The 922,746-nt window shown below is 36.3% G+C and carries 901 protein-coding genes, 7 tRNA genes, 1 other RNA gene and 3 pseudogenes (2 of these 912 running past the window's edge); 566 read left to right on the top strand and 346 right to left on the bottom strand.

The annotated features are described in order from the left end of the window. Window positions 1-252 carry the 3' portion of a pseudouridine synthase gene (locus ACMAYL_RS15205; protein WP_103217670.1) on the top strand. The gene continues 780 nt to the left of window position 1, outside the view, so the window shows 252 of its 1,032 coding nt (coding positions 781-1,032); its start codon lies beyond the left edge, outside the window; it ends in the stop codon at window positions 250-252. Between the two features lie 47 nt (window positions 253-299). On the opposite strand, the gene ACMAYL_RS15200 is transcribed toward ACMAYL_RS15205, so the two are convergent. Further along, window positions 300-2,303 (bottom strand): hypothetical protein, encoded by a 2,004-nt coding sequence (locus tag ACMAYL_RS15200; RefSeq protein WP_146037831.1) that lies wholly within the window; start codon window positions 2,301-2,303, stop codon window positions 300-302. A gap of 379 nt (window positions 2,304-2,682) precedes the next feature. Between ACMAYL_RS15200 and ACMAYL_RS15195 the strand changes: the two genes are divergently transcribed. The 10 genes from ACMAYL_RS15195 to ACMAYL_RS15150 all read left to right on the top strand — a co-directional run bounded on the left by ACMAYL_RS15195 (window position 2,683) and on the right by ACMAYL_RS15150 (window position 15,808). Continuing rightward, the gene (locus tag ACMAYL_RS15195) at window positions 2,683-3,096 is read left to right on the top strand and encodes a response regulator (protein ID WP_103217672.1); all 414 of its coding nucleotides are present in this window, start codon (window positions 2,683-2,685) and stop codon (window positions 3,094-3,096) included. Between the two features lie 12 nt (window positions 3,097-3,108). Next, window positions 3,109-3,945: a chemotaxis protein CheX gene (locus ACMAYL_RS15190; protein ID WP_103217673.1), complete on the top strand. Its 837-nt coding sequence runs from the start codon at window positions 3,109-3,111 to the stop codon at window positions 3,943-3,945. 148 nt (window positions 3,946-4,093) lie between these two features. Further along, window positions 4,094-6,127 (top strand): chemotaxis protein CheA, encoded by a 2,034-nt coding sequence (locus tag ACMAYL_RS15185; RefSeq protein WP_412471309.1) that lies wholly within the window; start codon window positions 4,094-4,096, stop codon window positions 6,125-6,127. A 27-nt stretch (window positions 6,128-6,154) separates the two neighbouring features. Continuing rightward, window positions 6,155-6,622: a chemotaxis protein CheW gene (locus ACMAYL_RS15180; RefSeq protein WP_103217675.1), complete on the top strand. Its 468-nt coding sequence runs from the start codon at window positions 6,155-6,157 to the stop codon at window positions 6,620-6,622. 33 nt (window positions 6,623-6,655) lie between these two features. Next, the gene (locus ACMAYL_RS15175; RefSeq protein ID WP_412471308.1) at window positions 6,656-8,761 is read left to right on the top strand and encodes a methyl-accepting chemotaxis protein; all 2,106 of its coding nucleotides are present in this window, start codon (window positions 6,656-6,658) and stop codon (window positions 8,759-8,761) included. Window positions 8,762-8,790: 29 nt separating this feature from the next. Beyond that, window positions 8,791-10,674, top strand: coding sequence for a chemotaxis-specific protein-glutamate methyltransferase CheB (gene cheB, locus ACMAYL_RS15170; protein ID WP_103217677.1), 1,884 nt, complete (start codon window positions 8,791-8,793; stop codon window positions 10,672-10,674). A 30-nt stretch (window positions 10,675-10,704) separates the two neighbouring features. Next, window positions 10,705-12,363, top strand: a complete 1,659-nt coding sequence (locus tag ACMAYL_RS15165; protein WP_412471307.1) for a methyl-accepting chemotaxis protein — start codon at window positions 10,705-10,707, stop codon at window positions 12,361-12,363. 122 nt (window positions 12,364-12,485) lie between these two features. Then, on the top strand, window positions 12,486-13,151 hold the full coding sequence (locus tag ACMAYL_RS15160) for a succinate dehydrogenase cytochrome b subunit (protein ID WP_103217679.1): 666 nt from the start codon (window positions 12,486-12,488) through the stop codon (window positions 13,149-13,151). After that, window positions 13,151-15,058: a fumarate reductase/succinate dehydrogenase flavoprotein subunit gene (locus tag ACMAYL_RS15155; protein WP_412470384.1), complete on the top strand. Its 1,908-nt coding sequence runs from the start codon at window positions 13,151-13,153 to the stop codon at window positions 15,056-15,058. Before ACMAYL_RS15160 ends, ACMAYL_RS15155 begins: the two co-directional genes overlap by 1 nt. Before the next feature lie 6 nt (window positions 15,059-15,064). Next, complete coding sequence (locus tag ACMAYL_RS15150; protein ID WP_412471306.1) at window positions 15,065-15,808, top strand: succinate dehydrogenase/fumarate reductase iron-sulfur subunit; 744 nt, start codon at window positions 15,065-15,067, stop codon at window positions 15,806-15,808. Here the strand turns inward: ACMAYL_RS15150 and ACMAYL_RS15145 are convergent. After that, on the bottom strand, window positions 15,800-17,212 hold the full coding sequence (locus tag ACMAYL_RS15145; protein ID WP_103217682.1) for an anion permease: 1,413 nt from the start codon (window positions 17,210-17,212) through the stop codon (window positions 15,800-15,802). The two genes, ACMAYL_RS15150 and ACMAYL_RS15145, sit on opposite strands and share 9 nt — an antisense overlap. 85 nt (window positions 17,213-17,297) lie before the next feature. On the opposite strand from ACMAYL_RS15145, the gene ACMAYL_RS15140 reads away from it, so the two are divergent. The 3 genes from ACMAYL_RS15140 (at window position 17,298) to ACMAYL_RS15130 (ending at window position 18,889) form a co-directional block, all read left to right on the top strand. Further along, window positions 17,298-17,633, top strand: a complete 336-nt coding sequence (locus ACMAYL_RS15140; protein WP_103217683.1) for a DOPA 4,5-dioxygenase family protein — start codon at window positions 17,298-17,300, stop codon at window positions 17,631-17,633. A 137-nt stretch (window positions 17,634-17,770) separates the two neighbouring features. Continuing rightward, window positions 17,771-18,289, top strand: coding sequence for a hemerythrin domain-containing protein (locus tag ACMAYL_RS15135; protein ID WP_412471305.1), 519 nt, complete (start codon window positions 17,771-17,773; stop codon window positions 18,287-18,289). Window positions 18,290-18,403: 114 nt separating this feature from the next. Continuing rightward, window positions 18,404-18,889 (top strand): hemerythrin domain-containing protein, encoded by a 486-nt coding sequence (locus ACMAYL_RS15130; RefSeq protein WP_103217685.1) that lies wholly within the window; start codon window positions 18,404-18,406, stop codon window positions 18,887-18,889. Here the strand turns inward: ACMAYL_RS15130 and ACMAYL_RS15125 are convergent. Next, window positions 18,886-19,764 (bottom strand): LysR family transcriptional regulator, encoded by an 879-nt coding sequence (locus ACMAYL_RS15125; RefSeq protein ID WP_412463443.1) that lies wholly within the window; start codon window positions 19,762-19,764, stop codon window positions 18,886-18,888. The two genes, ACMAYL_RS15130 and ACMAYL_RS15125, sit on opposite strands and share 4 nt — an antisense overlap. Window positions 19,765-19,862: 98 nt before the next feature. Between ACMAYL_RS15125 and ACMAYL_RS15120 the strand changes: the two genes are divergently transcribed. The 7 genes from ACMAYL_RS15120 to ACMAYL_RS15090 all read left to right on the top strand — a co-directional run bounded on the left by ACMAYL_RS15120 (window position 19,863) and on the right by ACMAYL_RS15090 (window position 27,420). Continuing rightward, the gene (locus tag ACMAYL_RS15120; protein WP_103217687.1) at window positions 19,863-20,984 is read left to right on the top strand and encodes an S-(hydroxymethyl)glutathione dehydrogenase/class III alcohol dehydrogenase; all 1,122 of its coding nucleotides are present in this window, start codon (window positions 19,863-19,865) and stop codon (window positions 20,982-20,984) included. A 3-nt stretch (window positions 20,985-20,987) separates the two neighbouring features. Next, entirely contained in the window at window positions 20,988-21,809 is an 822-nt protein-coding gene (gene fghA / locus ACMAYL_RS15115) for an S-formylglutathione hydrolase (RefSeq protein ID WP_412471304.1), read from the top strand. An 86-nt stretch (window positions 21,810-21,895) separates the two neighbouring features. Beyond that, window positions 21,896-23,236, top strand: coding sequence for an MBL fold metallo-hydrolase (locus tag ACMAYL_RS15110; RefSeq protein ID WP_412471303.1), 1,341 nt, complete (start codon window positions 21,896-21,898; stop codon window positions 23,234-23,236). After that, window positions 23,236-23,796, top strand: a complete 561-nt coding sequence (locus ACMAYL_RS15105; RefSeq protein ID WP_412471302.1) for an AAA family ATPase — start codon at window positions 23,236-23,238, stop codon at window positions 23,794-23,796. The genes ACMAYL_RS15110 and ACMAYL_RS15105 overlap by 1 nt, the downstream gene beginning before the upstream one ends. Beyond that, the gene (locus ACMAYL_RS15100; protein ID WP_412471301.1) at window positions 23,796-24,644 is read left to right on the top strand and encodes a restriction endonuclease; all 849 of its coding nucleotides are present in this window, start codon (window positions 23,796-23,798) and stop codon (window positions 24,642-24,644) included. Before ACMAYL_RS15105 ends, ACMAYL_RS15100 begins: the two co-directional genes overlap by 1 nt. A gap of 149 nt (window positions 24,645-24,793) precedes the next feature. Beyond that, on the top strand, window positions 24,794-26,899 hold the full coding sequence (locus ACMAYL_RS15095; RefSeq protein WP_103217692.1) for a hypothetical protein: 2,106 nt from the start codon (window positions 24,794-24,796) through the stop codon (window positions 26,897-26,899). Window positions 26,900-27,018: 119 nt separating this feature from the next. Then, complete coding sequence (locus ACMAYL_RS15090; RefSeq protein WP_412471300.1) at window positions 27,019-27,420, top strand: hypothetical protein; 402 nt, start codon at window positions 27,019-27,021, stop codon at window positions 27,418-27,420. Window positions 27,421-27,623: 203 nt separating this feature from the next. On the opposite strand, the gene ACMAYL_RS15085 is transcribed toward ACMAYL_RS15090, so the two are convergent. Then, a tRNA-Leu gene (locus ACMAYL_RS15085) sits at window positions 27,624-27,709 on the bottom strand. A 131-nt stretch (window positions 27,710-27,840) separates the two neighbouring features. Here ACMAYL_RS15085 and ACMAYL_RS15080 point away from each other — a divergent pair. Both ACMAYL_RS15080 and ACMAYL_RS15075 read left to right on the top strand, forming a co-directional pair. Beyond that, entirely contained in the window at window positions 27,841-29,052 is a 1,212-nt protein-coding gene (locus ACMAYL_RS15080) for a hypothetical protein (protein ID WP_412471299.1), read from the top strand. 93 nt (window positions 29,053-29,145) lie between these two features. Next, window positions 29,146-31,050 (top strand): alkyl sulfatase dimerization domain-containing protein, encoded by a 1,905-nt coding sequence (locus ACMAYL_RS15075; RefSeq protein WP_412471298.1) that lies wholly within the window; start codon window positions 29,146-29,148, stop codon window positions 31,048-31,050. Between the two features lie 11 nt (window positions 31,051-31,061). Here ACMAYL_RS15075 and ACMAYL_RS15070 read toward each other — a convergent pair whose 3' ends face one another. Both ACMAYL_RS15070 and ACMAYL_RS15065 read right to left on the bottom strand, forming a co-directional pair. Further along, window positions 31,062-32,006: an NAD-dependent epimerase/dehydratase family protein gene (locus ACMAYL_RS15070; RefSeq protein ID WP_158246850.1), complete on the bottom strand. Its 945-nt coding sequence runs from the start codon at window positions 32,004-32,006 to the stop codon at window positions 31,062-31,064. After that, on the bottom strand, window positions 31,999-32,919 hold the full coding sequence (locus tag ACMAYL_RS15065; RefSeq protein ID WP_412471297.1) for a lysophospholipid acyltransferase family protein: 921 nt from the start codon (window positions 32,917-32,919) through the stop codon (window positions 31,999-32,001). Before ACMAYL_RS15065 ends, ACMAYL_RS15070 begins: the two co-directional genes overlap by 8 nt. 60 nt (window positions 32,920-32,979) lie before the next feature. On the opposite strand from ACMAYL_RS15065, the gene ACMAYL_RS15060 reads away from it, so the two are divergent. Then, window positions 32,980-33,279, top strand: a complete 300-nt coding sequence (locus ACMAYL_RS15060) for a hypothetical protein (RefSeq protein WP_103217725.1) — start codon at window positions 32,980-32,982, stop codon at window positions 33,277-33,279. Window position 33,280: 1 nt separating this feature from the next. On the opposite strand, the gene yihA is transcribed toward ACMAYL_RS15060, so the two are convergent. Continuing rightward, window positions 33,281-33,958: a ribosome biogenesis GTP-binding protein YihA/YsxC gene (yihA, locus tag ACMAYL_RS15055; protein WP_412471296.1), complete on the bottom strand. Its 678-nt coding sequence runs from the start codon at window positions 33,956-33,958 to the stop codon at window positions 33,281-33,283. Between the two features lie 53 nt (window positions 33,959-34,011). Between yihA and ACMAYL_RS15050 the strand changes: the two genes are divergently transcribed. Further along, window positions 34,012-35,253 (top strand): sigma-54-dependent transcriptional regulator, encoded by a 1,242-nt coding sequence (locus ACMAYL_RS15050; RefSeq protein WP_103217727.1) that lies wholly within the window; start codon window positions 34,012-34,014, stop codon window positions 35,251-35,253. On the opposite strand, the gene ACMAYL_RS15045 is transcribed toward ACMAYL_RS15050, so the two are convergent. Continuing rightward, window positions 35,242-36,111 (bottom strand): flagellar basal body-associated FliL family protein, encoded by an 870-nt coding sequence (locus ACMAYL_RS15045; RefSeq protein WP_103217728.1) that lies wholly within the window; start codon window positions 36,109-36,111, stop codon window positions 35,242-35,244. The genes ACMAYL_RS15050 and ACMAYL_RS15045 overlap by 12 nt on opposite strands. A gap of 201 nt (window positions 36,112-36,312) precedes the next feature. On the opposite strand from ACMAYL_RS15045, the gene ACMAYL_RS15040 reads away from it, so the two are divergent. The 4 genes from ACMAYL_RS15040 (at window position 36,313) to ACMAYL_RS15025 (ending at window position 40,713) form a co-directional block, all read left to right on the top strand. Beyond that, window positions 36,313-36,969: a hypothetical protein gene (locus ACMAYL_RS15040; RefSeq protein WP_103217729.1), complete on the top strand. Its 657-nt coding sequence runs from the start codon at window positions 36,313-36,315 to the stop codon at window positions 36,967-36,969. Between the two features lie 105 nt (window positions 36,970-37,074). Continuing rightward, window positions 37,075-37,956: a YicC/YloC family endoribonuclease gene (locus tag ACMAYL_RS15035; protein WP_103217730.1), complete on the top strand. Its 882-nt coding sequence runs from the start codon at window positions 37,075-37,077 to the stop codon at window positions 37,954-37,956. Window positions 37,957-37,960: 4 nt separating this feature from the next. Then, on the top strand, window positions 37,961-38,527 hold the full coding sequence (gmk, locus tag ACMAYL_RS15030; RefSeq protein ID WP_103217731.1) for a guanylate kinase: 567 nt from the start codon (window positions 37,961-37,963) through the stop codon (window positions 38,525-38,527). After that, window positions 38,527-40,713: a RelA/SpoT family protein gene (locus ACMAYL_RS15025; protein WP_103217732.1), complete on the top strand. Its 2,187-nt coding sequence runs from the start codon at window positions 38,527-38,529 to the stop codon at window positions 40,711-40,713. The genes gmk and ACMAYL_RS15025 overlap by 1 nt, the downstream gene beginning before the upstream one ends. 41 nt (window positions 40,714-40,754) lie before the next feature. Here the strand turns inward: ACMAYL_RS15025 and ACMAYL_RS15020 are convergent, their stop codons facing one another. The 5 genes from ACMAYL_RS15020 to ACMAYL_RS15000 all read right to left on the bottom strand — a co-directional run bounded on the left by ACMAYL_RS15020 (window position 40,755) and on the right by ACMAYL_RS15000 (window position 47,090). Continuing rightward, window positions 40,755-42,209 carry a leucyl aminopeptidase family protein gene (locus ACMAYL_RS15020; protein WP_392993491.1) on the bottom strand — a complete coding sequence of 485 codons (1,455 nt, stop codon included), beginning with the start codon at window positions 42,207-42,209 and terminating at the stop codon, window positions 40,755-40,757. Window positions 42,210-42,228: 19 nt separating this feature from the next. Further along, window positions 42,229-42,867 (bottom strand): YdcF family protein, encoded by a 639-nt coding sequence (locus ACMAYL_RS15015; RefSeq protein WP_103217734.1) that lies wholly within the window; start codon window positions 42,865-42,867, stop codon window positions 42,229-42,231. A 13-nt stretch (window positions 42,868-42,880) separates the two neighbouring features. Further along, the gene (locus tag ACMAYL_RS15010) at window positions 42,881-43,267 is read right to left on the bottom strand and encodes a Rid family detoxifying hydrolase (RefSeq protein WP_103217735.1); all 387 of its coding nucleotides are present in this window, start codon (window positions 43,265-43,267) and stop codon (window positions 42,881-42,883) included. Window positions 43,268-43,279: 12 nt separating this feature from the next. Next, window positions 43,280-45,619 carry an NADP-dependent malic enzyme gene (locus ACMAYL_RS15005; RefSeq protein WP_103217736.1) on the bottom strand — a complete coding sequence of 780 codons (2,340 nt, stop codon included), beginning with the start codon at window positions 45,617-45,619 and terminating at the stop codon, window positions 43,280-43,282. Window positions 45,620-45,680: 61 nt separating this feature from the next. Further along, window positions 45,681-47,090 (bottom strand): sodium:solute symporter family protein, encoded by a 1,410-nt coding sequence (locus tag ACMAYL_RS15000; protein WP_103217737.1) that lies wholly within the window; start codon window positions 47,088-47,090, stop codon window positions 45,681-45,683. 66 nt (window positions 47,091-47,156) lie between these two features. Between ACMAYL_RS15000 and ACMAYL_RS14995 the strand changes: the two genes are divergently transcribed. Both ACMAYL_RS14995 and ACMAYL_RS14990 read left to right on the top strand, forming a co-directional pair. Further along, window positions 47,157-48,086, top strand: coding sequence for a LysR substrate-binding domain-containing protein (locus ACMAYL_RS14995; RefSeq protein ID WP_103217738.1), 930 nt, complete (start codon window positions 47,157-47,159; stop codon window positions 48,084-48,086). A 191-nt stretch (window positions 48,087-48,277) separates the two neighbouring features. Next, a complete protein-coding gene (locus tag ACMAYL_RS14990) occupies window positions 48,278-49,423 on the top strand; it encodes a trypsin-like serine peptidase (protein ID WP_412471295.1) in 1,146 nt (381 codons plus the stop codon). Between the two features lie 29 nt (window positions 49,424-49,452). Here ACMAYL_RS14990 and ACMAYL_RS14985 read toward each other — a convergent pair whose 3' ends face one another. The 3 genes from ACMAYL_RS14985 to ACMAYL_RS14975 all read right to left on the bottom strand — a co-directional run bounded on the left by ACMAYL_RS14985 (window position 49,453) and on the right by ACMAYL_RS14975 (window position 53,049). Continuing rightward, window positions 49,453-50,427: a YheT family hydrolase gene (locus tag ACMAYL_RS14985; RefSeq protein ID WP_103217740.1), complete on the bottom strand. Its 975-nt coding sequence runs from the start codon at window positions 50,425-50,427 to the stop codon at window positions 49,453-49,455. 107 nt (window positions 50,428-50,534) lie between these two features. Then, window positions 50,535-52,241: an ABC transporter ATP-binding protein gene (locus ACMAYL_RS14980; protein ID WP_103217741.1), complete on the bottom strand. Its 1,707-nt coding sequence runs from the start codon at window positions 52,239-52,241 to the stop codon at window positions 50,535-50,537. Window positions 52,242-52,395: 154 nt separating this feature from the next. Continuing rightward, window positions 52,396-53,049, bottom strand: a complete 654-nt coding sequence (locus ACMAYL_RS14975; protein ID WP_103217742.1) for a lysophospholipid acyltransferase family protein — start codon at window positions 53,047-53,049, stop codon at window positions 52,396-52,398. A gap of 267 nt (window positions 53,050-53,316) precedes the next feature. On the opposite strand from ACMAYL_RS14975, the gene ACMAYL_RS14970 reads away from it, so the two are divergent. From ACMAYL_RS14970 to ACMAYL_RS14950, 5 genes are all read left to right on the top strand, one after another. Next, window positions 53,317-53,925: a TetR/AcrR family transcriptional regulator gene (locus ACMAYL_RS14970; protein WP_103217743.1), complete on the top strand. Its 609-nt coding sequence runs from the start codon at window positions 53,317-53,319 to the stop codon at window positions 53,923-53,925. A 75-nt stretch (window positions 53,926-54,000) separates the two neighbouring features. Further along, the gene (locus tag ACMAYL_RS14965; RefSeq protein ID WP_412470372.1) at window positions 54,001-54,285 is read left to right on the top strand and encodes a hypothetical protein; all 285 of its coding nucleotides are present in this window, start codon (window positions 54,001-54,003) and stop codon (window positions 54,283-54,285) included. A 133-nt stretch (window positions 54,286-54,418) separates the two neighbouring features. Further along, window positions 54,419-56,470: a DUF4105 domain-containing protein gene (locus ACMAYL_RS14960; RefSeq protein WP_412471294.1), complete on the top strand. Its 2,052-nt coding sequence runs from the start codon at window positions 54,419-54,421 to the stop codon at window positions 56,468-56,470. 45 nt (window positions 56,471-56,515) lie between these two features. Then, window positions 56,516-57,469 (top strand): hypothetical protein, encoded by a 954-nt coding sequence (locus ACMAYL_RS14955; protein ID WP_392993478.1) that lies wholly within the window; start codon window positions 56,516-56,518, stop codon window positions 57,467-57,469. A 24-nt stretch (window positions 57,470-57,493) separates the two neighbouring features. Then, complete coding sequence (locus ACMAYL_RS14950; RefSeq protein WP_103217747.1) at window positions 57,494-58,606, top strand: hypothetical protein; 1,113 nt, start codon at window positions 57,494-57,496, stop codon at window positions 58,604-58,606. A 29-nt stretch (window positions 58,607-58,635) separates the two neighbouring features. Here the strand turns inward: ACMAYL_RS14950 and ACMAYL_RS14945 are convergent, their stop codons facing one another. After that, window positions 58,636-59,514: a hypothetical protein gene (locus ACMAYL_RS14945; protein ID WP_103217748.1), complete on the bottom strand. Its 879-nt coding sequence runs from the start codon at window positions 59,512-59,514 to the stop codon at window positions 58,636-58,638. Between the two features lie 99 nt (window positions 59,515-59,613). Here ACMAYL_RS14945 and ACMAYL_RS14940 point away from each other — a divergent pair, with 99 nt between their 5' ends. Further along, on the top strand, window positions 59,614-60,480 hold the full coding sequence (locus tag ACMAYL_RS14940) for a radical SAM/SPASM domain-containing protein (RefSeq protein ID WP_103217749.1): 867 nt from the start codon (window positions 59,614-59,616) through the stop codon (window positions 60,478-60,480). On the opposite strand, the gene ACMAYL_RS14935 is transcribed toward ACMAYL_RS14940, so the two are convergent. Next, window positions 60,481-60,903, bottom strand: coding sequence for a MarR family winged helix-turn-helix transcriptional regulator (locus tag ACMAYL_RS14935; protein ID WP_146037834.1), 423 nt, complete (start codon window positions 60,901-60,903; stop codon window positions 60,481-60,483). A 77-nt stretch (window positions 60,904-60,980) separates the two neighbouring features. Further along, on the bottom strand, window positions 60,981-61,205 hold the full coding sequence (locus tag ACMAYL_RS14930) for a hypothetical protein (protein WP_103217751.1): 225 nt from the start codon (window positions 61,203-61,205) through the stop codon (window positions 60,981-60,983). 164 nt (window positions 61,206-61,369) lie between these two features. Here ACMAYL_RS14930 and ACMAYL_RS14925 point away from each other — a divergent pair, with 164 nt between their 5' ends. Then, window positions 61,370-61,915, top strand: a complete 546-nt coding sequence (locus ACMAYL_RS14925) for a GNAT family N-acetyltransferase (RefSeq protein ID WP_412471293.1) — start codon at window positions 61,370-61,372, stop codon at window positions 61,913-61,915. On the opposite strand, the gene ACMAYL_RS14920 is transcribed toward ACMAYL_RS14925, so the two are convergent. Beyond that, window positions 61,901-62,740: a lipid A-modifier LpxR family protein gene (locus ACMAYL_RS14920; RefSeq protein WP_412471292.1), complete on the bottom strand. Its 840-nt coding sequence runs from the start codon at window positions 62,738-62,740 to the stop codon at window positions 61,901-61,903. The two genes, ACMAYL_RS14925 and ACMAYL_RS14920, sit on opposite strands and share 15 nt — an antisense overlap. Before the next feature lie 172 nt (window positions 62,741-62,912). On the opposite strand from ACMAYL_RS14920, the gene ACMAYL_RS14915 reads away from it, so the two are divergent. Continuing rightward, complete coding sequence (locus ACMAYL_RS14915) at window positions 62,913-63,734, top strand: SDR family NAD(P)-dependent oxidoreductase (RefSeq protein ID WP_412471291.1); 822 nt, start codon at window positions 62,913-62,915, stop codon at window positions 63,732-63,734. 12 nt (window positions 63,735-63,746) lie between these two features. Here ACMAYL_RS14915 and ACMAYL_RS14910 read toward each other — a convergent pair whose 3' ends face one another. The 4 genes from ACMAYL_RS14910 to ACMAYL_RS14895 all read right to left on the bottom strand — a co-directional run bounded on the left by ACMAYL_RS14910 (window position 63,747) and on the right by ACMAYL_RS14895 (window position 66,723). After that, complete coding sequence (locus tag ACMAYL_RS14910; RefSeq protein ID WP_412471290.1) at window positions 63,747-65,183, bottom strand: hypothetical protein; 1,437 nt, start codon at window positions 65,181-65,183, stop codon at window positions 63,747-63,749. A 206-nt stretch (window positions 65,184-65,389) separates the two neighbouring features. Further along, on the bottom strand, window positions 65,390-66,289 hold the full coding sequence (locus ACMAYL_RS14905) for a hypothetical protein (protein WP_412471289.1): 900 nt from the start codon (window positions 66,287-66,289) through the stop codon (window positions 65,390-65,392). Between the two features lie 237 nt (window positions 66,290-66,526). After that, window positions 66,527-66,604: transfer RNA gene (locus ACMAYL_RS14900), tRNA-Glu, on the bottom strand. A gap of 42 nt (window positions 66,605-66,646) precedes the next feature. Further along, window positions 66,647-66,723 (bottom strand) — tRNA-Lys (locus tag ACMAYL_RS14895). A 201-nt stretch (window positions 66,724-66,924) separates the two neighbouring features. Between ACMAYL_RS14895 and mtaB the strand changes: the two genes are divergently transcribed. Further along, window positions 66,925-68,247: a tRNA (N(6)-L-threonylcarbamoyladenosine(37)-C(2))-methylthiotransferase MtaB gene (gene mtaB, locus ACMAYL_RS14890; protein ID WP_103217757.1), complete on the top strand. Its 1,323-nt coding sequence runs from the start codon at window positions 66,925-66,927 to the stop codon at window positions 68,245-68,247. 464 nt (window positions 68,248-68,711) lie between these two features. Here mtaB and ACMAYL_RS14885 read toward each other — a convergent pair whose 3' ends face one another. Continuing rightward, complete coding sequence (locus ACMAYL_RS14885; RefSeq protein WP_103217758.1) at window positions 68,712-69,980, bottom strand: adenylosuccinate synthase; 1,269 nt, start codon at window positions 69,978-69,980, stop codon at window positions 68,712-68,714. A 2-nt stretch (window positions 69,981-69,982) separates the two neighbouring features. Next, a complete protein-coding gene (locus ACMAYL_RS14880; RefSeq protein ID WP_103217759.1) occupies window positions 69,983-70,930 on the bottom strand; it encodes a hydroxyacid dehydrogenase in 948 nt (315 codons plus the stop codon). Between the two features lie 176 nt (window positions 70,931-71,106). On the opposite strand from ACMAYL_RS14880, the gene ACMAYL_RS14875 reads away from it, so the two are divergent. The 3 genes from ACMAYL_RS14875 to ACMAYL_RS14865 all read left to right on the top strand — a co-directional run bounded on the left by ACMAYL_RS14875 (window position 71,107) and on the right by ACMAYL_RS14865 (window position 73,485). Beyond that, a complete protein-coding gene (locus tag ACMAYL_RS14875; RefSeq protein WP_412463430.1) occupies window positions 71,107-71,757 on the top strand; it encodes a transglycosylase SLT domain-containing protein in 651 nt (216 codons plus the stop codon). A 24-nt stretch (window positions 71,758-71,781) separates the two neighbouring features. Then, a complete protein-coding gene (locus ACMAYL_RS14870) occupies window positions 71,782-72,279 on the top strand; it encodes a macro domain-containing protein (protein WP_103217761.1) in 498 nt (165 codons plus the stop codon). Window positions 72,280-72,384: 105 nt separating this feature from the next. After that, a complete protein-coding gene (locus tag ACMAYL_RS14865) occupies window positions 72,385-73,485 on the top strand; it encodes a hypothetical protein (protein ID WP_392993450.1) in 1,101 nt (366 codons plus the stop codon). Here ACMAYL_RS14865 and feoB read toward each other — a convergent pair. The 3 genes from feoB to ACMAYL_RS14850 all read right to left on the bottom strand — a co-directional run bounded on the left by feoB (window position 73,482) and on the right by ACMAYL_RS14850 (window position 76,327). Continuing rightward, window positions 73,482-75,455: a ferrous iron transport protein B gene (gene feoB / locus ACMAYL_RS14860; RefSeq protein WP_412463429.1), complete on the bottom strand. Its 1,974-nt coding sequence runs from the start codon at window positions 75,453-75,455 to the stop codon at window positions 73,482-73,484. The genes ACMAYL_RS14865 and feoB overlap by 4 nt on opposite strands. Beyond that, entirely contained in the window at window positions 75,455-75,685 is a 231-nt protein-coding gene (locus ACMAYL_RS14855; RefSeq protein ID WP_392993444.1) for a FeoA family protein, read from the bottom strand. The genes feoB and ACMAYL_RS14855 overlap by 1 nt, the downstream gene beginning before the upstream one ends. 96 nt (window positions 75,686-75,781) lie before the next feature. Next, a complete protein-coding gene (locus tag ACMAYL_RS14850) occupies window positions 75,782-76,327 on the bottom strand; it encodes a deoxycytidylate deaminase (RefSeq protein WP_103217765.1) in 546 nt (181 codons plus the stop codon). On the opposite strand from ACMAYL_RS14850, the gene murJ reads away from it, so the two are divergent. Then, the gene (gene murJ / locus ACMAYL_RS14845) at window positions 76,326-77,987 is read left to right on the top strand and encodes a murein biosynthesis integral membrane protein MurJ (protein WP_392993441.1); all 1,662 of its coding nucleotides are present in this window, start codon (window positions 76,326-76,328) and stop codon (window positions 77,985-77,987) included. The genes ACMAYL_RS14850 and murJ overlap by 2 nt on opposite strands. A gap of 80 nt (window positions 77,988-78,067) precedes the next feature. Continuing rightward, window positions 78,068-78,508 (top strand): DUF507 family protein, encoded by a 441-nt coding sequence (locus ACMAYL_RS14840; protein WP_103217767.1) that lies wholly within the window; start codon window positions 78,068-78,070, stop codon window positions 78,506-78,508. Window positions 78,509-78,699: 191 nt separating this feature from the next. Here ACMAYL_RS14840 and ACMAYL_RS14835 read toward each other — a convergent pair whose 3' ends face one another. Continuing rightward, window positions 78,700-79,245 carry a hypothetical protein gene (locus tag ACMAYL_RS14835; protein WP_412463428.1) on the bottom strand — a complete coding sequence of 182 codons (546 nt, stop codon included), beginning with the start codon at window positions 79,243-79,245 and terminating at the stop codon, window positions 78,700-78,702. Window positions 79,246-79,398: 153 nt separating this feature from the next. Here ACMAYL_RS14835 and ACMAYL_RS14830 point away from each other — a divergent pair, with 153 nt between their 5' ends. Further along, window positions 79,399-81,198: a hypothetical protein gene (locus ACMAYL_RS14830; protein ID WP_412471288.1), complete on the top strand. Its 1,800-nt coding sequence runs from the start codon at window positions 79,399-79,401 to the stop codon at window positions 81,196-81,198. A gap of 283 nt (window positions 81,199-81,481) precedes the next feature. Here the strand turns inward: ACMAYL_RS14830 and ACMAYL_RS14825 are convergent, their stop codons facing one another. Beyond that, window positions 81,482-81,901, bottom strand: a complete 420-nt coding sequence (locus ACMAYL_RS14825) for a hypothetical protein (protein WP_103217770.1) — start codon at window positions 81,899-81,901, stop codon at window positions 81,482-81,484. An 89-nt stretch (window positions 81,902-81,990) separates the two neighbouring features. Between ACMAYL_RS14825 and uvrC the strand changes: the two genes are divergently transcribed. After that, window positions 81,991-83,871, top strand: a complete 1,881-nt coding sequence (gene uvrC / locus ACMAYL_RS14820; protein ID WP_412470352.1) for an excinuclease ABC subunit UvrC — start codon at window positions 81,991-81,993, stop codon at window positions 83,869-83,871. Window positions 83,872-83,875: 4 nt separating this feature from the next. Here the strand turns inward: uvrC and ACMAYL_RS14815 are convergent, their stop codons facing one another. Further along, window positions 83,876-84,088, bottom strand: coding sequence for a hypothetical protein (locus ACMAYL_RS14815; protein WP_021267851.1), 213 nt, complete (start codon window positions 84,086-84,088; stop codon window positions 83,876-83,878). A gap of 163 nt (window positions 84,089-84,251) precedes the next feature. Here ACMAYL_RS14815 and ACMAYL_RS14810 point away from each other — a divergent pair, with 163 nt between their 5' ends. Both ACMAYL_RS14810 and ACMAYL_RS14805 read left to right on the top strand, forming a co-directional pair. Continuing rightward, entirely contained in the window at window positions 84,252-85,115 is an 864-nt protein-coding gene (locus ACMAYL_RS14810) for a hypothetical protein (RefSeq protein WP_412471287.1), read from the top strand. A 78-nt stretch (window positions 85,116-85,193) separates the two neighbouring features. Next, entirely contained in the window at window positions 85,194-86,345 is a 1,152-nt protein-coding gene (locus ACMAYL_RS14805; protein WP_158246853.1) for a SpoIID/LytB domain-containing protein, read from the top strand. Between the two features lie 11 nt (window positions 86,346-86,356). On the opposite strand, the gene ACMAYL_RS14800 is transcribed toward ACMAYL_RS14805, so the two are convergent. Then, window positions 86,357-87,061, bottom strand: coding sequence for a hypothetical protein (locus tag ACMAYL_RS14800; RefSeq protein ID WP_412471286.1), 705 nt, complete (start codon window positions 87,059-87,061; stop codon window positions 86,357-86,359). 119 nt (window positions 87,062-87,180) lie between these two features. On the opposite strand from ACMAYL_RS14800, the gene ACMAYL_RS14795 reads away from it, so the two are divergent. The 17 genes from ACMAYL_RS14795 (at window position 87,181) to ACMAYL_RS14715 (ending at window position 104,206) form a co-directional block, all read left to right on the top strand. Further along, on the top strand, window positions 87,181-88,152 hold the full coding sequence (locus ACMAYL_RS14795; RefSeq protein WP_103217775.1) for a hypothetical protein: 972 nt from the start codon (window positions 87,181-87,183) through the stop codon (window positions 88,150-88,152). A 76-nt stretch (window positions 88,153-88,228) separates the two neighbouring features. After that, window positions 88,229-89,020, top strand: a complete 792-nt coding sequence (locus tag ACMAYL_RS14790) for a DsbA family protein (protein WP_103217776.1) — start codon at window positions 88,229-88,231, stop codon at window positions 89,018-89,020. 91 nt (window positions 89,021-89,111) lie between these two features. Beyond that, window positions 89,112-89,549 carry a hypothetical protein gene (locus ACMAYL_RS14785; RefSeq protein ID WP_392993434.1) on the top strand — a complete coding sequence of 146 codons (438 nt, stop codon included), beginning with the start codon at window positions 89,112-89,114 and terminating at the stop codon, window positions 89,547-89,549. A 119-nt stretch (window positions 89,550-89,668) separates the two neighbouring features. Continuing rightward, complete coding sequence (locus ACMAYL_RS14780) at window positions 89,669-89,947, top strand: HU family DNA-binding protein (RefSeq protein WP_021268333.1); 279 nt, start codon at window positions 89,669-89,671, stop codon at window positions 89,945-89,947. A gap of 291 nt (window positions 89,948-90,238) precedes the next feature. Then, the gene (gene fliL / locus ACMAYL_RS14775; RefSeq protein WP_103217778.1) at window positions 90,239-90,772 is read left to right on the top strand and encodes a flagellar basal body-associated protein FliL; all 534 of its coding nucleotides are present in this window, start codon (window positions 90,239-90,241) and stop codon (window positions 90,770-90,772) included. A gap of 67 nt (window positions 90,773-90,839) precedes the next feature. Continuing rightward, a complete protein-coding gene (fliM, locus tag ACMAYL_RS14770) occupies window positions 90,840-91,862 on the top strand; it encodes a flagellar motor switch protein FliM (protein ID WP_392993431.1) in 1,023 nt (340 codons plus the stop codon). A gap of 15 nt (window positions 91,863-91,877) precedes the next feature. After that, complete coding sequence (gene fliN, locus ACMAYL_RS14765; protein WP_021268549.1) at window positions 91,878-92,258, top strand: flagellar motor switch protein FliN; 381 nt, start codon at window positions 91,878-91,880, stop codon at window positions 92,256-92,258. Between the two features lie 22 nt (window positions 92,259-92,280). After that, on the top strand, window positions 92,281-93,450 hold the full coding sequence (locus tag ACMAYL_RS14760; protein ID WP_103217780.1) for a flagellar biosynthetic protein FliO: 1,170 nt from the start codon (window positions 92,281-92,283) through the stop codon (window positions 93,448-93,450). 31 nt (window positions 93,451-93,481) lie between these two features. Next, window positions 93,482-94,231: a flagellar type III secretion system pore protein FliP gene (gene fliP, locus ACMAYL_RS14755; protein ID WP_103217781.1), complete on the top strand. Its 750-nt coding sequence runs from the start codon at window positions 93,482-93,484 to the stop codon at window positions 94,229-94,231. A gap of 8 nt (window positions 94,232-94,239) precedes the next feature. Beyond that, window positions 94,240-94,509: a flagellar biosynthesis protein FliQ gene (gene fliQ, locus ACMAYL_RS14750; protein WP_021267947.1), complete on the top strand. Its 270-nt coding sequence runs from the start codon at window positions 94,240-94,242 to the stop codon at window positions 94,507-94,509. 10 nt (window positions 94,510-94,519) lie between these two features. Beyond that, window positions 94,520-95,296 (top strand): flagellar biosynthetic protein FliR, encoded by a 777-nt coding sequence (locus tag ACMAYL_RS14745; protein WP_103217782.1) that lies wholly within the window; start codon window positions 94,520-94,522, stop codon window positions 95,294-95,296. A gap of 11 nt (window positions 95,297-95,307) precedes the next feature. Further along, on the top strand, window positions 95,308-96,384 hold the full coding sequence (gene flhB, locus ACMAYL_RS14740) for a flagellar biosynthesis protein FlhB (RefSeq protein ID WP_103217783.1): 1,077 nt from the start codon (window positions 95,308-95,310) through the stop codon (window positions 96,382-96,384). A gap of 20 nt (window positions 96,385-96,404) precedes the next feature. Further along, entirely contained in the window at window positions 96,405-98,480 is a 2,076-nt protein-coding gene (gene flhA, locus ACMAYL_RS14735) for a flagellar biosynthesis protein FlhA (protein WP_103217784.1), read from the top strand. Between the two features lies 1 nt (window position 98,481). After that, window positions 98,482-99,948 carry a hypothetical protein gene (locus ACMAYL_RS14730; RefSeq protein WP_103217785.1) on the top strand — a complete coding sequence of 489 codons (1,467 nt, stop codon included), beginning with the start codon at window positions 98,482-98,484 and terminating at the stop codon, window positions 99,946-99,948. Between the two features lie 48 nt (window positions 99,949-99,996). Beyond that, window positions 99,997-100,893, top strand: a complete 897-nt coding sequence (locus ACMAYL_RS14725) for a MinD/ParA family protein (RefSeq protein ID WP_103217786.1) — start codon at window positions 99,997-99,999, stop codon at window positions 100,891-100,893. A 16-nt stretch (window positions 100,894-100,909) separates the two neighbouring features. Further along, on the top strand, window positions 100,910-101,695 hold the full coding sequence (locus ACMAYL_RS14720) for a FliA/WhiG family RNA polymerase sigma factor (protein ID WP_103217787.1): 786 nt from the start codon (window positions 100,910-100,912) through the stop codon (window positions 101,693-101,695). 210 nt (window positions 101,696-101,905) lie between these two features. Beyond that, a complete protein-coding gene (locus ACMAYL_RS14715; RefSeq protein WP_103217788.1) occupies window positions 101,906-104,206 on the top strand; it encodes a hypothetical protein in 2,301 nt (766 codons plus the stop codon). 30 nt (window positions 104,207-104,236) lie between these two features. Here the strand turns inward: ACMAYL_RS14715 and coaE are convergent, their stop codons facing one another. Both coaE and mazG read right to left on the bottom strand, forming a co-directional pair. Next, a complete protein-coding gene (gene coaE / locus ACMAYL_RS14710) occupies window positions 104,237-104,890 on the bottom strand; it encodes a dephospho-CoA kinase (RefSeq protein ID WP_103217789.1) in 654 nt (217 codons plus the stop codon). Window positions 104,891-104,892: 2 nt separating this feature from the next. Next, a complete protein-coding gene (gene mazG, locus ACMAYL_RS14705) occupies window positions 104,893-105,699 on the bottom strand; it encodes a nucleoside triphosphate pyrophosphohydrolase (protein WP_158246854.1) in 807 nt (268 codons plus the stop codon). 72 nt (window positions 105,700-105,771) lie between these two features. Between mazG and ybeY the strand changes: the two genes are divergently transcribed. The 16 genes from ybeY (at window position 105,772) to ACMAYL_RS14625 (ending at window position 122,972) form a co-directional block, all read left to right on the top strand. After that, window positions 105,772-106,320: an rRNA maturation RNase YbeY gene (gene ybeY / locus ACMAYL_RS14700; protein ID WP_392993419.1), complete on the top strand. Its 549-nt coding sequence runs from the start codon at window positions 105,772-105,774 to the stop codon at window positions 106,318-106,320. Window positions 106,321-106,347: 27 nt separating this feature from the next. Next, a protein-coding gene (prfB, locus tag ACMAYL_RS14695) for a peptide chain release factor 2 (RefSeq protein WP_392993663.1) occupies window positions 106,348-107,461 on the top strand; the annotation gives its coding sequence in 2 pieces (ribosomal slippage) (window positions 106,348-106,419 and window positions 106,421-107,461; 1,113 coding nt in all). A 1-nt stretch (window position 107,462) separates the two neighbouring features. After that, the gene (locus ACMAYL_RS14690; protein ID WP_412471285.1) at window positions 107,463-108,656 is read left to right on the top strand and encodes an FtsX-like permease family protein; all 1,194 of its coding nucleotides are present in this window, start codon (window positions 107,463-107,465) and stop codon (window positions 108,654-108,656) included. Beyond that, on the top strand, window positions 108,657-109,313 hold the full coding sequence (locus tag ACMAYL_RS14685) for an ABC transporter ATP-binding protein (RefSeq protein ID WP_103217793.1): 657 nt from the start codon (window positions 108,657-108,659) through the stop codon (window positions 109,311-109,313). A 126-nt stretch (window positions 109,314-109,439) separates the two neighbouring features. Continuing rightward, window positions 109,440-111,731, top strand: coding sequence for an outer membrane protein assembly factor BamA (gene bamA, locus ACMAYL_RS14680; protein WP_103217794.1), 2,292 nt, complete (start codon window positions 109,440-109,442; stop codon window positions 111,729-111,731). Between the two features lie 16 nt (window positions 111,732-111,747). Continuing rightward, window positions 111,748-112,248 carry an OmpH family outer membrane protein gene (locus ACMAYL_RS14675; protein WP_103217795.1) on the top strand — a complete coding sequence of 167 codons (501 nt, stop codon included), beginning with the start codon at window positions 111,748-111,750 and terminating at the stop codon, window positions 112,246-112,248. Between the two features lie 73 nt (window positions 112,249-112,321). Then, window positions 112,322-113,338 carry a UDP-3-O-(3-hydroxymyristoyl)glucosamine N-acyltransferase gene (gene lpxD / locus ACMAYL_RS14670; RefSeq protein ID WP_412470347.1) on the top strand — a complete coding sequence of 339 codons (1,017 nt, stop codon included), beginning with the start codon at window positions 112,322-112,324 and terminating at the stop codon, window positions 113,336-113,338. 13 nt (window positions 113,339-113,351) lie between these two features. Then, complete coding sequence (locus ACMAYL_RS14665) at window positions 113,352-113,831, top strand: 3-hydroxyacyl-ACP dehydratase FabZ family protein (RefSeq protein ID WP_392993413.1); 480 nt, start codon at window positions 113,352-113,354, stop codon at window positions 113,829-113,831. 12 nt (window positions 113,832-113,843) lie between these two features. After that, complete coding sequence (lpxA, locus tag ACMAYL_RS14660; protein WP_103217798.1) at window positions 113,844-114,641, top strand: acyl-ACP--UDP-N-acetylglucosamine O-acyltransferase; 798 nt, start codon at window positions 113,844-113,846, stop codon at window positions 114,639-114,641. A 12-nt stretch (window positions 114,642-114,653) separates the two neighbouring features. Next, window positions 114,654-115,601, top strand: a complete 948-nt coding sequence (locus tag ACMAYL_RS14655; RefSeq protein ID WP_412463419.1) for a Gfo/Idh/MocA family protein — start codon at window positions 114,654-114,656, stop codon at window positions 115,599-115,601. Next, window positions 115,598-116,728 carry a lipid-A-disaccharide synthase gene (gene lpxB, locus ACMAYL_RS14650; protein WP_103217800.1) on the top strand — a complete coding sequence of 377 codons (1,131 nt, stop codon included), beginning with the start codon at window positions 115,598-115,600 and terminating at the stop codon, window positions 116,726-116,728. The genes ACMAYL_RS14655 and lpxB overlap by 4 nt, the downstream gene beginning before the upstream one ends. Window positions 116,729-116,737: 9 nt before the next feature. Beyond that, window positions 116,738-117,811 (top strand): tetraacyldisaccharide 4'-kinase, encoded by a 1,074-nt coding sequence (gene lpxK, locus ACMAYL_RS14645; protein ID WP_103217801.1) that lies wholly within the window; start codon window positions 116,738-116,740, stop codon window positions 117,809-117,811. A gap of 1 nt (window position 117,812) precedes the next feature. After that, window positions 117,813-118,892: a DUF3108 domain-containing protein gene (locus ACMAYL_RS14640; RefSeq protein ID WP_392993404.1), complete on the top strand. Its 1,080-nt coding sequence runs from the start codon at window positions 117,813-117,815 to the stop codon at window positions 118,890-118,892. Between the two features lie 5 nt (window positions 118,893-118,897). Next, window positions 118,898-120,043 (top strand): hypothetical protein, encoded by a 1,146-nt coding sequence (locus ACMAYL_RS14635; RefSeq protein ID WP_103217803.1) that lies wholly within the window; start codon window positions 118,898-118,900, stop codon window positions 120,041-120,043. 168 nt (window positions 120,044-120,211) lie between these two features. Next, window positions 120,212-121,945 (top strand): 30S ribosomal protein S1, encoded by a 1,734-nt coding sequence (locus tag ACMAYL_RS14630; RefSeq protein WP_103217804.1) that lies wholly within the window; start codon window positions 120,212-120,214, stop codon window positions 121,943-121,945. A gap of 181 nt (window positions 121,946-122,126) precedes the next feature. After that, complete coding sequence (locus ACMAYL_RS14625) at window positions 122,127-122,972, top strand: prepilin-type N-terminal cleavage/methylation domain-containing protein (protein WP_412471284.1); 846 nt, start codon at window positions 122,127-122,129, stop codon at window positions 122,970-122,972. A gap of 7 nt (window positions 122,973-122,979) precedes the next feature. Here ACMAYL_RS14625 and ACMAYL_RS14620 read toward each other — a convergent pair whose 3' ends face one another. Next, window positions 122,980-123,210 (bottom strand): hypothetical protein, encoded by a 231-nt coding sequence (locus tag ACMAYL_RS14620; RefSeq protein ID WP_103217806.1) that lies wholly within the window; start codon window positions 123,208-123,210, stop codon window positions 122,980-122,982. Window positions 123,211-123,321: 111 nt separating this feature from the next. On the opposite strand from ACMAYL_RS14620, the gene ACMAYL_RS14615 reads away from it, so the two are divergent. Together ACMAYL_RS14615 and ACMAYL_RS14610 are read left to right on the top strand one after the other, a co-directional pair. Further along, the gene (locus tag ACMAYL_RS14615; RefSeq protein WP_103217807.1) at window positions 123,322-123,669 is read left to right on the top strand and encodes a hypothetical protein; all 348 of its coding nucleotides are present in this window, start codon (window positions 123,322-123,324) and stop codon (window positions 123,667-123,669) included. Window positions 123,670-123,768: 99 nt separating this feature from the next. Next, window positions 123,769-124,041 (top strand): peptidylprolyl isomerase, encoded by a 273-nt coding sequence (locus ACMAYL_RS14610; RefSeq protein WP_103217808.1) that lies wholly within the window; start codon window positions 123,769-123,771, stop codon window positions 124,039-124,041. Window positions 124,042-124,046: 5 nt separating this feature from the next. Here ACMAYL_RS14610 and ACMAYL_RS14605 read toward each other — a convergent pair whose 3' ends face one another. Genes ACMAYL_RS14605 through coaBC form a run of 4 tightly spaced genes read right to left on the bottom strand, consistent with a single transcriptional unit; the run spans window position 124,047 to window position 127,856 of the window. After that, on the bottom strand, window positions 124,047-124,400 hold the full coding sequence (locus tag ACMAYL_RS14605) for a hypothetical protein (RefSeq protein ID WP_412470344.1): 354 nt from the start codon (window positions 124,398-124,400) through the stop codon (window positions 124,047-124,049). Between the two features lie 42 nt (window positions 124,401-124,442). After that, the gene (hflX, locus tag ACMAYL_RS14600) at window positions 124,443-125,771 is read right to left on the bottom strand and encodes a GTPase HflX (protein ID WP_103217810.1); all 1,329 of its coding nucleotides are present in this window, start codon (window positions 125,769-125,771) and stop codon (window positions 124,443-124,445) included. Then, entirely contained in the window at window positions 125,764-126,633 is an 870-nt protein-coding gene (gene panC, locus ACMAYL_RS14595) for a pantoate--beta-alanine ligase (protein WP_103217811.1), read from the bottom strand. Before panC ends, hflX begins: the two co-directional genes overlap by 8 nt. Next, window positions 126,630-127,856 carry a bifunctional phosphopantothenoylcysteine decarboxylase/phosphopantothenate--cysteine ligase CoaBC gene (coaBC, locus tag ACMAYL_RS14590; protein ID WP_412471283.1) on the bottom strand — a complete coding sequence of 409 codons (1,227 nt, stop codon included), beginning with the start codon at window positions 127,854-127,856 and terminating at the stop codon, window positions 126,630-126,632. Before coaBC ends, panC begins: the two co-directional genes overlap by 4 nt. Before the next feature lie 128 nt (window positions 127,857-127,984). On the opposite strand from coaBC, the gene ACMAYL_RS14585 reads away from it, so the two are divergent. Beyond that, window positions 127,985-128,209, top strand: a complete 225-nt coding sequence (locus ACMAYL_RS14585) for a hypothetical protein (RefSeq protein ID WP_103217813.1) — start codon at window positions 127,985-127,987, stop codon at window positions 128,207-128,209. On the opposite strand, the gene ACMAYL_RS14580 is transcribed toward ACMAYL_RS14585, so the two are convergent. Genes ACMAYL_RS14580 through ACMAYL_RS14570 form a run of 3 tightly spaced genes read right to left on the bottom strand, consistent with a single transcriptional unit; the run spans window position 128,206 to window position 130,571 of the window. Then, window positions 128,206-128,844, bottom strand: a complete 639-nt coding sequence (locus ACMAYL_RS14580) for a type III pantothenate kinase (RefSeq protein ID WP_412471282.1) — start codon at window positions 128,842-128,844, stop codon at window positions 128,206-128,208. The genes ACMAYL_RS14585 and ACMAYL_RS14580 overlap by 4 nt on opposite strands. After that, window positions 128,825-129,631: a 3-methyl-2-oxobutanoate hydroxymethyltransferase gene (gene panB / locus ACMAYL_RS14575; RefSeq protein WP_103217993.1), complete on the bottom strand. Its 807-nt coding sequence runs from the start codon at window positions 129,629-129,631 to the stop codon at window positions 128,825-128,827. Before panB ends, ACMAYL_RS14580 begins: the two co-directional genes overlap by 20 nt. After that, window positions 129,603-130,571, bottom strand: coding sequence for a hypothetical protein (locus tag ACMAYL_RS14570; RefSeq protein WP_412463413.1), 969 nt, complete (start codon window positions 130,569-130,571; stop codon window positions 129,603-129,605). Before ACMAYL_RS14570 ends, panB begins: the two co-directional genes overlap by 29 nt. A 39-nt stretch (window positions 130,572-130,610) precedes the next feature. Here ACMAYL_RS14570 and ACMAYL_RS14565 point away from each other — a divergent pair, with 39 nt between their 5' ends. The 5 genes from ACMAYL_RS14565 (at window position 130,611) to ACMAYL_RS14545 (ending at window position 134,422) form a co-directional block, all read left to right on the top strand. After that, the gene (locus ACMAYL_RS14565; protein WP_412470341.1) at window positions 130,611-131,411 is read left to right on the top strand and encodes an aminotransferase class IV; all 801 of its coding nucleotides are present in this window, start codon (window positions 130,611-130,613) and stop codon (window positions 131,409-131,411) included. A 5-nt stretch (window positions 131,412-131,416) separates the two neighbouring features. After that, window positions 131,417-131,620, top strand: coding sequence for a DNA gyrase inhibitor YacG (locus tag ACMAYL_RS14560; protein ID WP_199177538.1), 204 nt, complete (start codon window positions 131,417-131,419; stop codon window positions 131,618-131,620). Next, window positions 131,604-132,446, top strand: coding sequence for an inositol monophosphatase family protein (locus tag ACMAYL_RS14555; protein WP_103217818.1), 843 nt, complete (start codon window positions 131,604-131,606; stop codon window positions 132,444-132,446). The genes ACMAYL_RS14560 and ACMAYL_RS14555 overlap by 17 nt, the downstream gene beginning before the upstream one ends. Window positions 132,447-132,561: 115 nt before the next feature. Next, window positions 132,562-133,611: a hypothetical protein gene (locus ACMAYL_RS14550; RefSeq protein ID WP_412470340.1), complete on the top strand. Its 1,050-nt coding sequence runs from the start codon at window positions 132,562-132,564 to the stop codon at window positions 133,609-133,611. 46 nt (window positions 133,612-133,657) lie between these two features. After that, the gene (locus tag ACMAYL_RS14545) at window positions 133,658-134,422 is read left to right on the top strand and encodes a HEAT repeat domain-containing protein (RefSeq protein WP_103217820.1); all 765 of its coding nucleotides are present in this window, start codon (window positions 133,658-133,660) and stop codon (window positions 134,420-134,422) included. On the opposite strand, the gene ACMAYL_RS14540 is transcribed toward ACMAYL_RS14545, so the two are convergent. The 6 genes from ACMAYL_RS14540 to fabF all read right to left on the bottom strand — a co-directional run bounded on the left by ACMAYL_RS14540 (window position 134,419) and on the right by fabF (window position 140,057). Further along, a complete protein-coding gene (locus ACMAYL_RS14540) occupies window positions 134,419-134,823 on the bottom strand; it encodes a hypothetical protein (RefSeq protein WP_103217821.1) in 405 nt (134 codons plus the stop codon). The genes ACMAYL_RS14545 and ACMAYL_RS14540 overlap by 4 nt on opposite strands. Window position 134,824: 1 nt before the next feature. Beyond that, on the bottom strand, window positions 134,825-135,304 hold the full coding sequence (gene nusB, locus ACMAYL_RS14535) for a transcription antitermination factor NusB (protein WP_158246856.1): 480 nt from the start codon (window positions 135,302-135,304) through the stop codon (window positions 134,825-134,827). Further along, on the bottom strand, window positions 135,279-135,815 hold the full coding sequence (gene nrdR, locus ACMAYL_RS14530) for a transcriptional regulator NrdR (RefSeq protein ID WP_021268241.1): 537 nt from the start codon (window positions 135,813-135,815) through the stop codon (window positions 135,279-135,281). The genes nusB and nrdR overlap by 26 nt, the downstream gene beginning before the upstream one ends. Window positions 135,816-135,858: 43 nt before the next feature. Next, window positions 135,859-137,442, bottom strand: a complete 1,584-nt coding sequence (locus tag ACMAYL_RS14525) for a YiiX/YebB-like N1pC/P60 family cysteine hydrolase (protein ID WP_103217823.1) — start codon at window positions 137,440-137,442, stop codon at window positions 135,859-135,861. A gap of 101 nt (window positions 137,443-137,543) precedes the next feature. Next, on the bottom strand, window positions 137,544-138,794 hold the full coding sequence (glyA, locus tag ACMAYL_RS14520) for a serine hydroxymethyltransferase (protein ID WP_103217824.1): 1,251 nt from the start codon (window positions 138,792-138,794) through the stop codon (window positions 137,544-137,546). A 3-nt stretch (window positions 138,795-138,797) separates the two neighbouring features. Continuing rightward, window positions 138,798-140,057, bottom strand: coding sequence for a beta-ketoacyl-ACP synthase II (gene fabF / locus ACMAYL_RS14515; RefSeq protein ID WP_103217825.1), 1,260 nt, complete (start codon window positions 140,055-140,057; stop codon window positions 138,798-138,800). A 224-nt stretch (window positions 140,058-140,281) separates the two neighbouring features. Here fabF and ACMAYL_RS14510 point away from each other — a divergent pair, with 224 nt between their 5' ends. Beyond that, window positions 140,282-141,871: a protein-glutamine glutaminase family protein gene (locus ACMAYL_RS14510; protein WP_393057236.1), complete on the top strand. Its 1,590-nt coding sequence runs from the start codon at window positions 140,282-140,284 to the stop codon at window positions 141,869-141,871. Between the two features lie 11 nt (window positions 141,872-141,882). Further along, window positions 141,883-142,140: a hypothetical protein gene (locus ACMAYL_RS14505; RefSeq protein ID WP_412463410.1), complete on the top strand. Its 258-nt coding sequence runs from the start codon at window positions 141,883-141,885 to the stop codon at window positions 142,138-142,140. 51 nt (window positions 142,141-142,191) lie between these two features. Here the strand turns inward: ACMAYL_RS14505 and acpP are convergent, their stop codons facing one another. The 7 genes from acpP to ACMAYL_RS14470 form a co-directional block, all read right to left on the bottom strand. Continuing rightward, window positions 142,192-142,416, bottom strand: a complete 225-nt coding sequence (gene acpP, locus ACMAYL_RS14500) for an acyl carrier protein (protein WP_021268262.1) — start codon at window positions 142,414-142,416, stop codon at window positions 142,192-142,194. Window positions 142,417-142,501: 85 nt separating this feature from the next. Further along, window positions 142,502-143,266 (bottom strand): 3-oxoacyl-ACP reductase FabG, encoded by a 765-nt coding sequence (fabG, locus tag ACMAYL_RS14495; RefSeq protein WP_233189709.1) that lies wholly within the window; start codon window positions 143,264-143,266, stop codon window positions 142,502-142,504. A gap of 8 nt (window positions 143,267-143,274) precedes the next feature. Continuing rightward, the gene (gene fabD, locus ACMAYL_RS14490; RefSeq protein ID WP_103217828.1) at window positions 143,275-144,228 is read right to left on the bottom strand and encodes an ACP S-malonyltransferase; all 954 of its coding nucleotides are present in this window, start codon (window positions 144,226-144,228) and stop codon (window positions 143,275-143,277) included. A gap of 15 nt (window positions 144,229-144,243) precedes the next feature. Then, window positions 144,244-145,242, bottom strand: a complete 999-nt coding sequence (locus ACMAYL_RS14485; RefSeq protein ID WP_103217829.1) for a beta-ketoacyl-ACP synthase III — start codon at window positions 145,240-145,242, stop codon at window positions 144,244-144,246. A gap of 143 nt (window positions 145,243-145,385) precedes the next feature. Further along, window positions 145,386-146,696, bottom strand: a complete 1,311-nt coding sequence (locus ACMAYL_RS14480) for a cytochrome-c peroxidase (protein WP_392993364.1) — start codon at window positions 146,694-146,696, stop codon at window positions 145,386-145,388. 147 nt (window positions 146,697-146,843) lie between these two features. Then, window positions 146,844-147,050 carry a 50S ribosomal protein L32 gene (gene rpmF / locus ACMAYL_RS14475; RefSeq protein WP_103217831.1) on the bottom strand — a complete coding sequence of 69 codons (207 nt, stop codon included), beginning with the start codon at window positions 147,048-147,050 and terminating at the stop codon, window positions 146,844-146,846. Window positions 147,051-147,155: 105 nt separating this feature from the next. Further along, on the bottom strand, window positions 147,156-147,728 hold the full coding sequence (locus ACMAYL_RS14470) for a YceD family protein (protein ID WP_392993361.1): 573 nt from the start codon (window positions 147,726-147,728) through the stop codon (window positions 147,156-147,158). A gap of 97 nt (window positions 147,729-147,825) precedes the next feature. On the opposite strand from ACMAYL_RS14470, the gene ACMAYL_RS14465 reads away from it, so the two are divergent. The 10 genes from ACMAYL_RS14465 (at window position 147,826) to ACMAYL_RS14420 (ending at window position 157,258) form a co-directional block, all read left to right on the top strand. Beyond that, entirely contained in the window at window positions 147,826-148,332 is a 507-nt protein-coding gene (locus ACMAYL_RS14465; protein WP_103217833.1) for a shikimate kinase, read from the top strand. 59 nt (window positions 148,333-148,391) lie between these two features. After that, the gene (locus ACMAYL_RS14460) at window positions 148,392-149,744 is read left to right on the top strand and encodes a hypothetical protein (protein WP_103217834.1); all 1,353 of its coding nucleotides are present in this window, start codon (window positions 148,392-148,394) and stop codon (window positions 149,742-149,744) included. Next, window positions 149,741-150,868, top strand: coding sequence for an alanine racemase (gene alr / locus ACMAYL_RS14455; protein ID WP_412471281.1), 1,128 nt, complete (start codon window positions 149,741-149,743; stop codon window positions 150,866-150,868). Before ACMAYL_RS14460 ends, alr begins: the two co-directional genes overlap by 4 nt. A gap of 37 nt (window positions 150,869-150,905) precedes the next feature. Continuing rightward, window positions 150,906-151,706: an MlaE family ABC transporter permease gene (locus ACMAYL_RS14450; protein ID WP_103217836.1), complete on the top strand. Its 801-nt coding sequence runs from the start codon at window positions 150,906-150,908 to the stop codon at window positions 151,704-151,706. A 1-nt stretch (window position 151,707) separates the two neighbouring features. Next, entirely contained in the window at window positions 151,708-152,460 is a 753-nt protein-coding gene (locus tag ACMAYL_RS14445; RefSeq protein WP_103217837.1) for an ABC transporter ATP-binding protein, read from the top strand. Window positions 152,461-152,487: 27 nt separating this feature from the next. Further along, entirely contained in the window at window positions 152,488-153,858 is a 1,371-nt protein-coding gene (locus ACMAYL_RS14440) for an MlaD family protein (protein WP_103217838.1), read from the top strand. A 14-nt stretch (window positions 153,859-153,872) separates the two neighbouring features. Then, window positions 153,873-154,976, top strand: coding sequence for a hypothetical protein (locus ACMAYL_RS14435; RefSeq protein ID WP_103217839.1), 1,104 nt, complete (start codon window positions 153,873-153,875; stop codon window positions 154,974-154,976). A 266-nt stretch (window positions 154,977-155,242) separates the two neighbouring features. Continuing rightward, window positions 155,243-156,067, top strand: a complete 825-nt coding sequence (locus ACMAYL_RS14430) for a hypothetical protein (RefSeq protein ID WP_412471280.1) — start codon at window positions 155,243-155,245, stop codon at window positions 156,065-156,067. Continuing rightward, window positions 156,064-156,651, top strand: coding sequence for an L-threonylcarbamoyladenylate synthase (locus ACMAYL_RS14425; protein ID WP_103217841.1), 588 nt, complete (start codon window positions 156,064-156,066; stop codon window positions 156,649-156,651). Before ACMAYL_RS14430 ends, ACMAYL_RS14425 begins: the two co-directional genes overlap by 4 nt. Then, window positions 156,635-157,258, top strand: a complete 624-nt coding sequence (locus ACMAYL_RS14420; protein ID WP_412471279.1) for a methyltransferase — start codon at window positions 156,635-156,637, stop codon at window positions 157,256-157,258. The genes ACMAYL_RS14425 and ACMAYL_RS14420 overlap by 17 nt, the downstream gene beginning before the upstream one ends. Here ACMAYL_RS14420 and ACMAYL_RS14415 read toward each other — a convergent pair. Next, entirely contained in the window at window positions 157,241-157,771 is a 531-nt protein-coding gene (locus ACMAYL_RS14415) for a DUF721 domain-containing protein (RefSeq protein ID WP_158246857.1), read from the bottom strand. The genes ACMAYL_RS14420 and ACMAYL_RS14415 overlap by 18 nt on opposite strands. 77 nt (window positions 157,772-157,848) lie before the next feature. Between ACMAYL_RS14415 and ACMAYL_RS14410 the strand changes: the two genes are divergently transcribed. Next, on the top strand, window positions 157,849-158,508 hold the full coding sequence (locus ACMAYL_RS14410; protein ID WP_103217844.1) for a hypothetical protein: 660 nt from the start codon (window positions 157,849-157,851) through the stop codon (window positions 158,506-158,508). Then, the gene (locus ACMAYL_RS14405) at window positions 158,456-159,424 is read left to right on the top strand and encodes a hypothetical protein (protein WP_146037839.1); all 969 of its coding nucleotides are present in this window, start codon (window positions 158,456-158,458) and stop codon (window positions 159,422-159,424) included. The genes ACMAYL_RS14410 and ACMAYL_RS14405 overlap by 53 nt, the downstream gene beginning before the upstream one ends. A gap of 78 nt (window positions 159,425-159,502) precedes the next feature. On the opposite strand, the gene rpsT is transcribed toward ACMAYL_RS14405, so the two are convergent. After that, window positions 159,503-159,763 (bottom strand): 30S ribosomal protein S20, encoded by a 261-nt coding sequence (gene rpsT / locus ACMAYL_RS14400; RefSeq protein WP_103217846.1) that lies wholly within the window; start codon window positions 159,761-159,763, stop codon window positions 159,503-159,505. 227 nt (window positions 159,764-159,990) lie between these two features. Here rpsT and ACMAYL_RS14395 point away from each other — a divergent pair, with 227 nt between their 5' ends. The 4 genes from ACMAYL_RS14395 to ACMAYL_RS14380 all read left to right on the top strand — a co-directional run bounded on the left by ACMAYL_RS14395 (window position 159,991) and on the right by ACMAYL_RS14380 (window position 163,890). Next, window positions 159,991-160,836: a 3-hydroxybutyryl-CoA dehydrogenase gene (locus ACMAYL_RS14395; protein ID WP_103217847.1), complete on the top strand. Its 846-nt coding sequence runs from the start codon at window positions 159,991-159,993 to the stop codon at window positions 160,834-160,836. Then, window positions 160,826-161,617 (top strand): enoyl-CoA hydratase/isomerase family protein, encoded by a 792-nt coding sequence (locus ACMAYL_RS14390; RefSeq protein WP_233189710.1) that lies wholly within the window; start codon window positions 160,826-160,828, stop codon window positions 161,615-161,617. The genes ACMAYL_RS14395 and ACMAYL_RS14390 overlap by 11 nt, the downstream gene beginning before the upstream one ends. 3 nt (window positions 161,618-161,620) lie before the next feature. Continuing rightward, entirely contained in the window at window positions 161,621-162,760 is a 1,140-nt protein-coding gene (locus tag ACMAYL_RS14385; protein WP_103217849.1) for an acyl-CoA dehydrogenase, read from the top strand. A gap of 74 nt (window positions 162,761-162,834) precedes the next feature. Then, window positions 162,835-163,890, top strand: a complete 1,056-nt coding sequence (locus ACMAYL_RS14380; protein ID WP_412463407.1) for a hypothetical protein — start codon at window positions 162,835-162,837, stop codon at window positions 163,888-163,890. Window positions 163,891-164,315: 425 nt separating this feature from the next. On the opposite strand, the gene ACMAYL_RS14375 is transcribed toward ACMAYL_RS14380, so the two are convergent. The 3 genes from ACMAYL_RS14375 to ACMAYL_RS14365 all read right to left on the bottom strand — a co-directional run bounded on the left by ACMAYL_RS14375 (window position 164,316) and on the right by ACMAYL_RS14365 (window position 167,989). Next, window positions 164,316-166,154, bottom strand: a complete 1,839-nt coding sequence (locus ACMAYL_RS14375; protein ID WP_103217851.1) for a hypothetical protein — start codon at window positions 166,152-166,154, stop codon at window positions 164,316-164,318. Window positions 166,155-166,270: 116 nt separating this feature from the next. Beyond that, window positions 166,271-166,501 (bottom strand): ferredoxin, encoded by a 231-nt coding sequence (locus ACMAYL_RS14370; RefSeq protein ID WP_021268351.1) that lies wholly within the window; start codon window positions 166,499-166,501, stop codon window positions 166,271-166,273. 24 nt (window positions 166,502-166,525) lie between these two features. Continuing rightward, window positions 166,526-167,989 (bottom strand): SurA N-terminal domain-containing protein, encoded by a 1,464-nt coding sequence (locus ACMAYL_RS14365; RefSeq protein ID WP_103217852.1) that lies wholly within the window; start codon window positions 167,987-167,989, stop codon window positions 166,526-166,528. A 129-nt stretch (window positions 167,990-168,118) separates the two neighbouring features. On the opposite strand from ACMAYL_RS14365, the gene mreC reads away from it, so the two are divergent. The 6 genes from mreC to ACMAYL_RS14335 all read left to right on the top strand — a co-directional run bounded on the left by mreC (window position 168,119) and on the right by ACMAYL_RS14335 (window position 173,579). Then, on the top strand, window positions 168,119-169,009 hold the full coding sequence (gene mreC / locus ACMAYL_RS14360) for a rod shape-determining protein MreC (protein WP_103217853.1): 891 nt from the start codon (window positions 168,119-168,121) through the stop codon (window positions 169,007-169,009). After that, complete coding sequence (locus ACMAYL_RS14355) at window positions 169,006-169,536, top strand: hypothetical protein (RefSeq protein ID WP_103217854.1); 531 nt, start codon at window positions 169,006-169,008, stop codon at window positions 169,534-169,536. Before mreC ends, ACMAYL_RS14355 begins: the two co-directional genes overlap by 4 nt. Continuing rightward, window positions 169,536-171,551 (top strand): penicillin-binding protein 2, encoded by a 2,016-nt coding sequence (gene mrdA / locus ACMAYL_RS14350; RefSeq protein WP_103217855.1) that lies wholly within the window; start codon window positions 169,536-169,538, stop codon window positions 171,549-171,551. Before ACMAYL_RS14355 ends, mrdA begins: the two co-directional genes overlap by 1 nt. Before the next feature lie 15 nt (window positions 171,552-171,566). Then, on the top strand, window positions 171,567-172,679 hold the full coding sequence (gene rodA, locus ACMAYL_RS14345; protein WP_103217856.1) for a rod shape-determining protein RodA: 1,113 nt from the start codon (window positions 171,567-171,569) through the stop codon (window positions 172,677-172,679). Window positions 172,680-172,743: 64 nt separating this feature from the next. After that, window positions 172,744-173,016: a hypothetical protein gene (locus ACMAYL_RS14340; RefSeq protein ID WP_103217857.1), complete on the top strand. Its 273-nt coding sequence runs from the start codon at window positions 172,744-172,746 to the stop codon at window positions 173,014-173,016. A 77-nt stretch (window positions 173,017-173,093) separates the two neighbouring features. Then, window positions 173,094-173,579 (top strand): MarR family winged helix-turn-helix transcriptional regulator, encoded by a 486-nt coding sequence (locus tag ACMAYL_RS14335; protein WP_103217858.1) that lies wholly within the window; start codon window positions 173,094-173,096, stop codon window positions 173,577-173,579. Between the two features lie 5 nt (window positions 173,580-173,584). Here the strand turns inward: ACMAYL_RS14335 and ACMAYL_RS14330 are convergent, their stop codons facing one another. From ACMAYL_RS14330 to ACMAYL_RS14300, 7 genes are all read right to left on the bottom strand, one after another. Next, a complete protein-coding gene (locus tag ACMAYL_RS14330; protein ID WP_103217859.1) occupies window positions 173,585-174,091 on the bottom strand; it encodes a rhodanese-like domain-containing protein in 507 nt (168 codons plus the stop codon). Between the two features lie 67 nt (window positions 174,092-174,158). Further along, on the bottom strand, window positions 174,159-175,064 hold the full coding sequence (locus ACMAYL_RS14325) for a hypothetical protein (RefSeq protein ID WP_392993328.1): 906 nt from the start codon (window positions 175,062-175,064) through the stop codon (window positions 174,159-174,161). Further along, window positions 175,057-175,731 carry a hypothetical protein gene (locus ACMAYL_RS14320; RefSeq protein WP_103217861.1) on the bottom strand — a complete coding sequence of 225 codons (675 nt, stop codon included), beginning with the start codon at window positions 175,729-175,731 and terminating at the stop codon, window positions 175,057-175,059. Before ACMAYL_RS14320 ends, ACMAYL_RS14325 begins: the two co-directional genes overlap by 8 nt. 50 nt (window positions 175,732-175,781) lie before the next feature. After that, entirely contained in the window at window positions 175,782-177,095 is a 1,314-nt protein-coding gene (locus tag ACMAYL_RS14315) for an HD domain-containing protein (RefSeq protein WP_103217862.1), read from the bottom strand. A 17-nt stretch (window positions 177,096-177,112) separates the two neighbouring features. Next, window positions 177,113-177,355, bottom strand: coding sequence for a glutaredoxin family protein (locus ACMAYL_RS14310; protein ID WP_103217863.1), 243 nt, complete (start codon window positions 177,353-177,355; stop codon window positions 177,113-177,115). 69 nt (window positions 177,356-177,424) lie between these two features. Further along, window positions 177,425-178,348 (bottom strand): histone protein, encoded by a 924-nt coding sequence (locus ACMAYL_RS14305; protein ID WP_412471278.1) that lies wholly within the window; start codon window positions 178,346-178,348, stop codon window positions 177,425-177,427. Between the two features lie 133 nt (window positions 178,349-178,481). After that, window positions 178,482-181,247: a Tad domain-containing protein gene (locus ACMAYL_RS14300; RefSeq protein WP_103217865.1), complete on the bottom strand. Its 2,766-nt coding sequence runs from the start codon at window positions 181,245-181,247 to the stop codon at window positions 178,482-178,484. 389 nt (window positions 181,248-181,636) lie between these two features. On the opposite strand from ACMAYL_RS14300, the gene ACMAYL_RS14295 reads away from it, so the two are divergent. The 3 genes from ACMAYL_RS14295 (at window position 181,637) to ACMAYL_RS14285 (ending at window position 183,577) form a co-directional block, all read left to right on the top strand. Beyond that, window positions 181,637-182,059: a hypothetical protein gene (locus tag ACMAYL_RS14295; protein WP_103217866.1), complete on the top strand. Its 423-nt coding sequence runs from the start codon at window positions 181,637-181,639 to the stop codon at window positions 182,057-182,059. Between the two features lie 212 nt (window positions 182,060-182,271). Continuing rightward, window positions 182,272-182,745, top strand: a complete 474-nt coding sequence (locus ACMAYL_RS14290; RefSeq protein ID WP_103217867.1) for a single-stranded DNA-binding protein — start codon at window positions 182,272-182,274, stop codon at window positions 182,743-182,745. 130 nt (window positions 182,746-182,875) lie between these two features. Then, complete coding sequence (locus tag ACMAYL_RS14285) at window positions 182,876-183,577, top strand: ankyrin repeat domain-containing protein (protein WP_103217868.1); 702 nt, start codon at window positions 182,876-182,878, stop codon at window positions 183,575-183,577. A 57-nt stretch (window positions 183,578-183,634) separates the two neighbouring features. Here the strand turns inward: ACMAYL_RS14285 and secG are convergent, their stop codons facing one another. After that, window positions 183,635-183,976: a preprotein translocase subunit SecG gene (secG, locus tag ACMAYL_RS14280; RefSeq protein ID WP_103217869.1), complete on the bottom strand. Its 342-nt coding sequence runs from the start codon at window positions 183,974-183,976 to the stop codon at window positions 183,635-183,637. 118 nt (window positions 183,977-184,094) lie between these two features. Continuing rightward, entirely contained in the window at window positions 184,095-185,531 is a 1,437-nt protein-coding gene (locus ACMAYL_RS14275; RefSeq protein WP_412463404.1) for a phospholipase D-like domain-containing protein, read from the bottom strand. Window positions 185,532-185,691: 160 nt separating this feature from the next. On the opposite strand from ACMAYL_RS14275, the gene ACMAYL_RS14270 reads away from it, so the two are divergent. Both ACMAYL_RS14270 and ACMAYL_RS14265 read left to right on the top strand, forming a co-directional pair. After that, window positions 185,692-186,591 carry an endonuclease/exonuclease/phosphatase family protein gene (locus ACMAYL_RS14270; protein ID WP_103217871.1) on the top strand — a complete coding sequence of 300 codons (900 nt, stop codon included), beginning with the start codon at window positions 185,692-185,694 and terminating at the stop codon, window positions 186,589-186,591. 86 nt (window positions 186,592-186,677) lie between these two features. Then, a complete protein-coding gene (locus ACMAYL_RS14265; protein WP_103217872.1) occupies window positions 186,678-187,763 on the top strand; it encodes a hypothetical protein in 1,086 nt (361 codons plus the stop codon). Here ACMAYL_RS14265 and tpiA read toward each other — a convergent pair whose 3' ends face one another. The 3 genes from tpiA to gap are packed head-to-tail and all read right to left on the bottom strand — an operon-like array spanning window position 187,764 to window position 190,752. After that, entirely contained in the window at window positions 187,764-188,489 is a 726-nt protein-coding gene (gene tpiA, locus ACMAYL_RS14260) for a triose-phosphate isomerase (protein WP_412463403.1), read from the bottom strand. A gap of 25 nt (window positions 188,490-188,514) precedes the next feature. Continuing rightward, window positions 188,515-189,711, bottom strand: coding sequence for a phosphoglycerate kinase (locus ACMAYL_RS14255; protein ID WP_392993311.1), 1,197 nt, complete (start codon window positions 189,709-189,711; stop codon window positions 188,515-188,517). Window positions 189,712-189,732: 21 nt separating this feature from the next. After that, the gene (gap, locus tag ACMAYL_RS14250; protein ID WP_103217875.1) at window positions 189,733-190,752 is read right to left on the bottom strand and encodes a type I glyceraldehyde-3-phosphate dehydrogenase; all 1,020 of its coding nucleotides are present in this window, start codon (window positions 190,750-190,752) and stop codon (window positions 189,733-189,735) included. A 150-nt stretch (window positions 190,753-190,902) separates the two neighbouring features. Here gap and ACMAYL_RS14245 point away from each other — a divergent pair, with 150 nt between their 5' ends. The 4 genes from ACMAYL_RS14245 (at window position 190,903) to cysK (ending at window position 194,627) form a co-directional block, all read left to right on the top strand. Then, the gene (locus ACMAYL_RS14245; RefSeq protein WP_146037841.1) at window positions 190,903-191,796 is read left to right on the top strand and encodes a hypothetical protein; all 894 of its coding nucleotides are present in this window, start codon (window positions 190,903-190,905) and stop codon (window positions 191,794-191,796) included. A gap of 41 nt (window positions 191,797-191,837) precedes the next feature. Next, a complete protein-coding gene (locus ACMAYL_RS14240; RefSeq protein WP_412463401.1) occupies window positions 191,838-192,764 on the top strand; it encodes a S1 family peptidase in 927 nt (308 codons plus the stop codon). 98 nt (window positions 192,765-192,862) lie between these two features. Further along, window positions 192,863-193,714, top strand: a complete 852-nt coding sequence (epsC, locus tag ACMAYL_RS14235) for a serine O-acetyltransferase EpsC (RefSeq protein WP_103217878.1) — start codon at window positions 192,863-192,865, stop codon at window positions 193,712-193,714. Next, window positions 193,704-194,627: a cysteine synthase A gene (gene cysK, locus ACMAYL_RS14230; protein ID WP_412463400.1), complete on the top strand. Its 924-nt coding sequence runs from the start codon at window positions 193,704-193,706 to the stop codon at window positions 194,625-194,627. Before epsC ends, cysK begins: the two co-directional genes overlap by 11 nt. Here the strand turns inward: cysK and ACMAYL_RS14225 are convergent. Genes ACMAYL_RS14225 through ACMAYL_RS14200 form a run of 6 tightly spaced genes read right to left on the bottom strand, consistent with a single transcriptional unit; the run spans window position 194,619 to window position 199,773 of the window. After that, window positions 194,619-195,428, bottom strand: a complete 810-nt coding sequence (locus ACMAYL_RS14225; RefSeq protein WP_103217880.1) for a TatD family hydrolase — start codon at window positions 195,426-195,428, stop codon at window positions 194,619-194,621. The genes cysK and ACMAYL_RS14225 overlap by 9 nt on opposite strands. After that, window positions 195,428-196,579, bottom strand: coding sequence for a thioredoxin domain-containing protein (locus ACMAYL_RS14220; RefSeq protein WP_392993300.1), 1,152 nt, complete (start codon window positions 196,577-196,579; stop codon window positions 195,428-195,430). The genes ACMAYL_RS14225 and ACMAYL_RS14220 overlap by 1 nt, the downstream gene beginning before the upstream one ends. Window positions 196,580-196,582: 3 nt before the next feature. After that, window positions 196,583-197,167: a polyphenol oxidase family protein gene (locus ACMAYL_RS14215; protein ID WP_392993297.1), complete on the bottom strand. Its 585-nt coding sequence runs from the start codon at window positions 197,165-197,167 to the stop codon at window positions 196,583-196,585. A gap of 2 nt (window positions 197,168-197,169) precedes the next feature. Beyond that, window positions 197,170-198,141 carry an RluA family pseudouridine synthase gene (locus tag ACMAYL_RS14210; protein ID WP_103217883.1) on the bottom strand — a complete coding sequence of 324 codons (972 nt, stop codon included), beginning with the start codon at window positions 198,139-198,141 and terminating at the stop codon, window positions 197,170-197,172. Window positions 198,142-198,147: 6 nt separating this feature from the next. Then, a complete protein-coding gene (locus ACMAYL_RS14205; RefSeq protein ID WP_103217884.1) occupies window positions 198,148-198,789 on the bottom strand; it encodes a helix-turn-helix domain-containing protein in 642 nt (213 codons plus the stop codon). Between the two features lie 18 nt (window positions 198,790-198,807). Beyond that, on the bottom strand, window positions 198,808-199,773 hold the full coding sequence (locus ACMAYL_RS14200; protein ID WP_158246858.1) for a P-loop NTPase: 966 nt from the start codon (window positions 199,771-199,773) through the stop codon (window positions 198,808-198,810). 104 nt (window positions 199,774-199,877) lie between these two features. On the opposite strand from ACMAYL_RS14200, the gene ACMAYL_RS14195 reads away from it, so the two are divergent. Next, window positions 199,878-200,519 carry a diacylglycerol/polyprenol kinase family protein gene (locus ACMAYL_RS14195; RefSeq protein ID WP_103217886.1) on the top strand — a complete coding sequence of 214 codons (642 nt, stop codon included), beginning with the start codon at window positions 199,878-199,880 and terminating at the stop codon, window positions 200,517-200,519. On the opposite strand, the gene ACMAYL_RS14190 is transcribed toward ACMAYL_RS14195, so the two are convergent. Next, on the bottom strand, window positions 200,516-201,202 hold the full coding sequence (locus ACMAYL_RS14190) for an LON peptidase substrate-binding domain-containing protein (protein WP_103217887.1): 687 nt from the start codon (window positions 201,200-201,202) through the stop codon (window positions 200,516-200,518). The two genes, ACMAYL_RS14195 and ACMAYL_RS14190, sit on opposite strands and share 4 nt — an antisense overlap. Before the next feature lie 99 nt (window positions 201,203-201,301). Between ACMAYL_RS14190 and ACMAYL_RS14185 the strand changes: the two genes are divergently transcribed. Continuing rightward, window positions 201,302-202,201 carry a type I phosphomannose isomerase catalytic subunit gene (locus ACMAYL_RS14185; protein ID WP_103217888.1) on the top strand — a complete coding sequence of 300 codons (900 nt, stop codon included), beginning with the start codon at window positions 201,302-201,304 and terminating at the stop codon, window positions 202,199-202,201. Here the strand turns inward: ACMAYL_RS14185 and ACMAYL_RS14180 are convergent. Continuing rightward, complete coding sequence (locus ACMAYL_RS14180) at window positions 202,198-202,530, bottom strand: hypothetical protein (protein ID WP_103217889.1); 333 nt, start codon at window positions 202,528-202,530, stop codon at window positions 202,198-202,200. The two genes, ACMAYL_RS14185 and ACMAYL_RS14180, sit on opposite strands and share 4 nt — an antisense overlap. A gap of 117 nt (window positions 202,531-202,647) precedes the next feature. Next, the gene (locus ACMAYL_RS14175; RefSeq protein WP_103217890.1) at window positions 202,648-202,899 is read right to left on the bottom strand and encodes a DUF5522 domain-containing protein; all 252 of its coding nucleotides are present in this window, start codon (window positions 202,897-202,899) and stop codon (window positions 202,648-202,650) included. A 225-nt stretch (window positions 202,900-203,124) separates the two neighbouring features. Here ACMAYL_RS14175 and ACMAYL_RS14170 point away from each other — a divergent pair, with 225 nt between their 5' ends. Next, window positions 203,125-204,786: a long-chain-fatty-acid--CoA ligase gene (locus ACMAYL_RS14170; RefSeq protein WP_103217891.1), complete on the top strand. Its 1,662-nt coding sequence runs from the start codon at window positions 203,125-203,127 to the stop codon at window positions 204,784-204,786. A gap of 39 nt (window positions 204,787-204,825) precedes the next feature. On the opposite strand, the gene ACMAYL_RS14165 is transcribed toward ACMAYL_RS14170, so the two are convergent. After that, window positions 204,826-205,371, bottom strand: coding sequence for a hypothetical protein (locus ACMAYL_RS14165; protein ID WP_412471277.1), 546 nt, complete (start codon window positions 205,369-205,371; stop codon window positions 204,826-204,828). A gap of 10 nt (window positions 205,372-205,381) precedes the next feature. Here ACMAYL_RS14165 and ACMAYL_RS14160 point away from each other — a divergent pair, with 10 nt between their 5' ends. Together ACMAYL_RS14160 and ACMAYL_RS14155 are read left to right on the top strand one after the other, a co-directional pair. Then, window positions 205,382-206,488 carry a BamA/TamA family outer membrane protein gene (locus ACMAYL_RS14160; RefSeq protein ID WP_412471276.1) on the top strand — a complete coding sequence of 369 codons (1,107 nt, stop codon included), beginning with the start codon at window positions 205,382-205,384 and terminating at the stop codon, window positions 206,486-206,488. 119 nt (window positions 206,489-206,607) lie between these two features. Then, window positions 206,608-211,215 carry a hypothetical protein gene (locus ACMAYL_RS14155; RefSeq protein WP_412463397.1) on the top strand — a complete coding sequence of 1,536 codons (4,608 nt, stop codon included), beginning with the start codon at window positions 206,608-206,610 and terminating at the stop codon, window positions 211,213-211,215. Here the strand turns inward: ACMAYL_RS14155 and ACMAYL_RS14150 are convergent, their stop codons facing one another. Further along, a complete protein-coding gene (locus ACMAYL_RS14150; protein ID WP_103217895.1) occupies window positions 211,216-212,163 on the bottom strand; it encodes a hypothetical protein in 948 nt (315 codons plus the stop codon). Between the two features lie 189 nt (window positions 212,164-212,352). On the opposite strand from ACMAYL_RS14150, the gene ACMAYL_RS14145 reads away from it, so the two are divergent. From ACMAYL_RS14145 to ACMAYL_RS14125, 5 genes are all read left to right on the top strand, one after another. Beyond that, window positions 212,353-213,927, top strand: a complete 1,575-nt coding sequence (locus ACMAYL_RS14145; RefSeq protein ID WP_412463396.1) for a hypothetical protein — start codon at window positions 212,353-212,355, stop codon at window positions 213,925-213,927. A 212-nt stretch (window positions 213,928-214,139) separates the two neighbouring features. Then, a complete protein-coding gene (locus tag ACMAYL_RS14140) occupies window positions 214,140-215,318 on the top strand; it encodes a trypsin-like serine peptidase (protein ID WP_158246860.1) in 1,179 nt (392 codons plus the stop codon). 130 nt (window positions 215,319-215,448) lie between these two features. Beyond that, on the top strand, window positions 215,449-215,973 hold the full coding sequence (locus ACMAYL_RS14135) for a hypothetical protein (protein WP_412463394.1): 525 nt from the start codon (window positions 215,449-215,451) through the stop codon (window positions 215,971-215,973). Between the two features lie 704 nt (window positions 215,974-216,677). After that, on the top strand, window positions 216,678-216,842 hold the full coding sequence (locus ACMAYL_RS14130; RefSeq protein ID WP_412470324.1) for a hypothetical protein: 165 nt from the start codon (window positions 216,678-216,680) through the stop codon (window positions 216,840-216,842). A 34-nt stretch (window positions 216,843-216,876) separates the two neighbouring features. Next, window positions 216,877-218,070: a hypothetical protein gene (locus ACMAYL_RS14125; protein WP_412470323.1), complete on the top strand. Its 1,194-nt coding sequence runs from the start codon at window positions 216,877-216,879 to the stop codon at window positions 218,068-218,070. Window positions 218,071-218,153: 83 nt separating this feature from the next. Here the strand turns inward: ACMAYL_RS14125 and metG are convergent, their stop codons facing one another. Further along, entirely contained in the window at window positions 218,154-219,638 is a 1,485-nt protein-coding gene (gene metG / locus ACMAYL_RS14120; protein WP_103217899.1) for a methionine--tRNA ligase, read from the bottom strand. A gap of 2 nt (window positions 219,639-219,640) precedes the next feature. After that, window positions 219,641-222,049, bottom strand: a complete 2,409-nt coding sequence (leuS, locus tag ACMAYL_RS14115) for a leucine--tRNA ligase (RefSeq protein WP_103217900.1) — start codon at window positions 222,047-222,049, stop codon at window positions 219,641-219,643. A 179-nt stretch (window positions 222,050-222,228) separates the two neighbouring features. Between leuS and ACMAYL_RS14110 the strand changes: the two genes are divergently transcribed. Genes ACMAYL_RS14110 through ACMAYL_RS14100 form a run of 3 tightly spaced genes read left to right on the top strand, consistent with a single transcriptional unit; the run spans window position 222,229 to window position 223,701 of the window. Next, window positions 222,229-222,729 carry a c-type cytochrome gene (locus ACMAYL_RS14110; protein ID WP_412471275.1) on the top strand — a complete coding sequence of 167 codons (501 nt, stop codon included), beginning with the start codon at window positions 222,229-222,231 and terminating at the stop codon, window positions 222,727-222,729. Window positions 222,730-222,783: 54 nt separating this feature from the next. Next, window positions 222,784-223,176, top strand: a complete 393-nt coding sequence (locus ACMAYL_RS14105) for a cell envelope biogenesis protein OmpA (protein ID WP_103217902.1) — start codon at window positions 222,784-222,786, stop codon at window positions 223,174-223,176. Beyond that, window positions 223,177-223,701, top strand: coding sequence for a gamma carbonic anhydrase family protein (locus ACMAYL_RS14100; RefSeq protein WP_103217903.1), 525 nt, complete (start codon window positions 223,177-223,179; stop codon window positions 223,699-223,701). On the opposite strand, the gene ACMAYL_RS14095 is transcribed toward ACMAYL_RS14100, so the two are convergent. The 5 genes from ACMAYL_RS14095 to ACMAYL_RS14075 are packed head-to-tail and all read right to left on the bottom strand — an operon-like array spanning window position 223,691 to window position 228,550. Then, window positions 223,691-224,107, bottom strand: a complete 417-nt coding sequence (locus tag ACMAYL_RS14095) for a response regulator (protein WP_103217904.1) — start codon at window positions 224,105-224,107, stop codon at window positions 223,691-223,693. The two genes, ACMAYL_RS14100 and ACMAYL_RS14095, sit on opposite strands and share 11 nt — an antisense overlap. After that, window positions 224,107-225,582, bottom strand: coding sequence for an ATP-binding protein (locus ACMAYL_RS14090; RefSeq protein ID WP_103217905.1), 1,476 nt, complete (start codon window positions 225,580-225,582; stop codon window positions 224,107-224,109). Before ACMAYL_RS14090 ends, ACMAYL_RS14095 begins: the two co-directional genes overlap by 1 nt. Before the next feature lie 15 nt (window positions 225,583-225,597). Then, on the bottom strand, window positions 225,598-226,059 hold the full coding sequence (locus tag ACMAYL_RS14085; protein ID WP_103217906.1) for a hypothetical protein: 462 nt from the start codon (window positions 226,057-226,059) through the stop codon (window positions 225,598-225,600). Window positions 226,060-226,062: 3 nt separating this feature from the next. Continuing rightward, entirely contained in the window at window positions 226,063-226,818 is a 756-nt protein-coding gene (locus ACMAYL_RS14080) for a hypothetical protein (protein WP_103217907.1), read from the bottom strand. A 7-nt stretch (window positions 226,819-226,825) separates the two neighbouring features. Beyond that, entirely contained in the window at window positions 226,826-228,550 is a 1,725-nt protein-coding gene (locus tag ACMAYL_RS14075; protein WP_103217908.1) for a SpoIIE family protein phosphatase, read from the bottom strand. A 60-nt stretch (window positions 228,551-228,610) separates the two neighbouring features. Between ACMAYL_RS14075 and ACMAYL_RS14070 the strand changes: the two genes are divergently transcribed. Both ACMAYL_RS14070 and ACMAYL_RS14065 read left to right on the top strand, forming a co-directional pair. Continuing rightward, window positions 228,611-231,514 carry a hypothetical protein gene (locus ACMAYL_RS14070; RefSeq protein WP_412471274.1) on the top strand — a complete coding sequence of 968 codons (2,904 nt, stop codon included), beginning with the start codon at window positions 228,611-228,613 and terminating at the stop codon, window positions 231,512-231,514. Window positions 231,515-231,681: 167 nt separating this feature from the next. Further along, complete coding sequence (locus ACMAYL_RS14065; RefSeq protein WP_392993260.1) at window positions 231,682-234,003, top strand: RCC1 domain-containing protein; 2,322 nt, start codon at window positions 231,682-231,684, stop codon at window positions 234,001-234,003. On the opposite strand, the gene ACMAYL_RS14060 is transcribed toward ACMAYL_RS14065, so the two are convergent. From ACMAYL_RS14060 to ACMAYL_RS14045, 4 genes are read right to left on the bottom strand one after another with little or no spacing between them, the layout of a single operon-like run. Next, window positions 233,971-235,056, bottom strand: a complete 1,086-nt coding sequence (locus ACMAYL_RS14060; RefSeq protein WP_103217911.1) for a hypothetical protein — start codon at window positions 235,054-235,056, stop codon at window positions 233,971-233,973. The two genes, ACMAYL_RS14065 and ACMAYL_RS14060, sit on opposite strands and share 33 nt — an antisense overlap. 50 nt (window positions 235,057-235,106) lie before the next feature. Continuing rightward, the gene (locus ACMAYL_RS14055; protein WP_392993254.1) at window positions 235,107-235,544 is read right to left on the bottom strand and encodes a DUF1499 domain-containing protein; all 438 of its coding nucleotides are present in this window, start codon (window positions 235,542-235,544) and stop codon (window positions 235,107-235,109) included. After that, the gene (locus ACMAYL_RS14050; protein ID WP_103217913.1) at window positions 235,544-235,861 is read right to left on the bottom strand and encodes a DUF2288 family protein; all 318 of its coding nucleotides are present in this window, start codon (window positions 235,859-235,861) and stop codon (window positions 235,544-235,546) included. Before ACMAYL_RS14050 ends, ACMAYL_RS14055 begins: the two co-directional genes overlap by 1 nt. A gap of 12 nt (window positions 235,862-235,873) precedes the next feature. Next, complete coding sequence (locus ACMAYL_RS14045; protein ID WP_103217914.1) at window positions 235,874-236,140, bottom strand: hypothetical protein; 267 nt, start codon at window positions 236,138-236,140, stop codon at window positions 235,874-235,876. Window positions 236,141-236,194: 54 nt separating this feature from the next. Here ACMAYL_RS14045 and ACMAYL_RS14040 point away from each other — a divergent pair, with 54 nt between their 5' ends. The 5 genes from ACMAYL_RS14040 to ACMAYL_RS14020 all read left to right on the top strand — a co-directional run bounded on the left by ACMAYL_RS14040 (window position 236,195) and on the right by ACMAYL_RS14020 (window position 239,300). Then, window positions 236,195-236,743, top strand: coding sequence for an RNA polymerase sigma factor (locus ACMAYL_RS14040; protein WP_103217915.1), 549 nt, complete (start codon window positions 236,195-236,197; stop codon window positions 236,741-236,743). Continuing rightward, a complete protein-coding gene (locus tag ACMAYL_RS14035) occupies window positions 236,733-237,350 on the top strand; it encodes an NrsF family protein (protein WP_392993248.1) in 618 nt (205 codons plus the stop codon). The genes ACMAYL_RS14040 and ACMAYL_RS14035 overlap by 11 nt, the downstream gene beginning before the upstream one ends. Before the next feature lie 85 nt (window positions 237,351-237,435). Then, window positions 237,436-237,729, top strand: a complete 294-nt coding sequence (locus ACMAYL_RS14030; protein ID WP_392993245.1) for a hypothetical protein — start codon at window positions 237,436-237,438, stop codon at window positions 237,727-237,729. A gap of 3 nt (window positions 237,730-237,732) precedes the next feature. Continuing rightward, the gene (locus tag ACMAYL_RS14025; protein WP_103217918.1) at window positions 237,733-238,551 is read left to right on the top strand and encodes a DUF692 domain-containing protein; all 819 of its coding nucleotides are present in this window, start codon (window positions 237,733-237,735) and stop codon (window positions 238,549-238,551) included. Beyond that, complete coding sequence (locus ACMAYL_RS14020) at window positions 238,548-239,300, top strand: DNA-binding domain-containing protein (RefSeq protein ID WP_412463390.1); 753 nt, start codon at window positions 238,548-238,550, stop codon at window positions 239,298-239,300. The genes ACMAYL_RS14025 and ACMAYL_RS14020 overlap by 4 nt, the downstream gene beginning before the upstream one ends. Here the strand turns inward: ACMAYL_RS14020 and ACMAYL_RS14015 are convergent. After that, window positions 239,250-239,939 (bottom strand): RluA family pseudouridine synthase, encoded by a 690-nt coding sequence (locus ACMAYL_RS14015; RefSeq protein WP_392993238.1) that lies wholly within the window; start codon window positions 239,937-239,939, stop codon window positions 239,250-239,252. The two genes, ACMAYL_RS14020 and ACMAYL_RS14015, sit on opposite strands and share 51 nt — an antisense overlap. A gap of 167 nt (window positions 239,940-240,106) precedes the next feature. On the opposite strand from ACMAYL_RS14015, the gene ACMAYL_RS14010 reads away from it, so the two are divergent. Then, window positions 240,107-241,447, top strand: a complete 1,341-nt coding sequence (locus ACMAYL_RS14010; protein WP_412471273.1) for a hypothetical protein — start codon at window positions 240,107-240,109, stop codon at window positions 241,445-241,447. 35 nt (window positions 241,448-241,482) lie between these two features. Here ACMAYL_RS14010 and ACMAYL_RS14005 read toward each other — a convergent pair whose 3' ends face one another. Continuing rightward, window positions 241,483-242,307 carry a mechanosensitive ion channel family protein gene (locus ACMAYL_RS14005; RefSeq protein ID WP_103217922.1) on the bottom strand — a complete coding sequence of 275 codons (825 nt, stop codon included), beginning with the start codon at window positions 242,305-242,307 and terminating at the stop codon, window positions 241,483-241,485. Between the two features lie 8 nt (window positions 242,308-242,315). After that, window positions 242,316-243,014 carry a YdiY family protein gene (locus tag ACMAYL_RS14000; RefSeq protein ID WP_412471272.1) on the bottom strand — a complete coding sequence of 233 codons (699 nt, stop codon included), beginning with the start codon at window positions 243,012-243,014 and terminating at the stop codon, window positions 242,316-242,318. 310 nt (window positions 243,015-243,324) lie between these two features. On the opposite strand from ACMAYL_RS14000, the gene ACMAYL_RS13995 reads away from it, so the two are divergent. After that, window positions 243,325-243,798, top strand: coding sequence for a chemotaxis protein CheX (locus ACMAYL_RS13995; RefSeq protein WP_412463387.1), 474 nt, complete (start codon window positions 243,325-243,327; stop codon window positions 243,796-243,798). 3 nt (window positions 243,799-243,801) lie between these two features. Continuing rightward, a complete protein-coding gene (locus tag ACMAYL_RS13990; RefSeq protein WP_103217925.1) occupies window positions 243,802-244,803 on the top strand; it encodes an HAD family hydrolase in 1,002 nt (333 codons plus the stop codon). On the opposite strand, the gene ACMAYL_RS13985 is transcribed toward ACMAYL_RS13990, so the two are convergent. Continuing rightward, window positions 244,757-245,410: an O-methyltransferase gene (locus ACMAYL_RS13985; protein ID WP_103217926.1), complete on the bottom strand. Its 654-nt coding sequence runs from the start codon at window positions 245,408-245,410 to the stop codon at window positions 244,757-244,759. The two genes, ACMAYL_RS13990 and ACMAYL_RS13985, sit on opposite strands and share 47 nt — an antisense overlap. Beyond that, window positions 245,398-245,886 (bottom strand): hypothetical protein, encoded by a 489-nt coding sequence (locus ACMAYL_RS13980; RefSeq protein ID WP_412471271.1) that lies wholly within the window; start codon window positions 245,884-245,886, stop codon window positions 245,398-245,400. The genes ACMAYL_RS13985 and ACMAYL_RS13980 overlap by 13 nt, the downstream gene beginning before the upstream one ends. 177 nt (window positions 245,887-246,063) lie before the next feature. Here ACMAYL_RS13980 and ACMAYL_RS13975 point away from each other — a divergent pair, with 177 nt between their 5' ends. From ACMAYL_RS13975 to ACMAYL_RS13965, 3 genes are all read left to right on the top strand, one after another. After that, window positions 246,064-247,578: a potassium/proton antiporter gene (locus ACMAYL_RS13975; RefSeq protein WP_103217928.1), complete on the top strand. Its 1,515-nt coding sequence runs from the start codon at window positions 246,064-246,066 to the stop codon at window positions 247,576-247,578. Window positions 247,579-247,609: 31 nt separating this feature from the next. Further along, a complete protein-coding gene (locus ACMAYL_RS13970; RefSeq protein WP_412470311.1) occupies window positions 247,610-249,025 on the top strand; it encodes an MATE family efflux transporter in 1,416 nt (471 codons plus the stop codon). A gap of 88 nt (window positions 249,026-249,113) precedes the next feature. Further along, window positions 249,114-250,148: a murein L,D-transpeptidase catalytic domain-containing protein gene (locus ACMAYL_RS13965; protein WP_412471270.1), complete on the top strand. Its 1,035-nt coding sequence runs from the start codon at window positions 249,114-249,116 to the stop codon at window positions 250,146-250,148. On the opposite strand, the gene ACMAYL_RS13960 is transcribed toward ACMAYL_RS13965, so the two are convergent. From ACMAYL_RS13960 to ACMAYL_RS13950, 3 genes are all read right to left on the bottom strand, one after another. Next, complete coding sequence (locus ACMAYL_RS13960) at window positions 250,145-251,014, bottom strand: mechanosensitive ion channel family protein (RefSeq protein ID WP_158246862.1); 870 nt, start codon at window positions 251,012-251,014, stop codon at window positions 250,145-250,147. The genes ACMAYL_RS13965 and ACMAYL_RS13960 overlap by 4 nt on opposite strands. A gap of 63 nt (window positions 251,015-251,077) precedes the next feature. Then, window positions 251,078-251,971 (bottom strand): patatin-like phospholipase family protein, encoded by an 894-nt coding sequence (locus ACMAYL_RS13955; RefSeq protein WP_103217932.1) that lies wholly within the window; start codon window positions 251,969-251,971, stop codon window positions 251,078-251,080. After that, window positions 251,946-252,674 (bottom strand): hypothetical protein, encoded by a 729-nt coding sequence (locus ACMAYL_RS13950; RefSeq protein WP_412471269.1) that lies wholly within the window; start codon window positions 252,672-252,674, stop codon window positions 251,946-251,948. Before ACMAYL_RS13950 ends, ACMAYL_RS13955 begins: the two co-directional genes overlap by 26 nt. A 122-nt stretch (window positions 252,675-252,796) precedes the next feature. Between ACMAYL_RS13950 and ACMAYL_RS13945 the strand changes: the two genes are divergently transcribed. Both ACMAYL_RS13945 and ACMAYL_RS13940 read left to right on the top strand, forming a co-directional pair. Continuing rightward, window positions 252,797-253,249 (top strand): PPC domain-containing DNA-binding protein, encoded by a 453-nt coding sequence (locus ACMAYL_RS13945; RefSeq protein ID WP_103217934.1) that lies wholly within the window; start codon window positions 252,797-252,799, stop codon window positions 253,247-253,249. A 3-nt stretch (window positions 253,250-253,252) separates the two neighbouring features. Further along, window positions 253,253-253,777, top strand: a complete 525-nt coding sequence (locus tag ACMAYL_RS13940; RefSeq protein ID WP_103217935.1) for a PepSY domain-containing protein — start codon at window positions 253,253-253,255, stop codon at window positions 253,775-253,777. A gap of 3 nt (window positions 253,778-253,780) precedes the next feature. Here the strand turns inward: ACMAYL_RS13940 and ACMAYL_RS13935 are convergent, their stop codons facing one another. From ACMAYL_RS13935 to ACMAYL_RS13925, 3 genes are all read right to left on the bottom strand, one after another. Beyond that, window positions 253,781-254,335 (bottom strand): hypothetical protein, encoded by a 555-nt coding sequence (locus ACMAYL_RS13935; RefSeq protein WP_412471268.1) that lies wholly within the window; start codon window positions 254,333-254,335, stop codon window positions 253,781-253,783. Between the two features lie 42 nt (window positions 254,336-254,377). Next, a complete protein-coding gene (locus ACMAYL_RS13930; protein ID WP_103217937.1) occupies window positions 254,378-254,575 on the bottom strand; it encodes a DUF2892 domain-containing protein in 198 nt (65 codons plus the stop codon). Window positions 254,576-254,655: 80 nt separating this feature from the next. Next, window positions 254,656-255,258, bottom strand: coding sequence for a 2OG-Fe(II) oxygenase (locus ACMAYL_RS13925; protein WP_103217938.1), 603 nt, complete (start codon window positions 255,256-255,258; stop codon window positions 254,656-254,658). Window positions 255,259-255,397: 139 nt separating this feature from the next. On the opposite strand from ACMAYL_RS13925, the gene ACMAYL_RS13920 reads away from it, so the two are divergent. Further along, entirely contained in the window at window positions 255,398-255,811 is a 414-nt protein-coding gene (locus ACMAYL_RS13920; protein WP_103217939.1) for a VOC family protein, read from the top strand. A gap of 83 nt (window positions 255,812-255,894) precedes the next feature. Next, window positions 255,895-256,266: a hypothetical protein gene (locus tag ACMAYL_RS13915; protein ID WP_392993215.1), complete on the top strand. Its 372-nt coding sequence runs from the start codon at window positions 255,895-255,897 to the stop codon at window positions 256,264-256,266. A 12-nt stretch (window positions 256,267-256,278) separates the two neighbouring features. Here ACMAYL_RS13915 and ACMAYL_RS13910 read toward each other — a convergent pair whose 3' ends face one another. Next, a complete protein-coding gene (locus tag ACMAYL_RS13910; RefSeq protein ID WP_103217941.1) occupies window positions 256,279-257,589 on the bottom strand; it encodes a sensor histidine kinase in 1,311 nt (436 codons plus the stop codon). Window positions 257,590-257,773: 184 nt separating this feature from the next. Here ACMAYL_RS13910 and ACMAYL_RS13905 point away from each other — a divergent pair, with 184 nt between their 5' ends. The 6 genes from ACMAYL_RS13905 (at window position 257,774) to ACMAYL_RS13880 (ending at window position 262,889) form a co-directional block, all read left to right on the top strand. Then, complete coding sequence (locus ACMAYL_RS13905; RefSeq protein ID WP_158246863.1) at window positions 257,774-258,379, top strand: phospholipid scramblase-related protein; 606 nt, start codon at window positions 257,774-257,776, stop codon at window positions 258,377-258,379. A gap of 273 nt (window positions 258,380-258,652) precedes the next feature. Beyond that, window positions 258,653-259,426 carry a nitroreductase family protein gene (locus tag ACMAYL_RS13900; RefSeq protein WP_412471267.1) on the top strand — a complete coding sequence of 258 codons (774 nt, stop codon included), beginning with the start codon at window positions 258,653-258,655 and terminating at the stop codon, window positions 259,424-259,426. 57 nt (window positions 259,427-259,483) lie between these two features. Continuing rightward, window positions 259,484-260,251, top strand: coding sequence for an efflux RND transporter periplasmic adaptor subunit (locus tag ACMAYL_RS13895; RefSeq protein ID WP_103217944.1), 768 nt, complete (start codon window positions 259,484-259,486; stop codon window positions 260,249-260,251). 2 nt (window positions 260,252-260,253) lie between these two features. Further along, window positions 260,254-261,495, top strand: coding sequence for an ABC transporter permease (locus ACMAYL_RS13890; RefSeq protein WP_103217945.1), 1,242 nt, complete (start codon window positions 260,254-260,256; stop codon window positions 261,493-261,495). Beyond that, window positions 261,495-262,166, top strand: a complete 672-nt coding sequence (locus ACMAYL_RS13885) for an ABC transporter ATP-binding protein (protein WP_199177540.1) — start codon at window positions 261,495-261,497, stop codon at window positions 262,164-262,166. The genes ACMAYL_RS13890 and ACMAYL_RS13885 overlap by 1 nt, the downstream gene beginning before the upstream one ends. A 69-nt stretch (window positions 262,167-262,235) precedes the next feature. Continuing rightward, window positions 262,236-262,889, top strand: a complete 654-nt coding sequence (locus tag ACMAYL_RS13880) for a hypothetical protein (RefSeq protein ID WP_412463380.1) — start codon at window positions 262,236-262,238, stop codon at window positions 262,887-262,889. A 36-nt stretch (window positions 262,890-262,925) separates the two neighbouring features. On the opposite strand, the gene ACMAYL_RS13875 is transcribed toward ACMAYL_RS13880, so the two are convergent. Beyond that, complete coding sequence (locus tag ACMAYL_RS13875; protein ID WP_412471266.1) at window positions 262,926-264,869, bottom strand: methionine--tRNA ligase; 1,944 nt, start codon at window positions 264,867-264,869, stop codon at window positions 262,926-262,928. A 33-nt stretch (window positions 264,870-264,902) separates the two neighbouring features. After that, window positions 264,903-265,385, bottom strand: a complete 483-nt coding sequence (locus ACMAYL_RS13870; RefSeq protein ID WP_103217948.1) for a methylated-DNA--[protein]-cysteine S-methyltransferase — start codon at window positions 265,383-265,385, stop codon at window positions 264,903-264,905. A 124-nt stretch (window positions 265,386-265,509) separates the two neighbouring features. On the opposite strand from ACMAYL_RS13870, the gene ACMAYL_RS13865 reads away from it, so the two are divergent. The 4 genes from ACMAYL_RS13865 to ACMAYL_RS13850 all read left to right on the top strand — a co-directional run bounded on the left by ACMAYL_RS13865 (window position 265,510) and on the right by ACMAYL_RS13850 (window position 269,370). Further along, window positions 265,510-266,031 (top strand): peroxiredoxin, encoded by a 522-nt coding sequence (locus ACMAYL_RS13865; protein ID WP_103217949.1) that lies wholly within the window; start codon window positions 265,510-265,512, stop codon window positions 266,029-266,031. Window positions 266,032-266,037: 6 nt separating this feature from the next. Next, on the top strand, window positions 266,038-266,625 hold the full coding sequence (locus ACMAYL_RS13860; RefSeq protein ID WP_412470307.1) for a hypothetical protein: 588 nt from the start codon (window positions 266,038-266,040) through the stop codon (window positions 266,623-266,625). Between the two features lie 221 nt (window positions 266,626-266,846). Then, window positions 266,847-268,973 (top strand): catalase/peroxidase HPI, encoded by a 2,127-nt coding sequence (gene katG, locus ACMAYL_RS13855; protein ID WP_368667184.1) that lies wholly within the window; start codon window positions 266,847-266,849, stop codon window positions 268,971-268,973. A 127-nt stretch (window positions 268,974-269,100) separates the two neighbouring features. Next, entirely contained in the window at window positions 269,101-269,370 is a 270-nt protein-coding gene (locus ACMAYL_RS13850; RefSeq protein WP_103217952.1) for a cupin domain-containing protein, read from the top strand. On the opposite strand, the gene ACMAYL_RS13845 is transcribed toward ACMAYL_RS13850, so the two are convergent. The 3 genes from ACMAYL_RS13845 to ACMAYL_RS13835 form a co-directional block, all read right to left on the bottom strand. Further along, window positions 269,367-271,310 carry a hypothetical protein gene (locus ACMAYL_RS13845; RefSeq protein WP_412471265.1) on the bottom strand — a complete coding sequence of 648 codons (1,944 nt, stop codon included), beginning with the start codon at window positions 271,308-271,310 and terminating at the stop codon, window positions 269,367-269,369. The two genes, ACMAYL_RS13850 and ACMAYL_RS13845, sit on opposite strands and share 4 nt — an antisense overlap. A 181-nt stretch (window positions 271,311-271,491) precedes the next feature. Beyond that, window positions 271,492-271,863, bottom strand: coding sequence for a hypothetical protein (locus tag ACMAYL_RS13840; RefSeq protein WP_412471264.1), 372 nt, complete (start codon window positions 271,861-271,863; stop codon window positions 271,492-271,494). A 15-nt stretch (window positions 271,864-271,878) separates the two neighbouring features. After that, the gene (locus ACMAYL_RS13835; protein WP_103217955.1) at window positions 271,879-272,082 is read right to left on the bottom strand and encodes a hypothetical protein; all 204 of its coding nucleotides are present in this window, start codon (window positions 272,080-272,082) and stop codon (window positions 271,879-271,881) included. Between the two features lie 199 nt (window positions 272,083-272,281). Between ACMAYL_RS13835 and acnA the strand changes: the two genes are divergently transcribed. From acnA to ACMAYL_RS13810, 5 genes are all read left to right on the top strand, one after another. After that, complete coding sequence (acnA, locus tag ACMAYL_RS13830; protein WP_412471263.1) at window positions 272,282-274,909, top strand: aconitate hydratase AcnA; 2,628 nt, start codon at window positions 272,282-272,284, stop codon at window positions 274,907-274,909. Between the two features lie 150 nt (window positions 274,910-275,059). Beyond that, window positions 275,060-275,884: a methyltransferase family protein gene (locus tag ACMAYL_RS13825; RefSeq protein ID WP_412471262.1), complete on the top strand. Its 825-nt coding sequence runs from the start codon at window positions 275,060-275,062 to the stop codon at window positions 275,882-275,884. A 101-nt stretch (window positions 275,885-275,985) separates the two neighbouring features. Continuing rightward, window positions 275,986-276,579, top strand: a complete 594-nt coding sequence (locus ACMAYL_RS13820) for an energy transducer TonB (RefSeq protein WP_412471261.1) — start codon at window positions 275,986-275,988, stop codon at window positions 276,577-276,579. Window positions 276,580-276,658: 79 nt separating this feature from the next. Beyond that, window positions 276,659-278,680: a TonB-dependent receptor domain-containing protein gene (locus tag ACMAYL_RS13815; protein WP_412471260.1), complete on the top strand. Its 2,022-nt coding sequence runs from the start codon at window positions 276,659-276,661 to the stop codon at window positions 278,678-278,680. Window positions 278,681-278,695: 15 nt separating this feature from the next. Further along, a complete protein-coding gene (locus ACMAYL_RS13810; RefSeq protein ID WP_103217960.1) occupies window positions 278,696-279,178 on the top strand; it encodes a hypothetical protein in 483 nt (160 codons plus the stop codon). 6 nt (window positions 279,179-279,184) lie between these two features. Here the strand turns inward: ACMAYL_RS13810 and fumC are convergent, their stop codons facing one another. Together fumC and ACMAYL_RS13800 are read right to left on the bottom strand one after the other, a co-directional pair. After that, window positions 279,185-280,573, bottom strand: coding sequence for a class II fumarate hydratase (fumC, locus tag ACMAYL_RS13805; RefSeq protein WP_412471324.1), 1,389 nt, complete (start codon window positions 280,571-280,573; stop codon window positions 279,185-279,187). Between the two features lie 81 nt (window positions 280,574-280,654). Further along, window positions 280,655-281,455, bottom strand: a complete 801-nt coding sequence (locus tag ACMAYL_RS13800; RefSeq protein WP_412471259.1) for a TIGR02147 family protein — start codon at window positions 281,453-281,455, stop codon at window positions 280,655-280,657. Window positions 281,456-281,566: 111 nt separating this feature from the next. Here ACMAYL_RS13800 and ACMAYL_RS13795 point away from each other — a divergent pair, with 111 nt between their 5' ends. Further along, window positions 281,567-281,845 carry a hypothetical protein gene (locus tag ACMAYL_RS13795; RefSeq protein WP_412471258.1) on the top strand — a complete coding sequence of 93 codons (279 nt, stop codon included), beginning with the start codon at window positions 281,567-281,569 and terminating at the stop codon, window positions 281,843-281,845. A gap of 6 nt (window positions 281,846-281,851) precedes the next feature. Next, the gene (locus tag ACMAYL_RS13790; RefSeq protein ID WP_412471257.1) at window positions 281,852-282,904 is read left to right on the top strand and encodes a hypothetical protein; all 1,053 of its coding nucleotides are present in this window, start codon (window positions 281,852-281,854) and stop codon (window positions 282,902-282,904) included. Here ACMAYL_RS13790 and ACMAYL_RS13785 read toward each other — a convergent pair. The 5 genes from ACMAYL_RS13785 to ACMAYL_RS13765 form a co-directional block, all read right to left on the bottom strand. Further along, the gene (locus tag ACMAYL_RS13785; RefSeq protein ID WP_412470301.1) at window positions 282,901-283,851 is read right to left on the bottom strand and encodes a hypothetical protein; all 951 of its coding nucleotides are present in this window, start codon (window positions 283,849-283,851) and stop codon (window positions 282,901-282,903) included. The two genes, ACMAYL_RS13790 and ACMAYL_RS13785, sit on opposite strands and share 4 nt — an antisense overlap. 9 nt (window positions 283,852-283,860) lie before the next feature. After that, complete coding sequence (locus ACMAYL_RS13780) at window positions 283,861-284,739, bottom strand: DUF4423 domain-containing protein (protein WP_412470300.1); 879 nt, start codon at window positions 284,737-284,739, stop codon at window positions 283,861-283,863. A gap of 40 nt (window positions 284,740-284,779) precedes the next feature. Then, window positions 284,780-285,286, bottom strand: coding sequence for a hypothetical protein (locus tag ACMAYL_RS13775; protein WP_392993165.1), 507 nt, complete (start codon window positions 285,284-285,286; stop codon window positions 284,780-284,782). Window positions 285,287-285,559: 273 nt separating this feature from the next. Beyond that, a complete protein-coding gene (locus ACMAYL_RS13770) occupies window positions 285,560-286,531 on the bottom strand; it encodes a cytochrome c peroxidase (RefSeq protein WP_412470299.1) in 972 nt (323 codons plus the stop codon). Between the two features lie 71 nt (window positions 286,532-286,602). Then, complete coding sequence (locus tag ACMAYL_RS13765) at window positions 286,603-287,136, bottom strand: hypothetical protein (RefSeq protein ID WP_412470298.1); 534 nt, start codon at window positions 287,134-287,136, stop codon at window positions 286,603-286,605. Window positions 287,137-287,236: 100 nt separating this feature from the next. On the opposite strand from ACMAYL_RS13765, the gene ACMAYL_RS13760 reads away from it, so the two are divergent. From ACMAYL_RS13760 to ACMAYL_RS13750, 3 genes are all read left to right on the top strand, one after another. Then, a complete protein-coding gene (locus ACMAYL_RS13760) occupies window positions 287,237-287,623 on the top strand; it encodes a rhodanese-like domain-containing protein (RefSeq protein WP_103217968.1) in 387 nt (128 codons plus the stop codon). Window positions 287,624-287,756: 133 nt separating this feature from the next. Continuing rightward, entirely contained in the window at window positions 287,757-288,500 is a 744-nt protein-coding gene (locus ACMAYL_RS13755; RefSeq protein ID WP_412471256.1) for a helix-turn-helix domain-containing protein, read from the top strand. Window positions 288,501-288,587: 87 nt separating this feature from the next. Continuing rightward, the gene (locus ACMAYL_RS13750; RefSeq protein WP_392993156.1) at window positions 288,588-289,112 is read left to right on the top strand and encodes a hypothetical protein; all 525 of its coding nucleotides are present in this window, start codon (window positions 288,588-288,590) and stop codon (window positions 289,110-289,112) included. 32 nt (window positions 289,113-289,144) lie between these two features. On the opposite strand, the gene ACMAYL_RS13745 is transcribed toward ACMAYL_RS13750, so the two are convergent. Next, complete coding sequence (locus ACMAYL_RS13745; RefSeq protein WP_392993154.1) at window positions 289,145-291,538, bottom strand: methyl-accepting chemotaxis protein; 2,394 nt, start codon at window positions 291,536-291,538, stop codon at window positions 289,145-289,147. 255 nt (window positions 291,539-291,793) lie between these two features. Between ACMAYL_RS13745 and ACMAYL_RS13740 the strand changes: the two genes are divergently transcribed. The 6 genes from ACMAYL_RS13740 (at window position 291,794) to ACMAYL_RS13715 (ending at window position 297,017) form a co-directional block, all read left to right on the top strand. Beyond that, window positions 291,794-292,381, top strand: coding sequence for a Crp/Fnr family transcriptional regulator (locus tag ACMAYL_RS13740; protein ID WP_412471255.1), 588 nt, complete (start codon window positions 291,794-291,796; stop codon window positions 292,379-292,381). Window positions 292,382-292,435: 54 nt separating this feature from the next. Continuing rightward, window positions 292,436-292,906 (top strand): DMT family transporter, encoded by a 471-nt coding sequence (locus ACMAYL_RS13735; protein ID WP_158246866.1) that lies wholly within the window; start codon window positions 292,436-292,438, stop codon window positions 292,904-292,906. After that, window positions 292,890-293,639, top strand: coding sequence for an arylamine N-acetyltransferase family protein (locus ACMAYL_RS13730; protein WP_412471254.1), 750 nt, complete (start codon window positions 292,890-292,892; stop codon window positions 293,637-293,639). The genes ACMAYL_RS13735 and ACMAYL_RS13730 overlap by 17 nt, the downstream gene beginning before the upstream one ends. Before the next feature lie 92 nt (window positions 293,640-293,731). After that, window positions 293,732-295,111: an ATP-dependent RNA helicase DbpA gene (dbpA, locus tag ACMAYL_RS13725; protein ID WP_392993144.1), complete on the top strand. Its 1,380-nt coding sequence runs from the start codon at window positions 293,732-293,734 to the stop codon at window positions 295,109-295,111. Between the two features lie 14 nt (window positions 295,112-295,125). Then, a complete protein-coding gene (locus tag ACMAYL_RS13720) occupies window positions 295,126-295,578 on the top strand; it encodes a YaiI/YqxD family protein (protein ID WP_103217996.1) in 453 nt (150 codons plus the stop codon). 149 nt (window positions 295,579-295,727) lie between these two features. After that, window positions 295,728-297,017, top strand: coding sequence for a DEAD/DEAH box helicase (locus ACMAYL_RS13715; RefSeq protein WP_103217976.1), 1,290 nt, complete (start codon window positions 295,728-295,730; stop codon window positions 297,015-297,017). Between the two features lie 5 nt (window positions 297,018-297,022). Here ACMAYL_RS13715 and ACMAYL_RS13710 read toward each other — a convergent pair whose 3' ends face one another. Beyond that, window positions 297,023-297,652 (bottom strand): hypothetical protein, encoded by a 630-nt coding sequence (locus ACMAYL_RS13710; RefSeq protein WP_392993139.1) that lies wholly within the window; start codon window positions 297,650-297,652, stop codon window positions 297,023-297,025. A gap of 146 nt (window positions 297,653-297,798) precedes the next feature. Here ACMAYL_RS13710 and ACMAYL_RS13705 point away from each other — a divergent pair, with 146 nt between their 5' ends. Continuing rightward, the gene (locus ACMAYL_RS13705) at window positions 297,799-298,245 is read left to right on the top strand and encodes a YiiD C-terminal domain-containing protein (protein ID WP_392993137.1); all 447 of its coding nucleotides are present in this window, start codon (window positions 297,799-297,801) and stop codon (window positions 298,243-298,245) included. Here ACMAYL_RS13705 and ACMAYL_RS13700 read toward each other — a convergent pair. Further along, the gene (locus ACMAYL_RS13700; protein ID WP_412471253.1) at window positions 298,235-299,455 is read right to left on the bottom strand and encodes an NAD(P)/FAD-dependent oxidoreductase; all 1,221 of its coding nucleotides are present in this window, start codon (window positions 299,453-299,455) and stop codon (window positions 298,235-298,237) included. The genes ACMAYL_RS13705 and ACMAYL_RS13700 overlap by 11 nt on opposite strands. A gap of 88 nt (window positions 299,456-299,543) precedes the next feature. Here ACMAYL_RS13700 and ACMAYL_RS13695 point away from each other — a divergent pair, with 88 nt between their 5' ends. From ACMAYL_RS13695 to ACMAYL_RS13675, 5 genes are all read left to right on the top strand, one after another. Next, on the top strand, window positions 299,544-300,452 hold the full coding sequence (locus ACMAYL_RS13695; protein ID WP_392993132.1) for a LysR family transcriptional regulator: 909 nt from the start codon (window positions 299,544-299,546) through the stop codon (window positions 300,450-300,452). Further along, the gene (locus ACMAYL_RS13690) at window positions 300,419-300,877 is read left to right on the top strand and encodes a MepB family protein (protein ID WP_412470414.1); all 459 of its coding nucleotides are present in this window, start codon (window positions 300,419-300,421) and stop codon (window positions 300,875-300,877) included. Before ACMAYL_RS13695 ends, ACMAYL_RS13690 begins: the two co-directional genes overlap by 34 nt. A 16-nt stretch (window positions 300,878-300,893) precedes the next feature. Continuing rightward, on the top strand, window positions 300,894-301,739 hold the full coding sequence (locus tag ACMAYL_RS13685) for an EamA family transporter (RefSeq protein WP_392993131.1): 846 nt from the start codon (window positions 300,894-300,896) through the stop codon (window positions 301,737-301,739). A 62-nt stretch (window positions 301,740-301,801) separates the two neighbouring features. Beyond that, window positions 301,802-303,064 (top strand): NCS2 family permease, encoded by a 1,263-nt coding sequence (locus tag ACMAYL_RS13680; RefSeq protein WP_392993129.1) that lies wholly within the window; start codon window positions 301,802-301,804, stop codon window positions 303,062-303,064. Between the two features lie 56 nt (window positions 303,065-303,120). Further along, entirely contained in the window at window positions 303,121-303,552 is a 432-nt protein-coding gene (locus ACMAYL_RS13675) for a thioredoxin family protein (RefSeq protein ID WP_392858803.1), read from the top strand. A gap of 5 nt (window positions 303,553-303,557) precedes the next feature. Here ACMAYL_RS13675 and ACMAYL_RS13670 read toward each other — a convergent pair whose 3' ends face one another. Continuing rightward, window positions 303,558-304,139, bottom strand: a complete 582-nt coding sequence (locus ACMAYL_RS13670) for a TetR family transcriptional regulator (protein WP_392993128.1) — start codon at window positions 304,137-304,139, stop codon at window positions 303,558-303,560. An 84-nt stretch (window positions 304,140-304,223) separates the two neighbouring features. Here ACMAYL_RS13670 and ACMAYL_RS13665 point away from each other — a divergent pair, with 84 nt between their 5' ends. The 3 genes from ACMAYL_RS13665 to ACMAYL_RS13655 all read left to right on the top strand — a co-directional run bounded on the left by ACMAYL_RS13665 (window position 304,224) and on the right by ACMAYL_RS13655 (window position 306,352). Beyond that, on the top strand, window positions 304,224-304,616 hold the full coding sequence (locus tag ACMAYL_RS13665; RefSeq protein ID WP_412471252.1) for a hypothetical protein: 393 nt from the start codon (window positions 304,224-304,226) through the stop codon (window positions 304,614-304,616). Next, complete coding sequence (locus ACMAYL_RS13660; RefSeq protein ID WP_392993125.1) at window positions 304,613-305,212, top strand: nitroreductase family protein; 600 nt, start codon at window positions 304,613-304,615, stop codon at window positions 305,210-305,212. The genes ACMAYL_RS13665 and ACMAYL_RS13660 overlap by 4 nt, the downstream gene beginning before the upstream one ends. Before the next feature lie 321 nt (window positions 305,213-305,533). Beyond that, window positions 305,534-306,352, top strand: coding sequence for a C1 family peptidase (locus ACMAYL_RS13655; RefSeq protein WP_412470291.1), 819 nt, complete (start codon window positions 305,534-305,536; stop codon window positions 306,350-306,352). A 2-nt stretch (window positions 306,353-306,354) separates the two neighbouring features. Here the strand turns inward: ACMAYL_RS13655 and ACMAYL_RS13650 are convergent, their stop codons facing one another. Further along, the gene (locus ACMAYL_RS13650) at window positions 306,355-307,332 is read right to left on the bottom strand and encodes a 2-hydroxyacid dehydrogenase (protein WP_412471251.1); all 978 of its coding nucleotides are present in this window, start codon (window positions 307,330-307,332) and stop codon (window positions 306,355-306,357) included. 91 nt (window positions 307,333-307,423) lie between these two features. Between ACMAYL_RS13650 and ACMAYL_RS13645 the strand changes: the two genes are divergently transcribed. Further along, entirely contained in the window at window positions 307,424-307,912 is a 489-nt protein-coding gene (locus tag ACMAYL_RS13645; RefSeq protein WP_412471250.1) for a hypothetical protein, read from the top strand. Between the two features lie 80 nt (window positions 307,913-307,992). Further along, window positions 307,993-308,086: pseudogene (locus ACMAYL_RS13640) on the top strand (DUF188 domain-containing protein); the annotation flags it as partial. A 297-nt stretch (window positions 308,087-308,383) separates the two neighbouring features. Here ACMAYL_RS13640 and ACMAYL_RS13635 read toward each other — a convergent pair. Beyond that, window positions 308,384-309,439: a M4 family metallopeptidase gene (locus ACMAYL_RS13635; protein ID WP_412471249.1), complete on the bottom strand. Its 1,056-nt coding sequence runs from the start codon at window positions 309,437-309,439 to the stop codon at window positions 308,384-308,386. A 407-nt stretch (window positions 309,440-309,846) separates the two neighbouring features. Between ACMAYL_RS13635 and ACMAYL_RS13630 the strand changes: the two genes are divergently transcribed. Then, on the top strand, window positions 309,847-310,893 hold the full coding sequence (locus ACMAYL_RS13630) for a S41 family peptidase (protein WP_412471248.1): 1,047 nt from the start codon (window positions 309,847-309,849) through the stop codon (window positions 310,891-310,893). 202 nt (window positions 310,894-311,095) lie between these two features. After that, window positions 311,096-312,019: a hypothetical protein gene (locus ACMAYL_RS13625; protein WP_412470286.1), complete on the top strand. Its 924-nt coding sequence runs from the start codon at window positions 311,096-311,098 to the stop codon at window positions 312,017-312,019. Between the two features lie 549 nt (window positions 312,020-312,568). Here the strand turns inward: ACMAYL_RS13625 and ACMAYL_RS13620 are convergent. Next, window positions 312,569-312,645, bottom strand: a tRNA-Asp gene (locus tag ACMAYL_RS13620). Window positions 312,646-312,826: 181 nt separating this feature from the next. Between ACMAYL_RS13620 and ACMAYL_RS13615 the strand changes: the two genes are divergently transcribed. Continuing rightward, window positions 312,827-313,912 carry an SO_0444 family Cu/Zn efflux transporter gene (locus ACMAYL_RS13615; RefSeq protein WP_103219178.1) on the top strand — a complete coding sequence of 362 codons (1,086 nt, stop codon included), beginning with the start codon at window positions 312,827-312,829 and terminating at the stop codon, window positions 313,910-313,912. Window positions 313,913-313,942: 30 nt separating this feature from the next. On the opposite strand, the gene ACMAYL_RS13610 is transcribed toward ACMAYL_RS13615, so the two are convergent. Both ACMAYL_RS13610 and ACMAYL_RS13605 read right to left on the bottom strand, forming a co-directional pair. Next, entirely contained in the window at window positions 313,943-316,084 is a 2,142-nt protein-coding gene (locus tag ACMAYL_RS13610; RefSeq protein WP_412471247.1) for a phospholipase D-like domain-containing protein, read from the bottom strand. Window positions 316,085-316,095: 11 nt separating this feature from the next. Next, a complete protein-coding gene (locus ACMAYL_RS13605) occupies window positions 316,096-317,376 on the bottom strand; it encodes a hypothetical protein (RefSeq protein ID WP_103219180.1) in 1,281 nt (426 codons plus the stop codon). A 243-nt stretch (window positions 317,377-317,619) separates the two neighbouring features. Here ACMAYL_RS13605 and ACMAYL_RS13600 point away from each other — a divergent pair, with 243 nt between their 5' ends. Next, window positions 317,620-318,072 carry a hypothetical protein gene (locus ACMAYL_RS13600; protein WP_103219181.1) on the top strand — a complete coding sequence of 151 codons (453 nt, stop codon included), beginning with the start codon at window positions 317,620-317,622 and terminating at the stop codon, window positions 318,070-318,072. Window positions 318,073-318,128: 56 nt separating this feature from the next. Here ACMAYL_RS13600 and def read toward each other — a convergent pair whose 3' ends face one another. Further along, entirely contained in the window at window positions 318,129-318,641 is a 513-nt protein-coding gene (def, locus tag ACMAYL_RS13595; protein WP_412471246.1) for a peptide deformylase, read from the bottom strand. A gap of 52 nt (window positions 318,642-318,693) precedes the next feature. On the opposite strand from def, the gene ACMAYL_RS13590 reads away from it, so the two are divergent. From ACMAYL_RS13590 to ACMAYL_RS13570, 5 genes are all read left to right on the top strand, one after another. Then, window positions 318,694-319,170 carry a low molecular weight protein-tyrosine-phosphatase gene (locus tag ACMAYL_RS13590; protein WP_103219183.1) on the top strand — a complete coding sequence of 159 codons (477 nt, stop codon included), beginning with the start codon at window positions 318,694-318,696 and terminating at the stop codon, window positions 319,168-319,170. Next, window positions 319,151-319,642 carry a transcription elongation factor GreB gene (greB, locus tag ACMAYL_RS13585; protein WP_103219184.1) on the top strand — a complete coding sequence of 164 codons (492 nt, stop codon included), beginning with the start codon at window positions 319,151-319,153 and terminating at the stop codon, window positions 319,640-319,642. Before ACMAYL_RS13590 ends, greB begins: the two co-directional genes overlap by 20 nt. A 1-nt stretch (window position 319,643) precedes the next feature. After that, entirely contained in the window at window positions 319,644-320,018 is a 375-nt protein-coding gene (locus ACMAYL_RS13580; RefSeq protein ID WP_103219185.1) for a DUF6165 family protein, read from the top strand. Window positions 320,019-320,036: 18 nt separating this feature from the next. Beyond that, complete coding sequence (locus ACMAYL_RS13575; protein WP_412471245.1) at window positions 320,037-320,828, top strand: class I SAM-dependent methyltransferase; 792 nt, start codon at window positions 320,037-320,039, stop codon at window positions 320,826-320,828. 116 nt (window positions 320,829-320,944) lie between these two features. Then, window positions 320,945-324,127 carry an efflux RND transporter permease subunit gene (locus ACMAYL_RS13570; protein WP_412470283.1) on the top strand — a complete coding sequence of 1,061 codons (3,183 nt, stop codon included), beginning with the start codon at window positions 320,945-320,947 and terminating at the stop codon, window positions 324,125-324,127. Here the strand turns inward: ACMAYL_RS13570 and ACMAYL_RS13565 are convergent. Then, window positions 324,124-324,642: a hypothetical protein gene (locus tag ACMAYL_RS13565; protein WP_146037919.1), complete on the bottom strand. Its 519-nt coding sequence runs from the start codon at window positions 324,640-324,642 to the stop codon at window positions 324,124-324,126. The two genes, ACMAYL_RS13570 and ACMAYL_RS13565, sit on opposite strands and share 4 nt — an antisense overlap. A gap of 65 nt (window positions 324,643-324,707) precedes the next feature. On the opposite strand from ACMAYL_RS13565, the gene ACMAYL_RS13560 reads away from it, so the two are divergent. Then, window positions 324,708-325,673, top strand: coding sequence for a KpsF/GutQ family sugar-phosphate isomerase (locus ACMAYL_RS13560; protein ID WP_392993097.1), 966 nt, complete (start codon window positions 324,708-324,710; stop codon window positions 325,671-325,673). Between the two features lie 2 nt (window positions 325,674-325,675). Here the strand turns inward: ACMAYL_RS13560 and lnt are convergent, their stop codons facing one another. Beyond that, window positions 325,676-327,127, bottom strand: a complete 1,452-nt coding sequence (gene lnt, locus ACMAYL_RS13555; protein WP_103219190.1) for an apolipoprotein N-acyltransferase — start codon at window positions 327,125-327,127, stop codon at window positions 325,676-325,678. Window positions 327,128-327,190: 63 nt separating this feature from the next. On the opposite strand from lnt, the gene ACMAYL_RS13550 reads away from it, so the two are divergent. Then, a complete protein-coding gene (locus ACMAYL_RS13550; protein WP_146037921.1) occupies window positions 327,191-327,853 on the top strand; it encodes a hypothetical protein in 663 nt (220 codons plus the stop codon). Between the two features lie 7 nt (window positions 327,854-327,860). On the opposite strand, the gene ACMAYL_RS13545 is transcribed toward ACMAYL_RS13550, so the two are convergent. Further along, on the bottom strand, window positions 327,861-329,000 hold the full coding sequence (locus tag ACMAYL_RS13545; RefSeq protein ID WP_103219192.1) for a S8 family serine peptidase: 1,140 nt from the start codon (window positions 328,998-329,000) through the stop codon (window positions 327,861-327,863). 290 nt (window positions 329,001-329,290) lie between these two features. Here ACMAYL_RS13545 and ACMAYL_RS13540 point away from each other — a divergent pair, with 290 nt between their 5' ends. After that, window positions 329,291-329,509 (top strand): hypothetical protein, encoded by a 219-nt coding sequence (locus ACMAYL_RS13540; protein WP_392993094.1) that lies wholly within the window; start codon window positions 329,291-329,293, stop codon window positions 329,507-329,509. A 52-nt stretch (window positions 329,510-329,561) separates the two neighbouring features. On the opposite strand, the gene ACMAYL_RS13535 is transcribed toward ACMAYL_RS13540, so the two are convergent. The 7 genes from ACMAYL_RS13535 to ruvX form a co-directional block, all read right to left on the bottom strand. Continuing rightward, a complete protein-coding gene (locus tag ACMAYL_RS13535) occupies window positions 329,562-329,933 on the bottom strand; it encodes a TraR/DksA family transcriptional regulator (protein WP_103219194.1) in 372 nt (123 codons plus the stop codon). A gap of 340 nt (window positions 329,934-330,273) precedes the next feature. Beyond that, window positions 330,274-333,846, bottom strand: coding sequence for a hypothetical protein (locus tag ACMAYL_RS13530; protein WP_412470282.1), 3,573 nt, complete (start codon window positions 333,844-333,846; stop codon window positions 330,274-330,276). Window positions 333,847-333,988: 142 nt separating this feature from the next. Next, window positions 333,989-335,506, bottom strand: a complete 1,518-nt coding sequence (locus ACMAYL_RS13525) for a hypothetical protein (protein WP_412471244.1) — start codon at window positions 335,504-335,506, stop codon at window positions 333,989-333,991. Window positions 335,507-335,633: 127 nt separating this feature from the next. Next, window positions 335,634-336,443 (bottom strand): DUF808 family protein, encoded by an 810-nt coding sequence (locus tag ACMAYL_RS13520; RefSeq protein ID WP_146037924.1) that lies wholly within the window; start codon window positions 336,441-336,443, stop codon window positions 335,634-335,636. Next, a complete protein-coding gene (locus ACMAYL_RS13515) occupies window positions 336,436-337,533 on the bottom strand; it encodes a FliG C-terminal domain-containing protein (RefSeq protein ID WP_103219198.1) in 1,098 nt (365 codons plus the stop codon). The genes ACMAYL_RS13520 and ACMAYL_RS13515 overlap by 8 nt, the downstream gene beginning before the upstream one ends. A gap of 21 nt (window positions 337,534-337,554) precedes the next feature. Continuing rightward, window positions 337,555-338,589, bottom strand: coding sequence for an endolytic transglycosylase MltG (gene mltG / locus ACMAYL_RS13510; protein WP_158246950.1), 1,035 nt, complete (start codon window positions 338,587-338,589; stop codon window positions 337,555-337,557). A 41-nt stretch (window positions 338,590-338,630) separates the two neighbouring features. Continuing rightward, on the bottom strand, window positions 338,631-339,089 hold the full coding sequence (ruvX, locus tag ACMAYL_RS13505; protein WP_103219200.1) for a Holliday junction resolvase RuvX: 459 nt from the start codon (window positions 339,087-339,089) through the stop codon (window positions 338,631-338,633). 213 nt (window positions 339,090-339,302) lie between these two features. Between ruvX and rho the strand changes: the two genes are divergently transcribed. The 7 genes from rho (at window position 339,303) to ACMAYL_RS13470 (ending at window position 346,257) form a co-directional block, all read left to right on the top strand. Then, window positions 339,303-340,550 carry a transcription termination factor Rho gene (gene rho / locus ACMAYL_RS13500; protein WP_103219201.1) on the top strand — a complete coding sequence of 416 codons (1,248 nt, stop codon included), beginning with the start codon at window positions 339,303-339,305 and terminating at the stop codon, window positions 340,548-340,550. 29 nt (window positions 340,551-340,579) lie between these two features. Continuing rightward, window positions 340,580-341,644: a peptide chain release factor 1 gene (prfA, locus tag ACMAYL_RS13495; RefSeq protein ID WP_103219247.1), complete on the top strand. Its 1,065-nt coding sequence runs from the start codon at window positions 340,580-340,582 to the stop codon at window positions 341,642-341,644. A gap of 3 nt (window positions 341,645-341,647) precedes the next feature. Continuing rightward, on the top strand, window positions 341,648-342,532 hold the full coding sequence (locus ACMAYL_RS13490; protein ID WP_103219202.1) for a N5-glutamine methyltransferase family protein: 885 nt from the start codon (window positions 341,648-341,650) through the stop codon (window positions 342,530-342,532). Beyond that, window positions 342,525-343,775, top strand: a complete 1,251-nt coding sequence (gene murA, locus ACMAYL_RS13485; RefSeq protein ID WP_412471243.1) for a UDP-N-acetylglucosamine 1-carboxyvinyltransferase — start codon at window positions 342,525-342,527, stop codon at window positions 343,773-343,775. The genes ACMAYL_RS13490 and murA overlap by 8 nt, the downstream gene beginning before the upstream one ends. A gap of 11 nt (window positions 343,776-343,786) precedes the next feature. Continuing rightward, window positions 343,787-344,122: an HIT domain-containing protein gene (locus ACMAYL_RS13480; RefSeq protein WP_392993083.1), complete on the top strand. Its 336-nt coding sequence runs from the start codon at window positions 343,787-343,789 to the stop codon at window positions 344,120-344,122. 111 nt (window positions 344,123-344,233) lie between these two features. After that, window positions 344,234-345,226 carry a hypothetical protein gene (locus ACMAYL_RS13475; RefSeq protein WP_412471242.1) on the top strand — a complete coding sequence of 331 codons (993 nt, stop codon included), beginning with the start codon at window positions 344,234-344,236 and terminating at the stop codon, window positions 345,224-345,226. An 8-nt stretch (window positions 345,227-345,234) separates the two neighbouring features. Next, on the top strand, window positions 345,235-346,257 hold the full coding sequence (locus tag ACMAYL_RS13470) for a hypothetical protein (protein WP_412471241.1): 1,023 nt from the start codon (window positions 345,235-345,237) through the stop codon (window positions 346,255-346,257). 40 nt (window positions 346,258-346,297) lie between these two features. Here ACMAYL_RS13470 and ileS read toward each other — a convergent pair whose 3' ends face one another. Beyond that, on the bottom strand, window positions 346,298-349,429 hold the full coding sequence (gene ileS / locus ACMAYL_RS13465; protein ID WP_103219248.1) for an isoleucine--tRNA ligase: 3,132 nt from the start codon (window positions 349,427-349,429) through the stop codon (window positions 346,298-346,300). 175 nt (window positions 349,430-349,604) lie between these two features. Between ileS and ACMAYL_RS13460 the strand changes: the two genes are divergently transcribed. Genes ACMAYL_RS13460 through ACMAYL_RS13445 form a run of 4 tightly spaced genes read left to right on the top strand, consistent with a single transcriptional unit; the run spans window position 349,605 to window position 352,411 of the window. Beyond that, the gene (locus ACMAYL_RS13460) at window positions 349,605-351,041 is read left to right on the top strand and encodes a hypothetical protein (RefSeq protein WP_103219207.1); all 1,437 of its coding nucleotides are present in this window, start codon (window positions 349,605-349,607) and stop codon (window positions 351,039-351,041) included. Beyond that, window positions 351,019-351,573: a Maf family protein gene (locus ACMAYL_RS13455; RefSeq protein ID WP_412463348.1), complete on the top strand. Its 555-nt coding sequence runs from the start codon at window positions 351,019-351,021 to the stop codon at window positions 351,571-351,573. The genes ACMAYL_RS13460 and ACMAYL_RS13455 overlap by 23 nt, the downstream gene beginning before the upstream one ends. Continuing rightward, entirely contained in the window at window positions 351,552-351,920 is a 369-nt protein-coding gene (locus tag ACMAYL_RS13450; protein WP_103219209.1) for a DUF167 domain-containing protein, read from the top strand. The genes ACMAYL_RS13455 and ACMAYL_RS13450 overlap by 22 nt, the downstream gene beginning before the upstream one ends. Further along, window positions 351,917-352,411 carry a hypothetical protein gene (locus ACMAYL_RS13445; protein WP_103219210.1) on the top strand — a complete coding sequence of 165 codons (495 nt, stop codon included), beginning with the start codon at window positions 351,917-351,919 and terminating at the stop codon, window positions 352,409-352,411. The genes ACMAYL_RS13450 and ACMAYL_RS13445 overlap by 4 nt, the downstream gene beginning before the upstream one ends. 26 nt (window positions 352,412-352,437) lie before the next feature. On the opposite strand, the gene ACMAYL_RS13440 is transcribed toward ACMAYL_RS13445, so the two are convergent. After that, window positions 352,438-352,629, bottom strand: a complete 192-nt coding sequence (locus tag ACMAYL_RS13440; RefSeq protein WP_103219211.1) for a hypothetical protein — start codon at window positions 352,627-352,629, stop codon at window positions 352,438-352,440. 423 nt (window positions 352,630-353,052) lie between these two features. Here ACMAYL_RS13440 and ACMAYL_RS13435 point away from each other — a divergent pair, with 423 nt between their 5' ends. Genes ACMAYL_RS13435 through ACMAYL_RS13415 form a run of 5 tightly spaced genes read left to right on the top strand, consistent with a single transcriptional unit; the run spans window position 353,053 to window position 358,160 of the window. Next, the gene (locus tag ACMAYL_RS13435) at window positions 353,053-353,949 is read left to right on the top strand and encodes a TRAP transporter TatT component family protein (protein WP_412470278.1); all 897 of its coding nucleotides are present in this window, start codon (window positions 353,053-353,055) and stop codon (window positions 353,947-353,949) included. A gap of 11 nt (window positions 353,950-353,960) precedes the next feature. Further along, window positions 353,961-354,941, top strand: a complete 981-nt coding sequence (gene dctP, locus ACMAYL_RS13430) for a TRAP transporter substrate-binding protein DctP (RefSeq protein ID WP_103219213.1) — start codon at window positions 353,961-353,963, stop codon at window positions 354,939-354,941. Between the two features lie 9 nt (window positions 354,942-354,950). Beyond that, on the top strand, window positions 354,951-355,445 hold the full coding sequence (locus tag ACMAYL_RS13425) for a TRAP transporter small permease (RefSeq protein ID WP_103219214.1): 495 nt from the start codon (window positions 354,951-354,953) through the stop codon (window positions 355,443-355,445). Next, window positions 355,426-356,691 (top strand): TRAP transporter large permease, encoded by a 1,266-nt coding sequence (locus tag ACMAYL_RS13420; protein ID WP_103219215.1) that lies wholly within the window; start codon window positions 355,426-355,428, stop codon window positions 356,689-356,691. Before ACMAYL_RS13425 ends, ACMAYL_RS13420 begins: the two co-directional genes overlap by 20 nt. Window positions 356,692-356,696: 5 nt before the next feature. After that, on the top strand, window positions 356,697-358,160 hold the full coding sequence (locus ACMAYL_RS13415) for a hypothetical protein (protein WP_412471240.1): 1,464 nt from the start codon (window positions 356,697-356,699) through the stop codon (window positions 358,158-358,160). Between the two features lie 40 nt (window positions 358,161-358,200). Here ACMAYL_RS13415 and ACMAYL_RS13410 read toward each other — a convergent pair whose 3' ends face one another. Together ACMAYL_RS13410 and ACMAYL_RS13405 are read right to left on the bottom strand one after the other, a co-directional pair. Next, window positions 358,201-358,833 (bottom strand): hypothetical protein, encoded by a 633-nt coding sequence (locus tag ACMAYL_RS13410; RefSeq protein WP_103219217.1) that lies wholly within the window; start codon window positions 358,831-358,833, stop codon window positions 358,201-358,203. 171 nt (window positions 358,834-359,004) lie between these two features. Beyond that, entirely contained in the window at window positions 359,005-359,658 is a 654-nt protein-coding gene (locus ACMAYL_RS13405; protein ID WP_412471239.1) for a hypothetical protein, read from the bottom strand. A gap of 436 nt (window positions 359,659-360,094) precedes the next feature. On the opposite strand from ACMAYL_RS13405, the gene ACMAYL_RS13400 reads away from it, so the two are divergent. Continuing rightward, window positions 360,095-360,577 carry a hypothetical protein gene (locus ACMAYL_RS13400; protein WP_103219219.1) on the top strand — a complete coding sequence of 161 codons (483 nt, stop codon included), beginning with the start codon at window positions 360,095-360,097 and terminating at the stop codon, window positions 360,575-360,577. A gap of 7 nt (window positions 360,578-360,584) precedes the next feature. On the opposite strand, the gene ACMAYL_RS13395 is transcribed toward ACMAYL_RS13400, so the two are convergent. Beyond that, window positions 360,585-361,562 carry a DHH family phosphoesterase gene (locus ACMAYL_RS13395; RefSeq protein WP_103219220.1) on the bottom strand — a complete coding sequence of 326 codons (978 nt, stop codon included), beginning with the start codon at window positions 361,560-361,562 and terminating at the stop codon, window positions 360,585-360,587. 110 nt (window positions 361,563-361,672) lie between these two features. On the opposite strand from ACMAYL_RS13395, the gene ACMAYL_RS13390 reads away from it, so the two are divergent. From ACMAYL_RS13390 to ACMAYL_RS13345, 10 genes are all read left to right on the top strand, one after another. Then, window positions 361,673-362,581 (top strand): ABC transporter ATP-binding protein, encoded by a 909-nt coding sequence (locus ACMAYL_RS13390; RefSeq protein WP_412470275.1) that lies wholly within the window; start codon window positions 361,673-361,675, stop codon window positions 362,579-362,581. After that, window positions 362,574-363,326, top strand: coding sequence for an ABC transporter permease (locus ACMAYL_RS13385; RefSeq protein WP_103219222.1), 753 nt, complete (start codon window positions 362,574-362,576; stop codon window positions 363,324-363,326). Before ACMAYL_RS13390 ends, ACMAYL_RS13385 begins: the two co-directional genes overlap by 8 nt. Next, entirely contained in the window at window positions 363,323-364,834 is a 1,512-nt protein-coding gene (locus ACMAYL_RS13380) for a Gldg family protein (RefSeq protein WP_412463345.1), read from the top strand. The genes ACMAYL_RS13385 and ACMAYL_RS13380 overlap by 4 nt, the downstream gene beginning before the upstream one ends. Then, window positions 364,834-365,382, top strand: coding sequence for a hypothetical protein (locus ACMAYL_RS13375; RefSeq protein WP_412471238.1), 549 nt, complete (start codon window positions 364,834-364,836; stop codon window positions 365,380-365,382). Before ACMAYL_RS13380 ends, ACMAYL_RS13375 begins: the two co-directional genes overlap by 1 nt. Before the next feature lie 98 nt (window positions 365,383-365,480). Beyond that, entirely contained in the window at window positions 365,481-366,101 is a 621-nt protein-coding gene (locus ACMAYL_RS13370) for a hypothetical protein (protein ID WP_393099598.1), read from the top strand. Between the two features lie 132 nt (window positions 366,102-366,233). Continuing rightward, window positions 366,234-366,896, top strand: coding sequence for a thymidine kinase (locus tag ACMAYL_RS13365; protein ID WP_103219226.1), 663 nt, complete (start codon window positions 366,234-366,236; stop codon window positions 366,894-366,896). After that, complete coding sequence (locus tag ACMAYL_RS13360; RefSeq protein WP_103219227.1) at window positions 366,880-367,695, top strand: uracil phosphoribosyltransferase; 816 nt, start codon at window positions 366,880-366,882, stop codon at window positions 367,693-367,695. Before ACMAYL_RS13365 ends, ACMAYL_RS13360 begins: the two co-directional genes overlap by 17 nt. Window positions 367,696-367,712: 17 nt before the next feature. Beyond that, the gene (hpt, locus tag ACMAYL_RS13355) at window positions 367,713-368,225 is read left to right on the top strand and encodes a hypoxanthine phosphoribosyltransferase (RefSeq protein WP_412471237.1); all 513 of its coding nucleotides are present in this window, start codon (window positions 367,713-367,715) and stop codon (window positions 368,223-368,225) included. Further along, complete coding sequence (locus ACMAYL_RS13350; RefSeq protein ID WP_158246952.1) at window positions 368,218-369,240, top strand: hypothetical protein; 1,023 nt, start codon at window positions 368,218-368,220, stop codon at window positions 369,238-369,240. Before hpt ends, ACMAYL_RS13350 begins: the two co-directional genes overlap by 8 nt. Beyond that, a complete protein-coding gene (locus ACMAYL_RS13345; RefSeq protein WP_103219230.1) occupies window positions 369,237-370,211 on the top strand; it encodes a hypothetical protein in 975 nt (324 codons plus the stop codon). The genes ACMAYL_RS13350 and ACMAYL_RS13345 overlap by 4 nt, the downstream gene beginning before the upstream one ends. Here ACMAYL_RS13345 and ACMAYL_RS13340 read toward each other — a convergent pair. Beyond that, a complete protein-coding gene (locus ACMAYL_RS13340) occupies window positions 370,180-370,689 on the bottom strand; it encodes a hypothetical protein (RefSeq protein ID WP_392993051.1) in 510 nt (169 codons plus the stop codon). The genes ACMAYL_RS13345 and ACMAYL_RS13340 overlap by 32 nt on opposite strands. 23 nt (window positions 370,690-370,712) lie before the next feature. Here ACMAYL_RS13340 and ACMAYL_RS13335 point away from each other — a divergent pair, with 23 nt between their 5' ends. The 5 genes from ACMAYL_RS13335 to smpB are packed head-to-tail and all read left to right on the top strand — an operon-like array spanning window position 370,713 to window position 375,427. After that, window positions 370,713-371,651, top strand: coding sequence for a calcium/sodium antiporter (locus ACMAYL_RS13335; RefSeq protein WP_103219232.1), 939 nt, complete (start codon window positions 370,713-370,715; stop codon window positions 371,649-371,651). Between the two features lie 51 nt (window positions 371,652-371,702). After that, complete coding sequence (locus tag ACMAYL_RS13330) at window positions 371,703-373,037, top strand: HD domain-containing phosphohydrolase (protein ID WP_392993047.1); 1,335 nt, start codon at window positions 371,703-371,705, stop codon at window positions 373,035-373,037. A 45-nt stretch (window positions 373,038-373,082) separates the two neighbouring features. Beyond that, a complete protein-coding gene (tsaD, locus tag ACMAYL_RS13325; RefSeq protein ID WP_158246953.1) occupies window positions 373,083-374,165 on the top strand; it encodes a tRNA (adenosine(37)-N6)-threonylcarbamoyltransferase complex transferase subunit TsaD in 1,083 nt (360 codons plus the stop codon). A 2-nt stretch (window positions 374,166-374,167) separates the two neighbouring features. Next, window positions 374,168-374,974: a 16S rRNA (adenine(1518)-N(6)/adenine(1519)-N(6))-dimethyltransferase RsmA gene (gene rsmA / locus ACMAYL_RS13320; protein ID WP_412470272.1), complete on the top strand. Its 807-nt coding sequence runs from the start codon at window positions 374,168-374,170 to the stop codon at window positions 374,972-374,974. Window positions 374,975-374,977: 3 nt separating this feature from the next. Beyond that, window positions 374,978-375,427: an SsrA-binding protein SmpB gene (gene smpB, locus ACMAYL_RS13315; protein WP_103219236.1), complete on the top strand. Its 450-nt coding sequence runs from the start codon at window positions 374,978-374,980 to the stop codon at window positions 375,425-375,427. 24 nt (window positions 375,428-375,451) lie between these two features. Here smpB and ACMAYL_RS13310 read toward each other — a convergent pair whose 3' ends face one another. Genes ACMAYL_RS13310 through pal form a run of 4 tightly spaced genes read right to left on the bottom strand, consistent with a single transcriptional unit; the run spans window position 375,452 to window position 378,688 of the window. Continuing rightward, window positions 375,452-377,056, bottom strand: coding sequence for a multiheme c-type cytochrome (locus ACMAYL_RS13310; protein WP_412463340.1), 1,605 nt, complete (start codon window positions 377,054-377,056; stop codon window positions 375,452-375,454). A gap of 8 nt (window positions 377,057-377,064) precedes the next feature. Further along, window positions 377,065-377,850, bottom strand: coding sequence for a tetratricopeptide repeat protein (locus ACMAYL_RS13305; RefSeq protein WP_103219238.1), 786 nt, complete (start codon window positions 377,848-377,850; stop codon window positions 377,065-377,067). A 24-nt stretch (window positions 377,851-377,874) separates the two neighbouring features. Then, a complete protein-coding gene (locus ACMAYL_RS13300; RefSeq protein ID WP_103219239.1) occupies window positions 377,875-378,186 on the bottom strand; it encodes a DUF4398 domain-containing protein in 312 nt (103 codons plus the stop codon). 10 nt (window positions 378,187-378,196) lie between these two features. Next, complete coding sequence (gene pal / locus ACMAYL_RS13295; RefSeq protein ID WP_103219240.1) at window positions 378,197-378,688, bottom strand: peptidoglycan-associated lipoprotein Pal; 492 nt, start codon at window positions 378,686-378,688, stop codon at window positions 378,197-378,199. Between the two features lie 520 nt (window positions 378,689-379,208). Here pal and ACMAYL_RS13290 point away from each other — a divergent pair. Next, entirely contained in the window at window positions 379,209-382,883 is a 3,675-nt protein-coding gene (locus tag ACMAYL_RS13290; RefSeq protein WP_412471236.1) for a hypothetical protein, read from the top strand. A 198-nt stretch (window positions 382,884-383,081) separates the two neighbouring features. Continuing rightward, window positions 383,082-386,855 carry a hypothetical protein gene (locus ACMAYL_RS13285; protein ID WP_412471235.1) on the top strand — a complete coding sequence of 1,258 codons (3,774 nt, stop codon included), beginning with the start codon at window positions 383,082-383,084 and terminating at the stop codon, window positions 386,853-386,855. A 53-nt stretch (window positions 386,856-386,908) separates the two neighbouring features. Here ACMAYL_RS13285 and ACMAYL_RS13280 read toward each other — a convergent pair whose 3' ends face one another. Further along, a complete protein-coding gene (locus tag ACMAYL_RS13280; RefSeq protein ID WP_412471234.1) occupies window positions 386,909-388,084 on the bottom strand; it encodes a hypothetical protein in 1,176 nt (391 codons plus the stop codon). Then, window positions 388,084-388,860 carry a hypothetical protein gene (locus ACMAYL_RS13275; protein ID WP_412471233.1) on the bottom strand — a complete coding sequence of 259 codons (777 nt, stop codon included), beginning with the start codon at window positions 388,858-388,860 and terminating at the stop codon, window positions 388,084-388,086. Before ACMAYL_RS13275 ends, ACMAYL_RS13280 begins: the two co-directional genes overlap by 1 nt. A gap of 113 nt (window positions 388,861-388,973) precedes the next feature. Here ACMAYL_RS13275 and ACMAYL_RS13270 point away from each other — a divergent pair, with 113 nt between their 5' ends. From ACMAYL_RS13270 to ACMAYL_RS13250, 5 genes are all read left to right on the top strand, one after another. Continuing rightward, window positions 388,974-389,789: a hypothetical protein gene (locus tag ACMAYL_RS13270; protein WP_412471232.1), complete on the top strand. Its 816-nt coding sequence runs from the start codon at window positions 388,974-388,976 to the stop codon at window positions 389,787-389,789. Window positions 389,790-389,799: 10 nt separating this feature from the next. Then, window positions 389,800-390,381 carry a pyroglutamyl-peptidase I gene (locus ACMAYL_RS13265; protein WP_412471231.1) on the top strand — a complete coding sequence of 194 codons (582 nt, stop codon included), beginning with the start codon at window positions 389,800-389,802 and terminating at the stop codon, window positions 390,379-390,381. A 121-nt stretch (window positions 390,382-390,502) separates the two neighbouring features. Then, window positions 390,503-390,870: a transfer-messenger RNA gene (ssrA, locus tag ACMAYL_RS13260) on the top strand. A 914-nt stretch (window positions 390,871-391,784) separates the two neighbouring features. Beyond that, a complete protein-coding gene (locus ACMAYL_RS13255) occupies window positions 391,785-393,518 on the top strand; it encodes an ATP-dependent nuclease (protein ID WP_412471230.1) in 1,734 nt (577 codons plus the stop codon). Beyond that, the gene (locus tag ACMAYL_RS13250) at window positions 393,515-395,152 is read left to right on the top strand and encodes a UvrD-helicase domain-containing protein (protein ID WP_412471229.1); all 1,638 of its coding nucleotides are present in this window, start codon (window positions 393,515-393,517) and stop codon (window positions 395,150-395,152) included. Before ACMAYL_RS13255 ends, ACMAYL_RS13250 begins: the two co-directional genes overlap by 4 nt. Window positions 395,153-395,714: 562 nt before the next feature. Here ACMAYL_RS13250 and ACMAYL_RS13245 read toward each other — a convergent pair. Further along, window positions 395,715-396,746: a hypothetical protein gene (locus tag ACMAYL_RS13245; RefSeq protein WP_412471228.1), complete on the bottom strand. Its 1,032-nt coding sequence runs from the start codon at window positions 396,744-396,746 to the stop codon at window positions 395,715-395,717. Between the two features lie 142 nt (window positions 396,747-396,888). Between ACMAYL_RS13245 and ACMAYL_RS13240 the strand changes: the two genes are divergently transcribed. From ACMAYL_RS13240 to ACMAYL_RS13230, 3 genes are all read left to right on the top strand, one after another. Next, window positions 396,889-398,145, top strand: coding sequence for a DNA cytosine methyltransferase (locus ACMAYL_RS13240; RefSeq protein ID WP_412471227.1), 1,257 nt, complete (start codon window positions 396,889-396,891; stop codon window positions 398,143-398,145). A gap of 80 nt (window positions 398,146-398,225) precedes the next feature. Next, window positions 398,226-399,008 carry an LlaMI family restriction endonuclease gene (locus ACMAYL_RS13235; RefSeq protein ID WP_412471226.1) on the top strand — a complete coding sequence of 261 codons (783 nt, stop codon included), beginning with the start codon at window positions 398,226-398,228 and terminating at the stop codon, window positions 399,006-399,008. Between the two features lie 31 nt (window positions 399,009-399,039). Beyond that, a complete protein-coding gene (locus ACMAYL_RS13230; RefSeq protein WP_412471225.1) occupies window positions 399,040-399,552 on the top strand; it encodes a hypothetical protein in 513 nt (170 codons plus the stop codon). A 255-nt stretch (window positions 399,553-399,807) separates the two neighbouring features. Here the strand turns inward: ACMAYL_RS13230 and ACMAYL_RS13225 are convergent, their stop codons facing one another. Beyond that, entirely contained in the window at window positions 399,808-400,107 is a 300-nt protein-coding gene (locus ACMAYL_RS13225; RefSeq protein WP_412471224.1) for a hypothetical protein, read from the bottom strand. A gap of 313 nt (window positions 400,108-400,420) precedes the next feature. On the opposite strand from ACMAYL_RS13225, the gene ACMAYL_RS13220 reads away from it, so the two are divergent. The 4 genes from ACMAYL_RS13220 to ACMAYL_RS13205 all read left to right on the top strand — a co-directional run bounded on the left by ACMAYL_RS13220 (window position 400,421) and on the right by ACMAYL_RS13205 (window position 403,142). After that, the gene (locus tag ACMAYL_RS13220; RefSeq protein ID WP_412471223.1) at window positions 400,421-401,395 is read left to right on the top strand and encodes a hypothetical protein; all 975 of its coding nucleotides are present in this window, start codon (window positions 400,421-400,423) and stop codon (window positions 401,393-401,395) included. A gap of 55 nt (window positions 401,396-401,450) precedes the next feature. Continuing rightward, window positions 401,451-401,837, top strand: a complete 387-nt coding sequence (locus ACMAYL_RS13215; protein ID WP_412471222.1) for a hypothetical protein — start codon at window positions 401,451-401,453, stop codon at window positions 401,835-401,837. 135 nt (window positions 401,838-401,972) lie between these two features. Next, window positions 401,973-402,149, top strand: coding sequence for a hypothetical protein (locus ACMAYL_RS13210; protein WP_412471221.1), 177 nt, complete (start codon window positions 401,973-401,975; stop codon window positions 402,147-402,149). A 174-nt stretch (window positions 402,150-402,323) separates the two neighbouring features. Continuing rightward, window positions 402,324-403,142 carry a hypothetical protein gene (locus tag ACMAYL_RS13205; protein ID WP_412471220.1) on the top strand — a complete coding sequence of 273 codons (819 nt, stop codon included), beginning with the start codon at window positions 402,324-402,326 and terminating at the stop codon, window positions 403,140-403,142. Window positions 403,143-403,242: 100 nt separating this feature from the next. Here ACMAYL_RS13205 and ACMAYL_RS13200 read toward each other — a convergent pair whose 3' ends face one another. Continuing rightward, window positions 403,243-404,001, bottom strand: coding sequence for a DCC1-like thiol-disulfide oxidoreductase family protein (locus tag ACMAYL_RS13200; RefSeq protein WP_412471219.1), 759 nt, complete (start codon window positions 403,999-404,001; stop codon window positions 403,243-403,245). A gap of 96 nt (window positions 404,002-404,097) precedes the next feature. Here ACMAYL_RS13200 and ACMAYL_RS13195 point away from each other — a divergent pair, with 96 nt between their 5' ends. From ACMAYL_RS13195 to ACMAYL_RS13160, 8 genes are all read left to right on the top strand, one after another. Further along, complete coding sequence (locus tag ACMAYL_RS13195; RefSeq protein WP_412471218.1) at window positions 404,098-404,298, top strand: hypothetical protein; 201 nt, start codon at window positions 404,098-404,100, stop codon at window positions 404,296-404,298. Window positions 404,299-404,330: 32 nt separating this feature from the next. Beyond that, window positions 404,331-404,804, top strand: coding sequence for a thermonuclease family protein (locus ACMAYL_RS13190; RefSeq protein WP_412471217.1), 474 nt, complete (start codon window positions 404,331-404,333; stop codon window positions 404,802-404,804). 134 nt (window positions 404,805-404,938) lie between these two features. Next, window positions 404,939-405,520: a hypothetical protein gene (locus ACMAYL_RS13185; RefSeq protein WP_412471216.1), complete on the top strand. Its 582-nt coding sequence runs from the start codon at window positions 404,939-404,941 to the stop codon at window positions 405,518-405,520. A gap of 116 nt (window positions 405,521-405,636) precedes the next feature. Next, entirely contained in the window at window positions 405,637-407,607 is a 1,971-nt protein-coding gene (locus tag ACMAYL_RS13180; RefSeq protein WP_412471215.1) for a hypothetical protein, read from the top strand. A gap of 145 nt (window positions 407,608-407,752) precedes the next feature. Continuing rightward, a complete protein-coding gene (locus tag ACMAYL_RS13175) occupies window positions 407,753-408,346 on the top strand; it encodes a hypothetical protein (RefSeq protein WP_412471214.1) in 594 nt (197 codons plus the stop codon). An 18-nt stretch (window positions 408,347-408,364) separates the two neighbouring features. Continuing rightward, the gene (locus ACMAYL_RS13170; RefSeq protein ID WP_412471213.1) at window positions 408,365-409,786 is read left to right on the top strand and encodes a phospholipase D-like domain-containing protein; all 1,422 of its coding nucleotides are present in this window, start codon (window positions 408,365-408,367) and stop codon (window positions 409,784-409,786) included. Between the two features lie 226 nt (window positions 409,787-410,012). Further along, window positions 410,013-410,960: a hypothetical protein gene (locus ACMAYL_RS13165; protein ID WP_412471212.1), complete on the top strand. Its 948-nt coding sequence runs from the start codon at window positions 410,013-410,015 to the stop codon at window positions 410,958-410,960. Beyond that, on the top strand, window positions 410,960-411,367 hold the full coding sequence (locus tag ACMAYL_RS13160; protein ID WP_412471211.1) for a hypothetical protein: 408 nt from the start codon (window positions 410,960-410,962) through the stop codon (window positions 411,365-411,367). Before ACMAYL_RS13165 ends, ACMAYL_RS13160 begins: the two co-directional genes overlap by 1 nt. Window positions 411,368-411,440: 73 nt before the next feature. Here the strand turns inward: ACMAYL_RS13160 and ACMAYL_RS13155 are convergent, their stop codons facing one another. Continuing rightward, window positions 411,441-411,818, bottom strand: coding sequence for a hypothetical protein (locus tag ACMAYL_RS13155; RefSeq protein ID WP_392992983.1), 378 nt, complete (start codon window positions 411,816-411,818; stop codon window positions 411,441-411,443). Between the two features lie 212 nt (window positions 411,819-412,030). Here ACMAYL_RS13155 and ACMAYL_RS13150 point away from each other — a divergent pair, with 212 nt between their 5' ends. Further along, complete coding sequence (locus ACMAYL_RS13150; protein ID WP_392992980.1) at window positions 412,031-412,222, top strand: YwbE family protein; 192 nt, start codon at window positions 412,031-412,033, stop codon at window positions 412,220-412,222. 9 nt (window positions 412,223-412,231) lie between these two features. Here ACMAYL_RS13150 and ACMAYL_RS13145 read toward each other — a convergent pair whose 3' ends face one another. After that, window positions 412,232-412,864 carry a metallophosphoesterase gene (locus ACMAYL_RS13145; RefSeq protein WP_412471210.1) on the bottom strand — a complete coding sequence of 211 codons (633 nt, stop codon included), beginning with the start codon at window positions 412,862-412,864 and terminating at the stop codon, window positions 412,232-412,234. A gap of 129 nt (window positions 412,865-412,993) precedes the next feature. On the opposite strand from ACMAYL_RS13145, the gene ACMAYL_RS13140 reads away from it, so the two are divergent. The 4 genes from ACMAYL_RS13140 (at window position 412,994) to ACMAYL_RS13125 (ending at window position 416,123) form a co-directional block, all read left to right on the top strand. Further along, on the top strand, window positions 412,994-413,314 hold the full coding sequence (locus tag ACMAYL_RS13140; RefSeq protein ID WP_103218351.1) for a hypothetical protein: 321 nt from the start codon (window positions 412,994-412,996) through the stop codon (window positions 413,312-413,314). A 3-nt stretch (window positions 413,315-413,317) separates the two neighbouring features. Then, complete coding sequence (locus ACMAYL_RS13135) at window positions 413,318-413,854, top strand: metalloregulator ArsR/SmtB family transcription factor (RefSeq protein ID WP_103218350.1); 537 nt, start codon at window positions 413,318-413,320, stop codon at window positions 413,852-413,854. Between the two features lie 164 nt (window positions 413,855-414,018). Then, the gene (locus tag ACMAYL_RS13130) at window positions 414,019-415,638 is read left to right on the top strand and encodes a C1 family peptidase (protein WP_412471209.1); all 1,620 of its coding nucleotides are present in this window, start codon (window positions 414,019-414,021) and stop codon (window positions 415,636-415,638) included. A gap of 158 nt (window positions 415,639-415,796) precedes the next feature. Then, window positions 415,797-416,123 (top strand): hypothetical protein, encoded by a 327-nt coding sequence (locus ACMAYL_RS13125; RefSeq protein ID WP_412463308.1) that lies wholly within the window; start codon window positions 415,797-415,799, stop codon window positions 416,121-416,123. Here ACMAYL_RS13125 and ACMAYL_RS13120 read toward each other — a convergent pair whose 3' ends face one another. Further along, window positions 416,124-416,927 (bottom strand): TIGR02147 family protein, encoded by an 804-nt coding sequence (locus ACMAYL_RS13120; RefSeq protein WP_412471208.1) that lies wholly within the window; start codon window positions 416,925-416,927, stop codon window positions 416,124-416,126. Window positions 416,928-417,090: 163 nt separating this feature from the next. Here ACMAYL_RS13120 and ACMAYL_RS13115 point away from each other — a divergent pair, with 163 nt between their 5' ends. Together ACMAYL_RS13115 and ACMAYL_RS13110 are read left to right on the top strand one after the other, a co-directional pair. Next, window positions 417,091-418,398 carry a hypothetical protein gene (locus ACMAYL_RS13115; RefSeq protein WP_412471207.1) on the top strand — a complete coding sequence of 436 codons (1,308 nt, stop codon included), beginning with the start codon at window positions 417,091-417,093 and terminating at the stop codon, window positions 418,396-418,398. Window positions 418,399-418,491: 93 nt separating this feature from the next. Next, entirely contained in the window at window positions 418,492-418,887 is a 396-nt protein-coding gene (locus ACMAYL_RS13110; RefSeq protein ID WP_158246897.1) for a DUF3347 domain-containing protein, read from the top strand. Between the two features lie 20 nt (window positions 418,888-418,907). On the opposite strand, the gene ACMAYL_RS13105 is transcribed toward ACMAYL_RS13110, so the two are convergent. Together ACMAYL_RS13105 and ACMAYL_RS13100 are read right to left on the bottom strand one after the other, a co-directional pair. Then, a complete protein-coding gene (locus tag ACMAYL_RS13105; RefSeq protein ID WP_412463305.1) occupies window positions 418,908-419,342 on the bottom strand; it encodes a hypothetical protein in 435 nt (144 codons plus the stop codon). Window positions 419,343-419,474: 132 nt separating this feature from the next. Beyond that, window positions 419,475-421,310, bottom strand: coding sequence for a hypothetical protein (locus ACMAYL_RS13100; protein WP_412471206.1), 1,836 nt, complete (start codon window positions 421,308-421,310; stop codon window positions 419,475-419,477). A 76-nt stretch (window positions 421,311-421,386) separates the two neighbouring features. Between ACMAYL_RS13100 and ACMAYL_RS13095 the strand changes: the two genes are divergently transcribed. From ACMAYL_RS13095 to ACMAYL_RS13070, 6 genes are all read left to right on the top strand, one after another. Beyond that, a complete protein-coding gene (locus tag ACMAYL_RS13095) occupies window positions 421,387-421,878 on the top strand; it encodes a hypothetical protein (RefSeq protein WP_412471205.1) in 492 nt (163 codons plus the stop codon). Between the two features lie 31 nt (window positions 421,879-421,909). After that, window positions 421,910-422,755 (top strand): NIF family HAD-type phosphatase, encoded by an 846-nt coding sequence (locus ACMAYL_RS13090; protein WP_412471204.1) that lies wholly within the window; start codon window positions 421,910-421,912, stop codon window positions 422,753-422,755. Between the two features lie 178 nt (window positions 422,756-422,933). Beyond that, a complete protein-coding gene (locus ACMAYL_RS13085) occupies window positions 422,934-423,815 on the top strand; it encodes a M14 family metallocarboxypeptidase (RefSeq protein ID WP_412471203.1) in 882 nt (293 codons plus the stop codon). 138 nt (window positions 423,816-423,953) lie between these two features. Further along, window positions 423,954-424,346 carry a MarR family winged helix-turn-helix transcriptional regulator gene (locus tag ACMAYL_RS13080; RefSeq protein ID WP_412470246.1) on the top strand — a complete coding sequence of 131 codons (393 nt, stop codon included), beginning with the start codon at window positions 423,954-423,956 and terminating at the stop codon, window positions 424,344-424,346. Further along, entirely contained in the window at window positions 424,343-425,572 is a 1,230-nt protein-coding gene (locus ACMAYL_RS13075) for a TolC family protein (protein WP_103218338.1), read from the top strand. Before ACMAYL_RS13080 ends, ACMAYL_RS13075 begins: the two co-directional genes overlap by 4 nt. A gap of 11 nt (window positions 425,573-425,583) precedes the next feature. Then, window positions 425,584-428,646 carry an efflux RND transporter permease subunit gene (locus ACMAYL_RS13070; RefSeq protein ID WP_392992959.1) on the top strand — a complete coding sequence of 1,021 codons (3,063 nt, stop codon included), beginning with the start codon at window positions 425,584-425,586 and terminating at the stop codon, window positions 428,644-428,646. Between the two features lie 47 nt (window positions 428,647-428,693). On the opposite strand, the gene ACMAYL_RS13065 is transcribed toward ACMAYL_RS13070, so the two are convergent. After that, the gene (locus ACMAYL_RS13065) at window positions 428,694-430,064 is read right to left on the bottom strand and encodes an HD domain-containing protein (RefSeq protein ID WP_412471202.1); all 1,371 of its coding nucleotides are present in this window, start codon (window positions 430,062-430,064) and stop codon (window positions 428,694-428,696) included. Window positions 430,065-430,120: 56 nt separating this feature from the next. Between ACMAYL_RS13065 and ACMAYL_RS13060 the strand changes: the two genes are divergently transcribed. The 3 genes from ACMAYL_RS13060 to ACMAYL_RS13050 all read left to right on the top strand — a co-directional run bounded on the left by ACMAYL_RS13060 (window position 430,121) and on the right by ACMAYL_RS13050 (window position 435,954). After that, entirely contained in the window at window positions 430,121-431,479 is a 1,359-nt protein-coding gene (locus ACMAYL_RS13060; protein ID WP_392992954.1) for a hypothetical protein, read from the top strand. Window positions 431,480-431,754: 275 nt separating this feature from the next. Next, window positions 431,755-433,362 (top strand): hypothetical protein, encoded by a 1,608-nt coding sequence (locus ACMAYL_RS13055; RefSeq protein WP_412470243.1) that lies wholly within the window; start codon window positions 431,755-431,757, stop codon window positions 433,360-433,362. Between the two features lie 87 nt (window positions 433,363-433,449). Then, entirely contained in the window at window positions 433,450-435,954 is a 2,505-nt protein-coding gene (locus ACMAYL_RS13050) for a cation-translocating P-type ATPase (RefSeq protein ID WP_412471201.1), read from the top strand. Here ACMAYL_RS13050 and ACMAYL_RS13045 read toward each other — a convergent pair. Then, window positions 435,925-436,428 carry a YgjP-like metallopeptidase domain-containing protein gene (locus tag ACMAYL_RS13045; RefSeq protein WP_392992947.1) on the bottom strand — a complete coding sequence of 168 codons (504 nt, stop codon included), beginning with the start codon at window positions 436,426-436,428 and terminating at the stop codon, window positions 435,925-435,927. The genes ACMAYL_RS13050 and ACMAYL_RS13045 overlap by 30 nt on opposite strands. 15 nt (window positions 436,429-436,443) lie before the next feature. Beyond that, window positions 436,444-436,956, bottom strand: a complete 513-nt coding sequence (gene thpR, locus ACMAYL_RS13040; RefSeq protein WP_412471200.1) for an RNA 2',3'-cyclic phosphodiesterase — start codon at window positions 436,954-436,956, stop codon at window positions 436,444-436,446. A gap of 286 nt (window positions 436,957-437,242) precedes the next feature. Here thpR and ACMAYL_RS13035 point away from each other — a divergent pair, with 286 nt between their 5' ends. The 10 genes from ACMAYL_RS13035 (at window position 437,243) to mnhG (ending at window position 446,347) form a co-directional block, all read left to right on the top strand. After that, window positions 437,243-440,050: a G8 domain-containing protein gene (locus tag ACMAYL_RS13035; RefSeq protein WP_412471199.1), complete on the top strand. Its 2,808-nt coding sequence runs from the start codon at window positions 437,243-437,245 to the stop codon at window positions 440,048-440,050. 2 nt (window positions 440,051-440,052) lie between these two features. Next, window positions 440,053-440,631, top strand: coding sequence for a hypothetical protein (locus tag ACMAYL_RS13030; protein ID WP_412471198.1), 579 nt, complete (start codon window positions 440,053-440,055; stop codon window positions 440,629-440,631). Window positions 440,632-440,780: 149 nt separating this feature from the next. Continuing rightward, entirely contained in the window at window positions 440,781-440,999 is a 219-nt protein-coding gene (locus ACMAYL_RS13025; protein WP_392992936.1) for a hypothetical protein, read from the top strand. Between the two features lie 118 nt (window positions 441,000-441,117). Next, window positions 441,118-443,235 carry a hydrogen gas-evolving membrane-bound hydrogenase subunit E gene (gene mbhE / locus ACMAYL_RS13020; protein WP_412471197.1) on the top strand — a complete coding sequence of 706 codons (2,118 nt, stop codon included), beginning with the start codon at window positions 441,118-441,120 and terminating at the stop codon, window positions 443,233-443,235. Then, the gene (locus ACMAYL_RS13015) at window positions 443,228-443,653 is read left to right on the top strand and encodes an MnhB domain-containing protein (protein WP_412471196.1); all 426 of its coding nucleotides are present in this window, start codon (window positions 443,228-443,230) and stop codon (window positions 443,651-443,653) included. The genes mbhE and ACMAYL_RS13015 overlap by 8 nt, the downstream gene beginning before the upstream one ends. Then, window positions 443,654-443,965: an NADH-quinone oxidoreductase subunit K gene (locus ACMAYL_RS13010; protein ID WP_412470236.1), complete on the top strand. Its 312-nt coding sequence runs from the start codon at window positions 443,654-443,656 to the stop codon at window positions 443,963-443,965. An 86-nt stretch (window positions 443,966-444,051) separates the two neighbouring features. Continuing rightward, a complete protein-coding gene (locus ACMAYL_RS13005) occupies window positions 444,052-445,440 on the top strand; it encodes a complex I subunit 5 family protein (protein ID WP_412471195.1) in 1,389 nt (462 codons plus the stop codon). Between the two features lie 12 nt (window positions 445,441-445,452). Then, window positions 445,453-445,800, top strand: a complete 348-nt coding sequence (locus tag ACMAYL_RS13000; RefSeq protein WP_412471194.1) for a Na+/H+ antiporter subunit E — start codon at window positions 445,453-445,455, stop codon at window positions 445,798-445,800. Further along, complete coding sequence (locus ACMAYL_RS12995; RefSeq protein ID WP_412471193.1) at window positions 445,797-446,063, top strand: monovalent cation/H+ antiporter complex subunit F; 267 nt, start codon at window positions 445,797-445,799, stop codon at window positions 446,061-446,063. Before ACMAYL_RS13000 ends, ACMAYL_RS12995 begins: the two co-directional genes overlap by 4 nt. Next, window positions 446,063-446,347, top strand: coding sequence for a monovalent cation/H(+) antiporter subunit G (gene mnhG, locus ACMAYL_RS12990; RefSeq protein WP_103218324.1), 285 nt, complete (start codon window positions 446,063-446,065; stop codon window positions 446,345-446,347). Before ACMAYL_RS12995 ends, mnhG begins: the two co-directional genes overlap by 1 nt. Window positions 446,348-446,351: 4 nt before the next feature. Here the strand turns inward: mnhG and ACMAYL_RS12985 are convergent, their stop codons facing one another. Continuing rightward, window positions 446,352-447,365: a S8 family serine peptidase gene (locus ACMAYL_RS12985; protein WP_412471192.1), complete on the bottom strand. Its 1,014-nt coding sequence runs from the start codon at window positions 447,363-447,365 to the stop codon at window positions 446,352-446,354. A 194-nt stretch (window positions 447,366-447,559) separates the two neighbouring features. Here ACMAYL_RS12985 and ACMAYL_RS12980 point away from each other — a divergent pair, with 194 nt between their 5' ends. After that, window positions 447,560-448,237: a hypothetical protein gene (locus ACMAYL_RS12980; RefSeq protein ID WP_412471191.1), complete on the top strand. Its 678-nt coding sequence runs from the start codon at window positions 447,560-447,562 to the stop codon at window positions 448,235-448,237. 80 nt (window positions 448,238-448,317) lie between these two features. Here ACMAYL_RS12980 and ACMAYL_RS12975 read toward each other — a convergent pair whose 3' ends face one another. Continuing rightward, window positions 448,318-448,773, bottom strand: a complete 456-nt coding sequence (locus ACMAYL_RS12975; protein WP_103218321.1) for a hypothetical protein — start codon at window positions 448,771-448,773, stop codon at window positions 448,318-448,320. 416 nt (window positions 448,774-449,189) lie between these two features. Here ACMAYL_RS12975 and ACMAYL_RS12970 point away from each other — a divergent pair, with 416 nt between their 5' ends. The 5 genes from ACMAYL_RS12970 to ACMAYL_RS12950 all read left to right on the top strand — a co-directional run bounded on the left by ACMAYL_RS12970 (window position 449,190) and on the right by ACMAYL_RS12950 (window position 451,513). Next, entirely contained in the window at window positions 449,190-449,462 is a 273-nt protein-coding gene (locus ACMAYL_RS12970) for an RNA recognition motif domain-containing protein (protein WP_103218320.1), read from the top strand. 59 nt (window positions 449,463-449,521) lie between these two features. Next, window positions 449,522-449,734, top strand: coding sequence for a hypothetical protein (locus tag ACMAYL_RS12965; RefSeq protein WP_103218319.1), 213 nt, complete (start codon window positions 449,522-449,524; stop codon window positions 449,732-449,734). Window positions 449,735-450,144: 410 nt separating this feature from the next. Further along, window positions 450,145-450,414 (top strand): PepSY domain-containing protein, encoded by a 270-nt coding sequence (locus ACMAYL_RS12960; RefSeq protein WP_103218318.1) that lies wholly within the window; start codon window positions 450,145-450,147, stop codon window positions 450,412-450,414. After that, a complete protein-coding gene (locus ACMAYL_RS12955; protein WP_103218317.1) occupies window positions 450,414-450,836 on the top strand; it encodes a cytochrome b/b6 domain-containing protein in 423 nt (140 codons plus the stop codon). Before ACMAYL_RS12960 ends, ACMAYL_RS12955 begins: the two co-directional genes overlap by 1 nt. 176 nt (window positions 450,837-451,012) lie before the next feature. Then, window positions 451,013-451,513 carry a hypothetical protein gene (locus tag ACMAYL_RS12950; protein WP_412463289.1) on the top strand — a complete coding sequence of 167 codons (501 nt, stop codon included), beginning with the start codon at window positions 451,013-451,015 and terminating at the stop codon, window positions 451,511-451,513. A gap of 111 nt (window positions 451,514-451,624) precedes the next feature. Here ACMAYL_RS12950 and ACMAYL_RS12945 read toward each other — a convergent pair whose 3' ends face one another. After that, window positions 451,625-452,092 (bottom strand): DUF2938 domain-containing protein, encoded by a 468-nt coding sequence (locus ACMAYL_RS12945; protein ID WP_392992903.1) that lies wholly within the window; start codon window positions 452,090-452,092, stop codon window positions 451,625-451,627. A 74-nt stretch (window positions 452,093-452,166) separates the two neighbouring features. Here ACMAYL_RS12945 and ACMAYL_RS12940 point away from each other — a divergent pair, with 74 nt between their 5' ends. After that, window positions 452,167-452,544 (top strand): MerR family DNA-binding protein, encoded by a 378-nt coding sequence (locus ACMAYL_RS12940; protein WP_392992900.1) that lies wholly within the window; start codon window positions 452,167-452,169, stop codon window positions 452,542-452,544. 26 nt (window positions 452,545-452,570) lie between these two features. Here the strand turns inward: ACMAYL_RS12940 and ACMAYL_RS12935 are convergent, their stop codons facing one another. Further along, window positions 452,571-454,304 carry a cystathionine beta-synthase gene (locus tag ACMAYL_RS12935; RefSeq protein WP_412471190.1) on the bottom strand — a complete coding sequence of 578 codons (1,734 nt, stop codon included), beginning with the start codon at window positions 454,302-454,304 and terminating at the stop codon, window positions 452,571-452,573. Window positions 454,305-454,436: 132 nt separating this feature from the next. On the opposite strand from ACMAYL_RS12935, the gene ACMAYL_RS12930 reads away from it, so the two are divergent. Continuing rightward, window positions 454,437-455,600 carry a lanthionine synthetase C family protein gene (locus tag ACMAYL_RS12930; RefSeq protein WP_412471189.1) on the top strand — a complete coding sequence of 388 codons (1,164 nt, stop codon included), beginning with the start codon at window positions 454,437-454,439 and terminating at the stop codon, window positions 455,598-455,600. Between the two features lie 14 nt (window positions 455,601-455,614). Continuing rightward, on the top strand, window positions 455,615-456,235 hold the full coding sequence (locus ACMAYL_RS12925; protein WP_412471188.1) for an HD domain-containing protein: 621 nt from the start codon (window positions 455,615-455,617) through the stop codon (window positions 456,233-456,235). Between the two features lie 13 nt (window positions 456,236-456,248). Here ACMAYL_RS12925 and ACMAYL_RS12920 read toward each other — a convergent pair whose 3' ends face one another. Beyond that, a complete protein-coding gene (locus ACMAYL_RS12920; protein WP_412463285.1) occupies window positions 456,249-456,800 on the bottom strand; it encodes a TetR/AcrR family transcriptional regulator in 552 nt (183 codons plus the stop codon). Between the two features lie 84 nt (window positions 456,801-456,884). On the opposite strand from ACMAYL_RS12920, the gene ACMAYL_RS12915 reads away from it, so the two are divergent. The 6 genes from ACMAYL_RS12915 (at window position 456,885) to ACMAYL_RS12890 (ending at window position 465,967) form a co-directional block, all read left to right on the top strand. Continuing rightward, window positions 456,885-457,451: an NAD(P)H-dependent oxidoreductase gene (locus tag ACMAYL_RS12915; protein ID WP_412471187.1), complete on the top strand. Its 567-nt coding sequence runs from the start codon at window positions 456,885-456,887 to the stop codon at window positions 457,449-457,451. A 92-nt stretch (window positions 457,452-457,543) separates the two neighbouring features. Next, window positions 457,544-458,542, top strand: a complete 999-nt coding sequence (locus ACMAYL_RS12910) for a hypothetical protein (protein ID WP_412463283.1) — start codon at window positions 457,544-457,546, stop codon at window positions 458,540-458,542. Window positions 458,543-458,560: 18 nt separating this feature from the next. Beyond that, window positions 458,561-459,217 carry a hypothetical protein gene (locus tag ACMAYL_RS12905; protein ID WP_103218307.1) on the top strand — a complete coding sequence of 219 codons (657 nt, stop codon included), beginning with the start codon at window positions 458,561-458,563 and terminating at the stop codon, window positions 459,215-459,217. Window positions 459,218-459,291: 74 nt separating this feature from the next. Further along, a complete protein-coding gene (locus ACMAYL_RS12900; RefSeq protein ID WP_412471186.1) occupies window positions 459,292-460,134 on the top strand; it encodes a hypothetical protein in 843 nt (280 codons plus the stop codon). Beyond that, window positions 460,131-461,843 (top strand): ankyrin repeat domain-containing protein, encoded by a 1,713-nt coding sequence (locus tag ACMAYL_RS12895; RefSeq protein WP_412471185.1) that lies wholly within the window; start codon window positions 460,131-460,133, stop codon window positions 461,841-461,843. Before ACMAYL_RS12900 ends, ACMAYL_RS12895 begins: the two co-directional genes overlap by 4 nt. Continuing rightward, window positions 461,840-465,967 carry a hypothetical protein gene (locus ACMAYL_RS12890; RefSeq protein WP_412471184.1) on the top strand — a complete coding sequence of 1,376 codons (4,128 nt, stop codon included), beginning with the start codon at window positions 461,840-461,842 and terminating at the stop codon, window positions 465,965-465,967. The genes ACMAYL_RS12895 and ACMAYL_RS12890 overlap by 4 nt, the downstream gene beginning before the upstream one ends. 320 nt (window positions 465,968-466,287) lie before the next feature. Here the strand turns inward: ACMAYL_RS12890 and ACMAYL_RS12885 are convergent, their stop codons facing one another. After that, the gene (locus tag ACMAYL_RS12885) at window positions 466,288-467,187 is read right to left on the bottom strand and encodes a helix-turn-helix domain-containing protein (protein WP_412463280.1); all 900 of its coding nucleotides are present in this window, start codon (window positions 467,185-467,187) and stop codon (window positions 466,288-466,290) included. Window positions 467,188-467,254: 67 nt separating this feature from the next. Here ACMAYL_RS12885 and ACMAYL_RS12880 point away from each other — a divergent pair, with 67 nt between their 5' ends. Next, window positions 467,255-467,956, top strand: coding sequence for a hypothetical protein (locus ACMAYL_RS12880; protein WP_103218301.1), 702 nt, complete (start codon window positions 467,255-467,257; stop codon window positions 467,954-467,956). Window positions 467,957-468,122: 166 nt separating this feature from the next. Here the strand turns inward: ACMAYL_RS12880 and ACMAYL_RS12875 are convergent, their stop codons facing one another. Then, window positions 468,123-469,355 (bottom strand): hypothetical protein, encoded by a 1,233-nt coding sequence (locus ACMAYL_RS12875; RefSeq protein ID WP_412471183.1) that lies wholly within the window; start codon window positions 469,353-469,355, stop codon window positions 468,123-468,125. Window positions 469,356-469,648: 293 nt separating this feature from the next. Here ACMAYL_RS12875 and ACMAYL_RS12870 point away from each other — a divergent pair, with 293 nt between their 5' ends. Continuing rightward, window positions 469,649-470,626: an SAM-dependent methyltransferase gene (locus ACMAYL_RS12870; RefSeq protein ID WP_412471182.1), complete on the top strand. Its 978-nt coding sequence runs from the start codon at window positions 469,649-469,651 to the stop codon at window positions 470,624-470,626. A 10-nt stretch (window positions 470,627-470,636) separates the two neighbouring features. Here ACMAYL_RS12870 and ACMAYL_RS12865 read toward each other — a convergent pair whose 3' ends face one another. Then, entirely contained in the window at window positions 470,637-471,602 is a 966-nt protein-coding gene (locus ACMAYL_RS12865; RefSeq protein WP_412471181.1) for a YeiH family protein, read from the bottom strand. A 45-nt stretch (window positions 471,603-471,647) separates the two neighbouring features. On the opposite strand from ACMAYL_RS12865, the gene ACMAYL_RS12860 reads away from it, so the two are divergent. The 5 genes from ACMAYL_RS12860 (at window position 471,648) to ACMAYL_RS12840 (ending at window position 475,847) form a co-directional block, all read left to right on the top strand. Further along, window positions 471,648-472,151 (top strand): GrpB family protein, encoded by a 504-nt coding sequence (locus ACMAYL_RS12860; RefSeq protein ID WP_392992862.1) that lies wholly within the window; start codon window positions 471,648-471,650, stop codon window positions 472,149-472,151. A 64-nt stretch (window positions 472,152-472,215) separates the two neighbouring features. Next, complete coding sequence (locus ACMAYL_RS12855) at window positions 472,216-473,544, top strand: M23 family metallopeptidase (protein WP_392992859.1); 1,329 nt, start codon at window positions 472,216-472,218, stop codon at window positions 473,542-473,544. Window positions 473,545-473,581: 37 nt separating this feature from the next. Continuing rightward, window positions 473,582-474,250, top strand: coding sequence for a hypothetical protein (locus tag ACMAYL_RS12850; protein ID WP_103218295.1), 669 nt, complete (start codon window positions 473,582-473,584; stop codon window positions 474,248-474,250). 31 nt (window positions 474,251-474,281) lie between these two features. Next, a complete protein-coding gene (locus tag ACMAYL_RS12845) occupies window positions 474,282-474,821 on the top strand; it encodes a hypothetical protein (protein ID WP_412470221.1) in 540 nt (179 codons plus the stop codon). Window positions 474,822-475,016: 195 nt separating this feature from the next. Then, a complete protein-coding gene (locus ACMAYL_RS12840; RefSeq protein WP_412471180.1) occupies window positions 475,017-475,847 on the top strand; it encodes a hypothetical protein in 831 nt (276 codons plus the stop codon). Between the two features lie 22 nt (window positions 475,848-475,869). Here the strand turns inward: ACMAYL_RS12840 and rluF are convergent, their stop codons facing one another. Continuing rightward, a complete protein-coding gene (gene rluF, locus ACMAYL_RS12835) occupies window positions 475,870-476,757 on the bottom strand; it encodes a 23S rRNA pseudouridine(2604) synthase RluF (RefSeq protein ID WP_412471179.1) in 888 nt (295 codons plus the stop codon). A 119-nt stretch (window positions 476,758-476,876) separates the two neighbouring features. On the opposite strand from rluF, the gene ACMAYL_RS12830 reads away from it, so the two are divergent. After that, window positions 476,877-478,043 carry a hypothetical protein gene (locus ACMAYL_RS12830; protein WP_103218291.1) on the top strand — a complete coding sequence of 389 codons (1,167 nt, stop codon included), beginning with the start codon at window positions 476,877-476,879 and terminating at the stop codon, window positions 478,041-478,043. On the opposite strand, the gene ACMAYL_RS12825 is transcribed toward ACMAYL_RS12830, so the two are convergent. Next, complete coding sequence (locus ACMAYL_RS12825; protein ID WP_412471178.1) at window positions 478,040-479,668, bottom strand: AMP-binding protein; 1,629 nt, start codon at window positions 479,666-479,668, stop codon at window positions 478,040-478,042. The genes ACMAYL_RS12830 and ACMAYL_RS12825 overlap by 4 nt on opposite strands. Before the next feature lie 211 nt (window positions 479,669-479,879). On the opposite strand from ACMAYL_RS12825, the gene ACMAYL_RS12820 reads away from it, so the two are divergent. After that, on the top strand, window positions 479,880-480,212 hold the full coding sequence (locus ACMAYL_RS12820) for a hypothetical protein (RefSeq protein WP_412471177.1): 333 nt from the start codon (window positions 479,880-479,882) through the stop codon (window positions 480,210-480,212). Window positions 480,213-480,234: 22 nt separating this feature from the next. After that, window positions 480,235-480,594 carry a nucleotide pyrophosphohydrolase gene (locus tag ACMAYL_RS12815; protein ID WP_199177551.1) on the top strand — a complete coding sequence of 120 codons (360 nt, stop codon included), beginning with the start codon at window positions 480,235-480,237 and terminating at the stop codon, window positions 480,592-480,594. An 8-nt stretch (window positions 480,595-480,602) separates the two neighbouring features. On the opposite strand, the gene ACMAYL_RS12810 is transcribed toward ACMAYL_RS12815, so the two are convergent. Next, window positions 480,603-481,043, bottom strand: a complete 441-nt coding sequence (locus ACMAYL_RS12810; protein WP_412471176.1) for a hypothetical protein — start codon at window positions 481,041-481,043, stop codon at window positions 480,603-480,605. Then, window positions 481,040-481,828: a hypothetical protein gene (locus tag ACMAYL_RS12805; protein ID WP_103218287.1), complete on the bottom strand. Its 789-nt coding sequence runs from the start codon at window positions 481,826-481,828 to the stop codon at window positions 481,040-481,042. The genes ACMAYL_RS12810 and ACMAYL_RS12805 overlap by 4 nt, the downstream gene beginning before the upstream one ends. Window positions 481,829-482,052: 224 nt before the next feature. Here ACMAYL_RS12805 and ACMAYL_RS12800 point away from each other — a divergent pair, with 224 nt between their 5' ends. Continuing rightward, window positions 482,053-482,544 carry a hypothetical protein gene (locus ACMAYL_RS12800; protein WP_103218286.1) on the top strand — a complete coding sequence of 164 codons (492 nt, stop codon included), beginning with the start codon at window positions 482,053-482,055 and terminating at the stop codon, window positions 482,542-482,544. 46 nt (window positions 482,545-482,590) lie between these two features. Here the strand turns inward: ACMAYL_RS12800 and rlmF are convergent, their stop codons facing one another. Further along, the gene (gene rlmF, locus ACMAYL_RS12795; RefSeq protein ID WP_412463272.1) at window positions 482,591-483,505 is read right to left on the bottom strand and encodes a 23S rRNA (adenine(1618)-N(6))-methyltransferase RlmF; all 915 of its coding nucleotides are present in this window, start codon (window positions 483,503-483,505) and stop codon (window positions 482,591-482,593) included. A 163-nt stretch (window positions 483,506-483,668) separates the two neighbouring features. Between rlmF and ACMAYL_RS12790 the strand changes: the two genes are divergently transcribed. The 3 genes from ACMAYL_RS12790 (at window position 483,669) to ACMAYL_RS12780 (ending at window position 485,528) form a co-directional block, all read left to right on the top strand. Continuing rightward, window positions 483,669-484,097 carry a host attachment protein gene (locus ACMAYL_RS12790; protein ID WP_103218284.1) on the top strand — a complete coding sequence of 143 codons (429 nt, stop codon included), beginning with the start codon at window positions 483,669-483,671 and terminating at the stop codon, window positions 484,095-484,097. A gap of 208 nt (window positions 484,098-484,305) precedes the next feature. Next, window positions 484,306-484,479, top strand: coding sequence for a hypothetical protein (locus ACMAYL_RS12785; protein ID WP_158246892.1), 174 nt, complete (start codon window positions 484,306-484,308; stop codon window positions 484,477-484,479). 98 nt (window positions 484,480-484,577) lie between these two features. Continuing rightward, window positions 484,578-485,528, top strand: coding sequence for a carbon-nitrogen hydrolase family protein (locus tag ACMAYL_RS12780; protein WP_103218283.1), 951 nt, complete (start codon window positions 484,578-484,580; stop codon window positions 485,526-485,528). A gap of 30 nt (window positions 485,529-485,558) precedes the next feature. Here ACMAYL_RS12780 and ACMAYL_RS12775 read toward each other — a convergent pair whose 3' ends face one another. Next, window positions 485,559-487,031 carry a carbon starvation protein A gene (locus ACMAYL_RS12775; RefSeq protein ID WP_103218282.1) on the bottom strand — a complete coding sequence of 491 codons (1,473 nt, stop codon included), beginning with the start codon at window positions 487,029-487,031 and terminating at the stop codon, window positions 485,559-485,561. Window positions 487,032-487,152: 121 nt separating this feature from the next. On the opposite strand from ACMAYL_RS12775, the gene ACMAYL_RS12770 reads away from it, so the two are divergent. After that, window positions 487,153-487,758, top strand: a complete 606-nt coding sequence (locus ACMAYL_RS12770) for a trimeric intracellular cation channel family protein (protein WP_103218281.1) — start codon at window positions 487,153-487,155, stop codon at window positions 487,756-487,758. Between the two features lies 1 nt (window position 487,759). Here ACMAYL_RS12770 and ACMAYL_RS12765 read toward each other — a convergent pair whose 3' ends face one another. Further along, window positions 487,760-488,602 carry an MBL fold metallo-hydrolase gene (locus ACMAYL_RS12765; protein ID WP_103218280.1) on the bottom strand — a complete coding sequence of 281 codons (843 nt, stop codon included), beginning with the start codon at window positions 488,600-488,602 and terminating at the stop codon, window positions 487,760-487,762. Window positions 488,603-488,680: 78 nt separating this feature from the next. Here ACMAYL_RS12765 and ACMAYL_RS12760 point away from each other — a divergent pair, with 78 nt between their 5' ends. Continuing rightward, the gene (locus ACMAYL_RS12760; protein WP_103218279.1) at window positions 488,681-489,022 is read left to right on the top strand and encodes a MerR family transcriptional regulator; all 342 of its coding nucleotides are present in this window, start codon (window positions 488,681-488,683) and stop codon (window positions 489,020-489,022) included. On the opposite strand, the gene ACMAYL_RS12755 is transcribed toward ACMAYL_RS12760, so the two are convergent. Then, window positions 489,006-489,482, bottom strand: coding sequence for an RrF2 family transcriptional regulator (locus ACMAYL_RS12755; RefSeq protein ID WP_199177549.1), 477 nt, complete (start codon window positions 489,480-489,482; stop codon window positions 489,006-489,008). The genes ACMAYL_RS12760 and ACMAYL_RS12755 overlap by 17 nt on opposite strands. Before the next feature lie 38 nt (window positions 489,483-489,520). Between ACMAYL_RS12755 and ACMAYL_RS12750 the strand changes: the two genes are divergently transcribed. Both ACMAYL_RS12750 and ACMAYL_RS12745 read left to right on the top strand, forming a co-directional pair. Beyond that, complete coding sequence (locus tag ACMAYL_RS12750; protein WP_103218277.1) at window positions 489,521-489,886, top strand: group I truncated hemoglobin; 366 nt, start codon at window positions 489,521-489,523, stop codon at window positions 489,884-489,886. Window positions 489,887-489,898: 12 nt separating this feature from the next. After that, window positions 489,899-491,059 (top strand): NnrS family protein, encoded by a 1,161-nt coding sequence (locus tag ACMAYL_RS12745; RefSeq protein WP_412471323.1) that lies wholly within the window; start codon window positions 489,899-489,901, stop codon window positions 491,057-491,059. Here the strand turns inward: ACMAYL_RS12745 and ACMAYL_RS12740 are convergent. Further along, on the bottom strand, window positions 491,056-491,763 hold the full coding sequence (locus ACMAYL_RS12740) for a TrkA C-terminal domain-containing protein (protein WP_412470214.1): 708 nt from the start codon (window positions 491,761-491,763) through the stop codon (window positions 491,056-491,058). The two genes, ACMAYL_RS12745 and ACMAYL_RS12740, sit on opposite strands and share 4 nt — an antisense overlap. A 159-nt stretch (window positions 491,764-491,922) precedes the next feature. Here ACMAYL_RS12740 and ACMAYL_RS12735 point away from each other — a divergent pair, with 159 nt between their 5' ends. Together ACMAYL_RS12735 and ACMAYL_RS12730 are read left to right on the top strand one after the other, a co-directional pair. Next, window positions 491,923-492,381, top strand: a complete 459-nt coding sequence (locus ACMAYL_RS12735) for a hypothetical protein (protein WP_392992820.1) — start codon at window positions 491,923-491,925, stop codon at window positions 492,379-492,381. Between the two features lie 14 nt (window positions 492,382-492,395). After that, window positions 492,396-493,226, top strand: a complete 831-nt coding sequence (locus ACMAYL_RS12730; RefSeq protein WP_103218273.1) for a hypothetical protein — start codon at window positions 492,396-492,398, stop codon at window positions 493,224-493,226. Here ACMAYL_RS12730 and ACMAYL_RS12725 read toward each other — a convergent pair. Further along, window positions 493,219-493,659: a methylglyoxal synthase gene (locus tag ACMAYL_RS12725; protein WP_103218272.1), complete on the bottom strand. Its 441-nt coding sequence runs from the start codon at window positions 493,657-493,659 to the stop codon at window positions 493,219-493,221. The two genes, ACMAYL_RS12730 and ACMAYL_RS12725, sit on opposite strands and share 8 nt — an antisense overlap. Before the next feature lie 118 nt (window positions 493,660-493,777). On the opposite strand from ACMAYL_RS12725, the gene ACMAYL_RS12720 reads away from it, so the two are divergent. Continuing rightward, window positions 493,778-494,071 (top strand): DUF6172 family protein, encoded by a 294-nt coding sequence (locus tag ACMAYL_RS12720; RefSeq protein ID WP_103218271.1) that lies wholly within the window; start codon window positions 493,778-493,780, stop codon window positions 494,069-494,071. A gap of 66 nt (window positions 494,072-494,137) precedes the next feature. Here the strand turns inward: ACMAYL_RS12720 and ACMAYL_RS12715 are convergent, their stop codons facing one another. The 3 genes from ACMAYL_RS12715 to ACMAYL_RS12705 all read right to left on the bottom strand — a co-directional run bounded on the left by ACMAYL_RS12715 (window position 494,138) and on the right by ACMAYL_RS12705 (window position 496,015). Then, a complete protein-coding gene (locus ACMAYL_RS12715) occupies window positions 494,138-494,491 on the bottom strand; it encodes a hypothetical protein (protein WP_412463269.1) in 354 nt (117 codons plus the stop codon). Between the two features lie 136 nt (window positions 494,492-494,627). Next, window positions 494,628-495,266 carry a flavin reductase family protein gene (locus tag ACMAYL_RS12710; protein ID WP_412463268.1) on the bottom strand — a complete coding sequence of 213 codons (639 nt, stop codon included), beginning with the start codon at window positions 495,264-495,266 and terminating at the stop codon, window positions 494,628-494,630. Then, window positions 495,260-496,015: an SDR family NAD(P)-dependent oxidoreductase gene (locus tag ACMAYL_RS12705; RefSeq protein ID WP_412471175.1), complete on the bottom strand. Its 756-nt coding sequence runs from the start codon at window positions 496,013-496,015 to the stop codon at window positions 495,260-495,262. Before ACMAYL_RS12705 ends, ACMAYL_RS12710 begins: the two co-directional genes overlap by 7 nt. A gap of 37 nt (window positions 496,016-496,052) precedes the next feature. On the opposite strand from ACMAYL_RS12705, the gene ACMAYL_RS12700 reads away from it, so the two are divergent. After that, on the top strand, window positions 496,053-497,318 hold the full coding sequence (locus ACMAYL_RS12700; RefSeq protein WP_158246890.1) for an ABC1 kinase family protein: 1,266 nt from the start codon (window positions 496,053-496,055) through the stop codon (window positions 497,316-497,318). A 313-nt stretch (window positions 497,319-497,631) separates the two neighbouring features. Next, complete coding sequence (locus ACMAYL_RS12695) at window positions 497,632-505,197, top strand: BspA family leucine-rich repeat surface protein (protein WP_412471174.1); 7,566 nt, start codon at window positions 497,632-497,634, stop codon at window positions 505,195-505,197. A 4-nt stretch (window positions 505,198-505,201) separates the two neighbouring features. On the opposite strand, the gene ACMAYL_RS12690 is transcribed toward ACMAYL_RS12695, so the two are convergent. Beyond that, a complete protein-coding gene (locus ACMAYL_RS12690; RefSeq protein WP_103218265.1) occupies window positions 505,202-506,074 on the bottom strand; it encodes an ArgP/LysG family DNA-binding transcriptional regulator in 873 nt (290 codons plus the stop codon). A gap of 95 nt (window positions 506,075-506,169) precedes the next feature. On the opposite strand from ACMAYL_RS12690, the gene ACMAYL_RS12685 reads away from it, so the two are divergent. Together ACMAYL_RS12685 and sugE are read left to right on the top strand one after the other, a co-directional pair. Next, entirely contained in the window at window positions 506,170-506,805 is a 636-nt protein-coding gene (locus ACMAYL_RS12685; protein ID WP_103218264.1) for a LysE/ArgO family amino acid transporter, read from the top strand. Between the two features lie 8 nt (window positions 506,806-506,813). After that, window positions 506,814-507,143 carry a quaternary ammonium compound efflux SMR transporter SugE gene (gene sugE, locus ACMAYL_RS12680; protein ID WP_103218263.1) on the top strand — a complete coding sequence of 110 codons (330 nt, stop codon included), beginning with the start codon at window positions 506,814-506,816 and terminating at the stop codon, window positions 507,141-507,143. On the opposite strand, the gene ACMAYL_RS12675 is transcribed toward sugE, so the two are convergent. Beyond that, complete coding sequence (locus ACMAYL_RS12675) at window positions 507,133-508,119, bottom strand: LLM class flavin-dependent oxidoreductase (RefSeq protein WP_392992802.1); 987 nt, start codon at window positions 508,117-508,119, stop codon at window positions 507,133-507,135. The genes sugE and ACMAYL_RS12675 overlap by 11 nt on opposite strands. Continuing rightward, a complete protein-coding gene (locus ACMAYL_RS12670) occupies window positions 508,119-509,180 on the bottom strand; it encodes an alkene reductase (protein WP_412463265.1) in 1,062 nt (353 codons plus the stop codon). Before ACMAYL_RS12670 ends, ACMAYL_RS12675 begins: the two co-directional genes overlap by 1 nt. A gap of 85 nt (window positions 509,181-509,265) precedes the next feature. Between ACMAYL_RS12670 and ACMAYL_RS12665 the strand changes: the two genes are divergently transcribed. The 11 genes from ACMAYL_RS12665 (at window position 509,266) to ACMAYL_RS12615 (ending at window position 516,528) form a co-directional block, all read left to right on the top strand. After that, window positions 509,266-509,568 carry an ArsR/SmtB family transcription factor gene (locus tag ACMAYL_RS12665; protein WP_103218260.1) on the top strand — a complete coding sequence of 101 codons (303 nt, stop codon included), beginning with the start codon at window positions 509,266-509,268 and terminating at the stop codon, window positions 509,566-509,568. 151 nt (window positions 509,569-509,719) lie between these two features. Further along, entirely contained in the window at window positions 509,720-510,472 is a 753-nt protein-coding gene (locus tag ACMAYL_RS12660) for a class I SAM-dependent methyltransferase (protein WP_103218259.1), read from the top strand. A gap of 2 nt (window positions 510,473-510,474) precedes the next feature. Then, complete coding sequence (locus tag ACMAYL_RS12655; RefSeq protein ID WP_103218258.1) at window positions 510,475-510,672, top strand: cold-shock protein; 198 nt, start codon at window positions 510,475-510,477, stop codon at window positions 510,670-510,672. A gap of 166 nt (window positions 510,673-510,838) precedes the next feature. Continuing rightward, the gene (locus ACMAYL_RS12650; RefSeq protein ID WP_412470209.1) at window positions 510,839-511,666 is read left to right on the top strand and encodes an endonuclease; all 828 of its coding nucleotides are present in this window, start codon (window positions 510,839-510,841) and stop codon (window positions 511,664-511,666) included. Then, window positions 511,667-511,867 carry a hypothetical protein gene (locus ACMAYL_RS12645; protein ID WP_103218256.1) on the top strand — a complete coding sequence of 67 codons (201 nt, stop codon included), beginning with the start codon at window positions 511,667-511,669 and terminating at the stop codon, window positions 511,865-511,867. A gap of 125 nt (window positions 511,868-511,992) precedes the next feature. Beyond that, window positions 511,993-512,580, top strand: coding sequence for a TetR/AcrR family transcriptional regulator (locus ACMAYL_RS12640; RefSeq protein WP_103218255.1), 588 nt, complete (start codon window positions 511,993-511,995; stop codon window positions 512,578-512,580). A 20-nt stretch (window positions 512,581-512,600) separates the two neighbouring features. Next, the gene (locus ACMAYL_RS12635) at window positions 512,601-513,122 is read left to right on the top strand and encodes a GNAT family N-acetyltransferase (RefSeq protein WP_146037862.1); all 522 of its coding nucleotides are present in this window, start codon (window positions 512,601-512,603) and stop codon (window positions 513,120-513,122) included. A gap of 17 nt (window positions 513,123-513,139) precedes the next feature. Continuing rightward, window positions 513,140-514,792, top strand: a complete 1,653-nt coding sequence (locus ACMAYL_RS12630; protein ID WP_412471173.1) for an AMP-binding protein — start codon at window positions 513,140-513,142, stop codon at window positions 514,790-514,792. Next, window positions 514,761-515,099 carry a hypothetical protein gene (locus tag ACMAYL_RS12625; RefSeq protein WP_412470207.1) on the top strand — a complete coding sequence of 113 codons (339 nt, stop codon included), beginning with the start codon at window positions 514,761-514,763 and terminating at the stop codon, window positions 515,097-515,099. The genes ACMAYL_RS12630 and ACMAYL_RS12625 overlap by 32 nt, the downstream gene beginning before the upstream one ends. 56 nt (window positions 515,100-515,155) lie before the next feature. Then, a complete protein-coding gene (locus ACMAYL_RS12620) occupies window positions 515,156-515,881 on the top strand; it encodes a pirin family protein (RefSeq protein WP_103218251.1) in 726 nt (241 codons plus the stop codon). Window positions 515,882-515,934: 53 nt separating this feature from the next. Beyond that, the gene (locus ACMAYL_RS12615) at window positions 515,935-516,528 is read left to right on the top strand and encodes a hypothetical protein (RefSeq protein ID WP_103218250.1); all 594 of its coding nucleotides are present in this window, start codon (window positions 515,935-515,937) and stop codon (window positions 516,526-516,528) included. A gap of 19 nt (window positions 516,529-516,547) precedes the next feature. Here the strand turns inward: ACMAYL_RS12615 and ACMAYL_RS12610 are convergent, their stop codons facing one another. After that, complete coding sequence (locus ACMAYL_RS12610) at window positions 516,548-518,251, bottom strand: transglutaminase-like domain-containing protein (protein WP_158246887.1); 1,704 nt, start codon at window positions 518,249-518,251, stop codon at window positions 516,548-516,550. A gap of 261 nt (window positions 518,252-518,512) precedes the next feature. Between ACMAYL_RS12610 and ACMAYL_RS12605 the strand changes: the two genes are divergently transcribed. The 3 genes from ACMAYL_RS12605 to ACMAYL_RS12595 all read left to right on the top strand — a co-directional run bounded on the left by ACMAYL_RS12605 (window position 518,513) and on the right by ACMAYL_RS12595 (window position 521,182). Then, window positions 518,513-519,160, top strand: coding sequence for a hypothetical protein (locus ACMAYL_RS12605; protein WP_103218248.1), 648 nt, complete (start codon window positions 518,513-518,515; stop codon window positions 519,158-519,160). A gap of 88 nt (window positions 519,161-519,248) precedes the next feature. Continuing rightward, window positions 519,249-520,826, top strand: a complete 1,578-nt coding sequence (locus tag ACMAYL_RS12600) for a Na/Pi cotransporter family protein (RefSeq protein ID WP_412463263.1) — start codon at window positions 519,249-519,251, stop codon at window positions 520,824-520,826. Continuing rightward, window positions 520,823-521,182 (top strand): hypothetical protein, encoded by a 360-nt coding sequence (locus ACMAYL_RS12595; RefSeq protein WP_103218246.1) that lies wholly within the window; start codon window positions 520,823-520,825, stop codon window positions 521,180-521,182. Before ACMAYL_RS12600 ends, ACMAYL_RS12595 begins: the two co-directional genes overlap by 4 nt. Here the strand turns inward: ACMAYL_RS12595 and ACMAYL_RS12590 are convergent. Continuing rightward, complete coding sequence (locus ACMAYL_RS12590; RefSeq protein WP_158246886.1) at window positions 521,179-522,054, bottom strand: LysR family transcriptional regulator; 876 nt, start codon at window positions 522,052-522,054, stop codon at window positions 521,179-521,181. The two genes, ACMAYL_RS12595 and ACMAYL_RS12590, sit on opposite strands and share 4 nt — an antisense overlap. A 105-nt stretch (window positions 522,055-522,159) precedes the next feature. Between ACMAYL_RS12590 and ACMAYL_RS12585 the strand changes: the two genes are divergently transcribed. The 3 genes from ACMAYL_RS12585 to ACMAYL_RS12575 are packed head-to-tail and all read left to right on the top strand — an operon-like array spanning window position 522,160 to window position 524,361. Then, window positions 522,160-522,687, top strand: coding sequence for a YceI family protein (locus ACMAYL_RS12585; protein WP_103218244.1), 528 nt, complete (start codon window positions 522,160-522,162; stop codon window positions 522,685-522,687). Window positions 522,688-522,701: 14 nt separating this feature from the next. Further along, complete coding sequence (gene ygiD, locus ACMAYL_RS12580; protein WP_103218243.1) at window positions 522,702-523,481, top strand: 4,5-DOPA dioxygenase extradiol; 780 nt, start codon at window positions 522,702-522,704, stop codon at window positions 523,479-523,481. 13 nt (window positions 523,482-523,494) lie between these two features. Then, window positions 523,495-524,361 carry an SDR family oxidoreductase gene (locus ACMAYL_RS12575; protein ID WP_412471172.1) on the top strand — a complete coding sequence of 289 codons (867 nt, stop codon included), beginning with the start codon at window positions 523,495-523,497 and terminating at the stop codon, window positions 524,359-524,361. Here the strand turns inward: ACMAYL_RS12575 and ACMAYL_RS12570 are convergent. Beyond that, window positions 524,358-525,566 (bottom strand): PAS domain-containing protein, encoded by a 1,209-nt coding sequence (locus tag ACMAYL_RS12570; protein ID WP_412471171.1) that lies wholly within the window; start codon window positions 525,564-525,566, stop codon window positions 524,358-524,360. The two genes, ACMAYL_RS12575 and ACMAYL_RS12570, sit on opposite strands and share 4 nt — an antisense overlap. A 207-nt stretch (window positions 525,567-525,773) precedes the next feature. Here ACMAYL_RS12570 and ACMAYL_RS12565 point away from each other — a divergent pair, with 207 nt between their 5' ends. From ACMAYL_RS12565 to ACMAYL_RS12535, 7 genes are all read left to right on the top strand, one after another. Beyond that, window positions 525,774-526,964: a hypothetical protein gene (locus ACMAYL_RS12565; RefSeq protein WP_412471170.1), complete on the top strand. Its 1,191-nt coding sequence runs from the start codon at window positions 525,774-525,776 to the stop codon at window positions 526,962-526,964. Then, window positions 526,945-528,141: a hypothetical protein gene (locus tag ACMAYL_RS12560; RefSeq protein WP_412471169.1), complete on the top strand. Its 1,197-nt coding sequence runs from the start codon at window positions 526,945-526,947 to the stop codon at window positions 528,139-528,141. The genes ACMAYL_RS12565 and ACMAYL_RS12560 overlap by 20 nt, the downstream gene beginning before the upstream one ends. An 80-nt stretch (window positions 528,142-528,221) precedes the next feature. Further along, on the top strand, window positions 528,222-528,734 hold the full coding sequence (locus ACMAYL_RS12555) for a hypothetical protein (protein WP_103218238.1): 513 nt from the start codon (window positions 528,222-528,224) through the stop codon (window positions 528,732-528,734). A gap of 131 nt (window positions 528,735-528,865) precedes the next feature. Beyond that, a complete protein-coding gene (locus tag ACMAYL_RS12550; RefSeq protein ID WP_412471168.1) occupies window positions 528,866-529,333 on the top strand; it encodes a hypothetical protein in 468 nt (155 codons plus the stop codon). 46 nt (window positions 529,334-529,379) lie between these two features. Then, window positions 529,380-530,444, top strand: a complete 1,065-nt coding sequence (locus ACMAYL_RS12545; RefSeq protein WP_412463256.1) for an AI-2E family transporter — start codon at window positions 529,380-529,382, stop codon at window positions 530,442-530,444. Window positions 530,445-530,464: 20 nt separating this feature from the next. Continuing rightward, the gene (locus ACMAYL_RS12540; RefSeq protein ID WP_103218235.1) at window positions 530,465-532,120 is read left to right on the top strand and encodes a Na/Pi cotransporter family protein; all 1,656 of its coding nucleotides are present in this window, start codon (window positions 530,465-530,467) and stop codon (window positions 532,118-532,120) included. 12 nt (window positions 532,121-532,132) lie between these two features. Continuing rightward, window positions 532,133-532,567 (top strand): OsmC family protein, encoded by a 435-nt coding sequence (locus ACMAYL_RS12535; RefSeq protein ID WP_412471167.1) that lies wholly within the window; start codon window positions 532,133-532,135, stop codon window positions 532,565-532,567. A gap of 1 nt (window position 532,568) precedes the next feature. On the opposite strand, the gene ACMAYL_RS12530 is transcribed toward ACMAYL_RS12535, so the two are convergent. Beyond that, window positions 532,569-533,750 carry an FAD-dependent oxidoreductase gene (locus ACMAYL_RS12530; RefSeq protein WP_412471166.1) on the bottom strand — a complete coding sequence of 394 codons (1,182 nt, stop codon included), beginning with the start codon at window positions 533,748-533,750 and terminating at the stop codon, window positions 532,569-532,571. Window positions 533,751-533,762: 12 nt separating this feature from the next. Beyond that, the gene (locus ACMAYL_RS12525) at window positions 533,763-534,275 is read right to left on the bottom strand and encodes a DUF3365 domain-containing protein (protein WP_412471165.1); all 513 of its coding nucleotides are present in this window, start codon (window positions 534,273-534,275) and stop codon (window positions 533,763-533,765) included. Window positions 534,276-534,382: 107 nt separating this feature from the next. Here ACMAYL_RS12525 and yghU point away from each other — a divergent pair, with 107 nt between their 5' ends. Further along, window positions 534,383-535,240 (top strand): glutathione-dependent disulfide-bond oxidoreductase, encoded by an 858-nt coding sequence (gene yghU / locus ACMAYL_RS12520; protein ID WP_412470198.1) that lies wholly within the window; start codon window positions 534,383-534,385, stop codon window positions 535,238-535,240. Here the strand turns inward: yghU and ACMAYL_RS12515 are convergent. Continuing rightward, window positions 535,237-536,295, bottom strand: coding sequence for a hypothetical protein (locus ACMAYL_RS12515; protein ID WP_412471164.1), 1,059 nt, complete (start codon window positions 536,293-536,295; stop codon window positions 535,237-535,239). The two genes, yghU and ACMAYL_RS12515, sit on opposite strands and share 4 nt — an antisense overlap. Window positions 536,296-536,502: 207 nt before the next feature. Between ACMAYL_RS12515 and ACMAYL_RS12510 the strand changes: the two genes are divergently transcribed. Next, window positions 536,503-539,712, top strand: coding sequence for a hypothetical protein (locus ACMAYL_RS12510; protein ID WP_412471163.1), 3,210 nt, complete (start codon window positions 536,503-536,505; stop codon window positions 539,710-539,712). Window positions 539,713-539,728: 16 nt separating this feature from the next. Here the strand turns inward: ACMAYL_RS12510 and ACMAYL_RS12505 are convergent, their stop codons facing one another. Continuing rightward, complete coding sequence (locus ACMAYL_RS12505) at window positions 539,729-540,508, bottom strand: hypothetical protein (protein ID WP_412471162.1); 780 nt, start codon at window positions 540,506-540,508, stop codon at window positions 539,729-539,731. A 192-nt stretch (window positions 540,509-540,700) separates the two neighbouring features. Between ACMAYL_RS12505 and egtB the strand changes: the two genes are divergently transcribed. Together egtB and egtD are read left to right on the top strand one after the other, a co-directional pair. After that, entirely contained in the window at window positions 540,701-541,867 is a 1,167-nt protein-coding gene (egtB, locus tag ACMAYL_RS12500; protein ID WP_412470195.1) for an ergothioneine biosynthesis protein EgtB, read from the top strand. Further along, complete coding sequence (egtD, locus tag ACMAYL_RS12495; protein ID WP_412471161.1) at window positions 541,867-542,859, top strand: L-histidine N(alpha)-methyltransferase; 993 nt, start codon at window positions 541,867-541,869, stop codon at window positions 542,857-542,859. Before egtB ends, egtD begins: the two co-directional genes overlap by 1 nt. Before the next feature lie 7 nt (window positions 542,860-542,866). Here the strand turns inward: egtD and ACMAYL_RS12490 are convergent, their stop codons facing one another. Further along, window positions 542,867-543,211, bottom strand: coding sequence for a zinc ribbon domain-containing protein YjdM (locus ACMAYL_RS12490; RefSeq protein WP_103218225.1), 345 nt, complete (start codon window positions 543,209-543,211; stop codon window positions 542,867-542,869). A gap of 178 nt (window positions 543,212-543,389) precedes the next feature. Here ACMAYL_RS12490 and rimK point away from each other — a divergent pair, with 178 nt between their 5' ends. The 6 genes from rimK to ACMAYL_RS12460 all read left to right on the top strand — a co-directional run bounded on the left by rimK (window position 543,390) and on the right by ACMAYL_RS12460 (window position 549,891). After that, a complete protein-coding gene (rimK, locus tag ACMAYL_RS12485; protein WP_103218224.1) occupies window positions 543,390-544,283 on the top strand; it encodes a 30S ribosomal protein S6--L-glutamate ligase in 894 nt (297 codons plus the stop codon). Beyond that, window positions 544,284-545,309, top strand: a complete 1,026-nt coding sequence (locus tag ACMAYL_RS12480; RefSeq protein WP_392992743.1) for a succinylglutamate desuccinylase/aspartoacylase family protein — start codon at window positions 544,284-544,286, stop codon at window positions 545,307-545,309. 229 nt (window positions 545,310-545,538) lie between these two features. Continuing rightward, the gene (locus ACMAYL_RS12475) at window positions 545,539-547,047 is read left to right on the top strand and encodes a methyl-accepting chemotaxis protein (RefSeq protein WP_103218222.1); all 1,509 of its coding nucleotides are present in this window, start codon (window positions 545,539-545,541) and stop codon (window positions 547,045-547,047) included. 49 nt (window positions 547,048-547,096) lie between these two features. Then, window positions 547,097-547,876, top strand: coding sequence for a CheR family methyltransferase (locus tag ACMAYL_RS12470; RefSeq protein ID WP_412471160.1), 780 nt, complete (start codon window positions 547,097-547,099; stop codon window positions 547,874-547,876). A 3-nt stretch (window positions 547,877-547,879) separates the two neighbouring features. Further along, window positions 547,880-548,377, top strand: coding sequence for a chemotaxis protein CheD (locus ACMAYL_RS12465; protein ID WP_412470193.1), 498 nt, complete (start codon window positions 547,880-547,882; stop codon window positions 548,375-548,377). Next, window positions 548,374-549,891 carry a chemotaxis protein CheW gene (locus ACMAYL_RS12460; protein WP_103218219.1) on the top strand — a complete coding sequence of 506 codons (1,518 nt, stop codon included), beginning with the start codon at window positions 548,374-548,376 and terminating at the stop codon, window positions 549,889-549,891. Before ACMAYL_RS12465 ends, ACMAYL_RS12460 begins: the two co-directional genes overlap by 4 nt. On the opposite strand, the gene ACMAYL_RS12455 is transcribed toward ACMAYL_RS12460, so the two are convergent. The 3 genes from ACMAYL_RS12455 to ACMAYL_RS12445 form a co-directional block, all read right to left on the bottom strand. Beyond that, the gene (locus ACMAYL_RS12455; protein ID WP_158246885.1) at window positions 549,888-550,514 is read right to left on the bottom strand and encodes a TetR/AcrR family transcriptional regulator; all 627 of its coding nucleotides are present in this window, start codon (window positions 550,512-550,514) and stop codon (window positions 549,888-549,890) included. The genes ACMAYL_RS12460 and ACMAYL_RS12455 overlap by 4 nt on opposite strands. A gap of 78 nt (window positions 550,515-550,592) precedes the next feature. After that, complete coding sequence (locus ACMAYL_RS12450) at window positions 550,593-551,282, bottom strand: cupin domain-containing protein (RefSeq protein ID WP_103218217.1); 690 nt, start codon at window positions 551,280-551,282, stop codon at window positions 550,593-550,595. Then, a complete protein-coding gene (locus ACMAYL_RS12445; RefSeq protein ID WP_158246884.1) occupies window positions 551,279-551,809 on the bottom strand; it encodes a sigma-70 family RNA polymerase sigma factor in 531 nt (176 codons plus the stop codon). The genes ACMAYL_RS12450 and ACMAYL_RS12445 overlap by 4 nt, the downstream gene beginning before the upstream one ends. 354 nt (window positions 551,810-552,163) lie before the next feature. Here ACMAYL_RS12445 and ACMAYL_RS12440 point away from each other — a divergent pair, with 354 nt between their 5' ends. The 7 genes from ACMAYL_RS12440 to ACMAYL_RS12410 are packed head-to-tail and all read left to right on the top strand — an operon-like array spanning window position 552,164 to window position 558,860. Further along, on the top strand, window positions 552,164-553,378 hold the full coding sequence (locus ACMAYL_RS12440) for a DUF1295 domain-containing protein (RefSeq protein WP_412471159.1): 1,215 nt from the start codon (window positions 552,164-552,166) through the stop codon (window positions 553,376-553,378). Beyond that, window positions 553,378-554,616 (top strand): NAD(P)/FAD-dependent oxidoreductase, encoded by a 1,239-nt coding sequence (locus tag ACMAYL_RS12435; protein WP_412463244.1) that lies wholly within the window; start codon window positions 553,378-553,380, stop codon window positions 554,614-554,616. The genes ACMAYL_RS12440 and ACMAYL_RS12435 overlap by 1 nt, the downstream gene beginning before the upstream one ends. Further along, window positions 554,613-555,398: a DUF1365 domain-containing protein gene (locus ACMAYL_RS12430; RefSeq protein ID WP_103218213.1), complete on the top strand. Its 786-nt coding sequence runs from the start codon at window positions 554,613-554,615 to the stop codon at window positions 555,396-555,398. Before ACMAYL_RS12435 ends, ACMAYL_RS12430 begins: the two co-directional genes overlap by 4 nt. A 2-nt stretch (window positions 555,399-555,400) precedes the next feature. Then, the gene (locus ACMAYL_RS12425) at window positions 555,401-556,657 is read left to right on the top strand and encodes an SAM-dependent methyltransferase (protein ID WP_103218212.1); all 1,257 of its coding nucleotides are present in this window, start codon (window positions 555,401-555,403) and stop codon (window positions 556,655-556,657) included. A gap of 9 nt (window positions 556,658-556,666) precedes the next feature. Further along, window positions 556,667-557,686: an SAM-dependent methyltransferase gene (locus ACMAYL_RS12420; RefSeq protein ID WP_103218211.1), complete on the top strand. Its 1,020-nt coding sequence runs from the start codon at window positions 556,667-556,669 to the stop codon at window positions 557,684-557,686. A 21-nt stretch (window positions 557,687-557,707) separates the two neighbouring features. Beyond that, window positions 557,708-558,400: a fatty acid desaturase gene (locus tag ACMAYL_RS12415; protein WP_103218210.1), complete on the top strand. Its 693-nt coding sequence runs from the start codon at window positions 557,708-557,710 to the stop codon at window positions 558,398-558,400. After that, a complete protein-coding gene (locus ACMAYL_RS12410; RefSeq protein ID WP_392992712.1) occupies window positions 558,393-558,860 on the top strand; it encodes a chalcone isomerase family protein in 468 nt (155 codons plus the stop codon). Before ACMAYL_RS12415 ends, ACMAYL_RS12410 begins: the two co-directional genes overlap by 8 nt. On the opposite strand, the gene ACMAYL_RS12405 is transcribed toward ACMAYL_RS12410, so the two are convergent. Continuing rightward, a complete protein-coding gene (locus ACMAYL_RS12405; protein ID WP_412471158.1) occupies window positions 558,861-561,845 on the bottom strand; it encodes a hypothetical protein in 2,985 nt (994 codons plus the stop codon). It abuts the gene before it with no gap. Window positions 561,846-561,963: 118 nt separating this feature from the next. On the opposite strand from ACMAYL_RS12405, the gene ACMAYL_RS12400 reads away from it, so the two are divergent. The 4 genes from ACMAYL_RS12400 to ACMAYL_RS12385 all read left to right on the top strand — a co-directional run bounded on the left by ACMAYL_RS12400 (window position 561,964) and on the right by ACMAYL_RS12385 (window position 567,145). Continuing rightward, window positions 561,964-562,557, top strand: coding sequence for a class I SAM-dependent DNA methyltransferase (locus tag ACMAYL_RS12400; protein ID WP_412471157.1), 594 nt, complete (start codon window positions 561,964-561,966; stop codon window positions 562,555-562,557). A gap of 5 nt (window positions 562,558-562,562) precedes the next feature. Further along, entirely contained in the window at window positions 562,563-563,399 is an 837-nt protein-coding gene (gene mtnP / locus ACMAYL_RS12395) for an S-methyl-5'-thioadenosine phosphorylase (protein ID WP_103218206.1), read from the top strand. Between the two features lie 91 nt (window positions 563,400-563,490). Beyond that, complete coding sequence (locus ACMAYL_RS12390; protein WP_412471156.1) at window positions 563,491-565,782, top strand: PEP/pyruvate-binding domain-containing protein; 2,292 nt, start codon at window positions 563,491-563,493, stop codon at window positions 565,780-565,782. Next, entirely contained in the window at window positions 565,736-567,145 is a 1,410-nt protein-coding gene (locus ACMAYL_RS12385) for a PQQ-binding-like beta-propeller repeat protein (protein ID WP_412471155.1), read from the top strand. Before ACMAYL_RS12390 ends, ACMAYL_RS12385 begins: the two co-directional genes overlap by 47 nt. 23 nt (window positions 567,146-567,168) lie before the next feature. Here the strand turns inward: ACMAYL_RS12385 and ACMAYL_RS12380 are convergent, their stop codons facing one another. Continuing rightward, window positions 567,169-567,672: a hypothetical protein gene (locus ACMAYL_RS12380; RefSeq protein WP_412463238.1), complete on the bottom strand. Its 504-nt coding sequence runs from the start codon at window positions 567,670-567,672 to the stop codon at window positions 567,169-567,171. A gap of 127 nt (window positions 567,673-567,799) precedes the next feature. Continuing rightward, a complete protein-coding gene (locus ACMAYL_RS12375; RefSeq protein ID WP_412463237.1) occupies window positions 567,800-568,579 on the bottom strand; it encodes a TIGR02147 family protein in 780 nt (259 codons plus the stop codon). 173 nt (window positions 568,580-568,752) lie between these two features. On the opposite strand from ACMAYL_RS12375, the gene ACMAYL_RS12370 reads away from it, so the two are divergent. Then, complete coding sequence (locus ACMAYL_RS12370; protein ID WP_412471154.1) at window positions 568,753-569,751, top strand: hypothetical protein; 999 nt, start codon at window positions 568,753-568,755, stop codon at window positions 569,749-569,751. Here the strand turns inward: ACMAYL_RS12370 and ACMAYL_RS12365 are convergent. After that, window positions 569,748-570,734: a hypothetical protein gene (locus ACMAYL_RS12365; RefSeq protein ID WP_412471153.1), complete on the bottom strand. Its 987-nt coding sequence runs from the start codon at window positions 570,732-570,734 to the stop codon at window positions 569,748-569,750. The genes ACMAYL_RS12370 and ACMAYL_RS12365 overlap by 4 nt on opposite strands. Window positions 570,735-570,818: 84 nt before the next feature. Between ACMAYL_RS12365 and ACMAYL_RS12360 the strand changes: the two genes are divergently transcribed. The 4 genes from ACMAYL_RS12360 (at window position 570,819) to ahpF (ending at window position 574,433) form a co-directional block, all read left to right on the top strand. After that, entirely contained in the window at window positions 570,819-571,388 is a 570-nt protein-coding gene (locus tag ACMAYL_RS12360) for a manganese efflux pump MntP family protein (protein WP_412470184.1), read from the top strand. Window positions 571,389-571,445: 57 nt separating this feature from the next. Continuing rightward, window positions 571,446-572,072: a carbonic anhydrase gene (locus tag ACMAYL_RS12355; protein WP_103218202.1), complete on the top strand. Its 627-nt coding sequence runs from the start codon at window positions 571,446-571,448 to the stop codon at window positions 572,070-572,072. 170 nt (window positions 572,073-572,242) lie between these two features. Continuing rightward, entirely contained in the window at window positions 572,243-572,809 is a 567-nt protein-coding gene (gene ahpC, locus ACMAYL_RS12350) for an alkyl hydroperoxide reductase subunit C (RefSeq protein ID WP_103218201.1), read from the top strand. A gap of 73 nt (window positions 572,810-572,882) precedes the next feature. Beyond that, entirely contained in the window at window positions 572,883-574,433 is a 1,551-nt protein-coding gene (gene ahpF / locus ACMAYL_RS12345; RefSeq protein WP_412471152.1) for an alkyl hydroperoxide reductase subunit F, read from the top strand. Window positions 574,434-574,533: 100 nt separating this feature from the next. Here ahpF and ACMAYL_RS12340 read toward each other — a convergent pair whose 3' ends face one another. Then, the gene (locus ACMAYL_RS12340; protein ID WP_103218199.1) at window positions 574,534-575,061 is read right to left on the bottom strand and encodes a hypothetical protein; all 528 of its coding nucleotides are present in this window, start codon (window positions 575,059-575,061) and stop codon (window positions 574,534-574,536) included. A 236-nt stretch (window positions 575,062-575,297) separates the two neighbouring features. On the opposite strand from ACMAYL_RS12340, the gene ACMAYL_RS12335 reads away from it, so the two are divergent. Further along, window positions 575,298-576,260, top strand: coding sequence for an alpha/beta hydrolase fold domain-containing protein (locus ACMAYL_RS12335; protein WP_412471151.1), 963 nt, complete (start codon window positions 575,298-575,300; stop codon window positions 576,258-576,260). 11 nt (window positions 576,261-576,271) lie between these two features. Here the strand turns inward: ACMAYL_RS12335 and ACMAYL_RS12330 are convergent, their stop codons facing one another. After that, on the bottom strand, window positions 576,272-576,457 hold the full coding sequence (locus ACMAYL_RS12330) for a hypothetical protein (protein WP_021268045.1): 186 nt from the start codon (window positions 576,455-576,457) through the stop codon (window positions 576,272-576,274). Window positions 576,458-576,647: 190 nt separating this feature from the next. Here ACMAYL_RS12330 and ACMAYL_RS12325 point away from each other — a divergent pair, with 190 nt between their 5' ends. Further along, window positions 576,648-577,424 carry a ZIP family metal transporter gene (locus ACMAYL_RS12325; protein ID WP_412463230.1) on the top strand — a complete coding sequence of 259 codons (777 nt, stop codon included), beginning with the start codon at window positions 576,648-576,650 and terminating at the stop codon, window positions 577,422-577,424. On the opposite strand, the gene hemN is transcribed toward ACMAYL_RS12325, so the two are convergent. Then, the gene (gene hemN, locus ACMAYL_RS12320) at window positions 577,419-578,753 is read right to left on the bottom strand and encodes an oxygen-independent coproporphyrinogen III oxidase (protein ID WP_412470180.1); all 1,335 of its coding nucleotides are present in this window, start codon (window positions 578,751-578,753) and stop codon (window positions 577,419-577,421) included. The two genes, ACMAYL_RS12325 and hemN, sit on opposite strands and share 6 nt — an antisense overlap. Before the next feature lie 220 nt (window positions 578,754-578,973). On the opposite strand from hemN, the gene ACMAYL_RS12315 reads away from it, so the two are divergent. Continuing rightward, on the top strand, window positions 578,974-579,399 hold the full coding sequence (locus ACMAYL_RS12315; protein ID WP_103218195.1) for an OsmC family protein: 426 nt from the start codon (window positions 578,974-578,976) through the stop codon (window positions 579,397-579,399). A 138-nt stretch (window positions 579,400-579,537) separates the two neighbouring features. Continuing rightward, complete coding sequence (locus ACMAYL_RS12310; RefSeq protein ID WP_103218194.1) at window positions 579,538-580,584, top strand: hypothetical protein; 1,047 nt, start codon at window positions 579,538-579,540, stop codon at window positions 580,582-580,584. Between the two features lie 71 nt (window positions 580,585-580,655). Here the strand turns inward: ACMAYL_RS12310 and ACMAYL_RS12305 are convergent, their stop codons facing one another. Next, entirely contained in the window at window positions 580,656-581,669 is a 1,014-nt protein-coding gene (locus tag ACMAYL_RS12305) for a hypothetical protein (RefSeq protein WP_412471150.1), read from the bottom strand. A gap of 324 nt (window positions 581,670-581,993) precedes the next feature. Here ACMAYL_RS12305 and ACMAYL_RS12300 point away from each other — a divergent pair, with 324 nt between their 5' ends. From ACMAYL_RS12300 to ACMAYL_RS12285, 4 genes are all read left to right on the top strand, one after another. Further along, on the top strand, window positions 581,994-583,190 hold the full coding sequence (locus ACMAYL_RS12300) for a sensor histidine kinase (RefSeq protein WP_412471149.1): 1,197 nt from the start codon (window positions 581,994-581,996) through the stop codon (window positions 583,188-583,190). A 38-nt stretch (window positions 583,191-583,228) separates the two neighbouring features. Further along, window positions 583,229-583,696, top strand: coding sequence for a DUF4442 domain-containing protein (locus tag ACMAYL_RS12295; protein ID WP_412471148.1), 468 nt, complete (start codon window positions 583,229-583,231; stop codon window positions 583,694-583,696). Window positions 583,697-583,711: 15 nt separating this feature from the next. Continuing rightward, window positions 583,712-585,061, top strand: coding sequence for an NAD(P)H-binding protein (locus tag ACMAYL_RS12290; RefSeq protein ID WP_412471147.1), 1,350 nt, complete (start codon window positions 583,712-583,714; stop codon window positions 585,059-585,061). Window positions 585,062-585,139: 78 nt separating this feature from the next. Next, entirely contained in the window at window positions 585,140-585,634 is a 495-nt protein-coding gene (locus ACMAYL_RS12285) for an Hsp20/alpha crystallin family protein (RefSeq protein WP_412470176.1), read from the top strand. Window positions 585,635-585,648: 14 nt separating this feature from the next. Here the strand turns inward: ACMAYL_RS12285 and ACMAYL_RS12280 are convergent, their stop codons facing one another. Next, window positions 585,649-586,287 (bottom strand): hypothetical protein, encoded by a 639-nt coding sequence (locus ACMAYL_RS12280; RefSeq protein ID WP_412470175.1) that lies wholly within the window; start codon window positions 586,285-586,287, stop codon window positions 585,649-585,651. Window positions 586,288-586,320: 33 nt separating this feature from the next. Then, complete coding sequence (locus ACMAYL_RS12275; RefSeq protein ID WP_412471146.1) at window positions 586,321-586,836, bottom strand: LuxR C-terminal-related transcriptional regulator; 516 nt, start codon at window positions 586,834-586,836, stop codon at window positions 586,321-586,323. A 130-nt stretch (window positions 586,837-586,966) separates the two neighbouring features. On the opposite strand from ACMAYL_RS12275, the gene ACMAYL_RS12270 reads away from it, so the two are divergent. The 6 genes from ACMAYL_RS12270 to ACMAYL_RS12245 all read left to right on the top strand — a co-directional run bounded on the left by ACMAYL_RS12270 (window position 586,967) and on the right by ACMAYL_RS12245 (window position 595,713). Next, entirely contained in the window at window positions 586,967-588,025 is a 1,059-nt protein-coding gene (locus tag ACMAYL_RS12270; protein WP_412471145.1) for a type III polyketide synthase, read from the top strand. Between the two features lie 56 nt (window positions 588,026-588,081). Next, window positions 588,082-590,043 carry a hypothetical protein gene (locus tag ACMAYL_RS12265; RefSeq protein WP_412470173.1) on the top strand — a complete coding sequence of 654 codons (1,962 nt, stop codon included), beginning with the start codon at window positions 588,082-588,084 and terminating at the stop codon, window positions 590,041-590,043. After that, window positions 590,040-591,203 (top strand): NAD(P)/FAD-dependent oxidoreductase, encoded by a 1,164-nt coding sequence (locus ACMAYL_RS12260; protein ID WP_412471144.1) that lies wholly within the window; start codon window positions 590,040-590,042, stop codon window positions 591,201-591,203. The genes ACMAYL_RS12265 and ACMAYL_RS12260 overlap by 4 nt, the downstream gene beginning before the upstream one ends. A 7-nt stretch (window positions 591,204-591,210) precedes the next feature. Continuing rightward, on the top strand, window positions 591,211-591,780 hold the full coding sequence (locus tag ACMAYL_RS12255) for a YceI family protein (RefSeq protein ID WP_412471143.1): 570 nt from the start codon (window positions 591,211-591,213) through the stop codon (window positions 591,778-591,780). A gap of 129 nt (window positions 591,781-591,909) precedes the next feature. After that, a complete protein-coding gene (locus ACMAYL_RS12250; RefSeq protein WP_412471142.1) occupies window positions 591,910-593,754 on the top strand; it encodes an ATP-binding protein in 1,845 nt (614 codons plus the stop codon). Between the two features lie 42 nt (window positions 593,755-593,796). Continuing rightward, window positions 593,797-595,713 (top strand): ABC transporter substrate binding protein, encoded by a 1,917-nt coding sequence (locus tag ACMAYL_RS12245; protein WP_412471141.1) that lies wholly within the window; start codon window positions 593,797-593,799, stop codon window positions 595,711-595,713. A 23-nt stretch (window positions 595,714-595,736) separates the two neighbouring features. Here ACMAYL_RS12245 and ACMAYL_RS12240 read toward each other — a convergent pair whose 3' ends face one another. From ACMAYL_RS12240 to ACMAYL_RS12230, 3 genes are read right to left on the bottom strand one after another with little or no spacing between them, the layout of a single operon-like run. Continuing rightward, entirely contained in the window at window positions 595,737-596,252 is a 516-nt protein-coding gene (locus ACMAYL_RS12240) for a hypothetical protein (RefSeq protein WP_412470168.1), read from the bottom strand. Next, entirely contained in the window at window positions 596,252-597,616 is a 1,365-nt protein-coding gene (locus ACMAYL_RS12235) for a di-heme oxidoredictase family protein (protein ID WP_412471140.1), read from the bottom strand. The genes ACMAYL_RS12240 and ACMAYL_RS12235 overlap by 1 nt, the downstream gene beginning before the upstream one ends. Further along, window positions 597,610-598,698: an imelysin family protein gene (locus ACMAYL_RS12230; protein ID WP_412471139.1), complete on the bottom strand. Its 1,089-nt coding sequence runs from the start codon at window positions 598,696-598,698 to the stop codon at window positions 597,610-597,612. The genes ACMAYL_RS12235 and ACMAYL_RS12230 overlap by 7 nt, the downstream gene beginning before the upstream one ends. Window positions 598,699-598,834: 136 nt before the next feature. Here ACMAYL_RS12230 and ACMAYL_RS12225 point away from each other — a divergent pair, with 136 nt between their 5' ends. From ACMAYL_RS12225 to ACMAYL_RS12205, 5 genes are all read left to right on the top strand, one after another. After that, complete coding sequence (locus ACMAYL_RS12225) at window positions 598,835-599,989, top strand: hypothetical protein (RefSeq protein ID WP_103218177.1); 1,155 nt, start codon at window positions 598,835-598,837, stop codon at window positions 599,987-599,989. Between the two features lie 72 nt (window positions 599,990-600,061). After that, complete coding sequence (locus tag ACMAYL_RS12220; RefSeq protein WP_103218176.1) at window positions 600,062-601,027, top strand: deoxyhypusine synthase family protein; 966 nt, start codon at window positions 600,062-600,064, stop codon at window positions 601,025-601,027. 160 nt (window positions 601,028-601,187) lie between these two features. Continuing rightward, window positions 601,188-601,409 (top strand): hypothetical protein, encoded by a 222-nt coding sequence (locus ACMAYL_RS12215; protein WP_412471138.1) that lies wholly within the window; start codon window positions 601,188-601,190, stop codon window positions 601,407-601,409. Beyond that, window positions 601,406-601,780 (top strand): hypothetical protein, encoded by a 375-nt coding sequence (locus ACMAYL_RS12210; RefSeq protein ID WP_412471137.1) that lies wholly within the window; start codon window positions 601,406-601,408, stop codon window positions 601,778-601,780. Before ACMAYL_RS12215 ends, ACMAYL_RS12210 begins: the two co-directional genes overlap by 4 nt. 18 nt (window positions 601,781-601,798) lie before the next feature. Then, window positions 601,799-602,305 carry an SRPBCC family protein gene (locus ACMAYL_RS12205; RefSeq protein ID WP_103218173.1) on the top strand — a complete coding sequence of 169 codons (507 nt, stop codon included), beginning with the start codon at window positions 601,799-601,801 and terminating at the stop codon, window positions 602,303-602,305. On the opposite strand, the gene ACMAYL_RS12200 is transcribed toward ACMAYL_RS12205, so the two are convergent. After that, on the bottom strand, window positions 602,297-603,034 hold the full coding sequence (locus ACMAYL_RS12200; RefSeq protein ID WP_103218172.1) for a sulfite exporter TauE/SafE family protein: 738 nt from the start codon (window positions 603,032-603,034) through the stop codon (window positions 602,297-602,299). The genes ACMAYL_RS12205 and ACMAYL_RS12200 overlap by 9 nt on opposite strands. Before the next feature lie 106 nt (window positions 603,035-603,140). On the opposite strand from ACMAYL_RS12200, the gene ACMAYL_RS12195 reads away from it, so the two are divergent. Continuing rightward, complete coding sequence (locus ACMAYL_RS12195; RefSeq protein ID WP_103218171.1) at window positions 603,141-604,007, top strand: MBL fold metallo-hydrolase; 867 nt, start codon at window positions 603,141-603,143, stop codon at window positions 604,005-604,007. Window positions 604,008-604,023: 16 nt separating this feature from the next. Here the strand turns inward: ACMAYL_RS12195 and ACMAYL_RS12190 are convergent, their stop codons facing one another. After that, window positions 604,024-605,082, bottom strand: coding sequence for a CNNM domain-containing protein (locus tag ACMAYL_RS12190; protein ID WP_103218170.1), 1,059 nt, complete (start codon window positions 605,080-605,082; stop codon window positions 604,024-604,026). 183 nt (window positions 605,083-605,265) lie between these two features. On the opposite strand from ACMAYL_RS12190, the gene ACMAYL_RS12185 reads away from it, so the two are divergent. Then, window positions 605,266-605,715 (top strand): CBS domain-containing protein, encoded by a 450-nt coding sequence (locus ACMAYL_RS12185; protein ID WP_103218169.1) that lies wholly within the window; start codon window positions 605,266-605,268, stop codon window positions 605,713-605,715. Window positions 605,716-605,746: 31 nt separating this feature from the next. On the opposite strand, the gene ACMAYL_RS12180 is transcribed toward ACMAYL_RS12185, so the two are convergent. After that, window positions 605,747-606,106 (bottom strand): hypothetical protein, encoded by a 360-nt coding sequence (locus ACMAYL_RS12180; RefSeq protein WP_103218168.1) that lies wholly within the window; start codon window positions 606,104-606,106, stop codon window positions 605,747-605,749. Between the two features lie 33 nt (window positions 606,107-606,139). Next, the gene (locus ACMAYL_RS12175) at window positions 606,140-606,526 is read right to left on the bottom strand and encodes a hypothetical protein (protein ID WP_392992642.1); all 387 of its coding nucleotides are present in this window, start codon (window positions 606,524-606,526) and stop codon (window positions 606,140-606,142) included. A gap of 99 nt (window positions 606,527-606,625) precedes the next feature. Here ACMAYL_RS12175 and ACMAYL_RS12170 point away from each other — a divergent pair, with 99 nt between their 5' ends. Next, window positions 606,626-607,420: a hypothetical protein gene (locus ACMAYL_RS12170; RefSeq protein WP_103218166.1), complete on the top strand. Its 795-nt coding sequence runs from the start codon at window positions 606,626-606,628 to the stop codon at window positions 607,418-607,420. Here ACMAYL_RS12170 and ACMAYL_RS12165 read toward each other — a convergent pair. From ACMAYL_RS12165 to ACMAYL_RS12145, 5 genes and pseudogenes are all read right to left on the bottom strand, one after another. Continuing rightward, complete coding sequence (locus ACMAYL_RS12165; protein WP_412471136.1) at window positions 607,417-614,670, bottom strand: tandem-95 repeat protein; 7,254 nt, start codon at window positions 614,668-614,670, stop codon at window positions 607,417-607,419. The genes ACMAYL_RS12170 and ACMAYL_RS12165 overlap by 4 nt on opposite strands. Before the next feature lie 355 nt (window positions 614,671-615,025). Then, window positions 615,026-616,078: a hypothetical protein gene (locus tag ACMAYL_RS12160; RefSeq protein WP_412471135.1), complete on the bottom strand. Its 1,053-nt coding sequence runs from the start codon at window positions 616,076-616,078 to the stop codon at window positions 615,026-615,028. Between the two features lie 67 nt (window positions 616,079-616,145). Next, window positions 616,146-617,438, bottom strand: a complete 1,293-nt coding sequence (locus ACMAYL_RS12155; RefSeq protein WP_103218164.1) for a Na+/H+ antiporter NhaC family protein — start codon at window positions 617,436-617,438, stop codon at window positions 616,146-616,148. Window positions 617,439-617,505: 67 nt separating this feature from the next. Continuing rightward, window positions 617,506-617,805 carry a CBS domain-containing protein gene (locus ACMAYL_RS12150; RefSeq protein WP_370446913.1) on the bottom strand — a complete coding sequence of 100 codons (300 nt, stop codon included), beginning with the start codon at window positions 617,803-617,805 and terminating at the stop codon, window positions 617,506-617,508. Between the two features lie 39 nt (window positions 617,806-617,844). Beyond that, window positions 617,845-617,928, bottom strand: a pseudogene (locus tag ACMAYL_RS12145) (phosphoribulokinase); the annotation flags it as partial. 208 nt (window positions 617,929-618,136) lie between these two features. Between ACMAYL_RS12145 and ACMAYL_RS12140 the strand changes: the two are divergent. The 12 genes from ACMAYL_RS12140 to ACMAYL_RS12085 all read left to right on the top strand — a co-directional run bounded on the left by ACMAYL_RS12140 (window position 618,137) and on the right by ACMAYL_RS12085 (window position 643,721). After that, the gene (locus ACMAYL_RS12140) at window positions 618,137-620,119 is read left to right on the top strand and encodes a BCCT family transporter (RefSeq protein WP_392993651.1); all 1,983 of its coding nucleotides are present in this window, start codon (window positions 618,137-618,139) and stop codon (window positions 620,117-620,119) included. A gap of 142 nt (window positions 620,120-620,261) precedes the next feature. Then, window positions 620,262-621,746, top strand: coding sequence for a hypothetical protein (locus ACMAYL_RS12135; protein WP_412463209.1), 1,485 nt, complete (start codon window positions 620,262-620,264; stop codon window positions 621,744-621,746). Window positions 621,747-621,885: 139 nt separating this feature from the next. Continuing rightward, entirely contained in the window at window positions 621,886-627,810 is a 5,925-nt protein-coding gene (locus ACMAYL_RS12130; RefSeq protein ID WP_412471134.1) for a tail fiber domain-containing protein, read from the top strand. A 149-nt stretch (window positions 627,811-627,959) separates the two neighbouring features. Beyond that, window positions 627,960-634,115 carry a tail fiber domain-containing protein gene (locus ACMAYL_RS12125; protein WP_412471133.1) on the top strand — a complete coding sequence of 2,052 codons (6,156 nt, stop codon included), beginning with the start codon at window positions 627,960-627,962 and terminating at the stop codon, window positions 634,113-634,115. A 145-nt stretch (window positions 634,116-634,260) separates the two neighbouring features. Continuing rightward, the gene (locus ACMAYL_RS12120) at window positions 634,261-634,677 is read left to right on the top strand and encodes a hypothetical protein (protein WP_103218157.1); all 417 of its coding nucleotides are present in this window, start codon (window positions 634,261-634,263) and stop codon (window positions 634,675-634,677) included. Between the two features lie 170 nt (window positions 634,678-634,847). Next, on the top strand, window positions 634,848-635,072 hold the full coding sequence (locus tag ACMAYL_RS12115) for a heavy-metal-associated domain-containing protein (RefSeq protein WP_103218156.1): 225 nt from the start codon (window positions 634,848-634,850) through the stop codon (window positions 635,070-635,072). A gap of 8 nt (window positions 635,073-635,080) precedes the next feature. Further along, entirely contained in the window at window positions 635,081-637,279 is a 2,199-nt protein-coding gene (locus ACMAYL_RS12110; RefSeq protein WP_103218155.1) for a heavy metal translocating P-type ATPase, read from the top strand. After that, window positions 637,276-637,557 carry a metal-sensitive transcriptional regulator gene (locus ACMAYL_RS12105; protein WP_103218154.1) on the top strand — a complete coding sequence of 94 codons (282 nt, stop codon included), beginning with the start codon at window positions 637,276-637,278 and terminating at the stop codon, window positions 637,555-637,557. Before ACMAYL_RS12110 ends, ACMAYL_RS12105 begins: the two co-directional genes overlap by 4 nt. Window positions 637,558-637,565: 8 nt before the next feature. Continuing rightward, the gene (locus tag ACMAYL_RS12100) at window positions 637,566-638,771 is read left to right on the top strand and encodes a TolC family protein (RefSeq protein ID WP_103218153.1); all 1,206 of its coding nucleotides are present in this window, start codon (window positions 637,566-637,568) and stop codon (window positions 638,769-638,771) included. Further along, complete coding sequence (locus ACMAYL_RS12095) at window positions 638,764-640,143, top strand: efflux RND transporter periplasmic adaptor subunit (RefSeq protein WP_412471132.1); 1,380 nt, start codon at window positions 638,764-638,766, stop codon at window positions 640,141-640,143. The genes ACMAYL_RS12100 and ACMAYL_RS12095 overlap by 8 nt, the downstream gene beginning before the upstream one ends. After that, a complete protein-coding gene (locus ACMAYL_RS12090; RefSeq protein ID WP_103218151.1) occupies window positions 640,136-643,252 on the top strand; it encodes an efflux RND transporter permease subunit in 3,117 nt (1,038 codons plus the stop codon). Before ACMAYL_RS12095 ends, ACMAYL_RS12090 begins: the two co-directional genes overlap by 8 nt. After that, window positions 643,245-643,721: a hypothetical protein gene (locus ACMAYL_RS12085; RefSeq protein ID WP_392992611.1), complete on the top strand. Its 477-nt coding sequence runs from the start codon at window positions 643,245-643,247 to the stop codon at window positions 643,719-643,721. Before ACMAYL_RS12090 ends, ACMAYL_RS12085 begins: the two co-directional genes overlap by 8 nt. Here the strand turns inward: ACMAYL_RS12085 and ACMAYL_RS12080 are convergent, their stop codons facing one another. Further along, entirely contained in the window at window positions 643,722-644,234 is a 513-nt protein-coding gene (locus tag ACMAYL_RS12080; RefSeq protein ID WP_103218149.1) for a DUF2391 family protein, read from the bottom strand. A 77-nt stretch (window positions 644,235-644,311) separates the two neighbouring features. Further along, window positions 644,312-645,229, bottom strand: a complete 918-nt coding sequence (locus tag ACMAYL_RS12075) for a hypothetical protein (protein ID WP_392992608.1) — start codon at window positions 645,227-645,229, stop codon at window positions 644,312-644,314. 238 nt (window positions 645,230-645,467) lie between these two features. Between ACMAYL_RS12075 and ACMAYL_RS12070 the strand changes: the two genes are divergently transcribed. The 9 genes from ACMAYL_RS12070 (at window position 645,468) to ACMAYL_RS12030 (ending at window position 655,648) form a co-directional block, all read left to right on the top strand. After that, window positions 645,468-645,920: an ankyrin repeat domain-containing protein gene (locus ACMAYL_RS12070; protein ID WP_412471131.1), complete on the top strand. Its 453-nt coding sequence runs from the start codon at window positions 645,468-645,470 to the stop codon at window positions 645,918-645,920. A gap of 93 nt (window positions 645,921-646,013) precedes the next feature. Continuing rightward, the gene (locus tag ACMAYL_RS12065) at window positions 646,014-646,244 is read left to right on the top strand and encodes a hypothetical protein (protein ID WP_103218146.1); all 231 of its coding nucleotides are present in this window, start codon (window positions 646,014-646,016) and stop codon (window positions 646,242-646,244) included. Between the two features lie 175 nt (window positions 646,245-646,419). After that, the gene (locus ACMAYL_RS12060; RefSeq protein WP_103218145.1) at window positions 646,420-646,938 is read left to right on the top strand and encodes a hypothetical protein; all 519 of its coding nucleotides are present in this window, start codon (window positions 646,420-646,422) and stop codon (window positions 646,936-646,938) included. 71 nt (window positions 646,939-647,009) lie between these two features. Beyond that, a complete protein-coding gene (locus ACMAYL_RS12055) occupies window positions 647,010-648,293 on the top strand; it encodes a PepSY-associated TM helix domain-containing protein (protein WP_103218144.1) in 1,284 nt (427 codons plus the stop codon). After that, on the top strand, window positions 648,290-649,483 hold the full coding sequence (locus ACMAYL_RS12050; RefSeq protein ID WP_412471130.1) for a hypothetical protein: 1,194 nt from the start codon (window positions 648,290-648,292) through the stop codon (window positions 649,481-649,483). The genes ACMAYL_RS12055 and ACMAYL_RS12050 overlap by 4 nt, the downstream gene beginning before the upstream one ends. Then, a complete protein-coding gene (locus ACMAYL_RS12045; RefSeq protein WP_412471129.1) occupies window positions 649,476-651,674 on the top strand; it encodes a GNAT family N-acetyltransferase in 2,199 nt (732 codons plus the stop codon). Before ACMAYL_RS12050 ends, ACMAYL_RS12045 begins: the two co-directional genes overlap by 8 nt. Beyond that, a complete protein-coding gene (locus tag ACMAYL_RS12040) occupies window positions 651,671-653,395 on the top strand; it encodes an IucA/IucC family protein (RefSeq protein ID WP_412471128.1) in 1,725 nt (574 codons plus the stop codon). The genes ACMAYL_RS12045 and ACMAYL_RS12040 overlap by 4 nt, the downstream gene beginning before the upstream one ends. 20 nt (window positions 653,396-653,415) lie before the next feature. After that, the gene (locus ACMAYL_RS12035) at window positions 653,416-654,687 is read left to right on the top strand and encodes a lysine N(6)-hydroxylase/L-ornithine N(5)-oxygenase family protein (protein ID WP_412463201.1); all 1,272 of its coding nucleotides are present in this window, start codon (window positions 653,416-653,418) and stop codon (window positions 654,685-654,687) included. A 10-nt stretch (window positions 654,688-654,697) separates the two neighbouring features. Next, window positions 654,698-655,648: a hypothetical protein gene (locus tag ACMAYL_RS12030; RefSeq protein WP_392992595.1), complete on the top strand. Its 951-nt coding sequence runs from the start codon at window positions 654,698-654,700 to the stop codon at window positions 655,646-655,648. A gap of 32 nt (window positions 655,649-655,680) precedes the next feature. Here ACMAYL_RS12030 and ACMAYL_RS12025 read toward each other — a convergent pair whose 3' ends face one another. Then, window positions 655,681-656,706 (bottom strand): succinylglutamate desuccinylase/aspartoacylase family protein, encoded by a 1,026-nt coding sequence (locus ACMAYL_RS12025; protein ID WP_103218138.1) that lies wholly within the window; start codon window positions 656,704-656,706, stop codon window positions 655,681-655,683. A gap of 13 nt (window positions 656,707-656,719) precedes the next feature. Next, window positions 656,720-658,156: a hypothetical protein gene (locus tag ACMAYL_RS12020; protein ID WP_412463200.1), complete on the bottom strand. Its 1,437-nt coding sequence runs from the start codon at window positions 658,154-658,156 to the stop codon at window positions 656,720-656,722. A gap of 245 nt (window positions 658,157-658,401) precedes the next feature. Between ACMAYL_RS12020 and proB the strand changes: the two genes are divergently transcribed. The 13 genes from proB (at window position 658,402) to ACMAYL_RS11955 (ending at window position 670,530) form a co-directional block, all read left to right on the top strand. Continuing rightward, entirely contained in the window at window positions 658,402-659,547 is a 1,146-nt protein-coding gene (gene proB, locus ACMAYL_RS12015) for a glutamate 5-kinase (protein ID WP_103218136.1), read from the top strand. Next, window positions 659,531-660,769, top strand: coding sequence for a glutamate-5-semialdehyde dehydrogenase (locus ACMAYL_RS12010; RefSeq protein ID WP_103218135.1), 1,239 nt, complete (start codon window positions 659,531-659,533; stop codon window positions 660,767-660,769). The genes proB and ACMAYL_RS12010 overlap by 17 nt, the downstream gene beginning before the upstream one ends. Before the next feature lie 24 nt (window positions 660,770-660,793). After that, window positions 660,794-661,597, top strand: coding sequence for a pyrroline-5-carboxylate reductase family protein (locus tag ACMAYL_RS12005; RefSeq protein WP_412470154.1), 804 nt, complete (start codon window positions 660,794-660,796; stop codon window positions 661,595-661,597). Between the two features lie 62 nt (window positions 661,598-661,659). After that, complete coding sequence (locus tag ACMAYL_RS12000) at window positions 661,660-661,854, top strand: hypothetical protein (protein WP_103218133.1); 195 nt, start codon at window positions 661,660-661,662, stop codon at window positions 661,852-661,854. Window positions 661,855-661,965: 111 nt separating this feature from the next. Further along, on the top strand, window positions 661,966-663,441 hold the full coding sequence (locus tag ACMAYL_RS11995; RefSeq protein WP_412471127.1) for a sodium/proline symporter: 1,476 nt from the start codon (window positions 661,966-661,968) through the stop codon (window positions 663,439-663,441). An 85-nt stretch (window positions 663,442-663,526) separates the two neighbouring features. Then, window positions 663,527-664,297 (top strand): mechanosensitive ion channel family protein, encoded by a 771-nt coding sequence (locus ACMAYL_RS11990; RefSeq protein WP_158246879.1) that lies wholly within the window; start codon window positions 663,527-663,529, stop codon window positions 664,295-664,297. 185 nt (window positions 664,298-664,482) lie between these two features. Then, a complete protein-coding gene (locus ACMAYL_RS11985) occupies window positions 664,483-665,460 on the top strand; it encodes a LysR family transcriptional regulator (protein WP_392992586.1) in 978 nt (325 codons plus the stop codon). A 61-nt stretch (window positions 665,461-665,521) separates the two neighbouring features. Next, a complete protein-coding gene (locus ACMAYL_RS11980) occupies window positions 665,522-666,946 on the top strand; it encodes a LysM peptidoglycan-binding domain-containing protein (RefSeq protein WP_103218129.1) in 1,425 nt (474 codons plus the stop codon). Between the two features lie 62 nt (window positions 666,947-667,008). Next, complete coding sequence (locus tag ACMAYL_RS11975) at window positions 667,009-667,299, top strand: hypothetical protein (protein ID WP_103218128.1); 291 nt, start codon at window positions 667,009-667,011, stop codon at window positions 667,297-667,299. A 61-nt stretch (window positions 667,300-667,360) separates the two neighbouring features. Next, a complete protein-coding gene (locus ACMAYL_RS11970) occupies window positions 667,361-668,416 on the top strand; it encodes a hypothetical protein (RefSeq protein ID WP_103218127.1) in 1,056 nt (351 codons plus the stop codon). A 9-nt stretch (window positions 668,417-668,425) separates the two neighbouring features. Then, entirely contained in the window at window positions 668,426-669,310 is an 885-nt protein-coding gene (locus ACMAYL_RS11965; RefSeq protein ID WP_103218126.1) for a metal ABC transporter substrate-binding protein, read from the top strand. Continuing rightward, window positions 669,310-670,116: a metal ABC transporter permease gene (locus ACMAYL_RS11960; protein WP_103218125.1), complete on the top strand. Its 807-nt coding sequence runs from the start codon at window positions 669,310-669,312 to the stop codon at window positions 670,114-670,116. Before ACMAYL_RS11965 ends, ACMAYL_RS11960 begins: the two co-directional genes overlap by 1 nt. 207 nt (window positions 670,117-670,323) lie before the next feature. Then, window positions 670,324-670,530, top strand: coding sequence for a cold-shock protein (locus tag ACMAYL_RS11955; RefSeq protein WP_103218124.1), 207 nt, complete (start codon window positions 670,324-670,326; stop codon window positions 670,528-670,530). Window positions 670,531-670,547: 17 nt separating this feature from the next. On the opposite strand, the gene ACMAYL_RS11950 is transcribed toward ACMAYL_RS11955, so the two are convergent. Then, complete coding sequence (locus tag ACMAYL_RS11950; protein WP_103218123.1) at window positions 670,548-670,952, bottom strand: hypothetical protein; 405 nt, start codon at window positions 670,950-670,952, stop codon at window positions 670,548-670,550. Between the two features lie 108 nt (window positions 670,953-671,060). Here ACMAYL_RS11950 and ACMAYL_RS11945 point away from each other — a divergent pair, with 108 nt between their 5' ends. Beyond that, window positions 671,061-671,228: a hypothetical protein gene (locus ACMAYL_RS11945; RefSeq protein ID WP_158246878.1), complete on the top strand. Its 168-nt coding sequence runs from the start codon at window positions 671,061-671,063 to the stop codon at window positions 671,226-671,228. A gap of 8 nt (window positions 671,229-671,236) precedes the next feature. Continuing rightward, window positions 671,237-672,688 carry a disulfide bond formation protein B gene (locus tag ACMAYL_RS11940; protein ID WP_412470153.1) on the top strand — a complete coding sequence of 484 codons (1,452 nt, stop codon included), beginning with the start codon at window positions 671,237-671,239 and terminating at the stop codon, window positions 672,686-672,688. Between the two features lie 3 nt (window positions 672,689-672,691). On the opposite strand, the gene ACMAYL_RS11935 is transcribed toward ACMAYL_RS11940, so the two are convergent. After that, window positions 672,692-673,255: a redoxin domain-containing protein gene (locus ACMAYL_RS11935; protein WP_158246877.1), complete on the bottom strand. Its 564-nt coding sequence runs from the start codon at window positions 673,253-673,255 to the stop codon at window positions 672,692-672,694. Window positions 673,256-673,316: 61 nt separating this feature from the next. Between ACMAYL_RS11935 and rlmN the strand changes: the two genes are divergently transcribed. From rlmN to ACMAYL_RS11895, 8 genes are all read left to right on the top strand, one after another. Beyond that, on the top strand, window positions 673,317-674,351 hold the full coding sequence (gene rlmN, locus ACMAYL_RS11930) for a 23S rRNA (adenine(2503)-C(2))-methyltransferase RlmN (protein ID WP_412470151.1): 1,035 nt from the start codon (window positions 673,317-673,319) through the stop codon (window positions 674,349-674,351). A 96-nt stretch (window positions 674,352-674,447) separates the two neighbouring features. Beyond that, on the top strand, window positions 674,448-675,380 hold the full coding sequence (locus tag ACMAYL_RS11925) for a glutathione S-transferase family protein (protein ID WP_392992572.1): 933 nt from the start codon (window positions 674,448-674,450) through the stop codon (window positions 675,378-675,380). A gap of 10 nt (window positions 675,381-675,390) precedes the next feature. Then, window positions 675,391-676,257, top strand: coding sequence for a pirin family protein (locus ACMAYL_RS11920; protein ID WP_103218118.1), 867 nt, complete (start codon window positions 675,391-675,393; stop codon window positions 676,255-676,257). Then, window positions 676,257-677,459, top strand: a complete 1,203-nt coding sequence (locus ACMAYL_RS11915; RefSeq protein ID WP_412471126.1) for a multidrug effflux MFS transporter — start codon at window positions 676,257-676,259, stop codon at window positions 677,457-677,459. The genes ACMAYL_RS11920 and ACMAYL_RS11915 overlap by 1 nt, the downstream gene beginning before the upstream one ends. Before the next feature lie 36 nt (window positions 677,460-677,495). Continuing rightward, window positions 677,496-678,269: a phosphatase PAP2 family protein gene (locus ACMAYL_RS11910; protein ID WP_412471125.1), complete on the top strand. Its 774-nt coding sequence runs from the start codon at window positions 677,496-677,498 to the stop codon at window positions 678,267-678,269. Continuing rightward, the gene (locus tag ACMAYL_RS11905) at window positions 678,266-679,192 is read left to right on the top strand and encodes a hypothetical protein (protein WP_103218116.1); all 927 of its coding nucleotides are present in this window, start codon (window positions 678,266-678,268) and stop codon (window positions 679,190-679,192) included. Before ACMAYL_RS11910 ends, ACMAYL_RS11905 begins: the two co-directional genes overlap by 4 nt. Further along, complete coding sequence (locus tag ACMAYL_RS11900; protein WP_103218115.1) at window positions 679,193-679,414, top strand: hypothetical protein; 222 nt, start codon at window positions 679,193-679,195, stop codon at window positions 679,412-679,414. Continuing rightward, on the top strand, window positions 679,402-680,190 hold the full coding sequence (locus tag ACMAYL_RS11895) for a hypothetical protein (protein WP_412471124.1): 789 nt from the start codon (window positions 679,402-679,404) through the stop codon (window positions 680,188-680,190). The genes ACMAYL_RS11900 and ACMAYL_RS11895 overlap by 13 nt, the downstream gene beginning before the upstream one ends. Here the strand turns inward: ACMAYL_RS11895 and ACMAYL_RS11890 are convergent. The 8 genes from ACMAYL_RS11890 to ACMAYL_RS11855 all read right to left on the bottom strand — a co-directional run bounded on the left by ACMAYL_RS11890 (window position 680,168) and on the right by ACMAYL_RS11855 (window position 687,224). Further along, entirely contained in the window at window positions 680,168-680,977 is an 810-nt protein-coding gene (locus ACMAYL_RS11890; protein ID WP_412470149.1) for a hypothetical protein, read from the bottom strand. The genes ACMAYL_RS11895 and ACMAYL_RS11890 overlap by 23 nt on opposite strands. 53 nt (window positions 680,978-681,030) lie before the next feature. Beyond that, window positions 681,031-682,554 carry a hypothetical protein gene (locus ACMAYL_RS11885; RefSeq protein WP_412471123.1) on the bottom strand — a complete coding sequence of 508 codons (1,524 nt, stop codon included), beginning with the start codon at window positions 682,552-682,554 and terminating at the stop codon, window positions 681,031-681,033. A 143-nt stretch (window positions 682,555-682,697) separates the two neighbouring features. After that, on the bottom strand, window positions 682,698-683,285 hold the full coding sequence (locus ACMAYL_RS11880; RefSeq protein ID WP_103218111.1) for a hypothetical protein: 588 nt from the start codon (window positions 683,283-683,285) through the stop codon (window positions 682,698-682,700). A gap of 11 nt (window positions 683,286-683,296) precedes the next feature. Beyond that, window positions 683,297-683,881: a hypothetical protein gene (locus ACMAYL_RS11875; RefSeq protein WP_103218110.1), complete on the bottom strand. Its 585-nt coding sequence runs from the start codon at window positions 683,879-683,881 to the stop codon at window positions 683,297-683,299. Between the two features lie 15 nt (window positions 683,882-683,896). Beyond that, complete coding sequence (locus tag ACMAYL_RS11870; protein ID WP_412470147.1) at window positions 683,897-685,384, bottom strand: DUF4105 domain-containing protein; 1,488 nt, start codon at window positions 685,382-685,384, stop codon at window positions 683,897-683,899. 96 nt (window positions 685,385-685,480) lie between these two features. Continuing rightward, window positions 685,481-685,915 (bottom strand): DUF5522 domain-containing protein, encoded by a 435-nt coding sequence (locus ACMAYL_RS11865; protein ID WP_412470146.1) that lies wholly within the window; start codon window positions 685,913-685,915, stop codon window positions 685,481-685,483. Further along, a complete protein-coding gene (locus ACMAYL_RS11860) occupies window positions 685,915-686,646 on the bottom strand; it encodes a YebC/PmpR family DNA-binding transcriptional regulator (RefSeq protein ID WP_103218107.1) in 732 nt (243 codons plus the stop codon). Before ACMAYL_RS11860 ends, ACMAYL_RS11865 begins: the two co-directional genes overlap by 1 nt. 65 nt (window positions 686,647-686,711) lie before the next feature. Continuing rightward, on the bottom strand, window positions 686,712-687,224 hold the full coding sequence (locus ACMAYL_RS11855) for a TlpA family protein disulfide reductase (RefSeq protein WP_103218106.1): 513 nt from the start codon (window positions 687,222-687,224) through the stop codon (window positions 686,712-686,714). Window positions 687,225-687,361: 137 nt separating this feature from the next. On the opposite strand from ACMAYL_RS11855, the gene ACMAYL_RS11850 reads away from it, so the two are divergent. Both ACMAYL_RS11850 and ACMAYL_RS11845 read left to right on the top strand, forming a co-directional pair. Beyond that, on the top strand, window positions 687,362-687,583 hold the full coding sequence (locus ACMAYL_RS11850; RefSeq protein WP_103218105.1) for a SlyX family protein: 222 nt from the start codon (window positions 687,362-687,364) through the stop codon (window positions 687,581-687,583). Window positions 687,584-687,589: 6 nt separating this feature from the next. Next, window positions 687,590-689,077, top strand: coding sequence for a protein adenylyltransferase SelO (locus tag ACMAYL_RS11845; RefSeq protein WP_412470145.1), 1,488 nt, complete (start codon window positions 687,590-687,592; stop codon window positions 689,075-689,077). Between the two features lie 10 nt (window positions 689,078-689,087). Here ACMAYL_RS11845 and ACMAYL_RS11840 read toward each other — a convergent pair whose 3' ends face one another. After that, a complete protein-coding gene (locus ACMAYL_RS11840) occupies window positions 689,088-689,528 on the bottom strand; it encodes a DUF4430 domain-containing protein (protein ID WP_392992556.1) in 441 nt (146 codons plus the stop codon). An 80-nt stretch (window positions 689,529-689,608) separates the two neighbouring features. Between ACMAYL_RS11840 and ACMAYL_RS11835 the strand changes: the two genes are divergently transcribed. From ACMAYL_RS11835 to ACMAYL_RS11805, 7 genes are all read left to right on the top strand, one after another. Further along, window positions 689,609-690,640, top strand: coding sequence for a serine/threonine protein kinase (locus ACMAYL_RS11835; RefSeq protein ID WP_158246876.1), 1,032 nt, complete (start codon window positions 689,609-689,611; stop codon window positions 690,638-690,640). 74 nt (window positions 690,641-690,714) lie between these two features. Beyond that, a complete protein-coding gene (acs, locus tag ACMAYL_RS11830; RefSeq protein ID WP_392992552.1) occupies window positions 690,715-692,610 on the top strand; it encodes an acetate--CoA ligase in 1,896 nt (631 codons plus the stop codon). Between the two features lie 68 nt (window positions 692,611-692,678). Further along, window positions 692,679-693,713: a fatty acid desaturase family protein gene (locus tag ACMAYL_RS11825; protein WP_412470143.1), complete on the top strand. Its 1,035-nt coding sequence runs from the start codon at window positions 692,679-692,681 to the stop codon at window positions 693,711-693,713. Between the two features lie 25 nt (window positions 693,714-693,738). Then, window positions 693,739-694,290 (top strand): hypothetical protein, encoded by a 552-nt coding sequence (locus ACMAYL_RS11820; protein WP_392992550.1) that lies wholly within the window; start codon window positions 693,739-693,741, stop codon window positions 694,288-694,290. After that, window positions 694,280-694,603, top strand: a complete 324-nt coding sequence (locus ACMAYL_RS11815; RefSeq protein ID WP_146037858.1) for a hypothetical protein — start codon at window positions 694,280-694,282, stop codon at window positions 694,601-694,603. The genes ACMAYL_RS11820 and ACMAYL_RS11815 overlap by 11 nt, the downstream gene beginning before the upstream one ends. A gap of 56 nt (window positions 694,604-694,659) precedes the next feature. Then, window positions 694,660-694,839 (top strand): hypothetical protein, encoded by a 180-nt coding sequence (locus tag ACMAYL_RS11810; RefSeq protein WP_103218097.1) that lies wholly within the window; start codon window positions 694,660-694,662, stop codon window positions 694,837-694,839. Between the two features lie 124 nt (window positions 694,840-694,963). Beyond that, window positions 694,964-695,368, top strand: coding sequence for a hypothetical protein (locus ACMAYL_RS11805; RefSeq protein WP_412470142.1), 405 nt, complete (start codon window positions 694,964-694,966; stop codon window positions 695,366-695,368). A 30-nt stretch (window positions 695,369-695,398) separates the two neighbouring features. Here ACMAYL_RS11805 and ACMAYL_RS11800 read toward each other — a convergent pair whose 3' ends face one another. The 3 genes from ACMAYL_RS11800 to ACMAYL_RS11790 all read right to left on the bottom strand — a co-directional run bounded on the left by ACMAYL_RS11800 (window position 695,399) and on the right by ACMAYL_RS11790 (window position 698,102). Further along, the gene (locus ACMAYL_RS11800; protein WP_158246875.1) at window positions 695,399-696,520 is read right to left on the bottom strand and encodes a lipocalin family protein; all 1,122 of its coding nucleotides are present in this window, start codon (window positions 696,518-696,520) and stop codon (window positions 695,399-695,401) included. Between the two features lie 125 nt (window positions 696,521-696,645). Then, window positions 696,646-697,251: an FKBP-type peptidyl-prolyl cis-trans isomerase gene (locus ACMAYL_RS11795; protein ID WP_412463190.1), complete on the bottom strand. Its 606-nt coding sequence runs from the start codon at window positions 697,249-697,251 to the stop codon at window positions 696,646-696,648. An 83-nt stretch (window positions 697,252-697,334) separates the two neighbouring features. Further along, complete coding sequence (locus ACMAYL_RS11790; RefSeq protein WP_412463189.1) at window positions 697,335-698,102, bottom strand: hypothetical protein; 768 nt, start codon at window positions 698,100-698,102, stop codon at window positions 697,335-697,337. Between the two features lie 70 nt (window positions 698,103-698,172). Here ACMAYL_RS11790 and ACMAYL_RS11785 point away from each other — a divergent pair, with 70 nt between their 5' ends. The 10 genes from ACMAYL_RS11785 (at window position 698,173) to ACMAYL_RS11740 (ending at window position 708,344) form a co-directional block, all read left to right on the top strand. Beyond that, the gene (locus ACMAYL_RS11785) at window positions 698,173-698,709 is read left to right on the top strand and encodes a DUF924 family protein (RefSeq protein ID WP_412470141.1); all 537 of its coding nucleotides are present in this window, start codon (window positions 698,173-698,175) and stop codon (window positions 698,707-698,709) included. 14 nt (window positions 698,710-698,723) lie between these two features. Further along, window positions 698,724-699,053, top strand: coding sequence for a hypothetical protein (locus tag ACMAYL_RS11780; protein WP_103218091.1), 330 nt, complete (start codon window positions 698,724-698,726; stop codon window positions 699,051-699,053). A 33-nt stretch (window positions 699,054-699,086) separates the two neighbouring features. Next, window positions 699,087-699,419 (top strand): hypothetical protein, encoded by a 333-nt coding sequence (locus ACMAYL_RS11775; protein WP_146037857.1) that lies wholly within the window; start codon window positions 699,087-699,089, stop codon window positions 699,417-699,419. A 49-nt stretch (window positions 699,420-699,468) separates the two neighbouring features. Then, entirely contained in the window at window positions 699,469-700,692 is a 1,224-nt protein-coding gene (locus tag ACMAYL_RS11770) for a TolC family protein (RefSeq protein ID WP_412471122.1), read from the top strand. Then, window positions 700,689-701,213 carry a hypothetical protein gene (locus ACMAYL_RS11765; RefSeq protein WP_412471121.1) on the top strand — a complete coding sequence of 175 codons (525 nt, stop codon included), beginning with the start codon at window positions 700,689-700,691 and terminating at the stop codon, window positions 701,211-701,213. The genes ACMAYL_RS11770 and ACMAYL_RS11765 overlap by 4 nt, the downstream gene beginning before the upstream one ends. A 17-nt stretch (window positions 701,214-701,230) precedes the next feature. Further along, on the top strand, window positions 701,231-704,350 hold the full coding sequence (locus tag ACMAYL_RS11760; RefSeq protein ID WP_412471120.1) for an efflux RND transporter permease subunit: 3,120 nt from the start codon (window positions 701,231-701,233) through the stop codon (window positions 704,348-704,350). A 173-nt stretch (window positions 704,351-704,523) separates the two neighbouring features. Next, a complete protein-coding gene (locus ACMAYL_RS11755; protein WP_412471119.1) occupies window positions 704,524-705,306 on the top strand; it encodes a hypothetical protein in 783 nt (260 codons plus the stop codon). A gap of 120 nt (window positions 705,307-705,426) precedes the next feature. Continuing rightward, window positions 705,427-706,539 (top strand): hypothetical protein, encoded by a 1,113-nt coding sequence (locus tag ACMAYL_RS11750; protein WP_392992536.1) that lies wholly within the window; start codon window positions 705,427-705,429, stop codon window positions 706,537-706,539. A 33-nt stretch (window positions 706,540-706,572) separates the two neighbouring features. Continuing rightward, complete coding sequence (locus ACMAYL_RS11745; protein ID WP_412463184.1) at window positions 706,573-707,088, top strand: hypothetical protein; 516 nt, start codon at window positions 706,573-706,575, stop codon at window positions 707,086-707,088. Window positions 707,089-707,513: 425 nt separating this feature from the next. Beyond that, window positions 707,514-708,344, top strand: a complete 831-nt coding sequence (locus ACMAYL_RS11740; protein WP_412463183.1) for a hypothetical protein — start codon at window positions 707,514-707,516, stop codon at window positions 708,342-708,344. A 106-nt stretch (window positions 708,345-708,450) separates the two neighbouring features. On the opposite strand, the gene ACMAYL_RS11735 is transcribed toward ACMAYL_RS11740, so the two are convergent. Beyond that, window positions 708,451-708,660, bottom strand: a complete 210-nt coding sequence (locus ACMAYL_RS11735; RefSeq protein ID WP_412463469.1) for an HRDC domain-containing protein — start codon at window positions 708,658-708,660, stop codon at window positions 708,451-708,453. 161 nt (window positions 708,661-708,821) lie between these two features. Here ACMAYL_RS11735 and ACMAYL_RS11730 point away from each other — a divergent pair, with 161 nt between their 5' ends. The 4 genes from ACMAYL_RS11730 to ACMAYL_RS11715 all read left to right on the top strand — a co-directional run bounded on the left by ACMAYL_RS11730 (window position 708,822) and on the right by ACMAYL_RS11715 (window position 712,516). Continuing rightward, on the top strand, window positions 708,822-709,541 hold the full coding sequence (locus ACMAYL_RS11730; protein WP_412463182.1) for a transposase: 720 nt from the start codon (window positions 708,822-708,824) through the stop codon (window positions 709,539-709,541). A 146-nt stretch (window positions 709,542-709,687) separates the two neighbouring features. Continuing rightward, window positions 709,688-710,014 carry a hypothetical protein gene (locus ACMAYL_RS11725; protein WP_412463181.1) on the top strand — a complete coding sequence of 109 codons (327 nt, stop codon included), beginning with the start codon at window positions 709,688-709,690 and terminating at the stop codon, window positions 710,012-710,014. A 2-nt stretch (window positions 710,015-710,016) separates the two neighbouring features. Continuing rightward, window positions 710,017-710,814: a hypothetical protein gene (locus ACMAYL_RS11720; protein ID WP_412463180.1), complete on the top strand. Its 798-nt coding sequence runs from the start codon at window positions 710,017-710,019 to the stop codon at window positions 710,812-710,814. Next, complete coding sequence (locus ACMAYL_RS11715; RefSeq protein ID WP_412463179.1) at window positions 710,774-712,516, top strand: hypothetical protein; 1,743 nt, start codon at window positions 710,774-710,776, stop codon at window positions 712,514-712,516. Before ACMAYL_RS11720 ends, ACMAYL_RS11715 begins: the two co-directional genes overlap by 41 nt. A gap of 19 nt (window positions 712,517-712,535) precedes the next feature. Here ACMAYL_RS11715 and recQ read toward each other — a convergent pair whose 3' ends face one another. After that, window positions 712,536-714,419 carry a DNA helicase RecQ gene (gene recQ, locus ACMAYL_RS11710; RefSeq protein ID WP_412471118.1) on the bottom strand — a complete coding sequence of 628 codons (1,884 nt, stop codon included), beginning with the start codon at window positions 714,417-714,419 and terminating at the stop codon, window positions 712,536-712,538. Window positions 714,420-714,549: 130 nt separating this feature from the next. Between recQ and ACMAYL_RS11705 the strand changes: the two genes are divergently transcribed. Genes ACMAYL_RS11705 through ACMAYL_RS11695 form a run of 3 tightly spaced genes read left to right on the top strand, consistent with a single transcriptional unit; the run spans window position 714,550 to window position 718,296 of the window. Then, window positions 714,550-715,140 (top strand): arylesterase, encoded by a 591-nt coding sequence (locus ACMAYL_RS11705; protein WP_412471117.1) that lies wholly within the window; start codon window positions 714,550-714,552, stop codon window positions 715,138-715,140. Continuing rightward, on the top strand, window positions 715,140-715,817 hold the full coding sequence (locus tag ACMAYL_RS11700) for an ABC transporter ATP-binding protein (protein ID WP_103218076.1): 678 nt from the start codon (window positions 715,140-715,142) through the stop codon (window positions 715,815-715,817). Before ACMAYL_RS11705 ends, ACMAYL_RS11700 begins: the two co-directional genes overlap by 1 nt. Then, entirely contained in the window at window positions 715,807-718,296 is a 2,490-nt protein-coding gene (locus ACMAYL_RS11695) for an ABC transporter permease (protein WP_412471116.1), read from the top strand. Before ACMAYL_RS11700 ends, ACMAYL_RS11695 begins: the two co-directional genes overlap by 11 nt. Before the next feature lie 40 nt (window positions 718,297-718,336). On the opposite strand, the gene ACMAYL_RS11690 is transcribed toward ACMAYL_RS11695, so the two are convergent. After that, window positions 718,337-718,984: a hypothetical protein gene (locus ACMAYL_RS11690; protein ID WP_412471115.1), complete on the bottom strand. Its 648-nt coding sequence runs from the start codon at window positions 718,982-718,984 to the stop codon at window positions 718,337-718,339. A 216-nt stretch (window positions 718,985-719,200) separates the two neighbouring features. Beyond that, window positions 719,201-720,796 carry an ABC-F family ATP-binding cassette domain-containing protein gene (locus ACMAYL_RS11685; RefSeq protein WP_103218072.1) on the bottom strand — a complete coding sequence of 532 codons (1,596 nt, stop codon included), beginning with the start codon at window positions 720,794-720,796 and terminating at the stop codon, window positions 719,201-719,203. 179 nt (window positions 720,797-720,975) lie between these two features. On the opposite strand from ACMAYL_RS11685, the gene ACMAYL_RS11680 reads away from it, so the two are divergent. From ACMAYL_RS11680 to ACMAYL_RS11660, 5 genes are all read left to right on the top strand, one after another. Further along, window positions 720,976-721,920, top strand: a complete 945-nt coding sequence (locus ACMAYL_RS11680) for an alpha/beta hydrolase family esterase (protein WP_412463175.1) — start codon at window positions 720,976-720,978, stop codon at window positions 721,918-721,920. 96 nt (window positions 721,921-722,016) lie between these two features. Next, window positions 722,017-722,478 (top strand): BLUF domain-containing protein, encoded by a 462-nt coding sequence (locus ACMAYL_RS11675; RefSeq protein ID WP_158246872.1) that lies wholly within the window; start codon window positions 722,017-722,019, stop codon window positions 722,476-722,478. Between the two features lie 37 nt (window positions 722,479-722,515). Then, window positions 722,516-723,748, top strand: a complete 1,233-nt coding sequence (locus ACMAYL_RS11670; protein WP_412471114.1) for a TIGR03862 family flavoprotein — start codon at window positions 722,516-722,518, stop codon at window positions 723,746-723,748. Then, entirely contained in the window at window positions 723,741-724,154 is a 414-nt protein-coding gene (locus tag ACMAYL_RS11665; protein ID WP_412471113.1) for an HIT domain-containing protein, read from the top strand. The genes ACMAYL_RS11670 and ACMAYL_RS11665 overlap by 8 nt, the downstream gene beginning before the upstream one ends. Before the next feature lie 103 nt (window positions 724,155-724,257). Beyond that, a complete protein-coding gene (locus tag ACMAYL_RS11660) occupies window positions 724,258-724,455 on the top strand; it encodes a cold-shock protein (protein ID WP_021267754.1) in 198 nt (65 codons plus the stop codon). Between the two features lie 64 nt (window positions 724,456-724,519). Here ACMAYL_RS11660 and ACMAYL_RS11655 read toward each other — a convergent pair whose 3' ends face one another. From ACMAYL_RS11655 to ACMAYL_RS11640, 4 genes are all read right to left on the bottom strand, one after another. Next, on the bottom strand, window positions 724,520-725,356 hold the full coding sequence (locus ACMAYL_RS11655) for a S1 RNA-binding domain-containing protein (protein ID WP_103218067.1): 837 nt from the start codon (window positions 725,354-725,356) through the stop codon (window positions 724,520-724,522). Continuing rightward, window positions 725,304-725,657 carry a DUF1456 family protein gene (locus tag ACMAYL_RS11650; RefSeq protein WP_103218066.1) on the bottom strand — a complete coding sequence of 118 codons (354 nt, stop codon included), beginning with the start codon at window positions 725,655-725,657 and terminating at the stop codon, window positions 725,304-725,306. Before ACMAYL_RS11650 ends, ACMAYL_RS11655 begins: the two co-directional genes overlap by 53 nt. Next, window positions 725,657-726,040, bottom strand: a complete 384-nt coding sequence (locus ACMAYL_RS11645; RefSeq protein WP_103218065.1) for an RNA recognition motif domain-containing protein — start codon at window positions 726,038-726,040, stop codon at window positions 725,657-725,659. Before ACMAYL_RS11645 ends, ACMAYL_RS11650 begins: the two co-directional genes overlap by 1 nt. Before the next feature lie 99 nt (window positions 726,041-726,139). Continuing rightward, window positions 726,140-727,006, bottom strand: a complete 867-nt coding sequence (locus tag ACMAYL_RS11640; protein WP_103218064.1) for a LysR family transcriptional regulator — start codon at window positions 727,004-727,006, stop codon at window positions 726,140-726,142. Window positions 727,007-727,110: 104 nt separating this feature from the next. On the opposite strand from ACMAYL_RS11640, the gene ACMAYL_RS11635 reads away from it, so the two are divergent. Further along, complete coding sequence (locus ACMAYL_RS11635) at window positions 727,111-727,650, top strand: YceI family protein (protein WP_103218063.1); 540 nt, start codon at window positions 727,111-727,113, stop codon at window positions 727,648-727,650. A 55-nt stretch (window positions 727,651-727,705) separates the two neighbouring features. Here the strand turns inward: ACMAYL_RS11635 and ACMAYL_RS11630 are convergent, their stop codons facing one another. Beyond that, entirely contained in the window at window positions 727,706-728,977 is a 1,272-nt protein-coding gene (locus ACMAYL_RS11630; protein WP_103218062.1) for a dicarboxylate/amino acid:cation symporter, read from the bottom strand. Between the two features lie 78 nt (window positions 728,978-729,055). On the opposite strand from ACMAYL_RS11630, the gene ACMAYL_RS11625 reads away from it, so the two are divergent. Beyond that, entirely contained in the window at window positions 729,056-729,637 is a 582-nt protein-coding gene (locus ACMAYL_RS11625; RefSeq protein WP_412471322.1) for a DNA-3-methyladenine glycosylase I, read from the top strand. Window positions 729,638-729,639: 2 nt separating this feature from the next. Here the strand turns inward: ACMAYL_RS11625 and ACMAYL_RS11620 are convergent, their stop codons facing one another. From ACMAYL_RS11620 to ACMAYL_RS11605, 4 genes are all read right to left on the bottom strand, one after another. After that, window positions 729,640-731,442 (bottom strand): hypothetical protein, encoded by a 1,803-nt coding sequence (locus tag ACMAYL_RS11620; RefSeq protein ID WP_412471112.1) that lies wholly within the window; start codon window positions 731,440-731,442, stop codon window positions 729,640-729,642. A gap of 8 nt (window positions 731,443-731,450) precedes the next feature. After that, window positions 731,451-733,193 (bottom strand): phosphatase PAP2 family protein, encoded by a 1,743-nt coding sequence (locus tag ACMAYL_RS11615; protein WP_412471111.1) that lies wholly within the window; start codon window positions 733,191-733,193, stop codon window positions 731,451-731,453. Between the two features lie 11 nt (window positions 733,194-733,204). Next, on the bottom strand, window positions 733,205-735,493 hold the full coding sequence (locus ACMAYL_RS11610) for an outer membrane protein assembly factor (RefSeq protein ID WP_412471110.1): 2,289 nt from the start codon (window positions 735,491-735,493) through the stop codon (window positions 733,205-733,207). A gap of 143 nt (window positions 735,494-735,636) precedes the next feature. Next, entirely contained in the window at window positions 735,637-738,759 is a 3,123-nt protein-coding gene (locus tag ACMAYL_RS11605; RefSeq protein ID WP_103218058.1) for an efflux RND transporter permease subunit, read from the bottom strand. Between the two features lie 145 nt (window positions 738,760-738,904). On the opposite strand from ACMAYL_RS11605, the gene msrA reads away from it, so the two are divergent. The 4 genes from msrA (at window position 738,905) to ACMAYL_RS11585 (ending at window position 742,992) form a co-directional block, all read left to right on the top strand. Further along, window positions 738,905-739,972 (top strand): peptide-methionine (S)-S-oxide reductase MsrA, encoded by a 1,068-nt coding sequence (gene msrA, locus ACMAYL_RS11600; RefSeq protein WP_412471109.1) that lies wholly within the window; start codon window positions 738,905-738,907, stop codon window positions 739,970-739,972. Between the two features lie 74 nt (window positions 739,973-740,046). Then, window positions 740,047-741,549 (top strand): hypothetical protein, encoded by a 1,503-nt coding sequence (locus ACMAYL_RS11595; protein WP_412471108.1) that lies wholly within the window; start codon window positions 740,047-740,049, stop codon window positions 741,547-741,549. Between the two features lie 2 nt (window positions 741,550-741,551). Further along, on the top strand, window positions 741,552-741,899 hold the full coding sequence (locus tag ACMAYL_RS11590) for a hypothetical protein (protein ID WP_412463168.1): 348 nt from the start codon (window positions 741,552-741,554) through the stop codon (window positions 741,897-741,899). Continuing rightward, complete coding sequence (locus ACMAYL_RS11585; protein ID WP_103218054.1) at window positions 741,892-742,992, top strand: hypothetical protein; 1,101 nt, start codon at window positions 741,892-741,894, stop codon at window positions 742,990-742,992. The genes ACMAYL_RS11590 and ACMAYL_RS11585 overlap by 8 nt, the downstream gene beginning before the upstream one ends. Here ACMAYL_RS11585 and ACMAYL_RS11580 read toward each other — a convergent pair. Beyond that, window positions 742,989-744,110 (bottom strand): hypothetical protein, encoded by a 1,122-nt coding sequence (locus ACMAYL_RS11580; RefSeq protein ID WP_412463167.1) that lies wholly within the window; start codon window positions 744,108-744,110, stop codon window positions 742,989-742,991. The two genes, ACMAYL_RS11585 and ACMAYL_RS11580, sit on opposite strands and share 4 nt — an antisense overlap. Window positions 744,111-744,204: 94 nt before the next feature. Further along, window positions 744,205-745,119 (bottom strand): DUF6607 family protein, encoded by a 915-nt coding sequence (locus ACMAYL_RS11575; protein ID WP_412471107.1) that lies wholly within the window; start codon window positions 745,117-745,119, stop codon window positions 744,205-744,207. Window positions 745,120-745,314: 195 nt separating this feature from the next. Here ACMAYL_RS11575 and ACMAYL_RS11570 point away from each other — a divergent pair, with 195 nt between their 5' ends. After that, window positions 745,315-747,540, top strand: a complete 2,226-nt coding sequence (locus ACMAYL_RS11570; protein ID WP_412470120.1) for an NADP-dependent isocitrate dehydrogenase — start codon at window positions 745,315-745,317, stop codon at window positions 747,538-747,540. Between the two features lie 47 nt (window positions 747,541-747,587). Here ACMAYL_RS11570 and ACMAYL_RS11565 read toward each other — a convergent pair whose 3' ends face one another. Both ACMAYL_RS11565 and ACMAYL_RS11560 read right to left on the bottom strand, forming a co-directional pair. After that, entirely contained in the window at window positions 747,588-748,355 is a 768-nt protein-coding gene (locus tag ACMAYL_RS11565) for an STAS/SEC14 domain-containing protein (RefSeq protein ID WP_103218050.1), read from the bottom strand. A gap of 84 nt (window positions 748,356-748,439) precedes the next feature. Further along, window positions 748,440-749,639 (bottom strand): lytic murein transglycosylase, encoded by a 1,200-nt coding sequence (locus ACMAYL_RS11560; RefSeq protein ID WP_412463165.1) that lies wholly within the window; start codon window positions 749,637-749,639, stop codon window positions 748,440-748,442. Window positions 749,640-749,864: 225 nt separating this feature from the next. On the opposite strand from ACMAYL_RS11560, the gene ACMAYL_RS11555 reads away from it, so the two are divergent. Next, window positions 749,865-750,407, top strand: coding sequence for a hypothetical protein (locus ACMAYL_RS11555; RefSeq protein ID WP_412471106.1), 543 nt, complete (start codon window positions 749,865-749,867; stop codon window positions 750,405-750,407). Window positions 750,408-750,857: 450 nt separating this feature from the next. Here ACMAYL_RS11555 and ACMAYL_RS11550 read toward each other — a convergent pair. The 4 genes from ACMAYL_RS11550 to ACMAYL_RS11535 form a co-directional block, all read right to left on the bottom strand. After that, window positions 750,858-750,934 (bottom strand) — tRNA-Arg (locus ACMAYL_RS11550). Window positions 750,935-750,974: 40 nt separating this feature from the next. Further along, window positions 750,975-751,358, bottom strand: a complete 384-nt coding sequence (locus ACMAYL_RS11545) for a DUF2237 family protein (protein ID WP_233189715.1) — start codon at window positions 751,356-751,358, stop codon at window positions 750,975-750,977. A 17-nt stretch (window positions 751,359-751,375) separates the two neighbouring features. Continuing rightward, entirely contained in the window at window positions 751,376-751,735 is a 360-nt protein-coding gene (locus tag ACMAYL_RS11540) for a hypothetical protein (RefSeq protein WP_412471105.1), read from the bottom strand. Continuing rightward, window positions 751,732-752,313 carry an RNA polymerase sigma factor gene (locus ACMAYL_RS11535; RefSeq protein ID WP_158246871.1) on the bottom strand — a complete coding sequence of 194 codons (582 nt, stop codon included), beginning with the start codon at window positions 752,311-752,313 and terminating at the stop codon, window positions 751,732-751,734. Before ACMAYL_RS11535 ends, ACMAYL_RS11540 begins: the two co-directional genes overlap by 4 nt. 143 nt (window positions 752,314-752,456) lie before the next feature. Here ACMAYL_RS11535 and ACMAYL_RS11530 point away from each other — a divergent pair, with 143 nt between their 5' ends. Further along, window positions 752,457-752,987, top strand: coding sequence for a hypothetical protein (locus ACMAYL_RS11530; protein ID WP_103218045.1), 531 nt, complete (start codon window positions 752,457-752,459; stop codon window positions 752,985-752,987). A gap of 29 nt (window positions 752,988-753,016) precedes the next feature. Here ACMAYL_RS11530 and ACMAYL_RS11525 read toward each other — a convergent pair whose 3' ends face one another. The 4 genes from ACMAYL_RS11525 to ACMAYL_RS11510 all read right to left on the bottom strand — a co-directional run bounded on the left by ACMAYL_RS11525 (window position 753,017) and on the right by ACMAYL_RS11510 (window position 757,858). Continuing rightward, on the bottom strand, window positions 753,017-753,754 hold the full coding sequence (locus ACMAYL_RS11525; protein WP_103218044.1) for a lipoyl protein ligase domain-containing protein: 738 nt from the start codon (window positions 753,752-753,754) through the stop codon (window positions 753,017-753,019). After that, window positions 753,744-754,727: a lipoyl synthase gene (gene lipA, locus ACMAYL_RS11520; RefSeq protein ID WP_103218043.1), complete on the bottom strand. Its 984-nt coding sequence runs from the start codon at window positions 754,725-754,727 to the stop codon at window positions 753,744-753,746. The genes ACMAYL_RS11525 and lipA overlap by 11 nt, the downstream gene beginning before the upstream one ends. An 83-nt stretch (window positions 754,728-754,810) precedes the next feature. Beyond that, complete coding sequence (locus ACMAYL_RS11515; RefSeq protein WP_412471104.1) at window positions 754,811-757,114, bottom strand: efflux RND transporter permease subunit; 2,304 nt, start codon at window positions 757,112-757,114, stop codon at window positions 754,811-754,813. A gap of 186 nt (window positions 757,115-757,300) precedes the next feature. Beyond that, the gene (locus tag ACMAYL_RS11510; RefSeq protein ID WP_158246870.1) at window positions 757,301-757,858 is read right to left on the bottom strand and encodes a pentapeptide repeat-containing protein; all 558 of its coding nucleotides are present in this window, start codon (window positions 757,856-757,858) and stop codon (window positions 757,301-757,303) included. A gap of 100 nt (window positions 757,859-757,958) precedes the next feature. Between ACMAYL_RS11510 and ACMAYL_RS11505 the strand changes: the two genes are divergently transcribed. From ACMAYL_RS11505 to ACMAYL_RS11490, 4 genes are read left to right on the top strand one after another with little or no spacing between them, the layout of a single operon-like run. Further along, entirely contained in the window at window positions 757,959-758,852 is an 894-nt protein-coding gene (locus ACMAYL_RS11505; protein ID WP_412470116.1) for a LysR family transcriptional regulator, read from the top strand. A 42-nt stretch (window positions 758,853-758,894) separates the two neighbouring features. Next, window positions 758,895-760,787 carry a hypothetical protein gene (locus ACMAYL_RS11500; protein ID WP_392992493.1) on the top strand — a complete coding sequence of 631 codons (1,893 nt, stop codon included), beginning with the start codon at window positions 758,895-758,897 and terminating at the stop codon, window positions 760,785-760,787. A 3-nt stretch (window positions 760,788-760,790) separates the two neighbouring features. After that, on the top strand, window positions 760,791-761,393 hold the full coding sequence (pdxH, locus tag ACMAYL_RS11495; RefSeq protein WP_103218038.1) for a pyridoxamine 5'-phosphate oxidase: 603 nt from the start codon (window positions 760,791-760,793) through the stop codon (window positions 761,391-761,393). A 17-nt stretch (window positions 761,394-761,410) separates the two neighbouring features. After that, the gene (locus ACMAYL_RS11490) at window positions 761,411-761,911 is read left to right on the top strand and encodes a hypothetical protein (protein WP_146037854.1); all 501 of its coding nucleotides are present in this window, start codon (window positions 761,411-761,413) and stop codon (window positions 761,909-761,911) included. On the opposite strand, the gene ACMAYL_RS11485 is transcribed toward ACMAYL_RS11490, so the two are convergent. Beyond that, window positions 761,901-762,293 (bottom strand): hypothetical protein, encoded by a 393-nt coding sequence (locus tag ACMAYL_RS11485; protein ID WP_103218036.1) that lies wholly within the window; start codon window positions 762,291-762,293, stop codon window positions 761,901-761,903. The two genes, ACMAYL_RS11490 and ACMAYL_RS11485, sit on opposite strands and share 11 nt — an antisense overlap. Window positions 762,294-762,397: 104 nt before the next feature. On the opposite strand from ACMAYL_RS11485, the gene ACMAYL_RS11480 reads away from it, so the two are divergent. Beyond that, window positions 762,398-762,652: a hypothetical protein gene (locus tag ACMAYL_RS11480; RefSeq protein WP_103218035.1), complete on the top strand. Its 255-nt coding sequence runs from the start codon at window positions 762,398-762,400 to the stop codon at window positions 762,650-762,652. A gap of 24 nt (window positions 762,653-762,676) precedes the next feature. On the opposite strand, the gene ACMAYL_RS11475 is transcribed toward ACMAYL_RS11480, so the two are convergent. After that, window positions 762,677-763,252 (bottom strand): superoxide dismutase, encoded by a 576-nt coding sequence (locus ACMAYL_RS11475; protein WP_103218034.1) that lies wholly within the window; start codon window positions 763,250-763,252, stop codon window positions 762,677-762,679. 168 nt (window positions 763,253-763,420) lie between these two features. On the opposite strand from ACMAYL_RS11475, the gene ACMAYL_RS11470 reads away from it, so the two are divergent. From ACMAYL_RS11470 to ACMAYL_RS11445, 6 genes are all read left to right on the top strand, one after another. Beyond that, the gene (locus tag ACMAYL_RS11470) at window positions 763,421-764,377 is read left to right on the top strand and encodes a hypothetical protein (protein ID WP_146037853.1); all 957 of its coding nucleotides are present in this window, start codon (window positions 763,421-763,423) and stop codon (window positions 764,375-764,377) included. A 162-nt stretch (window positions 764,378-764,539) separates the two neighbouring features. Beyond that, window positions 764,540-765,022, top strand: a complete 483-nt coding sequence (locus tag ACMAYL_RS11465; protein WP_103218032.1) for an NADH-quinone oxidoreductase subunit B — start codon at window positions 764,540-764,542, stop codon at window positions 765,020-765,022. Beyond that, window positions 765,015-765,650: an NADH-quinone oxidoreductase subunit C gene (locus ACMAYL_RS11460; RefSeq protein WP_103218031.1), complete on the top strand. Its 636-nt coding sequence runs from the start codon at window positions 765,015-765,017 to the stop codon at window positions 765,648-765,650. Before ACMAYL_RS11465 ends, ACMAYL_RS11460 begins: the two co-directional genes overlap by 8 nt. Window positions 765,651-765,671: 21 nt before the next feature. After that, a complete protein-coding gene (locus ACMAYL_RS11455) occupies window positions 765,672-766,817 on the top strand; it encodes an NADH-quinone oxidoreductase subunit D (protein WP_103218030.1) in 1,146 nt (381 codons plus the stop codon). After that, window positions 766,814-767,332, top strand: coding sequence for a 4Fe-4S binding protein (locus tag ACMAYL_RS11450; RefSeq protein WP_103218029.1), 519 nt, complete (start codon window positions 766,814-766,816; stop codon window positions 767,330-767,332). The genes ACMAYL_RS11455 and ACMAYL_RS11450 overlap by 4 nt, the downstream gene beginning before the upstream one ends. A gap of 268 nt (window positions 767,333-767,600) precedes the next feature. Next, a complete protein-coding gene (locus ACMAYL_RS11445; protein ID WP_103218028.1) occupies window positions 767,601-768,122 on the top strand; it encodes a hypothetical protein in 522 nt (173 codons plus the stop codon). 12 nt (window positions 768,123-768,134) lie between these two features. Here ACMAYL_RS11445 and ACMAYL_RS11440 read toward each other — a convergent pair whose 3' ends face one another. The 4 genes from ACMAYL_RS11440 to ACMAYL_RS11425 form a co-directional block, all read right to left on the bottom strand. Further along, entirely contained in the window at window positions 768,135-768,854 is a 720-nt protein-coding gene (locus tag ACMAYL_RS11440; RefSeq protein WP_103218027.1) for a 1-acylglycerol-3-phosphate O-acyltransferase, read from the bottom strand. Between the two features lie 77 nt (window positions 768,855-768,931). Beyond that, window positions 768,932-769,378 (bottom strand): DMT family transporter, encoded by a 447-nt coding sequence (locus tag ACMAYL_RS11435; RefSeq protein WP_103218026.1) that lies wholly within the window; start codon window positions 769,376-769,378, stop codon window positions 768,932-768,934. Window positions 769,379-769,390: 12 nt separating this feature from the next. Next, window positions 769,391-770,608 carry a class I SAM-dependent rRNA methyltransferase gene (locus ACMAYL_RS11430; protein ID WP_412470115.1) on the bottom strand — a complete coding sequence of 406 codons (1,218 nt, stop codon included), beginning with the start codon at window positions 770,606-770,608 and terminating at the stop codon, window positions 769,391-769,393. Between the two features lie 2 nt (window positions 770,609-770,610). Continuing rightward, complete coding sequence (locus ACMAYL_RS11425; protein ID WP_103218024.1) at window positions 770,611-770,901, bottom strand: hypothetical protein; 291 nt, start codon at window positions 770,899-770,901, stop codon at window positions 770,611-770,613. Window positions 770,902-770,953: 52 nt separating this feature from the next. Here ACMAYL_RS11425 and ACMAYL_RS11420 point away from each other — a divergent pair, with 52 nt between their 5' ends. The 3 genes from ACMAYL_RS11420 to ACMAYL_RS11410 all read left to right on the top strand — a co-directional run bounded on the left by ACMAYL_RS11420 (window position 770,954) and on the right by ACMAYL_RS11410 (window position 774,639). Then, complete coding sequence (locus ACMAYL_RS11420) at window positions 770,954-771,814, top strand: hypothetical protein (RefSeq protein ID WP_146037852.1); 861 nt, start codon at window positions 770,954-770,956, stop codon at window positions 771,812-771,814. Window positions 771,815-771,896: 82 nt separating this feature from the next. Then, entirely contained in the window at window positions 771,897-773,582 is a 1,686-nt protein-coding gene (gene ettA / locus ACMAYL_RS11415; protein WP_103218022.1) for an energy-dependent translational throttle protein EttA, read from the top strand. A gap of 16 nt (window positions 773,583-773,598) precedes the next feature. Next, a complete protein-coding gene (locus ACMAYL_RS11410) occupies window positions 773,599-774,639 on the top strand; it encodes an aspartate kinase (RefSeq protein WP_412470113.1) in 1,041 nt (346 codons plus the stop codon). Here ACMAYL_RS11410 and ACMAYL_RS11405 read toward each other — a convergent pair. From ACMAYL_RS11405 to ACMAYL_RS11380, 6 genes are all read right to left on the bottom strand, one after another. Beyond that, window positions 774,569-775,735, bottom strand: a complete 1,167-nt coding sequence (locus tag ACMAYL_RS11405; protein ID WP_412463159.1) for an ATPase, T2SS/T4P/T4SS family — start codon at window positions 775,733-775,735, stop codon at window positions 774,569-774,571. The two genes, ACMAYL_RS11410 and ACMAYL_RS11405, sit on opposite strands and share 71 nt — an antisense overlap. A gap of 8 nt (window positions 775,736-775,743) precedes the next feature. Beyond that, window positions 775,744-777,006: a hypothetical protein gene (locus tag ACMAYL_RS11400; RefSeq protein WP_412471103.1), complete on the bottom strand. Its 1,263-nt coding sequence runs from the start codon at window positions 777,004-777,006 to the stop codon at window positions 775,744-775,746. 247 nt (window positions 777,007-777,253) lie between these two features. Further along, window positions 777,254-777,544, bottom strand: coding sequence for a hypothetical protein (locus ACMAYL_RS11395; protein WP_103218018.1), 291 nt, complete (start codon window positions 777,542-777,544; stop codon window positions 777,254-777,256). Next, complete coding sequence (locus tag ACMAYL_RS11390; RefSeq protein ID WP_103218017.1) at window positions 777,528-778,028, bottom strand: hypothetical protein; 501 nt, start codon at window positions 778,026-778,028, stop codon at window positions 777,528-777,530. The genes ACMAYL_RS11395 and ACMAYL_RS11390 overlap by 17 nt, the downstream gene beginning before the upstream one ends. A gap of 36 nt (window positions 778,029-778,064) precedes the next feature. Continuing rightward, a complete protein-coding gene (locus ACMAYL_RS11385; RefSeq protein WP_393099611.1) occupies window positions 778,065-778,649 on the bottom strand; it encodes a hypothetical protein in 585 nt (194 codons plus the stop codon). Window positions 778,650-778,998: 349 nt separating this feature from the next. Next, window positions 778,999-779,169, bottom strand: coding sequence for a Flp family type IVb pilin (locus ACMAYL_RS11380; RefSeq protein WP_021268293.1), 171 nt, complete (start codon window positions 779,167-779,169; stop codon window positions 778,999-779,001). A 178-nt stretch (window positions 779,170-779,347) separates the two neighbouring features. Here ACMAYL_RS11380 and ACMAYL_RS11375 point away from each other — a divergent pair, with 178 nt between their 5' ends. From ACMAYL_RS11375 to ACMAYL_RS11365, 3 genes are all read left to right on the top strand, one after another. After that, a complete protein-coding gene (locus tag ACMAYL_RS11375) occupies window positions 779,348-780,061 on the top strand; it encodes an SPOR domain-containing protein (protein WP_412463158.1) in 714 nt (237 codons plus the stop codon). Window positions 780,062-780,128: 67 nt separating this feature from the next. Beyond that, the gene (locus tag ACMAYL_RS11370) at window positions 780,129-781,193 is read left to right on the top strand and encodes a mannose-1-phosphate guanylyltransferase (RefSeq protein ID WP_103218013.1); all 1,065 of its coding nucleotides are present in this window, start codon (window positions 780,129-780,131) and stop codon (window positions 781,191-781,193) included. Between the two features lie 8 nt (window positions 781,194-781,201). Then, complete coding sequence (locus ACMAYL_RS11365) at window positions 781,202-781,405, top strand: hypothetical protein (RefSeq protein WP_103218012.1); 204 nt, start codon at window positions 781,202-781,204, stop codon at window positions 781,403-781,405. Between the two features lie 35 nt (window positions 781,406-781,440). Here ACMAYL_RS11365 and queC read toward each other — a convergent pair whose 3' ends face one another. After that, window positions 781,441-782,136 (bottom strand): 7-cyano-7-deazaguanine synthase QueC, encoded by a 696-nt coding sequence (gene queC / locus ACMAYL_RS11360; RefSeq protein WP_103218011.1) that lies wholly within the window; start codon window positions 782,134-782,136, stop codon window positions 781,441-781,443. Between the two features lie 23 nt (window positions 782,137-782,159). Beyond that, window positions 782,160-783,926, bottom strand: coding sequence for a phospho-sugar mutase (locus ACMAYL_RS11355; RefSeq protein WP_412471102.1), 1,767 nt, complete (start codon window positions 783,924-783,926; stop codon window positions 782,160-782,162). A 124-nt stretch (window positions 783,927-784,050) separates the two neighbouring features. On the opposite strand from ACMAYL_RS11355, the gene ACMAYL_RS11350 reads away from it, so the two are divergent. Further along, window positions 784,051-784,299 (top strand): ferredoxin, encoded by a 249-nt coding sequence (locus tag ACMAYL_RS11350; protein ID WP_103218009.1) that lies wholly within the window; start codon window positions 784,051-784,053, stop codon window positions 784,297-784,299. Window positions 784,300-784,308: 9 nt separating this feature from the next. On the opposite strand, the gene ACMAYL_RS11345 is transcribed toward ACMAYL_RS11350, so the two are convergent. Next, complete coding sequence (locus ACMAYL_RS11345; RefSeq protein WP_412471101.1) at window positions 784,309-785,769, bottom strand: hypothetical protein; 1,461 nt, start codon at window positions 785,767-785,769, stop codon at window positions 784,309-784,311. Between the two features lie 135 nt (window positions 785,770-785,904). On the opposite strand from ACMAYL_RS11345, the gene ACMAYL_RS11340 reads away from it, so the two are divergent. Next, window positions 785,905-787,224: a putative Na+/H+ antiporter gene (locus tag ACMAYL_RS11340; RefSeq protein WP_103218007.1), complete on the top strand. Its 1,320-nt coding sequence runs from the start codon at window positions 785,905-785,907 to the stop codon at window positions 787,222-787,224. A 31-nt stretch (window positions 787,225-787,255) separates the two neighbouring features. Here the strand turns inward: ACMAYL_RS11340 and ACMAYL_RS11335 are convergent, their stop codons facing one another. Continuing rightward, the gene (locus tag ACMAYL_RS11335) at window positions 787,256-788,308 is read right to left on the bottom strand and encodes a branched-chain amino acid aminotransferase (protein ID WP_103218006.1); all 1,053 of its coding nucleotides are present in this window, start codon (window positions 788,306-788,308) and stop codon (window positions 787,256-787,258) included. Between the two features lie 15 nt (window positions 788,309-788,323). Further along, a complete protein-coding gene (locus tag ACMAYL_RS11330; protein ID WP_103218005.1) occupies window positions 788,324-788,611 on the bottom strand; it encodes a hypothetical protein in 288 nt (95 codons plus the stop codon). Between the two features lie 126 nt (window positions 788,612-788,737). On the opposite strand from ACMAYL_RS11330, the gene ACMAYL_RS11325 reads away from it, so the two are divergent. Beyond that, window positions 788,738-788,814, top strand: a tRNA-Val gene (locus ACMAYL_RS11325). A gap of 147 nt (window positions 788,815-788,961) precedes the next feature. Here ACMAYL_RS11325 and ACMAYL_RS11320 read toward each other — a convergent pair. Beyond that, window positions 788,962-789,840 (bottom strand): sensor histidine kinase, encoded by an 879-nt coding sequence (locus ACMAYL_RS11320; RefSeq protein WP_412471100.1) that lies wholly within the window; start codon window positions 789,838-789,840, stop codon window positions 788,962-788,964. Between the two features lie 168 nt (window positions 789,841-790,008). Here ACMAYL_RS11320 and ACMAYL_RS11315 point away from each other — a divergent pair, with 168 nt between their 5' ends. The 7 genes and pseudogenes from ACMAYL_RS11315 (at window position 790,009) to queG (ending at window position 799,401) form a co-directional block, all read left to right on the top strand. Beyond that, on the top strand, window positions 790,009-791,700 hold the full coding sequence (locus tag ACMAYL_RS11315; protein WP_412463154.1) for an ABC transporter transmembrane domain-containing protein: 1,692 nt from the start codon (window positions 790,009-790,011) through the stop codon (window positions 791,698-791,700). Continuing rightward, window positions 791,672-792,457, top strand: a pseudogene (locus tag ACMAYL_RS11310) (ABC transporter transmembrane domain-containing protein); the annotation flags it as partial. The gene ACMAYL_RS11315 and the pseudogene ACMAYL_RS11310, both read left to right, overlap by 29 nt. Before the next feature lie 228 nt (window positions 792,458-792,685). Further along, window positions 792,686-793,432, top strand: coding sequence for an ATP-binding cassette domain-containing protein (locus ACMAYL_RS11305; RefSeq protein WP_370446912.1), 747 nt, complete (start codon window positions 792,686-792,688; stop codon window positions 793,430-793,432). A gap of 79 nt (window positions 793,433-793,511) precedes the next feature. Continuing rightward, window positions 793,512-794,558 carry a DsbA family protein gene (locus ACMAYL_RS11300; RefSeq protein WP_412471099.1) on the top strand — a complete coding sequence of 349 codons (1,047 nt, stop codon included), beginning with the start codon at window positions 793,512-793,514 and terminating at the stop codon, window positions 794,556-794,558. Window positions 794,559-794,700: 142 nt separating this feature from the next. Beyond that, complete coding sequence (locus tag ACMAYL_RS11295) at window positions 794,701-796,671, top strand: hypothetical protein (RefSeq protein WP_412471098.1); 1,971 nt, start codon at window positions 794,701-794,703, stop codon at window positions 796,669-796,671. A 43-nt stretch (window positions 796,672-796,714) separates the two neighbouring features. After that, window positions 796,715-798,406 carry a pyruvate kinase gene (gene pyk / locus ACMAYL_RS11290; RefSeq protein WP_103217999.1) on the top strand — a complete coding sequence of 564 codons (1,692 nt, stop codon included), beginning with the start codon at window positions 796,715-796,717 and terminating at the stop codon, window positions 798,404-798,406. Continuing rightward, a complete protein-coding gene (queG, locus tag ACMAYL_RS11285; protein WP_412471097.1) occupies window positions 798,403-799,401 on the top strand; it encodes a tRNA epoxyqueuosine(34) reductase QueG in 999 nt (332 codons plus the stop codon). The genes pyk and queG overlap by 4 nt, the downstream gene beginning before the upstream one ends. Here queG and ACMAYL_RS11280 read toward each other — a convergent pair. Continuing rightward, the gene (locus ACMAYL_RS11280) at window positions 799,393-800,175 is read right to left on the bottom strand and encodes an alpha/beta hydrolase (protein WP_412471096.1); all 783 of its coding nucleotides are present in this window, start codon (window positions 800,173-800,175) and stop codon (window positions 799,393-799,395) included. The genes queG and ACMAYL_RS11280 overlap by 9 nt on opposite strands. 108 nt (window positions 800,176-800,283) lie before the next feature. Here ACMAYL_RS11280 and ACMAYL_RS11275 point away from each other — a divergent pair. The 3 genes from ACMAYL_RS11275 to ACMAYL_RS11265 all read left to right on the top strand — a co-directional run bounded on the left by ACMAYL_RS11275 (window position 800,284) and on the right by ACMAYL_RS11265 (window position 801,408). Continuing rightward, window positions 800,284-800,359: transfer RNA gene (locus tag ACMAYL_RS11275), tRNA-Phe, on the top strand. A 70-nt stretch (window positions 800,360-800,429) separates the two neighbouring features. Next, on the top strand, window positions 800,430-801,014 hold the full coding sequence (locus tag ACMAYL_RS11270; protein ID WP_412471095.1) for a GrpB family protein: 585 nt from the start codon (window positions 800,430-800,432) through the stop codon (window positions 801,012-801,014). Continuing rightward, window positions 800,992-801,408 carry a hypothetical protein gene (locus tag ACMAYL_RS11265; RefSeq protein ID WP_392992458.1) on the top strand — a complete coding sequence of 139 codons (417 nt, stop codon included), beginning with the start codon at window positions 800,992-800,994 and terminating at the stop codon, window positions 801,406-801,408. Before ACMAYL_RS11270 ends, ACMAYL_RS11265 begins: the two co-directional genes overlap by 23 nt. Before the next feature lie 172 nt (window positions 801,409-801,580). On the opposite strand, the gene ACMAYL_RS11260 is transcribed toward ACMAYL_RS11265, so the two are convergent. Further along, window positions 801,581-802,987: a serine hydrolase domain-containing protein gene (locus ACMAYL_RS11260; protein WP_412470104.1), complete on the bottom strand. Its 1,407-nt coding sequence runs from the start codon at window positions 802,985-802,987 to the stop codon at window positions 801,581-801,583. A gap of 18 nt (window positions 802,988-803,005) precedes the next feature. Next, window positions 803,006-804,364 (bottom strand): amidohydrolase family protein, encoded by a 1,359-nt coding sequence (locus tag ACMAYL_RS11255; RefSeq protein WP_412470103.1) that lies wholly within the window; start codon window positions 804,362-804,364, stop codon window positions 803,006-803,008. A gap of 181 nt (window positions 804,365-804,545) precedes the next feature. Here ACMAYL_RS11255 and ACMAYL_RS11250 point away from each other — a divergent pair, with 181 nt between their 5' ends. Next, complete coding sequence (locus ACMAYL_RS11250; protein ID WP_412470102.1) at window positions 804,546-805,736, top strand: carbohydrate porin; 1,191 nt, start codon at window positions 804,546-804,548, stop codon at window positions 805,734-805,736. A 33-nt stretch (window positions 805,737-805,769) separates the two neighbouring features. Next, the gene (locus tag ACMAYL_RS11245; protein WP_412470101.1) at window positions 805,770-806,624 is read left to right on the top strand and encodes a hypothetical protein; all 855 of its coding nucleotides are present in this window, start codon (window positions 805,770-805,772) and stop codon (window positions 806,622-806,624) included. A gap of 62 nt (window positions 806,625-806,686) precedes the next feature. On the opposite strand, the gene ACMAYL_RS11240 is transcribed toward ACMAYL_RS11245, so the two are convergent. Continuing rightward, window positions 806,687-808,666 (bottom strand): DEAD/DEAH box helicase, encoded by a 1,980-nt coding sequence (locus ACMAYL_RS11240; RefSeq protein ID WP_412470100.1) that lies wholly within the window; start codon window positions 808,664-808,666, stop codon window positions 806,687-806,689. Between the two features lie 121 nt (window positions 808,667-808,787). On the opposite strand from ACMAYL_RS11240, the gene ACMAYL_RS11235 reads away from it, so the two are divergent. Genes ACMAYL_RS11235 through ACMAYL_RS11215 form a run of 5 tightly spaced genes read left to right on the top strand, consistent with a single transcriptional unit; the run spans window position 808,788 to window position 812,122 of the window. Further along, window positions 808,788-809,507 (top strand): hypothetical protein, encoded by a 720-nt coding sequence (locus tag ACMAYL_RS11235; protein ID WP_412470099.1) that lies wholly within the window; start codon window positions 808,788-808,790, stop codon window positions 809,505-809,507. A 33-nt stretch (window positions 809,508-809,540) separates the two neighbouring features. Beyond that, window positions 809,541-809,978, top strand: coding sequence for a GNAT family N-acetyltransferase (locus ACMAYL_RS11230; RefSeq protein ID WP_412463142.1), 438 nt, complete (start codon window positions 809,541-809,543; stop codon window positions 809,976-809,978). A gap of 11 nt (window positions 809,979-809,989) precedes the next feature. Next, window positions 809,990-811,015 carry a lipoate--protein ligase gene (locus ACMAYL_RS11225; protein WP_412463141.1) on the top strand — a complete coding sequence of 342 codons (1,026 nt, stop codon included), beginning with the start codon at window positions 809,990-809,992 and terminating at the stop codon, window positions 811,013-811,015. A 21-nt stretch (window positions 811,016-811,036) separates the two neighbouring features. Then, window positions 811,037-811,876: an alpha/beta hydrolase gene (locus ACMAYL_RS11220; RefSeq protein ID WP_412463140.1), complete on the top strand. Its 840-nt coding sequence runs from the start codon at window positions 811,037-811,039 to the stop codon at window positions 811,874-811,876. A 3-nt stretch (window positions 811,877-811,879) separates the two neighbouring features. Next, a complete protein-coding gene (locus tag ACMAYL_RS11215; RefSeq protein ID WP_412470098.1) occupies window positions 811,880-812,122 on the top strand; it encodes a hypothetical protein in 243 nt (80 codons plus the stop codon). Window positions 812,123-812,160: 38 nt separating this feature from the next. On the opposite strand, the gene ACMAYL_RS11210 is transcribed toward ACMAYL_RS11215, so the two are convergent. After that, on the bottom strand, window positions 812,161-812,643 hold the full coding sequence (locus ACMAYL_RS11210; RefSeq protein WP_412471094.1) for a hypothetical protein: 483 nt from the start codon (window positions 812,641-812,643) through the stop codon (window positions 812,161-812,163). Between the two features lie 175 nt (window positions 812,644-812,818). Here ACMAYL_RS11210 and ACMAYL_RS11205 point away from each other — a divergent pair, with 175 nt between their 5' ends. Next, window positions 812,819-813,265, top strand: a complete 447-nt coding sequence (locus ACMAYL_RS11205; RefSeq protein ID WP_103219102.1) for a GNAT family N-acetyltransferase — start codon at window positions 812,819-812,821, stop codon at window positions 813,263-813,265. An 86-nt stretch (window positions 813,266-813,351) separates the two neighbouring features. Beyond that, complete coding sequence (locus ACMAYL_RS11200) at window positions 813,352-814,032, top strand: peroxiredoxin-like family protein (RefSeq protein ID WP_103219103.1); 681 nt, start codon at window positions 813,352-813,354, stop codon at window positions 814,030-814,032. 9 nt (window positions 814,033-814,041) lie between these two features. On the opposite strand, the gene ACMAYL_RS11195 is transcribed toward ACMAYL_RS11200, so the two are convergent. Next, window positions 814,042-814,821 (bottom strand): hypothetical protein, encoded by a 780-nt coding sequence (locus ACMAYL_RS11195; protein WP_392992440.1) that lies wholly within the window; start codon window positions 814,819-814,821, stop codon window positions 814,042-814,044. Window positions 814,822-814,950: 129 nt separating this feature from the next. On the opposite strand from ACMAYL_RS11195, the gene ACMAYL_RS11190 reads away from it, so the two are divergent. Together ACMAYL_RS11190 and ACMAYL_RS11185 are read left to right on the top strand one after the other, a co-directional pair. Further along, window positions 814,951-815,322, top strand: coding sequence for a tRNA-binding protein (locus tag ACMAYL_RS11190; protein ID WP_103219105.1), 372 nt, complete (start codon window positions 814,951-814,953; stop codon window positions 815,320-815,322). A gap of 17 nt (window positions 815,323-815,339) precedes the next feature. Beyond that, window positions 815,340-815,747 (top strand): GFA family protein, encoded by a 408-nt coding sequence (locus ACMAYL_RS11185; protein WP_103219106.1) that lies wholly within the window; start codon window positions 815,340-815,342, stop codon window positions 815,745-815,747. 17 nt (window positions 815,748-815,764) lie between these two features. On the opposite strand, the gene katG (ACMAYL_RS11180) is transcribed toward ACMAYL_RS11185, so the two are convergent. Then, entirely contained in the window at window positions 815,765-817,891 is a 2,127-nt protein-coding gene (gene katG, locus ACMAYL_RS11180) for a catalase/peroxidase HPI (RefSeq protein WP_412470095.1), read from the bottom strand. Between the two features lie 191 nt (window positions 817,892-818,082). On the opposite strand from katG (ACMAYL_RS11180), the gene ACMAYL_RS11175 reads away from it, so the two are divergent. From ACMAYL_RS11175 to ACMAYL_RS11165, 3 genes are read left to right on the top strand one after another with little or no spacing between them, the layout of a single operon-like run. After that, window positions 818,083-818,421 (top strand): hypothetical protein, encoded by a 339-nt coding sequence (locus tag ACMAYL_RS11175; RefSeq protein WP_412471093.1) that lies wholly within the window; start codon window positions 818,083-818,085, stop codon window positions 818,419-818,421. 13 nt (window positions 818,422-818,434) lie between these two features. Beyond that, entirely contained in the window at window positions 818,435-819,055 is a 621-nt protein-coding gene (locus tag ACMAYL_RS11170; protein WP_412471092.1) for a DUF6151 family protein, read from the top strand. Further along, the gene (locus ACMAYL_RS11165) at window positions 819,055-819,777 is read left to right on the top strand and encodes a phosphatase PAP2 family protein (protein WP_103219110.1); all 723 of its coding nucleotides are present in this window, start codon (window positions 819,055-819,057) and stop codon (window positions 819,775-819,777) included. The genes ACMAYL_RS11170 and ACMAYL_RS11165 overlap by 1 nt, the downstream gene beginning before the upstream one ends. 55 nt (window positions 819,778-819,832) lie before the next feature. Here the strand turns inward: ACMAYL_RS11165 and ACMAYL_RS11160 are convergent, their stop codons facing one another. Beyond that, complete coding sequence (locus ACMAYL_RS11160) at window positions 819,833-820,579, bottom strand: endonuclease I family protein (protein ID WP_103219111.1); 747 nt, start codon at window positions 820,577-820,579, stop codon at window positions 819,833-819,835. A 245-nt stretch (window positions 820,580-820,824) separates the two neighbouring features. Between ACMAYL_RS11160 and ACMAYL_RS11155 the strand changes: the two genes are divergently transcribed. From ACMAYL_RS11155 to ACMAYL_RS11145, 3 genes are all read left to right on the top strand, one after another. Beyond that, window positions 820,825-821,148 carry a hypothetical protein gene (locus ACMAYL_RS11155; protein ID WP_412463134.1) on the top strand — a complete coding sequence of 108 codons (324 nt, stop codon included), beginning with the start codon at window positions 820,825-820,827 and terminating at the stop codon, window positions 821,146-821,148. A gap of 79 nt (window positions 821,149-821,227) precedes the next feature. Next, the gene (locus ACMAYL_RS11150; RefSeq protein ID WP_412471091.1) at window positions 821,228-823,204 is read left to right on the top strand and encodes an ATP-binding protein; all 1,977 of its coding nucleotides are present in this window, start codon (window positions 821,228-821,230) and stop codon (window positions 823,202-823,204) included. Between the two features lie 159 nt (window positions 823,205-823,363). Next, window positions 823,364-823,597 (top strand): hypothetical protein, encoded by a 234-nt coding sequence (locus tag ACMAYL_RS11145; RefSeq protein ID WP_103219114.1) that lies wholly within the window; start codon window positions 823,364-823,366, stop codon window positions 823,595-823,597. A 31-nt stretch (window positions 823,598-823,628) separates the two neighbouring features. On the opposite strand, the gene ACMAYL_RS11140 is transcribed toward ACMAYL_RS11145, so the two are convergent. Both ACMAYL_RS11140 and ACMAYL_RS11135 read right to left on the bottom strand, forming a co-directional pair. Beyond that, window positions 823,629-823,922: a hypothetical protein gene (locus tag ACMAYL_RS11140; protein WP_392992422.1), complete on the bottom strand. Its 294-nt coding sequence runs from the start codon at window positions 823,920-823,922 to the stop codon at window positions 823,629-823,631. Between the two features lie 102 nt (window positions 823,923-824,024). Next, a complete protein-coding gene (locus ACMAYL_RS11135) occupies window positions 824,025-824,369 on the bottom strand; it encodes a hypothetical protein (RefSeq protein ID WP_412463132.1) in 345 nt (114 codons plus the stop codon). A gap of 149 nt (window positions 824,370-824,518) precedes the next feature. On the opposite strand from ACMAYL_RS11135, the gene ACMAYL_RS11130 reads away from it, so the two are divergent. The 3 genes from ACMAYL_RS11130 (at window position 824,519) to ACMAYL_RS11120 (ending at window position 827,228) form a co-directional block, all read left to right on the top strand. After that, complete coding sequence (locus ACMAYL_RS11130; RefSeq protein WP_103219117.1) at window positions 824,519-824,977, top strand: VOC family protein; 459 nt, start codon at window positions 824,519-824,521, stop codon at window positions 824,975-824,977. 47 nt (window positions 824,978-825,024) lie between these two features. After that, the gene (locus ACMAYL_RS11125) at window positions 825,025-826,239 is read left to right on the top strand and encodes a chloride channel protein (protein WP_412463131.1); all 1,215 of its coding nucleotides are present in this window, start codon (window positions 825,025-825,027) and stop codon (window positions 826,237-826,239) included. A 119-nt stretch (window positions 826,240-826,358) separates the two neighbouring features. After that, the gene (locus tag ACMAYL_RS11120) at window positions 826,359-827,228 is read left to right on the top strand and encodes a hypothetical protein (protein ID WP_103219119.1); all 870 of its coding nucleotides are present in this window, start codon (window positions 826,359-826,361) and stop codon (window positions 827,226-827,228) included. A 58-nt stretch (window positions 827,229-827,286) separates the two neighbouring features. Here the strand turns inward: ACMAYL_RS11120 and ACMAYL_RS11115 are convergent, their stop codons facing one another. The 5 genes from ACMAYL_RS11115 to ACMAYL_RS11095 all read right to left on the bottom strand — a co-directional run bounded on the left by ACMAYL_RS11115 (window position 827,287) and on the right by ACMAYL_RS11095 (window position 831,122). After that, the gene (locus tag ACMAYL_RS11115; RefSeq protein WP_392992418.1) at window positions 827,287-828,588 is read right to left on the bottom strand and encodes an ectonucleotide pyrophosphatase/phosphodiesterase; all 1,302 of its coding nucleotides are present in this window, start codon (window positions 828,586-828,588) and stop codon (window positions 827,287-827,289) included. A 70-nt stretch (window positions 828,589-828,658) separates the two neighbouring features. Beyond that, complete coding sequence (locus ACMAYL_RS11110) at window positions 828,659-828,841, bottom strand: hypothetical protein (protein ID WP_146037917.1); 183 nt, start codon at window positions 828,839-828,841, stop codon at window positions 828,659-828,661. A gap of 96 nt (window positions 828,842-828,937) precedes the next feature. Continuing rightward, window positions 828,938-829,927, bottom strand: coding sequence for a YceI family protein (locus ACMAYL_RS11105; protein WP_412463130.1), 990 nt, complete (start codon window positions 829,925-829,927; stop codon window positions 828,938-828,940). Then, window positions 829,908-830,564, bottom strand: a complete 657-nt coding sequence (locus ACMAYL_RS11100) for an inorganic pyrophosphatase (RefSeq protein ID WP_392992415.1) — start codon at window positions 830,562-830,564, stop codon at window positions 829,908-829,910. Before ACMAYL_RS11100 ends, ACMAYL_RS11105 begins: the two co-directional genes overlap by 20 nt. Before the next feature lie 93 nt (window positions 830,565-830,657). Continuing rightward, window positions 830,658-831,122: a hypothetical protein gene (locus ACMAYL_RS11095; protein WP_392992413.1), complete on the bottom strand. Its 465-nt coding sequence runs from the start codon at window positions 831,120-831,122 to the stop codon at window positions 830,658-830,660. A 114-nt stretch (window positions 831,123-831,236) separates the two neighbouring features. Here ACMAYL_RS11095 and ACMAYL_RS11090 point away from each other — a divergent pair, with 114 nt between their 5' ends. Both ACMAYL_RS11090 and dtd read left to right on the top strand, forming a co-directional pair. Further along, on the top strand, window positions 831,237-833,168 hold the full coding sequence (locus tag ACMAYL_RS11090) for a hypothetical protein (RefSeq protein ID WP_392992412.1): 1,932 nt from the start codon (window positions 831,237-831,239) through the stop codon (window positions 833,166-833,168). Next, entirely contained in the window at window positions 833,168-833,602 is a 435-nt protein-coding gene (gene dtd / locus ACMAYL_RS11085) for a D-aminoacyl-tRNA deacylase (RefSeq protein ID WP_412471090.1), read from the top strand. The genes ACMAYL_RS11090 and dtd overlap by 1 nt, the downstream gene beginning before the upstream one ends. Here dtd and ACMAYL_RS11080 read toward each other — a convergent pair whose 3' ends face one another. Then, window positions 833,603-833,824 carry a hypothetical protein gene (locus ACMAYL_RS11080; RefSeq protein ID WP_103219125.1) on the bottom strand — a complete coding sequence of 74 codons (222 nt, stop codon included), beginning with the start codon at window positions 833,822-833,824 and terminating at the stop codon, window positions 833,603-833,605. It abuts the gene before it with no gap. 223 nt (window positions 833,825-834,047) lie between these two features. Here ACMAYL_RS11080 and ACMAYL_RS11075 point away from each other — a divergent pair, with 223 nt between their 5' ends. Beyond that, entirely contained in the window at window positions 834,048-834,617 is a 570-nt protein-coding gene (locus ACMAYL_RS11075; RefSeq protein ID WP_103219126.1) for a hypothetical protein, read from the top strand. A gap of 49 nt (window positions 834,618-834,666) precedes the next feature. Here ACMAYL_RS11075 and ACMAYL_RS11070 read toward each other — a convergent pair whose 3' ends face one another. Both ACMAYL_RS11070 and ACMAYL_RS11065 read right to left on the bottom strand, forming a co-directional pair. Beyond that, the gene (locus ACMAYL_RS11070; protein ID WP_103219127.1) at window positions 834,667-835,083 is read right to left on the bottom strand and encodes an NINE protein; all 417 of its coding nucleotides are present in this window, start codon (window positions 835,081-835,083) and stop codon (window positions 834,667-834,669) included. Further along, on the bottom strand, window positions 835,083-835,427 hold the full coding sequence (locus ACMAYL_RS11065) for a hypothetical protein (protein WP_103219128.1): 345 nt from the start codon (window positions 835,425-835,427) through the stop codon (window positions 835,083-835,085). Before ACMAYL_RS11065 ends, ACMAYL_RS11070 begins: the two co-directional genes overlap by 1 nt. Before the next feature lie 69 nt (window positions 835,428-835,496). On the opposite strand from ACMAYL_RS11065, the gene ACMAYL_RS11060 reads away from it, so the two are divergent. Further along, window positions 835,497-835,799: a hypothetical protein gene (locus tag ACMAYL_RS11060; protein ID WP_103219129.1), complete on the top strand. Its 303-nt coding sequence runs from the start codon at window positions 835,497-835,499 to the stop codon at window positions 835,797-835,799. A 3-nt stretch (window positions 835,800-835,802) separates the two neighbouring features. Then, a complete protein-coding gene (locus ACMAYL_RS11055; protein ID WP_412471089.1) occupies window positions 835,803-836,357 on the top strand; it encodes an adenylyltransferase/cytidyltransferase family protein in 555 nt (184 codons plus the stop codon). Window positions 836,358-836,500: 143 nt separating this feature from the next. Here the strand turns inward: ACMAYL_RS11055 and rpsD are convergent, their stop codons facing one another. From rpsD to ACMAYL_RS11040, 3 genes are all read right to left on the bottom strand, one after another. Beyond that, a complete protein-coding gene (rpsD, locus tag ACMAYL_RS11050; protein ID WP_103219131.1) occupies window positions 836,501-837,133 on the bottom strand; it encodes a 30S ribosomal protein S4 in 633 nt (210 codons plus the stop codon). A 183-nt stretch (window positions 837,134-837,316) separates the two neighbouring features. Then, on the bottom strand, window positions 837,317-838,177 hold the full coding sequence (locus ACMAYL_RS11045) for an aminotransferase class IV (protein ID WP_412471088.1): 861 nt from the start codon (window positions 838,175-838,177) through the stop codon (window positions 837,317-837,319). After that, window positions 838,174-838,683 (bottom strand): rhodanese-like domain-containing protein, encoded by a 510-nt coding sequence (locus ACMAYL_RS11040; RefSeq protein WP_103219133.1) that lies wholly within the window; start codon window positions 838,681-838,683, stop codon window positions 838,174-838,176. Before ACMAYL_RS11040 ends, ACMAYL_RS11045 begins: the two co-directional genes overlap by 4 nt. Window positions 838,684-838,787: 104 nt before the next feature. On the opposite strand from ACMAYL_RS11040, the gene ACMAYL_RS11035 reads away from it, so the two are divergent. Both ACMAYL_RS11035 and ACMAYL_RS11030 read left to right on the top strand, forming a co-directional pair. Beyond that, a complete protein-coding gene (locus ACMAYL_RS11035; protein ID WP_412463127.1) occupies window positions 838,788-840,101 on the top strand; it encodes a CFI-box-CTERM domain-containing protein in 1,314 nt (437 codons plus the stop codon). After that, the gene (locus tag ACMAYL_RS11030; protein WP_392992403.1) at window positions 840,073-840,438 is read left to right on the top strand and encodes a response regulator; all 366 of its coding nucleotides are present in this window, start codon (window positions 840,073-840,075) and stop codon (window positions 840,436-840,438) included. Before ACMAYL_RS11035 ends, ACMAYL_RS11030 begins: the two co-directional genes overlap by 29 nt. A gap of 35 nt (window positions 840,439-840,473) precedes the next feature. Here the strand turns inward: ACMAYL_RS11030 and ACMAYL_RS11025 are convergent, their stop codons facing one another. From ACMAYL_RS11025 to ACMAYL_RS11000, 6 genes are all read right to left on the bottom strand, one after another. Next, a complete protein-coding gene (locus ACMAYL_RS11025; protein ID WP_412470089.1) occupies window positions 840,474-841,487 on the bottom strand; it encodes a diiron oxygenase in 1,014 nt (337 codons plus the stop codon). A gap of 11 nt (window positions 841,488-841,498) precedes the next feature. Then, the gene (locus ACMAYL_RS11020) at window positions 841,499-841,756 is read right to left on the bottom strand and encodes an acyl carrier protein (RefSeq protein WP_103219138.1); all 258 of its coding nucleotides are present in this window, start codon (window positions 841,754-841,756) and stop codon (window positions 841,499-841,501) included. Between the two features lie 4 nt (window positions 841,757-841,760). After that, on the bottom strand, window positions 841,761-843,377 hold the full coding sequence (locus ACMAYL_RS11015; RefSeq protein ID WP_103219139.1) for an AMP-binding protein: 1,617 nt from the start codon (window positions 843,375-843,377) through the stop codon (window positions 841,761-841,763). Beyond that, window positions 843,370-845,715, bottom strand: a complete 2,346-nt coding sequence (locus ACMAYL_RS11010; RefSeq protein WP_412470088.1) for a phosphotransferase — start codon at window positions 845,713-845,715, stop codon at window positions 843,370-843,372. Before ACMAYL_RS11010 ends, ACMAYL_RS11015 begins: the two co-directional genes overlap by 8 nt. A gap of 104 nt (window positions 845,716-845,819) precedes the next feature. Then, window positions 845,820-846,734 carry a hypothetical protein gene (locus ACMAYL_RS11005; protein WP_412471087.1) on the bottom strand — a complete coding sequence of 305 codons (915 nt, stop codon included), beginning with the start codon at window positions 846,732-846,734 and terminating at the stop codon, window positions 845,820-845,822. Then, on the bottom strand, window positions 846,724-847,659 hold the full coding sequence (locus tag ACMAYL_RS11000; protein WP_412471086.1) for a hypothetical protein: 936 nt from the start codon (window positions 847,657-847,659) through the stop codon (window positions 846,724-846,726). Before ACMAYL_RS11000 ends, ACMAYL_RS11005 begins: the two co-directional genes overlap by 11 nt. A gap of 63 nt (window positions 847,660-847,722) precedes the next feature. Here ACMAYL_RS11000 and ACMAYL_RS10995 point away from each other — a divergent pair, with 63 nt between their 5' ends. Further along, window positions 847,723-848,760 carry a DUF3419 family protein gene (locus ACMAYL_RS10995; protein WP_412471085.1) on the top strand — a complete coding sequence of 346 codons (1,038 nt, stop codon included), beginning with the start codon at window positions 847,723-847,725 and terminating at the stop codon, window positions 848,758-848,760. A 27-nt stretch (window positions 848,761-848,787) separates the two neighbouring features. On the opposite strand, the gene ACMAYL_RS10990 is transcribed toward ACMAYL_RS10995, so the two are convergent. After that, complete coding sequence (locus tag ACMAYL_RS10990; RefSeq protein ID WP_412470084.1) at window positions 848,788-851,463, bottom strand: PEP/pyruvate-binding domain-containing protein; 2,676 nt, start codon at window positions 851,461-851,463, stop codon at window positions 848,788-848,790. A gap of 48 nt (window positions 851,464-851,511) precedes the next feature. Between ACMAYL_RS10990 and ACMAYL_RS10985 the strand changes: the two genes are divergently transcribed. Beyond that, window positions 851,512-853,080 (top strand): AMP-binding protein, encoded by a 1,569-nt coding sequence (locus tag ACMAYL_RS10985; protein ID WP_412471084.1) that lies wholly within the window; start codon window positions 851,512-851,514, stop codon window positions 853,078-853,080. Window positions 853,081-853,111: 31 nt separating this feature from the next. On the opposite strand, the gene ACMAYL_RS10980 is transcribed toward ACMAYL_RS10985, so the two are convergent. Both ACMAYL_RS10980 and ACMAYL_RS10975 read right to left on the bottom strand, forming a co-directional pair. Continuing rightward, a complete protein-coding gene (locus tag ACMAYL_RS10980) occupies window positions 853,112-853,933 on the bottom strand; it encodes a phosphatase domain-containing protein (RefSeq protein WP_412471083.1) in 822 nt (273 codons plus the stop codon). Between the two features lie 58 nt (window positions 853,934-853,991). Continuing rightward, entirely contained in the window at window positions 853,992-854,477 is a 486-nt protein-coding gene (locus ACMAYL_RS10975) for a hypothetical protein (RefSeq protein WP_412470082.1), read from the bottom strand. Window positions 854,478-854,624: 147 nt separating this feature from the next. Between ACMAYL_RS10975 and ACMAYL_RS10970 the strand changes: the two genes are divergently transcribed. From ACMAYL_RS10970 to ACMAYL_RS10955, 4 genes are all read left to right on the top strand, one after another. Further along, on the top strand, window positions 854,625-855,716 hold the full coding sequence (locus ACMAYL_RS10970) for a cysteine desulfurase family protein (RefSeq protein ID WP_412470081.1): 1,092 nt from the start codon (window positions 854,625-854,627) through the stop codon (window positions 855,714-855,716). Window positions 855,717-855,727: 11 nt separating this feature from the next. After that, window positions 855,728-856,915: a tRNA uracil 4-sulfurtransferase ThiI gene (thiI, locus tag ACMAYL_RS10965; RefSeq protein WP_412463120.1), complete on the top strand. Its 1,188-nt coding sequence runs from the start codon at window positions 855,728-855,730 to the stop codon at window positions 856,913-856,915. 125 nt (window positions 856,916-857,040) lie between these two features. After that, window positions 857,041-859,242 (top strand): carboxy terminal-processing peptidase, encoded by a 2,202-nt coding sequence (locus ACMAYL_RS10960; protein WP_103219150.1) that lies wholly within the window; start codon window positions 857,041-857,043, stop codon window positions 859,240-859,242. Between the two features lie 12 nt (window positions 859,243-859,254). Continuing rightward, a complete protein-coding gene (locus tag ACMAYL_RS10955; protein ID WP_103219151.1) occupies window positions 859,255-859,500 on the top strand; it encodes a hypothetical protein in 246 nt (81 codons plus the stop codon). A 262-nt stretch (window positions 859,501-859,762) separates the two neighbouring features. Here ACMAYL_RS10955 and ACMAYL_RS10950 read toward each other — a convergent pair whose 3' ends face one another. The 3 genes from ACMAYL_RS10950 to ACMAYL_RS10940 all read right to left on the bottom strand — a co-directional run bounded on the left by ACMAYL_RS10950 (window position 859,763) and on the right by ACMAYL_RS10940 (window position 863,568). Then, window positions 859,763-860,860, bottom strand: a complete 1,098-nt coding sequence (locus ACMAYL_RS10950; RefSeq protein WP_103219152.1) for a type IV pilus twitching motility protein PilT — start codon at window positions 860,858-860,860, stop codon at window positions 859,763-859,765. A 100-nt stretch (window positions 860,861-860,960) separates the two neighbouring features. Then, on the bottom strand, window positions 860,961-862,604 hold the full coding sequence (locus ACMAYL_RS10945) for a hypothetical protein (RefSeq protein ID WP_392992384.1): 1,644 nt from the start codon (window positions 862,602-862,604) through the stop codon (window positions 860,961-860,963). 22 nt (window positions 862,605-862,626) lie between these two features. Beyond that, window positions 862,627-863,568, bottom strand: a complete 942-nt coding sequence (locus ACMAYL_RS10940) for a hypothetical protein (protein WP_412471082.1) — start codon at window positions 863,566-863,568, stop codon at window positions 862,627-862,629. A 44-nt stretch (window positions 863,569-863,612) separates the two neighbouring features. Between ACMAYL_RS10940 and ACMAYL_RS10935 the strand changes: the two genes are divergently transcribed. The 3 genes from ACMAYL_RS10935 (at window position 863,613) to ACMAYL_RS10925 (ending at window position 867,344) form a co-directional block, all read left to right on the top strand. Then, entirely contained in the window at window positions 863,613-864,611 is a 999-nt protein-coding gene (locus ACMAYL_RS10935; protein ID WP_412470080.1) for an enolase C-terminal domain-like protein, read from the top strand. 100 nt (window positions 864,612-864,711) lie between these two features. Continuing rightward, window positions 864,712-866,181, top strand: coding sequence for a LysM peptidoglycan-binding domain-containing protein (locus tag ACMAYL_RS10930; protein WP_103219156.1), 1,470 nt, complete (start codon window positions 864,712-864,714; stop codon window positions 866,179-866,181). A 32-nt stretch (window positions 866,182-866,213) separates the two neighbouring features. Next, window positions 866,214-867,344, top strand: a complete 1,131-nt coding sequence (locus ACMAYL_RS10925) for a glycosyltransferase family 4 protein (protein ID WP_103219157.1) — start codon at window positions 866,214-866,216, stop codon at window positions 867,342-867,344. Here ACMAYL_RS10925 and ACMAYL_RS10920 read toward each other — a convergent pair whose 3' ends face one another. Next, on the bottom strand, window positions 867,345-867,743 hold the full coding sequence (locus tag ACMAYL_RS10920) for an ExbD/TolR family protein (RefSeq protein WP_103219158.1): 399 nt from the start codon (window positions 867,741-867,743) through the stop codon (window positions 867,345-867,347). Further along, window positions 867,740-868,258, bottom strand: a complete 519-nt coding sequence (locus ACMAYL_RS10915) for a MotA/TolQ/ExbB proton channel family protein (RefSeq protein WP_103219159.1) — start codon at window positions 868,256-868,258, stop codon at window positions 867,740-867,742. The genes ACMAYL_RS10920 and ACMAYL_RS10915 overlap by 4 nt, the downstream gene beginning before the upstream one ends. 206 nt (window positions 868,259-868,464) lie before the next feature. Between ACMAYL_RS10915 and ACMAYL_RS10910 the strand changes: the two genes are divergently transcribed. Further along, entirely contained in the window at window positions 868,465-868,743 is a 279-nt protein-coding gene (locus ACMAYL_RS10910) for an HPF/RaiA family ribosome-associated protein (protein WP_103219160.1), read from the top strand. A 171-nt stretch (window positions 868,744-868,914) separates the two neighbouring features. After that, a complete protein-coding gene (locus ACMAYL_RS10905) occupies window positions 868,915-869,733 on the top strand; it encodes a flagellin (protein WP_392992378.1) in 819 nt (272 codons plus the stop codon). On the opposite strand, the gene ACMAYL_RS10900 is transcribed toward ACMAYL_RS10905, so the two are convergent. Continuing rightward, complete coding sequence (locus ACMAYL_RS10900; RefSeq protein WP_103219162.1) at window positions 869,730-871,910, bottom strand: cytochrome c biogenesis protein CcdA; 2,181 nt, start codon at window positions 871,908-871,910, stop codon at window positions 869,730-869,732. The two genes, ACMAYL_RS10905 and ACMAYL_RS10900, sit on opposite strands and share 4 nt — an antisense overlap. A gap of 243 nt (window positions 871,911-872,153) precedes the next feature. On the opposite strand from ACMAYL_RS10900, the gene ACMAYL_RS10895 reads away from it, so the two are divergent. The 4 genes from ACMAYL_RS10895 to guaA all read left to right on the top strand — a co-directional run bounded on the left by ACMAYL_RS10895 (window position 872,154) and on the right by guaA (window position 877,268). Next, a complete protein-coding gene (locus tag ACMAYL_RS10895) occupies window positions 872,154-872,873 on the top strand; it encodes a tetratricopeptide repeat protein (protein WP_103219163.1) in 720 nt (239 codons plus the stop codon). Continuing rightward, complete coding sequence (locus ACMAYL_RS10890) at window positions 872,839-874,125, top strand: hypothetical protein (RefSeq protein ID WP_103219164.1); 1,287 nt, start codon at window positions 872,839-872,841, stop codon at window positions 874,123-874,125. Before ACMAYL_RS10895 ends, ACMAYL_RS10890 begins: the two co-directional genes overlap by 35 nt. 91 nt (window positions 874,126-874,216) lie before the next feature. Continuing rightward, the gene (gene guaB, locus ACMAYL_RS10885; protein WP_103219165.1) at window positions 874,217-875,695 is read left to right on the top strand and encodes an IMP dehydrogenase; all 1,479 of its coding nucleotides are present in this window, start codon (window positions 874,217-874,219) and stop codon (window positions 875,693-875,695) included. A 19-nt stretch (window positions 875,696-875,714) separates the two neighbouring features. Further along, entirely contained in the window at window positions 875,715-877,268 is a 1,554-nt protein-coding gene (gene guaA, locus ACMAYL_RS10880) for a glutamine-hydrolyzing GMP synthase (RefSeq protein ID WP_103219166.1), read from the top strand. Window positions 877,269-877,803: 535 nt separating this feature from the next. On the opposite strand, the gene ACMAYL_RS10875 is transcribed toward guaA, so the two are convergent. The 8 genes from ACMAYL_RS10875 to ACMAYL_RS10840 form a co-directional block, all read right to left on the bottom strand. Beyond that, window positions 877,804-878,151, bottom strand: coding sequence for a hypothetical protein (locus tag ACMAYL_RS10875; protein WP_103219168.1), 348 nt, complete (start codon window positions 878,149-878,151; stop codon window positions 877,804-877,806). A 296-nt stretch (window positions 878,152-878,447) separates the two neighbouring features. Beyond that, window positions 878,448-879,359, bottom strand: coding sequence for a hypothetical protein (locus ACMAYL_RS10870; protein WP_103219169.1), 912 nt, complete (start codon window positions 879,357-879,359; stop codon window positions 878,448-878,450). A gap of 121 nt (window positions 879,360-879,480) precedes the next feature. Beyond that, complete coding sequence (locus tag ACMAYL_RS10865) at window positions 879,481-880,557, bottom strand: hypothetical protein (protein WP_412470078.1); 1,077 nt, start codon at window positions 880,555-880,557, stop codon at window positions 879,481-879,483. Then, window positions 880,554-881,417 (bottom strand): TIGR02147 family protein, encoded by an 864-nt coding sequence (locus ACMAYL_RS10860; protein ID WP_412470077.1) that lies wholly within the window; start codon window positions 881,415-881,417, stop codon window positions 880,554-880,556. The genes ACMAYL_RS10865 and ACMAYL_RS10860 overlap by 4 nt, the downstream gene beginning before the upstream one ends. Next, window positions 881,418-881,924: a hypothetical protein gene (locus ACMAYL_RS10855; RefSeq protein WP_103219172.1), complete on the bottom strand. Its 507-nt coding sequence runs from the start codon at window positions 881,922-881,924 to the stop codon at window positions 881,418-881,420. Window positions 881,925-881,941: 17 nt separating this feature from the next. Then, window positions 881,942-882,571, bottom strand: a complete 630-nt coding sequence (locus tag ACMAYL_RS10850; RefSeq protein ID WP_103219173.1) for a hypothetical protein — start codon at window positions 882,569-882,571, stop codon at window positions 881,942-881,944. Window positions 882,572-882,595: 24 nt separating this feature from the next. After that, entirely contained in the window at window positions 882,596-883,222 is a 627-nt protein-coding gene (locus ACMAYL_RS10845; RefSeq protein ID WP_412470076.1) for a hypothetical protein, read from the bottom strand. Between the two features lie 133 nt (window positions 883,223-883,355). Next, window positions 883,356-883,829, bottom strand: coding sequence for a CBS domain-containing protein (locus ACMAYL_RS10840; protein ID WP_103219175.1), 474 nt, complete (start codon window positions 883,827-883,829; stop codon window positions 883,356-883,358). Between the two features lie 97 nt (window positions 883,830-883,926). Between ACMAYL_RS10840 and ACMAYL_RS10835 the strand changes: the two genes are divergently transcribed. The 6 genes from ACMAYL_RS10835 to ACMAYL_RS10810 all read left to right on the top strand — a co-directional run bounded on the left by ACMAYL_RS10835 (window position 883,927) and on the right by ACMAYL_RS10810 (window position 892,376). Next, window positions 883,927-884,364: a YqaA family protein gene (locus ACMAYL_RS10835; RefSeq protein ID WP_412463112.1), complete on the top strand. Its 438-nt coding sequence runs from the start codon at window positions 883,927-883,929 to the stop codon at window positions 884,362-884,364. Window positions 884,365-884,442: 78 nt separating this feature from the next. Then, window positions 884,443-888,063, top strand: a complete 3,621-nt coding sequence (gene dnaE / locus ACMAYL_RS10830) for a DNA polymerase III subunit alpha (RefSeq protein ID WP_103219177.1) — start codon at window positions 884,443-884,445, stop codon at window positions 888,061-888,063. Between the two features lie 36 nt (window positions 888,064-888,099). Beyond that, window positions 888,100-889,497: a hypothetical protein gene (locus ACMAYL_RS10825; protein ID WP_392992363.1), complete on the top strand. Its 1,398-nt coding sequence runs from the start codon at window positions 888,100-888,102 to the stop codon at window positions 889,495-889,497. Further along, on the top strand, window positions 889,494-890,417 hold the full coding sequence (locus ACMAYL_RS10820) for a hypothetical protein (protein ID WP_412470073.1): 924 nt from the start codon (window positions 889,494-889,496) through the stop codon (window positions 890,415-890,417). Before ACMAYL_RS10825 ends, ACMAYL_RS10820 begins: the two co-directional genes overlap by 4 nt. Then, complete coding sequence (locus tag ACMAYL_RS10815; protein WP_412463111.1) at window positions 890,417-891,457, top strand: quinone-dependent dihydroorotate dehydrogenase; 1,041 nt, start codon at window positions 890,417-890,419, stop codon at window positions 891,455-891,457. The genes ACMAYL_RS10820 and ACMAYL_RS10815 overlap by 1 nt, the downstream gene beginning before the upstream one ends. Before the next feature lie 97 nt (window positions 891,458-891,554). After that, window positions 891,555-892,376 (top strand): hypothetical protein, encoded by an 822-nt coding sequence (locus tag ACMAYL_RS10810; RefSeq protein ID WP_103219090.1) that lies wholly within the window; start codon window positions 891,555-891,557, stop codon window positions 892,374-892,376. On the opposite strand, the gene sfsA is transcribed toward ACMAYL_RS10810, so the two are convergent. Next, a complete protein-coding gene (sfsA, locus tag ACMAYL_RS10805) occupies window positions 892,371-893,123 on the bottom strand; it encodes a DNA/RNA nuclease SfsA (protein ID WP_412463110.1) in 753 nt (250 codons plus the stop codon). The two genes, ACMAYL_RS10810 and sfsA, sit on opposite strands and share 6 nt — an antisense overlap. A gap of 81 nt (window positions 893,124-893,204) precedes the next feature. On the opposite strand from sfsA, the gene ACMAYL_RS10800 reads away from it, so the two are divergent. Continuing rightward, window positions 893,205-894,557 carry a hypothetical protein gene (locus ACMAYL_RS10800; protein WP_103219088.1) on the top strand — a complete coding sequence of 451 codons (1,353 nt, stop codon included), beginning with the start codon at window positions 893,205-893,207 and terminating at the stop codon, window positions 894,555-894,557. Here the strand turns inward: ACMAYL_RS10800 and ACMAYL_RS10795 are convergent. From ACMAYL_RS10795 to ACMAYL_RS10780, 4 genes are all read right to left on the bottom strand, one after another. Continuing rightward, window positions 894,554-894,832: a hypothetical protein gene (locus ACMAYL_RS10795; protein WP_103219087.1), complete on the bottom strand. Its 279-nt coding sequence runs from the start codon at window positions 894,830-894,832 to the stop codon at window positions 894,554-894,556. The genes ACMAYL_RS10800 and ACMAYL_RS10795 overlap by 4 nt on opposite strands. 62 nt (window positions 894,833-894,894) lie before the next feature. Next, on the bottom strand, window positions 894,895-896,757 hold the full coding sequence (locus tag ACMAYL_RS10790) for a DUF4105 domain-containing protein (protein WP_103219086.1): 1,863 nt from the start codon (window positions 896,755-896,757) through the stop codon (window positions 894,895-894,897). A 62-nt stretch (window positions 896,758-896,819) separates the two neighbouring features. Next, window positions 896,820-897,251, bottom strand: a complete 432-nt coding sequence (locus ACMAYL_RS10785) for a DUF3015 family protein (protein WP_103219085.1) — start codon at window positions 897,249-897,251, stop codon at window positions 896,820-896,822. Between the two features lie 130 nt (window positions 897,252-897,381). Further along, entirely contained in the window at window positions 897,382-898,746 is a 1,365-nt protein-coding gene (locus ACMAYL_RS10780; protein ID WP_103219084.1) for a hypothetical protein, read from the bottom strand. 178 nt (window positions 898,747-898,924) lie between these two features. Between ACMAYL_RS10780 and pyrE the strand changes: the two genes are divergently transcribed. The 3 genes from pyrE (at window position 898,925) to ACMAYL_RS10765 (ending at window position 902,061) form a co-directional block, all read left to right on the top strand. Next, window positions 898,925-899,557, top strand: a complete 633-nt coding sequence (pyrE, locus tag ACMAYL_RS10775) for an orotate phosphoribosyltransferase (RefSeq protein WP_103219083.1) — start codon at window positions 898,925-898,927, stop codon at window positions 899,555-899,557. 130 nt (window positions 899,558-899,687) lie between these two features. Next, window positions 899,688-900,959, top strand: coding sequence for a citrate synthase (locus ACMAYL_RS10770; protein ID WP_103219082.1), 1,272 nt, complete (start codon window positions 899,688-899,690; stop codon window positions 900,957-900,959). A gap of 70 nt (window positions 900,960-901,029) precedes the next feature. Further along, complete coding sequence (locus tag ACMAYL_RS10765) at window positions 901,030-902,061, top strand: small ribosomal subunit Rsm22 family protein (protein WP_103219081.1); 1,032 nt, start codon at window positions 901,030-901,032, stop codon at window positions 902,059-902,061. A 25-nt stretch (window positions 902,062-902,086) separates the two neighbouring features. Here the strand turns inward: ACMAYL_RS10765 and ACMAYL_RS10760 are convergent, their stop codons facing one another. The 4 genes from ACMAYL_RS10760 to ACMAYL_RS10745 form a co-directional block, all read right to left on the bottom strand. Further along, complete coding sequence (locus tag ACMAYL_RS10760; RefSeq protein ID WP_103219080.1) at window positions 902,087-902,596, bottom strand: hypothetical protein; 510 nt, start codon at window positions 902,594-902,596, stop codon at window positions 902,087-902,089. Window positions 902,597-902,785: 189 nt separating this feature from the next. After that, the gene (locus ACMAYL_RS10755; protein WP_103219079.1) at window positions 902,786-903,202 is read right to left on the bottom strand and encodes a hypothetical protein; all 417 of its coding nucleotides are present in this window, start codon (window positions 903,200-903,202) and stop codon (window positions 902,786-902,788) included. Between the two features lie 71 nt (window positions 903,203-903,273). Further along, window positions 903,274-903,540 carry a type B 50S ribosomal protein L31 gene (locus ACMAYL_RS10750; protein ID WP_021268340.1) on the bottom strand — a complete coding sequence of 89 codons (267 nt, stop codon included), beginning with the start codon at window positions 903,538-903,540 and terminating at the stop codon, window positions 903,274-903,276. A gap of 134 nt (window positions 903,541-903,674) precedes the next feature. Further along, a complete protein-coding gene (locus ACMAYL_RS10745) occupies window positions 903,675-903,971 on the bottom strand; it encodes a hypothetical protein (protein ID WP_103219078.1) in 297 nt (98 codons plus the stop codon). 126 nt (window positions 903,972-904,097) lie between these two features. On the opposite strand from ACMAYL_RS10745, the gene rpmG reads away from it, so the two are divergent. Beyond that, a complete protein-coding gene (rpmG, locus tag ACMAYL_RS10740; RefSeq protein WP_021268365.1) occupies window positions 904,098-904,274 on the top strand; it encodes a 50S ribosomal protein L33 in 177 nt (58 codons plus the stop codon). A gap of 59 nt (window positions 904,275-904,333) precedes the next feature. On the opposite strand, the gene ACMAYL_RS10735 is transcribed toward rpmG, so the two are convergent. From ACMAYL_RS10735 to ACMAYL_RS10695, 9 genes are all read right to left on the bottom strand, one after another. Then, entirely contained in the window at window positions 904,334-904,837 is a 504-nt protein-coding gene (locus ACMAYL_RS10735; protein WP_412471081.1) for a hypothetical protein, read from the bottom strand. Window positions 904,838-904,947: 110 nt separating this feature from the next. Then, window positions 904,948-905,889: an ABC transporter ATP-binding protein gene (locus ACMAYL_RS10730; RefSeq protein WP_392992352.1), complete on the bottom strand. Its 942-nt coding sequence runs from the start codon at window positions 905,887-905,889 to the stop codon at window positions 904,948-904,950. Between the two features lie 15 nt (window positions 905,890-905,904). Continuing rightward, a complete protein-coding gene (locus ACMAYL_RS10725) occupies window positions 905,905-906,867 on the bottom strand; it encodes an ABC transporter ATP-binding protein (protein WP_103219075.1) in 963 nt (320 codons plus the stop codon). An 11-nt stretch (window positions 906,868-906,878) separates the two neighbouring features. Next, window positions 906,879-907,766 carry an ABC transporter permease gene (locus tag ACMAYL_RS10720; protein WP_103219074.1) on the bottom strand — a complete coding sequence of 296 codons (888 nt, stop codon included), beginning with the start codon at window positions 907,764-907,766 and terminating at the stop codon, window positions 906,879-906,881. Continuing rightward, window positions 907,766-908,791 carry an ABC transporter permease gene (locus tag ACMAYL_RS10715; RefSeq protein ID WP_412471080.1) on the bottom strand — a complete coding sequence of 342 codons (1,026 nt, stop codon included), beginning with the start codon at window positions 908,789-908,791 and terminating at the stop codon, window positions 907,766-907,768. The genes ACMAYL_RS10720 and ACMAYL_RS10715 overlap by 1 nt, the downstream gene beginning before the upstream one ends. 3 nt (window positions 908,792-908,794) lie before the next feature. Beyond that, the gene (locus tag ACMAYL_RS10710; protein ID WP_412471079.1) at window positions 908,795-910,396 is read right to left on the bottom strand and encodes an ABC transporter substrate-binding protein; all 1,602 of its coding nucleotides are present in this window, start codon (window positions 910,394-910,396) and stop codon (window positions 908,795-908,797) included. A gap of 245 nt (window positions 910,397-910,641) precedes the next feature. Beyond that, window positions 910,642-911,883, bottom strand: a complete 1,242-nt coding sequence (locus tag ACMAYL_RS10705; RefSeq protein ID WP_103219071.1) for a hypothetical protein — start codon at window positions 911,881-911,883, stop codon at window positions 910,642-910,644. Window positions 911,884-912,082: 199 nt separating this feature from the next. Beyond that, window positions 912,083-913,192 (bottom strand): alanine dehydrogenase, encoded by a 1,110-nt coding sequence (gene ald, locus ACMAYL_RS10700; protein ID WP_103219070.1) that lies wholly within the window; start codon window positions 913,190-913,192, stop codon window positions 912,083-912,085. A gap of 85 nt (window positions 913,193-913,277) precedes the next feature. Next, window positions 913,278-914,066 (bottom strand): MBL fold metallo-hydrolase, encoded by a 789-nt coding sequence (locus ACMAYL_RS10695; RefSeq protein WP_412471078.1) that lies wholly within the window; start codon window positions 914,064-914,066, stop codon window positions 913,278-913,280. Window positions 914,067-914,132: 66 nt separating this feature from the next. Between ACMAYL_RS10695 and ACMAYL_RS10690 the strand changes: the two genes are divergently transcribed. After that, window positions 914,133-915,524 (top strand): M16 family metallopeptidase, encoded by a 1,392-nt coding sequence (locus ACMAYL_RS10690; RefSeq protein WP_103219068.1) that lies wholly within the window; start codon window positions 914,133-914,135, stop codon window positions 915,522-915,524. A 19-nt stretch (window positions 915,525-915,543) separates the two neighbouring features. Beyond that, entirely contained in the window at window positions 915,544-916,923 is a 1,380-nt protein-coding gene (locus tag ACMAYL_RS10685; protein ID WP_412463105.1) for a M16 family metallopeptidase, read from the top strand. On the opposite strand, the gene ACMAYL_RS10680 is transcribed toward ACMAYL_RS10685, so the two are convergent. After that, window positions 916,924-917,865 (bottom strand): hypothetical protein, encoded by a 942-nt coding sequence (locus tag ACMAYL_RS10680; protein ID WP_392992340.1) that lies wholly within the window; start codon window positions 917,863-917,865, stop codon window positions 916,924-916,926. It abuts the gene before it with no gap. A 134-nt stretch (window positions 917,866-917,999) separates the two neighbouring features. On the opposite strand from ACMAYL_RS10680, the gene ACMAYL_RS10675 reads away from it, so the two are divergent. Further along, a complete protein-coding gene (locus ACMAYL_RS10675; protein WP_103219065.1) occupies window positions 918,000-918,602 on the top strand; it encodes a hypothetical protein in 603 nt (200 codons plus the stop codon). Window positions 918,603-918,617: 15 nt separating this feature from the next. Here the strand turns inward: ACMAYL_RS10675 and ACMAYL_RS10670 are convergent, their stop codons facing one another. Genes ACMAYL_RS10670 through ACMAYL_RS10660 form a run of 3 tightly spaced genes read right to left on the bottom strand, consistent with a single transcriptional unit; the run spans window position 918,618 to window position 920,776 of the window. After that, the gene (locus ACMAYL_RS10670; protein ID WP_103219064.1) at window positions 918,618-918,956 is read right to left on the bottom strand and encodes a bactofilin family protein; all 339 of its coding nucleotides are present in this window, start codon (window positions 918,954-918,956) and stop codon (window positions 918,618-918,620) included. Between the two features lie 9 nt (window positions 918,957-918,965). Further along, window positions 918,966-919,703 carry a hypothetical protein gene (locus ACMAYL_RS10665; protein ID WP_103219063.1) on the bottom strand — a complete coding sequence of 246 codons (738 nt, stop codon included), beginning with the start codon at window positions 919,701-919,703 and terminating at the stop codon, window positions 918,966-918,968. An 11-nt stretch (window positions 919,704-919,714) separates the two neighbouring features. Beyond that, window positions 919,715-920,776, bottom strand: a complete 1,062-nt coding sequence (locus ACMAYL_RS10660) for a L,D-transpeptidase family protein (RefSeq protein WP_103219062.1) — start codon at window positions 920,774-920,776, stop codon at window positions 919,715-919,717. A 226-nt stretch (window positions 920,777-921,002) separates the two neighbouring features. Between ACMAYL_RS10660 and ACMAYL_RS10655 the strand changes: the two genes are divergently transcribed. Together ACMAYL_RS10655 and ACMAYL_RS10650 are read left to right on the top strand one after the other, a co-directional pair. After that, a complete protein-coding gene (locus ACMAYL_RS10655; protein ID WP_103219061.1) occupies window positions 921,003-922,661 on the top strand; it encodes a hypothetical protein in 1,659 nt (552 codons plus the stop codon). Between the two features lie 8 nt (window positions 922,662-922,669). Further along, window positions 922,670-922,746 carry the beginning of a GGDEF domain-containing protein gene (locus ACMAYL_RS10650; protein ID WP_103219060.1) on the top strand. The gene runs 886 nt beyond the window's last position, so 77 of the gene's 963 nt are visible here — the first part of the coding sequence; it begins with the start codon at window positions 922,670-922,672; the stop codon falls past the right edge of the window.

Below are 922,746 nucleotides of genomic sequence, written 5' to 3'. Positions count from 1 at the left end.
AACTTAAAGAAGAAAGGTCATCAAGGTTGTACAGCGGCCGATGATAAAGCTTTTGTTAAGTTTAGAAGAGAGACTTACTTTAAATCAATTAAAGAGATTGCTGAAACTAAGAAAGCAAAAGAAAAAGAGATTAGAAGACAAGCTTGGGAAGAAAAAGAAGCAGCTTTCAAGAAGAGACAAGATAAGAAGAAAGCTCGTGTCGCTAAGAAAGAAAATGAACAGAAACATGTTCACGTAGAATTTGTTAAATAGAAAAAGCCGCTTTAAGCGGCTTTTTTTTTATCTTTTTAGTCGGTAAATTAGTCTAACTCTTGGATATCTTCGATTCGATCAATTCGATCATCAATTCTTAAGTCCTCATCTGTTCCTCTAATATAGCGGTTCAGGTACTCAAGTTGATTATAGATTTCTTGGTAATTATTAGTTCCGATTCTTAGGTCGACTAGAGTCTCAGAATCATCAGCAATATAAACATCAAGATAAAGATATTTTTCAATATTATCAACAGGTAGAAGCTCTACTAGAAGTTGCATAATATATTGCTCGTTATTTATATTTCTAAGTTTTGAAGTGAATTTATCGACCTTTTCATTGTAAGGCATATCACTATGGATGATATCGTAGAAGAACTTAGCAAGTTTCTTTGTTTTTCTTTGGTATTCATCTTCCGGTACTTCATATGGACGCATTCTAGAGTCTTTGTCATGGCCTGATGTGCGAATAACTCTTTTGCCTCTTAAGTGTTCAGCTAAGCGGTAGTGAAAATCTTCAAAGGAGATCTTGTTAAGATAAGAGAAGGCATCCTTCTTTAAAATCATTGTAAGTTTCGAATTAAAATTTACGTAACGCTTCTCTTTAGGGATTCGTGCGATGACGTCATCTCTTACTATCTCAGGAAGTATTCCACTAAGAATTCTTAAGTATCTTTTTTGCTCTAATCTTCTAAACTCGTTATCAACTCGATTAAAGTTCATTCCTACGTTTAAGAATTTATGATCACTATGAGATGAAGTTAGTCCAAAATATGAAAGGATTTCTTTCTCTTTTGTATCAAAAATTTCAATAGAGATTTTTGATTCTTTCGTCTTTGTGTAGTTAGGGTAGTAGAAGGCGACAGTTGAGCCATCAAGTTTTTCGAAATTAAAACGGTTATTAACGTAGTGGCTCTTTGCTCCAAGCTTTAGAATATCTAAGTTAAGCTGAATCCCTGAGGATTTAGATTTGTATCTATTGTGTCCTTTAAAAACACGCTCTACTCTTGGAGAGTTCTGACCATTATCAATCTTAGCAATTCGATCAACATCCTCTAGGTTAACAACGTAGTACTTATCTAAAAGATCAGAATTAAGTGATTCAGCAAGAAGCTTGGCTTCTTTAAATTTAAAGACATTGTTGAATAATTTATCATAAACCTTTCTAACTTCTTCATCTTTAAGGTTAAAAACATAGTCCGCAAGAATAATATTACCCTTAGTGCGAGAAGCATCTAGTTTAAACCAATCAAGCTTATACTTGTAATCGACATCTTGACCCAAAATTTCAAAGCTAATAAGTTCTATCCCAAAACGGCTTCTAAAGCTTATTCCAGAAGTTTTCTTCTTTTGAGCAATGATTTTTACACGAACTTTCTTATCATCAAGCTTGTATACCTGAATTAAGAAGTCTCCTGCCATCGTATAAAACCCAGTAAGACCTGTGTTCATAAGTGGGATTGCATTGTTGTAACTAAAGCCTGTCGTAATGGCCATTGAAGCAGGGATTGAAATAAAGTCACCTGGATTTAATTCATCAACATATTTAGAGCGAATTGGGATCTTAGCGACATTAAATGGAAGGGCCTTCATTGCATCTGTTTTCTTTGCAAATTGTCTTGAAATGATTACTTCATTATTTCGATCGGCCTTTAAGAAAAATGGCGTTTGAAGCTCTGGGAAGAAGGCATTCTTTGTATCGTGCTGAATTCTAAAATTAAATTGATCACGGCGAGTATAGTTTCCTTGAATATAGGATTTTTCTACTTCGTATTCGTACTTTCCTCTTAGAGAAAGGCCATCTGCGATATTGATTTTAAAAATATCAACATCAAAGCTGACTTTTAAACTGTTAAAAGCATCGATTAGCTTTCTATTGATATTTTCTTTCGACAGGTGATCTCTTAGAAAGTACTTGAACTTCAAATAAGTACTTGGAGTACTATCTTGAGTTGTGGTTTCTACCACATTCTTGTCGTTAATAGGCGCCTGCTCGGCCGCAAAGCTGAGTGACGTAATCAGGATAATTATCAGTGTTTTGAACCTATTCATGTCTATGATTAATATCATAATAAATAGTTGGAAAATCGTTGAATGTAATAGTTATAAGTGTGAACAAAGTCTAAGCATATTTTATCGACTGATAGCTCACTATAAGGAGAAAGTTAATTCAGTTAACTTTTAAGTGACTAAATTGGCAAACACAGGAAATTATAGGCATTTTCTACAATAAATTCCCTTTGGGGAAATAATAAACTTTGACACAAATTGGCATAAATTTAAATTAGTAAAAGCCGATAACTAACTAGATATATTAAGTTTAAATAAGAGATCAAAACTTTTTTTATTTGCTGGGAAAAATAAGGTCGCTATTTGCGCTATTTACCTGGTGATATATTAGTTGAAGATTATTGAGTAGGAGAATGAGTATATGGAAGATCTTAAGAAGTTTTCTTTTTTAATTGTAGATGACATGAGCACAATGAGAAAGATCGTAAAAAAGCTATTACGTGATTTAGGGGCCGATCGTTTTGTTGAGGCAGTTGATGGAAAAGATGCTCTTAAAAAAATTGTAGAGAATAAAGGTGGACCAAATGAGATATCTTTTATCATCTCTGACTGGAGTATGCCGAATGCTACTGGACTGGATCTGCTAAAAACAATTAGAGGCAGTGAGAACTTCAAAGAGATGCCATTCGTAATGGTTACTGCAGAGCAAGACGTTGCACAAATTCAAGAGGCAATTGCTAGTGATGTAGATGGTTATGTTATTAAACCATTCGATCAAGCATCATTTAAAAAGAGGTTGGCCCTGGCCATGAAGAAAAGGTTTCCACAAGGTTAATAGGAGGCTTTCATGGGTATGGTAGAGAGAATTACTAAATCTCACTTCTCTGTTTTGGCCTTCTCAGGTGATATCGATCTAGATTGCGTAAAGTCTTTATCGATGATCTTTGATGCGATTCTAGAGGACGAGAAGGATAAGCTAATTATTCTAGATTTTAAGAGTGTCGAATTTGTATCACCAAAAATTTATAATGAAATATTTAGGCTTTTTAAATCTGCAGAAGATAAATCAATTCTGATTTATACAATTAATGCGCGATCAAAATTAATTAGAGAACTTAAAAGTGATTATGCAGATGAACGTTTTAATTTCACAGATTCGATATCGAAAAGACTACAAGAGCTAAATCTTAAAAAGAAGAGAATTGAGCTTGATGTAAACTTTGTTAACCCATTTATTCAAGCAGCAATTGATACATTTGGGGTTCAGGCAAATTTAAAAGTATTACCGGGAAAAGTATCAAAAGCTAAAGATTTTGAAAGTTATGAGATTGGTTTAATTGGATCAATTGATGTTCAAAATGAGCAGTTTAATGGCAGGCTTTTAATTTGTTTTCCAGATATTGTTTTTATCAATATTTATAACCAAATATTCGGAGAAGATTACACTGAGCTTAATGAAGATGTGAAAGATGCAATTGCAGAATTTACAAATATTACATTAGGGCAGGCAAAGGCTACTTTAAATCAAAATAGAGGGATTGTTATTGACCGTGCAATTCCATCAGTTTTACTAAGAGAGAACTTTTCAGAAATTGAGCTAGGCAAATATGAGTCGTTAATGATTCCACTAGCAACGAAACTGGGCTCTTTTTATATCTACATCCTATTGGGGGCAAACGAATAATTAGGTAGTTGGAAAAAACTGAACATGATCTTTGTCATGTAATTAAGATTGTTTATAGAAATTTATAGTAAGCCACTAAAAACACTAATTAAATAAAAATTTTGTCCGAATAATGAAGAGATATTAACACAAAAGACAAGATGTGATTATGGATGAGTTTGAATTAGAATTAAAGATGGATTTCCTTGAAGAGGCTGTTCAGCTTCTTGAAGATTGTGAAGAGTCTTTCCTAGAGCTAGAATCGGGTGTCGATAATACAGATGAGCATATCGATAAAATCTTTCGCCTTGCTCACAACCTTAAGGGTACATCAAGGGCCGTTGAGTTTAGTGATGTAGCTGAGTTTACGCATGAGATGGAAGAGCTGATCTTAAAAGTTAAGAAAGGCGAAGTCGATATTTGTGCTGATGTTATTGATGTATTCTTAAAATGTTCAGATCATTTAAATAATATGATCTCAACTCTAAGAGATGATATTGAAGCAAAGTTTAATTCTGATGAGATCATCCAACTTATTAAAGATGTTTCAAGTGCTGATGTTGAGCATAATGACCTGAGAATTTCAAATATTCCTGATGAAGCTGAATTTGAAGCGAGCGCGCAAGAAGAAGATGAAGATACTTATCATCAAGAAGTAGAAGAGGACTTTGAAGACGAAGAACTACAAGGAATTCTTGATAACGAGGAACCTGTAAGCTTTGATGAAGAAGTTGTTGCGGATGCACGTCCGAGTCAATCAGATATGAGTGACCTCGATCGTCTATTATATGGTGAATCTTTTGATACAACAGAAGAAGTAAAGCCTGTTGAAGCACCTGTTTCAAGTACACCAAATGATCTAGATACTTTAATGAGCGAAACAGCTCCTAAAGATCCTGTCGTTGATAATGTTGTAAGTCTAGATTCTGCAGCGAAGAAGGAAGAGAAGAAACCATCTTCGGCTCCTGTTGCAAAAACACAAGCGGCAGCTCCTAAAAAAGCAGCTAAGCCGGAAGAGACAATTCGTATTGGTATCAGCCGTGTAGAAAAGCTTAATAACTATGTCGGTGAGCTTGTAATTCTACAAACTGTTTTAAGTGAATGTAACGATCTTGTTGCTGATGAGCACGTAAGAAAGAGTGTTAGTCACTTATCAAAAATTACAAAAGAAATTCAAGATATTTCAATGAAAATGAGAATGGTACCACTTAAAACAACATTCTCTAAATTACAACGTATTGTAAGAGATACATCAAAGGCATTAGGTAAGAAGGTTAATCTTACTATTGTTGGTGAAGAGACGGAAGTTGATAAGAATATTCTAGAGCAACTTTCAGATCCATTAGTTCACATCGTTAGAAATGCAGTCGACCACGGGCTTGAAAAGAGCGTTGAAGATAGAAAATCCGTTGGTAAGTCTGATGCTGGTGAAATTCAAATCAAAGCTTATCATGAAGGTAATAGTCTTGTGATTGAAGTTGTTGATGATGGAAAAGGGATTGACCCAGAGATTATTAAAAGTAAAGCAATTGAGAAAGGCGTTATTAAAAATGCGGATAAGCTAAGTGATCAAGATGCGATTAACTTAATTTTTGCACCAGGTTTTTCAACTAAAGAAGCTGTAAGTGAAATTTCTGGACGTGGTGTAGGGATGGATGTTGTTAAAAAGAATATCCAAGATATCTCGGGGGCCGTTGAAGTTAAGTCTGAGGTCGGATCTGGTTCTGCCTTTAGAATTAAGCTTCCATTAACAATGGCTATTATTGAAGGGATGGTTACACGAGTTAGTGAAGAAAACTATGTTGTTCCATTGAACTTAATTCATGAGACTGTCTCTGTTACAGAAGAAAACTATAAGAAAGTTAATAATGTTGGAGGATGTATTGTGCTTAGAGGACAAGTACTACCAGCATTTAGACTTAGTACACTTCTGAAACATAATGTGAAAGAGCCTTCAGTAAATGAGATTGCACTAGTTGTAAGAACTGAAGATATGGATTTTGCAATTGTTGTTGATGATGTTTTAAGACGTCAGCAAGTCGTTATTAAGAGTCTTGGAAATGATATCAAGAATACACAAGGTTTTATGGGAAGCTCTATTCTTGGTAATGGGCGTCCTGCTTTAATCTTAGACTTGAAAGAACTTGTTGTGAATAAAGTAAGTAAAACAAAAGGTCAGAGACCAGTAAGTAACGCAGCTTAATATTATAACTTGAAGTGTGGGGAAAATATGGAAAATGAAACAACTGATGTAACAAAAAGGTACTTAGAATTTAAACTTGGGGATGAACACTATGCAATCCCACTTCTACAAGTAAGAGAACTTATCTCTGTTCCTGAAACAACAAATGTACCATTTAGTCCTAGTTACTATGTCGGAATTATGAACTTACGTGGACAAGTAATTTCAATTATTGATCTACGCACGAGGCTAGGTGTTAAGCCTGCTGAATCTAATGAAGAGGCCGTGATTATTGTTGAGTTTGGTCAGCTATGCTTAGGTATTGTTGTTGATAATATTTGCAAGGTTCTATCTGTAGATGAAGAGCAGATTCAAGAAGTTGCTTCTGTAGAAACAAAGAAACGTGACCGCTTAAACAAGGTATATCGTCATAACGAATCTTTAATTCAATTAGTTGATCTTGAATCAATTTTGAATATCGATGAAATTAATGGCCTAGCTAAGAAAGCTGCATAATTGGGGATGGTGTAGATACACCGGGAGAAAGTAATGAAACAAACAAAACTGTCAATGAACAAAAAAACGATTCTGAGTTTTCTTGGTATCTTTGCAATGTTTGGAATTGGATTAGCTATCTCAATTTATTCTTACTATGGACTCGTTGAAAGCTTAAAGAATACTGTTCAAAATGACTTGAAAATGAAAGATTCGATGAGAACTTTTGCAGCAAATCTTGGAGAACAAATTTCACACGAGAAAGAGTTTATAATTTCACAAGATCCAGCTGGAGTTAAGCGTTTTCTTGAGCTAGCTAAAATAAACGAAGAAACTTTTACCAATATGAAAAAAATAGATGTTGATTATTCTAATGAAATCATTTGGGATGAGCTTTATAACGAGTTTAAAGAACACTCTAAGAATTTTGGTAATACTCGCAGTACTTTAAAGATTGAAGGTGACTCAAAGAGTGGTCTTAGAGGTGAGCTTAGAAGTTACGCTCATGATATTGAAAAAAAGATTAAGAAATACGATTTAAATCCAAGTTTCATGATTTCTCTACTTAATCTTCGTCGCCACGAGAAAGATTTCCTTTTAAGAAGAACAAAGAGTTATGTAGATAAAGCGAAATCAGAAGGTGAGAAAATTAAGAAGGAGCTAATTGCTCGAAAGTATAAACAATATGTTTATAGTGATGTGAGTAAGTCTGTTAATGACTACATTCGTACATTTGATAAATTATATTCAAATCAACTACTTTTAGAGAAATATAGTGCTACCGCAGTAAAAGGGACAAAGAATATTTTCGAAATTATCCAAAAAAATATTGAGTTAATTGATAGAAAAACTAAAGAAAGAATTGAAGAAAGTACTGTATTAGAGGATAAAATTAGCTTTTTTATTCCAATTCTTTTTGCTGTGATTGCAGCCTTTGCATATGGATTTCAGTATAACTTCTCAAAATCAATTAAGAAAATTATTGTACTTAGTGAGAGACTACGTGACTCGTCACAAGTTACTGAAAAGTCTTCAACTAATATGAGTATGGCATCAGCAAAAGTTTCTTCTTCAGTAACTCAACAAGCAAGTGCTATTCAAGAGACCGTTGCTACTCTTAATGAGATTACGGCCATGGTTAACAAAAGTGTTGAGAATGCAAAAGTTTCAAGCCAAAAGGCTGATGAATCACAACGTGTTGCTCTAGAAGGTAAGAAGGCCGTTAATGATATGGTTGAAGCTATTGGACAAATTAACGGTAATAACGAAGATATTATGAAAGAGATGAATCGTAATAATGAAGAGATTGTAAAGATCGTCGATGTTATTAATGAGATCTCTGAAAAAACAAAAGTAATCAACGATATCGTATTCCAGACAAAGCTATTATCTTTTAACGCTTCTGTAGAGGCAGCTCGAGCAGGCGAGCATGGGAAAGGTTTTGCTGTTGTCGCTGAAGAAGTTGGAAATCTTGCTCAGATGAGTGGTAACGCTGCTCTTGAAATTGAAGAACTACTTGGTGGCTCAATTAAGAAAGTACAATCAATTGTTGATGAAACACAAGTGAACGTTAAAAGACTTATTTCAGAAGCTCAAACAAGTATTACTAAAGGTGTTGATGTTTCTGAAAATTGTGGAAAAATTCTAGATAGTGTTGTTGATAATGTTGATGCCGTTACAAAAATGATGACGGAGATTTCAACAGCATCTCAAGAGCAAGCTGAGGGGATCAATAATATCTCAGATGCGATGAATGAACTTGATGAAGTAACTCATACTAACTCAAGTATTGCACAGGAAACTTCTGGTTTTGCAGAAAGCTTGTCTGAACAAACTTCAATTCTAAATGGAATTGTTGAAGAGTTAGAAAGTGAAGTATTAGGAAAAATTCAAAATTTATCGGCAGATAGAGATAGACTTGTAGACTCAATTTCAAGCGCGCCAGTAGAAACTTATTCTGCACCAGAGCACAAAGTGGTTGAAGATTTTCCTGTCTTCGACTCGACTCCAGCACCACAAGTTGTTAAGGATAAGCCAGCAAAGTTCGTTGCAAAGAGTGCACCAGTCGTCGAGGATATGGGGTTTGATGACCCTGTTTTAGAAGTAGACTCTGATGAGTATCCAAGCGAAGACGACGCAAGATTTGATAAAGCAGTATAAGATCAATAAGGAAATTGGGAAGAGATTGAATGAGTAATCTTGCTAGAAGTTATATTGAAATAGCGCAAATGATGTCACAAGAGACAGGGACTCACTTTACATCACAAAATGATGCAATGGTGAAATCTCGCATTGACAAAAGAATTGTAGAGCTTCGTTTAAATAATGCTGAAGAATATCTCTCTCTTATTAAGACTCCTGGTAGTCAAGAGAAGAGTGAGCTAGTTTCACTACTAACGACACACTACACATTCTTTATGCGTGAAAAGAATCAATTCGAATTCATTGTAAAATCTCTTCCTAAGATAGTTGAGCGCATCAAAAATAGTGGCCGAAATAGCCTTAAAATCTGGTGTGCAGCCTGTAGCAAAGGTGATGAAGTATATAGCCTTGCAATGATTTTAAAAAAGCATTTAAGAGAAATAGATCCAAGTTTTAAATTTGAAATTTTGGCCACAGACATTTGCGAAAAATCAGTGAAGCATGCACAAAAAGGTGTTTATTACTGGAAAGAGCTACAAAAAGTTCCTAAAGAGTACTTGGAAGGAAATTGGTATCGCGGTAGTGGTGATATTGCTCCCTTTGTAAAAGTAAGTGATGAGCTTAAAAAATTTTGCAAATTTAAGGTTCATAATTTAATAGATGAAAATAGTGCGGAGTATCGCGATAAGTATGACATTATTCTATGTCGAAATGTCTTTATTTATTTCAATGAAAACCAAATCGATAAAGTTATAAAGAAATTTTCTAATTGTGTGACAAATAAGGGATATCTTTTTATTGGTATCTCTGAAACACTTAGGAAGCACGAGGGATTCCAAAGTCTTGGGCAGTCAATTTATTTCAAAACAAATCATGAAACAAAAAGAAGTGTTCGAGTTAGGCAAGAGCAAGTTAAAAAAATTCTAATTGTAGATGATTCTAGTACGGTTAGGAAGCTAATTAGAAAGTGTCTAACAGGTGTTCCTGGCTACGAAGTTGTTGGTGAAGCAGTTGATGGTGCAGATGGTTTAGAGAAAATTAAAGAGCTTAAACCAAATGTTATTACTCTTGATATCAATATGCCAAAAATGAGTGGTCATGATGTTTTAAAGAACCTTCCAAAAGATCAGTCGCTTCAGGCAATTATGATTAGTTCTGTAAGTAAGAGTGATGGGGATATCGTTATGCGCTGTCTAGAAGATGGTGCCTTTGATTATCTTAAAAAGCCTTCATTTGATGATATCTTTAAGTTTAAAAAGGCTCTTTTAGAAAAAATTGATCTTGCTTATAGCAGTATTGTTAAATCTAAAAGTCAAAAGTTAACTAGCTGGGTAGGAACTAATAATTTTGATTTCTCAGGTAGTCAGTTGATCACAATTGGTGCTTCAACTGGGGGAACTGAGGCGATCAAGCAGTTGCTTATGCGTTTCCCTAAGGAATTTCCACCTGTCTTAATTGTACAGCATATTCCACCAGTCTTTTCTACGGCATTTGCAAATCGTTTAAATGAGCTTTGTCCATTTGACGTTGTTGAGGCTACTGATGGTGAAGAAGTTAAAAATAACACCGTCTACATCGCTCCTGGTGGAATTCATATGGGAGTTGTTGGTAAAAGTAAATTAATGATCAAGTTAGATAGTGAAACACCGATATATTCTGGACACCGTCCGAGCGTTGATTATTTGTTCGAAAACTTAGCTAAGCTAAAAGGACATAAAGTTACAGCTGCTCTTTTAACCGGAATGGGAGCTGACGGTGCGAAAGGTTTACTAAAATTGAAAGAGTGCGATACTTTTACAATTACACAAGACGAGGAAACTTCAGTTGTATATGGAATGCCTAAGAAAGCATTTGATTTAGGTGCTTCTTGTATTTCCTTACCACTGGATAAAATTACTGAGCAAATTCTGACAAGGGTTGCGAAGAATTAAAATAGAATTTTGGGGAGAGATTGAGGGGTTATGAAAGGACAATGGACAATTAAGAAACAACTTATTGCACTATCAGCTACTATGCTTGCCATACAGCTAGTTATTGCATTTGTGGGATATCAATCATTAACATCAGTGAAGTCACATCTTTATACAGTATTTTCTAAGAGACTTCCTAGTATTAACAGTCTAGTGCAAGCCGACCGTGACTTTCAGCAGATGTTGGTTGCGGAAAGAACGCTACTTCTAGAGGGACTAACTGAAAAACAGAAGAAAGCATTAGCAGATGACTACTTTACTAATAAGCAGCAAGTTGTTGATCGCTTCAAAAAGTATACTGTTCTAGGTGATTCACCTAAGGAAATTGAAATTTCGAAAAAATTTAACGAGGGACTAGAAGCATTTGAAAGAACTGCAGCAGAAAAGTTTCCTCTTAATAAAGATGGTGAGTTTAAGAGATTTAATAAGTCACAATTGATTTCTAATTCTCTTGGGCCAGTTAACTCTAAATTTGAGAATGCAAGAGATAGTTTAGATCAATTACAAGAGCTTATTTTAGGAATGGGAGATGCTGAATTTAAGGACGCAGATGAGACTTATTCTAATTCGATCTTCTTAATGTCTATTATCTCAGTTATTAGCTTATTCGGCTCTGTTGGTATTTGTATTTTTATGGCAAGAAGAATCGATGGACGTATCAATAATATCGTTGAGTCAATTTCTCATGAGGGACAAAATTTAGAGAAAGTATCTAATACTTTTAAAAATAAGTCAGTTGCACTTAGCTCTATTTCTGAGCAACTTTCAGCAGCAGCAACAGAGACGTCGAGCTCTTTACATGAGATTTCTCAAATGATTAAGAGCAATACTGATGGATCTAATAATGTAGCTTCTCTGATTCAAAAAAGTCAGGAGCTTGTTACTGATGGTGTAAAGTCTCTAGGAGATTTAGGACGTGGTGTTAAGGATGTTGATAGTAGTACGACTGCACTAGCAAATACTGTTGAAAAGAGTAATAGCGAATTAAATGAAATTATCTCTGTATTTGAAGAAATTAACGCTAAAACACAAGTGATTAACGATATTGTCTTTCAAACAAAGCTACTTTCTTTCAATGCGTCTGTTGAAGCAGCAAGAGCAGGAGAGAACGGTAAAGGTTTTTCTGTTGTAGCAGAAGAAGTAGGGAATCTTGCTAAAATGAGTGGTGACTCTGCTGATGAAATTTCTAAACTACTTGTTAATAGCTTAAAAAGAGTAACTGAGATTGTTGATGATTCAAGTAAGCATGTAAATGAATCATTAAATATGAGTCGAGACAAAATTAACAAAAGTGTTGAGATTAGTAATCAATGTCAGGAAGTATTTACTCAAGTACTAAGAAATTTTGATGAGGTTTCAGCTAACTCTAATGAAGTGGCAAATGCTTCAAAAGAGCAGTTAATTGGGGTCGAAGAAGTTAGTAGAGCAATGCAGGAAATTTCAAGTTCTGCAAGTTTAACAAATCAGTCGGCACATGATCTTAAGGCTGCATCGACAGAATTAAGCCAAGCTGTTATCCACATTGGTGAAGATATTACTGATTTAAGAGGATTAATTGTTGCTCAAATCAGGTCAGCAGCAAGAGCAGTTAATAATGTTGTAAACTTTCATAAAAAATCAGAAAATTCTGAGACAAAGAAAGCTGCATAATAACTGTCATTCATATCAAATAAAATAAAGGGCACTTTCACAGTGCCCTTTTTTTTTACTATATTTTATCTAGGTTTTATGAACTCCCTAATTTATAATTCTTTTAAAGAAGGGATGTTTATATGTTGTTTTTTAGAAAGTATATCTTAGCATTTACTGGTTTATTCTTGTGCTTATTTCTTATTGTTCATCTCGGTGGAAACTTAATTTTACTATTGCCTAAATTTCACGCTCAATCTCTTTATAATTTGTATTCACATACACTGGCAGAAAATCTTCTTATCAAAGTCGTCTCAATTTTTCTCTATTTGGCTATTTTGATTCATACATATATGGCGGTACGAGTAACGATAAAAAATTCACGCTCACAAGGAGTCGATTACGCCTTTAAAGATAATAGTGAAGTGACGACTTGGACTTCCCAAAATATGGGGCTTCTTGGATTCATCATATTAATATTTATTGTTGTTCACATGGGAAATTTTTGGGCTCGAGTGAAGTTAGGCTTTGGACAGAGCATTCCGATAGATTCTAGTGGCCATAAAGATATCTATTTAATTACAACTCAATTATTTAAGAATCCATTCTATGTTATTTTTTATTCTCTACTTATGATTCCTCTTGGCGCCCATATAAATCATGGCCTATCGAGTGCGTTCAAAACACTAGGATTCTATCGATTAAAGCACATACAAGTTCTAGATAAGTGTAGTCGATTTTTTTCATTAATTATCACTTTCGGCTTCGCAATTATTCCTATTGTTATTTTTATTAGGGAGAAACTGTAATGTTAGATGCAAAAATTCCTAATGGAGAATTAAAATCAAAATGGTCTACTTATCAAGCAGAAAGTAAGTTACTTAATCCTGCAAATCGAAAGAAAGTTTCAATTATTGTTGTTGGATCTGGTCTTGCAGGTGCTGGTGCGGCAGCTACGCTTGGTGAGCTTGGCTACAATGTAGATTGCTTTTGTTATCAAGATTCTGCACGTCGTGCTCACTCTGTTGCTGCCCAAGGTGGAGTTAATGCAGCTAAAAATTATCAGCATGATGGTGATAGTGTTTGGCGAATGTTTTATGATACTTTAAAAGGTGGTGATTTTCGCTCACGTGAAGCAAATGTATATCGTCTTGCAGAGCTTTCGGCTCCTCTTATTGATCATTTTACACAGCAAGGTGTTCCATTTGCTAGAGAATACGGTGGTGTACTAACTAATCGAAGCTTTGGAGGTGTACAAGTTCAACGCACTTTCTATGCAAGAGGACAGACTGGTCAGCAACTACTTCTTGCTGCTTATTCTCAACTTTCAAAAATGGTAAAGCAAGGTAATGTTAAGATGCATCCTCGTACTGAAATGCTTGATCTCGTTATTATCGATGGAAAAGCAAAGGGTGTTATCACACGTAATTTAGAAACTGGTGAACTAAAGAAATTCATGGCAAATGCTGTCGTATTAGCAACTGGTGGTTATTCTCGCGTTTTCAGATTATCTACTTTGGCAATTGGTTGTAATGGTTCTGCCATTTGGGCGGCCCATAAGAAAGGTGCTTTTTTTGCAGCACCTAGCTTTACACAGATTCACCCAACTGCACTTCCTCAATCGAGCGAATTACAGTCAAAACTTACTCTTATGTCTGAGTCATTGAGAAATGATGGGAGAATTTGGGTTCCTAAGAAAGCTGGAGATAGTCGAAAGGCCAATGAGATCCCTGAGGAGGATAGAGACTATTATCTTGAGAGAAAATATCCTAGTTTTGGAAACTTGGCCCCTCGTGATATTTCTTCTCGTTCAGCAAAAGAGCAAATCGATTCAGGTCATGGTGTCGGTGTACTTAAGAATGCTGTCTATTTAGATTTTAAACATGCAATTGAAAGGTTGGGAATTGAGGTGATAAAAGACCGCTATGGGAACCTTTTTCAAATGTATGAAAAGATAACAGGAATTAATGCTTATCAAGAACCAATGATGATTTCACCTGCTGCCCACTTCTCAATGGGAGGGCTTTGGGTTGATTATGAATTGATGACAACGGTACCGGGCCTTTATGCAATAGGTGAATGTAATTATTCAGATCATGGTGCTAATCGCTTAGGTGCAAATTCTCTTTTACAGGCAAGTATTGATGGTTATTTCATTTTACCAAATACAATTAATAACTATCTTGCCGATGAAATGAAATATGACCAACCAGATATATCTCATGACGAATTTTCTAAATGTCTTGAAGAAGTTGAAGCACGTATAAAGATGCTTCTTAAAATCGATGGTTTGAAAACAGTTGATCATTACCATCGAGAACTCGGTAAAATTATGTGGCAAGAGTGTGCTATGAGTCGCAATAAGGCCGGTCTTGAAAAAGCAATTTCTGAAATAAAAGAATTAAAATCTGAATTTTGGAAAAATGTTAAAGTTACTGGTTCTAATAATGAGTTAAATCCCGAATTAGAAAAGGCGCTTCGTTTAGCTGACTTTATTGAGCTAGGTGAACTTATGTGTCTTGATGCTCTTCAAAGAGAAGAGTCGTGTGGTGCTCACTTTCGAGAAGAGTACCAGAGTACTGAAGGTGAAGCAGTTCGTAATGATGATGAGTACAGTTATGTGTCTGCTTGGGAGTACTCTAGCGGTGAGTATCAATTACATCGCGAAGAACTCAATTTTGAATATATTAAACCAACAATCAGATCATACAAGTAGGTAGCAATGAGAGTAACTTTTAAGATTTGGCGACAAGATAATTCAACAGTTGATGGTCAATTTGTCGAATACGAACTTGAAAATATTAGTAGAGATATGTCCTTTCTCGAAGCACTTGATATGCTTAATGAAAGTCTCGTTTTAAAAGGCGAGAAGGTCATTGCTTATGATTATGATTGTCGAGAAGGCATATGTGGCCAATGTGGTGTTTTTATCAATGGAAGAGCTCATGGGCCACATGCTAATACAACAACATGTCAGCTTCATATGAGAAGCTTTAGTGATAATCAAGTAATAACTGTCGAGCCTTGGCGTGCGAAATCATTCCCAATAATTAAAGATCTTGTTGTTGACAGAAGTGCTCTAGATCGAATTGTTGAGAGTGGAGGGTATATAACAGCTAAGACAGGAACAGCTCCTGAGGCTAACTCAATACTTATTGGAAAAGAGGTTGCTGATTTATCAATGGATTCTGCTGCATGTATCGGGTGTGGTGCATGTATTGCAACTTGTAAAAATGCTTCGGCAGCTTTATTTACGTCTGCAAAATTGACCCACTTAAATCTTTTACCGCAAGGAAAAGTTGAAGAAGGAAGAAGAACTTTGTCCATGACAAAACAGATGGAGTTAGAGGATTTTGGTCATTGCTCATTTACTGGGGCATGTGAGATAGAATGTCCTGAAGGGATTTCTATTTCTAATATTGCCAGAATGAATTTCAGTTTATTAAAAGCAAAGCTTTTAAAATAATCCCAGAAACTTCCACCATGCTCCTCCTATAATCAACCATATCAGAATGTTTACAATTGATATGAGAAATCCCATTTTCCACCAGTCTGATAAATCAACATAACCTGAACCAAAGAATACTGGGGCCGGCCCTGAGCCATAGTGAGTTAATGAACCAAAGAGGTTTGAAAAAAAGCCAAGAGTGATGGCCATGAGATATGGTGGGACTCCAACCTGTACGCCCACTCCTATGAATACTGCTGCCATTGCTGTTACATGTGCTGTAGCAGATGCAAAGAAGTAATGAGAGTAAAAATAGATGCCTGCTAGAATTGGAAATGCAATTGTCCATGCAAGAGTTGAGACTTCGTTTGCAACATACTTACTAAACCATGGGACAAAGCCAAACTTATTTAAAAAATCTGCCATCATAACTAGAACGCCAAACCATATAAGTGTGTCCCATGCTCCTTTTTCTGACTTAATATCATCCCACGTTAAAACACCTGTAATAAGAAGAATAGATAGTCCTCCAAAAGCAGTTGTTGTAGCGTTTATATTTAAGGTACTTCCAAAAATCCAAAAGACGATAAGAAAGATGAAAGTTGCAATCATTGTCCACTCTTGTACTTTCATCTTACCCATTTCTTCAAGTTTCATTTTGGCAATTTCTTGTGCACCAGGTGTTTCTTTAATTGAAGGAGGGTAAACTTTATAGATGACATAAGGGACAGCGATTAAAGATATTATGCCGGGTAAAATAGCAGCCAACGCCCATCCTCCCCATGTGATTTTAACGCCATTATCTGCAGCAAATTGTTGTATTAATGGATTGGCCGCCATTGAAGTAATAAACATTGCTGAAGTAACCATACATACTTGAAAGCAGCTCAAGGTAAGAAAGTGACCAATCTTTCTATTTGTTGGATCGTTAGGTTTTGAGTCATAGCTGAGGCTTAAAGACTTCATAATAGGAAAAATAATACCTCCACCGCGTGCGGTGTTTGAGGGAGTTGCTGGAGCGAGAATGAGATCACTTATTGCAAGTCCATAAGCAAGTCCAAGTGTTCTTCTTCCAAGTAAGAAGACAAAGTAATAAGCGATACGTGCGCCAAGTCCTGTTTTTACGAACCCATTTGCAATGAAGAAGGCGATAACAATTAGCCATATTGTACTATTAGAAAATCCAGATAAGGCTTCAGCTTTAATTTTCAATGTTTGAGTAAAAAGACTTATAGCAAGTCCTACCATACACATTGAGCCCATTGGCATTGCCTTAATAATAATACCTAAGATGGTGCTTAAAAAGATAGCAAAGAGATACCACGCTTTAGGCTCTAATCCATCTGGGATTTGTTGATGCCAAATAAATACTCCTAACGCAAGAACACAGATAAGTCTGATTAATCGAACTTCAGATTTCATATTATTTATCCCTTTTAAATAAATTGATTTTAATATTGTTGAAGGAGAAGTTGCAATTTAAGAAAAAATTTAAGAAGATGCGTACATGGAAATTACATCATATCATGCACACTTATATTACGATGAATCAACTTACGAGAAGGCCCTAGAGGTTATCGAGCAGGTTAAGAAATTAAGTTATGTTGAAGTAGGAAGAGCACATCAAAAAGAAGTAGGGCCTCACCCTCGCTGGAGTTGTCAGTTCTTATTTTCTCCAGAAAAGTTAAATGACATGATTCCTTGGTTACTTGAAAATAGAAGTGGGCTTACCGTTTTTACTCATGCAAATACTGGAGATGATTATCTAGATCATACTCAAAATACACTATGGATGGGTGAGATCTTAGATCTGAAACTATCTATGTTTAAACCAATAAAATAAGATTGTTTTTGAAATTCAATTTATCGAAATTTCGATTAATTTTATCGTTAGTGTCAAAGATTAATAGAACACACACAAGTATTTCCCCTAAATAGGATATAATTGTTTAGCATTTAAACCATCGCAAGGGGGAGAGAATGACCGATGTACTGTTGGGAGAGGTCGATGGCCTCGTGGAAGAACATCAAAAAGTGAGTAGGGCCTTTAAGGAATTAATTGTCCTGTCTCAAGAAGTCGATAGAGTTTGTAAAAACCATATCGATGTGCCAAAGGATATCACCAACTTTCTGATTAAATTCTGGGTAACTCTCGAGGCCCTTACTCAAAAAGAGGAAAAATATATCTTTCCTTCATTAATAAAAGACATTGATAGACGAGCTTATGAAAAGGCGAATGAAGCATTGAGAACTCACTCTAAATTAAAGAGTGAACTGAAAGTTCTGGTGGATTATGTTTTACAATACAAAGTTAATGAGAATTCATGTGAGCTTTGGAAAGAGCTTGTTAATCGTACTACCGAAGTTGTTACAACACTTGAGGAGCATTTAAATTACGAAGGTGAGATATTTGCACAGATGATAAATTCTTACCAAATTTATGATGGGCATAGTGTTGATATAGTTTCTCCATCAGATTTAAAGCTTAAAATTAGCTAAATAGTAGAAGTTGATTTAGGTCATAAAACAACAAAGCTGATGTAGATCATATTGCGCCATGCGTAGGTTGCTATACTTATTTGAAGTATAGATATTACTGCAGGGGTAAAATAAGTGAGTAAAGTTTCAAATTTTAAAGATCAGGTGGCCAAGCTTGTTTCTTTTCATCAACAAATTCGTACAGAGTTTAAAAGTCTAATTATTTTATCTCAGGCTGTAGGAGAATCATCAAAAGGTAAGCATGGGGCCCCAAGCGGTATCTCTGAATTTCTTTTGAGATTTTGGATTACACTTGAAGCGGATATGCAAAATGAAGAGCGATATATTTTTCCTTTAATACTTAGGGAAAATTGTAGCGATGCATATGAGTATATTAAAGAAATGACTAATGAGCATTTGGAACAAGAAGAAGAACTTAGAGGTCTAATTCAAATGGTGCAAAATTATGAACTACAAGAAGAGAGTTGCCCAGAATGGGAGAATCTTTATCTAAAAGTAAGACAGGCCGTTGATAATCTATGCCGACATATGAACTATGAAAATGAAGTTATGTATTCATTTGTTTCGCAATATGAAAATAGAAATGGAGCTGCAGTTTAAAAAAGTACAACACCAAATTCTTGAAGGATCAATTTCACTGTCGGTGAAATTGATTTCTTTGATGGCATAACGGCCCAAATCGGAATCGACTGATCCGTGTACTCACTAAGCAAAGGCAATAACGTCTTATTTCTAATATGATCTAAAACATAAACACCAGGTAGTTTACAAATACCAAGACCTTGAAGAGCTGCGTTCATTTGTGCTCGTCCATTGGAGCTCTTAAAATTTCCTCTTACTTTAATACTTTCTTTTTGATCTTCATTATAGAATTGCCAGGTATCATTATTTCCAATGAGACAATTGTGAGAGCTAAGGTCTTTTGGTTTTTTGGGATGTCCAAACTTATTTAGATAATTTGGTGATGCGCAGACAAATTCTTTACGATCAGCAATTTGAATAGCAAAACCTTTCTTTGGCTTTTTAGCTGTTACACGAATAGCAAGATCAAACTCATGAGAAGTTATATCAATTAGCTCAGTAGAGAACTCAAGTTCTGCTTCGATTCCCGGATGTTTCATCATGATATTTGAAATCATTGGAGCAATGATATCTTCTCCATATGCTCCGGCCAAAGAGATTCTTATTTTATCTTTAGTGGATTCATAGCTCTCTTTAGATTGTTTAGTAAATCTTTCTATTTCTTGGATATGAATTGCACATATTTCAAAGTAGTTTTTACCGAAGTCTGTGAAGTCAATGAAGCGCGTATTTCTTTTTAGTAGTGGTTGCCCAAGTTTGTCTTCTAGCTCCTTCACTGCTTTACTTAAATGTGAACGAGAGACATTAAGGGCATCTGCTGCTTTCGTAAATGATCGAAATTGTGCAACTTTTATAAAACTATAAATGTGACTTAAATCCTTTATTGTTTCCATGTGTAAACAATGTGTCGAATGATGTCACAATTGTCAACAATTTGGTTTCAATATATAATGATGCATCAAGATAAAAGAATATTTTTCTGGAGGTATATATGAAAGTAAAAGCTGCTGTTGCTTGGGGCCCAAATGAGCCACTTAAAATTGAAGAAGTTGATTTAGAAGGACCAAAGAAGGGAGAGGTTCTTGTAAAAATGCATGCTACAGGTGTTTGTCATACTGATGCATTCACTCTTTCTGGAGCAGATCCAGAAGGTCTATTTCCTGTAATTCTTGGTCACGAAGGTGGTGGAGTTGTTGTTGAAGTAGGTGAAGGTGTAACTAGTGTTGAAGTTGGTGATCACGTTATTCCTCTGTACACTGCTGAGTGTGGTGTTTGTAAAATGTGTAAATCAGGAAAAACAAATCTTTGTTCTTCTGTTCGTGAGACACAAGGTAGAGGTCTTATGCCAGATGGAACAAGCCGTTTTTCTAAAGATGGAAAAATGATTCATCACTATATGGGAACTTCTACTTTTGCTGAATACACAGTTGTTGCTGAAGTATCTCTTGCAAAAGTTAGTAAAGAAGCTCCTCTAGATAAAATCTGCCTTCTTGGTTGTGGTGTAACAACTGGAATCGGTGCAGTTTTCAATACTGCTAAAGTTGAAGAAGGTGCAACAATTGCAGTATTCGGACTTGGTGGAATTGGTCTATCGGTACTACAAGGTGCAAAGATGGCAAAAGCTGGAAGAATTATTGCTATTGATATTAATGATGATAAGAAAGAAATGGCAATGAAGTTTGGTGCAACTGACTTTGTTAACCCTAAAAATTATGACAAGCCAATTCAAGACGTTATTGTTGAACTTACTGACGGTGGTGTTGATTACTCGTTTGAGTGTGTTGGTAACGTTAATTTAATGAGAGCAGCTCTAGAGTGTTGTCACAAAGGTTGGGGGGAATCAATTATTATTGGTGTCGCAGGTGCAGGTCAAGAAATCAGTACTCGTCCATTCCAACTAGTAACTGGACGTGTTTGGCGTGGTAGTGCTTTTGGTGGTGTAAAGGGGAGAACAGAACTTCCAGGTTATGTTGATCGTTATATGTCAGGCGAAATTAATCTTGATGATCTTGTAACTTTCAAATTACCATTAGAAAAAATCAATGAAGCTTTCGATCTAATGCACGAAGGTAAGGCAATTAGAACTGTTATTGATTTTAATGCTGAAGGTTAATTCATGAGCTTTGAAAAATTAAAAAGTCATAAATCATTTGAAGGGGAGACAGCATTCTGTCTCCACTCATCAAAAGTTACAAAGACAGATATGAAGTTTTCATACTTCAAGCCTAATACTGATAAAATTGAAAATATAATCATTTGGTTATCTGGCCTTACATGTACGGAAGAGAATTTCATAACAAAAGCAGGTGCTCAATTTCACCTTGCTAAGACAAATACAATGATCGTTTGTCCTGATACTTCTCCAAGAGGACTTGAGCTTCCTGGTGAGCATGATAGTTATGATTTTGGTTCAGGTGCTGGATTTTACTTAAATGCGACTACAGATGGTTATAAAGACCATTATAAGATGTATGATTATATCGTTAAAGAGTTTGTTCCATTACTAAAGGATGCCTTTGGAAATGCAAAGCTTTCGATTACTGGTCACTCAATGGGTGGGCACGGAGCACTTGTTATCGGCTTAAATAATCCAGAATTATTTCATGCTATCTCTGCGTTCTCTCCAATCGTAAATCCAACGCAAGTACCTTGGGGGCAAAAAGCCTTTACTGGGTATTTAGGTAATGATGAGAATTTATGGAAGCAGTACGATGCTTGTGAGTTGATCAAGAGTGGCAGGACTCATGCAAAGAAAATATTGATTGAGCAAGGACTTGCTGATGAATTCTTTGAAGAACAATTAAAGACAAAGAATTTTGAAGATATTTGTGCAGAGTTTAATCAAGAGCTAACGGTAAATTATCGCCAAGGATATGATCATAGCTACTATTTCATCGCCTCATTTATCGAGGATCATCTCAAACACTTAATTTCTTAATTTATAATTAAAGACAAGGGCCTCACGGGCCCTTTTTTATTTACTTTAGTTATGAATTTGATGGAATTGTCGATATAATTATTGCCATGGAAAAAATGAAACTCACATTTTATGGCGCTACATCAACGGTAACTGGATCAAAAACTTTTCTACATATAAATGGTAAGAATATTCTTGTCGATAGTGGAATGTTTCAGGGAGGAAAAGATTTAAGTGATTTAAATCAAAAACTTCCAGATTTTGATATTTCAAAAATTGATGCAATCTTTCTTACTCACGCTCACTATGACCACTCTGGCTACTTACCTGTATTAGTTAAGAATGGCTTTAAGGGTAAAATATATTGTACTGAAGTAACAAAGAAGATTGTCGAAATAATCTTAAGAGATTCTGCAAATATTCAAGAGTACGATTTTAAAGAAAGGAAAATTAAAGAAGTTCTCTATGGCCTTGATGATGTAGATGAAACAATGACATATTTTAAAGTTGTAGAACAAGGTCAATGGTACGGAGACGACTTTCGTTATATTTTTGAAGAAGCAGGTCATATTTTAGGTGCTTCTAGTATTATCTTTGATAATGGAGAGTCCAAAATCTGTTTTTCAGGAGACGTTGGCCGTAAGGATGATCTTATTCACATGGCACCTCATAAAGAAACAGAATCAGACTATCTTGTGATTGAATCAACTTATGGAGATCGCCTTCATAAGAAAGAAGATACTCAATTAGTACTTAAAAAACATATTAAGAGAATAATATCTACTCAAGGTGTACTTCTTATTCCTGCTTTTGCGGTTGCACGAACTCAAGTTATTATCTACTCACTATTTGAACTTTTCGAGAAGTATCCGGATATAGATATTCCAATTTATCTGGATACTCCAATGGGAGTTCGTGTAACAAGGCTATATATGCAAATGGCCGAAAAGTTAAAAGTTGATTCTGAGCGATTTATCGCTGCAATGAAAAAAGTACGATTTGTTGAATATAGTAGTGATACAAAGAAACTAGCTCGCGCTAAGAAGCCATTTATTCTAATAAGTTCCTCAGGAATGATAAGTGGTGGGAAGATTCTTAAGTATATGGATATGTACGCAAAACATGAGAATAATACAGTTCTAATAACTGGCTTTCAAGGTGAGGGGACGATCGGTCGAAAGTTAGTTGATAATGAAAAAGAAATCTATCTTCTTGGGCATACGATGAATGTCAGGGCCCATGTCGAAAAATTAGAGTCAATGTCGGCCCATGCTGATCGTGATGAATTGATTGATTATATTAAAAAATCAGGTTCAAACTTAAAAAAGGTTTTCGTTAATCACGGAGAAGAGCCAGTCGTCATTAACTTTGTAAAGACGATAAAAGAGAGCTTGGGTGTAGAGGCGATCAATGTTGAAGATGGCATTGATTATATTTTGGGGGAATAATGAAAATTGTTGTTACTGGTGGACCAGGTGGTGGAAAAACTACTGCACTTGATCTTTTCAAAAGAGAACTTGTGGAAGATATCGTGATTGTTCCTGAAGCTGCTACTTCTGTTTTTCAAAGTGGTGTTGCTAGAGATAAGAGACCTGAAGTTGTAAAAGATATTCAAAAAATGATTTATGATTATCAAGTGAACTTAGAGTCGATTTATGAAAAACAGAACCCTGGTAAAATACTTCTGTGTGACCGTGGAACATTAGATGGAATGGCGTATTGGCCGGATGAGTGTGGTTCTTTTTTTGATAAAATTAATTCCACTTATGACCATGAGTTGAATCGTTATGATGCAGTCATATTTTTTGAAACGGGAGCAAGCTCTGGGGGAGATATTACGAGTAATAATATCTACCGAAGTGAGACAAATAGACAGGCAATTGAATTAGATCGTAAGTTAAAAGAGATATGGTCAGTTCATCCTAATTTCTACTTTGTTGATAGTAAAAAATCATTTATGGATAAAATTATCAGTGGTGTAGAAATCTTAAAAACAGTAGTTAAATAATGAAAAGCAGCAAGAAGAGTAAGAAAACAAAAAAGCTTAAATATATTATTCAAAAAGTTAATAAGACTTTTGAAGAATTTGATAAGAAAAAATTTAAGAGAAGTTTAGAAGCTGCTGGAGTTTCTGAAAAAGCAAGCCAAGAGATTGTTAAAGAAATTGCTGAAGAACTTGATCCATTTTCAACTTCAACTGCAATTCATCAAAAGACCTACCGTGCCCTGAAGAGAAGATCTAAACTCGATGCTGCAAATTATAATATTAAGAGGGCCATCTATAAATTAGGCCCAACTGGATATCCATTTGAAATTCTTTGTGCTGAAATGTTAAGGGCCAAGGGGTATAAAACTCAAGTTTCAGTAGTTAAGAAAGGAAAATTTGTTAAGCATGAAGTTGATGTCGTTGCTTCAAGGGCCGATGGAGACATATACTGTGAGTGTAAGTTTCATAACCGAAAGTATTATAAAAATGATGTGAAAATACCTCTTTATGTTTATGCTCGTTATCTCGATATTAAAGAAGCTAATCCACACTTAAATTTTCAATATGCTTTAATTTCAAATACACAGTTTTCAGAAGATGCAATCAAGTACGCCAAGGGTGTCAACTTAATGTTATTTTCGATGAATTATCCAAAAAAGAATACATTCTGTGATTTGATTCAACGCTATCGAATCTATCCAATTACAGTTTTATCGACTCTAAGAGCGAGAGAGAAAAAGAAGCTTCTTGATAAAGGTATTGTGGTTATCAAGCATGTTAATAGAGCTTGCTTAAAAGCACTTGATCTTAGCGATAGTGAAGTTCGAAAAGTTTTAAATGAAATAAAAGTCTTGATGAGCAAGAGCTAACTACCTTATTTATGTTAGTTAACGGATGGGTTTGGACGTGATTTCAGTGTGTTACCTTAAGTAATTATTACAGCAAAACCCATATTTTCTAATTATCGTTCATAAAAATGGCATAATCTTGCTATGCGTAATTTTGGAGGAAGATAATTATGAAAAGAGTAATGTCTACAGTTCTGTCGTCTCTTTTATTGGCCACTTCGGTAACTGCCACAGCTGGTGATTTTGAGAATTATGTTAAAACCCTAAAGTATAGCAAGCTTGATTCAAAGCTTGGTGGCAATATTAAAGAGGTTGTTACTCGCAATAAGCTTCCGCTTACACGTCCTGAATTTTGTCCATTAAATAATACGCGCTCTTATGAAGAAGCATTAAGTAGTTTAAAGGCCATTGTAACAGTTTTCAAAGATGACTGCTTTGATGGTAATGAATCATTAATCGAACAAGTCCTTAACAGTTCAAATGAACTTGAAGAGGAATTAAATAAGTTAAAAGAAGAGCAGGGAAAAGAAACAGTTGATGTTATTCCTTCTGCAGATGAAGTAGATATTAATGGTATTCCTTTAATGCAGGTTATGAATGGAGTAAACACGCTCTTTTCAAATAATAAGTGTTCAAGTCTTGATAGAACTCCATTTCTTCAGCGCTCGGCAGATGTTATCCAAACATTTTCGCAATTTGGTTTATACTCACCATCTGGTGTAACAGTTGCCTACGGTGGATTAGCTGTTGCTTCAATTTTACGATTTATTAACAATATTTTTAATGACCGTTTTCAATTTGAAAATGAAGAAGATATCAATACTTTTGTAAAGCTTAACTGTGCATACTACGACGTAAGAAACCAAGTAAAGGCCCTTGAGGTTTTCGATATTGATACGGACAGACATTATACTGATAAAGAGATATCTAAAGCATTAGTTGCGCAGGTAAAGAAAGAGTTAGAATCTCTTACGAAGGCAAAAGAAAGTGTCGAAGCTGAGTTTGAGAAAATTAAAGAAGCTGAAGTTGCAAAAGTTGATGCTGATGTTGAAAAACTAATAGTCGGTCTTTATGAGAAAATGAAAACACCTCTTTCTGATAAGCCTGGTAAATCTGCAACATACCAACAAGCTGAGATCCTAGGAGAATTAGCTTACTCAAAACCGTTGCTAGAAGAGTACTTAAATGAATATATTGCAGAATCACAAGGAGCGGATCGTTTCTTAAATATGCTTTTCAAACAAAAACTAAGCAAACTTGATAATGCAATGGAGCTTATGGAGATGAGTGTTAAGGATTTTAATCAGCTATTCCTTGCAGATATGGCCAGCTCATTCAATAGAGTTCTAAATAATATTCAAGCTAAGAGAAAGAAGGCCCGTGACAACTTTGATGACACATATTTAATCTCACTAGGTGAAGAGAGTATCTCTGTAAAAGAATATAAAGAGCTTCTTAAAAGTGATGATCTAAAAAAGAGAGAGAAGGCGATTGCCGATGCTTATGGTGCTATTTCTGAAGTTGATAATCGCCTAGCTGCCATTATTGCAAAGAAAGAGTATTCTTCTGTAGATTCAAAAGATGGTGATTTAAGAGAAATTATTAAGTCTCTTGATATCGTTCGTAACCATGTTTATGGAAAGTATGGACGCGAGTTCTTAGATAAAATGAGAAGCCTTTCTGAAGAGCAAAATAAAAACTTTAATCAAAAGTATAAAGATCTTGAAAAGAATTATGAGATCACTAAGTCTGGTAATTCAGCAAAACTTGGCGAAGATGCTCAACTTAACGCATGTGTTGATGTTCAAACGACAAGAGAGATTTGGGTATATGCTCAAAAACTTTCAGAGCTAGGTTATGATTTCATCGCAACTAATAATGATATCTTTGGTGATGCAGACAATGCTGATAGAAAGAGAATTAAATCTCATAATGATTCAGCGATCCTTGCTCGTCGTATTATCACAGCAAGAAATTATCTAAAGAAGATCGCAATGCAAAGAGAGCTTGGACGTGAAGATGTTGAAGTTGAAGGTCAGAAGTATTCTCTTGCAGAAGCCGAAGGTGTTGTTCGTAATATTGAATTTTATGGAAAAAAGCTTTCGCTAGAAGAAGCACAAGATTACCTTGATAATAAATTTGGTCAAAAAGGTTTACGAGGCGATCGTCTTGGACAGATTATGATGGAAATCATCAATAATCGAGATAAAACGGTTGGACTTCAAAAATTCTATAAAGTTAATAAGTGCTCAAATCTTTCAACAATTTCTAGATAATTAAAAGCCAGCTTAAAGCTGGCTTTTTTAATGTGTATTTTATTTATGTTCTCTTGTTTAAGTGTTCACGCATGCTATAAGTCACAAGTATTTTTAAAACTTAAATCAGGATATAATTGATGAAATCAATGATCATAGCTCTAATTTCACTAGTATCACTAAATGTTATGGCAAAGACTGTAACAAAGAATCTAACTAATGAAGAAACTCAAGTTGCAGTTAAACTTGCTAATCAATATAATGTTGAGCTTCAAGTAAGTGGACCTTGTACTAAAGTTGAATTTAATATTATCGATAGTATTAAAGGATACAATCCGGCCGTATGGAGCCTAAATGCAGGTCATATGACTTACCTTTTAGAAGATAGTGAAGCGACTAGCTTAGTGTATCTTTTTGATCGTGTCGAAGTTCCTTCGGTAATGATCAACTCATTTACGCAAGTTTCAAAAGCGACAATTACTGGTTCATCTTGTGGGTTTAATCCATACAAGTGGACTATTTCATTTGATGATTTAGACTAGAAGCCTGTTTTTAAGTTGGCGAGACTTGGCCAACTTCGGCTTATAAACAGGATGTTTTGTATGCAACCATGAGCAGGAGCGATTGGTTGCCCTGCCTTCGTTGGCATACGTCGCATCCTGCTCCTAAACTCGAATCAAATTCAAATTCTATACCCAAGCAACAATAATAAAAAAGCCCAGGATAAACCTGGGCTTTTTTATTATGGTGGCCCGGGCGAGACTTGAACTCGCACAGTATTGCTACCGGCGGATTTTGAATCCGCTGTGTCTACCATTCCACCACCGGGCCATTGAGAATAGATTAAGTCTATTCATTTCATAGAAATCAGTCAATTGTTAATAATTATCAATAAATATGACGCGCAGTTTATTCTTTTTTGTATTCAAACTTATAAACTATTTCTATTAATGAGGACATATATGGAAGTGCAGTCTTTGACCTATCTCTTTATTGTTACAGTTATTCTCTTTCTACTTTTTACGAAGAAAGTAATGACTAATTCTACTTGGACAGCAACCATGACTCCTTTGGCTTCCATTATTGGCAGTGGCTTTCTTATTTCAGCACCACTTTTAAATGAGTTAAGCGGTGTCTATGCTCCTGTCTTAATGGCCGTTCTCTGCCTTGCCTCGTTTGGAATAGGGGAAGTCATTCGCTGGAATATTAATGATGTCGAGCCAGTACTATTAACGAGTGATCTTAATAATCATATTCACGATAAAGTTAGATTTAATGAAAGAATAAGTGAGTGGGTACTGGCGTTTGCTTATATTTTATCTATTACTTACTACCTCTATTTATTTTCATCATTCTTTCTAAGGATGACTGGTGATCATAGCGCTGTTGTTGAAAAAGGTGTTGTTACTGTTGTTATCATGGCCATCGCATTCTTTGGACACCAGCATGGGTTATCATCACTAGAAAAACTGGAGAGTGTTTCTGTTAATGTAAAGCTTTCTATTATTGTGACATTTTTGATGGGACTCGTTGCTTATCAATTCGGTAGTCATCCGATTGAGTCAAAAGATATTGGTAACTTTAACTATCATTCTCTAGCTGTAAGTCTAGGACTTCTCATTATGGTGCAAGGATTTGAAACAAGTCGATACCTTTCTGAGAAGTATAATCGAGAATTGAGAGTAAAAAGCATGAGGTACGCTCAATTGCTTAGTAGTGCAATATATATGCTACTTATTGCCTTATTTATTCCTGTTTTTAAGTCACACCCTTTAAGCGGAGTGATTTCAGAAACATCTGTCATTGATATTGGTCAATTTGTATTTGTACTAGCTCCTACATTCTTATTTGCAGCTGCAATGGCAAGTCAGTTAAGTGCTGCCATTGCGGATATGGGAGGAGGTGGAGGTCTTTTTGCAGAGATCTCAAGTGGAAAGATTAAATCGAAAAATGCATACCTTTTCATAGCCTGTATCGGAACAATTCTTGTCTGGCTATTCGATATTTTCAAAATCATTTCTTTTGCTTCAAAGGCCTTTGCTCTTTATTACCTATTCCAATGTATAAGTAGCTGTTTAATTAACTACCGATTGAATAAGAAAAAATTTACTTTCTCAATATTGATGGCCGTCCTTTGCCTTGTTATTGTTATTCTTGGTCAACCATTCGAGTAAACTTCATTTTACTTTTGTTAACTGAACTTAGGTACTTCTTTCTTTGTTATATGTCGAAAGACTCTTTGAAGAAACTCTACAAAGGAAGAATATATGAAAGTTGGATTTCTCGTTTTAATTTTATGTGTTATCTCATTTTTTGTAGGAAGAGGCACATCTTTTATGGGAAGCGCTCTTAGCACTAATACACTACTCCATGATAATCCAATGATGAAGTCGAAGGATAAGAAGTTATCAAAGCTTGATAATGGTGCCCTTGTGTCTAAGGAAACTTTCGATTATTGGAAATTACCGCAGGAAAGTTCAAAGCGTGGTTCATATGATAAATTAACTACTTTAAACTTAGGACGCGGTCTCTATACAATTGGAAGCGATAGTATTGTAAACTCACATTTTATCATTGGTAACGATGGCGTAATCGTCTACGATACAGGCGATAACGAACACGATGCAAGCATCTTTTATAAAGAGTTAAGAAAAGTTACTAAGTATCCTGTTAGAGCAATCATATACTCACATGAACATTATAGTCTTGGTGCAAGGTACTTTGTTGAAGAAGAAAAACGTAGAGGTAATAGAAATATTAAGATAATTGGTCATCCAAATACAAATAAAGTTATGGCGATGACTGGAGGAGTTGAAGCTCTACACTCTGAAGTTAGTGGTGTTTTAATGGCCAGAACAGTTGAGCAATTTAATCTATACCTTCCAGATAAAGGTGATGATGCTCGTTTTAAAAATACTGTAATACCTAATAATGATGGGTTTGTTCCTGTAAATACTCCTGTTCGTAATGGACAACGTCTAACAATTGCTGGTGTTGATATGACTTTCTATACTAAAGATATCGGTACAGATACCTCGAATCAAGTTCTCGTCCATATTCCATCTAAAAAGGCGGTACTGAATAATATTATGTGGGGCTGGTTTCCGAATATTTATAGTCTAAGAGGAGGTAAGTATCGTAACCCAGAAGATTGGAAAAGGTCAGTTGAGTTTATAAAAAAACTTAAACCAGAAATCCTTATGAGTACTCATTCTACTAGTCTAAGGGGACGAGAAAAAATAGCACAACGACTTCAAAGTTATCAAGATGGCCTCTCGTTTGTGTTAGATCAAACCTTAAAAGGTATCTCTCTTGGAATGGGTCCTGATGAACTAAGGTACTTTGTGAAGATTCCTGATTATTTAAAAAGTGAACCTACATTGATTGAAAATTATGGAACAGTTTCATCAATGCCTCCTCGTATTTATACAGCTATTTTTGGACATTTTGATCGTGATGCAACAAATCTTTATAAACTTCATCCTGATGATGAAGCGAAGCGAATTGTTCTTGCGATGGGTGGGGAGACACGAGTTAAGTCGCTAGCTGATTATGCATATCGAGACGGAGATTATCAGTGGTCATGTCAGTTAGCTAATTATCTTGTTCGAATTAATAATAGTAATGATAATAATCAAATCAAAGCAAATTGTTTAAAACAAATTGGCTATCGAAGCCTTGCTACAACTGCTCGTAGTTGGGCCTTGAGTCAAGCAAGAAAAGCAGAAGGTAAGGTTGCCATTATTAAAAATGCACCAGCAACATTTGTACAAGTAAGAAATAATGCAAGTGCGTTTGTTAATAATTATCGCATTAGAATTAATCCCGGACGATCTCAAGGGACTGATAAGTTCATTGCAGTGAATCTCGGTTATGATGAAAAGTATGGCCTACATATAAGAAATGCCGTTGTTGATTTTGTTACAGATAGGAAGATGATTGAGAAGATGAAGGATATTGAAGTGCACATGAACAAAGATACGTTTACTAAGATATATAACAACTTGGGAACAGTTGATGATTTTATCGTTAGTGCAGATATTGGAATTGAAAAAGGAACGAGAGAAGAAGTTATCGAAGCCTTTTCAAATTTCGATATTATCTATGATTGGGAAAATGATCCGGCCCTGAATGTGCTAAAAGAACGTACGCTGGCCAGTGAAGAAGAATGATTATTAAAAAACTAACCCTTTCGTATTAACGAGAGGGTTTTTCTACAATTATATTGGTAAATATCTTCCGGAATATATTGATGTATTTTCGTGTTATCAATAATACAAGAGTACATGACGAAATCGATGAAATAACTTGGAAATGGCCAAATCTTTCTAATCGCCTTTGAGAGAACTTCTAATGTGAAAACAGGAAATGGAATATCTCTAGTACCTGTAATCTTCTTTGCCTCTTGGAGTGATATCGTTTCACTTGGAGCAACATTGTAGACACCTGTAGGTATTTTATCTAATGCTTGAAACAAAATATTTGCCATATCGTATTCATGGATAAATTGCATCATAGGATTAAAATCAATTGGCACAGGAGTCATATTAGAAGTTAGGTACCTTGAAATCGTATTATCAATTTGAGGTCCTATAATATTACAAGGACGTAGAACAACTGTTTCGATATTTTCTCTATTTTTCCACATCCAGTTAGTACATAGAGCGTCTATCTCTGTCACATCACGTAGCTCAGGGTGCTTAATACTAACTTTTAGTGGATAGTCTTCATTTATAAATACAGGATTGTCTGGTTGTGCCCCGTAAACGTGATAGGTAGAAAGCATGATAAACTTTTTAATCAAATACTTTTCCGCGAGCTCCAATACTTTACTGGTATTAACAAGACTGAAACTTAGGCGTTCCTCGGCACTTCCTCCGGGAGGAGTAATCCTTCCTATTTGATAGATTGATTCAAATCTATTTTCACGAAAGAGCTTTTCAAAATTTCGTCGTGTATATCGCATACGATGAAATGTATAATTATCGAAATCAACTTCGTTTTTCATCTTTCGAGAATCAATTCCAATGATTCTTGCATCAGGCATACGCTTTGCTAGAATTCCACATAGAATATTTGCTAGCCCTCCTGAAGCACCAATGATTAAGATAGAGCGTTTATTATTCATCGCCGTTATCCTCATTCATTTTTTTAGAAAATACCCAAGGTCTACGTGTCTTCCTACCTTCAGTAAGCATTGATTGAATGACTCTTTCTATTTCTCGAATATGTGGATTAATTAAGCTATCCTCACTATCTGCATCAATATCTTCTGGTAATTCTATTGGTTTACCTACATGAATATCAATAGGTGATGGGAGTGGGAAGTAATTTGCACTTATAGGCAGTGCTGGAAGCTTCAAGATTTTAGCAACTGCGCTTGCTTGGTAAACATAAGGAAATATCTCTTCGGCTCCAACAACTGCAACGGGGAGTATTTTTACACCACTCTTTAGTGCCATTCTAAAAAATCCCGGCGTGAACTCTTGAACTTTATAATAGTTAGTTGTGCTCTTAGAGACGCCTCTTACACCTTCTGGAAAGATAAGAAGAGATTCACCTCTTTTCAGAAGATTGAGGCAATTATCACGATCACCTAAAACGGCACCACATTCAGAAGACCATTTGTTAATAAACGGAAGAGCTGTAAAAAAGCGTTCAACCATTGGCCTTAAAACTCTAGGTGGTTCATTTTCAAAAGCGAAGGCACAGCCAATCATGAGGCCATCAATGGCGATTTGACCTGAGTGATTGGATATAACCATGTACTGTTCATTTTTGATATTCTCTTTACCAAATAAACGCACCTTAAAGTAGTGGCGATAAATTGTATAAAGAATTTCAAAACTCTTCTTGGCTTTTGGAACACTTAGGCCCCAAGGGTCTTCTGTCTCCCCATAAATCTTTAAAAGACTTTGATAAGTACTTTCGAGAGTGCTCTTTTCTTCACTAGTTAGTAAGTCCTTATAACTTGAAAATTTACTTTCAAGAACCTGTTCAAAAGAGTTGAATTTTTTTGCTAAAAAATCTAATGAAATCATACTTATCTTTTTGTAAAATAGGGGACGATCTATTATTTATTCTATCTGAAAGAGTGAATTATGCAAAAAGAGGAATGGAAAACCAAGCTTAAGAAAATAGTTGATGAGTGCTCTCAAGAACTATCCAAGGCAACTGTTATTGGTAAGAAGATGCTTACTGCGTCTCATACAAATACTCTGTTAAATGAGAAGTATCAGGAGTTGGGACAACTAGCTGCAAAGCATCTTAGTTCGGGAATACTTGAGTGGGAAAACCCTAAAGTTGATGAACTCTTAAAAGAAATTAAAGATTATGAAAATCAACTTCATTTGATGGAAAAAGACGTATCAAATATTAAATCAAAATGTTCTAAAGAGTAGCTTAGTTTCTTTGGTTATTCTCTAGCTCATTTTGTAATAAAAGGTAATTGATAATGGCATTTTCTAATTGCGGAACCCCTTGTCCTTTTAGGGCCGAAATAAAGTGAATTTGAGTTACCCACTTATGTTCTTTAAAGATAGCAGGCTTTAGCTTGTTAAGTGCCGCTCTTTCTTTTTGAGTCTTAAGCTTATCAAGTTTATTAAATAGAAGAAATGCTTCATGACCAAATGGGCTTAGGTAATCTCTAAAGACTAAGTCAGCTTTTTGATTTGGGTGACGAGCATCTTGAAGATTAAGCATAAGGTTTTGTTCACCACAGTTCTTAAAAAATTCATCCATTAGATTTGCCCAATGAGCATGAATTTCTTTTGAAACCTTAGCATGTCCGTAACCAGGAAGGTCAAATAGATAGAAAGGTGGAAGATTATCGACAACTTTACCTTCTTTCTCTAATTGAAATGAGAAGATATTTACTTGGCGTGTACGTCCTGGTGTCTTTGAAGTAACAGCAGTACTTTTTCCAAATAAAGAGTTAATTGTTGAAGATTTACCCGCATTTGAGCGGCCAATGAAACTTACACCAATCGGTTTTTCTGCATTTAACCATTCAATTAGTTGGTTCACATCTGTCATTCCGTATTTGAATTGAGTTGTACCTTTGGCGATTTTATATTCCATTTTTCTTCACTTCCGTTTATCTACGATTTTGCTTAAATTCTAAGGAGTTATATATGCTAGAAGTACCAAAGTTAGATAAACTTGTAAAAGACACATTTTGTGTTCATGGAAATTCTATAGAAATTACACCTTTATTTGGCTCAAAACGTCGAATTTTATTGAATCGAACATCCTATCATATTGAATTAACAGGAAAGGAGTTTATTGTTGATTCTCTAGAAATCTCACTACCTATTATTTCGATAGAGGATGAAGCTGGCTTTAAGCTATCAATTGTGAAAACAAATGTAGGTGATACCTTTTGTTTGTCAGGAATTAATGGAGCAACCTTTAGAATTAACGGCTCATTTTCATCTCACGCTTATCTGAGAAAGGGCGATGAAATCATCCTTGGGCGAAATCGAATTCGCTGCTTAAGAGAGGAGCGCAAAGAGAAGCTCAGTTTTGATTATCAAATCCATCCAAAGCTTAATGTCTTAATTGAAGGAGAGACTGGAACTGGAAAGAGCTATTTAGCAAAAAAGATACATGAGCAAAGTGGCGTGCTTGGTAATTTTGTTCATCTTAACTTAAGTTCTTACTCTCATAATATTTTGGAGTCAGAATTATTTGGTCATAAGAAAGGATCTTTTACAGGTGCCTTAAGTGATAAGGATGGTGCTCTAAAAATGGCCAATGGTGGAACATTATTCTTAGATGAAATCGATTCTATTTCAAAAGAAGTTCAAGCAAAGCTTTTGCTCTTTCTCGATGATGGACTTTTCTATCCAGTTGGATCAAATCAAGCGCAATATATAAAAACTAGAGTTATCGTGGCCTCAGGTCGCTCCCTCTTAAAGCTAGTAGAGGAAGGGAAAATGCGCTCTGATTTTTATTTTCGTATATCATCTGAAGAAGTGATAAAATTAGATTCTTTGCGTGAGAATGATCAACGTTTAAATGAGTTACTTTGTTCTTATGAAAATCGATATGGCATTACCATTCACCCTAAACTTAAGAAGTTTTATCATTGTTACTCATGGCCTGGAAATATTAGGCAATTAAATGCACATTTAAAAAAGAAGCACCTAAAGGGGAAGTCAAATCTTCTAACTTATTGTGAAATGGATGATAATCTTATGGATCACAATCAGATAATAGATCGTTCTATTGAAAATAATGAATTCTATTCATATCGAGATATGAAGCATCGTTACTTTTTAAAAGTTTTTAATCATTGTGACCAAAATGTTGCAACTACTGCAAGTTTACTTGGAGTTTCAAATCAAACAGTGAGAACGGTCTTATCCATTTAAAATTGAGTCGATATAGACCTTTTCAACGTGACCGTCGATTTTTAGATCTTCAATTAGTTTATTAACTTCATAACGAACTTTTTCTTTGATAATTTTCTTCCCTTCTGGCTCAAGAGGAAAGTTAGGCACAACAGCTTGAAGTGATTCATTGAGGCGGTCGCGTATTAAAATCTCATTTTCTGGTTTATAGAAATACTGGGCCGTGTATCGATTATTTGTTTCTAATAGCACATCGATAAGAAGAGACTTCATGCCATTTCTATTTTTTATGTAAATTGGAATATCAACATTTCTTAAAAAGATCGTTCTTTTATTGGCCAGACGATAACGAGATCGACCCCATTTAGCTTTTTCTAGATCTTCTTCACTAGCAATTTTTCTTTCTTGTTTTGGAGAAGTCTTATCTGAAATCTCCTGGATATTTTGATAAACAGAAATACCAGTTAGTGAAAAAACAGTTAGGGTACATGTTATTCCCACGGCCTTGGCCGGAGAGACTGCTGCAAGTTTTAGGGCAACATTCTTTGACCAAAAACTTTTCGCTGCGTTGTAGGCCATGAGAGGAATATCACCAGACATTTTAAAATTCTTAAAAGCAGCTCCAACACTTGCTAAACTTTGCTTTTTGGCCAGCATGAATGTGACTAATGCAGCTAGCTTAATTCTAAACCATTTCTTTGCCGGCCCAGTAAGGAACTCTGGCAAGGCAATGATCTTCTGGATGAGTCCAGCGATTGTCTTTAGAAAGTTGTGATAAGAATTCTTAATCTTATTTGGAGTAATTCCAGTAAAGAAGTTGGCAAGATTTGTTAGCAAACCATTTAAATATTTTTCAATTTTTAGCCATTTATTCATCATTACAGAATATCCCCAAATCTATCTCTATAGCACTTATCGGCAAGTCCCTAAAATACCTGAGTGGCAACAGTTAATTCTTGAGTAAATTAATATGCTAGGAAGTTTTTTCTGGATGTGGGGGAAGCTGAATGGATTCTTAAGAAATCTCAATAATTACGCCGTAGAGAAGAGGTGATGGGGAGAATATTTTAAGGAGAAGACATGCTTAGAGCATTAACATTATTTTCACTTTTGACCATTGTTTCATGCGGACCGATCTCAATGGATCGACAATTTCTTGATGTTATGGGAGAGGAAGATGAAGGATTCTCACTATTTAGCCCAGGTAAGGCGTTTGATACTGTTGGGGGAGACCCTAGCTATGTGCAGTACTCTAAAGATGAAATGATGAAAAGAACACCATCAAGTGAAGAAGATTACCCTTCATGGTCTCAAGAAAAACGATTGAAAATGGAGCTACAGGGTAAGCTCGATAGTATGCGTCCAGAGGATCGTGAAGCATTCCGTCGAAAAGAGAGGATGTTTGATAATGACTCTCAAAAACTATACTACCTAACATTAACAAGAGCAGAGCAGCAAGAATATGGAAGAACCCTCGTTCGATATGAGAAGCAGAGGAAATTTGAGGCCAGAAAGCCTGCATCAATTTTTCGCTATTCTCCAAGAGCTCAGGCTCACCGCGAAATTGCAATGGGGATGGACAAGAAGAATGTAATTGATCGCTGGGGAAACCCACATCGTGTTGACACAGCAGGTAACCCACAGCTTGAAAATGAGCGTTGGACCTTCTTTGAAAACGGTGAGCGTAAATTTGTCTACTTTAGCCAAGGAAAGGTTGAAGGCTGGTCTCTCGAGTAGGGAAAGCAATCTTCAGGGGAGTATAATAAATATTTAATATTATTACTTCTAGCGGTTGATATCGCTGTATATTTGAGTTAAAAAAGTCATTCATTGGGAGAGGAAATGGCCAAAAATATATATTCAATGACTGGCTTTGGTAAGGCCGAAGCGGGAAGTGAAAGCCTTCAAGTTACAGTTGAAATCAAGACAGTAAATCATCGCTTTAAAGATATTCGATTTAAGATGTCATCACTTTTTAATAGTGTTGAACTTGAAATGAGAAATCTCATTGCGCAAAATTTTAAACGTGGAAGCTTTGATATAAACGTAAGCTATAAAAGGCTTGAAGCGAAATCTCGTTTTGATGATATTGATACTGAAAAAGTGAACGCATTTATAACTTCGATGAAACATCTAGCAGACAAGAATGATGTTCAACTCGATATAAAACCAACTGATTTTTTACGTAATGAATTTATGAAAGAAGTCGATGAGTCTTCTATTGATGAGATGAATGTTTTTGCCATCGATGCCCTTAAGGGAGCGATTGAGAACTTGAAAGAATCACGTAAGATTGAAGGTCAAAAAATGGTCGATGTTATTAAAAAACATCAGCAATCTTATGAAGAGTTTTTTAAAGTAGTTAATGATAAGTCAGATGATTTTCAAGCGGCCGTAAAGGAAAGACTTGAGAAGAGATTTGAAGAATATAAAACGGCGATGCCTGTTGATGAACCTCGCTTTATGCAAGAAGTAATCTTCTACTTAGAGAAAATGGATATTCACGAAGAAATTAATCGTATTAATGCCCACCTATCTAAGTTAAATGACCTGCTAACAAAAGGCGGGGAAGTTGGACGCCAAATTGATTTTCTTATTCAAGAGCTTAACCGCGAAACTAATACAACGGGATCGAAGTCAACACTACAAGAGATCTCTGAAGCCGTTGTTCAAATGAAGGTTCAGCTAGAAAAGATTCGAGAGCAAGGTTTAAACCTCGAGTAGTATTATGAGTGAAGGTAAAATTATAGTTATTGTTGCACCATCTGGATCAGGAAAATCAACTCTGATTAAGAGGATTAAAAATGAATTCCATGATCTCTTGGAGTCGGTTTCTTTTACGACAAGAAAGGCCCGTGAAGGTGAGGAGCATGGTAAGCACTATAACTTTATATCAGAAGAAGAGTTTCTTGCTATGAAGAAGCAAGATGCATTTTTAGAATGGGCAAAAGTTCATGGTAATTACTATGGAACTTCTAAAGACTTTGTCGAAAACGAAATTGCTCAAGGGCATAATCTTCTTTTTGATCTAGATGTTCAAGGAACTGACTCATTCAAAGAATATTTTGGTGATCGTGCACGTGTGATATTTATTGCTCCACCAAGTGTTGAAGCATTGGAGCAGAGACTTCGTGGCCGTGGCACGGAGACAGATGAAAGTTTAAATATTCGTCTTGATAATGCAAAACGCGAATTACTTAGAAAGAATGATTACGATTATCTTGTGGTTAATGATGACCTTGAGACTGCATATATTGAATTAAAAGATATTTTTGAAGGAATCTTAAGAAAGTAATGTACCAGCAACTCGATTTCGCCCATGAGCGCGAATTAAATATTGATGAACTTTGTCGACGTGTCGAAACTTATTATCCAGACGCGAATTTCACTCTTTTAAGAAAAGCTTATCTCTTTGCAGAAAAGTCCCATGAGGGACAGATGCGAAGTTCTGGAGAGAAGTATATCATTCACCCGCTGAATGTTGCTGCTACTCTTGTTAAGCTTCATATGGATCTTGATACGATTATCGCAGGCCTTCTTCATGATGTTGTTGAAGACTGTAGTGTTACTCCTGAAGAGATTGAAAAAGAATTTACGACTGAGATCGCGCAAATTGTTGTAGGTCTAACTAAGATCTCTAAAATGAAATTTAAGTCAAAGGAACAATCGCAAGCGGAGAACTTCCGTAAGATGGTTGTTGCCATGGCACAAGACCTGCGAGTCATTATTGTTAAGCTTGCAGATCGTATGCACAATATGAAAACGCTTCAGTATGTTCGTGAAGAAAAACAAAAGCGAATTGCCGAAGAAACTCTTGATATCTACGTACCACTAGCTTCTAGGCTCGGTATCAACTCGGTAAAGATTGAACTAGAAGACATCTGTCTTCGCTACCTTCACCCTGATGTTTATTATCGTTTGGCCGAAAAAGTTGCGATGAAGAAGAGTGATCGCGAAACTTATATTGGTGACACAATTGGTGTCGTAACAGAGAAGCTTTTTGAATACTCAGTAAAAGCCGATATTACAGGACGCTCAAAACACTTCTATTCAATTTATAAAAAGATGGTTTCACGCGGTGTGGATTTTGAACAAATTCACGATATCTTAGCATTTAGAATCATCGTTAATAATATTACTGAATGTTATAAGGCCCTTGGGGTTATTCACTCGGCATTTACACCGATCCCAGGACGCTTCAAAGATTATATTGCAATTCCAAAGGTTAACAACTACCAGTCTCTTCACACGACGGTCGTTGGACCTAAGGCAGAGAGAATTGAAATTCAAATTCGTACTCAAGAGATGCATGAAGTTGCGGAACGAGGGATTGCTGCTCACTGGAAGTATAAAGAAGGGATGTCATCAGGTAAGACTAAACTTGATTGGGTACAAGAACTTCTTGAATATAATAAGGACACAGATAATAGTTCTGAATTCATGTCTCATGTTAAGAATGATCTTGATGTAGGCGGTGTCTTTGTTTTCACACCAAATGGTGATGTATTTGAACTTCAAGATAATTCGACTCCACTAGATTTTGCATACCGTGTCCACACTGATATTGGACACCGTTGTGTGGGAGCGAAAGTTAATGGAAGAATGGTACCATTAAAGTACGTTCTTCGTTCAGGTGATACAATTGAGATTCTTACATCAAAGACTCAAACTCCTAATAAAGATTGGTTAAATATTGTTAAGTCTTCTAAGGCAAAGGCAAAGATTAAGTCTTGGCTGCTTAAGGCCGAAAGAGAGCGCAATATTGAAGTTGGTAAGGAAACTCTTGATAAGGCATTCAAGGTTCTTGGTACGACTCTAAAAGCAGTTTTAAAGCGTAATGATCTTGATTATGCGAAAGAAAATCTGACTAACGTTAAAACTTATAGTGAAATCTACAATAACGTCGGCGCTGGGAAATTACATGTTGATAAAGTTATCGAATGTATTCCAGGTCTAAAAGATGAAAAAGTTGATGATGCAAAGAAGAAAGAAATCTCTTCACTTACTTCAACTATTTCTCGTACTGCTAAAAAGCGTGCTCACAAAGATAATGCCGTTATCGTTGATGGAATGGACGACCTCATGGTTCGTATGGCCCGTTGTTGTAACCCTATTCCAGGGGACCCAATTATTGGTTATATCACTCGAGGACGTGGAATTACGATTCACCGTTCAGACTGTACACGTTACGATGTAGGTGATGTCGGGAGACAAATTGCCGTTGAATGGAATGAGAACTTCACGTTTAAGCATCCAGTAAATATTCATGTTCTAACACATGATAGGCCAGGTATTCTTTCAATGATTTCTAAGGAAATTGGAAACCTTGGCGTAAATATTCGCTCGGCCATGGCCAAGTCAACTCAAGATCGAAAAGGTAGTCTTATTTTTGAAGTAGAGGTTAAGGATTATTCTGAACTACTTAAAACAATTTCGGGACTTGAAGCACTAGACTCCGTGATCTCTGTTACAAGAGGTTAAGCATAAAAAAAGGCAGGTCTTACGACCTGCTTTTTTATTTCTTATTTAAAGTATCCAATTAGAGTCTCGACTCCTTGGCCAGAGCCACCTTCTTGAACAAGTGAAGGTCTAAATCCACTCGTCCATCCAAAGATATCAAAGTGTGCCCACTTAGTGTCACCAATAAATTTTTCTAGGAAAAGAGCTGCTCCAATAGATCCACCTTGAACAGTCGACATATTGTTCATGTCTGCAAAGTGCGACTTAAAACCTTTATAGTAAGGTCTATAAAGAGGCATACGCCAAGAAAGGTCTCCATTGTTTTGAGAAGCCTTTAGTAGTTTATCAGCTAGTTCATCATCGTTTGCAAACATACTCGTTACATGATCACCCATTGATACTTTTGCGGCCCCAGTTAAAGTTGCAAAATCAATTAGTACTTCTGGCTTTTCCTTTTGAGTAATCGCAATATCCATTGCATCGGCAAGAGCAAGTCTTCCTTCCGCATCAGTATTACCAATTTCGACCTTTAGGCCATTTCGAGAAGTATAGATATCTCCTGGACGAGTAGCATTTTCATTAATCGAGTTCTCTGCAAGTGCAAGATAAAGGTCTACTTTTTTCTTCACACCTGAGTTCTCTAGCCACGTAGCAAATCCCATAACCGTTGCAGAACCACCCATGTCTTTTTTCATTTTACCCATACCTGCGCCACCTTTTAGATTTAGGCCACCGCAGTCAAATGTGATTCCTTTTCCAACGATTGCTGTAGGCTTGCCTTTTGCTCCCGCTGGACGGTATTGCATATGAACAATTCTTGGTGGAGTCGCAGAAGCTTGTCCAACGCTTAAGATTAGTCCGCATTTTTCTTTCTCTAATTTCTTCTCATCATAAATCGTAACTTTCATCGTTTTTGATTTTGCAAAGTGCTTCTTAACCGCGTCTGCGTAAGTTACTGGGTTTAACATATTTGCAGGAAGATTAACTAAGTGCCTTGCTGTATTAATCGATTGCGCCATTGAAAGGGCCGTATCTACTGTAGACTTCGCTACTTTCTTTGCGTCATCAAAGAATGAAATAGCACCAAGGTTTAGTTCTTCTTTAAAACGGTAAAGCGCAAGTTCAAGTCCAACGATTGCACCAGTAATCATATCTTTATCAAGTCCGTAGAAATTGATTTCAACTTTCTTAGAGCGCTCTTTAGTAATCTGACCAACAAGAGAGCCTAGTGCTTCTCTTGCAATAGAGTAGTTACTATCTGTAATAAGGTTATAGTGTTGCTCACCCTCTTTAGCTTCTTCGATAACTTTGAAGATAATAGGTCCTTCACTACCAAGGATACTAACTTCTTTTTCTTCGCCAATTCTTCCGATAATCCACTCCGGGATATGCTCAGAATGCGTAATATTGCTTTCTTCTAGTGCACTTGCAGTTAGTAAGTAAACTCTCGTTACAGTTGAACGAAGTGATTTTGGGCCACTTTTCTTAGTTGCCATGATTGATGGAACGATATTCATTATTCCTCCTATTTAAATTTTAATCCTCACTGGCCAGGGCCAAGTAAGTAAGTGTTCTGAAGTATTTAAATACTTCTTTGTAGATAATTTTGAGACTTCTAAGTGAATCAAGTGGTGACTTGACTCCCCAGAAATAGAACTTGTATTGATCACTATCGCGACGACGATATTCGATAATCGATTTGATTCTTAGAATATGGTAATCATGTGAAACAATCAGAACAGTATCAATATTACTCTTCTTGCGAAGAGCTTGTAGAGTTTCTAAAACATTCTCATAAGTATTCTTTGCATTGTAATCGATATCAAGAAAATCGTGATTAATCTCATCTGTAATTTGATGACTTTGAATTAAAGTACTAACACTATTTTTTGTGTGCACTCCTGAAATTAGAATATTTTCTTGATTGTATTCTTTTGCTAAGCGAATCGCTTCTTGAATACGACCTCTATCCCCAGTAAAGACAACGATGATATCTGGTCTTTTCTTATAGAAAGTTTCTTTTGTTTTAAGGTTTTCGTTTTGAGAGTAGAGGATGAGGATGTAAGAGAGAAGTGAGTAACCTAAGATAAAAATAATAAACTTGGAGAAAAGCTCGAGGGCCTTTCTCCAAGATCTAGTTTGTTTTGTCTCAAATACATACTTCTTATCAAACATAAAAAAGTGTTAATTATCCTTTAGCTGCAATAACTTCAATTTCAACAACAGCTCCCTTTGGAAGTGCTGGAACTTGAACGCAGCTTCTTGCTGGATATGGAGCTGTAAAATAAGCTTCATATGCAGCATTGACCTCACCAAAGTTAGCAAGGTCAGTAACGAAAATTGAAGTTTTAATAATGTGCTCACGAGTTAAGTTTTGTGACTCAAGTAGCCCATCAATATTCTTCATGATCTGATTTAGTTGAGGAACAAATCCTTCTTTTAGTTCACTAGTCGCTGGATCAATTCCGATTTGACCAGAAAAGAAGTATGTCCCGTTATATTCAACACCTTGTGAGTAAGTTCCTACTGCACTTGGCGCTTTATCAGTTGAAATAATATTCTTTTGAAATGTCATCTTTAACTCCTCTTAAATATCGTTTCTGTTAACTTTTTCTTCTAGAGCTCTTAATGCCGTTAGACGACAAGAATCTACGATCTCTTTAATAGAAGCAGTTCTTTGAATGATATTAACTGTCTTATTCATTGGTACAAGGATTGGTCCAATAGCAGATGCTTCTGTTAATTGAGCAAGAAGCTTGTACGAAATGTTTGCAGAGTTTAGTTCAGGGAAGATTAAAATATCTGCAGACTTATCAAGTTCACTGAAGTTGAAAAGATTTTTCATAATACCGTGGTTAACTGCAACGTCTGCTTGCATTTCACCTTCGATCTTTAGTTCTGGATATTTTTCTTTTGCCATTTTTGTAGCAAGTTTCATTTTCTTAGCATCCGGAAGCTTTGAGTCTCCAAAGTTAGAGTAGCTTAAGAAAGCAATTCTTGGATCTCTCTTCATTAGTGACTTGTAAAGCTCAGCAGTTGAGTTTGCAATCTCTACTAAATCTTCTGCAGTTGGGTCCGGTTGAACTGTTGTATCTGCTAGGAAAAGAACACGGTCTTTAAATACTAGGATGAAAACACCTGCCGCTTTTGTTCCTGGCTTTGATCCAATAACTTTTAGAATTGGAGAAAGACAGTCGCTATAGTTTAGAGATGGACCAGCGATAAATGTATCGGCAAGACCTTTTTTAACCATCATTGAACCGTAGAAGTTTTCTTGAATCATTAAGTCTTCAGCAGCATTAAGTGAAACACCTTCTCTTTGCTTAGCTTCACAGTATTCTTTGTAGAATTCTTTAAAGTTATCAGCTTTTCTTGGACGGATGATTTCAACTTTTCCATCTAAGAACTCTTCAAGACCAAGAGACTTAATTTTTGCTTTGATATCATCTGGGTGACCAAGAAGAATTGGCTCAATAGCATTTCCATCAAGAAGTGTTTTTACTACGTTAAGGATACGAGTATTAATACCTTCAGCAAATACCATTCTAACTTTTTCACCAGTGCGCTTAATATGAGCTGCTAGACGATCACGAACAGTTTTCATGAAAGCACCACTTGCCGAAAGACGGCTAGCTAGGTGTTCAGAGTACTCGTGAAGATCAGCAATCTCTCTTCTTGCAACACCTGTATCCATTGCAGCTTTAGCAACAGCTGGAGCAACTCTCGTAAGTACACGAGTATCAAATGGCTTAGGGATAATATAATTTTTTCCGTATTTGAAATCTTCACCTTGGTAAGCAAGTTTAACTTCATCAGGAACATCTTCTTTTGCAAGTTCTGCAAGAGCGTAAACTGCTGCAAGCTTCATTTCTTCATTAATCTTACGAGCACGTACATCTAGTGCTCCTCTAAAGATTGAAGGGAAACCAAGAACGTTATTAACTTGGTTAGGGAAGTCAGAGCGTCCTGTTGCCATAATTGCATCATCGCGAACTTCTTCAACTTCACTTGGAAGAATTTCTGGATCAGGGTTTGCCATTGCAAAGATGATTGGACTTTTTGCCATTGTTTTAACCATTTCTTTCGTTAAAACACCTTTTGCTGAACAACCAATGAAGACATCGGCATCAACCATTGCATCCCCTAGAGTTCTTGCATCAGTTTCATTTGCAAATTCTTCCTTGTATTCGTTCATTCCACTTTCACGGCCTTTATAAATTACACCGCGAGAGTCTGTCATAAGTAGGTTTTCTGGCTTAACACCAAGGTGAAAGAAAAGCTTTGCACATGCCATTGATGCAGCACCAGCTCCAGAGAATACTACTTTTACTTTATCAATTTTTTTCTTAGATAATTCTAGCGCGTTGATAAAACCAGCTGCTGCGATAATTGCAGTACCATGTTGATCATCGTGAAATACTGGAATATCCATTTTTTCGATTAGTTGTTTTTCAATTTCAAAACACTCTGGTGCTTTGATATCTTCAAGGTTAACACCACCAAAAGTAGGCTCAAGTGCCTTAACAACATTTACCATTCCTTCAACAGTTGATTCTTCAACTTCAATATCGAAAACATCGATATCAGCGAAACGCTTGAAAAGAATACCTTTACCTTCCATTACTGGCTTACCAGCAGCGGCACCGATATTTCCTAGACCAAGAACTGCTGTTCCGTTTGATACAACAGCAACTAGGTTTCCTTTTGCTGTGTACTTGTAAACATCATCAGGGTTCTTAGCAATTTCAAGACATGGATGAGCAACACCTGGAGAGTATGCTTTTGTTAAATCAGATGCTGTTAAACATGGTTTTGTTGCAACAACTTCGATTTTTCCAGGGCGACCCATTGAGTGGTAATTAAGTGCTTTTTCAATTTTTTGAGCGTCAGCGTTTGACTTATCCGTGACTTTTTTATTGTCAGTCATATGTAATCCTTTGAACTTAAAATCCTACGATATTAAGCACAAAGGATACACTTTTTGGCCCTTATCCGACTAGCTTTTTATCCCTAATTAGGTGATAAATGAGCAGAGTTAGACTAGTTGCAATAATACCAATATAAAGCTCATCAATATTAGAATAAAAGCCTGGCTTTGGTATATGACGCCACGTGCCCGTTGTTACGACACCTATCAAGCAAGCCGTTACAAACTGGTTATCACTAATTTGCTTAGGAAATAGGTAGCCATATATGACCGGCAGCAGTAGACATGATGCAGAAAAAGATCCCAAGGTCTTCCAAACAGATTTTATATTACCTTGAAAGTATTCAGACATAATCACTGTTAAAACGGCAACAAAAATAACACCAAAGTGGTGAACCCAAACACGCCCCTTGTACTTCTTTGGAGCGAGGTCATAAGCTAGGTTTGTTCCAGCAATGAATAGATATGAATCAAGTGTTGATAATATTGTTGCAAGAATTCCTGCTAGCATAAATCCTTTTAATCCATCTGGAAGAATTTGAATTGCATAAGTTAGGTAAGCATGTGAGCTCTGTGCATCCGGAATGGCGGCTTTTGCATACATCGCTCCAAACGTCGTACAAATATCAAAACAGAACCAAATGACAGTAGAGATCAAGATTCCTTTTTTTGAAACTTCACCACTAGTGGCCGAAAAACATCGCTGATAAAAGTTTGGATCAACTAAAGTTGATAGAGCAATAAAACCCCAGACAAAAGTTGTCGCAAGTGAGTTCTTTCCAGTTAGTGACCAATAAGATTCAGGAAGATTTGCTTTTAGGTAAGGGAGTCCCCCAAATTCAAAAAATGAAAAACCAAGTACAAAAGCTACTGCAAGGCACATGACAAAGAACTGAATTAAGTCAGAGAAGACAACTGATCTCAATCCTCCCCACATCGAGTAGAGAACAACAAAACCAACCCCTAGGGAAGTGTTTAGTAATAGAGTTCCACCAAAGATTAGTTGAAGAAAAATCCCTAAACTTATTCCATAAGCAATTGGGAGTACATTAAAGAAATTAAAGATTGCTGTGAGCTTTGCAGAGCGTGGCCCAAACATCTTTCCAACTAAATCTGGTAAAGTAACAGCACGGTAAGGCTCAATTTTCTTGATTAGAAAAAATGCAAAAATAATATAGGCTACATACCAGAAAACACCCTGAGTGATGAAATTGTAGATACCTTGATTAAAGGCGATTTCAGTAACACCAAAAATTCCTCCATACCAAGTTGCAACAAGTGTTGCGACAAAAAGTGGCAAAGTAAGTCTTCTTCCCATAATTAGTAAATCAAGAAAGGTCTCTTTTTCGGTGGATTTTTTCATGCGATATTGGCCGTAAATCACACTCGCTAATGTTAAACCTAAAATGGCAAAAAATATAAATAAGTCTAAAGATGATAGACTTTGAAATAAATCAATACTGCTCTTCATATAGTCTCCGATTATGAAGTATGATATAGTATAGAAATTATAAATCAACCTTCAGGAACTCTTGTTATGACAATAACTCAACTGGAATATGTATTAGCAGTCGATAAACACCGTCACTTCAGAAAAGCATCTGAAGAGTGTCATGTTTCTCAACCAACATTGAGTATGCAAATTCAAAAGTTAGAAGATAGCTTGGGCTTTGTTATTTTTGATCGCTCTAAGAATCCTATTGTTCCAACGATTGAAGGTGAAACTTTTATTGCACAAGCAAGAGTTGTTAATAAAGAATTTAAAAAATTAAAAGATATTGCAAGTGATCCAATCGTAGGTATAGAAGGTGAATTCAAGCTTGGAGTTATTCCAACTCTCGCACCGTACCTCGTACCACTTTTCTTAAGTCGCTTTGTTAAAGAATTTCCAAAAGTCGACCTTATTATTGAAGAGAGAACAACTGAAGAGATCATCGAAAAACTTGATCGCGATGAATTGGATGCAGGACTTCTTGTCACTCCACTTCACAATAATCAGCTAATTGAAAGAGTGTTATTCTATGAACCACTCTATGGATTTATAGCAAAAGATCACGAGTTATTTCATAAGAGCCAGCTCGAATTCTCAGATCTCGACAAAGATGGCCTATGGCTTTTACAAGAAGGGCACTGTCTTCGTGGCCAGGTCCTAAATCTTTGTCAGAAAGTAAAAGGCTTTCAACACTTTGAAAGTGGTTCTCTTGAAACAATTAAGAACCTTGTGGCCAAAGATAGCGGTTATACAATCATTCCACACCTGGATATGTTAGATCTAACTGGGACTCGTAAGAAAATGATCCGCTCATTCACTCCACCTGTTCCAACTCGCGAAGTTTCAATAGTTTATGGCCGTATTTTCTACAAAGAGAAGGTTATTGATGCACTTGAAGGACTAATCCTAAAAGTTATTCCTAAAGAGCTAAAAAGCTATAAGAATGCAGATGTTTCAATAATTCCTATTGATTAGGTGACATTTTAGCACCGCTATTCTTTGTCATTTTTAATTCATTTCTTACATTTGCTTAACTTTAAGCATTATTGACCTATAAAAAAGACACCTAGGTTCTTAAATCATGTTTATTTTCTTATAAATTACTCAATCAACAAGTTCACAAAAGGACTTGAAGAATTCCATAAGGAAGATTGGAGGAGAGGGTAATGTCAGTAAGAAGTTCCATGTTTTTATTAGTAGTTGTTTCCACATTCTTAACAGTTTCATGTGGCCAAGGTGTTCCTGCTTCATCAAACGCAGATGTTTCGACAGGTTCAATCATCGTTGGTGATGTTAACTGGCAAGAAGTAATTGCTTTTGATGAATCATCAGAAGTTAGAAAGAATTCAAAAGCGGTAGCTGACATTCAATTTTCAAATACTGGCCGTTGTACTGGTTTCTTAATCTCAGACAATATTTTAATGACAAACCATCACTGCATCACTAGTGCTGCTGATGTTGTAGGAATGAAAGTTTTTATGAAACACGAAAAAGGTGTTTCAAAGTCTAACCAAGGTGAAATCAAATGTAGTGAATTTATCGGTAATGATGAGGAACTAGATTTTGCACTTGTTAAGTGTGAGGGAAATCCTGGACAGACATATGGTAAGGTTGAATTAGATACAACTGAGCCAGTAGAAGGTGATAGTGTTTATGTTATCCACCAAAATTGTGATTACTACACAGACTATGATTGTGACTGGACGAAGAAGGTTTCTGAAGGGAAAGTTGTTGGCCTAAGAGGAGATGTTCTATACGATGCGGATACATTGGGAGGATCTTCAGGTTCACCAGTATTTAACGCAGACTCTGACAAGGTATATGCAATCCACCACGCTGGTTACGGCGGATGGGGAGGACGCGGAGTTTACAATGGTGCAGTATCAATGAGTCGAATTGTTCCTTTCATCTTAGAAAACTTCCCAAGTGTTTTAGCACAAGATCAAGATGATAGTGATTCTTCAGATACACCAAGCTCTGATAATAATACTGCTGAAACGGCAACAGAGTTAGGATCAAGTTTCTCTCAAAATGTTGAAATCGATAGCGAAGAAGATGTTGATTTTTACAAAGCAGAAATGAAGGCCGGTGAAGTATTAGACTTTAAAATCTTTTTCTCTCATAGTGAAGGTGATCTAGACTTTGAAGTTTTAAAGAAAATGGGATCAAGTTATAAAGTTGTATCTCGTAAAGAATCTTCAAGTGACAATGAAGCAGTAAGGCTAAAAGTTAACTCTTCAAATACTTACTATATCAAAGTTTACGGTTATAAAGGGGCCAAGGCTCAATACAAAGTAGAATTTAAAAAATAAATAATAAGGCCTCCAATCGGAGGCCTTTCTTATAGCTTCATTTTCAAAAAATCTAAAATACGATGTTCATACCAATAATATTTTTCAGAGGGAGATTTTATAAACCCTACGTGACCACCATTTTTTGGTACTTCGAGGTATAAATTACTTTTCCTTTGGGCCAATTCATATGGATAACTTTCTTCCGATAAGAATGGGTCATCATAGGCGTTAAGAATATAAAATGGGACACGAATTTTTTCCAAGTGACTAATTGGTGAAGCTTCTTCTCTATAGTGATTACCGTCACGATAGCCATAGATAGGCGCCGTAACATACTCATCAAAATCATCAATATGTTTAATACTTTTCACCTTATCTAGATCAACAGGAAGTTCCATAACCTTGGCCTTCTCGATCACTTTCTTTCTCATGGAATAAACAAAAACATGACGATAGATATGACGTGAAATTTCAGTTTTTAATTTCACTGAGCAACCATTTAAGTCCATTGGTGAAGAAAGAATAAAGCCGCGATAAATCTTATGATTAACAACCTCGGGGTGTCTTCCTAGATAATTTGCAGTAATTGCACCACCTAGACTAATTCCCATTAAAGAGACATGCTCATATTCGTCAGAAACATTATCGACGAGAAATTTTAAGTCGTGATAGTCTTGAGCATTGTAAAACTTTTTAGTTCGATTTAGTGCTCCACCGCACGAGCGCATATCCCAGGAAATGACATCATAACCTTGAGAATTGAATTTTTTCATCATGTCCACAATATAGCGGTCTCGACCATTTCCTTCTAAACCGTGGGAGATGATGATGAGATGTTTGTTTTCAAGTGGAGAATTTGTTGTTGATCTATAGTAGCGTAGAAAGTCTCCATCTGGAGTTGTCAGTGTTCGCTTCTCAAATTTATGTCTAGGGGTTCTTCTTATAAAGAATGGGATGATCGTTTGTAAATGACCATTTTGTAGAGACTGATGACAAGTGTATCTTGATTCGATGACAGGCATTACGCTTCCTCCATCTCAATATTATAACGCAAAAAGTGGAAATAAAAAAAGGAGGTCAATGACCTCCTTTCTTATGAATTTATCTAAAAATTAGTTTAGAAAATTAATTAAAGTAGTTCTTTAGGAACACCTTTCGGAATAGCGCTTAGAAGCTTCTTTGTGTACTCATCTTGTGGGTTACGATAAACCTCGTGTGCTGGTCCGTACTCAACAATCTTACCTTTGTTCATAACACCGATTTCATCCGAGATGTACTTAACTACAGATAAGTCGTGTGAAATGAAGATATAAGTTAGACCTAGTTCATCTTGAAGATCTTGAAGTAGGTTAAGTACTTGCGCTTGAACCGATACATCTAGTGCAGATACTGACTCGTCACAGATGATAAACTCTGGCTTAAGAGATAGGGCACGTGCAATACAGATACGTTGACGTTGACCACCAGAGAACTCATGTGGGTAACGATTAAGGTGATCACCTCTAAGTCCTACTTTTTCAAGAAGATCAGCTGCTACAGCATATCTTTCTTTCTTTGATCCACCAATTCCGTGAATTACCATTGGTTCTGTTACGATATCACCAATAGTCATACGTGGGTTTAGAGAAGAGTATGGATCTTGGAAAATGATTTGCATTCTCTCACGCATCTCTCTCATTTCTTTTTTATTTAAATTAGTAACGTTGATTCCGTCATAAATAACTTCACCAGCAGTTGGCTCAAGTAGTCTTAGGATTGTACGACCAAGAGTTGTCTTACCACATCCAGATTCACCAACTAGACCAAGAGTACGACCTTTTCTAACTTGAATCGTTACATCGTCAACGGCCTTAAACCAGTCAACAGTACGACCAAAAATACCACCTTTAATAGGGAAGTGCTTGTTGAAGTTTTTAACTTCTAGAAGAACTGGATTATCTGTTTCGTTAATTGCTCTTGGTTTTTTCATTTCAAGGCTTGAAACATCAATATCTTCTTTTGCATTTAAGAAGTCATCTACAGTTAAAAGTCTAACTGGGTTTTCATCTAGACTTGGACGACAAGCTAGAAGTCCTTTTGTATATGGGTGTTGTGGATTTTCAAAAAGTGCTTTTGTTGTATTTTGCTCAACTAGGTCACCTCTAAACATAACCGCAACTTCATCAGCGATATCAGCAATTACTGCTAAATCGTGCGTGATGAATAGCATACTCATGTTGTGTCTTCTTTGAAGATCAAACATTAGTTCAAGAACTTGCTTTTGGATTGTAACGTCAAGAGCAGTTGTCGGCTCGTCACAAATTAGAAGTTCAGGCTCACATGCCATTGCCATCGCAATCATTACACGCTGCTTTTGACCACCTGACATTTGGTGTGGATATTTATCTACTGATTCTTTAGGAGAAGGAATACCTACTTCTTCATATAATTCGATTGTTCTCTTACGAGCTTCCTCTTTAGTCATTCCTTGGTGAAGCATAAGAACTTCATCAATTTGATTACCTGTTGTGAATACAGGGTTTAGAGAAGTCATTGGCTCTTGGAAGATCATTGCAATCTTATTACCACGAAGTTGTCTCATTCTTTCATTAGAAGCCTTAGTTAAGTCTTCACCATTAAAAAGAATTTCACCTTCACTGATTCTTCCAGGAGGGTTAGGAATAAGTCCCATAATTGCTAAAGATGTTACTGACTTACCTGAACCAGATTCACCAACAAGCCCAACAGTTTTTCCTCTTGGAATACTTAGGTTTAAGCTTTTTACGGCCTTAACTCTTTCATCTTCTGTTTGAAATTCAACTGTAAGGTTTTTAATTTCCAGCATATTCTCTGCCATAGCATCTCACTTTTTAAACAATATTGATCAATTCTTGATTATAATAAAATCTTTTTGAAATCTTAATAGTAACTTAAATTTGTACCACTAACGACACATTATTTCACGACTTAATTCATCAAAAAATCTCGACAATTTACATGATTTCAGTAGCTTAGTATTCTACATACTTACGAATTTGCTCTGTAAGGCCTTGTTGCGTTGTGACAATCTGCTCGCTATAAGCTTTTAAATCATCATTATTTAGACTTTCTACTTGAAAAGGCTGACCGTAAGCGACGTAGATACGTCCAAAAGGTTTAGGAATTTTTGTTTTATCCCAGCTCTTACTGATGCAAAAGCGGCGAGTGGAAATAGATTGAATGCAAAGTACAGGTGTTTCACATTCATGACTTACAACGAGGATGCCTTTTTTTGGGACATAGCTTGGCCCGCGCGGTCCATCGACTGTAATAGCAGAATTAAGTCTGCTCTCATTTATTTGTTCGATCATTGATTGTAGTGCTTTTGCTCCTCCACGTGATGAACTTCCACGAGTTGGACTAAATCCTAATTTTGCAATTGTGTCTGCAGCTAGGCTTCCATCTTTTGATTGAGATGCCATTGTAATTAGTCCCGTATCAAGTTCTGTTAAAACTGAAGTCGGGTAATGCTCATGCCATACGGCCAGGGCGTAATTTCCATGATTTCCCATTTGTTTTGCCAGATCTAAGTTCTCAGGATTTAAAACAACAATTTTTGATGTGAACTTAACAAATCTTAGGTACCAAGAAACTAATGTAGGAACTAATTTTAATAATATAGACATTTAATCATTATCTCAAAATTAAGATTCTTCGTAAATTAAGCAATTTAAAAAAAATCGGTGTTTATAAATTAGTCAATAATCTCTCAAAAAGTACATATAATGGGCAATGATGAAGATCAGCTGACTAAATTTTTACCTACGAATTACCATCTTTTAACTTAATTAAGATGAGCGTCATCCATGAATCGACTATGATCAAATTAGAAAGAGTTCTCGACCAATTAGCTCGGGAGCTACTTGTTCTACGCTGACCATGAAGGAGGTGTTATGGCAGGTTTACGAGAAATCAAGAAACAAAGAACGAGAGAAATGATTCTAAAAAACTCAATGGAATTATTTACTCAAAAAGGGGTCGATGAAGTAGGAATGCGAGAATTGGCCCAAGTGTGTGGATTGGGGATTGGAACTTACTATAATTACTTTAAGTCGAAAGAGGATGTCATCTTCAGTCTATTTAGAGAAAATTTGAATTCTGCAATTACGAACAAGCCTTTCCGCGTTGAAGAGAATGAATCAAACGCTGATAATCTTGCAAATAATTACAAGGCGATTTTTCAAGAATTAATGATTCACAAAAATATCGCTGATGAATTTTTATCTCTTGCGTACAATACAAAGAATATGGCCGATAATGACTCAGTCGCCGCTAGGTTGACCCCACAGATTGTTGATCTTTATTGGGGATGGGTACAACCGTTGTTTAGAAGTGCTGGAATTATTATTCGCACAGAAGAGGAAGAAGGCTTTAGAAGAATGCTTTGGCATCACTTCTTATCTAGCTTTCACGCCTACACATCTTCATTTGGAGCTGAAGAGAGTATTGATTACATTCGCTTCACTTCTCGCCATCTATTAGGTGGCCTAAATTCAAATTAATAGTAAGGGAGCTACGGCTCCCTTTTTTACTTTAATTAAGTCTCCTCGTCCTAGAAGCTCTCCGAAAAGTAGGATATGCCCTTTAAAAAAATATTCTCAATCATATTCTTTATCATTCTCTTACTGTCATGCCTTGATGAGGGAGTGGATTCTCCGCTAAGAGCTCCGGCAAGTATCTATCAGTATAAGGTTATCTCCTATACTTCTAGTGCAATTGAGTGTCGTGGCCATACCGATGAGAGGGATATTGAAGGAACACTCTTAGAGACAGTTCCTCTCGGTCCACAAGGTCAGGCACCTACAAATATTTGTGGAGAAGAGTTAGGCTCTTTAAATAGTGATAAGATACGCCTTTACTAGATTTCTATGAACCAATTCTAAATTGGCACCCCTATTGCAACATAATATTTCAAATAAAAGAAATTGAACGGAGTTTCAGCCTTCTACTGACTTTATTGCTGAACAAACTTTGTACAACTGTTTAAGGAATATTATGCGAGACCTAATCTTTAAGAGTTTACTGACTACTTTATTAACAGGGGTGACTTTTGCTTATAGTGGGCAAATCCTAAAGCTTAATAAAGACAGCGTTCCAAAAGAATTTACAAAAACTCTTGAAGTATTTATCGCACAAGTTGATGAAAAGATTCCTACATCAGTAAGAGAAGCTATTGGTGAGAAAATTGAAATTACTTTCTCTGATTTTAAAGAGAATAAAAATATTAGAAATTTTCCAAAGGATCGTTGTAACGAATCAGTTCCAGTAAAATACGGAAGTGTAAGCTACTTTGATCGCGATGAAATCAATATCTCTTCACTCTTTATAAAAGAGATTATTAACGGTGACGAGAGTATTGAGCAGTTTAACTGTGGTCATAAGAATTATGTAAGAAAAGCACAAGCTACAATCTTGCATGAATTGGCCCACCTTTATGACCTTAAAAAAGTTAGAACAAAAGAACATAAGAGAAAAGCAAAAATTTGTCGTGATGAAAAAGAAGATCGTAATCATGTAAGTGATGAGTGTCGAGCAATTCTATCCCAAGATACGAATAGAAACTCTATTAGTGGCCTATTTTCATTTTACAAACTTGCAAACTGGAAAAAAGGATTCTTTTCTAAGAAAACGAAAAACTTATCGTCTAAAAGATCTGTCGACGCTTATGAATTTGAAAATTTAAAAGAGCATAACGCTGTAAATTTTGAATTTTTCCTAATGGATAAAGAGTACAAGTGTAGAAGACCGTCTTATTACAAGTTCTATAGTGAGCTATTAAATCATATTCCGTTTCCTAATTACGATTGCAAGATCTTTTCTGAAATCGTTTTAGATGACTTAAAAGTTACTAGAGATATCGATCCAAGTCGTGTTTACCGAATCGATTATTTACTTGCTTCAAAAGGTGACTCAATGATCTCAGGATTTGGTCACTCAATGTATCGTATTGTTCTTTGTGCACCTTTTAGAAAGAAGGTTGATGAGAAGTGTTTAAAAGACAAGCTTTATCATGTTGTTCTTTCTTACCGTGCCAATGTTACAGATATCAAAAGTGACATGTTAAAAGGTGTTCTTGGTGGATACGACTCAGTTCTATTCATGCTTTCTTTCCCTGAGGTTATTAATGAGTATAACGGCGGAGAGTTAAGGGATCTTATTAGCCAACCAATCTATTTATCTGAAGAACAAAAAACAGACTTCATCAATAAAGTGTTAGAGGTTTATTGGGAATATGAAGGTGACTATAAGTTTATCACTAATAACTGTGCTTCAGAGTCTAATGAGCTTTTTCAATCAGCTCTACCAAATAATGAATTTGCCTATGAGAGAGTAATCCTTCCTTATTCTCTGCTAGATAAATTTACTGAAAGTGAATTCTCTAAGGAAGAGGATTTAGAAGATACACAAAAAGCCCAAAAGCAAGGAATGTTCTTCCCAAGTGATATTGAACTTTTAAAAGAAGTAAAAACATCTTTATTTGGAGTTGAAGAATCAGACTACACTGTTAGAAGACGTCGTGTAGGTGGTGGCCGTGATCATAAATACAAAGAAGTAAAAAGAGAAAAATTTATTAAAGATATTTTAGAAGAATTTGATGTTGATCGTCTGTTTTCTAAATTTGAAGAATTAAATGAACTTAGCGAAACAGTTGATGTGGAAAGAAAACTTAATGATCTTTCAATCCTAACAGGTGCAATCTTTAAAATTAAACAATCTTCAATTGATGAAGAGGTTGGGAACTTCCTGGATAAGAATATGGAAGAAGAAACACCGCTTGGTCTAAGAATTAAAGAGTGGAATGAAATGAGAAAGTCTAGCCGTGTAAAGGCCAATGACTCAAGCTACGGAATTCCATTAGTCTTAAGAGACTCTGACTTTGATAGACATAATGTGAAAAGCGCAGAGCTAGAGAAGATCGAAAATCAGCTACTAGAAGACGTAAAAAGTAACTATGAAAAAGAAGTTCAAGATTTAGCAAGATTACTAGATCTAATTAGAAATATTCGTGATCAAGCAAGAATTATTTCAATGAAAGCATATAAATAACAAACAAAAAACAAAAAACAAAAAACAAAAAAAGAGGAGAAAATTATGAAAAAACTTACTACAGCGACACTTATGACACTTATGGCACTTCAAGCAAATGCTATTGAGGTAAGAGATGCATCTCTTGGAGCATCTTCAAAGGTTTCTGAAGCTATTTATGATGCAGGAAAAAGCGCTACAGATAAAACGGTTGAAGTGGCTGACTTTACTGGTGAGCACCTAAAGGCATTTATTTCTAAGAACTTAGAGTCATCTTATAAAGCTTCTGAAAAACTAGCTAAAGAAATTGTAAAGCTATCTGAAGTATCTAAGCCAGCTTTTCGTTTTACAGCTGATGGCCTAGCAATGGTATTTGAAATCTCTGGTAAAGGGACAAAGCAAACTTTAAAAGTGTCTAAGAAAATCTATATCTTCCTTGAGCCAACTCTTGAAGCAACAGGTGAATTTTTAACTGAACTTCTAGAGCTTGCATTTGAAGGAACATCAGAAGCATCAGAGCTAATTACTGACATTAATGAATTCCTTTCAAGAGTTCTTGAGAAGCCAATTGATATAACTAAGATGACTCTTGAAGAGATCTTTGAGCTAATCGGAAAAGCAAGTGAAAAGTCTACTCAAGCATCAGAGTTCCTTTTAGGTGCAGAAAACTTTGAAAAAGGTATTGAGTACTCTGGAAAAGGAATTTCTTTAACTTCAAATGGTATTGGAGCTGCGTTCTATCTTGTATCACAGGCAACTACTGGAATTTCTCAACTATTTGACTTCAATAGAAAAGAAAGAGAGCAAATTGAGCAAATGGTAGAAAGAGGTGACGTTGAAGGTCTTGCTGGGCTACGTGATCTAATTAGACACAATATCAATGAAGAAATTGTAAACGGTGAGGATCTTAATAAGCTTCTTGATGATAATGCGATCGATACTTATATCAAGCTTAGACTAACAGTTCCTAATCTTGAGAATAAGCTAGAGGAAATCTACGGACGTCAAATTGTAAAATAATAACTTTTTTAAAAAGGATTAATAATGAAAAGAACAACTTCAGCTATTTTACTTACTCTATTATCACTTAATACAGTAGGTGCCGATATTAGAGATGCTGCATTTGATGCCTCTTCAAAGGTTTCAGAAGCAATCTATGATGCGGGCAAGAGTTCAACGAGACAAACGGTAAAAGTCGCAGACTTTACTCGAGAGAAGCTGGAAGCTCTAATTTCAAAAGGGCTCCAATCTTCGTACCGTGCTTCAGAAAAAGTAGCTGAAGAAATTATTAATCTTTCAGAATTTTCTAAGCCAGCGTTCCGTCTTACTGCGGACGGAATTGCTATGGTTTTTGAAGTATCTGGTAAAGCGACTAAGTCTTCAATTGAGGTAACAAGAAAGATCTATGTTTATTTAGAGCCAAGTTCTGATAAAACTGAAGAATTCTTAACTAAGATCATTGATCTTGCATTTGAGGGAACATCAGAAGCATCTGAATTGTTAACTGATATTAATGAGTTCTTATCAAGAGTTCTGGAAAAACCTCTTGATATTTCAACGATGGCAACTGAAGAAATTGCAGATCTTCTTTCAAAGGCCACAAGAATGACTCATCTTGAAAAATTAATTGAGTTAGCTCTAGATGGAACAACTAAAGGTAGTGAGTTATTGACAGATATTAATGATTTTCTATCAAGAGTTCTAGAGAAGCCTATCGATATTTCTGTTATGACTTTAGAAGAAGTATTTAAGCTAATTGAGAAGGCAAGTGTTGAGTCGTCAAAGTTAACTGAACTTCTGATTGGCGCTGATAATCTTGAGAAAGGTACTGAGTACACAGGAAAGGGAATCACTTTAACATCAGAGGGTGTTGGAGCTGCATTCTATCTTGTTTCTCAAGCAACAACTGGAATCTCTCATCTTTTTGACTTTAATAGAAAAGAGAGAGCTCAAGTTGAAGCGATGATGGAGAGAGGTGATATTGAAGGGATTGAGGGATTACGAGATCTAATTCGCTACAATATCAATCAACAGCTAGAAAATGGAGAGGACTTAAACCGTCTTCTAAATGATAACTTAATAGATACTTATATTAAGATGAAATTAACAGTACCAGAGCTAGATCAAAAGCTAGAGTCATTATACGGATTAAAATAAGAAAAAAGCCTAGGATTTCCTAGGCTTTTTTATAGTTTAAATTCTCTGTGAAAGTATTTGAAAGTTAGTCCGTCGTATTGATTGAAACAACCATAGACCTTACCATCTACAATAGCAGGAGTCGATGCTAGATCATCTCCAGCAAAGTCATAAAGCCTTCTTTTTGGCCACAGTGACTTTATCTTATTAAGTTCACTTATTTCATAAAAGTAGAGGTTTTGAATATTTTTTGAAATTAAAAAACCATTATGAATAACTGCTTTAGGCATATGAAGAGCTTCTCTGTTTTGACGAATTGAAAGAACATTATCTTGATTCATATTTTCGTCTAGAATAACAAGACCCTCAAAAGCTCTCTTCTTTGTCGAAAAGTTATAAGTCACATTATCAAGCATAACAAAGATTCGTTTGCCGTCATTATCAATACCAGTGGCAGTCGAAACTTGGCTCGAATCGTGGGGTAGGTCGAAGTTGTGAGCTGATTCTACATTATATGAAGATAGGTCGATCTTCATTAGTCCAAGAGAGCCATGAGCGATAAAAAGTTTATCATTCATTATTGTCATATCTTGTGCTGATTGATGTTTTTGTATAATTGGTAAGTGGGTTGAAGGGAAGCTTGTTACAAATTCGTAATTATTGAGATTATGTACAAATACATAATCTGGTGTCAGGATATAAAGCTTACCTTTATATTCCTTTACTGAACGTATTTCATACTTTGAAAAAATCAATCTAATTTGTTCTTCTTCAAATTTATAGAGAAATGGCCCTTTGAAAATGTAATAATTTGATCCTGATTTATAGTGGCCAGTATCACCTTTTTTAGATGCACAGAATGAATCAAGATTTCCCTCCGATGCAAATGCAATCAAAGATATAATTACGACTAGTAGTACTTGTTTCATCTTTCCCCCTAAATTTATTTAATATAATAATTATCGAGTTGTATTTCTTGTTCGTCAAAAAAACCTGACAAATCTTGATGAAGCGTGTTAGAAAGTCTCATGCTAGATAGAATCTTCATTGAAATTTCAAATATTTGCAACTTGCAGTGCACGTTCTGTCCTGTTGTAGAAAGAGATAAGAAGGTCATGACGCCAGAAGATTTTGAAAAAGTCTTAATCCAGGCAAAGCCTCTTGCAAAGCAAGTGTGTCTGCATCTAATGGGAGAGCCACTGGCACATCCTAACTTCGTGAAGATTATGGAGATATGTGAGCGTAATGAGGTCCCAGTTCAAATTACAACTAATGGGGTGGTCATTGCATCTCGAAAAGAAATTCTTCTTAAAAGCAAAGTTTTAAGACAGATTAATTTTTCGATTCAAAGTTATAAAGACAATTTCCCAAATCGCGACTTCAATACTTACCTAAGACCAATTTTAGATTTTTCAAAAGAGTTAAATGAAACTTCACCTGAAACATATGTAAATTATCGTCTTTGGAACCTAGGCCGTAATGAACAAATTATGAAAGAAAATGAAGAGGTGTTTCAGACTCTAGAGAGATTCTACGATATTGAAATTAATCGTCGTACTCAAGTTGAGTCGATTAAGAGTAAAAGAATTTGGAATAAGGTTTATCTTCACTTTGACTCACATTTTGATTGGCCTGATTGGAATCTTCCAAACCAAGGAACACAAGGGCGCTGTCATGCCCTAAAAACACATATTGGAATTCATGCAGATGGAACTGTTGTTCCTTGCTGTCTGGATAAAGAAAGTCAAATTCCATTAGGAAATGCAATTGATCAAGACTTAAAAGCAATCCTTAGTTCTCCACGAGCAGTCGCAATGAGGCAGGGGTTTGATAATAATAAGCGTGTTGAAGAGTTCTGTCAGCACTGTACATATATCAATCGATTTCAAAAATAATTAATTAATAATACTTTTCAATTTTTGTAAGTTAGAAACCATCGCTTTACGGTTTTTAATTGGAAAGTTCTTTAGTTTAAGAGAGATCTTTTCTTGAACTTCACTCCACACATCACTGTAAAGTTGTTGGCCCTTAGGGCTTAAGCTTAGAATCGTTTGTCTGGCATCTTCACTAGACTTACTTTTTATTACGAGTTCTTCATCCACTAAAATATTAATAGTTTTAGTCATTGCAGGCTGGCTTATTCCGTGGTGATCAGCTAGTTCTCCAACTGTACTTAGTCCTCGGCCAATATTGGAGAGCGCCCTAAATTGAGGATAGGAAATATGTGGGGATGCCGCTTCTCTGAGTTCACTTCTAATAGAGCGAATAATAAATGGCATGACATCTAAAAGTATTCTTGAAAATTCTAAGTCTTTCACGTCTTTAGTATAAACCAAGGATGTACCGATCGTAAATTAATGCAGCAGCTGGAGAGCTGCTGCGGAAGGTTTTTTAATTATTGCTCAACTTCCAGATCAGAATCGTCTGAAAGCTCAGTATCTAAAGTAGTATCTGTAGTAGCTGAAGCATCTACACAATCACCAGTTGCTGCACAATCTGTTGCTGGCGCTGATTCTTCAATAACTGCTGCTTCATCAGAAGCAACTGAATCTGACCAATCTTCATTTGCGTAAGAAACAAAAGCTGATGATAGTAGAACTAGAAGTAGTAATTTTTTCATAATTAATCCTCATATGGTTTTAGTTATATAACTTGGTTATATATATTTGTTATATATTATTCCTTTCCAAAATTCCGTACAATAAAAAAATACAGTTTTTGTGTAAAACTTTTGTCGTTATAATAAAATCTGTCAGTTAAGATCAGATATAGGGGGGAAGTAATATGTGGAAACCACCAAAAATTGAAACAAAAAGGCTTGTGCTTAGAGAAATTAGGTTAAGCGATAAGGATTCTATTTTTGAATATGGAAAGAAGCCTCATATTTCGAAGTATACCCTATGGGAACCTCATGAGTCAGTTGAAGATAGTGTCGACTTTATTGAAAAGTACGCATTTTCAAACTATGAGCAGGGGATACCAGAACCATTTGCTATTACTTTAAAAGAGAATGACAAGCTTATCGGTTGCGTCGGTTGCTTTTGGGTCTCGACAAAGAATAAATGTATGGAATTGGCCTATGTTTTAAACGATGACTTTTGGGGGAAGGGGATTATCGTTGAAGCCGCCCAGGAAGTGATAAATTATTGTTTTGAGAACTTTGATATTGAACGCATTCAGTGTCGTTGTAAGGCCGAAAATCTTCAAAGTGAAAGAGTCATACAAAAGCTTGGGCTTAAGTATGAAGGACTACTTAGAAATGAAATTTATCATCGTGGTAAGCATTGGGATATGAAGTATTATTCAATTTTGCGATCAGAAATAGAATGATGTTTCTAGAGTTGCAAAAGTGTGATTAGTGGCACCTTTAAACTGAGGGCCATGCCAGTTCGCTTTCAATGTCACTCTCATACTTCTAAAAAATAGATTAAAACCAGCATCTGCTTTGTAGTAAATATCTTCCATGTCTTCATCTGAAATAACGTAGACTGATTCAACCTTTTTTGAACCTTGTAGAACAGCATCGAAAAAGTTTGCGACATAAGAGCCGTTAGCAAATAATTCAAAGAAACCAAGCCTCATTCCAAATTTAAGACCAATTTCGACATCTCGCTTAAGCCCACCGTAATGCCCTTGCAGCCAAGGAGATAATTCAAATATTGGACCTCGATTGATCTTAATAATTTTAAATTCTCCATTAAAAAAGTATTGATTACTTATTTGATTCTGCCAGCCATTAACTTGCGAAGAAGGTGTCATTTTATGAAATATATTTTGTAAAATACCTGCTTTAGCAGATGGGCCTTGTTGTCCTGTCCATAGATCCGCACGAAGATAGTAATCGCTATTAACGTGAGAGATTCCAAGAATTCCGTAGAGTAGGCCAGTATAAGGATGGTCTCCTTCTACTACAGTGGTACTTAAAGTTGCTTCTGGTGTATAGATTTTATGAGCAACTCCAAAGCGCAACTTTGTTAATGAACCTTGAGAGTAGAGCCTACGCTGATACATCAGTTCAAGACCATTAGAGTAATACCTATCAGTTTCAAATGGAGCATCATTATCAATCTTAATTGAAAATTCATTAAGGGGTCTACTTTGCGCGAAAGCTGATAAGGTCAATGTGAATATGGAGACTATGAAGAACAACTTCATTAAACGATTGTATCATTTTAGAAGAAATGAATATTGAGATGGCCATCTTTGCTTGTTTAATAGAGTTAAGTTCTGTTATTTCAGATATTTATGTTCTTTAGAGCTTAAGATTTTCTTGTATTGTTTACAATAAATAAGATTGTCCACTTTTAAGGTGTTATAAGCTCTCAATATGAAGAGAATCAATATAAAAGACAAAGTAATTGCTATTACTGGCTCAACTGGTGGGCTAGGTGCGGCCCTAAGTGTGGAGTTAGCTAAGCGTGGTGCAAAGCTAGTGTTGATGGACATTGATAGCGAAATACTTAAAAAGCAAGCCTATGAGCTTGGAGGTCTAGGCATTAGTATTGATGTAACAAGTTTCGAATCTCTTGAGCAGGCTATGGCCAAAGCCTATGATCATTTTGGAAGGATAGATATCGTCGTAGCAAATGCTGGTATCACAAAAATGGCCCCAATGATCTCTTCAAGCGAAAAAGACTTTTCACAGGTGATTGATATTAATCTAAATGGTCCATGGCGCACATTCAAAGCAGCTCTTCCATATATTACACAAAGCAAGGGGTATATGGCCGCAATCTGTTCGATGGCCTCTTTCGTTCATTGTCCTTTACAAGCATCTTATGCTGCAAGCAAGGCAGGACTTCATGCTGTTTGCAATAGTGTTCGCATGGAAGTTCGACATCTTGGTGTCGATATTGGAAGCTTTCATCCGACATTCTTTCCATCGCCATTAATGGATGGTGTGACAAGTGACCCTGTCGGAAATAAGCTTTGGGGTGGCAATAAAGAAGGTCCTTGGAAGATGATCTCCCTTGAAGAGGTCGTCTCTGAAATTATCTCTGGAATTGAACAAAGGGCCGAGCAAGTCGTAATTCCAAAACGTAAAACTCTTGTTGCTAAGGCCAGTGGTTTCTTTAGACGCTATATCGAACGTCGTGGCTTTAAAGGGAATGAGATTGAAGAAGCAATTTCTCTTTCTCAAAATAAATAATTCTATAAACTCTTAGTGAGAATTCGGGGCCATCTGATATTCATCGCCATTATTTAATAAGTGGACTACTTCAGTAAAGTCGTGTGCAGACGCAATTACTTCTTCCGTGTCATTGGCAAGTTCATGGTCATAAAGGTAGTGATCAATACTATCTTGAAGCTTTTGATATAACGGTAATAACTTCGTTTCAATCTCAACAGCAAATCTTGATGATGTTTCATGTTTAACAAGTTCCTTTATACTTTTGTATATTGATTCTTGTTTATGAAAGAAGCCAAGAACTACTTTTGAAAAATAGATTACAAATGACATGAATAAGATACAGTTAACAATATCATTAACGACTAGTGAAAGTAGGCATGCAGATATTGTAAGGCTGTAGATATATTTAATTCTTGTATTTGCTGCAAGAACGATTGTGAATAGGTAACTACTTAGTAGTAGTGGAAGCGCCGTAGCCGAACTTGAGTTTAGATAATACTTCAGTGTAAATAGTAGTTGAGCATTAAAGAGATAAATATAGCTTATCTTTTGAATCGAGAAGTGATTTTTCGTCTTATAAAGGTGAAAGGCAAAAATCAAAAAGTTAATAACAATGGCCAAGCCAGAATAAGAAATATTTGCAACTGGATTAAAAAGATCTACAGCAAAGAATGCGTAAAAGGCAGTCATTGATAGAATGACGATAATCGATGATCTTTTAAAGTTGTTAAAAATTGGAATATTAAAAATATCTACTTGATGATCGAGTAAGTGATCAACATCATCGAACTCCTTCATTAAGAAGTCTTCAATACGATTACTATTTTTTCTCAAACTATTCTTAATCTTATCTTTATCGTCTAAGCCTGAAGAAATCATCGCAAGCATATTATTGATTGGATTGAGTAAGTTGTGAGTGAAGTAACTCTTTAGATTTAATATATTCTTATGAAGTTCTTTTTTATGCCAAATCTGATTCGCATTATTCTTAAAAGTAATCGATTGAATAGAGCTTACTGTCGTAATGAAAAGATGCAAGAATGTGACGAGAACAAGGCTTTGATCTTTAAGGAAGTAATTATTCGAGGCCATGATAATAAAGTGTAGAAGACAGTACTTAATATTTGTATGTTGTAAGTGAAACGCTAAAACAATAATTCCTGCAATATAACAAAGTGAACTTGTGGCAGAATAATCTGCAAGGCGAGGGTAAATTGACCAAATGAGACTTTCCACTACAACTGAGAAAAATATCACAAATGAAATATTTTTTTTAAAGAGTTTCTTATAGAAAACGATCGCCATAATTGAATCAAAGACAATCATATAATTCATCGTCGTTAGAAGATGCGGTTCAATATTATAGAAATAAAAGATTACGTATAAGACAATCATCAGAAGAACTGCAAGAAAGTGCATCTCGAAGAATTCTCGATATTTTTGATCTAAATGGTAGTAATCATTCACCAAAACTTTGTCCTGTGCAATCATAATTAACTAATTAGTTTTTATAACCTCTTAAAAGTATATTCATTATACAATACTTTATATTTGAAAAAAGTACATATTTAGTCCAGTATTGGTTAACGAGATTTTAGCTATTTATAGAATTAATGTGATTTTATTGTCTTAAGTAGGCAAAAAAAAAGCCGCTTATTGAAGCGGCCATCATTTTATTTCATAACTTTTAGGAACTCGATCATAAACTCCTTATAGACGGAGTTACTGGCCTTTAGTGCCGCTTGATACGCTTTCTTAGCGTCAACTTTTTGAAGCATGTGTAAGTGGGCCTCTAGTTCTTCTTTTGATAAGCTTTCGTATGACATATCGAGGGCCAGTTTTATATTTCTTCCCTGTGCATCCAAAATTGCATCAGTTTGCTTTTGAGCGTTAGCAACGACTTCGTTTATATTCATTGTAGGATTTCTTTCTTGTTCAGTATGTACCATCATTGCCTGAATTAAACTCTTAGACGAAGCTGTTGATTGCTCTAGAAGTGCAGCTTCTTCAATAATACTGTTCACAATCTCTCTTTTATCCTCAGGAAGTGAGTATTCCTTACCATTTGTTATAAGATCTACAATCTTGTCCTGTGTTTGCTGAGCATTTTCTTGTAATTTTTTAGAGGTCTCACTATCTTGAATCTCAGCAATTGCCTCAAGTTCATCTAGGTCTAAGTTTTCATATGACTTTTCAAGCTTCTCTTGAAATGGAAAGTTTCTTACTAGCTCAAGAAGCTTCTCTTTTTTCTGTGGAGATTTCTCATTAAATTTTTTATTTTTAAAAGCATTTTCAAATGTTTCATTTAACTTTGCTTTAGATAGATCTTTTAAAATTTTTTTGATGACTATTTTCTTTTCACTCAAAAGCTCTGGACTATCATCTATCTTCTTCGCGGACCCACTCTCTGCTAGAGGACTACTGGCCAAGTTCGTCGACTTTTGCTGTTTTTCTTTTTCGACTTTTTGAGTAGGAGTTTTTACTGCTACATCGTCTTGTGTTTTATGAGAACTTGCGACAAAAAAATAAATCGCTATAACTAGTGCCGGTAAAATCCAAATAAGTTTCTTCATATATCCCCAATAATTAAAATCAGAACTCATATCATTTGTTCTATTATGCTAATAGGTTTGCTAATTATTTTGCGAGACTATTTTTATTTAGTCGTATTGTAAACGAAGTGTGTAAAAACTAAGATAAATCCGACCTTATAGTGTAGTAGATGGTTAAGTGAAATGGTTGAAAGTGTTTGAGAAAAGAAAGGCGTAGAAAATAAAAAAGCCAGACTAGGTCTGGCTTCTTTATAAAACTGGTACTCCCAAGGGGATTCGAACCCCTGTTACCGCCGTGAAAAGGCGGTGTCCTAGACCGGGCTAGACGATGGGAGCGCTAACTTAATTCCCGGATTTGGAAACCAAAAAACATTAAAATGGTGATCTCTCTGCGACTCGAACGCAGGACCCTCTCCTTAAAAGGGAGATGCTCTAACCAACTGAGCTAAGAGACCATCTGTGTTTTGGTGAGATTGAATATAAGTAATCTTGGTTCAGAAGTCAACAGGGAATTTAAAAAAAATAAAAAAAAAGTGTAATTTTTTTAAGAAGTTAATTTTATTTACCCTTAGTATTTTTTATCGCCCACCTTGTCATCAAAGGCCTTATGAGCTAATTTAGCCCACTATTACTAGTGTTTTAAGAGGTAGGCTTCAGTGACAACAGAAGTAGATTCAACAAATAATGAATTAGAAAATTTTGATGGAAAAAAAGTAGCGTTTCATACTTTGGGCTGTCGTTTAAATTTTTCTGAGACAGGAACAATTTCTCAAGGCTTTGTTGAGCGTGGGTATAAGGTTGTTGAGTTTGGTGAGCAAGCTGATGTTACTTTTATTAACACATGTACTGTAACAGATAGTGCAGATTCAACTTGTCGAAACTTAATTCGTAAGGCACACCGTTCTTCTCCAGATGGAAAGATTGTTGTGGCAGGCTGTTACGCTCAAATGGATGCGCCAAGAATTGCAAAGATGACTGGTGTTGATCTCGTTTTAGGAACAAGTGAAAAATATAAAGTCTTTGATTACTTAAACGAAGATGAAACAGATACAATCCACATCGATAAGTCTAAAGACTTCTTTGGTGCTGCAACTTCTAAAGAAGAAGGACACACTAGAGCTTTCTTAAAGATACAAGACGGATGTAATTACGTTTGTTCATTCTGTATTATTCCTTTTGCTCGAGGACGTTCAAAAGCGGTTTCAATTGCACAAGCAATGGAAGAGGCGAGAGCTGTTGTTGCTCAAGGTTTTAAAGAGATCGTTCTTACTGGTGTAAATATTGGTGAGTACGAAACTACTTCAGGTGAAAAACTTTTAGATCTATTAAAAGAGTTAAATGCTCTGGAGGGTTTAGAGAGAATTCGACTTGGTAGTGTTGAGCCGAATACGATTACAGATGAGCTTCTTGATTATATGCACGCTAATCCAAAGTTTCTTGATCACTTCCACGTACCTATGCAAAGTGGGAATGATGAAATTCTTTCGGGAATGAAGCGTAAGTATACTGTTGAAGATTATAAGACGATCATTAATAAAATTATCACGCGTTTTCCAAACGCTGGAATTGGAGCAGATGTAATCTGTGGTTTCCCTGGAGAAACTGATGAGCAATTCCAAGATACTTTTAACCTTTTAAAAGAGTTACCAATCACTCACTTCCATGTGTTTCCATATTCTAAAAGAAAGAATACAGTTGCTGCACGTATGGAAGACCATATTCAGCACCCAGTAAAAAAGAGTCGTGTAAAGACTCTTATGATGCTTGGAGATGCTAAGCTAAATATGTTCTCTGAAGACTATATCGGAGAGACATCTCAAGTTCTTTTTGAAAAGAAAGACAAACAAGGCCTATGGGAAGGTTACACTTCAAACTTTATTCGCGTTAAGGTTGCACATGATGGTGATTTAAAGAATCAAATCCATCAAGTTCGCTTAATTGAGTTTAAAGAGAATAAGGTTTTTGCTGAGTTATGCTAGATGCTGCGGCGCTCACGATCTTTTTGACAATTAATTAACAATTAAAAACGTTTTCCTAACACAACTTGAACACTCAGGTGGATGAATTTTTATATTCTAGTTTTGTCAGTAGGAAACAAGGTTGGCAAGCCTTAGAATTTTTTGTTCTGCTTTTAAAAAACTCCACTTGCCGATTTTAATTTCTCAAGTCCCTCTCTGAATCTGAAGAAGTGTCTTACTGGCGAAAATCTTTGTGCTACTGCGTACATCTCTCTCTCCCGCTGTAGCACAAGGGCTTTATAAATTATAAATCCATCGCGCTTATTAGAAGATGCGATTGAGCATATACCACACACAATCTATGAGTAGCTTTGAATTAGGCACTCGCCTCAATGATGGTTTTCTGCGACGGCCATCTCAAAAAAAACCGACACAAGATGGATATAGGCCCCGAGGTAACTCAGGGCCGAAGTTCTAATTTAAATTTAGAAGTATTCTTTTAGAAATTTGATTTCAGATCTTTCTGGACCAAAAGCAATGATCCCTACAGGGATTTGAATCGCTTCTTCGATAAGAGCAATATAGTCTTTAACTTCTTGTGATAGCTCACCTTTGAAGTCATCGTTAAAGCCGGGTACTTCTTTTAGGATTGGCTTAACCTTTGCAAGATCAATTCCCGGATAAGCACAATCGATCGTACGACCTTCGTACTCATATCCTGTACAAACTTTTAGAGGTCCCATCTCACTTAGAACATCTAATTTTGTTAAAGCGATAGAAGTTAGGTTAGAGCATTTAACAGAGTATTTTAGAAGAGGGAGGTCAAGCCATCCACATCTTCTCTTACGACCTGTTGTCGCTCCAAACTCGCCACCTTTAGTTTGAATATCATCTCCCATTTGATCAAATAATTCAGTAGGGAATGGGCCTTCTCCAACTCTTGTTGTGTAGGCTTTTGTAATTCCTAGTACTTCTTCGACTGTTCCACCAGGAAGTCCTGCTCCTGAGTAAATACCTGCATAAGCAGTAGAAGAAGATGTTACGAATGGGTATGAACCAAAGTCGATATCAAGTAGAACACCTTGTGCACCTTCAAAAAGAATTTTCTTTCCAGCGCGTTTTGCCTCATCAAGGAAGCTGAAAGTGTCACAAACAAATGGTTCAATTTCTTTTGCAAGAGTCATTAGTCTTTCAACTTCTTCCTCTACACTTGGAAATTCACATTCATATAATTTAGTGAATAATGTTTCTTTTTCTAAAAGGTTTGCTTTCAATTTCTCTGTAAGGACTTCTTTGTTAAAAAGATCTTTTACTTTGATACCCTTGCGTGAAATTTTATCTTCGTATGCAGGACCAATTCCTTTTCCTGTCGTTCCAATTTTGACAGGGCCCTTTGCTTCACGTTGACCGTCAAGAAGGCGGTTGTAGTAAGTGATAACAGAAGTGTTAGAAGATATCTTTAGTTTTTCAGGAGAAACAGTTAGACCAGAATTTTTTACATTTTCTATTTCTTTAGAAAATGCTTCTGGATCAAGTACAACACCGTGACCAATAACTGATACACAGTGATCGTGTAAAATACCTGAAGGGATTAGGTGAAGAACAACTTTTTTTGTTCCAACGATGATCGTATGACCTGCGTTGTTTCCTCCTTGGTAGCGAACAACAACATCGCATTTTAGTCCAAGTAGGTCAGTGATTTTTCCTTTACCTTCGTCTCCCCATTGAGAACCAATAATCGCAAGTGATTTCATAATTAAGCTTTAACCTCGTGTAGTAAATTATCGTTTAAAAAGAATTCTTTCAGTTGATTTACGGCCATCTCTCCAACTCTTAATTGAGCTTCATCAGTTGAAGCTCCTAGGTGTGGAGTTAGAACAAGATTAGGAATCTTACGAAGAGGTGAGTCTTCTTCAAGTGGCTCAGTTGCGAAAACATCAAAGCCTGCTGCTTTAAATTTCTTTTCCATAAGAGCAACAGCTAAGTCTTGCTCATTAACAATTCCACCACGAGATGCATTTACTAGAATTGCATGTGGTTTCATTTTATTAAATAGATCCTTGTTTACCATTCCTCTTGTTGCATCCATTAAAGGAGTGTGAAGTGTAATAATGTCACAAGTCTCAAAAATTTCTTCGACAGTATTTGCTTTAGTAACATAATCAAGATCACTCGATTCACAGAATGGATCAAAGAACTTAACTTGTGGCTCAAATCCTTGAAGACGTTTTGCAACGATCTTTCCAATTTGACCAAAACCAACGATACCAACTTTCTTATTTGCTAGTTCATTACCTGTGTACTTAGACTTGTCCCATCCGCCGTTTTTCATTGTTGCGTCTGCGGCAGCTGTATGTCTTAGAACTGTCATCATAAGTGCGATAGCATGTTCAGCTGCTGAGTTATTATTAGCGCCTGGAGTGTTTGAAACTTTAACTCCACGCTCACCACATTTAACTTTATCGATATTATCTGTTCCCGCACCTGCACGGATTACATATTTAAGATTTGGAGCAAGTTCAAGATATTCTTCTCCAATCGTAGTTGATGATCTAATAACAAGAGCACTTGCTTTTGGTAGTAGTTCTTTGATCTCGTCTTGAGATAATTTTGGTTTTGGGTGAACTTCTAATTCGCTGATAGCTTGTAGAGATGCAAAAACTTCTGCATCCATTCCATCACAAACGACGATAAATGGTTTCACTCAGGCCTCCATGGATTTTTTAAGTTTTTCTTGTATTGCGATTATAGAACGCAACTTGCTACATGTAACCCTTAATATTAGAAACTTTTTGTAAGTTGCTATTTAGTTTTTCGTTAACCATAATTATCATGATGCAAAAATTTAAAAAATTATTAGTATTACTTATATTCACGCAATTGTTTGTATCAGCATCTCTTGCTTCCTATATTCCTGAGGGCTACTTCGTTGGTCATGAGGATATGATTAGGAATTATCAGATAACTCAGGAATATTCTAAGGGTGATTTTGAGGCGTATATCATGGCCCAAAATCCTAGTGCTTCTGAGCAAGAAGCCACTCTCATTACAGATCGAGTCATTGAGGTCGCAGAGCTATTTGGGGTTGATGCAAAGCTATTTCTGGCATTGATCCGTATGGAGTCTAATTTTGTACGAGATGCTATTTCTCCAACAGGAGCAGTAGGGTTAACACAGTTTACATCCATTGGAGCGCAAGAAGTTTCCGATCAACTTGGTCAAAGAGGCCCTGATTACGCAAATCTACAAAATACACTTTATTTAAATAATACTCTTTCTGACGAAATTCCTGAATGGACACACTTGTGGCTTCGAGAGAGAACATGGGCAGAGCAGAAGCTCCTATTTTTACATGATCTTGATCTATCCCTAGTTTATGGCGCTATCCTTTTAAAGGTTTATTTGGCCAAGAATTACCAAGATGATCTCATGACAAATTATTATGAGGCGTTGGTTGATTACAATGGTGAGCCTGGAGAGAGAAAATTTTGGTATGCCCGCACAATCTTAAAGTTTTACGATGAAATCTAAACTTATTCGTGCTAAAAATTCTTTATGAAAAATATTCAAGTAATTAAAGCCGATATTACAACTTTAGATGTTGATGCCATTGTTAACGCAGCCAATAGTGAATTAAAAGCTGGTGGTGGAGTTGATGGTGCAATCCATGCAGCCTGTGGTCAGGAATTAGCTGATGAACTTAAGGAAGTGGGGGGTTGCCCTGTCGGAGAAGCAAGACTGACTAAGGCATATAATATCCCAGCTGAATTTATCATTCACGCCGTTGGCCCAAAATGGGAAGGTGGAGGAAATGGTGAATCTGATTTACTTGAGAAGTGCTATATCTACGCACTTTCACTTGCTCTAGAAAACGAATGTAAGTCTGTTGCCTTTCCATGTATCTCAACGGGAATCTTTGGCTATCCAAAAATTGAAGCTGCCATTACTGCAACTTCGGCCGTAAAAAGTTTTGATGCTATTGAAGAATTTGATGATGTAATCTTCTGCTGCTTCGACGATGAAAGCTACGAGATCTATAAAACAATTCTGTAGCCTCTACAAAAGAGTGATCTCTTAACAATACTTGAGTTTATTTACTCTTCTTCATTTTAGAATTTCTGTGAACGACTGATATGATACTTATCAAGAGGCACAATCATGAAGAAACGAAAAGTGTTCACTTATTTATTCCCACTATTGGCCATTGTTATTCTTGTGGCCTGTCTAGGTCGAGGCCACAATCTTAGAAAAATAAGAAGTGAGATGATTTCAGATCAATCTTTAAATGTAGGTACAAGGGCGCCGGCCAGTACATTTGTTGAAGGTGAGGAGGAAGTTGTTATTGGAAACTTCTTTGATATCACTCAAAAAAATTCTCTCGATGATACAGTCGGATTTATTCAAGAAGGGAATTGGTTTCAGGACACCCTAAAAGGATATCAGGGAAGTATAAGTCGCTACACCAATGATCCTGGCGCTAGGGCCATCTATGTCACAGATCTTTTGGGCGATTCGACCTATTGTATTTGGTACTACAGAGTGCCATCAATGAATGCTACAGATAATGCAATTATAGATATCTTTGATGGTGTTGAAGAAATTGGATTGGCCAACTTTAGTCTAAGACTTCAAAGTAGTGAAAAGGGACTTTATCCATTGGGTGAGTTCTCGTTTACTTCAGGACAGGAGAGTCGTGTGATTCTTTCAAAAGGTGCTGAGGATCCACTACTTCTAAGGGCCGATGAAGTAGTTTTCAAAAAGCTTGGTGATTATGAAGACTGTCAGGGAATAATTTATAAAGACCTCGATGAGAGTGCAACGATAATGGCCAAGGCTGTTGATCAGAAAACTTTTAAAGGAACAGATGGCTACCGTGAATACGGCGATTGGGTAAATAGTAAGCTTAAAGGTGCTGATGGAAATATTGTTCGAATGAGTGAAGATGAATATGCTTATTCAACTTATAACTTCATGCCTAGTAGAACAAATTATTGCTTACAAGTTTATCGACCTACGATTGTAGGGGCCCTATCAAATGTTAAAGTGAGTATCTTTCAAGAAGATGTGGAAATCTTTTCGACTTTTGTTAGTTATAATATGCAAAGTAGCAAGAGTGGTTGGGTAAACCTAGGAAAGCACGAGGTTGAGGCAGATAAAGTTGTTACGGTAATTTTTGAAAGAGACCCTCTCGACATCGGCTTATTACTAAGTGATGCCGTGAGGTTTATTCAATTATCTAAAGATCAAAGTTGTGATTAAACAAGTAAGTGGTAAGTAATAAAAGCACCACCATAAGCAAGAACTGTCATATACCCAAACATTAGGAAGACATGTCCCCAACCATCTGTTTCTCTTCGAACAATCCCAAGTGTTGAGATACATTGCATTGCAAAGGCAAAGAAGATTAGAAGAGACCAGGCCACGGCCGTATTAAATACTGGCTTATTTGTTTCTGGGTCAATCTCAGCTCTTAGTCTTTCTCTTAGAGTTGTTGATTCTTCATCGACATCACCTAGAGCATAAATTGTTCCAAGTGTTGATACGAATAGCTCACGTGCACCCATGGCAACAGTGATTCCAACTCCCATCTTCCAGTTGTATCCAAGTGGCTTAATAACTGGTTCAATTAATTTTCCAAATTGGCCAATAGTTGAGTACTCTAGAGAAATTGCAGCGGACTCTGCCTCTGACTTTCCAATAAGCAGCTCTTCAGCTGGTTTTGGGAAAGTCGAAAGAAACCAAATTACCATTGAAAGACCTAAGATGATTGTTCCGGCCTTCTTTAAAAATACTCTTCCTTTGAAGATCATCGCCTTAAAAGCGGGCTTAAGAGTAGGCATCTGATAAAGAGGTAATTCAATAATAAATGAAGTCGTACTTCCCTTATAAAGAGTTAGCCTAAAGATTTTTGCAATAATAAGTGCAACAATACTTCCTAGGAAATAAAGGAAGAAAAATGCTAGGGCTTGAGAATTGAAAATTCCAAATACAGTTTTTTCAGGAACAAAAGTTCCAATAAGAAGAATATAAACTGGCAGTCTTGCCGAGCATGTAATGAGTGGAATCGTCATTAATGTTGCAAGTCTCTCTTTTTTATCTGAAATCGTTCTTGTTGCCATAATCGCTGGAACAGAACAAGCAAACCCCGAAAGATATGGTAGGAACGCTTTTCCATTTAAGCCAAAATATGACATGGCCTTATCTGTAATGATTGAAGCACGTGAAATATATCCACTTTGCTCAAGAAGGCTTAAAAGGAAGAAGAGAATCATAATTTGTGGAAGGAAGATTACAACTCCACCAACACCTGCAATGATTCCGTCAACAATAAAACTATTTAGCATACCTTGCGGAAGCATAGCTGCAACGTATTCTCCGAATGCACCAACACCACCATCAATGAGATCCATTGCCGGACCTGCCCAAGTATAAATTGAATGGAAGATTAAGTAGAAAATTGCCAAGAAGATAACACCACCTAAGAAAGGGTGAAGAACAAAGTGGTCAATTTTATTTGAAAGTTGAATCAGGCTCTTATTTTTTCCAATCGCATATGATGCTTTTAGGTCTCTTGCTTTTCTTTGATACTTTTCAATTTGAGAAAGAGCAGAAACTTCATTTTGAAGCTCAACAAATTGATCTTCTTCAAAGCTCACATTAAATGGATTGTATTCCGTTGATTCATTTGAAAGTTTTATTTTATTAGTTGGAAGGAGAATTTCACTTGAAGAGTTTTCTCTTAAGAAGTTTTCAAGTGTTGCTCCACTGTCTCTCATTGTAGAGAACTTAATATAAGGAACACCAATGTGTTCGCCAATTTTATCAAAATCGTAATTCTTTGTTACATCAAGATCATACTTATTGAAGATGATTTTAATCTTGCCTCCAAAGAGTTCTTTAACAGCAAGTGCAAGAGATAGAGAAGAGTCCAGGCGAGCACAATCAACAACACAAACAATATCGTGAAATTCTGTAACTTGATTATTTCTTCCGATTAAAGTGGAAACTGTTACTGCTTCATCAATTGAAGATGGAACAAGTGAATAAATCCCAGGAAGGTCAACTACTGCTAACTTTTCTTCATGACGAGCATTAGAAATAAGACCCGCTGTGGCCGTATCAACAGTAATTCCATTGTAGTTTGCAACCTTACGATTCGCTCCAGAAAGGATATTGAAAATCGCCGACTTCCCTGAGTTTGCAGGGCCAATAAGTAAAATTTTTCTCATTAATTTAATTCCTCAACATTGATGAGACTAGCTTCGCTTAAACGAAGGGCAACTGTTTCACCATCTGTTAATCTAAGAGTAAGAGGAGAGCCTAAGAATGAAGGAGCGACAACTTGAATTGCATCACCTGGAAGAATCCCAAGTCCTGTCATAATTGTCTTATGTTTAAGTCCTTTATCAAATGATAGGATCTTAACATTTACGCCTTTTTTAACCTTCGATAAAACCATATTTAACTCCATTCGTCTCAATGGGCTTACTATAGTTTTATTAGTCAAACTTGTCTAGGAACACTTTACTGATATGAACCATGTTTACACAGTGAGTTAGTCGCGATAGAAGGCGTCGGTAAAGTGTGCAATGAGTGAATCGAGAACGTGTTCACCAAGAGTAAGCTGTCGATACTTCACTCCAGTGAGGTCGAAGATGCGACGAGAGATACGATTTGACTCAGTACCTGAATGTTTATCTTGTAAGTATACGATTTCTTTAATCTTTGAAGAAGCAAGAAGCTTGGCACACTCATGACAAGGAAATAGTGTCACGTAACATCTAGCGCCATATAATTTGTGATTTGAGTGAAGAATTGCATTGGCCTCGGCGTGAACAACGTATCCATACTTTTGTTGCTCGAGAGGGAGAGTTCTCTCTTTTCCCCAAGGAAGTTTTGTTTCATCAATTCCCGCAACAAAGCCGTTGTAACCAAAAGTTATTTGATGGTTATTATCATCAACAAAAACACATCCTACTTTTGTGGCCGGATCCTTACTCTTGAAACTTGCCATAATAGCCTGAAGCATAAAGTATTCGTCCCAATTTACGGCACTCTTTGTATTGATGTGATTAATCGACTTTTCCAACTCTGTTTTCATGGCAGCAAGATTAGTTAATTATCCTTCACTTGGCAACTACTGGAAGCTTGTTAAGTCAGATAGGGTGGTGCAAAATATTGGAATGACAAGAGAACACAGGAAGAATTTTTTACTATCCTCTATTAAGATGGCCGTTGCAACTTTATCAAGTCGTGTATTGGGTTTTGCTAGAGAAATTTTAATGGCCAAACTTTTTGGTGCTTCGGGGCTTACTGATGCCTATCAAATTGCTTTTCGTATTCCGAATATGTTGCGTGACTTATTTGCAGAAGGTTCTTTCTCATCTGCCTTTGTCCCAATATTTACTTCGGCCAAAAAAGATGGCGATGAACACGCTCGCAAGCTTCTATGGTCAATGGCCATTGTCTTACTAGCTATCACTTCGATTGTTTGTTTACTGATTTTTATCTTTGCTCCACAAATCATTCAAGTATTAACAAATGAGCTTTTTACTTCTGATGTAAATCGATTTGAATTATCTGTATTGTTAACAAGAATGATGTCACCTTTCTTAGCATTCGTTTCTGTGGCCGCACTTTTTATGGGAGTTCTTAACACTTATAAAATGTTCTTTGCTCCTGCGATGGCACCAGCTGTTTTTAATATCATTATGATCATTGCGATGGTGACATTACCAAAGTACTTAGAAGCAAAGAATCTTCATCCGATTATTTCTTTAGGAATAGGGGTTCTTGTTGGTGGATTTTTTCAGATGCTTATTCAAGTACCGATGCTATTTTCAAAAGGACTTGTAAAGGTTGATGGTATTGATCTTTTTTCAAGTGATGTAAAAGAAATTTTAAAACGAATGAGTATTGGAACAATAGGTGTTGCTGCAACTCAGATCAATCTTTTGGTTTCAACTTTCTTAGCTACAGGTACAGTTGTTGGAGCTGTTTCTTGGCTACAATATGCTTTTCGATTATTTCAATTCCCTGTAGGAATTTTAGGTGTTTCGATTGGAAATTCCAATCTCGTTTACTTCTCTGAACTTTGGAGGGGAGGCAAGGAAGAAGAAGCAAAGGCAGCACTTCAAACAAGTTATATAACAAGTCTTTTTGTTCTTATGCCAGCAATGGCCTTAATGTTTGCACTTGCCCAGGATTGCGTTGCAATTTCTTTTCAGCGTGGAGCCTTCGGTCTTGATGATACTAAGATGGTAACAGAAGCACTTTATGCTTATTTATTTGGACTTCCATTTTATGGACTCTATAAGGTGTTTTCTCCGAGTTTTTACACATTAGATAAACCAAAGATTCCTGTAATTATCTCTTCGATTGCTGTCGGAATTAATATTGTCTTCTGTTTTTCGCTTGTTGGTACATACGGTTTTAAAATTCTTGCTATGGGGACATCTGTATCGATGATTTTTATCATCCTTGTTCAGTCGATTCTATTATTTAAATTACTAGATCTAAGGCTTAATTTCTTCTTCCCGCTAAGATTTTTTAAAATTGGTTTAAGCTCACTATTGGCCTTTTATGCTACACAATATGTACGTGGCCACTTCCCAAATAATATTTTTTCGACTCTTGATAATCTCGCGGCCTTCGTTACTGCAGCGTGTGCAGGTGCTATTGCTTATGTTATTGTGCTAAGTGTCTTAGGGGATTATGTTTTAATTCAGCGCTTCTTAAATAAGATAATCCGCCGAAATTAGAATGGAAGTAATCATAAATTCTCTTGCTTGATGAGAGGCAAGTCGTTAAACTTAAAGAGATTACACATTTGGAGCAGTAAATGAGAACTAGTTTTGAAACACTCGAAAATTTAGCGAGTCATACAATTAATACACTTAAGGAAAAGGGTGTTATTGAATTCGATATTGCAAATCGTGAGAAGCTTATTGAATCAATGGCCACTGAATTTGGTGTATGTCTAGCAACTGATGAAGATATTCGCGATCAGGCTATCGAAGAAGTTGAAGAGAAGATGGGTGTAGATAATATGCCTGAAGACGTAACAGAGTCTGAAATGTTCAACCATGCTCGTAAAGAAATTATTAAGTCATTTAGTGGTGAAAATATTGGTGGTCTTTACTTAGTAGAGTCACTACATAATATTGCAAATCGTATGACTGCATTTTTAATTGATTGTGAATTCATTGATGATGTTTTTGGAACTGATGAAGAAATTCACAACTTCCTAGTACAGAATATTAGAACATTTAAGACTAGATAATAAAAAAGCTCCTTAAGGAGCTTTTTTTATTTCTTTTTAATATTGTGTAGTGACTGTTCGAAAAACATCCGCGGCATTTAAGCGGAGCTTAAATTGGACGCGGTGTTAGCTCCCTATCACTTTAGCTAAAATAATATATTCAACAGGCCTGCGTTTATGCAGGCTTTGTTGCCTCAGGAGCAATGGGAAAGTTATAGCCTTTTAATATTGTGTAGTGATTGTTCGAAAAACGGACCTTCAAGCAAACCATTTAGAACCGAACTCTCACTTTCTAAAATGACAATACCATCATCAGTTTTTAGTAGAGCAGCATCGTAGTAGACACGAAGCTCATGTCCCTTTGTGGCCGTTCCTTCAACTCTTAGAGTTTCTATTCCTTGCTCATATAATTTCTCGAAAGATTTAGGCTCGTGGATAATTGTTGTATCTTTATCAAAGACGAGTTCATTATTAATAGCGAGCTCTTCAAATGCCGATTGTAAATCTGAATAGTTTTTATTAGTGAAGCTAAAGCGCGATTGCCACTCGTAGCGAGTATCAGTTCTTTCAAATATTTTTAATTCAGATTCATCTGTCGTTAGAGTCCACCAAGGGGGAATTGGAATTTCAAGCCCGTGAAAAGGGAAGCTGATAGCATTCTTTAAGGCGACTTTTTTTTCACCTTTAATAACAAATGCTGCATAAGTAGCAAAAATTAAAATGCAAATGAGGATGATCCACCAAAAAATATTACTCATAATCCGCAATTTATCCCTAATTTTTGGCTTCGTAAACGTAATATTAATCAGTTAAATCAATACTTTATAGAAAAAGTCGATAGTTTACTCAAGTTTCATTCATAAAGTGTCGTTAAGTAGTTGAGGATTGTTAAAGTTTTTATGGAGAAAACTATGAAGTTAAGACTTATTGGCACGAAAAGCATCTTATTGGCGATGATGATGCTAAATACATATGCTGAGATCGACATCAGTGATTGTATCTATTTAAGAGACAATGGCTATGAAGATGATGCTCAGGCATGTGTGACAAGAGCATCTCGTGGAAGCTCTGGAAGTAATGACTTCTGTGTCGATTGTTTACCTAAACTTCCTGAAAGAAATGAGTGGGCCGAAGTTGCAAAAGTTGCAATTCCTTCACTTGCAGCAATGGGGAGTGTTTTTTTCGCCACTAAACACCAAGCTGATTCTCAAGAGTCATGGGCAAATGCTTATGAAAATGGAATTAAATCATGCCACGGTCAAATCGATGGCTATTTAGATTATAACCTTGAAAGGGGTGCAAACCCAATTCTTCCAAAAGAGCAAACTTCAATGCTTAATTCTTGTAACGGTTACGGCTACGGTATGTACGCTGGTGGACTTGGTCTTACTGGTGGAACTTTTGGTGGAGTTGGTAACGGTTGGCTAGGTCAAGGTTACACTTCAGGATTCCTAGGTGGAATGGGTGGACCTAACTTCGGTGGTAATATCTATGGAAATGCCGGATGGGGCATGGGTAACGGAATGGGGATGGGCAATGGCTTTGGTGGAAACTACCAAGCGAATGTTTATATGAACCCATTAGGTTCTCTTGCAGGTTCGGCACTTGCTGGACTTCTAACAGGTGGTAATGCTGGATTTGGTGTAAATATCAACGGCGGAATGGGCATGGGTGGATACCCAGGAATGTACCCAGGAAATATCTATGGTGGAATGTACCCTGGATTCGGAATGAACACGGGATTCGGAATGAACACGGGATTCGGAATGGGGATGGGTCGATACCCATACGGAACAGGTTTTGGAACTGGCTTTGGTGCTAATTTTGGCATGGGAATGGGCAATGGTTTTGGAATGGGGAATGGTTTCGGAATGGGCAACGGTTTCGGACTTAATACTGGTTTAAATTTTGGACTAAATATTGGTAACACTGGTGCGTTCCCAGGAATGAATACTGGCGCAGGTTGGGGGATGTACCCTGGATCTGGCTGGGGAATGTATCCTGGAACAGGTATTAATGCTGGTTTCAACCTTGGTTGGGGTGTTAATGGCGTAGGTAATGGTAACTGGGGTAATGGTGGAGTTTATCCAACATATCCAGGTCCTGGAAACGGTGGAGTTATCTCTGGCGGTTGGGGCGTCAATGGCGGTGGAAACGGCAATTGGGGTGTTAACGGCGGTTGGGCCAATGGCGGCGGAAACCCTGCATGTATGTGTATTTCAGCACCATGTGCTTGTGGAAATACTTTTCCTGGTGGAAATGGAAATATTAATGGCGGATGGGGAGTCAACGGAGGTTGGGGAACTGGCGCTAATAATGGTTGGGGTGTTAACGGAAACGCTGGTTGGGGAGTCAACGGTGGAAACGGTTGGGGCCTAAATGGTAATGCTAACGGAGGTTGGGGTGCCAACGGAAACTGGGGAGCAAATGGAAACTATAATAATGGTTATCAAGCACAACAGTTCCAGAGCTACATCAACGGACTTCAAGGACAAGCTGTTGCTCAAGGTAATTATCAAAACCAAGCGAACGTAATGTATGCTAACCAAGCTCTGTATCAGAACTTACAAAATGCTCAACAAAATATTTATGCAAATTCGTATAATGGTTATTACAACTCTGGTACTAACTTTGGATCAATGGCCGGAGGGGCCCTTAATGGTCAATTTAGTGTCGGAATTGGTGGAAGTGCGGGAATGAATTGGAATTAAAAAATAATTTCAAGAGAGATGAGAGATAAAAAGAAAGCCTCCTGTATGGGAGGCTTTTTTATAAAAAAAATAGCGCCAGTGGCGAACCGAGAAACCTAAAGGTTTCTCTCTCGAATACTATGTGCACCGAATAGGGGCGCACAAATAAAAAAAGAGGCTATCAGCCTCTTTGTATTGCGTTTGTTGCGAACCGAAAGACCTAAAGGTCTTTCTCTCGTGTACGTCTTCATTCCAAATGAAGGACGCATAAATAAAAAAAGAGCTTATCAAGCTCTTTTTATATTTATTTATTATGCATAAGTATTTTAATTGAACCTCTGAAGAGTACTTCGATTTTATTAGCATCGAGACTCTTTTCAACAAGCCCTGGCCCAAAAGTTGGGTGAGCAAGTATGTCACCAACTTCAAATTTGTGACGAATATTATATGCAATAGGTTCACCTTCTAATTTTTGAAGCGCGTTTTCCCAAACATTAATAATTTTATCTTCAGTTGAAATTCTTTTTTTCGCAGGAGCTTTGCGACGAGTAGCACTTGGAGATGCTACCTTTTTTGGCTTGTATGCATGAGTTGCTTTACAAGTATTACACAGAACTTTGTATGGAGTATCTGCGTCTTTCATTGCTACAATTAAATGAGCAAGATCTAACTTACATTTGCTACAATATGTTACAATTTCCTTACCAACACCTAGTTTTGACATATTCTCTCTTCCTTTTGCTTAATTAGGTCAATTTAATGGCGAATAGGATTAAAGTAAAGAGAATAAAAGGTAATATGTAGATAATTATAATGAAGAAAAATACTTTAGCACTGCTGGAAAAAGCAAAACATTTACCGACAAAATCTGGATGCTATTTAATGAAGCGAAAGCGCGCTGGCATCGAAGAAATTCTTTATATTGGAAAGGCGAAAAACCTTCGTAGTCGAGTGTCTAGCTATTTTAATAGTTCTGAAAAATCACCAAAGACTCAAATTCTTGTCTCTCATATTCAAGACTTCGACTTTATAATGACTAAGACAGATGCAGAAGCATATATCTTAGAAAATAACCTTATTAAAAAGCATATTCCTAAGTATAACATCCAACTTAAAGACGATAAAAGTTATCCTTATATTCAAGTCGATATGAATGAAAAATTTCCTCGACTTGTTTATACGAGAAGACCAAAGAGAAAGAAGAAGATTAAATTATTCGGCCCTTTTACAACGGGAAGTAACATCTTAAAAATTTCTAGAATTCTAACAAAGTCTTTTACTTTACGAGACTGTTCGATTGAAGAAATGAGAAAGAGGAAGCGCCCGTGTCTTATTTATCAAATGAAACAATGTTCGGCTCCTTGTGTGGATTATATTTCTGAAAAAGATTATTTTAATGATCTTAACTACGTTATCAATTTCTTTGAAGGCCAAAGTCGTAATGTCTTAAAAATTTTAGAAGAGAGGATGTTTGAAGCTGCTGAAAGTGAGCACTTTGAAAGGGCCGCTGAAATACGAGATAGTATCGAAGAGTTAAAACAATTCTCATTAAGTTATGAAAAGCAAAATGTGGAACTTACGACTGAAAAAGACTTTGATATTGTTGCCTACCATGTTGGTGAATTAGAAATTGATATTTCAATTTATATGATGAGATCTGGAATCCTTCTTGGTCATAAAAACTATCACTTTGGAAAAGGTGATAGTGAGAATGAAAATCACGAGCTTTTTCAAACCTTCTTATTTCAATACTATTCAAATACAAAAGAGAAGCTACCAAGTCGTATTTATATTGATGAGAAAAAAGCTGATCTTTCAATGATTAGTGAAGCATTTAACGAAGTACTCGATCAAGAAGTCGAAGTTCAAAAGCCAATTGGGAAGATGAAAACTCTTTATGAGTTAACTCTTGATCATGCAAGAGAGCATCAACGCTTTAGGGTTAAAAATCTTGATGGACCATGGATTGGTTTAAATAAATTAAAAGAACTTTTAAATCTAAAAGAAACTCCTAAAATTCTTGAGTGTTTCGACGTTGCCATTTGGCAAGGAAAGTCTCCAACAGCATCGCAAATTGTTTTTCGTGATGGAAAACCGGATAAGACTCAATATCGCTATTATCACTTAGAAGAAAGGCCAGAGGGCAATAACGATTTTGCCATGATGAGGGAAGTTTTAGCGAGAAGACTTAAGAAAGGAAAGCTTCCAGATGTCTTCATTGTTGATGGTGGGAAGGGACAAGTTTCGAGTTTTCTTGCAGTTCTTGAAGATTTCGAACTTGATATTCCTGTCGTGGGAATTGCTAAAATTAAAACGAGCAAACAAGACTCTTTTAGAGATAAGGAAGTTTCAAGTTCAGACGAACGTCTTATTATTCCTAATCGAATTAATCCTTATATCTTAAAAAAGACACCGTCTCTAATGAGAATTGTTGTGCAAATGAGGGATGAGGCCCACAGGTTTTCGAGAAAGCTTCATCATAAGAAGGAGAGAGATCGTATTTTTTCTTCGTGGTTTGATGATATTGAAGGAGTTGGTGAAAAGACTCTTAAAACAATTCATGAAAATATGGATTTAAATCTTAAAGAACTTTCGCAATTAAGTGTGATTGAAATAAGTCACAAGTTAGATATAAAAGAAGGGCTTGCTGAGAGAATCCATGCCAAGCTTATGGCCGAATTCCCTCAGAAATAACTGTCTAGTTAAGGTGGTGGATTTTTTTACGATTGCCGTGCCCGCAATCAGTACATCTCGAATTCTCGTGTATGTACAAGTTTTTATAATCCGATAGGTGTGTGTGAACCATTTTAGAGCCACAAACAGGACAATCATTTAAAACCTTATGTACTTGATCGGCATCACCAAATAACTCTTCAAAGTTTTCAAATTGGAAATCTGGATCGAATGACATTGTAGCAACTCCTTTAAATATTAATTACCACTGGGGATTTGAGATTGTGCAGAGTGTCCCAAGCAGTGGATGTAGTTGATTTATCGGCGGCTTAACAATGTTCTGAAATTTATGCTTTTTTTTTTAAAGACTTAGGGATATTTTACCCATAGGAAATAAAGTAATGGCGCAATTTTTAACCAAATTAACTAAAGATTTTAATAATATTTTAAAAGTCTCACGTGATGAGAAGCCGAATTACTGTGCCAAGTTATTTGAAAACACTCTTTGGTATCCTAAGTTAAAAGAGAGCAAACTTACTGCTAGCAAGGCTTCTTCGGATGAGCCTAGGGCCACACAAGTTGATTCTAAGCCGATTGTGGCCGCAGCTCAGCAAGAAGTTGCCAGAGCTGAAGAAACAGTCACAGCTCCAAAAATAGAAGTTCCTGTGGCACCTCAAAAGAGAAAGATTGATATTGCTGCCGCTTCAAATCCTAGTGAATCGACTCACACTCTGAAAGTTAATGATGATATAAATAAATTCCTTTCACAATATAATACATCTTGGAATCTTGAAACAATTCCTGGCTATCAGGATTATCAAGGCGAGGTAGATATTATCTTTTTTGGCCTTGATGAAATTGAAGAAGGGGAGCTCCCTGATTTTCTACCTTTATCAATGATTGAATCAGATCAAGATATTATGGGACGTATGATTAAGGCCATGAAGATCTCAAGTGGCCGCTTTATTCGTGTACCATTTATTAAAAAAGATGCCCGCGAGTTCCTCTTTACATGTTGTGCTCACTTTAAACCAAGATTACTCATTAGCCTTGGGGCTGCCGCAACAAATCTATGTTTAAATAAACGTGTTCGTCTTGCAAATGTTCACGGAGACTTCCATTCAGTTCAAATAGAAGTTGATGAAAATGCTCAGTTAATTGATGTCATGCCTTTATTTCATCCTAAATTACTAGAGGTAAATGAGTCCATGAAGAAAACGGCGTGGACAGATATGCAAAAAGCGATAAAATTTCTCTCAAGTTGAGTAGCTTAGTAAAATCATATATCATTTTATTAGATAAGTTGCTGGGCAAGGATGCCGCACAAATCAGGACGATCTTCGTTGAGAAATTTATTTATCTCTTTCATTATACTTTCTTCATTGAATTCTCTGGCGAGAATTAGCCCATTAGATAATTTACGATCAGGACACACGATAAAAGTTAGAGTAGCAAAAGACCTTGATAACGTTATGCTTGAAGGTGTTGATCTGACACGAAAAGTTGTTGCAACAAGGAATCGTAAAAGTTTTAAGGGCTTTAAGAAAATAAAAGTAAATTGCCAAAATTTACAATCTGCCAAGTCTGTTAAACCTCAGTACTTGGCCTCTCTTACATCGCAAACAGGACTAATTAGTTTTGATCGCAAGCAATTCATGGGGCAGATGCATATTGTAACGAGTGCCGATGGAAATTCTTGTGACGTTGTTAATGAGATGGATCTTGATGACTATATTGCAACACTTCTTGCTAAAGAGATGAACGCTTCTTGGCCAATTGAGGCCCTTAAAGCTCAAGCAGTTGCTGCTCGTACATACGCTCTTCATCACATGATGATTTCTGGACTTAAAAATGACACTCTTTATGATTTAGAGAACTCTGAAAAGCATCAGGTTAATGGAACATTTAATGATGTGACAGCAAGTACACTTGAAGCTGCAAAAGATACAGCAGGTCTTGTTTTAACAAATGGTGAAGGTAACCTTGTTCCTGCTTTTTTTCATGCAAGTTGTGGGGGAACAACATTAATCCCTTCTGATGTTTGGAGAAATGATGTTCACGGTTATTCAACTGTGAAGTGTGATTACTGTCAGAAAAAGAAGAATTGGGATTCTAAAATTACAAAGCTTCGATTTAAAAAATTTTTAAACTGGGCAATGAAAAAAAATTACATTGAACAACAAAGTTTAAAAAAGAAATTATTCTTGTATCCAGATAAAAGAGATGAAAAAAATCTTTACGTACAAAATGGTGTAAAGAAGATCAAAATCAAAAAGAGTTTATTCCGTCGCTACTTTGGCCGTGTTGAATTTCCTTCAAATCATTTCTATATGGTAGATGTTGGTGGAGCTGGTCTTCACTTTGTTGGAAAGGGCAATGGTCACGGTGTTGGTTTATGTCAGGTTGGTTCTTTAGGGCTTGCTCAAAAAGGAAAGGGCCATCGTGAAATTCTGGCCCATTATTTTCCGAAATTAAATATCTTAAAACTTTATTAGTTTTTAAATCATTAAGGACATGGTGTTGAGAAAGTCACATTCATCATAACAGGTCCTAGTGTTCCTTGCATTGGCTGAGAGTACTGGAAAGGTGCTGCCGTAATTTGAAAGTGAGCAGCATCTATTGTTGCCGCTGGACAATTCGCTCCTGTTCCTAAACTCATTCCTGTACTTAGCTGTATTCCTTGAAGTCCACGATCATCACCAATGATTGGGAACCTATAATTCTGATATGTAAAGTAACGTGAGCAAAGTGAGAGGCGAACATTGTATCCTACAACAGAGTTTCCATTAAGAACCTTTGTCATAATAAGAATATCACCGAAGCTATTTACTCCAACGTGATGTTGGTTTGATTCATTAGGAAGCATTCCTTCTTGTAAAGGACCATAAACAGAGTCATTATTATAAGAATATCCAGATTGAATATTAGCTACAATCGTTGCGCGTCTTTGACCAATCTTAAGGTAGTTTCCATAGCTATCCATGTTGAATCGATCATTACCATATTGCTGACAACTAAAAGCTTGAGCATTTACGAGACTATCGAATAAAGCCTGTCCTTGTGAGTCCATTCCTGTTGAGCCTGTATTTGAACGACTTCCACCTGTACCCCAGCCAGAGTAGTAGCCACCACTACCCTTAGAGTCTTGTCCACAGCTTGTTACAAGCATCGAAGCAATTGTCACAACCATTAATAACTTAAACTTTTTCATAATATCCTCAAATATTAGTTTTCACGCTATTTCTTGTATCGGTGAAAATTTAGGATTTCTTTAGAGATTGATAAAATTAATTAAGAATTTTTTTAAATTACCCGAAATAGTAAGTAATTATGACAGCTTATGAACAAGTAAAAGAATCAACATTTAAGATTATTACAGGCTCCTTTAAAGACTTTAAAAAGGATGATCAGGCGAAGTTTCGTTTAAAGATGGGACTAATTTTTGCAGTCATACCTTTTATTTCAATTTTTGTGGGATTCATTCTTAATTGGATTCTTTTAAAATCAACAATCATTTATATTACAGCTTATCGAAAGGATATTGATTATATCATCGATTCTCTTATTTATGACTATCTACAAATTGGATTAATGGAAGCCTTACCATGGATGATTATTTCAATTGCCTTCTTATTGGTAGCAGGAATTGTTCTTGCTCAACTGATGCTGAGACCATTTGATGAGATTGCACAATACTGTTTGGACTTTCTTGGAGCTGAAGAAAAAGTTACGAATTTCGATGGAGAGTTTAAATCTGAGTTAAGATTGTTATCAAGTTTTAGTGATTGGTTCTTTACCACCACTTCGACGCTGCGAATGAGTGGAAAATTAACTCAAATTGAAGTTCCTTCTAAATACAAGAGGATACACAAACCGGTCTTTGAAACCATGTTTTTTGTCCATAAGAGTATTTATGTGGCCATTACTTGTATTTTGACTGGGATGATTATTTTAATTATCAATTACGCTCTCTTTGATGCTGTGATTTCTGTAGTTAACGAAATCTTTACCAATGGTAAATTTGCTAAAGATTACTTTAGTAACATGGCCTTAATTCAGGACGACATTGTTGGTATTACAATAATTATTAATATTGTTTCTTATGGCTTTTTCATGGCCTATCTTTATAACAAAGTTGCAACGCCAGCATTTGGTATTTTTGCGACGATGCGATCTTTCATTAGTGGACGATATACATCAAGAGTTCACCTTATCGGATACAAGTACGTTCGTCATCAGACGCGTGCCATCAACAAGTATTTGGACTATATGGAAAAAGAGTACTCAGTAAAAGATGATTGAGTATTTAACTTTGTTCAAGTAAAATCATAATAATAATTTGATGTGAAATTTGTTCATAATAACAAAAGGGATAGTAATGAAAAAAGCATTAGGCATTGTAATGTCATTAGTTTTACTTACGAGTTGTGTAGGTAAAGATGAAATCAAAAAAGCATTAAAAGATGATCCAACGATTTTAGCAGAAGCAATTAAAGCTAACCCTGCTGAAGTTATGGAAGCTCTTCAAGTTGCAGCTCAAAACGCAAAAGAAGCAATGGCGAAGAAAAGAGAAGAAGAGGAAAACAAAAAACTTCACGAGTTTATTGAAAACCCTCTTAAGCCAGAAATTAGATCAGATGAATCAGTTAGAGGTACTAAAGGTGGAATCATTACTCTAGTTGAATACTCTGACTTTCAGTGTCCTTACTGTACAAGAGGCTTTGATAATGTTGTTAAGCCAATGCTTGATAAGTACAAAGGTAAGGTTCAATTTGTTTACAAACACCTTCCACTTTCTTTCCACTCAGAAGCTAGAATTGCAGCGGCTTATTATGAAGCTGTAAGACTTCAATCAGAAGAGAAAGCATTTAAATTTCACGACATTCTTTTTACTCAAGAAGGTCAACAAAAACTTAGAAACCTAAAAGAAAAATACCTAAAGAAAACAGCGAAAGACTTAGGTGTTAATATGACTAAACTTGCTAAGGATGTTAAGTCAGATGCAGTTGAAAAAAGAATTGCTCAAGACGAAGCTGAAGCTAGAAAGTTTGATATTCAAGGGACTCCAGGTTTCGTAATTAATGGTGTACCAGTAAAAGGTGCTTACCCATTATCACACTTCGAAATGATTCTAGGTCTACTAAAAGAAAAAGGTAAACTAGATATCTAATCAGTGATCAAATTCAATTAAAATATGAAGGCCCACCATCGAGTGGGCCTTTTTATTTTTCCATGTTATAATATGATCATTGGAGGTTATTATGGTGAACTTCTTTGATCATAATCAGGTAAAAGTTAATAAAGAATTCTTTCGTGAAACGGCAAGACAAATTGATTATTCAATTGAAGATTTTCTTCATGATGATGTACCTCATTCTTTAGTTGAACAAAATGTTTTAAATACTGCATATATAAATCATCTAACATCTTTGTTAAAAATTAATTCAATTTTTGATTTGGCCCAAGAAGTTTTAGAGCTTGAAAGAAGCTTAGAGAAGCTTTCTCATCGTCTTCCTATTGATATAAAGATTCCAACAATGGAAACTTTTTATCATCAACTCGGACCTGTTTTTATACAACTTTTTGTCGAAGTAAGAGACCTTGAAGATCATAAAGAACTTGAAGGAGAGTGGCTAAAAGCAGTGAGAATCGCACTAGAGGAAGAGATAGTAGTTTGGCAAGAAAAAAACTTAAAATAAGTGTAAAAATAAAAAAAATCTTTAAAAGTTAAAAAAAACGCTAAAAAGCCTTGTCAAAGCGTGTTTCAAACTTCATCCTACTTTTACAACAACTAAATAACTAACTATTTGGAGTTAAAATGAACAGAAAAGAACTTGTAGAAGCAATCTTAAAAAACAAAGAATTAAGCCACCTAACTAAGAAAGATGCAGATGCATTCGTATCAACTACTCTTGAAACAATCAAGAAAGCAGTTAAGAAAGGTGACGATGTTTCACTAATCGGTTTTGGTACTTTCACAAAAGTAAGAAGAGCAGCTAGAACTGGTATCAACCCAGCTACTGGTGAAAAAATCAAAATCAAAGCTAAGACACTTCCAAAATTCAAGCCAGGTAAAGCTTGGAAGGAAATGTTCTAATTTTTGTTTGAAATTAGTTTCATAATAAGAAGCCTCCCTTAGGGAGGCTTTCTTATTTCTAGAGGCATATTTTGCCTATCACACCCTGTCAGCGTCAAAAAAACGTCGACATTTTGACACCACCACTTTTTTACATTTCTCATAAAGTCTTAAAATTGCAAAATTAATGGGCAGAATCTTCCGGAACATACTTTACTATCTTGTAGAAAATGGCCGCTAGATGTATAATTTTTGACGAGGCACAGTTTTTAAAGGAATTTTTTTCTGTGTGAAGTAAAGGATTTATAGATTATGGCAGATGGAAGTGCTGACAATTCATATCAAGGAAGTGGAAAGAACCCTCTACTAACAGTAGCTCTACTACTGAATATCGTATTAATGGGTGTTATCGCTTACTTTCAATACCAAACTCATTTAAAGATTTCACAGCAATCGTCTGTGGAAGATATTGTTAAGGCCCAAATGGCCGAACAATCTCAAGATAAAGATGTTGTAACTACTGGTGAAGCACAAGAAGAGGAAGGAAAGTTATTTCCACTTGATAGCTTTACGGCCAACCTTGCACAAGGCGATGGGCCACAACGATACATTAGATTAAATGCTGTTCTTAAACTATCGCTTAATGCGAAAGAAGAGGAATACAAAGCAAGAAAGCCTCAAATTAGGGATTCAATCATTAGTATTTTGAACTCTAAGAGGCCAAATGATCTTCTTAAAGTACAAGGTAAGGAATACCTTAAAGAAGAGATCAAATCAGCTATTAACTCTTATTTAGTTGATGGAAAAGTTTTAGATGTTTACTACGTTGGTTTCCAGATCAACTAGTTAATATAAAGTTTTAAGTTTAATTTTTGGCAGGATGCCAAGATCATCAAATCCTAGGAGGGGAACGATGGCACAGGTTTTAAGTCAAGACGAAGTCGACGCTCTATTAAACGCTGTTAACGATGGTGACGCAGATGATTTTCTAGGTGAAGGTGGAGATTTCGATGATGAAGCTGAAGACGAAAATATTCAGCCCTATGACTTAACTAATCAAGACCGAGTCATTCGTGGGCGAATGCCTATTCTTGAAATCATCTACGAAAGATTCATTCGTTCATTTCGTGTATCACTTTCAAACTCTCTAAGAAAGATCTCGACTATTTCGATGATCTCAACAGATCTTTTAAAGTTTGGTGAGTTTGTAAACACACTTCCGATTCCTTCGTGTATGTGTATCATGAAATTTAACGAGCTAAGAGGTCCGGCACTATTAGTATTCGAATCAAAGCTTGCTTATGCAATCATCGATTCTTACTTTGGTGGAACAGATCGTCCTTTCACAAAAATTGAAGGAAAAGAATTTACAGCGATTGAACTATCTTTCATGAGAAAGGTTATGGATATGGCCATTGCTGACCTTGAGGAAGCATGGGCACAAGTTCACCGTATTGATGCACAATACGTAAGAACTGAAATTAACCCACAATTCGTTGGTGTTGTTCCTCCATCAGATGTAATCATCGCAACAACTTTAGAAGTTGAATTCGAATCTGCTTCAGGAACAATTATGATCGTGGTTCCATACTCAACTATTGAGCCGATCAAGCAAAAACTTTCTTCAAATTACCAAACTGATAATGATATGGCCGATAGTATTTGGACAAGTGCTATGAATGAGCACATCAAAGATACTAAAGCCGAAATCGTTGTAAAACTTGGTGAAGCAGAGATGACTGTAGGAGACCTGCTTACTCTTCAAACTGGAGATATTATCCCTTTAAATCAAGAAGCTTCAAGTGAAGTAAAGGGAGCAATACAAGGTGTTGAGAAGTTAAGGTGTTTAATTGGTACATATAAAGGAAACAGAGCGGTGCAAGTTACACATGTTGATAAGACACCTAAAGTTTCTATGGATATTGATGTCGAATAATTAAGGGAGATATAGATGAGTGATCAAACAGAACTAAATAACCAAACACAAGGGCTTGAAAATTTCAATACTATGGAAGTTGAAAAACTTGCAGATGAAATCAGAGCTGGTGATGATGCAATCAATAAACTTAAGGTTCAAAACCTAGATTTTATCTTAGATATTCCTCTAAAGGTAACAGTTGAACTAGGTAGAACAGAAGTAATTATTAAAGACCTTCTTCAACTAGGACAAGGTTCGGTACTAGAACTTGATAAATTAGCTGGTGAGCCTCTTGAAATCCTAGTTAATGGAAAGTTAGTAGCAAAAGGTGAAGTTGTTGTTGTAAACGAAAAATTTGGTATTCGTTTAACAGATATCATTTCACCAATCGAGAGAATTGAAAATCTAAAGTAGTAGAAAAACGTAGGAACTAATTATGGCCAGACAACTTAAATTATTATTTTTAGCACTTTCACTTATTACGACGAATGCATTTGCTAGAGTTGAAGTAGGGAAGGTTAAGTTAACTAAAAATGGTTCAACAGGAGTTGTTACTGTTGGATTAAAAGGGAAGTTTGATACTACTCCTGAGTTAACAATTAAGGATGATATTATTCAAATTGCTCTTCAAGATGCAATCGTATGGCCAAAGATTGAGAAACAAGTATCTGTTAATGAAAAATTTGATACGAAGCTTCTAGCTTATCAATTTACTAAAGATGTTGCTCGAGTTCGTGCAATTCTCCCGTACGATATCAAGGGTAATGAAGATAAGGTAAGTTTAGAAGTAAGTGATAATGAAATTAAAATGTACTTTCCAATCACAACAAATAAAAAAGAAGTTGCTGTGACTAAAGCAGCTCCAGTTAAGAAAGCTCCTGTAAAGCAAAAGAGTGCAGAAGCTTATGATGAAAGCTACCTTGCAAAACTACTTAAAGATAAAGAAGAAGTATCAAAAAATAATAATAAGAATAACGTAAAGCTTGAAAAGACTAGTGAGTCTTTACTTGCTCTTGCCAAAGAGAAGAATGAGCAGATTGAAGATACTGTTAGCAATCTTTCTTCAGGTGTTGAAAAAGGTGGATTTCAGATGTCGACTTATATTTTTAAATTTATCGGCTTTTTTGCTCTATTTGCTGCAGGGATTTTCTTTTTAATGAACTTCTTTAGAAAGGGAATGTTAAAGAAGGGTGGATTAGGACTTTTCTCAAATGCAAAAATGGTTGAAGTTTTATCGACAACTTATCTTGCACCGAAAAGAAGCCTTCTTGTTGTTAGAGTACAAAAGCAAGTCTTTCTAATGGCACAATCTGAAAAAGGGATGGATTTCTTAACTGAAATTAAAGATACAACTGAGTTCTTTAAAGAAGGTGAGAAAGCGTTAACTGGATCTAACTTTGATACTAATTTAGATACAGCTAATTCAGGTTCTAAGGAATTTAAATTAAAAGAAGTTGCTATGAATATGAAAGAGGCGAGTAACTCGACGACTTCATCACAACAAGATATTTTAAATAGCCTTGCAGGGCAAGCAACTCAAGAAGAGAAAGTTAGCTTAACTGCTCAAATTAAGAAAAAAGTAAAAGACATGAAGTCTTTACAATAATTTTATTAAAAATAATTCAATAGGAAGTTGGATGAAGAATTTTTTAAGAGCATTATTAATATTTAGTATTGGGGGATGGCTAAGTACGATCTTTGCTCAACAATCAACTAACCTGGGACTTCCAGGTCTTTCTGTTAACTTCGGACAGGGTGTTGATCTCGTTGATACTATCGAACTAACTATTCTTTTTACAGTACTAACTCTTGCACCGGCGGTTTTAATTCTTTGTACATGTTTTACAAGAATTATCGTTGTTCTATCATTCATGAGACAAGCAATTGGTACGCAAAGTATGCCACCAAATCAACTTCTAATCGGTTTTGCACTCTTCCTTTCTGTATTTGTTATGCAGCCAACGGGAGAAGAGATTTATGCAACAGCTGTAAAACCTTATATGGATAAGAAAATTACGACAACTCTAGCAGTCGATCGCATTGAAGGTTCTCTGAGAAAGTTTATGAACAAGCAAGTTCGTAAAGCTGATATAGGTCTTTTCTACGATGTAACTAGTCGTCAGGCACCTCAGTCAATTGATGATGTTCCAATTCATTTTTTAATTCCTGCTTTTATTATTTCAGAGTTAAAGACAGCATTTCAAATTGGATTCTTACTATATATTCCATTTCTTATTTTAGATATGGTTGTGGCTTCAGTTTTAATGGCCATGGGGATGATGATGCTTCCTCCGGTAGTTATTTCTCTGCCTTTTAAATTATTACTATTTGTTCTTGTGGACGGTTGGCAACTTGTTACTGGATCACTTTTACGTTCATTTAATTAGGAGTAGTCATGGACTTTTTTTCTGACATCGCAAGACAAGCAATCACAATTGGACTAATGATTTCAGCACCAATGTTAGCAGGTGCACTTATTATGGGTATCTTAGTTTCAATTTTCCAAGCGGTTACTCAAATCAATGAGCAAACACTTTCATTTATCCCTAAGATCTTAGTTATTGTTGGAGCTCTTGTTCTAACTGCTCCGTGGATGACGGATCAGTTAACAACTTTTACAAAAGATTTAATTATTTCAATTCCTAGTCTTGTTACTGGAAGGTAGGCGAAATTAGATGACAATTCAAATTACTGACATTGTCCCAATCATTGCGTTCTGGTTAATTTTTACCAGATTGCTGGCCATTAATTTTCAACTACCTATTTATGATAACTTACCAATCCCAATGATTGTTAAGATCTTATCGACACTAGTCATGAGCTTTTGCTTCTACCCATATATCCAAGGAGAAGTAATCAAAGACATCATGTATGTAGGCAAGGACCAGTTCTGGGCGCTAACTATTATTTACACACTTATTGGATTGGTAATCGGATATTTGGTAAAATCAATTATGGGTATCTTCCTGTCAGCAGGTAGTATTATTACCCAGCAAATTGGATTTGCGGCCATTCGCTACTTCGATCCATCTTCGGGTCAGCAAGTAGGTCCTTTCGAAAGGCTAATACAATGGACTGTTCTCGTTATGGTTGTTTCTTCAGGTGCTTTACTACCAATGTTTAAAGGGATTTTTGAATCTTTTTATACAATTCATATTTATGATTTTGGTGTATTTGCGAAGTCACACATCTTCTATATCGAAGCATTCAAATCAATTTTTATTGCTGCAATTATGCTGGCAACACCATTAATTTTTACAAATATGCTCATCAGTACGGTTCTAGGAATTATTGCTCGTACTGTTCCACAAATGAATATCATTATGGTTAGCTTTGTCGTCAATATTGGACTAGGTCTACTAGTATTTACGGCAACAAGCGATGAGTTCTTTCAAGTAGCATTTAGAATGTATACTGAAAGACTTGGCGAGTGGTTTAACTTTATACTTTAAAGGGGTAAGTCGTGGCCGAAGATACAGATCAGGAAAAAACGGAAGATCCTTCCCAGCATCGAATTGACGAGTCGAGAAGAAAGGGTGAGGTCGCATCCTCAAAAGAACTAACAAGTGTGTTAGTGCTGGCCGCCTGTATCATGACATTAGGTCTTTCACTTCTTTTTATATATCAAGAAATGGAAGAGTTCATTAGATGGATTATGCATCTTGATCCAGCAACGGCATTTACAGAAAAATCGCTTAAGACTATTGCAAATAAAACGGCTACAACAGCTCTTATTTGTGCAGCACCTGTTTGTATTGTTTCACTATGTGCTGGTATTATTGCAAACGTTGCTCAAATTGGTTTCATCTATGCGCCAGAAGTTCTTGAGTTTAAACCTGAAAGAATTGATCCAATCAAGGGAACTAAGAATTTGTTTTCAATGAAGGCAGTTGTTGAGGCAATTAAAGGTGTCTTCAAATTCATAATCGTTCTTGGAATTGTTTACTTATATATGAAAGACGATATTGCTCAATTTGTAGGATTTCTACATGTTGATTTCTTTCAGGCTTTTGTTATTGGTAAAGATATTCTAATTAAATTAGGTTTCTCAATCCTTGCAGGACTTGTTGTTGTTGCTGTAGGGGACTTTGCTTATCAAAAATATGCTCATAAGAAAAAACTTATGATGACAAAAGAAGAAGCCAAGCGTGAGTCTAAAGAGCAAGACGGTTCTCCTGAAGTTAAACAAAGAATTCGCCAAATCCAAAGAGAACAAGCGCAAAAAAGAATGCTTGCCGATATTCAAACAGCAGATGTTATTGTGACAAACCCAACTCACATTTCGATTGTTATCAAATATGATCAAGAGACTATGATCGCTCCAGGAATTGTTGGAAAGGGTGCTGATCACTTGGCCTTAAGAATTAGAGAAATTGCTAAAGAACATAATATTCCAATCGTAGAAAATGTTCCTTTAGCAAGAGCACTATATAAGTCAGTTAAAGTAGGGGAAGGAGTCCCTCGTACCTTATATAAAGCAGTAGCTGAAGTTTTAGCATTTGTTTATAAACTTAAGAAAAAGCAAAAAGCTATAAGTTAATTAGAATTTAGGAATATATCATGGATGATATCTTTAAAAGATTAAAAGTTTTAACAGAGAATTCAGATCTCGCGGTAGCAATAGGTATTCTAGCAGTTCTTGCTGTTATGATTATTCCTGTTCCTCCAGTCGTTCTTGATTTACTTTTAGCAATTACTTTATCATTCTCAATTATTATTTTATTAGTTTCTGTTTATACTAAGAAACCTCTAGATTTTTCTACTTTCCCAGCAGTTCTTCTTGTAACAACTCTTTTTAGACTTTCATTAAACGTTGCTTCAACTCGTAACATTCTTCTTCGTTCAGGAAGTGAGGGAACAAGTGCTGCCGGTGAAATTATTAGAAGCTTCGGTGAATTCGTTGTTGAAGGTAACTTTGTTGTAGGTATTATCGTTTTTATCATTCTTGTTATTATTAACTTCATGGTAATCACTAAAGGTGCTGGAAGGGTTGCTGAAGTTGGTGCGCGTTTCACTTTAGATGCGATGCCTGGTAAGCAGATGGCCATTGATGCTGACTTAAATGCTGGTCTAATTAACGATGAGGATGCAAAAAGAAGACGTGCTGAAGTTGCTGAAGAAGCTGACTTTTACGGGTCGATGGATGGTGCTTCTAAATTCGTACGAGGGGATGCCATTGCTGGTATTCTAATTACTGCTATTAATGTTATCGGTGGTATTATTGTTGGTGTTGGCCAATATAATATGAACTTTAGCCAAGCAGCTGAAACATACACTCTACTTACCGTCGGGGATGGTCTTGTTTCTCAAATTCCTGCTCTAATTATTTCAACTGCAGCCGGTATTATTGCTACAAGAAATACAAGTGAAGATAATCTTGGTGCTCAAATGAGTAAGCAATTTAAGCTTCACCCGAAAGCAGTTCTAATCGCAGGTTGTGTTCTTTTAATTTTTGCTATGATTCCAGGACTTCCAAAATTACCTTTTATCACAGTTGGACTGGCGCTACTTTATGTTTCAAATAAAATGGAAAATCAAATTACTCAAGAGAAGCTTGCTGCTGAGACAGTTGTCGAAGATGAGAAGAAATCGACACCAGAATCACTTGAAGATCTACTTAATCTTGAACTTGTTGAACTTGAAGTTGGTTATGGACTAGTAAATCTTGTCGATTCATCTCAAAATGGTGATCTTCTTGAGCGTATTACTTATATGAGAAAACAATTTGCACTAGATTGGGGTGTAATTATCCCTTCTGTACGAATTAAGGACAATCTTGAGCTTGCTCCAGGTGGATATTCTCTAAAAATTAAAGGTGTTGAAGTTGCTCAAGGTGAACTTGTACCTGACCACTACCTTGCAATGGATCCAGGAAGTGTTATTGAACCAATTGATGGAATTGAAACAATTGAGCCAGTATTTGGTCTACCAGCTGTGTGGATTACTGAAGATCAGAAAGATGATGCTGGATTCAATGGTTATACTGTAGTGGATCTGTCAACTGTTCTGGCAACTCACTTAACTGAGATCCTGAGAACAAATCTACATGAATTATTTGGTCGTCAAGAACTTGTACGAGTTATGGATAATTTCAAAGAACACTATCCAAAAATTGTTTCTGATCTTGTTCCTGAGATTCTACCTCTTGGTGCCGTATTAAAGGTTTTACAGAATCTTTTAAGGGAAAATGTTTCCATCAGAGATCTTCGTACGATATTAGAATCGCTTTCTGAGCATGGGGTTAGAATTAAGGATACAGATCTTCTGACTGAAAATGTCAGACAATCGTTATACCGCACTATCACTGAGTCTATAAAGTCTGCCAATGGTGATTTGCCGATATTTACGTTAGATCGTAAAATAGAAGAACAGGTTGCTGGCAATCTCATACAAACAGAAAATGGTCAACAAGTTTCTTTAGACCCAAGAATTACCCAATCGATTTTGGCCAGTTTAAATGAGAAAATAGAGGAGGCCACAAACATGGGAGAAAAGATGGTTGTTCTTTGCTCACCAGTTATTCGTGGACACTTTAAGAAATTGACAGAAAAATTCATACCAAACTTGATTGTAGTAAGTCATAATGAATTAAGTCCGGATGTGAATATTAGGTCACTTGGAACGGTGAGGTTATAGGATGTACGTAAGAAAATTTGAAGCAGATTCTTTAGATGAGGCGTTAGCGAATATTAAGGCCGAACTGGGACCTGATGCAATTATTCTTAAAACGCAGACTAATAAAGGGATCAAAGGTGCTTTCAAAAAGAAAAAAATTGAAATTACTGCTGCGATCTCTGAAAAGAACTACACTAAGAAAGCTAAGGTTGATAACGTACTAACATCTGATCAAAAAAATTCTTTTTATAAAAACAATTCATCTTATATCGCAAATATGATTAATTCACATGACCAAAATACTAGTTCTCAAGCACAATCAAATTCAATCAATGGATATGGAAATTTAGGTCTTAATAGAAAGGTGAGTGCTGTTGAAGAGAACTCTTCACAATCAAATTCAGGTTTAGATGATTTCTTAAACTCAATTGATAGAGAAGAAGTAAAAAAAGCTGCCGCAAATACTGAATCTGAATATTTTAATGATTTCTTAAATGGAGATTTCTCTTTAGAAGAGGAAATTCAGGAAGAAGAAGTTATTGAAAGACCTCAAGTTCAAGCAAGGCCAATTCAGTCTCAACAACTACATGAGTCTCGTGTAAGTAATGATGAGGTTAGTGACTTAATTGAAAATCAAAGAAATAAAATCGATGATCTAGAAAAGAAAATTTTCGAATTAACACAAAGTGTGCAGGGGATGACTAAGCCTCAAGCTCTTGGTGTAAAAGAGATGGTAACAATTTTTAGAAGTTTAGATATCGAAGAAAGATATATTCAAAAAGTTGTTCGTAAAGCAAACTTTGAATTATCAGATGAAGAGAAAGAAAATCCAGATACTGTTTTTGAATTTGCTCTTAAAGAAATGATGGGAGAAGTGAGAACTGCGCTACCTCTATTTTCTTCTGTTGATAATGAGCAGTCTAAAACGGTTACAGTACTTATTTCAGATGCTTCTTGTGGGCAAAGCTCAATGTTAACAAAGCTTTCAGCTCTTAAGCAAGATTCGGTAATTATCAGAAATAAAGCAAATACAGGATTTAAAGATAATACTTCTTTCTCTGAAAAGTTCTTTAATGTTGAATCAAATATCTGTGAATCAATTTCTGAAATCGTTGCACAAACAAGAAAATCAATAGAAACAAAGAAAAATGTTTTTATCGACTACAAGGCGACAAATCAAGAGATCAATGAAATCAAGAAGTTCGTGGATGGTCTAAGACGCTCATTTGAAAATGTGGAAGTTTTAATCTGTCTATCGGGAATCAATACAGAGTTGTATAATAGAAAGGTGCTAAATCGTTATGCAAATATTGCAAATGGTTTAGTGGTAACACACTTAGATCAGTGCTTAAATTATGGATCACTCTTTAATCTAGCCATTGACTTTAGTTCGTTACCTTACAAGTTTTTTGGAACGGGTGAGATTGTTCCTGATGACCTAGAAGCTGCTACTGCCGAAAGGATTTTGGCCGGTATTTTTAAACTGTAGCTTTTTTTGTTATTAGATTAAATTTTTAAGTTTTGTTTAGGAGACAGGATGTCCAGAAACGATCTTTCAACATGGTTGTTGTCGCACCGTAGTGACGATAACTGCGAATTGAATGTTAAAAGCCCTCTTAATTACCTTAATGAAGAATGTGAAATTATTGCAGTTGGTTCAGGTAAAGGCGGTGTAGGTAAGACTACAACTGCTTTAATGATCGCAAATGAATTAAGTGCAAAAGGAAAGAAAGTTCTTTTAATCGATTGTGATTATAATCTTTCAAACACGGCCGTAAAATTAGGTCTTCCTTTGAACGATAACTTCTACTCACTTCTTTCTCTTGAAAAATCATTTGATGAGTGTCTATACAAACTTGGAAATATTCATCTACTAAGTGGTTGTAATGGAAACAGTGATCTGTTTGATACTAGTTTTGAGCACGATAAATTCATTATTGATATTATCGCTGCCCATAGAAGTGAATATGATCATGTAATCCTTGATTGCCCGGCTGGAGTGAACAAGGAGACGATCAATCTACAAGCTTATGCTGATTATCGTTTTATGGTTGTTAATCCTGACCGTTCATCTATCACTGATACTTATGCATTAATTAAAATCCTAAACCAAAAATACCAAATTAAAAATAATCACCTAATTGTAAATAGAGTTGACTCAAATCAACAGTATAGAAAAGTAGTGAAGTCACTAGTGGATACTGTTGCAAGCTTTATGCAAGCAAACTTAAGAGTATTGGGTGGTGTAAAGAATTTAGAAATCCCATCTGACAAATTTGATCACGCTCTTTTGAAAACGGAAAAGAATTCCCTTTCGAAATATTACACTAACATCATTAATAAATTTACCGACGAGGACAGTACTAGTCGAGTCGCGCCTGTATTACTGAAGGGATTCAGTCATTCAGGTAGTAACCCACAGCAACTAGCTTAATCAAGGAGTGAGAGAGATGTCATCGTTGGCCAGAAAATTAAAGAATTTAAAAGACTATAGATCAACTGTAGATCCAAAAGTAAAAGATGAAATCGTAGTGGAATACGCTCCACTTATTAAGTATATTGCACAAAAAATTGCCTCACGCCTACCATCAAATATTGAGCTAGATGATCTAATCTCATGTGGTGTTATTGGTCTTATGGATGCGATCGAAAAATTTGATCCTTCACGTGATAATAAATTTAAAACTTATGCTGAATTTAGAATTAGAGGAGCTATCTTAGATGAGCTTCGTTCTCAAGACTGGGTACCACGTTCAGTAAGAGAAAAGGCTAAGCTAATTGACCGCGCATATTCTAAACTTGAATCAGAGCTTGGACGTCCAGCTACTGATGATGAAATGTGTAAAGAGCTTGAGTGTTCTAAAGAAGAATTTCACTCAATGCTTAATAAAGCAAAATCTGTTTCTATCCTAAATATTGATGACTCTGCTACGTTTAATCGTAATGATAAGCGTGCAATGGCAGGTCTTAATGAAGACAGTAAGGCAATGAATCCATTTACTGCTGTTTCAAATAAAAACTTCAGAGATAAAATTAAAGAGGGAATCGAGCAGCTTCCTGAAAAACAAAGACTTGTTCTTTCACTTTACTACTATGAAGATTTAAACCTTAAGGAAATTGGTCAGGTACTAGATGTTACTGAATCACGTGTTTCTCAACTTCATACTCAAGCAGTAATGAAGCTTAAAGCTAAGCTACAAACGATGTTTGAAGGTTATGAAGAACTAGTAAGCTAATCACAATTTTATTCTAAAAAAAACATACTTATTTACTCAGGCCCTTTTCATTAAAGGGCCTTTGTTTGCCTATAAAATAAATTAATTAACCCTTTAAAATTCACTCAAAAAATTGCATAATGGATGTAGAAATTTCTTACGTTCACAGGATGTGAAGGACCGTTAACATATGGAAGTGATTTTCCCATTCCGACATTTAGGAGACCTATAATGAAGCTTCGTTTCAGTAAGCCGTTGTTTATCTATTTCTCTGTTTCTCTTGTTCTAACGACAGCTCTTGTTTCATTTGGAGTTTGGTCCTTTTGGAAGAATGGCCCGGCCAACTTTGACCGAATGACGATGGTATATGAATCGACATCTAAATTTGATGAAGTTAAAAATTCAAATACACTTCAAGATATAAAAGAATTGGTAAGAGTTGATCGTTCAAAAGAGGCGACTTCAGAGTTTGATCAATTTGAAAATTCAATTAAAAGTTTAAATGAAATCGTAACTATTGCTGAATATGAAACACTAAGTGGTAACTTAAGTGAACTAAGAAAGAAACTTGATGATATTACGACTTCTGCAAATAAATCGACACTGATTAATGTTTTAAGAACAAAGATGATTGGCTTCCAAAATTTTGTTGTACATAATCAGTGGAGAACACTAACAAGAGTTTCAAATAAAATTAAAACTAAAATTTCTGTAGGTACGACAAAAAGCTCCAACTTTTATAGTTATGGAAATTTAAAGCGTTTACACGAATCAATCGTTGCAGATGTAGACTATATGGAAAAGGTTACAATGAAGTCTGTTCTTTCTGATGAAGATAAGAACTTAATTGTTGTTCGCCTTGGAACACTTAGAACTGAATTAAATCTATTAGAAAAATCATTAAATACACTACGTGACTTCGATAGCATTTGGAAAACAACGAATGAAAGTTATCTTGCATGGAGTGAGAAGTTTGGGCCAAAGCTTACATATCAAAAAATTGAACTTAACCAAACTTCTAAAACAACTCTTTATGGATTAATTGCTATTGTTGGGATTCTTATTGCAATGTTTGCTGGTGGAATCTTTATGTACTTTTATTCTGAAAAAAGAGCGAAGAAATTATTAGAAATTACTTCTCTTGATTTAATTAAAGATGGTGTTATCCCAGTTAAAGCAAGTCTGAAAGGTGATTGGACACATCCATTTAAAGAAGAAATTGAAAAATATCGCGGTTATATTCACAAGAGAATGAGTTTTGGATCGATCTTTCAAGATGCTATGCCATTTTCATCTCTACTTCTGGATTCAAATCTAAATGCTGTTTGGGCAAACTCGCTATTCTATGAGCACTGGAGTATCGATAGCGCTAAAAAAGATATGAGTATCACATGGGATTATCTAAGTACTTTTACAAATCTTGGTGAGAATGATCCTGTTATTAGTGCAGTAAGAGATGGTATTGCTGGAATTTATCAAATTCAGGTAAAAACAGAAAATTCTAGCGAAGCTGCACCTTTTGAAATGTACGTTTCACCTGTTGAATATGCTGATCAAAAAAGAATTATGGTTATTTTCTATCCATTGAGAAGTTTAGAGGAAACTCTATCAAATCAAATGAAGTCGGTAGTGTCTCCTGTTTGGAAGTCTCTAGATGCTCTAGTTGAAGATAAGTTTAATGGAGAACTAAGAGAAAAATTACAGCAAGACTTCTCTGCTGCTGGAATTGATAACGTTTATGAGAAATTCACAAAAGTTAACGATCACTTCTTAATGCAAAAAGCTTCATTTTTAAAAGAGATTGAACTTTTAGAAAATAATCTTTTTGAACAATATAAAATTATTGATGATGTAAGAATTATTTTTGAAGGTCAAAAAGATCTTCAAAAAGATGCGATCAATAAATTCAAAATTGCTAAAGACAAAATCGTCTCTGTAGTTGAGATGAGAGCAAAGTTTGAGGAAATGAATCGTTATATGATTGAGATGACGAATCGTTTATTTGATGAGGAAATAGAATTAGCAACTCGCTCAAGTGAGATTGTAGAGATTATTAATGAGAATAAAGCAGCATATGCAGGACTTGTGAGATCTCGTGATCAATTTAAATCTCTTAAGTCACAAGTTGAATTATTTAGAGCAAGAAGTTCTCAAATTATCGATCAAATTCAACGTGGGGTTGCAAGTGAAACAACTGTTGGAAAGTTTGCAGGAGAACTAAGAGAGTTCAATTCAACTCTTGGAAGTTTCTCTAAAGTATCGACTCAGCTTGATGTTGGTCTTTCTAAAGTACAAATCATTATGGACAGTAAAGAAGTTCCAGATGTTGGAGTTATAAAAGATACGTTTAAGGCAATCAGAAATGAGATTAATGAAGTTGCAACACAAACTCAGCATCTTTCTCGTTTTGCTCAAGAAGAAGATGAGCAATTAATTTCTTCACTTCGTGGGCTTTATGGAAGTTTTCAGAATCTTCGCACTCAAAACGGCGAGATTGAACATACTGTCGCTGACAATAATCCAATTATTTAGAAATAAAAAAGGCTCCGTAGGGAGCCTTTTTTAATGCATATCAAAGTGATCAAGAAACATATTTAAATTCAAATCTTCAGGTTTTCCTGAGTTATCGATGACTGTGTCAGCAAGTTTTGCTTTTTCTTCAATATCGATTTGTTTTGCTAGAATTTTACAGGCCAAATCTTTTTCAATTCCGTCACGGGCCATAAGGCGCTCTACCTGCTTTGCTCTTGGGCAATAAACAACGGCCTTATGATCAATAAAAGAATCAAGATTCTTCTCATATAGGAGAGGCACGTCGTAAATGACAACTTTTGGTGAACCAAGATCTTTGAATGCTTTTAAGAAAGCTTCAGGAAGTTGGCGATAAATTAAACTTTCAATATCATTTTGAATTTGAATATCTTGAAAAAAGTACTCACGAAGAAGTTTGAAATTGATTGAATTGTCTTCTTCTACAACACGTGAATAGTACTTCTTCAAATGATCGATTGATTCTTTTGTTTTATAAACTTCTTTTACAAGAGCATCTGCATCGATAATAGGGAATCCTTTATCACGTAGTATTTTTGACACCGTCGATTTTCCGGTAGAAATACCTCCTGTTAGTCCAACAACTGGACAAGGCATTTGGTATAGACGTTTATCTTTCTTCAAAGTGATAAATTCTTTTTTAAGTTTAATTGGTGATGCTTTCATAATTAGTTACTTTTTTCTTTTTCTTTTACGCGAGACCAAAGGGTTTCAAGTTCGTCCTGAGAGCTTTCACGAATAACAATGCCTTCTTCTTTAGCAATGTCTTCAAGTTGATTGAATCTTCTTTTAAATTTTAAGTTTGCTTCTCGCAGTGTGATCTCTGGATCAAGATCGAGATGTCTTGCAAGCTGTGCAACTGAAAATAAAAGATCTCCCATTTCTTCTTGAACTCTTTCTTTATTAAGCTCACGTCCTGGAGTGATTTCTTCTTTTAGCTCCTGCCACTCCTCTTCGACTTTATACATTACTTGTGTGTAATCTTCCCAGTCAAAGTTTATTTTATTTGTTTTCTTTCCAATTTTTGCAGCACTTGTAAGGGCCGGAAAAGAGAGAAGTTCATTACAAATTTCATATTTTTTAAGGCTTTCTTCGTTTGCTTTTTCAGCTTTCTTTATTTCTTCCCAGCGTTGTTTAATTTCGGCAACGTCTTTTGCCTTATTATCTGTAAAAACATGAGGGTGTCGTCTTACCATTTTATCTGCGATTGTTTTGGCCACAGAGTTGAGATCAAATTTTGATTTCTCACTTGCTAACTGAGAGTGAAGGACTACTTGTAAAAGAACATCACCTAATTCATCTTCCATCTTACGATAGTCACCGTCTTCCACTGCATGCATGAACTCATAAGATTCTTCCATCAAATATTTTAGAAGTGACTTGTGAGTCTGCTCTAGATCCCATGGACAACCGTCTTTAGGATCTCTTAACTTTGCAACAACTTCTCTTAATCTTTCCATTTCGCTTAGTGACATAACTTCGCCTTGGTAATATAATCTATGTAACCTAAGACAGAATAATACACCCTTAAAAAGAGATTGGAAATAATGGCCCATAGCGCAACTATTCAAGTAAACAAATCAAGACTTATTGTTAACTTAGCTGACAATTCTAGAGCTGATTGGGGACTTAAGGCCTGCGAAAATATGTTAAAGGATTCGCTTATTGTCTTAAGTAATTTCCTTTATTCAAAGAACACTTGTTTAGACAAGAAAGTTCACGAGGAGATTGAAGTTGATCTTCACTTTTGTGGCGACTCTCGTATGAAACAGATCAATCGCGAACATCGCGGTAAAGATAAAACAACAGACGTTCTTTCGTTTCCAATGTATGAAAGTCTTCGTCCAGACAGTACGGATTTCGTTCTTCCTGGTCCAGTAATGCTTGGGGATATCATTATTAGTCGAAATGTTGCCGCAAAACAGGCTCGCGAATTTGATATCGAGTTAGAGCAAGAAGTTATTCACTTATTTTGTCACGGACTTCTTCATTTGTTAGGATATGACCATGAAATCTCACAAGAGGAAGAAGAAATTATGGAAGCTCTTGAAAAAGAGATTCTAATGAAAATTAAAAAATCTAGGCAAAAAAAATAGGAATTAAAAATGGAAGAAAGTATTCGCATTGCCCTTGGTGAAAAAAAATCACTAATGGTAAGTTATGATGAGAAGCTTGCAAGTCTAAGGAGGTCACTTTGATGTTGACCAAAAGTCAGCACGCATAGGTGAAATTCAAGATATGGAGGCCATGCCTGGCTTCTGGGACGACAATCAAAATGCTGCCAAAGTACAAAAGGAAAAAAACCTTTTAGAAGATGTCGTTAATACTTATACAAAATTAAAAGATCTATATGATGAATTTGAAATTTTAAATGAATACGCTGCTGAAGGTGATGAAGAATCTGCTACAGGTGCGATTGAGATTTCAGATGAATTCGTCGAAGCTTTCAATAAAGCGGAATTAAAAGTTCTACTCTCTGATGATGCTGACCCAAATAATGCGATTGTTAGTATAAATGCTGGTGCCGGTGGTACCGAATCTTGCGATTGGGCAAGTATGCTATTTAGAATGGTAAAGAGATGGGCCGAACATAAAAAGTTTAAGGTTCAACTTCTTGATGTTCAAGATGGTGATAGTGCAGGGATCAAATCAGCAACGATGTTAATTGAAGGCAATTACGCTTACGGAAATCTTAAATCTGAAACAGGCGTACATCGTCTTGTGCGTATTTCACCATTTGATTCAGCTAATCGTAGACATACTTCTTTTGCTTCAATTTTTGTTTCACCAGAAGTCGATGACGATATTGAAATTGAAGTTTTAGATAAAGATATTCGTATTGATGTTTACCGCTCTGGTGGTGCAGGTGGACAGTCAGTAAATACAACTGATTCGGCCGTTAGAATTACACACTTTCCAACTGGTCTTGTTGTAACTTGTCAAAATGAAAGGTCACAGCTGCAAAATAAAATTCAGGCCATGAAAGTTCTTAAGTCTCGTTTATATGAGTTAGAGCTAGAAAAGCAAAGAGCAGCGGCCGCTGAAGAAGAAGCTAATAAGAAAGAGATTGGATGGGGGGCACAGATTCGCTCTTACGTTCTACATCCTTATAAAATGGTTAAAGATCACAGAACTAACTATGAATCATCACAAGCTGAAAAAGTTTTAGATGGTGATATCGATGGTTTTATGGATGCATATTTAAGATGGTCAGTTGATGGGATGAAGGAAGAGTAATTTGAGTTTTTTCTATCTATTTAAAGATTTTCAATTACTTTTTTTTCGTGATCGATCGTCACGTTATTTTATTACGGCCACAATTATAGGCCTTATGTTTTCTCTTGCCGTTATTCTTTGTAGTTTGGCCCTGATGGATGGCTTTGGGGTAACTCTTAAGAAATCCCTCAATGCAGGAAGTGGTGAGATTATTCTTACGGCAACGAATGGATTCTTTGAGTTAAATGAAAATGAACAAAAGGATCTTGATAACTTTCCAATTCAAACTAAAATTCCAATGCTTCGTACACAATCATTTGTAAATAAAGATGAGAAGGGAAAGGCCGTCTTTGTCGTTGGTGTTAATGATAAGATTAATCAACTCGATAATGGTCTAGTTGAGCCTGGCGAAAATGAAGTTATAATTGGTGACCTTCTTGCACAAGATTTAAAGGTTAAAGTGGGAGATACTTTAAAGTTCAGTTTTTCGGCGGGTAAATTAGGTGAGCGATATCTTCCAACAAATGCGGTTTTAAAAGTAAAAGATATTAAAACTTTTAAAATTCACGAATATCGAAATCGTTTTGTTTATGTGAACTTAAAAAAGATTCAAACTCTTTTGGGAGTTAAGGATCGTATTAACTTAATGAGCCTAAGGCTCAAACCTGAGTATCGAAGTCTTTCGAAGATCAATGAAGTTGTAGCTGATATGAAAAGTGTCTTCTACTATGAATATACTATCGCACCTTATTGGAGCGATTTTGCAACTTTCTTAAAGGCCGTTGAATTTGAAAAATATATGATTTCGATTGTTTTCTCAATTGTTGTTATCTTAGCTATCTTTAACTGTTTAGCTTTTATCATATTTTCAAAAGAGAGAAGGTCACAAGAAATCTTTTTACTATATGCTATTGGACTTTCTCCTAAGAAATTTAGAACACTTTGGATGGTTCAGAATATCGGGATTTGGCTTATTGCATTTTTAGGCTCTCTCGTTTGCGTAGAGATTTTTGATTATCTTCTATCAACTCTTGATATTTTTTCTCTTCCAACAGATGTTTATCACCTAAATCGAATTGAGCTATTCTTATCCCTAAGAGATATTTTTATTGTTGGATTAATTTCATTTATCTTTATTATATTCTTAACCTTTGTAGTTCTTAAGAGATTAGATTCAAAATCAATGGCCCAAGGCCTTAGAGAGGAGTTTTCGTAAATGGCAGTTTTAAATGTATCGAATGTTTACAAAGACTTTGGAAATTCTCATATCCTAAAAGGGGTTGATCTTGAACTTTCACAAGGTGAACAATGTGTAATTAAGGGATCATCGGGGTGTGGTAAATCAACTCTTTTGTATCTTATTGGGGGACTTGAGAATATTACTTCAGGTCAAATTACAGTTGATAACTTGAATATTGGTCAAATGAATGATGCGAAGTTAGCAAATTATCGTAATTCCAAAATAGGATTTGTTTTCCAATTTCACTTTTTACTTTCATCTCTAACATGTCTTGAAAATATTCTTCTTCCGGCCCGCTTAGGTGGACATGATGTGTCAAAGGTAAAGAAGTATATTCTCTCTCTGGCCAAGACTTTAGGTGTATCTGAGTGTCTTAAGCGCTACCCATATGAGATCTCTGGTGGGCAGCAGCAGCGTATCAATCTTATACGCGCTCTATCACTGCGTCCAAAGCTTTTACTGTGCGATGAGCCGACAGGTAATCTCGACTCTAAGAATTCAAAAATTGTTGCTGATCTTATCTTCGAATTATCAAGAGAGCTTGGAACAACTCTTCTTGTTGTAACGCATGACGAGGAAATGTCTCGTAAGTTTAGTCGTGTTCATACGATGATCGATGGAATCCTGCATTAATACATCACTTTTTTGTGCAGGATGTTCGTTTTTCTTTTTGTAACTTTGTAAGATTATTGATATTTTTTTACTCAAGTATTTTTTGTCTGCACACACATGACAGGATCGTGAGATCACGGAGACTAGATGATTAACTCTTGGAAGAGTTTTATATATATAATTGTTTTTTCAATTACCTTAAGTATTCAAGCAAGTGAAATTGGACCACGTGTTCGTCTGTTTAAAATCTCAAGTGTTGAAGTTCAAGGTTTAAAGAAGGTAGAGAAAGAAGCTGTTCTTGATAAGCTACGTTCTCGCGCTGGCCTTACTCTTACAAATGAAATTCTATTTGATGACATTAAAACAATTTATAACCTCAAGTACTTTGAGTCCGTAGAGGCTCATCAGGATGGCAATAAGCTAATCTTTCAAGTTGTTGAAAAGCCTATCATTGCTAAGATCGTTTTTAGTGGAAATGATGAAGTCGATAAAGACGACTTAAGTGAAAACTTAAAGACAAGAGAATACTCAATCCTAGACATTAACTCAATTCAAGCTGATGTTCGCCAAATGGAGAAGACCTACGAAGAAAAGGGCTTCTACCTGGCCAATGTTTCGTATGAAATTAGACATGTCGACAAAGAGAATGTTCACTTAGTTTATAAAATCAGTGAGTACGATAAGGTTCGAGTTAAGAAAGTGACTTTCTTAGGTCTAACTGCTTTTGCAGAAGAAGAAGTTAAGTCAATTATGGAGACAAGAGAGGAGAGTCTATTTTCATTCCTTTCTGGTTCAGGAAACTTTAAAGAACTAAATTTTAAAACAGATATTGAAAGAATTAAGTATTTCTATTCGACTAAAGGTTATCTTCAGGTCAACGTTGCTGTCCCTGAAGTAACAGTTTCAGAAGATAAGAAATGGGTATTCATTACTGTTAAGATTAAAGAAGGTCCTAAATTTGATGTTCGTGATGTTTACTTCCAAGGTGAGCTTCTCTTTACTGAAGATGAACTTAGAGAAAAAACAAAACTTAAGGCCGGAGAAGTTTATTCAGAAGAGCTTTTAAGACGTGATATTCAAACTCTTACTGAGTCATACCAAGACCTTGGTTATGCCTTTGCCAACGTTATCAGAAATATCCAACTAGTACCTGGTGAAAATAGAGTTGATATTCAGTACTCATTTGAAAAAGGGAAGCTTGCGAAGTTTGGTCGCATCTCTGTAACTGGAAATACTAAAACTCGTGATAAAGTAATTCGTCGTGAGCTTAAAATTCATGAAGGTGGGAAGTATTCTGGTTCAGGTCTTCGTGAGTCAAAAGAAAATGTTAATCGTCTTGGTTTCTTTGAACCAGGTAGCGTTATCTTCAATACTGTTTCATCTCCGGGACAAGACGATATTCTTGATGTTGAGATTAGTGTTAAAGAAAAGAGTACAGGACAAATTTCTCTTGGTGCTGGTTACTCAACGGCAACAGGTGGTTTCTTTCAAGCTTCTATTTCTCAAAACAACTTTAGAGGTTTAGGACAACAATTATCGTTCTCAACAAATATTGCAAAAGAGCAACAAAACTTCTCTCTATCATTTACTGAACCATACTTTATGGATTCGAAATGGACTCTAGGTGGAGAGGTGTTTAGAACAGTTGATACTCAACTTGATTCATACGATTATAAGAAGCATGGTTTTGCGGCCCGTATTGGTTATCCTATCTTCGAATACACAAGGCTATATACAACATATAAACTTGAAGAAACTGAGCTTACAGATATTAAAGATCCAACAGTCGATGAGAACGAAGATGGTGTGACTTCTTCAGTTCGTCTTGCTGTTGTAAAGGATAAGAGAAATAACCGTTTTGAGCCTACTGATGGTTACTACTGGAACCTTGCTACTGAGTATGCAGGACTTGGTGGTGATAAAGAATGGTGGAAGAATGAAATTGATGTACGTTATTTCTATCCGGTATGGAAAGAGCTAGTTTTTAGAAGTCGATTCTACACTGGGAAAATTGAAGATAAAGGTGTTCCTGTACCAAGAAATGAGAAATTCTCATTAGGTGGTGCGAGAAACTTACGTGGTTATGACATTGAAGATATTGGTCCAAAAGAGACTGTTACTTATGATGATGATAATGACCCAGGAACTCCTAATGTTACTGAAACATTTAATACAGGTGCCCCGTTCACTGTGTTTACAACACTGGAGCTTGAGCACCCACTTGCCAAAGAAGCAGGCCTTAAATTTGTTACTTTCTTTGATGCAGGTACGGCCAAAAGGCTAGAAGATATCGATAAGATATATATGGATTATGGTTTTGGTTTCCGTTGGTTCTCACCAATTGGTGTTCTAAGATTTGAGTGGGGTATTCCTATTAACCCTGACCCAGATATGAATGCGGGAACAAAATTCCACTTTGATATTGGACAATTATTTTAATTCGTAAGGAGACGATATGAAAAATTTATTAGTAATTGGATTACTTTTCTCTTCATTAACAGCATCTGCAATGAATATCGGACGTGTTGATGTTCAAAAAGTTCTTTTAACAGTTAAAGAGTCTAAAAAGATTAAGGATAAACTGCAAAAAGAAATCGATAAGAAGCAAGCTGAGCTTAAGAAAGAAGAAGAAGCTCTAGTAAAAGAAAAAGAGAAGTTTGAAAAACAAGCTCTTGTTATGAATGAAAAAACTAAGCAACAAAAAGGTCAAGAACTACAGAAGAAGTTCTTTGGTTTCCAACAGAAAATGCAACAGTACCAAGGTGAGCTTGCAAAAATGGAACAAAGTGCAAAAGGACCAATTTTAAATAAAATTAAAACTGTTGTTGAAGAAGTATCAAAGAAGAAAGGTCTTGATTGGACTTATGAGACTTCGACAACTCCAATTCTTTACATCAATAAAGTTACTGACATTACTGAAGATGTAATTAAAGCTTACGATAACAAACATAAGTAAATTGCTAATAAAAATAGACTCATGAAGGGAATACGAAGGTATTCCCTTTTGTCGTTTTAAAGGAGGGGATAAAATGTCCATTCTGATTAAAAATATTATCGAAAACGATAGCGATATGAGTTTTCTATCTGGAAATCTTGAGTACTCTGTTTCTGGGATTTCGTCGATAGAAGAAATTATTGAAGAAAAAATTCTCTTCATTGGTGCTAAAAAATTTCTAGCTAAATATAGAGATGCTGGCGCTGGAGATAATTTAGCACTAATTATTGATACAAATCTTTTTGAATCGCTTGATGACTCTGAAAAGAAAGAACTAGAAAATAATTCGATAGTGTTACTTACTTCTTCAAATATACCTATCTCAATTACGAAAGCATCTAAATTATTTTTCGACGAAAAACTTGGGAGCTTAAATTACGATCTTGATGGCCGTAAAAGTAGCTTGGCCTCAATTCATCCTTCAGTAAAAATTGCTGAAAATGTTTTTGTTGGAGAGGGTGTCGAAATCGCAGCTGATTGTATAATCATGCCTGGCTGCGTGATTTTACCAAATGTTAAAATTGCCGAGAATTGTACAATTTATCCAAACGTGACAATTTATCCTCAAACTGTCATTGGAAAAAATTGTCGAATTCACTCTGGTACGACTATAGGTAGTGATGGATTCGGTTATAACTTTCATCAAGGTGTTCATCATAAGATTTGGCACTTTGGTGGAGTTGAAATTGGTGATGATGTTGAAATTGGTTCAAATACTTCAATTGACCAAGGAACATTCTCTCCAACACGTATAGGTAGTGGCGTAAAAATTGATAATCTTGTTCAAGTTGCTCACAATGTTAAGGTTGGAAACGGAGTTATTCTCTGCGGACAGGCCGGACTTGGTGGAAGTACAAAGATTGGAGATTATGCCGTTCTTGGAGGAAAAGCAGCTGTTGCAGACAACTTAGAAGTTGGTATGGCCGCTCAACTTGCAGGAGGATCGGTTGCTATTGGAAACGTGAAGCCGAAGGAAATCGTTGGTGGATACCCAGCAAGACCTATGCGTGAATTTTTACGAGGAATTGCTTTTTTACGAAAGAATATTTAACGGAAGGTAATGTATGCAATTAAACAAAGAACAAGTAATGCAAATTCTCCCTCATCGCGAGCCATTCTTATTTGTTGATGAAATCACAAGTGTAGAAGCAGTAGGTGAGGTAAACGAATTAAAAGATCTAGTTGGAGCAGTTGTAAAAGGACATTATACAACTCGTGAAGATCACCCTATTTTTGCAGGACACTTTCCTGGAAATCCAATTCTTCCAGGTGTTGTTCAAGTAGAAATGATGGCACAATTTACTTCATTTCAATTAAAGCTTTATTACAAAAATTTAGAAGAAGGTGAATTTGAAGTTGCGCTATTATCAATTGAAGGCGCAAAATTTAGAAAACCAGTTCATCCTGGAATGAAATTAGATATTGAAACTGTATGTACAAAAATGCGTACTGGTTTCTTACAAAATGATTGCAAAATCTATCACGAAGGCGACTTAGTAAGCCAGTGTCAGGTTCTTGCATCTTTTAAAGTAAAAGAAAATTAAGAAGGAGCCTCCATGAGCGAGAGATTTCACCCAACTGCAATTATTCACGAGTCAGCTGAAATTGGAGAGGGAACAACTGTTGGTGCGTATTGCATTATTGGTCCAAATGTAAAAATTGGAACTAATTGTGATATTCGCAATCACGTAATCATTAATGGTCATACAACAATTGGTAATAATAATAAGATTTATCAATTTTGTTCAATTGGTGAAGAGCCACAAGATCTAACATACAAAGAAGAGCATGCTACTTCTGTTGAAATTGGAAATGATAACGTTTTACGTGAGTACGTTTCAATTCACAGAGGAACAATGAAAGATCGTGAAAAAACGACTCTTGGAAGTAATTGTCTACTGATGGCCAAAGTTCACCTAGGTCACGATGTTGTTGTTGGTGATCGTGTTATTATGGCAAACTCAACAAACCTTGCAGGTCACGTGAAGGTTGGTAATAAAGTTATCATTGGTGGTGGTACAAATATTTCTCAATTTGTAAAAGTTGCTGAAGGTGCATATATCGGTGGTGCTTCAGCTATTGATAAAGATATTCCACTATATTGTACTGCTTATGGTAACCGTGCAAAGCTACGTGGGATTAATATTATTGGTCTTCGTCGTGCAGGTGTTGAAAGAAATGCTATTTCTGAAATTGTTGATTTCTTCCGTGATATGGAAGCTTCAACATACTCACCACGTACTTTCGTTGAGACTGAAGAGCTAATGAAGCCATATGCAAATAATGAAATCATCGAGCGCATTAAAGAGCATATTGTAACGACAAAAATGGGTATTGCTCCGTTTTTAAGCTAATAGGAATAAATTATGTCTAAAGTAAAAGTTGCTTCAATCGGTTATGGACACTTAGGCCAATGGCATGCTCAAAAAGCATACAACTTAGATAATTGTGAATTGATTGCCATTGTTGAACCATTTGCCGCTAACCAAGAAAAAGCAAAAGAAAAATATCCTGACATCAAAGTTGTATCTGATATCAAAGAAGTTATTGGAGAAATTGATGCTGCAGTTATTGCTACACCAACAAGCTTTCATTTTGAAATTGCTAAATTCTTATTACAAGAAGGTAAGCATGTTTTTTGTGAAAAGCCGGTTACGGTAACGGTTGAAGAAGCAAAAGACTTGAAGATTATTGCTTCTGAAAAGGGTGTTAAGTTACAGGTTGGACATAGTGAAAGATGCCATCAAGTTTGGGAGCGTCTTGAAGAGTTTAAAGACATTACTGCAAACTCTAGTGTTGCTACAATTGTAAGAAATTCTCCATTTAAGGGAAGGGCCGCAGATGTTGGAGTTGTTGAAGATCTAATGATTCACGACCTTGACTTGGCCCTTATGCTATTTGGAAAACCTAAATCGATTAGAGCATATGGAATGAAAGTTCTCACTGATAAGTTTGATCACGTTAAAGCTCTACTTAGCTATGGTGATCGTCTTGTTACAATTGAAAATTCAAGAAATGATGTAAAGACTGAAAGAAGCGTTCAGATTAACTCTGCTAAGGGAATCCTTAGAGTTGATCTTTTAAATAATAAGGCATCTTATTCGACTGATATTAAAGCTGGAGAAGAGCAAGTAATTAATGAATTTGATTACGAAAAAAGAGATCACTTACTAATTGAACAAGAACGTTTCTATAATTCAATTTTAAATAATACGAAAGAATTTGTAACGATTGATGATGGAATTGCTGCAATGGAGTTAATTGCTGCAGTTAATGAATCACTCGAGAAAAACATTGAGGTTGAACTTAATTGAAAAGCTGCTTAATTATTGCCGGTGAAAAATCTGGTGAAGAACATGCAATGACATTCCTTGAGACTCTTACAAAGGGAGCTCCTGATACTCAATTCTTTGGAGTAGGGGGAGAGCTTATGAAAGAGCAAGGAGTCGAACTTCTTTACGATTTAAAAGATTTTTCCACTTGGGGAATTACAGAAGCAGTTAAAAAGGTTCCATTTTACTACGGTGCTTACAATCACATCATTGATGAAGTTAAAAAGCGTGGAACTAAAGTTGCTATCTTAATTGATTTTCAGACATTTAATCTTAAGTTGGCCATGAAGCTTGAGAAGCTAGGTGTCAAAGTTCTCTACTATGTTGCGCCTCAAGCATGGGTATGGAAAGAGTGGCGAACAAAATATCTTCAAGCTTCTGTTGATACACTATTCTGTATTTTACCATTTGAAAAAAAGTGGTTTATGGATCGTGGAGTAAGTAAGGCCATAACAATTGAACATCCACTACTTAAGAAGACAAAACCTCTGTTGGAAAATTTCCAAAGAACCAATGTCGATTTTAAGAATGGAGAGTTTAATATTTTACTTCTGCCTGGAAGTCGTCGCTTTGAAATTGAATTCATGTTGCCTCAATTTATTAAGGCATGCCAAAAACTTAGAGAGAGTTATAAATTTAAGCTTTCAATCGTTAAAGCAAGCTCTGTTGATGAAGAACTATTTTCTCGTTTTGAAAATGAATTTGATAAGATTTATGAAGATCGTGAATTAGATGAGGCGCTCAAAGCAGCAGACTTTTCTTTCGCAACTAGTGGAACAGTAAACCTATCTTTGGCCCTTTATGGGGTACCAAGCGTGATCGCATACGATCTTAATCTGCTCAATATGTTTATTGCAGAAAATATTGTTAAGTATAAAGGCTTCGTTTCTATTCCTAATTTAATTTTAGGTCATGAAGTTTATCCTGAGCTACTCGGCGAAGGCTTCAGTGAATATAATCTTGTTCGCAAGGCCAAAGACTTATTCGATGATGAAAAACGCTATGAATTTGTTTTAAGTGAACTGAAAAAGCTAAGAGATTTAACTGAAGGTGAGGATATAGAGGTTTCTCAATATCTTCTCGAAAAAATTAAAAGTGCTTATTTATAATGAGGAATCATGAATAATATTAATATAAAACTCATTAACTTTTTTTCCGTTGCTCTTACTCCTGTTAGTTTTTTGTGGGAGTGGATTTATCGTTTACGTCGTTTTGCTTTCAAGATGGGAATTCTAAAATCATCATCTTTTGAAGTACCAATTATTAGTATCGGAAATCTATCGCTAGGTGGAACAGGAAAAACACCTTTTACGCTTTGGATTGGTAATTATTTGAATGATATTTTAAATAAAAAGACGATGGTTCTAACAAGAGGCTATAAGGGCGAATTAGAGAACTCAAGTGGAATCATTAAAACGGGAAAGAAAATCAGTGAAAACCCTTTTGTTTTTGGTGATGAGGCACTTGTTTTAAGTCGCAATCTAAAGAATGCTAGTGTTGTTGTTGGTGCAGACCGAAGTGATAATTTAAGACGATATTATGAAGAAGAAAAAGCAGATGTTGTTCTTCTTGATGATGGGTTTCAGCATTTAAAAATCAACCGCAATTTGAATATCGTTCTTTTCGACTCTCTACTTCCAATGTCGAAGTATCATTGTCCTCCTAGGGGATACTTAAGAGAGGGCGTAAGTGCTCTAAGAGAAGCGGATATTGTTCTATTTGGTAGGGCAGATCTTGTAACTGAAGATAAACTTGAAAGGTTAGAAAGTTATATTCTTAAAAACTGTAAACCGAATACGCCGAGCGGTTTCTTTAAGTATGCTCCAAGTGCAATTAAGAACCTCTTACATGAAGAAGATTATGCTTTGACTGACTTAAAAGGAAAAAGTGTAATCTGTGTTTCTGGACTTGCATCTCCTGAGGCGTTCTTAAAGTTAGTTAAGCAACTTGATGCAAATATAGTTGACGATTTTAATTTTCCTGATCACCACCTTTATAAAGTTAGTGAGTTAGAAGGCTTAGTGGAACTAGCACAAGAAAAGGATGCCATCATTCTTACAACAGAGAAAGATATTGTTAAAATGAAGAGGTGTTCTAGTAGTGAGAGAATTCACTACCTACAAATTGGTATCGAGTTTATAAAAGGTGAACAATTTGTAAAAGATAAAATCAACTCGGTTGTTAGAGGTTAGAGTGAGAAATATTTTTTCTTTAAGTCTTTTGGCTTTATTACTTTTTGGTTGTGCTGGTGCACTTATGAAAAGTGATAGCGATGATATGGATCTAGTGGAAATTTTCTCTGATGAGGAAAGTAAGACTTTAGAGAAGTTTAAAACGACTGAAGTCGAAGAGCCTGCTCCGACACCGACTCCCTTTTCTTCTTCAATTGAAGAGAAGGAGATTGAGAAAGTTGCAAAGAAAAAAGAAAAAGTTGTTAAAGCTAAGCCTGTTGTTAAAGCGGCTCCAAAGGTAAAAACTAATCCTCAAGAAAAAGAAGATTACCCAAAAGCATTTTTAAAATTTGATAAAGAATCAAAGAAATATTGGGATTCATATAAGCCGATCTTCTTTGTTGGTGAAGAATTCAAATATGAGATTACTTGGTCAATCTTTAAGGCGGGGATCGCAACGATTACAACACAACCGATGGCACTGATCGGAGAAAAAGAAGTTCTTCATGTAAATGCTCTTTTAGAATCTGCTGAATATTTTGAAGGTATCTATAAGCTAAAAGATACTCTTGATGTTTATGTCGATGCGGACCATGGAAAATTCTCTTCTTTAAAGTATGAAATGAAGCAGCGTGAATCAGGACAGGTTGTGGATGATCTTCAACTATTTGATCATGACGAACTGAAGACCTACTTTTTTTATAATCGTCTGAAGAAAGGAAAAACAAAGAAGATTAAGAAAGTAGACTCTCTACCACGATACTTTACTGATTCTTTTTCCGCTCTTTATTTTATTCGCGGTATTCCAATGAAGATTGGAACAAGCTTTGATTTTCCAATTATTACAAGAGGTAAGGCGTGGCTTTTAAAAGCGACTGTCGATGAAATAGAAGATATCACTATAATGGGAAAAGCTTATCAAGCTTATAAGATAACTGCCCAAACACAATTTCCTGGGGTTCTAAAGAAATCTGGCGATATAAATTTTTGGATTTCAACTGATGAAACTAGGACTGTACTTAAGTTCTCTGCAAAGGTTAAAATTGGAACTGTAAAAGGAGAGCTTATCTCACATAAAGCGGGAAAGGATACTGGTAAGTAAAGTTAATGGTTAATATTTTTAGAAAACAACAAAATATTCTTTATGTTTCTCCAACCTATAGTTCAGGTTCGAAGGAGCGCATGCTTTTAAGAGATAGTATTTTGTTAAAAGAAATTGGCCATAATATCTTCATTTACTGCTTGAAAGACTCGTTCTTGCATAGAGAGTGTAAAAAGGCCGGGATCGATTGTATTTTCCATACAGGTACAACTAAGTTAAGAGTTTGGAATTGGTATAAGCTTTCAAAACTTAGAGGAATAATAAAGCGTTACGATATTAATATCGTTCACTGCTATCAATTAAATTTCTTATGGCCGCTGGCCTCGTTCTTAAGAAAGAGAAATTTAACAGCACTCTTTTTCACAATTAATTTTGAAGTGAGTAAATTCTATAAACAGTTTTGGTATCGTCGCCTGATAGGAAGAATTGATCTGATCTTTATTCCTTTTAGAGAGATGATTGATTCAATTAATACTCATATGGATGTGCCTGTACGTAAGATTTATTCTTCAGGCCTTGGTGTTGATAAGATTAACTTTGAGAAAAAATATACTTTTGATGAGGAAAACTTAATTCACCTTTCTTGTTGGGTTAATGATCACGAAGTTGAGTTAAATGATCTCTCAGTTTGCTTAGAGGCTTTATGGGCCTTGAATTTAGACAATGAGCTACCTAAGAGATTTAAGCTGCATATCTTCTCAAATCGAAAGTGGGAGAGAAATATCCTTTATAATCCGATAAAGGATAGAATTGCAGAGTATAAACTTGAAAATTACGTTGAATTTCATGAGCACGATAATATTTATGAAGTACGCTCTGATATCTGGATTTCGTACACATCAAAATCTCCAATAGAAGACTACGCACTGCTGGCAATTCTTAAAGGAATTCCTACTGCTGTTCCGCGCAATGCTACGACGGAGGAACTTCATCGAATCTATCACGGCTCTCTTGCGACTTACCGTCAAGGTGATGCACGTGAGTTGAGGACTAGAGTTAAAGATATCGTCCAAAATAATACTAAGTATAAGGAATCATGTCTTAAGTCTCGTGATGAGCTATGGAATGAGCATGGTATCGATGGTTATAAATATAACCTATTTAAACTGTACGAAAAGCACCTGAACAAACGCCTAAGGTTCTATAATTAATAAGTTTTTATTGTTGACGTAGGGCCCCAAAAAACTTAAGATGCGCAAAATCAAAAAATTGTAAGTTGTCTTCAGTAGAAGAGATTTACACTAAGGGTTTCCCTTAGAATCAAAAAATATAAGGAATATTGATTGGACACAGTTAATAATCCTTCCATGAGGTAAATTATGACAGATTTAAACAATCTAAAACAATCTTGGATGCAAGGTTACGAAGTTGTTCTTGGTGAAGACATCGAGACAAGAGATGAAACAGAGTTTTCGAAACTACTAGATTCGACAGAAACTCCAACATTTACAGAAGGTGAAGTTTTCAAAGGTAAAATTGTTAACATCTCACCAGATTACGTACTTGTTGACATTGGATACAAGCAAGAAGGTCTTGTTCCAAAAAGAGAATTCACTAACTACGATGGTTCTCTAAAAGTTGCACTTGGTGACGAAATTGAAGTTTATCTTGATAAACTAGAGTCTCACCTAGGTAACCTAGTTCTTTCAATGGACAAAGCTCAAATCCTTAAAGCTTGGGATAAAATTTCTGAAGCATGTGAAGACGGTACTCCAGTTACTGGTACAGTTGTAGCAAAAGTTAAGGGTGGTCTATCTGTTGATATCGGTGTTAAGGCTTTCTTACCTGGTTCACAAATTGATGTTAGACCAACTAGAAACCTTGATAAATTCATCGGTAAAAAGATGGAATTCAAAGTTATCAAGTTTAACAAGAAACGTGGAAACATCGTTCTTTCAAGAAGAGCAATTCTTGCTGAAGAAAGAGGTAAACTACGTGGTGAAGTTCTTTCTCAAATTGAAGAAGGAATGGTTGTTAAGGGTATCGTTAAAAACATCACTGATTACGGTGCATTCATCGATCTAGGTGGAATTGACGGTCTTCTACACATCACTGATATGTCATGGGGACGTGTTAAGCACCCATCAAATATCCTTACTCTTGGTGACGAAATCGAAGTTAAGATCCTTAAGTTTGATAAAGAAAAAGAAAGAGTTTCTCTTGGTCTTAAGCAAGTTCAAGAAAACCCTTGGGAAGCTGCTCAAGATAAGTATGTTGCAGGAACAAAAGTTAAAGGTGAAATCGTATCTGTTAAAGATTACGGTATCTTCATCGAGCTTGATGACGGAATCGAAGGTCTAATCCACGTTTCTGAAATGTCTTGGACAAACTCTATCAAGAACCCAACTAAGCACTTCACTGTAGGTGAAATCGTTGAAGCACAGGTTCTAGAAGTAGACGTAGAAAACAAGAGAATTTCTCTTGGTATCAAGCAACTTCAAGAAAACCCATGGGATGCTCTAGAAGCTAAGTTCCCTGTAGGTTCAAAAGTTACTGGTAAAGTTAAATCAATCGTTGAATTTGGTATCTTCGTTGACCTTGGTGAAGAAGTAGATGCTCTAATTCACGTATCTGATTTCTCTTGGACTAAGAAAAATATCAACCTAAACGATGATTACAAAGTTGGTGATGAGATTGAAGCTGCTGTAGTTTCAGTTGATAAAGAAAACCAAAAATTCTGTCTAGGTGTTAAGCAACTTAAAGAAGATCCTTGGAAGAAAATTGAAACAAGACTTCCAGTTGGTACAATCGTTGAAGCTCAAATCGTTAGAGTAACTGATTTTGGTGCTTTCGTTGAACTTGAAACTGGTATCGAAGGTCTAGTTCACATTTCTGAACTATCTGAAGATAGAGTTGAGAAGCCAGAAGACGTAGTTAAGAAAGGTGACGTAGTTAAAGCTATGGTTATCTCTCTAGATAAAGATGCGAAGAAAATCGCTCTTTCTATGAAGTCTGCTCTAAACTCTGATACTCAGGGAATGCAACAAGAAGTAGTTAAGTCTGCGACTCTTGGTGACGTTCTTAAAGGTTTCAACCTTGGAAATGACGAGTAATCTACTACTTAAATAGTTGATTATACGAGGCCACCCCTAGGGTGGCCTTTTTTATGTCCAGGATGGACGGTATGTCCGCGAAGGCAGGAGCCGAGAGCGGACGCATGCCCGCGGACGCATGTCCAGGATGGAATTTATATTTATTCTTTCTTCAAACTCAGTTCTCCGTTAAAATATATTTATGCACAAAATCACAAAAAATAACTCTGGCTTTACCCTGCTTGAGATTGTTATGGCAGCAGGCCTTTTAGCAATTATAGCACTTGGATTCGCTCGTTTCATGAAGACTCAAATGAAGTCGACAAAGACTGCAATTAATCAAACAGAGCTAAATAACTACGCTAATGCAATTAAGGCCTATATGGCAAAGCCTGGGATTTGTAAAAGGTCTCTAGGAAAGCTTGGGGTGATAGAGAATGATCTCATTCTTGAAGAGATAGTTAGACCTGATGGTAAGGCAAAGTACACGATAGGAGATAAGGTTAACGGAACGAATTTCGTTCTTTCTTCAATGTATATTTCGAACTTCTATGTGAACAAGGTAGAAGGACAAGACTTTCACCGTGCGGAATTAAAATTAAATTTAGAACTTAATCGTATGAATAATAATGCTTATGGTGGAAAGACGATTATTAAGCGATTTGAGGTTGATCTATTTGTGAATGATTCAAATCGAGTAGAGGACTGCGGGGTTCTGGGTGGAATATATTTACCAAAGATACCTTTTATGAATACTTCTTCGAGTTCCTCAACTGCAGAAGCAAGTAGTGGTTCAGATTCAAAGCCTAGCGAGAGTGAATCTAGTCAAGAGTCAGTAAATAATGATCTTTCGAAAAAGACTGATTACGATAAGGTCTTTGAGGAATCAATCAACGAAGCGGCCCAAAAAACTGGTCAATCACTGTCACAAGAAGATATTAGTAAGGCCGTAAAAAATAATCCTGAACTTCAAAAGGCAATGGAATCTTTAAAATCTCTTCAAGAGAATACAAAGAAGATGGAAGCTCTTCTAAATGAAGAACTTTGATCTTAATTTATTGATGAACCTTTCCATCTGGAAGACAAATTGAGCACCCTCCATCTTCTTCATCGATATGAGAGGCAATTTCTTCATCCAGCATTTCCTTAAGCTTTTCAACTGTTTCACTTGAGGCACCGAGAGATTCAATAAGTGTTTGCGAGACTGAAGGGATTACTAGCTTAATATCAAGGCCCATTTCTTCCAGCTCTTCAGATTTTTGATAAGCACGATCTGCGTCTTCCATTGAAAACTCATATAAGGTAGAATTGGATAGGTTATCAATAATTTTAATGCGGCTAGACATGTGGACTCCCATTACTCTTATTGATTAAATGTAACATACGAAGGCTTAATCGTGAAAATTAAAAAACTATTCTTTTTATCTAATAACCAAATGATGATAACTGCTATCGAGGCCTTAGGTAGGGAAGTCGGTGGAGATTTCTTCACGCTATCTAATGAAGAAGAGGCCTTTCATTTTATCAGAGATATTGTGCCTGAAGTCATCCTTGTGGATCTTTCGACAATCACGGCCGATACAATTGGAAAAATCGAATCAGAGTTTTGCCAAAATATCCCTGTTGTTCAACTTGTGACGAAGGGTGAAGAGGGTGCTCAGCGTGTTATAGAGGCACCGTTAGATATTGCAAATTTACTTTCTAACCTCGATCGTATTTGTGGAGATTTTAATGGAGAGGGATGAGTTTTACATGTATCTTGGCCTTGCCATTATAATTCTCGTAATCATAGGAACATACTATTGGCGATTTCATTCTTAAAAAATATATTCAAAGGAAAAACTATGTCTAAGATTCGTTGTGCTCACATTCTTGTTGATCAAGAATATGAAGCGAAAGATTTATTAAAAAAGCTTGAAGATGGAAAAACTTTTGAAGAACTTGCAAAAGATTTTTCTAATTGTCCTTCTGGGCAACAAGGTGGAGACCTTGGAGAGTTTGGAAAAGGGATGATGGTGGCACCATTTGAAAAAGCTGCGTTTGCACTAGAAGTTGGAGAGCTCTCTCCAATCGTTCGCACGCAATTTGGTTACCACCTAATTAAGAGAATCTCTTAAGACTTCTACTTCTGTTCTGGGCACTTGCTGTCCAGAACTAGTATTTGCCCTTCCTTATCATTTAATACTAAACAAGAACTTTTCTCATCTTTGATATTCTTAATGATTTCATTGTGAATGGCCATGCAATGTCCATATCCTGGAAGAGTGAAAATATCGTGTCCACGTGTGCTATATAGGTTTAGGCCATTGATAAAACCCTGGCAGTCGAGAATGACCTTATCGTAGTTCTTATTTTTGATTGAGAACATGAAGTCCATATCTGTTTTAAAATAAGCTTCAACGTCGATTGTTTTAACTGCTGAAAAGGCAGACCAAGATAGCATAGATAGTAGTGTTGCGAGTATGATTTTGTTCATACTCGCTCATCGGAATAGTAAAATTTAAATTTAATTTTTTACTTAGACTTCGTCTAGTTCGTCTAGAAGGGGATCGTGAGGTCCGAGTTCAAACTTTTGTAACCCTAATGGATTATAAATAAAGTCAGGTACTCTAACTTGATAGTAGATCCCTTTTTCGTGATTACTTGTTTTAATGACGTTTGTTTTTGAAACCACAATTGAGTGTGCGGCCCCTGCATCATATGGAATAAAGAGATCGTAATTATTCTGCTTTTCTAAAAAGAAGTTAACGATGTATTCACGAAGGTTATCAATTTCATCAGTATTAAAACTAGAGATCACAAAGCTATTAGGATGTTTTCTCTTGATGATAGTTTCAGTAATCTTATCATTTAACTTATCTTTTTTATTGAAGACAATGAAGCGCTCTTTATCAGCAAGTCCAAGTTCACTTAGTACATTATTTGTAACTTCAAGATGCTTTTCGTAATTAGGATCACTAATATCACAAGCGATTATTAGAAGGTCCGCTTCTAGGGCAGATTCAAGAGTTGTCTTGAAACCATCAATAAGAGTGTTTGGAAGGTTTGATAAGAAACCTACCGTATCAATAAGGATCATCGGCGGCTTTGTATCTGGGTTTAACATCCTAAATGTCGAATCAAGAGTCGCAAATAGCTTATCTTCTTCTAAGACGTTTACGCGGCAAAGACGATTCATAAGAGACGACTTCCCAGCATTTGTATAACCAACAAGGGCCGTTGTAATAGCCTTTTTTGAGCGTTTCTTCTTTTGCTCAATACGAGATTTTTCAACCTCTTTAAGCTCTTTCTTATAAAACTCGATACGCTCGCGAATGATACGACGGTCAAGCTCGATCTGCTGTTCACCCTCTCCACCACGGACACCAATACCACCTTTTTGACGGCCAAGGTGAGACCAGAAACCGGCCAGGCGAGGAAGGATATATTGCAGACGTGAGATTTCAATTTGAATACGTGCTTCTTTTGTACGGGCGTGCTCAGAGAAGATCTCAAGAATAATATGGCAACGGTCAACAACCGACATTCCTGTTAGCTTTTTGATATTTCTAATTTGTGAAGATGTAAGCTCGCAGTCAAAAACAAGAAGAGTCGAGCCTTCAGCTTTTGCATCCATTGCGATTTCTTCAAGCTTTCCTGTTCCTAAGATTGTTCCAGGATCAACAGTCTTCTTATTTTGAATATACTGTTCACCTGTCTCAATATCTAATGTTCGCATTAGTTCTCTAAGCTCTCCAAGTGAACGGAGAGTGTCTTTTTCTGTCGCATGTTCTTTAAACTTTGGACAAACTAAAGATACAAGTGAGGCCTTTGCCTCACGTGAAATAAAAAATTCATTATCAAGCATAAGTAATTTCCACTAATCTGTTATCGATAAGGCGAGTAGGTTTACTTCCTACAAAGTATGCACCAGCGATAACAACTTCTTTTGTATTTGATTCAACATCTTCTAAATTAGTACTATCAAGTACTTCAAGATAATCCCAATTTGAATCTTTTAAAGTTTCCTCAAGGATTTCGTTAAGCTGAGCCTGTGCTTCAACCCATGTCGTTCTTGCTAGAAGATTTTCTAGTTCATTTAATTTATTTGGAAGAATAAGAGCAAATTCTTTTTCTTCACTTGTCAGGTAGCCATTTCGTGATGAAAGGGCAAGGCCACTTTCTTCGCGTTTAATTGGCACTGTTTTAATTTCAAGTTCAAGATTTAAGTCATGGGCCATTTTCCTAATGACACAAACTTGTTGATAATCTTTCTGACCAAAGAAAGCCTGGCTTGGTTTAATTAGTGTGAAGAGTTGATAAACAACAGTTGTCACACCACTAAAGTGCGTCGGACGACTTTGTCCACATAGCTTTTGCGTAATACCATCAACTGATACCGTCGTGTTAAAGCCTGCTGGATAAACTTCACTATTATCTTTTGGTAGGAAAACTAATATATCAGCGGCACGATTACCTGCCGTTTCCTTGATTAGGTCAAGGTCTTGTTCTGGTGTTCGAGGGTAGCTATCCAGATCTTCATTTTCTCCAAATTGCTTTGGGTTTACAAAGATTGTGACAACAACTTTATCACAGGTTTCAAGAGCGTTTGTTAGAAGGCTCATGTGACCTGCGTGTAGATTTCCCATTGTTGCAACAAGGCCAAGAGAGTCGTGTGAGACTTCTTTCATTGCTGCAATTAAATCTGATCGCGTTTGAATTAACTTCAAGCTTTAATCCTTTGAAATATTTCTTTTGCTAACTCGATTTTTGATAGCTCACCTGTAAAGGCAATTACGCCATCGTTAAGGATTGTGTAGTAAGCTTCATTATTACCAAAGCCCTTTCGTGAACTCTTACAAAGGCCACTGTCGACATGAGTTCCGATTAAGAGTTTCGTTGGCTTACGATTATATTTTGATTCTAAGATTTCTTTAGAAAGATCTGTTTCAGCAGCAAATCCGACAATAATTTGATTCTCTAACTTATTGGCAACAACATGAGCAAGAACATCTTGGGCCTTTTCAAATTCTAAACTAGAAGATAGGGCTTCCTTCTTTAGTTTACCTTCTGCTGTCTTAAATTTTAGATCACTAATGGCGGCCGTTGAAATATAAGTATCAAATTGATTTTCAAGCGCAAGAACTGCTTCATACATTTCATCCGTTGTGCGAACTGAAATGATTTTAACTCCTGGAAGGCTTTTTAAAAATTGAAATTCTGGACATGAGTTTTGTCCTAGTAGAATTGTCGTTTGATATCCTAAGCGAAGAGATTCTTTTGCAATTTCATAACCTGTTTTACCAGATGATGGATTTGTTACAAAACGTACAGGATCAATTGGAGCAACAGTTGCTCCCGCTGTAATAACAACTCGTTTTGATGATTCATTTATTGATGGGTTGATAGCATCAAAATTGGCCAGGACCTCTTCAACTGCTGGAATTTTTCCCGCACCGACATCACCACATGCGAGTTCACCAGAAGCTGGTGGGTAGATAAAGATATTACTTTGCTTATTCAGCCTCTCAAGTAGGTCAATATTTTCTTGAGTGATTGGATTCGTCCACATTGACGTATTCATGGCAGGATAAATAATCGTTTGAAACTTATCCCATCCTGCTAAAAAGATTGATGTTAGTAGATCATCGGCCTTACCCATGGCAAGATTGGCAATTGTATTAGCACTGGCCGGATAAATATGAAGTGAGTCTGCCCACTTTGCTAGCTCAATATGAAGAACAGATTTTGTTTCGACACTTCCACTAAAGTCAGATTGCGCGCTATAGACTTGGGCGGCACCAAGGTAAGTATAGAGGTCAGCATGAACAAATTTCGTTGCTCCACTTGTTAAAATAACCTTTACCTCGTGACCTTTCTTTACCAGCCCTCTTACAAACTCAATTGATTTATAAGCGGAAACTGAGCCACATACACCTACTAATATTTTCATATATTTAACTTTCTGGTTGTTAATACTATGTGTCTATCTTATATATGTTTTTAAGGATTTAGGCCATTGAATTTGAAATATCTGAAGGTATTCGGAAGGCCTGTGTAATAAGTAACAAAGGTAAGTTTATGAAATTTGGTAAGTTCTCAATCATCTCACAACGTGACGTACAAGCACTGGGAGATACACTAGAACTAATCTACATAAATTACGATCATATCGTGTCAATGAAGCCAATTAATATCGTTATTGAAGGTGATGTTAAGGAAGGTTATTGGCTACGACTTTCTAATGGCAAGAAGTATCGCGCTATCGAAATTCCAGCAAATTTTAAAAAGAACTTTGTAGGTTAAAGTAGACTAAAGAGAGCATGATGAATTAGTTCGTTCTGGATTTCACCATAATCTTTTAATTTATGAGAATCACCACCAGTTAAAATGACTCTGTGTTGATTATATTTTTTCACTTGGGAAATAATCATCTCAAGATAGGCCATGTAGGCATGTGAGATGGCCTGTTCTGTATTAGTCATATCATTTATATCGATTTCACTTAGTAGGGGAAGATTCGCTGAAAATTCTGGGTATGATTTTAAGTAATTTGCCAGTCCTAAAAAGATCGGGCCACCAAGATGTTTTCCATGATCAATTTCATCGAATGTGATGAAGCTTCCTGTATCGACGAGTAGAAGTTTTTCGTTCGGAAAATTCTTTTGTAGGTAATGGGAAATTACCTTGCGATCAATACCTAGCTTATTTGGATCGTAAGTCGTTTTAAAATCCCTAATAAGATCATTCGCATTCTCTGCTCTTTCAGGCAGTAAGTCTGTTATTTCTTTTGAGACATTAGAATAGATAATTGGAGCACTCTCTTCAAATTTAAAACTAAAATCTGAGATATTTAATTTTTTAACATCTCTTAGAATGCTATCTTTAAAAACACCTATTTTTAAGAAAGTGTTTCCACTATCAATGGTGTAGGTCTGCATCGTCTGAATTATCCGCTTTTTTACTTTTAAGAATATATTCACTAATGAGTTTTAGTTTTTGTTCGTAGAAGTTAGCAATTGGCTTACAAAAATTTGGATACTTTCCAGGTCCCATCTTCAAGAGATCATTAATCACAAGAACTTGTCCATCTGTATTTTTTCCGGCTCCAATTCCAATTGTAGGAATTGAAAGCTCTCTTGTAATAATTGTCGCAATCTCATCAGTGACACATTCAAGAACAATTGAAAAACAACCAGCTTCTTCTAAAAGTTTTGCTTCGGCAAGTAGTCTTGCTTTATCCGAATCATCCTTACCGTGAGTATAGTAACCACCTTGCTCATGAACGCTTTGAGGCGTTAGACCAATATGGCCCATAACAGGAATCCCTGATTGAGTAAGTCTTTTGATGATATCTAATTGGTGAGGGTAGGCACCTTCAAGCTTAAGTGCTTCAGCTTGAGTTTCTTGAAATAGCTTTGTGGCATTTTCAAGGGCCTTATCAAAAGTTGTATATGAACCAAAAGGCATATCAACAATAACAAATTTATTTGGAGCACCTCTTCTTACTGCTGCACCAAAAATGGACATTTCTGTTAGGCTAACTTGAACAGTCGTATCATAACCAAGAACAACATTACCAAGGCTGTCGCCCACAAGAATCATATCAAGCTCAGTTTCATTTAACATTTGAGCTGTTTGATAATCGTAACAAGTAAGAACTTGTAGTGACTTTCCTGTTGCAGAAAGTTTTGATTTTCTAATTTTGCGAGTTGTTAGCTTCTTCATTCCCGTGAACCAATTTCTTTCCAAAGCTATTATAAACCTTGGTGATTTCTAAGTTATTCCACTCACTTATAACCTGAGAGAGCTGCTTTTGGAAATCAGTATGAAGAATTTCACGGGCAAAAGAGCCGTTTTCGATATTTTTATAGATTTTATTGAGCTTGTTCTGATACTCATCATCAAAAATCAGTGACTTGGCCATTTCTCCACCCATAAAGGCATTTGGAGAGATGAGCTTCATAAACTCGGTTGGGCCAAATTTTATCATGGCGTCAGCTATGAGTTTAACCTCATGCCAACATTCGATATAAGCAATCTCTGGAGTGTGACCTTTTGCAATCAGGGTTTCAAATGACAGCCTTGCAGCTTGGGGAATGACTGAGCATAGGATTGATTGCTCAGAAAAGAGATCACAAATAGTTTCTTCTTCGAAGCTTGCGACAATTGGGCCAACACTAATGCCTAAATCTTTTGATAGCTTTAGAAGTTTCTCATCTTCACAATTAACAACAGCAGTTAAGGGCGCATTTGTTTCGTAACCAAAGCGTAGTTCACTTGCAATAGCTTTTGGCGCCAAGAGAAAGTGCTCATGTGAAGGAAGCTTTGATCGTAGGTCTTGGTACATAACACTATAGCCATGACCGTAAACTAATCTTTGCTTAAAATTCGTATCAGAGAATTGAAGAGAAGTTAAGATTTCTTCATGTGTATCATCTGGTGTTAGGATGATGATAAATTCATAATTAGCAATTTTCGAATTATTGATATCAATTGTTGGAAACCCCATCTTATTTGCAAGGGCGATTGAGCTGCTACCTTGGCGCAAGCCTATAGTGACTGATCGAGCAGAATCTCTTAGGTTAAGTGACCATGATTTTGCTTGAGAGCCAAAGCCAATAATTAAAATATCATTAGAAATATTATCGCTACTATTTTTCATCATAAAAATTAGATATCATGGATTGAAACAATAAGGGAAGTTATGGCACAGGAAGTAATCTATTTTTCTAAAAAAGGCTTAACAGCACGTGATGCATTAATTAATGAGGGAAATCTCTGGGGGAATTCTTTTTTTACAACAATACTTGTTAAAGAGGGAAAGGCGATTTTTTGGGATCAGCATCGTGAAAGATTAGAGAAGTCTTTTCAATATTGTTGGCCTAATGATTTTAGTAAATCTTTAATTGATGAAGTCCAATTGGCCACAGCTAAAATTCTTGATGAGTTTACTTCTATTGCTCATGCTTATCTAAGAATTACATTCTATCGTGAACTATCTGGAAAAATTCAATATTGGATTTGGACGGTAGAAAAATCGCAATTAACGAGTGCCTTAAAGATTATGTCTCGTTGCTATTATCCTGATCGAAACTTTCCCGACTTTTTAAAGCGCAGTAATTACCAATTTCAATTTCAATTGAGAAAAGAGTGTTTGGCCCAAGGTTATGATGACGTTCTCTTGCTTGATTCTGAATCATATATATTAGAGCTACCTACAGCTAATATTATTTTTAAGAGAGGGGATGAGTATATTACTCCCATTGCTGAGTTTGGTGTTCTTGATGGAATTTCCCTTGAGAGAATTAAGTTTATGCTAGAGAAATTAGGACGTCCGCTAAAAGAGATGCGCGTTCATGCAGCAGAACTACATGAATTTGAAAGTTGTTTTTCTACAAGTTCATTTAATGGCATAAGGCATATTTCAAGTATAGATGAAGTAGCTTATAATGAAGATACACAAATTAAGAAGTTAGTTAACGAGTTTTACGGAGAAATTTGGTGACAAAAGTGTTGAAGGTTAAATGCCCTGAATGCTCAAAAGAGTTTAATTATTATTCAAGTGAATTTCGTCCATTTTGTAGTGAGAAATGTAAAATGGTTGATTTAGGAATGTGGCTTACTGAAAATTATACAGTCGCAAGTAATGAGCCATTATCTGAAAGTGATTTAGAGGCCGTAATTAGAAAGAGACAGGATGAAGAAGATTACTAAGAGTGAACTTATTGCCATTGAAGGTGAGTTGATTAGAATTGCTCGTGGAGCTGGAAGAATTTTAAAACCTTATCAAAAAGATCTTTCAAATTTATCGATTAGTTATAAAGATGCTCAAGGCGCAGTCTCAGCAGCAGATCATGCTTCTGAGGGATATATTATAGATCAGCTCTATAAACTACATTCAGATATTCCTGTATTGGCCGAAGAAGACTTCTATCACAAGTACCAAGGTGATTATAAGCATCTTAAGGAATACCAAGATAGCGACTACCTTTGGGTTATTGACCCCCTTGATGGTACAAATAATTTTGTCCACGGCCTGGAACATTACTGTGTTTGTCTTTCGCTAACTTATAAACTTCAACCGGTTGTTGGGGTAATTTATATCCCTGAAAAAGGTGAGTTTTATTGTGCTACAAAAGGCAATGGAGCATATCTTATGAAGGGCAAAGAAAAGACTCAACTAAAAAAAACGCGCTCAAGAGATCGTGGTTTTCTATTAGCAACTGGCTTTGCCACAGAGAAGGGAAAGCCATTTAATGATGAGTTCAAAAAATTTAAAAAAGTCATGGTTAATATCTCTGCTGTTCGCAGACTTGGCTCAGCGGCCATCGATCTTTGTTATGTGGCCCGTGGAATCTTTGATGGCTTTTGGGAGAAGGGGCTGGCCCCATGGGACGTAGCCGCTGGAAAAATAATTTGTTCAGAAGCTGGTGCAAAAGTAACAGAGTATAATGGTCATGATCATAATATCTTCTCAGAGACAATTATTGTAGGCAGAAATCCCCTTTATGAGAAACTAAATGAAATGGTTTCTGATTAAAAAGCTCGGCCAAACACCTACTTTATAGGTTCATTTTTGCTATTTTTTCATATCTTTTAAATAGCGCTGATTATGTTAAAATAATCAAAGGTTTATATATTAAAAGGATTAAAAAGTGACGAATTCTATCACGAGATTATCAAGAGAAATGATGTACGTTAGTGACAACGTTTTTTATATTTTATTCTCTATTCTTATACTTTTAATTTGTATCATCGTCGTTTATTGGTTTTATACAAGAAAACGTATGCAGGAGTTACAACATCAAATTCCAGCAAATGTTCTAAAGAGCTATCTAGACTCAGTTATTCAAAACTCGAATGCTCTTAAGTCATCTCTTTTTAGAGGCGGTGGATTAGATACAGGAGAGGGGATTCCTTCTGTCGTTCCTGGGGGAAGTCTTCCAACAGGTAATGTTGATGGTGCACAGCTTGCAAGTAAGAATGCAGAAATTGCTGCACTAAATGGACAAATTGCAAATAAGGATTCTCTAATTAGAGACCTTGAAGCACAACTTAATGTTGTTGAGCAATCGGGTTCTAATTCTGATTCAGCTCAAATTATAACAAATCTAAATTCTGAAATTGCACAGTTAAAAGCACAAGTTGAAACTTTAAAAACTGCTAGTGCCACGGCCGGTGATAGTAGTGCTGAAGTATCAGCTCTAGCTTCTGAAAGAGATGAGCTTCAAGCTAGACTTAAAGAATATGAAATGATTGAAGGTGATCTTGCTGACCTTAGAAAGTTTAAGCAAGAAAATGAACAACTTAAAGCGCAATTAGCGGATTCTGGAGCAGCTCCAGTAATGCAAGAGCCTACTGAACCTTCAGAGCCTGAGATTGACTTAACTCCAGAAGCCGAACCTGAGGTTGATCTTTCTCCTGAGCCAGATGAATTTACTTCTCCTGAGGAAGAGCCAGTCGAAGCACCAGGGCCAGTTGAAATTCCTGAACCTGAGACGCTGATGGAAGAAGCTCCTGAGGTTTTCGAAGAATCTTTTGATGAACCGACAATGGATGCAGCCCCTGAACCAATTGAAGAAGCAGAGGCACCTGCTCCTGCGCCAGTGGCCGATGTTGCTGCTGAGAAAGCGCCTGATAATGAATCAGCTGAGCAAAAATCTGCAGAAGAACTTTTAAGTGAATTTGAGAAAATGCTAGGTTAGAATTAATTACTAAAATCTTATAAGTTTATTTGGACAAGGATGTCTTTTGAAAAAACTACTTCTTATTGCAACATTAATTGTTAGTTTTAACTCGTACTCTGCTGTTAATCACAAGGCACATCAAGCTGTCTTAACGCAGAAGCTAGAAAGACAATTCAAGTACAATCTAAAGTCTGCTGAAATGGATAAGCTTAAACAGCAAGTATTAAAGCTTAAAGGAAAGTCAGTAGCGGCACTTATCAATGTAATGAAGAACGAAAAGTATCCAGAGAAAAATCGTTGGATGGCCACTTTCTTACTTGGTAGAGTTATGGGAAAGAAATCAGCTCCATTTATTTCTAAGTTTGCGAAGCATCCTAACTGGGTTATGAGAATGGCCGCTCTAAAATCATTATTAGCTTTAAATCAAACAGATTATAAGGATGTTTATAAGCAATCTCTAAAAGACAATTCTCTAATTGTTCGCTATCAAGCACTAGAGAATGTTAAGAAGTTAAACCTTACAGACCTCGCTCCAAATATTTGGGCCATGCTATATGATAAGAGAAACTATCATATCAATGAAAAACTTAAATCAACAAAGAGGGCCCATATTGTAAAAGAAATTATTACTACAATAGGTGATCTTAAGTTTGAAAAAGCTAAGAAACCTCTTCTATCAATGATTCAAAAAGAAAAATATTCTGATATTCACAGTGAAATCTCTGATACATTAGAGAAGATTACTGGTAGAAAAGCGCCAAACGGTAACTTAAAAGAGAAGAAACGTTTCTGGTCTAAAATTTCTCAAGCGGCAGTAGTTATCCGCTAGTATTCAAAATGATTAATCTGAAATGATGGGTGATGAAACTTAAAGGCATGTCCTTTAGGTTTTATCACAACGATCTCTTTCTCTTCGATATGAGTTTTCTTCTGAGCATCTAAAACACCAATGAATTGCTTTAATTCAATTTGAGAAGGTGTATTAGGAATTGAAGTGAAAATGATATTGAGTTGTTCACCATAATTCTTTGAAAAGAAGTAATGGCTTAAGCTATCTTTAATTAGATTTTTATTCTTAGACTTTAAAATTCTTTCCTCTAGTGTGCCATCAACGAGATGGTTAATGGCCTCGAGGATTTGAGCAGAACTTTCTTGTTGCTCGTCATAGAGACAGATGACTGCGCCAACTTTTTCATTTATTAATGTGAAGAGTTCGTGCTTTAGTGCCATTTTATTGTGCTTTACTTACCTTATCTAGGATTCCGTTAACAAAGCTTTTAGATTCTTCTTTCCCATAGCTCTTTACAAGGTTGATGTACTCATTGATTGCAGCATTATTTGGAGTATCTTCAAACTTAATCTCATAAGTTCCAAGGCAAATAATTGCTCTTTCAATTGCATCTACTGAATCAAAGCTTCTTTTTAGAATATAAGCTGATGCTGTTTCTTTGATTTCAGGAAAGTTCTTGATAACACCTGTAATTAGTTTATTACCAAAGCTTTGTACGCTTGGGTTGATATCATTATCATGGTGCTCTTCGTCTTCTTTCATGTATGATTCTTCAAACATTTCAATATCGGCCTTAAGCTTTCCAATATCATCTTTATATTCTTCAAGTTCTGTTTTGAAGTCTTTTAAAAATAATTTGTAGATAAATTTAAAAGCAAAACGACGTGCTGCTGACTTATTGTTGAATGCTTGGTTTTTCACTAGTTGAATCCTTATTTAATAAAAACTTTTCTTTTAAATTTCCAAATTGACCGATGCTCTTTTGTAAACTTTCGATGAAGCCATCGATGTCTTTAAAGTTCCAATAGAATGAAGCATATCTAACGTAGGCAACAGGGTCTAGCTCGTAAAGCTTTTCCATAACAACTTCACCAACAATTTTCGCAGGAACTTCGATATTGTTCATTTGCGATAGAGTCATCTCAACATCATCAATTAATCGGTTGATTTGTGCCGTAGTTAAAGGTCTTTTTTGACAGGCCTTATTGATCCCTTTCGAAATTTTTTCGCGGTTATATGGCTCTCGTCTTTTGTCATTCTTTACAAGTGCCGGAACTTGAAGCTGAAGCTTCTCATAAGTCGTATAACGAAAGTCACAATTTAGACATGCCCTGCGACGACGAACAGCAAGTCCATCTGACAGATGTCTGGAATCAATAACTTTTGTGTTAGGTGTTTGGCAACTTGGGCAATACATATCTATTTTTAGCATAATATGAATGCATTGCATATTCCCATTTTTACGGTGTGAATATTTATTGAAGAGAAGAGAGCTTTCTGAAATTATCCTCAAGGTCTTCCATTACTTCGTTTCCATCATGGTAGAGAAGAACCGTGAAAAAGTCTTGTTGTTCTCCTGTGCGCTGTGTAATTTTATATGGAGCAACAGCTTCTTGTTTGTACATGTGGGACTTATCCCACTTAATCTGAGGAAAGGATTCAAAGACTAACTGCGCAAATGAAATGCGACTTGTATCTGAAGGGTCCATCTTGTAATCATATGGCTTACCTATATTACTTAGGGCCAGAACAATTCCTTGAGTTGTTTCATGATAAGATAATTTTCTTTTTCGAATTACAGCAAGGTCGTCTTGATTATAGATCGATTCGATACTTTTTAGTTTGATGCCTTCTCTTGTTGTTGTAATAAAGTTGAGGTTCTTAGATTGAATCTCATTACGATACTTAATAATGAGAGGATGCTTAGATAATCCAAGCTTAACGATTTCATCCCAAGAACCAATCCAGATTCCAACATTATCCCAAAAGCGATCGACGACAGCGTTATTAAAGCTATTCTTATTATGAGTAAAAATAATGTCCATTGGTTTAAGTTGATAAACTAAATGGTCTTTTTCTGTTTTTCCTAAATAGGTAACTTGACCACCTGTTAAATTTTCAAATTTGATAGCTTTATTAAAGTAGCCTACATAGTAAGTCTTATCTTTAAGTGCCATCGATGAGATTGTATTTTGAAGTGAAGAAGTAATTTCATTCCATCTTTTCTTTTTATTATAGCTCTTAATCAATTCATTATAGACAAGCGTCTCTTCAATAAGTGGATTGATATAATAAGAAATTCTTGTTTTATTTTTAACTTCTTCAAATATTTTTATATCACGATAAATTGCGGCCATCTTTGCTAGTCTCCTATGAGAAGGGGACTTAACAAGCTTGTTGACAAGGTTGTTGTGATAATTTTCAAGCTCTTTTTGAAGAGTAATATCTTTTTCACTTTTTATTGCTTCACGAATTTTATTCTTTAATAGTAAGTGATTTTCATAGATTGCAATATTTGCGATAAAACCAATTTTTATGGCCTTTATAATTTCGGCACCTTTTATGTCATAAGGATTAATGATTGCGTAGTCGATATCTCTTTCTTGTCTTTTAAGCTTTCGTTTTCCCTCAAAATATATTTCTCGTCTTTGTTCAACTAGTGTCGTTTGATTAGTTCGTATTTCAAAACGTGTTGTTGGATCTGTTACCCACGAAATATTTTTTAAAAATGTATTTAGCTCAGAAGTTATTTTTTGATTCGAATCAAAATACGGTGAAATAAATTTTAGAGAACTCTGATTATTTTTCTTTTGTGCTTTTGCAAAGTCCATTCGCCACACAAGATTTTTTTCAACGGCTTCCTGAAGTTCATAGATAACTTCTTTGCTGATCTTGAACTTAGATGGATTGTAGTCTGGTGTTGTTGAAGCGATATAGCGAGATACTGCAGCAGAGTACTGATCATAGGCCATTTCTATTTGATCGACAGTAGAAGCACAAGACGATAACAAAGTTGAAACTAAAATGACTGAAATAAATTTCGAATGAAAATTCCTCACAATATCCCCACAAACTAAATCTCATTTAGTTATCGGCTAATTTAAGAAATTTTATTAATATTAGAGGATAGTAGGCTACTATCCTCTATAAAGTATTGAAATTAGTAGACAGGAAATTCTTTGCAAAGCTTTTCAACTTGCGACTTGATGTCCTTAAGAGCGGCTTCATTCTCAGCATTTTTTAGGGCCTCGACAATCCAAGTTCCTATTTGCTTCATCTGCTCTTCACCCATTCCACGAGTTGTAAGTGCAGGTGTTCCGAGACGAATCCCACTCGTTACAAATGGAGATCTTGTATCCCCTGGAATCATATTCTTATTACAAGTAATTCCTGCTTCTTCTAAAGCCTTTTCCGCAACTTTACCTGTAACGCCTGCTGGATCAGTTTTCATAAGGATTAGATGATTATCTGTACCACCTGAAACAATTTCCATTCCTAGCTCAATTAGCTGTTTAGCTAATGCTTGAGCGTTTGTAATAACTTGCTTTTGATATTCCTTATATTGTGGATCAAGAGCTTCTTTAAAAGATACCGCTTTCGCAGCAATAACGTGCTCAAGAGGTCCACCTTGAATTCCCGGGAAAACGTTGAAGTTTATCTTCTTTGCAAGTTCTTCATCGTTTGTCAGGATAATACCACCACGTGGTCCACGTAATGTTTTATGTGTAGTAGACGTTACAATATGCGCGTGAGGAAATGGTGAAGGGTGAAGGCCTGCAGCAACAAGGCCAGCGATATGGGCCATATCAACCATTAAGTAAGCACCAACTTCATCAGCTATTTCTCTGAACTTAGCGAAGTCAATTGTTCTTGGATATGCAGATGCACCAGCTACGATTACCTTTGGTTGGTGTTCTTTAGCAGCTCTTCTTACATCATCGTAATCAATCATTTCTGTTTCAGGATTTAATCCATAAAATTTCACATCAAAATATTTTCCAGAGAAGTTTACCGGTGAACCGTGAGTTAGGTGGCCACCTTCTGATAGATCCATCCCAAGAATTTTGTCTCCTGGAGCAATGATTGAAAAGTATGCGGCCATATTTGCGCTTGAACCTGAGTGAGGTTGTACGTTTGCAAATTTACATCCAAACAATTCACATAGACGATTAATTGCAAGCTGTTCAACTGAGTCAACAACTTCGCACCCACCGTAGTAGCGCTTGTTAGGTAAACCTTCGGCATACTTATTTGTAAGTACTGAACCTTGTGCTTCCATTACTGCAAGTGAAGTATAGTTTTCAGAAGCAATTAATTCTAATCCTTCTTCTTGTCTCGCTAGTTCTTTTTTTGTTAATGAGAAAATTTCCTCATCCATTTTTTCTAGGCTATTGGCGTTTTTATGAAACATTCTTTATCCTTCAATTTTCTTCAGTACTAATGAAGAGTTAGTCGACCCAAAACCAAATGAGTTATTAAGGGCGTATTTAATATCTTTCTTAACTGCCTTATTAGGAGTGTAGTTAAGATCACATTTAGGGTCTTGATTGTCGATGTTAATCGTTGGTGGAATAATCCCGTGGTGAAGAGCTAGAGCTGTAAAGACAGTCTCAACACCACCAGCAGCACCTAAAAGGTGACCAGTCATTGACTTAGTTGAAGATACATTTATTTTCTTTGCATGCTCTTCTCCTAGTACTCTTTTAATTGCACCAGTTTCTGCAACATCTCCAAGTGGAGTTGATGTTCCGTGAGCATTTACGTAATCAATATCTTCTGGAGAAATACCTGCATCTTCGATAGCTTTTTTCATACAACCGTAAGCACCATCTCCTTCTGGATGTGGAGCTGTAATATGGTGAGCATCTGAAGTTGCACCGTGACCTACGATTTCTGCATAGATCTTAGCTCCTCTCTTAACTGCACTTTCATATTCTTCAAGAATTAGAACTCCAGCACCTTCACCCATTACAAAACCATCACGATCAATATCAAATGGACGAGAAGCTTTAGTAGGCTCATCAACGCGCTTTGAAAATGCTTTCATATTGATGAATCCACCCATACCTAGGTTACAGATAACAGCTTCAGCTCCACCTGTAATCATGAGGTCATGACGGCCAGAACGAATCTCTTCTACCGCATTTGAAATAGCGTGGCACGAAGATGCACATGCAGATGAAACAGTGTAGTTAACACCCATGAATCCATGTCTAATACTTAAAACACCAGTTGCCATATTTGGAATAATCGCCGGGATGAAAAAAGGTGAGATACGACGTGGCCCACGCTCGACAAATGTCCTTGCTGTTTCTTCTGTAATTGGGAAACCACCAATACCAACTCCAAGGATTGCACCAACTTTGTACTTATCGAAATCCTCTAGGTTTGCACCTGAGTCTTTTAGGGCCTCTTCAGTTGCGTGAAGAGCAAAGTGAATGAAGCGGTCATATTTTTTCGCTTCACGAGCTTCCATGATATTTTCATCTAATTCGAAGTTTTTAACTTCTCCAGCAATTTTGATTGCTAGATCTGGAATAGGGAAGCTTTCAGCTTCTGAGATTCCTGATCTTCCTTCGATTAGTCCATTCCAAACATCTTGTGTGTTGTGACCTAATCCACAAATTGTTCCAAGGCCTGTGATAACAACACGTTTATTACTTCTGTTACTCATATATATTCCTTTATCTTCCTTTATTTATTCTTCAATTCTACTAAGTTTTTTTCCTAGTATTTGATAATTTTGCAGGCATTTTGACAAGGCATAGAGGGTCTTAATTTTTACGCTTTTCAAGCATTACTGTTTAATTTTTAACGTAATTTCAGTAGGTTGAACACTTTATTCATTTTTATCGTTAATAAGTTAATATTTTTAAAGGCTTATACGATAAGACTGCCATGAAAAAGATTAACCTATTAATTTTATCAATTTTATCTGTTTACACTTTTGGCGCAAAGGTTTCCGTTGAATTTGCCAATGATATGCGCTTTGACAGCTGTAATGCTCCCGCAGAAGTTCCGGTTGTCATTTGTGAAGATGGTGACTCGCAGGTCGTTCTTCAGCGAAATCAAAGTGGTCACCTATTTGGGATTTATCGCAATGGAAGCACCAAGGAAACTGAGCTTTTTCCTGTTAGGACGATTAGCGATGGAAAAGAAATTATTTTTCATAATGCCAATAGTAAGCAATTTGTTTCTCAAAGAGCAGTACAAGAATTTGATACACCGGCCGCTCGTATCCAAGCAATGGATGAGGCCCAAAAATCTATCTTCTCACTTATTAGAAATATTGATCCTTCCCAAGAAGAAATTAGGGATAGCCTACAGAATATCTTAGAAGGTGTTGAAGACGATATTGAAAATCAAAATGAAAAGGTGACTCAAGCATACACAAAGATGTGGGTCCAAGATAATAATAACAAAAATCATCAGTGTGAGATGGCCACTAAGTGTACTATTAAAAAGTGTGGCGATAATCACTACATAATCTTTGATCCAGCTCGTAATGTGTATATGCCTATCAATTACTCTCGCGATACGAGAGGTAATGCTCAGTTCACTAAGAACGATAGTTATATCAAGTATGCTCGTACTCTTGGTGGTGCTGTTATTGAGAGAAATGAAGAGTATGAGAAGTCACGTCTTACTGTTCAAAGAAAGGCACCTGAAGCGATGGGGCACAACTCCACAACTTTCTTCAGCATGCAGGATGCTGGATTTAGCGACTACCTAAAAACAGTTCTTCCTCATTGTCCAAAAGAGATTCAGGGAGATATTATCGGCCTTGGAAGGCAATCGGTGCGCGAAAGAGATAATTTAGACTTCGTTCATCTTGTTGATGTCGTAAACGGAAATATCAATAGCCAGTATATCAATCGCCAGTTCTTACCAAAGAATAGCTGTCGCGATGGTGATAGTTACTATGCTGCTGATTCATATGAAAAAGTTCAAGACTATCGTCCACGTGCTAGTGGTGTTATCTCGATTCAAAAAGCAAATGAGCTTTTTAAGAAGGCCCGTGCAATGGAAGGGATGGCCTGGCAGTACGTACAAGACGGATGCTATGCTCGTTCAGAACTTATGGTTAATATGTTTGAAGAAGAAGGTGTTATCGCAGATAAGGCCTGGGCATCAGGAAAACTTAAAATTCCTAATCAGCAATATCCTTACTGGAGTTATCATACGGCACCTGTTGTTTATGTTGATAATGGAAGAGGCGGAGTTTCAAAGATGATCATTGATCCTGCTATTGCTTCAAAACCGATTCATGTTAATGAGTGGCTAGAGACAATGGGAGCAGATGCTTCTAAGGTCGATCATGTGGGGTTTCCTCCAAGTTTAGATGCTGTGAGTGTAGGTAAGACTGCTTTTGGAATTGCTAGTAGGGAATCATATCACCCGCAAACTGCGGCCAATATGATGAGCCGTGAAGCAAGATCAAAGGCAGCTAAGGAACTACTAGCAAATTATGAGAAGAGAATTCTTTAGGAATAAGTAAAATGAAAAAAATAATTCTTTGTACATTACTAAGCTTTGTATCTACTTATGCAGCCAATCTGGCCACATCACAATACCATGTCTCAACTTTTAAGTTAGAGAAAGATGAAATTACTGTTAGCTTCGTGGAGAGTGCTCCCTTTTACCGAGCGAGTAAAAAAGATGCGAAGTGCTTTCAAAAGGCAATTAAGTCAAAAGAGAAGGTTGAGATTAAGTACGATTACAAAACTTTTCAAATACAAAGCTGTAAAAATTTATAAAAAGAAAGCCTGCTATAAGCAGGCTTTTTTTATCTAAGAATTATTTTTTGATTATTGCTTAGACTCTAGGTACTTAACTACGTCTTGAACAGACTTAAGTCCTTCTGCATCTTCTTCTGGAATTTGAATATCAAATTCATCTTCCATCTTCATCATAAGTTCAACGATGTCTAGTGAGTCTAGGTTTAGATCGTCTACGAATGAAGTTGTTGCATTGATTTTTGCGATATCGATTTTTGTTTGATCCGCTACTAGTTGAATTACTTTTTGTTCCATATTTGTCTCCTAATAAATATATTAAGTTATAAACTCAATTTCTCTCTCTTATATAAAAATTTAATTTTAGTATATTAATATTTTTCTAGATATAAAGTCCACCGTCAATTTTAATAACTTCACCAGTAATATATCCTGACGCTTGGCTAAGTAGGAAGCAAACTAGGTTTGATACATCTTCCGTTGACCCAAAGCGTGAAGTTGGAATTGAAGCTATATAAGCTTCTTTCGCCTTTTCTTCAAGAGCATCAGTCATATCCGTTTCAATAAATCCTGGACAGATAGCGTTACAACGAATGTTGCGACTAGCTAATTCTTTGGCAATTGATTTTGTTGCACCAATAAGCCCTGCTTTAGAAGCTGCATAAGCTGTTTGAGAAACGTTACCCATTAAACCAACAACTGAGCTCATATTAACAATTGATACATTTTCAGCTTTTAAGAATCCACGTGAACAGATACTTGTTAGCATGATAGCACCTTTAAGGTTTGTATCGATAACTGCGTCTAGGTCAGCCTTTCTCGTTCTAAGCAGAAGAGTGTCTTTTGAAACACCCGCATTATTTACAAGACCTTCAACTGGACCAAATTCCTTAACAAAGTCATTTACTGCCGTCTTCATTTGCTCTTCATTATTTAGATCGAACATTAGGCCAGTTACATTTGAAGCACCAAGCGCTTTAAGTTGCGACTCAACTTCTTTAGCAACATCTTCTTTTCCTTCACGGTAGTTGAAGATAACGTGTGCGCCTTGAGAAGCAAGTGATTTAGCGATATCTAGTCCGATACCACGGCTTGCTCCCGTTATTAAAACTTTCTTGTTCTTTAAATCGTTATAAGTTGCAATCATATTTGCTCCTAAGAGTTTAGTGCTTCTCTTAATTCATCAAAGGCACCATCTTTGTCTAAAGAGATAACTTTGATATTACGGTTAATTTTTCTTGCTAGTCCCATTAGAACTCGTCCTGGTCCAACCTCAACACAAAGAGTGTCATCATCTAGGCTTGCAAAACTTTGAGTCCAAAGAACTGAACCATCAATTTGCTTGATCAGGTTCTCTTTTACAACTTCACCGTCTGTACCAATTTGATACTTTTTGGCGTCAATATTGGCAATATAAGGAATTGTCGTTTTATTAAAAGTTACGTCATTAAAAAATGCTGCCATATTTTCTCTAGCTGGTTTCATAAGACTAGAGTGGAATGGAGCACTTACTTTCAGCTCAACTGTTTTATGTGGTTCAGAGAAGTTTTCTGAAATCCATGAAACGGCCTTGTCACATGCGTCTGCATGTCCCGAAATAACGATTTGTCCTGGCTCATTAAAGTTTGCAGGCATTACTTCATTGCCTTCAGTTGAAGCTTCTTTACATGCTTTTTCAACGATATCTGCAGGAACTCTCATTACAGCATACATTTTTCCCATTCCCGCAGGAACAGCTTCTTGCATATATTTTCCACGATTGTGAACAGCTCTTAGCGCATCTTCAAAGCTTAGAGCACCAGCTGCAACAAGTGCAGGGTATTCACCAACTGAGTGTCCAAGTACACATGAAACTTCAACACCTGCTGCATCTAAGATCTCTTTAGCTTTTTGAAATAGGCCAATTGAGTAAGTCAGAATTGCTGGTTGAGTGTTTTGTGTAAGAGTTAGCTCTTCTTCAGGGCCTTCAAGCATAATCTTTGAAAGGTTGTATCCAAGAGCTCCATTTGCTTCTTCAAGTAATTCAAATGATGGGTGTCCTTCAAGACTTTTTCCCATTCCTACGTATTGTGATCCCTGACCAGGGAAAATTAAAACAACTTTTTTCATAATATAAAACCTTAATTAATATCTAAGTAGAGTTGCTCCACTAGTTAAACCTGCACCAAACGCATCTAGTAATAGTAGCTGACCACGTTTGATTCTTCCATCAACAATTGCTTCGTGCATTGCGATTGGAACAGTTGCCGCCGATGTATTTGCGTACTTATCAATATTAACAATTACTTTCTCTGGGTTGATTCCTAGAAGTTTTCCTGTTGTTTCGATGATTCTTACGTTTGCTTGGTGAGGGATTAACCAATCAACTTCTTCTAAGTCTTTACCTGCTTTTTCTAAAACTTTTTTAGCATTTTCGGCAAGAGTTCTCGTTGCTACACGGAACATTTCTTTACCTTTCATTTGCATAAAGTGAGTTCTCTCGTTTAGGTGTTGAGATGTAATTGGATCAACTGCTCCACCAACTGGTTGGTCAAAGAATTCTTTACCTGCACCATCTGCACCTAATTCAAGTGAAAGGATGTCTGAGTCATCACCATCTTCGTTTGCACCAACAATGGCAACACCACAACCATCTCCAAAAAGAATACAAGTGTTACGATCTTCCCAGTTCACTTCTCTAGATAACATTTCCGAACCAACAACAAGGGCATTCTTAATTGCACCCATGCGAATAAGTCCTGTCACCATATTTAAACCGTAAACAAATCCAGAACATGCTGCTGCAATATCAATGGCCGCACACTTATTTGTGATTCCTAGCTTTTGTTGAAGAATACAAGCTGTATTTGGAAGTTTATAATCTGGAGTAACCGATGCGAAGATAATCATATCAATATCATTTGGCTCAAGGTTTGCCGCTTTAAGTGCATCTTGAGTTGCATGGTAGGCCATATCACTTGGCCACTCGCCACCTTCTGTTGAGCAAATATGACGCTGACGGATTCCCGTTCTTTCATAAATCCATTCGTCACTTGTTTCAACCATACTTTCTAGGTCGACATTTGTTCTAACTTCTTTTGGAGCGTAGATTCCAGTTCCTTTAATCTTTACTTTAATATCCATTTAAATTCCTAATCTTGGTAATAAAAAATTGCGCCTATTTTATTGAGTATAACAATGATGGGGAAGGGCAGGGGCGTTATTATTTGACACTGTGTGTTTTTGAGTCAAATTTACAATAAAAGGCCACGTTTGTGGCCTTATGTTCATTTTAAAAGTTTTGAAGCTTCTTTAAGCCTTTGTAGACGGCGTGAAGCCAATCCTGTCTTTAAGAATTGAACAAGATCTGCTTTCTCATCCTCTGTTAATTGTAGTGGACGTCTAATATCGTCATCGCTTATTAACTGATATCGCAATTTATTGTTAACAAAATTTTCATCTTTTACGATTTTTTCTTCGTAATGACCTTGAGTTACCTCTGTGACAATATAGTTTTTAATAGCAGGACGCGTGTGATTATAGTGATCAACAACCTCTTCTAGAGTCTCATAAACACCGTTGTGCATATAGGGTGCAGATAGATGAATATTTCTTAGCGGTGGTGTTCTGAAATTATATTGGTCTGCCTTATTGCCAGTGACTTCGAAGCGACCTTTATCGTTCAAGGTAGCATCTGAACTGATTGGCCCAATTTGTGGAAGCCCAATTGATTTATAATCCCAGTCCGTTAAGTGTTGGCCACTGTGGCAGTTGATACAAGCGCCTTTATCTAAGAAAACTTTTAGACCTCTTTTTTCGGATTCATTTAGTGCTCCTTGATTTCCATTTAAGTATTCATCGTAGGGAGTATCAACAAGGTTAAAGTTTCTAGTGATAAAAGCTGCTAGTGCATTAGCAACATGTGAAATATCAATTTTATTTGCTTCAAAATCTTTTGGGTAAGCGCGTTTGAAAAGATTTTGGTACATCGCGCTTTTAGATCCATTTAGAAGGCGCTTAACTAGAGCATCCCACTTTGCTAAGTCTCCTTCTTTAGAGGCGATTTCATTATCCTTTCCTAACATCTCTTCAACAGAGAGGAGAGGGAAGATAACTTGAGCTGCTAGGGCATTGCGAATTTTCTTATTTAGTTCAGGCTTGTTATTAAGCTCCACACTTGGAGTTTTAAATTCACCCTTGTTCCAGTCAACGTGAACTCGTCCATCCCAAAACATATCTGTAATTTCGTCGTAGCCAAGATTGATTAAGGCCGGAGCATGGCGCTTAATAATATGGCCTTTGCCGTCTTGAACGCGACTTTTTCCAAGTCCGGCACCACCAGTTCCAATTGAGAATGGAATATTGTCTCCTGTACCAAGCATTGGATGATGACAGTGCATGCATGTGATGTCTTTATTTCCACTTAGGCGAACCTCTGCAAATAGGCGCGATCCTAGAATTACTTCATTCTGATTTTGTAGTTGGGATTCAGGTAGGGAAGTTAAGTTGTGTTTTTTGATGAGCTTAGAAAGTGCTTCATCTAATGGGGACAGGGCAAATGTATTAAATACGAATGCAATTGTTAAAAGTAGTCTCATGGTCTCTCTCTCAGTTTGTGTAGTTTAGTTATACTAAAAGAAAGTTTGATGGGTCAAACTGATTTTTATTAGGTTCCAGCAGACTTTGAAAACGCAAAAAGCCCACTCGTAGAGTGGGCTTTCTTATATGAGAAATAATGAATTATCTTATTCTTCTACTTCTTCTCTGTCTGCTTTTGTAGCGAATACTTTCTTACCTTTCCAGTAACCAGATGGAGAAATACATCCCTTCTTAGTTAACTCACCAGTTGTTGAATCAGCTACAACTACATTATTCGCGTAAAGCTTGTGTGTTTGACCAGCTCTTCTTAGGCCTTTTCTTGAAACACTTGTCTTCTTCTTAGGTACTGCCATTTTCTACTCCGTTATATTCAACTTCAATTTTTAAAAATCTTTACGAATGAGCTTACTTAAATACCTTACTCACTCCATTATTACAAGCCTAAAAGTTAGGCCTTATTAATTCTTATGTTCGCAACTGCCTGTATTTAGGTCGACTCCACAAGTTTGACATAGACCCTTGCAGTCTGCGTCATGAACTGGGTAGTGATTTATGGCCAAAAAGCAGTTTTCTGCTACGGCTTCTCTTAAATCTGCCTTACCTCTTTCGTGGAAAAACATATCTGCAGTTTCATCAGAGATGTAAATCTCATCAACTTCTTCATACTCAGGATCGTCTTCATATCTCTTATTAATAAAAGCACAAGTGAACTCTGTTTCAAACTCTTGAGGAGTATCAATAAGACAACGTACACAAGTTGCTGTATAGGCTCCTGAAGCTTTTCCTTTAACGATTAGGTGCTCGCCGAAAGTATAGTCGCGAGCATTTTTAAGTTGAAGTTCAACATTTAAGTGCTCGAAGCCCTCAGGCTTAACTTCAGGTTCGAAGTCCTTTGTAATACCGTCTAGGATTGATTTTACCCACGCATTATTTTTATCAGTAAGATGATAAGTTTCAAACTCGTCACCTACGCGTGAGATGAGAATCGTTGAATCTTTTAAGAATGTATTATCTTTATTTACGATTTGCATTTTTTCCTCTGTGATTTGAGTTCTCTGTTTATATTGCGAGGGGCCAAAAGGCAAGAAAATTAGGACATTATGAACTTAATCGTGTAGTTTTTTACTTATGAGAATCTTTCTAACGGGCTTTTCTGGAGCCGGCAAAACAACATTTGGTGAGAAGCTATCTAAGGATGATAAATTTCAAGTATTTGACTTAGATGAAGAAATTTTTAATCGTATGGGAACTGGCTATGACTCGCTTGCGGAGTATATTCAGGACATTGGCATTGAAGAATTTCGTAAAGACGAAATCGATATGATTAAGCTACTTCATCAAAATATGAAAGATGATTATCTTGTTTCACTTGGGGCCGGAGCATTAGATGAGCAAGTTGTGGTTGATTTCATTTCAGAAATTGGCGGAAAGCTTGTTTATATTCAAAGTACATTTGAAGAATGCTGGGAAAGGCTTAAAAAGGATAATAATCGTCCATTGGCCAAAAATGGTATCGATTTTATGAAAGATCTCTATGAAAAGCGAACTCCAAGCTATGAAAAAAGTGATCTATTTCTTACGCAGGCACAAATTCAAGAAATAAATACAGTAGAAGAGCTCTTAAAATTGCTATAACCCTTCTATTTTGATACGATTTTAGACGATGTTATGTCCTTAGAAGGAGTTTTTGCGCCATGACAATGATTAGTCCAAAAGTAGCCATTCTTTCTTCGATGATTGAAGATTGTAAGGGATTTTCTAAAATCTTTAAAAATATCAATATTCTTATTGATTCATTTGATGACGCAGATTCATTTCTAATCTCTCATATTCAAAGACAATATGACTTAGTATTAGTACGCGCTCAAGATGTGGACTATGAAGGCCAATCTCTTTTTGATCGTCCTGAGCTAAAGAAAGTTCAAAGAGCATTCATTGTTGCTTCAAACTCTGACTTGAAGTCAGTTGCTAAAATTGAAAGTCTTGGATCGATCTTCACTGAATTAGATCTTCTAGTGCAAGTGCGTGGAGTTCTTGATCAATATAATCGCAAAACATCTTTAATTAGACAGGTTAATCAGCTTGAAACTTTCCATGATAAATATCGTCACAAACAAGAAGCTTTAGTTGCAAGTCTTGAGAGTGAAAGAACGAAGACTCTTTATGGAAAAGATTTCTTTGAAGTTTGCGACATAATTAATTTCAATAAAGATGAGAGTGACTTTAAATCTCTAATTGCAAATGTATTTGAGCCACAAGAATTTGTAACAAGTGTTACAGTTTTTGATCTTAATAGTAATACGAATAAGTTATGTGCCGTTAAATATGATGGGATGAAGAATATCAATGTTCCTGATATCTGGTTAGGTCATATTAAGCTTAGAGGGGTTAATGAGAACGGAATGAATATGGTAAAGAATATAGTTTCTAGCCTTGTTCATAATCCTGTTGTAACTCTTGCAATGTCTGCAAATGGTGTGGATATTACAACTGTTGTAGCTCTTGAAGTTGATCGTGATTACTTATTTAATTTTAACTGGCAGGTTGTAGAGTCTCTACTAAGTGGAGTATATGCTCAAATAGTGAATGCAAATACTCACTCAGCTGCGGTGGCAAGTGCTCAAGGACCTTTTGAGTTACTTGGTCAAATCTCTCAAACTACTCACGGAAGAAATCTTATTGCTGTAGACACTTCTGAAATATCAGATCTACTGGAATTAAGATCGGACTTTGATTTTGATTGGGAAACTTTTTGGCGCGATATGAAGATCAATCTATCGCAGATAACTAATTTATCAAATATTTATAATATCTCTTTTGAATCAATTGTTTTAGATGTTGAAAATGATTTCTTCGAAGAAAGTTTTGCAGCGGCAAAAGATCTTTGCAAAAATATTCGCTTAGCAAAGTATTTTTCAGGGAAGGATAAGAGTTTAATTCTTTCAATGTCATTAAATGTATTTGAAGTACCATATTCTCAGTATTCAATGGTAACAACAGCAAGAAAGTTGAAAGCTAAGAGATCGTTTCAAGAAAGCACAATATGAGAATAAAAAGTTGCATGGAGATTAACGTCTCAACTCTTGCAAATAATTACCAACTACTGAAAGAAATTTGTCCAAATAATGAAGCCCTTTTTATGGTTAAGGCAAACGCCTACGGCCATGGAATGGTTCCAATTGTTAAGTTTGCGTACTTTGAACTAGGGATTAAAGAATTTGGCTGTGCCAGTATTGGTGAAGCCTTAAGACTGCGTGAAGAAATTCCTAATGGAGAGTTTGAAGTATATGTTTTCTCAGATGTGAATCTAGATCTTCAAGAAGCAGCAGATATCTATTTAAATAATCGAATCATTCCAGTTCTATCAAACGAATCAAACTTGAAGTACTTTTTAGAGCAAGAAGACTTTAGATATTTTCCTCTGTGTTTAAAATTTAATACGGGAATGAATCGACTTGGATTGAGGCTTGATCGAATTGATGAAGTCGTTAAACTAATTAAAGCTTCAGGTAGAAAGAGTATCTATCATTTGATGTCGCACTTTTCGAGCTCTAGTTTATCGATGGATAAAAATAAGAGAAATCTTGCACAAAAAGAAAATTGGCGTGAGCTAAAATCGCAATTACTTGCATCAGGGATAGAAATTGATAAGTCATCACTTGCAAATTCTGGAGCAATTGAACAGAAAGTAGGCTTGGAGGAAACACACGTAAGGCCAGGACTTATGATGTATGGACCAACTTCACTTCTTCCTCAGTATAGTCACCTGAGCTGTTGGCAAGGAAAGTTAATTTCTAGACTTGAGACAACTTTTATCAACAGTTTTAAAGTAGGTCGCGGGACTCCAATTGGTTATGGAGCAACTCCATGTCCAACAGATGGTGTTGTTGGGATATTTGCACTTGGCTATGGGGATGGCTTTTCGACTCGTTATCAAAATGTTCACTTAAGACACGGTAAAGAAATTGGCCAAATTGTCGGGCGAGTGAATATGGATATGGGACAAATTTTGTTTAATAACCAAGATCTTGAAATTAAAAATGGAGAGAGATTTGTGGTTTGGGATCAAAGTGGTGAGAACTTCTCTAACATATGCCTCGAGTCTAAGACAATTCCTTATGAAGTGTTCATTCACTTAACAGAAAGAATTCCCAAAATTTATCGACAGTAAGTAGCAGTTTCATTTTTTTTCCCGTAAAATTTCAGTAATGAATTATTTACTTAGAAGTTTTGTCATCTTTAATGAAAACTTAGGTCGCATCATTATTAAAAATGTTGCGGGCCTTGGAACGATAATGAATTTTATCGTTAACTTTTTCTATTGGGCCAGTCGAAAGCCTTATCGTTTCAAATTATTTTTTGAGCAGATGGACTTTATTGGCAATAAAAGTTTATTCATTATTTTCTTGGCCGGATCATTTACGGGAATGGTTATGGCCTACCAAACTTATTTTGGTTTCAAGTTAATTAATGTTGATTCACTAGTTGGGCCAGTTGTTGCAATTACACTAGCTAAAGAATTAGCTCCGGTATTAACTGGTTTGATTGTTGCAGGACGTGCTGGAGCAGCTATGGCAGCGCAGATTGGAACAATGAAGGTTACAGAACAAATTGATGCACTTGAAGTTATGGGTATTAGTAGTGTTCAATTTCTTGCTGTACCAAGAATTGTTGCCGGAACATTATCTCTACCATTACTTTCAATTTTCTTTCTCTTAGTAGGAAATATTGGATCTTATATTGTTGGTACTGTTGCCCTAAAAATTGATGATGCGATTTATCTCTCAAAGCTTGGACAGTTCATGTATGTCTCAGATATTTTCCAAGGAATAATCAAAGCTATCGTATTTGGATTTGTTATTTCTGTTATTGGAACATATTTTGGTTTCTCTGTTACAAAAGGTGCCCAAGGGGTAGGTAAGGGAACAAACTTAGCTGTTGTTTGGGGAATGATCTCGGTACTCGTTCTTGACTATTTCTTAACGAGCTTTTTAGTGCAGGTGATGTAGAATGTTACACTTTGAAGATTCGTCAGTAAAAATATTTAATTTAACTAAGACTTTTGGAAAACATACTGTCTTAAATGATCTTAGTTTTGATATTCAAAGAGGAAGTATTACAACAATCCTGGGGTTCTCAGGAGCGGGGAAGTCGACTCTTTTAAAACATATTCTAGGGCTTCATCATCCAACTTCTGGAAAAATTGAAGTGTTAGGCAAAGATCTTTCTCTTTTAGAAGAAGATGAACTTAGAAAGTTTCGTCAAAACTACGGAATGCTTTTTCAATATGCTGCCTTATTTGACTCTAAAACAACTTTTGAAAACGTTTCTTTTCCATTAGAAGAGTTCACTAAAATGACTCCAAAAGAAATAGAAGAGAAGGTGTTTGGTCTACTAAAGTCAGTAGGTCTCCAAGAAATTTCATTTGATAAATTACCAAGTGAACTTTCTGGGGGGATGAGAAAGAGGGTTGGTCTTGCAAGAGCGCTGGCCTTAAGTCCACAGGTTATGCTCTATGATGAGCCAACTACTGGTCTTGATCCAATTACGACTAAAATGGTCAACGACTTAATTGTCGATACGAGCCATAAACATAAAGATATAGGATTAACGTCAATTATTATTTCTCACGATGTTAAAGCGACGCTGGAAATTTCCGACTACGTTGCCTTCCTTAATCGTGGTAATATTGTTGAGTACTTACCAGCGAAAGAGTTTAGAAATTCAAAGCACCCTTTGGTGCAAGAGTTTATAAATCTGTAAGTACTAAGCCTAGGGAAGAGGGTTAAAATGAATGAATTTAAAGTTGGGCTAATGGCCCTAACTGCCATGATAGCAGTTGTTGTTATGTCACTTATTGTGACTTCAAACCAATCTGGTTTTGGAGCATATAATGAGTACTATACAACAGTAAGTGATGCGTCTGGTATTTTTCCAAAAACACCAATTAAGGTTGCAGGTATCAATGCCGGCCGAATTAAAGAAATTCGTCTAATTGGAAATAAAGCAGAAATTACTTTCGAAGTTCTAGCAAGAGTAGGAATCACAAAAGGATCAAAACTGAAGATTCGCTCTGTTGGTTTCCTTGGCGATAAGTATCTTGAAATTTATATCGGAAACTCTGAGGTTATTCTTCCTGATGGTTCAGAAATTATTGCAGAAGAGAAAGCGGGGATAGAGACGCTTTTAAAAGATGCAACAGATGTTATGCAAGATGTGAAAACACTTGTCGGAAGTATCAAAGAATCATTTGTTCCAGAAGGTGGCGAGCCTGCAATGAAAAAGATCATTCGCGACGTTCAGCTTACTCTAGAAAATACTCGTGAAATGACTGCAAAATTGAATGATATTGTTGGTCGCAATAACGAGAAGATTCAAAATATTGTGAATAATCTTGAAGCATTTTCTGATCAAATTGCCTTTCAAACAGATGCAAATGAGCCTGAGAGTACAGTTGCTGATGTAAAAGAAATTTTAAAGAAAACAGATCGTATGATGGCCGACCTACAAGGCCTTGTAAGAGATATTAAAGATGGTAAGGGGACAGTTGGTAAGCTACTTGTAGAAGAAGAGATTGCTGATGAGGTTAAAACGACTTTAGCTAGTGTTCAAAAAGTTATTGGGCGTGTTGATAGTATTCGTACTCAATTTTCTGTTTATACAGGGGCCAATACGGGAACAGGACAAACTGATACGACAGCTGAACTTAGAATCTTTCCTTCTCCTGGACGTTTCTACTTACTTGGTGTGACAACAACTGAGTTTGGACCAGAAAGAAGAAAGATTACAGAGACGACTGTTGGTGGAACCACAACTGTTGTTGATGAGAAGAAAAGAAAATATAACGATATTCTTCTTAACCTACAGCTTGGCCGTCGCATTGATAACTGGACATTTCGTGGTGGTCTAATTGAATCATATGGTGGATTCGCTGTGGATTATAATTTTGACGATATTGGTCTGGTATCTTCATTAGAAGTTTTTGATTATAGAGAAGATGTAGGGCCAAATATTCGCGTTGGGCTAGATTTACAACTTTGGAACGTACTTTATGGTAAAATCGAAGGTGAAGATTTAATTAATGACCCACATGCAGTTTATAGTCTTGGTCTAAAATTTAATGATGAAGACTTAAAAGGATTCATAGGAATTTTTCTATAGGATGTAGTAAATAGATGATGATGGACAATAGAAATTGGCTAATTCGCACAAAATCAAATAAGATTCTTGGCCCACTTTCGAAACAAAAAGTTATCGAATTTGTTCAAGATGGAACACTTACAGAGGAAGATGAAATCTGTAGTGGTAATGGATATTGGTTTTGGATTAAAGAAGACGATTTATTAAATCGTTATTTATTTGGCGAAGAAGAGCAAAGTTTCAATCCTGTATCAGAGGCAAAAACAAAGGTTGCCTCTAGCGTATCTAAGCTTGTAAAGACTACTGGTATAGTCGAAAAAATTAAAGACTCTGAAGAACTTCCTGCTACACCAAGTTCTACTGAAGCTGAAACGACGGCTTCTGGATCAATCTCAATAAATACAACAGAAGATGGTGAAGAAATCGTTTTACCAGAAGATGGTGATCTCGATTTTCCTGAACCAATTGATTATAGCAATAATACTCTTCCACAACATGATGCTCCAGTTGTTACAAACGCAAGTCCGCTAAAGGATATGGATGCTGGTGTTAGTATGGCCGAAGTTGCTGAGGCCATGAATGTAGAAGAGGAAGAAATTGTATTACCAAGTGATGATGACCTAGACTTTCCAGATCTGGGAAGTACACAGTCAACGCTTTCTCTCGTCTCTGAAGAGCAAACGGACACATCAAGCAGTGAGAGCCAAATTGATCTTCTTGTTGCTGAAGCAGAAGCTGAGAAAGAGAAAATTGTCGCTGAAGCAGATTCTAATTTAGACGAGATTGCTGAAGATGCGAGACTTGCTCTTGAGGAAGAAAAGCTAGCAGGGCTTCCAGCATCGGCGCCAAATTTAGATGAGGAAGAAGAAATAAAGCCTATGAAGGCCGTTGAAATGCCTCGTCCAAAAAGAAAGAAGACGAAGAAAAAATCGACGAAATCAAAAAAGAAAAAGAGAAAGAGTGACTATAGCTTTGTCTATGTGGCCATTGGAGTTCTCATAATTCTTTTATTTTTTATTTCTAAGTTTTATTCAAAGTTAGTGGGAAAGGATCTCTTTTCTGAGCTTCATTTTAAAATGCCTACTACAACAGTATTAGCGCAAGAGTTTCAAGCAGATAAAAAAAAAAGATATTTTTAAACTTTGTTAATATTTCTTATAATTTATCGTTAAGTGGAGTTGAGTACAAGCCTGAGTTTGTAAAATCAGCACCTCCAAATTGTTCAAATATTTCACAATTTGAATTTAATTTAATCTATGCATTTACAACTTCTGGCCAGTCCTCAAACCAGTGGATTGAGTTTCAGGCAAAATGTCAGGAGCTATTTTATTCAGATCTTATTGTTCAAAATAAAAAAGAGAGTCGTTCATTAAAAGCACTCGAGGAAATCGAAGAAGCTTTAAAGATGAAGTTTGATAGCAAAAATATTGGACATCAGAAGTTTTTGAAAAAGTTAGAAAGAGAAAACTTTCATCAATTGATGTTAGAAATTGTCATCGCTTCTTCTTTAAATAAAGCAGAATGGTTAACTGGTGTAATCATTGACCTTTTAAAAAGAAATATCGAATTATATCCAGTTTGGATTAATGAAAATATTCCGCGTGAAGCAAGAGCAAGGTATGAGGGAGCACTCATACGTATTTTTGATATTATTAATAACTCAAGTATTGATGAAGTTTATAAACTAATGCTTTTTAAAAAATTCACTCATATCTCTTCTGGAGATAGTCGATTAAAACTATCACAGCTTCTAAACCAAACATTTGGCTCGACTCTTGAGTTTGATCTCTCTAGTTATAAATTTGGAATCAAGCTCGCTCCATTTTGGGTTCAGGAATTAGAAGACTTTAAGTTGAAGCAAAGACTTGTCGAGCGCTATTTTAATACTCCTGCGATTCAAGGTTTTGATGACTATGGAAATATTTTGTTTGAATATAATATTCCAAATATAGGAAAAAAGAGGGATGAGTTAATTGAGAAGGTAGCTTCATCTTATCAGTCATATAATTTTGAAAAAATGATGTCATTGATTGTTGGACTTAGAAATCCTGTCTTTAAGCGAGAATTAGTTAAGAAAGATAAGTTTTTTGAAAGACCTATTTTTAGTATTGAAAGAACTTATCTGTCAGAGAAGTTAAATGAAAAAAATAGTAGCTGGATTGCATTTCATTTACTATATCTAGGGCAAAGAGACGAAAATATTATTAAGAACATAATGGTCGACCTATGAAGAATATATTTATTTATCCAACTGATACAGTTTGGGGTATTGGTGGAAATCCATTTGAAATAGAAACATATGAACTGATCGCAAAGATTAAGGGGACTTCTGTAAACAAACCTCTGAGTATCTTAACAAATGATGTCCAACAGCTTATTTCAATCTCTAGAGGCTCGGAGAGTTTGGATGAGTTATTTGATGACCTCTTTAAGTTTCAGATAACAGTAGGGTTACCAAAAGCTAGCTTGTCACTTAATTTCCCTACAGGTCCATTTGATGAAACAAGCTTTATCTGTTTTCGCGTAATTCAAAATGAGATTATTGATGAATGTATTAGGGACTTCCCAGGTTTCATTACTTCTACAAGTCTAAACTTAACAGGTGAAGATCCTATTAGTGATACTGAAGAAGCTAACTTATTTTGGCAAAAGCATTGCCCTGAAACGAACTTTATCAGTTCCGAGTTTTTAACTCCAAGTGGGAAGTCTTCAACAATTGTCTTTATATCTGGCTTGAGTGCAAAAATAATACGAGAAGGTGAGGATATTAAAAATATTCTCGAAACATTAGATAAGCATGGAATTAATTACTGATTATTCTCAACCTGAATTTTATCGTTTTTCTCGTGATTCAATTGAGCTTGCTGACTCGGTTGTAAATTACCTTTTGGCAAAAACGATTAATCCAGAAACAATTGCTGACTTATGTTGTGGTTGTGGAGTTATATCCCTTGAAATAATTCAAAAGCTATCAAATAAAGTATCATTAAACACGACTTCTCTTGATCTCTATGAGCTTCAAGAAGAATACCTCGAACATATTGAAAATAATATTGATCAACTTCGTAAGTACTTACCAAGTATTAAATTTAAAACTCAAATTTGTAATATACTAGATGACTCGAACTTAGCTACTAATTCTTACGATCTCATTGTTATGAATCCTCCTTACTTTAATCAGGCCAGCGGACGATCTGCTTTGGATGAAAGAACTAGGAAATGTCGCGAATATAAAGATGGCCAATTTGAAGCATTATTAAAAAAAGGCGCAGAGTTATTAGCGCCAAAAGGATATTTCTTCTTTGTTTGCCGTGAAGATAAAGATACAAAAAATGTCATCAGTAATATTTCAAAAAATTATTCAATTGAAAGGTTAGATCAGACAAATGCCTTTTCAATATTTTTACTTTTTCGTTCTTAATTGAAAGAATAAGGACTTTAGAGATTCTTTCAAGTCATTATCACTAATATCTCTAAATTCATTTTCTGCTGCTTGCATAATTGCTTTGTATTCAGGAGACTGAGGGTGAAGTCTATTTTCAACTTCTTGTTTTACCTTCTCTTTTTGAACAACAGAAGATTTCTTTTTTGTGAAGTATTGATTATCTACTTGGAAAAAGACCTTTGAAATATGACCTTTTGTTTGTGGCAGTACATTACCAATAGACTTGATAATTTCTGTTTCCATATACTTAAGCTGTTGAGCATAAACTGGGTGAGACGTTAAAATAGTCAGTGACTTATGCTTAAGTTTCAATGGAATTGTAAATTGTGAAAGTCTTGGCCCAACAATTCTATCCCATGAATTTGAAAGATCGAGGAAGTCAAAAAGGTCGACACTTCCAAGGCCTTTTTGCTTGGGAGCATAGTTCTTATAGCGCGCCAGCTGGCCGTCAGTATCAATATCTTTAAGAATATCTTTCAGGTTTTTCACAGCATGCATCATATATTAAATAGGCTCTCACAGTCAAAGTAATAGACGATTCCATTAATCCTAGGCATATTAGTAATATGAAGTTTCTTATACTTATAAGCATCGTTTTATTAAGTTCTTGTGCGGGGTATCGTTTTAGTGATTCAAGTAATCCTTTTGAGGCCCAGGGCGTGCACAGTGTAACAGTTTTTGTTGTTAAGAATCACACCGGGATTACTGGCCTATCTCAAATTTATACAGATCAAATAGTTGAGACATTATCTTCATTTAGTAACTTAAGAGTTCGTTCTGGAAAGAATTATCGAAGTGATGCAATACTATTGGCTGAAATTACAAGTAAGAAAATTGCTGGTAAGGAAGTTAGGGAACAAGGTGATACTCTGATGAGTGATGATCAGAAAAATCAACTTGGTGGAAATAGAAATGCATTCTATCTTTCGACTGAAGGTGCATATGATTTTGATATTGAAGTAAGTGTTTTTAAAAAACCAAACTTTGAAGAAATTAAATTCTACGAATCATTTTACAAGTTAGATCATTCTCAATTTCCTCGTAGTATTTTCTCTAAGAAATTTACGATTAACAGTTCTTTTATTATTGAAAATACTGTTGGTGGCATTGATACATCTGCACCTCTAAGAAGTGTAAAGAATAGAGGTACATTCAAGAAGTCTCTAGTAGATGATGCAAAAGAGTTCGGAGAAGACTTTAGAGAGGTACTTCTATATGCCTTCTAAAAAGCAAAGCTTCGAACTAAATGGTATTGATAAGATCGTTTCAGTTCTAGAAGCATTTGATGGTGTTTATCATCTGAGTGTTCCAGATGAGTTTACTTCAAAAATTATTTGCGATAGCTTGGCCAAGAAAGCTAAGAAGCTTTGGCCTCATGAATTTAGTCTCGACTTTATTGAACAAGAACTTCTTGCTGGTGGTGGTTTGTTTGGTCCATCAGGGCCATTCATTGTAATTGATGCTCAAGATATTAAATCAAATGCATTTGATACATTTAATAATAATCGTCATTTAATTAATGAATCAATTATCTTTATAACGAAGGGAAGGCTACCTAAGGGATTTCCTAAAGATGACTTAACGGCACTTTCTTTAAGTGCTCCTAAGCCATGGCATTTTGGCCAATACCTTGATGTTTTTGCAAAATATTTTGGTTTTCAGATCTCTGCTCAGATTAAAAACTTTATTGAAAAGTCTGTGCCTGAAAATGCTAGTGATTATTTCAACTGCTGCCATATTCTTTCTCACCATGTTGACGAGAGTGGGATGATATCTCTCGATAAGGCCAAGACTCTTATTAAGATTAAGAAATTGGATTTTTTTGATCAGGCAGATTTATTCAATCAATCAAATCTTAAAAGGTTTTATTTGAACCTTCTTCTTATTGAAGACGATTTTGGAATATATCTCGATTTTTTCCGCTCATTCCAGGGGCATGTAAATAAGGTTATTGATCCTTCATATTTGGCTGCGAAAAAAACACCTAGTAAATACGATAGGGGAATTCAGCTTGCTTCTCGTAAATGGGATTTCCAAGAATTAGTTAAATTTCAACAGAAAATGATTGATTTTGAAATCATGGCAAAGTCAAAGGACTTTTGGTTGAGAGACAGTCTACGAAGAGAATACTTAAGTCTATAGGATTAACTTCAAATAAGTACAAACACAAAAAGCGGAGAAATATCTCCGCTTCTTATATATTCAAACTTTCGAAAAAGATTAAAGTTTGTTGATTTGACCAGCAAGTCTAGATGTTTTTCTACCAGCAGCGTTACCTTTGATAACTCCGTGCTTAGAAAGACGTGAAAGAAGCTTTTGCGCTTTAACTAGTAGAGATGATGCCTCTTCTTTGTTACCTGCTTCAATAGCATTTCTTACGTTCTTTACAGCTGACTTAACAGCAGTTTTTCTTGCAGTATTTCTTTCGTTTCTAACAATTGATTGTCTAGATCTTTTCTTTGCAGATTTGTGGTTTGCCACAATCGACTCCTACGTTTAACTTGTTCAACATCTAATTAATAAGCCCCTTTTTATAATCTGCCAAGGGCCTTTTTGCAAGTGAAAAGTTAAAATTACACGATAAGTCACTATATTTTGTTGTTTTTGTTGGTTGGGCCATAGGACCAAATAAGGCCCTATTAACCAGTAATTTAATGGACGATCCCTTTTAAATTAGGTACTTTCAATGCCAATACAAAGGAGACACAATGATTAAACAAATTGCCGTTATTGGAGCAGGGCAAATGGGGCGTGGAATTGCTCAAGTTGCTGCTATGAATGACTATAAAGTTTTTATGTACGATATCAGTGCCGAGGGTCTTGAGTTCGGTCACAACTTTATCAAAAAGCAATTAGACAAAGGTGTTTCAAAGGGGAAGTGGGAGCAGTCTTACGTTGAGGCGACTCTTGCAAATCTTACGACAACTTCTGATATGGCCGACCTTAAGGATTGTGATCTATTCATTGAAGCTGCAACTGAAAACAAAGAAATCAAATTTAAAATCTTTAAACAATTAGATGAAATTGCAAAACCTGAAGCGATTCTTGCTTCGAATACTTCTTCAATTTCAATTACTGAAATTGCTGCTGCAACTTCTCGCCCAGCGAAAGTAGCAGGAATGCACTTTATGAATCCAGTTCCTGTAATGAAGCTTGTTGAAACAATCACAGGGCTTGAAACAAGTTCTGAAACAATCAACGCTGTGGAAGAAGCTGCTCAGAAAATGGGGAAGACTGTTGTACGCGCAGACGATGTAGCAGGCTTTGCTGTAAATAGAATTCTTATGCCAATGATTAACGAAGCTTTCTATACACTTTATGAAGGTGTTGCTGAAGCTAAAGGTATTGACGATGCAATGAAGCTTGGATGTAACCAGCCAATGGGTCCATTAGAACTTGCTGACTTCATCGGTCTTGATACTTGTCTTGCAATCATGGAAGTTCTTCACGATGGTCTAGGTGATACAAAGTATCGTCCATGTCCACTTCTGAAAAAATATGTAACTGCTGGGCGCTTCGGACGTAAAGTAGGAAAGGGTGTTTATGAGTACTAATTTTGAAACAATCTCATTTGAAAAAATGGGTGATATCGGAGTTTTAAAAGTAAACCGTGAGAAGAAGTACAATGCTCTTAACTCACAAGTTCTTCATGAACTAAAAGATTTCCTATCTTCACTAAGCGAAAATCATGACCTTAAAGGGATGATTTTTACAGGTGCTGGAGAGAAAGCATTTATTGCTGGTGCCGATATCGCAGAGATGAGTGATATGAGTGTTGATGAAGGACATGACTTCTCAACTCTTGGACAAGATGTAACGCTACTTTTTGAAAGTCTAAATATTCCAGTTATCGCATGTGTAAATGGTTTTGCACTTGGTGGTGGTTGCGAAATGGCAATGGCATGTGACTTTATCTATGCAACAAATACTGCAGTATTTGGTCAGCCAGAAGTTAAGCTAGGTCTAGTTCCAGGCTTTGGTGGAACACAAAGATTGTCTAAGCTTATTGGTCGCAATCGCGCCAAAGAAATCATCTATACTGGACGCAATGTAGATATTAATGAAGCAAAAGAAATTGGCCTTGTTGTTCGTTCATTTGAAACTCAACAAGAAATGCTTGATGAAGCAATGAAGACACTTGAGTCTATTGCAAAGAACTCACCAAATGCTGTAGCTATTTCAAAAATGCTTATGAATGAAGGAAACGACCTTACTGTTGAAGAAGGTCTAGATATTGAAGCTCGCCACTTTGGTGATATCTTCTCTTCTTACGATATGAAAGAAGGGACAGCTGCTTTTGTTGAAAAAAGAAAACCTGTATTTAAAGGGGAATAATAAATGATGTTAAGTGACTACCAAGAACTTAGAGACCTAGTTTCTAAATTTGCAGACAGTGAAGTTGCGCCACTTGCGGCTTCTATTGATAAGAATGAAAAAATTCCAACTGAGCTTGTTGCTAAGCTTGGTGAAAACGGATTCCTAGGTTCATATGTTCCAGAAGAGTACGGTGGAGCAGGTATGGATTACGTTTCATACTCGATTATCGTGGAAGAGATTTCACGTGCTTGTGCTTCAACAGGGGTACTAATCTCAGCTCACACATCTTTATGTGTTTATCCAATCTTAAACTTTGGTAATGAAGAACAAAAGAAAAAGTATCTTCCAAAGCTTGCTACAGGTGAGCATATTGGTTGTTTCTGTCTATCTGAACCAAATGCAGGAACTGATGCTGGTTCATTAACAACTTATGCAGAAGATAAAGGTGACTACTACGAGATTAGTGGAACTAAGAACTTCATTACAAATGGTAAAGAAGCGAATATCGCTGTTGTTTTTGCAAAAACTTCTAAGACTGATAACTATAAAGGAATCTCTGCATTCATCGTTGAATGTGACTCAGAAGGTTTCGAAGTTATGAAATGTGAAGATAAGCTTGGGATCAAAGGATCTTCAACAGCTCAAATCGCATTTGATAAAGTTAGAGTTCCAAAAGAAAATTTACTAGGCGAGTATGAAAAAGGTTTCAAAATTGCGATGAATACACTTGATGGTGGACGTATCGGTATTGCTGCTCAGGCCCTTGGGATTGGTGAAGCTGCATTCCGTTATGCTAAGCACTACTCAAATGAAAGAGTTCAGTTTGGTAAGCCACTTCACGCTCTTCAAGCGATTCAATTTAAACTTGCTGATATGAGTACAAAACTTGCTGCGTCTCGTCTTCTAATTTGGGAGGCTTCTCGTAGAAAGGATAATGGTGAAGAGTATTCACTACAATCTGCTCAGGCAAAGCTATTTGCAGCTGAATCGGCAATGTGGATTACAACTCAAGCGATTCAAGTTTGTGGTGGTAATGGTTATACAAAAGAGTATCCGGTTGAGAGATTCTTCCGTGACGCTAAAATTACAGAAATTTATGAAGGGACTTCAGAGATTCAAAGAGTGGTTATCGCTGCTAATGAGCTTAAGAGCTTAAAGTAGATAGTTGTTCAATTGAAAGAGAAGTGATACGGTTTTAACTTGTTATGTTAAAGAAAATCTTGGAGAAAGTAGGCATGGCCAAAAAAACTACTAAGAAGAAAACAGCTAAGAAAGCTGCGAAAAAAGTTGCGAAAAAAACGACTAAGAAAACAACTAAAAAAGCAGCACCTAAGACAGCTAAGAAAACAGCTAAGAAAGCTGCAAAAAAAGTTGCGAAGAAAACAACTAAAGCAGCAGCTAAGAAAGTTACAAAAAAGACGGCCAAAAAAGTTGCCAAGAAAGTAACAAAGAAAGCGGCTAAAAAAGTAACAAAAAAAGTGGCCAAAAAAGCTGAAAAGAAAGTCGCTAAAAAAGTTGCAAAGAAAACTACAAAAGTAGCAGCAAAGAAAGTTGAGAAAAAGACTACTAAAGCTGCAGCTAAAAAAGTAGCAAAGAAAACAACTAAGGTAGCAGCTAAGAAGACAACTAAGAAGGCTGCAGCTGAGAAAAAAACAACTGCAAAGAAAGCAACAACAAAGCCAACAAAAGCGAAAGCAAAGAAGGAAGAGGTTGTTGAAGAAGTTGTAGAAGTTGAAGAAGAAATCGTTGAGGTGCAACCAGAGCTTTTTGATGAAGATGAAATCGAAGAAGAAGAGCTTGAGGTTGCTGGTGAAGACGAGATTTTAGAAGAAGAGGACGAGGAAGAAGAAGTAATTAAAAAGACTCCACTTCCGGCAACTGAAGAAGAAAAAGTTGAAGAAGTATTCAGACTTGCTGAAACTTTAGACTACTTCCTAGGTGATACAGATGAGTGTTTAGCAAAAGGATGTGATAATCCTGCGACTACAGCTGGTTTCTGTCGTCTTCACTATATTGGATATTGGAAAGAAATTAAGAATAAGATCTCAATTCTTGAAGAAGGAATGCTTCAGAAATATGTAAAAGAGATTATTGGTAAGTACCCGATAAAAGTTATTGATGAAGTTCTAAAAGATCTTAATGATGATAAGGCATTCGTAGATGTTCTTCGTGAGATGGATATTGAAGCGGATGAGAGCTTTGACGAAGTTGATGATATTGATGCAGAAGACGATCAGGATATCGCTTTTGAAACTAAGTCATCTGTTAAAGCTATTATGGATGAGGAATAGCGTCATTGTTTGCCCAAAGGCAAACTATTGGACGCTATGCCAGCTCCCCAATCTTTAGCTAGAAAACTAATTCAACAAGCCGGGTTCAAGCCCGGCTTTGTTGTCTCAGGAGCAATGGGAAAACTACCGCAAAGAAAACGATATTTTCACAAAGTGAAAATGAGTAAATATTCTTTCTTACATGACCGAAACACGCGAGCTACGCTCTTTGTTTCTTAGGTCACATTCATCTCTGCTTCAAAACTGCCCTTTGGGGCACTTTTGCCGCAGGATGTGTCTCAGGAGCAATGGGAAAGGTGTCGCAAAATAAAAGCGACACTTTAGCGAAGCTAAAGTTAGCAAAACTCTCGCAATGAAAAGCGACACTTTCACGAAGTGAAAGTTAGCAAAAAAATTTACTTAAAAAATCAGAATTACTTAGAAACCTACTCACCCTTAAATAAACTTAAAAGATAAGTGTTAATATCACCAACATCTAGTGTGGCATCATCATTTGAAGATTCAGAATAGTCCATTCCAGTAGTCGCAAATTTTTCATTAAGATCATCTGCAGAGTAACCAATCGATCCTAGATCAACTCCCATCTCTTTGTACTTTTCACGATTCTCTTCCGAAAGGATAGAGTTTTTCATCTCCATTGCTAGAGCTCGCGTGTTTCGTTGAGTATCTTCGTTTTCATCTCCACTACGAATTTCCAGGTATGAAGAAACGATATTATTAAAGTGTACGAGCTTAGAGAAATTCTCGGCTTTTTTCTGCGTTTTTTCTGCTAGTGCCGCTATGGTTTCAAGATCTTCAATTTCGCTAAATTCATCACCCTTTGTTGTATGTTTTTTGATTTCATCACTTAGAGATTGAAGAATGGCGTCTTTCTTGGCCTCATAACGTTTTGCAATTTGATCCTTTACACCTTGAACAGTTGCAAGATTCTTAGCTTCATCCTCAGTGTAACCTTCTTCAATAAGAAGTTTTGCAACTTCCTCTGGATTATCTTCGATATCTTTTAGTCTTTGTAGTGTAACTTCTTCTTGTACCTTTAGCTCTCCAAGAAGAGAGTACTGTTCCTCTCTATTTGATGAAAGAAAGTTTTTACATGCCTCTGCATCAACGATCTTGCCATCTTTATAACATTCTTCCATTGCTGCAATCTCTTCTTTTTGTCCTTTTGCAACAGCGTCCATTGCTTCACCAGAAGAAATCGTTGTAAGAGCATCAATACTCTCGTCTGACTTTTCTCGTGAATCATACATTTTTACATTTGATAAGCTATCTGTGCCTTGAAGTTTTTCAAACTTCTTTGCGATACCATCTGTTGTTGTAATACTTTGTCTTGCTAACTCAATATACTGAATGACGTTACAGGCTCTTGGGTATGAGTAGCGAACAAGAGAATCACACTTATCAACTTTTTCGTCACTATCTTTACCTGAAACATGTTTTGCACAAGTATTTATGATATCTGCACGAACGATCTTTTTCTCGCCTTGTGTGTTATTCGGGTCGGAGTTGAAAACTTTGAATTCTCCACCGGCAGCCCCTGCGTAGCAAACAGCGTTGATATTACCAATACATGCTTCCCAGTTACTTGCAGATTTTAGAACTTGTTTTTGTTCACCGGTATTTGGATCTGTTCTTATGATAGTTTCATTTAGGCCAACGAGGTTTTCATTTTTAACTTTTTCTCTTACCGATTCATCTTCAGAAATGAGAGGGTAACCATAGTTCTTTGATTCAATACAGTAGCTCGTTGCTGCTGAGATAATATTTTTACCAAGTTGCGTTTTATATAATTCAAAGAATGTTTTTTGACTTGCGATTTTATCGTATTGGCCAGTTTTACTATCAAATTCTCCGTAAAGGGCCTTTTCAAGCTTTTCGATAAGAAATTGTTTTAAGGTTTCAAGTCCTTTTGATGTTCCTTTGGCCGTATCCATTGTTGTACGATAGCGCCCGGATCCATCTTTTCCACTCTGCTTCTCAACTAGTTTGTTGATTTGCTTAAGTGTTCCTTCATCGGCTTGAATTTTTCCCCATAGACAATTTCCAACTTCAACACCATTAAATGATGTTTTCTCTGATTCCTGTCGATAGCATTCGGAATACATATCCTTGACACCAGGAACACTCATGGCACTTTCAAACATCGGGTTCTGACTTGTTAGAACTTGAAGATAACGTGCTTCTTGATTGTCATTGCTATTTTTTGCAACGGCACTAAAGCTTAAGCTCGTTAGAATGAATAGGGTTTTTAACCTCATAACCATATTATACTACTCGGTTATTTGGGCAGATAACTTTAATTCAATTTGATTTAATTTAATGTGATTTTAGTAGTTTAGGAGATTAAAAAAGAGAGGTGAGTTGCAAAGAAATTGAGGACTTAGCCGTCCTCTCCAATAGCTTCTACTGGGCATGCCTCAAGAGCAGACATACACTCTTCAAGTTCAGCATCATTTGAAGGCTGAAGCTTAACGAAGGCATGGCCTTCGTCGTCATTCATTTCAAAGAAGCGAGGAGCCTCCATCACGCAAGCATCACAGGCGATGCATTGGTCATCAACATAGAACTTTCCATCTACATTTTGATCAAATTTTGCGCTTTTGTCGGCCATCTCACTTCTCCAAATTATTTAAAATTACTGTGGTAATTGTGCGTATTTATTTTGCTTAAAAGTATATTCTTTTCCTAACTTATCTAGCAGAGTTTTTAGAGTTTGTTGAGCACTAATATTAGTAAGTGCGTTCACATCATAACCCTTTGAATCTGTTGATTTTGCAGGAGTCGTAGCAACAATTGTTGTTTGTGTAGCGTCTTCAAAAGTAAATAGACCCGAGTCTTTTGTGAAAACTTCAGCAACTTGTTTCTCATCAAGTTCACCTGTTGGTCCAGCACCTTCAAGTTTATTGATATTGATTTCTTTAATACCAAGTCCGTACTTCTCTTCAAGTGACTTAAGTGCTTTTGAGTTTGAAGCTGCTTTTTGTACTTCTTTAATTGCTGTTGCCATTAGAGGAGCAACATCTTTTTCTTTTTGAAGAATTTCTTTTGCAATATCTCTTTGGTGATCTTCAATTTTTGCAACTACCGCTTCTTTACGATCTTGAGCGTAAATGATGTGGTAACCATATGAAGTCTTAACTGGCTGAGAGATTTCACCTTTCTTAAGAGCAAATGTTGCTTTTTCAAATTCTGGAACCATTTGTCCACGCTTAACCCAGTTAAGGTCTCCACCGTTCGTTTTACCTTGTGGCTCTTGAGTATATTTCTTAGCAAGAGTTACAAAGTTCTTAGTGTTAACTTCTTTTCTGATCTTGTTTGCTTCTTTAAGTGCTTCTGCTTCATTTCCATTTTCAGTAGAAATTAAAATATGTCTTGTTCTAACTTGCTCAGGTTGACTAAGTAGAGGCAGCTTGTCTTTAAATAAAGATTCTACTTTAGCCTTATTAGCTTCTTCTTTTAGAAAAGCTGTAATATCTGAAGATGAGATTGTTACAAGCTTTCTTACGTTTGCACTTTTGATTGTAATAATCTTTGCATTTCTCTTGTCATTGTAAAGTTCATTTAATTCTTTAGTAAGAGCTTTTGAAACAGGAACATGTTGAACAATGTTTTGTAGTTTCGTCAGTGCAATTCTTTCTTTTTGTTCTTCTTCATAATTTTCTGGAGTGAACTTGTTATATGAAAGAAGAGTTTTATATTTATTGATATCGAACTGCTTATTTGTTTGGAAGTAAGAAGTGTTTTTAATTTCATTAATTACTTCATCTTTTGAAACAAGAATCCCAAGATCTTCAGAAAGAACAACTCTTAGTTTTTGGAAAACTAAATTTCTGATCGCGTTGTCATAAACTTTATATTGGCTCATTTGTTGAGAAGTAAGAGGTTGGCCTCCACCAATAAACTTTGAGTAAAAATCAGATTGTCTTTGTACTTCCATGTTAAAGTCGCGAACCTTAATATCGTGACCAGCAACACTACCAATTGAATCAGGTGTTCCCGTATTGAAAAATGGGCCTGAAACCATGAATGAAATAACGATAATTCCGATGAAAAGAGTCAGGAATATCTGCGATGATTTTTTCTGAAAATTAGATGACATTTTACCACTCCATGTAATTTTAATTTTCGTTATTATCACTTAAATATGCTACTCCGTAAAGAATATTGGCAGTTTAAATAATCCTGTGTACTCTTTTAATATAAAAAAAAATAGCAACTTAGGATTAGAATGAAGCTAATTGCATCGGAAGGATCTCGAACCAAATTAATCATAAACCTAGTTGTTCTATCACTTGCATTTTACGGCGTGTCAAAGCGTAAGGCACCTTACAAAGAAGCCTCAATTTTTGAAAATGTTATGATGGACACGTTGGCACCTCTTCAAAGAGGCATTTCAAATGCATACAAGAATGTAGCTTCGTTCTTTGAAGACTATATGCTTAATGTTAATGCGTCGAAAGAAAATGTTACTTTGAAAGAACAAATTGGTTCGTTAAAGCAGGAAGTATTTGCGTTAAAGCAATTAGAACAAGAAAACCAACGCCTGCGTCAAATCTTAAATTTTGGTAAAAAAATTAAACATGAAATGATTTCTGCTCAAGTTGTGGCATGGGACTCTTCAAGTGACTTTAGAGTTATTCGTATTGATAAAGGTTTCAAGGATGGTATTAAGTTGCAATCTACAGTTGTAACTTCAGATGGAATCGTTGGCTACGTTTATCGTTTAACAGATCACTTTGCCGACATTCTAACAATACTTGATCCAAGTAACCGCGTTGATGTTATCGTAAATCGCACACGTTCATACGGTATTCTTGAAGGTTATTCTGGATGGCGTACTGTGATGAAGTATGTGGTACGTACAGATCCTGTTCGTTTGAATGATCTTGTTATTACTTCAGGACTTGGAAATATTTATCCTCGAGGAATCCCTGTTGGTATTATCACAAAGATTGAACGAGAGAGTTATGGGATTACTCAACACCTAGAAGTAACTCCAACTGTCGACTTTTCAAAACTTGAAGAAGTCGCTGTTCTTGTTCCTTCAGAGGACCAAGACAAGAAACGTGTGGAGTGGGAAGCTCTAGAGAATAATGCTCAACAAGGAGATGGGAGATGATTAAGTCTTCAGATATCCCAATTCGATTATTAATAACTGTATTAATCCTAATTGTACTAGAAGTTTTGGCCAGTGCTTTCTTACCACTATTTGGCCTTAACAAATACATGATTCCATTTAATGTTCTTCTTGTTCTTTATATTGGTTTTAAATTGGAAACTCCGTATCTTGCAATTATCATTTTAATTCTTCAATTAACTCATTCACTTTTTTCAATTGAAGGGTGGGAGTACGGAACAATTTCGGGAATCTTAATTTGTATTGTGATTGGATACCTAAGAGATCTTCTACACTTTACAAGTAGCTTTATCACGATGCTGACAGTTTTTCTCTTTCAGGTTCTGTGGTTTTTTATCAGTTCATCACTACTATATTTAAAGTTTGATAGCTTCGATTATATTGTGCAGAAATTTTGGCGCTTTATTCCTGAGAGTATTATTTTATCTTTATTAGCTCCTATCTTCTTTTCATTACTTGATAAAGTTTGGAGAACGAAGAGTGAAGGCCTTATGGGGAATAATGTCTAATGTTTGCTGAAGAAGAAGTAGTTCGGTCTCATAAGACTAGGGCCGACATTCTATTTACTTTAATTACACTCGCGTTTGCGATTATTTTAATACGTTTATGGTACCTTCAGATTTACCAAGGTGATCTACTGTATCAATATTCAATTCAAAACCGCTTAAGAAAAGAAACAGTTAAGGCACCAAGAGGAATGATCTTTTCACGTAATAATCAACTCATGGTTGATAACGTACCTCGTTTTGACTTAGTTATTATTCCACAATACTTAGACAATAAGAAAGAGACGATTAAGAAGCTTGCTAAAATTCTTGAAATGACTGAGAAGGAGATCTACTCAACTCTTAAGAAATTTCGTGGGCAAGCACGCTATCGTCCTGTTCGTATCAAGAAAAATATTTCTAATAAAGAAGTGGCCATCATTGAAACAGAAAATGAGAAGCTTCCAGGTGTTCAAGTTGAAACATTTATTTCTCGCGAGTATCGAGATAAGGAAGTAGGCTCACACTTGCTTGGTTATATCGGTGAGATTTCTCAAAACCAACTACCTCGTTATCGCAAAAGAGATAATATTGATTACAAGCTTGGAGACTTTATTGGTCAAGCAGGTGTTGAAGAAAGATTTGATCAGGACCTTCGAGGAGAAGATGGTTATCAAATTATGGAAGTAGATGCTAGAGGGCGTATGCGCCGTTCTATTGGAACTAGTAATATTCTTGCGGGCATTGAAAATAAGAAAGCAACACCAGGAAACAACCTAAGATTAACAATTGATCGTGATATGCAAAAAACTGCTTATAAATCCTTAGAGGGGAAAGTTGGTGGTGTTGTTGCTGTTGACGTTAGAAATGGTGAAGTCCTAACGATGGTATCTCGTCCTTCATTTGATCCAGGGCAGTTTTCTAAGGGGCTAACTTCAGAGTATTGGAACTCTCTTATTAATAATCCTGACCGTCCACTTCGAGATCGTACAATCCAAGATCACTATGCTCCAGGTTCTACATTTAAAGTTTTTACAGCGATTGCTGCTTTAGAAGAAGGCATCATTAAAGCTAAAGATGAAGTTATGTGTGGGCCACGCTTCCGCCTAGGTCGTCGTACTTATAATGACTGGAAAAGATCAGGACACGGAATAACTGATTTATACAAATCTCTAAGAAGATCTGTTGATGTTTATTATTATAAGATCGCAGTTGAATTGGATATTGATGTACTTGCAAGATATTCGAGAATGTTTGGGCTTGGTGAGAAGACAGGTATTGCACTTCCAAGAGAAACAACAGGTCTAATTCCTACTCGTGAGTGGAAAGAGAAACGCTTTGGAGAAAAGTGGCAAGATGGTGAAACGGTAAGTTGTGTTATTGGACAGTCTTATGTTTTAACAACTCCACTTCAACTTGCTGTTTCTTATGCTGCGATTGCAAATGGTGGGAAGGTTTATAAGCCTCAAATCGTTAGAGAAGTTTTTAATAATAAAGGTGATATCATTAAAAGCTATAAGGAAGATCTAGTTCAAACAGCAAAGGTGAGTGAACAAACTCTGATTGATGTAAGACAGGGTCTTTATGAAGTGGCCAACCACCCAAGAGGTACTGGCTGGTGGGTTAGAGGTACTGGTGTAAAGATGGCCGGTAAGTCTGGTACGTCTCAGGTTATCTCGATGAGTACAACTGAGCTATTTCAAAAATGTTCTGAGAAACCATATAACCAGAGACACCACGGGTTATTTGTGGCTTTTGCTCCATATGAAAATCCTCGTGTTGCAGTTGCAGCTGTTGTTGAACACGGTTGTTCTGGATCAGGTGCTGCAGGACCTATTGTTCGAAATGTTCTAACGACATATATGAAAAAGTATATGCCAGATCTTCATAAGATTTATGCCAAGGAAGATCGCAAAATCATGTCAGACTTCTTTGCTGATAGAAGAAAAAAGCGTGAAGAAGCGGAAAGACTTAGGGCCGAAAAAGAAAAGAAGAATGAAGATTCTGATGGTGATGACGAAGGTCAAACTGAAGATTAAAAAAGTGAGAACTTAATGGATTTATCAAATATTAAAGAATTTTTTAAAAGATATGACTTCTCATTCTTTCTTTTGAGTTCAGTTATCTTTTTCTTCGGAATTCTTAATCTATATTCAGCAACACATGCGTCTGCCTCTACTGCACATGCTAATTTATTTAAAGTACAAATTGGATGGTATGCTCTTTCGATTGTCATTGCTTTCGTTATTAGTTTTATTAACCCACAAAATCTTTATCGTTTCGCATGGCCTATTTATCTATTTAATATTGTTCTACTAATATTGGTTATTGTTCTTGGTCATAAAGGAATGGGGGCAAGACGTTGGCTAATGATTGGGCCAATTAGATTCCAACCTTCAGAGTTAATGAAAATATCTGTTATTTTCGTACTCGCTAGATACTTTAGAAATTATGCTCCTGATAGTGAACTTGGACTCAAGGATTTAATTAAGCCTGCTATCTTGGCATTTATCCCGACGATCTTAATTGTAGTTCAACCGGACTTAGGAACAGGACTTCTTATTCTTCTAATTTTCTTTACGATGGTGTTCTTTAGAAAACTTAAGTGGAAGACACTTTTAATTCTCGCTCTTGTTGGTCTTGTCAGTGGTGGAGTGATGTATCAATTCGGTTTAAAAGAATATCAAAGAAATCGTATTAAAACCTTTATTAATCCAACTGCGGATGCAAAAGGGACTGGCTATAATGCTATTCAATCAAAGATTGCTATTGGGTCTGGAAAAATATTCGGGAAGGGACTTAGAAAGTCCTCTCAGGCTTCCCTGAACTACTTACCTGAAAATCATACTGACTTTGTATTTTCTATTTATAATGAAGAGCATGGCTTCTTTGGAGCAATCTTATTAATTGGGTTATATCTTTTCTTGTTTTTTAGATTTGTGTGGCTCTCTGTCAACGTCAGTAGAATCTTTGAGTCCGTCACCATTATCGGGGTCATGAGTATATTCTTCTGGCACACCTTTATTAATATGGGAATGGTCATGGGGTTATTACCTGTTGTTGGTCTGCCTCTTCCTTTAATGTCTTATGGTGGTTCTTCACTTTTGACATTTGGGGTTTGTATTGGAGTGGCGACTTCTATTTCAAATACAAGACGCTTCTTTTAGAGGAGCGGGATTTTGGCATCGATAATGCATCTATATTAGTAAAACAACTTAATATGGAGCAAATATGCTAAAAAAGATGATCAATTTTTTAACACTTGTCTTAATACTATCCGCGCCACAGGCCTTTGGTGCTGGTTTCGATAGTGAGTTCGAGTTATTTGATCGCCTTAAAGAAGATATGTGGAATCTAGGTCTAGATTTCGAATATGTGCATACAACTGATATGAAAATTCCGAATACTGATGTCATCGATGGGGGAGCTCAGGGGAGCGAAGATCAAATTATCGTGAAATCAGTACCTTATGAGTTAATTCACCGTTTTGAGAGAACATTTTAAGATTTGATTAAAATAGTACTAATATTTGACTATGTCTTTTTTATCTCGCTACAATATTCGTGTTAGTGAGGTATGCAATGAAGCACGTATCTGCAATTGGAAGTTTACTGAAGAAGATCTATCGTATCTACAGTAATCACATTCTTAGTTATCTACAAGACAAAGGCTTTACAGACTTAAGGCCAAGTTTTCTTGAAATTCTAGTTTATATTTGTGAAAACGAAGGACCAACTATCAAGGAGATTGGATCTTCTTGTGGCCTAAAAAAACAAACAATGACAAGCCATCTAAATGAGTTACAAAAGCGTGGCTATATCGTTCGTAAATCTTCAGAAGTTGATAAGCGTGAACAACGCGTTTACTTAACTGAATATGGTGAGAAGTTTAAGTTCTCTCTCTTTGATGTTCTTGAATTAATTGAAGGTAATTATTCGAGAAGAATTGGAGAGGTTGAGCTTGAAAGAATTCAGTCTACTCTTGAGAATATGCACAACAAATTAAGTAATGTTGAAAGGCAAACTCTAGAGTCGAGAATTCAACTCAACCTATCTCTCGATTTTTAAGAAGTTTAAGCTACTTTAACTACAACTGAACCTTGAGTTGCCGGCCAAAATTTATAGCCGCCGGAAACGTTATTTACGTTAAAGAAACCTTTCTTTACTAGCTTTTCGCATGCTTGTATTGATTTAAGTCCATCCTCACTAATCACTAGGATAGGTGTTGTCTTATTTGTAATCTCAACATAGCGGTGATCGAGTTCTTCATACGGAATATGAATAGCACCTTCAAGCTTTACAGGTTTTTCATAATCCTTAGGTGTGATATCTAAAATAATATAATCCATATCCTTATCTTCGTAGACATCAAAGGCTTTGCGAGGAGAAAGGTCATTATATGGAAGTCCCATTAAGATCATATTATCATCGATGAATTCACCATTTTTTACGCGAATTAAATGATTTCTTTGAAGTGAAACAGAGAAGTCGACCTTTTCGTCAATCTTAGCAAGGTTGCGTTCAATATTAGTTAGTCTAGTATTGATAAAATCTAGCATTTGAAAATATTTTAAATCCACGAAAATCCTCCTCGTTCCAATTTCTTATCGGCCAAATAAAAAGTGGAATGAAGGAATGTACCCTTATTTAGAAGAGAGGGTAAAAATTTCCGTAATAGATATTCCCAGTAATAACCGTTGTTAAAAAGCATGAAGTGAAGAGAATTGCACCTTCATAAATACCATAACCAAGTTCAACACTAAGGTTTGAATCGTCAGTATCATCCTTCTTAATCTGTAGATCATCTTGAATTGAGAAGACCCAAATAAGGCCTTTACGAATAATTGGAATGATAATAATAGAGAGTAGGATTTTTAAAATAACTTGAATCGTGTACCACTTAATATCTTGCAGAGAGTGATCAAGTGATGATGAAATAATCGTACAAAGCCCTAAAATAAATCCCATGTATGAGATGGCAACCGCCAAGCTTTTTTGCACAAGTAGTCTATTAAAAGAGAGCTTTGAAATAATCTGAAATGTCTTTGAACAGAATCCAATGAGAACCACAGCAAAGAGCCATAGAAAAAGCGTCATTATAAGAGAACTATTTGAAACCTTAATAACAGTTTTTAAAATATAGGCCAAAGAAATTGAGTGAGAAAAACATATAATAGCGTAAGCATAGTTTTTACGACGTAAAATTTCATCAGCATATTCAAAGTTATAAAGAACAATACTTTCTAAAATATACAGTGAAGCTAGGTAGAGTGCGATTACCATTATCGACTCTAAAAATAATTGTCCAAGTGCAAAATACATTCCATCTGAAACATTTATTACAATATTCGAATAAATTATTCCGATTCCAATAATTCTTCCAAATAGGTGAATTGTATCAGTAGAGTTTTTTGATGGAGAGAATTTCTTTAGAATTTGATGCTTAATTGATGGAAAGAGAATTAAATGAGCTTGCTTATAAATATAAATAATAAAGCAAATAATTAGTGCAAAAATAATTCGAATAATTAATTTATCGTATAACTCATTCATTCTTTTGTTCCCACTTAGGTAAACTTGTATATTTCTTAAGTATGTCTTTTAGTGTTGTTTTATTTTCACTTTTTTTCTTGAACGCATAGTGTGCCGTAGTCACTGTTCCGTTTGTCCCAAATTCATTATTTAGGCCATAGAAAGGAGAGCTTGCCTTTTCTAAGACAATCATTCTGCGATAAAAGTCATATGTTGGAGTAAATTCACCCCAGTGAAAGATTTGAGGAAAGTTTTTGTAGGTGCGGTGAAAGCGCCATACTTTTTGTCCTGAATCAGATGTTCTCCATGTTCCATAAGCAGGGGAGCCGATATAGATTGAACCAGGAGGCATTGGGACTGTTGAGCTTTCATCATTTTCATATCTTCTAAATAAAGACATCCCAATATTATTTTGATTCTCCAAGAAGAACTCTCGAGAAATCCTGACGTTAATTCTTTGGGGTGCTTTGAAGGCATGAATGATTTGGTATCGATGGTGATAAGTCTTAATCAGAGCACCAGTAGAAAATTCTCTTTCAAGAATAACTGAAATTGGTGAGCCCTTAAATATATTTGCATACGCATTCGCATTAGGAACAAATATTGTTCTCTTCTCAGACGGAGAAAAACTCTTCGATATACCGAGATAAAGCAAAATTAATAGCACATAAAGTGAAAACTTATTCATATCTATTTATTATAGACGGGCCCCATGAGGCTAGTCCAAAGATTCAAAGATTAATTTGAAGAAATAATTTTATTAATTTCTGCTAAATTCTCTTTGCTTAGTTTGTCCATGTCACAATGAAGTCTATTAATTGCGTGAGACTTCGAAAATTTATGGAATAGATCAGTTGCTTCGTTAATATCGAAGTATTCAGTCATTCCACCCATTTTTGAATTCCTTACAACTTTCATCGTGTATTGCCCCTTGTCCTTTGGTCTATCTGCTGCATAATACTTAGATAAACGTCCAGTTGAAGATGAGCGAATAACTTCCAGATTGATAGACTCTAGATAGGCTTGAACCTTCTCAAGAGTTGCCAATTGTGAAGAGTTGAAAGATTCAAAAATCTTTTCAGGCGTTTGATTGTTAACAATGGCCTTTGCGTAAGGATTATTTGAGTGTCTTAAAATCTTCATAAGGTGATAATCGTCGTGCTCAATATATTTTTCAATATCTGCCGGGATTAAATATTCATATGGAGAAGTTTTAAAATAGCGTTGTAAAAGTTTTTCAAGGCAAACTGCACGGTAGTGGAAGTAAACCATGATGAACATGTGGTAGCGACTTAGTAGGAAGTCATCAAAAGTAATAACTGCTCTTTCTGAAATACCAAGTGTAGCTTGGCCATCAATAATTGCAGGCTCAAGATTATCAAGAAGCCAGTCAAGATCGTAAGAACCATAACTAACTCCGCAGAAGTAACTATCTCTTAGAAGGTAGTCCATGCGGTCGCAGTCAAGTTCACTTGAAACTAATTGATGGAGAAGAGGGAAGTAGCTAATTCCATCGATTTTAAAATAGTCGTGATCACTAGTTTCACCGCGAATTAAATCAGCAATATACTTTCTTTCAACTCCAAAGACTCTTTCAACTTCTTTTAGGCTATGAGCAAGGGAGCTATCTGCGATAGCTTTGATTGTATAATCTTCGTGAGTCGCTTGACGCTCACTATTTTTATCGCGATCAAGAAGATACTCTTGAGGAATTTTAAGATCAGTAAGCTTTGGCATTACGACTTCTGTCGAGTGACTTAAGGGCGCGTGGCCAATGTCATGCAGAAGGCAGGCAAGCTTGAAAGTTTCTTTAATCCTTAAGTGTTCTTTTGTGATGATTTGATTTTTGAAGAGACGGTCAAATGCCATTTCTCCAACTTTCATTACACCGATTGAGTGGATGAGGCGAGTATGAGTGGCACCTGGGAAAATATATTCAGAAAATCCAAGTTGCTTAATATTGCGAAGACGTTGGAAAAAGTCCGCGCGAATGATTGGCTCTTCTTCTTTAAGAATATGAATTGATCCGTGGACCGGGTCTCTTACTTCCATTAAAAATTCCTCAAAAATTAATTAATCTTATCTTTATTCGCAATCAGCCAATTAATGATATCTTGAGATTCGAACATCGGCTTATCATCGATATAGAGACATGGTACAGTTCTTCGTCCTGTAGTATTAATATGCCTTTCTAGGGCCGATGTGTCATTCATTATATCGCAATAAGTTAACTTAATCCCTAATTGATCAATAACATCCATAACGCGATGGCAAAATGGGCAGCCTGTATAGTAAAAAAATTCTAGTTTCATAATTTCGTTCCAAATAGAAAAAGCGGCAAAAGCCGCTTTTCTTATATTTATATTCGATATCAATAGATTTTAGTAAAAATCGTCCTCGTCTTCTTCCTCAGATGAGTCAAGGCCAAGTGCATATCTCTCATCTTCGTCAAGTTCTTCAGTAGAGATTTCTTCTTCTGGTGAGTCAAATGCATCGTTGTATCCCCAGCCAAAGCTAAGGTCATCTTTCTCATCTTGCTCATCATCAGGATTATACTCTTCTTGTAGGTTTGGTCCTGGCTCGTTGTAATCTTCCGCAGCTTCAAGTCCTACACTATCTTCAGTCTCTTCGATCGTTTCAAGCTTTGACTGTTCTGCCACTGCAAGCTTATCTTCTAATTCATATTCTTTTAGAGAGTCTGCTAATTGAGAATCAAGAGCATCTTTGTGCTTCTCTTTGTATTTTGCAATTGCTTCTTCGCGAGAAAGACCTTTGTTATCGGCAGATTTTTTTACAGTTTTCTTAGCGACTGTTTTGGCCGTTTTTGGAGCGGCTTTCTTTGCAACTTTTTTTGCAGCTTTTTTTGCAACTTTCTTTGTTGCTTTCTTTGCAACTTTCTTTGTTGCTTTCTTTGTTGCTTTCTTTGTTGCTTTCTTTGTTGCTTTCTTTGTCGCTTTTTTAGCCGCTTTTTTTGCAACTTTCTTAGTTGCTTTCTTTGCAGTTTTTTTAGCTACTTTTTTTGCAACTTTCTTCGTTGCCTTCTTTGCAGTTTTTTTAGCTACTTTTTTTGCAACTTTCTTCGTTGCTTTCTTTGCAGCTTTTTTTGCAACTTTCTTTGTTGCTTTCTTTGCAGTTTTTTTGGCTACTTTTTTTGCAGCTTTCTTAGTTGTTTTTTTAGTTACTTTCTTTGCCGCTTTCTTTGTTGCTTTTTTTGCAACTTTCTTCGTTGCTTTCTTTGCAGTTTTTTTGGCTACTTTTTTAGTTGCTTTCTTTGCAGTCTTTTTGGCTACTTTCTTCTTTGCCATATATACCTCGCGAAAAAGTTATAAATCGTCCTTAGTATATAAAAGAAATTAAAAATTTCGCAAGTTCTTTTTTATTTATAATGGCCCATTTAGGGCCATTTTAAAGGGGACTTGGTTAATTTAAGTAAAGTGATTAGAAGTATAAATTCGAACCAAATTCTTGCAGTTCAGTTCTTGGCAATGGGTTAGAAATGACATCTCCCGTGGCCTTAACATCTTCAGGGCTTCTTGGAGTTTCACCTTCTGGCGAGAAGCCTGCTTGAAACTCCATGTAATTTGATTCATTCTTCGCGTAACCTGACGCAGTATCTGTAATCGATGTTAGGCTAATAAGCTTTGTTGAATAGGCGTTACGGCGATGATTCTTATTTTTACTGGTGAATGGATTTACTGAACGTCCATTATTTTCCCCGCCATAATCTTTCCCAGGAGCATATGCCGTCCTTAGGGAGTTATTATTTAGTGACGGTGAAGGAGGGTTCGCTTCATTGTTCTGGCGGTAAGTCGTAATGTAGTAGAGGTTAGACTGTGTTTGTTGAGCCTTAGTGTTAATATACGTCTTTACGGCCCCTAATAGTGGGATCGTTTCACAGTTGTCTGGCTTTGCTTCTTCATCCTTTCCTAGAATGAAGTAAGTGAAGCGTGAGGCAATACTTTGTTTTTGGCACTGCGGAATCGGGAGGGCAACAGTAGTCGTTGTTGGGTCGCCATCAACATCTGGATCAAAGATTGCCTTTGAGGCTTCAATATAGGCCGTAGGATCTTGAGCACTAGTATTTCTTACTTTCGTTGCATAGAAATCCAGGGCCTTGCGATAAACGATAACAGCATCACTTAGAGTATCAATATAATCAGTTAGAACACCAGTCAGGGCCTCCCTGTCCTTATAAAGTAAAGTAGAGTGGAAGAGTGGTGCAAAGTAACCAATAGTTTTGGCCGCTGGATCAATATAGCGCACTGATGGAAAGTGATCGGCCGTCATATCTGTTTCTAAGCTGTTAACTGTTGGAACTAAGTAATTGAGAACATCATAATTTGTCGGAGCACGAACATTTTGAAAAGCTTCGATAAGATTTTGTGCTGTCACCCCGGCCTGATTTACCGTGTAGTTCGGAATATTTGCCCTTAAATCAACAAATTGCTTTGTTGTGAAAAGCCCTGCTTTCTCGCCAGTGATATTACTTGGGTTAGGATTGTAGGCAAGGGTTGGAAGGTCTGATTCCGAAGTCGTTTGCGAATTCAAATTATAGATCATATTCGGTATCGTAAATTTCACATCAACATTTGATGGAATCCCACCAATTGCAGCAGTTGTGTCAGCAGCATCTAGAAAAAAGTCTGAGGTTGCCGGTAGTGGTAGGCCCTGAATCTTTACACCATCAGTAGGGTCATCTGTTGTTCTTGGGTCACCAGTTGTTGTAAAACCCATAATGAAGTTAGCACTTCTTGAACCAGAGGCATTTGCAATACGGGCCGAATTTGAACTCGATTCAGCATAATCTTTTCCAACTGTTGGTGAAACGAGGGCCGGCCCAATACGGCCACCAAAAGGCTTTGCTGCCGCATATGCTGCCATATCGATGAAGCCATTATTTTCTAGGAACGAAAATGGATTAAGTAAACCAAGGTACTTAGCTTTGGCCTTAACTGCATAATATGTCACAACTTTTGGATTCTTATAGAAGCCTAGAATATAGCCAGGTACAGGTAGTGAAGTCTTTGTCGATGCACATGACGCTTCTGCAGCTGTTCCGCTTGAATCAGGAACTGCAATCGTTGAAATACCTTCAGTTGTAGGAGCAAAAGTTGTAAAGAACGTCGTGAAATTCATAATCATCGGTACAAGATCAAGATAGCGCTTTGATGAAGCAACTAGTTCACCGCCGTTATAACTGGCATCTTGTGGGATTAGGAAACTAGATAACGATTGTGGTGAAGGTGTGAACGTCTTTGGAGCTAATTCATAAAGCACTAAAGACTTTGCAAATGCACCGTCGAATGTTGTTTTAAAAATTCCACCACCAAGAGTTTTTGCAGCGGCCATATAGGCTTTCAGTGGTCGATCGTTAATTGGAATTCCTGTCGATTGGTTCTCCATAAATAGTTGCTCAGGGTTAACGCAACCAGTGGCAGAACCACCACCACAAATTCCTTGTGTAATAGGTGGGCGGTTTACGATCATCTCAAGATTTCTAATTCTAAGAGCAAGCTCCATTGATTCAATCCACGCACCCGTTCGATCTGCTGCTGCAATAGGAACATCATTTTGTGAAACACCGGCAGCAAAAGCGTAATTCTTTGCGGCCGAAAAGTTATAAGTTGAACGAACCATACAGTTCTTTGCTTTTAAATTAACAAAGGCATCCATTGTTCTTTCAAATTCTTCACTAACATCTGGAATCCCTGCGACGTGAAAGCGAGGAAGACCAGGGATTTGATAAATTGTACAAAGGTTTTCGTTATTACCAGAGCCAAAGTGAAGACAAATAGAGGGAACGTTGTAATGGTCACCCTTAACACCACTACTAAAGTCAGAACCACTTTCATCAAAGCGCTTCAAGGCAAAGTTCATTGTTGTTGTTGAGTTAGCATGAGTGTTCTCATTCGCAAGTTGGCCAAGAACGTAGTACTTAAACATCCACTCTTTATAAGTATTTCTCATCTCCCAATTAAGGTGAGCAATATTTGTTAGTTGTCTAGCTTGAGAAGCGGCTCCCGACCAAGCAGCAGTATCAACTGCATTTTGCAGATTGATCTTGGCCTTTACGAAGAGTCCAACATTCACCACGAATGCGATGAATGAGAAGATTGCCACAAGTGTAACTCCAAAGAAGATACTAATTTGGCCTTTCGTGTTCTTAACTAATTTTTTCGAATGTGAATGTTGTGGTTGTGTCATAATGCCTTATTTTTCCGGTAACTTAATGCTACCGAAAGTGGCATTTATGCGTCAATTGATATGAACACTTTCTATTTCTAGTTAGTTGCACCGAGTTAAGTTGGCATTGAACTTGTAATAGAAATAGGTACCAAGGATATGGTGCCTAATCCCTGGAGTAGAACGTTTGTACAGGCAAGGCTAACCACCTTAACCATGGCCTTTCGGTCATCTTTAAGTACTTGTTTTTGTGAGTACTTATCTCTACCAGGCTTATGGTCTTGTTCGAATCACGGATGAATAAGAACAGGGCCTGGTACCTTTTTTACCTGCTTAATTCTCAGCGACTAAATTGGTAAAATTAAGGAGTCGAAGTATGTTTACTTTGTCGATGCTTAGGAGGGCGATAATTGAAGACATTGAATTCATTTAATCCATTAGAGACGCGTACTTACAAATTTAAGAAAGCGCATATTGAATTCTTCTGTCCTCTTTGTCGCACTCAAAGGGCAGTTGTCACAAACCCTCACATGAATGCAAAAAACTACCTTCAGGTATTCATGCTTACAGTTGCAACAACTGGTGTACTTTATCCATTTATTAGCTTTGCAGGAATCTTTTCTTTCTTTCTATTCTGGGCAGGCTTTGAAGCAGCGCTTAGACTAAACTTCAAAAAAGAAATTCCATGTCCTCACTGTGGCTTTGATGCTGCTTGGTACAAGAAGGATGTGCGTATCGCGAAATCAAAAGTAAAAGAGTTTTGGCAGACTAGAGGTGGCCATGCTCAAATTGCTCCAGAGAATGTTGAGCAAGCTTTTGCAGACATGTATTAAAAAAATTTAGAACCTTCAATTTTTAATGAATATCATTTCAGGCTCTTGACGCAAGTTGTCCTTTTTTTTGTATTTGCATAGCTATTTATGACTTCTCGATAGGGGAAAGTCGTATTATTGTAGTAATGTATTCAGGTAATACTCAACCTTGCGGTTATAGCTGAATTCTTAAGTATTGTTTCAGCTATACGCGAAGAAAATTGGAGGAACAAATGAGTGTAAACAAGGTTATTTTAGTAGGACGTTTAGGACAAGATCCAGAACTTAAGTACACACCATCTGGGATGGCTGTATGTAACTTCTCACTAGCAACAGGTGAGTCTTGGACAGATAAGAACGGACAAAAACAAGAAAGAACTGAATGGCACAGAGTTGTTGTTTGGGGAAAACTTGCTGAATTATGTGGTCAATACCTAGCAAAAGGTCGTCAAGCTTACTTAGAAGGTCAACTTCAAACAAGGTCTTGGGAAGACAAAGACGGTAACAAGAGATACACAACAGAAATCAATGCTAGAACAATTCAATTCCTTGGTGGAGCAGCTCCATCTGCTGGTCAAGGTGCTTCAATGGGTCAGTCTAATAACAACAACTCATTTAACCAAGAAATGCCTCAGCACGATGATATGAACCAAGGTTACGATATTTCATCGAACGCTTCATTCACAGCTGATGACATCCCATTCTAGAGATTAATTTAAATTTCTATATATGACTAAGGCCTGCTTTTGCGGGCCTTATTTATTTCTAAATACCTGAATTTTAAAGTAAACATAGAACGACTAAAGAAATCTTAACTTCGTGGCGATAAGTGAGTTGATGAGTCAGTTAAGATTTTTAACATTTTTAGTTATTCTTGCTTCATGTGGTTCTTTTGAGCAGCATGGGGGCCTTCTTCCTCTAAGCAAAGTTGAAAGTAATGAGATGCTTTTAACTGAAAGTGAGGAAGCTGAGTATCGTTACCTTGCAGACCTTTATGGGATCTCTGAAGAGAAACTTGATATCAAGGGGGACACTCCTAAGCGAGTAGTGCAAACAGAGAAAGACTGGCAACTTGAAGATATTAATCTTAATGAAATTGAAAATAGCTCATTTGTTATTAGCGACTACGAAGTAAGCTTTGTTGAAGATAAGTTTAAAAATGAAGCTCAACTAGTTGCAGAGGCCAAGGCCGCTGAAGCTGCTAAAAAAAGAAAGTCACGTGGAATTGCTTCTGTTCCAGAGGTAAGCTTAGTTCACAAGAAGAGAAGGCCAGCTTCACTCTTTGCTATGGCAAAGAAATCAACACCTGAATCAATTCGTTACTATATTGCTAAAAAAGGCGCTGATGTAAATGAGAAGAATAAGAGAGGTGATACTCCTCTTCACATTGCTATCAAGAATAAGCGCTTCGATAATGTCCGTGCTTTATTAGGAATGAAGGCCGATCCAAATATTCCAGATGCGAACGGGAAGACTGTTGCCCAATATGCACAAGAGTTAGGAATAGAATCAATTTTAAAATTAATGAAGAAGAAATAAAAAAAGCTCCCTTCGGGAGCTTTTTTTATTTTGTATATTCTTAGAATTTCTTTGAATTTATTTTGCAGCAGGAGCTGTTTCTTCAGTCGCTGGAGCAGTTTGTGCTGGAGCTGTTGTATCAGAGTTAAGTGGAGCTGCGATTGGCGCTGCACTATCAAGTAGTGATTTAGACTCTTTACCAGATTGAATCTTAGCAAGAAGAATACAGTTACCTAGGAAAAGAACAGTAAGTACAACTGTAATTTTACTTAGGATATTTCCTTGTTGGCTACCTGTGAATACGGCTTCTGAAGCACCACCTAGAAGACCTGCTTCCGCACCCTTACCAAATTGTAGAAGAACTACGATGATTAGAAGTACTGAAACAACACCGTGAAAAATCATTAAACCAGTAACCATAATTTATTTCCTTTCAATATAAATAGATAAATTAACAACAATTTATATCAACACATCGAGGCCATGACAAGTACTGTCTATGACCTGATGAGTTAAAAAATTATGATTTGATAATTATTTAGTTTGGACAACCAGTGAAAATTTGCTTTTCTAGATTGAAAAGATAGCAGTCACGTTTCTTGTAAGCGTTTTTAAAGAATAGTGGTGCTGCATTTGAAACGGCCTTTCTTACTTTATAGATTTCAGGCCAAGTAAGGGAAACAGGCATCTTTGTGTGAAGATAAATATTTCCGTTGTATGGTTTAGCGACGCGATCCCAAGCTTCTTGAGAAGGCTTATCATTGTCATCTCTATTTAAGAACCAAAGATTATCGAATTCACCTTTAAAGTCCTTAAAAAGCTGTGCAAATACTTCACCTTTATACGTGAACATATTGTCGAATTGAGTAAGCTCCGCTGTTTCTGAAATATTATATGAACCACTCATAAGTTTTGTCTTAGAGAAATCACTCTCATCATAATCAAAGATCATGTACTTGTGGTGATTAAGGGCCCAGTGACGAGGAGATGGTGCATGAGAGTAGTACTTAATTCTTACTGGTGCGACCTTATTCTTATTACCTGGAAGCTTCTTCCAATTGTAAACAAAGTAAGGAGTCATCTCTTTTGATTTTGTGCTTGTTTTATATTCTTGATTGTCGGCAACGATCTTAACATCAACACCTCTTTTAACAGCATCTAAAAGTGCATCTGCTACATCTTTAATTACAAGGTGATTAACATTAACCAGAATATTCTTTTGAGATTCATTGATTAGCTTAATCATAGCATCGCGAACTAGCCATGTTTTCTGACCAGCTACCTTTTTAGGAGACATTCCTAAGTAGCGTCCAGTCTTGTAACTTTTAGAGCTTGGAGCATATTCTTTGTATGTGAAGTTCATTGAACTTGAAACGAATGAAGGATTCTCTTCTTCATTTGGAATATTCTTTAGATCTAAAAGATCAAGTGAAGCTAGGTTTTCTTCACTAACTTGTGAAGTGTAGATATCTTTTCCTGAATTCCAAAGAAACTTAAATTCTCGATTTAAAGTTTTAATTGTAGTACGACCTTCTTCAGAAGAGTCATTGTTGAAAATAAAGTTTTCAGAGTAACGAGATTTTGCACCACCTGAAAGGTTCGCACTAGAGTTGAATGCCCATTTATCATCAACGATTGAAAATTTCTCGTGCATTTTTTTGTAAGCGAACTTAACACCGCATCCGGCATCTTCAATTGATTTGGCATAATCAATTACGCGAGAACTACTTTTTAAATTAGGGTGAAGAACAACTTTTACATCGACACCCGAAAGGCATGCAACTTCAAGGTTCTTTGTTACTGTTGAGTCTGACCAGCTGTATACCGTTAGCCAAACTTTCTCTTTTGCGCCTTCGATTGCTGTATAAATTTGATTAAATGCTTCTTCACCTTGGTGTGGTGAGAAGAGGGCCCAGAAGCTTGTCCCAGCGAAGATATTACTTGCAATTAATGTCGTAAATAGCAGTTTTTTCATTGAGTCTCCCTACAGATTTGAGCATGGTGTATCCCACGCGATGCAAAATGAGAAGGTTATAAGAAATAATTTCAATAAAAAAGATGGTCACAAAGTGATATCAGTAACTTAAATAGATAATTTCTTTGACCTTCGGTAATCCCTTCTTTACCATTTTTATATGGGAAGAATTAAGAGACTTTGGCCATGGCTGGCCTGTGCTGCAGCGGTATTTTCGATCTCTGGAAATAGCTTTGCGAGTAGTTTAAAAATTACAACATTCAATCTACGTTGGTACGGACTTGGGGGGGAAATCTCTGGTCAAAGAACTGACGAATATCGTGATCCTTTTATCAAAGAATTTTTAAGCACGAAGTATATCAATACAGATATTTTTCTTTTTCAAGAAGTTATCGACACTGAACGATTGGGACAATTAATGGATGGCCTAGGTCACCACTGTGTTTCTTATCGTCATGAACAATTTAATCACCAGCACTTAATGATTTGCTTAAAGAAGTCACTTGATATCGTTCCTGAAAAAGGTGATGACGATTTTACTTACTCTTTATTAGAAAATCGTCCGTTTTTAAGACCTGCTCTTTATGGAAAGGTTATCGATCGTTATTCAAAACAGCCGCTTATTCACTTAGTTGGTCTTCATTTAAAAGCTGGCCCAGATGGAATTAGTGAACGCTTAGAACAAGTTAATAACTTAAATAAGAGAGTACTAGAATACCGTGAAGCTAATTTGCCTGTAGTCATTGCAGGTGATCTTAATACTTACAGAAATACTCGCTATGAAGATAAAGAATCTGACTTAGTCGTTTTAGGTGAAGCATTTAATACAATTAATGTGACAAGAAGAACGAGTGACTATGATTATACTTATCGTAATGGTGGCTCAGGAAATGTTTTTGATCATTTCTATGTTTCAAATACAGTTGAAACAAAGTACGTTGAAATTTGGCGTGCTTGTAGTGGAAGTAGTCGAAACACAAAGAGACTTGAGAATCTTTCATGGTATCAGCGATTTATCTCAGATCACTGCCCAGTTTCATTAAGAGTTGATATTCAGTAGAAAGCTTAATTGTTAGTAAATTTTAACATTCGAATTTAACTTTAATTAGGCCTAACTGTTCATTTTTTTATGCTACTTTTTGTGGCATGAAAGCTTTAATTATTTTATCACTTACTGTTTTAACGTTTGTTTCTGCGCATTTCACGTATGCACAGGATGTGAAACCAAACGTTGTTTTATTAACCTCACTTGAAACACCAAAGGTTTGGTATCGTCCAAAAGGTTGGAAGATTGACCCCAAACTTGAAAAAATCTTCAAGAAGCACTTTAAAAAATCAGGCTACAATATTGTCATAAAGCATAGTGTGGATTTTCACGAGCTTCGCCGACAACTTCATAATCCAAATAATATCGCTGTTTTTTGGGCGTCTCATGCTGCAGGAACAAGTCAGAATACGACAGGTTCAAATAATATGGGAGCTGTCCTAAGTATTAACGGAAAGGATGTTAAGGATCTATTTAAGTCAGTCCATCCTAATATTCGCTACCTTGGTCTCGTTGGTTGTGATGCTCAGGGAATCTTAGATGAAATTTCACGTGAAGGACATTACCGTTATAATCCAAACCTAAAGACTCATTCATTTACAGAGAAAATCGATGCTAGAAAAGGACTTAGAACTTCACTAAAGGCATCGGTTGGACAACTCGGATATACAAAAAGAAGACTATTCTTCTTAAAAAAGAAGTCTCTTATTTTCCGTCACGATTTTTATGGAAGAGAGGATTTATTAAAAGTTAATCAATACTTTCATTGCGCAAAAGAGAATGGATATCTTGTTAAAGGTGTTCGTACATTAACTCAAGATTCGATGGAAGTTGCTATTACGAACCCTCAAGGTATTCTTAAAATTCTTCCGGCAGGAAAAGCTGGAGATCGCCAAGAATTTCAATTCTATCTACCATACCACCCAGAGTTTGCTCGTCGTGATATGAAAATTAATGTGGATAGTCTCATTTATTTTGGAGAAGAAAGAAAATATTTAGGTGAGTTTGATTTTTCAACAGAATGGGGAACAGACTGGCGTGTCTTTGCTAAGCCCGACGGAACGGTCTTAGGAGTTACTAAAAATCTATACTTACCAAGGGGAAGTTTGCCATCATTCGATGATGTTCAAACCTACAAGGAACTAAGTTGTAACGATACTGAAGAAATGAAAGTTCACGTCTTTTAATTAAGCGTGCAGACCCATGTAGCTGTCCGCTTGTAGGGCAGCTCCACCAACAAGGCCTCCGTCAATGTCTTTGCATGATAGGAGGTCTTCTACATTTGAAGGCTTAACTGATCCACCATAGAGAATCGATGTTTTATTTCCATCAATTGATAGATTATCATTTATATACTGACGTATATAGGCATGAGTTTCTTGTGCTTGCTCTGGAGTTGCTGTTACTCCTGTTCCTATTGCCCAAACTGGCTCGTAAGCAATAATAACGTTTACACTGTCAATATCAGCAAGACCTTTACTTAACTGCTCTGCTAAAACCTCTTCGACTTTTCCGGCTTCTCTTTGCTCAAGTGTTTCACCAATGCAGAAAATAACTGTTAGGTCGTTGGCCAGAGCAATCTTTGCTTTTGCATTTAGAGTTGCATCGTCCTCATTGTAGATAGAGCGACGTTCAGAGTGTCCAATGATAACAAAATGTGCACCGATATCTTTTAGTGATGCAGGTGAGATCTCTCCCGTAAATGCACCGCTATTTTCTGTGGCACAATTTTGAGCACCAATTTTAAAATCATCAGTATTTTGCAGACAAATAGGGATGTGGATTGCTTGTGGAGCAATCCATGCTTCATGACGAAGTTTCGTGCTGTCGATAGCATCAAAGAAGGCGATAACGTCTTCAGTATTCTGATTCATCTTCCAGTTTCCTACGATATACTTCGTTCTCTCAGTCATATTTACATCCCTTATTATTACTTATTTATTCAACACCAAATTTTAGAGCACTAATACCTGGAAGGCTACCTTTCTCGATAAACTCAAGAGAAGCGCCACCGCCAGTCGATACATGACTCATTTTATTCGCAAGACCAGACTTATTAACTGCACTTACTGAATCACCTCCACCAACAAGAGTGTAGGCATTTGACTCGCTTAAAACTTCAGCAATAGCAAAAGTACCTTTTGCATAATCTTCATTCTCAAAAATACCCATTGGTCCATTCCAAAGGATTGTCTTTGCTTCACGAAGAATAGAGCTGTACTTTGCAATTGTTTGCTCACCGATATCTAAACCCATCTTTCCATCAGGGATACCAACTTTATCAACTGCTTCCGGCTTTCCACCAAACTCACTTGAAACGATATGGTCAATCGGAAGAATGATTTTATGTGCCGTACTTTGAGAAAAAATCTTTTTAGCAAGGCTTACATCTTCGTCACTACAAAGAGAAGTTCCAACCTCATTTCCTTTAGCTTTTAGGAAAGGGTAGGCCATAGCTCCACCAATAATAAGATTAGAAACACTTGAAAGAAGTCTTTCAATGATTTTAATCTTGTCACTAACTTTTGCACCACCAACGACTGCAACAAATGGTGTCTCAGGTCTTTGCGTAATTTTTGAAAGAGCTTCGATTTCTTTCTTCATAAGAAGTCCTGCATAGGCCTTGTTTTTGAAGAAAGCATTAATTTCATAAGTTGAAGCGTGTTTTCTATGAGCAGCTCCAAATGCATCGTTAACATAAATGTCAGCATACTCAGAAAGTTTACGTGCAAACTCACGATCGTTTTCAGTTTCTTCTTTGTGGAAACGAAGGTTTTCAAGAAGAATGATCTTATTTGAGTTTAAAGTTAGAAGAGTTTTAATTCCGCGATCAAGACATGACTCAGTTAACGTTACTTCTTCACCCAGTTTATCTGCAAGGTAAGTTGCAACAGGCTCAAGAGAGAAGTCTGAGTTTACTTGTCCTTTAGGACGTCCAAGGTGAGACATCATAATTAACTTAGATGCACCTTTGTCTAGGATTAGCTTGATTGTTTCAAGAGCATTATCAATTCTTGTTGTATCAGTAATCTCTTTAGTTTCTTTATCTAGAGGAACATTGAAATCAAAACGAACAAGAACTTTCTTGTCTTTGATTTTTGAATCATCAATGCTGTCAATAAATTGTAATGCCATAGTTTTTCCTAATTTTTTTTATTAAAGTTGGCTACCGATGAAACCTGCAAGGTCGATAACACGGTTAGAGAAACCTGCTTCGTTATCATACCAAGTAACAACTTTTACACTCTTTCCATCAATTACTTTTGTTAGATCAGCGTCTACACATGAAGACTCTCTCATACCCATGTAATCAACAGATACTAGTGGTTGTTTTTCAAAACCAAGAATACCTTTTAGAGTTGTTTCACTTGCTTCTTTTAGAGCTGCGTTTACTTCTTCTTCAGTAACTTCTGTTTCAACATTTACAGTTAGATCAACAAGAGAAACGTTTGGAGTTGGAACGCGAATTGCGAAACCATCTAGCTTTCCTTTAAGTTCAGGAATAACTAGACCAACAGCTTTTGCTGCACCTGTTGTTGTTGGAACCATTGATACTGCTGCTGCACGAGCACGACGAAGGTCTGAGTGTGAAGCATCTAGAAGACACTGGTCACCAGTGTAAGAGTGAACAGTAGTCATGTGACCGTTGATTACACCAAACTTATCGTTTAGTACTTTTGCAACTGGTGAAAGACAGTTAGTTGTACAAGATGCATTTGAAACAACTGTGTGTTTTTGAGCATCATAAGTGTTTTCGTTGATTCCCATAACGATTGTGTTATCAACGTCTTTACCTGGACAACATAGAATAACTTTTTTAACAGTTCCTGTTACGTGCTTCATTAGTGATTTTTGATCTTTGAAAACACCTGTTGCATCGATTACGATATCAACTTTATCTTGTGTCCAAGGAATTTCACTTGGGTCTCTATACTTGTGAAAAGAAATCTCTTTTCCGTTAATGTGCATTTTGTGTGATTCATCTACACTTACTTCACCGTTGAAACGACCAAATACTGAATCGTATTTGATAAGGTGAACGTAGTCGTGGATATCACCTGGTGAGTTAACAGCAACGACTTCTAAGTTTTCAATGTTGCGGTTAAAAATTTCTCTAAGAACTGTACGACCAATACGGCCCATACCATTAATACCAACGCGGATCTTTCCAGACATACCTGACTCCTGTGCTTAATTATTAAAAAAAATACCACTGTAATATGCCACAATCGAGAGAGATTGCCTACCGAAAGCACATATTTCTAGGAGGATGCGACGTTTTTGCTCACTGCCCAAAAAATAGCTGAACAGGCTATAATTTTACTAATGCAAACAAGTTCAAAAATGCCATCAAATATTATTCACTACAAATCCAAAGCGGATTATGAAAGTGGTGTTAAAAGCGAGGCCCCTGTCCCTGAAAAGCTTGTCAAAAACGCAACGAAAGTTGTGGAGAAAACTGCCAAGGTTGCCGAAGCCGCTGCTAAGGCTTCAATCTCAACAGATGCTCTTGCAATTGCTCAAGCCGGAAAGAAGTTGGCCGTAGATGCTGTGACAACAGTTGCAAAGTCTGCTGTTAATGCACCTGAAGAAGCTAGTGAAGTAAAAGAAGTTAGTCCAATTAAGGAGTTACTTCCAATAAATAAGCCTGCAATTTTCTTTTTAGAGGGACTTCATCTTTCAACACTAAGTTCTAAAGGTGGACTTGAGGATATCGCCAAGTCATTTAGTGATGGCGAGTTTGTCAGTTGGAGTGATGAAGATAAGGTTTTGGAAGAAGTTTTAAGAAGGCCAAAGGATCAGCCAATTATTCTCGTAGGTCATTCTTTAGGAGGGGACGCTGTTGTTAACCTCGCTAATCGCTTAAATAGTGCGGAAGCAGGATTTCGAAGTGTGGATTTGCTCGTGACACTCGATTCAGTTGGCTTTGATAATGATATCATTCCAAAGAACGTCAAAAAGAATCTTAATTTCATGCTAGATCGATCTTTTATTTTCAATGATGGCCCTAATGTCGCTCGTGATTTTAAGACGACTGATGTGATCAATATCCTACGTCCTGAGGGGCATACGAAAATTGATGAAGCCCCAGATGTGCATCGCGAAATTTTTGAAGAAATCACCCAAGTTTTAGACCAAAACTATCTGGCCAAGAGAAAGCAACAACTTGCGGGCCTTTATCGCGCCTTCTATGAGATGAATCAGCAAAATAACTCATAATCCTTTCTAGTCTTTATCTTCTGATTATGCTATGAAGTGTCATGATTCAGACTCTTTTGTTATTATGTATCGCTTTGGCCAGCTCTTGCTTTGCAATTGTTGGGGGGGAAGCTGTTAATAAAGGAGAGTATCAGAGTGTCGTTGCTCTCGTTAGACTTGGCCGTCCATTTTGTACTGGAGTGGCATTAACGCCTACTCATATCCTTACTGCCGCTCATTGTCTTGAGAATAAAAATTACAAATCGATTCGTATCTATACTGGAGCAGGAAAAATTATGACTGCGGCTTCTTCAAAAGAGAACCTTGATGCTCAGTATAGTGTGACTGGAGTGGAGCTTCATCCGAGCTTGAAATTCAAATATCCAAATGGACCTCTAGCAGACTTGGCCAGCTTGAAAACAGTTGATCTTGCTATCTTAACAACTGATGCTCCTCTTCGAGTGAAGAAATTCTACTCTCTTTTAACTGATCCCAAAGAGATTCTAGATAAGATCGCTCCTGGAAAGCTTACGACAGCGGTTGGATTTGGTTATACTGGCGAAATCGGCTTTATGCCAATGGACACTGCCCATGCTCATATTATTTACGGTCAAAAGAGAATGGCCATAATTCCAATTTTTGAAGTCTTTTTTAACGAGATTGATATGAGAAACAAGCAAACAGATACTTGTTATATTGATAGTGGTGGACCTGTCTTTGTTGATGTTAACGGAGAACTAAAAATTGCTGCCATTGTATCTGCTTCATTTGGCTTTTGTGCGGAAGGGAAGTACGCAACACTCTACTCTCTTGCATACCACTCTGTTTGTTGGATTAAGAAGGTTACAGGTATCTCTGATGAGCATAGTGGCTTCCACTGTGGGCGAAATATAAAAATAGCTCAAGAATGTTACGGAATTAAGAATGAGGAAGATCTTCGTAGTTGCGCAGATAAGTACTCTGATGAAATCCTTCGAAGCTATCCTTAGTTGAATATTCAGTAACTTAGAAGATCGATTCATTTTGTTAACCATTTATAAAGATTTTTGTGAATTATATCTCGCGGGCCGCGTGTTATAATCACGCGATGGAAAAATCAAATCTCTCTAATATAAAGAAGCTCTACGAGCACAAGAAAAAAGTTTGTCATGATACTGAAATCAAACCTGAGGTTATTGAGGATTTCGTTGAAGAGGCCCTCAATATTATTTTGCCAGGTTCTGTGCGAATGCAATTTCTAAATTATGAAGACTTTGAATTGTATTTCAATCGCCACATCATTAATACGGATCAAATTTTTAATCATTTGAAACTTGATGCGCATGTCAGAGAAAAGTTAATAGCGTCGTATAGCGAAGAATTAGTGACGTTGGCAAAGAAAATAGAAATTGATGCTATTGCGCTCTTAGAAGGTGATCCTGCTGCACAAAATATCTGTGAGGTTGTTCTATGCTACCCAGGACTTTTTGCAATTGCCTCTCATCGTCTGGCCCATTTTTTCTATGAAAAATCTTTAACAATCTTTCCTCGAATGATTGCAGAATATGCACATAATAAAACAGGTATTGATATCCATCCAGGTGCACAAATTGGAGATTCATTCTTTATCGATCATGGAACTGGTGTCGTTATAGGGGAGACCGCAGTTATTGGTAATCGAGTAAAGATTTATCAAGGGGTAACATTAGGTGCTCTCTCAGTGAGTAAGGACTTACAAAATACGAAACGCCATCCCACTATTGAAGATGATTGTGTGATCTATGCTCACGCAACAATCTTGGGAGGAACGACTGTTATTGGTGAGGGGTCAACGATTGGTGGTAACGTTTGGCTAACACAAAGTGTGAAGAAGAAGTCTATTGTTTATCATAAAAGCGAAGTTCACTTAGATGTGAAGGATCGACAATTCAATATAGAGGAGCTTACATATGAAATTTAATAATATTTTGGAATCTGTTGGAAATACACCACTTGTAAAAATAAATCGTCTCTTTCCTGAGGCAAATAAGAAAAATATAACTATTTATGCAAAGCTTGAGCGCGCAAACCCTGGTGGTTCAATTAAAGATCGAATCGCAAAGAGAATGATTGAAGACGCGCAAAAGAAGGGCCTTGTCAAAGAAGGAACGGTAATTGTTGAGCCTACTTCTGGTAACACTGGAGTTGGTCTTGCAATGGCATGTGCTGTTCTTGGTTACCGCTTAATCATTACAATGCCAGAGAGTATGAGTTTAGAGAGAAGGCGTCTTATGGCACTTTTTGGTGCAGAGCTAGTTTTAACTCCGAAAGAAAAAGGTATGAAGGGAGCGATTGAAAAGGCCCAAGAAATTTGTGAGCAAGAAGAAAATTCATGGATGCCAATGCAATTTGATAATCCATCAAATGTTGATGTACACAGAGATACAACGGCCAAGGAGATTCTCGCTGATATTGATGGAAGTATCGACTACCTTATTACTGGAGTAGGTACTGGTGGACATATTACTGGTGTATCAGAGGTCTTAAAAGAGAAGTTTAATAACCTGAAGGTTGTGGCGGTTGAACCTGCGGATTCTCCTGTTCTCTCTGGAGGTGAGCCTGGGCCGCATCCAATACAGGGAATAGGTGCTGGTTTTGTACCTAGTGTTTTAAATCGAGAACTTCTTGATGAAGTTGTGACAATTAGTAAAGATGAAGCCTTTGAATTTGCAAGAAGTGCTGCCCGTCTTGAAGGCATCCTTCTAGGAATTTCAAGTGGTGCTTCACTAGCTGCAATTGAAAAGAAAATTAGTGAAATGCCAGAAGGCTCAACAGTATTAACATTCTGTTATGATACTGGTGAGCGCTACTTATCGACTGAAGGATTATTTTAATTTAAAGAATAGATTTTCGGCGTTGCTATTAGCAACGTCGATTAATTCTTGAGGATCAATTCCTTTATGAGTTGCAATAAAATCTGCAACACATGGAAGATAGAATGGAGCATTCTCTCTTCCTCTAAATGGAACAGGAGTAAGATACGGAGAGTCCGTTTCTAGTAGCATTTGCTCGACTGGAACAATATCTAAAACATCACGAACGTTAGTAGCATTCTTAAATGTAACAATTCCATTAAATCCAATATGAAAGCCTTCACTAAGGCAAAACGAAGCAAGCTCAATTCCTGAAGTAAAAGAGTGGATAACTCCTTTTCTTTTTAGTGTAGTTGAGAAGTTTTTTAAAATGGCCTTAGTATCTTCATCTGCTTCACGTGTGTGAATAACAACTGGCAGGTCACTATCACAAGCAATTTGCAGTTGCCTTTCAAAAGATTCTTTTTGAATGCTCGGATCTGAAAACTCATAGTAGTAATCTAGACCAATTTCTCCAACTGCTACAATCTTAGGGTTTGCTAAGTTGTCTTGAATTTCTTGATAAGTTTCTTCTGTAATGTGTTTGGCCTCGTGAGGATGAATTCCTTGAGTACCATAGACGATATCATTGGCCGTAAGCTCTCTAACTTTTTTAAGATTGTCTGGAGATACTGCAATTGTCACAACTTTATTAACACCATATTCCTGGCATTTGTTAAGTGTATCAATTAATTCTTGGCCTTTGAGATAGTCGAGATGACAGTGGGTCTCTATTGGACCCACTGTATATTTAGGAATAATTCTTTCTTTTTTTTTACTCATTAGTTCTTAGCTTTATTTTCTTTAAGAAGGTGATCCATAATCGCTGTGTAATCACTTAGTGGCCTAACACCTTCAATTTTTACACCATTAATTAGCTGAGTTGGTGTTGATTGTACATTAAAAGAATTTGCCTGAGTGATCATATCCACGACTGCCTGCTTTGTTTCAGGCTTTGCCATACACTCAGTAACTCCAAATTCCTTACCTTTATTGCTAATCCATTCAGCAGTAAGGTTTGCTTGGTTTTCAAAAATTGCATCATGTACTGATTTAAACTTTTGAGGTCCTACACAACTTGCAAGATAAGCAGCTTCACAAGCTAGTTGATGAAGTGGTCCACTCATTCCCGCATTACAATTGTGATCTAGTGGGTAAAAGAAATATTGGATATTAATTTTCCCTTCATACTTTTTTTCAATCGTTGGAAGAACTAAGTTAAGTGCGTTACAGGCCGGACATTGAAAGTCTGAAAAAACAGACATCTGGATTGGTGCATCTTTAAAGTCCTCTGAAGAAGAAGCTAGACGGTAAGGTGATGCTTTTTCTGGAGTACCTAAATTATTTAGGTTCTTAAACATTGCAACAATTTGTGCGCTTCTAGCAGTTGAATTTTCAACCTTTGAATTTGTAAACGCATAACCAATTGAACCACTAATAAGCATACAGACAGCAGCAGTTGCAAAGAATTTAATATCAAAGTCACGAGCTGCCTTATATTGAAACATCAAAGCTAATGCTAACCAAGAAGCAACGTAGTAAAGAGTACAGAATGGACAAAGTGTACCAAGCATTACAATTGAGTAAATAAATAGTACTAAACATCCAATACCGTTTAGAAGAAGGAGAAGAAATAAGCTTCCTTCTGCATGCTTACTATTTACCATATAAAAAAGCATAACCATGGCACCCATAACAATTCCGAAGATTGAAATAGGAACACCTGCAATATTTGAAAGAGGTGAAAGTGTTGCAGCATCACATGTTAAGAAAGAGTTGATGTTACAGGCCGAAGCCGAACCAAATCCTACCGGAAACTTAATTTGGTAGTAGTGGTTTGTTAGATAAATTGAAAGAATAAACATCGACAGACCTGCGATGAAGAATAAAACTTTCTTGTTAAAATTTAGGCGATTTAAAAAACTATCAGTCATATTTTAATTCCTTTTTAAAATATTATAATTTCTCTTGGTTGTTTGGTTTCTTCTAAAGCTATTATAGTTGAGATTTGCGAATGTGCATATATTGGTAGATATGACATAGGCCTGTGGAAAATGTTCAGCAATTTGCTTCTTCACCTCCATCTCTAAGCTGAATGTTAATCTGCCTTCTACCATGTCAAAAGCTTGGGAGTTAGGAAAATTTTGTTTAAATTCTTCGCTAACCTCATAATTTACAGCACTTATATGAGGTCCAATGAGAATAATTTGAGGCTCTATTGCCTTAACTTCTTTATTTAGAATGATTTCTTGTGCAACTCCACGCCATCCAGCATGAAGATTGGCCACGCCAAACTTTCCTATAATGGCAATTGGTAGACAGTCAGCAGTTTTAATGGCCAATGGTTGGCTCAGTTCAAGTTTAGAGACAATCCCATCGGCCTCAATACTATTTGTGGTAGGTGTTTTAACTACAATATCCGAATGGATTTGCTTTACTTCATCAAATTCAAAGTCTGGACGATCATCGTAGGTCTCAAAGAGAAAATCACCAATTTTTTTTTGATAAAGTAGCTGTGCCATTTCTACTCCGAGTCTGATTCAAGAAAGTTTAGAACCTCTTGAAATACTGGTGGGGGAGGCTCTTCAAAGTAGAGCTTCTGTTTCGTAATTGGATGAACAAATCCAAGAATTTTTGCATGTAAAAATGGATGCTCGTAATCTTTGATAATGGCCTTAAGTCGATTATCAATTCTTAGAAGGTCATTCTTTGGAACACCGTAAAGTGGATCCATTAGAATGGGAGCATTTAGTAGCTGGCTTAAGTGAACACGAATTTGATGTGTTCTTCCCGTTTCAAGCTTTAATTCAACATGGCTTAGATTTTGGTAATATTTTAGTACTTTAAAATTTGTAATAGAGTTCTTTCCACCTCGTACATCAACGGCCATCTTTAAGCGATTATTTGGATGACGTCCTATAGTTGATTCAAGTCTTCCTTCTGGTGGAATTTTAGTACTGACGCTTATGCATTGATAGTAGCGGTCAATATCGTGGGCCTGAAATAATTTTACAAGTTCTTCATGGCATTTCTGGTTTTTTGCAATCACCATAACACCACTTGTTCCTTTATCAAGTCGATGAACAATTCCTGGACGCTTTTCATCTCCAACACCTTGAATGTCTTTACAGTGATGAAGAATAGCGTTTACAAGAGTTCCGGTATAATTACCTGGGGCAGGGTGGGTAACCATGCCAACTGGTTTTACAACAATGGCAAGATGCTCATCTTCAAAGAGAATTTTTAAAGGAATATTTTCTGCTTTTGCTGTAGCCTCTCTTGGAGGAGGTATATCAATAGTAACTTCAGTACCTACTGGAGGCATTTTTTTTAATTCGATTTTATTATCAGAAGTAATGGAGCCTTTTTTAAAAAGCTCCTTTAGAAAACTACGAGACTGTTCAAGCTTACTCGCAAGAACTTGATCGAGCCTAGTAAACTCATCATGGTCTTCTTGGGTGATCGTAATAACAAACTTAGAATTTTGATCACTCATGACAGCTTAGTTGCCTTCTTTTAAAGCTTTAACTCTTTGTAGATAAGAGTTTGCAACTAAATCTGGATTAAGTTTTAGTACTTTCGCATATTGATAAACAAATCCTCTAACGTAAACGATAGCAGGCATCTTATCAACTTCTTCATTTTCAATATACTGTAGGAAAGTTTTCGATATTTTTGTCATATCAGACATACGACTTACATCTACTTTCTTGTATTCACGAACTTTCTTTAAGAATTCACCAGTATACTCACTACATTGCTCAATTTCTTTTTCAAATTCAGCATTTTGCTCGTATTCAAGTCCGTAGCGTTTTTTGGCAACGAGACGATTCATTTGATTCGTTACTTTGATTGTATTTTCATCAGCAGGCTTTGACGTTGGAATATAATTTGTATCATCTTCGATTACAATTCCACGAGCTTGATTGTATTTCTTTCTTTTCGTTGGATTACTTAAAATATTGTAAGCTTCCTCGATAAGTTCAAGTACTTTATGTGCCTCTTCTTCTGATAGGAGAGAGTAAATGGCCAGACTATCTCCACTATAAGCTGCTCTTGCGGCCGCATATGCTTTTTGAATATCGTCTGCCGAAGCATTAGGTGCTACTTCTAATACTTCATAATAGTTCTTCTCTTTACTCATTTATTCCTCATTAATATATTAAACAATTTTCTTCGTTAGATTTAAGATTCTGTTGATTACGTGCTCAAAATTCTTTACTAGTGCAGAATTAGGAAACTCAAGAATAAGAGGTCTCTTCTTCTTCACACTTTGCCAAACTGTTGCATCGTACTCAAGAAAGCCAACGTAATCTAAGTTAATGCCAAAGTATTTCTTAGAAATAATTCTCATGGCAAAACCAATATCGATATCAGCTTGAGTTCGGGCCTGGTTAATAACTAGTTTCGGAGTAATTGCTTCAATTTCTCTTTTTAGTTTTAGACCTTGAGCTTCATTTATTTGCATGGCCTTTTCAATAATTTCAGATGGAGTGCGGTTTTCACCGACTTTTCCATTAAGAACTTTATCAATAAGTGGTCCAAGCTCTAGGAAGTCATCAACTGATTGCAGCTTGCGATGATATATTGACTTGATAAAACGATAAGTGTTTTCAATTGATGTTGGCTCTGGAAGAGTTACTAAGATTCCTTGGTCAGCTCCTAGGAAGAAGTCCAAAGTATTATTAGTTGTTCCCGCACCAAGATCCAGAAGTATATAGTCGGCATCAAGTTCACGAAGATCATTTAAAACTTTTGATTTATGAGCGGCTTTTAAATTGGCCATTCCTAGATTATCTTGAGCACCACTAATTAAACTTAAATTCTTAAGTGGAGTAGGAGTAATAAGATCAGAAAGTTTTGTATTTGGTTTTGTGAAATAATCACTTAAAGTTTTTGATGGAACATTTACGCCAAGACATGTGTGAAGGTTAGCACCTCCAAGATCCATATCAATGGCAATTACCTTCATTCCCATAAGGGCAAGGCAAATTGACAAGTTTGACGTAACAAGACTTTTACCTACGCCACCTTTTCCGCCACCAATGGCCCAGATTTTCTTGCCATTATTTGATGCACCTAGATATTGACCAGCATCTGCTAAATGTGAATTTGTACTATTATTCAAAATACGTCCTTGTATTACTTGCTTAACTTTCCATCATTATAGCCAAAATTAAAAAGCCTCGAAAAGGTCTTTATTTTATTTTTCTAAAATTATATATTGTTGTAATGGAAAGTATTTATAGATTCCCAAGTAAGTTTGAGCCGCACTTATTACGAAAGTTAGTTCATATTTTTGCAGGATTGGGAATTGCCTCAATTTATCTAATTTCAAATCTAGATTCATATAGGTTTTCAATTATTGTTCTTAGTGCAAGTGCCGTGTTTACTTTAATTGAAATTCTTCGATTGAAATTTGATGGAATTAATCAAGTATTCGTTAACTCTTGCCGAGGAATCTTAAGAGATACTGAGGTTAATGGATTTACAGGAACTCCTCTTTTTCTTTTGGGGATCGGGCTTTCATTCTTTCTCTTTGATGAACAAATTGCACTTTTAGCAACTCTGATTCTTTCATTAGCTGATCCGGCATCTTCATTTGTTGGAATTCGTTATGGGAAGAGAAAGGTTATGCAGGATCGTACTTTTGAAGGGTCTTATGCGTGTTTCCTGACAACATTTTTGATTGTTGCATTCTATGGCCTATTGTATTTTCCACTGAGTCTGAAAATTGTAATCTTTGCTTTTTTTACTGCAATTGCGACAGCTTTTGTTGAATTGTTATCAACTAAGATTGATGATAATTTTACACTTTCATTCTTTAGCGCATGCGCGATGGCCTTAATCAATATATTAGTGGCCCTTGTTTAATTGGCCTGCTTAAGCTGTAGCTTTTCACTAACAAACTCTTCAAAAGCTTGGGCCACGATTGGGTCCTCGTGATAGATGTGCTCATCAGTAATCAAAGAATTTAAAATCTTGATTTTATCATTGATATTATTTTGTTCTAAGAGAAGCTGTCTAATTTGACGACTCTTGATGATAAAGGTTGCCACGTAGTTAATAATTTGATCTGGCTTGTTAAGTGTTTCGATAAAATAGTCGCGATCCTGATCGTTGGGAATATTTGTTTCTAACCAGTTATAAAGGATGCTTTCAAGACGATAAAATTCATCAATATTACTCATCACACATTCATCATCCTTTAAAATAGTCACATTATACATTGGATATGGATTTGATTGAGTAGGGTAATTGACTTGGCATTTGCCAATACAGCGAACGAGTACTTTCAAAGTGTTCCCATCGACTCTCTCAATCATAAGAGGCTGTCCCATTCCAAAAACTTCACATGGATAAGCAAAGTATGTTTCGAAATCTTTTTCCATTGCCAATGAAATACCAACGGGATTTCCTGCACAAGTAGCTTCTTCAAAAATATCTTGAAAAATGTCATCAACGACATATAAAGGAAGAGATGTTCCCGGGAAAAATACTATATTGGGAAGAGTGATAACAGGAATTTCAATTCGTTCTGGAAAGTTTAAAGTCATGCTTTATCATAGCTTTTATAGGCTCTTGAAGCTTATTAAACCTTATTAATATTGGTAAATCTTCTTTGCTCATGCTGTAAAGTACGATAGCATATACTAATGATTCTAAAGCAAATTCCACATTTAGTTACCACTGTTTGGGGTGGTGAAAAGTTAAAAAAATATAAAGACCCTGAGGGGATATTTGAAGGTCCATTGGGCGAAACATGGGAAGTTTCAACTTTAGAAAATGGCCTATCTCTTTGTGAGAATGGCCAAAGCCTTGAAGAAGTTCTTGAAGGAAAAGTATTAACTTATTTAATTAAATTTATCGATACAAGCCAAAATTTATCGATACAAGTTCACCCTGATAATGAGTACGCTCATATTCATGAAGATGCGCTTGGAAAAGATGAATGTTGGTATATTTTAGACGCCGAAGAAGATGCAGGGATTTATCTTGGTCTTAAAGAAGGTGTCACAAAAGAAAGACTACAAGAGGCCATCGAAAGTGGAGAAAATGTAAATGATCTCCTCAATTTCATAAATGTTCAAAAAGGTGATTTCTTTAATATTCCTGCTGGATCAATCCATGCCATTGGTGAAGGAGTAACTCTTGTCGAAGTTCAACAGAACTCGGGCGTTACTTATCGTGTTTGGGATTGGAACCGTATGGGTCTTGATGGTAAGCCTCGAGAACTTCATGTGAAGAAGGCCATGGATGTTATTAATTTTAATCCAAACGCTAATGTCGCGGAATATTTTCAATATAAGAATCTTGATAAGAGTGGACTACTAACAAGCAATAACTATTTTAATGCTAGAGTGAAAGTTCTAGGAGCAGGAGATGAGAGTGTTCTGTCGTTAAATGGTATAAGTTCAATTGTCGTTTTAGAAGGTACTTGTGAAATTGATGATACTGAAATTAAAGAGTATGGGTCTGCGGTAGTTAAGGATATTGAGTCCGCTATCTTGAAGGCAACAACGGACTCTAAGGTTTTAGTTGTAAAACAAGTTTAGATATTATTACAGCTCAGTGGGTAAGTTACTTCGTGCCCATTCTTTGTACGAATAGAAATATAAGTATTCATCTCATTTGAGTTCGTTACATCATCAAAATGAATTTGATATTTCTGACCAGCAAGTTGGTAGTGCTTTGTTACAGAATTTCCAACTTTGTGAGTGCGTCCGATTAGGGCCTGTGCAGGAGTACGACCTTCTACTTGAATCTGATTTCCCTTTAGATTGAATTCAATATTCTTGCGCATAGTAGAACACTTAAAGTTGACTGCCGCGTGAGCAGAGGCCGTAAAGACTAGTGAAAGTGTAATTAGGCTAAGTAGTTTCATATTCCCTCCAAGATTTAGACAATCTATTAAGAGCAGGAATGATGCCAAGTAATTATTTGTGATATCAGTATGTTAGGTGTCCTAAGAAGGTAAAATGATTTTGCAACTGTCTAAAACTTATTCAAAATCCTTAAGGTAATACTCTGCTAAGTCCTCGTCAGATACCTCTTCATTCAAATCTTGCTTTCTAAGTTCTAGAGGAATATTGCTCGAGTCATCATCAGCTTTTTCGTTAAAGCCAAAAGGGCAATGAAGACAGCCACTTTCACAGCAGTAGCCACGACGTAAGTGGAATTCTTTTGTAAAAACAGTATTACCGTCTTCATTAATATAGAAATCTTTTTTGGAATCGTCGTGAGAGTTTGTCATAGGCTCTAAAAAAGTAAGGCCCCTAATTCAGGGGGCCTAAAGTGTGTGTGGTGTTTTGCAAAACGGTCACTCTTATATCTAATAAAATTTATTACATCAAGGAAATTTTCAAATTTGATCACTATAATGCAACACGCATTTAGATTCCGTATTGTAAGTAGCTAAAAATTAAAATACAATAAAATCTAGACTAAATTTATTAATAGTAACAAATGGAGCTGTCCTGTGACTAAACCTTGGCTTAAGCACTACCAAAATGGTGTTGCTGAAGAAATTAATCCTGAATTATATCCTTCAATTCCAGCATTATTAGATGAGAGTTTTACTAAATTTGCTAATAAGCCATCTTTCCATTGCATGGGAAAGACTCTAACTTATAAAGAGATTGATCATCTTTCAAAGAAATTTGCTTCTTATCTTCAAAATGATCTTGGGCTTAAAAAAGGTGACCGTGTCGCTATTATGATGCCTAATATTCTTCAATACCCTGTTGCTCTTTTTGGTATTCTTCGTGCAGGTATGGTTTGTGTAAACGTAAACCCTCTTTATACTGCTAGAGAACTTGAGCACCAATTAACGGATTCACAATCAAAAGTAATTATCATTTTTGAAAACTCAGCTTCTGTTCTTGCTGAAGTTGTAAAGAATACGCCAATTGAGCACGTACTTGTGACTCAAATTGGTGATATGCTTAAATTTCCAAAGTCACTACTTGTAAACTTTGTTATTAAGCATGTTAAGAAGATGGTTCCTTCATGGGATCTTCCTGGCGCTAAGTCATTTCTTGAGGCACTTGATAAAGGTGATGAGTCAAAATTTAAAAAGCCAGAAATTAATAGTTCTGATCTTGCTTTCCTACAGTATACAGGTGGGACAACAGGTGTTTCTAAAGGTGCAGAACTTATCCACCGTAACATCGTTGCAAACCTACTGCAGGCAGGCGAGTGGATTTCACCAGTTGTAAAAGAAGGTGAAGAAATTATCATTACTCCTCTTCCGCTTTATCATATCTTCTCACTTACAGCGAACTGTTTTACGTTCTCTAAAATTGGAGCACTAAACGTTCTAATTACTAACCCTAGAGATATTCCAGGATTTGTAAAAGAACTGAAGAAGTGGAAATTTACAGCATTTACTGGTGTAAACACACTATTTAACGGTCTTTTAAATAATGAAGACTTTAAATCAGTTGATTTTTCAAAACTAAAATTAACTCTTGGTGGTGGAATGGCCGTACAACGTGCTGTTGCTGAAAGATGGAAAGAGGTAACAAAAACTCCATTAATTGAAGCCTATGGATTAACTGAAACATCTCCAGCTGCTTGTATCAACCCAATGGATCTTAAAGACTACAATGGAATGATTGGTATCCCTGTTTCATCAACTGATGTATGTATCAAAGATGATGATGGAAATACTCTGAACGCTGGTGAGGTCGGTGAGATCTGTATTAAAGGTCCACAAGTTATGAAGGGTTACTGGGGACGTCCTGAAGAGACGGCAAAAGTAATGACTCCTGATGGTTATTTTAAATCTGGTGATATTGGTGTGATGGATGAAGAAGGTTTCTTCAAAATTGTTGACCGTAAGAAAGATATGATTCTTGTTTCAGGATTTAATGTTTATCCAAATGAAATTGAAGAAATCGTAGTTACTCATCCTAAAGTTTTTGAATGTGCTGCAGTTGGTGTACCACATGAAAAATCAGGTGAGATCGTAAAACTATTTGTCGTAAAAAATGATCAGTCTCTAACTGAAGATGAGCTTCTAGCATTCTGTAAAGAAAACCTAACTGCTTATAAGAGACCAAAGATTATTGAATTTAGAACTGAGCTTCCTAAGTCAAATGTTGGGAAGATTCTAAGAAAAGATCTAAGAGGACAATAACCTCATTAAAATAAAAAGGGAGCTAATCAGCTCCCTTTTTTATAACTTTAAACTTTTTAATTGTCTGATTGTATCTTGATTATAAGTATTAATTCTCAACGTCGAATAAGCAGCTTCCTTCACAACAGCATCAACAAATTCTGGCTTTGTCGCTCCTGTTAATGCATCCGTCATATCAGTTGGATGTTTTACTTTTTTAAATACTTCAGGATTGATTCCAACAAGTAGGTGTAGGCGATTGATATCATCGACAGTCATTGGTTTGTGAAACTTTTTAGTTAATCCTGCCTTAGATTTCAGCTTTAGAAATTCATACTTCGTGTTGTAATAGAGTGTAAAGATCACAGGTAGACATGCACTATTACATCCTGTCGTCGTATTTACTTCTCTAATAAATCCAAGCTTTTTACCATTTTTATCATAAGCTATTTGAATCGTAGTATTTATGGGATTCTCACTAATCGTATCAGTAATACTGGTCTTCTTCAGGTCTTCTACACTTGGGAAGATCTCTTTGTGGAAACTAATATTGTTTGCAAAAGAAAAGGAGAATGATAAAAAGAAAAGAAAAAATATCTTAAACATAGGCTCCTCAATGAGATTTTTGTTATTAGCGTTAATTCTTTTTCATTCTATGACTTTTGCCCAAAAAGTGCAACGTGACGTTAAGGCTTCAACAAGCCTCGATGAGGGACAATTCGTCATTGTTCCAGGTCCTTCTTATATGCCAAGCACTAAACTAGGACTCGATCTTATTGGGATGTATCTCTTTGATGCAAATAGCGGAAAGTATAAGAATAGTACAAAGACTGTGCCACCTTCTATTATAGGTGCTTATGGAAAGATTACGACAAATGGAACCGCAATGGGGGCCATTGGAACGAAGCTTCATCTCGGTGAAGATAAGTGGCGTATCACAGGTGGTTATCTTGAAGGAAATATATTAAGTCAGATGTTTCAAGCTGAACTTGAGCGATTCCTTGATACATCTAATAAGATTCGTGCTGTTATTGTTAATGTTAACTATCGAGTGTGGGGTGATCTCTTTATTGGTGGTGGGATCATCTGGAATGAGGTTATTTTTAAAGCCGATATAAATCCTGAGAATTATGCAACAAATACAGGTCTTAAATTTAATTTATTCTATGATACTAGAGATAATACATTTTCTCCAACTAAAGGCTTTTACTTAAATACACGAACGAATTTCTATCGAGAAAATCTTGGAGGAGATGATAATATCACTACGCTAGAGGCAACTTTCTCGCATTATATTTCTCTGGCAGAAAATACGAATCATTTGTTTTCATGGCTATTTGATTCAAGCTTTAATCTAGGTGACACAAATCCTAATTATAATTATAACTATGGTTCACGAGGACCGCGAGGTTACACTGGAAAAGTGTATGAAGGTGCTAATATGATACGCTTTGAAGGTGAGTATAAGCACTACTTCCAATCGATTATGGATGGAAAGTTTGGTCTAGCTGGATTTGCCGGAGTTGGTTTTACATTTGGAGGAGAGTCAAGAGTTGGAAACCAGATTCCATCAGACTTATTTGAAGCCGATCCACTAACACATATTGGGACAGGAATTCGTTACAAAATTCTACCTAAGCAAAATCTCAACTCGAGAGTCGACATCGCCTATGGCCGAGAAAAAGAATTTACAATGTATTTTGCCTTAAATGAGGCGATCTGATCGAATCACATGAAGTAGACACTATGTTCATTTTTTAGACACCATGTAATACTGTAAGTAGCCAAAATTATTGATCTTTTGTCCCAGTTAGTTGGCACTGTGATTGCACTATATAGGGCATGAAACTAAAAAAGCTAATCTCATTCATTATTATTTCTCTTTGTTCATTCCAAATGGCGTTTGCTCAGACGATCGAAAATGCTCGATCTGTTGCAAGTGTTTATGACCTAGAGGAAGTTCTTTCAGAGCTTAGTGAAATTAAAAAGAATCTTCGTGGAAATGTTTCAAGTGATCTTTCTGAAGAAGAGCTTGGTCAAATTGCACAAGGCTTTCAAGCACAAAGTGCTCAAGAATCAGAAGGTGAAGCTGAGTTTCAAACTGAATTTATTACTTTTCTTGATTCAATCAAGAAGAATTCTTGTGGTGTAAAAGATTATCAAGATGAGCAAAGAGCACAAGAAGCAAAGAAAACTTCTCGTGGAGAAAACCTTTTTTCAAGCATTGCTTCTGTTCTTGCTGAAGTTGAAGTTGATGCAAAACTAAATCGTACTCAAAATAGAAAAATCGATACTTACTCTAAGCAAGCATTAAATTACTTCACAAGAGCGAAGTCACTTAAGACAAAGATCGAAGACATTATTAATAACACAAATGAAGCTTATGCTGATAAAGAGCAGCTTCTACTTGCTTATAATGATTCAGTTGTTAAGGGCCTATATGATATTAAGGTTATCCTTTCTCCTTTTAGAAATGTGTCTGAAATCAAAATGGATCAAATTCTTCCAAAGTTAACGACTGACTTTATTGAAGAAGAAACTGAGCTTTATAATTTTCTTGTTCACGGTGAAATGAAAGATAAGATTTTCTTCACTGTAAATATTGATGGAAGTGATGTTGAACTAAAGCTTAATTCATTTTTAAATTCTAAAAGAGATGTTGTAACAGTCAATGAATCTCCAAGTGCAAAGAGTTATCTACGTGCTTTAAGAATTCTAACGATTCAAATGATGGCAACTCAAATTAAAAACTACGACCTAATGATCGAATCTAAAGAAGATAAGATCGTGATTCCTAAGAGCTGTCGTAGTGAAGTTAATGGTTCATGGCCACAACTTTTAGAACTAAAAGTTGATGAATCAGTTGCAAAAACTTACCTAGATAACCTTATTAATAACTCTGGCCTTTCATATGATGAATCTAACCTTGAGCTTATGAGCGTTAGAGAGGCTGAGCAACTTAATCCTTTAGCTGAAACAATGGTTGCTTCAACTACTGTTGAAAATTTTCTAAGAGCGGCAAAGGGAAAAGAAGCTACAAACTTCTATCAAAAATATTTGAAAGCAGGTTTTGATGAAGTTAATGCATACAATAAGTTTGTTGATATGAAGATGGGTGAGATCGCTCAAGCCTATAAGAAAAATATCTACTCTTATAAAAGAGGTACAAGAACGCAAACTTCTAAGCAAGTAACAACAAAAGATATTGGCCTTATCAATGATATTATTGGTGTTGTTCCAGAATCGAAGACTATTGAAGTTGATATTTACGAAGGTGACCAGAAGTATGTTGAAAATATTTATCCTTCAGCAATTAATGCTTCACCATACCTGGCTTCTAAAATGGCACAAGCTAGAACTGAGAATTTAGAAGATATTATTAGTGATTCAATTAAAAATGAATTAAAGAACAATAAAGTTGTAATTGAGTTTCCTTCTCTCTATTCTCAAGAGTCATACCGTAACTGGGGACTAAATACTCTTTATCATAAAGCTCTTGAGCTTCAAGATTCACAAGAGTTTAAGGTTGGTTCTCGTCACAATACAATGCTTTTTGGTTTTTGTTACAGAAATCCAGCTCAAATTTGTAAGGGACTTTCAAGAAAAGATAATGTTCTAAAGAGAGTTGTAAGCTATATTGACTCTTTAAAGATTGATGGAAAATTCATTCCTGTTGCACGCCTTGATCAATCAAAAGTTAAAGAGAGTTATGTTACTCTTGCTAAAGTATTTGATTACCTAAGAACTGGTCCAAAAGTATTTTCTGAGCTTGTAACAAATGAATATGATTACTTACTTGACCAAATGCAGGCCCTTAATCCTCTTGCAAAGGTACGATTAGGATACTTAGTTGCTCGTGAAGAGCTGCAAAATATCAGAGATGGGCAGGTTAAGACATATAAGAAAACTTCTCGTGGAATGAGAGTAGATTATAGCTATAAATGTTTTAATAATAATATGAAGGCTTATCTTGAAAACCTTGAAGAGGCAGCTGAAATTCTTAAAGTAAACCGTAGCATCAAACCTAACTTTCTAACGAATGAGTTAAAGAAAGATGAATATGCGAGACTTTGGAACACAATCTTTGATGAGTTCAATAAAGACACGACTCAGATCATGACTGCTGAACTTAACTCTGGAAAAAAAGCATTTGAGTTAATTGACTCTTTATCAAATAAAGTAACTCTAGATCGTAATCAAATTGAAGATGCTGCCAATGAGACAATTGATGGCCGTCTTCTATATCAAACAACTGAGGATATCAACGAGCGCTTACAAGAAGAAGATGTAGAGAAAGTAGCATTCTTTAAAGAAATCTTAGCTGCTAAGTCACACAAAGAAAGATCAGCAATTTTTGATTCTCGTCCAGATAGTATTGATATCTTCGATGACTATGAATTAGTACATAACTTTCTAAAGTTAAATATGGATCTTAAGACTCCTGTATACAAAGAAATCTTAAAAAGATCTGCACTTAAGCGTCAGCAAGATACTTATAAGAAGCTTAATAAATTCTGTCAGATCGATGAAGATGATATCGATAGTTTAAAAGAAAACTTTTATGCAACAGTTAAGATCCAAGATCAACTAAATCAACTACTAGGTATCCCAGCTGTACCTAAAGAGTTAATGGATAGAATGGATGACTGGAATAGCGACGAGAAGTGGGCAATGTTTAATGGTGTATTTGGCTTCCTTTTAGGTATGGGTGCCGTACTTGCTGCAGGTTCATGTACACTTGTAACTGGTGGCCTATGCGGTCTTGCTATTGCAAGTGCTGGTGCAGTTGGATTTGGTATGCAAGCAAATGCCATTCGCTTAGAAACAAAAGTAAAATTTCGTGCCGATAGAAGTGAGGAATACGTAGGTGAGATGGCCGAGCTTGGTTACACAGATTCAAACTCAACTGAAAACGTAGCAAAAGGATGGATGGCCGTAGCATTTGAAGTCATTGGAACGATTTCAATGATCTCAATTCTTACTAGAAGTGTTTCAGTTGGTTCTAAGATCTTTAAAGAATCTCTAAAAGCAATTGTTAAGAATCGCTCTCAACTTGGTATTAAAGAAGCCTTAAAGCAGTCTGGTAAAGATGCTTCGGTTATCGTAAATGAGTCAGAGGTTGAATTTGCAAAGCTAGTTCTTGGTCTTAAGAAATATAGTGATGTATTTAAGAAAATGCTTTCATCAAAGTCGATGGATGATATTGCTCAAAATCTAAGAAATCTTGATCTTGATGAAGAATTTGTCGAGAAAACTCTTAAAAAAATGGACCGTATTGAAGCTAATTACACTGCTGGGAAGCTTTCTCAAGCAAGCTATAACAAAGCAATTAAGAATATTGTTGCAAGTGTTGAAGAAGCAATTACTCGTTCACATGGTGGAATCTACCGTTATACTAGTGATGTTGCTGTTAATTTAAATTACTCTCAAGTAGATGAAGCACTTGGAAGTACAGTTTCAAAGCTATTTAATGGAAGTCCATTAGAGCTTAGACACTATATGGGAAGTTATGTGAAGAGACTTAACTCTACAACTTTCAGTAACTCTTCTAAGGCAGCTCGCTCTAAGCTAAGAGTGAGAAAAGCAGACCAAGGTCACTACATGAGAGGGACAAATTGGATCGTTCGCGCTTGGAATGAAAACACTGCAAACCTTGCTAAGAATCGTCGCCAATTCTTAAAGATTTATGATGAATTACAAAGACTTCCTGAAGCAGAGCTTGCTGATTATATTGCAAAGAATGCTGATACTCTAACTGAGATTTTTGTAAAGATTCCTCTTAGAAAGAGAGACTTTCCATACATGCTAATTCAAGGTGCTCCTCACACTGGTGGATTCTTTGGAAAAAGACTACCTGTGATTTCAGCAGTAGGAGAGGGTGTTCTTATGAGAAAGATCTTTACTGCTCGTGCAAGACTTATTTCAGAAGTTGCTCGTCGCTCAGCACGTGAAACTTTAGGAATGAAGAAAGTTCTTATGGCCGAAACAGTAGGAGATATTTACCGTGGACTTGAAGTTTCAGTTCTTGAAGCTCTTCCTAAGATGAGTAAGAAGGAAGTTACTGAAGTTGAAACGATGATTGCTACTGTTAAAGAAAAGGCTATCTCTGGAATCGTTAGAAACCTAGAGAATGACCGCGCAGCTGTTAAATTCATGAATAAGTATAATGTAAGCTTTGATGGATTAACTCCAGAACAAACATTTAGTGAACTTAATAGAATTCTTTATTCTCCAAATGGAACAGTTGAGAACACTCTTTCACGCTATCTATGGGCAAGTGCAGATGTTGAAGGACTATTTAAGTCTCCAGAGTTTTCAGGATTAGCCTATAAAGTTATGAGAGATACAATGAAAGAAGAAAATATTGGAAGCTTACAACGCTACCTAAATGCTCTCAAAGTTCTAAAGATAAAGGACAATGGATCACTTGGTAGCGTCGAAATTTTTTAATTATTTAGAAAAACACTTAGTATCAGGATCTCTTAAATATTCAATTAATGCCAGCTTCTTTTGACGAGTTGCTGGTGTTCTCGCTTCATCAGCTTCTCTTTGAAGTACATCAAAGAATGCATCCATCGTACCTTTTTTAGTCTCTTTCATTTCATCAGAAGTTGCTTTAAGAAGACGAGTTAACTCCGTCATTTCTGCATCGCTGAATCCACTTGATAGAAACGAATAGAATTTATGTCCATTTGTATTGCTAAATAGGTCAACCTTTCCACCACTAACTGAAACATCTCTAATTGCAGAGATTAGATCTTTCTGCACTGGTGAGCCTACTTTTTCGGCAGTTAAGAAATATAGTAATGATTCTTCATCCGTTGCATTTAACATTGGTGTACGGCTTGACCATTTTTGTGTCTTTACGGCAGAGTTTATCTGACGAGACATTTTTACTGGTGAGCTATAACGAGACATCACTTTAAAAATTCTTTGAGAATAATCATCTTTCATTTCAGATAAAACAAAGTTGAAACCAGCATCAGATAAATTTTTATTCACACAAGGTGCACATGAAAGGATACCACTTTTGTTATACCCATAACGTTGTGATAGGTAGACAAAGTTATTGATAGCATTTTTGATTTCCTCTGGAGACGCGGAATCTTTTGTAAATACTTCTTCCATTCTCTGAAAACGGGCCTTGTCCTGCGATCCCGAAACCATCATCTTAAGGGTATTCATACTAAAGTCTTCTTTCTTTCCAGTGTGAGAAAGATCCTTCATTGCCAATTCAATATTATTCGCAACAACAGACCTCACTTCTTGGTCTGCGATTCCACTCTTAATCAAAAGCTCATCTAGGCCGTGACCTGCTGACTTAAATACACTGAATACCGAACCAAATGACAACTGGCTCGTAAGCATTAGGAATACTATTTTTGATGATAATTTCATTCAAACCCTCTTCTGATAATTTCTTAACTAAAATATCGGCTAATTTTGATCAAATATTTAGTAAGATGCTATGTGTCGGTGGGGAGAATCCTCAAAATACGAAGGAAATCAGGATGTTATGAGGATGAACAATCCTTGAATTAAGAGAATCGCTTGGGTACAATGACGCCTCACTTTGGGGAACGTATTATGGTAAACTTATTTAAGGTATTAGTTTTATCTACTTTTTTACTGCCAAATTTGGCCGTAGCAAGTATCGATGGAGCAACAGAATCTGAAATTGAAACCTGTCGTCGTCTAAGAACTTTCCTCGCTGGTGGCGTTGGTGAAGTTGAGTGTCAAACTGAATATCAAATCTATTCTAAATTCGTTGGAAATTATAATCGTCAAAGAGTTAAGAAAGAGTCCAAGCAAGTTCGCATTGGCGCTTTTAATTTATTTAAGCCAGGTGCAACTCAAACTGAATACAAAGATCACGAGTTAGTGGCAGAGATAATTAATCATTGGGATGTTGTTGCTGCTGTTGAGTTAACTTCAAATAATGGCCTTAGTAAAAGACACAATGATGCAATTGTTGAGTATTATACAAATCGTCTTGCTGAGCTTGAAACAACTAACGCAGATGTAAATGCACTAACAACAAGAAATGAACTTGCTCTAATTCGCGAGCAATACGATTTTCCTGGATATATTCTTCTTTTAAAAGAGCTTCAGAAACTTGATTCTTCTTGGTCACTTGTTCTATCTGGTAAACAAGAGGGAAGTGAGAATGCTACAGTAAAGGAGCTAACAGGTTACTACTATAGAAGTAGTGTTGTTGAGCTAAAGAAGACGGATTACTGCAGCGATCGTTACGGCCGTAATGGTAAATTTGGTTGTCTTCCAGTTTTAGATGAAAAGACATTTGGACGTGATGTTGATGGTCTTTTTTCACGTAGGCCTTTTATCTCGACATTTGAATCAGGGGAGTTTGATTTCACTCTTCTTTCAACTCACGTCATTCACAATGCTCCATCAGATGAAGCACTTCAAAAGAAGATTTTGAATAATGTTTTTGGTGTTGATGACTATAAAGATATTGGTCCAGGTGTAACACAACTTAAATACGCTCGTTTTGCGGAAGTAAGACTAATGGCAGAATTTGTTGATTACCTAAGAAAGTCTTACTATGAGCAAGACTATATTATTTTAGGTGACTTTAATTTAGAAAGTTCAAATAATTACTGGGAAACCTTCTTCAAGGATTTTAATAATCTTGAAATTAGAATTGAGGGAGCAACTTCAATGGCCGTTGGTAAGAGTCTTTCTGATGGGACGATCACTCATGGGACAAAGAGTAACTATGACCACTTTCTATTTGATCCTAAAGAAACGACAAATTGCCAAGGTGATGGAGCTGCTAAAATCTTTAACTTCATTGAAGGTGATTTTTCTCGTCTAATTAATAGAAGATACCTAATTCGTTCAAATGCAATGTACTACTCAACAACAAGAGAAAAAGATATGTACCGTCTAAAAGCAGGCGGACGTGAAAAAGTTGAATCACTTGTTAGTAATTATGTACGTTCAATTGAAAATAAAATGACAGTTAAAAGCGGTCAGCTGGTTAAAAGATTTGATATCGAAGAAAGCAAGCAAGAATTCTACGATCGCGTGATCGATTCTCAGTTATTTGATAAGACTTATTACAGCTATCTAAAAGAGGTAATAAGTGATCACTTACCAATCTACATGAATTGCTCAAATCAATACGACAACGACTAAATTTATCAGTGCTTAGGCATTGGTCGAATTTGGGGAACAACGAAATAGAAAGCCTCCGTATGGAGGCTTTTTTATTACCTAAGTGCTTAAAAATACATTGTTCTGGGCCGTATTTATCCTGAACGGCCTATGAAATATGTTCACAATAGAAGATATTTAGCCTTATTCGTTCTAAGATCAATTTATTAATCAACTTAATGAAAGGTTTTACTATGAGCAAAGCTAAAGAACTTATTTGTATGACAGCGCTACTAATGGGGCTGACTTCTTGTCAAAATGACAGTGCAACTATTGAGAAAGTAGTCGAGGCAAGTAGTAGTAATATCATCATCGGAAATGATGATCGAAGATCAACGATCGATAATTTAAATAAAACTTTCTATCGAAAAGTTGGCCAGTTAAGGTCTGATCTGAAGCTTGGAAACTCTGGAATTAAAAAAACTGCAACATGTAGCGCGACACTTATAAAAAATAAATTTGTTATTACAGCAGCTCACTGTGTATACCTCTCAGATACAAGTAACTTACTTAAGAATACATACTTTTATCCAGGGATCGATGGTGTCGATAATTTTGATAGCGGACGTTATCCAGTTGTTCGTGTCTATCATCCTGAACTTTATGATAATGAGAGTTTTTCTTCTTCTGAAGATATTGCAATACTTGAGCTTGGTGCTGGCAGTGATGGACAACACGCAGGGCAAAGAGTTGGAACACATGGCTACTGGGGAACAGAATCATTCCCAAATGGTGAAACACTAACAATCGGCTATCCAGGAGATAAGCCGAGTGCAAAACAATTTTATGAAACAGGTTGTGATATCACTAATAGTAATTATAACCATCTTTCTTTAAATGTAGAATGTGATGTTTTTAAAGGACAAAGTGGTTCTCCAATTTTTGTCTACAACTCACAATACGATAATTTCTTTATTCATGGGGTAATCACTAGTGAGAGTCCTAGAATGAACTTTGGAAGTTTCCTATCTAAAGAAAGACAAAAAATCATTAATACAATTTTTGATGGAAGCTTTTCGACGAGTAATGAATTTGAAGAAAAGTGGATAACAAAGAAAATTGAACAGGATCTGCTAGTTCGCATCCTTGTTAAAAATACTTGTAAGAGTAATGAGGCGAGAGTCGCTTTAAATTATAAGAATATTGAAAATGAGTGGAATACAGTAGGCTTCTACACTGTTGGTGCAGGTGAAACAAAAGAGCTTGCAGTAAGTCCAAACGGAGTTTTCTACTTAGCTGCTAAGAACAGAAGCTGGAAGTCAATTATCAGTGGTTCTTACTCATTTGATTTACCAAATAGTGGAGTCCAGAAATTTAATAAGTATTCAACTCAAAAGTATGGGGACTACGTTGTAACAGTACCGTGTTACTAATATCGAGTGACTTAAAGAACAAAGAAGTATGCCTTAGCACTAATAGCTATTGGCCTCAATAAAAAATACTTTTAATAGCATTTCATGTACCCTACAATAAATTAAGTTTTAATTTACTTAAGGGTTTATTTTGAGAAATCTTCTTACTTTATGCTTACTTGTCTTAATTTTATCGTCATGCACAGAGAGTGACATCGTTGTAGGTGTAGATGTTAATCCTCTGGAGAGCCTCTCTGTTGAAGAAGCATTCTATGCTCAGGCCATAGGTACTTGTACAAATAATACTCGCCAGCATAGGGCCTTGATGTTTACTGGAATTCTTTCAAGAGAAATCGCGGGAGAGCGCTACGTGGCCGAGGTAAAGATTATTCTTGATCGGAATGCAAAGACCTATGACATGATCTATTCGGAATATCCATTTCCCGCCAATATAGATCAAACAAACTTTACAACTAGTTTATCAAGTACATATGAAGTTGTGGAAAATACTATTGCTTTAAATAACTTTGCTATTATTAAAGCAACTGTAGAAAATGATAAAATTTCTCCTCTTATGGAAATCACAAATGACATTCGAAGTATTATTGATACTAGAGCTATTGTAGGACGTGCGAAGTTCTATTCAGATGATGATATTGTTAATGAGTGCTTGTAGTCAGGACGATTACATTACTAGTATAAAAAAAGCCTCCGTAATGCGCATCGTGCGATTCAAAGGTTGCCCAAAGGCAAGCTTTGGCGCACAGATGAATGTGACTCAAGAAAGCTAGCCGTAGGCGCGGCTTTCGGTGAATAAGAGATGACTCCAGAAGATTCTTATATCATTTTTTCTTTGAAATTATCTATATAACTTTGGAAATGAGTTTGAGGCGAGATATGCATCTACTTGCTGATGTCATTATTTTAGTAGTTTACTAGTTAAATCTATAGTTCTTCTGTAAGTATAGATTTTATTCATCACTTTTTTAAAATTGTCGATAGATACAATATCTCACTTTAGATTTAAGTAGTGTAAAGCAAAAAAAGTTGCTTAGTCTTACTAATTTCACTGATCTTAGTGATAGATGAACTAATAACTGGAGGTAAACCATTATAAACCTATTTGAAAAGGAACTTAAAAAATCGGCTCGAGGATATTTAAAACTTTGCTTATTAGATATTAACTGTGAATTATTTCATAGGGATAGAAGCGTTGATGATATTCTGAATACATTAAAAGAGTCGCTTGTAAGCCAATTATATTTTGAGATAATAATAAAAAAAAATGAGAGATTTCATTACCCATATTTATTGATAAAGAAGAATTGTGAAAGTGAATATGATTTAGTCTATAGAATAAGACTAAGTGATAGAGGGGATATGCTATATTTGGAAGGTTTTGAGATTAACGACTTAAGTGAATATAAAACTATTCTTAAAATGAAGAAGTTTACTCGAGAAGACTTGTTTTTTAATATGGAAGAATTTGAAAATACGTTATGTGATGATTTAGAAAGCTTGCTAAGATGGAAGTCAAAAAAATAACTTATTACTGATTTAAAAGATGATATGGAGAGATATGATTTCAGTTAAAGCTTATAAAGAGAGTTATGTATTTAAGTTATGTAAATCCGCTACTAGTTATTTCGAATTAGGAATGGAAAGATTTCTTGAAGCCGAAAAAGGTGATAAGGACTATTCAGAGTCAATTTTAGGTAACATCTGTATTGCTATTGAACTATCAATGAAGGCATATCTTGCAAATAAGTCTCTTGCATTAGTATATGAGAGACTTCCTGATAAATTATATATTACCTTGTTATGTGAAGATGAATTTCAACTTTCTGACTCTTGGTCTGATATTCTGAATGATCGCTTAAAGTCTATAACATTTGATAGATCTATAAAACTAATAGAAACCATTTTAGAGAATAGTTCAAAAAATAATGAAATTTTTAAAAAGCATATTTCAGAGTTAAAACATATTCGAAATAATGCAGTCCATTCTGTTCTAAATGTTGTTAATCCTGTGGTTTATATTTCGACCATGTATTCTGCTATAAAAGTAATTGAAGTACTTTTGACGGGGATACCAAGTGATTCGGACCTACATGATGTGTGGAAGGGGTATTCTCAATCAGCCTTTTATATCAACCAAAATGAAATAATACTAGCAAAGGTTAAAGGGAAAATTAACAATGCGAGAAGCTTAAAAAAGTATAATCCAGTTAGTAATAAAGTAGATAATATCTTTGAGGAAGTGTTAATTGATTGTCCTGCATGTTCTAATAAAGCTATCTTAAAAGGTAATGCATATAAGCCTTCTTTTGCAAACGAGTTTGACAGAATTCAGTTGTATTCAGAAAGTGTTGAATGTAAAAGTTGCTCTTTAGTCCTAGATGGCTATGAAGAATTAGAAATTGCTAAAATACCTGAGTATGTTGAATTAGAACAAACATATATCGGTGCTGAATATTATTGGAGTGATTTTTATTTTAAGAAAGAGATTCAAGAACTATTTGGTACTAAAGACGAAAATATAGTTAATAGAATAAAAAGTTGGTGTAAAAGAAAATCTAGTGAAACATCTGAGTCTGAATATTCTTGTATGATGAAAATGTATGATGATGTTTTGGATAAAAGCTACGAATTAAATAGTATTCGAGAATTAAGATTCCTAAAAGAAAATAAGAGTGATTTGGATGCGGAGGGGCAGAGAGAATTTTATTTTGATCAGACCCTACGTCAGTTCTTGGGTATAAGTGAGGGCTGAGTAAAATACTTATGTTAAGTTCAAAGATATACAAAAAAACCGACATTAAGTCGGTTTTTTCATTATTTAATTTCAGGTTTAAGTTATTTTAATTCTACCTTAGGGAAAAGTGCTTCCGGCGGTTGAGGCGTATAAGTCGCCTTACCAAATTCCATTAACTCAGATCCATTTACGCTTGAACCAATATATTCAAGAGCAGTCTTTGTACAGTTTGGTAGGAAGGCCTGTAGCATATAAGATGCTGCGGCCATTCCGTAGAAACAGTTATAAGCGATTGGAGCAAATGCTGCTTCATCAGCCTTGTGCTTCCAAGGCTCTTTGTCGTTAACGTAAACGTTGAGGCTAACGATTAGATCCCAAATAGCATCAATTGCTTTATTGTGCTCACGCTTTTCCATGAACTCTTTAGCGCGCTCAAAATATGGAAGAGCATCGATCTCTTGAGTTACACCTTCAGCGTTATAAACTTTATCTGGGAAGCTCTTAAGACCTAGCTTGATAACTCTCATTAGAAGGTTACCGTAGTCATTTGCAAGTTCACTATTGTGTTTATCTACTAACTCTTGCTCAGAGAATTTTCCATCTCCTGAAGAAGAAATATTCTTTAGCATATAGTAACGGAAAGTATCCGTTGGATATTTTTCAAGCATCTCAAATGGATCAACAACATTTCCAAGAGACTTACTCATTTTCTTTCCGTCTTCAGCAAGTACCATTCCGTGAACGTAAACTTGTTTTGGAAGAGGAAGATCAGAAGCCTTTAGCATACATGGCCAGATTACAGAGTGGAACCAAAGAATATCTTTTCCAATTACGTGCATATCTGCTGGCCAAAACTTTTCTCTCTGGTCTGTAGTAAGAGCAGAGTAGTAGTTAATTAAGGCATCAAACCAAGTATACATAACAAATTTGTCATGACCTGGAACTGGAACACCCCAGCCTTGGCTTGGACGAGAGATGGCAAGGTCTCTTAGATCGTCATTTTCAAGGCGAGAGAGGATTTCTTTGTAGCGTGCAGTTGGCACGATAAAGTCTGGATTTGCTTTTAGGTGATCGATAATCCAGTTTTGGTATTCACTTAGCTTAAAGAAGAAACCTTCTTCTTCTTTTAGTTCAAGTGGCTTGTGGTGTTCTGGACAATTGCCATCTGGCGCTTGTGCTTCTGTATAAAAAGACTCACATGAAAGACAGTAGTTACCAGAGTAGTGACCGTGGTAAATCAGTCCTTTGCTTTCCAGGTTCTTCCATAGTTCAACACATGTATCAGCATGACGCTTTTCAGTTGTTCTAATGAAATCATCGTATTGGATATTTGCTTTAGCACATAGTTCTTTGAAGATCTCAACATTGGCATTTACGAACTCAAGTGTATCAAGTCCAGCGGCTTTTGCTGATTCAATTAGTTTTTGTCCGTTCTCATCAGTTCCTGTTAGGTAGTGAACTTCTTTTCCAAGAAGTTTATACCAACGAGCATATGAGTCAGTTACGATCTTCTCATAGGCATGGCCAATATGTGGACGCCCATTAGGGTAGTCAATTGCAGTCGTCGTATAAAATGTATTTTTCATAATTATCCTTTTACAACAATATTACAAATTCTACCTGGTACGTAGATTTCTTTTACAATAGTTCCTGTTAGGAATTTCGCAACTTTCTCATCAGCTTTCGCTTGAGCTAGAAAGTCTTCTTTTGAAATATCTGCTGGAACATCAATTGTTGATCTCGTCTTACCATTTACTTGGATGGCCATTGTGATGAGGTCATCTTTTGCAAGGTCAGCATCAAATACTGGCCAAGCTGCAAGTGAACAAGAAGTCGTCTCACCTAGGTTTGCCCACATCTCTTCAGCAGCGTGTGGTGCAAATGGAGAAAGAAGTCTTGTGAAGGCCTTAGCTGTCTCAACAGAAACCTTGCCAAGCTTGATAACTTCATTATTCATTACCATCATTGCTGAGATAGCTGTGTTAAAACGTAGGTTCTCAACATCTTCAGTAACTTTCTTAATTGTCTTATGTAGGTGCTTTAGAACGTCTTGGTTTGTTTCTTGACCTTCGTAAGTATTTTCTGGGTTACCGTAGAAAGTGAAAGACTTTCTTAGGAAGTTAAATACTCCTTTTACACCTTTCGTTTGCCATGGCTTAACTTTTTCAAGTGGCCCCATAAACATTTCATAAAGTCTTAAAGCATCGGCACCGTATTCAGCGATAATATCATCTGGGTTTACAGTGTTTCCTTTAGACTTACTCATCTTCTCACCGTGCTCATCTAGGATAAGACCTTGGTTGAAAAGTTTTTGGAATGGCTCTTTTGTTGAAACTAGTCCTAGATCAAAAAGAACCTTGTGCCAGAAACGAGCATAAAGTAAGTGTAGAACTGCGTGCTCAACACCACCAACATATAAATCTACTGGCATCCAGTATTCTTCTAATTGTTTATCCCATGCAACTTCAGAGTTTTGTGGATCGATGAAGCGTAGGTAGTACCAACAAGAACCTGCCCACTGAGGCATCGTGTTTGTTTCACGTCTTGCTTTCTTTCCTGTCTTTGGATCAGTTAGGTATAACCAGTCATCAATACGTGCAAGTGGAGATTCACCAGTTCCAGATGGCTCATATTTTTCAACTTCTGGAAGACCAACTGGAAGCTCATCTTCATCAAGGCATCTTACTGTTCCATCTTCAAATTTAAGAATTGGGAATGGTTCCCCCCAGTATCTTTGGCGAGAGAATAACCAGTCACGAAGTTTGTAGTTAATTTCTTTTTTTCCAATTCCTTCAGCTTCAAGGTGAGCGATTGCTTTTGCGATACCGTCTGCCTTATTAAGCCCATCAAGGAAACCTGAATTAATATGAGTTCCGTCACCTGTGAATGCAGCTTCATTTACATCGCCACCTTCAAGTACTGGAGTAATTTCTAGGTCGTACTTCTTAGCAAATTCCCAGTCTCTTTCATCGTGAGCAGGAACGGCCATGATCGCACCAGTTCCGTACGAGATTAGTACATAGTCTGCAATCCAAACTGGAATCTCTTTTCCATTAAGTGGGTTGATTGCATAGGCTCCAGTGAATACACCAGATTTATTTTTGTTTAAGTCTGTTCGATCAAGATCTGACTTAAGAGATGCTTCTTTAATATAAGCTTCTACTTCAGCTTTCTTCTCATCTGTCGTAATTTGAGCAACTAGGTCGTGTTCAGGAGCTAGAACCATATATGTTGCACCAAATAGAGTATCTGGACGAGTTGTGAAAACATCAATTTTCGAATCAACACCTTTTACAGAAAAAGAAACTTGGGCACCTTCAGAGCGTCCAATCCAATTTCTTTGCAGCTCTTTAAGAGACTCTGGCCAATCAAGATCATCAAGGTCTTCTAAAAGACGATCAGCGTATTCAGTGATTTTTAACATCCACTGCTTCATTGGCTTTCTGATTACAGGGTGTCCACCAACTTCAGATTTACCATCGATTACTTCTTCGTTAGCTAAAACTGTTTTTAGCTCTGGACACCAGTTAACAGAGATCTCGTCTTCAAATGCTAAACCTTTATTGTAAAGTTGAGTGAAGATCCATTGAGTCCACTTATAGTAGTCAATACTTGATGTTGCGATCTCACGATCCCAATCATAAGAAAATCCACAGGCCTTTAGTTGTCTTGTGAAATTTCCAATATTTTCTTTTGTGATCACACTTGGGTGTGTTCCAGTTTTGATTGCATAGTTTTCTGCAGGAAGCCCAAAAGAATCCCATCCCATTGGATGAAGAACATTATGTCCGTTCATTCTCTTGAAACGTGCAAGAATATCTGTTGCTGTATAACCTTCAACGTGACCTACGTGAAGTCCTGCTCCAGAAGGGTATGGAAACATGTCCAATACATAGTATTTAGGTTTTGATTTGTCTGTTGAGTCTGTTCTAAAAGTTTTGTTGTCGTCCCAAAACTTCTGCCATTTTGGTTCAATTTCACCAAAGTTGTACTGCATTAAAAGCTCCTGAATTTACTAGTAAAATATCAGGCCGAATTATAAACCCTATAATGTAGATCGTCTATTATGTGTGTCGCGTTAACTTGGGGATGCCCCGCTAAAGGAATTGCCAAAATAAGTCAGTGGATTTATACTTAAGCCATTAAAAGTAGATTAATTTTTTGAATGGAGAAACGATGTATCGTTTAGTGCTTTTTTCCCTAACGCTAGTAGGGCTAGTTCTTGTTATGAACCTATCGGCTTACCAGAGTGTTGAAGTCAACAATGAGAAATATAACTTTGAAAATGCAAAGAAAGCGCACGCTGCTCACTTAGTTGAAGTTGCGGAACTTGCTAAGAAGCACGCAGAAGTAACAGCACCTCCAAAAGTTAGTGATGAAGTTATCGAAGAGAAGACTCTTATTCCTCTAGATACTCCACAACTTGTTAGAGCAGATAAACTTTATAAGCAATGTATTGCATGTCACGCTAAAGATGGTTCAGGGAAAGCTGCAAATAAGGCACCAAGAATCGGTGGTCAAATGGAATGGTATATTGAGAAGCAACTTCTTGATATGAAATCAGGGGCCCGTGTTAACCAACAGATGTTAACGATTGTTAAAAAACTATCGACTGAAGATATTGCAGACCTAGCGGCTTACTTATCTAAGGTGCCATGGGGCGGAGTTAAAAACTAAAATTGAATATCGATAAGAAGCCGCTTTTAAGCGGCTTTTTTTTTGGGAGCAACCATGAGAATATTTTCACTTTTACTACTTTTGACGATTACTGCTTGTGCATCTAAACCAAAGCTTTATCCGAACTCAGCCTATCAAAGATACGGAAAGGTCCAAGCCGATCGCGATATTGAAATTTGCATGGCCAAGGCCGACGAGTTTCTTGAGAGTGATCGTGGAAGACAAATGGTTCGTGAAGGTGGAAAAGGTGCTGCGTGGGGTGCTATTGTAGGCGCTGTGGCAAGTGCAGTCTTTGGTGGTAATGCTGGTAAAGGTGCTGCTCAGGGGGCCGCAATTGGTGGTGCTAGTGGAGCCGCTTCAGCGGGGCTTAGTGAAGATCAGATCAAGCAACGTTTCGTAAACCGTTGTCTTGCGGAGAAAGGCTACGAAGTAATTGGGTGGAGATAAATGACTTTATATCGTTATAAAAATATTGAACCGACAATTGGAGAGGGATGCTTTATTGCAGACTCTGCTGATGTTATTGGTAAAGTTTTCTTGGGAAAGAATGTTTCTCTTTGGTTTAAAGTTGTGGCCCGTGGGGATGTGAACGAGATTCATATTGGCGACAATTGTAATATTCAAGATTTAACAATGCTTCATGTAGAAGATAATATTCCCCTAATCATTAAAGAAAACGTTAGTGTTGGTCATAGTGTGACTCTTCATGCTTGTACAGTCGAAGAAGGCTGCTTAATTGGTATGGGGGCGACCGTCTTAGATGGAGCAGTTATTGGGAAAAACTCAATTGTAGCTGCCGGAAGTGTTGTTCCTCCTGGTAAGGTATATCCTCCTGAGAGCTTTATTATCGGAACGCCTGCTGTGGTTAAAAGGAAGCTTACTCCACAAGAAGTAGAGCAGTATAGTAACCACTATAAATCGTACTTAATAACAAAAGATGAGTATTTAAACGAAGTCGAAGTTATTTGCTAAGCTTTAATAGATTGAAGACTTTATCAACAAGGTCATCTCTTGAGAAAGGCTTAACAAGAACATTTGTTACTCCTGAATTGATTACACTCACCATTGATCGGTTATCTAAGAATCCTGAAATAAGAAGGTATTTCATCTTCTGATACTTCATCGACTTACTTGCTATATCAATGAAGTAAGTTCCATCTTTATCAGGTAATTTGTAATCAATAATAACTAGATCGAAATCTTCATTTCTTAGTTTTAATAAAGCAACACTTACAGAGTCGGCCGTGACAATATTTCTAAAAGCACCAGTTTGCTCCAGAAACGTTTTTATTAAAAAGCAAATCTTATCTTCATCATCTACGATGAGAATAGAAGGTTTTTTAGGTGTAAGTGAATTCTTAGAAGGGGACATGGCCATTAGTCCTGCTCCTCATTTTTAATACCAAGCATATTTAATATATCTTCTCTATTAAAAGGCTTCTCAATAAAGCCTTTAATCTCTTTATGATTATCAAATTTTGATTTATCCGCTACTCCTGACATTACGAAAGTAGGGGTATTGAGGCCATTTTTTATGATATCTTTGGCAAACTCAACACCATTCATATTTGGCATATCATAATCAGTGATTATGGCATCAACATCAGTACCTTCTAAGATTCTTTTTGCTTCAATAGCACTTGATGCAAAGATCAAAGTAATAGGTCCTTTTGCAAAAAAGTTCGTAAAAAGATTTAAGATCTTTGGTTCATTATCAATGATTAAAACTTTTTGGAAGCTATGGTTTACACTAAGTTCACTATCCGTAAAAGTTGTCGTTTCCATTTTCGGAAGAGTGATTTGAAACTCACATCCAGTTTTTGTATCAATTAATTCAAGTGATCCCGAATATGAATCAATGATTTTAGAAGAAATTGAAAGTCCAAGACCTGTTCCTTCTCCTACCTCTTTCGTGGTAAAGAATGAATCAAATATCTTTCCTCGATTTTCTTCAGGAATACCTCTTCCATTATCTTTAACTGTAATGATGTAGCAGACATCATTGCTGGAGATTGAAAGTGAAATTTTTGGATCTTTAGTATTTGCCTCACCCAGAGCGTGAATTGCGTTGGTAACTAAATTGATAATAACCTGTTCTATCTCGATAGGATTAACTTTAACGATCGAAGATGTGTTTACATTAAAATCAAGAGATATCTGATTCTGCTCTAATGGTAGTTTCAGTAGGGTAAGAGACTTATTGATAATATCTTCAAGGGTAATAAACTTCTTATCACTCTCTCTATTATGAAGAAAGCTCTTTAAGCCTTTGACGATTTTAGTGATACGATCAATTGACTCACGAGTATCACTAATACTTTCGTGGATAATATCATTTTCTTTTAATTCTTCTCCGGCCAAAAGAACACTAATTAATTCAATATTTCCTGAAGCAATAGTAAGTGGATTTGAAATCTCATGGGAAATCGTTGCTGTAATTTCCCCAATTGTACTTAACTTATCAGCTTGAATAATTTGATTGTGAATTTGCTTCAGCTCTTCAATTTGATAACGATACTTCGTGTAGAGATTTTTCTCGATACTGATGTCGTTAAAACAAATTACTTTCTCGTTGTTGTCACTTTCAATTGCTTTGATAATAACGTGATAGAAGGTTTGATCTTCTAAGAAAATCTCTACTTCTGGCCCTACCTTTACATCATTCATATCTTCAAGAAAATCTTCAATATCAAAGCCGGTAAATAGGGTGCTAAGCTTTGGCGATTTTTTTAAAACTCTTGGCGACTTTTTGAAAAATGAAGCAAAGAAGTGATTATAATAAACTATCTCATTGTCATTATTTATGACACAGATTGGTTCAAAAATGGAGTCGTATAATTCGTATTTTGCCATCAGTTACATCTTTGTTTACTTCATCTGTTTAATGAATTGAAAGTACTGTGCTTCAATTGCATCAAACTCGAGTTCTTCACCTTCATCACTTTTCATAACAGGTGCCTTGTTATCAACGACATCACTTGTTTTAATAAGCATCATTTTTACATCGTCTGAAGATTCTTCGTAATATGGAGCATAGAAGCTTTCAACTTTTATTCCCGGTTTTATAAAGCCATGAACCATATTAATTTGTTCAATAACTGCCTGTGGACAATGAGAGTAGGTGATTGAACCAGTCAGCTCTGAAAGCATATTGATCCATTCACGAATTCCACATGAGTTAATCATCTCAACAGCATCGAAGTTGATATGAAGATTTTTATCTTTAACTCCAAGGATTGGTGTTAGATCAGCATCTTCATCAATTCTTCCAATTAAATTTAAAATCGTTTCATCATTTTCGGCCTTAATTTCGACCTTTAAGTTACTCATATTTTAATCCTTTAAATTATAAAAACTTATTGATGGTATTCTTTTACTAATATCTTTATACCGTTTATTTTTTTCAATATAGATGTAGAAACTAGTGCTATCTTGATTTCCAACAATGTGAAGTTGATCACAATTTTGAAGCATCAGATAAAGTCCAAGCCCTGCTCCACGTCCTTCCTGCCTCGGTGTCTTCTCTACAGCTGCTCGGTAGAGAGAATTTATAATTGAGGATTTTCCCACATTAGTATAACTCCTGTAGTGGAGGATCGTTTTATGTTCATCTTGAGAAATTTCAATTTCTCCATGTTTTTGGCTGTTTACTCGATGAAAAATATCATTCGTGTAAAATTCATTTGTAATCAATTTTAATTTATTTTCAAAGCTATCGTGATAATCTTTTAAGTCAATACCATCGAGTAATTGATGGCACTTCTGATCAAATTCATTTTCAAGAGTTATTTCTATTTTGTTTGTTTTTTTTGAATTGATTCTACTATCAAGATTGTTTTGTTTCTGCTTTGTTAGATAGGCAATAACGCTCTCAACCTCATCTTGTATGCAAGGGGAGGCTCCTATGAGGTGATTTGTTCTGTTGTCTTTAAGGTACTTTAAGTTCACAAGTATATCGTAGCGACTCAAAAAAATATCACTTGAATCGGCTAACTGATCACTGATTTTAAGATCAAGACTCGAGGATTGAATTTTCATTTTTTCAATCTCTTTAAATTGTTCGTTTGCAATCTTAAATTCTATACCCATAAGTACATCACTTTATTTCCTGGCAGATGAGTGTAAGATCATCATCAAATGAATCACTTCCTCTGTGGTCGTATACAACAGAAACTATTGTATCACGAATTTCAGTGGCCGTGTGCTCTCCATATGTCATTAAGATCTTTAGTAATTTTCTTAGGCCCCATTGTTTGCCTTCACTATTTTCTGCCTCTGTTATTCCATCTGTCATATAAACAAGCAGATCACCTTGTTCTAGAATGATCGTTTCATAGTCGTAGCTAGAGTCGGCACTTTCTCCAAGTCTTGGTCCTTTAGCATCAAGTAGGGGAATGATATCTGCTTTAGTAATCTCAGGCTTTTTAGGAACCTTAAGTACTTCTAAGTGACTTGCATTAGTATATGAGTATTCCTTAGTCATTGTGTTATAGACCGATACAAAGGCAGTAAGAAGTATTTTATTATTTGAAAGATTAATAACCTTATTTAGATGTGAAGTAATTAAAGCTGGCGAGATTTGACTCGAATCTTCTGTCAGTCTTATTTTAATACTATTAAATGCAGAATTGATTGCTGAAGTTAGAAGGGCCGCTGGCAGGCCGTGACCTGTTGCATCTGCTATGATGGTAATAATATATTCATTAAATTCGAAGTGTCCCCACCAATCTCCACCACACTCAGAAGCTGGAGCAGCATAAGAGCTTAGGCGAACATTTGGTGTATCAATATCTTTTGGCGGAAAGAACTCTTCTTGCACCATTTTAGCAACTTTCACTTCTTCATCTAAGCGTGCTTTCTCTTTCATTTTTTCAATATATTCTAGAATCTCACGACTCATTTGATTAAATGAGTCTCCAAGTGTCCCGAGCTCATCACTAGTGTTGATCTCTACTGTTGATTCAAAATCTCCCTGACCAATACTGATGGCCCTTTGGTAAAGCTTTTCTATCGGCTTTGAGATTGTTTTTGATAGAAGGATAATAATTATAGTCGACAGAGCAATAATAAAGACTGCAAAGAATATAGCTCGCTGAATAAGAAACTTTGTTACCGATAGTGCATCCGACTCTGAAATTGTTGAAACAACAGAAAGTGCAAATGCCTTTGTTTGTGCTATGGAAACAAGGTAGTCGTCATTATTGAAAGTTAACTTTTTTACAATGTTATTTCCCTTAAGCTCATTCTTATCATAATTATGAAGTCCAATAAGGTCATTTCCAAGAACAAGTGCTCCATCTTTAAAGACAAGCGTATTATATGTTCGATTTTGTGAGAGTAGGTTATTTAAAATATTTGCCTTGATAACAATTGAAGTAAGACCTTTATTTATCTTTTTAGTTAGAATAACAAAAACATCTTCTTTGTATTTGAAAGAAGTAAGTGAGTTATCTCTTGTGCTCTTAGGAATCACTAACTTGAAATCATTTTCATTTTGTTCAAAATCTTTATTGATTATGAATTGGTTCTTTTCAATGAAGGCGAGAATATACTTACTTTCTGCTACGGCCTTGGCTCTAAGTTTATTGTTCTTTATAAGAGATAAATTTTGGAGATCATTCTCAATTTTATTAAGAGTATAGTTCATCTCCTTAGCAACACTTGTAACATTGAATAGTGAGTTCTCATATAAGTAGGCTTTCTTATCCTTTTCAAAAAGGTGAGTGGCATACTTAGTTAGAAAAGCGATAACAATTATTAGCAGCGCTGTATTAAGCGATATTAATTTAAGCTTGATCGGAAATGTCGGTCTTTTGCCCATTATTTACCTATGTAGAAGTCTATTGAATATTTAGATACAATGATATTAACGATTTGCGTCATGCGCAAGAATGAGAAAAGAGTACCAGGAACAATTTTGGGGCGACTAAATTCATTAGTTGATACATTTCTAATCTTGATGTGCCTTTGTGTTGCGGCCTTTGCCGGCAACCAAGTTTTTAACACATCATATATTCCACCAATCATGGGTGGGGAGCGCATTACTTTAGGCCAAGTCTTCGAATTACAAAATGATGTGAGAAGAAGAAGTTTTGATAATTTCTCTTGGCATGATCTTGGTTCAAACGAAGCACTTTTCCATAATGATCGTATTTTCACAGATAGAGATTCTACTGCTCAGTTGGAATTTAGCTCTGGTAACCGCATTAAAGTCTCCGAAGAGAGTCTATTTAAAATCACACAAGAAACAGATGGAATTAATCTTAATATCGAACAAGGTGTTATCTTTGCTACTCTTAATAATGCAAGTGAAGCCTTTGTTGTTAAAGTAGGTGATCAGATCTATGAGATCACTTCAAATGATTCGAAGATTAAGATTTCAAATACAAATGGTAATAAAGAGTTATCTGTTCTTGATGGTAAGGCAAGCGTAAGACTAGGCGATCGTGAAGAAACCATTGAAAAGGGTGTAAGAGTACTGCTTACTGATGAGAGCTATACTATTAAGCAGAGCTGGCCAAGCGAATTTTCTCCCGTTGATGGTGATGTGTTCTATGTTAATGAAAAAAATAAAATTACATTTAAGTTTAATGAAAAAGTAGAAAAGTTATACATTTCAAACTCTCGTGAAGCTTTTGAAAACGGAGAAGCACATACTGTTAATGGACTCGAACTTAAGTTAGAGAATTTAGCTCAAGGCAGTTACTATTGGCAGGTAAGTGATGAAAGTAATGTTTCAACGGAAAAGTCATTTGAAGTTATCTATGAAGTTGTCCCTGAGTTTGAAAACCTCGATGAGATTCAAAACACCGTTTTAGTGAATAAAGAGAAGCTCATTTATACTCAAGCATTTGAAAATATCGAATTAATGATTAATGGAAAAGTTTGGGAAGATTTTGATTATGATGAAGGTGAGTTGAAAATTTCTTTTGAGGAAGTTGGTGAGTATGAACTTTCTTATCGAAATAAAAGTGAGACGCATCCTTATGCGCTCTTTTCTAATCCTGTTCTAATAAAGGCCGTTGCAAAGCCTGGAGATATTGTTTTAAAGAGACCATTTAATGGCGAAGAATATTATTTCTATAATGATGGTACTGTTAAATTTTCTTGGGAAACTCAAGATCTCTTTAGTGGGGTTAGTACTTATCTAGTTTTAAATGGCAAAAGACAACTGGTTGCTGGGAGTTCTTTTTCTACTAGTGTTAATGAAAGTGGAGAATATTTTTGGTCATTGGAGTATGTCCTAAATAATGAAGTGATTGCTCGTTCAAAAGAAAATAAATATGTTGTTACTTTTGATAATGACAATAGTGCTCTTGAACAAGGACGTAAGATAGTTGTTAAAAAGCCAGGTGATGTTATTGATTTAACATGGCAGCAACAGGGGAGTGATGAGTTCATTGTTGAGATCTCTCGCGATCGTAATTTTAGTGCTATTAAAGAATCTATAAAGACCACTGAAAGTAATACTAAGCTACTTATTAAGGAACTTGGTGTTCACTATTGGCGTGTTAAGAATGAGGAAAATAAATTTGTTCCTCCCGTTAAAATAATTATTGTACCTCCGCCGCCACCAAAAGCGCCTCGTATTGATAAGGTCGAAAAGAGAGTTCAAGTTATTAGGCAGTCACTACCAATTGCCATCGTAAATTTACTAATTGATCAGGCATTTGCTCAAGAGAAGATTGAACTTAAGTGGGAGCCTGTAAGTGATGTTAAAGAGTATCGTATACAGATTCTTGATGGTGAAAAAATTATCGTTGATGAGAAAGTTAAGAATAATCGTTATGAGTGGGATGACTATCTAACAGGTAACTTCCAGTGGAGAGTTTCTGCAATTGATTATTGGAACCAGGAAAGTCCATTTTCTGCGCTTGAGGATTTAATCATTACAAAAAAGTTTGGTGGAGCAAAGGGGATTGATCTCGTTTCTCCAAGACACGGCCTTGTTATTAATGAAGGTGATATTGTTGAGATGAAGTTTGACCAAGTTCGTGGAGATAAATTCTTTATCGAAATTTCAAAAGATAAGTATTTCACAAATATTAAGGAAATACCTCTTGGAAATAAAACAACTTATACTTTTAGAAATAAATTAGCAGAAAGCTTTTATTGGCGCGTTAAGGCCATTGAAAAGAAGGACGTAATCTATTCTAAAAAAAGAAGAGTTGATGTTTTAAGTAAAAAAATTGCCAAAGTAGAAAACAGTAGAAAAAAGATTTTTACTACAGGTAATAAGAAAGAAAAAAATTGGTATGTAGGCTACGCTCCTGAAAAAACAAATTATGAAGCCATTAGTAATGGAAAGAAAATTGTCGTTGATGATATGAACTTGATCTCATTTTATGCTGGCCTTAAGAAAGATTTTAAGGTCGCTGTAACTGATTTTGAATTACGTCATTCAAGTGGTGTTGTTTTTGATGATCTAGCATTTAATCAAACGCGCTTAAAAGTTAGCAGTCACATGCCCTTAAAGAAGCTCCCTCGCTTCAAATATGGTGCGGCAGTTGCTTTTGATTATCGAAGTACCCTTGCTTATGAGGGAAGTGAAGTTGTTTCAAATGCTGAGTTTACTTTCAATATTGGTATAAGCGGTATTTATGAATTTGAAAAAATTAAGATAAAAGCAGAGTATTTCATCCTTGGTTTTTCTGGCCTTAATGCAGAGGCACTCTATCAGATTAATAATAAATATCAGGTTGGTTTCCAATATCAGACCCTTGAAAAAGATGACCCAAGTATCACGCTTGATAAGATGGCCTTCAAACTTCAGTATAGTTTTTGAAAATATATTTTATGGACTGACCAGTATATGGGCCAGATTTTTGGCCCAATAATCTTAATATTCCCTTCTAAGTTATTGATAATGAATAAAAGTAAGGCCATTTTCGGGGCATGCCGATGGGCGTTTTATAATTAGAGCAGGTTTAAACTTGAACTTGTGAGGGCATTTTGAAAAGAGAAAGTAAAAGGCCACATTCACATTTATATTCGGTAAAGCTATTTGCTTTTCTCGTTGGGGTTATGTTGGTTGCTTCATCTTGTGTTCCACAAGATGAAGTTGAGGATTTAGTAAATGTACCGGGAGCAGATCTACCAACGCTTCCAAATCTTGATGTAGCTTGTTACCAAGATGTGTATGCACCTAAAGAAGAAGATATTACGAGAAATATAGATATTCTGGTTATCCCAGATACTTCTGCTTCAATTATTTCTGAAAGAGCGCAAATTGCAGAAGGATTTAATGCCTTCTTAGATGTTCTTCCATCGGCCGCTGATGTAAATATCGCAGTTATGTTGGGGCATGGGTCTGGATCGACACACTTTGGTAAGCTTTATACAAAGTCGACGGAGCCGACAATTCTTTCAAATCGTTCATTAACAATTGAAGAGATTAAAACACACTTAAGAACAAAAATGGAGAACCCAGCTGGAGACTATCGAACTGATGGTGGGGAGGCCGGACTTGCATCTCTTAATCGTGCACTAGAAGACGATTACTATAGCTCTATTCAAGGACAAGGCTTCTTTAGAGAAGATGCAGCTCTTGTGGTTGTATTTGTCGCTGATGAGCAAGATATTTGTGCGATTTATCCGGAAGGTGTAACACCTGTTCCTGACCCTCAAGGTGGTGAGGATCGTTCACGTCTTACTGAATGTTTTGATGGTGAAACACAAATCGTAACTCCTAAGAGTGTTCTAGATAAATTAAAGGCCCGTTATACAGATCGTCCACTTGTTACAGGTGGTGTTATTTATAACAATCTAAGTACTATTCCATTTGGTGGAGAAAACGAAATTGGATATGGTTATAAAGAGTTTGTTGAATTCGGTGGTGGATTCACTGTCGACATGGCAACTGGTGAATACGGAGATGGGTTATCTAAACTAGGTACACTAGCAATGTCACGTATTGATCCAGTTAATTCATTTAACCTAGAAGTAACGAATATTGATACGAATACGATTCGAACTTTTGTTGATGGAAAAGAAGTACAGTATTCATACGATACTGAACTGAATATTGTTTCACTCAATGAGGAGCGAGGTCCATTTTCAATTGCAGCTGTTCAATACTGTGAAAAGCCTTCAGTTACAAAACAGGTTATTCAAATTGTAGCAGGTGGTTCACACTCTTGTGCTCTTATTGCAAATGGTGAAGTAAAGTGTTGGGGAGATAACTCTAAAGGTCAGTTAGGACAAGGTGATACTGTTAATCGTGGTGATGATGAGGGAATTGATTCGATTCCGGCCATTGATTTAAACGGAGAGCTTGCACTACAAGTCATTGCAGGAAATCTTCACACGTGTATTCTAACTGAATCTAATAAAGTTAAGTGTTTTGGTGACAATACTTATGGACAATTAGGGATGGCATCAACTGATACTTTAGGTGATGACGAACAATTATCAGAATACGGTTATACTGAAATTGGTGGAATTGTAAGAAAGCTTTATGGTGGTACTTATCATAACTGTGCTCTTCTAACGACAGGTGATGTTCGTTGTTGGGGGCAAAACTATTATGGTCAGCTTGGGACTGGTGATACTGAAATAATTGGAGATGATGAAACTCCAGCTCAGGGTAATCTTGTTGCTTTAGGGGCAAAGGCCATTCAAATGGATATTTCTTCGATGAGTTTCCATGCCTGTGCAATTTTATCTGGTGGTACTCTTAAGTGTTGGGGACGTGGGACTCACGGACAGCTTGGCCTAGGAAATACTGACAATGTGAATTCTCCAAGCTTGGCCACTCCAACGCCGAAAGGAGTAATTGCAGTTACAACTGGTGGTATCCATACTTGTGCACTTCTTTCTGATTCGACAGTATATTGTTTTGGGAATAATTCTCAAGGTCAGCTAGGGGATGGAACAAGTGAAGCAATGGGTGATAATGAAACTTTAGATAATCATACTGCTCTAGACTTAGGTTTTGAAGTTGCCTCAGTTGTTGCTTCAAACACTGCAACATGTGCTCTCTCTAAAGCTGGAGATGCAAAGTGTTGGGGTAACGGAACTTCTGGTAAGTTAGGTCAAGTTGGAACGGCCAAGATTACAGGTGATCTTGCAAACCTTCCAGCAATTGAACTTGGAAAGAGCGTTTCACAAGTTTCAGGTGGACTTAATCATCATTGTTTCTTAACAACTGATGAAGGTCTCGTGAAATGTATTGGTAATGGTAGTAAGGGACAACTTGGTAATGGAAATACAGATTCTATCGGTGATGATGAGTCACCTGTATTAGCAAACTTCCTTGCTCTTTTTAATATTTAAGAAATTAATTCCAAATAATAAAATCATAAGAACGATGGCACCGAGTATACTTTCATTATTCGGTGTCATATCTTCTCTCACTGCGCAGCCAGGATCAATTCCAGATTGAAGAGTTTCAAAACCGTTTGCTCCAAGGGTTACTATCGTTGGGTTAGGTGAGTAAGAACCACCAACTCCTGTAATGACTCCATCAACTTCATCAAGACGAATGATCCCGTCTCCGCCATTTCCACCGGCCCTTCCTAAAACTCCACCTGCGGCTCCACCTGTTCCACCAGAAGCATCGAGAGCAGCATTGAGTTCGATATTACCAACTGCTTGTAAGAAGATAACTCCACCGGCGCCGCCACCTGAGCCACCAGAGTCTCCGTTGGCAGAAGTTGTGCCCGGCTGTCCAGCTCCACCATTGGCCAGAATAGGAGCGTTGATATACATATCTCCACCTGCGGCGATATGAATGACTCCACCTCCGCTTCCTCCTGGAGTTGCACCAGTTTCAGTCGCACCACCTTGCTCGCAGCCACCTCCGCCATTTCCGCCACCGGCACCACCAAGCATTTGTGCTTCAAGATTTAAAGCTGAGTCATATGTTACAGATGTGGAACCAGGGGCACTTAGAGTGTCCGATCCATCAACTGGTCCTGAAGAAACACCTGAGCCACCATTTCCACCAAGGGTTGCATGGGAGCCACCGGCACCACCACTACCGCCAATATCTGAAAAGCTTGATCCACCACAGGCTGCATCCGTTGCACTCGATCCTTCTGATCCTGGAAATGCTACTGGACTTAATCCTGCACCATAGCCTCCAGCAAGACCTTCTGCTACTGAGATTGTGTGAGCAATTGTAACGTCACCTTGAACTTTAATGATTAGTGGATTATTTCCAGTGATTGTAAGAGCACCAGTTGTCGTTAAGTCAGTACAATTATAAGTCCCACTTGGGATTAATCCTGTCCAGTTGCACGAAAGATCACTACCATCGCCAGTGTCAACAGCGGCAAAAGTAGTTGATGATAATAGTAGGAATATGGGTAGGATAAATCTCTTCACTGAAGAAATTTTAACATATCTTAACTATGTCTTTAACTAGGTATAAATGGCTAGAAATTGCCTTGAAAGAAGTTAAAGCGAACCGCCTCAATATCCTTTCTTCCTTGATTATATGAGAAGAAACTTTGTTTCAAAACTTGAGAGCGTACTTCAATCTGTTTTGCAGCTTCGTTGAAGATGAACTCAAGTTGAACTTCTTCATTTGTGGCCTTTAAATAGACCTCATTTCTTTCGATTTGATAGCCACCAATCTTTCTGATGACACTTGCAATCTTTTCAATATTCTCTTCAGGAGTTGCCCCTAGCATTTTAAAAGGCATGATATAACTTGAAGATGCTTTCTTCTCTTTAGAAGAAAGACAGTTGTCGATGGATGGACAAGTAAAATTATCTAGACTCGAAGACTCTTGAATTAGAAATTCCTTTGAGCATGATGCTGTTGTTAAAAGAACAGCAATAATCACTGATAGTCTAGCGAGTCTTTTCATTAAATTAGTCCTTCTCTTTTAATTTTCACTAAAACATACGGCTGAACGATTAGGTATTGGAATTCAGTGTTCTCTTCTTCCCACATTGTGATTTGTTCATCTGTTGGACGAAACATCTGTTCATCAGCAAGCCATTTCTTAATATATTCAACTTCGTCACGCGCCATTGTAAATCCTACGGCCGCAAGCTCAAGTTCATCAGTTATCATGAATAATGCTTCTCTTTCATGGTGAGGCTTTAGTAAGTCCCACTTTGCATCATCAATATCATTAGCTAATCTGTCTAATAGGTTCTCATTGTTATTTTCATCGTTCATATTAATTTCCTATTAAATTGCTTTCATCATTTTCTTATCATTATTAATTTGAGCAATTAACTTTTCATCAGTGTCGATGTAGTTAGAAGTGTGAACTTTTTTTGCTGCTTCAATTAATTCTTTAGAAGGATCTTCTTTGTCGATTTCGTTCTTAAGAAGAGAGTAATATTCTCTTTCTAGTTTATTCTTTTTTTCTTCTTTCTTACGGTAGTATGGAGTTAGGATAAAGAGGAAAGCAAGAACGGCAATCATCGACCAAACAATATGATAAATTTTCAAAAATACACCTCATGATTTAGTTTCGTTATAAATATACTATGTTAAAATTGCTCTGTGAATGATTTAAAGAAACTTGTTATTCTTGCCCAAAGCGGTGATGCACAGGCTTATCACGTCTTTTTGGAAACCGTATCGCAAACAATAAAACGCATTGTTTCTTTTAAGGTTTTTAACGAGTCACATCGCGACGATATATGTCAGGAAATCTTAATAAGTATTCATCATTCACTACCGACATACTCGCCAGATCGACCGATAATGCCTTGGATTAATTGTATTATTGAACGTCGAATAATCGATTACATTCGTAAATACACGAAATTAGAAGAAAGAGAAGAAATATTTGATGAGGCCGTCACAAAAGAGGCTAATGCATCGAATAATACAATAGAAAGAGTTGCGCTCGAGCAGCAGCTAGAGCTGTTGATTGAAAAGTATCTAACTGACGAATTGAGTAAACCGCTTCTCATGGCAAAACTTGAAGGGTTAAAAACGAAGGAAATCTCACAAGAGCTCGGAATTAGCGAGGCTGCGACACGAACGAGAATTTCTCGTGCTATGGCAAAGCTAAAAAAAGCGGTTAGGATTAATAATGGAAAATGAAAAGTTAATAAATTCATTAGTAAGTGACTTGAGGCCAGTAAAGAGATTGGCATCGCCAAGTCTTAGGACATTCTTTTGGCTTATTCCACAAGTCGCGATTAGTTTAATTGCAATTTCGATTAGTTCACCAATTGACTTTAAGTATATGCAAAATGCACAATTTATAATCCAAGTAATTGTTGCCCTAATTGCACTTGCCATTGGTTCTTACTTTGGTTTTGCTAATACTGTACCTGGTCTATTAAGTGAGAAGAAAGCAAAGCTTATTTTCGTACCATTTATTATTTTATTCGCTCTTATTATCTTTAATCTTTTATTTCCTATTGGCCTTGATTCGGCCCATGAGCATCGAGCAAATTGTTATCAAGAATTGAGTGTTCTTATGATTATTGGATTTGCTCACAATTACTATATGCTTAAGAAAGGCTTTATCGCTTTTAATAATGCAACTGTAGCGACAAGCTTATTAACAAGTGGGATGATCCCATTAGTAATTCTTTACTTTGGTTGTTCATTTTCGACAAAGCATCTAGTTATTTCTCATTATCTACCAATCTTGGTTATTACAACTTTAGGTATGATAATTTTTAAATTTACAAAAAAATAAAGTAGAATGTAACAATTTTAATTTTATATTCGAATAATTGAGTAAGAAGGAATTTAGCTTCTTAAAAAAAATAAAGGAGAATATTATGAATTCTAAAAAGTCACTATTAATGGGTGCCGCTGTTGCTGGTCTAATGATTTCATGTACGGGAACAGAAACTAAGATGCCAGAAACGGCTGCTAATGAAGTTATGTGTTACGGAGTAAACTCTTGTAAAGGTCAAGGGGCTTGCCACGGTAAAGTTGATGCTTGTAATGGAAAAAACGGATGTCAAGCAGAGCTTAAGTGTGGTGGACAAAACTCTTGTAAAGGTAAAGGCCTAATTAAACTTACAAAAGATGAGTGTGAAGCTAAAGGCGGAAAAGTAGCTGCAAGGTAAGAAATGCAAAAGTACGGTGTTGGATTAAGACATACACATTTTCCATATTTGGAAAGTGAACACTCGAAGTCACAAGAAGGTGTCGAGTGGTTTGAAGCTCTTCTCGAAAATTATATGGGAACTTACGGGCGACCATATAAAATGCTTGAGAAGATTAGGGCCGATTATCCAATAGCGTTTCACGGAGTCTCTTTATCAATTGCCTCTAGTGAAGAATTAAATTTCGATTATATGAAAAAGGCAAAAGAGCTATATGATAACTTCGATCCTTTCGTGACGAGTGATCATATGTGTTGGACAGGGCATGCCCATTCAAATTTACACAATCTTTTGCCTTTTGCGTATACTAAGGAAAATCTTGAATTCATTGCTGATAAGGTAATGAGAGTTCAAGACTTTTACGCAAGAGAGATGGCCTTTGAAAATCTATCGGCCTATTTTACTTTAAATAAATCGACAATGAGTGAAGCCCAGTTCTTAAATGAATTGGCCAATAAAAGTGGCTGTAAAATTCTTTTAGACTTTAATAATGTCTACGTAAATGCAGTAAACCAAAAGTTTGATGCAGCTGAATTTTTTGAAACAATTGAGACCAAGAATGTTTCTCAAATACATCTTGCTGGTTACTCTGACTTAGGTACACATCTTTTTGATACTCATTCTCATCCCGTTCACGCCGAGGTGTGGCAATTGTTTAAAAAGTATTGCCATAAATTTGATGTTCCAATTCTTCTAGAATGGGATGAAGACATTCCTGAATTCCCAGTTTTAGAAAGAGAAGTCTTAAAAGCAAAAGAGATTTTTGAAGGAGCCTTATTATGAATCATCATGATTTTCAAAATAAGTTCCTGAAGGGTGTTCTTTCGAAAGATATATCTCACGATATTATGAATGAAATGATTCCTATTGGTGAATTATCAAATGAACAAGTGATGGAAGTTTACCAAAATGACTATCGTGCACGCTTACAAGAAGTTATTGGTGATAATTTTGAAACATGTTGGTTTGTTATAGGCGATGATGACTTCCTTGATATTTCACTGGCCTATGTTGAGTCTAGGCCATCTGAATTTACAAATCTACTTCATTATGGAGATGACTTTCCCGAGTTTATTTCTTCACGTGTAAAAGAAGTTTCTTTTATTAGAGAACTCGCAGAGTTTGAAAAAAGATTTTGGAATTTATTTCATCAAAGAGACAATTCAAAATCGTTTATTCCTCAAGAATTTGGAGAAGGAATTTTTGAAATTCCTTTAAATTTAAAAGATACTTTCTCTCTTTTTTCTAGTGAAGTTCAGTTATCTGAGCTTTGGCAAATGAGAAAAGGTGATAGTGACAAGAGTTATCATGATATTCAAAATAATGAATTAACAATTCTCTATAAGAGAGATGAGAAAATGCAGATTCAAGTGATCTCAGAGGGGATCTTTGAACTCATTACAAACTTAAAGAATCATCAAACAATCCTTGAAGCTGTCGAAGAAATTGAGGAGGATAAATTAAGTGATCCAACTTTGTGGTCAGTTTTCTTCAATCTTCTTGGTTATATTGCCGAGATCAAAGGCAAATAAATCGTTGGCTATTTTAAGACAGTCTTCTGTTACTGGGGACTCGATGACGATATCTTCTTGAGTGATTGGATGCTTAAAACATAATTTATAAGAATGAAGAAAGATTCGGTAGAACTTATAATCTTTCCTAAATTGATTGTTAATCGACGAATGGCCATATTTCGCATCACCAACTAAATTGTGCATACGACGAGAAAAGTGTTTTCTGATTTGATGTTGGCGACCTGTGAAGATTTCAATGTCAACAAGACTGTACTCTTCATTTGTAGCGAGTCTTTTAAATGCTGTCTTCGCATCTTGAATACCCTTGTCTGTTTTAATTGGAAAGTCGTACACGCCTTCTTCTTCCGCTACGCCCTTAACCATTGCAACATAGTGCTTTGATACATTGTCACTATTCCATTGTTCCTTCATGAGCTTTGTTGCTTCCTTTGACTTTGCGAAAAGAACAACTCCTGAAACTGGTTTATCAAGCCTGTGAATAGGAAAGAGATAAATATCTGTTTGTTTCTTTAGCGATCTTAGAAGACTTCTTCGATCAGAGCTTCTGGCCTTAAAAGGGTGGACTAAAAGATCACTTGGCTTTGTGGCCGCTATATAGTGATCATCTTCAAATAGGACTTGGATTTTATTCTTCACGAGTAAATATATATCAGATTTGATCGAGGTAAGTATATGAAATTTTAGGAAGTCTTACTCTTTTACTAAGGTACTGCTTATAAGTTACCGATATGTGAGATGTGAGAATATTAAGAGAGAAACTATTTTTTATTTTATTTATATGTGTGGGCCTTTCGCTGCCTTCCATGGCATCTGAATCGGGTGTTCTCTATCGCAATGGAGCGACAACGATTTCGTATGACCACAGTAAAGATCAATTTATCTTTAGAGATGAAAAATCAGTTTCAGAATATTCAAGATTTCGCTACAACGATTTAATTCTCGAAAAATTTCATCGTATTCCTATCGAGGATCACGGGGAAGTCGAAAGAAGATTAAAAATGGTAAAGAAAACGTACCATCTTTCAGCTCCCGCTCCTGAAGAAATCTTACAGGAGAGTCTGGCCGTTGCTTCAAAAATTAATGAGGCAGATGATTATGGCTGTGGGGATTCGAGAATTAATATCGGAGATGACCAAGTTGCTTATACGGCAGAGATTGAAATAGAAAAGCTTGATGTTAAGAAAGAAGGCTTCTTTGGCCTTGGAGAACTTGAGGGTGCCGAGTTTGAATTAAATACTTCAAATGATAATCCATTACATGGTGGATTAATGGCCCTTGGGATAACTAACTTCAATGAGCGTGATGGTATTGAAGGAGATGATCGAGGTCTGACTTTTGGTGCAAAAATTTCAGCTAAGTTAAAATTTGAAAATGGTGAGGTCCTATTTAGCTATAACTCGAGGGCCTATACTAAACTTGTTGAAAAATCTTGTGGAGTCGTTGAAATCCATGGACGTTTATACGAGAGGTTCTGCTATCAAAATGACGACGGTACATGGAATCAAGAAGGATTAAATAGAGACGATATTGACCTTAGTGTTTATCGATTAATAGGTGATGATAAAAAGAGCTTTGTCCAACTTGGAGCAGGTTTAACAATTCTTGACGACAATGGGCTTGCGATGAATACGCAAAGAGCGTGGCATAAAATGTCTAAGTCCGCGGGAACGGTTCAGTATAAGAACTACGGTCATATGGATCAAGTGGTATCGCCAAAAGCACATTTTAAGGTTGGAAAGATCTATGATTATAAAAATGAAGAGGGGACGATTTCAACAACCTCTCAAATCTATACTGGTGGACAACTTTCTCATATTAGTGGAAACGAAAATTATGTCGGCTTAGGTGGCGAGTTTAAAGTTAACTTCAAGCCACAAGATAGTAACGGTAAATTTCCAGCGGTAGAAACTCGTTTCTACTATGACGGCCAATATACACAAGAAGGTGAATTAAATCATTACTATGGTGTTGAAGCTAAAACAAATGTCTATACAACGAAAAAGTCTGTTATCTATATTAAAGCGGGTATGGGAATTGAAGATGATCAGTATACTCGCCAATACGAGAATTATGGAAAGTCTTTTCTTAATCGTAATTTAGATATTCAGCACTACTTAGGAATTGGTATAGAAAAAAGGTTCTAAGCAAAGCAAAGAACCTTTTGTATTTATTATGGTGATTATTTTTCTTGATAGATATGAACATCTCTTTGAGGAAATGGAATCGTAATCCCTTCTTTATCAAACTCTAGTTTTACATTCTCATGCATATCAAACATAACTTGCCAGTAGTCCGCAGACTTTACCCATGGCCTAACTGCAAAGTTAACTGAACTATCTGCAAGAGCAGCAACTGCAACGACAGCTTCAGGTTCATCAAGTACCATTGGATGCTCTTTTGTAAGTCTCATTAGAACTTCCTTGGCCTTCTTGATATCGTCTCCGTACCCAATTCCAAAAGTCATATCAACGCGTCTAATTCCTTCAGCTGAGTAGTTTACAATACTTCCAGATGAAAGTGATCCGTTTGGTAGAATGACAGTTTTATTATCTGCAGTATTTAAGATTGTGCAAAATAGTCCAATCTCTTTTACCTTACCAATAAACCCTTGAGCTTCGATTACATTTCCAACTCTAAATGGCTTAAAGAATAGAATAAGTACACCACCAGCAAGGTTACCAAGAGCTCCTTGTAGAGACATACCAAAAGCAAGACCTGCAGCACCAAGCATTGTAATGAAACTCGTTGTCTTAACTCCCACCATTCCAATGATAGTGATGAATAGTCCAATTTTTAGAGCAATACTTACGATTGAAGTGATAAAACCTCTTAGAGATAATTCAACTTCTTTCTTTTGTAGTGCTTTATCAACTAATCTATCGATGAAATTGATAACTTTAAGTCCGATAATTAGGACGACAATTACTTTGATAAATTGAATTCCATACTCAGCAGCATGATTCATTAATTTTTCAATATTGGCTTCATTTAATAATTCTTTCATTTATTCTCCTAAAAATTCGCCAAAAGACTAATTGTTGTTTTGTAATCGTGTTGATCTCTTCCTTCAACTGGCTCGTTTTCGTATTCCCAAATAACACCAGCTTTTAAAGAAAAAGTACTATTAATTAACATACGAATAGATGGCTCCATATTAATAATGTAATTTTCACTGTTCTTTAGGCTCGGAATATATTCTAGCCAGTAACGAGCATTCACACCTTTTCGAAGTTCCTTACTGATTTCATAATAAGCACGCAGTTTTTGTTCGTGGCTATCTGGCTCATTTTGAACAAAATTTTCTCTTGTATAACGATAACCAAGTTCAGCAAACATTTTATAATCATCTTGATCGTAGAACTTATACTTAAAACCTATTTCCATGTTATTTCTGGCCCAAAAACCTTTAAAGCGATCCGACTCAAATAAGTCGCCAAGATAGATATCTACTTTTTTTGAAAGTACGTGATCAAGTCTTAGTAGGGCACTCCATTTTTCATCATCAACAACTTCGTCGGACTCACCATAAGAGTATGTCCCATTAAAAGTCAGGGTATTGGTATCCCATTTATAAGAGTTACGTGATGCAAAGTCATATGTCTTTTTGTTAGTATTTCCACCAGAAGCAATAAATGTTACTTCATCTTCTGATTTAAATTGTGCATAAGTAAATTGGCCTACGATAAGGGCCAAAAATAGTAATTTCTTCATAACAAAATCCTTTTTAAAAAAACTATTCTATGTTCATTGTTAATAATAATTATCCTAAATTCTGTCTATTTATCTTAACTACGATTAACTTTTTTGTACAATTCAACCTTTAGCAAAATAATGCCAATAATCATTGGTTTGAGATAATGCTTATTTGAAACTAGTAATTATTTGGCCAACAATTACAGAAGCTTAAAGACTGATAAAAAAACTAGATTAATAATAGTGGGATTATCGGCAAAATGGAGTAAATGTTTGTAGGAAGTGTTTTTCTCAATTAAAATTAATTAATTGCGAAATTGGAGCTGTAATGGAGTTAATCGAACCTTTTTTAAACGCTTTACTTGAAGTGTTTAAAAAGCAACTAAATATCCCTCTTCTGGCAGGAGAGGTCCATCCAAATTATGAATTCAAGGATGTTGTTGATATTGTAGGACTTATTGGAATTAGTAGTGAAAAGATTAACGGAGAGTTAGCACTATGTTTTAATAAGGATAGTTTTTTAACTATTTATAACACAATGTTTTCTGAAAACCAGACAGAGCTAAATAAGGATATTTCAGATTCAGCTGCTGAATTTGTTAATATGGTTTTAGGTCAGGCCAAAGCTGACATTAATAAAATAACAGGACTTACTGTTGAAAGAACAACACCGGAAGTAATCATAGGGGAGAGTATTAAGAATGATCGAATAACAGGACCAAGAACTGTTACGATTCCATTTGAGCTTCCTGTTGGTATGAATAAACAAGTATTTTATATGAGCCTAACAATCGAAGAGTAATTAATGCAAAAAAAAATATTTCTAATTTCCTTTCTATCTATTTTTCTATTTATTTCATGTAACAAAAATGTAGCGCCTAAAGCTGATTTAAAATATTGGAATGATACTGCGGTAACAAATAAGATTAAAACTTATTTGAAAGATATTTCTGATGAAAAATCTAAAAACTTTATTCCTGTTAGTGAAAGAATTGCTGTTTTTGATAATGATGGAACACTTTGGGGCGAGTACCCGATGTATGTTCAATTTATTGCGTTGTTAGACTTCTATAAAGACATCATTGTTGGAAAGTATGATCGACCAAATGCCTTAGTTGATGAAGTCCTTAAGCAGTTTCCTAATGTTGAAGATAAGGGCAAGCTTTATCAGGCCCTACTTGATATGCAAGCTGGTGTTACTAATGACGAGTATATGGAATACATGGCAAAGTGGTTAGAGACTAAGAAGCACCCAAAGTTAAATAAGAAATACACAGAGCTGATCTACGCTCCAAGTGTTGAGCTAATGAGAACGCTTGAAGATTTTGGTTTTAAAGTTTTTATCGTAACAGGTGGGGGAACACACTTTGTTAGGGTTCTAAATAATATTGTATACGACCTTCCTTCATATCAAATTGTTGGAACAAAGTTTGGTAAGAAGTTTTCTGAAAATGGAAAAGTCGAATTTCAAAATGAGGCAAAGCTTGCTTTTTTAAATGACAAAGAAAATAAGCCTGTCGGTATTCTAGAACATATTGGAAAAGTTCCTGTATTTGTTTTAGGGAATTCAGATGGGGACTTTGCAATGGGGAAGTATGCTACTTTAAATTCAAAATATAAGTCATTTGTTGGTATTATTCATCACGATGATAGTGCACGTGAGTTTGCCTATGATAGAAAATCACACGTTGGTAAACTTGATAAGGTTCTAACTGAAGGTGATAAATACTTTGTAAATCTAATTAGTATGAAAAAAGATTTTAAGCAGATTTATTTTTCTGAATCAGATAAAGGCCATCGCGAATAGGGAGCATGGTCTTATAAAGATCATCTCTCGATTCAATATAGTTATTAAATTCAATGAGCGCATTGGTTGTCTTATCCTCAGGGTCAACAATATCAGAAGCGACCTTGCCATTCCAAAGAACGTTGTCCACAACAATCATACCATTTTCACTGAGTAGTTCTAAAGAGAGTTCTAAGTAGTTCTTATAACTTCCTTTGTCGGCATCAATGAAAATTAAATCAAAGCTTTGTCCTGCTAACTCTTTTAGAACTAAGTTAGCATCACCGAAGCGAGCTTCGATTTTCTTACCTACTTCGCTACGATCCCAGTAAGACTTTGCAAAAGTATTGATTTTTTTATTCTTATCAATGGTAATCACTTTTCCATCAACAGGAATATTCTCTGCCATGGCCAAGGCCGAATAGCCTGTGAAAGTACCGATCTCTAAAATATTCTTGTAATTATTTGAGCGAATAAAGAAGCCCAGAAGGGAAGCGACCAGTTCTCCCGAAATCATGCGTCCAAGTGGATGATTATCTTTTGTATAATCACCCAGCTCAACGCAAAGATCACTTGGGATATTTGATTTATTTAAACAATATTTTTCAATCTCTTTTAAATTTTCCACTGAAACTCGATAAGTTTATTTCCGCTTATTTCATCACAAACGCTAGTTAATTCTTTCGATAAGAATAGCATAGAAATATATGCATTGTATTTAATGATATATTTAAATCCAGGCGAAATATAACGATCGAGTTGTTCTTTTAGCACCATGCACTCTGGTGTATTTGTCATATATGATGTTTCAAAATCTAATCTCTTAAATCCTTTTTGTCTTGAAAAGTCTGCACTATAAAAGCATTGACCATCATTTGACTCAACATCAAGAATAATTCTTCTCGTCGAATCGGAAATACCTAGTTTCGTAAATGAAATATCAAGTCCCGCTATCTCATTTGGCGCAGGGACTTTATCGCGAAAGCTCTTGCACGCAAAAGTTGTAAATTCAGTGACAAATTTCATATCCGTGGCACTTGGAATGATATCGTCTGAGGCGTAAGTGTTTGAAATGAATAGAATTGTAAGCAGGAGTGTCTTCATTTATGAGGTCCTTTATTATTTTTGTTTGATAGGTGAAACATTAATTTTCTTCTTCATACTCCTGTCTTGGCAAAGAGTAAAGTTAGTATGAAAATTTGACGGGCCAATCTTAAAAAAAGTAAATAACCCGATGTTTTTACTAAAGTTTTAAGAAATCTCTCCGATAAGCCCAGTCCTATGGAGCAGTTTTTAAATAATTTTCTATTGGCATCTTCAATCTTACTTCTTTTAAGTATTGTGCTTAGTAAGTCTTCAAGCCGTTTTGGTTTGCCTGTTCTAGTACTATTTCTCTTCATAGGAATGATGGCCGGTTCTGACGGAATTGGTGGAATCAATTTTAGCAATTATGAGTTAACTCACTCTCTAAGTTTAGTGGCCTTATGCTTGATTATTTTTAATGGAGGTTTTGAAACTCCATTTAGTAAAGTTAAGAGGGACTTTGGGAGAGGTGTTGTTCTTTCTTCAATTGGTGTCATGCTCACAACATTTCTTGTGGGTGGTTTCACACATCTTGTAACGGACTTAGGTTTACTTGAATCACTACTCATTGGTGCCATTTTATCGGCAACAGATGCGGCAGCGGTCTTTGCTGCTTTTAAAGATCCAACTGCACAAGTTGGTGATGTTAAAAATATTCTTCGTTTTGAATCGGGAAGTAACGACCCTATGGCCTACTTTCTTGTTTCAGTCATCATTGGATTTATTGAACAAGGAATGGGGGACGTTAAAACAACAGCAATCATGTTTATTTCAAATCCAATTATTGGTCTAATTGGTGGTTGGGTAACTGCTCGCTCATTCATCTTAATCAATAATGTGGTTAAACTAGATTTTAACGGACTGTATCCACCTCTAACAATGGCCATGTTATTTCTTGGCTACTCTTTGACAACGAAGTTAGGTGGAAATGGATTCTTAGCTGTTTATGTATTTGGAATGATGATTGGTAATAGAAAGATTCTACACAAGAACCTACTATCACTATTCTTTGATGGAGTTACTTGGCTTTCTCAGATTGGACTCTTTATTATGCTAGGGCTACTTGTATTTCCAAGTCGTCTGCTTTCAATCGCTCCAGCTGGACTTTTCATTGCTTGCTTCCTGACATTTGCAGCAAGGCCAATAACTGTTTTCCTATGTTTAGTTAAGAGTCGTTTTAACTTAAATGAAAAGCTCTTTGTCTCTTGGGCAGGGCTCAAAGGTGCAACACCAATTGTTTTTGCAAGTTTTGCAGCTACGCATATCGGAGAAAAAGCACACGTCTTATTTGATATTGTATTCTTCGTTGTAATTGTTTCAGCTCTAATGCAAGGTTCATCTTTAAAGTTTGTAGCAAAGAAATTAGGTCTTATTGTTGAGCAAGAAGATGAAACAAACTTTCCTGTGGATCTGGAACTACTGGAACAAACAAAGCATGGTATTGTTCAACTAGAAATTAGACAAACAGATTATGCGGTTGAGCACAGGGTTGTCGATCTACGACTTCCGACAGGGGCAATCGTTCTCTTTATTAAAAGACATGGTGCATTTATTATTCCAGATGGTGCAACAGTTTTTGAAAAAGGGGATAAAATTCTTTTAGTGACTAAACTAAAAGAGGATCTAGAAGCGGCTCAAGAGTGTTTCGTAAAAAAAAAGATTGAAGATTTAGATGAAGAGGATGATGATACACAAGAGTTACATGCGGCCTAAAATTAGTTAGGTCACTAACTAAAGGATATTTGTGGAAGCTCGTGATCTTACACAAGGATCTGTCATCAAGTCTTTGTTTAAATTATCGATACCAATTGTAATGGCCAATTTTCTACAAACGGCCTATCAACTTACGGATACATTTTGGGTTGGGCGTTTAGGAACAAACGCTATCGCAGCACTCTCTCTTTCTTTTCCTGTTATCTTTCTTTTAATTTCAATGGGCGCAGGCTTTGCCGTTTCTGGAACAATTCTTGTTTCTCAGTATACTGGTCAAAAAAATACTAAGATGGTTTCAAAAGTATGTCTTCATACTTTATTTATTATTCTTATTACTTCGGCTTTATTAGCAGGTGTTGCCTACGCAGTTATTCCTTATGTCATTCGCGCGATGACACCGACCGTGGATATTCAAGATTTAACAATATCGTATTTAAGAATCTCATTTATTGGTTTGATTTTTAGTTATCTCTACATGATGTTTCAATCTCTATATCGAGGAGTTGGAGATGTTAAGACACCATTTTATATTGTTCTATTTTCTGTCATATTAAACTTCATCATTGATCCAATCCTAATCATGGGATATGGGCCTATTAAAGCTTATGGTGTAGATGGAGCAGCGTATGCGACTATTTGTACCCAAGGTTTATCAGCAGTTATTGGACTTTATTTACTAGCAAAAGGTAAGGGGGGAATAAAAATTGATTTCACAAAAATCTCTTTTGATCTTTCTTTGGCCAAAAGAATTATATACCTTGGCTTTCCTGCTTCGACAGAACAGTCCTCAAGGGCCATGGCCATGATGGTTATGACTTTTCTAATTGCAACTTTCGGTGATATTGCTCTTGCTGCTTATGGAATCGGAATTCGAGTTTTAACTTTAATGATTATTCCTAGTCTTGGTTTTGCGATGGCGACCTCAACTCTCGTAGGTCAAAATATAGGTGCGGGAAAAATTGAAAGAACGAAAGTTGTTACGAGTCAAGCGCTATGGGTAATATTCATTGCTCTATCAATTGCTGGAATAGGCTTTTTCATATTTGCTGAACAAACACTTCAGATTTTTGTACCGAATGAAATTGAAGTTATAAATGAAGGGGCGAAGTTTATTCGTATCATCGCTCTCACATTCGGTCTAATAGGTGTTCAGCAGGTTGCTTCTGGTGCCATGAGAGGGGGAGGAAGTCCGATGATCTCGATGATGGTGGCCATCGTTTCTTTATGGGTCATTCGTTTTCCAATTGCTTATGTTCTTTCAAAGCATACAAGTCTTGGCCAAACAGGAATCTACTTGTCATTTGTTGTAGGTAATATTCTTGGTGCTTCCATTGCGATTTTTATTATTAAGCAGAATCGATGGATTAAGAATCTAACGGATCCAATTACTGAAGAAGAGCGAAAGGTAATAGAAGAGACCATTGTTGAAGATGGTGTAATTTCTTGAATTCACTGGAATATAAAGAATAATTGTTAAGTAAGTAACCTAGTCCTCCGATAAGGTATTGAGAGATTTCTTTGAGAGGGGGGAGACGGTGAGAAAGGTTTACTTGATGCTTTGTATGCTGGCCGTACAGGCTTATGCTGATGCCGTTGTTGTAAATACTTACGAGAAAATTTCAACCTCAAACTATGTCGAAGAAGTCACTAATCAAGTTAATAATGTCGTCGATGAAGCAATTGAAGATATGGAAATGGACCCTGTTTCAAATCCTGAAAGTGCCGTCACTTGTAATCCAAATACAGCTATAGATAATCACGCTCCTGAGGCAAAGAGAGTTCTTGAAGAAGGACTTAAGTTAGCAGAAGCTGCCGCAAGAGGAGAGGATTGCCAATTCTATCAAAGATTTATCGATCAGGGTGTTCCTATCGAGGCACTTAAGCAGTCACTTCTTTATTATAAAGAGAATAAGAATAAGTTTAAGAATAAAAATTACATAACTATTGCTGACTACTCTCAGAATTCTAAAAGGAAACGCTTTTTTCTACTTGATATGAAAACTGGTGATGTGAAAAGTTTTAAGGTTTCTCATGGTAGTGGAAAAGTTAAAGGAGTTACTTACGCTGATGCAACAATTGCTGATAGTGGTAGAGTGACTAGGGCATCAAATCATGTTGGAAGGTTAGTTCGCTGTCGTGTTCCTGCAAGGGCGAAACCTCAACATGACCAATGGGCGATGACGAGACCAGGCTTTTTTAAGACAGGTGAATTCTATATGTCTAGTAGTCACGACGAAAGAGTAAAAGGTGAGAGAGGATGGCCAACTTTCAAAGCATCTGGAAGAAATTATAACGGTATGCGATTAGATGGTCTTTCAAAAGGTGTAAATGATAAGGCCCGATCGCAAGGTGTTGTGATGCATGAGGCTTATTATAACCGCGGTAATATTATGGGAAGAAGCTTTGGTTGTCCTGCATTCGTACCAGGTGAGGGGCGAGAGATCATGGAGAAAATCAGTAACGGCTCCCTCTATTATTCATATGTTCCTAATGAAGGATGCCGTAGTGATTATAACAAGGCCCTGGGCGATGTTAAGGGTTGGGAAAGAATGTGTACAGGACGTGATTAGCCCTTATTAACATCAAGTGGATTGGAAAACTCAATTGTACGAATTGGAAATGGAATTGAGATACCATTTTGATCGTAGTACTTTTTAATATTAATAACAGCTTGGTGTCGTGCTTTGTAAAAGGCCACTCCTGTCTTGTAGTGAATCCAAACTCTTGCCGTAAGATTAATTGAACTGGCCCCAAATTCTTCAAAGAACACTTCGACTGGAACATTTTCAAGTCTTCCTTCGATTGCCTCTAGTGCTTCTCTAGTAACTTTTTCTACTTTCTCTAAATCATCATGATAAGAGACACCAACGGAGATATCTACTCGACGTTGTGGGGTACTTGTGTAGTTGATAAAAGGTTTTGTGAACATATCTTTATTTGGAATAAAGACTTCAAGACCTTGATATGTTGTAATCCCCGTCGTTCTTAATTCAATATTTGTAACCTGACCAACGATCTTATCAATTTCGATAATATCTCCAATTTGATAAGGCTCACGAAAAGCAATCAGAACACCTGAAACGAAGTTTGCAGCAATTTCTTGGAAGGCAAAACCTAAGGCCAAACCAATTACCCCGGCCCCTGCAAGAATTGATGTAACGGTTTTTTCAAGACCGATAATTTCTAGTGCTGTAAATATTCCGACGACGATAACGATGACATTTGTCGTTGTTCCAAGAATCTCGTTAACTGATTTTTTATAAGAAACTTTTTGGAGAACTTTCTTAACTAAGTTTCGAAGAGTTTTTCCAAGATAGAAGAAAACAAATAGAGCGACGATAGCAACGATCAAATTAGGAATATTCTTAATAAATGCTTCGTACCAAAAAGTTAACTTTCCAGAAATAAGTGTAAAAACTCTATTTATATCAAACAATGTAAACTCCATTTAAATTATTTCCCTAAATTTTATCGTATTTAAAAGAAATAAAAAAGGAGCTTATTTGATTGAAATCTTTGCAAGCTTTTCTTTATAAAGATTTGAAATGACTTTAGGAACCTTAAATGGAATTGTTTCGATTATAAGCTTCTTAAAAAATTCAATATAACTTGCCCTGCGATACCATGTTAAGCTTGAAAGATTTTGAGTCATTGGCCCGTAGCCTTCATTGATTAACTCTTTAATACACTTTGAATTATCGAGTCTGTTGTATTTACTTAAGTCGAGAGAGAGGATGATGTCAGCATCTTGAATTTGCTCCCTTGTTCTAAGGTCTATTGCAATATCCATAGCATTACTTATGATCGCAAATGTATCATCTGGTTCCTGATATTTTTGTACACCATTCAAATCCACCGCAACGATAATACCCGCGCCCATATCTTCTAGAGGGGAAACCGGAACGTTCTCTGTGATACCTCCATCAACAAGAGTTCTACCATCGATTACTTGAGGAATAAATGCACCGGGAACACAGACAGAAGCACAGAGCGCATCCGCAAGATTACCCTTATAGAAAACAACTTGCTCTCCAGTTGAGATGTCTGTTGTACAAATTGCTAAGGGAATCCTTGCATCTTCAATATTCACATCTCCTAAATCTTTGATGATCATTTCTCGTATGGACTTCGTACTAAAAAATCCTTTCTTTGGTATTGTTAAGCTTATTGTATCTTTATAATTGAGCTTATTGGCCAATGCTAAGAAGTCATCGTAGTTCTTACCAAATGCGTAATAGGAAGCGATTATTGCACCGACACTTGTTCCTGATAAGTAGGAAATAGGAATTCTTTGTTCCTCAAAAGCTTTTAAGACGCCTATATGTGCGATACCTTTTGCAGCACCACCACCAAGAGCAAGACCAATTTTAGTATTTAGAAAGTTCCATCTCATATTCTAATCTTATAGGAATATGAGGGACATCTCCACATAAAATTGTAATACCTCTCTCTTGAAGAAAAGCGGCTTTTTTATCGAGAGAGTGGGAGTATTTAAGGGCGAAAATATTTTTTCTTAAATATTTGTTTAGAAGCTTTCTTGGTGATTTAAGGCCTAGTTTATTGGCATGTTCGATATAGAAGGGAGTCAGAAATGAGCTGCGCCCAAGTGATTCAAGAACATGCTTTAACATACAATTGTAATTTCCATATTTGCTTTTATCAGAGATCTCATTCTCGATATATTCAACCATTCCTAAGTAATCTTCATTTTTTAGTTGTTTGGATAGCTCGGAGCGAATCTCTTTAATATCGACTGATTCAATATCACTATATTTTAAACGAGGAGCATGTAGCTTTGTTTCAATTTTTGGGGCCTTACTCATTTCGATAAAATCAAGGCAAAGAATTGGAATACCAGCAGTTCTGTATTTATCTAAACTTAGATTTAAGCTCTTTGCATAGATACGTGAGATCTTTTCTGCAAATATTAAGCTATTAGATATTTTCCTGCTTTCTGAATTTGAGATTTTTGAATAGATTTCACGACGTTGGCGATTGTTAGAGATGGCCGCATCGAGATGCTCTTCAAAACATTCCATGGCCATTGTATCTTGGGCCAAGTTTAGGAAAACAAGAATGAAAAGAAGCGCTTTCATGCTCTAGTACTACCACTAGGCCAAATTTGAGTAAAGTGAGCATAGAAGTTTTTCAGGGAGCAACGGGTCGAGACTTTGGTGGTGAAATTGTTATAATTAGTCTGTAAAATCAGGAGCTTACCATGCAATATATCAAGCAAGAAGAATGTTACTTAATTAAATTATATAAGGATGAAGATCTTTTCACATCTCTAGAGGAATTCGCTGCTGCAGAAGAGCTGGGGGCGGGGATGTTAAAAGGCATTGGTGCTCTGAAAGACGTTGAGCTAGGCTTCTACCATCTTGATACTAAAACATATGACCGAAAAGAATTTAGTGGTGATTATGAATTATTAAGTCTTGATGGGAACTTGTCTCATTTGGATGGAAAACCATTCTTTCATATTCATACGGTTTTAGGTGATGAAGATTTTTCTTGTAAAGGCGGACATCTGTTTCGTGCCACTGTTGCGGTTACTACAGAAATCTATTTCTTTCCAATCATGCAAAAAATTGAAAGAAAGATGGATGAAGAAATCGGCTTAAACTTATTATCATTACCACAAGCTTTTTCTCGATGTGGAATTAAAGGATAGAATATGAAATTTAATCGCCCATTTTTTATTAAGATTCACCTATACTTATCGGCCCTCGCTTCGCCGCTACTTTTGATGATGGCCTTTACAGGTGTTTCTTACTTATTAGGTTTTAAAGGAAGTGAAGTTGTTGAACCTATAAAAGTTGTACAACTTTCAAAATCTGAACTTACGAAAGAAAATATTTCAGTTCAATTAAATGAAATCGATGAAAGCTATGACTTTGCCTATGTTAAACAAGTTGGAGATGGTGCAATCACTAGACCAACAACTCGTGACTACTATAAATTCCAAATAAAAGAAGATGGAACACATATCTCTCATGTTAAACCAAATCTTCTAAAAAGATTGATTGAACTACACAAAGGTCATGGCCCACAATTTCTTCGTTATATTGAAAAGATTATTGGGATTTTTTTACTGCTAATTATTTTAAGTGGATTGTACTTAGCTTATACAATGAAAAAGGAAAGAAAGATCGTAGGGATTTTATTTCTTATTGGACTAAGTGTTTACCTTTTTATGTAGAGGTTATTTAATCCATCTTGTGAAGCGCTCGTGATTGCTTAATCTCTTATTTTCTTTTTGGATTTTAAGCTTCACGCGCTCTTGTAAACTCAAATTTTCATAAATTGGAGCTTCTATAACCTTTGTATTGTCTCCAAACTCTAAAGTCTCAAGATCAATATACATAAGCTTACTTTTAGTTATAAAGAAATAGTTAAGTTGCCATTCAAAGTGATAGCCGTATGGAGCGGTCAGTTCATTTAGGCGAATTTGAATTTCGGAAACTTTTTTGGCCAAATCCTCATCAATTTTTTCTTCAACAAGCCTTGCAAGTTTTCCGTTAGGAATGTCATAGAGAATGAGTGAATCGGTTTCTTTTAGTAGGGTAGGAAGTTCAGGAAATTCCTCATTAAATCTTCTCATCAATGGAAGAGCTTCAGGTTCGATTTCATTTTTTAAGAGCACCATATAATTCTCTTTTTCATATTTCATGAAAAAGAAAAACTTACTTCTTTTGTCGATATAAAGTGTAATACCATCAAAGCCCAGCTCTGATTTAATAAGCTCTTTTGGATCCAAAACAATGACCTCTCTTTATGAGAGTATATCATAGTTTATTAGTTAGTGGGCCTTCTTCGATTTACGTGTTGAGAATCCAAGCATTGAATAGCCCGGACAAATTCCAACTGCGCCAGTAATTAGAGGTATCAAACCGATAAGACCCCAATATGTTTTGGGACCGACAAAGACAAGTGAGATTAAAACTAACCCTGCAATAACTCGAATCACTCGATCAGCATTTCCTTCATTCATTTTCATAGATTACTCCTTCATTTTCACTATCATTATAAATTTTTAATCTGTAGCTAGAATGAAGTAATGTTAAAGAATTTTAAGAGTTATGCTCTAAGCCAACCGGTTAAAGAAAGCCTTGGCTTAAATGCTGGGAGAACTTCGTGTGGAAGGTCTTCAGAAAGAAAAATTAAGATTCTTCCAAGCATTGGATTAATGCGAGCAACTTCTTGATCTTGATCGTCGTGATGGTAGATAACGACTTCACCACCATCACCATCATTCATATCACTTAGATAAAGAATAACACTTAAGCGCCTTAGGCCTCTTCCACGGTGTTGATCCACATGCTTGCGATAAAATGCACCTTCATCATAACAAGCAAAGTGGCCTTCATATGAGCGAATACCTAGGTAGAAAATAGGATTAAGTAAATCTTTAAGATCATCGAGAAATTTTAAATATTCTTGTAGTGCCGGTGGATGGTCGGCCATGTCTCCCTCAATCCAAGAAGTGAGGTCTCCACGAATCTTTTCATCTAGGCGCTTTGTTAGCTGTCGTCCAACTTTGGCTTCTTGAAAGTCTCCAATGTGAAAACGTGTCTGGGCCTCGTCCTTTAAAGAACGAGCTAGTTCATTTGAAATAAGCGTATCACTCACGTAGTATCGTTTCTCAGTTAAGGATTCGACTAGCGTTTCAAGCTCTTGCATTAAAATGTTCTCACTAGGCCTAGGGCCTTAAAAGGTGACAGGAAGGATTGGTCACCAAAATAATGGATAAAATCATTTAATCCTAAAGGCTATCTAAGTCAATTTAATTGTTATAACATAAATAGAAATAGGATAAATCATGATCAAGGCACTTTCACATTTAGTCATTACCTCTAAGAATGTTACGAATATTTCGAACTTTTTCACTGATGTCTTCGGTGTTGAAGCGCATTTTGCTAATGAAGACTTTGCTGATTTTGTTCTACCTGACAAAAGCCGTGTGGCCTTTTTTCGTCCAGTAGGTAAAGCTTCTAAGTTCTTTGAATTAGTCGAGAATCCGGCCCAGGTCTCATATGGTGTCACTGTTGAGGATGTTGATGACTTCTACCATAAACTTATGGCGCAAAAGGCTAAGTATGAATTTGAAGTGAGTGGTAAACCAAAAGATCATCCGTGGGGAGAAAAGAGCTTTCTTTTGATTGATCCAGATGGAAATCGTTGGGAAATAACGCAGTCACCCAGTGATGATGGTCATCTCGTAAATATCTCATAATTAGATGAAATCTATATTTTTAATATAATTGATAACTGAACGGCCTCGCGGTAAATAAAGCCTGTGTTTATGTGGAGGTCGTTATGAAATCAGTTGTTGTTCTTTTATCAGTTATTCTTTTAAGCTCGGTCATGGCCTGTCCAGAGTTGAATAATGTTGATCTTGCATCAAGCTATGATCGTGATGAATACACTGAAGTTTACTCTGAGAGACTGCCAAAATTATCAAGAGAGGAATTTGCTAAGTATACAGAATTAGCAGATTTCGAATATGAGTACTGTGCAGACGCCCTAGAGCTTAGAAGAGTAGAGGCGACACAAACTGGCACTGTGTACACAATCGTAGTAACTGTTGAAGATAGCTGCGATGGTGGTAATTCTTATGGAAATATTTTCGATGAGTCTGGAAGTAAGATTCTAGGTAGCATCGGCGATTCGTATATTGCTTGTTTCTAATTTAGAAATAATTCAGCTTGCTTTGGGTATCTTTATCACAAAGCAAGTTGTTTTCTTATTTGGTTCTAAGAATAATTCCCCTTGATGCTTCTCTAAAATCCCTTTTGAAATCGATAGTCCTAATCCCGTTCCTTTCCCAACTTCTTTAGATGTATAGAATGGCTCAAAAATCTTATTTCGAAGATCAAGATTGATTCCGGGGCCAGAATCCATTACATAAACTAAAACGGAATCTTCTGTATTTTTTACGGAGATATCAATCCAAGCAGATTCACTTCCTTCAACGGCATCATAAGCGTTATTTAAAAGATTAATGAAGACTTGAGATAATTGGACTCTATCTACATTTACTTTTATGTTAAAGGCATCGTCGTCGAGATCAAATTTAAGTATAACCCCATGGGCCCTAAACTTCTCTGAACAAATGGCCGTCGCATCAATAATAATATCTCTAAGGGGAATAACTTCTTTTTTTATCTCACCGCTCTCTCGAGAAACAACTTTCAAGCTAGAGATAATGCGAGTAATTCGATCAATTGTATCTAGGATACGATTGATATGAATATCATACGCCTCTTTATTCATCTCACCGATACTTAGAAGTCGCTTGATCTGATAAATTGAGCCGTAAATAACTGTTAAAGGATTATTAATTTCGTGAGCGATTCCACCGGCCATTTCACCAATTGCACTTAGACGAGAACTATAGATAAGATTTTCTTTAGTGCTATTAAGCTTATCCATTGTTTCCTGTAAGGCAATCGACTTATTCACTTCACTTCGATAAGTGCGATCCACAAGACTAAGAAGTCTGTAGAAGAGCAGACTTAACATAATCATAGTCAGAGAATGAATTATGATAAGAGAAGTTTCTGGCTCATCAAGAAGTAAGTAACTTGAAGTAACATAGCTAATAATAGCTAAGAGAGTTATAAGTCCACTATAGATATGTTTACCAGTAACTTCAAAGAAAATATTATTGCTGGCAACGATCATAATGAGGTAGAGATACCAGAACGGTGAAAATGGCCCATCAACGATATAGATTGCAAAAGGACATAGGACACAAATTGCAAAAACTTGTCTGAAGATTTCAATATATAGAGAGTTCTTAACTCGAATACTTATTTGAGAAATTGTGAGATTGAAAATAAGGAAAGCGAAGATTCCAAAGAAGCTATTTAGTCTTTGTGAGATTTGATATTCGTAAACACCCACACAAATTGCAAAGAGCATTGCAAACGGTCCAAGAGTATAATCCATAATTCTCAAGATATCTTTAATACTCTCTGTAGGTCTTTTCGGATTTATTCTTAAATTCATTCTTTTCCTAACTAATTGAAGTCATTATAGATTTACCGCATTAATAAACTGAGTTCAATAATATTTAGATGAATTTGAAGTAATGTAAGGGTAGAGATTCGTACTTTTTCTTGTGAAAGTAACAAGTTAGCACAGAAGTTATGTTAAAATCTGTTCTTAATTTATTAAGAATATGAGGGGAGAAATGGATTTAAATCAGCATAATAAGCTATTGGTACAGCAAGTTAGAGAGAATTGGGAGCTTTTGGGCTATGAAACAAGAAATAAGTATCAATTCTTAGATGAGGCGCAAAACCCTATTGGCTATGCGGCAGAACAACAAAAGGGATTCCTTGGCTTTATCATGCGCCAGTTCCTGGGTCACTGGAGGACTTTTGATCTGCACTTCTTTGACCAAGCTCGTAATGAGTATATGATTGCTAAGCATCCATTTTGCTTCTTTTTTCAGCGTCTTGAAATACAGGATCTGAATGGGCAGTTGATTGGTTCTCTTCAGCAAAGATTTTCTTTAATAACAAAGAAATTTGATGTCTTGGATGCTCAGGGAAATGTCATTATGGAAATGCGCTCACCAATTTGGAAGCCATGGACTTATCCTTTCTATTCTCGAGGGCAAGAGGTTGCACTTGTGTTGAAAAAGTTTTCTGGACTATTTTCAGAGATGTTTACTGATCGAGACAACTTTGCCATTGATTTAAAGAGTCAGACACTTACGGAGCAGGAGAAGAAAATTATTCTCGCGACTTCGATTTTCATTGATCTCGTTTATTTTGAAAGAAAAGCAAAATAAAGAGAGTTCTTGTAAGAAAGAAATTGTTTACGGATAAAGTTGATAATTCTATTTTGTGAAAATGAATTGTCGACTTTGCCGTTATGCAATCTCTATTTCTATCCTTTGGTGGCGCTAGTGCGCCTTTCACACATTATTAGTTAATAATAAATTTCGATCTATTTTTTTAAAAAATTTAAGAGGTAATCATGAAAAAGATTATTTTATGCTTTGTTATATTAGGACAAAGTGATTTTACAAATACGAACTATATTAGAAGAGAGGATTCGTGCCATGAATGACTTTATTCAACAATTACATTCTCATCGTTCAATTAGAAAATTTTCTGATAAGGATATTTCACAAAGTGATTTAGAACTCATTCTAAGTGCAGCAGCAAGCGCATCAAGCTCTGGAAATATGCAATCCTTCTCAGTTGTTGTGACAAAAGATAGAGCAATGAAAGAGAAGATGTACCAGGCCCACTTTGAGCAAAGTATGTTAATGGATGCTCCAATTTTTTTAACATTCTGTGCTGATTTCTATCGTATGAGAAGGTGGCTTAAATTAAGTGAGGCGGCCAATAACTTTGATAATTACATGAGCTTTATGATTGCTTCTATTGATGCCATTCTCGCTAGTCAGAATGCGGCATTAGCAGCTGAAAGTCTTGGAATGGTACTCTGTTATATGGGGACAACGTTGGCCAGTGCTGGTGAAATTGGTGAGATCTTAGCGTTGCCTGAGAATGTCGTTCCTGTCGTAGGCTTTGCTCTAGGCTATCCAGATGAGGCACCTGATTTAAGAAAGAGGCTTCCACTTGAATCTCTCGTTCATTATGAGAAATATCATAAATATTCAGATGAAGAAGTGCTAGAAATATATCGAGAAAGAGAAGTCGAGGGGATGAAGCGTTATCGTGACAACCCACGATTAAATCAAATGATTAAAGATGTCGGAGCAAAGAATTTGGCCCAAGTCTATACACAGGCGAAATATACAGAAGAGTCCCATCTTAAATATAGTGAAGATTTAATTGCTTATCTTAAACGTCAAAATTTCTTTTGATATTGGCCACTAGGGTATGCGAAAATAAATAAAAAACGTGTACCCTAGGAGTATTGCTTGAAAAAGATATATATATTTATAATCGTCATTATCTTTGTCGTCTCTGCGATACTTTTAAGAGTTTTCTATTTTAAAAATAATTATGAATTAATCTCCCCTAAAAAGGGTGATGTTGTGGAGGCCATTTATGGCCTCGGACGAGTCGATACAGATAAAGAGTTTAATGTAAAAATTGGAGTCTTATCTCTTGTCGAAAAACTCTATGTAAAAGAAGGCCAAAAAGTTAAAGAAGGTGACCGCCTTGTTAGCTTCGATGGCCGTGTTCTATTTAAAGCACCTTTTGATGGTACGGTTACTCTCGTTGCAAATAAAGAAAAAGAAGTTGTACTTCCACAAGTGACAGTTCTTAGAATGCAAAATCTTAATGAAAAATTTATTGAAGTTTCATTAGAGCAAGAAGCTGCACTGAGAGTTATCCCAAATCAAAAAACAAGAATTATTTTTGAAAGCCAGTCCCAAAGAAAATATGAAGGTTATGTAAAAACAATATATCCAAGGGAAGGAGAGTTCATCACGCGCATCGAGGTGAAGGGGTTGGAGAAAAGTATTCTTCCAGGCATGACTGCGGACGTAGTAATAGAAGTTGGAAAGAAAAAAGGTGTTCTTCTAATACCTGTAAAGGCGATAAGTAACGGAAAGGTTCTTCGTATGCGAGATAAGAAGAGGGAAAAAGTCGAAGTTGTTACAGGAAATAATGATGGAATGTGGGTTGAGGTTATCTCTGGAGATATTAAGCTTTCCGATCTACTTTTTATCAAGAGGTAGTCATGCTGTTCTTGTCGATGAAGCAACTATTTTCTAAAAAGAAGCAAACTCTTCTTATTCTGTTAGGAATTAGTTTCGGTACGATGCTCTACGTTGCTATCTCAGGGATTCAACTAGGACTTAGGCAGTATATCATTAAGGCCCTTTTAAATAATACCGCTCATATCCTGATTTCAGGAAAAGAAGATCTTATTGATCGTCCTCTTGTTAATAAGTGGTTTTATGAAAATAAACAAGTTGATTGGATAACTCCTCCATATGGAAAGAGAAGTGAATCAAAATTAGAAAATTATCAAGGCTGGGCCGATCGTCTTTCTCATCATCCAGATGTCTATGACTTTAGCCCCCGCTTAACAATACAGGTTATGTTAAAGCGTGGTGATCTTACTCACAGTATGGGGCTCATTGGAACAAATGCCAGACGACAAATCAGAATTAGTGATATTCCTGATTACATGGTGGAAGGTGATTTTTCGTCACTTGCCAGTGGAGGAAATAAGATCATTCTTGGTGCCGCTGCTGCTGAAGAAATTGGAGCACGTGTTGGTCAGTATGTAGAGGTCATAGCGGGAAGCCTAACACATAAAAACTCATTTAAAATCGTAGGCCTCTTTTCTTTCGGAGATGATCGAGCAGATAAGTCCATAGCATTCTCTCACCTTGAAGATGTACAAAAACTTAATAAGACACCTGGGCGAGTCTCTGAAATAGCAGTTTCACTATTCGACATGAATAAGTCACAAGAGCTTGCTGATCAGTGGTCTCTATTAAGCCATGATAAAGTTGAAGACTGGAAAGAGTCTAATCCCATGTTTATGGAAATGATAATGATGCAAGATATAGTTCGCTACTTTATTACAATTGCCATTCTCATTGTAGCTGCCTTTGGGGTTTATAATGTTCTAACAATTATGATTAACCAAAAGCGAAAGGAGATCGCTATTCTTCGCTCTATTGGCTATGGCCCCAAACGAATTCTTGAGCTTATTATGTATCAAGGCATATTCCTTGGTGTAAGTGGTGGAGTTGTTGGGCTAATCCTGGGATTCATCATTTGTCGAGCTGTCGAAAGTATTGAGTTAAATATAAATATTGGTGGCGATAATCACTTACTTATGGATTATACACCTTCAACGTATATCATTGCATTTGTTGCGGCCCTTGTTGCTTCGCTGGTTGCAAGCTTTCTTCCTGCTCTATCAGCAAGTCGAATGACTCCAATTGATATCATAAGGGGCGAGTAGTGATAAAAGCTGAAAGTATAGTTAAAGAGTTTGGTGATCCTCCACAACGTATTCTTCACAATATCTCCATGGAGATAAATAAGGGAGAGTTTGTTTCTATTTCAGGACGTTCTGGAAGTGGAAAATCAACCCTTCTTTATATTATTAGCTCCCTCGATGAACCAACATTTGGCCATATTTATATTGATGGAAAGAATGTTACTCATATGAGTGTTGATGAAATTCATGAGTTTCGAAATCGCCACATTGGTTTTATTTTTCAATTCCACTACTTACTTCCTGAGCTGACGGCCTTAGAAAATATTCTATTACCTCCTCGAAATCTTGGTCTCTTAAAAAAGTATGAGCCTCGTGCAAATATGCTACTTGAAAAACTCAATATTCCACATACTCGTAATAAGCTTCCAGGGCAACTATCAGGTGGTGAACAGCAACGAGTTGCTATTGCTAGGGCCCTTATTATGGAGCCAAGTTATATTTTTGCGGATGAACCTACGGGGAATCTCGATACGGCAAATGCTGAGATTGTGATGAATATTTTAAAAGAAACTAATAAAGAGAAGGGAACGACAATTGCTCTGGTTACTCACGATCCTGATTATGCTGCTATGGCAGATCGAGAGATTTTCCTTGTTGATGGCCATGTTTCAGATACTTACACCGGTGACTAAGAATTATTCACCCATTAGAAATCTTACCTTATAGCTTATCTCGATCTATTTTTTTGATAAATTTAAGCTATGAAAACACTAAGCCCAAAACTAAAGAAAATTGTTCTAACGGGAGTTCTTTTACTCTCACAACTAAATCAAGCCGCGACATTTATTCAGGCCGAAGAGACTCCTTATAAGTATATTAAGGCAACGGAAATTGTTAATGACCGTTATATCTTCGAAGAATGTCATGGGAATAGAGAAGAGCTTAAATGCCGCAACCTCTTTTCTGATTACAGAACTTTTGCAAGAAGTGACATTAAGAAGATGGCCGATATGAATGGACGCCACGCTCTTTATGCCGCCGGTGCTGATGTCGCAATCTTAGCAGTTTCTGCTTATCTTGGGTTGATTATTGGAGCAAAGGCCACGGCCGCTTACTATATTGGAACAGGTGTGAGTCTTGATGGTGGTGTTGCCGCTGTTGGTGGGTTCTTCTTTGGTGTACCATCGGGAACGGCCGTGGGGACGACATTTGCAGCAGGCCTTGATGAGCTCGATCCATTTGTTCACAGAGATATGTCAATTGCACTTGAGCAAGTTATCGGCGTTGCTGATAGCGACGATCTTGACGATGTGGAAGCAAGACAAATTGATGAAGGGATGATTGTTGAAATTGAAGATATTAATTTTGAACAATTAAAAAATAAAATTAAAACTCAGCTTGAAGATATTGATTAACAAAAAAGGCCTCAAACGAGGCCTTTTCTTTTATCTCTACTCAGCATCAACTGCTGGGAAGTATTCTGCTTGTTCCCCAATTTTATGATTTGCAGGGAAGTCTTTTGCAAGCTCATCAATCGAGTAAACACTCTCAGGAAGATTTAAAGATACGCGAAGCTTCTCCATTGTCTCCGGCGCAAATGGCCTAAGCATTACTAAGATATTTCTTAGAATGTAGAAACAAGAATAAAGAGCATCAGTTCTTTCTTTCTCATCAAAGCGGTCATCGTGAGGCTTATACTGATTAAATAGTCCGTTAATAATACGAGCATAGTTTTCAAGGGCACCAAGTGCTTTTGGGTATTCTCCCTTTTCCATGAATTTCGTATACTGTTGAACAATCTTAAGAGTTTCTTTTTCTGTCTTACCAATAAGCTCACCCTTAGGAACCACGCCACCAAATTGCTTATGACAAGCAGAGATTGGTTTTTCAAATGAAGCGTTCATTGGCCCTGCAAGGAATGCATTCTTTGCTTTGAAAACTTCAAAATCAAAGTTTGATGCTTTCTCTGAAAGACTTAGAGTTGATAGGAAGTAGCGAACTTGGTCTGCTGTATATCCCATCTCATCAATTAGCTGATCACCTGTGTAGAAGTTTCCTTTAGACTTACTCATTTTCTCACCATTAATTTGTAGGTGGAAATTAGAGAAGACATCAGTTTGTTGGAATTCACCTTTAACTGCTTGTCTCATTGGGTCTTCTTGAACACCAAACCACATCGCTCCCTGCATAAGAACGTAGAAGAAAACGTTATCAGTTCCAAGGAATTGGAAAACCTTTGCTTCTGGATCAGTCCAAAATTCTTTATGAAGTTCTGGATCAAGTCCTTTCTTTTTAAGGGCAACTTTTGTAAATGAGATCGGTGCAATTAATGACTCTGGCCATACATATAAAGTTTTACCTTCCATACCTGGCTCAATATCTGTCGGAACAGGAATTCCCCATGAAACATCACGAGTAATTGCTCTATGTGCCCAACCATCATTTAGCTCACACTCAATTCCTGCATCTTCAAGAATTTTCTTTCCTGTTGCAAGATCTGCAAGATTTTCAAATTGAACTAGAACTTTTCTTCCTGGAGCATAACGGCTTTTATGAGTTGGAAGAGATTCTTTAATTTCTTTATATGCTGGCTCAGATTTATTTGTGAAAGTTACACATGGATAAACTGTACCAAATGCTTCTTGAAGAATAGGTTTTCTCCAAGTCTTCTGCTTTGTATTTAGCCACTCAATAAGTTGGTCAGTTACTTTCCACATATTTAGATACCAGTGATCAGTATCTCTAAGCTCTGGTGTCGCATCACTTACAGCTGAAACAGGATTCTTTAACTCATGTGGATCGTAGTTTTTGCCACAAACATCACACTCATCACTATATGCTTTAGTATTTGAGCAGTCTGGATTTGGACAATCACCCTGAACATAGCGATCAGGTAGGAACATATTAAGTTTTGGATCAAACCATTGCTGACTTGTTCTCTTATCTAGCATTCCATTAGCGTGCATTTTTCTAAGAAAATCCTGACAAAGTTCTTTATGAGCTTCGTAATTCTCTTCTCTTGAAGTTCCTGTATAAGTATCAAGACCGATTGAGTAGCGCTCCATTGTCTTAGATTGCTTTGCATGAACCTCACTAATGAACTCTTGTGTTGTTTTACCAAGTTTCTTTGCAGCTACTTCACTTGTTGATCCATGATCGTCAGTACCACAAACAAATAGTACGTTATCATCACCAATCAGTAGCCTCATCCAACGCGAGTAAATATCTGCTGGTACGTGGGCACCTGCTAGGTGACCAATGTGAACTGGCCCGTTTGCATATGGCATACCTGCTGTAATAACAGCTTTCTTTGGTCGACTTACACGAGATAGGATTGTTGGAATGTCCTGCTTTGGACGCATGTCTTTTTTGTTTTCTTTTACTTCATTATTCATAGGGAATAATTTAGCATTGCCCTGCGTTTTCGTCTATATAAAGGTACCTTCAAGATTGAGAAGGGCCTCTTTAGTTTGTGCTCCTGCAACGTATCCTGAAAGTTCGCCCGACTTGGCTATGACGCGGTGACAAGGAATTATTAAACAAATTGGATTTTTAGCATTGGCACTACCAACTGCTTGCACAGCGTTGGGGGAACCAACTTTATTTGCAATGTCTGAATAGGTTGTAACTTCACCGTAGGGTATATCAAGAAGCTGGGCCCAAACTTGTTTTTGAAAATCTGTTCCCTTGCTAATACTTAGAGGAATTGAAAACTTCTTACGACTACCTGCAAAGTATTCCTCAAGTTGATCGTGGGCCTCATTGAGATATTTTACAATCCTCTCGTCGTCTTCGTAATGAGGACCATCAAAATCTTGCTCTTGCCAACCCAGGTATGAGACACCGTTTTCATTAGCACAAATATAAATCGTGCCAAATTTTGAATGGAATTCAATTTGTCTATCAGTCATGCCGTGATTATAGCACTATCAAATCTTAAAAAGAACTTATGTTTATGTGATCTGTTTTGAAGTTTATTGCGTATATATAGTTAAGAGAGATAAACTTAACCAATTTTTAATTTCTGGAGGAATTATGAAAGTAATCAGTCGTTTATTTATTGCAATGTGTATCATGTTCTCTTTTGCCCATGGGGAAGAAATTAAATTAGGTCAAAGTGTGCCAGAATTCACAGCAAAGAATCATGAAGGCAAAAACTTTTCAATCGTATCACGCAAAGGAAAGTGGACTGTTCTTTACTTTTACCCAAAGGCGGGGACTCCTGGTTGTACTAAGCAGGCATGTGCCTTTCGCGACAGCATTAAATCAATTAGAAAATTAGGTGCTGAGGTTTATGGGATCAGTATGGACTCTGTAAAAGATCAAGCTGCTTTTCACGAAGAGCATGCTCTGCAATTCGATCTTCTTTCGGATGAAAAAGGTGAAGTGACAAAGAAGTTTGGTGCAAAGATGGCCGTATTTAATATTTCAAAAAGATGGACTTTTATTATTGATCCAAGTTTAAAGATTGTAGCAATTGATCGCGATGTTGATCCAATGTTAGATGCAGATCATGTATCGAAGAAATTAGCTGAACTGCAGAAAACGAAAAAGTAATCATTTATGAGTCAAGCGAGTAGTGCTTTATTATTTTTTCTCGTAAATCACGAAAGGAAATATCCTAATCGTAAATTGGCCGCTGCTATTGAGGCTGCATCAACACATGAAGACTACCTATCTATTTTAAAAACTTTTAACTTCAAAAAAGTTAAAGCAAAGGCCCTCAATGCTCTAATGCATTGGGGGAATAATCAATGGGAGTTTGAACTTCTCGATTATATTCCATCACCATATGAAGTTTTAAAGTTTCAGGCACAGGGGATTCGTCCTGTGACATTAATTGAGCAAGAAAACTTTAAACCGATACTCATGCGTGAAGATTGTTTAGAGTTTTTTCTACATGATCTTGAGCATGGCCATATGTTCTTTCACAATGAAGAATTAAAGAAAATGCAGATCAACTTTTTTAAAAAAGTTGAAGACTCTCTTGAGCGTGGAGAATGGAAAACCTATCTAAAATGTCGAGAATTTAAAGAAAAATTCTTCTACCTCATAAGCGACATGAATAGCCATATTGAGCACTATCGTCACTATCTCAACTCTATGCTTCCTCCGAAAGATATCAATAAATTCGAATACTTGTTTAATTAATTGACCTGTTGCGGTGATAGTTAAGAAAAATTAAGTTTGAGCTTCCATAGTCAAAATCTATCCTGATATAGACAAAATATATTATCTTTACACCTGTCTTTCATCGATACTGATTGCATCGAAAACATAGATTTTCAAAGGAGCCAAATATGAAAAGAAAACTACCTTTGTTAATTGCTGCAGTAACGCTTTTGAGTTGTGCATCGAACTCAAATGATAATATGAAACAGCAATTTGCAAGCGGTGAAGCCAAGCCGAATAACTTTTGGTGGCCTAGCCGAATCGATTTAACACCACTTAGGCAGCACTCTCTCGAGTCAAGTCCATTAGGTCCTAAGTTTAATTATGCAAAAGAATTTAAATCACTAAATCTTTCAGCAGTGAAAAAAGACATCAGAAAAACATTAACAACATCCCAAGATTGGTGGCCAGCAGATTACGGTCACTATGGGCCATTTTTTATTCGTATGGCATGGCACAGTGTTGGAACATATAGATCTCATGATGGTCGCGGAGGCGGCGGTGGTGGTCAACAACGTTTTGAACCACTTAATAGTTGGCCAGATAACGTTTCACTAGACAAGGCCAGGAGATTACTTTGGCCAGTTAAAAAGAAATATGGAAATAAAATTTCATGGGCAGACTTAATGGTTCTTGCTGGTAACGTATCACTTGAAGATATGGGATTTAAAACAATCGGCTTTGCCGGTGGCCGAACAGACGATTGGGAAGCTGATCTTGTTTACTGGGGACCAGAGACTCAGTGGCTTGCTGGTGACAAAAGATATAAAGGTGAGCGCGATCTTGAAAGACCACTTGCCGCAGTACAGATGGGACTAATTTATGTAAACCCTGAAGGGCCAAACGGAAATCCTGATCCATTACTTGCTGCAAAAGATATTCGTGAAACATTTGGAAGAATGGGAATGGATGATGAAGAAACAGTTGCTCTTATCGCTGGTGGACACACTTTTGGTAAGGCACACGGTGCTCATAAACCAGATGACTGTTTAGAAAAAGATCCTGCCGGAGCACCAATTGAGAATCAAGGTTTTGGTTGGAAGAACAAGTGTGGAAAGGGTCACTCAGAAGACACAATTACTTCTGGTCTTGAAGGTGCTTGGAATGCAACACCTACTCAATGGACAACTGGTTACTTAGATAATCTATGGGCATTTGAGTGGAAGCTTACGAAATCTCCAGCGGGTGCACATCAGTGGATTCCAACTGATGAAGGCGCAGCTGATATGGTTCCAGATGCTCACATAAAAGATAAGCGTCACGCACCAATCATGTTCACAACAGATATTGCACTTAAAGAAGATCCTGCATATGCAAAAATCTCTAAGAGCTTTTTAGATGATCCAAAGAAATTTGAATACGCATTTGCTAAAGCATGGTTCAAACTTACTCACCGTGATATGGGGCCACAAGCTCGCTATATTGGTAAGGAAGTTCCAAAAACTTCTTTTAAATGGCAAGATCCAACTCCGAAAGGAAAGAAGATCTCTAATGCAACAGCATCTGCAGTTAAGTCTGATATCTTAAAATCGGGTCTGTCTGTATCAGATCTTGTTAGAACTGCATGGGCCTCAGCTTCTACTTATCGTGGAACTGATATGCGTGGTGGTGCAAATGGTGCACGAATTCGTCTGGCCCCACAAAAAGATTGGGCAATTAATAAGGCCTCAAACGTTGATGCAGTGATTGCTAAGCTTTCAAAAATTAGTAAAAGACATGGAGTTTCTTTAGCTGACACAATTGTTCTTGGGGGAGCTGCTGCAATCGAGAAGGCTTCTGGTAACAAAGTTAAGGTTCCATTCTCTTCAGGGAGAGGGGACGCAACTCAGAGACAAACAGATGTAACATCTTTTGCTTTCTTAGAGCCAAAAGCAGATGCTTTCCGTAACTACTACACAGAAGAGTCTGGAAGAACTCCTATATATATGCTTATTGATAAAGCAAATATGTTAGGTCTAACAGTTCCTGAAATGACAGTTCTTATCGGTGGGATGCGCGCTCTTGATGCAAACGCAGATGGATCTAAAAATGGTGTATTCACAAGTCGTCCTGGAAAACTTACAAATGACTTCTTTGTAAATCTTCTAACGATGGACAATAAGTGGGTTAAATCAAGTACTCCTGGACTATACAATGGTGTGGACAGAAAGTCTGGAAAGGTTAAGTACACTGCGACTCCTGTTGACTTAGTCTTTGGTTCCCATGCTGAGCTAAGAGCTGTCGCTGAAGTTTACGCTGCTAACGATGGTCAAAAGAAATTTATGCAAGACTTCGTTAAGGCTTGGACTAAAGTAATGCAAGCAGATCGTTTTGATTTAAAATACTAATTAGTAATATGCCTGGCCGAGCTTTCTCGGTCAGGTTCTTATGATTCCACTCTGGAATAGTAAAAATACCGATTATATATTGTTCAGAAAATCTCTCACAAAGTAATGTTAAGCATGGAGAGTCGTCATGTTAGAAACATCATTTGGTCATTTAGTTAAGTTAGATATTAGTCAAGTAAGTGAAGTGAACTTCCTTTCTTTTTCAAAGAGGGGCCGTGCTCATAAGCATCCGCAAAAAGAAGTTGTTTATATTACATCAGGAAGTGGAGCGATTCATATTGAGGGTGAAATTACTAAAGTAAGTAAAGGAGACCTCATCACTATTGATAGAATGAAGTCTCACTATATGGTACCGACAGAAAATGAAGTTTTGGAGTTGATGCTATTTTATAGCTAGAGCCCGTAATACTTACTCATCCAGTAGATTAAAGTGATATCGTAGCCAGGGTTCTCGTCTCTAGCAGCACCTCTTTTTTCATAGCCTACAGTGTATGGTTCTCTTTGCCACATGAATGATCCACCAGGATGGCGATGCCTGATATCAAGTGGGTCTGCGGAAATAGACATGAAACCTTTTCCACCATACTCAGGGTATTGCACAAGTTCAATGTCTTCTAGTGGTGGTTTTACAACACTTACATTTCTTGGAGAGCGTTCTAAGAAGCGTACAAGATTTTCTTGAATTCGTGTGATCTTCTCTTGCGAAACCGCATCAGGATTAAAAGAGTATTCAATTAAATTAAAGAAAGAGTTGTCGTGATTTCCTGTGCTGTACTTAATAACGTTATAGCTTCTAAGCATATCTGCACGGCGCTCTTGGTTCTTTTCAAGTCTAAAGTAATTGTAGAAGTGCATATTAAGTAAGTTGAATTTATAATACTTATTAACATTATCTTTTGCTGTAATATTATGAAAAATATAAGCAGTCTTACTTAATTCAGACATGCGGTTAAGTTCTTGTGTGTATTGTCCAGGAAACATATGTTGTCCAATCAATAACATATTAAGTTGCTGCTCAGGACTTCCAAACCAGACAGTTGGAGCAATTACTTTTGCAGGAGTGATGCTGATTTCACGGTCTTCAGAAATTGTCCAATTATTACGAATAAGATAATCAAGCATCATGCGATAATATGAAGCAGCTTTTGTCTTAATCTCTTCGTCTTCAATAAGATCATAGACGATCGTAAGTCCAAAAATAATTCCTGTGTATTGATCTCTTGTAATACCTTTCTTCTCGTGATGGTTTACCCATTTTTCACCTTTGTAATCGACGATTTCATAATCTAGAGGGTCTCTATTGGCCATCAAAGCACGACCGGCCATGCTGTTAAGGGGTTGTGCAGATCTTGAAAGTAAACCAGTAAACCCATTTACTCCTAATAGATTTCCAATACCATCAAGATTGATTCTAATATTATTTAAGGCTTTTTCATTTTGAGAAACACTATAGCGAAAAGCTTGAGATGCAAGATAGGCACCATTCCAAATCGCAGCATCTGAAAAAGTTCCAAAACCAACTACATTTCCTTTTGTTCCAATACCATTTGGCCCATAAGCATCAAACCAAGAAATATAATCATTTTGATCATAAATTAAATTGAGAACAGTACCATTAATTAAATGTTTTTCTGCTATTTTGTCTTCGATATTTTCAATTGTGTCCTCTAGGTCTGAAAAGCTATAAAGTGGAGGAGTTTTTAGGCGTTCAGGAGTTGCTTGTCTAAAACGCTCATTTAGTACGAATACTGTTTTTAATTGTTCACTACCTTGCGCCAATAATTTATCAAAGGATTTGTTGATTTTCTTTTTTAGAACTTTTTTTGTCGAAACAAGTACTCCGTTTAGAAGTACATTTGAAGCTTTAAGATCAAGTTTTAATTTCTTGTCGATAGTATCAATTGACTTAACTCTGATAACACTATTTTCATCTCTGTCATAATTGATAACGTATTTAAACTTTAGCTCTTTGATATTTAGCTTAATAAGCTTTGTCATGCGAAACCATTTTGTTTTGTATCTTAAACGAGCTCTTAGCTTTAATTTCCATTTATTAGAATCTGGAATACCAACAACAATTTTATTATCCGTAATTTCATAGAATTCTATTGGGAAGTCGAGAATATTTGTTTCAGCAATATTGGCACTCATAAGTTTTAAATTACTGCCAATTTCTTTGTTGTTAAAATTTTCTTTAACTTCTTTATTAATATTGAAAATAATGTCTTTTTTGAATCCATTGAATAATGATTTTAATTCATTATTTAGAGTGCTTTCGTGAGAAAAAGCGAATGAATAACTTTGCGCTAAGATGGCAAGGAATAAAACGTACTTCATACTACTATCCTATGTATTACAAGTTTAATTTATCCCTAAGTCAATTTAGAAATACTATAGTGATTCAATTTATTATTTGCAAATATGATAGATGAATTTTTAGGATGATTCTGTCAAAAGTAAGAAACTTAAGAAAAATTAAGTGATCTGACCAGTTGCCTGGTCAGAATGACATCACTTTCTAGTATTTGATTAGTGTTTTTGTATCCATGATAAACTCACCATCACGATTTGGTGAGTAAACTCTGGCCTTGCCATGAGTATAAATTTCAAGAACAATATCGACTTCGTTGTACTTGTCGATAACTTTATCTTCTACGCAAATTTTTTCAAAACACTCAACTGATTTACCTAGTTCTGAATATGGAAATGAGTATGTACCTGGCCCATGAGCAAGCTCTACCTCAACCATATCTTTTGATTGATCAAAGCTTACAACGTATCCAGACCAACCAAAGACATCCATAACCTTATCATCTTGGCATAGTGATTTATAACATTCACCTGCAAAGATAGGCATAGTGAGCATTAAGGTAAAAATAATTTTTTTCATTTAAACTTCCTTGTTTTATTCTTTTGAAAATGTATCAACAAATTTTTTGATTTCATCAACATGCTCAAGAATGTATTTTGCTTTAGTTAAGCCGAAACTCATTACCGTACCATACTTCTCAAGTTCGTTGCCTTCTTCATCAACTTTATAAATTTTGAATATTTTATTTCCTTTAAACTCTTCTACACCAACATTATGTGGAGGTAAGTCATAGCTCATATTAATCCCTTTATAAAATGTAGTTAATTATTCTTATTCTAACATTTAATTGTAAATTCATTAAACTATAAAAATTTAATATCATAAGTGATTATCCGAAAAGTAAAATATTAAAAAAACCATTTAAACTAATTTGATAACCAAGTTTATCACTAAGATATTTAAATATACTTAATTAAATCTATACCAAGGATTTTTTATGGAAAATAAGATCAAAGAAATTGAAAAAGTTTTAGAATTAAAAAATACAAGCTTATCTTACATAAGTTTAAAGAATCTATGTGAAAAGTATGGCGTAAATATTGAAACACTTCCTCATACAATTAAAATTCTTCTTGAGAATATTGCAAGAAGAGTAGATGGAAAAGATGTTAAACTCACTGATGTTGAAGCTCTCGTAAAATGGGGCAGTGGCTATGATAAAAAAGCCTCTCTTGCTTTTATGCCTGCAAGAGTTCTTATGCAAGACTTCACTGGGGTCCCGGCCGTTGTCGATTTGGCCGCAATGAGAAGTGCAATGGCCAGAGCAGGGGGAGATCCTAAAAAAGTAAATCCATATGTTGGAGTTGATTTAGTTATTGATCACTCTGTCCAAGTTGATAATTTCGGGCATGCTGATTCATATGAAAAGAACTTGGAGCTTGAATATGAGAGAAATGCAGAACGCTATGCTCTTTTAAACTGGGCCCAACAGGCATTTCAAGATTTTCGAGTGGTTCCTCCTGGTATGGGGATTTGCCATCAGGTAAACCTTGAGCACCTTGGTCATGTTGTTCAGAGTAAGAATGGATGGGCGATCCCTGATACTCTAGTGGGGACAGACTCACATACTCCAATGATTAATGGATTGGGTGTACTTGGTTGGGGCGTTGGTGGAATTGAGGCAGAAGCGGCAATGCTTGGACAACCAATGTTCTTACCTGCACCAATTGTTATCGGTATTCGTACAAAAGGGACATTGCCAGCTGGAGCAACTGCTACTGATTTAGTACTAACTCTTACTGAAATGCTTCGTAAACACGGTGTTGTTGGGAAGTTTGTTGAATTTTTCGGAGATGGCCTAAGTAGTTTAAGTATTGCAGATCGAGCCACTCTTTCAAATATGTCACCAGAATTCGGTGCAACTGCAACTTTATTTCCAGTGGATCAGGTGACTCTCGATTACTTAGTTATGACAGGTCGAGGTGATAAAGTAGAGTTGGTTGAAAAGTACACAAAAGAACAAGGCCTATTTAGAAATGATGGAGATAGAGAGCCTCAGTTTACTGAAGTTTTAGACTTAGATTTAAGTAGTGTTGTACCAAGTCTTGCCGGCCCTAAACTACCTCAGCAGAGAGTTAATCTTAAAGATGCTCGTAAATCATTTGATGATAATTTTAAAGTTGGAAAAAATGAGGGAAAAGTTATTAAACATGGTGATGTTGCAATTGCAGCGATAACTAGTTGTACAAATACTTCAAATCCATCAGTCATGCTTGCCGCAGGGCTTGTTGCAAAGAAGGCAGTTGAAGCAGGTCTTAGTACAAAACCTTGGGTTAAAACTTCTCTTGCTCCTGGTTCTCGTGTTGTTACAAATTATTTAAAAAAGGCAGGGTTACTTCCATATTTAGAGAAACTTGGATTTAACTTAGTAGGGTATGGTTGTACTACATGTATTGGAAACTCTGGGCCACTGCCTGAAGAAGTTTCAAAAGATATTAATGAGAATGAGCTTGCGGTAGTTTCTGTTTTATCAGGTAATCGAAACTTTGAAGGACGAGTTCATAGTCAAATTAAAGCAAGTTACCTGGCCTCACCACCTCTTTGTGTAGCCTATGCTCTGACAGGAACTTTCCTTTGTGACTTATCAACTGAAGCAATAGGGCAAAATAAAGATGGAAAAGATATTTTTCTAAAAGATATTTGGCCGACAGCAAGTGAAATTCAAGACTTGATCGCTTCTTCAGTAAGTTCAGAGCAATACGAGTATGAATACGGACGAATTTTTGCCGGTGATGATAAGTGGAAGAGTATGGCCGTACCAAAAGGTGATCTATTTGAATGGCAAACAAACTCGACATACGTTAGAGAGCCCGACTTCTTTGTAAATTTACCAAAAGATGTAGCACCTCTTAAGAATATCAATGAAGCAAGAGTCATGTGCTTACTTGGAGATTCTATAACGACAGACCATATCTCACCTGCCGGAACAATTGGAAAGGATTCTCCGGCCGGAAAGTATTTAATGGAGCAAGGTGTTTCACAAAAAGACTTTAATAGCTTTGGTTCACGCCGTGGTAATCACGAAGTAATGATTCGTGGAACTTTTGGAAATATTCGATTGAGAAATGATATGGCCCCAGGGACAGAAGGGCCATGGACAACACATCTACCAAGTCGTGAACAGATGAGTATTTATGATGCTTCTAAGCGCTATCAAGAAGATGATATTCCTTTAATTGTCATTGCAGGTAGTGCATATGGCTCGGGAAGTTCACGAGACTGGGCAGCAAAAGGAACGACATTACTTGGGATAAAGGCCGTCTTAGCTGAAAGTTATGAAAGAATCCACCGCAGTAATCTCGTTTGTATGGGAGTTCTACCGCTGCAGTTTAAAGAAGGTCAAAGTGCTAAAAATTTAAAGATTACTGGTCTAGAAACATTTACGATTAAAGGTATTGAAGAAGGTATCAGTCCACGTAAAGAACTAAGCATAGAAATGAAGCGTGATGATGGAAGTATTGAAGTGTTTGATGTTATTTTAAGAGTCGATGCACAAGCTGAAGTTGACTACTATACTCATGGTGGAATTTTACAAATGGTTCTTAGGGAAATGCAGAGTAAATGATTTTTTAGAAAAACTAATTTTTACTAATTTGACTTAACTTGCTCTGCTATTAGGTGTTTACGTCTATCACGCTGGCCGTTTTGATTCTCTATTTCCGTGTTGTTATTCAATTTATAATGAAGAAACTCACAACAACATAGGAAGGATAATATGACGAACAAAACAGGTGTTTTAACATTCGGAGTGATTAGCTACTTAGTAGGCTTTTCTGCGCTTGTCGGTTGGATTGGTAGTATGCTGGGGCTAATTCCTTTTCAGTATGGAATTGTAAACTATACAACAGACTCTGTGGGAAGTGCCTTTGCAATTGCCATCGGGCTTACTAGTTTATTTGCGATCCAGCATACAGTAATGGCAAGGCAGACTTTTAAAAGATTTATTAATCAATATATTCCAGCTGCGGCAGAGAGATCGCTCTATGTTCTGATGTCGGGTATAACACTTCATTGTGCTATTTTATTTTGGCCTAAAAATGGAGTTGTTCTGTGGAATATTGAAAACTCAATTGCCTCGACTCTCATTATGAGTATCGGTGTTGCTGGTTGGGCCTACCTTTTTGTTGCAAGCTTTGCTTTAAATCATTTTGAACTGTTTGGTCTTGAGCAAACTTATAACTATTATCAAGGCAAGCCGCTTCATCGTGTGCCTTTTCAAGAAAGTTGGATGTACAGTTTTGATCGCCACCCAATCATGACAGGTGCACTTATCGGTATGTGGTTTACTCCTCAAATGACAGTTGATCATCTTATGTTTAGCGGAATTTTCTCTGCCTATATTATCGCAGGCGTTTCAGTTGAAGAAAGGGATCTTGTTAGGCAATGGGGGACGCGATACATGGATTATCGAAGTCGTGTAAAAACAATTGTTCCTACTTTTGATATAATTGGGCCAAATGATATCAAGGCCAGTGAGTCTAAACAAAATAAACAAAATAAACAAAAGAAAGGTGAAGATGAAACGAAAAAAGCAGCATAGTAAATAGTGAAGGAGTCTTTGACTCCTTCATGTTTATTGAAAAAACTTCATGAATGCGAAAGCATTTGTGAATTTGGTCCTATTTGGTGATAATAAGAGCTATGCGCAGGAATCGTTTTCTCTATTCGACAATTATTTCGATAGGAATTCACGGACTATTGATATTTGGATCAGCTTCGACTTTGAAGCCAGAGTCTTTTAATACGCATTTTTCTAGAAATACTGCCCAAGTAATTCAAGTTAGACGTTTGGTGAAGCTGAAGAAGATTACCCAATCACCTAAGAAGACAATTCAAAAGAAGGCCAGATCTAAGCAGGTTGCTAGGCCAATATCAACGAAGCCGCTAGAGCAGTCTCTAGAGAATTCGCCAGTGGTAAATAAAGTCGTTAACACGGGACAGGCCAATGAGAAGGCCAGGTATCTCAAGAGTATTAGAGATCAAATTCTTTCCCAAAAGCGCTATCCAAAAATTGCTAAGATGTTAAAAAAACAAGGAATTGTTGATATTTACTTTGAGGTTTCTTATCCAAGTAATCTTTCAAATATTCAAATTCAAAAGGGGAGTGGCCACGCAATTCTTGATAAATCTGCCCTTGAGACAATAGAGGCACTTGATGAGCTGCCTCAAATGCCAGACTTCCTAAAGTCTGAAATTTTGAAGGTAGCAATACCAATTAAATATGAGTTGTTGTAACACGACTAACGCACTGTAAAAACTAACTTCTTTACTAAAACCATTCCAAAAATCACGTCAAATATGATAGTTTGCCTACATGATAAAAAAGTTTGATGGCCAATACAAGCTAGTCTTTTTAGGCCTTCTCTCAAATTCACTTATCTTTGCGCAAGACGTAAATCGTTTGGAGTCGATATATATTACCGACGAGGCGCAAATCTATGAGGAGGCTCAAAGCACTGCTTTAGGTCTTCAAGATGAAATTACTTCAGACGAGCTTGAAGAGGAAATTGCTCAAAGCATTGATGATGTTTTAAAAAATACCTCTGGTGCTACAACTAAAGGTGGACCACGTGCTATTGGTGAGACTCCGCAGGTTCGTGGCCTTGAGGCCAATAAGCTTTTTGTTAACATTGATGGCGTGAAGCAGACTTTTTATTTTTCGAATCATAATTACTCGCATCTTGCAGTTGATCCAGATAGCATAAAGAAAGTTGATATCTTTAAATCTAATACAGATTATTCTCAAGGAATTAGTCTTGGTGGCGGAATGTCTTTTGCTACGAAAGATGGGCGAGATTATTTAGAGGCCGGTGAGAAGTCTGGAAGTATTGTTAAATACTCATATGAAGAAGCTTCAAATATGAATGCTGAGTCATTGAAAACTTTTGGTTTAATGGATGGTGGTGATTACCTCATAAGCGCTAGCTATAAAGATTCAAATGATCTTAAGCTAAGTGATAAGACAACTCTTAAGAATTCAGCTTTTGAAAATTATAATATTTCTTCAAAGTTCACTTTTGATCTTGGTAAAGGTCAGAAGTTAAAGTTAAGTGGAGAGATTTATGACCTTGAAGATGAGTCGCCATTAAATGCAACTCTTGATCCACCAAGTGATTTAACAACACTTCATGGCAAGACAAGAATCAAACGTGAATCCTTAGGATTAAATTACACAAATAACTCTTACGCAGGAAATCTCTATTATTCTGGCCAGCTTAATAAGCAAGAGCGCGATAGTGATAATCGCCAAGAAGAGCGTAATATTCAAACGCTTGGAGCACGCCTTAAAGATCATATTGAATTTAGAGAAAATCTTAAACTTGTTATTGGTACGGATGCAACGATTGATAAAGTAACTGGAAAAAGCTCTGTAGGTAGTGTTTCTGATTATCCAGATGGACAAATAACTGAAGCCGCTGCATTTGCTCAGCTTAATTATAAGGTAGGTGGACTAACTGTTGCACCTGGGATTCGCTTCAGTGATTATAAACTTGAATCGAAAGATTCTGGTTTTGATGATGTAAAAGATAATAACCTTTCGTCAAAAATTTTATTAAATTACGAGTACAAAGGTTTTAATTTCTTTTCTAACTTTTCTCAGGGCTTTAATTCGCCAGATGTTCAAGAAGTCTATGCAACAGGACTGCACCGCCCGGGTGATGGATTCTTTATTTCAGATAATTACTTTGTGACTAATTTAGACTTAAAGCCTGAAACATCAAATACAATTGAATTTGGAACTGAATTTAAGAAACAACTTTTCTCTGATTTAGATCTTCTGACATTTAGGGCAAGTGGGTATGTATCAAAGGCACACAATTATATTGATCAAGAAATTATCGACTATGCCATTTTTGATGGAAAAAATGGAACGACCCAATTTGTTAACCGAGATAAAGTGACTCTTTATGGTCAAGAGTTTGATCTTAAATATCTTTACGACCAATTTGAGCTTGCCGCAAGTTATTCACGAAGTGTTGGTTGGGATAATTCAAGAAGGATGTGGCTTTCTAATATGCCAGCAAATACTTATACTTTTGGATTTAACTATCACCTCGATCAATACGGTATAAAGCTTGGTTATGATGCGCTTATGGCAATGAGGCAAGATCGAGTGAATCCGGCATCACTTGAGAGAACAACGGCAACATCAGGTTATACACTTCACAACGTCTTTGCTTCAAAAGAGTTTGTTTCAGGAGTATTTGAAGGAGTGAAGCTTACGACAAGACTTGATAACTTAAGTGATAAATCATATCGTCGACATGGCTCATATATTAATGAAGTTGGACGAAATTTTAAAATGAGTATTCAATATAAAATAAAGCATTTTTAATAAACGGAGTTTCTAATGAAAACAATTTTAGCCTTTTTAATGGTAACATCAGTATTTGCAACAATCCCTCAAGGGACATATCTTCTTGATCGTATTGAGTGTACGACAGGAGAGACATTAAAGCTTGGTGGTGCCTTTATGAGATATAATGTGACACTTAAAGTTGAAGAAGAGAAAGCTGAAATGACAGCAGTTGCAAAAAGTGCGAAGTGGGCACCGTACTTACTAAATTGTACTCAAGTTAACTCGGGTGACTTTAAATATGTTGGCCCAGGTCAGTATCAAGGTGGACTTGAAATGACTAAAGTTAAATGTAACCTTGGTGTTTGGGAAGGTATTTTAAAGAAGCAACACTTTGGTGTTGAATCAAATGGATCAATCTTTGATTATGAATATAACGACGGAAAGCTTGTCCTAAGTGTTAAAGACACTTTCACAAACTACAAGACATGTCGTGAAGCCGGTGGTTCACCAATTTATCACTATAATAAACAGTAGTATTTTTTATAAAGGTTGTGTCATCTTAGATGGCACAACAAATTTATCAAAATCATCAGCACTTAAAAGCCCTAATTCAATTGCTGATTCCTTAAGAGTAAATCCTTTTTCATGTGCATTCTTTGCAACCTTGGCAGCGTTATCATAACCAATATGTTGGTTTAAAGCCGTCACAAGCATTAGAGAATTTCTTAGATGTTTCTCAATATTTTCATGGTTTGGTTCAATTCCAATTGCGCAATTATAATTAAAAGAATCCATTGAATCAGCAAGTAATGTAAGTGAATGGAGAAAGTTATGAATCATAACTGGTTTATAAACATTAAGCTCAAAGTTTCCTTGAGATCCAGCAAAGCCGATTGCAGCATCATTCCCTAGGACTTGTACGCATACCATTGTTAGCGCCTCACATTGTGTGGGGTTTACTTTTCCTGGCATGATAGATGAACCAGGCTCATTAGATGGAATTGAAATTTCTCCAATCCCACAGCGCGGACCACTGGCAAGCCACCTAATATCATTTGCAATTTTCATTAAAGCCGTTGCAAGTCTTCTCATGGCACCAGAACCTGCAACAATCGCATCATGTGCTGCAAGGGATGAAAATTTATTTGGTGCCGTCACAAATTTCTTACCTGATATTATAGTGATTTTTTGTGCTACAAGTTTAGCGTAATCAGGATGTGTATTTAATCCTGTTCCAACTGCCGTTCCACCTAGTGCAAGCTCTCTTAAATTTTCGATAGAATGAAGTATATCTTTCTTTGCTCCTTTAAGCTGAGCTGTGTAACCAGAAAACTCTTGTCCTAAAGTAAGTGGAGTTGCATCCATTAAGTGTGTTCTTCCAATTTTTACGATGTCTTGAAAATCTTCAGATTTAATTTCGAAGGTCTTAATTAAGCGATTGAGTGATGGAATTAATCGTTCTTCGATTTGCTCAATTGCTGCAATATGCATGGCCGTAGGGAAGGTGTCATTTGATGACTGTGACTTGTTGACATCATCATTGGGATGAATTGGAGATTTGGTACCCATGGTACCTCCACTAATTTCAATTGCGCGATTTGAAATAACTTCATTGGTATTCATATTTGTCTGAGTGCCAGAGCCGGTTTGCCAAACAACCAGAGGGAAGTGTTCATCGAGTTTGCCTGCAATGACTTCATCCGCTGCCTGTATTATAAGAGTCGCTTTTTCTTTTGAAAGTTTACCGAGTTCTTGGTTTGCAAGAGCGGCACCTTTTTTAAGGATTCCAAATGCTCGTATCATTTCTCGTGTAAAGTGATCTTTACCAATCTTAAAGTTCTCTAATGAACGTTGAGTTTGTGCTCCCCAGTAGCGAGAAGACTCAACTTTTATTTCTCCATTACTATCTGTTTCAATTCTAAAGTCCATCACAATCCCTTCTGTTATTGTTAAGATTTTAGTACAGAAGCATGGCCGGCCATACCTTAAGAAAGGTTAAGTATGGAACTTTTATAACTCAAAAAGGTCTAATGTGAAGACAACAGGGATTTCTTCTCCCGTTTCGTTTAGAACAACTTCAAATTCTTCAAGTAGTTTTAAAACTTTCTCTTTTAGCACTGGTAGATCTTTTCGTGATATACCAAGTAAGCTTGAATAGTGAAGATCATTTTCTCCGACATGATCGACTGACTCCATGGCCTTTTGGCGCCAGTTAACATGATGGCGTGGAAGCATGTCAGAGCCTTGGGGAAGATGGATTCTCGTACTGCCAATGGCAAGTTTTCCATGAGAATCTATCGTGACAAAATTTTTATCGATAAGAAAATCAAGTGCATCTTTAACGACTTTGATATTTAACTTTAAATGAGTCGCTATCTCTTGTGCCCCATTAAATGTAGGAAGTGCTGTTAAGATATGAATTGCAACATAGTACCAGCTTGAGTAGTACTTCATTTGATCTTCAGTAGTTAGTGTATTAGTGGCCTTTATTCGATTCGTAATTTCTTTACGTTTATTTTGTATGTCATTAATTTTTTCTAGAAAATATCTCTCAAGCTCTACACTACCTGCACGATCTTTTTGAACCATAAGAAGAAAATAGTCTTTCTCCTCATCTGTTAATTGGAGATAATTTGAGGTTTTAATTGCATGCTCTAAAGATAAGTGAGAGCGAAATGTGAGTACCTGATTGATAAAAGAGAGCTGGCAATTAAGCTCGTAGCTTAGAGACTTCCTCGTAAAGTTCTTAGACTTTGGGCCAAGACATTCTCTTAAGTATTCTCTGTAATCGGTAAAATCATAAATATTCATATGTTAGTATTTTATAACATAATTAGTAATAAAGTTATAACTTTTATATAGAGTCGTGTCATTTATTTAGATATAAAGCCTTCACAATAATAAATATCAATGGAGGCATAAATGAAAACAGTAACTTATCTATTAATTTCTTTAATTTCACTCTCTGTCGCTGCAACTAGCTCTTCAGATTTAAAGTCACGAGTTCTATTAGATCAGCAATTAATTGAGCAAGAATTTTCAATTAATTTGGACTCAACAACTCTTGAATGTTTCTCCGGGTCTGAGTTTGGACACTGTCTTGTTCAAGGCGATCTTAGGGCCCCTAACTCTAGTTGTGAATTTATGATTTCCGTAAGAGCCTCTTCTTACAATGTGTATACGCTTCAATGTGAAGAGTAATTGTCTATGACACAGACAATGAACGTAATTATTTCAAAAAGTCATGAGTATCACTTAGAAGGTGATAAATTTGGAGATATGATGAAAGGTCTATTTTTAGTAACATCTTTATTCTTAGTTCAATCTGCGTTAGCGGAGCAGGTAAAGTGTATACCGTCTTTAGAAGTTCCTAAGGAGATTAAGAAAGATTTTTATCAGAATTATAAAATTCAAACTCAACGACTTGGTGTCGGAAGCAGTGGTGGTGGTGACAATATTCGCCACTACTTTATTTCTGAAGCTAATGAAATTCTCAATGAGCTAAAAAAACATCCCAAATTGATTAAGGATCTTGTTTCTCTAAATAGCTTAAAGGAAGTCATTGATGTCAAATATATTAAAGTTACTTCAAAAAAGTTAATTGATAATACCGGCTCTATTGTTGATGCCTTTGCAAGTGAAGGTCAGATATCTTTAAATGAAGAAGTTTGGATTAACTATATCGAAAGAAACGAAAATGTAAAATGGCTAGTTCTTCATGAGCTTCTTAGAGCAAGTGGAGTTAATGACGATAATTATATAATCTCTAATAAAATCATCGAGCGAGTGCCTGGAATTACTTTTAAAAGTTACTTAGCAAAATGTGGTGATTATAAATTCATATTGAATTCAAGTATTCCTGTTGCTGCTTACGCTGGTGAAAAATATATAAAAATAGATTCTGTTAGTATCCATGATGGGAAAGCAAATATTAGTGTTCACAATAAGAAGTTAACGATAAATGAAAAGTCGTGTGAAAAACAGGCCGTTGAAAACGGTTTAGTTGCACAAATTTTAATTGAGAAAGACAAAATTCAACGAAGCCACAATATTAATCTTGAGACAAATACTTTAACTTGTTTAAAGAAACAGATCTACGGATTTGAAGGTGCATTTACTGGAGTCTGTACAGTAGAAGGAGATTTGAAAGCTCCTAATTCGAATTCGACTTTCTCTTTAAGTGCTTCAATATCAGATGGAACCCCTAGTATTAACTACAATATTTCTGTTATTGATGGTGAAGGGATTGATCCTTTTTAGAATATTAAAACCTTTGCTTGAATCTCTCCATCTTTGAAGGTGAATTCAATTGATAAGTCATTTTGCTTAATTCTCATTTGATTAGTTGGATTCTCACAATAGGTATCTAGCCAAAAGTTCATTCTAAAAATTGACTTTGTCCCATGATAATTTGGCCTTTGCCAGTGACCATTATTTAAATTAAATCCATAAACAACTTCTTCATCTCCACAAGATAATTGCTTGTAGATAAGATTATCTAAACGTTCAACTTTTCCATTGTAGCTGTAACTTAAGTTTGAGCTTATAAAACTTTTTGCATTTGAAAATAGTCGTAGTGTAAGGGGAAGTTCATCGACCTTTATTTCAAATGATTGCCAATTCGAATCCCATTGATTTCTTACCTTAGTACCTAGTTGATCTAGGTAGCTATGGCTAATAATCCCAATCTGGTGTCCTAATTCGTGGATAAGAATACTAATCATGGCAGGAATGTCATTAGCTATAATTTCTGACTCTTCAAGATTAATAAATATATGACTTTGTTGACTGAATCCCGTTTTTGCAATACGTGCCGTCATATCAACACTATTATGAAAGAATTCTCCAGCATATTCCTTACTAACAAAAATTAGAGGTCTTTTCATATAGATCTTATTAATAAATAACTGATTGATCTCTCTTAAAATTGCTTCTTCTAGGGCGTCGATTTGGCACTCGTATTTATTTGAGAGGCAATTAAAGATTGCTCTTTGAAGATTGTGGTAGGCAAAACTGAAGTTTTGTTCGATTAGTCCTGATCCATTACCAACGATATCTCCAGAGCCTAGTGCATCCATGATAGGTTTTGATTTTTTATTAAAATTCTTCGTTAAGATATAACTTTGAGAAGGACTTAGCCTTTCAAGTTCTTTTGAAAATATATAATTTGAAAATAGTATTACTGATAAAATTAAGTAACTTTTCATTATTTTTTCCTACTGCTTAACGACTTCCCCAGTATGGGCAAAGAATTGAGTATTTAATTGGTAGAGATTATCTGCTTCATTTGTTGAAAATTTCTCATTGAAGTCTTTTATAAAATCAAATATAAATTTTTTGGCTTCAGATACATCGCTTTGTTTAACTTTCATTGTGACAGATGTAATTTGACGCTCTTCTACTGGTTGTTCTTCGATTGCTTCTAGAGCACGATTAATCATACCGTAGTGATGTCGCTTAATTGCTGAGCTAGGCACATCATTGGTTGTAATAAGACCTTCTTTTTGTACTATCAGGCGGCCATCGTCATTCCTACCAATTGTCTTGGTTTCAAGCATTGTCTCAATAGCGTACTTGATTTGATTGATTGTCGGTTTCTTCCTGAGCTTATGATAGATCCATTCTTCGTCTTCTATAAATGACGGCATTGATATAAGTTGCTTTATTGCCAAAAAATACCAGTCACTAATTGCATTAAACTCTTTGAGGCTAAGAGCGATTGCTTTTCCTCTTGGATTGATTATCGCAATTTTTTCTAGAATCTCTTTTGTATCTTTATTTTTCTTTTGTGCTTTTTCTAGCTGAACAAGAAGCATGAAGTATTGCTTCTCTTTCATATTCATTCCCAAATCTTCACTAAGAGCATTGATCATTTCGAGGCTAGGGGATCTTTGTCCCTTAATTACCATTGTTAAGGAACTTGGCGATCGATAACCAAGTCGATTTGCCCATGTTTTAAGATTATTGGATGTATGAGAGTAGAGGCCATCTGGCATCCCTGCCTTAATGAGGAAGTCACAATAATTTTCAAAGTCGAAAATTGAAACTTTTGGATCTTCAATTTTATGTACTTCTTCCATCTTTGCCCTAATCAAAGAAAGGCCCTCTTAATAAGGGCCTTTAGGTTTTATTTAATTATTCACAAGCTTCAATTGTGTAGTTTTTAGTAAATAGTTTTCTACCCAGTTTATTATCATGTCTTCTACCGTGAAGTGTTTTGTGTACATCGATGTCATATGAAAGTGGGTGAGTATATGAATAAGTTTCATATTCTAGACAGATATCACGTCCATCTCTTCTTCCTTGGAGTGACCATCTTACACATCTTTCTCTTTCTGTAACGATCTCTGCTCTTCCGTAGAAGCTAGTATATGCTGTACAGATACTATCTCTATCGCCACCACGGTGTTGCCACTCAACACATCTCTTAAGCATTTTCTTTGTTCTAATTGTGTCACCATCAATACAACCAAAGAATACTGAGATTGCTCCACCATTATCTAGGTTTAGTGCTGGCTCATTAAAAGTAACTTTCATAAAGTTGTCTTTGATTGTTTCCCATGAATCATTCTCATTAGGCATACCAGCGAATACTGATGTTGTTACGAATAGTGCGGCAATAAACGTGATTAGTTTTTTCATTTAATTCTCCCTATAGTTAGTTTGATTCAGTTGAATCATGTGAATTTGAATCTAAACTAAAAATATGTAGCAGATAAAAGTATGTAAATAAAATTTCACGATAAAGCAAACTATGTTTTCACAAGATGTGAATCTTGTTGTGCAAAGAGATAGTTGAATCTTGAGTCTAAGGAGTTAAGTTGTGGATTATTCAGGCAAGTTAAAATAGTAAAGATTTCGTTCTTTCTACATATGGAAATAAAATAAAGGCGTGATTTCTCACGCCCTATTCAATTACATTTTAGGTAAAGCTTTAGCTTCAAGTGACCCAAGGAAGGCCTTGATACTTTCTCTGTCTTCAGCAGAGATCTCTACACCTAATTGGTGCTTGGCCATAATAGTGATGGCCTCATCAAGAGTCTTTACGCTTCCATCGTGAAAATACGGAGCTGTCTTTGTGATATTTCTTAGAGTAGGTACCTTGAAGAAGAACTTATCATCTTCATTCTTAGTTACTTCAAAACGACCTTCATCTTTAGTCGGATACTCTTCAGCAAGTCCTAGTTTTTGGAACATTCCACCACCAACGTTGGCACCATCATGACATGTTGTACATCCAATCTCGTTAAACTTTTTTAAACCAACTTTTTCTTGGTAGCTAAGAGCTGAATGATCTCCATTTAAGTACTCATCATAGCGACTTGGTGTTAATAGTGTTTTTTCAAAAGCACCAATTGCAACACCAACATTATTAAAGTTGAAAGCTTCTTTATTTCCAAATGCTCTTTCAAAAAGCTCGCGGTACTCTTGTGTATCGATTTTTTTCATCGCATCTGATGCTTGTGCAAGACCATGCTCAACTGGATTTAAAATAGGGCCAAGTGCCTGCTCTTCAACATCTTTCGCTCTACCATCCCAAAACTGTAGGAAGTTTAAAGCTGCATTATAAACAGTAGGAGAGTTACGTCCACCAAGAGTTCCATCGTGACCTGGTGATGTTGGTAGGTTATCAACACCAAATTGATCTAGCTTGTGGCATGAATTACAAGAGATGGTGTCATTAATTGATAACTTCTTTTCAAAGTAAAGTGTCTTACCTAGATGAATAAGATCCTTATTTGATTTTGTATCAATTAGAGAAGCTGGTAGTGGAGCTAGAACTCCATCGATTTCAGTAAGTAATCCTTTGTCATCAAATTGTTTAACCTCTTGCTTGTTACAGCTTACAGCAAGTACGAACATACCTAAAAGCATACACTTTTTCATGTCTTCTCCCTCTTTAAAAATATAGCGTTATCTACTTATTATATAAGATTTATTAAAATCTAAAATAGGAATTATTTCTCATTTAGATATTTAAGAACCTTGTTTTCAAGAGGAGCTTTTGTCAGTCCTGTTCTGCGAGCAAGTTCTGTTGCTTCTTGTTTAGTCATTCCTTCATACTGGTAGAGGTGAGTTAGATACCAAGCTGCTGCACGATTTCCGCTTGAGCAGTGAATATAGATCTTTTTGTCTTTATTAGCATCGATAAGTTTTGATATTTGATAAAGTGAATTAGCATCAATTTCGCTCTTCTTATTAAAGAATGGGATTTGATGGTATTGAAGATTTAGCATTTTTGCCGTTGCCTCTTCGTTATATCCTTTAAATTCATCTTCTCCTCTTAGGTTTATTACCATTTCATAACCATCTTTTTTGATTTTACTAAGAGTCATTTTCGTCGGTTGCGGAGCAATTGCTAGATTTCCAACAACCTTGGCCTCTTCATAATTCATTACAAGTGGCTCGCTTGTCGAATTACTAGAAGTTGAACAAGCTGTTAAGAAAATTGCCGTAATGATTATTGAAAGAAGTGATGTGATTGATTTCATATATTATTCCTTTTTTTATTTATAATTCACTAATCATACCTCCAAATTATTAAATGATATTTGACCTACATCAAATAATTCTTCAAGATAGTGGAATAGGATGTTTTATATGCAAGAACTTATTCAATTTATACGACACAATATGGTTTTTATTATTATCTCTGCTTTTGTCTTGTGGCGAGTATATCGCTTTTTCAAGTCCAAAAAGGAGGTCGAAAAAATATTGAATTCTAATGATTATCAATTAGTCGATGTTCGTAGTGAAGGTGAGTTTCTCTCTTTTTCAATTCCTAACTCAGTAAATATTCCAATTGATCGACTAGCCTCTGACTATGAAAAGCTTGATAAGAACAAGTCTGTCATTGTTTACTGCGCTTCAGGTGGAAGAAGTGCAATGGCCAAATTACACCTTCAAAGACTCGGCTTTAAGAATGTAGTCAATGCTGGTGGTGTACATGCTTTATCCCGCATTCTACAGCGAAGATAATGGCCGAAAATCGATAATATTTACCCTAAAACACTATTGAAGTACCATATATTGGTACTATTATGATAAGTGTTTAAAATAGTTCTCGCTTGAACTACTTTCTCTTCATTAACTTAATAGCAAGGAGAATGAAATGAGAAATGACGTATTTGTTGCACTAAAAGAAGTAATGAAGGTTCGTAAGGTTAATTATAAGGATCTCGCGGCCCGAATTGATATGTCAGAGTCTGGCCTTAAGAAGCTTATGGCAAGTCAGGATTGTTCTATAAGTAAATTAGATCAAATTTGTGATGTTATTAATATTGATCTAGGAGATCTCTTTGCCATTGCTCAGAATTCAAAAGAACCAACTTTAAAAATCAATGATAAACAAGAAGCTCTATTCTTAAAGAAACCAATTATCTATCACTTCTTTACTGAGCTGCTTTCTGTCGATGGCGATTGGAAGAAAATAGCCTCAAAACATCGACTCGATAAGAATGAATGTCTTTCAATGTTAAGAGATTTAGATAAGGTTAATCTTATTGAATTAGGAGAAAAGGATCGCGTAAAACTCCTGTTTAAATGGAGTGATATCAATATCTCTGCGAAGTTAGGTGCTCTAGTCAGTTTCAATATTGATCGTGCATTCTTCGAGTATGCTCAAGATCAATTTCAAATGGAAGAAAAGACGTCACATGGTTCTAGGGGAAGTTTTTATCTAAAGAAGGAATCAGTATTGGACTATCTTAAGGCCCTGGATGATGTGCAATCGGAATTTGCTAAGAGGTCAAAGAGAGAAGAGCTGCTGTATGGTAAAGAGAATCTTGAAAATATTACTTTCATGACTTATATGGCCTCTGACTTTAGAGCAGCGGATTACGTATTCACTAAGTAAATAATTCAAGATTAAAGTTAACTAATGTTATTTAATTTCAAGGTTGCTATATCTCAATAAGTTTATAGAAATCTTAGAGGAGTGAGTATGAGTGGTTTTTTAAATACTATTGGCATAATTGCAATTATTTGCCTTGTTGTTCTGGGGATAGCTGTATTTTCTTCTTTTAAGTATTCAAAAGATGACGATGGTAAGGTTACACTTTCTCTTTTCTGGGGAGCAATTAAAGTTAATGAAAAAGAGCAAAAAGTGAATATCCTAGGGGACTTTATAGCGGTTGACGGTAAGGATGAAAAAGTTAAAGTTGCTGGTATTGTCGATGTTGATGGTAAAGATGAATTGGTAAATATTGATAATGGAAAGATTCTTGTAGATGGAAAAGAGAGTGTTATAAAAGTAGAGAAGTCTCTCGTTGTTGAAGTAAAAGAAGATCATGTTATTATTCAAAATAATTTCAATTCTGATATTTTGAAAGTGATTACTTCTTTAAAGAAAAAAGATGATAAAAATTTAAAAGTCGAGGGGAGAGTTGTTGGTGAAGATGATCGCTATCTAATACTTGAGCCTAAGGATGCTTCAAAAATAAATATCAATGTAAAATTTGAGTCTTAATAAAAAAAAACGCCACTTACGTGGCGCCTTTCTTATATAGCATCTTTGAATCTTGAATCATCTGAACTTATTGAGTCAGAGTCAATCAGTTCCAAATTCTTTTTCTTAGAAAATGGCATTTTAATTACTGATGGAGTCACTTTTGACGCTGTCATAGTGCTTGCTCCAGTTTCATTTTCACCAAATACGATCATTTGAATATCTTGAACAATTCTTGAAAGATCGTTTGACTGTTCTTTCAGTTCTGCTGCTTTTGAAGATGATGTGTGGGCAACAGAAGTATTCTGTTGAGTAACCGCATCAAGTTGTTGAACAGCAGTTGTAATTTCGTTAACACCAGCAGATTGCTCTGTTGAAGAAGCTGCAATCTGTCTAACTGAACTATTTACTTCATTGAAGCTTTCTAGGATTTCACTTAGAACAGAATCACAAGTTTTGATTTCAACTAAACTTTCATCTACTGACTTCTTACCATGCTCGATAATGCCAGACATTTTAGACTTAGAGCTTTCAACTGTACGGTGTACTTGCCCAATACTTCTATCTAGTAGTTCTGTAATTTCTTGTGCTGCTGTACCACTCATTGCTGCAAGAGCACCAACTTCTTCGGCTACGACAGCAAAACCTTTTCCATGTTCCCCAGCTCTGGCCGCTTCAACCGAAGCGTTGAAAGATAGAAGCTTTGTTTGGAACACGATATCGTTGATAACTTTTGTTTTTTCTGAAATTTCATCAATCACTTTAGTGATATTTTGAATTTCAACATTGTTTTCTTCAACACTCTTGATCAGAACTTCGTTATTCTTATGAATATCTTCGATTTTATGTTTTACGCTACTTACATATCTTTTACCTTCTTGAGCCTTTTCCTGACTTTTTTCTGATAGGTCTGAAGTTGTATTAGCATTCTCTGAGTTTCTATCAACCATTGCAGAGATCTCTGTAATTGAAGCCGAAGTCTCTTGTAAGCTGGCCGCTTGTTGCTCTGTTGCTGATGAAAGATCAGATGAACTTTGAGCTAAGGCATTGGCAGAGTTAAGTACATTGTGTGCTCCAATTTTTAACCCCTCAGCAAGCTTAACAAGGCTATTAGAAATTGTTTTAGCAAAAGTCAGGGCAAGTAGTAGAATTGCAATCCCTGAAATTGTAATTAAAGTCATGATAACTTTTCTTACAGTGTAGAGTGAAGATAAAGCTTCATCTTCATCCATTTCACTTAAGATATACCAGTTTAGACCATTTATGTTTAAAGGTTTATATGCACTAATTACATTTACATCTCTATAGTCTTTAAAGATTTCTGCACCAGACTTTCCTGCAATTGCATGATCTGCTCCAAGTGTATCAATCTTAGTTGCAAGCGCTGAAGTCTTCTTAGACTTCATATAATCGATAGCTTCTTTACTTAATCCAACTTCGTGCATTGTCTTAAAAAAGCTAGCTTCATCTTCTACTATTGTTCTAGAGATACTTCTCATAATCTTATCTTTACCGATTATATAAGTTTCTCCAGTATCACCTTGTCCTTGCTCTTTCCACTTTTCACCGCTTGTTAAGATTTGATTAATCTTTGCAACTGGAACTTGGAATACAAGTACTGCGCTAAGTTTGTTATTTTCAAAAATAGGTGCCGAAATAAATTGAGCAGGAGATTCATAACTTGGGTAATACTTTTTGATATCAGTAAAGAATACTTCATCTTTTGATGTCGCATTCATTGCTAAATTGTATGCTTCTGCTAATCCTGAGTCAGAGTAAGGACCAACTTTTAGATTTGTTGCGAAGTCAGCTTCTTTATATACTGAATAAACAACTTCACCCTTTCCCGCATCAATTAAGAAAATATCGTAGTAGCCAAACTTATTTAAGTAAGTACGAAATGCCTGGTGATATCTTTCGTGTGTTTTTGAATAGCTTGTTCCATCATTAAGAGAAATAAGTGCATCCTTTGAACCAAGAGGATTATTATTTGAACTGATGAAAGCATTTTGAAGAAGTAATTCATTCTTGCTCAGTTCTCTGATAATTTCACTAGTCTTATCAAACTCTTTTCCAATATTTGTTTTATTGTATTGTTGCCCAAACTCATTTGCATAAAAAGATGTTAATGAGGATTTTGCAGCATTAAAGTCTGTTCTCGTCTCTATTTCAAATGATTGAAATGAACTTTTGAACTTCCTAGCAGCATCAATCGTTGAAATATTTTGTGCCAATGCAGATGCCTGTCCGGCCATTGTTTTGTAAAGCTCTTCTAGCTGAAAACTTCTTCCCTCGCGGATCGAAACTAACATATTTTCTGCATTTTCATGTAGTGTCTTGTCGACATTACTTAAGACAACAAAAGTAATTGTTAATGAAGGGATGAGCCCGGCCAATAAGAAACCGAGAACTAGTTTTTTATTAAGGGAAAATTTACTTATACTCATTAACTATCCTTTTTCATTAGGCTAAAATAAAATTGTTAACTGAGTTATCGAAAACTTTCTAAATAACTTTATAGTAAATATTGATATTTTTTTTATAGATAAACTTTGTTGAACCCTGGGAGTCTTTTGATAACAGTTAGTTAAAGATTTTTTGAATAAAATTGCTGATTTTAATTATAAAAAAACCCTAATTAAAAATTATTAAGATAGGCAATTATGTTACTCGTGATACGAGTTGGAGATAGAGGACAAACTATGGAAGCTTTAAGTTATTTGAAGAGTGTGATGGATTCGTATCATGAGTTATCGAACGATTGTTGGGGAGAACTTCAACAAGCATTGCGAATCAAGTCTTTTAAAAAGGGGACTGTTTTAGTCGACTTTGGCGATATTCCAACAAAGTTTTATTTTGTCTACAAAGGGCTTGTTAGGGCCTATTCCATGGGACAAGATGAGGCAGCGAAGGAGATCAATAAGAACTTCTTTGATGAAGGCAGGTTTCCATCTGCTGTCGTTGCAACACTTGATAGGACTCCTTCTGAGATATGTATCGAAGCACTTGAGGATTCAACTCTAGTTGAAATAGATCATTCTAAGTATCGTGAACTACTTGAAAAGTATGAAGACCTAAAGTGGTATCACATAAAATATTTAGAAAAACACTGGGTAAAGGAAAAAGAGCCCGTTGAGATATCTTTATTGGATGGGGAAGCAAAGGAGCGCTATCTTTCCTTTATCGCAGAAAATCCTCTATTGGCGAAACGAGTCCCTCTCTATCATTTGGCTTCCAAGCTAGGCATTACACCAACCCAGTTGAGTCGAATCAGAAAAACAATTAATTGATTCTTCTCAACATATGTAAAGGAAATGTTACCTCTATTTTTATATATTAGGGGCATGACAAATTTAGCTTTAGTATTATTATCAATTCTTTCGGGATGTCTTATCCTATTACAAAGTAGTCTTAATGGGCAACTTTCTAAGTATACGCATAATCCCTTCTTTTCATCGTTTGTGCTTTACTTCTTTAGTGCTGTTTTTATGATGTTCATATTTCTAAGTACACGTCTAAAAATACCTAGCCTAGAAGTTATAAAAGAGGTTCCTCTCTACCTTTGGGGAGCTGGAAGTATTCTGAGTATTGTGGGTCTAACTCTCGTTTATTGGTTAATGCCAATTTTAGGGGTTTCAAAAGTATTAAGTGGTATAATTACAGGACAAATTATTGCTGGAATGATTGTTTCTCATTTCGGTTTTTTTGACTTACCTGTAATTGAAATAAATCGTTACAAAATTCTTGGCGTAGCCTTCTTATTTATAGGTGTATATTTTATCAATTGGAGTGCAATTAATGAAACAGTTAAATAATGAAATTAAAGAGTTTCTTCTAAATAACACATTTAACAACATTGATATTTTAATCAGTGATAGAGAATTTTTAAAACTTGATGATGAGAGTTTAGAAAACAAACTTATTGTGAGAAAGCGTGGAGGTTATTGTTTTGAAAATAATCAATACTTCTACACAAAGTTAAAAAAGAATGGCCTTGAGGTGAAAAGAGTTTTAGGTCGTGTTGTTTACGGTGATACACCTGATGATAAGCCGAGATCTCATCAGGCTACAGTCATAACACATGATGGTAAGTTATACTTAGTGGATGTAGGATTTGGACCATATACACCTGGAGCAGTAATCCCTTTAACTGGTCAGGAAGTCGAGAGCTTCAATAAGCGAACTTATCGAGTTTCTAAAATTAATGATGTTGATTATCAATTAGAAATTAAAAAGGAGGATGGGTTCTTTTCTCTCTATCAATTTAACCTTGCTAATTATAACGATGCTGATTTTAAGGTCGCAAATTACTATACAAATACTCATGATGATTCAAAATTTACGACATCTCTCATCTTGTCTCAACAAATCGAAAATGGAACAAGATTTATCAATAATCTTATCTATTCTGAAATCTATGAAAATGAACGTAAAAGTATTGATATAAACTCAGCAGAGGAGTTATATAAGCTAATTAGTGATTCATTTAACGTTAATATTACAAAAGAAGAATGCTCTTATCTATTCGATATTGTGAGTAATTTTTAATAAGCTAGTATGCCTAAATTGTTTAGGTTGACGGGAAGCTTATAAAAAGAGACTAATGACTTAATAAATATAATAAAAGAGAAATAAACTGTATGAGCAATAGCTTCACTAATTTAAAGATAGATAGCAGATTAAAAAGCAATCTCAAAGATTTAAAGTTTGAGAATATGACACCTATTCAGGAAAAGTCTTTACCAATCATTCTTGAAGGCAAGGATATAATTGCTCAAGCTAAAACAGGTAGCGGGAAAACTGTAGCATTTGGACTTGGTGTCTTAAATACTATTGATGTTAAACAAACAAGACCACAATGTTTAATTTTATGTCCAACAAGAGAATTAGCAGAACAAGTTGCAATGGAGCTAAGGAAACTCGCTCGAGCAATTTCTAACATGAAAGTATTAACAATAACTGGTGGAAGATCAGAGTATCAACAAGAGAAGTCTCTATCTCATGGTGCCCATATTGTGGTAGGAACACCGGGAAGAGTATTGAAGCTTTTAAAAAGAAAAATTCTCGTTCTTGATTTTGTTAAAAATTATGTTCTTGATGAAGCTGACCGTATGCTTGATATGGGCTTTTATGAAGATATCTCGAGAATTTCAGCATTTGTTCCAAAGCAAAGACAGACTTTACTTTTTTCGGCAACATTTCCTGAAGACATCGAAGATTTAAGTAAGAAACTTCAAAACGATGCTATTAGACTTAGTGTTGATGTTGTCCATGAAGAAACAAATATCAAAGAAGAGTTTATTCAACTGGGTTCTCATAAAGATAAAATGGATATGCTTTTTAGAGTTCTTGGAAAGTATCAGTCTAAGCGCTTTATCGTTTTTTGTAAGACAAAGAGAATAACTGATGTTGTTGCTGATGAGCTTTATAAAGCCGGTGTGGCCGTCGAGTCAATTCATGGTGATCTAGACCAAAATGAAAGAACCGCTGTTTTAACGATGTTTTCAAATAAAAGTCTTTCTGGAGTTGCTGCAACTGATGTCGCGGCCAGAGGGATTGACATTAAAGATCTTGATCTTGTTGTTAATTATGATCTCTCTAATGATCCTGAGGTCTATGTTCATCGCATAGGACGTACTGGACGAGCTGGAAATGAAGGAAGGGCCGTTAGTTTCTTTGTTGAACAAGAGATTGATAATTTAGAGAACATAAAAGAGTATCAGTCACGAGATTATGAAATTATTGATCCATCTAATTTTAGTGAAAGCACTGAGTACAATATTAGACCACTTATGGCGACAATCTATATTCATGCAGGGAAAAGAGATAAACTAAGACCTGGTGATATTGTTGGGGCAATCGTCGGTGAGTCTGGAATTGATTCGAAAGAAATTGGTGATATTTCGGTGACTAAGAATATGAGTTATGTTGCTGTAAAAGCTGAGCATATAAAGCATGTCGTTGAAAGTCTTCGAAATGGAAAAATTAAAAAAAGAAAATTTAAGTTAGGAATTCTATGATGAATAAAGAGCTGATGAAGATTTGGGTCGATGCTGATGCCTGTCCTAAAGTTATAAAAGAGGTTTTATTCAAAACATCTATTCGTCTACAAATTCCATTAGTTCTTGTCGCAAACTCTTATATGAATATTCCTCTTCATGAACTTATTACTTTTATAAAAGTTGATAGCGGTGCGGATGTTGCTGATATGTATATTGCTGACAACGCTAAAATTAATGATCTCGTTATTACAGCAGATATTCCTTTAGCTGCAGAGGTCGTAAAAAATGGAACTCTTGCTATAAATCCTAGAGGAGAGCTTTATGATGAAGAAAATGTCGGAGAACGTTTGTCTATGCGTGACTTCATGAAAGAGCTTAGAGATGGTGGTCTTATTACAGGGGGACCTGATGCATTTAGTACTAAGGATAAGGCAAATTTCGCGAACTCGTTAAATAAAATCCTTTCTAAGAAGGGGTTTAAGTAAATATAGTTTACAGAGGGGATTATAAAGGTTGACTTGTATCTCTATTCGGGAGATGAAGAGGGTTGATCTAGATACATTTTAAATATTCGCCTTTGCTAGTATTTGGATTAAGCAATGGCACTAGCGCTTTTAAAGCAAGGATATTTATTATGTCTTCAGTCAAATCTTTTGATTCTTTAAATCTATTACCTGAAATTCTTTCTGCATTAAAAAAGAAAGGTTATACAGCACCAACGCCGATTCAAGCAAATTCAATTCCACACCTATTAGATGGTGGAGATATCTTAGGGATTGCTCAAACGGGAACTGGAAAGACTGCTGCATTCTCTCTTCCTATTTTAAATAATTTAAAAATTAAAAAAATAAAAACAAAACCAGCTCGTATGAGGTGTCTAATCTTAACTCCGACAAGAGAATTAGCATCGCAGATAGAAGAGAATATAAAAGAATACTCTAAAGGATTGGGGATTTCATCCGCAGTTATCTTTGGAGGTGTTAGTCCTAGGCCTCAAGTTCAGAAACTGTCACGTGGAATGGATATTATCGTTGCAACACCAGGCAGACTTCTAGATCTAATGGGTGATGGCCACGTTCGTTTTGAACAACTAGAAACTTTTGTTCTTGATGAAGCCGATCGTATGTTAGATATGGGCTTCATTAGAGACGTTAACAAGATCATTGCTAAACTCCCTGAAAAAAGACAAACTCTCTTATTTTCGGCCACAATGCCTCAGGATATTGTGAACCTTTCTAAGAAATTGCTTGTTAAGCCTAAGAAAGTTGAAGTGACACCTGAGTCGACAACAGTTGAAAAAATTGATCAAAAGATAAATCTTGTTCATAGAACAAATAAGCCGAAGCTTTTAAAGAATATTTTAGAGGATACTACAATTGAGCACGTGCTTGTTTTTACTAAAACTAAGCATGGCGCTAATCGTGTGGTTAAGCATCTGGATCAAGTTGGAATTACGGCCGCTGCAATACATGGCAATAAGTCTCAGGGGGCACGAGAGAAGGCCTTGGGTGGTTTTAGAAAGGGAACTGTTAGGGTGCTTGTTGCTACTGATATTGCTGCTCGTGGAATTGATGTTTCCCATATCACTCATGTTATTAATTATAATCTTCCTGATGATCCTAAGAGTTATGTACATCGTATTGGGAGAACTGCTCGTGCTGGAAGAGAAGGGATTGCTATCTCTTTTTGCGACGATACAGAAACAAAGCTATTAAACGATATTGAAAAAACGATTAACTACAAAATTCCTGTCGACACGAATCATGCTTTTCATGGAGTTGCGGGGCAACCTGACTCACAAGAGGCGCCTAGAGCTCCTAGGACGCCTAGGCTTAGAGCAAAATCTTCTAAAGATAATAACAATAAGCAAAGAAGCGCTAGGCGAAGAAGAGCAAAACAAAAGTCTAAATCATCGTCTCTTTAAGAACACTAAAAACGCGTTAAAAACTCAAAGTAAGTCGCACCATCTAGCATAAAAGTGGTGTAGACTTCTGTGTTTTGACCGATTTTCCCGCCAATTGGGGCAGTATTAATATCTGAGAAATCATAATTCTTATCACCGAATTCCTTAATAACAAAGACGAGTAAACCCGCACCTTGTGAAAGAAATTCTCCAAGTCCATTTTCTTTCGCTACAGCGTAAGCAACTTTAGAAAAGCCTGCATGACACCATTTATTTGAAATATCTCCTTGGTTATGTAAAGCACTACAAGGATCATCATTTTCGATAAAGTAGTCAGACTTAGAATTTGATAAGAAAAGGGCCGATTCACGACTTAGTCCTAGGACTTTAAAATCTTGGGGTCTTTCTTCATTATTCTTTATATATTTTTCAAAAAAGATTGAGGCAGCTCGAGTTGATTGTTCACTGTCTCCAATAACTATATCTTTGTACTTTTCAGAAAGCTCTACATACTCTCTGGCCATTCTAGAATATGAATCTTCTTGCGCCTGCATCATGTTTGGTTTGATGTTAAATCGCATATCACTAATATTTTCAGTGCTCGATAGGGCAGAGAGAGATAGTAAGATACTTAGTGGCATTATCAATTTCTTCATATGTCGTCCTCTTAAATTATTTTGATCATCTTAACTAATTAGTTAGTTTGATGGTGAAAATATGAAAAAATGAGTGCCTGTTCTAAGATTAGACAGACGTGATTTCATATGGTTATACTATGAATTGAGAGTTGGAGGTTATTGATATGAAAAAGATTTCCGAGCAATACAAGCGTGATTTACTGGAGTCGATTCCAGTCGTCTCAGGAATGAAGCTTGAAATTAAGACTGTAGAAGATCAGAAAATCGTACTAAAAGCTCCTTTAAGTAAGAATATTAATTATGAAGGAACTGCATTTGGTGGAAGTATTAATACACTAGCAATTCTTTCTTGCTACCTCTTAACTCATCATACGATGAAAGTTCATAATATTGATTTCAAGTCTCTCGTTATCCAAAATAGTGAGATTGATTATCTTATGCCCGTGGATTCTGACTTTGAGGCCATTGCAGAAATTGATGAAGCTTCAGTAAATAGTTTCATACAATCACTTAAGCGACGCAAAGTCGGCCGCTTAAATGTTCATTCAAAGATTATGGTAGGAGACAGTGTTAGAGCGAGCTTTAAAGGACGCTTTGTTGCTACTTTATAATACGAATTCTTCTCTTATTAGAAAGAAGCGACCACGCCCATTGCATAAAGACCATAACCTTATTTCTAAAGTTGATTAAGAAGAAGATATGGACAAGACTCCACGCAAGCCATGCAATTGGACCTGCTAGCTTAACACCTTTCCATTCTAGTACAGCTTTGTATTTACCTACTGTCGCCATCGATCCTTTATCAAGGTATTTGAAGGCAAAGCGCTTATTTTTTAGTAGTTGCTTGGCAAGATGCTTTCCTTGTTGGGCTGCAACTGGTGCAAGAGAGGGAAGTGGGCTACCGTCTAATGACTGGAAGTTAGCTGCATCTCCTAAAATGAAAATTTCGGGAAAATCTTTTAAACTTAAGTCTTTTTCTACTATTGCACGTCCCATTCTGTCTTGTTCAACACCAAGCTTTGAAATTAACTTTGTTGCGCGATTTCCTGCTGCCCATATGATATTCTTAGATTCAATTTTCTGGCTTTTAGTTTTTATATAATCGTCACCAATTTCTTCTACGACTTCATCTGTTAAAACAATCACACCTAGCTTTTCGAGATAGTTCTTGGCCTTTTCTGAAGTTGGATGGCTATAGCTTGAGAGAATATGTTGACCACCTTCAATTAGATATATCTTTGTTAGTTTTGGATCGAAGTCGTGATATTCGTTAACAAGAGTTTTATAGGCAACTTCTGCAAATGCCCCCGCAAGCTCTACTCCAGTTGGGCCACCACCAATAATAACAATGTTTAACTTCTTTTCTTCTTGATTAAGCTTTATCTCTTCTTTTTCAAATGAGTTAAGGACACGGTCACGAATACTAAGAGCATCAGTTAGAGTCTTTAAGCCAGGGGCACTCTTTTCCCAGTCATCATTGCCAAAGTAGAAAGGTTTTGATCCTGTTGCTACAGCTAGGTAGTCGTATTGATATTCATCACCACTTTTACATTCTATAACTTTTAGATCTTTATTAATTGAGACAACTTCCTGCATGTGTACTTTGATATTTTTAGCATGAGATAAGATTTCACGTATTGGCATTGATATATCTCCTGGAGATAGGGATGCAGATGCTACTTGGTAAAGAAGAGGGTGGAATAAATGATGATTTTTCTTGTCTAGTATCACGACTTCAAAAGAATCTTTATTAGCAAGACCTTTTGCCAGGGCAATTCCTGCAAAGCCAGCTCCAATAATGACCACTTTTATTTTCTTCATGATTTCCCCCTTGTTCTAGTACATTTTAAATTTAATTCAATTTTGCGCTTGAAACAATAAAGCTAATTTGAAATAATTTATTTCTAATATGGAAATAATAGAAAAGACTACATTTGATCGTTTATATGCCCTTCAGGTGGCAACTGTGGTTGCTCGAGAGGGAACATTTGCAAAAGCAGCTAAAGTTCTAGGAACATCAGCTTCAAATATAACTAAAGAGATTCAGAAATTAGAGAGTTATCTCGGAGTTGTACTATTTAAAAGAACAACTCGATCTTTTGTTCTTACCGAAGAGGGAATGCTCACTCTTGAGAAGTCTAAAAATCTTTTAGAGGAATTAAATAATCTAGAAGAGCAGTTACATGGAGTTGTTGACTCAGTTAAAGGTGTTATTCGTATTACTGCGCCAACGACAATCGGTCAAAGCTTCTTGGCGTCAATTTTTGCTGAATTTCAGCTTCATTATCCATATGTTGAAATTGATTTGATTTTGACAGATAGAGTACTTGACCCTGTTGAACATAATATCGATTTAAGTATTAGAACGGCATTTCAATTAAAAGATTCAAATCTTTATATGAAAAGAGTTACACAAATCGACCGTGTTATTTGTGCTTCCCCTTACTATATTGATCATTTTAAAAAGCCAACAAACCTTGAATCTTTAAGCAGGCATAACTGCTTGCTATATCTAAGAGGAGATAGCCCTTTTATTTGGAGCTTCAAGAAAGGTCAAAAGATTAGTCATATTCAAGTACAAGGCTCATATAAATCGAATAATTTAATGTCTCTCATAAAGGCTTGTGAGTTAGGAGTTGGGATTCTCAATGTACCTCGTTACTTAGTAGATGAACAAATACAAAGAGGTGAGTTAATTGAATTATTTAAGAGTTGGGAGCTTCCATCTCATAGTCTATTTTTCTTAACCTCTAGAAAACCTTCTAGTTCAAAGAAACTAGAAGTATTAGAAGAGTTTTTATCGGAGAGATTGACATAAAAAAGATAAGTGAAAAACTTGATTCATATATTATTCATGAGGAAGCGCAGGAATATAATGGTTGTTCATATATATATGAAGGAAAGTACTATATTCAACGATCTTCCAAAGTAACACCTAAGAAAGTTGGCCAATTTGTCACATTGTGGAAGAGAGACGAAAGTGGAAAAACAATACCATACCACTTAAATGACCCTCTCGATTATGTTTTGATTATTTGCGATACAGAAAGTGAACAGGGTTACTTCTTATTTCCAAAAGATGCTCTAGTGAAAAAAGGTATTCTCTCTAGTGAATATAAAGAAGGAAAGCGTGGATTTCGTCTTTACCCCAAATGGGATCAACCTACTAGTAAACAGGCTATCAGTTCACAAAAATGGCAACTCGATTATTTCTTTAATGGAACTTTTCAAGGGATTCGTTAGAAGCTAGTATAGCCAAATGAAAAGATTAATACTTGTTACAGTTTTATGGGCATTTTCATTTAGTCTAATAGGGCAATATATTGCTGGTAAGATGGATACCTATCTGGCCATATTTCTAAGACTCTTTTTCGCATTCTTAGTGTTTGTTCCATTTTTAAATTTTAGAAATATTTTTAGAGTAGAATCTCTTAAGACAATGCTCATTGGAATATTGCAAATCGGAGTGATGTACCTCTTTTATTACAATTCCTTTAAGTATCTATCAGTATCAGAAGTAGCACTCTTTACTATTTCAACACCTCTCATTATTTCAATTATTGGAAATATTATTGAGAGACGCTTTATCTTAAGACAGCTCTTCAGTGTTTTCTTAGTTGTTTTTGGTGCGGCCATCATAAAGTGGAGTGAGATCTCAAATGATTATATTATTGGCTTCTTGCTTGTTCAGGGAGCAAATATCTGTTTTGGGCTAGGACAGGTTCTTTATCGCAAGATAATCTCTGAACAAAATCAGATGCAAAAATTTGCACTGTTCTTTTTAGGTGCCCTTATTCCAATCTCATTTGTTTTAATCTCTAGATCAACCTTCGCAAATCTTTCACAAATTACATCCTTGCAGTGGGGAGTCTTGTTGTGGTTAGGCTTTATTGCATCTGGTGTGTGTTACTATCTTTGGAATACTGGTTCTAAGCAAGTTTCATACGGAGAACTCGCTGTTATGAATAATGCAGTTATCCCTGCAGCTATACTTGTTAACGTCTTCTTCTGGGGAGCAAAGATTCAATGGACATCATTTCTACTCGGTGCTTTCATTATAATTTGTGGTATTTTGATTGAAAATAGGAGAACTCAAGATTGTTAATGTAAGAGTTGTGAATATTATTTAAGTTTTTTTGTCCTAAACTGAAATGCTAGAATACATGTATGAAAGCAAATAGTATTCGCACAGAAGTCATAGCAGGAATAACAACCTTCTTAACGATGAGTTATATTATCTTTGTCAATCCGCTCATCTTATCTTCAGATGGCACGGGAATGTCTTTTTCTGCTGTTATGACAGGGACTATTCTGGCCAGTTTTGTTGCAACTCTTCTTATGGGTCTAATCGCAAAGCTACCTTTTGCCCTTGCTCCTGGAATGGGGCTTAATGCTTTCTTTACTTATACATTAATTCTCGACCAAAAAATTCCCTGGGAGCAAGCCTTGGGCCTAGTCTTTTGGTCAGGTGTTGTCTTTGTTATCTTATCAGTGACGCCATTTAGAGAGAAGTTAGTTAAATCGATTCCAAAGAACTTAAGAATGGCCATGGCCGTTGGGATCGGTATTTTCCTTGCATTCATTGGTCTTAAGAATACCGGCATTATCATTGACCATCCAGTAACACTTGTTCAAACAGCACCGCTTTCAAGTGAGGGGACAGCTGTCATCCTTGGATTTGTTCTTATTATTGCCTTATTTAAGAAGAATATTCCTGGAAGTCTTCTGATAGGGATATTTTTTACTTGGACACTAGGAGCTCTCTTTGGAAAGTCGACTCTTCCTGAAAACTTCTTTGCAACTCCTGACTTTAGCTACTTTATGCAAGCAGATATCTTGGGGGCCTTAAAGATTGCTTATATCCCAAGTATTCTCACTCTTATGATGACTGATCTTTTTGATTCTTTGTCGACTTTTATTGGCGTCGCAGAGACGGCCAATCTTAAAAATGAAAAGGGTGAAATTAAGAATATGAAACAGGCCCTAACTGTTGATGCACTTGCGACTCTCTTTTCTGCGTTCTTTGGAACTTCTACGACGACAACCTTTGTCGAAAGTTCCGCTGGTGTCAGTGTCGGTGGCCGCACTGGATTAACATCAGTTATTACAGCAATCTGCTTCCTTCCGTTTCTCTTTCTTGCTCCATTTGCACAGTCCATTCCAAGCTATGCAACGGCCCCTGTTCTTATCTTTGTTGGGATTCTCATGTTTAAGAATATCTCATCAATAAACTTTGAAAAATTTGAAGAAATGATTCCTGCATTCTTATGTATTGTTCTTATTCCACTAAGTTTCTCAATTACAACAGGGATAATGTGGGGATTGTTTGTACATACTATTTTATATATTGTAGCTGGTCGCATAAAGGACTTAAGTCTAACAGAGTGCTTACTTTCTATTGTTGCCTGTCTATATATAATTTTTCATTGATCTCTATCAAATATTTTTTAAGTTTTTATTGGTATAGTAGGATTAAGGAGTGAAAAATGAAAAAAATTATTATCTGTGATTCATGTGGTGCAATTAATCGAATTGATACGACAAAGCTTTCTGCCAGTGGAGCTGTATGTGGAAAATGTTCTAAAGACTTGGACACTAGAGCAAAGGTTCAAAGTATTACCTTTGATAAGCTAGAAAAAATTATTCAACACTCTGAGCTTCCTGTCTTTGTTGACGCTTACGCAGATTGGTGTGGCCCGTGTAAAATGTATGGACCAACTTTTACGGAGTTTGCTCAAAAGAATTGGCAGTCTGCAGAGTTTTATAAAATCGATACTGAAAAGAATCCAATGATCTCGGTTAAGTATGGTATTCGTGGCATTCCCACGACTCTAATCTTTAAAGAGGCGAAGTTAGCGCATTCACAAAGTGGTGTTTTACAAGTTGTGCACTTAGATCAAATGCTTTCTAATTTTTAAAATAACTATCTCCAAATGAGCTTAATGAATTTGTCTACTTCTAGTTCAAAATCAAGTCTAGTTTGACTTAAAGAATTAAGCTCCTTCGTATCTAATGTTGCAGGTAATTTAGATGTCTGATAAAGGCCTATGATATATGTATATGTCATGAGAAGATTCTGAGTGGTCTCTTTAATATCACGTTTAAAATGATTAGCAATATTCTTACTTAAATTTAATAAGTCATCTTGGTGGCCCTTTTTAAAAGGGTAGATAATTTCTTTTGTAATATTCTTCTCTAAAATTAGACTTGCTCTGGATAATAATTCTAAGAATTTTGTGTCCTTAGTAAAAGACTTAACAAGCTCTTTAAGGAATGAATCGATACTAGAGGTATTGATGAGTTCATTATTAATATGCTCGAACCACTTCTGATAAAAGTCATAGAGAATATCTAAGTAAACTTCTTCCTTCGTTTTATAGTAGAGGTAGTATGTACCCTTAGCTACTTGGGCCTTGGCCACGATCTGGTTCACGCTAGCAAGTTCAAAATCTGAACTTATAAATAAATCATAAGCACTTGTTTTTATTAATGTTTTCTTATCCATTCTTACCTCTTTTAAAATTTTACTTGATTACTGACCGGTGGTCAATTAAGCTGTGACCACTGGTCATTTTGTAGGAGTGATAAAATGAATTTGAAAAAGCTAAGTAGAAGACTGTTGTATTTTACATTCTTCTATAACTTATTTGGAACAATCTCTTTTGCTTTCCCTGCTGCCTTTAATAATGCTTCCGGGCTTCCTTTTCCACCCCATGCGGTCTATGCAGCATTTGGGGCCGGAAATATTTTTATCTGGTCTTTCGTTTATCTATTTTTGGCCCGTCAAAGAGAATTTAATCGTCCCTTACTATTAGTTGGTGCCATAGGAAAGTTTAACCTTTTCGTTGCTTTGGTATTCGGTTGGTATGCAAAAGAAGTTGGAGGATCAACCCTGGCTCTCGGCTTGGTTGATGTGGCGATGGGAGTCGTTTGGATTAGTTACTTACTAAACTCAAAAAATCAAAAAAAGGAAATGTTATGAATTTAATAAAGTATGCACAACAAAGATACTCTGCAAAATTATATGATGAAAGTAAAATGATACCAAAAGAGAAGGTCGATGAATTAAAGTCAGTCCTTCATCTTGCACCTTCATCAATTAATATTCAGCCTTGGAAGTTTACATTTGTTGAAGATAAAAAAGTAAAGTCTGATCTTGCTGATGCCTCACTTTTTAATGCTGATAAAATTAAACAAGCTAGTCTTCTAGTTGTGTTCAGCGTCCCCGAAGATCTTGAAACTTTTGAAGAAATGATTTCTGGAGAAATGCCTGAACGTACACTCGCAATGTACCAAGGTGGCAAAGAACAAATGTCTCCTGAACAGCTTAATGCGTGGTTTACTCGTCAGCTATACATTGCTCTAGGGCAGGCCTTGACTGCGACAGCACAACTTGGTCTAGACTCGACGCCAATGGAGGGGATAGAGGCGGATAAGTACATGGAGATTCTAAAGATGAAAGACTTTAGGCCTGTGGTGGCCCTGGCCGTAGGCTATGCTGCTAGCGATGATTATAATCGTTTAGAAGTTATGCCTAAATCTCGTCGTGCTTTTGAAAAGGTTATTGAGTCGGTATAGGAGTGGTCTAAACGAAGCTCTTAGTTCCATATTTTGGTACTTTGAAATCAGTTGTTCTGCGCTATCTTAATATAGGGTATGGTTTATTCATCATCTAAATCTCATTAGGTGAGTATTTGAAGGAGCGTATCATGTTTAACTATTTAGGAACTATCATTATTAAATAATTTCGAAGCCTCCTTAAGCGGAGGCTTTCTTATTTGTACATATTTTCAACCCCTTACAGTTCAACAATATTGTAAAAGTAACTGATTCCTTAGAAGTCATTTGAAGAAGCTCTTCCTTTCTATTAAATTCAGCGAGAATAAAGAAGGGAAATTCATGAAAATCATAATCTTAAGCCTATTATTATCTCTTGGTGTTAACGCTGAAATGGTGTCGATTAGACAGTATCAAACTCCAGTTAAGAACCAAAAAGACAGAAATACATGTGCATACTTTGCGGTAACTGCCATGCTTGAGGGTGCTATTAAGAAGAGATTTGATATGGAGTTCGATATTTCAGAGCAATTTCAAATCTACTATGGGAAAGAGCACTTTGGAGAGTATCCAAATGCTGAGCATGGGTACACTTACGAGATTGCACGTAATTTTCGCAATCAATATTTCTTTATCGAAGAGGCCCAGCTTCCTTATCAGATGAGTTATTTTGAAAATAATGGCCCTTGCTCGCAATTCGATCCATTTGATGAAAGCGCGCCGTCTTACTGCTTCTCTCATGCTCCAGTCGATACTGGCTCGCTTAAGAGAGTGAAGGTGGATGGGTTAGAAGTTAAAATGGTCACAAATCTGTGGAGCTCTTGGAAATCCAAAACTGATTTATACGAAGATGAGATTAGAAGTGGGAATGGCCTTGTTGCAACAGTTCTCGTTTATTCTCCTCTTTGGGAAAATGCCCATGTGACACTTCCTGATGAAACTTTTGCAAAGTGTGAATCGGGTGAAGTCGCCTGCTATGGCCATGCGATTCACTTTACTGGATACGACAAAGAAAAGAGAATTTTTCAATTTAAAAATAGTTGGTCAAGTGAGTGGGGCGATGAAGGATATGGTTATATGTCTTATGACTATGTCATGAAGCATGCAGTTGATCCCATCTCATTTAGATGGGACCGTTTCTTGGCCGATATCAGAAAATAATATCAAACGAGATATTTAAATTTTTGACTCTCTATTGAGTTAATACTTTCAAATGTTGTCTGTGCAATATTACTTAAGGCTTCGTGAGTTAGAAAAGCTTGATGAGAAGTAATTAGAACATTTGGAAAAGTCATTAACCTTGCTAGGTCATCATCTTGAAGTACGTCTTGAGAGTGATCGTCAAAGAATAAATTTTCCTCTTCTTCGTAAACATCAAGACCTGCAGCTAAAATCTTCTTTTCTTTCAAGGCTTTTATTAGGGCCTTTGTATCGACAAGCCCACCACGACTTGTGTTGATGAAGACGACACCATCTTGCATCTTCGAAATATTGGCATCATTAATGAGATGATATGAATTTTTATTAAGTGGAATATGAAGTGAGATGATCTTCGATTCTTTTAAAATTTCATCAAATCCAACATACTCAACACCCAGCTTCTCTAACTCAGTGTCTTTTGTTAGGTCAAACGCTAGAACTCGACATCCAAAACCAAGGGCAATCTTACAAAAGGCTTTCCCAATCTTACCCGTACCAATAACTCCAATCGTTTTCTTATAGAGGTCAAAACCAACAAGACCGTCGAGGTTAAAATTACTTTCTCTAACGCGATTATACGCCTTATGAGTTTTTCTATTTAAAGTTAGAATCATTGCCATCGTATGCTCTGCAATGGCCTGAGGAGAGTATTCTGGAACTCTTGTAACAGGGATTTTTTTTGATTTAGCGTATTCCAAATCGACGTTATTAAAACCTGCACATCTTAGTGTGATGAGCTTAATACCAAAATCACTTAGCTGGTCTAGAACTTCTTTACTCACTTTATCATTTGTAAAAATACAAACGACATCATGACCTTTAGCAAGTTGTGCAGTTTCTGGATTAAGTTGCTCTTTGATGAATGTGACATTGTGTCCATTCGCTTGCTTTAATAAATATTCTTTTTCAAAATTGTGGGTACTGAAAACAATTATCTTCATACTTCCTCTCTTAGGCGGTAATAGATTATATCTAGTATATGATACAAATATTGTTAATATTGTAACTTATAATCTTAAAATGAAGTTCTTCATGAAACAAATAATGCTAACACTCTTATCTTTACAAGCATTTGCGCAAGTACCGGCGATTAGACCAAATAACTCTGTTATTATTGAAGATTTTTGTATTTGTAGCGAACAAAAAGATATTCGAGCATCAGCAGGTGAGAGTTGTACTCAAGTATGTCAGAATACTTCTTTTGATATAACAACAATGATTGCTAAAGCTAGCGTAGGAAAAAATATTTCTACCAACCCTGACTTAAGAGATCTTAACGGTTGGTGTTCTCATGATCTTGATAATGGAGCACTTAATCCAGCTTCATGCACATTAGTCGTAACTGATGAAGCAGGGGATCAGTATCGATTACTTCCAAAAACATATAATGGCACGAATTCATTTGAAGTTATTTTAAACGACCTTGCTACGAGCAAAGGCTCTGAATATTCTTTTTATTTGGAAGAAAGTGGTAGTGGTGTTGAGTTCGCTAGAAGTAAAGAAGGATATATTTCTTTTTAATGTTCATGAACTTTAAATGGGAATTATAGGAACTTAGTTAATGAGAAAACAAGAATTTAAAATATGGGTGGATGCGGACGCTTGCTATTAACCCACGCGGAGAGCTCTATGATGAAGAGAATATTGGAGAGCGCCTTTCAATGAGAGATTTCATGCAAGAGCTGGCCGAGATGGAGTTGCTATTTCATTTTGTGATGACACAGAAAAGAACCTTTTAAAGGATATTGAGAAAACGATTAAGTATCAAATTCCTCAAGATAAGGATCACCCATTTCATGGTGTCGCAGGAGCTCCTACACAACCTCAAAATAATCGACGTCCAGAAAAGCAGAAGCAGGCTTCTTCAAGAAGTGGTGCGAAGTCTAAAGGCAACAAAACGAGTAAGTCGAATAATCAGCAAAGAAGTGCGAGACGCAGACGTGCTGCAAGTAAAGCGAAGTAGATTGAAATAGGTTAGTGGGATTGCTTCTTTTATGGCCCAATATGCTTCCATACAGAAAGCAGGGTTTTAAGTGTTTGCTTATGATTTAAGTCTTGGGCTTCATTTAAATATTTAACTGTTGCCAACTTTATATCCCTGATAGTTGAATTCTTATTAAGATATTTCATGTAAGCATTGAAAAAAACTTCAGTTGCAACCTCATATCCTACACCCTCAAATTCAGCTGTTCCCTCAGACAAGAGATAAAAAGCATTCGTTACTATGCCTGCATTATAATAAACATTAGGGCCATTAGGCTTGTATTCGTCAAAGTTACTTGCTTGACCATTTTGTTCTGGGTTTGAAATATCACGTAAGCAATTACCTTGACCAATATATGCTTCATGTCCTAACTGATAGCAATCTGCACTTGGATTATTTTTAAAGCAAACAAAAACCCCGATAATATCTGCAAATGCTTCATTGAGTGATCCCTGGTCACCTTCGGAAGCAAGTTCTATTGTATTTGCTAACAGCCCATGAGCAAATTCATGGGCAACGATTCCAATACTTGCAGACAAGTGAGTGTGATCTGAAATATTTGAACTCTGCCCGAATGTAATTATATTTTTATCTTTATCCCACCACTTTGCATTATCATTAAATGAGCCTTTTTTTAAAAGCACTGAAATTACTTCCGACCCTTTATTATCAAAGCTATTAAACCCTAAGTGCTCTTTTACGATTCTTATTGTTTTTATAGTATTAACATGAGTATCTACGAGAGCAGGGTTTGAGAATAAGCAATTTTGTGATTGTACAATTTTTCCTGGTACTCCCCAAAAATCATCAGAGAGGAAATACAATGGATCATTGTTTAGGTTGCCATTGCTGTGACCTGTAGTAGTTGTAACTTTATATTCTTTGGAGTGAAGGTATTGTTGAGCACTATAAATATTTTCAACAACGTCAAACACCTGAATCTGACCTCGAGAATCTTTACTATGACATGTGACCATACGGTGATCTTTAAACTGATTAGCAAAGTTATAAGGAAAAGCCTTAAGCGATATGAAAATAGTTACAAGAGCTAATAATTGATACATATGCTCTTATAAGGAATCTAAATATGAGTCGCAACTTATATAGTTATAATTTCAGTGTTTTGTAAAAACTACAGGAGTTCTTAATATAAATATTACAGTACCGAAAGCTTGACCTGCGGTGAGAGCGTAAGCTCTGATCGCTGAGTCTGCATAGGGTTGCGAAAGAATGGAACGAGTGTCAGCTTCGTGAGATTGCAGGGACGCGATACCGAGATGTAATTACAGTACTTTATGCTAAGTAAATAATTTTATTTATTAAGGAAAGCTGACGAAAAACCGATAATATTTATATGAGATTTTTCATTTTAACATTTTCATTTTTTTCAATATTAGTTTCTTGCTCTTCAACAAATAAGGAAGAGTATTCTTTGGTTTATGATCCATCAATAAAAGTTAAAGCCCCCCCCATGTTGAACAAGGAAAAAATAGATTTAGATGTAAATCTTGTTGAATATACTCTTAAAAATTCCTACTCAGGTTATTTTTTTAAAAATAAAAATAACGTAGAACTAGGAATTAAAAAATTAAAAGAATCTGTTGTAAATATTGAATCGATTAAACCAGGAGATTTTTGTAATGTATTAGGGGAATCGTTTTCTCATGTTCAAGATGAGCATTTGACTTTTCAGTTTGGCCCTATGAAATGTGCGAGAAATACATTCGTTGGAAATGTCGGTAAAAGAATCGATAGTGAAGAGAAGAGACTTTGGACGGTAAAAAAAGTTGTTGAAGGTAATAGTAACGTTCTCGTTATCACTATCTCTTGGTTTGCATCACACTCTTCAAATAAATGGGATGGGATGCTTAGAGAAATTAAGACGCATTTAGATAAGATCGATTTTGTTGTCGTTGACCTAAGAGGTAATAGTGGAGGAGATGATACTATTGGATATCAGTTAGCAAAATTATTAACTGGTGGCTCTCCGTTTTCAACACCATATGCACATCAATACAAAGTCGTTACAAGAGCTGGTTTAGAAAGTCTAGCTAACTTATTTTCTTTCTTGGCACAGAGTGCAGAATCAAAGAAACAAAAAGATTTTTTTTTAGACTTCATAAAAAGAGATAAGCAAAAATATACTAACTATAAAAAAGAGACCGCTATTGTAAATAAAGTGTTACCTAAAGTTGTTAAGGCCAAGGCATTAAAGCCAGTCGTGATTTTACAAGATCGTGCTTGTGCATCTTCATGTGAAAGTACAATAGACTTTTTTGAATACATTGATGATGTAACAAGAGTCGGTGAGAACACAGCTGGTCAGGTTCAATTCGGTAATCTTGGATTTGTCGTACTTCCTGAAAGTCGCATTCAGATAAATATACCTTCAACATTTAATAGCTATAGAGATAACAGATTTATAGAGTCTATAGGTATAAAGCCCGATGTTAATGTTCCAAAGGGTCAAGATGCATATGACTTTGCGATAACATATATGAAGAATAGACGTAAGTAATAGAATGTACGGTTAGTTATTAGAATTCCCACTATTTACGATTATTTCAATAATCTGATCATCAAAACCATCAGATTCTTATGTATACTTTTTAGACACTTTTACTTTCTCCATAAAAATTCTTCAATAGGACTGTCTCTCGATCAAGATAATCTATAAAATTGATTCGTATTCACATTTTTACTTTGGCCGAGGAGACACTATGAACAAGATTATTATTGGTTTTTCACTACTTTTAACATTACCAAGCATTACAGCTCAAGCAACACCTGTGTTGACATTTGACTCACTAGTAAACCCTGCAAAAGTAAAGCTTGTAGAAGAAAAAGTAACGAACATTTTAACTACGTCATTAGAGCGATCTAAAGTCTTAAAAGAAAACAACGAATCTGATTATAGAGACCTTGTTGAGCATATTAATATGTCATTCAATGGAGAACTTAAGCTTCTTCTAAAAAATAAAATCAAAACTGTATACGAAAGAAGAAAGAATACTTACACAGCAGATGAATCACTAGAAAGTGATGTTGCAGAATTCTTCCAGGAGATTAATGAAATTCATTCAGAAATGTCTGAACTTAGAACTAAGTCTGAAGGAGTTAATGGATGGGAAAAAGATGTCGAGAATAGAACTCACAAGAAAATTGCACAGCTTTGTAAATCTAAAACTTCAAACCTTTGCAATACCTTAGAGAGCCTAATCAGAGGTAGAACATTACATGCAGGTAATAAATGTATTTCGACTTCTCTTTCAAACTGTACTATTGATATTATTAAAGACATTGCTCGTTTAGAAGACAAGCCAGTACGTGAGTACGATAAATCTAAATATATTCCACATAGAAGTATGTATCTTCTTCCGATTAGTTTCTTATCAGAAAATAGTTATATTGATTCTTTAAAAGAAATTCATAGAAATAAGACAGAGATCAAAGTGTCTCATAGTACTTTCTTCAATAACACTATTTCTTATTCAGCTGAGGAAGTAAGTTTCAAGCTTAGTCGTAATGGAGCTTCTAGAGTTATATTTGGAGGCCAATATAGTAAAGTAGAAGATTCATTAGGGTATTTTTATGAACTATACTCTCAAAAAGAAACAACACCGAATATGTCAGCTTCATATTAATCAAGAAAAAGTTATATAGAACTTAAAAACAGTGCTTTAGGGTACTGTTTTTTTGTTTTTACTCGAAAAGAATTTTTATCAAATTCATTAAGAAGAACCCTTTAAAGGGGAGACTAATGATTTTGCCATACTGGCATTTCTTATTTGAAATTTAGTGATATTGAAAATGTTAGTGGGATTGCTTAGTTGGTTACCCGAATCGTCCCATCATCGTGTATACGTATAAATGTAGGTTGGTTATTTTGCGGAGAACCCTCTCTCCCTCGCATCCTGCTCGGTCGTGCAGGGTTGTTCCGCGCAAAATGCCTTCGTGGCATTTTTCGCGTCCAAAAAAAAAGCCGAGTGGGTTCTGACCTGCGGTGAGAGCGTAAGCTCTTAACGCTGAGTCTGCATAGGCTTGCGAAAGAATGGAACAAGCGTCAGCGCCGTGACATTGTGACCAGAGTTGCAGAAGCAAAAAATTGGCAAAAAAAAAGCCGAGTGGGTTAACTCGGCTTTTAATATCTTAGTCTCCGAAGAGATTAAAACTTGAATGTTACGAAATGAAAATGGCGGGAGCGAAGGGACTCGAACCCTCGGCCTTCTGCGTGACAGGCAGACGTTATAACCAACTTAACTACGCCCCCGCATTTCGTAAGACTTAATATAGGGATTTCGGTTTCATTCGTCAATAGAAAAATTTAAAAAAAGTTCAATTTTTTTTAGCCTGTCTATAAAATTTGTCTATGGTTGTGTGAAAAAGCCAGTAATAAAGGACGTTTCAGAATAATTCTGCTAAGATTGGTCAACGAAAAAAAGGTAAATTTTATGAGTTTTTTAACGTCACTTTGGAATTATATATTAGTATCGGCTCCGTTTTTAATGTTTGGGCTTCTTGCTGCAGGAGTTATTAAAGCTTTTATCTCTGTTGAGCGCATAAAGAAGGCAATGGGTGGTAAGGGATTAAAGGGAGCGGTAAAAGCCTCTGTCTTAGGTATTCCACTTCCTCTTTGTAGTTGCGCTGTTATTCCTACTGCGGCCACATTAAAAAAGCAGGGGGCTTCAAATTCGGCCACTTCTGCGTTTTTGATTGCAACACCTGAGTCTGGGGTTGATTCAATAGCCATGACTTATGGAATGATGGATATCCCAATGACGATCATCCGCCCAGTCGCTGCTTTTGTGTCGGCGTTTGTTGCTGGTGCTCTTCAATTAGTTTTTAAAACAGATAAAGATGTTGAACAGGTTAGTGGGGAAGTTAAGCCTAGTTGTTGTGGAAGTTCAAAAAAGAAAGATGAAAGTGTTATTGTAAAGCAAAGCTTTGCAAAGAAGGCGCAAGCTTCTGTTCACTTTGGATTTGTTGAGCTTGTTGATGATATGGCCATCTGGCTTGCCTTTGGTATTGTGGCCGGAGCATTCATTGACTTTGCACTTCCTGCTAATTTCTTTGATGGCCTTTCTGGTTGGGGTGGAAGAGGGGCAATTCTACTTGTAGGGATTCCTCTTTATATTTGTGCATCAGCGACGACACCTATTGCAGCTTCTCTTGTAATGAAGGGAATGAGTCCTGGTATGGCATTACTTTTTCTTTTAGTAGGTCCAGCGACGAATATCTCAAATATTTTAGTTATCGGGCAGTATATTGGAAAAAAAGGTGTTGTGATCAACCTTCTTTCAATTGCTCTTGTTGCGCTAGGTTTTTCTTTCTTAACGGACTACCTTTACAGTGCATTTTCATGGCCTCTTAACTTTAATGTTTCTCATCACAATCACGAGACATCAAGCTGGTGGGAAGTTTCATTAGCGGTAGTGTTTACACTTCTACTTCTTCGCTCACTACTATTTGTCGAGCTACCTAAGAGAGTAAAGAAGTATTTTGAAGATAAAGGAAATTCAGGTAGCTGTTGCGGTTAACAGCTACCTGTTTGAATATAGAACTCTTTATTATTTGTGGCGTTTTTCGATATCGTCTTTTGACTTATAGATCATACTTCCAAGAGCATTGATAATTGAAGATGAGCGTTTTCCAAAAGCAACCCCTTGAACATTTGCCTCAAAATTTTCGATATCAAAGATCTCCATCTTTTCTGAGTCATGCCAGTCTCGACTAAAGCGTCTTTCAAAGCTTGCTACTTCTTTCTTATCAAAGATCTGTGCACCAAATTCTCTAAATGAACCTTGGAGAGTATCTGGATTAATATTTGATGAACCACCTAGAACAGTGATTCCATCAATCGATGTAATCTTTCTATGGTTTTCTTGGTGATATTCTTTAGTTGAGCCGTCTGGAAAGTTTGCTGTAATACCATAAGTCTTACGTGCACGTACTTGAATTCCTGCATCAACAAGCTTTTTAACGAATAGGGTATTTGGGAGGCCGTTCATTCCAAAGTTTCCGTTGTGATCGATAACTAGCTTAATATCGAGAAGAGGGTTCTGTCTCTTGGCCTTTACAAGGGCATCGATTACATATGAGTCATATAGGAATAGCTGTTCCATAAAAATATTCTTTTCTGCCTTTGAGATCATATCAACGAGGATATTTCGAACATTCTTAATTGTTCCATCAACATCGGCTTCGGCAAGGCGAATAACGGAGTCACCTTTAATTTCATACTTTTCTTTCTTGATTCGCATATCTTCTAAGATTTGATCTTTTTGAGAGAGGTAGGCACGGTTATCGAAACCTTGTTCTTTATAGTAGAAACCTACTAGCTCTTTTGGGTCTTCCGTAAGTGCCGCTTGAAGATCGCGGTAGTAAGAAGCTTGAACAAGTCCTGCTGCAGCACCTGTTACGTAGATAGCATCATCGTAGTAGTAACCACCACTATGGTCAGTCCAGTTTTTTGAACCAAAATATGCTTGTGCATTTTCAGTGTTTCCATCAACGACAATTACTTTAGAGTGATCAATTTTTGATTCAAAATATGTACTACCTGACTCAAAATATTTGATCGCTTCAGCAGTTTTTGGGATTAGTTTTGTAATTCCAAAAGGGATACCTGGAGGGTGACGCTGAATATTTGCCTGAAGTAATGAGACACTTTTCTTTAAAACAGGGTCTTTTTCACGACGCTCTTTAATGTATTCAAAGATCGGCATCATCTCATCTAACATATTATAGTTAGTAGCATAGTCGTGTAGTAGGACAACTTTAAAATTAGGATTTTCTTTAAGCTTCTCTTTCGTTTGATCTAAAAGATACTCTGATAGAGTTGCTCCAAGAGTTCCTCCGAAGAGAAAAATATCGATAAAGATTGAGTCCTTAGAACTTGCAATCATATCACGAATCTTAATGTAAATCGGATCCTGTTGAAAAATGATATTTCCTGTAGGATCTTCAGGTGTTGGCATCTTAATATAATCAGAATCGAAGTCTAGAGTCCCACCTGCAAAGATAACTCTTTGATTCAGCCAATCGATACGCTCTAGCGAACGCTCGTTCTCCGAGACGATTTCTGTTTTATTTGAAGGAACAAAACCAAGCGCTGAAAGAGAGTAGTTATTAATATCACTAAATGTTTCTGAAAAATCAATTGTTGCAATTTCATTCTCTTTAATACTTCCGATTACATCTTTACTGCTTGCGATTTTCATTGCCTGTAGCTTTAATGTTGGAAAATAAGTTGAAATAGAATTTGATGTGATTCCTTTTCTAGTGATCTTTGTAAGAAGCTCTTGTGCAGCTTTTTTATCCTTATCCTTCGTTAGAGGATTATCAATAAAGTCTCTGAGTATAAATAGTTTATAGGCCAGGAAGTAGTAGAGAACCTTACCAAGCTCTTTTTCATTTGGAGAAACTTTTGTCCAGTAAGTAACAGGCATTGCTATTTTATTTGGCAAAACTTCGTCAATATTCTTTAAGAACTTTACTGCTTGTTTCTCTTTCGATTTATCGAGCTCTTTTATCGCATCAAAGAAAGTCGGAGCATGAGCATAGTCACGTTTTCCATAGACTGATTCGTAAGACTCTAGAAATAGTTTCTGTGAGTCGAGACGGTCTTTGATATTAAAGCTTGCTGCAAATGATTGCGTAGCAAGAGTTGAAAGTAGAGCTGTTGTTAATAATTTCTTTGTCGATTTCATTGTCGATCCTATTATTTAATAAATTTCTCTAGATTAAGTTTTTGTACAAGAAAGTCTGTATTTTCTTGTAGAAGAGTTTTTCTGATTGCATCTTTAACATGCATTCTTAAATCAAAATCTCTTGGGTTTGTCGTAATGCGACTCTTGCTCGTAAACTTCTTGTCTTTATGACTGTAAACTAAAGTTTTTAGCTCACCGTTGAAGTTTGTACGGATTGTGCCATTAGAGTAGTCTCCTTGAAATTTGAATTTGGAAGTTCTAATGTCGTTCTTTTTATCAAATACACTAAAAAGTCTTTTGAAGAAGCTATCGTACTTCTTATCAAGGGAAACAATCTCGCCAAAGTGAAAGATCGTTTTAGTTTTCTTAGGAACCAAGCTATCAAGATTGTATTCATAGATTGTATCAACAGTAAGAACTTGTGGTTCTTCATTCTTTGCTTCAAATTCCTGCTCTGTGATATTCAAATATTTTGATTTAAATGAATCTATTTTTAAGTCTGTAGGGTAGTTGATACGATAATACTTACGAAGTCGTACATATCCCTTTATTCCATTCTTTTTTGGATTGGGAATAGGTTGAGATATCTTCCAGTCTGTATCAATTAGCTCTGATGTCAGTGTAATTGCCCCACCGATATATTGATAAATATCGTTAGAAATTGGGATTTGTGTATCTAGGACACGATGTGAGAAATTCTTATTATAAGTTTGGAAAGCTTCATAAAGTGATCCTTGAGTCTCAAGGTTTATAAGTTGATTTGTTTGTAACTCATCCTTATATGAAACAGAGTCTTTATTGTAAGGTGTAAACATAATATCGAACTCAAAATTAGAATCGATAAGCTTATGAACCTTAACTGTATAAACAAAAGTATTGAGGAATTCTTTTGTTAATTCAGGAAGTAGTTCCGATTTTAAAGTCGTCCCTTCCTTATTTCCTTTTTCGATAAGTCTTTTGAATCCAGCACTAAGGCCTTTTTCAATTGCTTCTTTACCGTTTTTTGTGAAGTATTTAGCGCCTTTGTCTGACCAGAAGTCTACAGACATCTTGTAGTCGACATTTCCATTGAAGTCTTCATAGATGACATACTCTTCAAAAGGGAATAGTTGTGGGAACTCTTTGTATTCGCCAGGAACTTTTTGAGACGCTGGAGCTCTTCGTTCATGGATTTTTTCTTTCGAATAGACGTTATCAAACTTAGATGTTGAAAAGAATTGATATGCAACAAATGCATTAACACTAAGTACGCACGCTAAAGCAATAAAACTTTGTTTCTTACCTTCACTCATAGTATGTCTCTCTCATTAGTATTTATCCTTCTTATCTTGTCGGATTTTAAATGCAAAAACTTTACTTCAAATTCGTAATCTCTTGAAAATACTTGATAGAAGTAAAGTCAGACTCTATCACTTGTAAAAATAGCGAGTTGTTTTTTATAAAATCTCGCTCGACATATTACCTTTATTTAAGTTTAGAAAAATCTAGTTGGGCGTTATCGTTATTTACAACCAAAAAAAACATGGAGGAAAAAAATGAAAAAGGTAATTCTAAGTCTACTTCTTGCAACAGGTCTTTCTTTTAATGCGTCTGCAGCAGTTGGTATGTTAACAGGTAACTGCTACATCGCTTATACTGGACTACTGGCAATGAAAGTAGGTGTTGGTTACTCAGTAAAAGCAATCTTCTCAGGTGACCAAAAAGATTGGGCAAAAGCCGCTAAGATTGGTCTTGCTGGATTAATTGTTCTTGATAATGAAGGACTAGCAGAGTTTGGTCCTGTGTATGGAACAATTAAAGGTGTGAGTGCAGATCAAATTGCTATCTACAACTCTGAAGTTGAAGAAGCAAATTTAATCCTTGAAGAAGTTGTTGCTCAAATGGATCGAGACACTTCTGTAGCAGAGACTAAAGAAATTTGGGCACGCTACGAATCATCACTATCTCCTGAAACATTAGATGTAATGCGTGCAATTGTTTCAGAATAATAAATAAAACCTTCTACAAAAAGAAAGGCCCTCTTTATTAAGAGGGCCTTTTTATTTTATAAATTTTCTTCGTAAACGAGCTTTTTTATATCCTTTACATTATCTACGTAAAGTTTCCCATATAGATGGTCGATCTCATGTTGAAAAACTGTTGCTAAAAAGTCTTGTGCTTCAAAAACGACTTCCTCTGCCTTTTCATTTAAATATGTCACACGAATATGATTTGGTCTTTCTACATATCCTCTCAGTCCAGGAACCGAAAGACACCCTTCCCAATATCCATCTTCTTGTTCTGTTAAGAACTCAATTCTTGGATTGAAAATAATGAGCTTTCCAATTGGTGTTGCATCTTCGTATCGTGAATCCTCAGGTACATCAATTATTGTAACTTTCTTAGAAACACCAATTTGGGGAGCAGCAATTCCTATTCCACCTACTGCTAGCATTGAATCATTCATATCTTCTAGAAGTTGCTTTGTCTCTTCACTAAGAATTTCTTCTTTAGTAAAATCTTGTGCTATTTCTCTTAGAACTGGATCTCCCATTGTTCTGATTCTTTGTACTGTCATAATTTTATTCCTTTAAATTTACTTTCACCCTCGATTCTATCATAATTTCGTAATGAAAATCTTATTTGTTTGTCTTGGAAATATATGTCGTTCACCGGCCGCTGATGGGGTACTTCTACATCGTATTCAGGAGCTGGCCTTAGAAGAACAGATTCAGGTTGATTCTGCAGGTACTAGTGCCTATCACGCAGGAGAAGGTGCCGATAGACGTATGCAGGAGCATGCCTTGAAAAGAGGATATAAGCTTCCAAGTATTTCAAGAGGTTTCACAAAAAGAGATTTTGAAGAGTTTGATCTTATCGTTGCTATGGATAAGTCTAATTATCGAAATATTTTAAAACTTGACCCTGAGGAAAATTATAAAAATAAGGTTAAATTATTTTGTAGTTTTTGTAGTGGTCCATATACTTCATATGAAGAAGTACCCGATCCATACTTTGGTGGTGCAAGAGGCTTTGAGGAAGTGATGGACCTCGTTGAAAATGGAGTAGAAGGAATTCTAAGTCAATATGGCAATAAAGAAAGATAATTATATTACTCCCAAAGGCTTTGCAAAGCTCGAAGAAGAGTTAAATTTTTTAATGAAAACTGAAAGACCAGAGATAACTGAAACAGTTAAATGGGCTGCTTCACTTGGAGATCGATCTGAAAATGCTGATTATCAGTATGGAAAGAAGAGGTTGCGTGAGATCGATCGTCGCATTCGCTTTCTAAATACAAGAATCAATGCCGCCTTAATTGTTGATCCTCTCTCTGTCACAACTGATAAGATTCAATTTGGTGCAACGGTTACCTTAGAAGATGAGAATGGAAAAGAGAAGAAATATTCAATTGTAGGCGTCGATGAAGTGGACACGACAAAAGGATATGTCAGTTGGAAGTCTCCAATTGCTAGGGCCATGATTGGAAAAGAAGAAGGTGATGAGGTTATTGTTCAGGCACCAGGGGATGATTTTGAGTACACTATTATAGAAATTAATTATATTGATATTGAGGTATAAGATGATTATTGAATGTCCTGTTTCACTTGGTGAGCTCGTTGATAAGATGACTATCTTAAAAATTAAGACAGAGCGTATAGAAGACAATGAGCGCGTATCTTTGGCACAGGCCGAATATGATGAATTAGCGAAAACTTTGGCCGAACTAAATTTAGAAGGAATAGAATCTTTTATGAGTGAGCTTAAAGAGATTAATGAGAGGCTCTGGGTAATTGAAGATGATATCCGTCTTAAGGAAAAAGAAGCAGACTTTGGTGAGGAGTTTATCTCTCTGGCACGTAGTGTCTATAAAACAAATGATTTAAGATTTAAGGTTAAAAATTCAATCAATATGAGTTACAATTCAGGCATAAAAGAAGTCAAATCATATAAATAAATAACAAAAGAGTATTTAATGTCGAAAATTCCAACGAATTTAAAGTACGAACTTTATGAAAAGTCAGTCCAAAATCACGAAGTTGATATTGAATTTATCAACAAAGAATATAAGAAGATTTTTGGCCGCTCTCCAAGATCTCTACGTGAAGACTTTGGTGGTACAGCTGCAATGGCCTGTGACTGGGTAAAAGAAGGGAAAGATCGTGAAGCTTGGGGTATTGATCTTGATGAAGAGCCACAGGCATATGGAATGGAAAATCACTACTCTCGTTTAACAGAAGAAGAAAAAACACGTATGCATTATATTAATGGAAACGTGCTTGATGATTATGAATTTAAAGCTGACGTTACGGTTGCTTTTAATTTTTCGTATTTCATCTTCAAAGAAAGAAATGTTCTTCTTAATTATTTTAAACAAGTAAAAAAGAATATGGGACCTGAAAGTATCTTTATGGTGGATATCTTTGGTGGTGAAGAATGTCGTCAAGAGCTAGAAGAAGAGACTGAGCACGATGATCACACTTACTACTGGGATTGTGATAGCTACAATCCATTAACAGAGGAAGTTCAGTACTATATTCACTTTAAAACACATAAAGATGGAAAAATGTATCGTAAGGCCTTCTCATATGATTGGAGACATTGGTCAATTGGCGAGATCAAAGACATCATGGAGGATGCTGGATTTGAAAATATCATTACTTTCTGGGAAGGTGAGGATGATGATGGTTCAGGTGATGGTATCTTCTATCGTTCAACTGTTGAAGAGAACTGTGAGTCTTGGGTGACGTATATCATGGCCTACTAACGTATTTTCAATGCCTTAGTTAGTGTAAATTCGACAGAATTTCTTAAAACCTAAATAAATTCACATTTTTAGTGCTACAAGCTACTGTTTTTAAAATCTAAATAGGACAGTAGCTTGTGAAAAAACTAGTTTCATACTTTGTAGGAAATAGCTTTCTAGTAAACTTATTAAGTATCATGATGGTGCTCTTTGGGATTATCTCCCTTGCCCATATGAAACGAGATCTAATTTCAAATTGGTCATCAAAGAGAATTCAAATCACTGCCACATTGACTGGTGCAGGTGCATCTCAAATTGAAAGGTTTTTAACTTACCCAATTGAGCGTGCAATTAAAGGTAGTGCTGGTATCGATAAAATTTGGTCAAACTCGCAACAAGGGTATATGCGTATCAATGTTGATGTGAAAGATGAGTTTGAGGAAATAGGTGATTTAGAGACTCGAATTAAAGATGCTATTGAAACAATCCGTGGAGATCTTCCATCTGAAACTAAAGATATTGTCGTTCGCCATATTAAGCAAACAGATTCTTGGTTTAATTATTATGCAATTTTAAATTTTGAACAAAGTAATGACTTACACCAGAACTGGTTATTGAAAATAGAAGAAGAGCTTGAAAGAGTCGATGGAGTATCAAGAGTCGATACATATGGATATACAAAAGATCTTTATATTAAACTTAATGTCGATAATATGGCCCGCTATAGAATAGCGCCATCAGATGTTTATAATAAGATTAAAGAAACTTTTAGAATTTACCCTTTAGGAAGTATCCGTAAAGGAAGTGATTCTTATTCGATTGAAATTGAAAACTTAAACTACGATATTGAATCACTTAATAATCTTTTGATTCGTTCAAATAATTCAAGCCATACTTTGCGTCTAAGGGACTTAGCAACTCTTGAGTATCGCTTACCTAAAATTAAACGATCTAATTACATAAATGGGAAGCCAGGGATTAACTTTAATATCTTTAAAGATGTTGAAGCCGATTCAATTACACTAAAGGAAAAACTAGAAGAGAAGCTTAAAAAGATTAATGAGCAAGCTCCTGAAGGTGTGAATATCATAAGTGTTGAAGATGGTCCGGCATTCATTGAAAGACAAATTAATGCTCTACAATCAAATGCTCTAATGGGAATCGTTCTTGTTTTGATCACGCTTTGTTTATTTTTAGGTTTTAGAACTGCAATTATGACTTCTCTTGGGATGCCTCTTGCATACTTTTTTACATTTACAGTTCTTGAAACAATGGGGATTTCAATTGATCTAATCTCTGTTGTAGGGATGCTTCTTGTTATTGGGATCCTAGTTGATGATGCTATTATTATCTCTGAACAGTATATGCAAAATCTTGAAAACGGTGCCAGTTCAAAAGATGCGGCCGTAGGTGCTGTTCTTTCGACTTGGAAACCTATTTGTGGAACTGTTGCAACGACACTGATTGCCTTTGCCCCAATTCTTGTTGGGAAGGATTCAATGTCAAATATCTTAATGGCGATTCCTGTTGTGGTTTTCTCGGCGCTTCTTTTAAGTTTATTTGAAAGTTTCTTTATCCTTCCAAACCACTTAAAGCACTTTGTAACAAAAGCAAATGCACATCATGAGTCTAATTACTTCCAGCGCTTTAAAAGAGGGTATCTTAAATTACTCGATGGAGCACTAAGATGGCGCTATATTGTTTTAACAGGTTTCATTGTGGCAATGATTGGCTCAATAATCTTTGCGAGCAAGAATATTAACTTCAATTTCAATTTAAATATTTCTTCTGAAACAGTTGAATTTGTCGGTACTTTGAAAGAATCAAAAAATCTTGAAGACTCATATAAACAACTGACTCCTGTAGAAGAGGTTATGAGTAAGATTGACAAAAATAAGTATAATAACTACCAATTCTCAATTGGACAAAATTATACAAATGGTAAGAAGCAAGAGGGGCCACAGTATTTTAGTTATAGAGTTTCTTTTTCACAGCTTGATAATAATGTTGAGGCCAACAAGAAAGATGTACAAGACTTCCTTAAGGAACAACTTAAAGAGCTTGAGAAAACTGGTAAGTTTGAAAGGCTAGAGGTTAAGATTGCAAAGGGTGGAGATGATGAAAGTCGTGAAAACCTTGTCGAAGTAACAATTCAATCTCTTTCTCCATTTAATGTTGAAGAAGTGACAGAGTATACTAAAAAATCGATTGAGGATTTAAAAATTGAGGGAATTAAATCAGTTGATCTTGATGATTCGCTTTTTAAAGACGCTTGGATTTTTACACCTCATAAAAATGAGATTCAATCACGAGGACTTTCTCTGGCTCAAGTCTCAAGTCAATTAGTTCAGTTCATTAGTAAGAATGAAGTTTATGAGTATACAAGTGGTAATCGAAAGATTCGCTTTTTAACTTATGCAGCTGATGGCGATGATCTAAATTTCGAAGAACTAGGTAACCTTCCTGTCGTTCTGGCAAATGGTGAGATCATAAAGTCATCTGATATTGGAGTTTGGAAAAAAGAAAAGAAGCAATCGACAATTAGGCACTCAAATTTAATGAGAAAAGTTGTTGTTGATCTTCCGTTTGATAAAGAAATTATTAAAAAAGAAGTTCTAATTAAAAAGGTTGATCTACTAACTCAAAAGCTTTCAAAGAAGTATCCAGATTTAATGTTTAATGCACAGGATGCTGATGAGCAGTCGAGAAAGAATAAGAGTTCAATGGTTAAGAAATTTGCTTTTGCTCTTCTTGGTATCTTCTTTATTTTAGCGATTGTTTTAAGAAGTATTATGCAGCCGATCTTAATCTGTTCGGCCATTCCTTTTGGAGTGATAGGTGTTATCTGGGCATTCTACTTCCAAGGACTCGACATTAGTTTAATGGCGATTATTGGTATTATTGGTATGGCCGGAGTTGTTGTAAATGACAGCTTACTTCTTGTTGTTACAATTAATGAGAAAAGAAGTGATTGGTTTAGCTTTCATCGTCCAGAGATTTTAGAAGGGGCAGGAAGTCGTCTAAGAGCGATCATATTAACAAGTATTACAACACTTGGTGGTGTATTCCCAATGGCATATGCAATCGGTGGAGATGCCGGATTTACGAAAGGCCTTGCCATGAGTATGGGGTGGGGACTTCTATTTGCGACAGTTTTAACTCTTGTGGTTCTTCCATGTATGCTTCTTATCCAAAGAGACTTCATGGTTTTCTTTAAGCGCAAAATTTTAAGAATGAATAGAGTAGAAGAAGTTGAAGAAGATATTGATGATGTTGTTATCGTGACAAATAAATTAGAAGAAGAAAGTGTTATTCATTAGAATAACTCTTTCTCTGCTTCTTTCGCTTTTTGTTCTTCAATCTTTTTAATCATTGATTCACGTTTTAGAATACGTTCAATTCTATAGAGGATAGTTTTCTCTAGAATTCCATCCGAACGTACAAGGCGCCAACCTTGTAGAAAATCTTTTTCAATCATTTGGCGTCGGTAAATTGAAACCTTAGAAACTTCTTGTTTTCCGCGATATCCTTTAATGACATTAATAACTAATTTAAATTGGGCCGCTTTAACCATCTCTTTTGAGCCGAAGGCATCGGAGAAGTTAATTTGACTCGTGTTGTTGATCCAGCGTGTTTTTACGACTCCAGCTTCTTGATTTTTTACTGAAATATCATACTGTTGCATGATCTCAAGAACAGCTTGCCATGTCTGGTTAAAATTCGACTTATAAGTTTTTGAAGGTATTTCTGATTCTTCAACTAATTGTTCAAATTGTTCATATGAACTACAACTAAATAGCAGGGAAAAAAGCACTATTATTTTTAACATTTTCATATAATTATAATAACATAGTCGTAGACTCGATCGAGATAGAAAAATTGACACTAAAGGAGATGGTAGTGGAGCATTTTGGTCAGATGAAGGAAGTTTTAAAACTTGAAGCTGATTCAATTCTAAGAGTAATAGATCTTTTAGATGAGAAGATGTGTAACAAACTGACTGGTGTCTTCGAATATCTGCATGCTCATAACGGCCAGATGGTTTTATGTGGCGTTGGTAAGTCAGGCCTTATTGGAGAGAAACTATCTTCTACATTTAGCTCTCTTGGCCTTCGCTCAATTTTTCTTCATCCAACTGAGGCCCTTCACGGAGACCTTGGGAGAGTTAGTGAAAACGATGCCATTATCTTTTTATCAAAATCTGGTACCACAAGTGAGATCTTAAAATTAATACCATTTCTAAGAATAAGAAAAGAGAACCGTATTGCTCTAGTAGGTGATTTAACAAAACAAATTGCACTTGAGTGTGGGATTTCTTTTGATTGCTCGGTAGAGCGCGAAGCCTGTATTAATGATCTTGCCCCAACTACTTCATCAACTGTTGCTCTGGCAATGGGAGATGCCATTGCTGTTGCCTATGAGAAATTTGTGGGTCTATCACGTGAAGGGTTTGCTATTAATCACCCTGGTGGGAAATTGGGTAAGTCTCTTACGATGAAAGTAAAAGATTTAATGTGGGTGGCGAAAGAGTGCCCAATCCTTAAACCATCAAATCTTTTAAAAGATGCCGTTCTTGAAATGACGAATAAACCTCTTGGGGCCCTTGCTGTTATTGAGAATAATAGCTTTAGTGGAATTCTTGTCGAAGGTGATATCAGACGCTCGATTGCTAAAAATGCTAATGCACTTGAAACGGCTCTTAGCGAGATTATGACGAAAGAGCCTAAGAAAGTTTCTTCTGATGACCTTGCTATCGATGCCCTAACATCAATGGAGCAAAATAAGATTTATGTACTCCCTGTGATTGATGGAAATGAATTCAAGGGATTCATTCGAATGCATGATCTTCTTAAAGAAGGTTTTTAATTTTAAAGAGAAAAATCTTTTATTTCTTGTTTAAAATTTTCTGTACGAATTAACTCTCGACCATCTTGTTTGATGACGGCCGAGATTCCAGTATTGGTCGCTCTAATAATTGGAAGATTAAATTCCACAGCTCTCCACTTTGCTAAGAATAGGTGCTGCTCTTGTTCTGAGTAAGGCCCATACCATGAATCGTTTGTCACATTGACGATGAAATCAATTTTTTCTCCACGCTTCTTCACTTCTTTAATGTATCTTCCAACATAGCGAGGAAATAGGACTTCATAACAGATGAGTGAAATAAAGTGTTTATCTTTAACTTCAAAGTTTGTGTACTTAGTTCCACTCGCAAAGAATGAGATATTTGTTAAGTAAGGCGCCAGGTATTGGTTAAGTGGCCCAAAAGGTAGTCCTTCTCCAAAAGGAATGAGTACTTGCTTATGATAGACCTGATCAATAATTCCTTCACCTCGAGATAGTACTGTCGCATTATACGTATTCTCTAAGACACTTGGATTTGTTGAAGCAAGATCGTATGTTCCAAAGAAGTAGCTAGCATTACTCTTAATAAAGAGATCCATTAGCTCGTCTGACAACTTTTTACTTTTTTCTGAGAAAACAAATCTAGGATAAGAAGTCTCCGGCCAAATAACCAAATCGATATCTTCAATTCCTTCGGCCAAGCTTAGTCCTTTATAGATATTAATAACTTCTGATGAGGCAAGCTTTATGCCCTGTTCAGATTTAAGCTTTAGGTCATTTCCAATATTTCCTTGAACAATTCGAATCTTAAGATCGTTACTTATATTAGACTTTATTGGGCCTACTCCAAAATTCATAAGTAAAAGTGCAAGGATGATTCCACCTTGAACTCTTGGAAGCTTTTGTTTTTGGTAGAACATAAAAATAAGATGCCCAATGAATAAACTTAAGAAGCTATAGAAGGGAACTCCTAGGAGTCGTGCTGGTTTTAAGAATGGAGATATCTTAAGCCACGGATGGCCAAAAAGAGCTGGGAATTGTTGTGGCGTAAAATATTCAAGAATAACGAAGATTAGCGAATAAAGGATTCCTCCCGCTAATGTATCGATCTTCACATACTTCTTTAAAAAGAAAAAGATAATAAGAAAGAGATAGAATTGTGGCGCAATAATAACCGAAAAGAGCTGCCACAGGATAAAGTTAAATGGAAAAAATAGGTTTCCAAACTCGTTTAGTGTGAATGTTAACCAATAGTATCCTGCAAAATTATAACCCCAACAGAATAAGAAAATATTTATGAGGTTATACTTAAAACGAATTTCACTTTTAAGCCCGTAGAATAAAACGGCCGCACTAAAAAAGATTGTTGGAAAGATTGTGAACTTTCCTATGAATGGAAAATTTAATGCGTAAATGATACCTGCAAGAATATGAAGCACAGGTAGAAAGAATTTATTTTTCAGCAGGCTAGACATACTTTATTGTCGTATATGATTTAACATTTGCCAATACTAAGCTTATGAAATTACAATATTCTTATGGATAGAGAATTCTTAAACGACATACAAAAACATCAACATCTCTTCATGGAAGATAATATTGCACAGGATGTGCAACTTATAACATGTCCTAAGTGCGAAAGTGAAAATATTATTGAAGAACGCTGCCAAGATTGTGACTTCGATTTAACTTTTAATCCATTAGGAGAACCATTAGGGGAGAAGAGCTTCTATACTTTTCGTGAAAAGTATTGGCTGACACTTTCTCCTCTTGAAATGGAAAACCCTGCAATTTTCCAAGGTGATGTGAAGTTTAAGAAATTTATGATTAAAGTGCGTCGCCGTTATAATAATCTTCTTGATTACTTCTATAGTGAGCACTCAAAGACTGATAAGCTGAGAGCACTTTATCTTCAAGAGTTAGTGGATATCGTTATTGAAATGATGAACTCTGGAGTGAGCGAGCAAGAAATTTGGCAACCATATACGCAAAAGGGTATCGAAGAGGTTTCTCTTTATGAGCGTATTAAGGAAGCAATATCTGAAACACGCGAGCTAAATAATAAGAGTCAAATTGAAAGTTTTCTTGATTATAAGATGATGGGATTTTTTAAGGTGTCTTATTTATTGTATGGAATGCTAGGAGTGATCTTTATTATGGGGACGACCCTTGCGCTTACGTCCTATTTTAGGGCCATCTAGGAATTAATTATTTTCTGATAATTACTTTTGGAGTGTTTGCTACTTCTCTTTTGCTTTCTTTGTAGTTAGCTAGTTGACCATTTGTCTTTGTGTTTAGCTTTTCAGCAAGTTCAACAGCTGCTGTAGCATCAACACGTCCTGAAGACTTAACCTTTCCATTAAAAGTGATCTCTTTCTTTGCAGTGATTGAGATGATCTTCTTAATTTGCTTTGCTGAAAGACCTGGGTATCCAGCTTTTAACATTGCTGCTACTCCAGAAACAAAAGCAGTAGCTTGTGAAGTTCCTGTTAGCAGACCGTTTCTTGAAGTCGGGATAGCAGAGTTGATCTTATATCCTGGTGCAGAAACGTCTACTGTTTGTGCTCCCCAGTTTGAAGAGTTAAGAATCTTCATCGACTGATCGTGAGCAGTTACAGTAATAATATTTGATAACTTGTAGCTTGCTGGGAAGTAAGCAGTATTCTTGTTATCGATATTTTCTTGCTCGTTTCCTGCTGCTGCAACTACGATGATTCCTTTTCTTTCTGCTTTCTTTAGAATTTCAAGTTCTTCTAAATCCGGCTCTGGTCCACCACCTGAGTAGTTAATGATATCAACACCAAGATCAACTGCGTAACGTAGAGCCTTGATTGTTGAGTTTAAGTTGTCCTTACCTGAAGCGTGACGGTTGTAGTACTTCAGTGAAAGAATCTTAACATTTGGAAATACTGACTTAATAATTCCCGAAACGTGAGTTCCGTGACGATTCTTATCGTAAGGAGTATTTACATTATCAGCACCTTTAGAGAAATCTAGTCCAAAATTAGAAATGCTAGCATCTCCTTTAGGTACGTAGATATTATCTTTAAGGAATGGGTGAGTTGGATCAATACCTGTATCAATAACAGCTACAACAACTTCTTTTTGTGTCTTTAATTTTTTAAGTGCACCTGGAAGATTAATTGATCCTTGTGCAAAGTTATTTTTGATACCCCAGCTTGAAAAGCGTGAGTGTAGTACGTCAGTATTTGATGTTTCCTGTTGGTATTCTTTTTTGAAAACACGTTGTCTTAGTTGATCAAATGATAATTTCTGACCTTCACCAGCTCCAAAAGCAAAAGAGCTAGCAATTAAAGTAGAAAGTAGTAGAAAAGATTTTAGTTTCAAAAAGTGCTCCTTAGTAACTCAAACTCACTGTTATAGAATGCACAGCTTGTGCCAACACTATGACAGGATTCTACCTACTTAAGTTGTTCACCTATAGCCCATATGGATACTTTATAGATAGGTGTCAAAATCTTATACACTATTTTAAAAGTGGTGGTAGAAAATAAGGCCAAAAAGCCACCGTGTTCATTACTCCACTAAGTTAAGTTGCCGTAATCATTGTACCAGAATTTGGCATGGGCCGTGCTTAATTATGAACAGAAGAAGAACTTACCATGGAGGGTAATTCAGTGAAAACTATTTGGACATTATCAATCAGTATTTTTGTGTTTGCATATGTCATGATCGTCGCGCCAATTAATAATACGAACTCAAGTACAATAAGTCCTAAAGTGGAAGAAGTACTTAAAACAAATGAACAGGTTAAGAAAGTGCTTAAGAGAGACATATCGAAGTATGTCTATATAAAGAAGGAGACCTTTAGTGTAGACGAGGGGATGGCCCTATAAAAAAAGCCTGCATAAGCAGGCTTTTTTACTAACATTTGGAATATGAAAAAAGCTATACGGCTCTTCGCATGTGTTGTTCTTCACGCTCTCTTTCTTCTGCGTGTGTGATACAAAGATCGGCCCATGGTTGATTTTCAAGCCTTTTCTTACCGATTGGCTCGTCACAATCTTCACAGTGCCCATAAGTACCTTCTTCAATTCGGTGAAGGGCCTCTTCGATTTGTCTTAGCTTAGTCATTGCTCGAGCACGCATATTAAATGTAACCTGTTGGTTAATTACTGCGTTTGCTACATCACCTTCATCAGGTAGATCATCTGTCGACATCTTAAGGTCTTCAGTACTTGTTAGAATACCACCGTTAAGAATCTCAGCTTTAGCGGCCAATAACTTCTTTTTAAAATATTCTAGTCTTTCAGCTTCCATTTAGTCCTCCTCCTTAACGAAGTAAAACAAGCAAAGTTTGTTGGTTAAACTATTACGCGACACTTAATTTTAACCCTGAATTTATTTAGTTCAAAAGTCTTCTTAAAAGTCGGCAATTGTTGCTTTTAATACATATTCAATAGTTGCCCTAAAACCTCAGCCTTTGCTTCGCTCTGAAGCTTCATGGGAACCTATTGTAGGCACTCTTCGTGTTTGGCGGGAAAATAATTAAGTTAATTTCTTTTTACCAGTAATATCGGTAAGTTCTGCCGATAATAAAAAAAGGACGCTGAACGCGTCCTTATTTTTTTCGCCTAAATTTATTGGCATTAAACTATGCTTATCGTTGTTCGAACTCTTCTTGAATCATTGGACGATTTAAATCGACAGCTCCTGTTGTTGAATTCACTAGGAAGTACTTATCAAAAGCCGTTGTCGCCATATCTGCAAGAGCGTAATTCGTCCCATTGGTTAGTATCGCTGTATCAAGAACACCTGCAAATGAAGTAGGGTTAATGAATACGTAATGATTCTTTACTAACATTGCTGAACCAGCATTATTCGTGCTGTGAATATCTGTTGGATTGTGTCCATCTTTATGTCCCACGTAGAGAACATTTTCGAAGCTAACATCAAATGTATTATTTCCTTTATTTGAGAAGAATGCATATGTATTGACTGGCGCAGGATCAGTGAACTTATTGCCAATAAATTCAAGATTCTTAAATGCAAACATTTCTGAGCTAGACATTGAATAATCAATGCGATCAACAAGAAGAGAACCTGTAGGTGAGCCAAATGTATTATTTTTCACACTAATATTTTCAAATACTGGCCCATCTCCGCTATTCTCTGTTGAGTAGGCTCCTGCAACTAGTCCTGTTGCTGTACATCCGATACTACTTTCAATCGTATTATTATCGAATTGAATATTATGAAATTGCGCTCGATCATCACCAGAGTTATTGTAGCGACTAATTCTTCCCATGAGAATTCCGGCATCCCCTGTAGAAGTACAATTAAACTTTACTGTAGAGTTTGCAATTCGGAGATTTTTAATTCGTCCGTGTTCAACATATGGAAAGATACCATTAAACATTTGATTGGCACCAGTGTAGTCATTGTAGAAATTTGAAATAGTGAAGCCATTTCCATCAAGAGAGCCATTGTATGAATTATTAAAGTCTGATAACTGAAGTGATTGTCCACCCATATCAATGTTATTCATTAGTTTAAAACTAAAATTACTTAGGAATAAATTATTCTTAATGAATGTTAAATCACTTGCATTTGAAATAAGGAATGGACTTTCCTCTAATCCTGTTACGATTGCACGACCGTTAGTTGCAAATTTCATAAAACGATTAAATGCTACGTTTAGTTTTGAGTCTCCAGTTGCTGTAAAGTACTGACTTCCAGCAAAAGTCGAAGGAAGAGATTTATTGGCAAGATCATTGAAAGTAAGGCTTATTTCGCCCCCTGGTGTTCCATACTTTAAAGTACTTTGAGCAAGTGCTGTTGTACTATCACTATAGCCATTGTAAACAACATGATTTGCTGTGATTCTGTCTAGGACGTTTGATAGAGTAGAGTCATTGATAAATCCAATGAAGTCGATAATGTGAGAAGTACTCGTTCCCCATCTTGTATAATGGTGTCCATTAACTATAACGAATGTGTTGATGTCTGGCATAACTCCAACAAGAGATCCACTTGAATTTCCAGTAGCATAGCCAAGGTTATTAAAAAGTAGTCCTGAATAATAATTATTATCAAAGTTTGCTGAGGAAAGATTTGTCGTTGATGAAAGTGTCCCTAGGGCACCACCAACACCTTCAAGTCCTGCTGATCCCGCAGCTGCACCTGTGACTGAACTTGTTGCGATATGATTAAGTGCAAAATTTGCAGAAGTTCCATCGAGATTTAGTCTTCCAATTAAGCCTCCAGCGCTTCCATCTGCACTAACGCTTACTCTTGTTGCTGAAGAATAAATTCCAAGTGTGTTACCAGGATTAGTAAAAGCAGCATGACCAATAAACCCACCTGCATTTTTTAATGTCGTATCAATACTTCCTGTTGTAATAGATGAGTGAATCTGAAAAGTTTCAGGATTAAATATCTTTCCAGCAATTCCGCCAGCACCTTGAATCGTACTATATGGAAGATCACTTGAAATTGCTAAGTGAATATTATTTTCACCAAGCTCTAGACGGCCTAGATAGTTTGCGGCCGTTGACTGATGTTGTCCTAGAAGGCCACCAATAATCGCTGGTGCCGCTGAAGTATATGAGTTAGTAAAAACATAACTATTACTATAAGTACTAATATTAGTAAGATTTTCTGAGAAGCCGATTAGGCCACCAACTGATTGTTGTGGATTAGCTGCATCAACTTCGATATTAATATTTCCATTAACATCATAAATTTTAACTTCACGACTATTAGTTGCAGTATCAGTTGAGCCACTTGTTAGGGCACCAATAAGGGAGCCTACGTAAGCACTATCAGAACCAGGAAGTCCCGTACATTTTAAACTAAAGTTACTAAAAGTGATTCTTTCAACTTGTGCGAATACATTCTTTGTTGATGTTCCATCATAGTAAGACTGATTAAATAATCCACCGCACGAGTAACCAAAGCTTGAACCAGGTGGTGTTGTTGATGGATTCGAGTTTGTCATTGAACCTGAGATTATTAATTCATGAAGATTTGAAGAATCGCCTAAGTACTTTGCAAGTGCCGGCCCTGCTGTTAACGAATTAACATTGATATTTAAGTTACTAAGTCCTGACTCAGCGTTAGCAACCGTGCTTCCAATACTATTAAATAATGAGTCAGATGCTCCAATAATATGTGGAAGCTTCTTAAGACTTATAAGAATATCTCCCTCTAATTTTCCACTAAAGTCAGTAGCGCCCGTTGCTGGTGCTGAACCTGCAAAATCAATTGTTCTCGCAACAATATAATTCTCTGAAGGGTAGGAAGCGATATTATTAAATTGATCGGCCGTACAAATAATATTAAATCCTCTTGATCCAGCGCTATCAGCTGCAAATGGAGAGCTTGTTGCCGCTCCTGCAAACGCACAAGAATCAAAGCCTGCAAGTAGAGTAAGACCTGTCGCTGAATCTTCTGTTGCTAGTAGATACTCCTCTGAAGGAAGTCCTGCTGTTCTTGGAATCCTTTTAACTTGAGAGGCTCCAGAGCAAGCAGTATCATAGTAGGCTACAATTTCAACTGGATTATAAAAACCACTATCACTAGTAACAACGTTATAGTCGGCAGTTAGGTCATAGGTGAAAATATCTCCAGCATTTGGTGTTAAGCATTTTGATTCAAGAGTTAAGCTTGGATCGACGACACCTTCAGCATTAATTGAAGGGTAGCGAATCTTAAGTGATTGAGCGTTACTTGGAGCTTCATCGCAGCTTTCTCTTTTTCCTTTCCCAAAAACTTGGACAACCCCGTGACAAGTTTCAACCTTGAACTGATTTCCTGTCGTACTGTCATGAACAACTGTATTAGTTAGTGATGCACAATTGGCCGTTGTCATTACTAGATTCATTGGAGTTTCAGTAGAGTCAACTTGAGTATTAATTTGAGAACAATACTTTGTTCCAACTAGATTCGTTGGAGTCGTTCCTTGGTGCCAACCGATGGCCTTTACATCGTAGTTTCCAAAAGGAAGCTCAATTTCGATTTCAGAAGGGGAGCTTGGATCAAGACCAATTTGAAAAACTTGTTTTGTATCGTTATTTCTTCCAAAGATAAGTACACCACCATCAAAGTTTGAGTTTAAGTCTCCAACTAAGAATTGTGATTTTGAAAAAGTAACTTTTGTGTTTGATGTTTTTACTCCACATGAAGTGAGAAGAAGTGAAACAAGAAATAATCCAAAAATATGACGGTGCATACGGTCCCCAAATTCAATTTAATCCACAAAACTCATCGGTTAAGCAAATCTTAACCTTTAAAGAATTGGGGACAAAAACTTACGGGATTTCAGTTGGTTATGGTTTTAACCTCAATAGTGAATGCCATTTCTTAGTGCCATATTAATAATATGTGTAATTAAAAAGCTGACCATTGGCATTTAAGTCAAAATTTCCTGTACCTGCAGGAGAGCCTGTGATTGTAAGTGTACAAGTCGTATAGGGAGAACATGAAATGTCTCCTGAGATTGATAAGGTGTCTGGTGTTGAATAGATACTAAAATTCACAATTCCATCAGTGTTATTATTAAATGTAATTGTCGTGCTTCCACCTGTTGTAATATCAACATTTGATCCAGGTGCTGGTATGAAATCTGAATCCGGAATCATAACAATAGGGTTTGCCATTACGCTAAAGCGCTTCTCTGGAGAATAGATTAATCTACTTGAAGCGTCATCAAAATACGATCCAATCATTCTAAACTCAAAAGTATCTCCAAGATTAAAATTAGTAGTATTACCGTCGAGAACAACATCTCCTGACGTCGTATCAAATGATATAGGGCCTGAACCGATTGGATATCCACAGGCAACAAAAGTTGAATCATCTGTTCCAGCGACTTTGTACTCACAAGTATAGTTCATCGAGTTGCCAAGATAAGTATCGTTTCCAACATCATATGGGCCACCAACCTGTACTGTCGTTGCAGAGTTTCTTTCAAATGAATAACTCGAATTTGTAAGAGAAAGTTCAAATGGAGTAGGTGGCATAATATAAGTGAAGTAAGTGCCATCGTAGAAGTGACGATCGTTTCCTGCTAGGTCTTTTTCACCGATACTGTTCATGGTCATAAGTGTACCAACTGGCCCGGTAGAGCAGTCAGTTGTTCCACTATCTTTATCTTCATATCCTTCTATTCTAAGAGGTAAGTGGAATCCGCCTGTTAGCCTTACTGGAAGAACCATTCCAACAGAAGCATCAAGAACCATTTTAGCGTAGTCGACTCCATCGAGTAAATTTCCATTAACATTGCTATAGCAAGTATTCATCGATTCATTAAATCTTGATTGAGTATAGATTAGATCCTTATTAATTGGTCCTTCATAGTGAGGAATACCAAATTTAATAGATAGGTCAGTTGAATTAAATCTTATGTATTCACCAACATTACAAGCTGAAGTTTCACAAACAGACATATACTTGGCCGTTTGTAGACCATCAATAAACTCAGCACAAGGGTGACCTATATCAACGACGTTGGCCGGTGCCACAGTATCGACTTGAGTTAGATTGAAAGTAAAAGTTGTCTGCTCTGGGATTGCTGCGTTTTTTACGACTGAACAATAAAGGCTTCCTTCCATCATCTCGCCTGCAGTTGAACCATGCCAACCAAGAATCATAATATTCCAATTTCCATTATCAAATTCGTGATCAAGTGTTGCTTGTGAAAGAGGAACAACATAGAGAAGAGGAGGTTTATCCGCTGGCCCACCAACTGCTAGCATGACCGCACCATTATCAAAGAGTCCTGCTACTTGAGAGAACGCACCTTGAAGCTTTACTTCGACGTTTGAGGACTTTCCTCCACATGAAGTAAGGATAATTGCGAATGATATTAGTAGCATATTGATAATTTTCATAATTCCCTCAGGCAGTTAACTAAATAAATTATCGTCTATAGCTATAATAAACTTTAATTTAGTGTGGACTAAATTTCTCGTGATTCTAGGTGTTTAGTAGGATTCTCATAAAGAGATCTGCCAATAATTAGCGCAAGAACTTCGATTTAATATGCGTGAGGATACTGAAAACGATAAGGGCCGAAAAACCACCAATGACACCTAAGAATAGGTTTTGCAGTATTTCATAGGTATAGAGGTCTAAGTGAAAGCTATGAGCAAAGATTCCGCCAGCTACGAGAAACATTGCAATTGTCCCAACTATTCCAAGTCCTCTCATAATCCAAGGCATTGAACTGACACAAGCGTAGCCAAGTCTCTTATACTCTTTTCTTATAAGGTAGAGCCCAAGATCATCAATTTTAACTAAGACAGCGACAAGTCCATAGATAAGGACAGATGCTAAAAGCCCCACAATTACAAGAGTCATTAGCTGATTTACAAAAGGTCCACTAATGCTATTTTGTGCAATTACGATAATTTCAATTGAAAGAATTAAATCTGTGCGAATCGCTCCTGAAACTTTTTTCTCTTCACTAATTTCGGCCAGGATCTTCTTGCTATCTTGCTTGGTAATCTTTTCGACCACTTTGTGGGCGCCTTCATATGCTAAATAAATTCCACCAATTAGAAGAACGATTTTTAGAGCTGGAGGATAAAAATAGGTAAGGGCAACAACGCCTAAGATGCTGTAGACTTTATTTAAAAGTGAGCCTACAAAAATCTTCCAGACCATTGGAAGCTCCTGATCGGCGTTTACTCCATGGATAACACCTGCATTAACTGCAAGATCATCACTCATTAGAGCACTGGTTTTCTTGATGGCAACTTTAGACATGATGGCCACGTCATCAAATGTTGTTGCAATATCATCGAGAAGAGACAGGAGACTAAACATACTTAACAAATGACTTCGGGCTTAAAACAAGCTCGCCCGAGCGCTCCTTTTCATGAATATACTTTCTTAACTCGTCTTGTGCTTTATTGATTGCTGAAGCTGGCTTTGGTTGATCATACTTCATAAGAAATTCTTCTCTTACACCAGCAGTAACTTCAGAAAGAAGATCATTGATTAATTCTTTAGACGACATTCTTAAAGCACAGGCCATAAGATCAAGACTAAATTGTAAAAAGAACTCACGCTTCATATCGATTGTCATATAGCGAAGGCGATCGATATCTTCTACTGACTCTGAGATATTGATAGCGAGTTGAGGGTTCTTCTCATGTATCTTAGCTAGTTGCTTTTGATAATCATCAGGATTTAGGCCATTGAATAGATTTGTATCAAGACCTTTTAATTTATTTTGTCTCTTTTTAACAAGAGAGCCAATTGAATCATATGTAATTGAGTTTAGCGTTTGTGTGAATTCAACTCCAATGCGTAGGAGGTGAGTTTGAAGTCCTTCTCCTGAAACACGGTAGCGATTAACTGAGGCAATCTTAGCTTCGTGTAGCTCAGGTAATTCCTGATCTGTAATTGAAGTAATAAAAATTGATTTTCCTATTTCGTACTTCGCTTTTCTTTTCGCATCGATAACAAATGCAAGACCTCTTAAAGAGATATCGAGAATAATATCATGTTGAGTTTCATCTTCACCCTCAACTTTGTATGAGATATTTTTGAAGTCTGGATATTTATAATTGAATCTCTCCACACTTCGTCGATCGCGCATACGAACTTCACTAGGAGTCTTGAACGAAAGACCACCATTTTCAAGTTTGAAAATATCTTTTTTGAAAATCATATCCCCAGCAGGATAGTGAAAAAAGACAGGTGAAAGAGGTGCTATTCGAGTATAAAAAGGAGCACTTTCTTTTGTGAGCCTGATAGAGCATTTTTCAATTGTAACTGAGCTGAAAGTTGCAGTGTATTCTTCGCGCATGTCTTCATTGTTTTGCCAAAATTTCAAAACTGCGCCTTCCTCATAAAGTTCAGTAAGCCTCTTGAGGATATATTCCTGATCGAATGATGACCATAGTTTCATAGTTAATTACTTCTTTAAGTTTTATTGTTTTTTATTTAAGTCTCGCCAGCTACGCCCCTTACGGTTCGCTCTGTTCTTTTGCCAGTAATCTACTGCCTGACTGTGTTCTTTGTATGTTTTTGAAAAAACGTGTGTTCCATCATTTTTAGAAACAAAGTAAATATATTCGTGCTTCTTTGGGTTTAGGGCAGCTTTAAGTGCCTCTAGCCCAGGGTTTGCAATTGGCCCAACTGGAAGACCTGAAATCTTATAAGTATTATAAGGAGTTTTCTGTCTTAGGTGCTTTTTGCTGATATTACCTTTATACGACTCCCAAATCCCGTAAATTGTCGTTGGATCTGATTGAAGACGCATTCTCTTTTTTAAACGATTGTGAAAAACACCAGAAATTGTTGGTCTTTCAAATTTTGCACCAGTTTCTTTTTCTACCATTGAAGCAAGAGTTACTAGTTGGTGCTTTGTTAGTCTTACTTTAGAAAAATCAAGTTCTTTCGTTTTATCTTTAAAGTTGTCATACATGCGGTGAATGATTGCACGTGCTTTCATCTTCTCGTGAAATTGATATGTATCAGGGTAAAGGTATCCTTCAACTCGATCAGCTGGAATTCCTAGTGAGTGAACAAATTTCTTATCTTTTGCTTCTTTGATAAATTCATTTTCATCAACAATTTTCTCGTCGGCCAGAACTTTAGCAATTTGGAATAAGTTATATCCTTCTGGAATTGTCACGCGAACAGTTAAACTCTTTCCGCTAATTAAAAGGTCTACTAGCTCATCCATAGTGATCCCTTTTGGGATGATGTAGCGTCCGGCCTTGAAGCTGGTTAGTTTACCCTCGAATTTCACATAGCGGTGAAAGAGGCGAGGAGAGTAGATAATTTTATCTTGGGCAAGACGGTAGTTGATTGTTCCAAAAGTGTCGCCACTATTAATTTGGAATTCAGTCTCTGGACCGTTGTATTGCCAATGATAAATGTTGTAATAAGTGTGGGCCACTAAAAGGCAGATCGATAATGCTGGTGCTAGCACCAAAAATACAAATAAGTTTTTCTTCATCATAATGATAATAGGATATCTTATTTTTATATTTTGTGAAATTAACTTCTTATGAAATCTTCTAAGATGATCACCGCACTAAGCTCATCAATTTTTGTTGGATCAAATTGAAAATTATATTCCGGAGAGTTAAGCATTCTCTCTTTTGCCGACTTAGTCGTAAGTGTTTCATCTTGTTGATAGAACTTTATACTAGGAAATTTCTCAACTAAAGCGTTAAAGATGGCCTTGTGCTCTTTTGTTTTCTCACTCTCATTGCCATCAACATAATAAGGAATTCCCATAACAATAACTTCTACCACTTGATCATCGATCACTTGTTCAAGTTCTGTATAGAAATGTGCAATTCCCTTATTAATGATACGTCCTGCGCCTATTGGGAAAGGCTCACGTCCTGGGCAGAAGAAGCCAAGGCCTATGACTTTTTCACCGTAGTCGATGGAAAGGATGTTGAGACCACGTAATTCTTCAAATTTTGGATAGCTAGAAAACTCATTCATATTAGGTAGTTATGCCCATTTTGGCGCCTCAAGTCAATCTCTAAAGTCAGCTTGACTAGGAAAGGGTGAAGGTTTATGATGAGTTTATCTAATTAAATCAATACCAACCAATTTAATCTTATAAAATCCATGCCATTAATGGATCATTAATAGAGGCAAATTCTAAACCAATCCAATTTTATATATTCAGATATTTCAGGAGTAGTACATTTTATGCATTTAAGTGAATTGAGAGAGATGGAAATCAAAGAGTTAAACAAGATTGCGGAAAAAGCAAAAATTGAAAACTCTGCGGGTATGAAAAAACATGAACTAATCTTTGCTATCCTAAAAGCACATGCAAAAGAGAAGCAGGACATTTTCGGAAACGGTGTTCTTGAAATTTTACCAGATGGTTTCGGTTTCTTAAGGTCTCCAGGCTATAACTACCTTCCTGGTGCCGATGATATTTATGTATCTCCAAGTCAGATTAGAAAATTCGCTCTTAAAAAGGGTGACTCTGTAGAAGGACAAATTCGTCCACCAAAAGACAACGAGAGATACTTTGCTCTTCTAAAGGTTAGCACAATCAATGACCAAACACCTGAAGCGCACAAAAAGACAGTACTATTCGATAACTTAACTCCACTATATCCACAAAAGAAAATCAACCTTGAGTTTAATCCAAGCAATTACTCAACTCGTATGATTGATATGTTCGTACCACAAGGTTTTGGTCAGCGTTGTCTAATCGTTGCACCTCCAAAAGCTGGTAAGACGCATTTACTACAAGAAGTTGCTAACGCAATTACTGAAAATCACCCAGATTCAGTTCTAATCGTTCTTCTAATCGATGAAAGACCGGAAGAAGTAACTGACATGAAGAGAAATGTTAACGCAGAAGTTGTTTCATCAACATTTGATGAGCCAGCAAACCGTCACGTTCAAGTAGCAGAGATGGTTCTTGAAAAAGCGAAGCGTTTAACTGAAGCAGGAAAAGATGTAATCATCCTTCTTGACTCAATTACTCGTCTTGCTCGTGCATATAACACTGTTGTTCCACCGTCTGGAAAGATCCTTTCTGGTGGGGTTGACTCAAATGCTCTACACAGACCAAAGAGATTCTTCGGTGCTGCTAGAAATATTGAAAATGGTGGATCACTTACAATTATCGCAACAGCTCTTGTTGATACAGGTTCAAGAATGGATGAAGTTATCTTTGAAGAATTCAAAGGTACAGGTAACTCTGAAATTCAACTTGATCGTAAGCTTCTTGAAAAGAGAATCTTCCCAGCACTTGATATCAATAAGTCATCGACTCGTAAGGAAGATCTACTTATGGATCAACTTGATCTTCAAAGAACATATGTACTTAGAAAGGTTCTACACCCAATGAGTACAATTGATGCAATGGAGTTCATGCTACAAAGAATTACGAAGACTAAAACTAATGCTGAATTCATGGATTCAATGAATAGCTAAGAAGCAGCTAAAAGGATTTTCAAATGAGCATGTTTGATAAGCTTGATTCAGTTGTACAGCGCTTTGAAGTACTAACTGAAAAAATGGCAGACCCAACATTATATGATAGGCAAGAGGAGTTCAAAAAGATTTCAGCTGAGCGCTCAAATCTTGAAGAAGTTGTTATTGCTTACAAGAAATATAAGCAGATCAAAGAAGATATTGCGGAAGCAAAAGAGATGCTTAAGGAAAATGATCCTGATATGAAGGAGATGGCAAAAGAAGTTCTTGATGAGAACGAGCCATTAATTCCTGAACTTGAAGATGAGTTAAAGATTCTTCTTCTGCCGAAAGACCCATTAGATGATAAGAACGTTATGGTTGAAATTCGTGCCGGTGCTGGTGGGGATGAGGCTTCGATCTTCTCTGGTGATGTTCTAAGAATGTATCAAAACTACGCTCGCTCAGTTGGATGGAAAGTTGAAATTGATTCTCTTTCTGAAAACGATGAGGGGATTAAAGAAGTTATCTTCTCAATCTCTGGTGAGAAAGTTTACTCAAAAATGAAATATGAGTCTGGAGTACATAGAGTTCAACGTGTTCCAAAGACTGAGTCTCAGGGACGTGTTCACACATCAACAATCACTGTTGCAGTTATGCCAGAGACTGAAGATCTTGAGTGGGAACTTGATATGAATGATGTTCGTGTTGAAGTTATGCGCGCATCTGGTTCAGGTGGACAGCACGTTAACACGACAGACTCTGCGGTTCGTATGACTCACATTCCAACAGGAATTGCAGTTTATAACCAGGATCAAAAGTCACAGTTAAAAAATAAAGAGAAGGCGAAGAAGATTCTTGCGGCTCGTATCTTTGATAAAATGCTTCAAGAAAAAAATGCTTCTGAAGCAGCTGAGAGAAAAGGTCTAATTGGTACTGGTGATCGTTCTGAGCGTATTAGAACTTATAACTATCCACAAGGTCGTTTAACTGACCACCGTATTGGCCTGACTCTTTACTCTCTCGATAAAATCGTAGAAGGTGATTTAGCTCCAGTTCTTGATGCTCTTATTGCTCATAACCAAGCTGAACTCTTAAAGGGCCAAGAAGAGTAGTAAATGAGTTTTACAACTCTCGGTGACTACATTAGCTCGTTCTTTAATGAGAATAAAAAATTCTTAGAGGCAAATTACCCTGGAATTACAATTTCTCGCTTAAAGGGTGAGCTAAAAGATTTCTGTCGCATCCTTGAATCTCAATTCGATGACATTTATATTTCTGAAAATAAAGGTGTCATCGAGCAATTCTTAAAAAAAGTCAGGCAGGGGATTCCCCTCGAATATATTAGTAATCGTGCATTCTTTTATCGTTCTTCATTTTACATAAATGAGAATGTTCTTATTCCACGTAGTGAAACTGAAATCATGGTGGAGTGGACTTCTGAATATATTAAAAAAAATAAGCTAAATGATATTTCAATTGCAGATATCGGCACGGGAAGTGGCGCTATTGCCTTAAGTTTAGCAGGTGAGATTGGTGAAATAGAAGCGCGTATTGTGGCCAGTGACATTAGTCCAAAGGCCCTTGAAGTTGCTCGTGCCAATAAATTCTTTCACCGTTACCGTTATCCAAAGACTGTGAAAATAGTCTTTGAAGAGTCTGATTTATTAACTAACCTCAATGAAAATTTTGATATCATCATTAGTAACCCTCCATATATAAAGGAGAGTGCTGACTTAAGTGAAGTGCATGGACAGGTTCATCGTTTTGAGCCACATCTGGCCCTTTACTTAAAAGATGAAGATTACGATAATTGGTTTAAAAATTTCTTCCAACAGGTGGAGGAAAAGCTGAAAGCAGGTGGACTGTTCATAATGGAAGGTAGTGAATTGCATTTAGAACACTTAAAAGATATTTTGAGTGAATATGAATTTACTAATCTCGAGTTGATTAAGGACTACACAGACCGCTACCGTTTTCTAAAAGGAATTAAAAATGGATAAGATTATAGTTAAAGGACCAGCTCGTCTTTCTGGTGAAGTTGAAATTTCTCCTGCAAAGAACGCGTACCTGCCAATTTTAGCAGCAATCCTTTTAACAGATAAGAAAGTAACACTAACGAATCTTCCAAAGCTTCGTGACATCAATACAATGCTTAAGCTTCTTGAAATGATGGGAGTTGAGTGTAATCGTGATGGTAAGAATGTGACTTTCGATGCATCAACTCTAAGTTCTCACGAAGCAACTTATGAGCTTGTTAAAACAATGCGTGCATCAATCTTTGTTCTAGGACCGCTTTTATCACGTCTTGGAAAAGCAAAGGTTTCTCTTCCTGGAGGGTGCGCAATTGGGACACGTCCAATTGATATCCACCTAGATAATCTAGAGAAGATGAATGTAAAAATCGAAATGAAGAATGGTTTTGTTTTTGCTGAAACTGATCATTTAAAAGGCGCACATGTGAAACTTAAGTTTCCATCAGTCGGTGCCACTGAGAACTTAATGATGGCCGGTGTCTTTGCTGATGGTCAGACTATTATTGAAAACGCAGCGATGGAGCCAGAAATTGACGATCTTGCAAACTTCCTAAATTCATTAGGTGCAAAAGTTTCAGGTATCGGTACATCTCGTATCGTTGTTGATGGAATTAAAGAATTAAGCGGTGGAACGTACCAAGCAATTGGTGATCGTATTGAAGCTGCTACTTATATTATTGGTGGCCTTATGACAAAGTCAGAGGTTACGGTAAAGAACTTTAACCCTAAGCATCTTTTTAATGTTCTTGAAAACCTTCAAGGCATGGGAGCGAAGCTTGAGATCGGTGATGACTTCGTTAAGACATACCCATCATCACTAAAAGGTTCTAAAGTAATTACTGAGCCATTTCCTGGATTCCCAACTGATGTGCAGGCACAAATGGTTGCACTTTTAACAGTTGTAGAAGGGAACTCTCTTGTAACAGAAAATATTTTTGAAAATCGTTTCATGCACGTACCAGAACTAACTCGTCTTGGTGCAAGTATTGAACAACTTGGTAGCTCTGTCTTTATTGAAGGTGGTAAACCTCTAACAGCTGCACCAGTTATGTGTACAGACCTAAGAGCGTCTGCGGCCCTTGTTCTTGCTGCTCTTTGTGCATATGGTGAAACAAAAATTGATCGTGTCTACCACTTACAACGTGGTTATGAAGACCTACCTGAAAAGCTTAAGAAACTTGGTGCAAGTGTCGAACTCGTAAACGAATAGGGAGAAGCGTAATGAGTGATTGTTTATTTTGCAAAATTCTAAATGGTGAGATTCCTTCAACGAAGGTATTTGAAAATGAAAATGTTTATGCATTTCAAGATATTCAACCGCTAGCAAAAGAGCACTACTTATTTATTCACCGCAATCACTCTAAGAATATTAATGAGATGAACCGCGATGATATGGCCCAAGTTTTTGATGCCATCAAAGAATTCTCTCAATCAAATGAGCTTGAAAAGAATGGCTTCCGCGTAGTCTCAAATATCAACCAACATGGCTGTCAAAGTGTATTCCATACGCATTTTCACGTACTTGGCGGGGAACAGCTTAAGGGTTTTGGGTCTTAAGTCGCTTTTTAGTATTCCAAATTAAAAAACAACTATTTCAAAATAGAAAAAATATCTCCTTTGGATTGATTTTCGCTATAACGGCAAAAATTAATTTTAAGGAGATTTTTTATGCGTTCATTTTTTCTGATTCCCATGATCCTACTTCTTTCATGTGGGAAATCTAACGAAAGAGCATTTTATGGCCAAAATCTTAATCCAAGCTTTAAAGGCCAGTCACTTACTGCAACACAAATTCAATGTGAATCAATAAAAACGAATATTACAGACACGGAAATTACTTGCCCTATGTCTTTTATCAATGAAGATAAACAATTTCTTTTCTCTATTGATATGGATGAGCAAGCTATCGATATGAAGAAATATCCAGAGCTTGGCGAAGTAGAACTTGAAATTTCAATTAAAGAAATGATTCATGCAAGATTCTACCTTGTATCTAAATATGGAAAAAGACTAAGTGAAGATACTTTATTTGACGGAAGTCGTACTCTTAAGTTTCAAGAGTTAAATCGTGGAGATTTTGCGGCCCATGAAATTTACTTAAAGATTAATAATTATTTTACGGGAGATCGTCCGAAAGTCGTATCACCAGAGGAAGATCTAAATTGTAATACAGGTATTTTTAATATTAATGATGTGAATCTTGCAGATCTTAAAGGTCAGTGTGAAAATTTAAAATTCATTCCTCTTGTAAAGGCCAAGGTTATTATTCCAAAAGTGGAGACTGTTTCGATCAATGGAAGGCTTTCAGCACTTACTACAGCAAATAGTCCAATAAAATTACCAAATCGAGATCTCGTAAATTTTAAATATGTATCAGTAAGTGATTTAGAAGAAGGTGAAGTCGATCCAAGTTTATTTTATCTTGAAAGTATTGACCAATATGGCCTTCACTACTTTTTAAATGATTCAAGTTACTGTGTAACTGTAGGAGTGATGGAAGTTTTTAAAGTTAATATCGACAAGAGCTTACATCGTTTGAACATTAGTCATTATGAAGGTCTTAATATCATAAAAGATAAATCTAGCTATAAAATAAGTCGTCAAAAAAAGTGTTATCCTGTTGAGCCTGTTTTAACTGGATTTGTAGTAGTTAAGGAATAGGGAGAGTTATGAAAGTATTAAGTTTAGTTATGTTATTTGTATTAGTTTCTTGTGGCTCAGGTAGTGACAAAAGTAAAGAAAGTGCTAATCAAGCAATGATCTCAAGCAAATCATTTCTACTTGAATGTAATAAGTTAGAGAGTTCTCTATTTATCGATAGTGAGTGTAATAAGATCGGTATTACAAACCAAAAATTATTTCTATTTAATTTTGATTATTCTAACAATCAAAACATTTATGAAGATGGAGTAGAGAACTTCGTAAATCTTAAAATAAATCTAGGTGAAGATGTTATTGAAGGCCGTTTCATATTGATTTCAAAATATGGGAAGGTTTTATCAAATGAAGCTGTTTATAATCAAAACGAAGGAAAACTTTCGTTTTTTGAACTTGAAGAAGGAAATTTTCTTTCACATGAAGTCTATCTGCAGACAAAGTCCCTAATTCTTACTAATGGGGAAAATATTAAATATGATTTAGGAAAATCTTTAAAGTGTGTAACAGGAAAAGTGAATTTTGAAGAGTTTCAAAATTTAGTTCAACCTGACGGATGTGAAAACTTGAGGATGGAAAAAATCTATACTGGTGCTCTTGTTCAAAAAGCTGAGTTTTATGAAGCTGAAGAAACAAGGTTAGTTACACGCGTAATGAAAAATGGAGTGATTTCTAAGCCTAAGAAAGGGCAAGAATTTGTAAGTATTTCAGTTTTATCAAAATATGAGGTGAAGTTATTTAATCATTTCTCTAAAGAAGTGAAAGAATTTTCTGAAGTATATGAAATAGATGAAGAGTCAGGGACACTTTTTATTAAAAAGGAGAAACAGTGTTTAACAACTGGAATCTTGAAATATACAGATCGAGAAGTTAGAACTGGGAAATGGTTTGTCGTAGCAGATGAGATTGTGATGAAAGCTGCTTCGGGAAGTATTGAAGTTCAAGGTACTATTTTAGATGCAAAAGAAGATTATAAACGAAATGAATGTTTTGATCTAAATCCACAACCGATTGGATATATGTTAATTAAAGAATAAAAAAAGCCTCCGTAATGGAGGCTTTCTTTTTATATGCTGATTAAGCTTTAACAATTGTCATTTTTAGATTTTCATCATCAACCTTAAACTCATGCTCAAGTTCCCCTGTGCTAACAGTTAGAGAGTTAGCAAGAGTTTCTTTTGTGATGTAATCAGTATGAGTCGTGATTGCTTTTGCAAGAAGATCAGTAGCTGCAAAAGTTACTTCAATTCTATCTTCAACATTGAAACCAGAATCTTTTCTTGTTCTTTGGATTCTGTTTACAACCTCACGAGCAAGACCTTCAAGGATTAGCTCTTCTGAAAGGTTCGTGTCGATATCAATTGAGATATAACGATTTGATAGGGCCTGAGTACCTTCTTTTGCTTCACGGAAGATTAAGATATCTGAAGGCTCAAATGTTTCTCCAGCAAGTTCTAGGCTTCCTTTTTCTTCAAGCTCATTCAGCTCAGCTGCTCCAAGCTTTGAGATGATCCCCATAAACTTACCAAAATCTTTTCCTAGACGTTTTCCTAGAACAGGAGAATTTGGTTTAGCGTATAGTTTGATGTAGTGGTCTTCATCAGTAGTATACTCAACAGTTTTGACGTTAAGTTCTGACTGGATATATCCTTCAAGCTTCTTGATTTCATCAAGTAAAGCTTGGTCTTTGTGGATTACACTTAGACGAGCAAGTGGAGTCTTAACCTTGATTTGTACTTGATTACGCTTTTGACGTCCAAGAAGAATAATCTGTTGCATTCTATCAACTGCATCTTCAAGGATTGAATTTTTAAGTTCTTTATTAGCAACAGGGTAGTCACAAAGGTGAACTGAAAGATTCTTTTCACTTGAATCAAATTTCTTAAGTTCACTAAAGATATGCTCAGATAAGAATGGCGCAAATGGTGCCATTGCAATTGTAACTTCTTTTAGTGTTGTGAAAAGTGCAGTGTATGCTTGTTTCTTATCTGATGTTAGTCCTTCGCCCCAGAAACGTGATCGGTTAAGGCGAATATACCAATTCGTTAAATCTTCAATGAAGTGGAATAGGGCAGGAACAACGTTGTAAAGTTGGTACTGTGCCATTTCAGCTTCGATATTTTCTTTAAGAGTTTGTAGTTTTGAGATTACCCAATTGTCAGTAATATTGTCGCCACTTTCAGCATGCTCACTTAAATTCCATCCATCAATTGATGCATATGTTTGGAAGAATTTGAAAGAGTTTAGCCATGGTAGAAGGGCACGACGAACCATGTCCTTAACACCTGCATCTGTAAAGCGTTGTTCTTCACCTTTCACAAGTCCTGAGTTGATTAGGTATAGTCTTAGAGCGTCTGATCCGAATTCTTCCATAAGCTCATCTGGAGCAGTGAAGTTTCTTAGAGACTTACTCATTTTCTTTCCATCTTCAGCAAGAACTAAACCATTAACAATTACGTTCTTGAAAGCTGGCTTATCAAATAGCGCAGTTGAAAGGATTGTTAGTGTGTAGAACCAACCACGTGTCTGGTCTAGACCTTCAGCAATAAACTCTGCAGGGAATCCATTTTCAAACATTTCTTGGTTTTCAAATGGGTAGTGAAGTTGAGCGTAAGGCATTGATCCTGATTCGAACCAACAGTCGAATACATCAGGAATACGCTTATAAGTTCCAGCTTCACCTTCGATTGTAAATGTCACTTCATCTGTGTACTCACGGTGAAGATCAGTAAGTTCAACTCCTGAAAGCTCTTTAAGCTCTGCAATTGAGCCAAGGCATTTCATATTTCCTGTTTCATCGTTGATCCAAACTGGAAGAGGAGTTCCCCAAACACGTGTGCGAGAAACTGCCCAGTCGCGAGCGTTCTCTAGCCACTTACCAAAACGACCTGCTTTGATGTGACCAGGTACCCAGTGGATTTGCTCGTTGTTTGCAACAAGCTTATCAACGATCTCTTCTACTTTTACATACCACTGTGGGATTGTACGATAGATTAGTGGAGTTCCTGAGCGGTAGCAGAATGGGTAGCTGTGCACTAGGTTTCCGTGATCGTATAGTTTTGTATTATCTTTTAGTTCTTTGATGATTTCTTTATCAGCATCTTTTACATAAAGACCTGCATAAGTTGAAACTTCTTTTGTAAATTGACCAGCATCATCGATAGGGCAAACTTCTGCCATCATGCCAGCTTCTTTACAAATTCTATTATCGTCTTCCCCGAATGCCGGTGCTTGGTGAACAATACCAGTACCACTGTCAGTTGTTACGTAGTCGTCATTTAAGATTTTGAAAGCACCTTCAGCTTTGAGATCAGCGAAGAAGTCAAAAAGTGGCTCATAAGTAAGACCTAGAAGTTCGCTTCCTTTGAATGATTCCCCAACAACTTCAAGGTTGCGCTTTTTTGCAAAAGCTTCAACTCTTGCTTCAGCGAAGATGATTGTTACACCACGGTCGTTATCTTTTACACGAACGTAATCAACATCTGGCCCAACACAAAGAGCAAGGTTCGATGGAAGCGTCCATGGAGTTGTCGTCCATGCGGCAACATAATCTGCACCTGCTTTAGCTGGATCATCTAATTTGAAAAGTACAGTTACGGCCGGATCTTGAACGTCACGGTAATCAAGACCTGCTTCAAAGTTTGATAGACCTGTTCCTAGACCAGTTGAGTAAGGAACAACTTTTGTTCCCTTGTAGACCATATTCTTATCCCAAAGAGATTTGAAAACCCACCAACATGATTCCATGAAAGTTGGATCCATTGTCTTATAGTCATTGTCAAAGTCTACCCAACGTCCAAGGCGTGTTACAGTTTTACGCCATTCAGTTGTGTAGCGATCAACAATTGAGCGACACTCTTGGTTGTAACCAGCAACACCAAGTTTCTCTAGTGCTTCGTGTGCAGTCATTTCTAATTTTTTATTAATTTCTTGCTCGATCGGTAGACCGTGAGTATCCCATCCAAATCTTCTTTGAACGTAGCGACCTTTCATTGTCCAATATCTTGGAACGATATCTTTTAGCGTTCCAGCAAGTAGGTGACCGTGGTGAGGAAGACCTGTGGCAAATGGAGGGCCATCGTAGAAAATATATGGCTCTTTCTCTTTTGTTTGTTCTAGTGATTTTTGGAAAATTTCATTCTCTTCCCAAAATTTTAAGACTTCATGTTCTGTGTTAACAAAAGAAAATTGTCCGTTATCCTGACTCATCGTATCAACCTTGTCTGTTATAGTTTTGTGTAAATTAATATTTGGCCCAAAATTTAACATGAAACCCATGATTTTGACAGTTTAGATGGGCCTGAAAGTGGCAATTCTTACCGAAAAACTTGCAAATTTGCGGCACAGTTAGGGCCGGTGGCCGAAATTGTCGATAAAGTTCATGATGCTACGTATTTTATTTATTTTAACCATTACACTTTCAACTTTTGCTAGCTCATCAGAGTTAGAAACAAAGTTTAAGGACGACCGTAAGTCTCTAATCAAATGGGATGAGCTTAAGGCCCAGAAGTGGCTAGACTTTGATGAGTGGAAAGAGGAATTACGCTTCAAAGAAAGCTATCCACTTTGGCGTGATCTTGAAAAAATCTCAGGTATCGATGAAGAGATTGGCCGTGTGATCAAATGTGTGGGGGAGTGTACTCTCTTTCGAAAGCTTGGAAATAATAAAATTGGTTTTCGATCTCTGATAAAAGAAAATGATGATATTGAAACTGGTATCGATAGCTACCTTTGGCTTATGCTCTTTGATGGTACATTGATTCGTATAGCACCTGAAAGTTCAATCTCACTAAAAGAAATGAATATTTTAAAAGACGAAGTATTTTTCAATATTCGTATGAATGTAGGAAATGTTCTTTTGATTTCACGCTCAAAAGAAAAACTTAAAGAGTTGGACCAAAGAGATACTGATTCTGTTTTCTTTCCTCTTCCTATTAATAAAACCAATCCCGTCGTCTTTGATAAAGATGTTTCTATGAATGAGTATCTTTTTGAAGATGGACTACGTTATAAATCTCGTACTCGCTTTATTAATGAGGCGATAGAAAAGAACAATAAAAATGTCATAAGAAAGAGTCGATTCTTTATACAATCTCCATTGTATTCATTTGAAGCCTATTCTCCATCATTTGAAACTTATGTTTCAATTGGTGATGATAGCTACCTTAAATTCAGAGATGATGAACAGTTAGGATACAAAAATGACTTGGCCTCATCTCCAAAAGTAAACTTACGTGGTTATGAAAATGATAGTTTTGAAGAGTTAGAATATGGAAGTTGGTATAAATTTTCTTTCATTAATCGAAATGTTTTTGTCACGAAAGACTCTGAAGTTTTAAGTCAAAATGAATTATTTACGAAGCGAATTTACGGAATCTACTATACTCGTGAAATCTTTTTAGAACGCTACGGAAAGCCATTATTTGCTGAAGGTGATGAGGTTCAGTTAGCCAAAAATTATGGTTTGAGACTTTGGAAAAAAGAAGAATTAGAAAAGCGTCTAAAATTTCTATGGACTCATGTTAGAGAGGTTGAAACGACAAATCTTGCGATCGCTGATCGTTATCGAAAATCTGTTTTAAATCGAGCAAACCGTCGTGATAAAGATGTCCTACGAAAAGATTTTTACACGAAGGCACAAGAAAGTTACTATAAAGTCGGTGCGATGGAGAATTCGAGAAGTTATTTTCCAAAGCTTAATTCAGAAAAACAAGAACTATGGAAGAAGTTAAATGGTATCTACACTGAAATTTATCCTGGCCTCAGGGAGTCCACGTCGAAAGGAACTACTATCTTGGATGAAAGTTCCGATTCAAATTAAGCCTTCAGCTGTTGAAGAAATAACAACTAAAGAACATCCAAAAGATATTGTCGAAGAATTGGCCGAGCTAAAGGGAAGAGATATCTTTACGCAAGAATTTCCAAAAGATGGAAATGTCTTTGTTGTCGCTTCTGATACTCTCGTTGCTATAGGTGATAAAGTTTTAGGAAAACCTAATGATCGCGACCATGCAAGGCAGATGCTACTAGAGTTATCTGGTAAAGAGCACGATGTTTTTACAGCTGTATATATGGCCTATAGAGACAAGGAATATACTTTTTCAAGATGTTCAAAAGTAAAGTTCACAGATATTTCACCCGAAATTTTAGAACTTTATTTAGAAAGTGATGAGGCCCTTGATAAGGCGGGGTCATACGGAATTCAAGGACAAGGTCTACTCTTTGTTGAACATATGAGTGGCTCGTATTCAAATGTTGTAGGTTTTCCTCTCGCTGACTTTATTGCTGAAATGAAAACTTTTCTTGATGAGCTTGGATTTGAGAGCAACAATTGGAGAGAATTATTTCAATAAAAGACTATTTAAAAACACAATGCCTGAACTTCATTACTCTTTCGAATAGTGAAAGTGAATTAATAGTTGAACTTGAAGTTTGGGCAAAGCCTGGTGCAAAAGTTGAAAAGGTGAGTGTTGCGGAAACTGGGCAACTTATCGTTAGCACTCAGGCCCCACCTGAAGATGGAAAGGCCAATGCTGGTATTGAAAAGTTAGTTGCAAAGAAATTCGGCGTAGCAAAAAATCAAGTTCAACTTACTCAAGGACTTCAGTCTAAGTTTAAAAAAATGGCCATAAGCTTCGTCTTTGCGCATAATAAAGATACTGAATATTACTTAGCTAAGATAAAAAAGGCCCTAAATTGAAATCAGTTTTAATGACTCTTTTATTCATACCGACTTTGACTGTCTATGCTCAAGCAGACAAAGGTGAGACTCAATCTGAAAAAGAGATGAGTAAAGTAATGTATGCGAAAATTGAAGAGGTGAAGAATATCCCTCCAAAAGATTACGTAACAAAGACTCAAATCATAAGAAAAGAAATTGATCATTATATTGATCTTAAAAAGGGTGTTTGCTCTGGGGATTACTCGACATTTGTTTTAGATCATAAGGATATCGAGGCCAGTCAGCATAAATTAACTAAAATAGAAAAAGATCTTTGCTACAGAGAGCTTAGAGGCTTTCAAGTTACTTATATCAATAACTTATTCATAGCCAAAAAGAATTACCTCAATCATTTACATGAAGAGAGACTGAAAAAACTGGAAGAGATACGCGAGGAAACACTACGTAGCTTAAAAGCTACGTACGACAAGCAGCTGATTTCTCCTAAGGGAAACCGCAAGAAAAGATAAATAAGAAAAAAGCTGTGGGCCTATTCTTATTCCGCGTCTTCTTGTGTTGCTGTTCTACCAAGAACTGCACGAGTTGGTCTTAAGCTTCTCACTTTTAATAGTGATTTTCTTGGCTTTAGTGAAGCTGACTTACGAATAGTCTTTAGCTTAATTTGACCAATTACGCTGTTGTTCGTGTTAGACGATAATTTTTCGTTAGATGTTTCTTGTGATGACATCTCCATCTCCTTATTAAACGATTAAAGGTTAAAAAATCACTTACCTTAATCGTAATAAGATTCAAGAGACTCCAGAACTTAAATCCGATTAGGTAAGTAGTTCATCTACTCGTAGAAAAACTACTCTCAATGGTCACTCCGTGACAAAGTTTAGTAACTTAAATATATACTCGGCACAAATTAGCAAAAAATTGAGCCTTTCAAAATATTTCCCTAATCATATCACGAGGTTAGAAATGGTGCAACACGGCTATCACTAAGGGATTTGGGCGTCAATGAAAATGCATTAACCACTTGTAATTACTGAATAGATAAGGCAAATTACTACTATATTAATTATAAGGATCGCCTGTGAATTGCAAAAAAATGTTGGCATTGCTGATATTGTTCATAAATCTAGTTTCTTGCTCAAGTATAAAGAAAGTGGCCACTAACCAGATGGGGGATATGATCTTTGAGACATCTGAGGCCGTTTTTACTGAAGATAACTGGGACTTATTTGAATCGACAATTGATAGCAATATTAAATTAGTTGAAAACCTCTACGCCGCTGATCGCGAAAATCCTGAATTCATTGTTACTCTCATAAAAGCATATAGCGGTAAGGCATTTGCCATTGATGAAACTTACTATCTTAAAGATCAACTTAAAGAACTATCAAATTCAAAATACCGAGTTAATGCTCTTGCAAATTACACACGTGCTCTAAATTATTCTGCGCTATTTTTTGAAGTACGAGGATTTAAAGATTTTGATTTCACTCGCTACATTTCTTCACCAGAAGATTTTAAAAAATTACTTGATGAAAACTTAAGTGATAACGCTACAAATATCGAAGGTGTTTTCTATACAGGACAAACGCTTGCTTCAATCATTAATCTACAAAGAGATAATATGAGGGCCGTCGCTTATCTTCCTCTTGCAAAGGTTATGTACGATTGGTCATGTGAAAAGAATGGAAATTTAGCGCAAGGTGCTTGTGATATTTTCAATGCTTCTTACGCTGCTTCAAGACCTCGTGGACTTGGTGGGGACCCTGTAACTGGTAAGCGCTTATTTGAAGAAGCTATTCAAAAATGGCCAAATAATATGTTAGTTAGACTTTCATTTATTCAGTTTTATGCAGTTCCAATGTTTGAAGAAAATATCTATCGTAATCAGAAATTAGAAATGAATAAATTTCACCGTGAGCAGATGGAGCCAACTTATTGGAGTGGTGGAAAAATTGAAACACCAAAGGTTGATTACAATAACCTTTTTAATTTAATTGCACGTAAGAGATTAAAAATAATTGAAGGCTTAGAAGAAGAGATCTTCTAATTGGAAAAATCATGTCAAAATTTAAAGCATTATTAATTCTACTATTAACGACGAATGTAATGGCCCTAACTTTAAAAGTTGGTGTTCTAACTCCTGAGGGAACGAACTGGGCAAAGAATCTTAAGAAAATGGCAAAGGCCATTAAGAAAGAAACAAATGGTGAAGTAAAAGTGAAGTTCTACTTCGGTGGATCTCAAGGAGATGAACCAGATGTTTTAAGAAAGATTCGCGTTGGACAACTTCACGGTGGAGTTTTTACTGCTAAGACACTTGGTGATATCAATGGTGATGTTCGTGTTGTGGAAATTCCTTTTAACTTTTTTCATGATCGCAAGAAGGCCCTAAAGACACTTGATGATTTAACGCCATTTTTAAATAAGAAAATTAATGAAAGCAATTTCGTTAATCTTGGCTTCTTTGATATTGGGATGGTTTACTTTGTTTCAAAAACAAAGATTTCTTCTATTGATAGTCTAAAAGGTGTAAAAATCTGGTCTTGGGAAGGGGATCCTCTTGTTGAAACTATTCTTGGAGAGATGAAGCTTGTTTCGGTACAGCTACCTCTTCCTGATGTTTTGTCTTCTCTTTCAACTGGAATCATTGAAGCAGCTTATGCACCACCTTTAGCGATTCTATCAATGCAGTGGAATACTAAAGTTAAATATCTTATTGATTTCCCTCTTACAATGTCTGTTGGAGCCTTCTTAGTAAATGATAAAGTCTTTAATAAGATCTCTCCTGCAAACCAAAAGAAGGTATTAGCAATTTCTAAGAAGTATATTGATCTTGTTAAGGCGACAAATGAAAAAGACAATCAAGATGCTCTTGATCTGATGAAGGCATCTGGTGTTGAATTTGTTAAATTTAGTGATGCCGATATTAAACGTGGATATGAAGTACGTGAGGCAACAATTAAAAAGTTAAAAGGAAAATTATTTTCTGAAGAAGCATATAATAGACTTGAAAAAAGTTTAAAAGCTCAAAAGAAGTAGAAAGAACTCATGATACGCAAGATAGAAGAAGTTACAGATCTCGTTGTAGGCTGGCTAGTTGTGGCCAATGTTGCTGTTATGTTAGGCTTAAGTGTTTTGGCCATTATCTTTCGTTGGTTTGATATTTCATTTTCTTGGGTTGATCCACTTGTTCGACATCTCGTATTTGCTCTGGCCTTCTTAGGTGCAACACTTGCCAGTGGAAAGTCGAGGCATATTGCAATTGAGATTTTACCAAAATTTTTAGAGAGTGAAGGTAAACACCGTTCTTTATTCATTCTAAATAAGATAACTCAAGTGTGTATTATTGTTGGAACAACTTGGCTTTTTGCTTCAGGTGTTCAGTTCTATAATGTCGAGAAACAATTTGGAAACTTAACTTCACTGGGATTGCACTCTTCTGTTTTAGTCGCAATCATTCCAATTGGCTTCGCCCTGATCTTCATTCGCACGATCTTGGCATTTTTAAATTTTAAGGAAGATTATGAGCCTCATAACAATTAGTATTGCCGCATTTATTTTGGCACTAATTGGAGTGCCACTCTTTGTTGTTCTTGGAAGTCTTGCCCTTGCAGCTTTCTTTCATAATGGAATTGAGCCGTCGGCCGTCTCTGTTGAAATTTACCGTCTCGCATCGGCCCCGACAATTCTAACGATACCTCTTTTTACTTTTGCTGGTTACTTACTTGCTGAATCGAATGCACCAAAAAGACTATTTCGTTTCACGAATGCGCTACTTTCATGGATGCCTGGAGGAGTTGCTATTGTTGGACTCGTTCTTTGTGCTTTCTTTACTGCCTTTACTGGTGCTAGTGGGGTAACGATTGTTGCTTTAGGTGGATTAATTTATCCAATTCTTATGAATCGCGGTCACGATGATAAATTCACGATGGGATTTATTACGACTTCAGGTTCTTTAGGTCTTCTCTTTCCACCAAGCTTACCAATTATTCTCTATGGAATTGTAGCAGGAGTGGATATTGATCAGCTTTTTAAGGCCGGTATTGTTCCAGGAATGCTTCTCATCATTGGTTTAGCAATTTATTCAATCTTAAAGGCTCCGAAGAACCATAGTGAAAGAGGGAAGTTTGATTTGAAAGAGGCGCTTCTTTCTTTAAAGGGCGCAGCGTTTGAATTATTTTTGGCCCCTGCTGTACTTGTCGGAATTTACGGTGGGATTGTAACGGTTACAGAAGCAGCTGCCTTTACTGCGTTTTATATTTTAATGATCGAGTGCTTTGTCTATCGTGATCTAAGCTTTACAAAGGATGTACCTAAAATCGTTGTGGATTCAATGACAATGGTAGGTGCTATTTTAATTATTCTCTGTTGTGCTCTTGGCTTAACTAATTTCTTAGTAGATGAAGAGGTGCCTAATCAACTCTTTGGTGCTTTTAACCACATTCTTACGAACAAGTACGCTTTTCTTGCTTTCTTGAACATCTTCCTTTTAATTGTTGGAAGTTTAATGGATATATTTAGTGCGATAATTGTCGTCGTACCTCTCATCCTTCCATTAGCTCAAGAGTTTGATATTCATCCAATTCACTTGGCCATCGTCTTTTTAACAAATTTAGAGATCGGCTATATAACTCCTCCAGTGGGAATAAACCTCTTTATTAGTTCTATTCGATTTAAGAGACCGATTACTGAACTGTATCGCTCGGCCTTACCTTTTCTTCTTATTTTACTAATTTGTTTGGCCATTATTACCTATGTTCCTGCCCTGAGTCTTATCTGGGTAAAATAAAGAGGATGAATATTTTTAAATACTTACAAATTTTTGCCTTGGGTTTTACTGCCTCGGCCTTAGACGTGAAAAAAGGTGAGTGGGACTTTGAAGTCTATGAAGGACCACTGGACCCTCGATTAGTTATTGATTATCAAAACGATAAACAAGAGTTCCTTGATGAGGTTACAGGACGGACATACTTTAGTGTAATGCTTGAGCCTGCTATCTTTGATTTAACTCAAGAATTTGATCGCTATATCTATCCTAACTTTGCTTGTTCAAAGCATGAGATGACTGAAAATATTGAGTATATGCGCTACCTAGTGCGACTAACAAGTATTGCAAGTCTTTATGAGTTTTACCGTCAATCAAGTATTGCTCTTTATCAGTTAGGTGATGAAAAGAGTTGCGCTCTTAGCTATGATGCAATTTTTAAATCATGTAAGCCGAAGTCTAAAGATATGAAACTCTTTACTAAAAGAGTATCTGACTACTTTCCCGATATCGTTGACTGGGGGAAGTATCCTATTAAGCTCCAAACGGATCGACGTTTTGATTTAGCAAATTACCATCCAACTTTAGTTAAGATTCTTAGCAGTCACTTTGGTGGTGATAGCAAGACTTCTATTATTAACAGCTGCCAATTCGTTAAGAGTGAAATTCAAAGCTTGTGTAGTGAGGAAGATAGCTATTTATCTGCGCTAAATGTTGAAGAGATTAAGAAAGAAATTTTAACGACGAGTGCCTATAAAATTATCAATGCTAGTGGAAAAGGTGAGTCTTGTTTTTCTCGTTATGAAGAGATGACAAAGGATCAAGTTTCTATCGATAAGAAGAGTGCTGAGATTATTCGTACCGCATTAAAGGGTGAGGATGATTTAAAAGTTTTCTGGTTTGGTTCTTTGCGAGAGTTTGATGAGAAGGGAATTACTTTAGTTGAAGAAAAGGTTGTTAAAGAAGAACCTAAAATTGTAGCAAAGGTTGAAGTTAAAGAGCCTAAGGTTATCAAAACGGTTGATATAAAAACAATTAAAATCATTAGAAAACCTAAGCCTGAACCAAAGAAGCCTGAGCCAGTTAAAGAGATTGTTTTTTCTGCGTTTGAAACGGCCGTCTTAAATTATGAGAAGTCTAAGAAAAAAACTGAAGTAGCAATGCCTTCTTTTAAAGACGATTATAAATTCTCAAAGAAGACTCTTGAAAGATTTAATGGTTCATTAAGAAGCTATCAAACAAGAAAACAACTTTCTAAAATGAAGAGAGTTGATAACCTTGGAAGCCTTCAGGCCCCAATGAGTTTAACGTTTATTAAGTATCTAATCGATTATAACCTTCATCAAGGTCTTTATAATATGACAAGTATTTTAGGAAATGAATTCTTTGTTATTAACGATCTAGAGGGGAGAACTCGTCCAATTAAGATTGTTCTTGATAATAATGAAGAGACGAAGTTTAGATGGAAGATTTGGGTTACTCAAGCTGAATAAGAAAGGCCCGCTATAAGCGGGCCTTCTATTTTGTAGATGCTTAATACTTACGTGATAGCTTCTTAAGTCTCTTCTCGTATGCAGATTTAACTGATAGAGCTAGGAAGAAACCTGCGTTTTCACCATTCTCATCTTGACCAAATAGTGAGATGTTACCAACTCTCTTGTCACCAGCTTTGAATGATTTTGTCCATGCAAATCCGTAAAGGTTAAAGTTTTGTAGTGGTACCCAAATACCAAAAACTTTTGGACCAACATAGAATGCCATGTTTTTAACTTTTTCAACAGTAAATGCTACTGCTGGTAGAGCACCTGCTGCTACACCTGGGATCATACGTCCACCAGGAAGAGTCTTAGGGTCTAGTCTATTTACATCTGATGAGAAAATATCATCAAGTGAAACAGTAAACGTTAGAACTGAACCAGCACCTTCTAGGTTAGGGTTAAGTCCGATAAATGACTTCTTGTACTTTGGTACTTTGTAAGTAGCACCTGCCATAATTGAAACATCTTCAAGTACCATTGAAACGACAACGTTATCTTCAAGTAGATTAACATTCGGTCCATCAACACCTGGGATTTCAACATTTCCTTCTCCACAAGAAACAGAGAAGAAAGAGAAGCTTAGTAGAGCCACGACTGTCAGTAGTCTTTTTCTTAATGTGATTTCCATATCCATACCTCACTAGTTTATAGGAAAAAATTCTCTCGTATGTTCATCTATCGACAGATATGAAGGGGTTCTTAATTTTTTTTGAAGAAAAAAAAAGCCCCTAGATTCCTAGGGGCATTTTTCCTGTATAGAATGTTTTGGTCAGTTATTACAGAATTTTTAAACTTCTGATTAGTATCTATCAGCAAGTCTTTCAAGTGATCTTTCTTGTGAGCTTGAAACTGTAAGCGCTAAGAAGAAACCACCGTTTTCACCATTTGCATCTTCACCAACAAGTGAAAGGTTACCAACTCTCTTGCTATCAGTGTAGAAACGAGTTGTAAGCATTGCTCCTGCCATATTAAGGTTGTTTACTGGAACCCAAATACCAAAGATTTGTGGACCTACGTAAAAAGCAATATTCTTAATACTTGGTACTGAGAAAGCAACTGCTGGAAGGGCACCACCAGAAACACCTGGAATTGCACGTCCACCTGGTAGAGTAAGTGGATCAAGACGATCAACTTTTCCGCCAAAAATATCATCTAACGATACAGAGAAAGCAAGTAGTGTACCGTTTGATTGAAGGTCTGGTGAAATTTCAACATAAGAATTTGTGTAGTTAGGGATATTGAAACGAGCTCCACCCTCAACAACAACGTTTTCTAAAATAATATCAACTAAGATATCATCACCTAGAAGGACTACTTTTGGTCCATCTACACCTGGAATGTCCATGTTTTTAGAACTGTCCCCCGAACCACATGACGTCGTTAATAGTGACAGGGCCATAAGTGCAGAAGTGATTAAAAGTTTTGATTGCTTAAATACTACAGAATTTTTCATAATTACCTCAAATGACTTTCTATTGATTATTCATTTTCCTTTTAATAGAAGTCTCTTTGAAGGCTTGTGCTCTTTTACAACTAATTGAACTCCACTGACGTACGACAAAGACCACAAATCGTTCTCTCTTCAATTTCGATAAATGCATTATGAAGAAATCAAGAATTTAAACAAGGTGATGTTGATCTGAATTTACTTTTTTTGAAAAAAATGTAAATTTTTTCAGAAATGGTCTTGTTATTTCAAATACTTAGTGGTGCTCTACATGACTTTTTTTGAGGGTGATCGCCTCGGATGGTCGTTTAGAATTTTACTTTCAAAACTGCCGTAGAAAATGGACACTGCCTTTGTAACTAGTCGAAACCTTAATCGAAAAGGTCCATCCCCCGAAATTTTCCACCTAACATCTCAAGTGAGAAAAGGTTAAAATATAGGGGTGAGATTATTAAGTGACAGAACAAATTTACGAACTAATTCAACAACGGCCACTAAGAAAGTAGGGCGTAGTAATGCCGCTGCAGACTTACCTGTTGCTTCAAAATCTACTGGTGGTCAAAGTATCGTTCGACGTGAAAGGCCTTCTGAGCTAAGTAGAGGCGAAATTAAGGCAAAAATAGAAAATCACAAAAGAGAAAAAGAAGAAAAAATGAAGGCCGCAATTGCTGAACATAAAGCTACTAAACAAGGGCAAGCAGTGCAAAAAGCGTCTTCACCTGTAGAGAAAAAAGCGCAGGCCATTAAAGAGGCGACAAAGGCGGAAGTAAAGATCACTCCTGAAGGAGAGCCTTTTGGTGATATCGCAAAGAATGATCCAAAAGATCCAGCTACTCAAGAAAAGCTTAAGGGTGTACTAACAGCAGGGGCATTTAATTTTTCTGATAAAGAAAGAGATGTTCTGGCAAAAATTCTTAATCAGTAGAGTCTACTTACTCAATCATTAATTCAATTTTTTCAATCACCTCAGGAATGACCTTTGCAAGGTTTCCATCAATGATTGTAGCTGCTGAGTGGTTGTGTCCACCACCACCAAGGGCCTGGGCAATCACGCCAACGTCAACTGTTTGATTGACTGAGCGAAATGAGATCTTAACTTTGTCACCAACTTCTCTAAACATACAAGCAACTTCAATACCTTCAAGAATGAGTAGGTGATTGATAAAGCCGTGAGTGTCTTCAGTTTCACAACCAAAGCTTTCAATCTCTTCTTCTGTTAGAGAAATCCAAGCAACCTTGCCATTAGGACTCATTTGACAAGAGGATAGAACCTTTCCTATGAGCTTCATGTATTCAACTTGTTTAACACCGTTGATTTGATTAAATGCTTGAGGAGGAGAAATTCCAGTATCCATAAGTTTTGCAACAATACGATGCGTATTACCTGTTACAGTAGGATAGCGGAATGAGCTTGTGTCGATAATAATTGAAGTATAAAGGGCCAAGGCCATTTTCTTATCAAATTTTACACCAAGCGCCTCAATTAACTCGCCAACTAGTTCTCCTGTTGCAGCCTTTGAAGAATCGACACAGTGGATGGCCGCAATTTCTTTTGGGCAAGGGTGGTGATCGATAAATAGAAGCTCGCTTGATTTTAAAACAAGCTCTTGAACGTTCTTACCAATGCGAGGAAGAGCGTTAGTATCTGTTACGATAAATAAATCAATTTTATCAAAGTAGTCTTTTGAATCATTGTAATTTGTAATCACACCATCTGGATCTAGGTAGCGATAGCGATCGAATAATTTTTCTTCATTAATGCAGATTGCATTCTTCCCAAGCTTTCTTAAGGCCATGCAAAGGGCAATCTCACTTCCGATACCATCGGCGTCTGGAAAGATGTGAGTTGTAATAACAATATTATTAGCTTTTTCAATAAGCTTCTTGAAGCGTTCTACATTTCTGGTCATATTTATCCTAGTCGGCAGAGTTAGGTAAATGATTAAATTTTAAGACTTTTCTTATTGTTTCATTTTTTGCTAGGATTTTAAAGAAGGATTTTTAATTAAGGACTTATGGAATGAGTGACAATAACCTTGTAGAGTTGTCGGACATTAGAAAAACATTTCCTGGTAAAGATGTTCTCAAAGGGGTGAATCTCACAATTGGTCGCAAAGGAGTTTTAGGATTCCTTGGACCAAATGGTGCAGGTAAGTCGACTCTAATGAAAATCATCCTTGAAGAACAGGAGTATACGGGGGGAAGTCTCGTTAAAGATAGCGAACTAACGATTGGCTACCTTCCTGAAGAGCCAGCGCTCTATCGCCATATGTGTGTTAGGCCATTTCTAAAATTCGTCCAAGAAATTTATCAAGTTGAAGAAAATATCTATTCAATCGAAGAAGTTATTGAGAAGTGCGGACTTAAAGAAGTTGCTCATCAAAGAATTGAGAATTTATCTAAAGGTTATAAACAAAAAGTAGGGATTGCTGCTGCAATTTGCCACAATCCAAAGCTTCTTGTGCTAGATGAACCACTTGTTGGGCTTGACCCACATGCCATTATTCAAATTAAGGACGTGATTAAGGATCTTTCAAAAGATCACACGATCTTCATTTCTTCTCATCAGTTAAGTGATCTTGCTTCGATTTGTGATGATATTGCAATCCTTAATGAAGGTATCATTGTTGCTCATGGGCCTATAGGTGATATTGAAAAGCAGCTTGAAGTTGATCAAAGAGTTGAAGTTGAGTTTGAATCAGTTGATGAAAATAAGCTTCAAGGCCTAAAAGAGATGGGAATAAGCTTTATTAAAAAGAATGATATTTATGAGTTTAGCGGACAAACACAAGACAGTGATTTAAGAATTACACTATCTAAATATTTTGCTCAAAATGATTTAGCTATTTTATCGCAGCAAAATATTAAGGTAGGACTTGAGGATATCTTTAAAAAGCTAACAGCAAAAAAGGAGGGAACTCATGAATAAGAAGCTTCCTCTGTTTAAAGGTATTAAGTTGATTTATAAGAAAGAAATTAGCGAAAGCTTTTCTTCTCCAATTATTTATATCTTTGCGGCCATCTCAAATTTTATTATGTCTGCAATCTTTTACAATAATCTACAAATGGCACCGCAATTAACAAATAAGACAATAGTGGACTTTGTTATTGCACCGACATTTTCAGCACTTAATTTTATTCTTCTCTTCTTTGCTCCAATGCTAACGATGGGAGCCTTTGTGAAGGAGAAGAGAGAAAATACTTTTGGGCTTTTAAAGCTTTCAAATTTAACTGACGATTCAATCTTCTTTGCAAAGTATTTTGCAGCTGCAACGAAGCTTGTTTTCATTACTTTACCTATTTTTATTATTCCACTTTTCTTAGCGCCAAAAGGCTTTAACGACTTTGCCATTTTATTTACAAATATGCTGGGAATTTATGGACTAGGGCTTTGTTACTTAATTGTTGGGCTTAACGCTTCATTATTAAGTCGCTCTTATATTGCATCCATTGTTATTTCATTTGGTGCACTTTTTTCTTTCTTAATTATTTATGCAAGCTCGAATGTTATTGATAATGAAATGATTCAGGCCATGATGAGATACTTTAGTTTTAGCTCACATATCTTCTATTTCGCTAGAGGAGCTGTTTCTAGCTTTGACTTAGTTTATATCCTTTCTTTCGTTGGCTTCTTTAGTTTTATTGGTATTCGAAACTTGGGAGTTAGAAAATGAAGAAAATTACCCTAAGCCTCTGTGCCATTTTTTATCTTATTGCTTGTTTTCTATTTCTTATAATTCCTGAGCATATTTTTTTAGTTGGCGCGACATTTATCATTGCTCTTTGTTTAACTCTTCTAACTTTTTACTTTCATCTTGAAGAAGTTAAAAATTTTGTTAAGAGTACATTTGGAAAAAATCTTCTATCAAACTTTACTGCCTTCTTTCTAATATTTTGTATCCTTGCAGTATTAAACCTAATTGTTTTTAAACGAGGACCAATCTGGGACTTAAGTAAAAGACAATTAAATACTCTTTCTGAACTAACAATTAAAACTGTTAAGAAGATTGATGATAAGGTTGAAATGGTGGTCTTTTCTAATAAAGAATCAAAGAATGCTATTCTTTCACTACTTGAACTTTATAAGAATCAAAATCCTTCACTTGTGACTAAGTTTTATGATCCTGAGTTAAGGCCAGATATGATTGCTCAATATGGAGTGACAGTTTCTCCTTCAATTGTATTAGCAAAACAAGATGGACAAGAACTTAAGAAAGTTGTGGTGACTCGTATTCTTGAGTTAGGAATTACTAATGGTCTCATTCGACTTGAAAGAGATAAGGATCCAACTATTTGTTTTAATTATAATGCGAAATTTCAAGATAGTTCTGATAATGGTTTTACAGGACTATTACATGTTCTTAAGCAGTCGGCTTATCGTTTAAATGTAGTTGATCTTTTAAAAGCAAATGAAATTCCCAAGTCTTGTGATGTCTTTACGATTCTTGAGCCAACAAATGATTTCTCAAAAGAAGAAATCTCAAAACTAGAAAATTACTACTTCGATGGTGGTCGAGTCTTTGCAGCGATTATGCCGAATTTCCACGGAGAAAAGCTGGCAAATATAAAGAAATTCTTTTCGGATAACGGACTTAATATTGCAAATGACATCGTGATGGATCCTGTTAATGGACTTGAGTCATCAAAAGGGACTGCGCCGATTATTTCTCGCTACGATTCTTTAAATATCAATTCAGACTTTACTGAGAGAGTTTTCTTTCCGCTTGTTTCGTCCATAACTTCAACTCTACCACAAGAAGAGAAGGGAAGTTTCCACGCCCTGGCAACCTCGACGCCTGAAGGCTGGGCAGAGAAGAAGATGATTTCTGTTATCGCTGGGGATGTAAAAAAAGATAGTGAGGATATTGAAGGACCTATTGATATGGCCGCGGCCATTACAAGAGATGGAGTTCCTGCAATTGTTGCTATTGGAAACTCTGCCTTTATTTCAAATAAGTTCTTTAGTTATCAAAGTAATTTTAAATATGTATCAAATCTTTATCACTGGTTATCAGGTCAAGGACAACTGACTTCTCTACACTCAGTCGTATTTAAAGAAATTCCACTTTTAGTTTCAGATATTGAAAAGAAAGTGATTTTTTATTTCTCTATTGTTGTTCTGCCTCTTGTTTATCTTGTGATCGCTCTAGTTCTTTACCAGAGAAGGAAGTTTGCAGCTTAATGAAGAATCGTTATCTCTTTGTCATATTAGTTCTTTCTATTTTTGCAGCGTATTTCTTAGTTGAAAAAGATGAGCAAAAGGAAGTTGCCTTAATAACTCAGAAAAGAAATATTCTTAGCTTCTCTACTTATGGAAAGATTAAATCTATTACTGTTGCTGGAAATACAATTGAGATAAAAGAAGCAATTGAAGATAATCTTAACCTTTTCTATGATGAATTACAGAAGCTGAAAGTTGATCGCATCCTTGAAAGTGATGAAGTAGACGAGAATCTTTTAAAATTTGATGGGGCAGAGACTATCACATTTAATTTTACTAGCGGAAAAGTTGTCAGCTTCTTAGTGGGAAAGAAGATTGAATTAAATCAGTCTTTTTATATGGCCGTAATTGATGGACAAAAGTCGACATGGCTTATTGCTCGCTTCGAAACAGCTTTTCCAGCAGATGCTAACGATAAGAATCGCGATCGCTCAAGTATTCCTTATGAGAAATTTCGTGAAGTTTTACAAACACCTAAAGAGTTTTTTTATACTAAACTTAAAGAGTAGGTCATTGCCTAGTTTCAATTTATGAGGAACTCGATTAAAATAGAGACGTGCTAGAAATATATATTCAATACATTAAATTTCTTCTTTATCCGAAACTTGTGAACTCTAATATAGCTCACCACAGGTTAGAGATAGAACGCATCAAAGAAGCGAGGCTTTTTGAGATCGTTAAAGAGGAGAGTGAGCGTGGAGTTAATTTAAAGTTTGCAGACTTCGCTCTAGCTTCATGGCCCTTTGTTTTCATTTATGGACTATACTCTCTTGCACAAATTCATATTGGAATAAATCTTGCGGGGAAAATGGCCGAAGATGGTTTCTTGCCAGCAATCTTTTCTTCAAGTGAATTTCAACAGAAGCTTTTTCTCTTTTCGACACTTTTTAAAGTCGTCTTCTTTCCACTTTCTGCTTGGGTATTTGTTAAGTTCTGGCGTTTAATTATCACAATGTTTGCAAGTCTATTCGATAAAGATCTAAAGGATATTGAGTTAGAAGATGTGATAGCAGGTGCGTTAGTTGGGAATTTCTTCTTAATCATCCCAATTTTTGGAGATTTTTTAAAATTTATTTCTCAAGTGATCTACTTGTACTTTGGACTGCGTTATAATCTGCAATTCTCATTTGTGCAGAGCTTCTTCATCCTTATGTCTCCGTTATTACTCATCGTGGGCTTCATGCTCTTTATGGTGATGTACCTAACGCTCATGATAAGCTTTATTTAGTCTTTACGCGTTGAGCGCATTGCCTTCCTTTTTTGAAAGAAGATGTAAGTGGCCTAAAACTGGCCCGGCCGTCATAATAGAATTTAGAGACACAACACAAAAAAAATCTGACATTAAGAGGAGTTTAAGTCAATGTACGCAAGTCACGCACACGCAACTGGTGGCATTGAAGTCGTATGCGGCCCAATGTTTTCTGGAAAAACGGAAGAACTTATCCGTCGAGTAACTAGAGCACAAATTGCTCGTCAAAAAGTTCAAATTTTCAAGCCTGTTATTGATGATCGCTATCACAAGACAAATGTCGTAAGTCACTCGTCACGTCATGTGGAAGCTGAGCCTGTCAAAGACGCAGTTGAAATCTTACAGAAGGTTTATGATTCAACTCGTATCGTGGCAATTGATGAGGTTCAATTCTTTGATGCAACAATTATCAAAGTTGTTTCAAAGTTAGCACGTCGTGGTATTCGCGTTATCTGTGCTGGTCTTGATCAAGATTTCAAATCAAAGCCATTTGGTCCAATGCCTGAGCTTTTATGTATTGCTGATGATGTTATGAAGATTCAAGCGATTTGTACTGTTTGTGGCGCACCTGCTTCGAAGTCTTACAGACTACCATCTGACAATAATAAAACAGTATTAGTAGGTGAGGCCGATCTTTACGAAGCTCGTTGTCGTGCTCACTTCGATTACTACGAAGAAGATGAAGATGTTAAGGCATTTTCGATTTCACTTGGAGGCCTAAAAGAGGTAAACTCTAATGGCGAGGTGAAATTGAACAATGAAAACACAATCTAAAAATTCGAACCAATATAAAATTAGTCAAATCGAACATAAGTATGGAGAGAATGTTTTTATTCTCTCCAATCCTCTTGCTGAAAGTTTACTTGCACGCTTCTCAAGCGAAGGTGTTATTCAGCCAGAATTAAATCACTTAATTCATAAACTCTATTTCATTTTATTAGAATCTGTTTTAGGAAACTCGTTTCCTAAAGAAGTCGTGGAAGTGCGCTCTCGTATGGCCGGATTAACAGAGAAGGCCATCTTTAAACAAGAGGTGATAAAAAGGGAACAGCCAGTTCTTTGTGTAGACCTTGCTCGCGCGGGAACTTTTCCAAGTCATATCTGTTTTGAGAATTTAAATTACTTTTTAAATCCTGAACTAATTCGCCAAGACCATTTCTATGTTCAGCGCAAAGTCGATGAGAATGAGCAGGTCATTGGTGTTGATGTTTCGGGCTCAAAAATTGGTGGTGGCCAAGAAAATGCAATTGTTCTGCTTCCTGATCCAATGGGAGCAACTGGTGGCTCAATGTCGTTTGCCGTTGGTCATTATAAAGACAAAGTTAAAGGGCGTGCACTTAAGTATATTTCACTTAATCTTATCGTAACTCCTGAGTATATTAAGAGAATGCAAAAAGATCATCCAGATGTTGAAATCTATGCTCTTAGACTTGATCGTGGGCTATCTCCAGATCATGTTCTTAAAACAATTCCTGGAACACTGTGGGATGAAGAAGTTGGGCTTACTGGAAAGCAATATATTGTTCCGGGCGCAGGTGGCGTTGGGGAAATTTTAAATAATTCATTTGTATAGGAATTGGGGAAGAATTCATGGCAATCGAAACTTATTTTTCTGAAGAGAAAATTAACGAAAGAATCAAAGAGCTTGCAACTAAGATTGATTCAGACTTTCAAGGTGAGGAAGTTGTGATCATTGGCGTGCTTAACGGAGCCTTCGTTTTTGTGGCCGATCTAATTCGCCAAATGAGTTCTCCTGTATATTTTGACTTCATTGGAGCAAGTTCTTACAAAGGGACTGAAAGTACTGGAAAGGTTTCCATTACAAAAGATATTAAAGTCGATATCAAAGATAAGAATGTTATTCTTGTTGAAGATATCGTGGACACAGGTCTTACAATTAGTGAGCTAACGAAAATATTAAAAGAAAGAGGACCTAAGACAATTAAGCTAGCGACTCTTTTACATAAGAAAGTAAAAACACAACACGAAGTTCAAATTGATTACCTCGGCTTTGAAATTGAGGATAAATTTGTTATCGGCTATGGGCTTGACTTTGATGGCCGCTACCGAGAGCTTCCGTTTATTGGAATTTATAATGGATAATATGATTGCCAAGGCCGAAGGATCGGTTCGCGTTGACCTTCTTGGTGGAACTCTTGATATTGTTCCACTAAATCAGGTCTTAAGACATACAATTACTCTTAATCTTGCAACTTCTCTTAAGGCCAAGGTTAAGGTTGAAGAAATAGAATTTGAGGGTGTTGAGTTTGTTTCAGTTGATTACGATTCGGTAACAAGACACTCTAGCGTAGAATTCACATACGAAGACTTTGATAGTGATACATTTGGAGCTTTATCTTTTCTAGCCCAAATTCTTCATCACTTTAAATTAACTAGTGGTATTCGTTTAACGACAGAGTCTGGTTCTCCTCCGGGGGCAGGCCTTGGTGGTTCGTCTTCTATGGGAGTAACTGTTTATAAGGCCCTGTGTGACTATTGTGGAGTTGAGTTTCATCGCCAAACTGCGATTAATACAGTTCAAAATATTGAGGCCAAGATTTTAAATAAGGGCCCTTGTGGGTATCAGGATTATTATCCTGCTCTTTATGGTGGCGTACTTGCTCTAAAGGCGACAAATAGTTGTATTGAAGTTGAGCAGCTCTACAATGAAGAATTTAAGAGCTTTGTGGAGTCACACTTAACACTTGTGTATTCAGGACAACTTAGACTTTCGGCCATTAATAATTGGCAAGTTTATAAAGACTTCTTTGATAATCAAAATGGTGTAAGAGAAGGGCTTGGAAAAATTCGTGATTTAACTTTTAGCGCATACAATGCAATTCGAAATGGTGAGTACGATGACTTTCTTGGAATGCTTTGCCAAGAGGGTGCGCAAAGAGAAAAGCTATTTTCGGGTATTGTTACAGATGATATGCGAGATATTTATAATAAACTTCGTGAAAAAGACTTGGTTATTGGAATGAAGGTTTGTGGAGCTGGCGGAGGCGGATGTTTCTTACTGGCACATGGCCCTCAGCATAAGTCCCAGGTTTTAAAAGAACTAGCACGTGTAAAAGATATGCAAGTGTTAGAGTTTAGTGTTGAGAAACCGCTATGAATTTAAGCTTCAATCGTGTTGCAGGACTATCAATGAAAGGTGGACGAAGAGATAATTTCTTCTTCTGTCTTCTTGATCATCACGAGGGAAGCGGACGCTGGTTTTTAAAATCAATTCTACATGTAAAAGATGAAGTTCGTGATGAAGACGTTGAAGATGGTGATGATATCCTCAATCAGTGGATAGATAAGTATAATCTTAAGCACGTAATTATCGACTTTCCATTATCGAAGCCTCCTTGTCATAACTGTGACCTTAAGTGTCCAGGTGTTGCAAAATGCCCCGTTGGCGATGTGAAGCAGGTTCGTGAAGATATTGCATCGATCTTAGAGATGGATCGAAAGATGGAAGAGGAAAATCCAAAAGAGTATGAGCGAAGGAGAAATTTTGAAGACCTCACTCATTTTGATCGCGATACATTTGTAAAAGAGTCTAATGATTTCATGCTTTCGAAGTCTTTTAAGAGAAGATTAAAGAAAGGCTTTATTCCTTACTGGAATCGCTCTCTTGATTTTTGGATATGGTGCTCTTATCACGATCAGCTATTAGAGCTCTTCAATACAACTTTTGATTCATTTGGAAATACATCTCTTATGATGCTTTCACGCTTCTCATATATGAAGAGACACTTTCCTGAAGAGTGCCAATTCTATGAAGGACATGTAAACCTCATTCTATTAGAGCTTCTAAAGAGTCGCATTGTCCTTAAAAAAAATATCGTCAATTTAACGGATCTTGATCTTGGAGTTGAGGCACGCCTTGATATCGTTAAAAAGATTGAGAATAAATTGGGAATCTTTATTTACGATAATGATCTTGAAGTTATTGTAAAAAATGTAAGGGCCTTTGACTCATTCTTACTTGCAGTTTGTGGATTGCAAAAAGCAAAGGGACAAGCTCGCAGTATGCCAGATTGGACTCTTCCTCACTTAACAAATTTTATTCTTCCTTCATTTGATCCACGTGCTTAAAGCCTAGTGCATTAAATAAAAGTAAAACCCCTGGAATCATAAACATGGCCACTCTTGGAGTATCAAGATTGAAGAGCGCTATAGAGATCATAAGCACGCCACCTGTCCATGAATAGAGTTTGATATAACTCTGTGCAAACTTTTTATTATAGAGGCGAAAGATATAAATAATTAGGTGAATAATTAAGTAGACACAAATAATTGAGATCACCGTATGGACCATTAATTGGATAACTTGATCTTGAAAGTGAGGATCTTTTATTCCATTTGCAATATTCGGATCAACAAGCCTTAGTGATTGATAAGCAATCTTAAAGCTTTCTCGATAGGTTTGCGGATTTGCGTAAACTAAATAAAGATAAAAAGCGACAAAAGCATCTGCAATCATACATGTCGAAATACTTAGAAATTTGAATTTCTTTTTGCTAAACTTAGAAAAAATATTTTTTAGAAATGAAGAGTTATTTGAATTAGTCATAAGCTAATTATTGGAAATAAAATATGGTTTTACAAGTTGTGTTATTAATTCTTGCTATTGTTATGCTTTACTATGGTGCAGAGTTCGCTCTGGAGTCAGCTGAAAAGATTGGACTTGCTCTAGGGTTATCACCACTTGTTATCGGTTTATTAATTGTGGGCTTTGGGACTTCGCTTCCAGAATTCTTCGTTTCTCAACTTGCAAGTTATCGCGGTGAGCCGGGAATTGCTCTGGGAAATATTGTCGGCTCTAATATTGCCAACCTTTTTCTAATTCTTGGTGTATCTGGATTAATGGGACGTCTTTTCATCTCTGGAACAGAAATCAAGAAACAACTTCTTCTACACCTAGCACTTACAGTAATTCTTGGGATCGTTCTTCTACAAGATCAAATCTACTGGTGGGGAAGTGCTCTACTAATTGGTTTTATGCTTTTCTATCTATGGGACACATTTGCTTCGATGAAAAAAGAGCGTGCTCACCTAGGTAATCAAGAACAGCCTCATCACATGGATGAGAAAATAGGGCCAAAAGAAATCATTCACCTTTTTGCTGGCTTTGCCCTTTTATATGGAGGGGGAGAGTTACTGGTTAAAAGTGGAACAGCTGTTGCTCTTGAGTTTGGAATTTCAAATTATGTTATTTCGGCAATTTTCGTCGCCTTTGGTACTTCGTTCCCTGAACTGGTTACGGCAATCATGACAAGTCGTAAGGGAAAGAACTCGGATATCATTACAGGAAATATTATCGGTTCAAATATTTTCAATGCGGCTTTTGTTTTAGGTAGTTTAGTGTTCTATAAAATCAAGATTGCGGAAAACTTTATACCGGAGATGTCCGCTCTACTATTTGCTTCACTATTTTTACTAGCAATCTGTTTTGCAAAAAGGGCCTTTTACCGCATCGCTGGTGGAGTTTTCCTGGCCTGCTATATTGCCATGGTCCTATACTGGGTTCGTTAAAGCACAAAGTTCCTTCTAGTTTATAAACATGGAAGTGTTAAAATAACTCCTATGAGCTTTAACGTACTAGTGGCCGAACCAGATTTTGAACTAAGTGATATTTATGTCTTGGGTATTGAAAATGCATTTCAAGGTGTAAATGTCATTCGTGTTTCAAACTTTCGCGAATTAAAATTAAAGCTTCAATCATCAAAAGATTATAAATTAATTGTCACAGACTATTTTAGAGAAGGTGATGATGATATCTTCTCATTCTATGATTCAATTGATTGTAATATCCCATCTCTTGTCATTACTTCATACACTGAAGCAGAGTTTGTTAACTTTGAAAGAGATGTAACTTATCATAAGAAAAGAGAACATCTACCAAAGCCATTTTCATTTGTTAAATTTGAAAAGCTTCTAACTCAATTAGGTGGTGTTTCTACTTTTGTTCAATCAAGTAGTGCATATAAGAAAATTAATACAGAGTACTTCTTAAGAGGAACTCTGGCCATTTGTGATACATACGTAAAGCTTAGTGACTCTAAATTCGTAAAGGTTATTCACCGCGGAGACACATTTACGATTTCACAAATTGAGAGCTATCTTGATCGCGATATAAACTACCTCTATATCAACAAAGACGATATCGATGAGTACGTTAAGAAAGCAGGAGAGGTTTCATTTTTAAAGTATGATCCTTCAACTCCAGCAGAGCATCTTGATATAGCTCAAAAGTCCATGATGACTCTAAAGCGCCTCGTTGGCCGCTATGGAATTAGCACAGGAACATCTACTGTTGTTGATAGCTATGTTTCAAATATTTCAAAACTTGCGCAGGGAAGTCCAAAACTTCGAAACCTTTTAAAAGAGCGCGAGAATATGACAAATTATCTCTACGATCATTGTTATCTAACAAGCCTCTTTGCCGTTGAAATTTCAAAGCAACTTGAGTGGGGGAAGAAAGATAATATTGAAACTCTTATTCGAACAGCTGTCTTTCATGATCTTCTACTTGAAGATGAGGCCCTTGCTCGTATTTCGTCACAAGAAGAATTACTTAAGGCCGAGCTTACAGATTATGATAAGAACCTTGTCCTTGGGCACGGGCGCTTAATTAGTGAGATGCTTGAGAAGGAAGGGCTGGCAGATCAGAATATGTATGAGATTCTGATTAACCACCACGAAAGGCCAGATGGGTCCGGATTTCCTCGTGGACTTTATGCGAATCAGATTAAGCCACTAACGGCCGTCTTTATTGTTGCCCATGAACTTGCTAAGCAAATTGAGCTTCGAAACTACAATCTCGACGAAAGCCGTACTATTTATCAGTACTTAGCGGATAATTTCGGGCGCGATCACTTTGAAAAAATCATCAAAATTGTCGATAAAATCTTAAAATAATGATAGGGTGCATCTTATTATTTAATCGTAAGAACGGAATATTTCGTGGCCACTAAATATATTTTAGGTATTGAAACAAGTTGTGATGATACATCAGTAGCAGTTCTAAAGGGAGATCCTGATAAGATTTCTCAAGGTGAAGTGCCTGAGGTGTTGGCCTTTGAGCTATTTTCTCAAGAACAAATGCTCGCCCAATGGGGTGGAGTTGTTCCAGAAATTGCCTCTCGAAATCATCTTGAAAAATTAGCACCTCTTATCAAGCAAACAATTGGTAAGGCCGGTGTAAACCTTTCTGATATTGATCTTGTTGGTGTGACGACTTTCCCTGGACTGCTAGGCCCATTACTTACAGGACTTAATGCTGCTAAGACAATTTCTCTTTTAAAGAAAGTTGATCTCTTTGCAGTAAACCATCTCTTTGCTCACCTGGAAGCAATCCACTTAACAGAAAAAGTCTCATATCCATACTTAGGACTTCTCGTAAGTGGAGGACACAGCCTCTACACACTTGTGAGCGCAAGTGATGAGATTGAAGTTCTTGGCTCAACAATTGATGACGCCGCTGGTGAAGCATATGACAAAGGTGGAAAGCTAATGGGGCTAGGCTATCCTGCTGGTCGCATTATTGATGATCTTGCAAAAGAAGGTGATATTAATCGCTTTGAGTTTCCAATTGGGCTTAAGACATCAAAAGATTGCAACCTAAGCTTCTCTGGTGTGAAGACATCTTTAAGAACCTTCCTCGATAAGAATCCTCAGTACCTTGTAAAGTCGCCAGAAGATATTAATCAAGATACAAAAGATATTTGTGCTTCTTATCAGCATGCTATCGTTTCAGCTCTTAAACTTAAGCTACGTTATGCACTTGAAGCTGCAAAAGAGAAGGGATTTAATAATCTTCCAATTGTTGTTGGTGGTGGAGTTGCTTGTAATAGCTATCTTAGAAAAGTGTTGCAAGAAAAGTATAAGCAGGTACATTTTGTACAGCCGAAATTTTGTACCGACAATGGTGCAATGATCGCTAATTATGCTTTTAGAAACTATAATAGTCGTATCCAGTATCCTGATACACTGAGTATCGATGCCAGATCACGATTTATTAATAAGAAAGAACATAGGAAGGCCTAATCATGGAAGAATCAAAATCAAAACTACCTTGGGCCAATAAAGAACTCGGTCAGCACTTTTTAAATAATCAAAATATCATTACTAAAATTACAGATGATTATGCAGATGTTGCAAAGAATATCATCGAAGTTGGACCTGGTCCTGGAATCCTAACAAAGCATCTTGCTGCTCATGATGGCAATCTTAACGTTGTTGAAATGGATACTCGTATGATCGAATATCTTGGACCAATCGTTAAAGAAGAAAATATTCTTTTCACAGATGCCCTTGCGCTAGATTTTGATCAATTTATTAGCGATAAGAATATTAGTGACGAGTTATGGCTGGTTTCAAACCTACCATACAATATCTCGACACCACTTCTTTTAAAATTTCTTCAAACACCAGCAATTAAGTATATGACGCTGATGTTTCAAAAAGAAGTTGCTGATAAGGTTTTTGCCTTTGCTTCAAAGAAGAATTTCATGGGGTCTTTAATGGCCCTATCACAAACATATTTTAAGACATCTTTGCTTGTAAAAGCGCCTCCAGGTGCCTTTACACCTCCGCCAAAGGTTGACTCTGCTGTAATTAGCTTTGAGCGCCTGGAGAGTCCAGTGATTCCTCTGTCTGAATTTAGTAAATTTGAGAAATTCTTAAGAGCTGTCTTTCAATTTAAGAGAAAACAGCTTGGAAAAGTTCTTAAAACTTATGCTCCAGCAGATAAGATTGCCGAGGCCCTGGCCAAAATCAATCAGCCTTTGACAGTTAGAGCAGAAGCGCTAAAATTAGATGACCTTCAAAATTTATATAAGTATCTAAATGAGTAAATAATGGGAAAGAAAATAATCGCCAAAAATAAAAGAGCAAAGTTCGACTATCAAATACTTGAACTTTACGAAGCAGGAATGATGTTAGTGGGAACTGAGGTTAAGTCTTTGCGCGCTGGAAAAGTCTCAATTGGTGAGTCCCATATTACAATTGATAAGAACGGCGAAGTTTGGGCCAATAATATCAAAATCCCTGAATACGAATTTGGAAATCAATTCAATCACGAAGAGGCGAGAAAGAGAAAACTTCTTTTAAATGAAAAGGAAATTGCTGAAATCGCTCACCGTGTGAAGGCCGAAAGGCTTACGATTGTTCCAACGATCATCTATTTTAAAGGCTCACGTGTTAAGCTTGAAATTGCTCTTGCAAAAGGGAAGAAGCTTCATGATAAGAGATCTGATCAGCAGAAAAAAGATGTTGAGAAGAAGCTAAGAAAAGGGGACTATCAGTAAGAAACTGAAGTCCCCGTCGTATTTTTAGTGTGTCATTTTTTGATACATTTTATCGAAGTACTCGTCATTTACTCCAGAATAAATTCCATCGCGATCTTTCTTATACCACTCTGGTGATTGGTCACTAGTGTGACAACCAAGACATTTATTCTTAATGGCCGCTTTTGTATGAGCCTTTTTTTGTGTCTCATCTTCAATGGCAAATGGGTGATCTGTTACCATCGAGTGGCAGTTTAGACACTGAACATTAGCAAATGAGTGCTCCACATTGTGTTTCTCATTGGCCTTATCCCATGCAACGCGAATTGATTTTATTTTTTTAGGATCAAGCTTGCGAACAGAAGCAACACCACTAAAGGCCTTTGATACATCCTGCCAGTACTTTTGTTTGTGAGCATTAAATTTGGCATCACTTGTTTTTAAATCTTTAAAGTGCACGATATCGTTGTGGTTGATATAGCCACCTTCTTCATTCATTCCAAGAGAGTGACACTGCATACAGCTCGTTTTATTCTCTTCTTTGGCAATCATAAGAGTTCCAAAAGAAATCGCGTGAGGTGTCTTGGCCCAGTGATCACCTTGATCTGAGTGACATTCAAGACAGCTCTTAGTATCGGCAAGCTTTTTAATACCACTATCAGCAAAGCTTAGGCTTTTTTGTTCTTTATCGCGAATGCTATCAAGCTCTTGTTTGTGATTATTGATGTAGCTTGTAAAAGGGTTATTTGGAATCCTCTCTCCCAACTGCTCACGCATTTCATGGTAAGAGAATTCTTTTTCAATTTTTTCAGTCCCTGCAGAGAAGGCGACTTCTCCGATATAGTGGTTCTTTGAGAGAACTTGAACGATTTGTGTTGTACCAACGTCAATAGAGTAATTTGTAAAACTTTGTGAGTGTGAACCAATAATCCAATCGATCATCGGGTATGTTTCAGCAAATTTCTTATCGTAATCAAGTCCAGCATGGGACATAAGAACTAGTTTATGGAGTGGGTTTTTATCATCAAAGCCAGCTTCTTTAAGCGTTGTTAATGTATTTTTAAAGTTTTTAACTGGATTGATAAATAGATCTCTAAACTCTGATTGCAAGCTTCCGGCCGCCACGATTCCTGTTAGAAAGATTGTGCTCTTTCCAAATTGAATCTTTGCATATTCTTGGTGGGGTAGGGACTTCTTATCAGCAAGGTTTGAAACGAGAACTTTAAAACTTACTTGTGAAAGTACTTCTTTGTAGAAATCAAGTCCAGCAGCTAGATCCTGATCTCCTGGGATTGTGTATTTAAGCCCAAGTTTATCTAATCCTTTTGCAAGTGATAAGGCCGCAAATTTCTGAGACTTTTCAATATGGCCAGGAACAACTGATGAAGGAAAGAGCATATCACCAGTGTCAATATAGAGGTATTGATGATCCTTTTTAAAATCACTCATAAAGCCTGCAACTTGCGGAAGACCTCCTAATGGAAATTGGCGGCATCCACATGGGTGAGTCTCTCCTGAAATTGAGTGAGAGAAGAGGATTGAAAATTTTGGTCCTTCAATTTTTAACTCTTCACTATCGCGATCCAGGTCAATAATACTTTGACACGAAAGTGCGAAAGTTAAGCTTAGGAGTCCTAAAATTTTTTTCATGCTATTCCTTATTTTTTGTAGCTTGCTAATAACTTTTTAGCAGTAGGGACGTGGCGACTTTTTGGGAATGACTTAAGCATCTCCTCAAGTGTCACAACTGCTTGTTCGGCTTGGCCTTGTCTTTTAAAAGTTCTGGCCAAATAAACTAGTCCATTAGCATTGTAAGCAGACGAAGGCATTGATGTATAAAGAGTTGAAAAGTATGTGACAGCATCGTCATTTCTTTTTTGGATATACGAGATCATTCCTAGATTGTGAATGATACGACCTCTTCTTTTACCTTTGATTTTATTTTCATTATAGAGTTTTTCAAGAATAGGACGAGCTTCGCTGTATTTACCTTTTCCATAAAGAAACATGGCCTGATCATAAGGTGAGCGACTTTTTGCTTTCGCTATCTCTTTTCTTTCAGTTTCTTTTTTTTTTAGGAGTGCTAATACTTCCTTGATGAACTTATCTTGTTCTTCAATCTTAGCTGTAAGCTTTGTTACCTCATCAGTTAAGACAGTATTCTGTTCTTCTAGTTTTAGAAGTTTTTGATCAACTGTTTCTAGCTTTTGATCCTTACCGTTTGTGTACTCTTCAAGTTGTCCTTGAAATTGAAGAACGCTATCTTGTAGCTCTTGTACTTTTGAGAGTGAATCAGCATTAAGCTTTTGATTCTGTTGCATTTGCACAGACATCGTATTGATCTTTTGTTCGCGCTCAATTTGTTCTTGTGTTTTACAAGATGTCATTGAAGCACCCATTAAAATTGTTAATGTAATCGTTGTAAGTAGGGAAGGTTTCTTCATGAGAAATTCTCCGAATAAGATATATTAAATGCTATCGAGAGTTTTCTTACGATATGCCTTGAACTCGGCCTTTTCTGAGAATTGCTTAGATAGAATGGCGTACTTCTTAGCTTTGTTAAAGAATTTTCTCTTGTAGCTTGATTTTGCTTTTAAGTAGTAGAATTCGGCTTTTCGGTAAAGGTTAGGGGCGAGTGTTTGTCCGCCAGCTTCCTTGGCCGCAAGGAAAGCAACCTGTGCATAAGTCATTTCTAACTTCGGGCGTACGGTCGTTAGACCGCAGCTACCCAAAGATAGAAGTAAAATTAAAAATGTGATTTTATTTTTTAATTCTTTCATTTTTTAAAGATTACTTAGCAATAATTACGAAGTTTCCTCTTCTGTTTTGTGACCAAGAATCTTCATTGTGACCAAATGAAATTGGTCTTTCTTTACCGTAAGAAGTAGTAGAGATTCTTGAAGCATCAACACCAAGAGCTACTAGGTAGTTCTTAATTGCACGTGCACGGTTTTCACCAAGTGCCATGTTGTACTCACGTCCACCTCTTTCATCAGCGTGACCTTCTACTTGTACTTCAACAGAAGTATTTCCTTTAAGGAAGTCAGCGTTTGCTTCAAGAGTTGCTTTAGTTGATGAGCTAAGTCCTGATGAATTAAATGCAAAATAAACAGTTCTTAGTGCACCAGCTTTACCTGAATCTGAGTCACCATTCACTTCAAGAGAAGCATTGCTGTAATCAACAGATTCTACAGAAGTTGTGTCATCAGTTTTTGATGATGAACCACATGAAGTCATAACTAGTGCAGAACCTAAAAGTAATAGTGTAAAAAGCTTTTTCATTTGTTCCCCCTTTCCATTTTATGTAGAGATTTTATTGTTATCTGGAAAATAGCTATACCTATAAAGTATATAATAAATTTAGGTGTTTAGATACCGGCAGAAAAGGAGATTTCACTAGAGTAATTTGCTCGGGTTATTAAAAACCCATACTTGATTGACTTTATCTTTTGAAAAATGTCTTTTTCCAAAATAAGGAAATCTTCAAATAATTGCCAAGTATTTAAGTAAAGAAAAAGTAAAGTTTAACAAGAGCTATTTACAATGTGATTCGCTCAAAATAATGTTTATTTGAGGTTATTGAAAAGTCCTTATCTTGTGTGTAAAAGCCTGGCCGCCGTCTTTTCCTGTCTCTGCTTAAGTTGCGGCCAGGCATTTTTCAATCCTCAAATTTATAATTAAATCTCAAGTTGCTTTAATACTCCTCACAAAATTTAGATGCACTGAGACTGTTGGTAATACCAATGGGCGGTTTTTTGTGCATAAAGTTAGTCTTTTGAACTTTTAGAAGAAGGGGAGAAATATGAATACAATTGGAATTAGTAAAAAATTAGTTATTTTATCACTTATGGCCGTTGCTTCACATGCAACATTACCTGATGAAATTGATTATCAAAAGTATTCGAAGCTTTATGATACTTCGAAGGCCCAAAGCCATTCAGCGATGTTTAAAGTAGAAGAGCTAAAAGCTGAAATTATGAAAATCGCTGAGCTTCTTGAAGTTAATACTCACGATGTTGAATTAACTCAGAAAATCGTTGCTGATGCGACTGCTATGATTGATCAATTAAGCGGGGAAAGCGAAATTCTCGAAGTTAACTTAAATGAGCTAGTTAGAGAACAGGGGCAAGTAGAAGAGCTCTTAGTTTCTGTAAAAAAGGAACTGAGTGAAGGTCAAGTCATCATTAGTAATAATGAGGCCATGCTTACATCTCTTAAAAAGAGTGTTGAACTTGAGCAGTCAATTCTAAAAGAAACAATTGCACAACTTGATGCTAATAGTCGTTTAGCTAAAGAGAATGAAGATCAACTTATCTCTTTAAAGGCAAGAGTTACTCTTTTAAGTAAGCAAACTGATAATAAGTCTGTTGAAGTGAAGAGCTTAACGAATGAGTACAGTAGTGTACTTAGTAAAGTCTCTAAGAATAAGAAGCAGCTCGATACTCTTTTACCAAAAGTTAGACCATTAGAATTAGAAATGGAAAAGCTTGATAATTTTGTTGCCCGAAAAAGAGAAATCTTTCGTTCAGCAAAACTTAAGGCCGAAGAAATTAATATCGACTATAACGAGCAAACAAGTAATATTCGTCCTCTTTTAAGAAAGAGAGATACAATTCTTGCAAATCTTAGTGTTGAAAAGAAAGAATATTCTAAAACTCATGTTGCCCTCATTAAGTACCAAGAAATTATGGATACTGTTAAAGAAGAAGCAACTGCTCTTGAAGCTGAGATTGAAAGAATTGAAGCAGATCAAACGATTAAAAAACATGAATTAGAAAAGATCGAAATCGACTTACTACAGTTAGGTGATGATCAGACTTCTCAAAGAAAAGATTTACTAGCTAGAAAGTTACTCGTTGAAGGTGAAATTAAAGCATTAAATGATGATTTCCAAGCTGTTAAAAAGAAACTTTCAGTAGTTGAGTACAGGATTAAAGAAGGCGATTTAAAGCTAATGTTCCTTGAAAAACAATATATTAGTGCTGAGAAGAAACTAAGATATCAAGAGTCACTACTTGTCTCTGTTGATGAGAGGATTATTAGAACTGCTCCACGATTTAAACAAGTCGAAGCTGCTCTAGAAGAAGCTAAGTTAGAGTTAAAACGTTCTCAAGATGATCTTGGTGCATCGATCAATGATTATGAAGAAGTGAAGCATAAACTTACTGTTTTAAATGGTGAGATTAAAGTGCTTAGTGAAGAAGGTGCTGATCTTAGAAAGAAAGAGCTTCTTGCAAAGGATAAGCTAAGAGTTGCTCAAGTGTCTCTTAAAGAACTTAAAGAAGAGCATGTAAATACTCAAAATAAACTCGTTGAAACTGAAGTGAATTCAGGAAAGATCTCAAGAAATCAAACGACTCTTGAATCAAATCGTGACTTACATCAGAAGAAAATTTCAAGTCTTAATGACAAGATTTTTGAAACTAAAAAAATGTCTGAAGATACTGCTAAGAGAACAGAAGAGTTAAATATCATTGTTTCTGAAAAGACTAAGAGAAAATCTGAGCTTACAGATGAAATCATAACAACACGTTCTCGTCTTAGAACAAATTCTTCTGCTATCGTTGAAAATCAAGCGGAACTTAAGGCCGGTCAGGATTTCTTGGCCAAGCTAGAAAAAGAAAGTACAGAACTTCTTATGCGTAAGACTAAGAGTGAAGAAACTCTAATTGTCTCTGAAGCAAGAGCAGAAGAATTAGAGCAAAAAACTCAAGATGCTCGAATTAAGTTTGAAACTCGTCAAAACCTATTCAATGAGTATGTAAGTGAGTCTAAGGTTCTTGGACAAGTTGATGCTATTACTGATGGTGCAAGTATTGGTTCTGAAACAGCATCTGCAGATGCAACAGCGGATGCTAATAAGTACGGTGGTCTAAATGGTCAAAGCGTAGGAGAGTTAGATAGCTACCTTGTTGGTCTTGAAGAAGGACTTGAGCAAGGGAAGACTGATGGCTATGAGCAAGGTATTAATTCAAAAGAAGATTACGACCTAGGACATAATGAAGGTTATGCAATAGGGCTTCAAAATGCCAAAAATATTGCTATGGAAGAAGACTTTCACACTGCGTTTACGCAAGCAAAAGAGCTTAAGATGTCAGTTCTTCCTGACAGTCATGTTGTTCTTGTTAATAAAGTACAAGAAAAAGCTTTCTTTATGGGTGCTGTGGAAATGCCATATCTTGCTAGCCTTGATGAGAACACATCTGATGATACTCATTCAGATCATGTTCCATTTGATCTTGGAAATTCAAAAGATACTTATGAGGAAGAAGTTACTCGTATCCAAGCTGAAATAGAATCTCTTACAAGTAATATTGAAGAGATCAAAGGAAGTGCTGAATACGTATATACAGCGCCAGCTAAGATTGCAGAAGGTAAGGCAGAGCTTCGTTGTCAAAAAGTATATAAAGCGGTTGCTGAGCTAAGGGCCATTTGTGAATCTTCTTATCATGAGCTTTACGGGCAAGAGTTCCTAGCTTCACATCGAAAGGTATACTTTGAAGAGTACGATCAACTCTTTGTCGATGCCAGAGAAGAAGCGAGAACTAACGATCATGCTGACACTCGTAAGATTGGTTTTGATCGTGGACACCGTTATGGATTTGGTGATGCGATGGTTGAAGGTAAGAACGTGGCCTTCGAAAATGGAAAGAAAGATGGAGCACTTTTAGCTGAAGAGGAAAATCTTGGAGAGCTACGCGAACAAATGGCAATGGAAGGAAAAGAGAAAGGAAACGCTCTTTTTGAAGAACAAGCTGTTGTAAGAGTTGATAAGTCGAGAGGGGCCATTTTAACAAGTGGAGATCCTAGAGGACTTGCTCAAGATAGTAACTTTGGAGTTGGACTTGGACTTGTAAACTTCGGAAAGATGGCAAGTGAGAAAGGCGCTATCTCTGCAAAGGTTATTTCTACAACTGATAACGTTGAAGTTTTCGATAAGAAGGTAAACCTTATTGATCTTCCAGCAGAAACTAAGATGGATCTAAAAGATGTGATTTTTGCGAAAATTGCAAATAATGCTCAACCAGGTTCTGAAGTAATTATGGATATTGAACTTACTTATCCAGGTGATAGCTTAAAAGATAAGTATACTGAAGTGACAACTTTCAAATCTGTTGTTCTTCCTAATCCTGACATTAGATATGCGGTTTCATTCGATGAAACTGTCGAGTACGGGAAGTGTTGGCTAGGATGTAAGTATAAAACTCACGATGTTAAGTTCCAACTTAAGGGAGTACGTGACAATATCCCTGGTGAATTTAATGTTAGATTAGAGGTTCTAGAAGGTGGTAAGTATATAGATTTAAAAGAATCAGCACTTACTCTTGGGGTTCCTGGGCAAGGTAAAATTGAGTCAGGAAAACTTTCTTACAAATTTAAAGAGAAGGCTTCTGGAAAAGAGTTAAAATTCAAATTTGAAGTCCTCTATAAGGGGAGCGTACTGCATACCAAAGTTTTCAATGTTAAAGTAAAGTAATGTCAAAAGGGCCCACTTAGTAAATAGGTGGGCCTTTTTGGCCTTTAGATCCTGTAAATATTTCAAATCACAATGTCATATTCTGATAAAAACTTACAATTGCCTCGATAAATTAATTTCTTTTTGATGTGCCCTCAACATTCTCAAAAGGGAATTATAAAACAATTCTTATCAAAGTGATCAAAAGGAGAGGGAATCATGATGAGATCAATTGCTGAAGTAGCAAAGAAGAGAAATGTTGTTTTATTAGCTGTTATGGCCATGGCCGCCAATGCACATGCGGGACTTCCAGACGAGATTGATTACCGTACCTATCTTTCCGCATACAACTCAGCTAAGTCTCAAAGTGATGCTGCTAGAATGTCTGCCACTCAAATCAGTGATCTTATCCTTGAAATCGTTGCTAGGCTTGAGGCCAATGGAAGTGAGATCTCAATCTCAAAAAGAGAGATCGAAGAGGCCATCCTTCTTGTTTCTGATTTAAGTACACAAAATATGAATCTTGAAACGACAATTTCAGAGCTAAGCTTTGAAAACCAAGGCCTAGAACAAGAACTTCAAAGACTTGCTGACTCACTAAGCGATGTAAACGGAGAAATTAATCGCACTGAATCTGATCTTTCAGGCCCTCGCAATACGGCCCGCAACCTTAAGCGTGCTCTAGACTCTGTTCTCTCAAGTCTAAGAACTAATGGAGATCGACTCGATAAAGCACAAAAGAAATTAGACCGCACAAGAGATCAGATCAAATCACTAGAATCAAATATCTCTAAAGCAATAGATGAGCGCGACCGCTTAAATATCAAACTTCCAAAAATCCAAGAAGAAATAAAATCAAAGAAACAAGATCTTGCGCAAGCAACTTCTAAGGTTTCTACTTTTGAGTCACAAGTCGTAAATGCTCGCACAAAACTTCAAACGGCAAATTCTGAAGTTAGTGAAGCACAAGCGCAAGTAACTCAAATCGAAAATAAGATCAGTAAACAAGAACAAGCAGTTAAGCCACTAGTTCAAAAAAGAAGTAATTTACAGTCTCAATTAAGTACTGCTCAAACAGCATTATCTGCTAAAACAAGCGAACTTGAAAAAGCGAAGAGGGAACTTGAGAGTGCAAAGTCACAAATCGATGGACTTAAATCACAAAGAGGTCCTCTTGCTTCTCAAAAGACTAATCTTGATAATAAGAGATCGGTACTAGAAGCTGAAATGGTACAAGTTGAGGAGGCCCTTAAAACTCTAATGGCCGGTGATCGCAACGATCGAGGTAATGCTAATCAAATCAAAAATCTTAGAGAGCGTCGTAAAATTTTAAGAGATAAAATCCAAGAAACAAAAACACGCCTAACTCAAGTGACTACAGAGCTTGAGCAACTTGCTAAAAAGATTGCTAAGGCCGAAAGTACAATCAGTGGTGGTAGCAATCAGATTGCTATCCTTGAGTCTGAAGTAAATACGAAAAAGGGTGAGGTTAGAAGCCTTCGCCAAGATATTAAAGATGTTGAAGCTGAGATCGCACAAGCGGCACCTCAGCTTGAAAAGCTAAAGCAAAGACTAGTTGCAGCTCAAAATAGTTTAAATAGTGCAAAGACAGCTCAAGCATCGGCCAAGTCTGATCTTGATAAGGCACAAGCTAAGCTTGCCCTAGTTAAATCTGATATAAAGCGTCTTGAAGGTGATATCGCTTCACTTCAAGATCAAAAGCAAAAAGCATCACAAAGAGTTGCACTCATTGATTCAGATTTAAAGAAATTTAGGAATGAACTAAACCGTGAGAAGAATCAGTTTGATAGTCAGCGCCGTGAAGTTGGCTCACTAAGAAATACTCAAAATGCACTCGTGGCAGAACGTGATTCATATGAAAGAAGACTATCAGTAGTTGAGTCAGACATTAAATTACTTGTTGATCGTCTTGATTCACTTCATGTAACTCGCTTAGAGTTAGAAGAGCAGTCTCAAGCAAGAAGTGAAAGACTTGTTGCCAACCAAAATATCATCGCTGATTCATCACAACGAATCATGCAAAACTCAAGTGTTATCGCTTCGAAAAGATCACAGATGGCAAGTAACGAAGACCGTATCGCAGATCTTGAAGTTGAAAGAAGTCGTCTTCTTGAAGATAAGCTAGTTAAAGAGCAAGAGTTTGCAAGAGCAGACACTGTTGCAAGTGATCTTGAAAATATCACAAATAATAAGTACCAAGCATACCAAGGCCGCAGCAACCTTTATGTTCAATATGAAAGAGATGCAAAAGCTCTTGGAGCATCTCAAGGTGAAGCCGCTGGAGCAACTGCAGGTGAGTACAAGGCAAGTGCTGATGTACAAGAAGATGCAAGTTTCTTTGGGGGTGCCAACGGGAAGAAGCTAGGTGAGTTACGTGGCTACCTTGCGGGACTTGTGGATGGAAAAGAAGATGGTCTTACAAAGGGGTATGAGGCCGGTGTTAATTCTCAAGCAAGCTATGATGAAGGTTTTGCAAAAGGGTATGAAGCTGGTGTTGCAAAAGCTAAGAGCTTAGCAAAGTCACAAGAATTTCCAAAAGGATATGAGCAAGTTAAGAGCGAGACTTTCTCTAATAAACCAACAAATAGAGTGATGTTATCAAATAGTGTTAACGGAAGCCTTTTCTTAGAGAAAGCATTCTCAATGGCACAAGAATTTGTTTCTCCAGCTTTTGAAGCATTAGATTTTGTCGCTCCTGAATACACAGCGACTACTGAATCATTAGGTTCAAGATTTACTTCAAAAGTAGATCAAGAGATCGCCAAAACACAAAGAGAGATCGAGTCATATGAAAATGATAGTGCAAAAACAAAAGCGCTTCCTCAGTATGCCTACACTGCGCCAACTCGTATCGATATCGATGAAGACTTCAAAAATTGCTTTGATGTTTACAAAGGTGTTAATGAGTTCAAGAAAGCGTGTGGTGCTTCTTACGATGCCGCTTATAAAGCTGAATTTAGTGTTAGTCACAAAGATACTTACTTCGCAGGCTACGTGGACTTCTTTGAGAGTTCTCGTGATGAAGCTGCCGCTGGTAATTTTGAAGAAGAAACGCAAAAAGGTTTCGACAAGGCATACAAGACTGCCTTTGCTGAGGCTCGCCTAGAAGGTGAAGGTGTTGCCTTCAAAAATGGTGTTGCAGATGGTGAGGAAGCTGGATTTGATGAAAATATCCAAGCAGCAAAAGAAGAAATGCTTGCTCTTGGTAAGGCTCAAGCAAAGAAGCTATTTGCTAGTAACGCTGTTGTTCGCCTTAACCAAGCAGCACAAACAAGTGTAAAAACTGAAGATGCAAAAGGTCTAACTCAAGATGGAAAATTCTCTGTAGGTCTTGGGCTTGTAAACTTTGGAAAACTTGCTTCAAACCGCGGTGCGATTAGTGCAAAAGTAGTTGCAGCAACTTCAAATGTTGAAATCGTAAACTCTCGTACAAACTTAAGAGTTCTACCAGCACAAGCACAAATTGAGCTAACAGATGTTATCCAAGCGAAAGTTGCCAATAACGCTCGTCCAGGTTCAGATATCGAAATGAAGATCGAGTTAACTTACCCAGGTGATGAGCTAAGTGGAAGCTATACTGAGATTGCAACATTCAATGCAAATGTTGTCGTTAACCCAGAGGTTCAAGTTGCCCTTGATTTTGAAGATAAGGTTAAGGATCGCAAGTGTGCGCTAGGTCTATTTAACTGTAAGTTTAGAAGCCACGATGTAAAAGTTAAGCTAACAGGTCTACGTGACTTTGTTCCTGGAAGCTACGATGTTGCAATCAGTGTACTAGAAGGGGATAAGTTTGTTGAACTTAAGAAAGGATCAACTAAGGTTGCAGCTCCAGGTCGCGGTGTAACAGCAACTGGTGCCCTAACTTACAAGTTTAAGAAAAAGACAAAAGACGACAAACTTAAGTTTAAAGTCGATGTTTCTTATAAAGGCGAATTACTACAAAGTAAAGTAATCGATGTAAAAGCAAAATAAGAATCAAAGAAATTTATAATTAAAATTAGACCCCTCGTCCAAGGGGTCTTTTTTTATTCATTTAGTGGACAATCTTTTTCACTTGCACAATGACTTCTTAACTCATGAAATTGAACAGCAGCATCAGCATTATCATTGTGAGCGATTGTCGCTCCTCCAAGCTCTCCCCAATTTGGAAAGTTGTAGTAAAGGCCGCCATTCTCATTGATTTTAATTCTATTGTGACACATGTGATTTAAAAAAGGTTCGTTGTCGTTGTCTCGTACGCAAAGTTCGATATTTCCGTCGACGATTCGATAATCAGAAATTAGGGTTGTATGAGTAAAACCAGCGCTTTCTTTTCTTGTGAAGACAAGTTGTGGCTGTTGGTTATTGTCAATTTTCTTCTTTATATCCTCAAGTAGCTTTTGAGAATCTTCACGCTTCATTGGTGACGTTGACAAAGTTGTCTTTAGGCCTTGAAAAGTCATGGCCTTGTTGGCCCACTCTTTTGACATTTTCGTCGCAAGATATGATTGAAGGTCTGGGTGATATGAGAGCTCAAAAAGGTTATTAAAACCAGGGATTTTTCGAACTTTATTATCGGCAATATCATCAATAATCTTCTTGTAGTATTCAAGGGATTCTTTGCGCTCTTTTGAATCTGGAGCAGCATCCAAGTTAGTGCGAGCTTCTTTCTTACTGCCATCAAAGAAGGCAAGGCGATTAAACTTTGATGTTAGAGAAGCATGTCCCCAGCAATACCCCTGAGTCCCTTCAATATCTGATAATGTGATGGAATCGTAATTTCTAAAGGCCATTGAATTATTTACTTTGCTATTTTCAATTATGGGATCGCGTCTTTTGAAAATATCAAAGTTATTTGGACATAGGGTTTCACATGAGCAAGTCTCACTTGTGCAGCTTCCCCAACTCTTACACGAACAAACCTGCTGGCGAACTTCTTTAAGGATATTTCCAAAGTCTTCAAAAGCTGTTTCTCTTGTTGGACGCTGACAATCCACTTGTTCAGATGACAGAAGTTGTACATGTTGCTGAAATGAAAGTCTCTTGGTTTCCTCAGCGCTTTTAATTTGATTGTATTGATAATTACTAATGGCCGACTTCGCTCCACGATAAGGAGTTGTGATAAGATTTTTTACCGCCGTAACAGCTCCTAGTCCTGCTTGGTTACACGAGCCGAGAGCTAGTAAAGAAATGAGAAAGAAAGCGGATACCAGTAACTTCATTACTTAATATCCTTAAGAGCAGAGGCTATATGCACCAGAGCAGGAGCTTCTTTCTTTGCTCTTTCAATTAACTCATTTAATCCCTTATGCTTTAGCTTTCCTGATTTTAAATAGCGACAGATCTCCATCGAGACTGCGTAGGAATTTGGAAACTCTTTAAGCATTTGCTCACAGTAGAAGCCATGCTTTTTACCCTTTAGACGTGAAAGAGTGTCGTATTCAAGCTTGGCATTTATATTTGCATGTTCTAGTCCTGAAGGATTTCTAAGAGCTAGGGCCTTTGAGTATTTCTTCTTGGCCATGAGTTCTTTGACATTCTTATCTTTAAAGAATTGGCCATAGAATCCACTTTGAATTTGTTTTGAATTAGAAAAGACATTCTTCCAAAAACGCAGGATCTCGTCTTTATCGGAATCATTAGAGGAAGCAATCGCTTTTTGATATGTCTGAAAATAGCTTTTGGCCTTGGCCTGATCGAATTTATAAAGCGCAAAGAGGTAGGATGTTTCTAACTCTAATGGGTCAACTTTTTTAGGTTTAAGCTTTTGGGCCTTTTCATAGAAGCTTATGGCCTTGCCTAAGTGGCCGTAGGTTTCAAGCTCAAATGCTAAGACGATATAGGCATTAAACTTTTCTTCGCTCGTTAGGCCATCTTCAATACCGTGCTTTTTTATAATTTCTTGGGCACTACTTAATAGGGCAGCATCTAATGCAGAGGCCGTGGCATTAAGTAGCATTAAGAGGAGTAAAAGTATTGAAATTACATATTTCTTCACAGACTTCTTATCGGAATCTGTTCGAATATATTGATAGGGTAAGTACTTGATATGTCATTAGATGTCATAAGTTTTTATTAGGCGATGGGACCAGAATTTGGGAGGATATTCCTATGAAAAAACTAATCCTAATCGCAATTTTAAGTCTTAGCTCTTACGCAAATAACTGCTCAAATCTTGAGGCCATCGCAGACACTTACAAAAGTGATCTTAAGGCCGAGCTTCAAAAGACATTTTATCCCGAAGACGCCGAAGGCCAGGCCAAGTTTCGCACAAGTGTTGGCCAGAAGCTTAACTACTTAAAGGCCCTAAAGCATCAAGTGGATGTCTGTTATCAAGATTATCAAATGAAAGATGAGGTTTATGATTGTGGCCTTTCAGCAGATCTTCTAAAGTCACGCCACCCTGGAGGTCTAACCACAAGTTATACCGGAGCGATCTCTACTGATGGTGATTGTATGGCCTATCTCTATCTTGGGCATACCATGACTCGAAATCGAGAAGGCAAAGTCGTGCTAAAAAACCTTGGTGGAAAATTTGATCTTAATACACTTTTTAAGTGCCATGGTGCTTACACGACAGAGGAAGATTCATTTCGCAAGATGATCCTATCTGCGGATAATTTCTTTGTGATGGATCAGTATTCTATTTACCGCACTGATGTGAAGGTCCTTGGCAAAAAGTATGTGACGCAAAACCTTCTTGAGATTAATTATAAAGATTCTGAAATAGTCTTTCATTACGGCGCAGCTGAACTTGCTATATCGACAAAGGATGGAAGTGTCATTCGCACAAACTTCCTGACGATGGATGAGGTGAGTGAGGGAAGCTGTGAGACTTCGTATAGTGAAAAGAATAACTCAATCTATCCACGCACAAATATTGACGAAGAGGCGTGGGGATTTAAGTTAGAATACGTGGCATACTGAGATTTATGATATGAGAGCAAAGAAAGTTTTAATCACAGGCTTTGATGCCTTTGGAAATAATCTCATTAACCCTAGTGGGGAAGTGGTGGAGGCAACCACGGCCAACTTCTCCCACCTTGAGGTTCACAAATTAATTCTACCCACAGTTTTTGAAAAGAGCTTGGCCATCTTAAAGAAGGAGGCCTTCTTTTTAAATCCCGACTATATCATCTGCTTTGGCCTTAACGAAAAGGCCCAGGAAGTAAACCTCGAAGTCCTCGCTCACAACCTAAATGATGCAAGCATCCCAGACAACGAAGGCAATTGCCCTGTAAACGAAGTGATCTTTGAGGGAGCAGCTGCGACCCTCGATTCCACTCTTCCCATAGGGGAGATTGAAGACGCCCTTCTTGCGGCGCAAATCCCCGTGGCCATTTCTCGCGACTGCGGACGCTTCGTGTGCAATCACGTCTTCTATGGCATTCGCCACATTATTGAAGAAAAAAAGATGCGCGCCAAGGCCGGCTTCGTTCATCTTCCAAGCTTTGAGACCATGGGGCTCAGTGATCAGGTTGAGGCGCTTGAGGTGATTTTGGCGGTGCTAAATCACTAAGTGAATCTAATCGCAGAAGCGTTGCGTAAACGATGAACCGTTTTCTTTCCACTTTTGAAATGCTGTGCTATACTGCCGCTTACGTATATTTGTTCCAAATATCCGCAAGTCAAAATCTAATGGGGGTGCCCTGGTTTCGACGGGATGGTTGACAGGTATCCGGGCGTGTCCAGGTTGGTCTCCACGGTCCTGGTAAAAAGGAGTCCACCGTTAATTGCAGACGATTATGCAATGCCAATGGCTGCCTAATTAATTAGGATTAGTCTTGTGAGGCGCTACTGCCAAGAAACAGAATGTAGCAATCCAGTTGAATCTGCTGGTTAACTAGGTTTCGAGCCTGCCGGGGCATCTCGTTAATCACTCACCGGGGTTCGCCGAGGTCACGTATCACGGACAGTCTTGTCTTCTGACGATAAATGAAGACTACGCACGTAGGCCGCTATCAAGACGTCATTTCGGACGTGGGTTCGATTCCCACCACCTCCACCAGCGCTCGCGCGTTAAAACTCCTAAGGAGTTTTAACGAGCCGCTACCTCCCCAACATTTGGAAATTTGAGCTATGCCGAGAGGAGTGCATTTATGCACGACGGTTCGCTAATGGAAGTGTGGAAAGGGCTTTCGGCTGTTTGTTACGACGCAGCTTTATCGTTGTGCATTCGCGACGTTACAACGTCGGCGATGCATGGGCTGAGACCAGCTCTCTTAATGACTCCATTCAAATGTGGCAAAATTGTGGCAGGATATCTTTTTTACTCTCTAATAGGCTAATTGTTTTCTGGCTTTATATATTTATTTTTTAACAGTAACAGGAAGGCTATTGCTATAGTTTCGGTAAGTATTGTGTAGGTAGTTTGCTCTAACGTGGTAAACGAAGTTTCATAATTTAGTTGAAACATTGGAAAGTATAGATATGGAATATAGATCATTATAAAAACAACTAAGAACACAGAAGTTTTTCTAATAATCTCTACTTTAAAAATATTACCTAATCCTATTGCTACAATGAATATGTGAGCAGATCTAACTTCATTACTTAATGAGAAAATGTATGCAATAAGACCAAGAAATATAAAAGATATACCTATAATATAATGCCTGTATCTTTCTAATAATTCCGAAAATAATTTCATAAAACTATTTTATCATATATTTGTTTAGCTTTTTCTTCGTTACATGAATAACCATTTATCAGTATTTCTAGATACTTCTATTCCTAAACATATTGTTTTATTAAGTTGTTGGTTTTGTTCAATTTTCTTCATTCAATTGTCGATTAATAGTTATTACGATTTTAAATTTGATTACACGGTGTCAATGAAAAAGCACTTGTAACCATTGTTTAAAGCAAGAAGTAAATTGATTAGATATAGCGATTTTTAATTTTTATGAGATGGAATGATAAATGTTTATAGAAAAAGTGAGATTACAGAATTTTAGAAATTTTAAAAAAGTATCAATTAAGTTTAATGAAAAAACACTTGTGATTGGACCAAATGATGTTGGAAAAACTAATTTGATTCATGCTTTACGGATATTACTTGATAAGAGTTTAAGTGCAGGTGATATAGAGCCTAGGGATACAGACTTTAATGTTGAATCAAGTTCTAATGAGATAAGAATTCTTATTTACATCTCAAACATCACTGAAGATTGCATTTTGTCTGCTTTTAAGGGGAGTATAACAGATGATGGTGAGTTGGTTCTAGGATACTTTGCAACAAGAGATAGTTCAGGGAAAAAAGATTACGTTATTAAAGCTGGAAAAGACCTTAAATCTTTAAAGGAGCAAAAGGGAAGGCATTATCTAAGAGCGTTGAATCTAGAGTACGTTCAGAGCTCTCGAAACTTACTATCCTATGTGAAAAAAGAGAAAAGAAAAATATTTGAAGAGTTTAAAGAAGATAGAACAGAACTAGAAAAAAATACTGATGCAGGCTTGATAAATGAAATTTCTTTGTCCTTGGAGGAGATTAACACCAAAGTCAAAAACTTGTCATATATAAAAAAATCTCTGAGTCATATCAATTCAGAGCTTAACAATCTTACCCCTAGCAATGAAGATGTAAATTTAGGTTTTGATTCAGGTGCTTTAAACCCAGAAGAGTATGTGGATGGAGTAGATCTAGTTTCAGAGTCAAATGGGGAAAAAGTTGATGTCGGAGGAGATGGTAGAAATAATCAAATTTTTTTATCCATGTGGAGTTCGAGGAAAGATAAAGTCGATATGGACGAAGTGACTATATATTGTGTTGAAGAACCAGAGGCTCATTTACACCCTCATAATCAAAGAAACCTAGCATTTTACTTGTCTCAAAAGCTAAATGGGCAAGTTATTATTACCTCTCATTCACCACAAATTGCTAGTGAATTTTCTCCAAACTCAATGATCAAGTTACTTAAACGAACGAAATATACTTCCGTAGCTGCCTCAGAAGGATGCTCGGAAATTATCAGTCAAGCGTTTGAAGATTTTAGTTATCGCTTAAATTTATTACCTGCGGAGGCATTCTTTGCAAATTCTGTCTTGTTAGTTGAAGGGCCAAGTGAAGTACTGTTCTATAAAGCGCTTTCAAAAGCGTTGTCTATCGATATAGATCGATTGGGTATTAGTATTTTATCTGTGAATGGTGTTGATTTTAAATCTTATATAGACGTTTTTTCATCATTTGAAATTCCAGTTGTTGTTAGAACAGATAATGACATTGTAAAGAATAATAAAGGTGAGTATTGGCTTTCTGGTTTATCAAGAGGGATTAAAATTGTAGAAGAGTATTTCGATCTAACTAAAGAAAACCCCTTTGAAGATCAATCATTGCTAGAGAAAAGGTATACTGAAAAAGAGATACCTAAAGAAGATACAGATGAATTAAATAAATTGGCTGATGAATTGGAAGGATATTCAGTTTATTTAGCTGAAGTCGATCTGGAAGACGATTTGGCAAATAGTCCAATTCAGAGTGCTTTACTAGAATACTATGACTGTGAACAAGAGTCGCTAGTATACAAAATGAAAAGTAGTAAGGGTGTTAATATGTTCAGTTTTTTAGTTGAAAATATAGATATACTTAAAGAACTAGAAGGAGAGTTAATTTCTCGTCCTTTGATCAAATGTAAGGAACAAGCAGAAAAAAAATGATTAATTTAGAGCCTACAGAAGAACAGAAATTAATTATCGATTGTAGTGGTCATAGAGTTGTTACTGCCAATCCTGGGAGTGGAAAAACATTTACTTTATCTCATATCATCAAAGGAGTTTTAAATAATCTACCGAGCTACAAGGGAGTTATCGCAATTTCATATACAAATAAAGCCAGTAAGGAGCTAAAAGACCGGTGTCTTGGTGATGGTACAGATAAAAAGAGATCATTTTTTAAAACTATAGATTCTTTTTTTATTTCTGAAATTATATTTCCTTATTTGCCACACTTCTGGGAAGAACAAGATGAATTGAAAATTTATTCATATAGAGATGAATTAGAGATTGAGTTAGACCAAGAGTTGGAGAGTTTATTTAAGGATCTATGTTCAAAGATTTCTGACAATGATAAATATTCAATTGACGAATATAGCGAAGTTCTTAAATTTCTTTTCAAAAATGGGATTGTATTAATTGAGACTGTAGGAGTTTTAGGTAATTATGTATTTGATAAGTCAAAGGCATGCAAAAAGTATCTGAAAGCGAGGTATAGTCATGTTATCGTAGATGAATATCAAGACTCTGGATTGGATCAGCACGAAATGTTTTTAAAACTAAAAAAATTAGGACTTTGCTCAATCGCTGTAGGAGACGTAAATCAATCAATTTATGGGTTTGCAGGTAAAGGTTCTGAGTATCTAGCAAGCTTGTTAGTAGATAAAAGTTTTGAAGTTTTTTCTTTAACTAGAAACATGAGGTGTCATAAGTCAATTTCAGATTACTCTTTAAAATTAATTTCTTCAAATTTGAATATAACACCTTCAAATGAGATCCGAGTATTTCATCGGCATGTTCATGGAGCTGAAAAAGAGATAGCAAAGTGGATAGATTCAAATATAGATAAAGTAATGAAAATGTTTCATCTCTCAAATTTGAATGATGTTGCAATTCTAGTACGTAATGATCGAACTGCTAGTACCGTTTCTCAAAGTTTAGGAATTAAGCATAAATATTTAAAAACTACCATATTGGAAAAAGACTCTTCTCCTTGGGCTAATATTTTTAGAGATATTCTTTATTATAAGTTTTTAACTGGAGAGACGAAAGGTAATATTGTCTTAGATCATATAGCGGATATTAAGAAAAGAGATCTTGCTGCTATTTCACAAATTCTGGATGAATTAAAAACTACTGAGAGTATTTATTTGAAAGAAAAGTTAGAGCTATTTATTAATGTAGCTAAATTGATATTGCCACTTGAGGAAAATAAGAATGTTATTAAACTTCTAAAAGATGTTTTGAACGATGAAGAGCTGCTAAATGCATTTATCCCGGCTAGTAAATCAGAAGCTCAGATACTTACATTACACAAGTCTAAAGGGTTAGAGTTTAAAATAGTCATACATTGTGATTTAGTTAACTATGTAATTCCTGGTTATCAAGGAACTCAAGGGCATAAATATTCTTTGTCTCAAGACTTGAACTTGCATTACGTAGGTATTACTAGAGCAATCGAAGCTTGTATTTTAATAAGTACATCTCATCGAACATATTCAGATGGAAATATTGGAAAGGCTGACCATTCTTTATTTCTAGATTATACAGGGTTAAGACAGTTAAGACACTCTAAGTAAATAAAGGTTCTAGGTGCTTTTCTTTTACGCAAGGTCAATGAAAAAGCACTTGGAACTACATTTTACTATTATTGCACGCATGCTATTTCTCTTTTTTTAGTTCTCTTAAGATTATGGCACGGACAGAAGGCCCATGCCATTTACCTTTGGTTCTGGTTTATCGTTTTTTATCATTTAAATAATTGGCGATATTTGCATATCCCCATCCTTCGGCGCGAAATTTGAGCATGAGTTGTAGTGTAGCCAGCTCATCCTTGTGGGGAATGAGTCTGTTTCCATCCAAATCTTAGAATCGGAGGTTTACGAACTTCTTTTTTGATTCCAACAAGTCTTATGGCATCACTAATGGCAGCTCGTGAACATCTTGATTTAGTTGTCCTGTGTATTTGATAACTGGAAAGGTCTTTTTCAAGGTATAAAGTCCACAAAAGCTCAGGATTTTGAAGATCGTATGAATGGAAGGTGGCTCGGGGTGTTAACGCGGCAATTAGCATGATGCTAATTGAGGCCGAGCATCCCTGACGAGCGAGCAGGATGCGAGTGAGAGAGGGCGGTTACTGTATTATTTATTGAGATAATTGTTAGGTTCTAAAAATATTAAACGTGAAAACTTTTGATAACTTACTGTTTGAGTCGATTCCCCGCCTCCACCACTAACACTTTTCGACCAGTTTACACTTTGTAAAAAGTTCTCAAGTGAAATTGAATCCCAATCTTCAAATATTCTATCCTCTCGATTATTAATTCTTCTTATACAATATAGAATGTCTAATTTTATAGTATTTTTAAGATAATAGAACCACATCACTCTTCTAGAGTCCCAGCCGTACTCCCAACAAAGAATATCTTTTTCATTTTTTTTATTTTTAATTGGAGACTTCTCTTTTATTTCTAAAATCTTATATTTTTTATTAAAAGATAAAAAACCATCGATATCAATTAGTCCTTCTTTTCTGAATCCTCTAAGAAATACATCAATGAAATATCTGTTAGCATATATTTTTTTTATATCTTGAATTGAGTATTCATTGAAGTACTCAAACTGTTCTCTTTTTCGAAGAGGATGACGAGATGGTGTTTTTAGTGATTTTTCAAAATTACTTGTTAAAGAGGAGAGGTCCGTTCCTATTCTTTCAAATTTATTTTCCTCTATAATATACTTAAATATATTATATTCAGGCATTAAAATTTGTGATTCCTTAATGAGTCCATCTATTTTTGTAGATAAGTTAGTTTTTCGCCAAAAGTTATCTGTTTTGATTTGTAAAAAATATAAGTTTGACACCTGATCCCATCTACATATTATTTTGTATATATCCTTATATTTGTCAGAGGGATCATAAGATATTGTAGTATATATTATATCTTGATTCTCTTTTTCATTACTTTTCTTTGTTATAAATTGTCCGCCTTCAAGAAATTCATAGTTGGGATGATTGTTAATAATCTCTTCAAGTTCAATTTCTGCTCGAAAACCAAGTACCCTTCTTTTGAAATAGTCATTATTCTCAACTTTTGAGTCTGATCTTCTTGAGATACAAGTACACAGTACTTTATGTAAGCTATCTATTAAGTTTCTTTTAGAAATTTTCATATTTATTAATCGGTAAATTGAAAAAAAAAATTATGAAAAATACAAGTACTTATAAATACTTAGTTTTGTGTTTTTCTGCTGTGTGTTGTCCTAGCCATGATTATTACATTTTTATAGAATAAAGCTTCATGGAGGCACACAAATGGAAGAAATTAGAGTTCAAATTTCTAAGAATAGGGATACATATAAACTTACAAGAAAAGAAATTTCAGACTACCTAGGCTTAGGAAAAGATGGGCAAAAAATTGTAAAAGAATGGGAAGAGGGAGCTTTTGAAGTTCCGTACGAATATCACGAAAAAATTGAAAATCTTTCGGAAGGAAAGCCTTATTATCAGCCCGAAGATCAAGAATATAAATTTAAATTTATAGACTTATTTGCAGGAGTCGGAGGCATTAGACTTGGCTTCCAGAAAAATAATGGTAAATGTGTTTTTACATCTGAGTGGGACAAGTTCGCACAGAAAACTTATCATGCAAATTTTGGTGAGTGGCCAGATGGTGATATTACTAAAATACCTTCGAGTAGTATCCCAGATCATGATATTCTACTTGGTGGTTTTCCGTGCCAAGCATTCTCTCAAGCAGGCTTGAAAAAAGGATTTTCAGACCCTAGAGGAACATTGTTTTTCGATGTTCAAAGAATTCTTGTAGAAAAGAGACCAAAGGCTTTCTTGCTAGAGAATGTTAAACAGCTGAAAGGGCATGATAAAGGTAGGACTTTAAAAACTATTCTTAATGTTCTTCAGGGTAATAATGAATTATCAAAAGAAGATTTGAAGGAGCTAAGAGAATCGTTGTCTGATGATGCGTTTAAGGCTTTATCTGAAAAATTAAACTATCATGTTTTTTATAAAGTATTAAATGCAAATGAATATGGTGTTCCTCAAAATAGAGAGAGAGTATATATTGTAGGTTTTGATAAAAATCAAGCACCTGAAGGTTTTGATTTCGAAGCACACTTTTCATATCCAGAACCAGTTAAGGTCAAGCCAAAAGTAGGAGATATTCTATTCGATAATAAAAATGTTCATGAAAAATATACTTTGTCTGAAAAACTGTGGAGTGGTCATTTAAGAAGAAAAGAAGAACATAAAAAGAAAGGAAATGGTTTTGGATTCTGTCTTTTTAATAAAGAATCATCTTACACAAATACAATTAGTGCCCGTTATTATAAAGATGGTAGTGAAGTACTAGTCGATCAAAGTGACTTAAATAAAATACCGCGTAAATTAACTCCTCGTGAATGTGCTAGGTTGCAAGGGTTTCCTGAAGATTTCATAGTTCCTGTTTCTGATATGCAAGCGTATAAGCAGTTTGGAAATTCTGTTGCTACTCCAGTAATTGAAAAAATAGCTGCTAATATGGTCAAGACTCTAGAAAAAGCAAAAATGATTTAAATAATTTTCTCAGATAAACTTTAAATATTGATACAGTTGCTCCGATAAGCTTTATAAAAAAGCATATCGGAGTAAGTATTTTGTATTGTAAGAATAAAGAAAAAATTATTGAAATATTTAAAAATAATGTATTAGGTAAGCATCCGGATACTTTAAAAGCGAATAGTAAGCATTGCGGTAGTAAAGGTCATTGGCTTGAAAGGGCAATGGGCATAGAGCCAAACGCTGATAACAAAGCTGATATTTTAGGCTATGAGATGAAAAATCAAACAAGATCTAAGACCAGCTTTGGTGATTGGAGCGCTGATTGGTATATCTTTAAGTCTAGAAATAATAAGGCTACGGCCTTTTCTAGAGATCAGTTTTTAGAAGTTTTTGGAAAGCCGAATGAAGAGAAAGAGGGGAGAGTTTCATGGTCAGGTGAACCTGCTCCGAAGATTGGCAAGTTTAATCGGTTTGGTCAAAAATTGGTTGTCACAGAGTCAAAGCATATTCGTGCTATATATTCTTATTCTGAAGATCAGAGAGAAAATAAAGAATTTATAGTACCAATAGATTTTCAAATTGAAGACTTAGTCTTGGCTCATTGGGAGTCTTCATCAATTAAAGCAAAGCTTGAGGCCAAGTTTAATCAACTCGGTTGGTTTAAGTGTGAATATGATAAGTGTAAAGGATATTTTGCAATAGCATTCGGTCAAGCAATAAATTATGAAACATGGGTTGCATTAGTAGAGCAGGGAGTAGTTATATTTGACTCAGGAATGTATCAAGGAAATAGTCGACCATATTCTACTTGGAGATCAAATAATAACTTTTGGGACTCTCTGATTACTGACAGAAGAGACTTTTCAGGAGAAGTCTAGCAAATTATACGATAACTTGTTTCAAGATATAATGAATAGATTTAAAAATCCTATATTTACTGATTATGAGAAAGAGCCTGAGGATGATTACTTAATAAGAATGAAAATTCTTTTTCCTAATATACCAGAACCTATCTTAAAGTTTTTTTGGAATATATCACCTTATGATGAGATTTATGATTTGTTTGTCTCTGTTGATTTTTCAAAGATAAAAGTCGAAATCGATTATATTTCGACTGTCGAGCTATTGAATATTCGTAGTGTGTTTAGCGATTATGTCGAGAATATTAGTAAGATGGCAGAAGGTAAGATAGAAATAAATAAATCCCGCTTCGGTGTTGTTGAGAGTTGGGAGAACTATGGAACTTGGATGGTTCCGGTTATGATCTTTGAAAAAACTGACTTAAGGTCCAATGATAGAACTGTCGTTCTATTTGAAGGTCATACTAGACTGGGCATTCTAAGAGGATTGAACTCTCTAATGAATACTAAATATAAACTTGCATCAAGTCATAAAGCATATATTTTAAGGATTTTTGATTAGTTGAATGCTGTAAGTAGACCTTTTATCTTTGAAAGTTTGAAAATTGTGCTAGCTCTCCTTTACCTCTCCTTTACCTCTTCTTGCAAATGGCTATGAATAAATGTATTTTTGAAAAATATGGAGTATCGATATCATTTCTTTTTTTATTTCATCAAGAGCGATCTTTCCAATGAAATCATATTCAACAGGTTCTATCCCATTGCTTAGTTGAATCAATTAGTCATGAAGGATAGATATACTTTGTGCCTCTGAATCTTATACATATTCATCAAGCTTGTTTTGACATGCATCAGTTTGTAAAGAATAACCGTCGCTATTGAATTCTACTTGAAATTTAAGATCATTTAAAATGCTGTAAAATAATACTGTCAGTAGGAGAGGTGAGAAACTCCAGTTTTTATGACTATGAAATTTATCATCAATTTGTTTTACAAAAAGTTCAAATAGTAGGTCTACTTGAGAGGTCGTGTATTCATAAAGAGTGATGAGTGTACTTGTTCCTATATATTTATCTTTTGATTTTATTTGGAATTTTAGAATTATATAAAAAAACATTCTTCATCTCTACTTTATCTGGTTTTTATATTTAGTTCTTATAGAAAAGCTCAGAAAGACTTTAGTGTAATATGATAAATGGTGACTCTATGGCCATTAGCTTGGTCATTTATGTTATTTTTTGCCTTACCCGAATAATATTTTTTCATTAAATTCAATTATGTACGAAGAAAAGTTTGTGGCGTTATTAAGCTGTTAGTTTTATTAAACTTCTTAGGAGTATTGACGAATAATAATTAATAAAACTTGAGTCATAGTTACGCTGTGCTAACGAGAAAGAATAAAGTTTATTATTCGAGGAGAAATAGAAAAAATGGGGATTCTAACAGACTTACATGAGCTTGTCTCTCATAATGTTATTGGTGAAAAACAGTTGAGGCCCCGATATCTTGGATTTAGAGCTGAATTAGACTCTAAGAGTATTCTCTGCACATATTACAGTAAAGTGCTGTCTGGTGGATATATAATATCTTTGGATAGCTCGGAGTCATCTTTAAATAACTCCATTTACTTTACTTGTGTTCCAAATATGGCAGATATATCAGATTATCAAAAAGTTTATATAGAGTTAAAGAAATTGAATTTTAAGACAATGTATTTGTTGATATATAGTGAGCCCTTTGAAGATAAAGAAGTGATGATCTTTGAAGACAAAAAGGTTAGTTTAAAATGTCCTTCCTTTAAAGTTATGAGTTTCAATTATGAAGAGAATCTTTTTGAGGTATGTGATGATTTAGAAGTTTTTATTTCTGAGTTCGAAAAAGTAAGTGTTAGAGGCAGGAATACTTTTCCAATAGGGGTCGACTATCAGAGGATGCTAATTTCCAGTTTAAATCATTATGAAAAAAGTGATCTTATTCAGTTGTATGTTGAGAGATTGGTTTTTGACGGTTTTTTGGGATTCTCAATTAAAAAAGGGAAGCCTTCTGATATAGATGCAATAGGCATACTTGATGATGGTACGATTGAGTTGATTGAGATAAAAGAAAAGGATTTACCAAAAGTAAATAGAAAGGGGTTTGGGTTAGATACTCCAAGAATTAGAGACTTTCAGCAAATAGAAAAATTAACAGGATTGAATTACAGGCTTTTCGTAAGGCATGTAAACAACCAAAAAGATAGAAAGCTTTTGAATTGGTTATGTATTGCGATTAGTGATTTTGTGGAAGATGTTGTTGGTGAGAGTGAAGTAGAAGGGGGGACAGGAATGAGGTCTCAATATTCAAAGAATCCGACAAAAATTTGTTCATTCGAGAAGTTTACTATTGTTGAAGAGAAAAATGATTAATGGTTATGGGATAGGAGAATATAAGTCTGATCAAGAATTGATGAAGTGAAAGTAGGTGGAGCCGAGCTCGAAGCTTGAAGGCTTTGCTCGTGAGCATAGTGGTTGTGTCGTACATGAAGGCTTACTTCAAGACGTGAGTATTGGAGGAAAGTTTGATGGCATCTGGGCATGCACTTCTCTTTTGCATGTGCCATCAAATGAACTTAAGGATGTCTTTTCAAAAATTGCAGATCTTATGTATGAAGATGCTGTTTTCTATTGTTCTTTCAAGTACGGAGAGTTTGAAGGTGAGCGCAACGGACGCTTCTTCAATGATCAAACATTTGAGACCATTAGGGACTTTCTTCTTGAGAGTCTTAGGATCTCAAAGAATTGGGTTACTGAATACAAGAAGCCAGATCATGATGAGGGGTGGCTAAATCTTTTTCTGTTTAAACACTAACTTTAGTTTAAACTCGTTATTTTAAGTACTTACCTTTAGAACTATAATGTTTTCATAAGTTTTTGATTTTGTTCAACTTTTTCCTCTTATTGTCGATTATCTCTATATCAAAATTAAACAATTTGAGGGAGAAACATGGAAGTATTAACAGCTTTAATTATATTTCTTGTAATTACTGTATTTGTCATTCTTATCACGCGATGGCTTGGGGCTTGGATGTTAAGAATTAATGAGATTATCGAGCTATTAAAAAGAATTGATTCAAAGCTTAATGATGAATCGAAAAAAGGTCTTATTAATAGTGATCTGTAAACGAATAATGGATCCTAGTGCTTGTTTTTCACGCGGTGTCAGAGAAAAAGCACCTGGAACCAATCTTGAAAAGAGAACTCTTAAGAAGTAATTACTGCGTACCGAATAAAAGTTTACAATTTCTGAACGAACGAAAACATAATTTTGGAATTACTTCAAAAAGGGGGATTTTTTATGAATACTACATCAATGAATTCGCAACATATTCCTGATCGTCCTATTACGGTTGGCTTAACATTCATATACGGATTAGAAGATCGAATCGAGTTAGCAGAACTTTTAAAGGGCGTTTTCCCAATTAAGAAAGGTGAAAAGTTACTACGATGTGTGGGAAACTATATTTATCACAGTGCTGTTTCTACTGATATTGGAGGGCAGAATAATGCTCTGTTGTATATCGGTCATACAAATAATTTCTCTGTTCGATTTATGCAGCATAACGATTTAAGATCAGGAGGAAGTAGAACAGGGAGAAAGTGGAATGAAATTAACAATGAGTTAACTAATAACGGGGAGATATGCTTGTCTTTGTTGGTAAATACAAACTTTTCTGACGATCACTACTTCAAGCCTAAATACTTAAAAAAACATATGGTGAAAAAAATCCAGAAGAAAATGAACAAATATAAGAAATCAGGGCTGTATGATGAAGTTCAAAAAGAAATAGCTACATATGAGTCATTGCTAGTTGAGGGGTCTCTGTTAAGGTCTTTACAGGAATATTTAAATAATGAAGAACTTGGAGACTATAGGGAATTTTTATGGAACCGGAACCTAGCATCTAGAGAATCTCTTAAGTATTTGGATGAAGATTATTTATTGGATTTTAAAAGAGAGTTTCCCCAAGCACTACAGGATATACCAAAAACTTCTGTAGGTACCTTGAAGCATATAGTATCAAGAAGAGGAGCAGTTGGAAATGCGACCTCATATGTTTTCAATAGAAAGGAATGGAAAGAATTAAGCCCCACAGATATTATCAAGTTACTTTAGTTGTAAATTGTTTCTCGCCGTGACGCGCATATCTAATCTTTAAGTTTGTTATGGATAATCTAGTATTTCCCTCGTTTTTATAAATTAGGGTGAGTAATCCTCACCCCAAAAACCTTCCTCTCTCTCGTTCCCCCAACAGAGCACACGTCTCCATCTTAAAGACACGATGCCTATACTTCGCAAAGATCCTATATCCAGTATTTCTTACAAACCCAAGCATAAACCTAAGCCAGCTAACAATCGGATAAAATGAATCAAGTTCTCTAAAAATTTCAAGCACGGCCTGTGACTCAATCAAGACACCATCTTCTTTTTTCACAATCATGGTGTCTTTATTCTCTAGGCCATGCTCGCGGATGACCTTTTCACCAAGCTCAGATTGAAGTGGTGCAAAGTAGATATTCTCTTTTGAGTTATTGTCCATAATGAAGCGAATAAAGCCATTGCAAACACCACAATCGCTATCGTAGAAGAGTGTAATTTTCTCGCTTAGTTTAGACTTTGATTTGAGCCAATCCGTATCAAAGATGAAGAGTTGAAAGACAAGCATTCCAAGAGTTAAGTCCGCGAAATTAACAGTAGTCAGAATTCCTAGATACTTTCTAAGCTTTGGAATCATCACAAAGACAATGGCCAGGATCTCAAGAAGAAGCACTGACCACGTGGCAAGTTTTAGAAGTGGCATAGGAACTTCAAGTAGAGTTTCGACGAGCATATTATTTCGAACAAGAGGATTATCAAGTAGGTGATAGAGCGCCTCGCCGCTTTGCCAGCTGATAGTTGTAAGCTTATGGACTCCACTAATTGTATAAGAGAGTCCTGTTATAAACCACGCGCCGTCAAAGAGAAGCTTTGGCATCTCGAAAAGGTATCAGGATCCTTTTCTCAAGGTTTATACATAAAAGATGTAACTCCTCAAGATTATTGACGTTTGAACTTGTGTTAAAATAGATGAATGAGTTTAAAGAATATATTTAAATTCAAGGGTTGTGAAAAACGCTCTAAGAAAGAATGGCTTTTTGTTATAGCTGTTGTAGTCTTTGCAATTTATGTCAAAGTAACCTCTACAGAACAAACAAAACGTTATCCTGCAGGCTATCCAAGCCAGATCATTCTACAAAAAGTTACTGACGGGAACTCTTATATTGTAAATTAATCTATTAGTTGAAATAAACCGATACGCTATGTATGAAATACATAACCCTCACACTCCTCATCTCACTTTTCCAACTAACAACATTCGCAACATCAGACTGCACCCACGACGCCAAGAACTTTCGCTGCGTAAAGTATGTGAAGAACTACGACGCGGACACGGTGACATTTGATATTCCAAATGTGCATCCGCTGATTGGAAGTCGAATCAATGTGCGAGTGAGCGGGGTGGATACGCCGGAGATTCGAACGAAGAATGCGTGCGAGAAGAGCAAGGGGCGAGATGCGAAGAAGATTGTGACGAATCTTTTAAAGCACGCCAAGCGCATTGATCTAGAGAATGTGCAAAGAGGTAAGTACTTTCGCGTGGTGGCCGATGTGAAAATCGATGGCCAGTCCCTGTCATACTATCTTCTTAAAAATGGCCTTGCCTATGCTTATGATGGCGGCACGAAGAAGAAGGTGGATTGGTGTAAGACGAATCGCGAGATTGCGTCGGAGAATTAGGTCTCTAAACAGCTCTATAAACATTTCGGTTAGTTATATTCTATAACTTGTTTTATTCATAAGTTCCTTATTTTGTTTATTTGTTAATTCACTTTAGCCGATTAGTACTTAAATAAATTGATGTAGGAGAAGATATGTATACAAGTGTAGAGATACAGGATGAGTTAATGAGTGGGGAAGAAGTATTATGGCAAGGCCAGCCGGACCCATCAGTAATTTTCACAAATCAAGATTGGTTTCTTGTTCCATTTTCAATATTTTGGGCTGGCTTTGCCTTCGTTTGGGAAGGAGCAGCTCTACTCTCATTTTTTACACAAGAAAATAAGGATTTCAATTTAGCTGTATTTCCACTATTTGGAGTTCCATTTGTCGTCGTTGGATTCTACATTTTGTTCGGACGATTTATTATGAAACGAATTATTAAATCAAAAACGTTTTATTTCGTTACAAATAAGAGAGTTATTATTTTAAAAAAACTTTTTGGTCGAAGCATTGTTTCAAGTAGTATTGATACGATTCCTACTATTTCTAAAACAATTCGTAACGATGGAATTGGAACACTAACATTTGGAAATATTAATATGATGACATCTATGTATGATAATACAGGAATGGACTTCTTTTCTGGTTTCAATCAAGGGAATGTACCTAGGTTCTTTGATGTATCTAAAGCTAATGAGGTCTATCAGTTAGTGCAGAATACGAAAAATAAATAAAGTGCAATAAAATTAAAGTAAAGTAAAGGTTTCGTTTTTTCATTCTTTTTGCAAGATCAACGAAAAAGCATCTAGGGTAATATTATTATAAGCACATAAAAAAGGAAAATTAGGTAATGTCTTTTCGAAAATTAGTTATTAAAAATAAAGTAAAGCAACCTAATCAGGTAGGATTCAGTTTAAAAAAATGGAAAGAATGTTTTGAGGGGTGCGAAAATACTTCTCGTGAGGATGAGTCTCTCTATAAGGCAGGAATATGGTTCCACGGAAATTTTAATTTTTTGAGAAATGAATTCTCTCAAGTTATGGTTCCAGAATATGCACGTTCGGATTTAATTATGGCATTTATAGGGAGTGTTAATAGGGACTATATAATTGCAAAAAAACAAGTCCAAGAATATGCTCGGATTGATGATAATACATATGTCGCGAATAAAGCAATTGAAGCTCGTTTAACTACTGGGATTGATGGTCACTCCGTTGATGCAGAAGGATTTGTTTCTGGTATTGTCGAAACCTTGAAGTTTACATTATCTGAAGTGTTAAAAATTGAAAATAAACCAAAGAATTCCTCCTCAAAGGATGTTTTAGATTTTATTCGTAAAAGAAGTAACTTAGCAGCGTCGTATAATTTACATAATTCACTATGGAATAATATGGTTTGGGAAAGTTGGTTATATGAGGAACATGAAGACTGTACGTATTTTTTTCCTTCAAATGTTGAATGGTTTAAGTCTTATACAGTAGGACTTCATCGCTTTTATGCTATTTTGGGAGAGAATATTCAACGTAATATTATGATGTGGGAAGATCTTCCTAAACAATTTAGAGAGATCATTAGAAAGAGAGAATTTTCAAGTATAAAAAGGAAGAATGGAGTATTTACTTTAAGGAATATTACTCCTCCCGAAGAATTACAGTTCCCCCCACGTGGTTTGGGGCACTCGTTAGCGGCAGAAACAATTTACTGGCAAGATTTACTTATTGAACCATTAGATGAATTTGAAGGCCTTTGTATTAGAGACTTACAGAGTCTATGGCAAGGGATACAAAGTATAGTTGAACTTATCGTTAATAAGCTTGATAAAAATATCATAATTAATGATATTGATGACTTATTGACCCTTTGTCCTAGAATAAATAAAAACTCTCTTATTAAGGGATTGGCAGAGAAGTACTCAAAACCAGTTCGAAGCGTAAAGAAGTTCGTAGATAGCTTGTTTTTCGAAGGAAAGCACAAGGATGATATATGGTTAACTCCTTTTATAGATGTTGGAAATGGCAGTATCGGTCTTATTATTCCTGCTATCTTAGATAATAATAACATTAGGCTTATTGAAAAATGGATGAGTATTGGAGGACTAGACCTTGGAAAAAGAGGTGATTTATTTGAAATCTATGTTGTAGACTTCATAAAAAGTAGTCTGAGTAATTCAAAATATATGTCAGAGAATAGAGTTGTTGGATCTAGAAACTTTTATTACACAAATAAGAATTTCGAAGAATTAGACTTAGTATGGCAAATTGGTGATACTGTAGTTATAGGTGAATTAAAATGTATTTTATATGCTTGTGAAGCTATTGAGAAGCATAACTATTTACAAACTCTAGAAGGAGGTTGTAGGCAACTTGATAGAAAGATTAAAGTAGTAAATGAAAATAGAGAAGCGTTTATAAAAGACTTTGGTTTATCTTGTAGTTCTAATTTTAAAATAGTTCCAATTGTAGTGACAAATATGCCTCTCGCTAGTGGGTATATATGTCAAAATATTTCTGTTGTTGATTTAAACATTATTGATCGCTATATTGATGGGTTTCAGGAACATTTTTCTATTGCAGATCCTAAGACAAGAAAATTTACTCCTAGTTTAAAGGTCGTTTTTCACAATAATTTGGAAGAAGCAGCCAGGAAAGTTGAGAATTACTTTCGTAAACCTAATACTGTTGAGATCTTGAAAGAATCTTATAGCAGACGATTTGAAGCCTTTACATCATTCAATAAAGAAGAAAAGTCTATGGCTTTTATGAGGGGGGAAATTGAAATTTCAGCGGAGAAAATGAAAGAAGCTATAAAAAAACTAAGATAAAGTATAGGTTTTAGTATTACTCAGTGTTTCAAGTGACTTTCATTTAATTATATTTAACTAAAAAGCACCTGGAACCATTATTTAAGATAAGAAAATAGATCGTGATAAGTTTTTTAAGAACTATAACTTAGGTACTAGAAGTAAGTTGAATAATTTTAAAGGAGAAGTAGAGAAGGCCTCTAGTGTAAAGACAGGAATTATGGGTTATTTAGAACCTCATTATGACATGAGTTCGATGGTTGATTTTAAAAGAGCAGTACCTGTGATGAAGAGCCCAAATTGGAAAAGCGTAGTAAAAGGATATATTACAAATAACAATTACTCTTCTGAGAAGGTTGATACTATTGAGATTCATTATGAAAATTACGTTTTAAGAGTTTTTGAAATAAAAGATTCATGGTTTAAGGTTTTGTATGACGATGAAGAGTCATGGGTTAATATTATATACTTTAACAAGTTTATTGCACTTAGTACTCGTTGGGAGGATGAATTCGGATATATACCTCGTTTAAAAGAGTATTATATAAAAGCCGGAGATAAGAAAGTAGTGAAAATTGATACTAAGAAGAATCACTGCTCTGGTTATAATTTAAGAGAGACTACTATAATAGATAATCAAGTATGGCTAAATATAGATTATGGTAGTGATCTTTGTGGAGATGATAATGAGAATAAATGTGAAGTCATAAAAGATATCTGGATTAAAGACAGTAGCGTTGAGCCTCTTAGGGGGTGTTAATGAGAAGGAAAATATAAGTTGAATAAAGTTTACAAACTAAGCCTAAAGATCATAACGGGCTTCATCTTACTTATTATCGCCATGTACGCCGTACTCTTGGCCTATATCTATTATACGGATAATAAAGAAGTTAAAGTGGTCTCTAATATTAAGTCAATCTATTCACGAATGAAGACACCTCATCAGATTGAAGTTATACCTTACGGTGTTGATAGTTTTATTAAACGCATTGAGATGATTCAAAATGCGGACGAATCAATTGAACTTGAATTCTTTATTTATGATCTTGATCTAGCCAGTAAGATTGTGACGAATGAACTTATTAAGGCAAGTGAGCGAGGAGTGAAGGTTCGCATTCTTGTGGACTTCTCTATCGCCGTTTTTAAGCTTGCACCAGAGTATACAAATTTTCTAAAAGAGAAGGGAATTGAGGTTCGCTATTACAATACCATCTCAAATACAAATTTCATTGCTGTTCAACATCGAAACCATCGCAAGCTTTTAATCATTGATGGAAAGATTGCCATGACTGGTGGACGCAATATTGCCAATGACTACTTTGATTTAGGCGAACATTATAACTTTCACGATTTTGATATTACGGTTGAAGGAGAGGTCGTAAAAGATATTCGCCAGAGCTTCTTTAATTACTGGGAGTCAGATTATGCAAGTGTGCCTGAGCTTCCAAGTGAAAAGTTTGAGAGTGATTTCTTTCGAGTTGGAGAGGAGAGTGCGAGGGTGATGAAGTATCTCGCAAGTCTTAAGAGTAAGCTTTCATATGAGAATAAGTTTGAGTGTCAGGATATTACTTTTATTACAGATTCTCCTGGTGTGCTCGTGAGCAATCGTCAGGTTTATCGTCGTCTAGAAAAGCTTGTGCAAACTGCAAAGAATGAATTCATTGTAGAATCACCTTATTTGGTTCTACGCACTGATGGGGCCAATCTCATTAAGAGTGCAATTGATAATGGTGTTGAATTCTCTGTGCTTACAAATAGTTTATATTCCACAGATGCCTATTATACGGCAGCTGCACTTGCACTAAATCTTAGAACGATTCATGATCTAGGGCTTAAGACCTTTGTCTACAATGGAACTAACTCATATGATTCATATAAACTTCTAAATTCCAATGAACATAGCAAATGGGGCGTCCATTCAAAGCGCGCTGTTATTGATGGTAAGCACACAATCGTTGGAACTTATAATATCGATCCTCGCTCGGCAAATTTAAATTCTGAGATGGTTATCATCTGCCGCGATAATCCTGAGCTAGCAAAGGCCGTACGTGATGATATTAAGCTTCGCATGAATCACTCTCGTGAGCTTAAGAAGGTGCCTTTTGGCGTTGATTTGATTACAAAGGGAGCAGGAGCGATGGAAAAACTAAAATTCTATCTCTCAATGCCACTTGTGTATTTCTTGGACTTTCTGCTTTAGGAGGGATGCTGGAGCGCATCCCGAAAAGGTTCCAGGAACCACTCTTTGATAAACCATCTCTGTAAAAACTAGCACTTAGTCCCTGAAACTTTTATCTATCTCAAGTTGATGATTTTGTTCAACTTTCTTCTTTAAATTGTCGAATAATAGTTAACATAAACTTAAATAGGTCTATGCGTGGCAACGAAAAACTACCTAGAACAATTATTGTAATTAAGGATTAATAATGTCAGATTCAACTACAGCACTAACAACAACTAATTTAGAACTTTATGCATATAGAGTAAGATTTGAAGATGGTACTCAAATACCATCCAGTTTCTTTAGTGAGTTAGTTGCAGCGGATACAATTGAAACATGGGATAACTTATCACCAACTCCTGGAAGTACAGTTAAGAATTTAATTGAAGCGACATTAAGAAACAGGGAAGGGGCATCAGTATTAACAGGTTTGTTTGTTGAGGCTACGAATATTACACGTCAAATTGAGATTATGGATATGACTGGTAAAATTGAAAGTGCTGAAATAAAGTTTGAAGACGATGAAACAAATGTTGAAGATAGTGAGGATGAAGGGGGTTCTCCTAAATTGATATTTAAATTTCAAAGATGGAGAATGGGAGTCTTACCAGAGGAGGGGATTGTTGTAATAGAAAGGAAGGGGACTGGTTATGACAAAAAGCTATCCGATTTTTTTACAAGCTGGGCTCATAAATGGTCTCAGAAAGGTACAAGGGGATTCAAGTCGATAAAAGTTGAACCTTATTTAACTGGTGATACTCCCTCAAGTTTTTTTAGTGGAGGAGCAGTTGGTATGGTAGAATTTGCATTGTCCTCTGAAGTGTTGAGTGAAAATGAATCATTTTTTGATTCAGATATTAGAGATATGTTTAAGAAAGATAAAAACCTTGTAGTATCAATAGCTGTGAAAGCTAAGCGAGGACAGGCTTTTTTACCAGAGATGACTTCAGACTTTGTTAATTTTATAGACAAATACGAAAGTTCAATTCAGAAGTTTTCAGGAAAGAAAGTTGTAAACAATAGAAAATCCAAGCCAATTGATCTAATTAATAATTTACACCATAAAGTAGTGTCATTGACTGGACTAGATGACACAACTGTACTTGCTGGAGTTGAAGAGTATTTGCTAGAATTGTTTGAGGACCAAGAATAATGAAAAAATTTTGGAATACATTAACATATTTCTCACCCTTACTATTAAGTATTGTCCTTTGGTTCTGGACTAGTTTACCTACTAAATTTAAATTTAATGACACGAGCTTTACTGTCTCCTGGTCTATATCTACGCTTGCTGCAGGGTTTATTTTAAGTAACTTGCCTCAAGAAAATAATTGGATAAAAAAAATAAAAGAACTACCTGGAGTATTTAAGAGGTTGAGTCTTTTTCTTATGTCACCAACAGTTTATGGTTTAGCTCATTACTTATTAAGCCAATTAAATGATCCACAAAAGATAAAATATGAATCCCTTATTTTTATATTATATAGTTCAACAATAGCTTCAGTTGTATTCACTATTTTAATTCTCGGATTTATTATTCATAAAGTACATGATGAATAGAACAAGAGTGTCCTATTTTCAAGTCGCCGGAGTTGCGCTAGCAATTAGAATCTGGCCAGGAACCTTTTACATTTTACAAATTTATATACTTACTTTCTTTTAAGCATTTTAAGGCACTACCTGCTCTAGATGACCAGCTGACCTTCTTGTAACAAGATTCAAGCTGTCTTGAATTTTCAAATTCTTTATTTTTTATAAATGAAAGGCAATCATTAGCTTCTCCAATTTGAGAGCTCCAACTTTCAGAAATGGCATAACATACTGCCACAGCATTTCGATCAAAGAATCCAACATCTACGATCTCCATGCACTTTTCATAACCGTCACTAGATTGACTTGTCCAAGAGCTATCTTGAGAGTCACAAACGTCATACGTAGACATTGGAGTAAACTCACCAGCAAAGCTTAAAAAGTTTCCAAGGACAAGAAGTGTAACTAATAACATTCTCATTATATTCTCCTATCATCTATGTAATGTTTAATGACAAATATTTGTATTGATTATCCCTGCTTTTATGATTAGTTTCATTCATATTGAAGAATTTTTATAGGCCGTTAGAAAGTTAACACTTAATAAATTTTCCAATAAATTAAGGTTTTTATGTGTACAACCTGTTAAAATCACTTTTAAGGAAGCTAAGGCTAGACTATAAAAGGAATAAAATGGAAGGCAACGTAAGAGACCATATTGAAATCGGTGAGAAGGTACGCATCGTTCTTAAAAAAGATCAGCGAACAGGAAACCTTACTGAAGGTATCGTAAAAGATATTCTAACGAAGTCAGATTATCATCCGCATGGGATCAAGGTTCGTCTTGAAAGCGGAGAGGTTGGACGCGTAAAAGAAATTCTTTAGCATCTCTTGTTAGCTTAACTCCAACGTAATCGGTGCATTCTTATACTTGTAACTCTCATCCAAGCTACAAGAGTTTACAAATATGATTCCACCAAAAATATCAGTACCGTAACCTTCATGGATATGGCCAAAGGCATGCACGCGAGGCTGTACTCGTTGAATAGTTTTGAGCAGGTCTGTGCATCCGACACGTTCGCCATTTGCACATAAGTCCATCACGGCGCGAGGTGGCCCGTGGGTGAGGAGGATGTCTGTATCATTTGGGATTAAGTCCCAATGTTCTTGAATCTCAGGGCCTCGGTGTCTGTTAAATGCCCAGTCGTGAAACCACGGCTGAATCGGTGAGCCCCAGATTTTAAATCCTTCAATTTCAATTCCTGAATCATTTAAGTAGATGATGCCGTTGTCTTTTAAGATTGCTTCGGCCTCTTCCTTTCTTTCATCATCAAAGCAGAAGTCGTGGTTGCCAGCGATGACAATCTTGTGTTTAAAATCAAGGCCTGCTACAAATTCTGCAAATGCTCTCGTATCTTCCAGCGAGCCTCGGCGAGTGAAGTCTCCTGTGTGAAAGAGGAAATCCCCTGATTCGAAGGGAACTTCGCTATGGCGATTATGCGTGTCTGAGAAGAAAGTTAGTTTCATTTAGGTATAATAGCATATGTTTTAATATACTGGTTTTAAATCTAATTTGATAAATATCAAAATAAATGTTGACCTTTCTATTTCTTGAGTCTATTTTGACAAGTATCAAAACAGATTCAGGAGGTAAAAATGAATTTTTTGGATGAATTGAAAGAACTTTCAAAGCAGGCATCGAACCTTTCAAGAGGAAAAATCGATATCAACGTTGAAAGAAAGATTAGAGAGAATGTTTTTGAAATTATGGAAGAGCTTTATGGAAATGCTACGACTGCTAATTTCATCAAGACGACAAAACTTATGTACCGTGATTGGTCACAGAGCTATAGCGAAGACATCAGATTTGGACGTGATGAAGATGCAGATAAGGCGATGGTTAAGCTTAGTACATTTGAGTGGATCGTATCTCTTCCATCTGTGCAAGAAATGCGCGCATCCCTTGGCGAAGGTTAAGAGATGAGTCTTGCGAACGTATTTAAAGTTTTAGGTGATGAGGCGAGATTAAGTATTATCAGAAGCCTGGCAGAGAAAGATCTCTATGCAGAAGTTCTTGCAGAAAGACTTTCTCTGTCTCCTGGAACGATTACGCATCACTTGAAAAAGCTTGAAGCTGTAGGACTTATTAAGTCGCGCAAGGAGCAGTACTACAAAGTCTTCTCACTACAAAAGAAGATGCTTGATAAGAATATCCTAAGTTCAATTTTAGAGGTTTCAATTTCAAACGAAGATGAAAATGAAGTTCAATATGAACAGAAGATCATCAAGTCATTTTTTAAAAATGGTGTGCTTAAGTCGATCCCTGTACAACGTAAAAAACGACTCGTTATTTTAAAGCATCTCTTACAAGAATTTAAAAAGGGCCGTGATTACACAGAAGCTGAAGTTAACGAAAGGATTGAAAAGTATAACGAAGACTTTTGTACCATTAGACGTGAGTTCATTGCAGAGAAGCTAATGGAGAGAAAGGCTGGCATCTACCGCGTAAAAGCTTAATGCTGGCCAATTTTTGTACACTCACAATTCTTTCAACACTTTTCCTAACCAACAACCCATAACTAACTGATTATCCACACCTCAAAAGCCTACTTCTTTGCAAAAACTGGCTTCTGTCTTGCTATATCTAATTACTGATACAACTCTTTTAAAAGTTTGGAATTATGAAGCACTCATTATTTTTATTCAAAGTTTTGCTCTTGCAGTTATCTGTTTGTAATTTCGCAATAGCGGGTGAGTCTGTAATTCCGGCTTCACTGGATTTAAGTAGCATTCAGTCTTCAGTTAAAAATCAAGGAAATCGAGGGGCATGTACATTCTTTAGTGCTACCTCTTTATTAGAAAGTGAAATCATCAAACAACATAATATTGAGATAAATATCTCAGAACAATTTATGATTTATGCTACCAAGAACTATGCTCGTTATGGAGAATTAGAAGAGGGCTCGAGTGTCATTAGGAATCTTTATGCAGCAAAAAAGTATGGGATCACTTTTGAGCAGGATCTACCTTACCAGCAAAGCTGGTTCTCCCCAGGCATGCCATGCTCGGAAGACGCCCCTGTTAGATCATCTGGTTATGAATGCTACCACCATAATAGCGTTGTCGATAAAAATAGAATTATCTCATTAGGTAATAATTTAGAAATCACTGATATAGACGATTATGAAAATCAAAGATCTGATCTAATTATTTCATACCTCGCTAAAAATAAACGGCCAGTATCTGTTAATATCGTAATTAACGATGACATAATGCTTAGTTCGAAAAATGGAGAAATCAAATATAATACGAGGCTAAGAGATGAATGCAATATTTCTAATCATTGTTTTGCTCACTCCATCGTCATTACAGGTTATAACCTAAAAGATAAAACTTTTAAGTTCAAAAATAGCTATGGAAAAAGCTGGGGAAGTAATGGGTATGGAACAATTTCCATTGAGTATATTAATAAACTCTATGGGGCCCCTGAAATTATGGCCGTCGAGCTAAAGAAAAAATTGAAGCTTATTAAGCCGAAAGTTCCAGCAACTATATCTCCTAAAGTATCAGTGAAGTCAGATATTGATTTTGATGGTAGTGACATAAATATAAAAATCAATGGAAGGGTAGAGTACTTACCAAAAACACAGTTTAAAATTAAGTTTGCAATTGTAAGAATTGATGAAGCCGGTGAGCCAAAAATCATTACACTTGATGAAAGGTTTGCTACGTTGTTTCACTATGCAACAACAGATGATTCTGGAAATCTAGATTTAGATGAAATTAAAGAAGTAAGTTTTAAAAACGTAAGACATAAACTCAAAAAGCTAAAAGAAGAGCTCTACCTATTCACTCTTGTTAATAAAGTAAGTGATAAAGAAGATGAAAATATTGACTATACCTTTAATAAGCTCACTTTTCCCGCTTATGTAGAAACATTCAAAGACTGTTCTGAAGCATCAAAAATAGGCCCTAATCCTGACAAGCAAAAATGTTTTGATAAATTTAAGGGTAGCTACACGCTTCAAGAGTGTCTATCTCATGCAACGCTTTTTGATATTATCTATATGGATAAGGTTGCTAGTTGCTTTAAAGAGCTTAAGGGGCAATCTAACTTCTCTCAATGTAGCAGTCTCATTAGATCGATTCCTAAGAGCATGGACAAGTACACTCAACTCGAAAATTGCAAAGACATTTATGAGGGCGAATACACCGTATACGAGTGTAAGAGTGCTGCAAGATTAATATCTGATGGCTACTATAGAGATCAACAGCTAACGAGATGTGAGCTAGGGTTTTAAAAATGATCTATCGTAAGTTATTGTAATTATATTATTTTAAGTGGTTTTTCATAGCTGAGCTTAAGAAAGACTGATTTTTTTAATTAATTTAATCTATCGGTGCGTCATCCGTTGGTCTATAACTCCTTCAACAAAACAAAAAGAAAAGGAGAATACAAATGAAAAAGACAATGATGATTTTACTTAGTAGCTTAATTCTTTCACTAAACACTTTTGCTTCTACAGAGGTTGAAAACTCAAGACTTGTTAAAATCGTTACTCAACTTGAGACGTTTATTGGTGAAGATAGTGAGCTTATGGCCGATTCTCAGATTAAGCTAATCTTTGAAGAGAGTTTAAATAATTTAGATGATTCGAAAGTTATTCTTTCAAATATCCTCGAACTTGATGAGAGATTTGAAGTAACAATGGATGATGAATTCGCCAATAAGTTAGCGATTTTTTCAGCACTACTTCATGAAGTGATGCTAGCGGCTAGACCTTAACTAAACTTTAAAGAGATCCATCGTGTAACAGAAGACATCCTCTTGGGTTGTCTTCTTTACTACCTCACGTATCTCTTCAATGGCCTTTACCATGATGCCATTAACCTTCGGCAAATCTTCCTTAGAAAGAGTGATAACAGAGGAATAGTGAAGCTCATCTTCAGTTGCTCGGTCCATACTTTCCATCGCACGCAGACGCCAATTTGAGTGATGTTTTGCAATCATTGGAGAGTTCTTTCCAAGGTGAAAACTTTTTGATGTAAGCTTTATTTTATCGCCCTCATTAGTAATGAGCCCCGCATCCAAAAGGAAGTCGATAACCTTTGCCACAGTCTCTGTGGAAATTGAAAAAGTTGCAGCGATCACTTCTCTGTCATACTGCTTTGTGATTGAGAGGTAGGCGTGGATCGCAAGATAATGCCAGCTTGAGTAGTATTCGTATTGCTGCTCTTTTGTTAGCTCTTTCTTATCAGTTAGGCGTTTACTGAGATCTTTTGAGTCTTTGACAAGCTCATCTATCTTGAGCTTGTAATAATCACTTAATCTCTTATTTCCAGCGCGCTGATAATTAACTAGCGTTAAATAGAATTCCGTCTGCTTATTTGATAGAGACAGAAAATCTGCTGTGAGCAGCGCCTGCTCAAGACTAAAGTGAGCATCTTTGTTTAGGACTTGTGAGATATAGGCCGTTTGGCAGGCCAGCTTTTCAGCAAGCCTTGACCTTGTTCCGCGCACCCGTTTTCCAAGCTCTTCAAGAGCATCAATAGTGAAATCTTTGTAATTTTGATAACTGAAAATATCCATAAGGTCCTGTTATTATTAGCTTGTGTTCTCTTCTTCGTAGTATTAGTTAATACTTTAGCATATTTTTAGTTAGCTTCGGCATAGTTGTGTATTTATTAAATACAGGGCCTATAAATTAAACACTTTCCCCTTTGCTAAATTGCTTTTGGTCTATATTGAAACCATGAAGACACAAAAACTTATTTCACTAATTGGACTATGCTTATGCTTGAATCACCAGGCCTTTGGTGTGGAAAGTTTGGATATTAAGCATAAAGTTCAAGTGGATTTATCAAAGTATAAGACACTTCTTGATATTAAGAAGTTTAATCTTCATAAGGAAAAGCCTCAGCAACTCGATTTAAATTCATTTTTAAAAAAGAGTGTGCAGGACAATTCAGATGAGGGTGGCTTTGAGAGTTCTGGTGGAGGAACGATTGTTAAAACAGGAGTCGGTGCACCTATCTTATTAGACATTGCTGTTTATGATCAAAACTTTGTTGATGAATTTAATTATTCTCAAGGTTCATCAGTTGTCTTGAAAAAACATGCCAGTGTTCTTGGTTATGAGAAATTCACTTTTGACCGTATTAAAGAAATGGAAATATATCCACTTTTAGAAGAGAGAATCGAGAAGTGGCAAGAGAGTAGTCCTTTGATTACTCATGGGATTAAGTCCGCCCTAAAGGGAGCTGATTGGAGATTTACTCCACATCGAGTTAGCAGCTTTTATGAGGGAGAGATTTTTCAAGGTGCAGTTTTTTATTCTGGAGATAAAGGCGCCTGGATTTCTACTCCTGTTTGGAATAGTGTCGGTGACTTTTCAAAAATAGGGCTTCTTATTCATGAAGCTTTAAGACATATGAGTATTAGCTATGGTGATAAGTTAAGTGAAGAAGTAATCCATGATATCACTTACCGAATTACCCTTACTGAACCTATCGAAGGTGAAACCCTAGACTCTAGGGCCTATTATCATGAAGACTCAATTACGGCGCTACATTATAAGAGTAAGGATAAGCTTGCTCAAAGCAAAGAAAGACTAAGAAATCTTATTTTAGATGAGAGATTAACTAACGATCCTGAGCTCCTTTCTATTATTCAAAATAGCATCGATAATATTGATAACTCTAGTGTTCTAATGGAGAGCGTAACGGCCCTTGATAAACTTTATGAAGTAACATTTGAAGATAAGAAGGCAAATCTCTTACTTGATCTCTCTAGTGGCATTCACGAAGTCATTACTAGTCAACTTCGTGTAAAAGCTTCAAAGCCTGCCTTAGAGTTAACGGATGCTATTCGATCAATGAACTCAATAATCAGTCTAGAAACAATAAGTGAGAGCTTAATAATTGATTATATTGAAAGTGGTAAGATTCCTTATGAGTTCTATCAAGTGAAGGAGCGCCTTCAATTTTTAAATGAAATTCAGAAACTAAAACAGCGACATAAAAAGCTACTTGAGAGAGGTGCCTTAATTGAAGCTTACTAGTTCTAGAGATAATAAGTATTAATTTGATTTTATAGTTTTTACGATATACCCTAGGGGGGTATGTGTAATATCATGCTACCCATAGGAGAAATTATGAAATTATTTATAGCTTTTATATTATCTTTTAACGTTTTTTGCCATGAGCTAGAATATCAAAATTACCTAAGTCTTCAGAAGTCATTAGTTGAGGGAAATCTCGACCAGGGCCTAAAGTCTTGGAAAACGATGTGTAAGAAAGAACTTGGCCACTATGCTAAAGATTATAAATACGGTGACTGTGATAAGAATATAAAAAGTGTCAGTGCTTTAAGAGATTCATTTAAGCTTCTTTCTGAAATTTACATCAAGAATGGAAAATCACTTGAAAATAGCGACCTGAAGATCGTGAAATGCCCAATGGCAAAGGCCCGTTGGATTCAAAAAGGATCTTCTGTTAAGAATCCATATTACGGAAAGAAGATGCTTACTTGTGGTGAAGTAGAATCATAAGAAGTAAGCATCTAAATTTTTTATAAGTGTATACAACGGTAAGTATCAAAAGTTTGAGACTCGATATCGTAAAGATAGAGTGCTTCCGAATATCTCTTTGTGTAAGCAACGTAGAGTCCACCTGATTGTGGATTTCCACAATAGTAGCGCTTGTCGTGTTCGAGTCGATAAACAGCAGTAGATGCTGAGCTAAATTGTTCAACATCTTTTTGTGCCTCAAGATAGGCGCTTTGAACTTCATCGTAGAATGGAAGATCTGGCGTGAATTCAACACATTTGTATTCTTTTAGATTTCTCAAGTCAGTATTGTCGATATAGTAGTAAAGTTTAGAACTTTCTTTGTAATAGATCTTAATGTGAGACTCGTGTTTCCCGCAGTAAAGGGCACCGTCATTAGAGTGGTGAAAGGCCATCGCAGAAAGTTGTAGTAATACAGCTAGACTGATTAATTTCATAAAATCTCCTTAATATTTCTACTTTATACACCAAATTCAATATATTGAGTCAGAGATTGTACTTTTAACAAGGTTTGAAAAGGAAGAATCCAGGAACCTCGTTAGAAGTTCCCGGAATTATTAGATCTTATCTTAGTTCTTTTCGATTGAAGATGTCTTAGCGTAGTTAATCGCTGTCGTAAGCAGAAGACCTACAAAGAATAAGACGCTTAGACTTGTTTGGAAATTAAAGTCTTTAACTCCGGCAATCTCCATTCCACCAATGGCAAGGATTCCAAAAAGAAGAGCAAATAAAGCGTCTCCTGTGATAAGTCCTGCGGCAGTTAAGATTCCTCGGTGAGTGATCTTTGTCACAGACTTTGTTCCAGAAAGTCTTGCAAGCGATCCCAGAAGAATTCCTGTACCGATATATGAAGGAAGATAGATTCCAACTGCAAAAGCAAGTGAGCTTAGAATAATACCTTTACGCTTTCCGATGATTTCAATGATCACAGCTAAAAGTCCAAGGCCTGCTCCGGCAAGTACTGGCATCATTGGAATATCACTTTGAATAAATAGTGATTTTAGAACTGTTGCAAAGAAGGCCGCCTGTGGTGCAGGAAGGGCCTCGCTTCCAAGTGTTCCTGTTTCATGAGCAACGTAAACCGCTAGTGGTACAGAGATTGCACCACCAAGAAGACCAACAAGTTGTCCGATGAAAGAGCTTGAAACCTTAAGGCCATTAAATTGCATTGTCTTATAATCTTGAGATGAGTCATTAGATGCACAGATGGCAACACAAGCTGCAACAATAATTGGAACTAGAAAGTAAACACCTTGGATACCTTCAAGACCAATTGCAAGTCCAACCAAACTTAGAACTAGCATTCCCATAAAAACAGTTCCACTAACAGGTGAAGCAGATGATCCAACTTGAAGTGATAAAAGTGCACCTAGACCACTTAGGAAAAAGATGAGTAGTAGGGCAACAATTCCAAGTGCAACAAGACCTACGAGTGTTGCTCCTGAATACAACATCATCGCAATTAGTAAGAATGCACCAAACCCAATCGATGCTAGAAGTTGCTTTCTTACGCTTGCTGGAATTTCTAATTGTTCAGCATCAAAGTCTGCTTCTTTATTAGCTAGAGCATTGCGAGTTTTTCTACCTTCTATAATATAAGCAATTAATGAGTAAACAACTGCAACAACCATAGCTGCTCCACCAACCCAACGAAAAGTTGTTCCTGGCATATTTTGAGCGGCCGACATTCCTTTAACAACTGCATTTAAAAGTCCTCCAAAGAAGATTAGGATTGCAGTAGGAACAGTTAGAAGTGCTCCAATACCAAAGTATAGTGGGTTAATTGGAAGTGGAAGTTTTGTTTCAACGCCACTTAGTGTGAACTTTAGGTCATATATACTTGCCTTTAAAACTTTAATTTGACTTAGGAAGGCCATGACAAATCCAAATGCTAGCCCTGGAATAAGTGAAAATTTTAAAGGTGGTCGTGCCTGAGGATTTTCTGCTGCTGTCTGAATTAGACGGTCACAGGCAACGGCCTCTGGCGCTGGAAGTTTTGGATCAGTTAAGAATCTCTGTGTTGCAAGACCAACAAATCCCCAACCTAGGAAACATCCTGCAGCTGAAGCTAAAATGAGAGATAAAATATCGACTGGTGGAACAGCTACTCCAAGTTCTGCTGCTAAGATTTGAACGATTGGAGCAACAAATGCGACACCTGCTGTTACGGCAACTCCTGCTGAGCCTGTTACTTGGGCCATGGCAAGAAAGCCTTTCATATCGTCTTTAAAGAAGGTACCCATTGCGACCCAGCCAAACAAAACGACGAGGGGACTGATCCCCGGTGTAATTCCAGCCTTTAGTGCTGAAAAGACAAATGCTGATCCGAGAACAAAGGAGATGACGAAGCCGAAGACAATTCCAGCTCTTTTCGATTTTAACGATGGTTCGTTAGCATTACTCATAAACTTTCTCCAGTTATTATTTAGTTATAATTATAGAATTACTTTACTGCTTAGATTTAGCAAGTATTATGTATATATGACGAAAATTGATAAAGAAAAGCTAACAGAAGAAATGAATTCTAAGAATCGTGAATGGCTAATTGAGTCTGATGGTGTTTCAGCGCTCTTCATTCATAATCTCGAAAACTTCGCTTATCGCTACCTTGAAACATCGACTGATAAAGGAATTAAGTGTGTTGTTGATGGTGAGCTCTATCAAGTCAAATCAACTGAGCCATCAATCATTGAGGCCCTTAAGTGGGATAATCCAGAGCTTAAGAAATCCCTTATCGATTTATGTAAGAAGTATCCAGGAAAAGCCTCTAAAGAGCTTAGAGTTAATCTAAGTTTAGAGACGAAAATGCTAGGGGAGCATAAGAATGAATGCTCTGCTCATATCACGTGCTTACTGCCAAATGGAGAGAATTTAATTCTCTTTGAAAAGACAACGTCTATGAGTTTTGATGATCCGATTGAGCTTCGAAATAAGCATGCGGCCCTTCTAGAAGAGGTTTCAGTAATTTTTTAAGTATTTGACTAAAATGGTCGATAAGATATCAGTGAGATATCTTATTTTCATCCTAATATTCATTTCATGCTCTAAAGTTCTTAGGGGCCCAGCTCAGCTAAAGCAGAAGCATATTGTCTTTGATCTGGACCACACGCTCGTGGCCGAAATAGAAGAGGGTGAAACATTTAATCCGAAAAGAACTATTACCATCCAAGGCATTCACTATAGGATTATTCCATACGCCCAGGAACTCATCACTGAGTTATCAAAACGAGAAGATGTTTCAATTTCTTTTTTTAGTGGTGGGAGCGAGGATCGAAATCTAGAATTGTTAAAATCGCTCAAACTTTCAGACGGAAGTGATAAAAGTTTTCATGATATTTCTTATCGCATTCTTTCAAAGCGCCACCTTTACGATAATAGAAAAAATGTCCCTGAAGATTCTCGCTTTGTTCATAAGTGGAAGAAAGATATCTCCCTTGTTAGTGATGATCTTGATTCGATCATTCTCGTGGATGACCATAAAGACTTCTACTATCAAGGTCAAAAAAACAATACAGCATGGTTAGGAGAGTGGTTTAATAATTTTGAAAGCTATTCAGATGTGGAAGATTACAGGAAAAGAATTGGAGATGCTAAGGGCTTCAGACTTCCTCCATCATATAAAGACTGGTGGATGAATCGCAATAAACTTGCCCTTGTTGGAAGCGCCATTGAAGAGGCTTTGGATAACGATGAAGTCTTTGTGGAATCAATGAGAATTCATCTCAAGCATCTAGATGAGCAAAGATCTGGAAGCCTTGAGAGTTTAAAAGATCGAGTTCATACCTTTGGAATACGTTTTGCGCCGGAGTCTTGTTCCTCGGCGCTTGGAAGTTTTCTTCAAATCCGATAGAAATGATATGTATGCAAGGAGTTGGTTATATGAAAATAAGCGAAGTTGCCCAGACAACAAATCCTCGATACGTGTAACCAAAGACAGTTGGTAAAATTCTAATTGAGATTCAAAATATTGAAGAAATAAAAAAATAGTGCCAAAATCTTTTTGTTGTGAAGTTTAGTATGAGGCACTTATGTGGAATGACGAACAAAAGAATATCTGGTTTGAAGAACAAGAGATAAAAAGATCGTATCGTGAAGAAGTCGTAACAAAGATTAAGAATCTAGAAAATCTTTTTGATATCTCTCAGTATGGAGCACTTCCGTATGATGAGAATAGGTATCCGCTGTTCTTAATAAAAAGCAAGAATTTCTTACCTGAGAATAAAACGATTCTAATTACTGGTGGTGTTCATGGTTATGAAACTAGTGGTGTTCATGGAGCTCTCGCTTTTTTAGAAACACAAGCTTTAAACTACACAAACGATTTTAATATTATTGTTGCTCCATGTATTAGTCCTTGGGGTTATGAAACAATTAATCGTTGGAACCCAATGACCGTCGATCCTAATCGTTCATTCTTCAATGATGGTCCTGCGCCCGAATGCAACCTTTTCATGAAGGCCATTTCTGAATTAAATCTTGAGATTTTTGCTCATTTCGATCTTCATGAGACAACGGATACTGATAATACTGTCTTTAGGCCGGCCCTCGAAAAAAGAGATGGAATACCTCAAGATATTTGGGATATTCCAGATGGTTTCTATCTGGTGGGAGATAGTGAGAATCCAACACCTGAATTTCAAAAAGCAATTATTGAATCTGTTCGTAAAGTTACACATATCGCACCAGCTGATATAAATGGGAATATTATTGGAGAGAAGCTAGAACAAGAGGGTGTGATTAATTATCCTTTGAAGAAGCTTCATCTTTGTGCATCTTTTCCTGATGCAAAATTTTGTACGACAACAGAGGTGTATCCAGATAGCCCAAGGGTTAGTGCTGAAAATTGTGTGGATGCACAAGTAGCCGCAATTATTGGTGGCATGGATTTTTTAGTTAATTCGATTAAATAAGCTGAAATCTTTCTAATGAATTATATTTGAAATCTTAAGATATCTTTGTAGAATACTTAACAAAGTTAAATATTAACAAGGTTACGTATTATTAAAGATTCATTATCTCGTAAATTTATCGAAGTCATCCCATCATCTATGGGCATTATTAGATCGTATATTAAAAGTGCTAGTGAGTCAGAGCTTAGCTTTCCAAAATATCGAATCCTTGCAAGAGTTGATAATGGCACATGTTCAGTAAGTGACCTAGCTGAAGTCATGTGTGTATCTTGTGCGGCCATTTCAAAATTAGTAGATACTTTGGTCAACGATAAATACATATCTCGTGAGACTTGTAAAACAGATCGAAGAATCACGAATCTAAAAATTACATCAAAAGGCAAAAAGAAATTTGAAAAAGTCAGAAGTGCTGCTAGCTGTCGCTTTTTAGAAAACCTAGATGATATTGATTCATCTGAGGTTAAAAAAGTAACAGATGCACTACTGGTAATTGAAAAATTTGTTAAAAATATACAGGAGACTAATTCTTGAAGTTTTATAAAATTGGATTATTGTTTTTTACACTTGTTCCTTGCTTAAGCAGCGCTTCAGTTGAGGATCTTTATTTAAAATCTTTAAAAAAGTCAAAACAAGTTGAAGTATTCGATCTTACAGAGAAGAAGACTATTTCAGACCTTGAAACTGTAGAGTCAACACTTTATCCGTCAGTTGATATTGTAAATACTAACACTTATAGTGAAGAGTATCGCAATGTTACAACTCGTAATAATGAAGTTGATTCAGAAGTTTTCCTTTCTTTAAATCAGAAACTATTTCAAGGTGGAGCTGAGTTTGCTCTATATGACTATAATAAAATTGTACCAAAGCAAGCTAAAGCTCTTACTGATAGAAGTCTTGCAGAGTACTACTCTCAATTCACGTCGCTATTCTTTCAAATGTCTTCCGCTATTGAAGAAAAAGAAAGAGTCGATGCATTATTAGAGAACCTAAGAAAGAGGGTTAGTATTGTTAGAGGTAGAACAAAAATTGGACGAGATCGCAAGGCCGATCTATTTGCTCTAGAGTCCCAACTTCACCGCCTCGAAGCAGGACTTGTACAAAGTAAGGCACAGGTAAAGACTTCGATGACTGATCTTATGAATTTTTCTGGACTCGATAATATTGCTGAAGTGAAAGATAGTGTTGATCCATTGAAGTTAACGCTTTCATTAAATGTCGATCTTGAGAACACACCTGAACTTAAAAGTTTGAAGTATGATTATGAAGCTTCTATTGCAGAAGCAAAGATCGAAAAGGCCGCATATTATCCCCAGGTTGATCTTAGGGCCAATTACAATATTGATAAGAACGAGATTGGAGAGCGTGATTGGGGTGTAAGTCTCAATGTCTCTTTAAACTTATTAGACTTTGGTGAAAGAAAGTCTCGAGTTGTAAGTAAGAGAATCGCTTCACAAATCAACAAGGCCCAAATTGATTTCAGTAGACGTAATACGAAAAATCGTTGGAATGCATTTGTTCAAAATTTTGAATATAAGAAAAATGAATTAAAAACACTTAGAAAAGCATTGTTTCGAAGTCGTGCTTCGTATCAAGAGCAGTTGAAAGATCTTAATAAAGGCCTTGTTACACAGATTGAAGTTATTAGGTCACTAGATGATGTCATTGATCTTGAGAAGTTAGCGATTAGATCGTCTCTTGAAGTTAAGTCTTTATATTATCAAGCGAATGCTTACTTAGGTAATATCCCTAAAAATTAAGAAGGTTATATATGAGTTTATCATCATTATCGATAAGAAATCCTGTATTTGCATGGATGTTAATGTTCTCTCTCATTCTCTTTGGAATCTTAGGATTTAGAGAATTAGGAATTAATGAAAACCCAGATGTTGATTACCCATCAATTTCAATCGCCTACCAATATGAAGGGGCAACTCCAGAAGTTGTGGAAAAAGACGTATTAGAGCCGGCCGAATCTATTCTTGTTTCAATGCAAGGGATTAAAGATATGACATCTACTGCTGGACGTGGGCAAGGGCGAATTGATTTAGAGTTTACACTTGATAAAGATATTGATTTCGCACTTCAGGAAGTTCAAACTCTTCTAGGACGTGCTCAAAGACAGCTTCCTGACGATGTCGAAACTCCAACAGTGACAAAGTCCAACGCAGCTGATGATCCAATTCTCTATTTAGCTCTTGTTTCAGATACTTTGTCTGAAAGAGAACTTAATATTTTGTTTAAAGATGGTGTTATTGATCAGCTGACTACAATCGAGGGGGTCTCTGAAGTTCGTGCTTTTGGTGCGAGAGAGCCTATGATGAGAATTGATGTTATCGCTGATAAGCTAGAAGCGTATCAATTAACTCTCTCTGATATTGTTCTTACACTCCAACGAGAAAGTGTTGAGCTACCTGCTGGTAAGTTTGAAACGGTTTCAAATGAGAAGAGTTTAAGAGTCTTAGGTGAAGGACGAACAGTTGAAGACTTCAAGAATATGATTATTAATCGACGTGGTGGCCAAGCTAATTACGTACCGATAAGACTTTCTGAAGTTGCAAATATTTACGCTGGTGTTGAAAATCGTACGCGTATCTCACGTGTTAACCAAAAACCATCGCTATCGATGCCAATTTACAAGCAAAGAGGTGTTAACGCAGTTGATGTTGCGGATAGAGTTAAGGCGAGAGTTGAAGAGATTTCTAAGAACTTGCCTGAGGGGACAAATCTTTCTGTAAACTTCGATAGAACTTCTTTTATTAGGTTATCAATTGATGAACTTCTTCAAAACCTTGTGCTATCAGTAATCTTAACTTCTTTAGTGTGTTGGCTGTTTTTGAACTCAATGTCGGCAACGATAAATATTCTTCTAGCCATTCCTACTGCCATTATTGGAACGTTTTCTTTTATGTACTTAATGGGATTCTCATTAAATACATTCTCGCTTCTTGGACTAACCTTAGCAATCGGTATTGTCGTTGATGATGCTATTGTTATGTTGGAAAATATTGTTCGCTACGCCAAGAAGGGACATGATAAGGTACAGGCAGCTTTTAAAGGAAGTCGTGAGATTGCATTTGCTGTTCTTGCCACGACCGCTGTTCTTGTTGCAATCTTTGCACCTATTACACTAATGCCTGGAATTGAAGGAAGGTTCTTTAAAGAGTTTGCTTTAACAATCTGTATTGCTGTATCTCTATCTTCTCTAGAGGCCCTGACTCTAGCACCAATGAGATGTTCACAATTCTTAAATGTTGCTTCAAAAGGAATCTTTGTTCACGTTTGGGTTGATAGGGCCGTAGAGTTTGGAAATAAAGTTTACATGGGAATTCTTAAGTTCGCACTAGGTCATAGAATTAAAGTTCTCCTTGTATCGACTGCACTGATTCTTGTCGCTTTCTTATCTCTTAATCATATCGATAAGGAATTTGCACCTGAGTCTGATCGTAGCTTCATGTTTGTAATTTTCATCGCTCCAGATGGAAAGAGCTTAGATTACACAAATGAGAAAGTTAAAGAGTACGAAGAAATCGTTTCTAAAAATGAAAATATTCAAAGAATGATTGTTGCAGTTGGTGGTGGACGAGGTGCTACTTCTGGAAACCGTGGTTTTGGTGTTTTAATTCTTAAAGACCGCGATCAGAGAAAGCTCACTCAATTTGAAGTTGCAGCTCAGTTGAGAAAAGAATTATCTGTTATAAAAGGTCTAAAGATTATCATTAGAGATCGTATGGGATCTGCCATTGGTGGCCGAAGAGGAAGTCCAATTGAGTTTACAATTACGGGGCCAGATGCCGCAATTCAAGCACAATTATATGAACAACTTGAAAAGGGGATGAAAGAATCTGATCTAATGGTTGGAATTCGCTCCGATGACATCGGACAGCTTCCTGAAGTTCACATTATTCCTGATCGAATTAAAGCACAACAACGTGGTGTTGAAGTTAATACTATTGCAACTGCTCTTAATGTCGGAGTTGCTGGTTCGGCCGCAACAAAGTATACGGAGCGTGGTAGACGTTACGATGTATTTGTTCAATTAGCAGAGGAAGATCGTACACGCGAAAATATCTCGTCACTACTACTTCAAAATAATCGCGGAGAATTTGTAACTCTAAATGATGTTGTAAAGATCGAAGATGCATTTGGACCACAGTCTATTTATCGTGAAAATAGGGCCAGAGGGATTCGAGTTGATGCCAATTTAAAAACTGGTGTTGCTCAAAGTAGGGCAATTGATTATATCAAAGAACTTGGTGAGAAAGTATTGCCAAAGGGTTATTACTTAAAGTTTTCGAAGGATCTAAATGAATCACTCTTTAGTGTTTTAATGATCATGGTTTTAGGACTTGTTATTGCCTATATGGTTCTGGCCAGTCAGTTTAATTCTTTTTCAGATCCACTAACTGTCTTTCTGGCGATACCTTTTGGATTAGCTGGCTCATTCATCGCACTATGGTTGTCTGGAAGTACTCTAAATATCTACTCGATGATTGGTATCTTACTCACAATGGGGATTGTTAAGAAAACTTCTATTCTTATTGTTGAATTTTCAAATCAACTAAGAGATGAAGGCAAAGAGTTAAAGAATGCCATCTTAGAGGCATGTGAAACACGCTTTAGACCTATCATTATGACTACTTTCACAACTCTTGCATCTGCTGTTCCAGCGGCAGTCATTGTGGGAGCGGGCTCTGAAACAAGAAGACCTATGGCCCTAGTTATTATTGGTGGGGTTTTTCTTTCAACTATTTTTACTCTAGTTGTTGTTCCTTGCTTTTATTCACTAATAGCAAGACCTCGAAGAAAAATTTTAGAAGAAGTTGAATCATAGATATAAATACCGGAGGATCTTTTCATGGATCCTCTGGTATATTTTATTTATTTTAGGTCTTTTAAGATAGCAATAAGCTTACGATAACTTTTATTAGTATATTGTTGGTTGAGAAAAGTAATTAATTGTTCATTTGAAAAGTTTTGTCCCTTATCCTTTGTTTCAAAGAAGAAGTTCACAAATGACTCTGAGATCATCATAACTTTTGAAAGAGGGGAGATATCATCTCCTGGATCCATAGCAAAGCCTTCTCCATTTCGTGTACCGTGGTGTTGCAGGATAATCTGATCAACACCATTAGGAAGCTTCTTAAGCTTTGAGACTTGCTCTGCTGCTAGCTTGGCATGCATTAAAATATAATTTAAGTTCTGTTCACTAACATCAAGTTTATATGCAAGATCTTCAACTTCAAATGCATCAGGATGTTCTTTGTAGACTGGTGCTAGGTAAATATCATGAAAGAAGAAAGCGCAGGCCATCTTCTCTTCTTGAGCAGAGTTACCCCACGAAACTTGTTTTAAGATAAACTGACTTACATATGTTGCAAGAATAGAGTGGGTATAAAGATATGATGATTTATTTGCAAGAAGATATGCTAATAATTTTTCAAGTTCACTCGATTCTTCAATAACTTCCTTGATGATTTTTATACAAGTTTGGCTTACTTTTGATACCTCTTCGAGGTTTGCTTCATCGCTTAAGAGTACAGAAGCAAGAGATTCTAATGAGACTTCAACGGCCTTAAGCTTTTCTTCTGGCGTAGCTGTTGTTTTTAAGTGCATGATTAATTGCATCGTTAAAAAGTTGATACACTGAAGTCTTTTTTCTGATCTCACATAGACTTGATCATCTTCTGCACTTATGTCTTTTTCATTAATCTTATCATCCTTTGAATATACTAATTCAAATTCATCTTTTTGTTCTTTTCGAAGATAAATATCACAGAAGGCCTGATCAGTTAATTTAAGTAGATCTAGTGGAAGTGGGTAAAAATCTCCAACATCTAATGCAACCATATCCTTTGCCGTAACATTCATTAGCTTTGCTGATGATCTAACGATTGATTTAATATCATATCGATTAGGAATGTAAATAACAGATGGTGGGATTGCGACTGTTGAATTTTGTTCAGTTAAATTATTAAACATAATAATATTAGACTTCAATTTCACAGAAGAAATGAGGTTTAATATTTCATCAGAAATATTTGGGAAATCTTCAAGAAAGTTTGCACAAACAATTAGATTTACGTAATCTCTACGACCTAAGTAGTTTTGAATTTCACTTTTTGTTTTTGCAACGATTACTTTTAAACCGACGTATGCACTTAAGTTCGCAGCATAAACGGAACTTAAGATATTTTCATCAGAAATAATCAAAACTCTAGATCGCATATAATTCCCATCGTAATAATTCATATGTATTATATACTATTATTTAATTTAATTAAGCTAAAGTTGTTAGGAGATCAGAAATGATAAGAGCATTATATATTACTGATGAAGATATCAATAAAGACAATTATCTAAGAAGTAACCTTCCTAAAGAAATCGAGATAGTAAAGGTGAACTCTAAAGATGAGGCTATCGATCAAGTATTGAGTAAAGGTCCATTTCATATTGCTTTAATTGATGTTGAAAATAAGGATATAGAAGCGCTTGATCTAATGACTGCATATAGTGAACTTGTCGATAGTATTGATTTTGTATTCTTTGGAAACTCATCGCTATATGCTGGAAATGTAGAATCCCAACTCGATGAAGAGATGATGGCCGTGGCCCATCACCTTGAATATCCTTTTAATGAAGATGCACTAGAAAATGTGTTTATGGATATCATATTAAAATATAAAAGAATTGAAGAAAGTGCGGCCTTGATTGAAATCGATGAATCTGAATTTGCTCCATTAAAGCTTCGAAGTTTATATTTATTTAAATCAATACCAGCGGATGCATATATTAAATTTTCTTCAAATAAATTTATGAAAGTGATTAAGAAAAATACTCTTATCACTGAAGCTTTAATTCAAAGTTTTGTTAAAAGAAAAGTTAAGTTTGTATATCTCTATAAAAGTGATCAGCTACAAGTTCTAGAAGATGCTATTACAGAGATGTATATTACGCTTGATAAGTATAAGGATACAAAAGTATTGCTTGAGAACCTTATTCGATCAGTTGGTATCATCCATTCGTACTTAAGATGGATTGGTACTGGGGATGCAGTTTTATCTCTAGTTGATAAGGTGATTGAAAAATGTGAGTACGTAATTGAAAAGGAGCCGGATTTATTGGCCCTGCTAGGAAAGTTTCCATTCAGCGCGGGAGACGTTGCTGAAAAGAGCATTCTTACATCACTATTTGGATGTAGTATCCTAGAATCCATCAATTATAAGGCAAGTGGGACAAGATCTAAAATTATACTCAGTGCACTCTTGTGTGATTCAACATTAGAAAATGATGACTTGTGTAAGATAAATTCAGTTAAAGATCCAAATCTAAGAATGTTTTCTGAAGATGAACAGGAAGAGTTTAAGATTCACCCTGTGAGAGAAGGTGAGTTAGCAAGTTTATTTACTAAATACCCAGAGGTTGATTTTATTCTTCATCAGCATCATGAACAGCCTGATGGAAGTGGTTTTCCTGTTGGTCTTCGTGGAAAGAAAATAACTTTAATTTCTGCAATTTTTATTCTTTGTAATGATCTTGCTTCTTATATAATTCAAAGAGGGCTAAAGAGATCTGTTCTTAGAAAGGCCGCAGAGGTATTAGAAGAGAAGTATTCGTACGTTCCCTTTAAAGAACCTTTCAAAATGTTAACGAAAAAATTCTCTTGATAATAAAAGCCTTGATTATGCACAAGTGAGTATCATTTAACTAATGATAGTGTAAGCTTTAGTGCTAACTTTCAAGGCTAATTCTCCCTAATTCTAGTAATCTATAATTGTAAGCTTTTCAGAAACTCAAGTTGATGATTTTGTTCAACTTTTATCGTTTAATACCGAATATATTTCTATGACCACTCGACAAGGAGCGTTAAATCTATAAGTATATTCTTATCATATTTCTACTTACTTTCTCTAGTAGATCATTTGCTGAGACCGGCAGTTGTTTGGCCAATTCTGAAGTGGTCAAAGATAAAATAAGTTACTTAAGAACAAGTGTTATTTGCGCAAACTCTTCATCGTTAAATGATTGTCTTGAACTTGTGCAGTTAAGAGATATTGAGCATTCTCATTTAATTGATGCCGCTATTAAAGAGGATTCAGCTCTTGTTTGCTCTCTACCTGTTACTGGCTATCCTGTTGTTACATCTACTTTTCTTGCTCTTCAAAAATCTTCGATGCAAGTCATCTCAGAAAAACTTGCTCCTAGAAAGTATGTAAATGATGCACTTGATTTTTATCAACATATGCAAGCTCATAAGAAGCGTGTTGTCGAGATGGGAATGAGACTACTTAAGGAATTTCCTGACGAATTTAAAGGCTTGGATGAAAATATTTTAAAGAGTGTTTTGTCCGTACATGATAATGCCAAAGTAAGAACCACTAGTCGCTATAACGGACGTCCTTTTTATGAAGTGCTCTATAATGAAGGATATGGAAAAAAACTAGATCGTAAAATTGTTGATGCTTTAAATAATCAGGATGAAAAATTTGTTAAAGAAGTCTTTGATCAGTTTAATCTTAATGATTCGACACGTGAAAAAATACTACGTATTGAAAAAATCGCAGACTTTGTTGATAGAGGTATGAGTCCTGTTGCAACTGAGGAATTTGGAAGGAAGACAACTCTGGCAAGTCAAAGTGACTTTTTTCTTAAAGATAAGATGGATAGAAATTTAGCGAAGTATCTGGAAGATAATTATCAAGATATCAATAAGGACCTTCATTATAAGAAATTGAGTGTTCTCGAAAAGGCAAAACTTAAGTCTAGGTTAGATGTTAAGCTAAAGTATGGTGAGCTTGTCAATGAAAAGAAAGCTGGGGTGTTTGCAATTAGTAGGGCCGCACTAGCTTCACAAATTAAGAGTCATGCGAAATCTTTAGGAAGTCGAATTGCTGGACTTTTATCTAACACGAAATTTATTAAAGGAGTTACAGGTGTTGATTTAATGTTAACTTCGATAAAGACTGGATGTCAGGAAATCGGTTATCACGACTGGGTACAGGATCCTAATTGTGGGCCATTAATTGGCTTAGGTCCTAATGTAATCAAATTTTTAGATGAGCCTTGGCTGAGACAAGAAATGGCCTTGCAGCATGGCCAGCATATGTGCAGTGTTGTTGATGGCATATATAATGATCTTCAATCGAATCGTGTTAATAGGAAATCATGCCTTAGGGATGGAAAGGTAAAACTTAATGGCCTCGATAAAAGAAATATTCTCGTAACTAGTGAAGATAATAAGATTGATAAAGTCCAGTTTTATGAAAGAAAATACGGACGTATGGGAGTTACGATACCCGTTCTTAGTAATTTAGAATTTGATCCTAATGGGGAAATTGAGAAGGCCTGTTTTAGTGTTCAAAATGGTACAAAGAATCTATGTAAGAATAAATATGAGATAAAGTCTAATAGTTTAAATAATGTTTACAGAAATGCTATTAGCAAAGCTCAGGAATATTTGAAAAAGAACTCTTTTGATATTGCGCGTTCTATTTCTTGTTGTCTTAGAGAAACTCAGGACCCTTCGTTAAAAGCCTTCTGTGCAAATTGAACAGATAAACTTTAGTCCTCTTAAGTATTTTTACGCATGCTACTCTTGCTAGAATATGATCAACTTTAATGATTGGTGAACGTCAGTATGCAAAAGAAAGTCTCATTTAGTAGTTTAGTCGGTCTTACTGGAACACCTAATGGATTAGATGAAAAAGAAGTTAACAAGCAACGTTTAAAGTTTGGACCAAATGAGATTGTCGAACGCATAGGAAATCCATGGATTGATATCATTATTGATACGCTCAAGGACCCTATGGTATGGTTTCTCGTTGGGATATCTGCTGTATTTTATCTTGTTGGTGATTATACTGAGTCTCTCATTCTAATGCTTGCAACACTACCGTTAATCTTTATGGATGCCTTTTTACATTTGCGTACACAAGTCTCAACGGCAGCTCTACGGAGTCAATTATCGTCAAAAGTTATATTAATTCGTAATGGTAAAAAAGTAGAAGTTGATTCATATGAAATTGTACCTGGCGATCTTGTGGTTCTCTCCTCTGAAGGAGCCTACTTGCCTGCAGATGGTTTTTGGGAGGAGACAGATTCACTTCAAGTAGATGAATCTGTACTAACAGGGGAAGCCTTCCCGATAAAGAAAAATCCCATACATTTTGATCCATTTAAAAATACAGCTGATACTTTAGTTGAAACAAATATATTAGGCTTTGCTGGAACACGAGTTTTAGCTGGAAAGGGAAATCTTAGAATACTATCGACTGGTAGGAATACTTCATATGGAGAGATCGTTCAGTCTGTCGCTCAGATCGCTCACGAAAGAACTCCTTTACAGTCTGCGATATTAGAGCTCACACGATTTCTAATATATGCTGCTGTCATGCTCTGTTTTATCATTGCAGCGGTTAGGCTCTACCAAGGTCATGGTTGGCTTGATGCTCTCTTAAGTGCAGCAGTATTGGCGGTTGCTGCTATCCCTGAAGAGTTTCCAGTAGTCTTCTCCTTTTTCTTAGGAGTCGGTGTCTATCGTTTAGCGAAACACAATGCACTTGTTCGAAGAGCGGTATCGGTCGAAAATATTGGTCGAGTCACTCAAATTTGTACGGATAAAACAGGCACGATAACGGTTGGTAATTTAGAGTTGACCCACTTTGTGAATGCATCTGATACTTCAGAGTCTCATCTTCTTACAATGGCACTTGCGGCATCTAATAGGCAGGGGGCCGATCCTGTTGATATTGCAATTATTAATGAAGCGAAGAATAGAAATACGACAATACTTAATCGTTTGTCGGTAATTCCTTTTACAGAGGATAGAAAGAGAGAGACGGCATTTATTGAATATGAAAATACCTTAAGGTGTGTCATCAAGGGGGCCCCTGAAATTGTTTTATCTAAATCATCTCTTAATGACGAAGAAAAGAAGATGTGGGGAAAAGAAATTGAGACATTGGCCAAAGGTGGTCACAAGGTCTTGGCCGTTGCAGCTCTTGTGGTTAATGACGAGCTTGTGGAGTCTTGTTTAGAGCCTGAAGAAGGATTTCACTTTTATGGGCTTTTGGCATTTGAAGATCCTGCCCGTCCCGAAGTAAAAGAAGCCTTAAAGTATTGCATGAAAAATGAAATTAAAGTTTTAATGATTACGGGAGATCATCCCGATACCGCCCGCGCAATAGCGAAAGATATTGGCCTAATACAAGAATCAGCTGTCATTATTTCTGCCGAGAGTGAGCCTCATAAACTTGAAGAAGAGTGGTTACAAGATAATCCAGGGTTCTTTAAATGTGTTGATGTTGTTGCAAGATGTAATCCTGTACAGAAATTTAAGATTGTTGAGAGTCTAAAGAAGGCCGGGGAGCTCGTTGTCGTCACTGGTGATGGAGTAAATGATGTTCCAGCACTTAAGGCCGCTGATATTGGTGTTGCAATGGGGCTTCGTGGGACGAGAAGTGCCAGAGAGGTATCTTCAATCATTTTGAGTGACGATAATTTTAGCACAATTGTAAATGCAATTCGTGAGGGCAAGCAATTATTTGAAAATCTCAGAATGAGTTTTAAATACTTACTACTTATTCATATACCATTTGTTCTATCAGCTGCCTTAATACCACTACTTGGCTATAAACTTCTTTATTTGCCAATTCATGTAGTATGGCTTGAATTAGTTATTCATCCTACTGCTCTTTTTGCTTTTCAACAAAATATTAATTTAGATACGCAAAAGGATCTTTCACATCGAAGATCATTTTTTAATAAAAAAGAGTTAATGACTATTTTAACATTGGGATTGAGTTTGACTGCAATACTCATTATCTCTTATATTAGTGCGGTCTCTGAGAGTCAAGATGTCGCTCACGGGCGTGCTAAAGCGATGGCACTGCTTTCTCTTTGGAGTGCTGGCATAGTTATAGCATTAACAAAGTGTCGAACAACTGCCGCTAATTTGATCATACTGTGCACAATCTTATTATCTCTCGTTCTCACACAATATAACTTAATGGCAAATGCGTTGCACTTATCTCCACTTCATCTCATGGATTGGATTAGGGTGATTTTCATCGCTTTTGTATTTGTCTTGATTTTATTTCTTTTGGATAGTCCTTTAAAAAAGAACTTCTCCCTGATCAAGTAGCACAAGATAGAGTCTTAAATCGAACTCAACTTGGTGATAGTTTGGTTGCATATATTCACAAAGTTTATAGAATGCTTTGTTATGATCTTTTTCTTTAAAATGGGCAAGTTCGTGTACCACAAGCATTTCGAGCATCTCTTTTGGTGCGTCTTTAAGAACTCGTGAGATTCTCATTTCATGCTTCTTTTTTAACTTTCCTCCGTGGTTTCGACTAATGTAGGTATGTGTACCAAGTGCATCATTTACAAGATCTTTCTGTTTTTCGTAAATAACCTTACTAAGCTGAGGAACATTACGCATATACTTATCTTTAAGCTCATTTGCATATTTATAAAGTAATTTATCAGAATTTATTTCATGCTTGTTTGGATATTTTTTTTGCAGGTAAGATTTGAGATTTCCACTAGCAATTAGGTCTTCAATTTGTTGTTTGATATGTTCTGGATAGTATTTAAAGTACTTCTCAATAGGCATATATACTCCAATTCCTCAAAAAGTTGCTAGAGGAATGTATTCAACACCATTTTTGGTTGAATGACTATGAAATAAAGTAAACTCATTAACTAGAATGTTGAAGTCATGTATTTCTACCGTCTTAAGGAAGCTTCTTATCTCTTCTTCACCAATACCTTTATCCATTCTGCCTATGGTGAGATGAGGAGTGTACTTCATATTATCCAATTTTAAATCTAATGTTTGTAGCTTTTGTTCAATCTGAGTTTGTAGCTTTTCGAGCTGTGGATTATGTTCGACTCCAATCCATAACGGTGTTCCTCTACGGTGCGGATGAAAATACCCTAAAGATTGAAACGTAAGGGGAAAAGGTGAAAACTTAATCGTTACCATTAATTTGTTAATTTGAGCTAATAATGCATCAGAGACTTCACCAATATATTTTAAAGTTAGATGTAAGTTGGCAGCAGGGTAGCGATTGAAATATTGATGTGCAAAGCTTATTTGATCTATATGCTCTTTGATATCTTTAGGTAAATCAATTGCCACAAAAACTCTCATCTCACAACATTCCTAATTTAGTATTAGTTTAAAAAAAGCCTCACAATTTGAATGGTTAAATATACTGAAGTATTACCTATTAAAACATGAACCTACTTTTGTTTGCACATTTTTGTGCATATTACTTTCTTGATTATTTGCTCTATTGCAATATCTAAACTGCTGAAATTACTGTCTTTAATTAAATGTTCTTTAGAAAAGTTAAAATCACTTTTGTTCCACGATTAAAATACCAAAGGATCTATTCTAACTGGTTTTATTATAAGGGAATTAAATGAGAGATTTATTTAGAACGTTTGTGGTTATTAGTTTTGGAATACTAAGTTTAAATAATGTATATGCTGAGATTAAAGGTCATATTGATGCTGTAAAGCTTGTAAATAATAAATTGGTGGTAAGTGGTTGGGCCTGTGATCAGACAGTAAATCAATCCATTAATGTTCATATTTACGCCGGTGATTCATTAAGCAGCAAGAAAATACTTTCAAACTTTAAAGCAAGTAATCCAAGTGAAGCCGCTGTTTCAAATGTTTGCCAAAATACATTTAATAAACATCGTTTTGCTCACGTATTTTCTGACGATCAATGGAAAGCAAATGCTGGAAAGCTTGTTTTTGGATTCGGTATCTCTCTAACTGGTGGAGCGAATCTTCAGATTGGAAAAAGTGGTTACTTTCGAATTCCAACCTATGTTACTGATAGAAAGATTAGTGACTTCTATACAACGAGTGGACAAAATTTAACGATACCAAATGGGATTACTGCTACTCTTGATCGTGATATTAACGTCGGTTTATTGCAAGTTGATGGAGAGTTCAGGTGCCCAGATAATACATCAAGCTATCAAATTATAGCCAAAGGTATTTTAGTGAATGGTAAGTTTATATGTGGAACAAGTTCTAAAAGATTTCAAGGAAATTTAAGAATTGAGCTTGCTGATGGACTAGAGTTAAATAGTGGAAACCACTCAATGGGAAAGAGGGCCTTTGCTGTTCATGGTCAAGGACAATTACACCTGCATGGAGCTTATAAGAATAGTGGAATCATCAAGTTAGCAAGTCACGCTAATCCTGGTGATACATCAATTACACTTTCAACAAATGTTAACTGGAAGAAAAATGATGAGATTATTATTTCTTCGACTTCATTTGATATGAATGAAGCTGAAAGAGTAAAAGTTGTTTCAGTAAATAATAATGTCGTCGTACTTAATCGAGCTCTCTATCACAAACACTGGGGTGTTAATCGTACTCTTAGTCATAGTGGGAAAAGTTGGACGCTTGATAATAGAGCAACTGTTGCAAACCTAACTCGTAATATTTTGATTACTTCATATGGTGGCGGACATGAGTCATCATATCTTGGTGGTCATGTTATGGTGATGGGAAATGCTAAGGCATATGTTGACTCTGTCCAATTTTCAAAATTAGGAAGAATGGGGGAGATGGCAAGATATCCATTCCATTGGCATATGGTTGGAAATGCAAGTGGACAATACATTAAAAACTCGTCTGTAACAGATAGTTATCAAAGATGTATCACCGTTCACGCAACTAACTACGTAAGCGTTATTGGTAATGTTTGTTATAATCACTTCGGACATGGTTACTTTTTAGAAGATGGTAATGAAGTAAAGAATACGCTTAGTCATAATATCGGTCTGGTTTCAAAGAAAGTTCCAGAATCTCGTGCTTTATTAATTTCAGATGTAAGAGGTGTTGCAGCAAGATTTCCTAGTCCATCAACATTTTGGATTTCTAACCCAGATAATACTGTAGCATACAACGTAGCGGCCGGATCTGAAGGTACTGGATTCTGGATGGCTTTTGAAAAAAATAGAATTTGTTCTCCTGACGGATTATGTTCGACTCCGATAACGAATAATACTCTAAGATATGACAATAATACGGCCCACTCAAGTAAGGTTGGTCACACATGGGATGGGGCACCTGATGGGGCCTTAAGAAATAATCCAAATAATCCCGAAGATAGAGAGCTTGTAAGTGCTCATTATGGGCCTTCTACTTATCCTGTGTTTAAAAACCTGGTTGCTTTCAAGAATACAGAGAGTGGAATCTATTTTAGAGGAAGGGCCGCTCAATTTGATAATGCTGTACTAGCAGATAATCGTTGGGCAATCTTTACTGCTTACTCTCAGCGTTTTACTAATTCGGCAATTGTTGGGCAATCAGCAAATAACTCTAATAAAGATAAAGGGATTCTCGCAAGTGCTCTACCTGGTAATTCTTTTGTTTCCGGAATCGTTGTCTATGATGGGCCTTTTGAATTAGATAATGTAACTTTCTTTGATTACCCAAATACACAACAAAGTTACAATGGTAAAAATATTACTCCAATTCCAATCACTAATATTGGAGGAGCGAATCGATTTGAAAATAAGGTACGCGGTCTGAAATTTGCCACAACACCTTGGAAAAGATTTTACTATGAAACGAATAATCAAAACTGGATTGATTCGCCTTATTCAATGTCGGTTAGAGACCTTGATGGTTCCCTGACTGGTGTTAGTGGTTCAGTCGTTGTTCCTTATAATAGTTTCAATAATAATGGCTGTAGCGCAAGAACGAATTGGAATGCTTACGTTTGTAACTATAATCTTGGTCTTTTTACTTTTCGTTCTGTTAAGGGGAGAAACGGCGTAGAAGATAATAATAAGATATACTTTACTTTAAAAAGAGGAGCACAAGCTAAGGTTCTAACTTCAATTGCTTCTAGTAATTGGAGTAATAAATTTAATACTATTGTAGGGACAAATGATATTTATCAAGTTGATTTTGAATCGGTTCCTTCTCTAGATAAACAGTTTAAAATTAACTACCAAGCTGAAAGTAATCAGGCCACAAGTGCTGTTGTACAAATCGTTGGTGGAAATAATTGTGATCTCATTGGAGCAACAAAGTTACAAAGCTTATCTGCCCTAAGAGGCCATAATGGAAATGGATATTATGTCTCTGCTAATTCTATGTATCTTAGAATGAAAGCTACTATTGTACACCCATGGCATGCTAAAGCTCCACTTAGTAACTCGTTTTATAGAACTATGGATATAACTTGTAGGTAATGATGAAAAAAGTTGTAACCTTTTTTATAATCACATTTTCAGGAGTTATGCTTATCGACACTGATGTTGAAACGGCAAATGTATCAGTTGTTGAAAGAGCTAATGAAGAGGCATTTTCAAATGAAATAATCTTGAGTGATGATCATAATTCTTTCGAAGAAGTAGAAATTGTTAATATTGAAGATAGGATCGAAAAGATCGAGATAAAAATTTATGAGTCAGATGATCTTTCAAGTGCAATTGCTAATGATCTTAGTAAAACTATTTTAAGTCTAAAAGAAAGTTCTGGAGTCGAGGTTGATACTTTGGATAAGCTTTCAAATGCAGAGAGGGCATATATTATTTTGAAGAATATAGAGCCTGAAGACTTCTACCAATTGTCGTATCAAGACAAGGATATTTTAATGGAAGAGTTTGGTGGACGAGCAGTTCTTAGTGAATATTATTATAAGAATGAAGTTCTCGGTGAAAATTATGATTTACCAAATCCAAATCAAATAAGGCAATTACGTAGTCTCGCACAATCACAGATCATTGATGAAGGGGATTCAACAATGATGGTGTATGAAGGTAATAATTGATCATTTTTTTAGCTCCTCAAAATCACACATTAGTAAAAAAAGTTAAGATTTAGTTTTGAATAAATTAATACAATCTATTGTCAATATATATATTATTGATGTCTAAAAATCCGGTATAGTTATAGGAAGTGTTAACGAAGGAGCATTGCATGAATGTCAATGAAATCATTTTCCTAATTTCATGCCTCGCATTGATTGGAGTGTATATTACGATTGAGAAGTTTATCAAAATAAAATCTTCAAAAAGAGAATATTATACTAATGCAAGTAAATTGAGTGATTCAAAGAATCGTAGCGCAAAGGTTACAACTGATCACTTGGTTGCCATGAAAAAGAAAAGTCAATTATCGGCTAAGAAAAGTGCTTAGAAAAAGAAAGATTCATTTTTTGAGGTCATACTAGATTTTGTATGACCTCATATTTCAAACACACACTCACTGAAAATTAAACTCGTAATTTATACGAAGGATTGTTTTGAAGATACTAGTGGAAGGTATATTTTCGTTTTCAAGTGTGAATAATCTATTTGGTGCTCTTGTCGCCATCATAGGTATAGGTGTCTTTATTTATAGTCTCATCTATATGAAGAGCTTTAGTTCTAAAGATAAGCTAATCTACTATCTTTCTCTAATTCTTTTTTCAATATCGATGTTTGGGATAATATACTCTTCAAATCTCTTATTTTTCTATCTGTTTTGGGAGATGACTAGTGTTACATCCTTTTTTCTTATCGGCCTAAAAAATGAAGATTCGCAAGTTAGAGAAAAAGCAAAATGGGCACTCTATACAACCGTTGGAGGAGGGCTTTTTCTTCTTTTTGGAATATTACTTATTTCTCAAATAGGTGCTGATTTTGGCCTGTCATTTTATGACTCATTTAATTTAACTAAGTTGATGGAATTGAAGAACTTTGAAAATCATATTTATTTCAGAATCTCTTTAATCGCACTCTTTATAGGTATTTGTTCTAAATCAGCTCTTTTTCCATTCTCTTTTTGGCTTCCTTTGGCCATGGCGGGGCCCACTCCAGTGAGCAGCTTTCTTCATTCTGCAACAATGGTAAAGGCGGGCCTGATCTTAGGATTAAAGGTATTTCCATTATACGCACAAGACTCACTTTGGCAGATGCTCTTTATTAGTGTTGGTGTCATTACAGTTCTTCTTGGTGGTTTTCAGTGCTTACTTCAAAGTAATTTTAAGACAATGCTAGCATATTCTACTATTTGTATTCTTGGTATGTTGGCCATCCTTTTAGGAATTGCTAACGAATATTCAATTATAAGTTTCGTCTTATTAGTTATTGCTCACGCGTTTTATAAAGCAAGTCTCTTTCAATATGTTGGCTATTTTGCAAAGGCCTTAAAAACGATGGAACGAAAAGAGCTCTTAAATGGTGATCGAGTTGGAATATTAGCTTTCATTATTGCACTTCTTAGTACCATGAGTATGATTGGATTTCCCTTAAGTATTGGCTTTTATGCAAAGGAGTATATCTATTTAACAAGTATCAAGACATACTTACCTTGGATTATCATTCCTACTTTTTTTATCGGTAATCTATTTATGGGAATACAAGCGGTGAATCTTCTTCGGGTATCGTGGCCTACAAGAAAGAGTTATGTGATAAATTATAAGGGACTCCTTATATCTCCCTTCATTTATTCAGTCTTGGCCCTCGTTATTGCACTAGTACCTAATCTAACTGGTGTCGGCCTTATTGCTGAAAAAGCATTAGGAGAAATTGGTTTAAGAGAGCAAAGTGTTCATATTAAGTTATGGCACGGTATTCAATATCCATATAATCTTGTTCTTCTTCTGAGTGTTTTGACTATTCTAGGTAGTGTTGGAGGAAGTTTCTTTCTCGATAAATATTTTATTAAGCTTGATGAATTTTCAAAGAAGTATTCAGAGTTTAGTCTGTGGCCTCACTTAGAAAAAATACTTTATTTGATTTTGGACTATTTTAAAAAAATGAATTTGTTGATGCAAAATGGAAGTTTTGCACACTATATACGCATAACATTAAGCTTTTTAACCTTACTTACTATTCTTTCTCAATTTGGTATAACAAATTTTGTCTTTCCAAAAATAGAATTTACTCTTTCAAAATTCTTAAGTTTGTCAGGAATTCTAACTGGATTAGTATTTGCATATATAAGTAAGTCAAATCTTAAGGCTATTCTATATTTTGTACTTTCTGGTTTCTTCCTAGTGCTCTTCTTTGGTTATCATAGTGCTGCAGATGTTAGCATGACTCAACTTATGGTTGAGACACTTTCTTTATTTTTTGTTTTCTTCCTTATAAAGGCCGTTCCAATAGATGGACGTGATCTAAGAATCAATATTAAGCCTATAAACTTTATCATTGCTTTTCTTTATGGCCTCTCAATTATGATTTTTTCTCTAACAAAGAAATTGGATTTTGATATGAGTGCTAGTCGCTATTTTTTTGAAAACTCAAAATTTTTGGCAAAAGGAGAAAATGTTGTCAATGTGATTCTCGTGGACTATCGGGCAATGGATACTTTTGGTGAAGTTCTTGTTGTTGCTATCGCTATTGTTGGTGTATTAGCTATTTTTTCTAAAAGAGGTGAGCGTGAATGAAGCACTAATTCGAGGTAGCTTTAAGCTTGTTTGTCCACTTCTGGTCATTTTATCTGTCTTGTTACTTTTAAGAGGACATGATTTGTCAGGTGGAGGATTCATAGGAGGCTTACTTTTATCTTTGGCCATGATTCTGCACTTTATATCCCACCATGACTCAAGTCTAAGAAAATGGATTTACGATAATTACACTTATATTATAGGATTGAGCATTTTAGCTCTTGTTTTTATCTTCTCATTTCCTGTTTTTTTAGGAAAGGCACCACTTAGTTCAATGTGGTCAAGTATTCCTTTCCCCATAGCTGGAAAAATTAGTTCTGTTCTTGTTTTTGATACCCTCGTTTATATTATTGTTTCTTTGAGTACAACGATGGCCTATGTGAAGTTTATTAGCTTTTCAAAGGAAAATGGTAACTAGATGACGTTCTTAGTTGGTTGTATATTTTTAATTATCGGTTTTCTTTTTTTATTAAAGAATACTTGGGTCAATAGTATCTTTGCGATTATTACTTTAGGTAATGGTGCTAATCTAATTATCTTCTCAATTGGAAAAGTCGTCTCCCATGGTTATCCATTTGCTAAAGTCGGAGCGAAGTTTGAGTCTAGTATTGCCGATCCATTAACTCAAGCACTCATCTTAACTGCGATTGTTATTTCTTTTGCAACACTTTGCTTTGTCATCTCAGTTATAAAGAAAATCAATGATTCAAGAGAAAAGGGGAAGGCGTAGTGATACATCAGAACTTTTTTATCGTCTTTCTTATACTACCTCTTGTTTCAGCTGCCTTTTCTCTTTTGTTTAAGGAGTCAGACAAATTGATCTTATTCTTTTCAAATTTATTTGCACTTCTATATTTTATAATTTCTGGATTATTCCTTTTTTCATTTAAACAAACATCAACATTTGTAGTAGGAAGCTGGGAAAGTGGAATTGGAATATCTTTAAGTTATGATATTTTTTCAGGAGTTATGATTTTCGTTGTCGGCGCAATATACTTCACTGGTGTGCTTTACGCTTATCCTGGTGTTACTGTTGAGAAAAAAAGCATTTATCATTTCTTGTACAATACACTCTTTCTGGGATTGACTGGTGCCTTTCTTACTCGCGATCTTTTTAATTTATTTGTGTGGTTTGAAATTACGCTAATGAGTAGTTACGTACTTGTTGTCCTTGATTCATCTCGTAAAAGACTTAAAAGCGGTCTTAAGTATATACTCCTAAATTTCATTAGTGGACTTATCTTCTTGATTTCAATTGCACTCATTTATAAGTTTACAAATACATTAGACTTTAAGGTTTTAAGCGAAAGATTGGCACAATTATACGCTAGTGACCCCGGCCTTGTTCGCTCTCTTGCGATCTGTCTCTTTGGTGCTTTCGCAATTAAGTCAGCATTTTTTCCATTATTTTTCTGGCTACCAGAAAGTTATCCAAAACTTTCAGCTGGACTTAGCGGAGTCTTGGCGGGACTTCTGACAAAACTTGGCCTCTATGCAATGATTAGAGTCTTCGGTCAGGTTTTTCCTTCTGATCTTCAACTGTTTTGGACAATTCTAATTTTAGCGATTCTTACTCTTCTTGTCGGTGTATGGTTTGCAGTTGTTCAAAACAAATTAAGAGAGATCTTAAGTTATCATATTATTAGTCAGGTTGGTTTTATTGGAGTAGGTGTAAGTTTTTGTCTTCATCCTGATTTAGCAATAAAGAAGCTTGGTTTCTCTTGTTCTCTTTTTTATATCTTTCATCACATTTTAGTTAAAACAAATCTATTCTTCGTTTCTGGCTTAATAAGAAATTTTGCATATACTGAGAAAATATCAAGGCTTGGAGGTTTACTTAAGACTTCTCCCATTATTGCGATTCTTTTTTTGATTCCTGCTGCTAGCCTGATTGGAATACCACCATTTTCTGGATTTTGGGCGAAACTTGGTCTCTTTAAAATAGCAACTGAGAGCCGTCTTATTTGGATCATTATTCCCATGATTATAGGAAGCTTCTTTACTTTATATAGTATGGTGAAAATATGGAGTGGAGTGTTTTGGGGTGAGTATCATGAGTTTATTGTGTCTTTTCCAAAGGTTTCAATAATTCGTTCTTATATCTCATGTATCTTGCTTTGTATTTTTACTTTAATTATTAGTTTTAACCCACTACTAATTTATGAGCTTGCCCAGGAAGTCGGTAAGATCGGACTAATTTATTAACGAGGTTCTCCTATGAGATTATGGTATATCTTAGAATTTATTATTCTCTATTTATGGGATCTTACTCTAGGTGCTCTTAGAGTCGCTCAAGATGTAGTGACACCTCAGAACTTATCAACTCCAGGAATTATAAAATTTCCACTAGAAGTACAGAGTGATTTTGAAATTGCTTTGTTATCAAATCTCATTACTTTCTCTCCTGGGACCATGGTTATTGATTTAGATGCAGATAAAAAACATCTCTTAATTCACATGATGTTTTTAGAAAATGAAGAGGAAGCCATTAAGGAATTCAAAGAAGTTATTGAGAATCGTGTTTTAAGAATTCTAAGGGGAGCTTCAAATGGAGGAGTTAAATGAGTGTTCTGCTAATGATCTCTATTGGCCTTGTTGTCTTGACCTTCTTTCTTCTCACTCTAGAAGCAAAAAGAGAAAAGGAAGTCCTTGTTAAGGTCCTTGCTTTTGACTTAATTGGAATCTCTGGTGTTAGCCTTTTTCTAATTCTTTATACATTATACGGAGATCTCTTTTTTTATAATATTGCCTTGTTATTTGCTGTCGTTGGCTTTGTAACAGCATTTGTATTTGCAGTTTATTTATCTGATATGAGTAAGGAGAATTAATGATAAATCTTATCGGTGAAGTTTTAATCTTTTTAGGATCTATCTTTGTTTTCCTTGCTGTCGTGGGATTTATGAAAATGCCAGACTTTTATATGAAGCTTCAGGCCGCAAGTAAGGCCAGTGCATTTGGAGCAGGTTTAATCTTGTTAGGAACAGCAATGATATTTGCTAATCTTAATATCGTAATAACTAACTTCTTTCTTTTTATATTCTTATTGATTACGACACCGATTGCAACACATGCAATGGCCTATGCTTATACTAAGAAAAATGAAACTTCATAATTTGTTATTTAAGTGCCTCATAGGCATCTACAATTCCACCAGATACACTCAGGCCTTCAAGGCTTTTTAGTGGACGACTTGTCTTAATTAGTTGCTCTCTCATTGTCCATCTCGACTGCGGCCCATGTGTTGCCAAAACCATGGCCGCAACTGCTGCAACTAGTGGTGTTGAAAAGCTTGTACCACTCGATGGACCATAGGTATTTGATAGGTGTGTTGTTAGAATTTTATCACCAGGTGCAAAGAGGTGAACTGATTGATCTCCATAATTAGAAGACTTTACTCTATTACCATTCTTATCATTTGAGCCCACGACAATAATATTTGAAAATTCCTCTGCATAAGCACCTGGGTATCGATTCGTCGAGTTTTCAACTCCAACATTTCCAGAAGAGGCAATGACGAGAATCCCTTTGTCATTTAGTTCTCTGAGTACTTTCTTAAATGCCGGTGACGTTACTTTAAGCCTCGCAGAAAAGCTTATAATATCTGCTCCTCTCTCCATTGCGTATCTCATTGCCTCTATAAGGTGTGGAAGCTTATCCTTTCTCTTTGCCATAGGCTCTGGTTTAACGATAGGAATGATCTTTATACCTTTTGCAACGCCCTTGATACCGAGGCCATTGTCATGCTTTGCTGCAATGACGCCTGCTACGGCAGTGCCGTGTTTTGTTTGAAAGTCATAATCTCCTGAAAGATCACCATTTTTCTTATTCGCATTATAACCATAATAATCGTCTGTATAGCCGTTATTATCGTCATCAATCCCATTGTTTGGAATTTCCTCTTTATTAATAAGAATACTGTCTTTTAAATCTTCATGATCAATATCAAATCCAGCATCGATAATTGCAATAACGGGTTGATAATTTGACTCGAGAATTTTCCAGGCCTTTTCAATATTTGCACCCTTATTTTTAGCGTTATATTTCAGATGCCACTGATCTTTTTCTAGTGGGTCATTTGCAAGAGCGGTATTTAATGTGAAAAGAGTAAGAAGAATTGAAATTTTCTTCATTGATATTCCTTGTCGCTTCTAAATTGAATTCAAGCCGATTTATAGTATTTTTAATTACTTGGAACAAGCTAGGTGGTAATAATGACACGCTTTGAAAAGTGCATTATCCTAAAGATTTTACAATTTGGATGTCTTTAATATTAGATCTGCTATAAAGACAAAACTTTCAAGACATTATTTATTTAGGGATTATTATGAGAAAATTAACACTTTCAATTTTATTGCTAGCTCTTGGTCTTAATACTTATGCAATGGACTACAAGAGATATAAAGGTGGATGTGAATTCACTGCTTCTTACCAAGATATCTTTACTTACGAGACTCTTTTTAAGGATAAGAAACTCTCTTTTCGTAATAATTTCGTATACACTAAAACTAGACTAGGGCCTGTTGAAGTTCTTCACTTAGACAGAGGCTTTACTCCTGAGAATGTGGAGCTTCCTCTTGCTGATTATAAATATTTATATCAACGTTTTGTCTATCAAACTGCTCCAAGTCTATATACATTCTTTGCAGGACTTCCTTTAAGTAACTTTAAAAAACCTTACTCAGAGAGTGAAGGCAAGCAGCTATTAGTTTCTCTTATCAAATCACTTGTTGACGAAGAATATAGTGCTCCTTTGGATGATGTCGATTACTTCGAGTCATATGTTGATTTTGATAAGCTATACGCAAGAGATACAGGGATTGATAATTATAGTTATCTTGTTAATGACAGAAGTTTTGTTGGCCTAACAACAGATCATACAAAGCGTAGTGTAACGATTCGCTACCAACTTCACTTCTCGCCAAAAGTTCACAACGGTGCATCTTATCACTTATATATGAGATGTTTTGGAGGAGAAGAGATGAAAAGAGTTGTACGACAATAGAAAATAAAGTTATCAAAGAAATTTAGGGAAGCCTTGGTATCAGTACTTAGACTTCCCCAATATGATTAGAATTTATTATTTTATTTGCAAAGGTTTTCTAGCTCTCTCAGCGTTCTCTTCGCTGTCTTTGCACTTGATGAGCTTCTGTACCATAGGATGTAGTGAGAACGTTTCTTTGTATCGACATCACCATCTTCGTATTTTGTGTACGTAACTTCATTTGAATCGAAATAAATTGCTAGTCCGTAGTAACCATAGCCACTGTCTTGTACTTCAGTTCTATATCCGCCATTTCCTAGGTAGATCGTTACTTCTTGTTTTGAAGTCCAGTAATATAACTCTTGTGAGCTTTTAAGTTGAATTACACATACATCAATATCATTCACTGTATTGCTGTAGTTATCGTCATTATTTCTAAAGCCTGTTGGTGTATAATAGTCTAACTGATCGTATAGTTCGTAGAATTGATTATAACTAACAGATGAAAATGAGTTTAAAGAGAATAGTAACGAGAAAATGATAGCTAGTTGTTTCATTAAAAATACCTATGAATTATTGTTAAAATTATTTTTGGTTAACTATCATTCTATTAAAAGTATGTAAATTAATTTTTATTACTTGAGTTATTTTATTATTTTCTAATAATTATCATTTAAGCCTGTGTATTTACACAAAGATTACTCTATTTGCTAATAACGCATTGATAGGCTATACTTATAAAGTCGAGATGTTCTTTATTGCCATGTAGCTGGCAATCACTGAATAATAAATATCTTTTTGACTATAGGATTAATATAAAAATGATCCTAGGTTATTTTCTCTATTAGCAACAGTTTAAATAATTTTATTAAGAAAATGTACTTACACAATCTTGTGTAGCAGGGACAGTCGTCTCTTTATACTCTTAGCATGGATCCTATCTTGTTAAGAGCGATTTACCTTGGAGGTAAAAATGAAATCTAATATTTATGTAGGAAATTTATCATATGATATCGAAAATTCTGATCTTGAAAAGCTTTTTGCTGATGTTGGAAACGTTGTAGCAGTTAATGTTATTAGAGACCAAGAGTCAGGCAGAGCAAGAGGGTTTGGATTTGTTGAAATGGAAACAGCAAGTGATGCTGAAAAGGCGATCAGTAACCTTAACGATAAAAACTTTATGGGAAGATCGTTAATTGTGAACATGGCCAAAACTACAAAGAAAAAATCGCACGATCGCTACTAGTTTCTGAATAAATCGGGCGTCATTTTTTGGCGCCTTTACAATTTTACTAGGAGAAACTTATGATTATAGATTTTGAAAAACATATTGAAAATAAAACTGAAGTATATTCTCACGAATTTGGAGTAGGTAAAGTTATAAGTATATTTAAGCTATATGATGGAGTGTTTGATTATTTTGAGGTTCAATTCGAGAGAAATAATTTCAAAAAATTCTTTATTATGAGAGCAAGTGAAGAGATACGTATTTACTCTAATTCAATTATTTTGTTATAAGCATCTTTATTATACAAGAAGCTAATGTGATTTATCATTAGCTTAAAATATCTTAATTTTTTTTCCAGAATTCATTTATGAACCTTGACTGTATAAAATTATCACTTTAAAATTTTTATAGTTAGGGAGTAGTCAGTTGCCACCCAAAAAGGCAAAAGTTACGTCGACATAATGGGGAAACCCCGGTGTAACTGCAAGAAATTATCTTGTTGACGAGACTAGCACTAGTAATTAATTGTAATTGCTGTGTTGTCTCGTACCCATCTATAGGACTCACTGCAATTCATGTAGTGAGGATAAAATTCAAAAATTTAAATTCAATTTAATCCGAAAACGTCTTCTATATGCCGATATATTATTGGTTTATATAGTTATGTTTTCATTAATATCAATCTAGAAAGGAGTATTAGATGAAAAAATTATTACTATTAGCAACAGTTGGTTTAACTCTTGTTTCATGCTCGTCAAAGAAAACTCAGTGTACAACTGAAGATAAGAGTAAATGGCAAAATGAAGAAGATTTTCAAGCAAAGTTAGTTGCCGAAGGTTACAAAATTAATAAATTTAAAGTAACCGAGGGAAATTGCTACGAGATTTACGGATGGGATAAAGAGCAAAATAAAGTTGAAATTTACTTTAGTCCAATTGATGGATCGATCGTTAAGAAAGAGATGCATTAATGGGTGAGATAAGACTCCCACTTATTTTTAGAGTCTTACATTGGGGGGTGGCCATTGCGGTCATCCTCAATGCTTTTATTCTTGAAGAAGGTAAGCAAGCTCACCGTTATCTCGGCTACATTGCGGTCTCATTCGTCTTGCTAAGATTATTAATTCATAAGAAGAATCCAATCACTCATTATAATCCAAAGGCCAAGTATGTTTATTGGCTGATGTGGACAGCAATCATAGGATTGGCCACGACGGGATTTCTAATGGGACTTGATCGATTCTTTGGAAATGACTTATTAGAGGATATTCACGAAGTATTTTCTAATATTCTTATTTTCCTGTCTCTACTTCATTTAGGGGGAGTATTTTTTGATGCTTACAAGATGAAGAGAAGAACATGGATGGTTATGATAAGTGGGGAAAAAGAGTAGTAGGTAGCATTAAGTTTTAAAAACTTAGTGCTACTTTTTTTAATTTTCTCTTATACTTCATTGAAATCATAATCTCTAGGTATAAAATAATCTTATTGCCGTGATTAATAATAATCATTTTATTTATTTTAATATGAATTATAGATTCTCTCTAGAACCTAACCAAGGAGAGAGAGATGAAGAAGTTATTATTAGGTCTATTAATTGCAGCAACTACTCAAGCAGGCGTTATTCATAGTGACCTTGATTGTCGCGACTCGAGTTTCGCTTATAATAAGATGTCAGTTCTTGAAACTGAAAATAGTCTAAATATTAGTCTAACAGGTGCAACAGTCTTTAAGCTTTTTAATCACTGGGAAGCTCGAGCTCTTACAAGCTTTAGTCTAGATAAGTCTAAATGTCGTTTCAGTGAAGATAGGCTTCTAATCAGTTGTCGAAATATTGAGAATATTACTGTGACACGTACTAATCCACTATTTGGCCAACCTCATGAAACAGATAAGGTTGAAGTCGTTAATCTAAAAAATTTAATGTTTGAAGTTCGCTTTGAAGAACGTGCAAATTACTCTCGATTTGTACTGGAAACACAATACGTAATTGAAGGCTCTGAAGAGGTTACTAGTAACAAAGTTAGTTTCTCTGGTGCTCGAGAAGTTGGTTGTGAAAGAGAATTTTAATACATTCGCACCTATTCTAAGTAATAATTAAACTAGGATAGGTGCGAAATTCGTTCTGTTGAAAATATCCTGAAAGTGTGTCTGCTCTTGCTTTTAAGCTTCCTTAAATTTTTAAAGAGATAAAGTAAGTCCTGCTAAGTATAAACCTACTCCATATGAGGTATGTGCCATAATGCTCTTTACTCGTGTCTGAAAAGGAGCCGGGGTTAGAGATGCTGCGACACCAAATCCAAATGCTGGTTGCATGATATAAAAAGGTGCCAGTAATGTAATTAAACCAACGATAAGAGCAGGAATTAATTGAGGGGCAAGAAGCCAATCACTTCCGAAAATTATAATTAAGACAATTGCAAAAAATATTCCGATTAAATAGTGAATACTCCAACCAATGAGTGATTCATTTGGAGCAGGCTTTGTTTGAATAATTGTTTGGTGGAAAAAAGTACCTTGGGTTATATAATATGCCCAACGGCCAACGAGCTTGTAATCAAGTCCTTTAATATTAAAGGTAATTTTCATCATATATGCCCATAAATCCATAAATAAAGTAGCGAGAATTCCTAGTATTATAATTTTCATAAAATATTCCTTTGTTATATTCACTCTACAAGTTAAAGTTAACTTCAAGTCAAGTAGTGTTATCAAGGATTAATATGGATATAAGTGAATTATCAAAAGTTACATCTCTTGCTTCATCTAAGATTCGTTATTACGAGAAGATTGGTCTAATAAAGTCGATAGGTAGGCATGGCCTAAAGCGAGTGTTTCCAAAGGGTGTTATTCATAATCTCTCATTTATTTCATTGGCACAATCTTGTGGCCTAAGTCTAGAGGAGATTTCCTCAATGCTTACAGCTAACGGAAAGTTTAAAGTTAGACGATCACTTTTTACAAAGAAGATTAATGAAATTGATGAGCAGATTGAAAAACTAAAGAAAATGAAGAATAGCCTAGAACACTTGAATAATTGTAAGGAAAAAGATCATTTTGAGTGTGCAAATTTTCAAAAGTTATTGAAGGATGCCTTATAGGAGAAGTACGCGCTAGGCGCGTACTATTAGTAAGCTTCTTTTACAAATCTCTTAAAGACTTCCTGGTGTTTTTTTAGATCAAAGTCAGCAGCAACAGAGACGCGAACGATATAGTCTTTGTCGCTCTCTTTTGTCGTCCCTTGAGTTGAAGTTGCAGGAACTGTCCAGTAACAGCCTTTTAATTGGCCGTAGCTTACACAATGCTTACTTTCTTCAGGGATTGCTTCAATCATCATTCGGATAAGTTTGTGGTTAAGTTCACGTTTATGCTCTTCACTAGTCGCTGGAAGGTCTAGTGAGAAAACAGAAGGAGTAAAAGTTGCATCTGCAAGTTCATGCGAAACAAAATTGATCTTTGCCTTTGGAAGATGTTTCTGAATATAGTCAACAAGCCCACGTGTATTTGCATAGGCCTTAGCGATCCTTTCATTCATACCTGGCATTTCACGAGTTAAAATTTGAAGTTGTAGATTAGTTGCTACGTTATCACAAAGTTTCAGATGATTTTCAATATAGCTCATATACTCAGCAGCACTATCACTTGCAACTGCATAGCCTGCAGTACAAAGGCCACCACTTGGAAATTTTGATCCACTTACATATGAAATAACTTTCACGTCATTTAGGTAGCCGTGATCCCCAAAGAATTTTACATTTGGGCAAAAAGTTTGATCGAGATTGAAAACTGCACCAACTGCAGTTGCTCCATCATCAGTAAATCTTGGCTTCTTAAGAGTTTCACGCAGTTTAATTAAGTCTGGGATTTCAACACGTGGGTTAGTTGGAATCTCACCAATAATATATGGAACACCATCCGCATGAGCAACGTCTGTTAGAATACGCTCAAGTTCTGTTACCATATCTTTTCCACTATCAACTGGAAGGTCAATAATTTCGACGTTATCAATACAAGCAGCTACACGTCTTGCTTGGTCATTTGTTCCACCGTAACAATTCGGCGGTACAATGAACTTAATATCTTTTCCAGGATGGTTTACATTAGCAAAGTGCACTTGTCCCATCATGATTGCATATTGTGCGGATAGACCGCAGTTACTAAATGCAACTTGTGTCTTAGAGTTTGTGATATCTTGAATTGTTTTTGTTAGCTCTGTTGTATCAACAGTATTCATCTCACTTGGACTTTCTCCAAGCATTGCCTTAATAACTGTAAGACAGTTTTGCGGAGTCATGGCAATCGATTCACGACGTCTTACGTGTTGAATCTCTTTAATATATGCTTCATCATTACTATTTACAGTTATGATACTTCCTAGCTTTGGATAACGAGCAACATTGATATCAGCTTTTTCACTTCCATCGATTACAATTGTAGTACCGTCAAAATCCTTATCCAGTTGTTGTGATTGAATAAAGTCGTACTGATAAACTGATTGAAATAATTCTGATAATGGCCTTTCACTAACGATTAGAGTGCGCTTTCCTAGAAACTTATTTGCGCGAAGAACGGCGAGGATTGGCATTATTTCAGATGAAAATGAAATAACACTTTCAGCATTTAGTCCCGCTTCTTTTGCAATGGCCCACTCAAGAACACATGAAAGTGGATGACCAAGACGAATATAATCATATGCAGTTGGAAGTTCTTCTAGCTCAACTCCAGCTTCTAGTTTTTGAAGAAATTCAACTTTGGCAAGTGACTCATTATAGATATCAAGTCTGTGTGTCGTTAAGCGCAGCCAGTCTGTCGGCATATTATTTACGATTTGCGTTAGTCTTTCTTTTATATTTACTTCCATAAGGAACTCCGTAATTGATTCAATATTTAGTGAGATTCTACGATATAAAATATCAGATGTCGGCCTTTGGCAGACGATTTTTTTTGAATACAATGTTAAAATTATCCTAATAATACAGTGATAGGGATAATTATGTTGTTTGAACCAACAAAGCACGAAACTTTGATCGATACTGGATGGAATTTAGAGAAAGTAAACGAAGTTATTGAGTTAATCTTTAATGACACTCTGAGAAATTTTGATGCTAAAAAGTATTGGATTGCAGACAAGAATGAAGATGCGCAAATCGAAAGTAATAAGACGATTTATTATGGCGCTGCAGGTACTGTTTGGGCGTTGAATAAAGTTTCAGGATTTCTTAATCGTGAGCTCCCTTTCAATAAAGTAGAATTATTAAATCAAATTCATGAGGACTATCTTCGTCGCCCAGATACTGAAAATGTAGTTCCTTCTCTTTTTCTTGGAGAAGTCGGGATACTTCTCGTTCAAAACCAGTTTTCTCCTGCAAAAGTGACTCAAGATAAAATATTTGAGTTAGTTGAGTCTAATATCGAAAATGCAACTATTGAAGCCCTATGGGGTGCTCCTGGAACTATGCTTGCAGCTTCTTTTCTTTATCGAGAAACAAAAGAAGAGCGTTGGGCGAAACTTTTCCTAAAAAATGTCGATTTTTTAATTAAAAAACTGAAAGAAGAAGAGGCCAAAGGTGAGCTTGTTTGGGAACAAGATATGTATGGCAAGAAGGTTCGCTATATTGGAGCAGGCCATGGCTACTTTGGAAATATTTTTGGAATCTTAAAAGAGATTAATCTTCTCTCTCAAGGTGATAGGGATTATCTCCTTGCTCACGTTAAAAAAGTTATGAAAGCTGTTAGTAAGGAAGAAGGTGTGATGATGAATTATGAAGTTGTCTATCCACCAATGCCGAAAATAAAGCAGTTAACACAATGGTGTCATGGAGCTCCTGGGGTAGTGACTTCACTTGTAAATTATCCTCGCGATGAATTTGTTGATGACTGCCTTTTAAAATCAGCTGAGGTTATCTGGCAAGCTGGGCCACTTAATAAAGGGGTTTCTCTTTGTCATGGAACAGATGGAAATGGTTATGCTTTCTTACAACTCTATAAAAGAACTGGTGATAAGAAATGGCTTGATCGCGCTCGTTCATTTGCCATGCATGCACTAACTCAAAGAAATGGCCGTGCTACTCTTTTTACAGGAGAGATGGGACTTGCTCTTTATCTTATCGATTGTATCAAAGAGGGAAGTGATTTTCCGTTTCTCGATAGTATTTGATGGGAGAGTCTTAGATGTTTAAAAAAGAATTGCTAGATAAGATTAGGTCATACTATGACCACGATGATCCGAGTCACGACTGGTCTCATGTTATTAGAGTTGCAAATTTATGTGAAAAACTTTCTCATGGCCAGGAAGTCAATTTAAGAGTCTTAAATACTTCGGCCTATTTACACGATATTATTAATATTCCTAAAAATAGTGAACATCGTAGTAAGGCCAGCTCTCTTGCTGCACAAAAGGCTAAGTCCTTACTTAGTGAATATAATTATACTGATAATGAAGTAGAGCATATTGCACAAGTTATCTTAGAGCATTCTTATAGTGCCAACTTAAAGGCCAGCTCTATAGAATCTGAAATCTTACAAGATGCGGACAAGCTCGATGCAATGGGTGCAATCGGAGTGATGAGATGGGCCAGTTGTGGAACTAAGATGAAGTCTAAGTATTATCATCTCGAGGATCCTTGGGCTCAAGAGCGCACTTTAGATGACAAGAGCTATTCTCTAGATCATTTTGAAAAAAAGTTATTAAAACTAAATGATCGTCTTAACACGCAAGCAGGAAAAGAAGAAGGAATGAGAAGGCTTGCTTTCTTTCATGCCTTCTTAGATCAACTTAAATTTGAAATATAATATAGCTATCGGCTTAGATGACATCTTTCAGGATTTTATCAATTTCCTTTTCAGAAAATTCTGCACAATTATCTATGATAAGAAACGAAACGCCGTGGATACAGGCGAGTATTTTCTTTATTTTATAATCATCTTTCTTAAGCGATGTCTTTGTATCGATTGATTCTAAAAGGTATGCATAGAGTTGATCTGTAATGCTTTCAACTTCTTGAAACTCATCCATTGAACAAATTTTCTTAAAATAAATGGCCCTAAAGTGTCCCTCGTTTTCTTTTGCAAAATTAATATAAGCTTTACAGTATTTCAAAAGGCCAGGGGACTTTGAGTTTGAAATAAGATCAAACTCTTCTTTAAGAAGACTAACTCCTTGAAGAGCAAGTTTCACTGCAATTTCATTTCTTGATTTAAAGTGCTTATAAATTGCAGCAGGAGATACTTTGCAAGCATTGCTAATATCTCTGATTGAGAAATCGACACTTCCATTCTCTGCAATGATTTGACTTGCATTCAATAGGATTGATTCTTTAAGTGCGCCATGATGATAAGTATCCGATTTTTTTCTCATTTCTTCATTTTGCCTTCTTTTGTCTTGAAAGTAAACAAGTGTTAACTTATATTATGTAAACAAGTGTTAACATCTGAGGAGCATATGAAAAATATATTAGTTATCCAAGGTCATTCTGATTCAACATCTCTCACATATTCTCTTGCTAAGTCTTATCTTGAGGCACAGGAGGCCAAGGGAAATCGTGTGAGCTTAATTGATCTATCTGAAATTGAATTCAATCCTATTTTAGACAAAGGATATAAAGAAATAGTTCCTCTTGAAGATGTGCTTATTTCTGCACAGGCATCAATACAAGAGGCCAGTCATATCGCTATCTTCTACCCAACATGGTGGGGGAGTCTACCTTCCAAATTAAAGGGTTTCTTTGATCGTGTTTTCTTGCCAGGATTTGCCTTTAAGTTTGAGCCAGGGCAGAGCTTTCAAACAAAACTTCTGAGTGGTAAGACTGCGACAATTGTTACGACAATGGATACGCCACCATTTTACTACAAGTATGTTCAAGGGAATTTAGGGCCAAAGCTGCTTAAAAGTTTAATTCTTAGCTTTTCAGGGATAAATACTAAGAGAACGGTTTTGGTAGGGCCTGTACGCAATTTCGATGAAAACAAGACGAGGTCTTGGATAGAGAAAATGAAGTATATTGATTAATCATTATTCACCCTGTGTAAATAATCATGTAACACACAAACTAAAATTTATTCATGCTAACTTTAAGCAATAGTAAACTATTAGGAGTTAGAATGAAGCATTTTTTCGTTTTATCATTAGTCTTACCTTCACTTTTAATTGCATGTAAAGATAAGACAAATAGTCGTATAAATCATGAAAGTAACTCTACAGAAGTCTCTTCTGTTGCGAATACAAGCAAATTCAATTTGGAAAATATTGATATTTTGAAGCGAGTAAAATACGAAGATGTATCGATATCTTACAGTCCTGTAAATCTAGTTAGTGAATTTAGCGAGGGCAATATAATTTTAAAGAATCGTGATACATCCAAGGTTGTTGCACAGTTAAGTGTTTCTGATTTATCTAATATTGAAGAACTAGATATCTCTGGGACTAATCCAGTCTTTAGAAAAAAAGGCTCTAACAAAGAACTTATTCTTGAAGTATTCGATGTAATTGAAGCTGAAAGTATTCTTCGTCATAGCTTTTATGACAGTACACCGAATTCAAAATCATTAGAAAATGGGACAATCATCTTGAAGAGAAGGGATGATAGTGAAAACCTTAAAAACTATGTTGCTCATATTTCAGATGCACCTATTCAGTATCTCGCTGCACGCCGAGTCGGAAATCTCGATCAAAATGGAACCTATGAGTTTTGGTTTGATAATGAATTGAAGATGGTTAGAGAAGTTTCAAGTGACAATATTTCTAGAAAAGAATTTGAAATCATTGAGTCTATTAATATTGATAATGCTCTTAGTGAAAACTTTAAAATCGATTTTAATATTGAAGAATTAGACAAGGATTATAATAAAATTTCGTTTAAAGTAATTAACGAAACTGATAAAGGGGCCTTTGTTACATCAAACCCTATTACAGGATTAAGCCACAAGTGCGTTGAGATGAATTATAAAACCGGGATGATTTCAAAGAGAATCGAAAATGGCGTTTTATATACAATGGCCTTTAAAAAAGGCCTGCACCCAGAGTGTCTAACAAGTAAACATGAAGATAAATCAATATACATTTTTGATAAAGACCTTAACTATATCAAAGTTAAATACTAGTAATTCCAGGAGTTTAGAATGAGAACAACAATAGTAATTGGCATACTACTTGCTTTGTTTAGTAATAACAGCTTTGCCCAAAATTATTGTGATATAAGCCTAAAACAGATGGATGAATTTCTATCAAATAATTCTGGTTTTGCTCCATTTATAGAATATAGCTGTTTAGAAGGTAACCCAAAATATGTAAAGAGTGCTTTATCGATCTTTGCTCAAAACCTTCAAAAGCAATTTGATAAGTTAGAAAATCTTGAAAAGAGTGCGAAAGATTTTAAAAAGTCAAAAATGAAGGAAGCTAAAGAAATTGAAGATATGATGATCATTGATATTGGAAATAACGTCTTTCAAAATAAGAAAAACTTCTATTTCCAAAAGTTAATCAATATTAGCCAAGATATTGCAGTAAAGGAAAGAAACTTCATTAATGAAATTGATAATATGCGAGCAACGGGAGCATTACTTGAAAAATTTGTTCCACACCTAGAAGGTGATGTTGAATTGGTTAAAGCTAAATTCGGATATGACAGCATTGATGAAGTAAAGGAATTGAAAGAGTATCTATTTGACTACGGACAAGACTTAAGAGACACGCCACTTGAAATACAAATGGCACTAGACCAACTAAAGGAAACGCAAAAGCATTTGACGCCAGTATGGGAAAATTTAAAACTATAACTATATTTTTTTGTTTATTAAGCTCTTTTGTTTTTGCAGAAGAGCTTTTTGTAAAACCTAATCAAACAGTCTATTTGAATCTAAAAAAATTTAAGAAAGAAAGTGACTCTGTTTACTCTCTCTACATCAAAAAACTTACTCTAAACAACGAGTCTGTTTTATTCCTTCCAAGAGATCTCTCTAACAAAATAGCAAAATTAACTATTGATGAACTCCATATTCATGGCAAAGGCTATATTGCTCAGTCAGTAAGAAGCAATGTGAATATTGTACGTCATAAGGGAGAAGTTGGATTAAAAGAGTATTTCGAAGATTTAATTCCAAGGGCAGAGAAAGGGAAAGATGGGGAGCGTGTAAATCATGAGCGTGCTAAAAGTGGTGATGGAGATAAAGGACGTGATGGAAAAGATGGAAAAAATGGTCGAAGCGGAATCAGTGGAATTAAAGAGTTAAATTTAGATATTAATATTGCCTCATTCGGACAGCTTGATGTCGTCTTAGTTGGAGAAAGTGGAGGTCATGGTGGAAATGGATCAGACGGTCAAGGTGGTAGCCATGCTGAGTGTGATAGAAATCGCGGTGCCAACGGTGGACATGGCGGAAATGGTGGACAAGGTGGGTTCCCTGGAAGTGTCGGTGCAATAAATATCACATGGCAAAGTGACTTACCTCTTATTACAACAGGACAAATACCATTTGGATTAAATGTAAGACAATACGCGGGACTTGCTGGCAATCCTGGAAATGGTGGAGCAGGTGGCTCTGGTGGTGACTCTGTAAGATGCGGACTGTGGAAACGAAGTGGTGGTAATCCAGGTGAGCCAGGACGAATCGGAACATCTTTAAGAGGTGGTGGCGATTATATCTTTTTTGGCCGAGTTGGAGATGTCTCTATCATCAATAAGGATATGCAATGAGAATGATATCTTTATTAATTCTTCTCTATTCGAACCTTTCTTTTGGAAAATCAATTGCTGTAACTGGAAAGCCAGCAAATAGCGACTTATTCAGATCTGTTTATACTTTAGAGAATCAGGGGACATCAAGCTATTATTGTCGAAATATTTATCTTTATGGTATCGATTATTCATCAGATGGAGAGTTCGTTTATTCCTTAGACGATAAGATTCAAAATAAGTTAATCAATGCTAAGAGCTCAGTTGAAGTTGATCAAGGTTTATCACAAGATCTTATCGATATGGTTGATCTATTTCCAGACTTAACGGTCAGTCATACAAATATGACTTACAGTCATGACTGTGAAGTTAAGAGTGTTCGTATGAATAATATCTTTGTACTTGATGATGGTTCTCAATGTGGGACAGGTCTTTCATTAAAGAAGTATGTTTTAGATAATGGAAATAGGAATTTAATTAGTATTGAAGAAAAGGAAATAAACTTCACTAAAGATAGCATTTATACAAAATTAAATGTAGTTGATGCAATTCTTGTTTTAGATAAGGGAAACTTTCAAGTACTAGATACTAAAGATAATTCTGTTACTCCTGTTTCATTTGATCTAGCGGATCAGTACTTTATTTCTGCTTTTGGGATATCTAAAGATAAGTTTGTCATTGTATCTTATGATAGAGAAGGAATGAAACTAAATCTTGTTATAAAATATAATGATAAATTTGAATCTGTTAAAGAAATCGTAACGAGTGTTGGAACATTAAGATTTAATGAAGCTAACGAAAAATTAATAAATGTAGAAGATGCCAAATATAAACTCTTTAAACAAGCCGAAAGAATCAGTAAAACAATTAGTGTCTATATTAAAGAAGAGATGTCATTTGAGTCTCTTGAAATTTTGATTTCATACCGTTTTCCAAAAACAAGAATGTTACAAACTAGTTATTCTCTAACTGAAAATCAGTTCACTAAGTATAAATATGATGTAAGTGATGTTTTTAGTGATAGTAATATTGGCTTTAAAAAGTATGTATTAGACCTCGGACAGGAGTTTAGAATTTTAAAAGATTTAAATATTAGCTTTGATAAGGTTCAAAATGAGATTTCAGAAGGTATGTATAAAAAAGCTGCACCTTCTAGTCGTGTATTAAGATATGGGGACTACAATATCAGCGCACGTAATGATTCGCTTAAATTATCATTCGATCAAAAGAGTATTGAAGTCGCAGGGACATGTCGTCCACAGCTGATTTTTTCAGATAAGAAGTATCTCTTCAAAAACGCTGACATTAATACTCTTTATCAAGGTAAAACACTATTGACGATGAGAGTGAGAAGTTCAAATTATAGTGAAGCATTAAAGTTAATCGCAAATGGTGCACGAGTCGATGAAAAGGATATTAGAGGAAAGCTTCCAATAGACTACGCGGTCTATAAAAGAGACTTGAAGATGATCAGATTATTACTTGAAAATGGTGCAACACTAAGTAGTTCAAAGTCATTCAATCTCAATGACCAGTTTGAGAGAACATTTGATGACTATGAATATCAGAGTCAAGTTACTCAAAAGGAAAATATTGAATATTTTAGCTATCTTGTAAAGACAGCTTTAGAAAAAGAATATTTTCACTTGAGTAAGAGTGAAAGAAGAATGTTAAAAGATAATATAGCTTCTATCACGGATCTCAATAAAGTCTTAAGTGGTGTTCTATGAGTAAATTATTAATTTTATTTTTATTTTCTCTGAATATTCTTGCTATATCTGATAGTGTTAAAAGTGCTATTGATATTGATAGTGTTGAAAAACTTGCAAAACATAAGTATGAAGAACTATCAAGTAGTTCAAGAGATAGGGCCGGACAAACACCATTAATTTATGCTCTCCATAAAAGAAAACTAAATGTAGCGAAGTATTTAATCACGAGAAAATTAGGTGTTAATGCAAAAGATTATATTAGTAGGTCACCTATAACGATTGCTCTTAGTAAGTTTGATGATCTCGAATTAATTGAACTGTTTATGGCAAATGGTGTTGATCTAAAAGTTAAAGATAAGCATCAGCGTGATATTTTCTATTATCTAGAAAAGAATAGTAATGAATCAATAAAAAAGTTTATTAAGGCCGAGTATAAAAAAATTCAAGATGTTTCAATTAGTCAAATAGATGAGTTGAAGAGTTCTCTTGTTAATGGAGAGTCAAAAAAACTTGAGCAGTACCTAAGTAAGTACCGTACGATTAATATTAAAATAAATAATACTTCTGTTTTAGATTTTCTGATTAAATCAAATTCTCTTAATAAGTGGTCAATGTCTTATCTTGCATCACTTGGTTTGGATGTATTTGAAACAGGATTTATCTATCAGCTTATTATTACAAAAAATTTCGAGGCTTATAAAGAATTATCGAATTATCGTACAAATATCATAAGTGGTCCAAAAGGGGAGAGTCTTCTTGAGATTGCGCTTAAAAATGATGCTCCAGATGATATTTTATTAAATATTATTAAGAAACAAAAAGATCTTAAGATTAAAGATATTGAAGGTAACTCATACCTACATCTAGCAATTATCAAAAATCGTCCATTAATCGTAGATTCTTTGATTAAAAGAGGACTTAAACTTAGCCTTCGTAATAGAAATGGTGATACAGCATTAATGCTTATAATTGATAATTTTGATAATGCTAATGCCGAAAATTATATAAAGAACAATCTTGATTTAATCAATATCCAAAATAATGATGGTACTGATGCTGTTATTAAACTTGCAAAGTATAAGCCTGAGCTATTAAATTCTATTCTAAAAGAATTGAAAGGAAAGTATGATTTCACACATGTGGACAAATTCGGAAACCGTGCCGTTATCTTAGCAGACGTAACAACTCCACGTGCAAATCCTGCAGAGGTTGGAGCGACTTTAAATGAATTACCTAGTGTTGATTCAGCACAATTAAATACACCTAATCTAAATGCTGATATTAAAACTGTTGACCAAGTTGCTAAGGACTTAAACAGTATCGACTCTTATATCGGCGATCGTTTATTTGACAGATTTGTTAATGATAACGTTGATGCATATATTGCAAAATCAGTATCTAATTTTAAATCACATATCCTAAAATTAAAATCAGTTGAAGATGAAGACTTTTCTTTTGCATTAAAAGAAATTGAAGATCTTAAATCGAATTTGAGAAATACACAGAATTCTTTAAATGCTATAAAACTAAAGAAGATTGAAACAGTCGCATCTTATCAAAAGCTTAAGGCCAGTTTAGATGGTTTTGATAGTGAGGGTTTTAATCGAACGATTAATTCTAGTGTTTCTCAGTTAAAAGAGGAACTCAGTTATATCATCAACTTTGTAAATGATGTTAATTTTGAATTGAAAGAGTTTAGCTCTCATCGTAATGAGCTAGAAGGTGTTCTTAAGCAATTTAAAGAGGGCAAAGATAAAATCTCTCTTGAAATTGATATCGTTAGACAAGAATTTACTCAAACTAAGAAGCAACTTTTAGCTTCTATTGAAGAAACTAAGTTTTACTATAGTGGTGAATTATTATCTCTTGAATCTAATGTACGACATGAAAAAGGTAAGCTAGATCATGCTAAATCAAATCTGGATGAAGATGACAAGCTAATACGACAGGCGAATGCGAACATAGCTTCTGCTGTTTGGAGTAAAGAAGATTATAAGAGAAGAGAAAATCATCCGGGGCATGACCCAAATACTTGCCAGTGGACGACAAAACGTAGGGCAATGGTTAAGCGAATTGAAGAATTAGATAAACAAATTGAAAATTTAAATGAGAAGCGTAGAAGATCAAACCGAATATTTAACGATATGTTAAAGAATTATAATTTTACAAAGAATGAATATGCAAAATTTAAAGCATTTTCTAGTCAGAAAATACAAGAGTTTAGAACAAAAATTAATAATGAAATCAAATTAAAAGAAAATAATGTTAGAAATGAACTTGCTGCTCTTGAATATGGGAGAGACCTAGAGTTTGATGATGTAAGGATAGAAGTCGAAGGCTTAAAGAATGAAATAGAGAAGCGTTTTGGGGATATTTCTAGTGTTGAAAATACTTGGAATAATCTTTATTCTTCTGTGCAGAAACTAAACTCAATAGCATCTTTAAAGGATGCTATGAGGTGTGGGATGTTGGGGTGTGCTCCAAGCATTTTACTTCCTGATAATGGTACTAAGCTCGCAAAAGATTTCAATGATAAAGTTATGTCCCTTTCATTGAAATATGCAAGTTATTCTTCGGTTTATGATTCACAACATACATATCGTTATCAAGTTAATAATCTTGATAAAATGGCGCTTGAAATTGAAAACCTTAAGACACAAGAAGCTTCTTTATTAGATAGTGCCAGAATAATAAGTAATGATATAGTTTTAAAATCAAAAGAATTAAAAGAGATTAAGTCTCCTGATAATCAAGTATTAAATGAGCTAATTTCAATTGAGGAACTAGTTTTTAAGAATCAATTTCTAAAAACGACGGTAGAAGTTAATGCTAGTGAGCGAAGTGAATTAAAAGATGAGTTAGGAATCGATAGAGAGCTCACTGTTGAGTCTTTGATCGTTAAAGAAGAGCATAAATATGCCCCTTTAGTAATAAATTCAATATCTCTTAACTTCGAGAATTTAGAAACGCTTGAATCTTATTCTAAAGAAAATATTCCTTCATTATTAGGTCAGTGGTTCGATATTCTAGCTACAAATATGAAGGACTCTCAGGGTCTTTATACTATTGAAGGTCGTGATTTATTTATTCGTTCTTTAAAGGATAAGGTGACAATTGAAAAGGTAACAGATGGTGAACTTACTTCAGTTAAGATCCTTACTAGCTATGGTGATTTTGTTGTAGATGAATCGGGAATGCCAATTTCTGTAGATGAAGAGGATAAGTCTCCACTAGATTTTGAACTTACTTCAACAGGTATCGTAAGAGAGCGTATTTTAGAAGTAATTTCAAGATTTCGTAAGATCTACCCTGATGCTAAAATGGAGGATTTAAAGCAAAATCAAAATCTTTCAATTATTGTTTCTCTGTTAAAAATGGCCGATCAGATTAACGATGCAAAAAGAGCTGAAGAGATAATTGATGTAATATTTGTTATTGCTAATCCTATTCTTCATGCTGTTCCAGGTGGGCCAGTTGTTGCAAAAAGTCTTGGTATGCTTAAATGTAGTTATGAGTATTTCAACCGCATTCGCTTAGGGATACACACTTCATCTCTTGAAGATGGTACGCGAATCGTTTCATGTTTGAGTGACGTGATATTATCGATTCCTTTTAGTAAACAGTTTAAGGGGCAACTATCAAGTTTTTTTGATGATGTAATCCCATCTAAGCTATTAGTTAATTTAACAAAAACCATTTTTGGAACTGGTGCTGATAAGTTATTTTCAGTTAAATCAATAGAGATTCTTTTTGAAGGCATCTTTGGTTTAGCTGTTTCTGATTTAAATGAAAAACTGTTTGTTGAAAATGGTAATGTGTTTAAGAACATTGTATCTTCTTATCATTTTTACGATAGTGGAGTATCATTCAATGGTGAAACTGAAATAGTGAAGGCCGGACTCAAATTCAAAGCATTAGAAATGTTGTTAACATCCAATTTCAATGGTTCAGTTTATATTATAAATAGAAGTTTGAAGATTCTGAATGTTTGTAATTATAGTAAATCTCAAATAACTGAAAAAGTTTCCGAAAGTCTAGATGTGAAGATTAGTACAGTAGAGTTAAATCCTTCTGTAGTTCTAAATAAAGGTGACAGTTCTTATTTGATAAAAGGAAGTTTATGTCTATTAGTAATCGACTAATTAAAGTTTTGAAAATTATCTTGTATTTGATTGGTTTTTATAACTTCTTCTATTTATCGACATTTGCTAACTTCGTGTGGCCCTATGTTATTGTTTACTTAAGTTTTCACTACATTTTGGGAAAGTATTTGCAGAAAAATGGATCTGCACAGTTCGAAACGATAAGGATTATAAGTACGAATATATTTTATATATTACCAATCATTATCTATTTCTCAATGGAGAATACTGATAAGTCTATTTATGACTTCTTATTCAGTGCAAATTTCTACAAAAATATTTATACAATTATAAAAAGTATGTTTTAGGTAGAACAGAATCTATATGTTCAATAAGAGAAGGTCTCTGTATTGAGAAATTGGCATTTTCATTTCTTTCTTAAAGAAACGCCTAAAGCTCATATCATCTATAAAACCAAGTCTGAAAGAGATTTCTTTTATAGGAATATTTTTTAGAATATATTCTTGAACTTTCTTTAGACGATATTTTTTTAGGCTGTCGCGAAAAGTTATTCCGTACTTCTCATTAAGATGGCGTTGAAAACCTCGAGGTGACATACCCATGTCTTGTGCAATATTTGTTAAGGAAATATCTTCGCCTTTTAGCTTGTCGTATATTGCAAACAAATTATTTAACTCAGGGTTACCATCTCTTTTCTGCTTTGGTATTTGATACTCACGAATCCCTGGCCCTTGGATAATTTCGTTATACTTTCTGGCCGTCTTTTTCCCCAGCTCTTTCTTTATTATTAGGCAAATGACATCAAGGTAACTAAGAACTCCGCCTGCCGTAATAATCTTTCCTGATTCAATGATTGTTCTGTGGGCCTCGACATTAACTTTTGGATACTCTGTTTTTAACTTCTTTTCAAATAGCCAATGTGTTGTTGCTTTTCTTCTATCAAGTGCTCCTGTGGATGCTAGTTTAAGTGCTCCACCACAGCATGCTACTATTTTTGATTTTTCTGATGATATATGGGCACTTATTATTCTAGCTTCCTCTTTTGTGGCCTTTTGAGGCTTGTAGCAAGGGGGAAGGATAAGGTAGTCCGCTACTTTTCCTGCTGTTATTTTTGTGTTCATTTGGTTAGTGATATTAAATATAACCTTATCATTTATATATCTTAGTATTTCAAAGTAATCGATAAAGTTTTGTGTTGTGCTTTTTAAAGAATCTTTACAATCTAGAATATGAATATTTAATGTTGTCGTATTTTGCATAGTTTATGTCATAAGTGACAATGTAGTTTAAGTCAAGACTTAGGTATAGTTTACTTAAGGAGTTACTATGAACACAATTAAACCTCCTCACAAGTGTGGGGTAATCAAGAGCTTAATCAAATATGACTTAAAAGAAACTATTTATCGTAGCAAGATGGCGTTAACGAGAAGAAGTGCGAGCTATATAAATTCCGTTGAGTGGAGTATTCCAAAGAGCGAAAAGGTACAAAATATTATTGCTCTTGCTGATAAGCTCTATGATGGACCGCTCTTCAATCATGGAATAAGAAGTTACGCCTTTGGAAAGATTTTAATGAGTTTAAATGATGAAAAGGTTGATAACGAAGTTTTCTTTATTGGATCGCTTCTGCATGATCTGGGGCTAATCAAGGATTGTACTGGTACGACTTTTGAGCTTGTTGGTGCAGATGATGCATGTGCTCATTGTAAGGATATCTTAACACCAAGGCAGCTTGATATTATTCATGAAATGATTCTTCTTCACGGAGCGATAGGGCATGCAGAGAATAAAAGTAACGAACTTAAATATCTGCACTATGGGGCTGGTGTGGACGTTGCAGATTTGTGGAGTCATCGCTTGAATGAAAAAAATTATTCTGAAGTATATGCTAAGTATCCTTCTCAGGGTCATATTCCGTATATGATTGATCTTCTCAAAAAGAGAATGAACGAAAACCCAAATATGTACCTGTCTACAGTCATCAATTTAGGTTTCTTAGGTAAAATGAAAAGCAAGGAGCGCTCCTAAAAGGGGCGCGGGTACTTTTCGAGATTACGAAGAGTTATATATGCCTTTAAAAGTCATTTGAGGGCCCATATTAGCTAGATTACTAAAGTTTCAATGGATAATTGTCGTGAAATGGGTCGGGATTACGTGTAAGTACCTAAAATTTCCATTTGTACCCGCGCCCTTTTCACAGGGGATTGCTTACCAGTTGGCGAAGTACATCAACGCAATTATTGCTTGTCTCAATGTCCAATCGTTCGCGCTTTATCCACGCCTTTGCATAGCTTGTAACAAAGTTATGATCAAGAAGCTTCCTATAAAGATTGATTGGTGTGTTGGAGTCACTATTTGTGATTATTTTTTGAATTTTCATTTCAAGATTCCAATCAATCTTCATGCCGAGGCTGTCTTTTAAATTTAGAAGTGTCACAAGATCATCAATTGAGTCTGTGCGCTCAAGAAATCTCTCCAAGAGGTATTTAAAGTCTCCATGGTTGGCAATAAGATATTCGGGTAATTCATTTGGTACGTTCATTAATGAGAGACGATCGATTATCCCTAGTGTCAGGTTATTTGAGTAACCTTTGGGAGGATTTTGAATTGCACTCATAAATTCTTCTGTACTAAGTGAACTTAGACTTTCGAGGAAAAGCTTATCATTATCCAAAATAGTATTTCGTTTATTTTGCATACGTGATTCAATTCTTTTAAAAAGATCTTTAAACTCCTCAGTTAATTTAAATGTCTTCTCATATTTTTCAGCTTGAACTTTTACCGAATCAACTGTGAATGGAAGCTTGTCTTGGCCATCTTTAAATAGTTCATGTGAGTGGGTCCAGTCCATGAGAATCCACCTTCCATCATGAGGAGAGTAGACGAGTTGACCGAGGTGGAAATCTTTCACTAATGTGTAGGCCGCAATCGATTCGAAAAAGTCTGGAAGTTTATCTAAGGCCTTTGCAAAATCTTCTGGATTTATCGCTTCTTTGTTTAAGAAGAATGCATCAAGATCAAAAGAATCTTTGAGATTCAATTTTTCAACGAGTAGGTAATTCTCTTTCTCATATGCATAGATCTCAGGAATTGAAACTCCTTGGCTTTCAAGACTCGCATGTCCTAGATAGAAGGCATCGATATAATTCGAATATTTTGAAAACGTGTTAAATGCTCCGTGATATTTTGGAACTCTTAGGGCGTAGATATTATTCCCTGATTTTACTTCATGGATGGTTGTTGTATTTCCAGCACCAAGGATTTTGATAAACTCGACCTTTTCACCATTCATAAGTTCAATGATTTGTCCTGAAGCTAGGTCTTTACCACGGGATTCAATTAGGTCATTAAGACTTATATCAGAGGCAATGCTGGACGTTGCGAAGAAAGTCGCTAGTAGTAAATATCTAAATAGTCTTATAAACATGAGATTTATAGAGCAACTTAAATGCCAACGGTTATGATTTAAGTTGTTATAATCACGAAGGCCGGGGTGTCATTTTCTGTATATTTGAAGAAAGTTTAAACGATCTTTGATTTCAATAATCCCATAGGAAGATTTTTAAAAATAATAAAGACTAGGTTGGGCCGGTAAGGAATATCAGTGAGAACAAGAATAAATATTGGATTGAGTAGTATAAATATATACATAAATGAAATTAGATATGTGATAAGATTGGTCTTTAAATGTATATCATCCGATAAGTGTCCAGGAGACATATGAGTCAGCAACAATTTATTTTTATTTGTACGAACCCAGGTAATGAAATTCTTTTAAAAGAAGAAGTTAAAAACTTCTATCCAGAATTTACCTTTAGCTTTTCAAAGAAGGGCTTTGTTACATTTAAAAATACTGGTGTCGTTTATGACTTAAAAACCATCTCTCAACTACAGCTTACTTTTGCTACACGTTGTGGGATTTTTTATGGAAAGTCGAAACCGGAGACGATCGTTGAAGATGTAAAGAGTAGCGGCCTTGATATCGAAAATTTCATGATTCATAGCTTTGCAATTGGATGCGAAACTGACTTTGATGCTGAGGCGGCTTTTGGACGAGAGGTGAATGCTTACAGTGCTGAAGGAAAGACTGTTATTGATTTAATTAGTCTTGGCCCTGATGAAATTTGGTTTGGTGCCCACTCTGTTGCAAGTGGTTGTACTCGCTATCCTAATTCAATGGTGGAAGTTGATGTTCCTGAGAATGCAGTTTCTAAAGGATATTTAAAACTTGCTCAAATTGTAAAACTCTATGCCGTTAAATTATTCAAAGGTGATTTATGGCTAGACTTTGGTTGTGCCCCTGGTGGAGCGTCACAGTTTCTTTTGAATGAAGGCTGCAAGGTTGTGGGAATTGATCCTGCAAAAATTGATCCAAGTTTAGCTAATAATAAAAACTTCTCACATATGAAAAGATCGGTTCAAGACCTTTCTCATGAAGACCTGCCAGAGGAGGTTCGTTGGATTCATGCAGATATTAATATAAATCCAAAACAATCCATCAAAGAGGTTTTACGTCTTGCTAAGAAGTATAACCGCACACTAAAAGGTGTTATTTTCACCGTACAGGTTGTGAAGATGGAATATATTGAGAATATCGAATCGTTTGAAGATCAATTCTATGATTGGGGATTTAACAATATTATTAGCCGCCAAGTTCCATCACATAAGAAAGAGTATATTATCTTAGCTACAAGATAGATCTCCTTTCTTATTTGAAATATATAATATTAGTCATGATTAAAGTAAGTGTTGAGATTGCTGTGAAACACCAAAGTATCACACCTTGAAGCATAGGCTTAATTCCTGCCTCTTTAATATGATCTAATGTAATACTCGAACCGATATAAAAGAGAGTTAAAACCATAAGCTTTTTTGCTCCGGCGTAAATCATCATTCCAGGTGATTTTAGTTCTGGGATAAAAGTGACAAGTGCTGCTGCCGTGATGAATCCTAAAATAAACCAAGGCTTCTTTGTTTTTGTTTGAACAGATGCACCTTGCTTTTTAAGTTGCATGGCAGTTGTAACACTAAAGATAAGTGCTAATGGAATAATCCAAAGTGCACGAACTAATTTGACAATTGTTCCAACCTCAAGTGCCTGTGGTCCATAACTCAGTGATGCTCCAACAACTGAGCTTGTATCGTGAATGGCCAAAGCCGACCAAAGTCCAAATGATGTCTGATCTATTTTTAATAAGTGACCAACCCATGGAAAAACAAAGAGAGCAACGGCGTTTAATGTAAATACCACGGCCAATGAGACTGTTACCTCATGATTCTTTGCTTTGATAACAGGAGCGACAGCTGCAATTGCACTACCTCCACATATGGCCGTTCCGGAGTTTATTAAAAGTGTTGTATTTAGCGGTGTTTTAAAAAGTTTTCCTAGTAAAGTTCCTACAACAAATACTGCCAGTATACTAAGTGCCGTAAACCCAACTGACTGCAATCCAACTTTTGTCACTACATTCAAATCCATTCCCGCTCCTAGACCAATTACAGCTAGGGCCAATAACTTCTTTACTGCTTTAGTAGTCCATTCTTGAAATGGATTTCCTATAAATAGTGAGAATATGATTCCTGCAAAAAGGGCCGTTGCTGAAGACACCCACGGACTTAAACATAGGATAGAGAGGACGATGAATAGTAATTTCTTTACGCTTTGATTTTTCATAACTTTACTATCGCACTCTTTTTATGATTATGCTAAGTTCGCTTCATGGAAAATAAGATAGAATTAGTAGAATATAATGATTTTTGGTTAAAAGTATTTGAAAAAGAGAGTCAGTCTCTGGCAAAGCTTTTGAGAAATAATTTAATGGGTTGTGAGCATATTGGCTCGACTGCTATGCCAAAAGTTGTTGCTCGTCCAACCCTTGATATTCTATGTGTTGTCCATACTCTTGATGGCATTGAAATGTTTCGAAATGAATTCAAGGCCCAAGGATTTTCCCTAACTTCAAATGATTCAAAACATTTCTTATTTGAGCGTAAAGCACCTGAAGGCAATAGAGTGCTGACAAGTGTGCGTATTCTTAAAAAAGGTGATGAAAGTATCAGTGATATCTTAGACTTTAGAGATTATTTAAATGCAGAGCCTATGATTGCGACTGAGTATAAGAATGCAAAGTTGAATCTCATACAAAATCACTCAAATGATATTGCTCTTTATGAAGAAATGAAGACAAGATTTATTGAGGCCGTATTATCTAAGATCAGTTAGAAATTATTGAGTTTTTAAGTTAAGAGTTGGTTAAGATTTTTTGGTAAATTCCGATAAGTTTGCTATGCTTATTAGTAAGATGTCGAAATTATTTATTAGCTTAATTCTATTAAGTGGCCTTACTGGCTGCCAACAAGTTTATGTGTCTCAAAATGTAGAAGCATCTAGCTCTACTACTATGATTCCTAAGAGTCCTCTTATTCATACAACTATTGTTAAGAAGGGTGAGATCAAAAGAGGCCAAGGTCTATATCAGGCACTACAAAATATTAATATCGATAATAAGCAGGCCCTTAATCTAATCAATCAACTTAGAGATGAAGTTGAGTTTTCAAAGCTGAAAGTAGGGGATCGATTAGAAGCAACATTCGACGAATACAACAAACTTATTAAATTTTCTTTTGCTCAAAATGACTATGAAACTCACTTGGTTTCTTTAAATGAAGATACTGGTAAGTGGGATTACTCATTAAGTGAGTTAGATACGTATTGGCAACCTCGTATGATCGAGGGACAACTAAACTCTGGCTCGACACTACAAGATGATCTTTTGGCCATGGGGCTAGAAAGATCAGTTGTTAATGAAGTTGTTAACGTTTTACTTTGCAAGGTTAACTTTAGAATGAATGCTCGTGCGGGAGACAATTACAGAGTTCTTCTTAGTGAAAGAAAACATTCTAAAAAAACAGTTCAAACGAAAGTTCTTTTTACTTCTTATAGTGGAGTAAAAGCTGGCAGTCATGAAGCTTATTTCTATGAAGACCAAGAGAAAAGTTCGACTTATACTGCACATTATACACCAAATGGGCAGGCCTTAATTAATTCTGGGCTTCGCTATCCACTTCCAAGACTTCACATTCGTTCAAGCTATGGCTGGCGTATGCACCCTGTAACGGGTAAGCGAGCTATGCACAGAGGAATTGATTTAAGAGGAAGAACTGGAGAGAGGGTTCATGCCGTTGCAGCTGGAAAAGTAATCATGTCTACTTACAATGAATTTGCGGGAAATAAGATTGGGATTAGACACAGAGACGGGTCAACTTCACTTTACTATCACCTTCACCGCCGTAATGTGAAAGTAGGTGCATGGGTTAGGTCTCATGAAGTGATTGGAACAGTAGGAGCTACTGGAAGAGTTACTGGACCACACCTACATTTTGGATTTAAAGATTCGAGAGGTAGATGGCTGAATCCTTTAAATAAAAGAATGATCGCAACTCCTAAGCTTACTGGAGAGCGCCTTGCTAATTTACAAAATCAAGTGAGTAAAATTAAAGGTGTGGTTGCTGATTTACAAATTAGTAAAGAATCAAAATATCTTGTCGCTAATTTAGATAAGATCAAGCGTTTCCCGAGTGCTCTTGATAATTTTAGCTTTTTACCTAAAGAATAAGCTCAACTATTATTAAAGATTGTCGATAAACGTTCATATGCGTTTAAAGCTCTTTGTACTATCAATTCAATCTATAGTTCTTTTTTGCCTTGTTGGCCTAGGTTTTTATTCTTCTAATATTAAAGAAGGCCAGCGATCAATAAGCTCTTACTCAACTTCAAGATCAGTTTCTGAAATAAGTTGTTCAAGTGCTCTTCGAACTTTTCTTTCTCCCTTAAATATTGAAGAGAATATTATGCTATGGCATATCTTTAAAGAGCAGGGAGCATCTGTGAACCCAAAGTATCTTTCACATGAAGACTTTGATTCTCTCGCATCAGATCCGGACCATAACTTTAAGCAAACTCAGACGAGTCAGCTAGAGGCCGTAAGTGGTCTTTATGCTCAAGAGAGGGGAATTATTGCTGCAGGAATTGAAAGAGGTCCTGAGGGAACGGAGTTTGTTGATGGTAATGGCATCTTCTGGGATGTCAAAACTCCAATTTCTCCACTTCTAACTCATTCATGGCGCTTTAATATTGAAAATGCTGGCAACAGTATTAAGCATAAGCTTGAGGCCGTAGGCAATATCCACATTCTTGTGGATCTCTCTTATATGAGACAGAGAAATGTAAGTGACCTAAAGAAATGGATTAAAAATAATATCTCTCAAGATCTACAACATAGAATTCGCTATGTTACAGTTCCTGATGCAATTGTTGATTAAAGCTTAGCAATAATTATTACGATAAGTAGGTATGAGATTAATTAAAGCACTTCTCATATTTCAATTTGTATTCTTTGGTCTTGCTGATGAGACCGAAATGAATACATTAACAATTCGCACCTCTAGCGAAAAGAGTAAGACTTATAAGATTAAAAAAATTGTTAAGACTAGGCTTTCAGCAGATAGTGGGCGTGTCATCGTTATAGAAACCTATGGAAAAGATAAATGTGTTATTCCCTTGGATAAGGTTGTGAATACTCCACGACCAAATTATGAAGGCTGTACACATTGCTTTGCCGATGATGCTGAGGTCGAAAATTATTATACTCAAATGTTTTTAAATCGCAGGAATCCTAGGATTACTTGTGATATTACGAATGGGGAAGCAGTTGGATTCAATTTTATTGGTGGAACAACTATTAACGGCGAATCAAAACTTGTTTCTTCTGGCCTTGTTCTAGAGTCTGCAGTTTATTCCGATGGACCATTTCTTCACAAAGAGACGAAACCTAATGCTCTTGAGAGGTTATTGGATGGAACAGCCGATCTTCTTCTCGACGCTGCATTTTAATATATTTTTTTTCTTTTTAAGTTTTATTAGTTCTTATAAGTATTCATGCACATTCATCATTTTAATCTTTAGATAACCTAAAGAATCACGTCTTATTCTGTCTCTTATGCATTTTAAGACGGTTGACAAAGCTTCTTACCGGCCAGTATTGGTGTCATCTATATTTATTTACAGAGAAATTTATCGGAGAGAAAAATGTTTCGTAGCTTATTAACGATTATGATTACTATTGCCTTTGCATCATCTGTTGTTGCACAAACTCAAGTACCAGCTGAGTTTGAAAAGATTAACACTTACAGAGAAATGAAGAATTATGCGCAAAATAACTTCGCCGCAAATACAACGTGTATGGATGAATATCATCAAAGAGTTAGGAAGCTTAGAAAAGATCTACTTATGCAACCAGTGAAGCTTACACTAGGGCTAGTTCAACTTCCAATTGTTGCGACAATCGGTGGATTTGTTCTTGGTGGTATTGCAGATGGTGGTCCAATTACTGAGTTCGGTGAAAAAATTCTAGAACTACTTGATATTGATTTAACAGAGACGATTGACGCTGAAACGGCCCAAAAGATTATGGATGATTTTGGAATTAAGCCAATTGAAGCAATTCAAACTGGAGCTGGTGCAGGGATTGGTGCTATTGGTATTGTTCTTGTATATAACGTCGTAAAGTTTGGTGTTATTAGCTCTAAAATTATTGCTGCTAAGAATGCCGCTAAAATGTCATTTGCTGGTTATATTGGCGGTGGAAAGAAGTTTGATAAACTTGTTGCTAAGGTTAATAGAAGAGTAAATCGCGTTCTAAAAAAAGAAGGACTTGAAGAAATTGAGATTGCACCAGAAAGAATCTCTGATCTACTTATTGAGGCAGATCAAAAATCATTGTTTTGTACTGGAGAGCTTAGAAGGTCAAAGAGTGCAAAGAAGTTTGGAGCACCTCTTAGAAAGAGACTTGCAAAGAAGTCTGATATCTATCGATACCTAAAGAATACAATTTTAGCAGAGTACGGAATTACTAAGTAATTTATGCGGGCAAGCACTTGGTTTAGCGACGACGGTGTTTGCCTTTAGCATTTTGCTTGCGCTTCTCTTCACGTTTTGTTGTCTTACCACTGAAGTTAAACTCCTTATCTAAATCTTTAAAGAGTTTGTCATACTTACTTTTTTTCTTTTTCTGTGGCTGTTGCGGTTTCTTAGCAGGAGCTTTTTTAATAGCTTTTGCATCTTCTGATGAAGAACCCTCAATTAACTTGTAGAGAGTCGCAATTTCTCTCTCATTTAACTCACGCCAGTCTCCAACTCCAAGGCCATCAAGACTTACATTCATGATACGAACACGATCAAGCTTAGTGACATTGTAGCCAAAGTATTCACACATACGACGAATCTGACGATTTAGCCCCTGAACAAGAGTAATTTTAAAAACCATTAAACTCATTTGTTCAACTTTACATTTCTTCGTCATCGTTCCTAGAATTGGAACACCTGCGCCCATACCATTAATGAAGTTATCATTGATTGGTTTATCAACTGTGACGACATACTCTTTTTCGTGATTATTTCCAGCACGTAAGATTTTGTTAACGATGTCACCGTTATTTGTTAGAAAGATGAGTCCTTGTGAGTCCTTGTCTAGGCGTCCAATAGGAAAGATTCTTTCCACGTGATTAACGTAGTCGACAATATTGTCTTTCTCACTACTTTCAGTTGTTGAGACAATACCGCGAGGCTTATTTAGAGCAATAATAATTTCTTTTTCAGCAACCTTTGGTTTAACGACCTGGCCACGAACTTCAACAATATCTCCTTCATTAACTGTAGCACCGATTCCTGCCAGAACACCGTTGATTTTTACAACTTGTTGTTCAATTAAATCGTCAACTTCACGACGAGAGCAGATACCACTTTGGCTAATGTATTTATTGATTCTCATTGCTGAATAAACCTTATCTAAGTAAATAATTGTGGGCCAATCTATCACATTTTTATGTCATAAATATAGCATCTTGAAATAATTCTCTCTTTTTGTGATCAATATGTTATTAAGAGCTTATGAGTAAAAAGAAAAAGACAACAATGGCATTACAAGGTGTAGGTATTGCACCAAATATTCTTCTCCAACATGTTGAAAATACAGCTCCTTTCTTATTCCAGGGAGAGCTTGATACGACAGGGGACAAACGTGCATTCCTTGAGAAGCTAAGGTTTTATAAGAAGAACCTTAAACAGCTAAATAATATCAATCTAGCAGAATACTTTCATATTTGTATCAGTGCTCACTGGGCAACGGCGGGAACATTTGTTCCTACAGATGTGGACAATCAGATTAGAGAGTCTTTGTGGAAGCATGGGCACATCTCAAAGCATATTGATAAGATGGCCAGGCTTACAATTGAGTCTTGGACTTGGGACTACTCTCAGGTAACGAGTCGCAAGGCCTATAATAACGATAATAATACTGTCATGAGTACCCACGAAGGAACATGGTTAAGTGTTGCTATTGGTGCTTACTGTGCTCTTGTTAAAAATCGTAAGACTGAGCTTGCTCAGGAGATGGCCGATGTCATCTTAGAAGAGATTAAAAAAGAAGAGCTAATTATGCAAAAGCTTCGTGAGGAAAGAGATCATATCAATTTTCTAAGAGCTGCTCCTCTAATGGCCCATAATTTTGGGGATCTGGACCGAGTGATGGTTCAGTGGAATATGAACCCTGAAGATGCTTTCTATAAGCGTATCTTTAAATTAGGTCATCAACTAAATGAAAATTACGATCCAATTCTTGTGTATACAGGAAAGGTGAATAAAGAGTTTTCTTCAAAAGAAAACCACCGTCACATGGCAATGAGACAGCCTAAGTGTTTAAGAAAATCTTCTAAGTTTTTAATTCCAGTTGGGCCATTTATGGATGACTGGGGAAGAATTCTTGGGGAGAGTGATCTTCTTTCGATGGAAGAGAAGGCCGAGATTGTAACGGCTTTCTATGATGGTTATAAGAGACAAGATGAAGCCTTTGGTTATATTCGCGGGTATAAGAATCTTGTTGATTCTATCGATGGAGGACTTGCTGCTTTAGAGATGTATCTTCCATTTGATCTTGTGGCAGAAATGAAGAAGTCAGAGTTTAGCGAACTCGCTAAATTATCTCGTGAAGAGTTTGAGGCAGACTACAAGAAGCGTCTTGAAGAATTCATCTGCCCCGTAACTAATTTAAAGTTTTAATCTTCACGTCTTTTTAAAAGAAAGCGCTGAATCTTCCCACTTGGAGTTTTTGGAAGTTCGTCAATGAACTCTATTTCACGTGGGTAGGCATGGGCAGCTAGTCCTTGTTTTACAAATTGACTTAATTCATCTTCTAATTCTTTTGACGCGACAAAGCCTTTGTTTAAGACAACAAATGCTTTAACGATTTCAGTTCTTTTTGGATCAGGCTTTCCAATGACGGCCGTCTCTAAAACACAAGGATGCTCAAGAAGAACACTTTCAACATCAAATGGCCCAATTCGATAACCTGATGAAGTGATAACATCATCGTTTCGACCGACATAAGTTATACGTCCATCTTCTGTTTGTTCTGCCGTATCACCAGTTGTGTAAAAACCATTTGCGATGGCCGGAGTGTCGGCCTTTAGATAACCTTTAAACCACATAATGGGAGAGTTTGCGATATCAACAGCAATGACTCCTGGAGTATTTGGTGGTGCAACTTTTCCGTTCTCATCAAGAATGACAACGGTATAGCCAGGCATAGCATAGCCCATACTTCCTGGCTTAATTTCATGCTCGAGTTCATGGTGATTATTTACCGTCATTCCAGTTTCAGTTTGGCCGTAGTGATCGTTAATAACAACATCAAGCTTATCTTTAAACCAGTTTATAACTTCTGGGTTAAGAGGTTCTCCAGCACTACTGACAGCTCTTAACTGTCCCTTTATCGCCTTTGATACTTCTTCTCCATTTCCGATTAATAACCTAAAGGCCGTTGGAGAGCCTGCTAAATTTGTTATCTTATATTTTTGAATTACTCTAACTGTACTTTCAGCACTAAACCCACCTTCATAAAAAAGCAGTGCATTTCCATTTACAAGTGGACCAATAACTGAATAATAAAGTCCATAGGCCCAGCCTGGATCGGCCAGGTTCCAAAAGCGATCAGTTGGTTTTAGGTCAACTGCAAGATCCATATATTGCTTAAACGAAGAGAGGGCAAATAGTGGAACAGGTACGGCCTTTGGCAGTCCTGTGGTTCCAGAAGTTGAAAGAAGACAGAAAGTATCTTCGCCCTTTCTCATGACTGGTGCAAAATTTGTACTTTGCTCATCCATGGCCTTCTTAAAATTAATATCGTCTTGTGCCAATTGGTAATCATCAGATCGAACAAGCACACACTTCTTAGGATTCATCGGTAGTTCATCTAATTTTGCACGATTGGTATCATCGGTAAAAACGATTTTGGCCTGACTTGAATTTAGTCTTTGCTCAATTGCCTTCGGACCAAAAGCTGTAAAGAGTGGTTGATAGACAACACCAGCTTTCCACGCACCTAGGATTGTATAAAGAAGCTCTGGAGTTCGTGGCAGAAGTCCTGAAATGACGTCTCCTGGTTTTACTCCTTGGGCCACAAGAAAGTTTGCAAGTCTGGAAGTTTCTTCTTTTAACTTCTTAAATGTGATGACTTCTTCCTCACCATTAACTCCCTCCCAGTAGAGTGCAACCTTATCTGTAGCCGCATAGCGATCACAACACTCGACAGCAGCATTGATTGAGTTATTGATATCTCCATCGAAGAACTTATTAAACTCATTAATGTTGAAACTACTATAGTGATCTACGTATTTTCTTTTCATAACTTCTCCTTAAGGTATTAGTTTAATTATAAGGGGAAATTGATCTGTGTAAAACTTAATATGGTTAAGATGGTTAACTTTAAACTGTATTATTAGGTGTTTAGTGAAGATTTCTCCTTGTTATAAAATTATCTTATTAGATATTACTCATAAATTTATTGTATTTATTAAGTATGATTCTCTATCTTACTCTTAACCGAAGGGAGGAGAGATGAAGAATTTTCTACTAATCACACTTACAGTTTTTACGTCTGCAAGTCTGCTCGCAAGTGATGGGAGTATCGCTCGCAAAGATTTTGAGATTCAAAACTATGCTTGTTACACAGATAGTATCGGGGCGCTAAGCGGTGCTGTGGATATGATTCTACATGATGCTCAGAAATGGTGTGATAGCTTAAATGGAGAGCTAAGCCGCCTGAATAGTAATGATCTAGAGGTCGTTGTTCACAATGAATCGCCATTTCCTGGTGGATGTAGTGGTGATGTTACTGTGAAATCGACATTTACTTGCTTTGCTAATGGGAAAATTACTATAATCGAATAGAAGACTTGAAGAAAAGGCCTATATGAAATCGATTAATGTTGAAAAGATAAACTCTGAAGTAAGTAAATTTATAAGTGAGAGAGATTGGGATCAATTTCACTCAATTAAAAATTTAGCAATGGCACTTAGTGTGGAGACTTCTGAACTTGTGGAAATCTTTCAATGGCTAAAGGAATGCGAATCCAATGATATTGCTTCTAATTCAATTCTAAAAGAAAAGTTAGAGGATGAGATTGCTGATATCTTTGTTTACCTGATGAGAATTGCAATTAAGGCCGATATTGATATTGAAGAGGTGACTCTTAGAAAAATACAAAAGAATGCCAAGAAATATCCAATTGAAAAAGCTAAGGGCTCAGCAAAGAAATATACTGAGCTCTAAGCTTATTTTTATTTTAAGTTTACTTCAAAGTACTTTTTATCTGGATCAATATTTACTTGATCTGTAACTTCATTAATTGTGAAGTATTCATTCACAAGCTTTTTATACTTAGACTTAAAGATGGTAATTGGACCACGACCTTTTAATTCATCAATTAAGTCTTGATTGAATAATTCTTTGTCGTAATTAACTCTAACTTCAGCGTATTTTCCATACATCAGTTTATTAGCATCCTTTTCACTTAAGAAAGGATCAAATTTTGTAACTCGTTTTTGATAGATAACTGTCAGTTCAATCTTATCTTTATTCCTAGAGAGCTTGATGTCTCCGAGCTGAACAGAGTGGTCGAGTTTGTTTAGTGCTACAACTTTAGGGCCACCACCATAGTCTCCACCAGCTAATATAGTCGTTGCTAAACTTGCTAGGATTATCCATTTTAAAACTTTCATAATTCACTCTTTGTAAATGTATCAGTCGTCATATAAGTAAAGACCCTCTTGCCTTTTACATTAGTGCGATACTGCTTCGCTATTTCAGCTTTCTTTATAAATGCTTCTTTATCGATCTCAAGCCATTTCTGATAAGCTTCCTCTGGTAGCGAATCAACATAAAGTCCGATGAAGTTATCACCAGTAATTTCACAGTTTTGGTGTTTAGAATACTTCTGCGATAGAGTTAAGCCGGCCTTCTTAATTATTTCAGCATCTAGCTGCACCCTAGATGTTCCAAGAGCGATCGCTCCATCATCGAGGTATTTAATAGCATTAAGAGAAAACATATTATCAAGAATATGTAGTCCATGCTCTCCGTATTTGAACATGATGAGATCACGAGTAACAGGTGCTGTATCAATTAGAAAGTAAATCTCGCAAAAGACATCATTCTTTAGGATTTCACTTTTAATAACTGCTGAGTAATCAACGTCAGTTTCAGGTAGATCGATTCCATCTTTAAGTACAACTTCTTTGATTGCAGTTGGAAGTAGGGGAAGTAGTTTTGAAGTATTACTTTCTCCAAGAAGAACGCGGTAAATTTTTAGAATTGTAATATGCCCAGGAGTATTCTCTTGGCGACAAATTCTTTGGATCGTCTTTGGATGAATATCAGCACTTTCAGCAAGCTTTCTTTGCCCAATCTTAGCATCCTTGAAGTTCACAAGGTAGCGATTGATATCGGCTTGTACTTGTGCCCTAAGGCCAAGCTTTGAATGGGAAGTAGAAATGCTATTTTGCATGGATATATAACTATCGTTCACTATTCATTTAATCAATAATTGTTGTGAAACTATGAAAATTTTGGACAAAAACATAGGATTTGTCCGTTCTAGGGCCTTGAAATTACGATATTGGACAAATGTCTTTGAAAATTTGGACAAAATTTGAAGAATATATATTTTTTGTCGTGCTTAGTTCAAATTACCCCCATAGAAAACATTGCTAACCAATTCTTGGAGGATTTATGAAAAACTTATTAATCGCACTTACACTAATCGCTGGACTTTCAACTCAAGCAAAAACAATCTCATACGATGTATTCGCAACTGAGAAAACTGTTGAATCTTCTAGAAAAGTAAACGTAAACGTATTTGACTTCAAACTAACTGAAGTTGTTGAATCAAAGAATGTTGTTGTTACTAACTGTAACTCAAATGGTCCAGTTAGAGATAGAGCTCAAACTGGTCTTTGTAGCGAAGTAACTCTTTCAAAAGTTCAAGTTGCTCAAGTTATTCTTAGCTTCAAGCCATTTGGTACAGCTGATCGTCACGGTGAAGTAAATAACGGAAAAAGAACTGAATTTGTAGCTTTCAATATCTCTCTAGATAAGCTATCAAGCTCTGACTTAGAAATCCTATCAAATGCTAAGAGATCTGATCGTAAAGCTCTTGCTCTTGAAATGTTTGAATTTGAAGTTGTTAGAGAAGGTGCTGTTCACACAATCATCCTTCTTTAATACATATGTCCATACCTTGATTTCCCTAAGGTCAAGGTATGGACTTCTAAAATTTCCAAGCAAGAATATGAGCAATCTTGTGTCCATGAATCATTTCAATAACTCGACTATCACTTACACCTTGTCTCTTAAGCTCTTTATTTAAATCAACTAGATTCTCTTTTTGAGAAATAAGAGTCGTAAACCAGTGACATTGTTGCTTAAATTCAACACTTTCTTGAATCATATTTGTGACAAATGCTTTCTCTCCACCTTCACACCAGAGCTCATTTTTTACTCCCCCAAAATTCGATTTTGCCGTGGGGTTATGTCCTTTCTTGATTTTGTTTGCATTCAGATTTTTAAGCTTTTTAGCTCTCTCTTTATCGGCTTCTTCTTGTGATGAATAAAAAGGTGGATTACACATCGTGAAATCAAACTTCTCATCACTTTTAATTAGTTCTTTAAAGATATGTTGAGGTGATTTTTGAAAGCGTGCCTTAATATTCTTTTTTAAAGATGAATTTGCTTTAAGAATTGTATTGGCATGATTAATTGCTTCAGAGCTAATATCACTTCCAACAAATTTCCAACCATAGATACTATTACCAAGAATAGGGTAGATACAACTCGTTCCAGTTCCAATATCTAGTCCTTTTATTTTTGGACCAACTGGAACTTTTCCATTATTGTTCTCTGCTAAAAGGTCGGCAATATAATGAATATAGTCGACTCGTCCTGGAATAGGCGGTACAAGATTTCCTTGGGGAACACTCCAATTAGTCACTTTATAGTAATGAGCTAAAAGTGCCTGATTAAGACATAAAAGTGCTCCAGCATCCGAGAAGTTTACACTTTGATTTCCGTATTGATTTGCTTTTACATAACTTTCAAGAGTCGGAAAGCTCTTTATTAAAGCATTAAAATCATAGCTCTTATTGTGAAGATTTCTTGGATGTAGTTCTTTGTTATCTGTTTTCATTCAATATTTTTAACATACTTTTAACAGTTTATAAGAAAAAAGAACCTGCTCTGAAATTAGGAACAGTTCACATGGAGTTGTGATAAGAAATATTTACTATTTATTTGTTGGAATTATTTTTGAATTAGGGCGATGATAAAAAAAATATCTCGTGGAGGTAGATATGCATCGATCATGGGTTGTTGTTGCAAGCAAGTCTAATGCACGTATTTATGAGCGAAAAAAAAGAAATACCTTAAAGCTAATTAAATCCCTTGAAAATCCTAGGATTAAATTAAAAGAGGGAGAGGTGAATTCGGACCGCCATGGCTCAATGGCCAATAGTAGTGCTCACGGTTATCAATCTTTTACACCTAAGAAAACAAATAAGCAGCATCGTGAAGAATTATTTGCAAAAGAGATTAATCAGTTCTTAAATCAAAATCATGATAAGCATAATTTTGATGAGCTTGTGATAGTAGCGGAGAACTCTTTTTTAGGAGTGATAAGAAATAACTTGAATAGCAAGTTGAATAAGCAGGTTAGCAATTATTTAAATAAGGACCTCGGAAACTTGCCTGATAGTGAAATTGAAAAAATTATGGCCGCTTAGTGCAGCGTAATGGTTATAAAATTGTAAAACAAAAGGGTCAGGTAATGGCCCTTCTTTTTATTCTCTGATTACCTCGTCTTATCTCTATTTATTGACTTTAGTTATTTTTGTTAAATCTTTTATCGTAGTGTGAAATCTTCGTAAGGTTCCTATATATAAGTGGTTTCAAGTGTTATCTTTTTGAAAGAGACTTAACAAGGGAATAGATATGAAGAAACTTATACTGTGTTGTGCTGTACTTTTATCAATGACTTCTATTGCTTCGCAGGAGAAGGTAAAAGAAGTAAAAAAAGAAAAGGTTAACAAAGATTCATCAAAAGATTGTAAAAGTCACAATAAAGCTGGAATTAAAGAATATCGAAGTGAGTTTTTTGGAAAATAATTTGGAGGTTTAACATCCAAATTTAAGAGAGGTTAAATATCTTTCTATTCAATTATATGTTTAAATTAAAATACTCTGAGAGGTGCTGACTTAAGGAGATGAAAGTGAAAAAACTTGCAATCGTTCAGCTTCCACCTGTATTTTTAAATTTAACAAAATCAATCGAAATAGCTTGTGATTCTATCACTGAAGCAGCTAGAGAAGGCGCTCAGCTAGTCATGTTCCCTGAGGCATATTTACCAGGTTATCCTTCTTGGGTATGGCGGCTTCGACCTGGTGGAGATATGCTGATGTTTAAAGAACTTCACCATGTTCTTTTTAAAAACTCAATTGATCTCTCTAAAAATCAACTATCAGATATTCAAGAAACAGCTAAGAAGAAAAACGTAACCGTTGCAATTGGCTTTAATGAAATTAACTCTGAAGCAAGTGGCTCAACACTATTTAATTCATATGCCATTATTGGCCCAGATGGTGAAATTCTAAATCTACATCGAAAGTTAATTCCAACTAACCCTGAACGCATGGTTTGGGGCTGGGGAGATGCTCGTGGCCTAAATGTTGTGGATACTCCGGCCGGAAAAATTGGAAGCCTCATATGTTGGGAAAATTATATGCCACTTTCTCGCTTTAGTTTATATGCCCAAGGGGTCGAGGTTTACTTGGCCCCAACTTGGGACTGTGGGGAATCTTGGCTTGGAACTCTTAAGCATATAGCTAGAGAGGGAGGCTGCTGGGTCGCAGGATGTTCTACAGCTATTCAATGTTGTGATATTCCTGATGATGTACCTTTTAAAGATGATGTTTTCCCAGAGCCAGATGATTGGTTATCTGATGGTGATGCTGTTTTATTTAAACCATTTGGAGGTGCCGTTGCTGGTCCAATGTCACGGGAAAAAGGAATTCTTTATGCAGAATATGATTTAGAGGAAGTTATTGATGCAAGAAGATCTCTTGATATTGGAGGTCATTATTCTCGACCAGACATTTTTAATTTAACAGTAGATAAAAGCAAAATGGATTCATTTCATTTGAAAAAAGCAAGTTAGCATAGGTCCTCTATTAAAGGACCTACGTGATCATACTTGGGCCTTAAGTGAGTATTTCTTACGATGAAAAACGATAAGGATAATTAAGCAAATGATTCCAACTATAACTCCAATTGGCTGGGCCTGCTCTTTTGAAAGATTAACTCCTATAGGAGCAGTCAGAATATATGAAATTGTAACTGCCGTTCCAACAATTGCTGGTAGGCTAACTATCCAGTGTATTGCTTTGCGATCAAATAAATACTTCGTTGCAAGCCAGAGAACACTTGTTGATAAGAGCATATTTGAAAAGGCAAAGTAGCGCCAAATAAGAGAGAAGTCGATTTTTGTCATAAAGTAGGCGACAGTTAGAATTGGTATTGAAACCAATAGTCGATTCCTTATGCTTTGATGAATATTAAATGCATCAATAATCGTTAATCTTAATGAGCGAAATGCAGTATCTCCTGAAGTTATAGGGAAGACTGCAACCGCCAAAACGGCCATAACACCACCAAGAGCACCTAGGTATGTTGAGGAGATCTGTTTCACGACTAGCCCTGGACCACCTTGTGCAATAACGGCCTTTAGTTGTACGTAACCTTCTGGAAACGCAGATATTCCGGCAAGGGCCCAAACACATGCCACAACACCTTCAGCTAACATCGCTCCATAGTAAACTGGCCTTACATATTTTTCATTTCCAAGACATCTTGCAATGATTGGAGCTTGTGTTGAATGAAATCCACTAATTGCACCACAAGTGATTGTCACGAATAAGAGTGGCCATACAGGGGGTCCATTAGGATCTCTGTTTAATAATTCATAGTTAATATGTGAATGCGATATGTATGCAAAGATATTCTCTATTTTTGGTAACATTGGTGCGTGAAGAATTAATGAAATTGCTATCAAGACGGTCATTACAACCATTAATAGACCAAATAATGGATAAAATTTTGTAATAATTTTATCGATAGGAAGTAATGTCGCTAATAGATAGTAAGCGAGAATGACTAGTACCCAGAAGTTATTACTGGCAAACATCGTGTCTTTAAAGGCATCGAGATTGCTGATTAGGCCGGCGGGGCTCATGATAAATACAACACCAACAAAGAAGAGGAGCATTGCTGTAAAAAGTAGCATGATCGCTTTGAAGTATGTGTTTAAATAGTGACCTGCTATTTCAGGTAAACTTTTTCCATCCTCCTTAATACTAAGTACTCCCGAGTAGAAGTCATGGACAGAGCCTCCAATGATATTTCCCAATACAATCCAAACGAGTGCGATAGGTCCATAAATAGCACCTAGTATTGGTCCAAAAATAGGGCCAACTCCCGCGATATTTAGAAATTGAATTAGGAACGCCTTTGTAGGTGATACTTCAACATAATCAACACCATCTTCAAATTTTTTAACTGGTGTTAGATTCTGAGAGTCGATACCTGCTTGTTTTTCAACAAATGGGCTATAGAATTTATAAGCAAAAGCAAGCATCAAAAGACAAATGATAAAAATAAGCACTTAACACATCCATGGTTAAAAGTTTTCTTTATTCATTATAACTGGATAATAGTAATTACTTGGTAAATTCTAAAAGTAAATTTTATTGAAATATATGCTAAACTCTTTTATAGAGGAAAATATGACAAATGAATTTATCTATATTGACTACCTTGGTACCTTTGCCTTCGCTGTTACAGGTGCTTCAGTTGGTGGAAAATCAAAGCTTGATCTATTTGGAATGCTATTCTTGGCCTTCCTAACTGCTGTTGGGGGAGGTACGGTAAGAGACCTTATTATAGCTGAGCCTGTTTTTTGGACTAAGAACCCAATTTATCTTTATATCATTATCATTGCAACTCTCTCGACTTTTTTCATGAGAAAGTTTTATGAGCGCCAAAGTTCATTACTATTATTTCTGGATACACTAGGACTTGGTTTCTTCGTTGTAATTGGAACTCAAAAGACTTTGCTTTTGGGATTTAATAATGAAACGTCATTATTGATGGGAGTTGTGACTGCAGTGCTAGGAGGGATCTTACGATCGGCATTCAGCGGAGAATTATCAATTCTCTATCAGAAGGAACTATATGCGACAGTAGCTGCGATTTCGTCTGTTGTCTTCATCATTCTTTCTCAAATTGATTTTGATCCTCTATACCCAGCGCTGGCAGTAATGATCACAACATTTGTTTTAAGGTATGGTGCTATTAAATTTGGCTTGAAGCTCCCAACGATGAAAGAATAGCTCAATTCCATTTTGGATAATAGCCAAGTGATTCATGCACGTAGAAGTCGTGTGTTGGTACAATGATGTAGCCTTTTTGTTGCATTAGTTTTACGATCTCAATTTTCTTACGTGCCATCGCCTTGTCTGTATCAACTAACTTAGAAGAAAGATAGGGCTTGTTTTGAAGTGGACTAAGTTGTCTTGTTGTCCAAATAGCATCGCCGACAAAGAAATACTTCTTACCATCTTTAGCATTATTGAGAATAATTCCAAGTGAGCCATGGGTATGTCCAAAAAGAGGTACAATTATGACATTCCTGTCCCCAAATACATCATAGTATTTGTGAAAACTAAGGTATTCTTCTTCTTTCCATTTAAAAGCTTTTGTTTTGATATTTTTAAATTGAGAAGGAAATGTACGATTTGGAGTAGGGTGAATTACTTCATGCATTTCTTCTTCGCTTACAAGTGTTGTAATTTCTGGATAATCGATAAGGCCACTAGCATGGTCCCAATGAGCATGAGAAAGAATAATATTTTCAATCTTATAGTGATCCTTGATTTGATCTTTAATTGAATCAAGCTTATGGTAAGCAAATATAGGCTTTGCCCACCAAGACATATCGAGTGCAAATTGATCATGCACATCATCGCCTAGGCCAGTTTCAAAAAGAATGTACTTACCTTTATTTTCTATGAGAAAACCGGCATGATTCACCATCATTGTTTTAAAAAGACTACCTTCTTCATAAATTAGGGCCTCTAATGTCTTTGCTGTGCCTGTTTGAATAATTGAAAAGCGAGGAGCTTCACTTGCCGCTAGAATATTAAATGCTAATAGTACTGTAAAAAAATATTTCACTTGTTTTCCTTTTTATGATTAGTTTAGATTAGTATAAACCTTAAACCATACTTTAAGGTCAAGCTCTGGAGTAAAAAAATGAAAATAGGTGATTTATCTAAGCAGACGGGAATACCTTCATCGGCCATTCGTTATTATGAAAAGATGGAGCTTCTTGTTCCTAAAAGAGGTGATAATGGCTATCGAGTTTATCCTGTTGAAGCTGTCGAACTTTTAAAACTAATTGTGCAGGCAAAAGAGCTTGGTTTTTCACTTTCTGAAATTAAGTCAATGGCAAAAGTACTCGCCTCTAAAAATCCAAATGGTAGACTTCGAAAACAACTTGAAGAAAAATTAACTCAACTAGATGAGCAAATAAAAGTTATCAGAAAATTTCAAAAGAATATTAGGGGACTGTTAGAGTCTAATTGTCCGCTGTAAAGATTTCGACTAATTTTGCTTTATTAGAAATAAGATCGTCCAATGTGTATTCATTGAGTGCTTCATAGAATTTATTTTGAGCAATTATCAGTGCACTCTTTAACTTACAAGTTGGATTAATTATACAATTTCCTGAATTACCAAAGCACTCAACAAGTGGAGAGTCCTCTTCTAATTGGCGTACTAAGTTTCCAATTACTATTTGGCCAGGTGCAGTGGAAAGCGTGATGCCTCCACCTTTTCCTTTATAGGAGTCAATGATTCCCATTGAGGAAAGATTGTGAACGACTTTCACAAGATGATTTCTTGAGATTTTATACTTGTCGGCTATCTCTGCTACAGTAGAGCGTTCATCGCCCTTTAGAGCGATATATATAAGTACTCGTAAACTATAATCTGTAAAACTGGCCAAACGCATATTAATTTTCCTGTTTACTTTAATACCATTTAAGTCTAGCATACATAATATGTATTTCAGATATATATTAAGGAGATGAAATGACAAAGTTATTTGAAAGAATTGGCGGTAGAGAAGCTGTTAACGCAGCTGTCGATGTTTTTTATAATAAGGTTCTAGCTGATGAGCGCATTAGGCACTTTTTTGAAGGAATCGATATGGCCGCTCAAAGAAGAAAGCAAATTATGTTTTTAACTTATGCCTTTGGTGGTCCAAATACATATGATGGAAAGGGAATGAGAGAAGCTCACGAGGCCCTTGTTGCTCAAGGATTAAATGATGAGCATTTCAATGCCGTTGTTGAAAATCTTGGCGCTACTTTACAAGAGCTGGGTGTGGCAGATGAGCTAATTAAAGAAGCTGCAGCAATTGCTGAGTCGACTAGGGCCGACGTTCTTCTTAAGTAAGCAGAGAGAGTGATGGGATTAAGAGCACTATTTTCAATCAGTTTTAGGCCATTTTTTCTTATGGCCGGATTAATGGCGGCCCTTAATCCCATTATTTGGGTTCTTTCTTATCTTGGGCACATCGATGTACCACTGAACTCGCTTGATACGATATTTTGGCACTCGCATGAAATGCTCTTTGGTTTTTGTGGTGCCTTGATCGCTGGATTTTTGTTAACAGCAAGTGCTAATTGGACTGGTTCTAGGCCTTATCAAGGAAAGTGGTTGGCTTTCTTACTTCTCATTTGGGGCCTTGAAAGGTTGGCCTATTTTATTCCTCTTGGTCCCTCTAGCTTGCTTATTAACTTAAATCTTTTTTTCCCTATATTATTAATAATGCTTTTAGTTAAACTATGGCATTTTCCAAAGCAGAAATTTGTTTTTATTCCTCTACTATTAGGCTTTTCTTTGAGTAGTTTTTTGCACACGTGGGGAAATTTATTTCAAGAAGCTGTCGTGGCAGATTATGGAAGAGACCTTGCGATTGGGCTAATACGTTTTATTATTTTGTTGATCGCTGGAAGGGTAATACCTTTCTTTTCCAGAAGTAAAATATCAAATATTAGTATTGTTGTTCCTAATTGGCTAAACCTTCTTAGCTTAGGTTCTGTTTTGATGCTGGCCGTTTTATGGAATCAAGACAATCTTTCATCTATTAACCTCGCAATTCTTATTATTGCTATTGTCTCAAATTGCTTTAGACAATATTTATGGCGTCCTTTAGCAACTATAAGCATTCCGATCCTCTTTATTCTGCACATAGGAATTGCACTAATTAATCTTGAGTTAATTCTACGATTTGTAGGTATTTTTAATATGCGTGTTAATGAGACAAATGCAGCCTTACATTTACTTCTTGCTGGGGGGCTAGCAGTCGTTGCAATAGGGATAATGACACGTGTTTCGCTAGGACATACTGGTCGATCAATTCAAGCAGATACTTGGACGAAGTTATCTTATCTACTAATCATAATTGGTGCACTAACACGTTCGTTAATTCCAATCATATCGTCACAGTATTATTTTACTAGTTTGTATGTGGCCGTATTATTTTGGTGTGGTGGGTTTGCTATTTTTCTTCTTAAGTACTTTAAAATTCTAATAGCACCAAGACCAGATGGAAGAGAGTATTAGCTTGCTTCACGGGTTTCAACAATTTCCTCTTCTCTAACTTTTTCTTCTTTTCGAATTTCTGCTAATTTTTCGATGGCCTCTTTTCGTTCTGTATCACCAATATCAACTGTTCTCGTACTTATCTCACTAAGCATATCTGCTCTTCCGTATAAAATGGCCGTATCACCAGTCGTTATGACATAGTCTTTTGAAGGAAGTCCTAAGTATTCTCCGTTAGCTACTTGCACTCCGAGGACAATAAGTCCCTCTCTCGGAAGTGAGAGCTCTCTTACAGTTTTATTAGCAAACCAGTGATTATCTGAAACATACACTTCTCCAATACCAAAACTATCTCCAAGATGTAGGAGATTTGCGTAATCCACGAGTTCCACATTTGATAGTTTTCCTAAGTAAACTTTAAGTTTCTTATTAAGCCACTTATTAAAGAAATTGCTTTGTGTGATGTATATAATTATTGAAAAAAGAGTGATCGCAACTGCAAAACGACTAAGTCCTTCAACTGTTGTATCGATATTAACAAATGATAAAATAGCGGTTGATATAACAGAGATTATACCTACATTACTAATAGTCATCAGAAAACTGAGAACGCGCCTTCTCAAAGGATGATTAACAAGACTTTCAGACTCACTGGTCGTGTATCCTGTTCCAGTAAGAGCTGACTTTGCCTGAAATCTTGCTACCTCATCACTTAATCCCGTCAATACCAGTATTTTTGTGGCAACTTTCACAATGGTTATTGAAGTAAATAAAATGATCGTTAACGTAAGTAAGGCCAGCATGATAAAACTCCACTTTTCATTATAGAGAAAAAACAGCTAAACTTATCTATAAATGAAGTTAAATATACTTAAGGAAGACTAATGAATCATCGCAATTTAAAATTCTCAATTTTAAGCCTAATTTCTCTTAGCTCGTTTGCCAATTGCCCAGCACTTACTGGTACATGGGAAGGGCTTTGTGATCGAGATGGATCAGTTAAAGTTGAAAAACTCTACATTAAGCAGGAGAGCTGTGAGCACATAAATTTTTATGGGATGGATTATAAGATAGGTAAGCCTTATAGTGAACAATATGAGAATAAATATGAAAAGACATTTAATGTTCACAACCTATACTGGGGCAGAGATGGGCAGAGTCTTTACTTTAATGTCGATCGTGTTCAATGGATGAAAGATCGTAATCAAACTTCCAATGCACAGGGAGTGGGATTTCTTAAAGTCGATGGTGAGGAAATGAGCTATTCAAGAATCTATAGTGGAAGAAGTCGTGATGGCCAGTATTTTAAGAAAACAAGAATGTGTAATTTTACACGAATTTAAAAATGAGAATTTAAATGAATATAAAAGACCTTTTGAATATTGGAAAAGAAATAGAAGCCTTGAGGCCAAGTGAAGAAGACTTTTCAAGAGTATGTACTGATTATCTTTTGAAGTCTAAGTTTGATTTTGAACTTGAAGAGATTGAATCATTTATTGCGCAGTGGAGTTTAGAGCAAGAGACTCTTCCTGAGCAAGTTAATGTTTATAACGGATTTGGTCAGCCACCTGTTACAATCTTCAATAATGGACACTTTGTTGTTGATCTATATTTCTGGCAGACTTTAGATACTTCAATCCATTCACATTCTTTTTGTGGAGCTTTTCAAGTTGTGGCCGGAGAGTCAAGACATGAAGTATTTAAGGTTCATATGAAAGAAGAATTCTTTCCTGATATCTACACAAGTGAAATCGAATGTGTAATCGATGAAACTTTGGTTAAGGGTGATATCCGTGAGATTAAAAGAGGGCTGGAGTTCTCACATCGTGTACTTCACGAGCAAAACCCAACCGTTACCCTTTGTATTCGAACAGTAAATGATAAAACTCCTCAATGGCATCACTTTGATAATGGACTTAGTATTCAAAAACGCTCTGCAGAGGCATGTGATATTAAAAGATTATCAATCTATGATTATCTTCTTACACGCAATCCTCAACAAGGCTTAGCTTATCTAGAAAAACTTATGGATTCATTTACACCAAGTCTTATCATGAATCTTTATGAGCAGCTTTCATATGACCAAATGGGCCTAACTGAAGAAGGTGTTGAAGTCTTCTTTGATAAAGTAGTTGAGCGCTTTGGAGATACTCCTTGGTTTAAGGTGTATATGGACTTTTTTAATTAATTCCTTTTCGTGCTTGATTGTAATTATTGAGCACAGAAAGTTTTCTCTCATATTCAGAGTCCATTAAACTTGAGTTGATGAAATAGTCAGCGCTTGTTTGATTGCAGGCCATTGGGATATTGTAAAGTGTAGCAATTCTTAGCAAGGCCTTGATATCTGGATCGTGTGCCATTGACTCTAATGGGTCCCAAAAGAAAATAAGCATATCAACTTGATCTTCAACAATTGCACTTCCAATTTGAAAGTCTCCGCCAATAGGCCCACTTAGGTACTTATGAATATTAATGCCTAATTTTTCTTCTAAAAGTCTTCCAGTTGTTCCCGTTGCACAAAGATTATGATTAGTTAGTTTATCTTTGTGATCTAAAGTCCATTGGATTAGGTCATTCTTTCTACTATCGTGTGCCACGAGGGCAATTGTTTTTTTCTTCATAGTCTTATTCTATTCCTGTCCTTAATTTAAGTAAAGTGAACTAGGTTGTGATTAATAGGGTGTGTTCCGAGATTTTCCATGCTAAAAGCTTCTATTACATATAAATAGTGAGATTAAAGTGAAGAAAACATTTAAATTAGTGGATGAAAAGCGCTCAGCTGAAAGAGTCGCAGATAAAATTAAATTTGAAGTAAAGAAGTATATTAAAAGAGAGCGTCGAAAAGAGTTGCCTGAAGGTTCTGACTTTTGGGATTTCGACTGTCGTATTGGTGAAAGTGCAGAATCTGCTCAAGCGATTCATGAAAAAGAAATCAACAAAAAGATTGATTTACTCGTAAGTGAAAAAGCTGAGTCATTCTATTTAGAAATTATGGCAAAACAAGCTCGCCGTAATCCTCGTTCAAAAGAATAGATCTAATTAAGTTCCAGGAACCATAATTGGTTCCTGGAGATGTCAGGAGTTTTGCCAAGGGATAAATTACGCGACTTGCGGTCCACGTAAATTACTTGCTAAGCTATTACTAAATCTTTCTCTTTTCCATTTTAATAATTGCTCATCGATTTCCTCCTCTAAAAGGAGAAATGCCTGATATGGGGTATGTGCAACTTTTTTTGCATAGAAGTTTTTCGAATAGGACTTAATACTGAGCTGAGCTATATAATTCGACTCATGCTTCTTAAATTCAAGCTGATAGTGGCCATGATTAGGGCATCGGTCCATAAGCCTATCGAGTCGTGCTTTTATTTTCTGATGCTGTTTATATGTCAGCTCAATACCGAAGTCAGAAAATAAAGGTTTTGAAAAATCACATAAATTAGTTTTCTTTAACATAAAGTCTCCTTGATACGGTTTGTAGTAAAAAAGATTCTTTAGAGGTCGAAAAATTAGTTATTTACCTCTCGTAATAAAAAAATGGTAGCAAAAAAAATAGTGTCAATGCTAGCTAGGAAAATTTTTGTATTTTTCTCTAAAGCCAACTTGGTGGGCGATCGGCCTTTGCATAGCTGAGGCGACCTAGAGCACTCGTCGTAAAGTAAGCATCTAGACCTGACACACAGATTGTAGAGGCTTTATGAATATCGATATGGCCATCTTCCTCAAGGCAATCTTGTGGTAAGTGAACACTTTTAATTTCACCAATTAAAAAATGTGTACCATTTTCCTCGATTTTAATTTCACGCACAAATTTTATCGCCATTTTAATTTTTGCTTCTAAAACAAATGGTGCAAGAAATTTATCTTTGTACTCTTCAGTTAGGCCACAGGCATCAAATTCACTTTGATCTTGAGGATAGCGGGCACTTGTTTGATGGGCCTTTTCTACAATTGTTTCATTAACATGGTTAATCGTAAAAAAGCCATTTTCACGAATATTTTCTAGTGTATCTCTTCTGGCCGTATCAGGTCTAATCACGAGGCCAATAAGAGCTGGAGACGCACCTAGATGAACGACAGAACTGATAATTGAAAGATTAGTTTGTCCTTCATTATTGATTGTACCGACAAGATTTGCTGACTTAAATCCTGATAAAGCATTTATGAATTTTATTCTCTTTCTCTCATCAAAGTTTTTAAAATCAGTATCATTAATTGTTGTCGTTACCATGGAATTTCTCCGCCGTCCCAAGATAGAAACTTTCCAGTTTCACTAAGTTCTCTATTATTAATGGTATTAAGTATATTAGAAGCTGTTTCGTGTGTCTCGTGAATTATGTAGGAAGTTCTACCTATAAATGGTTCGGATAACTTTGTTTTAGTCGTTCCTGGATGAATAGCAAGAACTACACATTTTTTTCTCTTTCTTTCGAATTCGATAGAGATATTTTTTATAAGCATATTCAGTGCCGCTTTTGAAGTTCGGTAGCTGTACCAACCACCAATCTTATTATCTTCGATACTTCCTACTTTTGCTGAAATGCTTGCAAAAAGGCTAGGAGTATTACTTAGATTCTTTTCAAAATACTTTCCAATGAGTGGTGTAACCATTGCGTTCACTTGTATAATTCTAATAAAATTCTCAGGATCAAATTCTTTAAGAGATTTTTCTGGATTGAGTTCTTTGTCATGGAGCATTCCGACGCTATTAATTATCAGCTCAAAAGAGCTATCAACAAGTTCTATGGCCATGTTTTTTATCTGCTCTTCTTTAGTAGGATCTATCTGGTATACATGTAAGTTATTAGGAAATAACTTTTTTAGGCTTAATAAATCTAAGGCACTTTCTCTTTTTCGATAGGTTGCTGTGACGTGCATACCTGAGTAATTCTCTAATAAATTTTGCACTATCCCAAGTCCAATTCCATGACCGGCACCAATTATTAGGGCATGCTTACAGTTATTGAGTCGAAAATACATCCATTCTCCTTTAGTTAATGTTAGAATAAGAATGCTAATGAAGAAAATAAATAAAATAAAAAATAAGTTCATCTCAAGACAAGTAGGGGTTGCAAAACTCGCTTTAAAAATGGGAAAAGACGTTTGGTCTAAACGTAATGAAGATTTAAAAAATAAATTGAGTGGTGGTATTGGTCCTCACGTGGAACTCATTGTAAATGAGCTCGGTGTGATGAAGGGCTCTCTCATGAAAGCTGGTCAATTACTATCGACTTATGCAAGTGCGTTTCTACCGCCTGAAGCGCAAAAAGTATTAAAGCAGTTAGAGAGTCAGTCTTACTATCTAGAGTGGGAACAAATTAAAGATCAAGTTCCTAAAAGTTTTTTAGAACAACTTGAGATAGAAGAGAAACCAATCGCGGCTGCAAGTCTTGGCCAAGTTCATCTTGCTCACTATAACGGTGTTGATTACGCCATGAAGATTCAGTACAAGGGTGTCAGAAAGGCAATCAAGAATGATGTGAAGGCCCTAAAAATCTTAATGAAGTTACTCAATGTCATACCAAAAGAAGTAGACTTAAAAGAAATCTATAGTGAAATTGAAGAGATGCTCTTTCTTGAAACTGATTATCAAGCAGAGGCTAAGTCTATAAATGAGTTTCGAAAATTATTAAGTGAATACCCGCAATACAAAATACCTGAAGTCTTAGAGGATTTTAGTAATGAGCAGGTTTTAACGATGGAATATCTTGATGGCCATAGCCTAAGAGATCTTGACCAATTAAATCTATCTCAAGAAGATCGAAACGAGCTTGGTAGAGACTTCATGAGACTTATGTTCTTAGAGCTTTTCCAGTTTAAAAAAGTTCAGACAGATGTTCATATGGGTAATTATATTTTATTACCAAATAACCGCTGGGGTTTAATTGATTTTGGTGCTTCAAAAACTCCACCAGACAATTTCTTGAAGGGCTATCAAACTCTAATCATCGCCTGCGCTAATCTTGATCGCGAGTTATTCTTCTCAAACCTCTATGAGATGGAATACCTATCTAAGAATAAAAAAACAAATGAAGACTTCTTCTGGGAGTATGCCAAAATTATAGCTGCACCTTTTCAGGGTGGGGTCTATGATTGGGGTCGCTCCAACGTTGCAGATAAGGTTATGGAAATGGCCCCTCAGCTAATGAAGGAGGTCGCCGTAGGAAATCCTTCAAGACATACCGTTTTTCTAGATCGAAAGATAGGTGGTGTTTTCTTTGTTCTTCACAAACTAGGTGCTCAATTTGATGTACGTGCCCTGCTTGATGAGTGTCTTCTTTAGTTTCAGATAGTTAGGCTCATTTTAAAAAATTTATCAAAGCAAAGAGAATTTGTTCATAATTCAATAAATACTACCGATAAGTTATTTAATTAATTTGCCTTAGGGTGAGTTGGTAGATGTTGATTAATTTAGGGGTTTTCATCATTGCACTTGGCCTAAATTTTAGGCGCGCTTTTTTTTTAGAGAGCGAATGATTTTAATTACTTAGCTACAAAATTAGTTTGATTTTTAGCCTTAAGTTATTATTTTTATAGTGCACATTAAATTTTCTTTAGCATAGAAAATTTAGTGCAGTAGGTGGGGGATCTTTAAATTGAGGAATAATTCAAGATTATTCAAATTCTCATTTATCGCATCGGCTATTTTCTTAGTTTATTATTTCTCATTTTCATTCAACGAAAATCAATCTGTAAAATCTAAAGAAGAAGTTAATCAAGAAGTAACAAATAACTCAAAGCTTTCCTTAAAGAACGAGCAAAAAAATCAAAGCTATCCATTCAAGGATATCTCTCAATCTTCACAGGATGAATTCAAGAAAGAGCAAGATCGTAATGTGGCCAGTACATTAGTGGCCGAGCAGTATAACGAAGAGGAAAATGTCGGATACTATTCGATTGGACAAAAGCAGGGCGGCTATAGTTCTGCATTAAGTAGTGATCCTGTAAAAAAAGTCTCTTCATCGGATGAACGTTTTTTTGAAACTCCGCCGCAAGATTTTGATTCGCCAAGTTTTGCTCCAAGTAATAAAAATAAAGAAGAGAAAGAACTTGGGATTAAAGTGACAAGTGTCTTCAATCCTTCTGAAGATTCTGAAGCAGACAGTAGTGAAGAAAGTTCAAGTAATTCTTCTGGAAGCTCAAATACTTTTATCGGAAGAGTGAATCTAACTCTTTCAACGAACTCTATTAGTAACTTAAATATTTCAGGAGGAGCTTCTCCTGGTCCTAGTGAAACGCTAACGTTAAAAAATTCAGGAACTGTTAAGAGTGCTGCGCTGATGGCACCAGTTATCGTTGGTGCGGATGCTGAGCATATTGAAGTTATCAATGATAATTGTGAGGGAGTTGTCTTAGCTCCTAATGATACATGTACTTTCGATATAAGGCCTGTTGCCTCAAATAATGGAAGTTATAGTGTTTCAATGTATACAAGTGACTCTAAGGAGAGTTCTGATATTGCCACAGTAAGTGGTACGCTTTCAGGCTTTGTTCCTCCTGTTGTTGATGTTATTGCTGATCAAGGGCCAATTGCGGAAGGAAGTCCAATTGCAACTATTGATGCCGGTGATGGTGGAGACGATTTTGATAGTGGAGGTGAGCCTCTTACTTATACATGTACTTATGACATGATTGCTGACGGAAATGTGAATTCGGGAATTGATTGTACTACGATAGCCGGAGTTTCATTAAATCCTTCTTCTGGTGTTTTCGATTGGACGCCAAATTACTTTCAAAGTGGAAGTTACGAGTTTATGGTTGTCGCCTCAGATGGAAACCTTGTAGATGATGAGATTTTCGTTATAAATGTTGCCAATAATAATCGTGCACCTGTCATTGATAGTATTGCAAACCTAACTGTAAATGAAAATTCGGCAATGACAACGATTGACGTAGCTGATGGTGGGGATGATCTTGATATTGATCTTGAGGCCATCACTTATTCGTGTGAATTTGATACTGTTGTCGATGGAAGTGTTTCAGGGACAAGTTGTTCAACACTTTCTGGGTTTAATCTCGATCCAGCGACTGGAATTGTTAACTGGACGCCTAGTTTTATCCAGGCCGGTGGTTATGAATTTAAGATCATTGCGAGTGATGGAAGTCTTAGTGATGAAGAGATATTTACAGTCACTGTTAACAATGTGAATCGTGCACCAGTACTGGATACTATCTCAAATATCATAGTTGCTGAAAATAGTGCCATAGCAACAGTTAATGCTGGTGATGGTGGTGATGATTTTGATATTGATCTCGAAACAATTACTTATTCTTGTTCATTTGATACTACAATTGATGGGAGTGTTACTGGAGCTGACTGTTCAACATTAACAGGGATTTCGTTTGATATTAACTCTGGAGAGTTTGACTGGACACCAAGTTACTCTCAATCAGGTGATTATGAATTTAAGATTACGGGAACAGATGGTGGCCTTAGTGATGATGAAATCTTTTCGATTGTTGTAAATGATGTAAATGTTGCTCCTGTATTAGATGCTATTTCAGACATTATCGTAAGTGAAAATAATGCTATCACAACTGTTGATGCGGGAGATGGAGGGGACGATCTCGATTTTGACTTAAATACGATTTCTTATTCGTGTTCATTTGATACGACAATTGATGGAAGTGTTATAGGAGCTGACTGTTCAACATTAACAGGAGTATCGTTTAATTCTGTTACTGGTGAGTTAGATTGGACTCCTAATTTTGACCAAGAGGGGAGTTACGAGTTTAGGATCACGGGAGGTGATGGCAGCTTAAGTGATGATGAAATCTTTGTGGTTACTGTTACAAATACTAATCGTGCTCCTGTGCTTGATGCTATTGCCGATTTTAGTGTCTCTGAAAACTCTGCAATAACTACAGTTGATGCAGGTGATGGAGGCGATGATAGTGATATTGATTTAGATACAATTTCATACACTTGCTTTTATGATACAACAGTTGATGGCAGCGTCGGTGTAACAAGTTGTCTAGGACTTTCCGGGGTAAGTTTTAATTCTACAACAGGAGAACTCAATTGGACTCCTGATTTTACACAAAGTGGATTGTACGAGTTCAGAATCAATGGTAGCGACACAAGCTTAAGTGATGATGAGGTCTTTGTTATCACTGTTAATAATGTTAATCAACCACCGGTTCTTGATAATATTTCAGACTTTAGTGTTGCTGAAAATAGTGCAATAACAACTGTTAATGCAAACGACTCCGGTGATGATTTAGATGGTGACTTTGAGGCCATCTCATACTCATGTCTATATGACACTATTATTGATGGTACGGTATCAATAGGCTCTAACTGTACTTCATTAACAGGTGTTAGTTTTAATGTGGTAACAGGGGAGCTAGACTGGACTCCTGATTATGACCAATCTGGAAATTATGAATTTATAATTATAGGTAGTGATGGTACGTTAGATGATGATGAAATATTTGTTATCAATGTAACGAATACTAATCGTGCACCAGTCTTAGATTCAATTGGTGATCAAACAGTTGCAGAAAACTCTTCGATAACTACTGTTAATGCTGCCGATGGTGGGGACGATTTAGATGTTGATTTAGATACTATTTCTTATAGCTGTGAGTACGATACTGCTATTAATGGATCTGTATCAAGTGGAACTGATTGTTCTTTACTTACAGGGGTGTCTTTTGTTGCCTCAACTGGGGTTCTAAATTGGACACCTGATTTCTCTCAGGCAGGAACTTATGAGTTTAAGATTGTTGGGAGTGATGGAAGCTTAAGTGATGATGAGATATTTTCAATCACTGTAAACAATGCCAATCGTGCCCCTGTATTAGATAGTATTTCCGATGCATCAGTAAATGAGAACTCAGCTTTAACTACGATTAATGCAGCTGACGGTGCTGATGATTTAGATATTGATTTAGATACAATTACTTATTCATGTACTTTCGATACTACTGTTGATGGAAGTGTCGCAGGTGCCAATTGTTCGACTCTAACAGGTGTTACATTTAATACCTCAACAGGGGAGCTTGATTGGACGCCAAACTATAGTCAAGCCGGAAGCTATGAGTTTCAAGTTAATGGTAGTGATGGAAGCTTAAGTGATAATGAAATATTTGTCGTTACTGTTAATAACGTCAACCAGCCACCTGTCCTAGATAGTATTTCAAATCAATCTATCGCGGAAAACTCTGTGATGACTCCAATTAATGCCGGTGATGGTGGAGACGACTTAGATAATGACTCTGATACGATCTCTTACACATGTATTTATGACACTGTCGTAAATGGTAGCGTCAGTGGTGCAAATTGTGCGTCTCTTACTGGAGCTAGCTTTAATGGTACGACAGGAGTTTTAAATTGGACTCCTAATTATGATCAGTCTGGTTCATATGAGTTTCAAATTACTGGATCAGATGGAAGTTTAAGTGACTCTGAGATTTTTAGTGTCACGGTTACAAATACAAATTGTGCTCCTGTGCTTGATTCTATCGCAGATATCGTTGCTTCTGAAAACTCTGCGATGTCGAGTGTAAATGCTGCTGACGGGGGAGATGATTTAGATGCTGATTTAGATTCTATTTCATATTCATGTACATATGACACAGTTGTTGATGGTGCTGTTGTAAGTGCTACTTCTTGTACATCGTTGTCAGGGGTTTCATTCTCTGCGACGACCGGGGTAATGGATTGGACACCTGATTATACTCAATCTGGTAATTATGAATTTAAAATTGTCGCTAGTGATGGAAGCTTAAGTGATGATGAAATCTTTAGTGTAACAGTTAATAATGTAAATGCTCCTCCTGTTCTTGATGCAATCGCTGATCAAAATAGTGCAATTGAAAATACTCCTATTACAACTGTTAATGCATCAGATGGGGGAGACGATCTTGATCTCGATGGTCAGGCGCTAACTTATTCATGTACATACGATATCAATATTGATGGTAGTGTTTCAGGCTCAAGCTGTACGAGCTTAACAGGAGTCAGCTTTAACACCTCGACAGGTGTTATGGACTGGACACCTGATTTAACTCAAGATGGTGAATACGAATTTAGAATTATCGCTTCTGATGGAAGTCTAACGGATAACGAAATATTTGCAATCGTTGTGGCCGACCTTCCTGGGCCTTCTTATAATGAAACATTTGCTTCGACAGGGGTTACGACGTGGACTCAGTCTGTAACTGATGATGGAAATTGGTCTGTCGATCCTGATACTACTCCAAGCTCTGGAACTGGTCCTAGTTCTCCAACTGATGGTACTTATTATGCTTTCATTGAATCATCGAGTAATTATAATAATACTCATGTCATAGAAAGTCCGGTTTTCAATACGGTTACTGATAAGTATGTGATTGAATTTGATTGGCATATGTATGGTGCCGCGATGGGAGAGTTAAATTTAGAGTATTCTCTTGATGGTGGAAGTACATGGGAGCCAAGCATTCTTTGGGGCCAATCTGGAGATCAAGGAAATTCATGGTTCTCTGAAAGTATTAATTTATGTGAATCTTTCCCAGGTTCAACAACTACAATGGTTCGCTTTAGAGGAGTGACAGGTAGTACCTATACCTCAGATATGGCCTTAGATAATATTCGACTTACTGCAGGACATCCATGTGATATCCCTCCTGTTATTTCTTCAGTTGCCGATCAAAATTCGTTAATTAGTACAGCAACAAATCCGATTCCATTTACTATTGGTGATGCTGATTCGACGATAACTTGTTCTGGTTCAGTAACTGGAAGTTCTAGTAATACTGCTCTACTTAGTAATGCAAATATTGTTATTGGTGGAACGGCCCCTAACTGTACAGTTACACTAACTCCAAATGCTGGTGTAAAAGATACGAGCGTTGTTACACTTGCTCTTACAGATGGAAACTCGGTCGTTTACGAAATATTTAATTATCAAACGGTTGAGCAATTTGACATTTCTCCAGAGGTTTTAAGTAGTCTTGATATTGAACCCGGAGAAATTGGAGATGAGTCTATTTTAACTGTGACGAATAATGGAACGATTTCAACAGGTTCAATTCAATCTCCAGTTATTACTGGAGACACAAGTAATTTTGAAGTCGTTGTCGATAATTGTACGGGAATCTCTTTAGGAGCAGGAGCAAGTTGTACAATCAGTGTTCGTGGTGTTGAGACGGCCGCAACAACATACACAGGTAGTTTAACTGTTTCAGATGGAACATATACAACACCTGCTGTTTCACTATCTGGTAAACAAATCAATCCATTTAAGACGACTTGGAGAACGACAGCAGTGAATGAAGTTGTCACTTTACCACTTGTAGCAACTTATAATTATAATTTTACAGTTGATTGGGGTGACGGAACACCTGTTCAGACAATTACATCAGATACTGATGCAAATAAGGCCCATACTTATGCAAGTGCTGGTGACTATCAAGTGAAGATTGTTGGTACATTTGAGGGAATGGATTTTCTCAATGGTGCTTATACTAATCAACATCAATTAATTTCAGTCGAATCTCTTGGAGAAGTTGGTTGGGTAAGTTTATCTCGAGCATTTTACAATTGTAATCAACTTACGACTTTTGTTGCAGGTACGGCGTCAACTGGAATTACGTCGCTTGAATATACTTTTATGAATAATACGTCTTTAACTTCAGTTGATATGACCGGGCTTGATACAAGTAGTGTTGTAACAATGTCCTATATGTTTAATGGGGCGACAGCTTTGACTACACTTGATTTATCTGGATTTAATACTTCAAATGTTGATTCGATGACACAGGTTTTTTCTAATATGGGGAGTCTGACTAGTTTAAATATTTCTAATTTCGATACAAGTAATGTTTTAAGTTTCATTAGTATGTTTCAGGGAGTTACTAATCTGACTTCTCTTGATTTGTCTCACTTTGATACTTCTAGTGCTCTTTATATGACTGCGATGTTTAAAGACATGAGAAATCTTACGTCTCTTAATATCTCAAATTTTAACACTGCAAGTGTGACGAATATGAAGGAGATGTTTAAGTATGTTCAAAGTTTAACGACTTTAAACCTATCAAATTTTAATACAGGAAATGTAACGAATATGGAGGGGATGTTCTTCCATGTGGATTCTCTCACAACATTAGACTTATCAAGTTTTGATACGAGTAAAGTTACTAATATGAGAGATATGTTTTACTGGAACACTAATATGCTTTCAATGAATCTCTCTTCATTTAATACTGCAAATGTCACTACGATGGAGAGAATGTTTGCAAGTAATACTCTTTTATCTAGTCTTAATGTTTCTAATTTTGACACGACAAAAGTTACGACAATGAAGAGTATGTTCTCTGGTCTTGATACACTAACAACATTAGATCTTTCAAGTTTCAATACTGCCAATGTTACTGATATGTCTTATATGTTTTCATCGGGCATTAGTTTAACTTCGCTAAATATTTCAAGCTTTAATACTTCTAAGGTTAGGTATATGCAGTATCTATTTAGCAATCTTAATTCTTTACCAAGTTTAAGTGTGGCCCACTTTGATACTGCCATTGTTGAAAATATGGATCGAATGTTTAGTGGGATGAGTACTATTACAACTTTAGACCTAAGTATGCTCGATACATCGAATGTTACGAATATGACGGCTACTTTTTCAAATATGACTGCATTAACTTCTTTAAATCTTACAGGCTTTGAAACTAATAGTGTGACGAGAATGGAGAGGATGTTTGATGGCACCTCTTCTTTAGCAACTCTTGATTTGACAAGTTTTGATACTTCTCTCGTTACAACAATGACGTATATGTTTTCTGGTATGGACTCTTTAACAAGTCTTGATATTTCAACATTTGACACTTCATCTGTGACAAATTTTGCTTATATGTTTAGAGATACTATTTTATCAGTTATTGATCTAACGCATTTTAATACTTCAAGTGCAACTAGCTTTGTAGGGATGTTCTATTTCGCTAATGGAGTTTCATCAATTAATATGGCAGGACTTAATACATCAAGTGTAACATCGATGACTTGGATGTTTAGATATGCGGATGTCTTGGCCGTTGATGCGACAGGGTGGGATCTTACAAGTGTAGCAAGTAGTACTGATATGTGGACGTCTTCAAATGCTTTTCTTGTTTTAACATGTGACCAAGGAGGCTCGCCTGGTACAGGTGATATCTTCGGAGAACCTTGTAATTAATTTTCTATAATTTTTGTGCGGCCTTGATTAGTTTCTCATTAAAGAGCTTAATGTGTTCTCTTTGATATTCCCATTGGTGCAGAAAGAGTGAAACACTAAAATTCTTAGATGGATTTAATTGAACGAATTTTCTCTTCTTCATCTCTTTTTCCATATCAATGAAGGGAAGGAGTCCATAGCCGTATCCTCCTAGGATTGCTTTTTTAAAACTTTGGACTGATGGCATAAGATTGATTTTAGTAAGCTTATCGACTTTAAAATTTTCTTTCAAATAAGTGTGTTGGGCCTTGTCATATTTATCAAAGACGACAAGAGGAGCCTCTGAGAGAGTTTTTTTATTCACACCTTCATTGAAATATTCCTTATAAAACTTCTTAGAACAAACTAGTGAGTAGACCATATCTCCTAGATGAGTCGAGGTGTGGTTAGGAAGAGGCTTCTTCTCAGAACTTATACACATATCAACTTGACCGCTTTTTAAATATTTTAAAGTATTGTCTTGGTCGTCAGCTATAATTTGTAATGTCAAAACTTGAGATACTTTTGTATCAGTAAGGACATCGAGAAAAAACAAGTCGAGGCTATCTCGGTTCATGGCAATCTTTAAAGTAGGCTTTGCTTTTTTGATATCATCATCTTCTAGAATTTCATTTTCTAGGCTTGTTACTTTTCGCAAAAGATTTAGGTACGACTTTCCTTTTTCAGTTGCACGGTAGGGTGTCTTTCTAATTAATAACTTTGTCCCAAGAAAGGACTCAAAGTTTTGTATTCTTTGAGTTACTGCAGACTGGGAAATACCTATGGCCTTAGAAGCAAGTTCAAAACTTTGATATTCGATGACGGCCTGTAAGGCCCTGAGTGCATGGTAATCAATCATTATTTACTCTCATAAGTTTTACTAATTAATAATTAAAAAGATTAATTTAACTTATATCATGATTTGCATTAAATTACGCCTCAGGAGCAGGTATTATGGAATTTTTTACTCAAGGTTTTTTATTGCAGGCAAGTCTTATTCTAGCACTGGGTGCACAGAACCTTTTTCTTATTGATATTGGCACTAAGAAAAAGAATCACTACCTAGCAGCAGCTATTTGTTCAGTGTGTGATATGGCGCTAATTCTATTGGCCGTTCTCGGTGTTTCTGGTGTTCTTGTAAAAACTGTTGAGTTTAAAGTCGGTATCGGACTTCTTGGAGCTTCTTTTCTGCTTTACTATGCGGTAATGAAATTTATTGACTCTGTGAAGGGTGTTAAGGAAGTTGAAGAGAGTAAGAAATTTGCGCTTTCGCGTCGTCTTGTGATTTTAACGACGCTTAGTTTTACCCTGCTTAATCCTCACGTCTATATTGATGCCTTTTTCTTAATTGGTGGATACTCAACACGCTTTAATTTAGTTCAAGATCGTTTTCTTTTTGGACTTGGTGCCGGTGTTTTTTCAATTATATGGTTTTACTTTCTAGTGACTTTTTCTTCTAAGTTCTCTCATATTTTAACTAAAGAGAAGAACTTAAGAATCTCGTCACTTGCTACCGCTATTGTACTGGGCTATCTTGCTCATAAGCTTGGAAGTGAATCTGTAACAGAGTTTATTCAACTACTCTCATAGGAGTTCTTATGGCCTCGACAACTACTGCATGGGTTATTCTTGTTATTGCAGGTCTTCTTGAAGTATGTTGGGCAATTGGACTTAAATATACTGAAGGCTTTACGAAACTGATTCCAAGTATATTCACTCTTGTAACTCTAGCTGCAAGCATGTTCTTACTTGCTAAGGCCAGTCAAACTCTTCCTATTGGAACGGCCTACGGTGTATGGGTTGGAATAGGAGCGCTAGGTGCTGCAATCTTAGGAATAGTTCTCTTCAATGAGCCAATTACTCTTGCACGTACAGCTTTTCTAGCGCTACTGCTTATTTCAATTATTGGTCTAAAACTTACTGCTTAAAAATTTCAGACAGAAGCTTTAGAGATTTTATCTTTTTCTCATTATCGAAAATTGAGGTCACAACCATTAACTCATCTGGACGGTAACGTTCGATAAACTGATCAAGGCCTCTTTTAACAGTTTCTTTGGAACCAACAAAAGAGAAGTGAAGCATATGTTGGGCCATCATCTTCTCGTGCATATCCCAATAGGTATCCATATCTTCAATAGGAGCTTGGAATTTCTTCTTTAATCCACGACGAAGATTGGCAAATGATTGTTTCTGGCTTGTTGAGAGAAATTGTGCTTCCTCATCAGTATCTGCAATGATGATATTCACACCCAACATAACATAGGGTTTGTCTTGTTGAGCCGATGGTTCAAAGCCCGCATGATAAAGAGATAGTGCTTCTTGAATTGCATCAGGGGCAAAGTGCGAAGCAAAGGCATATGGTAATCCAAGGTGTGCAGCAAGCTGTGCTCCAAAAGTACTTGATCCTAGAATCCATAAGGGAACTTGTGATCCTAGCCCAGGAGTGGCGACTATTGGATCGTTTGCACTTTCCATTGAGAGTAGACGCTGAAGCTCAACAATATCTTGTGGGAAATTATTTGAACTTTGAGCTGTTGTTCTTAAAGCCTGCACGGTCATTTGATCAGTTCCTGGAGCGCGGCCAAGACCTAAATCAATACGTCCAGGATAAAGTGCTTCTAGTGTTCCAAACTGCTCAGCAATAACAAGAGGAGAGTGATTTGGAAGCATTATTCCACCAGCTCCAATACGAATTGTTTTTGTTTGACTTGCTAGTAATCCAATAACTACTGAAGTTGCTGCACTTGCGATGGCAGGCATATTGTGGTGCTCGGCCACCCAAATACGATTGTAGCCATATTCTTCTGCTGCTTGCGCGCTACGAACTGAATTATCAAAAGCATCTTTTACTTCCTGGCCTTCATTAACGAAGACCAAGTCTAGTATCGATAGTTTTGGTGTCATCACAGCTCCTTCAATGTCGGGTAATCTGTATAACCAACATGATCAGGTCCATAGAATGTATCAAAGATTGGCTCATTTAATGGTGCATCAATTCTTAGTCTTTCAACTAAGTCTGGGTTTGCAATAAATGGAACACCAAAAGAGATGGCATCAGCAATTTTATCTTCCAATGCTTTTTCAGCTGTTATCTTTGTAAATTTTTGATTGGCAATTAGAACACCATCAAATTTTTCTTTTAACTTTGGGAAGAGACTTTGCTCATCTAGTGGGTCGCGAGTAAATATGAAAGCAATCTTTCTCTTATTTAATTCTTCTACCACATGGCCAAAAAGTTCCAGGGGATTAGAGTCACCCATGTCGTGGCTATCGCAGCGAGGAGCAAGATGAACGCCGACGCGATCAGCGCCCCATACTTCAATGAGTTGGTCTGTAATTTCAAGCAAGAATCTTGTACGGTTTTCAATCGTCCCTCCGTAGATATCGTCTCTCTTATTAGTTGAGTCTTGTAAGAATTGGTCAATTAGGTAGCCATTGGCAGCGTGTACTTCAACTCCGTCAAAGCCAGCTTCCATCGCATTGATGGCCGCTTGACGATAGTCTTTTACAATTGCTTTCACTTCTTCAGTTTCAAGTGCACGAGGTACTTCGTAGTTAGTAATTGGTCGTACTAGTGATACATGTCCCGCAGGCTGGATAGCACTTGGTGCAACAGGCTTTTGCTCATTTAAAAAACTTGAGTGAGAGATCCTTCCCACATGCCAAAGTTGCATATAAATTTTTGAACCTTTTGCGTGAACTGCATCTGTTACTTTACGCCAGCCATCGATTTGATCCTTCGACCAAATTCCTGGTGTATTTGCGTAACCAACGGCAGAGGGTGTAATTGCCGTTGCTTCTGTAAGGATCATTCCTGCATCAGCTCGTTGTTCATAGTATTTCACCATGAGGTCATTAGGAATTCGTTCAGCTCCTGCTCTGGCACGAGTTAGAGGGGCCATAATAATTCTATTTTTTAGCTCAACACTTCCAAGCTTTATCGGTGTAAATAAATTCGTACTCAATTGAGACTCCTTTAGTTTGATGTTTATCAAACAATAGGCTTGCCCTTGATAAAAATCAAGTCCTTTGTTAGAATTTTATCTAACTATGAATGATTGCACACAAATACCATTAGATAAGATCTTTAAATCACTAGGCGATCCCATTCGCATGAGTGTGATAAAGCAGTTAATTGCATATGAAGAAGAGCATGGTCACAAGGAGATTACTTGTGGAGGCTTCGATTATTGCGTAAATAAGGCCACTTTTTCTCATCATATTAAGATTCTTATTGAGGCCCATATCATTTGCCAAAGAACAGAAGGGGTGAAGAAGTACCTATTTCTCAACCCTAATATCAAAAAGTATTACCCTGGCTTGATCGAAACAATTAAAAAAACATGCGAATAAAATACAGTAAGAAGAATCTCGCTTGTATTAGAGCTTTGGACATAGTATCTTGTGTCAAATTAGGTTTCCTATAGTTCACTTCCTTATTTCGGTTCTGTCTATTTTTAATCTTTTATTATTTAGAAACGACAGAATTGCAGGGAATACCTTAGTGAACGAAGTGCTTAATGCAGACTCAGTACCATTGAAAGATCTTATTAAAAATCCGCGTACATTTATGAGAAGCAATAATCATCCTCTGGAGCATGCAAAGGATTTAGACCGAACACTTGGTTTTCGTATTCCAAGAATAGAGGGGAAACTTCTACAAAAATACAAAGCTTATTATAAGCAAAATGATGGAACAAAGGGAAAGCAGCACTTTCAGGGGACACAGACTTGGATTGGACTGCATCCACAAGTTCTACAAACACCGTATAATGATATCTTTGAGGCCCTTTATCTTTTAAAAGACTTTGAAGTAAATAAAGTGGTGGATATTGGTGCAGGTTATGGACGCGTAGGTATTGTGATGAACTCTGTCTTTCCTGAGGCCCGCTTCATTGGATATGAGATTCTTAAACAAAGAGAGAGTGAGGGAAATCGCCTCTTTGAGAGATTAGAATTGCTCAATTGTGAGATTCTCTTAGAAGATGTTTTAGAAGATGACTTTATTTTGCCAAAGGCACAGATCTATTTTATCTATGACTTTAGTGAAATTGAGGATATTTCTAAGATTTTAGACGAGCTTGTGGCCCGTGTTGATGATTACAGCTTTTTTCTGGTAACGAGAGGCGATCGAATCGATTTCTTACTAGAGAGAAAATATAAAAAATTATGGAATGCCAATGGGCGCTTAAGCTCTGGCGAATTAAAAATATATAGTTCTAACGTAGACCTAAAGAAGCTTAAACATAAGGAGTAAGTATGAAAACAGGTAAAGTTAAGTTTTTTAATGATGAGAAAGGTTTTGGATTTATCGTTCCAGACGATGGAAGCAAAGATCTTTTCGTACACATTTCAGCAGTAAACGGTAACACTCTAAGTGAAAATGACGCTGTTGAATTTGAAGTAGGTGAAGGACAAAAAGGTCCTTGTGCTGTTTCAGTAAGCGTTCTTTCTTAATCTTAAGAATGACTCGTCGTACCTTTTAAGAAAGCGAAGAATTTCAGCTTCTTAGAAGGTACACCTTCTTATAAAGTCCATTTGTTTATAAGAAACCCTAATACCTCCTATAAGATTTAGTAAATTTTTCATTGTGTTCATGTATTTTAGTAGATACTCTCTTGGCATGAAAATCACACACATCGCAACACTACTTATTTTAATCTCAAGCGCGGCCTTAGGCTCATCTTGTGATCAAGAATTTTTTTACTCAGGACTTTCAACTGCTTCATCTGGATATGTATTTAAGTCACAGCTTTCTTCTCTTTTAAGAAGAACTCATCGTGGTATCTCGTATGATGACCTTCTTAAGGCGTATCGTAGCACTGATCTCGATACTACTTACGATGGTGATCGCACGATAATGGATATGTATTCTGAGAACCCAAACGGAAAAGATCCATATCGCTACCAACCTGGCCGTCGTACTTGTGGCCAGTATAAAGGTGAAGGGGATTGCTACAATCGTGAACACCTATTTCCACAAGGGCTTTTTAACAAGAGACGCCCAATGAAGACAGATATCTTTCATGTTTATCCAACAGATGGAAAGGTAAATGGCCACCGTGGTTCTTACCCATTTGGAGAAGTTGGAAAAGCTTCATGGGTTTCTAAAAATGGTTCTAAGATTGGTACAAGCTCGACAAGTGGATATCGTGGAAGAGTTTTCGAACCTATTGATGAATTTAAAGGTGATATCGCTAGAGCAATGCTTTACTTTGCTGTTCGTTATGAAGCTGAGATTCCTAGGTTTAAAGATAATCCAATGACAAATGGCTCTCGTGAACAAACTTATAGCTCTTGGTTTATTAAGCTTCTTTTGAAGTGGCACAAGCAAGATCCTGTAAGTGAGCACGAAAGAAGAAGAAATGATATCGCATGCGAATATCAAAAGAATCGTAATCCTTTCATTGATCACCCTGAGTGGGCAATGGCTATTTGGGAAGTTCAATAGATGTTTCGAATTCTAATTACAGTTATTCTAACATTTATTTTTCTCGTTCCGTTCTTCTCCACACCAGTTGGAGAAGAACTGTATCTAGAATATCAAGATACGGAACTCTACAGATCAATCTATTGCCAATATGTTGAGTGGTTTGGTGCTGAAGGTTTTGATAAAATTAAGTTTGCTGTAAAGTGCCAACTGCTAAAATAAGTCTATAAAATCAAAAAACTAAAATGTAATTTCAATAAGTTATATCATTTAACTTGAGTCTACTCGTGTCTTGTGGCATATTTTAGAGTCTACGTCTAGACAAGTTGTCTATAAATGGAGTGGCGGTGAAACAGGACTCAAAAGAGGCCATTTTTGAAGGTGTGTTAGAGCTTCTGAAAGAAGAGGCCATCTTAGATATTTCCGTATCAAAACTTAAAAAACAGACCGGCCTTTCAACTGGAACTTTCTATTATCATTTTCCAAATGGAATAGAAGATATCTATAAATCCTTATTCATTAAACTATCTACTAAGATTAGAAATAAAGCTTTTATTGCGGCCAGTGCGGCCAAGACAGTAGAAGAAACTCTAATTGATTTAGTTAGTGTTTATTTTGACTGGCATGAGTCGAAAGTGAAAGAAAGCGACTTTTTTTGGAAGGCTTCAATGTCTGGCTATCAAGAAATTAGAGAACTTCTAATTAGTGAGTATGAGATTTTATCGACAAAAATTTATGACGTTCTTACCACGCAAGCTGAAGTCGAAAATATTAGAATTGTTGATCGTCGAATACTAGATGCCATGTTATTTGGCGCTGCTAGAGAGCTTGTTTATTCTTGGATAAGACGAGGTAGAGATAAGAAAGAATTTGAAGTCATTAAAGAACAATTTATAAAGACGCTGTATAGAGCATGTGTCATTGAAAGATCTTGAAAAAGACTGTGAGCGAAACTGTGAAGTATAACGAAAAGTTCTTTGAAAAATTTGAGCATCTTGGTGAAAAGTACGTCATTAGAAGTGTCAGTGAAAATGATCAAGAGAAGTTGATTGAAGCATTTAAAATGGCCTCTCACCGAACACTTAATAGTCGTTTTCTTGCGGCCAAGAAAAGCTTATCTAAGAAGGACTTAGAGCTATTTACTTGCCCTGATTATATTAATCACGTTGCCTTGACTGTAATGCAGGAAAGTGAGGACGGCGAAAAGCCTGTAGGTTCTACAAGATTTTATCGTGACTCGGATAATTCTCCGACGGCCGAGTTTGCCGTAACAGTAATAGATAAGTATCACCGAAAAGGCTTTGGTGGGATCTTGATAGATCATTTAATCAAGGCAGCTAAAGAGCGTGATATAAAAGAAATATATGGAACTGCTAGCACTGGAAATCATGCTGTGCTTGGACTGCTAAAGAGTCGCGGTGACGTTGTCGTTGAAACTGAAACAATGGGAATTGTGAATATTAGATTAAAGCTATAAGAAAAAAGGATATATAAATGAATAGAGTATGGTTGGATAGTTATCCAAAGAACGCCGCCACAGAAATTAACCCTGATCAATATAATAATATTGTTGAAATGATTGATGAAACTTGTGGAAAGTTTTCGACGAGAAAAGCTTTTATCAATATGAATGCAAGCATGACTTATAGTGAAGTCAAAGAGAAGTCAGAAGCCTTTGCTAATTACCTTATCAATGATTTGAAACTTAAAAAAGGTGATGTCATCATGATTCAGATGCCAAACCTTCTGCAATACCCGGTTGCTCTTTTTGGTGCTTTCAAAGCAGGGCTAATTGTTGTTAATACAAACCCTCTCTACACTACGAGAGAAGTAAAAAAGGTACTTGAAGATAGTGGGGCAAAAGCAATTGTTATCTGTACAAACTTTGTTGCTAATCTTGAAGAGGCCATTGAAGGAAGTCAGATCGAGCATATTATTACGACAGAAATTGGTGATTTTTTTCCATTAGTAAAAAGGAAGCTAACAAATTTTGTTATTAAGCATGTAAAGAAAATGATTCCTACTTATAAAGGTAGTTACTTAACTCTTAATGAAGCAATCGAAAAAGGACAAGGACTGAGTGTAACTTATCCAAAAGTGGAAAGAGAGGATACTGCGCTCTTTCAATATACTGGTGGAACAACGGGGAAAACAAAAGCGGCCATCCTAACTCACCGAAATATTATCGCGAATATGCTACAAATGGATGTTTGGATTAAGGCAGGACTTGGAACAGAGCCTGCAAATATCCTCGCTCCACTACCTATCTATCATGTCTTTACTTTATCAGTTAATATCTTTGGTTTCTTTAAGATGGGGATGACTAACGTTCTTGTAACAAATCCTCGTGATTTAAATTCACTTATCAAAGATGTGTATACACACAAGCCGAAAGTTCTAATTGTTGTCAACACTCTACTGCAAGCGCTACTTGCAAATGAAAATTTCAGAAAACAGAATTTGAGCTTTATTGAGTTTAGTGTTGCAGGTGGAATGGCCCTTAAGCCAGCTGTTAAGCAAGACTGGGAGAAAATTACAAAGACAAGAGTTATTGAAGGATATGGCCTTACTGAAGCATCTCCTGTTGTCAGTTGTAATCCAACAGATGGGACGGATGAAATAGGTTCTATTGGGCTTCCTCTTCCTTCAACTGATATTAAAATCATTGATGCTGATGAGAATGAGTTAGGTTTTAATGAAGAAGGAGAGCTTTGTGTAAAAGGGCCTCAGGTTATGAAAGGGTATTGGAATCAACCAGAGGAAACAAGTAAGACCTTTACTAAAGATGGTTGGCTTAAAACAGGAGACTATGCCACGGTTGATGAAAAAGGTTTCCTAAGAATTTTAGATCGTAAGAAAGACATGATTGTTGTTTCTGGATTTAATGTTTATCCAAATGAAGTTGAAGGAGTTCTATTAGAGCTAGATGGTGTACAGGATGTTGCTGCTATTGGAATTGAAAGTGAAAAGTCAGGACAAGTTGTAAAAGTCTTTATTGTTAAATCAAAAGCAAATTTAACAGAAGAAGATATTAAGGCTTATGCGAAGAAAAATCTTGCTGGCTATAAAGTTCCAAAGCAAATTGCTTTTGTGGACGATTTACCGAAGAATAATGTTGGGAAAGTTCTTCGCCGAGAGCTTCGCTAAGATGTACTCTAGCTCAAGAAGATACCGAAAAAACGATTGGTGGGATCTGGTGGCCGTCATTGACCAAGAACTGGGGAGAGATGATGGCCCACAAACTTACTACTATATTTTTGATGAATTAAAATGGAGAATGGTTGAGTCGATTTCAGAGGGCTCAACCTTCAAAATTAAAAAGAAAGCAAATGAGCTTTATGATCGAATTCAGGTTAGTCAAAAAAATTGGACTAATATAGAACCTGATTTAGTAAAAGAAATCGAATTACTTTTAGAGTTCTTACTTGATCCCCCAACTAAAATTTTAATTTAATTTACCTACATTGAAGTATTGAAGATCGCTATAATAACCAAAATGTAGGAGGAAAGATGACAAACGTACTTCATCGTGCTGATTCACGTGGTCATGCAGAACACGGTTGGCTGAAAAGCAATCATACTTTTAGTTTTGCCGATTACTATGATCCTGAAAGAATCCATTTTGGAGCGCTAAGGGTTATTAATGATGATGTTGTTGCACCTGGAAAAGGCTTTGGAACTCATCCTCACCGTAATATGGAAATTATCTCAGTGCCTTTAAAAGGCTCCCTTCATCATAAAGATACTATTGGAAATGACTTTATCATTAAGAAAGGTGAGATACAGGTTATGTCGGCCGGTTCAGGAATTTCTCATAGCGAGTATAATAACTCTGACAGGGAAGAAGTACACTTCCTACAAATTTGGGTATTGCCTAAAGAGCATAATATAACACCCACTTATTCTCAAAAGTACTTCAAAGAATCAGATCGTAGAGGAGAGTTTCAATTAATTGTCTCTCCTGATGGCCGAAGTAATTCAGTTAGTATTAATCAAAATGCTTTTTTCTCATTAGCTAGTTTAGAGGAAGGTCAAAACTTAACCTATAAAAAGTTTATGGAATCAAATGGTGTTTATATCTTTGTGATTAGTGGTGAAGTTAGAGTAAATGATCTAACTCTTTCTGCTCGAGATGGACTTGGTATCGATCCAGGTAATAATATTGGGATAAGGTCATTTAATGACTCAGAATTTCTTGTTATGGAAGTTCCAATGGATGTGGAAAAATATAACTGAAAATACTGATTTTAATCAGGTTAAACTAATAAAATTGTTTGCTAAAATAAAGTATGAAAAAAGAAAATATCGTACTTCTAGTTCTTATCACTTTAATTTCATTTGCAGGTGTTGCGTATTACGCAAATAACCTAAATGAAGATACACAAGTTGAAAGGTGGGTGTTCTTTGATTTGGGAGATACCATCATCAATACTAAAAAAAGTGGTAATTATCACTATTACGAAGGCTCTCTTGAGTATATTAAATCACTAAAGGATATGGGGATTCATGTTGCCATTATCTCAAATATTCCAGAGTCGTTTGGTGAAACTTACGAACAAAAAATTACGACTTTGAAGGAATATGTAAGAGCACACTGGAATGATTCTGTTGAGTTTGATTGGAGTGTGTTTGAAAAAATCTATATTCCTATGAGTAATGAAGAATTAAAGCCTGCGCCTTATATTTTTAATAAGGCCCTCGATGAGACTGGCCGCTACCCAAGTCTTTATATATCGGAGTCTTTAAAAGAGGTGGATGCGGCAAGACAACTTGGACTTGCTGGTTTTCATTTTAAAGAAGGTAATTTAAACAAGGCTAAGCGTAATATTTATATTCATTTAGATGAGATTATTGATTATATAGATAGTAATAGTCACCTCTAAGAGGTGACTATTATATTTATTAAAAAATGTATTCACCTTCAAATTTGTAAGTCGCTTCTTGATTATCCTTTTTTATATATTTAATACCTAAACTTAAACTATCTTTTAAAACTTTTGTTTGAGCAGAAATGTATGTCGATTTTTGATTTCCTTTTACCCAAAATCCTGTTCGACCATATAGAGGAGCTTTCATTCCTATTTCAAAAGAGTGGCGTCCATCCTCTGAGTATAGTGTAATACTATAGTCTGCAGTTGCACCTTCTTGTCGAATATAGATAATATTTTGAATTCCAACTCCATACTCTTTCATAATTTGTTTTTTGATTTCGTTTTTAATTGTTCCACCAATTACGGCCATCGTGTATTTACCTTCTTCTCTAACGTCTGCTTTCATAATTGAAGCATGGGCCGTAACAATTCCTTTCCAATCAAATCCCAGATAGTCTGAATCAGCATAAAGTGAAGATGAGAACATATTTTGACTGTCACTAAAATCACCTTCTGTTTGGAAATTATCTGCTTTTATCTTTCCATTCCCCACAGTGATACTAACGTGGGATTTTACGTCAGCATAAACATTTCGAAGAATTCCTAAGTCTACTTTTCCTGACTTAAGGCGAGCATCCATTCCAAAATAAATACTCGTACTATCCTTTATAAAATCTCTGTGTTCAAGTTTCTTCTGTTCTCTTTGAATAGCAATTCCCGCATCAAACTTAATTCGATTACCTTGGTTTTTTAAAGTTGCAGCAACACCAGATGCTGTTAAGCCGCTTGATGATTCAGCGTAGTAGCTTTTTGCATGAATTGCGCCATTTTCATAATTCATTGAGATAACATCGATATTATCAAACTCTACACCTGGGGCAATCATCTCAACGTCCAGACCTACTGCTTGATTTAATAGGTAACCAACTTCACTTGGTACACGATCAACAGGCTCACCATCAGCGTTAAAGATTCTATAATTTATTCCAAAATCTGCTAGGGTTGTATCTTGTGCTAACCCCTGAGCACTTTGGCTTTCGTTGATTCTTGTTTCACCGTAATTAAAATTGATAATACGATCTTTATTACCAGGGTCTTGTACGACAACAGTAGCGTGACCAACATCTCTTGTATTATATGCAACAACATAGACGTCATCTATATTAAGCTTTTTAAGAACATTTGCTTGAGCTACCGCAATGTCACGACAAACTCCCGCTTTGCTTCCTTCTCTAATTGCTTGGAAAAGATCTTCAGTGGTTACAACACCTTCCTTATCACGTTGAAAATCGTAGTGATTGTTCATAATGGTACCAAGGATATGGGCGAGGTAGATCTTTTGGTTGAAGCTTAAAAGTAGCTTTGCTGAAGAATAGATATTATCCCTTCTTACCTCAGGAGAGCCAATAATTAATCCGGCAACTACATTGGTAAAGTACATTTCACCTTCTTCTTTACCAAATTGTGCCACAGACTCTTTAAAGATATCTGACATGTCCATTTCATTAAAATAGGCACAGTTTTCTCTAAGGCAGCCTACGATGGATTTTACAACAGCTGTTCTTCGCACGGTATCGGTCCAGTACGATTTGGTATTGAACTCGTCTGTTTGAATGAGCGGTCTCGTCTCATACTTTCGTTTATTTACTTCAACACCCGAGCCTTGATAGCCAATGCTAAAATCTGCTTGAGTATTAAAAGATAATAGTAAGCCTAGAAAAAAGAATTTCTTCATTACAAACAACTCCATAGTTTAGTTCAAATGTATAATCTGCAAGGAGGGTGCCATTATTTTTCTCGTATATTCATTTAGTTGGCCTAATTTCGATGTCGAGAAATTAAGCGGCCGTACAATGTTCATTCATTTATTCATAGTAATTCTAGATATATAGAAGAGGTATCTGTAGTGACTCTAAGTGGTTGAAATTCCTTAATGTTCTAAAGAGAATTAGTCGATAAATCTTCAATGAACTTATTCAAGATGGAGGAATATCAAATGAGAAAGATTTCAGTACTTGCCCTTTTTGCACTATTTATTGGTTGTGCAAACTCACCAAAAGACTTTAAGGCCGATGCACTAGGAGATAATGAAGGAGTATTTTTCGGAAAATTCTCCCTGTACTTTGATGGTGCGAAGTTTGCAAACACTTGTAACTTGATTTTTACAGATAAGGCGAAGAATGAGGATACTGTCTTAACAACTGATGAGTCTGGATTCTTTGTCGGTAAATTTCAAAAAGGAGATACTTATCTAAGTCAGATTGGTTGTACTTCGGGAATGACGACAAAGATTTATATGTTTGAAGAGAGTAATACAGTGAAGTTTTCAAATGTTGGAAATGGAAAGAAAACTTATGTTGGAAATATCTCAACTTTCTTTTCCTCTGCTGAAGAATATAGTAATCCGGCCAAATATGTTGTTGGTGGACTATTTGCTGGGGCGATTATAGCAGATGAGGCAAAAGAGAATGCTAAGAAAGTTAGATTCGATATTCAAAATGATATTGAAGCTGATGAAATGCAATTTAAAGCAACAATTTTAAAGGCCAGACCTATGAAGACTGTCTTTAAATCGCTTAAGTATCCTAAGAAAAATAGAATGCCAGCAAGTACGGCAACAAAAATCATCAAACTTAATAAGTAATTTGATGGGCTAGGTAACTTGTTTACTGTTATCATTTAAAGATATCACTTTACGTTAGCGTAAATAATACTTAGTAGAGAGTTAGTTAATGAAGGATTTTCAAATTATCTTGGCCGCGACATCGAGTGTAATACTCTTTGTCTTTGGCCTTGAGAACTTTTCCAAAGAAGTTCAAAATATTACTGGAGAGAAATTTAGAAAATTTCTAGGTAGTGCAACAATGTATCCTGTTGTTGGGGTATTAATTGGTGCTATTATTACTGCCTTAATTCAATCGAGTTCTGCAACCTCTGTCATTGCAATCAGTCTTGTAAACGCTGGGGTCATGTCTTTTAAAAATAGTGTTGGAATTATTTTTGGAGCTAATGTCGGAACGACGGTAACGGCACAGCTTGTAGCGTTTAAATTGACTGCCTTTGCACCGATCTTCATTATTTTGGGATTTCTACTTTCATTTACGAGATCACGTTACGCTATTTTTGGTAAAACATTCTTTTACTTTGGTTTTGTTTTCTTTAGTTTAAATTTGATTTCTTCTGCACTTGCTCCACTTCAATCAGATTCTCGATTAATCGAGTTTTTAACACAGGCCCATAATCCTTTACTTGGAGTATTGGTAGGGGCCGTTATTACGGCAATTGTTCAATCTAGTTCGGTGACAACTGGTTTGGCAATCATTTTCACTCAGCAAGGTTTGATGAGTCTCGATAATGCGATTCCCATTTTAATGGGTTCAAATCTAGGAACAACTGTTACTGCGCTTATTTCAATTATCAATATGGATATTTCTGCAAAGAAGACGGCCCTGGCGCACTTCCTTTTCAATTTAGGGGGCGTCTTAATCTTTCTTCCGATTATTATCTTTTGGGGAGATCGATTGCCATTAATGTCAAATATACCAGCTATTGCTCTTGCAAATTTTCATTTAATTTTCAATGTGACGACGAGCTTAATCTTTATTGTCTTCTTAAATCCTTTTTCGAGTCTTATTGATCGTATGTTAGGAGAAGGGCAAATGGACTTTGAACGTATTGAGCTGGGATTAAAAGAAGAAACACAATTTGATGAAATTGAAAAAAATCTGATGGTGGATCTTGAAAAAACTTTTCGATTTGTTCAAGAAAATTACAATTTAGTAACATTGAGTATCGAAACAAATTATCGAGGAATCTATGAAGCCGCAAAGAAGCGTATCGAGTATATGGACTTTCTTAAAGCAGAACTTTTAGGATTCTTTTCTAAGTTTATTTCAAAATGTAACAATGAAGACGAGATTGATCGTATTGTGAATGTAATGGCAATGTATGAGTATATCTTCCAAATGCATGACTCAGTTAAAGATATTGCAGGTGTAAAAGAGTCTATGGACAATAATTATATTGAGCTTAAAAGTGATGTGCTTATGATTGTCCGAGAAATAGCAAGTACGACACTTTCTGTTTTTGAGAATATCACTAGTGAAGACCAAAAGGATAAAGATTTAAAGAAGATCTCACAAGAGTTTCAAAGAGATCTTGAGGGTTTTGGAAAGAAGGTTTTTATTTTAATGGCCAAACCGGAACGTAATGATGCTGGCGCAATTATGCATCTTTTAACTTATTCTCAGCGTCTAAAAGATAAGTTAATGAATTTTCATCATCTTAAAGAAGGACATATTGCTCCATGAGTCTACTAAGGAAACTAGAAGATTTATATCTTGATTCTCTTGTATACTTTGCTTCAAAGAAGAAAGGGATGCTCTTAAAGATCAGGAAGTCTTTGATCGTTCTACGTGATGGCCTAGAAAAGGAAGGTGCTGAAACAAGAGAAATGTTTGTCATATATGGACGATATACTCAGGGGCGGGCTTCTAATGAAGAAATGAAAGAAGCAAATAAGCAATTTCTCGAAATTATCAAAGGCTTAGGAGTCGGTGCATTGCTTGTTCTTCCTTTTGCTCCGTTAACTATTCCCTTTGTTGTAAAACTTGGACAAAGGCTAGGGGTTGATATTATTCCTTCTTCCTTTCGATCTAAAGATTAGCTCTCTAAGCTACGCTTTAGATTCTCATAAAGATAGTCTTTAAATATTCTTACATGCTTTGGCGTATGCTTTGAAGGCTTAGATAGTAGAAATAGAGTTCTTGCAAGGTACTTTAAATCTGGTAAAACTTTGATGAAGCTATTTTCCACAAGCTCCCTCTTACAATAGAAGCTAGGAATCATCGCTGGGCCTTTATTCTTTGCAACGTAATCTTTTAATATGGGGAATGAGTTACTAGCAAATTGTGGAACAACCTCTTTAAAACATGACTTATTTAAAGGATTACCATAAAGATCAGTTAAAATTGCTACAGGATGTTTTTGAAGATCATTTACTTCATTAACCTTTGTCGAAGTTTTTAAATATTGTGCTGAGGCAACGAGTCCGACTTCAATATCACATACTTTCTTTTGTATTAACGATGAATCCTTCAGTTTTCCAATTCGAAGGGCCATATCAAGTTTATGTTCTTTGAAATCCATGAGTATATTAGTGGAGTACAACTCAATTCTTATTCCTGGATACTTATCCATAAATTCGCAGACGATATCTGTAAGTATGAGTTGGGAAAGGTCTTCTGGCGCTGTGATTTTTATGAGTCCTTTCATTTCATTAGTTTGATTTTTAATTTTTAAAACGGAAGCATCTAATGACTCAAGTGGTGTTCTTATTAATTGTAAAAGACTTAAGCCTTTTTCTGTAAGCACAATTCCTCTTGGCCCGCGAATTAATAAAGTCTGTTCAAGTTCATCCTCTAACTTAACGAGATCACGACTTATTTTAGACTTGGGGTGTCCTAGTACTGTTGACGCCTTTGTTAAACTTCCAACTTCTGCAACTTTTTCAAATATCTTAAGTAAATTTAGATCCATAGAGTGTTCCTTATATGGAACATTATATTGCAATATTGTGGTCTTTTGCAACACTCCCTTTTTCCCCATAATAGAATACATAACAAAGCAAATCAGGAGAAAATAATGAAAGCTAAATTTATAATTCTAGGACTAATTTTAACTTCTTTTACGGCAATGGCCGATAATATTGACTTAGCTAGAAGCTCTTTTGTGTGGAAAGGAACAAAGATCACAGGTGATTTTCACTCTGGCCCAATTAAAATGAAAAGTGCAAGTTTAGATAATGGAAGAGGTTCTTTTGTCGCAGATATGAGTTCAATTGACGATACAACTCTTAAAGGGGAATGGAAGTCTAAGTTCTTATCGCATATTAAGAGTAGCGATTTCTTTGATGTTGAAAAGTATCCAACAGCAAAGTTGAAGATTGATAAAATTGATAATGGCCATTTATACGGGAAGTTAACAATAAAAGGTAAGACTAATGCCGTTACAGTTCCTGTAACTAAAAAAGGTAAGGTTTACTCTGGTGTATTAGCTTTTGATCGTACAGAGTTTGATATGGTCTATGGTTCTGGAAGTTTTTTTAAGAACCTTGGTGATAAGGTAATTTCAGATACAGTAACTCTCACATTTAAAGTCGTAACAAAGTAATTGAGGGGATAGTCATGACTAAAAAGAGAATACCAACACTATTTTTAGGACATGGCTCTCCTATGAATGCTGTTGCAAGTAATGACTTTACTGAGCAGCTTAGAAGCATAGGAGAGGAACTTCCGAAACCAAGAGCAATACTCATGATATCTGCGCATTGGGAAACTCAAGGTACTTGGGTCACGGCGATGGATAAACCAAAAACAATTCATGATTTCTACGGTTTTCCAAAAGAATTATATGAGATCGAATATCCTGCACCAGGCTCTCAAGAACTTGCCAGAGAAATAGTTGATCTTATTGGTGAAAGCATCAAGCTTGATAATGAAAATTGGGGCCTTGATCATGGCACATGGTCATTATTGAAATTTATGTACCCTAAGGCGGATATTCCAGTTGTTCAGTTGAGTCTGGATATGAGAAAGCCACCTCAGTATCATTTTGATTTAGGTAAGAAGCTTAGCGTTTTAAGAGAAAAAGGTGTTCTGATCATAGGAAGTGGAAATATTGTTCATAACTTAAGAGCAATAAGCTGGAGTCAAGACGCCCAAGTTTCAAATTGGGCAAAAGAATATGATGAGCTTATTAAAGAAAAAATTATTGAAAAAGATTTTGATTATTTAATAAACAAATTTCAAAAAACAGACATTGGTAAAATGAGTGTACCTTCGATTGAACACTACTTACCGCTCTTATATATCATCGGAGCATCAAGTAATGATGATCAGTTGAAATTTGATTTTGAAGGGATTCAAAACGCTTCCATTTCGATGAGAAGCTTTAGCTATAGATAAAAAGGAGAATTATATGATTGCATTAACAGGAGCATCTGGACAACTCGGCCAGTTAGTAATTAAGGCGTTATTAGATGAAGGTGTTAAGGCCAATGAGATTGTTGCAATTGCAAGATCGACAGATAAGTTAAGTGATTATGAAAAACAAGGTGTACAAGTAAGATTTGGGGATTATGAAAAACCAGATACTCTTGATAAGGCACTCGCAGGAGTTGATAAATTGCTATTAATATCAGCTAGTGAAGTAGGGAAGCGATTACCTCAACATAAGAATGTAATTGAAGCAGTTAAAAGATCTTCAGTTAAGCATCTTACTTATACAAGTATACTCCACGCTGATAAGTCGCCTTTGGGACTTGCAAAGGAGCATGTTGAAACTGAACAACTTATTAATGAGCTCAATATTGCAACAACTATTCTTCGTAATGGTTGGTATTCTGAAAACTATACAATGGGCCTACCTAATATCATTGAGCACTCTACTGTAATCGGTTGTGCTGGAGATGGAAAACTATCAACTGCTGCACGAGAGGACTATGCTTTAGCGGCAGCAAAGGTATTAACGAGTGAAGGACATACTGGAAAGGTTTATGAGCTAGCAGGAGATGAGGCCTTTACACTTTCTGAATTTGCAGAGGTCGTAGGAAAAGAATTTGAGCGTGAGATTAAATATCAAAATTTAAGTGAAGTAGAGTTTAAGTCCGCTCTAATGCAGGCCGGACTACCTGAAGGTTTTGCACAGCTCTTGGCCGACTCTGAAAAAGGTGCATCCAATGGAGGCTTATTTGATAATCAAAGACAATTATCAAAGCTCATTGGACGCCCAACGACAACAATCTCAAAATCAATTAGAGATTTTAAAGAAAGTTATCAGTCTTAATTATTTTGACTAGCTAAGGACTCATTCATGCGAGACACCTGATGAACTAGATCGCTTCCGATATCGTTTATCTCTTTTAGTGATTGCTTGAGTGAGTCTTTAAAATTTGTTAGTTGATCGAGTAGACTTGAAAGTTCTCCTGAATTTCGGTTTAACTTTGCCGCTTCAATCTTACCACTTATGCTTACCATCTCTAATCCAATTGATAGCTTCTTCACATCATTACAGACTCTTTTGAATTCACTAAATTCTTTTTGAATATCAATTAGGCTCGATTTAGCGTTCATATTCTGTTGATTTTGTAAGTGTGCTAAGATTCTCATTTCGTTTTCTTTTTGAATAGGCGAGGGTTTAGTCTCCTTTTCAAAGAAGCTGTAAATTTCTCTTTGCAAAATTGAGTTACAAACGAAGAACTGGCAGTCTTTAACTTTGTCTTGAACGAGCTTTCCCGAAACCATAAACTTATTAATTTCCTCTTGAATCTCTTTTGCAAGATTATCGTATTGTGTTGAGATAGTTGCGATCGAAGCTGCATCTTCTCCAATCTTTGCCGCCTGAAGTTCTAAGTTCATAGGGACAAGCGAAGTCTTTTGATACTCCTCAAAAATACCTTCTGACTGCTCTTGTAAAAACGATCCTGACTTTAAGGCCTTGCGTAAAAGATTCAGTTCCTCAATTGGTTCTTCTCCAAGTGCTTTCTGTCTCGATTCAAGCTCTTGCATAAGCGCCTCAATCATAAAGTTTTCGTAAGACTCAAACCCTAATTCGCCAATCATTTCAAGAAGCTTCTCCTGAGATTGTGCTGGTGTAAGCTTCTTGCGCTTCTCTAGTAGAGTTAGCTCAATGTACTTCTCTTTTACGATCTCAAAGAAATGACTACTAGGCTTTAGTCTTACTGATAGATAGCCATCGTCAATAGGTGAGACGAGGGCATAGACCCAATAATTACTTCCATCCTTGGCCTGATTGTTTACGTAGGCGCCGATCATCTTATCTTTGGCAATAGTGTCCCAAAGAAGTGAGAAAACCCCTCGGGGCATCTCTGGATGTCTTACAACCTTGTGGGGCTTGCCAAGCATTTCCTCCCACTCGTACTGACTGACTCGTTGAAATACTGAATTTCCAGACGCGATAACTCCTCGCTTATCGGTCCTGGAAAAGAATAGTTCATCAAAATCGAAGTTACTCTCTCTCTCCTTCGACATGCGTCCTCCCTTTTCTGAAAAAATGATGAATATTTTCTGTTTAGAATACAAAAACTAAACAAAACATGATCTATGTCATAAATTGTTGAAATTATTGATTTCTTAACGGAGTTATCTTAACTAGTTGGATTAAATTTACAACTAAATAATTAGTGTATAAATTTCACCACTTATTTTCTTTGTTGAGTGTTCAGGGTAGATAGGCATATGCAAAATCGTCTACTTATCCTTATTCTGTCTTTGAATATGAGCTTTCAAGCATGTGGGTTAAATCTCGCAGGGCAAAGTGCGTACTTTGATAAGGAAGATATAGCAAAGGCCCAAGCAGGTCTGAGTTCTCAGGAAATGTCTCTGTTAGGAGAAGTTGATCTTTCTAAGCAGAGTTGCGAGTACGATGTGCTAGAAGAGATTAATCAAGTAGCGAATCATAAACTTTATGAGGCGTTAATATACTTGCGCTCGTCTTCGAAAATGGATGATACACAATACCGTCTATTGCTAAGAACGATGAAGTCATTTGAGAAGTCGAAGAAAGAAAAATTTCTAGCACCTCTTAATCCTATTGTTAAAGATTTTAGATCACAACCTTTTGATAACTTCCAAAGGGCACAAGAGAGAGGACTGTGCTTTAATCTAGCAGCGATGAGTCTTTTTAAAGAACTTGCACAAAAGAAGCCAATCAAATTTTTAAAGAAGGCATATCATGAGGAGCTTATAAGTAAGCGTACATATTGGATGCTAAAAAGACTAGCTCAAGAAGACTATCATCTTGAGCCACAGACGTTGGCCGAGTATTTGAAAGAACAGGCATTTTTAACAAAACAATTTCCCGAACGACTAGATATAAAAGGTACAAACTTTATTTCAAGTCGACGTGATAAGAGTAAGGTTTCTCGAAGAGAGGCATTACTTGCAAAGTACAATCAATTTCAAATTATCTATCTTCGAGGAATGACTCAAAGATTGTTAAATCGACTTAATGCAGATGAAGTTATTATCAATGTGATGATTGATGATGAAAGTGTTGAAGAGATTATTCTTGATCCAATGGAGCAGTATAGATTTGCTGCAAAGATGGTTAGAAAAGAACTTGGAGATCTTCAAATGATGAATTTATTTGAAGGTGTTAATGTTTCCTTTGAGGATATTCTCTCTGCTTCTTATGAAACAGGACTTGTGTCAGGAGATGATTTAACTACTCTTGCACTTGTCGATGATGTTTGGAATCCAGAGCTAACCAAAGCAGAAAAGAGAAAAAGATTTATTAGAAGATATGGAACAATTTTTGTTGCAGCAATTCCTACTACTTTCTACTTTGTGAAGGTTTTATCTTTAGTGGGAATTGAGATGTTAACAGAGACAAAACAGGAGCCAGCACGTGATCACTCAATTTTCTAAGTTGCTTCTTGTTTCATTTCTTACAGTAACTACTTTTGCAAGTCACAAGGCCCAGGTTATTACGCGAGATAATGACATGGATCTGATTAAGAAAGAAGTTGAGCTTGATCTAGTTAATGCTCCAATCCTAGAAAACAAAAGTTTTAAAATTGTTTATGGGAAATCAAATGAAGCAATCAATCTTGAGAGTTTAACGGACGAAGTTGAAAAGCTAAGGGCCGCAAGTGTCTTTTATCACTTAACAAAGGCAAAACGTTATTTTCTTAATGTCGTTAAGTCTGATTACGTAAAAGAGTTACCTCAACTTATCGTTCGCTTAAATATAACAAATCAATTTAATTCAATTGGTCACTTCGCTCACGATAATTTATCACCTGAATATAATAATGCTCTTTCAATTCCACCTGGAGAGGGTAGAGAAAGGTTTGGGATTAAGCCTTGGAATTATGAAATTTGGTTTCGTCCGGCAAAAGAAATCAACCTTCCACAGGAAGGGTTAAAGAATGACTTTGAACAAACTGCTGCTATCTTTAGTGAGTTTAGGAATCAATCAAGATTAGCAAGTTTTCAAAAATTTATAAGTGACTTATTTTTACTTTCTGGGGATGCTCTTGCGCAGAGTGGTTTAAATATTCTTGGATCGACTGCAATTATTGAAGCTTCTTTTTATGCAATGAAAAAGCTTTACGGACTTCTTCAAGGAAAGAAGTTCTTTTTAGATACAAGCTTTATCCCAGAAGTTGTTTATCATGAGTTTGCTCATGTTGCTTTGAGTGATCATCTTGGCCTTAGTCATTCTTCTCCTGTTAATGAAGGTATGGCAGACTTCTTTGCGGCATCAATCGCTGATAGCGCAACGATTGCTGATAATGTGAAAGATTATGCGAAAAGAGTCCGTGAAAAAGATGCCTTTCGCGATGAAGTTTATAATGCAGGATTTGAAACAAATGCTTACGCCAATATTGATTTTGTCTTGGGCGTATTATGGCAAGTACGCGAACTTGATAAAGAATCAAGTCATGGTCTTGTTTATGATGTTCGTAAGAATATCACGAGCAGTTCAAATATTAGAGGAGATTTATTGAAGTCGATTCTCAAAGAGTGTCGTAAATCATGTAAGTCACCTTTGAGGGATCGTATAAACCTTCTAAATGCCTATCACGAGATGGGTTTATAAAGTAAGTAGGCTTTTATTAAATTGACAAAATATGTTTAGATAGGGTAGTTACCCATAACGTTATTAATAGGGAGATGTTCATGTTAAGAAAATTAGCTGCTGTAGCACTTGTATGCTTTTCGTTCTCGGCTCTTGCAAATGTTGAAGCTAAAATCGCACCAATCTTTGAAGAAGTTGAGTTTAAATTATCTGTAGAATGGGATCAAAAAGATCAAAACTTCTACAATGAAACTGTTAAATCATTTGAAAAACAATTAGGTGATCTAGCTCAAGAAGGTGTTAAGCCATCTGAAGTTTTAAATTACCTACAAGCAAATATTAAAGATAAGAAAGTTGCTACTGAACTTTCTAATCTTGTTGGTTCAATCAACGTAGAAAATATGACTCTTGAAGAATCAAAGTCACTAATTCAAGACTATGTTGATGGTATGAAAAATACAGGTGCTAACTACTCTGGTTACTATAGCTACGACTATGGACTATACTTTGTAGTGTTTGGTGGTGTTGCATTTTATTACTACTGGTATGCATTTCACTATACTTACTACTATGATTGTTACCGTGATTACTGGGGTAACTACTACTGTTACTAGAATCAAATTCTAATATAATAAAGGCTCCTTTCGGAGCCTTTTCATTTTTAAGCTCTTCCAAACAAATAATCTCTAAGTAAAGTTGTCCAGTATATTGCCGATAATAGCCTAATAATTTTAAGGGCCCAAATATGGTTTTGAATTTGAAATCGACAGTTATTGGTTGTGGAACTTCAACACAAAGTGGAAATGATCGCGTATTTAGTTTTGTTGAGTTCAGCGATGGAACTAGAATTGAAAATGTGATTACTTCAGCTTCTATTGCGGAATTCTTCGATAGTGATGAAGAGATAGAGTTAGCATATTTCAAAGTCGGACAGTACTACTATATTGCGAGGGCAAAGGTAGCAAAGGTTGTTAAGGTTGCGACAACTACGCCAATTCTCGTAAGTATGATCGTTAATTTCATTTCTATCTTCTTTTGCTTTGGTATTTTATCTTTCATTATTACTTTTATTGTAATTATGTACTTTCTAAAAGATTTCAAAATAGCATTAACTTATGCTGCCATCATAGGCGTTATGCCTGGGGCCTATTATCTTACGAAGTTATTAAAACTATTTATTGAACTCAGACAGTGTCGAGCACTAATAAAGTAGGGGAATTAAAATTGCCTATTAACCAATTCAAACATACAATATTTATATGCAAAATAAATATAATGTAACGTACGTATTCTTCGGTTTTATCTTTCTTTTAGTCTGTTATCTTGTATGGATGATGGCCAAGCAAATGATTGCTCCAATCATCTTTGGCTTTGTTCTGGCTGGAGTATTTAATCCTCTAAATACTAAGATAATTGAAAAATTTAAAGTCTCTGACAATATGGCCGCATCGATAACAAGTTGTTTAATTATTCTACTTGTTCTTATTCCTCTAATCTTCTTATCAATTGCTCTTAGTAAAGAAGCTCTAAGCCTTTATCAAACGATAATGAAGGCAATGTCTCATCATGAAGTTAACGACTTTTTATTTGGTGATGGGCCAGTCGCTGCTCTTATTAAAAGTGTTTCAGATATCACTGGAGTTGATATTGATATGGAACAAGTTAAGACGACAGTATTTGGTACTCTTAAAGGAATATCGGGAACTGTTATTTCGAGTATCAATTCAATTGTAGGAAATATCATCACATTCATTTTTGATCTCGCAATTATGATGATTGTGGTTTTTGGTGTTTTTGTTGAAGGAAAGAGGTTAAAGACATATATATTTGATCTTTCACCACTTCCATCAGACCAAGAACAAAAAATCCTCGATAAGTTTAATCAAATGAATTATGTAACACTGGTTTGTAATGGTGTTGGTGGAGTGATTCAAGGAGTTCTTGGTGGACTCGCTCTTTGGGTGGCAGGAATTGAATCAGTTGTTCTTTGGACTGTTCTTATGATTTTCTTGGCCTTCGTTCCTTTAGTTGGTATCTCTGTTGTTACGATACCTGCAAGTCTTTATCTCGTCCTTACAGGAAGTCCTACTTCAGGTGTCATCCTTTTTATTTTCACAGCGCTAGTAGGTCTTGTTGTGGAAAATTGGTTTAAGCCAAAATTCATTGGCAACCGTATTCAAATTAATTCAACTTTCGTTCTTCTTTCGATTATAGGAGGAATGGGTGTTTTTGGTATGGGAGGAATCTTCTATGGACCAATTATTGGAATACTATTTCTAACGATTGTTGAAATTTATCACGATCAATATAACGTCGTTTCATAGGCGAAAGGAAGTGGAGAGCAGTGGAAGTTTTTAAACTTATTTATTCTGTCCTTGGTGGGCTTGGTATTTTCTTCTATGGAATGAAGAATATGTCAGAGGCACTACAATCAGTCGCTGGCGACGTCGTTAAAAATACGATTAATAAAATTACAACAAATCGCTTCTCTGCTGTCATCGTTGGAACTCTTGTTACCATCTTTGTTCAAAGTTCATCTGTAACTACTGTTATGACTGTTGGTTTCGTTAATGCTGGTTTAATGAATTTAGGACAGGCCATTGGAGTTATTCTAGGGGCCAATATCGGGACAACAGTTACTGGTTGGATCATTTCAATAAAAGTAGGGAAGTATGGACTTCTCTTTATCGGTCTTGGAATCTTTCCTTTGCTATTTGCTAAAACTAATCGCTATCGCCAAATTGGGCGTATCCTTTTTTCAGTTGGTATGATCTTCTTTGGTTTAAGTATTATGTCCAATGCATTTAAACCACTTAGAACAATGCCTGAATTTTTAAGTATGATTTCATATTTTTCTGAACAGAATTACGGAGCATACTTTGCGTGTATTATTGTCGGCTGTATATTAACTGTCGTAATTCAATCTTCTTCTGCAATGTTGGGTATTACAATAGCCCTAGCTGGATCAGGTGTTATTCAATTTCATACGGCCGCTGCTCTGGTATTAGGGGAAAATATTGGAACAACCATTACCGCTCTTTTAGCGAGTGTCGGGGCTAATATAACCGCCAAAAGGGCAGCTCGAGCTCACGCTATATTTAATCTCTTGGGTGTACTTGTTATCTTTTTATTCTTTCCATTCTATGTTGAATTTATCGATTACTTAGTTCCAGGTGCTGCAAATGCTGTCAATGCAGATGGTGACTTTATCAATGTTGCTGTTCATATTGCTACAGGACATACTATCTTCAATGTCGCGGCCACGATTATTTTTATTCCTTTCTTAACTCAGTTAGCAAATTTTGTGACAAGGATTACTCCTGCTACCGGAGAGAAAGAGCAACACCACCTTGTCATGTTAGGTGATCCAAGCCAAATGGTAACTGCGGCTGCGCTTGCACAAGCACAGGCCGAGGTTAATAAAATGAAAGATATCGTTTCTAGACTTTATGCTTTAGCAGAAGAGATTTATATTAAACAGAACTTTGGCGAAAGGGAGAAGATTGCTCTTAAGGCCAAGGATTATGAGAGAATTACAGACAATATACAAAAAGAAGTTACCATTTTTATCGTTAAACTTATGGTTAATCCTTTAAGTGAAGATGAGTCACGCCGTTCTCAGTCGATGATTAAGGAAGTCGATGAGTTAGAGAGTATTGCTGATTATATCGAAAGGCTCATTGCTTATAGTGATCGAGGTGATATATCAAAACTTATGAGAGATGAGGCAAAGAAAGACTTTGATGACTTATTTGTTAATGTAAAGGCATTCTATGATTCAGTCTCAAATCAAATTTCTCTTGATAAGGTTGATTATAGTGTTGCTGAAAGAAAGTCTAAGGAATTAAGAGACCAGGCCGAGCAAATAAGAAAGAAGCACTTAGATCGTGTTTCAAGTGGAGAGTATGATGCACTTGGTGCACTTACTTATTCTGATATGATTGTGGCCCTTCGAAAAATTAGAAGTCATACTGAAAATGCTGCTCAAGCACATGTTTAATTAGGAGTATTTATGGGTACGTATACAACGATTACTAAGGGAAACTCTGAAAGTATCGAGTTAAGCCTTACGGCAGATAAAAAACAGGCCATTACAATTACTCCGCCGCCTGAATTTAATGGTGTCGAGAGTGAGTGGAGCCCTGAAGATCTTTTTAGTGCAAGTATCTCTAGTTGCTATATTCTAACATTCAAGTCTTTTGCTTCTTTTAAAAAACTTGCTTTTAATAATATTGAAGTAAAGGCAGATGCTCATCTCGAAAAAGTGGCCAAGGGCTATGAATTTACGAAATGTGATATTCACGTTTATTTAGAAATTTGTTGTGAGTCAGATGTTGATCCTTATTTAGATCTTCTTTACAAGGCCAAGGATAATTGTCTTGTTACAAAGTCAATGAAGTGTGAGTTTACTCTACATCCTAAAATTAAAAACCTTGCAAAGAAGTAACTTACATTCTTCCTTTAAGCATTCCATGCCAGTAAACAATTGGCAAAATATGTGCTTTTAGAAAGTACATGCTCCAGCGAGGCTTTGCTTGATCAAATGGGAAAGTCTCACATGGATTTCCGTCGTAATCAAATTCTGCAAGAATTAGTTGTCCGTAGCCAGTTACAATCGGACATGAGGTATAACCATTATAGCTTGTATTGAAATTAGTTTTATTATTAATGAATTTCACAATATTTTCGACAAGAACTGGAGCCTGCTTTCTTACTACCGCACCTGTTTTGGCCGTTGGGACATTTGTCGCATCGCCAATCGCAAAAACATTGGAATATTTCTTATGTTGAAACGTATGCTTATCAACATCAATCCAGCCCGTGCTATCAAGTAGATCACTATCCTTTAAGAAGTCTGGCGCTGACATCGGCGGAACAATATGAATAAAAGAATAATCTTTTTCTATCAGTTCATTTGTTTGGAGATCTCTAAAATAGGCCTTGTTATTTTCACCATCTAGTTTTTCTAAATTGATATGAAAGTGTGTTTTGATATCTCTTTCTTTTATAATCTTTTCAAGTGCAGCTTTATATTTTGGAATTCCAAAAATTGCCTGACCTGGACTTGCAAACTCAATCGTTACATTGTCTCTATTGCCATGTTTACGTACATAGTCTTCAACAAGGTACATGATCTTTTGAGGAGCACCACCACATTTTAGTGGGGAGTTTGGAAAGGTAAATAGCGCGTTGCCATTTTTAAGCTCTTGGAGAAATTTCCAAGTATAATCCACATAGTCATAGCTATAATTTGAACAAACACCTTTCTTTCCGATGGAGTCTTTTAGGCCTTCAATTTCATTCCAATTAATTTGAATTCCTGGTGCAACTACCAGGATATCGTAGTTTAGTGTTCCATGCTCAAGAGTTTCAACTTCCTTCTTATCTGGTCGGATTTGTTGACAACGATCCTTGATCCATTCAACACCATCTGGCATGACTGAAGCAGTTGTACGTCTTGTATCTTCTTTTTTTCCGATACCAGCGCCATTAAGAGTCCAATAAGGTTGGTAGTAATGATACTCAGAAGGTTCAATGACAGAAATAGTATATGAAGGGCTTAATTCATTTCTTAAGCGTGCCGCCATTGTAATACCGGCCGTTCCACCACCAACAATAATAATTTTCATAATTATTTTCTCTTATTTATTTGCTTTAAATGTTGCCCAAAAGTATCCACGAATATCACCGCTCTTATATCCAGTGGCCTTATCACTCGGATAAAGCTGAGTGATCTTTGACTGTACTTCAGGTTTTAGGTTATCTCCATGGCAGTTAAGACAAAGAGGCATTGTTTTGATTGGCATGATAATACCATTCTTATCTGAGTCGATTCTTACAACGGAATATTTCTTCTTAATTTTTCCTGACTCATAACTCATAATTGTGTCATTCATCCAACCCTTTACAGTATTGTTTGGATTTCTATTCTTAAGACTGACACGGCCGACTTCGACTCCGTCTTCATGAAACTTCTTAGTGATCGGCATGGCCTTTGTATTACAAACCGATACAGCGTTAACTGGAGAGACTTTCATTGCTGCTTGAAGCTCTTTCTTAAGTGCCATTGCTGTTTTCTGTATTGCTTGGACGGCCTGCTGCTCAGAGGCAAATAAACTTGATGTAAATAGTAGGGAAATGATTATCTTTTTCATATATATATCCTACCATAAACTCTATTGAGTAAGTTTGATCCTCATCAAGTTTAGATTTTTTTTAACCTTCATGCTTGTTATAATCTAGAAATTACTAGGAGAAGATTATGAATCAAAAATATATACCACCAAAGGTTTGGACATTTACAGAAGGAAATGGGGGACAGTTTGCAAGTATTAATCGCCCAACTGCAGGAGCGCGCTTTGAAAAGGAACTTCCTCAAGGAGAGCATCCGTTTCAACTGTACTCTCTAGGTACACCAAATGGAGTTAAGGTTACGATTATGTTTGAGGAGCTATTAGAGCTTGGAATTAAAGAAGCCGAGTATGATGCTTACTTAATTAATATTGGAGAAGCAGACCAGTTTGGTTCTGACTTTGTTGCTATTAATCCAAACTCTAAGATTCCAGCTTTACTTGATAAGAATAATGGTCAACCAATTCGAGTATTCGAATCAGCATCAATTCTTGTTCACTTGGCAGAAAAGTTTGGACACTTCTTACCAAAGGATCCGGCCAAGAGAGCTGAGGTATTTAATTGGCTTTTTTGGCAAATGGGAAGTGCTCCTTATTTAGGGGGAGGCTTTGGTCATTTCTATGCCTATGCTCCTGAGAAATTTGAGTATCCGATTGATCGATTTGCGATGGAAACAAAAAGACAGCTAGATGTACTTGATAAGCAATTAGAAAATAATAAATACATTGCAGGAGATGAATACTCGATTGCAGATATAGCGATCTTTCCATGGTATGGGGCACTTGTTAAAGGCAAGCTCTATGATGCAGCAGAGTTCTTGTCAGTACATGAATATAAGAATGTTATTCGTTGGGCAGATGAATTGATTAAGAGGCCGGCGGTATTAAGAGGAAGGCTAGTTAATCGAGCTTGGGGAGATGAAGATCAACAAATCCTTGAGCGCCATGGCCAAAGTGACTTTGACGCTAAGGATATTACATATCGTTAGAATTTATAACCAAATCCAAGGCCCAGTCGATTTACTGATAAATCGGTTGGGCCATCCATAAAGTGCATTTTGAAAATTGCATGAGCAAAAATTTTCTTTGTGATATCGCCCATTACATAGGCCATAATCTTGCCTCCAGTAAACTCTTGTTTATCACTTGTGTTAGCGTAACCTATGTCTCGACTTGAAAGTAGTGAGTGAGAGTAGCTAAATTTTGCTAAGAAGTTTCTTCTGTATAACTTAAAGTTTTTTTGTACACCAACAGTTAAAAAGAAGATTTGGTTCTTATCAAATTTAACTTGATCGGCTTCTGTTAATCCATCAAAATTGAAAGTATTAAAACGCTCGAAATCTAGACCAGCATATGCTTCTAGTCCATATTCTGCAAATTTATACGTACCGTATAGGTTAAAACCAATCTCTGGATCAACTGAAACATTATCAAGATACTGATTTGCAGAAGCAGTATTTAGGTGAGAGTAGTAAAGACTTGCTTGAGCACCATACTTGGCATTCACTTGATATACTGACGTAAGGCCCAGGGAAACGGAAGAGTTTTGCTTGAACTCAACAGATCCTGGTGCACTTTTCTGGTTAAATTCTCCAAGAGAAGTCATGTAAAAAACTGAAAATTTTAGTGGGCCAGAATCGTTTTGTTTTTTAGGTGTTGGTCTATCTGATTTAACGACTCCAAATAACGCCTTAATTTGCTCATCAGTTAAGTTTAGAATATTCATGAACTTATTTATATCAATGAGTTCAATCTCGACATAGAGTCTAAAGCTTTTATCTTTTAAATTATTCCAGTCCTTGATATGCCCATTTTCACGTCTTGTTTTCTTGGCCATGAAATCTTCTTCTTCATAGTTATAAGAATCAATTAGAAGTTGTTCATAGATTGTTTGAAGTTTTTCACTATTCACTGATTGATATGAAAGTCTAAGATATTGATGCTTAGAATTTCTCTTTGATTCCTCTAAGTTTATTGAATCAGCATATAAATAATTAAATGATAAAAAGAAAAGGCAGGTTAGTTTTAAAAATTTTTGTTTCATTAATTCTCACTTTTATTTACTTTAGTTAAATTATTTTAGTTGAAGATAATCCTTCATCCTATAGAGCGATTTCTGCAGTCTATAAAAAGATATCTGATGTAAAAGCTCGTTTTTTCTAAACTTTTTTTATCCCTCATATGATTTTGTTTAAATAACTTAAAAGTATTTACCGATAGTAAAAATATTGAGTTTAAAAAGTGGGGGAGAATGCAAAACATTCTATTATTGTCGGTTATTGTTTTATTGACCAGTTGTTTAAAAGAGTCGGAGGTTAGCTTTAATTTTGGAATTGAAGTAGCGGCACTAGAAGTTATTTTAAGTGACAGTAGTTCTGGTTCAACAACCCATTCAAATATTAATAGTATTGATATGACAAAAAGTGGTGGAGACGATCTAACTCAGTACTGTATTAGTGAAACGCAAACAACTCCTCCAGTCGATACAAGTGCAGGATCATGTGGAGGAGGAAATTGGGTCACAGGATTTCCAGCTTCATTTGCTTTATCAGGTGGTGATGGACTAAAGACTGTCTATATTTTTGGAGCAGATGATTCAAATGCAATTTCTTCTGAATCCGTGACAAAATCAATTACCCTCGATACGACTGATCCGACTGCTGTTTCCGCATTAACACTTGGAGCAGTTCCTGCCAGTTTATCAATGACTCCTACGGTGACATGGACAACGGACTCAACTGATAACTTAGTTCTTGTGGGTTATCAGGTAAGAGTCATTAAAGTTTCAGACTCTTCTGTTGAGCAGGATTGGACTTCTTTCACAAAAGGAGATTCTGTCAGTGGTTTATCTTTAGATGGAGCAGAAGATTATCGAATCGAAATTCGTGCCATAGACGAAGCTGGAAATACAAGTGTTGTGGTCTCTGATACATTTACAACTTTAAATGTTGCAGGTGGGCTTACATTAGGAGCAACAGAGTTCTCTCTGTTATATCAACCAGGAGGAGCAGGGCCTGGTGAGACTGAGTCGATTACACTAACAAACTCAGGCGGAATAACTACTGGTCTATTACAGGCGCCCCTTATTTATGGAAGTTCAGGGAATTTTCAAGTTACAAACGATACTTGTACTGGAACAACTTTAAATCCTGGTGAAACTTGTACTATTGATATGACGATTAATGCTTCTGCGGATGGATATTATTTTGCCAATATTTATATTACAGATGGAGCGATTGTTTCCTCTGAACATCGTGTGCAGGGAATGGCCACAGGCTATAGTGCTGGAAATTTATATTACTTTGGTTCTTGGGATGTTGGTGCGCCTATTGATGTTTATGATCCACAAAAATTTCAATCTCTTTATCCAAATGATCTCAACAAAGTAGTTGGAAATTTAACTTGGTCAAAAATTGTTGGTGGTTCACAACATTCATGTGGAATTACAACTCAGTCTAAGCTCTATTGTTGGGGTGAAGGTTGGTATGGTGAAATTGGTTATGGTGTTGATGAGCCAAAGTATATTCCTCATATTGTTGATGGTGAAAAGACTTGGAAAGATGTTGCTCCTGGATACCGAATCACATGTGGGATTGATGGAAGCGATGATATGTATTGCTGGGGTGATAATACTTATAATCGTTTTGCAGATGGAACGACAACAGACTCTTTTGTACCAAAGCTCATTCCCGGGGGACTAAAGTGGAAGTCAGTTTCAACTCATAGTTTTCATATCTGTGGAATTGATAGCAATGATGATCTTTATTGTTGGGGAAGAAATCACTACGGCCAAATTGGAATGGGAGATAACACGACAGTTATTACTGGACCAACACAAGTCAGCCCAGGAACAAAGTGGAAGTGGGTTGCGGCCGGAGAGTTGTCAACTTGTGCCGTAACAACAGCGGGAGTTGGTTATTGTTGGGGTTATGGAATAAATGATGTTTTAGGAAATGGTGTTACGGCCCATGCTTATTCTCCAACACCTATTAGTGGTGGACTTGTTTTTGATAAAATCGATATGTTCTGGTTTCATGCTTGCGGCCTTACGACTTCAAATGAAATTTACTGCTGGGGTAGTGACTTCGGTGGAGAAGGAACTTTAGGAGATGGCCTTGGGACAACTTCAAGTGTTCCCGTAAAAGTTGCAGGGGCCCAGACATGGGTTGATCTTACAGCAAGAGGGAGGCACTCTTGTGGGATTGATAATACTCAACAAATGTATTGTTGGGGTGAAGGTGAAGATGGAGAAATTGGAGATGGAGATATCCTTAATCGTCTGACACCTACTCAGGTAATTGGTGGCCATAGTTGGGCCTCGGTATCAGGTTCTGATTATATGAGTTGTGGTGTCACAACAAGTGGTGATGGCTACTGCTGGGGACAATACTGGAACTGGGGACAGGCCGGAACCGGAATGGGGAACGCTGGTCTTTTTATGCCTAAGAAAGTTCCTTTGGCAAAAACTTGGAAGTCTATGGCCGCTGGTTATATGCTTTTTTGTGGTATTGATGACTCCGACGATGCGTATTGCATGGGACGAGACCTCGATGGGGCGCTTGGAAACGGCGCAGCTGATACGGCCACTTATTCTCATCCATCGACAATAGTTACAGGTGGTCACAAGTGGGACGCTCTTAGTGTCAATGAGCGCTCAGTTTGTGGTGTAACAACTTCTAACGATGCTTATTGTTGGGGTAATAATAGTTATGGAAATCTTGGAAGTGGAAATACAACAAGCTCCTTCCATGATCCTAACTTAGTTGTTGGTGGTCATAGTTGGAGTAAAGTTTCGGCGGGTTATTATCATACTTGTGGAATGCGTACCGATGGTGCTGTTTACTGCTGGGGAGCAAATCGTTTCGGTGGTCTAGGAAATGGAGTGGCCACTGGAAATACGACTACCCTTACGACAACACCTACTGCTGTCAACGGTGGCCTTACCTTCACTGATATTGGAGTTGGAGATCACTTTACTTGCGGGTTGGCAACAGATAGTAAAATCTATTGCTGGGGACTCGATTCTCAAGGACAGTTAGGAAATGATACATCTTACACAAGCTCTTCTACACCTGTTGAAGTTGTTGGTGGAGCAGTTTGGACGAGTTTATCTGTTGGGGCATCTCACGTGTGCGCTCTTCAGGCCAGTGGTAATGGATATTGTTGGGGTGGTGGTAATAATGGAGCTCTTGGGCAAGGGGATTCTTCAAACCGACCTGAGCCTGCAATCATAGCAGGACACTCATGGAATAAGCTCGTTTCTGGCATGTGGCACACTTGTGGAATCGAAAATGTAACTGGTTATATGTACTGTTTTGGTTACGGTGAAGGTGGTGAGATTGGAAACTTTCCAGATACATTCTGGGGCTCAATTGAAACACCACTACTTTATGATCGAGGAATTAAATTTTCAGAGATTTTCTTAGGAGGGTCAGCGACATTTGGAATCGCCGCCCCTTAAAAGATAAAGTGATTAATTAGAATTGATAATTAAATTCGATTCTGTGGTCACCGTCAGCAATGTCTACTAGGTTACTCCAATTCGCAAAGTAGCGAAGGTTAAAGCGTGGAGTAAACTGGTAGCTTGCTGCAAATTCGTGAAGAAGAATATTATCTTTTCCACCATATGCTGATGACTCATAAAGGTCAGAACCTGCTAGGGCCGCTGCCCAGATAGGGTTATAATTAAACCAAATTTTATCAGTGATCGTAAATTTTCCGTAGAAGCCAACCACACTATTGATACCAATAACAGAGAAGCCACTATCAATTGAGCTATCGTCTTCTACAGTATTCTTTCCAAATTCAACACCAACTCCTGCTAGAGGATAGAGGTTAACAATCCAAAACTTTGGAAGTGCTTGTAGGATAGAGTAGGAAGCATTTCCTGTTCTTTCTGCTAGAAATGATTCTTTAAGACTATAGTTTATATCTAATTGTGAGCCACTACCTGTTTTTATATTTGCGCTAAAATTTCTGAAGCGAAAACTATCAAGTCGATTAGATCTTTTAGATGTACCATCCCATCCAAGTTCTTCTCCAAGAAAACCCTTGAATTCGATAACATTCATCGCTGCTACATTTTGAATGCCTGTATCATAAGAAATTCCAATCTTAGCATTTAAGCCTTTATTTGTTGCGCCAAGACCTGCTTGAGTATAGACCGCTAAAGGATCAGACATATCTTGAACTTCCTTTGCTAGGGCCGATGAGCATAGAAGTAGTGAACTAATTGCAAGTGATAAAATACGTTTCATATCAATTCCTTTATTTCTTTTCTAAATAACAATTATTATTGCTGAGTTCGTTACGCATGCCAAATTATTCTTTAAAAAATTTTAATATTCTTAAGTTTTTATCCAATAGTGCAGAAGGTAAAAATTTATAGTTTTAAAATTTTATGATGTTGTGGAGTAAGTATCGAAGCATTTAGCGATAAATTATTAGATATGATTGAGCGTAAGTCTTGGTGTGTCGAAAAGTATCGACTCACAAGAGATGCCACTTTAAAGACTTGTGTTGGTCTTAAGATCGAGGACTTCACAGTGCAGTCTGCTCCTGAGGTAAGTCCTCCTAAGTGGCATCTTGCTCATACAACTTGGTTTTTTGAGGAATTTATTCTCGTTAAGTATTTATCAAATTATAAAAGATTTAATGCCGATTATAGTCTCTTATTTAATTCATATTATAAGTCTGTAGGCACCCATTGGAAGCAGGAGAGCAGAGGGCTTCTTTCCCGACCTACTGTTCAAGAAATTCTGAGCTATCGAAATTACGTCGATAGAGCAATGCTGTCATTATTAGAGCTGACGGAAAGTATTGATGAAGTCGAATCGTTATTAGAGGTTGGACTTAATCATGAACAACAGCATCAAGAGCTTCTGCTAATGGATATAAAGCATATCTTAAGTTTGGGGCCAATTGATTCAGTCTACTCCCAAAAGCGACTTGAGAACTTTTCCGCAGGCTCATTAAAATGGCGGCACTTTAAAGAAGGGCTCTATACTTTTGGTCAAGATGAAAGTGAATTTTCATACGATAATGAAGGTCCAGCTCATAAAAGGTATCTTACTTCTTTTGCGATTCGTGAAAGTTATATTTCAAATGGAGAGTACTTAGAATTTATTAATTCAGGTGGCTATCAAAACTTTCAATACTGGCTTAGTGACGGATGGGATTGGATAAATGAGCAAAGAATAATTACGCCTCTTTATTGGCGACTTATTGATGGACAGTGGTATGAGTTTTCCTTACACGGCTTAGTGCCATTAGATATGTATGCACCTGTTTCTCATATTAGTTTGTATGAAGCTCAGGCATTTGCAAAATGGGCGGGTCATCGTCTACCAACTGAATTTGAGTTAGAGTTGGCCCTTGGGGATAAGAAATTACCTCTTTGGTGTTGGAGCTCATCTCATTACTCACCGTATCCAGCCTATGAGTCCTATAAAGGGGAGCTAGGTGAGTACAATAGTAAATTTATGTGTAATCAATTTGTTCTTCGTGGAGGATGTTTTGCAACCCCTGAAGAGCATTATCGTAAAACTTATCGTAATTTCTATCGCGCTCATCAGAGATGGATGTTTGCAGGAATTAGGATTGCAAAGGATATATAATGGAAGTGTCTATACTGAGAGAAGTAAGTGAGAATCAAGAATCAGAATTCTTAGAAGAGTTTGCCATTGATGTTTTAACAGGCTTATCTAAGACTGAAAAAAAGTTATCAACTAAATACTTCTATGATGATCGAGGAAGTGACCTTTTTCAAAAGATTACTCAACATGGTGATTATTATTTAACTAGAACAGAATTTGAAATTTTACTTCAATCAGGTTCTAAACTAGCTAGTTTAATAAGTCATGAAGAAATCGACATTATTGAATTAGGAGCAGGTGACGGCCACAAGAGTGAGTTAGTTATCGATGCCTTTTTAAAAGAAGATAGGAAAGTTAATTATTTTCCAATCGACATCTCAGCACAAGCCTTAAAGCAAATGCAGGCCCATATAACTCATAAGTCTAATTTATCTGTACATGGTATTGTTGCAGATTATTTAGAGGGGTTAAAATTTTTGAAGCAGAAGTCAAAGCGACGTAAGCTTGTCTTATTTCTCGGCTCTAATATCGGAAACTTTGATAGGGCCCAGAGTGAAAGCTTTCTTAGACAACTTTGGAAGCACCTCGATAATGATGACTATTTATTAATTGGTTTTGATCTAAAGAAAGATGTTGAAAAGCTACATGCTGCTTATAATGACTCAAGTGGATATACTCGTGACTTTAATTTAAATCTATTAGATAGAATTAATCGTGAGCTAGGTGGAAATTTCAATAAAGAGAAATTTCAGCATGTCGGAGTTTTTAATCCGAAGTTAGGAGCAATGGAGAGTTACTTACTTCCAAAAGAGAAGCAGGAAGTTTATATCGAAGAGTTAGAGCACCTCTTTGAATTCGAAGCCTATGAGCCACTACATCTCGAATACTCATTTAAGTACTCGAAAGAAGATATAGAAAGAACGTGTCAGCACACGGGCTTCAAATTAAAAGAACACTTTATTGATAAAGAAGAGTTATTTATCGATTCTCTTTGGCAAGTTGTAAAAAGATAGTCTTATATTAAGCTTTTTTTACAACTGAGCACTTAAGATACATCGAACCATGGCCATCGACTTTACAAGAAATGTCGTGTCCATTTACTGGCTCTTCTAGTAGGCGGATATTCTTTACTTTTGTTCCTGACTTAATCGTACCTTTTCCGGCCTTTAGGTCTTTAACAACTGTTACAGAGTCACCATTTTGTAATTGTGCACCGTTAACATCAACAAATTGAGGAGTACTATCTTCTTCAGAGCTAGCATCCAGACTCCATTCATTGAAGCATTCTGGGCAAATCCATAATTGGCCATCGCTATAAGCGTAAGGTGAGCTACATTTTGGGCATGTTTGATTTTCTTCTGTCATGGCATAAGAGTAATACTTAGAACGTTTATTGTAAATATGACTTATCCCCATCAATAAAAAAGTTATTAAAATTTAATTAAAAATTTATGAATTATGTTGACTTTTATCCTCACTGTTCAGTGATTCTGGACTATATTATATAGGTGCAAGATTAGTTTGCTATTTTTATGGAGCATAAATGAATATTTTGATTTTATCTTCTAATAAGAATCTTTACTCTACAAAGAGACTAGTAGAAGAAGCCAAACTTAGAGGTCACCATGTCGAAGTCGCTCGTCCAGACAAATGTTATATGGATGTGGCAACTGGTTCTCCAATGGTTTACTACCGCAAGAGAAAATTAGACAAGGTTGATATTGTTATTCCAAGAATTGGGGCCAGCGTAAGTGCCTATGGTATGGCGATTGTTCGTCAGTTTGAGATGATGGGAGTGTACTGCTTGAACTCGTCCAATGCAATTGGACGCTCAAGAGATAAATTACGCTCACTCCAAATCCTATCTCAAAAGCATCTACCCCTTCCAAAGACAGGAATGGCAAATAACACTCAACAAACTGAGAGCTTAATCAAGCTTGTTGGTGGAGCGCCAATGGTTGTTAAACTTATTGAAGGCTCTCAAGGTAAAGGTGTTATTTTGGCCGAAACGAAGAAAGCTGCAGAGAGTTTGATTGATGCTTTTAGAATTTTAAAGGCAAATTTTCTTGTTCAAGAATTTATTAAAGATGCAAATGGCGCAGATATTCGTTGTTTTGTTGTTGGAGGCAAGGTTATTGGCACAATGATGAGACAAGCGAAAGAAGGTGAGTTCCGCTCAAATATTCATAGAGGTGGAATTGGATCACCTGTGAAGATTACACCGGAAGAAAGAAAAGTTGCTATTGCTGCCGCAAAGGCAATGAAGCTTAATATGGCCGGGGTTGATATAATTCGTTCTGGTACAGGTCCTAAAATATTAGAGGTTAATTCTTCTCCGGGGCTTGAGGGAATTGAAGGTTGTACGAATAAGAATATTGCCGTTCAAATCATCGATTACGTAGAGAAGAATTATACAAAAGTCATAAAGGATAACTAATTGACGGATCAATTATTTAAATTAAAAGTTGAAGAAGTTGAAATTGGCAGACCAATCGTTGAGTTTGTCAATTTCCCTTCTTTTTACGGGCTTCAAAAAGTAAAAGCTCCTATTTATATCTATCGTGCAACAAAGGAGATCTCTCCCTGTGTTGTAGTCACTGCATGTATGCACGGTGATGAAATCAATGGATTAAGAGCAGCCCAACTTTTAATGAAAGGTAAATTGAAACTTTTAAAAGGGACTTTAATAATCATTCCAGCTGTAAATATTTACGGCTTTTTGAATAAGCAACGATACCTTCCTGATCGTAAGGATCTTAATCGTTGTTTTCCTGGTAAAGCAAAGGGGAGCTTTGGTGCTCGCTTTGCAAATTTTATCTTTAAGCAAATAACGAAGTATGGTGATGTCTTTGTCGATCTCCATTCTGGAGGTCCTGGCCGTTTCAATATTCCACAAATCCGTTGTGATTTAGAAACAAAGGGAATGCTAGAGCTTGTTAACAATATTAGTATTCCATTGGTCGTTAATAGCACGCTTAGGGATGGTTCTCTAAGAGAGGCCATTAATGATTTAGGTAGGCCTTGTATTGTCTTTGAAGGTGGAGAAGGCTTACGCATTGATGAAACAATTGCAAAGTATGGTGTCAACCTCGTTAAGAGTATTCTTAGTCACTATGGCATGATTAGAACTAAAATGAGTTTTAAAGAAGAAAAATTCATTATTAGAAAAACGAAGTGGATGAGAGCGGCCAAAGGTGGACTATTAATTAATAAGGCCCATCATGGAAAAATTGTAAAAGAAGGCGAGATCGTTGGAGAATTGCGCCAACTTACAGGTGAGCTTATTAGTCGAATCACAATGGAGCACGATGGAGTTATTTTGGGTATAAGCAAGTCATCTGTTGTTATGGCCGGAGATGCTCTCTACAATATTGGCTTCCTTGGTGAAGAATCGCATGAAGAAATCGACGACCTTCAAGAAGGTGATGGTGAGCTTTCAGATTACTTTGATTTTGAAGTTTAAAAATTATTAGTCGTCGTTCTTAATTCCCATTAAATGTGAAAATGAGTAAGTGAATTGCTCAGGTATAATTTTCTTATGTAATTCTATAGTTTAGATACTTAACTTATTGTTTTTACACATGTCACATAAACAACTTACGTTTCGATAAAACTGAGTAGTTTAAAATATATGGAGTCATATAATTTCTTTAATAGAAATAACTTTCTCTATGAGGATGTAGGAGACTTATATGACCATGGCAAAAATAAACCAAGAACTTGATTGTCGAAATGTATTTGAAGGAAGTGGAGCTATTTACGATATGCTAGATAAGCTACCGTTTAATGTTATGTATTGCGGAACTGATTTAGTAATCAAATACATTAATCCAAAAAGTTTTGAGAGTTTAAGGGCCATTGAATCTCTTCTGCCTATTCCTGTTGCAGAAATTATTGGTTCAAAAATCGATGTCTTCCATGAGAATCCTATTCATCAACAAAAGCTTTTAGCAAATCCTAAAAATTTACCAATTAAGACTCAGATTAGAATTGGTGATGAATCACTTGAACTAAATGTTGTTGCTGTTATGGATGGTAATGACTACATAGGTGCGATGGTTACATGGGATATCATTACAGATAAGTTAGTCGCTGATAATCGCAATGCTCAATACAGCTCAATGCTTGATAATATGCCAATCAACGTAATGCTTTCAGATCGAGACTTTAATATCACATATATTAATCCAAAATCGAGACAAACACTTACTTCAATTGAAGGACTACTGCCAATTAAGGTTTCTGAGATTGTTGGAAGTAGTATCGATGTTTTTCATAAGAATCCTGCACACCAAAGAAAAATGTTATCTGATCCATCTAATCTTCCTCATGAAACAAAAATTCATGTTGGAGATGAAATATTAAACTTATTAGTAAGTCCAGTAATGGATATGAATAATACTTACCAGGGAGCAATGGTTACTTGGGATGTTATTACAGAAGATGAAAGAATTAAAAAGGCCATCAATGAACTGGCCAAGGAAATGAAAGATAGCACAGAGGATATTTCGACAAAATCATCGAATGTTGCTGAAGGTGCTGTATCTCTTGGTGCAACAACTGAGGAGATGAACGCTTCAGTTGAAGAGTTAACTGCATCGATTAATTCGATCGCTCAAAACGCTAAATCTGCTAATGAAATTGCCGAGCTTACTTCTACAGAAGCACAAGAGGGAGCGAAGTCAATACATGAAGCTGTTGAAGCAATGGAAATTATAACAAGATCATCGGAAGAGATTAGTGAGATTGTAGAAGTTATTCGTGAAATCGCAAGTCAAACAAATCTTTTAGCATTCAATGCTGCTATTGAAGCGGCAAGAGCTGGAGAGCATGGTGCTGGCTTCTCTGTTGTTGCAGATGAGGTTAGAAAGTTAGCAGAGCGCTCTTCACAAGCAACGAAAGAGATCTCAAAGCTTATTAATGATTCTGTTAAGAAAATTTCTGAGGGGAGTCAAATCTCTAAGAAGGCCGGTGAGGCATTTTCAAAAATTGTCGACGGGGTTAATAATACGAATCACTCAATTGCTGAAATTTCTAGTGCCACGCAAGAACAACTTCTTGCAGCAAAAGAGGTAAGTGAGGCCGTACAACAAGTTGCATCTGAAACAGAAAACTCAGCTGCGGCATCTGAGTCAATTGCCATGGCCACTCGCAGTCTAGCTGATGGTGCAAAAAGACTTAGTGACTTAATCCAAGATTAAGAGAAAGGTTTTGCGAATGATTTACTTAATGGAGCTAAATAGTAATCAAATGGAAAAGATTATTGACCTCGTTCACTTCCATACAGGAATTACTATTTCTCCATCAAAAAAAAGTATGCTGCAAGGTCGAATTAGACAGAGGCTTAAGGCACTGGAGTTAGAAAGTTATGATGATTATATTGCTTATCTACAAACTGATATTAATGAAAAGCAAGAATTCATCAATATTATAACGACTAATGAGACAACATTTTTTAGAACTGAGAAAGTATGGAAATACTTTCAAGAAGAATTTTTGATTAATTGGAAAAATTCTTTACCAGTAAAAATTTGGTCAGCAGCATCTTCTACGGGTGAAGAAGCTTATTCTATTGCGATGTCTTGTGAAGAGCATAAAAAGATTAAGTCTAGCTTTCAATATGAAATCGTTGGGACAGATATTTCGACAAAAGTTTTAAAATATGCCCAAGACGCAAGATATAGTGGTCGAAATATTAATAATTTTAAGGAACGACATACAAAACTCTTTCAAACTTACTTCAATGAAGATGATGAGTTTGCAGAAGTTGTTCCCGAGTTGAAGAAGAATACGTCTTTCTCAAGTCACAATTTATTTTCAATTCCTAAAGGTAATATTGCTCAATTTGATATTGTCTTTTTAAGAAATGTTTTGATTTATTTTAAGCAAGAAGATCAAAAACAAGTAATTAATAATATTTCAAGAGCAATGAAGCCTGGAGCAATTCTAATTCTTGGAGAATCAGAAAGCTTGAACGGACTTTCTAGTGAATTTGAGTATGTGCATCCTCAAACTTATAAAAAGAAGTAGGGTATGAGAAGAAATGAGCGAGAGTATATTCATGTACGTATCGGCGAAATAAAATTCGGTAAAGCTGGAGCTATCTTACAGGCTACTTTGGGTTCATGTTTAGGGATCGCTATCATCGATAAGGTTAAAAGAACATGTGGTCTAGCTCATTGTTTCTTGCCACAAGGAGAAGAATCATCTCCTGAACACCAGCCTGGAAAGTACGTTGTAGATGCAATTCCATACCTTTTAGATAAATTACATCTAAATGAAAGAGCTGAAACAGATTTTGATATCTATCTTGCGGGTGGTGGAAATATGATGGCCCAACTTAAACAAAGAAATGTCGATCATATTGGAAAGTTGAATAAGGCCAAGGCCCTCGAAGTATTAAAAGAAAGAAACCTTCCAATTCGAAAAATTATGGATGGGGAAGAGCTAGCCAGTAAAATTATAATTGATTGTGATAGCTTAGAAATAAAAATGATTCGTATTAACGAGAAGTTGGAAAAGAAGATATGAATGAATTAAAAGAAGTTGAAGTTTTAGATACAATTGAAAAATATGAATCAAATATATTTGCTTCATTTACTTTAATGGGTAATGAGTTTGTTCTTGATATTACCGCAGTTCAAGAAGTTGTCAATTATCCAGAGTCTCTATTTCCAATGCCTCTTGCTCCAGACTATCTAGAGGGGATATTTAACTTAAGAGGGATGATTATCCCGATTTTAAGCTTATCCAAGTTATTAAATCTTTCAGGTGATAATCAGCAAGACTTAACAGCTTCTAAAGTAGCAATTGTTAATGTCCACGGCATTAGTGTTGGAGTTTCTTTCGATTCGACAGGAGAGATCTTAAGAGCTGAGAAGTCAGAAATCAGTATGTTTGAAATTACTGATAGTAGTGATATTACTCAAGTTGTTAAAGGTGCAATTAAAAGAGATATGGGAAAGCGTATTTATCAAATTCTTGAACCATCTCAGATTATTAAGATTAGAAATTTGGCCAGACTTGGGAGCTACGATTCATTCAGACAAGAAGTAGATCGACGACTTAAGGTTCAAAGCCAACATAAAAAATGTATTTCATTTCGAGTTAATGAAGTTCCTTTGGCAATAGAAATTACTTCTATTAATGAAATTATCAATATGCAAGATATTGAACATTCGGCATTTGCATCGAAGCTCTGTTTAGGATTAGTAAATTTGAGAGGAACGACGATTCCTGTGTTAAGTTTTTCTCGCATTCTAGGTCTAGAGTCGACAGATAAAGAAGGAATTGATCAAAAAATCCTAATAATCAAAATCGATAGTGAATACTTTGGTCTTGTCGTTGATTCTCTTGATGCGATTACTTTCTATGATGATGAGGGAGTCATGCCTGTTCCTGTTTTTTCGTCAAAGCGCTCCAATATGTTTCTTGGGGGAATTGAGACTAGTGAAAATGGAATGACTTTCTTAATCGATCATATGGAAATTTTAAATAACAGTGAAATTAAAGAGATTACAAAAAGCCATTCTGAGATTTATAAGGCCTCACATGAGGAAGAAGAAATGAAGAAGGTTGAAATGAAGTTAGAGTCATTTGTTACATTTGATTTTGGTTATCATTTCGGACTTGCCGTAAGTGAGGTGCGTGAAATTATTGAAAAACCACAAGATATTCTCACAACTCCAGGTGCTCCTTCACATGTTATTGGAGTCTATAACTTACGTGATCAACTAATTACTATTATTGATGCTCGTCGTATGTATGGAATTAAGGAAGATCGTGAAGAGCAGGTTAGTAAGTCTAAAAAGGTTATTATTTTAGAGGCCGATGAGAGAGGTGAGAATTACGCTCTTTTAGTAGATGAAATTGATAGTATTGTAAAAATCGATATGCTTAACAAAATGAAGATGCCAAGTATATTATCTAAAATCTCAGGTCAACTTGATCAGGATGTTTCTGAAATTATCCGTGATACTAACGGATCAGGTGTTGTGATTTTAAACCATGAAGCAATTATTAGAAGAATTGAAACATCTGTTTAGTAGCGTCTTTCAATAAGGAGTGAATTTCTAATATATGATGTGATAAGAATATCTAGTTCTCTATCAAGTTCAAAATTATGAAACTTATCTGGGCTAAACTCAAGATAGCTTCTTATCACTCCTCTCAAAGAGCTAATGATGATATCGATGGGGACTTCTGATTTAATCTCAGAGCTTTTATAAAAGTGATTCTCAATAAGGGTTTGAGTTTCACGAGTTACATATATGAATTTTTTCTCAACTTTAGGATGTCTTTTATAGAATAGGATAAGTTTCCTTAGCTCAAGATTTCGTCGATAATTATCTAAAACAAGCTTTAAAAATTTATGAAACTCTGCTTCAATATTCTCTCTTATTGAGTCGTCATTAAAGAAATTTCCATAGGTAAGAAGGTCTTGATCGAGCTGATTGTTGATTAGCTCAACAATGATTTCATCTTTATTTTTAAAGTGATTGTAGACACTTCCAATACTAACTCCGGCCATGCGTGCAATCTTATTTGTCGTTAACTTACATGCTGGGTTATGCTGCAAAAATAGGTCTGTAGCCTGTAGTATACAGTTATGGGTATTGGCCGTGCGAACTTGCTCATGCTTATATTGTGAATTTAGTCTATCTTCCATACTCGTCATAAGAGTATTCTACTTTATCTAAAACAATATTGAAATAAAAACCGTTTAGTGATTTTTAGTTTAGTTCAACTATGAACGCTTTAAGTACCACCAGAGAAGTCGATTTAGCGGCGCAAAAACTCCGTGGAGAAAGTTCAAACGATTTTCAACCCAAGATATTACCAAGCAGCCATCTTCACTTGTTGTCGATGGTTCATGAGTATCAGATTCTTCAAATGTAGAGAAATCTCCAGTATCAAGCTTGTGGCCATCACTGCTATAGTAACCGTCAAGAACATAGCTATACTCTCTGCCATGGTGACCGTGTTTAGGAATTGTTTCCCCTGGCCCAAGGTAGATAAAGAATAGACCACCGGCCTTGCCTGAAGTAACTTGTGCAACGGCGCTATTTTGTCCGAACTCTTTCCAGTGAATTTCCTTATCGGAAATAAAAGAGAGAGTGTCTGGTAATGTGAAGACCTTATTGTGAAAGCTTATCTTCGAAGGCCCTGGTGCAGGTTTCTTAAGCTTCGGTTCAGAGGCTTCAATACTGTTAAATAAATTATTGAAAATGTCATCACTATCTTCTTGAGTTAATTTGACATGTGAACTTGAGTGAAAGAATTCATCTGCTTGTTTTTCAAGCTCAGAGGCTGCTTGCATACGACATGCTTCACATCCATTTAAATGAGTCTTTACTAGAAGACCTAGTCCGGCATCTAGTTCACCAGATTCATATTTTTTTATTAAATCAATGCCTGGATGATAAAGTTTTCTCACTTTTCCTCCAATATAATCTTTAAGTTTTTAATGGCCAAGCGAATACGGGACTTAACGGTTCCTAGAGGGAGCTTCTCTTGATCGGCATATTCTTTTTGCGTTAATCCTTGTTGGTAAACTCCATTAAGGACTTCCTGTTGTTCACTTGAAAGTTTAGTTATCATTTCTTTTGTATATGCTAGGTGATAGATATCTTCACTATTGTAGTCTTCATCTTCTTGCTGCAGAAGATGTTCATCATCAAAAATATCATCAGCACCAATAATACTTAAGGGGTCACGACTTTGTTTTCTGAGCATATCGTACTTTTGATTTCTCACAATCGCATAAACCCAAGTATTAATATTTCCTTTTTCATTATTGTAAAGTTGGGCATTCTTCCATATTTTAAGCATGACCTCTTGGGCCATGTCGGCAGCTTGCTCCTTAGAAAGTCCTCCCTTAATTCCATATCCAATTATTTTTGGATAATAGAAATCAAAAAGCTTTTTAAAAGCTTCCTTTGATTTCTCATTCGCAATTTGCATAAGCAAATGCTCTATATCGATAAGACTTAACTGCACTTTTTCTGCTCTCCCAATAATAGGAATTATTGTAGCATAATTTATGCACGTGTTACTTAGTAAGTCATTTGCTGCACTAAATGCCTTCATATTACTTGATACGTCAAACTCTCATATTTGGATCACAGCAAAAAAAAAATAATTATAAGTAGCTAATAATAGTGGCAGAAATGACTTTTTTTTTCAGGAAGTGATCCATTCTCTTTGATCCGCCGTACCTATAAGCATAAGACAAATAAAGGATCGACCGTGTTTGAACTAATCATGCTTATTCTATTTTTAGTGCTTCTATATTTCACGATAGGGTGGTTCATTTCTTTGAATATTAAAATATTCTCATATTTAGACTTTTACTGGAGCTCAAGTTTTCTGATCGTTGTTGGCACACTATTATTTTCTCGACCGCAATTAGCAGAATCGGCCAATGCTCTAATACTATGTCTACTTTATACATTTTGGTCTCTTCGCTTAAGTTCACATTTATTTCAAAGAATTAGAAAAACGGGGGAAGATAGCCGCTATTTAAATTTAAAGAAAAAGTGGAAGGTCATGTATGGTGTCTATCTCTATGGACTCTTTGTCGCAGAGGGCGTTTTAACAGTGATCTTATCGGCTCCTCTGTTTCTTTTAGGGCCAGGGGAGATTACAATTTTTAATCTTGTGGCAATACTTCTTTTTGCTGGCGCTCTTATTGGAGAGCTAATAGCAGATGGCCAACTAAAACGTTTTGTATCCAATAAGGATAATAAAGGTAAAGTTTGTGATATCGGATTATGGAAGTACTCTCGTCATCCGAATTACTTCTTTGAAACATTAATCTGGTTATCGTATGGGATTTATGGACTAGATCTGAGCCGCCCCATCTCTCTTGTCGGCTTCGTCCCATATATTATCATGCTCTACCTAATTACTTGTGTAACAGGGGTTCCTCCAGCGGAGGAGTCGTCATTAAAGACTAAAGGTGAACGTTATCGAGATTATCAATTAAGAACAAATCGCTTCTTAATATGGTTTCCAAAGAAAGTCGTAAAAGTAGCCTTAATCGTTTGTTTAATTGGAGGAGTTACAGTGAAGGAATTAAGAGCACAAGATCTAAATACTCAAAGTCAACAAGCACAGAGAATTGAAAAGGTATTTAATGAGCTAAGAGCAGATAATATTGATATTCTTGATGGCTTTTATGCCCAAAAAACTCTCTTCATTGACCCAATAGGAGAGCATAGAGGGCTTAAAGAGGTAAAGGCTTACTATCAGGGAATTTATCAGGGAGTTGAAGACATTCGTTTCGAATTTTCTGAAATTATTTCAAATGGTAATCATCATGTTGCAGTTTGGAAGATGATTCTAACTACTCCTAATTTGAATTCTGGCAAACCAGTTATCTTACATGGAAACTCTGTTATTAAATTTAATGATGATGGACTAGTTAGTTATCATCGAGACTATTTTGATATGGGTGAATTTATCTATCAGCATATACCAGTACTAGGTTCACTTATAAAGTACATCAAAAATAGGCTAAAGGGGCAGTAATGAGAATTGCAATTATTGGCTCTGGTATTTCTGGGCTTACATGTGCCTATAAACTTTCGAAAAAGCACGATATAACGCTATTTGAGGCCAATGATTATCTTGGTGGTCACACTCATACACATGAAATTGATTATGAAGGAGAAGAGTTTAGAATAGATACCGGCTTTATTGTTTTTAATAAGAAGACTTATCCTAATTTCTTGCGCCTAATGGAAGAGCTTGATGTCGCTTATAAGCCTACAACCATGAGCTTTAGTGTTCATTGCGACAAGACTGGGCTGGAATATAATGGAACGACACTAAATACTTTATTTGCTCAAAGAAGAAATCTCTTCAGACCTTGGTTTTATTCGATGATTAATGGAATTATTGACTTTAATAAGAAGGCCAAGGAATTCTTGTCTAATGATTCTGGCGATATTTCCCTTTCTCATTTCTTTGAAACAAGAGGTGTAAAGAAGAGTGTCATTGAATATTATATCGTACCAATGATGGCCGCCGTGTGGTCGACTGACCCTATTGATGTTTGGCGCTTTCCTGCAAAATTTGTTTTACGTTTCTTTGAAAACCATGGTTTTTTAGAAGTTGATGATAGACCTCAATGGTATGTCATTGATGGTGGCTCAAATTCTTATATAAAGAAAATGCTGGCCCATTTTAAGGATTCAGTAAGGCTAAACACTCCAGTGAAAAGTATTACTCGTGAGCAAGGTCAAGTAATTATTGAAACCAATATAGGACGTGAAAGCTTCGATCAAGTTATCATTGCAACACATTCTGATACAGCATTAAAGTTATTAGCTGATCCTTCAGAGAAAGAAGCTGAGTTACTTTCTGCAATTCCTTATGTTGCGAATCCAACATTCTTGCATACTGACGACAGTTTTCTACCTAAGAGATCTCTTGCTGTAGCGGCATGGAACTATCAATTACCTGTTGAAAAGTCTGTTGGCTCCACTGTGACTTACAATATGAATATTCTACAAGGAATAAATTTTCATAAGAATTTCAATGTTACCTTAAATCCATATCGACCAATTAAGAATGAAGCAATTCTAAAAGAACTAAATTATATGCACCCCTTATTTACTCTCGACGGGATGAGGGCGCAGGCCAAATGGCACGAGATTAGTGGGCATAATCGCACACATTATTGTGGTGCCTATTGGAGAAATGGATTCCATGAAGATGGTGTCTTTAGTGCATTAAGAGTTATCGAGAAATTGGAGGAGTTATGAACTCATGTCTTTATCAAGGCAGTGTCGTGCATTCTCGCTCCTTACCAAAGAAACATTACTTTAAATATAATCTTTTTCTCGTTTATTTAGATCTAGATGAGATTGAAAACTTTTTTTCTATGTCACGCTTTTGGTCATATCTTAAACGTAACCTTTGCTATTTTAAAAGAAGTGACTATCACGGTGATACAAGTAAGGACCTTAAGGACGAAGTATTAAATACTGTTGCAAAACATCTAGGGCGCAACACTGATGGCCCAGTTAGAATGTTGACTAGCCTAAGGTACTTTGGCCATTGCTTTAATCCTGTAACATTCTACTACTGCTTTAATAAGAACAATGAGATTGAAGCGATCATGGCCGAGATTGAAAATACTCCATGGGGTGAAAGGTTTTGCTATGTTGTGGATGCAAGAAAAAGTCTTTCCGTAAATGACATTGAAGCTGCTTTCAAGAAAGAATTTCATGTCTCACCATTTTTTCCAATGTCTCTTGCATATCAGTGGAGTTTTTCTCTTCCTAGTGAAGTTTTGAAAATCAAAATGGATACATTTGATAAGGATGAAAGTGTTTTCTTCGCAAGCATGAATCTTAAGAAAGTACAGGCATCAAAAAAATCTCTCAATAGAATGTTACTAAAATTTCCATTTATGACAGTGAAGGTAGTTTTAGGAATATATTTTCAAGCATTCAAGTTGTGGGTAAAAGGAATTCCTTTTTATGATCACCCAAATCCAGATAGTCGAAGAAGTCTATTTTCACAAGCGAATATAAAGGAGTAGTTATGAAACCAGATATAAAAACAATAGAGAAATCACAATTGCTCAATAAGGATCAAAGGCCAGGTATTCTTCTTAGAACTCTTCGAGATGGGATTATAAAGAAATTGGCCTTACTAGAAAATGTTCGTCTAACGATATATGTTGGCGATGAAAAACATATCCTAGGTCGAGGAGAGCAACGAATTAGTGCTGAAATGATCATTCATGACCAAACTTTCTTCACAGATATTTTTATCAAAGGCTCAATTGGAGCAGCAGAATCCTATATCTTAAAGAAGTGGGATACACCGAATTTAAGTAATGTCATGAGAGCTTTTGCTATTAATAAGACACTTTTAAGTGAAATGGATGCAGGGTTTGTAAACCTTTTAAAGCCTGCTCGTTTTATTGAGTATTGGCAAAACAGAAATACAATTGATGGTTCAAAAAAGAATATTGAGGCCCATTATGATTTACCTGACGAATTATTTAAGCACTTTCTCGATGACTCGATGATGTATTCAAGTGCAATTTTTGCAAATGAAAATTCAACGCTAGAAGAGGCCCAGCAGTATAAGCTTAAAACTATCGGTGAAAGACTCAATATTAGAGCAGGTGATCATATTCTTGAAATTGGTACGGGTTGGGGTGCACTTGCCATTCATCTGGCCCAAGCATATGACTGCCATGTAACAACAACAACGATTTCGGAAAATCAATATATTGAAGCAGAAAGAAGGATTAAAGCAGCAGGTCTTGAGGATCGAATTACACTTTTAAAAAAGGATTATCGTCTCTTAGAAGGTAAGTATGATCGAGTTGTTTCTATTGAGATGATTGAAGCAGTTGGTGAGAAGTTCTTGAACACTTATATTCAAAAAATATCAGATGTATTAAAGGAAGATGGTCTTGCCCTTTTACAAATTATTACGATTAATGACCAAGAATATGATCGTGCAGTGAAAGAATTAGATTTTATTAAGAAATTTATTTTTCCTGGAAGCTTTATACCTTCAATTCATGCGGTCTTAGGTTCTGCAAAGAAAGTAACTGATTTACGTTTATACTCTCAAATTGACTTTGCTCAGGATTATGTACGAACACTTGAAGAATGGCAAAATCGTTTTAATCACGAAACTTATAAAATTCCAAAGCTCGGTGAGGATGAACAATTTAAAAGACTTTGGAACTTTTATTTTTCATATTGCATTGGCGGATTTAGTGAAAGGGCCATTGGTGTTTCTCACTTAGTATTTGGAAAACCACTATACAGATCTTAGGAGGATAAGATGTCTATATTAATGAATGCCGCAGAAAGAGGTTATATACCTGATCCATTAATTAGAATGGGGATTAGAAAGCTCATTAAGCAAAGAAAGGATGAGATTAATAAAAATTTAGAATTTCACAAGTCTGGAATTATAAATGACTTTAATAAATCACTAATTGCCGAGGACGTTGATAAAGCAAATGAACAACATTATGAGCTACCTCCTGAATTTTTTAAATTAGTTCTAGGTGCTAATCTTAAGTACTCAAGTGCATTATTTGATAATGGAATAACATCACTTGATGAGGCAGAGAGTGCGATGCTTGAAAAGTATTGTGAAAGAGCGCAAATTGTCGATGGAATGGATATTCTGGAGCTTGGTTGTGGGTGGGGTTCTCTGAGTCTTTTTCTTGCAAGAAAATTTCCAAACTCAAAAATTACAGCTATCTCAAATTCAAATGGACAAAGAGAGTTTATTGAAGAGCGTATTAAAGAGCGTTCATTAAATAATTTAGAGATTAAAACTTGCGACATAAATGATTTTAATATCGAAAATAAGTTTGATCGAATTGTCTCAATTGAAATGTTCGAACATATGAGAAATTATAATTCGTTATTTAAGAAAGTCGCGTCCTGGCTAAAAGATGACGGAAGATTATTTATCCATATCTTCTGTCATAAAGATGCTTCTTATTTCTTTGAAACACAAGGTGAAGACAATTGGATGGGCCGCTACTTCTTTACTGGTGGTGTTATGCCAAGTTTTGATCTTTTTGAAAAGGTTCAGGATAGCTTTAAATTAGTTGAAAAATGGAAAGTTAATGGCGCTAATTATCAAGAAACTTCTGAGCAGTGGTTTCTGAATATGGAAAAAAAGCGCAGTGAAATTATGAAAGTCATGGCCAATACATACGGTGAAGATCAGGCAAATATTTGGTTTCATCGTTGGAAAATTTTCTTTGCTTCATGCGCGGAGCTTTTTGGTTATGACAATGGTGAAGAGTGGTTTGTAGGACACTTCCTATTTGAAAAGAAGTAGTCGAATTCGACGGAGAAAGTAATGGTTTTTGCAATAAGCTTTTTAGTTATACATTGGTACTTATCGCTGTTTTGTCAGTCTTTCTATTTACATCGCTATATTTCGCATGGCCTTTGTAAGCTAACTCCTGCATGGGATAAGTTTTTCTTAATCTTGACGATTCTCTCGCAAGGTCCAAGCTTTCTTCGTCCACAGCATTACCGTACATTGCATTTAAATCATCACAAGCATTCAGATGTAGTTGGAGACCCGCATTCTCCTGTTGTTAGTAAAAATATTATCTCTATGATGTTACAAACTTATAGAGAGTACATGAGCGCAGAGACACAAGAAGAGAGGTATCCTAGTGTTGTTGCTATTGCCGATTCCGTATTCGTCAGGTTGCTCTTTGTCGTGTTATATGCGCTCATGTATTTATTATTCACTGATTCATATTGGTATCTATTACTTGTTCCTATCCATAGCTTTTTAGGTCCTATTCATGGTGCTATTGTGAACTGGTGTGGTCATAAATATGGCTATCGTAATCATGATCTCGATGATCATTCAAAGAATACACTTATAATTGATTTTCTTATGATGGGGGAGCTGTATCAAAATAATCATCATGCAAACGAGCATAGCTTGAATTTTGCAGATAAGAAATTTGAGTTTGATTTCACTTTTATTGCTCTTAAGTTTTTGAAAAAGGCAAAGGTGGTGAGCTATGAATAGATTAATTAGTAAACTTTTATTGCTTGGAGTTCTTTCCTTGTATGCAAGTGCTGTCAGTAATGATTTACGCTTAGTTGGGAAAGGCGTACTTTCCTATTTTGTTTGGGATGTCTATGAGGTGTCTTATTTAACAAGTGTTGATAAAAAGGTAGAGCTAATAAAGATTAAGTATTTGCGAGACATTGATAAGTCTTTATCTCAAAAGGGGTGGAGAGAATCTTTAAAGAACTACAAAGATGTTGATAAGCAACTTAAGGATCTTGTCGAAAGTAGTGTCGATGTAACAGAAGGGGATATTATATCTATCTATAAGATTAATGGTGACGATGTAATTATTAAAAAAAATGAAAAAGTTATTCTAGAGAAAAAAGATGATAAGAAACTTTATTCATTGGCCCACGCTCCATGGATTGGTGAATATCCTGTGGATTCAGATTTAAAGAGAGACCTCCTAAAGTAATTATATCCAGGCCAAGGCACCTGCACTATAGTTACTCGTTTTCTTCTGTGTTTCTCTATCTAGGTCTTTATTTACCTTCTCAACAGAGTCGTTCAATGCTTTTTGGATGAGGAGTTGTTCTTGTCTTGTAAATTCAAGTCGCTCTTTTACACCTATAATAAGATCTATTTTTCCCTTATTGATTTGAGATGGCATTTTAGTAGCTATCGTAAGGTTCTTAAGCTTTGAGTGAGGAATTTTTCCATCTCCAATACCTGTTAAAATCTTTCTAAGATGCTTTTCAACTAATTCACCGTGGACGGCCAAATTTGTACGTTCACTTTGTTTCACACCTGATGGAATAAAGCTTAGTCGATATTGCGATGGATTTTCTTGGGCAGAAAACCGACTAACAAGTGCAATCTCATCCTTAGCTGTTAGTTGTTTTGAAGGTATCATGACACAATCGTCACCACTGCAAGCGTCAAAATATTCAATTTGTCTTTCATCTAAGACATCTTTTACGATTTGGTTAAATTTAGTTTTAATCTGATCAAATGTAGCTGTAACCTGTTGTTCACCTGCTCTCGTTGCTTTAATGATATCCCTAGGGGATTGGTTTTCAGTTCTCAATATATCAAGTGCAACTTGACGTATATTTCTTGCACCCATTCCTGTGATATCACCTGACATGCCACCAAAACTTGCTGCGTTTAGGTTTGCGTTTACTCGTTGCTTTAACCAAAGTCCAGGAGTTAAAGAATCGAGATTTCTGATGTAATTCATAAGATCTTGGCCATCTTGGATTGATAGCTTGCTTCCAAAGCGACGATTGAGTTCATTTGCCAGTGTTTCGCCATGGCCATTTAGTGGACCAGTTATTTTTCTTGCAACCTCAAATACTTCAAGTGTTGGAATATAGTTTTGTGATTGCCCAACCTTCTCAATAAGTCCTACTCTAGATAGTGGATGGTTTGTATTGAGTTTAGTATTGTACTTAGTGATATTTTTAACTTCTTCCTCTATTGTGAATTTTACTTTTTGAAAATTTGCAATCTGTCCTGAACGATCTATTGAGCGACTTCTCTTTGCTGCCTGTCCTGCTTCGTCTGCAGTTTCTCCAATGCCGGCCTGAAACCAACCCCTTATGTTTTCATTTGCTGGTATTCCTTCCATTGTCTTTACCATGTTGGCAAATTCACTATTTGCTTCTTGGTAGACGCTATTTAATTCTTTAGTTAGTTGTGCTTTAATATCACTTGATAGTTCTTTTGGTGCAAATGCAAAACGCATCGACTTGAAGTCCGAATATACTTCAATATCAATATTTGGGTACTTCTTTAAAAGCTCATTTATTTTAGTCGCAACAATAGTTTTATGTGCATTTGTTAGAGCTGTGACAAGACTTTTATCTCCAATCGTATCATTAAGTCTTTTAAGTGCTGAATTTTCAATATCTAAATAGAGAGATGCATTTGTTGCGCTGGCATTTTTAATCCAACGTCCGTTCAGCTCTACTCCTGTAAGGACATAGTTTTCATACTTTGTGATAAAGTCTGTCTTAGATGTTATTTTATAACTTGGGTCATTAAATACAGACTGACGATAGAGGTCTCTTTTCCTTATTCCATTTAAGTCATAATCGATACCTGTGCCTGAAGGAGTGTAGCGAATTGCTTTTGTTGCAACTTTTACGCCGCTACCTACGAGTTCTCCTGTTACTGAAAGAGGGGCAAGTAGAAGGGTGAAATCTCTTTCAAATTTTCGATCTTCATAATGTCTGGCGGTTGTTAAACCTGAATTGAATGCTAATGCCGCATCTTCATAACGATTTTGCGCAATACTTATCCCAATCGTTTCGGAAGCAATACCAACTCCAATAATACATCCAACACCGGCCGTGAAGGCACAAATTCCACCGCCTATTAAGGCAGCACCAGCAAGAGCAAGATCTGTTTTTATCTCATTGAAGTCTTCTTGATCCTTCAAGTCTTGCGAAATATCGCACAAAACTTTCGTCGCACCACGATTTTTTATAAATGAGTTTAGGATATTATCATTTCGAATTAACGTTACATCATCCTCTTTATCTTGTTGTGTAAGCTTATCAATTGATTGTTTCGTTTGCTCACTCAACTTTGAAATTACTTTTGTAACTTCATTAAGTATCTCTTTGTTGTCTTCGTTACCTCTAAGATCGATATGTGCGAGTATTGGGTTTTTTGCTAATTTTTCGTGATATTCACTTTTTAATTGATCACGGTACTTTGACATTTTATTTTTCACTGCTTTAGTGAGTTTATTTTGATGAAAGGACTCACAAGTGTATCGCCCCTTTGAGGGGATAAAGCGATATGAAGTAGGAGATATTTGTTCAATACACTTATTCTTATCAGCATTTTCTTTGAACCAGCTTTGTGTAAAGTGATATTTTATCGCGTTTGCTTCTTCTTCAATTTTTAATTTCTCGTCTTTAGTAAGAGATTTCAAATCTTTATTTTGAAACTTATGCTTTATTGAAGCATTATAAAGTGTTGGCATCATCCCTTGATAATTAGGTGGTGGAACCATCATGGACATGGTTGCTCTTAGTTTTGGAATTTCCGTTCTAATTGTCTTAAGTATTGTCTCTCTAATCTTAAGACATTCCGGACGAGAATTATGTAAGCATTCTCTTAGTTTCTCTAAGTATGATTTGTTTCTCTTTAGCTCACTAATGGTATATTCTTTAAGTTCACTTAGAATGTTGTCTTCATAAATACTTCTTTCTATTGCACTTGCAGTCTTAGACAGTGAGGTTAAATTATCAAAGTAATTGATACGTCCATTTTCGCATCCAATATAGTATTCATCGTTATGATTATTTGAAGTGATTCTTTGGCAGGCCGCTATTTCATATTCTTGGTGAGACTCTATGGACGAGCTACTTTGCACTGAAGTATTTATTGTAATAATACCTGTAAATAGCAGTAAGAGCCTCATCCTCATGTCCATATTATCGACCATTTATGTTTTTTTTCTTAGCTTTATCTTAAGGTGAACAGGATGAAAAAATATGACTTTTAACATGTTTTTTGATTAGATATTATAACGTTTAGAAATTAGTCATTTATGGAGAAAAAATATGTCACATTTTAATCATGCAGCCAACACTTGGGACTCTGAAGATAAGATTGCCCTAATGCAAACACTTGCAGAGAAAACTAGAGAACGTCTGAAACTGACTCAAAAAGTTGACCTTCTTGACTTTGGTTGTGGAACTGGTCTCTTTGGTCTTGAGTTCATTGATAATGCAAAAAGTATTACAGGTGTTGATACTTCGACAGGAATGTTAGAGGTATTTGATAAAAAATCGAGTGACTTTGATCATATTAATTCGATTAATATTGATTTAGAAAATCAAGAGCTTGATAAAAAATTTGATCTAATTATTAGCTCAATGACATTTCATCATCTCGATTCGCCAGCAAAAATGACTGCAAAACTTGCTGCCATGTTAAATGAAGGTGGTCAGATGGCCATCGTTGATCTTGAATCAGAAGATGGAAGCTTTCATCCAGACCCTAAAGGGATGGGTGTCAAACATTTCGGATTTTCTAATGATGAAATCGTTTCATGGGCAGATAAAGCAAATCTAAATGTAAAGATCGAAACAATTAATTCACGTACAAAGAACGGTCGTGAGTACAATCAATTCTTAGCAGTGTTTTATAAGTAGGTAATATGAAAATAGGTGTAATTGGTGGAAGTGGTGTTTATGATCTTGACCTTATGGAACAAGTCGAATCATTAAATATTGAAACTCCTTTTGGCATGCCAAGTAGTCATGTTGATCATTTGAGAATCAATGGGAGTGAATTCTACTTTATTACACGCCATGGGAAAGGACATCATATTAGTCCTTCTGATATTAATTATCGTGCAAATATTTACGCGCTAAAATCACTTGGCGTTACACATGTTATTTCTATATCTGCAGTAGGTTCTTTAAAAGAAGAAGTTGCTCCTGGTGACTTCTTTCTTCCTGATCAATTCATTGATTGGACTAAAGGACTACGTAAAAGGTCTTTCTTTGAAAATGGTATTGTGGGGCATGTTTCTGTTGCTGGGCCAATTGAAATGGGGCTTGTTGAGCGAATTAAAACATTAGCAGATAAGATCGAAACAAAATTTCACTTTGGTGGAAGCTATATTTGTATTGAAGGGCCACAATATTCATCACGAGCAGAGTCTGAGCTTTTTCGCAGCTTTGGTGCAAGTGTTATCGGCATGACGAATGTTCCTGAAAGCTATCTTGCAAAGGAAGCAGGGATGGCGTACGCAACAGTTGCTCTTGTGACGGACTATGATTGCTGGAAAGATGAGGCATGTTCTCTTGAGGAGATCACAAATGTCATTAATAAGAATGTCTCGAATGTTAAAGAATTGTTAATTCATTTAATACCGAGCTTAGTTAATGATGAAGTTAAGTTTGAGAGATCCAATGAGAATGCCATCGTAACTGAACCGTCTTTTTGGCCTAAGGATTCAACAGATATAATTAAGACGCTAATTTCCTGATTTTTGGCATTTTATGTGACAAAAGGTGACGATTGTCATGTAATGACTGTCTCGTAAACGATATAAATTTATCAAGAAGAGGAAGGCGTTTATGTTGTATTATTTTAAGGATCTCCCTGAAGAGAAGAAAGAAGTTGGCGGCAAGGCCTATATGCTAGCAATGATGGCCCAAATGGGGATTGTTGTTCCTAATGGGATTATCTTAGACGCTCTACCAACTAAAGAAGAATTAGCTGAAATTTTTAGCTTTGCTCGCGATGGAGAATACTCACTTGCTGTCAGAAGTTCAGCAACAGGTGAAGATTCAAAAGAGAATAGTTTTGCAGGTCAAAACTCAACTTTCTTATATGTGAATAACGATACAGATCTTGAGCACGCAATTGAAAATTGTTTCAATTCTATTCATAAAGAGTCCTCAAAAGCTTATCGAAAACATTTTTTAGGATCTGATAAAGAAGTTCCTATGAATGTTGTTGTTCAGCGTATGATTGACCCTTCATATTCAGGTGTCTACTTTTCTAAAGATCCAAGAGGTAAGTATAAAACTTGGATGCTTGAATATATTGATGGAGTCGGTGAGGACCTAGTTTCTGGTAAACGTACTCCAATTATTCTAAGTGAAGAAGATTCACAGAGTGAACATATCACTCAAGATCAAGTAAAAGAGATTGTTGCTTTCGCTAATCTTGTGGAAGATAAATATCAAGATGACTTTGATATTGAATGGGCAATTGATAAAGCAGGTAAGGTTTATCTTTTGCAAGCGAGGCCAATTACTGCCAAGGCTTCAATTACAAATCTTAAAAAACTGGCCCATGATGAACTTGAAAGACTATCTCACTCATTTTCTGATGATACAGTATGGGATGGACAAACTTTTGCAGAATGGACTGTTTCTCCTACGACTTTAACTACTCAGATATGGTCAGAGTCATTTAAAAAAGATCAAGCCTTTGATAAGGCCCTTCGTAAATTAGGCTATGTTGGCTTTAAAGGTAATGAATCCATTATGGATGAAGTCTTTGGACGAAATTATATCAATCTGAGCAAACTTGGGCAGATGTACTTTGGACCTATTCCTTATTCGATTGAACCAATGCCAAGGCCACACTTAAAGTTTCATTTCTCAAAAATAACTCCAAAGGTTCTTTTTAGCACACCACAAACAATGTGGCGTATGCTCAAGGTTGGACTCTCGATTAATACTCATCGTCAGGAAGTTATTGATCAAGCTTCAAAAGAGCTGCTGGAGATTACAACAATTTCAAAGCGACCGAATGATCCTTCAATCTATAAAGACTGGAGTGAGGAAGATATTAATGGCCGTCTTTCTAAAGAGATTACAATTTTCAGTAATCGAACTTTAGAGTGGCCGTACATTTTAATATCGCTAACTGAAACAACAATTCAAACATTGATTTCTCTTCTTAAAAGTATTTATTCTGAGCAAGAAGCAGATCAAATGATTAAGAAGTGGTCTGGAGCGGGAATCAATTCTGAAACATACAATATGGGGCTTTACTTCAAAAAAGCTTGTGCAAAGCCTAATGTCAGACCCCTTTTTCTTGCTCGCTACGGCCATCGTGGACCAGGTGAATTAGATTTAAGTGCTAAGCGCTGGTCAGAAATAGGTGATGATGCATTTTATGATTATCCCTTAGAAAAATATGTACAGGATAAAAACTCTCACTCCTTTATTGATGTTGAAGCAGAAATTATGGGGATGAGGTCTTTTAAGAAGACTCTTATCTTAGAAGAATGGAAAATTTTAAAGCAATTACTTGAGCTTAGAGAGAAGTGGAAGATGGCCATTCTAAGACCTTATGCTCATATACGCTTTCTTGCTCTTGAAAAGGCAAGAAGGATTAATTTAGAAGATGAAAATGATATTTTCTTTCTTACTAAAGAAGAAATATTAAGTTTTGAATCATCAATGCTTGAGCTAATTAAAGAAAGAAAAGAGCGAGCAGCATTATTTAAGAACTTTAATTTTTCAACTGTTACTTCTTTGCAAGAAATTAAGGCCGTCATTGATGGCAAAGAAGATAGTAGCTCAAATGATCTCATTGGTGAGGGGCTCTCTTCTGGTGTTGTTAGAGGAAAGATCGTGGTGGTTAGTAACCCTGCAAGTTGGAAAGAAATTGATTGGCCTCAAAATGCAATTGTTGTGGCCCAGTCAACAGACCCTGGCTGGACTCCTGTTTTTACTAAGGCCAGTGGAATAATAGTTGAGCGTGGAGGAGTTTTATCTCATTGTGCAATTGTTGCCAGAGAGATGGGGATTCCTGCGGTTAGTGGAATTAAACAGTGTCATTTAAAATTTAAAGGTGGAGAAGATGTTTTCGTTGATGGAAATACTGGATCAATTAAACTCATGCAATAGTTTATGTAGCGACTTTAGTTACTCAATTGTTCCTACTGTTTTATTACCTCTTGCTTTCCTAAGTACTGGTATCACTGTCGTTGCAACATTTATTGCAGGTCTTTTTGGTATTAAGTTAAAGGCCGAGGGCCCTAAGAAGTTACTTGAGGTCTTACTAAAACCAAAGATTCTAATCTCTGCTATGATCTTTAACGTTCTTATTTATGGTGGGATGGAAGCATATCAATACTTAAAGCATGGCCCTGTGCCTCTTTTTGTGCAGGAGTTGGTGAATAAAGATACTAGTTTTTCAAAAGCTCCTTTAAAAGCACAGGAAGGAATGATTTGGCAACAAAGTGTCGAAGAAGGAATTTTTGCTTCTGGTGTTGTAGTTGGTGATGAGTTATTTGTTGGCTCAAAAGAGGGAAATCTCTTTGTCATTGATATTAATTCTGGTGCTATTAAAAATAAGATTTTCTTTGGGAAGTTTCTGTCTCCAACTCCAGTCTATTATAAAGGATACCTATATTTTGGAGAAGGTCTTCACGCTTCTCATCATATGAGGGTTTATAAATTTGATCCTATTGCTAAGAAAGTAGTGGGTTCTTTTCAAACTAAAGGTCACACTGAAATTTTTCCTGTTATTACAGAAATTGATGGGAAGGATTACCTCTTTCAATCTGCTGGTGGTGACGGTCTTTATGCAATTGATCCAAATTCAATGGAGCTAATCTGGCAATACAAAGGTGGACACATGGATGCCTTTGTTCTTGTGAAGGATAATGCAGTCTATGTAGCAAGTGGAGTTCCTGAAGAGGTTATTGGTAAAGCAAGACCTTATGCTTACAAACTAGATGTAAAGTCTGGAAAGCTTTTATGGAAAGAGGAACTACCACTTTCAAGTTGGTATGGGCCAGTGGCCACAAGAGATAATATCTGTTTTATTCAGGGGGAGCTTCACGTTAAGTCTGAACTAGGTGGACTTGTCTGTTTAAATTCTATTGGCCAACAAGTTAGTTCTATCAGTATCGATTCTCCTGTCATTGGTAAGCCAATTGTTTTTGATGACCTTATTGTCTTTAATGACTTTGATGGAAGAGTCTATGCGTGGAATAGCATTACTTCTAAACTAGAGTGGAAGTACGCCAGTCGTGAGAAGAAAATTGGCTACAACTATTCGTCAGTTAAGTATGACGGTGAAAAGCTTATTTTCTCTGATCGCAAGGGTAAAATTTCTTATCTTGGCCTAAATGACGGGAAAGTGATTAATTCCATTGAGTTTGGGGATGAAAGTGTTTTTGCGGATTCTCTGATTCTCGACCAAGGTCATTTGATCTTTGGAATGAAGGGTAGTATCAAATATTATAAGAATACAGTTAATTAGAAGAGGGCCTTAGAGGCCCTTTTTTATTTGATCTCACATTTTGGAATCGATTTTTTGAAATTTCTAAATACTTTATTACAAATTGATTTTCTGTACTGATTTTTAAATAAGCTTACTTCAGTACTTGTTGTTACTTCCTTAGAGATCACTTTATAATTATTTTTATAAAGCTCCACACTCATACGGCATAAGTGGTCATCTGAGCTTTCACCTCTAAGATCTCCGGAGATGATTTGGTAAGTAGCACGATAAAAGAAAGCTAGGGCCTTTTGATCATTAGCATTTTGATGAACATATGGATGATCATGATAAGTTCCGATGCTCATTTGATCGACAACATTATATCCCTTACTTTCAAAAGCTTGTCTAAATTTATCAAAGTAATCTTTTGGCATATCATAATTTGCAAATGTTCCGTAATAAGGACCTTTTGCCATCACAACATTACAAGTTTCATGTTTGATTTTTCCGGCAGCAAATGATTGGATCGATAGGATTAATGTTGCAATTAAAATTAAAGTTTTCATGTTGTTCTCCTTTTGTTTTTTGCCAATGTAATCGAAAGGAGGACTGCGCTCAATATGAGCAGGGGCCAATGTGTTGACCCTCGATTGTCATCATATAAATACTACAGCTTTTAATAATTTTAAGGAGTTATTTCTTCTTTTTCCCACTGAGCGGAAAAAGTGAAAGACTTAACTGATAGATTGAATCATATTCATTTGTGTCTTCTAGAAAATCACAAAGCTTACGCCTGAAGTCCCTAATCAGCACCTTTGCCTCTTCAATTTTTTTCTTATTAGTTGCCATCATCATTGATGATTGCTCACGAAACTCGGGAGTGACTTCGTCAATGGCAAGCTTTGCAAGATCAAGAATACGACGTTGTGATTCTTTGTTGGCCATATTGATATCTTCATCACTAAGAGCATGAGTAGAGCTTCCTTCCGTAAGATCTAGCCAATCACCATCATCACGAACTTCTAACAACTTTGCTTCAACAAGGTCATCAATTAGGCTTTGTGCATACTCTTCAGTCGTATGGAGCTCTCCCGCAATCCACTTTGCTGTTGGATCGAAGCCTTTAACTTTCATTAGCTCGAGGATAGCGTAATACTGCCAATTCTTTATGACCTCTTGGTGAATCATATCGACACGAGTATATTCTTCTTTTGGATTTTTTAGGCGAAATGACTTTATAACCTCTTTAGATCTTACTTCTTTTTTAATCTTAGAAAGCTCTTCTTCTGTAATTCCCAGTAGCTTAGCTCTTGATTCAATGAAGGCATCCGGAATTTCACGTTTACCATTTAAGTATTTAGAAAGAAGACCTGGGTCCATATCGAGGTAATTAGCAAAGGAGCGCATTGAAAAGCGTTTATTCTTTGATTTCTTTTCTTCAAGTATTTTTGTGAGTAATTCTAAATAATCCATTAGCTATAAGTATGAGGCATCTTTGAAGGAAGTTCCAGATAAAGTTATCGTCACAAAATCTATAATAAAAGTCTGTGAAATCAGTAACTTGGCGTTTGCTTAAGATATGGACACCATGGAGATATTTTACATAAGGGCCTAATATTTCTTAGTTGGCCGATATGATTTAGCTTATGAAAATGAAACTTATTATTTTATCGATTCTTCTAACTCAGATGCTTTCTGCTTCAGCAAACGAAAAGGCAAAACAAATTCGTGCAAGTCTAAGGGTTGCAAGGCCTGAGATTAATTTAGAAGAAACAAAGATTAATAAGAGCTTTCTATTAAAGAAAAATATCGAAGAAAGAATTCAAGTTTTAGAGATATTAAAAGATCGTCCAGAAGATTTTAATATTGACGAAAATATTCTTGATCAGGCATTGCGCCTTGGAAGAGAAGGAAATGGTGGTGATGATATCGCAGCTGAATTCTTTGAAATTGGAGCGAAGCTTCGTGATCAAATTGAAGGGCAACAGGCACTTCTTTTCTCAAAGCATAGTATCTTTGATGATATCAATCTTGATCTATTGGATTTAATTGTTGAAAAGACGGCAGTCTTCTCTGTGAATTATAAACTTTGCTCAAGGGCCGGTGATTACCGTTGTCGTAATGAGCGTGGCTTTGTTGCAAAGAACTTTCCTGAGACCTTAGAAATTCACGTTAATCAACAACGTTGGGAGTCACTTAATGATCATGAAAAGTTAAAGATCGTTTTTCATGAATACTTAGGTCTATTAGGGCTTGAAGAAGGAACTTATAATCTAAGCTCTCTTCTCGTTGTCGATGCAAAAGAGCAATCATCTTTCAATAATGTATCTTGTTCTTTTTCATATATTGATCAGTTAAATCGTCTCCACTCAGGTGCCGCTTCTGGTGTAAAGCATAGCATTCTCTCTGGTGGAGTTCCTTTGATGATGGGAAATCATTTCAATTATATGATCTCTTATGTCATCTCAACTGGGTACCTTCGCATTGAATTAAGAGAAGGAAAGCCCTTCGCAAACTCAGTAATGCCTAAGTTTGAAGTAGAACCTATTCTTCCTGAAGTTATCGTTTTTGATGGAGCTGTAGAAGGGCGTAAGTCAATTGAGTTTGATAAAGGTAAACTTGTTATAAGCTGTACTGGTGTTTAATTGTAGAGACAAGACATAAGCTTCTTTAGATTATTCTTTGTCGAGTTCTGTAGTGGCCCAAAATGATTGTATGACCAACCTGCATAGAAGTGAGGAGTGACACATCTTTCACTTGCGCCCTTAAGTTTTCCACCTTCTTGATTTTGTGGATGAGTGAATCTTTTTTCTGAAGTATTTAATTGTACTGAAAATGCTTCAATGACTTTATGAACTCCACAATAAGCATTGAAATGCTGAGTAGTGGAACCGAAAGCATTAATCAACGCATCTTTCTTTTTATTCTTTATCTGACAACTTTCATTTGAATAATAATGATTCCATGAATCCACACAAGGTTTTATATTTCCACCATAGTTTGGCGTGAATTGATAGAGGCCAATATTTAAACGACTCACTTTTGGCTGCCATTTATCGTAATAGAATTTTACCCCTTGAGGTCTTTTGTAATTTTTTGGAGCATATTTCTTTGCGAGTTTCTCACTCGCAGCGAAGTCCGCTGTCGTTAAACTTTCAGTGTAAGCAAGGCAGCCAAAGAATTTTCCCCATAGCTGTTGAAGCTCTTCGCGATCTTCTTGCTCTCTAAGCTCATTATGTTCACGAGCAAAACGATTGGCCAATTCAATCGTCATCTCATCTGGTATATTCTTAATCGTCTTTGATAGAGATTCTTTTGTTACGGGACATAGCGGATGACTTAAAAGTCCGACTCGCTCTTGATCTTCCATCTTTGTAGGCATCTTATAAATACTGCTTACGTGAAGAAACGTTGATCTCTTTGATGATAAGTCCTTTATGAAATAGTGGAGAGTCTCACCAAAGGAGTTTTGGTTTTCTAATTGAGTGTGACACTTATCGATTTGAAACTCAGACTGATTTCGAACTTTAGTTAATTCATTACTTTGAAAGTAAGTATCAACTTCATCAACAAAAGAATTTGTTGCCAACGAGAAGGTTGAGATAAGCAGTGCTAATAATATTTTCATCTATAAGGACAATAGTAAATATTTAACAAATCGAATAGTATTTTAATAATTGCCTGTAATAGCTCTACGTATTATAAAGGTTCTATGATTAATTATTTTGAAGTTATAGTTATTGGGCTTGTTCTGTGTGCCGACTCTTTTTCTGCTGCTGTTGCAATGGGGGCAAGACCTCATAAATTCAGCGATACTCTGAAATTTGCGTTCTCATCTGGTGGTGCTGAAGCTCTTGTTGCTTTCATTGGTGCTATCGCTGGTGCGAAAGTTATTGCTCAATTCGATTATATCGATCATTGGATTTCGTTTGGTCTCTTAACAGCTGTTGCTATACACATGGCCTATGAGGGCTATGAAGAGCTAAGTGGTAAGAATGGTGATGAAGAAGAGAAGCCAAAACAATTCCATAGTCTGTTAAAGGTTATCCTCGTCTCATTTGCCACAAGCCTTGACGCATTTGCTGTTGGGGTGACAATTGGCGCATCGGGTAAAGTTTTAACTCCGTATATTACTTCAATTGGAGTTTGGGCATTTTGTTCGACAATCGTGGGAATGAGCATTGCTAAACGTGCTTCTGATAAGTTAGGGCCAGTTTTTAGCATCATTGCAGCGATAATTTTACAAAGCCTTGCAGTGAAATTCCTGCTAGAAGGGCTATAATTGGCAAATCCAATTTATTCACTTATGATTTTGCAAAAAAAGAAATAGGTGAGTTATATGGATATCAAAAAGATTTTTGAAAATAACAAAGAATGGGTTCAGTCTAAATTAAAGCAAGACGAAAAATACTTCGATAAATTAGGTGCAGGACAAAATCCTAATTTTCTTTATATCGGATGCTCTGACTCTCGTGTTACGGCCGAAGAGGTAATGGGTGCCGGGCCTGGTGAGATCTTCGTTCACAGAAATATCGCCAATATGGTTATCAGTATCGATCTTAATGTAATGAGTGTTCTAAACTATGCTGTTGATCACTTAAAAGTTGATCATATCATTGTTTGTGGGCACTACGGTTGTGGTGGTGTTAAGGCCGCAATGGAAAGCCAAGACCTTGGAATTCTAAATCCATGGCTTAGAAATATTCGCGATGTTTATCGTACTCATAAAAATGAACTTAATGCAATTGAAGATGAAGACAAGCGCTATGAGCGTCTAGTTGAGCTTAATGTTCAAGAGCAATGTATCAATGCTATTAAAACGGCTGCCGTACAAAAAGCGAACCGTGAAAGAGGCCTAAAAGTTTATGGTTGGGTCTTTGATGTTCACTCGGGAGAGCTTAAAGATTTAAATATCGACTTTGAAAAAACTCTAGAAAATATCATGGAAATCTATCATCTAGATTAAACTAATTAAGTTTTAAACGATTACAATTACATATGCACCTGTGTTGCTGCATGGCTTCATAGGTGTCATCTATCAAGCATTAGATAATTAATATTAGATAAAAATCACCTCTGATGGAAGAATCTTATAAGTAGAATATCACTTATTAAAACTTCTAAAGGAGATGAATAGTGCAAACTTTAATTAACACAAAAGTACAAGATTTCAGTGTACAAGCTTACCACAATGAAGAGTTCAAAACTGTTACTGCTAATGATCTAGAAGGAAAATGGTCAATCCTTTTCTTCTATCCAGCAGACTTTACATTTGTATGCCCAACTGAACTTGGTGACATGGCAGATAAGTATGAAGAATTCCAAAAAATGGGTGTAGAGGTTTACTCTGTATCAACTGATACTCACTTCACACACAAAGCTTGGCATGACACTTCAGATACAATCAAGAAAATTAAGTATCCAATGCTAGCTGACCCAACTGGTAAGCTTACAAGAGCATTTGGTGTTCATATCGAAGAAGAAGGTCTTGCTTACAGAGGGACTTTCCTAATCAACCCAGCAGGTGAAATCAAACTTGCTGAAATTCACGACAATGGAATTGGACGTAATGCTGACGAACTAATGAGAAAGGTGCAAGCTGCTCAGTTCATCGCAGCTCACCCAGATGAAGTATGTCCAGCTAAGTGGAAGCCAGGTGCTGAAACACTTAAGCCAGGTTTAGACCTTGTAGGAAAAATCTAAGATTTTTTCTCAACGATATTTTGGGCCCAGGCTTTATTGCTTGGGCCTGTCCTAAAATTTGATTGGAGTAATTATGTTAGATAGTGGAATCATTGAACAATTAAAGTCAGTCTATGCTCAGCTAGAGAGTGAGATTGGTCTTGTCTACAATGAGTCAGCACATGCTAAACAACAAGAGCTTGTTGAGATGCTAGAGAGTATTGCGACTACTTCTCCAAAGGTTGTGGCAAAGTCTAGTGGACAAAATTACGACTATCCACATTTTGAAATTCATGTGAACGGCAAGGCAAATGGAATTAAGTTTTCAGGAATTCCAGGTGGGCATGAGTTTACTTCACTTATCCTTGCTATCTTAAATAGTGATCTTAAAGGAAAGCTTCCTGATGAGATGATTATTAATCGAATTAAAGCACTTAAAGGTGAGATAAGCCTTAAAACATATATTTCACTATCTTGTGAAAATTGTCCTGATATCGTTCAGGCGCTAAATCTAATGGCCATCTTTAAAGAGGACTTCTCTCACGAAATGGTTGATGGAGAGTTTGAGCAAGATGAGATTGCAAGACTTAAGATACAAGGTGTTCCAAGTGTTATTGATGGCGATGATCTCGTACACTCTGGAAAGTCATCACTTGTTGATTTACTTGAAAAGCTAGAAGCACGCTTTGGTAAAGAAGAAGCATCTATTTCAAGTGAAACGAAAGATCTTGGCCTATACGATGTTATCGTTATTGGAGGAGGCCCTGCTGGAGTTTCATCTGCAATCTACTCATCTCGTAAAGGGCTTAAAACGGCCGTTATTACTGATCGCATTGGTGGTCAGATGCAAGATACTAAAGGTATCGAAAACTTTATTTCAATTCCATATACAGAAGGTCCGCACTTATCTGCGGCCCTTAATGAACATATGTCACAGTATGATATTAAAACACTTGAGCATCGCCGCGTTGATAATATTGAAAATGGTGATGTGAAAACATTATTTCTAAATAGTGGAGAAACTGTTCAAACTAAAGCACTTATTATTGCAACAGGTGCTAAATGGCGTGAGCTTGGTGTTGACGGTGAAAAAGAATATATCGGTCGTGGTGTTGCTTATTGCCCACACTGTGATGGGCCTTACTACAAAGGCAAGGACATCAGTGTAGTTGGTGGTGGTAACTCAGGGGTTGAAGCTGCCATTGATCTTGCTGGTATTGTAAAGTCTGTTACTCTTTTTGAATTTGCACCTGAGCTTAAAGCTGACTCTGTTCTTATAAAGAAATTAGAATCTCTATCAAATGTTACGATTGTTAAAAATGCTCGTACAGAAAGAGTTGTAGGGGACGGGGAAAAAGTAATTGGTCTAGAGTATGAAGATCGTGCAACAGGTGAGATGAAAAAAGTTGACCTTGATGGTGTCTTTGTTCAGATCGGACTTGTGCCAAATAGTGGCTTCCTTGGGGATCTTGTTGAAAAGAATAAGTTTGGGGAAATTGTTGTAACTGATAAGTGTCGTACAAGTCAGAAAGGTATTTATGCGGCCGGAGATGTAACAATCGTACCTTATAAACAAATTATTATCGCAATGGGAGAAGGGGCCAAAGCAGGTCTTTCTGCCTTTGAAGATTTAATGCTTGTGTAAACGCAATAACTCTCTCTGCGTTACATAAATAATCTAGAGAAATCTAGGGGGCCCCTCATCTTCTACTCATGCGTGAGGGGCTTTTTAAATTTTAGATTCATTAATCGATTGAAGCACTTACGCTATATCTTCCAAGTAATTCACCCGCTTTATTAAGTAGAAAGTACTTCGTTGTTATGTGCATATTATCCCATTCTCCACCTGTCGACTCGTATTGAAAAAGGTAGAGGTCGCCAACTTTATATGCATTTTTAAAACCTGTTGATGATCCGTACTCACCATCTGGTGAAGTATAGCGTCCACCCATATAGTCTTTTGAGCGAAGTGCCTTTGCCAAAGTGAACTTCATATCAAAGCTTGTATCATCATGGATATTAATTAGCTCAAGTTCTCCGCCTAGGATCTCAGCAACTTTAAATGTTATTTTCGTGATTTTGAATTCATAACATTTTTGTGCTTCATCACCAGCGCTTAGATCTTGATTACTGTAAATGTCATATAGGTTACAGTCTTTGAATAATTTGTAGTCATTTCTTAGATCATTAAAGTAGCTCTTTAGCTCTGGAGCATTTGCGCTAGCAAAAGCAGGAATTAACATTGATAAAACAATTAGCGATAAAGTTTTCATAGATAAGCTCCTAAGTTACTACTCTACATAGTACAGCGGGTTAAAATTGACAAAACATTGTGTTTTGTAAGTTGTGACACTAGATACAATTTACTTAGTTTTAGGACAATATTTTTGAAATATTAGTGTTTTGTGAGGTTCTGTGAGTCGTGTTGCAGCGAGTCTTAATTCTGGGTTAAAGAGAATTTGGCCATTCTTATCTGTGGCCCCATGGGTATCTCACCGATATTAAACTTATGGGAAATAAGGCATTAAAAAAAGATCACTATCCAATCGATACAGAGTTTCGTTACCAAGAGGATGAAAGTTTTGGTTCCTTTGTTTCAAAAGGTAGTCTTCGAATTCTACAGCTAAGAAAAATTTTTTCTAAAATTATTGAAAAGAAAAAAGAAGACCCAATACCAAATGAAGCAAGCATACCTCGTGCTTTTTATCACGAGTTTGATATTCATTGTATGCAAATTCAAAATAGAAATCTCTTTCAATTTCGTCCAATAAAAAAAGAATGCCTAAAAACTGTTTTCTATATTCACGGTGGAGCATTTATCTACAATATGAATGTCGGCCAATTTCATTTGTTAACTCAATTGATGAGAAATATTGATATCGAAATCATCGTGCCTGATTACCCGCTCGTTCCTCATGGCAGTGTTTTAGACGCTCTGTCGATGATTAGGGAGTCTTTTGAGAAAACAGCACAAAGAGTAGGGGCCGAAAATATTATTGTCATGGGAGATGCGGCAGGAGGCTGTCTTGCACTTGCACTATGTGAGCAAATGAGAAATGAAGGTAATCCTCTTCCATCTTCGATCATATTACTTTCTCCTTGGCTTGATATTAGTATGAGTAATCCTGAAATTGAGGATATTGATGAGCATGAAATGGTATTGGATCGAAAGGGGATAAGAGAATTAGGTCATATCTTCGCTGAAGATCTTGCAGAGGATGATTATCGTATTAGTCCACTTCGAGGGGAGTTAGATGATCTGCCTGAGATAAATATTTTTACAGGTACTCACGATATTCTTTACCCAGATGCCAAGGAATTAAAGAATCGTCTAAAAGAAGAAAATAGGCCATACCGCTATTTCGAATACCCTAAGATGATGCACGGATTTATTGAAATGCCTCATCTTAGGGAGTCCAGATTCGCTATTTATCAGATTATATCTTTATTAAAAAGTGAGTTTGATCGTTAGGTTAAGTTTTTTTATGAACCACAACCGATACAATCGATAAAACTTTCTGGTGGTTTTACGCCATCAAGCTTCATTTTAATATTGTGAATTCTGCCACGAATATCCATATCTTCCATCATATTTCCAGTAAGTTGTCCTTCTAGAAGTGTGATTTCCGCTAGTAATTCTTCTTTTTGTTGTGGCGTCAATTGACTCATGTGTGCTCCCTGTCGATGTGTGTTGTGTGACTTAAATTATCCATTAGATTGTAAAAATATGCAAATTATCAAGAGCTTATAGTTGATAGTTAATAACTATCAAAGCTTTAGTTTAATCGAATATTGTCTGGCGCAGAATTTCCGTAAAATTAATATATTCTCCTTTAAACAGAGGGGAAGAGGAGAGTTTATGAGTGCAAATTATATGGCCATCTCTGGAGTATTAGTTGCGGGCCTTGCAACAGGAATAGGTGCATTACCTATCTATTTGAAGAAGCATTATTCAAAAGAAATACTTGATATCGCAATGGGCTTTAGTGCAGGAGTCATGCTAGTTGCATCATTTGTTTCACTGATAACCCCTGGTTTGGAAGAGGCAAAGAAACTCTATTCTGCTTCAATGGCAATGCCTATTTTTCTATTAAGTCTATTCTTAGGCTATGTCTTCATCATTTTTGTTCATGATCTAATACCCCATAAACATATTAATAAGAAAAGCGATATGGAGCTTGGTGGCCACGAGCGCAAACTAAGTCGGGTTATGTTAATCACTTTGGCCATCGCGCTTCATAATATACCTGAGGGCCTTGCTGTTGGAGTGGGGTTCGGTGGTGGAAATCATGCTGGAGGAATGGCGCTTGCTCTGGCCATTGCTTTACAAAATATTCCTGAAGGACTTGTTATTGCTTTTGGAATTTTAAATGAAGGTGCAACTAAGAACCGTGCTTTCTTGATGGCCTTACTTTCTGGCCTTGTAGAACCAGTTGCTGCAGGTGTTGGTTTTTTAGCAACTAGTATATCAACTCAAAGTCTTCCGATTGCACTAGGTTTTGCTGCAGGGACAATGTTATTTGTAATTTGCCAAGAGATGCTACCCGAGCTTTTTAGGCAAGGGCATGAGAGAAATGCAACTCTTGGCGTAATTATTGGTGTGATGACAATGCTTACGATAGATTTCTATCTATAGTGCACGTGAACCACTATTTTGTTTTGATCTCATCAAATGATGATCAAAGATACTCGCAATATTTCTCATAAATGGTCTGCCATCATCAGTGACAATTATTTTATCACTATTTGTAATCAGGCCATCTTCTTCTAGTTCGCAAATTTTACTATTAATGTGTGAAGCATTCTTGAGGCTTTGCCAGTCTTTCTTTGAAACGCTATTTGTCGCAAAGAAATTTTGTAAGATCTCTTCTACAACGATATCTTCTTGCGTGTGGATATGGCCTGTGGAAATGGCAAGCCTTCTCTTACTTATTGATTCGAAATAAGTTTTTACGTTCTTCTCATTTTGTACAAAGCTTTTTGCTGAAGAAGATATTGAAGAGCAACCAAGGCCAATAATTATTGGTGAACTTTTATGAGTATGACCCATAAAGTTTCTTCTTAGTTTTCCTTCCTGCTTTGCTTGATAAAGCTGTGAATTTGATTTTGCAAAGTGATCTAGCCCAATCTCTTTGTAAGAATGATTTTCAAGTAGACCTTTGCCATGTTCATAAAGAGCTCGCTTAAGTGCTCCTTCTGGAAGAGCCTCCTCTGGGATTAACTTTTGATTTTTAATCTTAGATGGAAGGTGGGCATAGCTATAGAATGCAATTTGTAACGGCTTAAGTGAAATGACCTTCTCGATTGTTGCTTCAACTGTATCGAGTGTCTGATAAGGAAGGCCGTAGATTAAATCAAAGTTTATGTCATCAATTCCAATTTCACGACAATAGTCCACAAGCTCTTTTACTTTTTCAAAAGGTTGGATACGCCCAATTGCCTCTTGAACAACTGGATCAAAATCTTGTATTCCCATTGATAATCGACTAAATCCAAGCTTCTTATAAAGGTCTAGTTGCGATTTTGAACAAGTACGTGGGTCTATCTCAATTGAGCCTTTAAACTCTTTAGCATCAATCGACTCCTTTAATTTATCTAATAAAGTAGAAAATGCTTCTTCATTTAAGAAATTAGGTGTTCCGCCACCAAGGTGAATTGACGAGATATTAATATCACCCATTTGTTCGAGATAGAGTTCCCATTCTCTTAAGAGAAAATCAACATATTCAATACCGCGATTTTTATTCTTAGAAATAACTCGATGGCAACCGCAGTAGTAACAAAGTTTTTCACAAAATGGGACATGGATATAGAGTTCTACTCCTTGAGACTTATCGTAACCTTCTTTGAGGTGTTCAAACCACATCTCCTGAGATGGTGCTCCCGTCCAATAGGGCACTGCTGGAAAGCTTGTGTAGCGTGGAACTGGTACATTATATTTTTGAACAAGACTGTCTTTAATCATATTTTTTACTCCTAAGGGCAATATTAGAAGAATATGAGCAAAAAAAAGATGACGTAGCTTAGGTTTTTGCTTGTAGTGCAAGTTGAATCTGTTTTCAATTCTTTCAAGCTTCAAAGATTATGGCCTTGTTTAGTTGTTAAACAAAAATAAGGAATTCTTTAAGGCCACTGCTTCCCAAAAGACTTTAAGATAGCAAGATAACGAGAACATTGGAGTATATATGAGTATTTACAGTACCAACACCCACGGTGAGAGAAATGATGGAAGAATGAAGATTTCTTCTAAAGGTAAACAGAATTTGGAAGCGACAGCTCCTCCTGAATTTAAAGGACCAGAAGGAGAGTGGTCTCCTGAAGATTTATTTTCAGCAAGTATTTCAAGTTGCTACCTCTTAAGCTTTAAGGCCCTGGCCCAGGCCCGAAAAATGGATTGGGATACCCTCGATGTAAAAGCAGATGCCAAGCTCGAAAGAAAAGATGGGAAGCTTACATTCACAACAGTTGAAATTCAACCACACCTTGTTGTTCGCGGTAAGGAAAATGTTGATGATTATCTAAAGTTATTAGAGGAAACTCAACACAAGTGCCTTGTTACCAATTCAATGAATTGCAAATTTACTCTAAATCCAAAAATTAAAGTAGCTTAATTTCACAGTATCTATAAGTGGGGAATTTTCCCCACTTATTGGATGTCCAAAACTTCGACGACCTTGTAAAAGTAACTATTTAACCACTCGAAGGCATTGAAATATGGTTAAATGCGACAAAGTTAACAAGGCCAAAATATGAATAAATTATTTAATAAGTTCCTAGCAGTCACCTTGCTGGCAAGCGGAGTGTTTGCCTCCAATCTCGAATTAACTCTTTCAAATGAAATTAAAGTTTTAAATGCGGAATATGGAAATGTTAAAAACTATCCAATCGTTATTTTTGATAAGAGTGAAGTCGTACCAATTCTTAAGGGTCATTCTGAGGAGCAACAAATTAAGCTTCTTAGCGAATATATGATTCAAAAGTTTGGTATTGAACTGGAAAGAAATGAGGCCATCAATCTCATCCCATATTTTGGCGTATTAAATGGCTCTGCTTCAGCTCTACCTTTTATGAAAGGAGGATGGAGTAGGGAATTTAAATTTTGTGCCGTTCTTCCAAATGGAATAATTAATGATTTGCCAAGTGAAGTGAGAAGATCTCTTGGGCATGATGACAGAGTTGATGTTTATAAAGACTTTGACTTCTCAAAAATTGAGCGACTATTCTCCCTTGAAGAACTATATTATTTTTCTCTCTATCATGAGCTTTCACATTGCTTAGATGATATTTATCTTCCAATAAATTATCAATCGCCTCCAAGTGGACATGGTGTCCATGAGTCTGAGTCCTTTGCTGAGGTTAATGCATTATTTCTTTTGGCCCAAAAGAAAGGATTAAAGCGAATTGGAATGAATAGAGCGCTTTTGAGAAAAACATATAGTCAGTATATGGGGCCTTACTTGGCAAGTGATAAGGTGAGTCCTTTTGCTGGTGAAATAGTAAAACAGGGAGGTGGAGTTTATCTGCTTTCACCTGTGTTAATAGCTGCGCAAAGAGAGATTGAAAATTATAATAAAAATGTTTTGAAATATGATCTTAATGAGACTCTGAAGTTATCGGCAACGATTGTAGGACATCATTCAATTAATTCACGTAGCTTTCGTGCTCTCGTAAAGTACTTTGAGGATGGAAAAGAAGACACATTTGAATATTATAAAGGTCTTGCAGATCGTGATCCTGATTTATTCTTAGCTACTTATTATGATTTAATCTATCTCACATCAATTCTTGAAAACTAATACAAATAATTAAGATAAGTACAGCTTTATGATAAAGCTGTACTTTTGAATTTAATAAATGAAATGGGTAGCTATTTTGTTGTTTGGTATCGCTCTTTAATTTCTTCAATTAAGGCGGTATTACTTTGCATCGGTGAAATTTTGTAGGCGGACTTACGAATTCGCTCATCCATTTGTGACTCAATAGATTCTAGAACGATTTCTAGCAAATCTTTCTTTAGTTGTTCTTCATTTTCTTTCTTGAAAATATTTGGAAGTATTTTTTCACCAATATACTGGCGAACTAGTGCTAATTCACCGTGTTCTTCGTATAGTCCACGGTTATCATACTTTGTATTTTGGTCTTCAAAAGATCTCAGTTTCGTTAGCTGGTAGGCATCGTCTGTCATTTCATCATAATAAAGCGCATTGAAAATTGCATTGCGATTATTTGTTACAAGCACGGCCACTAAATCAGCAAATAACTCATTATAAGAAGAAGAAAGGTGGTATTTTTCAAGTTCACTATGATTTTTAATTCTCTCTTCAATGACTTCAATTTGCTTTGTATAGTATTGGACAACATTTCGAGGATTCCCCTCAGCATATGCCTTATGGCGATTCACTTTGAAGCGAGATAGTCTTTCTGCTAGTGCCTTTAGTTTAGGATAAAACTTTTTTCCAATTCTTTCGCCAAAGATTGCGTGAGAATACTCGTGATATAAAATTGCATCAGTACCAATGCTATAAGAATTAAAGACTTGTCCCCATTGGTTAGTAAAGGTTAGATGAAGTGGGATACGAATTGTTTCTCCTATATCAAATGAGGCTCCATTATCGCGGGAGAGAAGTTCTAAGTTTACGACAGGAGAGTCTTCTCTAAGTTTTGCGACTTTAGCTATAGCATTATTGGCCCACTCTACATCTGAACAGTTGATGGAGTCCGATTTTTTCACCTTAAATGCAGAAGATATATAAGTGAAGTCACTTTCGCATTTCAACTCTTCTTGTATTTGGTGAAAGTCTAGTAGCTTTGACTTAATATCAATTGCAAAGACATTAAGGGTTAATAGAGGTGCAATGATTATAGGTGTAATTTTCTTCATATTTATGAATAACACGCTAAATTCAGCTTCTTATCCCAATTGAAAGATTTCCCTGGCCGACTAAATGTCGAACAAAATAATCATTTGTTCAATGCCGCCTAAGTGATTGTTTTTATGAGAATTACAAGCCTGTAAATTTTTACAGCACAATCTTTTTTCTCGAATCTCTTGTATAAATGTAGTAAAGACTAATTGTTTACGTATTGAAATTTAAAGGATTAACTATTGGAAACCCTAATCAATTCCTTTGGGGAATTTAAGTCTCGTGTTGAAGAGAGAAATTATCTTCAAACGTCTTGGCCCAAGGATAGAACATACACGTTATTGTCGTATTTAGTTTGCTGTATTCTGCTGTTATTTGCAGGAATTCTTGCGGACTATCAACGTATCTATACTTTTGGATCAGCAAATATTCTCACATTCTTTAGGGCCTTACTTGTTGTATACGGATTAGGGTTCTTCATCGCTTTTAGAAAGAGTGATTATAATGACAAAATTGAAGTACACTTATTCTTTATAAAATTAGCTTCTGTAGTGATTGTCGCTTTAATGACTTTTATGATTATGGGGACAAGTACCACACTTCTTGCTGGTATTATGATTATGACAACCTCTTTCTATGTTATGCTACCGGGAAGATTAAATGGTATTATTATTAATTGTGTAATTCTCTTTGCTTTATTTGTCATCGTACCTATTTTAAATGAATCAGTTGAATTAAATAAACATTTCTACAAAATCTTTATTCTTCTTTCTCTTAATATCGTTCTCTTCGCATTTCGCTCTATGTTTAATAGAGCTTGGAGATTATTTTATATTTCGAATCGTCGTCTTGAAGAACTTAATAAAACAAAAGATGATGTAATCTCAACAATTGCTCATGATTTAAAAAGTCCATTACAAGTAATTCTTTCTTCAGCATCTCTTGTTTCTAAAAGAAATGAAGAGTTATCTGTTGAGAGAATTAAGCTCTATCAAGATCGTATTATTAAGTCGGCCAAAAAGACAGATGCGCTACTTAAAGATTTGCTGGCATGGGCACTCACAAGTAATGAGAGTCTGGGATATAGTCCGAAAGAGTTAAATATAAAAGATACAATTACAAGTGCTGTCGAATTTGCTTATGAGTTGGCCCAAACCAAGGATCTTGTAATCGAGGTTGATTTAGAGGATTATATCTTTGATCACGATAGTAATATGATTGAAACTTGTGTGCGCAATATTATCTCAAATGCAATTAAGTTCTCTCCTGAGGGAAAGAGGATTGTTGTTAAGGGTGCAGTTAAAGATGGTTATGCTATCGAGATTTGTGACGAAGGAGAAGGGGTTCCTGATATCGTTATTGATGGAATTCAAAGTGGCCAAACATTTCATGTAAAGACTGGAACAAAAGGAGAGAAAGGTACAGGCGTAGGTTTAAAACTTGTTCATTCTTTTCTTAAAAAGCATGGCGCAGCTCTCTTTATCGAAAATATGCCAAATAGTGGCTCACGCGTGACTTTAAAATTTCCAATGATATAATAAGTACTTTATTATTTAGTTGAATTTTAAGGTGTGGCATGAGTTTTTGGCAAAAAATACCTCCAGAAAAGGCCATTAAATTATTAAATTATTGGCCTCCTTACCTCGGTGCAGGAATTAAAGTTCTATCAATCAACGATGAACGCACGAAGATCAGTGTTCAAATGAAACAAACATTTCTTAATACTAATTATGTTGGAGTTCACTTCGGCGGAAGCTTATACTCTATGTGTGATCCATTCTATATGCTCTTACTAAGTTTTCACCTTGGTAAAGATCATATTATTTGGGATAAAGCTGCTGAGATCGAATTCTTAAGTCCAGGCAAAGATATCGTCAAGGCCGAGTTCGAGATAAAGATGGAAGAAGTGAACAGGATTAAGCAAGAGGCAAGCGAAGCCAGAAAGGCTCTTCCTGTATTTGAAACTTTTATTTACGACAAAGACAATAAGAAAGTGGCCAGAGTAAAGAAAACACTCTACGTACGACGAAAGAGAAATGATTGAAAATAGTTGTTCATTATGAAAATAGCAATTGCCGGGGCCAATGGATTTATTGGTAGGAATCTCATTCAAAAGATTAAGGATAAGCATCTCGTAAGGGCCTTAGGCCGTAGTGAAGTTTATTCTGATGATAAAGTTGAATTCTCTAAGACGGATCTATTCTCTTATCATAGTACAAAAGAAGCTTTAAAAGATATCGATATCGCCATTTATCTCGTTCATTCAATGCTGCCTTCTTCAAGGTTATTTCAAGGAAGCTTTCGAGATACAGATCTGCTCTTGGCAGATAATTTTGCAAAGGCATGCCTACATAATAATGTGAAACATATTATCTATCTCGGTGGTTTAGTACCTACGGGTGAGAGTAGTGAACATCTTAAAAGTCGTCTTGAAGTTGAAGAAGTTTTCAAGTCGACAGGAATTCCCTATACGCTCTTACGAGCAGGTATGATCGTTGGCGATGGTGGCTCATCATTTGAAATTCTAAAAAATCTTGTGATTAATTTACCTGCTATGATTTTACCAAAGTGGACTAAGAGTCGCACCCAAGTGGTATTTATCGATGACTTATTAAGAGTTATCACTCAGCTTATTGGCGATGACAGATTTTATAATCGTATTATAAATATTGTTAATGGTGAAGATGTATCCTATGAACAATTAATTCGAAAAACTTCAAAGCGTTTCAGAAAATTCTGTCCAATGATTCCTGTACCGATTAATTACTTAAAATTATCTAAGTGGTGGGTTAGTGTTTTTGGTGAATCAGAAATTGAATTAGTTTCTCCATTGGTTGATAGTTTAAAATGTCATCTACCTAAAGTTGATATCGACAATGATATCGATAATTTAATAAAGATTCGAACATATGATCAAATGCTTGATCTAGTAAGAATTGAAAAGACAAAGAGAAAACCTCGTGTAGCACGACGTAAAGAAGAGAGGACTGTTCGTTCAATTCAACGTCTTGATAATCCTAGTCACCTTGAAATGAAAGAGTTAGCAAGTACCTATATAAAGTGGCTTCCGCGTTTTATTAGATTCATTATCTATGTTCACGAAGATAGGGGAAATATTACTTTTAATATTATTTGTATTAGGGCCCCATTGTTAACACTCAGATACATTGAGAATAAATCTAACTTAAGAAGGGCCAAGTTTCATATTATTGGGGGATTGTTAAGTGCATCTACTAATACAGGATGGCTTGAGTTTAGAAGCGTGGCCAATGGTAAGTTTACGCTTGTCTCAATCAATGATTTCCGACCGTCTCTTCCTTGGTATATCTATTGTTACACACAAGCTCCTATTCATCTTATTGTTATGAAGTCCTTTAGTTCTCATTTGAAGCATTTAAAAATATCTTAAGTTTATCCGACTCCTTTACAGTGATAAAATTGGCTCATCTATAAGAGAAGATACACACGAAACTTAAAGGAGATTACCATGATTAGACGTTCGATTGTCCCACGAAAAAGCTCAGCATTTAATTCTGATTTCTTCGGTAGTGCTAATTTTGACAATGAGTTTAGAGATATCATCTCTGGCCTTGAAGATATTTGGCAAGGTCGAGGAAGTGGAAATTCTAATGCCTTTGGAGAGATGAAGGAAACTGAAAGTGCTTACTTACTCAGCATTGATATGCCTGGTGTAAAAAAAGAAGATCTGAATATTCAAGTCGATGATGGCCTAGTTACTATTGAAGCCGAACGTAAGACATTATTTGAAGATGGTGGTGGTGAGACTCGTCGTATCTCGCGCAGCTTAACTGTACCTCATTTCATTAATCGAAGTGAAGTTCAGGCGCAACTTCAAGACGGAATCCTCTATCTCGCTCTACCAAAAAGTGCTGAGAAAAAGGCGCATAAAATTGAAGTTTCCGATGCGACAGAAAATTTTGTTAAGCTATTTGCTGATGAAAAAGAGAAATCATCTCATTAAAAAAAATGAAAGTGCTAGGCATTGTTGCCTGGCACTTCTTTATCTAGTAAGTAGACAAAAATAGGGTGTTTAGATGTTATATGTACTTCACCGTAGGCTTTATTCGAAAGAGTAAGGCAACTAAGAGTTTTTACTCCTTTATCGTCATTGAGGGGATAATCACAAGCACCACTTATTGTTATTTCTTGTTCTTCAAGACTAAGAATTGAAAAAATACCTTCATGTGTAAAAGAGAAGTTACCGCTTGAATTTGCGATAATTTTCTTTTCAAAATGACACCTTGTTTGGTGTTTTCTTTCTTTTAGAAAGTGGTGGATCGAGCCTAAAGTCACCATTTGATGATCTAGTCTTCCTCCTAAAAATCCAAAGAGCTTTATTTCGGTAATATTATCAGGGATAAGAGTTAATGCGTAAGTTAGATCTGAAAAGTCTTTGTTTTCATCCAACGTTATATCAAGATTATCGCTAGTTGTATTTGAATCATTATCACCAACTGAAAGGTAAGGATGATCGTCACTTGGCCTATGATTTAGGCCACCATCAACGTAAATGATTGGAGAATTAATAATATAGGGCAATGTTAGGGCCATTGGTCCAATAATTACTAATTTATTCGTTTTTGCTAATTCTTCATTAAACTCTGTAAGATTCATGATCACTTGTTCTTGATTATTTTTCTATAGTGATTATAACCTATCAATGACTAAAATATCCTCTAAAAAGAATGCCGATAATTCACTACGTCCACTGAGGTTTGATTTACTATAGATATTAGTGCAGTGTTGCTTAATTGTTTTCTCTGATGTGGATCTAATATCAGCAATCTCTTTTATTGTTAGGCCTTTTAACAATAAAAGTGAGATGTCTTTCTCTGATTTTGTTAATGCCCATTCATTTAATTGATCATTAATTTTTTCAGATAGGCCACGTGAAAGATCTTGAGTTTTTTGTTTATAATTTTCTAAATCTGATTTTAACTTTGTAACGTCTGAATTAATTCTTAAGTTTTCTTTTTTCGTAAATAGCCACTTGAACCATAGAACTGCAGTTCCGATAAGTCCGATGAGCATAACAATACCTTCCTCGATCACATGCTCATAAGTCGAGCCTTCGCTGAGGTCTTCGTAGATATCAAAAATGAGAAAAATAGAGATAAGAAGGAAGAGTATTCCAGTAATTAGGCGTTCACGTTTATTAAGCATAGTTCTAGGACCTTAGTCTTATAAGTGTTGTATCTATCTGATAATACACATTTTATTTGGAATTAGGACTTTCGTCCAGTTACAAAATTTAGGATTTTGAACGATTCTTTCTCTACGAAAGGAGGAACAAATGACTCGTATTGTTCACATGGAAACTTATAAACCAGATTACACGTACAAGACTGAAGAGATTGTTGAAGCAGCACAGCGCCTATGGCTAAAAGATGTTGATGAAACAACAAGACGTAAGGCCCTGAAAATATTCAAGGGCTCCAAAATTGATCAACGTAGTGCAGTTGTTGACCTTGAGACTGTTTTCTCCAACATTAGCTTTGAAGAGAAAAATAATATCTATAAGGCCAAAATGGTTGAGTACGGTAAGAGGTTATTGAAACGAACTTTTGAAAGATCGAATATTGATCCAAGTGAAGTTGACTATATCATCACAACTAGCTGTACAGGTTTCATGATCCCTTCAGTTGATGCTTACCTGGTCAATGAATTTGGTTTAAGAAAGGACGTTGTTCGTCTTCCTGTTACAGAAATGGGGTGTGCGGGTGGTACATCTGCTCTTATTTATGCAGATGAGTTCTTAAAGGCCAATCCCGGTAAAACGGCCCTTGTGCTGACAATGGAAATCCCAAGTATCACTTTCCAACTTAATGATCTTGATGCTGCCAATCTTGTATCGACTGCAATTTTCTCTGACGGTTTTGCTTGTGCTGTCTTAAAAGGTGGCGAAGGTAAAGGTGCTCATATTATCGATACAGATATGTACAACTTTTCTCATGGTGAATACCTGATGGGATTTGAGTTAATTAACTCAGGACTTAAAATTGTTTTAGATAAAGACGTACCTAGTGCAATTGAAGGAAATTTTGAAAATATCTTTTTACCATTCTTAGAGCGAAATGGCCTAAAGATTGAGGATATTGATAATTATATGTTTCATCCAGGTGGAAAGAAAATCATTCAAATGGTTGAAGACTATATTGGTGATTACAACAAAGATATTTCAGAGTCTAAATGGGTTCTTGAAAATTGTGGAAATATGTCTTCTGCGACAATTCTTCATATCTTTGACAAGGTTACAAGAGAAAGAGTTATTGAAAGTGGGCAGCGTGGTTATATGCTAGCATTCGGCCCTGGCTTTATGGCCCAAAGTATTCTTTTAGAGTGGAGGTCATAATAAAAGCGATCTTTAGGTCTCTATTTATTATCCTATTTCTAGGGGTCTTCGCTGGAATGTTGTTTTATACAAAGGATTTAAAACAAAAGAATCCTGAGTCAATCTTCTTAACAGATAAGGGGATAGAACAGTTTAAGGCATTTCAGCAAGATTACCCAGAAGTGGACTCTCTTGTTGTTTACGCAAATGACACTCCAAGTATCGAAGCTTATTCAAGACTTCTAAATTTTGGTAAAAAGCTTGAGGATTTATGTAGTGATGAATGTTACTTTGTTTATCCACATGATCTTACAAAAGAGCGTCGGGAACTGGATGTTGAACTTCAAAAAGGAAAACTAGCGAAAGCTGACCTTATTTCTTCCAATCGAATTGGTTTTCTAATTTTTAATAATGGCGAAAAAAGTCAACTGAAAGAGATCATCAAAAGAGTGGAGGATGAAAAGAACTTCTACTGTGCTGGACATGAGTATACGAATTATCATCTCGATCAATCCTCGGCACTTGTTCAAGAAAAGCTCTTTCCGATTTTATTTACATTTTCATTTTTTCTTTTACTTGTATTTATAAAAGATTTTCTGACAACCTTAATGCTCTTTATCCCATGTATTTTTAGTGCGCTCTTTAGTTTGAGTGTTATTAAATACTTCTTTGTCACAATGAATATGGTGACCTCTATAGTACCGTTAATGACATTTGTGATCATTTTGTCTCTTGGACAGCATATATACTTTTCAGCAAAGAAAGATGGTTCATTATCTGGTGCTTTAAAGCATAAAACTCGTCCAATAGCACTAATGCTTGTTACCACCTTTATAGGATTCCTATCACTTTATGTAAGTGAGATTTATGTTATTCGTATCTTTGGGGTGCTTAGTAGTATCATGATTTTGCTAAGCTCTCTTCTGTCAATCGTTTGGTTACTTAGTGTTGAAAATTTCTTAAAGCTAAAAGAATCGAAGGGGGGAGAATTAAAAAGATATCCAACGAGAAGCTTTTCGGGTCTGAGTTTTATTGTAATTGGCCTTTTATCGATCATCTTAGGAATTTGGGGAGCAGTAAATGTTGCTATCGTAACTGATGCAACTAAGTACTTTCCAAAGGAAACAAATATTGCGAAGAGCTTTAATGATATCTCAACGATAGCTGGAGGAGTACCACTGTTAGAGATTGGTATGGGGGATTTATCATATGAAGCTTTGAAAAATCTTACACAAGTTGAAGATGAGTTAGAGAAAATTAAAGGTGTAAGAGTATTATCTCGAAACCTTGTTGTTAGAAAAATTAATGAAGCCTATAGTGGAAATTATTCTTTACCGGATAATAAATTTGCTTATGTGACACTTTATTCGAAAGCGGCCGAAGGCATTAGAGAAGCTTACCCAATAGATTCTCAATATAAGGTAACTCTTCTTGGAACTCCTTTAAATGTTGATCAATACGAAATCCTATTGAATAAAGTTAAAAGTATTATTGGAGAGAAAACTTATCGCTTAGATGGCCTGTACTACAATTTAATGATTTCTCAAAAAGCAATGGTTCATACTCTTTCAAAGAGCTTTTTGTTAAGTTTGGTTATCATGGCCCTCATTGCTGTTATTTTTTTAAAACAGATAAAGCTTTTTGCCATTTTTATTCTAGTCAATACAATGCCACTTGGTTTGTCGCTAGGTTTTTTGAATATCATGGGGATGTCGTTAAATATTGCAACTGTTATGACTTATAGTGTGGGGCTCGGGATTGTCGTAGACAGTACTTTTCATCTACTACATTTCTTTGACCAAAAACAAGGTGACTTTAGCATTTATGTTGAAACAATCGTTAAGCCTATTCTAACGAGTTCGCTTACTCTTATTATCGCATTCTTATTATTTGGAATTTATGACTTTCTTCCTATTAGAGAGTTTGGGGTGAATTTATCTTTCATCTTGTTTTGTGGAATGATTTTCGATCTCTTTGTTCTGCCAACACTTTACTTAGGTAATGCGTCTCTAAGAGAGATTGTTGAGGAGTGGAAATGAATATTTATGATGTACTTATCATTGGTGGTGGTCCCGCAGGGGCATTACTTGGACACTTAATGGCTCAAAAGAATTCAAAAGTACTGATTCTTGAAAGAAATAAAGAGGTCGGTCGTAAAGTATGCGGCGAATATCTTTGTCCTCAAGGGGTAAAGCTTCTTGATGAACTTAATTTACAATCAGTTTATGATGGCTTCTTACCTCTTAATGGGATGATGATACATACGCCAAAAGGCTGTCGTGTTAATAGCACATTCCCTACAAGTGAGGGAGGAAGGAGAAATTTTGGTGTCAGTGTTAATCGAAAAATTCTTGATCAGAGACTGGCCAAGCTAGCAAGTGAAAGTGGTGCAGACTTACGATTTGGTCAAAGTGTTGTGAGTTTTGAGTATTTAGGAACATATTGGAGAGTCGAAACAGCTGATAAAGAAGTTTATTATTCTCGTCTTCTTGTCGGTGCAGATGGACGAAACTCAATCGTTGCACGTCAATTGAAGCTTCAGTTACCCAATTCTAAAAAACGTATTGCTCTTCATGCTTGGCTCAATACTGACAAAGTTCCTATTCGAAAAGGACAGATGTTTATTTTTGAAAGAGGAAGCTATATTGGTGTCGATCCTATCTCGAATACTGAACTAAACCTCTCTCTTGTTTGTGGTGCCGATGAGATTAAACATTATGGAAGTGCTCGCAATACCTTCAAGTATTATCTTGAAAGAATTCAAGATGAGTTAGGGGTTACATTAGAAGAAGGTAGTAAGATACATACAAGTTTTCCAATTGAGCATAATGTAAAAGATGTCATTGGAAATAATGTTGCCCTAATTGGAGATGCCGCGGGTTTTATTGATCCAATAACAGGAGAAGGTATCTTTAATGCTTTATTAACAGCGAAGATGTTATTTGAAAGTATTAATATTTCAAAAATCTGTTTTGATTATAACTCTTCCTTACAAGTTTATAGGCACAAAAAAGAAAAATACTTTCGTGAGAAATCATTTCTTAATACTGGTTTCCAGTGGTTGATTCGCCGTTCATGGCTAATTGAAATTGTTGCTAAATTTTTAAATCACAGTAAAGAAAGAAGAGATACCTTTATTGGAATCATTGGAAATATTCACACTCCATTAAAAGGTCTTTTAAAGATTATTATTTCATGAGGTTAATATGAAACTGTATAAAGTTTTTTTTATTTTTATTCTTCTACAAGTAAGTACAATTGCAGCATCAAAGCTATCACTAAAATATGATAACTTTGAGCAAGCCGCTAATGCTCAGAATCGTATTATATTTAACATGTCTTCGACAAAAGCAGGCCTTATTACTACAGATTTTCAAGGTGTCGTTAAAGGTGCAAAGATAACATATACGAAAGACGGCATGGGGAGTTACAAAGATATTTCGATTCAAATTGATGCCAAGAAATTAGATACAGATAATGAGTCTCGTAACGAAAAAATGTATGAGAAGTGTCTTGAGGTAGAAAAAAACCCACATATTAATGTTCATATCCCTGGGCCAATTAGACTGGGTGAGTTAAATAAGGGAACTATTGAGGTTCGAAATAAGAAACATTCTATCGATATTTTCATCGAAAGATTGGCCAGCGCAGACGGTCAAATGTCTTTGGTTGGCAAGGCCGTTCTATCACTGAAAAAGCTTGAAATACCGGACCCATCGATATGGATCGCTACTGTGCATGACGAAATCGAGGTTAATTTTTACTTAATACCATGAAGTGATTTCAGGACTTTATGAAGATTTTTTGCTGAATCGATAAATTTTATCAATACTTTTTAGCGATAAAATGTTAATTATAAAGTTGTGAACTGGGCCAGGGCATTAATTTTAACATTCACGTTTCTCATGACGATCTTTCCAAGCTTTGCAATGGATAAGTACGAAGTACTTATACTGCACTCGTATTCTCGAGATAGTATTTGGACAGATCTCATTGACCAATCAATCAAGAAAAATCTTCATAGTGAAAGTGATCACTTAGATGTTTATACAGAGTATATGGATTCTAAAAGATTCTTCGGCCGTGACTATGGGGAGAAGCTTTATAATCTCTTTTCAATAAAGTATTCAGACAGAAATATTAAATTAATTATTACTTCAGATGACAATGCGTTTGCTTTTGCCATGAAGTATCGTGACAAGCTTTTTCAAAATAGTCCGATTATTTTCACTGGTGTTAATGGTTATAATGAAGAATTTAAGCAAAAATATCTCCTTGAAAAGAATTACACCGGTCTCGTGGAGAGTTTCAAAATAGATAAAATGCTAGAGCTTTCTCAGAGCTTGCATCCTAAGGCGAAAAAATTCTATGTAATTAATACGATTCATACACCATCAGGTAAGTATTTAAAGAAAGAATTTCAAAAATCAATTTCCAAGTTAGGACTCGCAGATAAAGTTGAATACCTAGAGGATATATCAGCAGATAGCCTTTATAAGAAAGTTGAAAATTTAGAAAAAGGATCGTTTGCTCTTTATGGCGGTTTTTCTCGTGATCGTGATGGAAATTTTTTAGACTTTGAAAAAAACCTTCGTGAGTTAGCAAGGCGCTCAAACGTGCCAATTTATGGTTTCTTGAAATACTATTTGCCTTACGGCTTGACTGGTGGATATTTTACAAGTGGTGAGCTCTACGGGAAGAAAGCAGCTTTAATTGCTAATCAGATTATTGCTGGTGAAGACATTAATTCCATTGCTATAGTTGAGGATGTCGAGGCACCAGCTATTTTTGATTACGCTAAAATTGTTAAATTTGGTCTCGATTTCCATAAGCTACCAGTTAATTCACAAATTATAAATCGTAATAATAAATTGTTGCGCTTCTATGAAGAGTATACTTTCGAGTTTTGGTTTATTCTTTTTTCTTTTGCGTGTTTATTTATTAGTTTAGTTGTTCTTGCTTATCATTTTGAACAACAAAAGAAGCATAAGAAAGAAGTTCTTCGAATCAATGAACAATTAGAGGATAGAGTTGAAAAAAGAACAAGACAGTTAATTGAGCAGCAGTCGAAACTTATCAATTCTGCAAAGCTTGCTTCGATTGGAGAGATGGCAAGTGGGATCGCTCATGAAATTAATAACCCACTAACAATCATTGATTTAAGTGCTTATCGAATTATTCAATTGTCAGATAATGAAGTTGTCTTAAAGTCGGCAGAAAAAATCAAACTAACTGTTGATCGTATTTCAAAAATTATTAAAGGACTCAAGCAACTGGCCAAAGAGGATGCTAGTCTAACTAGTGAACTCGTGAATATTAAGGTTGCTATTGAAGATGTCATTTCAATTTGTCAGGCAAGATTTAAAGAGAACGAAATTCACTTTAAGATTGATGTCGACGAGAACCTAAAGGTTCATGGGGCACCAGTACAGATTTCACAAGTGGTTTTGAACCTTCTCAATAATTCTTTTGATGAATTAGTTCAGGGAGACAGTGAACGCTGGATCAAGCTCGAAGGAAAAAAAGAAAAGGATATCGTTGAAATTTCAGTGACAGATTCTGGAAAAGGAATTTCTGAAGAGATCTTTGAAAGAATCATGGAGCCATTCTTTACAACTAAGGTTGATCAAAGAGGTACTGGACTAGGTCTAAGTATTTGTAAGAATATAATTGAGCATCATAAAGGCCGTATCTTCGTGGATAGGTCGAGCCCTAACACCCGTTTCGTTATTCAGCTACCAACTGCCTAAATAACTGATTACAACACGAAGATTAAGTGATATTTATTTAGAATGAGTTTATTTAAGGCCGTCTATCGACTAATTATTTTTCTACTTATTCTTACTTCTTCCTTTACGAGGGCAGCTGAATCTTATGATATTCTCATGCTTCACTCCTATGAAAAAGGTAATGTATGGACTGAGGAGCTTGATAACTCTTTTCGTTACAACCTTCATCGTAAAAATAAATATCGAATCAATTTCTATACGGAGTATATGGACTCTAAAAGATTCTTCGGCCGTGAATACGATGAAGTTCTAGCAAAACTCTATGCAACTAAATTTAGCTCACATAAAATCGATCTGATTGTTACGACTGATGATTATGCCTTTGATTTCGCCATAAAGTATAGAAATGAAATCTTTAATGATGCTCCTATTATCTTTAGTGGAGTTAATGGATATGATAAGTTTAAGCGTGATCTCTATCGAACAGAGAAGAACTTTACAGGTGTTGTTGAAACATTTGATGTTATCCCAACTGTTAAAAGTGCATTACTAATTAATCCAAAAGCAACTAAAATTTATGTGATTAACACGCAATTTACTCCAACAGGACGCTATCTAAAAAAGCAGTTTGAAAGTTCGTTTGAAAAAATGAATCTTAAGCAAAAGATTATCTATATTGAAAATTACAATATGGAAGAAATCTATGAAATGGCCAAGCACTTTGAAGACGACTCAATTGTTCTCTTTGGTGTTTATGCGAGAGATCGTGATGGAAAGTATTTTGAGCTTGATGAGAATATTAAGAACCTAAGTAAGTTTTCAGCACAGCCAATTTATGGATTTAATAAAGTCTTCTTAAATAAAGGGATTGTCGGGGGGAATGTTTCTGACGGAACAATCTATGGAAGAGAAATTGCTCGCATGGCAAATGAGTATCTTTCTGGTGAAAAGAAAATTTCTGAGATTCCACTTATTGTCGATTCTATTAATGATCTCGTTTTCGATTATGATCAGCTTAAACGATATAATATTGATGTCGAAAAATTACCAAAGCGTTCCAAAATCATTAGTTACTCGTCTAGCTTTTTCCAATTCTATCACGAGTATAAATCAGAGCTTCTCGTTGTTTTTGCTTGTTTTGTTTGTCTTTGTATTTTCTTTTTTATTTTACTTTATTTCTTCGAAAAACAGCGCAGTTATAAGGATTCGCTTATTAAAGTGAATGAGAAACTGGAAAGAAATGTCCATGACCGAACTGTACAGCTTGTTCAGCAGCAATCTCAAATTATTAACTCGGCAAGACTGGCATCGATTGGTGAGATGGCAAGTGGTATTGCTCATGAAATTAATAATCCTCTCACGATTATTGATTTAAGTGCTAATCGAATTTATCAAAGAACCGGTCTCGAAAGTATCAAGAAAAATGCTGGGCGTATTTCAAGCACGGCATTTAGGATTTCAAAGATCATCAAAGGCCTAAAGCATCTCGCAAAAGATGGAGACAAGTCACGATTTGAAGACTTCCACCTTATTGAAGCAGTTGAGGATGTAACATCACTTTGTTATGAGAAATTTAAAGAAAATGATATTGAATTCAACATTAATGTAGATGAGTCAATTGTTATTCATGGCTCAATTGTTCAGATTGCACAAGTTCTTTTAAACCTAATTAATAACTCATTTGATGAACTCATTAAAGTTAACGGGGAAAGAAGGATTAACCTAAAGGCAATACCTATTAGAAAGTATGACAATGACTATGTTGAAGTTTCGATTACAGATACTGGAAGAGGCATCCCAGATGATATAAAGGCCAAGATAATGGAGCCATTCTTTACAACTAAGAAGAAGAATAGGGGAACGGGATTAGGTCTTAGTATTTCAAAAAGTAATATCGAAAAACATGGAGGGGAGTTTTACCTTGATGAAGACTCTTTTTTAACTCGTTTTGTGTTCACTCTTCCACTTAAAAGAGCGTAGTGGCACATTAGTGCCACCGATTATTAGTTAGCTCGTCTATCAAAAATTAGTCTAACACGCTCTCCGTCGCAGACTTCAGTTTTTTCATTCAGAATATCTACGGCTATATAGCGAATACCTCTTTTTGATGCTTCATAAGCTGATGATTGAAGCTTGCTCTTTAGTAGCTCTTCATTTGCAACACATTCACTTGCATCCCCATCTGACATTGATTTTGTATAATCAAGCTCTAATGTTCTTGTCTCTCTGGCACGATTAAAGAAGAGGCCGAAGTTACAAGTCTGACCTGATGTCGTTACCCAAGATGACTCAATTGAGAAAACATTTAGGTCACTATCTGCCGTTAAAAGATCAAAGTTAATTCCTGCATCTGAAAAAAGTTTTGGAGTCGTTGTATATTCAACTTTATAACGACTAATGAATGTTCCACAATCATAACCAGTACCTTTTACAAGGTAAGTAGTGCCTGTTGGTAGTGGCCATATTTGAGCAATGGCCGGACTCGATAGAAGTGTTACTAATAGAATTAGTTTCTTCATTACAAACTCCTAAGAAATTTGATGAGATCGTCACGATCTTTCTTTGTTAATTTAATAAAATTATTTTTTGCTTGTTTCGCCTCTCCACCATGCCATAGGATGGCCTCTTGAAGATTGCGAGCACGTCCATCATGAAGAAAGCGAGTATGGCCATTAACAGTTTTTACAAGGCCAAGACCCCAAAGAGGAGGTGTTCGCCACTCTCTAGTTGTGGCCAGCCCTTCTAGTTGGTATGAACGAGTGTCATCTGCTAAAGCGTCCCCCATGTCATGTAGAAGAAGATCAGTGTATGGATAGATCTTTTGATTATTTAAAACCTTAAATTTTGAATTTGAGCCTGTTGTAAACTCAGCTCTGTGACAAGCTTGACAGTTTATTTGATGAAAAACCTTCTTGCCATTTTTTATGCTCGGATTATCAAAGTCTCTTCTTGCTGGAACAGAGATTAATTGGGTGTATAGAGTCACTTTATCTAAAAGATCCTTAGAGATATCTTCTTGTGTCTGATTTTCTAAACAATCAATTTGAACCAGACTACATTCTTCTGTCGGAAAGAGTGGACTGGTGATACCAAGGTCTCCATTGAAGGCAGCAGCGTTTTGTTCTAAGAGATTTGGACGTGAGGCCTTCCAACCAAAGCGCCCAAGCATTTGTCTTTGTTCAATAATTGAAAAGACATAATTTGCACGGCCTGAAATACCGTCATTATTTAAATCTTCAGGATCAGCTCCTGTAAGAATATCTTCTTCATTAATATTTTCAAGAAGTCCAAGTCCAATCATATGTGGACCGACTCTTGGTGAGACTATCGTGTCGTCACCTAAGCTTCCATGACTAAGCTTTCTAAAGATGTAATTTGGTTTTTTAAGTTCATAGGCTTCGCCGTCGGCAAAGTTTCCTTTGATGGTTTCAAACTTAACGAAGACTTCACCTTCGCCTTGAACACCTTCTATGCTATGAGGTTGAAATTGGTCACCATAGCTTGGATGTGGAGAAGTTTTTCCATCTTGGTCTATTTTTTTTAAGCGAAATAGGAGAGATATATCAGTTTTCCCATCTGTATCAGGAAGCCCTCGGCCACGTCCATCCAATAGGTGGCAGGCAGTACAAGATGTTGCATTAAAGATCGGGCCCAGGCCATCTCTTAGCGGCGTTGAAGAAGGTGAGGTAACCCAAGCTCCTTTGAAGAAGCTATTTCCAACTTGAAATTGGCGCCTCAGCATTCCGCGAGTACCACTCATCGGGTGAGAGAAGGCATTGACTGAAAAATCCAGTGTAGTCCCGGCACCGGCCGGGAACTTATCACTGGAGTAAGTATTGAGACTAAATACGCACAAAAATGTAAGAAGGAGAGCTCTTACCATTGTACTGGCGTCTCAAGTTCTTCAGAAATTTCTACAAGCTCAATTGCAAGTTGTTCCATCTCTTCGATAGAAGCTAGGATTTCTGGTCTTGCATTCTCGTCAAGGATTGCTTGATCAAATGGTACAGGAAGACCAGCTAGCATTTTATTGATCTTTGCAACTCTGTTATCAATTGTAGTTGCAAGAACAGTGTTGTCTGTTAGTGCTAGGATTCCTGTTGCTTTAAGTACATTTGCAATACCCCAGAAATTCCACTGGATATCCATATGAGTCATATCTGAGAAACATGAGTGCTCATCTTCTTGGCCTTGAGTTTCCCAAGCTACGAACATTCTTTCACCTGAAAGCTCATCTCCTGACATGAAGATCATTCCTGAAAGGATATTATTAAGTGCTTCTTTTTGATCTTTTGCTTCAAAAGCTGCTCTGTAGTTTTCTTTGTTTGGTGCCCATGCATCAACAAGTTCACTCAGGTGATCAATTAAAAGATCAGTTGCTGTTGAAAGGTATACGGCACGTCTCCCAGCATTTTGACCTAGACCAATTACGTAGTCAGTGTGAGGTCTGTCACCAGCACCATCAATAGATAGATCTTGTCCCCATAATAGGAATTCGATTGCGTGGTAACCAGTTGAGATATTCTTTTCACCGTTAAGCTCGTTAAGTGATGAAAGAAGTTCTTTATTAATTACTGGGTAATCAGCAATATTATTTACGATACCTGCATTAGGAGCACCTTCAACATAGTCGATATATGCTTCATCAAGTGGCCATGCATTTAGTAATCCTTCTGGTCCTTCATCGCTATCGATAGGGCCATTGTAGAATCTAAAAACTTCTGATTGGCCATATGGAGCTCTTGCTTGTCTCCAAGACTCTCTCGCCATCTCTAGAGTCATTACCCCAGGGTTAGAGATGAAGAATTCGACGTCTTCCTGAAGTACAATCGCCTTATCAAGAGACTCTGAGTAAGTTTTATAAACAAGATTTGAATAGCCTTCAATTACTGACTGCGCAGTTGTTGCAGCAGTGGCATTCATACCTAAGCCTAATGAAATCAATAAGATAGATCTTTTTAACATATTATATCCTTTGTTAGTAAGATTGGTTGCTTGTTTGAACTATGGTTTGATACATCAAACTAAAGTTAATATCAACGATTAAGTTCATTTTTTATAGGAATAGACTTTATTTACTTAGGGTGATTTAATTTTTCCTATGTATTTCACTAGATTTCTCATACTTATACTTATTTCATTTAATGTATTCTCTTTACCAATTGGTCATGAAGCAGGATTTCTTGGAAATACAACTGCACGTCCTGGTGACATAGGCGCGGCCTTGGTATTTCCATCGGCCACGGCCTACCTCAAACACGATGAGATTAAAATTTATTTTGGCCTCATGTACGCTAGACAAGATATTGATGTAGAGGGAACAGCTGGTAGCGATTTTGAGAGTCAGTTCATTCCTTATTTCACAGGTTTTGCAGGGGACTTCTTTGGCATAACATTCACGAATTTTGTTACCTATAGTGGAACAAATAATGGAACGATCAATTTTAGTACGAATGAATTTAAAGGAAGTGCAGATATTCAGGCCGAAGAGACGGTGCTTGGAATTAGCGCAGCAAAGAAGCTAAATGATAAATTCGCCGTCGGTTTTTCTGGTAGTCTTGATATTCAGTCTTCAAAAACATTTGCTACTTTCTATGGGAATATTGCTGGTAGCGAATATCTTGAAACAGTAAATGATCGAACAAAGTATATTATTATTAATACTCTTTTAAGTGCATCTTATATCGAAAGGAAGCACTTTTTGAGTGCTTCGGTTCTCTTTCCTGGGATCAAATATTCTTCATCAAGTACTCAGGAGAGCTTTTCTCGTGTTGATGCAGATCCGGCCGTATTTAATAGAGTTGTAAGTAAACCGAGTTATAAGAGTAATACGGGATTAAATATTGGCTACAGTTACTTATCATCAGATAGTTGGTCGCCTTCATTTGAAATATTCTATGATATTTCTAAAGATATTATTTCTTTTGATCCGAACCAAGAGCAAAATCGAAATAACTTTTCAGATGATATATGGCTTAAATTTGGATTGAGTACTCCTGAATATACGATGTCTAAATTTTACAAAGGAACAACTTACTCATTTTTATTTGGCCTTCAATACCGTGAGATAGAGAATCGTGTTACGGAAGACTTACCGAGCAGTATCTCTCGAACGTATGAAGCTTCGCTTGGATTTAAGCTTTCCAATCGAAAAGCTAGCCCAATTTTTGGCCTTTACTACCAGAAACAAGACAGTACTTCTGATAATAGTGTGGTAGGGCTCATGTACTCTTCTAATTACAATATTTTTGACTAATTTATGTAGACTTGGATCTATATTGTGGTGTAATAAGTCTCGTTCTATTTAGGCTTTCTCTGGAGAATTATTATGAGCACAATGGCCCAATTTTTTAGCAACAACTATCGTCACTTTAATGCCGCTTCACTTGTTGATGCATCAAAGGCATATGTTGATCATTTAAAGAGTGGGAAGAAGATGATGATCACTCTTGCTGGTGCCATGAGTACGGCCGAACTTGGGGTTTCTCTTGCTGAAATGATCCGCCAAGATAAAGTCCAAATTATCTCTTGTACTGGTGCAAACCTTGAAGAAGATATCATGAACTTAATCGCATATAACCACTACAAGCGTATTCCAAACTACAGAGACCTAAGTCCTGAAGAGGAAGAAGAGCTACTTGCTCAAGGTTTCAACCGCGTAACAGATACATGTATTCCAGAAGAGACTGCATTTAGAAAGTTACAAAAATATCTTTTTGAAGAGTGGTCAAACGCTGCTAAAGCAGGGGAGAGACTTTTTCCTCACGAGTTCCTATATCGAATTCTTCGTCGTGAAGACTTTGCAAAAGAGTTTGAAACAGATGTTGCAAATTCTTGGGTTATGGCCGCTTGTGAAAAGAACCTTCCAATTATCGTTCCAGGTTGGGAAGATTCAACGACAGCAAATATTTTTGCTTCATACTGCTTAACAGGAGAGCTTGAGCCTTCTCTTGTTAAGAATGGTATCGAATATATGATGTTCCTTGCTAAGTGGTACCCTGAAAATTGTGGAGATGGCGGAATCGGCTTCTTCCAAATTGGAGGAGGGATCGCGGGAGACTTCCCAATTTGTGTTGTTCCAATGCTTAACCAAGATATGGAAGATGATGTTCCTCTATGGTCATACTTCTGCCAGATCTCTGATTCGACTACAAGTTATGGTTCGTACTCAGGTGCTGTTCCAAATGAAAAAATCACTTGGGGGAAACTATCTTCAAAGACTCCAAGGTTCATTATCGAATCTGATGCGACAATCGTTGCACCACTTGTTTTCCATTACGTATTGGAAAACTAAGATCATTGCTCTAAGATAGATGGGCATGAGAATACAATTTTTATACAAATTTGGGGCATTCTTTTTAGGATGCCTTTTTTGTTTCCTCTTACATTCACAACTAGGCTGGTCTCCAGTCTTGGCCTCCGCTTCTGTAGGTTTGATTGCAGGTCTCATTCCAATGAGAATGACATTGCAAGCAGCGGTCTATAGTGGAAGCTTTGCAGGAATGTGCTCAAGTGAGTTAGTGACTAATTACTGGGAAATTCTTGGGATCTCTCTCATTGGTGCAATTTTATATTTTTATACTTTAAGAATCTTTCAAGGTTTTGGTGGAAAGCTTGGAACAATTGCCTTTGTTAGCGTTGTTTTATTCTTCTTTATCAAGGGGAGTATTATATGATAACCGCAATTGGAGTTTCTCTTATTGGTGCGCTTTCGACTTTTCGTCTGTCTCGTCTAAAGACGTTTGGGGCCATTAGAGCTTCCGCTCTTTTAACAATAATTGCCTATGCAATTTTATATCTTACAGTTCCTAACTACGAAATGATGGCCGTGATATTCTTTGGTTCTACTTTTGTTGGAATGAGCTGTCCCACAAAAATGCATAATTATACTATTGTCATTGGTTCAGTTTTCTTTGCTCTTTTTTTTCAATACCTTGTTCCGCACCTTAAGGGTTACGGTGGAGCACTTGGAATAAGCGCATTCTTGAGCGTTTTAGTCATCCAATTGGTTTTGTATTTTGGACGTAAACTTGCCAGATTAAGTTAAGATTGCCATCATTTTTATATGAGACAACTTATTCTAATTATAGCAGCAACAATATCTACACTTTCTTATGCACTGGAGACAGTCCAAGTTACTGGCAGTATCGAAATCGATGCACCTATTGAAGAGGTGTTTGAATTTGTAGCGGATCCAATGAATGATCATCATTGGCGAAGTGAAGTTAATGATATGGCCACAAACTCAAGAACATTTGAAGTTGGTAGCACATTTAGAGAAGATGCTTGGATCGGAATTCGTAAAAACTTTATAACAACAACAGAGCTAATTAAATTGAATGCTCCTTATCAGGCATTATTTGAAACTGTTAGATCAAATCCATACTTTTTAAGAAGCAACCGCATGTTTAATGAAAGTGAAAACGGAACTCTTTTTACTTATGTGGTGGACTTTGACCGTCGTATGATTAAAGAGACCTTTGGCTTTAATGCAAAGCCAGAGGTCGTCGTTAAATTATATGGTGTTCTGATGAAGAAATATTTGAAGAAATTAAAAAAGAGACTAGAGTAGTGTTTCTCTAACTATCATAAAGATCCCCATTACAATTAAGAAGTAGCCAAAAATCTTTTTTAATTTATCTTGTGGAAGTTTATGAGTCAGTGCTGATCCAAGTTGTGATCCAACAATGGCAAGAGCTGTAAAGATTGCAATAAATTGGTAATCTAACTCAAGATTAGGAGAGTTGATAATATTTCCTACAAATCCAATGAGAGAGTTAATTGCAATAATTAGAAGAGAAGTTCCAATGGCCTTCTTCATTGGTACGTTAAAAAAGTTTACAAGTGCTGGAACAATTAAGAACCCACCTCCAACTCCAATGAGACCAGTGACAATACCGACAACACTCGCTGCCCCAAAAATTGTTAGATTTGATGATGATTTAACCTTGATATTCTTGCCATTTTTAAGCATTGAAACTGAGGCCAGTAGCATAATTCCTGCAAAGATATAAAGTTGAACTTGTCCACTAATGAAAGAAGCGAGATAGGTACCAAGATAAGTGGAAAGCATTGTCATAGCACCAAATTGAAAGGCAAGTTTAACCATAACATTACCATTCTTATGATGTCTTAGTGTCCCCATAAAGCCTGTTAGACCTACAATTGCTAAACTCATTGTAATGGCGATTTTAGGGTCAATTTTTACAATATAAACCAGAATTGGAACCACTAGAATTGAGCCCCCGCCGCCTAAAAGACCAAGAGTTGTTCCTGCAATAAGTGCTAATAGATATGCCATGTTAATTTCCTCCTGAAATCAGTATAGGGGATTAATTTTTCTTAAACCTTGATGGGGGTCAATGTATTTTCCCATAAATTTATTTACTCTATGATAGGAGGAAATTATGGATAATTTAAATATAAAAACATTCTTTGATGAGCAAACTTACACACTAACTTATGTTGTTTATGATGAAGTGACGAAGGATGCTGTGATTATCGATCCAGTTCTTGATTATGATCAGGCATCATCAACTATCACAACAGAGTCAGTTGAAAAGGTTGCTATCTTTGTTAAAGAAGCGGGACTTAAGCCTCACTATATTCTAGAAACTCACGCTCACGCGGATCACCTTACAGGAGCATTAAAGCTCAAGGATTTCTTTCCTGGTGTGAAAGTGGCAATAAACGAGAATATCAAGATTGTTCAAGAAGTATTTGGTGAACGATTTAATATTCTAAAAGAGATTAAACTTGAGGACTTCGATGCTTTCTTAAATGAAGAAGCGCCACTTGTTGCTGGAACTATTGAGATCAAAACGATTTTCACTCCTGGACATACTCCGGCATGTTCTTCATTTGTAATTGGAAATAATGTTTTTACGGGAGATGCTCTTTTTATGCCAGATTATGGTACAGGAAGATGTGACTTTCCTGGTGGGGACGCAAATGCTCTTTATGATTCAATTACAAATAAACTTTACACGCTACCAGACGAGACTAATGTCTATACAGGACACGACTATCAGCCAGGTGGAAGGGAGTTAAGGTATAAGAGCACAATCGGTGAGAATAAGAAAACGAATGTGCATCTTAAAGCCGAAACTAGTCGCGAAGAGTTTGTAAAATTTCGCACAAGTCGCGATAAGACGCTTGCTGCTCCAAAACTTCTGCTACCGAGTATACAAGTAAATATTCGTGGCGGGCATATGCCTGCACCTCAGGATAATGGTGTAAGATACCTTCAAATGCCACTAACATTTAAAGATTAAGGTTCATAAGAGGGCACTATAAGTGCTCTCTTTTTTTTTCTTCTGCTAAAATCTCATCTTTTGCCTGACTCTGTAGATCTTCTACTTCATCAAATTCATCCATGATTTCAATCCCAAAGAAGGTCTCAACAATATCTTCAAGTGTGATTACCCCAAGTATTGTGCCGTAATCATCACTAACCATGGCGATATGTTCTTTTTCTCGAATGAAGCGTTTGAAGAGGTTTCGAAGAGGAGTCTGGCGATTAATAATAGCAATGGGCCTGATGATATCTAATTCATAAAGCTTTTTAGCGCTATTGTCTTCGATAATTGATTTGGCAATATCCTCTTTATGGATGTAGCCACTGATGTCGTTAACATTCTCACCATAACATGGGATACGTGTAACAGGTGCCTTTAGATCGTAAACAGATGAGATAGTGTCTTCAATATTAACCATGAAGACCTTGCGTGCGGGAGTCATAACTTCTTCAATCACTTTTCGTGAAGCGAGTAGGGACTCTTTTAAAAACTCACCTTCATCTTTGGCAAGGGCCTTCGTTTGCACACCTAGCTCAATCATTGATTCGACTTCTTCACGACTCATTTTATGCTCAGGATCAGTTTTTAACATCCTCATTAATGTCATTGAAATAAATAGAATCGGCTTAAGGATAAAGATTAGTGGCGGTAGAATCTTTAATAAAAATGGAGTTAAACTTTTCCAATAATGGTGTCCGAGAGACTTTGGAATAATTTCTGAAAGATAGAGAATGGCCAAAGTTAAGACAATAGAAACAGCGGAAAGATAATACTCTAGGTTTGCACCACTTATTCCCATATCTTTAAATATTTGAATCGACTCTGAACCTACACCTGCTGCACCAAGAGTATGGGCAAAAGTATTAAGTGTGAGGATTGCGGAGATGGCCTCATCTTTATTTGAGGCATACTTCTTTAATGCTGAGGCATAGCTACGGTTCTGACGCTGAGACGCTAAGATGAAACTAGGGGTAATTGATAGCAGAACTGCTTCCATGATCGAGCATACAAAGGAGACGCCAATCGAGATGACTATATAAACAATTAGCATTTTTATACTTTAAATTGGCTTTAATTTTGTGTCAAATTAAGTAACGGCCAAAAATGATGCATAATGTATATTAATTTTTAGTACCTTATCGTTTTTCTCGGTTTTAGGCACTTGTTCATAATGATAGCTAAGGGGCCAAGTTTAAGTTAAAATAGTGAGGATTAATACAAAATTGAGGTTTATATGAAAGTAACTGAATTTATGACTAAAGATGTAACAACTTGTCGCGATACTCAAACTGTTGCAGATGCAGCAAAAGCAATGCTTGATCTAGGTGTGAGTGTTATGCCAATCTTAGATAGCGCTGACAAATTAGTTGGTATTGTAACTCAATCGGACTTCATCGGTAGAGAAGTAGAAATCCCACATGCTCTTGCTTCTATTAAGAGACTATTTGGAATGGACTATAATCTTGGTGACGTTGAAGATATTTATAAGAAAGCTAAGAATAAGCCTCTTTCAGAGATTATGACAAAGAATGTAACGACTGTTACTTCTGACTACTCTCTAACAGCTGTAGTAGAGCTTATGATGAAAAAACAACTTAAGAGAATTCCTGTTTGTGATGGGGATAAGCTAGTTGGTATTATTACTAGAAAAGATATTTTAAAAGCTTTCGAAAGCGTAAAATAATAAAAAAGGCCTCGTGTGAGGCCTTTCTATTTTATTGCATCTCTGCTGTCATTTCACATTCAACTGAATCTACATAGTACCAGTTAGCTTCTTTTGTATTGTGGTCATAACCATCAAATAGCCAAGACTCAACTGTAATTTCGTAGTGATCAAACATATTTTGATCGTATCTTTGCTTTCCTGTGAAAGTTGATACGAACTTGTAATCTACGATCCCTTGATCAACAACAACTTTTTCTTTCTTTGTTGCTACAAGAGTAAGGTCTTTCATTACGTTACACTCGTTGATGATTGCATCAACGATTTTGTCGTTGTGACGAGCTTCAAAAGTTGAGTTGATAATTGAAGCTGATGCCGAAAGTGTCATTAGTGCTACTAAAATAAATTTCATTTTTTTCTCCGTTGTTTATACGTGTATTAATAATTAAAGATTACAATTTCCTTTCACATCAGATAGTAATTGAATGGAAAGCTTCTCTTCGTAACGGCGCCAGTTACTATAATCAGCATCTTCAATTTCGATCTTGATGTCATTAAGGTTATTTCCAATATTATCTAAGTGTGTAAGCTCAATTTTGTAGTAGTAATCAGTAATACCCTGATCAACTTTATCTTTTGTAATTGCAATGTTTTTAATATTAAAGCGCTCTTGTGCTATTCCTAGAGAGCACTTCGTCAGTTCTTTTGAAAGATAATTTCTAATTTCTTTTTGAATCTCAAACTGTCCTGTTAGGATTACTTTTCCACGCTCAACACCGTTTCCAGCATAAGTTGTAAGGCAAATTAGTAGCAGAGCAATTAGCTTTCTCATTAATTATTATCTCCAAATTTTATTAATGAATGAGTTCTATAATTCCGATAATCCATTGAAAAGTATTCTATTAGGCGATAATCGCCTGTCAGGAGATTTATGGTTCACTTTGGTCAAGATTTGGTTAAGATTAGAAAGGCATACGGGCATAAGAGTGCGAAATCATTCTATGAAATGTTGGCGAAGAAGGGATTGGAGTGCAATTATCAATATTTCGTTAAGATTGAAAAGGGGAGTGCATTTCCTTCGTCTGTTATCGTTAATCAAATTGCAAAGTGTTTAAAAACAAAAGATGCAAATGCACTTATTCTGAGCTTTTGTCGTAATCAATTTTCTTCTTTTGATTATTTATTCAAGGAGAGTAATCAGGAAGAGGAGAAGCTGGAAGAAGTTATCTCAAAGGCCAATCAGGGGCAACGCTACCTTTCTGTTATGCAAATAAATGCTCTAGCACAAACAAAGTCTCATTACTTCCTATTTCTCATTTTAACTCTTTCAAGAAGTGCTCTCGATATTAGGGAGCTTAAAACATACTCCATTAAAAAGAGTGTTGTTAATGATCTTATCAAGGCCGAAATTGCCTTTGAACAAGATGGCCTAATCTATGCTAGATCAACTGAATTTCGCTTTCCAAAAGAAGAAAGTGAGACAATTAGCAAGGCATATGGGAAGTTTGATGATTGGGATATGGAGTTTGGTAAAAACTTTAAGTTTCAAAATCTAGTGAATAAAATGATGATTCGTAGAATATCACCAAGATATCTTTCTCTTATTAAGAATCAAATTGATTCGATATCAGATATTGTGCGTTTATCAGATGAATCAGATAATCGTTATAATAACGAGGTTCTCCACTTACATATCTCTCTTAATAGAGGGCAGTTACCTGGTTAGTTTAGGAAGTACTCTGCGATACCATGTAAACCATTTTGGTGGAATGGGAAAACGATACGATTTGGTTTTCCATTTGCCGCAGGCTTGTAGAGGATACGATAACCGTGACAAGCGGCCGTTCCTGGAATCGGAAGAACTGTTCGTAAATCACTAACAGTATCCCACTTAATTAGTTCGTAGTCTTCTGTACAGCCATAAATGATGCTTCCTACTTTTACAATAGAACTGAAACTTGTCGCACCGTAGTTAAACGATGAGAAAGAAGTATAGTTATTTGATAAATGTCTAAATGTTTTAGCACCACTTCTATCGTATTCCATTTCAAAAAGTATTTTTCCAGCACTACTATCCCAAGTCGATGCATTCCAGTGTTGTCTAACATTTTTTAAAACACAATTTTCCCCTGGCCCTACTGGACAAGAACCTGCTCCAGCATGGACGCCTCCACCTGTTCCTGCAATAAATTGAGACATTCCATCCGTTGTTGTATAGCGGAAGATCGAGTTATTATTTGCAGTTCCCGACCAAGAGTAGTGTCCAGTTAAAATACCGCCATTGTAGAAACCATTAACAGAAGGGGTATAGTTACCCATATCAATTGTTAAGCCATCTACTGTGGCCGTTGTGGTCCAACTTCCTCCACCGTTTAGACCCATAAAGTGTGACCACTGATTTGTAGCTCTTGAAAGGAGGCAGACATTATCCCAACGACAAGGGAAGTAGATGTCACCATTGGCCGGATTTGTTGCCATAGAGAAGTTTTGCGACCATCCTCCTGTATCAAGCATTTGTGTTCGTGGGTCAGCACTAATACTAAAAGAGCCGCGAGCAAGAACTCCATTTCCGGCCACTCGAATAACTTGGTTGATTGATTCGTTTGGTTGAACTTCTCGAATGATTCTTTCTTGTGAGTCAACAAGAATGATATTATCTCCAACACCATGGTCAATAAATTGAATATTTCCAAAGCGAGCATCCTGACCGAGTCCATTGTCTCCAAATGACTGTGTTTGTCCATAGAGTGTTTGGACCTTTCCTTGAGCATCAATTACTCTGATCGTATTGGCATCGACAAAGAAGAAGACTCCATCTTTGTTAACGAAGAAGTCTTGTAATCTAATTGGACAACTCGTTGCAAGTGTTCCATCTGGGCAAGTACCATGAATACCATTTCCTAGTTTTGTCGCTTCATAAGAGTTTGTTGTAGGGTTATAACGATTAACTCGTGTAGGGTAACCGATGTGATAACTCCATCCCCATGTACTTCCATCATTCGTAGATCTTCCATACGCATCTACACAAGTTGTATCGTGGCTTGGAATCGCTACACCAGTTGCAACAAATGTAGAAGGGTCAATCTCTTCTCGCATATAGTATGAACAACCATTTAGACCACGGTAGTATTTTGCAAAAAGTGAAGTAACTTCACTCGTATTAACGTCAAAGCCAATTTGATAAGCAGAGATGATTTCTGTATCCATTTCGGCCGTGGCAGAAGTGTTTCCACTAATTGCACTTGTTGGAGGAGAGCTTCCACCAGTACCTGAAATTCGTCTAGATTCTAAACGTGGTGAAGAAAGAGAGCCTTTGTAAATTCTAATTAAGTTATTGTTGCTTACACGATTTGTTTGATCGTTAAACCAAATATCACCATTAGGTAGTGGCTGGAACATTGAATATGAATTACCACGGTTTAAATTGAAATCTCTTGGGTCTAGAATAATATCACTACGATTTGTACCAATCGTTCCATCAGCTTTCATTCCAATAATTGTTTCAATAGTCATGGGAACGACTGTTGTATCGACACGACGAATTGAATTCTCGTCCCAAATCAGGAGGCGATCTTGAAAATCCATTGTGATTTTTTGTACATCTTTTACAGATGCTTGATCAACAGTTACACCGTCACCAACCTCATCTCCAATTGGGATTAGTTGCTCAAGAACGTTTGTGAAAGGATTGATATAAAGAATACCTCGAACCTTATCGTTAAAGAATATCTTCCCATCACTTGTAACTGCAAGGGAGTATGGTGCTTGTGTTGATTTTGGAAAAAGTTGGGCAGACTTGGCCGATGAGCCAGTTCCTGGGTCAACATTTCCTGCAAGAATTTTAAACTTCGTCGAGTTAAGTGCAACAGATGTTGCTGAGGTATCTTGATTTGCACTATCTGCAGCGGTAACACTTAGCCTAAAATACTGTCCATCAGCAAGAGGGAAAGTCCACTGGTAGCATGCTGTTGCATTGTCATCAAGTGGATTTGTTGCAGAGTTAACTTGCGGGCAATTATTTGCACTATTATTTAGATTTTGTGCCGAGACAATAGGGTGAAACTCGATGTCATCAGTTGTATAATATAATTTTGTTGTTCCATCTGGAATCGTTTTATTATCGACTGTTCTCCATGAGATATATACAGTATCACCATTATTAAATGTTAGATCAATATCTTCTACTGGACTACTTGGTGAATCAGAATTAGTAACAAAGAATTCCGAGATAACAGGAGCCTGATCTGGAGTATAGTTCATTGTTACAAAGTCTTTACCAAGAGTTGCATCAGGGTTAGATGAAATATTTCCAGCTAGATCTTTTACCCAAACAGATACTTTAAAGTTTGATGGAGCAAAACCTAGAAGGAAGCTATAGTCGCGAACAGGCATAAACGTATTTAGAGTAAGCCCTGGTGAAGGAGCATCCATAGCTTTCCAGCACTCGTCATTAGCGCTTGGCAGAGTTGTATCATTTCCTTTAAGGCAGAAATGAGTAATGACTGTATCGAGGTCTTCTGCATCGAATTCAACGCTTACATACTTAACTGCCGTAGGAGTCGGCGTCGTCGATCCATTAATTTTGAAAGTTGCTGTGTGAATGAATGGGGCACCTAAGTCCTCAACGATCCTAAATGAGTTAGAGATCGCTTCGCCTGTCATGCCATTATCATCCGTAAGAGTTACCTTAAAGCGAACATCATTATATAGTGTTCCTGAAGGGACAGTGTAATTATAGCTAAATGGTGTATCAGAGTGAGGGCCATCAGTCGCTACAGAAGTAAGCCCAAGTTGTGTCCATGTAGAACCACCATTATATGAGACTGAAAAAGTATGATTCTTTGTTGCACTGACAGTGGCCTCTGTTGTTTTCCATTTTATTGCGTAGTTTATTCCCCAAGGAAGTGTCGGAACATTATCAAAAGATAGTGATGGAGCAAGGGAGTCATAAATAAAGTCGATACTGTCGTAAGCTGAAATATTACCCACAGGATCTTTTCCGTAGATACGCAGAGTTCGGTATCCTTGAGTATTTAATACACTTGGGTCATAAGAAATAGCGCCAATGGCCGTCGAACAATTTTGCCAAGCTGAATCAGAAGCTAGTGGTGTTGTCGTTGATTCACTAATTAAAACTTGAGATATATCATCACAGCTCGCTGCAGTCAGAGTCATCGGGTTCGAACTTGTTGACGTACCGGCAGTAAAGTTTACTGGTGTAAGAGATGGTACTGTCGAAGTCTCATCATTAACAGTAATAGTTAGAGTTGTTTCTGTCGTTGACTCTAGTTGACCATCATATACAACGTACTTAATTGTAACTGTTGTATTTGTGTTTACAGGTGCAATATAGTCACATACTAGATCACTTCCATAGCTTATCTGGTCAATACAGTTCGAAAGTGTCCCAACGGCAGGAGCTTGAGTGATCTTATATTGTAGTGAGCCAGTTGCTGTCTCAACATCACTTCCTGGGTCTAAGTTTATTGTGTATAAAGTATTATCTCTAAAAATTAATGAACTATCTGCCGCTGCAACTGGTGCATCATTTAAGGCGTTAACAGTAATGTTAACAGTGGCCGTTGTTGAGTTATATTCTCCATCACTAACTTGGTAAGTAAAATCATCTGAACCATTAAAATTAGAAGAAGGAGTATAAGTACAAGATCGACTAGTACCTTCATCACAAGTTAAGAAACCATTACCGGTAGAAAGAGTTATCGTATAGTTTAGAATATCACCATCAATGTCTGCACCAGCATTAAGATCAAATGTAATAGGCGTATCTTCATCTGTCGTTATTGACTGTGTCGCTGCTAGAGTTGGGGCGTCGTTAACAGGAGTAATATTAATTGTTACTGTTGTGACAGTTGCTGAATCGGCTACTCCATCATTTGCACGGTATGTAAAAGTATCCACGCCGTTATAGTTTAAATTTGGAGAATAGTCACAGTTAAGGTCTCCATCTGCTGCCATACAATTTGTAAGTAGACCATTCGATGGGGGAGTCACAATCGTATATGTTAGAGTGTCTGGATCAACGTCTGTAGCAGATTCGACACTAAAGTTTATCGGTGTGTCTTCTGGCGTTGTTATGCTGAAGTCAGCGGCCATGACCGGAAGGTCATTAATAGCATTTATCGTAATCGTAACAGTTGCTGTCGATGAGTTAATTGTGCCATCATTTACATAATAAGTGAATGTGTCGACTCCGTTATAGTTTAAACTTGGAGTGTAGGTACAACTTCTATTTGTACCCCCTGTACATGAAAGAATTCCATTACTTGTCGTTGAGGAAACATGATAAGTTAGCGTATCACCATCTATATCGGAACCAATGTTTAAATCAAATGTAACAGGTATATCTTCATCTGTTGCAACAGCTTGTGTTGTCGGAATGGTTGGAGTGTCATTAATTGAGTTTACAGTAATCGTAACAGTTGTGACTCCTGAGGAATCAGCAGTTCCATCATTTGATTTATATGTAAAACTATCTGTTCCGAAATAATTAGCACTCGGCGTATAGTCACAGTTTAGGTCATTGTTACTTGCTAGACAATTTGTTAGTGCTCCATTAGTAGGAGGTGTAACAATCGTATAAGTAATAGGATCACCATCTGTATCAGATGATGGATTAACATCAAAGTTTACCGGAGTGTCTTCGTCTGTCGTAATAGAAAGATTGCTTGCGGTAGTTGGGATAACGTTTTCTGAAGTATAGTTTAAATTTACTGACGTAATGTCAGTATCGCACGTCCAAGTCAATGTCGCAGATTTTGTACCTTTAGTTGTTGGTATTGCTTGTACTTGATATGAACAGCTCTGATTGACACTTAAGTTGTTTGACCCACAGTTGTCATTTATAATTTGGAATTCACTCGCATTTGTCCCTGAAAGCTGTGGGACAGTACAATTCTTTGTAACTCCCGTTCCTGAGTTGGTAATTGTAAATGTTTGGGCCATTGAGATTGAATTATTTGGTACTCCGTTAAAATTGTGACTTGAAGGAGTTGTTGAAAGGAGTGCTTTTTGTAATTCAAAAGTATTCGATTCAATTGTCGAAGTATTTCCTAGAGCATCAGATAAGCTAATTCTAATTTTAGCATTCGTTTGTGCTCGATCGGGTAGTGTAAAACCATGATTAAAGGAATTATTTATTAGCACTCCATCTGCAGAAGGTGTACTCGACGAAATTGTTGTCCAACTTGTTCCATTTGAGTCAAGAAACTCAATTGTATGAGGAAGAATGGCAAGGCCATGTTGCTCTGAAATATTCCAAACGAGATTAAAGTAAGTATCTGCCCTAAGGGCCGCAATACTAGGAATTGTGATTTCTGGAGGTGTCTGATCAATGACAAAATCTATTTCTTTTGGTGAGCTTATTTTTGAATTATGATCAATTGCCCATAAGTAGAGTTTTCTCGACCCATCTCCAGTAGTAATTATTTTTATGATATTTTGAAAATTCTCATCCGTACAATCTATATTAAACTCAGGAGCTGTTGGTGCAGATGAGCTCTCTGTTATTGCAAGTTTTGAAAAGGTTTCACAATTTGTCATTAGACCTGGAGATATCTCAGTTCCTGTTAAAACCTCAAGGTTTATTGCTAGATTATTCGTCGGATTATTTTGAGAGGCTGCAAGTTGTATTGACGGTGCTGTAACAGGGGAGGTATCAGTAAAGGTCGTTCCAATTGTTGCATCTGGGTATTTCCATGAAAATTCATGATATGGTATGTCTGCATTTCCTCGAATTACATTTCCAGATCCATCGCTTTTACCTATAAAGAGAGAAATAATAAATTCATCACTATGGTTTGCTGATGGTGTGTAAGACCAGCTTGCAGACTTTGACATCAATACTGGTGCCGATGGTGTTTTCAAATCTTCTAAATACCACTCATATGCTATTTCATAATTCACAGACCAATGGTCATATGCTTGGATTGTAAAGAGGTAGCTTTTCTTCTCCTCAAGTGACTGAGGAACTGTTATTTCTTTAATATCAGGTAGTGAGTTCTCAAGAATTGTATGGGCATCACTAAATGAATTATCAAATGTATCACTTATCGTTGTGTTGCTTTGTAGTTTTGAATATGTCTCACTAAGATTATCATCTGCATTTATTTGTTGCTCTAATTCACTAATCATTAAAGAAACTGTATGATTGTTAATCGTATTTACTTCATCTTTTAATTTCGTTTTAACGACCTGTGAAATAATAGTCGAAGCTTGGGTAATATTTTGAGGGTCAGTGAAACTCGTTACAATTCTTTCAAAAACATAATTACAGCCAGAAGTTCTAAGAAAGTATTTTGTTGGGGCCAGCATATCAAGGCTTAGATCAAATGGATCAAATTCAAATAGTGTCTCTTCTTCTACTGCATTTCCTGAAAGAGGATTGTCTGCAAGAGGCGTCATTGTTGCTAAGTCAAAGAGTTCAACTTTTGCATCACTACAGTTTATATCAATTGGCGCCGCATATGCCTTCGAAATAAGAGAGATTGATGTGGTCTTAAAGTACTCTTTAAGAGGTGGGATTGTTCCATAGATATTAGGTCTTTTTGGAATATAAGAACTGCCACTTCCTTTTTTACTTTCTGTCGTTTCTTCTTGTTGAGCTACTTGCTCTTCTTGTACTTTTAGTCCACCAGTTGAGACTATATCTTCATTTTTATCTTGCTGCTCATTTCTATTCTCTTTAGATGGTGACTCGCTAAAGTATTCCATTGATTGTTGATAGTAATCAGGTGAGGTGATTAGAGGAGTTGCATTTGCTACCTTAGAAAAGTTTCTGGCCACCTGTGCAGAAACTTTTGAGACTCGAGCATCTTGTTCGTAGTTGTCATATGAATTTGAATTATTTGGTGTTGTTGCCTCTGAAGCAATTCCTCTTCTATATCGACTTTTGAAACTTTCAGATTTTGACTTTTTTGACTTATTTGTAATGCCATTTTTTTTATAGTTTTTTAACAAGTGTTTATTTTGTATTTTATTACTAGAATATTCTTTCTTTGGATTTTCTGAAAAAATAAAAACATAACACACTATAATTGCGAGTGATAATATAAGTAGCTTTGGATTGAATATCAGCTGGCCTATTTTTTTCATATCGCTGTCTAAATTCCCCCAGATAATTTTATTTACTTAAGTATCACTAAAATTTATCGGAATTCTTAACTTTTTATTAAGTTATCATGACTTCAATAGTCTATTTACTATCTGTGTAAGTACTTAAAAATTGGTTGAAGATGCTTTTAGTAGAAATATGTAAGTGATAAAAATAGTTTGCGATGGCCACTAAATAGAAATTAATGGCCAACAGAGTAATTTATAGAAAATTTTCTAGGAATGTATCTTTTGCTTTTAAAAAGTGAGGATATTTCTCATCTTTAGCAATTGCTTTCTTTAAATATTTAAGAGTGCACTCATTTGTACTACACTTAAGTTTTGACTCTTTGATTAATGAGTTTAGGTAATCTTCGACAGGACGAATGTGACATTTACTTTCTTGTAAATACTCCTGGCCAAGAAAAATGTAATCACGAATAAATGCGTACTTCTTAGGAGAAACTTTTTTTAAGTGTGATGGATTTAAACGGTAAGCAGCGATACTTTCGGCTGCATCTTCACTTGGATTTGTTTGACCGTATAAAGAAACCATTTCGTTACGATTGTATCTCCATCCCATTGGATGGTCGATCCAACCTGACATATCCCACCAAAATGAGGAATAGTTTAGGTTGTAAAAATAAGCGAGGTTATGGCCAAGCTCATGAAAAAGGCTGTAAGCCTTTCCATCTTCATCAAGTTCTCTATCCCATGGAGCATAAAGTTCAATAGAAGCATTTGCAAAGATCATCCCATGAGTACCGTATCCTATATCTTCTTTTATATGACGAACTAATCGTTTGCTGCTCCATAATTTGGGAAGGTGAAGAGGCAGTAGGTTAACACCTTTAATAATGGCATCCATTTGTTCTAGATCAAGAAGTGCTGCATCTTTATTTGCGTAAGGAGAAGTGTTGAGTCCATATTTAAAAAGTAGAAAGATGGACTTTTCAATAAGTTCATCACTTTCAAATAGCTCTTTAAGTTTACAGCTTTTAGATTGGCACTTACTTGCTGCCAATATCTTGTCTTTAAAATCTTCTTTAGATTTTAATCCATCGTAAACATAGTTTTTAACTAGGAGAGAGTATGCCTCATCTAGTTTAGTTGTTAAGTATGGTTTTGCAAATTGAGAGATCTGCCAATTCGTTGGAATCTTTGTACTACATTTTGCACTATTTACTGTATCAAAGCTTGCGGCATATTCGCTTAAAGCTAGTGTTTGGATTGATAGGGCAATGAATAATAAATACTTAACTAGGGAATTTTGCATAGGTCTTTATGACAAAAATCCCCATTCATCTCAATTGAAATAGAAGAAATCGCAAAAATTATACGCTCTAACGTCTTGTAAAGATGAAACCTAGAGCAATAAATGGAAGAATCATACAATAATAAGAGTTTGTAACGACTTCCCATGGAGATATCTTAAAAGTAACTCCAAGTAGTAGTGCCTGGGCGCCATAAGGAAGTAGCCCTTGAACCACACAGCTAAAAATATCAATTAAAGATGCGCTTCTTTTTGGGGAAATATCACCTTGTATAGCAAGCCTTCTTGCAATAGGTCCAACGATGATAATCGATACAGTGTTATTAGCAACACATATATTTGTAAGTGCAGATAAAAGCCCAATTCCAATTTGGTCTGCCGCTTTTTTATTTATATGGGCAAGTTTAGAAATTAGTTTTTGAATCTTTCCAGAAATGTAGTCAAGGCCGCCCTCTGATCTAATAAACTCACTTAGACCGCCAATTAGAAGAGAGAGAAGAAAGATCTCTTGCATACTACTGAAGCCTCGATATGTAAGTCCGATAATAGTTGAAAAATCAAAACCATTGAAAAGAGCAACGATTCCAGCAAGAATAATCCCGCCAGATAAAACGACAAATACATTTACTCCTAAGATGGCCAGGAGAAGGATGAATATATATGGAATTCCCAAATAGAGATTTGTTGGTTTATCAATCGTGACATTTGGTGCAGAGATTAGAAAGAAGTAGAGAATGATAGCTATAAGTGCCGCAAATGAAGCAATCTTAAAGTTCTCTTGAAACTTATCTCGCATATTACAACCTTGGGTTCTTGTGGCCGCAATCGTTGTGTCTGAAATAACTGAAAGGTTATCCCCAAACATTGCACCAGACATTACTGCACCTGCTAGGATACCAAGGTTGATATCTGTTTTGGTCGCCATTGAAAGAGCTATTGGACCAATTGCACCGATTGTACCCATTGATGTACCCATGGCAGTTGAAACTAGCGCTGAAATAACGAAAACACCTGGAAGAATGAGAGTGTTAGGAATTATTGATAGGCCTAAGTTAACAATTGCATCAACTCCACCTGTCTCCGTCGCAATTGTAGAAAATGCTCCAGCAAGAAGGTAAATTAGGCACATTGTAATAATATCCGGATGCCCAATTCCTTTTACAAACTTTGAAACATTATTATTAAGCGTATCCTTAGTAATAAAAAATGCAAGAAAGATTGCTGGGAGAATGGCAATTGGTGCAGGTACTTGATAAAAAGCATGTTTAACACCTTTCATTTGAAAGTAAATACCAGTTCCTAAGTAAATAACAACAAAAAGTAGAAGTGGAAGTAGAGATATTTTTTGCTTAATATGTGACATAGAAGTACCTTCAATACAGTTTTTTTTTATGTATTATACTCCATTATCATAAGCCAATAAATTGCGTCTAGAGAAATGACTTTATAATATCCTTACGTGTAACAATTCCCACAAGCTTATTATCTTTTATAACTGGAACACGTTTAATATGTTTCTCTATCATGAACTGTACATAGCCTTCTAGGTCAGTATCTTCTGTTAGTGACTTAACATTTCTACTCATGACATCGCCAACTCTTATTTCTTTTATTTGCTCGTACGATTTTTCAAGCTGAGTAAAATTTAAATTCTGACCAAAGGCCTGTTTGAGTTTGGCCATGGCATGAGGGACTTCAACTTCTTTTCCAACAAAGTCTGATTCAGTGATAATTCCAACGACATCTCCATCGTCATTGAGAACGGGTAATGCACTTATTTTTTTATCGCACATTAGCTTTGCCGCATCCCTGATTGATTTATTCTCTGTGATAGTAATTGGTGTTTTTGTCATGATGTTTTTAATGTCCATATTTTCCTCGTTTTTGTAACAAGGGTTATAACGGACGTTTAGAGAGATGTGTTGAGTTATCATTTTGTTAAAGTAAATCAAAGAAATTTAACTTTAAAATAATTAACTAATTTGTCGATAGGTAGGTATTGGTTTTTATACGTTATTTTGTGTTGGATCCGTTACGGGCCCAATTAAAGGGGAGTTTGTTATCAATAAAGAATCGAAATCGACTAATGAAGTCGAATCAACTATCAACAAGAATGTTTTCTTTTCTTCTGCCTTCTTTATTCTCTTAATCACTGCAATCGGCTCAATTTGGCCTGGTCACTTAAGTCAGTTTTTTAAAGGAATTCAAGCTTGGCTAATTGCTAAGACAAGTTGGGTTTATGTTTTATCAATGGGAATCATTTTATTTACTTCACTTTGGCTTATGGTCAGCCGCCTTGGTGACATTAAGTTAGGACCTGATCATTCTGAGCCTGGTTATACAAACCTTTCTTGGTTTGCCATGCTCTTTTCTGCAGGAATGGGAATTGGATTGCTCTTTTTTGGAGTGGCCGAACCTATTATGCACTTCTCTTCACCTCCTGTAGGGGAAGCTCAAACAATTGAGAGTGCACGTGAAGCAATGAAGATTACCTTCTTTCACTGGGGCCTTCATGCTTGGGGTGTTTATGCTCTTTTAGCAGTTTGTCTTGCTTACTTTTGTTATCGAAAGAATCTCCCTCTTCTTCCTCGCTCTGCTTTTTATCCAATACTAGGCGACAAAGTACATGGTGTTGCAGGTGATGTCGTGGATACATTTGCCGTTATTGGAACGATGTTTGGTGTTGCGACTTCCTTGGGTTTTGGTGTTGCTCAAGTCAATGCAGGTCTTCACTATTTAATTGGCATTCCTCAATCGGAAACAATCCAAGTCATTCTCATCGCGATTATTACAGGGATGGCGACAATTTCAGTTGTTCTTGGATTAGACGGAGGAATTAAGAAATTATCTAATATCAATCTTGTTGTCGCAGTCATCTTACTTGTTGCGGTCATGGCATTAGGTGATACAGTACACTTATTTCAGCAGTATGTTCAAAATACAGGATCATATCTTTCAGATATTATCTATAAAACTTTTAATCTTTATGCTTATGAAAAGAAAGAAAAGTGGATTGGTGGTTGGACACTTCTATATTGGGGATGGTGGATTTCATGGTCACCATTTGTAGGAATGTTTATTGCACGTATCTCAAGAGGACGCACGATTCGAGAATTTATGATTGGAGTTCTCTTTGTACCGGCCGGTTTTACATTTCTTTGGATGACGGTTTTTGGAAACTCTGCAATTAGTATTGCCTTAAAAGATACGAGTGGAAAATTTGTCGAAGCGGTTAATGGTAATGTTCCAGTCGCACTATTTCGCTTCTTTGAATATTTTCCTTTTTCTGCGGCACTCTCTGTCTTAGGAGTTCTTCTCGTTGTGACTTTCTTTGTGAGCTCTTCTGACTCTGGTTCTTTAGTTATTGATACACTTGCTTCTGGTGGTCAAGAAGAGCCACCGGTTTGGCAAAGAATTTTTTGGGCGGTTACAGAAGGTGTTGTTGCAGCAATTCTCCTTCACTCTGGTGGTTTGGATGCGCTACAGACGATGACTATTGCCTCCGCCTTTCCGATGATCATTCTCTTAATGATAGCAATTTATTGTTTGGTGAAATCGTTACGAGCTGATTTACTCTTGATGAAACAAGTTCAAAATCACACCACGACTATTCAATATGAGCAGTCCAATACAACATGGCAGGAAAGACTTGATTCTCTACTTAGCCATCCAAAGTTTAAAGAAGCTGATAAGTTTTTAAATGAAGTAGTTGAACCTGGCTTAGTTGAGCTTCAGGAAGAATTTAAAAAGAGAGGACTTGATGCTAGATTAAATACTAACAAAAAGGATTCTATCTCTTTAGTTATTCACAATGAAGAAGTGGAAGACTTTAAGTATGAGGTATTTCTTCGCTCATTTGAAGTTCCTGAGTATGCACCCGATGAAGAGCATGAAAAGTACTATCGTGCTGAGGTTTTTCTACTAAGTGGTGGGCAGGAATATGATGTTTTTGGTTACACGAAGAATCAAATTGTTGCCGATGCGGTAACTCAATACGAGAAGCATTTTCACTTTCTTCACCTTTCAAACTCAGAGCTCGTTTAATGAAGATAGGTCATGCTGACTCTAAAATTTGGCAAATAATATTAGCTATTTACTAATTTATACGCCTTTTCCTACTAAATTATTGTTCTTTTTAAAGATGTATTAAAATTAACCGATAAGAAAAGTAGGGGAAGGTGTAACTTTGAGTTCAGAATTTCGTTCGCTATTAAGAAATATTTTTGGTGCAGGTGTAATCGCTGCAGTTGTTTCTTATTTTAGCTTCCTGGCCCCCGAATCAGGAACTTCTCCTGAAGATAAAATGCTATCTAAGTCTAGTGATGCTCAGGAGAATATAGCAGAGTTTGAAAGAGACGAAGCTGGCCGCTCTAAGCGTCGACCTTCTTCTTACGAAGAAGAGATCAGTCGCCAATTTCCAACAAGAAAAAGAAAGGAAGAATCATCACGAGTTTCAGTAGGTGGCAAGGTTGTAAGAGATCCTGCTTACGAGGCCCAGCAACTTGAAGGCTCTGGCCACGAAGAAAATTATGGTGGCCCAAGTGGGAGTGGAAGTATTTCTGCAGGAGGAGGCTCAGCTTATATTGGCTCTTCTGATAGTGGTGGAGATGCTGGAAGCCTAGTAGGAGAGGGTTCTTCTTCAAATAATTTCTCGTCAGATAGTGGTAGTAGCGCAAGTGATGGCCCTAGTACTTCAAGCTCAATTGCCTCAATCACTAATAATGATTTAGGTGTTAAGACAGGCGCTTCAAGCTCAACGAATGATGATAATGATAACACTAGTAGCTCATCTTCTTCTAGTTCAAGTGGAAGTAGTAGTTCAAATGATCCAGTTATCACTCCTGTAACTTGTTCTGTGGATCGTGCAGAAGGGATGTATTCAACAACAATCAATGTCACTATTACTTGTAGTGAGTTTTCTAAAATTTCATATTGTTTACAAACTGGTGGGGGATTTTGTGACCCTGTCTCATCTCCAACAATTTACTCAGGGCCGATTGCTGTTGGTTCAGTAGATGGAGAATATGGCCTATCGTTCTTTGCAGAGTCGATGAGCACGACAAGTTCAACAGAGGTGGCCGAGTTTACATATACTATTGATTCAACTCCGCCAGACTTATTGGTAACTTTCCCAAAAGTTTATGCTCAAACAACTGCTAATGCCCTCCCTAATTATACTCAGTCGGGTGATTTTGGTAAGGCCAATTACTACTATCATCAAATCAATTTTAAAGGGACAAACCCAGGAGCAGGGGGACTAAATTGGACCTGTGATCAAATTTATCATGACTACGGTACTTCTGGCTTTTCATCAATCGCGACAAATGTCGATGTCTCATCTCTTAATCCTGCTACTGAGCAGATTGATCAATTGATCGGCATTGGTGATTTTGCTACTGGTGATAATTATATTGCAACAGTTTTGGAAGATCGAAATTTAGGGATTATCTCATGTCAGGTGCAAAATGTTGTGATTCGTGATTTCAATATTGCTGCATTCACGGCAACTGGAGCAACTCCTGTTATTTCTGGTATTCGCACAACTTATGGAAGCTTTGTCGGTTATGGCCACTTCCAAGCTACTCCAAATACTTCTAATTCAGGTCAGTTAAGTAATGACCAAGGAATCACCTCAAATAAACAAGGTCTTTATACTGTAACTCATCAGTAGATTAATTAATAAGTTACTCATTTTATTGGCGGCTTTCTTAAGGCTGTGAAGATTCTTCCTCTCTAAGTCATTAAATTTCTTTCATTTAATCAATTGATCTAAAATGTCGATATGCCACTGTATTAACAGAGGAAGTTAGTTGTACGTTAGTAGAAATTTAACATTCTTTTTATTTCTTTTCTTAAGTCTATTCTTAAGTCATAGCGTAATTGCATCCACAACTAAGCTCGGCTACTCAGGCCGACTAGTTCTAGCAAACGGAACACCAGTAACAGGAACTCCTAATTTAAAATTTGATCTCTATTACTCTGGCTCTACTGGAGTAAGTAGGGGAACTGAGACAATCAACGCCGTTGCTCTTTCCAATGGTATTTACACTGTCGAGTTAGACTTTGCTGGCATTGCTGGGGTGATTGATGGTATCCCTTCAGGAGAATCTTTAGTCATACAAGTAACAGACATAACTGATGTTGGTAATCCTGTTGTTTATGATTTTCAAAATGTACTAGCAACTCCAATTTCGGTATATGCTAATCATGCTGCTCTTTCGAATAATTTAGTTATCGCAGCTACTTGCTCTCCTGGTCAGGTGGTTTCAGTAAACGCATCAAATGAACTTGAGTGCGTGGACCAAACGGCCGCTGTCGCTGTTGATTCAACGCTTGTTAACAATGCGGGAGTGATAGGATTACCAAGCCTTGTGACTGATAATACAACTTACTATTCTGTTGTTGTGGATGCGCAGGGACGTGTGAAGAGTGGTAATACAACACCGCCTTCAACAACGGCAAATGATATTCAGGACAATTTAATTGTTGATGCTGATATCAATACAAACGCTGGAATTTCTTGGACAAAGATCGATAAGACTGGAGCAACTCCTGGTGATGTAGGCTTAACTATTAATAGTGCAGGACCTCTAGGGACAACTACTGCTGTTGCAACAGAGAATGTTGTTAAGAGTTATGTTGATGCAACGGCCACAGCTATTGCAGATGCGAAAGTTATTAATGATATGAGTGGTGTGCAGACAACAATTGCACCTTCAGTTGATTCAGTGAAAAATTATGTAACGGCCCAAACTAGTGCTATTACATCATCTCAATGGACGGATTCAGGACTCGATATTTACTTTAATACTGGACATGTTGGTATTGGAACAAATTCTCCAACAGGACCGCTGCATGTTGTTGGAACAGCAAATGATGTTAATACAATGCGCTTTGGTGCCACCGACGCAGATGTGGCCGCTATTACAGATTATGCGAATATGGCAGGTCTTCTCATAGCCTCTGAGGGAATTTCAAATAGCTATCACAGTTTTAGAATTGTAAGTGATATTGATGGAGCAGATATTGAAAGTCTTGCTGTAACAAATGCTGGGCGAGTTGGTGTCGGTGTTCTTAATCCAACAGAGAAGTTAGAAGTTGCAGGTAATGTGAAGGGGACAGGGCTTTGTATTGGAGCTGACTGTCGAACTTCTTGGCCAACAGGAAATGCTGGAACTGTGACGTCAGTAACTGGAGGAGCGGGTCTTACTGGTGGAACAATCACTTCTTCTGGAACTCTTGCGGTTGATGTTGGGACAACGAATGGCAAGATTGCTCAGGTTGGAGTAGGTGATAAGTTAGCTGATTCAATTATCAATTATAACCCGGCCCTTGATGTTGCCTTAACTGGTTATACAACGGGCGCCGCTTCAAGTATTGCTGCTACCGATACAATTTTGCAAGCCTTTGGTAAAATTCAAGGACAACTCGATGCTCACGCATCCTCGATTGCGGGATCTGTAACATCGGTTACAGGTGGGACAGGACTTACTGGTGGAACAATCACTTCTACTGGAACGCTTGCGGTTGATGTAGGGACAACAAATGGAAAGATTGCTCAAGTTGGTGCAGGTGATAAGTTAGCAGATTCAATTATAAATTATAACCCTGCCATTGATGTTGCTCTTACTGGATACACGACAGGGGCTGCCTCAAGTGTTGTAGCGACAGATACAGTGTTAGAAGCTTTTGGAAAAATTCAGGCACAACTTAACTCACAAGCAACTTCCATTGCTGCAAACTCATCTTTAGTTATTAATTCAATGGCCGGAACGGAGACGACTCAGGCACCTTCAGTAGACTCAGTAAAGAATTACGTTGATGCTCGTGCGAGCCAGTGGACAACGTTAGCAAGTGATATTTATTATTCAACAGGCATGGTGGGAATTGGAACAGCTTCTCCACGCACGAAATTACATGTAACAGATACACTGATAAATAATGCAAATGTCGATGAGTCGGGACTTTATTCTCAGACTGTTCATTCGATTGATACGAATGGAGCTTACTCTTCTCGTGGAGCTTATGTTATTAATACGACTCAAATTGATTCCGGCATTACATCTTCAGGTATGCAAGTTGGGCAATTAACTCAGGCCCTAAGAAACGCAGGTGTAAGCGGAGATAATGGAACTTTAGCTGTGCAAACAGCATCTAATGTAGCTTATGGACATCATAGCTTTGATGGTACAGCTAATCCGATTACTACTGATGCATACGGGATCAAGGTAACAAATTATAATCGTTCAGGTACTGTGACAAATGCCTATGATCTTCATATTGGAAATAATAGTGGAGCAGGTGGAACAATTACAAATCGATTTGGGCTTTATCAAGTCGGTGCAACTTATAAGAACTACTTTCAAGGAAGTGTGGGAATTGGGACTAATTCTCCAACAACAGCATTAGAGGTTAATGGAATTGTTTCAGCAAATAATATTGGCTTAAGTCTTCCAGCATCAAACTCTCTTGATAGCAATGCACTACCTGCTGGTCTATATCGAACAAATACTTCAACGACTGGATCGCCAACTCCGGGAGAAAGTGGTGCGACCCTTAATATGCAAAGTGGTGTTGCAAGTGGTGCTGTTGCTCAGCTTCACATAAAGGCAAATAATACAGAAGACCCTCGTGCCTTTATTCGTCACAGTGATAACACTGGAGACTTTAAAGATTGGCAAGAAATTGTAACAGCAGATGCCACAGGTAATGTTGGAATTGGAACAACTGCAACGCAGAAGCTAACTGTTGATGGAAGTATCAATGTGACGGCCACTAATGATATTTGTATTGATGGTAGTGGTTGTTTATCAAGTGTCGTTGCTGCAAGTGGTGAACAAAATACGGCCTCAAGTGCTGGTGGTACATCAATTTATAAAACAAAAACTGGAACAGATTTAGTCTTTAAAGGTCTAACAAGTTCAAGTGATATTACACTTACGGAAAATGCCAATGATGTTGGCCTTGCTATCAATACAGCAAATGGAGCAAATGAACTCTTAAGATTAGATGCAAGTGGGCGTGTGCCAGCTTCTAATGTCATGGGCACTCCTCTTACTGGTTATACTGTAGGGACAAATTCAGTGCTTGCTCCAACTGATTCAATTGTAGATGCTTATGGAAAGCTCCAAGCACAACTGAATGCTCAATTTACTTCTATTACTGGCCTTGACACTGATGATGTGGCCGAAGCTGGTAACTTATATTTTACGGATGTGCGTGCTCAAACTGCGGCCGTTGTTAACTCAACTGCAGGTAGTGAAACAACTCAGGCTCCGTCAGTGAGTGCTGTTAAAAATTATGTGGATGCAAGAGCAACTCAATGGTCGACTTCGGGAAGTCATATTTACTATAATTCTGGAAGTGTTGGAATTGGAACTGCATCACCGATTGATAAATTTGAAGTGAATGGAAATATGACTTTAAAAGGTGGATACCTTACTTTACAAAGACCCGTAACCACTGGTAGTTGGGCCCGTGGTATGCACTATACACCAGACGGAAGTGTTGATTCTACTAGTAATGGGCTTGCAGGTTTTGGGCTACTAGGAAGTGCAACAACTCAACAGAAACTTTATATGACATTTGGAACTGCTCCTTGGAATAGTACAACTGGTATAATTGTTGAAAACACTGGGCGAGTAGGTATCGGGACGAATACTCCTCAAGGTCAAATTCATACATTCGGAACAGAGCCTATCTTCTTTGACCGCGTTTCAGGTAATCCTTCTCACTTACTCCTACGTGGAGCTAAGGGGACTATTGGTGCAGAGACAGCTCCATTAGAGAATCATGAAGTGGGACGAATATCTTTTACTGGATTTGATGGCACAAATTGGGCGACAACTGCGCTGGCCGGAATTTCAGGGCGAGCATCAGAAGACTGGAGCCCGACGACTAGAGGGACTGATCTCGATTTTAAAACTGTAACGAACGGTTCTCTATCAGAGCAAACAAGAATGATCATCGCAAATGATGGTAAGGTTGGGATCGGTTCATCTGAGCCTATTTCAAAACTTACGGTACGTGGAGCTGATGATGTCACTAATGGGCCAACACTAACTCTTGCTGGAGATGTAAGTAATCAATTTGAAGGCGGTCGTATTCGTTTTGCTGAGCCTAATAATACATTCCAAGGTGGATATATTCACTATGATGGAACGGGGCCAGACTATCTTCATATTGGTGTTCATGATACGGCCGACCTTTTAACATCAAGTGATGTAAATGCTATCAGCATTAGTCGCCAAACGGCGAATGTTGGGATTGGGACAAGTACTCCATCATCGCGCCTACACGTTTATGAAAATGGTAAACACTATCATGTTAATCGTAAGATTGATGGTTACTCACAAACTGAAAACTCGACTGGTGTAAATTATATTCTTCTTCACCGTGCCTATGATGGAGCTCTCTTAGACGAGCACTATGTAAATGGTGAAATTAATTTAAGGCGAGGTGGAACGGCTGCATGGAATCGAAAAGTTTCAGCACAAGTTAATACGGCCTGTGCGTATGATAGCTGTCGAGGAAATATTATCAATTACGGTGAATATACATACCTTGCTTATGTTACTTATAGCGGCGTAAAGTATGTTGCTCTTGCTATTCCTGATAACTCTACGATGTATAACGCAACTTTTACTGGTTACGCGTATAATGCTACAGGAGTAGAGCAATTAAGACTTGTCTATGATACAGATGTCACAAACGTTACAACATTTTCACAAAATGCTATACATACTAATGCTATAAATGTTGCGGCCGGGAATATATCAATGGCCTCTGATTATGCTCTTGGATATAATCTAACTTCAACAACTGAAAAGTATGCGATCTATCCACATCTCTTGGGACAAAAATCAAAAACTGGACTAGGGCCATCTCTTCCATATGATAATGCCATGAGTATTGAGTCTGATGCTCAGATAACTTTTGTTGAAACAGACTCAGACAAAGTTTCTGGATTTATGGATTTAAATACCAATACATTTGTGTGGGATGGAAATGTTGGGATTGGAACTATCGCACCAACTCATGCTCTTGAGGTCGCAGGAACATTTTCAGCGATGTCGACAACTGGAACTAAATTGTACTCAACTCGAGCTGACTCAGACTTTGATATAGCTCAAGGAAGTACATCGACTAAAAGGGCCTTTACAATACATGCAGGAGAAAATGGAACTGAAGTATTTGGCGCATATGCGAAAAGTGGAGCGAGTTACGTACCAGGAATTCATCTTAAAAATGTGTCGGGGAATGTTGGTATTGGTACAACCACACCATCTTATAAATTGCATGTTGCTGGGACAGTTGCAGGTAATGCAGCCTATGTGAATACATCTGATAAGCGCTATAAGAAGAATATCTCAGTCATTGAAGATCCAATTGAGAAAATATTGGCACTTGATGGTGTATACTTTGATTGGCGTAATGACGAATTTCCAGATATGAATTTTGTTGAAGTTAGAGATGTTGGTGTTATCGCTCAAAATGTAGAAGAAATATTTCCTGAAGCAGTAGTGGAAGATGAAGCTGGATATAAGTCTGTTGCTTACTCAAAATTAGTCGCACCTTTGATTGAAGCAACCAAAGCACAACAGATTTTAATTGAGAAAAATAGTCGAGAAATCGCAAACCTTAAAGAAGAGAATACTGAGTTTAAGGCCGAAAATAAAATGCTTAAAGACTATCTATGTTCAAAAGATCCTGAAGCTCCTTTCTGTGGACAATAATTCTTATTCTTTTGGCCCAAAATCAAGGCGAATTTAGGCTACTTAGAATCATCACCGGCAGATAAGTCCTCTAAATGACATTTAATTATTGATCTTAACGAAACCATTCTATACTGACGATAAGCCACTGTATTAACAGGGGATCTTGGTTGTACGTTAGTCGAAAATTAACATTTATTTTAGCAATTTGTTTAGGGGTATTCTTAAACCTAAGTGCTATTGCATCGACGACTAAGCTTGGCTACTCTGGCCGTCTTGTTCTAACAAATGGCACACCGGTTACAGGAACTCCTGATCTTAAATTTGATCTCTATTACTCTGGCTCTCCTGGTAGTAATAGGGGAACTCAGACAATCAATGCAGTTGCTCTTTCAAATGGTATTTATACTGTTGAGTTAGACTTCGCAGGTATTGCTACTGTGATCGATGGTATTCCAACAAATGAAACTTTAGTGATTCAGGTAACAGACATAACGGATACGATGAATCCAGTTGTCTATGATTCTCAAAATATCTTAGCGACACCAATTGCGGTCTATGCCAATCATGCTGCTCTTGCCGAAACTATTGCAAATGATGCTATCACACCTGATAGTGTTGATTTCAAAAGTACTTGTTCAGACGGACAAGTTGTCTCAATTAATAATTTAAATGAATTTGTGTGTGTGGATCAAACTGCAACAGTAAGTGTTGATTCAACTCTTGTGAATAATGCGGGAGTGATCGGTCTTCCAACTGTTGTGACAGGGGATACATATTATTCTGTAACTGTTGACGACTATGGACGAGTAACAGGAGGAACAACGACTCCTCCTTCAACAACGGCAAGTGATATTCAAGATAACCTAATTGTGGATGCTGATATCAATACGAATGCAGCGATTTCTTGGTCAAAGATTAACAAGACTGGCGCAACTCCAGGTGATGTTGGTTTGACTGTTAATAGTGCAGGCCCTCTTGGAGCGACTTCTGCTGTTGCGACTGAGAATGTTGTTAAGACTTATGTTGATACAACGGCCGGGACAATTGCAGATGCAAAAGTAACTGATGATATGAGTGGGGTGCAAACGACAATTGCTCCTTCTGTAAATGCTGTTAAAACTTATGTGACTTCTCAGACTGGAGGGATAACTTCTTCGCAATGGACAGATTCGGGATTGGATATTTATTTTAACACTGGCTATGTTGGTGTTGGAACAAATACTCCGATGGGGCCACTACACGTCGTTGGGACGGCCAATGACTTAAATATCATGCGCTTTGGTGCAACTGATGCTGATATCTCAAGTCTTACAAATCTTTCTAATATGTCGGGTCTTCTTATTGCAAACGAAGGCGTCAATAATGCTTATCATTCACTAAGAATTGTAAGTGATGTGGATGCAACTCAAATTGAAAGTTTAGCAGTTACAAATGCAGGGCGAGTAGGTATTGGTGTTTTAGTGCCAACACAAAAATTAGATGTTGCAGGAAATATAAAAGCAACAGGAGTTTGTATTGGGGCCGACTGTCGCACAGCTTGGCCAACAGGAAATGCAGGAACTGTAACTTCTGTAACTGGTGGCACGGGACTTACAGGTGGAACGATCACTTCTTCAGGAACTCTTGCAGTTGATGTGGGAACAACAAATGGCAAGATTGCTCAAGTTGGAGCAGGGGATAAGCTAGCGGATTCAATTATTAATTATAATCCTGCACTTGATGTTGCCTTGACTGGATATGTAACAGGAGCTGCTTCAAGTATTGTAGCTACAGATACAATCTTACAGGCATTTGCTAAAGTACAGGGACAACTTGATGCCCATGCATCTTCCATAGCCTCAAATTCAACACTCGTTATTAACTCGACAGCGGGAAGTGAGACTGGGCAAGCTGCTTCTGTGGCCGCCATGAAAAATTATGTCACAACTGAGATTGCAGGTGTTAATCAATCTCAATGGACTAATTCGGCAAGTGATATCTACTTTGATAGCGGACGAGTTGGTATTGGAACGAACTCGCCATTAACAGCACTTGAAGTTGATGGACAAATTACAGGTGGTTTTGGTGCAAGAACAACTTCTGGAGTTCTTGATTGGAATGATATTAGTAACGCAAGGCCTGGAAGTGGTAACACTCTTTTAATGGGGGATGCACCAAATGGGCCAGGACCTTCATATTATTTCCATACATTCTCATACGAATATATTACAAAAAATGGTAGTGGTAATCTGACTCAATATGCGATTCCTTACAATGGTACAGATATGTACTTACGTTATCGCTATAATGGTACTTGGTCTGGATGGAGTAAAGTTCTAACGACAAATTCTAATGGGCGTGTTGGTATTGGGACAATCAATCCATCTGAGATGCTTGAAGTTGTAGGTAAAGTTAAAGGGACACAGCTTTGTATTGGTGGTGATTGTCGTACTTCATGGCCGACAGGAAGTGGCGGAACTGTTACTTCTGTTGCAGCAGGAACTGGTCTTACAGGTGGAACCATTACTTCAACTGGAACTCTTGCAGTTGATGTGGGAACAACAAATGGCAAGATTGCTCAAGTTGGAGCAGGTGATAAGCTTGCGGATTCAATCATTAATTATAACCCTGCTCTTGATGTTGCACTTACTGGATATGCAATAGGAGTCGCTTCAAGTGTTGTGGCAACAGATACAATCTTAGAAGCATTTGGAAAAGTTCAAGGGCAATTAAGTGCTCATGCTACTTCCATTGCAGCAAACTCTAATCTTGTGATTAACTCAATGGCCGGAACAGAAACTGGTCAAGCACCTTCTGTTAGTTCGATTAAAACTTATGTTGATGATCGCGCGACTCAGTGGGCGACTAGTGGAAGTGATATTTCATACACTGGTGGCAATGTAGGTATTGGGACGGCAAATCCTACAAGAAAACTTCATGTTGTTGCTGATGATGCAGTCGACGGAAATGATTTTATCGCTTTATTTCAAGAGCCTGGGATTACTCCTGAAGCTTCTGCAACAGTTGGTATTGCGGCCGATCGAATGGTTATGGTTCAAGGAAGTGGTGGAGCATTCTATGGTGGTCGAGATGTAGCAAATGATATTGAATTTGCAATGGGAACAAGTATCGCAGGAGAAGCCTTCTCTGGTGCCATGACTAATCATAAGTACGGACTAAGAACAAATAATATTACGAGAATGACAATTGATGAAACAGGAAATGTCGGAATTGGTATAACGGCACCAACTGCAAAATTATCAGTTGATGGTGATGCTGAGTTTTCTGGTTTTTATACAAGTGAGCAGGTCACTTACGCTAATTACGATTATACTAATCTTTCTTACTTCTTACTTGCTAAGTCATCTAGTGAAGACAAGGTCTATGGACGCATCTACGGACATCGTGGAAGTGCCACGGCCATCCCTCGTCCTTACTTTGTTGATGTTGTGATTGATACATCATCTGTTTATACAGATGTAGGAGAGATCACAAACGCTTATCGCGTTGATGCAAAAATTGCTCTAGCTGAAATTACTTATAAAGGTGAGACATGGTGGGCACTACGCTACGATGCGGATAGTACATTTCATGCTAATAATATTGGTTTTCAAGGCTTTCGATCACAAGCAGATGCTGATGCCTTTAAGTTTATCAATGAAGACGATGTTGACTTAACAGCCGTTTTAAATGTTAAAGAGTACTCTCGAATTCGTGGAAGTCTTTATTATACAAAAGCAGGTAATCTCGGTCTTGGAACAACGACTCCAAGTGAAAAACTGGAAGTTAGCGGTAATGTAAAAGCAACAGCTTTTATAGGGGATGGTTCAAGTCTAACTGGGGTTAACTCGTCATCATCTTCTAATATTGCAGATAATACAATCTCTGCTGATACTGATGTCAATGGAACAGGAGTGATCAATTTTCAAACTGGTGGCACAACTAAGATGACAGTTGATAACTCAGGTAATGTAGGTATCGGAACAGCTACTCCTGGTTCACTATTAAATGTCGCTTCAACTGCTCCAACATTTAGATTAACGGATACAGATCAAGGTGGAACTAATGAGCATCTTGTTATTGGAATTGATGGTGGGAATGCTACATTTGATGTTTCTGATGCTGGTGCAGGAAGTTCGATGATTTTACAAGGTGATGGTGATGTCATCCTTGCAGAGAGTGTTGGGAAGGTAGGGATTGGAACAACAACACCAACTACGACATTAGATGTCGTGGGAACAATTAAGGGAACTAGTGTTCAATCAATTGATCCAATGTTTCTTGTTGCTGCAAGTGAGTGGAGTGATACTGCTTACGATTTTTCCGCTGGTGCAACGGCCACAGGAATCAATATTACATTTGACTTTGACAGTACTGGTTCAGATCCATTTCAATTTGGTTTAGATAGTAATAACTATTACCGTGTTTCACATGAAGGTGATAATGAGCAGACGATTAGAAAGACAATTGCTGGTGTTTCAACTGTCCTTGGAAATGTTAGTCACACTTATGTCTCTGGACAGAAGGGCTTAAAAGGCCATGTGAATATTACTAATAATATCATCACTTGGAAAATTACTAAGCCTAATGGCGCTTTCACTAAGGCCAGTGGTGCAGTTGATACAGGAGGCCTTCCACTTTCTAATTTTAAAATTAGAGCAAATTCAAACCTTAGAAATGTGCAAATTTTTACGGGGCAAAAAGAAGATCTCGCGGGTAGTAAGAGTCTTGTTGTGGATCATGCATCAGGAAAGATTGGAATGGGAACGACTGCTCCTTCTGCACGTCTTTCAATTCAGCAAAGTGGAGTCGCTGATAATTATGAAGGTATTCGACTAATTGCTGATAAGAATAGTGATGGGACAAATGATGAATATCTTGATGTTTATATCGATTCTGCCGGAAAGAAGATTATCCAAACTCAATCTTCAGGGGCAGCAGTTCACGACCTTCTTTTAAATCCTGTAATTGGTAATGTTGGGATTGGAAAAACGATACCACGTACAACTCTAGATGTTGGAACTAACGGTAATGTTGCACTTTTTGGAGATGGTAGCTTAAATGATAAATTTATTTCTGTAAGAGATAATAATCAAGGTTTATATATGGGACTTGATGTAAGTCTTAATGGTGGAAATGGTGCAGGACTTATTCAATCAGGTCAAAGTAAAGGACTGGGACTTAAGGCCAATACTGCAACTTTTGGCGATGCTGATCCCGATTTTTATATAAGTGAATCTGCAAACGTTGGAGTCGGAACAGTGACACCAAGTTCAAAATTTGAAGTAAGACGAGTTTCTGATAATGGAAGTTCAATGGCGCTTTTTGAAGATGCTACTGCTGCCAATAATACATCAGATGTTAGAATTTTTGCCTATAGGCCAGGACTTGTTCTTGAAGATAATTCAGTTAATGCAGATGACTTTAGGCTTGGACTTGATGAAGGGAAGCTATATTTCACTTTTGATACAGATGATGATGGTTCAAAAGATGCGACTTCTCAGTTTGATGATATCTATGCAATGACTCTAAGCTCGTCAAGAAAGCTAGGAGTGGGAACGACAAACCCTGCGGCTACGATGCATGCTCACGCAGGAGACAATACTGCTTCATATCCAACTAGTATTGCCCAAGGTAATATTGTTGCGAAATTTTCTAATAGTAATAACGCCGTTGAGATCGGGACTAATGGCGATTTAAACGGAAGAAGGGCGTGGATCCTCGCTAGACATACTACAACGGACACGTATGGCGGCTACTTTTCAACACTTCATCTTCAACCAGATGTTGGTGATAGCACTCACTATCGTGGGGTTGCAATTGGTACGTCTGCAAGTGTTCAATTGGCCGAAGCCGGAGAAAGACTTGTTGTTAACGGAACGGCCGCAAAACCAGGTGGTGGTTCTTGGGCCACATACTCTGATGCACGCTTAAAAGATATCACTGGTGAGTTTAGCTACGGCCTAGATGCTATTATGGCTATTGATACAATTAAGTATCGTTATAAAGATAATAACGCTCTTGGAATTTTAAACGAAAGGGAGCACTCTGGTTTCATTGCACAAGAGATTCAAAAAGTGATTCCTGAAGCAGTTAGAACGACAACTGATGATTATCTAACAGTTGATAACGATCCAATCTTCTTGGCCCTTATTAATGCGACAAAAGAGCAGCAAAGTCAGATTGAAGAAAATAAGCGTATGCTAAATCTTATGCAAGAAGGGATTTCTCGTCGAGTAGCATCCTTAGAAGAGCAAGTTGAAACTCTAAAAGAAGAGAATGAGATTCTCAAGGCCTACCTCTGTCAGAAAGATCCTGACATGCCTCTTTGCCCGAAAAACTAGTCAAAAATTATTGTTAACATGTTAACGTTAGTATTGAGATTTCAGTAGCTTAGAATCTTATCTTATTGATTTTCAAAAGAAGGTTACAATATACATTATTGATCATCTTGCTAACTTGAATGTTGTACGTTGGCCAGGAGGAAGCATGATCTTGATTAAATTCGGTATTCTCTATTTTGCACTGGCATATTCGTCAATTAGTTTCGCACAGGACTCGCAATTGGATAATTTACTTCGCTGTGGTGAAGTTGCACAAGTTCGCTGTCTTGAAGTTCAGGAGTTTGGACAAGAATTTGTCGGCCCCATACAAGAGGAAACAGTGATAGAGGTAAAGTCGAATGAAGTAGCAGGACCTAGTATTAGAGAGCTTATTTGTTGTGAAGATGATGACAAGCTCAGAAAATCAATTATTGGACATATTTTTAATCAAATGAAACCAGATGAGATGATCGTAGCATTATTGGCCCATAAAACCGTTGAGGAATTACGAGGCCCTTCAAGTGTTGATATGGTCTATAATGATGATCGTTTTGTTGGCCCCAAATTACCGAGTCAGAAATAACTATTTAGATATAAATTAATTCAGTCACTTAGGGCCCTTTTCTTAGGGCCTTTGTCATTTCTATGTCAATTAACCAATCTTTAATTGCTTTATTTTTAGGAGAGGCGTAATATTTTAATATACCCTATAGGGGTATATGGTTTTAGTTATTCTTAGAGAGGAGAGATGAAGTGAAAACAGTTAAATTTGTTGTCAGTGGAATTAAGTGTGGGGGATGTGTAGGTAAGGTTGAAAAGCAACTAAAGGAGCTTACAGGAGTGACAAATATAAATGTTGATATCGAAAACCAGGAAGTTCTTGTTAGTGGAGAGCAAGGTTTTTCAAATATGCAAATCAAGTCAATGCTAGGGGAAATCGGATTTCCTGTAACAAGCATGAAAAAGCTTGAGGCTTAGGAGACAGAGTGGAAACACAAAATAGTGTAAACTTAAAAATTTCAGGTATGAGCTGTGCAAGTTGTGCAGCTTCTATTGAAAGTGAAGTTTCAAAAATTGATGGAGTTAAACTTTCAAGTGTAAATTATGCAATTGAAAGTGGTCACTTTGAATTTGAGAATAAGAATGTCTTAGATGATATTGAAAATAAAATTGTTGAACTTGGTTATACAATTCAATCCGAAGAAGAGATGCTAAGTGAGTCAGCTCCTGTAAAATCAATTGAAAAGGATAATTTCCATAAGTTTGTGATTGGGATGACTCTTGCTATTGCGGTCTTTATGTTTGAGATGGGGCCACTTAAAGGATGGCCAAGTAAAAAAGCTAATTGGTATATTCAGTTAGTTTTAACGACACCAATTTGGGCATGGATTGGTTTAAAATTCCAACGCTCACTTCTACAATTTCTAAAAAGTGGTCGCTCCAATATGAATACCCTTATTGGATTAGGGACAACAGCGGCTTTTCTTTATAGTGTTTTTATCACAGTATTTACAAATTTAAGTGTTGAACTAGGCTTAACAACTAGAGTCTATTTTGAAGCCGTTGGATTCATTACTTCATTTGTTTTCTTAGGACAGTACTTTGAAGAAAGAGCGAAGAAGAAAACGAAAGAGGCCCTTAATGATCTCTTTAAATTGTCAGCAAAAAAAGCGACGATCTTAAAAGGTGACTCATTTGTGGAAGTTGCTATCAGTGAAGTTCAGGCTGGGGATACTTTAAGAGTTCGTCCTGGTGAGAAATTTGCAGTTGATGGGAAGATCATTAAAGGTAGTAGTGCTATTGATGAATCGATGATTTCTGGAGAACCTCTACCTGTCACTAAAGGAGAGGGGGAGCAAGTCTTTGCTGGAACAATCAATGGTGATCACGTTATTGATTATAAGGCCACAAAAGTTGGTAGTGATACTTTCCTTTCTCAAATTATCAAGTTCGTTGAAGAGGCCCAGTCTTCTAAACCAAATATTCAAAAATATGCAGATAAAATTAGTGGAGTCTTCACTCCAGTGGTTATTGTTATAGCTGTTGTGACTTTTCTTGCTTGGTACTTCTATGGAGGAGAGCCAAGATGGGGGAATTCAATTTCTAATTTTATTGCAGTTCTTGTTATTGCCTGTCCTTGTGCTCTTGGACTCGCAACACCTACTGCTGTTGTTGTTTCAACTGGTCGAGCATCTTTGAAAGGTCTCCTTATTGGTGGAGGAGAAGTAATTGAGAAGGCCGTTGAAATTGATACAGTGATCTTTGATAAAACAGGGACAATTACATTTGGACGCCCAAGTGTTATTGATTCACTTTATAAAGAAGGAGAGGATGAAAAACAAATTCTTGCTCACCTTGCTTCTATTGAGCAATTTTCAGAGCACCCTCTTGCAAAGGCCGTTTTAAATTTTGCAAAAGAAAAAGGTGTTAACTTAAATGAACCAGATGGTTTTGAAGTTATAAAAGGTAAGGGAATTATCGCTGATATCGACGATATCGAATACCAAATTGGAAACGAGTCGCTCTTAGATGATTTAAGAATCAAACGCGATGTTGATTTGGAATCGGATAAGATCGGAAGTTTCATCTTTGTTGCTCGAAATAAAGAACATGTTGCTACACTGATTGTAGGTGATGAGATTAAGCCTAGTGCGAAAGAGGCCATCGATCATTTCAAATCTCTTGGAATTGAGACTTGGATGATTACTGGTGATAACGAAATCGTTGCAAAAAGTGTTAGTGAAGAAGTGGGTGTTGATCACTTTATCGCTAGAGCACTGCCTCTTGGAAAAGCTTCTCAAATTGAGCGTCTACAAAAAGAAGGACGTAAGGTTGCTATGATTGGTGATGGAATTAACGATGCGCCAGCTCTCGCAAAGGCAAATCTTTCAATGGCAATGGGAACTGGGACTGATGTTGCTATTAGTGCATCAGATGTGACGATTGTTAAAGGTGATATAGCCAAGGCAGTTGAATTCATTGAACTTGCTAAAGGGACAATGAAGATCATCAAGCAAAATCTCTTCTTATCAATGATTTATAATACATTACTAATTCCAATTGCCGCTGGTGTGCTTGTTATCTTCGGTGGGCCGACAATGCCTCCAGTACTTGCAAGTGTTGCCATGGGACTAAGTAGTATTTCAGTTGTTTCAAATAGTTTAAGAATAAGGAAATTAATATGAGTAAGCACCCAGATCACAAATCAACATTAACAAGAGTTAATCGTATTGAAGGTCAAGTTCGTGGAATTAAGAATATGATTGAAGATGGTAAGTATTGTGTTGATATTCTTACTCAGATTAAATCCATAAGAAGTGCTCTAAAGGGGCTTGAACATGTGATTCTAGAATCACATTTGAATAGTTGTGTTATGAAGGCCATCAAATCAGGTTCTGAAAAGGATTCTGAAGAAAAAATCAGTGAGATCATGGAACTTCTAAAAAAATCAGCAAAGTCATAGGTTTTATTATGTTTAAGTCTGCTTTAATCATTTGTATTTCTACTAGCACCATGGCCTTCAGCTTTAAGCAAGCCGTTGGAGAATTAGCTAATCACAATAGTGTTGAGGCCATTAAGGGAAGTGCTAAATCTCTTGTTGAGTCTTCAAAACAAAAAAGTTCTTGGGGGGACCCAATGTTTAAGGTTGCTGCCAAGAACTTTCCGGTGGAGACTCTCGATTACAACCAAACTCCAATGACTGGCCTAGAGCTAGGTATTTCTCAGAAGATTGCTCTTTCCAACAAGTACGGCAAAGCATCTGAAAGTATGAATGCTCAAGCAAGGGCCATGAATTTTTCTGCACTTGATTATGAGCAAGCACTTGTTAAGGCCTTATGGGGAAATGTTATTGGGAATCGTAAAATTGAAAGCGAGCTATTCATTTTAAAAGAAAACATAGCATGGATTAATAATATTCTGAAAGTAAGTAAGAAGCTCTATTCAAATGGACGCATTACTCAGCAAGCTCTACTTGATATTCAAATTAGAAAGTCAGAAATTGAAAGTGAACTAAGTAATAAGACTTTCGAATTAAAACAGAATAAGGCACAGCTCAAATACTTACTTGGAGATCGTGCTACTAGCTTTGATTACAAAAGTGTTCCTTGGAGTTTATTAGATAAGTCTATGAAAGAGGATATAAAAGATAATCGTCTTAAGGCCCTCGAAGAAGGAAAGATAGCAGGAGAGTTTGCTGTTGAACAAGCTAATCTTGCTTATATTCCAGATATTACAGTCTCTTTAGGTTATACATTTCGTTCAGATGAAATAGATAAGAATGGTGACTTCGTTGGAGCACAAATAACATTTCCTATTCCGGTTTCAGATGACAAAAGTGGTGGAAAAGGTGCAGCTGTTGCAAATCGCTATGCCGCAATCAAGAAATTGGAAGATTACAAGCTTAAGAAGAATCGTGATTTAAATATTATTAAAGATGATATTGAAAAATTAAAAGCGGAGTTACAAATTATTACTAAGAAGTCTGTAAACTTCGCTAAAAACTCGCGATCAATCACTTCAAAATCTTACGGTCGTGGCAATAGCTCATATGTAGAGCTTTTGCAGAGTGAATTGCGACTGCAAACAATTTTATTAAAAAAAGTCATGCTAGAAGCACAATTAGCAACTTCTAAAGTTGATTATAAATACACTCTTGGAGAGTCTCTCTATGAATAAATTACTTAAAATTATTACTTTCACAACACTTTTAGGATTTGTTGCTTGTTCGCCGAAAGAGGAAACTAGTACACATAGTGAATCTAAGGTTAAAACTTATTATACATGCTCAATGCACCCACAGATTAAGGAAGATAAGCCTGGAAAGTGTCCAATCTGTCATATGAACTTAACTAAAGTTGAAGTTGAAGATGATCATGACCATTCTGCCATGACACAAAATGAACCACAAAAGGATCTTTGGCGTTGTAAGGACTTTCCAGATGTAACAAGTGAGAAAGAAGATGTCTGTCCAATGGATGGGTCTCCAATGGTTAAAGTTAATACACAAAAAGAGAATGCTTCTAAAGTTGTTGCTAGTGTGAAACTTAGAAAGTCTCAACTAAAACATTTTAATCCATCTTACTTTCCTGTAACGACAATGAAGATGACTAAGAAAATTAGACTTCTAGGTCAAGTACTGCAATCAGAAGAAAAGGAAAGTAATATACCGGCAAGAATCGATGGCCGTGTTGAGAAAGTATATGTGAAATCAACAGGAAGTTTTGTTAAAACAGGTGATCCAGTTGTTGATATTTACAGTCCAAAATTAATTTCAGCAGGAGAAGAATACATTCTAGCTCGAAAGACATACTTAAAGAATAAAGGACGTGAGTTCCGTGATCTTTATTTACAAAGTCAGGAAAGACTTGAGCTGTGGGGGATAAAAAAAGAACAATATGAAGCATGGGCAAAGTCTGGTGCTGTTCCGAATAAGATCACAATCTATTCGCCTGCTACAGGAATTGTACAAAAAAGAAGTGCTACAGTTGGTACATATTTTAAAGAAGGACAAAACTTCTTTGAACTTTCAAACCTAAGTGATGTTTGGGTCGAACTCGATGTCTATGAGCAGGATTCTGCCCTAGTACAATTAGGTCAAACTGTTGAATTAGAATTTATTGCAATCCCTGGAAAGACGACAAAGGGTGAGGTGGATTTTATTAGCCCTGTTCTTGATCAGCAGTCTCGAACATTAAAGGTTCGCGCTACGATTCAAAATGAGGAAGGGAAACTAAAGCCTGGAATGGTTGCAAATGCTCAAATTACTTTTGAATTAGAGGGAATGCCTCTCGTAATTCCACGATCTGCTGTTATTGATACTGGAAAGAGAAAAGTTGCATGGGTAAAGGTTAGTGATAAAGAGTTTAAGTCAGTCGTTATTAAAACGGGGCATGAGTCAGAAGGCTATGTTGAGGTTAAAGAGGGACTTAAAGATGGGGATCAAGTTGTTATCGAAGGAAACTTCCTTCTTGATGCTCAAGCACAACTTTTTGGTGGATATGAGGATATGAGTACATCTGATCCTCATCAAGGGCATACTAATGATTAAGAATATTATTGAATTATCCATTCGAAATCGTGTCACTGTAGTACTAATTTTTATCTTAGTTGCACTACTTTCTGTCTTTAGCTTATCGACAGCACGAATTGATGCAATTCCAGATATTGGAGAAAATCAGCAAATTGTTTTCACAAATTGGGCAGGAAGATCACCTAAGGATATTGAAGAACAAATTACTTATCCTTTAAGTGTTCTTCTTCAGGGAATTCCTGGAGTTAAAAATATTCGCGGAACTTCTGCATTCGGTTTCTCTACGATTTATGTCATTTTTAATGATGATGTTGATTTTTACTGGTCGAGATCTCGTGTTTTAGAAAAGCTTACAAGTGCAAAGAATGAACTACCTGAAGGCGTAAATCCTGCAATGGGACCGGATGCAACAGGTCTTGGCCAAGTTTATATGTATACACTCGAGAACGCTTCAGATAATGAAAAGCCGTTGTCATTAGAAGAGTTGAGAACATTACAAGACTTCTACGTTCGTTATCTTCTTCAAAGTGTGGAGGGAGTAAGTGAAGTCGCAAGTATTGGTGGATTTGTTAAAGAGTATCAAATCGATGTTGATCCTAATAAACTTATTGCCTATGACATTCATCTGACATCTATTATTCAAGCTATTCAAGATAGTAATATTGATGTTGGAGCAGAAGTTATTGAAGATGGTGATCGTGAATTTATTGTTCGTGGTAAAGGATTCTTCAAGTCACTTACAGATATTGAAAATGTTGTCGTTGCTGTAAAGAATAAGTCTCCTATTCGAATTAAAGACATGGCAAGTGTTGGTACAGGTCCTGCTTTTCGTCGTGGAGCACTTGATAAAGACGGAACAGAAGCTGTTGGTGGTATCGTTACAATGCGATTTGGAGAAAATCCAAAAGAAGTCATTGATAATGTAAAAGAGAAAATTGAAATTGTTAAGGCCGGACTTCCAAAAGGCGTTATTTTTAGTCCTTTCTACGACCGAACAGAGGTAATTGAAAGAACAATTGGAACAGTTTATTCTGCCTTAGCGCAAGAGATTGTGATAACTGTTATTGTTATTTTACTATTCTTACTTCACTTTAAATCTTCAATCTTAGTATCGCTAACTCTACCATTTGGTGTTGGTATAAGTTTCATTCTCATGAAATTTATTGGTATTGACTCTAATGTTATGAGTTTATCTGGGCTTGTTATTGCTATTGGTTCAATGGTGGATATGGGTATTATCATGACTGAAAATATCTATTCAAGCCTTGCAAGTGAAGATCGAGATCTTTCTAAGTCTGAGCGTGTTGAAATTGTAGTTAAGGCAGCCCGTGAGGTTGGTCCAGCTATTTTAACAGCTGTTGCCACAACAATTGTAACTTTCTTACCTGTATTTGGATTAGAAGGAAGTGAAGGGAAACTCTTTGGTCCACTTGCTTGGGCAAAGACACTGGCAATGTTTGGCTCTGTTGTGGTTGCTATTATTCTTGTTCCGGCCCTAAGTGTTTTCTTCTTAAAAGGAAAGCTTAAGCCGATAGAGAAAAACCCTGTCAGCTTAAAAATTATTAATACTTATCAGCCAGTGCTTAGTTGGCTTCTGGATAATCGAAAGTTCTTTGCAATTTTCCCAACTCTAATTTTCATCCTCGGAGGGATTGCATATTCTCAACTTGGTAAAGAGTTTATGCCTTCACTTAATGAGGGGGAAATTCTTTATATGCCTGTAACTACTGCTGATGTTGGGATGACAAAGGCACGAGAGCTTTTGGCCTATACAGACAAGGAGCTAGTTAAGCATCCTCTTGTTGCGAGTGCGATAGGAAAACTAGGGCGTGCTGAAACGGCACTCGATCCTGCTCCGGTTGCAATGTTTGAAACAGTTGTAAAACTTATCCCTCAAGATCAGTGGCCAAGTGGAACTTCGATTTACGATATTATGGCTGAGCTTGATCAACAGCTACAAGTTCCTGGCCTTGTAAACGCGTGGCTATTTCCAATTGAGAATAGAATCGCCATGATTTCTACAGGAATTAAAACGCAAATTGGTGTGAAAATCTTTGGGGATAACCTCGAAAAGCTAGAAAAGATTGGACAAGAAATTGGCCATGTTCTTGAGGGCATCAAAGGTGCAAGTGGGGTCTATGCACAACAGATCACAGGTAAACCTTATATTGAATTTGATATTGATCGTGTGGCCGCAAGTCGCTATGGGATTAATACTGGAACGATAAATAAAATTCTTCAAACTGCAGTCGGCGGTATGACGATCGGGCAATTTTATGATGGCAGACAAAGATTTCCAATTCGCGTACGTTATAAGAAAGAGCTAAGAGATCGTATTGACGAGTTAAAGAAGGTACTTGTACCTAGTCCACTTGGTCAGCATATTCCATTAGAACAGCTTGCTAAGATTGAAGTTGTAACTGGTCCTGCTATGATTCAATCTGAAGATGGAATGCTGCGCTCACTTGTACTTTTAAATGTTCAAGATCGTGATCTAATTGGTTTTGTGGAAGAAGCTAAGAAGGCGGTAGAAGAAAAAGTAGAACTCCCTAAAGGATATTCTTTAGTTTGGGCCGGGCAATATGAAAATCAGGTACGATCTAATAATCGACTGATGCTTCTTGTTCCTCTAGCGCTTGTTATAAATTTAATCATTATTTATTTTGGGATTAAAAATCTACGTAATGCTGCAATTGTTTTTAGTGCCGTTCCAATCGCATTTGCAGGTGGTCTAATTCTGCTTTGGATTGGAGGCTTTAATACGTCTGTTGCCGTTTGGGTTGGTTTTATTGCCTTATTTGGTATTGCTGTCGATGATGGTGTCGTTATGATGACCTATCTGCAAGAAGAGTTTAAAACAATTAAACCAAGAAATTGGAGTGAGCTTAAGGAAGTAATCGTCAATGCAGGTTCTAGACGTATTAGACCTCTTGTTATGACTACGACAACGACTGTCGTGGCCTTAGTTCCTATTATGTGGTCGACAAGTACAGGAAGCGAAGTTATGAAGCCGATGGCCATTCCTACGCTTGGAGGGATGCTTGTTGAGTTAATTACATTATTTGTTGTTCCTATTACATATTCATATTTTGAACAAAAGAACCTTAAAGGAGAAACACATGAATAAATTTATTATTGTAAGTATGATTGCTTTTAATTTATTTGCTGCTGGCCGTATTGAGATGGCACCAAACACAAAAAAAGAAGTTGTTAAAGTTCTCGAATTAAATGAAACACTTCATGCAAGCTTCTTTGAATACGATGGGGCAAAAGTTGAGGAAGCTGCAAAGAAGCTTTCAACAGCAATTGATAAGATTAGTGATGAGAAAATTAAGAAGCTTCTAACTTTTTCAAAAACAAAGCTTTCTGAAATTCAAGCTTCAAAAACAACTGCTGAAAACAATCAAAGTTACCACTTAGTTTCAATGGCACTAATTCATATCATTAATACATATGATGTAGGTGAGAAGTATAATGCTTACTCATGTCCTATGGTTAAGAAGAAGTGGGTACAAAATTCTTCTAAACAGGATAAAGTTCACAATCCATATGCATCAAATATGCCACACTGTGGACAAAAAGATACTAAGTTCTAATTACTTCAAATAATCTGTGATGGCCGCTCCAAAGATGCTTGGGAATGCAATAATTACTGTGCGTTTAAAAGCTAGAATTGGATCGGTCATTACGGGAAATTTATCAATCAAAAATAGAATGAATACAACACTAGAAGTTGTGATTAAGTAAATCGCAAAAATTCTCTTAATAAACTCTGCGACATTTCCCTTAAGCTTAAAACGGTAGAAGTTAAAGTAGACAAAGCAAGTAACAATAACAATTGAAGATGCTAGTAGATAATAGATATTATCAAACTTCAAACTTACACTAAGATTCCATACTTCTTCAGTAAAACACAATGGTGAGGCCACAAGAAAGGCCCCTACAAAAATTTGTGAGACATCACGTAGTCTTAATTCAACCATTAGTGGATTGATAACATGACCAATTGGCTTACCGGTATCATCTAAGAATGTAACAACTTCTTTGAGATAGCCATTGATTCGTTTGATTTCAGTATGTGTATTCTTTAAACCTTTAAAAACATCCATATTAAAATTATAGAGAGATTTTGGAATTTAAGCAAAAAAAAAGGCCCGGATAACCGGGCCTGTATATTAACTTTAATTTAGAATAAGTTAATTGTTGCTGAGAAACCGAAGTTTGTTTTGTCTTTGTCGAAGTCATCAGCAAGGAATTGGATATTTGGGTAAAGGTAAATATCACGAGTAACAGAGATACCTACACCAACTGATTGGTATTCGTAAGCTCTAAGAAGTTTTGCATCTTTTCCTCTTGATTTTTGGTAGTTAAAGTAACCAAATACTGTTCTGAATGAGAAAGTATCATTGAATACGTATTCAAGTTGAGGGTAAAGACCAATTGCCATTTCTGTCTGGTAGTCTTTTAAGAATGGTTGTCCTGTTTTTGCTTGAAAGTCAGCTCTGTACTTAGAGTCAGCTAGACCACCAGAGAAGTAAAAGCTTGCTGAAACACTTGCACCAAGAGTCCAACCTGAGTCTCCAAATTTTTTCATCATATACTGAGATACACCTAGAATTTGATCTAGATTTTGATTCTTGTATGAATCTTTTGTACCAAAAGTTAAATCTGCTGACGTAATTGTTTGGATACCTGCGATTGTGTAAACACGAGAGTAACCAATGTATGGGTTAGAAATGTCACCTTTAGCGTGGTGAAATGGCGTTAGAACTGAGTAACCAGCACCAACTGTAATAGAATCATTCTTAGAAAGTCTATAACGACCAGAGATTGATCCACTCATCGATGTTTCAGTTTCGTTTTCTGGGTCAGCATAAATATTTGGTCTTTCTTTACCAAATGGGTCATCAAGAGATCCACCATTGTAACCAAGTGAGAGACTCATGCTCAGTGGAGATTTCGATCCAGATTCAGCTCTCATACGAGCATTTGTAATCTCTTCATCGATATCCTTTTTATCAGTAGTTGTTTTCTTTTCTTCTGCTTGCGCGTTTGAAAGTCCCAGCCCTAGCATAAAGATTGCAAGTGCAATGTTCTTTTTCATAATCACTCCATGTGTATGTTTTTATAGACTAATATTGTCTAAAGACTGATGTAAAAGATCAATGAAATTCTTAATAAAATCTTAATATACAACAAGAAAGATTTTTGCGTACGGCACCAATATAGCTTAATTCAATAAATAATAGGCAAATAACAATTAAGGGGCTTAATTAATCTTATCCCTTCTTCACTTTATAGACGAGATGACTTCTCCGTAGAATTATCTATCAGGAGAAGTTATGACTAAAATTTTTGATTGGGCACGAAGTGGTGATGTAGGTGAGTTAAGTATTTACTTACTCACAAATGAAGAATGTAACTTAGAGGTCAAAAATGAAAAAGGTTATACGCCACTCTTAGAGGCTACCCAACGTGGTCACTTTGACTTTTGTCATACACTACTTAGCGTTGGAGCAAATCCAATCGCTAAAGACGGCCTTGGCAATACTGCATTGATGCTAGCTTGCTTAAAAGGTGATTTAAAAATCGTAAAATTACTTATTCAATATGGAGCAAAGCTTTGCGAAATAAATGATTCTGGAATGAGTGCACATGATTGGGCAATGGCATTTAATCGAAAAAAAATAGTCTCATTTATTAGTGAAACACACCATTTTCAAAATGATCGAATCAAGAGCTATTATGGCCTCGTCAAAAATGGACTTAAGTCCATTTCATGGTTTAATAGGTAATGTCTATGGCGCCATAAAGACTCAGTATTTTATTTTAATCCTATTTCTTGCGAAGATTAGTTAACGGATAATTAATCATCAAAGGAGATGGATATGAAAGTTCATACATTATTTACGACACTAATTATTGGTGCAAGTATGGTGAGCCTTTCGGCAACAGCTGAATCCCTTTGTGAACATAAATACGATTCACAAGAGGTGAGCTCTCATCGTAACCTAGAGAATGAAGTTGTTCATTCTTCTAATTCATTTAAATCAAAGTTTAAAAAGTCTGGCGAAACTCGCATCCTTAGTAAGATCGAAGGGCGTGATCCAATTCGCTAAATCTAACAAAGAGGCCCTGTTGATGTCTCCAGATAGGGCCACTTCCACCAAATTTCATGTATTTATTTCAAAAAGTGTCTTTGTTAGCAATCATTTGTTTAAATATGTAGATTATTGTTTGACACCTCAAACTCGTTCAGATATTTATTCTTCATAAACTTAAAGGAGAATAAACATGATGAAAAAATCACTTATAGCTTTATTATCACTACTATCAGTTTCAGCTATCGCAAACACTGACCTTGTTCTTGAAGGTGAGAGATGGCTTGCACAGCATAAAGGTTATGTATGTGCAGCATTTACTGACTACACAAATGCACCCGCTTCTCACAACAACATGAATGTTAAATTTGAAAAGCTTTCAACTGATTACACACTAGATAATATTCTAATCAAGGCAACTTTTGAGAATGTAGATGGTGTTGAGTGTTCATACTCTTCAATCCTATTTGCAGACAACGCAGCTTCTACAATTGACCTAGTCGATTCAAGAGCTTTCTCTAAGGTTGATGCTTCAGCAGATTGTTCAGAAGGTAAGGCAGTTCTTGATGCTCAGCTTGCAAACAATGATTACCTATACTGGGGACACCCTCACCACGCAACAATTATGGTTCCTGCAACTGGTGCAGCTGAAGTTTGCGGCGAAGGTGCAACACATATTGGTATCGATTTTATGGTTTATAAAAGACTATAAAAAATCCTTGATATTAAGCAGGGCCTTTCTTTCGTAAGAAAGTATAAGGTTCCTGCTTTTTACTTAATTTTATGAGTTCATTAGTAAGAAAATTTTTAAAAATTCATCGTATTCTAGGCTTAGTCCTAGCGATTAACTTTCTCTTGTTAGGCTTAACAGGAGTTGTTCTCGTTTGGCGTCACGAATTATCTCCTGTTCATTCGGTAGAACAGCAGAGCGCTTTTGTTTCAGATCAATCCTCTCTTTCAAAAATTGAAAATTACATACATGAAAATGAAATTTACAAAGATAAAAAAGTACTTTCAATTTTTAAAGGTGATGATGGTGATATTCAAGCACGAATAACAGAGCCAGGTGTTGAAAAGTTTAAAGGTGCAACAAGATTAAAATTTGATCTTGCTGGTAATGTGCTGACATCAAATCAAGTCAAGCCTACGGTCTTTATTGATTTCGTCTTAAAGCTACATCGTGAGTTACTCTTAGGTGGAAAAGGTAAAATTTTAATAGGGCTTATGGGAGTGTTCTTTCTCGTTGCTCTTCTAAGTGGTGCTTTTATTGCAAATAAGTTCTACCGTAACGTAAGAACAATGAACTCTCGAATTATGCTTGGGCGTCTTCATAAAATAATCGGCGTTAAAACACTTGCATGGCTTTTTATTGTTACTTTTACTGGAGCAATCTTAGCATTCAATAGTACATTAATTGGTCTCTTTTTAAGAGGAAATGTAAAGGCGCAGCAAGAGAATGCAATTGTCATCGAAAATGCAAAGTATGTATCGGTCACAACAATTTTAAAAGAACTAGAATCAAAACTTGCTCATTTAGAATATGACTTTATTTCTTTTCCTGATAATGAATTCTCAGTACCAAATCAATTTGTTGTATTGATGGAAAATGAAAGTCATCATCACGAGATCGCTTATATTGATGGAATAACAGGAAAGTTAAACCGCACAGTAACGTTACCATGGTACTTAGAACTTCTCATTCTTTCAGAACCTCTGCACTTTGGCGATTATGGTGGAGTCATTCTTAAGATTATTTGGAGTCTTTTCGGTCTTATTTCTTCTTTTATACCAATTAGTGGAATCTATATTTTCTTATTTAGAAAAAAATACTTAGTAGCAAGGAGTGAGCAGTATAATGGTAATTTAATAAGTGATGTAAATATTTCGTTTACTGAGATTCTACTTCCTAGCTTATTTGTTTTTGTCATTTTCTTTGTTACTTCTGATTTTAAATGGATTTTAAGTGCACTATTTTTAGTCTACTTAGTTTTCTCTTGGCGTGATTTGATAGTTTTTATTTCTTCTCTAAGAAAAAAGAAGAGAATTCAGAAGGAGAGTATCTCTTGAGTTCTCAACTTCAAATAAGTGACAATTTTACTAAGGCCATCTCATGCCTTTGTTTTGTTTTTGGTGCGGCCCAAACTATACTTCTTGGTCTTATACCGAAAATTGCTATGGTAACGAATCTTGATATTACATCAATCATAATTATCTATGGGTTTTCGATCTTCTTCTTTCTTTTTATGACAAAGGAGTGGGCCGCACTTTTTTCTAAACTTAAGGCCAAGACTATCTATCGAATTGCTCAGTTTGGATTGCTCATGTCGAATCTGGCCCTTTTAGCAACATTTACTTCTGGTAATGTTAGGCTGTCTCTCATTTTCTTTGTTATATCTCGAATTATTTATGCATTGAGTGCAAGCTCTATTATTCCTTTTTCTCAAATTGTTAAGATTGGCCGATACAAAGATACTCATAGTGGTATTCTTGAAACAACTATTTTTCTAAATGCTGGAAGGCTTGTTGGATTGGTACTAGGTGGACTTCTCGCATTTAATCTCAATTTGAGCTTAGTGGTTTTGATCGTTATGCTTCTTTTAACAATTCCATTTGATTTTAAGAGCGGAATCAACGAAATTCAAACTATCGCTGCAAAGAAAGATTCTGATACTAAGCAATTGATAATGCCACTTCTTTTTATTCCATTGATTTATACATTTATGACTTCATTTTTTCACACTAGTATCACGAGTGTGGTTGGAGACATATTAATCGGCCAAATTAAGCAATCAGCTACTATCTATTGGCTACTAACTCTTGCATATCTTGTCATAATTCTTACACAGTTAATTTTAAAGAAGTTAAAACTTATTAACTCTAAAATATTCTCTACTTTGGCAATTGTTTCTCTTTTATTTAGTTTCTACTCATTCTCTAGAGTAAATAGCTTAGAAACACTTTACGGATTCATCCTTCTATTCTCATTTGGAGCTGCAATTATTCCAATTTTATATATGGGACATATTTATAACTTGAACCCTAGTTCTCCAAAGCAGATTGTTGCCAGTGAGATCAGTTTTTATCAAACCCTAGGCAACGCTCTTGGAGCGATAATGTCAGGTGTAATTATTAAGTACAACTTTACAAATTATATTCTTTTTCTATTTGTGGCCTTAGTAGTAGGGGCGATCTCAATAAGTTTCAAATACAGTACTTCAGATACGAGCGAAGAACTAAGCGGAGCGACTAATGGTTAATATAAATTATAGGCAGCTTGCTGATAAATATAGTATTCGTGCATTAGTTAACTCAATGATAAGAGATTATTCAGAAGATAATCTTGTTAAAGTTGATGTTGAAAATAGTGATGTATTGATTGGTGATCTTGTTTTTGAACTTGAGTCATATTCTCCTCTCGGTGGGCATCGTTATACTGGTGATATTTACTTCAATAAAACAAAGCTCACTTTTGATGAGATGCTTGTTCACTTAGTGCCTAATTTTTCTAATGTTGATTCTACTTTTATCGAAAATATAATTAACTCTCGCGATAATATCGAGTTGATTCTTAAATATAATCCACAAGTGAATATTGATAGCTACCTTACTAGTGAACAAAAGATGCTTCTTGGACATCCATTTCACCCTTATCCTAAATGTAAAAAGGGAATGAGTGAAGAGGATCTCAAACTTTATTCACCTGAATTCTCTAATGGATTTAAGTTGATCTGGATAAAGTGTAGAGAAGAATCAATCCATACTAATGCAGAGCTATTTGCAGTTTCTACAGCTATGAATAAGCTTGCTCAATTTGATTTAGAAGATATCGATGACTCTTTCGTCTATATTCCAATGCATCCTTGGCAGTGGCGTCGTTTAAAAGAGAAAGAATTAGTTAATGGCATAATGGAAGTTGGAAGTGGTGTTAATGATTGGTATGCACTTTCTTCCCTTAGATCTCTATATTCATATGGAGCACCTTTCTTAGTTAAGTATTCAATGGATGTAAAGCTAACAAACTCGATAAGGCATCTTCAACCAGAAGAAGCTATTCGTGGAATGCAGATGGAAACTGTATTCAAAAATGAAGGGGTCGCAAACTTTAGTGATAAATTTCATATTCTTTATGAACCATTCTATGTTGCTCTTAAGGGACAAGATGGTAATGCTATTATTGAATCGACAATTCAGTTACGTGAAAATTTTGAGACAGATAATTGTTTTCTACTAGGTAGCCTTGCTGAAGAGAATCCTTATACAGGAAAGTCACATCTTTTAAGCTTAGTAGAGGGAAATGCAAAGAAGGCTTGCGGGAATATCTTTTTAGCAAGAAAGTACTGGTTTGAAGCCTTTCTTGAAAATGTCATAGGGGAGTTTATTACTCTTTCTGAAGAGCACGGAATTCTTCTAGGTGCTCATATGCAAAATATCATCCTGAAAATGAAAGATGGGTTACCTGTTGGGACAATATACCGTGATTGTCAGGGGACTGGATTTACAACAAAGAGTGTGGAAAAATTTGGTTCTAAGTATGAATTTATTAGTGGCACAAAGGGAAATATTCTTTCACCTGATGATGTTAACAAAGTATATACATACTACTTAATTATCAACTCAGTATTTAATACCATTATCTCGCTTGCAAATGGTGATGCTAAGGCCGAGCTATTTCATTTAGGACAATTTAGAAATTTTATTTTTAAAGCGCATCATAAATCAACATTTCTAAATTATTTGATTAACAGTGACTTTCTCTATCAAAAAGGAAATTTCAGATGTTGTGTAAGCAATATTAACGAAAATACAATTGAAAACCCTTGGGATATATATAATAAAATACCTAATCCTATTAGTACTCTTCTAAGAAAACCTCGTGTCTATGAAGGCGAGCTTTATCGTGCAAAATCTAAGCATAATCACGAGATAACTCTTCGTGCATTTGATTTGAATGAAGATCTTGCAAAGTTTCATGAATGGCATAATAAGAAGTATGTTTATGAATTTTGGGAAATGAATAAGTCGATAGAGGAACTAAGAGCTTATGTACAGGGCCTGAAAGATTCTCCATACCAACTTCCAATGATTGTGGATATCGATGGAGAACAAGCTGGATACTTCGAAGTTTATTGGAGCTTTGATGATAGGATTGCTCCTTATTGTGATGCTTCACTATATGATAGAGGAATCCACATTTTAATTGGAGAAGAGAAGTTCTTAGGTACTCGTGCCGTTTTTGATTCAATTTTTCATTTAACTAAATTCTTATTTGAAGATGATGAAAGAACTCAAAAGGTGTGGGGGGAGCCTCGTGTTGATAATAAGAAGGTCTTAACTTTAGCAAGGCTTCTTCCGGGATGGGAACATAGAGGAGTTTTTGATTTTCCACATAAAACATCAAATCTCTTAGAAGCTGATCGTACAAGGTTTTTGCGCGAGGTTCAATCATGATCAATACTCAGCTATTCTATGAATTACATAAAAACCTAATCATTAAGGCCATTGAAGAACTTCAGTTTGAAGAACTATTTAATGTTGAGTTTATTGATGATCGTTTTTATTTTAGGATAAATGATAGCATCTATTATAGTTTTCATGGCCGTATTGGTGCATGGGGAAACCTTCAAATTGATAAAAGTACTTTTCATAAAGTAAGTGGTGAAAAGGTTATCGTGGAGTTTACTCTGGCAGATTTCTTCTACGAGACTCAATACCTTACAAAGATGAGTGATGAAACATTGGCACAATTTATCGAAGAAGGTAATCAGACTATTTATGGAGATATCCTTCATTATCACTCTCTAGAGAATCTTTCTCTTAATGAGATTGCACAGTTTAATTTTAATAAAATTGATCAAATTCTTTCAGGGCACCCAAAAATTATTATGAATAAGGGACGCCTCGGATGGGGAAGTGATGAACTCTTAAAATATGCACCAGAAACACGAAACAGCTACAAGCTACATTGGTGTGCAATAAAAAAAGAGTATCTTGAATTAGGCCTTGATCAAGAACAATTAAATCTAAATGATCTCTATAAAGACTCCCTGTCGATTAGCGAAGTTGAATTTGCTAAAGGGCTAGTTCATGAAACTGGCGCAAATAGTGATGATTTTGTTTTCATCCCTGTACATCCTTGGCAGTGGAGTAAATATATAAGTGTTCAATTTGCACACTTAATTTATCAAAATGCGCTTATACCACTTGGAATCATGGGAAGAGAATATACTCCACAGGTTTCTATTAGAACCTTATCTTCTAATTCTCGTGAGAGTAAATTTGACTTAAAAGTCGCAATTTCAATTTTAAATACATCTAGTGTTAGAGGAATTTCTCAAAAATATATCTCAAAAGGTCATCTTTTATCACAGAAGGTTGAGAGCATCATTAAGTCAGATAGCTTTCTTGCTGATAAGGTCGATATATTAAAAGAAGTTGCAGCAATGAGCTGTCCGCTACCTGAGTTTAACCGTATCGACGGTGGCTCATATCGCTATAAGGAATTACTTGGGTGTGTATGGCGAGAAAGTGTAGAGAATAAGATTGCTGATGATGAGCTCGCAATTCCTACAGCGGCACTATTATTCACTAAAGATAACCAATCTCTTGTTAGTGAATATATTAAATTATCGGGGCTAGGTACTAAGGAATGGTTAAAAGAATACTTTGAAGTTGTTGTCATTCCTCTTTATCACTTACAAGTAGAACATGGATTGGGCCTTGTTGCTCACGGACAAAATACGATACTGACTCTTAAAGGTGCAAGGCCAAATAAACTTATTATTAAAGACTTTCATGGTGACTTTAGAATGGCATCTGATTCAAAGCATAGCGAAGCTGATTTTGGTGTTGAGCTTGATAAGTTACCACCAGAGTATTTGATTCACGATCTTATCACAGGACACTTTATCACAGTCTTACGCTACTTCTCGAGAGTAGTTGAAGAATGTCTAGGTTTTAAAGAAAAGGACTTTTATCACTTACTTGGTGAAGTTGTAGCAAACTATCAAGTCGATTGTTCTCCTGTTGGTAAGGTTAATTTATTAAGAAATGAATTTGAAAAGGTATTGGTTAATACTGTTCGCTTTGTAGCTGGTTACAGCGAAACAGGGGAAAGGCTTAAACCAATGCTTGGAAGTAATATTAAAAATCCTCTTGTTAAAAATAGTTAGGGTTGAGTTGAGGTAGTTAAATGCAGAATATATATGACATTGTTGGAATCGGTTTAGGACCGTTTAATTTGAGTTTAGCAGCTCTTTTAAATCCTTTAAGTGAAATTAATAGTAAATTCTTAGATAACAAACCAGAATTTAGTTGGCATCCTGAGTTGATGTTTGGTGATGCGATGATGCAAACTTCTTTCTTAAAGGATCTTGTCACTCCTGTTGATCCTAAAAGTATCTTTAGTTTTCTAAATTACTTAGTTGAAAATGGACAATTTTATCACTTCTTAAATACGGATCGTAAGGCGATTAACCGTTATGAATTTCAAGACTATTGCAAGTGGGTTTCAAAACAACTTTGCGATGATATTGATTTCGACTCTAAGGTAATTGATATAAAGCACGATGGTGAAAAATTTGAGGTGATTAAGGAAGGTGGGAGTTACTTTACGAAAAATATTTGTGTCGCTTCTGGCCCAACTAAAAATATACCAGAATGTGCAAGGCCATTCCTGTCTGAGACTCTTTTTCACGCTAAGTCTAAGCAAATGAAGAAACTTGATCTTAAAGGTAAGAAAGTTGTTGTTATCGGTGGGGGACAGACGGGAGTCGAAACATTTAGAAATGCTCTTAATGGAATGTGGGGAAAAGTAGAGAAGGTTACCTTGTTAAGCGGAAGACATAATTTACAACCACTTGATGAAGCTCCATTTACAAATGAAATATTTACACCTGAATTTGTACTTAATTTTCACTCTCTATCTCAAGAGCAAAAAGATTCATATACTCAAAGCCAGCTATTAGCTAGTGATGGTAACACTCCTCAATACTTACAAGAAATGTATAATGAACTATATCTTGACCGATTCTATTTAAAGAAACTTCCTGATTATACAATTTCTCCAATGCGCTGGCTTAAGGCGATTGAGAAACAAGGAGAATCATATAAATTAGTCGTTGATAATTTACTTAATCAAAACGAAGAATTTATCGATGCCGATATTGTTATCTTGGCGACAGGTTTTAAAAGTGTTCTACCTAGTTTTCTGGATGGAATTGCGGATAAGATTACAAAGGATTCTAAGGGGCGCATAATTGTAGGACAGGATTATAGCATCCAGACTACGATTGAAAACGGGAAGATCTATTCAATGAATTTTAGTCGCCATGGCCATGGTGTAGCAGATCCACAAACAAGTTTAATGTCTTGGCGCTCGGCCATGATTGCTAATGACCTCGTTGGCGAAACTAAATACAAAACTACAAATAATAGCGAAAGCTTTTTAAGCTTTTTTAACTAACGGAGAGACAATGAAGCTAGTAACGTTACTATTTTTCTCAATACTTTCAATTACTATATCTGCTGCCCCGGCAAATGAGTCAAAGGCAGAAGTAAAAAAGGCCGAATCTTTTAATACAAAGGAAGAGGTAATCGAAAACCCAACTTTAAAGACTTTGTCGGGCTCTCTTAAGCGTTGGTCATTTTACTCAACTTTTGCTTACAAAGGTGGTGCAATTAATGACTTAACAAGTGCAGAAAGACCTAATATTAAGAATGCAGAAGGTAATCCTTCTTTGACAAATATATCTGGTGTCTTTGGTGCTAAATATCGCCTCACGAAATCAGATAATATTTCTCTTCAAGCTGGAATGTATATGGCAACGCCATTTCATTCAAACCACACGGCATCGACAGCTTCTATTCAAAAAGAATTTGATGACAACTCACAAGAGCTTGATATTGATAATCCTGTTCTTTCATACTTTAAAACATACACAATTGGTGAATTACAAAATGTTTCATTTCTAAAGTATCAGTATGTAACTCGTGGAACAGAAAAAGATTATGGTTATCATTCTGCTGCCGCTTTTTCACAAGCAATGGCGTACCGTATTTCTAAATTCGCTTATATTGCGGCAACTGCCACTTTGACTCAGTACTTCTTTGATAAGTCGACGACAAAGTATATGGGTTTTGATATCTCGCTTCTTCCATATCAAAGAGAAAGAGAGTATCAGATAAGTTTATCAACTGAAATGTACTTGAAGCGCAATATTTCTTTAAGGCTTATTTCAGATATCTTCTCTCGCTATACACTAAGACGTGAGAGTAAACTTGAAAAGCGCGTTCTTCAACAAACTATTGCAGCTACATACTTCTTTAATCGCGATATCTCAATTGCACCTAATATTCGCTTCATTGCAGAAGATATTCGTGCCGATCGCACAAATGTTGGACTAACACTTAATGTGAATTTATAAAAAAAGGGGGATTGAATCCCCCTTGGTTTTTTTTATTTCTCTGAAATTTCAAAATCATCGTGGCCAGGAATTTCTTCCGGTAATGCTTCTTTTAGGTCTACTCCAAGGTGCACAATACGTTGTCCGGCCTCGCAGTTAGGTCTAACATTCTTTCCAATAACAACTCCAGAACGGTCAGCACAAATGACTTCTTTAACTTGTCCAAAGACATCGTAAACTTTTGCGATGACTTCGCCTTTTTGCACTCGATGAGTAAGTTTTGGAAGGACATCAACAATTCCACCTTTTGTTGAATAAATCCAGTAAGAATGGTCACAAATTGTTGCATCAGTAATCATATCTTTCACATCGCCTTCAATCATAGAGAAGTAGCGAAGTGTGTTCTTAATTCCATCGAGAGTTTCATCAATTAGAGCATGTTGGAAAGCATTTGGATTACCGATTTCAACAGTAATAGCATGAATACCTTGTTCATTTGCCCATGCTCTTAGTGTTCCTTCTTCATCATATTTTTGAACAATAATTTGTGGGTTTTGCAAGAAGGCCAGGGTTCTTGTTTCTTCTTTTTCAAGATCGGCCCTTAAGTAAAGACTGTTCACACGGCCATGACTTGCTGTATGAAGATCGAGTAGGTAGTCAAACTTCGAAACAATTTTTTGAGTGAAGTAGTAAGCATAAACATTACTAGGGTTCCCAGTAAGTTTACCTGGCATAATACGATTTAAGTCAACATTATCAATAAAGCGACGCTGATTTGTAAGGTAACCAGGTACGTTACTAATAGGAACCATGATGAGAGTTCCTTTCAAGTTCTTCGGATCAATCTCTTCAATAACTTTAAAAATTGTTGAGATACCATTTAGTTCATTTCCGTGAACAGCTGCTGTAATCCCAACAACTGGCCCATCCTCAATTCCTTTCATAATAATGATCGGCACGCGCCAAGGTACTCCTAGTGCGTTATCTGAAAGGTGTATTTGTAAACGGTGTACTTCACCTTTTGCAAAAGAGTTTAAATCAATTTCTTCAGTGGTCTTAATGACTTGTATTCCACCCATTGTACTTCCTATGCTATGAGATCATGATCTCGTTAAAGAGAGAGTTATCATTATCTAAACTTCTAAAAAGTTTTGTTCTGAAAGTCCCTTTCTTACTTATAAGTTGTTCTGCCATCTTATCAATGGCCACAATTGTTAGAATTGTTTGTATGTAGGCCTCAATTAGATCGTCAGTACCAATTCCTAGTGAATTAAAATCTTTTTGATCCATTAGCATTAGTCTTGATGTGTCAGAGTCCCATAGGTTTTCACCTTTCTTTACTGATAAGTTTGTTCCTAGAACTTCCCAACTATTTTTTGGGTATGTTGCTTCAAGAGGTTTACTCGCTCGACGAGCATAAACTGCACATGGCATAAAGCCTTTAGGTGAAGAGTAGACCATAAGTCTTAGATCGGCGATATAAATATTTCCTTTCTTATTTGGAACCGTCCCAATATGGAAGAATTTCCCATACTCACTTGTTGAACTCCACTCATAGTGACCAATTAAACTTTGAACGATAAATTGGTCATATGGATAATCCATTTGCATGAAGGCATCTAGCTCATCTTGGTTTGTGATTGTAAATACACCTTGGCCAGCATTTGAATAAGGAATTTTAATAACTGCTTTTCCACCAAACTTTTGAACCCATAAAGGAATTTCTAATTTATTAACATCCTTAATTGTTTCAGGCATATTGATTTTTAAACCTGATTCTGCAATTTGTGAGTTATAGAGTTCGTAGGCTTTATTTGCGAGAAGCTTATTGCGTCCACCTGAAAGACAAACAAGAGTCGAGTTAAAGATGAAGGTCTTCGTTGTCGTTGGAATTCTATTCCATGGCTTTTGAGTTACATATCTAAAAGCCGCACGAATAGGAATTCTTTCTCCTGTTTCAAGAGTGATGTGAAGAACTCCGTTTTCAAAATCGGCCATTTGTTCTTCACCATTGAAGTGAGGAACGAGATAAACTTCTTCTCCTGTCAGGTCTGCAATAGTTGAAGCATATCCCGATGTTTCCATGTAGTTCTTATCATAGATAACAGCCAGTGCTCCGGGTGGGAGTTTCTTCTTTCTTTTCTTTAGTGCTGGTATGAATGAGTTTTCGATTAGAAATTTATAACCTCTGTGCTCATCTGCATCTGTTCTTGGTGGCATCGACTTCTGTCCTGAAGGGCAAGAGTTTGTTTCAAGAACTACCATGCGGCGATTACCTGCTTGAGTTGTTACATAAAATAAGTCAGAGCCACCCCAGAAGAAGTGCTTACTTTCATAAGATAGAATATCTCTCAACGTGTCAGTACAAATTTGTGGATTTAAATGACTATATCTTTTGATAATTCTTTCGTGATCTAAATTAAAAAAGTGACTCACTAGAGGGTGTAGTTGTGAGTTCAAGGCCTTCGGATAAAAGTGATTCTCTTGTTCAAAATTATCAGGCTTAATAACTTCAATTCTTCTTTTCAAGTTCTCTCCAAATTGTATTTTCTAAAGCATAAGTTAATGGAAATATTATAATCTCAATCCCTAATTCTGTAGGGAATATTTTGTAATTTTTATTAAATTTTTAAGAGCTCTAAACAATATACTAGTATATGTTGACTACTCTAGTCGGAGACTTGCTTGTTCGGTTATCCCTAATCTTGAAATGTCTCACTTTTGGTTTATTGGAATTTATGTCATGTTGTTTTTAAACAAGATAAGGGGAAGGAATGAGACTTCGTAAAGAACTACAGGGTGTGAAGCGCCTTGTTGTAAAAGTTGGAAGTAACGTTATTACAAAAGACAGCGGAAAATTAGATACAAGGAAGGTTAGAAAAATAGTAGAGGATATATGTGAGCTAATTGATGAAGGGATCGAAATCGTCCTAGTAAGCTCTGGTGCAGTTAGTGTGGGGAAGTCTTTTCTTAAGGAGCACTTACCAAGAAGAGGTCAAATTGATCTTCAGCACTCTGCAAGTGCCGTGGGGCAGCCAAAGCTTATCAATACATACTCAAGATTATTTGAAGAGAATCAAAAAATATGTTCACAAATTCTTCTAACCCATGATGACTTTAGAAATAGAAAGCGCAACCTACATGCAAAGCAAAGTATAAATGTACTTTTGAAAAATAATATTACGCCTATTCTTAACGAAAATGACACGATCTCTTTTACCGAAATTGCCTTAGGAGACAATGATCACCTTGCTGCGCAAACTGCTCAGATGATTAATGCCGATGCATTGCTTATGATCACTTCAACAAATGGCCTATATGATAAAGATCCTGCTTTTAGTGATGCAAAGAGAATCGCTATTGTTCCATTTGGAAGTGATGTTCTTGAGGACGTGGATTATCAAGGAAAGACTGCTGTAGGAAAAGGTGGAATGGAATCAAAAGTTCACGCCATCACAAAAATTACTCCTATAGGTATAAAGGCGATTATTAGTTCAATGGAAAATGAGCGCCTAATTTTAGATCCACTCACTAAAGACATAGGAACCTACTTTGCACCTAAAAATGCCTATGACCCAGAAGAGCGCAAAGCATGGCTGCTCTCAATGAAAAAACCAAATTGTTATATTGAAGTTGATCGAGGTGCATTCGAAGCTCTTAATGAAAATAAGTCACTCTTACCAAAAGGGATTATTGATGTTTTTGGCCAATTTTATAAAGGGGACTGTGTTGATATTCTTTGTGATGGAGAAGTTTTTGCTTCCGGGGTTTGTGAGTATGGCCACTGTGAAGTTGAACAAATTATGGGACGCCATAGTGATGAAATCGAAGAAGTTATTGGTTTTCGAACATCAATCGAGGTTGTCCATACAATAAACTTAATTTTAGAAAAGGAAATAATTGATGAAAAAATTAGCTAGTACAGTAAAGAAGGCGTCAAGAGAATTACTACAATTGAGTAGTGAAACAAAAGAAATGATTTTTGATGATCTTATTAGGGCCCTTGATAAAAATCGTGAGTTAATTCTACAAAAGAATCAACTTGATTTAGATGCTGCTTTTAAAAATGATCTTTCTAAAGCAATGGTTGATCGCCTAAAGCTCTCTAATGAAAGAATTGATGACATTATCTCTGGAGTTAAAACGATTAAGGAACAACCTGAAATCGTTGGTACTTTTTATAACGAATTTACTAATGATCTCGGTTTAAAGATAAAGCGTCAGAGGGTTCCACTAGGGGTGATCCTAATGATTTTTGAAAGTCGACCAAATGTTGTTGTTGATTGCGCTGCCTTGGCGCTTAAATCTTCAAATGCCATCATCTTAAAAGGTGGAAAAGAGGCCAAGCATTCAAATGAGGTTCTAGGACAGATCATTCAGGAGGCGATATCGAAATATGTTGATAAGAGTGTCGTTGAAGTTTTAGCATCAGATAATCGCGAAGTTTTAAATGATTTACTAAGTCTTAAAGAAGAGATTGATGTTGTTATACCACGTGGTGGACATGGCCTAATTAATCATGTTTTTGAAAATGCCAAAATGCCAGTCATTGCTCATTACCAGGGCCTTTGTCATATGTATATTGATAGCGAAGCTGATATTGAGAAGGCCGTGACATTAGTAGAGAATGCAAAAACACAAAGAACCGGTGTATGTAATGCAATTGAAACACTACTAATTCATAAAGACATTCTTCCTAAAGTAAATGAAAAAATTGCGAAAAGACTTTTGGCAAAAGGATGTGAATTAAGAGTTGATGAAGAATTTGCAAAACAGACAAAAGGTTCATTCATTAAAGCAACTTCTGAAGACTGGGCGACAGAATATTTAGATAATATTTTATCAATCAAAACAGTTTCTTCTCTTGATGATGCTATTGAGCATATTGGAGAGTATGGAAGTAATCACTCAGAATGTATTATTTCAACTAATGAAGACAATTGTCTTAAGTTCTTAAAAAGCGTTGATGCAAGTTGTGTCATGGTTAATGCCTCAACTCGTTTTAACGACGGTGCTCAACTAGGCCTTGGTGCTGAACTTGGAATCTCAACAACGAAACTACATGCTTATGGGCCAATGGGTGTCGAACAAATGACGACTTCTCGCTATGTTGTCGTCGGTGATGGACAAGTCAGATCATAATTTAATAGAGCAAGGAGAGTAGTGATGAAGAAAATTGCAGTAATTGGTTGCGGAAATATGGCCAGCGCAGTTGTTCGTGCAATGTATAGAGGCCAAAAAGTAAAAAATGAATTTCTCACTTATACGCCAAGTCACACTCGAGCAGTTGAACTAGCTAAAGAAGTAGAGGGAAAGGCAATTGTTGATTTAGAAGAAGCTTGTGATGCAGACTATTTCTTGATTGGCTGTAAACCTCAACAATTTGAAGAATTAGCAAAGTCTCTAAAGAGTATGGACCTTTCAAAGAAAGTTATCATTTCTATCATGGCCGGAATCGATCAAGAAAAGATTTGTAGGCTCTTAAATACGACAAAGGTAATCAGATTGATGCCAAGTTTACCTATGGAATACTCTGAAGGAATCTGTCTTCTTAGTTCTTCGAAGAATGTGGAAGTAGATGAACTTGATTTTATTAAAATGCTTCTCTCTGATAGCTCTTTAATTTTAAAAATGAGTACCGAGGAACTCTTTGATCAGGTAACCATTGTTTCGGCATCTGGCCCGGCCTTTGTTTATTATTTTATGAATACTCTAGAAGACTCTTTGAAGGATTGGGGATTAGGATCAGTTGAATCCAGAGCAATCGTTAGCCAATTATTTCGAGGAAGTGCAAAGAGTGCATTGATTAATTGCGAGAGTGAACTAGATGAATTAATCAGGAAAGTAACGTCTAAAAGGGGCGTTACGATAGAGGCGATTGAAAGTTTTAAGGATAATGGTGTCGATGCATTTGTGAGGATGGGAATTGATAAAGCGATCCTTCGCTCGGCCCAACTACGTGAGTCTTAGGGATAACCTAATTAGTAAATTAATCAATTCTTAATGAATCTAGACAATGTTAAGGTAATTAAATGAACAATAAGAAATCTGAAAAATTAGTACAATTAGTAAGTTATAGTATCGTTGATAAGAAACAGTCCCGCAAAACTAAAGTACAAAAGAAGACTTCTATTTGTGAAGAGGGGCATGGTAAGGCGCTAAGAGAGACATCTTTCCTTCGTCGAAGCCTAATTGAAGATGAAGAGAATTGCCTCTCGATACTCTAATGAATAAGTTTTTAATTTAGTATTTTATTAATAAGCAAGAGCTCATCTTGTTCGCTAGCGCTTTGTATTCTTTAAGTGAACGGATAGCTGTGCCAAAAAAAGGATTGTTAAATGATTGTTTACAGTTTCCTCTTTTTTTTACTCCTCTTTGTTTTGATTGGAGTTTCTTCAAGTTTAAAAAGTAAGAAAAATAATTCTGACTATTTATTAGCAGGACATTCCACACCACCATGGCTTGCAGCTTTATCTGCTGTGGCAACAAATAATAGTGGATATATGTTTATTGGCCTTATTGGCTATACCTATACGAGTGGACTTCAATCTTCTTGGGTAATGATTGGTTGGATTGTTGGTGATATGATCATGAGTTTCTTTGTTCACAAGAAGCTAAGAGATGTTACTGAAAAAGAAAACCTATTAAGCTTTGGGGGTGTTCTTTCTCGTTGGCAACGTGGAACAAGTTTTAAGAAACTTAGATTGTTAGTCGGTATCATTACTATCTTATTTTTAGGTGTTTATGCTGCTGCTCAATTCAAGGCAGGGTCTAAGGCCTTACACGTTCTCTTTGGATGGGATTATAGTACTGGTGCTATTATCGGTGCAGTCATTGTTTTTGCTTACTGTCTATCAGGTGGGATTCGCGCATCAATTTGGACAGATGCAGCTCAATCATTTGTCATGATTATTGCAATGGGGCTACTTTTCTTTGTTGGAATCAATGAAGTTGGTGGATTTAATTCATATGTGACAAAACTAGATGCTGTATCTCCTGGGTTTTTGAGTTTCACTCCAACTGGACTTAATGTACCAGGTGGAACGGGAATCGGTTTATTTATATTAGGTTGGGTATTTGCTGGTTTTGGTGTTATTGGACAACCACATATCATGATTAGATTTATGACAATTGATGATACTAAGAATATGGCAAAGACTAAATTGTATTACTATGCATGGTTTATTGCTTTTACAATTTTAACAATTGGTGTTGGTCTAACTGCAAGACTTCTCTTACCAAGCTCAGCAAATTTTGATGCTGAACTTGCACTACCTTTAATGAGTCAAAAACTTCTACCTGAGTTACTGATTGGTGTTGTCCTTGCAGGTATTTTTGCTGCAACAATGTCGACGGCCGACTCTCAGGTACTTAGTTGTTCTGCAGCATTTACGAGAGATATTTTACCTAAAAAATCAGATAATATTTATCTAACAAAGCTAGCAACAGCAGGTACGACAATTATTGCTCTTTGTGTTGCCCTTTTTGGAAGCAAGAATGTGTTTGAGTTGGTTCTTCTTTCTTGGTCAATACTAGCTGCTTGCTTTGGCCCACTCCTTTTTATCTATGCAATTGGTAAGAAGGTATCTGAAATAACTGCTATTTCTATGGTTATTGTTGGTGGAGTCGTGACAATCGTTTGGATGAATCTTGGTTACGGTGCGACTATCTATGAAGTTGCCCCAGGTATCATGGCGGGACTAATCACATACTTTGTTCTTTCAAACACACCATTAAATGAAATCGTTTCTAGTAATAAGGTTGTTGATAATCGAATGAAAAATTCAAAGCTTGTAAATGAAGCCAATAGCTAACTCCTTGGTCGATTATTTATACCCAATTACGGTTACCCTCCTATTTTTAGGAGGGTACTTTCTTTCTCTTTTTAATATTAAAAGAGTGCAAAAAAGAAAGCTCAAAAATATTCGCAAAAGAGATATTTCTGATGCAGTTGAAACAGATTCACCTGTTGACGATCAAGAAAAAGAATTAAAGTCTCATGGTGCTGAGGGCATAGAAGGTCGCTTCTCATTTATGATGAAAGCACTGCCAGTTTTATTTTTTATTTTATGGTCTCTATTTGTTTCAATTCCGTACTTAGGTGAAATTCCAACAGTCTACGTTTCAATTATCGCTGCCATTGTATCTGTGATTGCTGGTTTTTCTTTAAGGCCTTTTCTAGAAAATCTCTTTGCAGGTGTCATTATCTCTTTTTTTAAATCAATCAAGATAGGAGATACCGTTACGATCGATGGACATTATGGGCTAATTGAAGAGATTGGATTGACTTATTCAGTAATAAAAAAATGGAATTGGATTAGATTAGTAATTCCGAATTCAAAGTTACTCCAGAAAGAAATCCAGAATTTTACAATGAATGATCATTATGTTTGGACACACGTTGAATTTTTCGTTGCGCCAAATGTCGATTTGAAGTTGGTAAAGGAAATAGCTCACAAGGTTGCAAAAAGATCGGAATATTTCAGCGATGTTGAAGAGCCAACGATGTGGGTCATGAAATTAGATAAGGATGCTATTGAGTGTTGGTTAGCTGCTTGGGCCGATAATCCAAGTGATGCTTGGGAGTTAAGAAATGATATGCGCACACAGCTCTATATTGAGCTTCAAAGTGCAGGGATTGAGTTTCATAAACTCAATATTAAGAGTTAATAATTTAGAGGTTGATATGATTTTAAATATAATAAGTAACTTATTTGAACAGGTTTTAAAGATGATCATTTTCATTTTAGACCAATTTTTCCCCCTTTCTTCCGACTCCTAGGTACTTAGCGCGACTAGGTAGTTCGGTTTTTGCTAATTGATGATCGTCTTGTTAAGGTAAGGAGCAAAGCTAAATGAATCGAGGAATAAACTTGGAAAAACTAAAAGATATTAATTGGAATCATCTCTATTGTTTTTATGAAGTCGCCAAAGTTCAATCTTTAAAAAAAGGTGCCGAAATCATAGGTACTTCATCACCAACACTTAGTGAACAATTAAAGCGTCTTGAAAATAAATTCAATATGAAGCTATTTAATCGCAGCTCAAAGGGGCTATCTCTAACACCTGAAGGCCTACAATTATTCGAAAGAACAAAAGGCATTTTTGAAGAGGGGAGTAAGTTACTTGAACACTTCTCAGAAGATGTTGTTGGTGGTTATCCTGTTTCAATTGGTATTGAAGAGACTATTTCATATGATCTTGCTACTGAGTTTGCATCTCAATACTGGGATCTTTATACGAAATATGGAACAGTTAATACAATACGCCAGGCCGACCATGAAGTTCTTGTGGATAATATTTTACGAGGAAATATCGATTGGGGAATCTCTCTTCGAAAACCTAAGAGAAAAAGTCTAAATGTTGCTGAAATAGGTTCATTCGAAATTGTCTTCTGTTGCTCAACAGAACTTTATGACAAGTTTAAGGATGAAAAGGATCTACTTGTAAATATTCCATTTGCAGAGAGTAATTGGGATAAGAATCTAAATCGTGTTATTTACCAACACTTAAGAAAGAATGGTGTCATACCTAAAGAGAAGGTCTATAGCGATCATATCGACTTTGTTCATAAGTTGTGTTTGAGAGGACGTTGTGTGATGTTCTTGCCTAAGAATCCGCTTGAAGAATACCTCGGACTCAAAACATTTAATCTTGGAGAGCCTCTTAAAATGTCTCTCTATGCTATTTGGAAGAAATCAGATGAAGGCCTTATTTCTATTCGTAAGCTACAAGAACTCTTTCAGTCAAAATTATCGAATGTTCCTGACCGTTATGAAGATGTGGATTTACAGATTGAAGTGTCTGATGTTTCAGATGATTTATTGAATTAGGATAAAACTAATTTGTGTTTGATCATATTTTATTTCGTGAAAATTCCCTTAGAATTTTTATATGAAAAAAAATACTCTTTTAAATTCAATTAAGTTCTTCTCTATTTTTACACTCTTATTCACTTTGTTCTCATGTGTTTCTTCAGAGAAGGAGAATATTACACCTGCTGTTGCTGGAAGCAATACGATCTCTTATCAAGATGAAGATACAATTAAGCATGAGATGGAGCTCTATCAAAATGAACGTGTCCAAAAATGGATAAATTATTTTGCAGTAAAAGATCGTGCTCGTTTTGAACAATTTATTAAAAAGGGAATGTATTACAAAGAAGTTATTCAAACAGTACTTGAAGAAGAAGAGCTTCCATATCAATTATATTACCTACCTCTAATTGAAAGTGGCTATAACAAAACTGCACTGTCTCATGCTGGGGCCGTTGGGCCATGGCAATTTATTAAGGCCACGGGAAAGAGATATGGACTAGCTGTTAACCGCGTTGTTGATGAAAGAAGAGACCCTGTTCATAGTACAGAGGCCGCAACGAAGTATCTAAAAGATCTATATACCGTTTTTAATTCTTGGGAGCTTGCAATTGCAGCTTATAATTGTGGGGAGCTTCGAGTTTTACGTGCCATTATGAAGGGGAGAACACGTAATTTTTGGGAACTTGCAGATCGAAAACTACTTCCAAGAGAAACGAGAAATTATGTCCCTAAGTTTTTGGCAGCAGCCTACGTTGGTGAAAATCTTGCTCAATTTGGCTTTGACGAAGAGACGATTGCACAATCTCCGACTTACCCTGATTTAAAATTAGTGGAGGTTCCTGGGGGCGTGCACATTAAAGATGTTGCAAAACATTTTAATATTGATCGCAGTGAAATTGAAAAAATTAATCCCGCCCTTAAACATAAGCGTACACCTAATTGGATTAAGCAATATGCGATTTGGATGCCTCGTAAGGATTATGAGAATATAGAAGAAATTCAACAGAAATTGGCAAGTAACCGTCAATGGGGAAAGCTTAACTCCTTTCCAACTCACTATCGAGTTAAGAGAGGGGATTCTCTCACAAAGATCTCTCGTCGTTACAAAATTTCACTTAACAGGCTTAAGCGAATTAATAATTTAAGAAGCAGCCGAATTTATCCAGGTCAAAAACTTGCCCTAAGAGCAAATGAGTATAAGAGTGTTGTTGGGAAGAGATTCTACTTTGTGAAAAAGAATGATTATCTAGGAAAGATTGCAAGTCGCTCGGGCCTAAGCGTATCTTACTTAAGACGCTTAAATGGAATTCATGGCAATAGTATCTACGTAGGGCAAAAGTTAGATATCACTAGAGGTGTAAGAGTATTTCGCTATCGTGTTAAAAAGGGTGATAACTTAACACGTATTGCCAAACTCTATAATACGACTACATACGAAATAAGAAAGAGAAACTCTCTTCGATCGAGTAATCTCTTTATTGGACAGATGTTAAGTATTTAAATAGATTGTCTTGTTAAAAAAAAACGAGACAATTTAAATTTAGTATTGCTAGTATTGAGCTAATGCAGAAATTTTTTAGATTCATATTTGCGGCAACCTTTCTTGTAAGCTTTCTTACAGCAAGCATCCATTTCCATGAAAATGAGCATGAGACTAGTAAGTTAGATCAAGCTTGCCATTTCTGTATTAAAGTTTCTCAATTCAAATATGATGCTAGTAATTCTGATTTCTCTGAAGAACTTGAAGCAAGTTTTCTTTTTCTCGTTACAGATCGTTATCAGACCCTAGTCGGTCACACATTACAATCTCTATCTATTCAAACAGCTCCTCGAGGGCCACCAACTCATTGTTAATTAAATTACATTCACTTTTTATTTTTTAAATTTAATTAATTAATTTTCAATGAGGTTTATTTTGAAAAACTTATTTTATATTTCTATTTTATTACTAGGCTCAAACACTTTTGCGCAATCTCTTTCTGACAATTCAAGAGGCAATGGGTTTAATCCTGCCATCGGTTTAAATGCTTTAACTATCTATAAAAACTCGTCTCGTGATAATGATCACGATGGATTTTCTCTACAAGAAGCAGAGCTTCAGTTTAGTGCAGATGTTGATGCATACTTTAGAGCTGAGGCGACTTTTGCTGTTCACAAGGAACATCATGAAGAGGGTGGCGAGGAAGAGCATGGTTATGCATTTGAGCCTGAAGAAGTATTTGCTGAAACAATTTCAATTCCTGATTTTACAGTAAAGTTAGGGAAGTTCTATGCCCAATTTGGTAAGTACAATATGGTACATACTCACGCTCAGCCATTCATTTACCGTGGTCTTGTTCAAGAGTATATGTTTGGAGAAGAAGGACTAAATGAAGTTGGTGTAAGTGTATCATATCTAGCGCCACTGCCATGGTATAGTGATTTAACTGTTCAGTTTCTTCAGCCAACAAATGAAGAATTATTTGTTGAAGATCCACACTCGATCACCACAGTCGCTAACCTAAAAAACCTTTGGGATTTATCTGAGTCACTAACTCTAGAGTGGGGTCTTTCAGGTCTTTATTTTGAAGAACAAGCTGAGAAATCAACTGTCCTAGGAACAGACTTAACATTAAAATGGCGTCCAGTTAAAAAAGGTAAGTATTCGTCATTTGTTTGGTCAACTGAGTTTATCCACAAAGATGTTCAGGGAACAAACGAAGTTAAAAATGGTGGTTATTCGACATTCTTACGTTATCAATTTGCACCACGCTGGTTTGCTCAAGCACAATATGAATTCCTAGGTGTTGCTAAGGATGAGTCAATTGCAGATCAAAATGCATATACTGCACTTTTAGCATTTGTTCCTACTGAATTCTCAGCTGTAAGAATGCAATACGATGAAATTCATGATGGTGAAGATCGTCCTGAAAAAAGAGTAAGTCTTCAGTTAAGCTTTAGTATCGGTGCCCACCCGGCACACCAGTACTAGGTCGCTAAAATGAAGTCAATTCTTATAGGGTTGTTACTTGTTCTAGGTATGAGCTCTTACGCTCAATTGAGAATTGTAACAACGACGACAAATTTAGCAGATATTGCAAAAAAAATTGGTGGAGAGAGTGTGAGTGTACACTCTCTTGCTAAAGGTACTCAAGATCCTCACTTCCTAGAAGCAAAACCTAGCTATACTTTTAAAGTAGCTAAGGCCGATCTGTTAATTAGTATCGGTGCGGGCCTTGAAGTCGGTTGGCTCCCGCTTGTTGTTAGAGGAAGTCGCAATCCAAAAGTTCGTATCGGACAAGAAGGAAGACTTGAAGCATACGCTCTTGTGAAACTAACAGATGAGGTTAAGGGGAAGCTAACGCGTGCTCATGGTGATGTTCATCCGGAAGGAAATCCTCACTTTATGCTTTCACCGAGTAAGGCCCTTGAAGTTGCGAAGGGAGTTCGTGATCGATTCATTAAGTTAGATGAAAGTAATAGGCAGGCTTACGAAAATAATTACATAGCATATGAAAAACGCACTAAAGAATTGATAAAAGATCTTAGCGCCAAGATTAAGAAAGGAACTAAGATTATAACGTTTCACCGTACGCTAACTTATTTTTTAGATGAATTTGGAATTCAAGTTCAAAATGTTCTTGAACCTAAGCCAGGAATTCCTCCAACTGCTTCACACATTATCAGTGTTATTGAACAGATGAAAAAAGAAGGAATTCGTCATATCTTAGTTGAAAATTACTTCGATGATAGTGTCGCTAAAAGAATTAGTAAGAGTATCAAAAATGTAAAAATCAACAATGTCGCAGTTGCTGTTGACGGTAGCTCACAAGTGAAAGATATTTTCTCTCTTTATGAGAGCCTCGCTCTAGCACTGGAGGATTAATGGAAGTTATTTCTTTTTTAGCTGCACCATTTGTCATGTGTTTAATTCTTGTAGGGATACACTGCTATCTAGGATTACATGTCTTAAGAAGAGGAGTTATCTTCGTTGATCTCTCCTTAGCACAAGTGGCAAGCCTAGGCTCAACAGTAGCTTTACTCCTTCATCTCGATCACCATAGTGGCCTTAATTACTTTGTTTCTTTAGGTTTCACTTTTGTGGCCGCAGCTTACTTTGCTTGGGCCAAGAAGTTTGAAAAGTATATCTCGCAAGAAGTGTTAATCGCTCTTGTTTATGCTTTCGCTTCTTCCGCTGTTATTCTCGTTGTTAACATGATGGCCCATGGTGCAGAACATATTAAAGAAATACTCATTGGTAAGATCCTCTGGGTAACTTGGGCAGATGTTATAAAGACAGGTGCTATTTATAGTATTGTTGCTACAATTCACTATATTTTTAGAAAACAAATTCTTAGGTCAACTTTAGATAAAGATAATAGTTCTGCATTTTGGGATTTTATTTTCTTTTCGTTGTTTGGTGTTGTAATTACCTCATCTGTTGGAATAGCTGGTATTCTACTTGTTTTCTCATTTCTTGTTGTCCCTGCATTGATCAGTACATTACTCTCTCAACGTATTCGATCACAGCTGTTTATCGGTTGGGGGATTGGCTTAATTTTGAGCTTACTTGGAATGGCCCTCAGTTACTTCTTTGATCTTCCTGCTGGAGCAATTATCGTGGTGGTCTTTACTATTGTTCCAATAGTGTTCCTACCATTTTTGATAAAATTTAAAATGAGTCGCACTTAATTTAGTGCGACTTTTTTATTTTCTCTCATTTATTTCCATTAAAAACGACTATCACGATTGTTTATGCAATATGTCCAAGTAATCTTTTGATTTGAAAAACTTAACCTATTTTAAATTCTCAAATCTCAATGTTTTGGCGATAACTTTTCTATTGTTAATTTAGTTCCCGGCAACTGATTGTCGGTCTTGGAAAAAATAGGGAAGAATATGAATACAGAGCAAACAGGTAAAGTTAAGTTTTTTAATGAAACAAAGGGTTTTGGGTTTATTAAACCAGATAGTGGGGAAGGGGACTTATTTGTTCATATCTCTGCTGTTGAAACTGGCAATAAGTTAAACAATAATGATAAAGTTACTTATATGCTTGGGGAAGGTAAACGTGGACCTTGTGCAACTCAAGTTAAAAAAGTTTAATTTTTGAAGAGGGACATTTATTGTCCCTCTACTGCCTTACATGACCAATCAAATGAATGAATATCATATTCTGGAATACGGACAAAGGCCCAAATATTTCCATCGATACCACCTACGACATGATCAAGTCTTATTCTGAAACTTCCAGTTGTGAAAGACTCAACTTTGGCATCATATTTTGGAATATAGTTAACTTTTTTACGGTATGAGAATTCCTTGTTTTGATTAGTATCTTCAACATAAACTTCAATTTCATGAAAGATTGGCCCTCTTCCGTATTGTGATTCATATATCATCGCATCAGTAACTTTTGATTGCTCATCATAATTCACACAATGATAGAGAGGTTGAGATTTTGATCCAAATTTTGCCAATGTCACACTAGAAATTAGTATTAAGAAAATTAGCTTAAGACTATTCATAACAACTCCTTTTGTTATCTTTCTATTTTACTGCAAAGCTAAAATTAAGGGAATTTAACTTAGCTTAAATTAAACACAAGCCGAAATAAGCTGATAGAAGGAGTCTGTATGGAATTTTTAGAAATGGTACTGTTAATAATTGCCGGTTTTCTAGTATGGAAGAAGCCTCAAAATCAAAGGCAAGCAGAAAAGTTTCTTTATAGTGCTACATTCTTAATGTTCTTAATTTGGTTTGTTGCAACAAAATCGATGATTCTTCCGCCTGGTAACTACTAGAGGTGTCCATGACAAATAAATCAGAACGTTTCTATAATATCGTGGCCCTGGCATCAATGGCCCTGATTATTCTACCTGTTGGAATCGCATGTCTCATTCTAGGGTTTGGTTTAGGTGATAATCCTTGTATTCTCTGTTGGCAGGAAAGAGCAATCCTTATTTTTGTTACATTAACAACTCTCTTTATTATGCGCTATGGCCTTAGACCAAAGTATCTTGGTTTATTAATTCTGTATTGTACGATTGGAATCTTCATGACCTTAAGGCATACAGGAGGTCACTTCTTAAGAGATCTTGGTCAGGGATTTTCTTTAGAAATATTTGGACTCCACACATATACGTGGGGTGTTGTTATATGCTGGTCAATTTTATTAATTCTCTCAATTATACTTATATTCTTTGGTAATAATTTAGTTGATAATGAAGACGGAGAAGTTCGCTATCTTAGTAAGTTTCAATCATTGGCATTTATCTCTTATTTCATTATTTTATTTTTTAATTCGGTACAAGCATTTACCCAAGTTGGTCCTCCACCATTCATTGGACATAGTGATCCCGTGAGATTTTCTTGGGTTCCTAAAAACTGGCATTGGTCGACTAAGAATTGGAGTGGCCTATTAAAACCATTTAGCTTAAGGGGAAACTACTCAATTGATAAACCTTACTTTAAGCATGATGAAAGACGAAAGATTGCAATGTTTCAAAGTGGTGATGAATTAATGAAAGTTAAGGAGGTTAGTCTTCCTAGTGAGATTAGGGGTGGGATTAGAGATATCGATTATAATAGTGAGTCAAAGCTTTTTGCCATTGTTACAGATCAATATTTTATTTATATCTTAGATGATAAATTAAAAAGTATTCTCTACTACGTACGAATAGATCCTCTTTATAGTATCGACATAAAAACTCTTGTTGGTATAAGCTTCATTGGCCCACGTCGTCTTATGGTTACAGGATATAATAAGTCATATGTTGTCATCCGTATTGATGAGGGAGCGAAAATTGTTGATCACTATGCAGGTTTTTTAGAGGGAACAAATGGAATTTCTGAGAAATATCGAGGACGTCTTTCAAGTGTTCGCTCGAAATACTCTTATATTCGCTGTTTAGCATATGATAAGAAAACTCAAGAACTCGTTATCGTTTCAATACCCAATGAAAAGAATAATAAAGTTATTGCAACTAGATTTTCTAGTGCAGATTTTCTTTTGAATAGTGAAAAAGAAATCTTCATTGATGATAATGATCTAGGCCCAGTTATCTCAAGCCTTAAGGTTATTGACTCAATTTTATATGGCCTAGATCCAAATAGTAGTGAAATACTTATTCTCGATAATGAGCTAGATGCATTCTCTGGCTCTATAAAATTACCTAAAGGTAATTATCATGGCCTTGCTGTTTTTGAGGGCAAACAATTTGTTCTCATTGAGCAAAAGCGTGCAACATTTTATACAAAGTAAGCTTTATTCTAGCGCTGCTAAAATATCATCATTCTTTGTACGATCTTTATATTCTTTGTGTATATCTTGATAAGTGATCTTACCATTTCTTATGACAAAAACTGCAGGGTGAGCAACCATGTGATGTGTCTGGCCTGAGTCTCCCTCAATATCAATTTTATAAGACTGCTTATATTTTTGAACAAGCTTGTCGTCGAGTTTGTTAACAATATTAAAGGCCAAGAGAAGACTAGCTTTAGGATCTGAGACAATGTCAAAAGTGTATTGATATTTCTTTTTCATTTTATGAGCAATCATCTTCTTATCCACACTAATGGCCACTAGCTTAGAGCTCTTATCAAGTTTTGGCATAACTTCTGTTTGAATACTTTGAAGTTGTTTCATGCAATATGGACACCAAGAACCACGATAAAAAACAAGTACCGTTTTCTTGTCGCTATCATCTAGAATTATTTCCGTACCTTCAATATTTTTAATCTCTATATTAGGGGACTTGGTTCCGACACCTAGGCCAAGTTCTTGGGAAAAAGTAAGAATTGAAAATAAGCTGATTAATAAAACTTTCATAATTGACCCCTTTTGATTCTTTAGCATGGACTATATGTGTTAATTCTTATAATGTGACTTGGTGAAGCAGTCATTTTATCAACTTACATTCAATGAGTTACAGCAGTTACTAGAGCAAAATGGGCTCAATATATCGGCCGCTAATCTACTATATAATTGGTATTATAAAAGAAAAAATCATTACAGCAATTCAATCACTGATATTGCTAAGAGTACGATGTCTTTTATTGATGCTAATTTTAACTTTAATTTACCTCGTCCTGTAAAAGTTCAGCAGGCAGACGATAAAACGGTAAAATTTCTTTTTGAATTATCAGATGGTTCTAAAGTAGAAAGTGTTTTAATTCCTTTTAATAAGAAGTATTCAATTTGCCTCTCTTCTCAAGTTGGTTGTGCCATGAAGTGTTCTTTTTGTTTCACTGGTACGCAAGGGCTAAAAAGAAATCTTTCAGCTAGTGAGATTATTGGTCAATTTCTAGCTGCCTGGCATTGGCTAAGAGATCATCGCCCAGGTGAAGAGAGAATTCTTAATATCGTTTTTATGGGACAAGGCGAGCCATTACATAATTTTGATGAAGTAAAGAAGGCCTGTGATATTTTTACTTCTCAATATGGAACTTCGATTGGCCATCAAAAGATAACGATCTCGACAAGTGGCTATATCCCAGGACTAAAAAGATGGAAAGATGAGATACCTGGAGTTAATTTAGCACTTTCCCTACATTCACCATTTGATGAAATACGTGACGAGCTAATTCCAATTAATAGAAAGTATCCTCTTAAAGAAGTACTTGATTACATTGATGGTATACCTCTTCGTTATAAGCAATTTGTTACATATGAGTATTTGATAATTAAAGATTTAAACGATGGAAATGAAGATGCGAAGGCCTTAGGTGAGCTTCTTAGAGATCGACGTGCTTTAATAAATCTCATTCCTTTCAATGAATTCCCTGGCACAAAATATAAGAGGCCAGAGCTTCAAAGTGTTCAGGATTTCAAATTAATCCTAGAAGAATTCAAAATCCCGACGATGGTTCGTACCACTAAAGGTGATGATGTCCTTGCGGCCTGTGGCCAGCTAAATACTAAATGATCTAAAGTTAGAACAAGTTGATCTGGTAAATGATCTTTTAATCGATCCATTTGTTCGTTATTCTATACCCGTTAATAATCAAACAAAGGTTTAGTAATGGGACGTTTAGTCGATGGAAAATGGGTCAAGTCTTCGGTCATCACAAGTGACGAAAGTGGGGCATATGATCGCGTACCACGCTCGTTTAGAGACACAATAAGTAGCAATCACTCAAAGTATCAACCTGAAAGTGGGCGCTATCACTTATATGTTAGCTATGCTTGTCCTTGGGCCCATCGTACTCTTATCTATCGCAAGTTAAAATCACTTGAGTCTCATATTAGTGTAAGTGTCGTTTCTCCTGATATGTTAGAGATGGGATGGACTTTTGATAAGTCAATCGCTGGTGCAACAGGGGATGATCTATACGGCTTAAACTATCTTCAAGAAATTTACTTAAAAGCGGATCCTAAGGTAAGCACAACTGTGACAGTACCAATCCTATGGGACAAGAAAACACAAACGATTGTTAATAATGAGTCATCAGAAATTATTAGAATTTTTAATTCTGAGTTTAATGAACTTACTGGTAATCATGAAGATTTTTATCCTGAAGATTTAGCAGATAAAATTGATGAGTTAAATGAATTTATATATAGCAATATCAACAATGGTGTCTACCGTAGTGGCTTTGCAAAAACTCAAGAAGCTTATGAATCAGCTGTGACGAAGTTATTTACATCTCTTGATCGAGTCGAAGAAATACTTGAAGGCCAAAAATACTTACTAGGTGACAGGTTAACAGAAGCTGACCTTAGGTTAGTGCCAACTCTTTTACGCTTTGATTGTGTTTACGTAACTCATTTCAAGTGCAACCTAAAGAGAATCAAAGATTATAAGAATCTTTCTCGCTATGTGAGAGACCTTTATTCAATCGAAGGTATTAAAGAGACTACTAATATTGAACATATCAAAAGACACTACTTCTATAGCCACGATGATTTAAATCCATATCGTATTGTCGCATTAGGGCCAAGTGAAATTTTTTAAGGATAATTAAATGAAACAAAAAGCTATTAAATATATTTTAAATCCTCCGCAAAAACATTGGGTAGGAAATGGATTTCATGTTCACACAATGTTTCACCCAGGTTTTGATATTTACTATTACACAACTCCATTTTTAATGATGGACTTTGCTGCTCCTAAAAAGTTTTCACCAACGCAAACAAAAAGAGGAGTGGGTGAGCACCCGCACCGCGGTTTTGAAACTGTAACTTTTGCCTTTGAAGGTGAAATTGAACATCGCGACTCTGCTGGTGGCGGCGGTATCATTGGCAGTGGAGATGTCCAGTGGATGACTGCTGCAAGTGGTGTTGTACATGAAGAATTTCATTCACAAAAATTTGCAAGGGAAGGTGGATTATTTGAGATGGTTCAAATGTGGGTAAATCTTCCTAAGAAAGATAAGATGACAGCTCCACGCTATCAGGGGGTAAAGGGGGAGAAGTTCCCTGTAATCAATCCTAGTGAAGGTGTTGAGTTAAAATTAGTTTCAGGAAAATATGCGGATAAAGTAGGGCCTTGTCAGACCTTTACACCAATAAATCTTATTCAAACGAAAATGCAAAAAGATTCTAACTTCCTACTTTCATTAGATGATAAAACAAACTTACTTGTTCTTATTCGAAAAGGAAGTGTTGCAATAAATGGTAATCAAGTTAACGAACACCAATTAGTGATCTTTGAAAGAGATGGCCAAGAGGTTGAGTTATCAAGTAATGTAGGCGCAGAGCTATTGATCTTAAATGGTGAGCCTATTGATGAGCCTGTCTTTTCACATGGCCCTTTTGTCATGAATACAAGAGAAGAGATCATTCAAGCTTTTGAAGATTATCAATCAGGAAAAATGGGACATTTAAGCTAGTGGATTTATCAGTAGAAGAAGTTGGAAAAAAAATTGGTCGTCGTGAATTTATAACTCTGATGGCAGCACTTATGTCATTTGCAGCATTATCAATTGATGCGATGTTGCCGGCGCTTAATCTTATTGGTCAGAGTTTAGGAGTTCAAAACCCTAATGATAACCAGATGATTATTTCCTTCATTTTCTTGGGCATGGGTGTTGGTCAACTCTTTTTTGGTCCAATCTCTGATGCCATTGGAAGAAAGCCTGCAATGTATATTGGTATAGCGATCTTCTTTGTTGGTGGACTTATTTCTTTAAATGCTCATACTTTTACAATGATGTTAGTTGGACGCTTTACTCAGGGCTTAGGAGCGGCATCAGCTAAAATTATTTCAACAGCAATGGTTAGAGATCGCTTTAGCGGAAAGCTAATGGCCAAGACGATGTCGTTAATTATGATTATCTTTGTTCTTGTTCCGGCCCTTGCTCCAACTATTGGACAAGTTATTTTAAGTTTTGGTGGATGGCGTGATATCTTCCTTATTATGCTTGTTCTTGCAGTTCTGTGCCTAGCTTGGTTTACTGTGAGACAAGAAGAAACTTTACACGAAGAGTATCGACGCCCTCTTTCTTATATGAAGATTAAAGATGCTGCCATTGAAACTTTAAGCCATCCTATAACAATTAGTTATACTCTTGCTTCTGGTCTAGTTTTTGGTGCTTTTATTGGTTATCTAAATACTTCTCAGCAGATTCTACAAATTAAGTATGGACTAGGTGAGGACTTCCCATTGGCCTTTGGTGTACTGGCTTCATTTATCGGTCTTTCTTCATTTTTAAATTCTAGACTTGTGGAAGAGTTTGGAATGAAAAAATTATGTCGCCTAGCTCTAACGACAATTTCTTTTATCGCAATTACGTTTAATATTATTTTATTCTTTACTGGAGGACTTCCTCCATTTTTCCTTTTTTATGGCTTTTTACTATTAAGCCTTTTCAGCTTTGGTCTTCTTTTTGGAAATTTCATTGCTTTAGCATTGGAGCCAATGGGACATATTGCGGGAACTGCAAATTCGGTTGTTAGCTCGGTGCAGATTATCATTTCTGCGACAATAGGTGGGGTAATTGGTCAGATGTATAGTGGTGATGTAACGCCAATTGCATTAGGGTTTTTAATCTGCAGTACTCTTTCTTTATTTATCGTTCTAAAAGTAAAATAAATAGACGAATTAGCTGTTTTTTGTTTTCATTAATAGATGTTAAAAGCATTTATTCTTTGTATATTCATTAGCTTCAGCACAAGTGCTTTCGTTGCACCATCCGAGCATATTAGAAAATCTAAGTGGGATATTTCTCCTATTCAAATTCGCTTTATGTCGGCCTTCTTTGCTTTAGAGCTCATTACTTACTCAATCATCTCTCCATCTTTTGTAAAAACAGAATTTGAGGGAGGAGACTTTGATTATAATGAAGATGATCTATCTGTCCCAAAGTGGTTGTATGAGTTAGGTAATCATGGACCTGAGTTATTAACGGTTGGTATGTATGGTTACTACTTACTTGGTAGCGATGAGTATGCTCTAGAGAAAGCATTTGTTTTTACGGAGTCGTTGCTTATTTCTCAAGGAATAACTTTTGGTATCAAGTATACGGCCAATAAAGAAAGACCTGATAGTTCAAACTATCTTTCTTTTCCTAGTGGCCATACCACTCATGCTTTTGCTGTTGGAATGTGGATGAGTAGGGATATCTTTAATAGTGAAAGATTTTATCGAAATTACCTGGTTGCTTCACTTCCTCTTGTCTATGCTTCATATATTGGTTGGAGTCGTATTGATGCAAAGAAACACAGTTTTAAAGATGTCTCTATGGGGGCATTCATTGGCGGGCTTACAAGTTATTTAATGTATGACTTCCACTTTGATAATCGTGGTAATTATCGCTTTAATGAAAAGAGTAAGATTGTCGTAGCGCCAGCAATTGATATAATGAATGAACGCTATGCTCTAAGCTTTGGGATGATGTTATGAGATATTTCTTAATCTTTTTCCTGACAATTTCTACATTCGCTGAAAATAGATTGGATTACCTTTATCGTTTTCCTCAAAAGGGAGAGAGTGTTTTAACTTATTCACTCTATTGGTCTATTGACGAGATGGAGTTTGATAATCGTAGTGCAGGAGTTGAAGAGTTTTTTGAAGTTGACCGCTCTGTTCTTGTTGCCGGACTTGAGTATCGTTATGCTTTTTCAGATAAGTTCTTAGCTGCTTTTAGTACTCATGCTGAAATTGCTGATTTTGAAACGCATCTTGAAAATGAGTTGGATGAAGAAACTCCTGAGCAGAGCCCTTTTGGAATTTACGATCCTGCCATAGAGCTTAGATATCGCTTTATCGACTTAAATGAGGTTTTCTTCGACTTGAGTACTAAAGTCGTATGGGGAGCAACAAACTCCGGGAAAACACCACTTAGTAAAACTGTTAGCCCCTTTGATGGACAAGATTACTATCAAGTAAGTGCCATTGCAGGAATTGATTTTAATACTTTCTATCTACTTAGTTATGTCGGGGCCATTTTTTACAATGGTGGATTAAATCAATTTGAATTTGGAAATGAGAGCTTAAAGGCCGAAGATAGTTATCAAGTTGCAATAGGATTTCAAGCACAAATTGATCTTTCAAAGCACTTGAAAGCAAGTCTTGGAATTTCATTTTTATCTGCTGATACTTTTTCGCTTTCAGGTCAGACTCAAAACGTTAATGTTGAGAAATCAACTCAACAAAACTATTTTCTTAAGTTTGATTATCTAAAATATGAGAATAGAATTGGAATATTAACTTTTAAAGTTAATCAGAGAATCGATCGCTATGATCTTCAAGTTGATAATAGTGACCTTTACGTTGCTGATAATTCTTATTTAGATTTTATCTTTCAAGTTGAGAAGTGGTTTTAAATGAAGTTATTTATTATCTTCCTATTTATATTGAGCTGTTCTGAATTTGTTGTCAGAAGGAAACCTAATACTTGTTTAACAAGTAAGGAGTATCCAGAAATTTACCAAGTTATGCGACAATGGGGATGGGATGTTTGGCTGAAGCAAGTCGATATTGAAAATGCTCCGACATTTCGTTATACAAATGATTCTAAATGGAAGGAAGTTGAGTGTCCAAAATAGTTGTTAAGTTTCTCTCATTATTACTTATTCTCTCCCTTGCTAGTTGTAGTTATCGTGAAGTTATTTTAAAAAAGGCTCCTGATTTCTTAAGCGAGAAGATTGATGACTATCTTTCTTTAGATGATGAACAAGAAAAAGAATTAAGAGTTAAAGTGACTAATGCCTTCTTTGAACATCATAAAGAAGTTCTCGAGTTAAAGGCAATTATTAAAGACTATGAAATTCAAAATGACTCATTAAAAGCAGCTATTGTGAAAGGTTATCCTCCGTATTCTCTTATCATGAAGAAAGTAAATATAATATCTGTGGAAGTGTTGTCAGGACTTAGTTTTGAACAAAGACAGAAGCTTGTAAAAAAGAGAGTCGAAGACCGTAAGGACTATGAGGAGAGTTATGAGCAAAGGGGTGTGAAACGCCTTGAGAATGTATTTGGGAAGCTCACAGAAAATCAAATTAAACTCGTCAATGAATTTGCTCTTGAATATCAAAAAGATCGTGTTGAGAACCGAAGCTGGCATAATGAATTTATTTCGGCGCTAAATTTACAAGATCAAAAAGCATATCAGGATTACCTTAAAAAGAATTTTCAAGATATTGTTCCATTAAAAGAAGTTTTAAAACAAAATAAGTCTTTCTTTAAGTTCTTTGATAAATTTTCAAAAACACTAAGCCAGGACCAAATTGCACTTTTTAATAAAAAGAGAAAAGATTTATTAAATTGGATTGAGCTTTACTTAAAAATCTACCAGGCCCCTATAATTCGTAGCGCATCCTAGCAATTAGTGAATTATTTCCAAAATTGAGCTCTCCACCAACCTCTGCATCAAAGACATCGGAGCTTTCTGACATATCGACTTTTAACTTGAAAGCTTCAAAACCAAGTCCAATAGAGAATGATTTATAGAATTGATAGTCAACAAAGAGGCTTGTTGCAATTACACTTCCGGTATAATCTCCGATTTGTATGTAGAAGATATTAAATTCATTTGAAAGGGTCCATTTAGGGGTAATCTTAACTTCTGACTTGAGTTGAAGAGTAGGTAGTGGTGCTATAAAGTCACTCTCAGTCTTGGTTGTGCCTGTTTCACCAATGCCAAATTCAAGGGGCATAATATAGAAACCTATTCCGGTAGAAATATTAATGCGATCATCTAGGAAAAAGGCGTAAGAATAGGCGAGTCGAACGATGTCAAAATTTAAGATTGTTTCTACTGAAGTTCCTGCGCTAATGACTACTTCGTTATTATTCTTATCGAAGTATTTTATATCTTGATCAAGAATTCTTCTTCCACTCCTATGCTGACTATACCAGCCTGTCGTTATTGAGTGCCTCTTGTTCTGACTAAATCGCCATTCATAATTTAAGCGAATCGAAGATTGGGTGTCATCAAGTCCTAGTGTGTCTTCGGTACTCAATATGAGTGCACCTAAGGATTTCTTTCCAACCTGTATTGTCGTGTCATGATATGTGTAACCTAGACCTAGAGAGAAACGATGAGTACTCCACTCTGCGTATGAGAAAAATGGGGCCAGTAGTAGAATGAGTATTAAGGGCTTAGTCATGAAAACTCCTAAACCCTATCTTCTCAGGATAGGAGTTTAGGAGAAAGTTAATTTTAATCTATTCTGTATAGTAGTTCGTTAATTTGTTTTTGATCCTCTTCTTTAGTCGGAGCATTTGCTAGAATTGACTTGGCCTCTTCTAATTGTTGTGCGGTCGCATTTGGATCTTTTAATGTCATACGAGCATTCTCTTCTTTTTCAAGTCTAAGAAGTCTCTCTTCTTTGAAATCGATAATTTTCTTTCCTTCTGATAGAACTTCATCATAAGAAATCCCACCAGTCGGTCTCTGTGAAGGTGTCTGTGGTAAGAAAATATAATCTGTTCTTTTAAGCTTTAGTCTTTTACTTTGATAAACCATTGCCTTAGCAAACGATTCAAATGCTTTTCTTGGTACATAATGCTCAGTATCTCTCTTTAAGATATAACGTAGCTGAGATAGAGTTGATGCATTTGTTCCATCTTTTGGTGCTTTTGAGCTCATTGGTAAATATGTTTGGTAATCAAGGATATTACTAATCGCAAATTCATGTGCTCCCTTAATCCCAATTGTTCTCATTGTATCATTTGATGTTGTTGTACAATTATAGAAAGGAGTAATTTCAAGTCCTACTTCTGTACGCACTCGGTGTAGTTGCTCTTCAAATATATCTCTAACCTTAAGCATATCTTCTTTTGAGCGTGCGTATCCAATAAGAGTATAAGTTGGCCTATAGTTAACTTGACCTTGAATTAAGTGGCCATAGTAACTTACTAGATCAGTATTACTTGCTAGAACTTCTTTTTCACCTTTAAAGTAAAAGTTAAATGTTTCACCTTTTATCGATAGATCATTTTGAACTTCACCCATACCTATTGCAAAATGTCCTGCTGCCGCTCCTGGTTCATCTCCTTGGCGTCCGCTTAGAGTTACGATAAAGACATGATCACCTGGAGTTGCTTCGTAATTATCACGATATCTGATTGTACCTCTAAAAGGCACCTTAGATTGTGAGTTCTTATTCTTTGGCATCTCATTCAAAATATACTTTAGGGGATTCTTATTAAATTTTTCACTTGCTGGATATGGGTTCTCTCCAACAGTAAAAAGATCCGCTGGAATAATTGCATTGATAATGAAGGTATCATCTTGCATATGTCCCTGAGTGTGAACTTTCTTATTTTCAAAGTAGTGGCGTGAGATATAATCAAACTCACTTCCGTAAATCTTTTTAGAACGACCAAACTCAACACGTTGATCATCGATATAATAGTTGCCATCTTTTGCTCTTGTTAGAACACCGATACGATCTTCAAGATCAGCGACAACTCTTGGCATTTTATCAATTACTAACTTGTCTCCTGAAATTTCACCGTCAAATTCAAAGACATAATCTGGAGAGTTCTTAAGAACTTTATCCATATACCTGTCATAGCGCTTATCGAGCTCTAGTGAGAGGTCTTGGTCTTGGCCGTCTACTTTTACAATTGCTCTGGCCTTGCCATCTTTATCATAAATCTTCCCACGTAGATTTTGCGCATACGTGTTTGTATTTAAGAATAGAATGGTAAGAAGTCCCAAGCAGTAGACGTTTTTCATTTCTCTCTCCTAATTTAGTTAGTCTTTATATTTAATGCAATGATAGTGCCAATTAGGTTATGTGATTTGAGGAGTTTAGGGGAGGATAGTGTTTAGAACTTAAACAATAGGCCCTAGAAGAGGGCCTATTATTTAAACACTTATTAAAGTTGATTATTGATGTAGTTACGGATTTCTGACATCGACATCATATCATCAACGTCCATACAGAATTCACCACGAGCATCAGCTACGCGGATTTCGTCAGCAACTTGCTCAGCAGTAACTTTATCATTTGAAGATCTTCTATCATTTAGATCTTCTGTAAACTCAGCTAGAGTTGATCCTGTCACTTTTGGTGAAAGTTGTGCATCTTGGATTAATTCAATTTGTCCTCTAAAGTTTCTCTTACTGTCATCAATAACACCAGTTGCAGCTAGTGTACTAGATGATCCGTGGTAAACAGCATGAGTTGAAGATGAAAGTCCATCCTCAATAATATCAAGAGCGATTAGGTCGATAATGATATTTCCTGAATCTTCTAGAAGCGCAGTACCTGCAGCGATTGTTGTTGAAGCGAGCTCAACACCACCATAGATCACGGCCACACCAGTTGTACTTAGGGCCGCACCAGTTGCAAGGGCCTTGTCTGTTGGAGCATTATTTCTTTCTTTGTATAGCTCAAGACAAGATGCTTGCGTTGAAGCTGCTACTGAACATAGTAGTCCAAGGGCAATTAACGATTTTTTCATTGTTTTCTCCTTTATAGTTGTTCACCAATATATTTTTGTATTTGATCTACTGTCATAAGATTTTCACTATCGAGACAGAATTCCATTCTTTCATTTGCTAGTTGAATTTCATTTGCAACTTCATTAACTGAAACTCTCTTATCTAGAGGACGTGTATCATTGATCATTCCTGTCATTTCGATAATGTCGCCACTAATAAGCTTTGGAGCAAGCTCAGAAGCTTGGATAAGCTTAATTTGCTTTCTATAATCTCTGTCTTTAATGATTCCCATGGCCGCAGATGTACTTGAGGCACCATAAAAAAGTGTATCAACAGTTGAAGAAGCTGCGCCTTTGATTGACTTAGAAATTGTAAGATCACTAAGAGCACTATCGGGATGAAGAATACCCACTGCACTTGTCGTTGATAAACCTAGAGCAATCTCTCCACCAGCTACTGTGACACCTGAAATCGTAGAAGAAATCCCAACGACGGCCCCTAATTGTTGATAGTCAGGCGCACGATGATTTTCTTGATAAATTTCAAGGCATGATGCTCTTGTACTAAATCCCATTAAAATAGAAATTAGACATGTTAAAAGCATAATCTTTCTCATTGAATTCTCCTATTTCTACCACCTCGAATCGAGTAGGTAGAATCTCTTTTGATGATCTAATATTTTCTTATTAACTAATAAACCTTTGTAAGGGCGAGTGATGACCCTCTCTCTTCTTTTTGTGTCGTGATCTCGCTTCCATCTTGTGATGGACTTTAGAGACTTCTCTTTATTAATCTCTTTGATCTTAGAAAAGCTACCTGTCCCGTAAAACTCTTCTAGTCCTTTAATCACATCTTGTTCACATTTAGAGTTATTGCATATTTCATAAAGTGCATCTGGTGCTTTAGTAATGCCATGAAGCTCGTCAAATGAAATGGCCTTCGTTTCTTGAATTTGAGATGCATAATACTTGAAAGCTTCTAAATCAAGTGTTGCGATTTCATTAAGTTTTCTAAACTCATTAAGGCTAAGTTTTTTCTGTAGTTTCTTTACTTGAGCTGTGTCGATATCGTATTGCAGATATGTCTCATCTTTTAATTCAAGAATATTAGCGACTTTATCTTTAAGCTCTCTTAGAGAGTGAATCTTAATAATAGGGTATGGGTTAATTAAGGCCCTTTGCAAATAATCTGGAAGAGCGAGAGGAATACGTCCTTTAAAGCCCATCTTCTTATGATATGGATAACCAACTTGCTTTAGAAAATTAACAAGTGCTCCAGCGCAATTATTAGAGAAGAAAGTGTAGTCTCCTAATTCACTACTTTCAGGTAGTTCATATTTAACAGGAAAAACTTCTTCGACAGTTGTCTTAAATGTTGAAGTCAGATTATTTGGAACGGGTGTTAGGGCAAATACCGAACCTGTACCTGAGCGTAGCGGAAGGATTCCATAATTACCTTGGCCATACTTTTCAGTTGAAAACTTATTTAATTCATCAAGGGTATTTTGAAGTACCGATTTTTGAGTTTCTATTCTGTGCTTAGTAACTTGTTCCCACTGAGTTTTAAGTTCTCTAATGATATTACTTCTAATTTCTTCATTAGAAATTATGATGTAGCGATCAAGGTCACGTCTTTGCTTGTTATTGTATTCATCCATAAACATACGAAGACTTTTCACTTGAGGAAAGACAGGATAGCCACCAAAAATTCCCTTAAAGTAATTAAGCTTTAAAGTGTCGACGTTTGCAACGAAGCTTAGAACAACGTCATCTGCTTCAGTTCCTACATTGTCGACAAAACGTAGCATTGTGTGGCCAAAGCCACTTTCAATATTAGACCAAGAGCTTGAGGCAATAACGAGCTCAAGTCCTACGATATTTCCATTTTCATAGCGATCAAATAGTCTTTTGAAGAAGCGAGAATTCTCGTTTAGAAGGTCTTGGTAATTTGCTCCCCAATTGATTTGATTGGCCCTCTTTTCGAGTTCTTTCTGCTTACGACGCTCCTCCATACGTTCACGCTGCCTTCTTTCAAAAGGCGATTCGTCTCGTCTGGCCTGAGTTGTCAGTGAGCTAAGAAGTGCCATGAGCACTACTGAAAGTAGAGTAATCTTCTTCATATTTTCTCCATTTAATCTGCTTCAATATAAATTGATTACAGAGGTTTCACAGAGAAATTGAAAAAAAGACGAGCGTGTAAAAACAGTGAACAGTGTCTATATAACTGAATTTACTGTATCGAGATCGAGACCTTGCTCTTTAAATTGTTCTTTGAGATAGAGCTTCTTGGCCTGTAATCCACCTTTTTCAATAAGGCCAAAAATCTCACCCTTAAGCTCAACAAAGGCAAAATCACACGAATTTGATTCTGTTATTGTTAATTTCTTAGGCTTGCTACCGCCAAAAGCTGCACCCATTAAAGAAGAGGCAACAGATAGAGATTCTTGTTGGTTGGCATCGACGATGGCCTGGGCCTTCGTTATGTCATTTGCTGAAATTTCTTGGCTTTGAATACCGTGTTTATTTAAGGTAAAGCCGTAAGGGCAGTGAAGACATGAAGTCTTACAGCAAGAGCCGCGATTTTTTAAGAACTGAGAGGTTTTCACCTCTCGTCCTTGTTCATTTGTATATGTTAGTTTTGCTTTATCCATTATAAACTTTCGAAACGCTCATCAAATTCTATATTGTGGTAAACCTTTAGAACGTCTTCATCACTTTCAAGGCCATCCACCATCTTCATTATAGTTAAATACGTTTCATCATCAACTTCTTTGAATGTTTGTGGAATCTGTTCAAGAGTCGCTTCTTCTGGAGTAATTCCCATCTCTTCTAATTTCTTAGAGATAGAGCCGAATACTTCCATTGGCCCAGTGATTGAAAAGTAGCCATCTTCCACTTCAATATCTTCCGCTCCAGCATCTATCATCTCAAGAGTGAATTCATCTTCATCAAGGTCTGCAACTGGAACCTCAAAAAGCGCCTTTCTAGAAAATACATATTGTAGAGTACCAGTTGTTCCAATTGAGCCGCCGGCCTTCTTGAAGTGAACTCTTACGTTAGCAATTGTACGAGTAGGGTTATTTGTTGAAGCTTCTACAAATACCGCAACACCATTTGGCCCATAACCCTCATAGTTGATTTCTTCATATCCATCATCTTCACCGCCAAGACCTTTCTTGATGGCACGATCAATATTATCTTTTGGAACATTATTTGCCTTACACTTATCAAGAGCAATTTTAAGGATAAAGTTTGAGCCTGGGTCGTCGCCACCTGATTTTACTGCTTTTGTTACTTCAAATAATAGCTTTGTGTAAATCTGACTTTTCGCCTTATCAAGAGCGCCTTTCTTCTTGACGATATTGGCCCATTTTCTTCCCATAGAATCCTCGTTTAATAATAAAGTATTGTTAATAGTAGCTAGTGAGGAACTATTTGTCGAGAATTCTACTTCTTAGCAAGGTATTGCTCTGCGCGCCAAATACCAATAAAGCTTAATCCTGAACTCATGGAACTAACGTGTGGGCCTTCAAGTAGAATTGTTGTCGGTGTTGATTTTACATCAAGAGTTTTTACTGCGTAAGGTGAAGAGATAAAGCGAAACTCGTATGGAGATTGACCGATAAATCTTCTGATTGTTGATTCATTTTCAAATGAATTGATGGCATAGATCTGATCTGGCGAGAGCTTGCCCTCCAAAACAGATTGATGAAGTCGTTTCATTTCCACTTTACAAGGAGCGCACCATGTCGCCCAAAAGATAGCAAGGCTTCTATCTCTTAAATCCTTACTAGGGAAATCGACTTTTTGATTTGTGCGAAGGTCAACATACTCTTGTGGAGTAAGAGTGCTTCCTTCTTTTTTAAAGTTATTGAGTACAGCAGGTGCCTGCTTGTAAATAATAAACCCAATAAGAAGGATGGAGATGAAATTTGTGGCAATATTCCACTTCTTTTTCATGGCAGTAATTGTACCATGTAAAGGAAGGGGAGTTATTAATAAAATCCTAATATTTTTGACGTCTGTAAGCGCCCAAAACTACAGTATTCATCGACTAAGAAATGGACGCTACTTGAGTAATGTAGTATTTTATAGACATGAATAATGAAGAACTTGAAAAGAAAATAATCGCATTAGAAGAAAAGTTTTGTCACCAAGATCATTTACTTGGCCAACTAAACGAAGTTGTCACGAAACAAGAATTTATCATTGATGAACTTGTCACACATATTAGGAACCTCCTTGCTAATCAAGGAGAGGATTCTGCAGAGCAATTGACACTTGATAATCTTAGGGATTTCAAGCCACCACATTATTAGGTAACTATGATTAAGTTAGAAACTGCATATAAAGGACTACGTGAGTTTAAAAATCTCACAGGTCGTCCACAACAAACTCCTGGTGCACACTTTAGTCGTGTCACACCAGAAAAATCCCCAGCTCCTAAAGAGCTTTGCTGGTCTGGCGATCTTGCTAGGGCCATGGGAATAACTGAAGAACATAAGTCATCTTGGCTTTCTCTGCTAAGTGGCAACCAAGAATCATATAATCCAGCTCCAATTGCGACTCGCTATGGTGGTCATCAATTTGGTCACTGGGCCGGCCAGCTAGGTGATGGCCGTGCCATGACTTTAGGTCTTTATGAAGGACTTGAAGTACAATTAAAAGGAGCAGGTCTGACTCCTTATTCAAGAGGTGCCGATGGTAAGGCAGTTCTTCGCTCATCTTTAAGAGAGTATATTTGTTCGGAGGCCATGTATAATTTGGGTGTTCCAACAACCAGAGCACTATGTCTTGTTGAAACAGGTGAACAAGTCTTACGTGATATGTTCTATGATGGAAATGCTGCTTATGAAAAAGGTGCTATTTGCACAAGAGTTGCTCCTAGCTTTCTTCGCTTTGGGCACTATCAGATCCATGCGGCCAATCACGAATTAGAAGAGTTGACTGAGCTCGTAAACTTTACGATTGATAATTACTTTCCAGGCATGAGCATTGCCCAAATGTTTAAAGAAGTTGTGCGCAGAAGTGCATTTCTTATGAGTGAGTGGATGCGTGTGGGCTTCGTCCACGGTGTCATGAATACTGATAACCTTTCAATCTTAGGCCTTACAATTGATTATGGTCCATATGGTTGGCTTGATCGCTTCGATCCGAATTGGACGCCAAATACAACGGACTTTAGAGAAAGACGCTACCGTTTTATAAATCAAGTAAGTATTGCATATTGGAATCTTGCTCAACTTAAGGAGGCCCTGCAAGCAGTTTGCCTTGAAAGTTTAGATGAAGCTCTTGATCAATACCCTGAGTATTTTCATGGCTTTTATCAGGAGAGTGTGGCAAAGAAGCTGGGGCTTAAAACATGTTCTCGTGAATTCATCGATGAACTCTTTGATTTAAAATATGAGCTACAAGCTGATATGACTCTCTTTTATCGAACACTAATGAGTGTGATGGAAGGGCAGGAAGTTACATGGCAAGATGCTTTCTATAAAGATTTAAGTGATGCAGATCTTACTCGAATTAATACTTGGGTTACTAAGTGGCAACGAGAGCAGAAGCTTCAAAGAGTCGATCCAATGATTGCCTTTGGAGTTATGAATGAAGCGAATCCTGTTTTTATACCACGTAACTATATTGTGCAGATGGTTTTAGATGACTTAGATAAAGGGGATGAGACGTCTTTAAGAAATCTTGAAAAGGCCATTGCTAATCCATATGAGTTAAATGAATTCACAAGACCTTTTCTTGTTAAGGCACCTGATTGGTCCACATCAAGGCCAGGTTGCTCGACACTAAGTTGTTCGAGCTAATTGCAACAGCTTAGTTACAAAATTGTGAAGGTGCACGCATCCAAGTTGGCTCACATTGTGTTAGCCATTCACCACTATCGTAGTGAGCATAGCCAAACCACCACATAACGTGATCACCGTTTCCTAGGGGAACTTCATCTGGATATACTTCTGGGCTTTGACCGTTTACTGAGTAGCACCAACCGTGGGCATTCATTTGTGTATCACTTAAGACTTCCATGGCATCAAGTCCTGTTGGCGTATCAAAGATCGAGTTCATTGCTCTTTGAGTTCCTTTATAAGCAATACCAAAGTTATTTAGAAGATCAATCGTAGCACTTCCTACAGTTGAACCTTTTTTAAGCTGCATCTCAGTCTTAAAAAGAGCTCCTCTTTTACATGGGCCTACAAATTCAAAAGTTGCGGCAAAGCTAAAAGTTGAAATAAGTGCTAAAAGTGCAAATTTGTACATAATCTCTCCTAAGTATAAGGCTTTCTAACACCCTAGGTTTTCATTGCCATGGCACTGTGCGCAAGCATATGATTTTTTACATGACTGATTATGTATGGGGTAGTGAAGAAACCCAATATTTCTTCCAATTGAATCCAGAGGCCATTCTAGACGCTATTGATGCTGTCGGTTTTAAGACAACAGGGCGCTGCCTACCACTAAATAGTATTGAAAACCGCGTTTATGAGATTGAGGTGGATCGCCCAGAAGCAGAGATTAAGTCTCCAAGTGATAATTTCATTGTGGCCAAGTTCTACCGTCCTGGACGCTGGACGAAAGATCAGATCATTGATGAGCATGACTTCATAAAGGATCTAGATGATGCGGAGATTCCTGTAATTGCTCCACTTAAAATTGACGGCACAACTATCTTTGAAATGCCGAACCACAAAATTTTCTATTGTCTCTATGAAAAGAGAGGGGGACGAAACCCTGAAGAGATGAATATCGAGCAGCTTGAAATTATGGGCCGCTCACTTGCTCGTATTCACAGTGTTGGTGCCTTAAAAAGTGCTGACCACAGAATTAAGCTTACTCCTGAGACTTATGGAGTCGCTAACTTAAAGTTCTTAGCTTCAACAAATTATATTCCAACTGATATTCGCGAGCACTTCATTACAATTTGCGAACAAATCATTGCTGAATCAAAACCACTTTTTGAAAATGTAAGTTATCAAAGAGTTCACGGAGACTTTCATAAGGGTAATATCATCCTTCGAGGGGATGACTCATTCTTTGTTGATTTTGACGATATGGTAATGGGCCCAGTGGTTCAAGATGTTTGGCCTATTTGCCCTGGGGATGACCAACAGTCTGTCATTGATCGCAATATCTTTCTAGAAGCCTACGATAGCATTCGCTCATTTCCATACGAGCAACTAAAGCTCATTCCTTCTCTTCGTGCATTAAGGCTAATTCACTTTAGTGCCTGGATAGCAAAGCGCTGGGATGACCCTTCATTTAAGTATACTTTTGGCTATTTTGAATCGCCAAATTACTGGTATGGGCAGATGAATGATTTAAGGGCCTTACTATCTAAGATAATAGAAGTTAAGAATCCTTACCAGTACTAGACGTATCTTAAAAGTTGCGAGAAAATTTACCTCTGACATAAAAAATTAATAAGTAATTTAGCGAGGTAATGAATATGGATATTCGTTTAAAGACTTTCGAAGAATATGAAGCTGCCTATGAGCAGGCCAAAAATAATCCAACAGAATACTGGGGATCTATTGCAGAAAATTTTAAATTTTCTAAGAAGTGGGATGAAGTAACTCTAGGTAATTTTAAAGACGGAGATATCCGTTGGTTCCATGGAGCAAAATTAAATATCACAGAAAATTGTCTTGATCGCCATCTTGCAACGAAGGGTGATAAGAAAGCGATGGTCTTTGTGGCCAACGATCCGAATGAGGCCAATCAAGAATTTACTTATAAAGAACTTCACGCTCAAGTTTGTAAAACAGCAAATATGCTAGAAGGGCTTGGCGTAAAAAAAGGGGATCGCGTTTGTATTTATATGTCGATGGTTCCAGAGCTTATGTTTACTGTTCTTGCCTGTGCAAGAATTGGTGCCATCCACTCAGTTGTCTTCGGTGGATTTTCTGCACAAGCACTTGCTGGAAGAGTTGAAGATGCTCAGTGTAGTGTTCTTGTCACTAACGATGGGGGACTTCGCGGAACGAAAGTGACAGAGCTTAAGCCAATTGTTGATGAGGCCCTAGAAGATAGTGCATGTAAGAGTGTAAAAACTGTCATCGTTCATAAGCGCGCTGGAAATGAAGTGGCCATGAAAGAGGGACGCGATATTTGGTGGCATGATGTTTTTGATAAAGCATCAGACAAACACGAGGCACCTCAGCATGATGCCGAAGATCCATTATTCATTCTTTATACTTCTGGTTCAACAGGAACACCTAAGGGAGTTCTTCATACTCAAGCTGGGTATATGGTTTGGGCAGCATATACTTTTGCAAACGTTTTTCAGGTAGAAGAAAATGATATGTACTGGTGTACTGCCGACATTGGCTGGATCACTGGTCATACGTACATTACTTATGGGCCACTTCTAAACGGTGCCACAACAATGATGTTTGAAGGTGTTCCAACATATCCAGATGCGGGACGTTTTTGGGACATTGTTGAAAAGAATAAGGTAACACATTTCTATACAGCACCAACTGCGGTTCGTGCTCTGATGGCCGCGGGAGATGATGTACCTGCTAAGTACGATCTTTCAACTCTTAAGGTTCTAGGTTCAGTTGGTGAGCCAATTAATGCGGAAGCTTGGCATTGGTATAATGAATTTATTGGAAAGAAGAAATGCCCAATTGTTGATACTTGGTGGCAGACTGAAACTGGTGGGATTTTAATCTCTCCACTTGCAGGGCTTACGAAAACAAAACCATGTAAGGCAACTCTTCCTCTTCCGGGAATTGTTCCAGTGTTAGTTGATGATAATGGGCATGAAATTGGTGAAACAATGGCCGAAGGAAAGCTTTGTATTAAGTATCCGTGGCCAGGAATGCTACGTACGGTTTACAAGAATCATGAGCGTTTTATGAATGCTTATCTCAGAACGTACAAAGGCTATTACTTTTCAGGTGATGGCGCAAAACGTGATGTTGAAGGATATTTTAGGATCACTGGACGTGTTGACGATGTTATCAATGTTTCAGGACACCGCTTTGGAACGGCCGAAATTGAAAATGCTATTGGTAAGAATCATGCCATCGCTGAAAGTGCTGTTGTCGGTTTTCCACATGACGTTAAAGGTGAGGGGATCTACGCATACGTTGTAACTAATCTTACTGACGAGGCCGAGGTAACAAAGCTTATTAACGCAACTGTTGTAAAAGAAATCGGTGCTGTTGCTCGCCCTGATAAAATTCAAATTGTTCCAGGACTTCCAAAAACTCGCTCTGGAAAAATTATGCGTCGTATTCTTAGAAAGATTGCGGCCCATGACTTCAATAACTTTGGCGATACTTCAACACTTCTTGATCCATCAGTGGTTGAAGAAATTAAAAATGGTGTGAAGTAGCACTTAATTTAAGTTAAGTTTTCAATTCTTATATTATGTATGTCTCTCTTATGTGCTAGAAAAGTATAATGAGAGAGACAACTATCAATAGAGATGACATTCAGTTAATGAAGGAGATCTTAAAGAATCATCATGCCTTAAAAAAAGGTAGGATTTGGTTTGACCTTCTTTCTAATGCTCTAATTGGATGGAGTGCTTTCTTTTATACTTGTTTTCACTTTAATATCTTCACATTCATTCTTGCTATCTTCTTTATCTATCGTGGAACCATCTTAGTCCATGAAGTAAGTCATATTGCAAAGAAGGTAAAAGGCTATCGTACAGCCTTTAATATCCTGTTTGGATGGCCTAATGCTTATCCTGTCTATCTTGGAGATGCCCATCTGTTTCACCATGGTAAAAAAACTTATGGCACTGAAAGAGACCCTGAATATAAGTATATTTCTGAGTTTCGATTCCTAACCTTAACAAGGCCGTTCTTAGCTTCAGTTGCTTTACCTATCATTCAAGTCATTCGTTTTGGAATTCTCCCTCTGACATATATCTTTTTAAATACAGAACAAAAGAAATGGGTCTATCAGAATATTTCAACTCTTGCATTTTCGATGGACTATAAAAGGCCAATAAGAAATGAAAAAAAAGATATTGCTCGCATGGTGAGAAATGATCTTATGTGTGTACTTTATAAAATTGTAATTGGACTATTGATTTTTCTGGAAGTTCTTCCTTTGCAGACGATATGGATTTGGTTTTCAATCGTTGTGATTTCTTCGACGCTGAATATGTATCGAGCACTCTTTAATCATCTCTATACGAACGAGAGTCTTGTTCCGATGACATGGGAGGAGCATTTACTTGATACAGTGACAATTGAGTCTGGATTAAGTTCATTTTTTATCTTTGTTAATGGACTTAATTATCATGCTATTCACCACCTCTTTCCAGAGCTGCCGTATACGAATTTAGCTGCTGCTCATAAAGAGTTAATGGAGAAACTTCCTGCGGATCATATTTATAAAAGTAATACTTATTCTAGTATTTTCCATGTTTTAGTGACTTCTCTCTCAATACAAAGATTTGACAAAGAAATGATTAGGCCATAATTAGGCCAGCGTGTATACTGTTAGAATGAAACGATTTGTAATTCTACTAATTTTAATTTCTTCACTCGTAAGCTGCTCTAAGCCTACTCCTGAACAAACAGTTGAAACTGTTATTAGAGAAACTTTTTCAGCGAATTTTGAAGAAACTTTTAATTACTACGACCCTGGTTTTGGTAGTCAGCAGCAGATTGCAGACTATCGCGGTTTCGTAAATGATGTCGTTGCTTGGGAAAAGAATATCAAGAAGACAAAGAAAGAGGTTCTTTCTGCTATTCAAGGTTTACTGTCTTTCAAAGTGGTTGATGTCAAAGTTGAAGGAAATCGAGCGACAGTAAGAACTGTCATTATTGTTCCAGAGTTTGATAATAAATTTGATATGCAAATTGCCTTATTGAAATTAACTAGGCCACCACTTGTTTCCAATCGTGCGGAAACAAATGCAATTATTTTGAAAAATATCAATGAAGGCCAATATGAGCTTAAGCCAGTTGAAGTTATTTTCAGCTTAATGAAGAAAGATAAGTGGCGCGTAAATGGCGTAACAAATGTTAGAGGACTATGGCGCTTTGAAAATTAAGCAAATACTTCTATTTAGCTGGATCTTCTTTCTTGGAAGTATCGCAAGTGCATCTTCAACTCAAATTGATGTTGAGGATAGTGCAAAAATATTCTTAGACTTTAATCATGAGACTAGCTCTTCTATCGAAAATCGAACAAGGGCGCCAGAGCTCAAGTCTTTGGAAGACTTTCCTGATGATTATTCTCATTTAAAAAATGATGAAAGTGATTTAGTTATTTCTGTCTTTGGTCACTTTTCATTACCTTATATCAATCTCGATTCAAAATTCTATCAAGGAATTCATTCTGGACTCAGTCCACCATTGTCTTAGATCAATTTATAACTTTTTATTTTTTATTTTTTTGATTTAAATCCAATGGAGGATGTATGGAAAACACATCAGTAGATACTTCTGTCGAAGTAAAGAAATACGATTATGAAGGTAAGGTTAAACAACACTATAATAATGATGAAGAGCAGGGAAGTGTCTGGGGATTCTATTTCTGTGTGGGCCTTTTTCTAGCAATCTTTTTTGCGGTAATCATTGTTCAAATGTATTCCCTATAATTACAGTTACTTAAGGGGGCGTTGCCCCCTTGTTTAAAATCTAATCACCATAATATTTCTTACTCACTTCATATGATTTGAATTTGATTTCTGTTAGATTCAAAAAAAAATTATGAGGTTCACAATGAAAATTACTTTAGTAACATTACTTGCGCTAGTTTCACTTAATTCTTTTGCCGCAAAATTAGAAGGCAATTATGAGAGCTCTAGTGGCTGTACCGTTAGTATTGAATGTGAAGATGGATACTGTCATGCAACTGTTGAAAAAGGAGATAAGTCTCTTGTGCTTGAAGGCGAGCTAGAAACAGATAAGTCAGATGAGTTTAGACTCTATCGTCAGTATACAGGGATTGAGACTCGTTGGTTTCATGATGACGAATTCACAGGCTTTAATGATCTTGTTTTAGAGAAACAAAAGAATGGTAAATTCATGGTTGATTCTCTTGATTCAAAATATAATCTCTTTCCCCATTTCCCAAAGAAAGAGAGAAATATCATCGTTTGTAAAAATCTTGTAAGAGTTCAATAAAAAAGGGCCAGAATCTGGCCCTTCTTTTTTCTAAAATATTACTTCAGTCTCAACTGGATCTGTAATTACAATATCCCCATCATGATCACCGTCATGATTGTCACCATCTGTATGATCATTAGGCTCAGTTGGTTCTACTGTCGGTTCAGTTGGCTCAGCAGGCTCAACAACTTCATATACTGGAGTTCTCTTAATATACTCCGGTCTAAAACCTTGATTTACAGCAATTTGTACTAATTCTTCATATTTTGACTCAGCAATTTCTCTGTCACGAGTCAAAATGAAGAGCGTATTTCTATTTCTATCAGCTACGATAGCTTCAGTATATTCTTCATCGAGGTGGATGATTTGGTAGTCGCCAGCGCCAACACCAAAGTATCCAAGTAGAGGAACAAAGCTAACCTTAAGTTTTGCATTTGAAATCTTATCCACTACTTTTGCATAAGCTTTATCAACTTTTTCTTCACCATTAACTAGCTGACATGAGTTTTTAACTCTAATGCGGTTGTGCTTAAGCTTATACTCTGCTTTTGTTCCCTGACATCTTAGGTTAAAGAAGGCGTCATATGCACCTTGTTGGTACCAAGTACCAAGGTAGCGAGATAGGTCAACATACTCAACTGTTTGGAAGTTGTTTGCAGGAAGCTCTTCAGAAGGAAGTAATACTTCATTGATTTCATGAACAATGATATTTCTATCGTGTTTCTTTAATGTTCCAAGACGTAGTGTACTTGAGTTTAGGATAAACTCTTCGCTGTCTTGATCCACAAGAATAACTCTTCCGTGGAATGTCTTAACTTCTTTCTTTTGTCTAAGATCGCTTTTTTCATGGCGGCCATATCCAATGTGATAAAGTAAAAGCTTTCTTAGCTCAAGTGGATTTGCTAGAAGGTACTCAACTGTTTCAGGTGGTAACTTAGCAAATGCTGCATCATTCGGTGCAAAGATAGTGATCGGGTGATCGATTGTTACGATATCATCAAGGCCTGCAATTTTGGCCGCGCTTAAGAAATTTCTAAAACGTTTTGTGTGCTTCATTGCACCGACTGTCTCTGTTGTTGATAATTTTACTTCTTCTCCGCTTTTTCTTTCTGCAAGAGCAGTATTAAAGAAAAATGGTAGTGTTGCCAAAAAGATTAATACTTTTTTCATGAATCCTCCCATAAGTTATGGATGGAAATGTAGCTTTTTATTAACAATTTAGAAGTTTAAGTTTGGTTAAGAAAGGTTATGAGAGAGTTAAGAAAAAAGGGCCAATGACTTGGCCCCTATGAAACTTATACGTTTGCTTTGATAAGTTGTACTTTGAAAATAAGAGTTGAGTGTGGAGGAATCTTTGCTCCTGCACCGTGCTCACCGTAAGCAAGCTCAGATGGGATTGTTAGTTCCCAAGAGTCTCCCTCTTTCATCAGTTGAAGAGCTTCTGTCCAACCCTTAATTACACCACCAACAGGGAATTGAATTGTTTGTCCTCTTTGGTATGAAGAATCAAAAACAGTTCCATCAATTAGTTTACCTTCGTAGTGAACTTCTACAGTAGACTCTGCAGTTGGAGTTGCTCCTGAACCTGCTTCTAGAACTTTATATTGTAGACCTGAAGCTGTTGTTGATACACCTTCGGCTGCTTTATTAGTTTCAAGGTATGCACGACCTTCTTCAGCTAGCTTGTTCGCTGCTTCAGCAAGTTGTCTTGCCATGTGCTCTTGGAACTCAGTCATTGTTTTTTGAGTTTCTTCTGGTGATAGTTGGCTTGCTTCACCTTTCATTGCAGATGCTACAGCATTTGCGAAAATTTCAGCATTGATTTCCATTCCTTGTGCAACAAAATCAGATCCAATTTGGCGACCGATAATGTAGCTTACTTTTTCCATATGAGTTTCCATTAAATACCCTTTGTTTGGTTAAATTCTACTAATAGTGGGCACCTTAGCATTTAATAGAGAACATGTCGAAAAATAGGAGGTATTTAGCGCAATGTTCCGTTTTTCTCGCCACCTGGGTACCAACATTCTGGACGCTCTAGGTCTAAGATTCCGTTAATCATCGTATCAAAACGACATTGGGCACTAGGATAAAATGACGGGGCAGTATTTAGCTCAGTCGCTACATTTGAAGAGTATGTCGCAAAACTTACTTCATCACCATTGCTTTTAAAGAAGGCCTGATCTGCTTCCATAGCAGTTAGAAGTCTTAGACAAGTAAAGTACTCATGCTTATCTTGTTTTGAGCATAGATCTTTGTAGATTGATTTCTCTTTTACTTCACGTAATTCTGGAAGGTATTTAAAGACGATCGCCAAGCAGTCTTTTGTTGCAAAGTAATCAGATTGACCTTCCATTGAAGAGTGATAGCCCATATTCATTGGATCATCTTTCTTTGGAGCTCCACCGATACCGTGTCCGATCTCGTGACATGCCGTTAGGGCCAGCCCGTCAGGAGTCATTCCAGCAAGTCGACCAAAGCCACCCATTAAGTAAATACGGTGTTCAATTTGATCTTCTTGATTTGTGGCCTGAACATATGAGGCATGGATCATATCAATATCCCACCAATACGAATCAGGTAAACCTGCAATTGGTAAGTTAATTTGTAAAACTTCATTTTGTGACGGGGCAAGTTCACTATAAGCTTGGTAAAGAGCAGTTTTTACTTGCTCATACTCATCCTTGCTAACGGCCGCAAAGACTGATTTTGTTAATGTAAATAAACACGCTAGAAGGATTAATTGTTTCATGACAAGGTTCTACCTAGATTTCAAATTTTGAACAAGATATCGGGTAATTTTTCATTAAGTAGGAGAGTTTATGTATCACGAAGTACTTGATTTTTGGTTTGATGAGCTTACTGAAGAGCAAAAGTGGATGAAAGATGCTCGAATTGATCGCGAGATTGAAGAGCGCTTTGGCAGACTTCATACAAAGGCAGCAAAAGGAGAGTTATTTGAATGGAGGGAGGAGCATCTGGGTCGTTTGGCCGAAATTATTATCCTCGATCAATTTTCTCGTAATATCTATCGTGGTGATGCACGCTCCTTTGCAAGTGATGATATGGCCTTGGTCTTGGCCCAAGAGGCAATCCTCCAAAAAGCCGATGAAGGTTTTACGACTAGAAAGAAACACTTTCTCTACATGCCCTATATGCACAGTGAATCTCTTACCATTCAAAAAGAGGGATTGAGACTATTTGAAAAATTAGATAACGACATGGCCCTTCAATATATGCATCAGCATATGGCCATCATTGAGCGTTTTGGCCGCTATCCACATCGCAATGGAGTTCTTGGTCGAGAGTCAACACCAGAAGAGATTGAATTTTTGAAAATGCCAAATTCTAGTTTCTAAGTTATGATTAAAGAATGAAAGATGCAAAACTAGTGTGGTCTGATGAGGCCGGTGATTTAAGAAAAAAAAATAGTAAAAATAATTCTAATGAAGAAGTTAACGAGTCTGAACTTGTTCTTAAAATTAGAAGGCTTACTTCTGGAAAAGGAAGAGCAATCGTTGAAATAAGTGATCTTCCAGCAAATAAGAAGTGGTGTCAGAAACTTGCTAAAGATTTAAAGAAGTCTCTAGGGGTTGGTGGCGCTTTTAAGAACGACTATATTGAAGTTCACGGTGAAAAGCTTGATCAAGTTAAGGCGCACTTCGATAAAAATAATTTAAAGTGGAAACAGATTGGAGGCTAGACTCCAATATCTGAGCATGTTAGTATTTTACTCATGATGCGAATTCTACTTTCACTATTCACAGTCTTTATGATTTTTGTGAGCTTCACTCATGAGGCCCATGAAATTAAATTGTCTGTAAATAATATGGAGAGTACCAAAGTCGAAAAATCTAAATTGGACCATCCAGATCATTGCGACGATCACGACAGCGGTTCTGATCACTGTCATATTCATTGTACAGGTCTTCACTTCTTGGCCAATCTCGAACATACTGTCGAAATTAAATTACCTCTAATTGAAATTAATATCACACAAACACCAAGATTGGATTTCTTCAAATCCCCATACCTCGACCCGGCAAAGAAGCCACCTTCTTTATCGTAACATTACAAATTTAAAGTTTTAACATTCTTATTTTTAAAGGATTAATGCGATGAATACTAGTCGAAGTAGCATCGTGATTCTCGCTTTGTGCATGGGCATAAATACCTATGGACAGAGTTGTCGTATCACAGATGCCAATGAATTTTTGAAGCAAATTAAATCGAATCATCAAGTGAATCTCTTGGCAAAGGCCAATGAGGAGATGCTTGATGGTGAAATCAATTCGGCCAATCAGGTTTATAACCCTGAGGTTGAAACAGAAATTGTCACGCCTGGAAAAAATGAGATTTCCTCGATGATTAAAGTCACTCAAACTTTTGAGTTAGGGGGCAAGAGGGGATCGCGTAAGACGTGGGCCCAGAGAATGAAAGAGCTTGGTAGCCTTGAATTTAAAGGGGAGAAAGAAAAGGTCGTTTTAGAAAATATTCTAAATATGTATCGCCTTAGACAAGTTCAAGAACTTATACCTGTCTATCAAGAGTCATACGATTCTCTAAAGAAAGTTCTTGATAAAAAGAGCAAGATTAGGAAAGCGCTTTCGCCAAGCCAAGAGGTTGAGTATGAAACACTTTCTTTTGCCATGGATGATTACTATATCAGGCTATCTGAATTACATGCTGAAAAGTCTAAACTCCAAGTTCATCTGAAATTGAATGCGGGAAAGAATTGTGTCGTCACAAAAAGTGCTCTTCCTGAGTTGTTCCAATTTAAGAAGATAAACCTTAAGTCATTAGAGTTAAAAGATAGCACTGACTATAAGAAAGGACTCGCACAACTTGCTGTTGCAAAAGCTGAGTACGATGTCGCCAAGTCTAATGCTTATAGTGATCTCAGAATTGGCCCGATGTATGAATACTCCAAAGTTGATGATGAGAAAGAGCATGCCTTTGGTCTAAGCCTTACTTTTGACTTACCAGTATTTAATACAAATGATGGAGCAAAGGCCAAGGGGATGGCCGCAGTTAAAAAGGGTGAGTACCAAGTTCGCTACGATGAGCTTGATCTTCAAATCGATCTTAGGAATTGGATTCAAAAATATCAACGTTACAAATCAGTTTACAAGAAAATGATTTCTCAGGCGGTCTTAGAAAAGAAGCATAAGAGAATAGAAAAGCTCTTTGATCGCGGTGTGATTTCAACATCGCTAATTATTGAGGCCCACAGGCAAATGGTGGACTTTTCCATTAGGCGAAACGACTACGAAATGGGAGCAGTCGAAGCTTTATGGAATATCTATTTACTAAGAGGAACAATCCTAGAGGAACAAATATGAAAAAAATATTCTTAATAATATTACTGATCGGTTTAGTTGGCTGTGAATCTCATCATGACGAACACAAGCATGACGAACACAAGCATGACGAACATAAGCATGAAGAACATTCTGATCATGATAAGCACGATGACCATGAAGAGCACGGCGATCATGAAGAACATGGCGACCACGACGATCATCATGGACACGGGGAAGAGAAAACTGGTGAAGGCAAGGCCATCACGAAAGTTGATGAAAGGCACGGCTTTCAGTTGTCTAATGAAGCGCAGAAGAGACTTGCTATTAAAACAACTACGTACACAAAGGGATTTGTAAATATCCCAGATAGTGCCTACGTTGTGGTTGGTAAAGAGCGTGCGCTTTATCGTAAAAGAGCTGGCTTCTTTAAGTTAATAGACGAGCATGAGCTGACTGGAGCATTCACTAAAGGGGATGAAGTTGTTGTTAGCGGAATTGGTCTTCTTCGCGTTTCAGATATCTTCTCAACAGATGAGTCTGAATATGGCCACGCACATTAAGGACGGGGGCAAGAATCATGATGAATAAAATAATTGAATTCAGTGTTCATAACCGTCTCTTTGTTTTTATTGCCACAGCAATTCTCATCATTGGCGGTATTTACTCTTTTGATAAATTATCAATTGATGCTGTTCCAGATATCACAAATACCCAGGTGCAGGTTAATACTCCTGTTGAAGGGCTAACTCCTGAAGAAATTGAAAGAATGGTAACGTTTCCAATTGAGTCAGCTTTAACGGGAATGCCTGGTGTTGAGCAAACCCGCTCAGTTTCTAAATACGGAATCTCTCAGGTTACTGTCATCTTTAGTGATGATGTGGATATCTATCGCGCCAGACAACTTACTTCTGAAAAACTTGTTAATATCGATCTTCCTATAGGAATGAAGCCAGAGATGGGGCCAATCAGTACGGGCCTTGGAGAGATCTTTCACTACTCCTTAAGTTTTAAGGGAGAAGTAAAAACTGAAGAAGAGGAGATGCTGAAGCTTATGGAGCTTCGCTCAATCCAAGACTGGTTGATCAAGCCAAGACTTCTAACTGTTAAAGGTGTGACAGAAGTTAATACAATTGGTGGTTATGAGAAGCAATATTTCATCCAACCAGATATTGATAAAATGGCCCGATTTGGAATTCACTTTGATGATATTGAAAACGCCATTGAGAGTACGAACCAGAATGTTGGGGGAGGCTATATTCCTCAAACAGGAGAGCAGCTACTTGTTCGCGGAGTTGGCCTATTAAAGAATATTTCGGACATTGAAAATATTGTCATTAAGCGACTTGGTTCTCTTGATATCATTCGCGTAAAAGATGTTGCAAAAGTTAAATTTGATAAGGAAATACGAACTGGAGCGGCGACTCATAACGGTAGAGAAGTTGTCATTGGAACGGCCTTCATGCTTCTTGGGGAAAACTCGCGTGCAGTCTCAACTAGGCTTGAAGAGCGTATCAACGAGATTAAAAAGGATCTTCCTTCATGGGTAAATCTCGAAATCGTTTATAATCGTTCGAATATGGTTAATGCTACCTTAAGTACAGTTGAGCATAACCTAATTGTAGGGGCCGGACTTGTGATGGCCTTTCTCATGCTTCTTGTGGGAAATATTAGGGCCGCAATTATTGTTGCTGCTACCATTCCAATATCTCTTTTAATTACTTTCATTCTAATGCGCTGGCAAAATGTTTCAGGAAATTTAATGAGTCTTGGTGCTCTAGATTTTGGGATCATTGTTGACGGTGCCGTTATTGTTATTGAAAATTGTGTCCACCGCTTACAAAAGAGAACAAAGGAAATTGGGCGTGCCTTAACACGCGCTGAAATCAAAGATCTTGTTGTCGAAAGTGCAATAGAAATTCGTTCTGCCGCAGGCTTCGGTGAGATCATTGTCATTACTGTTTTCATCCCTCTATTTGCCCTAACTGGAGTTGAAGGGAAGATGTTTGGTCCAATGGCGACAACTTTCATTATGGCCCTTGGTTCGGCTCTCGTTCTATCTTTTACTTTAGTACCAGCATTGGCCGCAACATTCTTAAATTCAAATACTAAAGATCGTGAACCTAAGATCATGCTTCTTGCCAAGCAAGCTTTTTCTCCAATTTTAGAATTGGCCCTTAAGTTTAAAAAGACTGTCCTTGGCCTTGGCGTATCTGCTATTGCTCTGGGGGGAGTTCTTTTTATGGGCCTAGGATCTGAGTTTATTCCTCAATTAGATGAGGGGGACTTTGCGGTTCAGTTTATTCGCCCTGCAAATATCAACATTGAAAATTCCATCCATCTTCAAAGATTAAGTGAAGATGTCATCAAAGAATTTCCACAAGTCAAAACAGTTTTTGGGAGAACTGGAGCAGGTGAGATTAGTACTGACCCTATGGGGGTTAATATTTCGGATTCATATGTCATGCTTAAGCCAGTTGATGAATGGCCAAAAAGTGATCTTATTCAAAATAAGAATGATCTAATGGAGGAAGTGAAGAAGGCCCTCGCCTTAAATATACCAGCTCAAGTGGCAATGTTCTCTCAACCAGTAGAACTACGTTTTAACGAGTTACTTGAAGGAACAAGGGCATCTGTTTCAGCGAAAGTTTACGGGGAAGATTTAAAAGTCATAGAAGAGATTGCCAATAAGGTTTCTGAAGCCATTGCAAAAACACCTGGAGCAGGTGAGGTTGAAGTTGAATCAAAGGGGCTTTCTCCAATGATTCAATACACGCCAAAGCTTGAGGAGCTTGCAAAGTTAGGTGTTAGTAGCAAACCTGTTCTTGATGTTATCTCAACGGCCATTGGTGGTAGCAAGGTTGGTGATATTTATGATGGTGTTAAGAAGTATCCAATCATGACTCGCTTATCTGCTAATGAGAGATCTGATGTGGAAACCATTTCAAATCTTCCGGTGGGGATTTCTGAAGGGTACACTGTTAAAATAAAAGATGTCGCAGATATTGAACTTTCTGAGACATACTCATCGATTAATCGTGAGAATTCAACTCGAAGATTGGCCATTTTAATTAATCCACAAACTCGTGATATTGAAAACTTTGTTAAGGTAGCAAAAGAGATTGTTGAGAAAGAAGTAACTCTTCCTGAAGGTTATTATATCGAATGGGGTGGAAGTTTTAAGAATCTTATTTCTGCTAAAGAAAGACTAAGTATTCTGGTTCCATTGGCCCTGCTTCTCATTTTAGTGATGCTTTATGCGGCCTTTAAAAACTACGCCCAAGTCTTATTGATTTTTCTATGCGCACCAATGGCACTCATCGGTGGAGTTCTATCACTAAAGATTTTAGGATTACCATTTAGTATTTCTGCTGGTGTTGGATTTATCGCTCTGTGTGGGATTAGTATTCTAAATGGTGTTGTTCTTGTGACTTACTTTAATCGACTCTTAGCAGATGGAAAATCACCAGATGACGTTGTGAGGGAGGGGACAATGGTTAGACTTCGTCCAGTTCTTATGACGGCCTTAACGGATATCTTTGGTTTCCTACCGATGATTTTTTCAACTGGGCTAGGGGCAGAGGTTCAAAAACCGCTAGCGACAGTAGTCGTTGGAGGGATTATTTCAGCAACTCTTCTGACTCTTGTCGTTTTACCTTCATTATATCGATTATTTATTGAGCAAATGAAGACAGAATAAGCTCTAAGGTCTTGAAATTTAAGAATATTCTTAAGTTTCAAGACCATTTTTCCTTGTTTAAAATAGGCGTCTAAATCTAAGACATCCATTGGTAAATTTTCAAATTACTCGATAGATTTGCTGGATGTGCTATTTTATTGCCAATCTTTTAAGAAGGTAGCAGGGAGCCTGAATTGAATAAATTTATTATTGCCACAGCAATCACTTTATTAAGCACTCAAGCATTTGCATCATTATCTGTTAATGATGGATTATCAAGTTGTCGCTTTTCAAATAATGAGGCCGCAATAAATTATGCCCGTGCCTTAGACGGCTCTACTAAGGCGGCAGCTCTTTTAAAAAGAGGAGACCTTGGTCAGGTTGAATCATGTTCAACGGCCATGACAGAAGCTCTTGCAAAGGGTGTAAGCTATAATGAATTAGCTAAGACTGTTAACACAAGCTTTAATCACCTTGAAAATGGAATGGAAATTACGATCGAGCTTCGTGGTAAGGACTTCTATGAGGTTAAGGGAGATGCTCTTACTGGAACAAAGTCGACAATTGAAGGTGACTTCGACATGGTTATTAGTGTTGAGGGCTCACGTAATGAAATCTCACAAGGAATTCCTACTAAGGAAATACTTAATAAAATGAAATTAAACGTTGTCTCTAAAAAAGCAGTTCAAATTATCTTTGAAGAGCATGAAATTGATATTGTTGTACCAGCAGTGGTTAAGAAGACTTTATTTGGTAAGCTAAAACAAATCTCAATTAGTGCAGAGAACTTAGAAAGAGCAATCGCTCCAGCTCTTACGGCCCAAGGCCTTGATTTAGCAGAGGGCTTCAAATTGAATACGGAAAAAGGGTCTTTCACAATGGACTACTCTGTTTCAGCAATGGATTGTGGAGTCAATCAGCTCGATGAATTCGAGTGTGGCTCATCTTTTATCTTTCAATTATCAGCACAATTTTAATTGGCATAACTAGGGCGAGGCCATGTCGATGGCCTTGCTATCTTACTGATATCTTTAGATCTCTGACATAAATATTTAATAATTGATATAATTACTCCGTTAAGCGTATGGGAGATAATTATGAGGAATTCAGTTATTAAGTTCTTGGTACTTGTTGGCCTTTTGGCGACAGTGTCCCAATCTCATGCAAAAATGATTGTGGAGAAAGAAGAATATTCTGGAGAAGCAATCGTTGAAGACTTCGCTTTAAAGAATTTTTACCGAAGGTTTGTGAATATCACAGATAGTTACAATCAGAGGCGCAAGGATCCAGAGTCTTATGCGCAATCCTTTAAAAATATCAAAGAACAGCATAAGTACTTTCGCTGGTTAAAGAAGAACAAAATTGGTGAACTTCCACCAGCAACTATTAGTAATGGTATAGCTACCATTAGGGTTGGAAATTATAAATTACAATATTCGATTCAAACCCTAGTTAAAAACCAGTTCCTCTTAAATGAGCGTCCTATCGACCTTCAGAAGCTCGACTTTAACAAGGCGTTTAATGAGTTAACGGATAAAGTTAAGGCCACTCGTAGGTTTACTGTCCTTGATTTATTAATTCCGACGGCCCATGCTGATGCCATGAGTGGACTTGAAAATACTCTCTTAGCAACCATGCTCTATGTGAATTCTGACTTCGCAGAAAGAGAGTGGTGTATTTCTTGTGATGATGAAAATGCAGAGGTGACTAAAAAGAATCTTGAGAGACTTCTAACAAGAGTCGATCAAATGCTTAATTCTTGTGAAAATGAAACAGCTAAGATTGAAGATATTTATTCAAACCTTTCATTCTTTGCAGGGGACGATGATCAAGGTGGTTTCCGTTCTCAATCAGCATCAACTTTAAAGAATCACTTTCCTGCTATTGAAGGTGAGCTTAAGGATGTTTCTTGCGAGAAGCTCGTTTACAATGTGTACAAAGATGAAATTAATCCAGCGGACAGAAATCTCTTTGTTGAATACTACCGCTTAACACCAGAAAGACAGGCCCGTAATCAAAAAGCGGTGGCCAATTATAAAAGAATTGTTAAATCAAAATGCGATCGTATCGCAGCTCTTAATGTCTGTATGATCAGTAATTATTATGGAGCTGAGGATATTTACAATGATTCACGCTCTCCAGGACAAAAGGAATACGATCGCCGTCGTAAGCCTTCGAAAGAGTATCAGATTCGCGGTATTACTCAATAGGCAGCTTAGGAATTATGTGATAAAAAGACGACTATGGAACAATTACAAGAAACATTAGAAGAAATATTAGAAAGAGTAGAATTTAAGAAAATGGATCAATTTGAAGAACTTCTTCATAAATGTATCCACGTCTCTAATGACTCATCAAAAAGTACATATGCAATCTATGAAAATATGGTTTTCAAATTAGATGCATTCTTTAAAGGCTTTGTTAATTTTCAAAACGAATTCGGTAAGGATAAGAAATACATTGCTGCAGTTCATGCACTAAGTGCCATCTGCTATGGCCTAGGAATCGAGCTTGAAGACGAAGAGCTTTTCATCATTTACCATCTAAAAGACCAAGGTAAATTCAGAAAAAGAGAAAAAGATCTTCATGCTGAACTTAAAAATCTTTGGGCCGGCTATCCTTACAAAGAATTTGCCATGGCCGATGTGGACTTCTCTCACTCATTAAAAAACTTAATGCGTGCAAAATTCATCGACTACCGTCGCGGCAACCTTCATATCAATCAATCTTTGATTATACGTTTTAAAGATCGCTATTAAGCACCCGCAAAATTGGCCGCCCTCGTCAGCTTCGGCTCCTGCCTCTCGCTGACATACCGGTCATCCTGACCATAAAGCCAGTCTATTGTTTGCGGTGCTAGGCCCCCAACTCTTTAGCTAGAGATTGGCGTCGAGAGCGAGGGGCCAAGCCCGAGCGGTTCGTCTCAAGGCCAATGGGAAAGTTTACGCATAAAAAGAACGACATTTTCACGAAGTGAAAATCAGCTAATAACTCTCAAAAATTATCATAAATTTAAATATATAGAAGATAATTCTATTTTAATCCTAAAGCGATTAAATCTATTGAATTTATACCTGTATAATGTCGATAAGCATTCATGATTTATTTAAGATTGAGTAACGCCGAGTCAATGAGTAAGCACCAGGAAACGAATGTAAAATTTACTCTCAATAGGGAGATTTGAATGAATAAATTAATAATAGTCAGTTTAGTTGCTTGTTTATGTTCTAGCGTCTATGGACGTGATCTTTTATATGGAACTTTTGAGCAGCGATTCTCTGGTGATCTCAAAAAAAGAGTTGATAAAAATATATCCGAATTTAAGACAGAAGCCGATAAGATAGAGAAGAAATATGAGATATATATTTCTAGCTGCGTGAGTAGTCTGAAAAAAAATCAAAACCTTAAAGAGTATACAGACTGCGAAAGGAGGCAGCGTTATTTATTTAAGAAAAAGTTTGGAGAGAGTCCTGGTTACATCATTTCTAAAATTGATTTGAATATTGAGAATATCTATGTCGCTGATATATTTAAGAGCGCTAAAGGAAAAGAGTCTATTGGGAAACTAGGAATTAAGTTTGAGAAAGAACCTGGTGCAAGAGATGGAGTTCAAGTTAAGATTTATGTAAAGCTAAAGAACGAACATTACTCTGATTTTGTGTTTACGTATGGAGTAGTGGAGAAGTTTGAAAATGGACGTGTAAAACTTTTATCAAATCAAGATATGTGGATAAATGTTGATGATGTGAAAGAAGTATTTAAATTTAAAGACGATGTTTTTAAACTTACAAGAGAAGAGTTGAAAAAGAAGTACACGTTTGCTGGAAAAAGTTTAGGTTGCGAAGGTAAGAAGTTTGCATGCGTTGATAGTTGCGGCGTTAGCAAGGTGAAGGACGATCATGTGATCATGTATCTTGAGAGTGATGATGACCTATTAGATGAGGACAAGGTACTGATTAATGAGTTGTTAAATTCAAATGGTGAGTTTGCTTGTTATGTAAATTTACTTCTTTAAGTAAAATGGCGGAAACTCCGTTTACTGCCTTTAAACTTTGTGATTTTTTTATGCAAGGAAAGCGCAAAATTACTTCAATACAAATTCTTATCGGTAATGATCAGAATTATAAATCGTTATTAAGGGCCTCAAGGAAAATCTTCCCAAAGCGCTGAAGCTTCTTAGGCCCAACCCCATAGATGCTTTCGAGATCATCGAGAGTTTGTGGGCGTTGGGCGGCCATCTCCATAAGAGTCTTGTCTGGAAAAATCTTAAAGGCCTGTGTGCGTTTTTGTTTGGCAAGTTTAGAGCGTAGAACTTTTAAATTCTCATAAATATAGGCGTTCCAGGTGCTTTTTCTTTGTGCGTAGCATATTCTAATTATTTAGACATTCTAAAGTAACTTTCTTCTTCGTGATGCTCAATTGAATATAAATTTTCAATACTTAATTTATAGTGTTGATTCTTAGAACTTGCACATTTTACTTAGAGGAATGTATGGGAAGAAGAAAAACATTAAGAACTAATAAGTATCCGTATCATGTTGTCGCTAGATCACATAATAAGCTTTGGTTTCCACTACCAATAAGTGAGATGTGGCCAATATACCTTAAAGTAATCGATAAAGTTGTAAAAGATTATAAAGTAAGGGTTTACGCTTTTACTTTAATGAATAATCATTTTCACTTAATGATTGATACACCTATGTCGAATATAGACGAAGTAATGTATTGGATTATGAAATTATCAACATTAGAAGTACAGCAACAATCAGGTGTTATTAATTCAATTTATGGCGGCCGTTATAAATCATCATTACTTACTCAGGCGAATTATAGAGCAAATGCATATAAGTACATTCTTCAAAATCCTGTGAAAGCAAATATGGTTATTAAAGTTGAAGCTTATCCATATTCTTTAAGTTCATATTTTAGTAGTGATTCACCATTTTCGATTTTTGAATTAGTAGACTTGTTTTCTTTTGATCTTTTAAAAAAAGATGATGTTCTAGATTGGTTAAATAATAAATTCTCTCCTGATGAAGATAAGAGTATTTCGCAAGGACTATTACGGCCAGAGTTTAGGTATGGAAAAGACTCTAGGAATAAAACTGTTGAACCGGAGGTTATTCATCCACGTTACACTAAGTACGATCAAATGTGGAAAACGCTAATTCCAAGCGAAGAAAAAGACAGTAACCAAATATCTTTATTTTAAATAAGGTATCCAAATATCTTATATTAAAATTAACCATATAGAACTCAATTCTAGTTTAATTCTTAAGCTAGTGATTCTATTAAATTTAAGCATATAAATATCGATAAGTACTTATGAGTGAATTTAATTTGAGCAACGCAGAGTCAATGAAAAAGCACCTGGAACCGAACGTTGCTATTTCGTTAAATAACTCTGATTACAGAAGATATCTCGATAAAGTTGTGCGAAACTTACAACTTATCTTTAAAAATCAAGAGGATCATAATTTTATTAGAATGCTTATCCAAGAAAATAAGGATGTATATAGCTGTATTCAAAAATTAGAGGATCCAAATATCTATAAGAGTATGATCGATAAGCATTTGCATACATTGAACTATAATTCAAAGAAAAGACTAGAGTTCTACTATACAATTAAATACATCTATCAAGAAGATTATGAAAATGGGAGTTTTGATTGTGAAGGAGTATAAAATTGAAATTTAAAGAAGTTGTTAAAGCTATGTTGGCGTGGTTTTCGCTACCATTTATCTTAGCGCACATTAAGTATTTTATCCCATTGATTACCGCTATACCGTTTCTTTTTGGAATGGCATTAATATGGTTTACTAATGAGTATCGACGTACATATGACATAGATTATGAAGACAAAAGTGAGACGCTTGCTGGAATAGATGCAAATGGCAATGGGATGAGGGATGACCTAGAGCGCTTTGGAGAAGAAGCATACAAAGATTGGGATCCTCTCGTTCTTAAAGCATATTATAATTGGCTCAAAAACTTATATGTTGTGATGGAGAATAAAGCGCATATCGATAATGATAAAAAAATTGATTATATAAATACACAGTCCTGTTGGTATTTACTACACAAAAATAAAAGAATAACAAATAGTTTTGTAGATACTTCAATAAAAAAGATCCACGCACAGGTGTTTAAGCTAAGTTTTAATACAGCTCAGAGAAAAGGCATTTTGGATGAAAATTGGTTTTTTTATCAATTCTCTATATCTACTCAAGATATCATTAATTTAAAATACGCTTGTGTTGAACTTGGTCTTAGTAAAAATGAAATGTTTCTATTGCAAAAAAGAAGTTTGACTGATGTTAATGGTGAAATTCGAATTGAGAAAAATTTATCTACAAAGTTCTTTAATGAAAAGCCTAGGCTTTATGAAGATAATATAGATTTTGATTACTATAAAGATAAGATACTATCAAGAGGAGAGGTTTATGAAGACTTTTACAATAATCTTAATAATACTGTTAAGTAGTGTAAGGGCTGAGTTTGAATATACCTGTTATCCAAAGAATGATATTCATGTTTACTATGTTAACGGGATAAATACTACGATTGAATCATACAAAAAAAATTGGATTGCATTAAAGGTTGTTAATGATAAGTATAAAAACACAAAGCCTCCATATGACAATTTTATATTTTACAGTGGTGAAAGTGGATATTTCAATCAGACAGAGGGAATTGAAAAAGATTTATTGGAGGCTTTGCTGCAAAAGATAGATCTCTTTTTTGATTTGCCATTTGAAGGAAGTATTGAAGATGAAAGGAAAATGGCAGAAGATAAAGCATACAGCTATATGGCTGTCGCTGCTCAAGAGTTTGGTAACTCAGTAAACTTTGAAGCATCTATGTCTCAAGTTTCAGGCTCATTTAGATTCGAATTAGGAAAGTTTAAAGACGATTTAAGGAAGAAATATGAAGAAGAGTTACAGAAAGACCCTAGTAAATCTGACTTGTTAAAACTCTACGATGCCGTTAGACCTCATATCGAGATGAAAGAAAGAGTATTCATCTATTCTCATTCTCAGGGGAATTTGTTTGTTGATCAGTTAAGGTCTGAGTTAGATAAGAATGGTTTTGATGATTATTCAAACTATATTGGTAATATGAGGTTTGGTTCACCTGCTGATAATCTTGGTGCAGGAAACGCCATAGATATCAAATTTTATAACGATGTAGCTACAGGTTTACTTGGAATAGAGCAAACTCATTATGCTAAAACAAGTAATAAAAAACTATCAAGCTATTATGGTGCTTTATTATCAAAAAGTCCTTTTCTACTTGCAAAGATATCATTACTTGCATTTAATGAGGATGACCCTTTAGGACATGGAGTAATCGACTGGTATACTTCGAAAGAAAGGATGGTAAGTCCAACTTTGATTGGGCCTTACAATGAAACAGCTTTTGATCTTACTGTTGATGCAGTTGAGGGAATATTTAAAAAGTATCCAGATGTATGTGAAAGAAGAATTTTTATTGGAAAGAGCTACATGAACAATGAGGTTGAAGAATATGATTTAAGAAATTATATAAAAGTCGTGAATCTAGGTGATAGTTTTAAAGTTTCGCTAATGCCTAGTACTCCGCTCACTACTGATTTTCATGCATCTAAAACTATAAGTTTATCAAGTGATGGAGTCGTATATGATTTTGAGATAAAAATTTATGAGTCAAATGGAACTTTAGTCAAGACATATAGTACATCATCTAATTTGAAAACAGTGACAATCCCAAAGGATTTAATTTACAATAATGAGGTGAAGTTTACTTTATCAATGTCCTATAAGTTTTTAAATGAATATGATTATATAGGTAATTATAAAGAAAATATAACTCTTTGTACTGGTGAATCATGTTGTCGTGAAAGTGACCAAGTCTTTTGTGGCGGGAAATGTCTTCCTAAACCAATAGAGGGGAAAGAGTATACAGATACTTGTGAGGGGCCATTTTATACCTCTGCGCCTGTGTGCGATGTTGAATGTACTGTTTATAATGAAGGAAGATCGTGTCAATTACAATATACAAAGGTAGAATATATAGAGCAGTTAAATCCTTCTTATGGCAAATTATTTAATGGGAGTGATGAAGTTACTCTTCAAGGATATTGCAGTAATAAAGCTCCTGATGGAACTATAAGAAGCAAAACAAATACATGTTCTTGCAGTCGGTAATGATAAAATTAGGTTGTGATTAAGCATCCCCATTCAACGCCTCAAGGAAAATCTTCCCAAAGCGCTGAAGTTTCTTAGGTCCAACCCCATAGATACTTTCGAGATCATCGAGAGTTTGTGGGCGTTGGGCGGCCATCTCCATAAGAGTCTTGTCTGGAAAAATCTTAAAGGCCTGTGTGCGTTTTTGTTTGGCAAGTTTAGAGCGTAGAACTTTTAAATTCTCATACATTGTTTTATCAGTTCCATCATTTGGCCTATATGTGGCGACAGCTTTCTTTCTTGTGGTGGCCTTCTTGCGAACTGCTTTCTTCTTTGTTGCTTTTGTTTTTGTCGCAGCCGACTTCGAAGCTGGTGCACCTTTTTTAAAGTCTGCACGAATCATGACTTCTTTGCGATCTTCGATAACATCGATGGCCGATTGAGTAAGTTTAATTTCTGAGCTTCCATCCATAATCATCTTAAGATGGCCTTGAGCAATTAGTTGGCGACAAAGAGAATAAAGGAAGCCTTCGTCTTCTTTACTTGCATAACCAAAGCTTGTGATATGGTGGTGGCCATTTTTTTGAATGACGCCAGAAATATTTCCTTTGAGAACATCGATGATATAGTGGACGTTGTAGCGCTGGTCAGTTTCATAAACACAAGTGAGAACGGCCTTGGCAATTTCAGTTGCATTAATAAGCTTCTGTTTAGTCTGTTCACTTAAGCAGATATCACAATTACCACATGGCCCTTGATAGGGGTCATTAAAGTAATTAAGAAGAACTTCGCGGCGACAAGTTGTGGCCTCGCAAAAACCAAGAATGGCATCAAGCTTTTCTTCATTCACTCGGCGACGAGCTGCTGCGCCAACGCCTTTATTAGCAATTCTTTTTAAAAGAACAAGATCTCTTAGTCCATAGAACATTAGAACCTGAGAAGGGAGTCCATCTCGTCCTGCTCGTCCCGTTTCTTGATAGTAGGACTCAAGACACTTTGGCATATCCATATGGGCAACAAAGCGTACGTCGGCCTTATCAATTCCCATTCCAAATGCAATGGTTGCCACAACGATGACATTCTTTTGAGTGATAAATTTCTCTTGAACTTTTTCGCGGTAATTGGCACTCATTCCCGCATGGTAGGCATAGGCCTTAAAGCCCGCTTTAACTAATTTGTCGGCACATTCTTCAACACCCTTGCGTGAAAGGCAGTAGACGATTCCTGATTGGCCATCAAGATTATCTTGAACAAATTGCGTGAGACGATAGAAGTCTTTTTCTTTCGTTGTCTTCTTTTGAACTTCGTATGTAATATTTGGTCGATCAAAAGAGCTGATAAAGAGATTTGAGCCATGGAGGTTTAGACAGCGAATGATCTCACCACGTGTTGCTTCACCGGCCGTAGCGGTAAGAGCAATGCGAGGGATGTCGGGAAATTTCTTTGTGATCATGCCAAGCTGCATATACTCAGGTCTAAAATCATGGCCCCATTGAGAAACACAGTGTGCCTCATCAATGGCAAAGAGAGAAATCTCAATGCGCTCCAAAATTCTCTGAAAGTATTCATTCATCATACGCTCTGGCGAGACGTAGAGGATCTTAATATTCCCATTGAGAAGATTTCCTACAATATCATCCTGTTCACTATGAGAAATTGAAGAATTTAAGTAAGCCGCTTCGACGCCTTTTTCTATTAGGGCGTCAACTTGGTCTTTCATAAGAGCGATGAGGGGAGAGATAACAATGGCCGTCCCAAAGCGGGCAAGTGCTGGAATTTGATAGCACAAAGACTTCCCACCACCTGTTGGCATGAGGACCAGTGCGTTATTTCCTGCAATGACACTTTCCACAATCTTTTCTTGATTGCCGCGAAAGGCACTATAACCAAATATTTTTTGAAGTATCTCGATTCCTTGACTCACTTATCTAGTTTAACTGATGAAAGAGGGCCAGCAAAGCATTAATAAAGGCTTTGTTAAATCTTTGTAAAAAAGCGAAATGAACTTCGCTATTTTTGCTGTGATGCCCTAAAATAATATGATTGGAGTTGTTATGAATAAATTTTTACTAGTTCTATTAATTGGCCTCTCAACATTTGCTGCGCCAAAAGTTCTCTTTCTCGGAGACTCTCTTACTGCCGGTTATGGAATTGATCCAGAGAATGCCTATCCAAATCTTGTGAAAGATATCTTAAAAAAAGAAGGCATTGAAATAGAAGTGATGAATGCAAGTATTAGCGGTTCTACTTCAGCTTCTGCTGTTTCTCGCCTTAAGTGGTCTTTAAGAGGAAAGCCTGATGTTATGCTACTTGCTCTTGGGGCAAATGATGGACTTCGTGGAATTAAACTTGTGAGTACAAAAGAGAATTTAAAAAATGCTATCAAGCTTGCAAAGAGTAAGGGTGTAAAAGTTATTTTGGCAGGAATGCAGATTCCACCAAATTATGGGCCTGAGTATACGAAAGAATTTCAAAAAATGTTTCCTGATTTAAAGAAAGAAGAGGGAGTTACACTACTTCCATTCTTACTTAAGGATGTAGCAGGACAGCGTCAGTATAATATTGACGATGGCATCCACCCAAATGAGGAAGGACACAAGATTATTGCAAAGACGGTAGCACCGTTTATAAGGAAAGCTTTATAATGACTGAATTAGTATTATCACTCAAAGAAGTTAGAAAGGATTTTTCTCAAGGAGAAGAAATCCTCAATGTTTTAAAAGGTGTTGAGCTTGGAGTTAGCGAAGGGGAGACCATCGCAATCCTAGGTAAATCTGGTAGTGGAAAATCAACTCTCTTATCACTCTTATGTGGAATTGATGATGCCACCAGTGGTGATATTTCATATCGCAATAATTCACTCAAAGATCTAAATAGCGAAGAGATCACAGATCTTAGAGCAAAGCATATTGGTGTGGTCTTTCAACAATTTCATTTATTAGAACATCTAAATGCATATGAGAATGTTCTCTTGCCACTCGAGGTAAATGGCAATGGCCATCAGAAAGATCGTGTGGATTACTTTCTTGAAAAAGTAGGGATGAGTCACCGAAAGACGCATTTCCCAAATCAATTAAGTGGTGGAGAGAAGCAGCGAATTGCCATTGCTCGCGCTCTCGTTACTCACCCAGGTGTTCTTCTGGCAGATGAGCCAAGTGGAAGTCTTGATGAGAATACTGGTGATGAAGTCATGAATCTAATCTTTGATATTGTTCGAGATGAAAAGATGAGCCTTGTCCTTGTGACGCACGATAAGGATTTAGCAAAGAGGTGTGAGAAGATTTATCACTTAGAAAATGGAGTGCTAAGTCTTGAAGCTTAAAATGGTTATGCGAGAGCTTAGAAGCTCTCCAATGTTCTTTATTATTTTTATTCTAAATCTCTCAATTGGAATGGTTGGACTTTCAACTATTGAAGTTTTTAAGTCTTCATTTGATAGTGCTCTAACAGCGAAATCAAAATCACTTCTAGGCTCTGATATATCGGTTAGTTCACGAATTGCCATTACTAAGGATACTTTAGAGATTGCAAAGTCTAATCTCGATTATAGTGAAATGACTCGCAATCGCTCTTTATATTCGATGCTCTTTAACGGTGAAAAGAGTCGACTGGTCAATATAAGAGGACTTGGTCAAGGGTTTCCTTTCTATGGTGATATCCGATCAAAGAGTGGCAAGAGCTTTCGCGATTTAAAAGAGAATGAAGTCTTTATTTATCCTGAACTTGTTGGTCAACTTGGACTTGATGTAGGCAAGGAGATAAAGATTGGATCACAAACGTTTAAAGTAGCAGGAATCGTCGAAGAAGATGGCTCTGCAGGCTTTTCTATGGGACAACTAGCACCAAGACTTTATTTGAAAAATGAAGTTCTCGATTCAACTGATCTTATCAAGCCTGGAAGTACAATTTGGACAGGTCTTCATTTTAAGATGGCCAAAGAACTAAGTGACAAAGAACTTGTTAAAGCGGAAAAGGATTTAAAAGCTAAAATTATCGATTCATCAATTCGCATCCGATCTCCTCAGTCTAATTCTGAAAGAGTGGGGCGCTCAATGGATTATCTAAGTGATTTCTTAGGTCTTGTTTCATTATGTGGACTATTTCTTGCGGGGCTTGGCCTTATCTATCTTTTTAGAGGATTTCTTTTAAAGCGAAGAAAGGATCTTGCAATTCTTGGCTTCATTGGGATGAAGAAGAAGGATATCTTTAAGATCTATACGCTTAAACTTTTCTTTTTGGGTTTATTTGGATCACTTCTTGGAATTGCTATTGGTTCGGCCTTCAGTCCAGTTATTCAAACCATGGTCAGTAAGAATTTAGGAATTGATATTGAGTTACAATTTAGTCTAGCGACTTTCTTTGTCACGATGGCCGTTGGGGTTGCTTCAACTATTGTATTAGCTCCGGCCTTAATTATTCCTTATTTAAGAGTTGATCAAAAAGCACTCTTTGATCACGATACAAGCTTATCTAATAATATTTCCGATTACCTGCTATTTATCCCAATTGTACTTTTCTATTGGGTGATGGCCATTTACTTGTCAGAGAGCTTAATTATTGGAAGTGCTTTTATTGTAGTCTTCTTAATTATTATAGGAGTTTTCTTTCCTGTAGGAAGTCTTGTGCTTTCATGGCTTGGAAAACTTAATCCTAAACTAAGTCTATCTTCTAATATGGCCTTTAAGTATGTGACTCGTCATAAGATTTCAACTTTGTTTATCTTCTTATGTCTGTTCATTTCAACGAGTCTTATGACTCTTATCCCTTCAGTTAAGAATATCATTGGAGCGGAACTTTCGATGCCTGCAGAGGAGCGCCCTGTTTATTTCCTCTTTGATATTCAGCCTGAACAAGTTGAAGAGTTAAAGAGTTTTGTCTCTGATAAGAAATTAGAACTCCTAAATATCAGTCCGATGGTTCGTGGACGTCTCGTAAAGATTAACGGTGAAGGTTATGATCCTGAAAAACTTGGGGATTTAACACGAGAGGAGCAAAGGGAGCAGCGAAGTCGTAACCGAAGTGCAAACTTAAGCTACCGCGATCATCTTGTAAGGGGTGAGGAGATTGTCGAAGGACGTATGCCTAAGCGTTTTGATTTTGAAACAGATGAGGTTGCAGAAGTATCTCTTGAGCAGCGCTATGCGAGTCGACTAGGTATTAATCTTGGAGATGAGCTAGAGTATAATATACTAGGAATGCCGATTCTTGCTAAAGTTGTAGGCTTTCGCTCGATTCGTTGGACGAGCTTCTTACCAAATTTCTTTATTTCATTTGGCCCAGGTATTCTTGAAGATGCACCAAAGACTTTTATTGCGGCCATTGGCAAAGGTGAGGGGGATGTTAATGATCAGCTTCAATCTGACTTTGCGGCCAAGTTTCAAAACGTGTCTTTAATTGATATTCAAAGCTCTCTTAAAAGAGTGGCAACAATTATGGAGAGTATCACAAAGATTCTTGTTACGATGAGCTTCATCGTCTTTCTTGTGGGGCTGCTTGTGATTTATTCTCTGATAGCTCATCAGTTAGAGTCTCGAAGAGATGATATCTCTCTTATTAATATTATTGGGATTCGTTTTAGCGAGATTAGAAAATCAATTATGAAGGAGATGGCGCTTATGTCAGTAAGTGCTGTTGTGGTAGGAATTACGTTAGGTCAACTTGTTACTTTTGCTGTTGCTAAATTTCAATTTGATTTAAATTATATTTTCAGTTCTACTGAAATTATTGGCTTTGCCATTTTAATTATTGTTCTTTCAATTCTTATTTCTTTTTCTTCATTTAATCGATTCATTCGAAAATAAAAAAGGGCCACCTAATGTGGCCCCTATATAAGTATTGAATCTACCAGTTATATCTTTCGGCACAGAAATAACGGTAATTGTATTCGTAGTCGTTGAGCTCATCTCGTAGATCAGCACAAAGGTCATATCCAGTTGAACAAGAATATGTGTAGAAAGTTCTTTCGACAGTATCACTCCAGCTATCAACAAGTTCATAGTTACAAGTATCGTATGCACTATAACGGTGACGGTAACCATTGTAGATAAAGTATGGATAATCGTAATCCCAATAGTAACCATCAACATATGAAACACTCACTCTTAACCAGCGGTTATTATAAACGTAAATAGGTCTAATCGTTCTGTGGTAGTCTCGTGCAGTTGTCCAACGACGGTCGTGTCTTACATAGTCACGGTTTGGAGTGTGACGGTAGCGGCGGTAAGCACGTGTCGGATCAGGTCTTGTTGTACGACGGTCGTCGTATCTTCTGTCGTCATAACGTCTGTCATCATAACGTCTGTCATTGCGACGATCATCATATCTTCTGTCACGCTGTCTATTTTGACGTGAGTCTCTATCATATCTAGCATCACGTGAGCGACGATTTCTTAATTCGTCATCGTTGTTATTTCTTCTTCCTCTACCTGGGGCCGCAAAAGTCGTTGCTGTCAGGGCCGTAAGCACTAATAGTAGAACCAATTTTTTCATAAATCTCCCTCTGAGTTTTAATTGAATTTGGCCAGTTCTAACGTGGGGGATGACTTTTTTGAAATTAAAATTTTGTTTAGCTAAAGAAATTTACTTTCTTACATCATTTTTTACGGGATTTAGTAGACTTAGAGAACTTTCTTACAGGAATTCACCTTGTAATAAGGTAAAAGTGACAAAAAGGCCTCAAGAAGAGGCCTTTAGTATTTATAGCAATTATGATTTTGATGCTAAGTAATCATCGTAACTAACGTACTTATCTTCAATAACTTTTCCAGTTGTGTGGTCAAGGTCGATAATACGGTTTGCTACTGTTTGAATGAACTCGTGGTCATGTGAAGTAAAGATTAGGTTACCTTTAAATCTTTCGAAACCTTCGTTCACTGATGTAATACTTTCTAGGTCTAGGTGGTCTGTTGGACCGTCAACTAGAAGTACGTTTGCACCTGAAAGCATAAGCTTTGACATCATACAACGAACTTTCTCTCCCCCTGAAAGAACATTTGTCTTCTTAAGAGCTTCCTCTCCTGAGAAAAGCATCTTACCAAGGAAGCCACGAATAAATGTTTCGTCTTTGTTTTCAGAGTATTGTCTTAGCCAGTTTACAAGATCGTTCTTACCATCCATGAAATAGCTTGAGTTATCTTTTGGAAAGTATGAATTCGTGATTGTTACACCCCATTCTACAGTTCCAGCATCTGGCTCCATTTCTCCCATAAGGATTTTCATAAGAGTTGATTTTGCAACGTCATTTTCACCAAGAAGAACGATCTTATCGTCTTTGTTAAGCATGAAAGTAACATTATCAAGTAGCTTAACACCATCAATCGTTTTAGAGATTCCTTCTACTCGTAGAATTTCTTTTCCTGCTTCACGCTTAGGATCGAATTGTACGAATGGGTATTTTCTCGTCGATTGTGGAAGGTCTGTCAGCTCAAGCTTTTCAAGTTGCTTTTGTCTTGAAGTTGCCTGAGAAGACTTTGAAGCGTTGGCAGAGAATCTTTGGATGAAGGCCTTAAGTTCTTTGGCCTTATCTTCAGCTTTCTTATTTTGGTCTGCACGAAGTCTCTGAGCAAGTTCTGAAGATTTTCTCCAGAAGTCGTAGTTACCAGCGTAAGTAGTGATCTTACCAAAGTCGATATCTGCAATATGTGTACAAACCTTGTTTAGGAAGTGACGGTCGTGGGAAACAACAATTACAGTCTTTTCATAGTTAAGAAGAAAGTTTTCTAGCCACTGAATCGCTTTGATATCAAGGTTGTTTGTCGGCTCATCCAGAAGAAGAATATCTGGAGATCCAAAAAGTGCTTGAGCAAGAAGAACCTTAACTTTCTCGGGCCCTGTAAGCTCTTTCATATATTTGTAGTGGTATTCAGTTCCAATTCCAAGACCAGAAAGAAGAATACCTGCTTCAGACTCGGCTTCGTAACCATTCATTTCAGCGAACTCACTTTCAAGCTCAGCTGCTTTCATTCCATCTTCATCACTGAAATCTTCTTTCATATAGATTGCGTCTTTCTCTTTCATGATTGAGAAAAGTTTTTCGTTACCCATAAGAACTGCTTGAAGAACTTGTTCTTCTTCGTACGCAAAGTGATCCTGCTTTAGAATTGAAAGGCGCTCACCTGGAGTGATATTGATTGAACCAGTATTTGGCTCAACTTCACCAGAAAGAACCTTTATGAATGTAGACTTACCAGCACCGTTGGCACCAATTAAACCGTAGCAGTTACCCGGAGTAAATTTGATATTAACGTCTTCAAATAGCTTCTTGCCACCAAAGCTTAAGCTGACATTGGATGTGGAAATCATAAATCGTCCTTATTTAAATTTTAGATGTATTAACGGCCCATAGCTTAATCTATTTAATGCGATTAGTCCACGGATTTACGGGAGTGTTAAAGGAATATTATTTTCGCTTTAGCCCTTCTATTTTTACTAGAAGTGGCCATGGCGGAACAGTATGATACTGATATTACAAGGAGCTAGTGATGAAATTCTGGGCCACGCTCGTGGTGATAATCTTCTTTTTATTTAAGGCCACTCTTGTTTATGCTGGCCACCCTCATTTTCGAACAACTTATAAATTAAATGTGTCACAACAAGGGCATCCTGCGGCACTATTAGAGTTGCCTCGGCGCTATTATCAAAAAGAGAAATGGCCACTCATCGTAAATGTTCATGGCTACACAAGCTCAATTTTTATGCAGTATATGTTTACTCGTCTTTCATTCTACAAGGACGTTCTTGGCTTCATGATTCTCACTCCAGAAGGGCGTAAGGATATTGAAGGTGAGCATTATTGGAACGGTGGAAATTTTTGTTGTGACTTTTATAAATCCGGTGTCGATGACACTCTCTATATAAAAAACCTTATCGACTATATAGCAAACGATCCTCGATTCAATCGAGTTGATATGAGTCGAATCTATTTCTTTGGACATTCTAATGGTGGATTCTTTTCTTACAAGATGGCCTGTACTTATCCTAATTATGTGACAGCAGTTGGAGTTTTGGGTGCAACCCTTGATCTTAGAGATGAAAATGGTGAGGTCATCATTGAACAGGATCCATGCCCTAATGTAAAGGCCGTGCCAATATTTCATATCCACGGCACAAAAGATAAAACCATTCCTTTTGCGGGTAAGGACTATTACCCTGAACATCCTTTTGGGCATATCGGGGCCCAGGAGGCCGTTGATAAGTGGATCTATCACAATCGATGTAATAACCAATCTGATGAAAGTCGCACTAATGCAACATGGTTTGTTCGTGGTAAGGAGACGACAATTAAAACATACGGTGACTGTGAAGATGATGCAGTAATTAAGTTTGCTGTGGTGAAGAAGGGACAGCATAAGGAGTTTTTAAGACTCTATTTTTATCGAAAAATGCTTAAGTTTTTTCTGAAATTTAGCAATGTAGATGTGCAATGAAATGATTCATTATTAAGCTGCAATTTAAGTATTCTTGTCTTCATTTGCCTTTTGAAACATCTATAATAAAAGCAAATGTGCAGCAAGGTGGTCTCTATGAGCAAAGAATATCAAATCATTTATATCAGCGAAAAAACAGGCGATTTTAAGCCTGAGCAGGACTTGGATAAGATTGTCTCTTCGTCATTTCGAAATAATAATGCAAGAGATGTGACAGGTGTACTGATGTATAATAGTGGCTTCTTTTTTCAGGTTATTGAAGGAAAGAAAGATGATGTGATTTATACATATAATAAAATTATTTTGGATCCACGCCATCAAAATGTGAATTTATTGACTGATCGTGAGATCGAAAATAGAAGCTTTGAAAATTGGCCATTGGCCCTTGTTAAACTGAATGACATGGACTTAGATGTTATTGATCATGTGATTGCTTGGAATGATTTAATCAATGATTCCCGTCGAAATGAGCCAATATCTCAGGAGAAAGTGGATCGCTTGATCGAAGCATTGCGCTACAAAATTGATATGGATACAATCTCGTCAAAAGCTGCTTAGACTTTTCTCCAACTTGCTTGCGTGATAGTATTCTATCATGTCAAATCAAGTTGTCGTTGCCATTGTTGGAGGAGGCCCCGCAGGCCTCTTCTGTGCTTATGAATTATTGAATTCTAAAATTGAGGGAATTGAGGTTCACCTGTATGAACAGACTGGTGGTGTCGGGAAGAAATTCTTAGTCGCTGGAAATAGTGGTCTCAATCTCACTCATAGTGAGAAGCAAGAAGAGTTTGCTAAAAAATACTTTAAGGATGAAGCACGCTTTCGTTCTTTATTAAAAGACTTCAATGCTAATGATTTAATCGAATGGGCAAATACTCTTGGTACTGAGACATTTATTGGTACTAGTGGCAGAGTATTTCCAAAGAAAATGAAGGCCGCAGATATCTTACATCAATGGATGAATTCACTAAAGTCTCATGAAAATTTTCATCTTCATTTAAAACATAGTCTTACTAATATAACAGCTGATGGTGATTTAATCTTTAAGCACGATCATAGCAATAAGACGCAAAAAGCTGATTACTATATTTTGGCCATGGGTGGAGGAAGCTGGTCTAAGACTGGTAGTGACGGTGTTTGGATGGAGTATATTGAAGCTCTCGGTGTGAAGACTGCACCACTAAAGGCCATGAATTGTGGTTTTGAAATCAATTGGTCTAAACACTTTCAGGATAAAGTTGATCGTGGCTTCGTTAAAAATATAGTTGTTTCTAATGAATCCCAGAATGCCAGAGGTGAGATCATGTTGACTCCTTACGGTGTTGAGGGGGGAGCTGTCTACGCTATTTCCAACGGACTTAGAGATGAATTAGAGAAATCAGTATCGACTAAACTCCACATCGACTTCAAACCAGACTTAAAGAGGCAAGATGTTATTGAGAAATTGTCTCGTAGAAATAAGGACTCATTAACTAATCGTCTAAGAAAGAACTTAAATTTCGATAAGATTGCAACTTCATTACTTTATGAAGTTCTTGATCGCTCAAAAGCACAGGAAGATGTTAATTACTTGGCAGCGATGGTTAAGGATTGTGAGATAGAAGTATTAAGGGCCAGACCAATGGATGAGGCCATTTCTACTTCTGGTGGTGTTTGTTTTGAATCATTGAATGATGACTTGTCAGCAATTAAAAATAATCAATATTACTTTGTAGGAGAGATGCTAGACTTTGAAGCACCAACTGGTGGCTATCTCTTACAGGGATGTTTTTCTAGTGCATATCGAGTTGTGAAATCGATAAAGGAAAAAGAAGGTATCAATGTTTAAACTACATGAAGTTTTAAAAAAAGATTTAATAGAAATTACTGATATGAAACTTTCAAAGCTTATGCTTTTACCTGATCAAGAAAATCCTTGGGCAGTCTTAGTTCCAAAAAGAGAAGAGATTCGTGAAATTCATGAACTCTCGTGGGATGATCAGGTGACGCTTCTTGAGGAAATCAATGAAGTAAGTCGCTTTCTAAGCGATAACTATCTCCCTAAAAAGTTAAATATTGGGGCCCTTGGAAATATGGTCTCTCAGCTTCACGTCCATATAATCTGTCGTTATGAAAATGATCGTTCTTGGCCTGGAGCAATATGGGGAACGAAGGCAACAAAAGAAACCCATAATATCAGTGACTTAGAAAGTACATTTCGAGCACATTTTGAAGCGTCGCGTCTGTCAAAGTGACAAGGATCAGCAAAATAAATTTTTTTTCCTTTTTTCTTAGGAATTATGCAAACAGTAGGGTAAAATCGTATCTAACGAATAATTTTATTACGAGGTTAATTAAATGAGTACAGGTAAAGTTAAATTCTACAATTCAGCGAAAGGTTTTGGATTTATCACAAAAGATGACGGTGGAGATCTTTTCTTCCACATTTCATCAGTTCAAGGTGGAGAGCCAAATGACGGTGATAGCGTAGAATACGAATTAGGTGAAGGTCCTAAAGGTCCATGTGCCGTAAATGTAAAAGTAGTTCAAGGTTAATTTTTAATTATATAAATTGAGTACTTAAAAAAGAAGGCCCACATTTTGTGGGCCTTTCTTATTGTTATTGATTTAATTTTATTCCGTTATCTGAGATTGTAATTTTCTTGTCTTTATAGAGCATTCCAATTGTTTTCTTAAACGTCTTCTTACTCATATTTAGAAAGTTCTTAATGTCTTCCGGAGAACTTTTATCATTTAAGAAGCTAGAGCCACCATTTCTTTCTAGAAAGTCGATAATAATGTCTTTTGAGTCGACAAGGTTTTTAATCCCTTGCTCTTGTAGAGCAACATCGACAAGCCCATCTTCACGTAGCTTTTTAACGAATGCTTTAAAGTATTTTCCGCAAGAGACACGTTGAAAGATTTCATTTTTATAAATCATTCCAATGAATTTCTTATTTACGATAACTCTGAAACCTAAATCACTTTCTTGAGCGATAAAAATATCTACTTCATCTCCAACATTAATATCGAAGTCTGAAGATTCAATATACTTTCCAAGTTTTGTCGTCCCAAAGATTCGACCAGTACCTTCTTCTTTACAAATTCGAACAATATGAGACTCGTATTTTCTAACTTTTATTTTTTGCTCATTACCTGGAACAAGTAGGTCTTTAGAAGTTCCCAAGTCAAAGAATGCACCAAATTCTTGGATTTCAATTGCATCTAATAGGGCATACTCACCAACAACTGCAAGAGGAAGCTCTGTTGTTGCAACAAGTTCTCCTTGAGTATCTGGGTAAATAAAGGCCTTAACTTTTGAGCCCACTTCTATTTTTAGAGGCGCAAAGTTTTCTGGAAGAAATACCTGCTGGATATTTTCTTCGTCTACTAGCGTATATCCATTATGAAGTTTTTTTAGAACTTTTAGTGTATTGTTTTTTCCTATATGGAGCATCAGATTTTGCCTTTTTCTTGATTGGTGCTTTTGCTACTGGTTTGGCCTGTGACTTATAAGCTTGTGCCTTGGCCTCTCTTTCTTCACGTGTTCCGCGATTCTTAATGATTAGGCCATTAAGAAATTTTCTAAGAAGTTGATCACCACATTCTTTATAATTTGGATGGTCATCTTTTCTAAAAATTGCAGATAATTCAGATTTTGTAAGTTCAAAATCAACTAGCTTTAAGATTTCGATAATTTCAAAATCCTTAAGAGATAATGCGATTCTAAGCTTTTTTAAAATATCATTATTCGTCATTATTTCTTACCTAGGTGATCGAATAATTCATTTAGGCCACGACGGCGACGAGCTTTCTTTTTTTCAATAATTAGCTCTTGTGCCTCTTCTTTTTCAACCTTTGCTTTAGTCTCTTTCTTGTACTTCTTCTGCTCTTCAAAATTATCTTTAGCAATCGATACCTTAACAGTTCTTCCGTCTAGAGTTGTCCCATCAAGGCCCTTGATCGCATCTTGTGCGCTTTGCTCTTTTTGCATCTTGATAAATGCAATACCTTTGCTCTTTTGAGTTCCCGGAATTGTTAGTAGGTTCACGTCTTGAACACGGCCAAAGCGTGAAAAGATACCTTTTAATTGCTCAGCAGTGATCTTGTAGTTGAGATTACCGATATAAACAGTTTTCATTTCTTACCTTAATTTTATAGTGTTAATGGGGGCAACTTAGCACTAAATGCTTAAGAAATGGGAAAAAATGCTAGAATCAGGTAATTTATTTGCGCTATTTTAGAAGGAATCCCAGATATATTGGGCCACTTCTCCTAAATGGTGCTCTTTTTTGTGTCCTAAGCAAAAGGTGACTGGGACTTTACTCTCAAGATGCTTCAAGTGTACTAGTCGCCCGGCCTTTAGATCTTTCTCAATTAGTGGATAGGGAAGTCTTCCCCAACCAAAGCCATTTAGAATAATTTCTTTTTTCGACGGCGTATCTGTAACCCTCCACTTTAGAGAGTCCTCAATCACGCCAATATTTGTTGTGTCATCTGGAATTGTACTTCGTTGAATTATTTGTGGAAATTGTGCCAGGCCTTTAAAGTTTTGTTGGTTTTTAGGTAGATCAAGAAAAGGATGATCCTTTGCAACCACAAGATACATATCAACTTTACCAATAATTTTATAGTCAAAATTCTTGATACTTGAGAGGTCTTCAAAAATTGCTAAATCGACTCTATCGTTCAATAGCATTTTTTCTCCACTTAGGATTTCACGCTCAAGAATAATTTCTGTGGATGGGTAACGGGCCATGGCCTTCTTGATAATTGGATATAGTTTTTCAAGGCCATAAATTCCAGACACTGAAATGGATAATCTGGTTTCAACATTTGATGAAATTTGCTGAGTCTTGTGAATCAATTCATCATATTGCTTTGTAAGCTTTGAGGCCTCAATTAGAAACTCCTGACCTTTTGTTGTTATCTGTGGCCTATAAGATGAACGATCGACGAGTTCGAAGCCTACTTGTTCCTCAAGATTGTTAATAGAGTAAATTACCGCAGACTTTGCCTTAGCTAGCTCTGAGGCTGCTTTAGTAAAGCTTCCGGCCTTTTCTAACGCCTGTAGGCATTTAATTTGTTCAATTGTTATCCAAATCATGGACTAATTATAGCACAAGATGTCCTTAATAATGATCTTTATTTTCTTCTATACTTTGTTAAGATATTTTAAAAATTATATCATAATTCAAATGGAGGAATATTATGAATAAACTTATGGTTATGGCCCTTGCGGTATTTACTGTATTTGCAACTTATGCTGAAAAAATTGATACTTCAAAATCTACTGTTTTCTGGCAAGGTACTAAAGTAACTGGTCGTCACTTCGGTACAGTTAAAATTAAATCAGGTGATGTTAAGCTTGAAAAAGGTCAACTAGTATCAGGAAAAGTTGTTGTAGATATGAACTCTTTTACTGCGACAGACCTTCAAGGTGAGTGGTTAGATAAGTTAAATGGTCACCTTAAAAATGAAGACTTCTTTCATGTTTCAAAGTACCCAACAGCTACTCTAGATATTAAAAAAGTTGAAGGTTTTACAGTAACTGCTGACCTTACAATTTTAGGAAAGACAAAAGAAGTTAAGTTTCTAGCGGCACAAAATGGTAAGAATTTTGTTGGTTCACTAGAGTTTAATCGTACAGACTTTGGTCTTAAGTATGGTTCTGCTTCTTTCTTCAAAAGCCTTGGTGACAAAGCGATTGATGATAAAGTTAGTTTAGCATTTGATGTTGTTGTAAAATAATTAAACTTTCTTAGACTCCAATAAAAAAGGCCGCTTTAAGCGGCCTTTTGTTTTTTTATGTTAATTTCTTATCTAAGTATCTTTGTGTAACAACTGCTCCAATAATATCACCCTCGACATTTACGGCCGTCCTGAAAGTATCAAGTGGTCTCTCGATTACTAAAAGAATACCAATTGCTTCAAGTGGAATTCCCGCGGCCAGAAGAACCATCTGCATCCCTGACATCGAGCCTGAAGGCATACCTGGTGCTCCTACTGAAGAGAGCATTGCCATAAAGAAGATTGAGAACATGGCAACACCTGAAAGCTCGATTCCATAAAGGTTAGCCAAAAAGATAGCTGCAATCCCTTCAAATAGTGCCGTCCCATCCATATTCATTGTGGCACCTAGGGGAAAGACAAAACCACTAACACCTTTAGAAACGCCTAATTCTTCTTCACAAGTTTGCATTGTTACAGGAAGTGTTGCTGAACTTGAGGCAGTCGAAAGGGCAAGTAGTAGAGGCCTTGCCGTTTTCTTAAATAGTTTGATTGGGTTTAGTCCTCCAAAGAACCATGCAATTGATGGAAGAACGAGAAGCCCGTGTACCATTGTTGCCCCAAATACTAAGAGGGCAAAAGAGAGAAGCTCAGAGAAAATATCTCCCGATACCTTAACTTTAAAATCAAAAACGATAGCAAAAATACCAATTGGACTCAGATTGATAATCCAGTGGAGTACCCGATTAATGACTATATTGAGATCCTTAACGATTTGATAAAGAGGACTCGAGGTGTGATGAACTATTAGTAACGATAAGCCTAGAAGAAGAGCTGCCGTAACAATTCCAAGAATATTATTATTTGCAAGGGCATGGAATGGATTTACAAGTGCAGTTGTAAAAACGTTCTTAATGACAAGTGGTATTGAGTTAGAACCCTCTGCAATGAACTTAGCAGGCTTTTGCTGTTGGATTGAATCCTTAGTCTTAATTGTTACTCCAGAGTCTTTCCATGGATGAATGAAGAAGACTGCTGTTAGACCAATAAAGATTGCGATGATTGTTGTTGAGATATAGTAAGTGATCGTCACCATTCCCATGGACTTAAGTTTTGTGATTTCACCTATGCTGATTATCCCACCAATTAGTGAGAAGAAAATCATCGGAGCAATCATCATCTTAAGTGAGCTGATGAAGACATCCTTAATCATAACGATTATTTGATAAATATCTGGAGGGTTTTTTGACGTTGCCCAAAGTGGATCACCAAAAATTGATCCTAAAATATATCCAAGTACACCTGCGACGAGTACCCAGAAGCTTAAGTTTTTGACTACTTTACTCATTTATTATCCTTTCTGAAAGTACATGAAGGTTTATTTTAATCCTTATTTATAATTTAAAAAAGGTTTATAATGATCGTTATGAAAGAAAGATGCCCGTGGTTAAAATTATCAAATAAACAATATGTCGATTATCATGATAAAGAGTGGGGAAGACCTATTCACGATGATCGAACTCTCTTCGAATTCCTTATTCTAGAAGGTGCACAGGCGGGCCTTAGTTGGGAAACTGTATTAACTAAAAGAGAGCATTATCGTAAGGTTTTCCATAATTTTGATGTGAAGAAAGTTTCAAAAATCACACCGTCAAAGATTGAAAAACTCTTACTCGATCCGGGGATTATTAGAAATCGCCTAAAAGTTGAGTCAACAGTTTCAAATGCTAAGTACTTTATCGAAGTTCAAAAGGAGTTTGGAAGCTTTGATAAGTATATTTGGTCTTTTACAAATGGAAAGACTATCTATAATAGCTTTTCTGGCCTTAAAGATTATCCCTCAAAAACAGAGTTAAGTGACGCCATATCAAAAGATTTAAAAAAGAGGGGATTTCGCTTTGTTGGAAGCACTATCATATATGCTTTCTTACAGGCATGTGGAATTGTCCAAGACCATAGTCAAAGTTGTTACTTGCACGGAAAGAAACTTAAAAAACTTGTTAAATGAGACTAGTAGAGATTTCCTCTAATATATCCCTGTCCCATGAGATCATTAAGTCCAATGATATTGACCATAGCTCTTTGAAGCTTTGGTCCTAGTTTCGACTTTCGAAGACTTTCAACTAAGAGAGCAGCCTTTTCCTTAGTAAGACCGTTAACACGCATTTTATGTAAAATATTATAAATCTTCTTTGCAAGCTTTAAGTTTTCAAGCTGCTTTAGCTTTCTTTTTTCACTTTTTGAGAGGCGATTCTGTTGTCCACTATGGGAGTCGTTGTATACATAATTCTCTCTTTCAAATTGACGTCTTTTAGCTCCATCAATCCAAATAAGAGAATTTGTATAATCAAAAGCTAAGGCGATTGATTCCCATAAATCAAAATCATCAACATTCATAATCTCTGAAATCGCCTTTGTTGAAAACATAAGAGAAGAGTGAATTTGTACCTTGCCATACTTCTTCTTTTTATCGAAATCAATTCTCATTCCATTATCAAGGTATCGTTCAAAGAGAAATTGCGCCTCATTATTTAGTTCACGGCCTGTGGCAATTTCATCAGAATATGTGTAACTAAGCTCTAAACTAAAGCTAGAGATAGCATCTTCATTTGTAGGAACGATCGCTTTTACTTCAAAGCTTCTATTTTCTTTTCCTGAAAATCCTTTATGATCAGTAATTTTCTTATGTTCGATAATGTCGTAATGGTAAGCATCGCCATTATTAAATGTCGTTGTATACTTGCCATCTTCTTTTATATAGCGAGCACCTGATTTCCAAAGAAGAAGATTTAAACCCCAATTGAACTCGCTATTTTTGATATCGCCTTCTTTTTGAATATAGAGATCAACGCTTTGATTTCTTTTTTCTTCAAGGTCTTGTAGCTTAGAAAAATCTTGAGCTAGAAAGCTTAGGTAAGCATCAAGTCCTTCTTTTGTACTAAGATCCACCTTGTAAACAAGTTCGTTGATCTTACTTTCTTTATTCTTGTAGTTAAAAACGATAGGAGAGTAACCTGCTGATCCATTGATACCGATAGATATAGGGAGATCAATTACTTCATCTAAGAAAACACTTAGTCCCAAACCTAGGCCTTTTGATCTCTCATTTAAGTTTTTAATTGTGATGAGCGCTATATCCTGCGCAGCTTTTTCGATGGTAATATCTAAGGCCTTCATTACTTTAAACTTAGCTTTTGGGCCGAAGCGATCAAGAACAGGAATGACTACATCAAGGAATTCTAACCAGATTAAATTCATGCGTGAAGCAAAGCCAGTCATGAGTATAGTATTAACTTGTTCTCCATCTTTGAGTTGATTAAGTTTCGCTCTTGTCATTGGAAGTTCGTTAACCTTCATATGATTAAGAGTTATTGCTTGTTCGTATGAATCAACCGTCGTCACTTTTGAAAACTTACGCTCTTCAATTGGAGCTCCCTGTAAAACGGGAACAAGCGTTTTAAATAGAAAGTTCGCACCGATATATGCCATCTGCTCCAGAACAGGAGCATTAAGTGTGACAGAGTCCACAACGAGGAATTGACCATTAATTGCAGGATAGATATTTCTTTGAACCTTGGGCCCATGCCATCCTTTTTGATAGATTGTTCCAAAATATTGAAGTTTTAGTTGTCCTTCAAGCCACTCTTCATTCTCTTGAAGCTCCTTAAGATTCTTCCAATTCTTATTAACTAGCTTCTCAATATCTTTTAAAACAGCATGGTTTTCATCTAACACAAAATCAAATGCCCAGGTACTAGAGCTAGTACCTAGAGCAATGATTATTGATAATATCAGAGTAAAAACAATCTTCAATTTACTTCCTAGTTCTCGTTATCAGTAGGTGAGAATACTAATTTGTAGTAGTCAATTGGCCAGGCCCTAAGATCTTTTTGACCTTCTACCTTGTATGTTACAGCACCACCGTTTAGGTCACCAGTTACTGGAGTAAATGTTACTGGGCCGTCTTGTTTTTTATCAAATAATTTGTACATTAACTTACCGGAAATCCATCCAATAAGCGCCCCTAGAGTAACATCTGAGAACCAATGAGCATTCTTATACACGCGAGCAAAACTTGTCAGAGCCGCGAGTGAATAAGCCGCAATAGGGACAATCTTAGTGTCCTTAAATTCTGTGGCAAATACAGTCATTACAGACCATGCACCAGCAGAGTGACCTGAAGAGAAAGACGTATTATTTCGACCAAAGTTCACTCCATCAAAGTGATATGGGCCTTTCCCCTCACGAGGTCTTGCACGTGAACTCAGTGACTTAAGTAGCTGAGTTGCTAATTGTCCAATTAAAACTGCACCAACACTTCTCACTGCTGCACGCTTAAATTGGTCGTTCTTAAAAACAAGGCCAATGGCCATTGATGCTCCAACTAGTGGCACAAGCCCGGCCGCTTCACCATAATTATTTGTGAAGTCAGTAATTGTCGTCAGAGTGTCGTTCTTATTATCCTGTACGAAATCCATTAGCGGGCGATCAAATGCCATCATAACACCTACAACACCAAGTGTTTTAAGCATAAGTGACTTCTCTGAATCAGAGAACTCGATTGGCATAAAGATTGAGCGATCACGCCCTTTTTTATTTTTTAGAAGCTCTTTTAAATCTGCATCGCTAAGAAGAGATTTTTTTATCTCACTACTATCTTGTATCGCTTGATTTAGCACGCTTTCGCTTACCGCTGCTGCTGCAATTCCTGCTTTCTTTAGATCTTTTAAGACACTTCTAACTTCGCGATCTTTAACATAACTACTTTCACTAAGAAGAAAAGCAACTTGTGCCATTCTCTCTTTCGCATCAATTAGCTTAGTTTGATTACTATTGTATAATTCAAATAGTTCTAGAAGGGCCTGTGCCTTTATACGACTATCTTCATTTGAAGAAAGCTCTTGCATGAGTAGAGCTGCTTGATACTCATAGATATCTTTATCTTTTGTTTTCTTATTAAGCCAAATTTCATATTTAAAGTCTGATAGAGTTTTCTCTAAGCGCTTTGTTTTTGAATTACTAAGTTTACTTTGGATATCTGTTAGCATCATTGAATTTGGAAAGCTTCTCAAAAAGTCTTCTTGAACCATAATGGCTTCATTAACGATATCATTTGCACTTCCATCTTCTTTAACAAAATTACCAACAGGCATATTTTTAATATCAGTAGGTAGGTTCTGATTATAGAGGTCAGCAAGTTGGTAATGAATTGTCTCAGAGCTAGGATGATTTTTAACTAGCTTCTTTAATGAAAGAGAAAAGTTCGCATAGTCATTTAAATAATTCCCTTCATATAGCTCGTTTAATAACTTGATATCAACTCCTTGATCTAAGGCCAGCTTTTGATCTTTTACGAGTGCCAGTTGATAACTTCTGGCCGCTTTACAGTGCTTAGCTGATCCAGATAATTCTTGAGCTTCATTTAAAGCTGTTTGAAAATCTACTTCCTCGATCTTGATGTCTTTTTGAAGACGATCACAAACTTCGAGATTCTTTGCTTTTACACCCACAGTACCTAGTAAGGCCAAGGCAGTAATAAGTTGAGGTAATCGATTAAAATTCATATTTAATCTCCTTATAAGTTATAAGCAGGGTCATATTCCCCGATAATAAAGTAGAATGGTTTTGTTATATCTCCATCTTTACTTAGAAGTGGTATCGTTAGTCCTGCTTCAAATGTTTCTGAAACAAAGCCAGCGTCCATTTTTGCCCTTAGGCCTAGTCCACCAACAAGTCTAAAGTCATCCATTGCTAATGAGCTATCTCCTGGAGTGAATGCATCAAGAAATAGAACTCCACTAAAGACATCTTTATAAATAGGCATACTATATGTAAGGTTGGCCGAGATCATTGAATTAGATCCTAGCTGCCCATCCTTACTAATTGACCCGTATTCAAATCCACGTATTGTTCCATTTCCTCCACCTTGAAGACGCTCGTAAAATGGAGTTTGTTCGGAGGCATAACCAAGAGTGATTCTTCCCGAAATACGGTGAGCTCCTCCATCTTGATTGCGGTAGAGTTCACGGGACGTCTGAGCATTTACAATACTTTTAAAAAACAAATCTTGCTTATTAAATGAAGGCAGTAGGTGAATAGAAATAGTACCGTTTGTTTTTAATCCCTTATCATTTGTATCTTCAAATCGATATGCAAATGAGCCGATAAGACCACTAATAACGTCTTTAGTATCAGATAGATCAATTTCAGAAGCATATTGTTGTGACAAACTATTAACAGAAATATACTCAAGCCTAGTACCTAGGCCAACTTTAATATTCTTTGTTAACTGTTTCTCAAAGAGAATGCGAATAGCTGATTTATTTTCGTTATAATGAAAGCTTCTTTCAGTGTCGTGATTGGCCGCTATATTTAAACTAATATTTGAACCGAAAAGATGTTGGTCATTATAAACCAGCCCAATACGATTGATCTCTTTTGAAATCATTGTCGTTAGGGCCAATGAACTTCCCGTCCCAAATAGGTTTCCATCACTTAATGAAACACCAAAGCCTGCACCTCCATAAACGGATCCAAGAGAGAATTGAATAGTTTGAGTACTCTCTTCCTGTACCTGAATTATTATCTTACCCGCACTCTTAGTCATCGGGGTATAGTCAATTTTAACATCTCTAAAGAAACCACTTTTATATAGAGCGAGTATTGATTCATTGATTTTGTTCGTATTGACGATTTCTCCATTATAAATTGAGATCAGCTCGTAAATCGTTTCTGGCGTTGTTTTTGTATTACCGATAATTTCCATCTTTATAATTTTTTGGACAACACCTTCTTCTATATTTACGGATGCGCTTCTTTTATTTTGATCATAATTCATTGTGATATGAGCAAATACATATCCTTTTTCACCATAGACTTCTCTTAGCTTTTGAATAGCTTCTCTCTGTTTTTTTATAGAAAAAACTGATGGTAATTTAATATTTAAAGTTTTTAGAATTTCTTCGTTAGAAAATACTTCATTACCACTAATCGATAATTGATCTAATTTTAGTTGATCATTTTCTTTAATAGTAAAAAGTAGATTTGCCTTTGTTTTTTCGATTTTAAATGATGGTGTAACTTCAATATTGATGAAGCCTTGCTCCATGTAATGTCTTTTGATTCTTTCGACGTCTTCAAGAAATGTGCTTTCAATGAATAGGTTTTTAGAAAAGAGGTGAGACTCTTTCGAAGAAATCAACTCTCTTAATTGTCTTGAGGTAAAAGTATTATTACCGTCGAAGTTGATATCGTTAATTTTAATTTGTTCTGAGTTAAGATAAATATCGAAGAAGATACTAATTTCATCTTCCTTATCAAGCTTTAACTTCTTATTAACTTTAGTAAGTGCATGGCCTTTTGACTTATAAAACTCACTAATTGTATTTAAATCTTCAAGCATTTGTTTTGACTTGAAGAAAGCTCCACGACGAAGTGCAAGCTTTGATCTAAGATCACTTTCAATATCATTTTCTAGGTTTTGATTATCAAATACTCTAATAATAACTCTTTTTATGAGTCTCTTTTTTTGCATTTCAAATTTTATCGAAACGCTAGCTTCGTTAAGAGGAAGAACTTCTAGCTCTACATTTTCATAGAGATCATCATTCTCTTCTTTTAGTTTTTCCAAATCATTGGTTATTTTTTCGATATCAAGATTTTCACCTTCACGAGACTCAATATCATTTATACCAAAGATTAGTTTCTCTGCGACATCTTCACCTAGATCATTGTGAATTAATAGCTGTTCAATTTTGAGTTGAAGTTCTGTCGTCGTATCCTGGCCAAAGCTCGTAGGAGTACATAAAAGGTAAGTACCTAGCATCAGGATAAGAAATTTCTTCAAAATATTGAATTTGCTCATATGAAGAAATTATCATTATTTAGTCACAGGAATTAGTGTTTTGAAAAAACGAAAAGGGCCGTAAATAAAATGGACAAGATTTTTTATTGAATAGATACCTGATATTAACGGCCATTAGGACATAATATCAGGTACTTAATAATCTATTTCTCGCTTAGAAAGGCTTCTTCTTCTGGTATATCTTGAGTCACTAAAAACCTCGATAAATATGAGAAGATCGCCGGTGTTAGAAATAATGTAATGACTGTCGAGATAGCTAGACCCCAGCCCATTGTAAGCATCATCTCTGATAACATTGAATCGTATCCCGCAAAACCGTAGGCCGTAGGAAGTACCCCAATAACAGTAGTTAGTGTTGTCAGGATAATTGCTCTAAGTCTTGTTGAAGAGATCTCACCAATCTGCTTGTAAAGATCCTTCTTATCTGTCGTAAACTTAGTATCATTGATTAACTTATCAATGAGGACAATTGAATCATTGACTACAACCCCAACCATTCCTAGTGCACCGATGACCGCAAAGAATCCAAAAATTTCCATACTGTGTGCCATAAGAATATAAATAACTCCGGATACCCCAATTGGAATAATCGTCATAATGATTAGTGGGGCCGAGAGTGATTTAAACTGTATCGTTAAGATCATATAAATTAAAGCAATGACAAGAAAACCTGCCATCATAAAGTCTCCTGTAGACTCCCTCGTTTCCTCAATTTCACCAACAAAGTTAATAATTGAAGATGGATACTTTTTAAGAATTTCTGGAAAAACTTCATTCTCATAGTAATCTGCTACTTCTAAAGGAGTAACACCTGAGCTTTCTTCAATATCAGAGTAGACCATTGTCGTTCTTTTAAAGTCAACACGCTCAATATTAGAAGGTTTTACAACTTCTTCAATTGTTATAAAACGTGAGATAGGAACATAGCCACCCGTGCCGTTATCAATTCTTAGTTGCTTTAATCTTTCGATATCAACTTTGTAATTCTTAGCGACAGTAAGTCTTACTTCAACCTCTTCATCAGTACTTTTAAGAGTATAAAGAACTGTTCCTTGGACAAATGTACGTAGGGAAGTGGTAACGTCACTTGGAGTAAGGCCAAATCTTAAAATTTCATTTTGATTAATTTTAAAGTTATACTCTTTAGTATTAATAGGTCTTTCAATCTCAACGTTTTTAAGAGTTTTATTGGCCTTTTGATTTTCTGCAAGTATATTTGCAATCTCAGCTCTAATCTTGTCATCATTTTCTTGAATTTGAATTTCAATCGTTGAACCAGAACCACTTCCCCAGCGAGATTTAAAGAAGCGCACTTCTTCAATATTTGGAGTGTCTTTCATTCTTTCTTTTAAAATATCAATGATTTGATTTGCAGAAAGTTCTCTTTCATCTGCAGGTAAAATTTCAACATTGATATTTGCACGATTGTAATTAACTGCACCACCACGTCTTGATTGACCTACATTTGAACGGAAACCAACAATACTTAATTCCTTAGTCGAGGCAAGTAGAATATCTTCAATTGGTTTAAGATACTCATTCATTTCATCTTTTGAAGTTCCTTTTTTAGTGTAAACACTTAAACTCAATTCCTTACTTTCTTCTCTTGGAAACATCACAAATTTAAGTTTTGTTTTGAAAAGATATCCCGAAAGGGCAGTGGATGCGATGAAGATCACAACAATTAGGGCGCGATAATTTAAGGCCTTCTCTAAGGTATTTGCATAAATTGCTTCATATTTTCTAAACCAACTTACTTCATGTTTCTTCTTAGGTTTTCTCTGGAAAACGTGTGCTGGAAGTACTGTGAAGGATTCAAGTAATGAGGCAACGAGCATCATCGTAATAATAAAGGGAAGAACGTAGACGAATTTTCCAAACCATCCTCCAAAGAATAAGAGAGGCAGAAAGGCCACACAAGTTGTCGCAATTGCACTTGTGATAGGCATTAGAAGACTCGCAGCATTTGCTGTTACCTTATCCATTAACTCTTTTAAAGTCCCTTTGTGATCTTCTGTAATTCGGCCTATATTCTCAGCTACAATAATGGCATCATCTACGACAATTCCCATTACAATGATGATTGCAGCAAGAGTCATATTATTGATTGTGTAATCAAAAATGAGCATACAAATAAGGGTGAAGCATAGTGTGAATGGGATCCCCATACTGACCCATATTCCTGATTTAAAATCGAGGAATAAAAAGAGAACGAGAACAATAAGAGCAAAACCAAGTAGTCCGTTACTGGCGACAATGGCAAGTCTATTTTTTACATCGTATGACTCATCATCAAGTGTTACGATTTTCAAATCATCGAGCTGTCCTTTCTTGTATTTTTCAATGAAGGCAACGGTCGCTTTATTTGCTTCAAGAATATCAACATTGTGACTCTTCTTTAAGTTGAGCATGATTCCTTCATGGCCATTAATTTTATAGATGCTATTAGTTTTTTCAAAAGATTTTCTAAAAGTTGCTATTTGATCAAGAGTAACACCTTCACCATCGTAGTTACCTGTAACAAGAAGGTCTTTAAAATCACTTTCATCAATAAGTTCATTAATTGAAGTTACTTTAGATTGCTGTGTATCTTCTAAAACTCCGATAGGAGCACGAATGTGACTTTCTCTTAAGCTTGAAACAACTTTGTGGATTGATATTTTATTTTCCTTTATCTTAGTAGGACTAAGTAGGATATGATTTTCTGGATCAAGATAACCACTGCGATCAACACCTGATACTGAAGGTAGTGTCTTTACTTGAGTTTCAAAATTTCTAACTAATTGTTGAAGGCGATCACGGTCTTTAACTGATAGGTCTCTTTTACCCTCAAGATAGAATCCAATATCAATATATGCTTTTTCAGAAGATTTAAATTGATGAAAAGTTGGGAGTTCGGCTTCATTAGGAAGATCTGCACGAAGTGCCGCATCTTGTATGTCGAGGTAAACTTCTCTCGGGTTCGGGTAGTTCTCAAGCATCACAACTGTAACAGAACTTGAACCTGTTGAAGAAACTGAGCGCACTTCTTCGATACCTGCAACGTTCTTTAACTCTTCTTCAATGGGCTTTGTAATAAAAAATTCCACATCCTCTGCACTTGCCCCTGGAAAAACAGTCATGATTCGAACATAAGGTGATTCAAAGTCTGGCATTTCTTCCTTTGGAATTTTAGTCCACGCAAAGATTGCGATGACAAAGACACTGAAGAATAAAACGTTAGAGATTAGAAGATTATCGATAAAGTATTGTATAAATTTTTTCATATTCTAATTTTAAGTAGCCAAAATCACGAGGTCAAACTCTTTCAGTCGGCCATAGTTCCTTGTGTTAAGATTAGGATGTAACAATTTAGTTTTGCGCTACGAATACTTATACGAAGGAAGTAGAAGAAAGTTTCACGGAGGTAAAATGAAGTTTGTTCTCTTAACTATATTGATTGCGTTAAGTACCTGTATTCATGCAGCTAAAGAAACTGCGGTATTTGGCGGAGGCTGCTTCTGGTGTATGGAAGCTCCATTTGAAAAACTTAAAGGTGTAAGCTCCGTTGTCTCTGGCTATATGGGAGGAACAAAAGAGAGTCCAAGTTATCAGGAAGTTTCAAGTGGTAGTAGTGGACATGTTGAGGTTGTACAAGTGACATACGACAACTCACTTGTCAGTTATGAGGATCTCCTTGAAATTTATTGGCAAAATATTGATCCGACTGATAGTGGAGGTCAATTCGCTGACCGTGGTAGTCAGTACCGCACTGTGATTTTTGTCACCAATGAGAAACAAAAGCAAATAGCTCTAAATTCGAAAAATAATCTTGAAGCCTGTAAGAAGTATGACAAACCAATTGTGACTGCTATTGAGATGGCACATAAATTTTTTCCAGCAGAAGATTATCATCAAGATTATTATAAAAAGAATCCGATACGCTATAATACCTATAAAGAATTATCTGGACGTGGTGGCTATATTCGCGATGTCGCTTCAAGACCTTTAAAGTGTGAAAAGAAAGAAATAAAACAAGCAAAAGAAAATAAGGATAAAGTTATGTACAAGAAACCTGATCTCAAAGAATTAAAAGAAAAACTAACGCCTCTTGAATTTGAAGTGACTCAAAATGATGCTACAGAGAGACCTTTTGCTAATAAGTACTGGGACAATAAAGAAGAGGGGATTTACGTTGATGTTGCAACAGGTGAGCCCCTTTTTAGCTCTCTTGATAAGTATGACTCTGGTTCGGGATGGCCTGCATTCACAAAGCCTATTGATCAAAAAGTGGTAAGTATGAAAGAAGATACTAAGCTATTTATGACAAGAACTGAGGTGCGCTCATCGAGTGGAGACTCTCATCTTGGTCACGTCTTTGATGATGGCCCAGGCCCAGATGGAAAGCGCTATTGCATAAATTCTGCGGCCATGCGCTTTATCCCAAAGGTCGATCTAGAAAAAGAAGGCTATGGCCAGTACCTTTCATTATTTAAGTAACTGAAATTACATGCTGATTTAAGCTGATTTCTTTAAAGATTAGGCCCAAGTCACCGATAAGACGACGAGGGCCTATGAGAAGATTATTTACCTATTTAATTGTATTCAATTTCACGTTTAATTCATTTGCATCATGTGGTGGTGTTCTTAAGTCATTTCTTGGAATGAGAAAGAGCTCTTTCTACGATACTCCTGAGTATGCACTTAAGCAGAAGATCAATAAGCTTGAGATCTTAAATAATCGTTTAAGAAACTCAAGTGAACATCAAGAGCCTGCTACAACTTTGGCCATTTGGAAAAAGATTGAAAGGCTTGATAATAATATTTTTACAAAACACTATTCTGTTAACGTAAGAGACTGGGAAGTCTTCTTTCGCGACTTTGAGATGAATTTCATTTCATTTCAAAGGCTTTCAGATATTAATAAAAAGTTTGAGTCGACAGAGATTACAAAAGCAAAGTTAAAAAGCTACATCGCCTCAAAGGGTTATGCGAGTGAGTTTCAAGATTTTATTCTTTCTAAGTTTGAAAATTTACCTAATGCTGAAATATTCAAAATTCAATTAGATAAAGAGATTCAAAGTAATCTGCTTCATATTGGTAATCACTACTACGAGTATAGACTTGTGAGAGAACACTTAAGAGACTTAAATGGAAGTGATCTTTGTAATAGTGAATGTGAGGCTCAGCTAAAAACACTTCTTGCTAATCTAGGGGTAGAGAGTGAAAAGGAGCAACGAAGCTTACCTGTATTTTTTAAAGGGGTGGAAAGACCAGACTTAGAGGAATTAAATAAGGTTGTTCACGAAAACCCTGTTGCCTTATTAACAAAGCTTAAGAAGGAGAGAAACGCTGAGGTTGTAAACTGGCTTATCTCTTTAATGCTTCAACCAGAAATCATTGATTCGATTATGGGGCTGGTTTATAAATCAAAAAGAATAGGAAAGTATCGTGCTGTTCGTATCTTTCAAGCTTTCTATAATGCACAAGCAAGAACGATTCATTTTCCAAAAATCAATAGTATTGTTAAGAGTTTTAAGAATGATGTGGAAAAGAGTTATTCTCATTTAAAGAATGTAAATACATCTGTTCCAAAAGATGAAATTCTTGTTACTTTTGCAAGAATGGTTGATGCACTTGCTGTTAAGAAGTGGAAGATATTAAAAGAACATGCCAAAACAGCAGACCCAAAATTTTATGAGCGTATGATGGCCGCGGAAGAGAAGGCAATTGCTCGTGGTGATATCAGTATTACCCATAAAAGAAGCCTAATTGGTCAACTTATTCAATTTGTTCCAGCTTCAACTCCTATTTACCTCTATCAGAGGTCAAAATTAGAAGAGAGAGCAACAGTTACTGAAGTTGATGAGAACGGTGAGGAAATAGATTCAAAGTCTGAAGAATCTAGTCCAGAAGTTACAATTGAGCACGGTGATGAGATGGACCTTGCACTTGAGGAAGTCGCTGAAGTTATGGCCGAAGTACAAGAGACGCAACGAAATCCTTCTTCAATTGAAAGAAGCTGGATTGAAAGATTCTTTAGTCGCATTGAATCCTTCTTTAGAGCAGAAGGTTAGTCATGAAACTGTTAATACTAATACTCTTGCCATTTATCTCCTTGGCAGTAGAAAAAGATTTTCAAATCATGAAAATTTATAAGAAAGGCCAGTTTAGAGAAGTCAAAATCTATAAGGGGAAGAACAACTCTCTCATGAATAAAGAGTGCCAAACTTCTAAAGTTTGTCAAAATGCTAAAACTACACCAAAGAAGGGCACAGGTCTCACTGGCCACCCAGGTTCTAAGGCCTGCAAAGAATTTAGAAATAGTCAGTATAAAATTTTAAAAGATAAGGATAATAATCAGTACGGCTTTTGCCTTTTTTCTGATGGAAGCTTAAAGAGTGCATGGAGCTTAATCCATGATTAGAAAATTTATTATTCTACTTCTTACTCTTCCTGTTCTTGCATTTGAAATTACTGAAGACATGCGCTGGAAAGAGTATGAGCATGCAGCCTATCAATATCTTCCTCCAATGGGGAGTGAGAAAGTTGTTAAACAAATTGATGTGAAGACGAATCCAATCGTTCGTGATCAGGATGGATTTGGAACATGTTATTTATTTGCCATGACTTCTCTAATGGATCAATCATGCCTAAAAAGTGGCAATTGTACTAAAGACGATCAAATTTCTGTTTTAGATGTTCTAGGTAAGACACAGTTAAAATCAGGAACTCAAAGTGAGTTTCTAGGGCTTAATGGTGGTAATCTAACACAGGTTATTGATGCTTTAACAAAAGGTGAGAAGGTTAGCTTAAAATTTGCCAAAGAAGAATGTGCTCCTTATCAACAAATTGAAAATTACAACAACCCAGATAATGACTTTCGTATTGTGGACTATCCTCAGCTTCTCGCTATTAATGAGATCTACCATCAGGTCAAAGATAACTCTTTAAAGGATGGTGTTTGTAATAAGTGTACTGAAGACTTTTTTAAAGACTTCTTTCCTTTTAGTTCTGAGATGTTAGATAGCCTCTCTCGTGCGGCAACAAAGATTACTTCAATTAATGCCTTCGAGGAATTTTTAAATGAAGTTTTAATCCCTCAAAAATGCAAAGAGGATAAGACTCAGATTAAGCTTGCTCCTATGGGATTTAAGCAAGAGCGAATCACAGAAGTTGATAAGTTTAGAGAAAAAATGATCGATCTTTTTGAAAAGGATAAATCCGCTGCAATTTCTAGTTGTACTTGGACTCGTTATTGTGATGACCCTTCAGTTAAGTATATGGAGATGTGTCCAAAAGAGCAGAGGCAGCGCTACTGTGGAGGACATGCTTACTTATTAAGTGGTTTTCGCCAGATTTGTGACAATGGTAAGAATTGTCGAAATCAGTACCGTGTCCACAATAGCTGGGGAAAGAACTTTGATGTCTTCAATGATAGCGGATGGGTAAATGAAGACTCCTTATTTAAGGCCTATAAAGACTTAGGTAATCAACTTGTTACTTATACTGAAGATTAATTAGTAGCATCTAGTCTTACTTTACATGTCGAACTCTTTGTTTGAACGTCATTAATTTTAAGATTTGGGTACTTTCTTAATTTCTTTAAAGCTCTTCTTTCCATATTATAAAATGAGCTCTCTATGACTAATTCGTCACAGCCCTGTGTCCATTTTTTTGTTACTTTAAAAAACTTATTTGCTTCTTGAACAATACGCGTATCGACAATATAGTCTTCAGTTTTGGTCACGCCACAGTCATAGCACTCATCCATCATCGTTTTGTAGTTGAGTTTTGCAACAATATCCGGAAACATATAAGAAAGTGTGTCTTTTGCATGCTCTCTAATATTATCAATATTGTCGCTCAGGGAGCTTCCATTACAAGTGTATGTTAGGTAATCTTTAAACGTATCCTTCATTGAAGTAATTGTTGATTCTGCTAACTGGACACAATCTTCATATTCTCTACAATCCTCTGTCATGTACTCATCAAAGTGTGCTACTTCTTCATCAATATGCTGGCAGACAATGTCTTGCCTTTTATCAAATGCAAGTAGGTCATAGAGGCCCGTCATTTTTGTATTGTCGTAGTAAGTGAGGTCTTGGATAAGATCACCAAGATTTATCTTCTTCTGTCTATCTAGTTCATTAAGAAGTTCTTTCTCTGCACTTGAGATACCATTGTCTGATTTATTTTTGGCAGCAACGAGTTGCCCTAATTCGTTAATAAGGGGGTAATTCTCTTTAACTTTGTCTGGATTATTCTTTATGTACTCGATAGCGGCCGTAAGCTTTTGTTCGTCGCTAACATTCTTTATGCTGATATTCATTTCTGTAGCGTGTCGCTTATTAAGGATCCAAAAATTATCATATGATGAGTCTTTGTATAGTTTATCAAAATTTTCGATACTTTCATTTTCAAGGTATTTTGTCAGGGTCTCTCTTATTAGAAAGTCTTTGTAACGAGAACCTTCTACGATTTGAAGAACACGTGATGGCGTTTCTTGGGCAAGCTTATCCATACATTCATTTTGACATTCACCCAGCTCGTATTGAGTGCCATCTGGTGCGTAGTAAAGCTTTGCCTGTGTAGAAAGTGTACAAAGTGTAAATAAAAAGAACAGATGCTTTTTCATAAGTGCCCATAATTGTTTAGTTCAAATTATATCTACCTATTTAAAAGCAATTGGAATGCCAAAAAGGGCCCCGCTAGGAGAGGCCCTGTTTTTTCTATCTAAGGATATGGTTTTGAATAATTGTTTTGATTTTATGAGTTGATTCTTTTGAGTCGTAAGCAGGTCTTGTGCTCATTTGATCATCTAGTTCAAATAGTCTTGCCCATAGAGGAGCACCTGTTTTCTTAAAATCAATTTTCACTGAATCTTCAGAGTAAAGCTCTTTGTTCCATACATTAACGACGTCACGCCAGAAATACTTATGAGTCTTCCACCATTCAATCGCCGGTTGACAACGGCTATCATCAACTTTCTGGTAAGTATTGTAGCTCTTCTCCATTGCAAGTTTAAGCTCCATTCCATTTTCAAGCATATTAACTTTGATATTATCTTGGTCGTGAACGTGGCCATATGAAGTCTGTTCATGGCGATTTGTTCTTCTTAAAACGTTATAGTCTGATCTGATTGAGAATTCACGTCTTGGTAGAGGAGCATTAGCTGTACATTCCCAATATGAGTTTGTATCTGTGTGAATCCATGGTGCAGAACATTCATATCTTGGAGAGTCATCTACTTGATAGACTCTTTGTACCCAATTTCCTTGTGGGTTTTTTACGGCCTTGTTATTCCAATTACTAAAGCCTCTGTAATCGAGAGCATTCGCTGCTTCCCAATCCCATTGCTGTCTCCAGTGCTTAACAATGGCATGTGGAGTAACTAGAATATGTTGAATATTAACCATGTCTTCATTTTCTGAATCGACAAAGATCCACTCAAGGGCCCCTGAGGCATAGCGATCGTAGAAATCATAATCGTTGCTATAGGCGAAAGTTTCAGACGATTGAAACTTAATGGCATAGCATCCTGTCATTTTTTTAATTTCTTGGATGTCTTTATTCTTATCAATTGTTAGTCCTGCAAGTGCTGGAAGTGCTGGAAGTGCAAGCGCAAGAAGCACTAGAAATTTCATATTTTCTCCCTCGTAATTGGTTACATGTGGTATCGAGGTTGATTATTGAAACTTGTGTATGAGTTGTCAAACTTATTTAAGGTAAATAATAAGGATTACTTTTCCGTGATGCGCAGCCAATGGACGAAGTAGTTGGTTTTATTATAGGATAAGACGTTTTATTATCAGTTCATAACAAATAACACGGGATGTAAAATGTCTAATGGATCAAAAATCATTTACACAATTACTGACGAAGCGCCAGCGCTAGCGACTCAGTCACTTCTTCCAATCGTAAAAGCTTTTACGAAGCATGCAGGTATCAATGTTGAAACTCGCGATATCTCTCTTGCAGGAAGAATTCTTGCTCACTTTCCAGAATTTCTTTCTGAAGAGCAAAAGCAATCAGATGATCTAGCTTACCTAGGTGAGTTAGCAAAACAAGCAGAAGCTAATATTATTAAGCTTCCAAATATTTCTGCATCAATTCCTCAGCTTTCAGCTGCAATTAAAGAACTTCAAGATCATGGATTTAAAGTTCCTAATTACCCAGATGCACCATCGACTGATGAAGAAAAAGACATTGCTTCTCGTTATGCGAAAGTTCTTGGTTCAGCAGTAAACCCAGTTCTTCGTGAGGGGAACTCTGACCGTCGTGTTGCTGGGCCAGTTAAAGAATATGCAAAAGCTAATCCACACAGAATGGGAGCTTGGTCAAAAGACTCTAAGTCACACGTTGCACACATGGATGCAAATGACTTTTATGGTTCTGAAAAATCAGCAATCATGCCTAAAGCAACTGATGTAAAAATCACTCTTAAGCAAAATGATGGATCTGAAGTAGTTCTAAAAGAAAAAGTATCTCTTCTTCAAGACGAAATCATCGATGCAGGTGTAATGAGTGCAAAAGCACTTAGAGAATTCTTCGCTAAGAATATTCAAGATGCGAAAGAAAAAGATATTCTTTTTTCTGTTCACCTAAAAGCAACAATGATGAAGGTAAGTGATCCTATTATGTTTGGTCACTGTGTTGAAGTTTACTTCAAAGACGTATTTGAAAAATATGCAGCTGAGTTCAAAGAGCTTGGTGTAAATTCTGCTAACGGACTTGGTTCTGTTTACTCTAAGCTTTCTGGCCTTCCTGCTGAAAAGAAAGCTGAGATCGAAGGTGCACTTGATCTAGCAATCGAGAATGGGCCACGTCTAGCAATGGTTGATTCTGATAAAGGAATCACAAACCTACACGTTCCATCTGATGTTATTATCGATGCTTCAATGCCTGCGGCAATTAGAACTTCTGGGCAAATGTGGAATAAAGATAATAAGCAAGAAGATACTAAATTCTGTATTCCAGATAGAAGCTACGCTCAAATGTACCAAGAAGTAATTTCGTTCTGTAAAGAGAACGGAGCATTTGATCCTAAGACAATGGGAACAGTACCAAACGTTGGTCTTATGGCAAAGAAAGCTGAAGAATATGGTTCACACGATAAGACATTTAAAATCCCTGCGGCCGGTGTTGTAGAGGTTACTGATTCAGAAGGTAACACAGTATTTACTCACTCTGTTGAAGAGGGTGATATCTGGAGAATGTGTCAAACTAAAGACGTTGCAGTACGTGACTGGGTTAAGCTTGGTGTAACTCGTGCTCGTCTTACTAATACTCCGGCAGTATTCTGGCTTGATGAAAACCGTGGCCACGACGCTAACCTAATTAAGAAAGTAAATGAGTACTTAAAAGATCACGATACAGCAGGACTTGAAATTAAAATCCTAGATCCTGTTAAAGCAATCCGTTACTCAATGGAGAGAATCATTAAAGGTGAAGATACTATTTCTGTGACAGGTAACGTTCTTCGTGACTACCTAACAGATCTTTTCCCAATTCTTGAACTTGGAACTTCTGCAAAGATGCTTTCAATTGTACCTCTTCTTGCAGGTGGTGGATTATTTGAAACTGGTGCCGGTGGATCAGCTCCTAAGCACGTACAACAATTTACTGGTGAAAATCACTTAAGATGGGACTCTCTAGGAGAGTTCTTAGCACTAGGTGTTTCTCTTGAAGATCTTGCAATCAAAACAGGTAATGCAAAGGCAACTGTTCTTGCAAAAACTCTAGATGAAGCAAATACTGCATTTCTAAAGAATGATAAGTCTCCATCAAGAAAAGTAGGTGAGCTTGATAATAGAGGTTCTCACTACTTCTTAGCTCAGTACTGGGCAAAAGCACTTGCTGATCAAAATGAAGATGCTGAGCTTAAAGAAATCTTTACTCCTGTTGCTTCAAACCTTGTTGAAAACGAAGCAAAGATTGTTGAAGAGTTAAATAGCGCACAAGGTGGAGCCGTTGATATGGGTGGTTACTATCATCCAAATTTAGAGCTTGTTGCAAAGGCAATGAGACCATCAGCTACTTTCAATTCAGTAATTGATTCACTTTAATTCATACAGTGACAAATAAAAAGGCCCTCTAAAAAGAGGGCCTTCTTTCATACGGCACGCATTGTATCTTTCGATTCAATATTTCTCAGCCAATTCCTTGCGTCGTTAATCGCACCGTACTCAAAGACTGCTACATCAACACTTTCTAAATGATCACTTACAACTGAGGCAGAGTTTCTAATCAACTCATTACTTGTGCAAATTCCAACCTTCTCAATGTGCTGTCGATTATCTTTAAGAAACTCAAAGTGTCTTAGGAGAGATCTTAAGTCATCCCAACCTGGAAATTGTTCTGAGTTTAGAATAATTCCTGAAATTACTTTTGTTTCTTTATAAACTTGATTAAGTAAGTTTTGAATCTTTTCAAAATCATTGACTCGCAATGGATGGTAAGAAGTTAGCGTAAGAATGTTGTCATTCTTATCGAAGTGAAATTCGATATCGGACTCTACTTCACGCATAAGCCAGTCTTTGGCCTCATCGAGTTCATTGATTTTATATGACTTAAAATCAATTGGAATGATTGGAGCAAATAATTTTACGGCCCCTGTTATTAGTGCACTATCTGTAACTACTGCACACCTTTTCATAACATTAAAATATTTTAGGCCCATGGCCGTATCTTCAAATACTGCCCCTGGAGTGTATCCTTCGTATGTTTCATTTAAGTAGAAGAGTACACCAACTTTTTCTTCTTTTTTTAGGGCCTCATCTAAAATCGGTTCAAGCACATTAATATAGTCGTCTTTTGTAATACGTCCTGATCCCTCGATACCGACGATACCCTTTTGTAATCCTTTCATTACTTTCAACATATATTCTCCTTTCCGGTGAAGTGTTTACTTAGATAGTGACTACTTCATCGGAAAGGGGATTGATGTTTTGACTTAAGATTTTATTTATTTTGCAAGAATTTGATCGGCCAAATCTTTAGTTAAATAGCCGTCTGGAATGATATCTTCTGATACTTGAAATCTTTGGATTGCTGCTGTCGTTTGTTTTCCTGGAATCCCATCAACTGGCCCAGCATCGTGACCTAACTCGTTTAATTTTGCTTGAATTTTCTTTGCCATTTCAAATGACATAAATGACTCTTCATCTAAATTAAACTTACTAAAATAATCACCACGTTTTGCAATAAGATCAGAAAGAATTCCAATCCCTAGAGCGTACTTTTCTGAATTATTCCATTTAAAGATAGTAAAGAAGTTAGGGTAAACAATAAATGCTGGCCCATTTGCTCCTTGTGGAAGGTAGATTGCAGTTTTCCCACTTGTGTAAGGCAGTTGAGTTCCACCTCTTAATGTGATTCCGCGATCTATCCAATACTGCAGATCTTCTTTATATTTTAATCCACTATGAAAGTAGTCAAAGTCGCTTGGTAGATCAATTTCATGTCCCCAGCTTTCATCACCATTCCAGCCAACTTTTGATAGGAAGTTTGCTGATGAACCTAAGAAGTCACGTTGGTTTTCCCACATATTTATTTGGCCATCTTTATCGTAGTCAATGGCATAAGCTAGCATTGTTGAAGGCATGAATTGAGTCGAGCCCATCGCTCCTGCCCATGATCCCTGCATACGTTCACTAGGGTATGAGTAAATTCCCTTTTGCAGCATTGTAAGAGCATTAACTAATTCTCTCTTGAAAAATGCTGAGCGGCGACCATCATATGAAAGAGTCGCAAGAGAGCGGATAATATCGAGCTTGCCTGTAATCGAAGAAAAGTTTGTTTCAAGGGCCCAGAATGATAAGAGGAAGCGATCTTGAAAATTAAAATCGTTTTCAATATCGATAAAAATATCTTCAAGCTCGGCCTGATATCTTTGGCCTTTCTCGATTCTTGTCTCACTAATAACGATATCTAAGTATCGGCCAACACTCATGACAAACTCAGGTTGTCTGCGATCATATTTGATAACATCTTCATTAAAAGTAACACCATCAAAGGCATCATCTAGTAAGGCATACGAAAAGCCATGCTCTTGGTTAAGTTCAATCTTAAGCTCATTAAGCCAATCATTGAACTCAGTTGTAGGAGTAGTGGAAGTGGCAAAAATATTAATTGCCATAAGCGTTATTGTGATTAGTTTCTTCATTTGATGAAGGTACACGCTGGGGTTCTCTATTTGAAGACGCAGGTAGTCTATTGTCAGTTTTTTTATGAATTAGCATTCTAAGTATCTAAAATCTTATTCTAGTTAAGTGTCTAAACTTTAGAACTCATAGAAACATTTTCAATTTAATCTAGAGTAAAGCTCATAAGTGCTACCTTATTTGTAATTCAATCGGACAAAAACACAGACACCCTCGGGAGACGAAAGATGAAAAAACTTATGTTGGCCACTGCACTTATCTGTTCATTTTCTTCATTTGCAAATGAACTTGACCTTAACCTAGAGGCACAAGCGATTCAAAATGTAGAAGAAAGATATGATGAGTCGGGACTATATTACGACGTAAGATTAAGTGTTCCTATTATACCAAGTGATATTACTGGGGCGGTAGGGTATCGCACTGAGAATGAGTTAATTGAAGTTGAAGCCTATGCTGGTGTACGTGCTATCCGTTATATCTCTGCTCATGATAAATCGTTACATATTCCTTATGGGGCAAGAGTTCGCGTTGCTTTAGATAATTCTCGAAGACTTTACTTAGAGTATCAAAGAGAGGAAGTCGCTGACTTTGGTAATGATGATGGCCTTCTTGAAAAAGAAAATATGTTTTCGCTTATTAAGTATAATTCTGATAAGACAATGTACTTTGGCTGTGGTGTAGCAAAAAGTGTTCACCATGCTTGGAGTAATGAGAGTCATAGTCCAGAAGACTCGACTTATGTTGAGTGTAATTTTGGTCGAAAGTTTTAGTGCTTTAAAATTGCCCTTTGGGGCACTTTTGCCGCTTTTCAGATTTACCATATAACCGAAAGCCGCAAACTCGCTACGCTCGTTTTAGCTTCCTTGAGTCACATTCATCTGTGCTTCAAAACTGCCCTTTGGGGCACTTTTGCCGCTTTTCAGATTTACCATATAACCGAAAGCCGCAAACTCGCTACGCTCGTTTTAGCTTCCTTGAGTCACATTCATCTGTGCTTCAAAACTGCCCTTTGGGGCACTTTTGCCGCACGATGTGGCGCGGCCGGGAGGACTCGGCCTCTCTGCGTCGGCATCCATGCCTCCTTGTTCGGCCCGACTCGGTCGCTTCCGCTCGCATCCGGCTCGCTCTTCGCTATCGCGCGCTCCCTCGCTTCTCGTCCTCCTCATTCAAAAGAGAACTTTCTTAGATTAAAAGTATTATGATTGAAAAAGGGAACTAGGTGGCGCGGCCGGGAGGACTCGAACCCCCGACATTCAGATCCGAAGTCTGACGTTCTATCCAACTGAACTACGGCCGCATTCGCTCTATTGTATTCGCTATCTTTAGGCCAGTAAAGCTTAAGCTTTGTTATAGGCCATCTCTGTTAGAAATTGCATTGGAATCACGGCCAGGGTTTCTTCATGGCACGCTTCAAGTATAATTGGACAGGCCTTTCCTGCTTTGTATGCGCTAAGCCATCTTCCTGCACATAAGCACCAGCGATCACCTGGTTTTAGACCTGCAAATTGAAATTGCGGCATAGGAGTTGATAGATCATTTCCATCGGCTTTTGAGAACTCAAGAAACTCTTCTGTAACGATACAGCAAACAGTGTGCATACCTCGATCATCAATATCTGTACGACAAAAACCGTCACGCCAAAATCCAGTCATTGGTGTACACCCACACATCTGTAGGGGAGTACCTAATACATTTAAATGGCCGTTGCTTTCACTTGTCACAGATATTCCTTGGTTTTTTAATAATCACTATATTCGCCGTCAACATCAATGTAATTATATGAGATGGCACTTAGTTCATCAATACTTTCTAAAACCTGGTCATCATTTGTAAAGTTACTTTCAATATAGGCCAAGTAATCTTTCACATTGCTGGCCGAGGAGCTCGGTTGCTCAAGGCTTAGGGTGACAACTACAGCAAGACAGATCGTAATGCTTGCTAGAGCTGTACATAACCACTGGGCCCTCTTCTTTTGCTTAGCTTTCAAATGAGATGTAAATTTTGTCTTGAACGCAGCATTCATCTCCTTTGGCGGATTAATTGCAGCTTTTGTTCTTAAATTTGTTTTCATATTCATTTCTTTATTTGAATCTTTCATAAAGACTCCAATTGTGTTTCAAGTATCTCTTTAAGTTTTAGTTTTGCTCTGTTTATTAAATTCTTAACGGCCTGTCTCGACTTTCCTAAAATCTCTGCAATCTCATCTCCAGTGTACTCATCCATCCACAGGGTAATGGCCTCTCTTTGTGTTGGAGGTAAGTTTGAAATTGCTTCAATTATTATTTCTGAATTGGCCTCTTCAATAAGCTTTTCAAGAGTCGATACTTGCTCATCTTCTATACCAATAATTACATTATCATCGGCAACATTTAATTCTTTTATTTTCTTTAAATAGTCATAACTCTTATTTCTTGCAATCGTCCAAAGCCATGTCGATACTTGATATTCTTTTCGATACATCTTTCTCTTGTCATATAAAGTAAAGAAAGCATCGTGAACAATCTCTTGGGCCTTTTGCTCATCGAGTAGGATATAATAAACATATTGGTAAAGTTTTGTGCTTAGTCTTTGGTAGAGGACCTCAAAAGCTTGGTGGTCATCATTTTTTGCAACAACTTCCATTAGGTCAGATGAGCCTAGTTTTGATTGCGAATTTGACCAGATAAAGTTCTTCATTATACGCATACCTATTATACGAATATTGCTTACAAAGGTTTCGCACTTTCAATAAAGTGCTATAATATTCACTAGTTACAGGATAGTGAAACCTTTTCCATTACCACCAGTATAACAGTTAACTGGATAAAAAGGAGAAAATGATGAAAACTCTTACTATATTAGCTTTAACTTTTTTATTAGCTTTTTCTACACTCGCAGATGGTGAAAAGAAAAGAGATCGAAAGCATAAGAAAGATAGAAGTGCACGTTATGAAAAGATGACTGAAATGGATGGTGATTTTTCTAAACTTTCTAAAGGGGATCTTAAGAAATTAGAAAGTGAATTTGCTAAGTTTCAAGATGAACAACATAAGAAGAAAGTGGCATTTGAGAAAAAAGTATTTTCAAAAAGAGAGAAGTTTTTAAAAGATAATGAAGCATTAATGCTAAAGCACTTAGATGAGATCTATGCTCTAAAGAAGAAGTTACAATTTGGTAAAAAAGAAGAAAATAAAAATATTAGAAAACAAATTAAAGAAAAGAGTAAAGAATTTAGAAAGTCGATGAAGCAACTACGACACAAAGACCAGCGCGATAGTATTAGAAGTATGAAAAAAGAATTCTTTGAAGAAATGAAGGTCGAAAGAAAAAAGTTTAAAGAGAAAATTAAATCTTATAGTAAGAAATCGTAATAAAGAAAGGGCCAATAGATGGCCCTTTTTTAATTCTTATATATTTCTTTTACGAGTTGATTAATAAAGCGCATACGATATTCTTCGTAGCTAGTATTAAGACCATCAGATGAGATATTTACAAGGGTATTATAAATATCACCAGGAAGGCCACAAGGGAATGTCATCATTAAGGCCTTATTCATCTTCTCTGATGGATAAATATTTAAGGCCATCCCGTGCATTGAAACAAAACGCTTAAGTTGGATGCCCATTGAAGCTACTTTCTTCTCACCATGCCAAAGTCCTAGGAGAGGGCGATCAAAGTCGAGATCATGAATCGTGTTATCACTCGTATTTATAGCGTTTACCGTACTTTTAAAGAGCTTGTTAATAAGCTCAATTGTTCTAAGCTTTTGTTGACCAATATGAACAATAGGGTAGACAATCACTTGTCCCGGATGATGGAAAGTTAGTCCTCCACCGCGCTTAATTTCCACAACAGGAACATCGATCTTTCCGACAAGGGCCTGATCAAAATCAACAAGTCCATGCTCTTCAATTTGATCTCTTTGAAGTCCTCTTCCCATTGTAAAGACTTCCGGGTGAGAGGTAATGATATAAACCATTTGTTCTGGATTATTGTAGATATATTCATTGGCCTTTTCTTGGAAAGCTAGCGCTTCTAGATAGTCCCAGTTATCTTTGTGAAAAATATATATTTGGTTCTTCGACTCAAGTGAGTAATCTTTGATACCAAGATCATTAATTAAATTGTTAAACGTCATGACCTTTTGCCCTTAGGTGATCAAGGTAATCCGCTGCCTTGTAACTACTTCGAACCATAGGTCCTGAAGCAACAAATTCAAAGCCCATTTCATAGGCAATCTCTTTGTAGCGATCAAACTCCTGTGGCCTATAGTATCGATCAACGCTTAAGTGTCTCATCGTTGGGCGCATGTACTGACCAAACGTTACGATATCACAACCAACTTCTCTAAGGTCTTTGAGTGTCTCAAGAATTTCTTCATGAGTTTCACCAAGTCCTAGCATTAAGGAAGTCTTTGTCGAGATATGTGGATAATTTTCCTTATAGAACTTTAAGCAGTTTAAAGTCTTTTCATAGCCGGCGCGACGATCTCTCACATCGTGAGTTAGCCTTCTAACAGTTTCAACGTTTTGTGCGATAACAAAAGGGTTACTCTTAGCAAGAGTGTGCATATGTTCTTCGACTGCATTGAAGTCTGGAATTAGAACTTCAACAAGTGTCTCTGGATAGTCTTTATTGATTCTTTTAACGACGTTTGCAAAGTGGCCAGCTCCAAAGTCTGGAAGATCGTCACGATCAACACTTGTCACAACAAGATACTTTAGTGACATCGTTTCAACCATCTTTGCAGCATTTTCGATTTCATTGAAGTCGACAATACCTTTTGGATTTCCTGTATCAACATGACAGAACTTACAGGCACGTGTGCAAGTACCACCTAGGATCATCATTGTTGCTGTCTTTGCAGACCAACACTCAGACATATTTGGACAACTTGCTTCTTCACAAACTGTGAAGAGTTGTTTTTCTCTTAATTCTTTTCTGACTTCTTTGAAGTTGTCACCAGTTGGGATCTTATTTCTCAACCACTCTGGCTTCCTTTCGAGGTTGCGTGCTTCTTGTTTCTTTCCAACATTAAGACGTGCTTTCTTTTCTTGAATTTTCTTACGAGATTCTTCGTAATCCATTTGATTTACTTGGTTATCAGTCATTTATATAATCCTCAAAATATGTCCATGCTTATAGCAATTTTAAGCTCGTAAGTTAAGACATATGATGAGGACCTACGTATTTTCTATACCTTAGCAGTATCAGTCTCTACTTTTGAGCTCTTTAAACTAAGTAATGCAGCAGGTAAGATCACTAAGTCGGCCAATAGGGCAAGTGTTAGGATCACTGAGCAGTACACACCAAACTTTTGGTTAGGAACAAAGTCTCCTAGGTAAAAGAGACCAAAAGCAATGGTTAGCATTGTCGTCGTAAGGGCCAGGGCCTTTCCTGTTTGATGCATTGTCGATGCAAGTGCATCGTGGCCATTCATACCTTGAAGCATTTTCAACTTATAATTCGAAATAAAGTGTATTGTATCGTCAACTGCAATACCTAAACACACGGCAAAGACGATAACGTTACCAATATTTAATTCATCACCTGCAAAGTACATAATTCCAGCGGCCACTGATAGTGGAAAGACATTTGGAATTAATGAAAGCATCGCCAATTTTAAATCCTTAAAGACAAATAATATAATTAAGAAAATGATAGGGAGTGAAATACTCATGGATGTTAAAAGAGTATTCACAACAAGGTCATTAACTCGATTGTAGATAGGAGATTGACCGGCTTCATAGATTGTAATGCCAATTTCATCAGCTTTCTTTAAGATCTTATCTGTTTTTGCAATAGCGGCCGTTGAATCGTTTACATCCCACATAACAAGGACTCGAAAGCGGCGATTATCAAGAGATAGCTGGTTTTTTAAATCAAGTCCTTGCGGTAGTCCTAAAGTGTATAAGAATAATTGGTCTGCTACTGCACGACGTGTATCTGGAATTGCATAAAATTCTTCATTGTCACCATGAAGAGTTTTATTCATCTGTTTTACAATATCGAGGATTGAGCTTACACGAATAATTTTTTCGTCTTTAAGCATCCATTGAACTAGTTCTTCAGACTTCTTTAAAAACGCAGGGTCTTTAACACCTTCTGCCTTCTCTGAATCAAAAACAAGTTCAATCATTCTTGATCCACCAAATTCTTTACGAACCATATTAAAGGCCTGCTTAACTGGCGTATGCTCATCAAAGTATTCGATAGGGTCAGCATTAATATAGTTTTGCATCCCAAAGTAAATTGAAGCAATTGTTATAATTGGAGTGAGAATATTGATAATTACTTTATGCTTTTCTGCAAACATGAAGATTCCATCAAAGGCATGGAATTTATCGTCACGATCTCCAACTTTAAAATGAACCTTAGTTAATAACGCTCCAAGGAAGAAGTAAGTGTAGAACCACGCAATACAAGTTCCAATTCCTGATAGGATACCAAGATTGTAAATTGGTTTAATATCTGTTGATGTCAGTGAAAAGAATCCAATTGCTGTCGTAAGAGTTGTCAGTAGTGTTGGAATAAAGTTCTTCTTAAGAGCAGCGATAGCGGCATCATGTTCATTCATTCTATCAAAAATATAGAAGTGTCTGTAGGTAATTAAGATGTGAATCGAATCAGCTAATCCAATTGCAATAAGAATTGCCGGCAAGGCCGCAATGATACTTGATAACTCAATTCCTAAATGTCCCTCAATTCCAAATGTCGTGATAATGGCAAGACCAACTAACGAGAAAGGAAGAATAATACCTAAGAGATTTCTAAAGAATAAGAATAGAATTAGTGAAAGTACTCCAACTACTATTGGAAAGACTACCATCATATCTCGATCAGATGCTCTTTGGAGTGACTCGTTGATAAAAGAGATTCCACCGAGATAGAATTTCACACCTTCTGTCTTATTGTACTTCTCAAGCAATGCTTCGGTATCAACAACTACTTGATCATAAGGAGGAGTACCTTCAAATGTATCAAGAAAGGCCCTAATATACGTAAAGCGTCCCGATTTAGAAATAATTGAGTTTACAAGCATGCGATCATTCGTGGCATGCTCTTTTTTTAAATTTAAATTTTCTGGAGTTAGCTCAACTTCTTCATCTAAAAATGGTGTAATAAAAATATCATCATCTTCTGATTCTATTGAGTTGTGATTTGTTAAACTTTCAACACGAACAATATGCTTAATTTGCCAAAGATCACTCGTGATGTCTTGAATCGTCTTAATTGTATTTTCATCAAAAAGACCATCTTCCTTATAGACCATGATATCGATTGTATCCGAACTACCAAAAATCCCTTCATGCTCCTTAAGATCAATTAGACGTTGATCGTGCTCCATTAGCCAACCCTTTACAGAGTAGTTTGCGTGAATTTTGGGAAGGCCACTACTAATGGCAATGAAGAATAAGAATGAGATTAGAAGACAAGTTTTAGTATGATCGACAATATACTTTGAGACTCTTTCTGCTAGTGAGTGAACACGTTTCATATAATCAATTTCCTTTGAAGTTTGCTTAATTACTATATTAAGTTTTATGAAGAAAAGCTAAGAATTTTGGGGGGAGATTATAAGAAATACTTGATTGATGTAGACGCTCTAGCAAAATACTGTCGATACTCTCTACGTGTTCGAGAGTGAACATTGTGTGCTAGAGCGTTAGCGTAAAACTAGTTTTTAGTGGATTCCGATGAAATCCATTCCTAGCTTTTCAATGGCATTCTCTTTCAAGAATGGCATCTTCGTATTGATATTAAATTTAGCACCTTTAAGGTTGCAGTTAATGAAGATCGTTCCCGTTAAATCAACATTAGAAAAGTCACAATCTTTAAGGCTACAATTTTTAAAAGTAACTCCTCGTAGATTTGCCCATCTCATGCTTGTTGCCGCAAGATCACATTCTTCAAATGTACTATCTTCTAAATTTGTACATTCCAAGCTTACATCTTTTAAGTTAATTCTCTTAAAACGATTCTTTGCAAGGTTTGACCATGTGAAGTCAACACCCTCGTAATTTGAATTATTGTGCTTGGCGTATTTGATATTACATTTTCTTAGATCACTTTCGTTAAGATCCGAGTGACGGATGCTAATCTTATCTAGCATCGAGTTATCAAACGAACTCTTCTCAAGCTTAGAGGCACTGATTAATCGTAAGTTATCAACATTCCTAAGATTGATACGATTTTCATTTTGTTTTTTGATTGCTGTAAACATCGTGTTTTGCGTCGTCATTTCCATCCTCTTTGTAAAACTAGGAAGATAGTAGCGATTTTATTTAGCTATATTAAGTCAATTGTTTGTAAATTCGGAATTTCCGAACTATTGTATTTGCATGAACTGGAATCATCTCTATTGTTTTTATGAAGCTGCAAAGCATAAATCCGTAAAGAAAGCCGCTTTGAAAATGGGCCTTGCTTCGTCGACTGTGAGTGAGCAGATTAAAAAGCTTGAGCAAAATTATGGCGTCCAACTATTCGAAAGAAAAGTTAGAGAGATTGTTTTAACTAAAAAAGGTGAGGAAGTTTTCTCACACGCCAAAGGTGTTTTTTCAAATGGGATGCGTCTTGTTGATAACTTAACGCCACATGATGATGGTGGTTATGATGTGACTTTTTCCATTGAATCTCATTTGGAGTCTCCAAATATTGCAACGGTTTTAGCGGATTATTATTCAGCCTATAGTGATTTTGGCCATACAATTACTAAACGTTCTAAGAACTTCTCACAAACTATGTACTACCTTGAAAATGATACTGTTGATGTGGCCATTAGTGATAAGAAGTTATCAAATGAATTATACGAGAATTTCCTCGTTGCTCAAAACTACCTTAAATTCTATGCAAATGAGACGGTAGCCAAGAAATATGACCATCTTCCATTTGAAAAGTTAGTAAAAAAACTACCAATAGGTTTTCTTTCTTCAGATGAGAAAATGATTGTTAGTGCTAAACAAATTCTTAAGGATCAAAAAGTTTATCTAAAAGAAGCCTTCTTTAGTGAGCACCTCCATTATCTTTTAACACTTGCCCAACGAGGGGAAATCATCCTTGCTGCAATTGGCAATGAATCAATATACCAAGAACTCTATTGTCTTGGACCAGAGCATGACATTCATCTTCCAACATTTGCCATTATTAAAAAGCAGAATGAAAATTTACTATTCGCAAGAAAATTAAAAGATTTATTAATGGTTGAGGCCGATGTCGCTCACTTAAATCTGCATTAATTTCTATTTGCCGAGCTGTTTAAAACTCGTTAGCATCTATCGATGAATAAAATTTCGCTTATTAAATCCATTGCAATGACAATATTGATCGCCCTTTCTCTACAATCAAGGGCCGAGGATATTGGTTTTCTTAAAGATGGAAAAATCAAAGATATTATCGTTAGGGAAATTGCTAACCTAAACTTATCAACAACAGTAAAGCTTCTTGATTGGAAGAAGATAAAGGGTGTAGGTGTCGGCCTTAAGTATGGCTATGAAATGACGCCATCGTACTTAAAAGGAAAGTTTGCTCGTGTTGATGAGTGGAGTTTCAATCGTCATGTAAATCCTGGCTCATATATTGATGCTGTTACGCCAATTAATTTAACATTTTCAAAGAATGATCGTGTAACTTTCATTCGCCATTTCGAAGACCAAAAGAAAGCGATTTTAGCAGTTCCTTATTCTATCAATAAACTACCATATAACGCAGAAAGTACTCTAAAACGATTGGCCATTGGTGACTTCGTTAGTATTCCTGCTCAGATGACATTAAACTTCGGCATGAGTGCATCATATGGTTATGGTGATATTGTGGATGCTAGTGCATTTGCCAATGTTATTACTAGTGGTAATTACAATATCAATATTTACCGCATGGATGAGAGTAAGGTTCGCCTCAAAATCGTAACGAGAACTTCGACTGAAGCCAAAACAGGTGCTCAAGTAAAGAGTGATTTCTTTGTCGCGCTAGTTGAAAAAGTAAATGCTCCTGACTTTGTTTCTAAAAATTTCCAACTGAAATTAGTCGAATACAATTTAGGGCGTGGAATAGGTGAACAGTACGTTTTAGACTACATTTTTGATTTAAGCCTGCCACATGCTAGAGAAGCATTTGATCGTATTATCAAACCTAAGTATAAGCTTGATACAGATAAGATGATTGGACAGTATACTGGACGAAAGTATATTGAGGAAAAGTTAATCTCTGACTTTAGCCTAGCAAATGAAATTGCAACATTTGGTACAGGTGTAAAATTACTTTTTCAAGGATTCAATGAGTATAAGTTCAAGCGTCGTGGTTTTAAGCTTGGTATCTTTATTAGTGAAGTTGATTATGACTGGACTTATTATAAGAATAATATTTCTATTATAAATGGCCCTGATGCAGGAGAGTATTTCTTTCCAAACAAAGTCTACAAGTACAGTGAAGAGTTTAATATCCTTATTCATAAAAGAAAGGATAGGATCGAGGAGTCTTACTTCTCTTTCATTCCAAAAGATAGGGCGACTGAAACTTCTGTTGATTTCGGAACTAACTACATTAGAAAGGATCGATATTTCACAAGTGGAGAGTGGCGATCAACGAAGAAAAAGATCAAGGCCTTGGTTCCTAAATTTATCTTTTTAAAAATGGACTTCAAGGAATTAGATTCAATCAAGACTAATATTACAACCGAAGTTAAGTATCGTCTTGTACTTAGAAAAGAGATTTTTGACTATATTAAAGATGTACCTCTTGATCGAATAATTGATGAAGTTAACAAGATCAAAAAAGATCGTGGCTACCGAGTTGTTTCAAGAAATGGAAAAGGTGACCATATCATAAGTAAGATATTCTTTTGGCAAAGGGCGCATACTCGTCACGTTGCTAGGAGAATTCAAAAAATTCTTAACTCAGATGTCGAAAATATCTATATTAAATTGGAAAAGGTGATCGATAACATCGACAAGAATAATTTTCGTAAGTATTTTTATCGTGTTGTGCAAAGTCTTGTTCCTGTTGATGATCTGCCAAACTTAATGTTTTTTAAGTTGGATATCTTAGGTAACCGTACTCAGCCTGTACATTTTAAGTATGGAGAGCATGAGTTTCCTAAAATATATTATGAGATTTTAGATATTAACCGCGACTTTCACGACTCAAAAAGAGACTTTCAAATTATTACGGAGTAGGTTGTGAGTGATTACAAAAAATTTATAGGTGAGTACAAAGATTCTCCAGTTGAGATTTTTGAGAAATGGTTTAAAGAAGCTGTTGCTACAGAAGAGAATGGACCTGCATTTACACTTTCAACTGTCGATAGTGACGGGCTTCCAAATGCTAGAACTCTCTTATTAAAAGAAGTCTTAGATTTTAAACCATTATTTTTCACAAATTATGACTCTGTTAAGGCCAGCGAGATAGAGAATAATCCAAAAGTCGCTATGACTTTCTATTGGCATCGTCTTGGAAAACAAGTCAGAATTAGAGGTTCAATCTCTAAGTGTGATTCGCAAATTTCGAAGAAGTATTTTCATTCCCGTGCTCTCGAGAGCCAAGTGGCCAGCTTCATTTCTAAACAGTCTTCTTCAATTGAAGACAGAAGTAAATTAGAGCAAGAATATAATGCTGGTCTAGATCGCTATAAGGATGAAGTTCCTTATCCTGAAAACTGGGGTGGGTACCTAGTTGATATCCAGGAAATTACTTTCTTTATTTACGGAGAGTTCCGTTTAAATGATCGTTTTCAATTTATTAAAAAAGGTAATGAGTGGCATTCTCTAAGACTTTATCCATAATTATATTAACAATCTTCTTGTTGGTCTCTAATGGGAATGCATCAGAGCTATATGCTGGAGGTGGAGCATCCTTAAGTGGTGTTATCTCTGAATCTGATTACTATAACGGCGCTACCGCAATTTTTCCATCTGCCAATGTTGGAGTGAAATTTGGTGCTTTGGCCATTGAAGGTTTTTTTAGAAAGGGGACACTTTCTAATGATCATCAAGGCTTTAAGATCGATTTGGACACAAACCAATTTGGTTTTATGTTACGTCTATCTCCTGAAGAATGGCTTGATATGAACTTGGGTGGACATTGGACAATGGTGGAGGGAAGCTCTTCTGTTTATAATGGGCAAGTACTGACAGGTTTAGTTAATCGTACGTATAGCTCAGTTATTTTAGGAATGGGATTTAATATCCCTCTTTCAAATCAATTGCGTGTACGTACTGATATGAACTTCTATTCTGGAAAAGAAATTTTCTCTCTTTTTCAATTTGATATTTCTGTTGTTTATAGCTTTCTTACTTTTTAGATTGGCTGCTTGCTGGCAATCTTCCACTTTCTCTAGTGATAAACTTTGCAAGTTCTGGTGTTACAAGCCCACCCTTATCTAAGGCCGTTGCGAGTTTGTCATTACCAGTTTTAAGTGAACCAATATATTGTTTGGCTTGTTGATTTGCAGCAACTAGGGTTTGCATATTATCTAGTGCTGCTTGATATTCTGTTTTGATTTCTTGAATCGTTTCTTTATGGCGAGCGACCTCTTGCTTTAGATTCGCAATCTCTACCGCCTGACTAATGTGAGCATTTAGATTTTTTTCAAATTGGATTGCATCTTGATCTTTAAATTCACGACCAGCTTTGATTGTGAAAGCGATTAGAACAAGTAAGTTAGCAAAAATAATTTTTTTCATAAATATCTCCATTATTCCATGTACCTATCGACATAATAAAAAAAATCATTAATATTTTTCGAAAACATCCGAAATAATAAGTACTTATACTTTGGGGAAAGAGAATGTTTTTGATTGATGTAAATTTATTTGAAGATGAGTTCTACCTTCTGCCTGTTGAACAGAGGAAAGGTGACCAATATAAAATTGAGTGCCACTCAATTGAGTCGGCAAAATTACTACAAGAAACTCTAGGCCAGATTAAGCATCTGCATCCAACTAAGGATAAATCTCGCTTCAGACTTTTGAGGAGAGAAAATCAATTTGGCTTTGAAGTGAAAGTTTTAAGTTATATTGAAGAAGAAAAAAAGGCCTCATAAGAGGCCTTTCATTTAATTAAATAATTAAAGATTTGAGTTTACGAAATCCCAATTAACAAGGTTCCAGAATGCGTTGATGTAATCTGGACGAGCATTTCTGTAATCAACATAGTAAGCATGTTCCCATACGTCGATTGTCATTAGTGCTGTGTGACCATCTGTCATTGGAGTTTCAGCATCGTCAGTATTAACGATTTCTAGTTCTCCACCCTTGTTCTTTACTAGCCAAGTCCAACCTGAAGCAAAGTTAGTTGCAGCTGCATTTGAGAATTCTTCTTTGAATTTATCAAATGAACCCCATTTTGCGTTGATAGCGTCAGCTACTGCACCAGTTGCCGCACCACCTGCGTTTGGAGCAAGACAGTTCCAGTAAAAAGTGTGGTTCCATACTTGAGCAGCATTGTTAAATAATCCACCACTTGATTTCATGATGATCTCTTCTAGAGTCATGTTTTCAAATTCAGTTCCTGGAATAGCTGCGTTAAGCTTAGTTACGTAAGCATTGTGGTGCTTTCCGTAGTGGTACTCAATTGTTTCAGCTGAGATATGAGGTGCTAGAGCGTCTTTTGCCCATGGTAGTTCTGGAAGTTTATGTTCCATTCTTTTCTCCTTAATTCTAGATTCTTAAAATGTTTTTTGAACAGCTCCATTCTAATGCGTTTGTTCTTTAAGTGCAAAACGCAATAAGTTATAGAAATTATTTTTGCCCTTTGGAAATTCTCCTCAAATTTTACTCAAGAATTTAACTTAGATGTCGATTTTAAGGTAATGCATTTGCCTGGCCGTCTACCTACATTATTTTTTTCAATCTTAACGAGTTTTCTTGTTTGTTCTAGCGTTGCGGCAAGTAGTTGGGCAGAACGTGGTGGAGTAATTCGCTCGGCTACTAATAAGTATAGTGGAAATTGGAGAAAGCTTTCTTCCACTCAAGAAGGCAGTATCGAGCAGCTTATCGAAATTGTCTCAACTTCAAAGCTAGGAATTCAGCTCATTGACAAGGCCCGTTTAAGAGCTGCCAAGGATCGTAAGCGCCTAGAAGAGGTAATTGATAGTGGAGATGTATCGGTAACCGACACAACCCTTGTTCGAAAATTTAATCCAAGCTCTCCTGAGAGCGTGCGTTTTGAAACAAGATCAACTGTTTATATTGATAAGTCACATTCAACTAAAAATGCCGTTTTAGACCTTATCCATGAGCTCACTCACTATATTTATAAAAAACCTTTCAACCCTTATTTAAGTGAATTCTCAGTTTCTTCCTTTCTTAGCGATACTATTCAAGGCAAAGGCGGGGAAGTGGATGCTTTTATGGTCGAGTGTCGTGTTGGACGTGAAATCTATGGCCTTAAGGCAATTTCTCCACAGTGCCTAAATATTTTAGATGGAGAGGAGTTTTCAAGGGATCTTGCCATAAAGGAATTTTATAAATTAGGCGTTCATTATGATCAATTTAAGCATGAGGCAAGTAAACTAGGCATCTCTGATGAGATTATCCAGTTTAGTTCTCGTGAGGATTCAAGCCTAATATCTTCGGCTTGGTCAAAGCCATACCCAGTAGCAGTTATTGAGGAGTATGGGACCATTATGACTAAGGTCTGTCAAAATGATCTCAAGCGTATGACCTACCTTAGGGAGAGCCAAACCCGTTCAATAGCGAGTGCTAATAAGAAAGTTGGCCAAGTAGAGTCGAAATTTAATGCTCGTTGTCGTTCATATTTAGACTAAATTTTATTGACGACTGAACTCAATAATGTCTCTATGCACCAATGATCACTTACAAAAAACTCTCTTTTTTCCTCGGCTTTAATTGACTACAAAGCTAAGCATTGGTAATTTATAACCTAAGAATTTCATAATTTTATACATCTATAAAAAGGATTGCTGGCAATGCAAGATAGTGTTGTTTTATTAAAACTTGATGACTTCCTTAACTGGGGAAGAAAGAACTCTCTATGGCCAATGACGTTTGGTCTTGCTTGTTGTGCTATTGAAATGATGGCAACTGGTGGATCTAAGTATGACTTAGAAAGATTTGGTTGTGGTGCTTTCATGGCGACACCAAGACGTGCGGACTTAATGATTGTTGCAGGTACTGTAACACTTAAAATGGCCCCAAGAATTAAGACTCTTTACGAACAAATGGCCGAGCCGAAATATGTTATTTCGATGGGCTCATGTGCTAACAAAGGTGGGCCTTACTGGCAACACGGTTATCACGTTCTTAAAGGTGTTGATGAGATCGTTCCTGTTGACGTTTACGTTCCAGGTTGTCCTCCAAGACCTGAAGCCTTAATTGAAGGTTTAATGACACTTCAAAAGAAAGTTGCCAACGAAAGACTTCTTAAAGATAAGTGGGTGAAGCATGCTTAATGAATTAGTAACTTTTATTAATGATAAAGTGAGTGGTGCAAATGCTTCTTTAATTGAAAATGAAGCAGGTGATAAGCCAATCTTAATTGATGCTTCAAAGATTAAAGATGTTTGTTATGCACTAAGAGATAGCTCAGAATATCAATTCAACGTTCTTCAAGTTGTATCTGGTGTTGATTACGAAAATGAAATCGAAGTAAACTATATGCTAGCTTCGTTCATCACGAACTCTGATGATGTAATACTTAAAGTAAAACTTCCAAAAGCAAACAAAGATGATGTTCCAAAGATTGATTCTGTTTGTGATGTTTGGAAGTCAGCTAACTTCTTAGAGAGAGAAGTGTACGATATGAATGGTGTTGAATTTGTTGGACACCCAGATCATAGAAGAATTCTTTGTCCTGAAGATTGGGAAGGTTTCCCACTTCGTAAAGACTACGAAGTTCAAAAAGCTTGGCAAGGTTTCGAAGTAAATCCTGAACATAAAATGAATATTGCAGATCATGAGTTCTTTGCTAAGGCAAGAATTGATGCTGCTGAACCAAAGAAAATCTCTGGTTCATGGGATGGAAAGATTTCTACTGATTTAGAGGCAGCTCTAAATAAGAAGATGGAAGAAGCTAAATAATTAATTTTAAGGATATTTTTAATGGAAGATAATACATTAAAACAAGAACAAGAAGCCTTACATACTGATCTACTGACAGTAAATATGGGGCCTCAGCACCCTGCCACTCACGGGGTTTTACGTGTTGAGATTAAAACAGATTCTGAAATCGTTGTTGAAGCGACTCCATACCTAGGTTACCTACACCGTTGTATGGAAAAGCACAGCGAGAACTTAGACTATCGTGGGATTATTCCTTTCACTGACCGTATGGACTATCTTGGTGCTATGGGAATGGAATGGGGTTATGTTCACGGTGTAGAAAAAATGCTTGGAACTGAAGTTCCTGAAAGAGCAGAGTATATCAGAATCATCGTTGCGGAACTTCAAAGAATCGCATCTCACTTAATGTACTTTGGTACTTACGCAATCGACCTTGGGGCCTTCACTCCATTCTTATACGCTTTCCAAGATAGAGAGCAAATCCTAAGAATCTTTGAAGAGCTTTCAGGTGCCAGACTACTATACAATTACATTTGGATTGGTGGTGTTTGGAATGATATTAATGACGATCAACTTCGTCGTATCGATCAATTCTGTACAACGATGGAAGAAAGCATGAAGAAGTACCACGATCTAGTTGGTATGAACGCAATCTTCCGTAACAGAACTGCTAATGTTGGTATTGTAACTCCTGAGATGGCTTATGAGTACGGTGCAACTGGTGCTGTTCTTCGTGGTTCAGGTGTTGAGTGGGATCTTCGTAAGAAGAAGCCATATGGTTACTACGATAAGTTTGATTTTGATGTTGTTACTGGTAAAGGTGAAATGGGAACTGTTGGTGACTGTTGGGATCGTTACTATGTACGTGTATTCGAAATCTTTGAATCAATCAAAATCCTTCGTCAAGCTCTTGATGGAATTGAAGCTGGACCTGTTATGGGTAAAGTTCCAAAAATCATTAAGCTTCCAAAAGGTGAGATTTATACAAAAACTGAGTGTCCACGTGGAGAACTTGGTTACCACATCGTTTCAGATGGTGGAAAAACTCCTTACAGAGTTAAAGTTAAGTCTTCATGTTTTACTCACACTTCAATGCTACCTGAACTTGGTAAAGGTCAGATGATTGCAGACTTCGTTGCTACAATCGGAAGTATTGATATTGTTCTAGGAGAGGTTGACCGATGAGCACTGATACAACTTACCACGCAGGTGAGCAACTAACGTTAGGAAAATGGTTTAAGAATATCTGGACTGGTATTACTACTGTAACGAAAGGTCTTGGTATTACTTTTAAATATGTGTACGGTGTAAAACCTGTAACAATTGAATACCCAGAAGTAAGAGAAGAGCTTCCAGCAAACTCTCGTTCACGTCTATTTAATGATGTTGAAAACTGTATTTCTTGTTACCAGTGTGCAACTGCTTGTCCAGTTGACTGTATTTACATTACAGCTGTTAGAAGAGAAAAAGATGCTCCAGTACTTAAGACAAGTGGTGGAACACCAATTAAGTTAGATCTTCTTCAATATACAATCGATACAGCTCTTTGCTGTTACTGTGGTCTTTGTACTACTGTTTGTCCTACTGAGTGTCTAACTCACACGACAGACTATGAATTCTCTCAATATACTCTTGATGAGATGAAGTACGACTATCTAGCACCAGATATCAAAAAATGGCGTGAACGCATTGTAAAATAGAAATAAAAAAGGCTCCTAATGGAGCCTTTTTTATTTCTATGCGCAGACGCTTGAAGTGATTATTCTCAATAAACTCAAATAGCTTCAGCTGTTTGATGTTTCCTCAGCGCAAAAATCTTCTTCATATAACCGAAAGACGCATGTCCAGGACGGACGGTATGTCGTCACTTCAATAGACACTGTTTAAGATATTTACAATCTAACTACTTAATATTCCGTTAAATTCTTGGCACACAAAGTGCAACTATATATGTATCTGGAGGGAATAATGAAAATGATTCTTAAAGTTACAATTGCACTATTTATCACTTTAAATGCTTTTTCATACCAGCAAATTTTTGCAACTTCAGGTGATCTAAAGATTAGAAGTCAGTACTATGGTGATCAAGATATTAGATCGATTAGAGTCTATGGTGATACAGTAAGTGCTTATTCTAAAGATCCAAACGGAAATGATTATAATGATGTTCTTTTCAAAGTTACGAAGGAATATGCACCGTACAAGGAATTCTTTTTTGATATTCTAGAAAAAGGTGACTTTGTTATTCTTCCAAATGAAACAGGTAAAATCGAAGATCTAAAATTAATCTACAAGGGTAAAAAGTATAGCTTTATTGAAGCGGCACTTTTTCTTAATAAGAAGGATATGTGTGGGTTAGGAATGGAGTGTCCAACAAGTAATGCGGCCATAAATGATGGAAGAAGAACTACTGCTCCAGGAACACAAGGTCCACTTAGAAGAGCTGATGCTAGAAAAGTTGATTACATGACAAGAGTAAATATCTTCTAATAAAAGACTTTATTAGGAAACTTCTTTAGATAATTTATTGATATGGGCAAGCATCATTTCACGAGTCTTGTCCATGAGCTCTCCAATATCATCCATTGTTAAACCCTGTGTCGAAATAGGCTCAAGTGCTTCAATGATAACCTTTCCAGGTTTGAGTTTTCTAAGATCAAATGACTTATCATATTCAGAAAATACAACAGGGTAAATTGGAAGTTGGCCTTGGATAGCAACAACGAATGGGCCTTTTTTAAATGGCAGTAATCCTCGTCCTTTTGAGCGAGTTCCTTCTGGCATAATCCAGACATTACAATTGTCTTCTTTAATTGTTCGAGCAACTTCGGCCATGGCCTTCCAGGCCTTAGTTCTATTTGTTCGATTAATCAGAATATTTCCAGCAAGGTAGTACATTTGACCAAAAATAGGGATCCAGACAAGAGACTGCTTCCCAAGAGAGACTGTTCTTTTTGGCAGGGCCGGCCCTACAAAGAAAATATCGAGATTTGATTGGTGATTAGAAATGATAACAGAATTTCTAATATCCTTGTGACTCTTCTTAACTCTTGCTTCAATTTTTATATTTAAAAAAAGGTGAGTTAGCCACGAGTAGTACTTAGCAATCATGTATGTGTTGCCACGATTTGCAGGACGAAACATGCATATTGGAATCCAAATTAGTGTTCCAATAACTAAGAATAATCCAGCAATGAATAGACGAAAATACATTAAAAGCATTTTTACTTTATAGCATAGGATTTATAGGTGTCAGACTATAAAATTAAAGTGTTTTTAACGCTATTTAAGAGTAACTGTTAAAATAGTGTAATTAAAATTACTGAGCCAATTGCCATTAAGATTCCAAGACCTTTTGGCACAGTAAGAGAGATATTCTCTACGAATACATCCCATAGAACACTTGTCACCATCTGTGCAGCGATTAGTCCGACAGTTGTTTTTACGGCACCAACTTCATAAATACCAAGCGGAAGACCCACAACAAATAAGAAGCCGAAGAACCCAGGAATGACATACCACCACTTAAATTGGAAGTCCTTTAAGCGAACGAATTCAGGAAAGAACTCTGGGTTATATTTAACAAAGAAGAAGAAACCAATACAAACAACTAGAGTAACAAAGTTACCAAGAAGGGCCATCCATGTAAGACCGATATCATTTGTCATTAATCGGTTTATGGCACCTTGAAGGATTCCGATACAACCAATAAATAGGGGAACAATTATGGCCAGGTTATTTGTCATTTATTTTTTCCTTTATTTCTTTAAAAGAGTTAGTCCTTTAAGGTAGTCGCCTTCAATAAAGCCTTTAAGTGACGGACAGTCACCAGTAAGTTTTAGTGATCCAGTGATACTAATCTTGCGGGTACCAATGTACTCTTTAATTTTATTTTCAAATTTCTTGCGTGTAATTGAATGTGTATTTAAAAAGATATGTGCTTTTCCACCTTTATTTAGAATCATATCAAATAGAGGAATCATATCTTTATATGCATCAATAGCTTTCGAAACTTTCTTTCCATCACTTGATGCACTTGGTGGATCGCAAATAATTAAATCAAACTTACGACCTTCTGCCTTAAACTTTTCTAGTGCCTTGATTGTTGGCATACAAAGTGATTCATGATTTTCACTCATTTTATTAAGAACAAGGTTCTCTTGTAGCCAATCAAGATACTTTTGAGAAAGATCCACACTTGTTACATCTGTTGCCCCCTGTTTCAGTCCAAACAGAGAATAAGCTCCAGTGTAGCTATATAGATTTAAAACACTCTTTCCTTCAAAGTCTTCTTTCACGCGGTCCCTAATTGCCGCCATATCTGTGTAGATTCCAATATCATAGAATTGGTTAAGCTTAATTTGATACTTAACTCCATATTCTTCAACGATAAAGTTATCTTCTTTTAGTTGCTTATTTGTCGCGCAATAAAATTCTTTCTTACGCTTTAGATTTCTTTTTTGAACCCAAAGAGTATCTTTAGGAAAAAAGTCTTTTACTATTTTTAGAACGTCATTTTCAAAGTGGTTCCAGAAGTTTGCATAAAATTGAATAAGAATTCTATCTTTTAAGCGAATAATAAAAAGACCTGGCAGATAATCAGACTCGCCAAAAGCAAGGTAGTAGTTTTCACGAGTATCAATATTCCCACGTGCTTCAAAACTTGCTTGCATGCGCTCTCTAAGTTCAAAGTAGAACTCTTTTGGGCCAATGTGAGATGAACCTTCACCAATACGCCAGATTCGTGCTAGCACACTATCGTGAGTCGGATCATTTAGCATAACAACAAACTTCGCATCGTCGTTCTTAACTTCATCAAGCTTTGCCGTAATAAAAGGAGAGCCCTTAGGAAACTTAAGAGAGTACTTATCTTTAGTAATCCAAGGATGACCTTTGAAGAGATATTTGATACTGGCAGGGTGTAGTTCTACCCTAGGTGTACGAATGCGTGGACGACCTGCGGTTTTCTTGTTCATTGTTACTTTTCTTTTTCTAACTTAATACGATATTGAAGGTTGTTCTCTAGTAAGAGAAGAAGTTTATTTGTTATCTCAAAAGGGTTTGAGAGTTCGAGAACACCAAATTCTTGTAAACGAAACTTTGTTTCAAGGTCCATGTCACGATATGGATCAAAATTTTGGCAAAAGAGTTTTAACTCTTCTAATAGTTCATCATTGAGATAGAAATCAGGGTGATTAATATCCTCTGATTGCTTATCAAAAGCGTGGTTTTCATTTCGAATGTGAAATAACTCTTCTTTATTTTCCATGGAGTATTGTTATTTCAGATACATAGCGTTACGTCAAGATAGGAGGTCTATTTTGGCAATAATATCTTTTTTATCAATCACTCTCTTAGCATTACTTATTCCTGCTGAAACCTTAATTGAAAGGTTTAACTCATTGAAATTTCGAATTCGATCTGAATATCAAAGAGGCAAGGACTTGTTAATAGAAGTATCCCAGCTCAATTTGATGGGGGACTTAACGCAACTTTCAAATTACAAGTTTTACGACTCATTAATTTGTGAGATTGCTCAGATTGCAAAAGAATTTGGCGCTGCAACAAGTCGAACTCTTGCAAAAATGCGCCACGCTCTCTCCAATGATCTTCAAATTGAGAAGAAGGCCGCAGGCACAATTAATGAAACACTCTTTCAATTTCTTATGGCAATGGGACTTACATTTGCCCTAAATATCTTTGCAACAAATATCCTTGGCCTCGCAACCGACTATACCTTCCTCGTTTTGGCCCTAATCTATAATCTTGTAGGTGTTCTTAGTTTCATCATGCTTATTAAGAAACTAAAGCGAAAATTTCTGGCCCCTATTAGTAAGATTCTAAATTCATATCTCATATTTAAGCTTATGTACGATGTTGGAACTCCCATCAATCAACTCATTCATCGTTCATCAATCAACTCAATTGTAGATTTAGATCAGGCCCTGGCCAAGGATCTCTTTCGAAGGCTCGCTGCACTAATTGAAGTAAAGAAACACCAAGGTGTGGATATTTGTGAAGACCTCGAATCCATTGAGATTAATCTTTGGGATGATTACCGAAGTGAAAATGAAGTTTTTTTACAACGATTAAAAATCTTCAAATTTATATGGCTTGTGGTCTTCTTCTTTGTGCCTTATGTCGCAAACTTTTTTCGTCTAATAAGTCACCTAAATCTTTAAGCTTGCAGGCACTCTGTAATTGATATTCTATCGTTTTATAGGTACTTTATTTGAGTAATTTTAAAACAAATGGAGTCAATCGATGGCCTATCAAAATGATAAGCAAATTATTTATTCAATGAACCGTGTTGGAAAAGTTTATAAGCAAAAGCACGTTTTAAAAGACATCTCTCTTTCATATTTTTATGGAGCAAAGATTGGTGTTCTTGGTCTTAACGGTGCTGGTAAGTCGACACTTCTTAAGATTATGGCAGGTCTTGATCAAGACCATCTAGGTGAAACACACTTAGCTAAAAATTATTCGGTTGGTTACCTTGAACAGGAACCAAAACTTGATCCTGAATTAACAGTTAGAGAAGTTGTTCAGCAAGGTTGCCAAGAGACAGTTGATCTTCTTGCTCAATTTGATGAAATCTCTGCAAAATTTGCAGAGCCAATGTCTGATGACGAAATGAATAATCTTCTTGATAAACAAGCTAAGCTTCAAGATAAACTTGATGCTGCAGATGCTTGGACTCTTGATAGTCAACTAGACCTTGCAATGGAAGCACTAAATTGTCCTCCATCTGAAGCAAAGTGTGGAAACCTATCTGGTGGGGAAAAGAGAAGGGTTGCACTATGCCGTCTTCTACTTCAAAAACCTGATATTCTTCTTCTAGATGAGCCGACAAACCACCTTGATGCTGAAACAGTATGGTGGCTTGAAAGACACCTACAACAATATAAAGGAACAGTAATTGCAGTAACACACGATCGTTACTTCCTAGACAATGTTGCTGGTTGGATTCTAGAGCTTGACCGTGGACAAGGGATTCCATTCGAAGGAAACTACACTGGTTGGCTAGAGACAAAAGCAAAGCGTCTAGCTCAAGAAGAAAAGACTGAGTCGAAAAGACAAAAAGCAATGAAAGAAGAGCTTGAGTGGATTCGCTCAAACCCTAAAGCACGTCAGGCGAAGTCAAAAGCTCGTATTAAGGATTACGAAGAAAGAGCAAAAATCTCTAGTGAAAAGAGAAATGAAACAAATGACCTTTTCATTCCTGCAGGTCCTCGTCTAGGAAATAAAGTTATCGAAGCTCACGGCGTTTCAAAAGCATTCGACGACAGACTTCTATATGAAAATCTTGAGTTCTCACTTCCTCCTGGTGGAATCGTTGGGATTATCGGTCCAAACGGTGCTGGTAAAACAACTCTATTCAAAATGATTACTGGTCAAGAGAAGCCAACTTCTGGAACTTTCGATGTAGGTGATACTGTTAAGCTTGCTTACGTTGACCAGGGACGTGATTTAGATCCTGAAAAAACAATCTATGATGTTGTTGCTGATGGAACTGAGTTTATCAATGTTGGTGGCCAAGAAGTTAACTCTCGTGCCTATATTGCAAAATTCAACTTCTCTGGAGAAGACCAGAAGAAGAAAGTTTCTGAGCTTTCAGGTGGTGAGAGAAATCGCGTACACCTTGCAAAAGTTTTAAAAGAAGGTGGAAATGTTCTTCTACTGGATGAGCCAACAAACGATCTTGATGTAAATACTCTACAAGCTCTTGAAAAAGCACTTGTTGATTATGCTGGTTGTGCTGTTATCATTTCCCACGACCGTTTCTTCTTAGACCGTTTAGCAACACATATCCTTGCATTCGAAGGCGAGGGGAAAGTTGTATGGTTTGAAGGAAACTTTAACGAGTACGAAGAAGATAAGAGAAGACGTCTAGGAGATGCAGCAATGAATCCTAAGCGCTACACTTATAAGAAACTTACTAGAGATTAGAAAAGAGATTATAAGCTTGAGAAGTGTATATAAATTTGGTGGCAGTTCGATAAAAAGCGCTGCTGCCATTAAGCAGATTGCAGACTTAATTTTAGCGTGTCCAAATGATGCTCTTGTTGTTTTATCTGCGACGTATAATTCAACTAATGAGCTGGAGTCTATATACTTTAGTGAAGACTCTAATTTATTAGTTGAAGACTTTTTCACAAAGCATAGAGTGATCATTGAAGAGTTAAACCTTCAAGTTGATCTCTCCAATTTTAAAGAAGAGTTGCTAAGCTATCTTACACTTCCCAAGTCTAGTTCGACTCTCGATTCTATCTACAGTATTGGAGAGCGTATCTCTACATCAATCCTTGCTAGTTATATCCAACAACAAGGAAGAGAACTTTTTCACGCAGATGCCCGTGACTATATTCTCACGAATCGCAATTTTAATGAGGCCAAGGTTCTCTTTAAGAATACAAAGGCAAATTGCAAAGATTTAAATAAGCACTCGCTAATTATCACACAAGGCTTTATCGCACGAACAACCGATGGCCAAACTTCAACTCTAGGCCGAGAGGGCTCAGATTATTCCGCTGCTATCTTTGCTTGGGCATTAGATGATGTACAAGAGCTTGTGATTTGGAAGGACGTTAAAGGTGTTTACGGCCATGATCCAAAGGTTCTTACAAATGCACCTTTAATTCACAACCTAAGCTACCGACAGACAAAACTTTTGACTAATAAAGGTGCTAAAATTCTTTTTCATCGAACGATGAACCCTTTAATCGAAGCAAATCTACCCCTTATTGTTAAAAGTGTATTCTACCCGAATGAAGCTGGAAGCTGTATTAGTGATGCTAAGGAAGATCATTTCTGTGCTATTTCAACAGAAAGAGATGAAGCCTCACGCAATTTTATTACGGTATTTGGCCTTCCTCTTGAAAATGCAAAGTTGTTGGAAAGGTCATTTGAAGTCGATGAAAATAACGATGATTACTTCACGCTAGAAGTTGATGGCCAAGATCTTCGTGAGTGGATAGACCTCTTTGGTGATCAGTTATTTTCTTAGCCTTTGAATAAAGTGTTGAGTAAATCGGACGATCTGCTTCACTACCGTGAACCTCTATAATTTCTTTTACTTCTTTATTTTCAACAAAGATCACGTTATCAACACTTTGACAGATCAGTCGTAAGATTTGATCGAAATCAATTCCGTTTTTACTCTCTGAGAAGATTGAAAATAATGTAGTAAGTCTGAGTAGTGTATCCTTGGCACTGTTAGCATGAATTGTACTCATCATACCTTTGTGCCCAGTATTCATTGCTAATAAAAATGGGATAACCTCACTTGATCTAATCTCTCCAAGAAGAATTCTCTTTGGAGACATCCTTAAAGCATAACTACAATAGTCTTTTAGACTCTTTCCCTCACTAGGATGTGATAAGAGGTGAGTTGAATTGGAAATATCTCCGTCGATCTCTGCAACATCTTCAATAATAACGTGATGTTCATTTTCAAAGCATAGCGCCTTACAAACTCTTAAAAAGCTAGTCTTTCCACTTGCCGTAGAGCCCGCAATAACAATATTCTTATAATCACTAACCAACTTTTCCACGATCTCATGTGTTTCTTTGTCTTTTGAAAAATCGGATATTTTGAAATTCTCTTTTGCATGAACTCTCAAAAATGCTTTTGCTTGTGCTTTAGGGGAAAGACATGGATGTGTGATACTCACTCGCAAGTCAATCTCATTGCCGTCAACTAATCGAGTATTCTTAAATGATGCAAATGGATTATTGAAGTTCCAATCAATTCCTAGTTTTTGAGTTAGAAAAACTAAGCTTAAGACAAAGTCTTCATTACTTAGAAATTCAACCTTTAAATTAAGATGATCCTTCTTTTGTACTTCGATATCACTAGGAGAGTGAATGATAAACTCATTGGCATCATACATTTTTAGAAGATCATCAATGTAACTTTGATGATAGACCTTGTTAAACCAGTCTTTGATTTCGTTTAGATTATCTAAGTCACTTTCTTGAAGATTATTTCTTTCGAGTGTTTCTAGAATAATTTCTTTAAAGTTCAGATGAATTGTTTTCTTTGCTTTCTCACTAAGTAGCATTTTAAATTCATTGAAAAAATACTGATTGATTTGTGACATTATATTTCCTATTTAAGTTTCGCAATTGCAATGATTCTTTTATATGTTTTAAACTTTGTTGAAGATGAAAAGAGCTTTCCTAGAATAGGTACTTGGCCAAGGATAGGAAGTCTTCTTCCTGCGTTATCATCAGTTGTTAAGTCAATTTCAAACATTTGAATTGGAATTCCCTTTTCAATGAGAAAACTTGATTCTTGTGCACTCCCATTGATATACGTATCCCCATTCATTTGTCCCATTGGCCTAGTAAGTTTTGTAGCGTATTTCACTTTATAGCGATTATTTATTTTCTCTAAAAGTATCTCAATCTTAAGCCCTGCAAATCTCCACTGTGTATTATTTCCGTTGTTATTAGTCGTTGTCGTAAAGGGGATATCAGAGCCCATTTGCACTGTTGTTTTATTACTTGTACGAAGTAGAATTTTTTGTGTCGCAAGAGTTGAGACATTATAATCTGTATCTCTAAGTACAATACTTTGACTCTTTGCAAGTGCTGAAGCTCCTTCGTCAAGAAGGTCTGTAAGGCCTACGTCAACTTGATCTAGTCCGAAATTTATTTCTTTTCCGTCCATTCTTTCAATTTGGATGATTCTCATTTCTAGTTTATGGTTCAAAATATTCTCAAATCTTTGAGATAGAAAAAACTTAACCATAAGTTTATTTTGAAGTGGTTTAAGAAATTTTATATCTTTCAATATCTCTTCGTTGGTGAAACAGTGAATATCGATCTTGTTCTTTTGGCAGCGTATATCGTCATAGTAGTTTTGAAAAAAGTGGTGATGAATCTCTGCGATGATTTTCTTTGCTACTTGATCTTTTAGTTCACCTTTGAAGATAATACTCTTATTTTTACTTAACAGCGGTCGTAGGACTAGGTACTGATCAAGTGTTGTAATATCTTGGGTAATAATTAATTTATCTCCCTTGATTTCACCATTGATGTCGAAATGACGTAGATTATTTAGAGCTTCGAGCACCTTAAATTGACCAGACTTTGAAAGTACATAGAATTCGAAGGTCTTCTTGTTGCCAGAGTTTAACCATAGTGTGACAATTGAGTGACCTTGCATTTTACCTTTAATAATGAGTTTTGATTGGGCCTGTAGCGACTTGCTCGATAAAACTTCTTTATTAGATATACTGTAGTTTAAAACATTGTTTAATGAGATTTCAGTTACTTGGCCTATGCCTAGGGTAATTTGCTTCAGGCCTGTAGCGTAAATATTGAAATTTACGACTGATACTAGGCCAATGACTTTGACAAAAGGCAAGAAACTTAGTAAAAACCTATACTCGAAAACTGTTTTTAATTTAGATTTAAATATATTGAGGAGATTTATCATGGTATCAAGAACTCGTATTACAAGAAACAAGCGTAATGCTAAAAAAACAAAAATGGGTGCTAAAAGAAAAGCGCATAACAGAAACAAGGGAACTACTCCTAAGTTTAAAATTCATCTAGATTAATATTTAATTATTTTTCAGATATAGAAAGAGGGCCAAGACGTTGGCCCTTTTTTATTGTCCAAAGGTATTCTGAAGAACTCTTTTGTCTTGTCTAACAATAAATGGTTCAGCTTCCTCGCCTTTAAAACATACGTGAAGTAGGGCACTCTTATAGATGTCTTCACATGGATTCTTCTTTTTAATAAATCGGAAGTCTTCTTTTTTCACTCCATTTTTTGCCATTAACTCGTTTAAAACTTCAAACATGTGGTTCTTTTCAGAGTCATATGTATAAACAATTACTTCACGTGCTTGAATACTTGTAACTAGTAGGATTGTAATAAGGCTAAATTTCAATTTCATAAGCTCCTCCTTTGGATTTAGGTAGATCAGTAACTGGATAGGAATCTAGCTCTAAAGTCTTGTATGGAGCAATTCTATTCAAATCTGAAATAGAAATTTTTACGAGATAGATAGGTATCTCCTCATCGTTGAGTTTTTTTACGATCTTTGCCTTATTGGTGATGTGTGTTGCGCCTGCATATAGGGACACGTATTCTTCACTACCTACAAGATTAGTCATTTCATTGATTTTAAGTTTTAGAAGTCTTTCATCTTTAGCTACTGAAATATGCTTTTCTGGAACTTCCTGTACCGATGGCATTGAAAGAATGTATGTAAATATATTAGTTAGAACTAGCGCAACCCAGAATCTTAGATAAAGCGCCTTTTTCATCTTCTCTTCTTTTTCTTTGTTAAAAAGCAGAGGTGAGGAAGTTGGCTCATTATTTGATTGAGTTCCAGGTTTTGATGAAGTTTTGGATTTCTCGTTGTTTAGAATTTTCAATTTTTATCTCCAAGTTAATCATAAGAATTAATGTACTTACAAAAATTGAAGTCCATAATAGTCCTTCAATTGTTGAATACCCTTTGGTGCCATGTGCTTTGACGAGAGAGTGAAATCGTCTAAAAGTCTTCCCTCTTCTAGTTTGAATTTTAGGGTAATCACGAAAGAATGATTTTCTGATAGGTTGCTCCCAGTATAGTGAAAGGGCATAAAAGCCTTCCATTTCTTTTCAAAGACTGCAGATGTATCGAGTCTTCTCCTGATCTTCCAGAGCTTGCTTCCTAGCGGATCTGTTCTTAGAAGAGCTAAAATATTTGTTGCCTCACATTCATCTATCGTTAAGAGTTTGAAGCGTAGAAAGTATCGAAGAGCGCTTTGCATATACTGCAAGCCTTTTGCTCCATATTTCATGAATGGCTTAAGCCATGCGGCTAAAGGGAAGAACTGTGCATAAAAGATACTCTTAAGCCCTACGTTTATATAAGAAATTCTTTTATAAAATGACTTATATTCAACAATGACTTTTTTTGAGCAGATATATGACTTATTGTAATATTTTATAATTTGTAGCTCTTCATAAGAACGGGCCATATTAGAGAATATGATGGCAATAAAGGCCATAAAAAATAATATAGCGACTAAGGAAGTACTTCCTCTTTCATTTAAGTCCATTTGAAAATCCTAAGCTATGCTTCTCTCTTCGATACTTCAGGTATTTTCCATTTTTATTTTTTACAAACTTAATCCGTGTTTTTGAATCAAGCCACCTCTCAAGAGAGAGGAGACTTTTACAAGAGAATGTTTTTACTGATTTTTTATCATCATGTGATTTTATTAATGAATGTACATACGCTTGAAAAACAATACTATTTTTGCAACGATACTTTTCACTAACTGCACTGCTCACAAGAAAGACAAAAACAATTAGAGTAACGCTAAGAGCGTAAGATAGTATTTTCATGATTGTTTATTAATTTACTTTGATACTCTTTGTGATTTTATCGGATGCGTCTTCAAGTCTTTTTTGAACTCTAGTTCCGAGTGTTTTAACAGCAGTAATACAAATAATTCCAACTAGGCTTGTGATGATCATATATTCCATTACGCCTTGGCCTTTATTATTCTTTAAAATCTTCTTCATAATTTTTCTCCCTGTTAAACCTAGTTCATAAGATTTTTGGGTTTATAAAATAGAAAAAGTGCAGAGTCTTTAAGTTGAGTTAGAATGTCGGGATATATTTCACATATGAAATAAAGGATTATTTTTCCTAGTATTTTCAGCAAGTTGCTAATAATTGTGGAGAGATTAAAATATCCTTATGAACGATAAAAGTAACTTCTACGTATTTGAGAAAAAAGAAATCTTATTGGTTGTCATCTTTGTCATCCTGGTTGCCATTACTTCATTCTTCTTTGGCCTAAAGATTGGATCTAATTATGCTTTTGAAAAAGCTGGCCTTAGCAATAAGGAAGAGAAGGCGATTGTTGAGCCATTGGATGAAAAACAGAAGATTGAGCTAACATCTCCAGAAGAGGAGAAGGTTAAAGAAATAGTTCAAGATAAAGAGACCAAGAAAGTTTCTAAAGAAGAATTAAATAAGAGAATTGAAGAATCTTTAAAGCAGAAGATGGTTAATGAGTTTTCAAGTGAAAATAAAGATTTCAATGATGTTGGTGTTCAAGATACACAAGTACAAGAGGTTGTAGAAGAGAAGGTTGTAGAGCCTGTTCAGCAACCAGCTGTTGAAAGTGAGACTGTTCAAGAGTCAGCTTCTAAGACAGATGAATATACTGGAAAATACACAATTGTAGTTGGTTCATTTGAGTCAATTGATGACGCAAAAGAATTTGCAGAAGGTTTTCGAGTTCTTGGTTTTAGCCCAATTGTTAATGAAAAAGAAGTACCTGGTAAGGGAAATCGTTTTCGCGTAAGCCTTGGGGCATTTGAGAGAAGTATTGAAGCGAAGCAATATGTTAAGAAGCATCCTTCTCTTTTTGCAGGGCGTGATTATTTCTTTACAAAATTCGACTAACTCATCATTTAGAACATTTACATTTTTTATGATACGATGCCCTTATACAAATTAAGGGCATTTTTTTATGAATATTTACACACTAATTATGGCCGGTGGGAAGGGAACACGCCTTTGGCCTGAATCAACAGAATCAAAACCAAAACAGTATCTTTCACTGGTTGGAAATGAAACTTTACTTGCACAGACGCTTGAGCGTTTTGAGGAAAGTGTAGATTTGAAAAATCGCTTTATTATCACAACGCGTGATCAAGCTGAGCTAGCTATCTCTTGCTCAAAAAATCAAATTTTAGAAGAACATATAATCTATGAACCTGCGGGGCGAAATACTGCCCCTTGTATTCTCTTATCTCTTGCGGCCATTGAGGCAGCTGGGGCAAAAGATGAAGACATTATTGCAGTTATGCCTTCTGATCATGTGATCTTAAATAAGAGTGGCTTTAAATCCAGCTTTGATAAGGCCGTTAAACTATCAAGTGATACGCAAACAATTACAACAATCGGAATACCACCACATTTTCCTCACACTGGTTATGGCTATATTAAAACAAGTGAAGCTGTAGGTGATGGCTTTAAGGTTGATGAATTTGTTGAAAAACCAAATTTTGAAAAGGCTAAAGAGTATTTATCGACTGGAAAGTATGTTTGGAATGCGGGAATGTTTATGGCACCACTTGGTGTTTTTAAAGAAGAGTTCGCGGCCCACTCTGCTGAAATGTTTTCTTTCTATGAAGAATTAAAGGCATCTCTTGACGAGGAGGCCAAGCTTGAAGAAGTATATAATAAGATTCCAAAAGATTCGATTGACTATGCCATTATGGAAAAATCAAGCCGAATCAGTTTAGTAAAAGCTGAGTTTGATTGGAATGACCTTGGATCATGGGAAGCACTTGAACAAGTAGTTGACCGTGTCGAAGGAAACACTATAATTGATAGTAACGGAACTTTCTTAAAGGATGCGACAGGAAATATTATTTATGCTCCTAATAAGCATGTTTCTTTAATTAATGTTCAAGACTTAGTTGTGGTTTCAAATGATAGGGCCGTAATGATTGTGCCAAAAGATGATTCACAACGAGTAAAAGAAATTGTTCAACACTTAAAAGATAACAAACGCAAAGAATTATTATAGGAGAATTCATGGAAGTTGTTAAAAAAGTAGGCGAGTACACAATTGTAAAAAAAAGATCGGGACGTTTTGCTGTTAAAGCTGCAAATGGAAAGTTCGTAAACAAAGAAGAAAAAGTTAAAATTCTTCTAGATGCTGGTCTTATTACAGCTCCAGCTGTTAAGGTTGAAGAGCCTGCTGTAGAAGAAACTCAAGAAGAAGCAGTACAAGAATAGTATAAATAAAAAAGGCTCCTTATCGGAGCCTTTTTTTATAAGTAATTTGGTCTTTGATCATACTCAATCGGATCTTCAATTCCTGCCTTCTGAAAGCCTCTAAGCCTTAGAGCGCATGAATCACAAACTCCGCAAGCTTTATCTCCTCGAGCATAACAAGAATAAGAAAACTTAAGTGGTGCACCTAGGTCGACCGCTTTTTGCACAATCTCATTCTTTGCCATATCAATTACAGGAGTGATGATCTCAATATCACCATCTTTAGTTCCTTGCTTGATTAGCTCGTTATATGCAGCGTAGTAGCTTGGGCGACAGTCTGGGTATCCAGATGAGTCTTCGTTAACTGCACCAATATAAATATTCTTTGCACCAACAACTTCTGACCAAGAAACGGCCATTGCGATGATGTGAGTATTTCTAAAAGGTACGTAGCTATCAGGGATTTCTTCTGAATCACCTTTATATTGTTTTACATCAATTCCATCATCAGTTAGAGAGCTTCCACCAATCTGCTTTAGAAATGAGACATCAATTACTTTACGTAGAGATTTATCGACTCCGTAAAAGTCAGCGATTTTTTGGAAACAATCCAATTCACGTTCTTCTGTTTTTTGTCCGTAGTTAAGGTGAAGAAACGCAAGGTTTTCATGTTTCTCATTTGCAATTGCAGCACAAACTAACGAATCCATACCACCACTAACTAATACAACTGCAAGTTTATCACTTTTCAAAATATAACTCCTAATCTACTGACTTATAGTCCTTCGGCCGTTTCGTTAATAAATGCCAGGATTTCGTCAGTAACTTTTTTTGCCTTTGCTTTTTTCTCAGCTAGACTTCCTTCTTTTTCTTGAATCATAATATAGAACTTAATTTTCGGCTCAGTTCCTGAAGGACGAAGGTAGAGGCGGTTTCCATTTTTGAAGTGGTAACCAATTACGTTACTTACTGGATAATCCAGTTTCGACTCTTCATTAGACTCAAGGTTTTTCACAATACCTGTTTGATAATCTTCTATAGCTTGAATCTCTTGTCCGCACAAGCTTGTAGGAGCTAAGTCTCTAAAATGACTCATGATTCGTGTAATTTTTTCGGCCCCTTCTTTACCCTGATAAACAAGATTTAGGAGAGTTTCCTCACTAAAGCCAAATTCTTCGTAAATTTTATCGAGGGCCTGAATAAGGTTTAGCCCCTGTTTTTTGAAGTATAGAGTTACTTCAGACATAAAAGTAATTGAAGCAACACCATCTTTGTCGCGAACAAAATTATGCGGAAGATATCCAAAAGACTCTTCTGTTCCAAATAGGAAGTTTGCCGATGGATCTTCTTTTTCTATTTTATTCATTAGTCCACAAATCCACTTAAATCCTGTTAGTGTCGAGTAAGATTTTACTCCGTACTTATCAGCGATTAATTCTTGGAGTGGAGTTGTTACAACTGTTTTCACAAAATATGGGTTTGCTGGCATTGTGCCATTTTCTTTAAGATTGTGAAGCATGTAGTACAGCATTAGGATTCCGATTTGGTTTCCGTTGATATACTGAATCTCTCCTTCATGCTCAAATGCAACTCCAAGTCTATCTGTGTCTGGATCAGAGCCAAATGCTATATCTGCACCAGTTTCTTTCATAAGATCGACTGCCATCTTCATTGCCGAAGCATTTTCTGGGTTAGGTGAGCTTACTGTTGGAAAAGCTGAGTCTGGTTGTGCTTGCTCTTTAACAACTTCAACATTAGTAAAGCCAAGCTGTGCCAGAGCTGTCGTACAAGGAATTAATCCTGTTCCGTGAATAGGCGTGTAAACGATCTTTAAATCGTTACCGAATTCTTTACACATTTCAGGGTTAACTGTTTTTGAGAGGATGTCGTTATAGAAGCTTTGTTCAACGTCTTCTCCAACCCATGTGATAAATCCTTCTGATTCAGCTTGAGAAAATACCATGAATTTCACAGCATCGTATGAAGTAATATCATAGTAGCGATTGATAATATTTTTATCGTTTGGAGGAGTAACTTGCGCTCCATCATTCCAATAAACTTTGTAACCATTGTATTCTGGAGGGTTGTGAGAAGCTGTTACCATAACTCCTGCTTGACACTTATGGTACCTAACAGAGTATGAAAGCATTGGAACAGGATTTAGTCTTTTATAGATATAAGACTTAATTCCATTGGCCGCCATAACGCTACAAACTTCTTTGGCAAATTCAAAAGAGAATTTACGTGAGTCATAGCTTACAGCAATTGATGGATTTGTGATCCCAGTTTTAGAGCTGTGATCTAGTACTTCTCCAGCAAGGGCCTGCGTTGCACGGCGAACTGTATATTTATTAATACGATTATTTCCGGCACCAAGAATTGAGCGAAGCCCACCTGTTCCGAATTCGATATCTTTATAAAATCTTTCTTCGATCTCTTTCATATCATCAGCGTCAATTAGCTTTTGAATCTCTTGACGTGATTCCTCATCAAAGTATGAGTTATTTGCCCATTGAGCTGCTTTTTCAAGGCTCGTTGTCATTTCAGTATTCTCCTGTGAAATTTATATTTGAGTATCTTGTGCTATATTCTCAAATCTAGTAGACTTAGGCAAAATATAATCAATGAAATATTGTGTTGTGTGTTAATAAAATCAAGGAGTTAACATGGCAAATAAAGAAATGAAACATAAAGAAAATGTTGCTGGAAAGTGGTATTGCACAGATCCAGATGATGATAACGGCGAAGGATGCATTGCATGTAACGTATGTTACACAGGTGCTCCAGACTTTTTTGCTGAAGATGAAGATGGAAATGCATACGTTGTTAAGCAACCATCAACACCTGAAGAAGAAGAGCTATGCCAAGAGCAAATGGATGCTTGTCCAGTTGCTTCAATTGGTAATGATGGCTAATTAATTTAATTAGAATTTCATATCAAAAGAAATATAGGCAGAGGTGCGGTTGTAATCGATACCTCTGTCTTGCGTTGAGTGATTTAACTCCATAGTCACAGTAGCATTCTCAAATACCCCAAATGACCTTTTTGCACTGAAGTCAACTTCACCTTGAGCATTGATAACAGTTCCAGTTTTAATTATCGTTTTTCCTTGGAATCTGAAATCATTTGCAATCGTTGCCGTCTGATTAGTGTCGTAACTCATATCGGTTTCAATATCAAAATTTCTAAACTCTGGAGAAGCAACAGTTACTCCTGCTAGAAAGTAGCCGTCAGCTTTGGCCAAGGCCCTTGCTGTCGACTTCCCTTGATGTTTTAAGTCTAGGTTGATTTGTTGGCTATCTGAAGAGATATCGGCATTGCCATCAATTGTAATATCATCACTGTAGCGATTAGAAAGATTAAGGTTTAATTGCTGCTTGTTTGGCTTGATATTAATTTCACCGTTTAGCGTTGTGTCTTCAGTTAGCTTACTGTTGAGGTTAACGTTTATTCTTTGCTTTTGGTCATTAATCTCGACCTTGCTTGTAAGTTTAGTATCTTCTCCAAGCTTACTCTCTGTCTCCATCTCAATTAATGTTAATGAAGTAGGAACATAATAACTCTGCTCAAGTAGCAGTGCTTTATTAATCTTAACTTTTCCAATGAAGGTATCGTATTCTTGATCCTTAACTAGACTCATTTCAGAATCATAATTTGTCTCAAGAGTTACACCTTCAGGAATATTTCTTTCAACATCTGTAGGCTTTGTTGGATCAACAAAAGTGTCATGTGGGTAGTAGATTTGAAAGTATGGTTCTTGATCTTTTATAAAGACTACTTTGATAAAAATATCTTCGCCAACTTCGTCTTGAGATCGAAACCAAGTTATTCTAGTTAGTGTTCCTGAACGAGGAGCAATTGATAGGGAAGAGAATTCACTAAGAGCAATATCTGAAGTAAAAACTAGTTCGAAGTCATCAAAATCTCTTGTGTTATAGCGCTCTTTTCCGCTGTCAAAATCACTTTTAAGACAGCTAATTTCTCCAACCTTATCAACAGTTTCGATATAAGTTGCGATGGCCTTAAGTTTTAGTGCTTTTTGTTTGACCTTAATACTCGGTTCTTGAGAATTTTCATTGGCCTTGGCCACGATATCTGAAATATTAGAAGCGAGCTCGGCGATATCTCTACACTCGATACACAACTCTGAGGCCCCACTGTTATGCCTAGGAATATCGTCAGAAACAGCATCTTCATGCCTAACTGGAATATATTTAGGTGACTTTGATTTTGAAATTCTTACGATATCTTTGACAAGATCCTTGGCCTTGATTTGCTTGCCATTAACTTCTATCTCTTCCTTAAAAAAACTAGGCTCTATGGCCAAAGCATTGACTACGACAGAGAAAGTGAGAATAGAGATAGCAAATCTATATAAAAACACAAATTCTTATCGGTGGCAGTTTAGAAAAAGTTTACGAAAATGGTAAATTATTTTAAGTGTCTTAAAATTTCAGTACTTGCGCACCTTTGCCGACAGGAATAAAATAAGGTAGATCACATTTACAAAGGAAGTTTCATGAATCCAACAAATCTACAGCTCGTAGGGACGATTCTATTTGCATGTGCAATTTTGCACACATTCTTAGTTTCTAAAATTCAACATTTAGCTCACAAGTATCCAGAAGGATCAATGATGGAGAACCTTCTTCACTTCTTAGGTGAAGTAGAAGCGGTATTCGGAATGTGGGCAGCTGCATTTATTGTGTACTATAGTGCTACACAAGGATTTGCAGTTTATGATAGCGCACACCAAGTTGTTGGTGGAGCACTTAAATATCTTGAGAAAGATGTTAACTACACAGAGGCCGCATTCGTATTCGTTATTATGTGTATGGCGGGGACGAGACCAATTATTATGCTTGCAGAAAAAATCATTGGGATGATTGCAAAACTTATCCCAATGCCTGGTAAAATGGCATTCTACGTTTCAGCTCTTATTATCGGGCCGATTCTAGGATCTTTCATTACTGAACCTGCTGCAATGACAGTTACTGCTCTTATCCTTTTAGACTACTTCTTCTCAGACGAGAAAATGAGTTTAAAATTTAAGTATGCAACGATTGGTCTACTTTTTGTAAACGTTTCAATCGGTGGAACTCTTTCTCACTTTGCTGCACCTCCTGTTCTAATGGTTGCTTCAAAATGGCACTGGGGATTTGTTCACATGATTACAAACTTTGGTTACAAAGCAACAATTTCGATCATTATTGGAACTCTTATAATTGCTTTCATGTTTAAAGATGAACTACAAGGTAAACTTGAAATTAAACAAAAGCATGAGAATTGGATGGCACCAACTTGGTGGATGACTTTAATTCATATCATCTTCATGGGATTAGTTGTTTTCTCTGCTCACCATATGGTTTTCTTCCTAGGTTTATTCCTATTCTTCCTAGGTTTCACAACTGTTACAAAAGAGTACCAAGACGAAATCAAGTTAAAAGAATCACTTCTTGTAGGTTTCTTCTTAGCTGGTCTTGTTACACTTGGTGGACAACAAGGTTGGTGGCTACAACCAATTCTATCTAAACTTGGTGACTTTGTTCTTTTCGTAGGTGCAACTTCACTTACTGCTATTACTGATAACGCTGCTCTTACATATCTAGGAACACTTGTTGATCTAACTGATTCTGCAAAGTATAACCTAGTTGCAGGTGCTGTTGCCGGTGGTGGTTTAACTGTTATTGCTAACGCTCCAAACCCAGCTGGTTTTGGTATCCTTAAAGGTACTTTTGGAAAAGATGGGATTAACCCAGGTAAGCTTCTTCTTGGAGCACTTTTCCCAACAATCCTTGCAATGGTTATGTTTCAAATTCTTCCAAATTTAGCGAAGTAGAAATACAAAGGGCCTCAGATGAGGCCCTTTTTTATAGATCAACTACCCAGTTAAATGGGTCTTCAATTGTTTTTTCTTGGATACCTAGAAGTGTTTCACGAAGCTCTTTTGACACTGGTCCAAACTCTTCTTGAATATTATAAAATTCACCAGACTCTTCATGTAAAGAGCAGATTGGGGTGATGATTGCGGCCGTTCCGCAAGAGAAGCACTCAGTACATTTCTTAGACTTAATATCTTCAATTAATTCATCAATGCTAATCTTTCTCTCGACAACTTTGTAACCCTTGTGACGTGCAATATCGATGAGTGAACGACGAGTAATTCCATCTAGGATTGTCTCAGTCAATTCTGGAGTGTGAATTTCACCATCAATTACAGCAAAGAAATTCATTCCACTTAATTCTTCAATCGATTTACGATCAGTTGCTGATAACCATAGTGTTTGGTGTAGTCCAAGTTTTAGTGTTCTTACACCTGCGTTAAGAGCACCGGCGTAGTTACCACCAGTCTTTGCCGTTCCCATTCCTCCTTGGCACGCACGAATCATATTTCTTTCAATTAAAAGCTTATAGCTTCCTCCTGAAAAGTAAGACTCAACAGGTGAGGCGATTACCATGAAAAGAAATTCTTCACTTGGCTTAATTCCTAGATTGTTTTCTGTGGCAATCATGAATGGCCTAATATAAAGAGATTCACCACCACGTTTCGGAATATAGTTTTCACCCATCTTTGTGACTGTATTTACAGCTGCAGTAAAGATATCTTTTGGTACTTCTGGCATGGCCATACGTCTTGCTGAGTGATTAAAGCGTTTGAAGTTTTCTAGTGGCCTAAAAAGGTTTGGGCCATTGCCCTTAAAATTATAGGCTTTCATTCCTTCAAAAATTTCTTGTCCATAGTGAAGAACTTTACAAGTTGGATCGAGTTCTAATTTACCATAAGGCTTGATCTCAAGCTCTCCCCATTCTCCACGTTTATACTCACAAGTCGCCATAATCGGTAGTAGGACCTTTCCAAATCCCACGTGATCAGGCATTGAAAAATTCTCAATTGCTTTCTTTGCGCTATCTAAAATAATCATTCGAATTCCTTACTCTTATTTGCAGTGGTAACCAAGTCCGTAAACTTTCCAAGTGTTTCCTTCGTTTACAGATTCTTTGATCCAGATAGTGTCTCCACCCTCATCAGCAACTAAGTTGACGGCATGGTTAACAGCAAGATCCTTGATACCATTTTCATTTTCACCAACGACATTTGTAAAAGGCTTACAGCTTTTATGACGTGGCTTTTGATATGTTACTTTTACTTTCTCTCCAGCTGGAGTTAGTTTTGTTTTTGAAACAGCACAACTAGATAGAATTAATATCATAATAATATTTTTCATTATTCCTCCATGATTTTTAGTTATACTAGCAAAATTGCAACGATGTTGCTTAGGTTTGTGCGTCAATTTTATCTTTTGACGAGTTTGGTGAATTAGAATATTATTTTTCTACTTTAAGACACTTGTAGGACTATAGCTCAGTTGGTTAGAGCGCTACCTTGACATGGTAGAGGTCTGCAGTTCGAATCTGCATAGTCCTACCATCTTTGATACTTTCAATTACATTGCTTGATGATTTAGTTTGCTGATACCGATATCAAATCAGCGCCAAAACATGCCTTTGGGCATCTTTTGATCGCAGGTTGTAAAGTTCGAATCTGCATAGTCCTACCATCTTTTTCTCAATCTATTTATTGATTCGCTTCTCTTAAAGGCCTTCTCTTAGGCTTAGACTCTGTTTTTTCAATTGTATCCTGATTGCTCGTTGATGCGTTAACGAATGTCATTGTAAACGTTGATCCAATACCATCAATATTATTAAAGGCCTTTATATTTCCTCCGTAGAATTTCATATATTTTTTTACAACTGGAAGGCCAAAACCTGACCCTTCTTCGCCATGAGTTCCTTCGCGGTGAGTTTCATTAGTGAATGAGAAGAGGCTTTTTATCATTGACTCTGGGATTCCTATTCCTTGGTCTGTTATATCCACACGGATAACTGAGTTTAGATGAGTTACCCTGACAACAACTTCAGATCCTTCTGGTGAAAACTTTGATGCATTAGTTAGAAGGTTACTAAAGACGCTGTGGCATAGTGACGAAGGCTCTGCCATGGCCTGGATACTGTGGTCATCAAATTCAACACGGATATGTTGACTCTTTTTTTCTAATCTTTTTCGGATAAGCTGAATTGAATTTTCAATAGATTCTTTTAATGGAACAGGCTCTAACTTTATATTTGATTTGCCTGACTCAATGGATTGTATTTTTCGAATATGTTGAATCAGTTCTGCCATATTTTCGATAACTCCGCTGACACGTCCTAGGTTTTGCAAGATTCCGTCTTTGTCTTTCATGGCAAGTAGGGAAGAGTCGCTTAGTAGAGAAAGGAGAGTTGTTGAGTTCGATAGATCGTGAAATAAAACGGAGAGTAAATGTTGTTTTTCTTCGAGCCTTCGCGAAAGGTCGCGACCTTCAACTTCAAGCTGTTTAATCTTAATGGCCTGATGAGTAATAACCATAATAGAACAGAGAATTAATATCATCAGCAGACTTACGAGATAGATCACTTTCTTTCCTTAAAAAACGTTTTTCTTAAAACTTCGTATTTTATGAAACCAATTAATTTTGTAGGATTTTAGCTAGCTTTATTCTCATAACCAAGTTTGAGAAGGTAAATTTAACTTAAATTAAGAATGTTTTTTCACATTTCACTGGGCCTTCCTTTAAACAGAAACGTGACTGATGATTGGAATTCAAGTAGACTTGCTGGAATGAAAGACTATCTTAATAAAAAGTTAACATCGCTGGTAATGACGCAGTTTGTTCACTACTGGTACTACTATATTGGGGCATTCATTTGTCTCTATCTAACTCACAAGATTCAAAGTGAACTTCCTTTTATTGCAAAAGATTTAGCGGAGAAAATTTCAAAAGGAATTTCTATTCCAGTGGGACATCTTTTCTTATTGGCCTTAGGAATTATTGTTTTTAGAACATCTTCGCGACTTCTCTTTTTCTATCCGGCCCGTGTCTTACAAAAGATCTTACGCTTTGATCTCATGAAGAAATTAGAAAAAGTGAGTCCTTCTCGTTATAAAGAATACCCGAAAGGTCAAATCTTTCAAATTATTGGTGGAGATCTTGAGCACGTAAGAGCATTAATTGGTTTCGCTCTTTTACAAATTGCTAATATCATCATTGCTCTTTCGATCCTTGTTCCAAAGCTATTAAGTTTCAACAAAGAGCTGTTTATTGCGCTACTACCGATGCTTGTGGCGTTTGTTCTCTTCAGTGCAATTGTTTCAACGAACCGTAAATTCTATCGCCAAACACAAGACCTTCAGGGTGATGTTCAAAATATCATTATTGAAACTTACGCAGGTAAAAAGACAATTAAAAACTTCCATGCGGAAAAAGCATTTATTGATCTCTTTGCTAAGAAGTCAATGGAAGAGCTTGAGAATTTTTATGAGGCAGGCAAGCGTGTTGGCATCTCTATCCCACTTATGCCAACTGGAGTTGGTCTTTCATTAATTTGGGGTGCCTATATCATTTTTACGCAACAGCTTGGTGCATCTTCACTGATTTTATTCTCAGGTTTTGTTTATCTATTTTTAGAACCAATTATGTTCCTCGCTTGGATTGGAGTTGTCTTCACTCGCTCTGCTGGAGCGTGGGCAAGAGTAAGAGAGCTTGTTGCTGTACTTGATAAAGAGAGTGAACTTGAGACAATGCTTAAAAGAGAATTTTCTTTTAAAGAAAAAGAAGAGTCTTTTGAATTACAGCTTCCATTTTGGGACAACGATATCAATTTAAAAATTTGGAAAAATACAAAGAATGCAATTGTCGGAAAAACTGGATGTGGAAAGTCTGAGTTACTCGTTAAAATTTCTGAGGTTTTAAAGATCCAAGAAAGAAGTACGAGTTATGTCGCTCAAGATCCGTATCTTTATAATGGAACAATTCTAGAAAACTTATCCCTGGGTAGAGACTTCAATGAAGAACAACTAGCGAAAGCTTATGATCTACTGAAGATCTTTGGACTCGATTACTTAGCTTCAGATCGCAAGAGTTTGTTTAACCTTGTTGTTGGAGAAAACGGAAAGAGATTATCTGGTGGACAAATCAAGCGAGTCTCTTTGATTAAGTCATTACTTTTTGAAAGTGAGTTTATTATTTGGGATGACCCTTTCTCATCAGTTGATGTCGTGCTTGAAAGAGAAATTTTGAATCAGCTCAATGCTATGAATATTTTTGAAGGTCGCACGCTCATTATGTCGACACACAGGTACACGACAGCGGTTCAATGTGATCACTTAAGTTTAATCTGTGAAAGTGAAGGCTTAAGAGAAGAGTCAAGTGTTATCGATTTTACACAAAAACAAGAAGGAGGAATTTATGAGCACTTTAGAAAACAACTCATCTAAATTCCTAGTATATAAAGGAAGTGGTAAGTATTTATTAAGCATGGTTGTATGTCTTATTATCTCAAGTGCTCTTGGTGCAGCACTACCACAATTAATCGCAAAACTTACTGCAAATTATGAAGTCGAAGAGGTTTATCGTCAGACTCTTGGAATTATGACATTTATCTTTTTGGCAACGGCCTTAAACCGTGCTGTTTATAACCTGATTATTAATCGTTATGTTGTAGGCCTTGTTCAATTCGTCCGCACTCATTGCTATGGTAAGTGGCTTTCAAGTGTGGAGCTTCAAACATCGAAAGAAAACCGCAATGATCGCTACCCTCAAGGAGAGGTCTTAGCGCGTATTATGAGCGATACGGAAAGCTTAAGGGAGCTTGTTACTTCTGGAACTTTTGGAATTGTCATTGATATCTTCTTCGTAGTTGCTTCTCTGATCAGTTTTGTAAGCTTAAATGCAATTGCCGGAGTGTATCTTGCAGTAATCCAATTTGGAGCCTGCTTTATTTTAATTTGGTGTTCTAAGTATATGCGTGCAGTTTTCTTAAGCGTGAGAAATTCACGTGCAAAACTTTACCGTGTTGTTGCGGATCTTATTGGCGGTGTTCGTGAGAATTACTACAATCCTGCAGATCAGTATACATCGAAGAAATCCTTATTTGTCTTTGATGAATTTCTTAAAAAGATCCTATCTTCAAACGTTTGGGACGCATCATACTACTCATTTGCCGAGTCTCTTTTTCCAGTCTTCTTAGCTTGCGCAATCTTTATCATTCCAAATAGTGGTATTACTCAAGTCGCATTGATCTTTGCTCTAATTGATTTAATTCAGCGCTCGATTAATCCTATTAAAGATGTCTCTTCGAAAGTTGCAAATATTCAAAGAGCAGCAACAGGAGTAGGGCGTATTAATGAATTTCTTGTTGATTTAGACAAGGAGAAGTCTTCAGATATCAATACAAAAAGACGCCAGTATGATGTTGAAAAGATGCATATTGAAATCCAAAAATTTACGTATCCAGCTAAAGGTGAGAATTCAACACCCTTTACTTTAGAAGATATCTCTTTTGATTGTCGCCAAGGTGATCTTATTGGGATTGTCGGATTATCTGGAAGTGGAAAATCGACTCTCTTAAATATCATGGCCGCTAATATTATTCCTGATGAAGGGAAGGTATTTGTTGAAAATCATAGCGGAGTTAAGAAAGAGTATAATTTTGATTATATTGATGACTTCAACGAGTATCGTGAATTGATTGGGATTGTTTCGCAAGATTCGCATATCTTTTCAGAAACAGTTGAATTTAATATTACGATGGGGCAAGCAGGTTTTGGAAGTTTTGATGCTTTCTGGAGTGAAGTTTGTGAACAGATTTCTTATCTATCGAGATGGGGAATAAAGCCTGATACAGTCCTTGATCAAAATGAAATCTCACTTGGTCAAAAGCAGCTTATATCGGCGATTCGCTCTTGTTACTTAAAGAAGCCTATTGTTCTATTCGACGAAATTTCTTCTTCATTAGATAGTGATCTTGAAGAAGCTCTACGTAAAATGATTCTCTTTGTTCAAAAGCAGGCCGTTACAATTATCGTGGCCCATCGAGTTGAAACAATACTTGATGCCCAACAGATTCTTGTTATGGAAGGTGGAAAAATTATTGCAAAAGGTGTCCATGAAGAATTGAAAAATAGTTCGCCGCAATATGATCTCTTTGTGAAGCAATTATCGAATTGACAAAAAAATGACGTGAACACTAATGCATTATTTCTCTTTTTTACATATAATTAGTTTAAATTGATGTAAGGAGATCATTATGTTTAAAAAATCCAAGCTAGCACTTGGCCTAGTTGCTATTTCTGCAATTGGACTAGTTGCATGTACGAGCGAAGTAAATTCAAAACCAAATTTCTTATTTAAAAAGGCACCAAATGCCACTGCAGTGATTAAGTTCAATGGCAAAGAAGTTAGTCATGATGAGCTTTTTAAAGGCTCAGAAGCAGAGTTATATGAAGCCCAATTAAAAGTATATGAACTAAAACTAGGTAAAGTTAAGGCCTATCTTTTAGAGAATTTTAAAAATGAAGACCCTGCAAGAAGTTCAATGACAATGGAGCAATTCATTGATGTTGTTATTGCTAAGGACGTAAAAGTATCTGATAAAGAAATTAACGAGTTTGCAAAAGAAAGAAATATTCCTGATGTAAATCCTCAGTTAAAAGCTAGAATTGTAGACTTCTTAAGAAACTCGAAAAAGCGTGAAGCTATCGAAGCATACTTAACTAAGAAAACGAAGAATAGCCCAGTTGAAATTTACTTAGAAAGACCTAAAAGACCACGTTTTGAAATTCCTGTGACAGGAAAAGAGCCAATGTTTGGTGGAAAGGATGCGGCCGTAGTTATTACTGAATATTCGGATTTCCAGTGTCCTTACTGTGCTAAGGGTGTTGAGATCATGAATCAGATCAAGAAGACTTACGGTAATAAGGTTAAAATTGTATTCAAGAACTTCCCATTAAGCTTTCATAAAGATGCGGCCAAAGCTGCTGAAGCGGCACTATGTGCAAATGAGCAAGCTGGTGATAAATTTTGGAAACTACACGATTCAATGTTTGCAGATCAGTCAGGACTTTCTGTTGCTGGACTTAAGTCTAAAGCAAAGACAGTTGGTTTAGATCAAAAGAAATTTGATGAGTGTCTTGATTCTGGACGTATGAAAGCAGAAGTTGATGCTACAGTTAAAGAAGGGATTGACGTTGGTGTACAATCAACTCCAACTTTTTATGTGAACGGTATGCTAATTAATGGTGCACAACCATTTGAAGTATTTAAAGAGCTTATTGATTCAGAATTAGGTAAATAATTCGCATAATACATTATAAAAATAGTCGGAAAGACAGATAATTAAGAGGCCGGGGCATTTATTCCCGGCCTTTTTATATTGTGCATAATTGATAGAATAGAGGGGGTATATAATATCTTATTGCATCTAAATCGGAAAAAATATGGACGTTAGAGATTATTCAAAGAGACTTTCACAACACCGCGAGAACTTTCAGCAGACAATTGATGAGCAGAGAAAGAATTATAAACGTGAAGTAGGTGAGTTAAAAGACACTCAAGAATATCGCTTAAATAAGCAGCGTCAATCCTATGATAACTCACTTAATAAAGTTGAAGAAAGGCAAGATCGATTCAGAGAAACGGCCACGGAAGATACAAAAAGAAAAATTGAAGAACAACAAAAAAATTATTTAAGTAAGTTAGATGGAAATAAGCGTGAGTTCGAACGCGATCGTAAGGATATTAAGGATCAATTCGATACACGTTTTAAAAATATTCGCGAAGCCTATGAGTCAAAAACATTGGCAGAAAATTCGAATATGGATCATCGTCTCTCATCACAACAAAGAAGATTCGATTCAACTATGGGCAAGATGAATGACCACTTCAATGAGACAATTGATAAGGTTTACCGTGACGCTCGTGATACGGCACACGATCATGAGTTAGAAACAAAGCAAGATCGCCGTCAGTTGATATCAAATTATGAAAATGAAATCAGGGATCAATTAAAAGAAAGTGGTGAGAAACGCGCACGTCTTTATGAAAGATTTAATGATGATGTTGATAGCTTAAGAAAGAATCATAAGGGTCGAGAAGAGTCTCTTAAAGACTATCAAGAGCAGCGCATTTCAGATATGACTGCTCAAAAAGATAAGCAACTTGCTGAAAACCAAAAAAGTTTCAAGAGTTCTATTGAAGAGATCAATGATCGAAACTCAAGAAAAAGACAGGTGGAGCAAAGAGATTCTTCGCAAAATGCAAAGGATCTTGAGAATCGTCATGCGAAGGAATTATATCGAGCAAGACGAGAGATGAATCAGAAGTTATCTGGTGGAAGTCGTGAAGATGTCTTCAACGATAAGTTAGAGCAAACGGAAAGGGGATATGAGACACGTATTAAAAATATTCGTGATCAAATTGATACGGATCGCTTTAATGCTGATATCCAAGAAAGACGTCGCTCACAATCAACAAAAGAAGCACTTCGTTCTCAAAAACAAAAATCATCTGAGTATATTGCTGATCTTGAAAAAGATATGGCCAAGTTTAAGAGTGATACTCTAAGTGATATTAATATTGAGCTTAATAAAGATGTTGAAGAGCTACAAGGTAACTTCAAGCGCCAAGTAAAAGAAAAAGAGCTAGAAGCTTATAATGATAAAGAGCAATCAAAGAAAATTCTTGAAAGACAAAGAGCACAGTTTGGCGAGACAGTTCAAAAAATGAGTGATCGAAATACGGAAGCTGTTTCTCAGATGCAGGCAGACTTTGCGGATGAATCAAAGAAATTTATTCAAGATACTCATATGAAGCATTCTCAAGAGATGCAAGAAGCAAAAGAACACTTTATTGAAAGTAAGGATAAGCTTGCTAAGTCACTAACACAGAAGATCGAACAATTAGAAGAAACAAACGATAAGTTAATCTCTTCTTATGAATCAAAGTTAAACAGACTTAAGAAAGCAAATGCAAAAGAGATTGAAAGAATTCGATTAACTCAAAGTCTAGAGTCTAATCAACTAAAAGAAGAAACGAGAAATGCAATAGCATTGAAAGATCGTGAAAATCACAGTAACCTAGCTAACTTGAGAGGTGAGTTCGATAAGAGGCTATCTCAGGTTAAACAAAGAGCAGACATTCAAGTTAAAAGAATGGTAGAGTATTATGAAGATATGATTGCTCGAGAAAGAGATGAGTCACAGAGAAAGTATGTTTCCAAAGTTACTGAACTTGAGAATCAATACAATACTCTTTATGAGAACTCAAAACTTGAAAGATCAAATCTAATTAATCAGTATGAAAACCGTATGGAAGAAATTCGTGCGGCAAATGCTGAAGCTTTAGAAGAGAGATCGAGTGAAATTCGTGGCGGTATGTTTACGGATCAACAAGAGTCTCGTAAAGCTTAATTATTAAAAAAAGAAAAAGCTTATAAAAATTCAGGGAGAGATAATGGGAATGGGCAAAGTCCGTCGTGCTAAAATTGTTGCGACATTAGGGCCGTCATCAAATACTGTAGAAATGATTGAGAAATTAATCATTGCAGGAGTAAATGTAACAAGAGTAAATATGAGTCACGGTACTCATGAAGCTCATGCCCAGCTTATTTCAAATATTCGTCAGGCTTCAAAAAATATTGGAAGAGAAGTAGCTGTTCTTATTGACCTTCAAGGTCCAAAGATTCGTACAGATAAACTACCTAATGGATTACAACTTAAAAACGGTGAAACTTGGGTTATTGGACCATCTTCTAAACAAGCGGACTATCCTGAATATAAAGACTGCTATATCCCTACTATCTATGAAAAACTTGTTGATGATTGTCACGATGGTGCAAGAATTCTATTTGATGATGGAAAGCTAATTGCGAAAGCGATAACACGAGATCGTGATGTTTATAAAATTGAAGTTATCGTTGGGGGAGAGCTAAAGTCTAATAAAGGGATTAATCTTCCTGATTGTGAAGTATCTGCTCCTGCATTTACTGACAAAGATGAAGCAGACTTAATGTTTGCTCTAAAACATAATATTGATTATATCGCTCTATCTTTTGTACGTAAGAAAGAAGATATTATGACGGTAAAGGCCTTACTTCATAAATTAAAAGTTAGAGTGCCAATTATTTCTAAGATCGAAAAACCTCAAGCATTAGATAATATTGAAGAAATCCTAGATGTTACTGATGTTATTATGGTAGCTCGTGGAGATATGGGTGTTGAAGTTGGAAACCATTTAGTTCCTTCAATCCAAAAAGAGCTCATTCAAAAATGTAATGACCGCATGATTCCAGTTATTACTGCAACACAGATGCTTGAGAGTATGACTGATGCTCCAACTCCGACTAGAGCAGAGGCAAGTGATGTTGCAAACGCTATCTGGGATGGAACTGATGCTGTAATGCTATCTGGAGAATCTGCATCGGGGATGTATCCTGTTGAAGCCGTGCAGATGATGAATGATATTATTTTTGAAGCGGAGAAGACTCCTAAAGAGCGTCCGCTGTTAAGAAATATTGACTTGTCTTCAGTGAACTCATCTGTAATGGTTGCCGCTTCAATGATTGCAGAAAAAGTTGAAGCAAAGAGAATTCTGGCCGTAACAGAAGGTGGAAATTCTTGTCGTAAGGTTTCGATGTTTAGGCCGCAAACTCCTGTTGCTGGTGTAACTCATAACCTTCGTACAGCAAGACGTATTTGCTTATACTGGGGAGTTTACCCATATCTTGTTGATGAAGAGGTACAAGATACTGGCTCATACGTTAAGTATGTTGTTAACCAGGCAAAAGAGAGAATGGGTCTTTATAATGGTGACAAAGTTGTTGTGACGCTAGGTGATGGGAAGATCTTCTCGAAAGGATATTCTAACTCTGTTAAGGTTGAGATTATCAAAGAAGCTCCTCACGAAGATGCTAATAAAGATACTTTTGAAGTTGCAGAAGATAAAAAAAAAAGAATCCTGCTAGATCATAATATCTGCTCTACTTGTCAGAATTGTGTTTCAATTTGCCCTCATGAGATTTGGGTTGCAGATAAGAAGACAAAACTGACAAAGCTTAATAAGGATCAAATTGGACACTGTACGCTTGATTACGAATGTATTCGAGTCTGTCCAACTGGTGCAATTGAGATTATCGACAAGTCATGATCAAAAAAGACGACATTCAAAATATTTTAAGAACTCTAGATCTTGAAGTTTGGGGTGTCGTCACTGAATCTAAACCTAAATCATTAGAACGTTTCAAAGCTTGGATTAAAGATGGACTTCATGGCGCTCTTGGCTACCTCGCCGATGAACGCGCTATCAAAAGAGAAGATCTCAAAAATTATTATCCTGATATTAAGTCAACACTAGTTATCGCTTTTGATTATTCTCACATAGCTCGTAGTGCAAAGAAGTTTTATGAGAGTGGTGAGAGCAACGGGCTTAAAATAGCTAATTATGTAGTAGGCTTCAAGGGGCGCGATTATCACTATGAAGTGAGAGATAAGCTTCAAGCAATTGGAGAAGAGTTGCAGAAGCTAGATCCTGAGCTAGATTTTAAGTTCTCTCTTGATACCCAACCAATTCTAGAGCGCGACTTTGCCTATCAGTCAGGGCTAGGTTGGTATGGAAAGAATTCCATGCTAATCAATCGCCACATTGGAAGCTACTTTATCATTGGCTCACTTCTTTTAAATAAGGAATTAGAAGCACCTAGTGACAAGTTTGAAACAGATCACTGTGGCCAATGTACTCGTTGTGGTGATGCTTGCCCAACTGCTGCCATCGATATTGAAAAGAGAACCATCATTGCTGATAAGTGTATTTCAACTTTCACTATTGAACATTTTAAAGAAGTCTTTCCTCCAAGTGGGATCGAAAATGCAAATGGTGAAATCTTCGGTTGTGATATTTGTCAGGATGTATGTCCATGGAATAGGCGACTGGAAAGAAAGCTTGAGGCCGACTCAACTGCCTTCAAAGAAAATGGGAAACAATTCATCGACTTCTTTTTAATGAGACCCCTAGAAGATATCTTCTGCGATCTGGAAGAAATGAGTAATCGTGAATACCGTCGTATCTTCAAAGGTACTCCACTTGAACGTACTGGAAGAGTGGGAATGCTTAAGAACCTAAGGCTTTATTTGAAGCTAAAGTAGCCCAATCCTCTTTGCATGCTTCTTGATAAAACTTCCGGCCATATCTGGAAGATGGTGGCCAAGCTTACCTGGCTTCTCCATTGTCACAGTATTGCCAAGGTTCTCTAAAATCTTTGCAAAGTTTTCCATTCCTTCTTTTCCAACAACCACATCATCTTCCCCTGAGATCAGATGCACTTTGTGTCCTGTTAGAGTTAGGTGAAACTTTTGATCTTTGATCCAAGGAAACATAATTTCTGGTGCTAAGTGTTTTGAGACAAGTTCCGCTCGTGCTTTAACTGTCGCTTGGTAAAATGGCGTATCAAAAACGTGTGTGACACCTTCTGGTGGGACACCAAAGCCAACGCCACAGTGGTGTACGTCAAAGCCTTCAAAGTAGTTATTTTGAACTGCAAGAATTGAAGTCAGGGCACCTAGAGAGTGACCTCCAACGAGAAGTTTATTTTGTTGAGAAGGGTAAGCTTCTTTTAATTTATTTAGTGCATGGATAAATAATATCGGCGCGTCATTTTTGAAGTCCTCAAAAGATGCCACGTCATGAAATGAGCCAGTAAAATGACCTGGTTGGTCAAGGATTACTGTTGGGATTCCGTCATCACAAAGCTTTTGTGCCCATGAGAAAATACTGATCTTGTGAGATGTGTAACCATGAGTAAAAATGGCGTATCCCGTATCTTTTAGCTTCTCACTAGGAGGTCTAAAGAGTAGGGCATTAACCGTTGTTGATCCTTGAGTTAAAATAATTTTATCGATGCTTAAAAACTTTTCATTCATAGCAAACATAATAATTAAAGATATCTCAAATTAAAATTAAAAAACTTTTTAATTTTCTATTGACGAAAGAAACATAAACCATTAATTTAATGGAACCAAATCATTTATGCCCTGATAGCTCAGTTGGTAGAGCAAAGGACTGAAAATCCTTGTGTCCGTGGTTCGAATCCGCGTCGGGGCACCATAAAAAAGCTACTTCTTTGAAGTAGCTTTTTTTTTGCCTTTTTTTCACCTTATCGTACTAAAATAAGTTCATGCAAAAAGTTTTTACCGTTTTTGAAGAGCACGGCTTGGGCCTGGAAAGGGATAACAAAGTTCGTCTTGTTGATCATAATAATAAATGGCGTGATGTCTTCAAGTTTGAATCTAAACGAATCGCTGATTCATTAAATATTAATTCGTTAAAATTACACCACTGCGGAAGCACTGCAATTCCAAATATTGTCGCAAAACCAATAATCGATATCGTTGGTGAGACTTCTTGTTTAGAGGAGTTAGACAAAAAGAAAGAGTTACTTGAGAAGCTCGGTTACGAATATAAAGGTGAATATGGGATCGAAGGTAGGAGATATTCTGTTCTCTATAACTTCGAAAAGACAAAAGGCTTTTGTCATCTTCACATCTTTGAATCAGGTAGTAAGGAACTTAAAGACCATATTATTTTTAAAGATTATCTTATTTCCAATCCAAGTGCAGCATTGAGATATGAAGAGCTTAAAAAATCTTTGGATATACCAAGAAGTGAATACTCAAATGCAAAAACAGAGATTATCTCAGAGCTATTAGAAGAGGCATATAAAGAAAGGAGTTCACTTTATGAGGACAAAAGAATTATATAACCCATTGGTGGGTTTTCTTATTGGCGAGTGGGATAATATTAGCTTTGAAATTTCAAATGGAAAAGAAGTCAAAAGAGAAGTTTATCCTGAAACGATGGTTGGTAAGAGTGAGCATGTCATTACTATCACGGCGCATGGGTTTAGAGACGGAAAAGATTTAACTAAGGATATGTGCCTAGAAGTTAAAGGTGAAAAAGTTATCATGTCACAAGGGCCTTTCAGAGCAGAGGGGATTGTTAAGGGGAATGTATATTATCTAGAGGGGAAGCATGAGGAGATGATTTTTAAGTTTAGGCTTTATACTATGGGAGATAAGTATGTTTTTCATAGAGAAACATGGAAAAATGGAAATATTCAACAAATGGATATGTCTTATCTTGTAAGAAAGAAGTAGTATGAAGTTTTTTTACCTTGCGGATGAGTATATTAAATCTCAAATGGAATAAAAATTAATCAAAGGCTCTATTTATAGAATATGCATTCTAGGTGTCTTTTCTTTACACGTGGCCAATAAAAAAGCACCTAGAATGAAAACTCCGAACTTTTGTTCTGACTTATTTTATTCGTTAGTTTTGTTTACTTGCTGTTTTTCTCCTTTTTTCAGTCTGTTTTAAATCTCCATGTAAGTACTTCGCTGCTTTTCTTAGAAAGCCTGGCATTTTATCTTCACCGTAAGGTGCAACATAACCATTGGTAGAGAAGTAGACTCCTACAAAGTCTCTTTTTGGATCGATATAAATACCTTGGCCAATATTTCCGTGCTTCCAAAGCGCCCCATCAGCGAAGACCCCATCAAATTGATAAGAGTTTCTTACTGGAGATTCTCCAAACTCTTCTATTTGTCCTTTGTACTTTGCACCTCTTTTGTAGGCATTATCACTTCCCGCTGTTTGCAGCCTTCTAAGAACTCTCTTTGAAACAACTGGAGAGACAGCAGCTTTCTTCCAACTAGGAGTAAAGAGCATTCCATATCTTGCAAAATCTTCAATTGTACTTGAAATTAGACCGTGAGCAATTGAGGTCCCGTCGGGGGTAAGGTGATGCTGCATTGGAAGTCTTGCAGTCATCTTACCCCATACTCGTTCTTCAAAAACTTTTGCCCAAGTTTTATTTTCAATTCTCTCTGCTATGACAACAAAGACTTGAGTTACAGCTGATGAGTAGCGGAATACTTCTCCGGGGTTTTCACCTTCAATTTTTTCAGCAGTTTTTAAGACTTCAAGCCAATTGTCTACATTTCCTGTCGATGGATTTTTTGCTCCAAATTCTGCACTAAAGAATTTAACAATAATCGATTTCGGGTCAACAATTGCTTGGAGAGTTTCTTCAAGCTTTAAGCCAGTGGCCATGTTAGCTGCATCAATCATTGATATATTGTCCCAATTAGTTCCCTTAAATTCAGGAAGATAATATGAAACACTTTTTCTCATATCAATCTTTCCCTCTGCTTCAAGTTGAGCAATGACAAGTCCTACTGTTGTTTTTCCTGGAGACATCCAAACGTGGTAGTCTTCTCGGTTCATTCCTGGGAGGGCCTCGTAGACAATTCTACCTTTGTGCACCATCACAACTCCTTGTACTCTGTGATTTGGATGGGAGACATATTGGTCAAGACTCAATTCACCATCTTTCGTTGTAAAGAATACATTCTTTCCAATTCTTTTGTTAATCTTCTTAGATAAGGCCTTGTACTTGTCATTAGGCTTTGAGGTTGCTGTAGGCATTAATTCACTAAGATTTTGGTTATAGTATAAAGCGTGATCTCCTCCCATTTGATAGTGGAAGTTCTCAAAGCTTTGTTGCGCCTTCTTACTAAATTCTAAAGAGAAGGGTTTCTTTGCCACACTAACTGGTAACGTTGTCGATGCTCCTGGGACTTTTAAATACTTTTTAAGAGGATTCTCTTTCTCTGCAAATGTGAGAAAAGAAAAAAATGAAAAAGCTCCTAACAAAAGTGAATATTTAATATTCATTACTGACTCCTAGATTTATTATTTTTCAACTACAGAAGCACGACTTCTTGTATTTCGATCTTCAAGCATATTCTTAATTATTTCACCATTTTTCATAATCACAGCAAAACTAGTTTCTGGTGTTGCAATTAAATCAATATTTTTAAGAGGATCGCCGTTAACTAAAATTAAATCAGCATAGGCACCAACTCTCACAACTCCTAGTTCTCCATCCGGATATGGATCACGTTTGCCACTAAGTTTAAGTAGTTGAGCATTATCATGAGTAAGAATTCTTAGAACTTCATGTGGCTTAAACCATCTTTTCATTTTTGCTGCCATTTTTCCTTGCTTAGCTGCAAGTGCTGGATCAAATAGGGTATCAGTTCCCCAAGCAATCTTAACTCGATGTTTTTTTGCCGCTCTCATGACTTTATCTGTTCCGTTTGTCACTTCTACAAATTTGGCCTGGCTAACTGGATCTGGAAATGGAATGGCATCTTCATCGTTAAGAATTGGCTGAATACTTAACCAAACTCCTTTTTTGGCCATCTTTTTGAGTGTCTTATCACTCAGTAGGAACCCATGTTCGACACTTTTAACTCCTGCATTTATAGCTTGCTCTATTGCCTTATCTGAAAATGCATGGACTGTTACATATGTATTCCAATTATTGGCCTCTTCAACAATTGCTTTCATTTCATCGTATGAATATTGAGTAACATCAAGAGGATCATAGAGTGATGAAACGCCACCGCCGGCCATGACCTTTAGTTGACTTGCACCCATTCTAAATGCTTCTCTGGCACCTTTTCTTACTTGAGGAACACCGTCTGCAATAATTGTCATACCAACTCTTTGGAAATAGTCGAGGTCTTGATTATTTGATGTCGGAACTACGGTTGCAGGTCGAAAGTCACCATGTCCAGAGGTTTGTGAAAGATAAGGGCCAGATGGATAAATTCTTGGTCCTTTAACCATTCCATTATCTGTTGCCTTCTTTAGTCCAAATACATTGCCGCCAACGTCTCTTACACTCGTAAAACCACGAAGTAATGTATCCTCGTTTGTTTTAACTGCATTGATTGATATATATTGTAAATCTGCTGAGAGAAGTTGAGCTTGTGGCATTGTTGCTAATGTTGAGTGCCAGTGGTTATCAATCATTCCTGGCATTAAAACTCTTCCTTTACCACTGATAACTGTAGCATCTGCCGAAGCTTTTACATTTCTTCCAATTCTTTTAATCTTATTATTTTCAATTAAAACATTTGTTGTCCCTGAAAGCTTAGTGCTTGTTCCATTAAAGACTTTTACCCCTTCAAAAAGTACAGAAGAGGAAGCGTAAATTAAAGATTGGCCAAAAAATAATAAAAGCCCGAGTGTAATCCTATTCATTTTGATCTCCTATATGCTTGTGTTTATATGTGCTATAAGTCGAATTATCGAACTTTGGATAGAGTTCTCAATTAAAGTAATGTTGAAGAATACCTAGGTGTATTTGTAGTTTAATATTTCATTAAATTATTTACTTTTATTAATTCCTCTTAGATCATTTTTGGTTTTTATAATGAGAATCATGAAAAATACGATAATCAAAATAATAATTTGTACTTTGACTCTTTCTATCTATGCTGAAAGTTTAGAATTTGACTCCATATACAGTGTTGAAGGGATTCTCAAGGACAATGAAAAGCAACAAAGAGATAGCGTCTTAAAGTGGCTTGTTAGTTCAAAGAAGAGTCTTAAAGAAAATTACGGTCTTTCTTTGGGTGTGGATAATTTTACGCATTATCTCGATTCAAACTCTGATCAAGACCCATCAGATGCTGCAAGTAACGTCTTTCGTCTCTATGGTACGTGGACGTTAATAGGTAAGGGAACACCCAATGATGGTGCACTGATATTTAAAGTCGAAAGCCGTGATGCAATTGGAAATAATCTATCGACACAGGCGCTAGGGCCAACTCTTGGGTACGCAGGAACTTTCGCTTCAACTTATAGTGATAAAGGCTGGGTTTATACGAATTTTTATTGGAAGCAACATTTTGCGGATGGGAAAGGAGGAGTTGTTTTTGGACAGGTTGATGTCTATGACTACGTCAATGTTAATAGTATTGGAAGTCCTTGGACTGGATTTACAAACTTAGCGTTTCAGCACCAGCCGACTTTTCCTGGCCCTCCTCAAGGTTTAGGTGCTGCTGCCTCATATCACTTTAATTCTAATTGGTCTGTGCTTGCAGGTTTTGTTAATGCAAATAACGATCCCCATAAACCGATTGAAAGTGCTAAAAAACTCTTTGATGAAGGAGAAACATTTAAGCATATCGCAGTTGGATGGTTACCGAAGTGGGCAGCTCGATTTGATAGGTCTCTGCAGTTTACATTCTGGCAAGTTGATAAAAGAGAAAAGGCTGGAGTGGAGTCAGGTTCTGGTTTTTCATTCCTAATGAGTACTATTAGAGGTAAATGGACACCATTTCTTCGTGCTGGTTATGCTGATGGTGGAGGGGCCATGCTAGATCGTGATATTAGTGTTGGTACGGGGCTTAAGTTAAGAGATGAAAAGGATTTAGCTGGTCTTGGTATCGGTTGGGGGCGAGCTCCCTATAATGATAGGGATCAATATACTTTAGAAGCATTTTATCGCTATGGAGTTAAGAGCTTTATGCAATTGTCGCCTTCAATTCAATATATTTCAAAGCCTGCTAATGATTTATCAACCGATGATATCTTTGTCATTGGTGCACGTTTAAGAGTTTTCTTTTAATAAGTTTTTTTACAACATAACAAGGAAGTTTAAATGAAAAGAGTATTTTTACTTATTGTTCTTTTATCAATAGTTTCTACAACCCACGCTCAGGGCAAGTTTAAAAAAGACGAGTATCAGGCACCAGTTCTAGCATCAACAGAAGATATCTCTAAAGAGTTATCAAACCCAAATACGCCTCTCGCTTCTTTAACATTTAAAACATCATATACAGCTTTTGAAGGAGATCTTACTGGAGCTGATGATCAGGATTCATTGACAACTCTCTTTCAACCAGTCTTTCCTTTTCCAATTGATCATGCAACCAAGACAAATTTATTCATTAGACCTGCTATTCCAATTGTATGGAAAACACCAACTCTTGGTAGTAATGGTTTTAGGGATGTTAATGGGATAGGAGACATTGGTTTTGATATTGCTTTAGGTAGAACTTATCAAAACGGTACTGTTCTAGTTGGTGGTATGCAAGGACTAATTCCTTTAAAGAATCACCTATCTGTTAATCAATGGCGATTTGGACCTGAGTTTCTCTATGCTTATTTATCTAAGAAGTGGTATGCAGCAATCTTTCCATCTCATCTGTGGGATACATCAGGAAACGAGCAGTACTCAAACACACAAATTGAAATATTTGCTGGCCTTTATTTTGAGAACGCATGGACATTAATAACGAATCCAAAACTTAGTTATAACTGGGTGACTGATCAGACAACAATTCCACTAAATCTAACGGTCAGAAAGGTGACAAAACTAGGTTCTACTCCTCTAAAGCTTGAGTTAGGTTTTGATTACTATGTTGAAAAGGATGATGCCTTTGGACAGGACTGGGCCATTAATTTAAGTATTACACCTGTTATTGATAATTTTATCTACAACTTATTTAAATAGAAGTATTACTTCAGGTGCTTTTCCTTTAAGCAAGGTCAATGAAAAGCACCTGAAGCGGAAGATTAGGCCAATGTTATTTTAATCTTCTTCATTCGGCCTTCACCAATTGAGACTGTTTTAACTTCTTTATGCTTATCAAGGTGTTGATGAACAAGTCTGCGATCTGATGCGTTTAATGCTTTTAGTGTTACTGGCTCGCGAGAGTCTAGAACTTTAGCTGTCTCACGCTCAACCATCTTAATAAGACTGTCTTCCTGACTCTTTACACCCTTACACTTGAAATTTAGTCTAACTTCTCTAGGAACTTCAACACTGTTGTAAAGGTGAAGTCTTGTTAGGTGCTCAAGAGCTTGGAGTAGTTCATTATTATCTCTTGTTAACATTTTCTCATCTGCTCCAGAAAAGAAGATCTTAATATCCTTTCCATTAAATGAGAACTTTGCAAATAGCTTCAAGTTTGCCTTTTTAATAAGATTAATTAGAAATGGCATCACGATTTTTTTATACGTTGGCCTAAGGCTATAAGTGAACTTTGTAAGCCTCTTTCCAAATAAGAAGAACTTCTTGCGTCCCTGTGTCGATTCATCAAGGCTTAGTTGTGAATCATACTTTATCTTGAAGAATGCAAGAGCGGCTGCCTTCGCACTTTCTTGAGAGTCTGCTTGAATCGTAAACGTTGGTGTATTTGGTTTCTTTTCTATTTTCTTAATAGGTTTTGTTACTGGTGCATCAGTTCTTTGAACTGTCTTTTTAACTCTTTCTTGAGTTTTCTTTTGAGTTCTTTGGCGCTGAGGTTTCTTGCGCTGATCTTTTTGCTCTTGTGTTAATGGTTTGCCAGTTGTTCTATCGACAACTTTAAAAGTTTTGCGGTCAATGAATGGCTTCTTTGAAAGATTTTTCGATATATCTTCTGGGCCAACGTCTAACTTTGGAATTTTATCACCAATAAAATCTTGAATAGGATCTAGATATTCACAGTCATCAAATGAACAAAAGCTTATTGCTTCTCCTTCGCAGCCTGCTCGACCTGTTCGACCAATTCGGTGAACATAGTTTGCAGCATCTTGTGGAAGATCGTAATTGATAACAAGATTAACATCTTTTATGTCGAGACCTCTTGCTGCAACATCTGTACAAACAAGGATTGTCGTCTCTTTCGATTTAAAGTCTTTGATAAGCTTTGTTCTCTTAACTTGAGAAAGGCCACCTGAAATTGCCTTTGCTTTGAAATCCATTGCGATCAGCCATTCAGCAACTAAGTGTGTTTGAAATTTAGTATTACAGAAGACTAGGGCGTATGCATCTTCGTGATTTCGTATGAGGTTGACAAGAAGTCCCATCTTCTCATTTTCATTAATCATCGCTAGCTTATGATCGATGTGATCAACAACCATATTGTCTTCATTTAGCTTGATCTCAATTGGAGTTGAGTTGAACTTGTAGGCCGTATTTAGAACTGCCATATTAGTCGTGGCCGATACCATGATTAATTGTCTATCATCTGGCATTTGGCCAAGTGTGTATTCAATATCTCTTTGGAAGCCCATGTCAAATAATCGATCAGCTTCATCAAATACGATTCCGTAAGTGCGATCAATGAGGACGGCTTTTTGCTTAAGTAGGTCTACTAAACGTCCTGGGGTTGCAATAATGATATGAGCACCCTTCTTTATTTGCTCTTTTTGCTTTTCGAGGCTTTCACCACCAATAACGCAAACTGTTTTAATTCCAGAGTCACTACCTAGATCTTTAAAGACCTTTGCAGTTTGTTGCGCTAGCTCTCTTGTCGGAGAAAGGACAACGTAATGAACCTCATCAACTTCCACGAGGTCATCATGAATGATATGTTCGATGATCGGGATTGCAAATGACGCAGTCTTTCCAGAGCCTGTTTCAGCAAGAGCAAGTATGTCTTTACCTTCTAAAATTGGATCTATTGTTAGTTCTTGGATGGCGCTTGCTGTTGTGAATCCACATTTTTTGATGGATTCAAGGAGGCCTGCGCTTAAATTAAAGTCTTCAAATGGTATATTATTTGTCATAGCAATCAATATACGTTAAACGACGCACTAATCTAAGTAATTTCTTTAATTTAATCATATTTACTGCGTTTAAGTGCATTTTTGCCTTTTTATAGCGAATTATATCTAACTATAATTACTTATGAAAAAAATTCTCTTTTTAGGACTTGGACATTTAGGACAGCACTTTCTTTCGCAAAATAAAATACACGAAGTAATTGGGACAAGAAGAAAGTCAGATGAATTAGAAACTAACCTCATCGAATTCTCTTTAGGTGAGAGCTGGAAAGCTTCAAAGGACTTTGATGTTATTATCATTTCATTTCCACCTGTCGAAGAATACTCTCTTAAACTTCAAAAACTATTAGATGATTTAGGGCCTTTAAATAAAGTTATTTTTATTAGTTCGACTTCGGTTTTCGGCACAGGCCAGATAAATGAAGATAGTATGAAAGTTGGTCATACAAGTAATGCTAAAGAGCTTATTGAGTGCGAAAAATTGATATCACAGTTGGATGATTATGTAATTGTCAGGCCAGGTGGCCTTATTGATAGTAAACGCCATCCAAAATTCTTTTCTAAGAAAATGTCAAAGCTATCAAAGTCAAAAACTAATGTTAATCTAGTTCACACAAGTGATGTTGCTGCATTTTTACACTACGCAATTGGTCACAATATTATTAATGAAGATTTTAATCTGGTTTGCGATGATCATCCTACTAAAGAGGAATTCTATCGTAGCTTTAATTCGGCGATATCTTTTGATTCAGAAAATTCAGAACTTCGAATAATTGATAATTCTAAGAGTAAAAATACTGGTTTTACTTATCATTATAGTAATCTTTCTTGGTCTAAACTATAATAATTAAAATTTTTTAGATATTGTGAGGCCACAATGAATATTAGAACGCCTAGTCTGTCAGACGTTGATAAGTTATTTCAAATCGAATTAGAAAACTATGGTGAGCAAGAGGCGACTGAGAAAGAAACTTTTCAGGCCCTAGTAGAATTTCCAGAAGACTATATCGGCTATGACCTTAAGGTACTAGTAGATGCAGAGGTAATCGGATTTTATTGTACCGTGGAAGAGGACGGAAATATCGAGCTAGTTGATATTGCAGTCTCAAAAGATTTTCAAGGAAGGGGTCATGGCTCAACGTTACTTGAAGAATGTTTAAAAAATCATGCTCAAATGCCTTTGTCTTTGACTGTTAGAGAAGATAATTATTCGGCAATTGCTTTATATAAGAAATTTGGTTTTAAACAAACTGAAATCGAGAAAGATTACTACGATGATTGTAATGGCCTGCGATTTGAGAAAACAGATTTATAAATAGGAATAATATGAGTAAGAAAGTAAAAATTTTTGTAGCTGAACAATATGATCCATATTTTAATCTCGCGACAGAGAATTGGATTTTTAACGATATGGACACGGATTCTCATGTTCTCTTTCTTTGGCAAAATGATGAAACTGTTGTCATTGGAAAGCACCAAAACCCGTGGACAGAGTGTATTACAAGTAAGATGGAAGAAGACGGGGTGAAACTTGCTAGACGCCAAAGTGGTGGCGGGGCGGTTTTTCATGATCTTGGAAATACTAATTTCACTTTCATGTCATCTAAAGAGTCATACGATAAGGACGCCAATAATAAGATCATTACAAATGCTTTAAAAACGTTTGGGGTTGAAGCCTTTGCTAATGGAAGAAATGATATTGAAGTGAAAATTGCACAAGAAGAAGGATCAAGAAAAATTTCTGGTTCGGCCTTTAAGGTAAAGAGAGATCGAAGCTTTCATCATGGAACACTTCTCATTAATGCTGATCTAAGTAAACTTGCTAACTACTTAAACCCTAATAAGAAAAAACTAGAGTCAAAGGGGATCAAGTCAGCACGTGCACGTGTGATGAACCTTTCAGAACTTAACTCTGAAATCAATCATGAGAGTCTTTCAAAGGCCATTGTTGAAGAGTTTTGTCGTTTCTACGATGCCCAAACACAGGTAGAGGTTTTAAACTACGACTTCTTAAAGTCTGTTCCTAAAGTTAATGAATACTATGAGGAATTAAAGGATTGGAATTGGCTTTACGGGAAAACGCCGAAGTTTAATCATCAATTTGATGAACGCTTTGACTGGGGTGGTGTTGAAGTTCATATAAATTCAAATAAAGGAATAATGGAAGAGGTGACAATCTTTAGTGACTGCTTACACCCACCTTTAATTGAGTCTTTTGCTGAAAAACTAAAAGGCATTGCTTATGATGTTAATGCTGTTCAAGATACCTTGAATAAACTTAAAGAGGACTTTCAAGATCATCATAGTGAAGTGGATGATTTTTCCAACTGGCTTGTCACAAATATCAAATAAATTTGTATGGAGTATTAATAATTGAAAGACATATATATTTTAAAAGATAATTTAAAGACATGCTTTAGGGTAAGTGGAGCAGAATCTGGGAAACCTGTCCTTTATATAAATGGTGCAGGGATGAGTGGAAGTTTAAATTTCTATCAAGAAGACCTTTTGGATAATAATATCAAGCTTTATTCGATTGATAGGCCAGGCTTTGGTCTGTCGGACTTCAATGAAGATAAGTCTTTTTCTAGTATCACTGAATCAGTAGAATTGTTATTAAGAGAGCTTAAGTTAGATCAGATTGACGCTATCGCATTCTCTCAAGGTGCGCCTTTTTTGTACCATATGTGCTTGCATGGGATTGTTAAAAAGGCCGTCATAGTTTCTGGTCAAGATGATCTACATTATAAAAGTACTTATGAGTTACTTGATGAGAATACGAAAGGTTTTGTTAACTCTGTAAGTAGTGGCCAATTAACATGCGATGAATTTCAAAAAACTTTCAATCTGGATGGTTTTATAGAGTTCGTTATTGGAACATCTTCTGAAGTCGATAAGAAGGTCTATACGCAAGATTCATATAAGAAGATGTATGGCGAATGTCTTCAAGAAGGGATTGGAAGTTCATTTGAGTCTTATTATCAAGACCTATTTATGTGCTTATCTCCTTGGGGCTTCAATCTTGAAGAAGTTACAACAGACGTATTCCATCTATATGGGAAACATGATTATAGCCCAGTTCATTCACCAGATTTTGGAGAGACTCTTACTCAAAGAAATTCTAATTTTACAGCTGAAGTAATTGATAGTGTTGGTGGAGCCTTGATTTGGACTCATGGCAGTTATATTTTGAAAGGGTTATGCTACAATTAGGTCATGAAATATCTCGTTACTTTAGCGACTCTTATTCTTAGTCTAAGTTGCCAATCGAATTCTGAAGAATACTACGATCAGTACATAAAAAAGTGCAATGGTAATAGTTGTTGTGAAAGCTCTATACGAAATGCCAAGTCATCTGAATCTATCATTCTTGAAGATGGTAAAAGTTGTCCCGATGGATATCGTGTTGAGATGCAAAAGTGTATTGGTAGCAAACGTTGGTGTGTCGTAAAAAAATGAAGAATAAAAAGGGCCAACTTAATTGGCCCTATATATTCTTAGTAAGCAAGAATTAGTGATTCAACAGGGTCAATACATGACTCGAGAATAGTCATATAAAGATATTCTTCTTTGTCATTATCGTATTCAGCAAGAGTTTGATTATTAAGTCCGTACATAGTACATGAGATATTTACAAATGCTCTGCCTTGTCTAACAAGTTGGAAATTTTCAAATTTAAGTGATGAGTTTAAATGACGATAATCTTTAGTCTTTCCATCTAGTGCTTTCAGAAGATCTGCATCAAAAGAATCAGCTGAATCTTTCCAAGTATAGGCCTCGTATGAAATTGTACACTGATCACCGCTGCAGTTCATCCCTTGTGTATACCAATTTATATCGCCACCACAGTATGTATCCATACAAATATCACCCATGTAGTCATTGATATCTTTTGCTTCTGATTTGGATAGAAAATCAGACTGAGCTGAGACAGCTGTTGATAGTGAAATTACAACTAGAAAAGATAGAAGACCTTTCATTTATTACTCCCTGCGAAATTTTTGTTTTTTGTTTAAATAGCGAAAGTGACATGATGTGCAAAGATACTAGATAATATTTACTTACAAGGGCCTAGAGGGTTTTGATTGTAAAGTATTGAAATTTAACAATCTAAATGTGTACGTTTTAAAATTTTATGATATATTCTGCGTCCTTATGAATCATTATGAGTATAAAGAATATTCGCAAATCTCTGATGAGGTCTTCGAAATCGTTTCCCAGACGAATTCACAGATCTTTAGTACGCCGTATTGTGTCGACAGAATGTACTCAAAAACAAAAGACTGCACTAAGTTTCTTGCACAATTTTACTTTGATGGCAGCCAGCCAATCGCCTTTAAAGTTGGCTATGATTGTGGTGATTATTTCTACAGCTGGGTAGGTGGTGTTGTGCCATTTTATCGTGGTCAAAAATTAGCGACAAAATTGATGGAGAGGCAACATGAGTGGGCCAAAGAGCAAGGCTTCACAAAGGTTCGTACTCACACTGATGCTCGCTATCCAGAAATGATTGAACTCAATGAAAAATTTGGTTTTAAGTTAATTGATACTAGAATCAAAGAAAATCATATCGAACAGCTAATTCTAGAAAAAAACTTATAGTCATACTTAGAGTTTACAAAAACCTAACATTCAAATCCCATACTAAGGATATTATTTTTTTAATTTATTTTTAAAAAGGGATATCAATGAAATTTATATCAATCTTAAGTGCACTTATACTTACTCTTTCATCTTTTGCAGAAACTTCTCTTCAAGATCGACTTAACGAAAGAAAAGAGAAGGCCAATAAAAAGCGCTCTGTTGAAGTAACTAAGGTTATGGATGAAGCCCTTAAACATCTTAAAGATTCTGGAATTGTCGAAGAGAGTGTGAAAAAAGGCACTAAAGTTCCGAGTTTTAAAATTGGTGGGAAAGATATTAGTGAATATTATAAGGATGGAAATATCATTGTAAGCTTCTACCGTGGAAGTTGGTGTCCATACTGCATGATTCAACTCAAAGAGTATCAAAAGTACTATGAAGAAATTCAAAATAAAGGTGCAAAACTTATTGTTCTAGCACCAGATACCAAGAAGGAAATTGCTAAAACTAAAAGAAATCATAAATTAAATTTTCCAATTTATTCGGATGTCGATAATAAGATTGCAAAAAAATTTGGATTAGCTTTTAAACTCGAAGAAAGTTTGAAGGCCGTTTATTCAAAGTTCGGGATCGATATTGAGAAAAATCAAGGTAATGATAAATTTGAGCTACCTTTGCCTGGTACTTATATCATTAATAAGGAAGGACAGATCATTTATGCTTTTGCAGATGCTGATTATACGAAAAGGGCCGATCCCAAAGATTTATTACAATATTTAAAATAGAACTTACTCTTAATAGAATGGGTCTTTGATATAAGTTTCTAAGACTCTTTTCTTTCTAAGTTTTGTTGCATCACTATCTGGTAAATACTCTAATAGACTAAGAATATTTGTAATTCCTGTAAGCGTTTTTGTGACACCATTCATAACTCTATCTCTGCCAGTAGAGACACCATACCTTTGACGATAAAAGAAATAGCGATCTTTTAAGAGTTGCGACTGACCAAGTTCAGTGGCTGATGTTGTTAGGTTGAATTTAAAGACAGCATTAAATTTTGTTAGCTTTTGAAGTTTCAAATCTTTTTGATCTATATTCTTTAGTGATTTTCTTAGCACTTTAGCAATATAGGCCCTCAAGAATCTCGAACCAACTGAAATTTTAGTTCGCTTCTCCTCATATTGTGCGTTCTTATCCAGATAGAATGTGACTTGAAAATGTCCTTGGGCCTCAATTTCAACGAGTTCTTCTGGGTACGTTAAGTTTTGTTCAATTTTTGAAAATATTTGATTTGCTTTTGCTATTCCAATATTCGAGTTCGTTGAAATCTTGGCATCGTCTATGTTTAGGTGTTTTGGATTAATGGAGAAGTCTGAAAGCTTTAATCCCTTTGCTCTATAGTTTTTTGAGAAATTCTTTTGTATAGAGCTCTTTTTTTGTTTTAAGGATTTTACTTTCATTTTGATTGGTTCTCTTTGTGTAATTTTTTTGATTTGATCATTCTTTGAATATGAAAAGAGCAAGAGAGTATGAAGTAAGAAAGAGATGATTAAGCTTAATTTAAATTTTTTCATTACATCTATTGTATTTTTCAAATGAAAATTCTGTGGTTAGTACCTTGTCAATTTTGTGTGAATTTTAATTATTTGGTGACCACTTATTTTTCTTGTATAATTTAAAAAGTAATAAAAGAAAGGATACTTATGCATTTGGATTTTGAGCCGAGCGCGCCGGCGCTTACTGATATAGATTTTAGTAAATTTTTAGAAGTTGATATGAGAATAGGGGAGATTCTTGAGATTGAAGATTTTCCAGAAGCAAGAAAGCCTAGCTATAAACTCAAAATTGATTTTGGCCCAGGTGTAGGTGTTAAAAAATCAAGTGCTCAAATTACTGTCCACTATAAGAAGGAAGAGCTGATTGGAAAGAAGGTCTTGGCCGTTGTTAATTTTCCTCCAAGGCAAATTGGAAAGTTCATGTCGGAAGTTCTTGTTATGGGATTCTCAGATTCAAATAACGATATTGTCCTATTTAACCTGGATAAAGATGTGCCAAATGGAGCACGTCTACATTAGTCCAAGGGAGAGTTTAAATGAGTAATTTACATAAAGGTTCATGCTTATGTGGCACCATTGAATTTGAAGCGGAAGGGGCTTTTGATAATTTCTTTCTATGCCATTGTAAGTACTGTCAAAAGGATACGGGATCTGCACATGCTGCAAATCTTTTTGCAGGTAATTTGAAGTTTAACTGGCTTAGTGGGGAAGATAATATTCAATCTTACCAATTACCTGAGACGAGACACTCTAAATCTTTTTGTAAGACTTGTGGCTCGGCCGTTCCAGGAGTTTTTAGCGAAGGGAAGCTTGTGGTCATTCCGGCCGGATGCCTAGATACTCTTGTTGATATTAAACCTAGAGCACATCTTTTTATTAAAAGTAAGGCAAATTGGGATGATAACTTAGAGAGCATTTTAAAATTAGAAGGTCTACCTAGTTAGGCAGACCTTCAGTATATTTATTTTTTCAATTCAAATCGATCGAGATTCATCACTTTATTCCAGGCCGTAACAAAGTCATTTACAAATTTTTCTTTTGAATCATTTTGAGCGTATACTTCTGAAATTGCTCTAAGCTCTGAGTTAGAACCAAAGATTAAGTCAGCACGAGTTGCTGTCCAAGTTGATTTTCCTGAAGAAAGTTCGATAGCTTCAAAAATTTCATTATTACTATCTTTTGCTTTCCATTCATACTTCATATCAAGAAGATTTGTGAAGAAGTCATTAGAAAGGACACCAACTTTATTAGTGAATACACCATGCTTTGAATTGTCATGGTTTGCTCCAAGTACACGAAGCCCACCAATTAGAACTGTCATTTCTGGAGCAGTTAAAGTTAATAGTTGCGCCTTATCAAGTAGAAGCTCTTCTGTTGCTACTGTGAACTTTGTTTTTAAGTAGTTTCTAAAACCATCTGCTTCTGGTTCAAGAACTGCAAATGATTCAACATCAGTATTTTCTTGTGTTGTATCCATACGTCCTGGTGTAAATGGAACTTCCATTTTTACTCCTGCGGCAGCTGCAGCTTTTTCAACACCTGCACAACCTGCTAGAACGATAACATCTGCAAGGGAAACGGTTTTATCAAAATCTTTTTGAATTTTTTCTAGTGTTGCTAGAACTTCACTTAACTCGCTTGGCATATTTACTGCCCAATCTTTTTGAGGAGCAAGGCGAATACGTGCACCGTTGGCACCACCACGCATATCTGAACCTCTAAAGCTTGAAGCTGATGCCCAAGCCGTTCTTACCATTTGAGAGATCGTAAGAGGTGAGTTTAGAATTTGATTTTTTAATTCAGCGATATCAATCTCATTAATAAGCTCATGGTTAACAGCTGGAATTGGGTCTTGCCAAATCAGGCTTTCACTTGGTACTTCTGGCCCAAGGTAGCGAGCTTTAGGTCCCATATCTCTGTGTGTAAGTTTAAACCATGCTTTTGCAAAATTTTCTCTAAACTCTTCAGGGTTTTCCATATAGCGTCTAGCAATTTTTTCGTAAGCAGGATCAAATCGTAAAGAAAGATCAGCTGTTGTCATCATTGGTCTGTGTTTTTTTGAAGGATCATGTGCATCTACTACCATATCTTCATCAGCAACATCTTTTGCAAGCCACTGCCATGCACCTGCAGGGGACTTAACTTTTTCCCATTCGTATTTGAATAGAGTTGTCAGATAGCCATGATCCCATTTTGTCGGATTTGGCTTCCATGCACCTTCGATACCACTTGTAATCGTGTCACCACCTTTTCCTGTACCAAAGTTATTTTTCCATCCAAGTCCCATTTGCTCTATTGGAGCGGCTTCTGGTTCTCGTCCAAGGTTTGAGTCTGGAGCTGCCCCGTGACACTTTCCAAAAGTGTGCCCGCCAGCAACAAGTGCAACTGTTTCTTCATCATTCATCGCCATACGAGCAAATGTTTCACGTACATCAATACCTGATGCAACAGGATCTGGGTTGGCGTTTGGTCCCTCTGGATTTACATAAATTAGGCCCATTTGAACTGCTGCGAGAGGCTTTTCAAGTTCACGCTCCCCTGTGTATCTCTTGTCACCAAGCCACTGTGCTTCTGTTCCCCAGTAAACATCTTCTTCTGGTTGATAGATATCCTCGCGTCCTCCAGCAAAGCCGTATGTTTTAAATCCCATTGACTCTAGAGCGCAGTTACCTGCAAGTACAAATAGATCTGCCCATGAAATTTTATTTCCGTACTTTTGTTTCACTGGCCATAGAAGTCTTCTGGCCTTATCTAGATTTCCATTGTCTGGCCAACTATTTAGTGGTGCAAATCGTTGGTTACCTGTATTGGCCCCTCCACGTCCGTCAGATGTTCTATATGTACCGGCAGCGTGCCAGGCCATGCGGATGAATAGAGGACCGTAGTGTCCGTAATCTGCAGGCCACCATGGTTGTGAGTCTGTCATTAATGCAAAGATATCTTTTTTAAGTGCACTCAGATCAAGTGAGCTAAATTCTTTTGTGTAATCAAAATCTTTTCCCATTGGATTTGCGAGTTCAGAATGTTGTCTTAAAATGTTAAGTCTTAGGCGCTCTGGCCACCAATCGTTATTATTAGTTCCCCACATAATTAATGCTCCTTTGATGAGTAAATAATTTTTTCTTAAATTATATATGAAAAATGCTTATTAATGTCTTTAATTTTTATTTATGTTTTTGAATTTGATTTTTGCCAGAACGTCTTTGAAGTTCTTATAATTAAACTTCAATTACAAAAGGTTTTTATATGCGATGCGTATTAATGCTATTAGCAATTTTCTTGATGAATTTATCCTACGCTTCGGCCAACTCTAATAAAAGGTTAGATGGACTTCTTTGTGCTGTTGAATCAGCAACATATTATAAGAGAGTTCTTGAGTCACAAAACTTAGAAGTAGATAAGTATAGACACTGTAGTGTTTCATGTATTGTTGGTATCGAATGTGGTGTTAGCTCTTCTGCTGTCATTGGTGTTGCAAAAGAGATTTATGATCTCTTTGGTGGTGGCCATGCTGAATGGGCAGATCTTTTGGCCAATATACATGGGCTTCACTTAAGTCAACGAGCTGATATTCAAAATTTTGAAGATTGCTCTGCTTCTTGTAAACGCATTTACTAAAAGGATAAGAAAGGTGGGTAGGAAATTAATTTCTCTAAAGTGTGAGTGTGGCTCAGTTGAAGGTGAGTTAACAATAAATAAAAGCTTAAATAATCATGTCGTTTGCTGTTGTGATGACTGCCAGACGTATGCACAGTATTTAGGTCGAAAAGATCTTCTTGATAAGTTTGATGGTACGGAACTTTTTCAAACTGCGCCTCGCTATATAAAAATCACGAAAGGCCAAGAACATCTTTCGTGTTTAAGGTTATCTCCAAAAGGCCTCTACCGCTGGTATGCAGGATGTTGTAATTTTCCAATGGTTAATACTCTAGGTGCAAAAATTCCATTTAATGGACTTGTTTGTGCATTTGTTACAGGCGATAAGTCAGCGTTAGGGGATATCCAGTCTTATAATATGATGAAGTTTTCTTCTTTTAAATCTAGTGAGTGGCCAAAAAATGGCTTCGAAAAATTTTCAAAACTTGCGGGACTTTTTATTTTAAAACTTCTTTCTTTGGGCACAATTCTTAGATTAACAAAGCCTAATTCTTTCTTTGATCTTGATTCTGGTCTGCCAAAAGTAGAACCACAGATACTATCAAAAGAAGAAAGAGATTATACAAGAAGTAAAATTCTACACATTGATAAGTAATGAAGCTGAAACAAAAGTTAATCTTACTTATTTTGATATTAAGTTTTCAAAAAACTTACGCCAATGAATGCGGCAGCTTTCTTTCTGATTTTACGGCACCTATTTGTACGGATGCTAAGTACATCTTTTGGACCGGGACAGGGATTACACTCGGACTTCGTTTGCTAAAAGAATATAAAGGAATTGATGAAATTCAAGAACGTGCTGCTCAGAAAAACCACCTTAAAGATCTTGGTCAATTTGGTGGAGATATTGGTTATGGTGTTCTAAATGGTGCCTATATTATTGGACAATATTTTTGGGGCGGAAGGCTTGGTAAAGAGCGTGCTTCACATATGTTACAAGCGACTGCCTACACAGTTGGAACAACAGTTGCTTTAAAGACTGCCGTTCATGAAACAAGACCTGGATATCCCGACGAAAATGACTCGTTTCCTTCTGGTCATGCTTCTGCTTCATTTGCATTTGCTTCTGTTGTAACTGCACAACATGGCTGGGGCTGGGGTTCTGCAGCACACTTGGCCGCTATTTTTATTTCTTTTAGTCGCTTAAATGATAGTTGGCACTATCTACATGATGTTACTGCTGGAATGACTATAGGCTTAAGTTATGGATGGGGAATTTATTTTAATCATGTGGAGTATAATAAGCCTTACTGGTTAACTGTGCTTCCTACAGCGAAGCTCGATGGCCTTGCATTTAGTTTTTCACAAAGTTTTTAAAAATAAAAAAGGGCACTTAATAAGTGCCCTTGTATTTTATCTATGTAAATTAATTCTAGAAGTCAGTAATTCTTGAAACTAAATCTGGAGCGTCGATAAAAGGATTTCTATTTCCTTGAATGTCTTCAATTCTATCATTTCTTACACGCTCATCTTCATCAACAGGATCTAGCTCATGCCATTGGCGAAGAGTTTCTTCCATTTCCGTGCTGATTTTACGGTCGTAACGAATAGAAAAGTAGAACATTGCTCTTGCAACATTACCTTTGTGGTAAGTTGGTGGCTCGTATGTATTTCCATCAAATTTAGATGCTGGACAGTAGTCTAGTCTTGAGTTCTTTGCGTCTACTTTTCCAAAGTTATAATTACCACGCGTACTATTTGCTCTGTTTTGAGAAGGGTATAGGTGGTGAAGATCACCTACTTGATATTTTGCCAGAGCACCACGATCAAATTTAGATTGTGGCCAAGTGTGCTCACAATTTACTACCTCGTGGTTAGGGATTGTGCCCTTAGCGATTTTTCCAATTCTTGGAGTTGAGTTTGTATATACTTCGTCACAGTATACATCGCGAATATATAAGCTATTTCCATTGTCTCTTTCTAGGTGAAGATTTCCAAAAAGGTGCTTTCTTGCAACTTTATAAGAGTTCTTCGTGTGACCTTTTGTCGTTAGTCTTTCAAGTTCATAGCGAATACCATCAGAAGATCCTGAGCTTGCTAGGATTTCTTTGGCCTTTTCGAGGTTGCTTGATGAGTATGCGCATAAGCAAAGTGCGGATACAATTAAAAGTTTAAACATTCAATTCTCCAAGTGTTCATTATTGTGTGTGTATAAATGTTATAAGGTAGTAGTATTAAGTTGTCTAATATTTAAAATTAGTCATATCTAATAGTTTTTTTGTTTTTATGTAATATCCAGTGGTTTGCGAAGCATCATGAAAAACTCTTATTCCAGCAATCGAATCTATTCATTTTTTTTATTAAATTGAATTAACTAAAGTCTTCTTACTCAAAATGATTTGGGGTTGGATTAAGGAGAGTATTATGAAAAAGTTAATTTTAGGTCTTGCAGTTGTTCTGAGTTTTTCTAAAGCTGTTTACGCAGAGGTTGTTGTTATTCCACAAAGTTCGATAAATTTATATGTTGGTTCTTTCTCTAATATGGAAGCTGAATTGAAGGATAAGATTTTTGAAGCGGCCATTGAAAAGTGTGGAGACTTAGAAAACGCACGTATTGGTAAAACTGAAATTCAATTAACATTAGGTAATGTTTTCAAATTTCCAGTTCAGTCAAAAGCTTTAGAGGGCTTAATTGAGGGCTCATACCCACAAGTAAGTGCTGTTACGAATATATCTTGTCGTAGGTAAAGTTTGGTTAAAAATAATGGCGTATATCAGGTCATAATCTTAAGTTAAGTTCGCAGTAAACATAGACGATTTGTTTACTGTGAAACTTGGCCTGTCAAAAATCTCATTAATAATTCTTGTCTTGGGAATCTCTTTCCTTGCGCTCTTATATCATCAAAGAGAAGTGCTTCTTCGTGACAAGTATCAAGAAGAGTTTACTAGTGGTGCTCAAAAGATTATTTCAAGTATACAGGCCAATCGAATTGTTCGTGGTGAAGCCTTGGTTGGGATCTCACATTTCTTTGCTTCGTCATTAAATGTAAATAAATGGGAGTTCAATAACTTCACAAAATCAACTTTAAATAAATTAAATATCTCGGCCATTTGTTATAGCGGTGAAAATGGAACAACTTACGAAACTTTGCAGTCTAAGGGAAAGACTTGTGGCAAGTTTGGCAAGAATAATAAGGTGATTTTTGATACTGCAACATCCGATATTATCTTACAAGAATTTGTAAGCTCTGTTGATGGAACTAAGGGGAGGGCCTATATGATCTTTTCGTTCTCCTCTTTATTACCTTCAAATGTCAATCGAGGAGACTTGTCAGATTATCGAGTGAATCTAGATGTCGGTTATGGTGAAGGTGATAAGAATTACAATTTTTATCGTCAAGAGGAGCCATTTGCTACAGATGGTAATACAAATTATTACTTAACTGTATCTAGTCCAAAAACTTTATCAACACTTACGGTTTCATTTGATTACATTATTAACCTTGTTCTCTTTTTATTCATCATTATCCTAACTGTTTACATTATTGAAACAGGAAGAAAGCGAGAGTATCTGATTTCAAAAAAAGTAAAGAGACAAGAAGAAGCAATAAAAAAGCAGTATGAAGAATTAGGAAGACAAAAGAAGTTGGCAAGCCAAAATGAAAGGTTGGCCTCGATTGGAATTCTTGCAGCAGGAATTGGGCATGAAATAAATAATCCATTAACAATTATCTTAGGTCATTTAAAGTCTTTGAAAAAAAGAGTTACAAATAGTCATAAAGAAGAAATTATTGAAAAGATTGAAAAGTCAGAGTCAGCTGCACTTCGAATAGAAAAAATTGTATCAGGCTTAAGAAAGTTTTCACGGCAGACTCAAGATGATGAGCCAACAGATTTTAGTGTGCATAATGTTTTTAAAGATACTGTCTCAATGCTTAAAGACTTCTATGATAAAGATAATGTACATCTAAATCTCTATATGCATGTGAGTGATGAAGCATTGATAAAGGGTGAGAGAGGAAAATTTCAACAAGTTTTAATCAATTTAATTTCAAATGCTCGAGATGCAGTTGAAGGGAAGGAAAATGGAAAGATCAATGTCATTGTAAAAGAAAATAATGATCGAATTATTTTTAAAGTCGAAGATAATGGCCATGGAATTAGTGAAGAAGAACGTGAGAGAGTATTTGATCTGTTTTATACCACCAAGGATGTTGGTAAAGGTACAGGAATGGGACTTTCCATTGCTCATGGATTTATTAAAGATGATTTTAACGGAAAGATTGCATTGAAAAGTGTTGTTGGTATTGGAACAGTATTTAAAGTTTCACTCCCGATACATTATGGAAGAGAAGAACTACCATCACAGGAGAATAAAGTGGTTAGTTTAAGTGATTTTAAGATGAAGTTTCGTGCAATTGTAGTTGATGATGAAGAAGGTATTAGAGATCTACTTCAGGAGATTCTACAGGATGCAGGAATTACTGTATCGCTAGCAGAAAATGGTAAGGTTGCTTATGAAATGTACCTCCAAAGGCCAGAGGACTATGACCTAATTATAACTGATATGAAAATGCCTGTTATGAGTGGCCCAAAATTGATTAAAAGTATCAGAAACAATAAACAATTAAAGCAGCCGAGAATTTTAATTTCAACAGGCTGTGTGAGTATAAACTTTGAAGGCGAAGATCGCGAAGTTGCTGAAATGGTTGACGGATTTTTGTATAAGCCGTTCTCCGAAGAAGATATAGTTCAAGAAATCACAAAGGCCATGAATGTTGTTGTTGAAAAGAAGATCGCTTAACAATTAAGAATGTAATAGTAAATTGTTTGGTTTTTGTTAAGTATGTTAAGTTTTGAATAAGTAATTGCCGGGCCCTTTCGCCCGTCGTAGAAGTGCATTAGAATAGAATGGTAGCAACGTTTAGGCGTTGATTCAGTTTAAGAAAATTAGGAGTGTAAGATGAAGCGTTTATTTATTCTTGCTATTTTCTTAACTTCGCCACTTTCTTTTGCAGCTAATGAGAGAAAAATTAACAGCTCTGAAACTTACAATGCGCCAAAGAGTAAAGTGAATGAATTAAGCAATTATGCAAATGGAAAAAAGAGAAGTCATCAAAGAAAGAACTACAAGAGAAGTTATGATGACATCCAGGATTACCGTGAGGTACTCCAATCAGAAACAAGAGAACGTTAAAAAAAAAGGCTACATAAAGTAGCCTTTTTTATTATAGTAGTGATAGTTCAAAGCTTACGACATCGCATCTCTCGTCAATTACCGTCTCAAGCTTATATGCACCTGAGTAAGTATTGAAGTAAGCCGAATAAAGATCTAGTCCTTCTTCGTTTAGTCCGTCAAAAGAGATATTAGTTTGATATTCGTTATAAACTTCGTCGTAAGAAACTGCTAGCTCTTGAGCTAGGATATCCATTGACTGAAGTTCAGCTTCTAAGCGACATGAAGCGTATGTGCTTGATAATGCAATAATAGAAACAAGTACTAGTTGAATAAATGATTTCATAAGGGCTCCTCATATTGATTTAAAGAGCTTATATGAATTTTGTTTTGATAGGTCAATTAGCATTGAGTATATATGAAAAAATTAATCTAATCTTGTTATAAATTACGGATTCCCCATAATATCTTTTACCTGAGATTGGATATTCTTAAATTGCTTGGAGTTAAAATCAATATTTTGGGCAGCACTATCTACTGTTAGCTCTGTGTTTATATTTGTCGTTTGCTGTGAGGCAAGCTTTCTTCCTAATTCACTTAGTTGGTTCCATTCTTGATCTGGCATTGCTACCAGTTTTGACTTTGCTTGCTCAGCTTCATCTTTACCAATGATTCCTCTGGCAACCATTTGGTCAATCATTGAGACTGTTGCATTGCGATCTATTTGCTGAGCATAGACAAATGTCGATAGTTTAAGTGATAAAATAAGTATCAATGGCCTTAAATAATTCATATTTGTCTCTCTCTATTCATATACCAAATTCATGCAGAGATTATAAATGAGAAACAGATTTGACCAAAAACTAACGAAATTTTAGTACTTTATATAGATAAGTCTTGGTAAAGTAGACCAATATTTGACAACTAATTTTGGAGGTTAAAATGAAGTTTCTCCACACAATGGTTAGAGTAACTAGCCTAGACGAAAGTATGGACTTCTATTGTAATAAACTTGGACTTAAAGAGGTTCACCGTATCGAGAGTGAAGCGGGTCGATTTTCACTTGTCTATTTAAGTGCACCTGAAGATGAAGAAAAAGCATTAAAGGAACAAGCTCCACTAATCGAGCTTACTTATAATTGGCCTGATGAAAATGGTAATACTGAAAAGCTACCTACGAGTAGTCGAAATTGGGGCCATTTAGCGTTTCGTGTTGATGACATTTATGAAACTTGTCAGAAACTAATGGATCAAGGGGTGACAATTAATCGTCCACCTAGAGATGGATATATGGCATTCTTAAAATCGCCAGATGATATCTCAATAGAGTTACTTCAAAAAGGTGAGCCATTGGCCCCATCTGCACCATGGAAAGATATGGAGAATATCGGATCTTGGTAAAATTCATATTAATGGACGCTGCTGTGTTTCTAACCTAGAATAGAAATATGGCAGCAGACATTGGTAATGATACCCGAAATATAAAATACTACTTTTCTTTTATCGCTCTTGGCGTCCTGACTGGAATTGCTTCGTCTGTCTTTTTACACCTTTTAAAAATCGTTACATCTTTAAGGTTTCGTTATAGCTACCTTATTTATTTTCTTCCAATTGCAATGGTTGCTGTAAATTTCTGTTATAAGAAATTTTCTCCAATAAGTGAGAAGGGAAATAATCTTATTATTGATGAAATTCACAATCCAAAAAGGGATATTCCCCTTATCATGATTCCCCTGATTTTATTTTCGACGCTACTCTCTCATTTATTTGGTGCAAGTGTTGGCCGAGAGGGAAGTGCTGTTCAGATGGGGGGAGCAATTGGCAATTATCTGGCTAAATTATTCAATCATTCAAAAAGAAAGAGGGCGGTTCTTCTTATGGCCGGATGTGGGGCCGGGTTTGGCTCTGCTATTGGTGCTCCCTTTGCTGGAGCAATCTTTGGCATTGAGGCCATTTACTTAAATGCAAGAATTAAGTTATCGACTTTTCTTGAGTGCTTAATTGCTTCTTATATTGGCTTTTACACAACACATCTATTATATGCGCCACACTCAAATTATATTCGATTCAAATTTTTAGGTTTTTCATGGAATCTAATCTTCTATGCACTTATTGCTGGAGCTGCCTTTGGTCTAGTTGCAAGGATATTTGTTTTAACTGTTGAGAAATCAAAATTGAAAATTAAAACTTTGGGAAAACCTTTGCTAATTACATTTACGGGAAGTGTTGTTTTATTACTTTTCTACTTTGTACTTAATGACTTCTACAAGCAGCGCTACACTGGACTAGGTATCGAAGTTATTCAGCAGGCATTAATAGAAGTTGTTTCAATAAAAGATTTTATTTTAAAATTCATACTCACGGCAATTTCTCTTGTTTCAGGAATTAAAGGAGGAGAGTTTACACCTCTTGTTTATATTGGAACGACAATGGGCTCTTGGATGTCATCGATTGTTGCGATCAATCCAAACTTTCTCGCTGCTCTTGGTTTCTGTGTTGTTTTTGGAAGTGCTTCAAATACACCTCTTGCTTGTATTGCTATGGGAGCTGAGATCTTTGGTTATGAATTATTGCCATATCTCTTTGTTGCGATGGCCGTAGGACAATTTGTCTCGGGTAAGAAGACAATTTACACATCTCAAATCGTTAAGAAGTTTAGATAGTTGACCAAAATACTTTCTAATTAAATCTGGCAAGTTAAATTTTTTTCTTCACAGACTGTTTTTTTAATTTCTATAATAACTTGTTTATATTTATTTATGTGCTTTCAGGGAGGAAAGAGATGAGAAAATCAACGCTATTGATTGCTCTTTTTGCTGCAATCTTTTCAATTCAATCTTATTCATGTGATATTCATGGAAAAACAGGAATCATGCCAGAGAACGATCTATACCGTGGTGTTGACGCACTAACAGGTAATGGAATGACTGAAGAGTTATTCAATATCATCATTGATCGTGCAAACGAAGTTTACGCTCCAGTTGTTGAAACTGAAGGTGCAACTCTAAAGTTTCACCGTAAATGGGAAGATGGAACAGTAAATGCTTACGCTAACCAAGGTGGCGGAGTATGGAATGTTCACATGTTTGGTGGTCTTGCTCGTCACGAGCTAGTATCTCCAGATGGATTTGCTCTTGTAGTATGTCACGAACTAGGTCACCACCTAGCTGGTGCTCCAAAAATCAAAAGATTTTGGGTTTCTTCATGGGCATCAAACGAAGGTCAGTCTGATTACTGGGCTTCACTTAAGTGTTTCAGAAGAATCTTCCAAGATGATGACAATGCTCGTATCGTATCAAAAATGGATATCGATCCAGAAGTTGAGTCAAAGTGTAATGCTGTTTGGTCTGATTCAAATGAAAATGCTCTATGTAAGAGAATGGCACAAGCTTCAAAAGGTCTAGCGACTCTTCTGAACTCTGGTCGTTCAGTATCTTTCACAACACCAGATATGTCTGTTGTTAGAAAAACTGATGACAAGCACCCAGCTGGTCAGTGTCGTCTAGATACATACTTCCAAGGTGCTCTTTGTGACAAAGACCTAAATGATGACGTATCTAAAACAGATGCTCTTGCTGGTACTTGTAACAGAGTAGATAACTACGAAACAGGTATTAGACCACTATGTTGGTATAAGCCAAAAAATATGTAATTAAATTTTAAATTATATATAAAAAGAAAGGCAGGTTTTAAACCTGCCTTTTTTATTTCTATTGATTGATGACTTCTTGGATCGCTTCAATTTTACCATCAATTTGATAATGGTTATCAAGGCCTAGAAGTCTTAAGACAAGAGGGAAGATGTGAATATTCTCTTTTGAGTCTGCAATGTAATTCTTTTTAAAATCTGGCCCTTGAGCGTAGAAAATTCCATGCATCTGCTGATTTGTAAACTGATCCCAGCCATGTGAGCCCGCCGGTGTATCAAAGTCTGTTGCGGCAATCCACCAACCAGCATTAGCAATACAGGCAAATGTTCCAATACGAACATTATTTTTGAAATTGTATCGTGATGGAATTGAATCTTTATCATAGCACTTAAAGTTCTTTGCTTTTGCGTTTATTTGTTTAAGTGTTGCTTGAATATCTAAGACGATCTTTTGTTCTGTTTCTTTTTTATAGAATTGAACAATTGGTCCCTCTCCAAAAATTCGATAATCATCTTTTAACAGAGCTAGCGTTTCATCTTTTAAGATAATTTCCTTCTTGTTCTGATCAATATCTTCCATTCCATGATCTGAAACAATTATGATATTTAGATTTGGAACAAGTTTTGTTGCTGCTGTGATTAATTTCTCAAGAGAGGTGTCTACATTCTCAATGGCCTCTTTTACTTCTTTTGATTTTGTTCCGTAATGGTGGCCGGCAGAGTCCACATCTGGGAAGTAGAGAGTCATGAAGTATGGCCTTTCTTTAGTCGGTAGTTTCAGCCATTCTAGGATCTGTTTGATGCGATTTTCATGTGGCATTTTATGAATATAGTCATACCAATATGAAGGCCTTATTCCTGAAATATCAGCTTCAGATCCTGGCCAAAATAGAGTAGCAGTCTTTAGTCCTTGCTCTTCTGCAGCTGTCCAAATCGTAGGTGAAAGATAGAAGTTCTTATTTCTTACCGCTTTTCGATCTTTTAGAGAGTAGTTTAACTTTAGATCTGGAGCATAGAAATGATTTGCCACAATTCCATGATTCATCGGGTAGCTACCTGTTGCAATCGAGAGATGATTTGGAAATGTCTTCGTCGGATAAGAAGGAATGAGACTTTTTAATTGAGTTCCTTCATTTGAAAATTTTGTTAAAAACTTTGGTTTATAGTTCTTTGTATAATCGTATCGATAACCATCAAGAGAAATAAGAAGTACAGGGTTTATATTTTGTAATTCTTCTTCAGAGGCCACATTCTGGCTTGATCTCTCAATATGATAACTATTCTTGTAAGTGGAGTCGTTCTTCGTACATGAGCTATACGAGAATAAGCTTATTATTGCTAACGGAGCTAGTAACTTCTTCATTGGTTAATCCCTTGTAAATCAATATTTACTTAGATTGTAAGGGATTAACCGTATTCTTGTATATTAGGAATTAATAACAGTTATAATCGTCATAATCGATGTCAGAGAACCTGAACTTCAATGTACGAATATGGTCTAGAGGGATATCGTATTCTTGACGAAATAATCCATCTATATCCTTTGTGAAAATAATTCCATCTACTACTCTGTATTCAACCGCTTCAATTGTCATAAACTCTATCTCCTTCTTCATGAAGAAATTTTAAGACAAGTGATTAAAGGTGAACAAGTAAAGATTTTCTTAAGAAATGCTCTAAAGCCCCGTTTCTTAAGGTTATCTTAAGGTTCGTTAACGCTTAAAAAGAGGGTGAGTTCCTACACCCGTGTATTCACTAGTGATGTAGATACATGCAACAATAAAAGATGTTACGATTATTGTTGATAGTAGGAGTGTAACATTTTCTGACATTCCTTTCTCTTCTAAATAATTAACTAGCTTGGCCTGTCCCCAGATACCAAAAACGATGGTTACAATAAATAGAATACCTGTTGAAACAAGTGTCAGGAGGATATTTGAAATTTCAGTATAGTCACTATCAGGAGCGACATTTGCTGTCGTGTTCTTTGTGATTTTTCCACTTGGAAGGATGAGAGGCCCTCCGGATGTCTGAGCATCCAGAGAGACTTCACGTTTTACTGATTCTGTTGGAAGGTAAAAGCGAGAAAAAGCCGGCTTATCATTTGATTGATAGGCTTCGATCGTAAAGTTGATGATAACTTCTTCACCAACAACAAGTCCGCCGTCAAAGTTTTTACTCCAGTTGATACCAAAGTCAAAACGATTGATCTTAAAGCTTCCTTCAAAGTAGATCCCTTCTTTATTAGTCCAAGGATCAGTACGCTTACCAAGATATTTTAAGCTAACAGGAACAGTCTTCGTTTTTTCTTTTACTGTTATCGCTAGCTTTGCATCGGCCTTTTTGTCTTTTAAAACAATGGCCTGAGCACTTTTAAATTTGATAATTGGAAAATTCTCAGCATTGAAGAATTCATTTTTCTTTAAGTGCTGATCTCTTTTCTTATCAAAAGTATTGATACTCTTAACTATGATCTCACCTTGAAGATCAGAGATCGTATTATCGTCTTTCTTAAAGTAAATTGTGTAATCGTCAAATTGACCTTCAACATCAGTCAAGGCCATGTACTTAACACTGAACTTTAATTTTGAATGTTCTTTATTAACAATATAAGAAGATGCAAGAGTATTAAGGGAAATTAGTAGGGCAAAAAAAAGGTGCCCAATAAGGCACCCTTTGTAATTATTTAACAAATTTTTCATTATAGTCTTCTACGCCGAGGTTGATAACTTTCATTGCTGTTTCAGCATTGTATGTTTCTGTAATTTCTACTTTAGCTTCACCATCTTTTACAGGGATTTCCTTGTAAGTTAGGAAGTAGTGCTTAAGTTCTGCAAGTACAGCAGCAGGAACTTGATCGATATCAGTGATGTGACCAAACATTGCATCGTCTTTTAATACAGCGATGATTTTATCATCAATTTCACCACCATCTAGCATTCTAAAACCACCAACAGGAATACAGTTAACTAGGATATCACCTTGAACAATATTCTTTTCTGCAAGTACACAAATATCGATTGGATCATGATCTCCAACAATTCCTGTGCGTCCTGTTTCTGCTTCAGCAAAGCTTGCTGATTTTGAGTCAGAGTAAGTGCGTGGGATTAATCCATATAATTGTGGAATAATATTTGAGAACTTCTGTGGACGATCTACCATTAGGTATCCACTTTCTTTATGAACTTCATATTTCACGCGGTCATTAGGAGTAATTTCGATATAAGCATTAAGAACTTTCTTATCTTCATTGTCCCAAGTCTTGATACCATGCCATGGATTTGGCCTAAACATTTTTCCATATTTCTCTAAGAAATCATTTAGCTCTGAGTTAGTCATTATTAATCCTTTTTGTGAATATTTTGGCATTAACTTAGCACAAAGAGGATAGTCTAGGAAGTTTTATCAGGCCCAATAAAAAGGGATTCGTCGCTACTTCGAAAAGAAGCGAATGATCTCTGCAAATGCACTTTTTGGTCCATTTACTGTATTCTTTAGATTGTTTTTATTGAGCTCACTTATAGCATGAGCGCTATGGGTAGTAGCGTTAAGAATACCAATCTTCGCCTCAATATCATCGAGGATTTTCTTTAGAAATGCTTCTTCTTTTGGGTCGAGCTCATCAGAGCGAAAGACAATATTTGCCAGGTGATGGAGTTGGCTTAAGTGAGCAGGGTAGTTTACTTTATGAATGAATTCATCTGGGCGATGTCTTTGAATCAGGTCTTCTTTTAGTTGAAGTCTATCTTTATCTTCAAGCTTGGCATTGTTGATAAAGTCTTGAATTAGAGTTTTTTCTTGTTCTGAAACAATATTATCGAGATGAGTCAGAGAAACTAGTGTTCTCCACATATTTAGGAAACTATCGTACTTCTTATCATCACTTAAACTATTCATTGAAATATCTTAGCACAACTGAAAAATCAGCTATTTAGGCATGACACTCTTTGCCTAGTGAACGCGAAACTATAAAGAAGGTATAATTTTTAGGACGGGCGGTAGTGTAAATTTATGAAAGTCGAAGATTACTCTAAGAAAATTACTCAAATGAATCAGGAGCAGCGAAAGCAGCTCAATCATATTCGTGAAGGCTATCAGTCCAATCTTCAAAATATTCAAGATAAGAATTCTCATAAAATCGATAATATTAAGCATGAGCACGCAAAGAAGCAGCAGGCCCTTATTGAGGATAATCAGCAAAAACTTGATGAAGCTGCAAAGAAGGCCAAGCTTGCTATGGCCAAGTCAAAAGAATTCTTTCGCGAAAGAAATGAGCAAATTAGAGAAGACTTTCATAAGACTTCCACTGATCAAAAGTCTAAATTCGACGAAAAGCTTGCTACCTTAAAACAAGCTTATGCAGATACTATTGAACAAAGAGATACTACATACGAAAGTAGTTTAGAGTCACAAAATAAAAGATCACAAGAGCGAATTGCACTTAATCAAGACCGTTTCCAAGATACGATTAAGCAATTAAATGAGCACACGAGTGAATCAAATCAAAAGCTTAATGCTGACTTCGCTGCCCGTGAAAAAGCACAAGTAAGAAGAAATCGTGACCAATTAAATGAGCTTAAGTCACAATTTTCTCTAGAGAATCGTGACCTTAAAAATGCCGCTGACAAAAATCTTAGAAAAGTTGTCGATGAAGGCAAGAGGCGTGAAGACTTCTTAGTTGCTTCTAAGAAAAATGCATTGGAAGAAGCAAACCAATCTTATCTTCGTCAAATTAATGAAAAGCAAGCAGGTGTTGATCAAATTGCTCGCGATCTTCATATGAAAACGCAAAAGTCTCTACAAGACCAAAGACTCAGTCACGAAAAAGAGGTCTCTGAGTTAATCAGAGATCAGGTTAGTAAAAGAGAAGATATCAAAGGTGATCATGATCTCGATATTGCTCGTTTCAAAAATTCACAGTCGATGAGCCAAATGGAGCAAAAAGGTGTTGAAGATAAATTTCAACAAAAGATAGATCGCTTAAAAGAGCTTAACTCTCAAGTCATTAAAGATTTTGAGGATAAGTTAGTTGAAAAAGACAATGCGGTAACAAAAAGGGTTAAGGATCAGTCTCGTGAGCAACAGGCCCGTATGGCCGATTTCCAAAGTGAGACCAGAGCGAATGCTGATGAGATACAAGCTCGCTCTCAAAGACAGCATGAAATTAAAAAGGCCCAATATAATAGAAATATTTCTTATGAAAAAAAGGTTGCTGAAGACAATATTGTTCAAAAAGAAAATCAATTTCGTGAGTTGATGGATGGCCAGAGAAATCACTTTAGAAATAATCTTATTCGTACAGAAGAGAAGAATCTCGAAACAGTTAAGTCTTTGCAAGATTCATTTAGAGAAGAAAAAGAAGAGATCAATGCTCGTAATCACGAGATGTATGCAGATACACTAAAATCTCATCGCCAAGAAATGGATAAGAAAATCTCTGATATTCAGGCATCATATGAAAGTAAATTTCAAGTTCAAGAAGAGCACTTAAAGAAGTCAATTGCTGATGCTGAAGAAAAGCTATATATGCTGAGAACAACTTCAAAGAGAAAGCAGCAGTCTGAAAGTGAATTCTTTCAAGAACAGTCTCGTATGCAAAGAAGCGAAATGAAGGAAAATTTGGATCATATTAAGGATCAGTATGAGAAACAATTCCAAGCGCTTCGTGACGACTTTAACACTCGCCTTAAAATGGTAAAAAGAGAAAATGAAGTAAAAACATCTCGTATGACCCATAATCATAATCTTGAAAAACAGAAGATGACAGCAGATCACAATACAGATATGAGAAGAAAACTTAATCTTGCTCAGAAAAAGCTAGAGAGACAAATGAGCGACTCGCAAAGACTTAGAGATCAACTTGTTTCAAGTTACGAAGAGAAGATTAAGAACCTTAAAAAACAATATGAATTAAAACAAATTGAAGAGTATAAGCAAGTTTAATGAAAGTAGTTATTCAACGAGTCTCTAGTTCTAATGTAAAAGTAAATAATAAAGTCGTGGCCCAGATATCTAAGGGCCTTCACTTACTAGTCTGTATTGAACATGACGACAACCGACAAACAATCCAAAAGGCCTGTGAGAAGATCCTTGCTTTAAGAATATTTGCAGACGAGAAAGGAAGAATGAATCGTTCTGTTGTGGATATTGAAGGAAGTATTCTTGCGGTTTCACAATTCACTCTTTCTTGGAATGGTAAGAAAGGTAATCGACCAAGCTTTGATGGAAGCGCCAAGCCTGAAGTTGCAAATAAATTATTTGATGAGTTTGTTGAGATACTAAAAAGCACTGTCCCTGTAGAGAAGGGAGTCTTTGGAGAAAGCATGGCCGTCGAAATACATAACGACGGGCCAGTAACTTTTCATATTGAATTTTAATTAAGCAGTAACTTTAGATTTAGATCCTTCTTTTTCTCTTTTCTCCATTCTAACTGCTGTTTTCCAAATTCCAGCAAAGATGAAGGCAAAGATCACAAAGAAAGTCATAACGTGAAGAACTTCAATCGTCAGAGAAGATGCAATATATGCTGTATCTCTAACTGGCTCTAGCATTTCACCTTTAGGAACAATAGACGTCTCGTAAACTTTAGTGTTTTCCATGGGGTCTCCGTTTAAGTAGTCGATATTGCGTCAATATTAAACAATTTAAGAAAATTGTCCAGTATTAACTTACTACAAATATGAAATAGAAAACATGTTCTTTATCAGTTTTTTGTTTAGATTCGAAATAAGTATAAATTTCATGGCACTTATGCAAGTATGGACAATCCATTTTTTGTATTTTAAATACAATTTATTTTTATTTTCATCATATGGAGGGGATATGAGATTTTTTACATTTGCCTTATTACTAGGGCTATTAGTTGGTTGTAAGACTGAATTTAAAGGTACTCTAGCAGTTGACTCTGCTGTAGAGCTTAAGTCTAAAGATGATAGTATTTCACTTGCTCAAGGTGAGTACAAAGCTAAGCTGAAGTTTATCGGTAAGAGAAAGCTTAAGATTCAAGTTGCTGGTGAAAAGCTAACTGTTAAATTCGATGAGAAGTTTAAGCTTCCAAGTAATGGAGAGTTTACACTTGATAAGGCCGACACAACTCTAAATTATGATCTTCATGGAACGATCACAACTGATATCGAGCGTGGACCAATTCGCCACCGTGATGAATTCTGTGAAATTACTATTCCTGAAGTTGTTTGTAGCAGTAGAAGAAGACAGTGTACGACAGTATATCGTCGCTACCCAGGTCGTCGTTTTGTTGAGTACCGTGATGACATTATTTCTAAAGTATTTAGAATTGATGTTGCAGATGCTGGTCAAACTTACTCGACTTTTGATGCAACTTCTAGAGACTACGACCGTGTTTACCTTTATCAAGGACGTTGTGGTTTTTAATTAAATCAAAATTAACTAAATGAAAAGGCCCTCTGTGTGAGGGCCTTTTTTATGCTATACCTTTGTTGATATCGTCGATTTGCTCATTAAGTGTCCAAAAGTCATAAAGAACGCCAAAGAGGAAGAAGCCACCCGTTAGAAGATAGAGTATCCCCATAAGAATCTTTCCTTGATAAAACTTATGAAATCCAAAGACACCTAGAAATGTTAGAAGAATCCAAGCGATATTATAATCAAGGACGCCCTCATAATAGCGATTATCACATTCTTCATCCATAGAAGGAATTAGAAAGATATCTACTAGCCAGCCAAGCCCTAAAAGGCCTAGTGTTAGCATCCAGATCGTTCCTGAGATAGGCTTACCATAGTAGAAGCGATGAGCTCCCATAAATCCAAAAAGCCACAATAGATATCCCATGACTTTACTGTGAGAGTTATTAGGGAGAATTCCTTGTTGTTGATTCATTATTTATACTCCTTTAGACCCCATGGAGGTGCTTTGCGCTCACTTAAAAGAAGCTCAAAGGCATCTTCTATTTTTTCAAAAATTTCCTTGGCCTCAAAGAAATCCTCTAGCTCTTCCATTTGCTCTTCTTCATCAAGAGACAGGGGGATACCAGTGATAAAATAGTTAAGCTCTTGACCTTCATACTTAGCATTTATCGTTAATGTATGAAATTTCATTTCATTATTTTGGTACTTCGTAAGCTTTGTACCAGATAGAAATAAATGGTATTTATCATTTGTGTCTGGGCCGATTTCAGTAGTGAAAAAATACTCAATATCGTTAAATTCGCAAGAGAACTTCATATTTTGCTCGTTGGTTTATTAGATTTAAATTTAAGTTACACTAATATTATACTAGACTTGGAGATATATGTGAAAGTTGATTATTTAATGAACTCAAATGGAGATAACGTGAGCGAAGAAAATAAGTCGAAAGACAGGAAAGAGCCTCGTCGCATTCTAGTTTCAAGTGATAAAAAAACTCTTAACCTTGCTGATAAAGATATCTTAATTGTGGCCTCAAAACTTAAGAAATATATTAAGGATAAGCATGGCCTAAATACTTCTGCAAATGTCATGGAAATCTTGTCTGATATCATTAGAGTAAAATGCGATTCTGCGGCCGAGCGTGCAAAGCAAAGCGGAAGAAAGACACTTCAAGAAAAAGATTTTTAAGTAATGTCCAAATTAGATGAAATAGCCAATAGTGTAGAGCTTTATTCTTCTGAGACGAAGTCGACAGTTACATTGTTTGGAGGAAGTTTTCATCCATTTCATCAAGGGCATCTTGAGTGTCTAAATCAATGTAGTGAGTTTGAAGACAATATTATCATTGTCTTAGACTACAGCCCTTGGAAGTCCAATGAACAAGAGGATCCGTACGGAGAGTATCTAAAGATCAAAGATGCCACAGGAGCTCGATTTCCTATCTATACGGGCTTTTGGGCCCAGAAGCTTAGAAGACCCACATATGAGTGGCTGCAAGAGGTTAAATACCCAAATATTAATTGGTTGATGGGTGATGATACATTTGGCTCATTTCTTAAATGGTTTGAAGTTGAGAAGGTTTGCCAGCTTCTAACTAAAATCTATGTTGTGCCTCGTGATGAGAAAATGGATGAGTATAGGGAAGTGGAAGCTAAGGTAAAAGAGTTTAATTCAAAGCTTGAGGTGATCTATCTTAAGCCTCATGAGTATCAAGAGCTAAGTTCGACAGCGATTCGAAGTAAGTAAAATAATAATTAAATAGTGCGTTGATTTGGCGGCTATGGCGAACCGGTCGGGCGTGAACCCGACCTCTCGTATATTTTGGCAAGCTAAAGACTCCTGCCGATAGAAATAAAAAAGGCTCCGTAAGGAGCCTTCTTTTATTTCTATTACTTAACTTTCCAGTAGTACTCAATAACTAGCTGAGAGTTGAATTCAAATGGTACATCTGATTCAAGAGGAGCAGCAACCATAGTTGCTTTCTTCTTATCTGTACCTTCAACATTGTAACAAGCTGGAACTGCTGCGAAACGTGGAGTTTCTTGAGTTTGCTTGTAAAGTTGGTTGTTATAACCTTTCTCAGTTAGAGAGATAACATCACCTTGGCCAACGATGAAAGATGAACGGTCAACTTTCTTTCCGTTAACTAGGATTTGTCCGTGAGAAACCATTTGAGAAGCTGCCATCATTGATGGTGCAAATCCAAGTCTGAAAACTACGTTGTTCAGTCTTGACTCAAGGTTAGATAGAAGTACTTCCATCCATGGCTTACCAGCAGTGTTCTTCTTAGCTTGCTTAACGTAAGTAACAAGTTGCTTTTCTCTTAGACCGTAGTGGAATACTAGTTTTTGTTTTTCTTTTAGACGAACGGCGTAGTCAGAAATTTTCTTTCTTTTGTTACCGTGTACACCTGGTCCGTATGGACGACGTGCTAATGCACCAGCTTTACCAAGACCTGGAAGTTCAACACCTAGTGCTCTTTGGATTTTAAAGCGTGATCTCGCTGTAGTACTCTTTGCCATTGTTGGCTCCTTTTGAATAAAAAAGACTTTAGGGACAAGGAAAAGTTACATCACATCTCAAAGGCTAACGCCTTAGGCCCATCAATCTTACTTAATATTTTCGGATGTAACTGAAGCTTTATAGCGAACAATGGCCACTATTGTCAATGGGAAAGGATGTAAATATTAGATATTATATAAGTTTCAGAGTTCAGACTTAAAGATATCAAGCACTTGTATAGTTTTACTTCCAGGTTTTCCATTTCCGATCGTTGTATCGTCAACTTTTACAATTGGAACAAGGTATTTTGTTGATGATGTAAGAAAGCATTCGTCAGCTTCTTTAAGCTCACTTCCCGTGAAGTTTACCTCTTCAAATGGGATACCTTGTTCGCCAAGAATACGAATAACATTTTCTCTGGTAATACCTTTAAGAAGTCCAGCTGCAATAGGGGGCGTTTTAAAAACACCATCTTTTACTATCCAGATATTACTCGTTGTACATTCTGTGACATTGCCATCTTGGTTAAGCATGATGGCATCAAAGTAGCCTGCTTCTTTGGCCTCGTTATATGCAAGGATATTATTAAGATAGTTTCCAGATTTGATATTTGGGTCCATCGACTTGACTGGATTTCTAAGAGTTGAAGCGATAATTACCTCAACACCATCTTCATACCAAGTGCTAGGATTTTCAGGAAGCTCTTTACCGATGATAATGACATTTTGATTACTGGCCGCTTGCGGGTCAAGAGTAATTTCTCCCTCTCCTCGTGTGACAATTAATCGTATATAGCATCTGTCATGACCTGCTTCGTGCAGCTTCTTTGCAACGTCTACAATGCGCTTTTCATATTCAGTAAAGTTGAGTTGAAGATGCATGTGCATCTTTAAAGCAGAGTTTTGTAAGCGTTCAAGGTGCTCTTTTAGAAAACCAATTTTACCATTTCTAACTTCCGTTACTTCGTAGACAGAGTCACCGTAGAGGAAGCCGCGATCAAGTACAGATATTTTTGCATCTTCTTCTCGCTCTAGAATTTGGCCATTGATACTTATTACTTTCATGGGAGAATTGCTTTGTATCCTTCTGGGATGATATTCCAGGCGTCATTCTCGAAGCGAATTTCTTTTGTTTCCTTACCCATTAGATAAATCTTCTGGCCACATTGTAGCCACTCGAGGATTCCACCAAATAAATTTGTAAACTTTGTATTAGGATTAGTTTTAGAGAGCTCGAGTATTGCCTTCGTTGAACGAGTTCCAATTGTAGAGTAGACGACAACTTCTTTGCCTTGAAGTTGAGGATAGACTTCATGAAGCTTCGATAAAGGAATTGCGCGTTCAATGTGAGAAACTTCAAATTGATAAATATCTCTTGCATCTACAATTACGAGGCGATTATCTTTTAAACGTAAGCGTCTTTTTAGGTAGTCACAGTCGATATTTTCAACGCTTGGGTACTTCTTAGAAAGGGCGGTTGCCATACTGCCAATAACTTTTCTCTGATCCTTGATTCCATCAGTTCCGATACAAGAAGTTAGCAGAAGTATTGAGAGAACAATATATTTCATAATTTGATCCAAACCTTTGTCATTTAAACAACTTAACTATTTTGATTATCATGCCAAATCTTTAATTATTTGACCATGAATAAAACTTAACCCATAATTTTACTATGCAGAAATTATTTAAAATCTTCATTTTTCTTTACCTTACAATCACTAGTGCTTACGGTGCGTCTCTGAGTCTGGATGACAAAACTGAGCCAATCTTCTACTTGAGAAATTCTACAGGTGAGAACTTAAATGAGCTTTTTTATAATTTGGGTGGGGATGGTTCCACTCCTGAAGCCGCGATTACTCTTTATGTTCCCCTAAGCCTTGGGACGGGAACTCAAGATTTTGCTTATTATACTGCAGACTCTGGGGGGCTAAGCCCAAACTTGGCAGATGAAACATCTGAGTTAGGTGGTCTCTACTTACAAGATGTTGACTCACTTGCTTACACTAATGAAGAGCTTTACGTTGCATTAAAAGATAACGACAATTCAAATCCTGCTTTTCGAATTGTTACTCAAATACCAAGCTCTCAAGTTGAAGCTCCCTTTGTAAGTTTTGCAGATATCTGTTCAACGAGTGAGCTAAATTGTGCTGGTATTACAGACTCTATCGCTTCTATTAAAGACAGTGTTGAATTAGTGTTATTCTTTATGCCTAATGATACTGATTACAGCTCAAATGAAGAAGTAGAGATTCCGGATGCTGTTGGTAGAGCAATCTACTTTAAGCTTGTTATTAGTGCAGCAGCTACTGATATTAGAACTCGTGCAACACTTAACATTATTGGTACATATGCAGGGGATCAGACTGCTGTTATTGAGTACACCGGTGATCATGGTGGTAATGGTGCCTATATTTCTCGAATGGCCCTTTACGTGCAAAGTGGCGGTGGAGTTGTAACGAGAAATATTAATGATATTAGAATTGTTGAAGATCAATCAAATGAAGGTAATGTAAAGGTAACTAACCTTACTAATAATACTACCTACAGTTCGGCAATTTCATATCTTGATCATTTTGGCTATGTCGGTCCAGGGAGTGTGAGTAATGCTGATTTGGCCACGCAAACTGGAAATTATCAACCGAAGCCAATTGAAAAGCTTTTGTCGCAAAATCAGTGCTATCTCGTGACTGCAGGCTTTCAAAGAGATCATTATGTCTTGAATTACTTTCGTGTCATTCGCGATGAGTACTTGATGAAGACGACGCTAGGGGCAGCATTTGTTGATTTTTACTATAGCAGTGCGCCATTTTTTGTTGAAACGATCTTAAATAACAAGGCCTTGGCCTCGATGGTTAAGAGATATAGTTTCTCAATGTATTTTATTTTACAAAATATCCTGTTTATAATAGGATGCATGACTATAATTACGTTGTTAACGTTTAGAAGAGAATTAACATATGCCGTACAAAGTTTTAATCGTCGATGACGAACCAGATATTCTAGAACTATTGGCCGAAGAGCTTGAGTTTGAAGGTTATGAGACAGAGTGCGCCAACTCTGGAAATAGCGCTGTAAAGCTTATCAATAGTGGAAAAACATTTGATGCCATAATTTCTGACTATAAAATGCCAGATGGTAATGGAAAGGTTGTCCTTGATTGCACAAATAGCAACGATAGCCAAAAAGAAAAAGTTTTCTACTTTGTTTCAGGTCAAGCTGATATTTCTTTGAAAGAAGCTATGAAGGAAGGGGTGACTCGTTTCTTTTATAAGCCTTTTGATTTAGATGAATTACTAACAAGCTTAAAAAGAGATTTACAATAAAAAAAGGGACCGTTTGCGGTCCCTTTTTTATTTGGCTAGTTTAGAATTGTCGAATGCGTACCACGTACGTATCGATTTTTTCCGATGTGATCTTCTTTGCTTTCTTCAAGCAGTAGATCCCAAAAACCATCCATCTCATTATATTTGGCCAGTAGCTCATAAGTACGGCCAAGCCCCTGTCTCGAAAAGGCACTTCGTTGAAATTCTACATTTGTACGAAGTGACTCAAATTCACCCTTTAATTGATTTACTGTCTCTTGTGAAAGATCGCTGAACTCTTCTTGCATTAGCTCTAGAATTCTTCCTGCAAGTCTCTTTGGACCAAAGTATGAGGAAATGAATTTCACAAAAACGCTGGCATTAATCTTTCTAAGAATAGGATTTGCTTTGTCATAAAAAGCAGCAAGGAAACACTCATCAATTTGCTGATGTCTTACTTCATCAAGCATATGATAGTAGTGGCATTGCCAAAAGTTCCAGTCCACTTCACCGGCCTTTAGGGCCTTATTGTATTTTTTAGAAATATCTAATGTTCTCTCTTCAAAGAATAGGGCAATCCAAATCCACCATAGAAAGATATTTGGAAATGTCGTAACAACCTTCATGATAAAGTTTTGAACTGGGCCAAGTTTAAAAATGCGAAGAGGACTTTCTTTCGAATAATTTTCTGGCTCTGCCTTCATGAGCATTCTAAGAAAGATTTCACCGTGCTTATCTTCTTCTTCCATAAAGTGATCAATGGCCTCTGTCATTTGAGGATTAAGCTTATAGATTCTTTTACAGCTTTTAAGTGCCGGATTTAGAAGTACATTTTCAAACCAAATAAATTGCTCACAAATAGAGAGTCCAATTAATTGATTGAATCTAAGTTTTTGTGCTTCAGTAAGCAGATCATAACTAGGTAAGTAAGAGATAGTGACCATTTCTTCTGGTGTCCACTTGAGATTCTTATCGATTGGTTTAGACCAATCAAGTGCATCAACAGTGAAAGCACGCTCTACAGATTGCTTATTAAGTTTTTCTAATTTGCTAATAAGTCTTGTTTCCATCTTAGCTCCAATTATGAAAGTACTTGTCTCAGTTCTTCGTTATGATTTTTTTCTAAGTAATTAATTAGGTCTTGAGTTGTTTGACACTGTAAAAAAATTGTTACAGGTAGTTCTTCAAAATCTTCCTTAAGACGTCCAATAAATGACATGGCATCATAAGAATCAAGCCCAAGAGTGATAAAGCTAGTCTCTAAAGTCAGTGTGATCTCTTTTTCATCACTAACTTCAGCAATTGCTTCATTCAAATATTTTAAAATTTGCTCTTTCATCTATTTATCCCAATTTCTCTTTAATTAAGAAATTAAACTTAAATTTATTTTTTATGTAACGAGATACTATAAGATTAAATCGATAATTTTTCTCGATTTTTGTAATTTCTCCGGCCATGTATCTTTTTTGGGCATTTTGGCGTTTTACTTTCCCACTAGTTGTCTTTTTAAGAGTTAGCTCTGGCACTATTGAAATATTGTCTTCTGTGAGTGCTAATTTTGATTTTAGAGCATTTGCCACGTCTTCTTTGACTTTGTTACGGGCCTCTTTTGACTTCTCATTTAGCTCAATGATGAGGTGAGGTTTCTCGCTCTTATCTGTTTGAATTGAAAAAGCAACCATACGCCCAAGCTTTACCGCAGGTACTTTTGCGGCCATAAACTCGATATCATTTGCAAAGATATTAACACCATTGCAGATTAAGAGATCTTTACTTCGTCCTGTTACGTAGAGCCTACCTTCTTCATCTAAGAAGCCTAGGTCTCCTGTGTTTAGCCATCCATCTTCGAGATGAGTTTCTCTACCATAATAGTTAGTCGATACTGATGGCCCTTTTATATAGATTTCACCAACACCTTGGTGTTGATTTCTAATCTCAAGCTGAGTCGGTGCTAGAACTTTACCACAAGAAATAAACTCTTCATCTTTAATCGTGACAGTCTCAAACTGTGTACCAACCTCATGAAAAGTTACTGCAAGAGTCGCTTCTGCTAGTCCATAAACTGGCATAATGGCATTAGTATTGAAGCCATATTTTTCAAAACGATTGCTAAAGGCCTTTAAAACATTGGCCTTAATTGGCTCAGCTCCACATTGAGCAAAGCGTATATGAGAAAGATCAAGACCTTCTAACTTCTTTTCTGGGATTTTAGTTGCACAAACATAATATGCTGAATTTGGGATACAAAGAGCACTACACTTTGTCTCTGAAACAAGGTGAAGCCATTTATGAGGCGCAATGACATAGTCTTGAGTACGAATAATATGACATTCAAGATTCTTTAAAAGAGCAGTGAGCAGACTTCCTATCAGCCCCATATCATGGTGAAGAGGTAGCCATGTACAAATAGAATCAGAATCACTCAATTTGATCCCTTGATTAATTTGATCATTATTTGCAAGTAGATTGCTATGGCTTATCACAACTCCTTTTGGTGCAGAAGTTGATCCTGAAGAAAATTGAATAAAACAAGTTTCACTGCTTTCAGGATTTGCAAATTGTGTTGCCATCTCAGCGTCATTAAATTTTGCTATATTGGTAAAGCCCTCTGGAGAGTTCTTTGCTGCGATATATTTTGTTTGTGCCGCAGATGCGAATTGGAATAGTAATTCTTGGTAATCATCTTTTAGCATTAAGGCACTTGATGCCATTGGTACAGGTACGTTACCTGATAGGATGATACCAAAGAAGTAAGTCACAAAGTTTTCTTCATTTTCAAATGAAAGAATTATATTTTTTTTAGTAATATCATTTGCCTTAATTTTAGAAGCAATGACACGGGCCTTCTCCATAAGCTCATTTATAGAAAGTGAGCTAGCAAGCTTAAAGTTCTTGTAAAAGAAGAGAACCTTCTTTTCTTGATCTTTATTTGAAAGTAGCTTGTCGATGAGATTACGCATTCAGCTGACCTTCTAGGTATGAGATGATCTCAAGTGTTTTATTGAAGATATGTGGCATGAACTCATATTCATTTACACTGTGGCCTACATAGTAGAATAGGACTCGGTTAAGTAGATATTCATTTGCACAAGATAACATATTTTCTAGTTTTTCTTGCTTAGATAGTTCAAGCCCATCTTTTGAGAAGTAATAATTTATATCATTCGCAATTTCACCACTTGGTGTTGTAAAGCTCATGAATTCCACAAGGTCTCTATATGGAGAGTTGTAGCGAGATAGTTCCCAGTCATAGAAGCATGGGCGACCATTTTTAAAACAAATATTTCTTGGATTAAAGTCGTTGTGAGTAAGTGTCTTTGGACCTTCGTTGATGATCTTTGACCATTGTTCAAAAGTATTTAGAACTTCTTCTAACTTTTCCTCTGTCTTTGCACTGATGTAGTTTTGTGCACGAATATAAGTGATAATTGATTTCGTTAAGTCTTTATCAATATTTACTTTTCCAAGGTTAAGAGACGACTCAGAAACTTCTTGTGAATTTGCAAAGTTCTGATGAATCTTAGATATAGCATCAAAAATTAATTCACGAGTTGAGCTTATCCATAATTCTAAACATCCTTGAGTGTTCATTAACTCAATTTGAGAAAAGTTTAAATTTTCTAGAAGAAGAAGGTATGCTTCTTTCTGAGCATTTATATATGTTCCATGAAGCTCTGGCATATAGCGAGAGAAATCCTTTGAAACCATACGGTATGCCTCAATTTCTCTAATATGACATTTCGTAAATTCATTATTGTGAATTGTTTTAATGAATTTTCTTCTGATATCACTATCCGCAAAACCTGCAATAGCCGCAAAACCTGCAATTACGTCAGTATCAAGGGGTTTTGACTTCAGAATTATTTTATCTTCTTTGTTGATCTCTAGTGATGTAAAGCCAAGAGATTTGTTTACCACTCTTGAAGTAGCTTCTGTGATAATTCCATTTTCAATATTAATCTTGTGGTCGTGTTCAATTGACTCACTTTCTTTCACTAGAGTTGACTGATCAGTGAAGTTTTCATTGATAAACTCTTTTGTGATATCTTTCGTTTTAAGCTGATCTTTCGGATTATTTCTACCAAGCTTGTCGTGTGCATAAGCAAACTGTCCACCACAGATGGCCGACATTGTTGAAAGCTCAAGAGATAGCGCCGCTCCAGCTATAATTTTTGCAAACCTTTCGACCTTTCCTGCTCCTGCACAACCGATCGACTTTAAGCAGTCTTTATAGTGACCAAGTCCTGTTCCACCTCCAACAGTTCCAATAACTAGTGAAGGTAGAGTTAAGCTTACGTATAAACCTTTTTCGTGTTTTTCAAAATTTAGAACAGCTGTTGATGACTCATGAATACAAGCAAGATCTTGTCCTGTTGAAGCAAAAATGGCCGCAACAGCGTTGGCAACGTTTACGTTATATCCTGTCATTCCTTCAAGGCGAGTAATAGGTAGTGATCTTAAGTAGAGATTGATGAGATCAGTACTTGATGTTTTCAGAATACGCTTTAATACTTTTTCTGGTACTACACATTCTGCAGTTACATATGTTCCACGAGTCTGCATTGCAGAACCAACAGAAACTTTCTTATCACTTGAACCATTTCCTTCTAAGAAGAATTCAACGAGTTTAATTTTTGAAGTTAAAAGCTCTTCTTTGATCCAAAGACATGATTGCCACGTACAAACAGTTGTCATGTTTTGTCCGGAAGCGTCGGCACACTCATAGATAAATTTCGCGTGAACATTGCGACCGATAAGAACTGGCTTGATCTTTTTTAGATCTGCAAAGTTTGAATACTTTTTAGTAATACTTTTGATCGTATCGAAGTTATCTTCTAGCCATGAGATAAATTCATCAGCATGGTCAATATCATCAAATGTGAAAACAGGAGCACGGTACATACGCTTTCTTAAAACCTTGGCCTTGAAGCCACCACTTAAAGAAACAGCAAGTGCACCACGAGTGATCGAAGAAACTAGAGCGCCCTCTGAGGTTGCAATTGGAATATATAAATCTTCCTTTTCACCTTTCTCATTAATTTTTAATGGCCCACAAATTCCCATTGGAATTGAAATACTTCCAGCATAAGACTCGATATTACCCTTGAGGTTTAATCCATCTAGGTCTGTTATTTGAATTGAGTCGAGATTTTCCCCACACTGGGCCTCTAAAATCGCAATACGATTTAGCCTTGCCGCTTCAGAGTAGTCAAAACGAGATGGGGCCGAAAGCTTCTGCTTTACGACTTTTGCTTCCTGCTCAGAAGCTGAATTTGTGCTAATTTCATTGATCTTCATAGTTCAAATATAGCTTATAAAGATGAACGAGAACGTTTGATTGAAAATTGTACTATGGCCGTCTACACAGTAGACGGCAGTTTTATACTAGTAAAATCAGTGATTTAGATAGTGAATAGGTGATAGTAGCGAGTTTTCTGCGAAATATCTTTCGCAAATAGTGAGGGAAGGTTCCCGTCTCGCATCAAGCATAGATAAGCTTGCTCATAATGAGATCTTACTTGGGGGATAATTTCCTTAAGTAGGTAAATGAAGCTTAGCCCCATGTAACGATGATCTGGATGGACTCCCATAGTCTTAATTAAGAGCCTCTTTATATTTGTTGCTGTGGGATCCACAAAATTTAGGATGATCCCAATAATTGAATTGTCTGCTTTTGAAATTAGAGCACGTGAGGTATGAGGACAAATAAGGCCAGCCGCTTGTTGGCCATACTTAAGTTTGAATGTTTCAAATGAAATTGGTGAGTAGGCGATATTCTCTCCAAAAACTTGATCAGCACTTTGGTAAAATCGTTCAAGGTTATCAAGCCAAAATTGTCCATCAATTACTTTTAGGTCATAATTTTCAGTCATTGGTGAATCATCAATTTCATCAAATTGCTCAGACCATTTTAAGAGCTTATCAAAATCATTAATTTCATAAGTTACATAACTCTCAAAGATCTCACCATGAGACTTCAGTAATTCGTACAACTCTTTGTCGTAAGGGGGCTCCATTAAGTGATGAGGTAGATCTTCATTCTGTTTTAAGCGGTAGCTATTATATGTAGAAAGATTTAATGGCCCAACCATCTTTTCGCTTACATACTTTTGACGATAATCTTTGGCGGCTTCAATAAAGCTTTGTGATAGCTTCCCATTACAAAAACCAAAGTACGCTTGCTTATCAATAAGAAAGAAAATTGCTGAAGCATCGCCATCAACAAATTGTTCAATACTTGAGATTGCTTCGTTATCTTTAAAAAGAAGGAACTCTTGTTTTTGCTCTTGGGTAAGTCGGTCTAAATTAATTTGCATAAACACCTACAATAAGAGCGATATAAAGTAGGAGAGCGAAGAGTCCGAATGACTTTTCATTCTTCTTACGTCCTTCAAGACTTGGTTTTTTTAAATATTTAAAAAGTGTCGATTGAGCAGCTGCAAAACCTGCGATACCCATTGCAGCTAGAATTGATCGTAGATTCGGCATTAGTGGGATGAGATAAAGAAAACATCCAAGAGTTATCATATTCATTAATGTGATAATGAGAACGCTTCCACCTGTGCCATAAATCTTTGTATATGAGTCAAGTGTTTCAGTCTCTTCTTCAGGGCCACGAGTCTTTCTTGTAAATTCATATGAGAAACCTGATGCAAAAGACATGGCAAGAATAAGATAAACATAGAATTCAAATGTAGGAACCTGCCATTTTGCCGACATAATCCAAATAATAATAAGAGGAGAAACGAGCATGTGGCTAATTGAATAAAGCGTTAAGCGCTTTTCTAGCCATGTACCAATAAAGAACTCCTTGGCCATAAGTATGGACCACAGATAAACAGCGCCGTAGCAAATAAGCGTTAAATAATTATTTGAAATTAAAGCAGAATAAATTAATCCAATAATAGTAAAAACTGCAGCAATAATATCTAGGTGCCAAAGTTTAATGAGGCCTCTTTGGAGCGCACGCTCTGGGTGATTAATACAGTCAACTTTGAAATCTTTATGTTCATCAAATACTCTTAATACAAAGTAGTGTCCGACTACAGCAATTGCCCCTAGGATATCTAATGGTGTAAAATCTAATGCTTTATCTTGTAAGAACAGAGCAAGGCGACTCATGACAAAGAAAGTGATTAGACCGGAGATGACATTGGCCATTGGGAAGCGCTCGTTTGACCAAGCTAAATATCTCTTAATAAATGAATCTTCTGTTGTAATATGACTTATATCTTTGCTCATACATCCTCATCTGAATTTATTTTCTTTGTACCATTATATAATGAAAACAACTATAATTGTGACATGGCAAAATATTTTACTGACAAATTAAATTACTCACTAGCAAATGAAGATATTGAGATGGAGTCAAAAGTTTGTGAAAAACTTTCTCCTAAAAAAATTGGCTCTATTTGTGGTGCAGGACCAAGAGGGTTATACCTTATTACAAATACTGACTCAAAGTTAGACCTCTTTGATGTATCGGGCCTTCAGATTGAATGGGCAAGAGCGTATGAGAAGGCGATTCTTGCACTTGAAGAAGTGGATTATTTAAGAGCATACCATGATGATTCCGCGATTTTAAAAACAGTTGGTGCTAATGTTGGACTTAATGATTATTTTGAGGCCAATGAAATTGCGGCACTTGCCGGATCATGGGAAAAAACATTTATTACCTTTTCAAAGCTTTGTCGTAAAATTTTAGGGCATCGTGTTATTGAGGCCCTTAGAAATTGTAAAACAATTCAAGAGCAATTAAATATAATGGATACAGTAAGCTTTAAGGTTAAGTGGACAGTTGTTTTATCAATTGTAGGAAATAAGGCCTTAATGAACTCTCTCTTGTATCGAGGTGACTTCATTAGAAAGAATATCCCAGAAAGTTATGTGAAATTTTATCGAAACCGATTTGCTCGTTTATTTAAAAATAATCTGATTAAAGATAATTTTTTCTTAAGCCTGTGCTTCTTTGGTGAAGTAACTTTGACAAATACGCCTCTACGTTGTCGAAGTTTTTCGCATCTTAAAGATTGTATAGAAACAACTCAAATCAATTATCATATTGGTGATGTTGTTTCAGAGCTTGAAAGTGGAAAGTATCAATTTGATTATTTCTCTTACTCTGATGTCCCTAGTTACTTTGATGATAAATTAGGCAAGGATTTCGTTCAAAAAGCAAAGTCTTCAATTTCTATCGGTGGAGTGATTTGTGTTCGTTATTACTTACGAGTTCATACTCCAGATTTAGATGGTTTTGAAGATATCACAGCTGAATTTAAAGATCTTATAAAGAAAGAAAAGGTCGGAGTTTACGACATAAAATTTTATAAAAGAGTTTCATAAAGAAAAGGCCTCTTATGAGGCCTTTATTTATTCTTGATTTTCTTGTAATAAGTTGATTAGACCTTTTTCACAGTCCATTTCGATCTCTTGTCCATTCTCTACTATTTTTGTAATTCCTGGAACTCCGACGATTGTAGGAATCTTAAGTTCTCTAGCAATAACTGCTGAGTGGGAAAGTGTCGATCCCTTTTCTACAAGTAGTCCTTTGATTGACGGAAATAATGGTGCCCATCCTGGATCAGTTCTTACTGTACATAGAATCTTGTCATTAACATCAATTCCATCATCCGGCTTAAAGAGTAGGGCAACCTCTCCTGTGATGTGACCTGGGTAACATCCTATACCTTTTAATGCACCATCATGATCAAGATTTGTATTGCCTTCATAGATAAATTTATTTCCTGCGTGAACGAAGCCAAATGTCTTAAAGTGATGACCAGGTTCCTCATCTTCATATGAATCGTACTCAGACTTTCTTAAGCTTATTAGTTCTTTTAGATTTGTCTGAACAATACGCCCATCTTTTAGTTCTTCAATTTCACTAAGAGTTAAAAAGAAAATATCATCTGGTGTACTAATTAGATTGAAGTTTGCTAATTGATTTCCCATTTCACGGTAAATTTGACGTGAGATACCAAATGACTTTGTTCTAAGAAGTCTTGTGTTTTCACGATAACGAATGGCCTTTCTAAGTTTTGCCAGATCTTTATAAAAACGTTTTCTTCCAAAAATTGAAAGCTTTTTCTTAACTATTGGCTCAATCTTTTCTTCTTCAGACTCTCTAAGTTCAAGCTCATTTGCAATGAAGCTTTCATAACTTAGGCTTTCTTTAATCACGTAATTTTTTAGAATATTGATGAGAAAGTCTGGGCTTTCTCTCAGTGATAAGCTTTCAAGCTTAAGCTCACCAATTGTGCGATCACCATAGTTTTCGATATAATCTTGGCATAAATCAAAAATGGCCTTATTGTTGATGTAGAAGAAGTCCATAACTTTTGAATTTTCTAGTTTTAGGAATTGATCCTTAAGATTTTGATCGCATTTCTTAATTTCATCACTTATTTTTAAAAGTTCTTTAGTCGGTTGAGTACTGGCAATATCATGTTCTCCTGATAATAAATTTCCAAGAGTGATATCTGCATTTTCAACACCAAGCTTATCCATCCAGCGATACATCTTTCCATTCATCATCATAACGTAGAAGTCATTTATAAGTGGAGCGTGCCATTTACTCGTGATTTTCTGATCGAGCTCTTCAGTTAGATCATAGAGTTGAGTAAGATTAAGTCTATTGAGTTTGGTGAAATCAATGTCATTATAAACTTTATAAAAATCAGACATAAAGTCGGCAACAACTTTATCTATTTTTGAGAAATACCAAAGAAGACTACCAAAGGTTTTTATCAGACCTGGTAACATTCTTAATCTCTCACATAAAGGTAGGTCTTTATCTTCAATAAAGTCGACAGGGTCTGTAATTCCCATCATTTTCTCCATATCTCCTTTAGATTGTTTAAAGGACGGAAGCAAAAGGAGCCCCTTATACCAAGATTGAATATTGTAGAATACTCGACCTTCAATAAGAGCGATCATATTCTTATGTCTTTTTTCGTGCTTTTTTAACTCTTCTTCACTTAGCCCAGTTAAGCCTAGTAGTTGATGATAGACCTTGTAGTACATCTTTGAGGCATAAGAGAAAGTTAGGGGTGTTGTAACTCCATTGAATGATTCTTGGATATTTGAGTTATCAAAAACATTGGCGAAGTCTTCACGCTTATCCATTGGAAGAGATGTGATATCTCGTGTCTGGACAATATAGATATTTCCATTTTGAAAACAAAATTCTATATCTTGAGGCTTCTTCTTTAATGCAAGAATATTTAGGGCAAGCTTATTTAACTCAATGATTTCTGCGTGAGTTAAGACACTTGAATTGATATCATTTCCTGTAACTTCAACTTTCTTTGTTGTTTTGTTTTCGTAGTCAGCAATAATCTTATAGTCTTTTTCCCTAATTTCATCTCTAATGATACCAAGGTCATTGATTGTGTATTCATCAGTATTGCATTCACCACTTACAACACCTTCTCCTTGACCGTAGTTTGCTGAAATAAGCATCTCGTCTCTGTATCCATTAATTGGATTGGCCGTAAAGAGAACACCTGACTTCTCAGGATCAATCATCTCTTGGATGATAACCGCCATCTTTGGTGTCGATTGATGGATTTGATTTTTAAAGCGATATGTAAGGGCCGTTAGAGAGAAGTTGCTTTTAAAACAATTTCTAATGGCATCTTCTATTTTATCTTTTCCTTGAACATAGAGAAAAGACTCTAATTGTCCAGCGAAAGAGAAGTGACTACCATCCTCATCAGCAGCTGAGCTTCTAATAGCATAGTGAATATTAGGATTAATTCTCTCCATAACTTCATCAATAATGGAAATTTCACACTTATCAATTTCAGCATGAATTTTTGCGATTAGTTCTTTTAAATCATCAATAAATTGAAGTTGTGTGTAGCTTACGATGAGTTGCTTTAATACCTCATTTTGGTCAACTAATGTTTGAAAGTAATCACTAGTGATACAAAACCAATCTGGTGTATTAACACGACACTTTTCAAGCTTAGCAAGGTTATAGGCCTTACCACCAACTTGTGTTTTTGTTGTAAGAAGAGAATCAAATTTACTTAATAGATACATTTACTACCTAACATTACAAATTATATTATTTTCATTTAATATTATCATATGAAAAAAATTGAAGATATAAGGCAAGAACTGGGTTACGAAGGTATACCGATAAATGGATGTCACTACCTGGATTCTCACTTTCGAAATAATTTAGAAAAGCGATGCTTGATCTATCAAAATAAAGATCAGAACTATGGCGAGTTTATGTCTCAGGTTGGGGCATGGATAAAGACATTATCTGATGCTGGAATAAAGAAAGGGGATCGAGTTATCGTACTCATTCCATTGCGACTGGAGCTTTATCAGATAATGGTGGCATTGTTCTATATGGGATCAGTTGTCGTCTCAATTGATTCTACTATGCCAAAGGATAAACTTAAGCAGGCCATTGAAGATGCAAATGCTCAAGGGATCATCTCTGTTAAAGAGCTTTTAAAATGGACGCCTTTAATTCCTGCTCTGTGGAAAATGAAGCGCTTTACGTTTGATCAAAATTGTCTTTTTACTAAAACTTTAACAAGTATTAGAGCGCAAGATAATCTTAATTTCTCGCAAACACCAATTGAGCAAGATGCTCAGACACTTATTTCTTTTACAACTGGCTCCACTGGAAGACCTAAGGCCGCAAATCGAAGTCTTGATATCTTTTTATCACAAAAGATTGTCTCAGAATATTTTTGGCTACATAAAGAAGATGAAGTTGATATGCCATTTTTCCCAACTCTTGTTCTACAAAACTTGGGCCTTGGAATCACCACAATTTTCCCAGATATCGACTATCGTAAATTAGCTGAGTTTGATGCTTCAAGGGTTATTGCGCAAATGAATCAATATGGTGTCACACGATTTAGTGCTAATCCAATGATTATCAGAAGACTTGCTGATTACCTTGCATCAAATGATATCAAAATTCCATCGTTAAGAAGTATTATCATTGGTGGTGCTGAAATATCGACAAAGCATGCAAGTTTTGTGAAGGAACAATTCGATAGGGCCTGTTCGTTGGTTGAGATTCATATTATCTATGGCTCTACTGAAGTTGAGCCCATTAGTTTTGTTCCAATTGAAGAGTATATTTCAAATAAGAAAGTTGGACTTAAGTTGGGGCATATCATTGAAGTTTTAGATACTAAGATTGATAAGGTCGCTAATGGTTTTGATTTTCAGGAAGGAGTCGTTTGGGGAGAAATCTGTCTAAGTGGACCTCATGTTATTAAAGAGTATATTGATAATCATCCAGCCAATAAAACGACTAAGAGATGGGATGAACAGGGAAGACTTTGGCACCTCACTGGTGATGTTGGATATGTGAGTGGGGGACAGATTTATCTTCTTGGGCGACTCAAAGATTGTTTAAAGGTTAATGGCAAGCTCGTTCCAACATTTCACTATGAGAATGAATTGGCCCGTATTGATGGTGTTCAAAGAGCAGCTCTAGTTCAAGTTAATGATACGATATTGTGTCTGATTGAGGGTGAAGTTAAGATAAAAGAACATATTAGTGAAATCTTAAATGATTGGAATCTTGGTGAAGCGCTTGTTGAATTTGGCCGTGTTCCTGTTGATTCAAGGCATTTTTCTCGAGTTGACCGAAATGCCATAAGAGAAAGTATCCAGCACAAGTAGATTGTGCTGGATTGATATCTAAACTCTTATACTAGTTATCGTAATTTCGACAAAGAATTGAGATCTTCTTTGTCAGCTCTTTAGGTAGTGTTGAAAATAGGCTTGATCCGCTATTTACTTTGTGTCCATAACATCTTTGCCAGTGAGGAGTATAAAGTTGTCCTTTATCTCTTAAAAGGTACTCTTCCATATAACTTTGAAGATGCTTATCTAAAAGCTCTTTCGAGTCAGATCTTTCTAAAACTTTTCTCTGATAAAGAGTATCTGCGATTTCAAATGGTGTAACAAAACTTGCTTGACCTTTGTAGAGTTCATTTGATTCATCAAAGTTGTAGGCAGCACGTATAAAAGTATGAAACTTAATTCCTGGATAAGTCTGTTTGATACCATTATAGAAAGAGTTATCGTGTTCTCCGTTATCACCAACTAGGATAACTGTATCAGGTCTATTCTCAGCGATTAGCTCTTGAAGTCTTTGCGCTTTAAATACCTTGCTCGATACTTTAAAAGGTCTAATTTCCAAGCTTCCCTCTGGGAAGTTTCCGTTTTTAAGGAGTTCATTGTGCGACCATGCCATCACTTCCTCTGGCGCATTTGTTAGATAAAAAACATCTGCATCGAGGCGATTTTTTATGATGTGATAAAGGTCGGCCATGCCAAGGAAAATATTATTTGTACGGTAGGCGTTTGAAACGGCATCGACCTTTGATCTGATATGGCCAACTTTAATTGTGTCGTCGATATCTGAAATTAGAATCGTCTTCCCACTATCTTTAGTAAAAGCTAGTGTTGCCGAAGCTAAGAGGTTTAACATTAATACTAGGATTACTGATTTCATCTTTCTTGTTTTCATGAAGAAATCATATTGAATGAATTCACTAATTTCACCATGTATCGCGTTAGTATGAACATTATACAGAGATTTCGTTAAAGTTTTCCATCCAAGTACTGAATTGTTGGCATTTTTGGACTTCTTTGGCCTTTAATAAGTAGAGATTCTTATGAGATCTGAATGTGAGAATACTACCATTCACTTTTAGCTCTTTTAGCTTTTCAATCTCTTTATAGTGCTCAATATTTCGATAATCACAAGTGCTGATTGTTTCGGCTTCAATTTTTTCTTTTTTAGTCACTTCTTCGTGTAGTTCATTTAAGAGATTTAATTGTTCTTGGGAGAGTTCGTGCTTAATCTGTGCTAATCTTTCTAGATAATCTTTTGATTCGTTAAGACTTCTGGCCGCAAGATGGCCCAGTCCTTTCTTTGAAAAGTTATTAAACTCTTCAATTTTCACTTGAGAGCGAAAGAGGTAGTCATTGGCCTTGGGTCCAACTGCATGAACCGTATTTGAAAGCCAGTAGACTCCGATTAATATAAAGATAAAGTATCTTAGTTTCATATGTATTTTATAGAGCAAGAAAAGTGCCAAGAAATAGGGCAGTTTTATACGAGCTTTCAGTAACTTGGAGTGTTTAGTATATGGACAGTGTCTAAAAATATCGTTATTTAAGGTACTTACTGTTTAAAACATGGTATAAGGCAAATTATGTACTATTTTGATCACGCTGCCTCAACTAAGCTCTATCCTGAAGTTATTGAAGTTTTATCGCAAAGCTTCGAACTGGACTATCCAAATCCTGCTGCTAAGCATTTAGCAGGAAAGGAATGTGCTAAGAAAATTGAGGATGCTAGAAGTAATATCTTAAAACTTATTCAGGCAAAAAACTATGGCCTAATCTTCACTTCTTCTGCAACTGAAGCAAATAATCAGGTGATTCGCTCGATTGAGGAGGGGATTATTTTTTTAAGTGGAGATCATCCTTCTGTCACTAAAGTCATTGATAATGGACAAGGTTATAAAAGCATCGATGAAATTGTCGATGGCGTAACAAGTGAAACACAACTTGTATGTATCAGCCTTGTTAACTCACAATCTGGACAATACTTTGAAGTTGAAAAAATAGCGCAAGCTGTGAAGGCCAAGAATAGAAAGTGTCTCGTTCATGTGGATGCGACACAAGGCTTTGGTAAGGTTCCTTTCACACTCAAAGACTCTGAAATTGATTATGTCACTTTTGGTGCTCATAAAATGGGAGGTCCAAGAGGAATTGGCGGTCTTATTTTTAAAGAAAGTAAGGTTCAATTTCTTAAACGCTACCTAAGAGGTGGTGCACATGAAAAAGGCCTAAGAGCATCGACACCTCCTACTTCTCTTGTTGTAGCTCTTGAGAGAGCATGTGAATTGGCCTTTAAGGATTTAGAGAGTTCATTTGAGAAAGCAGAAGTTCTTAAAGAAGTAATTAAAAAAGGGCTAAGTGCTCTACATAAAAATATAAGTTATCCATTTGAGGATCGAAATACTTCACCATTTATTCTATGTGTTCTCTTTGAGGGAATTGCTAGTGATATCATCATGAGACACCTTGAAACCAAGGGAATCATGATCTCTTCATCTACAGCTTGTTCATCAAAGATTAAGGGATTAAACCCTCTCTTTGCAGGACTTGGGATTGAAGAGAAGTTTCATAAAAATATTCTTAGGATATCGATTGGTAAGTCAACAACACAAGAAGAGGTGGAAGGCCTTTTAAAAGGTTTTGGCGAAGTTATTGAAGAAATTGGTTTTTTAATTAAATAGGAATAATAAAGATGTATAAAAGTTTAATTTTAACAGTTGATGAATTATGGCTTAAGGGTAAGAACAGAAAGAGCTACTATAAGAAACTTCAGACAAATCTAAGTCGAATATTTAGTAAGTATCATCATACATCTTGGAAGCTAAAAAATAATCAACAGCGACTAGTGGCCGAAAGTGAAGAAGAGTTTAGTGAAGAACTAATCCATAGATTAACTTCTGTTGCTGGCCTAAGCTCTGTTACTCCGATGCGAGCGTGTCCATTAGATCTTGATTATGTTTGTGATCTTGCCGTAAAAGAATTAAGTCAATTATCAAATATTAAGACTTTTAAAGTTCAAACAAAAAGAGCTCTTAAACAATTTCCAAAAAATAGTGATGAAATTAACCGCTATATTGCAACTGCAATCTTAAAAAATACGGAACTTAAAGTTGATGTAAAAAATCCTGATCTCATGGTTGATGTAAAAGTCATGAATGAAGAGATCTATCTATCTTGGGAAAAGATTCCATGTATTGGTGGTCTCCCTGTAGGGACAAGCGGACATGCTATTACTCTTTTATCTGGTGGGATTGATTCACCTGTTGCTAGTTATTTAATGGCAAGAAGAGGCGTGAGACAATCTTTTGCTTTCTTCTATGCCTATCCATATGTTGGAGAGGAAGTAAAAGATAAGATTTTAGAGCTTGGAAAAATTCTTTCTAAATTTCAGGATAGCTTTAAATTATATGTTCTTCCTTATGGAGATATTCAAAACTATATTGCAAAAAATTGTAAGGAAGATTACAGAACATTATTTTTTAGAAAATATATGATGGATACTTCTGCGTATCTTGCAAGAAGAACAAAGGCGAGTGCCCTAATTATGGGAGATGCCCTTTCACAAGTTTCAAGTCAGACACTTCAGAATATGAGTGTACTTGATCGTTCTTGTCCGATGCTTGTGATGAGGCCACTTATTGGGATGAATAAGCTGGACATCATTACAGAGGCCAAAAAGATTGATACATTTGAAACATCTATTATTCCACATGATGACGCTTGTTCAATGTTTGCACCGAAACATCCAGTAATTAAGGCAGAAATAAAGTACTTTATGGAGTTTTGCGAAGAGCATGATTTATCAGAGTTAATTAAAGAATGCGTTAATAATGCTGAAGTATATCAGTATGATATTCAAGGTAACTTTGAAAAAAAATGAGCGGAATGAGATTTTATTGTGCATTGCAAGTAATTTCTTCCTGAATAATTAATCTTTGATTAATACTGAAGAGGCTTTAAAATATAATTTAGGAACTACCTAATATTATTAGAATTGGAGCTTCAATGCACAAGAAATTTCGAAAGTCGTTGGGACTATTTTTAGGTCTCATTCTTTTATCAACGCCATTTGTTTTAAGAGCGGAAAATGGTTTATTTAGTATTAATAAAGATCAAGTTTTAGGGAACTTATTAATCGATGTTCTCGAAAAACTTCATTATAAAAAATTAAAAGTTAATGATGATCTTTCTAAAAATGCTTTCAAAGAATTTGTTCAAAAAGTCGATTACTCAAAGCAATTTCTATATGATTCGGATGTTAAAGAACTTAAGAAGTATGAGTCTTTAATGGATGATGAGATGAGATCAGGAAACTACAAGCTTGTTCTTGATGCCATGAAAATTAAAAAGCAAAGAATTGAAGAAGCAGATGCTTTAAGAAAGAAAATGTTTAAAGGTAAGTTTAACTTTCATGGAAATGAAGTTGTTGAGCTAGACCCAGAAAAGAGACATTTTGCAAAAGATAAGAGTGAGTTTGAAAAGAACTGGCGCCTTACTTACAAGCAATCAGTAATGGCCCGTTATATCTCGATTAAAGAAGACCAAGAAGACCTCAAGAATCCTAAGAAGAATGCTAAAAAGACTGCTAAGAATAAAAAGAATGGAAAGAAGAAGCTTGAGTCTGAAAAAATTCTAACTGAAAAAGAAATCGTAGCTAAGGCCCACGAAGCTATCGACAAGAAATATCGCCTTTATTTCGAAAGACTTTTAAAAGACACAAGAGATGACTATATGGAGCTTTTCTATAACTCTGTTGGTGCTGTATTTGATCCGCACACAGCGTACCTTGCTCCAAAGAGAAAAGAAGATTTTGATATCGATATGTCAGGGCAACTTGAAGGTATCGGTGCTGTCTTATCTGAAGATGAAGGTTATATCAAAGTTGTTGAAATCGTTCCAGGTGGAGCTGCATGGAGACAAAAGGAACTTGAAGTTGATGATTTAATTCTTGCTGTAAGCGAAGGTGACTCAGAGAAGGAGCCGGTTGATCTTGTTGGGATGAGAGTTGATGATGCCGTTAGATACATTCGTGGTAAGAAAGGAACAGTTGTTAAGCTTCATGTTAAGAAGGCCGATGGCTCACGTAAGTCAATTGGTATCACAAGAGATGTTGTTAAGATGGGGGCCTCTTTTGCTAAGTCTTCAGTTCTTGAACTTAAAGGTGTGAAAGGTAAGTTTGGATATATTAATGTTCCGAAATTCTACCGTGAATTTAATGGAACGATTAATTGTACTGATGATGTAAGAGCTGAACTAAAAAGATTAAAGAAACAAAAAGTTAATGGTGTCATCCTTGACCTTCGAAATAATGGTGGTGGGGCCCTGACAGATGCACAACTTATGTCAGGTCTATTTATTAAGGAAGGGCCAATTGTTCAAACTAGAAACTATATGAATCAAGTTGAAACTCTTGCAGATGAAGATCCAAGTATTGAATATGGTGGCCCACTAATTGTTATGGTTAACCGTTACTCAGCTTCTGCATCAGAGATTCTAGCGGCAGCAATGCAAGACTATAAGAGAGCTGTAATTGTTGGTGGTGCAGTTACTCACGGTAAAGGGACTGTTCAGGTTGTCTATAGCCTTGATCAAGGTCTAAATAAAATGATTGGTGAAGAGTTTGGAGCATTAAAACTTACGATCCAAAAATTCTACAGAATAAATGGAGTATCAACACAGTATAAAGGTGTAACACCTGATATTGTAATTCCAGATCCAATGTCATATGCTGAAAACCGTGAAAAGGATTTAACTTACTCACTTAAGTGGGATGAAATTAAGCCAAAGAAATATCAGAAGTGGGCAGGTATGTCTTATGATATGAAAAAGCTTATTAGTGAGTCTCAAAAACGTGTTCAAAAAGATGAGCGCATGCAAAAGATTGAAGAGAGCGTTGCTTACCTTAAGAAGAGACGTAAAGAGACTGAGCTTAAGCTTAATATTGACTCTTGGATGAAAGAAGAAGAGGCAAATAAGAAGAAGCTAGAAAGTCTAAAACTAGATCTAGAAAATAAAGATTTAGTTGTTACTCACTTCGAAGAATCACTAAAGTCACATGAGACTGTAAAAGAAGGTGATGAAAAGCAGTGGAAAGAAGACTTTAAACAACGTAAGGAAGAATGGGTATCATCTCTACGTAAGGATGCAGGGCTTGAGGAAGCAATCTATATTATGCGTGATATGATTGCTCAAGAAGCAAAGAAATAATAAGGATAAGAAATGGATTTTAATAAATTAATTGATAATTCAGATATTGATCATGTGATGGCAGTTCTTGAGGAAATGGATGATGAGCAATTATCAGTTGAGCTACTTAGAAAATTTAATGATAGCACTAAGGCCTTAGGAGAGTTGTTAATGAATCACGATCCTAGTTTAGATCATGCACATTGGAAGACTCAATGTGATGATGCAAAAAAGCTGGTTGATAAAGTCGTAAAAGAGATTCTTTCACATCAAAAATAATTTTTTAAGGTAAAAAAGAGTAAAAGTTTTAGATTATTTTTATATTTTAAATTAACAAAGGCCAAGTCATAAGTACTTGGCCTTTTACTTTTTATTTGCTGAAATTTCTTCCTCTTAATAAAAAGGGAAAAATGGCGAATAATAAATACCATGTAAGTCTTTTCTTACTATCCTCACATCAAGTTAGTCTAATTCGCGTTAGACGGATTGGCCCTGGCCCCCACCAGGGCCTTTTCTATTCTTGAGGTAGCGTTCTTGTTTACTACTTTGTCAGCATCAGTTTTCTCATGAAGTCACTTGCGCTTCGCACTTCCTTAGCAGCATCTTCCTCACTAATATAATTACCTTCAAGAAGATTAAGGATTGCCTGATCAAAACTCTGGCAAGGGATGTCTGCTGAATTTGTTCCACCATTTTCAATAATTGGAATGATGCGATCAAGAGGCTCATCTCCACGAATACATTCTTTAACACCTGGGCCAGTGACCATAATTTCTTGGGCAACTCGTACACCATTAGCAGATTTTTTTGAACGTATCATTCGTTGTGAGATTGTGGCATAAAGGGAGTCGGCCAAACGTTTTCGTGCATCGGCCTGTTCTTCACCTGGAAACATTGAAATGATTCGACTAATTGTCGATATCGCATCTGTCGTATGAATCGTTGCTAGTACCAAATGACCAGTTTCAGATGCCTTTAGAGCAATTTCGATTGATTTTTGATCCCTGAGCTCTCCAAGTAAGATAATATCTGGGTCCTGTCTTAGAGCATATTTTAGAGCATCTTCAAAATTATCGGTATCCACTCCAATTTCTCTTTGGGTGACACGTGATTTTTTTTGTTCATGGATATATTCAATTGGATCTTCGATTGTAATAATATGTTTTGCACGACGCTCATTAATATAGTTGATCATACTTGCAAGAGTCGTCGACTTACCAGAGCCTGTCGCTCCTGTAACAAGAATTAGTCCACGTTTAGCACGGATAATTTGTTTTAGTGAATCACTTAAGCCTAAGGCCTTATAGCTTGGAATTTCTTTTTTAATGACACGAAAAACAAGGCCATTCTTATTGTTGAATTTAAAGTAATTAAATCTTAGACGACACTTATCTTCAAAGTCAAAAGAGCCATCGAGATCCTTGATTGCCTCAAGCTCTTGCTGTTCCTTATCTCCAACGAGTAGGCGAAGGATATCGTAGATGCTTTCTTGGGTTAGTAATTTATTTGATTTAACGGCGACCATGTCACCACTTATTCTAAAGCAAGGGGTTTCGTCTGCCCTTATATGTATGTCACTCGCATTGTTGTCAATAGCGACATTGATTAGTGACTTGAAATGAGAGTACTCAAATGTCATTAATTACGTCCTTCATCATATAGCTTCTATAAATCATAGATAGATAGAGACTTGTCGGAAGACCGCGCAAAAAAGTTTAGTATTATGTAATATTAATATCTTACTTCGCGTATTTCTTTCGCATTTCCCATAGAAGATTACTAATATAAGGCCTTCTCGACTCCTTAGTCGTAAGCATTAGAAGCTTTGTGATCTTAAGGTTCTTTGGGTCTGAGTAGAGTAGAATCAGCATCTCTCGAATGAAATTTGTCGAAAGGGTAATGTAATTATCTGTTCCAACCCCAAGCTTAACGCCTTTCTTTTCCCACCATGAAAATGGATGGTCTTTAAAGTCTGGGAAAACTCCTGTGAGCTTAAGGTTTGATGATGGAAGCGCAACAAGTGAAACACTCTTTTGAATAATACGGTTTAGAATATCGTGTTGATAGTGTTCAACTTCACGTGCATTATGAAATTTAGTCTTTAATAGTAAAGTCACTTCATCTGCTTCAAGTGGCTCACCTTTAAAGAGTTTCTTTTTTACTCCAATAGAATAAGATTCCCACTCCATCTCTTCGAGCTCATGTCCTTCTGTTGATTTCTTATCAATCGGTTGATGTTTTGCATTTGCTTCAACTATTCTTTGAAAGAGACGGTGGTAGTAATAGTTAGGATTAATCCCAAGGCTTAGCCCATGTTCAAGTGTATCAATATGCCAAATATTCATAGCATTATCGACAGATTGAATTCCTTTTTTTAAAGTCAACCAAGTCTCTCCGTGGTGAGAGCGAATCTTTAATCCACGGTACTGAAGCTTACGTAGTCCACTTTTAAGCTCTTTAAAGTGCGCCTTACGATAAAGGGCCTTCTCATCTCCAACTGTGTCAACTTCTACTAGGTTCTCTTTTAAGTACGGATACTTTTCCAAGATATCGAGTAGGGCATCCACTTGATGCTCAAAGTGTTCTTTCTTAGTCTCAAAGTTAATGTCATCAAAGAAGTTCAATTCTTTTCTAAAAGACGGAGATAGAATAAATTTGAAACTTGGTACTTCTTTTTGAAATTTCTTGAAACCTTCATAAAGTCCTAGAACAACATCTTCTTCAGTAACTTCTCCGATACCAGGGATTTGTTCTGCATCCATATTTGAAGCACGAGATAATGTAAACTTTAGACGAATACTTCCGACGTTATAATTTTCGTACAATTCTTTTGCCATATGATAGGCAGCATCTTGATGGGCCTTTTTAGATGTAAGGATAAGCTTTGCTAAAAAGAGTATTCGAAGGTAAGTTGCAAATTGTTCACCTTCTTTAAGTCGAATAAGGTTATCGACATCTTCTATACTATTAATTGGGAGAGCATCATCTCCATAAACTTCTGCAATTCTCTTTTCGTAAACTTTTTTATTCTTACCACTTAGAAGTTTCTTTAAACGTGGATAGATAAATTCTGCATTTAAAGATCCTGTTAGGTGGATATGTTCTTCGTAGTATGGAATTGGAAATTTTTGAAAAAAGTTAAAAACTGCATCTGATACAGGGTGATTGAGAAGAGTTTCAATATCAACTTCATCAATTTGAAAAGATGAGAGTAGCTTCATAAATTCAAGAACTGGCTTCTCTAATAATTGATTGTCGCGAATACTAGGTGAGTGCACAAGTAGCTCTAGGGTATCATTTAAAGAGATACCATTTGTTTCGCTTACAATCTTAATTAGCTCACATTCAATATTATTGATAATTTGTTCTTTTCTCTTTTGCATCTTTTACTTCTCTCTATATCAATTACTTATTTTTATTATAAATATTTTGAATCTTATTAAAGTTTTCATTTAAACGATCATCAATGATCTTTGATTTTAATTCTGCCTGCCACTTATCTGGATGATAGGTTTGCACTAATTTCTTATATTTCTTTTTTCGGTCACTTTCTTCTTTTAGTGAACTAAATTCATCACTTAATTTATTTTCATCAATTGGAAAAAGTGCAAAAATCTCATCATATGAAGAGTTCATCTTCTTTGTCAGCGAAGTAAATAAAGAGTCTTTCTTAATCGGTAAGGTTATTTCTTCGCTTCTTATAAAGCCTTCAAGAATTGCTACTCTATCACTTTTTATTGTGGATAAAGCTATAAGTAGCTTTAGTGTTAGTTTATTAAAGCGTTTATGTTCAATTCTTTCTATGTTTTGAAAGAAAAATGCCGTTGTTGCAGCTGACAGAAAGGATTCTTTTGAAAGACTTGATTTGTTTAGCTTTGCTACTTTCAATAGCTCTTCCTTACAAAAGAAACTTTTTATAAAAGGATTTATTAGGGGAGATAGCTCTTCTTTATCAAATTTAAAATCTTTACGTAATAGATTTAATATCTCTTCACCTTCTTTAAAATCTCCCCACTGAAGAGACGACTGAAGACCTATAAAGAAATTTAAATCTTCATTACTTGCAAACATTTTCTTTTCTTCAAAATAAGAGAGAAAGGTTCTTTGAGATCCTTTCGTTGTTTTGGCCCCCGTTGCTTGAGTTGAGTTTGAATTACCTGTAGCAGACATTCTTTCAATCTTTCTTCGAACCATCTCATCAAACTCTTCTTTTGAATGAGACTTGTTTGATTTCTTATGAGGATTAAAGATTCCATCAAAGAACTCTTTAAACAGAGGCGCAAGCATGTAGGCCAAAACGATGGCAATAAATGCTAGTGTGATATTTGAAATTATTTTTGGTAACATATTTTAGTCTTTTTAATAATTATTTTAACGCTTTAAGGCATAATATGGAATGGGCAATAGATACACGACTAGTTAACTTAAATAAACCATGGAAGATTTCAGGGGCCGAGGTTTTGGCCAAAGAGATTATCTACGTGACTCTTAAAAATGGTGAATACAAGGGAGTTGGGGAAATTAGCTATGGTTCAAAAGAGAATATCTGCGTCGAAGATTTAAAACAAGAACTTGAGCGTTTTGCATCAGATTATGAAAATGCAGGTATTGTTCAATATAATGAGTTAACACAATATCTAGACCAATATGATTTTTATGTTCCTCGTCTAAGACTAGGGGTGGAAACAGCTTTCTTAGATTATCTTGTGAAGGCCACTGAACTTAGTCCATGGAAAATTTTAGGTACTAATACAGTTAAAAGCGTAGACTCATTAGACTCATTTCCAGTTTTTGAAACAATAGAAGAAGGAAGAAAGCTGCTTGATGATGCAGATACTAATGGGGTTATCAAATTAAAGATTACACATGAAACATTTCCTGTTCAGGTACAACTTATAAATGAATCAAAGCGTGTATTCGTTTTAGATGCTAACGAGTCATATGGGAGTAATCTCGAATTATTACTTGAGCATTTAGCTATGATAGAAGATGAGAATGTACTTTTTATCGAACAACCGCTTTATCGAAATGAGTTCGACCTTTATAAAGAATTAAAAGAAAAGTCACCAATCGATGTTTTTCTTGATGAAGGCATTGAAGATCATCGATTTCTTGATCCTTTTAAAGACCTTTGTCATGGCGTTGTTCTTAAAACTTCAAAGGCAAATGGCCTGATGAAGACTTTCTCACAACTTCAACAAGCAAAGAAGCTAGGACTTAAGACAATGCTTGGCTGCATGGTTGAATCAACAGTGGGAATTGCGTCACTTTTCAATATTGCTTATGGTTTTGATTATTTTGATTTTGATGGTTTTACAAAATTGAAAGACGATTCAGGGCCTCATGTTATTTGGGAAAAAGGAAAAGTGATTTTGTCTAATATGAATTAAATTCCCCCCCTCGAAAAATTGTGGTGTTCATTTAAAATAGTAAGATATGTAAATTGGTAAAATTACAGAAAAACCTGTATTGAAGCTTTTTGGGAGCCCAATGAAAAAAATCAATATCTTATTACCTTTATTTATTCTTGTATCATGTGCAAACGTTCAGCCAACATATGTTAGTGAAACACCGGCACAAAATCCAAAAGTAATTGTAAAGGAAGTCGTAAAGTATAAATCTAAAGATGTAGGTAGTGTAAAGGCTTACACCATCAACAATATGGATAAACTTGAACTTCACTATCACCAGAAACATTTCGATTTTTGGGTTAAGTATTTTACAGAAAAAGAAAGAGATTTATTTCTTAGATATGTTAATAATGGTGCACGCTATCGTAATGTAATCGAAAAGATTATGCGCTCACACGGTATACCGGAAGATTTATTTTTTGTAGGCTTAATCGAGTCTGGTTACAATACTTTTATCAAATCAAAGGCCGCTGCAGTAGGTCCTTGGCAGTTCATTAAGGCAACAGGTATTAGATATAAGTTAAGAGTTGATAGCTACGTTGATGAGAGAACTCATATCATTAAATCAACTGAAGCAGCTGCTCAGTATTTTAAAGATCTTTATAATATCTTTGGCTCATGGGAGCTTGCTCTTGTTGCCTATAATAAAGGTGAGTACGGTATCATTAGAGCGATTAGAAAAGGTAAGACACGTGATTATATGAAACTTGTTTCACGTAAGTTAATTCCTACAGAAACAATCTATTACGTGCCAAAGGTCGCTGCAGTACGTGAGATCTATAATAATCCAGGTAAATACGGAATGAAGATTACAGAATCAAAAGATAGTCCTTTTGAGAAAGTAAAGCAACTCAACGTAAAAGGTTCATTTGATCTTTACAAATTAGCACGCGCTCAGGGTGTTGATTTAAAAACACTTAAAGTTTTAAATCCAGATTTAAAAAGAAAGTGGGTAAAGGTACAAAGAAGACATACTCAAAGCATCTTCCTACCTTCAAGTGAGTTTACTGATTATGATTCATTAGCAGAGTATGAAACACGTAAGTATATCAATATTGCTTCAAACTCTTCTGATAAAAAATCTTCTGGATTTTATAAAGTAAGACGTGGAGATAACCTTTCAATTATTGCAAATCGTCTAGGTGTTAGAGTAACTGATCTAAAGCGAATTAATGGAATTAGAGGTTCTAAGATTCTTGTTGGACAAAGGCTTAAGTATCAGACTAAAGGCGATATCGTTACTCATAAAGTTGCTAGAGGTGATAACTTAATTGATATTGCACGTAAGTACGGTGTAACAGTTTCAAATATTAAGACATTGAATAATCTTAAAGGAAACAGAATCTTCATTGGACAGAGACTAAAGGTTTCTACAACAAGAGTTCCATCAAGTGTTGCATATAAGAAATACCGCGTACGTCGTGGTGATAACTTAACTGCTATTGCACGTAAGTTTAATACATCGATTGGAACAATCAAGAAAGTAAATGATATTTCAGGTTCTGCTTTATATGCAGGACAAGTGATAAAAGTTCCAAGTGAGGGATAGGCAAATAGTGGCCTTTCCCTTATACTAATCAAATGAAAATTGGATTTGATGCAAAGAGAGCATTTCATAACTTCAGAGGTCTAGGGAATTATTCTAGGGACCTCATTGCAAGTTTAAGTCGCTATCACTCACAGAACTCATATTATCTTTTTACACCAGAATTTGATGACCCAAGGGCCATTCACTGGCTAGATCAATATGATAATTTGAATGTAGTTAAACCTTCTGACTTTTGGTCTAAAAAATTTCCAGCAGCATGGCGATCTTTTAAAGTTGCAGATGAAGCAAAGAGGCTAGAGATTGATATTTTTCATGGTTTATCTCATGAACTACCTCACGGTATTGAGAAGACGGGAATCAAGTCAGTTGTAACAATTCACGATCTCTTATTCTTACGTTTTCCTGAAAACTTCAAATGGATCGATCGACAAGTTTATCTTAGAAAAATAAAGTACGCGACAGAAGTTGCAGATGTTATTTTAGCAATATGTGAGCAAACGAAGAGTGATTTAATTCATTATCTTGGCTGTGATCCAAATAAGATCAAGGTTGTATATCAAACTTGTAATCCTCGTTTCTATTCTCCAATTCCTATTGAGAAACAGGTTTCTACAGTTGAACGCTATGGTGTGAACGAGAAGTTTATTCTTTATGTTGGTGCAATTGAGCCTAATAAGAACGTTCTAACTCTTGTTAAGGCCTATGCAGATATTAAGAAGTCGATTAATCATAAGCTTGTTATTATCGGAAATGGTGGAAGTTTCAAGAAAGAGGTTGAAAGTTATATTCACTCTAAAGGACTTGAAGATCGTATCATGATTCTTTCAAATGTGACTAATGATGACCTTCCAGCTTTTTACCAACGAAGTGATTTATTTGTTTTTCCATCATTCTTTGAAGGATTTGGTATTCCAATTATTGAGGCGTTATTTTCGAAGACACCTGTGATTACTTCTAAAGGATCCGTATTTCCTGAAGCGGGTGGCCCTAATACGATTTATATTGATCCAAGTAATAAACACGAAATGAGTGAGCAAATTGTCAACGTACTTACGAATCCTGATCTTGCCTTTGAGATGGTAGAAGCGGGCCGTAACTTCGTTGAAAAATTTCATCGTCGTAAGACGGCCCAGAATTTAATTGATTTGTATTCGAGTATGTAATTACTTTTCAGTGATTAGTGAGAGGTTAGTTAGGCTGTATTTCTTTAACACATCTAAAATACGCACTAGCCTCGAGTACTGAACTTCTTGATCAACTCTTAGATCAATTGGTTTATTCTTATCTTGAATAGATGCTAACTCAGTATCTAATTCATCAATAGTGTATTTCTTACCAGCAATTGCAACTTCTTCTTTTGATAATTCAATTGTTAAAACTTTAGAATCTGCAGAAGCCTTTTCACCAGACTCTGTCTTTGGAAGATTTAAAAGTAGCGCAAGCTCAGACTTCTTAAATACAGTTGAAGTCATGAAGAAGATCAAAAGTAAAAAGACAACATCAATCAATGGAGTGATGTCAGCATTTGCTTCTTGTCTTGTTCTTTTTGTGCGTGAACTCATAGAACTTTTTCCATGATTTCTTTTTCTAGTTTTGTCTCTAGTTTATCAACTGAACCAAGTAGGTAGTTGTGACCAACAAAGTGTGGAATCGCTACGATCATTCCACCAACTGTCGTGATCAGTGCCATTGAAATCCCTTGTGCAAATGAAGCCGGATTTGAAAGACCTGTTTCTGACATTACGTGGAAGGCCGTAAGAACACCAACTACTGTACCAAGAAGACCTAGAAGAGGTGAGATCGTTGCAATAATTTTTACAGTGTTTAGACCCTTTTCAACATTCATGATGTGGCCAGCAAGGTACTGCTTTGCAATTTCAATAGTTGATGAGGTGTCCATGTGCTCACCATTATCTTTTATCCTCTTTTGAATATCGCTTGAAGTTTGAGAAGTCATTTTCATTTCAACTGAAAGAAAATAAGCTTTTGATAACATGATTGCCCATCCTACTACATTGATAAATAGTAGAATATACATAATTAAGCCACCCTGTTGGATGTATTCATATAAGCGCATTGCGTCTCCTTTATTATAAAACATTTTAATTTTATTATAAAAATGGGGCCATGAGAACACTAAAATATTTTGATCAGATATGCTCAAATCAAACAATTTATTACTTTTAGAGAAATTTACAAAAATCTAACATAGCTCAGATAATTAATTGTGCTGGCCTGATATTATATATTCATAGAGGAACACAGGAAAAAATTGGAGGTCCTATGAACTATGAATTAAGCTTTCACAACGTTGATCACTCACCAGCTTTTGAGGATTACGTAGCTAAAAAGTTGAAAGGAATTTCAAACGACTTTAGAAATGTGGGTCATATTCAGTTCGTGGCCGATAAGAAAGGTCCAGAATATGTATTCTCGGCCAATGTGAACGGTCACAAACATCAGTTCCACAAAAAAGCCAAAGGAGATAATGTTTATCAAGCAGCTGCTGGTGTCTTAGTTGCTTTTAAAAGCTGGTATCGCGATCAGAAGATTGCTAGCTAATTAAAATAAGATACCAAAACAGTCGGCTTACGGCTCTCAATTCTAACTAGACAAGTGCCCAAAGTTTTTTACTTACACGTATAAACTTTGGGCATTTTTTTCCGATAAATTTTAAGTAGTAGACCCTTTCATGGTGGAAAGGGCCGAAAATTTAAAGGGTAGTCTTCAGGGATGAGAGTAGGGACTAATGTCACATCACAGCTGGCGCAAAGAATGCTAGGTGAAGTGAACGATCACCAGACGAGTGAGGTTCGCAAACTAGCAGGTGCAAAGCGCATTTATCAGGCCGCAATTGATCCGGCCGGCGCAGCTATATCCCTAAAGATGTCTGCACAGAATCGCTCTAATCTTCAGGCCCAACGAAACTCAAACGATAGTTTTTCAATGCTCGAGGTTGCTGATGCAACAATGGGGAGTATGCAAGATATTGCAATTCGCTTAAAAGAGCTCTCTATCCAAATGGCAACTGATACTTATAACGATAGTGATCGCGCCAATACAAACCGTGAATTCAAGCAGCTTGCACGTGAAATCATACGTATTCAAGAAAATGCTGAATATAATGGCACAAAACTTTTAAATGGTGGCCGTGATCTTGAAATGCAAATTGGTATTCGTAACTCAGAGAAGAATGATCGTATCAAGTACAATATCAGTGATGTAATGACTTCAAATCGTAAGCTTCTTAATCAAAACGTTCTGACAAAAGAAGGGGCGAGGTCTGCAATGGGAGCTGCAGATGCTTTAATTGATAAGATCTCACATTCTAGGGCCAAGGTTGGTTCAACGATGAAAAGAGTAGAAAGTACTAGTGCTAATCTTCAGCATAATTATGAAAACTCTGAAGCGGCGAGATCAAAAATAGAAGATACAGATATTGCAAAAGCGACGGCAGCAAAGGCCCTCGATTCGATTAAAATGGAGTCTGCAACAGCATTCCTAGCGCAAGCTAATACTGCGCCAGGAGCAATTGCAAAGCTTCTTGGTTAGTTTACTCCAAGAGCTTTTTTAACTTTTCCAAGAGTGATTGTTTCACCTAGCTTAATTAACTCACCATTCTCATTGATCACAAAGTAAGCAGGAACACCAACCATTCCCTGAGACTCTAGCCATTTTCCGATGGCCTCATCTTTACGAGTCCAGTCTCCAAGAAGTAGATCGATCTTATTCTCAGCAACCATATCTTTGAATGAGTCAGTATTGATAACAAGCTTTTCATTTACCTTACAAGTGATACACCAGCGAGCAGTGAAATCGATAAATGTAAGCTTCTTCTCATCAATGCGCTTATTCATTTCTTCTTGTGTCCATTTAGTCCAGTTAAGGCCTTCTCTTTTTTTGTCTTCGATAAGAGAGTTTCCGTTACCACCAGTATTAAGTGGAGTTGTTATTGCAGAATAGCCTAAGTAGAAGACTGGAAGAACAATGATTAAGGTTGCTAGAGCTTTCTTTGTCATATTCTTTCTCATATAGAAAAGGAAGAATGTGAAGACAAGGGCCGAATTGATATACATCATCGCAACAGGTGATCCCACCAGTGCTGAGTAGACATCAAGTAACCAGACAACTGTTAGAATTAAAGTTAATCCTAAAAGTTTCTTCACGTGATCCATCCACATACCTGGCTTAGGAAGGAAGCGAATTAGTGCAGGGAAAATTCCTGTTAGAATAAAAGGTGCACTTAAACCAAGTCCAATTGCTAGAAAGATCATGACAATATTTGTACTTGATTCTGAAAATGCAAAAGTAAGAGCTGTTCCAAGAAATGGAGCCGAGCATGGAGTTGAAAGTACTGTCGCTAAAACACCACTAATAAAGTCACCGTAGAAGGTATTTCTAACTTCAACATTTCCAAGTTTTGTTCCACCTGGAGTTTTAAATTCAAAGAGACCAAAGAGGTTTAGCGCCATCGTGAAGATGACAAAGACCATGATCGCTACAAACATTGGTGATTGAAGCTGAAAACCCCAACCAATTTGTTCACCAGATGCTTTAAGGCCAACAATAGTAAAGGCAAGTGCCGCAAATGTAGCAAGGACACCTAGTGAGTAGAACATATTATGTTTTAATACTTTTGAACGACTCTCATTCGAATGCTTAATTAGCCCAAATAGCTTAAGAGAGATAACAGGTAGAACACATGGCATGATATTTAGAATTAATCCACCAATAAAGGCCATAAAAAGAAAGTAAGGTAGGGAAGAAGAGCCTTCCTCATTGCTTACAATATTCTTATCTTGAACAGGCCTATCATTATCAACTTTTGTTAGTCTCGCGTAGAATGTTTTAAATGACTCTTCATTTGTTCCAAATGAATTAATGTCAAAATCAACTCGATATGTTTCACCGATAACTGGGTCATTAAAAACAAACTTAAATGCAAGTGGTTCAACAAAACGCCCATCTGTCGGAAGAGGGTATTCTGGCTCTAAGTATTCTCCATCCCAATCTAACTGGTAGAGTCCGTAGTGATTTCCTTTTGTGTCTTTATAGAGTGCTTCTCTTTTAAAACTGATTGGACTCGTTGTATAAGGTGTCAGGACATTTTGTCCCGCCGTAAGCTTTTGGTTTTCACCAGTAATATTATAGACAAGAGCAAGTCCGCCTTCATACTTTGTTAATTGAAGATTTAGGTATGTTGGAGTTTCTCTAAGAGTAGGAAGGTTATTAAATCTTTTTTCAATTTCAGAATTTGCTACTTGGATTTGATTATCTTTAGATTTGAAAACACCACCATCAAAGTCACCCTTAATTATCTTTTCCTGTGGAATACAAATGTCATGACAAATTAAGTATTTTAAATGAACTTCAAAATTCTTCGCATTATCAAATGAATTTCCTAGGTAGTAGAAATACGAGTAATCATCTTTGTGACCGAATGTCTGAATATCACCCTTCTCAATAAACTTATGTGGTATTGGCCATTCCACTAGATCCAGTACAATTTTATCGCCATCTTGTTTAAACTCAACTTCTGTCGCTAAACCTGAATCCCCTGGGTTTTGCCAGTATGTATGCCAACCATCTTTATTTCTCAAGTTAATGGCCAAGTACTTATTGTTGTTCTTAGCAAACGTTGTTACCTGGGCCTTCACTAGGTCTGAGTAATCTTTTTTATCGGCGTAGGCAAAGAGGGTGATGGCTAGGGCCAGTAGGATTTTGTACATTATTTTTTCCTTAAAATATCTTAATTAATTTCATACCTTAGCGGTATTATACGCTAAAGCATGACGCTAAATCTAGGAATTGACAAAGATTTGACGATAAAAGCTTCTCTCTTAACATTGTGAATGAATATTAACATTCTACCTTGTAACTCCTTAAAAATACGTAGTCGCAAATTTTGCTAAATATTTTAGTCCATTATCCGAAAAGAAGAGCGAAGAGGTACTAATAACGAGGAAAAAAAAGTGAAAACCGTTAATTCTTTATTCTTTGGACTTGCATTGATGTCGCTAACATCGTGTAGCTATGTGGAGCATTTTGAAAAACGCGCCCAGGCCATTAACGAGTTAGAGGACAAGATTCTAGTTTTATCAAAAGAAAATCAAGAGATGAACAATAAGCTTATGCAAGCTAATTACAAAATCAAAACTCTTGAAAGTAAGAATTATTATCTCGAAACACAATTAAAAGATAAAGCTCCTAAAAAGGAGAGTTATACAAAGAGAACAATTGCAAGTGTCGCACGCGTCGATAGTAACGACCTCGTTAAGTACGATGTGTATAAGTGGGATGCAAAAGAGATGGTCTCAATTGCACAAAAAGAATTTGATTCTAAGAATTATGAAAAGAGTGCGCAGTTTTTTAATGCATACACAAAGAACTTTCCAAACTCAAAAGAGCTTGATGCTGACTTCTTATTTCAAGCAGGTGTAGCAAGTTATGAGTCAGGAAAACACTATGATTGGAGTGAGAAATATTTCACTTATCTTACTAAGAAGTATCCAACATCAAAATACTACCTAGGTGCAAAATTATGGCTAGGTATGAGTTATTTAAAACAAAATCGTAAAGACGAATTCTTTGCAGTCGTTGAAGAATTTAGAAAGAAATATAGAAACACTCCTGAATGGAATATCCTAAGTGGGCACTATGAGAAAATCGTACAGAAATATAAAAAGAACTAGTCTGCTAATCTTAGCATTCATCTCGACTTTTTTTACAGTTGCTCTTGGTGCCGAAACGGCAAAATCTCCAAGGGCCGTTGTTGCAAGAGTGCAGGGGAATGTTTTTGTAACTAGTAATCAACAAACAAAGAAGTTAGATGCAGGAAGCTACATCTATGACTTTGACGATATTTTTACTGAAGTAGGCGCTGAACTTGTTTTTAGAGATTACTTTGATCATGAGTATCATGTTTCAGGTTCAAGTTATGTCTCAATGCTTAATAAAATAGTTGAGCTTAAGTCTGGATATATCTGGGTAAAGTCTATTGAAAATACTGATGATAAGTTTCAACTTCAAACTGTTAATGCGACAATTTCGTACGATAGTGGAGAGTATATTGCTTCTTACGATCCAGAAAATGGAAAGACTCAAATTTTAAGTATTACAGGTACTCATACAATTAATAATAATGTTTATGAGTTTATGAAAGAACAGGTTGGCCCTGGCCGCTTTTCTTTTGTGAAAGAAGATTATGAAAATGGTGCTCCAAGAGTTCCAACACCAATTTCTTCTAGCGCTTATGAAGCTGTGACTTCTTTATTTCCTGCAGTTAAACCGATGAATGAACGCACTCTTGTTGCTAGAGCACCAAGGCATAAAGACAATAAGATCTCGCAAGAGCTATATACAAAGACTCCTAAAAGATCGACAGCTTCTGTTACTCTTAGAGAAGATATGAGGGTTTCTAATAAGCCTGGTGAAATTGTTGTAAGACAATCTCAAACAGTTAAGTCTCGTCGAGAGATTGCTTCTGTTGGAGTAGAAGGTGGGGCAAGAGCAACTCGACTTGAGCAATTCTATGAAGAAAAACTTAAGGAAATGGCAAAAGAGTCACCTAAGAAGAAAGCTTTTAAGAAGTTTAAGCCAGACTACACAACTAAATCTGATGTAGAAGTTAATGTATACGGGCCAAATACTAGGGTTCCTGCTTCTGAAGAAAAGGCTCCTACTCAAATGAAAAAAGAGCGTGAGTATGAGAGGGAAGCTCCACAAGAAGGAGTACGTCCAGAGCGTAAGTTTAGGCCAGAGAAGCCTCAGTCTTTAAGAAATCCTGCATCTGTACCTTCACCTGTTGATGAAGAATTTAAAAATGATGTATTTGAGACATCTTTGAGAAAAGAGTATTTAGGTCAACAAAAGCATAGCGATGCTGTAAACAGTCTAATTAATGATCTTGAGAGTTATAGTCAGGATTACAAAGAAGCCTACTAAGAAAAATTCCCGGTATTATAAAAAAATGATCTCAGTTAAAATATAAGCAACTATTTGCTTATATTTTAACTATTTAGATGGGATCAGTCTTATGTCTATTGCACAAATTCCTCAGGCCCTTACTTATGATGATGTCTTAATCAAACCAGGATATTCAGAAGTATTGCCTGGAGATGTTTCTTTAAAAACAAAGTTTTCTCGTAATATTGCTTTAAATATTCCAATCGTTTCGGCGGCCATGGACACTGTAACAGAGTCTAAGACTGCAATTGTTATGGCCCAACAGGGTGGTATTGGTGTTATTCACAAGAATATGTCACCTGAAGATCAAGCGTGGGAAGTTGAGAAGGTAAAGAAGTTCGAGTCAGGTGTTGTTCTAAATCCAATTACAGTTAATCCTGAAATGCATTTAGAAGAAGTCATAAGGCTGACGAGTAAAAATAAGATTACAGGGGTTTTAGTTGTTGATTCTGAAAACTATCTTGTAGGAATTCTTACTAGTCGTGATATTCGTTTCGAACATAATCTGAATCAAAAAGTTAAAGATATCATGACTCCAAAAGATAAGCTTGTTGCAGCTCTGGAGGGGATTGATCTCGATGAGGCCCAGAAAATTCTTCATAAGAATAGAATTGAGAAGCTTCCAATTATTTGTAAGGATGGAAAGCTTAAAGGTCTAATTACAATCAAAGATATTTTAAAGCGTATCAACTTTCCTAACTCGAACAAGGATGCATTAGGACGTCTTAGAGTTGCCGCTGCTATTGGCGTAGGTGATAAAGAGGTTGAGCGTGCAAAGCATCTTATTGCTGCTGGTGTTGATTGTATCATTATTGATACAGCACATGGTCACTCAAAAGGTGTCATCGGTATGGTTAAAACAGTAAGAGGGCTTATTTCTAAAGATCAAAGTGTTGATATTATCGCAGGAAATATTGCAACACCTGAAGCATGTCTCGCTCTAATCGATGCTGGTGTTGATGGTGTAAAAGTAGGAATTGGCCCAGGATCAATTTGTACAACTCGTGTTGTTGCAGGAATTGGAGTTCCTCAACTTTCTGCAGTTATGGATTGTGCTGATGTTTGTTTTAAGGCAGGGATCCCATTTATTGCAGACGGTGGAATTAAATACTCTGGTGATATTGTTAAAGCACTTGCTGCAGGGGCCAGTTGTGTCATGCTTGGTTCAATGTTTGCAGGGTGTGATGAAACACCTGGAGAGATGGTTTTATATCAAGGTCGTACTTATAAAGTTTACCGTGGTATGGGCTCACTTGGAGCAATGAAGCTTGGTTCAAAAGATCGCTACGGACAAGGTGATGTAGATGATCAAAAATTAGTTCCAGAAGGTATTGAAGGGCAAGTTCCATATAGAGGAAGCCTTGCTTCAAATATCTACCAATTAAATGGTGGTATTAGAAGTGGTATGGGCTATATCGGTGCTTCAACAATTGTCGAAATGCAAGAGAAGGCCCAATTCGTAAAGATTACGGCAGCTTCACTTAAAGAGAGTCATCCACATGACATCATGATTACGAAAGAAGCGCCAAACTATCAAATTGAAAAATAAAAAATAGGAATAATAAAATATGAGTGCAAGACAAATATGGATCGTGGACTTTGGTTCACAGTACACACAATTAATTACAAGAAAATCACGTGAGCTCGGTTACTCAAGTGAGATCATCACAGTAAAGAAGGCCCGCGAACTTTTTAGCGAAGGAAAGAAGCCAAATGCTCTTGTTCTTTCTGGTGGACCTCAATCAGTATTTGAAGATGAAACAAATTATGACTTTGTTTTTGAAAATGAGAAACTTCCTATCCTAGGTGTGTGCTACGGAATGCAGCTAATGGGGAAGTACTTTGGTGGTGTTGTTGAGAAGGGAACAATCGGTGAATACGGTCATGCTAAGATTCATTTAATTAATGGATTCAAAATGGATGGAGTTCCTGAAGAAGTAAACGTTTGGATGTCTCACTCTGATCATATCTCAAAACTTCCTGAAAATTTTAATCTTGTCATGGAATCAGGAAACGGTCTTGTTTCTGCAATTGAGCATACAACACGTCCAATGATGGGATTACAATTTCACCCTGAAGTTGAACATAGTGAACATGGAAAGGATATTTTAAATCATTTCTTTAAAGATATCGCAAAACTTGAAAAAGATTGGGATGCGACTGAAATGCTTGAAGAGGCAAAAGAGCTTGTGCGTGGAATTGAAAAATCAAAAGTTCTATGTGCTTTCTCTGGTGGTGTAGACTCACTTGTTGCAGCTCAACTTTCACACGAAGTAATTGGAGATAATCTGTACTGCTTCTTTGTTGACCACGGACTTCTTCGTCCACAAGATTACCAGCATATTGAAACATTAAAAGAGAAAACTCAGCTAAATATTGAAGTGATCGACGTTAAGGCCGAGTTTATGGCAAACTTAGAAGGTAAGTCTGATCCGGAAGATAAGCGTAAGGCCATTGGAAAAACTTTCATTGATATCTTTGAAATGAAAGTAAAAGAATACCAAGAAAATCACGGCATTAATTTTGAATACCTTCTACAAGGTACTTTATATCCAGATGTCATTGAATCAATCTCTCCCCATGAAGAAGATGGAAAGTCAGTAACGATTAAGTCTCACCACAATGTTGGAGGACTTCCTGAGAGAATGAATTTAAAACTTCTTGAGCCTCTTCGTTACCTATTTAAGGATGAAGTGAGAAAGATGGGAGAAGAGCTTGGTCTTGAACATAGTTGGGTTCACCGTCATCCATTCCCTGGGCCAGGAATCGGAATTCGCGTTCTTGGTGAATTAACTGAAACTCGTATTGCCCAGGTACAACAAAGTGATCAAATTCTTTTTGAAGAATTACATAAGCACAATCTCTATGAATCAACTTGGCAGGCACTGACTGTTTTACTTCCTGTAAAAACAGTTGGAGTAAAAGGTGATGGCCGTGCCTACGAAGAAGTTATTTGTCTTCGCATGGTTAACTCAAGTGATGGGATGACTGCGACGTGGACAGATATGCCACACGCTTTCTTATCTCGTGTTTCAAATCGCATCACTAATGAGGTTAAGGGTATCACTCGTGTGGTTTATGACATCACGTCTAAACCTCCTGGCACTATTGAATGGGAATAGCCGCGGTCATCTTGGCAAAGCCAAGATTTGACGCGGCTATAGCGCCCCACCATTTGGAATGAATCAATACTTCAACAGGCCGACGTTTATGTCGGCCTTGTTGCCTCAGGCGCAATGGGAAAGTTGTCGCATTTGACCGAAAGCCGCACCTGCGGTTTGCTTTCTTGAATCACATCCATCTCTGCTTCAAAACTCCCCTTGGGGGGACTTTTGCTGCAGGATGTGCCTCAGGCGCAATGGGAAAGCCTTCGAATAGTAGTGCCACCCAACCAGCGCCAATTAATCACGAAGTGATTAATTAAGCAACGGTCTACGGTACGCGCCACCTTTTCGAGATTTTAAATACTTAAAAATTTATATTATTCAATAAAACGAACATAAGCCTACTTTGGCCAACTATTTTTAAGTAAGTCTAATTTCTAGCTCTAAATATATTAGTTAATTTAACAAGACATTAGTTATTAGCCTCAGTTTTCTTTTCTTCGACTTAAATTATTCGATAACTTATTTAAATCTCGTAAAGGTGGCGTGTACCTTACTGAGTACAAACAAGCTTATAAACAGTTGCCCCATTTACGCTTGCTAGCTCAAAACGATTATTTTGATCAAAGGTTGCTGTTGAAACAATTCCTTTCGTGTAATCAGGACCAAATGTAATCTTAGCGACAAATTGTTCCTTATCGTACTTTGTGAAAACGAAGTAGGCTTCGTCGATATCTGCGTGAATTTTTGCATCAGTATACTCAAATGCATTTTCTAGTTTGATTTCTTTAAGTTGAGACTGTCCTCTGTCGTCCAAATATCTTTTTGAACCGATACAATCCATTGACAGGGCAGAAGATGCCAAAAGTAATGCTAACGTGATTTTTGCGATCTTTTTCATTTGAACTCCTTACCCCTAAGTTAATTAATAGGAAATTCTAGTGAAGAAATGCTATCAACGCAAAATATTGTGCTCAATAGTTAGAAAGTGTTAGATTTTTGTCGACTTAAGTTACTGAATTAACTTTAAAAGGTCCTTACTGAATGCATTAGACATGAGGGCCGAGAATAAGAAGATAAAGAATGTTGCAAAGACTTGTTTGATGAATTTCTTTTCCATATCGAAATCTTACTGGATTTTAATATTTGAAAATACTTTTTTAATAATTGCCTAGGTAGTGTTCAGCTTTATTTTTATTACTGTGCAAAAAGGTTAAGCTGATCAAGGCGTGATTCATGCTTAGAGAAAATTGTCTCAACAGAGTGCTCATGAACTTCGCGTTTTTCAAAGCCATTGTCATAAGTTTGAATAACGAAGAAAGACATACGTGGAAATTTTGCTTTTAGCTCTTTCATCGCATCTGTAATGAGATCGATATTTCCAGCATCATCATCACTCATTCCAAAGCGGTGATAATCTGAGTATCCGTATTTTTGAATAGCAAGTTCAACTGATTCGATAATGGCCTTGTACTTAAGTTCAGGCACATTATAATCCTCATCACGTCCACCAAGTCGTACACGAGTTTCTGGATTTGAAACAGCATAGACAGTGTGAAAGTTTGGCATATTTGGTAGGTGACCTTCGTTATAGATAACTTCGATCCCTTGCTTAATTGTATCTTCTCTGTGACCACGAGCTGTAATAATTGAAACTGGTCTTTGATTATAAGTTGCATGATAGAAGTGATTCCAGCTCGGAGCTTTCCAAGTTGAATCACTTCTTTCAAGTGCATCCTGGATATCTGTGATAAGTGATTGCTTTCTTCCGGTTAGTCGTTGAGTAAGCGAAAGATCTGAATCGCGGAAATTTCTAAAAGTTCCCGTCTCATCATCGAAATCCATGTGATAATTTGCGTAAGGTCCTTCTTTTCCAATGATCTTATTATGAGCAGCAAATTCGTGAGAAGAAAGAAGCTTCTCTTCGCCTGTCTCATTGTGAAAGATAATGATTGGAGTTGAAAGGAAAACGACATTGTCGTCGAAATCGAAGAAATAGAAAGACTTTCCACCAAGGTGGAAATTGCGATCGTTTTCGCGCGGAAGCTCAAAGTTAAACTCGAGCTGTTCCTTGTTTTTAGGTGATTTTTTCTTACGATTAAAAACCATGGTTTCTCTTTTCTATTTCTAACGAAAATACTTTTTATGGCGTATATTCGCAGAAGTTGTGGTCGTGTTCAAGAAAAGAGCTTAGTATCTGCAATATTTACAGATACTAAGTTATTGAAAACTAATAGCATTTACTATCGTTTAGCAGGGTAATTGTAGCTGAAATCATCATTTTAAGGTCATTACTATCAAATACTAGTGAGCTATTTGATAGAGTTGCAAGGCTTTGTTCAATACCTGTACAAATCATCCAGTCTTCAGAGGCAAAACTGATCGCACTTAAAAGATTACTCGTGTAATCTGAAATGATATAGCTATTCTCCTCTGTTAGTTCAAAATTCGTCATTCTAATTTTAAAGAAGAAGTCACGTAGAAGTATTAATGTTAGTTTATTAAGTAATGCATAATTTGGATTACCTCGAATTTGATCATAAGAGAGTTTATCAATCATTGGGATGATATCTCTTAACATTTTATAATCTGCCCTTAAGGTTTTTAGGCGATTAAGTTCTTTCGAATCCACATAAAGTTCGTTCGATAAATTTAGATTTAAATTAATTAAAGGTGCAAGTGCAATTGTATTATATTTCTCAAGTGATAAATTTCCTTGCTTGAAATATGCAAGCTCTTCTTTTATCGAGCGTGAATTAAATGAACGCAACTGAGTGTTTTCAACGATGTCAAAAGACTGCTTGGCCCATTTCATTTTAAAGTCACCAAAGCTCAAGATATCTTGCTTTATTAATACTTTTGTCGAGTAGACATAGTTATCATCATTAATTCCTTGAGCTCTAAGAAGCTCGTGAAGAACCATAATGTTTGTAAGGCGAGAGTTTTTAAAAATATTATTCCAGTGAAGCTCTGGAATGGCATCTCCCACATATAAAGTTATCTTTCCCGGAACCCCAATCGCGCTAACTGGATTTCCAAGATTGTCGATTAAAATATCATTGGAAGTACTAATCGTATTGATATTTAGATGGGCCTTAAGTAGAAGAGGAGATACAAGAACTTCACTAATAGACTTAAAACCATCTTTATAATAATCGATGATACCATTTCCTGTGTTTATAAAGCGAAGCCTTATTGTATCACCACCATTGCCAACTCCTGAGCCTCCTTCTCGTAAAACAGGACGTTCTTTAGCTGCTGAGGTCAAAGTTAATAAAGATAGTGCTAGAATTAAAAGTACTTTCATTGGTCAACCTTATTTGAAATAGCAAAGAAGTTAATTGCTAAGTGATATAATTGATTTCCTTCAAAGTCCTTTTCGATAAATTTTTGAGAAAATTCCTCTCTGAATTTTCTTAACTCTTCCTTCGCTTGTGGAAGATTTTCGGCGCGAATCCCAAATGTAAAGCCAGAGAACTCTCTGTCCTCCACATCTTGTTTTTCAACTGCTTCTTTTGCGAGTTCAGCAATGTTCTTGTGATATTCTTGCTTGGCAATATTTGGGATATCATTTGCTGTGAAGACTGTCTCGTGGGCCTTGCGATAACTACCATCTTTTAAAATTAACATTTCAAGCTTTGTTAGTAGCTCAACACTTTTTCTGATTTCTGTAAGAGGGTAGTTATGAATTAGTAATTTTTGAATCTTGATTGGTGTAAGATCAGCATCTATTAAGCAAAATAATTCAAGAATGAAGAAGTTAAGAGGATTTCGTATCAGCTCGTAATTATCTACTTCATAAACTTCAAGAGTTTCATTATTTCTCTGTATTGAGTTTAAATAGAATAATTTTTCTTCTTCTGACTTTGCGGCTTGAAGTTTTACTAGTTTTTCAAAATAGTCTGCTTCCTCTGCCTCAAGTTTTAAATCTCTCGCAATAGTCATTATATACTTACTAGGAAGATTGCGTTTTCCGTTTAGAACTTGGTGTAGCTGAGAATGGGAAGTTATTCCAAGTTTTTGTGCCCAAGACCTAATTGAGAAGTTTGGGTTAAGCTCTTTCTTCTTAAGCCAAGTATCTCTTAAGTACAGAGAAGCATTTACGTAGTTGTAAATATCTACGCAATGCTTATCTGATAAATATGGGTGATTTGTTTGTATATCCAATTATTTTACTTTTAAATCAAGTCCGTAATCTAAGTTCCAAATACAAGTGTAATTATTTGTCCCTTTTGTTTTTTGAGTCATATTCTCTGGGATTGAAATATTCACTTTACCTTTTTGGTAAGTCAGAGTTCCGATATTAAGGTTTTGTAAATAGTCGTTCTTGTTACGATATAAATCGTAGCCACCAAAACCATCTTCTTCACCGATAAAGCTCATTGCAAAACCTGCACATTTCTTTCTGTCTTGTGACTTTAGTAAAACAGTGATTCTACCTGTACTTGATTTTGTAATCTGAACATCTAACTTAATATTTAGAGTCTTACTTTTTCCATAGTAGTCTTCGTAATCAAAACAAAGAAACTTGCTACAATCAGCCTGAAAATAACCCGTGTAAGTTAAAGAGATCTTTTTCTTTCCACTATATTCACCTTCAATTGATTTCTTTCCAAGTGCCTGAGTACTTAAAGAGAGTGATAGTAGGGTAATTGCTGTGATTAATCTTTTCATTTTTTATCCTTATAATATTATTTCTTTAGGTTTACGTTTAATCCGTGCTTAAGATCCCATATGCAGTTGTGTCCATTGCGACCTTTTGTTAGCATTGATATCTCTTGTGAAATTGCAATATCTAATTCTTTTTGCGCATAAGTTGCTGTACCAAAGACCTCATTTTTTAAGTATGATTCTTTGTTTTTGAATAGATCATATCCTCCAAAACCATCGGGCTCACCGATTAGTTTGATTGAGAAACCTGCACACTTTTTCTTGTCTTGTGAAGAAATCATAAGAGTAATTCTTTCTGAACTTGTCTCAACAACCTTTGCTTCAAGTTTTACTTTGAAAATATTTTCGCGAACATAGCTATTATTGAAGCATACTGATTGCTTGTAACTTTGAACCAAGATAAATGTTCCGATGATCCCAATTGGACCAAGTGACCACGCTGCTCCAGCGGCACCTAGTGAAAGTGCATTGTAGCCAAGCCTTCCATCGAATGAGCATTTGTTAAGGAATCTAACACCATCGTAGTTTAAGGAAATACTCTCTTTACCTTTATACATTCCCGTGATGCCATTATCTTTACCACCAAAAAGTGCATAAGTATTTGTACTTAAGATGACAGTACTAAATACTGCGATTAATACTCTTTTCATTTCTCTCTCCCTAGTTCTAACTTATTAGTTACAACCATTATTTCTCATCATTCTATAAGCGCTTAAAACATTTCTTCTCTTGCTTGATACATCATTCGTTTGAAGAACAAATGTTAAACTCTTTTTTGCACACTCATAATTTCTAGAGAATGTACTTTCTTCGATTAACTCAATAGCAAGTCCTGCTACACGATTTAGCACTGCAATTTCTGTTTCATCATTCTTTGATCTTTCGCCCTCTGTAAGACCTCTTGAAAGAATGTCTTGAACATACTCTCTGTGATTTCCATAACACCAAAGACAAAGTCTTCTAGTAAGTCTGTCGTGAAATTTATTAAGATCACCAATTGCATCTCTTAAGTGTCTTCTTAGGAAGAGAACCTTATGTTCAGGTGAATCGTAAACTTCAGTGCCCTTAATTGCACTTGCAAGAGTTGTGTAAAAATAGAAGAAGTTCTTTTTTGGAGTGCTATCTAGAACAAAGTGTGAGGCATCTAAAAGGATTTCTAATTCCTCTTCATAAGTCACGCTTTCAAAACCTGATACAATTGCGTTCTCTAAAATAAAACTCGTATCTTTACACCACTTGCTAACTTCAGCGTTAGTTGTCAGTGCCAAAAATGTACAAATAAAAACTAATAACTTTCTCATCGAATCCTCCCAGATCGTTTCCAATGGAGGTGTTGTATCGATTTAAAAGTCAAAGTTGAACGCATTTGTACACAAACTGTATCAAAAATGTAAACAGCTCATTTGAATGTCAGTAAGATTTATGTAGTCAGGACTACCAGTTGGTTCCTTTCATATTGTGAATCACTTCAAAAACAGTCGTTCTTTCAATGATTCCAACTACTTTCTCGTTCTCTACAACAGGAAATGCATGGAAAGGATAGTGGAGAAAGAGTTCAACGATGAAGGTGAGGTTGGACTTTGAAGGAATGGTTACAACATTCTCGCTCATATAGTGTTCAACGAGTGAAGAAGGGTGGTTGTAGTATTTCGCATCGAGGCTATATTTGAGGCAGTCTTTTTGCGAGAGAAAACCAACAATATTTTCAAACTCATTAACGACAGGAAGACCTGTAATATTGTGTTTTATGAAGTATTCGCCAGCTTCTTGCATATCCATACTTGTGTGAAGTGGAACGAAAGCTTTGATAACTCGATTTATAATATTATAGCTTGATGTAAAGTGTTCTTCTTTTTCTCTTTGTCTTGGGGCCTTATCGCGTTCGATAGGTGGAGTGTAGTTAACCATTATGCATCCCTTTTTTGTTTAAACCTATCTCAAATTGTATTGTTAAAAGTTGAAAAGATTTTGATTAAATGTAGAGAAATCATCATAATAATTAATAATGGAATTCATTCAAGACTATGGCATCGTAGGGCTTTTCTTTATAAGCTTTGCCGCCGCAACTATTCTCCCATTCAGCTCTGAAGCATTCTTATTTGGTGCTGTAAAAGCAGGACTTTCAAGAATTGATATTTTCTGGGCCGCAAGCCTTGGCAATTTTCTTGGAGGGGTAAGCTGCTTTTATCTTGGTCACTTGGGCAAGATAAGCTGGTGTGAAAAATACTTAAAGATTAGTAAAGAGCAGATCGTACGTTGGCAAAATCTTATTCAGCGCTTTGGGCCGGCCCTTGCTTTTTTGACATGGCTTCCCATCGTTGGTGATCCCTTGGCCGTAGCACTCGGCTACTTTCGTTGTCGCCCTGCGTATGTTTTCTTATCGATGTATATCGGTAAAGCGTTGCGTTATGTCTTTGTAATTTGGTTAGCAAATAAGTTCTAAGAATATGACAAAACGCCTTGAAAATGGGATACTTAAATAGCACGACACACTGATTAAATAAGACATTTTGAGGACTCCATGGAACAAGATAGTAACGTCGAATCTAGCGAAACGAAATCACTAAAAGAAACTCACCCAGATAGCTTTGTACACCTTCACTTACATACACAGTATTCACTACTGGATGGAGCGATTCGTTTAAAGGATTTAATTCCACAGGCAAAGGAATTAGGTGTTCCGGCAATTGCACAAACTGACCATGGGAATATGTTTGGTGCTATTGATTTTTACACTCGCTGTAAAGCTGCAGGGATAAAACCAATACTAGGTTCAGAAATTTACTTCACACCTGGGTCACGCTTTGATCGTCGTGCGGCCAAGAAGTCTGCTAGTGTTAGTTCACAGGATGCTGAAGAGTCTTCAAGACAAATTCACCATTTGATTCTTCTTGCAAAGAATAATACTGGTTATCAAAACTTATGTAAGCTCCTTTCAAAAGCTTATCTTGAAGGTTTTTACTATAAGCCACGTGCAGACGTGGAACTTCTTCGCGAATATAGCGAAGGGCTAATTTGTACGACAGCATGTCTTAAAGGTGAGGTTGGTTATAACTTCTTTACTGGACAAGATGAGCGTGCCATTCGTGCAATTGAAAAACTAAGAGATATCTTTGGTCCTGATGACTTCTATCTTGAGATTCAAGAAAATGGAATTCCTGAACAGAGAATTGTAAACGAGAAAGTTATCGACTTTGCAAAGAAGAACGATATCAAACTAGTTGCAACAAATGATTCGCACTATATGACACCTGAGGATGCGACAGCTCAGGAAGTCCTTCTTTGTATTCAAACAGGAAAGACATACGCTGACGAAAATAGAATGCGTATGACGTCGCAAGAATTTTATTACAAGTCACCTGAAGAGATGAGAGCTGCATTTCACTATGCACCTGAAGCTTGTGATAACACTCTTGAAATTGCAGATAAGTGTAATGTTGAACTTTCGTGGACTGATGAAAAAGGAAATCAAATTTATCATCTTCCAGACTATGAAATTGATACAGATGAAACTCTTGAAGAATACTTTGATCGTGTAACAAAAGAAGGTCTTCAAGCACGTTTTGATGGACCGCAATTTAGAAATATTGTTAACCAACCGGATTGGGAAGAGCAGAAACCAAAGTATTACGAGCGTCTTCAATATGAGATGGATCTTATTAAGCAGATGGGATTCGTTGGATACTTCCTTATCGTTGCTGACTTCATTCAGTGGTCAAAAGATAATGGGATTCCGGTAGGTCCTGGACGTGGTTCTGGAGCTGGTTCTCTTGTTGCTTATGCTTTAACAATTACCAATATTAACCCTCTTCCATACAACCTACTTTTTGAGCGTTTCATTAACCCTGAGCGTATCTCGATGCCAGACTTTGACGTCGACTTCTGCCAGGCGGGACGTCAGCGAGTTATTGAGTACGTAACGCAAAAGTACGGTGAAGATAAGGTAGGGCAGATTATCACTTTTGGTAAGCTTCAGGCCAAGGCCGTTGTAAAAGACGTTGCTCGTGTTTATGACTTAACATTTGCTGAAGCCAATATGATATCAAAACTGATTCCTGATGAAATTGGAATCACATTAGATAAAGCAATTGAAATGGAGCCGAAGCTTCAGGAGCTTATTGAAACTGATCCTAAGATTCGCCAAATCTTCACTATTTCAAAAAGGCTTGAAGGACTTTATCGCCACGCTGGTATTCACGCGGCCGGAGTAATCATTACCTCTGAACCGCTTGTAAACTATTGTCCACTTTTTAAAGGGGCAAAAGGTGAAAAGGTTGTTCAATTTGATAAGGACTTCTCTGAGCTAATTGGACTTGTAAAATTCGACTTCCTTGGACTTAAAACTCTAACGGTAATTGATTACGCTTCTGATTTTATTAAGCGTGACTACGATCCAAATTTTGATATTGAAGCAATCGATTACGAAGATAAGAAGGTATATGACCTGGTTTCTGAAGGGGATACAATTGGTGTTTTCCAGCTGGAATCTTCTGGGATGCAGGATCTTTGTCGTCGTATTTCACCGGATACCCTTGATGATATTACGGCCATCAACGCTCTTTATCGTCCAGGTCCTATGGGATCGGGAATGCACGATGAATTCGTTGAAATCAAGCACGGGCGCAAAGAAGAAAGTTATCCATTCGAATCTCTTAAGCCAATCCTAAACGATACGTACGGAATCATTATCTACCAAGAGCAGGTTATGAACATCGCCCGTATTATTGCTGGATATTCTCTTGGTCAAGCGGATATGCTTCGTAAGGCGATGGGGAAAAAGAAAATTTCGGAGATGGAAAGACACAAGCAGATCTTCCTCGATGGTGCAAAAGAGAGAAATTACGATTTAAAAATTGCTGAGACTCTCTATGATCAGATGGCGAAATTTGCGGAATATGGTTTCAACAAGTCTCACGCCGTTGCCTACTCATATATTGCGTATCAAACAGCATACTTAAAAACTTATTATCCGCCAGAGTTCTATGCAGGACTCCTGAGTACGGAACTTTCAAATACAGATAAGATCACAACAATCATTAACGATGCAAGAAATCATGATATTCAAGTTCTTGCTCCTTGTGTGAATGAGTCGCTTTGGCTATTTAACGTTGTTGATGGAAACCTACGCTTTGGTATGGGTGCCATTAAAGGTGTTGGTGAAGGTGGTGTTGAAGAGATGATCCGTGAAAGAACGGAGAATGGCCCATTCGTTGGCTTTATCGACTTCTGTGAAAGAGTAAATCTTAAGAATGTTAACAAGCGAGTTATTGAATCACTTATTCGCGTAGGTGCTTTTGATGGTTGTGAAACAAATCTTAATCGTCGAACAATGCTTGAGAATATGGAAATGGTTGTGGCCTACGCGCAAAAGCGCCAAAGAGAAAAAGAGATGGGACAAACGAATCTCTTTGATATGGCCGAGGCAACAGAAGATACTGGTGCTAATCAGCTTGATATTCAATTTGTTGCTGACTGGGATGACCGTGAAAAACTTTTATATGAAGCAGAGCTAATTGGGGTTTATGTTTCAGGTCACCCGCTAGATCGTTACCAAGGTGTTATTGAACAAATGGCCTCGATGCCAATTGGACAAATCCAAGATATCGATGGAACTTCAAAGAGAGATATGGTTCTTGCGGGGATGATCGTTGAGAGAAAAAATATCATGACGAAGAAAGGGGATCGCATGTGTTTTGCTACCCTAGAAGATTTGTCAGGTAAAATTGAATGTATCATTTTTCCAAAAACATTCGTTCAATACGAAGAGATCCTTGCTACTGATGACCCAATCATTATGACTGGACAGGTAAATTTGGCCGAGGAACCGCGAAAATTCTTCCCTTCAAAGATTCAAAAGCTCAAGGAGCAGGCGGAGGAAAGGGTATCTTCTGTTCGTTTGAATGTTCCAATGACATCTCTAAATGAGGGACGTCTAAACCGTCTTAAGCAGACGATTTTAGGTCACAGAGGAACAGTTCCACTACATATTATTTTTGAACATGATTCAGGTAGAGCAAGAATGCCACTTGGAAATGACTATCTGGTAAACCCAACACCACAAATGGCAGCAAAAATTAATGAGATTTTTGATGCTGATGCGGTGAAGTTTATTATTGATGGAAAAATCAGCGATGTAGGGTAAAATACTTAAAGATATTTTTTAATCTAGGGATGGATAATGAAGAAACTAATATTATTGCTATTATTAGCGACCAATACTCTTGCAGCATCAGTAAGTGCAAGGGGACAGTTCACCTCAAAACCTGGTGACTCTTTATCTTTTATTAAAGAGCAACTCTATGCCAACACGGTTCGCAACGTTCTTGATTCTGAGCTTGAAAAGCTAGGTCTTGATACAAAGACTTTTTGGCAAAATTACGAAACACAATTTGATGAATACTTTGCGCCAATTAAAGAAAATTACGATCGTGAAACTGGTGCAGTTGATGCTGAAGGCAACCCTGTAACTCTAACGGGGAGTGCTCTTGAAAGATACCAAAGGGGAATTCGTAGCAAGAGACTAAAGGCACGCGCTTCTTTTGGTGGATTTAACTCTATTATTTCTTCATACACAGTAAAGAAGATGTCGAAGTCTTTATCACGAGCAGATACACACTATTATAATATCGATGCAAAAGTTAATCGTAAGTTAGTTTCTGAAATTTACTATCGCTATATTGGACAAGGTAAAACACGTAACTTTACAAAACTTTATCTAAATATCAATTACAAGCTTAAGGATCTAACTTGGGAAGAAGTTGGTGTAAGTTCTCAGTCGAAATTTACAGATGTTGTCGAAGATCACTGGCTTAAAGAGTTAGGAGAGAGTGTTGGTGGTGTCTTTCTTGAAGGGATTGAAGTTGTTAATCCATCAACAAGACAAGAAATTTTCGAACACCTAAAGAAGCCTCTTGTTGTCCTTCGTTCAAATGAAGGAGAGATTCTTGGTACTCGTCAGGAAGAGCTTAGAAATTCACTTATGCTAACTCTTGATATCGCACTTGAAAAAGAGTTTAAAGACGAAAAGCAAAAGCAAATTAATATACAGACATTTGGTGGATTAGTTCTTACTGATTTAAGAGATGGTACGATTGTAAACTTCAAAGATTTTGAGGCCAAAGGACAACAGTATTCGACAGTTGATCCACACAAGCAGAGCTCTGATATTGCAAGCTTTGTTTATCAGCTGCCAATCTCAGAAATGAAGGGATTAAAGAGAACGATTAAGGAGAAAGTATCTGTAAAGAACTCTTTTGATATCGTATTAAGAAATACTCATAATATTAATGAGGCATTTGATTTTGCTGGAATGTTAAAAGAAGAAGGTGTTGTTTACTTCTTTGATCCACAAATTACTTCGACTCTTCAAAATGTAGTCAATATTAGTATCACTTTCTCTGGTGATAAAGATAAGGCAATGGATGTCTTGAAGAAGTTTTCTAATACAAAATTATCAGAGCAAGCTTCGATTAAAAGAGATGAAAACCTTCCATTTGTTTTTAATATTATTCATGCTGGTGAGAGTGGAAAAGTTATTAAGGAAGATAAGGAAGCAGCTAAGGCAAAAAGTCTATGATTAAGTTTTTATTACCAATTTTAGTTTTAGTTACAACATCGTGTTCTCTTTTAGTACCACCACAAAAAAGAGATTATCACGGAAGAAAAGAGAGAACGACTCAGCGTCAACATTTTACAGGCGTTAAAAAGAAGGTTGCACTTCTAACTTTCTTTAATGAATCTCCATTTGGTGGCCAAGATTTAGGTGTTATCGCAACAGAAGAGCTTCGCCGTGAGCTTCAAAAGACGGGACAATTCATTGTTGACCCAATGTCAGCTAGATTATTTGGTTCTTCGAAGCAGGTTTACTCACAAGGTGGATCAAAGCTTGTTCAGATGACAAGAAAGGCAAAAGGAGAAGGTGTAAACTTTGTTATTTTTGGTCGAATTATCGAAGCAAGAGTTAGAGAAAAGTCTGATGAAGTAGGTTTTGTTAGAAGCACAAAAAGCTATAGTGAAGCAAAAGTCGAGATTAGAATCTATGACGTTAACTCTAATAAAGAAATCTATACTGATACTCTTGATGGTTATGCAGACGATAGCAGCTACCGCTTCTTTAAGTCTGATCGCGATTCACAAACAAAGTACCGACAAGATCTTCTTCGCTATGTAACAAAAGTTTCTGTTAGAAAATCAATTCCAAGAATTCTTGATACTGCTCAAAAGCTAGAGTGGATCGGACGTGTTGCAAAAATTATTGGAAATAATATCTATATCAATGCTGGCCGTGACTCAGGACTTAATATCGGTGATGTTTTAAAAGTTGTAACTGAAGGTGTTGATATCTATGATCCTGAAACTGGGGCCCTTATTGGTGTTTCCAAGGGAGAAGTCAAAGGGACTATTGAGATTATCGACTTTATTGGAGCAGATGCTTCAATCGGTATCTTACACTCCGGAGGCTCTGTTCACGAAGGTGACTTTGTTAAGTTGTACTAATGATTTATTCTCTTGCCCGTAACTTCTTATTCAAGTTAGACGCCGAAGATGCTCATGATCTTACAATCGATTTCATGGAGAGATTCCCTGTCCTTTCTGAGGTCTATCCGAGTTATCGCTCTGATAGTTTAAAATTAAGAATTGGTAAGTTAACGTGGGCAACACCTGTTGGGCTTGCTGCTGGACTTGATAAAAATTGTCGTGGATACGAATTTCTTTCTAATCTTGGTTTTGGTGCTATTGAGGTTGGAACTGTAACACCAAGGCCCCAGGGTGGAAATCCTAGGCCAAGACTATTTCGTTATATTGAAGAAGAGTCTATTCGTAACTGCATGGGCTTTAATAATGAAGGTGGAGAGTTTCTTAAGAATCAAGTACGCTTAGCAAAGCGTTCAATTCCATTAGGTGTGAATATTGGAAAGAATAAGGATACACCTGATAATCTAGCATATGAAGACTATGCGAGTCTTTATCAAGATTTTAAAGATCTTGCTGATTATATCGTTATAAATGTTTCCTCGCCAAATACTCCGGGACTTCGTTCGCATCAAACTCGTGAATCCTTAGAGAAGATCTTTGCTGCTTTAGAGCGTAAAGACGGTGAGGCCGATCTCTATTTAAAAATTTCACCAGATATTGAAGAAGATGAAATTGAAAGTATTATCAAAGTCGCAAGTGACTATAGACTAACTGGTATCATTGCAACAAATACGACTATAATGCAAGAGCGTGGGGTAGGAGGTGTTTCTGGAAAACTGCTTCTGGCCAAAGCACGTAGGGTCCGTAAGGCATGTCTTGATAAGATGAAGGATTTTCCTCATTTAGAGTTCATCGGGGTTGGAGGTTTTTCTTCGTATGAAGATATTGTTGATTATTGGCGTGATGGTGGAAGGTGTTTGCAGATCTATTCGGCCTTTATTTTCCAGGGGCCTAAGCTTCTCCAAGATATTAATCGATCAATAATAAATGATATGTCCCTAAAGGGATTTAATTGTGTTGAACAATTAATTGATCATTATCAAAAAAAATCCCAAATATAACCTATTAAAATTATGTATAAATAAAAACTAAAACTTAATCTTTTCCTAATATTAACCGAAACGAGTAAAAAGGTTGGTTAAACATTTAAGGAAAGAAATGATTAAAGGCTTAGTTCATACTGTCGTAATTGCATCATTAGGCGCATTTGTCTTTTTCACTAGTAGTGATATTGAGAGTACTCTTAAACAAGAGCTTGGTAGTGGTGCAAATCCATACAAGCATGTTAATCGTTCACCTGACTTTGTTAAACGTTCAATTGCATCTTTATCTGATGATGTTACGGCCCGTGAACTAAAAAAGAGAAGAGTTGAGGATATGCATATCTACAAGTCTTACGAAGAGTCGTTATCAAAACTTAAGGGTTGTATGAGAAGTATCTGTCAGGAATACTTCACAAGTGATGAAGTTTCTGAAAATTATGATAGGTATGGGGATTATATTACAGCGAAGATTAATCAAAATATTAATCAGCTATATAACTTTACGTCAAAAAGAGGCTTTCGTTCTCACTCAATTATTACGACAGCACTAGATTTTATCGATCTTTCAAATGAAGAATTAAAGAAGAACTTAGTTTTACTTTTAAGTACGCAAAAGAGTGATCTAAGATCATTAAATGCCTTAGTTAAACTTTCACAAGGTGTTTACGGTAAGGATCTTCATTCTCTTATTATTTTAGAGCTTGAAAAATATGCAAAGTCAGATGATTTTAAAGATAAGGTAAGCGATCAAATAGTGACAACACTAGCTTCAAACGCTAGCAATGAAAACTCACTTATTACAAGAGAGCTATATCGTTTCATCAATAAAGATAATCTTCAAAAGTTTAATCATCTTTTAACAAAGATTCCTAACGAGAGTCGAGTGTATTCACAGCTTGCAAATCATATCGAGAAGTTCGAATCGACAAGCCTATAAAACAATCTTAAGTTTTTTTGCGACAGTGATTTCTTTCTCATTCATATTTAGTTGGTAGGCAAGAATCTGTACTCCAGCTTCTTTGGCCTTGATAAGAAGTCTTTTATATTCTGTATCAATATCACTCACATTAAAGCTCTTAACATCTTCACGAGAAATAATATAGAGCATTGTGGCCTCATGACCTTGCTCTTTAATTGCCATAAGTTCTTCAAGATGCTTTTGGCCTCTGGTTGAGACGGCATCCGGGAATTGGGCCTGGTCGCCAACTTTTAAAGTAACATTTTTTACTTCAACAAAATTGTACTTAAAACTAGGATCCTCAAGTTTTAAATCTTTCTTATCGATCTCTTTATTGCTTAAGAGAAAATCAATTCTACTTTTACCAATTTTTACTTCACTCTTAAAAAAATCATACCCTCTAAGTTCTTCGAATTTTCCAAGTTCTAGACCTTCCTGAACAATCTTATTTGTAAGGCCTGTATTTACCATAATCCAAGAATCCCCATTCGAAATCATCTGAGCAGAGAATTTAAGCTTTCTCTTTGGGTCATCAGAGTGGGTCATTAGAACTTTCCAATCTGGCTCCCAACATGTTTTCATGCTTCCTGTATTTGCAAGGTGGGCCGTTAGAGTTTGTTCACAACTATACTCTTTAAAGGCATTATCTAATTTAAAATCTAATAAAAATCGTTTGTAGCGTTCAATAATTGTCCCTAAAACCAATTCATTTTCTTTAAATTGCATATTTTTCCTTGTGTGCATGTTGCTAAGCATCTGTAATTATATGTTACAATGACAAATACGATATCATTTTAAGAGGAATTTGTGAAAACTGCTTTAGTAATTTGTGACAATGAAGTTTTAAATTCAATCTACAGTGTAAATCTTAAGACATACACTGAGTTGAATCTGATTTTTACGTCATCACTTGATGAGGCGCTCATTCATATTGAGGACACAGAAGTTCCTATTGATCTACTCGTAACAATGGCCTCAATCGGGGATGAAGATACGGCCCTTTTGGCCTTTCATAATCTTATTGAAAATGATCGCGATATTCCTTCGATTGTTATTGGAGAAGGGGATCTCGTTCCAGATGAGAACTATGTTGTTAAAAATCAATTTGATATCCCTGGCATTCTACAAAATATTTTTGAATGCTTAAAAATTACACCAAAAGAAGTTTTGGCCGTTGTGACAGAAGAGTTATATGAAATGCCAATTCGTCTCTTCTTTCCGTTTAATAAAGCATTTTGTGATACCTACTATATGCTAGAAAATAATGGCGAGAAAGTCCCAACTAAAATATATGACACTGAAAGTGATGTATGGCCAAAGGTAAGAGAATTCTTAGATCAAAATGTTTCACATCTTTTGATACCTGCAAGAGAGCGTTTCGCTTTCACTAAGAGGGTAACTGAGCTTTTAATTGAAAGTATGGAAAAGGTGACTCCTGAAACTCCTCAACAAGAATCTCTTGATTTTGTGGAGCAAAGTATTGATGCCATTGCTGAACAGCTATTTGAAGATGAAGGGGTAACGAAAGAAGTTGTCCAGCTTTCTCAAATGTGTATGGATACGATGGAAGAAGTTATTGATAATGTTCCAGATCTAAAATCTATCCTAAAGGATTTAGCAGCGCTAAAATCTGGCTTTCTCTATAGTCACTCAATTATTGCAGGTTACGTTTCGTCCCATATTCTTGACAACGTTGAATGGGGTGGCCCTGCTCATAAAGAGAAATTAAAATTTGTTCTTTATTTCCACGATATGTACTTAGTGCAAGTCTATAAAAAATATCCTGATCTAATGTACGAGGATAAGATCATTTTTGATCCTCAAGTCTCTGAAGAAGATAAGGAAATCATTATCAATCATGCTGCTGAAGCAGCAGATGCAATTAGGCGCTATCCTGCATGTCCACTTGGCGCCGATGTTATTATCATGCAACACCATGGAACATCAAATGGACTAGGTTTTGCGACAAGTTTTAAAGATGATATCTCTCCACTTGCTAAGGTTCTTATTATTGCTGAAGCATTTACAGAAGAAATCTACCAAAGAATTGAAGATCGCCAAAAAATAAATGTTGAAGATGTAATAACTAAGCTACGTGAGCGCTTTACTAAGCACACGTATAAGAAGATCATCGAAACACTTGCGACGATTAAGATTTAAGCAATATCTACTAAATTTTTTATTGTGACACTATCTTGTTCGAGGGTATAGATTGCGTGCCAGCTATCCTTTAATTGAATCTTTCTGATATTATTGATTTCATCAATTTCAATATTGAGAGGCCCATCGTATTTAATCTTGAATTCACGTGCCTTATCGATACCTAGATCTGAAAGAAGATTTATCCAACAACTAATTTCATCTTGAACTTCAATGGGAGTATTCGCTAGTTGTGCTAAGGCCTGTTGTTCAAATTCAATACTTACTTTTTTCATTTTAAAACTATAGCGATCTTACTTGTGTGTGGCAAATGTCATGTTTTTTTGTTTACTTTCGATTAGTAAAAGAAATTTAGTCCTGCCATCGCTCTTTGGTAAACTTCATCATAGTATTGGTAGGCAAGTCTTAAGCTAACATCCTTGGTAAAGTGAAACTTTGCTTCGCTATTCCATTCATGTTGCTTATTTAAGCGAGTGTTATTTCTAAATGAATATTGATAACTACCTTGCCACGAAAAGTATTTACTCGAGTAGATAAGCCTTATTTTTGGCCCATAAGTAAGAGCATAGTCATAGTCTGACTCATAGATATAAGAGTTTTGTGTTGCTATAAATGCTGCCAGTGCGAATACTTCGTTACCAAAAGTGTAACCAAGATCAAAATCTAAGTAGGGATTTAATGTTCGGCTTTGATATGTAAAGCTCTCAGCAAAACCAAAGTTAAATTGCCAACTAAGCTTCTTTGCAAAAACTGTTACAGGTCTTAAGGCATCGATACGAGCAAGCTGTATATCGACTAACCTCAGTCGATCTTCTTGATAGCGATTATAATCTAACTTTATATTAACTAGCTCTGTTGTGGACATGGGAAGATAACCACTTTGTCTATCGAGTAGGTCGTGGAGTGCTCCACGAAACTCAATATTTAGATATTCTCCATTACTATCAAAGCTTGGACCTAGGCTAAAACGATTTGTAGAGTGGCCTTTATCCGGAGATTTAGGCATTAAAAAATCATAGTTAATATCTTGTGATTTTGAAGCTAATTTTGCTCGTTTGCTATTAATACGAAATTTTTGTGTACGGTATTCTTTCTTCTCTTTATCTTTTAAAGACTTCGTTGCATCAACATCAGCATTCTTAAAGTCGATATAAAGATTATAAGTATCTAAGACAAATAGTTCATCAACATTATCTTTGATGTCGCTGATATTCTTAGAATCCTTGATAAGCTTTTTGAAAAGTGCTCCTTGCTTTGGATTCATCTCATCATACCTCGCTTTTAATTTTGTATACGAAGCGGGTCTAACTTTAATATTCTTTACGATATTGTCTTGTTCGAATAAAGCGTAGATTGTATCAACTGGAGGAACTGTAGTATCGATATTATCAATTAGCTTCCAGTCTGTTCTAATGGCATCGACAAACGCTAGAATGTGGTAAGAGCAATTCTTAGTGAAGTAGAGATAGTCGAAATAAGCTCGATTCATTTCAAAGAGGTGCGCCTGAAAATAAATAAGATCTTTTCTATCTAAGTTTAATTCATAATCCCAAAGATCTCTCGATTCCATATTATTATATTCTTTAACTTTTACATAATATGGCATCATAGCAAACATGCCTTTAAAGCCACCAAAAATACCTTTGTAGCCATAAACGAGGGGATTACTAGTATCGACTTTCGCACTGAAGTCCACGCCGTAATCTAAGAGATCATTATCTTGGCTTTTAGATGACTTTGAACGAACACGAAAGAATGTGTGACCAAAAGTTGAAGCGGGCTTTTCTATAAAGTAAGAAGAAAAAATAATAGAGACTGAATAGATATCGATTTTCTTTATATAGTCTTGATAAGCAGGACAATCATACAAATTTAATGATTGCTCAATTAGCCTATGTTCTTTTAAGAGCATGAATCTTGCAGGGAAAAGACACTTCGGATGATTATTCATGTCTTTAACAAGAGGGGATTCAACACCTGAAATTGTTTGTTTCAATTCCTCTAGTGGTGATGTCATACCATTTTCAGAAAGAAAATATTCCTTCGCTTTTACTAGGGACTCGTAACCGAAAAGATTCTTTTCATATCGTATGAGCTTTAGCCACCTTTGTGACTTAGAAAAAGTTTCGAGCTCTGTTGATGCCCAAGAAGAATGCCCTAGAGCAAAGAAGAGAAATGTTGCAGTTAAATATTTTTTCATTCTAAAATCAATTTTTGGCGTATTGGAAAAATGGCCTACAACCGAAGTTGTAGGCCAAAGTATTACATCGCTAGTACAGTTTGGATGTTATTGTGGATTGTTTGTGCGTCAGCATTTTCAGCAAAAATCTTATCAAAGTTTTGCTTTAGGTTTGTTTTGTTTGCTGCTGGAGCATTAACTAGAGCAAGGTATGCATCTAGACTTTCACCTTCGCCACGAGCAATATCGCTTGAAAGTGCGATCATGTTGTTTTCAACAAATGATACAGCTGATACACGTGCTGTTTTTGCATCTTCACAACCAAGAGTACCTGTTGACATTGCAAATGTCTGGTTACCTAGGATACCGTTTGTTGTAGCTGCAAGAACGTTAAGAGCTAGTCCTGACTTACCTTCGAAAATTACCGAACCAAGACCACAACCTGCTGGTCCGTGAGCTGCAAATGCTGAAGAAGTAACAACTGTAAAAAGTGCTGCACATAATAGTTTTTTCATCAATAAACTCCTTAATATTGTGATGTTTGTAAAACAATACAAAGAGTTTAACTTAACTAAGAAAAATGTAAATTAAAAATCCCTCGTTTTTGTTTGAGCAAAGGACTCCGCTTTTTAAGAAAAATTTAATTTACAGTATCGTCCTTTGTAGAGCATTAAGTGGGTCTTTGAAGTTACCTTGGTTGTAAACTTCTTTAATTTCTCTAAAGATATTAAGTAAGTTTTTTTTGCCGCCTGTACTTGTACAAAGTTTTAAAATGTAGTTATTTGCTAGGATAAATGCACACGAGTGGGCCGTTAATTTATTTGTACTTAACTTATTAGGGAAGCCATCTCCCTTTGGTTTTTCATGGTGCTGGGCCACGACAAAGTCTGCTTCAGGGTAACCTGTAAAGTACTGTGCAATCTCAGCTGCTTTAAGAGGATGGAGACGGTAGCTTTCTTGCTCACTTTCTTTGAACATTTTAAGCTGTGGGTCTTCTAATGATTGAATTGAAGCAAGGTCTTCATTTTCAAGCATTGAATCATATAAAAGTGAAGCCAATCCAAGTTTCTTCTTTGATGTCTCAGAGGCCCAGCCAAGAGCTTGTAAAATAAAGTGTGATAAATAAAGTGTCATAATTGATTGAGTGGCAATATCAAATGGCCCTTTTGGAAATAGCGAAAGGACATTACGATACTTCTTATTTTCAAGAATGATTTCACGGCTACAAAGAATGACTTCATCACAAAGTTTAATTACATTCTCTGATACGCCAACAGTTTTAACATATTGATGAATCAAAAGAACGGCCTTAATTTGATTTTCAATAACTTCTGAGTCTTTAAGTCTTTTCTTGCTTTCAAAAGTTTTAAGGAGGTTTTCTATTCCTTCTTCTAAGAATTTTAAGTAGTCATTCTTTTTTAGATAAAGGACTTTTATATTCTTTCTCGCATAAGAATGAATTGTTGCGTGAGAGTATTTCTTATTTGCCGATATGATCTTTGTATACTTTGTTTGAGTTAGTTCTAAATAGACATCGTAGGCGAGTGTATCAAATAAATAAAAGCCACGAATCTTCATTGGCAATAAATCGTCTTCTTCAAATTCCTCAATGCTAGAGCCGAAGTCTTCACTTTTAACCCAGGCAAGGGCCTTGTTAACTGCGCCCATAAAATCTTCTTCTTCAATTGGGCGAAAAAGTGCCGAGCTCGATTCACTTCGTGCATAGAGTGCATCTGGAATTTTTTGTTTGATCATGGCCTCCATACCGATAAAGATAAATGGCCTTTGACCTGTAATCGAAAGAATCTTTCCCGCTAGCTGAGACGGATCTTCATTTTTAAGAGCTACTTCAATAATGATCACGGCAAAAGGACCTTCAAAGCTTAAAAGGTCAATTGCATCATCACCACTCATTGCGCAATGAAGTTGGATATCTGGATAACAATTTGAGAAAGAATCTCTAATGTATCCCCATTCATCTTTTTCATCACAAATATATAATGCTTTCAAAAACGTACTCCTTTAATCAACTAATCATTAATTTCTTTTCATATATCTCCCGCATCGGTAAGTTATTGAAATAATAAAATTTAGTTAGGAGAAAAAATTAATAATCAATTGATAATTATACAAGAATTCGACTTTTTAAGATGGATAAATTTGTTTAAACTATTTTAAAGGGGTTAGCATGACAGAAAAGACAATCTCTCTTGTAAAAGAGATGATAAAATTTGGCTTAATTAAAATTTCTCCACAAAATCCATTTAAATACGCTTCTGGTAAGACTGGGCCTATTTACTGTGACAATCGCCTTATGTCTTCTGATCCAAAAATGTGGAAGCTTGCAATTGAGCTCATGAGTGAACTCATTGAAGAGAATAACTTTTCATATGACTTCATTACAGGTGTTGCAACTGCTGGAATCTCTCACGCTGCGGCATTAGCATTTTATCGTAGCGAGCCAATGAATTATGTACGCTCAAAGCCTAAGGCCCATGGCACGGGTAAGATAGTGGAAGGAAAAGTTGGCGAAAATAGTAAATTACTTTTAGTTGAAGACCTGGTTAACCAAGGCTCAAGTATCGAAAAAGTCATTGGACTCATTCGCGATCAGGGCCATATGGTAGACTCAGTGCTGTGTTTGGTCGACTATCAAACTCCCAATGCTAAAAGGGTTGCTAAAGATTTAGGTATTGAGATTTTTTCTTTAATAAATCTTAATCAATTAGCCGATATTTGTTTGTCGCAAAAATTGATCGATGAAAGAGGCCATGAGCTTCTTATGAAATGGCAGCAAGACCCAGATAATTGGGAAAATTAATGCAACGCTGTGCATTTTAGACGCAAGACGTGTCGACAGATTTAGCAAAAAAAGATATGTATCTACTTAATTTAATTCGTGTTTTTTAACGTATTTAAGTTATATCCAACTTAAATTTTGGAGGAATAAAATGGCCGATAGTGCAAAAATTGAAATCAATGGTCAAACTATTGAAGTTCCTGTGATCGTAGGAACTGAAAACGAAGTCGCTTTAGACATCTCAAAGCTAAGAGCAGAAACAGGTGCTATTACTTTAGATATTGGTTTTGTTAACACAGGATCATGTACGTCGAAGATTACTTTCTTAGACGGAGAGAAAGGTATTTTAAGATACCGTGGTTACCCAATCGAACAACTTGCTGAATCTTCAAACTTTGCTGAAGTTTCTTACCTTCTTTACAATGGAAAGCTTCCAACTGTTAAGGAGCTAGATACTTTCAACAGAGAAATTTCAGCTAACAGCAAGCTTCCAGGTGGCGTTGAAAAAATCATCGACCAATTTCCTGGTTCAGCTCACCCAATGGGTGTACTAGCTGCTGCGATCTCATCTCTAAGTGGTTTCTACCCAGAGTTCTTAGATCCAGAAGCAACTGAAGAAATTAAGAACAAGGCTATTGTTCAATTAATGGGACAAGTAAAAGTTATGATGGCGCAATTCTATCGCAAGACGATGGGAAAAAGCCCACTAACTTCAAATGCTAAGCTAGATTACTCAGCAGATTTCCTAAATCTAATGTTTGATGGTGAAGTAGACCAAGACGTAGCAGACGCTCTTGATACACTTCTAATCCTTCACGCTGATCACGAGCAAAACTGTTCAGCTTCAACTGTAAGAGTTGTAGGCTCTTCACATGCTAACGTATTTGCTTCAATTGCAGCTGGTGTTACAGCTCTTTGGGGACAATTACATGGTGGTGCAAACCAAGCTGTACTTGAAATGCTTGAAGAGATTAAGAAAGATGGTGGTGATTACCAAAAGTTCATCGAAAAAGCGAAAGATAAGGACGATCCATTCCGTCTTATGGGATTTGGTCACCGTGTTTATAAGAACTTTGATCCACGTGCAAAAATCATCAAGAAAGCATGTGACACAATTCTTACTAAGCTTAAAATCGAAGATCCACTTCTTGATATTGCAAAAGGTCTTGAAGAAGTTGCTCTTAAAGATGAGTACTTCGTTAAGCGTAACCTATATCCAAACGTAGACTTCTACTCAGGAATCATCTACAAAGCACTTGGAATCCCAACTAATATGTTTACAGCAATGTTCGTATTAGGTCGTTTACCAGGTTGGCTATCTCAGTGGAAAGAACTGAGAGAAGATGGAGCACGTATTTCTCGTCCTCGCCAAGTTTATATTGGTGAAAATGAGAGAGATTACGTAGCACCAGAAAAAAGATAGTATAATCTTTTAAAAAGAATATTGAATTCGGGCCCAAGGATTTCTTGGGCCTTTTTTTTAGGAAGTAGAAATGTTTGAATACGATAAAATTTTAAAGAGTCTCTTAAATCCAAATCTTAATAAGCAGCAACTTGCAAAACTTATTGGGACTCAGTCGACACAATTTACTAGTGAGCGTACTAAGCTTAAGAATAACTACTCTGATGAGGATTTAATCAGTGCCTATACATCATTCTACTTTCCAACAAATGCTCTTAAGCTTGAGTTTTTAACTGAGCATTTAAGCGAGCAGATGAAGGCCGAAATTTCTAAAACTCACATCTTAGATATTGGAACAGGACCTGGAACTTATGTTTTTGCGGCAAGTGAGCTTTTTTCGGATGCTCTTTCTTTCACAGGAGTTGATGAATCTAAGCTTATGATTGAACAGGCCAATAAGCTTAATAATGAGTATTTTCAAAATCCTAAAATTGGTTTTTCTCAAACTCTACCAAATGTTGACGATGCTCCAAGAACTCTTATTTTTGGTAATTCGATCAATGAAATGGGAATGCCTGCGGCCTTTAAGATTATTAAGCGCTACAATCCTAAATTTATCATTTGTATTGAACCTGGAACAAAAGATGTATTTAAAGACCTTCTTGCTTTAAGAAAGAAGCTTCTCTTAATCGATTACAAAATTCAATATCCATGTATGGGACAGGGGACTTGTCCTCTTGAAGGGATCGATGACTGGTGTCACCAATCAATTAAAACTTCATTGGACTTCGAGCTCGAGTCTCTTTCGCAAGTTGCAAAATTAGATCGTAAGGTCATGCCTGCAACAATTCACTTCTATGCATTAAACCAAATTGAAGATAAGAGCGGTAAAGCAAGAATTATTCGTTTAAAGAAAAATGTTAAGCACGCATTCCTTTGGGATGTCTGTGATGAAAATAATAAGTCTGTGACTTTAGAAGTTCCTAAGAAACTCTTTAAGAAGAAAGTTGTTAAGCAATTAGAAGAGATTTCCTCTGGCATTTGTGTTCGCTATACAATTGATAAGGAACTTGAAAATTCTACTGTTCGTGTAAAGACTATTGAAGTTGAAGGTGTTGAATAAGGGAGCATAAGGCTCCCTTAGATATTTACTTTTTACTAGCTGGTAGACGATTAAGTGGTGCTGTCAGGACGTCCTGAAGTCTTACGCCTGATCTAAACTCGATTAAATCCATACTTGTGATTTTTTGCTTTCCAATAATATAGGCCTTCTTTGAAATCATATTAGTCATAAAGGCGGTATCAAGTTCACTTAGAAGCGCTTTTTTATTTTTTTCAAGTGAGTCGACGTGTGCTTTCGTTGCATGATAATTTCTTACCTTTGCTCCTTGTGCTCCACCTGCAGGTGCCCAAGCAACTGACAGTGGCCAAAAGAGTAGGTTTACAACACCATTAGGTACATCGCCATTATAGAAATCTCCTACACCTGGCAGGATATTTAAAACTGCGGCCAATGTTTCATCTTTTTCTTTCACTTCAAGTCCTTTTGCTTTCCACTCAGCATACTCTCTTGCTTGATATGAGTTGATAGAAGAACAACTTGCTAGAAGTGATAAAACAGATAGAAGTAGAAATACTCTTTTTAATAATTTACTCACTATTCCCCCTTAAGTGATACATGTTCAGTTTCACTTTATTCGGTAAATATACTTTATTTCTTTAGTCGGGAGAGTGTGTAAGTGTTTGTAAATAAAGGGGTTTCTTTAGGCTGTCTTTGGTTAAGAGAGCTAACTTATGAAAATAATGAAATGTAATTTACTGATAAAATAAATAATTTATTTTTAAGATTATTTAGACTTCAGCTCTTTGACTTCGTAGATAATTTTTTCTTTATCCATCTTGAAGTGGGGCATTGTTAAGATTTTTGAAAGGACATCCTTGGCAAGTTTTCTCATTTCCTTTGTTTCAAGAATGGCCATCAGTCGATTCACTTCATTTTCTGTATAATTGGCCTTAATACGTTTTTTTATTTCTTCTTTGATATCAACGAAGCTTGTATTGTCATCAATGATTTTTTCAAGCTTTTTATTGTCTAAGCTTTTTGCAGACTTTTCTATCAGCTGTCTTTTAACAAAGTCTGCACGTTCTTTTGAGTCATTAATTAGGTATTGCTCTTTTAACAGAATGTCGGCGATATAATTGATCTTGTTATCGAGGTTGGCAAAACTTAGCTGTGCAATAAAGATAGTGATTAGAAATTTCATATCTTAAATTATAAATAAAAAAGCCTCGCAATGCGAGGCTTCTTTTATATTCGAAAATTTTGATTCGATAATTACTTTTTCTTCCCAAGTGAAGCGTAAGAAGTACCAAATTTCTTTCTGAATTTATCGATACGACCTTCAGTATCAAGAACTTTAGTTTTTCCTGTATAGAATGGGTGAGAAAGACTTGAGATATCAAGTTTTACGTATGGGTAAGTTTTCCCATCAAACTCTTCTTCTGAATCAGCTTTGATTGTTGATTTAACTACAAATTTTGTGTCTGCAGAGATGTCATGGAAAAGAACGTCTCTGTACTCTGGGTGAATACCTTTTTTCATTTTAAACCTCGTTATCTTTTGCATTGCTTGGTACAATGCTGATTTAGTATTAATTAGAGATTTGAGCAATTTCGCCCATATAGGACCATTTGTCAAGATCTAATGTAGTGCTTCCATAGCTGAGATGGGCATTTTTAATGTGCGCTACAAGAGCTGCAGCCACCTCCAGACTTATCTGTCGGGTCGTTAAATTGCCAATGTCCATATTTTTCATTGATAAAATCAATGGCGCTCTTTAAAGAGCTGAAATCTCGTTGAAAAACCTCAAGATCTTCACCGTCCACAACTGTAACAGAATAGAGGATTAGCTCTTTTATTTGGCCATCAACTTCTTGGATATCTCCAGTCATTCCAATGAATGATTTAAAGTGCTCACTATTGTAGTGGGCGAAGTTCCAATTTTTGAGATTTACAAGATTTTGTGTTTCCATGCTGTATTTTTAGCAGTTGGCCCTTGCCATGACAATGTATTTCTAGTAAGTTTCTAACCTACGAATTGTAATTTGTATAAATTAGAGAAAACAATTTTAAAGTTTTATATATTTTAGGAGGCAGTTATGGCAAAGGGGCCAAGAGTTATTATTACACTTGAGTGTACAGAAGCGAGAAAGAATGGACAAACTCCATCTCGTTACACAACTACTAAAAACAAAAAGACTCATCCAGAGAGACTTGAAGTTAAGAAGTACAATCCTTTCTTAAGAAAGCACACACTTCACAAAGAAATTAAGTAATTTGATTTTTCAAATTTACATATAAAAAAAGCCTCGCATTGCGAGGCTTTTTTTATGAACTAGAGTTCAAATTCACATTCGTATTCAGCTGTTTCCACAGACTTCTTCGAAAAGAGCCTTTTATTAAAAACATGGGCCTTCATCATAGATGGGTCGTCAAGATTAAAATCAACTTCAGTTGTATAACCACGACTAGGGTCTCTGTATGAGAGGTGTGTGTCGCCATTGTCACTAACTTCGATTTTAGCTTTTTCAAACATTTTACCATTTTCAAGAATTGTTGGGATAATACTCAGTCCTTCATAACCCTTTTCAGTATCCCAAAAAGACACTTTATACGTTGTGTTCTTGTATTCCGAGAATTGCTCTTTAATAATTCCAAAACAAGCGCTATCGCCAAGAAGTAAGTTCTTTTCGAGGACATAAGACTTCGCTTTCACGCGATTACATTTTATGACATTAGAAATTTTATTCCCTGGCCAGCTTGGATCAAATATCGCCTCGTCAGCGCAAAAGCCAGCAAATACAGATGATGTTAGTGCTAGAGTAACGATTAGTTTCATATGTTTATCCTTTAAATTTATTGTTTGAGGATTTATAGCAAATTTAGGATATAAATAGTGTTTAGTTGAAATAATTACAATAGGCTTCCTGACGGAAGCCTTTATCATGATTAATTTTCAATAACTTCGTGACAAAAAACATCTCTGCTGTCGATATGACGACACTCTGGTGCTTTGCTTTTACAATGCTCAACTGCAAGTGGGCAGCGAGTATGAAAGTTACATCCAGCAGGTGGATTGAGAGGTGATGGAAGCTCCACATTCTTAAGTGGTGGGAAGGCCTTGATCACTTCGTTTTCTACCGCGTGGGCCGACTTTAGAAGTGTTTTCGTATAAGGATGCAGTGGAGTCGTAAAGATGACATCACTTTTTCCGTATTCACAAACCTTTCCAAGATACATGACAAGTACCTTGTCCGCTATATAGCGAACGACAGAGAGATCATGAGAGATGAAGATATAAGTGAGATTAAATTCTTCTTGAAGGTCTTTTAAAAGATTTAAAACTTGCGCTTGAACTGAAACATCAAGAGCAGATACTGGCTCATCAAGAATTAAAACTTTTGGTTTTAAAATAAGAGCTCTGGCAATTCCTATTCTTTGACGTTGGCCACCACTAAACATATGTGGGTACTTGTGAGCATGAGCACGACGAAGGCCTACTGTTTCCATAAGTTCACATGCACGCTCAAAAGCTTCTTTCTTTGTTACTTTCTCATTGATAAGAAGAGGATCAGCGATTATTTCCCATGCTTTTTTTCTTGGGTTAAGTGACTCGAGTGGATTTTGGAAAACCATTTGAATGGACTTGTATAGTTCTTTTGAAGAAAGAGTTGAGAAGTCTTTACCACCGATTGTGATACTTCCATCTGTTATTTGCTCAAGTGCCATAAGACATTTTGCAAGAGTCGACTTTCCACAACCAGATTCCCCAACTATTCCAAGAGTTGTTTTTTCTTGAAGAGTGAAGCTTAGGCCATCGATGGCCTTTACAAACTTGTCTGCGACAGGATAGTACTTTTTTAAATCATTTACTTTAATTGTATCAATCATATCTATACCTAATTCTTAATTTAATGGGTGAATACAACGAAGAGAGCGATCATCATGAATGACAAGTTTAGGGAGTAATTCACATTGTTCAGTCGCATATTCACATCGCTTTCTAAACTGACATCCTGTAGGGCGATCACCTAAGTCTGGAACCATCCCTTTTATTGAGTAAAGGGGAGCGTTAATATCATTTGTAAATGAAGGAATTGACTTCAATAGTCCTGATGTATAGGGGTGGCGAGGAGAATTGATGACGGCCATTGTTGGTCCTTTTTCAATGACTTCGCCTGCATACATAACTTGAAGAGTTTGCGTGAAGTCTTTAACGACAGCAAGATCGTGGGAGATAAAGATAACGGCCATGCCTGTTTCTTTTTGAATCTCATCTAGGAGCTCTAGAATTTGCTGTTGAACAGTAACATCAAGGGCCGTTGTTGGCTCATCTGCAATTAAAAGCTTTGGGCTTGAAGCAATGGCCATCGCAATCATCACTCGTTGGGCCATTCCACCAGATAGCTCGTGTGGGTAAGCTTTCATGCGCTCTTTAGGCGCAGGAATTCCAACTTGAATTAATAGCCTTTCAACACGATCCTTACGTTCTTGTTTTGATAAGTTTGGTTCGTGAATGAGAAGAACTTCCTCAATCTGATTTTCAACTGTATAACATGGGTTTAGGCTACTCATGGCATCTTGGAAGATCATACTGATATCACCTCCGCGAATCTGTTGCCACGATTTCTCATTAAGTTTTTGCAGATCCACTCCGTTGAAACTTAATTCTTCTGCTTCAACGACAGCATTATCATCAAGCAGGCCCATTATTGCCATATTCGTGATACTTTTTCCACAACCTGACTCACCAACGATTCCAAGTGTTTCACTCGCTTTAACTTCAAACGAAACATTTCGAACGGCGTGAATAAGTCCTTTCTTTGTTTTAAAGTGTATATTTAAATTCTTAACTTTTAATAAACTCATATATTTCTCTTCTATCGTTTAAGCTTCGGATCAAGTGCATCTCTTAGGCCATCTCCAAAAAGATTCAGTCCCAAAACAACGGCCAAGATACAAAGACCTGGAAGTGTCACAAGCCATGGGGCACTTTGAATGTAAGGTCTGGCATCACTTAGCATAATTCCCCATTCTGGAGTAGGTGCCTGGACACCTAGGCCTAGAAAGCCAAGTGCGGCCGTTGAAAGAATCCCTTCTGAAAGGCCTAGTGTTACTTGAACAATGAGTGTTGCCATACAATTTGGTAGAATTTCTTTAAGCATAATTCGCATAGGTGAGGCACCAAATGTTTTTGCTGCCTGAATGTATTGAAGATTTTTTATTTCTAATACATTTGCACGAATAAGTCGTGTAAACGAAGGTACACTTACTAAGGCAACAGCAAAAACCGCATTCATTAGGCCTGGGCCAATTACAGAAACAACGATAATAGCAAGTAAGATACTTGGGTAGGCCATAAGAATATCGATGAATCTCATGATCACTGCATCTGTTTTGCCTCCAAAGTATCCAGCAAGAAGGCCAAGCATTGTTCCTACTACAGTTGAGATCAAAACAATTGAGATACCAACAAAGAGAGAAATTTGAGCTCCATAGATAAGTCGGCTTAGAACATCTCGACCCAGATCATCTGTACCTAAGATAAATTGCATAGAGCCATCCGCTGCCCAAAATGGAGGTATACGAAGTTGTCCTGGGAAAATCTCGCTTGCTCCATGTGGTGCAATTAAAGGTGCCAGTAGAGCAATGATGATAAAGCCTAAGACAAGAGCTAGACCGAAGAGCGCCCCTTTGTTGTCACTAAAGTGATCAATAAATTCCTTAAAGACTTCCATTGTTGTTACATTTGAATTTTGTACTTCCATTATTTTGAACCTGAAATTTTTGGATTAACAATTGAGTAGATAATATCCACACACATATTGATGAAAATTACCATCAGAGCAATAAAGAGAATTCCTCCTTGGATAACTGGATAATCTCTTGCGTGAATACTTGCAACTAGCCAGCGTCCAATACCTGGCCAAGAAAAAATTGTTTCAGTAAGAATTGCCCCAGTAATAATACTTCCAAAAAGAAGACCGATTACTGTGACAATAGGAATCAGTGCATTTCGTACAGCGTGTTTCCAAACAATCTTTTGATAGCTTTGACCTTTGGCCTTTGCTGTTTGGATATATGGAGCTTTGAGTACTTCAAGTACACTTGATCTTGTCATTCTTGATATAACGGCGAGGGGAATTGTTCCCATGGCAATTGTTGGAAGAATGAGGTGCTTTAGTGCAGAAGTAAAAGGTGCAAAACCATCAAGTGAAATGACCTCTGGGTTTAATGTATCAATTAGCATTAGACCTGTAACTCTTGGAACATCAAAGAGAACATCCATTCTGCCTGATACTGGAGTAATTCCCATGTTAACTGAGAAGATAATGATAAGAATTAAACCCCACCAAAATATTGGCATTGAGTAGCCAACAAGTGAAGTACCCATTAAGAAATAGTCCATAAAAGAATTGCGCTTTAATGCCGCATAAACTCCTGCTGGTATTCCAATCAAGATTGCAAAGATCATAGCACAAATTCCCAACTCTAAAGTCGCTGGAAAACGCGAAAAGAACTCATTAATGACAGTTTGCTTGGTCACAATGGAAACGCCAAAATCACCTGAGAAAATATTCTTCATATAAATGAAGTATTGCTCTAAGATGGGGCGATCAAGGCCAAGTGTTTTTTGCATGGCCGCATAGACTTTGGGATCTGCACCACGCTCTCCTAAGAGAAGTAGGACAGGATCACCAGGAACTAAACGGACAACGATAAAAGAAAATAAGCTAATCCCAATAAGTGTTGGGATTAGCTGTAGAAAGCGTTTTTGTAAAAAATTTTTCATATATTATTCTAATGAAACTTTATCGAAGATATCATTTCCTAATGGGTGAATCTTAAATCCTTTCACATTACTTCTCATTGCACGGTGTACTGTTGAGTGAAATAGTGTGATCCAAGGAACTTCTTTTTTGAATACTTCTTGAGCTTTCATGTAGTGAACAGCTCTTTCTTTCTTGTCACTTAAGCGCTTGGCCGCAATAACTTCGCTATCGTATTCTTTATTACACCAATTAGCATAATTTGATCCTGCCTTTGCTCCTTCACAGCTTAGTAGCATATAGAGAAAGTTGTCAGGATCTCCATTATCTCCCGTCCATCCCATCTGTAGCATTGCGTGTTCACCAGCGTGGGCCTTTTTCAAGTAAGTCGGCCAGTCATAAGTAACGAGCTCAACTTTAATTCCAACTTTTGCAAGATCTTCTTGCATTAGTTCACCCATCTTCTTTCCATTTGGGTTGTAAGGACGTGAAACTGGAAGAGTCCAAAGAGTCGTGCTAAAGCCATCTGGTAACCCTGCTTTCTTTAGTTCTTCTTTTGCCATCTCTACATTGTAGTCATAGTCTTTGATATCGTTGTTATATCCCCAGATTGTTGGTGGCATTGGGTTTTTAGCAACTGTTGCATACCCAAGATAAATTGGCTCAACATATGTCTTTCTATTTAATGCATAATTAATCGCGCGTCTTACGTGAATATTATCAAATGGCCTCTTTTGAGTGTTAAGAGCAAGATAACCAACATTTAAGCCTGGCCCTGAAAGAACAGTGATATCTTTGTTAGCATCAAGTGCTGCGATATCTGTTGGTGCAGGTTGAGTCGCTAAGTGACATTCTCCGGCCACTAGCTTTTGAGTTCTAACTGATGGGTCTGGAGTGATTGAGAAAACCATTCGTTTAATTTTAGGTACGCCATTAAAGTATTCTTTATTGGCCTCATAGCGAATCATTGTATCTTTCTGATAAGACTTAAAGATAAATGGTCCCGTTCCAACTGGATTACGATCAAGAACTTCAGGAGTTTTGGCCGCTAGCATTTTTTCACCATACTCACGAGAGAGAATACTTGTGAATGCCATTGCAAAGTTTGCAAGTAGGGGTGCTTCAGGGTGATGAAGAGTAATTTGTAATTGGTGCTTATCTGTCTGGTTGATACCTTTGATGATATTACTCATTCCCATACCATCCCAGTACTCATAAATACCGCCACTAACTTTGTGGTAAGGATGATTCTTATCGAACATACGATTAAAAGACCACACAACATCACTTGCATCGAGATTACGAGTCGGTTTGAAATCTTTTGTTGTATGGAACTTAATATCTTTTCTGATATTGAAAGTATAAGTTAGTTGGTCTTCAGAAATTGTCCAGCTTTCAGCAATTGATGGAATGATATTTGTCGAGCCTGTCTCAAATTTTACAAGTCTGTTATATAGAGGATAAACGGCCGCATTATGTGATGGGCCATCTGTTAAGAATTGTGGGTTAAACCCAGAAGGTGAGCCTTCTGAACAATAAACAAAGGTTGATTTATTTGCGCCGCTCTTTCCCGAGCACGATACGACAAGTGCGGCCATGATTAATGTGGCCATTAAACTTTTAAGCATTATTCTCTCCCTTTACTTAAAATGTATTAATTTTTATTTAGTTAAAATGATACGTAGCATTTAGCGCTCCGTAAACAATGCCTAGCGACATTTTGACTAAATATAACTTCTTTTAACTAGATTATTGTGAGGAGAAAATAATAGAAAAACCCCCTACGCTCAGTAGAGGGTTTCTTTATTATAAGTGGCCTTCATCAATTCCCTAATATTGAAGAAGGCCCTTATATTAAATAAGGGCCAATTTATTAAAACTTAGCTTTTGTATTTAGTGTGTGTGTCACTGACTTAAGTTCTTGTCCCGGTACTTTTGATACTAGAGGAAAGAATGTAAGTGTAACCTTTAACTCACGTGCCTTTTCAAATGGCCCAAGAGCAAATTTCTTAATCTTTTCAAATCCGTGCTTTTTCAATTCTTCTGTAAATAGAATATTTCCATTATCAAGAAGAGTTTTATTAAAAGTTAGAAGATTGATTGTTTTCTTAAAATGAATCTTCTTCTTTTCTTTGTCATAGATAACAATTTCTGCACTTAGCTCTTGCATACCTTCTGTGAAGTTTGAAAGCTCCAGTTCGAATTGACCTTTAACTCCAACTTTTACGTTTTCAGGGTTTACTAGAATAGGAGCTTTCGCCTCATCTAGGTCAAAGAATTCTACTTTAAGAGTTGACTCATAATTGTAATCAGAAACTTTTGTAAAGTCTGAAACTTGGAAGTTAATTTGAGTTGCTTCTTTATTTAAGTTTTGTACAAGTGTATCAAAGCTCTTAAGTTCGTTGCTAAACTCAAGCGTGAAATTTGCATCAGCTTTATCAACTGCACCAAGGTATTGTACCTTTACTTTGTGAGTTACATTTTCCATTTCTTTGTATGCAACTGTACGAGTCTTTGTACATGAGTATGGTTCTGAGCGGTACTTTGTTACATCACGACAAACATATTTTTGGTAAGGAACATTGTCACATACATTACGTCCTGGACGAGTGTGACATCTTCTTACTGGTACATTTCCACATACACGATCTTGATATGGGATTGAACGACAAGTTTCGCGCCCTGGGACTGTCTCGCAAACACGACGGCTATCACGTTGACGACATTCTTGTCTTCCATTCACTGTACGACAAATTCTTTGTCCCGGAACTGTACGACATTCTTGTCTCGAAGGACCTCTCGTACACTCACGACGATATCTCGTTTCATAACGGCATTGGTAATCATATTCAGTTTCACAAACCTGACGGCCTGGTTCCCAACGACATTCTCTTCTATAATCTGTTTCATAACCACACTCATTTTCTTGATATGGTATTTGGCGGTAACATGTCCCTTCGTATGGCTCTTCTTTGTACTTAGTAACTTCAACTTCCTTAGCTAGTACTTGTACATCATTATCTCCACCATTGAATGAGAAGTTTAATTGATGATCGCTTGCATTCGCAGCGAGAGTGTAACATGCGAGCATTAGCCCGATTAGAATTTTTGACATTTCTCCCCCTTAAAATATAACAGTTGATAATTTCTATCGAGTTTTAGGTGAAATTGAAAAAAATACGTCGGTAAATTTTAAATTAACCTCTAAATGTAAGATATTTTGAGAAAAATAACACTGATTTAGTAAGGCAATTTAGATGGTAAATGATTTTTGGTAAGAAAATGGCCCCAGGTAGGGGCCAATATTTCAAATCTTAATTTAGATTTAGTGGAGTGTATTCAAGATTTAGATCTTCAGCAACTTGCTTGTACACAAGTTTACCTTTGTAGATATTGATCCCTTTCTTAAATGCTTCATCCATCATCGCTGACTCTTCAACACCGTATTTTGCGATCATACGAGCGTACTTAAGAGTTACGTTTGTAAGTGCATAAGTTGAAGTTTGAGCAACTGCACCTGGCATATTTGCAACACAGTAGTGAACAACACCATCTACTAGGAAAGTAGGGTTTTGGTGAGTTGTTGGCTTACATGTTTCAATACAACCACCTTGGTCAACAGCGATATCAACAACTACTGAACCTTTTTCCATTTTAGAGATCATTTCTCTCGTTACAAGCTTTGGAGCTTTTGCACCTGGAACAAGTACTGCACCAATTACAAGGTCCGACTCTTGAACTGATTTTTCAATATTGTCGATATTTGAGAATAAAGTTGTAATTCTGTTATCAAATAGGTCATCAAGCTCAGCAAGACGCTTAGTTGATAGATCGATTGCAGTTACGTCTGCACCCATACCCATTGCCATTTTAATTGCGTTTGTTCCTGCAACACCACAACCAATAACAGTTACCTTTGCTCTTCTTGTACCTGGTACACCACCAAGTAGAATACCTTTACCACCATGATCAAGTTGAAGGTAAGCGGCACCAATTTGAGTTGCCATTCTTCCTGCTACTTCAGACATTGGAGTTAGAAGTGGAAGAGATCCGTCTGCAGGTTGGATTGTCTCGTATGCAATACATGTCGATCCAGACTCCATAAGACCTTTTGTTTGTGGCTCATCTGCCGCAAGGTGAAGGTATGTGTAAAGAATATGGTGTGGTTTTAAAAGAGCAATTTCTCTTGGTTGAGGCTCTTTAACCTTAATGATCATTGTCGACTTTTCAAATACTTCTTCAAGTGATGGAAGAATCTTTGCTCCAGCTTGAATATATGCTTCGTCAGAAATACCAATTCCAACTCCTGCATTTGTTTCTACGTATACTTCGTGACCATCGTGGATAAGTTGTCTTACACCACCTGGAACTAGACCTACGCGATTTTCGTTATTTTTAATTTCCTTAGGAACACCAATAATCATAAAAACTCCATTGAATTGAAGGCGTTAAAATACTCATAAAATATATGAGGCAAATATAATTGTTTTCAAATGCTATTACAATAAATTAAACCTCGAATTTTAGCCCGTCATAAGCAACTTTGACACTTCCATCTGGAAAGTGAGCATCGCACTCTTGTTGCAATAAGTCGTGATCAAGTTCGTGGCCCATGTGGGTTAGGTAATTATGATTGGCCCCTATTTGTCTAATGTAATCAAAGCTTCTTTCGACATAAAGGTGAGCTGGGTGAGGCTTGTGTCGCACACAGTCAATAATGAGAGAATCTAATTTGTAAGAGCGTAGCTTTTCTATTTCATCTTGCGGGATCTCATGGCAATCTGAAATGATGGCAAGCTTTCCAATAATAAGACCTAAGCTTGTCCCATTGCCATGTGGCAGACTTATGAACTCGCAATCTAAGTCGCAAATCTTACTTATGGTATTTGGCTGTATTTCGTTGAGTAAAAGCCTCGGACTTGATCCGATGTGGCCAGGGTTATTTCCAAAAATATAGCTAAATCTTATATTCATAATATTTGCGCTATTTTGGTCAGTATAGAGGTTAATAGGGTGTTTAAAGGTGAATGGCCTTATATCATCAATGCCGTTCAAGTGATCAGCATGGGCATGTGAAATAATAACTGCACTGATATCCTTTACGCCTTCACGCAATAATTGCGTGCGAAGATCTGGCCCCGTATCAAAGAGAATTGTGGTATCATTTTGTTGGATTAAAAATGAAGTACGCAATCGTTTATTGTGTTTATTAGAGCTTGTGCAAACTGGACAGCTGCAGCCTAACATTGGAATACCTGTACTTGTTCCGGTTCCTAGGAACGTAACTAATAAATTCATAACTTTATATTGCCAAGAAAATCATAAGTTTTTAAGCTATTTATATTAACTTTTATTGGAGATTTGATGTTTAAAGCAATTAATTTATTTGTCTTTACAGCCGCAGCTCTTATTCTAAATTCATCGTGTTCATCTACAAATGAAAATCAACATTCTAATAAGGACCTAAGCCTAGGTTCATTAGAACTAAATATTGATGTTCAGAAACACACTTTAGAAAATGGCCTACGCTTACTACTTGTTCGTGATTCGAAATTACCGATTGCCTCGATCTATACTTTTTATGATGTAGGTGGACGCTATGAGAGAAAGGGGACAACTGGAGCGACACACTTTCTAGAGCACATGATGTTTAAGAAAACGAAGAACTATCCAGCAGAATACTTCTCTGACTATATCGAAACTTATGGGGGTAATTCTAACGCTTATACAACATTTGATAATACTGTTTACTACGAGAATATCGCAGCTCAGACAGTTGAGAAAATGATTGAACTTGAAGCGGAGAGAATGGCAAATCTCATGCTTGAAGAAGTTCCTTTTGAAAAGGAAAGACAAGTTGTTCTTGAAGAAAGAAAGATGCGTTATGAGAATAGACCAAGTGGTAAGATTCACCTCGCTATGATGAAGGCCATGTTTAATGGAACTCCTTATGGAGGGTCTGTCATAGGGGACGCAAAGGATGTTAAAGAGTTAGATCGCAAACAAATGCTTGAGTTCTATCATGACTTTTATGCTCCAAATAACGCCATTATGGTGATCGTTGGTGATATTAATCCTTCGGCAATTCTTTCAAAGGTTCAAGATACTATTGGTAAAATTCCAATGAATAAGACTCTTGATACAAAGAAGGCAAAGCTTGATGATGCTGGTAGATATAAAAGAGAAGGTAAGCTTCCATATGTAAGAAGTCTAAAAGGACAGTCGAAAAACCCAATGTTTAGACTTGCATTCCCTTCTGTTTCAGTTACTCACGAAGACACTTACGCTCTCGATTTTCTTTCAGATATTCTGGGAACAGGTACAAGCTCTTACTTAGTAAAGAACTATGTTGTTTCGAAAAACCCAAGACTCTCTAAGGTTTACTCATACAACTACAACCTAAAAAATGGTGGTATTTTTGTTATTGGAGGAGAGTTACTTCCGAAGAAAGGTATCAAGGACACTCGTCGTAAACTTCTAAAGTCTTTAAAGGATTCATGTGAAAAGGCCATTACTCCAAGAGCAGTTCAAAAGACTAAGAATATGCTTCTTAAACAATACTATGAAGCAATTTCGACTAATGATGGCCTAGCTAGTTTCCTAGGTTCTTCTGAATTCTTTAATGGAGACTATAGAGAATATAAGAAACAGCTTAAGAGTTATAGTGAGATGAATGTTGATCAAGTTCGTGATGTTTGTCGTCGCTATATTTCTGGTAACGATTATGTTTTCTTATCAATTTGGGATCGTAACTAGGATGAAGGGATTAGTAGCTATGAATAAAATTTTAAAATCAATAATCATTGCATCGACTTTCATGAGTGTTAGTGCCAATGAACTAGTCGATAAAATTGAAAAATTTAAATGGGAAAATATCGATGTCACTTATATTCAAGATGATAAATTCCCTACTTATAATGTAACGATATTCTTTGCTGATGGTGCAATTAAAGATGGCCGTACTAAAGGTGTAACTAAGATGATGTTTGATCTACTTGAGAGTGGAACAAATCGTTTTAGCCTTAATGAAATTGCAGATAACCTAGAATTCTATGGGGTTTCAACTTCTTCAAATGTAACTCACGAATTCTCAAGCTATTCATATAATGGACTTGCTAAAGACATTATTCCTACTACAAAGAAAATTTGTCATATCTTTAGAGATGCAGTTTACCCTGCTCAAGAACTATCTAAAGCTAAGAAATCTCTTACTGCCCAAAGACAGAATCTTGTTTCAGATCATGGTGAATTAGCTTCTACAGCATTTCGTACTATAAGCTTAAAGGGGACTCCATACGTATCAGATGTAAGGGGAAGACTTGCAGATATTAAGAGAATTAAAAGAAGCTATCTTCAAAGTCGTCTGAAATATTTTAGAGATGATGTTAAAAAGAAAGTTTATATCACTGGTCCACGCTCAATCCTAAAGATTAAAAATATTGTTACTAATGAATGTGGTTTTGATTCTAAAGCAAGCTTTGTTAGAAATTTAGATACTGAAGTAAAAGAGATCAAGAAGTTCAATCCAGAAAAGCCACTTATTCACTTTGTTGAAGTTCCAAAAGCGAACCAAGCGCAAGTTAGAGCTGGAATTTACATGGCCAAGAAAGAAGATCCAGGCTTTGAGAATTTAGAGTTTATGTCTCAATACTTAGGTGGTGGTTTCACTTCAATTCTTGTAAAGGAACTTAGAACAAAAAGAGGATTAACTTATTCTGCATGGGCAACAGCTGGTATGCAAAAAGACTATGGCCGCTCAATTCTTTCAACTTTTACAAAAGAAGAAACTGTTAATCAGATGGTTCAAGAAGTAATCAAAATTCTAAAGGACAATTCTCAGGCAGAGAATATTTCGATGGAAGAAATTGAAAAGGTAAGAAAGGCCGTAAAAGGTGGATTTGCTTTTCAATTTCAAAAGCCATCAAGCTTTATGAGACAGTTAGTAAGCCTTGATAATTCTCAAGTGGATATTAAGCGTTTTCTAGAGTACACGAACTCAGTTGATAAAATCACGCAAGAGGATGTTGCAAAGACTATTTACTCAGCATTCCCTTATGACAAGGTTCAAATAGTTGTTCTTGGTGATAAGAAGATGATGAATGCCCTAAAGAAGATTGCAAAGATCAAAGTTTATTCTTACAAAAACTTTTTATAATTAATAATCTGGAACAACCAGAATATGGGTAGGGCCTGAGAGGCCTTGCCCAATTATCCTTACAAGAGAATAATCACTAATATCAATTTCCACTAAGTGATTAAATGAATAATCTGAAACAATAATATTACCACTTTGTAGCTGGGCAACACCTCTAGGATTTGTAAGGTAAGTCGTATTGCTATAACTTGCTCCAGTTGCTGTTAAAGAGCTATCATATTCGATCACTTGATCAGTTGCACCACTCCAAATACCCACAATATCACCATTATCAAGCTCTATAGCAAAGTAGCCATCAGTTGCACCTGCTGGCCCTGCGACACTATTTTGTTGAACACCATCTTCATCATAAGTTCTTATTTGATCAGAGCCACGTGAGCTAATAATGAAGCCACCATCACTTAGTGATGCCATGCCTTGTCCTGTATTGATGATATTTGCAATAGGAAAGCCTGAAGTCTCTCTTTGATGTCCATCTCCAAGTGGTGTAAATAACTCGAGGGCGTTGGATTCAAGAACTGCGATATTTCCATTTGCTAGCTCTGTTACACCTCTTAATGCACCATTTAGTCCCGTGTGCACAATGACATCAGAAACCTTGCCTGTGTAGGCATTTATACCAAGTACGCGGTCATTGCCATCAGTAGTAAAAAGAAGTTGATTTGTCTCACTCGACCAACCAAGGGCCATCAAAAGAACACTGTTGCCAGTTGCTTGATAGATCGTTCTTTTAAAAACCCCATTACTATCAAGTTGAACGATAGAGTCAGAAGTATAATTCATGACAATGATATCTCCAGGTTCAAGATAATTGCCACTTGGTGCAGGTAAGGGTTCCGCCTTGATAACAGATTCTACTTCCTTACATGAGGCCGTACCAAAGAGTAAGCTCATAAAAAGTGTTAAGGATAAGATACATGTATTTAGCTTTGTCTTTTTCATGCCTAAAGAATCGGGCCATAGTTAAAATAAAGTTAATTGGGTGATTAAATAGATAAAATTGAGAAAAAACTTCCACTTATCTTGATTCAGGAAAATTTATTTTCTTTTTGTTACAATAGCTTAGAGGTGGTTAATTGAGCTTAGCTAAATATTTAAAACTATTCACTTTATTATTTCTCTGTCTTCAGGTAAAGGCCGATATATCTTATTTAAGGTTTGATGGTGTTTTTGGAATTGGGACAAATGATAAAATGGACCAATATGATACGGCAACTACAGGTATTGGCTATAATTTGTCCTATGGGGTAAGAAATCGTGTTACTGGAATCGAGGCATTCTATACAAGAATTGATCTAAGCGGCGACATTAAACATGGTGGTGTTGATAGGGTGGCAGTTCAATCGCTTGCCATCTATGGACTTGAGTTTCATTTTTATCCAATTCAGAGACTTGCTGTAAAATTAGGGTATGCCCTTGTTTCATTTAATGATTTTATTGAAGGAAATTCTGATGGAAATATCTTTGCTGGAGCGGCCAATACTTATGGCCTTAGAAGAGATACAACACTAGGTGGATTAAGAATTGGTATTGGTTATGATTTTTTTCGTATAACCAGAAAAATTAATTTTCATACAAGCTATGTTTACCAAGAAAATGGTAATGGACATGAAAATCTAATTTCATTAGGTCTTGTTTTTAAATTTGAACGTGGAATTATCGATCGGCTTATACGCTAACTAGTAAAATCACTTCTATGATTCTAAAGTATGCCCTTGCATATTAACCTTTGCTCCTGGAGCAATATTAATATTCTTAGCGACAATCTGTCCCTTAACAGTTCCTGTAGGGAAGACCTTAACTTTTCCTTGAGCAGTTATGTCTCCATTTACTACACCATAGATATTCAAGTCCCCACAGCGAATACGCCCTTGGACATTTCCTTGTGGCTCAATTGTTAGTTGATGCTTTTCATCAATTTGAATATCGCCTTCGATAGTCGAGCAAATATGAGAAGGGCCATTTAATACAATATCACCCTTAATAACTGAGCCAATTCCAACGAATGTAAAATTTTGATCTCTTAAATCCATAGTAAGGCCCTACTTAATTTCTTCTCTAAATAATTGCTGATGAACAATATCGCCAAGACGGTTGAAAATAAAAATCTTAAACATAACTGTTTTATTCTTAGGCATATCAAACTTAGCTGTTACAGGACGAAAGCGTGATGTTGCAAATGATTCACCCTTTGTGTAGTTAAGTGAGAAATTTCTAATTGAGTCACCGCCCTCAGGGTAGTGGAAGTAGTTATTCCCATCGAATAAGAAAATATGGATATAACCAGAAACCCTATTATTATCTTTTGTGATATTGATAATATTAAAGTTAAGTTCCGCTTTATCATCTTTCTTAGTTACTTTTAAGTCTTCGATATTAATGCTGGCCGGACTCGTTAGGTCTTTTTGACCTTTTACTGGAGCAATAATATTAAGTGAACTTGCACTAACTGCACTAATCGTTTCATTGGCAAGTCGATTTGTTAGGTCAAGGTTCAGAGTTGTTAACTCAGTATTCTTTTGTGCCAGAGTCGAGTTCTCATCTCTTAGATTTTTTATAATTAATGGCTCTTTGGCCTTGATAAGCTTTTCAATATTCTTCGTGTAGAAGTATGAGCCAGCTAAGGCAAATATAGAAAATACAGTAAGAACAACTGGTACATAAATGATTGCTTTATACTCGCGAGGAGAAAGCTGTAAGTATCTTGGTACTTTATTATTTTCATAAAGAATGAAAGACAAATTATTCTTTGCCTTTGAACTACTTGATGGTGTGGACATCCCGTTCCCTTTTAATTTTCGCTATACGGTCTCGTTAAAGTGAGATTCAGTGTGAAAATTTGTTTTGGGTCTTGCGAAGTAAAGAACCTCTGTGAAGGTTCAAAACTTAAGTGCTCCCTCTCGTTTGTAATATCCATTGGAATACGCTGCCATCTCTCCGCGACAATCTTCCACTTATAATAAGGGTCACGCTTTAAATAGAGCGTTTTCTTTCCAATATCGTTAATTGTATTACTAGTGTAGTCTTGCTTGAACGTTACGACAACATAGTCATCAGCTTTTAATACAGTTAAATCTTTTAACTGAATTGAAGGAGTCCCTGGGTTTGCAAATACGGCCTTCTTATACTGTGCAAATGAATTGTAACGTCCACGAGTTGGATCGATAAAATCTGTGCGTGAGTAGAAGCTTAAGTAGTCATTGATATTCTCTGTTGACCAAGCTGTTAGCCAACCATTTACAGTATCAAGGACTTCATTCTTTTCTTTTTCCCAAGTTTCCTTGTTAAAGAATTTTAAGTTATGAACAACGACAATATTTGTCTTATTAATTTCAATAAATTTTGAAATATCAATTAGGTTTACATTGTGAGCAACAAGGCAACCTTTTGAGTCTAGGCCTTTGTCAATTCTTGGCTCGTTGTCTGTTGAGTGTAGCCAAATTCCGCCACCTGTTTTTCCTAGCGCTTTATCAATTGGGTTAGGGTAGTTAAGAACAAATGCTCCAACCCCATATTGAGCTCCAAGCTCACCATGCTTTCTAATTAAATCTTTATGTTCAATGAATTGCTCAAAATGATAAACACCTTCTGGTGTTCTACGATCACCTTGAAATGATTTATTTCCAACTTTCTGACCTGTGGCCATTTGATATGTCTTAATTAAACGTGGCAGGCCATTATTATTTTCATATAGGTAGATTGTATGAGTCGACTTTTCTGCAACGATCACATGATGAGCGAAGTAATCATTTAATAAAAGTAGACTCGATGGAAAAAATTCTTGAGCAAAGCTACTTACTGAAAAAAAAGTAGATGTAAAAATAGTCGATAAAAATAATAGTTTTTTAATCATGAAAAGCCTTTATATTTGATAACTACCTAATATTGTAGAACATTTTTTAATCACTTCTCAAGTCTTTATGCCTCAAAAAGTAAAATAACTTTCGATAAAATAACTTTATGCGTTGTAAGTACTCAACTTTTTTCGAAAAAAGGCGAAAAGTAGAGGGTAAGGATTTAAGAAAAGGCCATATTTAAATAAATTTCATACGTTTTGCATGGCCGCGATGGGGAAAATTATGTCAGCAGAAAAGAAGCAACAGGAAGAATTACTCGCTGAAAGTGAGAAAATTCAAAATGCGGTTGATGAAGTTCTTGGAAGCGATACTGATAGTAGCAGTGACGCACAAGAGAAGACTTCTCTAACTCTTGTTGATACTAATATTGACTTCTCTCAGCTAAATAATGAAGACAGCTCCCCACTGGATGAAGGTATTGAGCTAGATTTTGATGATGTCAGTGCCATCGATCTTTGTGGTGATGATGATATCGTAGAAAATGCTCCAGTAAATGCAGATTCTCCAACTGATCTTGATATGGATTTTTCATCTAGTATTACCATCAACCTTACTCAAGAAGGGGATACTATTCCAAATGCTTCTCTAGATGCAGCTCGTGAAGATGACTTGGATCTGGATAATAACCCGATTATTGTTGAAGATAAGCTAGAACAAGTCGATGAAGAAATTGATGAAGAAGATGATGCCGTAGAGGCCAGTGCTGAATCTGAAATAGAAACAGCTGATGACTTTTCAGTAAACCTTGAAGAAGATTCAGGTGATATTTTAGATGAGGACCTTGATGATCTTGAGATGTCACTAGGTGAAGATTTAGATGATGAATTAGATTCACTTGGTAACCTTGATAATTTAGGTGAACTCGATGATATGGGAGATCTAGATGACTTTGATAGTCTTGATGCAGATCTCGATTCCGAGCTTGATGATCTCGACGCCGATATTGATATGTCGCTAGACGATGATCTTGATCAATTTGATGATGAAACAACTAATGAAGTGGAACTTCCTTCTGTTGGCCAAGAAGATACAATGGCCCAACTTGATGGAATGGTTGATGCAAATCACCAGCAGTATAATTCTCCAGATGAGACCTTAACTGTAACGGCAGTTTCACCAACTGAAGAAACTGGCAATATTGATCTTGGGGGATTTGATTCGGTTGAAACTCCTGCTGCTTCTGAGCACCATGATTTCGTTGCATCGGCACCGGCCGCTCCAGCATCGAATCACGTTAGTGCAAATATTAACTTTCACCCTGGGCACATTTTAAGCTCCCTAAGTGAAGAGCAGCTACTTGATTTAAGAGTAACTGTTACAGAGTTAAAAGAAGATCGTATTAAACTTTTAACTGAACTAAATGAATTAAAAACAATGATTGAGCTTCTTAAGAGAGATTCGTTAAGCTTAAGAACAGAAGTTGATGAAAAAAATATTGAGCTTTCGATTGCTAAAAAGCGACATGCAATTGAAGTTGAGGAAACGAAATCACTTCTTGATAAATACAAGCATGGGCTAGAGCTTAGTGAAGCTAAGAATAAGGCCATGAGAGAAGAGATGGCCGAAATTGGGACACGCTTAAAAATCGATCATACAAGTGTTAGAGCACGTGAACAAGAGCTAGAAAGTCAATTAGAACTTATGGCCATCGATAGTGATAATAAAATAAAAGCAAGAGATGAGAAGATTTTAGAGCTTAAGCGAAAAATTGATACTCTTGAATTTAATATGGAAAACGTTGCAATTAATGAGAGGCAAGCAAAGAAGGAAAGAGTTTTAGCTGAGCAAAAACTTGAACGCCTTATTAGTAATCTAAGAGGCTCTTTGAATGTAGTTGCTGATACATTAGAATTAGATGATGAACTAGAACTGGATGATTAAAAATTAGTATGTTGGAAAAACAGTATAAAGCACTTTTAGAATTTATTTGTCAAAATGTTGAAGAGCATAATTTCAATATCGTATT

The sequence above is a fragment of the Halobacteriovorax sp. RT-2-4 genome (assembly GCF_047085445.1).
In the GTDB taxonomy this organism is placed as follows: domain Bacteria; phylum Bdellovibrionota; class Bacteriovoracia; order Bacteriovoracales; family Bacteriovoracaceae; genus Halobacteriovorax_A.
The sequence above is the reverse complement of the archived record's forward strand: the minus strand, read 5'-3'. Positions and strand labels throughout refer to the sequence as shown.

What these genes read in the sequence shown, in the direction of transcription:
- ACMAYL_RS15200 (WP_146037831.1), bottom strand. Translation starts at nt 2,303, where the DNA reads ATGAATAGGTTCAAAACACTGATAATTATCCTGATTACGTCACTCAGC.
- ACMAYL_RS15195 (WP_103217672.1), top strand. Translation starts at nt 2,683, where the DNA reads ATGGAAGATCTTAAGAAGTTTTCTTTTTTAATTGTAGATGACATGAGC.
- ACMAYL_RS15190 (WP_103217673.1), top strand. Translation starts at nt 3,109, where the DNA reads ATGGGTATGGTAGAGAGAATTACTAAATCTCACTTCTCTGTTTTGGCC.
- ACMAYL_RS15185 (WP_412471309.1), top strand. Translation starts at nt 4,094, where the DNA reads ATGGATGAGTTTGAATTAGAATTAAAGATGGATTTCCTTGAAGAGGCT.
- ACMAYL_RS15180 (WP_103217675.1), top strand. Translation starts at nt 6,155, where the DNA reads ATGGAAAATGAAACAACTGATGTAACAAAAAGGTACTTAGAATTTAAA.
- ACMAYL_RS15175 (WP_412471308.1), top strand. Translation starts at nt 6,656, where the DNA reads ATGAAACAAACAAAACTGTCAATGAACAAAAAAACGATTCTGAGTTTT.
- cheB (WP_103217677.1), top strand. Translation starts at nt 8,791, where the DNA reads ATGAGTAATCTTGCTAGAAGTTATATTGAAATAGCGCAAATGATGTCA.
- ACMAYL_RS15165 (WP_412471307.1), top strand. Translation starts at nt 10,705, where the DNA reads ATGAAAGGACAATGGACAATTAAGAAACAACTTATTGCACTATCAGCT.
- ACMAYL_RS15160 (WP_103217679.1), top strand. Translation starts at nt 12,486, where the DNA reads ATGTTGTTTTTTAGAAAGTATATCTTAGCATTTACTGGTTTATTCTTG.
- ACMAYL_RS15155 (WP_412470384.1), top strand. Translation starts at nt 13,151, where the DNA reads ATGTTAGATGCAAAAATTCCTAATGGAGAATTAAAATCAAAATGGTCT.
- ACMAYL_RS15150 (WP_412471306.1), top strand. Translation starts at nt 15,065, where the DNA reads ATGAGAGTAACTTTTAAGATTTGGCGACAAGATAATTCAACAGTTGAT.
- ACMAYL_RS15145 (WP_103217682.1), bottom strand. Translation starts at nt 17,212, where the DNA reads ATGAAATCTGAAGTTCGATTAATCAGACTTATCTGTGTTCTTGCGTTA.
- ACMAYL_RS15140 (WP_103217683.1), top strand. Translation starts at nt 17,298, where the DNA reads ATGGAAATTACATCATATCATGCACACTTATATTACGATGAATCAACT.
- ACMAYL_RS15135 (WP_412471305.1), top strand. Translation starts at nt 17,771, where the DNA reads ATGACCGATGTACTGTTGGGAGAGGTCGATGGCCTCGTGGAAGAACAT.
- ACMAYL_RS15125 (WP_412463443.1), bottom strand. Translation starts at nt 19,764, where the DNA reads ATGGAAACAATAAAGGATTTAAGTCACATTTATAGTTTTATAAAAGTT.
- ACMAYL_RS15120 (WP_103217687.1), top strand. Translation starts at nt 19,863, where the DNA reads ATGAAAGTAAAAGCTGCTGTTGCTTGGGGCCCAAATGAGCCACTTAAA.
- fghA (WP_412471304.1), top strand. Translation starts at nt 20,988, where the DNA reads ATGAGCTTTGAAAAATTAAAAAGTCATAAATCATTTGAAGGGGAGACA.
- ACMAYL_RS15110 (WP_412471303.1), top strand. Translation starts at nt 21,896, where the DNA reads ATGGAAAAAATGAAACTCACATTTTATGGCGCTACATCAACGGTAACT.
- ACMAYL_RS15105 (WP_412471302.1), top strand. Translation starts at nt 23,236, where the DNA reads ATGAAAATTGTTGTTACTGGTGGACCAGGTGGTGGAAAAACTACTGCA.
- ACMAYL_RS15100 (WP_412471301.1), top strand. Translation starts at nt 23,796, where the DNA reads ATGAAAAGCAGCAAGAAGAGTAAGAAAACAAAAAAGCTTAAATATATT.
- ACMAYL_RS15095 (WP_103217692.1), top strand. Translation starts at nt 24,794, where the DNA reads ATGAAAAGAGTAATGTCTACAGTTCTGTCGTCTCTTTTATTGGCCACT.
- ACMAYL_RS15090 (WP_412471300.1), top strand. Translation starts at nt 27,019, where the DNA reads ATGAAATCAATGATCATAGCTCTAATTTCACTAGTATCACTAAATGTT.
- ACMAYL_RS15080 (WP_412471299.1), top strand. Translation starts at nt 27,841, where the DNA reads ATGGAAGTGCAGTCTTTGACCTATCTCTTTATTGTTACAGTTATTCTC.
- ACMAYL_RS15075 (WP_412471298.1), top strand. Translation starts at nt 29,146, where the DNA reads ATGAAAGTTGGATTTCTCGTTTTAATTTTATGTGTTATCTCATTTTTT.
- ACMAYL_RS15070 (WP_158246850.1), bottom strand. Translation starts at nt 32,006, where the DNA reads ATGAATAATAAACGCTCTATCTTAATCATTGGTGCTTCAGGAGGGCTA.
- ACMAYL_RS15065 (WP_412471297.1), bottom strand. Translation starts at nt 32,919, where the DNA reads ATGATTTCATTAGATTTTTTAGCAAAAAAATTCAACTCTTTTGAACAG.
- ACMAYL_RS15060 (WP_103217725.1), top strand. Translation starts at nt 32,980, where the DNA reads ATGCAAAAAGAGGAATGGAAAACCAAGCTTAAGAAAATAGTTGATGAG.
- yihA (WP_412471296.1), bottom strand. Translation starts at nt 33,958, where the DNA reads ATGGAATATAAAATCGCCAAAGGTACAACTCAATTCAAATACGGAATG.
- ACMAYL_RS15050 (WP_103217727.1), top strand. Translation starts at nt 34,012, where the DNA reads ATGCTAGAAGTACCAAAGTTAGATAAACTTGTAAAAGACACATTTTGT.
- ACMAYL_RS15045 (WP_103217728.1), bottom strand. Translation starts at nt 36,111, where the DNA reads ATGATGAATAAATGGCTAAAAATTGAAAAATATTTAAATGGTTTGCTA.
- ACMAYL_RS15040 (WP_103217729.1), top strand. Translation starts at nt 36,313, where the DNA reads ATGCTTAGAGCATTAACATTATTTTCACTTTTGACCATTGTTTCATGC.
- ACMAYL_RS15035 (WP_103217730.1), top strand. Translation starts at nt 37,075, where the DNA reads ATGGCCAAAAATATATATTCAATGACTGGCTTTGGTAAGGCCGAAGCG.
- gmk (WP_103217731.1), top strand. Translation starts at nt 37,961, where the DNA reads ATGAGTGAAGGTAAAATTATAGTTATTGTTGCACCATCTGGATCAGGA.
- ACMAYL_RS15025 (WP_103217732.1), top strand. Translation starts at nt 38,527, where the DNA reads ATGTACCAGCAACTCGATTTCGCCCATGAGCGCGAATTAAATATTGAT.
- ACMAYL_RS15020 (WP_392993491.1), bottom strand. Translation starts at nt 42,209, where the DNA reads ATGAATATCGTTCCATCAATCATGGCAACTAAGAAAAGTGGCCCAAAA.
- ACMAYL_RS15015 (WP_103217734.1), bottom strand. Translation starts at nt 42,867, where the DNA reads ATGTTTGATAAGAAGTATGTATTTGAGACAAAACAAACTAGATCTTGG.
- ACMAYL_RS15010 (WP_103217735.1), bottom strand. Translation starts at nt 43,267, where the DNA reads ATGACATTTCAAAAGAATATTATTTCAACTGATAAAGCGCCAAGTGCA.
- ACMAYL_RS15005 (WP_103217736.1), bottom strand. Translation starts at nt 45,619, where the DNA reads ATGACTGACAATAAAAAAGTCACGGATAAGTCAAACGCTGACGCTCAA.
- ACMAYL_RS15000 (WP_103217737.1), bottom strand. Translation starts at nt 47,090, where the DNA reads ATGAAGAGCAGTATTGATTTATTTCAAAGTCTATCATCTTTAGACTTA.
- ACMAYL_RS14995 (WP_103217738.1), top strand. Translation starts at nt 47,157, where the DNA reads ATGACAATAACTCAACTGGAATATGTATTAGCAGTCGATAAACACCGT.
- ACMAYL_RS14990 (WP_412471295.1), top strand. Translation starts at nt 48,278, where the DNA reads ATGTCAGTAAGAAGTTCCATGTTTTTATTAGTAGTTGTTTCCACATTC.
- ACMAYL_RS14985 (WP_103217740.1), bottom strand. Translation starts at nt 50,427, where the DNA reads ATGCCTGTCATCGAATCAAGATACACTTGTCATCAGTCTCTACAAAAT.
- ACMAYL_RS14980 (WP_103217741.1), bottom strand. Translation starts at nt 52,241, where the DNA reads ATGGCAGAGAATATGCTGGAAATTAAAAACCTTACAGTTGAATTTCAA.
- ACMAYL_RS14975 (WP_103217742.1), bottom strand. Translation starts at nt 53,049, where the DNA reads ATGTCTATATTATTAAAATTAGTTCCTACATTAGTTTCTTGGTACCTA.
- ACMAYL_RS14970 (WP_103217743.1), top strand. Translation starts at nt 53,317, where the DNA reads ATGGCAGGTTTACGAGAAATCAAGAAACAAAGAACGAGAGAAATGATT.
- ACMAYL_RS14965 (WP_412470372.1), top strand. Translation starts at nt 54,001, where the DNA reads ATGCCCTTTAAAAAAATATTCTCAATCATATTCTTTATCATTCTCTTA.
- ACMAYL_RS14960 (WP_412471294.1), top strand. Translation starts at nt 54,419, where the DNA reads ATGCGAGACCTAATCTTTAAGAGTTTACTGACTACTTTATTAACAGGG.
- ACMAYL_RS14955 (WP_392993478.1), top strand. Translation starts at nt 56,516, where the DNA reads ATGAAAAAACTTACTACAGCGACACTTATGACACTTATGGCACTTCAA.
- ACMAYL_RS14950 (WP_103217747.1), top strand. Translation starts at nt 57,494, where the DNA reads ATGAAAAGAACAACTTCAGCTATTTTACTTACTCTATTATCACTTAAT.
- ACMAYL_RS14945 (WP_103217748.1), bottom strand. Translation starts at nt 59,514, where the DNA reads ATGAAACAAGTACTACTAGTCGTAATTATATCTTTGATTGCATTTGCA.
- ACMAYL_RS14940 (WP_103217749.1), top strand. Translation starts at nt 59,614, where the DNA reads ATGCTAGATAGAATCTTCATTGAAATTTCAAATATTTGCAACTTGCAG.
- ACMAYL_RS14930 (WP_103217751.1), bottom strand. Translation starts at nt 61,205, where the DNA reads ATGAAAAAATTACTACTTCTAGTTCTACTATCATCAGCTTTTGTTTCT.
- ACMAYL_RS14925 (WP_412471293.1), top strand. Translation starts at nt 61,370, where the DNA reads ATGTGGAAACCACCAAAAATTGAAACAAAAAGGCTTGTGCTTAGAGAA.
- ACMAYL_RS14920 (WP_412471292.1), bottom strand. Translation starts at nt 62,740, where the DNA reads ATGAAGTTGTTCTTCATAGTCTCCATATTCACATTGACCTTATCAGCT.
- ACMAYL_RS14915 (WP_412471291.1), top strand. Translation starts at nt 62,913, where the DNA reads ATGAAGAGAATCAATATAAAAGACAAAGTAATTGCTATTACTGGCTCA.
- ACMAYL_RS14905 (WP_412471289.1), bottom strand. Translation starts at nt 66,289, where the DNA reads ATGAAGAAACTTATTTGGATTTTACCGGCACTAGTTATAGCGATTTAT.
- ACMAYL_RS14885 (WP_103217758.1), bottom strand. Translation starts at nt 69,980, where the DNA reads ATGAAATCACTTGCGATTATTGGTTCTCAATGGGGAGACGAAGGTAAA.
- ACMAYL_RS14870 (WP_103217761.1), top strand. Translation starts at nt 71,782, where the DNA reads ATGAAAAATATTCAAGTAATTAAAGCCGATATTACAACTTTAGATGTT.
- ACMAYL_RS14865 (WP_392993450.1), top strand. Translation starts at nt 72,385, where the DNA reads ATGAAGAAACGAAAAGTGTTCACTTATTTATTCCCACTATTGGCCATT.
- feoB (WP_412463429.1), bottom strand. Translation starts at nt 75,455, where the DNA reads ATGAGAAAAATTTTACTTATTGGCCCTGCAAACTCAGGGAAGTCGGCG.
- ACMAYL_RS14855 (WP_392993444.1), bottom strand. Translation starts at nt 75,685, where the DNA reads ATGGTTTTATCGAAGGTTAAAAAAGGCGTAAATGTTAAGATCCTATCA.
- murJ (WP_392993441.1), top strand. Translation starts at nt 76,326, where the DNA reads ATGGCAGCAAGATTAGTTAATTATCCTTCACTTGGCAACTACTGGAAG.
- ACMAYL_RS14850 (WP_103217765.1), bottom strand. Translation starts at nt 76,327, where the DNA reads ATGAAAACAGAGTTGGAAAAGTCGATTAATCACATCAATACAAAGAGT.
- ACMAYL_RS14840 (WP_103217767.1), top strand. Translation starts at nt 78,068, where the DNA reads ATGAGAACTAGTTTTGAAACACTCGAAAATTTAGCGAGTCATACAATT.
- ACMAYL_RS14835 (WP_412463428.1), bottom strand. Translation starts at nt 79,245, where the DNA reads ATGAGTAATATTTTTTGGTGGATCATCCTCATTTGCATTTTAATTTTT.
- ACMAYL_RS14830 (WP_412471288.1), top strand. Translation starts at nt 79,399, where the DNA reads ATGAAGTTAAGACTTATTGGCACGAAAAGCATCTTATTGGCGATGATG.
- ACMAYL_RS14825 (WP_103217770.1), bottom strand. Translation starts at nt 81,901, where the DNA reads ATGTCAAAACTAGGTGTTGGTAAGGAAATTGTAACATATTGTAGCAAA.
- uvrC (WP_412470352.1), top strand. Translation starts at nt 81,991, where the DNA reads ATGAAGAAAAATACTTTAGCACTGCTGGAAAAAGCAAAACATTTACCG.
- ACMAYL_RS14815 (WP_021267851.1), bottom strand. Translation starts at nt 84,088, where the DNA reads ATGTCATTCGATCCAGATTTCCAATTTGAAAACTTTGAAGAGTTATTT.
- ACMAYL_RS14810 (WP_412471287.1), top strand. Translation starts at nt 84,252, where the DNA reads ATGGCGCAATTTTTAACCAAATTAACTAAAGATTTTAATAATATTTTA.
- ACMAYL_RS14800 (WP_412471286.1), bottom strand. Translation starts at nt 87,061, where the DNA reads ATGAAAAAGTTTAAGTTATTAATGGTTGTGACAATTGCTTCGATGCTT.
- ACMAYL_RS14795 (WP_103217775.1), top strand. Translation starts at nt 87,181, where the DNA reads ATGACAGCTTATGAACAAGTAAAAGAATCAACATTTAAGATTATTACA.
- ACMAYL_RS14790 (WP_103217776.1), top strand. Translation starts at nt 88,229, where the DNA reads ATGAAAAAAGCATTAGGCATTGTAATGTCATTAGTTTTACTTACGAGT.
- ACMAYL_RS14785 (WP_392993434.1), top strand. Translation starts at nt 89,112, where the DNA reads ATGGTGAACTTCTTTGATCATAATCAGGTAAAAGTTAATAAAGAATTC.
- ACMAYL_RS14780 (WP_021268333.1), top strand. Translation starts at nt 89,669, where the DNA reads ATGAACAGAAAAGAACTTGTAGAAGCAATCTTAAAAAACAAAGAATTA.
- fliL (WP_103217778.1), top strand. Translation starts at nt 90,239, where the DNA reads ATGGCAGATGGAAGTGCTGACAATTCATATCAAGGAAGTGGAAAGAAC.
- fliM (WP_392993431.1), top strand. Translation starts at nt 90,840, where the DNA reads ATGGCACAGGTTTTAAGTCAAGACGAAGTCGACGCTCTATTAAACGCT.
- fliN (WP_021268549.1), top strand. Translation starts at nt 91,878, where the DNA reads ATGAGTGATCAAACAGAACTAAATAACCAAACACAAGGGCTTGAAAAT.
- ACMAYL_RS14760 (WP_103217780.1), top strand. Translation starts at nt 92,281, where the DNA reads ATGGCCAGACAACTTAAATTATTATTTTTAGCACTTTCACTTATTACG.
- fliP (WP_103217781.1), top strand. Translation starts at nt 93,482, where the DNA reads ATGAAGAATTTTTTAAGAGCATTATTAATATTTAGTATTGGGGGATGG.
- fliQ (WP_021267947.1), top strand. Translation starts at nt 94,240, where the DNA reads ATGGACTTTTTTTCTGACATCGCAAGACAAGCAATCACAATTGGACTA.
- ACMAYL_RS14745 (WP_103217782.1), top strand. Translation starts at nt 94,520, where the DNA reads ATGACAATTCAAATTACTGACATTGTCCCAATCATTGCGTTCTGGTTA.
- flhA (WP_103217784.1), top strand. Translation starts at nt 96,405, where the DNA reads ATGGATGATATCTTTAAAAGATTAAAAGTTTTAACAGAGAATTCAGAT.
- ACMAYL_RS14730 (WP_103217785.1), top strand. Translation starts at nt 98,482, where the DNA reads ATGTACGTAAGAAAATTTGAAGCAGATTCTTTAGATGAGGCGTTAGCG.
- ACMAYL_RS14725 (WP_103217786.1), top strand. Translation starts at nt 99,997, where the DNA reads ATGTCCAGAAACGATCTTTCAACATGGTTGTTGTCGCACCGTAGTGAC.
- ACMAYL_RS14720 (WP_103217787.1), top strand. Translation starts at nt 100,910, where the DNA reads ATGTCATCGTTGGCCAGAAAATTAAAGAATTTAAAAGACTATAGATCA.
- ACMAYL_RS14715 (WP_103217788.1), top strand. Translation starts at nt 101,906, where the DNA reads ATGAAGCTTCGTTTCAGTAAGCCGTTGTTTATCTATTTCTCTGTTTCT.
- coaE (WP_103217789.1), bottom strand. Translation starts at nt 104,890, where the DNA reads ATGAAAGCATCACCAATTAAACTTAAAAAAGAATTTATCACTTTGAAG.
- mazG (WP_158246854.1), bottom strand. Translation starts at nt 105,699, where the DNA reads ATGTCACTAAGCGAAATGGAAAGATTAAGAGAAGTTGTTGCAAAGTTA.
- ybeY (WP_392993419.1), top strand. Translation starts at nt 105,772, where the DNA reads ATGGCCCATAGCGCAACTATTCAAGTAAACAAATCAAGACTTATTGTT.
- ACMAYL_RS14685 (WP_103217793.1), top strand. Translation starts at nt 108,657, where the DNA reads ATGGCAGTTTTAAATGTATCGAATGTTTACAAAGACTTTGGAAATTCT.
- bamA (WP_103217794.1), top strand. Translation starts at nt 109,440, where the DNA reads ATGATTAACTCTTGGAAGAGTTTTATATATATAATTGTTTTTTCAATT.
- ACMAYL_RS14675 (WP_103217795.1), top strand. Translation starts at nt 111,748, where the DNA reads ATGAAAAATTTATTAGTAATTGGATTACTTTTCTCTTCATTAACAGCA.
- lpxD (WP_412470347.1), top strand. Translation starts at nt 112,322, where the DNA reads ATGTCCATTCTGATTAAAAATATTATCGAAAACGATAGCGATATGAGT.
- ACMAYL_RS14665 (WP_392993413.1), top strand. Translation starts at nt 113,352, where the DNA reads ATGCAATTAAACAAAGAACAAGTAATGCAAATTCTCCCTCATCGCGAG.
- lpxA (WP_103217798.1), top strand. Translation starts at nt 113,844, where the DNA reads ATGAGCGAGAGATTTCACCCAACTGCAATTATTCACGAGTCAGCTGAA.
- ACMAYL_RS14655 (WP_412463419.1), top strand. Translation starts at nt 114,654, where the DNA reads ATGTCTAAAGTAAAAGTTGCTTCAATCGGTTATGGACACTTAGGCCAA.
- lpxK (WP_103217801.1), top strand. Translation starts at nt 116,738, where the DNA reads ATGAATAATATTAATATAAAACTCATTAACTTTTTTTCCGTTGCTCTT.
- ACMAYL_RS14635 (WP_103217803.1), top strand. Translation starts at nt 118,898, where the DNA reads ATGGTTAATATTTTTAGAAAACAACAAAATATTCTTTATGTTTCTCCA.
- ACMAYL_RS14630 (WP_103217804.1), top strand. Translation starts at nt 120,212, where the DNA reads ATGACAGATTTAAACAATCTAAAACAATCTTGGATGCAAGGTTACGAA.
- ACMAYL_RS14625 (WP_412471284.1), top strand. Translation starts at nt 122,127, where the DNA reads ATGCACAAAATCACAAAAAATAACTCTGGCTTTACCCTGCTTGAGATT.
- ACMAYL_RS14620 (WP_103217806.1), bottom strand. Translation starts at nt 123,210, where the DNA reads ATGGAAGACGCAGATCGTGCTTATCAAAAATCTGAAGAGCTGGAAGAA.
- ACMAYL_RS14610 (WP_103217808.1), top strand. Translation starts at nt 123,769, where the DNA reads ATGTCTAAGATTCGTTGTGCTCACATTCTTGTTGATCAAGAATATGAA.
- ACMAYL_RS14605 (WP_412470344.1), bottom strand. Translation starts at nt 124,400, where the DNA reads ATGAACAAAATCATACTCGCAACACTACTATCTATGCTATCTTGGTCT.
- hflX (WP_103217810.1), bottom strand. Translation starts at nt 125,771, where the DNA reads ATGCTTGATAATGAATTTTTTATTTCACGTGAGGCAAAGGCCTCACTT.
- coaBC (WP_412471283.1), bottom strand. Translation starts at nt 127,856, where the DNA reads ATGAAAATATTAGTAGGTGTATGTGGCTCAGTTTCCGCTTATAAATCA.
- ACMAYL_RS14585 (WP_103217813.1), top strand. Translation starts at nt 127,985, where the DNA reads ATGAAATTTGGTAAGTTCTCAATCATCTCACAACGTGACGTACAAGCA.
- ACMAYL_RS14580 (WP_412471282.1), bottom strand. Translation starts at nt 128,844, where the DNA reads ATGCAGACCTACACCATTGATAGTGGAAACACTTTCTTAAAAATAGGT.
- panB (WP_103217993.1), bottom strand. Translation starts at nt 129,631, where the DNA reads ATGAAGAAGCTAACAACTCGCAAAATTAGAAAATCAAAACTTTCTGCA.
- ACMAYL_RS14570 (WP_412463413.1), bottom strand. Translation starts at nt 130,571, where the DNA reads ATGATGAAAAATAGTAGCGATAATATTTCTAATGATATTTTAATTATT.
- ACMAYL_RS14565 (WP_412470341.1), top strand. Translation starts at nt 130,611, where the DNA reads ATGGCACAGGAAGTAATCTATTTTTCTAAAAAAGGCTTAACAGCACGT.
- ACMAYL_RS14555 (WP_103217818.1), top strand. Translation starts at nt 131,604, where the DNA reads ATGAAGAAGATTACTAAGAGTGAACTTATTGCCATTGAAGGTGAGTTG.
- ACMAYL_RS14540 (WP_103217821.1), bottom strand. Translation starts at nt 134,823, where the DNA reads ATGGCACTAAAGCACGAACTCTTCACATTAATAAATGAAAAAGTTGGC.
- nrdR (WP_021268241.1), bottom strand. Translation starts at nt 135,815, where the DNA reads ATGCTAAAAATAGATATGTATTGCCCAAGTTGCCAAACACCTAACACA.
- glyA (WP_103217824.1), bottom strand. Translation starts at nt 138,794, where the DNA reads ATGTTTCATAAAAACGCCAATAGCCTAGAAAAAATGGATGAGGAAATT.
- fabF (WP_103217825.1), bottom strand. Translation starts at nt 140,057, where the DNA reads ATGAGTAACAGAAGTAATAAACGTGTTGTTATCACAGGCCTTGGAACA.
- ACMAYL_RS14510 (WP_393057236.1), top strand. Translation starts at nt 140,282, where the DNA reads ATGAAAAAGATTAACCTATTAATTTTATCAATTTTATCTGTTTACACT.
- ACMAYL_RS14505 (WP_412463410.1), top strand. Translation starts at nt 141,883, where the DNA reads ATGAAAAAAATAATTCTTTGTACATTACTAAGCTTTGTATCTACTTAT.
- acpP (WP_021268262.1), bottom strand. Translation starts at nt 142,416, where the DNA reads ATGGAACAAAAAGTAATTCAACTAGTAGCGGATCAAACAAAAATCGAT.
- fabG (WP_233189709.1), bottom strand. Translation starts at nt 143,266, where the DNA reads ATGATTGCAACTTATAACGATTTAAAGAACAAGAAAGTTTTAATAACG.
- fabD (WP_103217828.1), bottom strand. Translation starts at nt 144,228, where the DNA reads ATGAAAAAAGTTGTTTTAATTTTCCCTGGTCAGGGATCACAATACGTA.
- ACMAYL_RS14485 (WP_103217829.1), bottom strand. Translation starts at nt 145,242, where the DNA reads ATGGATATTAAAGTAAAGATTAAAGGAACTGGAATCTACGCTCCAAAA.
- ACMAYL_RS14480 (WP_392993364.1), bottom strand. Translation starts at nt 146,696, where the DNA reads ATGAGACTACTTTTAACAATTGCATTCGTATTTAATACATTTGCCCTG.
- rpmF (WP_103217831.1), bottom strand. Translation starts at nt 147,050, where the DNA reads ATGGCAGTACCTAAGAAGAAGACAAGTGTTTCAAGAAAAGGCCTAAGA.
- ACMAYL_RS14470 (WP_392993361.1), bottom strand. Translation starts at nt 147,728, where the DNA reads ATGCAAATCGTAAATAAAGATAATACATTCTTAAAAGATTCAACGATT.
- ACMAYL_RS14465 (WP_103217833.1), top strand. Translation starts at nt 147,826, where the DNA reads ATGAGAATCTTTCTAACGGGCTTTTCTGGAGCCGGCAAAACAACATTT.
- ACMAYL_RS14460 (WP_103217834.1), top strand. Translation starts at nt 148,392, where the DNA reads ATGACAATGATTAGTCCAAAAGTAGCCATTCTTTCTTCGATGATTGAA.
- alr (WP_412471281.1), top strand. Translation starts at nt 149,741, where the DNA reads ATGAGAATAAAAAGTTGCATGGAGATTAACGTCTCAACTCTTGCAAAT.
- ACMAYL_RS14450 (WP_103217836.1), top strand. Translation starts at nt 150,906, where the DNA reads ATGAATTATTTACTTAGAAGTTTTGTCATCTTTAATGAAAACTTAGGT.
- ACMAYL_RS14445 (WP_103217837.1), top strand. Translation starts at nt 151,708, where the DNA reads ATGTTACACTTTGAAGATTCGTCAGTAAAAATATTTAATTTAACTAAG.
- ACMAYL_RS14440 (WP_103217838.1), top strand. Translation starts at nt 152,488, where the DNA reads ATGAATGAATTTAAAGTTGGGCTAATGGCCCTAACTGCCATGATAGCA.
- ACMAYL_RS14435 (WP_103217839.1), top strand. Translation starts at nt 153,873, where the DNA reads ATGATGATGGACAATAGAAATTGGCTAATTCGCACAAAATCAAATAAG.
- ACMAYL_RS14430 (WP_412471280.1), top strand. Translation starts at nt 155,243, where the DNA reads ATGAAGTTTGATAGCAAAAATATTGGACATCAGAAGTTTTTGAAAAAG.
- ACMAYL_RS14425 (WP_103217841.1), top strand. Translation starts at nt 156,064, where the DNA reads ATGAAGAATATATTTATTTATCCAACTGATACAGTTTGGGGTATTGGT.
- ACMAYL_RS14420 (WP_412471279.1), top strand. Translation starts at nt 156,635, where the DNA reads ATGGAATTAATTACTGATTATTCTCAACCTGAATTTTATCGTTTTTCT.
- ACMAYL_RS14410 (WP_103217844.1), top strand. Translation starts at nt 157,849, where the DNA reads ATGAAGTTTCTTATACTTATAAGCATCGTTTTATTAAGTTCTTGTGCG.
- ACMAYL_RS14405 (WP_146037839.1), top strand. Translation starts at nt 158,456, where the DNA reads ATGCAAAAGAGTTCGGAGAAGACTTTAGAGAGGTACTTCTATATGCCT.
- ACMAYL_RS14395 (WP_103217847.1), top strand. Translation starts at nt 159,991, where the DNA reads ATGATTAAACAAATTGCCGTTATTGGAGCAGGGCAAATGGGGCGTGGA.
- ACMAYL_RS14390 (WP_233189710.1), top strand. Translation starts at nt 160,826, where the DNA reads ATGAGTACTAATTTTGAAACAATCTCATTTGAAAAAATGGGTGATATC.
- ACMAYL_RS14385 (WP_103217849.1), top strand. Translation starts at nt 161,621, where the DNA reads ATGATGTTAAGTGACTACCAAGAACTTAGAGACCTAGTTTCTAAATTT.
- ACMAYL_RS14380 (WP_412463407.1), top strand. Translation starts at nt 162,835, where the DNA reads ATGGCCAAAAAAACTACTAAGAAGAAAACAGCTAAGAAAGCTGCGAAA.
- ACMAYL_RS14375 (WP_103217851.1), bottom strand. Translation starts at nt 166,154, where the DNA reads ATGGTTATGAGGTTAAAAACCCTATTCATTCTAACGAGCTTAAGCTTT.
- ACMAYL_RS14370 (WP_021268351.1), bottom strand. Translation starts at nt 166,501, where the DNA reads ATGGCCGACAAAAGCGCAAAATTTGATCAAAATGTAGATGGAAAGTTC.
- ACMAYL_RS14365 (WP_103217852.1), bottom strand. Translation starts at nt 167,989, where the DNA reads ATGTCATCTAATTTTCAGAAAAAATCATCGCAGATATTCCTGACTCTT.
- mreC (WP_103217853.1), top strand. Translation starts at nt 168,119, where the DNA reads ATGAAGCTAATTGCATCGGAAGGATCTCGAACCAAATTAATCATAAAC.
- ACMAYL_RS14355 (WP_103217854.1), top strand. Translation starts at nt 169,006, where the DNA reads ATGATTAAGTCTTCAGATATCCCAATTCGATTATTAATAACTGTATTA.
- mrdA (WP_103217855.1), top strand. Translation starts at nt 169,536, where the DNA reads ATGTTTGCTGAAGAAGAAGTAGTTCGGTCTCATAAGACTAGGGCCGAC.
- rodA (WP_103217856.1), top strand. Translation starts at nt 171,567, where the DNA reads ATGGATTTATCAAATATTAAAGAATTTTTTAAAAGATATGACTTCTCA.
- ACMAYL_RS14340 (WP_103217857.1), top strand. Translation starts at nt 172,744, where the DNA reads ATGCTAAAAAAGATGATCAATTTTTTAACACTTGTCTTAATACTATCC.
- ACMAYL_RS14335 (WP_103217858.1), top strand. Translation starts at nt 173,094, where the DNA reads ATGAAGCACGTATCTGCAATTGGAAGTTTACTGAAGAAGATCTATCGT.
- ACMAYL_RS14325 (WP_392993328.1), bottom strand. Translation starts at nt 175,064, where the DNA reads ATGAATGAGTTATACGATAAATTAATTATTCGAATTATTTTTGCACTA.
- ACMAYL_RS14320 (WP_103217861.1), bottom strand. Translation starts at nt 175,731, where the DNA reads ATGAATAAGTTTTCACTTTATGTGCTATTAATTTTGCTTTATCTCGGT.
- ACMAYL_RS14315 (WP_103217862.1), bottom strand. Translation starts at nt 177,095, where the DNA reads ATGGAAGTAAGAGACCCGGTCCACGGATCAATTCATATTCTTAAAGAA.
- ACMAYL_RS14310 (WP_103217863.1), bottom strand. Translation starts at nt 177,355, where the DNA reads ATGAAACTAGAATTTTTTTACTATACAGGCTGCCCATTTTGCCATCGC.
- ACMAYL_RS14305 (WP_412471278.1), bottom strand. Translation starts at nt 178,348, where the DNA reads ATGGCAAAGAAGAAAGTAGCCAAAAAGACTGCAAAGAAAGCAACTAAA.
- ACMAYL_RS14300 (WP_103217865.1), bottom strand. Translation starts at nt 181,247, where the DNA reads ATGACACAACCACAACATTCACATTCGAAAAAATTAGTTAAGAACACG.
- ACMAYL_RS14290 (WP_103217867.1), top strand. Translation starts at nt 182,272, where the DNA reads ATGAGTGTAAACAAGGTTATTTTAGTAGGACGTTTAGGACAAGATCCA.
- ACMAYL_RS14285 (WP_103217868.1), top strand. Translation starts at nt 182,876, where the DNA reads ATGAGTCAGTTAAGATTTTTAACATTTTTAGTTATTCTTGCTTCATGT.
- secG (WP_103217869.1), bottom strand. Translation starts at nt 183,976, where the DNA reads ATGGTTACTGGTTTAATGATTTTTCACGGTGTTGTTTCAGTACTTCTA.
- ACMAYL_RS14275 (WP_412463404.1), bottom strand. Translation starts at nt 185,531, where the DNA reads ATGAAAAAACTGCTATTTACGACATTAATTGCAAGTAATATCTTCGCT.
- ACMAYL_RS14270 (WP_103217871.1), top strand. Translation starts at nt 185,692, where the DNA reads ATGGGAAGAATTAAGAGACTTTGGCCATGGCTGGCCTGTGCTGCAGCG.
- ACMAYL_RS14265 (WP_103217872.1), top strand. Translation starts at nt 186,678, where the DNA reads ATGAAAGCTTTAATTATTTTATCACTTACTGTTTTAACGTTTGTTTCT.
- tpiA (WP_412463403.1), bottom strand. Translation starts at nt 188,489, where the DNA reads ATGACTGAGAGAACGAAGTATATCGTAGGAAACTGGAAGATGAATCAG.
- ACMAYL_RS14255 (WP_392993311.1), bottom strand. Translation starts at nt 189,711, where the DNA reads ATGGCATTACAATTTATTGACAGCATTGATGATTCAAAAATCAAAGAC.
- gap (WP_103217875.1), bottom strand. Translation starts at nt 190,752, where the DNA reads ATGTCTGGAAAGATCCGCGTTGGTATTAATGGTATGGGCCGTATTGGT.
- ACMAYL_RS14245 (WP_146037841.1), top strand. Translation starts at nt 190,903, where the DNA reads ATGCAAACAAGTTCAAAAATGCCATCAAATATTATTCACTACAAATCC.
- ACMAYL_RS14240 (WP_412463401.1), top strand. Translation starts at nt 191,838, where the DNA reads ATGATTCAGACTCTTTTGTTATTATGTATCGCTTTGGCCAGCTCTTGC.
- epsC (WP_103217878.1), top strand. Translation starts at nt 192,863, where the DNA reads ATGGAAAAATCAAATCTCTCTAATATAAAGAAGCTCTACGAGCACAAG.
- cysK (WP_412463400.1), top strand. Translation starts at nt 193,704, where the DNA reads ATGAAATTTAATAATATTTTGGAATCTGTTGGAAATACACCACTTGTA.
- ACMAYL_RS14225 (WP_103217880.1), bottom strand. Translation starts at nt 195,428, where the DNA reads ATGAGTAAAAAAAAAGAAAGAATTATTCCTAAATATACAGTGGGTCCA.
- ACMAYL_RS14220 (WP_392993300.1), bottom strand. Translation starts at nt 196,579, where the DNA reads ATGACTGATAGTTTTTTAAATCGCCTAAATTTTAACAAGAAAGTTTTA.
- ACMAYL_RS14215 (WP_392993297.1), bottom strand. Translation starts at nt 197,167, where the DNA reads ATGGCACAGCTACTTTATCAAAAAAAAATTGGTGATTTTCTCTTTGAG.
- ACMAYL_RS14210 (WP_103217883.1), bottom strand. Translation starts at nt 198,141, where the DNA reads ATGAGTGATCAAAATTCTAAGTTTGTTATTACGATCACCCAAGAAGAC.
- ACMAYL_RS14205 (WP_103217884.1), bottom strand. Translation starts at nt 198,789, where the DNA reads ATGAGTAAAGAGAAGAACTATTATGAAGTATTAGAAGTAGCACCTAAT.
- ACMAYL_RS14195 (WP_103217886.1), top strand. Translation starts at nt 199,878, where the DNA reads ATGGAAAGTATTTATAGATTCCCAAGTAAGTTTGAGCCGCACTTATTA.
- ACMAYL_RS14190 (WP_103217887.1), bottom strand. Translation starts at nt 201,202, where the DNA reads ATGACTTTAAACTTTCCAGAACGAATTGAAATTCCTGTTATCACTCTT.
- ACMAYL_RS14185 (WP_103217888.1), top strand. Translation starts at nt 201,302, where the DNA reads ATGATTCTAAAGCAAATTCCACATTTAGTTACCACTGTTTGGGGTGGT.
- ACMAYL_RS14180 (WP_103217889.1), bottom strand. Translation starts at nt 202,530, where the DNA reads ATGAAACTACTTAGCCTAATTACACTTTCACTAGTCTTTACGGCCTCT.
- ACMAYL_RS14175 (WP_103217890.1), bottom strand. Translation starts at nt 202,899, where the DNA reads ATGACAAACTCTCACGACGATTCCAAAAAAGATTTCTATATTAATGAA.
- ACMAYL_RS14165 (WP_412471277.1), bottom strand. Translation starts at nt 205,371, where the DNA reads ATGTTTAAGATATTTTTTCTTTTCTTTTTATCATTCTCCTTTTCTTTT.
- ACMAYL_RS14160 (WP_412471276.1), top strand. Translation starts at nt 205,382, where the DNA reads ATGAGATTTTTGTTATTAGCGTTAATTCTTTTTCATTCTATGACTTTT.
- ACMAYL_RS14155 (WP_412463397.1), top strand. Translation starts at nt 206,608, where the DNA reads ATGAAACTAAAAAAGCTAATCTCATTCATTATTATTTCTCTTTGTTCA.
- ACMAYL_RS14150 (WP_103217895.1), bottom strand. Translation starts at nt 212,163, where the DNA reads ATGAAATTATCATCAAAAATAGTATTCCTAATGCTTACGAGCCAGTTG.
- ACMAYL_RS14145 (WP_412463396.1), top strand. Translation starts at nt 212,353, where the DNA reads ATGGTAAACTTATTTAAGGTATTAGTTTTATCTACTTTTTTACTGCCA.
- ACMAYL_RS14140 (WP_158246860.1), top strand. Translation starts at nt 214,140, where the DNA reads ATGAGCAAAGCTAAAGAACTTATTTGTATGACAGCGCTACTAATGGGG.
- ACMAYL_RS14130 (WP_412470324.1), top strand. Translation starts at nt 216,678, where the DNA reads ATGCTATATTTGGAAGGTTTTGAGATTAACGACTTAAGTGAATATAAA.
- ACMAYL_RS14125 (WP_412470323.1), top strand. Translation starts at nt 216,877, where the DNA reads ATGATTTCAGTTAAAGCTTATAAAGAGAGTTATGTATTTAAGTTATGT.
- metG (WP_103217899.1), bottom strand. Translation starts at nt 219,638, where the DNA reads ATGAAAAATACATTTTATACGACGACTGCAATTGACTACCCTAATGGG.
- leuS (WP_103217900.1), bottom strand. Translation starts at nt 222,049, where the DNA reads ATGCAGTACAACTTTGGTGAAATTGAACCAAAATGGCAGAAGTTTTGG.
- ACMAYL_RS14110 (WP_412471275.1), top strand. Translation starts at nt 222,229, where the DNA reads ATGTATCGTTTAGTGCTTTTTTCCCTAACGCTAGTAGGGCTAGTTCTT.
- ACMAYL_RS14105 (WP_103217902.1), top strand. Translation starts at nt 222,784, where the DNA reads ATGAGAATATTTTCACTTTTACTACTTTTGACGATTACTGCTTGTGCA.
- ACMAYL_RS14100 (WP_103217903.1), top strand. Translation starts at nt 223,177, where the DNA reads ATGACTTTATATCGTTATAAAAATATTGAACCGACAATTGGAGAGGGA.
- ACMAYL_RS14095 (WP_103217904.1), bottom strand. Translation starts at nt 224,107, where the DNA reads ATGGCCATGTCCCCTTCTAAGAATTCACTTACACCTAAAAAACCTTCT.
- ACMAYL_RS14090 (WP_103217905.1), bottom strand. Translation starts at nt 225,582, where the DNA reads ATGGCAAAATACGAATTATACGACTCCATTTTTGAACCAATCTGTGTC.
- ACMAYL_RS14085 (WP_103217906.1), bottom strand. Translation starts at nt 226,059, where the DNA reads ATGAGTAACTTAAAGGTCGAAATTAAGGCCGAAAATGATGAAACGATT.
- ACMAYL_RS14080 (WP_103217907.1), bottom strand. Translation starts at nt 226,818, where the DNA reads ATGGGTATAGAATTTAAGATTGCAAACGAACAATTTAAAGAGATTGAA.
- ACMAYL_RS14075 (WP_103217908.1), bottom strand. Translation starts at nt 228,550, where the DNA reads ATGGGCAAAAGACCGACATTTCCGATCAAGCTTAAATTAATATCGCTT.
- ACMAYL_RS14070 (WP_412471274.1), top strand. Translation starts at nt 228,611, where the DNA reads ATGCGCAAGAATGAGAAAAGAGTACCAGGAACAATTTTGGGGCGACTA.
- ACMAYL_RS14055 (WP_392993254.1), bottom strand. Translation starts at nt 235,544, where the DNA reads ATGAAAAGACTCGCTAGACTATCAGTGATTATTGCTGTTCTTTTAACA.
- ACMAYL_RS14050 (WP_103217913.1), bottom strand. Translation starts at nt 235,861, where the DNA reads ATGAACGATGAAAATAACAATGAGAACCTATTAGACAGATTAGCTAAT.
- ACMAYL_RS14035 (WP_392993248.1), top strand. Translation starts at nt 236,733, where the DNA reads ATGGAAAATGAAAAGTTAATAAATTCATTAGTAAGTGACTTGAGGCCA.
- ACMAYL_RS14030 (WP_392993245.1), top strand. Translation starts at nt 237,436, where the DNA reads ATGAATTCTAAAAAGTCACTATTAATGGGTGCCGCTGTTGCTGGTCTA.
- ACMAYL_RS14025 (WP_103217918.1), top strand. Translation starts at nt 237,733, where the DNA reads ATGCAAAAGTACGGTGTTGGATTAAGACATACACATTTTCCATATTTG.
- ACMAYL_RS14020 (WP_412463390.1), top strand. Translation starts at nt 238,548, where the DNA reads ATGAATCATCATGATTTTCAAAATAAGTTCCTGAAGGGTGTTCTTTCG.
- ACMAYL_RS14010 (WP_412471273.1), top strand. Translation starts at nt 240,107, where the DNA reads ATGGCATCTGAATCGGGTGTTCTCTATCGCAATGGAGCGACAACGATT.
- ACMAYL_RS14005 (WP_103217922.1), bottom strand. Translation starts at nt 242,307, where the DNA reads ATGAAAGAATTATTAAATGAAGCCAATATTGAAAAATTAATGAATCAT.
- ACMAYL_RS14000 (WP_412471272.1), bottom strand. Translation starts at nt 243,014, where the DNA reads ATGAAGAAATTACTATTTTTGGCCCTTATCGTAGGCCAATTTACTTAT.
- ACMAYL_RS13995 (WP_412463387.1), top strand. Translation starts at nt 243,325, where the DNA reads ATGGAGTTAATCGAACCTTTTTTAAACGCTTTACTTGAAGTGTTTAAA.
- ACMAYL_RS13990 (WP_103217925.1), top strand. Translation starts at nt 243,802, where the DNA reads ATGCAAAAAAAAATATTTCTAATTTCCTTTCTATCTATTTTTCTATTT.
- ACMAYL_RS13980 (WP_412471271.1), bottom strand. Translation starts at nt 245,886, where the DNA reads ATGAAGACACTCCTGCTTACAATTCTATTCATTTCAAACACTTACGCC.
- ACMAYL_RS13975 (WP_103217928.1), top strand. Translation starts at nt 246,064, where the DNA reads ATGGAGCAGTTTTTAAATAATTTTCTATTGGCATCTTCAATCTTACTT.
- ACMAYL_RS13955 (WP_103217932.1), bottom strand. Translation starts at nt 251,971, where the DNA reads ATGAGATGGAACTTTCTAAATACTAAAATTGGTCTTGCTCTTGGTGGT.
- ACMAYL_RS13950 (WP_412471269.1), bottom strand. Translation starts at nt 252,674, where the DNA reads ATGAAAGCGCTTCTTTTCATTCTTGTTTTCCTAAACTTGGCCCAAGAT.
- ACMAYL_RS13945 (WP_103217934.1), top strand. Translation starts at nt 252,797, where the DNA reads ATGCAATATATCAAGCAAGAAGAATGTTACTTAATTAAATTATATAAG.
- ACMAYL_RS13940 (WP_103217935.1), top strand. Translation starts at nt 253,253, where the DNA reads ATGAAATTTAATCGCCCATTTTTTATTAAGATTCACCTATACTTATCG.
- ACMAYL_RS13930 (WP_103217937.1), bottom strand. Translation starts at nt 254,575, where the DNA reads ATGAAAATGAATGAAGGAAATGCTGATCGAGTGATTCGAGTTATTGCA.
- ACMAYL_RS13925 (WP_103217938.1), bottom strand. Translation starts at nt 255,258, where the DNA reads ATGCAAGAGCTTGAAACGCTAGTCGAATCCTTAACTGAGAAACGATAC.
- ACMAYL_RS13920 (WP_103217939.1), top strand. Translation starts at nt 255,398, where the DNA reads ATGATCAAGGCACTTTCACATTTAGTCATTACCTCTAAGAATGTTACG.
- ACMAYL_RS13915 (WP_392993215.1), top strand. Translation starts at nt 255,895, where the DNA reads ATGAAATCAGTTGTTGTTCTTTTATCAGTTATTCTTTTAAGCTCGGTC.
- ACMAYL_RS13910 (WP_103217941.1), bottom strand. Translation starts at nt 257,589, where the DNA reads ATGAATTTAAGAATAAATCCGAAAAGACCTACAGAGAGTATTAAAGAT.
- ACMAYL_RS13905 (WP_158246863.1), top strand. Translation starts at nt 257,774, where the DNA reads ATGGATTTAAATCAGCATAATAAGCTATTGGTACAGCAAGTTAGAGAG.
- ACMAYL_RS13900 (WP_412471267.1), top strand. Translation starts at nt 258,653, where the DNA reads ATGAATGACTTTATTCAACAATTACATTCTCATCGTTCAATTAGAAAA.
- ACMAYL_RS13890 (WP_103217945.1), top strand. Translation starts at nt 260,254, where the DNA reads ATGCTGTTCTTGTCGATGAAGCAACTATTTTCTAAAAAGAAGCAAACT.
- ACMAYL_RS13880 (WP_412463380.1), top strand. Translation starts at nt 262,236, where the DNA reads ATGAAAACACTAAGCCCAAAACTAAAGAAAATTGTTCTAACGGGAGTT.
- ACMAYL_RS13875 (WP_412471266.1), bottom strand. Translation starts at nt 264,869, where the DNA reads ATGAATAATGAAGTAAAAGAAAACAAAAAAGACATGCGTCCAAAGCAG.
- ACMAYL_RS13870 (WP_103217948.1), bottom strand. Translation starts at nt 265,385, where the DNA reads ATGACTGATAGACAAATTGAATTCCATTCAAAATTTGGCACGATTTAT.
- ACMAYL_RS13865 (WP_103217949.1), top strand. Translation starts at nt 265,510, where the DNA reads ATGAAAGTAATCAGTCGTTTATTTATTGCAATGTGTATCATGTTCTCT.
- ACMAYL_RS13860 (WP_412470307.1), top strand. Translation starts at nt 266,038, where the DNA reads ATGAGTCAAGCGAGTAGTGCTTTATTATTTTTTCTCGTAAATCACGAA.
- katG (WP_368667184.1), top strand. Translation starts at nt 266,847, where the DNA reads ATGAAACAGCAATTTGCAAGCGGTGAAGCCAAGCCGAATAACTTTTGG.
- ACMAYL_RS13850 (WP_103217952.1), top strand. Translation starts at nt 269,101, where the DNA reads ATGTTAGAAACATCATTTGGTCATTTAGTTAAGTTAGATATTAGTCAA.
- ACMAYL_RS13845 (WP_412471265.1), bottom strand. Translation starts at nt 271,310, where the DNA reads ATGAAGTACGTTTTATTCCTTGCCATCTTAGCGCAAAGTTATTCATTC.
- ACMAYL_RS13840 (WP_412471264.1), bottom strand. Translation starts at nt 271,863, where the DNA reads ATGAAAAAAATTATTTTTACCTTAATGCTCACTATGCCTATCTTTGCA.
- ACMAYL_RS13835 (WP_103217955.1), bottom strand. Translation starts at nt 272,082, where the DNA reads ATGAGCTATGACTTACCTCCACATAATGTTGGTGTAGAAGAGTTTAAA.
- acnA (WP_412471263.1), top strand. Translation starts at nt 272,282, where the DNA reads ATGGAAAATAAGATCAAAGAAATTGAAAAAGTTTTAGAATTAAAAAAT.
- ACMAYL_RS13825 (WP_412471262.1), top strand. Translation starts at nt 275,060, where the DNA reads ATGACGAACAAAACAGGTGTTTTAACATTCGGAGTGATTAGCTACTTA.
- ACMAYL_RS13820 (WP_412471261.1), top strand. Translation starts at nt 275,986, where the DNA reads ATGCGCAGGAATCGTTTTCTCTATTCGACAATTATTTCGATAGGAATT.
- ACMAYL_RS13815 (WP_412471260.1), top strand. Translation starts at nt 276,659, where the DNA reads ATGATAAAAAAGTTTGATGGCCAATACAAGCTAGTCTTTTTAGGCCTT.
- ACMAYL_RS13810 (WP_103217960.1), top strand. Translation starts at nt 278,696, where the DNA reads ATGAAAACAATTTTAGCCTTTTTAATGGTAACATCAGTATTTGCAACA.
- fumC (WP_412471324.1), bottom strand. Translation starts at nt 280,573, where the DNA reads ATGGACTTTAGAATTGAAACAGATAGTAATGGAGAAATAAAAGTTGAG.
- ACMAYL_RS13800 (WP_412471259.1), bottom strand. Translation starts at nt 281,455, where the DNA reads ATGAATATTTATGATTTTACCGATTACAGAGAATACTTAAGAGAATGT.
- ACMAYL_RS13795 (WP_412471258.1), top strand. Translation starts at nt 281,567, where the DNA reads ATGAAAACAGTAACTTATCTATTAATTTCTTTAATTTCACTCTCTGTC.
- ACMAYL_RS13790 (WP_412471257.1), top strand. Translation starts at nt 281,852, where the DNA reads ATGACACAGACAATGAACGTAATTATTTCAAAAAGTCATGAGTATCAC.
- ACMAYL_RS13785 (WP_412470301.1), bottom strand. Translation starts at nt 283,851, where the DNA reads ATGAAAAGTTACTTAATTTTATCAGTAATACTATTTTCAAATTATATA.
- ACMAYL_RS13775 (WP_392993165.1), bottom strand. Translation starts at nt 285,286, where the DNA reads ATGAAAAAACTAATCACGTTTATTGCCGCACTATTCGTAACAACATCA.
- ACMAYL_RS13770 (WP_412470299.1), bottom strand. Translation starts at nt 286,531, where the DNA reads ATGAAAAAGTGTATGCTTTTAGGTATGTTCGTACTTGCTGTAAGCTGT.
- ACMAYL_RS13765 (WP_412470298.1), bottom strand. Translation starts at nt 287,136, where the DNA reads ATGAAATCAATCACATCACTTCTTTCAATAATCATTACGGCAATTTTC.
- ACMAYL_RS13760 (WP_103217968.1), top strand. Translation starts at nt 287,237, where the DNA reads ATGTTTTATATGCAAGAACTTATTCAATTTATACGACACAATATGGTT.
- ACMAYL_RS13755 (WP_412471256.1), top strand. Translation starts at nt 287,757, where the DNA reads ATGAGAAATGACGTATTTGTTGCACTAAAAGAAGTAATGAAGGTTCGT.
- ACMAYL_RS13750 (WP_392993156.1), top strand. Translation starts at nt 288,588, where the DNA reads ATGAGTGGTTTTTTAAATACTATTGGCATAATTGCAATTATTTGCCTT.
- ACMAYL_RS13745 (WP_392993154.1), bottom strand. Translation starts at nt 291,538, where the DNA reads ATGAGTATAAGTAAATTTTCCCTTAATAAAAAACTAGTTCTCGGTTTC.
- ACMAYL_RS13740 (WP_412471255.1), top strand. Translation starts at nt 291,794, where the DNA reads ATGGAAGCTTTAAGTTATTTGAAGAGTGTGATGGATTCGTATCATGAG.
- ACMAYL_RS13735 (WP_158246866.1), top strand. Translation starts at nt 292,436, where the DNA reads ATGACAAATTTAGCTTTAGTATTATTATCAATTCTTTCGGGATGTCTT.
- ACMAYL_RS13730 (WP_412471254.1), top strand. Translation starts at nt 292,890, where the DNA reads ATGAAACAGTTAAATAATGAAATTAAAGAGTTTCTTCTAAATAACACA.
- dbpA (WP_392993144.1), top strand. Translation starts at nt 293,732, where the DNA reads ATGAGCAATAGCTTCACTAATTTAAAGATAGATAGCAGATTAAAAAGC.
- ACMAYL_RS13720 (WP_103217996.1), top strand. Translation starts at nt 295,126, where the DNA reads ATGAAGATTTGGGTCGATGCTGATGCCTGTCCTAAAGTTATAAAAGAG.
- ACMAYL_RS13715 (WP_103217976.1), top strand. Translation starts at nt 295,728, where the DNA reads ATGTCTTCAGTCAAATCTTTTGATTCTTTAAATCTATTACCTGAAATT.
- ACMAYL_RS13710 (WP_392993139.1), bottom strand. Translation starts at nt 297,652, where the DNA reads ATGAAGAAATTGATAATGCCACTAAGTATCTTACTATCTCTCTCTGCC.
- ACMAYL_RS13705 (WP_392993137.1), top strand. Translation starts at nt 297,799, where the DNA reads ATGAAAAAGATTTCCGAGCAATACAAGCGTGATTTACTGGAGTCGATT.
- ACMAYL_RS13700 (WP_412471253.1), bottom strand. Translation starts at nt 299,455, where the DNA reads ATGAAGAAAATAAAAGTGGTCATTATTGGAGCTGGCTTTGCAGGAATT.
- ACMAYL_RS13695 (WP_392993132.1), top strand. Translation starts at nt 299,544, where the DNA reads ATGGAAATAATAGAAAAGACTACATTTGATCGTTTATATGCCCTTCAG.
- ACMAYL_RS13685 (WP_392993131.1), top strand. Translation starts at nt 300,894, where the DNA reads ATGAAAAGATTAATACTTGTTACAGTTTTATGGGCATTTTCATTTAGT.
- ACMAYL_RS13680 (WP_392993129.1), top strand. Translation starts at nt 301,802, where the DNA reads ATGAAAGCAAATAGTATTCGCACAGAAGTCATAGCAGGAATAACAACC.
- ACMAYL_RS13675 (WP_392858803.1), top strand. Translation starts at nt 303,121, where the DNA reads ATGAAAAAAATTATTATCTGTGATTCATGTGGTGCAATTAATCGAATT.
- ACMAYL_RS13670 (WP_392993128.1), bottom strand. Translation starts at nt 304,139, where the DNA reads ATGGATAAGAAAACATTAATAAAAACAAGTGCTTATGATTTATTTATA.
- ACMAYL_RS13665 (WP_412471252.1), top strand. Translation starts at nt 304,224, where the DNA reads ATGAATTTGAAAAAGCTAAGTAGAAGACTGTTGTATTTTACATTCTTC.
- ACMAYL_RS13660 (WP_392993125.1), top strand. Translation starts at nt 304,613, where the DNA reads ATGAATTTAATAAAGTATGCACAACAAAGATACTCTGCAAAATTATAT.
- ACMAYL_RS13655 (WP_412470291.1), top strand. Translation starts at nt 305,534, where the DNA reads ATGAAAATCATAATCTTAAGCCTATTATTATCTCTTGGTGTTAACGCT.
- ACMAYL_RS13650 (WP_412471251.1), bottom strand. Translation starts at nt 307,332, where the DNA reads ATGAAGATAATTGTTTTCAGTACCCACAATTTTGAAAAAGAATATTTA.
- ACMAYL_RS13645 (WP_412471250.1), top strand. Translation starts at nt 307,424, where the DNA reads ATGAAACAAATAATGCTAACACTCTTATCTTTACAAGCATTTGCGCAA.
- ACMAYL_RS13635 (WP_412471249.1), bottom strand. Translation starts at nt 309,439, where the DNA reads ATGTATCAATTATTAGCTCTTGTAACTATTTTCATATCGCTTAAGGCT.
- ACMAYL_RS13630 (WP_412471248.1), top strand. Translation starts at nt 309,847, where the DNA reads ATGTTGAACAAGGAAAAAATAGATTTAGATGTAAATCTTGTTGAATAT.
- ACMAYL_RS13625 (WP_412470286.1), top strand. Translation starts at nt 311,096, where the DNA reads ATGAACAAGATTATTATTGGTTTTTCACTACTTTTAACATTACCAAGC.
- ACMAYL_RS13615 (WP_103219178.1), top strand. Translation starts at nt 312,827, where the DNA reads ATGAGTTTTTTAACGTCACTTTGGAATTATATATTAGTATCGGCTCCG.
- ACMAYL_RS13610 (WP_412471247.1), bottom strand. Translation starts at nt 316,084, where the DNA reads ATGAAATCGACAAAGAAATTATTAACAACAGCTCTACTTTCAACTCTT.
- ACMAYL_RS13605 (WP_103219180.1), bottom strand. Translation starts at nt 317,376, where the DNA reads ATGAGTGAAGGTAAGAAACAAAGTTTTATTGCTTTAGCGTGCGTACTT.
- ACMAYL_RS13600 (WP_103219181.1), top strand. Translation starts at nt 317,620, where the DNA reads ATGAAAAAGGTAATTCTAAGTCTACTTCTTGCAACAGGTCTTTCTTTT.
- def (WP_412471246.1), bottom strand. Translation starts at nt 318,641, where the DNA reads ATGACAGTACAAAGAATCAGAACAATGGGAGATCCAGTTCTAAGAGAA.
- ACMAYL_RS13590 (WP_103219183.1), top strand. Translation starts at nt 318,694, where the DNA reads ATGAAAATCTTATTTGTTTGTCTTGGAAATATATGTCGTTCACCGGCC.
- greB (WP_103219184.1), top strand. Translation starts at nt 319,151, where the DNA reads ATGGCAATAAAGAAAGATAATTATATTACTCCCAAAGGCTTTGCAAAG.
- ACMAYL_RS13580 (WP_103219185.1), top strand. Translation starts at nt 319,644, where the DNA reads ATGATTATTGAATGTCCTGTTTCACTTGGTGAGCTCGTTGATAAGATG.
- ACMAYL_RS13575 (WP_412471245.1), top strand. Translation starts at nt 320,037, where the DNA reads ATGTCGAAAATTCCAACGAATTTAAAGTACGAACTTTATGAAAAGTCA.
- ACMAYL_RS13565 (WP_146037919.1), bottom strand. Translation starts at nt 324,642, where the DNA reads ATGAAAATGTTAAAAATAATAGTGCTTTTTTCCCTGCTATTTAGTTGT.
- lnt (WP_103219190.1), bottom strand. Translation starts at nt 327,127, where the DNA reads ATGTCTAGCCTGCTGAAAAATAAATTCTTTCTACCTGTGCTTCATATT.
- ACMAYL_RS13550 (WP_146037921.1), top strand. Translation starts at nt 327,191, where the DNA reads ATGGATAGAGAATTCTTAAACGACATACAAAAACATCAACATCTCTTC.
- ACMAYL_RS13535 (WP_103219194.1), bottom strand. Translation starts at nt 329,933, where the DNA reads ATGGAAGCTGAAAGACTAGAATATTTTAAAAAGAAGTTATTGGCCGCT.
- ACMAYL_RS13530 (WP_412470282.1), bottom strand. Translation starts at nt 333,846, where the DNA reads ATGCACCGTCATATTTTTGGATTATTTCTTGTTTCACTTCTTCTCACT.
- ACMAYL_RS13525 (WP_412471244.1), bottom strand. Translation starts at nt 335,506, where the DNA reads ATGAAAATTATCAATATGCTACTAATATCATTCGCAATTATCCTTACT.
- ACMAYL_RS13520 (WP_146037924.1), bottom strand. Translation starts at nt 336,443, where the DNA reads ATGTTTAGTCTCCTGTCTCTTCTCGATGATATTGCAACAACATTTGAT.
- ACMAYL_RS13515 (WP_103219198.1), bottom strand. Translation starts at nt 337,533, where the DNA reads ATGAAACTATGGTCATCATTCGATCAGGAATATATCCTCAAGAGGCTT.
- mltG (WP_158246950.1), bottom strand. Translation starts at nt 338,589, where the DNA reads ATGAAGAAAAACTTATTTGTATTTTTGGTGCTAGCACCAGCATTATCG.
- ruvX (WP_103219200.1), bottom strand. Translation starts at nt 339,089, where the DNA reads ATGAATGAGTTTTCTAGCTATCCAAAATTTGAAGAATTACGTGGTCTC.
- rho (WP_103219201.1), top strand. Translation starts at nt 339,303, where the DNA reads ATGCATTTAAGTGAATTGAGAGAGATGGAAATCAAAGAGTTAAACAAG.
- prfA (WP_103219247.1), top strand. Translation starts at nt 340,580, where the DNA reads ATGTTTGATAAGCTTGATTCAGTTGTACAGCGCTTTGAAGTACTAACT.
- ACMAYL_RS13490 (WP_103219202.1), top strand. Translation starts at nt 341,648, where the DNA reads ATGAGTTTTACAACTCTCGGTGACTACATTAGCTCGTTCTTTAATGAG.
- murA (WP_412471243.1), top strand. Translation starts at nt 342,525, where the DNA reads ATGGATAAGATTATAGTTAAAGGACCAGCTCGTCTTTCTGGTGAAGTT.
- ACMAYL_RS13480 (WP_392993083.1), top strand. Translation starts at nt 343,787, where the DNA reads ATGAGTGATTGTTTATTTTGCAAAATTCTAAATGGTGAGATTCCTTCA.
- ACMAYL_RS13475 (WP_412471242.1), top strand. Translation starts at nt 344,234, where the DNA reads ATGCGTTCATTTTTTCTGATTCCCATGATCCTACTTCTTTCATGTGGG.
- ACMAYL_RS13470 (WP_412471241.1), top strand. Translation starts at nt 345,235, where the DNA reads ATGAAAGTATTAAGTTTAGTTATGTTATTTGTATTAGTTTCTTGTGGC.
- ileS (WP_103219248.1), bottom strand. Translation starts at nt 349,429, where the DNA reads ATGAGTCAGGATAACGGACAATTTTCTTTTGTTAACACAGAACATGAA.
- ACMAYL_RS13460 (WP_103219207.1), top strand. Translation starts at nt 349,605, where the DNA reads ATGCTACGTATTTTATTTATTTTAACCATTACACTTTCAACTTTTGCT.
- ACMAYL_RS13455 (WP_412463348.1), top strand. Translation starts at nt 351,019, where the DNA reads ATGAAAGTTCCGATTCAAATTAAGCCTTCAGCTGTTGAAGAAATAACA.
- ACMAYL_RS13440 (WP_103219211.1), bottom strand. Translation starts at nt 352,629, where the DNA reads ATGTCATCACAAGAAACATCTAACGAAAAATTATCGTCTAACACGAAC.
- dctP (WP_103219213.1), top strand. Translation starts at nt 353,961, where the DNA reads ATGTCAAAATTTAAAGCATTATTAATTCTACTATTAACGACGAATGTA.
- ACMAYL_RS13425 (WP_103219214.1), top strand. Translation starts at nt 354,951, where the DNA reads ATGATACGCAAGATAGAAGAAGTTACAGATCTCGTTGTAGGCTGGCTA.
- ACMAYL_RS13420 (WP_103219215.1), top strand. Translation starts at nt 355,426, where the DNA reads ATGAGCCTCATAACAATTAGTATTGCCGCATTTATTTTGGCACTAATT.
- ACMAYL_RS13415 (WP_412471240.1), top strand. Translation starts at nt 356,697, where the DNA reads ATGAATATTTTTAAATACTTACAAATTTTTGCCTTGGGTTTTACTGCC.
- ACMAYL_RS13410 (WP_103219217.1), bottom strand. Translation starts at nt 358,833, where the DNA reads ATGGAAATCACATTAAGAAAAAGACTACTGACAGTCGTGGCTCTACTA.
- ACMAYL_RS13405 (WP_412471239.1), bottom strand. Translation starts at nt 359,658, where the DNA reads ATGAAAAATTCTGTAGTATTTAAGCAATCAAAACTTTTAATCACTTCT.
- ACMAYL_RS13395 (WP_103219220.1), bottom strand. Translation starts at nt 361,562, where the DNA reads ATGACCAGAAATGTAGAACGCTTCAAGAAGCTTATTGAAAAAGCTAAT.
- ACMAYL_RS13390 (WP_412470275.1), top strand. Translation starts at nt 361,673, where the DNA reads ATGAGTGACAATAACCTTGTAGAGTTGTCGGACATTAGAAAAACATTT.
- ACMAYL_RS13385 (WP_103219222.1), top strand. Translation starts at nt 362,574, where the DNA reads ATGAATAAGAAGCTTCCTCTGTTTAAAGGTATTAAGTTGATTTATAAG.
- ACMAYL_RS13380 (WP_412463345.1), top strand. Translation starts at nt 363,323, where the DNA reads ATGAAGAAAATTACCCTAAGCCTCTGTGCCATTTTTTATCTTATTGCT.
- ACMAYL_RS13375 (WP_412471238.1), top strand. Translation starts at nt 364,834, where the DNA reads ATGAAGAATCGTTATCTCTTTGTCATATTAGTTCTTTCTATTTTTGCA.
- ACMAYL_RS13365 (WP_103219226.1), top strand. Translation starts at nt 366,234, where the DNA reads ATGTACGCAAGTCACGCACACGCAACTGGTGGCATTGAAGTCGTATGC.
- ACMAYL_RS13360 (WP_103219227.1), top strand. Translation starts at nt 366,880, where the DNA reads ATGAAAACACAATCTAAAAATTCGAACCAATATAAAATTAGTCAAATC.
- hpt (WP_412471237.1), top strand. Translation starts at nt 367,713, where the DNA reads ATGGCAATCGAAACTTATTTTTCTGAAGAGAAAATTAACGAAAGAATC.
- ACMAYL_RS13350 (WP_158246952.1), top strand. Translation starts at nt 368,218, where the DNA reads ATGGATAATATGATTGCCAAGGCCGAAGGATCGGTTCGCGTTGACCTT.
- ACMAYL_RS13345 (WP_103219230.1), top strand. Translation starts at nt 369,237, where the DNA reads ATGAATTTAAGCTTCAATCGTGTTGCAGGACTATCAATGAAAGGTGGA.
- ACMAYL_RS13340 (WP_392993051.1), bottom strand. Translation starts at nt 370,689, where the DNA reads ATGACTAATTCAAATAACTCTTCATTTCTAAAAAATATTTTTTCTAAG.
- ACMAYL_RS13335 (WP_103219232.1), top strand. Translation starts at nt 370,713, where the DNA reads ATGGTTTTACAAGTTGTGTTATTAATTCTTGCTATTGTTATGCTTTAC.
- ACMAYL_RS13330 (WP_392993047.1), top strand. Translation starts at nt 371,703, where the DNA reads ATGAGCTTTAACGTACTAGTGGCCGAACCAGATTTTGAACTAAGTGAT.
- rsmA (WP_412470272.1), top strand. Translation starts at nt 374,168, where the DNA reads ATGGAAGAATCAAAATCAAAACTACCTTGGGCCAATAAAGAACTCGGT.
- smpB (WP_103219236.1), top strand. Translation starts at nt 374,978, where the DNA reads ATGGGAAAGAAAATAATCGCCAAAAATAAAAGAGCAAAGTTCGACTAT.
- ACMAYL_RS13310 (WP_412463340.1), bottom strand. Translation starts at nt 377,056, where the DNA reads ATGAAAAAAATTTTAGGACTCCTAAGCTTAACTTTCGCACTTTCGTGT.
- ACMAYL_RS13305 (WP_103219238.1), bottom strand. Translation starts at nt 377,850, where the DNA reads ATGAAGAAACCTTCCCTACTTACAACGATTACATTAACAATTTTAATG.
- ACMAYL_RS13300 (WP_103219239.1), bottom strand. Translation starts at nt 378,186, where the DNA reads ATGAAAGAATTAAAAAATAAAATCACATTTTTAATTTTACTTCTATCT.
- pal (WP_103219240.1), bottom strand. Translation starts at nt 378,688, where the DNA reads ATGAAAAAGCTTTTTACACTATTACTTTTAGGTTCTGCACTAGTTATG.
- ACMAYL_RS13290 (WP_412471236.1), top strand. Translation starts at nt 379,209, where the DNA reads ATGAATACAATTGGAATTAGTAAAAAATTAGTTATTTTATCACTTATG.
- ACMAYL_RS13285 (WP_412471235.1), top strand. Translation starts at nt 383,082, where the DNA reads ATGATGAGATCAATTGCTGAAGTAGCAAAGAAGAGAAATGTTGTTTTA.
- ACMAYL_RS13280 (WP_412471234.1), bottom strand. Translation starts at nt 388,084, where the DNA reads ATGAAGTTACTGGTATCCGCTTTCTTTCTCATTTCTTTACTAGCTCTC.
- ACMAYL_RS13270 (WP_412471232.1), top strand. Translation starts at nt 388,974, where the DNA reads ATGAAAAAACTAATCCTAATCGCAATTTTAAGTCTTAGCTCTTACGCA.
- ACMAYL_RS13265 (WP_412471231.1), top strand. Translation starts at nt 389,800, where the DNA reads ATGAGAGCAAAGAAAGTTTTAATCACAGGCTTTGATGCCTTTGGAAAT.
- ACMAYL_RS13255 (WP_412471230.1), top strand. Translation starts at nt 391,785, where the DNA reads ATGTTTATAGAAAAAGTGAGATTACAGAATTTTAGAAATTTTAAAAAA.
- ACMAYL_RS13250 (WP_412471229.1), top strand. Translation starts at nt 393,515, where the DNA reads ATGATTAATTTAGAGCCTACAGAAGAACAGAAATTAATTATCGATTGT.
- ACMAYL_RS13245 (WP_412471228.1), bottom strand. Translation starts at nt 396,746, where the DNA reads ATGAAAATTTCTAAAAGAAACTTAATAGATAGCTTACATAAAGTACTG.
- ACMAYL_RS13240 (WP_412471227.1), top strand. Translation starts at nt 396,889, where the DNA reads ATGGAAGAAATTAGAGTTCAAATTTCTAAGAATAGGGATACATATAAA.
- ACMAYL_RS13230 (WP_412471225.1), top strand. Translation starts at nt 399,040, where the DNA reads ATGAATAGATTTAAAAATCCTATATTTACTGATTATGAGAAAGAGCCT.
- ACMAYL_RS13225 (WP_412471224.1), bottom strand. Translation starts at nt 400,107, where the DNA reads ATGTTTTTTTATATAATTCTAAAATTCCAAATAAAATCAAAAGATAAA.
- ACMAYL_RS13220 (WP_412471223.1), top strand. Translation starts at nt 400,421, where the DNA reads ATGGGGATTCTAACAGACTTACATGAGCTTGTCTCTCATAATGTTATT.
- ACMAYL_RS13210 (WP_412471221.1), top strand. Translation starts at nt 401,973, where the DNA reads ATGGAAGTATTAACAGCTTTAATTATATTTCTTGTAATTACTGTATTT.
- ACMAYL_RS13205 (WP_412471220.1), top strand. Translation starts at nt 402,324, where the DNA reads ATGAATACTACATCAATGAATTCGCAACATATTCCTGATCGTCCTATT.
- ACMAYL_RS13200 (WP_412471219.1), bottom strand. Translation starts at nt 404,001, where the DNA reads ATGCCAAAGCTTCTCTTTGACGGCGCGTGGTTTATAACAGGACTCTCT.
- ACMAYL_RS13195 (WP_412471218.1), top strand. Translation starts at nt 404,098, where the DNA reads ATGAGTTTAAAGAATATATTTAAATTCAAGGGTTGTGAAAAACGCTCT.
- ACMAYL_RS13190 (WP_412471217.1), top strand. Translation starts at nt 404,331, where the DNA reads ATGAAATACATAACCCTCACACTCCTCATCTCACTTTTCCAACTAACA.
- ACMAYL_RS13185 (WP_412471216.1), top strand. Translation starts at nt 404,939, where the DNA reads ATGTATACAAGTGTAGAGATACAGGATGAGTTAATGAGTGGGGAAGAA.
- ACMAYL_RS13180 (WP_412471215.1), top strand. Translation starts at nt 405,637, where the DNA reads ATGTCTTTTCGAAAATTAGTTATTAAAAATAAAGTAAAGCAACCTAAT.
- ACMAYL_RS13165 (WP_412471212.1), top strand. Translation starts at nt 410,013, where the DNA reads ATGTCAGATTCAACTACAGCACTAACAACAACTAATTTAGAACTTTAT.
- ACMAYL_RS13160 (WP_412471211.1), top strand. Translation starts at nt 410,960, where the DNA reads ATGAAAAAATTTTGGAATACATTAACATATTTCTCACCCTTACTATTA.
- ACMAYL_RS13155 (WP_392992983.1), bottom strand. Translation starts at nt 411,818, where the DNA reads ATGAGAATGTTATTAGTTACACTTCTTGTCCTTGGAAACTTTTTAAGC.
- ACMAYL_RS13150 (WP_392992980.1), top strand. Translation starts at nt 412,031, where the DNA reads ATGGAAGGCAACGTAAGAGACCATATTGAAATCGGTGAGAAGGTACGC.
- ACMAYL_RS13145 (WP_412471210.1), bottom strand. Translation starts at nt 412,864, where the DNA reads ATGAAACTAACTTTCTTCTCAGACACGCATAATCGCCATAGCGAAGTT.
- ACMAYL_RS13140 (WP_103218351.1), top strand. Translation starts at nt 412,994, where the DNA reads ATGAATTTTTTGGATGAATTGAAAGAACTTTCAAAGCAGGCATCGAAC.
- ACMAYL_RS13135 (WP_103218350.1), top strand. Translation starts at nt 413,318, where the DNA reads ATGAGTCTTGCGAACGTATTTAAAGTTTTAGGTGATGAGGCGAGATTA.
- ACMAYL_RS13130 (WP_412471209.1), top strand. Translation starts at nt 414,019, where the DNA reads ATGAAGCACTCATTATTTTTATTCAAAGTTTTGCTCTTGCAGTTATCT.
- ACMAYL_RS13125 (WP_412463308.1), top strand. Translation starts at nt 415,797, where the DNA reads ATGAAAAAGACAATGATGATTTTACTTAGTAGCTTAATTCTTTCACTA.
- ACMAYL_RS13120 (WP_412471208.1), bottom strand. Translation starts at nt 416,927, where the DNA reads ATGGATATTTTCAGTTATCAAAATTACAAAGATTTCACTATTGATGCT.
- ACMAYL_RS13115 (WP_412471207.1), top strand. Translation starts at nt 417,091, where the DNA reads ATGAAGACACAAAAACTTATTTCACTAATTGGACTATGCTTATGCTTG.
- ACMAYL_RS13110 (WP_158246897.1), top strand. Translation starts at nt 418,492, where the DNA reads ATGAAATTATTTATAGCTTTTATATTATCTTTTAACGTTTTTTGCCAT.
- ACMAYL_RS13105 (WP_412463305.1), bottom strand. Translation starts at nt 419,342, where the DNA reads ATGAAATTAATCAGTCTAGCTGTATTACTACAACTTTCTGCGATGGCC.
- ACMAYL_RS13100 (WP_412471206.1), bottom strand. Translation starts at nt 421,310, where the DNA reads ATGAGTAATGCTAACGAACCATCGTTAAAATCGAAAAGAGCTGGAATT.
- ACMAYL_RS13095 (WP_412471205.1), top strand. Translation starts at nt 421,387, where the DNA reads ATGACGAAAATTGATAAAGAAAAGCTAACAGAAGAAATGAATTCTAAG.
- ACMAYL_RS13085 (WP_412471203.1), top strand. Translation starts at nt 422,934, where the DNA reads ATGTGGAATGACGAACAAAAGAATATCTGGTTTGAAGAACAAGAGATA.
- ACMAYL_RS13080 (WP_412470246.1), top strand. Translation starts at nt 423,954, where the DNA reads ATGGGCATTATTAGATCGTATATTAAAAGTGCTAGTGAGTCAGAGCTT.
- ACMAYL_RS13070 (WP_392992959.1), top strand. Translation starts at nt 425,584, where the DNA reads ATGAGTTTATCATCATTATCGATAAGAAATCCTGTATTTGCATGGATG.
- ACMAYL_RS13065 (WP_412471202.1), bottom strand. Translation starts at nt 430,064, where the DNA reads ATGAATTATTACGATGGGAATTATATGCGATCTAGAGTTTTGATTATT.
- ACMAYL_RS13060 (WP_392992954.1), top strand. Translation starts at nt 430,121, where the DNA reads ATGATAAGAGCATTATATATTACTGATGAAGATATCAATAAAGACAAT.
- ACMAYL_RS13050 (WP_412471201.1), top strand. Translation starts at nt 433,450, where the DNA reads ATGCAAAAGAAAGTCTCATTTAGTAGTTTAGTCGGTCTTACTGGAACA.
- ACMAYL_RS13045 (WP_392992947.1), bottom strand. Translation starts at nt 436,428, where the DNA reads ATGCCTATTGAGAAGTACTTTAAATACTATCCAGAACATATCAAACAA.
- ACMAYL_RS13035 (WP_412471199.1), top strand. Translation starts at nt 437,243, where the DNA reads ATGAGAGATTTATTTAGAACGTTTGTGGTTATTAGTTTTGGAATACTA.
- ACMAYL_RS13030 (WP_412471198.1), top strand. Translation starts at nt 440,053, where the DNA reads ATGAAAAAAGTTGTAACCTTTTTTATAATCACATTTTCAGGAGTTATG.
- ACMAYL_RS13025 (WP_392992936.1), top strand. Translation starts at nt 440,781, where the DNA reads ATGAATGTCAATGAAATCATTTTCCTAATTTCATGCCTCGCATTGATT.
- ACMAYL_RS13010 (WP_412470236.1), top strand. Translation starts at nt 443,654, where the DNA reads ATGACGTTCTTAGTTGGTTGTATATTTTTAATTATCGGTTTTCTTTTT.
- ACMAYL_RS13000 (WP_412471194.1), top strand. Translation starts at nt 445,453, where the DNA reads ATGAGATTATGGTATATCTTAGAATTTATTATTCTCTATTTATGGGAT.
- ACMAYL_RS12995 (WP_412471193.1), top strand. Translation starts at nt 445,797, where the DNA reads ATGAGTGTTCTGCTAATGATCTCTATTGGCCTTGTTGTCTTGACCTTC.
- mnhG (WP_103218324.1), top strand. Translation starts at nt 446,063, where the DNA reads ATGATAAATCTTATCGGTGAAGTTTTAATCTTTTTAGGATCTATCTTT.
- ACMAYL_RS12985 (WP_412471192.1), bottom strand. Translation starts at nt 447,365, where the DNA reads ATGAAGAAAATTTCAATTCTTCTTACTCTTTTCACATTAAATACCGCT.
- ACMAYL_RS12980 (WP_412471191.1), top strand. Translation starts at nt 447,560, where the DNA reads ATGAGAAAATTAACACTTTCAATTTTATTGCTAGCTCTTGGTCTTAAT.
- ACMAYL_RS12975 (WP_103218321.1), bottom strand. Translation starts at nt 448,773, where the DNA reads ATGAAACAACTAGCTATCATTTTCTCGTTACTATTCTCTTTAAACTCA.
- ACMAYL_RS12970 (WP_103218320.1), top strand. Translation starts at nt 449,190, where the DNA reads ATGAAATCTAATATTTATGTAGGAAATTTATCATATGATATCGAAAAT.
- ACMAYL_RS12965 (WP_103218319.1), top strand. Translation starts at nt 449,522, where the DNA reads ATGATTATAGATTTTGAAAAACATATTGAAAATAAAACTGAAGTATAT.
- ACMAYL_RS12960 (WP_103218318.1), top strand. Translation starts at nt 450,145, where the DNA reads ATGAAAAAATTATTACTATTAGCAACAGTTGGTTTAACTCTTGTTTCA.
- ACMAYL_RS12955 (WP_103218317.1), top strand. Translation starts at nt 450,414, where the DNA reads ATGGGTGAGATAAGACTCCCACTTATTTTTAGAGTCTTACATTGGGGG.
- ACMAYL_RS12950 (WP_412463289.1), top strand. Translation starts at nt 451,013, where the DNA reads ATGAAGAAGTTATTATTAGGTCTATTAATTGCAGCAACTACTCAAGCA.
- ACMAYL_RS12945 (WP_392992903.1), bottom strand. Translation starts at nt 452,092, where the DNA reads ATGAAAATTATAATACTAGGAATTCTCGCTACTTTATTTATGGATTTA.
- ACMAYL_RS12940 (WP_392992900.1), top strand. Translation starts at nt 452,167, where the DNA reads ATGGATATAAGTGAATTATCAAAAGTTACATCTCTTGCTTCATCTAAG.
- ACMAYL_RS12935 (WP_412471190.1), bottom strand. Translation starts at nt 454,304, where the DNA reads ATGGAAGTAAATATAAAAGAAAGACTAACGCAAATCGTAAATAATATG.
- ACMAYL_RS12930 (WP_412471189.1), top strand. Translation starts at nt 454,437, where the DNA reads ATGTTGTTTGAACCAACAAAGCACGAAACTTTGATCGATACTGGATGG.
- ACMAYL_RS12925 (WP_412471188.1), top strand. Translation starts at nt 455,615, where the DNA reads ATGTTTAAAAAAGAATTGCTAGATAAGATTAGGTCATACTATGACCAC.
- ACMAYL_RS12920 (WP_412463285.1), bottom strand. Translation starts at nt 456,800, where the DNA reads ATGAGAAAAAAATCGGATACTTATCATCATGGCGCACTTAAAGAATCA.
- ACMAYL_RS12915 (WP_412471187.1), top strand. Translation starts at nt 456,885, where the DNA reads ATGAAAAATATATTAGTTATCCAAGGTCATTCTGATTCAACATCTCTC.
- ACMAYL_RS12910 (WP_412463283.1), top strand. Translation starts at nt 457,544, where the DNA reads ATGAAGCATTTTTTCGTTTTATCATTAGTCTTACCTTCACTTTTAATT.
- ACMAYL_RS12905 (WP_103218307.1), top strand. Translation starts at nt 458,561, where the DNA reads ATGAGAACAACAATAGTAATTGGCATACTACTTGCTTTGTTTAGTAAT.
- ACMAYL_RS12895 (WP_412471185.1), top strand. Translation starts at nt 460,131, where the DNA reads ATGAGAATGATATCTTTATTAATTCTTCTCTATTCGAACCTTTCTTTT.
- ACMAYL_RS12890 (WP_412471184.1), top strand. Translation starts at nt 461,840, where the DNA reads ATGAGTAAATTATTAATTTTATTTTTATTTTCTCTGAATATTCTTGCT.
- ACMAYL_RS12885 (WP_412463280.1), bottom strand. Translation starts at nt 467,187, where the DNA reads ATGCAAAATACGACAACATTAAATATTCATATTCTAGATTGTAAAGAT.
- ACMAYL_RS12880 (WP_103218301.1), top strand. Translation starts at nt 467,255, where the DNA reads ATGAACACAATTAAACCTCCTCACAAGTGTGGGGTAATCAAGAGCTTA.
- ACMAYL_RS12875 (WP_412471183.1), bottom strand. Translation starts at nt 469,355, where the DNA reads ATGTTTATAAGACTATTTAGATATTTACTACTAGCGACTTTCTTCGCA.
- ACMAYL_RS12870 (WP_412471182.1), top strand. Translation starts at nt 469,649, where the DNA reads ATGAGTCAGCAACAATTTATTTTTATTTGTACGAACCCAGGTAATGAA.
- ACMAYL_RS12865 (WP_412471181.1), bottom strand. Translation starts at nt 471,602, where the DNA reads ATGAAAAATCAAAGCGTAAAGAAATTACTATTCATCGTCCTCTCTATC.
- ACMAYL_RS12860 (WP_392992862.1), top strand. Translation starts at nt 471,648, where the DNA reads ATGGAAAATAAGATAGAATTAGTAGAATATAATGATTTTTGGTTAAAA.
- ACMAYL_RS12855 (WP_392992859.1), top strand. Translation starts at nt 472,216, where the DNA reads ATGCTTATTAGTAAGATGTCGAAATTATTTATTAGCTTAATTCTATTA.
- ACMAYL_RS12850 (WP_103218295.1), top strand. Translation starts at nt 473,582, where the DNA reads ATGCGTTTAAAGCTCTTTGTACTATCAATTCAATCTATAGTTCTTTTT.
- ACMAYL_RS12845 (WP_412470221.1), top strand. Translation starts at nt 474,282, where the DNA reads ATGAGATTAATTAAAGCACTTCTCATATTTCAATTTGTATTCTTTGGT.
- ACMAYL_RS12840 (WP_412471180.1), top strand. Translation starts at nt 475,017, where the DNA reads ATGTTTCGTAGCTTATTAACGATTATGATTACTATTGCCTTTGCATCA.
- rluF (WP_412471179.1), bottom strand. Translation starts at nt 476,757, where the DNA reads ATGAGAATCAATAAATACATTAGCCAAAGTGGTATCTGCTCTCGTCGT.
- ACMAYL_RS12830 (WP_103218291.1), top strand. Translation starts at nt 476,877, where the DNA reads ATGAGTAAAAAGAAAAAGACAACAATGGCATTACAAGGTGTAGGTATT.
- ACMAYL_RS12825 (WP_412471178.1), bottom strand. Translation starts at nt 479,668, where the DNA reads ATGAAAAGAAAATACGTAGATCACTATAGTAGTTTCAACATTAATGAG.
- ACMAYL_RS12820 (WP_412471177.1), top strand. Translation starts at nt 479,880, where the DNA reads ATGAAGAATTTTCTACTAATCACACTTACAGTTTTTACGTCTGCAAGT.
- ACMAYL_RS12815 (WP_199177551.1), top strand. Translation starts at nt 480,235, where the DNA reads ATGAAATCGATTAATGTTGAAAAGATAAACTCTGAAGTAAGTAAATTT.
- ACMAYL_RS12810 (WP_412471176.1), bottom strand. Translation starts at nt 481,043, where the DNA reads ATGAAAGTTTTAAAATGGATAATCCTAGCAAGTTTAGCAACGACTATA.
- ACMAYL_RS12805 (WP_103218287.1), bottom strand. Translation starts at nt 481,828, where the DNA reads ATGCAAAATAGCATTTCTACTTCCCATTCAAAGCTTGGCCTTAGGGCA.
- ACMAYL_RS12800 (WP_103218286.1), top strand. Translation starts at nt 482,053, where the DNA reads ATGAAAAACTTATTAATCGCACTTACACTAATCGCTGGACTTTCAACT.
- rlmF (WP_412463272.1), bottom strand. Translation starts at nt 483,505, where the DNA reads ATGAAAACAGATAACAAAGAACTACATCCAAGAAATCTTCACAATAAG.
- ACMAYL_RS12790 (WP_103218284.1), top strand. Translation starts at nt 483,669, where the DNA reads ATGCATCGATCATGGGTTGTTGTTGCAAGCAAGTCTAATGCACGTATT.
- ACMAYL_RS12785 (WP_158246892.1), top strand. Translation starts at nt 484,306, where the DNA reads ATGAAGAAACTTATACTGTGTTGTGCTGTACTTTTATCAATGACTTCT.
- ACMAYL_RS12780 (WP_103218283.1), top strand. Translation starts at nt 484,578, where the DNA reads ATGAAAGTGAAAAAACTTGCAATCGTTCAGCTTCCACCTGTATTTTTA.
- ACMAYL_RS12770 (WP_103218281.1), top strand. Translation starts at nt 487,153, where the DNA reads ATGACAAATGAATTTATCTATATTGACTACCTTGGTACCTTTGCCTTC.
- ACMAYL_RS12760 (WP_103218279.1), top strand. Translation starts at nt 488,681, where the DNA reads ATGAAAATAGGTGATTTATCTAAGCAGACGGGAATACCTTCATCGGCC.
- ACMAYL_RS12755 (WP_199177549.1), bottom strand. Translation starts at nt 489,482, where the DNA reads ATGCTAGACTTAAATGGTATTAAAGTAAACAGGAAAATTAATATGCGT.
- ACMAYL_RS12750 (WP_103218277.1), top strand. Translation starts at nt 489,521, where the DNA reads ATGACAAAGTTATTTGAAAGAATTGGCGGTAGAGAAGCTGTTAACGCA.
- ACMAYL_RS12745 (WP_412471323.1), top strand. Translation starts at nt 489,899, where the DNA reads ATGGGATTAAGAGCACTATTTTCAATCAGTTTTAGGCCATTTTTTCTT.
- ACMAYL_RS12735 (WP_392992820.1), top strand. Translation starts at nt 491,923, where the DNA reads ATGAATCATCGCAATTTAAAATTCTCAATTTTAAGCCTAATTTCTCTT.
- ACMAYL_RS12730 (WP_103218273.1), top strand. Translation starts at nt 492,396, where the DNA reads ATGAATATAAAAGACCTTTTGAATATTGGAAAAGAAATAGAAGCCTTG.
- ACMAYL_RS12725 (WP_103218272.1), bottom strand. Translation starts at nt 493,659, where the DNA reads ATGAAGAAAAAAACAATTGCCCTCGTGGCACACGATAGTAGAAAGAAT.
- ACMAYL_RS12715 (WP_412463269.1), bottom strand. Translation starts at nt 494,491, where the DNA reads ATGTTAAAGAAAACTAATTTATGTGATTTTTCAAAACCTTTATTTTCT.
- ACMAYL_RS12710 (WP_412463268.1), bottom strand. Translation starts at nt 495,266, where the DNA reads ATGGTAACGACAACAATTAATGATACTGATTTTAAAAACTTTGATGAG.
- ACMAYL_RS12705 (WP_412471175.1), bottom strand. Translation starts at nt 496,015, where the DNA reads ATGTATTTTCGACTCAATAACTGTAAGCATGCCCTAATAATTGGTGCC.
- ACMAYL_RS12700 (WP_158246890.1), top strand. Translation starts at nt 496,053, where the DNA reads ATGAAGAAAATAAATAAAATAAAAAATAAGTTCATCTCAAGACAAGTA.
- ACMAYL_RS12690 (WP_103218265.1), bottom strand. Translation starts at nt 506,074, where the DNA reads ATGATTGATTACCATGCACTCAGGGCCTTACAGGCCGTCATCGAATAT.
- ACMAYL_RS12685 (WP_103218264.1), top strand. Translation starts at nt 506,170, where the DNA reads ATGGAATTTTTTACTCAAGGTTTTTTATTGCAGGCAAGTCTTATTCTA.
- sugE (WP_103218263.1), top strand. Translation starts at nt 506,814, where the DNA reads ATGGCCTCGACAACTACTGCATGGGTTATTCTTGTTATTGCAGGTCTT.
- ACMAYL_RS12675 (WP_392992802.1), bottom strand. Translation starts at nt 508,119, where the DNA reads ATGACACCAAAACTATCGATACTAGACTTGGTCTTCGTTAATGAAGGC.
- ACMAYL_RS12665 (WP_103218260.1), top strand. Translation starts at nt 509,266, where the DNA reads ATGAATGATTGCACACAAATACCATTAGATAAGATCTTTAAATCACTA.
- ACMAYL_RS12655 (WP_103218258.1), top strand. Translation starts at nt 510,475, where the DNA reads ATGAAAACAGGTAAAGTTAAGTTTTTTAATGATGAGAAAGGTTTTGGA.
- ACMAYL_RS12650 (WP_412470209.1), top strand. Translation starts at nt 510,839, where the DNA reads ATGAAAATCACACACATCGCAACACTACTTATTTTAATCTCAAGCGCG.
- ACMAYL_RS12645 (WP_103218256.1), top strand. Translation starts at nt 511,667, where the DNA reads ATGTTTCGAATTCTAATTACAGTTATTCTAACATTTATTTTTCTCGTT.
- ACMAYL_RS12630 (WP_412471173.1), top strand. Translation starts at nt 513,140, where the DNA reads ATGAATAGAGTATGGTTGGATAGTTATCCAAAGAACGCCGCCACAGAA.
- ACMAYL_RS12620 (WP_103218251.1), top strand. Translation starts at nt 515,156, where the DNA reads ATGACAAACGTACTTCATCGTGCTGATTCACGTGGTCATGCAGAACAC.
- ACMAYL_RS12615 (WP_103218250.1), top strand. Translation starts at nt 515,935, where the DNA reads ATGAAAAAAGAAAATATCGTACTTCTAGTTCTTATCACTTTAATTTCA.
- ACMAYL_RS12610 (WP_158246887.1), bottom strand. Translation starts at nt 518,251, where the DNA reads ATGAAGAAATTCTTTTTTCTAGGCTTACTATTATCTTTTAATACTCAA.
- ACMAYL_RS12605 (WP_103218248.1), top strand. Translation starts at nt 518,513, where the DNA reads ATGAGAAAGATTTCAGTACTTGCCCTTTTTGCACTATTTATTGGTTGT.
- ACMAYL_RS12600 (WP_412463263.1), top strand. Translation starts at nt 519,249, where the DNA reads ATGAAGGATTTTCAAATTATCTTGGCCGCGACATCGAGTGTAATACTC.
- ACMAYL_RS12595 (WP_103218246.1), top strand. Translation starts at nt 520,823, where the DNA reads ATGAGTCTACTAAGGAAACTAGAAGATTTATATCTTGATTCTCTTGTA.
- ACMAYL_RS12590 (WP_158246886.1), bottom strand. Translation starts at nt 522,054, where the DNA reads ATGGATCTAAATTTACTTAAGATATTTGAAAAAGTTGCAGAAGTTGGA.
- ACMAYL_RS12585 (WP_103218244.1), top strand. Translation starts at nt 522,160, where the DNA reads ATGAAAGCTAAATTTATAATTCTAGGACTAATTTTAACTTCTTTTACG.
- ygiD (WP_103218243.1), top strand. Translation starts at nt 522,702, where the DNA reads ATGACTAAAAAGAGAATACCAACACTATTTTTAGGACATGGCTCTCCT.
- ACMAYL_RS12575 (WP_412471172.1), top strand. Translation starts at nt 523,495, where the DNA reads ATGATTGCATTAACAGGAGCATCTGGACAACTCGGCCAGTTAGTAATT.
- ACMAYL_RS12570 (WP_412471171.1), bottom strand. Translation starts at nt 525,566, where the DNA reads ATGTCGAAGGAGAGAGAGAGTAACTTCGATTTTGATGAACTATTCTTT.
- ACMAYL_RS12565 (WP_412471170.1), top strand. Translation starts at nt 525,774, where the DNA reads ATGCAAAATCGTCTACTTATCCTTATTCTGTCTTTGAATATGAGCTTT.
- ACMAYL_RS12555 (WP_103218238.1), top strand. Translation starts at nt 528,222, where the DNA reads ATGTTAAGAAAATTAGCTGCTGTAGCACTTGTATGCTTTTCGTTCTCG.
- ACMAYL_RS12550 (WP_412471168.1), top strand. Translation starts at nt 528,866, where the DNA reads ATGGTTTTGAATTTGAAATCGACAGTTATTGGTTGTGGAACTTCAACA.
- ACMAYL_RS12545 (WP_412463256.1), top strand. Translation starts at nt 529,380, where the DNA reads ATGCAAAATAAATATAATGTAACGTACGTATTCTTCGGTTTTATCTTT.
- ACMAYL_RS12535 (WP_412471167.1), top strand. Translation starts at nt 532,133, where the DNA reads ATGGGTACGTATACAACGATTACTAAGGGAAACTCTGAAAGTATCGAG.
- ACMAYL_RS12530 (WP_412471166.1), bottom strand. Translation starts at nt 533,750, where the DNA reads ATGAAAATTATTATTGTTGGTGGTGGAACGGCCGGTATTACAATGGCG.
- ACMAYL_RS12525 (WP_412471165.1), bottom strand. Translation starts at nt 534,275, where the DNA reads ATGAAAAAGATAATCATTTCCCTACTATTTACATCAAGTTTATTTGCC.
- yghU (WP_412470198.1), top strand. Translation starts at nt 534,383, where the DNA reads ATGAATCAAAAATATATACCACCAAAGGTTTGGACATTTACAGAAGGA.
- ACMAYL_RS12515 (WP_412471164.1), bottom strand. Translation starts at nt 536,295, where the DNA reads ATGAAACAAAAATTTTTAAAACTAACCTGCCTTTTCTTTTTATCATTT.
- ACMAYL_RS12510 (WP_412471163.1), top strand. Translation starts at nt 536,503, where the DNA reads ATGCAAAACATTCTATTATTGTCGGTTATTGTTTTATTGACCAGTTGT.
- ACMAYL_RS12505 (WP_412471162.1), bottom strand. Translation starts at nt 540,508, where the DNA reads ATGAAACGTATTTTATCACTTGCAATTAGTTCACTACTTCTATGCTCA.
- egtB (WP_412470195.1), top strand. Translation starts at nt 540,701, where the DNA reads ATGATTGAGCGTAAGTCTTGGTGTGTCGAAAAGTATCGACTCACAAGA.
- egtD (WP_412471161.1), top strand. Translation starts at nt 541,867, where the DNA reads ATGGAAGTGTCTATACTGAGAGAAGTAAGTGAGAATCAAGAATCAGAA.
- ACMAYL_RS12490 (WP_103218225.1), bottom strand. Translation starts at nt 543,211, where the DNA reads ATGACAGAAGAAAATCAAACATGCCCAAAATGTAGCTCACCTTACGCT.
- rimK (WP_103218224.1), top strand. Translation starts at nt 543,390, where the DNA reads ATGAATATTTTGATTTTATCTTCTAATAAGAATCTTTACTCTACAAAG.
- ACMAYL_RS12475 (WP_103218222.1), top strand. Translation starts at nt 545,539, where the DNA reads ATGACCATGGCAAAAATAAACCAAGAACTTGATTGTCGAAATGTATTT.
- ACMAYL_RS12470 (WP_412471160.1), top strand. Translation starts at nt 547,097, where the DNA reads ATGGAAAAGATTATTGACCTCGTTCACTTCCATACAGGAATTACTATT.
- ACMAYL_RS12465 (WP_412470193.1), top strand. Translation starts at nt 547,880, where the DNA reads ATGAGAAGAAATGAGCGAGAGTATATTCATGTACGTATCGGCGAAATA.
- ACMAYL_RS12460 (WP_103218219.1), top strand. Translation starts at nt 548,374, where the DNA reads ATGAATGAATTAAAAGAAGTTGAAGTTTTAGATACAATTGAAAAATAT.
- ACMAYL_RS12455 (WP_158246885.1), bottom strand. Translation starts at nt 550,514, where the DNA reads ATGGAAGATAGACTAAATTCACAATATAAGCATGAGCAAGTTCGCACG.
- ACMAYL_RS12445 (WP_158246884.1), bottom strand. Translation starts at nt 551,809, where the DNA reads ATGCAAATTGCGAATGAGAAATCAAAGGAAGCTTTTAAAAAGCTTTTT.
- ACMAYL_RS12435 (WP_412463244.1), top strand. Translation starts at nt 553,378, where the DNA reads ATGAGAATTGCAATTATTGGCTCTGGTATTTCTGGGCTTACATGTGCC.
- ACMAYL_RS12430 (WP_103218213.1), top strand. Translation starts at nt 554,613, where the DNA reads ATGAACTCATGTCTTTATCAAGGCAGTGTCGTGCATTCTCGCTCCTTA.
- ACMAYL_RS12425 (WP_103218212.1), top strand. Translation starts at nt 555,401, where the DNA reads ATGAAACCAGATATAAAAACAATAGAGAAATCACAATTGCTCAATAAG.
- ACMAYL_RS12420 (WP_103218211.1), top strand. Translation starts at nt 556,667, where the DNA reads ATGTCTATATTAATGAATGCCGCAGAAAGAGGTTATATACCTGATCCA.
- ACMAYL_RS12415 (WP_103218210.1), top strand. Translation starts at nt 557,708, where the DNA reads ATGGTTTTTGCAATAAGCTTTTTAGTTATACATTGGTACTTATCGCTG.
- ACMAYL_RS12410 (WP_392992712.1), top strand. Translation starts at nt 558,393, where the DNA reads ATGAATAGATTAATTAGTAAACTTTTATTGCTTGGAGTTCTTTCCTTG.
- ACMAYL_RS12405 (WP_412471158.1), bottom strand. Translation starts at nt 561,845, where the DNA reads ATGGTCGATAATATGGACATGAGGATGAGGCTCTTACTGCTATTTACA.
- ACMAYL_RS12400 (WP_412471157.1), top strand. Translation starts at nt 561,964, where the DNA reads ATGTCACATTTTAATCATGCAGCCAACACTTGGGACTCTGAAGATAAG.
- mtnP (WP_103218206.1), top strand. Translation starts at nt 562,563, where the DNA reads ATGAAAATAGGTGTAATTGGTGGAAGTGGTGTTTATGATCTTGACCTT.
- ACMAYL_RS12390 (WP_412471156.1), top strand. Translation starts at nt 563,491, where the DNA reads ATGTTGTATTATTTTAAGGATCTCCCTGAAGAGAAGAAAGAAGTTGGC.
- ACMAYL_RS12385 (WP_412471155.1), top strand. Translation starts at nt 565,736, where the DNA reads ATGTTTTCGTTGATGGAAATACTGGATCAATTAAACTCATGCAATAGT.
- ACMAYL_RS12380 (WP_412463238.1), bottom strand. Translation starts at nt 567,672, where the DNA reads ATGAAAACTTTAATTTTAATTGCAACATTAATCCTATCGATCCAATCA.
- ACMAYL_RS12375 (WP_412463237.1), bottom strand. Translation starts at nt 568,579, where the DNA reads ATGGATTATTTAGAATTACTCACAAAAATACTTGAAGAAAAGAAATCA.
- ACMAYL_RS12370 (WP_412471154.1), top strand. Translation starts at nt 568,753, where the DNA reads ATGAAAATGAAACTTATTATTTTATCGATTCTTCTAACTCAGATGCTT.
- ACMAYL_RS12365 (WP_412471153.1), bottom strand. Translation starts at nt 570,734, where the DNA reads ATGAAAATATTATTAGCACTGCTTATCTCAACCTTCTCGTTGGCAACA.
- ACMAYL_RS12360 (WP_412470184.1), top strand. Translation starts at nt 570,819, where the DNA reads ATGATTAATTATTTTGAAGTTATAGTTATTGGGCTTGTTCTGTGTGCC.
- ACMAYL_RS12355 (WP_103218202.1), top strand. Translation starts at nt 571,446, where the DNA reads ATGGATATCAAAAAGATTTTTGAAAATAACAAAGAATGGGTTCAGTCT.
- ahpF (WP_412471152.1), top strand. Translation starts at nt 572,883, where the DNA reads ATGTTAGATAGTGGAATCATTGAACAATTAAAGTCAGTCTATGCTCAG.
- ACMAYL_RS12340 (WP_103218199.1), bottom strand. Translation starts at nt 575,061, where the DNA reads ATGAAAACTTTATCGCTAATTGTTTTATCAATGTTAATTCCTGCTTTT.
- ACMAYL_RS12335 (WP_412471151.1), top strand. Translation starts at nt 575,298, where the DNA reads ATGGGAAATAAGGCATTAAAAAAAGATCACTATCCAATCGATACAGAG.
- ACMAYL_RS12330 (WP_021268045.1), bottom strand. Translation starts at nt 576,457, where the DNA reads ATGAGTCAATTGACGCCACAACAAAAAGAAGAATTACTAGCGGAAATC.
- ACMAYL_RS12325 (WP_412463230.1), top strand. Translation starts at nt 576,648, where the DNA reads ATGAGTGCAAATTATATGGCCATCTCTGGAGTATTAGTTGCGGGCCTT.
- hemN (WP_412470180.1), bottom strand. Translation starts at nt 578,753, where the DNA reads ATGATTAAAGACAGTCTTGTTCAAAAATATAATGTACCAGTTCCACGC.
- ACMAYL_RS12315 (WP_103218195.1), top strand. Translation starts at nt 578,974, where the DNA reads ATGAGTATTTACAGTACCAACACCCACGGTGAGAGAAATGATGGAAGA.
- ACMAYL_RS12310 (WP_103218194.1), top strand. Translation starts at nt 579,538, where the DNA reads ATGAATAAATTATTTAATAAGTTCCTAGCAGTCACCTTGCTGGCAAGC.
- ACMAYL_RS12305 (WP_412471150.1), bottom strand. Translation starts at nt 581,669, where the DNA reads ATGAAGAAAATTACACCTATAATCATTGCACCTCTATTAACCCTTAAT.
- ACMAYL_RS12295 (WP_412471148.1), top strand. Translation starts at nt 583,229, where the DNA reads ATGAGTTTTTGGCAAAAAATACCTCCAGAAAAGGCCATTAAATTATTA.
- ACMAYL_RS12290 (WP_412471147.1), top strand. Translation starts at nt 583,712, where the DNA reads ATGAAAATAGCAATTGCCGGGGCCAATGGATTTATTGGTAGGAATCTC.
- ACMAYL_RS12285 (WP_412470176.1), top strand. Translation starts at nt 585,140, where the DNA reads ATGATTAGACGTTCGATTGTCCCACGAAAAAGCTCAGCATTTAATTCT.
- ACMAYL_RS12280 (WP_412470175.1), bottom strand. Translation starts at nt 586,287, where the DNA reads ATGAATCTTACAGAGTTTAATGAAGAATTAGCAAAAACGAATAAATTA.
- ACMAYL_RS12275 (WP_412471146.1), bottom strand. Translation starts at nt 586,836, where the DNA reads ATGCTTAATAAACGTGAACGCCTAATTACTGGAATACTCTTCCTTCTT.
- ACMAYL_RS12270 (WP_412471145.1), top strand. Translation starts at nt 586,967, where the DNA reads ATGACTCGTATTGTTCACATGGAAACTTATAAACCAGATTACACGTAC.
- ACMAYL_RS12265 (WP_412470173.1), top strand. Translation starts at nt 588,082, where the DNA reads ATGTTGTTTTATACAAAGGATTTAAAACAAAAGAATCCTGAGTCAATC.
- ACMAYL_RS12260 (WP_412471144.1), top strand. Translation starts at nt 590,040, where the DNA reads ATGAATATTTATGATGTACTTATCATTGGTGGTGGTCCCGCAGGGGCA.
- ACMAYL_RS12255 (WP_412471143.1), top strand. Translation starts at nt 591,211, where the DNA reads ATGAAACTGTATAAAGTTTTTTTTATTTTTATTCTTCTACAAGTAAGT.
- ACMAYL_RS12250 (WP_412471142.1), top strand. Translation starts at nt 591,910, where the DNA reads ATGACGATCTTTCCAAGCTTTGCAATGGATAAGTACGAAGTACTTATA.
- ACMAYL_RS12245 (WP_412471141.1), top strand. Translation starts at nt 593,797, where the DNA reads ATGAGTTTATTTAAGGCCGTCTATCGACTAATTATTTTTCTACTTATT.
- ACMAYL_RS12240 (WP_412470168.1), bottom strand. Translation starts at nt 596,252, where the DNA reads ATGAAGAAACTAATTCTATTAGTAACACTTCTATCGAGTCCGGCCATT.
- ACMAYL_RS12235 (WP_412471140.1), bottom strand. Translation starts at nt 597,616, where the DNA reads ATGGTAAGAGCTCTCCTTCTTACATTTTTGTGCGTATTTAGTCTCAAT.
- ACMAYL_RS12230 (WP_412471139.1), bottom strand. Translation starts at nt 598,698, where the DNA reads ATGTTAAAAAGATCTATCTTATTGATTTCATTAGGCTTAGGTATGAAT.
- ACMAYL_RS12225 (WP_103218177.1), top strand. Translation starts at nt 598,835, where the DNA reads ATGTATTTCACTAGATTTCTCATACTTATACTTATTTCATTTAATGTA.
- ACMAYL_RS12220 (WP_103218176.1), top strand. Translation starts at nt 600,062, where the DNA reads ATGAGCACAATGGCCCAATTTTTTAGCAACAACTATCGTCACTTTAAT.
- ACMAYL_RS12215 (WP_412471138.1), top strand. Translation starts at nt 601,188, where the DNA reads ATGAGAATGACATTGCAAGCAGCGGTCTATAGTGGAAGCTTTGCAGGA.
- ACMAYL_RS12210 (WP_412471137.1), top strand. Translation starts at nt 601,406, where the DNA reads ATGATAACCGCAATTGGAGTTTCTCTTATTGGTGCGCTTTCGACTTTT.
- ACMAYL_RS12205 (WP_103218173.1), top strand. Translation starts at nt 601,799, where the DNA reads ATGAGACAACTTATTCTAATTATAGCAGCAACAATATCTACACTTTCT.
- ACMAYL_RS12200 (WP_103218172.1), bottom strand. Translation starts at nt 603,034, where the DNA reads ATGGCATATCTATTAGCACTTATTGCAGGAACAACTCTTGGTCTTTTA.
- ACMAYL_RS12195 (WP_103218171.1), top strand. Translation starts at nt 603,141, where the DNA reads ATGGATAATTTAAATATAAAAACATTCTTTGATGAGCAAACTTACACA.
- ACMAYL_RS12190 (WP_103218170.1), bottom strand. Translation starts at nt 605,082, where the DNA reads ATGCTAATTGTTTATATAGTCATCTCGATTGGCGTCTCCTTTGTATGC.
- ACMAYL_RS12185 (WP_103218169.1), top strand. Translation starts at nt 605,266, where the DNA reads ATGAAAGTAACTGAATTTATGACTAAAGATGTAACAACTTGTCGCGAT.
- ACMAYL_RS12180 (WP_103218168.1), bottom strand. Translation starts at nt 606,106, where the DNA reads ATGAAATTTATTTTAGTAGCACTAATGACACTTTCGGCATCAGCTTCA.
- ACMAYL_RS12175 (WP_392992642.1), bottom strand. Translation starts at nt 606,526, where the DNA reads ATGAGAAAGCTAATTGCTCTGCTACTAATTTGCCTTACAACTTATGCT.
- ACMAYL_RS12170 (WP_103218166.1), top strand. Translation starts at nt 606,626, where the DNA reads ATGGTTCACTTTGGTCAAGATTTGGTTAAGATTAGAAAGGCATACGGG.
- ACMAYL_RS12160 (WP_412471135.1), bottom strand. Translation starts at nt 616,078, where the DNA reads ATGCAAAATTCCCTAGTTAAGTATTTATTATTCATTGCCCTATCAATC.
- ACMAYL_RS12155 (WP_103218164.1), bottom strand. Translation starts at nt 617,438, where the DNA reads ATGTCACATATTAAGCAAAAAATATCTCTACTTCCACTTCTACTTTTT.
- ACMAYL_RS12120 (WP_103218157.1), top strand. Translation starts at nt 634,261, where the DNA reads ATGATCTTGATTAAATTCGGTATTCTCTATTTTGCACTGGCATATTCG.
- ACMAYL_RS12105 (WP_103218154.1), top strand. Translation starts at nt 637,276, where the DNA reads ATGAGTAAGCACCCAGATCACAAATCAACATTAACAAGAGTTAATCGT.
- ACMAYL_RS12100 (WP_103218153.1), top strand. Translation starts at nt 637,566, where the DNA reads ATGTTTAAGTCTGCTTTAATCATTTGTATTTCTACTAGCACCATGGCC.
- ACMAYL_RS12095 (WP_412471132.1), top strand. Translation starts at nt 638,764, where the DNA reads ATGAATAAATTACTTAAAATTATTACTTTCACAACACTTTTAGGATTT.
- ACMAYL_RS12090 (WP_103218151.1), top strand. Translation starts at nt 640,136, where the DNA reads ATGATTAAGAATATTATTGAATTATCCATTCGAAATCGTGTCACTGTA.
- ACMAYL_RS12085 (WP_392992611.1), top strand. Translation starts at nt 643,245, where the DNA reads ATGAATAAATTTATTATTGTAAGTATGATTGCTTTTAATTTATTTGCT.
- ACMAYL_RS12080 (WP_103218149.1), bottom strand. Translation starts at nt 644,234, where the DNA reads ATGGATGTTTTTAAAGGTTTAAAGAATACACATACTGAAATCAAACGA.
- ACMAYL_RS12075 (WP_392992608.1), bottom strand. Translation starts at nt 645,229, where the DNA reads ATGAAAAAGAACATTGCACTTGCAATCTTTATGCTAGGGCTGGGACTT.
- ACMAYL_RS12070 (WP_412471131.1), top strand. Translation starts at nt 645,468, where the DNA reads ATGACTAAAATTTTTGATTGGGCACGAAGTGGTGATGTAGGTGAGTTA.
- ACMAYL_RS12065 (WP_103218146.1), top strand. Translation starts at nt 646,014, where the DNA reads ATGAAAGTTCATACATTATTTACGACACTAATTATTGGTGCAAGTATG.
- ACMAYL_RS12060 (WP_103218145.1), top strand. Translation starts at nt 646,420, where the DNA reads ATGATGAAAAAATCACTTATAGCTTTATTATCACTACTATCAGTTTCA.
- ACMAYL_RS12055 (WP_103218144.1), top strand. Translation starts at nt 647,010, where the DNA reads ATGAGTTCATTAGTAAGAAAATTTTTAAAAATTCATCGTATTCTAGGC.
- ACMAYL_RS12045 (WP_412471129.1), top strand. Translation starts at nt 649,476, where the DNA reads ATGGTTAATATAAATTATAGGCAGCTTGCTGATAAATATAGTATTCGT.
- ACMAYL_RS12040 (WP_412471128.1), top strand. Translation starts at nt 651,671, where the DNA reads ATGATCAATACTCAGCTATTCTATGAATTACATAAAAACCTAATCATT.
- ACMAYL_RS12035 (WP_412463201.1), top strand. Translation starts at nt 653,416, where the DNA reads ATGCAGAATATATATGACATTGTTGGAATCGGTTTAGGACCGTTTAAT.
- ACMAYL_RS12030 (WP_392992595.1), top strand. Translation starts at nt 654,698, where the DNA reads ATGAAGCTAGTAACGTTACTATTTTTCTCAATACTTTCAATTACTATA.
- ACMAYL_RS12025 (WP_103218138.1), bottom strand. Translation starts at nt 656,706, where the DNA reads ATGGGTGGAATACAAGTCATTAAGACCACTGAAGAAATTGATTTAAAC.
- proB (WP_103218136.1), top strand. Translation starts at nt 658,402, where the DNA reads ATGAGACTTCGTAAAGAACTACAGGGTGTGAAGCGCCTTGTTGTAAAA.
- ACMAYL_RS12010 (WP_103218135.1), top strand. Translation starts at nt 659,531, where the DNA reads ATGAAAAAATTAGCTAGTACAGTAAAGAAGGCGTCAAGAGAATTACTA.
- ACMAYL_RS12005 (WP_412470154.1), top strand. Translation starts at nt 660,794, where the DNA reads ATGAAGAAAATTGCAGTAATTGGTTGCGGAAATATGGCCAGCGCAGTT.
- ACMAYL_RS12000 (WP_103218133.1), top strand. Translation starts at nt 661,660, where the DNA reads ATGAACAATAAGAAATCTGAAAAATTAGTACAATTAGTAAGTTATAGT.
- ACMAYL_RS11995 (WP_412471127.1), top strand. Translation starts at nt 661,966, where the DNA reads ATGATTGTTTACAGTTTCCTCTTTTTTTTACTCCTCTTTGTTTTGATT.
- ACMAYL_RS11985 (WP_392992586.1), top strand. Translation starts at nt 664,483, where the DNA reads ATGAATCGAGGAATAAACTTGGAAAAACTAAAAGATATTAATTGGAAT.
- ACMAYL_RS11980 (WP_103218129.1), top strand. Translation starts at nt 665,522, where the DNA reads ATGAAAAAAAATACTCTTTTAAATTCAATTAAGTTCTTCTCTATTTTT.
- ACMAYL_RS11975 (WP_103218128.1), top strand. Translation starts at nt 667,009, where the DNA reads ATGCAGAAATTTTTTAGATTCATATTTGCGGCAACCTTTCTTGTAAGC.
- ACMAYL_RS11965 (WP_103218126.1), top strand. Translation starts at nt 668,426, where the DNA reads ATGAAGTCAATTCTTATAGGGTTGTTACTTGTTCTAGGTATGAGCTCT.
- ACMAYL_RS11960 (WP_103218125.1), top strand. Translation starts at nt 669,310, where the DNA reads ATGGAAGTTATTTCTTTTTTAGCTGCACCATTTGTCATGTGTTTAATT.
- ACMAYL_RS11955 (WP_103218124.1), top strand. Translation starts at nt 670,324, where the DNA reads ATGAATACAGAGCAAACAGGTAAAGTTAAGTTTTTTAATGAAACAAAG.
- ACMAYL_RS11950 (WP_103218123.1), bottom strand. Translation starts at nt 670,952, where the DNA reads ATGAATAGTCTTAAGCTAATTTTCTTAATACTAATTTCTAGTGTGACA.
- ACMAYL_RS11945 (WP_158246878.1), top strand. Translation starts at nt 671,061, where the DNA reads ATGGAATTTTTAGAAATGGTACTGTTAATAATTGCCGGTTTTCTAGTA.
- ACMAYL_RS11940 (WP_412470153.1), top strand. Translation starts at nt 671,237, where the DNA reads ATGACAAATAAATCAGAACGTTTCTATAATATCGTGGCCCTGGCATCA.
- ACMAYL_RS11935 (WP_158246877.1), bottom strand. Translation starts at nt 673,255, where the DNA reads ATGAAAGTTTTATTAATCAGCTTATTTTCAATTCTTACTTTTTCCCAA.
- ACMAYL_RS11925 (WP_392992572.1), top strand. Translation starts at nt 674,448, where the DNA reads ATGGGACGTTTAGTCGATGGAAAATGGGTCAAGTCTTCGGTCATCACA.
- ACMAYL_RS11920 (WP_103218118.1), top strand. Translation starts at nt 675,391, where the DNA reads ATGAAACAAAAAGCTATTAAATATATTTTAAATCCTCCGCAAAAACAT.
- ACMAYL_RS11910 (WP_412471125.1), top strand. Translation starts at nt 677,496, where the DNA reads ATGTTAAAAGCATTTATTCTTTGTATATTCATTAGCTTCAGCACAAGT.
- ACMAYL_RS11905 (WP_103218116.1), top strand. Translation starts at nt 678,266, where the DNA reads ATGAGATATTTCTTAATCTTTTTCCTGACAATTTCTACATTCGCTGAA.
- ACMAYL_RS11900 (WP_103218115.1), top strand. Translation starts at nt 679,193, where the DNA reads ATGAAGTTATTTATTATCTTCCTATTTATATTGAGCTGTTCTGAATTT.
- ACMAYL_RS11890 (WP_412470149.1), bottom strand. Translation starts at nt 680,977, where the DNA reads ATGACTAAGCCCTTAATACTCATTCTACTACTGGCCCCATTTTTCTCA.
- ACMAYL_RS11885 (WP_412471123.1), bottom strand. Translation starts at nt 682,554, where the DNA reads ATGAAAAACGTCTACTGCTTGGGACTTCTTACCATTCTATTCTTAAAT.
- ACMAYL_RS11880 (WP_103218111.1), bottom strand. Translation starts at nt 683,285, where the DNA reads ATGAAAAAATCGTTAATTGCCCTTGGACTACTATGTTCAGTAGCAGCT.
- ACMAYL_RS11875 (WP_103218110.1), bottom strand. Translation starts at nt 683,881, where the DNA reads ATGAGAAAGATTATGCTTTTAACATGTCTAATTTCTATTTTAATGGGA.
- ACMAYL_RS11870 (WP_412470147.1), bottom strand. Translation starts at nt 685,384, where the DNA reads ATGAAGAAGATTACTCTACTTTCAGTAGTGCTCATGGCACTTCTTAGC.
- ACMAYL_RS11865 (WP_412470146.1), bottom strand. Translation starts at nt 685,915, where the DNA reads ATGGATAAAGCAAAACTAACATATACAAATGAACAAGGACGAGAGGTG.
- ACMAYL_RS11860 (WP_103218107.1), bottom strand. Translation starts at nt 686,646, where the DNA reads ATGGGAAGAAAATGGGCCAATATCGTCAAGAAGAAAGGCGCTCTTGAT.
- ACMAYL_RS11855 (WP_103218106.1), bottom strand. Translation starts at nt 687,224, where the DNA reads ATGAAAAAGAAGTGGAATATTGCCACAAATTTCATCTCCATCCTTCTT.
- ACMAYL_RS11850 (WP_103218105.1), top strand. Translation starts at nt 687,362, where the DNA reads ATGAATAATGAAGAACTTGAAAAGAAAATAATCGCATTAGAAGAAAAG.
- ACMAYL_RS11845 (WP_412470145.1), top strand. Translation starts at nt 687,590, where the DNA reads ATGATTAAGTTAGAAACTGCATATAAAGGACTACGTGAGTTTAAAAAT.
- ACMAYL_RS11840 (WP_392992556.1), bottom strand. Translation starts at nt 689,528, where the DNA reads ATGTACAAATTTGCACTTTTAGCACTTATTTCAACTTTTAGCTTTGCC.
- ACMAYL_RS11835 (WP_158246876.1), top strand. Translation starts at nt 689,609, where the DNA reads ATGACTGATTATGTATGGGGTAGTGAAGAAACCCAATATTTCTTCCAA.
- acs (WP_392992552.1), top strand. Translation starts at nt 690,715, where the DNA reads ATGGATATTCGTTTAAAGACTTTCGAAGAATATGAAGCTGCCTATGAG.
- ACMAYL_RS11825 (WP_412470143.1), top strand. Translation starts at nt 692,679, where the DNA reads ATGAGAGAGACAACTATCAATAGAGATGACATTCAGTTAATGAAGGAG.
- ACMAYL_RS11820 (WP_392992550.1), top strand. Translation starts at nt 693,739, where the DNA reads ATGAAACGATTTGTAATTCTACTAATTTTAATTTCTTCACTCGTAAGC.
- ACMAYL_RS11810 (WP_103218097.1), top strand. Translation starts at nt 694,660, where the DNA reads ATGGAAAACACATCAGTAGATACTTCTGTCGAAGTAAAGAAATACGAT.
- ACMAYL_RS11805 (WP_412470142.1), top strand. Translation starts at nt 694,964, where the DNA reads ATGAAAATTACTTTAGTAACATTACTTGCGCTAGTTTCACTTAATTCT.
- ACMAYL_RS11800 (WP_158246875.1), bottom strand. Translation starts at nt 696,520, where the DNA reads ATGAAAAAAGTATTAATCTTTTTGGCAACACTACCATTTTTCTTTAAT.
- ACMAYL_RS11795 (WP_412463190.1), bottom strand. Translation starts at nt 697,251, where the DNA reads ATGGAAACTCATATGGAAAAAGTAAGCTACATTATCGGTCGCCAAATT.
- ACMAYL_RS11790 (WP_412463189.1), bottom strand. Translation starts at nt 698,102, where the DNA reads ATGAAACAATTAATCCTTCTAGCGTGTTTATTTACATTAACAAAATCA.
- ACMAYL_RS11785 (WP_412470141.1), top strand. Translation starts at nt 698,173, where the DNA reads ATGTATCACGAAGTACTTGATTTTTGGTTTGATGAGCTTACTGAAGAG.
- ACMAYL_RS11780 (WP_103218091.1), top strand. Translation starts at nt 698,724, where the DNA reads ATGAAAGATGCAAAACTAGTGTGGTCTGATGAGGCCGGTGATTTAAGA.
- ACMAYL_RS11775 (WP_146037857.1), top strand. Translation starts at nt 699,087, where the DNA reads ATGATGCGAATTCTACTTTCACTATTCACAGTCTTTATGATTTTTGTG.
- ACMAYL_RS11770 (WP_412471122.1), top strand. Translation starts at nt 699,469, where the DNA reads ATGAATACTAGTCGAAGTAGCATCGTGATTCTCGCTTTGTGCATGGGC.
- ACMAYL_RS11765 (WP_412471121.1), top strand. Translation starts at nt 700,689, where the DNA reads ATGAAAAAAATATTCTTAATAATATTACTGATCGGTTTAGTTGGCTGT.
- ACMAYL_RS11760 (WP_412471120.1), top strand. Translation starts at nt 701,231, where the DNA reads ATGATGAATAAAATAATTGAATTCAGTGTTCATAACCGTCTCTTTGTT.
- ACMAYL_RS11750 (WP_392992536.1), top strand. Translation starts at nt 705,427, where the DNA reads ATGAGGAATTCAGTTATTAAGTTCTTGGTACTTGTTGGCCTTTTGGCG.
- ACMAYL_RS11745 (WP_412463184.1), top strand. Translation starts at nt 706,573, where the DNA reads ATGGAACAATTACAAGAAACATTAGAAGAAATATTAGAAAGAGTAGAA.
- ACMAYL_RS11740 (WP_412463183.1), top strand. Translation starts at nt 707,514, where the DNA reads ATGAATAAATTAATAATAGTCAGTTTAGTTGCTTGTTTATGTTCTAGC.
- ACMAYL_RS11730 (WP_412463182.1), top strand. Translation starts at nt 708,822, where the DNA reads ATGGGAAGAAGAAAAACATTAAGAACTAATAAGTATCCGTATCATGTT.
- ACMAYL_RS11725 (WP_412463181.1), top strand. Translation starts at nt 709,688, where the DNA reads ATGAAAAAGCACCTGGAACCGAACGTTGCTATTTCGTTAAATAACTCT.
- ACMAYL_RS11715 (WP_412463179.1), top strand. Translation starts at nt 710,774, where the DNA reads ATGAAGACTTTTACAATAATCTTAATAATACTGTTAAGTAGTGTAAGG.
- ACMAYL_RS11705 (WP_412471117.1), top strand. Translation starts at nt 714,550, where the DNA reads ATGAATAAATTTTTACTAGTTCTATTAATTGGCCTCTCAACATTTGCT.
- ACMAYL_RS11700 (WP_103218076.1), top strand. Translation starts at nt 715,140, where the DNA reads ATGACTGAATTAGTATTATCACTCAAAGAAGTTAGAAAGGATTTTTCT.
- ACMAYL_RS11690 (WP_412471115.1), bottom strand. Translation starts at nt 718,984, where the DNA reads ATGAAAAAATTGGTTCTACTATTAGTGCTTACGGCCCTGACAGCAACG.
- ACMAYL_RS11685 (WP_103218072.1), bottom strand. Translation starts at nt 720,796, where the DNA reads ATGATTTCCACATCCAATGTCAGCTTAAGCTTTGGTGGCAAGAAGCTA.
- ACMAYL_RS11680 (WP_412463175.1), top strand. Translation starts at nt 720,976, where the DNA reads ATGAAATTCTGGGCCACGCTCGTGGTGATAATCTTCTTTTTATTTAAG.
- ACMAYL_RS11675 (WP_158246872.1), top strand. Translation starts at nt 722,017, where the DNA reads ATGAGCAAAGAATATCAAATCATTTATATCAGCGAAAAAACAGGCGAT.
- ACMAYL_RS11670 (WP_412471114.1), top strand. Translation starts at nt 722,516, where the DNA reads ATGTCAAATCAAGTTGTCGTTGCCATTGTTGGAGGAGGCCCCGCAGGC.
- ACMAYL_RS11665 (WP_412471113.1), top strand. Translation starts at nt 723,741, where the DNA reads ATGTTTAAACTACATGAAGTTTTAAAAAAAGATTTAATAGAAATTACT.
- ACMAYL_RS11660 (WP_021267754.1), top strand. Translation starts at nt 724,258, where the DNA reads ATGAGTACAGGTAAAGTTAAATTCTACAATTCAGCGAAAGGTTTTGGA.
- ACMAYL_RS11655 (WP_103218067.1), bottom strand. Translation starts at nt 725,356, where the DNA reads ATGCTCCATATAGGAAAAAACAATACACTAAAAGTTCTAAAAAAACTT.
- ACMAYL_RS11650 (WP_103218066.1), bottom strand. Translation starts at nt 725,657, where the DNA reads ATGACGAATAATGATATTTTAAAAAAGCTTAGAATCGCATTATCTCTT.
- ACMAYL_RS11645 (WP_103218065.1), bottom strand. Translation starts at nt 726,040, where the DNA reads ATGAAAACTGTTTATATCGGTAATCTCAACTACAAGATCACTGCTGAG.
- ACMAYL_RS11640 (WP_103218064.1), bottom strand. Translation starts at nt 727,006, where the DNA reads ATGATTTGGATAACAATTGAACAAATTAAATGCCTACAGGCGTTAGAA.
- ACMAYL_RS11635 (WP_103218063.1), top strand. Translation starts at nt 727,111, where the DNA reads ATGAATAAACTTATGGTTATGGCCCTTGCGGTATTTACTGTATTTGCA.
- ACMAYL_RS11630 (WP_103218062.1), bottom strand. Translation starts at nt 728,977, where the DNA reads ATGAGTAAAGTAGTCAAAAACTTAAGCTTCTGGGTACTCGTCGCAGGT.
- ACMAYL_RS11625 (WP_412471322.1), top strand. Translation starts at nt 729,056, where the DNA reads ATGAAAGAAAGATGCCCGTGGTTAAAATTATCAAATAAACAATATGTC.
- ACMAYL_RS11615 (WP_412471111.1), bottom strand. Translation starts at nt 733,193, where the DNA reads ATGAATTTTAATCGATTACCTCAACTTATTACTGCCTTGGCCTTACTA.
- ACMAYL_RS11610 (WP_412471110.1), bottom strand. Translation starts at nt 735,493, where the DNA reads ATGAGCAAATTCAATATTTTGAAGAAATTTCTTATCCTGATGCTAGGT.
- ACMAYL_RS11605 (WP_103218058.1), bottom strand. Translation starts at nt 738,759, where the DNA reads ATGAAAAAATTTATACAATACTTTATCGATAATCTTCTAATCTCTAAC.
- msrA (WP_412471109.1), top strand. Translation starts at nt 738,905, where the DNA reads ATGAAGTTTGTTCTCTTAACTATATTGATTGCGTTAAGTACCTGTATT.
- ACMAYL_RS11595 (WP_412471108.1), top strand. Translation starts at nt 740,047, where the DNA reads ATGAGAAGATTATTTACCTATTTAATTGTATTCAATTTCACGTTTAAT.
- ACMAYL_RS11590 (WP_412463168.1), top strand. Translation starts at nt 741,552, where the DNA reads ATGAAACTGTTAATACTAATACTCTTGCCATTTATCTCCTTGGCAGTA.
- ACMAYL_RS11585 (WP_103218054.1), top strand. Translation starts at nt 741,892, where the DNA reads ATGATTAGAAAATTTATTATTCTACTTCTTACTCTTCCTGTTCTTGCA.
- ACMAYL_RS11580 (WP_412463167.1), bottom strand. Translation starts at nt 744,110, where the DNA reads ATGAAAAAGCATCTGTTCTTTTTATTTACACTTTGTACACTTTCTACA.
- ACMAYL_RS11575 (WP_412471107.1), bottom strand. Translation starts at nt 745,119, where the DNA reads ATGAAATTTCTAGTGCTTCTTGCGCTTGCACTTCCAGCACTTCCAGCA.
- ACMAYL_RS11570 (WP_412470120.1), top strand. Translation starts at nt 745,315, where the DNA reads ATGTCTAATGGATCAAAAATCATTTACACAATTACTGACGAAGCGCCA.
- ACMAYL_RS11565 (WP_103218050.1), bottom strand. Translation starts at nt 748,355, where the DNA reads ATGTTGAAAGTAATGAAAGGATTACAAAAGGGTATCGTCGGTATCGAG.
- ACMAYL_RS11560 (WP_412463165.1), bottom strand. Translation starts at nt 749,639, where the DNA reads ATGAAGAAACTAATCACAATAACGCTTATGGCAATTAATATTTTTGCC.
- ACMAYL_RS11555 (WP_412471106.1), top strand. Translation starts at nt 749,865, where the DNA reads ATGAAAAAACTTATGTTGGCCACTGCACTTATCTGTTCATTTTCTTCA.
- ACMAYL_RS11540 (WP_412471105.1), bottom strand. Translation starts at nt 751,735, where the DNA reads ATGAAAGATTCAAATAAAGAAATGAATATGAAAACAAATTTAAGAACA.
- ACMAYL_RS11535 (WP_158246871.1), bottom strand. Translation starts at nt 752,313, where the DNA reads ATGAAGAACTTTATCTGGTCAAATTCGCAATCAAAACTAGGCTCATCT.
- ACMAYL_RS11530 (WP_103218045.1), top strand. Translation starts at nt 752,457, where the DNA reads ATGAAAACTCTTACTATATTAGCTTTAACTTTTTTATTAGCTTTTTCT.
- ACMAYL_RS11525 (WP_103218044.1), bottom strand. Translation starts at nt 753,754, where the DNA reads ATGACGTTTAACAATTTAATTAATGATCTTGGTATCAAAGATTACTCA.
- lipA (WP_103218043.1), bottom strand. Translation starts at nt 754,727, where the DNA reads ATGACTGATAACCAAGTAAATCAAATGGATTACGAAGAATCTCGTAAG.
- ACMAYL_RS11515 (WP_412471104.1), bottom strand. Translation starts at nt 757,114, where the DNA reads ATGAAACGTGTTCACTCACTAGCAGAAAGAGTCTCAAAGTATATTGTC.
- ACMAYL_RS11510 (WP_158246870.1), bottom strand. Translation starts at nt 757,858, where the DNA reads ATGACGACGCAAAACACGATGTTTACAGCAATCAAAAAACAAAATGAA.
- ACMAYL_RS11505 (WP_412470116.1), top strand. Translation starts at nt 757,959, where the DNA reads ATGAACTGGAATCATCTCTATTGTTTTTATGAAGCTGCAAAGCATAAA.
- ACMAYL_RS11500 (WP_392992493.1), top strand. Translation starts at nt 758,895, where the DNA reads ATGAATAAAATTTCGCTTATTAAATCCATTGCAATGACAATATTGATC.
- ACMAYL_RS11485 (WP_103218036.1), bottom strand. Translation starts at nt 762,293, where the DNA reads ATGAAAAAAATTATTTTTGCTAACTTACTTGTTCTAATCGCTTTCACA.
- ACMAYL_RS11480 (WP_103218035.1), top strand. Translation starts at nt 762,398, where the DNA reads ATGTTTTTGATTGATGTAAATTTATTTGAAGATGAGTTCTACCTTCTG.
- ACMAYL_RS11475 (WP_103218034.1), bottom strand. Translation starts at nt 763,252, where the DNA reads ATGGAACATAAACTTCCAGAACTACCATGGGCAAAAGACGCTCTAGCA.
- ACMAYL_RS11470 (WP_146037853.1), top strand. Translation starts at nt 763,421, where the DNA reads ATGCATTTGCCTGGCCGTCTACCTACATTATTTTTTTCAATCTTAACG.
- ACMAYL_RS11465 (WP_103218032.1), top strand. Translation starts at nt 764,540, where the DNA reads ATGCAAGATAGTGTTGTTTTATTAAAACTTGATGACTTCCTTAACTGG.
- ACMAYL_RS11460 (WP_103218031.1), top strand. Translation starts at nt 765,015, where the DNA reads ATGCTTAATGAATTAGTAACTTTTATTAATGATAAAGTGAGTGGTGCA.
- ACMAYL_RS11455 (WP_103218030.1), top strand. Translation starts at nt 765,672, where the DNA reads ATGGAAGATAATACATTAAAACAAGAACAAGAAGCCTTACATACTGAT.
- ACMAYL_RS11450 (WP_103218029.1), top strand. Translation starts at nt 766,814, where the DNA reads ATGAGCACTGATACAACTTACCACGCAGGTGAGCAACTAACGTTAGGA.
- ACMAYL_RS11445 (WP_103218028.1), top strand. Translation starts at nt 767,601, where the DNA reads ATGAAAATGATTCTTAAAGTTACAATTGCACTATTTATCACTTTAAAT.
- ACMAYL_RS11440 (WP_103218027.1), bottom strand. Translation starts at nt 768,854, where the DNA reads ATGCTTTTAATGTATTTTCGTCTATTCATTGCTGGATTATTCTTAGTT.
- ACMAYL_RS11435 (WP_103218026.1), bottom strand. Translation starts at nt 769,378, where the DNA reads ATGACAAATAACCTGGCCATAATTGTTCCCCTATTTATTGGTTGTATC.
- ACMAYL_RS11430 (WP_412470115.1), bottom strand. Translation starts at nt 770,608, where the DNA reads ATGAACAAGAAAACCGCAGGTCGTCCACGCATTCGTACACCTAGGGTA.
- ACMAYL_RS11425 (WP_103218024.1), bottom strand. Translation starts at nt 770,901, where the DNA reads ATGGAAAATAAAGAAGAGTTATTTCACATTCGAAATGAAAACCACGCT.
- ettA (WP_103218022.1), top strand. Translation starts at nt 771,897, where the DNA reads ATGGCCTATCAAAATGATAAGCAAATTATTTATTCAATGAACCGTGTT.
- ACMAYL_RS11405 (WP_412463159.1), bottom strand. Translation starts at nt 775,735, where the DNA reads ATGTCACAAATCAATCAGTATTTTTTCAATGAATTTAAAATGCTACTT.
- ACMAYL_RS11395 (WP_103218018.1), bottom strand. Translation starts at nt 777,544, where the DNA reads ATGAAATTGAAATTTAGCCTTATTACAATCCTACTAGTTACAAGTATT.
- ACMAYL_RS11385 (WP_393099611.1), bottom strand. Translation starts at nt 778,649, where the DNA reads ATGGCCTTTATTGCCATCATATTCTCTAATATGGCCCGTTCTTATGAA.
- ACMAYL_RS11380 (WP_021268293.1), bottom strand. Translation starts at nt 779,169, where the DNA reads ATGAAGAAGATTTTAAAGAATAATAAAGGCCAAGGCGTAATGGAATAT.
- ACMAYL_RS11375 (WP_412463158.1), top strand. Translation starts at nt 779,348, where the DNA reads ATGAACGATAAAAGTAACTTCTACGTATTTGAGAAAAAAGAAATCTTA.
- ACMAYL_RS11370 (WP_103218013.1), top strand. Translation starts at nt 780,129, where the DNA reads ATGAATATTTACACACTAATTATGGCCGGTGGGAAGGGAACACGCCTT.
- ACMAYL_RS11365 (WP_103218012.1), top strand. Translation starts at nt 781,202, where the DNA reads ATGGAAGTTGTTAAAAAAGTAGGCGAGTACACAATTGTAAAAAAAAGA.
- ACMAYL_RS11355 (WP_412471102.1), bottom strand. Translation starts at nt 783,926, where the DNA reads ATGACAACGAGCCTTGAAAAAGCAGCTCAATGGGCAAATAACTCATAC.
- ACMAYL_RS11350 (WP_103218009.1), top strand. Translation starts at nt 784,051, where the DNA reads ATGGCAAATAAAGAAATGAAACATAAAGAAAATGTTGCTGGAAAGTGG.
- ACMAYL_RS11340 (WP_103218007.1), top strand. Translation starts at nt 785,905, where the DNA reads ATGAATCCAACAAATCTACAGCTCGTAGGGACGATTCTATTTGCATGT.
- ACMAYL_RS11335 (WP_103218006.1), bottom strand. Translation starts at nt 788,308, where the DNA reads ATGATTATTTTAGATAGCGCAAAGAAAGCAATTGAGAATTTTTCAATG.
- ACMAYL_RS11330 (WP_103218005.1), bottom strand. Translation starts at nt 788,611, where the DNA reads ATGAAAAATATTATTATGATATTAATTCTATCTAGTTGTGCTGTTTCA.
- ACMAYL_RS11305 (WP_370446912.1), top strand. Translation starts at nt 792,686, where the DNA reads ATGCATATTGAAATCCAAAAATTTACGTATCCAGCTAAAGGTGAGAAT.
- ACMAYL_RS11300 (WP_412471099.1), top strand. Translation starts at nt 793,512, where the DNA reads ATGTTTAAAAAATCCAAGCTAGCACTTGGCCTAGTTGCTATTTCTGCA.
- ACMAYL_RS11295 (WP_412471098.1), top strand. Translation starts at nt 794,701, where the DNA reads ATGGACGTTAGAGATTATTCAAAGAGACTTTCACAACACCGCGAGAAC.
- pyk (WP_103217999.1), top strand. Translation starts at nt 796,715, where the DNA reads ATGGGAATGGGCAAAGTCCGTCGTGCTAAAATTGTTGCGACATTAGGG.
- queG (WP_412471097.1), top strand. Translation starts at nt 798,403, where the DNA reads ATGATCAAAAAAGACGACATTCAAAATATTTTAAGAACTCTAGATCTT.
- ACMAYL_RS11280 (WP_412471096.1), bottom strand. Translation starts at nt 800,175, where the DNA reads ATGAATGAAAAGTTTTTAAGCATCGATAAAATTATTTTAACTCAAGGA.
- ACMAYL_RS11270 (WP_412471095.1), top strand. Translation starts at nt 800,430, where the DNA reads ATGCAAAAAGTTTTTACCGTTTTTGAAGAGCACGGCTTGGGCCTGGAA.
- ACMAYL_RS11265 (WP_392992458.1), top strand. Translation starts at nt 800,992, where the DNA reads ATGAGGACAAAAGAATTATATAACCCATTGGTGGGTTTTCTTATTGGC.
- ACMAYL_RS11260 (WP_412470104.1), bottom strand. Translation starts at nt 802,987, where the DNA reads ATGAATATTAAATATTCACTTTTGTTAGGAGCTTTTTCATTTTTTTCT.
- ACMAYL_RS11255 (WP_412470103.1), bottom strand. Translation starts at nt 804,364, where the DNA reads ATGAATAGGATTACACTCGGGCTTTTATTATTTTTTGGCCAATCTTTA.
- ACMAYL_RS11250 (WP_412470102.1), top strand. Translation starts at nt 804,546, where the DNA reads ATGAAAAATACGATAATCAAAATAATAATTTGTACTTTGACTCTTTCT.
- ACMAYL_RS11245 (WP_412470101.1), top strand. Translation starts at nt 805,770, where the DNA reads ATGAAAAGAGTATTTTTACTTATTGTTCTTTTATCAATAGTTTCTACA.
- ACMAYL_RS11240 (WP_412470100.1), bottom strand. Translation starts at nt 808,666, where the DNA reads ATGACAAATAATATACCATTTGAAGACTTTAATTTAAGCGCAGGCCTC.
- ACMAYL_RS11235 (WP_412470099.1), top strand. Translation starts at nt 808,788, where the DNA reads ATGAAAAAAATTCTCTTTTTAGGACTTGGACATTTAGGACAGCACTTT.
- ACMAYL_RS11230 (WP_412463142.1), top strand. Translation starts at nt 809,541, where the DNA reads ATGAATATTAGAACGCCTAGTCTGTCAGACGTTGATAAGTTATTTCAA.
- ACMAYL_RS11225 (WP_412463141.1), top strand. Translation starts at nt 809,990, where the DNA reads ATGAGTAAGAAAGTAAAAATTTTTGTAGCTGAACAATATGATCCATAT.
- ACMAYL_RS11215 (WP_412470098.1), top strand. Translation starts at nt 811,880, where the DNA reads ATGAAATATCTCGTTACTTTAGCGACTCTTATTCTTAGTCTAAGTTGC.
- ACMAYL_RS11210 (WP_412471094.1), bottom strand. Translation starts at nt 812,643, where the DNA reads ATGAAAGGTCTTCTATCTTTTCTAGTTGTAATTTCACTATCAACAGCT.
- ACMAYL_RS11205 (WP_103219102.1), top strand. Translation starts at nt 812,819, where the DNA reads ATGAATCATTATGAGTATAAAGAATATTCGCAAATCTCTGATGAGGTC.
- ACMAYL_RS11200 (WP_103219103.1), top strand. Translation starts at nt 813,352, where the DNA reads ATGAAATTTATATCAATCTTAAGTGCACTTATACTTACTCTTTCATCT.
- ACMAYL_RS11195 (WP_392992440.1), bottom strand. Translation starts at nt 814,821, where the DNA reads ATGAAAAAATTTAAATTAAGCTTAATCATCTCTTTCTTACTTCATACT.
- ACMAYL_RS11190 (WP_103219105.1), top strand. Translation starts at nt 814,951, where the DNA reads ATGCATTTGGATTTTGAGCCGAGCGCGCCGGCGCTTACTGATATAGAT.
- ACMAYL_RS11185 (WP_103219106.1), top strand. Translation starts at nt 815,340, where the DNA reads ATGAGTAATTTACATAAAGGTTCATGCTTATGTGGCACCATTGAATTT.
- katG (WP_412470095.1), bottom strand. Translation starts at nt 817,891, where the DNA reads ATGTGGGGAACTAATAATAACGATTGGTGGCCAGAGCGCCTAAGACTT.
- ACMAYL_RS11165 (WP_103219110.1), top strand. Translation starts at nt 819,055, where the DNA reads ATGAAGCTGAAACAAAAGTTAATCTTACTTATTTTGATATTAAGTTTT.
- ACMAYL_RS11160 (WP_103219111.1), bottom strand. Translation starts at nt 820,579, where the DNA reads ATGTTTAAACTTTTAATTGTATCCGCACTTTGCTTATGCGCATACTCA.
- ACMAYL_RS11155 (WP_412463134.1), top strand. Translation starts at nt 820,825, where the DNA reads ATGAAAAAGTTAATTTTAGGTCTTGCAGTTGTTCTGAGTTTTTCTAAA.
- ACMAYL_RS11145 (WP_103219114.1), top strand. Translation starts at nt 823,364, where the DNA reads ATGAAGCGTTTATTTATTCTTGCTATTTTCTTAACTTCGCCACTTTCT.
- ACMAYL_RS11140 (WP_392992422.1), bottom strand. Translation starts at nt 823,922, where the DNA reads ATGAAATCATTTATTCAACTAGTACTTGTTTCTATTATTGCATTATCA.
- ACMAYL_RS11135 (WP_412463132.1), bottom strand. Translation starts at nt 824,369, where the DNA reads ATGAATTATTTAAGGCCATTGATACTTATTTTATCACTTAAACTATCG.
- ACMAYL_RS11130 (WP_103219117.1), top strand. Translation starts at nt 824,519, where the DNA reads ATGAAGTTTCTCCACACAATGGTTAGAGTAACTAGCCTAGACGAAAGT.
- ACMAYL_RS11125 (WP_412463131.1), top strand. Translation starts at nt 825,025, where the DNA reads ATGGCAGCAGACATTGGTAATGATACCCGAAATATAAAATACTACTTT.
- ACMAYL_RS11120 (WP_103219119.1), top strand. Translation starts at nt 826,359, where the DNA reads ATGAGAAAATCAACGCTATTGATTGCTCTTTTTGCTGCAATCTTTTCA.
- ACMAYL_RS11115 (WP_392992418.1), bottom strand. Translation starts at nt 828,588, where the DNA reads ATGAAGAAGTTACTAGCTCCGTTAGCAATAATAAGCTTATTCTCGTAT.
- ACMAYL_RS11110 (WP_146037917.1), bottom strand. Translation starts at nt 828,841, where the DNA reads ATGAAGAAGGAGATAGAGTTTATGACAATTGAAGCGGTTGAATACAGA.
- ACMAYL_RS11105 (WP_412463130.1), bottom strand. Translation starts at nt 829,927, where the DNA reads ATGAAAAATTTGTTAAATAATTACAAAGGGTGCCTTATTGGGCACCTT.
- ACMAYL_RS11100 (WP_392992415.1), bottom strand. Translation starts at nt 830,564, where the DNA reads ATGACTAACTCAGAGCTAAATGATTTCTTAGAGAAATATGGAAAAATG.
- ACMAYL_RS11095 (WP_392992413.1), bottom strand. Translation starts at nt 831,122, where the DNA reads ATGAATAGTTTAAGTGATGATAAGAAGTACGATAGTTTCCTAAATATG.
- ACMAYL_RS11090 (WP_392992412.1), top strand. Translation starts at nt 831,237, where the DNA reads ATGAAAGTCGAAGATTACTCTAAGAAAATTACTCAAATGAATCAGGAG.
- dtd (WP_412471090.1), top strand. Translation starts at nt 833,168, where the DNA reads ATGAAAGTAGTTATTCAACGAGTCTCTAGTTCTAATGTAAAAGTAAAT.
- ACMAYL_RS11080 (WP_103219125.1), bottom strand. Translation starts at nt 833,824, where the DNA reads ATGGAAAACACTAAAGTTTACGAGACGTCTATTGTTCCTAAAGGTGAA.
- ACMAYL_RS11075 (WP_103219126.1), top strand. Translation starts at nt 834,048, where the DNA reads ATGAGATTTTTTACATTTGCCTTATTACTAGGGCTATTAGTTGGTTGT.
- ACMAYL_RS11070 (WP_103219127.1), bottom strand. Translation starts at nt 835,083, where the DNA reads ATGAATCAACAACAAGGAATTCTCCCTAATAACTCTCACAGTAAAGTC.
- ACMAYL_RS11065 (WP_103219128.1), bottom strand. Translation starts at nt 835,427, where the DNA reads ATGAAGTTCTCTTGCGAATTTAACGATATTGAGTATTTTTTCACTACT.
- ACMAYL_RS11055 (WP_412471089.1), top strand. Translation starts at nt 835,803, where the DNA reads ATGTCCAAATTAGATGAAATAGCCAATAGTGTAGAGCTTTATTCTTCT.
- rpsD (WP_103219131.1), bottom strand. Translation starts at nt 837,133, where the DNA reads ATGGCAAAGAGTACTACAGCGAGATCACGCTTTAAAATCCAAAGAGCA.
- ACMAYL_RS11045 (WP_412471088.1), bottom strand. Translation starts at nt 838,177, where the DNA reads ATGAAAGTAATAAGTATCAATGGCCAAATTCTAGAGCGAGAAGAAGAT.
- ACMAYL_RS11040 (WP_103219133.1), bottom strand. Translation starts at nt 838,683, where the DNA reads ATGAAATATATTGTTCTCTCAATACTTCTGCTAACTTCTTGTATCGGA.
- ACMAYL_RS11035 (WP_412463127.1), top strand. Translation starts at nt 838,788, where the DNA reads ATGCAGAAATTATTTAAAATCTTCATTTTTCTTTACCTTACAATCACT.
- ACMAYL_RS11030 (WP_392992403.1), top strand. Translation starts at nt 840,073, where the DNA reads ATGCCGTACAAAGTTTTAATCGTCGATGACGAACCAGATATTCTAGAA.
- ACMAYL_RS11025 (WP_412470089.1), bottom strand. Translation starts at nt 841,487, where the DNA reads ATGGAAACAAGACTTATTAGCAAATTAGAAAAACTTAATAAGCAATCT.
- ACMAYL_RS11020 (WP_103219138.1), bottom strand. Translation starts at nt 841,756, where the DNA reads ATGAAAGAGCAAATTTTAAAATATTTGAATGAAGCAATTGCTGAAGTT.
- ACMAYL_RS11015 (WP_103219139.1), bottom strand. Translation starts at nt 843,377, where the DNA reads ATGCGTAATCTCATCGACAAGCTACTTTCAAATAAAGATCAAGAAAAG.
- ACMAYL_RS11010 (WP_412470088.1), bottom strand. Translation starts at nt 845,715, where the DNA reads ATGAAGATCAATGAAATTAGCACAAATTCAGCTTCTGAGCAGGAAGCA.
- ACMAYL_RS11005 (WP_412471087.1), bottom strand. Translation starts at nt 846,734, where the DNA reads ATGCAAATTAATTTAGACCGACTTACCCAAGAGCAAAAACAAGAGTTC.
- ACMAYL_RS11000 (WP_412471086.1), bottom strand. Translation starts at nt 847,659, where the DNA reads ATGAGCAAAGATATAAGTCATATTACAACAGAAGATTCATTTATTAAG.
- ACMAYL_RS10995 (WP_412471085.1), top strand. Translation starts at nt 847,723, where the DNA reads ATGGCAAAATATTTTACTGACAAATTAAATTACTCACTAGCAAATGAA.
- ACMAYL_RS10990 (WP_412470084.1), bottom strand. Translation starts at nt 851,463, where the DNA reads ATGTATCTATTAAGTAAATTTGATTCTCTTCTTACAACAAAAACACAA.
- ACMAYL_RS10985 (WP_412471084.1), top strand. Translation starts at nt 851,512, where the DNA reads ATGAAAAAAATTGAAGATATAAGGCAAGAACTGGGTTACGAAGGTATA.
- ACMAYL_RS10980 (WP_412471083.1), bottom strand. Translation starts at nt 853,933, where the DNA reads ATGAAAACAAGAAAGATGAAATCAGTAATCCTAGTATTAATGTTAAAC.
- ACMAYL_RS10975 (WP_412470082.1), bottom strand. Translation starts at nt 854,477, where the DNA reads ATGAAACTAAGATACTTTATCTTTATATTAATCGGAGTCTACTGGCTT.
- ACMAYL_RS10970 (WP_412470081.1), top strand. Translation starts at nt 854,625, where the DNA reads ATGTACTATTTTGATCACGCTGCCTCAACTAAGCTCTATCCTGAAGTT.
- thiI (WP_412463120.1), top strand. Translation starts at nt 855,728, where the DNA reads ATGTATAAAAGTTTAATTTTAACAGTTGATGAATTATGGCTTAAGGGT.
- ACMAYL_RS10960 (WP_103219150.1), top strand. Translation starts at nt 857,041, where the DNA reads ATGCACAAGAAATTTCGAAAGTCGTTGGGACTATTTTTAGGTCTCATT.
- ACMAYL_RS10955 (WP_103219151.1), top strand. Translation starts at nt 859,255, where the DNA reads ATGGATTTTAATAAATTAATTGATAATTCAGATATTGATCATGTGATG.
- ACMAYL_RS10950 (WP_103219152.1), bottom strand. Translation starts at nt 860,860, where the DNA reads ATGACATTTGAGTACTCTCATTTCAAGTCACTAATCAATGTCGCTATT.
- ACMAYL_RS10945 (WP_392992384.1), bottom strand. Translation starts at nt 862,604, where the DNA reads ATGCAAAAGAGAAAAGAACAAATTATCAATAATATTGAATGTGAGCTA.
- ACMAYL_RS10940 (WP_412471082.1), bottom strand. Translation starts at nt 863,568, where the DNA reads ATGTTACCAAAAATAATTTCAAATATCACACTAGCATTTATTGCCATC.
- ACMAYL_RS10935 (WP_412470080.1), top strand. Translation starts at nt 863,613, where the DNA reads ATGGAATGGGCAATAGATACACGACTAGTTAACTTAAATAAACCATGG.
- ACMAYL_RS10930 (WP_103219156.1), top strand. Translation starts at nt 864,712, where the DNA reads ATGAAAAAAATCAATATCTTATTACCTTTATTTATTCTTGTATCATGT.
- ACMAYL_RS10925 (WP_103219157.1), top strand. Translation starts at nt 866,214, where the DNA reads ATGAAAATTGGATTTGATGCAAAGAGAGCATTTCATAACTTCAGAGGT.
- ACMAYL_RS10920 (WP_103219158.1), bottom strand. Translation starts at nt 867,743, where the DNA reads ATGAGTTCACGCACAAAAAGAACAAGACAAGAAGCAAATGCTGACATC.
- ACMAYL_RS10915 (WP_103219159.1), bottom strand. Translation starts at nt 868,258, where the DNA reads ATGCGCTTATATGAATACATCCAACAGGGTGGCTTAATTATGTATATT.
- ACMAYL_RS10910 (WP_103219160.1), top strand. Translation starts at nt 868,465, where the DNA reads ATGAACTATGAATTAAGCTTTCACAACGTTGATCACTCACCAGCTTTT.
- ACMAYL_RS10905 (WP_392992378.1), top strand. Translation starts at nt 868,915, where the DNA reads ATGAGAGTAGGGACTAATGTCACATCACAGCTGGCGCAAAGAATGCTA.
- ACMAYL_RS10900 (WP_103219162.1), bottom strand. Translation starts at nt 871,910, where the DNA reads ATGTACAAAATCCTACTGGCCCTAGCCATCACCCTCTTTGCCTACGCC.
- ACMAYL_RS10890 (WP_103219164.1), top strand. Translation starts at nt 872,839, where the DNA reads ATGAGAAAATCGTACAGAAATATAAAAAGAACTAGTCTGCTAATCTTA.
- guaB (WP_103219165.1), top strand. Translation starts at nt 874,217, where the DNA reads ATGTCTATTGCACAAATTCCTCAGGCCCTTACTTATGATGATGTCTTA.
- guaA (WP_103219166.1), top strand. Translation starts at nt 875,715, where the DNA reads ATGAGTGCAAGACAAATATGGATCGTGGACTTTGGTTCACAGTACACA.
- ACMAYL_RS10875 (WP_103219168.1), bottom strand. Translation starts at nt 878,151, where the DNA reads ATGAAAAAGATCGCAAAAATCACGTTAGCATTACTTTTGGCATCTTCT.
- ACMAYL_RS10870 (WP_103219169.1), bottom strand. Translation starts at nt 879,359, where the DNA reads ATGGTTTTTAATCGTAAGAAAAAATCACCTAAAAACAAGGAACAGCTC.
- ACMAYL_RS10865 (WP_412470078.1), bottom strand. Translation starts at nt 880,557, where the DNA reads ATGAAAGTACTTTTAATTCTAGCACTATCTTTATTAACTTTGACCTCA.
- ACMAYL_RS10855 (WP_103219172.1), bottom strand. Translation starts at nt 881,924, where the DNA reads ATGAAAAGATTAATCACAGCAATTACCCTACTATCACTCTCTTTAAGT.
- ACMAYL_RS10850 (WP_103219173.1), bottom strand. Translation starts at nt 882,571, where the DNA reads ATGAAAAGAGTATTAATCGCAGTATTTAGTACTGTCATCTTAAGTACA.
- ACMAYL_RS10845 (WP_412470076.1), bottom strand. Translation starts at nt 883,222, where the DNA reads ATGAGAAAGTTATTAGTTTTTATTTGTACATTTTTGGCACTGACAACT.
- ACMAYL_RS10840 (WP_103219175.1), bottom strand. Translation starts at nt 883,829, where the DNA reads ATGGTTAACTACACTCCACCTATCGAACGCGATAAGGCCCCAAGACAA.
- ACMAYL_RS10835 (WP_412463112.1), top strand. Translation starts at nt 883,927, where the DNA reads ATGGAATTCATTCAAGACTATGGCATCGTAGGGCTTTTCTTTATAAGC.
- dnaE (WP_103219177.1), top strand. Translation starts at nt 884,443, where the DNA reads ATGGAACAAGATAGTAACGTCGAATCTAGCGAAACGAAATCACTAAAA.
- ACMAYL_RS10825 (WP_392992363.1), top strand. Translation starts at nt 888,100, where the DNA reads ATGAAGAAACTAATATTATTGCTATTATTAGCGACCAATACTCTTGCA.
- ACMAYL_RS10820 (WP_412470073.1), top strand. Translation starts at nt 889,494, where the DNA reads ATGATTAAGTTTTTATTACCAATTTTAGTTTTAGTTACAACATCGTGT.
- ACMAYL_RS10815 (WP_412463111.1), top strand. Translation starts at nt 890,417, where the DNA reads ATGATTTATTCTCTTGCCCGTAACTTCTTATTCAAGTTAGACGCCGAA.
- ACMAYL_RS10810 (WP_103219090.1), top strand. Translation starts at nt 891,555, where the DNA reads ATGATTAAAGGCTTAGTTCATACTGTCGTAATTGCATCATTAGGCGCA.
- sfsA (WP_412463110.1), bottom strand. Translation starts at nt 893,123, where the DNA reads ATGCAATTTAAAGAAAATGAATTGGTTTTAGGGACAATTATTGAACGC.
- ACMAYL_RS10795 (WP_103219087.1), bottom strand. Translation starts at nt 894,832, where the DNA reads ATGAAAAAAGTAAGTATTGAATTTGAACAACAGGCCTTAGCACAACTA.
- ACMAYL_RS10790 (WP_103219086.1), bottom strand. Translation starts at nt 896,757, where the DNA reads ATGAAAAAATATTTAACTGCAACATTTCTCTTCTTTGCTCTAGGGCAT.
- ACMAYL_RS10785 (WP_103219085.1), bottom strand. Translation starts at nt 897,251, where the DNA reads ATGAAAAAACTATTATGTGCAGCACTTTTTACAGTTGTTACTTCTTCA.
- pyrE (WP_103219083.1), top strand. Translation starts at nt 898,925, where the DNA reads ATGACAGAAAAGACAATCTCTCTTGTAAAAGAGATGATAAAATTTGGC.
- ACMAYL_RS10770 (WP_103219082.1), top strand. Translation starts at nt 899,688, where the DNA reads ATGGCCGATAGTGCAAAAATTGAAATCAATGGTCAAACTATTGAAGTT.
- ACMAYL_RS10765 (WP_103219081.1), top strand. Translation starts at nt 901,030, where the DNA reads ATGTTTGAATACGATAAAATTTTAAAGAGTCTCTTAAATCCAAATCTT.
- ACMAYL_RS10755 (WP_103219079.1), bottom strand. Translation starts at nt 903,202, where the DNA reads ATGAAATTTCTAATCACTATCTTTATTGCACAGCTAAGTTTTGCCAAC.
- ACMAYL_RS10750 (WP_021268340.1), bottom strand. Translation starts at nt 903,540, where the DNA reads ATGAAAAAAGGTATTCACCCAGAGTACAGAGACGTTCTTTTCCATGAC.
- ACMAYL_RS10745 (WP_103219078.1), bottom strand. Translation starts at nt 903,971, where the DNA reads ATGGAAACACAAAATCTTGTAAATCTCAAAAATTGGAACTTCGCCCAC.
- rpmG (WP_021268365.1), top strand. Translation starts at nt 904,098, where the DNA reads ATGGCAAAGGGGCCAAGAGTTATTATTACACTTGAGTGTACAGAAGCG.
- ACMAYL_RS10735 (WP_412471081.1), bottom strand. Translation starts at nt 904,837, where the DNA reads ATGAAACTAATCGTTACTCTAGCACTAACATCATCTGTATTTGCTGGC.
- ACMAYL_RS10730 (WP_392992352.1), bottom strand. Translation starts at nt 905,889, where the DNA reads ATGATTGATACAATTAAAGTAAATGATTTAAAAAAGTACTATCCTGTC.
- ACMAYL_RS10725 (WP_103219075.1), bottom strand. Translation starts at nt 906,867, where the DNA reads ATGAGTTTATTAAAAGTTAAGAATTTAAATATACACTTTAAAACAAAG.
- ACMAYL_RS10720 (WP_103219074.1), bottom strand. Translation starts at nt 907,766, where the DNA reads ATGGAAGTACAAAATTCAAATGTAACAACAATGGAAGTCTTTAAGGAA.
- ACMAYL_RS10715 (WP_412471080.1), bottom strand. Translation starts at nt 908,791, where the DNA reads ATGAAAAATTTTTTACAAAAACGCTTTCTACAGCTAATCCCAACACTT.
- ACMAYL_RS10710 (WP_412471079.1), bottom strand. Translation starts at nt 910,396, where the DNA reads ATGCTTAAAAGTTTAATGGCCACATTAATCATGGCCGCACTTGTCGTA.
- ACMAYL_RS10705 (WP_103219071.1), bottom strand. Translation starts at nt 911,883, where the DNA reads ATGTCAAAAATTCTAATCGGGCTAATGCTCGCATGTTACACTCTCGCT.
- ald (WP_103219070.1), bottom strand. Translation starts at nt 913,192, where the DNA reads ATGATTATTGGTGTTCCTAAGGAAATTAAAAATAACGAAAATCGCGTA.
- ACMAYL_RS10695 (WP_412471078.1), bottom strand. Translation starts at nt 914,066, where the DNA reads ATGAATTTATTAGTTACGTTCCTAGGAACCGGAACAAGTACAGGTATT.
- ACMAYL_RS10690 (WP_103219068.1), top strand. Translation starts at nt 914,133, where the DNA reads ATGTTTAAAGCAATTAATTTATTTGTCTTTACAGCCGCAGCTCTTATT.
- ACMAYL_RS10685 (WP_412463105.1), top strand. Translation starts at nt 915,544, where the DNA reads ATGAATAAAATTTTAAAATCAATAATCATTGCATCGACTTTCATGAGT.
- ACMAYL_RS10680 (WP_392992340.1), bottom strand. Translation starts at nt 917,865, where the DNA reads ATGAAAAAGACAAAGCTAAATACATGTATCTTATCCTTAACACTTTTT.
- ACMAYL_RS10670 (WP_103219064.1), bottom strand. Translation starts at nt 918,956, where the DNA reads ATGGATTTAAGAGATCAAAATTTTACATTCGTTGGAATTGGCTCAGTT.
- ACMAYL_RS10665 (WP_103219063.1), bottom strand. Translation starts at nt 919,703, where the DNA reads ATGTCCACACCATCAAGTAGTTCAAAGGCAAAGAATAATTTGTCTTTC.
- ACMAYL_RS10660 (WP_103219062.1), bottom strand. Translation starts at nt 920,776, where the DNA reads ATGATTAAAAAACTATTATTTTTATCGACTATTTTTACATCTACTTTT.
- ACMAYL_RS10655 (WP_103219061.1), top strand. Translation starts at nt 921,003, where the DNA reads ATGTCAGCAGAAAAGAAGCAACAGGAAGAATTACTCGCTGAAAGTGAG.